This window comes from Micromonospora inositola (genome assembly GCF_900090285.1).
GTDB lineage: Bacteria > Actinomycetota > Actinomycetes > Mycobacteriales > Micromonosporaceae > Micromonospora > Micromonospora inositola.
Genome location: NZ_LT607754.1, coordinates 1,514,993 through 2,420,721, shown reverse-complemented (window position 1 = coordinate 2,420,721; position 905,729 = coordinate 1,514,993). Strand labels below are relative to the sequence as shown.

Genomic DNA, 905,729 nt, shown 5'->3' with positions numbered 1-905,729 from the left:
GGTGAGCACCGCGGCCCGCCGCTGGGCGGCCCGCAACGGGGTGGACGACGTGCTCTGGCTCTCCACCGAGGGGTACGTGCTGGAGGGTCCGAGCGCGAACGTGGTCTGGCTGGCCGGCTCGACGCTCTGCACGGTGCCGGCCGCGACCACCGGCATCCTGCCCGGCGTCACCGCCCGCTGGCTCCTCGACCACGCCGGCGACCTGGGTCTCAGCACCGAGGAACGGCTGGTCACCCCCGCCGAGCTGCGCGTCGCGGACGGCGCGTGGCTCACCTCGTCCCTCCGCGGCCTCGCCGAGGTCAGCTCCCTCGACGGCAGCGACCTGCCCCGATCGGACCGAACCCCGATCCTCCAGGCGCTCCTGGCCTTCGCCGTCCCGTGACGGCTCGGGTCAGCCGGCGACGCGGATGAGCCGGGCGGAGAGGTGAGGGCTGAGGGGGTGGCCGACGGCGGCCATCTCCTGGGCGTAGAGCAGGGCGCCCTCGACGATGCCGAAGAGGCGGGCACCGGCGGTGACCTCCTTGGCCGTCGCCGTGCGGACCACCGCGTCGGTGGCGAACTCGATCTGGGTGCCCTTGCGCTTGCCGATGTGCAGCTCCATCACGCCGGTCGGCGTGGTCATCAGGGCCTCCAGCTCGTCGGTGACCCGCTCGCCGTCCAGCACCGGACGCCACCAGCCGACCTCACGGCCGGCCGGGCGCACCGGGCGGCTCTGCTCGTCGAGGATCCACGCCCGCGACTCGTAGGACAGGAACGGCCGGCCGTCGTGGCTGATCCGGATCTCCTGCGCGAAGTCGAAGTCCTCGATGGTGGGGAAACCGCCGCGCCCGCGACCACGCCACACCCCGACGTACGGCAGCAGGCCGTCCAGGCTCGGGTGCAGCTTGGGGCCGACGCGCAGGTCGTGGCTCTCCTCGTACGGGTACGGGTCGACCGGCGGCGCGTTCAGCCACGGCGGCTGCAGTGGATTCTCACTCACAGCGCCATCCCCGTTCGCGACTGCGGGGCTCGCAAACCCGGCTCACTCCTCGCGCTCACCAATTACCTCTCGAAATGCGAACAGCGACGTAGACCAGGCCACCGGCGAGCGCGCCCAGGCCGGCGACCAGCAGGCTGACGAACCCGATCTCGGTAACCATCCCGGCCATCCTATGCTGGCGCCATGGCCCGCACTCTTGTCGTCAAGGCCACCGCCGGCGCGGACGCCCCGGAGCGGTGCGCCCAGGCCTTCACGGTCGCCGCCACGGCGGCGGCCGCCGGGGTCGACGTGTCGCTCTGGCTGACCGGCGAGTCGACCTGGTTCGCGCTGCCCGGGAAGGCGCAGGAGTTCGAGCTGCCGCACTCCGCGCCGCTGGCCGAGCTGCTGCACGTGATCCTGACCACCGGCAAGGTCACCGCCTGCACCCAGTGCGCCGCCCGCCGGGACATCGGTCCCGGCGACGTGATCCCCGACGTGCGCATCGCCGGGGCGGCGGTCTTCGTCGAGGAGGCGATGGCCGAGGGCGCGCAGGCGCTGGTCTACTGACGCCGCGCCGACCCGGCGGATGTCCGTTCCGGGTGGACTGACGATACTGACCCGACATGTCCGGCTGCTGCCTACGATTCGGATGTGGGTGAGGCGACCGAGCGGTTCTTCGCGTCACTGCCGGCGCGTGCCCCGGCGGTGCTGCGCAGTCCGATCAAGGGAACCCTGCAGATCGCCCTGGCCACCGGAAACCGCACGGACCACTGGCTGGTCGAGCTGGCGCCCGGTTCGGCCCGGGTGACCCACGGACGCGGCCCGGCCGACGCGGTCTGGAACAGCAGCCCGGACCTGTTCGAGCGGCTGGTCACCGGCCGCGCCCAGGCCATCGCCGCGGTGTTCCGCAACGAGGCCACCTTCAGCGGCAACGTGGTGCTCATCCTCGCCTTCCGACTCTTCTTCCCCAACCCGCCGGGCACCCGCGACCCCCGGGAGACCGCCCGCGAGCAAGCCGGACGGCGGGCATGAACGAGCGGGTCAGCATCCTCGACGGCAACACCTTTCTGGTCAGCGACCGGCGGGGGGACATCGAGCCGTCCTTCGACTTCCCCACCGGGCTCTTCTCCTTCGACACCCGCTTCATCTCCACCTGGCTGCTGACCCTGGACGGGCAACGGCTGCACGCCCTCTCCATCGACGACGCGCTGTCGTACCAGACCCGGTTCTTCCTGGTCCCCGGCGAGCCGACGCACTACCTGGACGCCAAGGTGTCGGTGATCCGCAGCCGCGGGATCGGTGGCAGCTTCGACGAGGAGCTGACCGTGCTGAACCACTCGGGTCAGGAGGCGGAGTTCACCCTCCGGCTCGACATCGGCTCCGACTTCGCCGACCTGTTCGAGATCAAGCACAAGCGGCACAAGAAGGGCCGGACCACCCCCTACGTGGCGGAGAACGAACTTCGGCTCGCATACCACCGGGAGCGGTTCCGCAGGGAAGCGGTGATCAGGACGACCGCGCCCGGCGAGATCGACGGGTCCGGCATGACCTTCCGGATCCGGATCGGCCCGCACGGCGAGTGGACCACCCAGCTGCGCACCGCGACGATCATCTACGGCGCCCGGGGCGAGGACATCCGGGCCACCCTGCCGCTGGGCGGCCACCGCTCCGCCGCGGCCATCCACGCCGAGCAGGACGATCTGATCGCCCGCGCGCCGAAGCTCGGCTGCGACTGCCAGCCGCTCGCCGGGGCGTACCGACGCAGCCTCAACGACCTCGCCGCGCTCCGGTACGAGTCGATCACGCTCGGCGTACGGCTGCTCGCCGCCGGCCTGCCCTGGTTCATGACCCTCTTCGGGCGGGACAGCCTCTTCACCTCGCTGCAGGTGCTGCCGTTCCTGCCAGACCTGGTCACGCCCACCATCGTGATGCTGGCCGGCCTTCAGGGCAACCGCCTGGACGACTTCCGGGACGAGGAGCCGGGCAAGATCCTGCACGAGCTCCGGTACGGCGAGACCGCCGGCTTCGAGGAGCAGCCGCACTCCCCGTACTACGGCTCGGCCGACTCCACCCCCCTCTTCGTGACCCTGCTCGACGAGTACGAGCGGTGGACCGGGGACGCCGACCTGGTCCGGCGGCTGGAGGCCCAGACCCGGGCCGCGCTGGACTGGATCGACACGTACGGCGACCTGCTCGGCACCGGCTACGTCTGGTACATGACCCGCAACCCGGAGACCGGGCTGCCGAACCAGTGCTGGAAGGACTCCCCGGATTCGATCTCCTACTCCGACGGCCGGCTGCCGGAGTTCCCCCTGGCCACCTGCGAACTCCAGGGTTACGCCTACGACGCGAAGCTGCGCGGCGCCCGGCTGGCCCGGAAGTACTGGAACGACCCCGCGTACGCCGACCGGCTGGAACGCGAGGCGGCGGCGCTCAAGGAGCGGTTCAACCGGGACTTCTGGATCCCGGAGCGGGAGTACTACGCGCTCGCCCTGGACCCGGAGGGCCGGCACGTCGACGCCCTCTCCTCCAACATCGGACACCTGCTGTGGAGCGGCATCGTCGACGAGTCCCGGGCGGCGGCGGTCGCCCGCCATCTGCTCGGACCGCGCCTCTTCTCCGGCTGGGGGGTGCGGACCCTCGCCGACGACCAGGGGCGGTACAACCCGATCGGCTACCACGTCGGCACGGTCTGGCCGTTCGACAACTCGATCATCGCCTGGGGACTGTGGAAGTACGGCTTCCGCGAGGAGGCCGGCCGGATCTGCGATTCGATGCTGGGCGCGTCCCGGTTCTTCGACGGCCGGCTGCCGGAGGCGTTCGCCGGCTACGAGCGCGACCTCACCGACTACCCGGTGCAGTACCCGACCGCGTGCAGTCCGCAGGCCTGGTCGGCGGGGACTCCGCTGCTGCTGCTCCGGGTGATGCTCGGCCTCGAACCGGAGGGCGAGCACCTGATCATCGACCCCGCCGTCCCGGAGGGAATGGGCCGGGTGGAGCTGCTCGACATCCCCGGTCGCTGGGGCCGGGTGGACGCCCTCGGCCGCAGCCGTAGCCCGCACGACAACACCCGGGGCCACTGACCGGGATGGGCCGCGGTCAGCGGGGGCAGACCGTGGAGACGGTCAGCCGGACCCGCCCGTCGACGCGTTCGGCCACCACCGTGCGGCTCGACCGGTAGGCGTACAGCTCGGTGGTGGCGCGGACCCGCAGGGCGCCGTCGCTGAACTGCGACAGCGTGCCGGGCAGAGTCGGCCGGTCGGGCCGGCCCGGCGCCGAGACGGCCGTGGCCGTCCGGGCCGTCGCGCCGTCCGGGCAGGGGGCGGCGGAGACCTCCGCCGGGCCCGCCGCGCCGCCGAAACGACGCAGCAGCTCGGTGACCGTGTCCGCCTCCGGCCCGCCGTCGGCGGTGGGTGCGCGGTAGCCGGCGCCCAACGGTCGGCAGCCGGTGTCGGCGGTGAGCCGAACCCGGCCCGACTCGGTGGAGCGGCCCTCCACGGCGACGAACTCGCCGGCGTCGGCGCGCAGCACCGGCCCCTCGCCGGTCACCCGGACCCCGGCCCGCCAGTCCGCCGGTAGCCGGTCGGCCACCCGCTGGAGCAGCCCGCGCGCGTCGTCGTCGGCGAGGAGCACCTCCACCCCACGGGTCAGCGCGGCGCCGTCCGCGAACGGGGTGACCCGGCAGCCCCGCTGGAGCACGTCCGGCAGGAGCCGCGCCGCACCGCCGTCGCCGGCCGCCGCCAGCAGCTCACCCACCGCCCGGTCGACCACCGGCCCGGCCTCGGCCAGGTTGCGCTGCTCGCGGACGGTCGGCGGATCGTCGCGGACGGAGACCCAGGTCAGCACGGCGAGCAGGACCGCCCACGCCACGGTCCCGGCCAGCAGCCAGCGCAGCCGCCGGCCGGGGGCCGGCTGGTCGGGACCGGTCGGCGGGGCGTACCCCGCCTGGACAGCACCACTCACCGGGCCATGGTGTCACGCGGCGGCCCGCCCCCGGCGCGGGCCCGTCCGGGTACGACCACCGTCCCGTGCGGGGGCCGGAGTCGGTCCGCCTTCGCCCCGCGCCAACGCGACGGGGACGGCAACGGGGCCGGCCACCCCGGGCGGGGCGACCGGCCCCGTGGGCCGATCAGAGCGTGGGTCAGCCGGCGACCGTGACGGTCACTTCGTTGATCCCGCGGGCGGCGGTGACGGCGGTGTCGCCGTTGCCGTGCCGGGAGAGCGCCCGCAGGGTCCAGGTGCCCGGTGCCGCGAAGAACCGGAACTGGCCGACCGGGGAGGTGACCACCTCGGCGGTGAACTCACCGGTGGAGTCGAGCAGCCGCACGTACGCGCCCGCGACGACCTCGCCGGACTCGGCCTTGACCAGGCCGGTGATGACGGTTTCCTTCTCCAGGTCCAGGCTGGCCGGCAGCGGCGCGGCCTGGTCGGGAGCCGCGCAGCCGGCGGCGGTGGGAGCGGTCATGGCTCAGGCCTCCCCAGGCTCGTCGCCGAGCGCGACCGGCACGCCGACCAGCGAGCCGTACTCGGTCCAGGAACCGTCGTAGTTCTTCACGTTGCGGTGGCCGAGCAGTTCCTGGAGCACGAACCAGCTGTGCGAGGAGCGCTCGCCGATCCGGCAGTAGGCGATGGTCTCCTTGCTGTCGTCCAGCCCGGCGTCCGCGTAGATCTTGCGCAGCTCGTCGTCGGACTTGAAGGTGCCGTCCTCGTTGGCCGCCTTCGACCACGGCACGCTGATCGCGGTGGGGATGTGCCCGGCCCGCTGCGCCTGCTCCTGCGGCAGGTGGGCGGGGGCGAGCAGCCGGCCGGCGAACTCGTCGGGGCTGCGCACGTCGACCAGGTTCCTGGTGCCGATGGCGTCGACCACCTCGTCGCGGAAGGCGCGGATCGAGGTGTCCGGCTCCTGCGCGACGTACCGCGTCGCCGGCCGCTCGACGTTGTCGGTGACCAGCGGGCGGGCGTCCAGCTCCCACTTCTTGCGGCCGCCGTCGAGCAGCTTCACGTCGCGGTGACCGTAGAGCTTGAAGTACCAGTACGCGTACGCGGCGAACCAGTTGTTGTTGCCGCCGTACAGGATCACGGTGTCGTCGTTGGCGATGCCGCGTGCGGAGAGCAGCGCCTCGAACTGGCTCCTGTTGACGAAGTCCCGGCGGACCGGGTCCTGGAGGTCGGTGCGCCAGTCGAGCTTGATCGCGCCGGCGAGGTGGCCGGTGTCGTAGGCCGAGGTGTCCTCGTCGACCTCGACGAAGACGACGCCCGGGGCGTCGATGTTCTTCTCGGCCCACTCGGCCGAGACGAGTGCGGTGTCGCGACTCATCAGATCACTCCCTGGTGAGGATGGATGGTGAGCCAGCGCGCGGAGATCGAAGTCGGTGATTGTCGCACCACGCGCGGGACCCAGAGCTAGGAACGGGATCACGGGTTCGTGCGACGGCGCCGCTGCCGGGCGATCAGGGGAGCACCGGAGGGTACGCGGACCCTGCGTGCCGGTGGCCGCTAGGCGGCCGAGGACAGCCCCGCCGTCAGATGACGGGGCGACACAGGCAGGTGGCCACGCGGCACAGGTCGACCGCGCGCCGTTTGGTGAGGAACGTCCCCATGAGCAGGCAGCCTAGCAGTCGAGCCGCGGGGCGCCACCGGACCGACCAGCATCCGGGACGCCGATTCCGGCCGGAGGACGCCCGCCGCCCCCGACCGGAGGTCGGGGGCGGGAGCAGCGCGGGTGGCCGGTCAGCCGGCCGAATTGATCGGCACGTTCCGCGCGTCGGCGGTCACCGTCAGCCCCTCGGGCTTCGGCTCCACCGTGCGGACGTTGAGCTGGAAGGGCAGCGCGGGCAGGGGCACGTCGACCGAGATGCCCTTGGCGTAGTTGGCCAGCAGCGTCCGAGCCAGCGGCAGGTTGGGCAGCCCCTCGGCGTTCAGGTCGTTGAAGCGCAGCCCCACCTTGTTGTCCTTGACGGTCACGTCGGCGGTGCCGACGACGGTGAGCTTGACGCCGAGGATGTCCACCGGGGCGGTGACGGCCAGCTTGCCGCCCTGCTCCCCGAGGGTGAGCCCGGGCCGGTCGAGCAGCTTGGCCAGGCTGTCGTAGGTGATGGTGCCCCGACCGTCGACACGCTCGGCGACCACGTCGCCCTGCCCCGAGCGGATGGTGTCCAGCGACGCCTTCACGTTGCGGGCGTCCACGTCGAGCCGGGGCACGCTGACCGTGTCGCCCCGCACCGGGCCCTGCACGTCCGTGAGGACGATCGAGATGTGCTCGTACCTGCCGGCCAGCACCTGGGTCAGGAACGGGAAGCCGCCGACCTGGACCTGCGGCGCGGCGGACTGCGCGTCCTGCTTGGCGACCTCCTGCTTCACCTGGTCGGCGATGGCCCGCTCGGCGACGCCGGCCGCCACCCGGTCGGCGACGACCAGCAGCCCGGCCAGGACCAGCAGCAGGACGACCAACCCGATCAGCACCTTCCGGCCGCGTCGCCGGGGCCGTTCCTCGTACGCCGCCTGGGCCTCTGCCACGCCGCCTCCTGTCCTCGCTGCCGGTTGTCGCCCTGCGGCACCGCTATTACCCGATGGCTGGATTCCTCAACCGCCGGCTCAGAGGAAGAGCACGCACATGGCGTACGCGGCGGGCGCGGCCAGCGCGAAGCCGCCGAGCGGGCCCTGCACGTGCCGGGCCACCCACATGGTCGGCGGCTCGCCGGCCATCAGCCGGCCCGCCTCCGCGTATCCGACGGCGAGGTCGGCCAGCACGGCGGTGGCCGCGGTGACCAGGCCGATCAGGGCGGCGCTGGTCGGGGTGAAGCCGACCAGGTAGCTGCCGAGCACCGCGCTGACCAGGGTGCCGACCATCGCGCCGACGACCACGCCGGCCGCGCCGCGGGGCACCTGGGGGGCGAGCCGCGGCCAGGGCGCCACCGCGTCGGTCAGCCGGGCCACGGTGAGCGCCGCCCCCGTTGCCGTCAGGCAGATGGTGATGGCCTGGGTGCCGGCCGGGATCCGGCTCAGCACGATCAGGGTCCCGAACGCCACCACGCCGACCACGACGAGCAGCGTGCTGCCGAGCGAGTCGGTCACCCGGACCCGGTCGACCCGGCGGACGAGCTGGCCGAGCACGCCGAGGACGAAGCCGCCGACCGCCACGTACCCGAGGGGGGCCAGGCCGGCGATCTCCGACTGCACGGCGGCGGCGTCGGCCGCCGCGGCGACACCGGCGCTGACCAGGGCGACCAGCAGCAGCGCGGGCGGGCGCATGGCCATCGTCCAGGCGAGCACGAAGAGCAGCTGGACGCCGAAGATGATGAACGCGAACGGCAGCCGGTGCCCGGGCCCGGCGGTCTGCGCGCCGAGCACCAGGCCCACGCCGAGCAGCGCGGCGAACCCGGCGACGGTGAGCGCGAGCGGTCGGCGTACCGCGACCGGCTCCACCTCCTCGTCGGGGGCGTCGCCGGCGGGCTCGTCGTCGGGCCGCCGGGCCGGGCCGCCCTTGCGGAGCCGGCGGGGGCCGCTCCGCTCGCGCCGCTCCCCCCTGTCGTCGGTGGCCGGGCCGGTGCGCGGGCCCGGCGGGTAGCCACGGGAGGGGTCGGCCGGCGCCGGACGGGCGTCGCCGGCCCAGGGGCCGCGGCCGGTCTCGGGCGAGGTGGAGGGAAACACGCTCCGATCGTGCCAGACCGGGCCGCTCCGGCGGAGGTCACGGTTTCGGCAACGTTAAAACCTGATCCGCGATCAGGGGCACATCGGGCAAAAGGGGAAAGGATGCAAAGGTGAAGCCCGGGCGATCGGTTACGCTCAAGCCGTTACCCGCCCGTCAGCGACGCCGGGACCCACGCAAGTTCTCAGCGCCACCCCGGTCGGGCGTGCCGCTGGTCGCGCGCGGTCGAAGGACCGCCGGGACGGAGGTGATCGTGTGGAGATCCTGCTACTGGTGACCGCACGGGCAGGCGAACCATCCGCGGTGCTGCCGGCACTCGATCTGCTGCCGCACTCGGTCCGCACCGCGCCACGCGACGTTCGCACGCTGGTCAGCGGTCCCAGCCCGGACGCGGTCCTGGTGGACGCCCGCTCCGAGCTGAGCGAGGCCCGGGCCACCTGCCGGATGCTGCACGCCACCGGGCTCGGCGTGCCGCTGGTCGCGGTCGTCACCGAGGCCGGCCTGATCGCGCTCAACGCCGACTGGGGTGTGGACGACGTCATCCTGGCCGGGGCCGGCCCGGCCGAGGTGGAGGCCCGGCTGCGGCTCGCGGTGGGCCGGCTCAGCAACGCGACGGCCGGGGCCGGCGGCTCGATCCGGGCCGGTGAGCTGACCATCGACCCCGACACGTACGCGGCGAAGCTCAAGGGCCGGCCGCTCGACCTCACGTACAAGGAGTTCGAGCTGCTGAAGTTCCTGGCCCAGCACCCGGGCCGGGTGTTCACCCGGGACCAGTTGCTCCGCGAGGTCTGGGGCTACGACTACTTCGGCGGCACCCGCACGGTCGACGTGCACGTCCGGCGGCTGCGGGCCAAGCTCGGCTCGGAGTACGAGTCGATGATCGGCACCGTACGCCAGGTCGGCTACAAGTTCGTCGTCCCGCCGTCCCGTTCGCTGCCCGAGTCGGAGCCCTCCCCGCTGCCGGTTTGACCGTTACACCCCTTTAGGGGCCTGTTTCTCCTACGCCCTTTTTGCCGGTCCTGGTCGGTCCTAGTCTGACTGCCGGGTCAACGGACAAAAGGGGGCGACGGTGCGCGCGGTGACCACGGGGGCGACGACAGGTCCGTGCCGCGATCCGAACGGTCGGGGCTTCTGATGCCGGGGTCGACGCTACGTGCCACCGGCATCGTCACCCTGGTGGCGGCCGCGCTGCTCGGCTCGGCGTACGCGCTGGGCCGCAGCCTCGTCCCCGACCAGCCACGACATGGCACCGGGGTGGCGGCGAGCGTCACCCAGCCGCACTACGCCGACCAGCCGCCGATCCCGGCCGACTCCCCGGAGGCGACCCGGGCGAGCCCCACCCCGGCGGACGGGCAGCACCCGGCGGGCGGCGGCGAGGGGCCCTTCGGCACCCTGGTCTCCACCGGCTCCCCCCGCGTGGCGCTCACCTTCGACGACGGACCGGACCCGCGGTACACCCCCCAGGTGCTCGCGCTCCTGCGGGAGGACGGCGTCAAGGCCACCTTCTGCGTGGTGGGCGAGAACGCGGAGAGCCACCCGGACCTGATCCAGGAGATCGTGGCCGAGGGCCACACCCTCTGCAACCACTCCTGGAACCACGACACCACCCTCGGCACGCGCCCGCCGGACGTGATCCGGGCCGACCTGCTCCGCACCAACGAGGCGATCCGGGCCGCGGTGCCGGGCGCGCGGATCGAGTACTTCCGGCAGCCCGGCGGGGCCTGGACGTACCCGGTGGTGTCGGTCTGCGAGGGGCTGGGCATGGCTCCGCTGCACTGGACGGTCGACCCGTCCGACTGGACGGCGCCCGGCGCCGGGAAGATCACCGCCGCGGTGCTGACCCAGACCGGGCCCGGTTCGATCGTGCTGATGCACGACGCCGGCGGGAACCGGGCCGGCACCGTCGAGGCCCTGCGGAACCTCCTGCCGGAGCTGATGGCCCGGTTCCAGCTGGAGGCGCTGCCCACCGGGACCACGTGACGGGGGTCGCGGCGCCGGTCCCCGCGTCCGTCGTGATCGGCCGCGCGTGGGCCGCTACCGTGACGGGATGAGCAGCACCGAGCCGACCGCCGACCGTGTCGCCCGCGCCGACCGGCTGGCGCCGGTCGAGGTGGCCGAGGTGCTGGCGCTGGCCCGCACGGCCGGGGACGCCGACGGCGCGGACCCGCTCGACGAGCACGTGCTGCTGCGGCTGCGGGACCCGGAGGCGCCGGCGGTGCACCTGACCGCCCGGGCCGCCGACGCGACGCTCACCGGCTACGCCCACCTGGACACCACCGACGCCGCCGCCGGCATCGGGGTCGAGCTGGTGGTGCACCCGACGTACCGGCGGCGCGGCACCGGCCGCGCGCTGGCCCGGGGCGTGCTGGCCGCGGCGGCCGGACCGCTGCGCGCCTGGGCGCACGGCGACCACCCATCCGCCGCCGCGCTCGCGGTCGACCTGGGCTTCACCCGCGCCCGGGTGCTCTGGCAGCTGCGCCGACCGCTCACCGCCGCGCTGCCCGAGGTGCGCCTGCCGGACGGCGTCGAGCTGCGCGCCTTCCAGCCGGGGACGGACGACGAGGGCTGGCTGGCGCTCAACAACCAGGCCTTCGCCGCGCACCCGGAGCAGGGCCGCTGGACCCTCGCCGACCTGCGGGTACGCCTCGCCGAGCCGTGGTTCGACCCGGCCGGCTTCCTGCTCGCCGTACAGTCCGCCACCGGCCGGCTGCTCGGCTTCCACTGGACCAAGGTGCACGAGCGTCCCGGGTCCGCCCGGATCGGCGAGGTCTACGTGCTCGGGGTCGACCCGTCCGCGCACGGCGGCGGCCTCGGCAAGGCCCTCACCACCGCCGGGCTGGCGTACCTGCGGGAACGGCGGGGCCTGGACCGGGTGATGCTCTACGTGGACGAGTCGAACGCGGGGGCGATGGCGCTCTACGAGCGGCTCGGCTTTGCCCGCTGGTCCGGCCACGTCAACTACCACCTGGGCTGACCGGTGACCCGGCGGGCGTCGCTGTCGGGCCTGGCCACGGTGCTGCTCCTGGTGGCCGGTGGTTGCACGGCGGACGACCGGGCCGAGGGCCCGGCGCCGGGGATCACGTGCGCCAAGGGCACCCTGAACATCCAGGGCTCGTCCGCCCAGGCGAACGCGATGAGGATCTGGACCGACCGGTACGAGGAGGCCTGCCGGGGGGCCACCATCAACTACGAGCCGTCGGGCTCCGGCGCCGGCATCAGGGCCTTTGTCGCCGGGACCGCGGATTTCGCCGGCACCGACTCCCCGCTCCTGGACGGCGAGCGCGAGCAGGCCGATCTGCGGTGTTCCGGGGGCCGGACGCTCAGCCCGCCGATGGTGGTCGGTCCGGTCGCGGTCGCCTACCACCTGGCCGGCGTACCGGCGCTCCGGCTCACCCCGGCCACGGTGGCCGCGATCTTCGCCACGCGGATCCGGCACTGGGACGACCCGGCGATCCGGGCGGACAACCCGGGAGTGGCCCTGCCCCCGACCGAGATCCGACCGGTCCACCGGTCCGACTCCTCCGGCACCACCAACAGCTTCACCGACTTCCTCGTGGCGTCCGCTCCGGACGCCTGGGGCTACGGGCGGGGCCGGCGTTGGGCGGCGCCGGGTGGCGTGGGCGTGGCCGGGTCCACGCGGGTGCTGGAGGCGGTGCGCGGACGGGACGGGGCGGTCGGCTACCTGGAGCTGTCGTACCTGCGGGGCACCGATCTGCCCGCGGCCTCGATCCGGAATGCGAGCGGGCGGTTCGTCCCGCCGTCCGGGGGCGCGGCGCTGCAGAGCCTCGGGGAGCCACGGCCGACCTGCGGGTGCCGATCGAGCCGACCAGCCGGCGGCCGGGCGCGTACCCCCTGGTCCTGGTGACCTACGAGGTGGTCTGCGCCCGCGCGCTGGCGGCCGACAAGAAGGCGCTGGTGCAGAGCTTCCTGGGCTACCTGGCGAGCGGGGAGGGGCAGCGCGCCGCCGGAGAGATGGGCTACGCCCCGCTGCCCGCTGCGCTGGACCGGTCGGTGCAGGACATGGTCGAGGGGATCTCCTGACCCGGCGCCGAACGGGGCGGAGGCGAGGCCAAACGGTGGATCACGGGACCGTCACGGCGAGGTTCCGGCGCGGTCACGCCTAGCCCGACAAGTGATGATAAAGGGGACACCTCCCCGCCAGTTCATGTAATGGACAACACACACTCAGCTAACGGTTGTCCGCCGGAGCGTGGGTGTTCACCTGTCGTTCACTTGCAACGGGCGAGCCGGCTACCTCGGGCTCCTAGCTTTCTTCCCATCAGCCGGTCAGCCCGGCACCCGGCTCCGTCCGGGCGACCTGACCAAAGACGTGAAGGGAAACCCCTCAGGTGAAGCTCCAGCGGCACGGCGCCATTGCCTGCCTCGCTCTTACCGCGGTGCTCGGTCTCAGCGCTTGCGGCTCGGACAACAACGAGCCGACCGGCACCTCCGCCTCCGGCTCCGCCGCCGCGGTCGACTGCGGCAAGGGCACGCTGAACGCGCAGGGCTCCTCCGCGCAGAAGAACGCGATGGCCGAGTGGATCAAGGCGTACCAGCAGAAGTGCGCCGGCACCACGATCAACTACGAGCCCACCGGCTCCGGCGCGGGCATCCAGGCCTTCATCGCCGGCACCGCCGACTTCGCCGGCTCCGACTCCGCCCTCAAGCCGGAGGAGCAGCCGCAGGCCGACGCCAAGTGTGCGGGCGGCCAGGCGCTCAACCTGCCGATGGTGATCGGCCCGGTGGCCGTGGTCTACAACGTCAGCGGCGTCGACAACCTGCAGTTCAAGCCGGCCACCCTGGCGAAGATCTTCGCCGGCAAGGTGACCAAGTGGGACGACCCGGCCATCAAGGCCGACAACCCGGACGCCAAGCTGCCGGCCACCGCGATCCAGGCGGTGCACCGCTCCGATGAGTCGGGCACCACCGACAACTTCACCAAGTACCTCTCCAAGACCGCTGAGGCGGACTGGACCTTCGACCACGCCAAGGCCTGGAAGGCCCCGGGCGGCGTCGGCGCGGCCAAGTCCGACGGCGTGGCCAGCAAGGTCAAGAGCACCGACGGCACCATCAGCTACGTCGAGTGGTCGTACGCCGAGAACGGCGGCCTGAAGAAGGCCAAGGTCCAGAACGGTGCCGGCGAGTGGGCCGAGCTCACCGCCGAGTCGGCCGGCAAGACCATCGCCGGGGCCAAGATCGAGGGCCAGGGCGACGACCTGAAGATGTCGATCGACTACAAGACCACGCAGGCCGGGGCCTACCCGATCGTGCTGGCGACCTACGAGATCGTCTGCAGCAAGGGCCTCGCGGCCGACAAGCTGCCGCTGGTCAAGGGCCTGCTGACCCACGCCGCCAGCGCCGAGGGCCAGGCCGACCTGGTCGAGCTGGGCTACGCCCCGCTGCCGGACTCGGTCCGCACCAAGGTCGAGGCCGCGGTCAAGAACCTCTCCTGACCGTCGAATAGCAACACCAACTCCTCAATTCGAAGCGAGCGAGCAGATGGGTGAAACCCCTCACCGCTCGGCGCACGCCGGCACCGGCGGGACCCGCGTGACCTCCGGTCACGAGTGGCCCGCCGGTGCCTCGGCGCGTGTGGCCGAGACCTCAGGCAACCCTCGTAACCCGATCGGGAACGGACTGGGCGGCGGCGGTGGCCTGCCCAAGGCCCGGGCCTTCGGCGCCGAACGGGCCTTCCGCGGCCTCACCCTGGCCGCCGGCGCCGCCGTGCTGGTCATCATCGCGGCGATCGCGGTCTTCCTGATCGCCAAGGCCGTTCCGGCGTTGCAGGCGAACAGCGAGGACTTCTGGACCTTCGAGGGCTGGTTCCCGAACGACAACCCGGCCAAGTTCGGCATCGGCGCGCTCGCTTTCGGCACCGTGCTCTCCTCGGTGCTGGCGCTGCTCATCGCGGTGCCGGTGGCGCTGGGTATCGCCCTCTACCTCACGCACTACGCCCCGCGCCGGCTCGGCACCGGGCTCGGCTTCGTGATCGACCTGCTGGCCGCGGTGCCCAGCGTGGTGTTCGGCCTCTGGGGCCGCGACTACCTCGTCGGCCCGGTCACGGACCTGTCGGCCTGGCTGCACAAGTACTTCGGCTGGATCCCGATCTTCGGCGAGGGCCCGTACGGAAGCTCGATCCTGCTCGGCAGCCTGGTGCTGGCGATCATGGTGCTGCCGATCATCACCTCGCTCTCCCGTGAGGTGTTCCTGCAGACCCCGACCGCCAACGAGGAGGCCGCCCTCGCGCTGGGCGCCACCCGCTGGGAGATGCTCCGCACCGCCGTGCTGCCGTACGGCCGGCCCGGCATCATCGCCGCGGTGATGCTCGGCCTGGGCCGCGCCCTCGGCGAGACCATCGCGCTGGCGCTGACCCTCGGCTCCACCTACGCCATCTCGTTCAACGTCCTGCAGAGCGGTGGCAACTCGATCGCCGCGAACATTGCGAACCGGTTCGCCGAGGCGAACGACACCGGCCGGGGCGCGCTGATCGCCTCCGGCCTGGTGCTCTTCGCGATCACCCTGATCGTCAACATCACCGCCCGGGCGATCATCTACCGCCGCCGCGAGTTCACGGAGTCGGCCGCATGACAACGACTGTCAGCAACCACCGCCCGCGGCCGCCGGCGCAGCCGGCCACGCTGCGGGCCAAGCGGCTGCCGAGGTACGCCGCGCCCGCCATCGCCGTCGCGGCCCTGCTGGTCGCCGCCGGGGTCGTCTACGGCCTCGGCATCGGCGGCCCCGTCCTGGTGGTGGTCCTCGGCGCGCTCTTCTACCTGGCCGGGCTCTTCACCGCCGCGAACGCGGTCGAGGGGCGGCGGTCGGCCCGCAACCGCACCTGGAGCGCGCTGATCCACTCGGCCTTCGTGCTGGCGGTGCTGCCGCTGGCCTCGGTGGTCTGGACCCTGGTCAGTAAGGGCGTCGAGCGGCTCGACGGGAACTTCTTCAACACCTCGATGAACAACATCGGGGCCCGGGACCCGAACGGCGGCGCCTACCACGCCATCATCGGCACGCTGGAGCAGGTCGGGATCGCGACTCTGATCACCGTTCCGCTCGGGGTGCTCTGCGCGATCTACATCGTCGAGTACGGCCGGGGCAGGTTCGCCTTCGCCATCCGGTTCTTCGTCGACGTGATGACCGGCATCCCGTCGATCGTCACCGGCCTCTTCGTGCTGGCGTTCTGGGTGCTGATCGTCTCGCCGTGGTTCAACAACGGGCGGCCGGGATTCTCCGGCTTCGCCGCGGCGTTGGCCCTGAGCGTGCTGATGCTGCCGACCGTGGTGCGCTCCACCGAGGAGATGCTCCGCCTCGTCCCGGCGCCGCTGCGGGAGGGCGCGTACGCCCTCGGCGTGCCGAAGTGGAAGACCATCCTGCGGGTTGTTTTGCCGACCGCGCTGTCGGGCATTGTCACCGGCATCATGCTCGCCGTCGCGCGGGCCGCCGGTGAGACCGCCCCGGTGCTGCTCGTCGCCGGCGGCGGCGCGGCGATCAACTTCAACCCCTTCGAGAACAACCAGTCGTCGCTGGCTCTCTTCGTCTACCAGCAGGCCGGCGAGGCCTCGAAGTACTCGCCGGCACGGGCGTGGACCGCGGCGCTGACCCTGGTCGCCCTCGTACTCGTCCTGACCATCGCGGCGAAGTTGCTGGCCCGTCGCAACCGGCTCGGCCGATGAACCCCGGAGGTACCGCCACCATGGCCAAGCGCATCGAAGCCAACAACGTCACCGCGTACTACGGCGCCTTCAAGGCGATCGAGAACATCAACCTGACCGTCGAGCCGAAGACGGTGACGGCCCTGATCGGCCCCTCCGGCTGCGGCAAGTCCACCTTCCTGCGGTCCATCAACCGGATGCACGAGGTGCTCCCCGGCGCCCGGGTCGAGGGCAGCCTGACCATCGACAACCAGGACATCTACGACCGGGACGTGGACGTCACCGCGGTCCGCCGGATGATCGGCATGGTCTTCCAGCGGCCGAACCCGTTCCCCACCATGAGCATCTTCGAGAACGTGGTGGCCGGCCTGCGGCTCAACGGCGTCCGCCGGAAGTCGATCCTGGAGGAGGCGGCCGAGAGGGCGCTCCGCTCGGCGAACCTCTGGGACGAGGTCAAGGACCGGCTCGGCAAGCCGGGCGCCGGCCTCTCCGGCGGTCAGCAGCAGCGGCTCTGCATCGCCCGCACGATCGCGGTCGAGCCGCAGGTGGTGCTGATGGACGAGCCCTGTTCGGCGCTGGACCCGATCTCGACGCTGGCCATCGAGGACCTGATGTTCCAGCTCAAGGACAAGTTCACCATCGTCATCGTCACGCACAACATGCAGCAGGCCGCCCGGGTGTCGGACCGGACCGCCTTCTTCTCCATCGAGAAGACCGGCGACCCGGGCCGGCTGATCGAGTACGACAACACCCAGAAGATCTTCAGCAACCCGAGCGTGAAGAAGACCGAGGACTACATCACCGGCCGCTTCGGCTGAGCCGCTGGTTCCCGGTCCGCGAGGGGCGTCGGTTGCACTGACCGGCGCCCCTCGGTGTGTCAGGACAGGAGGAAGCGGGGCTCGCCGTCTTCGGGGAGGTCCAGGTGGGGGGTGACGGGGGTGGCGGCGTCGCGGGTGGCCGCCGTGCGGGCGACGCCGGCCAGGTCGCCGGCCGCGGCCACCTGGGCCAGGGTGACCAGCGTGGGGGGCAGCATGGTCAGCTCGCCGGCTTCCGCGCGGGCCAGGGCGTCCGCGGGGCGGATCCACATGGTGTGGTCGGCCTCGCCGGAGACGTCCCGGGTCCGCTGCCCCGCCGGCAGCAGGGCCAGGAAGAAGTACGTGTCGAAGCGGCGCGGCTCGAACTCCGGCGTGATCCACCGGCTCCACGGCAGCAGCAGGTCGGACCGCAGCGTCAGCCGCCGCCCGGCGAGCAGGTCGGCGAAACCCACCCGGCGCCCCTCCAGGTCCTGCCGGGCGGCCTCCCAGTCGTCACCGCTGACGTCGCCCACCACCGTCGCGCCGTCCGGGCCGGCCAGCAGCACCCCGGCCTCCTCGAAGACCTCCCGGGCGGCGGCGCAGACCACCGCCTGGGCGGCGTCCGGGGCCTGCCCGAGGCGGGTGGCCCACTCGGCCGGCTCGGGGCCCGCCCAGTCCAGGTGCGCCTGGGAGTCGGAGCGGTCCACCCCGCCACCGGGGAAGGCGTACATCCCGCCGAAGGTCATCGCGGCGACCCGGCGGATGACGTACACCTCGAAGTCGGCGCCGGCGGGGCGGAGCAGCAGCACGGTGGCCGCGACCCGGGGCGTCGCCGGGATGCCGCCCTCGGCGTGGAACCGGCGGGCGTGCTCCACCAGGGCGGGGGGTGCGGCGAAGCCGTCGATCGTCATCCCGCGAGCCTAGTTCCCGACCGGTGGATCTTCCTCCCGGTGCCCGGGAGGACCGGGATAGCGTGCCGGCATGACGCGTTGGGGAATCCTGGCCACCGGACACATCGCCGGCCGCTTCGCCGAGGACCTGCGGCTGGTGCCGGGCGCCGAACTGGTCGCGGTCGGCTCGCGTACGCCGGAGAGCGCCGAACTGTTCGCGGCCCGGCACGGCGCCCCCCGGGCGTACGGCTCCTGGACGGAACTGGCCGCGGACCCGGACCTGGACGTGATCTATGTGGCCACCCCGCACGCCGCCCACCATGAGGCGACCATGACCTGCCTCGCCGCCGGCCGGGCGGTGCTGGTGGAGAAGCCCTGCACGCTCGACCTGGCGACCAGCACTGAGCTGGTGGAGACCGCCCGGGCCCGCGGGGTCTTCCTGATGGAGGCCATGTGGATGCGGGCCAACCCGCTCATCCTCCGCGTGGTGGAGCTGATCGCGGACGGGGCGATCGGCGAGGTGACCAGCGTGCGGGCGGACTTCGGGGCGGCCGGGCCGTTCCCGCCCGAGCACCGCATGCGGGCCCGGACGCTGGGCGGCGGGGCGCTGCTCGACCTCGGCGTGTACCCGCTGAGCCTGGCGCACCTGCTGCTCGGGGTGCCGCAGCACGTGCGGGCCTGGGCGAAGATCACCCCGGAGGGCGTGGACGCGAACACCGGCATCGTCCTCGGCTGGGACTCCGGCGCGGTGGCGACGCTGAGCTGCGGCATGGTCGGCGCGACGGCGATCACCGCGTCGATCACCGGCACCACCGGCCGGATCGACCTGCCCGAGCCGTTCTACCGACCCGGCTCGGCGGTGCTGCACCGCCTCGGGGCCGAACCGGAGACCATCCCGGCCGACCTGACCGGCGGCGGCTACCAGCACGAGGCCGCCGAGGTGCAGCGCTGCCTGGCCGCCGGGCTGACCGAGAGCCCGCTGGTCCCGCACGTCGCGACGCTGGAGGTGATGGCGCTGCTGGACGACATCCGGGAGCGGATCGGGGTCGACTACGCCTGAGGGGCCCCCTGCCGTGGCAGGAGGCCCCTCGAACGGACGGTCGGTGTCAGAAGAGCGGCCGGACCACCAGGTAGGCGAGGCAGGCGATCGCCGCGGCGGCCGGGAACGTGATGATCCAGGCGATCACGATGTTGCCGGCGACGTTCCAGCGGACCGCGGAGATGCGCTTGGTCGCGCCCACACCCATGATCGCCGAGGTGATCGTGTGGGTGGTGGAGATCGGTGCCTTCAGCACCAGGGCGTTGAAGTAGAGCACCGCGCTGGCCACCGTCTCGGCGGCGAAGCCCTCCGGCGGGCCCAGGTCGATGATCTTGCGGCCGAGGGTGCGGATGATCCGCCACCCACCGGAGTACGTGCCGAGCGCCAGCATGGTCGCCGAGGTCCAGAAGACCCAGCCGGGGATGTGCGTCTTGTCGTCCTGGAAGTTGCCGGTGTAGAGGGCCAGGACGATGATGCCCATGGTCTTCGCGGCGTCCTGCATGCCGTGGCCGACCGACATGGCCGCCGCCGAGACGGTCTGCGCCCAGCGGAAGCCCCGGTTCAGCTTGCCCGGCTGCCCCTTCCGGAACAGCCAGAGGATGGCCAGCATCAGCAGGTAGCCCAGGGTCAGGCCGACGAGCGGCGACAGCACCATCGGCAGGATGACCTTCTCGCCGATGTTGCCCCACTGCACCACCCCGCCGGTGGCGAGCAGGGTCGCCCCGACCAGGCCGCCGAAGAGGGCGTGCGAGGACGACGAGGGCAGGCCGAAGTACCAGGTGATCAAATTCCAGGCGATCGCCCCGAGCACCCCGGCGAAGACCACCCCGAGACTGCCCACCCCGGTCGGGAGCGTGACCAGGCCGTCGCCGACGGTCTTGGCCACACCGGCGCCGAAGTGCGCGCCGACGAAGTTGCCGACCGCGGCCAGCAGCAGGGCGATCCGGGGGGTCAGCGCCCGGGTCGAGACGCTGGTGGCGATGGCGTTCGCCGCGTCATGGAAGCCGTTCGTGTAGTCGAACGCCATGGCGGCCACGATCACCGCCAGCACGGCGATGAGTTCGGGACTCACAGGATCAGGACTCCTTGACCGTGATGGTCTCGACGGTGTTCGCCACGTGCTCGAAGGCGTCGCAGGCGGCCTCCAGCTCGTCGGCGACCTCCTTCATCTTCAGCACGGTGAGGGCGTCGTACTCGCCGGAGAAGAGCCGGACCAGCAGCATCCGGTACGCCTGGTCGCCGTCGTTCTCGAGGCGGTTGCACTCGATCCAGTAGTCCTCGAGGTTCTTCATCGACTTCAGTCGGGGCATCGCCTCGGCGGTCAGCTTGGCCTGCTGGTCGAGGACGTTCACCAGCTCGTGCAGCTCGCGCGGCAGCGCGGGGAGCTTGGTGAGGCCATACAGGTAGAGCAGGTTGCCGACGGCCTCCAGGTGGTCCATCACGTCGTCGAGCAGCGAGCCCAGACGGTAGATGTCCTCCCGGTCGAACGGGGTGATGAAGGTAGAGTTGATCTTCTTGTACAGCTCGTGGGTGATCTGGTCGCTGTCGTGCTCAACCTCGGTGAGCCGCTCGCTCACCGACTGGATGTCGACGTCGGGCAGGCCCAGCTCGTTGAGCAGCTCGGTGCCCTTCACCAAATTGTGCGCGGCCCTGGTGAAAAGCTCGTAGAAGGCGCCCTCGGTGGGACGGAAGGAAAACTTCACAGCACGGACCTCGTCGTGTCGGTGGAAGGGTGGCCGCCGCCCCGAGGGGCGTCCGCTCTGGGCATGCTAGGTACACCGCGGAACCGGGCATTCGCCGGCCCACCCCTGGTCAGGCCCGATTCACCGGTCGTTCACCCGCCGTTCACCTTCAGCCTCTCGTCCCCACTCCGCAACCGCTGGCGTTCCCGCGCCACGTCGAAACCGGCAGCCGGATACCCCAGATCAAGTCCGTCGAACGTCTCCCGAAGCAGGTGGGCGACCGCCCAGTCCCGGTACCACTTGCGGTCCGCCGGCACCACGAACCACGGCGCGGCGTCCGCGTCGCACCGGGCCAGGGCCTCGGCGTACGCGGCCTGGTAGTCGTCCCAGCGGGCCCGCGAGTCGAGATCGCTCGGGTTGTACTTCCAGTACCTGCGCGGATCCGTCAGCCGTTCCATCAGCCGCTCGCCCTGTTCGGCGTACGAGATGTGCAGCATCACCTTGACCAGGGTCACCGCGCCGTCGGCCAACTCCCGCTCGAAGGCGTTGATCTCGTCGTACCGGGCGCGCCAGGTGGTTTCGTCGACGAGCGCGCCGACCCGCGCGATCAGCACGTCCTCGTAGTGCGAGCGGTTGAAGATCCCGACGTAGCCGGGCGGCGGCAGGGCCCGGCGGATCCGCCACAGGAAGTCGTGTCCCAGCTCCTCCTCGGTGGGCGGCCCGAACGAGCGAATGTGCAGGCCGAGCGGGTTCATCGCGCCGGCCACCCGCTTGATCGTGCCGTCCTTGCCGCCGCAGTCCATCGCCTGGAGCACCAGCAGCACCCGACGCGGCCGGTCGCCGTCCAGGTGGGCGCCGGCCGCCGTCGGAGCGCTGGTCGGCGCCTCCGGGCCGGCCGCGCCCTTCGCGGCCGCGTACAGCATCTCCTGCTGCCGGCCCAGGTCGGCGCCGAGCAGGTCGACCTGCTCGCGGGCCCACTCCTTGCGCTGCTTCCCGCTGCCCGCCGCCGGCGGCAGCCCCGGCGTGGAGCGCGGGTCGATCGCCCCCAGGTCCACCGCGCCACCCTCGGGCCGCACCCGCAGCAACTCCCGCATCGTCCCGCCGTGCGGCGGCACGACCTCGGCCCCATCGACTCCACTCATCCCCCGATCCTCACCCACCCCACCCACCCCCGCCTCCCGACGCCCCTCCCGCCCCCCGACTATGCCCATTTCGCCCTTTCTACGTCTTTTATGGGAGGCCACCACTCCCTGACCGCCCTCGGCCGTCACGTTTGGGGTCGGTGGGACGTGCCGGGGAAGGGGAGAATGTGTCAGTGGGGAGGGATGTCGTGGTGGGAGATCTTGCGGCGGAGTTCGAGGCGGAGCGGGGGCACCTGACGGCGGTGGCCCACCGGATGCTGGGCAGCCGGAGCGAGGCCGAGGACGCGGTCCAGGAGACCTGGCTGCGCTACGCGGGCACTCTCGCCGACCCGGCGGCCCGGGCGCAGATCCGGGAGCTGAGGGCCTGGCTGACCACCACCTGCTCGCGGATCTGCCTGGACGTGCTCCGCTCGGCCCGGGTCCGCAGGGAGACCTATCCCGGCCAGTGGCTGCCCGAACCCGTGGTGACCGCCGTACCGGCCACGGACGGCTTCGCCCCGGACCCGGCCGAGCGGGCGGTCCGCACCGACCAGCTCGGCACCGCGCTGCTGGTGGTGCTGGAGCGGCTCGCGCCGGAGCAGCGGGTGGCCTTCGTCCTGCACGACGTCTTCGCGGTGCCGTTCGCCACCATCGCCGAGGTGCTCGGCACCACTCCCGCCGCCGCCCGGCAGCTCGCCTCCCGGGCCCGCCGCGCGGTCACCGGCCCGGACGTCCCCCGGCACACCGCCGACCTGGCCGAGCAGCAGCGGGTGCTCGCCGCGTTCGCCACGGCGGTGGAGTCCGGCGAGCTGGACCGGCTGGTCGAGGTGCTCGCCCCGGACGTGGTCATGGTCGGCGACAGCGGCGGGCACTTCCCGGCGGCCCGCCGGCCGGTGGTGGGCGCCGAGGCGGTGGCCCGCTTCATCCTCGGCCTCTTCGGCCAGGCCGCCCGGTTCGCCGGCCCGCTGCTGGCCCGGCCGGTGCTGGTCGACGGCGCCCTCGGCTGGCAGATGGAGACCGTCTACCGGGACGGCCGCACGCTGCGCCTGGTCATGGCGTACGCGGTGCACGAGGGGCGGATCACCGGTGTCTTCAACCAGCTCAACCCGGAGAAGCTGCCTGAGCTGGCGCAGTTCGGCCCGGACGACGTCTGGCCGCCGCGCTGGTGAACCCGGCTCAGACCACCAGGGCCAGCCACTTCCGGTACGACGTGGCGAACGGCTCGGTGCCGTCACCGAGCGCGCCGAAGAGCCAACGGGCCGCCGCCTCGGCCTCGGCGACCACGTCGTCGGGGTAGCCGAAGCGCTCCCGGTGCTCGGCGAACTCGTCCTCGTCGCGCAGCTCCACCAGGCCGGTCGCCCGGCGACGCACCACGTCCAGGTCGAGGTCGATCAGGTGGACAGTGTCGTCGCCCTCCCAGCGGGCCGGCGTGGCGATGTCGCAGTAGACCTCGCTGGTCCGCGGCGGCGGGTTGAACATGCCGGTCCACCAGCCGTGGTGCGGCACCAGCAGGACGAAGGGGATCTGCTCGACCGAGGGTCGTCCGTGGTAGACCGACTCGGTGCCGGCCGGCACGCCGAGCCAGACGCCGAGGTCGTCCTCGGCGAGCCGGCGGGCCGGGTAGTCGCGGTGGGCGCTGCCGTCGTACTTGCGGTAGATCACGCGGACCACGTCGCTCGGCATGACTGGCACCCTAACCGATTCCGGCCACGCGACGCGATCGGCAGGTAACCGGACGCGACCCGCGGGAACGCGTACCGCGACGACGCCACGCGGCGGATCGACGCGCCCGGTGTCGGCCGCGGCGGGTACCGTCGCACGGTGACTCCGCCCCGCACCGCCACCGGTCCCGCCGCGTCCCGGAAGGGCCGGGGCACCCGGCCGAGCGGGGCCGACCTGCTCACCGCGGCGGTCGGCGCGGTGCCCGGCGGGGCCGCCCGCCCGGGCCAGCAGCAGATGGCCGAGGCGATCGAGCGGAGCATCGCCTCCGCCGAGCACCTGCTCGTCCAGGCCGGCACCGGCACCGGCAAGTCGCTGGCCTACCTCGCCCCGGCGCTGACCGTTGACGGCCCGGTGGTGGTCTCCACCGCCACCCTGGCGTTGCAGTCCCAACTGGTCGACCACGACCTGCCCCGGCTCGCCGACGCGGTGGAGCCGCTGCTCCGCCGGCGGCCCACCTTCGCCGTGCTCAAGGGCCGGCACCACTACCTCTGCCTGGCCCGCCTGGACAACTCCACAGAGGACGAGCCGGAGGACACCCTCTTCGACGCGCCGGCGGCCCGCCCCGGTGGCGGGACGAAGTGGCTGGGCGAGGCGGGTCGGCTGGGCAAGCAGATCCAGCGACTGCGCGACTGGGCCGACGAGACCGCCACCGGCGACCGGGACGAGCTGGACCCGGGCGTCGACGACCAGGCCTGGCGGCTGGTGTCTATGCCGGCCCGGGAGTGCGTCGGCGCGACCCGCTGCCCGTTCGGTCAGGAGTGCTTCGCCGAGGCGTCCCGGGCCCGGGCCCGGGAGGCGGACATCGTGGTCACCAACCACAGCCTGCTCGCCGTCGACATGCTCGCCGGCCGGCACATCGTGCCGCCGCACAAGCTGCTCATCGTGGACGAGGCGCACGAGCTGGCCGACCGGGTCTCCTCGGCCGCCCAGGCCGAGCTGGTCCCGGAGCTGGTCGACCGGTCCACCCGCCGGGCCCGGCCACTGCTGCGCCCGGAGGTCGCCGAGCGGCTCACCGAGGCCGGTGACGCCCTCGCCGTCGGGCTCGCCGAGGTGCCCGCCGGGCGGCTCACCGGCGGGCTGCCGGGGCCGCTGCGCGAGGCGTGCACGCTGCTCGACGCGGCGACCCGGGCGGCGCTGGAGGCGATCGGCGAGGTCAAGGCCGACGACCCGGACCCGGTCCGCAAGCAGCAGGCGAAGGCGGTGCTGGACGAGCTCTCCACCACCGCCCAGCGGCTGCTGGAGGAGGCGGACCACGACGTGGCCTGGGTGGAGAAGCCCGACAACGGCAGCCGCCGGGCGCTGGTGGTCGCCCCGCTCTCGGTCGCCGGCACCCTCGCCACCCACCTGTACGACGAGCGCACGGTGGTCGCCACCTCGGCGACCCTGGCGCTGGGCGGCCGGTTCGACACGGTGGCCCGGGCGCTCGGGCTCGACGCGCCGCCGCCCGCCCCGCCGACCCCGGCCGCCGCCGCCCTCGCCGCCAGCACGGCGCGCGGGGACGTCGCCACACCCGCGCCGGTCGCCGCCGCTCCCGGCAGCCGGGCCGCCACCGGCACCGTGCCGGCCACCGAGGGGCCCGGCTGGCGGTCGCTCGACGTCGGCTCCCCGTTCGACTACGCGCGGCAGGGCATCCTCTACGTCGCCGCGCACCTGCCCCGCCCCAGCGTCTCCGGGCTGCCCGAGGCGGCCGGCGAGGAGCTGCTGGCGCTGGTCGGGGCACTCGGTGGGCGTACCCTCGGGCTCTTCTCCTCGCGACGGGCCGCGCAGCAGGCCGCGGAGCTGCTCCGCGCGCGGACCGATCTGCCCGTGCTGCTCCAGGGCGAGGAGGCGCTGCCGCTGCTGGTCCGCCGGTTCCGGCAGGAGCGGTCGAGCTGCCTGTTCGGGGTGATGTCGCTCTGGCAGGGGGTGGACGTGCCGGGGGACTCCTGCCAGCTCGTGGTGATCGACCGGCTGCCCTTCCCACGCCCGGACGAGCCGCTCGCGGCGGCCCGGGCCGCGGCGGTGGACGCGGGCGGCGGCTCCGGTTTCGCCGCGGTCAGCGTGCCGATCGCGGCGGTCCGGCTCGCCCAGGGCGTGGGGCGGCTGATCCGGGCCACCGGGGACCGGGGCGTCGTCGCGGTGCTCGACTCCCGGCTGGAGACCGCCCGCGGCTACGGCCCGTTCCTGCGGCGTTCGCTGCCGCCGTTCTGGTACACCACCCGGCCGGACGTGGCCCGGGGCGCCCTGGAACGGCTCGGGAAGAGCTGACGGAACGGGCGGACCCGATCAATCAGTTCGGGACAACGTCAGGGCGCCTGCGAGGCGACCACCACCGCGTCCGGCGGGGTGTCCGGCACGGTCCGGGCGGCGAGCCGGCGGACGGCCGTGTTGAGCACCGCGATCAGCGGCACCGCGACCAGGGCCCCGGTGATCCCGGCGAGGACGACACCGGCGGCGATCCCGATGATCACGGCGAGCGGGTGGATGGCCACCGCGCGCCCCATGATCAGCGGCTGGAGCACGTGCCCCTCCAACTGCTGCACGCCGATCACCACACCGAGGATGATCAGCGCCTTGATCGGCCCGCTGTCGACCAACGCCACCAGCACCGCCACACCGCCGGAGAGGGCCGCCCCGACGATCGGGATGAACGCCCCCAGGAAGACCAGCGCGGCCAGTGGGAAGGCGAACGGGATGTCGAAGATGACCAGGAAGATGCCGATGCCGACCGCGTCGATGAAGGCGACCAGGACGGTGGCCCGGACATACGCGCCCAGCGTCGACCAGGACGCCCGCCCGGCGTCGTCGACCTTCCAGCGGGCGGCCACCGGGAGCAGCCGGACCAGGAACCGCCAGATCTTGTTGCCGTCCCGGAGGAAGAAGAAGGTGGCGAAGAGCACCAGGATGGTGCCGGTCAGCACCTCGGCCAGGGTCGCCGTGGCGGAGAGGGCGCTGCTGGTGAACGTATTGGTGTTGCCGTTGACCCAGCGCTGCGCCTCGTCGATGTACCTGTTGAGCTGGCTGTCCGACAGGTGCAGCGGCCCGGTCTTCAACCAGTCCTGGATCTGCCGGACGCCCTGGGACGACTTGTCGGTCAGGTCCGGTACGCCCTGGATGAACTCGTTCACCACCAGGGTCAGCGTGCCGATCACCGCGGCCAGGCCGCCGACGAGCACCACCCCGGTCGCCAGCGACCGGGGGAAGCGGGCCCTGAGCAGCCAGCCGACGGCCGGGGCGAGCAGCGCCGAGAGGAGCAGCGCGACCGCCAGCGGGATGATCACGATCCGGATGGTGCCGACGATCCTGAGCAGCCCCCAGGTGACGAGCCCGATCACGATCAGGCGCCACGACCAGGCGGCCGCGATCCGCAGCGCGTGCGGCACGTCGGCGTCGTCCCGGCTGGAGGTGGAGTTGTGCATCGCGGCCGGCGGTTCCGCGCCCACCACCGTCGCCGCGGGCGGCGCTTCCGGACCCGGAGAGGCCGGCGAGGCCACGCCCGGGTCGTCGGGCTCGTCCGCCGGGTCGACACGGCGCACGCGCACCGACTCGCGTCCCGACTCGTACGCGTGACGGAGCCGTCCGCGTACCCGCTCGAAGCGGCTCAAGCGCACCTCCTGCAAAGCTGGTCCGCCCACGACACAGGGGGGGACAGGATACGTCCGTACGCCCACCCTAGGGCGGATCCGCCACACATTGCCCCCGCTCGACTCCGCTCAACCACCGCACGACCGACCCCGGCGCACGCGGTAGCGTCTCTCGCGTGACCGCCGACCAGAACCTCGACTCCGGCCTGCCGATCCGCCTGCTGCACGACCGCGTGCTGGTGCGCATGGAGGGCAGTGAGGGTGAGCGCCGCTCCACCGCGGGCATCGTGATCCCGGCGACCGCGGCGGTGGGCAAGCGCCTGGCCTGGGCCACCGCGGTGGGGGTGGGCCCGCACGTGCGCTCGATCGTCTCCGGCGACCGGGTGCTCTTCGACCCCGACGAGCGGTCCGAGGTCGAGCTGCACGGCCGCGGGTACGTCCTGCTCCGCGAGCGTGACGTGCACGCCGTCGCCGCCGAACGGGTGGAGAAGGAGCCCACCGGCTCGACCGGCCTCTACCTTTGACGTGCTCTCCGCCCTGAAGGGCGGAGCACTGGCCCGTATCCGGGTAGCCGGCCCGCCTCGCCCCGGGGGTGCCGTTTGCGCTGCTTCCCGACGGGAAGCCAGGCACCTCCAGCGCCCTGGGGAGGGACGATGCCGGTATTTCTGAAGAAGCTGCTGCTGTGGGGCTTCGTCGCCTTCCTGATCTACTTCATGGCGTTCCGGCCGGACGGCGCGGCCCAGATGTTCAAGGGGATCGGGGCGGCACTGATGGCGATCGCGCAGGGCCTCGGTGACTTCCTCACCGGCATGATGACCTGACCCAGGGTCAGGCGCCGGGGGGCCAGGGTGCCGCCGGGCGGGGGCCGTACCAGCCGGGCGGGCCGTAGGCAGCGGGATGGGCCGGGGGCGGCGGTGGCGTGAGCACCACCGGGATCGGCACCACCGGCTCGTCCGGCGCCGGCACCGCCCGCTGCGAGCCGTCCGGGAACCGCAGGTGGTAGCGCTGTCCGTCCCAGACCCCGACCGGCGTCTGCGGATCCCGCCCCACGAAGAACGACCGGTACGCCGCGATCGCCTCCAGCAGCTCCCGTTCCTCCCGGGCCGTCCTTTCCCGGTCGGCCTGCTTGCGGTCCAGTCCCCGACGCATCCCGTCCCGCAGCAGCGCCAGCCGGGTCGCCGCGAACTGGTAACCGCGCATCGCCTTCACCCCGCCGTCGCCGGCGATCCGGCGGGCCCAGGTGCGGGCCGCGTGCCGCCGGCCCAGGCTGCCCAGCGCCGCCACCTCGGGCGGGGTGAGCCAGCCGGCCCGCACGTAGTCCGGCAGGGTCCGCTCGGTGAGCCGCCCCTCCCAGGCCCGCAGCCAGATCGCCAGCCCCACCATGCCGAAGAAGATCGGCACCATCACGCCGATGTAGCCGTACAGGGCGATCAGCGGCTGACCGGTGGCCACGGCCAGCGAGGGCAGCAGGTTCCAGGTGCCGTGCAGCATCATCGCCAGCAGCAGGCCGGCGATCGGGGCGAGCACGCGGACCCGCCGGTCGGCCGTCCGCGCGGCGATGCCCAGGCCCACCCCGGTCATCGAGGTGAACAGCGGGTGGGCGAAGCCGAAGATCAGGATCCGGACGATGAAGATGGCGATCACCTGCTGGGCGCCGGTGGCCGGGCCGTACTCCTCGACGCCCACCCGGTAGCCGTAGCCGCCCAGGTAGAGGATGTTCTCCACCATGGCGAAGCCGACCGCGGAGAGGCCGCAGTAGACCAGCGCGTCGGTGACCCCGGAGAACTCCCGCCGGCGGAAAATCAGCAGCAGGATCGGCCCGGCCGCCTTGGTCAGCTCCTCGATGAACGGGGCGACCAGCACCGCGACCAGCGCCGAGGGCAGCCCCCAGCCCTTGAACAGCCACGCGGCGCCCTCGTTGACGTTCAGCGAGATCGCCGTGGAGACGAACGCGCCCCAGGCGAAGCAGAAGATCAGGTACTTGAGCGGCTCCGGTTCGTAGCGGTCCAGCCAGAGGAAGCAGGAGACCAGCACCGGCACCGGCAGGACCGCCGCGATCACGCCGACCAGCAGCGCCTGGGCGCCCAGGCTCTCGCCGAGGGTGAAGACCATGAAGACCGCCCCGGCGGCGATCAGCAGGACGACTCCGGCGAGCACCAGGAACCGCCGCCAGCCGAGCCGGCGCAGCGGCATCCGGGGAGTCACCGACCCCGGCGGCGGGGCGGCGGGCGCGGTCGGCGGCGGCGGGGCTCCGCCGGGCGGGGTATCGGCCATGCGGTCAGCGTAGTCACCCGCGACCCTCTGGTCCGGCCGCATTGCGGCCGCTATGCTGCCGGGCAGGTCACGAGCGCCAGCGTCAAGCCCCGGCTTGCTGGCCGGCAACCCTCGTCGAGTTCGCGGTGGGGTGCCCCGGGTGATGACCGGGCCCAGCCCGAACGGCGTGCTGGGCAAGCGCGGACCCCGTCCCGGTGCCCACACCCCGGGGTCCCCCTGGACCCCGGAGGTTCTGCCATGACCGTCACCCTCGTACCCTCGCTGCCCGCACTGCCCGCGCTGCCGGGCCGGCGGGCGGACGCCGACCCGCTCGGCGTGCTCGGCGTACCGGGGCAGATCAACCTCGACCACGCGGCCAGCGCGCCGTGCGCGCGAGCCGCGGCCGACGCGGTGGCCGAGCTGCTTCCCTGGTACGCGAGCGTGCACCGCGGCGCCGGCGCGCTGTCGCGACGATGCACGCTGGCCTACGAGCGGGCGCGGCAGACCGTCGGCGACTTCCTCGGCGCCCGCGCCGACGACCACGTGATCTTCACCCGGAACACCACCGACGCGGTCAACCTGCTGGCCCGGGCGTTGCCCCCCGGCACCACCGTGGTCACCTTCGCCGGGGAGCACCACGCCAACCTGCTGCCGTGGCCGCGCGGCTCGGTCCGGCTGCCGGTGCCGGAGAGCCCCGCCGGGGCGGTCCGGGCGCTGGACGCCGCCCTCGGCGAGCTGCGCCGGGTGAGCGCGGGGAACGGGCCGACCCCGCGGCCCGGAGCGCCGGCGGCCGCCGGGGCCCGGTCCGGCCCGCCGGTGCTGGTCGCGGTGACCGGGGCGAGCAACGTGACGGGTGAGCGCTGGCCGGTGGCCGAGCTGGCCCGGGTCGCCCACCGGCACTCCGCCCGGATCCTGGTGGACGCGGCTCAGCTCGCCCCGCACGCGCCGGTCGACCTGGCCGCGCTGGACGTGGACTACCTGGCGCTCTCCGGCCACAAGCTGTACGCGCCGTTCGGCGCCGGGGTGCTCGTCGGGCGGTCGGACTGGCTGGACGCCGCCCCGCCGTACCTGGCCGGGGGCGGCGCCACCGGTCACGTCGGCGCGGCCACCCACGACATACGGTGGGCCACCGGCCCGGCCCGGCACGAGGCGGGCACCCCCAACCTGCTCGGCGCGGTCGCCCTCGCCGCGGTCTGCGCCGCGCTCGCCGGTGCCGACCGGGACGCGCTGCACGCCCGGGAGCAGCGGCTGCTGGCCCGGCTGCGGGCCGGGCTCGCCGCCCTGCCGCACGTCGTGGAGCTGCGCACCTTCGCGCCCGAGGCGCCCCGGGTGGGCATCGTCTCCTTCGTGGTGGCCGGGCGGGACTCCGCCGAGGTCGCCGCCCACCTGGCCACCGCGCACCAGATCGGGGTCCGGGACGGGCTCTTCTGCGCCCACCCGCTGGCCCGGCGGCTGCTCACCGAGGCGGCGGCGCGCAGCGGCCGGCGCGACCTGCCGCCCACCGCGCTGCGGGCCAGCATCGGCCTTGGCAGCACCGACGCGGAGGTGGACCGGCTGGTCGCCGCCCTGGCCGCGCTGCGCTGACCGGGCCGGTCACCCGAGCGGAGGTGCCGTCGGCGGTTTCGGCGCGGTGTCCTCCTCGGGCTGGACGCCCGGCGGCTGTTCCTTCTCGCCGCCGAACGCCTCCCGGACGAGCCGGTTCGCCTCGTCCTGCTCGATGCCGGAGGCGACCATCAGGTCGCTGGCGGTGGTACGTACCTGGGCGATCACCACGCTGCCGGAGAAGCCCACCCCCTGCGCGTACGCCCGGCCGGCCTCGCTCACCGCGCGCAGCGAGCACTCGCGGGCCTTCTGCGGCTCCTCGCCGACGGCGAACTCGTGCTTGAGCATGCGGACCGACTCGGCCAGGTGGGCGACCGCGTCCGGCATCGGCTCCGGGATCGGCTCCTCGTCCTCGATCATGGTGACCGAGCGGCGGATCAGGGTGCCGCTGTTGCGCATCGCCCGGTCGATCGGGTCCGCCGCCTCGGCGTAGTGGGTCAGCTCGTCGCGGCGGTGCCAGCGGACCGGGGAGAGCGTGGCGGTCTCCTTGGCCCCCTCGATCGCCTCGGTGAACGTCGCCAGCTCGTCCTTGTTCTCCCGGAGCCGTTCCAGGGCGCGCTGGACGCTCTGCCGATCCCGGTTGCGCAACGCCTCGGCGGTGACGTCCAGCTGCCCGGAGAACAGGTCCAGCGCCGGCCGGGCGGCCCGGTTGATCACCCGGAGCGGGTTGAGCGGCAGCAGGATCGCGGTCACCAGCAACGCGATGCCACCGCCGATGAACGCGTCGACGAAGCGCGGTATCTCCAGGTTCTGGGTGGACGGGCTGAGCGTCACGATCAGCACCGCGGTGGCGGCGGCCTGGATCACGACGGCCACGCTCGCGCCGAAGAAGATGGTCAGCAGGATCGCGGCGGTCACCACCAGCCCCAACTGCCAACCACCGGCGCCGAGCAGATAGACCAGGAAGTCGCCGAGGGCCACCCCGACCACCACCCCGATGATCAGCTCGACGGTCCGGCGCAGCCGCTGGCCGACCGACGCGGCCAGCGTGCCGACCGCCGAGATCGGCGCGAAGACCGGCTGCGGGTTGCCGAGGACCTGGTGGGAGATGATCCAGGCCAGCGCGGCGGCCAGCCCGGCCTGGACGGCCAGGCCCATCGCCATCCGGACCCGGTGCAGCCGGTCGTGCAGGGTGGCCTTGCTCCGGTTCCTGAGTTGCTCCGTCGCCTCGGCGATCCGCGCCGCGTCGACGTCGACCATCCCTTCCTTCAATGCGGCACGACGCAGGAACGGAGGTCGTCGATCCCGGGCCACGGCCATGGCGGGGACTACCCGCGTCACACCCGGTGAATCCTCGCCGTGCGGCAGACTGCACCGGGTGGGAGAGCTGATCGAGCGGTGGCGCGCCGCCGTCCGGGGCGCCGGGGCGACCGACCCGGCCGGGGTGGACCGGGCCGGGGAGCGGCTGCTGGCCGGCTGGCGGGAGCCGCACCGGCACTACCACACCGCCGACCACCTGACCGCCGTGCTCGACGTGGTCGACGGCCACGCGGCGCTCACCGGCCGTCCCGACCTGGTCCGGCTGGCCGCCTGGTGCCACGACGCGGTCTACGACCCGCGAGCCGGCGGCGACGCCAACGAACGGGCCAGCGCGGCCCTCGCGGGAGAACTCCTCGCCGAAGCCGGGCTGCCGGCCGACGCGGTGGCCGAGGTCCGCCGGCTGGTGCTGCTCACCGCCGGGCACGCGGTGGCCGCCGACGACCCCGACGGCGCCCTGCTCTGCGACGCCGACCTGGCGGTGCTGGCCAGCCCACCACCGGTGTACGACCGCTACGCCGCCGCCGTCCGCCGCGAGTACGCCCACGTCCCCGACCCCGACTTCCGCGCCGGCCGGACGAGGGTCCTGGAAGCCCTCCTCGCCCTCCCCGCCCTCTACCGCCTCCCCGCCCTGCACGCCCGCTGGGAACCCCCCGCCCGCGCCAACCTCACCCGCGAACTCAAAACCCTCCGTTGACCCTCCCCCGTCCCCTCCCCGCCCCCGTCCCCTCCCCGTCTCGGCGATCCTGCAGTTGAGGTTCGGGCGAAACGGGCGGATCAGCCCAGATCCGGGGCCGGAAGTGCGAGATCGCGGGAGTGGCGGGGCGGACGCGGGCGGGTGAGGTGCTTGGGGCGGCGGAGGCCGGCGTCGCGGAGGAGGCGGACCAGGTCGCGGCTGGGCACGACCTGGGCGCCGAGCCAGACGGCCATCGGGAAGCGCTCGGCGGGGATGTCGTAGTGGTCCCGGTCGAAGCCGCGGCGGGGCGCGCCGAGCGCCTCGGCGAAGGCGTGCAGCTCGGCGTAGGAGACGTCGCTGATCAGGTGCGACCAGAGCCGGCCCCGCCAGGGCACGGTCGGCCGGTCCAGATACAGCATGGCGGCCAATGTAGCGCGCCGGACGCCCGGTTGATGATCACCTGGCGACGGCCTAGCCTTCGCCGCATGGCCGGTTCCCCCCTCCTCGACGACCTGCGGGCCGCGCTCGGCGACGCCGCCGTCCTGACCGACCCGGACCTGCTCCGGATGCACGAGCGGGACGAGGCCGACCTCTGCGCCGCCGGCACGCCGCTCGTGGTCACCCGGCCGCGCAGCACCGAGGAGGTCGTCGCGGTGGTCCGGGCGGCCGCCCGGCACGGCGTACCGGTGGTGCCGCAGGGGGCCCGGACCGGGCTGGCCGGCGCGGCGAACGCGGTCGACGGCGCGGTGGTGCTGAGCACCGTCGCGATGGACCGGATCCTGGAGATCGACCCGGTGAGCCGGATCGCCGTGGTGCAGCCCGGCGTGGTCAACGCGGCGCTGGCCGGGGCGGTACGCGAGCACGGCCTCTGGTACCCGCCCGACCCCGGCTCCTGGGAGTCGTCCACCATCGGCGGCAACGTCGCCACCAACGCCGGCGGCATGTGCTGCGTCAAGTACGGGGTGACCACCGAGTACGTGCTCGGCCTGACGGTGGTGCTGGCCACCGGCGAGGTGCTGCGCACCGGCCGGCGTACCGCCAAGGGGGTCGCCGGGTACGACCTGACCCGGCTCTTCGTCGGCTCCGAGGGCACCCTCGGGGTGATCACCGAGATCACCGTCTCGCTGCGGCCCGCACCGGCGGAGTCGTTGACCCTGGTCGCGGTCTTCGGATCGACCGCGGCGGCCGGGACGGCGGTGGCCGGGATCGCCGAGCGGGGGCTGAGCCCGAGCCTGCTGGAACTGCTGGACCGGGTCCACCTGGCGGCCATCGAGGCGTACCGGCCGATGGGGTTGCGTACCGACGCGCAGGCGCTGCTGCTGGCCGCCGTGGACACCGGTTCCCGGGCCGCCGAGGACCTGGCCAGGATCGCCGAGGTGTGCGAGGCGGCCGGTGCCGACGAGGTCTACGCGGCCACCGACGCGGCGGAGGCGGCGGCCCTGCTCCAGGCCCGCCGGCTGGCCCACCCGGCGATGGAGAAGTTCGCCGCGGGTGCCTTCCCCGGCGGCAACGGCGGGCTGGTGATCGACGACGTGGCGGTGCCGCGCGGCTCACTCGCGGCGCTGCTGGACGGGGTGGCCCGGATCGCCGCGGAGTGCGCCGTGCCGATCGGCGTGGTCGGGCACGCGGGCGACGGCAACATGCACCCGAACATCGTGGTCGACCGGGCCGACCCGGCCAGCGTCGAGCGCGGCCGGCGGGCCTTCGACGAGATCATGCGGCTGGGGCTGGAGCTGGGCGGCACCTGCACCGGGGAGCACGGCGTGGGGCTGCTCAAGCGGGACTGGCTGGCCCGGGAGATCGGCCCGGTCGGGGTCCGGGTGCACCAGGCGATCAAGGCGGCGCTGGACCCGGACGGCCTCTTCAACCCCGGCAAGATGCTCTGACCCGGCCCACCCGCCCGGCCGGTGGCACCGTCGACACCCCGGTCAGCCGCGGACCTCGGCCGGCGTGGCCTGGGTGAGCAGCAGCAGGATCTCGCCGGCGACCGGCGGCCGGTCCTCGCCCGGGCAGTCCTGCGAGGTGATGGCCAGGCCCGGCGGGATGAGCAGCGTGGAGGCCAGCGCGTCGATGCAGCCGAGCTTGTACTGGCGGGCCTCGTCGGTCTCCTTCGCCAGGCCGGGGTCGGCCAGCATCTTCTGCAACCGCTGCACCTGGTCCGGGGCGAGCGCGCCCGTGGAGTTCACCCCGTCGCCGGCGCAGTCCTGACACTGCCACCTTCCGTCCGGCGCCACCTCGAGCGACCGGACCGGGCCGTCCGCGCCGAGCTTCTGGACCAGGGAGACCCGGCGCGGCCCGGTGGGGGCCGACGCACCCTCTCCCGAGGGGGATGTCCCGCGCGGTGGAGCGGTGGACCCCTCGGCCCGGTCGAAGACCGAGCAACCGGTCAGGGCGATCCCCAGCAGGACGCCGGCCGAAAGGACGATGAGACGCGACCATGAAGGGCGAACCACGCAGGGCAACCTACCCCACCGTAGGTTGCGCCGGTACCCGCCGACCGGCCGGGCGGCGAGCGCCGACCGGTGCCCGGCCGGATCGGCTACCGAGGGGACGAGGGAAGTTCGACGACGTCGCCGTCGACACCCCGGTCCGCCGCGAACCCCCGGACGTCCGGCGCGCCGAGCCGGGCCGCGTCCGCCGCCACGTCGTCCGGCATCAGCTGCGACTGGCGCTCCGCCTCCACCCGCGCCCGGTAGTGCGCCACCTCGCGGGCCCGGGTCGCCTCGTCCCAGCCGAGCACCGCGCCCATCAGCTCCGCGGCGTGCTCGGCGGAGTCCAGGCCGCGGTGGCTGGTCTCGAAGGAGATCCGGGTACGCCGGGTCAGCACGTCCTCCAGGTGCAGCGCCCCCTCCGCCCGGGCCGCGTACGTCACCTCGGCGGCCAGGTACTCCGGCGCGCCGGCGAGCGGGGAGCCCTGCAACGGGTCCGCGTCGATCAGGGCCAGCAGGTCGCGGGTGAGCGTGCCGTACCGCTCGAGCAGGTGCTCGACCACCCCGACGGGCAACCCGTGCCGGCGGGCCAGGTCGGCCCGGTCCCGCCACGTCGCCGCGTACCCGTCGGCGCCGAGCAGCGGCAGGTCGGCCGTGCGGGACGGACGGGTCCAGCCCAACCGGTGCACCGCCCGGTCGACCACGTCCGACGCCATCACCCGGTACGTCGTGTACTTACCGCCGGCGACCAGCAGCAGCCCCAGCATCGGCTCCACCACCGCGTGCTCCCGGGAGAGCTTGGAGGTGGAGTCCGCCTCGCCGGCCAGCAGCGGGCGCAGTCCGGCGTACACACCCTCGATGTCGGCGGTGGTCAACGGCCGGTCGAGCACCGTGTTGACCTGTTCCAGCAGGTAGTCGATGTCCTTGGCGGTGGCCGCCGGGTGGGACCGGTCCAGCCGCCAGTCGGTGTCGGTGGTGCCGATGATCCAGTGGCCACCCCACGGGATGACGAAGAGCACGCTGGTGGCGGTGCGCAGGATCAGCCCGGTCTCGCCGGTGATCGCCGAGCGGGGCACCACCAGGTGCACGCCCTTGGAGGCCCGGACCCGCACCCCGGGGCGCAGCCCGACGTCGTTGAGCATCCGGGACATGTCGTCGCTCCACACGCCGGTGGCGGCGATGACCGTGCGGGCGCGTACCTCGAACTCGGCGTCGGGTGAGCCGGCGGGCACCTCCAGGTCGCGGACCCGGACCCCGGTGACCTCGCGGGCCTGGCGGATCAGGCCGACCGCCCGCGCGCTGGTCACCACCGTCGCGCCCAGGCTGGCCGCGGTCCGCGCCAGCGTCACCACCAGCCGGGCGTCGTCGACCTGCCCGTCGTAGTAGCGGATCGCCCCGGCCAGGGCGTCGGTGCGGAGGCTGGGGAAGATCCGGCGGGCGCCCTCGCGGGTCAGGTGCCGGTGCAGCGGCATGCCGCGCCCGCCGCCGAAGACGCCGGCGAACGCGTCGTACGCGGCCACGCCGGCCCCGTAGTAGGACCGCCGGAAGAGGCGCCCGGGCAGGTCGCGCAGCCCCCGCCCGGCGGGGAGCGGGACCAGGATCGGCACCGGGCGCACCAGGTGCGGCGCGAGCCGGGTGGCGAGCAGCCCCCGCTCGGTCAGCGCCTCGTGGACCAGGTGGAACTCGAGCTGCTCCAGGTAGCGCAGGCCGCCGTGGATGAGCTTGCTGGACCGGCTGGAGGTGCCGGCGGCGTAGTCCCGCGCCTCCACCAGCGCCACCTTGAGACCGCGGGAGGCGGCGTCGAGCGCGGCGCCCGCGCCGGTCACCCCGCCGCCGATGACCAGCACGTCGAACCGCTCGGCGCGGAGCCGGCGCAGGTCGTCGGCGCGGCGGGTGACGGAGAGCTGGCCGGCCGCGGATCGGGACACGTTGGGGTCTCGCACCCGTCCACGGTAACCGTCCCGGCGGTCCCGCGGCATGCGCGGGCCGCACCGTACGGTGATCGGCATGGAGATCAGTCCCTGGTCGCCCCCCGGTCCGCCCGTGCCGCCGCCGGCCCCCGCTCCGGACCGGCCGGGCCCGTGGCCGGTGGTGGCGGCGGTGCTGGTCGGCGGCTGGATCGCGCTGGTGACGGTGCTCGGGCAGGTGGTCGGCTGGGCCGTCGACCAGGCGGTGCTGGTCGCCGGCCTGGACCGGGCGGTGCCGACCTGGCCCCTGGTCGCCCTGGGCACCGTGCTGCTGGTGGGCGCGCCCACGCTGGCGCTGGCCCTGCTCCCCCGCTCCCCGACGGTGCGGGCCGTTGGCCGGATCTGGCTGGCCGCGGCGCTGGCGCTGGGCGCGCTGACCCTGCTGCGGGCCGTGCCGCCGGTGCACCAGGAGGTGTACCTGGCCGCCCTGGCCGGCACCGCCGCCCTGCTGGCGGTCATCCTCGGCCGGCTGCACGACCGTCGCCGGGCCACGGCGGCGGCCGGCGGCGCGAGCCCGTCCCCGGGCGGCGTCACTTCGCTGGCGGTGGCGGCCGGGTCGGCGCTGCTGCTGCCCTGGGCCTGGCTGGGCGCGCTGGGCGGCCTGTTGGAAACGCTGCTCGCCGGGCTCGCCGCCGCCGCGCTCGGCGCCCTCGCCGGGGTGCTGCTCGACGCGACGTTCTGGGCGCGGTTCACCGTGGGCGCGCCGCCCCGGCCGGCCCGGCTGGTGCTGGTCGGCGGACTGGTCGCCGGGGTCGTCCTGGCGCTGCTCGCGGCCGGGGCCGGGCAGTCCGGCGCGCAGCTGCCCGCCCTGTTCCTGCTGCCTCCGCTCGGCTTCGTGCTGGCCGCGCTGCACGCGGCGGCCGCCCGCGCGGGCCGGCCGGTCGGCCGCGCCGCGGTGCGCTGGCTGGTCGGGCTCGGCGTGCTGGGCCCGCTCGCCCTCGCCGATCCGGAGGAGCTCACGGTGCTCCTCGCCACCATCCGCGACGTGCCGTTCTGGGTCGCGGTCGCGACCGGCGCCGCGTTCGCCGTCGCGGTGCTGCTCGCCGTCGGGTACGGCGTCCTGCTGGCCCGGCCGCGCGCCGGCACGCCGAGCCGGCGGGTGGCCGGGGTGGCCGCCGCGGCCCTGCTCGCCGCGGTCGCGGTGGGTTACGTGGTCCCCGGGCAGCCCGGCCTGTACGGCGACCGGCTGCTGGTGGTGCTCCGGGAGCAGGCCGACCTGGGCGGCATCCCGACCGGCGCGCCCGGTCGGGCCGGCCGGGACGCCCGGGCCGCCGAGGTCTACCGGCGGTTGGTGGCCACGGCTGACCGGACCCAGGCGGACCTGCGCCGGGAGCTGACCCGGCTGCGCCTGCACCCGACGCCGTACTACCTGGTCAACGCCATCGAGACGGACGGCGGGCCGGAGGTGCGGGCCTGGCTGTCCGGTCGGCCCGAGGTGGCCCGGGTGCTGGTCAGCCAGCGGCTGCGCCCTTTGCCGGCCGGGGCCCCGGCCGTTCGTGGCACGCTGCCCGCGCCGGCCGGACCGGCCTGGAACATCTCGCTGATCGGCGCCGACCGGGTCTGGTCCGAGCTGGGCGTGACCGGCTCGGGCGTGGTGGTCGGCGCCTCGGACTCCGGCGTGGACGGGCGGCATGCGGCGCTGGCCGCCGGCTTCCGTGGCGGCGACGACTCCTGGTACGACCCGTGGGCGCACACCCGTACCCCGAACGACCAGGGCGGGCACGGCACGCACACGGCGGGCAGCGCGGTGGGCCGGGGTGGGATCGGTGTCGCCCCCGGCGCCCGCTGGGTGGGCTGCGTCAACCTGGACCGCAACCTGGGCAGCCCGGCGCGTTACCTGGACTGCCTGCAGTTCATGCTGGCGCCCTTCCCGTTCGGCGGGGACCCGTTCACCGACGGGCGGCCGGACCGGGCGCCGGACGTGCTGACCAACTCGTGGGGCTGCCCGCCGATCGAGGGCTGCGACGCCGGGGCGCTCCGGCCGGCCACCGCCGCGCTGGCCACGGCCGGCATCCTGGTGGTCGCGGCGGCCGGCAACACCGGCCCGTACTGCGGTTCGGTGGCCGACCCGCCGGCCCCGTACCCGGACGTGCTGACCGTGGGCGCGGTGGACCGGACGCGACAGCTCACCCGCTTCTCCAGCCGGGGGCCGGCGGCCGGCGGGGCGACCAAACCGGACCTCGTGGCTCCCGGCGCGGACGTGCTGTCCGCGTACCCAGGTGGGGGTTACGCCACCCTGGCCGGCACCTCGATGGCGACCCCGCAGGTGGCGGGGGTGGTGGCGTTGATGTGGTCGGCGAACCCGGCGCTGGTCGGCGACCTGGCGCGGACTCGGCGGATCCTCCGGGACACCGCCACCCCGGCCGGGGTCCGCCCCGACGACTCGACCGCGCGCCGCTGCGGCGGCGACGCGGACCTGGTCGGCGCCGGCCTGGTCGACGCGTACGCCGCCGTCCGCGCCGCCCGCGCCGGGTGAGCGGGCTCCGAGCCGATCCGACGGTGCCGCCGGGCCGCCGGATGCCCTAGGGTCGGCGACCATGGACGCGGAGATCATCGAGCTGGACCCGGACCGCCTGCCCGCCGTCGTCGACCTCTGCCGGCGGGCGCTCGACCTGCCCGAGGACGCCGCCGAGGCGCCGGCCGTCCTGGACGCCCTGACCACCCGGGCGGCGGCCGACCGCCCGGTGCTGCTGATCGGCGCGGTCCGCGGGGCGGAGCTGGTCGGGGTGCTGGTCGGGTCGGTCTCGCAGCGGGACCCGCGGCTCGGGCACGTCGATCTGGTGGCGGTGGCGCCCCGGGAACGCCGCCGGGGTGTCGGGCGGGCCCTGCTGGCCGAGGCGGAACGGCGGCTCGCCGGGCTGGGTGCGGCCGAGCTGCTGCTGGCCGGGAACCCGCCGTACTATGCCTGGCCGGGCATCGACGTGCGCTACACCCCGGCAGTCTGCGCCGCGCTGCGGCTCGGCTACCGGCAGGACCGTACGGCGTGGAACATGACCGCGGACCTGTCGGCGGGCTCCGCGGCGCTGCGCTCCACGGAGGCCGCCGAACGCCGGCTGGCCGGTCAGGGCGTCACGGTACGCCGGGCCGAGCCGGCGGACCTGGCCGCGCTGGCCGCCTTCGCGCGTGCCACCTTCGGCGGCACCTGGGACGGTGAGCTGGCCGGCTCGGTGGGGCGGCCGGGCGCGGGCGCGCACCTGGCGGAGCGGGACGGCGAGATCCTCGGCTTCGCCGCGTACGGCTCGTCCCGGCCGAGCTGGTTCGGGCCGATGGGCACGGCCCCGGCAGCGGAGGGCTCCGGCATCGGCGGGGTGCTGCTGCGCCGCTGCCTGCGGGATCAGGCGGCGGCGGGGATCGGCGCGGCGCAGATCGGCTGGGTGGGGCCGGTGCCGTTCTATTCGGGCAGCGCCGGCGCGCGGATCGAACGGGTTTTCTTCCTGTACCGGAAGGCGATCGGCGGGCACGCGGTCGGATAATTAAAAGGGCGAAAGGGATATAGACGCCAATAATGCCGTTCGCCCGTGCTGGTCATCGACCGCGCCCTACGGTTGCCCGTAGAGGAGGCAGCCATGACCACGGATGACGAACGGACCGACGACCAGCCCGCCAGCTGGCCACCGGTCGGTGAACTCCCCGGGCAACTGCCGTTCGACCGGCTCGACTACGGCGACGCCGAGCAGCTGGCGGAGCTGGCCGGCGCCGACCCACCAGCCGCCGAGGAGACCCGGCAACCGGTCGACGAGCCGGTCCGGATCCCGCCGCCGTACGACCGGACGAACAAACGACGCAACCAGCGGCCACTGCCGACGTGACGGACGGAAAGGGGGCGGACCGCTGACGCGGCCCGCCCCCTTTCGGCGTTCGGTGGAACTGGACTCAGAAGTCCATCTCCCCGCCACCCGGACCAGCCGGGGCGGCCGGGGTCTTCTCCGGCTTGTCCGCCACGACGGCCTCGGTGGTGAGGAAGAGCGCCGCGATCGACGCGGCGTTCTGCAGCGCCGAGCGGGTCACCTTGGCCGGGTCGATGATGCCCGCGGCCAGCAGGTCGACGTACTCGCCGTTGGCGGCGTTCAGGCCGTGACCCGGCTCGATGTTGCGGACGTGCTCGACGACCACGCCACCCTCGAGGCCGGCGTTGACGGCGATCTGCCGCAGCGGGGCGTCCAGCGCGATCTTGACGATCTGCGCGCCGGTCGCCTCGTCGCCGGTCAGGTCCAGCTTGTCGAAGGCGGTCTTGCCGGCCTGCACCAGCGCGACGCCACCACCCGGGACGATGCCCTCCTCGACGGCGGCCTTCGCGTTGCGGACGGCGTCCTCGATGCGGTGCTTGCGCTCCTTGAGCTCGACCTCGGTGGCCGCGCCGACCTTGATCACCGCAACACCGCCGGCCAGCTTGGCCAGGCGCTCCTGCAGCTTCTCCCGGTCGTAGTCGGAGTCGCTCTTCTCGATCTCGGCGCGGATCTGGTTGACCCGACCCTGGATCTGCTCGGCGTCACCGGCGCCGTCGACGATGGTGGTCTCGTCCTTGGTCACCACGACCTTGCGGGCGCGGCCCAGCATGTCGAGGCCGACGGCGTCCAGCTTGAGGCCGACCTCCTCGCTGATGACCTGGCCACCGGTGAGGATGGCGATGTCGGCCAGCATGGCCTTGCGGCGGTCACCGAAGCCCGGCGCCTTGACGGCGACCGACTTGAAGGTGCCGCGGACCTTGTTGACCACCAGGGTGGCCAGGGCCTCGCCCTCGATGTCCTCAGAGATGATCAGCAGCGGCTTGCCCGACTGCATGACCTTCTCGAGGATCGGGAGCAGGTCCTTCACCGACGAGATCTTGCTGTTGACGATCAGGAGGTACGGGTCGTCGAAGACGGCCTCCATACGCTCCGGGTCGGTCATGAAGTACGCGGAGATGTAGCCCTTGTCGAAGCGCATACCCTCGGTGAGCTCGAGCTCCAGGCCGAAGGTGTTGCTCTCCTCGACGGTGATGACGCCTTCCTTGCCGACCTTGTCCATCGCCTCGGCGATGATCTCACCGACGGTGCTGTCACCGGCGGAGATGGAGGCGGTGGAGGCGATCTGCTCCTTGGTCTCGATGTCCTTGGCGAGCTTGGACAGCTCCTCCGAGACGCTGGCCACGGCGGCCTCGATGCCCCGCTTCAGGGCCATCGGGTTGGCACCGGCGGCCACGTTGCGCAGGCCCTCGCGAACCAGGGCCTGGGCCAGGACGGTCGCCGTCGTCGTGCCGTCACCGGCCACGTCGTCGGTCTTCTTGGCGACCTCCTTGACCAGCTCGGCGCCGATCTTCTCGTACGGGTCCTCGAGCTCGATCTCCTTGGCGATGCTCACACCATCGTTCGTGATGGTGGGGGCACCCCACTTCTTCTCGAGCACGACGTTGCGGCCCTTGGGGCCGAGCGTCACCTTCACGGCGTCGGCGAGCTGGTTCATGCCCCGCTCGAGGCCGCGGCGCGCCTCTTCGTCGAACGCGATCATCTTGGCCATACGGCGTTGTCCTCCTGGACACTCACGGGCCACCCGAGTGTGTCTCCCGGATGGGCCGCCTGGTGTACGCACCTTGGCGACGTCGCCACCTGGCGACGACGACGTCTCCTCGGTCGGGCCGGACAGCCCGCGACGACCGGCCATGTGCCACCCCGGCGCCATCGAGACGCCGGCGCGGCCGTGGCCCTACCGCCCCGACCATTGGCACTCACGGTATGCGAGTGCCAATGACCTGTTTAGCACTCTCCCTTGCCGAGTGCAAGCACGATGCCGCCGCTCAGCCGAGTTCCGCCGCCAGCCGGGCGGCGTTCACCGGCCCCTCATGGGCCCGCTGCTCGGCGTAGGTGGCGAGCAGGCCCACCAACTGGGCCAGGTAGACCGGGACGGCCAGCACGGCCGCCAGCAGGGCCACCCCGACCGCGCCGGCAGCCGTGCCCGGGGAGTCCATCGGGTGGGTGCCGAACGGCAGTTGGCCGACCGCCTCCAGCACCACGCCGACCAGGGCGCCGAGGAGCAGCGCCGCGGCGACCAGCGCGACCCGGCCCAGCACCATGCCGACCCGCTGGTGGAAGATCCGGAAGGAGCGGCCGATCGGGTTCTCCCGCTCGAACAGGTAGACCGGGCCGACCAGGGCGAACGCGAAGGCCAGGTAGATTCCGGGCAGCAGGCAGAAGCAGGCGCCCAAGCCGATGAGCAGCGAGCTCAACAGCGTCCAGCCCCAGAGGCCGAGCAACCGGCGCAGCCCGTAGCGGAACGCCGCGCCGAGGCCGACCGGCTCGTCGGCCGCCTGCCGGGTGACCACCCAGGTCCCCGCGGCCCAGCCCAGGCTCTGCACGGGGCCGAGGAGCAGGCTGGCGGCGAGCACCGCGACGTAGAAGGTCAGCACGTCCCCGAAGTAGCCGTCGGGCAGGACCGGGGCCCCGTCGGGCGCGGTGGCCACCTCCCCCGACGGGGCGAGGGCGAGGGAGAGCACCGAGACCACCGCCGCCGGTGCCGCCTGGGTGAGCAGCATGATCGGCACCAGCAGGCGCCAGCCGCGACGCAGCGCGCCGGTGCAGCGGGCGAACCAGCCGCCGATGCCGGCGTGCGGCGGCGTGACCAACGGATCGTTCGGATCCCAGCCGCCGCCCGCGGGGTACCAGCCGGGGTACGGCGCGCCGGGGTAGGGGATGGCCGGGTAGGGCCCGCCGGCGTACGGCGCGCCGGGGTACGGGCCGGCGGGGGCGCCCCAGACCCACCCTTGCGGCTGCGCGGGTGCCACCGGATCCGCCGGGACGTGCTGCCCGGACACGACCGGCCGTGCCTCCGGGCCGGGTGCCGCCAGCGGGTCGGTGACCGGCGCCGGTGGCCGGATCGGATCGACCGGCTGCGGGGCACCGGGTGAGGTCGGAGTGACCGGATCGACGGGACCCGACGGGGGCTGGTCGGACATGAACCCTCCTCAGCGGCGATGCTGGAACGGCTCATGATCTTCCACGGTGCGCGCCCGCAGCGCAGCCCCCCGATCGGGGTGGAGATGCCGCGGAAACGGCGGCGCGGAGTCAGGCGATGACGCGGACGCGCTCGGCCTGCGGGCCCTTCTGGCCCTGGGCGATCTCGAACTCGACCCGCTGGCCGTCGTCCAGCGCCTTGTAGCCGTCCATCTCGATCGCGGAGAAGTGGACGAAGACGTCCTGCCCGCCGTCGACGGCGATGAAGCCGTAGCCCTTTTCGGCGTTGAACCACTTCACGGTGCCCTCTGCCACGGTGCACTTCCTCACTCTGCGCGGCGTTCCTCGACCCCCGGGACGCGGGGCCGAGCCCGCGCCCGGACCACCGTTTCGGCGATCGGCGACGGCCGCTGAATCGGTGACCGAAATCGCACGCTACACGAGGCGTGACGACGGCGCACGACCGCAAATCGGGCATATTCCGGCCAGGATCGGGCCCGGCACGACATGGACGGGCGTCCCTCCGGTATGCATGCGACATGACGATCGCGCCGACCATGACAGCCGCCCGGACGGCCACCGTCCGCCGGATCCGCCCGGAGGACGCCGCCCGGATGCGGGCGCTGCGGCTGGAGATGCTCGCCGACGCGCCGCTGGCCTTCCTGGAGACCGTGGCGGAGGCCGCCGCCCGCCCGCACGCCGACTACGCGGCCCGGATCGCCGCCGTGGCGCACGGCGGCATGACCGCCCAGTTCGTCGCCGACCCCGGCGGCCGGTTCGTCGGTCACGCCGGCGGCACCGTCGCCCCGGACGAGCCCGGCCTCACCGTGATCTACGCCGTCTACCTCACCCCGGCCTGGCGGGGCAGCGGACTGCTCGCCGACCTGGTCGACGAGGTGGCGGCCTGGTCCCGCGCGTGCGGCCGGCCCGAGCTGATGCTGGAGGTGGTGGTCGGCAACGACCGCGCCTACCGCGCGTACCAGCGGCTGGGTTTCGTGGACACGGGCGTGCGGGTGCCGCACCCGAAGATCCCGACGCTGCGCGAGCTCCAGATGCGCCGTCCCGCCTGAGCGGACCGGCCCGTCCCCTGGCCGGGGACGGGCCGTACCGCCCGGTCAGGCGTGCCGGCGGCTCTGCACGATGCGGAACCGGTTCGCCACGTACGCGCCGTCGGTCAGCGCGGCGTTGGCGGCCGGGTTGGCGCCGCTGCCGTGGAAGTCGGAGAACGCCGCCGACTGGTTGACGAAGACGCCGCCGGTCAGGTTGCAGGACAGGTGCACGCCGGCGTCGATCGCCGCCGCCTCGGCCGCGTCCAGCACCGCCTCGTCGGTCGAGTAGACCGCCGCGGTCAGCGCGCCCTTCTCCCCCACCGTGCGGCGGAGGATCTCCAGGCTGTGCGCGGTGGAGTCGGTGGCGACAGCGAACGAGATCGGCCCGAACCACTCCCGCGAGTAGGTCGCGGTGTCGTCGGCGGCCAGCTTGACGATGGTCGGCGTCCGGACCACCGCGCCGGGGAAGGAGGGGTGCTCGACGGTACGCGACTCCAGCACCGGCTCGCCGACCTTGGTGACCTCGTCGAGGCGCGCCAGCACGCCGTCGTTGACGATCGCGCCGGTCAGCTCGACGCCGCGGGCCGGGTCGGCGGTGAGCTTGCCGACCGTCGCGGCGATACCCGCCGCCACCTCGTCGAAGCTCTTGTGCCCCTGGTCGGTGGCGATGCCGTCCCGGGGGATCAGCAGGTTCTGCGAGGTGGTGCACATCTGGCCGCTGTACAGGGTCAGCGTGAAGCCCAGGTTGCGGCACAGCCCGGCGAAGTCGTCGGTGGAGTCGATCACCACCGTGTTCAGGCCGGCCTTCTCGGTGTAGACGGCGGCCTGCCGGGCGTTCGCCTCCAGCCAGTCGCCGTACTCGGTGGAGCCGGTGAAGTCGACGATCTTCACGGCCGGGTGCAGGGCCAGGGTCGAGGCGAGCTGCTCGCCCGGCGCCTCGGGGGCGAGCAGCACCAGGTTCGGGTCGAAGCCGGCCTCGGCGAGCACCTCGCGGGCGTACTTCACCGTGATGGCGAGCGGCAGGACGGCGCGCGGGTGCGGCTTCACGACCACCGGGTTGCCGGTGACCAGGGAGGCGAAGAGCCCCGGGTACGAGTTCCAGGTCGGGAAGGTGTTGCAGCCGATCACCAGCGCCACGCCCCGCGGCACCACGTGGAAGGTCTTGGTCATCCGCAGCGGGTCGCCCTTGCCGGCGGCCTTCTCCCAGCCGGCCGTGCCCGGGTGCCGGGTCATCTCGGCGTACGCGTAGGCGACCGCCTCCAGCGCCCGGTCCAGCGCGTGCGCGCCACCGGCCTGGAAGGCCATCACGAAGGCCTGGCCGCTGGTGAACTGCACCGCGTTGGCCAGCTCGAAGATGTGCTTGTGCAGCCGGTCCAGGATCTCCAGGCAGACGCCCACCCGGGCCTGCGGACCGGCGTCCCGCCAGGCCGGGAGCGCGACCGTCGCGGCGCCCACCAGCTGGTCGGCGTGGGCGTGCGGGTAGCGCACGTCCAGCTCCAGCCCGAACGGGCTGGCCTCGGTGGCGACGGTGTCGCCGTCGCCCGGCTGGTCGAGGGGGAAGTCGCCGTTCAGGTACGCCTCGAAGGCGGCCTTCCCGTCGGCGGCGGCGGTCTCGCCGTACACCCGGGGGCTCGGCGACTCAGGGTAGGCGGACCAGTACCCGCGCTCCGTGATCGCGGTCAGCGCCCGGTTCAGGGTGTCGGCGTGCCTGTCGTACAGGGGGTGCGGGGTCTCCGTCATGCCCGCCATCATGCAACAGCAAGCCACCAGATCAGTAGGGGCGTGTCACAAGTCGGATCCTCGCCTGCCGCTCCGCGGAATGGTCGGGCCGGGTCCGGGTAACCGCGCGGCCGACGGAAGGAGGGGGACGGCCGCGGGTGGGAACCACCGAGATCAGGGTGCACGGGGTCGCCGATCGCGGCCCCGAGGCGATGCTGGATCGGCCGATCGTGAGCCGGGTGGCCGGCGACCGGGACGCCGGCTTCTACCAGGTACGCCCCGGTTTCGGGGACCCGCACGGCGCCGGAGGCGCCACGTTGGAGGCGTACAGCTGGAGCCGGCTCGCCGGCGGAACCGCGACCCGGACCTTCTCGCTGGTCCTGCTCCTGCCCTTCATGCTCGCCAACATCGCCATCTGGATGCTGCCGCCCGGCCGCCGCACCGGCCTGGTCGGCAAGGCGCTGTGCCGACTGCTCGCCGCGACCCTCACCGCGATGTACGTGCCGCCGAAGATCGGCGGGCACCAGTTCGCGCCAGACACCGACTTCGACCGGGCGGTCGAGGAGCTGGTGCGGCGACTGCACCCGGCCGGCAACGTCGACGGCGGGCTCAGAGAGTGAGCTGCCAGTCCGTCCAGGCGTCGACCGGGCGGAACCCGAGCTGCTCGTTGATCGTGATCATGTGTCGGTTCTCGGCGGCGTTCCAGGTGTCGATCACCCGCAGCGCCGGCTCGTGGCCGAGCACCCAGCGCAGGTTCTCCACCTTGGTGAGCAGGCCGAGCCGGTGCCCCCGGTGCGCCGGGTCGACGATGGTGATCTGCTGGAACGCGTGCCAGTCGGCGCTCGGACCCAGGTCGATCAGGGTCCAGGCGACCACCCGGCCGGTCGCGGCGTGCACGGCCGCATGGTGGTAGCGCCGGCGGCCCCGGGCGTCCAGCGCCCGTTCGGTGCCCCGCAACCGAGCGACGTCCACCTGCTCCGGCTCCCATTCCAGTTCGCCCAGCGGCGCGTCGGTCATCAGCCGGCCGTCGAGGTAGGCCACGTCGGCGGCGTACTCCTCGGGGGTGTCGCCCTGCCAGCGGACGGTGCGGTAGCCGGTGGCGTGCGCCCGGGCGTCGGCGGCCAGGGCGTCGAGCGCGGCGTGGTCGAGCCGGCCGGTCGCCAGCCGGCGGCGCACCTCGGCGAGCACCGGGCGGGCGCCCATCGTGGCGGCGAAGGCGCCGCCGGCCTCCGGTCGGGCGACGCCCCCGGGCAGCGCCGAGACCGCCATCCCCATCACCCGCTTGCGGCCGTGCTCACCCAGCAGCCGCAGGCAGTGCTCGTGCAGGGCCCGGCCGACGCCCCGCCGCCGGTACGCCGGATGCACGACCAGGTCGGCGGTCGAGTTGTCGGTGTTGTCGAGTTGCGGCAGGTCCAGCACCAGGTAGCCGGCCGGCACACCGTCGAGCCGGGCCAGCGCCCAGCGCGGCGCGTTGCCCGGCATCGGATGTCGGATCGCGGCGTCGAAGCGCTGCCGGCAGAACGGCGGGAAGTCCGGCAGGTCCGCCTCGTTGGCCGCCGCCCCGATCCGGTACGCCTCGTCGATCGCGGCCTGGTCGGCGGCGTCGAACGGCGCGATCGTGATGCCCATGCCTGCGAGGGTGCGCCGGAAAGGGCGATCGGGGCCAGCGAATTACGCTGGCCCCGATCGCGACGTTGGTCGGGAGGGACGATCGCACAACGCCGCTGGCGCTGGGTCGAAAGAACAAAGTCTCCGGCGAAACGCCCTCCCGCACGGAGCATCTTGCGCCGTCCCAATCCTGCCGTCAAGTCCTTAGCGGCGGGTTTCCTACACTCACAGCGAAAAGCCAGTTACCCGGCGGATCCGCCCGATCCCCCGTCCGGGCGATCCGCCCGTCCCCCGCCCGGCCACGACGGCCGGACGGGTGGGGTGGGGGTCAGGCGAGGAGACCGGCGTCGCGGGCGGCGCGGAGGGAGGGCTTGATGCGGTGGGTGGGGCCGACCTCGGCGGCGACGGCGTCGATGGTCTTCAGGCCCTCGCCGGTGTTGAAGACGACCGTCTCCGCCGTGGGGTCGAGCCGGCCGGACTCGACCAGCTTGCGCAGCACCGCGACGGTCACCCCGCCGGCGGTCTCGGCGAAGACGCCGGTGGTCCGGGCGAGCAGCCGGATGCCGGCGCGGATCTCGTCGTCGTCGGCGTACTCCATCCAGCCGCCGGTGCGCCGGACGGCCTCCAGGGCGTAGAGGCCGGCGGCCGGATCGCCGATGTTCAGCGACTTGGCGATGCCGGTCGGCTTGACCGGGGTGATGGCGTCGCTGTCGGCGTGCAGCGCGGTGGCGATCGGGTTGCAGCCGGCCGACTGGGCGCCGAAGACCTTCCAGCCGCCGGCCGGCGCCTCGACCAGGCCGATCTCGACCAGCTCGGAGAACGCCTTGTCGATCTTGGTGAGGAGTTCGCCGCTGGCCATCGGGATCACCACCTGGGCGGGGATTCGCCAGCCGAGCTGCTCGACCACCTCGTACCCGAGGGTCTTCGACCCCTCCGCGTAGTACGGCCGGACGTTGACGTTGACGAACGCGGTGTCCTCGAACTCGTCGGTCTCCACCAGCTCCCCGCAGAGCCGGTTCACGTCGTCGTACGAGCCGTCGACGGCGACCAGCTCGCCGCCGTAGACGGCGGTGGTCACCACCTTGCCCTGCTCCAGGTCGCTGGGGATGAAGACCACCGACGGCGCCCCGGCCCGGGCGGCGTGCGCGGCCACCGAGTTGGCCAGGTTGCCGGTGGAGGCGCAGGCGAACCGGGTGAAGCCGAGCGCCCGGGCGACGGTCAGCGCCACCGACACCACCCGGTCCTTGAACGAGTGGGTGGGGTTGGCGCTGTCGTCCTTGACCCAGAGCGGGGCGGTGACGCCCAGCTCCGCGGCGAGGTGCGGGGCGGCGACCAGCGGGGTGAGCCCCGGGTCCACGGTCACCCGGGTGGCCGGGTCCTGGCCGGCGGGGAGCAGGGCAGCGTACCGCCAGAGGTTCTTCGGGCCGGCCTCGATCTGCTCGCGGGTGACGGCGGCGAGCGCGGCGGCGTCGTAGTCGACCTCCAGCGGGCCGAAACACTCGTAGCAGGCGTGCTGGGCGGCCAGCGGGTAGCGCGCGGAACAGGCGCGACAGACCAGGGCGCGGGCCGGGCTGAGGGTGGTGTCGATGCCGGAAGCGGCGGGAAGCGTCGACGTCATGTCGAGGAGTTCCTCTCATCTTTCCCCGCATCGCACCCTGCGGCGGGGACGGAATTGGCACCTGCCCGCTTCTCGCTCGTCGTCGAGCGCGCGGGTGGTTGCCGGGGCGTCGTCGGGCCGTATCCCTCAGCCCCTCTGGATGAGGTATGCAGTTGTGCCGTCGAGTCTATGCGCGTGCGCCGCGCCTGCCGAGCCTGCTTCCCACGCTGTGAGCCACCCCCGCTCACCAGCGCCAAGATCCGCACGACTTCCGGGAAGTGGGGCTCCTCCGCCGCCGGAGGCCCCCACTTCCCCGAACTCGAAGCTCTGCTTACCTCAGCGCGCCACCACGGCGATCGGCTCGACGACGGCCGGCCGGTCGGTGACCGCCACGGGGGCAGGCACGGTGGCGGCGCGGGAGCGGGTGGCCAGGTTGGCGGCGACCAGGGCGGCGATGGTCAGGGTCGCGCCGACCAGTTCCACCGCGCCGGGCCGGTAGCCCCGGGCGGTCTGCACCACGAAGGTGGTCACCGGGACCAGGTTCATGAACAGGGCGGCGTCGGCCGCGCCGAGCCGCTGCACCCCGGTGTTCCAGGCGAGTACCGCGAGGACAGCGGCGACGAGCACGGCGTACGCCAGCTGCGGGGCGACCGCGACGAGGTCGGCGGCGGCCGGCAGGTGCTGCCAGCCGGCGAGGTCGGCGGCGAGGCTGGCGGCGAGCATCGCGGCGGTCCCGGCGACCGCGGTGAGCGTGGTGTAGCGCAGCGGGGACCAGCCGGTGAACCGGCTCGCGCCGTGGGTGTAGACGGCCCAGCCGAGCACCGCGCCGATCATCAGCAGTCCGCCGACGCCGAACTGGCCCAGCCCGTCGAGCCGGCCGCGGGTGATCACCAGACCGACGCCGACGAGGGCGAGCAGCGAGAACCCGAGCAGCACCGGGCGGGGGCGTACGCCGTCCCGGACCCAGCGGACCAGCTGGGTGACCAGCGGGGTGGTGGCGACGAAGAGGGCGATCTGCTGCGGGGCGGCGTGCCCGAGCGCCAGGTTGGTCAGCACGTTGAACCCGGCGAAGCCGAGCACGCCGAGCGCCACCACCTCGACCGCCCGGCCGCCGGAGCGCAGGGCGGCCAGGCCCTCCCGGGCCAGCAGCAGGGCGAGCAGGACGGCGGTCGCGAGGACGTACCGGGCGGTGGTGAGGTTCAGCGCGTCGACCCGGGCGAGGGCGCTGGCCAGGACCGGGAACATGACACCCCAGCTGAGCACCGCGAAGAGCGGGAGGAAGGCGGCGTGACGAGAGCGCATCGCAGCTCCTATGTTCGAATATCGTCGAACCAACGGCACCGACTTTAGGAGCTTGTTCGACGAATGTCGAACAACGGTTACACTGGTCACATGGAGCTGCACGAACCTGAACTGCGCGACGTACCGGTCACCGCCGTGCTCGCGGCGCTGGCCGACGACGTACGGCTGCGGATCGTGCGCGTCCTGGCCGCCGGCGGCGACCACGTCTGCGGCACCTTCGAGCTTGGGGTCTCCAAGGCCACCCGGAGCCACCACCTCAAGGTGCTGCGCGAGGCCGGCCTGACGCGGACCCGGGTCGCCGGCACCAGCCGGTACGTCCGGCTGCGCCGCGACGAACTGGACCGCCTCTACCCCGGCCTGCTCGATGCGGTCCTCACCGCACCCACCCGCTCCCGACCTGCGTGACTGGGGAACGCCTGCACCCGCATTTGGTCCGCGCCGCCGGCTTCGACAGCCGCTGGCGGGGCTACGACCCCGGCCAGGTCCACAAGTACCTCGACCTGGTGGCACGACGAACTCGACCGCCTGCTTCCGGACCTTGGCCGGATCGCTGCGTGACTCGCTCGGCCACGTCACCGTCATCGACTTCGGCGAGACCACTCTCAGCGAAGAGGACCGCCAGTTCGTGCGTACCCGCATCTGGTGCGACGCCCGACTACCCGGCGACGGCCGGTGCGCCCTGCCCACCGACCACCCCGGCGCCTGCATGCCGAAATTCGGTGAAGAAATGGTCAGCTCGTGACGTCCTTGCGGGTGAAGCGCCAGAAGGCCAGCCCCCAGAAGAGGGTGGCGTAGCCGATCGCCGAGATGGCGCCCCGGACCACGTCGTCGGTCTGCACCGGCGTGGATAGCAGCCCCAGCCAGGCACTGCTGAAGTGGGTCGGCAGGAAGGCGCGCAGGCCGCCGAGCGCGGTGATCTGGTCCAGGATGCTGGAAAGGATCCAGAGCAGCACCGCGCCGCCGACCGCGCCGAGCGCGGCGTCCGTGGTCACCGAGAGCAGGAACGCCAGCCCGGCCACCACCAGCAGGACAACCGCCAGGTAGCCGAGCACCGCCAGCAGCCGCAGCAGCCCCTCGCCGGGCGCCAGCTCGGCGGAGACCTGGCTGCGCAGCGGCGACCAGCCGTACCGGAGGGTGCCGGCGAGCAGCGCCGTGCCCGCGAGCAGCAGCAGGGCCAGCGCCGAGTACGCGAGCGCGATCAGCAGCTTCACGGTGAGCAGCCGGGCCCGGGGCACCGGGACGGCCAGCAGGTAGCGCAGGCTGCCCCAGCTCGCCTCGCTGGCCACCGTGTCCCCGCAGAACAGCGCCACCACCACGACCAGCAGGAACGACGCCGACACGAAGATCGAGAAGAGGGTGAAGTTGAGCCCGCCCGAGGTGGCCAGGTCGACCAGGCTGCCGAACTCGTTCCGCCCGTTGTTCTCGTCGCCACCGGAGTCGAACTGGAACGCGACCAGGATGATCAACGGCAGCAGCACCATGAACCCGAGCGCCAGCTGGGTACGCCGCCGCGACGCCTGCCGGCGGAACTCCGCCGCGAACGGCAGGGTGGCCGACGGCCGGTAGCCCGCCGCCGCCCCGCCCGGACCGACCGCGCCCGCCGCGTCCCGCGACCCGACCGAAGAGCCTGCCATCACCGGTCCCCGCTTCCCCGAGAGTTCTCGCCGACCAGGGCGAGGAACGCGTCCTCCAGGCGGCGCCGGGGCACCACCCGGTCCACCCCGATGCCGGCCCGGACCAGCTCCGCCACCACCTCGCTGCGCGCGGTGCCGTTGGTGTCCACCACCAGCCCGCCGTCGCCGTCGGGCAGCACCCGGACCCCGTGCAGCCGGTCCAGCACCGTGCGGGCGGCGTCCGGGTCGGTCACCTCGAACAGCACGCTCGGCGAGTCGCCGACGATCTCCTCCACCGGGCCGGACGCCACGATCCGGCCCTTGTTCACCACCACCGCGTGGGTGCAGGTCTGCTCCACCTCGGCCAGCAGGTGGCTGGAGACCAGCACCGCGCGGCCGTCGGTGGCGTACCGCTGGAGCACCCGGCGCATCTCGGCGATCTGCGGCGGGTCCAGCCCGTCGGTCGGCTCGTCCAGCACCAGCAGCTCCGGCAGGCCGAGCATGGCCTGCGCGATGGCCAGCCGCTGGCGCATGCCGTGGCTGTAGTTCTTGGTCCGCCGGTGCACCGAGGAGCCCAGGCCGGCGATCTCCAGCGCCTCGTCGAAGTGCGCGTCGTCCCAGGGCCGCCCGGTCGCCCGCCAGTACGCCTTCAGGTTCTCCAGGCCGGACAGGTGCGGCAGGAAGCCGGGCCCCTCCACCAGCGCGCCGATCCGGGAGAGCACCGGCGAGCCGGGCACCAGCCGGTGCCCGAAGACGTAGATCTCCCCGGCCGTCGGCTGGGTCAGGCCCATCAGCACCCGCAGGGTGGTGGTCTTGCCGGCGCCGTTCGGGCCGAGCAGGCCGACCACCTGGCCGGGGTGCACCTCGAAGTCCACGTTGGAGACCGCGACGAAGCCGTCCGCGTACTCCTTGCGGAGCTGGCGGACGGCGAGCGGGATGCCCGCGTACTCCGGGTGGACGGAGCTGTCCTGGCGGCGGTGCCGACGGCGGGCGACCAGGACGACCACGACGAGCCCGACCGCGATCGCGGCGAGCAGCCCGACCAGGATCCAGCGCCAGACCGTGGCGGTGGTGGGGATCGGCTCGCCGTCGACGGTCGGCAGGCTCAGCGCGCCGCCGCCGGGGGCGACCGTGTAGACCGTCGGCTCGGGCGGCGTGGCGTACGCCTGGTCGGAGGTCGCCACGACGACCCGCAGCCGGTGCCCGGCCTCGACCCGGCGGACGATCGCCGGCAGCGTGACCGTGACCGGCTGGGCCGCGTCGACGGTCTTCGGCAGGCCGGTGAGGCGGACCGGGGCGACCAGGCCGTCGGGCAGCGTGGCGGCGCCGTTCGGGTCGACGTCGTAGAGCTTGACGAAGAGCACCGCCTCGCCGGTCGGCGACGCCGCCCGGATCCGGACCGTCGGCGAGCCGACCACGTCCACCGCCTCGTCCAGCGGCGCGGACTCGAACCGGGTGTGCTGGCCGGGGATGTCGCCGGCCACCCCGTCCAGCAGCGAGCCCAGCGCCCCGGCGAACGGCACCGCGGAGATCGCGGCCGGATTGCCGTTCGGCGGGTTGGCGATCTGCTGGGTCGGGCCGGTGACCGCGACCTCGCGACGGGCGTCTCCGGTCACCCCCGGGTAGTCGGCGGTGCGGTAGCCGGTGGCCACCAGACCCCGGTCCAGCGCGTCGAAGCCGGCGATCCGGGAGAAGGTGAAGCCCTCGCCCGGCGCCGCGCCCTCCCCCTTGACGTAGTGGTCGAGCCACTGCGCGGTCAGGAACTTCACCCGGTCGGAATCGCTGGTCGGCCCCGCGCCGCCGTCGTGGCCGCCGGTGAACCAGGCGACCCGCACCGGGGTGCCGGTGGCGGCGATTCCCCGCGCGTTGGCGTCCGCCTCGCCGAGCGGGAAGAGGGTGTCCGCCTCCCCCTGCACCAGCAGGGTGGGCGCCTTGACCCGGTCGAGCACGCCGGCCGGGGAGGAGCGGCGCAGCAGGTCCACCGCCTCGGCGTCGGCCCGGCCGGTGGTGGCGATCCGCAGGTACGCGGCGCAGACGTCGGCGGCGAACCGGCCGCAGGACGGATCGGCGGCGCCGGCCGGTGCGCGCCCGGGACCGGTGCCGGGGCCCGCGCCGGGCTGCGGGCTGGGCGCGCCGGCCGACGCCGGTGCCCCCTCCGGCTGGGCGGCGGTGGCGCCGGAGACGCCGGCCGGTCCCGAGCCGGTGGAGCCCCCGCCACCGAAGAAGATGCCGGCCCAGCCCTTCTTGAACACGCCCTCGGTGGGCGCCTTCCCGGTGCTCTCCGGCAGGAAGGCACGGGACAGGTCGTTCCAGGTGATCATCGGGACGATCGCGTCGACCCGGGGGTCCTGGGCGGCGAGCAGCAGGGCCAGGCCGCCGCCGTACGAGCCGCCGACCACGCCGACCCGGGGGTCACCGGCGGCGTCGGTACGGATCTCCGGCCGGGCGGCGAGCCGGTCGAGCAGGCGTTGCGCGTCCCGCACCTCGTAGTCCGGGCTGTCCAGGTGGATCTCGCCGCCGCTGCGGCCGAAGCCCCGCGCGGTCCAGGTCAGCACCGCGTACCCGCGCTCGACCAGGTCCTCGGCGTCGGAGCGGACGGACTCCTTGGTGCCGCCGAAGCCGTGCGCCAGCAGCACCGCCGGCACCTTCCGGTGGGCGGAGGCGTTCTCGGGCAGGTAGAGCGTGGTGTCCAGGTCGACCGGCTGGTCGCCGGACGGTCCGGACCGGACGGTCACCGTCGCCGACTCGGTCCGAAAGGCGGGCCGCTCCGGCCGGGCCGCCCAGACCACGGCGGCCGCCAGGACGACCACCACCGACGCGGCCACGACGCGGCGTCGGCGGGTGGCCAGAGCACGCCGGACCCGCGCGGCCGACAGCGGTGATCTCATGCGGCACACGGTACGGCCCGGACCCTGAGCGTTGCCTGAGATCCGCCGTACGTCCGTCCGGTTGCTCCGATCGGCGCGCGAGTCCGATCGACCGCGCAACGTCCAGAACATCCCAGCGAGATGACTTCGGATCACGTGAATTCACATGTAGGCACATAAACCGCCTCCGATGGGTCCATGACGCACGGCCCGCGAAACGCTGTGTGCCGACAAGGCCAACGAGACGTGACATCGCTCGAAGTGACGCAAAGCTGACTCAGCGACGGCGGTCCCGCCCCGCGCGGGTCGACTAGTTTTCCGGTCCGGTGCACGGGACTGCGTCGGCGGCCCCGCCACCGGAGGAGTCCCCCGCCGTCGCCCGAGGAGACAGACCATGACCGTCCCCGCGCCGCGGGTCCGTCGCCGGCCCTCCGTACCGGGCCGTGTCCTGCCCCTGCTGCTCGTGGCGGCCCTGCTGGCCCCGGTGGGACTGCTCCTCGCCCAGACGCACCGGCTGACCGGGGACGACCGCGACCTGGCGACCCGGGAACGGCTCGGCGTGCAGTACCTGCGCGCCCTCGGCCCGGTCACCGACGCGCTGGTGGACGCCCAGGCCGCCGCGGTCGCCGGTCGACCGGTCTCCCGGGACACGCTGACCACCGCGGTCGAGCAGGCGGCCGCCGTCGACAGCGCGATCGGGGACGAGTTGCGCAGCCGCAAGCGCTGGTCCGGACTGCGCGCCAAGCTGGAGGCGCTGCCCGACCGGGGGCTCACCGATCCCGCCGGGGCCTTCGCCGCGTACGGGGAGGTCACCGACCTGCTGCTCGCCCTGAACCGGAAGATCCGGGACAGCTCGGGGCTGATCCGCGACCCGCAGTCCGACTCCTTCTTCCTCCAGGACGGCATCGGCGGCGACCTGCCCGAGGCGATGGTCGCGGCCGGCCGGCTCGCCGACCTGACCGCCCTGGCCGCGCAGCGCCCGGCCGCCGAACGCCCGAAGACCCTCGCCGAACTGGCCGCCCTCCGGGTGGCCGCCCTCGGACCGGCCACCGACCTGGTCGCCGACCTGCGGGCCGCGGTGGCCAACTCCGAGAGCACCGACCTCGGACCGAACGTGCTCACCCCGCTGGACACCTACCAGCGCTCTGTCGAGGCGCTCGCCGCGCTCTCCGCGCCGGCCGGCACGGCGGGCACCGGGCCGACCGACCCCGCCCAGGTGGCCGCCGCCCGGCTCAACGCGCAGTCCGCCGCCAAGCAGCTACAGCCGATCATCCTGGACCAGCTCGACGCCCTGCTGCGGGAGCGGATCGACCGGCTCGACCGGGACCGCCTGCTGGCCGTCGTCGCCGCCGCGCTCGCCGTCCTGCTGGTCGTCGTCGTGGCCGTGGTGCTGGTCGGCGAGTCCCGGCGGACCCGCCGGCGCGCCCCCGACGAGCGGCCGGCGCGGGAGGACTCGGGCGCGCTGCCGGCGGCGTGGCAGCCGCCGGCCGAGGCGCGTCAACTCCAACCGGTCGGGTCCGCCCGGCCCGGCGAACCCGAGCGGTGGGAGCCCTTCGATGCTGCTCGGTAGGCTCCGGATCCGGGGCAAGCTCGCCCTGCTGGTGATCATCCCGCTGCTCAGCATGGTCGGGCTGGCCGTGCCGGTGGTGCTCGACCGGGTGGCCGCCGCCCAGCGGGCCGGCGACACCGCCGCCACCGTCCGGGTCGTGAGCCGGATCGGCAGCCTCGTCCAGGACCTCCAGCAGGAGCGGTTGCTCTCGGTCGGGCTGCTGCTCGGTCGGGTGACCCGGACGGAGCTGATCCAGAAGTCGGCGGCCGTCGACGACCGGGTCGCCGACCTGCGGGCGGACCGCCTCCCGGACCGGGTCGCCGCCGCCCTCGACGGCCTACGCAGGCTGGCCGACCTGCGCACCGCCGTGCTGGCCGGGAAGGCGACGCCGACGCAGATCATGGACGCCTTCGGGCCGGTCGACATGGCGCTGATCGAGGCGCTGCGGCTGCCGTTTCAGGTGGACACCAGCACCTCGGCCGGGCGGCAGGTGCTGGCGCTGGACGCCCTGCTCCGCACCGACGAGGCGCTGGGCGCCTGCGCCACCCTGATCGTGCTGGTGAAAACGACCGGCGACCCGAGGGTGGCGGCCGCCTACATCGCCTGCATGGCCGCGCTCCAGGTGGACAACCAGCGGTTCCGCGGCCTGATCACCGCGGAGCAGTACAAGCTGGCGCAGCTCGACGACGCGGCGGTGGCGGCCCGGACCAGCCCGACGTTCCAGACCGACAGCGCGAAGGACCCGGTCGCGGCGATCGCCGCGGTGCCGCTGGACGCGCTCTTCCCCTCGGTCCGCTCGATGATCACCCTCGGCCAGTTCGTGGAGAAGAAGATCGTCGCGGACGTCATCGCCGAGACCAGCACCGACCAGCGGGACGCGCTCACTGCGGCCTGGCTGGTCGGCGGGGCGGCCACCCTGATCCTGCTGGTCGTGGTGCTGCTCAGCATGGCCGTCGCACGGACGGTGGCCCGGCCGTTGACCCGCCTCACCCGCTCCGCCGACCGGGTCGCCCGGGTCGCCGAGGCCGAGCTGGTCCGGGTGGTCGACGACGAGTCGGAGGCCGCCCAACCGGTCCGGCTCGACCCGGTCGGCGTCCGGTCCCGGGACGAGATCGGCGACCTGGCCCGCGCCTTCGAACAGGTGCAGAGCACCGCGGCCCGGCTGGTCGAACGGCAGGTGGCCGGCCGGCGCAACGTGGCGCAGATGTTCGGCCACGTCGGCCGGCGTACGGAGAACCTGGTCGGTCGGCAGATCGCGCTGATCGACCGCCTGGAACGGCAGGAGACCGACCCGGGACGGCTGGAGCACCTGTACCGGCTCGACCACATCACCAGCCGGCTGCGCCGCAACGCCGGCAGCCTGGTGGTGCTCTCCGGCGCGGCCGGCACCGACGAGCACGTCGCCCCGGTGCAGCTCGCCGACGTGGTCCGGTTGGCGCTCGGCGAGATCGAGGACTACACCCGGATCGACGTGCAGGTCCCGCCGGGAGTGTCGGCGGCGCCCGCCACCGTCGGCGACCTGGTGCTCGCGCTGGCCGAGCTGATGGAGAACGCCACCGTCTTCTCCCCGCCGCACACCCGGGTGGTGGTGGGCGGCGAACTGACCGACGGCGGTGCGCGGCTGATCGTGGTGGACCGGGGCATCGGCATGACCGAGGAGCGGCTCGCCGAGGAGAACGCCCGGCTCACCCGGCGGGAACGGCTCGACCTGGCCCCGACCGAGGTGCTCGGGCTATTCGTGGTCGGCCGGCTGGCCCGCCGGCACGGCTGGACGGTGGACCTCGCCCCGACCGCGGGCGGCGGGACGACCGCCCGGCTGGAGATCCCCGCCGCGCTGCTGTTGATCCGGCGGCCAGAGCGGGCCGGCGCCACGGTCGCCCGGGCCACCGTGCCGCCCCGGGACCGGCGGGGGCTCCGCGCACCGGCCCGCCCGGGTCGGGCACTCACCGCCGCCGGAGTCCCGGCGGCGGTCGAGGACCACCCGGGCTTCGACCCGGTGCTGCTCAGCCGGGCCACCCGCAGCCTGGAGACCGCGGAGTCGTGGAACGCCTTCGACGCCGCGACCGAGCCGGTCGAAGGGGTGGCTCCGCCGAGCGATCGCCCACCGCCCGCACCCCCGCTCGCCGCACCCCCGCTCGCCGCACCCCCGCTCGCCGCACCCCCGCTCGCCACCGGGCCCTTCGTGGGCACCGGTTTCGCCGCCGCCCCGGAGGTGACCGCCGCGGCGGCCGAGCGGAGCGCCGCCCCGGTCGAGCCCACCCCTGTCCGGCCCCGGCTGAGCCGGCGGGTACCCGGGGCGAACCTGGCCGTCGCCCCGTCCCAGGCGCCAGTCGCCAGCCAGCACCCCGGAGACCCGGCCGAGGTCCGCCACCTCATCACCGAGTTCGAGGCGGGCGTCGCCCGCGCGCTGCGCGAAGTCGGTCCAGACCACCACCGCCACGAAGAGGGATCATCACGGTGACCAGTCCCTTCCTGCATGACAACGTCGACCACCAACACAGCGGGGAACTCAGCCCGGAGGCCCGCACCTTCAACTGGCTCCTCGACTCGTTCACCTCCAGCACGGCCGGCGTGATGGAGGCGATCGCGGTCTCCTCGGACGGGCTGCTGATGGCGATGTCCGCCATCAAGGACCGGTCCAACGCCGAACGGCTCGCCGCCGTGGTCTCCGGAATGACCAGCCTGGCCGGGGGCGCGGCCAGCTGGTACGCGCTCGGCGGTTTGAACCGGGTGATCGTCGACATGGCCGAGGGCTACCTGCTGATCAGCGCGATCAGCAGCGGCTCGGTGCTCGGCGTGGTCGCCGACCGGTCGGCCAACCTCGGCACGGTGGCGTACGAGATGACCCTCTTCGCCGGCCGGGCCGGCGGCGCCCTGAGCCCACGGCTCATCGCCGAGCTGAAGAACGCCGTGCAGCAATGACCCCGGAGGTGGCAGGCGAGGAACCAGATCCGGAACCTGACGTCCGGATCCGTCCCTACCTGCGGTCGCCGTCCCCGGCCGGCGAGCCGGCGCCCTCGGCCCCGCCGTACCCCGGCGACGAGGCCGAGGGGGACGCCGGAGAGCCGGCGGGGCCGCGTCCGTTCGTGCTGACCGCCGGGCGGGTGGCCGGCGCCGACCCGGCGATCGGGCTGGAGACCCAGGTGACCGCCCGGCCGGCGAGCGGGTCGTGGGCGGTGTCGTCCCGGCTCACCCCGGAGCTCCAGGCCATCGTGGCGCTCTGCGCCGACCCGATCTCGGTCGCCGAGATCTCCGCCCGGACGCGGATGCACTTCGGCGTGACCCGGGTGCTGGTCGGTGACCTGCGGGCCGCCGGCCACCTCGACGTGCACGTGGGCGGCGCCGGAGCCCTCGACCCCGACATCATCCGGCGACTGATTGACGGACTCCGTGCGATCTCCTGAATGGCCCGCCGCCGCGACCGGCGGGCTCGCCGCCAACAGCGCCGCCGCCCGGTACGGCACACCGGCGGGGCCCGCCGCGGCCGCCGGCCGGACCGTGCCGCCGGCCCCACAGCCCGCGCCGCCGCCGTACCGGCCACCGGCGGCACCGGCCCGGGCGACCGCGGCCGTCCCGGCCACCCGGCCGCCCATCCCGGTGAAGGTCCTGATCGCCGGCGGGTTCGGCGTGGGCAAGACCACCACGGTGGGCGCGATCTCCGAGATCGCCCCGCTGAGCACCGAGGCGGAGATGACCAGCGCCGGCATCGGCGTCGACGACCCCGGCGTACGCTCCGACAAGACCACCACCACGGTGGCGATGGACTTCGGCTGCGTGACCATCGACCGCAGCCTCAAGCTCTACCTCTTCGGCACGCCGGGGCAGGCGCGGTTCGGCTTCATGTGGGACGACCTGGCCCGGGGCGCGCTCGGCGCGCTCGTGGTGGTGGACAGCGGCCGGCTGGACGACTGCTACCCCGCGGTCGACTTCTTCGAGCGCGCCGGGCTGCCCTTCGTGGTCGGGGTGAACGCCTTCGACGGGCGGCTCGCGCACGACCTGGCCTCGATCCGGTGGGCGCTGGCGATCGGCGACCACGTTCCGCTGGTGCGGTTCGACGCCCGGGACCGGCTCTCGGTACGGGACGCCCTGCTGGTCGTCCTGGACCGCGCGCTGGATCGCGCGACCCGGGAGAAGGGTGCCTGAACCGACCGTCGGTTCGACCCGTTTCATCGAAAAGGGGTGGACGTGATGAGAGGTGATCTGGACGAGACACTCGCCCGCCTGGCCCGCCGCGAGGAGGCGCTGCGGCGCCGCGCGGGCCGTCCGGACGAGGAGGCCGCCGTGGAGGAGCCCCGGCCGGCCGAGTCACCCCGGGACGGGCACGGCGCGTACCGGCTGCGGGGCGGGACCGGCCCGGTCGACCGGGACCCGGTGGAGGAGGTGGCCGAGGCGGTACGGCGGGTGGTCGCCGAGCACCCCGGACTGATCGTCGCCCTGCGCGTGGAGCACGACGGGCAGGCGTACCCGCTGCGGGTCTCCTGGGCCGGGCCGGACGTGACGGTCGGCGCGGAGCCGACGGCCGCGCCGCCGCCGGTCTGGCCGATGTCGGCGAAGACCGTGCCGGCCCCCGGGCAGGACGGGCTGAGCACGGACGCGGCGGCCCGGCTGGCCGAGATGATCCGGCGCGACCCGTCGCTGCTGGAGGACAGCGGGCCGGGCTGACGCCCGCCGCCGCGCGCGCACCGTCCGGCAGGAACGTGGTGCCGGCGGCTACTGTCGGGCGGTGGCGGAACCCGACCTGACCCTGACCGCGAGCCTGCGGCCGGCGGCACTGGACGCCCGCCGCGGCGTCGTCCGCCTGCACCCCGAGGTGCTGACCGCGCTGGCGCTACGCCCCGGAGACCCGGTCCGGCTGGCCGGCCGGCGGGTCACCGCCGGCATCGCCGCGCCGGCCGGGCCGGCCGCGAGCACCGCCCTGCTGTACGCCGACGACCTGCTGCTGGGCAACCTCGGCGTCCGGGACGGCGGGCAGGTGACGGTGAGCCCGCTGCCGGTGACCCCTGCCGGGCGGGTCACCCTGACCGGCCCCGTGGAGATCGTCGCCGCGGTCTCCCCGGAGATGCTGCGCCTCGCCCTGCTCGGCAAGGTGGTGACCGCCGGGGACGACGTCTCGCTGCTGCCGCAGGACGTGCTCCCCGACGCCTCGGTCCGCAGCCTGGTCGAGGCGGCCCGGCGCAGCCTGGCCAACACGGTCGGCTACGCCTGGACCAGCACTTTGCTGACCGTGACCGCCGTCGAGCCGTACGCCGGCGCGCTGGTGACGATGGACAGCGTGGTCGGCTGGGAGCACGGCCCGGCCACCCGCGGGTCCGGCCCGGTCGGCCAGGACCGCACCGGCCGGCTCACCGACTCACCGCCGCCCGGTGACCGGGCCGGCGGCGCGCCGCCGTCGGGTCCCGCCGGGGCGCCGGAGCTGGTCGGGGCGGAGGAGGCACCGAGCGTCGACGAACTGCCCGGGCTGCGGGCGCAGGCCGAGGAGCTGACCGAGCTGCTCGACCTCGGCTTCCACCACCGGGAGGTGCTCGGCCGTCTGGGCACCACCGTCTCGCTCGGCGTACTGGTCAGCGGGCCGGCCGGGTCCGGCAAGGCCGCCCTGGTCCGCGCGGTCGCCGCCCGGGTCCGCGCCCGGGTCTGCCCGGTCTGGGCGCCGGAGGTGGCCGCGCTGAGCAACGACGCGGCGGCCCGCCGGCTGCGCGAGGCCGCCGCGGCGGTACGCGACCACGGACCGGCCGTCCTGCTGGTCACCGACGTGGAGGCGGTCGCCCCGGCCGACGGCCCCGGGCCGCTGGCGACGGTGTTCCGGCAGGTGCTCGCCGAGACCGTCCGGGCCGGTGCGGCCGTCGTCTGCACCACCAGCCGGCCGGAGGCGGTGGACCCGGCCCTGCGCGCCCCGGACCTGCTCTCCCTGCGGATCACCGTTCCCCTGCCCGACCAGGCGCTGCGCCGGGAGCAGCTCACCGTGCTGACCCGGCAGGTGCCGCTCGCCGAGGACGTCCGGCTGGACGAGGTGGCGGGGCGTACCCCCGGGTTCGTCGCGGCCGACCTGGCGGCGCTGGTCCGCGAGGCCGGGGTGCGCGCCGCGCTGCGGCAGAAGGCGGCCGAGACGCCGACGGTGGCGATGGCCGACTTCACCGCCGCGCTGGAGGTGGTCCGGCCGACCACGATGGCCGCATCCACCCTGGAGCTGGCCTCGGTCACCCTCGACGACGTCGGCGATCTGGTCGAGGTGAAGGAGACGCTGACCGAGTCGGTGCTCTGGCCACTGACCTACCCGGACACCTTCGCCCGGCTGGGCGTGACGCCGCCGCGCGGGGTGCTGCTCTACGGTCCGCCGGGCTGCGGCAAGACGTACCTGGTCACCGCGCTGGCCGGCTCGGGTCGGGCGAACGTGCTCTCCGTGAAGGGCGCGGAGCTGCTCTCCAAGTGGGTGGGCGAGAGCGAACGCGCGGTCCGGGAGCTGTTCCGGCGGGCCCGCGAGGCGGCGCCGACGCTGATCTTCCTGGACGAGGTGGACGCGCTCGCCCCGGTCCGCGGCCAGGCCACCGACGGCGGCACCACGGACCGGGTGGTCGCCGCCCTGCTCACCGAGCTGGACGGGGTGGAGGCGCTGCGCAACGTGGTGGTGGTCGGCGCGACCAACCGGCCGGACCTGGTCGACCCGGCGCTGCTCCGCCCCGGCCGGCTGGAACGGCTGGTCTACGTGCCGCCGCCGGACGGCCCGGCCCGGGCGGAGATCCTCCGGGCCTCGTCCCGGAACGTGCCGCTCGCCCCGGACGTGCACCTGGCCGCGCTGGGCGAGGAGCTGGCCGGCTTCTCGGCGGCCGACTGCGCCGCCCTGGTCCGCGAGGCGGCCCTGGCCGCGATGCGCGAGTCGCTGGCCGCCTCCACGGTCACCGCCGCGCACGTGGCGACCGCCCGCACCCGGGTCCGCCCCTCCCTCGACCCCGCCCAGGTCGCCTGGCTGGAGGCGTACGCGGACAAGCAGGCGGCGCGCTGACGCCGGGCCGGCATGGGGTGACGGGTCTACCCCGGCACCCATGCCAGCCGGGCGGTCGCTCAGGTGGTCGGGGAGATCCCGACGTCGTACGGGTTGACCATCCGCCGCCAGATATTGGCACCGCCGTACGCATAAGCGAACTGGGCGGCCTGCGAGTCCGTCACCACCGCCGCCGAGCCGAACACCACGCCCGTGTGCACCGAGCCGCTCCGCTGTTCCGCGATCTCCCGCGCCTGTGGGGCGAGGGCGGCCGCGGTCCCCGGGGTTAGCAGCAGTGGGCCGTCGATCGTCCCCATCAGGGCCCCGCCGGCCAGGGCGTCCGGCCAGTTGGTGCCGGTGGCCAGGCCGAGCCGCGTCCCCGGCTGGAAGTACGTCCGGGCGAGCGCGCGGGCGGTGTCGTACCGGTCCGCGCCGTAGAGCGGGATCGACCCGTACCCGCTGGTCGCCTCGGCGCCCTGGCGGCCGACGCCGACGATCTCCGAGGTGTCCGGGAGACCGTCGAGGAAGCTCTTCGTCGCGGGCGGCAGCTTGCCGTCGTTGGTGAGGACCACCACCGCCGAGGAGTCGCGGCCGGGGAGGTTCCGGGAGCCGGCGGCGGCGCCGGCGGCGAGCGCGTCGGGGAAGTTCATCCCGGTGGCCGCGAGGACGAGGTCGGGGGTCGGGTCGATGGCCTTGGCGATCTCGACCGCCGTGGCGAAGCGGTCGGGTCCGGCGAGCCGCACCACCTTGAAGCCCCACGCCACGATGTTGTCCTCGACGTCCGGGCCGAGGGCGGCCTCACTGCCGAGCAGGTAGACGGTGCCGCCCCTGGGCAGCACGCGGGCGATCTCCGCGAGGTTCCACGAGTCGATCCGGTCGGGCGGGTTCATGAGCAGCGGACCCTGCTTCGCGGCGGCGAGCGCGGAGCCGGCGAGGGCATCGGCGAACGTGTCCGAACGGGTCACCACCACCGCGTTCGCCCGGATCCGCCGGTCGTCGGCGAGGTCGATGGTGGCCCAGTGCGACTGGGAGATGGCCCGCGCCGTGGTGAACCGGTCCTCGCCGGCGAGCCGGACCACCCGCTCGATCTTGTCGGGCCGGTACGCCGGCACCCCGGACAACCCAGACAGCCACGGCGGCACGGACGGATTGTCCGCGTTGCTGCCGTCCCACGCCGCCTCCGCGACGCGGCCGTCCTGCCCGAAGGCCACCAGGCGGGCGTCGGGCGAATAGGCCGGATCGGTGTGCGTGGTCGCGTTGGCGGTCAGCTGCACCAGGTTGCCGCCGCTGAAGTCGCACGCCCAGATCTGGCCGCCGCGCACGAAGGCCACCCGGTTCCCGATGGGTGCCAGCGCGGGGCTGGCCGCGTCGGTGGTGATCCGCGTCCAGGCCCCGTCGTCGAGATAGCCGATCTCGGAGGGCCCGACCGGGTTGCCCGCCCCGTCGTCGGCCTGCCGCTCCACCACGATCCGACTGAAGTCGTTGGTGTCCACGTCGAGGTAGTGGTAGCCGTCGTCGGGGGAAACGGTGGTGATCGCGCCGCCGTAGCCGCTGACCGTCTGCTCGATGCGCCACCGGCCGGTGGCCGACTTCGCCGCCCAGACGATGGTGGTGCCGTTGCCGACCCACTTCGGGCCGGCTCGGCGCACGCCAGGCTCCGGGTCGGCGATCGGCATGAAGGTGCCGCTGCCACTCCATCGGATAGTGCCGATGCCGCCGTCTCCGGTGACGAAGACCGCCCGGCTGCCGTCCGGCGACCAGGCGGCGTCGGTGATGGTGTGGTCCGGGTCGGTGAGCTGCGAGGCGGCGCCCCAGCTGATTGTGTTGGTGCCGTTGCTGGCAGTGAGGGCGTAGTTGGTCGCCTGATGGGTGGCGTGCGCCCTGCCGGCGCCGACGACGACTGCGGCGGCCGCGACGGCCAGCACCGTCGCGCCCGTGGAACAACGGCGACCGAGACCGGTAAGGGCCAAGGGAAAGCTCCAAGGGGATGTCGTCACGGCCGATCGCGCCGACGACGGTCGGGCGACGGTGACGGGTGGAGATCACTTTAGGCGCGTCCGAGCGGCGCCCGCTGCCCCGATCCGCCGTACGGGCGGCGGAAGCGGGGCTGGCTGATCGGACGATCAATCGGTGGGCAGCAGGGGGCCGAGCGGGCCGAGGTCGAGGTTGAGGTCCTCGGGGGCGAGGCCGAAGTACTCGCGGAGCTGGGTCATCTGCTCCTCCAGCGCCATCAGCGTGGCACCGACCCGTTCGACCTGCTCTTCGGTGAGGTCGCCGAGGTCGACCCGGCGCAGCGCCTGCCGTTCCATGAGCTGCCGCAGCAGCTCGACCACGGTGAGCACCAGGCTGGCCAGGCCACGCTCGACCGAGTCGGAGTCCACGGCGAGCCGGCGGTCCAGTGGGCGGACCCGGGGCGCCTCCCACCGTGGCTCCCCCAGCGCCGCCGCCAGTTCCGCCGCCTCGTCCCGGCCCTGATCCGGCCCGGTCATCGCACCTCCACGGCGGACGCGCCGGCGTCGACGGCGGGCAGCTCGGGCGGGGCGAGCGCGCCGACCGAGGCGATCAGGGCGCGCAACGAGATCCGGACCAGGTCGATGTCCGCGATCGCCAGCGTGATGTCGCCGCTGATCACCACGCCGGTGCCGAGCACCCGGTCAAGCAGGTCGACCAGCGCCACCGGCCGGTAGGCCAGCGGGTCGTCGGCGCTGCTGGGGGCGAGTGAGGTCACCGCCATGCCGGCCCCCGCGCGGCGCTCACGCCGGCTCCCGGACCGAGTGCGCCGGCTCGGCCGACGGTTCCGCCACGAAGGAGTACGGCGGCCACGGGCCGGTCAGTTCCAGCCGGATCTCCGGGTGCCGGTCGGCCAGCGCCCCGACCAGCTCCGAGAAGCCCGCCAGGCGGTTCCGGTCGATCAGGTACGCCCCGTTCAGCACCATCGCGGTGGCCGCGCCGGAGAGACGGCGGTCCTGCGGGGCGTGCCGGCGGGCGGCGACCGCGTACCCGGCGAGTGCGGTGTGGACGGTGGCGGCGGCATCGGCGGCGATCCGCTGGCCCTCCTCCCGCGCGGTGAGCTGGGCGCGACGCCGCCGCAGGTACGCGGCACCGGCCCCGCCGCCGTCGCCGGCGGCCTCCGCCGTGCGGGGCGGCGCGCCCGGGACGACGTACCCCTTGACGCCCCATTCCTCGCGGCCGGTGAGCCGGGCCAGCGTGTCGGACAGCTCGTCGCGCCGCGCGGTGAGCACCCGGGCCACCCGGTCGTCGTCGCGGTGCACCGTGGCGAGCCGGGCCGGCACCACCGCGCCGGCCCGCGACAGGGCGTCCACCACCGTGTGGTGGGTCCGCGCGGCCCGCTCCAGCCAGGCCAGGTCCTCCAGGTTGCGGCGCAGCGCAACCTCGCCGTACTCGGCCAGCGGGGCGGCGCTGACCACGGCGGTCAGGCCGGCGGCCCGCACCGGGCGGACCGGGACGCCGTCCATCCCGGCGAGCCCGGCGAGCGCGGCCGGGTCGACGTCGGCGGTCACGCCGTGCAGCCAGACGCCCGTGCCGGTCTCCGGGGCGCCGCCCACCGGCGTGGTCTCAGCGGTCGTACCCATCCCGCTCCTCCCGCTCCTCCCGCTCCTCCCGCTCGGCCCGGGCGGCGACCCGCGGCCGGCGGGACGCCTCCACCTCCTCCGGGTCGCGCGGCCCCGGCTCGACCGGCGGGCGAGCCCGCGAGCTGAGCCACGGGTCGTGCTCCCACCAGTCGATGCCGATCTGCCGCGCGGTGTCCACCGAGGCGATGACCAGCCGCAGCTTCAGCGTCAGCAGCTCGATGTCGAGCAGGCTGACCCGGATGTCACCGGCGATTACGATGCCCCGGTCGAGCACCCGTTCGAGGATGTCGCCGAGGTTCGCCGGCTCGTGCCCGGCCGGCAGCACCTGGCCCGAGTTCTGCACCACCGAGGGTGGCCGCGCCATCGTCATCTCAGTCCCCCTTGCCGCGCTGGTACCGGCGGGACCGCCGGTAGCCGAGCAGGCTGCCCGTCATGTCCAGCTCCACCTCGTAGAGGCCGAGCAGGTCGGTCGAGGCCGGGATCCGGTGGTCCTCGACCACCTCCACCCCGACCAGCCAGCCGTCGTCGGTGGGCTGGATCGAGACGATGCCGAGCGGGTCCTTGCCGGTCAGCCCGACGATCTGGCGCAGCCCCTCCCGGGCCGCCTCGGCGGCCGACACCTCCTCGTACTCCCCCTCGTCGCCGTACCGGTCTTCGTCGCGGGCGCCCCGGTCCCGCCAGTGCTCCCGGTCGCCGTCGCCGCGGATCCGTGCTGCCGCCATCTCAGTCCCCTCGCCCACGGTGCTGGTCACCCCGTTGACCGGCCGTCCGTCGCCGTCCGGTCTCCCGGTCCGCCGGCGGCGGCCGCCGACCGGCGGACCCGGGACGGGTACGCCCCGCGCCGCCGGTCGGCGTGGTCAGCCGGTTCAGGACCTGCTGCTGTCCCCGGTCCCGCTCCTCCGGCGTGATGTCGCCGGCCGCCGCCGCCCGGTCCAGCTCCTCCAGCTCGCGCCGGATGTTGACCGGGTTGTACTGCCGCGACTCCGCCTCCCGGGCGATCACCTTGACCACCGCGGTGAGCCCCCGCACCGGGGCGTACGGCAGGGTCAGCAGCCCCCAGAGGATGTCCATCTCCTCACTCCACCAGCTGGTGCGCGCTGACGAAGTCGTACGGGGCGAGCGGGCCGAGCAGTCGCATCCGGACCAAGTCCCGCCGCTGCTCGGCGAAGTCCTCCACCGCCCGGACGAAGTCCTCCTCGTCGTCGGTCGCGACCAGGAACGCGACGTTCATCGCGTCCAGTTCGCTGCTCGGCGGGCGCGGCGCGTGCGCCACCGCGTACGGGGTGAGCGCGTCGATCAGCGCCTGGTTCTCGGCCTCCCGGCGCAGCTCCACCCCCTGGCTGATCATCTCGCCGAGCCGGATCCGCTGCTCCCGGCTCTCCGCCTCCGGCCGGCCGCGCACCTGATCGGCGAGCGCGGCGGCGGACGGGTTCTCGGCGAGGAAGTCGCTGATCATCTCCTCCTCGTCGAAGCGGCCGTTCACGGTGTACTGCAGCCGGTCCTCGAACTCGTCGAGGGCGGCGGCGAACCGGTCGTGGTGCGCCTCCAGCAGGTCCTCGACCGCGTCCGGCCCGGTCACCACCGTGCCGAACCGGACCGGCAGCACCGGCGCGACGGCCGCCGTCCCGTCCAGCAGCGTCTGGTACGCGGTCAGGTCGGCCGGGCGGCCCATCGGCTCCTCCAACCCGACCTCGCTGACCAGCGCGGCCAGGTCGCCGTGCCGGACCGCAGTCACCTCGCCCGGCGGGTTGCCGACCCCTTCCGCGTCCGGGGTCGGCTCCACGTCCGACGGCACGATGCCGTAGATGAACAGCCCGGCCTCGCCTGCCGGCTGCGCCTGTTCGTCAGTCATCTCAACGCTCCTCGTCCCGGCGCCGGCGGGGTCGCTCCCGCTGCCGCTCCCGGTCGGAGCGGCGATCGCCCAGCGAATCCGCCACCGCGCCGCTGATCTCCTGGGCCGCCTTGCCGAGACCGGAGATCGCCTTGCCCTTGGTCGCCGCCCCGGCCGCGTCCCCCACCAGGTCGGGCAGCCCCTTCTGGTTCTTCGGGGTGATGCTCAGCCGGTCGACCGCCTCGGCGAACCGGAGGTACGTCTCGACGCTGGCGATCACGATCCGGGCGTTGATCTCCAGGAGATTGATGCCGACCACGGCGACCGACACCTGCGCGTCGATCACCACGCCCTTGTCCAGCACCGTCTCCACCACGTCGGCGAGGGTGCCCCCGCCGGCGCCGCCTCCGCCGCGCTCCAGGGCGCTACCGGGCTGGCCGCTCGTCGTCGCGATCGTCATTCGCCACGCTCCTCACGCCGGCGGCGGACCACCGGCCTCTTCGGGGGTTCCGGGGCACGTCGGGCCGCCGGGCGGGGGCGCTGCGGTTCCTCGCGCGGCTCCCGCTCCTGCCGCGGCTGCTGACGGCGGGCCCGCTCGGGCTGCCGGCGACGCGGCGGCGGCTGCTCCTCCTCGGGCTCCTCCTCCTCTTCGTACCCTTCGTCGAAATCCTCGCCCTCGTCGTAGGCGTCGTACTCCTCCTCCTGTGGGGGACGGCGGCGCTGCGGCGGGCGACGGCGGCCGCGCTCGGCGGGCCGGCGCTCCTCGCGCTCCTCGCGTTCCTCCTCCGGCTCCTCCTCGGGCTCCTCGGCCCGACCCTGCTCCCGGACCGCCTCCTCCTGCTCGCGCTGCTCCTGCTCCTCGCGCAGCGCGGTCTCGTGGTCCTTGACCACCTGGGAGTCGTCGATCTCGCCGCGCCAACCCTCGACGGAATCCGGGTCCAGGACGGTCTGGGTCATCACGTGCCGGACGAAGTGCTTCAGCTCCAGCCGCACCCGTCGGCCCTGGGCCCGCCACAGGTTGCCGGTGTGCTCGAACAGCCCCTGCGGGTGGTACTCGAGGACGACCAGGATCCGGGTGAGGTCCGGGCCGACCTCGTGGAAGCTGACCGTGCCGTCGACGGAGCCCTTCTCGCCCTTCGAGCGCCAGTGGATGAGCCGGTCCGGGATCTGCCGGACGATGGTCGACTCCCAGCTCCGGTGCGACCAGAAGACCTGCGCCTTCCAGGACATCTTCTCGTCCGACTCGCAATCGGCCTGCTCGACCTTCTTCATGAAGCTCGGGAAGTCTCCGAAGGTCGTCCACTGGTTGTACGCGACCCGGACCGGCACGCCGACCTCGATGGTCTCGACGATGTTGGTGACCTTGAGCTTCTTCTTGCCGCCCTTGCCGCCCTTGCCGCCGCCACCGCCGAACGCCGACATGAGCTTCTCCTTACCGCCGGCCAGGCCGGCATGGAACATGGCCTTCATCGGGGAATGCCCCTCAGCGAGCTTCTGCGCGCCCGTGGCGGCGGCGATCAGGCCGGGGCCGCCGCCGGACTTCGCGTACTCGCTGAGCCGGCCGGTGGCGCCGGTGAGCCGCTCGGTCACCACCTGGACCGCCCGCTCGCCGATCGCGCTCGCCAAGTTGCGCAGCTCGCCGCCGAGCTGGTCGCGTGCCCTGTCTGCAAAGTTGGGATTGGCCGTCATGGTCACCGCCCCCGCTGCCGACGCTTCACGACCGGCCGCTCGTCGCGGTCGGCGTCGTCGCGGTCGTAGTCGTCCCCGGCCTCGGGCTGGTCCTCGAGCTCCTGCTCCTCGTCGGGCGCCGACCGCTCCGCCGCGGCGGCGCCCTCGTCCGGGCGGTCCCCGCCGGACTTCCGGCGCAGCGCGTCCGCGCTGCCGCGCAGCTTGCCGCTGAGGGCGTCGATGCCGCTGCCGGCGGCGGCGGTCGCCGCGGCCCTGCCGGCCGTGGCCAGGGGTGCGCCCAGCTTGGAGAGGTTGCCCAGTTGGGGGGAGGTGTTCAGCAGGTCCGTGCCGTACTTCAGCAGCCCGCCGGGATTCTGGCTGGCCCGCCCGGCGGCCACCGCGGCGGCCAGGGTCAGGGCGGTGCCCAGCTTCTTGCGGCGGCCCAGGAGGTACCCGAAGCCCACCGCCAGCGCTATCCGTGCTCCGCTCTTCATCAGTTCTCCTTCGCTCCCCGGCGGACGCGGACACCGCTTACCTGGGGCAGGCCGGAAAACAGCTACCGGGGATTAGCGCGAGATGGGCCTGCGACCGGGTGTCCCGTATTAGCGGACCCGGCCGGCAGTACCCGAGGGCATACCCGTGAAACATTTCGACGCAATTCCCGAACGGGCGTCACAGTGCATTCGGATCCCGGTCGCGGGAAAGAACAAGGAACCACAAAACGGTCAGACATGCCGCTCCGGGCAGCGAAAAGGCAAACCTTGCCGCAAGGCAATCAGATGCTTCAGAGGGCCGGAAGGGGGGAATCCAGACACATTTCCGCGCGCACCTTGCCGTCGCCCTCGCGCAATTTCGCCCCGCATTTCCTGAGGACCGATATGGCAACGGCGTTTTCCGCGGTCGTCTCGGCCACCACGGTCCGCATGCCGGCCGCTGCGGCCACGTTCAGCAGCTCCCGCAGCGCCGCCGCGCCGAGCCCCTGGCCCCGGGCCGAGCGCCCCAGCCACATCCCGGTCTCCACCGTGCCGGGCTGATCACAGCGGGTCATCCGGACCATCCCGACCACCTCACCCCCGGCGAGGATGGCGTACATCCGGGTGCGGGTGGGGCCGTCGAGGCCGTCGAAACTGGCCCGGTGGAAGTCGCGGAATGCCTCCCGGCGGGCGAGCGACCAGCCGGCCGGGGCGTCCACCGGGGGCATCACGTCCTCGGGTTCCGCCTCGGCAGCCGCTACGGAGAGCAACGGCTCCAGGTTCCGCTCGTCCACCGGCTCAAGCCGTACCGCACCCGCCACGTGCCGCAGTCTGCCGCCCCTACCGGCCGGAGTCCAGCCCTTTGGGCGGGGACTGCCGGTCCGGCGGAAGGTACCGGCCGGTCGGACCGCCTCCGTGTTCTGCCTCACGCTCCGCTGTCAAGCCCGGCTCGGTCCGTCGGGTCGAACTCGCAGAACACCACCGAGGCGTCGTCGGTCCGTTTGTGCCGGCGCAACCGGTCCGGGTGGTCGCGCTCGGCGGCCCGGACCCGCCCGATCAACCCCTCCGGCCCCTCGGCGGCGGTCACGTCCAGCAACCCCGCCCAGTCGAAGAGGCCGAACTGCTCGACCGCGCAGGACGCGCCGTCGCTGAGCAGCGCCGCCCGGCGCAACGCCCCGGGTCCGCGCAACGGCAGCGTGCCGGTCACCGCGTGGTACGCGGCGTCGGGGTCGGCGGCGGCCGCCCAGTAGCCGTGCGTCCGGTTCATCCGCTCCCGCTGCACCATGACCGCCTGCCGGAACCGGGTCACCGGATCGACCTCGCCGCCGGGCAGGCCGGCGACGGTGCGGCGCAGGTCCGCCATCGCGCTGTCCAGCCGCTCGTCGGAGACCACGCTCACCTGGCCGCCCGCGTCCAGCACCAGTGGGCTGTCGCAGAGCACCAGGTAGTCCACCTGGTCGCCGCCCTCCCGGAGCAGGCAGACGGTGGACGACGGCGTGCCGGGGTGGTCGAGGTCGCAGTCGCCGCCATGGTCGGCGCGGACCGCCAGGATGGCCGCCGCGAGGCTGCTCATCAGGGTCGCCGCCGGGCGGGCCGCGAGCGCCAGGCCGATCCGGGCGGCCAGGTGCCGGACGTACCAGGCGGGCCCGTGCACGCAGCCGGTGTCGAAGCCCTCCGGCACCGTCGCCCCGTCGAGCACCCCGACCAGCGGGCCGGCGCGGAAGACCACGTCCTCGTTCTCCGGCCGACCGGGCGCGGCGGCGGAGGCGGAGCGTACCCGCATCATCGGTGCCACCCCGACCGGCCGCGCCGGCCGGCTCCCGGTCGGGTACCGGCGATCTGGTGCCCCCATCCGTGCGCTCCCCTCCGTCGCCGCCCCGCCTACCCGGACCGGCCGGCGACATGCCGCCCGGGACGACCAGCCGTCTCCACCAACCGAGCGGTACGCACTGGTCACTCCCGGTAGCGTCAGTAGCGGTTGGCCGTCCGGGCCGCCACCCTACCGACGCCGGCACGGCGACCGGTCACGCCCGGGGCCGTCGACGACAGGGGATCGCCATGTTGGAACGGTTGCACGATTCGGGGATCAGGGCGGAACACGCCTACTTCGCGGGCTTTGTGAGCATCGGGCTCGCCTTCACCAGCTGGTTCCTCTCGAAGAAGCTGGAGCAGGAGGGCGTCGCCCGGGCGGACCGCTGGGGGATCTTCATCGGAGAGTGGGCGCCGACCTTCTTCGCCATCGGCAACGGGCTGCGCACGTACGAGAAGTGAGCCGGTCAGCGACGCCGGTTGCGCGCCCGCGAGGAGCGCAACCGGCGCAGCCGGCCGATCAGCACCGGCTCGGCGGCCAGCGCGGCCGGATGGTCGAGCAGGGCGTTGAGCAACTGGTAGTAGCGGGTCGCGGAGAGCCCGAAGGCGTCCCGGATCGCCTGTTCCTTGGCCCCGGCGTGCTTCCACCACTGCTGCTCGAAGGCGAGGATCCGCCGTTCCCGCTCGGTCAGCCCGTCCGCCGGCCCGGCCGGCACGTCCTCGACGTCGGCCGGCACGCCCTCGGCCGCCCCGACCCGCTCCTCGCGCTCCGGCGTCGCCGCCGGATCGGCCTCGACGGCCGGGGCGGAACGCGGCGGGGGGACCGCCACGCCGCCCTGTCGACGCTCGACCTCGACGCGCCCGGACGGCTCGGGCCGGTCGGTGGCGGCCGCGGAGGCGTCGGTCGGCATGGCGCTCCTCGGGGAGGGCGGAGGCCGGCGCGGCGGCACCGACCGGGGGGACCCCAGCCTAACCAGGGCCCGCCCCGGCCGCATCGGACGCGGTGTCCGCGGCAACCTCCGTCAGGAGATGTCCCGGCGTCGCATCGTCCAGAACGCGGCGACCAGCACCAGCGCGCCGCCCAGCCCGAGGACCAGCGCCGAGTCCTGCCAGGTGACCAGCATTTCCTTCGGGTTGCACTGCCCCTGGACGAAGTCGCAGGACTTGTAGTCGATCAGCTTCCACTGCTTCTGGAACCAGGCGAGGGCGTAGGTGGAGAGGACGTAGCGGTCGCCGAAGCGCACCCCGGCCAGCCCGACGGCGATCCGGATGCCGACCTCGCTGATGACGCCGACGCCGACCGCGGCGCCGAGCGCCATCGCGGTGTGCCGGCCGAGCGAGGCGAGCGCGAAGGCCACCGCCCCCACCGCCAGCACCAGGGCCAGCGCCCGGACCCCGCTGATGGCCGTGGACTGCCAGACCCCGGCCGTCACCTTCGCGGTGCTGCCCCGATACGTGCCGATGAGCCAGAAGGCCAGCGTCCAGAGTGCCCCGAGCACGACGCTCACCCCGAGCAGCCCGGTCAGCACGGCGGCCAGCTTGGTGCCGAGCACGGTCAGCCGTTTCGGGCGCCAGAGCAGCAGGTTCATCATCCCGCCGGTGCTCCATTCGGCCCCGACGAAGGACGCCCCGACCAGGAACGCGAAGAGCGCGACCGCGCCCGCGAAGACGGCGATGAAGTTGCCGAACTCGCCCCGGAATTCGAACTGGTACGGCAGGTTCCACTTCGGGTCGAACATCTCCGGTTGGGGCTGCCACTGCCGGCCGCAGTCGGGGCCGTACCGGTCCTCGGTCTTCTCGCCGCGCGTTGCGGCGGCGTCGCACTCGGCGACCGACCTCTCCCAGTCCTTCACCGCCTGTCGGTAGTCGGCGTCCGACTTCGCCTCGGCCTGCGCGACCACCGCCGGGGAGAGCTTGTGGCTGGAGAAGCTGAAGGCGGTAACGATGCCGGCCAGCCCGAGGACGAGCAGCACCAGCAGCAGCCGGGTGAGCCGGCGCTTGGCCAGCCGACGCAGCTCGGTGACGTACAGGCTCATGCGCCCCAACCTCCCGCGGTGCCGCCGACCCCCGGCTCACCGACCTTCGTGGACTGATCGACCTGCCGGTGCTGGCCGGGTACCGGCGCGGTGGCGGTCAGTTCGAGGAAGACGCTCTCCAGGTCGACGGCGACCGGCGCCAGTTCGCTGACGTACAGGCCGTGCTCGGCGAGGACGCGGCTGACCGTGGCCGGCTTGTCGACGCCGGCGAGCATCAGGTGATCGGGCTCGGCGGCAACCCGCAGCCCGGCCCGGGTGAGCACGTCGGCGGCCTGCGGAAGGTCGGTGACCGCCTCCAGACGGACCCGGACGGCGCCCTGCGAGTGCTCCGCGAGCACCTGCTCGACCGGACCGAAGGCGACCCGGCGGCCCAGCGAGATGATGGTGACCGAGTCGCAGATGAGCTGGATCTCGCCGAGAATGTGGCTGGAGAGCACCACGGTCATGCCGGCGGCGGCGAGGTCCCGCATCAGGGTGCGCATCTCGCGGATGCCGCCCGGGTCGAGGCCGTTGGCGGGCTCGTCCAGGATCAGCAGCTTCGGGTTCTTGAGCAGCGCGGAGGCGACCGCCAGTCGCTGCTTCATGCCGAGCGAGTAGGTCTTCACCCGCTCGCCGGCCCGGTCGCGGAGCCCGACCAACTCGAGCACCTCGTCGACCCGCTGCCGGGGCAGCTGGCCGGCACCGGCGAGCAGCCCGAGGGTGTCCCGCGCGGAGAAGTGCGGGAAGAACTGCGGACTCTCCACGATCGCCCCGACCTGACCGGCGACCGTCGGCAGCGCCTGCGGCACCTCGTGGCCGAGGATCGCCATCCGGCCGCCGTTCGGCCGGATCAGGCCGAGCAGCGTCCGCAGGGTGGTGGTCTTGCCCGAGCCGTTGGGGCCGAGGAAGCCGTGCACCTGGCCCGCCTCGACCCGCATGTCGAAGCCGTCGAGCGCGTGCCGTACCCCGCGTCGACGACTCCGGTACGTCTTGCGGAGACCTTCTATCTCCAGGACAGCCGACAAGCTGACCTCCCCCGATGAGTGATGGTGACAGCGGACACCATACGCGGTATGCAGCGAGAGACGATACCTGGTATGCATCGGGGTTTTCCCGGATTCGCCTCAGGCGCAGACGACGTGCACGCCCGCGTCGCGGAAGGCCCGCACCACGGCAGGGGCGGCACCGGAGTCGGTGACCAGCGTCTCCACCCGGTCCACCGGGCAGATCCGGGCGAATGCGTGACCGCCCAGCTTGGACGAATCCGCGATGATCACCACCCGCTTGGCCCGGGCCACCATCAGGTTGTTCATCGCCGCCTCGCCCTCGTGGTGGGCGGCGGCGCCGAGCTGCGGGTCGATCGCGTCCACGCCGAGCAGGGCGACGTCCAGGGTCACCTCGCGCAGCAGCGCCCCGCCCAGCGGGCCGACCAGCTCGAAGGACTTGGGCCGGACCACGCCGCCGGCCACCACCACCTTCATCCGCGAGCGGACCAGCAGCTCGTTGGCGATGTTCAGGGCGTTGGTGACCACGGTGAGCTGGGCACCCTCGGCGCTGGTGTTCAGGTCCGGCCGGACGGCGAGGGCCCGGGCCACCTCGGTGCTGGTGGTGCCGCCGTTGAGGCCGACCACGGTCCCGGGGGTCACCAGCGCCGCGGCGGCCGTCCCGATCCGCTGCTTCTCGGCCGAGTGCTTGGCGGTCTTGTAACGCAGCGGCAGGTCGTACGAGACGCCGTTGGCCACCGCGCCGCCCCGGGTCCGGGTGATCATCTGCTGCTGGGCGAGCTGGTCGAAGTCACGCCGGATGGTCGCCTGGGAGACTTCCAGGCGCTCGGCTGCCTCCTCGACGCTGACCCGACCGCTGTCGGTCAGCATCTCGAGCAGCGCGTTCCATCGGGCGTAGCGGTCCACCGCGGGGGCCTCCAGAGACTCTGCACGAACGGTGATTGATTGCGTGCACAGTAGTGCGCGAAACTGCCGGTGCGCAAAACCTTGGACTGCGCGATCTGGGAGCTGGTTGCCACGGCCACCCCGGCTCGCGCAGAATAACGCGCGAAAGACGGCCATAACGAGCCGTATTGCGCACCGGTCTCGCCTGCGAGGAGTTGTCATGGCGTACGTGCACGCGGAGATCGCGAGCCAGCCCGACTGCTGGCGGGAGGCGGCGCAGCTCGCCCCGACCGTCGCCGACCGCCTGCCGCGTCCCGGCGAGCGGGTCGCCGTCGTCGGTTGCGGCACGTCGTGGTTCATGGCGATGGCATACGCCGGCCTGCGCGAGCAAGCCGGCCAGGGCGAGACCGACGCCTTCCAGGCCTCCGAGTTCCCCGCCGGCCGCCGCTACGACCGGCTCGTCGCGATCACCCGCTCCGGCACCACGACCGAGGTGCTGGAGCTGCTGTCCGCGCTGCGCGGGCAGGTGCCCACCACGGTTCTGGTCGGCGACCCCGGTTCCCCGGCGGTCGAACTGGCCGACGCGGCGGTGACCATGCCCTTCGCCGACGAGCGGTCGGTGGTGCAGACCCGCTTCGCCACCACCGCCCTCGCGCTCCTCCGCGCCCACCTCGGCGACGACCTGGGCCGGCTGGTCGCCGACGCCGAGGTGACCGTCCGGGCCCCGCTGCCGATCGACCCGGCCGGGATCGAGCAGGTCACCTTCCTCGGTCGCGGCTGGACGGTCGGGCTGGCCCAGGAGGCCGCGCTGAAGTGCCGGGAGGCGGCCACCTTCTGGGCCGAGGCGTACCCGGCGATGGACTACCGGCACGGCCCGATCTCGGTGGCCGCCCCGGGCCGGCTGGTCTGGGCGTTCGGCGGGATCCCCGACGGGCTGCCCGAGGACGTCGCCGCCACCGGGGCTGCGTTCGTGCACAGCCGCACCCACGGCTGCCGGACGGTGCTGACCAGCTGGGCGGCCGGGCGTACCCCGGTCGACCCGATGGCCGACCTGATCCTCGCCCAGCGCTTCGCCGTCGCGCTCGCCACCAGCCGCGGCCTCGACCCCGACGCGCCCCGCCACCTGACCCGCTCCGTGGTCCTCGCGTGACCGGAGCCACCCAGGTCGTCGTCGCGCTCGACGTGGGCGGCACCGGGATGAAGTGCGCCCTGGTCCGCCCGGACGGCGTGGTGGTGCACGCCGAACGGCACCCCACCGACGCCGGGCGCGGCCCGGATGCCGTGGTCGACACCATCCTGGAGGTTGCCGAGGGGCTGGCCGGCAAGGCCCGCGCCGCCGGGCTGACGCCGGTGGCCTGCGGCATCGCCGTACCGGGGGTGGTGGACGAGGCCCGCGGGGTGGCGGTCTGGTCGGCGAACGTGGGCTTCCGGGACGTGCCGCTGCGGGAGCTGGCGGAGGCGCGGCTCGGCCTGCCGACGGCGCTCGGCCACGACGTGCGCGTCGGCGGCCTGGCGGAGGCCCGGCTCGGCGCCGGGCGCGGCGCCGACCACGTGCTCTTCGTCGCCATCGGCACCGGCATCGCCGCCGCCCACGTGGTCGACGGGTCGGCCGCCGTCGGCGCGCACGGCGCCGCCGGGGAGATCGGCCACATCCTGGTACGCCCCGACGGCCCGCGCTGCGGCTGCGGTCGCCCCGGCTGCCTCGAGGCGGTGGCGTCGGCCGCCGCGATCGGCCGCCGGTACGCGGAGCTGGCCGGCGACCGGGCGACCGCCGCCGAGGTGGCGGACCGGGCGGCGGCCGGTGAGCCGCTGGCCGGTCGGGTCTGGCGGGAGGCCGTGGAGGCGCTCGCCGACGGGCTCGCCACCGGCCAGGCCCTCTTCGACGTGGCGACCATCGTGATCGGCGGCGGGCTGGCCCAGGCCGGGCCCCGACTGCTGGACCCGCTGCGCGGGGCGCTGCGCGAGCGGCTGACGTTCCACCGGGAGCCGCGCCTGGTCGCGGCGGCCCTGGGCGACGAGGCCGGCTGCCTCGGCGCCGCGCTGCTGGCCCTGGACGCCCGGCCCCGAACCTGAACCGCCCACCCCGGACTGTGGAGGAGAGCTGATGACCCTGCGGGTGAACGGCAAGGTGGTGACCCCGACGGGCGTGATCCGGCAGGGCTGCGTGGAGGTCGCCGGCGACCGGATCCGGGCGGTCGCCGAGTACCCGTCGGTGCGTGACGGGCACTGGATCGTGCCGGGCTTCGTGGACATGCACACCCACGGCGGCGGCGGCCACACCTTCACCACCGGCGACGTCGACTCGGCCCGCGAGGCCGCCGCGTTCCACCTGCGGCACGGCACCACGACGCTGCTGGCCAGCCTGGTCAGCTCCCCCTTCGCGCTGATGCGGGACGCCACCGCCGCCTACCGCCCGCTGGTCGAGGCAGGCGTGCTGGCCGGCATCCACTTCGAGGGGCCGTACCTGTCGGCGGACCGGTGCGGGGCGCAGAACCCGGAGTTCCTCCGTGACCCGTCCACCGACGAGCTGGCCGAACTGATCGAGGTGGGCGCGGGCGCGGTCCGGATGGTCACCCTGGCCCCGGAGCGGGCCGGCGCGCTGGACGCGATCAAGCTGCTCGCCTCGCACGGCGTGGTTGCCGCCGTCGGACACACGGACGCCACCTGGGAGCAGACCCGGGCCGCCGTGGCGGCCGGCGCGAGCGTCGGCACCCACCTGTTCAACGGCATGCGCCCGGTGCACCACCGGGAGCCCGGGCCGGTGGTGGCCCTGCTCGACGCGCCGAACGTGGTGTGCGAGCTGATCGCCGACGGCATCCACCTGCACGACGGGATGCTCAGCTTCGCCGCCTCGGTCGCCGGCTCGGATCGGGCCGCGTTGATCACCGACGCGATGGCCGCCGCTGGCATGCCCGACGGCGAGTACGAGCTGGGTGGTCAGGAGGTCACCGTGGCCGACGGGGTGGCCCGGCTGGCCCGGGGCGGCGCGATCGCCGGCAGCACCCTGACCATGGACGCCGCCCTGCGGCACGCCGTGGCGGCCGGCATCGCCCTGCCGGACGCCTGCCGGATGGTCGCCACCACCCCGGCCCGGGCCATCGGCCTCGGCGACCGGGTCGGCGCGCTCCGGCCCGGGCTCCGCGCGGACCTGGTGGTCCTCGACGACGACCTGAACGTGGTCCGGGTGATGCGCGGCGGCTCCTGGGTGGAGTGAGCCGCCGCCGGGCGCGCGTCAGCCGGCGGCGGGGACCTCGACGCCGAGGACGGCCTGCTCGTCGGGGCGGTGCACCAGCACGTCGGCCAGGAAGGACTGCACTGCGGGGCCCATGCCGACGTCCCGGCCCGCCCGCTCGGAGAGCAGCCACTTGTGCTCGATGATCTGCGCGAACAGCTCCTGCGGCTCCAGCTTGCGACGCAGGTGCGCCGGCACCGCCCGGACCACCGGCTCGAAGACCTCGGTGAGCCAGCGGTGCGCCGCCTGCTGCTCGTCGGTCAGATCGCTCTCCACCCGGTACGCGTCCAGGTCGTTGAGGAGCTTGCGGGCCTGGTTCTCCTCGGCGTCCAGGCCGGTCAGCCGGATCAGCCGGCGGGTGTGGTACCCGGCGTCGACCACCTTGGGACGGACCAGGTAGCGCCCGTTGTCCGCGGTCGACATGGCCACCTCGGCGAGGTCGAAGCCCAGCTCGTTGAGGCGGCGGATCCGGCCCTCGATGTCGTGCCGGGCCTCCCGCTCGATCTGCTGCTCGTAGGTGATCTCGTGCCAGAGCCGCTCGTAGCGCTGGACGACCTCGTCGCAGACCACCTCCGGGTCGATCGACTCGTGCAGCAGCCCGGCGGCCTGGAGGTCCAGCGCCTCGCCGAAGATGTTCACCCGGGCGATCTCCAGGTCCTCCCCACGCTGACCGTTCGAGAGCGAGCTGTGCAGTGCGCCTGTCTCGGCGTCCACCAGGTAGGCGGCGAAGGCGCCGGCGTCCCGGCGGAACAGCGTGTTCGACAGCGAACAGTCGCCCCAGAAGAAGCCGGTCAGGTGCATCCTGACCAGCAGCACCGCCAGCGCGTCGAGCAGCCGGTTCATCGTCTCCGGCCGCAGCGTCCGGGAGAACAGCGCCCGGTAGGGCAGCGAGAACTGCAGATGCCGGGTGATCAGCACCGGATCCAGCGGCTCACCGGCGTCGGTCTGCCGGTCGGCCACGATCGCGATCGCCTCGACCGACGGGAAGTCGATCCGCTCCAGGGCGCGCAGCAGGTCGTACTCCCGCTCGGCGACCCGCTCGCCGGTCTCCTTCACCGCGTACACGTACTCGCCGAGGCGGACGAAGCGCACGATGTGCCGGGAGATGCCCTGGGGCAGTGCGACCAGGTGCTGGGCAGGCCACTCCTCCAGCGGGGTTGACCAGGGAAGGTCGAGCAGCGCCGGGTCGACGAGGGCCGAGGTGATCCGCACGGGGACAAGTGTGACGCTCACCCCGCCGGAGCGCTTCCCTTCGTGGCTGGGCACACAGCCACCGACGCCCGCGCCGGTCGAGCGTCGGCGGCGGCGGCCGGTAGCGTGGTCGCGTGCGGGAGACCACGGGAGTACGCGGCACCGTCCGGCTCCGACCGGTCCGACCGGCCGGGTGGTGGTACGACGCACTGCTGCTCGCCGCCCTGGTCGGGCTGACCGTGGCGCTCGCCAGCGGCCACTTCCTGGGCCTCGACCGCGCGGTCGCCGACTGGGCCGACGCGCACCGGCCGGCGGCGGCGTACTGGGTGGCGCGGGTGCTCAACTATCTCGGCCAGGGGACGCCGCTGACCCTGCTCGCGGCGGGGCTCGGCGTGCTGGTGGCCGTCCGGTCCCGGTCGATCCGGCCGGTGCTACCGCCGGTGGTCGCATTCGTGCTGACGGTCCTTACCATTGGGCCGCTGAAGCTCTGGTCCGACCGGGCCGCACCCACCGCCAGCGTCAAGCCGCCCTACCTGCCGGAACCGGACACCGTCCAGATCTTCCACACCGACGGCCCCTACGGGGTGTCCTACCCGTCGGGGCACGTGGCCAACTCCATCGTCTGGTACGGGATCCTTGCGCTGCTGCTTCCCGCGCTGCTGCGCACCCTGCACCGCCCGGTGCCGGACCACCTGATCACCGCGGTCCGCGTGCTGCCGCCGCTGATCGTGTTCTGCACCACCACCTACCTGGGTTGGCACTGGCTGACCGACTCGGTCGCCGGGCTGCTGCTCGGGCTGCTGCTGGACCGGCTGCTGCACCGGGTGCCCTGGGACGACCTACCGGTGCCCGGCCGGTTGCGGAACTGGGACCGCCCGTTCACCTCCGTCCCCTAGCCTGCGCCCGTGGATCAACTGAGGCGGCGGCTGGGCGTACCCGATGCGGTGGTCATCGGTCTGGGGTCGATGCTCGGCGCGGGCGTCTTCGTGGTCTTCGCCCCGGCCGCCGCGGCGGCCGGCGGCGCCGGACTGCTGCTCGCCCTGGCCCTGGCCGGCTTCATCGCCTGGTGCAACGCGACCAGCTCGGCCCGGTTGGCCGCCCGCTATCCCGAATCCGGGGGGACGTACGTCTACGGGCGGGAGCGGCTGCACCCGTTCGCCGGCTTCGTGGCCGGCTGGGGATTCGTGGTCGGCAAGACGGCGAGCTGCGCGGCGATGGCGCTGACCATCGGGGCGTACCTGTGGCCGGGGCGGGCGCGGCTCGTCGCGGTCGCCGCGGTGGTGGCGGTGACCGCGACGAACGTGCGCGGCATCGGCAAGACCGCGGCCGCGACCCGCGCGCTGGTCGGCCTCGTGCTGGCGGTGCTCGCCCTGGTCGCGGTGACCGGCGCGCCGGACGTCGCGCCGGACCGGCTGGACGGCCTCGACGGCGCCGGGATCCGAGGCGTGCTGACCGCCGCCGGCCTGCTCTTCTTCGCCTTCGCCGGGTACGCCCGGATCGCCACCCTCGGCGAGGAGGTACGCGAACCGGAGCGGACCATCCCCCGCGCGGTGCCGCTGGCGCTCGGTGTCGTGCTGGCCATCTACCTGGTGCTGGCCGTGGTCGCCCTCGGCGTGCTCGGTGCGGACCGGCTGGCCGCCTCCGCCGCGCCGCTGGCCGACGTGGTGACCGCCGCCGGGCTGCCCGGGCTGGCCTGGCTGGTCCGGGCCGGCGCGACGGTGGCGGTGACCGGGGTGCTGCTCTCCCTGCTCGCCGGGGTGGGCCGCACGACGCTGGCGATGGCCCGCCGCCGCGACCTGCCCGGGACGCTGGCCGCCGTCCACCCCCGGTACCGGGTCCCGCACCGCGCCGAGCTGGCCGTGGCCGCCGTGGTGATCGTGGTGGTCGCGCTGGGCGACGTGCGCGGCGCGATCGGCTTCTCCAGCTGCACGGTGCTGGTCTACTACGCGATCACCAACGCCTCCGCGCTCACCCTCGGCCGGGACCCGACCCGGAAGCTCCCGGCGCAGGTCCTCGCCGCCCTGGGGCTGGTCGGCTGCCTGGTGCTGGCGGTCAGCCTCCCGCCGGCCAGCGTGCTCGCCGGCTTCGGCGTCCTCGCCCTCGGCGCCGCCTGGTACGCCATCCGCCACCCGGTCGCCGCCGGCCGCTGACCGGGCTCAGTCTGTCTCGCGCGGATGACCGGTACCGGCGTGCGTCAGGCACTACTCCTCCGGCTGCCGCGGGGCCGGTGCGCCGGCCGGGGCCGGCTCCGGAGGCGGGGTGGTCTCGCGGAGCAGGGCGCTCAGCCCGGCCCGCCGGGCCACCACGGTCAACCGGTCCCCCGCCGAGATCACCATCCGGGGATCGGCCGCCCAGTCCGTCTTCTGCCCGGCGCGGGTGTGCGCGAGCAGGCGTACCTCGCCGGGGCGGGCCACCGCGGCGAGCGGGCGGCCGTCCAGCGGGGAGCCGGCGGCCACCGGCACCTCGGTGACCAGCAGCGCGTGCCGGCCGACGGGGATGGTGGCGATCACCGCCCGGTCCAGCAGGGCGGCCGCGAACGCGGGCGCGGCCAGGTACGACACGCTGCGCGAGATGCCGATGCCGAACGCCTTCTGGATCCGTTCGGCGAAGTCGCCGTCGAAGAGCCGTAGCACCACGCGCAGTTCGGCGTTGAGCGCCCGGCCGTTCAGCGCGGCGCGCAGGTTGGTCCCGTCGTCGGTGGAGACCACCACGAGGGCCTGGCAGGTGTCGACCGAGGCGGCCCGGAGCGTCTCCTCCAGCCCGGCGTCGCCGACGATCAACGGTACGCCGAGCCGGTGCGCCAGCGCCGCGCCGCGCGCGTCCGGGACCTTGTCGATGGCCACCACCTCGACCCCGAAGTCCTGCAGCTGGGCCATCACCCGGGTGCCGATGTTGCCGAGCCCGACCACCACCACGTGCCCGGAGCGGTCCGGCTGGATCCGGCCGGCGTGCAGGGCCAGCCGGGCGTTGACGATGCCGTCCACCACCACCGCGGTGATCAACGGGATCAGCGCCAGCCCGGCCAGGTTGAGCACCACCTGCATGATCTGCGCGGCGGCCGGCTTGGTGACGTCCGGGTCCTGCCCGCTCAGGGTGGTGACCAGCGTCAGGTAGAGCGCCTCGGTCCAGCTCACGTCCACCGCGCGGCCGTTGAGCCAGCCGAGCAGGGCGATCACCGCCAGCAGCAGCATCACCGCGATGCCGATCTTGCGAGTGGCGAAGCTGCGGACCGCGCGGAGCAGCACCGCGACGGGCTGGCGCCGGCGCCGGGCCCGGACCAGCCGGCGGGCGGCGAGCTCGGTGCCGGGCGGCTGCCCGGTCGCCTCGGCCAGCACCACGTCGGCCGCCGACTCGTCCGCCGGGAGGACCCGGATCAGGTCGGGGTCGGTGGTGACGGCCAGTCCGCAGACCACGTCCCCGGGGCGTACGTCGGCGCGCCGGGCCACGTAGAGGGTGCGTCCGGCGTGCCGGAAGTGGGTGGGGGCCAGCTCGCCGAGTGCGGCGGCCACGAAGGCCGGGGCGGCCATCGAGGCGTCGGAGAGCACCGCCGAGTCGGGGAAGAGCTGCCGTACGCCGTTGGCCAGGCTGGTGTTGAACATCCGTACCACCAGGCGCAGCCCCGGCTCGACCTCCTGGGCGCAGAGCGCGGCCTGCATGTTGCCGACGTCGTCCTGGCGCAGTAGGGCCAGCCCGTCCGCGCCGGCCAGCCCGGCCCGGCGGAACGCCGTCTCGTCCAGCCGGTCGGCCCGGATCACCTGGACGCCCTCGATGTCGCGGCCGTCCGGCCCGTCGGAGCGGCGGCGCTCGGGCACGACCAGGGTGACCCGGACCCGGCCGGCGGCCGACTCGGTGGCGAGCAGCGATCGGACCACCCAGTAGGCGAGCGGGTCGGAGCCGCAGACCACGAAGTGCGGGCGGGTGTCACCGTTCATCCGGAGCCGCCAGCCGGTCGCGCGGCGGGCGCGGTCGCGCAGGGGCTCGGCCATGCCCGGATCGTAGTGAACCGCTCGCAGCGCGCGCAGCCCCGCGATCATGAAGGCATGCCGTACGCCGGGCCGGGTAGAGCAGCGGCATGCAGACGTTCCTCCCGTACCCGGACTTTCTGGCGAGCGCCCGGACCCTGGACCAGAAGCGGCTGGGCAAGCAGCGGGTGGAGACGATCCAGGTGCTGCGCGGGCTGACCCGCCCGGACTACGGCTGGCGCAACCACCCGGCGGTGAAGATGTGGGCCGGCTACGAGGAGGCGCTCACCCGGTACGGGCTGGACGTGTGCGCGGTCTGGTGCGAGCCGGGTCGGGCGGACACCTGCGCCGGCACCATGGTCACCGACCTCGCCACCGCCTGCGGCATCACCACCGTCCGCACCCAGGCCGAGCTGGCCGAGGCCGGTGAGCTGCCGCCCTGGCTGGGCCGCGACGACCTGCACCTGAGCCATCGCTCGTCGCTGCTGCGCAAGGACCCCGCGCACTACGGCCCTCGGTTCGGCGAGATCCCGCTTGACCTGGAGTACGTCTGGCCCGCCTCGGACCGGGAGCGGCGCTGTCTGCTGCCACCGGAGGCGTGACCGGGCAGACTGGAGGCCCGTCACCGTCGAAGAGGTGCCCATGGCGCTGTCGCAAGTGGTCGGTCGGCTCATCGGCGTACGCGAGCACGTGGTGGACCCGGGCGGCGGCGGCGCGTCCCGCGTGCCGCGCCCGGCCGCGGCGGTGGTGGTCGGCGGCGGGATCGCCGGCATGTCGGCGGCGGTGGTGCTGGCCGAGCGTGGGGTGGACGTGACAGTGCTGGAGGCCGCGCCCACCCTCGGCGGCCGGCTCGGCGCCTGGCCGGAGACCCTGGCGGACGGGACACAACGCACCGAGCACGGCTTCCACGCGTTCTTCCGGCAGTACTACAACTGGCGGTCGATCCTCCGCCGGGTCGACCCGGACCTGCGTTTCCTCAAGCCGGTCCCCGGCTACCCGATCCTGAGCGAGCAGTGGCCCGCCGAGGAGTTCGGCAGGCTGCCGCCGGCCCCGCCGGCGAATCTGCTCGCGCTGCTGCTGCGCAGCCCGAGCCTGCGCCTGGCCGACCTGCGCGGGATGGACCGGGACGCCGCGCTGCCGCTGCTCACCTACGACCCGGTGCGCACCTACGCCGAGTTCGACTGGATGACGGCGGACGAGCTGCTCGCCTCGCTGCGGCTGCCGGACCGGGCCCGGGCGATGCTCTTCGAGGTCTTCTCGCACTCGTTCTTCAACCACGAGGCGGAGATGTCGGCCGCCGAGATGATCGCCCAGTTCCATTTCTACCTGCTCGGCAACCCGGAGGGGCTGGCCTTCGACTGCCCGGACGAGGACTACGCCACGGCGATCTGGGAGCCGCTGACCCGGCACGTCGAGAAGCACGGCGGGCGGGTGGTCACCGGCGTGGCCGCCGCGCGGCTGGACCGGGAGCCGGCGGGCTGGCGGGTGACCGCCACGGACGGCTCGTCGTACGCCGCCGGCCACGTCGTGCTCGCCGCCGACCCGCCCGCGCTCGCCGCGCTGGTCGCGGCCTCGCCCGGCCTGGCTGCGGGGGCGCCGGAGCTGGTGGCGCGGATGCCCGCGTTCGGCACGCCCGGTCCGCCGTACGCGGTGGCGCGGTACTGGCTGGACGGGGACGTCCGCCCCGACAGGGCGGTGTTCAGCGGGGTGTCCCGGCAGCCCACGCTGGATTCGGTCACCCTCTACCACCGGCTGGAGCACGAGCCGCGCCGCTGGGCGGAGCGGACCGGCGGCTCGGTCATCGAGCTGCACGCGTACGCCTGCGAGCCGGACGTGCCGGCCGACGAGCTGGCCGAGCGGATGCGGGTGGAGCTGACCCGGCTCTGGCCGGAGGCGGCCGGGCTGCGGGTCCGTGAGCTGCGCGCCCGGGTGGAGGCACAGGCCCCGGCGTTCACCCCGGGCAGTCACGCCGGGCGGCCCGGCGTACGCACCGACGCCGACGGCCTCTACCTGGCCGGGGACGGCATCGCCACGGAGTTCCCGAGCGCGCTGATGGAACGGTCGGCGGCCACCGGGATCATCGCGGCGAACCACATCCTGCGGGCGGAGGGCGGGGCGGCCGAGCCGGTCCGCTCGGTCCGCCCCCGCGGCCTGCTCGCCGCCCGGCGATGATCCCGGTTCAACGCCACCGGGCCGACGGCGGATCGAAATGCGTTGCCCGCCTCACCGGCGCGGATCTACCGTGACCGGGCAAGGTCAACCACCGCTCCGGGAGCCGTCGATGTCGAAGCCGCACGTCACCACCGTGCCGTCGTGGCTGCTCAGCGACGGTTGCCGAGCTGAAGATCCCATCGTCGGGTGGCCCGACTGACGCGTGCCCGCACGCGTACCCGCCGCCCGTCCGATCGCCGGACCGGGCGGCTTCGCTGTCCGGACCGCCTACCACCGTCGCGAGAAGGGAGTGCCCGGTGGACGCCGTCCTCGTCGTCAACGCCGACCTCGGCCCGCTGCACCGGGTCACCGTCCAGCACGCGATCCGGATGCTCTGCCGGCGCGTCGCCGAGATCCACGAGGCCGAGCCGGACCAGCTGATCGGGGTCTTCCCGCTGCCCCGGGTGGTCCGCCTGGTCCGGTACGTGGTCACCCGCTGGCGGTTCAGCGCCGGGCCGGCCTGGTCCCGGGCCGGGGTGCTGCGCCGCGACGGCCGGCGCTGCGCCTACTGCGACGCCCCGGCCAGCACCATCGACCACATCCTGCCCCGCTCGCGCGGTGGCCGGAACACCTGGAAGAACACCACCGCCGCCTGCTACGAGTGCAACCAGCGCAAGGGCGACCGGACCCCGGGCGAGGCGGGCATGCCGCTGCGGCGGGAGCCGGTGACGCCGAGCTGGGCGGCGCTCGCCGGGCGGTGATGGACCGGCCGGCGGGCACAGGGGGCCGCGTCGGGGGTACGCCCCCGGCGCGGCGCCCGCCGGCCCTGACTCTGTGACCGGCCGCGTGGTCGCCGCGAAGTACGGCGAGCACGTCTACGACCAGTGGTCGGTCGACGAACTCCTGGCGCTGCTGCCCGGGCCGGCACCTTCCGCGTCCGCGGCGCGGCCGGAGCGGGCCGCAGCCGCCGAGCAGGAAGCCGCGGCAGCCGCTCCGAATCCGTAGTCGCTCGTCCTGGCCGTCCACTGTGGGCCCCTGTTCAGCGTCGAAGGTTCAGACGTACCCATCGACGGAGAGCGGTCAAACGGCGGTCAGGGACGGCCGGGCGGCGCCCAGCCGAAGCGCGGCGGTCGGCGCTCGTTGGCCGCCACCACTCCCTCGCGGGCCTCGCCGCTGGCCCGGACCTGCCCGTGCCACCAGGCGATCCGCTCCTCGTCGGCCCGGTCGTCGACGATCTCCTTGGCCGCCGCGACGGTCAGCCGGGAGCGCTGCGCGATGGCCGCGGTGACCGCCGCGACCCGGGCGGCCAGCGCGTCGGTCGGCAGCACCTCGTCGATCAGGCCGACCCGCAGCGCGCGGTCGGCGTCGATCAGCTCGCTGGTGAAGAGGAGGTGCTTGGCGGCCGACGGCCCGACCAGCCGGGCCAGCCGTCGGGTGGTCGGCGCGGGATAGACCAGCCCCAGCCGCGCCGGCGGTACGCCGAACCGGGCGTCCGTGGCGGCGATCCGCAGGTCGCAGGCGACGGCGAGCTGGCAGCCACCGCCGACGCAGGCGCCCTCGATCGCGGCCACGGTGGGCTTGGCGAAGGCAGCCAGCCGCTCCTCGGCGGTGACCGCGATGCTCGCATCCCCGGCGTCCAGCAGCTCGTCCAGGTCGCCCAGGTCGGCACCGGCGCAGAACGTGCCGTCCGCGCCGGTCAGCACCAGCGCGTGCACCGCCGGGTCGGCCTCCAGCCCGTCGAGCAGCACCGGGAGCTGTCGCCACATGGCGGCGGTCATCGCGTTGCGGCGGGTCGGGTTCCGGATCACCACCGTCGCCACCGGGCCGGTCACCTCGACGGTCAGCTCCGCATTCGACATGTCCTCCCCCTCCGGGCCGGCGGCGACCGGGACCTGGCCGATCGTCCGGCCGACCATAGCGGCGCGGGCCCGACGACCACCCGCGTGGGGTGGCCGCCGGGCCCTTCGGGGCGACGGCTACGTCAGGAGACGTTGACCGCGGTGTCGTCCACGACGAAGGAGGTCTGCAGCGAGATGTCCTCCACGCCGGTGAACTTGAGGGTGACCGTCTGGCCGGCGTACGAGGCCAGCGAGAACGACTTCTGGCTGTACCCGGCGGCCCTGTTCAGGTTCGAATACGTGGCCAGGGTCGCCAGCACCGTCCCGGACGAGTTGAGCACCTGCACCCTGAGCGTGTCGTACGCGGTGCCGGTGGTGGTCTCGGACGTGTCGATGTGCAGCCAGAAGCTGAAGTTGTACGACGTGCAGCCGGCCGGCAGGCTCACCGACTGGGAGAGCGTGTCGGTGTGGCTGGTGCCGTAGCCGTCCAGCCAGGCGTTCCAGGTGCCGCCATGGGTCGGCTGGCCGCTGGAGCCGTACTGGCCGATGACGCCGGAGGTGGATGCCCAGACGGTGTTGCCGGACTCGAAGCCGGGGTTGCCCAGCTTCTGGCCGGCGCCCGTGCAGCCGCCGCCGGTGCCGTTCACGGTCAGCGTGTAGGTCGCCGAGTGGCTCCCCGAGGTGGCGGTGCCGGTGACCGTGACCGAGTAGGTGCCGGCCGCGGTGCCCGACGTGGTGCTGATGGTGAGGGTGGACGAGCCGCCGGAGGTCACCGAGCTCGGGCTGAACGACGCGCTGGCGCCGCTCGGCAGGCCGGACGCGGAGAACGTCACGGTCTGCGCGGTCCCGCTGGTGGTCGCGGTCGACACGGTGGTGGAGACGGAACCGCCGGCGGTCACCGAGCCGGAGGTCGGCGAGAGCGCGACGGAGAAGTCGTTGCCGGTCGACGAGCAGGGCGCGTCGTTGCCGGCCACGTTCACCGCGGTCCACGCCGCCTGGACGGTCTTGTACTCGGTGGAGCAGTTGCCGTACAGGTCGGTCGCGGCCCGGAGGCTGTAGGCCCGGGCGGTGTTCGACGGGGTGGTGTTGTTGACGTACGAGGTGTTCGAGGTGAAGTAGACGTCGAGCGCGCGGAACCAGATCTTCTCCGCCCTGGCCCGGCCGATGCCGGTCACGGCCGGAGCCGAACCGCAGACCGGCGACGTGCCGTACGCGGTGGCGCCGGTACCCTCGGCCAGGTTGAAGAAGAAGTGGTTGGCCGGGCCGGACGAGTAGTGGACGTCCTTGTTCTTGGTGCTGGTCGACCAGCAACTGTCGGACGAGCCGTCCAGCGCCGGGTTGTACATGTAGCGCAGCGGCGTGCCGTTGCCGTTGATGTTGATCTTCTCGCCGATCTGGTAGTCACCCGGGTCGGCGGTGGTGTTGGCATAGAACTCGACCATCGTGCCGAAGATGTCGCTGGTGGCCTCGTTGAGGCCGCCGGACTCACCGGAGTAGGTCAGGCCGCCGGGCACCACGTTCTCGGTGACGCCGTGGCTCATCTCGTGGCCGGCCACGTCCAGCGCCACCAACGGGCGCGCGTTGCCCGAGCCGTCGCCGTAGGTCATCTGGGAGCCGTCCCAGAAGGCGTTGACGTAGTTGTTGCCGTAGTGCACCCGGCTCGGCACGCCGGTGCCGTTGCCGAAGATGCCGTTGCGGGCGTGCACGTTCTTGTAGTAGTCGAACGTCTTGGCGGCGCCGAAGTGGGCGTCGACCGCGGCGGACTGCCGGTTGGAGTTGGCGCCGGTGCCCCACGTGTTGTCGGCGTCGGTGAACGTGGTGCAGGTGAAGGTGCCGTTGTTCATGTCGCAGGTGCGGCCGTTGCCGTGCGACGGGTCGATCATCTGGTACGTGCTGCCGGAGAGCGTGGTGTCGATGCTGACCGTGCCGGAGTAGAGGCTGTTGCCGGTGCCGGCGACCGTCTCGATCTCGTCGTACGAGCCGATCACCTTGCCGGTGGTGGCGTCGGTGATGACGTGCAACTTCGACGGGGTCTGCTTGTCGGCCTTCCAGCCGGAGGCGACGGTCTCCCAGGCCAGCCGGCCCCGGCCGGAGCTGGCGTCGACGAAGAGCTCGGGCGCGCCGACGGAGGTGAGCGAGCCGGAGAAGGCCCCGCGCGCGCTCGCCTTGGCGGCGGGCCCGCCGACCTTGGCGCTGGTGCCGAGGGTCAGCGGCGCGGCCAGACCGACCGACGTGCCGGCGTAGCTGCCGTCGGGGGCGGTGTGGATGACGAAGTCACCGCCGTACACCCGCAGGCCGTGGTAGGTCCGGGTGTACCGGGTGTGCGCGGCGCCGCTGGCATCCACCTTCGTGCGGACCGCCTGGTACGCCTCACCGCTTGCGCCCTGTACGGCGCCGGGGTTGGAGCGGAGCAGGTTGTCCGCGCGGGCCGCGGCGGAGGATTCCGGTGCGGGGCCGCTGGGGGTTGCCGCGTGCGCCGCGGTGGCGACGCAGGTCAGCACGCCACTGGTGAGCAGAGCTGCGCCGAATGCGGCGAGGGGTCTTTTCACGGGCCCTCCTGACGGGGGAAAGTTGTGACGGGGGTAGTCACGGATGTAGATATAGCGATACGTCGAGGAAAGGGGAAGAGGGCGAGCGCTTTCCTGCCGGGGACACTGGCCGTTCGGATGAGGCGGTGCAGGTGATGGGAACCGGGCGGGACCGTCGCGCGTCCGATCGACATGAGATCGACTCCCGCCGCTGCGGCCGCCGTCGCCGCCCTGCTCGCCGTCCTGAGCGGTTGCACGTCGACCGACCCGACCGTCGCCGCCCCCTCGCCCACGGCCGCCGCCACGCCGACCGCCGTGGCCTCCCCCATCACGGCGACCCCGGCCACCCCGACGACCGCCACCACCCCGGGCGCCCCCGCGACCGCCGCCCGGGTGCTGCTGGTCCGCACCGGCGGCATCGCCGGCACCCGGGAGACGGTGACCGTCGAGCCCGACGGCCGCTGGGCCAGGACCGACCGGGCCGGCAGCACCCGGAACGGCCGACTCGGCCCGACCGACCTGGACCGGCTGCGGCAGCTCCTCGCCGACCCGCGGCTGGCGACCGAGGCAACGGCCCCCGCCGACCCCGGCGACTGCGCCGACGCCTTCGCCTACCGACTCACCGTGAACACCCGGACCACGGGTTACGTGGACTGCGACACCGGCCCCGACCGCCCGCCGGCCACCGCAGCCGTCGTGGCACTGCTCACCCGCGTCACCAGCTGACCGACGCCACCGGCACCCCCGGCGCGGCCGAGCCCCGCCAACTAGACGACGTAGTCCGGCGGCAGGCCGGTGCCGCGCAGCTCGGGCGGCAGATGGGCCACGTCGTTGACGGCGATCAGGTTCGGCGGCCCGCCCGAGCTGTAGCGGATCACGGTCAGCCCGCAGTTGTGGTGGTTCAGGCCCAGCCAGCGCCGCTCCGGGGCGTCCAGCGCGTGCCGGACGAACCAGGCGATCAGGAAGTTGTGCGTGATCACCAGATCGCGGACGTCCCCGTCGCCCGGCGGCGCCGCGAACCGGGCCACGGCCTCCGCCGTCCAGCGCGGCCCGTCCGTCCGCTCGCGCTCGTCGAAGCCCGCCAGGAAGCTCGCGTACGCCGGGGGCAGGCCAGCCGGGTCCGTGTCGTACGGCAGGTGGTCCCCGACGATCTCGGCGGCCAGCACCGGTACGGCGGGCAGCGCGGCGGCGACCAGCTCGGCGGTCTCGGCGGCCCGGCGCAGCGGTCCGTGGTGGACGGTGTCGATCGGCAGCCCACGCAGTCGCTCTCCCAGCAGGGTCGCCTGCCGCCGGCCCCGGTCGGACAGCCCGGTGTCCGGCGCCTCGTCCTCCGCCCGGTGCTGCTCACCGTGTCGGGCCAGGTAGAGCAGGCGGCTGGGCATCCGTCACCTCGCACATGATCGGGAGGCGTGAGCCTAGCCCACGCCTCCCGCTGGTGCCGACCTCAGACGCTCCGACCGCCTGGGTCATCGCTCCGCTCGCTCAGGCCTGGGGGTGCATCTGGCCGATGCGGATCCGGTTGCCGAACGGGTCCCGGATGCCGAAGTCGATCCCGTACGGGCGGTCGGTCGGCTCGTCGGTGATGTCCACGCCCTTGGCCACCAGGTCCTCGTACGTCTTGTGGGCGTCGTCGGTGGTGAAGAAGAGCGAGCCGCCCATCGCACCCTTGGTCAGCAGCTCGCGGACCTGCTCGGCGGTGGCCGGGTCGAGGGCCGGCGGGCCCGGCTTCTCCAGCAGGATCTCGTGCTCGCGGTCGCCGGGGACGTTGACCGTCAGCCAGCGCATGAAGCCGAGGTCCTGGTCGGTGCTGAGCTCCAGGCCGAGCTTGCCGACGTAGAAGTCGAGGGCCTCGTCCTGGTCGAGGACGTAGAGCTGGGAACGGGAAATCGAGTTCATCGTCATGCCCACGACGCTAGACCCCGACCCTGACCTGCTGCTTATCCAAAACTGCTGGGTCGCATCCAAGCCTTGGCGAAGCAGCTCGGCACGGCCGCGGCAGGGGCCTTGCGCCGCCGGTAATCCGAGGGCGACTCGCCGACGATGTCGCGGAACGTGCGGCTGAAGGTGCCCAGGCTGCCGAACCCGATCGCGTAGCAGATCTCGGTGACCGGCTGATCGGTCTGCACCAGCAGGTACATCGCCCGCTCGACCCGGCGGCGTTGCAGGTAACGGTGCGGGGTCTCGCCGAAGGTGGCGCGGAAGGTCCGGATGAAGTGCGCCTCGGAGACGTGCGCGATCCGGGCCAGCGCCGGCACGTCGAGCGGCTTTGCGTACGACCGGTCCATGACATCCCGGGCGCGCAGCATCGCCCGGTTGGACTCCTCCATCGCGCGGCTCATCGACCCATCCCCTCCCCGGTCAGGCTACCGAACCGGCCCTTCCGACCGATCCACCACGAGGTCGAGCTCGCCCAGTTGCTCCGGGTCGGCCACCACCTCGATGCCGATGATCCGGTCGGTGACGGTGAAGCTGAGCACGAGGCGGTTCCGCCCGTCGACCACCACCAGGGCGCCGGGCATCGCATCGACGAGCGCCGGCACCGCGGCCTGTGCCCGGCCGGAGAAGAACGCGGCCACGGCCGACGCGCCCCGGGTCTCGCCGGTCCCGCCCATCCGGACGGCGGCCGGGTCGGCGCGCAGCACCACGTGCGGGTCGAGCAGGGTGAGCAGCTCCTCGAACCGGCCCTCCCGGGAGGCGGCGAGGAACGCCGCGACGACCCGGCGCTGCCGTGCGGGGTCGACCTCCGGCGTCGCCGACCGGCTCTGCACCCGCCGCCGGGCGCGGCTGGCGATCTGCCGGACCGCCGTGGGACTGCGGTCGACCACGGTCGCGATCTCCTCGAAGGAGACCGCGAACATGTCGTGCAGGACGAACGCCAGCCGTTCGGTCGGGCCGAGGGTGCCGAGCACCACCTGCAAGGCCTGCCCCACCGACTCGGAGAGGACGGCCTCCTGCTCCGGGTCCCGCCCCGCCAGGTCTGCCAGAGTCCGCTCGTCCTCCGGAACGTCGACCGGCCGCTCGTGCCGTACCGCGCCGGAGCGCAGACGGTCCAGACAGACCCGACCCACCGTCGTGGTCAGCCAGCCCGGCAGGTTGTCGATGGCCTCGACGTCGGCGCGACTGAGCCGCAGCCAGGTGTCCTGGACGGCGTCCTCGGCCTCCGCCGACGCGCCGAGCATCCGCTGGGCCACCGACCGCAGCCGGGGACGCTGCTCCTCGAAGCGCTGCCCCAACAGGTTCGTGTCGCTCATGGCCCCCGCCATCCCGACCGCCGCACCGACCCCGTGTGGCCGCAGTCACATCTGTCACGCCGCCGGCCCGGCCGTCGACATCAGGGTGACGGACGAGATGCTGCGGCGCGAGGAACGCCGGCCAGCCTAACAAGACAGGACGGACCGAAATGACCATGCAGGCTCGGATCGAGAACCCGGCGATGCTGCTCCCCGACACGGTGCAGGCGATCAACCTGCTCTACAAGGCGGCGCACTCCGCCGGCGTCCCCGCCAGCACCCTGGAGCTGGTCCACCTGCGGGCCAGCCAGATCAACGGCTGCAGCGCCTGCGTCGATTCGGGCGCCCGCAGCGCCCGAAAGTCCGGCGAGACGGAGGAACGGCTCTTCGCCGTGGCCGCCTGGCGCGAGACCCCGTACTTCACCGACGCCGAGCGGGCCGCGCTCGCCCTGGCCGAAGCCACGACCCGGCTCGCCGACCGGAGCGACCCGGTGCCCGACGAGATCTGGGACGAGGCCGCCCGGCACTTCTCCGAGAAGGAACTCGCCGCGCTGGTGGTCTGGCTGGCCACCACCAACTTCTTCAACCGGATCAACGCGACGACCCGCCAGCCCGCCCCGCAGCACTGGGGGTGATCCGCGTCGGCGCGGGCGGCGACGGCGGCCGCCCGCGCCGGTGCAGGGGCCGCGCTCGCTGACTCCCCTGCTGACTCGGCCTGCCCGTCGACGCCTCGCCCCTTCGACTGCTGTTGTTGGCAGAGCGGTGTGACGGATGTTTGGGGGGCGATCTGGCTGGGGCAGATATTCATGACTGACCACGCCGACAAGGGAGGGCACAAGATGGCGAAGGGCGACATCGAGACGTACCACGAGGATGGACAGTGGAAGAACCGTCCTGAGGGCAACCAGCGCGCGAGCACGGCCCACGACGCCAAGGCCGAGGCCGAAGCGGCGGGCCGGCAGATGGCCATCGAGCGCGACGTCGAGCACGTGATCAAGAAGAAAGACGGCACCATTGGCGAGAAGAACACCTACCCCCGGAGCCGCGACCCTCGCCAGATCAAGGGCTGAGCTGCTTGTTGCTGCCAGCAAGGTTCGATACCGGTCCGGGCAGGTAGGTCAGGCACAGATGACACGGCAGCGGGCGGACAGCGTGAGGGACCGCAAATCCCTCATTCGGCTGTGCGCCCGCTGCCTGTCCGGCCCACGCGCTGTCAGCGGCCGCCCAGCGGCCGGCCGGTCATCCGCTCCGCGAACTGCCGAAGCTTCTGCTGCGTGCTCGGCTTCGCCGCCTGACGCCGCCCGCGCTCCATCATCCTGCGCCCCTGCGGGCTGTTCAGGAATCCCTTGATCCGTTGGCCAACCGATGTCATGACGTGCCCCTTTCCGCGCTCGTCCGCAAGCGGCAGCGCCGGGTTGTCTCAGTTGTCCGGCGTGGGCCGGTGACTACGGCACGGCTGGCTTTGTCGCGAGTCTCCACCCGGCCCGTGCCGCCCTGCTGCGTGTCGCTGTAGGCCTGGTACCCGCACGTGCCGTGTTTATCTGTCTTCGGGGCGGAGCGGGAAGCATGGACGGGCACCACGTCCTGGACGCCAAGAACGAGGACTCGCACCAGCTTCGGCTACACGGCTGTGGGATGGGCGTCGGCTACGACCGGCACCGGGGCGAGTCTCGCCGCGGCCGAGGGCCGGAAAGTCTTGAGGATCAGGTACAGAGCGAGGCAGATTTCCCAGGCGAACACTGGGACGGCGACGATCGCTGCCCACGCCGAGATCTGCTCGTGGACGCCGAACATCTGGGCGGCGACCGAGGTGAAGGCCCTGCGCAAGCTCGGGGAAGCGTTCGGCCCGGTCGACTGATGTCAGAAATGGATGTCAGCCGCCCGTCCGGCCGTCCCTTGATGGGTACACCAGGCGGGTTTTGGCTGGTAGATGTCTGGAGCCCCCGGCCGGGATCGAACCGGCGACATCTCGCTTACAAGGCGAGTGCTCTGGCCAGCTGAGCTACAGGGGCGTGTGCGTCGACGTCAGCATAGCGACTGACGTCCGGATTTCCCGCTCGGCAGGAGTCCCGAGCACGGGAAACGTCAATTTCCCGACCCCGACGCCGACGGATCGACGCCGGAAGCCGCCCATGGCCGTGAAGATTGATCCCCTGGACTGCCGGTGTGACCGGAATGCCCATGCCGTCCATCCCACCCCGCGCCGCTCGTCTTGGCAGGGTCGGAAAAGCCGTTTACCGTGCAGTGACACGGACGACAGTCCGGCTGGCCTCGGCTGCCCGGGCGACGCCCGCTGGCCGGCACCGTACGGCGCCGGTCGCTCCTTCACTCGGATCGTCCGGCACGTTCCTGCCGGTGAAAGGAAGCGCTTCACCATGGCTACGGTCACCTACGCGAAGGCATCCCGGATCTACCCGGGCACCGAACGCCCCGCGGTCAACCAGCTCGACCTCCAGATCGGCGACGGGGAGTTCCTCGTCCTGGTCGGCCCGTCGGGTTGCGGTAAGTCCACCAGCCTGCGGATGCTCGCCGGCCTCGAGGACGTCGACGACGGCGCGATCTACATCGACGACCGCGACGTAACCCACCTGCCGCCGAAGGCCCGCGACATCGCGATGGTCTTCCAGAACTACGCCCTCTACCCGCACATGTCGGTGTACGAGAACATGGCCTTCGCGCTCAAGCTGCGCAAGACCTCGAAGGCGGAGATCGACCGGCGGGTCAAGGAGGCGGCCGGGCTGCTCCAGCTGGAGGAGTACCTCAACCGCAAGCCGAAGGCGCTCTCCGGTGGTCAGCGTCAGCGGGTCGCCATGGGTCGCGCGATCGTGCGCGAGCCGCAGGTCTTCCTCATGGACGAGCCGCTGTCGAACCTCGACGCCAAGCTCCGCGTGCAGACCCGTACCCAGATCGCCTCGCTGCAGGCCAAGCTGGGCATCACCACGGTCTACGTCACCCACGACCAGGTCGAGGCCATGACCATGGGCCACCGGGTCGCGGTCATGCTCGACGGCGTGCTCCAGCAGGTGGACACCCCGCGGGCGCTCTACGACACCCCGGCCAACGTCTTCGTCGCCGGTTTCATGGGCTCCCCCGCCATGAACATCAAGACCGTGCCGCTGACCGAGCAGGGCGCGTCCTTCGCCGAGCTGCACGTTCCGCTCACCCGCGAGCAGGTCGAGGCGGCCCGCGCCGAGGGCGGCGACGGCAAGGTGACCGTCGGCTTCCGCCCGGAGGACTGCGACCTGGTCAGCCCGACCGAGGGCGGTATGCCGGTCGTCGTCGAGCTGGTCGAGGACCTCGGTTCGGACGCCAACGTCTACGGCCACGCCGCGCTGGAGGGCCACGACGAGCGGTTCGTCGTCCGCACCGACCGGCGCACCATGCCGAACATGGGCGACACCGTGTTCGTCAAGCCGCGTACCGGCCGCAGCCACGTCTTCCACGCCGCCACCGGCAACCGGATCTGACGTACGCGACAAGAAAGGGGCGGCCCGCTTCGGCGGACCGCCCCTTTCGTCGTACCGCCGTCGGCTGCTGCTACCTGAGTGGCAGGACAGAGGTGGCTCTGCGGGTTGATCCGGTGCGGCTCTCCCCGCTCGTAGCGTCATGGCAGCTCACCGACCCCGAGGAGATGCCGTGACCACCGTGACCGACGACGCCGGCCAGCACCGGACAGCCCGTTCCCGCTCGTACCGGATGACCCGGCTGGCCGGCAGCAGCCTGGTCTACTGCGCGGCGCTGGCTCCGCTGGCCGTCTTCGCGCTGGTGACCGCCCCGCTCGGCCGTTCGGACCGAGCCGCCCGACGCTGGCGGGCCCTGCGCACCGGGCTGCTCGGGGCGCCACCGGTCGCCGGCGCCGGACGGCGCCCGGGCCCGGTCGCCGTCGTCGGCCACGGATTGCTGAGCCTGCTGCTCGGCCTCGCGGCCCTGGTCCCACTCGGCGTCGAACTGCTGATGGTGCTGCGCGGCGTTCTGTACGGCGTCGTCGACCCCGGTCCGTACACGAACTCGTGGGGCGGCCCCACCCGGGCCGGCGCCTGGCTGGCGCACTTCCTCGTCGGCCTGCCACTGGCCGCCGCCGGCCTGGCCGCGCTGGTGGGGATCGCCGCCGTGCACCAGCGCCTGACCGGGGGCCTGGACGGGGCGCGGCCCGCGCCCTGGCTGATCCCGGTCACGCTGCTGATCGCGGTGGCCGGGGCGCTGCTGTTCGTCGCCTGGACCCACCAGATCTAGGAACGCGGAAAGGCCCCTCCCACCGCCGCGAACGCGGCAGGGCAGGGGCCTTGCCCAGCTGCTCAGACTTCCAGGGCGCGACGGCGGGCGACCTCGGCGAGGGTGACCGCGGCGGCGACGCTGGCGTTGAGCGACTCGACCTCGGAGACCATCGGAATGCCGACGGTCAGGTCGCAGGTCTCCCCGACCAGCCGGGACAGCCCGCGCCCCTCGGAGCCGACCACCACCACCAGCGGCCCGACCGCGGCCTCCAGGTCGTAGAGGTCGGTGTCGCCGTCGGCGTCCAGGCCGACCACCATGAAGCCGGCGTCCTTGCAGGCCTTGAGCGCCCGGGTCAGGTTGGTGACCTGGCCGACCGGCACCCGCGCGGCCGCGCCGGCGCTGGTCCGCCAGGCGGTCGCGGTGATCCCGGCGGCCCGCCGCTCGGGTACGAAGACACCCTGCGCGCCGAACGCGGCGGCGGACCGGATCACCGCGCCGAGGTTGCGCGGGTCGGTGACCCCGTCCAGCGCGACCAGCAGCGGCGCGGGCTGCTCCAGCGCGGCCGCCATCATGTCCTCGAACGGCTCGTAGGCGAACGGCGGCACCTGCAGGCCGACGCCCTGGTGCAGCACGCCCCCGGTCATCCGGTCCAGCTCGGCGCGGCTGACCTCCAGGATCGCGATGCCCCGGTCGGCGGCGGTCCGGACGATCTCGTTGATCCGGTCGTCGGCGTCGATGCCCTGAGCCGTGTAGAGGGCGGTCGCCGGCACCTGGGCGCGCAGCGACTCCAGCACCGGGTTGCGACCGACCAGCAGCTCCGGGCTGTCCTTGGCGGGGTTGGACTTGCGGCCCGGCGCGACCCGCGGGCCGGAGCGGCCGGTGGGCTTGCCGCCCCGGCCGCCGGCACCCCGGGCCGCCGGGACGCCGCGGCCGCCGCCCTTGCCCCAGGTGGTGTCCTTGCTGCCCGGCTGGCCGATCTTGGGGGCCCGCCCCTCCTCGGCCGCCGCGCGGCGCTCCTTGTCCTGCTTCCAGGCGGTGCGCTGGGGCAGCTTCTCGGTGCCCGAGTACGCCTTGTGCCAGGGCCGCTCGTCGGCAGGCAGGGTCTTGCCCCGGCCGGCGAGGGAGTCCTTGTTCTTGCCGCCGGAGCCCTTCGGGGCTCCTGCCTTGGGGCTCAGTCGCCGGCCACGGCGCTGCGAGTTGCCGGCCATCAGTCCTGCTCTCCAATAGTCCAACGCGGGCCCTGGGGGGTGTCCTCGACCACCACGCCGGCCTGCTTGAGCTGGTCGCGTACGGCGTCCGCGGCGGCCCAGTCCTTGCGGCCGCGGGCCTGGGTGCGCTGCTCGAGGGCGAGCGCGATCAGGGAGTCCACCACGCCGCGCAGGTCCTCCGCGCGGCCGCCGCCGGCCCAGGCCGGGTCCAGGGGGTCAACCCCGAGGATATCCAGCATCGCCCGCGCGGCGGCCAGGGTCGTGCGGACGGTCACATCGTCGCCGATGGTCAGCGCGCTGTTGCCGTCCCGCAGCGTCCCTTGGAGCACGGCGAGGGCGGCCGAGGTGTTGAGATCGTCGTCCATCGCCGCGACGAACGCGGCCGGCAGCTCGCCGAGCCGGCCCGCGCCGACGCGTTCGGCGGCCCGCAGCACGAAGCCCTCGATCCGCCGGTACGTCACGGCGGCGTCGCGCAGCGAGTCCTCCGAGTAGTCGATGACCGACCGGTAGTGCGCGGCGGCGTAGTAGTAGCGCAGGTCCACCGGGCGCACGCCCAGCCCGGCCACGTACGCCAGGTCGAGGGCGTTGCCGAGGGACTTGCCCATCTTGGCGCCGCCGATGCTGAGCAGCCCGTGGTGCACCCAGTACCGGGCGAAGGGCAGGTCGGCGGCCTGCGACTGGGCGATCTCGTTCTCGTGGTGCGGGAAGGTCAGGTCCAGCCCGCCGCCGTGGATGTCGAACTCCGCGCCCAGGTAACGCCAGCACATCGCCGAGCACTCGATGTGCCAGCCGGGGCGGCCCCGGCCCCACGGCGACGGCCAGTAGGCGTCGGCCGGCTCGTCCGGTTTGGCACCCTTCCAGAGGGCGAAGTCGCGCGGGTCCCGCTTGCCCCGCTCCGGTGCGTCCCCGGCGGACTGCATGTCGTCCGGCGACTGCCCGGACAGCGACCCGTACGCCGGCCAGGAGGCCACGTCGAAGTAGACGTCGCCGGAGCCGTCGGTGGCCGGGTAGGCGTGACCGGTGTCGGTCAGCCGGGTGATCAGCTCGTGCATCTCGGGAATGTGCCCGGTGGCGCGCGGCTCGTAGGTCGGCGGCAGCACGTTGAGCGCCCGGTACGACTCGGCGAGGACCAGCTCGTTCGCGTACGCGATCGACCAGAACGGGCGGCCCTGCTCGATCGCCTTGACCAGGATCTTGTCGTCGATGTCGGTCACGTTGCGGATGAAGGTGACCTCGAAGCCGGCGGCCAGCAGCCAGCGGCGCAGCACGTCGTAGTTGACACCGGAGCGAAGGTGACCGATGTGCGGCGGGGCCTGGAGGGTGAGACCACACAGGTAGACCCCCACCTTGCCGGCTTCCCGCGGGACGAAGTCCCGCACCGATCGGGTGGCGGTGTCATACAGGCGTAGCGTCACCGTACAAGGGTAGCCGTCCGTGCATTTCGAGGTTGGCCGGAGCCGGGTCGTACGCTGCGTGCTGTGGACACGGCGGCACGCGCGGGAGAGACCGCGCAGACCCTCGATCGGGGCTTGCGCCTGCTGCACCTGGTCGCCGACGCGCCCGGCGGGCTGACCGTCACCGAGGCGGCGAACCGGTTGGGCATCGGGCGGGCGGCCGTCTACCGGCTGGTCGGCGCGTTGACCGCGCACGGCATGCTTCGCCGCGACGGCGCCGGCCGGCTGCGCCTCGGCCTGGGCGTGCTGCACCTGGCCCGGCGGGCGCAGCCGCTGCTCGCCGAGGGGGCGCTGCCCGCGCTGCGCCGGCTGGCCGAGCAGGCCGGCGCGACTGCGCACCTCACCGTGGTCGAGGGCGGCGAGGGGGTCGCCCTGGCGGTGGTGGAGCCGAGTTGGACGTCGTTCCACGTGGCGTACCGCACCGGGTCCCGCCATCCGCTGGAACGCGGGGCTGCCGGGCGGGCCATCCTGGCCGGGCGGGCGGGCGCCGCCGGCCCGGTGAGCACCAGCGGGGAGCTGGAGTCCGGGGCGTGCGGGGTGGCCGCGCCGGTGCTCGGCGTGCCCGGGCTGGAGGCGAGCGTCGGGGTGGTGTCGTTGGCCCCGCTGGACCTCGACGTGGTGGGCGCCCAGGTGGCCACCGCCGCCACGGCCATCGCCGCCGCCCTCTCCTGACGGGCCGGCCGAGCCGAGCAGCGCACACGTGCGGGCCCGGGCGACCGTCGGTCACCCGGGCCCGCACGGTGGTACCGGCTGTCACATTGGGGTGGTCACTGCGGCGTACGCGTCGACGATCCCGTACCCGTAGAAGCCGTTGAACTCCTCGCCGCCCTCGCAGTAGGCGTTGAACTGGCCACTGCGGTCCTCGCGCTGGTAGGTCTGCATCCGCGGCTGCGGGCAGGCGTGCTCGTCGGCGGTGGCGTAGAGGTGGCTCTCCACCGCGTCCGGCGCGAGCCCGAACCCGCCCTGGGTCGCGCTGCCGAACCGGCTGACGATCAGCGATGCGACGCCGGCGGCGTGCGGCGACGCCATCGACGTGCCCTGCAGGTAGGTGTAGTAGCCACAGACACCGGTGGCGGTGCACTGCTTGAACACGAAGGTCTGGGCCTCCGGCACGATGTTGCCGTTCTCGTCGACCGAGCCCTCCTCCTGCAGCACCCTCTTGGGGTAGCTGGAGAGGATCATGTTGGCGTCGGTGCGGTAGGCGTCGGTCCCGTAGCCGTCGCGGAACCAGCCGCCCGGCGCAGCGACCGAGATCTGCTCGGTGCCGTAGTTGGAGTAGTCGGCCTTACGGCCCGACGGGCCGACCGACGAGACGCCGATCACGTGCGGCCCCTCCACTGGCAGGTCGAGGCAGGTGTCGTTGTCGATCGGCCGGTGGTAGGGCGCGGGGCCGTAGTCCGGGCTGCTGGTGTCGACGCGGGGCTTGCCGAGGTCCTCGTGGTTGTTGCCGAGGGCACCGACGAGCGTGACGCCGTGGTCGTGCGCGTAGTTGAGCGCCCGCTTCATCGCCGTGATGATGGCCCGCTGCTCCGCCCGGGCCTCGGGCGAGTCGGTCGGGTTGTTGGCGCAGTTGTAGAGCCACGGGTCGACGTAGAACGACATGTTGACCACGTCGAGGCCCTTGTCGCCGGCGTGGACCAGCGCGTTGACGACGGGGTCGAGGAAGAAGTATCCGGAGTCCTGCCCACCCTTGAGCTCGACCAGGGTGACGCCCGGCGCGACGCCGGAGACCCCGAAGCCGTTGGCGGCCGCGCCGACGGTGCCCGCGACGTGCGTGCCGTGGCCGCCGTCGTCGGTGCCGACCGGGTCGAGACAGCTCGCGACCTCGCACGCGCCGTCGATGTCGGTCATGTCCGGAGCGAAGTTCTTCGACAGCGACCAGCTGAAGTTGCCGGCGAGGTCGGGGTTGCTGGCGTCGACGCCGGTGTCGAGGATGCCGACGGTCACGGCGGAGCTGCCGTCCTCGACGGCACGGGCCCGGTCGGCGTGGATCATTGACAGGCCCCACAGCTTGTCGTCGAGCGGGTCGAGGCCGCTGGGACCCTTCGCCAGTTCGATGCCGCCCTTGGTCTTCGCCGCGGTGGCCAGGTTTTCGCGCTCGACCTTGTCGAGGTCGGCCCGCGGCGCGTAGCCGACGGCCTTCCGCTGGGCGGCGCCGACGAGAGACCCGCTGGCCGCGACCCTGCTGGCGAAGTCGGTACGGTTGCTGACCACGCGGAACATTCCGACGTTGTCCGTGCGGGAGACCACCGTTCCGCCCGCGGCCTTGATCGCGGCGATGGCCGTGCTGGCGGAGACGCCGTCCTTTGCCACCACGGTGAAGGTCCGGGTGCTGGTCGGCCCGGCGTTGGCCGGTGCGACCAGACCGGTCACCGTGAGTGCCAGCGCGGCCGCGATCGCGACCCCGCCAGCGGTGAAGCGCTTGCTCACCACATCAGATCCTCTCGTTGAGGGACGTGGCAGCCATCACATAACACCAAGCTTGTTTACACCAGACAACCGTCCGGAATAGACCTCGATCAGGCATTCGTCGGTTCGAGCTTGACCAGCGCGTCCGGCAGTTCGGCCAGGGTGGACACCTCGGCGTCCGGCGAGAGACCGGCTGGACGGGGCAGTCCGAGCCGGTTGAGCCAGACCGCCCGCAGTCCGGCCCGTTGCGGCGCGGCCACGTCGTGTTCCGGCGAGTCCCCCACGTAGACGATCCGGTCGGCGGGCATTCCGGCCGCCGCCACCACCGCGGCGTAGAACTCCGGCGCGGGCTTCTTCGGCAGGCCGTTCTGGTGCGCGTACAGCTCGAAGGAGAACTCGCCGGCGAGCCCGCAGCGTTCGGCGCGGCTGTTGCCGTTGGTGGCGAAGCCGAGCAGGTGGCGCCGCCGCAGCGCGGCGAGCGCCGGCAGCGCGTCGGGGAACGGTCGGGTCAGCGCGAAGCGCCGGGCGAAGAAGAGGGCGGCCAGCTCGTCCAGGTGGTCGTCGAGCCCCGCGCGGGCGAGCGACCGGGCCAGCGCGGCCCGCCGGATCTCCTGCACGGGCGCGGCGCTGAGCGCGCCGAAGACGGCACCCCAGTCCGCCTCCAGGTCCGCGAGGGAGACCGCGGCCGCCGCCGGGGTCCGGCGCCGCATCTCCGCCAGTACGGCGACCAGCGCGCCGGTGACCGCCGGGCGCAGGTCGAGCAGGGTCTCGTCGGCGTCGAAGACGACGGCGGTCGGCGGGCCGGCGGGTCGCTCGCCGGCTTCCGCCGGACGGGGTGGTGGCGTGCTCACCGCTCGGTGGCCAGGGCCGGCTCGGCCGGGTGGCCGGGCCGTTCCGGCTCGGGCGTCGCGCCCAGCTCGTCGACGCGGACCAGGGCGACGCCGGCGACGATCAGCGCGCCACCGACGAGCTGGACGACGCTGGGCAGTTCGTTCAGCACCAGCCAGGCGATGAGCACCGCGAACATCACCTCGGTCAGCCCGACGAACGACGACAGCCGCGCCCCGAGCAGCCGCGCCCCGGCGATCCCGGTGAGGTACGCGACCACCGCGGCGATCAGCGACAGGCCGGCGATGGGCACCAGCCAGCTCATCCGGTGCCCGGCGAAGCTGACGTCGGCGAGGCCGGCCCGCAGCGGCAGCACCCCGATCGCGCCGAGCAGGAGCAGGACCAGGGCGCCGACGGCCATCCCGCCGCTGGCCATCACCACCGACGGCAGGCGGTCGTCGACGTGGCCGGCAATCACGAAGTAGCCGGCCAGCCCGACCCCGGCGCCCAGTCCCCAGAGCACGCCGACCGGATCGAGCCGGCTGGCGCCGGTCAGGTCCAGCACGAACACCAGCCCGCACAGGGCGGTCACCGATCCCGCCACGGTCAGCGCCCGGGGTCGCTGGCCGTGGACCAGCCACATCCAGCCGACCACCAGGACGATGCCCAGGTATTCCAGCAGCAGCGCGACGCCGACCGGCAGGTAGCGGACCGCGTTGAAGAAGCACGCCTGGGCGAGGGCCACGCCGAGCAGTCCGAACACGACGACGGTGCCGGCGTTGCGGCGCAGCACGTCCCACCGGCCGCGCAGGGCCAGCAGGGCCGGCACGGCGAGGACCAGCGCGGCGATGCCGACCCGGGCCACCACCACGGCCTCGGCCGACCAGTCGCCGGTGATCAGAGGGCGGGCGAAGGTGCCCGAGGTGGCGAAGGTGAGAGCGGAGAGCAGGGCCAGACCGAGGCCGACTCCGGGCCGTTCACGCATCGGTACGCTCCTTGGGCTCGCCGGCCGGTCATGGGTAAATTGGGTTACGCTCATGACGCTAGGCCGGCACCCTGACAGGAGTCAAGTTGCTCTTCGCTCATGACACCGAATGTGGCCTGACCGCCGCGGCGGCGCTGGTCAACACCGCCGGCCCCGACCGGGACGGGCTGCCCGACGTGACCGCCCTGGACGAGTTCTTCACCGCACACTCGTGGAGCGGCCGGCACGAACACACCGAGGCGGAGCTGCGCTCGGTCCGCGACCTCCGCCCCCGACTGCGCCGGATCTGGCACGCGGACCCCGACGAGGTGGTGGCGATCGTCAACGGGCTGCTCCGCGAGTCGAACGCCCTGCCGCAGCTCATCCGGCACGACGACCAGCCGTACCACCTGCACGCCGTGCCGCGCGACGCGCCGCTGGCGACCCGGATGGCGGTCGAGGCGGCAATGGCGCTGGCCGACCTGATCCGCAGCGGCGAGCTGAGCCGGCTGCGGATCTGCGACCACCCGGACTGCGACAACGTCCTGGTCGACCTGTCCAAGAACCGGTCCCGCCGGTTCTGCGACGCCGGCTGCGGCAACCGCGCCGCCGTCAGCGCCTACCGGGCCCGCAAGGCCGCGACCCGCTCCTGACCATCGGGCAGGGCGGTGGGCTCGGCAGCGCGCAACCGACCCTGATCCACTCGGGATCACGCAAGGAGTGGTCAGGGGTGGGTCATGCGGAGCAGGTCGAGGGCCTCGTCGAGTTGGGTCTCGGAGAGCTTGCCGGAGTCGACGTGGCCCCGGGCGATGACCACCTCGCGGATGGAGATCTGCTTCGCCAGCGCCTCCTTGGCGATCGAGGCGGCCTCGTCGTACCCGAGGTGGCGGTTGAGCGGGGTGACGATCGACGGCGAGCCCTCCGCGTACGCGAGACAGACCTCGGCGTCCGCGACCAGGCCGACCACCAGACGGTCCGCGAAGAGCCGGCTTGACGCGGCCAGCAGCCGGATCGATTCCAGCAGGTTGCGGCCCATCACGGGAAGCATCACGTTCAGCTCGAAGTCGCCCTGCGAGCCGGCGAAGGCCACCGCGGCGTCGTTGCCGATCACCTGCGCGCAGACCTGCCGCATCGCCTCCGCGACCACCGGGTTCACCTTGCCCGGCATGATCGACGAGCCGGGCTGGAGGTCCGGGATGCGCAGCTCGCGCAGCCCGGCGCGGGGGCCGGAGCCCATCCAGCGGATGTCGTTGGCGATCTTGTACAGCCCGACGGCGACGGTGCGCAGCTGGCCGGAGGTCTCCACCAGTGCGTCCCGGGCGCCCTGCGCCTCGAAGTGGTTACGCGCCTCGGTCAACGGCAGGCCGGTCGAGGCGCGCAGCTTCTCGATCACCGCCGCCGCGAAGCCGAGTGGAGTGTTGATGCCGGTGCCCACAGCGGTGCCACCGAGCGGCAGCTCGGCCAGCCGGGGCAGCGCCGCCTCCAGCCGCTCGACGCCGTAGCGGACCTGGGCGGCGTACCCGCCGAGCTCCTGGCCGAGGGTGACCGGGGTGGCGTCCATCAGGTGGGTACGCCCGGCCTTGACCACGGTCTCGAACTCGGCCGCCTTCCCCTCCAGCGCCCCGGCCAGGTGCCGGAGCGAGGGGATCAGATCCTCCACCACGAACTGGGTGGCGGCCAGGTGGATCGACGTCGGAAAGACGTCGTTGCTGGACTGCGAGGCGTTGACGTCGTCGTTCGGGTGCACGGGGCGACCCAGCTCCCGGCTGGCCAGGGTGGCGATCACCTCGTTGGTGTTCATGTTGGACGAGGTGCCGGAGCCGGTCTGGAAGATGTCCACCGGGAACTGGTCGTCGTACCCGCCGGCAGCCACGTGCGCGGCGGCGGTGGCGATGGCCTCGGCCACGTCCGCGCCGATCACGCCCAGCTCGCCGTTCAGCTGGGCGGCGGCGCCCTTGATCTGGGCCAGCGCCTTGATCTGGGCCGGTTCCAGGCCCCGCCCGGAGATCGGGAAGTTCTGCACCGCGCGCTGGGTCTGCGCCCGCCACAGCGCCTCGGCGGGCACCTCCACCTCGCCCATCGAGTCGCGTTCGATCCGGTAGCCCGCTGCCTCTGGAGTCGTCACGCGTACCATCCTGCCGCGCCCGTCGCGGGCTCGCAGATGATCGCTCAGTCCACCTCGGCAAGCAGCCGGGCCACCTCCTCCCCTTCCGGCGACTCGACCTGTCGGAACAGGGCCAGCGCCCGCGTCCAGTGGGACCGGGCCGCCGCCCGTTCGGTGTCCCGCAGGCACCGGGCGATCCCGTCGAGCGCCCGGGCCTGCTCGTAACGGGCGCCCAGCCGGGTCGCGTCGGTGAGCACCCGGCGGTGCAGGTCGAGCGCACTGGACACGTCCCCCTGATCGCGGAGCGCGCTGGCCAGCAGGTTGCGCGAGGCGTACTGGCCGATCGGGTCGCCGACCTCGGTCATCGCCACCAGCGCCTCCCGGTGCAGGACCGCGGCCTGCACCGGCCGGCAGGCCTCGCGTTCCAGGACGCCGATCTCGTTGAGCAGCTCACCCTCGCCGAAGCGGCTGCTCTCCTGCCGCTTGAAGTGCAGCGCGAGCCGCAGGAAACGCAGCGCCCCCTGCCGGCCACCGAGGCGGGCCCGTACGACGCCCAGATGGCCGATGGCGCTGTAGATCATTCGGATGTCACCCACCTCGCGAGCGACCGACAGCTGTCGCCGGGAGATCGCCTGCGCCTCCTCGTACCGACCACGGAAGATCAGCAGGAGCGCCTTGTTGTTGAGCATCGCAGGGATGGTCATCAGCTGGTTGGCCTGCCGGACCAGCGCCAGCGCGGCATCGAGATGGGTCATCGCCGGGGCGAACTGTCGGTCCGCCGCGTAGGCGGCGCCGAGGTTGCGTCGGACGGCCGCCTCGCCGTTCCGGTCACCGAGGCGTTGTCGCAGGTGAAGCGCGACCTCCATGATCTCGATCACCTCGCGGTACCGACCGAGACGGAAGTAGGCCGACGACAGGTAGTTCCGGACGGTGGCGATCGCGTCGGGGTTGTCGAGCTGTTCGGCGGCTCCCAGGGCCACGGTGTGGGTCTCGATGAGTTCGTCGAGGTGTCCGCCGCGGTACTGGTAGAACCAGGCCGACCGGGCCAGCTGCCAGCAGTGCCACAGCAGGCCCTCGGCCGCGGCCAGCCGGACCAACGCCGGCAGCGTGGCCCGGTTCGCGTCGAACCAGCGGATGCCCTCCGGAAGGCACGCCTGCACCAGATCGGGCCGGCCCGGCGGCGGCAGTTGAACGCCGAGCCTGGCGGACAGGGGTTCGATCCCGGCGGAGATGGTGGCGGCGACCTGCAGATGGTGGTCGACCAGCTGTTCCACGGCCGCCGCCCGGTGCGGAGCGGGATCAACGGCCACGAGCAACTGCTGGGCGTACTCCCGCATCAGATCGTGGAAGCGGAACCGCCCGGGATCCGGCTCGTCGACGAGGTGCGCGTCGACGAGTTCGTCCAGGAGATCCTGTGCCTCCGACAGTGGGACGTCGGCCAGCGCGGCCGCCACGCGGTTGTCGAAGCTCTCCCGCGGATGCAGGCCGAGCAGCCGGAAGACCCGCTGCGCCGCAGATGACACCTGGGCGTACGACAGGGCGAAGGCCTGCCCCACCGAGCGCTCCCCCACCGCGAACTCGGCCAGCGAGTCACGCCCGGTTGCGAGCCGCTCGGCCAGGTCCCTGACCTGCCATCGCGGCCGGTGGGCGAGCCGCGCGCCGGCCAGCCGGATCGCCAGCGGCAGGTGCCCGCACCGGCGTGCCACCTCGGCGGCGGCCTCCGGCTCCTCGGCCACCCGGTCGTCGCCCACCACCCGCGCGAGCAGTTCGACCGCCTCCTCCGGGTCCAGCACGGACAGCGAGGAGGGCTTGCCGCCGTCCAGGCCGGTGAGCCGACGTCGGCTGGTGATCAGGGTGAGGCAGTCACGGCCGTTGGGCAGCAGCGGCGCGACCTGGGCGGCGGTGCCGGCGTTGTCGAGTACGACGATCGCCTGTCGTCCGGAGAGCTTGCTGCGCCACAGGGCCGCGCGCTCGTCGACGTCGGCGGGGATGCGCTCGCCGGGCACGCCGAGCTGGCGCAGCAGGGCGGCCAGGGCCGCGGCCGGCGACACCGGTTCCCGGTCGCTGTGCCCGTGCAGGTCGACGAAGAGGTGCGCGTCCGGGTAGCGGTCGCCGAGGGCGGTCGCCAGGTGCACCGCCAGGGCGGTCTTGCCGCTGCCGGCCATGCCGTCGATGAGCTGGACCCGGGTGTCGTCCTCCTCGATCTCCTTGACCAGCCGGGCCACCGTCTCCTGCCGGCCGGTGAAGTCGCTGATCCCCCGGGGCAGGGCCCGGACGGGACTGAACGCCTGCTCCTGCGGGCCGGCCAGCGCCAGGTCGCCGGCGAGCACCCGCTGGTGCAGCTCCTGGAGCGCCGCGCCGGGCTCGATGCCCAGCTCCTCGGCGTAGAGCCGGCGGCCCTCCCGGTAGACGGCGAGCGCGTCGGCCTGCCGGCCGACCGCCGAGAGGGCCAGCATCAACTGGCCGCGCAGCCGCTCCCGCAACGGGTGCGCCTCGACGCTCTCGGTCAGCTCGTCGATCAGGTCGGCCGCCCGCCGCAGCCGCAGCTCGACGTCGACGCATTCCTCCAACGCGGCGAGGCGCTGCTCGTCGAGGGTCTGCGCCCGGCGGCGCACCCTGCGGCTGGCGATCCCGCTCAACGCCGGGCCCCGCCACAGGGCCAACGCGGACCGGTAGTGCCGGCGGGCCTCGGTTGGTCGACCGGCGGCGACCGCGCCCCGGGCCGCGTCGACGCCCCGGGCGAAGACCTCGGCGTCCAGGTCAGCCGGCTCGAGCCGGATCCCGTACCCGACCGGGTCCGTGACGATGATCTCCGTCGGCAGGCCGAGGCGGCCGAGGCGCTTTCGCAGTCGCGACACGCAGATCTGGAGCTGGGCGCGGGCGGTGGCCGGCGGCCGCTCCTCCCAGACCGCGTCGACGAGCTCCTCCGACGAGACCACCCGACCGGCGCGCAGCAGCAGCATGGCGAGCACGGTCCGGTCCCGACCTGCGGTGACGGTGGCTTCGCCGCCACCGACCCGCAGGGGTCCCAGGATCCCGAACCGCATCTGCGCCCCCGCACGCCGTCTGTTGGAACTTCCAGCAGAGTAACCCGCCGGTAACTAATCGCCCCGCGCAGGCGATAGCGATGTGATAGCGGATCGACAGCGGTGGGGCCGAGACTCTTGCCGGGTTGTCGGTGACGACATCCGACGGGGGCGGTGCGCCCGACCGGGTCGCCACCCGGTCGGGCGCACCGATGTCGAATGGGCACCGGACGACGAAGCGGCGCCGGGCTTACCGCCCGGCGCCGCTTCGAGCTGTCCGCCGGTCAGCGGCGGCCCACTGTCAGCACCGGCTTGGTGACCTCGGCGAAGAAGTCGTTGCCCTTGTCGTCGACGACGATGAACGCGGGGAAGTCCTCCACCTCGATCTTCCAGACCGCCTCCATGCCCAGCTCCGGGTATTCGAGGACCTCGACGTGCTTGATGCAGTCCTGGGCCAGTCGGGCGGCCGGGCCGCCGATCGAGCCGAGGTAGAAGCCGCCGTGCTGCTGGCAGGAGCGGGTCACCTGGGCGGACCGGTTGCCCTTGGCCAGCATCACCTGGGAGCCGCCGGCGGCCTGGAACTTCTCCACGTACGCGTCCATCCGGCCGGCGGTGGTCGGGCCGAACGAGCCGGAGGCGTACCCCTCGGGGGTCTTGGCCGGGCCGGCGTAGTAGACGGCGTGGTCCCGCAGGTACTGCGGCATCTGCTCGCCCGCGTCCAGCCGCTCGGCGATCTTGGCGTGCGCGATGTCACGGGCCACGACGAGCGGGCCGGTCAGCGACAGGCGGGTCTTCACCGGGTACTTCGACAGCTCGGCGCGGATCTCGTCCATCGGCCGGTTCAGGTCGACCCGGACGACCTCCTCGGTGTCCAGCGTCTCGTCGGTGACGTCGGGCAGGAAGCGCGCCGGGTCGGTCTCCAGTCGTTCCAGCCAGACGCCCGACGGGGTGATCTTGGCGACCGCCTGCCGGTCGGCGGAACAGGAGACGGCGATCGCCACCGGGCAGGAGGCGCCGTGCCGGGGCAGCCGGACCACCCGCACGTCGTGGCAGAAGTACCGGCCGCCGAACTGCGCGCCGATGCCGAAGTTGCGGGTCAGCTCCAGCACCTCGGCCTCCAGCTCCAGGTCCCGGAAGCCGTGCGCGCTCATCGAGCCGGCGGTGGGCAGCGCGTCGAGGTACTTCGCGGAGGCGTACTTGGCGGTCTTCAGCGCGTACTCGGCGGAGGTGCCGCCGATGACGATGGCCAGGTGGTACGGCGGGCAGGCCGCGGTGCCGATCAGCCGCAGCTTCTCCTCCAGGAACTGCATCATCCGGGTGGGATTCAACAGCGCCTTGGTCTCCTGGTAGAGGTACGACTTGTTGGCCGAGCCCCCGCCCTTGGCCATGAAGAGGAACTTGTACGCGTCGGGGTGCCCGTCCGGGTCCTCGGCGTAGAGCTCGACCTGGGCGGGCAGATTGCTGCCGGTGTTCCGCTCGTCCCACATGGTCAGCGGGGCGAGCTGGGAGTAGCGCAGGTTCAGCTTCGTGTACGCCTGGTAGACGCCGCGGGAGATGGCCTCGGCGTCGGCGCCGTCGGTGAGCACGTGCCGGCCGCGCTTGCCCATCACGATGGCGGTGCCGGTGTCCTGGCACATCGGCAGCACCCCGCCGGCCGCGATGTTGGCGTTGCGCAGCAGGTCCAGCGCGACGAACCGGTCGTTCGGCGAGGCCGCCGGGTCGTCGATGATCGACCGGAGCTGGGCCAGGTGCGCCGGGCGGAGGAAGTGGGCGATGTCGTGCATCGCCTCGGCGGTCAGCGCGGTCAGCGCGGACGGCTCCACGGTGAGGAAGCGACGGCCACCCGGGCCGTCGACGACGTCGACGCCCTCGTCGGTGACCAGGCGGTATTCCGTCTGGTCGGGACCGGTCGGCAGCAAGGGGGCGTACGAGAACGCGGCGGCACTGCTCATGGACGAAAAGCCTAGGGCAGGCCGGTCGATCGGTGGCACCCGCCGGGTGGTCCTGGGACGCCGCTCTCACCCGCCGCCGTCGGCTCAGTCGCAGAGTTCCCGCTTCGGGCCGCACCTGCCATCGTCCGAGGGGGGCTGCCAGGTGCGGCCGGTGTCCGGGCCGGGGAGCGGGCCCTCGTCCGGCGGGGGCGGCACGGAGGTTCCGGCGCCCCAGCGGACGTACCCGATCTCCCGCCCCTCTCCGATGATCATGCCGTTCCGGCCGACCGCCAGAGCGTTGGCCGTGGTCCGCAGGACCGCGAGCTCGCGGCCGGTACGGGGATCGACCGCGATCAGTCCGGACGGCTTCTCCTCGGCGATCACCGCCGCGTACGGGGTGAGGGCCGCGCCGCTCTTGCCACCGGCGGCCCGGGTCCAACGGGTCTGGTCCACCGACAGCTCCCGGCCGAGGATGGACCGCTTGTCGGCGCTGCGCACCAGCGCGTACCGGTCGTCGACGGCGAGCAGCTTCTCCCCGTCGCCGCCGACCTGCAGCAGCCGGCCGTCGTACCCGTCGAGCACCGCCTCGCGGCCGTCCGGGCCGACTCCGATCAGCACGTTGCGGGCGCCCTGCGGGTCCTCCCGCTGCACGCACCCGGCGTAGTCGGCGGTCCGCAGGTTCAGCCCGGTACGCCGCCACACCTCCTGCGCGGTGGCCGGGTCCCGGGCGGAGACGGTGAAGTAGCAGGTGCCGTCGCGGGAGGTGGCGGTGATCCGGAGCAGCCGGCCCCCGATCACCGCCAGCCGTTCCTCCCGGCCGGGCTGGACGTTCTGCAGCACCCGGCCGGTGGCGGTGTCCACCACGTGCACCCGCCCGTCGACCGGGAAGCCGAGCAGCGGCGGGACGGACTCCGGACCGGCCACCCCGCCGTCGATGCGCGGCGCGGTGAGCCGGCGGGAGCCGAGCAGGTCCGGGTTGTCGGCGAGCAGGCCGCTGTGCACGCCGGGCAGGAAGGCGGTCCAGAGTGGCCGGGTGCCGCGCGGCTCCCAGGCGGTCAGGGTGCAGTCGGTGGGCTGGGCGCAGCGGACGTCGAGGACCGCGTTGCGGTACGTCCAGACCGCCACCGCGTCGCCGTCCCGACGGCGTACCGCCCCGGTGGTGGGGTCGAGCAGCTCGTACCCCTTGACCAGCAGCTTGCCCACGGCGACGACCGGGTCCCGGTCGCCGCCGGCCACCGCCGACCAGTCCGCCTTGCGCTCCCAGAGCTGGGTGCCGGTGGCGAGGCTGCGCGCCTCCACCCGGGTGCGCTGCTCGACGATGACGGTGTCGCCGGCGATGGTGACGCTCTTCGGGGTGCCGCCGACCCGCTGCTGCCAGACCACGTCCGGCTCGGAGATCGGCTGGCTCCGGTCGACCCAGTCCCACACGGTCGGGAACGGGTTCCACACCCCGGTCGCGGCGAGGATGGTGACCACGATCAGCGCGAGGAACACGTAGCACCTCACGCACGGGCCGCTCTCCTTCGCCACATCGGACACGGTAACGACGATCACCGCCCTCCCCGGTTGTCGCGTATCCGTGTCGCCACGCTTTCTTCGCCCGTCGGCGTGTTGTGCGCCGAACGGACCTCAGCGCACGGCCGAGCGGACCAGGGGAAGGGTGCGGTAGGGGATCTGCTCGGCCAGGGCGATGATCGTGGAGGCGCGGGTGATGCCCTCGGACGAGACGATCTGGTCGATCACGCGCTGGAGGTCGGTGTTCGAGCGGGCCACGATGCGGCAGAGCAGGTCACTGGAGCCGGTGATGGTGTGCGCCTCCAGCACCTCGGGGATGGCCGCCAGGTGCGCGGTGACCGGGTCGTGCCCGTGCCGCTGGCTGATCTCCAGGGTGACGAAGCTGGTCACCCCGAAGCCGATCGCGGCCGGGGAGATGTCCGGCCCGAAGCCACCGATGACGCCCCGGTCGACCAGCTTGTCCAGCCGGGCCTGAACGGTGCCCCGGGCGACCCCGAGCCGCCGGGAGCATTCCAGCACCCCGATCCGCGGATCCGCCGCGAGCAGTTCGATCAACCGCACGTCCAGCTCGTCGAGCTGTACATCCTGACCAGCGTTCATGGGGTAACACCCTACCGAATGTGCAACCTGACCAGCATTTCGGCGAACTGTTGCCCAACCGGGCGGCGCACCGCGATCCTCGCCACACGAGCAACCAACGGCGGCCCACGAGGCCGGCCGGTACGCAAGGGAGGCCACCATGACCCAGGCGATCGACCGACCGACCGACGAGGTCGACGTCGACGCGCTCGTCGGCGCCGTCGACCACGACATCAGCCGCGACCCGTTCCCGGTCAAGGGTCTCGACCACGTGCACTTCCTGGTCGGCAACGCCAAGCAGGCCGCGCACTACTACTCCACCGCGTTCGGCATGACCTGCGTGGCGTACCGGGGGCCCGAGCAGGGCTACCGGGACCACGCCCAGTACGTGCTGACCAGCGGCTCGGCCCGGTTCGTGCTGACCGGCGCGGTCCGCCCCGACGCCGAGGGCGCCGAGCACGTCGCCAAGCACAGCGACGGCGTCTCCGACATCGCGCTGGAGGTGCCGGACGTCGACGCCGCGTACGCGCACGCCACCGCGCAGGGCGCGACGGGCCTGGTCGAGCCGCACGACGTGAGCGACGAGCACGGCACCGTCCGGACGGCGGCCATCGCCGCGTACGGCGACACCCGGCACACCCTGGTCGACCGGTCCCGCTACACCGGCCCGTTCCTGCCCGGCTTCACCGCCCGCGGCCCGATCGTGGACCGGCAGCCGATGATCGACGCCGGCATCCAGCCGAAGCGCTTCTTCCAGGCGATCGATCACGTGGTCGGCAACGTCGAGCTCGGCCGGATGGACGAGTGGGTGGAGTTCTACAAGCGCGTCATGGGCTTCAGCAACATGGCGGAGTTCATCGGCGACGACATCGCCACCGACTACTCGGCGCTGATGAGCAAGGTCGTCGCCAGCGGCACCCGCAAGGTGAAGTTCCCGCTGAACGAGCCGGCCGTGGCCCGCAAGAAGTCGCAGATCGACGAGTACCTGGAGTTCTACCAGGGCCCGGGCGCCCAGCACATCGCCGTCGCCACCAACGACATCCTGGCCAGCGTCGACGCGATGCGGGCCGCGGGTGTCGAGTTCCTGGACACTCCGGACTCGTACTACGAGGACCCGGAGCTGCGTGCCCGGATCGGCCAGGTGCGGGTGCCGATCGAGGAGCTGAAGTCCCGCAAGATCCTGGTCGACCGGGACGAGGACGGCTACCTGCTCCAGATCTTCACCAAGCCGGTGCAGGACCGCCCGACCGTCTTCTTCGAGCTGATCGAGCGGCACGGCTCGCTCGGCTTCGGCAAGGGCAACTTCAAGGCCCTGTTCGAGGCGATCGAGCGGGAGCAGGAGAAGCGCGGCAACCTGTAACACTGTCGGCGTGACCCAGCCTCCGAACACCCCGCCGCCGCCCGCCGGGCCCCCGCCCGCGGGCGGCGGCTTCGCGCCGCCCACCGGCCCGCAGGGGTACGCGCCGCCGGCGCAGCACGTCCCACCCACGTACGCCGGGATTCCGGCCTACCCGGGCCCCGGCCCCGGCTGGGCGCCGCACCCGGGCTACCCGCACCCGGGCTACCCGCACCCCGGCCATCAGCATCCGGGCTATTCGCCTCCGCCGCTGGCGCCGAACGGCCAGCCGCTGGCCAGCTTCACCGACCGGCTGCTCGCCTGGCTGATCGACACCGCCGTGGCCAGCCTGCTGGCCATGGTGCTCTTCATCCCGTTCTTCGCCTGGATCTGGTACCGCATGTTCACCGACATGCTGAAGGTCAACCCGGACGGGACGATGGCCGAGCCCGACCCGGCGCGGATGATGAGCGACTTCATCGTCCCGCTGCTGCTCGCCGAGGCCGGGCTGCTCCTGGTCCTCTTCGTCTTCTACTGGCTCTACCACGTCGAGTACGCCCACCGGACCGGGCAGACGCTCGGCAAGAAGGCCATGAACATCCGGATCGTCCCGGTCGACCCGACGCGGACGCTGACCCGGGGCATGGCGGGCAAGCGGTACCTGATCGAGTTCGTCGCCGGCTCGCTGGTTCCCTTCCTCAACTACGTCGACGGGTTCTGGCAGCTCTGGGACAAGCCCTGGCAGCAGTGCCTGCATGACAAGTTCGCCGGCACCGTCGTCGTTAAGGTTGCTCCGTGACTGTGCAACCTGGCTGGTACGTCGACCCCGCCGAGCCCGAGACCAGACGTTACTGGGACGGCGAGGGGTGGATCGGCGCGCCGATCCCGGTCGAGGCCACCCCGCCCGAGGGCCCACCGCCGGCCGAACCGGCCCCGGCGGCCCCGCCGTCCCCGGCCCCCGCGCCCGTCGGTCCCGGTCACGGCCCGCCGCACCCCGGTCACCCGGGCGCGGCGCAGCCCGGCCCAGGGCATTGGCCGGGCCCGGGGTATGCCCCCGGACCGGGGCACCGGCAGGGGCCGCCGCCCGGCTGGCCGTACCCGACCTGGCCGGGACGGCCGCCGGAGCCGCGCCCGCACGGGCTGCCGCTCGCCTCGTACGGCACCCGACTGGTCGCCCGCCTGATCGACTTCGGCATCCTGTTCCTGCTCAACGTCGCAGTGAACGGCTGGTTCGTCTGGCGCCTCATCGCTGAGGTCGCTCCCTTCTGGCAAGAGGTCTGGCGACGGGCTGAGACGGGTGACACCACACCGCCACCGCCCGCCGGCGCGCACACCGACGGGCTGTGGCTCGCCATCGTGCTGATCGCCGCCGCGCTCTGGTTCGCCTACGAGGTGCCGGCGATGGCCTCCAGCGGGCAGACCTTCGGCAAGCGGGTGATGCGGGTCCGGGCGGTGCCGATCGAGGCCGACCAGCCACTCGGCTTCGGACGGGCGACCCGGCGGTGGAGCACCCTCGGCGGCCTGCCCACCCTGCTCTGGTACTGCGCCGGCTTCGGGTTGCTGCTCCAGTTCGTCGACGCGGTGTCCCCGCTCTTCGACCACCCGCTGCGCCAGGCGCTGCACGACAAACGTGCGCAGACCGTGGTGGTGCAGGTGCCCCGCGCCACGCCCGACACCCGTACCGCCCCGCGCGACCGCGCCAACCACCCGGGAGACACCCCATGACCGACACCGGACGTCACCAGCCGCCGCTGCGGCTGACCCGCGCCGACCTCGACGCGCTGCCCAACTACGTGCCCGGCCGGAGCCCGGCCGACCTGGCCCGCGAGCTGGGTCTGCCCGAGGCGATCAAGCTGGCCAGCAACGAGGTGCCGTACGGCCCGCTGCCCGGCGTGGTGGAGGCGGTCGCCGAGGCGGCGGCCGGTTCGCACCGCTACCCGGACATGGGTGTGGTGGCGCTGCGCCAGGCCCTGGCCGAGCGGTACGGCGTGGACGCCGGCCGGATCGCCACCGGCTGCGGCTCGGTGGCGCTGGCCGAGCACCTGGTCCGGGCCACCTGCCTCCCCGGCGACGAGCTGCTCTACTCGTGGCGGTCGTTCGAGGCGTACCCGATCATCGCGGCGACCAGCGGCGCGACCAGCGTGCGGGTGCCCAACGACGCCGGGCACGGCCACGACCTGGCCTCGATGGCCACGGCCGTGACCGACCGGACCCGGATGATCCTGGTCTGCAACCCGAACAACCCGACCGGCACGGCCGTCCGCAAGGCCGAGCTGGACCGCTTCCTCGACGCGGTGCCCGACGACGTGCTGGTGGTGATCGACGAGGCGTACCGGGAGTTCGTCACCGACCCCGAGGTGCCGGACGGCCTCACCTACCTGGACCGGCCCAACATCGTCGTGCTGCGCACCCTCTCCAAGGCGTGGGGCCTGGCCGGGCTGCGGATCGGCTTCCTCGTCGCCGCCCCGGAGGTGGCCGCCGCCGTCCGCAAGGTGGTGACGCCCTTCTCCACCAGCATGGCCGCCCAGGCCGGCGCGCTGGCCGCGCTGGCCCAGGCCGACGAGGTGGAGCGCCGGTGCGCGCTGGTCGTCGCCGAGCGGGACCGGGTCACCGAGGCGCTACGCAAGCTCGTCCCCGACGTGCCGGCCAGCCAGGCCAACTTCGTCTGGCTGCCGCTGGGCGAGCGGGCGGTGGAGTTCGGCCAGGCGTGCGAGGCCCGCGGGGTGATCGTCCGGCCGTTCGCCGGGGACGGGGTGCGGGTCACCATCGGCACCCCGGCGGAGAACGACGCCTTCCTCGCCGCCGCCGAGTCGGCGCTGGCCTGACCCGGCCGCTGCTCGCCGCGGCCCTACGTCGCGGCGAGCAGCACCGACTCCGCCATCAGGAAGTACGCCTGGTCGTCCGAGTCCGCGGTGGCGTCCTCCCGGAGCCGTTCCAGGGCGAGGTAGCCGTCCGCCGCGTACGCCCGCCCGGGCACCCAGGCCACGCCGTCGTGACCGATGTCCATGGCAAAGCGGGACCGCTGGGCGCCGGTGCTCGGATCGAGGGTGACCAGGTCGTTCCGCTCGGTCAGCAGGTGCACCCGCCCGGGCTGCGCGGCGATGATCCGCACCGGCCCGAGGTCGGCCCGCCGCCACAACTCCTCGCCGGTCCGCGCCGACCGGCCGGTCAGCACCCCGCCGGTGCTGCCGACGACCCGCTCTCCGGCCAGTTCGGCGTCCGGCCCGTCCAGGCCGGGCGCGGCCACCGGCTCGCCCGCGCCGACCAGCCAGCCCCGCTCGGCGTCGTCGCCCGACCCCACGGTCCGCAGCCCCCGGCACTCCGAGTGCCTGTCGACGCAGCCCACCGGGGTCACCACCAGCTCGTCCGCGCCGCCCGGCGGGCGCCAGCGGGTGCGGACCGCCCCGGTCGCCGCGTCCCGGAACTCGACCGCCGCCGGGCCCGCGCAGCCGTCGACCGCGATCAGCTCGCCGGTCGCGGTGGTCCCCACGTCGGTACGGCAGCCGGACTGCACGTCGGCCTCCCAGAGCTGCCCCCGGCCGGCCAGGTCGTATCCGACCAGCCGGCGCGCGCCGACGACCACCAGCACCTCGCGGCCGTCCCCGGTCCGGGTGACGTGCAGGCCGTTCGGGTCCCAGACGGTGCTCGCGCCGGTGCGGCGCGGCTTCACGACGGCCCCCGGCTCCGGCCCGTCGGCCCGCCAGGTGACCCGCCCGGTACGGCTGTCCAGTCCGACCAGCGCCCCGTCCGACCAGCGGGTGACCACCATGGTGCCGCTGGCCAGCACGCCGGCCAGCTTCGCCGGCCAGCGGCGGTACGACCAGAAGGGGGTGACCCGGTGCTTCCCGTCGATCGGCTGGTCGGCGTACACCTGCCGGGTGCCGGCGTAGACCCGCAGCCGGCCGTCCACGATCAGCGGCGCCACCGGCAGCCGGCCGATCACCCCCACGGGCGGGGTCGCCGCCGGTGGGTACGCGGCCCGGGCCGGCGTGATCACCTCGGCGGGAGCAAGCACGCGGTAGACGATGGCGGCGACCACCGCGACGGTGAGCACCGCCGCGACCGCCGCCGTGATCCGCCGCCGCCCCTCGGGCAACCCCATGCCGCACCTCCGCCCGGCACCCTACCCAGCGGAACCCCTCACATCCCGGTCAGGTCGAGCCGCCGGGCCCGGTCGGCGGGGGCGGGCGGTCGTCAGGCCGGGCCGGCGGAGCCGCGTCGGCGGCTCAGGCGGTCGTCAGGCCGGGCCGGCGGAGCCGGGTTGGCGGCTCAGGCGGCCTCGGCGGAGGAGGCGGGGGCGACTGCGCGGGCCAGGTCGGCCAGGTCACGCCGGAGGGCGCCCTCGACCGCGCGGGCGGCGAGGCCGCCGAGGATCAGGGCCAGCACCCGGCCGTACGGGGCGGTCGGCACGGCCTCCTGCTCGACGGTGACCTGGGTGCAGCCGCGTCGGCGCCGCTCGACCGTCCGAAGCGTCCAGGTGATCCGGTAGTCCACGCCGGCCCCCGGGGAGCTGAGCACCAGCCGGTGCGGCGCGACGGCCTCCACCACGAGGAACTCCTCGGACTGCTCGTCGCCCCCGGGCCGGAGCCGGGTCTCCCGCCAGGCGGTGCCGGGGGCGAAGGCCCCGGTGCTGAGCACCTCCACCGCGCCGACGGCGGAGAGCCAGCCGGCCCGGGCGGAGAGGTCGGTGAGGAGCCGCCAGACGTCGACGTCCTGCGCTTCGATGAATGCGGTAACCGTCACCGTCGACATGACACCTCCCGTGTCGTCCACGGTACGGCGCGTGAACGGGAACGGGGAGCCCTCGGTGACATTTCCGCCACCGGTGCGCGGTCCCCGGTCGCACAGTGGGTGCGACCGGGGACCGGTGGACGGCGGGTTCAGCGGGCGGGGAGGATCCTGCCGGTGACCTCGCCCAGGGCGATCGTGGTGCCGTCCGGTCCGGGCGCGGTGGCCGTGATGGTGACCGTGTCGCCGTCCTCCAGGAACGTGCGGCTGCCGCCGTCGGCGAACTTGACCGGCTCGGCGCCGCCCCAGGTCAGCTCCAGGAACGAGCCGACCTGGCCACGGTCCGGCCCGGAGACGGTGCCGGAGGCGTAGAGGTCGCCGGTACGCAGCGACGCGCCGTTGACGGTGAGGTGGGCGAGCTGCTGGGCCGGCGTCCAGTACATGGTGGCGAAGGGCGGCTCGCTGACCCGCTCGCCGTTCCACTCGACCGACAGCCTGAGGTCCAGCCCGAGGTGCGGGGTGTCGTGCAGGTACTCCTGCACCGGCGGGTCCTGGTCCGGGGCGGGCACGAAGGCGTCCGCCAGCGCGTCCAGCGGCGTCACCCAGGCCGAGACCGAGGTGGCGAAGGACTTGCCGAGGAACGGGCCGAGCGGCTGGTACTCCCACGCCTGGATGTCGCGGGCGGACCAGTCGTTGACCAGCACCACACCGAAGACGTGGTCGGCGAAGTCGGCCACGGGGACCCGGTCGCCGAGCACGCTCGGCACCCCGACCACGAAGCCGACCTCGGCCTCGATGTCCAGGCGCACGGAGGCGCCGGTGGTCGGGCCCTGCGCGGTGGCCCGCTGCCCGCGGGGGCGCACGACCGGGGTGCCGGAGACCACCACGGTGCCGGCCCGGCCGTGGTAGCCGATCGGCACGTGCTTCCAGTTGGGCAGCAGCGGCGGCTGGCCGGGGCGGAAGATCTGCCCGACGTTGCCCGCGTGGTGCTCGGACGAGTAGAAGTCGACGTAGTCGGCAACCTCGATCGGAAGCAGCAGCTCCACCTCGCGCAGCGGCGCCAGCAGCGGCTCCACCGCCGGACGGTGGGTGGAGTCGGTCAGCAGCTCGGTGATCCGCTGCCGGACGGCGGTCCACTGGGGGCGGCCGAGGGCCATGAAGTCGTTCAGCGTGGGTCGGCCGAGCGCCCCGGCGGCCAGCACCAGACCGGCCGCCTCCGCGCCGGCCAGGTCCAGCACGAAGTCCCCGATCCGTACGCCGATCCGCGGCTCCTGCCCGCCGCGCCGGAACACCCCGTACGGCAGATTCCGCACCCCGTACGGCGAACCGTCCGCACCCGTCACCCAGGTCATTCCTCGTAGCCCCCGTTCACCAGCCCCAGCCGGATCAGATCGGTCAGTGGTTCCTCAATGCTGCACGAGCCGTACCCGATCCAGAGCGGACGCCCCGCGTCGCGGTCGGCCCGCGCGCGCTCGGCCAGCCGGACCGGGTCGGTGGCGGCGAGCAGTTCGGCCACCGCGTCCACCTCGGCGCCGTCGCTGGCGGCGAGCGCGGCGGCGAGCACGTTGACGAAGCCGTGGTGGGTGAAGCCGGTCTCCGGGTCGCGGTGTCGCACCGCGTGGTGCAGCCCGGCGGTCAGCTTGAACGGCAGCTCCCGGTCCCGGCAGGCGGAGATCACCGCGGCCAGCTCGATCGGCGTCGGGAAGAGCTCGGCGGCCAGCCCGCCGGTGCGGAACTTCGCCGCGACCGGTAGCCCGTCGGCCCGCGCCTCGGCGACCGCGTCCAGCGCCCCCATCAGCCCGAAGGTCAGCGGGATCTCGGCGTGGACGGGGATGCCGCCCAGCCGCTCGGCGAGCTTGACCAGCTCGGCCAGGCCTGGCTGCGGGTCCTCGCCGCGCTTGGCGACGGCCGCCTCGACCTGCCGGACGGTGATCCGGGGGTCGGCTTCGGCGAGCGCCGCGTCGAGCTGGCCGATCGGCACGTCGGCGATGACGCCGACCGCCATCGGCTCGTCCGGGTCGAGCAGGTCGGGCAGCTCCGGCAGGGTCGAGGCGGGCAGCAGCAGCGGGCCGACCAGGTCGGCGTACCAGGCGGTGCGGTGCCGCCGGTGGGCGACCACCGCGTCGGGCAGCGCGGCGCTGCCGGGCGGGAAGACGGCGGCGTCGTCGACGAGACCGGCGAAGAGGCGGGGCACCTGCGTTGACACGAGACAAGAATTTACGGGACGCTACAAGGAACGGACAACCGCGTCCGATTATCGGACGTCACCGGCCGGAGAACGGGACATAACGGGAGGCGAAATGCCGTACTACCGCAGCGTCGGTGAGGTGCCCCGCAAGCGCCACACCCAGTTCCGCCAGCCCGACGGCGGCCTCTACGCCGAGGAGCTGGTCGGCCAGGAAGGCTTCTCCTCCGACTCGTCCCTGCTCTACCACCGGCACGCGCCGACCGCGATCGTCGCCGCCGAGGAGTTCACCCCGCCCGCCTTCGCCCGAGTGCCCAACCTGCCGCTCAAGCCGCGCCACCTGCGCACCCACAAGCTCGACGGGACCGGCGCGGACCCGGTGCTCGGCCGGCAGTACCTGCTCGCCAACGACGACGTCCGGATCGCGTACGTGCTGGCCGACCGGCCATCCCCGCTGTTCCGCGACGCCACCGGCGACCACTGCCTCTACCTGGAGTCCGGCTCGCTGCGGGTGGAGTCCCCGTTCGGCGTGCTGGAGGCGGTGGCCGGCGACTACGTCATCATCCCCACCTCGACCATCCACCGGCTGGTGCCCACCGGCGACGAGCCGACCCGGCTGCTCGCCGTCGAGGCGGCCGGTCACATCGGCCCGCCCAAGCGCTACCTCTCGGTCCGCGGCCAGTTCCTGGAACACTCGCCGTACTGCGAGCGGGACGTCCGGGGACCGGACGCGCCGCTGCTGGTCGACGACACCGACGTCGAGGTGCTGGTCCGGCACCGTCGCGGTTGGACGAGGTACGTCTACGCCCACCACCCGTTCGACGTGGTCGGCTGGGACGGGCACATGTACCCGTGGGCCTTCTCCATCCACGACTTCGAGCCCATCACCGGGCGCATCCACCAGCCACCGCCCGTGCACCAGACCTTCCAGGGCCCGAACTTCGTGATCTGCTCGTTCGTGCCCCGCAAGGTGGACTACCACCCGGACGCCATCCCGGTGCCGTACAACCACCACAACGTCGACTCCGACGAGATGCTCTTCTACACCGGCGGCAACTACGAGGCCCGGCGCGGCTCCGGCATCGAGCAGGGCTCGATCTCGCTGCACCCGTCCGGCTTCACCCACGGCCCTCAGCCGGGGGCCGCCGAGCGCTCGATCGGCGTCGACTTCTTCGACGAGCTGGCCGTCATGGTCGACACCTTCCGGCCACTGGACCTCTGCGACGCGGCGTCGGCGTGCGAGGACTCCGGCTACGCCTGGACCTGGGCCCGTCGTCCTTAGTTGCGCTGGGGGTTTTCGCCGGGCGGACACCGACCGGCACAGGGTTTCGCCCGAGCCCGACCGGCGGCGGGATCAAGCCTGACCGCCCGGAGCCCGTCGGGCTCCGGCGAACCCCCCCCACAGCGACCACCGGTCACTTCGAGGAACGGGCGAACACCGCGAACTCGGCCAACGACGCGGCGGCGATCGCGGCGACCAGCGGCCACGGCGTCCCGACCAGTGCGTAGAGCAGGAGCAGCACCGGCCCGGCGGCCACCGCGTAGAGCGCCAACGCCAGCGTCCGGTCGGAGCGGAGCAGGCCGGGCAGGATCGTGCGGAGCAGTCCCGGCACCCGGGTCGAGTGGCGCCACACCACCAGCGCCCCGCCGAGCGCGGCCAGGGCCGCGAAGACCCGGGAGAAGCCCGGTCCGGCCGGGCCCAGGAAGGCGACCAGCACGGTCGCGATCAGCGACCAGCCGGCGCCGTAGAGCACCAGCCGGCGCAGCCCGTCCGCGATCGTACGCCCGGAGTCCGTCCCCGCCGGATCCAGCGCGGCCGCCTCGACCAGGTGCTCCAGCGCCTCGGCGTAGCGGCGCTGCTCCAGCCGGATGACGCCCATGTCGTGCCGGGCCACGGCCAGCTCCGGGTCCAGCCGCAGCGCCTCCCGGTAGGCCCGTTCGGCGAGGTCGTACACCTCCAGCCGGGCCGACACCAGACCGAGCACCAGGTGCGCCTGCGGCTCCTCCGGGGCCAGCTCGACGCCCCGCCAGGCGGCGTTGAGCGCCTGCTGACCGTTGCGCGAGCCGGCCAGGATCGCGGCGGCGCTGCGTTGGGCGTACGCATCGGTCGGGCCGAGCGCCAGGATCTCGTCGGCGGTCCCCGCGGCGGCCTTGAACTCGCTCAGGTCGGCCAGCGCGAACCCGCGCGCGACCAGCGGCGGTACGGCGCCCGGGGCGGCGGCGACGGCCGCGTCGGCGGCGGTGAGCGCCTCGGCGGACCGGTCGGCGGCGAGGTGCACCCGGGCCAGCATGGTCAGGGCCTCGGCGTTCGCCGGGTCCATCGCGATGGCGAAGCCCAGCTCACCGGCGGCCTCGTCGTAGCGGCCCAGCTCGGCGAGGAGCTGCGCGCGCTGGAGGTAGCCGTCGGCGGCGGACTGGTCGGGAGCGGCGTCACTCGACATCCGGCGAGCCTAGTGCGGTGTCCCGGGGCGCCGCCGGGGCGGTCGCGCCCGATCGCCGACCGGCAGCGCACCGGATCGGACGACGAGCGGGTCGGCCGGCGGGACTGCCCGGTCAGGCGCTGTGGCACGCCGACCGCGCCGCCGGGCGGCCGCAGGTGCCCAGGCTGCACCAGCGCCGCAGGCCACTCTCGTCCAGGAAGAGCCAGCCGCACCGCTCGTCAGGGCAGCTGCGGACGGTGAACCGGCGCGGGTCGGCCAGCAGCTCGGCAGCGCTCCACGCGCTGGCGTGCAGGGGCAACCGGAGCCCGCCGGCGAGGTCGGGCCACCAGCGCCCCCGGCCGTCGGCGTCGCGCCGGAACACCAGCAGCTTCGCGGCGGCCTCCGCGTGCCGGGCGACCGTGTCGAATGCCGGCCGGTCGTCCGGGTCGGTCAGGCAGGCGTACAGCGCGGTCCGCAGCCGCCGGGTCTCGGTGAGCACCGCGTCGGCCTGGTCGGGGTCCCGCCGACCCAGATGCAGGAGCCGGTTCACCGAGACGTCGTCGATCAGGCCGACGTGGCCCGCCCACACGGCCAGCGTGCGGTAGCCGCGCAGCCACTCCGCGCCGGGCAGCGGCGGTTCGTGTCCCCACCCGGCGAACGTGTTGCAGAAGTCCAGCGCGGGGTGACCCCCGACGCTCCACGGCAGGCTCTCGTCGCGTACCCGCACCTCGTACACCGGCCGCCCCGGCCGGTCGAGCCGGTCGTCACCGCGGAGGATCCGGCGGTGCACCTCCCGCAGCCGCGGCCCCGGTTCGACGCCCAGCTCGGCCACGAGCAGCTCCCGGGTGGTCCGGTACAGCCGCAGCGCGTCGGCCTGCCGGGCGCCCCGGTACAGGGCGGTCATCAGGGTGGCGACGAGCTGTTCCCGGGTGGGGTGCCGGGCGGCCAGGGGCACCAGCTCGGCGATCGCCCGGGCGTGCTGGCCGAGCGCGAGCTGCGCCTCGGCGCGCAGCTCGACGGCGACCAGCCGGAGCTCCTCGACCGTCCCCTGCAGCCGGTCGCGCAGCTCGTCGTCGGCCGCGTCGGCGAGCAGCGGTCCCCGGCAGAGCGCCAGCCCCCGGTCGAGCAGCCGCACCCGCTCGGCGGGATCGGCGGCGGCGCTGGCCCGCCGGACGAGGTCGCCGAACTCCTCGACGTCGATCCGGTGCCCGTCGGCCTCGACGAGGTACCCGTGGCCGCGGGTGCTGATCCGCACCTCGTACGGCGTCAGCGACCCCCGCAACCGGCCGATGTACGTCTGCACCGCACCGCGGGCCGAGGCCGGCGGGCTGCCGTTCCAGAGCAGGTCGATGAGGCGGTCCGTGGTGACCACGCGTCCCGCGTCGAGCAGCAGGACACCGAGGAGGCAGCGCTCCTGGCGTCGGCTTCCGATCTCGACGGGGTGACCCTCGTGACGAGCCTCGAAGGGTCCGAGCAGGCGGAACTCCATACCAGTCAGGACAGCCTGGCCCGCGCCGACGGTTGTCGGGACCGGTGACCGAATGGTGGGTCCCGCGGCGAACGGCGTGGTGAGTGGCGGCGTCGGGTGCTCACCGGGGAGGTCGCACGGTGAGCGGGTGGTGAGTGCCGCCGGTGATCCTGGTCCGGCCCTGACCACCGGCACGGATGGAGTGATCATGCGTTTCAGGATGAGTGCCGCACTGGCGTCGGTCGTGGCCGCTGTCGTCGCGGCCGTTCCCGGCCCGGCGTCCGCGGCGAGCGGTGACATCGCGCCGGGCGCGTGGGAGCCGGCCCCGCAGGCGGGGTTCGAGCTGCCCGCCGGGGCGCGCTGCGACTTCGCCGTACGGGTGGAGCCGATCGTGGACGAGGTGCGGAAGCTGACGTTGTCGACGTACCCGGACGGCTCGCCGAAGCGGGAGCTGTTCACCGGAGCCCTGATCGACAGGGTGACGAACCTGGAGACCGGGGCCACCTCGACGGCGGACGCGAGCGGCACCTCGCTGGTCGACTACGCCACGGACGGGTCGATGACCTGGTACGTGACCGGGCCGGTGCTGCTCGGCTTCCGGGAGAACGCCGGCTCGCTGCCGAAGGGGCTGTGGATCGTCGACGGGCAGTTCCGGGTGGAGTTCACCCCGACCTTCGAGAAGACGATCACGATGCTGCACGGCACGACCCACAACGTCTGCACCGACGTGGACTGAGCCGCGCGGGCGGGGGCCCGGGGGCCCGGGGGCCCGGGTCCCCGCGTCAGGCCGTCGGCGCTTCGTACACCAGGGCCACCGCGATGCCGGTGAGCCCCTCGCCGCGGCCGGTGAAGCCGAGCCCGTCGGTGGTGGCGGCGGAGACGGTGACCGGGGCGCCGACGGCCTCGGAGAGCACCCGCTGCGCCTCCTCGCGGCGCGGACCGATCTTCGGCCGGTTGCCGACCACCTGGACCGAGACGTTGCCGATCCGAAAGCCGGCCGCGCGGACCCGCCGGGCGCTCTCGGTGAGCAGCGCCACCCCGGGCGCGCCGGCCCACTCGGGCTGATCGACGCCGAAATTCGCGCCCAGGTCGCCGAGACCGGCAGCGGAGAGCAGCGCGTTGCAGGCGGCGTGCGCGGCCACGTCGGCGTCGGAGTGGCCGGCCAGGCCGTCCTGGCCCGGCCAGTGCAGGCCGGCGATCCAGCAGGGCCGGCCGGCTTCGAAGGCGTGCACGTCCGTGCCGATGGCCACCCGAGGAACGATCATGAGCCGAGGGTACGCGTCAGGCCCCGGCCGCCAGCAGGTGCTCGGCGAGGGCCAGGTCGAACGGTCGGGTGATCTTGAGGGCGTGCTCGGAGCCGGGCACGCAGGTCACCGCGACGCCCTGCTTCTCGACCAGGCCGGCGTCGTCGGTCAGCGGGTCACCCGCGGCGGCGTGCGCGGCGGTCAGCACGGAGCGGCGAAAGCCCTGTGGCGTCTGCACGGCCCGCAGCGCGGACCGGTCGACCGTGCCGAGGACCCGCTCGCCGGCGCCGACCTGCTTGATCGTGTCGACCACCGGAAGGACCGGGATCACCGCGTCGTGGCCGGAGCGGACCGCCTCGGCCACCGACTCGACCAGCTCGGGCGGGGTGAGCGCGCGGGCGGCGTCGTGCACCAGGACGATCTCCGGGCCGGCCGGGACGGCGGCCAGCGCGGCGGCCACCGAGGCCTGCCGCTCCGCGCCACCAGGCACCACGGTCACCGGTGCCACCGGGGCGAGCATCGCCCGGACCGACTCGACGTCGGCCGCCGGGGCGGCCACCACGATGGTGTGTACGGACGGGGCGGCGGCGATCCGGCGTACCGCGTGCACCAGCAGCGGCTCGCCGGCGAGCGGCCGGAGGGCCTTGGGCGCGCCCGGGCCGAGGCGTACGCCGGCACCCGCCGCAGGAACGAGGACCGCGACGTCACCGCGCGGATTGAGCTGCGCGGTCACGTCGCGGTCCTCGGATTTCTTTGCTACGGGGTGGGTACGACGATGCTGTGGGGACTAGGCCTCGCCCAGCACCTTGTCGAGCAACGACTCCGCCTCGTCCTTGGTGCTCTTCTCCGCCAGCGCGACCTCGCCGACCAGAATGTCGCGGGCCTTGGCGAGCATGCGCTTCTCGCCCGCGGACAGGCCCCGCTCCCGCTCCCGGCGCCACAGGTCGCGGACGACCTCGGCGACCTTCAGCGGGTTACCGGAGGCCAGCTTCTCCAGATTCGCCTTGTAACGCCGCGACCAGTTGGTCGGCTCCTCGGTGTGCGGTGCACGGAGCACGTCGAAGACCTTGCCCAGGCCCTCTTCGCCGACCACCTCGCGCACACCCACGATCTCGGCGTTCTCGGCGGGCACCCGGACCGTCAGGTCACCCTGCGCGACCCTCAGGACGAGGTACTGCTTAGGCTCGCCCTTGATGACCCGAGTCTCGATTGCCTCGATGAGTGCGGCCCCGTGGTGGGGGTAAACAACGGTCTCGCCGACACTGAAAACCATAGGTTCGAAACCCCTTTCGCTGTGTCTAGGGTAACACGGTCAGGCACCGATGTCTCACCGCTGTCCTGACCGTTGGCGCAGCTCAGGGGCCCTGTGAGAGGTATTTCTTCAGCTTGACAGGCGGTCAAACCGACGGTTTCAACACGCTCCGTGACCAACGGATGACAACCCGGTACGGGGGAAGCGGAGCGTCGATATCTAGGGCGATGCGCTCCTCCCATGGTATCCCGCCGATCCGAGCTACGCCCAGGTGTAGCGGTACGCCGGTCGGTGCGGGACGCTGGAGGTTGACGCGACGTCCGCTCACCGCGACGGTTCCTGGGGGGTCCGATGGGCATCCCTGACGCAGAAGACCACGGGCCACCGGACGGGCTGCCCGACCTGCCCCCCGAGTGGGGTCGGGTGGTCGTACCGGACGACGCCTCCGCGCTCGCCGAGGAGGCCCGCCAGCTCCGCCGCGAGCTGCGCCGGTCCCGGCGACGGGCCACCTGGCGCCGCCGGCTCGGTCTGACCCCCCGCGCCGACGGCCGGCCTCCGCTCGGCCTGCCGGTGCTGATCCTGCTGGTCGCCGTGCTGACCACCCTCGGCGGGCTGGCCGCAGTCACCTGGCCCCGGTCGTCCCGCTCCGGCGCGAGCCCGACGGTGATCCCGTACCCGGCGGCGACCCCGGCCAAGGTCGGCCCGCTCCCCGCGCTGGACCTGGTCGACGCCGAGGACTCCCCGGTGCCGCTGCGCGCCCTGCTGCCGGCGGTGATCCTGCTCGTCGACGCCTGCACCTGCGCCGACCAGGTGGCGGCCGCGGCCGGCGCCGTGCCGCCCGGCGTCAGCCTGGTCACCGTGGCCGGCGGTCGGAGCGTGCGCCCCGCCCCCTCGGCGGCGGGAGCGCCGGTACGCGCCCTGGCCGATCCGGCCGGCGGCCTGCGCGCCTATCTTCACCAGCCCGCGCGTCCCGGCGCGGCGACCGTGCTGCTGGTGGACCGGGACGGCGCGGTGGTCCGCGTGTTGCCGGTGCTGAACAGCATCGAGGAATACCGCGCCGACCTGGCCCGCCTCGCCGGCTGACCGGCGGCTCAAAACAGGGCCGTGGTCGAAACCGGAGAAGGAAACCATCAGCCTCCCGCTGCCGGCGCAGCCGGCCACCAGCTGACTGCCGGCCGCAGACCGGGGACGCCTCGTTCCAGCAGGGCGGCGTACAGGGTCAGGCCGGGGCCGAAGGCGAGCATCACGATCCGCTCCGGCGGCGCCGGTGCCCGCAGCAACCGGTCCAGGATCAGCAGCACCGTCGGCGAGGAGCAGTTGCCGTGCTCGTCCAGGGTGGCCCGGGAGGCGGCCAGCGCCTCCGGCGGCAGCGCCAGCTCCCGTTCCACCACGTTGAGGATGCGGGGGCCACCCGGGTGCACCGCCCAGCCGTCCACCTCGGACAACGTCCGGCCGTGCCGGGCGAGCAGGCCGTCGACCAGGCCCCGGACGTGGTGCGAGAGCACCTGCGGGACCTTCGGCGACAACCCCATCCGGAAGCCGGTGTCCGTCACGTCCCAGGTCATGTGATCGGCGGTCGAGGTGTCGGTGACCGAGGCGACCTCGCGCAGCGCGTACCCCCGGTCGCCGGGGACCACCACCGCGGCGACCGCGGCGTCCGAGAAGAGGGCGTGCGAGACGATCTGCTGGGTGTCCACCCGCGCGCCGGCGGGCTGGATGTGCAGGCTGGTCAGCTCGGCGCAGAGCAGCAGCGCCGGCCGCCCCCGGGCGGTGACGAAGTCGCCGGCCGCGCCGAGCCCCGGCAGGGCCGCGTAGCAGCCCATGTGCCCGACGAACATCCGCTGGGTGTCCGGGGCCATGCCCAGGTCCCGGGCGAGCAGGATGTCCAGCCCCGGCGTCGCGTACCCGGTGCAGGAGCAGACCACGAAGAGGCCGACGTCCCCGGCGTCCAGGCCGGCCGAGGTGAGCGCCCGGCCCACCGCCTCCTTGCCCAGCGGCAGGGCCTCCACCTGGTAGCGCCGCATCCGGCGCTCGGTCGGCCAGTCCGAGACGTCCTCCAGCAACGGGTTGACCGCCGCCTGCCGGCGGGACACCCCCGAGTTGGCGAAGATCCGCTCGGCCAGCGCCCGTGTGGTGCCGGAGAAGTGCTTCGCGAAGAAGCCCTCCCAGAGCTCGTCCTGCGCGGCGGGCGGCGGCTGCGCCGTACCCAGACCCGCGATCACCGGCACGGCCATGACCCCCACCCTTCGTCGTGGTGCTCGTGAACCCTCAACCCTCACCAACGATCGCGGTACGTCCGCGATCACGGGGCTCGCAGACCCCTCACCAGCGCGGGGTGGAGCCGTCGCGGTCCGGGTCGCCGCCCAGCGCCGCGATGCCGAGCCAGTCCGCGCAGACGTCCGACGTCGCCGGGTGCAGCGAGCCGCACCGGGCGTCCCGGTAGAGCCGTTCCAGGGGGTGTCCCCGGCGGGTCGCCGAGGTGCCGGCCGCCTCCAGCATGGACGCCGCCACCTCGGCGGCGGTGGTGCCGGCGAGCAGCTTGGCCCGCCACACCCAGCGGTTGGTCTCCGGGTCACCGGGCGCCTCGTCGACCCGGCGGGCCGCCTCGGCGACCACCAGTCCGGCCGCCGCCACCGCCGCGTCGGCCCGACCCAGCCGGGCCCGGACCGCCGGTAGGCCGGCGAGGTTGCGGGCGTTCAGGTGCTCGGCGGCGGCGTCGATCGCCGCCCGGGCCACCCCGACGTAGACGGCGGCATAGCTGGCCACCAGCCAGTGCGGCATCAGCTGGGCGACCACCAGGGCCAGCCCCTCGACCCCGCCGAGCAGCCGGTCGGCCGGGACGGTGACGTCCAGGTGCAGGTCGTGCGAGGAGGTGGCGCGCATGCCGAGGGAGTCCCAGGTCGGCTCCACGGTCAACCCGGTGCCGGCCGGCACCAGGAACTGGGAGACCACCGACTGGTCGGCGACGCTGCGGGCGGCCACCAGGTAGCCGTCCGCGTGGCCGGCGCCGGAACAGAACGTCTTGCCGCCCTTGAGGCGCCAGCCACCGTCGACCTGTTCATAGACGGTGCTGAGCTGGGACAACCTGGCGCCCGCGCCGCGTTCGCTCATCGCCACCGCGTACCAGGAGCCTTCGGCCGCCGCGCGGAGCAGCCGGTCCCGGGCCACCAGCGCCTCCTCCGGTACGCCCAGCGCCTCCGCCAGTTCCTCGGTGACCGCGCCGAGCGCGCCGGTGACCGAGGCGTGCATGTTGAACACCAGCGCGGTCGCGCCGTTGCCCCGGGCCAGCTCGGTGGCGACGGCGACGTACTCGGCGAAGGTGGCCCCCGCCCCGCCCAGCTCCCGGGGCACCATCAGCCCGAAGAGCCCGGCCTCCCGCAGGTCGGCGAAGTCGTCGACCGGGAAGGAGCCCGCCCGGTCGTGCTCCGCCGCGCGGGCGGCCAGTCGCGGCGCCAACCGGCGGGCCGCCTCCAGCGCGTGCACAGTCATCCTGCCCCCTTCTCGGCGTCCCCTTTACCCAGGGCGGCCCCGGCTACCCGCCCCGGAGCCCACGACCCTGGTACAGCACGGCAGTGGACCGGGTCGGCACGATCCGGGGTTCGCGACCCGCGTCCGTCCCCACCGGACGGCCGGCGGATCCGCCGCGCGTCCGCCGGAGCAGCCAGCCCAGCGTGCCCCGCAGCTCCGGGCGGATGCCGCGCAACCGCAGCTCGACACCGTGCTTCGCGCACTCGGCGACCAGCGCACGGGCGTCCACGAACAACCGTGGATCGTGGATGCCGCGCGGCACGGTGGGCAGCCGCTCGCCGATCTCCACCGCGACGAGCCGGGCCAGCGCCGTGTCGTTGAGGGTGTCCAGCACCAGCAGGCCACCCGGGCGCAGCAGCCGGCACGCCTCGGCGACCGCGCGCCGCCAGTCCGGCACGTGCTCCAGCAGCTCGCCGGCGGAGACCACGTCGGCGCAGCCGTCGGCCAGCGGGACGGCGGTGGCGTCGGCGTTGACGACCGTCACCCCGTGCGCGGCGGCCTGCGCCAGGGCGGACCGGGTGAGGTCCAGCCCGACGTGCCGGTAGCCCTTGCCCGCCAGGTGCGGCGCGAGCAGCCCGGCGCCGCAGCCCAGGTCGACCAGGAGCGCGCCCGGCCGGGACGCCGGTGGGACGAGTGCGGCCCGGGCCCGGGCCAGCCAGTGCAGCATCGCGAACACGCCGTCCGGCCGCCACCACTCGCCGGCCAGGTCGTCGTACTGCCGGGAGTCGTTGGGCGGCAGCACCCGGGGTGGGGTGGACACCGGGGCCGCGTCTCGCATGGACCGAGCGTGGCACGACTGCCCGGTAACGACCAGACTTCCCTCATGTCGTCAACGGTGCTAGGGCTGGTCAGGGCAAGCCACCCGGAGCCCGCCGCGGCGGTGACCACGGTGGCGGGGCTGCTGGCGTGGGGGGTCGGGCACCGGCCGGCCGGCGTCGCCGCCGTGGTGCTCACCGTGCTGGCCAGCCAGCTCGCCGTCGGCTGGAGCAACGACGCGCTCGACGCCGACCGGGACGCCACGGTGGGGCGTACCGACAAGCCGGTGGCCACCGGCGCGCTCCGGCGGCGCACCGCGGGCCTCGCCGCGGTGCTGGCCGCCCTGGCCACCCCGGTGCTGGCGCTGACCACGAGCCCGGTCGCGGCGCTCTGGGCCACCGTCGGCCTGCTCTCCGCCCTGCTCTACGACTGGCCGCTGAAGTCGACCCCGGTCTCGGTGCTGCCGTACGCGGTCTCCTTCGGGTCGCTGCCGGCCTTCGTGGTGCTGGCGCTGCCCGGCACGCCGGCACCGCCAGTCTGGCTGGTCGCCGCCGCGGCCTGCCTCGGCGCCGGGGCACACTTCGCCAACGTGCTGCCCGACCTGGCCGACGACGCCCGGACCGGGGTGCGCGGCCTGCCGCACCGGCTCGGTCCGGCGGGCAGCCGGGCGGCCGCTGCCGGGCTCCTCCTCACGGCGACCGTCGCGCTGGTCTTCGGGCCGCCCGGGCCGCCGTCGTGGGCCGGGCTGTCGGCGGTCGCCGCCGCCGTGCTGGTGCCGGCCCTCGGCGGGTACCGCGGACGGGCCGCGGCCCGGGCCGGTGGCCGGCCGGTGGCCGCCTTCCGGGCGGTGATGCTGGTGGCGCTGATCGACGTGGTCCTGCTGGTGGCGAGCGGCCGGGTGGTCTGACACTCCCCAGGGAAGGTGGCATTACCGGGTCGGCGTGCGGCCCTCGATCAGCCCCAACTACCCTGGAGCGCGGTCTGCGCGGGTATGGCCACCGTGCCCGGGGTACGGCCGGGTGGGGATCGTGACGAGGAGGACCGACGTGACGCGCTCGATCAGGGGTTCCGGACGGGCGGCCCTGCTGCTGGCCGGCACGGCGGCGGCGGCGAGTCTGCTGCTGTCCGGGTGTGGCGCCGGCCAGGTGGCCGAGACCGCCAAGAAGATCCCGTCGGTCCAGGGCGTGAGCGTCCAGACTCCCGACAACCTGTTCAAGGTGCGCGGCCTCTACGTGCAGTACCCGGGCGTCGAGGGGTACCAGGCGGGCGGCAACGCCGCGCTGAACGTCGTGATCTACAACGACAGCCAGGCCCCGGTCACCGTCACCGTCACCACGGACAGCGCCCGCGAGATCCTGCTCGTCGGTTCGACCACGGCCGGCGCCCAGGCGCGCCCGAGCGGGTCGCCGACCGAGCCCGCCTCCGCGTCGCCGACCGCGACCGACCCCAGCGCCTCGCCGAGCCAGTCGGTCGGGGCCAGCGGGTCCGCCTCGGCCAGCCCGTCGGCCCCGGCGAGCGAGCCGGCCCCGGCCGGCCAGCCGGCCCGGCTGGAGATCCCGGCCCTCGGCTACGCCCAGCTCACCGCCGCCGGTGGCCAGCGCCTCCAGCTCGTCGGGCTGAACGAGAAGCTGCTCGCCGGCCAGCAGGTCAACCTGGTCTTCGACTTCGGCAACGGCCGGACGATCAAGACCGCGGCCCCGATCGGCGTCCCGCTGACCCCGGCCGCGCCGGTCGCGCCGATCATCACCCGCGAGGGTGGCACCGGCGAGGAGGGCGGCACCGAGGCCGGCCACGGCGGCTGACCCGGCCAGCAGCTGTCGACGGCACCGTCGGTGTGGTGACCACCACGCCGGCGGTGTTTTCGTCTCCGGCTGGGTTTTCGTCCTACCGGCCGGTTAGCGTCCTGGGGTGACCGCGTCCCGTTCGACCTCCCCCCGCGCGTCCACCACCGGCCGGAGCCGGGCCTCGGCCCGCGAGCCGCGACCGGCCTACGAGTGCGACGCCTGCGGCCACCAGCCGCCGAAGTGGGTCGGGCGCTGCCCGGAGTGCGGCGAGTGGGGCTCGGTGGTCGAGTGCACGGTCAGCGGCCCGCTGGTCTCCGGCCGGGTGGTCAGCTCCCGGATGCCCGCCGAGCCGGCCCGGCCGATCGCCACCATCAGCGCCGCCCCGGCCCGGGCCCGGCCGACCGGGGTCAGCGAGCTGGACCGCGTCCTCGGCGGCGGCCTCGTCCCCGGCGCGGTCGTGCTGCTCGCCGGCGAGCCCGGGGTGGGCAAGTCGACGCTGCTGCTCGACGTCGCCCAGCAGTGGGCGGCCGGCGCGGGCAGCCCGTCGCTGGTGGTCAGCGGCGAGGAGTCGGTCAGCCAGGTGCGGCTGCGCGCCGAGCGGATGGGCACCCTGCACGACCAGCTCTACCTGGCCGCCGAGAGCGACCTGTCGGCCGTGCTCGGCCACCTCGACGCGGTCAAGCCCGGGCTGCTGGTGCTCGACTCGGTGCAGACCATCTCCACCACCGGCACCGAGGGCGTCCCGGGCGGGGTGACCCAGGTCCGCGCCGTCACCGCCGCCCTGGTCGCGGTCGCCAAGGAGCGCGGCATCGCCACCGTGCTGGTCGGCCACGTCACCAAGGACGGCCAGGTGGCCGGTCCCCGGGTGCTGGAGCACCTGGTCGACGTGGTGCTGCACTTCGAGGGCGACAAGCACTCCTCGCTGCGGATGGTCCGGGGCGTCAAGAACCGGTTCGGCGCCGCCGACGAGGTGGGCTGCTTCGAGATGCACGAGGGCGGCATCAGCAGCCTGGCCGACCCGTCCGGTCTCTTCCTCACCCGCTACTCCGAGCCGGTGCCGGGCACCTGCGTCACGGTGGCGATGGAAGGGCGGCGGGCCCTGGTGACCGAGGTGCAGGCACTGATCGGCGCGACCGTGGCCGGCTCACCCCGGCGTACGGTCTCCGGGCTGGACGGGGCCCGCCTGGCGATGGTGCTGGCGGTGCTCCAGCGGCGTACCGAGCGGCTGACCCTGCACGACCGGGAGGTCTTCGCCGCGACGGTCGGCGGCATCCGGGTGGTGGAGCCGGCGGCGGATCTGGCCGTCGCGCTCGCGGTGGCGTCCGGCGGGCTCAACCTCGCCATCGCCCCGCACCTGGTGGCGATCGGCGAGGTCGGCCTCACCGGCGAAGTCCGCCGGGTCGGCGCGGTCCCCCGCCGGCTCGCCGAGGCGGCCCGGCTCGGGTTCCGGCTGGCCCTGGTGCCGCCCGGCTGCGGCCCCGGCAGCAGCGGGGTGGCCCCGGACAACATGCGGGTGACCGAGGTCACCGACGTGCGCGCGGCGCTCCAGGCTGCCGCCCGCGCGTCGGCGGAGTGACCCAGGGTGACCGCGCGACGGGACCGGCTGGGCGATATCGGACAGCTCGGCCGACCGGCCGACGGCGGTGGAAGCCGGACATCGTGACACATCACAGTAACCACGAGAGCACCCACCGCACCGCAGTCCGTAGACTGTGCCCGTGCCGATCGACCGCGATGCCACCAAGCCCGCCGCCGCGGCGACGCCGCACGCCCGCACCGGCGCGGTGGGCTCGCCCGCCCGTCCGATCAGCGTCAGCGTGACCGGGAGCGTCGGCGGGGCCGGCGGCGACCCGCTGCGGGCAAATCTCGCTCTCATGGCGCCGGGCACCGCGCTTCGCGACGGGCTCGAGCGGATCCTGCGCGGCCGTACGGGCGCGCTCATCGTCCTCGGCTACGACAAGGTGGTCGACCAGATCTGCACCGGCGGCTTCCCGATGGACGTGGAGTTCTCCGCCACCCGGGTCCGCGAGCTGTGCAAGATGGACGGTGCGGTGGTGCTGTCCAGCGACGGCACCCGGATCGTCCAGGCGGGCGTGCACCTGATGCCCGACCCGTCCATCCCGACGGAGGAGTCCGGCACCCGGCACCGCACCGCCGAGCGGGTGGCCCGGCAGACCGGCTACCCGGTCATCTCGGTCAGCCAGTCGATGCGGATCATCAGCCTCTACGTCAACGGCCAGCGGCACGTGCTGGACGACTCGGCGGCGATCCTCTCCCGCGCCAATCAGGCGCTGGCCACCCTGGAGCGGTACAAGCTGCGCCTGGACGAGGTTTCCGGCACCCTCTCCGCCCTGGAGATCGAGGACCTGGTCACCGTCCGGGACGCGGTGGCCGTGGTGCAGCGGCTGGAGATGGTCCGCCGGATCGCCGACGAGATCGCCGGTTACGTCGTCGAGCTGGGCACCGACGGCCGACTGCTCGCCCTCCAGCTCGACGAGCTGATGGCCGGCGTGGACGCCGACCGCACCCTGGTCATCCGGGACTACCTCCCCACGGGCCGCAAGCCGCGCACCCTCGACGAGGGGCTGGTCGAGCTGGACCTGCTCGGCGCCACCGAGCTGATCGACCTGGTCGCGGTGGCCAAGGCGATCGGCTACCCGTCCGCCTCCGACGCGCTGGACGCGGCGGTCAGCCCGCGCGGCTTCCGGCTGCTGGCCAAGGTGCCCCGGCTCCCGGTGGCGGTGGTCGACCGGCTGGTGGTGCACTTCGGCAGCCTCCAGCGGCTGCTCGGCGCGACCGTGGAGGACCTCCAGGCGGTCGAGGGGGTGGGCGACGCCCGCGCCCGGGGCGTCCGGGAGGGCCTCTCCCGGCTCGCCGAGGCGTCCATCCTGGAGCGGTACGTCTGAGCCGGCCCGTCCGGCCGGCCCGATCGTCGCTCAGCCGGTGATGGTCAGCTTCACCGGCTCGCTGAGCTTGGTGCCCACCCGGGCGAAGAGCTGGTACGTCCCGATCGCCGCGTACGGGCCGGCGGCCACGCCGTTCGCACAGCGGCTGGCGTCCTTCCCGTTCCAGCCCAGCTCGTAGAGGCGCTCGAAGCCGGGCGTGAACGACTGCACGTCGGAGCCCTTGCCGGTGCCGCAGGTGTCGGAGGACCAGACCTTCTCCGCGCCGAACTTGATGAACAGCTCCTGGAGATCCGCCCCGACGTCCCGGCTGCAGGTGCGCTGGGACTTGTTCTTGATCTTCAACTGGAGGTTCACCACGGTGCCCCGCTGAGCGGTCGCCGGCAGGGCCACCGGGGTCACCAGGATCTCCGCGTCCGTGCAGGTGCCGTCGTCGACCACCGGAGCCGCCGGCCCGGCCGGGGCGTCGGTCGTCGCGGTGCCGCCACCCGCCGGCCCGCCGTCCGAGCCGCCGCCGGAATCGCCCGGCGCGGCGGACGGATCACCGGACCGCGGGGTCAGCACCGACCCGGACGGCTCCGGGGTCGCCGCCGGGGCGGAACTCGTCGGCGCCGACCTCGGGGTCGCGCCGGTGTTGCGCCCCGAACCGTTGCAGGAATAGAGCAGGACAATCAGGAAGAGAAGCCCCGCTCCGAGTACGACGGCGCGACGCCGCCAGTACACGGCGGGTTGCAGGGGGCCGACGGTCAGACGCATGATGGTTCACCGTAGCGGCGTACCGCGCGGGGCGGGTGTGCGACGCGCCGGGGCGGCCTCGGCACCCGGTCGGCGTACCACAGTCGACAGCCGGACCGGGCCGATCAGGTCACCGAACGCCACGGCACGCGCGCTGCGGACGACGACGGCCGCCGCTCCCACTCCACGACGCCGACATCGGTATGTCCCGCTGCGGGCGATCGCGCCGCGTCGCGGATCTGAAGTTGAGCACGGCAACGGACAGCGGGCCGGACCGGACCCCGTCGTCACCGTCACGACTCTCCGGTGCCGTCAGAGGTAGACCTTGCGTTGGTAGATGGCGTGCGCGCCGGCGACCCGGTCGAGGAACAGCAGGCCGGCGCAGTGGTCGATCTCGTGCTGGAGCGCCCGCGCCTCGAAGCCGTCGGTCACCAGCCGGACCGGCCGGCCCGTACCGGGCAGGACGCCCTCGACCACCAGCCGGCCGGCCCGCTTCACGTCACCGGTCAGGTCCGGCACCGACATGCAGCCCTCCCGACCGGCCTTCCACCGGCTGGCCTCCACCACCCGGGCGTTGCACAGCACGAAGGTCCCGTGCACGGTGACCGCCTTCGGGTGGCCGGTCACGTCCACGGCGAACACCTGCGCGCTCACCCCCACCTGCGGCGCGGCGAGGCCGACGCAGCCCGGCGAGACGCGCATGGTGGCGACCAGGTCGGCGGCGAGGCGGACCACCTCGTCCGAGGTCGGGTCCACCTCCGGCCCCGGCCGGCTGAGCACCGGGTCGGGGGCGGAGACCACCGGGCGGACGTCGCCCGGCACGGCGAGCGCCTCGGGAGTCCAGCCGTCGAGGCCGACGTACTCCGCCGTCACAGCAGATCCGTGTCCGCCGGGCGGAGGCTGACCCCGACGCCCAGCTCGGCGGCGGTACGCGCGAGCCGGCCGGCCACCTCGTCGGAGCTGCCCGGCGGAAGCTCCACCTCGGCGACCACCACGTAGAGGGACCCGGTCAGCCGGGTGCTCAGGTCGGTGACGTTGGCACCGGCGTCGGCCAGCACCCGGGTCATCGCCGCGACGATGCCCATCCGGTCGGCGCCGTGCACCGCCAGCACGTACGGCTCGCCGGCCGACGCCGTCTCGCCGTCGGGAGTGACCGCGCGTACGGTGGCCAGCAGCTGGCCGTCGGCGGCGAGCGGGGCCAACGCGGCCTCGACATCGGCGGCGGCCGGGCCCACGCAGATCAGCGTCATCGCGAAGTGTCCCCGCAACCGGGTCATCGTGGAGTCGGTGAGGTTCGCGCCGAGCCGGGCGAGCGCCTCGGCGACGTCGGCCACGATGCCCGGCCGGTCCCGGCCGATGACGGTGATCGCGAGCTCGTTCATCCGGACATTCTGCCCCGCCCGCCCGGGGCCGCCGCCGCGCCCCGGCCCGCCCGCCCATCCTGCGGGAATCCAGCCCGTGACATCATCGGCAGCGCGATGTCTGAGCCCACTTTCGCCATCCTGGTCAGCCGGTGGTACCAGGAGAACGCCCGCGACCTGCCGTGGCGCGAGTCCGGCACCAGCGCCTGGGCGATCCTGGTCAGCGAGGTCATGCTCCAGCAGACGCCGGTGGTCCGGGTGCTCCCCGCCTGGGAGGCGTGGCTGGCCCGCTGGCCGGTGCCGGCCGCGCTGGCGCAGGACAGCCCGGCCGAGGCGATCCGGATGTGGGGGCGGCTCGGCTACCCCCGCCGGGCGGTACGGCTGCGCGACTGCGCGGTGGCGATCGTGGAGCGGCACGGCGGCGAGGTGCCGGACCGGCTGGAGCAGTTGCTCGCGCTGCCCGGGGTCGGGACGTACACGGCCCGGGCGGTCGCGGCGTTCGCGTACGGGCAGCGGCACCCCGTGGTGGACACGAACGTCCGCCGGGTGGTCTGCCGGGCGGTCGCCGGGGAACCGGACGCCGGACCGGCGACCCGCCCCGCCGACCTGGTCGCCACCGAGGAACTGTTGCCCGCAGAGCCGGCCGCCGCGGCGCTGGCCAGCGCGGCCTTCATGGAACTCGGTGCGGTGGTCTGCACCGCCCGCTCGCCCCGCTGCGCGGTGTGCCCGGTGGAGTCGGTCTGCGCCTGGCGGGCCTCCGGTCAGGCCGCGCCCGCCGGCCCGACCCGCCGCCCCCAGCGCTACGCCGGCACCGACCGGCAGGTACGCGGCCTGCTCCTGGCGGTGCTGCGGGAGGCCACCGGACCGGTGCCCCGGCAGCGCCTCGATCAGGTCTGGACCGACGACGTGCAGCGGTCCCGGGCGCTCGCCGGGCTGGTCACCGACGGCCTGGTCGAGCCGGTCGCCGGGGCGTCCTTCCGCCTGGCCGGCGACGGCGGCACGCTGCCGGCTCGGGTGCCGCCCGCCGTCTTGTGAGCGCCGACCTCGCCCGGGCCGGGCCAGCCCGGGGACGGGGCACGCAAAAGGCGACGGCCCCGGTGGCTTTCGCCGACCGGGGCCGTCGCCCTGACAGGTGTCGCTTACTCGTCCGCGCCCGCGGTGGCGGCGCCACCGAGATCGGCCGGGACGGCGTCCGGAACCTCCACCGGCTTGTCCGCGCCCCGGAACACGAGCTTGGACTTGTCGATGTTCTCCGGGTCGCCCTCGCAGTCCACCACCACGATCTGACCCGGGGTCAGCTCGTTGAAGAGGATCCGCTCGGAGAGGTTGTCCTCGATGTCGCGCTGGATCGTGCGACGCAGCGGCCGCGCGCCCAGCACCGGGTCGAAGCCCTTCTTCGCCAGGTACTTCTTGGCGTTGTCGGTCAGCTCCAGGCCCATGTCCTTGTTGCGCAGCTGGGTCTCGATCCGCTGGATCATGATGTCCACGATCGAGAGGATCTCCAGCTCACGCAGCTGGTGGAAGACGATGGTGTCGTCGATCCGGTTCAGGAACTCAGGCCGGAAGTGCTGCTTGAGCTCGTCGTTGACCTTCTGCTTCATCCGGTCGTAGTTGGACTCGGAGTCCTCCGACGCCTGGAAGCCCAGGGAGACCGCCTTGGCGACGTCCCGGGTGCCCAGGTTGGTGGTCAGGATGATGACCGTGTTCTTGAAGTCCACGATCCGACCCTGACCGTCGGTGAGCCGCCCGTCCTCCAGGATCTGGAGCAGCGTGTTGAACACGTCCGGGTGGGCCTTCTCGATCTCGTCGAAGAGGACCACCGAGAACGGCCGACGCCGCACCTTCTCGGTCAGCTGCCCGCCCTCGTCGTAGCCGACGTAGCCGGGAGGGGCACCCACCAGCCGGGACACCGTGTACCGGTCGTGGAACTCGGACATGTCCAGCTGGATGAGGGCGTCCTCGCTGCCGAAGAGGAACTCGGCGAGCGCCTTGGACAGCTCGGTCTTACCGACCCCGGACGGGCCGGCGAAGATGAACGAGCCGGACGGGCGCTTCGGGTCCTTCAGGCCGGCCCGGGTACGCCGGATCGCCTTCGAGACCGCCTTGACCGCGTCCTCCTGGCCGATGACGCGCTTGTGCAGCTCGTCCTCCATGCGCAGCAGGCGCGAGGTCTCCTCCTCGGTCAGCTTGTAGACCGGGATGCCGGTCCAGTTGCCGAGCACCTCGGCGATCTGCTCGTCGTCGACCTCGCTGACGACGTCCAGGTCACCGGCCTTCCACTCCTTCTCCCGCTGGGCCTTCTGGCCGAGCAGCTGCTTCTCCTTGTCGCGGAGCTGCGCGGCCCGCTCGAAGTCCTGCGCGTCGATCGCGGACTCCTTGTCGCGGCGGACCTGGGCGATCCGCTCGTCGAAGTCACGCAGGTCTGGCGGCGCGGTCATCCGGCGGATGCGCATCCGGGCGCCGGCCTCGTCGATCAGGTCGATCGCCTTGTCCGGCAGGAAGCGGTCGGAGATGTACCGGTCGGCGAGCGTCGCCGCCGCCACCAGCGCGGCGTCGGTGATGCTCACCCGGTGGTGCGCCTCGTACCGGTCCCGCAGGCCCTTGAGGATCTCGATGGTGTGGGCCAGCGAGGGCTCACCCACCTGGATCGGCTGGAAGCGGCGCTCGAGAGCGGCGTCCTTCTCCAGGTGCTTGCGGTACTCGTCGAGCGTGGTCGCGCCGATGGTCTGCAGCTCGCCACGGGCCAGCATCGGCTTGAGGATGCTCGCCGCGTCGATCGCGCCCTCGGCGGCACCCGCACCCACCAGGGTGTGGATCTCGTCGATGAACAGGATGATGTCGCCGCGGGTGCGGATCTCCTTGAGCACCTTCTTCAGGCGCTCCTCGAAGTCACCGCGGTAGCGGGAACCGGCGACCAGCGCACCGAGGTCGAGCGTGTAGAGCTGCTTGTCCTTGAGGGTCTCGGGCACCTCGCCCTTGATGATCTTCTGGGACAGCCCCTCCACCACGGCGGTCTTGCCGACGCCGGGCTCACCGATCAGGACCGGGTTGTTCTTGGTACGGCGGGAGAGCACCTGCATGACCCGCTCGATTTCCTTCTCGCGCCCGATGACCGGGTCGAGCTTGCCCTCGCGGGCGGCCTGGGTCAGGTTGCGGCCGAACTGGTCCAGCACGAGGCTGGTCGACGGCGCGGCCTCGCCCGGCGCGGCGCCCGCCGCGGCCGGCTCCTTGCCCTGGTAGCCGGAGAGCAGCTGGATCACCTGCTGGCGGACCCGGTTGAGGTCGGCGCCGAGCTTGACCAGCACCTGGGCGGCGACGCCCTCACCCTCGCGGATCAGACCGAGCAGGATGTGCTCCGTGCCGATGTAGTTGTGGCCGAGCTGCAGCGCCTCGCGCAGGGACAGCTCCAGCACCTTCTTGGCCCGCGGGGTGAACGGGATGTGCCCGCTCGGCGCCTGCTGGCCCTGGCCGATGATCTCTTCGACCTGCTGGCGGACGCCCTCGAGGGAGATGCCGAGGCTCTCCAGAGCCTTGGCGGCGACGCCCTCACCCTCGTGGATCAGGCCCAGCAGGATGTGCTCCGTACCGATGTAGTTGTGGTTGAGCATCCGGGCCTCTTCTTGGGCCAGGACGACAACCCGTCGCGCTCGGTCGGTGAACCGCTCGAACATGCCCTCGTGCTCCTCACGTGCCGTGCGCCTTGATGGTCTAGATCTTGGCGGGGCCGGTGCGCGGACGTCCGGGACGGGCGTCCGTGCCTCCTTACTCTATCGCCGCGGACCGACTCCGCTGAGGTCGTGTGTCCCTGCGGAATGCCGTGTACGCGTCGTTTCTGACAACCGTCCGCGCTCAGGAGGTGTTCCGGTACCCCTGCCTGTACGCGCAGAGCGAAATTCGCAGACGTTGCGGACGGTCCGAAGCCGGACCCGTTTCGACCGGGTCACGCCGGAACATCTCGTCCACAGCCTGTGGATGCAATCTCCACCGCCTGTGGACAACGCCCACCCACCCCGGGTTCTTCCCAACCGGCGGCCGGGTTCGCAGCCGCGCGACGGGCGCGGTAGCGCCACCGGGCGCGAACCGGACAGTCGGCGCGGCCGGGCGGAAACGGCGACGCCGGCCCGGAGCAGCGCTCCGGTCCGGCGTCGGTGTCGCCCGGTGACGGGCCCAGCCTCAGTGGCCCGCCTTCGAGTGGTACTCGTCAGCGATCTCCTGCGGGATCCGACCCCGGTCGGAGATGTCCTTGCCGGACTTCTTGGCCCAGGCGCGGATGGCCTTGTTCTGCTCGCGGTCGGCGGTGGCGCCGCCCCGCCCGCGCGCCGCCCGCCCGCCGACGACCACGCCGCCCCGACCGACCTTGGTGCCGTGCGCGACGTACTGCGCAAATACCTCACGCAATTTCTCGGCGTTGGCCACCGACAGGTCGATCTCGTACTGCACGCCGTCCAGCGCGAACTTGACGGTCTCGTCAGCGTCCCCGCCGTCCAGGTCATCGACCAGCTTGTGAATGATCTGCTTGGCCACGTCCCACATTCCTTTCGAGCAGGGTGTGCTCCTGCCACAATCCATGAGCACAATAACCCGCGCGCCGCCAGCCGCGTCAATAGGAGGCGGTAACGAACCCGGCGAAGGTTGACGGCTACTCCGGGCGGACCAACGGGAAGAGGATCGTTTCCCGAATTCCCAGCCCGGTCAACGCCATCAAGAGCCGGTCGATTCCCATTCCCATCCCACCGGCCGGCGGCATTCCATACTCCATCGCCCGGAGAAAGTCCTCGTCCAGCCGCATGGCCTCGTCGTCGCCGCGGGCGGCGAGCTGCGCCTGGGCCACCAGCCGCTCCCGCTGCACCACCGGGTCGACCAGCTCGGAGTACGCGGTGCCCAGCTCGAAGCCGAGCACGTAGAGGTCCCACTTCTCGGCCAGGCCCGGCTCGCTGCGGTGCGCCCGGGTCAACGGGCTGGTCTCCTCCGGGTAGTCCCGGACGAAGGTCGGCGCCTGGAGCGACGGAACGACCAGCTCCTCGAAAAGCTCCTCGGCCAGCTTCCCCGGCCCCCACTTCGGGTCGACGGCGAGGTCGACCTTGGCCGCGTACTCGACCAGCCGGGACCTTTCGGTGCGCACGGTGACCTCCTCGCCGAGCGCCTCGGAAAGGACGCCGAAGAGGGTCACCGAACGCCACTCGCCGCCCAGGTCGAACTCGCGGCCGTCGGCGTGCGTCACCACGGTCGAGCCGCTCACCGCGATCGCCGCCCGCTGCACCAGATTGCGGGTCAAGTCCGCCATCGTGTCGTAGTCGCCGTACGCCTGGTACGCCTCGAGCATCGCGAACTCCGGGGAGTGCGACGAGTCGACTCCCTCATTACGGAAGTTGCGGTTGATCTCGAAGACCCGGTCGACGCCGCCGACCACGGCCCGCTTGAGAAACAGTTCCGGCGCGATTCGCAGATACAGATCGGTGCTCAACGCATTGCTGTGGGTCACGAATGGGCGGGCCGCCGCGCCACCGTGCAGCAGTTGGAGCATCGGGGTCTCGACCTCGGTGAAGCCCTCCCCGTGCAGGGAATCGCGGATACTGCGCACCGCGGCCGCGCGGGTACGCACCATCTGCCGCGCCTGCGGGCGGACGATCAGGTCCACGTAGCGCTGGCGGACCCGGGCCTCCTCGCTCAGCGGCTTGTGCGCCACCGGCAGCGGGCGCAGCGCCTTGGCGGTGACCGCCCACTCGTCGGCCAGCACCGACAGTTCGCCCCGCCGGCTGGTGATCACCTCACCGGTCACGCCGACGTGGTCACCGAGGTCGACCAGGCGCTTCCAGTCGTCCAGCCGCTCCGCGCCGACCCGGTCCAGGGAGAGCATCGCCTGGAGTTCGGTGCCGTCCCCGTCCCGCAGGGTGGCGAAGCAGAGCTTGCCGGTGTTCCGTACGAAGATCACCCGGCCGGTGACCGAGACCTTGTCCGCGGTGGCGGTGTCGGTGGGCAGGTCGGCGTACTTCTCGCGGATCTCCGCCAGCGTGCTGGTCCGGGGGAATCCGACCGGGTACGGCTCGACGCCCTCGGCGAGCATCCGGTCCCGCTTCTCCCGGCGGACCTTCATCTGCTCGGGAAGGTCGTCGGCGGGGTCGACTGGCACGGCGTTCTGCTCGGTCACGGCACGCTTCCTCGGAAAGGAGATATCGGCGGGGTCAGGCCCCGAGCGTACTCAAGCCCCCAGTCGGCCGTTACCGGATAACCTGCCCGCCATGACCGACCCCACTCAGGCACTGTCGTTCGGCGCGGCGGCGGCCGACTACGACCGGTTCCGGCCCCGCTATCCGCAGGAGGCGCTGCGCTGGGCGCTCGACGGGCTGGACGCGCCCGCCCGCGTCGTCGACCTGGGCGCCGGCACCGGCATCCTCACCCGCGGCCTGGTCGCCCTCGGCCACCAGGTGACGCCGGTGGAGCCCGACCCGGGGATGCGCACCCAACTGGGCGCCGCCACCCCCGGCGTCACCGCGCTGGCGGGCAGCGCCGAGTCGGTGCCGCGGCCGGACGGCACGGCCGACGCGGTGCTGGTGGGCCAGGCGTACCACTGGTTCGACAAGGAACGCGCCCACGTCGAGATCGCCCGGGTGCTCCGGCCGGGCGGGACGTTCGCCCCCATCTGGAACAGCCGGGACGACAGCGTCGCGTGGGTGGCCAAGCTGGGCCGGATCGCCGACCTGCGCGACCACGCCGGCAACCTGGTCGAGAAGATCACCGACTTCGGCCCCGCCTTCGGACCGGTGGAGCTGGCCGTGTTCACCCACCGGACCACAATCACGCCGGAGGAGGTGATCGGCATGCTGCACACCCGCTCGTACTGGCTCACCGCGCAGCCGCACGAGCAGGAGCGGATCGACCGGGAGCTGTGGCAACTCTTCGCCACCCACCCCGAGCTGGCCGGGCGGGAGACCGTCGAGCTGCCGTACCGGACGCTGGTCTTCCGGGCCCGGCGGCGCTGACGCCCCGCGCGGTGCCCGACCGCGGCGGCGGCCGGGGTCAGGTGTTGCGCTCGTAGACCATGCGCAGGCCGATCAGGGTGATCATCGGCTCGTGGTGGGTGATGGTGCGGCACTCGCCGATCACCACCGAGGCCAGCCCGCCGGTCGCGATGACGGCCTTCACCTCGCCCAGCTCCTCGGCCATCCGCTCGACGATCCGGTCCACCTGGCCGGCGAAGCCGAAGTAGAGGCCGGACTGGAGGCACTCCACGGTGTTCTTGCCGATCACCGAGCGGGGCTTGGTCGCCTCCACCTTGCGCAGCTGCGCCGCGCGGGCGGCGAGCGCGTCGAAGGAGATCTCGATGCCCGGCGCGAACGCGCCGCCGAGGAACTCGCCGCGGCCGCTGATCACGTCGAAGTTGGTGGTGGTGCCGAAGTCCACCACGATCGACGGTCCGCCGTAGAGGGTGTACGCCGCCAGGGTGTTCACCACCCGGTCCGAGCCGACCTCCTTGGGGTTGTCGATGGCGAGCTGCACCCCGGTACGCACCCCGGGCTCGACGATCACGCTGGGCAGGTCGGCGTAGTAGCGGGCCAGCATGTTCCGCAGCGAGCGCAGCGCGGCCGGCACCGTCGAGCAGGCGGCCACCCCGGTGATCTCCACGGCGTCACCGGCCAGCAGCCCCCGGAACATCAGACCCAGCTCGTCCGCCGTCGAGCGGGCGTCGGTCTTGATCCGCCAGGAGTGCACCAGCTTGTCGCCGTCGAAGGTCGCCAGCACGGTGTTGGTGTTTCCGATGTCGATGCAGAGCAGCACGCACGCAGCCTAGACGCCGGCCCGCATCTCCCTCATTCCTCCCGCAGGTCCAGGGCGATGTCCAGGATCGGCGAGGAGTGGGTCAGCGCGCCCACCGAGATGAAGTCCACCCCGGTCGCGCCGTACTCGGCGGCCACCGGCAGGGTCAGCCCGCCGGTCGCCTCCAGTTCCGCCCGGTCCCCCACCGCGGCGACCACCTCGCGCAACTGCGCCGGGGTCATGTTGTCCAGCAGCAGGAAGCCGGCCCCCGCCTCGACGGCCTCCACCGCCTCCGCGAGGGTGTCCACCTCCACCTGCACCGGCACGTCCGGGAAGGCCTCCCGGACCCGGCGGTAGGCCGCGCCGATGCCGCCGGCGGCGACCTTGTGGTTGTCCTTGATCATCGCGACGTCGTGCAGACCCATCCGCTTGTTGGTGCCGCCGCCGGCACGGACCGCGTACTTCTCCAGGGCCCGCAGGCCCGGCGTGGTCTTCCGGGTGTCCAGCACCATCGCCTTCGTGCCGGCCAGAGCGTCCGCCCAGGCCCGGGTGTGGGTGGCGACCCCGGACATCCGGGAGAGCAGGTTCAGCGCCGTCCGCTCGGCGGTGAGCAGCAGCCGGGTCGGGCCGGTCACCGTGGCCAGCACGTTGCCGCGCGCCACCCGCTGCCCGTCGTGGGCCACCACCGACACCTCGACCGTACGGTCCGCCCCGGTCACCTCGCCGACCAGCTCGAACACGGCGGCGGCCACCGCCAGCCCGGCCACCACGCCGTCGGCGCGGGCGACCAGGTCGGCGGTGTCGTTCTGCGCGTCCGGGATGGTCGCCACGCTGGTGACGTCGAGAAAATCCGGCCCCAGGTCCTCGGCGAACGCGTCGACGATCACCCGCTGCACCCACACCGGGTCCAGGCCCGCCGCCCCCAACGCCTGCTCCGTCGACTCCCTCACCGCAACTCCCCAGTTCGCGACTGCGGGGCTCGCAAGATCGGCTCACTCCTCGCGCTCACGCCAACTCCTCCCACTGCTGCGTCAACCTGCCCTGCGCGCCGACCGCCGCGACCAGGTGGCCCAGCCACCGCTCGTCGGCCGTCGGGAAGTCCTCCCGCCAGTGGCAACCCCGGGTCTCCTGGCGGGCGTACGCGGCGGCGACCAGCGTCGACGCCACCGTGATCAGGTTCGTCGCCTCCCAGTCGGCGGTACGCGGCACGCCGCGTACCCCGCCCAGCTCGGTCAGCGTGCCGGCCGTACCGGTGAGGGTCGCCGCCGAGCGGAGCACGCCCGCGCCCCGGGTCATCGCCCGTTGCAGGGCCGGCGTCCCCCCGGCGGGCACCACCCAGCCCGCGCCGCCCACCCAGGCGCCGGTCTCCGCCGGCCGGGCCTGCTCGGGCAGGCCGGCGGCGATGTCCTCGGCGATCCGGCGGGAGAAGACCAGCCCCTCCAGCAGCGAGTTGCTGGCCAGCCGGTTCGCGCCGTGCACCCCCGTGCAGGCGGCCTCGCCGCAGGCGTACAGGCCCGGGATGGAGGTGCGGCCGCGCAGGTCGGTGCGGACGCCGCCGGAGGCGTAGTGGGCGGCCGGGGCGACCGGGATCAGGTCGGTGGCCGGGTCGACGCCGATGGCCAGGCAGGACGCGACGATGGTCGGGAAGCGGCCGGCGAGGAAGTCCCCGCCGAGGTGCCGGGCGTCCAGGTACACGTGGTCCGCGCCGGTGGCCAGCAGCACCCGGTGGATGCCCTTGGCCACCACGTCCCGGGGGGCCAGCTCGGCCAGCTCGTGCTGCCCGACCATGAACCGCTTGCCGTCGGCGTCGACCAGGTGGGCGCCCTCGCCGCGCAACGCCTCGGAGACCAGCGGCTGCTGGGCCCGGGTGGCACCCGGCACGCCCGCCCCGTGCGGGGTGATCAGCGCGGTCGGGTGGAACTGGACGAACTCCACGTCGGTGACCGCCGCGCCGGCCCGCACGGCGAGGGCGACGCCGTCACCGGTGGAGACCGCCGGGTTGGTGGTGGCCGCGAAGACCTGCCCCATGCCGCCGGTGGCCAGCACGACCGCGCGGGCCAGCAGCGCCCCGACGCCGTCCTCGCTGCCCTCACCCAGCACGTGCAGGGTGATCCCACAGGCCGGACCGAGCCCGTCCGGGCCGTCGCCCGGGGCGCGGAGCAGGTCCAGCACCAGGGCGTGCTCGACCAGCCGGATCCACGGGTCCCGCCGGACCGCCGCGTGCAGCGCCCGCTGCACCTCGGCGCCCGTGGCGTCGCCGCCGGCGTGCACGATCCGGTCGGCCCGATGGCCGCCCTCCCGGGTGAGCATCAGCGAGCCGTCCGGGTTCCGATCGAACTCGGCGCCGATCCGCATCAGCTCCCGCAGTCGGGTCGGGCCCTCCTCGACCAGGACCCGCACCGCGGCCGGGTCGCAGAGCCCGACCCCGGCGATCTCGGTGTCCGAGGCGTGGGCGGCCGGGGTGTCCGCCGGGTCGAGCACGGCGGCGATGCCGCCCTGCGCCCAACGGGTCGACCCTTCATCGATGTTGACCTTGGTGACCACGGTGACGTGCAGCCCCGCCTCGCGCAGGTGCAGCGCGGCGGTCAGGCCGGCGACCCCGGAGCCGACGACGATCACGTCGGTGGTCTCCACCCAGCCGGGTGCGGGCGCGGCCAGCAGCCTGGGCAGGGCCGGCAGGTCGATGGTCGGAAGGTCCATGAGCACAGTCAACCCGAAGGCTCCTCATCCCGGGCGACGGGGGCGGGACGAGTGGTTTCGGCTACCGTGTCCGGACCGGCAGGCCGGTCGGGCCGACGCCCTTGAGCGAGGCGGTCACCGAACGGTCGCTGAGCCACAGGTAGCAGCGGACGCCACGGTCGCCCACGGTCCAGCGACCCGGCCGTCGGCGGTCCCGGTCCGCTGGCTCTGCGCGATCTTGCAACTAGTGCCCCGACCAGGGGGCCGGGGGTCAGGCCGGGGTGGCCGCGAGGGGGTTGGGGATGGGGTCGCCGGCGGTGCCGGGGGCGGCGGTGGTGGGGTCGGCGGTGAGGTCGACGATGCGGTTGTCGGCGTCGACGTGGACCACGCGGGGCTGGTACGCGCGGGCCTCGGCGTCGTCCATCTGGCCGTACGAGATGAGGATGACCAGGTCACCGGGGTGCACCAGGTGCGCGGCAGCGCCGTTGATGCCGATCACACCGCTGCCCCGCTCACCCGGGATGACATACGTCTCCAGCCGGGCCCCGTTGGTGATGTCCACGATCGCCACCTGCTCCCCGGGGATCAGGTCGGCCGCGTCGAGCAGATCCTCGTCCACGGTCACCGAGCCGACGTAGTGCAGGTCGGCCTGGGTCACCGTGGCCCGGTGGATCTTCGACTTGAGCATGGTCCGGAACATCGGGGTGCCTTTCAGCGGGGTGTGGTGGTGGGTGTTCAGGAGCGGGGGGCGAGCGGGATCGAGGTGTTGTCGATCAGCCGGGTGGCGCCGACCCAGGCCGCGATCAGCAGCCGCGCCGGACCGGACACCGGCCCCGGCTCCAGGTCGGCGTCGGTGAGCACCAGGTAGTCGAGCCGGGCGCCGGGCGTACCGGAGTCGAAGGCCCGGTGGGCGGCGGCCAGCACCGCGCCGGCGTTCCCGCCCTCCGCGGCGGCCGCGACGCCGGCCCGCAGCGCGGCGGAGAGGCTCAGCGCCGCCGCCCGCTCCGGGGCCGAGAGGTAGCGGTTGCGGCTGGACAGCGCCAGCCCGTCCGCCTCCCGCACGGTCGGCACGCCGGCCACCTCGACCGGCACGTCCAGGTCCCGGACCATCCGCCGGACCAGGGTCAGCTGCTGGTAGTCCTTCTCGCCGAAGAAGGCCAGGTCGGGGCGGGTGAGCTGGAGCAGCTTCAGGACCACGGTCAGCACGCCGTGGAAGAAGCCGGGCCGGCTGAGCCCCTCCAGGTCCTCGCCGAGCGGGCCCGGGTCGAGCCGCACCTTCGGCTCCCCGTCCGGGTACATGTCGGCCACCGAGGGGGCGAAGACCACGTCCGCGCCGGCCCGCCGGCAGACCTCCAGGTCCGCGTCGAGGGTGCGCGGGTACCGGTCGAAGTCCTCGCTCGGGCCGAACTGGAGCGGGTTCACGAAGATCGTGACGATGACGTGATCGGCCCGCTCCCGGGCGGCCCGCAGCAGGGTCTCGTGCCCGGAGTGCAGCGCGCCCATGGTCATCACCACGCCGACCGTGCCGGTCAGCCCGTCCCGCGCCGCCGCCAGCTCCTTGCGCGTGTGCACCAGCTCCGTCATGCGGCCACCTCCCGGTCAGTCCCACTCAGCACGTCCAGCAGCGACTCGGCGTCCATCGGGCGCAGCCGGCCGGCCGCGATCGCCCGATCCGCCGTCCGTCGTGCCAACGCCAGGTAGGGCGCCACGGATTCCGGCGCGGTCGCCGCCAGCCGTTCCAGGTGCCGGCGTACGGTGCCCGCGTCGCCCCGGGACACCGGGCCGGTCAGCGCGTCGTCGCCGAGCCGCAGGGCGTTCTCCAACGCCGCCCGCAGCAGCGGGGCGAGCACCTTCTCCGGCCGGTCCACCCCGGCGTCGCGCAGCCGGTCGGCCGCCTCGTTGACCAGGGTGACCAGGTGGTTCGCGCCGTGCGCCAGGGCCGCGTGGTAGAGCGGCCGGTCCGCCTCCCCCACCCACTCCGGCACGCCGCCCAGGTCCGCCACCAGCCGGGCGGCGAACGGGCGCAGCTCCGCCGGGGCGGTCACCCCGTACGAGATGCCGGCGAGGCGGGTCAGGTCGTCCGGCGTACCGGTGAAGGTCATCGCCGGGTGCAGCGCCAGCGGCCGGGCGCCGACGGCGGCGGCCGGGGCGAGGACGGCCAGCCCGTGCGCGCCCGAGGTGTGCGCGACCACCTGGCCGGGGCGCAGCGCCCCGGTCTCGGCCAGGCCGGCGACCACGCTGGCCAGGGCGTCGTCGGGCACCGCCACGATCAGCAGGTCGGTGGCGGCGCGGGCGACCGAGGTCGCGGACCGGTTCGGGGTCTCCGGGAGCAGCAGCGCCATCCGCGCCTTCACGGCGCCGGAGATGCCGGAGGCGGCGACCACCCGGTGGCCGGCGGCGGCGAGGGCCGCGCCGAGCACGGCGCCCACCCGGCCGGCGCCGATCACGCCGACGGTGAGGGTGCGGGGAAAGACCAGCGGGGCGCCGGCAGAGGCGCCACCCGACGGTACGGCGGGCCCGTGCGGGGCGGCCGGACGCGGGCGCAGCGGTGCGCTCATGGCAATCGATCCAGTCCTACGAGTGGGTACCGGTCGACCGCAAGTATGCGCCGGGGTTACGGAACCAAAACAAGCATGTGTGAAAACCTTCACCGGGTGCGTGGACGGGGTTTCAACGGTCACTCTGTGGGCGCTGCGCGGCGCTACTGTGCGGCGCGTGACAGACCGGGTCTTCGTCGACGGGAATGGCATCTGGATCGAGGGCGTCCACGGCGTCGTCGGGTACCCATGGGCGGAGATCATGGACGTCGGAATGTGCGTCCTGGCGCTTCCGCCGGATGATCAACCCTTCCTCTATCTGGACGTCAGCCACTCCTCTGGGGAGTTCCTGGAGCTGAACGAAGACCTCGACGGGTTCCCGGAGGCGGTGCGGGCGGTCGCGGAGCGCGCCGGCCGACCGGTCCCCGAACTCGACGAGCTCCGGCGGGCGGGCGGCTGCGTCGAGATCTGTCGAGCCCGTACGGTCGGCGGGTGACCTTCGCGGACCGGCTGCCCTGGCGGGTGGCGATGGACCAAGCGCTCTACGGGCCTGACGGCTTCTTCGTAGCCGGGGCGGGGCCGGCCGCCCACTTCCGCACCAGCGTGCACGCCTCCCCCATCTTCGCCGCCGCCCTGTTCCGCCTCATCTCCCAGGTCGACGCCGCCCTCGGCCACCCTGCTCGGCTCGACGTGATGGACGTGGGGGCGGGCCGGGGCGAACTCCTCCGGGCGCTTTTTATCGCCGGTCGCGCTGTGGGGGTTTCCGGGAAGCCCGCCCGCTCCGGGCGGTCAGGCTTGATCCCTCCGCGGGCGGGCTCCCCCGAAACCCTGACCACCACGGCCGGCGTCCGGCCGTCGCCCTCCGGCCCGGAGAGCACCGTCCGCCAGTCGCCCGAGGTCCCGGAGCCGGCCCGGATTCCACCGCTCTGGGATCGGCTGCGACTCACGGCGGTCGAGCGGGCCGGCAGGCCGGAGGGTCTGTCGGACGAAATCGACTGGGTGGCCGAGGTTCCGAGCCGAATCACTGGACTGTTGATCGCCACAGAGTGGCTGGACAACGTGCCGCTGAACGTGGCCGTGCGGACCGAAGACGGCTGGCGGTATCTGCTGGTGGACCCAACGAGCGGCGAGGAGTCGGTCGGTGGCCCGGTGAGCCCCGCCGACGAGGAGTGGCTGACCCGGTGGTGGCCAACCCCCTCAACCGCGATCGACGCACGGGCCGAGATCGGCCGGACGAGGGACGATGCCTGGGCAGACGCGATCACCAAGATCGACCGAGGGCTGGCGTTGGCCGTGGACTACGGGCACCGGGTCGGGGAGCGGCCGGTCGGCGGGACGTTGACCGGGTACCGGAGCGGGCGGCAGGTTCCGCCTGTGCCGGATGGCTCGTGTGACGTGACCGCGCACGTGGCTGTCGACTCGGTCGCCTCCGCGGGTGAACGAGTCGCCCGGTGTGCGTACACCTTGGTCTCGCAGCGGGATGGGCTACGGGCGCTCGGGGCCGACGGCGGGCGACCACCGCTGAGTCTGGCCACCAGCGACCCGGCCGGGTACGTGCGGGCGCTCGCCGCCGCCTCGACGGTGGCCGAGCTGACCGACCCGGCCGGGCTGGGCGGGCATTGGTGGCTGCTGCAACCGGTCGGCGTCGCCCTCGACCCGCTCACGGCACGATGTGGGTGAGGTTCCGGGGCCGCTGGTCGGTCCGCACGAGCTGCAGGAGCTGCTCGGCGTGAGCCGGGGACCCGGATGCGCCAGCTGGTCCGCTACCCGACCTTTCCGCAGCCGTTTCAACGTCTTCACGGGATGACGGTCTGGCTGCGCGCCGACGTCGAGGCGTGGATCGCCGAGCACCGGCCACCACGGGTGACCGACGGCGACGAGGCCGAGTAACCGCAGATACCGACAACCGTCGCTCATGGCACGATGGCGGGCATGACCACGGACGCCGACCTCCGCGAACTGACCGTCGGCACCGGCGCCGGCGGCGAGCAGCTCGGCACCGACATGGTGCTCAACATCGGCCCGCAGCACCCGTCCACGCACGGCGTGCTCCGGCTGAAGCTGGTGCTCGACGGCGAGCGGGTGGTCTCCGCCGAGCCGATCGTCGGCTACATGCACCGGGGCGCGGAGAAGCTCTTCGAGGTACGCGACTACCGGCAGATCATCGTGCTGGCCAACCGGCACGACTGGCTCTCGGCCTTCTCCAACGAGCTGGGCGTGGTGCTCGCCGTCGAGCGGCTGATGGGCATGGAGGTGCCGGAGCGGGCGGTCTGGCTGCGGATGGCGCTCGCCGAGCTGAACCGGGTGCTCAACCACCTGATGTTCCTCGGCTCGTACCCGCTGGAGATCGGCGCGATCACCCCGGTCTTCTACGCGTTCCGCGAGCGGGAGACCATCCAGGCGGTGATGGAGGAGGTCTCCGGGGGCCGGATCCACTACATGTTCAACCGGGTCGGCGGCCTCAAGGAGGAGGTGCCGGCCGGCTGGACCGGGCGGGCCCGCGCCGCGATCGGCGAGGTGCGCCGCCGGCTGCCCGACCTGGACCACCTCATCCGGCGCAACGAGATCTTCCTGGCCCGTACCGTCGGGGTCGGGGTGCTGTCGGCCACCGACGCCGCCGCGTTCGGCGCGTCCGGGCCGGTCGCCCGGGCCTCCGGCCTCGACCTTGACCTGCGCCGCGACGAGCCCTACCTGGCGTACGACCAGCTCGACGTGCCGGTGGTGACCAAGACCGCGGGCGACTGCCACGCCCGCTTCGAGGTGCTGCTCGACCAGGTGTACGTCTCGCTCGACCTCGCCGAGCAGTGCCTGGACCGGGTGGACCGGCTCACCGGGCCGGTGAACATTCGGCTGCCCAAGGTGGTCAAGGCGCCCGAGGGGCACACCTACGCCTGGACCGAGAACCCGCTCGGCATCAACGGCTACTACCTGGTGTCCCGGGGCGAGAAGACCCCGTGGCGGCTCAAGCTGCGCACCGCCTCGTACGCCAACGTGCAGGCGCTGGCCACGCTGCTCCCCGGCTGCCTGGTACCGGACCTGATCGCCATCCTCGGCTCGATGTTCTTCGTGGTGGGCGACATCGACAAGTAGCCGCGGGGGCGGTCAGCGCCAGCGGTCGGCGGAACGCGCCGCACCCGCGCGGGGCACGTCGTCCTGCGGCGGGTAGCCGTACCGCTCCTCGCCGCGCGGCCGGCCGTACCGGGACGGCTCGGGCTCCGCCGCCCGCCACTCGCCCGCCGACTGCGCGGTGCGCTGCGTCGGGGGACGCCACTCGTCGGGTACGGGCACCCCGCCGGCCGGGAGCGCCGGGCGGCTCTCCTCGGCCCAACCGCCGCCCCGGCCGGGCTCGGCCTCCCAGTCCTGGTCGCGGCGCGGCTCGCCACGGCGTACCGACGCCCAGCGGTCCTCGACCCGGAACTCGGTGCCGGCGCCGTCGGCGTGCACCGCCGCGCGCCGCTCACCGACCCGCACCTCCCGGCCGTGCTCGTCGTCGCGGACCGAGGCCCAGCGGTCCCCGGCACGCAGCTCCGACCAGTAGTCGCCGTCCGGGTCGTCCGAGGCCGGGACGCCCGCCCGGCCGGACTGCTCGGACGAAGCCCGGGCGCGGACGCCCGGGGCGGCGTACGGCTCACCCGGACCGGCCCAGGACCGGTCGTCCCCCGAGCCGCCCTGGCCGGCCCACGAGCGGTCGACCCGGGGCCCACCCTGACCGGCCCAGGACCCGTCACCGCGCGGCCCACCCTGGCCCGCCGGCCAGCCCCGATCGTCGCGCGGGGCACCCGCTCCCGCGCGGTCGTCCTGGGCGGCGCCGGCCCAGCGATGGTCGTCGGCCGGGGCGGCCGGCCACGACCGGTCGTCCCGCGGGGCTCCGGACCAGGCCCGGTCGTCGCGGGCACCGGCCTGAGCGGCCCGGGACCGGTCGTCGCCCGACCAGCCCCGGTCGTCCTCCGGCTCACGGTGACCGGCCCACGAGCGCTCCTCCGGCTCCGCACCGCCCCAGGCCCGCTCCTCCGGGGCCGGGGACCACCGGCCGTACCCGCCGCCGTAGCGGTTGCCTGCCGCCGGGTCGGCACCGTCCATGACGGTGTGCCGGGTGGTGACGTGCACGGTCTCGGTGTGGTGTACCACCCCGACCTGGCGCGAGGCCGGCTCCGGGCGGGCGTCCGGCTCGGCGGCGCGCGGGGCACCGTACACGCCGGACTGGGGGCGCTCGGCGGCGTACACGCCGGACTGCGGGCGCTCGGCGGGGCGTTCGGCGGCGTACCGGCCGGTGGGCTGGGGGCGGCGGATCGCCTCCTCCTCGTCCCGGCGGTCACCGGCGGGCTGTCCCCAGCCCGTCGGGGCCTCGTCCTGGGCGGCGTAGCGGCCCCGGCCCGGCGCGTCGTCGTAGGTCTCGGCGGCCGGCACCCGGGCGCGGCCACCGGCCTGCTCGTCGGCGGCCGGGGCGGTGATGCCCGCGGCGGCGGCGATGCCGGCCGCCGCGGCGTCCAGCCGGCGCCGCAGGGCGGTGACCGACTCCTGGGCGCGCTGGGCCTGGTCGAGCGCCTGGTTGCCGCGCTGCGCGGCGGCCACGATCTCGCCGCGCAGCTCCCGGCGCAGCTGCTCGATCTCGTCGAGGAGGTGCTCGGAGCCCGCCGACCCCCCGCCCTCGGCGCGCAGCGCGATGGAGAGGCCGATCAGCACGACGGCCAGGATGGCCAGCACGGCGCCGAGGCGCAGCACGCCGTTGCCGTCGGCCACCAGGAGGATCAGCGCCGCCATGGGCGCGAGCCCGACACCGATCCAGAACAGAACGGTCAGCAGCGACGAAGTGCGCTTCTCGGCGGGCGCAATCGGGGCGGGCATGGCTGTGCAGAGTACCGAGAGTTCTTGCGGCTGGGAACGGGCCGAACGCACCGATCTAGCAGGGACGCCGCGCCCGCGACCCCCACCGCGGACGGTCGCCGACGGGCCATCCGGGCCCGTCGGCGACCGGCGACTGTTCCGGGTCGCGGCGCGGCGTCGGACGCGCCGCGACCCGGAATGGTCGTAGGTGCTCAGCTGGCGGCGAGCGCCCCGTCCGAGGAGAAGACCAGGCCCACGCTCGCCTGGCCGGTCTTCAGGGCGTTCTTGGTCTGCGGACCGCCGGCGTCCAGCGAGCTGAACGAGCCGGCCTTGAAGTCGTAGACCTGGACCAGGCCGGCCTGGCACTTCGGCCGCTGCGGGCACTCCGGCGGGCCGGCCAGCACGGTGGCCTGGCCGGAGCACTTGCTCGCCAGGTCGGAGAGCGTGGCCACCTTGTACTTGTCGGCGAAGGCCTTGGTGACGGCGAAGGCGTTCTGGTCCTGCGCGGCGGACGGCTTGCCGAAGGTGATGCCCGCCTTGTCGCCCTCCGCCTTCAGCGCGCTGACCGTCTTGTCCAGGTCGGGCGCGGAGACCGGCTGGGCGTCCTTGCCGTTGGCCTTGGTGTTGAGGAACTCGGCCATGGTGGCCGCGTACTCCGGGACGACCTGGATCTCGCCCTTGGCCAGGGCGGGCTCGTAGAGCTCCCGGTTGCCGATGGTCTGCACCTTGACCTGGTAACCGGCCGCGGTGAGCGCGATCTTGTAGAGCTCGGCGATGGTCTGGCTCTCGCTGAAGTTGCCCGCGCCGACCGTGACCGAACCGCCCGGACCCTGCTGGATGCCCCCGGTCAGGTCGTTGGAGTCGGCGAACCCCTTCGCCGCGACCTGCGGGGTCTGGCGCTCGACGTCGACGGACTTGTTCAGCTCGATCAGCTTCGGCGTGTCCAGCTTCTCGGAGACCTTGTCCAGTGCGGCGACGAGCTGCGGGCTGGCCGCCTTCGCGTTGATCGCCGGAATGACGTTGTCGGTGTTCTGGAGCTTCTTGTCGTCGGTGAGGACGACCAGTTGGTCACCCGTGACCGGGGCGCAACCGGCCCCGGAGGCGCCCTTGTCGGGCGCTTCGGTGCCGGACGAACCGCCCTTGCCGCACCCGGTGAGGAGTCCGGCCGCGGCCAGGGCGCCGACCGCCCCGATGGCCAGCCGTGTACGTGCGCGCATCAAAGCCCGCCTTCCGTGTCCCGGCGCGACCCTTCCGGGCCGGCCGCGTGTCCGACGGGCGATCGGTCCACTGATGCGCCCGCAAGGTCCACCCAACATCTTGCCCGGGGGGACCGACAACATGTGGCGACCTTCGTCACTCGATCGTCACCCTCGCGGCCGGCGCGAGCCGTCCGGGGCGTACCGGCGGGTCAGCCGCCACCGGTGACGGCGTCCGCGGCCCGGCGGTCCGCCCCGCCGCGGGCGCGGCGCAACGGCCGGGGCGTGACCACCCGCTCGACCACCGCGAGGAGCAGCTCCGCCAGCACGGCGAGCCCGGCCACCAGCACGCCACCGGCGATGATCTGGCCGCCACCGGCCGCGATGTCGAGCCCGAAGCCGGCCCGGATGATCTGACCCAGCCCGCCGCCGTTGACGAAGGAGGCCAGCGCCGCGGTGGCGACCACCTGCACGGCGGCGGTACGGAATCCGGCGGCCAGGTACGGCACGGCGAGCGGCAGCTCGACCCGGCGCAGCAGCTGCCCGCCGGAGAGTCCCATCCCGCGCGCCGCGTCCCGGGCCTCCGGGTCGGCCTGTCGCACCCCGGTGTACGCGTTCGCCAGCAGCGGTGGCACCGCGAACACGGCCAGCGCGACCACCACCGACGGCCGGCCGAAGCCGAGGAAGGTCAACGGCAGGATGGTCAGCAGGGCCAGCGTCGGGATCGCCAGGCTGACGTTGGAGACCAGCAGCACCGCGCCGCCGCCCCGGCCGGTGTGCCCGAGCCAGAGCCCGATCGGCCAGGCCACCAGGCAGCCCAGCAGCACCGCCGCGGCGGACATGCTCAGGTGCTCGCCGAGCCGGTCCAGGATGCCGCCCGGGTTCGTCCAGTTCAGCGGGTCGTTCAGCCAGCGCACGGCCTGTTCGATCGCGTTCATGAGATGCGCCCGCGCAGCCACGGCGTGAGCAGCCGGCCGACCCCGGCCAGAACCAGGTCCAGCACCAGCGCGAGCAGAACGCAGAGGAGCGTGCCGGTCATGATCTGCGCCTTGTAGAAGTTGTTCTGGAAGCCGGCGAAGATCAGCTGCCCCAGCCCGCCACGACCGACCACCACCCCGACCGTGACCAGCGCCACCGTGGAGACGGTGGCCAGCCGCAGCCCGGTGAGGATGCCCGGCAGGGCCAGCGGCAGCTCGATCCGGAACAACCGGCCCCAGCGGCCGTACCCCATCCCCTCCGCGGCCTCACGGACCTCGGGGGGCACCTGGTTCAACCCGGCCGTCACGTTGCGGACGATCACCAGCAGGGCGTAGAGCACCACCACGCTGAGCACGGTCACCGCGCCGATGCCCAGATAGGGCGCGAGGAAGGCGAACAGCGCCAGCGAGGGGATCGTGTAGAGCACGCCGGTGAGCGCCAGGATCGGCCCGGCGAGGGACCGGAACCAGTACGCCGCAACCGCCAGCGGCAGCGCCACCACCGCGGCGATCAGCACCGCCCGAGCGGTCAGCGAGGCATGCTCGCGCAGCGCGGCGAGGATCGTGTCAGAGTTGTCCCGCACGTACTGCCAGGAGAACCACGGGTTCTCCGGCTCGGCCCGGTAGCTCAGGTGGAGGGACACAGGTGGACGTTACCCCGGGGACCACCGGCGACGCCGGACGCGGCGCTGCCTCCATCACGCTCGAGCGCATCCGCAAGCGCTATCCGGACGGGACCGAGGCGGTGCGCGAGCTGAGCCTCGAGGTGAAGGCCGGCGAGCTGGCCGTGCTGATCGGTCCGTCGGGTTGCGGCAAGTCCACCGTGCTCCGGATGATCAACCGGCTGATCGAGCCGACCGACGGCCGGATCCTGCTCGGCGACGAGGACGTCACCCGGGTCGACCCGGTGCAGCTGCGCCGACGCATCGGGTACGTGATCCAGAATGTCGGCCTCTTTCCACACCAGACCGTCAGCGCGAACGTGGCGACCGTGCCCGGCCTGCTCGGCTGGCCGCGGGAGCGGACCCGCCGGCGGGTCGACGAGCTGCTGGACCTGGTCGGTCTCGACCCGGCCCAGTTCGGCCGCCGCTACCCGCACGAACTCTCCGGCGGTCAGCGGCAGCGGGTCGGGGTGGCCCGGGCCCTCGCGGCCGACCCGGTGGTGCTGCTGATGGACGAGCCGTTCTCGGCCGTCGACCCGATCGTCCGGACCCGGCTGCAGGAGGAGTTCCTCCGGCTCCAGGCCGAGGTCCGCAAGACCATCGTGCTGGTCACCCACGACCTGGACGAGGCGGTCCGGCTGGGCGACCGGATCGCGGTGCTCTCCCAGGGCGGCCGGCTGGAGCAGTACGACAGCCCGGCCGCCATCCTCGGCTCGCCCGCCTCGCCGTTCGTCCGCGAGTTCGTCGGCGCCGACCGGGGCATCCGCCGACTGGCGGTCACCCCGGTCACCCGGGAGGTGCTCGATCCGCTCCCGGCGGGCGACGGGGCGGACCTGCCCGCGGTGCCGCTGGGCGGGTCCGCGTACGACGCGTTGGGCGTGCTGCTCACCTCCGCCGCCGAGCACGCCGTGGTCACCGAGGACGGGCGCCCGGTCGGGCTGCTCAGCCGGGACCGGGTGCTGGGTCTGGGGGCCGTGGCGGGCTGAACCGGCCGCCGCCCGACCGGCGTGGAGCGCGGCCGGCGTCGGGCGCGGGCCCGCGTCAGGCGCGGCCGCCGAGGCTGGCGGTGCCGACGATCCAGCCGGCGAAGAAGCCGTACGTGGCGCCGGTGCTCGCCGCCTGGAAGGCCGCGAGCAGCGACCCGTCCGGCCCGAGCAACGCGGCGAGCAGCCCGGTGAACCCACCCGCCAGGACGTACGCCGCCCAACCGGAGAAGAACTGGCTGGCCGAACCCCGCACCCGGGCCACCTGCGAGGCGGGCAGCAGGTAGAGGAGACCCGCAGCCAGGATCACCATCAGCACGGCCCGCAGGTCGGTGGCGAACACCCCCTGCGCCGGGTCGTCGGCGTGCAGCCGCCAGGCCGGCCAGGCCAGCAGCCGCAGGAACCAGCCGCCCGCGCCGTCCGGGTCCGTGTGGTCCTGGACCCACCCCACGTACGCGGGACTGCCGCCGACCCCGACCAGGAGCAGCGCGGCCAGGGTGCCGGTGCCCGCGGCGGTGCCGTAGCCGCTGACGGTCCGGGGGCGGTTGGTGAGGGCCATGGTGCGGTCAGTTCCCGGCCCGCGCCGCCGGGCAAACCTGCGCGTACGCGCGAGCGCCGTGGGCCGGCGGACAGCCATCGGAGGGTCAGTGCTTCAGCAGGTAGTCGATGAAGGCGGCCCGGAGCACCGGCGCGGCCTCCTCGTAACCGTGGCCGGTCAGCTCCCGCCAGAGCGCCGACGCCTCGTCGATGATCGGACCGATCGAGTTGGGCGCCCCGTCGAGGATGGCGGCCTCGTCCGCGTTCGGCAGGTGCCGCAGCACCGACCAGAAGAAGCCCACGTCGCGGCGCTCCCGGGCCAGGGCGAACGCCTGCTCGCGCAGCTCCTCCGTGGAGAGCTGGTCGAGCTGCTCGAAGGTACGGCCGCCGGTGGCAGGAGATTCGGTCATGCCGCCGAGCCTAACCGGCGAGATCAGGCTCGGCCCGCCGGACGCGGACCGGTCAGCGGTCGTCGGCGTCCCAGCGCCGCGGGCCGGTCTCCCAGCGGTGCGCCTCCCAGGGGTCGACCGTGGTCTCGGCGGTGGTGTGCACCGGCAGCACCCCCGGCCAGGTGTCGACCGGGCCGGGCCGGGACAGCGCCCAGCCCGTGCTGATCGTGCCGTCCCCGGCCGGTCCCCGATCGGTCGCCTCGCCGGTGACCGTCCGCGGTCGACCGAGCGTCTCGACCAGCCGGGTGACCAGCAGCCCGCCGCCGAGGGTCGCCCCGCCGACGGCCCACCGGCTGACCGTCCAGCCGCGGGCCTGCGCCCAGGCGAGGAAGACCACGACCAGGCTGACCGCGAGCAGGGTGCCGAGGATCCCGCCGCGCCGGCCGTACGCGCTGGTGCCGGCGAGCAACGCCGTGCCGACGGCCAGGATCGACCAGTCCAGCCCGGAGGTGGGTGCCACCGGGCCGGTCCCGTTCGATGCGATCAGCACCCCGGCGAACATCGCCAGCACGGTGGAGCCGACCAGCGCCAGGGCGGTCACCATCGCGGCGACGGCGCCCCGCCGCCGGGCCGGGTCGACGACCGGCCGGAACCGGCCCACCAGCCGCCGGATCGCCTTGATCGCGCCGAACAGGCCGCCGAGGACGGCCACCGCGGCGAAGCCGGCGAAGAGGTTGACGGCGGTGCCCCGGGGGTCGTACGCGCCCTGCACCACCACCGGGCCGGTGCGCCGCTCGATGTACACGATCACGCCGGCCGCGCCCGCCAGGCTGGCCGCCCAGCCGGGCACGTGCAGCACCACCACCGCCAGGGCGAGAGCCGCGCCGCCCAGGGCGGCCACCACCAGCGCCGGGAGGAGCGCCTCCCGCAGGCCCCGGTCGCCCTGCTCGGCGACGTGCAGCGCGGCGGCCACCGCGACCGGGCCGACCGCCAGGTTGACCGCGGCGGCGCGCAGGCTCAGCCCGGCGCCGAGTGCCAGCAGGCCCAGCGCGACCACGTCCACCAGCAGCGACTTCAGGCCGTCGCCGCGCAGCGCGTCCGCGTTCTCCCGCCAGAGCAGGTACGCCATGCCGGCCAGCCCGGCCAGCAGCACGAACTCCCAGACCACGTGGACGGCGATCCGGTCCCGCCCGGGCTCACCGTGCAGGGGGTCGTCGAAGACGTTCTCCAGCACGGCGGCGGGCACGCCCGACGACGGATCCGCCGCATCCCGGCCCGCTTCGTCGTACGCCATGACCCGCGCCTCCCACGTCGCCGGCCGTCCGGCCCGACGCACGGGCGGACCGGCGGCGGCCGTTGCTTCCAGTAGCCAGGGACGGTACCTGCGGGCCGGGATGGGGGGAAGCCCCTGATCAACGCTGGCCGGGACGGCTCTCCCGGTCGCCGGGCTCGCGGTCCTCGTCGTCGTCCTTCTCCGGCACCCGGCAGGAGCGCTCCAACCAGAGCGCGGCGGCGACCAGGGCGAGCGAGGCGAGCAGTCCCGCCCCCGCGGCCGGGCGGTCCTCGGTGGCGGCCCGGGTGCGCTCGACGAGGAGCCACCCGGTCAGCCCCGCGTAGAAGCCGGCGAAGATCGCGGCGGCCAGCGCGGAGGCCTTGGCCAGCACCACGAACCGGGCGACCATCAGGGCGTTGACCGGATCCCGGCCGGGCTTGCGGTCGATCCGGCCCCGGGTGTTGATCGCGGCGTACCCCTCGAGCACCGCGAGCGCGGCCAGGGTGACCACCGGCAGCCAGGGCAGCCGGGGGATGCCGCTGTAGTACAAGCTGCTGATCAGCAGCCAGGCCGCCGCCGCGGCGGCGAGCCCGGCCACCACCAGGGTCGAGATCCGGGTGGGACCCATCCGGAAGCGGTCGGGGTCGGTCCCGCGCGGGGGCTGCGCCTGGCTCATGCCGGCCGGCTCCAGTGGGTCATGCGTCCGACTCTAACGCCAGATCCGGTCGCGGGCTCAGTTCCAGGGCGTCCCCGGCCAGCGGCTCGGCGTTGAGCAGGTCGGTCAGCCAGCCCTGGCCGGGCAGCCGCCCGTGCGGCTCGATGTCGATCCACGGCCGGAGCACGAAGGCCCGCAGGTGGGCGCGCGGGTGCGGCAGGGTCAGCTCCGGGTCGTCGCTGAGCACCGGCTCGCCGGCGTCGTCCCAGACCGCGACGACGTCGACGTCCAGGGTGCGCGGCCCGAACCGGCGTTCCGGGTCGCGGACCCGGCCGGCCACCGCCTCGGCGGCCCGGGCCCGCTCGAGCCAGTCCCGCGCGGTCGCCGCCGGGTCCACGGCCAGCACCACCGCGTTCAGGTACGCCGGCTGCTCGGTGTCGCCCCACGGTGGAGTCTCGTACACGCCGGAGACCACCCGCACCGCGTCGCCGAGCGCGCCCACCGCCGAGCGCAGGTGGCCGCGCCGGTCGCCGAGGTTGCTGCCGATCGACAGCACGGCCCGGGTCACCGGGTACGCCGCATGGTGACGGCCACGTCGGCGAAGGCGTGCGGAATCGGTGCCTCAGGTTTGTGCACGGTGACCGTGGCCGCGCCGACCAGCGGTTCGGCGAGGCAGACCGCGAGCAGCCGGTCGGCGAGCGTCTCGATCAGGTTCACCGGCTCCCCGCTGATCACCGCGACCAGCCGCTCGGCCAGTTCGCCGTAGTGCACCGTGTCGGTCACCTCGTCGGAGCGGGCGGCCGGGGCCAGGTCGAGCTCGAGCACCGCGTCGACCACGAACTCCTGCCCCTGGGCGCGCTCGAAGTCGTAGACGCCGTGCCGGCCGCGCGCCCGCAGCCCGGTCAGCTCGATCCGGTCGGTCATCGTGCTCCCTCTCCCAGGCGGGGGCGGCCGGTGGCGGCCCAGACGGCGAGCGCGTCGGCGGTGGCGCGGACGTCGTGCACGCGTACCCCCCAGGCGCCGGCGGTGACGGCGAGCAGGCTGGTGGCGACGGTGGCCGCCTCCCGTTCCGCGGTCGGGCGGGGTGTGCCGTCCGGGCCGGCGAGCAGCCGGCCCAGGTACGACTTGCGGCTCGCCCCGAAGAGCAGCGGGAAGCCGAGTTCGAGCAGCTCGGGCAGGCGGGCGCTGAGCTCCCAGTTGTGCGCGGCGGTCTTGGCGAAGCCGAGCCCGGGATCGACGATGATCCGGTCGGCGGCCACCCCGGCGGCCAGCGCCTCGTCCACCCGCTGACCCAGCTCGGTCCGGACGTCCGCGACCACGTCGGTGTAGCTGGCCAGGTCGCGCATCTCGCGGGAGTGCCCCCGCCAGTGCATCAGCACCCAGGGGCAGCCGGCGTCGCGGACCACCCGGGCCATGTCCGGGTCGGCGAGGCCGCCGGAGACGTCGTTGACCACGTCGGCGCCCGCGGCGAGGGCCGCGTCGGCCACCCGGGCCCGGCTGGTGTCGATGCTGACCGGGATGCCGGCGGCGGCGAGCTCGCGGATCACCGGCAGCACCCGGGCGATCTCGGTGTCGGGGTCGACCCGGTCGGCGCCGGGACGGGTCGACTCCCCGCCCACGTCCACCAGGTCCGCACCGGCCGCGCGCAGTCGCACTCCGTGTCCGACGGCGGCGTCGAGATCGGCGTACCTGCCGCCGTCGGAGAAGGAGTCGGGCGTGACGTTGAGGACGCCCATCACCACCGGGGCCTGCGCCCGTACCAGATCGGTCACGAGTAGACCGTACCGGTCGCCAGCAGGGCTTCCGGCGGCCTGGCCCCGGATCGTGGACGACGGCCCTGACATGCGGATTGGAACAGGTGTACGATCGGTCGTCGGGGTCGGATCGGGTCGAGTCTTCGCGGGTTGTCGCAAAGGTGGCCTGGCCGTACGCTTTGGAATTGCCCAGCATGGAGATGGCGAAGCCTGGAGGGAGGGCCGAAGCGGGAGAAATTCCCCCAAAGCTCACCACTCTCCGTGGTGGGTAACGAACGTAGCGTCGCCGACGCTGCGCACAGCGCGCAACAATCCCGCCAGGCTTGACTACTGCACCACCGCGGCGTCGCCGGCCGCGACATGGGGAGGTTTCCAGTGATCGCCATCGAGCTCCTGGGGACGGCGTCGTCCGCCGTCAGCCACGCGCTCCACACCCTGGCGTCGACTCCACTCGCCGAGCCGGCGCCCAAGGGCATCGACACCGAGGGTGTCGTCACCTTCTTCGCCAGCAAGATCGCGCCGATCCTGCTCGCCGTGCTCGGCGTCATCTTCATCGGCCGCGCCAGCCGGGGCGAGATCTCGAAGGTGCTGACCAGCTCGGCCATCGCCATCGTCGGCCTGGCCTTCATCGCCGGCGCCGCCACCCTCTTCTTCGTCGGCGACTACCTGATCAACCTGATCTTCGAATAGGGCGCGGGCGACCATGCGGCTGCGCACCGACGACGACATCTACCGGGCTCGTCTCGTCTATCTCGGGCCGCCCGGCTACACCCTTCCCGTGCACCTCCCGTACGCCCAGTACGGCCTGTTCATGCTGCTCGTACCCCTCTACATGTTCATCCACTGGCTGGTCACGCTGCAGGTCGAGCTCTTCCCCGCGTGGGAGATCTCGCTGGCCATCGTGACCACCTCGTTCATCTTCCGGTACGTCGACCCGGACCGGCCCGCGCGCATGGTCATCCGCACCGCGCTGACCGACTGGCGACGCACCCGGGAGCCGGCCGCCGAACTGCGCGATCCGCGCCTGGTGGCGAGCCGGATCAGGATCCGGGAGGAACTGGCATGACCGGGCGTACGCCGATCGGGCAGAAGAACGACGCGGGCGAGGCGGTCGCATGAATCGCTCTTCCACGCCGGGTTCCCCGGCCGGGCGGCACGCCGGTCCCCACGGTAACCGTGCGCGATCGTTCGACTACCCAGAGGCCGAGGAGCTGGACGAGGCCGCCGTCGACCCGGCCCTGGTGACCAGTCCCGGGCACGGCCGCGTCGGCGTCTTCCAGCCGCCCCGGCCCGCCTCGCCGCGCGGCCAGTCGGCGACGGGCGAGCCGCCCGCGTCCACGGTCGCCGACAGCGGGGACATCGACTCGCCGTTCCTCGACCTCTTCGGCGGCGCGCAGCCCGGCGGCCGACGTCCCACGCCGCCCGCGCTGACCCCGCCCCCGGCGCCGCCGGCCGCCGAGCCGGCCCCGGTGGTCGCGCCGCCCCGCCGCGGGGTCGGGCGGGAGGCGCTGCCAATCCCACACCAGCTCGTCGCTCCCGCCGGCCGCCCGGACGACACCTTGGACGTCCCGCGGTCGACGCCCCACGTTCCCGAGCTGCCGGACGACGCCCCCGACCCGGTGCCCGCCCACCCGGTGCCCGCGGCGCCGGGCCGCAACCGGGTGCCACACCAACCCGGCGACCGGCTCCCCGCGCTGCGGCCGTCCGCCCAACCGGAGCTGACGGATCCCGGCGCCCACCCTTCGCCGGAGGATCCGGCGCGCCGCGAACCGGACCCCGCCGACCGGGCCGCGCGCCGCGCCGACCCGCGGCGGGTCGCCGCGCCCGGTATCCGTGAGATCGCGGCGCCAGGGGTCCGCGAGGTCGCCGCGCCCACCACCCGGGCGGTGGCGGCGCCACCCGCCCGTGAGGTGGCCACGCCCCGGCAGCGCTCCGCGGCGGAGCGGAGCGGCAGCCCCGCCAAGCCGGTCCGGGTCCGTCCCCCGAAGATCAAGTTCGGGGACCGCGACCCGTCGGTCGAGCTGGCGATCACCGAGATCGCCGGTCACCTCACCTTCACCCCGAACACCGTCACCGCCTGGTACTGGCTGCCCGAGGTGCGCTGGGCGTTCCGCCCCGACGCGGAGCGGGAGGCACTGCTCTCCGCCATTTCCGAGCAGTACGCCGGCCTGGCCGGCTTCCGGCTGCACCTGCGCCGCACCACCCGGCCGTTCCCCGCCGACGAGTGGGCGCGCACCATCGACGCGCACACCGCATCCCCGCTGCCCGACGTGCCCGGCACGGCCGGCTGGGCCGACCACCTGGTCGCCGCCCAGCGGCACCTGATGGCGGTCAACCACGCCGAGGGGCAGACCTACCTGGGCGTCACCTTCGCCCGCCGGTCGCTCGGCGACTCGCTCACCGAGCGGCTGCTGCGCACCTTCGGCCGGGGCACCGCCGACGGCGAGCGCCGCAAGCTGGGCCGGACGGTCGAGCAGTTCGACGAGGTGCTCGGCGCGTTCGGCATGCGGGGTCGCCGGGTCACCGCGCAGGAGCTGGAGTGGCTGCTCTACCGTTCCGTCGCGCTCTGCATGTCGCCCCCGGGCGCCCTCTCCCCGGTGACCAACGGCCGGTGGGAGCGCGGCGACCTGCTCGCCCTGACCGAGCAGGTGGAGCGCTACCGCACCCCGTACGGCTCGACCGTCAAGCTGGTGAACCGGATGACCGGCGAGGAACGGCACGTCGCCGTGCTCGCCGTCGGTCGGATGGAGCCGCTGGAGATCCCCGAGCGGCACGAACCCTGGCTGCACTTCCACGAGCGGCTGCCCTGGCCGATGGAGATCTCCACCCGGGTGGACATCCTCGGCTCCGGTGACTCCTTCCGCAACCTCGAGCACCGGCTCCGCATGATCCGGTCCCAGCAGCTCGACTACGCCGAGCACGGCATCGACGCCCCGCCCGAGCTGGAACGCCTGGCCAAGCGGGCGCTGGTGATCGGCGACGAGATGACCACCGGGCTGCCGGTGGACTCGGCCCGCGCCCACGGCTGGCACCGGATCGCGGTCGGCGGCCGGACCCGGGAGGAGTGCCTGGAGCGGGCCCGCCGGCTCATCCAGCTCTACTCGCGCGAGCTGCGCATCTCGCTGCAGCACCCGAAGAACCAGGACTGGCTGGCCCGCGAGTTCATCCCCGGCGAGCCGATCGCCAACACCGGCTACGTCCGGCGGATGCCGGTCCCGCTCCTCGCCGCCGCGCTGCCGCAGGCCGCCTCCACGGTCGGCGACCGGCGGGGCGACCTGATCGGGCGGACCGCCGGCACCTGCCGCCGCCCGGTCTTCCTCGACCTGCATTTCCCGATGGAGGTCCGGGAACGCTCCGGGCTCGCGGTCTTCGTCGCCGAGCCGGGTGGCGGCAAGTCCACCCTGCTCGGCGCGCTCGGCTACCTGGCCGCCCGGCGCGGGGTGCAGGTCACCCTGCTCGACCCGTCCGGCCCGCTGGCCCGGCTCTGCGCCATGCCCGAGCTGCGGCCGTACTCCCGCGTGCTCAACCTGACCGGGTCGGAGCAGGGGACGCTGGCGCCGTACGCGCTGATCCCGACGCCGCTGCGCAGCGAGTTCAGCGCCGGCTCGGCCGGCGATCGGGAGTTCGAGATCGCCGTCTCCAACGCCCGCGCCGAACGCCGGATGCTGGTGCAGGACATCTGCATGATGCTGGTGCCGCCGCAGGTCGCCCGCGAGGCCTCCACCGCCACCCTGTTCCGGCACGCCGTCCGCCAGGTGCCGGCGGAGGAGACCTCCACCCTGGACGACGTGGTCGCCTGCCTCCAGGGACTCGACGACCACGCCGGCCGGGAACTGGCCAACCTGCTGCTGGACACGGCCGAGATGCCGCTCGCCATGCTGTTCTTCGGCCGGCCGCCGGAGGGGCTGCTCGGCGCCGACGCGGCGCTCACCGTGATCACGATGGCCGGCCTGCGGCTGCCCGACCTCAAGATCGAACGCGAGTACTGGTCGGCCGAGGAGGCCCTCGCCCTGCCGATGCTGCACACGGCGCACCGGCTCGCGGTCCGGCGCTGCTACGGCGGCTCGATGTCGTCGCGGAAGCTGGTCGGCCTGGACGAGGCGCACTTCATGGAGGGCTGGCGCTCGGGGCGCTCGTTCCTGGTCCGCCTCGCCCGGGACTCCCGCAAGTGGAACCTCGCCGCGCTGGTCGCCTCGCAGAACCCGAAGGACATCCTCGGCCTCGACGTGCAGAACCTCGTCTCCACCGTCTTCGTCGGCCGGATCGCCGAGGACACCGAGATCGCCTCCGAGGCGCTGCGGCTGCTCCGGGTGCCGGTCAACGACGGCTACGAGGCGACGCTCGCCTCACTGTCCACCGCGGACGCCGGTTCGGCCGCCCGGCTGGGCTTCCGTGAGTTCGTGATGCGCGACGTCGACGGCCGGGTGCAGAAGGTCCGGGTCGACGTGTCGTACGTCGACGGGCTGCTGGAGCACCTGGACACCACCCCCGCAGCGGTCGCCCGGTCCGCCGGGGCGCTGCCGACCGTCCTGGCTGATCTGGAGGCGTGACATGACGCGGGCACGGATCGCGGCGCTCCTCCTCGCGCTCGGCGTACTCGCCGTGGCCACCATCGCCTGGCCGGTGATCGGAACGACACCCGCGTACGCCGCCGCGCCGGCCGCCCAGGCCCGGGCCGAGCTGTGCAGCACCAAGGAGTGGCAGGCCGACTTCCGCGCCTGCGTCGCGAAGCTCAAGGAAGTCAGCCAGGACCAGGTCGAGTGCCGCAACGCCCCCGTCCCGGGGGCCCCGGACTCCGGTCTGGCCGGCTGGTTCGCCTCCCGCCCCGACTCCGCCAAGCTGCCCGGCCCGAAGGGCCTCTACAGCGACTACGGCTACGCCGGATACAGCTACACGACGTACGACGTCGACGGCGGCTGCGCGTCGTCGGTACTTCATCCGGACTACCGCTTCACCACGATGGTGGCCAACGGCGAGTTCATGTTCGCCAACGCGGTGATCGGCGCCTCGAACGCGCTGCGGGAGCGGGCCTGGGATCCCCGCTCGATGTGGGGCTGGGCAGATCCGCTGGTGGAGCACGCCACCAAGGCCGTCTACCAGAAGGTGTTCAGCGTCTTCGGCATCATCACGCTCTGCGTGGTCGGCCTCTACCTGCTCTGGCGCTCCCGCCAGTCGGACATGAGCAACGCCATGACGACGGCCGGCTGGGCACTGCTGGTGATGGTGGCGGTCACCGCCCTGGCCGCCTGGCCGGTCAAATCGGCGAACATCGCCGACAACACCCTGATCACGACCCTGGGCGTGGTGCACGACGCGGTCGGTCCGGCCTCCCGAGACATTCCCGCCGACAAGTGCGCACTCCCGAACCCGGACGCCTGCGTGGACAAGCGTCCCCCGGCGGTCCGGGCCAGCGACACCGCCACCGAGACCATGCTCTACCGGAACTGGCTGCGCGGGGTGCTCGGCTCGGCCGACAGCGAGACCGCCAAGAAGTACGGCCCCGCGCTCTACGACGCCAAGTCGCTCTCCTGGGAGGAGGCGGAGAAGCTCCGTCAGAACCCGGCCACCCGGGAGGCGACCATCAAGGCGAAGCAGCAGCAGTGGGCCCGGATCGCCGAGCAGATCAAGACGGAGGACCCGGAGGCGTACGAGTACCTCCAGGGCGTCCGGGACATGGACCGGATCGGGGCCGGCTTCATCGCGGTGCTGGCCTCGCTGCTCTTCGCGATGTTCGACCTGACCGCCTCGTTACTGGTGCTGCTGGGCTTCCTGATCTTCCGGTGGGCGGTGATCGCCGCGCCGATCCTCGGCACCGTCGGGCTGATGCGCCCGGCCAGCGCCGGGCTGCGCCGGCTGGCGAACGCGGTGGTCGCCGCGGTCTTCAACATCGCCATCTTCGGCACCGGCGCGGCCATCTACCTCTTCGCCGTCGACCTCATCATGAACACGCCCACCCTGCCCGGCTGGCTCCAGGTGGTGCTGGTCTGGCTCTGCGGGGTGGTCGGCTGGCTGCTGCTCCGCCCGTACCGGCGGATCACCCAGCTCGGCGGCAAGGACAGCAGCGAGGCGATCAGCTCGGCCGGGTCGTGGCACCGCCGGTTCTTCCGTGACGTACGGGTGGCGGCCCGGTTGGACGTGGTCGAGCCCGGTGGCACGGTCGAGCCGGCGCTCGGCCGGCGGCGCGGCGTCCCGCTCGACCAGGGCAGCTTGCGGCCGGAGGCCCGGCACGAGGATCCGTCGCACGCCGCCACCGAGCGGCAGCGGCCGGACGGGCGGGAACGGACGGACGACACGCCGGCACCGGAGCAGCCGGGCGGCCGGACCACCGCGCCGCGTCCCCGCCGGCGGCAGCCGGCCAGCTGGACGGAACCGGACGTGCCCGAGGAGGCCGCCGCGTTCGCCATCTACCGGCCAGGCTCGGCTGAGCCGGCGCCGGCCGCCAACCGGAACCCCCGGGTGCGCTCCGAGGCGCGGTGACGACGATGCGACGGGCGGTGGAGTTCCTGGTCACTCGGGCCTTGCGGTCCCGGCTCGGGATCGCGGTGGTGATCGCCGTCCTGGTCTTCGGCGTGATCGGGGCGGCCCGCCTGGTTTCTGGCCCGATCGACCCGTCCACCGGCCTCAGCAGCCGGCCGCACGAGCCGATCAGCACGGTGGACCCGGAGGCCGGTGACGACGGCGTGCTGTCGAGCACGGCGCCGCCCACGCCGAGGACCCGACGCGGCGAGCTGACTCCCGAGCAGGCCGCCGGCCGGTTCACCACGGCCTGGCTGACCGGCCCGGGCAGCAGCGGGGACGACTGGCAGGCGCGGCTGCGCCCGATGTCGACGCCGGCACTGACCGAGAAGCTGACCGGCGCGGACCCGGAGAGCGTCCCCGCCCGACGGCTGGCCGGCGAAGTCACGCTCCGCGCGCGGACGGAGTCCTTCGTGGAGGCGCTCATCCCGCTCGACAACGGTCTGCTCCGACTCGAACTGGTGGCCCTCGACGGCCGATGGCTGGTGGACGCGGTGGACTGGGAGCGGCAATGACCGAGCAGTGGCGGGACGAAGATCCCCCACCCCGCCGCCGGAAGCTCCGGCTCGGCGTCCTGGCCGCCGCGCTGACCGCCGCCCTCACCCTGCTCTGCTGTGTCGGAGGCGCCGCCGCCTTCTTCCTCACCGAGCTGGGCGGCGAGGAGCAGGGCGACGCGACCGTGGCCGGGCTGGCCTGCGACCCGGCCTACCGGGTCAGCATCACCGGCGACATGCCGCGCTTCGCCGAGTACGGCGACGGGCAGCTCCGCAACGCCGCCGTCATCATCAAGGTCGGTCAGGACATGAGGGTGCCGGCCCGCGGCTGGGTCATCGCGCTGGCCACCGCGATGCAGGAATCCGCGCTGCGGAACCTGGCCAACAGCACCGTGCCGGCGTCGCTGGCGCTGCCCCACGAGGGCGTCGGCTCCGACCACGACTCGCTGGGCCTGTTCCAGCAGCGTCCCGGCTGGGGCAGCGTCCAGCAGCGCATGACGCCCTCCTACACCGCCCGCACGTTCTACGAGAAGATGCTGCGGGTGCCCCGGTGGGAGCACCGACCGCTGACCGTGGTGGCCCAGCGGGTGCAGGTCAGCGCCTTTCCCGACGCCTACGCCAAGCACGAGGAACTGGCCGGCCGGATCGTCGACGCACTGGCCGGCGGCGCCGCCCGGACGGTGCAGATCGCCGGCAAGGCGGTCTGCGACGCCGCAGCCGGCGCCCGGATCGCCGCGTCGGGCTGGACCGCGCCGATCCCGGGCGGCGTCGGCTCCGGCTTCCGCACCGCCGACCGGCCCAGCCACGACGGGGTGGACATCGCCGCGTCCAAGCGCACGCCGATCCACGCGGCGTCCGCCGGCCGGGTGCTGGTCGCCCGCTGCGACCCGGACCACGCCGGGCGACGTGACTGCGACCGCGACGGCTGGCCGGACAAGGGCGGCTGCGGCTGGTTCGTGGACATCCTGCACGCCGGCGGTTACATCACCCGCTACTGCCACATGGTCGAGCGCCCCCACGTGGTGCCTGGCCAGCTGGTGGAGGCCGGCGAGGTGATCGGCCTCTCCGGCACCAGCGGCAACTCCTCCGGGCCGCACCTGCACTTCGAGGTGCACGTCGACGGCGACCGCTCCAGCCGGGGCGCGATCAACCCGGTGCCGTTCATGCGGGAACACGGCGCGCCACTGGACGGCGACACGTGAGGCCCGCCGACGGATGACCGACCCGCTGCCCGACCCCTTCGCGGACCAGCCCGACTGGGCGCCGCTGCCGCCCCGACCGATCGAGATCGTCCCCGCCACCGGCCGGGTGGAACTGCGCGGCCGACGGGTGCTGGTCGGGCTGCCCGGCTTGGGCTGGCGAGGTGACCTGCGCGCCGACGAGCGGGTGGTGCAGGGCAGCCGGACCTACGTGCCCGTCATCCCCGAACACGAGTGGTACCGCGCCGAGTCCGAGCAGGTGGAGGTCTTCGCGCCGCTGGTGCCGGTGGAGCGGGTCTGGGTCGAGACGGTGGGCGACCGGAAGGGCACCGGAGCCTCGCCCCGGGAGCCCGGGATCCGGCTGGTCTCCCTCGACGCACCGGCACGCCGGGTGCCGACCCCCGTGTTCGAGGCCGACGCGGTGGCCGGCCGACGGGTCGTGCACGTCATCGAGTCGATCGAGCACCGTGACCTGCGGGCGGTGACCGAGACCTACTCCGGCGCCGAGGGGGACATCTGCGTCCGGGTCACCTCGGAGCTGGAGTGGTACCGCTGGGCCTGGCGCGGCCAGGCACCGACCACCCTGGAGGTCCCGGTCCACCTGCTCTGGATCGAGTGAGGGTTCAGACTGCGCGCTTCCCCTCGCACACCCGCCAGTCGTCGCCGAGCCGGGCCACGAAACTCCAACCCTGCCGGTCGCTCTGCGATATCCCGTCGACGAATGCGGAGATGATGAGGTCGACCCGGACCTGAGCACTGTCGTCCTGCTGCTGCACAGTCAGCCCGCCCCAGCTCACGGATATCGTCGTGCCGAAACGCCTCTCCCGCGCCACCAGATCGTCGCGGAGCAGGCGCAGATCGCCGAGCTCACCCCCGCCCTCGCAGGCGAACTCGCTGGCCTTCGTGTCGTTGCGGTCCACCAGGAAGGCGCGCAGGTAGTTGTCCACCACCACGTCGGGCGCGCTGCGGTCCGGGGCGGTGGCGCGGTCGTACAGGATGAAACCGGTGACGGCGCCGCCCACGCAGAGCAGCGCGAGCAGCCCGGAAACCACCGACAGCACCGTGCGCAGCCGACGCCGGGGACGCTCCGGCGCCGGAGCCGGCTCGGGGGGTGCCAGCTGCTCGGGCGGGGTCCGCTGCGCCGGTACGCGGGAGACCCGGGAACCGGCGGGGGGCTGCACTGATTCCACCCCCTGAGGCTATCGGCTGCACGCCTCGTACCCAATGCCCCAGATTCGCCGATCGCGTCCGCTCGCTGGCCGAAGGCGGGACAATGTCCCGCCGAACGCCGTGCCCCGGCTCGCAAAGACCGCGCAGCGCCGGTCGACATCCCGGAGCAGGGCCGTCGGCTGGGATACCGTCACTGCGCGGGGAGGAGATGTCGGCCTCGGGAAGTGAGGTGGACGCGGTGGCCAGTCCGAAGGCGCGAGCCGGCCGGGCCGCCACCCTGCACCGGCGGGCCGCGGCCACCGCGACCGCCGCCGCCGGCATCCTGGACGAGATCCGGCCCGCCCCGGCCGACCACCACCGGCAGTACGAGCTGGCGGAGCGGCTGCGGACGGCCGCGGCGCTCGCCGCCCCGGGTTGGGCCGGCGCCGCCCTGGAGACGCTGACGGCGGCCACCCCGCCCGGCGGCCACCCGCCGCCCTTCGTCCGGGTCGGCACCGCCGCGCCGCTGGACGACGCCCGGTTCCCGGCGCTGGTGCCGCTGCTCGGCAGCGGTCACCTGAGCGTCGACACCGACGCCACCGACCCCCGGGTGGCCGGGCTGCTCCGGGCCCTCCTGCTCCGGCTGCTCGCCGCCGCGCCGGCCGGTTCGCTGCTGGTCCGCGCGGTGGACGCCACCGCCGACCAGGATTCGAGCGGCGGCGCCTTCGCGGGGTTCGCGGGGCTGGCCGACGCGGGGCTGCTGCCGCCGCCGGCCGTGGACGTGGCGGGGCTACGGACGGTCCTCACCGAGGCGGAGCAGTGGGTGGCCGCCGGCACGGCCCGGCAGCGTGGGCACGACCGCACGCTGCTCCTGGTGGTGGCCGCGCTCCCCGCCGCGACCGGCGCGTCCGACCTGGGTCGGATCGAGGAACTGGCCGCGCGGGGGCATCGGGCCGGTCTGCACCTGGTCGTCGCGGGCTGGTCGCCCGACACCCCGCTGCCCCAGGCCACCCCCGTGGCGGTGCGCAACGCGTACGCGCTGGTCGGTGATCCGCCGGGGCAGGCGCTGAGCAGCCCGGGCACGGAGACGGCCGGCGGGCTCAACTCTCCCGTATTCGTCGAGGAGGCCCCGCCCGACGAGCTGGTGACGGGGGTCTGCCGACGGCTGGCCCGGCAGATCGAGGACGGCTCACGGCTCTTCCTGGCCGACCTGCTCCCCGGCGGGGAGCTGTGGGAGTCCGGTTCCGGGGACGGGCTCTCGACCGTGGTGGGCGACGCCGCCGGGCGGCCGGTCAGCCTCGGCTTCACCGAACTCACCCCGCACTGGCTGGTCAGCGGCCGGTCCGGCGCCGGACGGTCGGCGTTCCTGACCAACGTGCTGTTCGGGCTGACCGCCCGGTACGGCCCGGACGAGCTGGTGCTCTACCTGGCCGACCTCGACGAGGGCGAGTCCTTCGTGGAGTTCCTGCAGACCGAGCGGGACCGCTCCTGGGTGCCGCAGGTCCGGGCCGCCGGGATGGCCGCCGACCGGGAGTACGTGGCGGACCTCGTCGGCCAGCTCGAGGCGGAGCTGCACCGCCGGGAGGAGGCCGGCCGGCGGGCCGGCGGGCAGCGCTACGCCGAGCTGCGCGAGCACCAGGTGCTGCCCCGGATCGTCTGCGTCATCGAGAACTTCCCCCTGCTGCTGCGGGAGCGCGACCGGCTCGCCACGGACCTGCTGGCTCGGCTGGACGTGCTGGCCCGCGCCGCCCGGGCGTACGGCATCCACCTGGTCCTGGCCGGCGAGGGCGACCTGGGCATCGGCGGCCCGCGCGACCCGCTGCTGGGCCAGTTCCCGGTGCGGGTCGCGCTGCCCGGCGGGTCGGCGGTGCTGGAGCCGACGAACGACGCCGCGGCCGGGTTGCCGGTGGGCAGCGCGGTGGTGAACACCGCCGGCGGCCTGGGCGGGCCGCGCGGCGCCACCCGGGGACACGAGCGGATGATCCGCTTCCCCGATCCGCATGAGGATCCGGAGACCCTGGCCGAGCTGCGGCACCGGCTCTGGGCGGCCCGGCCGGAGGGCTGCGGCCCGCCGGTGGTCTTCGCCGGCTTCGCGCGCCCGCTGCTCGGCAACGACCCACGACACCGGGCGGCGCTGGCCGGCCGGGCGCACGCGCCGGCCGCGCTGCTCGGTCGGGCGGTGGACGTGCACCGCTCCACGGTGGCGGTGCCGCTCGGGCCGGCCGCCGGGCGGAACCTCGCCGTGCTGGGCCGCGACGAGGAGGCGGCCCGGCTGTTGGTCACCGCGGCGCGGAGCACCGCGGCGCACCACGCGTCCGCCCGCTTCGTGGTTGCTCCGCTGGCGAACGGGTCGGCCGAGCGGGCCGCGGAGCTGGCCGCCGAGCTGGCCGAGCGGCACCGGGTGGAGACCGTCGACGTGGCCGGGCTGCGCGCCGCGATGGACGCGGGCGAGCCGGGCTACCTGGTGGTGTTCGGGCTGGACGCGCCCGACGCGGCGGAGCTGCCGGGCGAGCGGCTGCGGTCGCTGCTGCTGGAAGGGCCGCCGGCCGGGCTGCATCTGCTCGGCTGGTGGCGTTCGGTGGGGCCGCTGGCCGGGCTGCTCGGCCCGGAGGGCGAGGTCGACAAGCTGACCGCCGTGGTGGTCACCGACGTGCCGGGTGCCCGGTTGGAGTCGCTCTTCGACCGGCCGGTGCTGTGGCGCCCGCGTCCGGGCCGGGCGATGCTCTGGGACGGCCCGGGCGAGCTGGGGACGGTGCTGGTGCCGTTCGGGCCGGAGCCGGCGCCGTGAGCGAGACCGGAACCGGCGTGCCCGCCCCCCGGCCGGGCCGCCCGCCGGCCGACACCCCGGATCCGGCCGCGGCGGCCTGGGCGGACTACGTCGCCGCCGCCCGCCAGCTCGACGGGGTACGCCGGGCCGCGACGACCGCCGCGGGCGAGCAGGCCCGCTCGGTGCAGGCCGCCCGGGAGGAGTTGACCGTCGTCCGGGCCCGGCTGGCCCCGCAGCAGGCGCAACTGCGGCAACTCGGGGTGCCGGCGATCTCGTTGCGGCCGACCCCGCCGGAGCTGACCGAGGCGGCCCGGTCGATGTCGGCCGGGCCGGCAGCGGTGCTGACCTCGCTGCAGGCCGCCCGCCGGTGGGCCGACGCCGCGGACGACACGCTGGCCGCGCGGGGGCTGCCCCGGCTGGCGCGCTGGCCGTCCCGGCCCCGCAACCTGCTGGTGTACGGGCCGCTGGCGCTGGTGGTCCCGCTGATCCAGCTGCTGGTCCTGCTCGGTACCGGCATCGGCCCGGCGACCATCCTGGCGCTGGTGGTCGGGTTGCCGATGCCGGCGGTGGCCTTCATGGCGGGCTGGCTGGCGGTCGGCCGGCTGTTCCGGCCGCGGCCGGCGGACCGGGTGGACCGGACACCCCGGTTCGGGGCACTGGTCTGCCTGGTCCCGGCGGTGGCGACCACCGCCGGGATCGTCCTGGCGTTGCTGGCCGGCTGACGCGGTCGACGGGCTCCGTCGGCCGCGCGCCGGATCAGCGGGGGATGATCAGGGACATCGCCTCGGCGCGGGACTTCGCGTCGCGCTGGAGCACGCCGCGGACGGCCGAGGTGATGGTCTTGGCCCCGCTCTTCTGGATGCCGCGCATCGCCATGCACATGTGCTCGCACTCGAGTACGACGATGACGCCGCGCGGTTCCAGCTTGCTCATCAGCAGGTCGGCGATCTGCGAGGTGAGCCGCTCCTGCACCTGGGGGCGGCGGGCGAAGACCTCGACCAGCCGGGCCAGCTTGGACAGGCCGGTGATCCGGCCGTCCGGCCCGGGGATGTAGCCGATGTGCGCGCTGCCCCGGAACGGGAGCAGGTGGTGCTCGCAGAGGCTCATCATGTCGATGTCCCGGACGAGTACCAGCTCCTCGTGGTTGGCCTCGAAGGTGGTGCTGAGCACCTGGGCCGGATCGACCCGGAGCCCGGCGAAGAGTTCGGCGTACGCGCGGGCGACCCGGGCGGGCGTCTGCTGGAGACCGTCCCGGTCCGGGTCCTCGCCGACCGCGATGAGGATCTCGCGGACGGCCTTCTCGATCCGGGCCAGGTCCATGGTCTCCTCGACCGGCCGGCCGGTGAGCTTGCCGCTGATCAGTCGGGCGGCGACGTAGTCGAGCGCCTCGTCACCGTCGGGCTCGGTCGACGAGGCGGCCAGCCCCTTGTCGGGGCTGGCCGCAGCGTCCGTGTTCAGTGGGTACCGTCCGAGTTGTTCGAGGAGCCGCCGACCGACGCGCCGTCGGCCTGCGCCTGAGCCTTGAGCTTCTCCTTCTCGGCCGGGGTGAGCACCGGCGGCTCGGTGGAGGGCTGGCGCTTGCCGAAGCCGTGGTAAGGCGCCATCGGCGGCCGCTTCACCACCCGGGCGCAGATCCGGGCCATGTCGGCGGTGGAGAGGGTTTCCCTCTCCATCAGCTCCAGGACCATGTTGTCCAGCACGTCCCGGTACTCGACCAGGATCTCCCAGGCCTCGTCGTGGGCCAGCTCGACCAGCGCCCGCATCTCGCCGTCGATCTCGGCGGCCACCGAGTCGGAGTAGTCCCGCTCGTGGCCCATGTTGCGGCCGAGGAACGGCTCGTCGCCGCTGGTGCCGTACTTGATCGCACCGAGCTTGGAGCTCATGCCGTACTGGGTGATCATCGCGCGGGCCAGCTGGGTGGCCTTCTCGATGTCGTTGCCGGCGCCCGTGGTGGGCTCGTGGAAGACCAGCTCCTCCGCGGCCCGGCCGCCCAGCGCGTACGCCAGGGTGTCGATCATCTCGGCCCGGGTCTGGGTGTACTTGTCCTCGGTCGGCAGGACCAGGGTGTGGCCCAGCGAGCGGCCACGGGACAGGATCGTCACCTTGTGCACCGGCGCGGCGTGCGGCAGCGCCCAGGCGACCAGCGCGTGCCCACCCTCGTGGTACGCGGTGATCTTCTTTTCCTGGTCGCTCATCACCCGGGTCCGGCGCTGCGGACCGGCGATCACCCGGTCGATCGACTCCTCGAGCGAGTCGTTGGAGATCGCCCGCTGCTCCTTGCGCGCGGTGAGCAGCGCGGACTCGTTGATCACGTTGGCGAGGTCGGCGCCGCTGAAGCCGGGGGTCCGCCGGGCGACCGCGTCGAGGTCGACGTCGGGCGTGAACGGCTTGCCCTTGGCGTGCACCCGCAGGATCGCCTTGCGGCCCTCCATGTCGGGAGCGTCCACCGGGATCTGCCGGTCGAAGCGGCCCGGGCGCAGCAGCGCCGGGTCGAGGATGTCCGGCCGGTTGGTGGCGGCGATCAGGATGACGCCGCCCTTGACGTCGAAGCCGTCCATCTCGACGAGCAGCTGGTTGAGGGTCTGCTCGCGCTCGTCGTGGCCGCCGCCCATGCCGGCGCCACGGTGCCGGCCGACGGCGTCGATCTCGTCGACGAAGACGATCGCCGGGGCGTTCGACTTGGCCTGCTCGAAGAGGTCGCGGACCCGGCTGGCGCCGACACCGACGAACATCTCCACGAAGTCCGAGCCGGAGATCGAGTAGAAAGGCACGCCGGCCTCGCCGGCGACGGCCCGGGCGAGCAGGGTCTTACCGGTACCGGGCGGGCCGAAGAGCAGCACGCCCTTCGGGATCTTGGCGCCCAGGGCCTGGTACTTCGCCGGGTTCTGCAGGAAATCCTTGATCTCGTGCAGCTCCTCGACGGCCTCGTCGGCCCCGGCCACGTCCGCGAAGGTGGTCTTCGGCGTGTCCTTGGTGATCATCTTCGCCTTGGACTTGCCGAAGTTGAGCACCCGGGAGCCGCCGCCCTGCATCTGCGACATGAAGAAGAGCAGCAGGAGCACCAGCAGGGCGATGGGGAGCAGGTTGACCAGCAGGCTCACCCAGACGCTGTCCGAGGAGACCTTGGTGTCGGCCGGGCCGGTGACCCGGTCCGCGGCCTTGGCGGCCAGTACCTCGTTCCAGACCTGGTCGCCGGCCTGGTACGGGAACTGCGCCTCGATCTTGTCGGTGGTGGTCTCACCGAACTTGGTCTTCTGCGCCAGGTCGAGCTGGAGCGTCTGCTCCTTGTCCTGGAAGACCGCCTTGTCGATCTTGGCCGTGTGGAGCTGGTCGAGCGCAACGGAAGTGTCCACCCGGTGGTAGCTGGGACCAGCGGTGAACAACTGACTGAGCACAACGGCGCCGAGGATGACCAGGATGATCCAGACCACCGGTCGGCGGAAGAAACGCGTACGTTCCATACTGTTGTCGGGCGCCGAGACGCCCGCATCCTCCTGATCGACGTCCTGACCGTCTGAATGGTGTCGCCGCCTCGGGCGGCGGCCGGAGCCGCCGTGCGGGCCGGCCTCGACCCCGAAGCGCGCGAACTGCCGCGCCGCGGTCATTCGACGGTACACCGTGCACGCGAGGAGTGAGCTTGCGAGCCCAGCACTTACGCGTACGGCGAACCGGGGTTTGGGCCGGCGTGACGGGGAAGGGGTGCCTCCACGTCACCGACCCCTACCGTAGTCCGGTGAGCTGAGAACCCGCTGAACGTCCGCTCGACGAACGCCGATACCCGCAGGTCGGCGGGGCGGCTCAGGCGCGGGCGTAGACCTCGGGCTTGAGCACGCCGACGTAGGGGAGTTCCCGGTACCGCTCGCCGAAGTCGAGGCCGTAGCCGACGACGAACTCGGTCGGGATGTCGAAGCCGACGTACTTGACCGGGACCGACACCTTGACCGCGTCCGGCTTGCGGAACAGGGCGACCACCTCGACGCTCGCCGCCGAGCGGGACTCCAGGTAGCGCAGCAGCCAGGAGAGGGTGAGGCCGGAGTCGACGATGTCCTCGACGACCACCACGTGCCGGCCGGCGATGTCGCGGTCCAGGTCCTTGAGGATCCGGACGACCCCGGAGGAGGTGGTGCCCTGGCCGTACGAGGAGATGGCCATGAACTCCAGCTCGGCGGGGGGACCCTGGCGGCCGAGCGCCCGGGCGAAGTCGGCCATGAACATGACCGCGCCCTTGAGGACGCAGACGAGCAGGAGTCCATCCTCGATGTGCGCGTAGTCCGCCGAGATCTGCTTGGCCAGCTCCGCGGTCTTCTCGCGGATCTGCGCCTCGGAAATGATCACGTGGTCGATGTCGGCGTCGTACCAGGAGCCGTCAGCCATGCTCCTAGCCTGCCGTACGCCGGATGGCCTCCGTCGGCGGGGCCGCCCCTTTTGACGCGGTCCCGCCGGGGATTTTCGGTGTGGAAGGTGCAAATCACCTCAGCAGGTGCCGGAGCGCCAGCGACGGCCGTCGGTGGTGGGCTTCCAGTCGGCGGAGTCGCGGGTGTCGGCGCCCAGCCCGGCCGCCGAGGCGAGGGCCAGGACGAGGAGGAAGAGGAAGAGCAGCAGGAACTCCATGGCGGCGCTCGCTTTCGCGTGGTTGGTGTGGGTTTCGCCGCCGGTGCGCACCGGACTGAGACCAGTCTGCGACCGCTCAGACGAATCGAAAAGTGGCAGGAATGCCAGTGGGCATCGATTTTCTGCCACCCCTTCGGTTACCCTCGTCACATGCTGCGTTCGGTCGCCGTCATCGCGCTGGAAGAGGTCGCCGCCTTCGAACTCGGCGTCCTGGCGGAGGTGTTCGGCACCGACCGGACCGCCGACGGCTTCCCGGGCTACCGATTCGCCGTCTGCACCGTCGACGGTGGCCCGGTGCGCAGCCGCTCGGGCTTCCTGCTCACCCCGCACGCCGACCTCGCCCCGGTCGAGGACGCCGACCTGGTCGCCGTGCCTGCGCACGCCGCGGGGACGAGCGTCCCCGCCCCGGTGCTCGACGCGCTGCGCCGGGCCGCCGACCGGGGGGCGTGGCTGCTCAGCGTCTGCTCCGGCGCATTCGTGCTCGGCGAGGCGGGGCTGCTCGACGGGCGGGACTGCACCACCCACTGGCGGCACGTCGACGACCTGCAAGGGCGCTTCCCGGCGGCGAAGGTCCAGTGCAACTCGCTCTACGTCCAGGACGGCAAGCTGCTCACCAGCGCCGGCACCGCCGCCGGGATCGACGCCTGCCTGCACCTGGTCCGGCAGGAGCACGGCTCGGCGACGGCCACCCGGCTGGCCCGCCGGATGGTCGTCCCGCCGCACCGCGACGGCGGCCAGTCCCAGTACGTCGAGGCGCCGATCCCGAAGGCGGCGGAGGCGCCCACCCTGGAGCCGGTGCTGGAATGGCTGATGGGCCACCTGGACCGGGCGGTGACCGTGGAGGAACTGGCTGCGCGGGCCGGCATGGCGCCGCGTACCTTCGCCCGCCGGTTCCGGGCCGAGACCGGCACCACCCCGCACGACTGGCTGACCAACCAGCGGGTGCTGCTGGCCCGGCGGCTGCTGGAGGAGACCCGGCTGAGCGTGGAGACCGTGGCCGACCACGCCGGCTTCGGCGACGCGGCGGCGCTGCGGCACCAGTTCACCCGCCGGGTCGGCACCACCCCGCACGCGTACCGGACGACCTTCCGGGAACGCGCCCAGGTCTGATCACCAGCCCAGCATCGCCCCGTCCACCCGGGACTCCGAGCCGGCCACGTACCCGCCGGCCGGGTGCCGCCAGATCGCCTGCCCGTACCCGAAGACGGCCGGCTCCGCCGCGACGGTGACCTCGTGCCCCCGGGCCCGCAGGCCGGCGACCAGATCCTGCTCCGCTCCCAGCGCCGGCTCGACCAGCACCGAACGCCCGGCGTGCCAGTACCAGCGCGGGGTGTCCAGGGCGGCCTGCGGATCCCGCCCGGCGTCCAGCGTGGCCGAGACCAACTGGACGTGCCCCTGCGGCTGCATGTGCCCGCCCATCACCCCGAACGGCCCGACCGGCGCGCCGTCCCGGGTCAGGAAGCCCGGGATGATGGTGTGGAACGGACGCCTGGCCGGCCCCACCACGTTCGGGTGCGTCGGGTCGAGGCGGAACCCGGTGCCCCGGTTCTGCAGCGCGAAGCCGTGGCCGGGCAGCACCACCCGCGAGCCGAAGGCCAGGTAGGTCGACTGGATCAGGCTGACCATCATGCCGCCGGAGTCGGCGGTGCAGAGGTAGACGGTGCCGCCCCGCTCCGGGTCGCCGGCCACCGGATCACCGGCCCGGTCGGTGAGCAGGGCCCGCCGGGCCGCCGCGTACCCGGGGTCGAGCAGCGCCGCCGTCGGCACCGGCACGCGCTCGGGATCGGCGACGTACGCGTGCGCGTCGGCGAAACCGAGCTTCACCGCCTCGATCTGCCAGTGCAGCCGCTCCGCGGGCGACAGCGCGGCCAGGTCCACCCCGTCGAGGATGTTCAGCGCCAGCAGCGCCGCCACCCCCTGCCCGTTCGGCGGCAGCTCCCACACCTCATGCCCCCGGTACCGGACGCTCACCGGGTCGACCCAGGTGGAGGCGTGCCGGGCCAGGTCGTCGCCGGTGATCAGCCCGCCGGTCCGGGCGGCGTGCGCGTCGATCTCCGCCGCGATCCGACCCTGGTAGAAGTCGGCCGCGCCGGTCGCGGCGATCCGCCGCAGCGTCCCGGCCGCGTCCGGGTTGCGCCACCGCTCACCGGGGCGGGGCGCCCGCCCGTCCACCGTGAACACGCGGTCGAACTCCGCGTACTCCGCGCCCGCCGGCCCGGGCGCGGCGACCGCGCGGGCCCAGGTCGCGGCGGTGCCGGCGGCGACCGGGTAGCCGCGCTCGGCGTAGCCGATCGCGTCGGTGAAGAGGTCGGCGAAGGGCAGCGAGCCGAACCGTTCGTGCAGGTCCCGCCAGCCGGCCGGCGCGCCCGGCACGGTCACCGGCAGCCAGCCCCGGGCCGGCATGGCCGGCCCCTGCGCCTGCGCGCCGCCGAGGGCGTCGACCGGCGTCGCGCCCCGCCGGTCGGTCGCGACCAGCACCATCTCGCGGGTCAGCGCCGCCGGCGAGCGGCCGGAGGCGTTCAGCCCGTGCAGTCGCTCGCCGTCCCAAACGATGGCGAAGAGGTCGCCGCCGATGTCGTTCGAGGGCGGCTGCACGACGGTCAGGGTGATCGCGGTGGCCAGCGCGGCGTCGACGGCGTTGCCGCCGCGCCGCAGCACGGCCAGGCCCGCGGCCGCCGCGAGCGGCTGGCTGGTCGCGACGGCACCGTTCGGGGCGAAGAGCGGCTGTCGGGGGTACGCCATCCGCCATGTCTACCGCCTCCGGCGGCTCCCGGCGAGGGTCGCCGGCGCTCCGGCCGACCAGCCGGCTGCCGGTCGACAGGTGCGACCGCACGCGCCCTTTGCTCTGCTTGGAGGGATGTCCGACCGGTGATCGGAAGCTCGCCGCGGAGAACCCAGCGGACCGGCGCGGCTCAGCGGCGATCGACGATGGTGAGCCGGTCCTCGTGGCGGGACACGCGCAGCCCGCCGGGCAGGTGGACCGCGCCCTGCCCGTGCCACTGCGTCACCAGGGCGTCCAGCGCGGTGACGTGCCGGTGCGACAGCGCGGCCGGCGACGCGCCCAGTTCCCGGGCCCAGGCGTGCAGCACACGGGTGCGTACCGCCGGCGGCAGCGCGGCCAACGTGTCGACCGCGAGCCCACCCCCGGGGGACCGGGCGGCGGCGAGCGCGGCGGCGGCGAGCTCGTCCAGGGCGGCCGTGTCCGCGGCGATCAGCCGGGCGGTCCGGGCGAGGTTGTCCAGCACCCCGGGGCCGAGCGCCCGGACCAGCGCCGGCAGCACGTCGGAGCGGACCCGCGCCCGGGCGTACGCCGGGTCGGCGTTGTGCGGGTCCTCCCACGGGGTGAGCCCCAGCGCGGCGCAGGCCTTGCGGGTGGCGTCCCGGCCGACGTCCAGCAGCGGACGGAGCAGCGGCACGGCGTCCAGCTCCCGACGCTCCGGCATCCCGGCGAGGCCCCTCGGTCCGGCGCCCCGGGCCAGCGCGAGCAGCACGGTCTCGGCCTGGTCGTCGCGGGTGTGGCCGAGCAGCAGTGCGGCGGCGTCGTGCCGGCGGGCGGCGGCGACGAGGGCCGGGTAGCGCGCCTCCCGGGCGGCTGCCTCGGGGCCGCCCGGCCTTCCGGCGACGGTCACCGAAACGGCGTCGACCGGGTCCAGACCGACCCCGGCGGCCCACCGGGCCACCGCGTCGGCCCGCTCGGCCGAGCCGGGTTGCAGGCCGTGGTCCACGGTCACCAGGCCGGCCCGTCGATTCAGCCGAGGGGCGACGAAGGCGGTGGCGGCCGCCAGGGCGAGCGAGTCGGCGCCGCCGGAGCAGGCGACCAGGACCGGCCCGTCCCCGGTCAACCCTGCCAGCGCCCGACGGACCGCGACCCGGACCGCGGCGACCGGCGGGGCGAGCGCGGCCACGGCGGGCGGCTCAGCCGGCGCTCGGGGTCGCCGCGGTCGGCCCGTGCACCCGGGCCACCCAGGCGTCCGGGTCGCCCAGCTCCTCCAGCCGGGGCAGGGTCAGCGGCGAGCCGAAGATCTTGTTGAAGCCCTCCATGCCGACCCGCTCCACCACGCCGTGCACGAACTTGCGGCCCTCGGCGTACTGCCGCATCTTGACCTCGATGCCGAGCAGCCGGCGAATCGCCTTCTCCAGCGGGTTGCCGGACTCGCGGCGCCGGTTGAACGCGGCCCGGATCGACTCGACGCTCGGGATCACCTGCGGGCCGACGCCGTCCATCACGAACTCGGCGTGCCCCTCCAGCAGGGTCATCAGCGCGGTGAGCCGGTCGAGCACCGCCCGCTGGGCGGGGGTCTGCACGATGTCCAGCACGCTGGCCCGGCTCTCCGGGTCCTTCACGGCGTCGGAGAGGGTGGCCACGCCACGCCGCAGCCGCTCCAGCAGGTGCTCGCCGCCCTGCGAGGCGTCGACGAACGCCTGCACCTCGCCGAGGAAGTACGCCCGCATCCACGGCACGGCGGTGAACTGCGTCCGGTGGGTCACCTCGTGCAGGCAGACCCAGAGCCGGAAGTCCCGGGGGTCGGCCCCCAGCTTCCGCTCCACCTCGACGATGTTCGGCGCCACCAGCAGCAACTGGCCGGGGTCGCCGGAGAAGACCTCGTACTGGCCGAGGACCCGGCCGGAGAGGTAGGCCAGCACGCTGCCGGCCTGCACCCCGGTCAGCCGGGAGCCGATCGCCTCGGTCAGCGGTCCGGGCCGCTTGTCCCCGGAGAGCCGGTTCACCAACGGGGTGATCACCTCACGCAGCCCGGCGATGTTGGCGGCCGCCCAGTCCCGGCGGTCCACCACCTTCACCGGCGGGTGGGCCACCTGCGAGCGCAGCCCGGTGTAGTCGGCGACGTGCCCGGCCGCCTCCTCGGTCAGTCGCCGCAGCTCGCCGACCACGTCGGTGGCCTCGGCGTACGACACCCGGGGGCCCGACTTGCCCAGCGCCCCCGCGGTCGCGGCGGCCAGATCCCAGTCCACGAACTGCGCCATGAACCCACCGTACCCGCGCCGGAACACCCCGGCCCGGGCTGGCGGTGGCCGATCGACGCCGATCGCACCACCGCGCTGGTCAGCGGCAGCCGCAGCCGGCCAGCGCGGTGGTGATCCGGTCAAGGGCCTGACGGGTCTGGTCCAGGGTGTCCGACGGGGCCTGGTCGGTCAGCACCGCGAACGTCAGCAACCGGCCGTCGGCCGTGGTGACCAGCCCGGCGATGGCGTTGACCCGGGACAGCGTCCCGGTCTTGGCGCGGACCACGCCCGCCCCGGCCTTGGTCACCGCCGCCTGGTAGCGGTCGTCGAGGGTGCCGGACCAGCCGCCCACCGGCAGGCCCCCGAAGATCGCCGCGAGTTCGGGGTGACTGCCGTTGCCGGCGAGGGTGATCAGGTCGGTCAGCAGCGACGGGCTGATCCGGTTGGTCCGGGACAGGCCGCTGCCGTCGGCGAGGCTGATCTCGTCGGCCGGCAGCCCCAGCTCGCCGATCACCGCGTCGGTCGCCGCGGCGCCACCGGCGAAGGAGGCCGGCTTGTTCCGAGCGAGTGCCACCTGGCGGGCCAGCGTCTCGGCGATCACGTTGTCGCTCTCGCTGATCATGATGTCGACCAGCCGGACCAGCGGCAGCGACTCGACCTTGCCGAGCTCGGTCCCGGGCGCCGGCGCTCCGGCCGCCGCGCTCGCCGCGGCGGCGGCGGGCGCCTTGCCCCGCTTCACCTCGGCGGCGTCCCCGGAGAGCCCGAGCAGCCGGGCGAACTGCCGGCCGGCGGTCAGGTCCGGCTGGGGCACCCGCTCGGCGGCGTGGTTGGTGGCCTCGGAGGTCCTGCGCGCCTCCTCCGGGTCCCGGCGGGCACCGTCGGTCATCAGCGCGGTGATCGCCGCGCCGAAGCCGCCGGTCGGAATGTCCGAATCCCAGCCCGGCTCGTACACCGGGCCGTTGAACAGGGACGAGTCGACGGTGACCCGGGTCGGCGCGGTGCCGCCCAGCGCCTTGCGTACCTGGGCGGCCAGGTCGTCCAGCCGGGCCGCGCCCGGGTAGAAGCCGTTCTTGTCCACGGCCAGGGTCGGGTCGCCGCCGCCGACGATGACCACCTCGCCGGGGGTCGCGCCGGCCACCGCGCGGGTGGGGATCCGGTACGCGGGCCCCCGGGCGGCCAGCACGGTCACCGCGGTCGCCAGCTTGGTCACCGAGGCGGGCACCGTGGGCGTGTCCTGGCCACTGCCGTACAGCGCCTGGCCGGTGGTCACGTCGGCCACCGACACGTTCACCCGGTCGCCGAGGGCCGCCGCGCGGACCAGCGGGTCGAGCGCGGCGCGGACCCCGTCGGCGGACGGGATCGGGGCGTTGGGGTCCGGACCGGCGAGCACCGCCAGCGGGTCGGGCTCGGACGGCTGCGCGCTGGCCGACGGCGAGGCGGCCTCGCCGCCCAGCCAGCCGGCCACCGGCCCGGGCCGCACCACGGCCAGCCCGACCGCGGCCAGCACGACGACCAGCACGGCGGCGAGCACGGTCATCGGCAGCCGCCGACGAGGACGGGCCGGCGGGGGCTCGGGGGCGGCCGGCGGGGCGGCCAGACCCACCGGTCCGCCGCCCGGGCCGTCCTGGTCCGGCCAGCGCAACGGGGCAGCGCCGTACGGCGACTGCTCGGCCCGACCGGCGAACTGATCGGGGCGGGCCCGGCCGACCGGCGCGGAGCCGTACGACTGCGGGTTGGCCCGGCCGACCGGGTCGGGACCGTACTGCTGCGGGTTGGCCCGGCCGACCGGCGCGGAGCCGGCGTCGGGGCGGCGGCCGGGGTCGCCGGGGTCGCCGGGGGCCCGGGGGAACTGGGCGTCGGGGACCGGGACGCGCCCGGTGGCGCCGCCGGAACCGGGACCGCCGAACTTCCGCCCGTCAACCCCCTCCGGGCGGTAGTGTGAATCTTCCCTCCCCACGACCCCCTCCTCCCCCGTCGAAAAGCACCTTGGGTGACACTACTTCGGTCCGAACACTATGCGGCGATCGGAGCCGGCGGGTGGGCATTCACCTGTCCGGGAGCGGCGCCGCTGGTTTCCGTTAGCCAGCGTGGGCAAACGAGGGAGCGTGGAAGATGGATTTCGACGTCACGGTTGAGATCCCGAAGGGTCACCGCAACAAGTACGAGGTGGACCACGCGACCGGCCGGATCCGGCTGGACCGCACCCTCTTCACGTCCACGCAGTACCCGGCCGACTACGGCTTCATCGAGGGCACCCTGGGCGAGGACGGCGACCCGCTGGACGCCCTCGTGCTGGTCCCCGAGCCCACCTTCCCGGGCTGCCTGATCCGCTGCCGCACGATCGGCATGTTCCGGATGACGGACGAGAAGGGCGGCGACGACAAGGTCCTCTGCGTGCCCTACGAGGACCCGCGCCAGGAGCACCTGCGCGACATCCACCACCTGGGCGAGTTCGACCGGCTGGAGATCCAGCACTTCTTCGAGGTGTACAAGGACCTCGAACCCGGCAAGTCGGTCGAAGGCGCCACCTGGGTGGGGCGTACCGAGGCGGAGGCCGAGATCCGCGCCTCGTACCAGCGCGCCAAGGACGCCGCCGAGCGCGGCGACGCGCACTGACCGTCGGACGTGTGACAGGCCCGGGTCGCTCGCCGACCCGGGCCTTCGCGTCTCAGCCGAGCAGGCCACGGGCCCGGTCGTAGAGGTCCAGCACCGCGCAGGCCACCGGCACCACGGAGACCACCAGCGCGGTGTCGGTGAGGTCGGCCAGCCGACCGAGGTACGGGGAGACCGGCCGCCGGGCGTACGTGGTGCCGGCCGCCACCGCGACCAGGGCCAGGGCGAGCCCGCCGACGGTCAGCGCGAGCAGGCCCGCGGAGCCGGCCCGGCCGGCGAGCGCCCCGCCGAGCACGGCGAACCCGGCCAGGCCGGCGGCGACCGTCGGCACCCGGTGCCGCAGCGCGACGAAGAGCCGGGACCGCAGCAGCAGCACGGCCGACCCGACCGCGACCAGCAGTGGCCCGGCCACCCCGCCCGCCGCGGTGAGCACCGCCGCGGCGGCGACCGCGAGGACGGCGTGCCCGAGCAGCATCCCGGTCAACATCTCCTCGGTCCGGGCCACCGCCGCGTGGACCCGGCCCCGGTCGGGCAGGTCCCGCACCGCGTGCGCCTCCCCGCCGGGCCCGGCGGCCGGCAGGGTGATCGGCGGCAACGGCATCTTGCCCAGTCGGATGGCCAGCAGCGGCAGCGCGCCGAGCGTGAAGACGAGCGCGCAGAGCAGCACCGCCGCGGTGGCCGCCGGGTCGAGGAACAGCCCGCCGAGCGCGGCGAGCCCGCCGACCGAGCCGACGGTCGCGCCGGCCACGAAGACCCGGGACCGGGTGGCCACGCCGAGCAGGCCGAGCACCGACAGCAGCAGCAGCGCCACCGAGCCGGCCAGCAGCTCGGGCGCGCCCAGCCAGCGCAGCGGCCCGAACGGGCCGACCGGGTCACCCGAGCTGACCGCGAGGGCACCTGCGGCGGCGGCGTACGGCAGCGCGTACCCGCCGAAGGTGGCGCCGGCCGGGCCGTCCCCGTACGCCCGGGAGGCGGCCGTGCCGGCGAGCACGAGCAGCAGCGCCACGGCGGCGGCGACCGGCCAGCCGGTCCGCTGCCCGGGGCCGCCGGCCAGCACGGCGAGCAGCCCGACGGCGAGCGGCACCGCCGCCCCGGCCAGCGTGGCGGCCCGGGTGGCGGCGGGCGACCAGGCACTGCCCCGGCGGCGGGCGCCGTCCGCGATCGCCTCGACCACGTCGTCGTACTCCAACTCGGGCCACTGCGCGCGGGCCGGCACCAGGTGCAGCACCTCCCCGTCGCGCACCCCCTGCGGCAGCAGCGCCTGCGCGGTCGCCAGCACCGCGCCGTCCATACGGCGGAGCACCCAGCCGCCGTGCCGCTCCCCGTCGTCGGCCAGCCCCTCGCCGGCGTGCCGCAGCACCTCCGGCAGCAGCTCGGCCAGGGGGACCTGCTCCGGCAGGGCCACGTCCACCCGCCGCTGGGGAGCGCTGATGGTGACCCGCGCCAGGCCGACTGTCATCGACATATCTCCATATCGAGCGGAAACGGTGGCTGACGGACGAGAGGACTTTACCTACGATGAGCCAGGCTCGGGTTACCGAGAGCCATGGGAGGCTCCGTGTCCACTGTCGTCATCAAGCGCCCGCCGCGGCGTCCCGCGCCGGAGATTCCGGTCGGTGATCTGCCGGTGGAGGCGCCGCCGGAGATCCCCGTCGGGACCGGCGGGCGCTGGCAGCAGGCGCTGATGGTGCTGCCCATGCTCGGCGGCACGGTGGCGATGGCGATGATGTTCGGCCGCGGCGGCGGGGCCTACTCGTACGTGGTGGGCGGCATGTTCGGGCTCTCCTCGGTGGCCATGCTGGTCACCTCGTGGGGCAGCGCCACCGGCACCCCGAAGAAGTCGGAGATGATGGCCGCCCGGCGGGAGTACCTGCGCCACCTGACCGCGCTGCGCCGTCGGGTGCGGCAGACGGCCGGGGCGCAGCGGGCCGGACTCCACTACCGGCATCCCGACCCGGGCCGGCTCTGGTCCACCGTGGACAGCCACCGGGTCTGGGAACGCCGCCCGGGCGACCCCGACTTCGCGGTGGTCCGGCTGGGGGTCGGCCCGCAGACGCTGGCCACCCCACTCGTCCCGCCGGTCACCCGGCCGCTGGAGGAGCTGGAGCCGATGACCGCGGGCGCGCTGCGGCGCTTCCTCGACGCGTACTCGGTGGTGCCGGACCTGCCGGTGGCGCTCTCGCTGCGCAGCTTCGCCCGGGTCTTCGTCCGCGGTCCCGCCGGCGCGCGGGGGGCCGGCTCGCCGGCCGCGCAGGCCCTCGTCCGGGCCGTGCTCGCCCAGCTCGCCGTCTTCCACGCCCCGGACGAGCTGCTGATCGCGGTCTGCGCCGGGCCGGAACGGCGGGGGCTCTGGGACTGGGTCAAATGGCTGCCGCACGCCCAGCACCCGAGCCGCGCCGACGCGCTCGGCCCGGTCCGGCTGGTCACCAGCTCCGCCGCCGAGCTGGAACGGCTCCTCGACGAGGTGCTGGCCAGCCGGTCCCGGTTCAGCCCGGTTGGCCCGGCCACCGACGCGCCGCACGTGGTGGTGGTGCTCGACGGGGGCGACCTGACCGGGGCCACCGACCTGGCCGGGGACGGCGGCATCGACGCGGTCACCGTCATCGACCTGGACACCCCGCCGCCCCGGCTGCTCGACCGGTACGCCCTCCTGCTCGACCTGCGCGACGGCCGGCTGCACTCGCACTCCGCCGAGGGGGCCGCCGAGGTCGGCGCCGCCGACGCCCTGGAGCTCGCCGACGCGGAGGCGGTCGCCCGCCGGCTCGCCCCGCTCCGGCTAGCCGGCACCGTACGCGGACCGGACGCCCCGCCCGGCGCCGAGCCGGGCCTGCCCGAGCTGCTCGGCCTCGGCGACTCGGAGAGCTTCACCGCCGAGCAGGGCTGGGCGCCCCGACCGGCCCGGGACCGGCTGCGCGTGCCGATCGGGGTCGGCGCCGACGGCGGCGCCATCGAGCTGGACCTCAAGGAGTCCGCGCAGGACGGCATGGGCCCGCACGGCCTGCTCATCGGGGCCACCGGCTCCGGCAAGTCCGAGCTGCTCCGCACGCTGGTGCTCGGGCTGGCCGCCACGCACAGCTCGGAGCAGCTCAACTTCGTGCTGGTCGACTTCAAGGGCGGGGCGACCTTCGCCTCCTTCGACCGGCTGCCGCACACCGCCGCGGTGATCACCAACCTGGCCGACGCGCTGCCGCTGGTCGACCGGATGGTCGACGCGATCAACGGCGAGCTGGTCCGTCGGCAGGAGCTGCTGCGCCGGGCCGGCAACTTCGCCAGCCTGCGCGACTACGAACGGGCCCGCACGGCCGGCACCCCGCTCGCCCCGCTGCCGTCGCTGCTGCTGATCTGCGACGAGTTCTCCGAGCTGCTCTCCGCCAAGCCCGACTTCATCGACCTCTTCGTGCAGATCGGCCGGCTGGGCCGGTCCCTCGGCGTGCACCTGCTGCTGGCCAGCCAGCGGCTGGAAGAGGGGCGGCTACGGGGCCTCGACACCCACCTGTCGTACCGGATCGGGTTGCGGACCTTCTCGGCGCTGGAGTCCCGGACGGTGCTCGGGGTGCCCGATGCGCACGAGCTGCCCCGCTCCCCGGGGCACGGCTACCTGCGCTCCGGCACCGACCCGCTGGTCCGCTTCAAGGCCGCGTACGTATCCGGCGCGGTCCGCCGTCGGGGCGGCCCGGCGGGCGCGGCCGGCGCCGGCGCGCCCCGGCTGCTCGCCTTCTCCACCCACCTGGTGCCGGTGCCGGAGCCGGCCACCCCGGCCGCGCCGCCCGCCGCCGAGGAGGACTCGCCCACCGAGACCCTGCTCGACCTGCTGGTCGGCCGGCTGGCCGGGCAGGGCCCCCCGGCCCACCAGGTGTGGCTGCCGCCGCTGGACCGCTCCCCCACCCTCGACGAGCTGCTCGGCCCGGTCGCCACCGACCCGGCACGCGGGCTCACCGTCGGCAATCCCGAGCTGCACGGCGCCCTCCAGGTGCCGGTGGCGGTGGTCGACAAGCCGTACGAACAGCGCCGGGACCTGTTCTGGCTGGCGCTGGACGGCGCGGCCGGGCACGTCGCGGTGGTCGGTCAGCCGCAGAGCGGCAAATCGAGCCTGCTGCGTACGCTGATCTGCGCGCTGGCGCTCACCCACACCCCGGCCGAGGTGCAGGTCTACTGCCTCGACTTCGGCGGTGGGGCGCTCGGCGTGCTGCGCGACCTGCCGCACGTCGGCGGGGTCGCCGGCCGCTCCGACCCGACCGCGGTGCGCCGTACCGTCGGGGAGATCGCTGCCCTCCTGGCCGAGCGGGAACGCCGCTTCGCCGAACTGGGCGTGGAATCGATGGCGGCGTGGCGTCGGCGGCGGGCGGCGGCGCCGGCCAACGGGCAGCCGGGCACCGACCCGTTCGGCGACGTGTTCCTGGTGGTGGACGGCTGGGGCACCCTGCGCAACGACTACGACGACCTGGAGCCGCTGGTCACCGACCTGGCCACCCGCGGCCTGTCGTACGGCGTCCACGTGGTGGCCGCCTCCGTGCGCTGGACCGACTTCCGGCCGGCGATCCGCGACCTGTTCGGTTCCCGGCTCGAACTGCGCCTCGGCGACCCGTCGGACTCGGTGGTGGTGAAGCGGGCGGTGGCGGCGAACGTGCCGGAGCAGGCCGGCCGGGGGATCACCGCGGAGGGGCTGCACTTCCTCGGCGCACTGCCCCGGGTCGCCGGGCTGGGCGGGGAGACGGTCGACCTGGTCAAGGCGGCCGTCGCCGGCTGGGCCGGGCCGGCCGCGCCCCGGGTCCGGCTGCTCCCGCCGGTGCTGCCGTACGCCGACCTGGACCTCGCGGCGACCACCGGCCTGGCCTTCCCGGTCGGGGTCGCCGAGGCGGACCTGCGCCCGGTGGTGCTGGACTTCGCGACCGAGCCGCACTTCGTGGTCTTCGGTGACGCCGAGTGCGGCAAGTCGTCGTTCCTGCGGGCGCTGGCCAGCTCGATCATCACCCGGTTCGCCCCGGAGCAGGCCCGGGTGATCCTGGTCGACTACCGGCGCAGTCTGATGGGCACGATCGAGACGCCGCACCTGATCGGGTACGGCAACGCCGCCCCGCACACCGCCGAGCTGATCGAGTCGGCCGCCGGCTACCTGCAGGGCCGGATCCCCGGGCCCGAGGTGACCCCGGCCCAGCTGCGCAGCCGGTCCTGGTGGTCTGGGCCGGAGCTGTTCGTGCTGGTGGACGACTACGACCTGGTGGCCGGCGGGCCGACCAACCCGCTGCGTGCCCTGGAGGAGCACCTGCCGCACGCCCGCGACGTCGGGCTGCACCTGGTGCTGGCCCGGCGTTCCGGCGGCGCCGGCCGGACCCAGTTCGAGCCGATCATCCAGCGGCTGCGGGAGCTCTCCACGGCCGGCCTGGTGATGTCCGGCGGCCCGGAGGAGGGGGCGCTGGTGGGTCAGGTGAAGGCGAGCCCGCTGCCCCCGGGCCGGGGCCGGCTGGTGACCCGCCGGGAGGGGGTCCGGTTGGTGCAACTGGCCCACCTGCCGCCCGCGTGATCGGAGTCACCGACCTGCATCGTGACGCACGGGAAACCCGGTAATCTCCGAGCAGCATGTTTCTGTCGCGATGAATGGCTGGGAATGTGAGCAGGGATCGGCACGGAGCTAACGCGTCCCGACGTCTCGTCGGACGCACGCTGCTCGGTGTGGCGGCGACCGCCGCCACGGTCGCCGGCCCGCTCGCCCCGCCGGCGCACGCCGCCCCGGCCCATGCCGCCGCCACGGCACGGCAGGTCAACGCCCTGCCGGCGGCCGGCCGGCATTGGCTCGCCCCGGTGGACACCCCGATCCGGGTCGACCAGGTCCGCGAGGAGCAGTGGCAGCTCGACGAGCTGCGGGCGAAGACCGCGTGGCGCAGCTCGACCGGCCGCGGCGTGATCGTCGCGGTGATCGACTCCGGGGTGGACGGTTCCCACCCGGACCTGGCCGGTCAGGTGCTGCCCGGCATCGACCTGGTCTCCCCGGACGGCGCCGAGGGGCCGGACCCGGTGGGGCACGGCACCACGGTCGCCGGCCTGATCGCCGGTCGCAACGACGACGACCGGGGCGTGGTCGGGCTGGCCCCGGACGCCAGGATCCTGCCCGTCCGGGTGCTCGACGACGAGAACCGGTACGACGACGCGATGATCGTCGCCAAGGGGGTGCGCTGGGCGGTCGACAACGGCGCCCGGGTGATCAACCTGTCCCTCGGTGGCAGCGGCGACAGCCCTGCCCTGGCCGCGGCCCTCGACTACGCCTTCGCCCGGGACGTCGTGGTGGTCGCCTGCACCGGCAACCTGGCCACCTCGACCAGCTCCAAGGTCTGGTACCCGGCCCGCGAACCCGGCGTGCTCGCCGTCGCCGGCCTGGAACGCAGCAGCCCCAACCTCTGGTCCGGCTCGATCACCGGCCACGAGACCACCCTCGCCGCCCCCGCGACGGCGCTCTTCGGGGCCCGTTCCGGCGGCGCGTACTGGCGGGTGCAGGGCACCAGCTTCGCGTCGCCGCTGGTCGCCGCGACCGCCGCCCTGGTCCGGGCCCGCTTCCCGCAGATGTCCGCCGGGGACGTGGTCAACCGGCTGATCACCACCGCGAAGGACCTGGGGCCTACCGGCCGCGACGACCGCTTCGGATACGGCATGGTGGACCCGGTCGCCGCGCTGACCGCCGACGTGCCGGCGGTGGGGCGCAACCCGCTGGACGACAACGACTCCCCCGGCGTGGTGGGCTTCGGCTCGGCGCCCGGACCGGGGCAGGACGACCGGGCGGCCGGGCGGGGCGCCGACCCGTTCAGCTTCACCGCGCCGAAACAGCAGACCCGGTGGACGGCCCACCCGGCGGGCCAGCCGGACGACTCGGCGCCGGAACGGCTCTGGACCGGCCTCGCCCTCTTCGTCGCCCTGGTCACCGGTGCCGCGATGGTGGTCCGCCGGTTCCGCCGGCCGCGGCGGTGACTCCGGCACTGCCGGTCTGACCGGACCGTCGGCTGGGTAGTGCTGGGAGCATGAGCGAGTCGGGCGAGCACAGTCGGATGTCCACGGTCCAGCGGTCCTGGCGGACCCGCCGGCTGGACCCGGATCATTCGCTGGGCCTCCGGCTCACCCTGGCCGCCGCCGCGGTGTTCCTGGTGCTGGTGCCGTTCGCCCTGCTGGCCCTGCTGGTGCTGGCGGCCTGGCCGCCGCTGTTCCGGCTGGACGCCTCGGTGACCGACGCCCTGCACGGGTACGCCCTCGCCCATCCGGCCTGGGTGCGGCTGATGAGCCTCTGGACCGACGTCTTCGCGCCCGGCCCGCTGCGGACCGCCACCGCCGTCGTCGTCGCCTGGCTGCTGTTCCGCCGGGCGCGGCGGCTGGCCCTCTGGGCGGTCACCACGATGGTGGTGGGCGGGCTGCTCGGCGCGCTGCTCAAGCTGCTGGTCGGCCGGCACCGGCCGGACCTGCTCGACCCGGTGGCCCGGGCGGCCGGCTTCTCCTTCCCGTCCGGGCACGCGCTGAACGCCACCCTGACCGCCGGGGTGCTGCTGCTGGTCTTCCTGCCGTTCACCCGCGACCGGCGGCCGCTGCGCTGGGTGCTGTGGTTCGCCGCGATCGTGCTCGCGGTGGTCACCGGCGTCAGCCGGATCGCCCTCGGCGTGCACTGGACCAGCGACGTGCTGGGCGGTTGGCTGCTCGGCGTCGCGGTGGTGGCGGCGACCACGGCCGCCTTCCGCACCTGGCGCACCCGCACCGGTCGGCGGCCGGCGCGTACCGCCCGGGAAGGGGTCGAGCCGGAGCTGGCCGGGCCGGGCCCGGACGAGGCGCACCGGGAGCACGCGTAGTTCCGCGCCCGGTGGGGTAATGGGCGGCCCATGTCCGATGTCGCGGTCCAGGTGACCAAACGCGTGCTGCTGCCGCTGGCCCTGCTCTTCGCCGTCATGGTGGGGCTGGGTCTCCTGGTCACCCGGGTCCTCACCCGGACCTGGCCGTTCACCGTGGAGGACACGGTCAACCGCGAGCTAGCGGCGGACCGTACGGGCGGATGGAACGACGTCTCGCTGGTGTTCAGCACGCTGGCCAGCACCCAGATGATCGTCGTGGTCACCGTGCTGGTGGCCCTGGTGCTGCGACTGGTGCTGCACCGCTGGCGGGAGCCGCTCTTCCTCTGCGCCGCGGTGACCGCGCAGGCGCTGATCTTCCTGTTCACCACCATGGCCATCGACCGCCGCCGGCCGGCCGTCGAGCACATGGACGTCTCGCCGCCCACCTCCAGCTTCCCGTCCGGGCACACCTCCGCGGCGGTGGCGCTCTACGTCGGCATCGCGGTGCTGCTGGCGCTGCGGGCGAAGCGCACCCCGGCGAAGATCGCCTGGTGGTCGCTGCTGGTCCTGGTGCCGGTCGGGGTCGCGCTCACCCGGATGTACCGGGGCATGCACCACCCCAGCGACGTGGTGGCGTCGTTCCTGAACGGCGGGACCTGCGTGGCGATCATGGCCCGGGCGGTACTCGACCGGACGCTTACCTGGGGTCGGTCGAAGCTGCCGCTCACCCGTTCGGGTGACGACGTGGCCGCCCCCGCCGCCGCGGGCGGCTGACCCGGCGTCCGTCGCGGTCGGGCGCCGTCGGTCGGCTCAGGTGCAGTCGCCGGTGCCGACCGCCCGGGCACGCTCCGCGCCGGCCAGTGCCACCGGCCGCGCCTCCGCCGCCGTCACGGCGAAGCCGGTGTTCGGGTCGTCGGCCGCCGCCGCGAAGATCACCCCGAGCACCAGCCCGTTCGCCGAGACCAGCGGGCCCCCCGAGTTCCCGCTGCGCACCAGCGCCCGGATGGTGTAGATCTCCCGGGTCACGTCCCCGGAGGAGTAGATGTCCGGCCCGGTGATCCGGTCCACGTCCCGGACCCGGGCCGGCCGGGCGTCGTACGGGCCGTCGAGGGGGAAACCCAGCACGATCGCGTCGGCGCCGCTACCGGCCTGCCCGGCGGCGAAGCGCAGCGACGGACCGGGCAACCCGGGCACGTGCAGCACGGCCAGGTCCCGCTCCGGGTCGTAGACGACCACCTCGCCGTCGTACCGCTCGCCGCGCAGCTCGACCGCCACGGATCGGGTGCCGGCCACCACGTGCGCGTTGGTCATCACCCGGTCGTCCGCGTACACGAAACCGGAGCCCTCGATGCGGCGGGCGCAGCTCGGCGCGGAGCCGAGCACCTTGACCACCGACCGCTGGCTGTTGGCCACCACCGTGGAGCCGGCGAGCGCCGGGTCGGGCGGGGAGACCTGCCGGGCCCGGGTCGGCGCGAGGTCGCCGAAGACGTCCGGGAAGCCGTTGGTGTCGACGGTGTCCCGCAGCGCGGTGGAAAGCTCCTGGGCCTTGTCCGGCAGGATCCGGTCGATCACGGTGAGCAGCGCGCTGTTCCGGATCGAGGAGGCCACCGCGGGCACCGCGGAGGAGCCCAGCGGCACCGCGACCAGCCAGGCCACCAGCATCACTGCGACGAGCGACACGATCGCCCCGCCGATGTCGTCGAGCCGCTTGGCCACGTCGTTGGTGATCGTCTTGCGCAGGTGCGAGCCGAGCCAGCCGGCGAGCGCCTGACCGAGCACGGCGAGCCCGAAGATCGCGACCAGGGAGATCAACACGCGGATGCCGCTGTCGACGAACTGCCGGGCGATCAGCGGGCCGACCTGGAGGCCGATCAGCGCGCCCAGGAAGAAGCCGGAGAGCGACAGCGCCCCGATGGCGAAGCCCTGGCGGTATCCGCTGACCGCGAACACGAGCATGAGCAGGAGCAGGACGAGATCCACGACGGACACGCGTCCAGGGTACGGGCAGCCGGCACGGAACCGGCCCGCCGCTCGCCCAACGTGACCGTCAGGTCAGCGGACGGGGCTCTCGTCGACCTCGTCGGTGCCGGCCGACGGCGCCGGGGCGGCGGCGGTCGGCGGCAGTTCCACCACCCGGCCGCGCGGCCACGGGCGGGCCCAGCCACCCATCTCCAGCAGCGTGGCCAGCACACCGGCGGTGAACCCCCAGACAAGCATGCCCCGGGCCGAGAAGGCCGGGCCGATCCAGCCGCTCGGGTGGCGTACCCGCATCCGGTTCTGCGGGTCGACCAGCTCGGCGATCGGCAGCCGGGCCACGTGCGCGACCTCGGCCGGCTCCCGCGGGTGCACCGGGTGCGGTGCGTGCCACCAGGCGAGCACCGGGGTGACCACGAAGTCGCTGACCGGGATCCAGAGCTTCGGCAGTTGGGCCAGGACGGTGACGCTGGCCGGGTCGAGCCCGACCTCCTCGTTCGCCTCGCGCAGCGCGGTGGCGCTGACGTCGGCGTCCTCCGGGTCGGCCGCGCCGCCCGGGAAGGCCGGCTGACCGGCGTGGTTGCGCAGGGTGGCGGCCCGCTGGAGGACCAGCACGTCCGGGCCGGAGCCCGGCTCCTCGCCGAGCAGCACCAGCACCGCGCTCTCCCGGCCGCCGCTCTCCGGCGTGGCGAGCCGGGTGAAGTCCTCGGCGCGGGCGGTGCCGAGCCGGCCGAGCAGCGGATCCAGCCACGGCGGCGGTTGCCGGTTCATGCGGTGACCGCCACGCCGAGGTGGGTGCGGACCAGCTCGGTGAGCGTGGCGTCGTCGAGCGCGCCGGTGGCGTCGGTGTGCCGGACCCGGCCGTCCGCGCCGACGAAGAGGGTGAGCGGAAAGGAGTTCCGGTTGAGCGCCCGCTCGAAGGCGTCCCCCTGGTCGACCAGCATCGGGAAGCGGACACCGAAGTCCTCGCCGATGGACTGGGCCCCGCCACGGCTGTCCCGGCTGTTCACGCCGATCACCTGGAACCGGCCCGCGGCGCGTTCGCTGAGCCGCTGGAACGCGGGCAGTTCCTTACGGCAGGGCGGGCACCAGGACGCCCAGACGTTGACCACCGCAGGGCCCTTCACCTCCCGCAGGTCCACCGGGGCGCCCCCGGTGAAGCAGTTCAGGGTCAGCTCGGGCAGCGGCTGACCCGGCCCGCTGGTGGGCGCGGGGGCGGCCGAGGCCGGCGCGGCGGTCAGCGCCGCGCAGTCGGCGAACGGCGCGGGCCGCTCGGCGCGGGTGGCGGGCGCCGGGGCCGCCTGCTGGTCGGTGGCGGTGCAGCCGGCGACCGCCAGCAGTGCCGGGACGAGCAGGGCCGCGAGTCGGCGCTTCACGGCACCTCCGCCGCGACCGCCTGCTGCGGCACCAGCTCCGGGTCGATCCCGACGGCCGCCGCCAGGTCCCGGGCCCGGGGGCCCTTGAGCAGCTTCGCGGCCGCCGCCGACTCGGTCGGACCGGTCCCGTACGACGGGCAGAGCTTCGCCAGCGTGCAGGCGCCGCAGGCCGGCTTGCGGGCGTGGCAGACCCGCCGGCCGTGGAAGATGATCCGGTGCGACAGCATGGTCCAGTCGCGCTTCGGGTAGAGCGCCCCAATCGCATGCTCGATCTTGACCGGGTCGGTCTCGGTGGTCAGCTTCCACCGCTGCACCAGCCGCTGGAAGTGGGTGTCGACGGTGATGCCGGGGATGCCGAAGGCGTTGCCGAGGATCACGTTGGCGGTCTTGCGCCCGATCCCCGGGAGGGTCACCAGGTCGGCCAGCTTGCCGGGGACCTCGCCGTCGTACCGCTCGCAGAGCGCCCGGCCGAGGTTGATCAGGGAGCTGGTCTTGTTCCGGTAGAAGCCGGTCGGCCGGATCAGCTCCTCCAGCTCGGCCCGGTCCGCCCCGGCGTAGTCGGCGGCGCTGCGGTAGCGGGCGAAGAGCTTCGGGGTGACCTCGTTGACCTTCTTGTCGGTGCACTGCGCGGAGAGGATCGTGGCGACGGCGAGCTCCAACGCGTTGGAGTGGTCGAGTTCACAGTGCGCGTCGGGGTGCGTCTCGGTCAGCACCCGGCCGATCCGCCGGGCGCGGCGCGTACGGCCGAGGTCGGTCTCGGGGGAACTGGTGGTCACGCCGGCCAGCCTACGTCGGGCGGGCGACGTCCCGGCGGGCCGACGCGGGCGCGGACCGCCCGACCCGGCCTACGGCGCGGTGATCCGGCCCGCCGTGTCGAGCCGCGCCCCGGTCTTCGGGAAGTCGGCCCGGCTCACCTCCCGGACCAGCCCGAGACCCTGGTGCCCGGAGTCGATCGACGGCCGACCCACGCCGTTCATGACGGTCGAGGTGAACGTCCCGCCCGCGAAGCTGCCGTCCGGCTTCAGGGACACCTTCAGCACACCGCCCCAGCCGAGCCGGCCGGAGCTGTTCAGCGACTTGCCGCCGCCGGCGAAGTTGCCCAGGCTGTACGCGATCAGCCGCCCCCGGTAGAACTCCATCCCGCGCAGCACGTGCGGACCGTGCCCGACGACCAGGTCCGCCCCGGCGTCGACGACCGCGTGCGAGAAGCGGACCGGGTCGCCCCGGTTCTCGCCGAAGAACATCTCGGTGCCCGGCTTCACGTGGCTCCGGTCGGCGCCCTCGGCACCCATGTGCACCTGCACCACGACCAGGTCGGCCATGGTGGCCGCCTTCGCCACCACCCGCTTCGCCGACTCGATGTCGACCAGGCTGTTGGACCAGACGTACGACGAGAAGCCGACCACCGCGACCTTGACGCCGTGGACCTCGACCACGGTGATCTGGTCGGGCGCGCCGGTGTGCTTGAGGCCGTGCTCCTCCAGCGTCCGCTGGGTGTTCTGGTAGCCCTTGGGGCCGTAGTCGTAGCCGTGGTTGTTGGCCTGGTTGAGCAGCTCGAAGCCGGCGTCGCGGAGGTGCGCCGCGTACTCCGGGGGCGCCCGGAACTGGTAGCAGTTCTGCGGCTTCGGTCCGCACTTGCCGGCACCGGTGTCCTCGGTGAGCGGCTCCTCCAGGTTCCCCATCACCAGGTCGGCCTTGAGCGCCGCCTTGACCTGGTCGAAGAAGCCCTTGCCGTCGTTGGCCGGCAGCCGGGACGGAGCGTTGCCCATGATGACGTCGCCGGTCGCCGCGAGCGAGATGGCGCTGCCGGCGGCCTCCGCCGGTCCGGGGTCCGCCGGGTCGGGCGGAACCGGCGAGCCGGTCGACCCACCGCCCGTGCCCTGCTGCCAGACCGGCGGGCCGCCGGCGTCGTCGGCGCAGCCGGCGGCGAGGAACGCGACGAGCAGCGCGCCGAGGACGGCGGCCAGGCGGCGGCGACGCGGGCGGGGCGCGGCGGAGGCGGGAGCGTACATCGCCCGCGACGCTACCGCGCGGCAAACGCTCCGACGAGGGCCGATCGGTCGGAAACCCGGGCCGATCGAAGCACCGCCCGCCGGGCTTGTCATCCGGTCCGGCGGTCGGACCAGGGCACGACGGGCCCGACGCCGCCGGCGAGCACGGCCGCGTGCACCGCCCGGGCCAGCGGGCCGCCCCAGGTCGACCGGGGGCCGCCGTACGGGGCCGGCTCGCCGTCGGCGGGGCAGAGCACGGTGACCGCGTCGGTGGGCGTGCCGGTGGCGGGCAGCCCGAGCTCCCAGATCGCCTGCGCCTTCGCCTCGGTGGCGGTGGCCACGGCGTTGACCAGCGCCGCGTCGCCGAGCCGGGCGGGGACGTACACGACGATGTTGACCGTGCCGACCCGCTGCGCGGGTGTCGCCGGCGCCGGCGCGGCGGCCCAGACCGGGGTGCCGAGCCCGACGGTCGCCCAGACCCGCACGCCGGTGTCGACCCGGGCCACCACCTCGGCCACGTCGACCCCGGTCAGCAGCCCGACCCCGGGCCCGGCCAGGCCGAGCCCGTCGGCCAGTTCGGCCAGGTGGGCGGCCGGGTCGTCCCGGTGGTACGACATCGGCACGGTCGCGTTGACCACCCACCGTCGTACGCCGATCCCGCCGCCCAGCGGGGTGGTGCCGACCGCCAGCAGCGGCTCGGCGGCCCGCCACACCAGCAGCGGGATGTCCCACCCGTCCTCGTGGCGGGTGGTCAGGAAGGGCTCGCTCAGCACGCCCTCAGCCTATGATCCCAGGGGTGCACCGCTGATTCGCGCTCACGTGCGCCTAGACTGGCGGCGCGCGAGGGGATCAGCGGACGGCGGACCCGGCCGACGGACGGCACGCGCTGGCGGAGGTGACCGATGGACGAGGTACTGGCCCGCAGCGGCATCTTCCAGGGTGTCGACCCGGAGGCTGCCGAGGCGCTCGCCAAGGAGATGGAGACGATCGAGGTCCGTAAGGGCGAGATCGTCTTCAACGAGGGCGAGCCCGGCGACAGTCTCTACATCCTGCTGTCCGGCAAGATCAAGGTTGGCCGCCGCGCGGCGGACGGCCGGCAGAACCTGATCGCGGTGATGGGCCCGTCGGACATGGTCGGCGAGCTGTCGCTCTTCGACCCGGGCCCGCGTACGGCGACGGCCACCGCGGTGACCGACACCCGGCTGGTGCGGCTGCGCAAGCAGGCGCTGCGGCCGTGGCTGAACAACCGGCCGGAGATCGCCGAGCAACTGCTGCGGGTGCTGGCCCGCCGGCTGCGCCGGACGAACGACTCGCTGGCCGACCTGATCTTCACGGACGTGCCGGGTCGGGTCGCCAAGAACCTGCTCCAGATGGCCGGCCGGTTCGGCACCCGGGACGGCGGCGTGCTGCGGGTGACCCACGACCTGACCCAGGAGGAGATCGCCCAGCTCGTCGGCGCCTCCCGGGAGACCGTCAACAAGGCGCTCGCCGACTTCGCCTCGCGCGGCTGGCTGCGCCTGGACGGCAAGAGCATCATCATCCTCGACCCGGAGCGCCTGGCCCGCCGCGCGCGGGTCTGACCCCACACCGGACATCGACGGGGACCGCCTTCCGGGGCGGTCCCCGTCGTCGTTCTGCCCGGCGCAGAATCCCTCGACGGCCGGCGGCCGGACGGGCAGGGTGGGCTGATGCTCGAACGTGTCGCCGTCCTCTCCGACGTCCACGGCGCGCTGCCGGCGCTGGAGGCCGTACTGGCCGAGCCGGACGTCGCCGCCGCCGACCTGATCGTGCTCACCGGTGACATCGCCGCCGGCCCGCAGCCCGTCGAGGTGCTGGACCTGCTCGCCGCGCTGGGCGAGCGCGCCTGCTGGGTGGGTGGCAACGCCGAACGGGAGCTGGTCGAGGCGCGGTCCGGCCGACCCTCCCCGCACGACGTCTCGAACTGGGCGGCGGCGCAGCTCCGCGACGACCAGGTCGCCCGGCTGGCCGCGCTGCCGCTGACCGTCACCCTGCCGGTCGCCGGCCTGGGCGAGGTGCTCTTCTGCCACGCGACGCCCCGGGACGACGAGGAAGTGGTGCTGGTCGACTCCCGGATGGAACGCTGGACCGAGGTCTTCGCCGGGCTGCCCGCCGAGGTCGGCACGGTGGTCTGCGGGCACACCCACATGCCGTTCACCCGGCTCGTCGACCGCCGCCTGGTGGTCAACCCGGGCAGCGTCGGCATGCCGTACGGCGGGGCGGGCGCCTGGTGGGCGCTGCTCGGCCCCGGGGTGCAGCTCCGCCGGACCGGGTACGACGTGGACGCCGCCTGCGCCCGGGTGGTGGCGGAGTCCAGCTTCCCGGAGGCCGCCGAGTGGGCCGACGAGTATCTCCGCTCCCGACACAGCGACGCCGACGCCCTCGCCGTCTTCGGCCCCCGCGACGGCCGCTGAGCCCTGGGCCGTCACACCCGCCGGCCGCCGCGCCCGCCATCCGTCGCCGCGCCGGCGCCGCCGTGCGCGGACCGGTCGGGCCGGTCGTGCCGGCGCCGAGCACTGTCCAGGACGCTACGAAGCTGATGACGTTGGTGGATCGGGCGCGATTCATTCACGCCATCAGCTTCGTAGTCACCTTCAACCCCACCCGGTGGTCGCCCCCTCCCGAGCGGAGCGGCCGCGACGGCAGTGCCCCGGGTCCGACCCTGAAAAAGTCAGTCTTGACTGTTTGTTTCGCGGGCGGCACGCTGTCCCCGTGCCCGCCACATCGACCCGCGTCCCTCAACAGCAGCGCAGCCGCGCCACCCGGGCCCGGCTGCTGGAGGCGACCGTCGAATGCCTGGTCGAGCACGGCTGGTCCGGCACCACGACCACCGTGGTCGCGGCCCGGGCCGGCGTCTCCCGCGGCGCCCAGCTGCACCACTACCCCACGAAGGCCGCCCTGGTCACCGCCGCGGTGGCCCACCTCGCCGAGCGGCGGGCGGCGGAGCTGCGCACCGAGGCGGACGGCCTGCCCGCCGGCCCGCAGCGGCTGGACCGGGTGATCGACCTGCTCGGCGCGGCCTTCACCGGGCCGCTCTTCGTCGCCGCCCTCGAACTCTGGGTGGCCGCCCGCACCGACGCCGAACTCCGCGCCGCCCTGGTGCCGCTGGAGACCCGGCTGGGCCGGGAGATGCACCGGCTCACCGTCGAACTGCTCGGGGTGGACGAGCGCCGTCCCGGCGTCCGCGAAGCGGTGCAGGCCACCCTCGACCTGCTCCGCGGGCTCGGCGTGGCCAACCTGCTCAGCGACGACTCGCCCCGCCGCACCGCCCTGCTGCACACCTGGAAACGCCAGCTCGCCACCCTGCTCACCCCGAACGTCGGCCCGCCGCGCACGGAAGCGCCGGCGACCGGAGGCCCGGGACGCGAGCGGCCCTGACCCGAACGTCCTGACCGGCACATCCCCGCCCGGAGGCACCATGGTCGACCTGACCGCACTGCTCGCGGATCTCGCCGCCGAGTCCGACCAGCTCGACGCCCTCGTCGCCGGGCTGCCACCGGAGGGCTGGGCCCGGCCGACACCCGCCCCCGGGTGGACGGTCGCCCACCAGATCGCCCACCTGGCCTGGACCGACCACGTGGCCGGGCTCGCCGCCACCGACGCCGATGCCTTCTACGCCTCGGTCCTCTCGGCGCCCGACCCGGCCCGGCTGGTCGACGACGGGGCCGAATCCTTCCTCGCCCCGCCGGCCGAGCTGCTGGCCCGCTGGCGGGACGGCCGGGCCGCGCTCGCGGCGGCCCTCGCCGCCGTCCCGACCGGCGAGAAGGTCCCCTGGTACGGGACCCGGATGTCACCCGCCTCGATGGTCACCGCCCGGATCATGGAGACCTGGGCGCACGCCGAGGACGTCGCCGACGCGCTCGGCGTCACCCGCCCGGCCACCGCCCGGCTGCGGCACGTCGCGCACCTCGGCTTCCGTACCCTCGGGCACGGCTTCGCCGCCCACGGCCGGCCGGTGCCGACGGCGCCGGTGCGGGTCGAGCTGACCGCACCGGCGAGCGCGAGGAGTGAGCTCGCGAGCCCCGCAGTCGCGAGCGAAGACGGCTCCGACGGGGACACCTGGGCCTTCGGGCCGGCGGAGGCGGCCGACCGGGTGACCGGTCCGGCGCTCGACTTCTGCCTGCTGGTCACCCAGCGGCGGCACCGCGCCGACCTGACCCTGGTCGCCACCGGCCCGACCGCCGACGCATGGCTGGACGTCGCCCAGGCGTTCGCCGGTCCACCCGGGGCCGGCCGCGAGCCGGCGACCGCACCGGACACCACCGCCGGGGCGACGGCATGACCGGCGTGCTGCGGATCGGCAACGCCTCCGGCTTCTACGGCGACCGGTTCGCCGCCTGGCAGGAGATGCTCGACGGCGGCGAGCTGGACGTGCTGACCGGGGACTACCTGGCCGAGCTGACCATGCTGATCCTCGGCCGGGACCGGCTGCGCGACCCCGAACTCGGATACGCGAGGACCTTCCTCCGCCAGCTCGAAGGCTGCCTCGGCACCGCGCTCGACCGGGGCGTACGGATCGTGACCAACGCCGGCGGCCTCAACCCGGTCGGCCTGGCCGCCGCGATCGGCTCGCTCGCCGACCGGCTCGGCCTCCCCGCGCGGATCGGGTACGTCGAGGGCGACGCCCTGCACCGCCCGGACGCGCTCACCGCCAACGCCTACCTCGGTGCGTTCGGCATCGCCGCCTGCCTGGACGCCGGGGCGGACGTGGTGGTCACCGGCCGGGTCACCGACGCCTCGCTGGCGGTCGGGCCGGCGATCGCCCGCTTCGGCTGGGGCCGCGACGACCTCGACGCGCTGGCCGGGGCGACCGTGGCCGGGCACCTGATCGAGTGCGGGGCGCAGGTCACCGGCGGCAACTTCAGCTTCTTCACCGAGCTTCCCGACGGCGGGCACCGGCCCGGCTTCCCGATCGCGGAGCTGCACCCCGACGGCTCCTCGGTGCTCACCAAGCATCCCGGCACCGGCGGCGCGGTCACCGTGGAGACCGTCACCGCCCAGCTGCTGTACGAGGTCGACGGCCCGGCGTACCTGGGGCCGGACGTGGTGACCCGGCTCGACACGGTCACCCTGACCGGCGACGGGCCCGACCGGGTGCGCGTCTCCGGCGTCCGGGGCACCCCGCCGCCGGACACCCTCAAGGTTGGCGTCAACAACCTGGGCGGCTTCCGCAACTCGATGACGTTCGTGCTCTGTGGACTGGACATCCCGGCCAAGGCGGCGCTGGTCCGGGGGCAGGTCGAGGAGGCGGTCGGCAAGGATGGGCTGGAGTTCACCCTGGCCCGCACCGACCACCCGGACGCCACCGACACCGAGGCGGCGAGCGCGCTGCTGCACGTACACCTGCGCGACGGGGACAAGGCACGGGCCGGGCGGGCCTTCTCCGCGGCCGCGGTGGAACTGGCGCTGGCCTCCTACCCGGGCTGCACGCTGACCACCCTGCCCGGCGACGCCACCCCTTACGGGGTCTTCACCGCGGACTTCGTGCCGCAGGACGCGGTCGCCCACGTCGCCGTGCTGCCCGGCGGCGAACGGGTGCCGATCGCCCCGCCGATCCGGACGGCCGTAGCCGTCGGGGAACCTCCGGCCGCCCCCGTGCGGACGTCGCCCGTCGACGGGCCGACCCGACGGGGCCCGCTCGGCGAGCTGGTCGGGGCGCGGTCCGGGGACAAGGGCGGCGACGCGAACCTGGGCGTCTGGGCGCGCACCGACGCGACCTGGGCCTGGCTGCGCGGCTGGCTCACCGTCAACCGGCTGGCCGAGCTGCTGCCGGAGACCGCCCCGCTGACCGTCGAACGGTACGAGCTGCCGAACCTGCGGGCGGTCAACTTCGTACTCCGGGGGCTGCTCGGGCACGGGGTGGCCGCCTCCACCCGCTTCGACCCGCAGGCCAAGGCGCTCGGCGAGCTGCTCCGCTCCCGCGTCGTCGAGCTGCCGGCGGACCTCGCCACCGGCCCGGCCCGGAAGGCGGCGGCGGCATGACCATCGTGGACAGCCCCGAGCGGCGGCAGCTCCGCGAGCTGACCCGGGCCTTCGTGACCCGGGAGGTGCTGCCGCACCTGGCCGACTGGGAGCGGGCCGGCGAGGTCCCCCGCGAGCTGCACGCCACCGCCGCGAAGATCGGTCTGCTCGGCGTCGGCTTTCCCGAGTCGGTGGGGGGCAGCGGCGGGGACCTGCTCGACTCGATCGTCGTCACCGAGGAGATCATCCGCTCCGGCGGATCGTCCGGGCTGGTCGCAGCGCTCTTCACGCACGGCATCGCGCTGCCGCACATGGTGGCCGCGGCTGGCGGCCGGACCGGCGGCTTGCTCCGTGGCCGGCTCGGGGCCAGCCCGGCCCAGGGCGACGACGACCTGGTCGACCGGTACGTCCGCCCCACCCTGGCCGGGACGATGATCGGCGCGCTGGCGATCACCGAGCCGGACGGCGGCTCGGACGTCGCCGCGATCCGCACCGCCGCCCGCCGGGACGGTGACCACTACGTGGTGAACGGGTCGAAGACCTACATCACCAGCGGGATTCGGGCCGACTTCGTGACCACCGCGGTCTGCACCGACTTCCCGGGCAGCGGCGAGCTCACCCTGCTGGTGGTCGACAAGGGCACGCCCGGCTTCACGGTGGGGCGCCGGCTGGAGAAGCTGGGCTGGCACTGCTCGGACACCGCCGAACTCTCCTTCGTCGACGTCCGGGTGCCGGTGACCAACCGGATCGGCGAGGAGAACACCGGCTTCCTCGCGATCATGCAGCACTTCGCCGCGGAGCGGCTCTCCCTCGCCACCCAGGCGTACGCGACCGCGCAGCGCTGCGTGGAGCTGACTGTGCGCTGGTGCCGGGACCGGTCCACGTTCGGCCGGACGCTGGCCAGCCGGCAGCTCGTCCGGCACCGGCTGGCCGAGATGCACACCCGCGCCGAGACCGCGCGGGCGTACGTGCACCAGGTGGCCGCCCGGGTGGCGGCCGGCGAGCCGGTGGTGACCGAGGTGGCGATGGCGAAGAACGTCGCGGTGGCCGCCTGCGACCACGTGGTCGACGCGGCGCTGCAACTGCACGGCGGCTTCGGCTACCTGCGCGACGCCGAGGTGGAACGGCACTACCGGGACGCCCGGATCCTCGGCATCGGCGGCGGCACCACCGAGATCATGAACGAGATCATCGCGAAGGGCATGGGGCTGTGACCACACTGGACAGCGCGATCGACCCGTCCGCGCCGGCCTTCGCGGCCAACCGGGAGGCCCTGCTGGAACGTCTCGCCGAGCTGGACGCCACGCTCGACCAGGCCCGCGCGGGTGGCGGCGACAAGTACGTCACCCGGCACCACCGGCGCGGCAAGCTGCTCCCCCGGGAGCGGATCGAGCTGCTGCTCGACCCGGACAGCCCGTTCCTGGAACTCTCCCCGGTGGCCGCGTACGGGACCGACTTCCCGGTCGGGGCCAGCGTGGTCACCGGGATCGGGGTGGTCGAGGGGGTGGAGTGCCTGGTCGTCGCCAACGACCCGACGGTACGCGGCGGCGCGGTCAACCCGTGGTCCCTCGCCAAGACCCGGCGGGCCGGCGAGATCGCCCTCGCCAACCGGCTGCCGATGATCAACCTGGTCGAGTCGGCCGGGGCGGACCTGCCCACCCAGGCGGAGATCTTCATCCCGGGCGGCCGGGTGTTCCGCGACCTGACCCGGCTCTCCGCGGCGAAGATCCCCACGGTCAGCGTGGTCTTCGGCAACGCCACCGCGGGCGGCGCGTACGTGCCGGGGATGTCCGACTTCACCATCATGATCCGGGACCGGTCCCAGGTCTACCTGGCCGGGCCGCCGCTGGTGAAGATGGCCACCGGCGAGGTCACCGACGACGAATCCCTGGGCGGCGCGGCCATGCACGCCACGAAGTCCGGCCTGGCGGACTTCCTCGCCTCCGACGAGCGGGACGGCATCCGGCTGGCCCGGCAGTGCGTACGCCGGCTCAACTGGCGCAAACAGGGCCCGCCGCCCCGCAGCGCGTTCCCCCAGCCCCCCAAGTGCGACCCGGAGGAGCTGCTCGGCATCGCCAGCGCCGACCTGAAGGTGCCGTTCGACCCGCGTGAGGTCCTCGCGCGGCTGCTGGACGGCAGCGACTTCGACGAGTTCAAGCCCGGCTACGGCGCCGCGCTGGTCACCGGCTGGGGCGAGCTGCACGGGTGGCCGGTCGGCGTGCTGGCCAATGCCCGGGGCGTGCTGTTCAGCGAGGAGGCGCAGAAGGCCGCCCAGTTCATCCAGCTCGCCAACGCCGCCGACACCCCGCTGATCTTCCTGCAGAACACCACCGGCTACATGGTCGGCACCGAGTACGAGCAGCGCGGCATCATCAAGCACGGCGCCCAGATGATCAACGCGGTGTCGAACTCGACCGTGCCGCACCTGACGGTGAACCTGGGCGCCTCATACGGCGCCGGCAACTACGGCATGTGCGGCCGGGCGTACGAGCCGAGGTTCCTGTTCACCTGGCCGAACGCCAAGTCGGCGGTGATGGGCCCGGCGCAGCTCGCCGGGGTGCTGTCGATCGTCGCCCGGCAGGCCGCCGCGGCCCGGGGCCGTGACTACGACGAGGACTCCGACGCCGCGATGCGGATGATGGTCGAGCAGCAGATCGAGTCCCAGTCCGGGGCGCTCTTCCTCTCCGGCCGGCTCTACGACGACGGGGTGATCGACCCCCGGGACACCCGTACCGTCCTCGGGCTCTGCCTGTCGGCGATCCACAACGGACCGGTGAAGGGCGCCGACGGCTTCGGCGTCTTCCGGATGTGAGGCGGAGATGATTCAGAGACTGCTGGTTGCCAACCGGGGCGAGATCGCCCGTCGGGTCTTCGCCACCTGCCGCACGCTCGGGATCACGACGATCGCCGTGCACTCCGACGCGGACGCCGACGCGCCGTTCGTCGCCGAGGCCGACCTGGCCGTCCACCTGCCGGGGAACACGCCGGCCGAGACCTACCTGGACGTCGTGCAGATCCTGCGCGCGGCCCGCCGGTCCGGCGCGGACGCCGTCCACCCGGGCTACGGCTTCCTCGCCGAGAACGCCGAGTTCGCCACTGCGGTGGCCGACGCCGGGCTGACCTGGGTCGGGCCGTCGGCCAAGGCGATCGCCGCGATGGGCGACAAGATGGCGGCGAAGGCGCTGCTCGCCGACACGGGCGTGCCGATGCTGCCGACCTGGACCGACGCGAACGAGATCACCGACTTCCCGGTGCTGGTCAAGGCGTCCGCCGGGGGCGGCGGGCGCGGGATGCGCATCGTCCGCGACGCTGCCGCCCTCGCCGCGGCCGTCGCCTCCGCGCGCCGCGAGGCGGCCGCCGCGTTCGGCGACGGCACGGTCTTCATCGAGCGGTACGTCGAGCGCGGCCGGCACGTCGAGGTGCAGATCTTCGGCGACATGCACGGCACGGTGCTCGCCCTGGGCGAGCGGGACTGCTCGATCCAGCGCCGACACCAGAAGATCATCGAGGAGGCCCCGGCGGTCGTCGACCCGGAGCTGCGCCAGCGGCTGCACGCGGCGGCGGTGGCCGCTGGCCGGGCGGTCGACTACGTCGGCGCGGGGACGGTCGAGTTCCTGCTCGCCCCGACCGGGGAGTTCTTCTTCCTGGAGATGAACACCCGCCTCCAGGTGGAGCACCCGGTCACCGAGGCGGTGACCGGGCTGGACCTGGTGCGGCTGCAACTGCTGGTCGCCGAGGGCGAGCCGCTGCCGCTGCCGGCGACCCCGCCGGCCGACGGCCACGCGATCGAGGTACGCCTCTGCGCCGAGGATCCGGCCCAGGGTTTCCGCCCCGCCACCGGCACCCTGCACCGCTTCGCCGTCCCCGGCGTTGCCGGCGAGTTCGCCCCGACGAAGGGGCTGCGCTTGGACTCCGGCGTGGTGGACGGCTCGACGGTGAGCGTGCACTACGACTCGATGCTCGCGAAGCTGGTCGCCTGGGCGCCCACCCGCACCGAGGCGGCCCGGGCCTTGGCCGGCGCGCTGGCCCGGGCCGAGCTGCACGGCGTCGCCACCAACCGGGACCTGCTGGTCCGAGTGCTGCGCAGCCGGGAGTTCGGCGCGGCCGAGGTGGACACCGGCTTCCTGGACCGGCACCCGGAGGTCTTCGCCCCGCTGCTGCCGGCCGACCTGCTGCCGGTCGCGGCGCTCGCCGCCGCACTGGCGTCGGCCGCCGGGCGGCGGGCGAGCGCCCTGGTGCTGGCCGGACTGCCGTCGGGCTGGCGCAACGTGCCGGCGTTCCCGCAGGTGGCCCGCTACGCCTGCGGGGACGGGACGGAGGTCGAGGTCCGCTACCGGCTGAACCGGAACGGCGGCCTGGCCGAGTGGTCGACGGACCCGGCCGGTGACCTGTCCGCCCGCCTCGTCGAGGCCACCCCCGACCGGGTCGTGCTCACCGTGCTGGAGTCGCGCTGGAAGTTCCGCGTACGCCGGGTGGGGTCGACGGTCTTCGTGGACGGCCCGGCGGGGGCGACGAGCCTGGCCGAGCTGCCGCGTTTCCCGCAACCCACCGCGGAGTTGGCCGCCGGGTCGCTGGTCGCACCGCTGCCCGGCGCGGTGACCCGGGTGCACGTCGAGGTCGGCCAGCGGGTCACCGCCGGTGAGCTGCTGTTGACCCTGGAAGCGATGAAGCTCGAACACCCCGTGCTCGCCCCGACCGACGGTGTGGTGGCCGAGCTGCCGGTGCCGGCCGGCGGCCAGGTCGACACGGGCACCGTGCTGGCCGTGGTCAATCCCGAGGAGGCCCCGCAGTGAACTTCGACCTCACCCCCGAGCAGGACCAGCTCCGCGACGCCGTCCGGGCGCTGGGCCGCAGGTACGGCCACGGCTACTTCGTCGAGAAGGCCAAGGCCGGCGAGCACACCACCGAGCTGTGGCACGAGGCCGGCCGGCTCGGCTACCTCGGCGTGAACATCCCCACCGAGTACGGCGGGGGCGGCGGCGGCATCACCGAGCTGGCCATCGTCTGCGAGGAGTTGGCCGCGGCCGGCTGCCCGCTGCTGCTGCTGGTGGTTTCCCCGGCGATCGCCGCCACCGTGATCAACAAGCACGGCACCGACGAGCAGCGCAAGCGCCACCTGCCCGGCCTCGCGGACGGCTCCCAGAAGATCGTCTTCGCGATCACCGAGCCGGAGGCCGGCTCGAACTTCCACCAGCTCGGCACGGTGGCCCGCCGGGACGGCGACGACTGGCTGCTGTCGGGCCGTAAGTGCTACATCTCCGGCGTCGACGAGGCTGGCCATGTCCTCGTCGTCGCGCGGGTCGCCGTCGGAGACGGCCAGGCCGGCTCGGCGGACGCGGCTCCGCAGAAACTGAAGCCGGCGTTGTTCATCGTGCCGACCGACGCCCCGGGCCTCACCCGCTCCAAGCTGGACATGGAGATCCTCTCGCCGGAGAACCAGTTCCTGCTCTACCTGGACGACGTGCGGCTGCCCGCCGACGCCCTGGTCGGCGAGTCCCTCGACGCCGGGCTGCCGGCCCTCTTCGCCGGGCTCAACCCGGAGCGGATCACCGTCGCCGCGATGGGCGCCGGCACCGGCCGGTACGCCATCGAGCGGGCGTCGGAGTACACCGCCACCCGCAAGGTCTGGGGCGGCCGGAGCATCGGCTCGCACCAGGGCGTGGCGCACCCGCTCGCGCACGCGGCGGTGCAGGTGGAGCTGGCCCGCCTGATGATCCACAAGGCGGCCACCCTCTACGACGCCGGTCGGGACCTGGAGGCCGGCATCTCCGGCAACATGGCCAAGTACGCGGCCGGGGAGGCCGCCGCGCTCGCCGTGGACACCGCCGTGCAGGCGCTCGGCGGGGCCGGCATGACCACCGAGTACGGGGTGGCCACCCTGCTCGGCGCGGTCCGCGCCGGCCGGATCGCCCCGGTCAGCCGGGAGATGATCCTGAACTTCGTCGCCCAGCACGTCCTCGGCCAGGACAAGTCGTACTGACGATCCGGCGCGGTCTCACACCGGTCGGTTCAGTCCGACATGCAGGTAGCCGGCCCACCGGGTCGGGGTCGAGGGGAACTCGTCGCGTACGGCAGGTCGCCGGCCCGGGGTACGGCGGGTGCCCGATCACCCGCCGCACCCGTGGCTGCCTTCCGGTGGGAAACGGCCCGGTCCCATGGTTGACAGGAGGATGACCTGGGCCATGCTTGTCGGGTGAGGTTGTTCCCCAAGCCCGACGCGCGCTTCCGGGCCGCCGCCGCGACGCTGGCCGCGGTCGCCCTGCTGGTGACGATGCTGATCTGGCGTCCGGAGGGCATCCTGGCCGTGGCGCTGGCGCTGGTCCTCGTGCTGCTCGCGTTGACGGCGGGCGTGGCCGTGACCGCGGCGCGGGAGAGCCGCGACGCCACGCCGGCCGCCGCCCACCACCCGTCCGGCCAGCCGCTCCCCGCCGGTCACGGGGTGGACGCCGACACGCTGGAGGCGCTGGACCCGCGCGCGGTGCGGGACAGCCGGTCGGTGAACGAGGTCAGCGATCGGTGAGCGTCGGCACGGCGAGCGCGTCCACGCCGCGCCCGGCCAGGCAGCGGTAGGTGCGGTCGCCGGCCGACCCGGCCGGCGGCAGCACCTCCAGGTTCCACCCGGCCTGGTACCGGATGCCGCTGGTGAGCCGGAACGTGCGGGCGTTGCAGACGCCGCGGATGACGGGGTCGGCGCTGATCGCCGCGTGCCCGGCCCCGACCAGCGCGTCAGGCAGCTCCCCCTCGGCGTAGGTCTCCCAGGTGTGCCGGCCGTCGCAGGGGACGCGGGCCGCATCCGCCCGGCCGCCGCGCAGCCGGACCGGCCCGAAACACTCCAACTCGGACGCACAGCGGGCGCCCGCCGGCAGGTCGACGCCGGTCGACCCGACCCGGCAGCCCGGCAGCACGTCCGGTCCGCCGCCCGGCACGCTGATCCCGGTGGCCACGGGCGTCGGCGACACCACGGCCGGCGCGCCGCCGGCGAGCCACGCGCCGACGCTGGCGGAGGCCCCCAGCGCGAGGACCCCGGCGCCGCCGAGGAACCACCGCCGCCGCCACCGCCGCCCCGGCGTCGGCAGCGCGTCCTCCGCCGGCGGGCGCTGGGCCGGCTGCCCCGTCCGGCCGACGGTGTACGGACCGGCGCCACCGCCGCTGACCGGGATGCCGGAGACCGGCGCACCGGAGATCGGCGCGGCGCCCGGGTCGAGCGGAAGCGCGGCGAGCAGCCCGCGCAGCTCGACGGCGGACGGGCGCGCGCCGGGATCGTTGTCCATCCCGGCCCGCAGCACGTCGACCAGCTCCTCCGGCACGCCGGGCAGCCCGGGGATCGGCTGCTGGAACATCTCCAGCACGGTGACCAGGCTCGGGTTGCGCTCGGACTGCCAGCGCGGCGGCCGGCCGTGCATCACCGCGTAGAGGGTCGCGCAGAGCGCGTACACGTCGACCGCCGGTGAGGGTGGGCTGTGGCTGAACATCTCCGGCGGCGCGTACGCCGGGGTGAGCACCTCCAGGGTGACCGAGGCGTCGCGCACCTCGGCCAGCACCGCCAGCCCGAAGTCGGCCAGCACCGCCGGGTTGAAGTGCGAGTAGAGGATGTTGGCGGGCTTCACGTCCCGGTGCAGCACCCCGGCCGCGTGCGAGTGGGCGAGCGCGTCGGCGATCTTGACGCCGAGGTCACGGGCCTCCGCCGGGCCCAGCGGCGAGGTCCGCATCCGCTCCGCGTACGACCCGTCGCAGAGCTCCATGATCAGGTAGGGGTGCTGGTCGACGGTGACCCCGACGTCGAAGAGGTCGACCACGTGCGGGTGGGACGACATCTTCCCCGCGGCCCGCGCCTCGCGCAGGAAGCGCGCCTGGTCCCGCTCGCTGTCCAGGGTGCGGTTCTCCACCTTGACCGCGACCTCGCGCCCCACCGAGATCTGGGTGGCCCGGAAGACGGTGGCGTAGCCGCCCCGGGCGAAGACCTCCAGATCGGTCAGACCGGGCACGATGGGCAGCCGGCGGGCGCCGGGCGGGGGGTCGGTCACGGCTCGAAAATACCTGTCTCCACCGTCGGCTCAGTGGACCGGACCAGCCGCTGGCGCGCTACCTGCGGCGTCGTCCGTCGCCGGAGACCCGGCCGGGGCGTCGTCGTCGGCCGCGCCGGCCCGCTCAACCGGATCGATGCCGTCCACGGTCGGCGCGGCGCGGCGGGCGTCCCACCAGAGGCCGACCGCGGTGGCGACCGCGCCCAGTCCCTCCCAGGCGGCGACCCCGAAGAACCGGCCCGGGGCGACGTCGGAGAGCACCGCGATGCTGAAGACGGTGAACGTGACCAGCCGGAAGACCACCGTGAAACGGTAGAAGGGCCGCCACTCGGTGGCCGTGGCGAGCAGGTAGTAGACGCCCATGTTGAACGAGGCCATCGAGGACGCGGTGAGGAACGTGCCGGTGTAGTCGCCGGGCGCGCGGCTGTCCGGCACCTCGAAGCCGAGCAGCCGCAGCTGCGCCTCCGGCCAGATCAACCCGAACGCACCCAGCAGCAACGCGAGGACGCCGAAGACAGCCATCGTCCAGCCGGCGCCCGAGCGCGGCAGCCTCATCGGTCCTCCCAACCTGCGACCGCCACCGTGGACGGCCCCCTCGATCAGACACACGCTAGCCGCCACCCCCGACGCCCACATCCCCGGAACCGCCAGACCTGCCCCGGGGAGACCCGGCTCAGGTGGGGGCGAGGCGGGCGCGGAGGGCCTCGGCGGCGGGGCGTTCGCTGCGCTGCTCGGTGGCGTACGCCAGGCGTACCGCCTCGTCGGCGCTGGCCAGCGCCTCGACCGGGCGACCGCAGGCGGCCAGCGCCTCGGCCAGCACCATCGCGGCGATGACCTGGCTGCGGACGTCCTCCGCCGGGGCGACCACCGCCCGTTGTGCCCAGTCCAGCGCCTGCTCCCGCTGGCCGTGGGCGAGCAGCGCGGAGGCGTACCGGGCCATCGTCTGCCGGCGGGAGAAGAGCAGCGACGGGCTGTGCGCGGCGGCGGTGGCGACCGGGGCGAGCAGCCCCACCGCGGTCGCCGAATCACCGGCGGCGAGCCGGGCCATCGCGAGCAGCACCCGGGGCGCCACCTGCGCGGGGGCCTGCGGGTTGTGGGGCTCGACGGTGGTCAGCACCGTGCGAGCCTCGCGCTCGGCGGCGTCGCAGTCGCCCAGGTCGAGCGCCACGAAGCCGCGCAGCGTGCCGGCCATCCCGGTGAGCAGCGGGTGCGACGTCCGTTCGGCGTAGGCGAGCGCGTCGGTGAGCAGGTCGGCCGCGTGCTCCGGCTCGCCCAGCCCGCGCGCCACCACACCCCGGACGACCAGGGCGAAGCCCTGCCCCCAGTCGTCGGAGACCTCGGCGAACTCCCGGTACGCCTGCCGCGCCGCCCGGTCCGCCTCGGCCAGCTCACCCAGCTCGGCGGTGGCGTAGGCCTCGACCGCGCGCAGCGTGCCGACCGCCCACGCCTCGCCCACCCGCTCCCCGAACGGGAGGAACACCCGCGCCATCCGGCAGGCCTCCCGCAGCCGGCCGGCGAGCAGCCGGGCGAACGCGGTGGTGCCGCGCAGCCAGGCCCGCCCGTACGGGTCCTTCAGCTCGGCGAAGAGTCGAGCGGCCCGGCCGAGCACCGCGTCGGTGCCGGCGAAGTCGCCCCGGGTGGTGGTCACCCAGGCCAGGTTCTGCAACGACCAGGCCTGCCCGCGCGGGTCCTTCGCGGCGAGGCTGACCTGGTAGGAGGCGGCGAGCCGGCTGCTCGCCTGGCCCAGCCGGCCGGCGATGAAGTCGGCCATCCCGAGCCGGCGCATCGCCGAGGCGCGCTGCGTGGGCAGCTCGCCCGCGGTGGCCACCTGCAACGCCTCCTGCCAGCAGCGCTCCGCCCGGGCCTGGTCGCCGAGGGTCTGGTGGGCCTGGCCGGCGAGCAGCAGCGCGCTGGTCCGGGTCGCCGCGTCCCCGGCGTTGGCAGCGATCTTCTCGGCGAAGGCGAGCGCGTCAGCCGGGCGGCCGACCTGGAGCAGCGCCCGGGCGTGCACCACCCGGTCGGCCGGCGGGACGCCCTCCCGGGCCAGTTCGGCGGCGCGTTCGGCGTACTCGACGGCGAGGGCCGGCTCCCCGGCGTGCAGCGCCCGGCGGGCGGCCCGGCCCAGCGCGGCGACGCCGAGCGGGACCACCGCGCGGGCCGGCGCGTCCGGGCGCAACTTGACCGCATCGGCGAGCGCGGCGGCCCGCTCGACGTGCTCGGCGACGAAGTCGTCCCGGGCGTGGTCCGTGAAGCCGCCGGGCGGGCCGCCCGTCGGGTCGGCGTCGGAGGTCTCGGGCGCGGCCCAGCGGGCCAGCGCGGCGTGCCGCTCGGCCAGCTCCGCCTTGCTCACCCCGGCGTACGCGGCCTCCCGCATCAGTGGCGTCGCGAACGCGTACCCGGTGCGGGTGCGGTGCAGCATGCGGCGTTGCAGCAACTCCTCCACGGCCCGGTCCAGCTCGACCGCGACCACCGCCGCCGGCCGGCCGTCCCGCCCGGCGCGCTGCTCGCGGAGCGCCTCCAGGGCGCCGGTCGGGACGGTGTCGCCGACCACCGCCGCGTCCCGCAGCACCGAGCGGGCGTCCACCGGCAGTGCGTCGATGCGGGCCGCGAGCACGGCGGCCAGGTCCCGGGAGAGCAGCCGGCTGCCCAGCGAGCCGGGGACCAGCCGCCAGCCGGCGTCCGCGCCGGCGGTCAGCGCGCCGCGTTCGCGCAGCAGGGTGACCAGCTCGGCCAGGTAGAACGGGTTGCCCTGGGCGGTGGCGAGCAGCCGGTCCGCGTCGGCCTGCGGCAACTTCCCGCCGCTGAGGTAGCTGGTCAGCAGCCGGGCGGCGTCGGCGCCGCGCAGCGCGGGCAGCGCGTGCACCTCGGCGTCCGCGACCCGGGTCAGCGCCCCGGCGGCACGCACCAGCTCGGGCCGGCCGAGCAGGAGCACCAGCACGGGCCCGGAGAGGCGGTTGAGGGTCAGCGCGAGCGCCTTGACCGTCTCGGCGGTGGCGTCGTGCAGGTCGTCCACGACGATCACCAGCGGCGCCTCGACGGCGAGCCCGCTGAGCAGCCCGGCTACCGCGTTCGGCACCGCCTCGGCGTCCGGCGGCGGGGCGGCGGCGGTCCAGTCGCCGTCCGCGGCGGCGGGGAGTTCCGCGTACCCGAGCAGGGCCAGGAGCTGGTCGGTGGCGAGCGGGGGCGGGTCGCCGGGGAGCCGGCCGAGCCGCTGGCCGAGCCGGCGCAGCCGCTCCTCCACGGCCGGCCGGGTGAGCGCGGTGGCCGCGTCGCTGGGCAGGCCGACGGCCGCCCGGACCAGGTCGGCCAGGGGGGCGAGCCGGCGTCGTTCGCCGAACGCGGCGCAGCGTACGGAGAGCACCCGGGCGCCGGTGTGCGCGGCGTACCGGCCGGCGCCGACGTCGTAGCCGGCGGCGAGGCGTTCCACCTCGGCGGCGAACCGGGACTTGCCGATGCCCGCCTCGGCGGTCATCAGCAGCACCCTCGGCTCGCCCCGGTCGATCACCTCGGCGAGCCGGCCGGCGACCCGGCCGATCTCGGTCTCCCGGCCCACGAAGGGCGCCTCGTCGCCGAGGCCGGACCGGGTGCCCGGCGCGTCCAGCAGACCCAGCAGCTCGTACGCCTCGACCGGCTCGCGCTTGCCCTTGAGCCGCAGCGGCCGCAGCGCCCGCCAGGAGGCGACGTGCCGGGTGGCGGCGGAGGTCCGGGCGCCGGCGTAGACCGCGCCCACGGCGGCGGCGTCGGCGAGCCGGGCGGCGGTGTTCACCGTGTCACCGATGACCGTGTACTCGATCGCGGCCTGGATGCCGGCGATCACGTCGCCGGTGTTGAGGCCGACCCGCAGGCCGAGGGGCGCCCCGCCGCCGCGCTCGTCGTCGAGCACCCGGCGGACCGCCCGCTGCATGGACAGGGCGGCCCGGACCGCGCGCTCGGCGTCGTCCTCGTGGGCGACCGGCGCGCCGAAGACCGCCATGATCCCGTCGCCGGTGAGCTTGTCGACGTGCCCGCCGAAGGTCTTGACCGCGCCGGCGAGCGCGGCGAGCACCCGGTCGGTGACCGCGCCGACCCGTTCCGGGTCGAGGTCCTCGGACCAGGAGGTGAAGTCGGAGAGGTCGCCGAAGAGCACGGTGACCACCCGCCGCTCGGCGGCGGGGAGCGTGGCGGCGGCCGGCAGGGCCGCCCCGCAGTTGTGGCAGAACCGGGCGCCGGGCACGGCGACGGTTCCACACACCGGGCAGGTCACGGCTGCTTCAACTCCGCACCGCCGGCGCCGGATTCCCGCGAGTCGACGCCGAGGTACTCCAACTGGGCCCGGACCGACCATTCGGCGGCCCACCAGAGCGACCGGTCCACGTCCGCGTAGACCCGGGCGACCACCTCCGGCGCGCTGGTCGCGCCGTCGGCGACCGCCGACCGGACCTGGTTCAGCCGGGCCCGGCGGTGAGCCAGGTAGAAGTCGGCGGCGGCGCCGCAGTCGGCCAGCGCCGGGCCGTGGCCGGGCAGCGCCGGGATCCCCCGGTACGTCGAGAGCAGCTCCAGGCTGGTCAGGTAGTCACCGAGGTGGCCGTCCGGGTGGGCGACCACGGTGGTGCCGCGCCCCAGGATGGTGTCGCCGGTGAGCACCACCCGATCGTCGCCGTGCTCGACGAGGAAGCAGACCGAGTCCCCGGTGTGGCCCGGGGTCGGCAGCAGCCGGATCTCCAGGCCGAACCCGCCGAAGTGCTCGCCGGGCGTGGTCAGCGGTTCACCGCCGATGGTGTGCGCCGGGTCGGCGGCGAGCACGTGCACGCCGCCGAGCAGTTCGGCCACGCGCGGTGCGCCGTCGGTGTGGTCGGGGTGCCCGTGGGTGATCAGTACGAGCCCGACCGGACCGTGCCCGGCGATCCGCGCGAGGTGCTCCTCGTCGGCCGGCCCGGGGTCGACCACCACGGCCGGCTCACCGGGGGCCGCCCGCAGCACCCAGGTGTTGGTGCCGTCGAGCGTCATCGGCCCCGGGTTCGGCGCCCGCAGCAGCGTCACCCAGCCGGGTAACTCGTCGGCCAGCGCCCCCGCCGCCTCCGTCACATGCCCGCCCATGGCTGCGATCGTACGACTCCGCCCGCCAGTCCCCGCGATCTTGCAGTTCCGGCCCCTGATTCGTGCCCGTTCAGGGCTTTCGTCGGGGCGCGAACTGCAAGATCGCGGGTACGGAGCGTCAGGCGACCTCGACGATGACCTCGACCTCGACGGGGGCGTCGAGGGGGAGCTCGGCGACGCCGACCGCGGAGCGGGCGTGCCGGCCGGCCTCGCCGAAGACCGCGCCGAAGAGGTCCGAGGCGCCGTTGATGACGCCGGGCTGGCCGGTGAAGCCGGGCGCGCTCGCCACGAAGCCGGTCAGCTTGACGATCTTGACGACGTTCTCCAGGCCGACCAGCGAGTCGATCGCGGCGAGGGCGTTCAGCGCGCAGCGCTGAGCCAGGTCCTTCGCCTGCTCGGCGGAGATCCCGGCGCCGACCTTGCCGGTGGCGAGCAGCTTGCCCTCCGCCATCGGCAGCTGACCGGAGACGTAGACGTGCTGCCCGGACTGGACGGCCGGCACGTAGCTGGCCACCGGCGGCACCACCTCGGGCAGGCTCAGGCCCAGCTCAGCGAGCTTCGCGTGCGGTCCGTTGCTCATGCCTTCGGCCGCTTCAGGTAGGCGACGAGCTGCTCCGGGTTCGGGCCGGGAACCACGGAGACCAGCTCCCAGCCGTCCTCGCCCCAGTTGTCGAGGATCTGCTTGGTCGCGTGGACCAGCAGCGGGACCGTGGCGTATTCCCACTTCTGCATCGGGTGAAGGCTCCCTTGCCTGGGATGGACACTTTCAGGCACAGACTACGGTCAGGACGGCGGCCTGGGCGCGGGACGCTGCTCGAGGGTCACTGGCAGCTCACCGCAGGGACCTCCATGGTGGGGGCTGGCAAGCCGCCCATCGACCGCTACCCTTCCCGTCGGACGGGCGACCCACGCTCGCCCGCCACGCTCGCTCACGCGTCCGTCGCCTGGGGCGGCGACGGCGCCGCACCCCGGGGGAAAGACATGACCCAACCGCCCATCGGTGGCGCCACCGGCTCGCCCGACGGCCTGACCCGCGAGGAGCCGTCGGCCGCCGCCGCGCCGCCCACCGCACCGGCCCCCGGTCCGTTCCCGCCGCCGCCGGCCGCGGGCTACCCGCCGTACCAGAGCCCGGCGGCGCCGAAGAAGCGGCGCGGCCTGCTGATCGCCTCGATCGTGCTGGCCGCGGCCGTCCTGCTCTGCGGCGGGGGCGGCACGGCCGCGTTCCTGGCCCTGCGGAACACCGAGGACGGCCAGGGCGCCAAGGAGCCGGCGGTCGCCGTGGACGGCTTCCTCACCGCCGTCTACAAGGACCGGGACGCCAGGAAGGCCGCCACCTTCGTCTGCTCCGCCTCGCGGGACGACAAGAAGATCGCCAGCAAGGTCACCGAGGTGCAGAAGTACTCCTCGGATTACCAGAACCCGCGCTTCCGGTGGACCACCCCGAAGGTGGACAACCAGACCGGCGACCGGGCCACCGTCACCACCAAGGTCACCATGACCACCTCCGACGAGAAGGTGGCCGACCAGGAGCTGCGCTTCACGGTGGTGCAGAAGACAGGTTGGTGGGTCTGCGAGGTCGCCTGAGCTCGGCGGCTGGATAGGCTCGACGGGTGCGAGCAGCTGAGCAATGGTCCGAGACCTGGCCGGCCCGCCTCAACGTGGTGACCGGCAAGGGCGGCACGGGCAAGACCAGCGTGGCCGCCGCGCTGGCCCTCGGCCTGGCCGCCGGCGGCCGGCGCACGCTGCTGGTCGAGGTGGAGGGGCGGCAGGGCATCGCCCAGCTCTTCGGCACCGACCCGCTGCCGTACGAGGAACGGCACCTGGCCGACGCCCCCGGCGGCGGCGAGGTGCGGGCCCTCGCGGTGGACGCCGAGGAGGCCCTCCTCGAGTACCTCGACATGTTCTACAAGCTCGGCGCGGCCGGCCGGGCGCTGCGCAAGCTCGGCGCGATCGACTTCGCCACCACCATCGCGCCGGGCCTGCGGGACGTGCTGCTCACCGGCAAGGTGAAGGAGGCGACCACCCGCACCAGCGGCCAGCGCCGGACGTACGACGCGGTGGTGCTGGACGCGCCGCCGACCGGGCGGATCGGCCGGTTCCTCAACGTCACCGCGGAGACCGCCCGGCTGGCGAAGATGGGCCCGATCAAGACCCAGAGCGAGGGGGTCTCCGCGCTGCTGCGCTCCCCGATGACCGCGGTGCACGTGGTGACGCTGCTGGAGGAGATGCCGGTCCAGGAGACGGTGGACGCGATCAGCGAGCTCACCCAGCTCGGCTTCCCGGTCGGTCGGGTGATCGTCAACGGCGCCCGGCCGCCGGTGCCGGCGGGGCGGCCGCTGAGCCAGGCCGAGCTGAAGCGGGGCCTGCTCGCCGCCGGCCTGCCGGCCGACCGGGACACCGTGGCCGGGCTGGCCGGGGAGGCCCGGGACCAGCGGGTACGCCGGGAGCTGGAGGACTCGCTCCGCGCCGACCTGGTGGAGCTGGGCCTGCCGCTCACCGAGCTGCCACTGCTGCCCGACGGGGTGGACCGGGCCGGGCTGGAGACGCTGACCAGGGGGCTCGTCCGGGCGGATTGACTCACACCTGCGGCCGGCACGAAGCAGAGACACCCCTCAGCCCGATACGCTCGATTGGTGCCTTCCGAAGACGCGGCGCCACCGCTGGACGTCGACCAGATCCTCGCCGACCCGGCTGTCCGGATCGTGGTCTGCTGCGGGGCGGGCGGAGTGGGCAAGACGACCACTGCGGCCGCGCTGGCGTTGCGCGCCGCCGAGCGGCACGGCCGGCGGACGGTGGTGCTCACCATCGACCCGGCCCGCCGGCTGGCCCAGTCCCTCGGCCTGACCGAGCTGGACAACACCCCACGCCAGGTCAAGGGCATCGACGTCGAGGCCAGCGGCGGTGAGCTGCACGCCATGATGCTGGACATGAAGCGCACCTTCGACGACGTGGTGCTCCAGCACACCGACCCGGCGAAGGCGGCGGAGATCTTCGCCAACCCCTTCTACCAGGCGATGAGCTCGACCTTCGCCGGCACCCAGGAATACATGGCGATGGAGAAGCTCGGCCAGTTGCACGCCCGGGGCGAGTGGGACCTGATCGTGGTGGACACCCCGCCGTCCCGCTCGGCGCTGGATTTCCTCGACGCCCCGGCGCGGCTCTCCCGCTTCCTGGACGGGCGGATGCTGCGGCTGCTGCTGGCCCCGGCGCGCAGCGGGGGGCGGAGCATGTTCAGCCTCGTGACGGCCAGCTTCGGGATGTTCTCGAAGGCCGTGCAGAAGGTGATCGGAGCCCAGCTGCTCACCGACCTCTCCGGCTTCGTCGCCGCGCTGGATTCGATGTTCGGCGGCTTCCGGCAGCGGGCCGAGCAGACGTACCGGATCCTGCAGGCGCGGGAGACGGCGTTCCTGCTGGTGGCGGCGCCGGAGCCGGACGCGGTCCGGGAGGCCGCCTACTTCGCCGGGCGGCTGCGGGAGGAGCGGATGCCGCTGGCCGGTCTGGTGCTCAACCGGGTCCACCGCCCGGCCGTGGCGTCGCTGGACGCGGCGGAGAGCCTGGCCGCCGCGGAGCGGCTGGCCGAACTGGGTGGCCACGAGGGCACCGTCGACGTGCTGCGGGCCCACGCCGGGCTGGCCCAGCAGGCGGTACGCGAGCAGCGGGTGGCGGCCCGGTTCACGGAGGCGTTCCCGGCGGTGCCGGCGGTGTCGGTGACGGCGCAGCCCGCCGACGTGCACGACGTCGACGGGCTGCGGACGATCGGCGCGGCGATCAGCCGGCCGTGAGGCGCGGCGGTCAGTTCGCGGCGGTCACCAGGACCTTGTCCTTGCCGGCCTTCTCCTTGGCGTTCTTCTTCATGGCGGCCTCGAACATCCTGCGCCAGCTCGTCACCTGCGGGTGACGGCGCAGCAGCGCCCGGCGTTCGCGTTCGGTCATGCCACCCCACACCCCGAACTCGATCCGGTTGTCGAGCGCGTCGGCCAGGCACTCGTACCGAACTGGGCAGCTCCGGCAGATCCTCTTCGCCACGTTCTGTTCGGCGCCCTGTACGAACAACGCGTCCGGGTCCCCGTTCTGACATGCCGCCAGCGACGGCCAGTCAGTGATCATGCCCATGTGTACACGTCCCCCCTTGCAGTACCTACCGACCTCGTGCGACCAGCCGTCGGTTCCCCCCGGTCGTCCGGCCCGTCCTTCCCAAGGAGGCACGGACGACGTGTGGCCCTGTCGCCGCCACCATCATGCTCTGTAGTCGCCTGATTACGCAACGTTGTCGGCGAAATCCATCATTCCGGACACTCCCGGCTTCCCGGGCCTCGGCTCCGCCGTCTACCCGGCCAACGTCCGTGAAAACGCTGCGCGGCTCCCCCGTTCGGAGGAGACTCGTCGCCAGGTTCACGCAACCAAGCACCGGGGTTCGTGCGTTTAGCACAACGAGGTCGGCGCGCGCAGGAAATGGGGAAAGAACGCCCCAGCGCCCCTCGTTCCCTACTCGCGTACCCTGTCGAGGTGACCTGGATGCGGAAACGTGACCACAACGTGCTGACCAACGCCGCATCGCTACTCATCTGTGGCCTGTTGGCCGGCGTGGTGGTCGCGGCGGCGGCCTTCCCCGCGGTGGCGATGTCCGGGCTGGCCGCCAAGGCCGGCGCCGAAACCTTCGGCGCGCTGCCCACCGAACTGACGGTGGCCCGGGCGCCGCAGATCACCTACCTGCTCGCCTCCGACGGCAAGACGCCGCTGGCGACCATGTACGACGAGAACCGGCGCGACGTGAAGCTCGCCGACATCTCGCCCTACATGCAGAAGGCGATCATCGCGGCCGAGGACCACGACTTCTACAAGCACAACGGCGTCGACATCAACGGCGTCGCCCGTGCCTTCGTGAACAACCAGTCCGGCGCCAACTCACAGCAGGGCGCGTCGACGCTGACGATGCAGTACGTCCGACTGGCCATCGCGTACTCGGCCACCCACCCGGCCGACGTGGTCGCTGCGACCGAGGACACCAGCGCCCGCAAGCTCCGGGAGATGCGGCTGGCCCTCCAGGTCGACAAGGAGTTCTCCAAGGACGAGATCCTCACCCGCTACCTGAACCTCGCCTCCTTCGGCAACGGCGCGTACGGCGTCTTCGCCGCCAGCCAGGTCTACTTCGGCAAGTCGCCCAAGAACCTCAAGATCGAAGAGGCGGCGCTGCTGGCCGGCATGGTCAAGGCGCCCACCACGAACGACCCGACCACCCGCAGCGGCTACCCGCTCGCCCTCGACCGGCGCAACTACGTCATCGACAACATGGTCAAGATCGGCGCGATCAGCCAGCAGGAGGGGGACGCCGCCAAGGCCGTCAAGCTGGCGGTGAAGGACAAGCGCACGCCGAACGGCTGCGTCGCCACCAACCAGCGGACCTGGGGCTTCTTCTGCGACTACTTCTACCGCTGGTGGATGCAGCAGGGGACGTTCGGCTCGACCTCCTACGACCGGGAGCGCCGGCTGAAGAGCGGCGGCTACACCATCACCACCACGCTCGACGTGCAGGCGCAGAAGGGCGCCGACAGGGCGGTCCGCAACCACCTGAGCGAAAACAGCAAGGCGGCCCGGATGGTCGCGGCGATCGAGCCGGGCACCGGCCGGGTCCGGGCGCTGGCGGTGAACCGGAACTTCAAGCTCGACGATCCGAAGAACCCGCAGAACAAGATCTCCAGCGACCCGAAGAAGGCCAAGAAGAAGATCCGGGGCAACTACCCGAACACGGTCAACCCCCTGCTCACCGGCGGACAGGGCATCACCGGCTACCAGGCCGGCTCGACCTTCAAGATGTTCGCCATGGTGGCGGCCCTGGAGAAGGGCATCCCGCTCAGCTACACGATCAACGCCCAGCCGACCTTCAAGTCGGAATACATCATCGAGCAGAACTCCCCGGCCGCCTGCCCCGGCACGCACTTCTACTGTCCGAAGAACGCCTCGGCCAGCATGACCGGCGTGCACAACATGTGGGGCGCGTTCGGCCGGTCGGTCAACACGTACTTCATCCCCCTGCAGCAGCAGGTCGGCACGGAGAACGTGGTGAAGGTGGCCCACAAGCTCGGCATCAACTTCCGCGCCCAGGAGGACCTGGACCTGGAGAAGGGCGCGCACCAGTGGGGCGCGTTCAGCCTCGGCGTCTCCCAGACCACCCCGCTGGAGCTGGCCAACGCCTACGCGACCCTGGGCGCGGACGGCAAGTACTGCGAGCCGATCCCGGTCCAGGAAATCCGCGGGCCGGACGGCGACAAGCTGGACATCGCCAACCCGCACTGCGAGCAGCGGATCAGCACCGAGGTGGCCCGGGCCGCCGTGGACGCCGCCCGCTGCCCGGTCGGTGACCGGTCGGCCACCTCCAAGTGCACCGGCGCCACCGCCGGCAACGTCCGCCGGATCGTCGGCGCGCCGGTCGCCGGCAAGTCCGGCACCACCGACTCGGACAAGACCTCCGCCCTGGTCGCGATGACCAAGCAGTACGCGGTGGCCGGCATCATGGCCGACCCGGACTGGCCGCAGACCAACCAGAAGATGGGCCACGACGTCCCGAACGGCATCAACCCTGCGGTCTACGAGACGCTGCGCGACGCGATGAAGGGCAAGGACCGCAAGGAGTTCACCCCGCCCAGTGGGAAGATCATCGAGGGTGACCAGCGCTCCATCCCCGACGTGAAGTGCCAGTCGATCGAGACCGCCAAGTCGCGGCTGCGCGGCGCCGGGTTCGAGCCCGTCGTCTCCAGCAGCAAGGTGCCGTCGAGTTGCCCGAAGGACACCGCCGCCGGCACCAGCCCGGACGGCCGCACCATCAAGGGCGGCGTGGTGAGTATCGAGGTCAGCGCCGGCGGCGGCGCCCCGCCCGCCGGCGGCAACGGGCCGGGCCCGCAGATCCCGCTGCCCACCAAGCCCGGACGACCGCGCGGCTGACCCGTGACACGGACGGGCGGGCACCCCACCAGGAGTGCCCGCCCGTTTCGCGTACGTCCGGCGGCAGCAGGTCGGATCAGAGGCCGAGCTGTCGGCGTACCTCGGCGGCGACCCGACCGCCCTCGGCCCGGCCGGCCACCGCGCCCTGGGCCGCCTTCATGGCCGGGCCCATCTGGGCCTTGCCGGTGAAGCCGCCCGCGGCGAGCGCCCCCGCGACCAGCTCGGCCAGCTCCTCGTCGGAGAGCTGCTTCGGCAGGTAGCGCTCCAGCACCTCGCCCTCGGCGGTCTCCTTGGTGGCCTGCTCGGCGCGCCCGGCGTCGGCGAAGGCGGTGGCGGCCTCGCGCCGCTTCTTCGCCTCCTTGGTCAGCACCGCGAGCACCTCGTCGTCGGTGAGCTCGCGCTTGGCCTTGCCGGCGACCTCGGCGTTGCCGACGGCCGCGAGGGCCATCCGCAGCGTGGAGGTGGTCAGCTCGTCGCGCGCCTTGAGGGCGGCGCGCATGTCTGTGGTGAGGCGGTCCTTCAGCGTGCCCATGGACGGTCAAACTACCCTGAACGCCATGCGAAAGCGCACACTATTCCGGCTCGCCGCCGGGACCGTCGCCGCGGGCACGGCCACCCTGGCGTACGCGTCGCTCGTCGAACGCAACATGTTCACCCTCCGCCGGTACGACGTGCCGGTCCTCCCGGCCGACGCCGAGCCGCTGCGCGTGCTGCACCTGTCGGACCTGCACATGATGCCCGGCCAGCGGCGCAAGCAGGACTGGGTGGCCTCGCTGGCCGCCCTCGACCCCGACCTGGTCGTGGTGACCGGGGACAACATGGCCCACCCCGACGCCGTCCCCGGCGTGCTGCGGGCCCTGCAACCGCTGCTCGATTTCCCCGGTGCCTTCGTCTTCGGCTCCAACGACTACACCGGGCCCGTCTGGAAGAACCCGTTCACCTACTTTCTGCCCGGCCGGGAGTACACCGAGGGCGTGGCGCTGCCGTACGAGGAGCTCCGGGACGTCTTCACCGGTGCCGGCTGGGCGGACCTGAACAACGCCCGGACCACCCTCAAGGCCGGTGGTCGGGAGGTCGAGGTGGTCGGCGTCGACGACCCGCACATCGAGCGGGACGACTACGCCGCGGTGGCCGGCCCGGCGTCCGCCTCTGCCGAACTCGCCATCGCCCTGGCCCACTCCCCCGAGCCGGCCGTCCTCGACCAGATGGCCGCGGACGGCCTCGGGCTGCTGCTCGCCGGGCACACTCACGGCGGCCAGGTCTGCGTCCCGGGCTACGGCGCGCTCGTGACCAACTGCGGGCTGCCCCGCTCGATGGCCCGCGGCCTGCACCGCTGGCCCGGGTCGGACTCCTGGCTGCACGTCTCTGCCGGGCTGGGCACCCACCCGACCGCGCCGGTGCGCTTCGCCTGCCCGCCCGAGGCGAGCATCCTCACCCTGATCCCGCGCTGAACGACCCCGCTCCGGGGGCGGGGGGGTACCGAGTTTGACCATCGGACCGGGTGGGCTACTATTTGTCGGCACGCCTCGGGGTGTGGCGCAGCTTGGTAGCGCGCTTCGTTCGGGACGAAGAGGTCGTCGGTTCGAATCCGGCCACCCCGACCAGAGGTAAAAGGCCAGGTGAGATCACCTCTCACCTGGCCTTTTTCATGCCCCGGGAGCTCTGTTCCATCGGCTCAGGCCGCGGGCTAATCGCCGCTTACGTCGTCGTCAGCCTCGAAAGTCAGCGGAAAGTCAGTGAACGAGTCCCTGACCTTCTCCGCGCCGGCCTCCAAGGCATGGGTGTACCGGTCCAGCGTGGTCGAGATCTGCTCGTGCCCCATGACCCGGGCCACGTCGTTGATCGGTACGCCGTCCGACACCAGCCAGGTCGCGTACGAATGCCGCAGATCATGGAACCGAAGCCCACCCTGGGCCATGCGCGAGACGCGAGCCCGCGCCATCCGGCGGTTCGGGAACTCCTCGATCACCTCGTTGCCGTCCCGGTCGCGCGAGGTCGCCCGCCACACCCTCGGCCCGAGGCGCTGCGCGTCGGCACGCCGATGGCCTACGGCCACCCTTGACCCCGACCGGGCGGCGCAGTCCTTGGCGCCTATCCGGGGGATGGGGGGAGCGTGGCGGCCAGTCCGCCCCATCCGCCCAGGTCGCCGGGTCACCACGATGTACCTGGCTGTGCACATCAACCCGTACGCCGACAACAAGACCTGGCAGGCGAGCCCGCCCCGAACTCGGCGCTCCTCAGGGACACCGACTGCGGGCCAGTTCCCTTTCTTCCCTGGGCAGTGCCTCGGCGGCCAACAGCTGCGGCAACAGTTCCGGTTCGAGTGTCATCGCGCGGAAGACGAGCTCGACGGTCACGTGGTGGGTGGGTCGGTACACGATCTCGACCCGGTCGCCGGCGCGGATATGGCCTGCCTCGATCACGCGCAGATACGCACCCGGCAACGCGGCCTGCGTGAACCGCTTGATCCAGCCTTGCTGTTGCAGCCAGCCCTGAAATGTCGCACACGGGATCCGCGCGCATGACACCTCGAGGACGACATCCGCCCCGATCCGCCAACGCTCGCCGATCAGCGCGCGGTTGACATCGAGGTCGATGGTCGTCAGGTTCTCCCCAAAGCTGCCGTTCGTAATCGGCCTCTCCAACTCGGTTTCCCAGCGGTCGAGATCCTCGCGGGCGTAGGCGTAGACAGCTTGGTCGGGACCGCCGTGGTGCTTCACGTCGTAGACACGGTCGCCGACGAGACCGACTTCGCCGGTGCCCTTCGGGCCGGGGGCGACGACGGCGACCGGGCCGGCAACGGGGCGCTTGTCAATTCCTGTCGCGCTGAGCTTCTTCCATGGATTGGGTCGAGGCCTGCCCACATTGACGGAAAGCAGCTTCATGGGAGCGAAGGTAGGGCCGGTTGCCCTCCGAAGCGACTCATTTCCTGGCCGACAGCCGCCACGCCGGTCGGGGGTGGATCTGCTGGGAAGCGCAGTGATCGGCGTCAGCCGGCAAGAGTCTTGATCCTCTGCAAGGCGGGGGACGCGGCGTGCCCGTTGCGTGCCCGTTGGCACGGGAGCCGAGGGGTCCGACCATCTCGCCAGGTCGGCTCCGCTGTCGATGACGGCGATGGCGCGGTCGCGAACCGTGGGGTGGGGGCGTCCGAGCTTGGATTGGGTGACAGCCAAGGCCAGCCAGACGGGTGTCTCCTCGTGAACCGCCCCGGGTTCTCTGGAGACCTCAGCTGTTGGCTCCAACCACCTCGCGGGGCTGGTGTTGAGCGTAGAAAATCGATTCGTATTCGGTGGGTGGGACGTGCCCGGTCGCTGAGTGCAGGCGCTGGTTGTTGTACCAGTCGACCCATTCGGCGGTGGCCAGTTCGACCTGGGCCAGGCTGCGCCACGGCCCTCGCGGTTTGATCAGTTCGGTCTTGTAGAGGCCGATGGTGGATTCCATCAGCGCGTTGTCGAGGGCGTCGCCGACGCTGCCGATGGAGGCGTCGATGCCAGCGGCGAGCAGGTGGGTGGTGAACCGGAACGACGTGTACTGACTGCCGGCGTCGCTGTGATGCACCAGGCCCGCGCCGACGGGCTGCCCGGCGCGGTCGCGGCGCCACAGGCCCATGTCCAGAGCAGCGAGGACCAGCGGGGTCCGCTTGTTCGTCGCCGCGGACCAACCGACGATCGCCCGGGAGTAGACGTCGACGACGAACGCCACGTAGACGACGCCGGACCAGGCGGCGATGTGCGTGAAGTCCGCGACCCAGCACCGGTTCGGCCGGGCGGCGGTGAAGTCCCGGTTGAGCAGATCAGCGGCCCGTTCATGCCCGGGGTCGGCGATCGTCGTGCGGATCTTCTTGCCGCGGACGACGCCGGCCAAGCCGGCGTCACGCATCAACCGCTCGACCGTGCACCGGGCCGTCGGGTGACCGCGGCGGTGCAGCTCGTGCCAGATCTTGCGGGCTCCGTAGACGCCGTAGTTCGCGACGTGGATCTCGCGGATGCGGTCGGTCAGCTGCGCATCGCGCACCTGTCGCTTCGACGGCGGACGCTTCTTGGCCGCCCAGTAGCCGCTCGGGGTGATCTTGAGCCCGTGCTGGCGCAGCACGCGGCAGATCGGCTCGACTCCGCCGAAGCGGCCCCGATGGGCATCAACGAATCTCACGAGCGTGTCGTAGGCCGGTCGAGCTCGGCCGCGAAGAAAGCCGACGCGGCCTTCAAAATCTCATTCGCCCGCCGCAGCTCGGCGTTCTCCCGCCGCAGCCGCTTCAGCTCCGCCGACTCCTCCGTCGTGACTCCGGGCCGCTGCCCATCGTCGACCTGCGCCTGACGGACCCACTTGCGCAACGTCTCGGCCGTGCCGATCCCCAGCCGGACCGCCACCGCGGTGATCGCCGCCCAGTCCGACTCGTAGTTCGGCCGCACCTCCGCGACCATCCGCACCGCCCGCTCCCGCAGCTCCTGCGGGTACGGCTTCGTTCCTGTCATCTCTCGATCCTTCCCAAGCGGGGAAGTCTCTACAAGATCCGGGGCGGTTCATCGTCCGGGTCGTCGAGCACGTCGGCGTAGGAGTCGAGCATGCGTTGGGTGGCCTTGTCGTCGTCCACGCCGTCTTCGAGCATGTCCCGGTATTCATCGCGCACATCGCATGCCGTGTCGTCGGAGAACAGGCCAGGCCCCCAGGCGCCCATGGTCCCCCTCTCCTGCGTTCACGTGTCCGGGCCTGGCCAACCTGCCACAGGTTCTGCTCGCCATCACTCGGGGCTGCGAGATCTGATGCCCGGATCTGTGCCCGTGGTGGTTACGTGGGTGACACGTCCGGCTAGACGATCATGGCGTGCCCTCGGCCTGCGGTCCATCCTGGCGAGGAAGGGGACATGTCCGCCTGGGACGATGGGTGGGTGAGCATCACCCGACTCGTTACCCCGGAGGATGCGCCGGCCCTGGCCGAGCTGCTCCGCGTCAACCGTGAGTTCCTCGCGCCATGGGAACCGGTCCGGAGCGAGGACTACTTCACGGCAGACGGCCAACACGCCGTCATCCAAGCCGACCTCCAGCAGCACGAGCAGGGATCGAAGCTGCCCCACGTCATCCTCGACGACTCCGGCCGCGTGATCGGCCGCATCACCCTCAACGGCATAGTGCGCGGCCCGTTCCAGTCCTGCGCCATGGGCTACTGGGTAAGCGCCAGCCACAATGGCCGAGGGTTCGCGACCAAGGCGGTGCGCGAGATCGTGCAGGTGGCCTTCGAGCAGTTGGGGCTGCATCGGGTGCAGGCGGAGACGCTGCTGCACAACGCCGGATCGCAGCGGGTGCTGAAACGTAACGGGTTCGTGCGGTTCGGCATGGCGCCGGAGTACCTCAACATCGCCGGCCGGTGGCAGGACCACGCCATGTACCAGGTGGTGAAGACGTCCGCGGCAACCGGCTGAACATCAGCGCCCCACCACGCTGAGCTGAAGCCGCGCCTTGCGACCAGGGCGCCCGGTGTTCGCTGCCACTCACCGCGTGTCACGCAGGTCCTGATACGGATGTGTCACGCAGGTCCCGAGACCGGACAGGCCGGCTGCCGGCCATGTCGACTGCCGGCCAGGTGGTGAGGACCTTCTGTACGTCTATCAAGGCGGCCCGCAACGGGCCGCGCGCGCTGCCGCCTGGGCGCGCGCCGGCCGCTGCCGCTGGCGCTCTGCGGCCGTCACGCCCGGCGGCTAGCGCGGAAGCGGGGGAAGCCCGGAGGGCCGCCGCAGAACGACAGACCGTTGACCGGTGATGTGGTGGGCCGGCAGCGGCCGGGCGCGGCGGCCGTCGCACCGCCGCGCCGTAGGGCGAGTCACGGCCGGCCGTGGCGGGGATGCGGCGCGGAGGGTGCGGGGCCGGCTATTGCCGGCAGGCCGGGGCCTGCCCGGGTTACACGCGCCACATCCCCACCACGACCTCATCGCTCCGCCCGACCTGCGCGGTCATCCAACGTCAGGCGGATTGGCCGGCGCAAGCAGGTCGAGTGCCTGTGACGTCGTCAAGTTGGACTTGTCGGGATCGGCGACATCAAACAGGCGCGCACCTGTTTCGAGTGCAAGAGCGACCAACACGTCTAGCACGCGCGTGATCTCGTGCCGGAATTCGTGCACCGGCTCATCCCATGAGTTGTCGTAGAACTCGATGACAACTCTTTGTATACCGTTTACACCGACATAGATAAACCCATCAAAACTAGCCCGCTCTCCCATCAGTTCGAGTTCCATAATGTCGCCCTCTGTCATCGGCAGGTCCAACTCAGGATCATCGCCAAACAACTCACGCAATCTGTCAGTCACTACAGCAACCGGCAACTCAGCACCCGGCTTACCGGCTTCATTAAATCGCATCACGGCCAGTTGGTCACCCATGAATAGCCGGGTTGGGTCGACCATACAACCGACCCAACCCGCTCACCTCCTCAAAACTCCTTCGTCGTAAGCGCGCATGGATGCGCATACATACTCCCATCTATCGATTGAGCATGGTGACGGGAGCGTAGTAGGGATCGTTGCCGCTGTGTGGCCGCCCGGCCACCGGCCGTCATGTTTGCAGATGTACGTCCTGATCGGACGGAGTTTTCGCTATCTGGATCAAACGCCGCCATTCCCATCAGGTGCATCACCTGGGTCAGCGCGACCGAGCGACAGCGGCCGATAGGGGATGACAGCACCGACGACTGTTCGGGACGAAGAGGTCGTCGGTGCGAATCCGGCCACCCCGACCAGAGGTAGCAGGTCAAGGCCCCTCCATGGAGGGGCCTTGATTCGTTTCCGGCCCTCACTGGTCGCCCTGAGGCAGCGAGAAGGCAGCAAACGACGCGAGCACCCTGCGATCCCGGTCACGGGTTGAGTGGGTGTAGCGATCCAAGGTCGTGGACGTCTGCTCGTGTCCCATCACCTTCGCCATGTCGTTGATCGGCACGCCGTCGCAGACCAGCCAGGTCGCGTACGAGTGCCACAGATCATGGAAGCCTTTGACCTCTGCTTGCCTGCGGGATCACGCCAGCAAGCTCTACCGATATCCGGGCGGGGCCGCAGATCACCAGGTACAGCAGCGAAGTACAGCAACGGACCGCAGGCAGCGAGAGGGCTCACCAAACTCCTTTGCGTAGCACCTACGGGTTCACGGCATCTGGCCGGGGACCGAGCCGTGTCAGCGGGCGACCGGAACGCTCGGGGTCCGTTCGAAGCCCCTCAGACGGGGTAACCGCCGACGGCTCCCGAGCCCTTCGGGACGCGGAAGGAAAGGGCGGCAATGACCAGAATCGGCATCATCATCGGCAGCACCCGTCCCGGCCGTAACGGGGAGACGGTGGCCCGCTGGGTGCACGACATCGCCACCAAGCGCGTCGACGCCGAGTACGAACTCGTCGACATCAAGGACTTCAACCTGCCGCACCTCGACGAGATGGCGCCCCCGTCGCTCGGGCAGTACACCCAGCCACACACCCTGCGATGGGCCGAAAAGATCGCCTCGTTCGACGGGTACGTCTTCGTGACGCCGGAGTACAACCACTCCACGTCCGGGGCGCTGAAGAACGCGATCGACTTCCTCTACGCCGAGTGGAACAACAAGGCGACCGGGTTCGTCAGCTACGGCAGCGTCGGCGGCACCCGCGCGGTGGAGCACCTGCGCCTGGTGGTGGCCGAGTTGCAGATGGCGGACGTACGGGCGCAGGTGGCACTCTCGCTCTTCACCGACTTCGAGAACTTCAGCGTCTTCAAGCCCGGCCCTCATCAGGTGGATGCGGTGAACACGATGCTCGACCAGTTGGTGGCCTGGAGCGGCGCGTTGGCAACCCTGCGGGCCGGCACCACGATGGCGACGCCCCAGTCCGGTACGTAGCCGGGCGCAGCGCTGCCGACGACGTATCGGTGTGGTCGTCGCCGAACTCGGCGAGCACCCGGGCGGCGAAGACAGGTCCCAGGCCCGGCTGGGAAAGCAGGATCTCGGCGTCCGGGTGCCAGTCAAAATGGGCGGTCAACTCGCCTTCGAGGGTTTCGATTTGGCGCGCGGGGCAGCCGCTTGGAGCTCACCGGAGGTGCACGTGTCATGAGTATCGCCGGACAGGGGCGCATCTCGCCGAAAGCCTCCCTGGTTCTGCTCGCCTCGATCCTGGTGTCGTTTCTGGCCGCGTCGGCAGCCCCGACCCCCCTCTACGGGATCTACCAGGCGCGCTGGCACTTCTCGCCGATCACGACCACCGTGGTGTTCGCGATCTACGCCGCCGCGGTGCTGGCGTCCCTGCTCACGTTCGGCAAGCTGTCCGACCATGTCGGGCGGCGGCCGGTCCTGCTCGTCGCGATCGCGGTCCAGATGATCTCGCTGGTCATCTTCATCTTCGCCAACGGCGTACCCACGCTGCTGGCCGCCCGCTTCGTACAGGGAATCGCGGCCGGCGCCGCCACCGGCGCCGTCGGTGCCGCCATGCTCGACATCAACCGCTCCCGCGGCACGCTCGCGAACTCTCTCGCCCCCGGTATCGGAACCGGTAGCGGTGCCCTGCTCTCGGCGCTGCTCATCCAGTTCCTGCCCGCGCCGACGCGACTGGTGTACGCCGTCCTGCTTGTGATCCTGCTGATCCAAGGCGTCGGGGTCGTCCTGATGCCGGAAACGGTCACGCCGATGAAGGGAGCGCTGCAGAGTCTGCGGCCGGAGATCAAGCTGCCCCGCGCCGTACGCGGGCCGGTACTGGTCGTCGCTCCGGTGGTCTTCGCCGTCTGGGCGCTGGCCGGCTTCTTCGGCGCGCTCGGCCCGGCGCTCGTGCGCGCCCTCATGAACACCTCGATCGTGGTTGCCGGCCTGCTCCTCTTCGTCCTCGGCGTCGTCGGGTCCATCACCGTCCTCCTGCTGCGCAACGCCGCCGCGCGGACCGTGATGCTTACCGGAATCACCGCTCTCATCCTGGGCATGATCATCACGCTGGTGGCGGTCATGATCGAGTCCATCCCCGGCTTCTTCATCGGCCTCGCGCTCGGAGGCGTCGGCTTCGGTGCCGGTTTCCAGGGCAGCCTCAAGACGGTCATGCCGCTCGTGGAGGCGCACGAACGCGCCAGCGTGTTCTCCCTGCTCTACATCGTCTGCTACGTCGGCTTCGGCCTGCCCACCGTCATTGCCGGCTTCCTCGTGGTCTACGCCGGCGGCCTGCCCCGGACCGCCAACGAATACTCCGTCGCCATCATCCTTCTCGCCCTGGTCGCCCTGCTCGGGCTACGCAAGGCCAGGAAGACGTCACCCGGCTGATCCATCGCGGGCGAGGAACCCAGCGGCAACCTGCTGGCTGGCGCCATGCCAGACGGTCAGTCGAGCGCGAACGATCCGGTGACGACCTCGCCCGCCGGCTCGTACGTGCCGATCACGACGCCGGTGGTGGAGACCTTGCTGTCGACGAGCTTCAACCCGGCGGGGACGGTGCCCTCCGAGAACAGGCGCTTGCCCGACCCGAGGACGACGGGGAAGACCCACAGGCGGAACTCGTCGACGAGGTTGGGCCGCAACAGCGTCTGGATCAGGTTCCCGCTGCCGTGCACCTGCAGTTCCGGCCCGTCCTCCTGCTTGAGCGCCGCGACACCGTCGGCCGCGTCTCCCTCGATCAGGACCGAGTTGCGCCAGTCCAGCGCGGGACGGCTCCGCGACGCGACGTACTTGGTGGCGTCGTTCAGTGGCTTGGCGCCGTCCTCCTCGGTGGCGCGCGGCCAGTGTGCGGCGAAGATGTCGTAGGTCCGGCGGCCGAGGACGAGGTCGAACGGCTTGGTCATCGCCGCGCCCATGACCTGACCCATCAGCTCGTCCCAGTAGTTCACCGACCAGCCACCGTGCGCGAAGCCGCCGTCGTCGTCCTCGCCGGGTCCGCCAGGGGCCTGCATGACCCCGTCGAGGGTCAGGAAGGTGCTCACGATCAGCTTTCTCATCTCGCGATCCTCTCCTCAGCGTGAAACGTCGGCCAACAGTTCGTCGATCTGCTCCATGGCCCGAATCCTGTCTCAGTGTCGGGCCAGGACCTGCTCGACACGACTGGCGCTGCCGGACGGTCCGGCCGGTGGGCGGGACAGCGGAGAGTCGGGCCCGTGCCTATGCTCTGCGCCGTGTCTGCCACCGCCTTCTTCGGCGTACCCACGACCAACCGCCTCCACCACTACCCGGAGTTGCGTCCACTGCGCCAGGCCGTGCTGTCACGGGACTGGCCGGCGGTGACCCGGTTCTTCGCCGACTTCCCCACCGATCAGGACCCGAGCGTGGCGGTGGCGATGGTGGCCGAGCTGCGGGGCGTGGAGACGTTCCTCCAGGGCGCCGGCGGTGGGCCGGCGTCCTCGACCCTGGCGGCGACCCTGCTCGGAGCCCGCTGGGTGGTGATGGGCTGGGAGGTGCGCACGGCCCGGTACGCGAGCCAGGTGAGCCGACAGCAGTTCGCGCAGTTCCACGATTATCTGGCCCGGGCCGACAACCTGCTCGGCGACGTGGTCATGGCGGAACCGGACAATGTCTCGGCGTGGACGACGCGGGTACGCATCGCCCGCGGCCTGCAACTGGGACTTGCCGAGGCGTGGCGGCGCTACAACCGGGCGGCCAAGGCCCGGCCTCATCCGGTGACCGCGCAGCTGACCCTCGCACAGCAGCTGTGTCCGAAGTGGGGCGGATCCTTCCCGGAGCTGCACGCCTTCGCCCAGCGGTGCGCGGCGGAGGCCCCGCCCGGCGCGCTGAACGCCGCGGTGGTGGCCGAGGCGCACATCGAACAGGCCCGCGCGGAGCCGTCGGCCTCGCGGTACATGCGGCGGCCGGAGGTACGCGAACAGCTGCGCCAGGCGGTCGCGCGGTCGGTGGGCCACCCCGCGTACCGGCCGGTGTTCGGGTGGGTGCAGGCACACAGCAGCTTCGCGTACGCGTGGACGCTGGCCGGCGACCGTCGGAGCGCCGCTCCTCACTTCGCCGCCCTCGGCAACCGGTTCACCTCCTTCCCGTGGGAGTACTACCCGGGCTCGGGCCGGCTGACGTACAAGGCTCGGCAGCTCGCCGCGCTGATGACCGGGGGGCAGCGGGCCGCCACCGGTTGAGGGCTCCGCGCCGAGCCGGACGGAGCGATCAGCCCGGTTTCAGTCGTGCAGCTCGGTGCGCGCCACCTCGGCGAAGGCGGCGGTCAGGTAGCCCTCCAACGGCCGGCCGGTGACCGCCAGCAGGTCGGCAACGAGGAGCGGGGCGTGCCGGGCGACCGCCGCCGGGTCCGGCGGGACGTCGTCGTCGCCCGGGTCGTACACGCCGAGGGCGCTGGCCAGCAGGACCAGCAGCACGTGCGGGTCCACGTCGGGTCGCCAGGGCGCGACGTCCCGGACGCAGCGTTCCAGCACCTGTCGTACGTCGTCGCCGTCCAGCCCGTCCGGGTGGGTCTCCTCAAGCAGGCGCCGGACCACTCCGCCGAGGACCAGGCCGGCCCGGTCGGCGCCGGTGAGCCGGTCGACCGCCGGCTCGTACGCCCCGGCGTCGCGATCCCGCGCCGCGGCGACGGCGTCCGTGGCGGCCGCCGCGATCTCCCGGGCCGGTGCGGGCAGGTGGCGCCAGGTCGTGGTCACCGGGCCAGCATGGCAGACCGCACCGACAGGCCGCCGGGCCGTCAGTCCACGTCGTCGGCCCGCCCGGACGACCGTCCGCGCCGGAGCGTCACGGCCGCCGCCGCGTGCGCGGCGGCCACCAGCACCACCGGCACCGACCAGCGCACCCAGGACTCGTCCGCCCGGCTCACCAGGGCACCGGCGCCGCACAGCACGGGTACGGACAGGAGCAGCCCGACCAGCGGCACCGCCCAGGGCCGGGGCAGGCGCAGCACCCAGCCGACCAGCAGGCCGGCGACCAGGGCGGCCGGCAGCCCCAGCTCGATCGTCGTCATGATGGTGGCGCCGAGCACCGCCACCCCGGAGCCGTTGGCGGCGTCCTCCGCCGTCTGCCGGGCGAGCCCCGCGTCGATCAGCTGCTGCGCGCACGCCGCGGCGGCCAGGAACACGGCGACGGCGGCGACCCCGACGAGGGCGCCCCGTCCCGCGTACCAGAGCACGCCCGGGTCGGCCTGGGACGTGGGCTTCTCGGCGAGCACACCGGACGCTAACCCGGATCGGGGCGGCCGGTGTGCCCGCAACGTGTGCCTGCTCACCCACCTGCTCTGCCGAGCGCAGAAGCGGCGGTAATCGGCTCGCGTTGCGTCGTACCCCTCGCAGAGAATCCAGCCATGCTGCGCCGCGCCCTACCCGCCCGCCCGGAAGCCCGCCGGATCCTGCTCGGCACCCTGCTCTCGGCGATCGGGCGCGGCCTGACCCTGCCGTTCCTGTTCATCTACCTCACCGACGTGCGCGGGCTGACCGACACCCGGGCCGGTCTGGTGATCGGCTGGTTCGGCGCGGTCACCCTGGCCCTGTCGCCGGTGGGCGGGACGCTGATCGACCGGTTCGGGGCCCGCCGGGTGGTGCTGCCCTGCCTGGTCGTGGAGGCGGTGGGCACCGGCTCGCTCGCTCTGGTCGACTCGACCGCGACGGCCTTCGCGGTCGCCACGCTGATCGCGGTGGGCGGCTCGGCGCTCTGGTCCGGGCAGACCACCATCCTCGCCTCGCTGACCGACGACGGCGAGCGGCAAAGGGTCTTCGGCCTCCAGTTCGCCCTGCTCAACCTCGGCATCGGGGTGGGTGGCCTGATCTCCGGCGCGGTCGTGGACATCGCCCGGCCGGTCACCTTCCAGGCCATCTACCTGCTGGACGCGCTGAGCTACCTGATGCCGGGGCTGATCCTGCTGACCCTGCCGCACGTCGGCCGCCGGCTCACCGCCGCCCCGACCGCCGGGGACCGGCCGTCGACCGGCGGGTACCTCACGGTGCTGCGGGACCGGCCGTTCCGCCGCCTGGTGATCTTCGGCCTGGTTCTCACCACCTGCGGGTACGCGCAGATCGAGGTGGGCTTCACCGCGTACTCCGTCCGGGTGGCCGAGGTGACGCCGCGGGTGGTGGCCTGGGCCCTCGCCGGCAACACCGTGATGATCGTGCTCTCCCAGCTGCTGGTGATCCGTCGGATGGAGGGGCGGAGCCGGACGGGCGCGCTCGCCGCGGTGGGCGCGGTCTTCGCGACCGCCTGGCTCGTGCTCGGCGCCGCCGGCCTAATCGGCACGGGCAACGCGCTGGTCGCCGCGCTCGGCGTGGTGGCCTGCGCGGCGATCTTCGGCTTCGGCGAGACGATGCTGTCGCCGGTGATGCCCGCGCTGACCAACGCGCTCGCCACCGACGATCTGCGCGGCCGGTACAACGCGATGAGCTCGATGATCTTCGGGGTCAGCGGGATCATCGGCCCGGTCACCGCCGGCCCGCTGATCGGTGCCGCCGACGGGCGGATCTGGGTGGTCGTCGTGGTCGGCGGCTGCCTGACCGCCTCGGCGCTGGCCCTGTCGCTGCGCCGGCTGCTGACCCCGGCCCAGGACGGCCGCCTCACCGCGGTCCCGGCCCCCGTCCGGGACCCGGAACCCGCCGCCCGCTGACGCCCCTCGCCGGGCCGGCGGGCGGGCGGGTGGCCGGGTGGCGGGAATGCGAACGGGCCCCGGAGCGGATGCTCCGGGGCCCGTCGTCGGGAGGGCCTGCCGTCAGGCGGCGGGGACCTCGGTGGTGGTCTGGATCCGGTCCAGCGCCGGCGCGGAGACCGGCGACTTCTCGGTGAGGTACGCGGTGAAGGCGTCCAGGTCGATCATGCCGGTGACCGGGTTCGTGCCGCCGGTGAGGACGCTGAACCCGTCGCCGCCGCCGGCGAGGAAGTTGTTCACCGTGACCCGGTAGGTCGCGGCGTCGGTGACCGGGGCACCGTTGATGGTGAGGCTGCCCCGGACCACCCGGGTGCCGCTGCACGGCGCGCCGGCCGCGGCGGTGGTCCCGTTGGTGTCCACCACGTAGTGCACGGTCGACGAGGCGTACAGCACGCGGGCGACCGTGAACTGCTGCTCCAGCATGCAGTAGAGCTGCGCCCCGGTGAGGTCCAGCGTCACCAGGTTGTTGGTGAACGGCTGCACCGTGAACGCCTCGGCGTAGGTGACCGGGCCGGCGTCGAGGTCGGCGCGGACACCACCGGGGTTCATGAACGCGGCGACCGCGTTCTGCTCGTTGTCGGTGGCGGCGAACTGGGCGTCGGCGATCAGGTTGCCCAGCGGCGACTCACCGGTCTGGTACGTCGGCTTGCCGTTGGCGTCCACGCCGGTCTGGTAAAGGTTCTCCTGCGTCTTGGTGATCGCCGTGGTGGTCTCGCCGACCACCTTGTCGGCGACCGGGCCGAGCGCGGTCTTGTACCGGTTGATCAGCGCGGTGGACGCCGGGTCCTTCGGGACGTCCCGGGTGACCACGACGTTGTTCGCCTTGGCGGTGATCACGTCACCCGAGCGGCGGTCGATCTGCAGGTCGATGTCGGTGACCAGGCGACCGAACGAGCTGGCGCTGGTGACCAGCTTGCCGTTGATGTTGCAGTTGTACGCGGCGTGGGTGTGCCCGCTGACGATCACGTCGATCGACGGGTCCATCCGGTTGGCGATGTCGACGATCGGCCCGCTGAAGCCGGTGCAGTCGTTGATCCCGCCGCCGTTCTGCACCCCGCCCTCGTGCAGCAGCACGACGATGGTCTCGACGCCCTGCGCGCGCAGGATGCGGGCGTACTTGTTGGCGGTCTCCGCCTCGTCTGCGAAGGTGAGGCCGGCGACGCCCTGCTGGCTGACGATCTGCGGGGTGCCCTCCAGGGTCATCCCGATGAAGCCCACCTTGACGCCGTCGACCTTCTTGATGCCGTACGGCGGCAGCAGCGGCTGGCCGGTGGCGGTCTTGAAGGCGTTGGCGGAGAGGTACTGGAAGTTGGCGCCCTCGAACGGGGTGCCGTCGGCGCAGCCGTCCACCGGGTGGCAGCCGCCGTTCTGCATCCGGAGCAGCTCGGTGGCGCCCTCGTCGAACTCGTGGTTGCCGACGCTGGTGAACTCGAGCCCGGCGAGGTTCATCTCCTCGATGGTCGGCTCGTCGTGGAAGGCCGCGGAGAGCAGCGGGGAGGCGCCGATCAGGTCACCGGCGGCGACCGTGATGGTGCGCTCCTGCTCCTCCTCGGTGGTGCCGCGCAGCTTGGCGAGCTGGGTCGCCAGGTACTCCGCGCCACCCGCCGGCTGCCCCGCGATGGTGCCGCTGGAGCCGGTCGGCGGCTCCAGGTTGCCGTGGAAGTCGTTGATGGCGAGCAGCTTGACGTCGACCGGCTTGGGACCGGCCTCCGCCTGGTTGGGGTTGACGGCGACCGTGCCGAGCGCGGTCGCGGCGAGCGCGACCAGACCGACGGCGGCCCGGCGCATCCCGGGGACGGACATGGAACTCCTCGTGAGAATCGGCGCGTGACGGTTCGGGACGATGGTTCGCCCGGCGACCCTGATCCGTGCCGTGGCAAGGGTCGATGGCGGGCGACGGCGGTCGGGGGATGCCGCCCCGCCGGGGCAAGCTTGCCATCCGACACGCGATCGGTCGACCGGGACAGCACAACAGAGCCATGGATCTGGCCGGCGACCTGTACCGGTCTGCCCGACGAGTCCGACATGACGGGCTGGTGAATTCCTGCAGGGCCGCCCGCTGTCGGGGGCGTGGGCTAAAAAGTAACCATGACTCCCGACGGGACGGCCTGGACGGTGGGCTCCGCCAAGTCCGCCGACGGCACCGCGATCGCGTACGAGACCGCCGGCGAGGGACCGCCGATCATCCTGGTGGGCGGCGCCTTCAACGACCGGTCGACCACCCGTCCGCTGGCCGCCGCGTTGGCCGCCGACTTCACCACGTACGGCTACGACCGCCGGGGCCGGGGCGGCAGCGGCGACACCGCGCCGTACGCGGTGCAGCGCGAGATCGAGGACGTGGCGGCGCTGATCGAGACGGCCGGCGGCACGGCTTACGTCTACGGTCTGTCCTCCGGGGCGATCCTCGCCGCGTACGCGGCCGCCGAGGGGCTGCCGATCGCCGGGCTGGCCCTCTTCGAGCCGCCGTTCCAGGTCGGGCCGGAAGGCGGCACCAAGGCGGAGCTGTCGGAGCGGCTCACCGAGCTGGTGTCCGCGGGCCACCGGGGCGACGCGGTGGAGCTGTTCCTGACCGACGCGGTGGGGGTGCCCGCCGAGGCCGTCGCCGGGATGCGCGGGATGCCGGAGTGGTCCTGGATGGAGGGTCTGGCGCACACCCTCGCATACGACACCACGGTCAGCGGTGACGGCGCGCTGCCCGCCGCCCGGCTCGCGACGATCGCCACGCCCACCGTCGTCGTCGACAGCACCGGCAGCCCGCGGTGGCTGCGGGCCGCGGCCACCGCGACGGCCGCGGCGATTCCCGGTGCCACGCACCGGAGTCTGCCCGGCGGATTCCACGAGGTCCCGCCGGAGGATCTCGCCCCCGCACTCCGCGCCGACCTGCTCGGCTGAGCGGTCACGGCAAGACATGGTGGCGCTTCATCGACTCGGGACAGAGCGTCCGATAAGGATCAGAAGTGAGAATTTTTCTGCGGTTTGGGGCGATGACCACGGGTACCGGATTGGAGCAACGGCAATCCAACGGAAGGAAGAATTCATGCGCGCAGCACGATTCCGCACCGCCTTCGTCGCCCTGACCGCCGCCACGGGATTGGTCCTCGGTGGAACCGGCGTGGCTCAAGCCGCCCCGGTCACCCAGCAGGCTCCCACCGTCGCGCCGGCCGCATCCACGGTGAGCACCCCGGTCACCGGTAGCTTCACGGACGCGCTGGGTGGGGCTGGCACCTTCGCCGGCACCTTCACCCCGACCCGGTTCGTCAACCAGAACGGGCAGTTGGCCGCGGTCGGCACGCTGACCGGCACCCTGACCAACCCCGCGGGCACCCCGCTCGGCGCCGTTACCCAGCAGGTCACCGTGCCGGTCCAGGTCAGCGGCACCTGCGACATCCTCAACCTGGACCTCGGCCCGCTGGACCTCAACCTGCTCGGCCTCCAGGTGCACCTCGACGAGGTCGTGCTCGACATCACCGCCCAGCAGGGCCCGGGCAACCTGCTCGGCAACCTGCTCTGCGCGGTCGCCGGCCTGCTCGACAACACCGGCGGCGCGGGCGGTGCCCTGAACGGGCTGGTCGCCCTGCTCAACCGGATCCTGTCCGCCCTCTGACGGACCTGACCCACCCAAAGAGCTGAGGTCGGAGGCCGCCGGCTGGTCCCGGCGGCCTCCGCACGTCCGGGCTCAGTCCGTCATCTCTCCGGTCGCCCTCGTGACCAGCTCCAGCAGCGCGACCCGCTGCCACCGGCCGGTCGGCCAGAGCCGGTGATCCGCTCGGCGTCCCAGCCGTGTGCCTCGCGCAGCCCCCGGGCCAGCATCCCCAGGTCCTGCGCCGCGAGGGTTCGACCCGTACGCGACGTACCGGAGCTGGTCCAACCCCTCAGAACCAGCAGGTCTGCCCGGCGGCGTGGCTGACCTGGACGGTGTGCGTGACGCAGCCGCCGTCGGCCACCCGGTGCAGCAGGAACGCGGTCGGCTCGGCGACCAGCCCGATCTCCTCGTCGTCGCTCATCGTCAGCGAGGCCTGCACCCAGGTGCTCGGCGCGGTGGTGAGCACCGTGCCGGCGAAGCCGGCGGTGACCGGGCGGTGCAGGTGACCGGCGGTGACGCGTACGACATGGGAGTGCCGGCCGATCACCTGGGCGAGCGCGTCGCCGTCGGCGAGCCGGATGGCGTCGGCGACCGGGAGGCCGACCGCGACCGGCGGATGGTGCAGGCACACGACGGCGGGCACCTCCGGCCGGCCGGCCAGCACCCCGTCGAGCCAGGCCAACTGATCGTCGCCGAGCCGCCCGCCGCTGCCGCCGGGGGCGAGCGAGTCCAGCACCACGACGGTCGCGTCCGGGTGGTCGACGTGGTAGTACGCCGAGAAGCCGCCACCCAGGTAGGACGTGCCGCCGAAGGTGTCCAGCAGCGACTCCCGATCGTCGTGGTTGCCGGTGGCGAGGTGAACCGGCAGCGGGAAGCGGCCGACGATCTCACGGAGCGCGACGTACTCGTCGGTGCGGCCGTTGTTGACCAGGTCGCCGGTGATCACGACGCAGTCCGGGCGGGGTCGCAGCGCCAGTACCCGGCCGAGGGCGCGGTGCAGCGCGGCGGCCTGCTCGGCGGCGAGCGGGCCGGTGGTCACGTGCGGGTCGCTGAGCTGGGCGATGAGCATCGACGCCTCCTCGGGACCGGGACCCTCACGCTATCGCCGACCACCCCCGCCGCGCGGCCCCGCCGTCCCCACAGGCCACGTCCACAGCCTGTGGATAGCACATGTGTACGAAGGTCGGCGGACCGTGCGCTGGGTACCCTTGATCGCACCCCCCGGCGCCGGCCCGGGCCCTCCCACCAGGAACGACGTGGATCACGAGCGAGTCGTCCGAGACGTCACGGTCCGCCTGCCGATGGCGTCGACCGCCCTGGAGGCGTGCCAGTGGACCGTCGCCGCGCTCGCGCGACACACCCCGGCCACCCTCTCGATCCTGCTCCAGGTCCACGACCGGCTCCGCTGCGTCGCGGCCACCGGCGCCTGGCAGGTCTTCTCCACCGTGCCGCCGAAGACCGGCATCGTCGGCCGGGTGTACGCCTCCGGCGAGCCCGCCACCGTCGCGGACGTCACCACCGACCCCGACTACCTCCCGGTACGCCCCGACGTGACCGCCGAGCTCTGCGTACCGGTGCTGGACCCGGCGGGGCGACCGATCGGCGTGCTCGACCTGCAGTGGAGCGACCCGGTCGAGCTGGGGCCGTGGCGGGAGACCGCGGAGCGGCTGGCCGCCCGGCTGGGCGCCCGGATCACGGCGCTCGGCGGACCGCCGGCCGAGAGCCGCAGCGAGAAGCTGCTCCGGCACGCTGCCGCGATGACCTCGGCCCCCACCGACTGGGACCTGATGACCGCCGCGATCACCGCGGCCCGGGACGTCTCGGCCCTCTCCGCCGCCGTACTGGTCCTCTCCGGCCGGCGTGGTGCCCGGCTCGGCGCGCCGACCAGCGCCCCCGGAGAGCTGGAGGCGCGGCTCCGCGCCGAACTGACCGAGGCCGGCGCCGTGCCGCTCGGCCGGCTGATCGCCCGGGCCCATCGGCACGGCGCGGCGTACACGCTGGGCGAGGCCGGACACCCGCCGACCGACGACTACCTGCCGCTCGCCCGGGCCGGGGCGCGCACCCTGGTGGCGGTGCCGGTCGGGCCGCCGGACGCCGGCGGGGTGCTGCTGATCGCGGACGAGCGCTTGCTCCGGCCCGACCCGACCACGGTCAACCTGATGGAGCTGCTGGCCGGGCAGGCGTGGACCTGCCTGGACCGGCTGCGCACCCTGGCCCGGCTGCGCGAGCAGGCCAGCTCGGACCCGCTCACCGGACTGCGGCACACCGGGCCGTTCGGGCAGCGGATCGCGACCGCCACTCCGGGGCGTACCGCCCTGCTGGCGATCGACGTGGACGGCTTCAAGGACGTCAACGACACGTACGGCCACCAGGCCGGCGACCGGCTGCTGGTCGGGCTGGCCCGGGCGCTGGAGGAGGCGCTGCGGCACGGCGACGAGCTGTACCGGATCGGCGGCGACGAGTTCGTCGCGGTGATCGAGGTGAACCGGCCCGAGGAGGCGGTCCGGATCGCCGAGCGCCTCACCGAGGCGGCCCGCCGCACCGGCCGCACCATCAGCGTCGGCGTCGCCCTGCCCCAGCCCGGGGAGGCGCCCGAGGGCACCCTCCGCCGGGCCGACCAGGCTCTCTACGCGGTCAAGCGCCACGGCCGCGACGGCGTCCGCCTCGCCGCCGCCTGACCGGCTCCCCCGCCGCCACCCCGGGCCATCGCAGACGAGGGGGTCAGGGGTGGGTGAATTCCTTGGCGAGGAGTTCGGCGATCTGGGCGGTGTTGAGGGCGGCGCCCTTGCGGAGGTTGTCGCCCGTCACGAAGAGGTCGAGCGCTCTCGGGTCGTCGACGGCGCGGCGGATGCGGCCGACCCAGGACGGGTCGGTGCCGACGGCGTCGATCGGCATCGGGAACTCGCCCGCGGCGGGGTCGTCGACCAGGATCACGCCGGGCGCGTTGCGCAGCGCCTCGCGGGCGCCCTCGGCGTTCACCTCGGTGGCGAAGACCGCGTGCACGGCCACCGAGTGGCCGGTCACCACCGGCACCCGTACGCAGGTGGCCGAGACCTTGAGGTCGGGCAGCCCGAGGATCTTGCGCGACTCGTTGCGCATCTTCATCTCCTCGGACGACCAGCCGCCGTCGGCGAGGGAGCCGGCCCAGGGCACCACGTTGAGCGCCAGCGGGGCCGGGAACGGCCCGAGTTCGTCGCCGACCGCCTGCCGCACGTCGCCCGGACGGGAGCCGAGCACCCGGTCCCCGGCGATCTTGCTGAGCTGGGCGTGCAGCGCGTCAACGCCGGCCTGCCCCGCCCCCGAGACTGCCTGGTACGAGGCGAGCACCAGCTCGCGCAGGCCGTACTCCCGGTGCAGCGGCGCGACCGCCACGATCATCCCGAGGGTGGTGCAGTTGGCGTTGGCGATGATCCCCTTGGGCCGGTTGCGCACCTGCTCCGGGTTGATCTCCGGGACCACCAGCGGGACGTCCCGGTCCATCCGGAACGCACCGGAGTTGTCCACCGCCACCGCGCCACGGCTGACCGCGACCGGAGCCCACTCGGCGGAGACCTCGTCGGGCACGTCGAACATGGCCACGTCGACGTCGTCGAACGCCTCCGGCGTGAGGGCCTGGACGGTCAGCTGCTCGCCCCGGCACGGCACCTGCCGCCCCACCGAGCGCTCCGAGGCGAGCAGCCGGATCTCACCCCAGACGTTGCGCCGGGAGGAGAGCAGCTGGCACATGACCGTGCCGACGGCACCGGTCGCCCCGACCACGGCGAGGGTGGGCAGCGACGACATCCGGTTACCGCCCGGTGCCCGCGTAGACCACGGCCTCGGAGTCGCCGCCCAGCTCGAAGGCGTCGTGGATGGCCCGGACCGCCTCGTCAAGGTCGGTGTCCCGGCAGACCACGGACACCCGGATCTCGGACGTGGAGATCATCTCGATGTTGACCCCGGCCGCGCCGAGCGCGGCAAAGAAGCCGGCCGCGACTCCGGGGTGGGACCGCATGCCGGCGCCGATCAGGGAGACCTTGCCGACATGGTCGTCGTAGAGGAGGCCCTTGAACTTGACCACCTCCTGGATCTTGCTGAGCGCGGCCATCGCCGTGGGGCCGTCGGTCTTGGGCAGCGTGAACGAGATGTCCGTCCGGCCGGTGCCCTCGGTGGAGACGTTCTGCACGATCATGTCGATGTTGATCTCGGCGCCGGCCACGGTGTCGAAGATCCGCGCGGCGGCACCCGGCTCGTCGGGCACGCCGACGATGGTGATCTTCGCCTCGCTGCGGTCGTGGGCGACCCCGGTGATCAGTGCCTGTTCCACAGGTAGGTCCTCCATCGATCCGGTGACCATCGTGCCGGTGTTGGTCGAGTATGACGAACGGACGTGGATCGGCAACCCCGCGCGCCGGGCGTACTCGACGCTGCGCAGGTGCAGCACCTTGGCGCCGCAGGCGGCCAGCTCCAGCATCTCCTCGTAGGTGATGTGCTTGATGTGCCGGGCGTTCGGCACGATCCGCGGGTCGGCGCTGAAGATGCCGTCCACGTCCGTGTAGATCTCACAGACGTCGGCGTCGAGCGCGGCGGCGAGCGCCACGGCCGTGGTGTCCGACCCGCCCCGGCCCAGCGTGGTGACGTCCTTGGTGTCCTGCGAGACGCCCTGGAAGCCGGCCACGATGACCACCGCGCCCTCATCCAGCGCGCCCTTCAGCCGGCCGGGGGTGACGTCGATGATCCGGGCCTTGCCGTGCACCGAGGTGGTGATCACGCCGGCCTGCGAGCCGGTGAACGAGCGGGCCTCGTACCCCAGGTTGTGGATCGCCATGGCGAGCAGCGCCATGGAGATCCGCTCCCCGGCGGTGAGCAGCATGTCCAGCTCGCGACCGGGCGGCAGCGGGCTGACCTGGTTGGCCAGGTCGAGCAGCTCGTCGGTGGTGTCCCCCATCGCGGAGACCACCACCACCACGTCGTCGCCGGCCTTGCGGGCGGCGACGATGCGCTCGGCCACCCGCTTGATCCGCTCGGCATTGGCGACGGAGGACCCGCCGTACTTCTGCACCACGAGTGCCACGACGGTGCACTCCCTCCCAGCGACCCTGAGCGTGCCGACGCCGCCGGGATCGGGTCCGGCGGCGCGTGTCAGACCTCATCAGCGTATCGGGCAGCCTGCGACGCCGGGTCGGGTGATCCCACCATCCGGCCCGGTGGGGGCCGGCTCACCAGGGAACACCGGCCGGCGGGAGGGCGGCGCGACACGCCGGAACGGGAGCCGTCCGGCGGACTCCCGGCACCCGTTCCCGCACCGCAGAATGTCCCGGTGCACGCTCACCTCCGCGCGGCCCGGCGACTGACCGGCGTCCTCGCGATCACCCTGCCGGCGCTCCTCGCCGCCTGCACCGCCGACCGGCCGACACCGTCCCCGCTCGCCACCGCCGACCCGGTGCCGGCCGGGGCGGACGCGGCGCGCGACGAGCTGGCCGCGCTGGCGGCCGCCGCGCAGGACCGCCACCTCACCGCCCGGTACGCGTTCGGCACGGCCGACGTCCCGGACCGGACGGTCGTGGTGACCAGCGCGAACGACGGCACCTGGCGAGTCGACGTGCCGGCGTGGGGACTGGGCGGCACGGTGGACGTCTCGCTCGCCGCCACGGCGGACGGGCTCTTCCAGTGCGCCCTGCCGTCGGCGGGCCGACCGGAGCCGGCCACCTGCGTACGCGTCGGCGACCCCGACGACGCCGTGCCCCAGCGGCTCGATCCCCGGGTGCAGCACCCGTTCACCGACTGGCTGGAGGTGCTCACCGACCGGCGCGCCCCGCTGGCGGTCTCCCCCGCCACGGCGCCGACCGGGGCCACCGGTCAGTGCTACTCGGTCGAGTCGACCTCCGCCTCGCTGAACGCCCCGCTGGACGTGGGCATCTACTGCTACCGGGCGGACGGGACCCCGACCGCGGTCCGCGCCGACTTCGGCACCCTCAAGCTGGCCGGCGAACCCGGCCCGGCGCCGGCGACCGTGCAACTCGCCGGGCCGGTGGTGGACGCCGACCCGGTCGGCCGCGCCGCGCCGTCCCCGTCCGACAGCCCGAGCGCGGGAACGCCCTGACCCTGGGTCACGTTACGGGTGCTCTTCGCCACATCGAGCCGCCCCGCCCCCGGGGCGAATCGCCCATAGGGGACCCTTTCCCCATGGCCGACCTCACCCCGCTGCTCGCCGTGCGCTGGAGCCCCCGGTCCTTCGACCCGGACGTCGAGCTGGCCGGCGACGAGGCGTCCTCGCTGCTCGAAGCCGCCCGCTGGGCCCCCTCGGCGGGAAACGCCCAGCCGTGGCGGTTCGCCCTCGGGCACCGACAGGACGAGACCTGGAAGCGGATCATGGTCAGCCTGGGGGCTGGCGACCAACACTGGGCCCGGCACGCCTCCGCCCTGGTGGTCGGCGCGCACACCGGCGGTGACGCCGAACGGGCCGCGTACGACCTGGGCCAGGCGATCGCCCACCTGACCGTGCAGGCCACCGCGCTCGGCCTGCACGTGCACCAGCTCACCCGGTTCGACCGGGCCGGACTCGCCGCCGAGCTGGACCTGCCACCGGACGTCCGTCCGCTGGTGGTGGCCGCCGTCGGGCGGCTCGGCGACCCGTTCGCCCTGCCCGAGGAGCTGCGCCGCCGGGAGACCGGACTGCGTCAGCGCCACCCGGTGGCCGCCCTCCTCCTGCGCTGACCGACCCGCGCGGTCGCCGTGCGTCGGGGTCACTCCCCCCGGCTGGCCCGCAGCAGGACCGCGGCGGCCTCGGTGCCCCGGTAGCGGACGTGCCGGCCCTGCCGGGACCGGGAGACCAGGCCGGCGGCGTGCAGGGCGGAGAGGTGCTGGGAGACGTTCCCGCAGGACATCCCCGTCCGCCGGGCGAGGTCGCTGGTGGTGGCCGCCGTGTCGAGCAGGTTGAGCAGTGCCGCCCGCCCCGACCCGATCACCCGGGCCAGGGGGTCGCCCGCCGCCACCGGGGACGTCTCCCAGAGGGTGGCCACCGCGCGCACCGGGTAGGTCCCGCCGGGCGGCGAGTCCTCCAGCAGGTTCCACAGCACCCGCCGGTCGGTGAAGATGCCCGGGTTGAGCGCCAGCCCCCGGCCACCCAGGTCGAAGTCGAGCTGCCAGGGGTCGTCGCTCACCACCCGGTCACCGGTCCAGCGCAGGCTCGCGTGCAGCTGGCCGAAGAGCTGCCCGGCGCCACCCTCGGCGAGCACGGCGGCCCGGTGGGCGATGTCCGCCTCCAGCAGCGCCCGGATCCGGGGCCAGTCCGGGGCGATCGCCTCGTCGTACCAGACCCGCAGGGCGGTGACCAGCTCCGGCAGCAGGCCACCGGGGTCGTCGCGCAGCGCCCGCCCGAACGGGCTCAGCGGTCTCGCCGGGGTGGTGGCGAGCAGGTCCCGGACCACCACCTCGGGCGGGGTGGCGGCGATCTGGTCGAGCTGCTCAGCCAGGTCGGCGTCGGGACGGGCCGCCGGCGGGGTGAGGAAGTCGGGCAGCCAGCGGCGCGGCCGGGTCAGCTCGACCAGCGGCCGGACCCGGGCGGCCACGTCGGGACGGCGCAGGGCCAGCCGGGCCTGGTCGATCCAGGGCAGGTGCACGGCGTGCCGGACCGGTTCCTCCAGCGCCCACATGCTGGAGACCGTCTCCCAGACCGGCGAGACGGCGAACCGCACGCCCGCGACATCGGAAGCGCCGAACCGCAGCTGCGACATCCCCACCCCCGTCGAGAATTCGGCTCAGCCTAAAAGGCTCGACCGGACCCTGGGGGGCACGGTTTGCTCGACCACCATGGGGACCAGGGACGCCATCCGCACCGCCGCCCGACACGTCGTACCGCCGGCCGGGCTGACCCGCGCCCTGGCCGTGCAGGCCATGGTGTACGCGGTCGGCCACGGCCTCTTCATGGCCGGCAGCGCGGTCTTCTTCACCCGGGCGCTCGGCCTCAGCCCCACCCAGGTCGGGCTCGGCCTGTCGATCGCCGCCGGGGTCTCCCTGCTCGGGACGGTCCCGCTCGGCGCGCTCACCGACCGGTACGGCGCGCAGCGGGTGTGGCTGGTCGGCGTGTTCGCCGAGGCGGTGCTCTTCGGGGCGTACCCCTTCGTGGGTGGCTTCGCCGGCTTCCTGGCCGTGGTGGTGGCGCTGGCCGTGGTGGACGCGACCGCCGGGGTGGCCCGGCAGGTCTACTCGATCAACGTGCTCCGCCCGGAGGAGCGGGTGACCGCGCTGGCGTACCAGCGCTCGGCGTTGAACGTCGGGTTCGGGCTCGGCGCGGTGATCAGCGGCGTGGTGCTGGCCGTGGACACGATGGCCGCGTACCGGGGAATGGTCTGGTTCAACGCCGTCATGCTGCTGGTCACCGCGGTCTTCGTGTACCGGCTGCCGCGGGTCCCGGTCGTCGCGGCGCCCGCGCAGCGGACCAGCCGGCTGGCGGTGTTCCGCGACCGACCGTTCCTGGCGGTGTCGCTGCTGGCCGGGCTGCTCAGCTCGCACGGCACGCTCTACCTGGTGGTGCTGCCGCTCTGGGTGCTCAGCCACACCGACGCTCCGCGCACCCTGATCGCGGCGCTGGTGCTGCTCAACACGATCCTCGCGGTGCTGCTCCAGGTGCGGGCCAGCCGGGGTGCCGACACGGTGGCCGGCGCCGGCCGGGCGCTGCGGACCGGGGGCCTGCTGATCGCGCTGTTCTGCCTGATCCTGCCGGTGTCGGCGCTGACCGGCGGGGTGGCGACCATCGGGGTGCTGGTCGGCGCGGCGGTGGTGCTCACCCTCGCCGAACTGGTCCAGTCGGCCGGCGCCTGGGGAATCTCCAGCACGCTGCCGCCGGCCGCGCACCGGGGCGCGTACGTCGGCGCGTTCCGGCTCGGCGGGCAGCTCCAGAACCTGGCCGCGCCGGCCGGGCTGACCGCCCTCGGGGTGAGCACCGGCGGCTGGGGATGGCTGCCGATGGCCGCGCTCTTCGCCGCCGCCGCCCTCGCGGCCGCGCCGATGGTCGCCTGGGCCGACCGTCGCCCACGCCTCGGCGAGATCGTCCCGGCGGGCGAGCCGAGCGGGGCTCAGCGGCCGCGGGCCGTGTCCAGCGCGACGGGGCGCGGCACGCTGGACAGGTAGAACGGGCACGATTCCACCGGGATTTGCGTCTCACCTGACGGACCCAGCTACCACGGGCCGCCGTGATCACGTAGGGTCACCCTGTCATGTGGCAGGCGCACCTTCTCCTTGGCTGCCGCGACGAGGCCTGACCGGCCGGCACCTCGTCGCGGAGTTGAACCGCGCCGTCCAGCACATCCGAACTTCCCATCGGCACCGCCCGGCACCGTCGCCGCGCACCCGCCGACACCTTCCGATTGCTGACGCCACATGTTCAGGGGAGCACCTTCACCATGGCTCAACCCGCCACTGACGCTGAGACCGATCCGATCGCCCGGCAGCGTCCCAGCCGGATGCCGTTCCAGCGCTACCTGCCCTACCACCAGCAGTTCCGGCTCGAGCTGCCGGACCGCACCTGGCCGACCCGCCGGGTCGAGGCCGCACCGCGCTGGTGCGCGGTCGATCTCCGCGACGGCAACCAGGCGCTGATCGACCCGATGTCGCCGGAACGCAAGCGCCGGATGTTCCAGCTGCTGGTCCAGATGGGCTACAAGGAGATCGAGGTCGGCTTCCCGTCGGCCAGCCAGACGGACTTCGACTTCGTCCGCCAGCTGATCGAGCAGGACCTGATCCCGGAGGACGTCACCATCCAGGTGCTCACCCAGTGCCGGGAGCACCTGATCGAGCGGACCTTCGAGTCGCTGCGTGGCGCGCGCCGGGCCATCGTGCACTTCTACAACTCGACCTCGACGCTCCAGCGCCGGGTGGTCTTCGGCCTGGACCGGGACGGCATCACCGACATCGCCACCCAGGGCGCCCGGCTCTGCCAGAAGTACGCCGAGATCCACACCCCGGACACCGACATCCACTACGAGTACTCCCCCGAGTCGTACACGGGCACCGAGCTGGAGTACGCGCTGGAGGTCTGCGCCAAGGTCATCGAGGTGGTCGACCCGACCCCGGACCGGAAGCTGATCGTCAACCTGCCGGCCACGGTCGAGATGGCCATGCCGAACGTGTACGCCGACTCGATCGAGTGGATGCACCGGCGCCTGCCCCGGCGGGACAGCCTGGTGCTCAGCCTGCACCCGCACAACGACCGGGGCACCGGCGTGGCCGCCGCCGAGCTGGGCCTGCTGGCCGGCGCCGACCGGATCGAGGGCTGCCTCTTCGGCAACGGCGAGCGGACCGGCAACGTCGACCTGGTGACCCTGGGGCTCAACCTGTTCTCCCAGGGCATCGACCCGATGATCGACTTCTCCAACATCGACGAGGTCAGGCGGGCCGTCGAGTACTGCAACCAGCTCCCCGTGCACGAGCGCCACCCGTACGCGGGCGACCTGGTCTACACCGCCTTCTCCGGCTCCCACCAGGACGCGATCAAGAAGGGCCTGGAGGCCCTCGCGAAGGACGCGGAGCGCGCCGGGGTGCCGGTCGACGAGTTCACCTGGGCGGTGCCGTACCTGCCGATCGACCCGAAGGACCTGGGCCGCACCTACGAGGCGGTCATCCGGGTCAACTCGCAGTCCGGCAAGGGCGGCGTCGCGTACGTCATGAAGAGCGAGCACCAGCTCGACCTGCCACGTCGCCTCCAGATCGAGTTCTCCGGCGTGGTGCAGCAGGTCACCGACCACGACGGCGGTGAGGTCGACCCGGGCACCATGTGGGAGATCTTCGCCCGCAACTACCTCGTCGACCACCAGGTCGACCCGGCGGTCAGCCTGGCCGGCTACACCATCGGCACCGCCGACGGCAAGGTCGAGATCGAGGCCGAGGTGGGTTTCGGCGGCGCACGTCGCTCGCTCGCCGCGGTCGGCAACGGCCCGATCGACGCGTACGTCAACGCGCTGCAGTCCCTCGGCGTAGCGGTACGGGTGCTCGACTACCACGAGCACGCGCTCTCCTCCGGCGGGGACGCCCAGGCCGCCGCGTACGTCGAGTGCGAGGTGGACGGCCGGACCGTCTGGGGCGTCGGGACGGACGCCAACATCGTGACCGCCTCGGTGAAGGCGGTCACCAGCGCGGTCAACCGCGCGCGGAGCTGAGCACACGGCGGCGTCCGGCACCCGGCCGGGCGCCGCCCGGCCTGTCGCCTCCGGCGGGCGGCCCGGGTCGGTCACCCGCGCCGGCGGCCGGTCAGCCGTCGGTACGGGGCACGCCCTGCCTGGTGAGCCGGTTCACGACGGCCCGCTCCTGCTCGGGCCCGGCGATCGGAGCCCGCACCGCCACCGGCGACCCGGTGTCCCGGACGAGCCGGTCGAGGTAGGACCGGAGCAGCGGGGCGGCGGGGCGCAGCGCCACCGCCGCCGGCCCGGTCACCTCGACCACGACCACCGACTGGCCGTACGGGTCCCGGCCGTACCGCCAGCCGGTGACGTCGGCCCAGGCCACCGCGGCGTCGTACGCCGGGTCGGCCGGCTCGCCGGTGCGCCGCTCGCCGAGGCTCGGCGCCCGGTACCGGACCCGGACACCCTCGTTCGAGAGCTCGGCCATCGGCAGCCCGACGCTGTCGTCCCGGCCGCCGCGGCGGCGATGTTCCAGCGGCGCCCCCGGCAGCAGGGCGAAGAACATCACGAACAGGAAGGTGCAGGCGGCGCCCCCGATCGCGGCGATCGGTGACCGGGACCAGAGCAGCACGAACACCAGCACGGCCAGCAGCGCGGCCACGCCGAGGGCGACCGGCACCAGCCAGCCGAGGACCGCGTGGCCGGCCCGGCGGGGCGCACGGACCACCAGCAGCTCACCGGCACGGCCCGGCTCGGCGGTCAACCCGATCATCCGGCCAGGTTCCGGCGGAGGGCGGCGAGGTTCTGCTCGATGTCGGCGGCCCGCTGGGAGAACTGCGCCATCGTCGCCTTCAGCTCCGGGCTGACGCCGAAGTCCCGCAGCAGCTGCTCCGGGTCGACCGGCGGACGCGCCGTCGCCTCCTGGACCGCCTCCGTCCAGTTCGCGGTCGCGGCGCGGATGGCGGCGAGGATGGCGTCCCGCAGGGTGTGGCTGTCCAGCCGCATCGCGCGCGGGTTGATCTCCAGGTCCTGCACGGCGCCGCCCGCGCCGACCCGGGCGGTGATCAGACCGTCCTCGCTGGTCCCCTCACCCACCGTCTCGGCGAGCACGGTGCGCTGCTGCTCGAACGCGTCCAGCCGCTGCCGCACCTGCCGCGTGGCCTGCTGGATCTGGGCCTCGAAACCGCTCATCGACGCTACCTTTCCTCGGTCAGGCGGAGTGCCAGGCGATCTTGACCTGCCGGAGGTCCGGCGTGCCGTCGCCCTGCTCGTCGAAGGTCTGCACCGCGGCGAACTCCTTGACCACGCCGGAGAGCAGGGTGACCGCCGCCGTGGCGACCGTGATCACGGTGCCGGTGGCGGTCAGCCAGGAGGCGCTGGCGGCCGCGCCGAGCGCCTGGATGATCGGCTGGAGCACGAGGGCCTGCGGGCCGATCGAGGAGAGCGTCAGGTCGAGGATCAACACGAAGAACTCGGCGGTGAAGGCGATGAACGCCAGCCAGAACGCGGTGAGCAGACCGGCCACGGCCAGCAGGGACGCGGACAGCGCGCCGAGCGCCTTCTGCACCTGACCCAGCTCCCGGGACACCTCGGCGACCACGTCGCGGTACTCGACCACGCTGCCGTCCACCCAGCCGGCCGTCGCGCCGGTGGCGTACCCGTCGAACTTCTTGATGACCGAACCCTCCAGGGTCGCCGCCACCGCGCCCAGCTCGCGCGCCGCCTCGATGACGGAGAACCCGTTCGCGACCATCGCCGCCGCGGTCAGCGGCGCGGGCAGGTAGTCGGGGGCCATCGCCGCGGTGGCCACCCCGAGGCCGACGAACATTGTCTGGGTGGCCACGGTGAGCACCTCGGCGGCGCCGTCGCCCAGCCCGTCCATCCCGCCGAGCGGGTCGGTGAAGAGGCGGGGGAACCCGGCGTCGCCGAGCCCGCCGAGGTAACCGGCCGGATCGTCGGCGGCGGGCGCCAGGAACATGTCCACGTTGGCCTGTTCGGCGGCGTGGTAGTTGGCCACCGTCCGGCGGAGCCCGGCGGCGACCGACTGGACGACCTGCACCGCCGTCTCCAGATTGCGCAGCTGGTAGTCGGCGACGGAGTTGTAGTAGCCCTCGGCGAACGACAGCAGCGCGCCAAACCCGGGCGGGTCGAGCCGGTACGAGTCGGCCATCCGCCGCGCCGCGTCGGTCAGGTCCGGCACGACGAACTGCTCCAGCCCGCGCGCGGCGTTGGTCAACTGGCCCGGATTGATCTCGATCTGGGTCAACGGTCCCCCCGGTCGGTCGCCTCCCGGCCACGCCCGGTGGCCGCCCACACCCTATCGATCCGACGCCCGCCCGTCAGGCCCCGCGACGGCGGCGGTCGTCGGGTGGGGTCGAGGCGGGCAGCGACGGGCACGGCTGGGCGCCGGGCGCCTCCCGGGGCGGCCGGTGGATCAGCAGCGCGGCCATCGCCGCGCCGGCCAGCAGCAACCCGGCACACCAGAGCAGCGCCCCACGGAAGGCGTGGGTCAGCGCCGACTTCTGCTCGTAGCCGGTGCCGGAGAGGCCGACCAGCAGCGGCAGCGCGGCCACCGCCAGCAGGCTGCCGGCCCGGGACGCCGCGTTGTTGAACCCGCTCGCCACCCCCGCGAACCGATCGGCCACGGCGGCCAGCACCGAGGCGGTCAGCGGCGCCACGACCAGGGTCAGTCCCGCCCCGAACAGCACCACCCCGGGCAGCACGTCCGTCCAGTACGACGCGCCGGGGCCGACCCGGCGGAGCAGCAGCAGGCCGACGGCGGCGACCACCGGACCGACGGTCAGCGGCAGCCGCGGGCCGATCCGCGCGGCGAGCGCGCCCGCCCGGGACGAGCCGACCGCCAGCAGCACCGTCATCGGCACGGTGGCCAGCCCGGTGAGCAGCGCCGACCAGCCGACCGCGTTCTGCAGGTAGACGGCGAGGAAGAAGGTGAAGCCGCCGAGCGCCGCGTACACCACCACGGTGAAGACGTTGAGCACCGAGAAGAGCCGGCTGGTGAAGAGGCCGGTGGGGAGCATCGCGGTGTCCCCGCGCCGCCGCTCCACCAGCACGAAGACCACCGCGGCGACCACGCCCACCAACACCGAGACCAGCACCGGCAGGGAGGCGACACCGTGGGCCGGGGCGTCGATCAGGGCGTACGTGACGCCGCCGAGGCCGAGCGCGCCGAGCAGCGCGCCCGCCACGTCGAACCGGCGATGCCCCGCGGCGGTACGTGAGACGTTCTCGTCCCGGCTCTCCGGCACCCAGCGCATCGCGGCGAGCACCACCGCCACCGCCAGCGGCACGTTGATGAAGAAGATCCACCGCCAGGAGAACGCGTCGATCAGCCAGCCGCCGAGGAGCGGACCGAGGGCGGTGGAGACGCCGGAGAGCCCGGCCCAGGTGCCGATCGCCTTGCCCCGGTCGTCCGGGTGGAAGCTGGCCTGGAGCACCGAGAGCGACCCCGGGGTGAGCAGCGCCCCGCCGGCGCCCTGGAGGAACCGGGCCGCGATCAGCCAACTGGTCCCCTGGGCCAGTCCGCAGAGCACCGAGGCGACGGCGAACCACACCACCCCGAGCAGGAAGACGCGGCGACGGCCGAACCGGTCGCCGAGCGCCCCGCCGAGCAGCACGAACGCGGCCAGCATGAGCAGGTACCCGTTCACCGTCCACTGCAGACCGGCCACCGTCGCACCGAGCTCGGCCCCGAGTCGGGGCAGCGCCACGTTCACCACCGTGGTGTCCAGGAACACCATGCCGGAAGCGAGGACGGCGGCGAGCAGCGTGCCCCGCCCGGCGGCGGTGCCCGTCCGGAGCGCGGGTGCGGATGCGGTCATGGCTAACAATCTGCCCGCGATCCGATCCGGACGCCACGAATCACAGAAACCGGCCCGGGGGTACTGTGCGGGATCGCCGGGAGCCCGCAAGCTGGAGAGGTGTCGTCTGTGCGTACCAGATCAGGAGCTCGCGTCGCGGTGGCGGCCGCGCTCGCCGCGGCGATCGCCCTCGGCGCTTCCGGCTGCGTGCCGGTCGGCGAGCCGGAGACCCCGCCGAGCAGCGCCGGCAACGTCACCCAGCAGCTCGGTGAGCTGACCGTCGCGAGTGCCGGGTCGATGAAGGGCTACAGCCGCGCCCGGTTCCCGCACTGGCGGGACACCGGGAAGAACTGCGACGTCCGGGACAGCGTCCTCCAGCGCGACGGGGAGAGCATCAAGCTCTCCGGTTGCAACGTGGTGGGCGGGCGCTGGGAGAGCGTCTACGACGGGCGGGTCTTCACCGACCCGGCCGACGTGGACATCGACCACATGGTGCCGCTGGCCAACGCGTGGCGCTCGGGCGCCGACGAGTGGGACGACTCGAAGCGCGGCGACTTCGCCAACGACCTGACCCGGCCACAGCTCATCGCGGTTTCCCTGACCTCCAACCGGGCAAAGGGTGATCAGGACCCCTCCCAGTGGAAGCCGGCGAACCGGTCGTACTGGTGCCAGTACGCCGCGGACTGGGTAACGGTCAAGCACTATTGGCGGCTGACGGTGACAAGTGCCGAGAAGGCCGCCCTCACCGACATGTTGGAGGGCTGCACATGGGCGAGCAAGCCGTGACCGGGGCCGGGGCGACACCCGCCCCGGACAAGACGCCGGACGCCGGTGGCGGGGGCGCCGCGGCGGCCGGCGGTGGCACCGGACCGACCACGGCCGGGATGACCGCGGACGGCGCCCCGGCGGCGCCCGCGGACGTCTCCGGGGCGGGCATGTCCGCCGACGCCAATCCGGCCGCGCCCGCCACGCCGGCCACCCCGGCCGAGGGGGCCACGGCCGGCGGCGGGGCGCAGCAGCGGACCGCGGACATCACGGCCGGGCCGGGCGGGGTGATGACCGACGAGGCCGGCGTGGTGACCGGGGAGCTGACCCTGCGCACCGAGCACGCCGACGGCCAGGTGACCCTGCGGGTGCAGTACAAGGACGCCGACGAGTGGTACGCGGTGAGCGGCGGCAGGGTCGCGCTGGCCGACCCGGCCGGCCTGGACGCCGTGCACGCCATCGCCGTCGCCCTGCTCAACCGCCCCGAGGGCTGACCCGGAACGCCACGAGGCCCCTTCCCCGGCGGGGAAGGGGCCTCGTGCCGTGCTCACGGGGTCGGGATCAGCTCACCGGTGTCGCCCGGCGCCGCGCCGTCGTCCGGCCGGACCAGCTCCGGCTCCACCTCGTGCGGCCGGATCCCCCCGGCCGCGATGTCCTCGGCGTAGTGGCAGGCCACCCGGTGCCCGCCGAGCACCTCGCGCAGCGCCGGCCGCTCGTCAGCGCAGCGGGTCGGCTGGGCCCACGGGCAGCGGGTGTGGAACCGGCACCCGGCCGGCGGGTTCGCCGGCGAGGGCAGGTCACCGGCGAGCAGGATCCGCTCGCGACGGTCCTCCACCAGCGGGTCCGGCACCGGCACCGCCGACATCAGCGCCTTCGTGTACGGGTGCATCGGCTCCCGGTAGAGGTCGTCGCTGGACGCCTCCTCCACCAGGCCGCCCAGGTACATCACCCCGACCGTGTCGGCGATGTGCCGGACCACCGCCAGGTCGTGGGCGATGATCAGGTACGTCAGGCCGCGCTCGTTCTGCAGGTCCTCCAGCAGGTTGAGCACCTGCGCCTGGATCGACACGTCCAGCGCGGAGACCGGCTCGTCGGCGACGATCAGCTCGGGGTTGAGCACCAGCGCCCGGGCTATGCCGATCCGCTGCCGCTGGCCGCCGGAGAACTCGTGCGGATACTTGCTGAGCGCCGAGGCCGGCAGGCCGACCGCCTCCAGGGTCTCGCGCAGTCGCTTGGCGGTCGCGGCCTTGTCGTCGGCCAGGCCGTGCGCCTTGAGCCCCTCCACCAGCAGGGACTCCACCGACTGCCGGGGGTCCAGGCTGGACAGCGGGTCCTGGAAGATCATCTGCATCCGGCGTCGGGCCCGGCGCAGCGACTCGCCCTTGAGCGAGCGGATCTCGGTGCCGTCGAAGACGATCTCGCCGTCGGTCGGCTCGACCAGCCGCAGCAGGCCCCGACCGAGGGTGGACTTGCCACAGCCCGACTCGCCCACCAGCCCGTACGTCTCACCCGCGTTGATCGACAACGAGACGCCGTCGACCGCGTAGACGTACCCGACGGTGCGGTCGAAGAGCACCCCGCTCTTGATCGGGAAGTGGACCTTGACGTCGCGCAGTTCGACCAGTGGTCCGGTCCGCTCGGTCACGGTACCGCCACCTCCTCAGAAACGGGGTTGTTGCAGCGCAGGTCGCCGCCGGTCGCGGTGGGGTCGAGCGGGGGCGGCCCCTCCAGGCAGGCGTCCACCACGTTGTCGCAGCGGGGGGCGAAGGCGCACCCCTCGGCCCACGGGATGTTGTCGGACACCGAGCCGCGGATGGCGTGCAGCCGCTCGCCGCGGGGCGAGTCCAGCCGCGGCACCGAGCTGAGCAGCCCGTGGGTGTACGGGTGCCGGGCCCGGGCGAACAGCTCGTGCCGGCGGGCCCGCTCCACCACCTTGCCCCCGTAGAGCACGTTGACCGTGTCGCAGAGGCCGGCCACCACGCCCAGGTCGTGCGTGATCATGATCAGCGCCGTGCCGGTCTCGTCGACGAGCTGCTTGAGCAGGGTGAGGATCTGCGCCTGGATGGTCACGTCCAGCGCGGTGGTCGGCTCGTCGGCGATCAGCAGCCGCGGCTTGCAGGCCAGCGCGATGGCGATCAGGGCCCGCTGCCGCATGCCGCCGGAGATCTGGTGCGGGTACTCCGTCAACCGCCGGGCCGGGTCGGGGATGCCGACCGCGTCGAGCAGCTCCCGCGCCTCCTTCATGGCCGCCCTGCGGTCCATCCCCCGGTGCCGCTCCAGCACCTCGGCGACCTGGAGACCGATCGGGACGACCGGGTTCAGCGAGGAGAGCGGGTCCTGGAAGATCATGCCGATGTCCCGCCCCCGCCGGTCCCGCATGTCGTCCGGGCGCAGCTTGAGCAGGTTGGCGCCCTCGAAGAGCACCTCACCGGTGACCTTGTTGCCCCGCTTCGGCAGCAGGCCCATGATCGCCAGGCTGGTCACGCTCTTGCCGCAGCCGGACTCGCCGACCAGGCCGACGGTCTGCCCCGGCTCCACGCTGAAGCTCACCTTGTCGACCGCGGTGAACGGCCGCTCACCGCGGCGCTGGAACACCACGCTCAGATCGCGTACGTCGAGCAGGCTCATCGGGTCACTTCCTCACGGTGCTGGTCCTTCGCTCGCGACTGCCGGGCTCGCAAGCTCACTCCTCGCGCTCGCCGCCGGCGTCCGCCGGCCGTGCTGATCCGCCGCATCGCCGTCACCGCCGGTTCTTCGGGTCGATCGCCTCGCGCATCGCCTCACCGAGCAGGGTGAAGCCGAGCGCGACCACGATGATCGCGAGCGCCGGGTAGTAGGCAAGTTCGGGACGGACCTCGAAATAGCGCTGACCGTCCACACCGAGCATCAGACCCCACTCGGCGCGGTTGATGTCCGGGTCGCCGAGCCCGAGGAAGGAGAGCGAGGCGGCCTCCAGGATGGCGGTGGACAGGGTCAGCGTGGCCTGCACGATCACCGCGGTCATCGCGTTGGGCAGCATGTGCCGGAGCACGATGTTGCGTTGCTTCACGCCCAGCGCCCGGGCGGCCAGCACGTGGTCGCTCTCCCGCTGGGCCAGCATCGAACCACGCAGCAGCCGAGCGAAGATCGGCACGTTGACGATGGCCACCGCGAAGATGACCGTCCACTGGCTGGATCGGCTGGCCATGGCCACCAGGCTGATCGCCAGCAGCAGGGCGGGCAGGGCCAGCATCACGTCGGTGAAGCGCATCAGGAGGTTGTCGACCCAGCCGCCGAACGCGCCGGCGATCGCCCCGACGAGCACCCCGAGGCTCAGGCCGATCAGGGTGGCGACCACGCCGACGAAGAGGGTCTGCCGGGCCCCGTAGATCATGCGGGAGAGGAAGTCCCGACCGAGTGGGTCGGATCCGAGTGGGAACTCGCCGCTGGCACCGGGAATGGTGTCGACGGTCAGGTTCTTCGTGAGCTCGTCGAAGCGCTGCGCCGGGTCGTGCGGGGCGAGCAGCGGCGCGAAGATCGCCACCAGGACGAAGAGCGCGACGATCGACGCGCCGACGATGGCGACCGGATTGCGCCGCAGCCGACGGAACGCGTCCCGGACGAGGCTCACGCCACCCTTGTCGGCGCCGGCCCGGGCCAGCTCGTCCAGGCGGGCCTTCTTCCGGTCGCCGAGCAGGCCGATGCTGCGCTCGCTCATGCCCTCCCGCCGCTCGCCGGCGGCGGGCTTGTCGGTCCCGGGCGTGTCCGCGCCGTCGCGGGGGGCGGCCACGCCGGGCCGGGTGATCGGGTCACTCATCGCACACGCACCCTCGGGTCGATGAAGGCGTAGGAGAGGTCGACCAGGAGGTTGACCACCACGAAGACCAGCGCGGCCAGCAGGATCAGCGTCTGGAGCACCGGGTAGTCGCGACCGCCGCTGATCGAATCGGTGATCAGCGTGCCCAGACCGCCCCAGTTGTAGACCTTCTCGGTGAGTACCGCGCCGGAGAGCAGCGCGCCGGTCTGCAGGCCGATGGTGGTGACCACCGGCAGCAGGGCGTTGCGCAGGATGTGCCGCCCCCGGATGACCCGGTGCCGCAGGCCCTTGGCCTCGGCGGTGCGGACGTAGTCCTCGTTGAGCACGTCCAGCACGCTGGCCCGGGTGATCCGGACGATCACCGCCAGCGGGATGGTGGCCAGGGTGAACGCCGGCAGGATGAGGTGCCAGAGCGCGTCGGCGGTGGCATCGAACTCCCGGGTGAGCAGTCCGTCGAGGACGAAGAAGCCGGTGACCTCGGTGTTGTCCACGCCGGTGCTGAGCCGCCCGGAGGGCGGGAACCAGTGGATGTTCTGGGTGAAGACGTCCTTGAGCAGGTAGCCCAGGAAGAAGATGGGGATCGAGATGCCGAGCAGGGTGCCCGCGATGCTCAGATTGTCCAGCAGCCGGCCGCGGTGCCGGGCGGCGAGGTAGCCGAGCGGCACGCCGAGCCCGACCGCAATGATCAGAGCGGCCACGGCCAGCTCGATGGTGGCCGGGAAGGCGCGGCCGATCACCTCGGTGACCGCGTCACCGGTCCGGATCGAGTTGCCGAAGTCGCCGGTCACGACCCGCTGCATGAACTTGGCGTACTGCACCAGGATCGGCTGGTCGTAGCCGAGCGCCTTGGTCAGCAGCGCGCGCCGCTCGGGGGTGGCCCGCTCACCGAGCAGCGCCTCGATCGGGCCGCCGGGCAGGTTCCGCAACCAGACGAAGATGAGCGCGGACAGCGCTATCAGGGTCACCACCAGCTGGAGCAGGCGGCGGACTACGACTCGCAACATCTCTCACACCAGATTCTCGATATCAGCGGTTCGGCCCGGGCCGGGGCGTATGCCCGGCCCGGGCCGATTCCGCGTACGGCGTCAGTGGTTCAGCGGCCTGCTCAGCCGACGCTGACGGTGTTGAACCGCTCGTCGGTCAGCGGGCTGGCGACCAGACCCTTGACGTCCTTGGTGACGACGATGGCCGGCGGGGCGTGCCAGATCGGCACGGCCGGCAGCCACTTGGCGGCGATGTCGCGGTTGACCTGCTCCCAGGCGGCCTTCTTGCCGGCCTCGTCGACGGTGCCGTCGGCCTTGGTGATGGCGTCGAACATCTCGGTCATCGCCTGGTCGCCGAACTCGACCTTGCCGCGACCGAAGAAGGTGCCGACGAAGTTGCCCGGGTCGTTGTAGTCACCGGTCCACCCGAGGATGTGCAGGTCCTGCTTGCCGAACTGCTGCACGTCGTCCTTGTAGCCACCGTTCCACGGGCGGGCCACACCGTTGACCTTGATGCCGACGGCCTGCAGGTCGTTGGCGAGGACGGTGAAGATCTCCTGCGGGTTCGGCATGTACGGCCGGGAGACGTCGGTCGGGTAGTAGAAGTTGAGCGTCAGGTTCTGGACGCCCGCGTCCTTGAGCAGCTGCTTGGCCTTCTCCACGTTGTACTCGTACTTCTGCACGTCCGAGGCGTAGCCGAGCACGGTGTCCGGCATGAACTCGTCGGCGACCTTGGTGCCACCCGGGCCCTTGGTCTGGACGAGCTGCTGACGGTTGAGGGCGTAGGCGATCGCCTGCCGCACCCGCAGGTCCTTCAGCTTCGGGTTCTTCTGGTTGAAGCCCAGGTAGAGGATGTTGAACGCCGGGCGGTCGAGGACCTGGAAGCCCTCACCGGAGAGCGCCTTGCGGTCGGCCGGGGCCGGGAAGTCGATGCCCTGGACGGTACCGGCGCGCAGCTCCTGCTTGCGGGTGTTCTCATCCTTGATGACCTTGATGACGAGCTTGTCGACCTTGGCCTTGTCGCCCCAGTAGTCGGGGTTCCGGTTCAGGGTGATCTCACCCTTGGCCTTGTCCCACCCGCCGAAGGAGAACGGGCCGGTGCCGACCGGGTGCTCGTTGGCGAACGCGCTGTACTCGAAGGAGTCGCCGTTCTGCTTCACCGCGTCGGCGTCGTACTTCTTCAGCGCCTCCGGGCTGGCGATCGACAGCGCGGTCAGCGCGAAGGCACCGGGGAAGGCGCCCTTGTACTGGTTCATCGTGACGACGGCGGTGCCGTCGTCCTTGGCCTCGCACTTGTTGTAGACCGGCTTGCCGACGCCCTCTGCCTCGTTCTTGGCGAAGCCGCCGAAGACGTCCGAGTAGTAGATCATCTGGGACTGGGCGGCGGCGCCCTTCATGTTGAACCAGCGGTCGAAGTTGAAGCAGACCGCGGCGGCGTTGAAGTCCGTGCCGTCGTGGAACTTCACGCCCTTGCGGAGCTTGAAGGTCCAGACCTTGCCCTCGGCGTCGTGCTCCCAGCTCTCCGCCAGGGCGCCCTGCAGATCGGCCGTGCCCGGCTTGTTCTGGATGAGGGTGTCGTACATCTGGCGGATCGGCCGGAACGACTCACCGTCGTCGTTGAAGATCGGGTCGAAGTTCTTCGGGTCACCGGCCCCCGCGAAGACGAAGGTGCCGCCAGTCTTGGCGCCCCCGCTCTCACCGTCGCGCTCGCTCTTGGCGCAGCCGGACGCCCCGACCGCCAGAGCGGCAGCGGCCGCGAGGGCCACGGCCGCTTTAAGCCTGCCTGCCTGCATCTCTCACCTCTGTCATGCGCATGACCACGCCGAGTTGTGGCTCAGTCCGTGAGCGGGAGGCTATGACACGACACACAGAAGCGGAACGGCCGTTAGGCAATCGCTATCAAGCCGACACCAAGTAGCCGGGTCTGACAGTGCCGGATCTCCAGACAAACGGGACTGTCACAGCAGGAGGCCGATCGTGGGATCGGGCAGATCGCCACAAACCGGTCGACCGTGCGACCGGGATCTGTGGGCGTGGCGCTCGACACACTCGTCCCACATTCCGGGTACGTGGACGAAGCTGGCCGGCCCCCCGAGGAGGTGCCGGCCAGCGTGCCCGTGGTGTCGGTCAGACCGCCCGGCGGCCCTCGAACGCCCGACCCAGGGTGATCTCGTCGGCGTACTCCAGGTCGCCGCCGACCGGCAGTCCGCTGGCCAGCCGGGTCACCGAGATCCCCATCGGCTTCACCAGAAGGGCCAGGTACGTCGCGGTCGCTTCGCCCTCGGTGTTCGGGTCGGTGGCGAGGATCAGCTCGCGCACCGTGCCACCGCTCAGCCGGGTCATCAGCTCACGGATCCGCAGGTTGTCCGGGCCGATCCCCTCCAGCGGGTTGATCGCCCCGCCGAGCACGTGGTACCGGCCGCGGAACTCACCGGTCCGCTCGATCGCCACCACGTCCTTCGGCTCCTCGACCACGCAGAGCACCTCGTCGGTGCGCCGCGCGTCGCGGCAGATCCGGCACTGCTCCGACTCGGCCACGTTGAAGCAGGTGGTGCAGAACCGCACCAGCTCCTTCACCTTGCGCAGCGCGCCGGCCAGCCGGTTCACATCGGCGGGATCCGCCGACAGGACGTGGAAGGCGATCCGCTGGGCGCTCTTCGGGCCCACGCCCGGCAGCCGCCCCAGCTCGTCGATCAGGTCCTGGATGGCACCCTCGTACATCTGCCGGCTCAGAACCCGGGCAGGCCGAGGCCGCCCATGCCGCCCGCGACCGGGCCCATCTTCTGCTCGGTCAGCTCCCGGGCCGCCTCGGCGGCGTTGTGCACTGCCGCGACGACCAGGTCCTCCAGGGTCTCCACGTCCTCCGGGTCGACCGCCTTCGGGTCGATCTTGATGGACTTCAGCTCGCCGGTGCCGGCGACCGTCGCGGTGACCAGGCCGCCGCCCGCGGTGCCGGTCAGCTCCGCGTCGGCCAGCTCGGCCTGAGCCTTGGCGATCTGCTGCTGCATCTTCTGCGCCTGCTTCAGCATCTGCTGCATGTTCGGCTGTCCACCTGGGCGCACGGATGGCTCCTTCTCACACTCGTCTGCTCGGCCGCCGCCCAGCCTAATCGGGCGGCGGCACACGTCCGCGCTCAGCGCGCGTCCACCTCGTTGATCTTCTCCGCCCCGAACGCCTCCCGGAGCAGCTGCACCGCCTGCTCCTCGCTGGACTGCCGGGCGGTCCGCTCGTCGATCACCTCGTCCAGCGGCTCGTCGCCCGGGTCGAAGCCCTCGTACGCCGGCGCCGCCGCGGCCGGGCGTCCGCCACCGCGGATCGGCCCGTCGTAGTCCGGGTCATACGGGGGCTCGCCGGCCCAGTCGGCGTCCGCGGTCTTCCGCGCCGGCTGGCCGGCCCGAGCTCCCTTGGCGGCGCCCGCACCGGCCGCCGCCGCCCGGGCCGCCGCGATCGCGCTGCTCACCGGGGCCTGGCTCACCGCCGGGCCGTCCTGGGGGGCGGCCGGCTTCGGTACGGCCGGCGCGCTGGCCGTGGTCGTGGGGGCGGCCGGCACCGTGGCCGTCGCCGTGGGGGCGCTCGCCCCGGCCGCCGTCGCGCCGCCGGGACGGGCCGGCTCCGGCCAGTCGCCCGCGCCACCGACGGCTGCCGGGCCGCCGGGGCGGGCGGGCTCCGGCCAGTCCGCATCCCCACCCGCGCCGCCACCGGGACGGGCCGCCTCGGGCCAGTCCTCCTCCTCGACGGCGGCGGTGGGCGTACCGGCGGGCTGGCCGCTCGACTCGACGCGTGCCGGACCGTCGACTCGCCCACCAGGGGTGGCCCGGCGCCCGGACGGGCCACCGGGGCCCACGCCGTTGGCGGGACCGGACCCGGCCGGGCCACCGGGCGGCGTGGGGGCGGCGGGCGGCGGGGCGGCCGGGCGGGCCGGGGCGGCGGAGCGTGACCCGCCGCCGAGCGACACCCCGCCCCGCTCGCCCGCCACCTCGCAGCGGATCTGCCAGCGACCGCCCAGCTCCTCGTAGAGCGCGTCGGTGAGCACCGGGGCGTGGTCGGACATCATCTTGGCCAGCACCGTCGACTTCACCGTCAGCACCAGCGTGTCGCCGTCCAGCTCCCGGACAACCGCGTCGCGCATCAGCGCCGCGATGCGCTTGTTGGTCCGGTTGACCTTGCCGACCACCTCCGGCCAGACCCGGCGTACCGCGACCGCGTCCAGGGCACCGGACGCGGCGGCGCCGGGGCGGGGCGGCTCGGGAGTGGCCGGGTCGGGCAGCACGGCCGACGGCGGCACCACCCGGCGGGCCGGGGCGCCGGACTCCGGGGCGGCAGCGGTGGCCGGGCCGGCGGCTGCCGGGCCACCGGCCGGGGCGGAACCGCCCGGGGCCGGGTCGGCGGAACCGCCCGGGGCCGGGTCAGTCGCTGCCGGGGCGGGGCGGGAACCGGCGGCCACGGCGGCGGCGCGGGCGGCGGCCGCCGCGGACGGGACACCGGCAGCCGCCGGCGTGCCGGCCGTCTCCGGCTGGGGCGCGGCGGCAGCCGCGGTCGGGGCGGGAGGCTCCTGGCGTACCGGAGAAGCGGGGGCGACCGGCGCGGACCCGGCGGCGACCGGCGGCAGTTCGCCGCCGCCCAGGGTGAGCCGGCGCTCCATCCGCTCCAAGCGCTGCAGCAGCCCGCCGGTGGAGTCGTCGGCGCCGGGCAGCATCATCCGGGCGCAGATCAGCTCGAGCAGCAGCCGGGGCGCGGTGGTGCCGCGCATGTCGACCAGGCCGTTGTGCACGATGTCGGCGCAGCGGGACAGGGTGCCCGGGCCGAGCCGCTGGGCCTGGGCGGCCATCCGCTCGATCTGGTCGGTCGGGCCGTCGATCAGCCCCTTGGCCGCGGCGTCCGGCACCTGCTGGAGGACGATCAGGTCGCGCAGCCGTTCCAGCAGGTCCGAGGCGAACCGGCGCAGATCGTGCCCGGCCTCGGCGACCCGGTCGACGGTGGCGTACGCGGCGGCGCCGTCCCCGGCGGCGAGCGCGTCGCACATCTCGTCGATCAGCGCCGAATCGGTCACGCCGAGCAGCGCGGCGGCCCGAGCGTAGCCGACCCCCTCCGGGCCGGCGCCCGCGATGAGCTGGTCGAGCACGGAGAGGCTGTCCCGCATGCTGCCCCCACCGGCGCGCACCACCAGCGGGAAGACCGCCGGCTCGACGGTCACCCCCTCCGCCTCGGTGAGCTGCTCCAGGTACGGCCGGAGCACCTTCGGCGGGAACAGCCGGAACGGGTAGTGGTGGGTCCGCGACTTGATCGTGCCGAGGACCTTCTCCGGCTCGGTGGTGGCGAAGATGAACTTGACGTACTCCGGCGGCTCCTCGACCAGCTTGAGCAGGGCGTTGAAGCCGGCCGACGAGACCATGTGCGCCTCGTCGATGATATAGATCTTGAAGCGGCTGCTGGCCGGGGCGAAGAAGGCCTTCTCGCGCAGCTCCCGGGCGTCGTCGACGCCGCCGTGACTGGCCGCGTCGATCTCGATGACGTCGATCGAACCGCCGCCGTCGGGGGCCAGCGAGCGGCAGGACCCGCACGTCCCGCACGGCTCGGGGGTGGGGCCCTGCTCACAGTTGAGCGAGCGGGCCAGGATCCGGGCGCTGGAGGTCTTGCCGCAGCCGCGCGGGCCGGAGAAGAGGTAGGCGTGGTTGAGCCGGCCGCTGCGCAGCGCCTGGGACAGCGGCTCGGTGACCTGCTCCTGGCCGATCATCTCGGCGAAGGTGCGCGGCCGGTACTTGCGGTAAAGGGCCAGTGCCACCCGTACCGCCTCCTCTCGACCGAGCCATTCTGCGCCGGTCAGGCGCGGGTGACCACCCACCACCCCGTGACCCGACCCGCAGGGACGCTACCGGCACCCGGAGACAGAAAGGCCTCCCGTGCACCCGGCAGAGCTCGCTTATCCTTGCTGCCTTCCGGCCCTGGGGAGGTTCACGAGATACCGCCGCACGGGAGGTGCCACCCAGCCTACCCGACCCGGCGTGGATCTTCAGGGGGTGGTGGGGTGGCCGGGCCGTCGGGGACCTGTATCCTGGCTCGCGGAGGATTCGCCTAGAGGCCTAGGGCGCACGCTTGGAAAGCGTGTTGGGTTTACACCCTCACGAGTTCGAATCTCGTATCCTCCGCTCTTCTGAGCAGCACAAACGCGAGGGCCGGCCCCATCAGGGACCGGCCCTTCGTCGTCTCTACGTCGCTCTCGTCTCAGTTGTCGTCTCACTTGCCCTGTGCCGGTCGTCGTAGTCGGTCGCCTGGTGGATAGCCTCGCCGGTCGGTGAGGCGAACACCCAGCCCTCATCGTTCGTTCACTCGCTCCGGGCACTGGCCGGGCACCTTCTGCTCGCATTTTCCCTCACAGCCGTGGGGCCATTTCGGCCGGAGAAGCGCTCGGCGCACGGTCAGCCTCCCGTTGTCCAAATCCACGTCCGACCATTTCAGGCCGAGCGCTTCACCCTGCCGCAGGCAAATTCTTGTTGTACCTCTTGTCGTGGCGTGGGAAGTGGGTAGTGGTGCCTGGCTGTTGCACTTACAGCCAGCCGGACCTGGGGGAAGCTCTGGCTGGCGCGCGCTGGGGCGGCGCGACCGTCATCGGAACAGTGCGCCGACATGGCGACCTGGAGCACGTGAACGCCTCGGCCGTCAGGCACGCTGTCGCTCTCGACGAGCCCGATCCGGCCAGCGCCATCCGCGAACATGCGCCAGAGGGCGTGGACCGGATCATCGAAGTCGCATTCTCCGACAACGTTGACCTCGATTCCGCTGTGGCGAAGAATCAGACAGTCATCGCCGCTTACGCCACCCGACGCGAGCGCCCTGACTTCCCGTTCTGGCCGATGCTGTTCGACAACGTCACCATCCGGCTACTCGGCAGCGACGACTTCCCCATCGAGGCAAAGCAGCAAGCCGGGGCCGACCTGACGGCCGCCGCGCAGGACGGAGCGTTGTCCATCGCGATCGGCGACCCGTTGCCCCTCGAACGCACAGCTGAAGCCCACGACCGCGTCGACGCAGGCGCCCGTGCGCGGGTGCTGCTGGCCATCCCCGACTGATCCAGGAAGGGTACCGCCTCCAGGTCGTACCGCAGGCCCTGCAGACCTGGCGGCCGGCTGCCGGCGAAGTGGACGCTCCCATTTTTGACAAGGGTCCACATGCGGGACCCGACATCAGTCGTTGACATCAACGGTGGCGGCCGAGGCCGAACGAGTGCGGACGGGTGTCGCCTCCGAGCCGAACCCGGTGGACATCAGCGGACGCGACGACCTTCGCCGAAAGCGGCCTCCGGCTCCTCAACGCGGCGCCGCAGCCGGTGACGACCGCCGATCGCCCGGCCCGCCGGTGACGGGCCGGGCGTCGGGTGTCACGGCAGGGTACGGATCCGCAAGGTCACCATCTCCGGCTCGGCCAATTGGTCGGTGACCGCGTAGATCTTGTTGCCGGACACGGCCAGCCCGCCGTTGACCAGGTTGTGCGCCCACGTCTCCTGGTTCGGCAGGTGCCCGAACTCGTACGTGGCGATCGGCGTGGTGCCGCCCGGCTCGAAGACCCAGACGTCCTTGTCGTACGACGAGTCGGTGCCGGCCACGACGAGGCCGTCGGGCCGGATCGCCACGGCGTTCGGGTACGGCACGGTCGGGTACCGGTGCACCTCGACGAGGTCGGACGTGCGCAGGACCGGGTGGTAGTACGGCGCGCCCGAGGGGACGATCACCTCGGTGCCGTCCGGGGTCACCTCCAGCTGCGCGACCGAGCCACCGTCGGTGCGGCTGATCGCCCGCTGGACGAGCCCCGTCGCGGTGGCCTCGAAGCGGACCAGCAGGGCCGGGCTGGTGCCCGTCGCGCCGGCGATCAGCATGTCGGGCTGAGCGGGCGAGGTGGCCAGCAGCATTGCCGAGCTGATCCGCTCGTCGATGGCGTCGACGGCGTTCACGTAGAACTTGCCGGTCGCGAGGTCGACCCGGCCGATGCCCGCCGTGGGCTCGTTCTCGCACCCCCAGGAGACCCAGAGCTGACCGGCCGCGAAGGCCATGTCCTTCGGGCACGTCATGGTCCCGTCGGTCTTCCCGGTGAACTGCCCGTCCAGTTCCCAGGTGTCCAGGTCGACGATCCTGAGCCAGTCCTGGTCGCCGGCGGCGATGTAGAGCTTGCTGCCGTCCGGGCTCAGCGTCATCCCGGCGGCCCCCGGCGCGATACCCTGAAGGGTGCGAAGGACGTTGCCGTCCAGGTCGGTGACGATCAGACCGTCGGTGCCCTTGCCCCCCGTGATGTAGACCCGGCCGCGTGCCTCGTCTGCCAGGATGTCGCCGAACCGGAAGCCGGTGACGTACCCCGGGATCGGGATCTGGACGTTCACGTCGGTGCTCGGAGGCGAGGGGGTGGTGGTCGGGGTCGGCGTCGGACTGGCGGTCGGGCTGGACGTCGGCGAAGGGCTGGGAGGTGGCTTCCGTCCCGGCCGCGGAGAGTTGGGCGCCTTGTCGACCTTGGACGTCGTGCGGTCGGCGACCAGTTGCGCCTCCGCCGCGCTGCCGTCGGCGGACCGGTCGCTGCCCGCCACGGCGGTGCCCGCACCGGCGGCTAGGAGGGCGAGCACGCTCACCCCCACTATCCAGATCCGTGTGCGCCGGCCCCTCTGTGCTGTTCGGCTCATCGTTCCCCGTTCGTGATCCGATACGCGACGCGAGCTGGGATCGGACCCTGGCCCGCCGACCAGAAGGCGCTCCGAAGTGCGCAGACGTTACGCCCGTCCCGCCCAACCTGATCGACCAGAACTGGCTGTGGGTGGAGTTCGGTGGCGAGTTGCTCGATGCCGCCATGGCCGACGTCTACAAGCTGGAGCCCGTGGCCGGCACGGGCCCGCCATGGATTTACGTCTGGGCGCCGGGGGCCGACCTTTAGATCAGCATGATCGCGCGCCGTGGCGAACCGGCCCGATCAAGCGCGTATGGGGCCGACCAGACTTGGAAAGCGTGTTGGGTTTACACCCTCACGAGTTCGAATCTCGTATCCTCCGCTCGCTCACACGAAGGGCCGGCCCCCGCACACGGACCGGCCCTTGGTCGTACGCCGGAGCCCTTGATCGGCGGTACGTTGCCCTCAGCCGCACCCCTAGATCCGTCGTACACATGTTCCATCCACAGCCTGTGGACGCCGAGAGGATCGGATGAGTTACGAGCTCAGCGCGGTCGTGGCCGACGTCGAGCTGCTCCGCGAGCAGACCGTCGGCCTGGACCACGCCGTGCTCGCCGCACTCCGGCAGGACTTCGCCCTGCTCCCGGTGACCCCGCAGCTGATCGAGGAGGTGACCAGCGCGCTGCCGGACTTCGCGACCGGGGAGCCGTCCGCAGCGCAGCCGTTCCGGCTCGTCCTCTCGCCCGCGCTGGCGGAGCTGCTGGCCCGCTGGTCGCAGCAGGGGCCGGTGGCGTACTTGGAGGCCGAGTTCGCCGGCGGGTTCGGCCATCAGTCGTCGATGGTCTGGTTGGGCGGCGAGGTGAGCTGGGGGCCGTACTTCGACGGCACGCTCGATCGTCCGCGGGCCGAGTGGCCGATCAACGCCGCGCTCGCCCGACTGGGCGCGGAGCCCGGACCGTGGATCGACCCCTTCGCCGAACTGGGCCTGCACCTGGAACGCGACACCGCCGGCTGGCTGGCGCACGGTCGGCGCGGCCTGAGCGCCGACTACTGGGACGAGCTGGCCGAGGAGTGGGAAGGCCGGCAATCTGCCGCGGAGCAGCAACCTCACCGTCCCGGTCCCGTTGGGGACTGGGGGATTCCATGACATTGCGACAATTTGCGTTCATTGCCACGCTGATAGTGGCTGCCTCGATCGCCGGCAGCGGTCCGCGTCCGCTGCTGCCGGCCGACGGCACCGAGGTGATGGACCTGCGCGGGCTCCGCGACGTCGAATTCGGCGACACCGAGGCGGAGCTGAGCGACCGGGGCGTGCTCCGCACCGACGTCGATGCCTGCGGCCCGACGCTCGCCGGGCCCGGCGCGGTCAGCCCGATCTTCGTCGACGACCGGCTGGTGCTGCTCTGGGTCGACGACCAGGTCAGCACGCCGGAGGGGATCACGGTCGGCACGCCGGTCGACCAGGTCTGGGCGAACTATCCGTCAGTCATCGAACTACGGGCCCCACAGGGGACGTACCGGTTCGACGGGCTGTTTGCGCGCAGCGGGGACCGGGCGTACCTCTTCCTGCACGACGGGCAGACGATCCGCAGGACGGTCGCCGGATACGCCGACTGGGCGCGCCGCCTCTTCGACGAGGGTTACGGCCCCTGCTGACCGGAGGTCGACGGCCGCCGCGCAGCACACGGTGACCGATCACGGGTTGTGGATCCTCCCCATGGGACAGTAGAGACGACGCATGCGTCGGGTAACCATGGTCGCCCTGTCGGTGATCGTCGTGGCTCTGCTGGTAACTCGCCACCGAACTCCACCCACAGCCAGTTCTGGTCGATCACGTTGGGCGGGACGCCGTCCTCGTCGACGGGCACCAGGCAATTTCGCCCGTTCCCGCCTGGCGCTCACCCTGCCCGCCCGTAGAACCCGGGTAACTCTCCGCCACCTGTGGCACTGGCCCGACGCCTTGCCAAGGTCGACGAGCTGATCAGAACCGGCGGCGACGGCTGGAAGGAACTGATCGGCCTCTACCGTCGCCCACCACGGGCGAGGCCGTTGGACCCCAGGCCGCAGTAGCACATCCACCTCCACCAGCGCTGCCGGGTGGTACGACTGTTTCCGAGGCTGACAGAAGCGGCAGAAACGGGGCGAACCGATGGCGGGTGGCGCAGCCCGGCTGGTGCGGGGACCGGAGGAACGGCGGGCGACGTTCCTGGACCTGTTCTTCGACCTGGTGTTTGTCTTCGCGATCTTCCGGCTCTCGCAATGGCTGCTGGACCATCTGAACTGGCGCGGGGCTTTCCAGACGCTGGTGCTGCTGCTCGCCGTGGCTTAGGTGTGGGACCAGACGTCGGCGGTAGCCGACAGGTTCGACCCTCGGCGGCCGGCGATACAGGTGCTGTTCATCGGGTGCATGTTCGGCAGCTTGGTGCTGGCGGCCGCGGTGCCTGAGGCGTTCGGCGAACATAGCCTGGTCTTCGCCGGCGCGTACGTCGTCGTCCAGGTCGGTCGCAGCCTGTTTCTCGTGATCGTGACGCGTGGCGACGAGCGGCAGCGTCCCGAGATGCGGATGTTGTTCTGGTACGGCGTGTCGGCGGTGCCGTGGATCGCGGGCGTTGCCGTGCAGGGTTGGCCGCGTGGGGTGCTGTGGGCGCTGGCGGTGGCCGTGGATTACACGGTGGTCAGACTCGGCTGGCCCACGCCGAGGCTGGGCCGCACCAGTGCGGCGGGCTTGTCGGTCTCGGGCGGGGCCCGAAGACGCCCACCCGAGCCGCCCTCACCACCTGGCTAGCCGGAAAGTGTCACCCACGTCCCGAGACTGATCGGACACGGACGTCCTGAGACTCGACATCGCCGGCAGCCGGCTTGTCCCGTCAGGGACATGCTTGACAAGTGCGTCCAACCAGACGCTTGACATGATCCTCAAGACGCGTCGCGCTCATCGCGGCAGATCCGGATGAGCGCTGGGGTGGGCTCGTAGCCCCACGCCTGCCCGCTCAGCACTCAAACACCGACCAGCAGATGTCGTTCCGCAACCGCTGGTCGTCGAGCACGAGATCGCGAATCGCGTCCGGGAGTTGGTCACGCTGCCATCGGCACTCCAGTCGCCCTGCGGCATCGCTCTCGCCTTCTGGCACGGCAGCACGTACGGCCTTGATGGCATAGGCGGCCGCGCCGAGTTCGTGCGCGGCGACGTGTGCGACGGCCCCCGCCTGGCCAGCAGCGTACGCGGCATGCCGGGCTGCCCCACGCAGGTCCCTGGCCGCGCCCATTGCATGGCCGCCCGCCGCGCGAGCCTGCATCATCGTGACCTCACCACGCACCCAGGCGCGGGCGTGCTCGATCGCTTCCCGTGGTCGTGAGTCCTCAGGCTGAACCGACTCAAACAGGTGAAGGACGTGCTCCGCGCACAACGCGGCCCAAATAGCGAGCAGATGATGATCCGAATCAGTGAGGGTTCCACCGCGACGAAGCGTGATGAGGCGAGGGTCCCGGACCTTCGGGAGGATCATGGTTGGGCGCTCCTTCGAAGGGGACAGGCCGCGGCACGACCGGGCGTTCTTGTGATCAGTCAAGGCAGAATCTCGACGTACCCGTCGGTTCCGTGCACGCGGATCCGCTGCCCATCGGGGATCAGTCGGGTGGCATCGACCACACCGACGACGGCCGGCAATCCGTACTCCCGTGCGATCACTGCGCCGTGAGTCATCAATCCTCCGACCTCCGTCACTAAGCCTGCGATGGCGACAAAGAGGGGCGTCCAGCTGGGGTCCGTGTGGGCCGTGACGAGGATGTCGCCCGGTTCGAGATCGGCCCGTGCCATGTCCAGGATGACGCGGGCCCGCCCTTCGACGGTCCCGGCGGAGACCGGTAGGCCGATCAGCGCGCCGGCCGGCATATCGTCGCGTCGGTACGCCCCGGCGATGACCTCGCCATCCGACGTGAGCACCCGGGGCGTCGTGAGTGCTTGATACGACCTGAACGCGTCCTTGCGCCGGCCGATGAGCTGGTCATCCACGCGGTTCGTGCGCACGACGTCGTGGAGCTCCTGGAACGTGAGGTAGAAGATGTCTTCCCTCTCACGAAGTACGTGGGCCTGCACGAGGCGCTCGGCTTCTTCCAACAAGGCCTGCTTGTACACGAAGTAGCGGCTGACCATGCCGTACTTCGGATACTCCCGGTACCCGATGAAGGTCCGGACCCGGTCGATCATCCGCTTCGTCTCTTCGGCCTTGCGCTCCCCGTCCGGCAGGGCCCGCAAGCGCTCCAGCAGCTCCTGCTCCTTCTTCCAGGCCTCCTGCCGCCCTTGCTCGAAGCGCCGCTCGCCGGCTCCCGGCTCGAAGTTTCTGATGTTGCCGAGGATCATGGGCACGAGCGTGGAGGGGCGTTCACTCCAACGCGGCCGGGTGATGTCGATCTCGCCGACGCAGCGCATGCCGTACTTGTCGAGCCAGGTCTCGATGGCGTCTCGCGCTTCCCGCCCGCCCGTGAGCTTGGGCAGCTCGTCCAGGAAACCCTCGTCCTCGACGTGCTGCAGAAGCGCCACCACGTCCGGATGTGGGCGGATCACGTCAGCGACGCCCAGGAGCGCCAGCCCCATCTCCGACGTGACGTTGTGGGGCACGGACTGCGTGAGCGTGTCCGCCGCGTTCTTCTCGCCCAGCCACGCCTCCAGCTGCTCGTTGAGCCACCACGTGGCCTCCATCGCCGACATGAACACCTGATGGCTCTGCGGATCGAACAAGATCCGCTTCAGCTCCGGGATGTCCGCCCGGATGAAGTCGAGCAGCGCCTCTCCGGACTTCGTGCGGATGTCGCGTTCCGACGCGGCGATGGATGCCTCGCTGCGCCCGATCAGCTCGGTGACGATGGCCGGATCGGTCTCGATCGGGGCTGGCGCGCCGCCAAACAGTGGCCCGGGGGGACCCTCGTCGGGGAGCGGCCGGATGAAGCCGTCGCGCTCGAGGATGGTCTGCAGCGCGTCCTCGGTCAGCGGATCGGATCTCCCCGCGAGCTCCAGGAGGCCGGCGCGGCTCGTCGGCGAGGCCAGCCTTTGGGTGACGTCGACGAACAGGCGGCCGCCGGCCTCGGCCATGGGCGCGGGGGTCGTCATCTGCCAGAAGGAGAGCCCCAGGGGCTTCATGGGGTCGGTCATCATCTGCTGATGGCCGACGGAGACATAGACGTGGTTCTCCCGGTCGCCGGACTCGGGGATGGGGAACAGCGTGGTGATCGGCCGGCTCTGGACGATCTGGAAGCCGTCGTCGACCAGGCACCATTCGATGTCCTGGGGGCGGCCGAAGTGCGCTTCGATCCGCCGGCCGAGCTGCGCGAGCCGTACGACCTGCGCATCCGTCAGCGCCGGCTGGTCCTGCCGCTCCGGGTCGATCGCCTGTTCCTGCGTCCCGCCCGCCGGCGAGGCGTGGATGGCGAGCTGCTTGGCGCCGACCGCCTTGGCGACGACCTCGCCGTCGCGCACCTTGTAGACGTCCGGGTTCACCAGGCCGGAGACCAGGGCCTCGCCGAGGCCGAAGCTGGCCTCTACGGAGGCGACCCTTCGGTTGGACGTGACGGGGTCGGCCGTGAAGAGGATGCCGGCCGCCTGCGGGAAGACCATCTGCTGCACGACCACGGCCATGTGGACCGTACGGTGGTCGATGCCGTTCCGCTGGCGGTAGGTCACGGCCCGCTCGGTGAACAGCGAGGCCCAGCACCGGCTGACGTGCTGGAGGATCGCGGCCGGGCCCACGACGTTCAGGTACGTGTCCTGCTGGCCGGCGAAGGAGGCTGTCGGTAGGTCCTCTGCCGTCGCGCTGGATCGGACGGCGTAGGCTGCTTGCTCGCCGAGCTGGGCGAGAGCGCGGGTGATCGCCGCCGCGAGATCGCCCGGGATGGCGATCCCTTCGATGGTCCGGCGGATCTCCGCGCTGAGCGTGCGGATCGCCTCCCGGTCGTCCGGGTTCAGGCGCGACAGCTGATCGAGCCGACTGTCGATCGACGGCGCTTCCGCCATGATCCGCCGGAAGGCCTCCGTCGTCACGCAAAAGCCAGCCGGCACGCGGATGCCGTCGATCCGCGACAGCCCGCCCAGGTGCGCGCCCTTGCCGCCGACGACCGCGATCTGCATCTCGTCAACCTCTTGAAGACCCAACACGTACTGCTCGATCATCGCGATACCTCCGGGTCAGCCGCGCGCCGTTGCCCTGCACTGGCCGGTCGAATCACCGGCGTCTCGAGCTCCATAGGTCGACAACAACACACGCACGTCGTGCCCCCATGTCGTCGTCCGTTCTTGGTCCGGCCGACGATTCTGCAGCGCGACCCGGGTCTTGCGGCAAGCCCCCCAGTCCGCTATACGTTAAAAGTGGCAAGGAGTGAGATCTCCTTGCCTTGCCTTTTGGTCGTCCGAGTAGCCGCAGCACACGACGGCTCGGCGGCACTGTCAAAGATTGATGCTGGCTGAGACGATCCAGTCGTGAGCCTGCTCGCGTACCTCTGGGGTGTGATCTTCGGGCGCCCGCAGGACCTGGTCGAGGCTCAAACGTCCGGCGCCTGGCAACGGGTCGTGGACGCTTTCTCCTCCGATCAAGCCGTTCTCGTTTGGGATCAGAAGATCACGGAAGAGCAGGCTCGCGCCGCCATCGCGGAGCGGTTCCCCGAGATGACGTCGGACGAGGTTGCTCATGCACTTGCTCGCGGCATGTTCCTGACTCGGTGATCAGGCACGGCGAGACAGGAGTGGCCGGGCGGGCCGTGATGGGCATCATGGGCTGGTCGAACTCGCTGTGGCCGCCCGGTACCAGCACCTGACCGCTCAAGTCCGCCGGGACATCGCCCAGCGCGTCGGTGGGCTGCTCTGGGAACGGCCGCCGGGCGACGGCGCAGGCGGGCGGAAACCGGCCTCTTCAGCATCAACCGAGACCAAAACTGAGACCGGAAGCGGAAAGCCCGGCCAATCCGTGGGGATCGACCGGGCGTTCTCGCATTTCACGAGCGGTGGCGGCGGGATTTGAACCCGCGGAGGGCGTAAACCCTCACACGCTTTCGAGGCGTGCTCCTTAGGCCACTCGGACACGCCACCGCCGAGTAGGGTACAGGACCCCGGGTCTGGACGCCGAACCGGTATCGCCGACGCGGGCCTGGCAGGATCTTTGCCATGAGTACGCACATCGGCGCTGAGCCGGGAGAGATCGCCGAGCGGGTCCTGATGCCGGGTGACCCACTGCGGGCCAAGTGGATCGCGGAGACCTACCTCGAGGATGCCCGGTGCTACTCGACCGTCCGCGGCATGCTGGGCTTCACCGGCCGCTGGAACGGCGTCGAGGTCTCCGTCCAGGGCTCCGGCATGGGCATGCCGTCCGCCTCCATCTACGCCCATGAACTGATCAACGACTACGGGGTGAGGACCCTGATCCGGGTCGGTTCCTGCGGTGCCCTCACTGAGGACCTCCAGCTGCGGGACGTGGTCGCGGCCATCGGCTCGTCCACCGACTCGAACATGAACCGGATGCGCTTCGACGGGCTGATCGACTACGCCCCCGTGGCCGACTTCGGGCTCCTGCGCACCTCGGTCGAGGTGGCCGAGCGGCGCGGCATCACCATGCACGTCGGGCCGATCCTGGCGGCGGACGCCTTCTACACCGACCGGCCGGACCTCTACGACACCCTCGCCGACTACGGCGTGCTGGCCGTCGAGATGGAGTCCGCCGCGCTCTACACCATCGCCGCCCGGTTCAAGGCGCGGGCGCTGACCATCCTGACCGTCAGCGACCACATCAAGACCGGCGAGAAGACCACCTCCGCCGAGCGCGAGCAGACCTTCAGCCAGATGGTCGAGATCGCCCTCGACACCGCCATCGCCTGACCCTGTCGGAGTCTTCGCCGCCCCGTCACCTCCGGTGGCGGGGCGGCTGCGTTCCAGATCACAGAAATAAATACGACCGGTCGTGCTCTTTTCTGGTTACGCTGCCCGCGTGACCCTGGACGGCCGCGTCGCACGCGGCGAACGCACCCGCACCGCCGCGCTCGACGCCGCCGTGATCCTGGCGACCGAGGCCGGCCTGCACGGGCTCTCCCTCGCGCAGCTCGCCGACACCCTCGGCGTGAGCAAGTCCGGCCTCTTCGCGCACTGGCGCTCCAAGGAGGCGCTCCAGCTCGCCACGGTCGACCGGGCCGTGGAGCAGTGGCAGGTGCGGATCGTCGGCCCGGCCCTGCGCGCCCCGCGGGGCGTACGGCGACTCTGGGCGCTGCACGACGCCCGGATCGACTTCTATGCCGCCCGGGTGCTTCCCGGCGGCTGCTTCTTCGCCAACACCGAGTTCGAGTACAACGCCCGACCCGGCCCGGTCCGGGACCGGCTCGCCGAGGCGTTCGGTCGCTGGACCGCGTTCCTCGAACGCCTCGTCCAGGAGGCGGTCGCCCTCGGCGAACTCCCCGCCGACCTGGACGTCCAGCAGTTGGCGTACGAGGTCGACGCGCTCGGGATCAGCGCCGCGATGCGGTCCCGGCTGCTGGACCCGGACACCGCCTACCGGCACGCCCGCCAGGGCCTGCTGAACCGCCTACGGGCCCGGTGTTCCGATCCGACCCTGCTACCGGAAGGCCTGTCATGAGCCACGCCATCGTCGATCAGCCCGTCGTCGAGTTCGGTCACGTCGAACACGTCACGGTGCACTTCGACGACCTCGACGCCATGGGCATCCTGCACAACGCCCGGTACGCGGTGCTGCTGGAGCGGGCCCTGACGCCGTACTGGGCCGATCGCGGCGTCTCCTACCGCGGCGGGCGGCACAGCGCCCCCGACGTCTTCCACGCGGTACGCGAGTTCACCATCACGTACCGGGCACCGATCACCGGCACCGGACCGGTGGCCGTGCACTTCTGGCTCGAACGCTTCGGCACCAGCAGCGCGGAATACGCCTTCGAGTTCCGCTCGGTCGACGGCGACACTCTCCACGCCCAGGGCACCCGGGCGATCGTCCGACTCGATCCGGCAACCCTGCGCCCCACCCCGTGGACGGAAGCCGCGCGGGCGGTCGCCGCGACCCTGTTGCGCCCCGCCACGGTGCCCGCCTGATCTGGCGGAACGGCGCCGAGCGGGAACGTTCAGCGGAAGAAGGCGCGGAGCACGGCGGCGTTCTCCGTCTCCAGCACCCCGCCGTACACCTCGGGGCGGTGGCTGGCGCGGCGGTCGCGCAGCACGTCCCAGAGCGACCCGACCGCCCCGGTCTTGGGCTCCCACGCCCCGAACACCACCGTGGAGATCCGGGCCAGGGCGATGGCGCCCGCGCACATCGTGCAGGGTTCCAGCGTCACCACCAGGGTGCAGCCCTCCAGCCGCCACCGGCCCAGCCGCTCGGCGGCCCGCCGCAGCGCCAGCACCTCGGCGTGCGCGGTCGGATCCCCGGTCAGCTCGCGCTCGTTGCGGCCGACGGCCAACTCGGCGCCGTCCGGCCCGTAGACCACCGCCCCGACCGGGATGTCCGCGACGGCGTCGACGTCGGAGGGCTCCGCGTCGGGACCGGCCGGGCCGGTGACCGCGACCTCCAGCGCCCGGCGCATCCAGAGTTCGTGCCGCTGCCGGCGGCCCACCTCGCCCGGGTCGGCGAACCCCTCGTCCGCGCCCGGGCCGACCCGGCCCACCGCGCCCGGGGTGGGCTGCCCCGGCCGGAGCGTCTCCAACGCCGGGTCGGTTGCGTCGGCCGGCTCCGCGCCGCCGGGCGGCACGGGCCCGGACGGATCAGACCTCACGCAGCTCCTCGATCTCGTCCGCGCAGCCGAGCACCTCGCAGATCTCCGCGGTCACGTCGGCCGGCAGCATCCCGTCGTGCCCGCAGAGGGCGAGCAGCTTCTGGGCGGAGATGCCCAGGTCGGCGAGGATGTCCGCGTCGCCCACCGGGTCGGCCTCCGGGTCCACCGCGGGCTGCTCGGTGTCGTCGTCCCCGCCGGTGGCGGCCGCGCGCGGCTCGTCGCCGTCCTCGACGCCGGTGACCGAGGTCTTCAGGTCGCCGACCAGCAGCGCGCCCAGCCGGGACTCCTCGGCGTACGCCGAGTCGGAGCCGAAGACCCGCAGGTCCTCCCCCTCGTCCAGGCGCAGGATCACCAGGTACAGGTCGTCGGCCTCGACGAAGAGCAGCGACAGGTCCGCGTCCGGCTCGACGTCGCGCAGCCGGTCGGCGACGTCGTCGATGTCGGTGGCGCCCCGCAGGCTCACCTCGTCGGCGGTCCAGCCGCCCTCGACGCGTACCGCGGCAGCGGCGAAGTACGACACGGTCCCCCCCAAAATTGGCCTCGGCAACACGCCGACTCGTCTCGCGTGCACGTTAACCGGTCGGATCGGCAGGCGACCGGTCAACGCCCCGAAGGACCGGTCATTCCTGGAGAAAGTCGGATCAGCCGGCGATCCGCTTGCGGGTGGCGATGAGCTGGCGCAGTCGCTCGGTGCGGGCCCGCTGCGGCCGTTCGCGCTGGCGTACCGCGCGGGCATCGGCCAACTCGGCGAGGAGTTGCAGGCGGCGGCGGCTCCGCTCGGGATCGAGCCGGGGGGTGGTCCAGGCCATACCGCCGAGGGTGAACCGTCACAGCGCGTACGTCAAGCTGGTCTTCGCTGCGCAGCCAGGCCCTCACCGAAGGTCACCAGAGCGGCCAGTCCCCGCTCTGCGCCCAGCGGACCGCGACGACCGCGGCGGCGATGCTCCACCCGCCGGCGGTGACGATCGCGACCCCCGTGGCGACCCCGCGGTCGCCGAACCGCACCAGCACCAGGGCGGCCAGCCAGGCCAGGCCACCGGCGATCGCCGTCCACCAGGCGTAGCCGGGCACGTCGCGGCCGAGCAGGCCGAACAGGAGCAGCCAGGCCGCGGCCGTGGCGCCGCCGACCGCCACCCCGGCACCGGTGACCGGGCACGGCTCCCGCCAGGTGGGCCGGGGCGGCGGCCCGGTGGGGAAGAGCCCCGACGGGGTACGTGCCGGCGGGTGGCCGGCGCCCGGACGCGGCTCGGCGGGTACGGCGTTCCACCCGTTCATCGCCCCTGCTCCCTTCACGGACCGTAGGTGCCGTCCCCGGCGTACGGAGTAACGCAGCGCGACCGCCGGCGGGCCTGGACGGCGATGCGGCCGTCTCGGCGTTCGTCCCTACGGTAGTGGTCTGCCAGGATGACCGGATGCGCTCGCGATCGATCGGCCGCCGCCCGCGTTCGGCGTACCCGGTCCTGCTGCTGCTCGCGCCGGCGCTCGCCGCCGGCTGCGCGGCCGGCACCCGTCCCACCGCGACGCCGACGAACGGGTGGGACGGGCCGAGCGCCGTCGCGACGGCCGGACAGCCCGCCGCGCCCACTCCGCCGCCGACGCCCGGGCCGCCGTCGCCCTCGCCCACCCGCACCGACCTGCGGCACGTCTTCCCGGTACGCGCCGACAACGTCGCCTACCACCCGACGCACGCCGCGTACCCGGGGACGGACATCTTCGCCGACTGCGGGGAACCGGTCGTCGCCGTCACCGACGGCCGGATCCTCGAGGTGAGCCGGGTGGACCGGTTCGACAAGCGGGGCCTGCTGGGGCCGTACAACGGCGGCCTGTCGGTCTCGCTGCTCGGCGACGACGGGGTGCGCTACTACGGCTCGCACCTGAGCGCGATCTCCGCCGGCGTCACCGCCGGGGCACGCGTCCGCGCCGGGCAGCAGCTCGGCCGGGTGGGCCACACCGGCAACGCGAACAACGTCTGCCACCTGCACTTCGGCATCTCACCCGCGTGCCGGGGGCACGACGACTGGTGGATCCGGCGCGGGGTGATCTGGCCGGCCCGCTACCTGGACTCGTGGCGCGAGCGGGGCAACCGCGCGCCGGCCGCCGAGGTGGTGGCGTGGCAGCGGAAGCACGGCTGCCCGAAGGCGCCTACGACGACCAGCGGCGCCGGCTGACCCGGTCCACTCGCGACATCCGCCGTCCGACGTCCGGCGCCCGTTCGCGCGGGCGCGTAGGTTGCAGGGCATGAGTGCCCGGGATCCCATCGCCGACCTGCGCCGGATCGCGTTCCTGCTGGAGCGGGCCAACGAGGCCACCTACCGGGTCCGGGCGTTCCGCTCGGCGGCCAAGGCCCTGGCCGCGCTGCCGGCGGAGGAGGTGGCCGAGCGGGCCCGCGCCGGCACCCTCACCGAGCTCTCCGGGGTCGGGGACGTCACCGCCCGCTGCGTGGCCGAGTCGCTGGCCGGCGAGGAACCGGTCTACCTGCGCCGGCTGGTCGCCACCGAGGGCACCGATCTGGACGCCGCGGCCACCGCGCTGCGGGAGGCGCTGCGCGGCGACTGCCACACCCACTCGGACTGGTCCGACGGCGGGTCACCGATCGAGGAGATGGCGCTCGCGGCGGTCGAGCTGGGCCACGAGTACCTGGTGCTGACCGACCACTCGCCCCGGCTCAAGGTGGCCCGCGGCCTCACCGCGGACCGGCTGCGCCGGCAGCTCGACCACGTGGCCGCGGTCAACGACGCGCTGCCGAAGGGCTTCCGCATCCTCACCGGCATCGAGGTGGACATCCTCGCCGACGGTTCGCTGGACCAGGAGGAGGAGCTGCTGGCCCGCCTCGACGTGGTGGTCGGCTCGGTGCACAGCGGGCTGAACGACGAGCGGGCGAAGATGACCCGCCGGATGCTGGCCGCGATCGCCAACCCGCACCTGGACATCCTCGGCCACTGCACCGGCCGGATGGTGGCGTCCCGGCCGGCCGGGGTGACGGGCCCGGGCGACCGGGCGCACCGACCGCGTACCCGCTCCGAGAGCGACTTCGACGCGGACGCGGTCTTCGCCGCCTGCGCCGAGCGCGGCGTGGCGGTCGAGATCAACTCCCGGCCGGAGCGGCAGGACCCGCCGAAGCGGCTGATCCGCCGCGCCCTGGAGGCCGGCTGCCGGTTCGCGATCAACACCGACGCGCACGCCCCCGGTCAGCTCGACTGGCAGCAGTTCGGCTGCGAGCGCGCGGCGCTCTGCGGCGTCCCGGCGGACCGCGTGGTCAACACCTGGAAGGCCGACCGCCTGGTGAAGTGGGCCCGCACCCGCCGCTGACCCGCCGCCACCGCCGACCCTGGCGCTCCCGGGCAGCGGCGGGCACGGCCACCTCGCCGATGCGGCGCGGCGCCCACCCCGCCGACCGGCGGAAGGGTCAGCGGGTGGCCGGCTCGGCGGCGGGCACGGCCGGCGTACCGGCGCTGACGGGCGTGGGCGTCCGGCGGCCGAGCAGGCCCTGGGCGACCGCGACGCCGAGGAGCACGATCAGCGCGCCGACCGGCTGGTGCCAGTTCAGCCGCTCGTCGAGCACCACCGCGCCGACCAGCACCGCGAAGACCGGGATCAGGTAGGTCACCGTGGAGGCCGTGCTCGCCCCGGCCACCCGGATGTTGCGCAGGTTGATCACGAAGGCCAGCCCGGTGCCGAGCGCGCCGAGTGCCAGCACGCTCGCCACCACCTCGACGGAGAGCCCGGTCGGCATCGGCGGCGCCCCGGCCACCAGCGGCGCGACGACGGCCAGTTGGAGCGCGGCGACCAGCAGCTGAGCGGCGGAGAGCGAGAGACCGGAGTACGAGCTGCCGGCGATGAACTTCTTCTGGTACGGGATGGCGACGCCGTAGCAGGCGGCCGCCCCGAGACACATGAGCTGGCCGGTGAAGTGCGCCCCGCCCACGCCCTCCCAGACGCCGAGCACCACCAGCACGCCGAGGAAGCCCAGCCCGAGCCCGACCGCGCGCCGGGCGGTCAGCCGCTCGGTGCGGAAGACCAGCACCGCGAGCGGCAGCACGATCAGCGGCGTGGTGGCGTTCCAGATGCCGGCGAGCATCGACTCGACCCGCTGCTCGCCGAAGCCGAACAGGGTGAACGGGACGGCCACGCCGAAGGCGGCGACCACGAACAGGTGCGCCCAGACCCGGGGCTCGCGGGGCAGCCGGTCGCGCAGCACGGCGAGCACCACCAGCAGGGTCAGCGCCCCGGTGGCGACCCGGTAGAGGGTGAGGTGCAGCGGGTGCAGCTCCTCGATGCCGACCTTGATGAACAGGAAGCTCGAGCCCCAGATCGCGGCGAGCGCCAGGAAGCCGGGCAGCCAGCTGCGCACGTCGGCGCGGTCAGGAGTGGTAGTGGCGGTCACCCCTGACACTCTGCCCGAGGGGTACGACGAAGTCCCGCGCTTTTCGGACGCCGTGGCCACCGCCACAGCGACCGGCCGGAGCTGCCGCCCTGAACACGGCAAACACGGTCGACACGGGGGCACCAGGGTCACGTAGGGTCGCACCGTGGGACAAATCGATGACCTCGCCAACCGGTACGTGACCGACTGGGCCCCGCTCAGCCCGACCGGCGCCACCTACGTCGGCATTGCCGGCTACGACGACCAGCTCGACGACCTGTCGCCGGACGGGTACGCGGCCCGCGCCGAGCTGACCCGGCGCACCCTGGCCGACCTCGACGTGACCGAACCGGACTCGGAGGCGGAGCGGACCGCCAAGGAGGCGATGCAGGAGCGCCTCGGTCTGGAGCTCGCCCGGCACGAGGCGGGCGAGACCACCAGCGAGGTCAACGTGATCGCCAGCGGGCTGCACGAGATCCGCATGGTCTTCGACCTGATGCCGACCGAGGGCGACGACGCCAAGGCGAACATCGCCGCCCGGCTCAACCGGTTCGCCGGCGCGCTGGAGGGCTACAAGACGACCCTGCGGGAGGCGGCCGCCGCCGGGCAGGTCAGCTCCCGGGTGCAGCTGGTCGAGGTCGCCAAGCAGTGCGACACCTGGACCGACCCCGACGGCGACAACTTCTTCCACGGCCTGGTCGAGCGGCTCGGCGCGGACGGCACGGTCGGCGCCGAGCTGCGCAAGGGCGCCGCGGCCGCCACCGCGGCGACCGCCCAGTTCGGCGAGTTCCTCCGCACCGACCTGGCCCCGCAGGGGCGGGAGAAGCAGGCCGCCGGCCGCGAGCGGTACGAGCTGGCCTCGCAGTACTTCCTCGGCGCGAAGGTCGACCTGGACGAGACGTACGCCTGGGGCTTCGCGGAGCTGGCCCGCCTGGAGGGCGAGATGCGAACTGTGGCTGGTCGCATCGCCGGCCGCGGGGCCACTGTCGATGACGCCGTGCGGGCGCTGGACGCCGACCCGGCCCGGACCATCCAGGGCAAGGAGGCGTTCCGGGACTGGATGCAGGCGCTCGCCGACAAGGCCATCAGCGAGCTGCACGGCACCCACTTCGACATCCCCGAGCAGGTCCGGCGGATCGAGTGCTGCCTCGCCCCGACCAGCGACGGCGCGATCTACTACACCGGCCCGAGCGAGGACTTCTCCCGGCCGGGGCGGATGTGGTGGGCGGTGCCGCAGGGCATCACCGACTTCTCCACCTGGCGGGAGGTGACCACCGTCTACCACGAGGGCGTGCCGGGTCACCACCTCCAGGTCGCCCAGACCGCGGTCCGGGCCGAGCTGCTCAACCGGTGGCAGCGGCTGCTCTGCTGGGTCTCCGGGCACGGCGAGGGCTGGGCGCTCTACTCGGAGCGGCTGATGGACGACCTGGGCTACCTGGAGGACCCGGGCGACAAGCTCGGCATGCTGGACGGGCAGGCCTTCCGGGCCGCCCGGGTGATCGTCGACATCGGCATGCACCTGGAGCTGGAGATCCCGAAGGACAACCCGTTCGGCTTCCACCCGGGCGAGCGTTGGACGCCGGAGCTGGGCTGGGAGTTCATGCGGGCACACTGCCGGGTGCCGGACGAGAACCTGCGCTTCGAGCTGAACCGCTACCTGGGCTGGCCCGGGCAGGCCCCCTCCTACAAGGTGGGCGAGCGGATCTGGCTCCAGGCCCGCGAGGAGGCGAAGGCCCGCAAGGGCGCCGACTTCGACCTCAAGGAGTTCCACCGCCAGGCGCTCGACCTGGGCTCGCTCGGCCTCGACCCGCTGCGCCGGGCGCTGGCCCGGCTCTGAGACGACGGACGGCCGGGAGTCGGAGGTTCTCCTCCGGCTCCCGGCCGTTTCGCGTACCCGTCGAGGTCAGGCCAGGTCGAGCTTGAGCGCCGGCTTGGCGGTGAGCGTCTTGCTGTCGACGAACGCCAGGTCGACCACCGGGTCGGTGAAGGTGATCGGCAGCGGCGAGCACACCGGGATGCCGTCCGGCAACGGCAGGTCCGGGGTGAGGGTGATCCTGATGCCGGCCAGCCGCCCGGAGAACCGGGTCGCGTAGAACCCCACGTCGCCCTGCACGGTCAGCCGGTCGGTCACGAATCGCATCGTCTTGTTGGCCGGGCCGTCGGCCTGCAGCACGAAGTCATCCGTCACGGCCTGGTCCATGGTGAACTTCAGCGCCCTGAGCGTGCCGTCCCCGTGCGGCAGGTCGACGATCCCCTTGAAACACAGCCCGGTCATGGTGGTCTTCGAGCCGGTGAGCTTGGAGGGGTTGGCAACGCGGGGCTGCCCCGGCTCGGGCGCGAGTCGGGGCAGCGGCTTGCCGGCCTCGACCGGCTTCGGCTTGGTCGGCGCCGGCGGGGTGCAGGTGGGGCTGCCGGCGCCGGGCTCGGCCGGCGCCGACGAGCTGCCGCTCGGCTTCGGCGCCGCGCTGGTGGTGGTGCTCTCGGTGGGCGTGGCGCCCGTGGTGCCGGTCGACGGCTCCGTGGCCACCGGCTCGGCAGCGGCCGCCGCCGGGGCGGCCGCCGCGGTGCTCGGCTCCGGTGCGGGCGACGGCTGGGTGCCGCCGTCGGAGTCCCCGCCGGTGAAGAGGCTGGTGATGCCGTCGACGATCTCGGTCAACAGGTTGCCGTCCGAGGTCTTGGTCGGGGTCGGGGTGGCCGAGGCGGAGACGGTCGGGCTCGGCGTGGCCTTGGTGGGGGTCGCGGTCGGGCAGACCGCCGGGGCGGCGATCGCCGGCTCCTCGCCGCGGAGCGCGAGCAGACCGGCCAGGGAGACGCTGGCGAGCACCAGCAGGATCGCGTACAGCTTCGGGTCGCGGTGCGCGGATCCCGGGGTGTCGTCGCGGCCGACCGCCGGCAGCACCTGGGTGGTGTCGGCGCCCGCTCGGGGCTCCGACTCCGTCGGCGCCGGCTCCCGCAGCGGGTTGCGCGGCTCGGGCAGCGCGTCGGTGAGGGGGCCGGTGGCCTCCTCCTCCCGCTGCCGCGGCAGCAGCTCGTCGACGAGCGCGGGCCGGTCCTCGTCGACCGCGTCACCGTCGACCGGTCCGGCCTCGTCGACCGGCTCCTCCGGGGTCACGGCGGCCGGCGGCGTCCGGGCGGGCACCCAGGCGAAGCCGAGGGCGCTGCCCACCATGCCGAACAGCATGCCGAGGAAGAAGCCGCCGAGGTTCACCCCGATCAGGGAGTAGACGGCGGTGACCGCGGCCACGACGGCGTAGAAGATGCGCTGCGGCGGGCTGAACCACATCAGCATCCCGCAGGTGAACAGGATGGCCGGGATCAGCCAGGTGAGGAAGCCGGTCGGCCCCATCTTGAAGGTGAGGCCGTTGAGGCTCATCTGCGTGGTGCCGAAGATCTCCAGTCCGGCCAGCGCGGTGAAGAACCCACCCCAGAACGGCCGCGCCCGCCGCCACCGGCGGAAACCGCGCCACGCCTGGCCGAACCGGCCGGACCGGGCGTGCTGCGTCTCGGCGGTTGTCACGTACTCCTCCTGGCGGTGCTGACGGGGTGAGACATGGGCGAGGCCCGCGGAGGGCGCCCTCCGCGGGCCTCGACATCAGATCAGAAGCATTCCTTGGCGTCCTTGCCCACGTTGACCTTGAGCTTGAGGCCGGTGAGGGTGAAGGTACCAGCGCTGGTGGACCGGGCCACCTGCTTGAGGTCGGTGATGACCACCTTGTCGGCGCTCTGGCCGAAGGACTTCGGCTGGGCGTGCGCGTTGAGATCGGTCGCGTCGCGGCCGATGTTGATGTTGGTGAACGTCGCGTCGCCCTCGAGGGAGTCCATGTCGATCAACAGACCGTCGGCGAGAGCGGGGTTGCCGCCGCCACCGGCGTTGATGGTCAGCACGATCGGCAGGCCGGGGACGCTGGCGTTGACGGACTGGCACAGGTCGTACAGCTTGGCGGTGGAGATCTCGGAGACGGCCACCGGGTGGATGGTGCCGTCCTTCTCCTTGGCGATGCCGCCGTACTGCTTGAAGCCGTCGCCGTCCAGCTTGGAGGCGCCGACCTTGAAGGTCTGTCCCGAGACGTCGAACGAGGCCGCGATGGCGCCGTTCGCCATGCCGAAGACGATGGCGCCGGCGACGGCGGTGGCGGGCACCATCATCGCGGCGAAACGACGCCACCGGGTCCCGCCAGTCTGCTGACGGTCTACCGATTCACTCACGAGGTCCTCCTCGACGGGGGGTCATCACCGATCGCGGGTTGCGACTCGGGACGGGAGAGCTGCGGGGCGCTGCGGTGCCGTTGTGCCGACGGCGTGCGCAGTACGCGGATTGGATGGTCTCGCGAAGGGACCTACCTCACAAGCCCCTTGCTACTGGCCGGTAACACACTCGTGGTAACAAGATCGCCTACCGTCACCAACGGTTAACATGCCGGCAGCAAGGAGGCGTGGGCAAACCATCGCTATTACGACAGGAAGGCGCACGGGTTTCACCTGTGGTAGCGATCACGGCCGAACATCACAGTTCAGTAACGGCGGGCTGACAAACCGCTGTGGGTGATACCGCTGTCACCCTTCCGGCGACTGTGGATGGACGACCGGCGGCCGGTCAGCGCCGCCGGGTCAGCCACGAGCCGAGCAGGTGGTGGTCGATCGAGTCCACCCGGCCCAGCGGCCGGCCCCGCGCCATCCGGTCCCGCAGCTCGTCCCGGGTGAACCAGCGCGCCTCCAGCAGCTCCTCGCCGTCCACCCGCACCTCCGCCGAGGCCGCGGTGGCCCGGAACCCCACCATGAGCCCCGCCGGGAAGGGCCACGCCTGCGAGCCCTGGTACGCCAGGTCGACCACCCGCACCCCGGCCTCCTCGGCCATCTCCCGGCAGACCGCGTCCTCGAGGCTCTCGCCCACCTCGACGAAGCCGGCCAGCGTCGACCACGACCCCTCCGGCGCGCCCCGGTGTCGGGCCAGCAGACAGCGGTCCGGCTCACCGGGCGCCTCCACCAGCACGATGATCGCCGGCTCGATCCGGGGGAAGAGGAGCCGGCCACAGCCGGATCCCGTGCAGGAACGGGTGTGCCCGCCGTCGCCGGACACCGTGGAGGCGCCACAGCCGCCGCAGTACCGCTGCCCCCGATGCCAGTGCAGCAACCCCCGGGCGTACGCCTGGATCGCCGCCTCGGCCGGTCCCAGCCCGCCCACGAGGGCCCGGACGTCCACCGCCTCGGTCGCCCCCGCCAGCTCCCGCGCCTCCTGTTCGGCACGGGCGGAGAGGTCCACGGCGAAGACCGCCGCGCCGGCGTCCAGGCCGAGGAAGACCGTCTCGTCGGCGGCGGCGAGCAGTGCCCCGGCGTCGGCGACGCCGCGCCGGACCGGCGTGCGGTCCGGCCCGATCAGGCAGTGGTCCCGCCAGAGCGACAGCACCACGCTCTCCGCGTCCGCCAACCGGGCGGCGATCCACCCGGGGTCGGCCCGCAGCGCCCCCGCCCGGTCCAGCCACCCACCGCCGTACGCCATGGTCCGATCGTCGGTCCGCACCCGGACACCGTCCCACGGCCCGCCCCGCGCGTGGGGACCGGTGCTGGGTGACGGTCGCGACACCCTGCGCCGACCGGCCGACATTGACCGCGGAGATGCCCGGCCGGGACACTCCCGGACGCGTCGAGCGTTGGTTACCGTAGTTGTCTTCCGGGTGGAGGAACTCGTCCCCACGTGGTACTTCCGATCGAGGTAGCTGTGACGCTGTACGGTGCAAAACCCCCACCCGCCGACGACCGGCCCACGGTGCAGGTCACCGCGGTGAGCTGGCCGGGCGACGAGCCGGGACCGGCCACCCCGGCCGCCGGCGGCTCCCGCACCCGGCGACGACTCCTGCTCGCCGGGGGGATGACCGCGGCCGTGCTGGCCGCCGTGGCGGGCGCCGGCGCCTACGCGTACGCCGGGGACGTCCCCCGCGGCACCACCGTGCTCGGCGCCGAACTCGGCGGCCGCAGCCGGACGGACGCGGTCCGCGAGCTGCGGGCGGCGTTGGAGCGCCGCTCGGCGGAGCTGAGCGCCCCGGTCCGGGTCACCGTGGGAGAGCGCACCGCCGAGATCAAGCCGGCCGACGTCGGTCTCGCGGTGGACGTGGAGGCGACCGTGGCGGCGGCCGCTGCCGCCGACGCGCATCCGCTCAGCCGCCTCGTCGGCTCCCGCTCGGTCGACCCGGTGGTGACCGTCGACGTCGACCGGCTCGACGCCGCGCTCCGCGGGGTGGTGGGGAGCCAGGGCCGGGAGATGACGATGCCGGCGATCATCTTCACCGGCACCACGCCGAAGCCGGTCTACCCGAAGCCCAGCCTGACCCTCGACCCGCCGCGGTCGGCCGAGGCGGTGAAGGCGGCCTGGCTCACCGACGGGCCGGCCGCCGTCCCGCTGGTGGAGAAGCACCCGGCGACCACCCGCGAGGAGGTGGACCGGCTGGTCGACGAGCTGGCCAGGCCGGCCGTCGCCGCCCCGGTCACCCTGACCACCGCCAAGGGCTCGCTCACCATCCCGCCGAGTGCGATCGCCCGCGGCCTGCGCTTCTCGGCCGACGAGTCGGGGAAGCTGGCCCCCCGGGTGGACGTGAAGCGGCTGCGCACCGCGCTAGCGGACCAGCTCGCCAAGATCGAGGTGACGCCGAAGGACGCGGGGCTGACCATCGCCGGCGGCAAGCCCAAGGTCGTGCCCGGTCGGGCCGGCCAGCAGCTGGACGCCACGGCACTCAGCCGCGATCTGCTCGCCGTCCTGCCGAAGGCGGACGGCCGGACCGTCACCGCCCAGCTCAAGCCGGCCGAGCCGGAGCTGACCGAGACGAAGCTGGCCGAGCTGGGCATCAAGGAGCGGGTCTCCACCTTCACCACCCGGTTCCCGGGCGGCCTCTCCTCGCCCCGTAGCCAGAACATCGTGCAGGCCGCCAAGGACGTCGACGGCACGATCGTGAAGCCGGGCGAGACGTTCTCGCTGAACGGCCATACCGGCGAGCGCGGCTACGACCAGGGCTACCAGGACGCACCGACGATTGTCGACGGCAAACTCGTTCCCGGGGTCGGCGGCGGTGTCTCGCAGTTCACCACAACCCTGTTCAACGCGACGTACTACGCCGGGCTCGAGGACGTGGAGCACAAGCCGCACTCGTTCTACTTCAGCCGGTACCCCGCGGTGATCGAGTCGACGATCTACTACCCCGCTCTGGACTTCAAGTTCCGCAACAACAGCCCGCACGGGGTTCTGATCGACACCTCGTACACCTCCAGCACGATCACCGTGTCGATCTGGAGCACGAAGATCTACGACAGCGTCAAGACGGAGTACAGCCCTCGCCGGAACATCACCCAGCCGAAGACGGTCTACCTGGAGCCCGGCCCCGACTGCATCGAAGCCGCGGGCAGCGCGGGGTTCGCCCAGGACGCCTACCGGGTCATCACGAAGGACGGCAAGGTGATCAAGCGGGAGAAGTTCAGCTGGACGTACCAGGCCGAGCCCCGCTTCATCTGCGGCCCGAAGCCCCCCGCCTGACGCCCGTCGAGGTCAGGCACGAAGAAGCCCCGCCGGGCTCGATCGCCGGCGGGGCTTCTTCTTCTCATACGACCTCAGGGGCGCGCCTCGGCCAGCCCTTGGCGTACGCCGTCCGCATCGCGGTCGGTGCCGTAGACCGGGGTGTCGGGCTGCTGCCGCCAGCTCTCGTCCAGCGTGCCGGCGTCCACCGGGTCGAAGCCCAGCTCGTCCACCAGCTCCATCACCACCTGCTTGGCCCCGGCGTCGTCACCGGCCACCGGCAGGGCGATCCGGTCGGGCGAGCCCGCGGGCCCGGCGTTGTCCATCAGGTGCGCCGCCTGGATGTTGTTGAACGCCTTCACGACCCGGGCGCCCTTCAGGTGCTCCGCGGTCCAGCGGCTGGAGCTGAGGCTCCGGTCGAGCAGCTCGGCGATGTCGCCGTCCCGCTGGGGGTAGTAGTTGTCGGCGTCGACGACGAGCTTTCCGTCGAACAGCTCCGCCGGCAGCGCCGGCACGGCCTTCACCGGAATGGCGACGACGACCAACTCTGCGCCCTGCACCGTCTCCTCGAGCGTGCCGGCCGTGGCGCCAGTCTCCGCAGCGAGGTCGGTGAGGCTCTCCGGGCCCCGCGAATTGGTCACGGTCACGTCGTGCCCCAGCGCGCGCAGCCGACGGGTGAGGGTGCCACCGACGTGACCCGACCCCAGAATTCCGATCTTCATGACGCCTCCTGCCTCCGCCAACGCCTGGCGGTCAGTTCCGGCCGAACCATCAGCAGGTACCCCGACCGGTCCGCCCCGATAGCCGACGAGGCGTACGCCACGTCCTGTTTTCCGCCGCCAAGGCGGGGGACCCGTCGCGGGCGGTCCCGCACCGACGGTACGAGATGGGACGGGCCATTCGGGGCGGATTCACCGAAGGCCGTGTGCCACCCCGTCGCGCGACTCGCCGAGGGGCTGGAAACGCAGATGAGGCCACCCCGAAGGGTGACCTCATCTGGAAAGATTGTCCGGCGGTGTCCTACTCTCCCACACCCTCCCGAGTGCAGTACCATCGGCGCTGGAGGGCTTAGCTTCCGGGTTCGGAATGTTACCGGGCGTTTCCCCTCCGCCATGACCGCCGTAACTCTATCGACATGTCAAACAACCAACCAACCAGCGATGCTGGGGTGTTGTTCGTTTGTCGGGAGTTGCACAGTGGACGCGTAGCAGCTTGGTAGTCAAGTCCTCGGCCTATTAGTACCGGTCAACTGAACCCGTTACCGGGCTTACATTTCCGGCCTATCAACCCAGTCGTCTAGCTGGGGGCCTTACCCCACAAAGTGGGTGGGATACCTCATCTTGAAGCGAGCTTCCCGCTTAGATGCTTTCAGCGGTTATCCCTTCCGAACGTAGCTAACCAGCCGTGCCCCTGGCGGGACAACTGGCACACCAGAGGTTCGTCCGTCCCGGTCCTCTCGTACTAGGGACAGCCCTTCTCAAGTATCCTACGCGCACGGCGGATAGGGACCGAACTGTCTCACGACGTTCTAAACCCAGCTCGCGTACCGCTTTAATGGGCGAACAGCCCAACCCTTGGGACCTGCTACAGCCCCAGGATGCGACGAGCCGACATCGAGGTGCCAAACCATCCCGTCGATATGGACTCTTGGGGAAGATCAGCCTGTTATCCCCGGGGTACCTTTTATCCGTTGAGCGACACCGCTTCCACATGCCAGTGCCGGATCACTAGTCCCGACTTTCGTCCCTGCTCGACCTGTCAGTCTCACAGTCAAGCTCCCTTGTGCACTTGCACTCAACACCTGATTGCCAACCAGGCTGAGGGAACCTTTGGGCGCCTCCGTTACCCTTTAGGAGGCAACCGCCCCAGTTAAACTACCCACCAGACACTGTCCCTGAACCGGATAACGGTCCGAAGTTAGATACCCAAATCAACCAGAGTGGTATTTCAAGATTGCCTCCACCCATACTGGCGTATGAGCTTCACCGGCTCCCACCTATCCTACACAAGCTAATTCAGATACCAATGTCAAGCTATAGTAAAGGTCCCGGGGTCTTTCCGTCCTGCCGCGCGTAACGAGCATCTTTACTCGTAATGCAATTTCGCCGGGCCTGTGGTTGAGACAGTGGGGAAGTCGTTACGCCATTCGTGCAGGTCGGAACTTACCCGACAAGGAATTTCGCTACCTTAGGATGGTTATAGTTACCACCGCCGTTTACTGGCGCTTAAGTTCTCCGCTTCGCCCCGAAGAGCTAACAGGTCCCCTTAACGTTCCAGCACCGGGCAGGCGTCAGTCCATATACATCGAATTACTTCTTCGCATGGACCTGTGTTTTTAGTAAACAGTCGCTTCCCCCTGCTCTCTGCGGCCATACCACGCTCCAGGAGCAAGTCCCTTCACGCGTCCGGCCCCCCTTCTCCCTAAGTTACGGGGGCAATTTGCCGAGTTCCTTAACCACAGTTCGCCCGATCGCCTCGGTATTCTCTACCTGACCACCTGTGTCGGTTTGGGGTACGGGCCGCTAAGAACTCGCTAGAGGCTTTTCTCGGCAGCATAGGATCACTGACTTCACCTGAATCGGCTCGGCATCACGTCTCAGCCTATGTGCACCACGGATTTGCCTATGGTGCGGCCTACACGCTTACCCCGGCACAACCACCGGCCGGGCTCAGCTACCTTCCTGCGTCACCCCATCGCTTGACTACTACCCGTCAGGTTCCCACGCTCACCGCGTTTGGTCCGAAGACCGCCCACAGCTCGGGTGGTTAGCACAACGAGGTTCGTCAGGGTCGCTCTTTCGCGGGTACGGGAATATCAACCCGTTGTCCATCGACTACGCCTCTCGGCCTCGCCTTAGGTCCCGACTCACCCAGGGCGGATTAGCCTGGCCCTGGAACCCTTGGTCATCCGGCGGAAGGGTTTCTCACCCTTCTTTCGCTACTCATGCCTGCATTCTCACTCGTGCCGCGTCCACAACTGGGTCACCCCGTTGCTTCACCCCCGGCACGACGCTCCCCTACCCATCCACACACCTGCACAAGGAATCAAGTCCAAGCGAGGTTGAAATGTGAATGCCACAGCTTCGGCGGTGTGCTTGAGCCCCGCTACATTGTCGGCGCGGAACCACTTGACCAGTGAGCTATTACGCACTCTTTAAAGGGTGGCTGCTTCTAAGCCAACCTCCTGGTTGTCTATGCGACTCCACATCCTTTTCCACTTAGCACACGCTTAGGGGCCTTAGCTGGTGATCTGGGCTGTTTCCCTCTCGACTACGAAGCTTATCCCCCGCAGTCTCACTGCCGCGCTCTCACTTACCGGCATTCGGAGTTTGGCTGATTTCGGTAAGCTTGTGGGCCCCCTAGACCATCCAGTGCTCTACCTCCGGCAAGAAACACGCGACGCTGCACCTAAATGCATTTCGGGGAGAACCAGCTATCACGGAGTTTGATTGGCCTTTCACCCCTAACCACAGGTCATCCCCCAACTTTTCAACGTTGGTGGGTTCGGCCCTCCACGCGGTCTTACCCGCGCTTCAGCCTGCCCATGGCTAGATCACTCCGCTTCGGGTCTAGGACACGCGACTGAATCGCCCTATTCAGACTCGCTTTCGCTACGGCTCCCCCACACGGGTTAACCTCGCCACGTGCCACTAACTCGCAGGCTCATTCTTCAAAAGGCACGCCGTCACCCCGCAAGGCTCCGACGGATTGTAGGCGAACGGTTTCAGGTACTATTTCACTCCCCTCCCGGGGTACTTTTCACCATTCCCTCACGGTACTTGTCCGCTATCGGTCACCAGGAAGTATTTAGGCTTACCAGGTGGTCCTGGCAGATTCACGGCAGATTTCAGGGGTCCGCCGCTACTCGGGAACACCCACAGAAGGTCAGCAACTTTCACCTACCGGACTTTCACCGTCTACGGTCAGCCATTCCAGACTGTTCGACTAGCCACTGACTTGGTAACTTCTCCAACAGTTGTCAGCCTGTTGAGCAGGGTCCCACAACCCCGACCACGCAACCCCTGACAGGTATCACACGCAGCCGGTTTAGCCTCAATCCGCTTTCGCTCGCCACTACTCACGGAATCACTATTTGTTTTCTCTTCCTGCGGGTACTGAGATGTTTCACTTCCCCGCGTTCCCTCCATACACCCTATGTGTTCAGGTGCAGGTGACACCACATGACTGGTGCCGGGTTTCCCCATTCGGACACCCTGGGATCACAGCTTGGTTGACAGCTCCCCCAGGCCTATCGCGGCCTCCCACGTCCTTCATCGGCTCCTGGTGCCAAGGCATCCACCGTTCGCCCTTGACAACTTGACCACAAAGATGCTCGCGTCCACTGTGCAATTCTCAACAAACGACCAACCCACAACCCGATCCGCCCCACACCAAACCCGACGATCCGCCGGCGGTATGCGAGGCCAGGCCATGCCTGGCAGCCCGCGAAGCTCACGCTCCGCTCAAGGCTCCGAAAGAAACAACCACCGGTTGTTCTTTCAGGACCCAACAGGGTGCTTTACGCCAAACCCCAGCCGCATCACTTCCGCCGTTCCTGCACCCCGAAGGGCGTGTACTAGACATCCGAGACCGTTGCCGGCATCTGACTAACCAGTGTCTCCGCCATTGAGCACCCCGCCACCACATTCGGATGGCGCGGGCTCCTTGCACCCTTTCGGGTGAAGGTGCTCCTTAGAAAGGAGGTGATCCAGCCGCACCTTCCGGTACGGCTACCTTGTTACGACTTCGTCCCAATCGCCAGCCCCACCTTCGACGGCTCCCTCCCACAAGGGGTTGGGCCACCGGCTTCGGGTGTTGCCGACTTTCGTGACGTGACGGGCGGTGTGTACAAGGCCCGGGAACGTATTCACCGCAGCGTTGCTGATCTGCGATTACTAGCGACTCCGACTTCACGGGGTCGAGTTGCAGACCCCGATCCGAACTGAGACCGGCTTTTTGGGATTCGCTCCACCTCACGGTATCGCAGCCCATTGTACCGGCCATTGTAGCATGCGTGAAGCCCTGGACATAAGGGGCATGATGACTTGACGTCATCCCCACCTTCCTCCGAGTTGACCCCGGCAGTCTTCGATGAGTCCCCGCCATAACGCGCTGGCAACATCGAACGAGGGTTGCGCTCGTTGCGGGACTTAACCCAACATCTCACGACACGAGCTGACGACAGCCATGCACCACCTGTGACCGCCCCCGAAGGACCCGACATCTCTGCCGGTTTTGCGGCCATGTCAAACCCAGGTAAGGTTCTTCGCGTTGCATCGAATTAATCCGCATGCTCCGCCGCTTGTGCGGGCCCCCGTCAATTCCTTTGAGTTTTAGCCTTGCGGCCGTACTCCCCAGGCGGGGCGCTTAATGCGTTAGCTGCGGCACAGGGAACCGGAGAGGCCCCCCACACCTAGCGCCCAACGTTTACAGCGTGGACTACCAGGGTATCTAATCCTGTTCGCTCCCCACGCTTTCGCTCCTCAGCGTCAGTATCGGCCCAGAGACCCGCCTTCGCCACCGGTGTTCCTCCTGATATCTGCGCATTTCACCGCTACACCAGGAATTCCAGTCTCCCCTACCGAACTCTAGCCTGCCCGTATCGACTGCAGGCCCGCAGTTGAGCTGCGGGTTTTCACAGTCGACGCGACAAGCCGCCTACGAGCTCTTTACGCCCAATAAATCCGGACAACGCTCGCGCCCTACGTCTTACCGCGGCTGCTGGCACGTAGTTGGCCGGCGCTTCTTCTGCAGGTACCGTCACTTACGCTTCGTCCCTGCTGAAAGAGGTTTACAACCCGAAGGCCGTCATCCCTCACGCGGCGTCGCTGCATCAGGCTTCCGCCCATTGTGCAATATTCCCCACTGCTGCCTCCCGTAGGAGTCTGGGCCGTGTCTCAGTCCCAGTGTGGCCGGTCGCCCTCTCAGGCCGGCTACCCGTCGTCGCCTTGGTAGGCCATCACCCCACCAACAAGCTGATAGGCCGCGAGCCCATCCCAGGCCGAAAAACTTTCCACCCAGCCTCATGCGAGGCCAGGTTCTATTCGGTATTAGCCCCGGTTTCCCGGGGTTATCCCAAAGCCTAGGGCAGGTTGCTCACGTGTTACTCACCCGTTCGCCGCTCGAGTACCCCGAAGGGCCTTTCCGCTCGACTTGCATGTGTTAAGCACGCCGCCAGCGTTCGTCCTGAGCCAGGATCAAACTCTCCAACAAAAACTTGTTGAAAAACTGTCCCGACAACAAAAAGTGTTGCCAAAGGAATCCCAACCAGCAAACCCTCCCGAAGAAGGATTGCCAGTCCGGGGTATAAATCAATTTGGCACTGGCTTATCAAGCACCCTGTTGAGTTCTCAAAGAACAACCACACACCGCCCGGAAACCCCACCCAGTGGAGCCCCCAACCCGGGGCATTTCGTTCGTCGCACCCGCCGCTCCCGCGCCGGGCACTTTTACTACGTTACCTCACCGTCTTCCCCGTGTCAACCGGTGTGTCCCGGTGCGGCACGCTTCGTACGGGTTGGCGCCGGTGAACCCGCGCAGCAGCGTTCCGCTGCGCTTGACCATCGGATTTGGCAGGACGGCCGCTGCGGTCTCCCGCGAGCTCGCCCGCTTCCCTGCCGGTCGACAACCTTACCCGGTCGCTTCCGCTCCGCCAAATCCGCCTCGCGGCCGATCCGCCGAGCCCCGCCCGGACCGTGTCATCGAGGGAAGAACCCCTGTCTGACCCGGCGCCAGTCCGGTTCGGAGCTTGAGGACTTTCGCCCTGTTTTGCCCCGTTCCGCGCTGGCAGAGAGAAAGTTACGCGTCTGCGGGTTTGATCGTCAAATCCGTGGGTGGCGTCCCGCGTCACATCATCACCCCGAGGCTATCTTCCCTGGTCACAGCTCGTCGGCCGCGCCGTTTCCGATTTTTCATCGGCCGAAGGGCCCGCCGGCGCGGAAACCGATCGCTCCGCCGAAGTCGGTCCCTGCAGGGAGGAGCTGGGAACGACTGGTCAGGCTGATGGGCGGTCGGCGCGGCGACGGGCGGCCCGCCAACCCCGGACACCGAGCACCCCGACGGTGGTGCCGACGGCCAGCGACGCGGCGATCAGCAGCGCGTGCACCCAGAGGAAACCGGTGGTGGCGCCCTCGCCGACCGTGCCGGTGGACCAGGAGCGCGGGTCGTTCCAGATGGCGACCGCGAACCTCGGCCAGATCACCCAGGTCCAGACCCCGACCCCGATCAGGAAGAGCGACCAGCCACGCGACAGCACCATGGCTGGTCAGTATGCCAGCGGGGCAGGTCAGGGGCCCACGGCGACGGCCGAACCGGGCGGCCGGCGCGGGTCGATGCCGAATGTGCCGACGCGCCATTCCACCCATCCGGGCGATGTGCGCGATGGCCGGTAGAGCCACCGCCACGGCTTGACCGGGCTCCCGACCGGGCACTCGGCCGGCTACCGTGTAGCCATGGTCCGGCCGAGCGCCAGCGCCCCGGAGACCGTCGACGGTCTCCCGGCGGGTGCCGCTCCGGCTCTCCCGCTCCGCGTCGACGACGGTCGGGAGCAGATCCTCGACGTACTCCGTGCCGGTGGGCTGCGGTTCCGCGCCGGCGGGCGATGGCGGTTCGCGCTCTGACGAGCCGACTCCACTGATCCGGGCACACTCCGGGTGCCTTCCCGCGCCCGCGCGTCCCTCCACCGTTTCCTCGGCACGAAAGGCGTACCACCATGTCCGTAGCACGGATGCTCACCGGCGACCGCCCGACCGGGCGGCTGCACCTCGGCCACTACGTCGGCAGCATCGCCAACCGGGTGCAGTTGCACCAGCGGTACGAGAGCTTCTTCATCATCGCCGACCTGCACATGCTCACCACGAGGAACACCCGCGAGAACATCGAGCAGGTCTCCCACAACGCCCGCGAGATGGTCACTGACATCCTCGCCGCCGGTGTCGACCCGGCCCGGGCCACCTTCTACCTCCAGTCGGCGATCCCGGAGGTCGGCGACCTGAACACGCTCTTCCAGAACCTGGTCACCGTGCCCCGGCTGGAGCGGGTCCCGTCGCTGAAGGAGATGGCCCGGGACGCCGGCAAGGAGGAGATGCCGTACGGGCTGCTCGGTTACCCCGTCCTCCAGGCCGCCGACATCCTCTGCGTGAAGGGGCAGGTCGTCCCCGTGGGTAGGGACAACGCGGCGCATGTCGAGGTGACCCGGGAGATCGCCCGCCGGTTCAACCACCTCTACGGCGAAGTCTTCCCGGTGCCGGAGCTGGTCTCCTCCGACACGCCCACCCTGGTCGGCACCGATGGCCAGGGCAAGATGAGCAAGAGCAAGGGGAACGCCATCGCGCTCTCCGACGACCCGGCCACGGTCCGCCGCAAGGTGCTGGGGATGTACACCGACCCGAACCGGGTCCGCGCCGACGTGCCCGGGACGGTGGAGGGGAACCCGGTCTTCGCGTACCACGACGTGTTCAACCCGGACCGGGCCCGGGTGGCCGAGCTCAAGGCGCGCTACCGGGCCGGTCGCGTCGGTGACGTCGAGGTCAAGGAGGAGCTGGCGGTCGCGCTCAACCGGTTCCTCGACCCGATCCGGGAGCGCCGGTCCCGGTTCGAGGCCGACCGCGGCCTCGTCGATCAGCTGATCTTCGAGGGCACCGAGCGGACCCGGGCGCAGGTGCGCCAGACCCTGGTCGAGGTCCGCCGGGCGATGGGCCTGACCAGCGCGTACACCCAGATGCGGCGCCGGGCCGAGCGGTACCGCAAGGCCGCCGCCATGCCGGCCTGACCTTCCGGGTACGCGGACAGCCGGTCCGGGGAAAGGCCTTGCGCCGTACCCGGGCCGGCCGGTTAGGCTGCTCCGGTGACCAACTCCCGCACCCTCGCGCCGACGTCCTGCGACGTTTCGGTCGGTGCGGCGCGACGCCGGCGATCCTTCGACCGCCTGCGCTGAGCACATCCTTCCTGCGACCGGCGGATTGAGCCGCCGGTCTTCGCCGATCGTCCTCGGTCCGCCCGCATCCCCCGTCCGGAGATCCGCGTGAGGCGGATCCGAGCGAGATCGGCGTACCCATGGACCTGGAGAAGTTGCTGACCGACCGGCTGGCGCCGGCGTTCTCGGCGGTGGCCGGCGTACCGGTGGACCCGGTCGTGCGGCGCTCCCAGCGCGCGGACTTCCAGTCCGACGCGGCGCTGGCGCTGGCCCGGCGGCTCGGCCGGCCGCCGCGGGCGATCGCCACGGAGGTCCTGGCGCGCGCGGAGCTGGCGGACCTCTGCTCGGCGGCGGAGGTCTCCGGACCTGGCTTCATCAACCTGACCGTCGCCGAGCGGACCCTCGGCGGGCTGGTCTCCGCGCTGGCCACCGACCCGCGGCTCGGCGTCCCGGCCAGCCCGGCCCCGGAGACGGTGGTGGTCGACTACTCGTCGCCGAACGTGGCGAAGGAGATGCACGTCGGGCACCTGCGCTCGACGGTGATCGGCGACGCGGCGGCCCGGCTGCTGGAGTGGCTCGGGCACCGGGTGGTCCGGGCCAACCACCTGGGCGACTGGGGCACCCCGTTCGGCATGCTGATCGAGCACCTGGTCGACCTGGGCGAGGCCGAGTCGACGCACGAGCTGTCGATGGGCGACCTGGACTCGTTCTACAAGGCGGCCCGGGCGAAGTTCGACGCCGACGAGGCGTTCCGGGAGCGGTCCCGGCTGCGGGTGGTGGCGTTGCAGGGCGGCGACGAGGGGACGCTGCGGCTGTGGCGGCTCCTCGTCGAGCAGTCCGAACGCTACTTCCTGACCGTCTACGACCTGCTCGACGTGACCCTGACCGACCGGGACTTCCACGGCGAGAGCAGCTACAACGACCTGCTCGACCCGGTGGTGGCGGAGCTGGACCGGCTCGGGCTGCTCCGGGAGAGCGACGGCGCCGCCTGCGTCTTCCCGCCCGGCTCGGTCGGCCGGGACGGCGAGCCGCTGCCACTGATCGTGCGCAAGTCCGACGGCGGGTACGGCTACCCGGCCACCGACCTCGCGGCGATCCGGCACCGCACCGGCGAGCTGGGCGCGACCCGGCTGCTCTACCTGGTGGGCCTGCCGCAGCGGCGGCACTTCGAGATGGTGTGCGCGGTGGCGGAGCAGGCCGGCTGGCTCGCCCCGCCGGCCCGGGCGGAGCACGTCGGGTTCGGCTCGATCCTGGGATCGGACGGACGGATGCTGCGCAGCCGGGCCGGCGAGTCGGTGAAGCTGGTCGGCCTGCTGGAGGAGGCGGTGGCCCGGGCGACCGAGCTGGCCCGAAGCCGGAACCCGGAGCTGGGCGAGGCGGAGGCGGCCGAGGTGGGCCGGGCCGTCGGCATCGGCGCGATCAAGTACGCCGATCTCTCCAGCGACCGGCAGCGGGACTACGTGCTGGACTGGGAGCGGATGCTCTCGCTGGACGGCAACACGGCGCCGTACCTGCAGTACGCGTGCTCGCGGATCCGGTCGATCTTCCGACGGGCCGGCGGGACGGCCCGGCCGGACGCGGGCATCTCGCTGGCCGAGCCGGCGGAGCGGGCGCTCGCCTTCGAGCTGGTCGGCTTCGGGGCGGTGGTCGCCCAGGTGGAGCGGAACCTGGAGTTCCACCACCTGACGGCCCACCTGCACCGGGTGGCCGCCGCGTTCAGCGCGTTCTACGAGCGCTGCCCGGTGCTGCGGGCCGACGAGCCGGTGCGGGAGAGCCGGCTGGTGCTCTGCGACCTGACCGCGCGGGTGCTCCGGCAGGGCCTGCACCTGCTGGGCATCCGAACGCTGAAACGGATGTGAGCCGGTTCACTCGAAGTCTGGCCCTGACCAGTGGGACCAGAAGTGACGAGCGCGGCGACGACCCGTCGGCCGCGAGTGGTGGGGTGCCCGCCGACCGTGGGGTCGGCGGGCACCGTCGTGGTGGTGGGCATCAGCTGCCGCAGCAGCCGCCGGTCTGGCCGCCCGCGGGGGCGGCGTCGAGAGTGATGAGGCTCAGCGGCGCGGACAGCAGGCCACCGGAGATGCCGGTGGCGAGCCCGCGCGCTGCCGGCTCGGCGGTCGGGGCCAGCACGCAGCAGCTGTCGCTGGTGGCGGAGTCGGCGGGGTTGCTGTTGCAGACCCCGGTTTCGGGCAGTTCGAGCTGGACGTCGCGGGCGGCGTCCCAGTCGCCGGCGAGGGCGGCGGCGACGGAGCGGACCTGCTCGTAGCCGGTGGCCATGAGGAATGTCGGCGCCCGGCCGTAGCTCTTCATGCCGACCGCGTAGTAGCCGACTTCCGGGTGGGCGAGCTCGTCCACGCCGTGCGGGGGCACGGTGCCGCAGGAGTGCTCGTTGGGGTCGATCAGCGGCGCGAGGGCGCGGGTGGCGCCCATGACCGGGTCGAGGTCTAGGCGCAGCTCGGCGGCGATGGAGTGGTCGGGGCGGAAGCCGGTGGCGGCGACGATCCGGTCCACGGTGACGGACTCTTCGCTGCCGTCGGCGTGCCGCACGACCACCGCGACGCGACCGTCGGTGGGGGTGAGAGCGTGCACGGAGAGGCCGGTGAGCAGCCGGATCCGGCCGGCGTCGACGTGCTCGCGCAGCCGGGAGCCGAGCGCGCCGCGCGCCGGGAGGGCGTCGGCGTCGCCGCCGCCGTAGGTGCGCGCCGGTGAGGTGGTCCGGATCGCCCAGGTCACCTCGGTGCCCGGCTCGTCGGCTGCCAGTTCCGCCAGGGAGAGCAGGGTGTTGGCGGCGGAGTGGCCGGCGCCGACGACCAGGGTGTGCCGGCCGGCGAACCGGTCCCGGTCCGCGCCGAGCACGTCGGGCAGCGCGTGCTCCAGGTACGCCGCCACGTCGGGCTCGCCCCGGGCGGGCAGGCCGGACGCGCCGAGGACGTTCGGGGTGCCCCAGGTGCCGGAAGCGTCGATGACGGCCCGGGCGAGCACCTCGTCGCTGTCGGCGAGGCGGATCAGGAACGGCGTGGTGTCACGGCCGGCGGTGCGTAGGCGGTCCAGGCCGAGCCGGCTGATCGCCTCGACCCGGGCGCCGTAGCGCAGGTGCGGCTTGAGCTGCGGCAGCTCGGCGAGAGGCTGGAGGTAGTCGCCGACCAGCTCCGCGCCGGTGGGCAGGGCCTCCAGGTCGGGGGCGACCCAGCCGGCCTCGTCCAGGATCCGGCGGGCGGCCGGGTCGGTGTTGTACCGCCACGGGGAGAACACCCGCACGTGCCCCCACTTCCGCACTGCCGCGCCGGCGGTGTCGCCGGCCTCGAGGACGATGAAGGGGATGCCGCGCTCGTGCAGGTGCGCGGCGGCGGCCAGGCCCACCGGGCCGGCGCCGATCACCACGACGGGCAGCTCGTTCAGGGTGCTCATCAGACAACTCCTCTGTGTCGAAAACTGTCGAATCAAGTGGGTGGACGGCGATCCCGACTGGTGGGCCACTGGTTGGTCAGATGACGGCGGGGCTGCGTCGTTCGAGGAGGACGACATCGCGCCACCGGCCGTGATGGCGGCCAACCCGCTCACGGACGCCGACGACCCGGAACCCAACCCGCTCGTGCAGGGCGAGGCTGGCGGTGTTCTCCGGGAAGACGCCGGACTGGATGGTCCAGATCCCGGCGGCCTCAGTCGAGGCGATCAATGCCTCCAGTAACAGCCGGGCCACCCCACGGCTCTGGGCGGTGGGGTCGACGTAGACGGAGTGCTCGACCACCCCGGCGTAGACCGCCCGCGTCGAGGTCGGCGAGACCGCGATCCAGCCGAGCATGGTGTCGTCGCCGTCGACGGCCACTAAGCGATGTTCCGGTAGCTTGCCGGCGTCGAACGTCGCCCAGGTCGGCGCGGTGGTCTCGAAGCTGGCGTGGCCGCCGTCGAGGCCGGCCTGGTAGATCGCCAGGACCCGCTCGGCGTCGTCGGCCGTCATGGGGCGGACGGTGAGGTCGGCCATCAGCAGGCTCCGTTCGGGTTGGGGGCGGGTCGGCCCATGACGACGTCGGCGGCGGAGGGGAAGCAGCCGACGCAGGCGTCATTGATCCGGTAGTGCCGGGCGGTCCCGACCGGCTCGACGAGGACGAACCGCACCTCGGTAAGGATCTTCAGATGTTGAGAGACGGTGGACTGCGCCAGGCCGACGGCGGCGACGATCTCCCCGACGCTCATCGGTCGGGAGTGGCGGGCGAGGTACTCGACGATCTGCACCCGGGTCGGGTCGGCCAGGGCGCGGAACCACGACGCGTATGTCTGCGCGGTCGCCCGGTCGAGCAGCTCGTCCACCACGTGTCTCCCTCTATCGTTTATCGCCGATCGACGATGAAAGTCTAGCGGGTGTGACCGCGGCGAGGCAGACGGTGGCGACAACCAGGCGGGCGATCGCCTCGAGGGTGTCCGGATCGACGCGGTCCGGGGTGTCGGCCGGGCTGTGGTACCCGCCCATGCCGGCACCGATGCCCACCGCCGCGAGGCCGGCGGCTCCGTAGCGGCGGTTGTCGGAGGCGACCGGTCCGGCGGCGAGGGGGACGCCGGTGTGCCGGCCGGCCTGGTCGAGCAGGGCGAGCAGCCCGTGGGCCGGCCCGCCAGCCTCGACCGCGGCGGCCTGGTCGAGCAGGCCGGCGCCGTCGACGTTGATGACCAGCGGGTGAGCGTCGCTGGCACGCAGCCGCTGGCTGTGGTGGGCGGAGCCGCGGGCGCCGACCTCCTCGGCGTCGAGCAGCGCGACAGAAAGCCCCACCCACGCGGGCAGTGCGGCGGACAGGATCCGGGCGGCTTCCAGGACCACCGCGACGCCGCTGGCGTTGTCCGCCGCGCCGGGCTGGCGCAGGCCGGGGTGGTCGCCGACGCCGTCGTAGTGGGCGGTCAGCAGCAGGTCCACCCCACCAGGCGGCGCCGCGCGGAAGGTGGCGTGGATGTTGGCGCCGGTGACGTCGCGACGGCGCAGCGGGGTGTTTCCGCTCAGCCAGGCCGCACCGGTCACGGCAGCGGCCAGGACGGCGCGGTGGGTGGCCGCGTCGAGGGTCAGGATCGGCAGCGGTCCCGGGTCCGGGCCGGCGAGGGTCGTGTACTGCCAGCCTTCGGCGTCGACGGCCCGGCTCACCAGCAAGCCGGCGGCGCCCTGGGCGTCACCGTAGGCGTCGAACAGACTCATCCCCGTGGGCACCACCAGCCACCGGCCCGTCGGATCGCCGCTGCCGGCCACGCCCAACGGGCCGCGCCTGACCTCGACGGCGTCGGCGGAGGCCGAGTGGACCGCGACCTCCCGGCCGAAGGCCAGGAGTGTCGAGGTCGCTCCCCCGCCCCACACGACCGTCGGCGCCGCGTACACGTCGGGCACGGCACGGACCGGGAAGTCGTCGGTCTCGACCGTCGCGCCGAGCGCGACGACGTGGCCGGCGAGCCAGGCACGGGCGGCGGCCCCGCCGTCCGTACCGACCCGCCGGCCGGCGAACTCATCCGAGGCGAGGGCGGTGACAGTGGCGGCCATCCGCCCGGCCGACACCGTCGCGAGGATCGCCGCCATCCGGGCGGCCGATCCCGATACCGGGGTCATCCGCAGCACCCCTGACCCGCGTTCACAGCCTCGATCTTCGCCTCAGTACCGCAGCAGGAGCCCGCCGCTTGGGCGGCCTGCTGGGTGCCGCAGCACGGTCCGGCGGTCGCCGCCTCGCCGGCGGGCGGGAGGATCGATCCGACCGCCTGCGCCGGGCTTCCGCAGCAGGAACCGGAGCCGGTCACGGCCAGGGCATCGGCCGGGTCCCCGGAGAAGCCGCCCGTCGTCGCGGGGGTGGTCTGGGTGTTCTCGCTCATCACCACGTCCTTCCGATCAGGGTTACCGAGGGCCGATCAGGGTGTACGCGCTGGTGCGGGCGCGGTCATAGCGACGCTCCACCCGCTGCGCCGAGGTGGACACCTCGGCACAGGAGTCGCAGAACCGCACTCCCACCCGGGCGGCCGCTGACCGGCGAGACTTGCCGAACATGACGATCCCCTTCCCACGGCGTCTGTCTTGACGTCCGTCGAATCAGAGAGTTGCACGTTGCTTAGACAGATGTCAACCTAGAGGCATGTCAAAGCAACCGGCGTCGCTTCCCGTCATCGACCTCACCGCCGACACGCCGTGCTGCCCGCCGCTGGCGCAGCGCCGGGTGCCGGCCGAGACCGCCGTCGTCCTCGCGCCCGCGTTCAAGGCGCTCGGCGATCCGGTGCGGCTGCAGTTGATGTCGATGATCGCTTCCGCCGAGGGTGGGGAGGCATGCGTCTGTGACCTGACCCCCGCGTTCGACCTGACCGGGCCGACCATCTCGCATCACCTGAAGACGCTGCGCGAGGCAGGCCTCGTCGACGCCGAGCGCCGGGGCACCTGGGTGTACTACCGGGCCCGGCCGGCCATCCTGCGCCAGCTCGCCGCACTGCTCACCGTCGAACCGGCAGCCGCTGCGTAAGCCGCAGCTGGCGCCCTGCGCCGGGCACGCGCTCGGCCAGCGCGGCGATGACGTGGGTGGCGTCGCGGCCGACGCCGCGCAGGGTGTTCGACGAGAACGACCGCTGGAACTCCAGCCCCAGGTAAACGCGCAGAGCCGAGGTGCCCGGCGCCGGGCCGAACGGGACACGCAGGAGTTCCTCAAGGCGCTGGGCAGCCCGACGCGACAGCGGATCATGATGCTGTTCGCGCAGGGCGCCGAGCTGTCAGTCGGGGAGGTGGCCGAGCGCACGGGGATCAGCCAGGCCACCGCCTCACAGCAGCTGGCCCTGCTGCGCCGAGGGCGCGTGGTGACGTCGCGCCGCGACGGCAAGACCGTGTACTACCGGGCCGACCGCGACGGCACCCTCGCGGCGCTGGCCGAGCTGCAGTCGTACCTGATGACCTGCTGCTGACCGCACCTTCACCGGCGAGCCAGCACAGCGGCTTCACCTCCCCGACCGATGGACAACCCCCTCGGGGGCGAGTTGCCACGCAAGAACCAGGCATCCAGGTTCAGGAGACGCACCCGTCTGCTGGCGGCCCATCCGCCGACCGGCTCGCCGATCCGCACCACAACGATCACCGACTCACTCCCGCTTGACAGCTGCACATTTGCTCAGCGATAGTTGAGTCAATGACTACTGAGCTTGCTTCCCTGCAAGGGCGCGCCCGGATCCACGCCGCGCTCGGCGACCCGGCGCGCCTGGCGATCGTGGACGCGCTCACCCTCGGCGACGCCTCCCCCGGCGAGATCGCCCATGACCTGGGCATGCCCACCAACCTGGTCGCCCACCACGTCAAGGTCCTCACCGAGGCCGGCCTGGTCGTCCGCGGCCGGTCCGAGGGCGACCGCCGCCGCACCTACCTCCGCCTGCGGCCCGAAGCGCTGGCCACCCTGACTCCGCCCCCGCTGACCGACGTCGGCCGGGTGGTGTTCGTGTGCACCCGCAACTCCGCCCGGTCCCAGCTCGCCGCCGCGCTGTGGGTGAGCCGGGCTGGCACGCCGGCCGCCTCCGCGGGCACGAAGCCCGCATCCCGGGTTCACCCCCGCGCCGTCGCCGTGGCCCACCGCCACGGACTCAACCTCGACCCCACCGGCACCGCCCACATCAACCAGGTCGCGCACGACGGGGACCTGGTGATCGCGGTCTGCGACAACGCCCACGAGGAACTCACCGGCCCGGTCCGGCCCCGGCTGCACTGGTCGGTGCCCGACCCGGTCCGCGTCGACACCGACGCCGCGTTCGAGGCCGCCTTCACCGACCTCGCCGCCCGCGTCGACCGGCTCGCCCCCGTCATCAATTCGGGAGACCGTCATGACTGACACCAGCCCGCACCTGCGTGAAGACCTCTCCGTCGACCAGCAGCTCGCCCTGCGCACGGCCGCCACCCGCCTCGCGGCCGAGTTCGACGGCACCTACGGCACCGAGACGGTAGAGCGGTTCCTGCACGCCAGCTACGACCAGTTCGCCACCGTCGGCGGCGTCCCCAACTACCTGCCGTTGCTCGCCGAGCGGTTCGCCCGCCAGCGGCTGCAGGCCCTCGCCCGCGTCGAGGGGCACCACCGCGACGGCCGCCCGGTCGCTCTGTTCCTGTGCACCCACAACGCCGGCCGCTCCCAGATGGCGCTGGGCTTCTTCACCCACCTCGCCGGCGAGCAGGCGGTGGCCTGGTCCGGCGGTAGCGAACCCGGGATCGAGGTCAACCCGGCGGCGGTCGCGGCGATGGCCGAACGCGGCATCGACATCTCCGAGGAGTTCCCCAAGCCCTGGACCGACGAGGTCGTCCGCGCCGCCGACGTGGTCGTCACCATGGGCTGCGGTGACGCCTGCCCCATCTTCCCCGGTACCCGGTATGAGAACTGGGACCTCGACGACCCCGCCGGCCTGAGCCTCGCCGACGTCCGGCCGATCCGCGACGAGATCGAACGCCGCGTCCGCCGGCTGCTCGACGAACTGCACGTTCCCGCCACCCGATAGCCCTCATGCCCGGGCCGACACGCGGCTCGGGACGTCACCGCAATGGGAGAGAACAGACTGATGACCATCGCACTTTGGCGGCGCCTGCTGGCCGAGTTCACCGGCACCGCCCTGCTGGTCACCGCCGTGGTCGGCTCCGGCATCATGGCCACCACCCTCTCCCCCGACGACGTCGGGCTCCAGCTGCTCGAGAACTCGATCGCCACCGCGCTCGCCCTCGGCGCGCTGATCCTGATCTTCGGCCCGGTCTCCGGCGCCCACTTCAACCCCGTCGTCTCCGCAGCCGACTGGTTCCTCGGCCGCCGCGCCGCCACCGGCCTGACCGGCCGCGACCTCGGCGGCTACGTCGCCGCCCAGATCGCCGGCGCGATCGGCGGGTCGATCCTGGCCAACCTGATGTTCGACCTGGTCGCCGTCGACTTCTCCGGCAAGGACCGCGCAGCCGGGCACCTCTGGCTCGGCGAGGTCATCGCCACCACCGGCCTGATCCTGCTGATCTTCGCCCTGGCGCGCTCCGGCCGCACCCCGGTCGCCCCCGCCGCGGTCGGCGCCTACATTGGCGCCGCCTACTGGTTCACCTCGTCGACCTCGTTCGCCAACCCGGCGGTCACGATCGGCCGGGCGTTCACCGACACCTTCGCCGGCATCGCCCCCGCGTCCGTGCCCGGCTTCGTCATCGCGCAACTCGTCGGCCTCGCCGTGGGCATCGGACTCCTGGCTGCGCTCTACCCCGACGCCGGGCAGGCCGCCGACCAGGTCGTCGTGCCCACCGACGAGCGCGACCCGATCGACCACCGCGCATGAACACCGACCCGGCGCACGGTGGAGCGGACACGTCGTACCGCGCCCTGCTCAATCCGCCGCGTCCCGCTGGCCGCTACCGGCTGCTCGACCACAACAGCGACCCCGACCGGTCCCTGCCCACACCCCACACCGAGGCGCCGGTGAACCGGCCCTGCGACCCGCACTGCCAGAAAGGCTCCTGATGTCCGACAAGCCCAGCGTCCTGTTCGTCTGCGTGCACAACGCCGGCCGCTCCCAGATGGCCGCCGGCTGGCTGCGCCACCTCGCCGGCGACGCCGTCGAGGTCCGCTCCGCCGGCTCCGCACCCGCCGAGACGGTCAACCCCGCCGCCGTGCAGGCCATGCGGGAAGTCGGCATCGACATCACCGACCAGACCCCCAAGCTCCTCGAATACGAGACCGCCGAGTCCTCGGACGTCATCGTGACCATGGGTTGCGGCGACGCCTGCCCCGTCTTCCCGGGCAAGCGCTACGAGGACTGGAAGCTCGAAGACCCCGCCGGCAAGGGCGTCGAGTCCGTCCGCCCGATCCGCGACGCGATCCGCACCCGGGTGGAGCAGCTCCTCGCCGATCTGCGCCCCACCGCCTGACACGTCACCGCCGCCCGCCCGCCGACCCCACCGTCGGCGGGCGGCTGCACCCTGAGCAGGACGCCTGCGTGAAGCAGTCCAGTGCTCGCCGGCCCCGCCGTGTCCGGCGCCGCTGACGCTCGGCATGCAGCAGACTCGACACGAATAGCATCGTCTCCCGCCGCATGTCCAAGACGGCGGCGAATCTGACGCGTGGGGACACGTGACGTCTCCATGGCCGTTGACATTTTTCCAGTTATCAATGACACCACCGGCGGATGCCCTCAGACCCCGCGCGTCGGGCTGCTCGGCGCGGCTGAGCGGGGCGGGTTCAGACGGGGATTTCGGCGCTGAGGACGACGGTGCGTTCCTCGGGCAGGTGAAGGAACTCGGTTTGACTGGCGGCGTTGTGGGCGAGGGCGATGAACAGGCGTTTACGCCAGATGGCCATACCGGGGCGACGGGTGCACCGCAGAGTGATCCTCGAGACGAAGTAGTAGACCTCGTCGAGGGCGAACCCTTCGGCGAGGGGGTGGGTGGCGGCGCGGCGCATGACCTCGGGGAAGTCGGTGGGGTCCTGAAAGCCGAAGACGGCGGTGATGTGGATGATGCCGTCATTCGGGTCGCCGAGATCGTCGATGGTCAGGCGCTGATCCCACGGAATGTGCGGGACGTTCGCGGTACGACCAGTAATGATCACAATTCTGTCGTGCCGAACGTGGTTGTGCGCGACGTTCGCACGCAGTGCCAGCGGCGTCGTCTCCTTGTTCGGATGGGGGAACACCGCGGTGCCCGGCACCCAGGGGATGTTCGTGGCGTGCAGGGTGTCGATGAAGTCGCGGAGCGGTCCTTCCCGTTCGGTCCTTCGGGCGGTGACGAGTTCGGCTCCGCGCCGCCACGTCAGCAGGACGGTGAACAGGATGATCGCGATGAGCAGCGTCAGCCAACCGCCGTGGGTGACCTTGGCCAGGTTCGCGGTGAAGAAGGTCAGCTCGATGCTGCCGAAGACGACCCCGAACAGCACCAGCCGCCAAGTGGGCCAGTGCCACAGGGCCCACGCGACGACGAGGAACAGGGTCGTGGTGATCAGGAATGTGCCGGTGACTGCCACCCCGTAGGCGGCGGCAAGGTTCGTGGATGAGCCGAACGCGAACGTCACTAGCAGGACTGCCGCGAACAGGCTCCAGTTCACTCCGGGCGCGTAGATCTGCCCGTACGCGCGGCGGGAGGTGTGTCGGATGCGCAGGTGCGGCAGGAAGCCGAGCCGCATGGCCTCCCGGGACACCGAGAACGCTCCGGAGATCACCGACTGGGACGCGATCACGGTGGCCACGGTGGCCAGGATGACCATCGGCAGCTGCGCCCAGCCGGGTAGCAGCAGGAAGAACGGATTTTCCCTGCTGTCTGGTGCCCGGAGGATCAGCGCGCCCTGGCCGAGGTAGTTGAGGGTCAGCGCGGGAAACACGATCGCGAACCAGGCCCGGCGGATCGGGGCGCGGCCGAAGTGGCCCATGTCGGCGTAGAGCGCTTCGGCGCCGGTGATGGCCAGTACCACGGCGCCCATCGCGATGAACGCGATGACCGGGTGGTGCACGACGAACAGGGCCGCGTACGTGGGTGACAGCCCGGCCAGGACGCTCGGGTGACGTAGCACCTCGGCTGCGCCGGCGACGGCCAGGCAGGCGAACCAGAGCAGCATGATCGGCCCGAACACCGCCCCGACTCGTCCGGTGCCCCATCGCTGGATCGCGAACAGCAGGGTGAGGATGACCGCCGACACCGGCAGGACTACCACCGCCCACGTCGGGGAGATGATCTCCAGCCCTTCGACCGCCGACAACACCGAGATCGCCGGGGTGATCACGCTGTCGCCGTAGAACAGGGCGGCGCCGAGCGCCCCGAGCGCCAGCACCGTGGCGGCGCGCCTTTCGCTGGCCTTGAGCAGCGCCCTTCGGGCGAGGGCGGCCAGGGCCATCACCCCGCCCTCGCCTTCGTTGTCGGCCCGCAGGATGAAGATGACGTACTTGACCGACACGATCAGGATGATCGACCAGAAGACCCACGAGATCACCCCGAACACGTCGGGAGTGTCCGGTGTCAGGCTGCGGTCGAGGGTGAAGACGGTCTTCAGCGCGTACAGCGGGCTCGTGCCGATATCGCCGTACACGACACCCAACGCGCCCAGCAGCAGTCCCAGGCCCGCCGTCCGGCGACCCGCCAGTGATGTCTGGGACGCCGTCCCACCATCCTCCGCCGGCTCCTTGCCGCCCACCGCAGACTGCTCGTTGTTCGCACGCTCCGCCACCCCACAGGCATACCAACCCGCACGCCGCTTCTACCCCAGACCTCCGAACTTTGGTCATGCCAGCCCTAAAGGGCAGAGCGCCGGAGGGGTCGGGCAACCGCGCCCGCGAGCTGGGCTAGTGCCGCAGCAGGCAACGTTTGCCCTGTCGCTGGGTGGGCGTCCTCGGTTGGTTGCTGTGGAAGAGCAACCCCACGGCGAGCCAAAGACCGGTGGCGGCGTGCCAGCTTCGGGTGCGACGTACTCCCTGGCGTTGCCGTCTCCGAGGGCGACGGTGGCGAGGGTGCCGTCCGAGTGCGCGGCCCGGGCCGCGGCGACCTGCTCCGCCAGGGGACGAGCCTGGTCGCCCACCCGGTCGACCACCAGCTGCTCCCCGTACAGCGCCCGGTCCAATTGCGGGGTGATCGTGTAGGCGAGGCCGCTCAGCGCTGCCACCACCAGGAACGGCGCGACCAGGACGCCGGCGTATAAGTGGATGCGCAACAGCAGAGCAGCCCACCCGGCGGCCGTTGGCTGTCGCCCCTTGCCTTGTCCGGCATCTGCGGCCTGGTCGATCGTTTGCGGTCATACGGTTTCGTCCGATCTCGCCGGGGTGGGTTGTCGAGATCGGTAGTCGGGCGGGCACCCTTCCGGGTTCCCGAAAATCGGCTTCTGCTGTGCGGAATCCCCCGTTTGGCGGAGGCCGGGAACTATCCGCGCGTGACGGACGACTAGCTGACCGTGCCGGACCGGCCGGCCCCCTTAGATCGAGATGATGAGGACGCCCTGACATGAACCGGTCACTGCTCGCGCGAGCGGCCACCATCGCCGCTACTGTCGCCGCCATCACCGTCGCGGTGGCTGGCCCGGCGTCGGCGCACGTCACCGTCAACCCGAAGGAGGCGACGCAGGGCGGCTACGCCAAGGTCACCTTCCGGGTGCCGAACGAGAAGGACAACGCCAACACCACGAAGGTCGAGGTGAACCTTCCCACCGGCTCGCCTATCGCTTCGGTGTCGCTGAAGCCGCTGTCCGGGTGGACCGCGCAGACCGAGACGTCCAAGCTCGCAACGCCGATCAAGAGCGACGACGGGGAGATCACCGAGTCGGTCACGAAGATCACCTGGACCGCTGACGCCAACTCGGCGATCAAGCCCGGCCAGTTCCAGGAGTTCGACGTCTCCCTCGGCCCGCTGCCGGAAACCGACCAGGTCGTGTTCAAGGCCCTGCAGACCTACTCCGACGGTGACGTGGTGCGCTGGATCGACGAACCGAGCAGCGGCGCTGAGCCGGAGCACCCGGCCCCGGTGCTGAAGCTGGCGAAGAAGGACGCTGCCGCGCCCGCCGCTGCCCCCGTGGCCGTAGCCAACACCGCTGACACCACCAACGACGACTCCGGCAACGCCACCGTCTACGGCATCATCGGCATCCTGCTCGGCCTCGCCGGCCTCGTCGCCGGTCTGCTGGCGTACCGCCGCGCCGCGCAGTCTCGCTAACGAAAAGGGGCCAGGCCGTCGCCAGGCCGTCAGCGGGCGAACATTGCCCACCAATGACGACCACTGGCGGCGGCCTTTGCGCAGCTTGCTAAGGGTGACGACGAGCCGACCAGCGACGAAGGACCGACCTTACCTGTAGTTGGTGAACTGGTGGGCCGGCAGTTGTTCGGTGAGCTGAACCTGGTCACCGACGAAGGCGCGGTCGTGGCCGTGGCGCCGTTTTCATCGGCACTGCTGTCGGTGGCCGGGAGAAGGTGATCCGCCCTGAGCACGACTGATCCAGCAGCCTCTGTCACGCCAACCATCCCGGCCAGCGCCGAGGACCAGCCCGCCGTCCACGACAGACAAGGTCGGGTCGGCTCGACCGAGGTGCTGTGCTTCCTGCTCATCCTCCTCGGCGTGCTGCATCGGCAGGTCGGCGCGCTGGTGGCGGATCCGCGTCTGCAGACCTGGCTGACCGTGTTCGTGTCGGTCATGGTGCAGGCGGTGCCGTTCCTGGCCTTCGGCGTGGTCCTGTCGGCCGTCATCGCGGTGTTCGTACCCCGCTCGTTCTGGGCCCGGGCCCTGCCCCGGCACCCGGCGCTGGCCGTGCCGGTCGCCGGCGTGGCCGGGGTGGTGCTTCCCGGCTGCGAGTGCGGGTCGGTGCCCATCGCCGGGTCGTTGATCCGGCGCGGGGTCACCCCGGCCGCGGCGCTGGCGTTCCTGCTCGCCGCGCCGGCGATCAACCCGATCGTCCTCACCGCCACGGCCAGTCCTTGGCACCTGTCCGGGGAATGGGGACAGACTGGCGGCCCGCACCTCCACAGGTGACCCGACGGCTCGACAGGCAGAGAGGGGCCCGGCAGCTGAGGCTGCCGGGCCCCTGCGTGTTTCGGGCCTGCCGAGGTCAGCCCACCGTGATGAAGGTGACGTTGGTGGCGCCGGCGTAGGAGATCACACCGAAGTACCGCTTGGCCGGGTCGAGACCCGTCCAGGTCGCGGTCAGCGTCACCGGTACGCCGGCGGTAACCGGGCTGTCACTGACATTCAGGTTGCCCGCGGCGCTGTTCGGCACCACCCAGTTGCTGAGGGCGTACGAGGTCGAGCCGCCGGGCGTTGCGAACCCGTTGACGTAGACGTCGTACGTGCCCGGAGCCGGTGCCGTCAGTGTCACCCGCTCGTCCGACGAGCCGGAGGCCGACAGGGCCACGAGCGTGCCCGCCTTATAGACGAACAGGTCGAGGTCGGCCGTCTTGTCGTTGGAGACAAGGTCGAACCGGGCCGCCTTGGTGTCGTTCGGAACCGTCACGTGGTAGACCTTCGTGCCGGCACCCACAACCGGGTTGTTGGTGTCGAACGGTCCGGCCGTGACACTGTCGGCGACCGGCGTCACGCCGGCCATCCCGGCGACAGATGTGCCCAGCGCCGGGGCCGTGGAGCCGGGCGTGACGGCGAAGGTCGTCGACCCGGCCGTGATCGCCCCGGTCACCTCGCTCGGCGCCTTCACAGCCACGGGCCGCAGCGCGATTGGGCTCCGCGCGCTGTGGGTTCCGTCCGACCACGTCAAATTGCCGGTGGCATACGCGCCCAGCGGAGCCGTGGTCCGGCTGAACGTCACAGTGAAGGTCCGCGTCGCGTTCGGTGCCAGCGTGAAGCTGGACGGCGACACCACGGTGGTGAAGCCGGGGACGCTCGCCGTGGCGGTGTAGGTCGCCGTCGTGGAGCCGACGTTCCTCACCGTGCGTGTCACCTTCTGGACGCCGGCCAGCCCGCCGATCGCGATCGACGCCTGGTTCAGGTCCGTGCCGGAGACCGGCGGAAGGGTGTCGAACGGCGGCGCGAAATGGACCCCGAGACTGACCATGTAGCTGCGGTAGTCGTTCGGACCCGCCGGGTACACCAGTCCGGGATCGGCCGCACGATTCGGGTTCACGAATCCGGCGCCCTGGGCGAACGGGCTCTTCGTCGTCTTGGTGTCGATCGCCGACGTCATGAGCGCGGACTTGATCTCAGACGGCAGCCAGCCCGGGTGCAGCTGCTTCATGAGCGCGCCGATGCCCGCGATATGCGGCGAAGACATCGAGGTGCCCGAGTAGAAGTCCCAGTCCCGGCCGTGGTTGCTCGGCGGCGCCACCGCGGCGACGACATCGTTGCCGGGTGCGGCAATGTCAGGCTTGAGGATGTCGCCACCCGTGGTCGTCGACGGTCCCCGCGAGGAGAAGTCGGTGACATCAGGCACGTCCGGCGCCGCCGCGAGCTCCGCCGGGGTCAGGTCCACGATGCTCGCGGTCGCGCCCGCCGTGTCAGCGTAGGTCTTGACGGCGGAACCATCGACGTTGTTCAGGTGGACCGACGGGATCGGGTGGTAGTCGCCGTTGAGCGAGTTCGGGCTGGTGTTCACCATGACCATACCGACGCCGCCTGCGCGCTTGACCTCGAAGCTCTTGTCAATGCGATCGTTGACACCCCGGTCACAGACCACCACCTTGCCGGTCACCTTGACCGGGTCGAGGGTGCCGTCGAAGCAGAGCTTGGCGTCGTTTTCGCTCGCACCGGCCAGCTTCCCGCTCAGTGCGGTGATCAGCGGCGCTGGTGTCGTCAGCGCCGGGGTGGTCGAAGCGCCCACGTACCGCGCCCCGTTGCCGAGCGCAGCCACTCGGTACGCCTTGCGGAAGGTGGCGGCTGCGACAGTGGTGACCCACGGCGCGGGGTGGTCCAGGGTGCTCGCACCCGGTCCGCTGTTGCCGGCCGAGTTGGCCACGAAGACACCGACGTTGGACGCCGCCCGGAACGCCTGCGCCACCGAGTCGAGCACCGACGACTCGGACGAGCCACCGATGGAGAAGTTGAGCACGTCGACACCGTCGAGGACGGCGTCGTTGATCGCGGCGACGCTGTCGGAGTTGAAGCATCCGGCCGCCACGCCCGGCGCGCCCTCCCAGCACACCTTGTACATCGCGATGGAGGCGGCTGGAGCCATGCCCGACGCGGTGCCGATCTGCTTGCCGTCGATGGTCACCGTGACGCCGGCGTTGCCGGCGGCCGTCGAGGAGGTGTGCGAACCGTGGCCGGACCCGTCGCGCGGCGACAGGAAGTCCTCGTTGGCGATGTTCTTTTTGCCGAATCCCTCGACGTAGTACCGCGCGCCGACCAACTTGTTGCCGCACAGCGACACTGCGAAGTTCTCACCGGCGACGCACGCGCCATGCCAGTTCTTCGGCCGTGGGTTGATCTTCTCGTTGGCGAAGGAGGGATTCTCGGGCCAGATGCCGCTGTCGATGACGCCGACGACGATGCCGGCGCCGGCGTTGGCTTGACCGCCTGCCTGCGACCACACGCCGCCTGCGGCGCTGAGGCCGAGGAACTCCGGGGAGACCGTGGTGTCGAGGTGCGACACCTGGTCGCGCTCGAGCCCGACGATCCCCGGGGTCTTCGCGAGGGCGGTTGCCTGAGCCTTGGTGAGGTTGGCGGCGACGCCGTTGTTCGTGATCGTGTAGTCGTAGATCTTGGTCGCGCCGACCTTGGCCAGTGCCGCGTCGTGCTTACCCGTCAGCTGCGCGCGCCACGCCTTCACCGCCGACGAATCGGGGTCGAGCTTGTCGCCCGCTTTGGGCTTGGTGGCCTTGAAGCCGGAGTTGTAGCCCTCGTAGTTGCCGACGGGGTCATCGGCGAACGTAACGATATAGCGGCCGTCGGTGTAGCCGCTCGAATTGCCTGGCGATGCCGCATTGGACGTGGTCGCGCCAGCGATGCTGCCCGCGATGGCGACAATTGGGATCACGGCCATACTTGCTCGCCGTAATCCCTTCGACCTGAAGATCATTTTGTTTCTCCTCAGCGGGGGTGATGCCCGGGTCAGGGCCCATCGGCATCATGACCATGGAGACGACCGCTGTCTATCAGCCGCTCCGCCCGCAAGCGCTGAGGCTGTGACGAAAACGGACATTATCGATTTAATCGGCGCGACGCCAGAGGCGATCGAGCGGTGCCCTCCCTGGCGGGGAGGGCACTCTCGTGGGTGGGTGTCGGGTCAGGCGCCGATCTGGCGGCCGTCGAGGCGCCAGACGGTGATCACGGCCGGTCGGGCGAAGTCGCCGTCGGGCCAGGTGGAGGCGGGCTTGTCGAGGCTCGCGCCGTCGATCTCACCCGGGTGCTGAACGGATACGAATGCGGTGCGGTTGTCCGGTGCGATGTGTGCGGACGCCTGCTCGGCGCCCGTCGGCACGGTGAGGAACTGCTTGACGTGTCCCCGCTCCAGGCCCTCGACCGGGACGGCGAACAGGCCGTCGTTGGAGCCGAGGGCGTTGCCGTCGGCGTTGTCGCCCGCCGTCCTCGGTGATCTCCAGGATGTGGCCGTGCTTATTGTTGGTGCGCGGGTTGACCTCGTCGGCGGCAGGCTGTCCGGCGGCGCCGCGGCGGGTGTTGTTGGTCAGGGCGGCGTAGACCTTGCCGGTGCGCGGGTTCGGTGCGACGTCCTCGGGGCGGTCCATCTTGGTCGCGCCGACCTTGCCGGCGGCGAGCCCGGCACCCGCGACACCTCCCTCCGTCCGCCGATCATCATGTCGAGGAGGGCAGGAGCTCAAAGCGCGGGGCCGGCACGGATACCTGCAGTGGCGCGGCTACTGGTGAGAGGTCTCCCGCTCGCGCGGCGCCTGCTCGACAGCCTCTGGGACGCGAATATCCTCGCGAGGCTTGGCGTGACGACGGCGGCGCCGGGAAGCCAGACCCGCGACGACGAGCCCGCAAAGGACGACGAGCACAAACAGAAGCAATGCCCAGGCGATGGTCCAGGCGTGCGTCGTGGTCTCGACCATGGCGAGAGGGGCGATCGAGCCCGACGCGTCGGTGAGCAGCGGTACGAGGGTGACCGTCACCGTCAATCTCAGCGCGGGAGCCACTTCGTGTACCGGCACGGAGACCTTCCAGGTGTCGCCCGGGAGCAGCGGGGGCGAATCGTCGATCTGCCCCGCACGGACGCCCAAGCGCCCGAAGGGGCCGGATATGGACACCGCTTGCCGGGCGGTGAGGATCGCGTTGCCCGTGTTGTGGATCGTGTACGTGACGGTGGCGTCGCCCTTCCCGAACGGATTGGGCGTGCCCGAGTAGCGCACGTGCAGGTCCTCTACCGACAGGCTCGGCTTGAGCTCACCACCTACGCGCAGACGGATCCGGATGCCGAGACGCCGGTCCACAGGAGTTTCGCCCGCTTCGCTGGCCTGCGTCAGCGAGGTGACGATGCCGCCCATGTAGTCGCCGGGCGCGGCGTTGTCCGGAAGAGCAACCGTGAATGGCACCTCGACCGACTCGCCGGGCCGGACCGTCACGTCGTGTCGGTCCGCGTGGACCCACGCACCCACCCGGGTCGACTTCGCGTCCTTGGTGACCAGGTCGAGCTGGCCTGCCTCGGTGGTGAACCCGTCGGCGGCGTACACGGCCAAGTCGAGCGGCGTGACGCCGCGGTTGACGACCACGAGGCCGTCCTTGAGCTGCCCGCCCGGGTTGAGGGTGTAGGTGTAGTTCTGCCGGCCGGACCCGAAGTCGTTGGAGGCCGTCCTGACCGCCCAGGGAACGTCGCCGTCCTCCGCCGCAGCGGGTCCGGCCCCCACTGTGAGGAAGCCGAACGCGGCTAGCAGCACCATGGCAGTGGCCCGAACGAGGGCTCCGACTGCTGTGGTCGTAGGCGGTCTGGACGGGCTCATCTGATGGTCCTCGGGCAGTCTGGAAGCGGGCGGATGGAATGCGTGCGGTGGGGTGGGCACCCGACGGTGCCCGCCCCACCAGGTGGAGCGGGCCGGATCAGCTCAGCGCGGTGAGCGTGAGCGTTCCGGCACCACCCTCGGTCGTCTGCTGAAGCCAGCCGGACTCAGCCGAAGCCGGCGTGGATGCGTCGGCCGTGATGTCGTAGCCGTTGCCGCGGTACGGGTGGATGACCACCTTGTCGACGGTGGAGCCGACCGGTTGAGCAGCGCTGGCGCCGCTGTTCGGGCCGCACCACGACACCTTGCCCAGCTCCACCGCTGCGTTGGGGGCGTCGCAGGTGCCGCTGCGGATGTTCTCGACGACGAGCTTGTTCTTGAGCACCTCGACCTTGACGTAGGTACGGACGTGCTCCTGGTTCTCGACCGAGTTGGCCCAGTGGCTGTTGGGGTTCAGCGGGTCGGGACCGTAGTTCGGGTCCTGGGTCGGGTCCGGAGCGGTGAGGTCGTAGTACTTCGAACCCGACGCGGAGTTCGCCGTCACGTAGATGACCCCGCCCGGGCCCTCGGCCACCTGGGTGGCACCGGGCTGCTCGTCCGGGTGGGCCTTCTGGCCGTTCTTGATCGCGTAGCTGCGGGAGTAGCTGTGGTCGTGGCCCTGTAGGACCAGGTCGACGCCGAGCTTCGAGAAGGCGGTCGGGAAGTCCTGACGGCGCTTCTGGTTGTCGGTGTCGTTCGCGTGGTCGGCCGGCGAGTAGATCGAGTGGTGGTAGACGAGCACCGTGTACTTGGCGTCGGCGCCGTGCGCCTTGACGACGTCGGTGATGTAGCCGACGTGCGCTTCGTCGGCGCCGTTGGCGTAGGCGTTGCTGTTGATGTCGATGAACAGGACGTCCTTGTAGATGTACCAGTAGTCACCGCCCGACCGGGTGGAAGGGCTGCCGTTGTAGAACGGCGCGGAACGGTCGGTGTTCGGAGTCCAGAAGTGCTGTTCGTAGGCCTTGCCGCCGACGTCGTGGTTGCCGATGGTGGCTGCCCACGGGTACTGGCGCAGCTTGTCGGGGGCGAGGAAGGCGTTCCACTGCGTCTCGGTGTTGGCGGTCTCGACCTGGTCGCCGCCTGAGACGAGCAGTTCGGCGTTCGGGTTGGCAGCGAGGGCGACGTTCAGGGTGTCCGACCACCCGGCACCGTCCATCGCGACATTGCCGGACGAGCCGATCTGCGGGTCGCCGAAGAACAGGAAGTCGAAGTCGCCCTCGAAGTCCTGCGTTTTGAAGGAGTACGTCGGGGACCAGCCGCCCTCGGCGCCGACCCGGTAGGAGTACGCAATGTTCTCCTGGAGGCCGTCGATCGTGGCGTGACCGTTGTAGCCGCCGTTGACGGTGTTCGCGGCGACAGTGGCCGGGAAGGTGACGGCGTCCGCGGGGAACTGGCCGTTGACGAGATGGGAAGTCGGTGCGACCTCGACCGCCTGAGTGGTGCCGGCCGAGGAGTACCACGACACGGCGCGCTGCGACTCGGTGGCGCCCACGCCGAGGACGATGCCGGTGGGCGCCACGGAGTCGGCAGCGTGGGCCGCGGTCATCAGGCCGCTGCCGAGCACTGCTGTGACGCCCATGGCTGCCGCAGTGGCGCCCGCAGCCACCCGGCGTCGGACAAGGCCGGGGGCCTGTGTCCAGTTGTTCAGCTTCATCTGTTTCCGTCCGTTCGGGTACGAGGTGATGAAGAGCCTGTTCAAGGTTTCGGAAGCGGGTGTCTCCGAGGTGAATTTGGGGCAGGCGGACTGGTTGCCCTTGCCGGAAGTTTGTGGCCTGGTCTCAGAGGACTCGTTGCACGAACCAAACCAGGCCCATGGCGGACACACCCGCTGCGATCGCCCCGGTCGTCCACAGCCCCGCGACCGGTTGGCGGTGGCGCAGCAGGGTGAGCAGCGGGAAGGCGACCACAATGATCGCCAGCTGCACGGCCTCGATGCCCACGTTGAAGACGAGCAGCGACCACAGCAGTGTCCACGACCAGGCCTGGTCGATTCCCAGTGCCGCGGCGAAGCCGAGTCCGTGCACGAGGCCGAAGCAGAAGACCACTGCGAGCCGCGTCCAGCCGGCGGCATCCAGGCTGAGGTGGCGGTGACCGATCGTCTCGAGATCGGTGGCGTGCGATCGGCGTCGCCAGGTCCGCCACAGATGCCAGGCCGCGACGACCGCGATCGAGAGGGCGATGACCGGCTCGACGAACGACGCAGGCACCTGCACGAGGCCGAGGGCGGCAAGGGTGAAGGTCACCGAGTGGGCAAGCGTGAAGGTCGTTGCCGCCAGCACCATCTCGTGCAGGCGGCGTGACCCGACGATGAGCGCCAGCAGGAACAGGATGTGGTCGAGCCCGGTGAGCAGGTGCTCTGCTCCGAGCCGGAAGAACTCCGAGAACCGCTCGGCCCAGGACTGTTGCGTGGAGAACGACCGATGCTGGGCGTCGAGGGCGGCGCTTCCGGAGTTCAGGTCGAGGTCGTAGGTGACGATCGTCTTGGTGTCGCGCACGTAGCCCTCGGAGTCCGGAAACAGCCCGCTGCGCACCTCGTGCGCTCCAGCGGACTCCGGGCAGCGGTAGTCGAGAACCAGCAGCGTGTACGGGACGCTCTCGCGTTCCTCGATCGTGAAGGCGCCCTTCTGTACCGGGGTGCACGCCTCGCCCTCGGCCGTGACGCCGAACCGCTCGGTCACGTACGCGATGACCGAGTCGGCGTGGGCGTTGAGCGCGGCGGCCTGCTCGGCCGCGTCGCCGGCCTCGAACGCCGCGTTGCCCGCTTGGAAGAGCCGGTCATCCTTCTCGTAGTCGGCAGCGGAGACGACGAGTAGGTCGTACTCCAGCCGGAGTTCGGTGCGGACGTGCCCGGTCTCGGGCGAGGTGAGGTTGACGTACGCGGTCGAGGTGAACCCGTGGGCAAGAGCGGGCACGGCACTCATCAGGACGGCCACGGCCATCGCTGTGACGGCGAGGGCAATGGCACAGGCACGACGTCGAGCGGCGTGCGACATGTAGCTCCGTTCGGTTGGCGAGCGAAATCTGCCCGGCTCAGATGAATGAGCGGCGGCTCGCGCGCAAATCAGTGACGAACCAAGCCCGACGAGATCGCCCCTGGCCCCCAAACCTGCAGGCAATGGGGTAGGAAGTAGGCGCATTTCCCGCCACCCGGAGGACGATCTCCATGCGCTCCCGACTTCGGCCCGCCGGCACGCTGGCCGCGGCAGTCGCGGCCGCCGTATTGATCAGCGGATGCAGCTCCGGCGACGACTGGTCCCGGCCGCACGCAAAGCCCGCCGCCGTCGGCACCCTCGGCCCGGGGTTCGTCGATCCGGCCGCACCGCCCGCCCCGGAGGCGACGATCACGCCGCAGCCCGGCTCGTGGAACGGGGTCCATCCGTCGAAGGGCTACCGGGTGGTACTGCTCACCGCAGGGGAAGACCCCCAGACCAAGACGCTGGTGAGCGCCGTGACGGCGTGGGCCGAGGAGGAGCACGTCAGCCTCAAGACCGTCACCGCCAAAGAGCCCGACCAGCTCATTCCGAGCATCAGCAGGGCCATCGATCTGGCGCCCGACCTCATCATCGGCGCCGGCAATGACCTCGTCGACCCCTTGGCCCTGGTCACTGCCAACCACCTAGATCAGCAGTTCCTCGTGGTCGGCGCTGAGCTGGCCGAGCCCACGGCGAACGTCACCGCCGCCGACTGGACCGGTGCGTCGTTCCGGGGCGAGGGACTGGGCATGTCTTCGACGTACGATCCCGCCACCTTCACCCCCGAGCGTGCCGGGCGCGCCGTCCGGGCTGGTGTCGCGGCCGTGCTCAACGACCTAACCGGCATCGTGATCTGGCTCGACTAGATGTGAGACTGACAGACGCCTATGACAATGCGGTAGCTGTCTGTCGGAGGCGTTCGTAGCGTAACTAGGGCGCCAACTTTCCAGGCTGCGCTACCCGCTCATCTGGTGGGTCGGGTAGCAGTCGTCGGGTGAAGGTACTGGCCGACCCGTCCGCAGCCGGGCACGATGGGCGGGGTGGAGGTACAGCTGCTGGTGGTCGAGGACTGCCCGAACGAAGCACCAGCCGCCGTGGTGCTGCGCCGAGCGCTCGATGAGGTGGGCCTGTCGACGGTGCGATTCACCATCCGGGTGGTAACCGGCCAGACCGAGGCCGAGCAGCTCGGCTTCCTCGGCTCACCCAGCGTCCTCATCGACGGCCAGGATCCGTTCGCCGAACCCCACCACCGTCCGGCGATGGCATGCCGGCTCTACCGCGACGACGCCGGCGTGTCAGGTGTGCCGCCGATCAGACCCCTGCGCCAGGCCCTCAAGCGGGCCGCCGACGCCACCGCGCCATGACGTCGCCGCGCTGACCGGCACAACGGCAGAAGATGGCGGCAAGCTGGTGGGAGCGGCATACGGATGGACGATGCCGGCAGCCCGGTGGTGGTCCCGCCCAGATATGGACCCGCCGCGCGCGGTCGTGGGCGCCGCCAAGCTCGCAGACATGGAGTGGATCGTCCAACCGCTGCGCCGCGGGGAAGGAATCGGGACGGAGGTCCTGCGGCGGTTGCTCGCCGATCGATCCGAGCGGTACGCCCACGCTCGCCTCCGACCCGGTGACGTGTCGTAAACAGCCCCGGCCGGATGGTCGGCACCGATGACCGGAGACGTTATGGCCATGGCCGAGATAGCGGCCTTCCTCGGTGTGTCCAGACAGCGAGCGAACACGCTCGCTGACCGTCCCGACTTCCCTGAGCCGATCGCGCACCTGACCGTGGGGCGGGTATGGGCGACGGCCGGCATCCGGGCCTGGGCAGAGAAGCGCCGCAGGGAGCTTGAGGGCGAAGCCGGCTAGATCAAGCGTCGCGTCAGCTCCCCGCCTCGCGCAGCTCGGCCCTTACCGGGGCGTCCAACGACACGACCAGATGGCGCGCTGCCTGAGGGTGGGTGCGCCTGTCCACCCAGAGACCGAGCGCGGTGCACCCATGCAGCGGAACACCGCGACACGTGGCGCCCGTCAGGGGCTTCGAACGTAGGAGCACCATCGGAGCACCACGTTCCAAAATCCGGGAAGGCTCGTCCCGAACAGCAGAACGAATCAAGGCCGTGACCCTGCATTTCTGCTGGTCACAGCCCGATGGCGGTTCGTGTGGACCTGTTGGGGTCAGACTGGGGTCAGCCGGCAAGCTGCCGCATAACCGGCTTGGAAGCATTGAGCGAGGACCAGGAGCCGGCCCGCCCGAGCACGATCGGTGGTCTGTCTCGGCCCGCCGAGTAACCGTCGTTGGCCTCATCTAATTGCACGTTAATTGCACGGCATCTACCGGGCTGAGCAGTCTGTTCGCGTGTGGAGCGGGTGCGCTGCTTGCTGTGCGCGGGCGGGGTTGAGATTGGGCGGGTTGCCCTGGTCGGCCGAGTGGGCGACGCTGCGCGCACCGAGCACGAATGACTACCACCGAACTCAGATCGCACATTGATCATTTTCCTGCGCCGAGCCGATCTAGACTCCCGAGAACCGACTGACAGAAAGGCATGGCACCGTGCGGAAACTGATCTACGGCATGAACCTGACCCTGGACGGCTACATCGCCGCGCCCGGCGACGACCTCGGCTGGAGCGGGCCGAGCGACGAGCTGTTTCAGTGGTGGCTCGACCAGGAGTTGGCGATCGGGCTGTTGATGTACGGGCGCAAGCTGTGGGAGGCGATGAGTTCCCACTGGCCGACCGGCGACCAGCAGCCCGACGCCACCCCGGCGCAGATCGAGTTCGCGCGGAACTGGCGGGACACGCCGAAGGTGGTGTTCTCCTCGACGATCGACACGGTCGACTGGAACACCCGCCTGGTCACCGGCGACGCTGTAGCGGAGATCACCCGACTCAAGGCCGACGACGGCGAGCCGATGAGGGTCGGTGGCGCAACGCTCGCTGGGGCGGCCATGCGGGCCGGGCTGGTCGACGAGTACGAGATCGTCACCCATCCGGTGCTGGTGGGCGGCGGCACACCGTTCTTCACCGCGCTGGACAGCTGGGTGAACCTGAACCTGGTGGAGACGCGGACGTTTCCCGGCGGCGTGGTCCTGACCAGGTACGAGACGAGGCGTTGAGCGCGATTCCTTTGCTGCTTGTCTGAGGGAGTGGCAGCATGCCCCGGAGCAAGGTCGAGCTGTTCGCTGCGACAAGGCAGGGCTCGCCATTCCTCGCCCTCACCCGATAGATGCCGATACCAGTCGAGACGGCGGCGGGGTCCAGGGATCAGCGGCAAAGATGTTTTAGGCTCCGGGAGTCCTTGCGCGAGTGGAACGGTCCGGTGGACGGGTGAGGTGGCGGCCGAAAAGATCTTGCTGCCCCTGGACGCCGACGGTGGCTCGGCGCACACTCCCTGGCATCGGGTGAGGGGTTCCACCGGTACATGCCGTGGTGCCGTGTCGTGTGATCTGAGGACGGCGCCCCGCGCCGCCCGCAAGGACGTGCGCGGCGCGCGGCGCTCGCGCCGCGCCTTGATCCTTAAGAGGGCAATTCGGCAACGTCTTCGGTTCTTGAATTGTCCCGTCACGGGACATGCTTGACGCTCACGTCCCACCTGATGCCCGACATGATCCTCAAAGGGCGCCGCGGAAGCCTTCACGGTCCGCGACACGGGCGCGCATCGCGGCATGGCCGAACCGCTGGCGATGGGCTGCCACGCCCCGTAGCGATCGGATCGCGGCAGATCCGGACGTGTGGGTGTCCCCTTTGGCTGGAGCCAGCTTGTCCTATCCCCGTGCTCTAATCCCGTCATGCATGTCGTCGTCACAGGCGCACTCGTTGAAAACGGCGCGGTCCTGCTAGTACACCGCAGGCCGACCAAACGGGTATACCCAGACGTCTGGGATCTGCCCGGGGGGCAGGTCGAAGCGGCCGAGTCGGAACTACAAGCCCTCGCGCGTGAGATGCGCGAGGAGCTCGGTGTTCACATTGTGGCGGAGTCCGCTTCACGGTTGGGCGTCTTGCATGCCGGCAGTGGTGAGGACGCCGTTCACGTGGGCGTCTGGCAAATTGGAGACTGGGTTGGCTCTCCGACCAACCGTGCACCTGACGAGCATGACGACATCGCATGGGTCGGGATCAGCGAGCTGGGCGGCCTTCCCCTCGTGCATGGCGTCTTGGCGGCATTGGTTCGTTGTCTGCCTGAGTTTGAGTGCGCCCGCAGGCACTCAGATGTCACCGACTGTAACCAGGACGACCGAGGAACCAAGGCCGACTGTCGTGCATGTGCTGGGACGGATTCGTCAAGCAGGCGGTGGGACTAGACACTTCGGTTCTTGAATCCTCAAGACGCGTCTCGGTTTCCAGCGGCTCGGCGTCCATGCGCTTCTAAAGCCGAGTACACCCACTTGGAGACCGCCGGGTTGCCAGGTAGGTCCGTAAGGTCGACGCCTGCCCACCGAGCTTTGGAGATCTCCCCATTTGGGCTGATCTCGTCCGAGGTCGCGTGCAGGCGGACAACCTTCAGGTGCCCCCGTTTGCCCCCGCTGGTGGTCAGGTGTTCCTCCAGCACGAGGGCGAACGAGTCCAACTCAACGCCCAGTTCCTCGATGCACTCACGCCTGGCCGCTTGCTCTGGGGTCTCCCGGGCTGGCTTGTATCCGCCTCCCGGCAGGCTCCACAAGGATCGGTCGCCGTAGCTGTGTTGGACGAGGAGCACTCGGTCAGCGTCGACCGGGTGCATGATCAGCGCCTTCACGCCGTAGGTGGTCGGCTTGGCGATCCGCCAGTACACCCTTCGGATGTGGTAGAGCAGTTTGAACGCGAACGGCGGAATCCTCATACGGCCATCCCATCGGTGAGCCATGCGGTGCGGTAAACGGACCCCGGGCTGTCGTATTAGGTCGGGAGATCCTGCACGGCGCGGACGATGAGTTGGCGGGCGTCTTCACCGGTGACGGCTTCGGTCCAGAGCCGCTCGATGGCCGTGGCGTAGGTGGCCGCTTCGTCACCGGCGGTGAGGCGTTGGCGCTGCGGTGGGTCGACGTGGACCTGGTCGACAACGTGCTCCGCATTCGGCAGACGCTGCAACGCACTGGCGGACAGCTGCGGTTCGGGCCGGTGAAGACGGACGGCTCCGAACGGACTGTGGCACTGCCGGCCAGCTTGGTCGAGGTGCTGGGCGCTCATCGGGCACTGCAACGGACGGAGCGGGAGGCGGCCGGTAATCGCTGGCAGGATCATGGCCTTCTCTTCACGACGAAGATCGGCACCCCGATCGAGCCGCGCAATCTGAATCGGCATTTCGACCAGTTGTGCGAGCGGGCGGGAGTTCGCCGGATTCGGGTGCACGACCTGCGCCATTCCTGCGCAACGCTGCTTTACGACCAGGGCGTGCCGCTCGAACGGATTCAGGACGTGCTCGGGCACAGCTCCCCGACCGTCACCAAGTCGATCTACGTGGAGGCCACCCGGCGGGTGCAGCAGGACGCGGTGGACCGGCTCGGCTTCCTGTTCGACGCGTAGGCGTAGGGGTCAGCCGTGGGGGTCAACACGATCAAGGGCCGGTCTCCCTCGACAGGAAACCGGCCCTTGACCTGCTGTGCGCCCGAAGGGACTCGAACCCCTAACCTTCTGATCCGTAGTCAGATGCTCTATCCATTGAGCTACGGGCGCTTGCTGCTCGGCCAGTCTACACACCTGGCTTTTGCGCGGAGACTCCGGGATTCGAACCCGGGAGGGGCTTTAAGACCCCAACCGCATTAGCAGTGCGGCGCCATAGACCAGACTAGGCGAAGTCTCCCTGGCGGCCCGGAGGCCACCGCGCCCGAGGATACAGGTCCGTACCCACCCGGGGCAAAGCGACTACCGCACAGCCCCCAGACCCCTGCGTTTCCGACGTGTGCCAGGCCACGCTCAGGTCTACGCTCCATCGATATGCAGGAGCAGCCGCCGAGCGATCCGCCCCGCCGCGAGCCCGCCACCGGCGCCCGGCGGAGCCGCTCCCCGAAGCCCACCTTCGCCGCGCCGCCGACACCCGAGCCACCCGCCCCGCCGGCCCGCCAACCGGAGGCGGAGAGCGGGTCGCAGTCCCGGGCGCGGCGGGCCAAGGCCGCACCGGCCGTGCTCTTCCAGCCGCCCGACCCCACCCAGGCGGTTTCCCGCACCTCGGGCCACTCGACCGGCGACGCCTCCGAGGAGGGTCACACTCGCCCCGCCGGGACCGCCGCGCCCCGGCCTCGTCCCGCCACCGGGGCCCCCCGGACTCCTGCCGCCGAAGGCACGGCGACGGAGGCCAGCCCGGCCGCCGAAGGCACGGCGACCGAGGCCGCCCGGACTCCCGGCCGCGAGGGCACGGCGACCGAGGCCGGTCCGCGAGCGGTCCCGACCGGCGAACGGGCGGAACCGGTCGGCACCGGGCCGGATCCGGTCCAGCGGGGGTCGGAGACGGACGAGGAAGCCCCGAAGCCCACGCGCCGCGCCCCGGCGAAGAAGGCGACCCCGGCGAAGAAGGCCGTTCCGGGGAAGAAGACGAGCCCGGCGGCGCGGAAGCGTGCCGAGGCGGCCCCGGCGAAGGCCAGCGACGAAGCCGGTGACGGAGGACACACCGACCGCGGCCCGGCGGGGAAGGCCGCCGCGCCGCGGCAGGCGGGTACCCGGGCTGCGACGCCGAAGAAGGCCGCCCCCGCGAAGAAGGCGACCGCCGCGCCGCCCGTCGAGATCCCGACCCAGCCGGGCCCGGCCACGGTCGCCGTACGGGCGGTCGACGCAGCGGAGCCGGCGTCGGGGCGTACCGCCGGGGTGGAGTGGCGGGCGATCACCGCGCGCGTCGTCGACCACCCGGCATTCGCGCCGGAGCTGCTGGCCCTGGCGGCGGTCGACGCGCTCGGGCCGCGTGCCGGGGAGTGGGCCGGGCGGCTGCGCGGCACGTACCCGGAGGCCGACGCGGACGGGTTGGCCCGGCTGGCCACCCGGCGGTTCGTCCGACTGGCCGGGACCGGTGGCGCGGTCGCGGCGGGGGCCGGGCTCTTCGCACCGGTGGCCGAGCTGGCGGCGGTGCTCTGGACGCAGGCCAACCTGGTGCTGCACCTGGCGGCGGCGTACGACCGCGACCCGGCCCATCCGGACCGGGCGGCGGAGCTGCTGGTGCTCACCCAGGTCCACCCGGACGCCGAGAGCGCCGACGCGGCCCTGGACGCGGCCCGGGCCGCCGACGGGCCGGGGGAGCGGCCGTGGCCGCGGGCCGCCGAGGCGGCCTGGCGGCTGGCGACCCCGCTCGCTGCCCAGGCCGGCGGCTGGCTGGGCCTGCGGCTGGCATCGCGGCTGCTGCCGGGGGCGGCGGTGCTCGCCGCGGCGGCGGGGGACGCGGCGGCGGCCGAGCGGCTGGCGGCCCGGGCGATCGCCACCTACCGCCGGCCCCGGGTGCCGAGTCGATGATCGTCCCGCGGTGCGGCAGGTCGGGCCTTCAGCCGCCCGGGACAGCCCGAGCTGCCGCAGTCGGACCCGTCGCGGGTCAGAGCCAGCCGAACCAGGACTTCGGCAGCAGCGCATAGCCGACGAAGGCGACCACGTCCAGCAGGGTGTGCGCCACGATCAGCGGCGCCACCCGGCGGGTACGCAGGAAGACGAGGCTGAAGACGACGCCCATCACCGCGTTGCCGAGGAAGGCGCCGAAGCCCTGGTAGAGGTGGTAGGAGCCGCGTAGCACCGCGCTCGCCGCGATCACCGCGGCGAACCGCCACCGGAGCTGCCGCAGCCGGGTGACCAGGTAGCCGACCACGATCACCTCCTCCAGCACCGCGTTCTGGACGGCGGCGAGGATCAGCACCGGCACCGCCCACCACAGGTGCGGCAGCGCGGCCGGCACCAGCGTGGCGTTGACGCCGAGCTGCGCCGCCGCCCAGAACAGCGCCAGGCCGGGCAGGCCGATCAGCGCCGTCAGGCCGGCGCCGCGGGCCAGGTCCGACCCGGGCCGCCGCAGGTCCAGCCCGAGCGTCCGCGCCGGGTCGCCGGGGTCACGGGCCAGCAGATGTACGGCGAGCAGCACCGGCAGCAGCGCGAAGAAGATCCCGACCAACTGGTACGTCAGGTCGAGGTACGGCCGGGCCGACTGGGAGTTGTTCAGCGAGGCGGTCTGCTTCGACAGCGGGCCCGCGGCGCTCAGCTTGGCGGCCAGCGACACCACCGCGTAGACCGCCGACTGCCCGAGGGAGAGCCCGAGCACCAGCAGCGTCTCGGTGCCCAGGGTCCGGCGGGACACCGGCCGGGTGAGCTCGTCAACCGTCACCGGACCACTGTGCCGCAAGCCGCGGCCGCTCGGCACCACCAGGCGGGGCGGAGTGAGCCAGTCGCACATTCTGTGCGATCGGTGCGCACCCTCCGTGGAGATTCTATGGGGGCCCGATCCGCCGCCAGGAGAAGGAGCGTGCCCCCGTGGAGAACTTCGCGCGGCTGCTGAAGGAGAGCTGGACCCTGGTCGAGCAGGACCGGGCACGGCTGAGCGGCCACTTCTACGCCCGGCTCTTCCTCCTCGACCCCGAGCTGCGCAAGCTCTTCCCGATCCAGATGAGCGGGCAGGGCGACCGGATCCTGGAGGCGATCGTCACCGCCACCCAGACGGTCGGCGACCCGGAGAGCTTCGACGAGTACCTGCGCGCGCTGGGCCGGGACCACCGCAAGTACCACGTCGAGGCCACGCACTACGAGACCATGGGCGTCGCCCTGCTGGACGCGCTGCGCAGCACCGCCGGCGACGGCTGGAACCTCGAATACGACCAGGCCTGGCGGGAGGCGTACGCGAGCATCTGCGAGAAGATGCTGGCCGGGGCGGAGGCGGACGAGAACCCGCCGTTCTGGCACGCCGAGGTACTCACGCACGAGCGGCACGGCCCGGACACCGCCGTGCTGACCGTCCGCGCCCTGCAGCACCCGCTGCCCTGGAAGGCCGGCCAGTACGTCAGCATCGAGGCGCCCCGGTACCACCCGCGGGTGTGGCGGACGTACTCGGTGGCGAACGCCCCGAACGACGACAACGTGCTGGAGTTCCACGTGCGTACGCCGGCCGGCGCGGCCGGTTGGGTGTCCGGGGCGCTGGTCCGCCGGACGAAGCCGGGCGACCTGCTCCGGGTGGCCGCCCCGATGGGGTCGATGACGCTGGACCGGTCGTCGGCCCGGGACATCCTCTGCGTCGCCGGCGGGGTCGGGCTGGCCCCGATCAAGGCGCTGGTGGAGGAGCTGATCAGTTTCAACCGGACCCGCTGGGTGCACGTGTTCTACGGTGCCCGCCGTCCGGAGGAGCTCTACGGCCTGGCCGGCCTGGCGGAGCTGGTGACCGCGCACCCGTGGCTGTCGGTGACCCCGGCGTGCAGCGTGGACCTGAGCTTCGACGGCGAGGTGGGCGACGTCTCTGACGTGGTCACCCGCTACGGGCCCTGGACGACGCACGACTGCTACGTCTCCGGCTCGACCCCGATGGTCCGGGCCACCCTGCGCGCGCTCGCCGCCGACGAGGTCCCGCCGGAGCACATCCGGTACGACGCCTTCGGCGCCCGGTAGACGTTCCTCCCCCGGAGCCGGGTCGCATACCGGAGCGCTCAGTAGCGCCAGGGGTTACCGCTCTCCCGGTACTCCTCGACCGGTACCAGGGGCACCCCGGGCGCCATCCGGTCGACGTAGAGCCGCCCCTCCAGGTGGTCGATCTCGTGCGCGACGAGGCGCGCCACCGCGTACTCGAAGGACGTGATGAGCCGGCTGCCGTCCCACTGGGCGTGCTCCACGTCGATGCGCAGCGGTCGGGGCACCAGGCCACGGTGGTCGAAGAAGGAGAGGCAGCCCTCGTACTGCTCGTCGGTGTCCGGGGCGGAGTCGACGATCCGGGGGTTGAGCAGGACGACCGGCTCGGCCGCCCGGTCGGCCGGGCGGACCACGGCGGCGGCCCAGCCGTGCCCGAGCTGCGGGGCCGCGATGCCGACCCCCTTGCGGAACGGGTGCAGCTCGTCGAGGCGGGCCAGGGTGGCGCAGAGCCGGTCGACCACGTCCCGGGCGGTGCGTTCCTGGCGGGGCAGGTCGAACTGGCGGGCGGGTTGGCGGAGCAGGTCGTCGCCGCGCTGCACGACGCCGATACCGCGCATCCGGTCGCTGGCCCGGACCCCCACGCCGGTCGCCGGACCGTCCGGCTCGGCGTCCGGGGGCTGGTTCCGGAAGCGCCACTGCAGCCGGTAGCGGGCGTTCAGCGGCGGGTCGTCGGTGGACCAGTCGAAGAGTGCCCGGCCGCCCTGGTCGTGCCGCTGGATCTGGGTACGCAGCGGCCCCTCCTCCGAGGAGAGGGAGGTCTCCACCCCCCACACCTGCGGGTCCAGCTCCACCGGGAGGTCCAGCCGGACGGCCAGGTGCCGGGTGGGCAGGCGAACCGCCCGCTGGAACCAGGGGCCCCACTTCTCCCGCCCCACCCGGTACGCGTACTCGATGGTGACCCGGTCGCCCGGGTAAAGCGGGAAGCGGCCCTCGGCGTTCTCGAAGAGCAGCCAGATCTCCTTGAACGCGTCCCGGTCGTGCTTGGCCCGCCAGTGCATCGGCTCCCGCTCGCCGCCGTCGTCCCGGTAGGCCCGCAGTTGCAGCTCGGCGAAGGTGAGCGGGTGTTCCCGGTGGTGCCGGTTGGAGCGGCCCGGGTCGTTGGGGTAGCGGTCGACGGCGACCCGGACCAGGTAACGGGTGACCGGTTCGGTCCCGGCGTTGTACAGCTCCCGCCGGATCACGCAGCGGTAGCCGTCGTCGGCGTGGGTCAGGCTGGCCAGCTCCCGCTCGACCACCAGGCCGGTGCCGGGCGGCAGCCACTGGCCGGCGACGGGCGGCTCCCGGTGCGCCCCGCCGGAGCGGGTGTGCCGCAGCGCGTCGTACTCCCGGAAGCGCTGCCAGATCGCGCCACTGGCCTCCAGGACGGCCTCGGCCCGGCGGGCGAAGTCCTCTGTGGGGCGGTGCCGGCGGCCCTCGACGTGGCTGACGTAGGACGGGTCGAAGCCCATCAGGGTGGCGAGCTGTTTCTTGGACAGCCCCCGGTCGGTGCGGTGCCGGGCGAGTTCGGCCGCGAACGAGTCGGCGGCCCGTTCGATGGGTGAGGTCGTCATCGGCTTCCTCGTCACCGGGAGTACCAGTTTCACGGTGGGTGGCCGAACGTGCACAGAAACTGGCTCGTATTCGACACTCGCCTTGACAGTTCAGCCAGGTACGTCGAGGCTTTGCGCCGCCCCTCGACCGGCCGGGCGGCGTTTTCGTCCCCGCCCGCCGGGTAGTACGCCGACAGGCGGTGACCGGTCGGCGGAGTGACCAGGACCTCATCCATCCGCCCCTCGGCGCCGCTTCCCCCGACCCGCAGCATCTGGTTAGGCTAGCCTTAGCTCAGATGGGCCTGCTCATACCGACCGGCGGGGCGACCAGACAGGGGACGGATCAGGTGACAGCGGTGATGCCGACGCGGGACGTCGCCGCTCCGCTCGCCCCGGTGACCGCGACCCTGCGCGCCATGTTCGGCACGGACGACCTGCCCGGGCTCGCGCCCGGCCTGCTGGTCGCCTCCGGCGAGGCGCGCTGGAGCCCGGCGACCCGGCTGGTCGACGGGACGCTGCTGCCGGAGTTCCTGCGCGCCGCGACGGTGCGCTGGGGCGGCACCCCGCACGCCTGCGCCGCGCTGGCCTGGAAGTCGTACAGCTACTGGGTGGCGCTGCCGGCGGTGCTCGGCTGGGCCTCGGCGCGGCGGGTGCCGCTGGTCGACCCGGCCGACGTCCTGATCCACTTCGAGGACCACCGCCCGCTGCTCACCCTGGGCCTGCGCCGCTCGACCGCGGTCGCGGTGCTGCCGGGCGACCCGCTGGCGCTGACCGGCGCGCCGGACGTCCGGGTGGTCGCCGGCGAGGCCGAGCTGCTCGGCGCGCTGCGCGCCTCGCTGCTCGACGCCCACCTCGCCCCGATGATCGCGGCCATCCAGGCCGAGGTCCGGATCGGCACGCGTACGCTGCTCGGCTCGGTCGCCTCCGGCATCGCGCACGGCATCCTGCGGGCCGCCGACACGCTGCCCGGATCGTCGACGCGGAGCATCGAGACGCTGCTGGACGCGCTCGACCTGGCCGACCTGGTGGAGCTGGTGCCCGGTCCGGCCGGCGAGCCGACCGTCCAGCGGCGGACCTGCTGCCTGGCCTTCACACTGCCCCGGCCGAAGATCTGCCAGGGCTGCTGCGTCCGACCCTCCTGAGTCTCTCCCCGCCCGACATCCGGGCAGGCGCTCAGTCGACCAGCGGGCGGACGTCCCAGAGCCACACCCCACCGGTCAGCACCGGGTCGATCCCGGTCAGCTCGGTCATCCCCCGGTGCAGCGCGCCGGCCTGCTTCTGCCGGGGATCGAGGAGCACCGCCCCGGCCCGCCAGTACCGCAGGTCGTCCACGGCGGCCACCCGGTCCTGCGGCGTGATCGGCGGCACCGCGTCGGTTCGCCGGATCTCGGTGAAGAAGGTGCTGGTGGGTCGGGGCGGAGCGGTGAAGAGGGCGACCCGGCCGGCCCCGGGCCGGGTGTCCGGCGCCAGGAAGTAGCCCCGGGCGAGCGGCATCTCCAGCCGGGTCTGGGCGGACCAGCGCAGCGGGTCGGCGTAGGTGGTGTCCGGCAGCGGCAGGGTGACGACGCTGTGCCCGCCGGCCACGTACGGGCGCCAGGCCCCCGAGCGGACGAACTCCGGCGTGGGGTCGAGGCGTACCGAGGGGAGCGGGGTCGGCAGGATCGGCAGCAGGGCCATCGCCAGCACGGTGACCGTGACGAACCGGATCTGCGGGCGGGCCTCGGGGTGCCGTCGGGCCAACCGCCGCACGTGGTCCGCGCCGAGCGCGAGCAGCACCCCGACGATCGGGGTCAGCGCGAGTGACCAGCGGGTCGGCACCACCGAGTGCAGGATCGGCAGGTTCTCCAGCGGCGCCCACGGCCCGGGGATGCCGGTGTCCCGCCCGTCGAAGCGGATCTCCCGACCCAGCGAGAAGACGGCGAAGAGCAGGCCGACCGCGGCCAGGCCGAGCACGACGGCGTTGTGTCGCAGCCACCAGACGAGCGCGATCACCAGTACGACCAGCGGCCAGCCGAAGAAGGCGTTCTCCTCGGTGGCGTTCTTGGCCAACCGCGCGATGCTGCGGGGGTCGCCCGCGACCGACTCGCCCGACCAGGCCACGAACGAGGCGAGATCGGTGCGGTAGCCGCGGATCAGCCGGGACAGTCCCTGGTACGCCCCCGGCCCGAGGAACTGCACGTACAGCGGGTACGCGAGCAGCGCTCCGGCGACGACGGCGGCCACGCCCAGCCCGGCGGCGAACGGCCGGATCGCCCGCCGCAGCTCCGGCCGGCCGAGGGCGAGCGCGCCGACGACGACGGCGAGGCCGATCGCGGTCATCAGCAGGATCTCCAGGTTGAGGAAGGCCTGCCAGACGATCACCAGTCCGAGCAGCACGCCGTTGCGCAGCCAGCGCCCGGGTTCGGCGAGCCGCAGGGTCCGCCAGACGATCAGCGGCACCACGAACTGGGAGACGATGTTGGGGTGGGCGTTGGCGTGCGACACCATCGCCGGCGCGAAGGCGCAGAAGCCCGCCCCGAGCCACGCCGGCCCCCGGGCCCCGATCACCACCCGGGAAAGGACGAAGTACCAGGCCACGCCGGTGGCGATCATTCCGGCGGTGAGAAAGACCAGGAAAGCCGTATGTGGCCCGAAGAGGACGGTGACCGGCGTCATCGGCAGTGAAATGGATAATACGGACGTATTAGCCATGAGATTCACGTCGTCCGGGAAATTCATCCGGTCCGAGACGAACGGATAGGCGAAATCCGTCACCACCCGCGCACCGTGCGCCATCATCCACTCGAACTGCGCCTGATCCGAGCGGTTGTCCCGCACCCCGTTGCCGGGATTCAGCCAGAACCGCGCCGTCACCCAGAAGGCGAGCAGCACGAAGCTGAGCACGGCGGCGGCGTCGACCCACCTGTCCCGTCCGTCCGCTACGCCCCGGCCGGGCTCATCCGCAACGGTGCCACCGTCCGATTCAGGAGTAGTCATAACAATTCGGAGCGTAGTCAGGGTATGGCAGGGCCGTGACATGTTTCGGGGTACTGGCGTACTATGTGCCGGGTTCGCCGACCGCCGATCACGTGCCCACCCCCGACCGCAATTCGGCCACCCTCCGGTGCCCCGATTCCCACACCATCCCTGCGGATGGTTGACTCTGTCGGTCCAGGCGCGGGTCAGTCATATCGTGAGGAATCGACGCATGGCAGAAATCACTGGGGATCAGCGCGTCCAGTCGGAGGTGCTCGAAGGCCTGGCGACGGCGGTCAACCACCGCAGGTGGTTCGTCGAGCTGGCGGTGCCCTACCTCGGTGACAACCCGATCGAGATCGGCAGCGGGCTGGGCGACTACGCCCTTGAGTGGTCCGAGCACCTGCCCCGGATCACCGCCACCGAGGCGGACCCGGCCCGGCTCGTCCAGCTCAAGGAGCGGCTCGCCGAGCACCCGAGCATCGAGGTCCGGCAGATGCTGCTGCCGCACTCCGAGCGCGGCGACTACAGCGCGGCCGTGTCGTACAACGTGCTGGAGCACATCGAGGACCACGTGGGCGCGCTGCGCAGCATGCGCGACCTGGTCCGGCCCGGCGGCGCCGTGGTGATCATCGTGCCGGCGTTCCAGTTCGCGATGAGCCCGGCGGACATCGCCACCGGCCACGTCCGGCGGTACACGAAGAAGAGCCTGGCCGCGGCCATGACCGAGGCGGGCCTGACGGTGGAGAAGATCCACTACGCGAACGCGCTCGGCCTGATCGGCTACTTCATGGCCACGAAGGTCTTCCGGCTGATGCCGAAGGAGGGCCCCATGGTCAAGGTCTACGACAGCCTGGTCCTCCCGGCGACCAAGGCCGCCGAGCAGCGCCTCCGCCCCCCGTTCGGCCAGTCCGTCTTCGCCGTGGCCCGCGTCCCGGGCTGACCCCGTCCCGCCGTCCCTGCCCCGCTCCCGCCCGCGATCTTGCACTTTGGGCCTCGATTCACGGCTTCTGTCCGTGCTGCCGGGCCGTAAGCGCAAGATCGCGGGGAGCGGCTCAGTCCTTGATCTGGTACGTGGGGCGGAGGACGGCGCGGGCGAGGGTGTGGAAGGCGAGGTTGAAGCCGACAAAGGCCGGGCTGGCGCCCTTGCCGACGTCGAGACGCTCGACGTCGACGGCATGCACCGCGAAGACGTAGCGGTGCGGGCGGTCGCCGGGCGGCGGGGCGGCGCCGCCGTAGCCGGTGTCGCCGTAGTCGCTGCGGATGCTGAAGGCGCCGCCGAGGTCGCCCTCCTTCACCCCCGTGGGCAGCTCGGTCACCGAGGCGGGGACGTCCACCAGCACCCAGTGCCAGAAGCCACTGCCGGTCGGGGCATCCGGGTCGAAGCAGGTCACCACGAAGCTCTTCGTCTCGTCGGGGAAGCCCGACCAGGCGAGCTGGGGTGACACGTTCCCGCCACCGGCGCTGCCGTGCGCGTACCGCGCGTCCATCGGCTCTCCGTTGTGCACGTCGTCGCTGGTCAGGGTGAACGACGGCACCGTCGGCAGCAGCTCGTACGGGTCCGGGGCGATCGGTCGTTCCAGGGTCATCGAAACGGGTCCTTCCGGGTGCGCGTTTTTCCTGCGCCCCTTCATACCCCGCCGACGCGCCGCTTCGAACCGAAAGCGTGTCGTGTCCGGCGCGCGATCGGCGACCGGTGACCGGTGACCGGTGACCGGTGACCGATCAGTTGCGGAGGGTGTGGGATTCGAACCCACGAAGGACATCGCTGCCCTTACCGGTTTTCAAGACCAGCGCCATCGGCCACTAGGCGAACCCTCCCGGGTCACGCCCCCGAAGGGTGCGCGACCGTGCCCAGTCTGCCATGGGCACCGCATCGGGCGAGCCGGCGTCCCACCCTCACTGGCACGATGGTCGGATGTGGGAGACCCCGTCGGTGGTGCTCATCACCGGAATCATGGCGGCCGGCAAGTCCACTGTGGCCGAGCTGCTGGCCAGCCGGCTGCCCCGCTCGGTGCACCTGCGCGGTGACCTGTTCCGCCGGATGGTGGTGAACGGGCGGGCGGAGATGACCGCGCAGCCGTCCGAGGAGGCGTGGCGGCAGTTGCGACTCCGCTACGACCTCGCCGCGACGGTGGCCGACCGCTACGCCGAGGTGGGCTTCACGGTCGTACTCCAGGACGTGGTACTGGGGGCGGACCTGCCGGCCATGGTCGCGCGGATCCGGCACCGGCCGCTCGCGGTGGTGGTGCTCGCGCCGCGCCCCGAGGTGGTCGCGGCCCGCGAGCGGGAGCGGCCGAAGAAGGGGTACGGCGACTGGCCGGTGGCCGACCTGGACGCCGGGTTCCGGGCCGACACCCCGCGGATCGGGCTCTGGCTGGACACCTCCGAGCAGAGCCCGGAGGAGACGGTGGCGCAGATCCTGGCCCGGACGTGGACGGACGGCCGGATCGGGTAAGACTGGGCCATGCGTGCGATCACGATCCCGGAACCCGGCGGACCCGAGGCACTCGTCTGGGCGGAGGTGCCCGATCCGGAGCCCGGCCCCGGTGAGGTGATCGTCGACGTGCGGGCGAGCGCGGTGAACCGGGCGGACCTGCTGCAGCGGCAGGGGCACTACCCGCCGCCGCCGGGCGCGCCCGCGTACCCCGGGTTGGAGTGCTCCGGGGTGATCGGCGCGATCGGTCCCGAGGTGACCGGCTGGATGGTGGGCCAGGAGGTCTGCGCGCTGCTGGCCGGCGGCGGGTACGCCGAGCGGGTGGCCGTGCCGGCCGGGCAGTTGCTGCCGGTGCCGGCCGGCGTCGACCTGGTCGACGCGGCGGCCCTGCCCGAGGTGGCCTGCACGGTCTGGTCGAACGTCGTCGCGCTGGCCCGGCTCGCCAGGGGCGAGACGCTGCTCGTACACGGCGGCGGCAGCGGGATCGGCACCTTCGCCATCCAACTCGGTGTGGCCCTCGGCGCGACGGTGGTGGTGACCGCGCGGGCGGCGAAGCACGAGCGGCTGCGCGAGCTGGGTGCCGTGCACCCGATCGACTACCGCGAGCAGGACTTCGTCGAGGAGGTCCGCCGGGTGACCGACGGCCGGGGCGCTGACGTGATCCTCGACATCATCGGCGCCGCCTACCTGCCGCGGAACGTGGCGGCGCTGGCGACCGGCGGCCGGCTGGTGGTGATCGGCATGCAGGGTGGCCGCAAGGGTGAGCTGGACCTGGGCGCGCTGCTGGCCAAGCGGGCCACGGTGGCGGCGACCGCGCTGCGCTCCCGTCCGTTGGCCGAGAAGGCGGAGATCGTCCGGGGGGTCCGCGAGCAGGTGTGGCCGCTGATCGAGTCCGGGGCGATCCGCCCGATCGTGGACCGCCGGCTGCCGATGGCCGAGGCGGCCGAGGCGCACCGCCTGGTGGAGACCAGCGACCACCTGGGCAAGGTGCTGCTCACGACCCCGTGACGGGCTCTGGGCGCGGCAACACCAGCCGGGCGCCGGGGCCCTCCGCGGCCAGCGAGTCCTCCGGGTTGTAGAGGGTGCAGCGCTGCAGCGACAGGCAGCCGCAGCCGATGCAGCCGTCCAGGTCGTCGCGGAGCTTGCCGAGCAGCCGGATCTTCTCGTCCAGCCGGTCCCGCCAGGCGCGGGAGAGGGCGGCCCAGTCGTCCGGCGTCGGGGTACGCGACGACGGCAGCGAGTCCAGTGCCTCCCGGATCTCCTCCAGCGAGACGCCGACCTGCTGGGAGATCCGGACGAACGCCACCCGGCGCAGCTCGGAGCGGGCGTACCGGCGCTGGTTGCCGCCGGTGCGCTCGGCCCGGATCAGGCCCAGCCGCTCGTAGTAGCGCAGCGCCGAGGGGGCCACCCCGCTGCGGGCGGAGAGCTGCCCGATGGTGAGAGACTCGTGCATCACACGACCTTGAGTTGAAGTGAGCTTCAGGTCGCAGGCTAGCCGCATGACGACGACTACCGCCACCGACCCCGCCGCGCTCGGGGAGTTGCTGGACCGAACACGGGCCGGCCGTGAGTTCGGCGCCAACGTGTACTCGACGCTGGACGTGCTCCAGGTGCTCTACGACCGGGTGCTGCGGATCACCCCGGAGACGATCGACGACCCGGACCGGGACCGCTTCCTGCTCTCCAAGGGGCACGCGGTCGCCGGCTACTACGCGCTGCTCGCCGCGAAGGGATTCATCCCGGTGGCGTGGCTGGACGACCAGGGCGGCCCGGAGAGCCGCCTCGGCGACCACCCGGACCGGCTGCTGGTGCCCGGGGTGGAGATCGGCTCCGGGTCGCTCGGCCACGGCCTGGGCCTCGGCGTGGGCACCGCGCTCGGGCTGCGGGCCCAGGGCCGGCTCACCCCCCGGGTGTATGTGCTGCTCGGCGACGCCGAGTTGGACGAGGGCTCAAACCACGAGGCGATCGCGTACGCCGGGGCGACCGGGCTGGCCGGCCTGACCGGGATCGTGCTGGACAACCGCTCGGCGAGCCACGGCTGGCCGGGCGGCGCCGCGAGCCGGTTCACCGTCAACGGGTGGACCGCCGCGACGGTCGACGGTCGCGATCACGAGGCCCTGCACACCGCCCTCACCGGGCACGACAACCACCGGCCGCACGTCGTCGTCGCGGTCGTCACGGACGAGGAGTAGGACCGTGCGCGAGACCTTCGTGACCACCGCCACCGCACTGCTGGACGACCCCCGGACCACGATCGTGCTGGCCGACATATCCGCCGCCGCGTTCGCCCCGGCCGCCCTGCGCCACCCCGACCGGGTGATCAACGTCGGGATCCGGGAGCAGCTGATGGTGGGTGTGGCGGGCGGGCTGGCACTGACCGGGCAGCGCCCGATCGTGCACAGCTACGCCCCGTTCCTGGTCGAGCGGGCGTACGAGCAGATCAAGCTGGACCTCGACCACCAGGGGGTCGGGGCGGTGCTGGTCAGCGTCGGCGCATCCTACGACCGTGCGGCGGCCGGCCGTACCCATCTGAGCCCGGCGGACGTGGCCCTGATCGACACGCTGCGCGACTGGACCGTGCACGTCCCCGGCCACCGGGACGAGGTGCCCGGGCTGCTCCGGGCCATGGTGTGCGGGCGGGACTCGGCGTACCTGCGGCTCTCCACCCAGGGCAACGCCCGCCCGTACCCGCACGCGGGCGACCTTCGGGTGCTGCGCGACGCCGGTCCGGGCGCGCCGCTGCTGGTGGCGGTCGGTCCGCTGCTGGACGCGGCGCTGGCCGCGGTGGCCGAGCTGCCGGTCACCGTGGCGTACACGCACCGGCCGCGCCCCTTCGACACCGCGGGCCTGCGGGCCCTCGCGGGCACCGAGGTGATCCTGGTCGAACCGTACCTGGCCGGCACGTCGGCCCGGGTGGTCGGCGATGCGCTGGCCGACCGGCCGCACCGGCTGCGCACCCTCGGCGTGGGCCGCGACGACCTGCGCCGCTACGGCTCGGCCGAGGACCACAGCCGCTGGCACGGACTGGACGCCGCCGGCCTGCGCCGGTCGATCGACGAATTCCTCGCCGCGGTGCCGGCGTCGGCCTGACCGACCGCCGGGCCCCGCCGGAACGGTCGCCGCGGGCGCGTCCGGCCGACGCACGGCCGTGGGGAAGGCCGGAAGCCGGGGCGGCCCGGTGCGCCGCCGTCGCGGGGACCGGCGGAAGCGGGGCGGGCCGGCGGAGGGTCCCGGAAGCAGCGGGACCCCGCGCCTCGGGGCGGCGGGGTCCTGCGGTGGTTCGTGCGGGCGGCGGGCCGAGGTCAGCGCTTCGCGGCCGCGGCCGGGCGGCGACGGGCGCGCTCCCGGGTCAGGATCCAGAGCGCCTCGACGCCGTCCTTCCAGGTGATCTTCTTGCCCTCCTCGCGGCCACGGGCGCGGTAGCTGATCGGCACCTCGTACGGGCGGATCCGCTGACGCAGCAGCTTGCCGGTGACCTCCGCCTCCATGCCAAAGCCCCGGGAGCGGATCTGGAGCGAGCGGTAGAGCTCGAGCGGCAGCAGCTTGAAGCAGGTCTCCAGGTCACCGATGTAGGAGTTGTAGAGCACGTTGGCCACCATCGTGACGCCCTTGTTGCCCACCACGTACCAGAAGCTGTAGGCGCTGTGGCTGCCGAAGGTCCGATTGCCGTAGACGACCGTGGCCCGCCCGTCGAGGACCGGCTCCAACAGGCGCGGGATGTCCTGCGGGTCGTACTCGAGGTCGGCGTCGAGGATGACCATGTACTCACCCTCGGCGTTGTCGACGGCGGTCTTGATGGCCGCGCCCTTGCCGGCGTTGCGCTGATGGGTGATCACCCGCAGCCGCGCGTCGTCCAACCGGCCGAGGATCTCAGAGGTGCCGTCCCGGCTGCCGTCATCGACGACGACGAGCTCGATCTCGCACGGGTAGTCAACCGCCAATGCCTGCTTGAGGGCATCCGCGATTCGCTCTTCCTCGTTGTAGACCGGCATGAGGATCGAGAGCTTCACGGGGGATCTCCACGGTGGGGACGGCAATTCGGACCTAGCCTAGCCTGGCCACCCGTCGTCGCGGTGCAGCCCGCCACCTCCCGATCGGGCGCCGCCCCCGGCGGCGCGACCTCGATGATCGTCAGCGGGCGCGGTCGGGACCGCCCTGCTCACGGCCGGACGCGGCGGAAGCGCCGGGGCACCCGGCGCGCCGCGAACCACCCGAGCCCACCCTCCCGAAGCGGACCATTCGGCCGCGCGGTGCCGCCGCCCGGACTCTCGAGCCGCCCGATCTGCCGGGAAAGTTCCCTTCCGCACCGGGCCACAAGGTTTCCGAGACGCATTCACATCTAATTTCCGGACGGTTACCTTCTGGTAACTCAATCGATGTCCCGCGATTGAGTCGAAAGGAGCGCGTCGATGCTTGGCACCCCCGCCAGGCGCGAACGGACGACCCGACGGCATGCCCTGGCCGTCCTGTCCGCCACCGCCCTCGCCCTCGCCCTGCCGATGCTCGTCGGACCGGCCGCCCCCGCGGCTGCCGCCGACCGTCCCGTCATCCAGCCGCTCCCGACCGCTCTCGAAACCGTCCGCGCCGCCGAGGCCACCACGCTCTACGGCGCCCCGGACATCCGCCCGCTGGAGCAACGCCGCACCGCCCTGGTCACTATGGGCGACAGCGAGATCTCCGGTGAGGGGGTGGGCAACTACGTCCCCGGCACCCACCAGAACGGCAACTGGTGCGACCGCTCGTACGACCAGGCCGTGTTCCGTACCGGCATCCCGGCCGACGAGCGGGACAACCTCGCCTGCTCCGGCGCCACTCCCTGGAACCTGGTCGCCGGCGGGCCGACCCAGCACAACGAACTGAACCAGGGCGACTACCTGGCGATCAAGGCCCGCAACATGCACGTCAAGCTGATCTGGGTGGTCGCCGGGGCCAACGGCGACGGCACCATCCAGTTCGGACCGGTCGCCACCGACTGCGCGGTCCGCCGCGTCTTCTTCCAGGGCGCGTGCTACCCGACGTACACCGACCAGTGGACGATCCGCACCGACGGCAGCCGGCGCGCCGTCGAGGAGGCGATCACCTCGATCCGGCAGACCATGACCGGGGCCGGCTACCTGCGCTCGGACTACGAGCTGGTGCTGATGTCGTACCCGAGCCCGGGCAGCCCGGACGTGGAGGACAACCCGGACTTCCCCGGCTGGTACGCCGGCGGCTGCCTGCTCTACCTGGCCGACGCCGCGTTCGCCCGGAACAAGGCGGTGCCGCTCTTCGAGTCTGCCCTGCGGGCGGCGGCGGCCAACACCGACACCCGCTACCTGGACGCCAGCCGGCTCTTCCACGGCCACGAGGTGTGCACCGACAACACCTCGGTCCGGGGCCTCTACATCGAGGTGGGGATCTGGGACGAGAACGCCGCCCGGCAGTCGTTCCACCCCAACTACCGGGGGCACGGCATGTTCGCCCAGTGCATCACCCAGTTCTGGAACTCCGGCCAGCAGAAGGCGACCTGCGTCGACCCGGCCAGCACCGGCCAGGGCGTGCTCCAGCCGGGGCTGATGGAGTTCAAGCAGCTCCGCAACGCGGCCACCGGCACCTGCGTGGACGGCAAGGGGTACGACTCCCGCAACGGGACCGTCCAGCAGTCGTACGCCTGCCACGGCGGGCGTAACCAGGGCTTCTGGTACGACCCGACCCGGCAGTCGCTGCACTCGGAGCTCTCCCACGACCGCTGCCTGGACGTCTCCGGCGGGTCGCTGACCTCGGGCACGACGGTCAACATCTACGACTGCCACGGCGGGCTCAACCAGAAGTTCGTCTTCGCCGGCAACCAGCTCAAGCCGGCCGGCGCGACCAACCTCTGCGTGGCGTTCGACAACCCTTGGCTGGGCACCCCGCGGCTGCGGCTGGCCGGCTGCTCCACCAGCACCCGCCAACAGTGGTCCTTCGAGTCGCGGTCGTTCGCCAACCCGGTGGGTTACGGCCACGACGACTTCATCGGATCCCGGGTCTACTGACCCGAGGAGCGGGCCCCTTCCGTGCGGAGGGGGCCCGGTCCGCCGTCACTTCTGCTTGACCGGGACCACGACCAGCCGGGCCACGCCGCCGTCGCCGTCCTTGGCGCCGGCCACGCCGATCGTGGTGCCGACCTTGATGTCCGTCGACTGGATCGTGGTACGCCGCTCGACCACCCGGAGGTTGTCGCCGAAGGTCCAGGTCATGGTGAAGCCGTCGGTCGACTTGACCGTCATCGACTTCGCGTCGATCGCCGTCACCTGGCCGCGCTGGACGGCGACGGTCTTCGTACCGCCGTCCTTGGTCTGGACCACGACCTCGCCGTGCAGGGTGTTCTTGCGCAGCAGCACCCGGGCCCGGTGTCGCTTGCGCCACTCCTGGCCGCGATCACCGCGCTTGTCCTTCGGACCGGCCTCGGTGGAGGCGCCCGGCTCGGCCGACTCCGACGCCGCCGGGGCGGCGACCGGGTCCACGTCCAGGTCGGCGGCGTCGAAGCCCATCGCGGTGAGCGCCTGGCCGTCCGCGCCCATGGCGGCGGCGACCTCGACCGCGGTCTCCCTGGCCGAATCCTGGGCCAGCTGGGCCGGGCCGCAGCCGGCGAGGCCGAGCGCGGCCGCCGCGAGCAGCGCGGTGATGCCGGTGACGATTCCCTGACGTGCCATCAGTGTTCCTCTCGTCCGTGGAGCACCAGCATCCCCCGCCCGGGCGAGCGAACGGTCAGCCCCGTGTTCGGGTCAGGTAAGGATCTCCGGGCAGCCGGACGGTGAAGGCCGCTCCGCCCTCCGGCGCGTGGCCGGCGGCGATGTCGCCGCCGAGCCGGCGGACCAGCCCGGCGGCGAGCGCCAGCCCGAGCCCGCTGCCCACCTTGCGCACCCCCCGGTACCGCTGGTGCAGCGCGCCTCGCTCGAAGGCCACCGCAAGGTCGTCGTCGGTGAATCCGGGTCCGCCGTCGCGCACCTCGACGATCCCGCCGGCGGCCGGGTCCGAGCCGGCCGGCCGGGCCGCGAGCACCACCGGCGCCCCCGGCGGTACGACCCGCAGCGCGTTCTCCAGCAGCCCGTCGAGCACCTGCCGGATCCGCCCCGGATCGGTGTACGCCGGCACCGGTCCCGGCGGCACCTCCACCCGGAACGCCACCCCGAGCGCCGCGCACCGGTCGGACCAGGTCCGTTCCGCCTCGGCCGCCAGCCGGGCCAGGTCGACCTGGACCGGTTCGAGCGGGAAGTCGGCGGCCTCCAGCCGGGCCAGCGACAGCAGGTCGCTGACCAGCCGGTCCAGGTGCTCGGCCTCGGCGAGCATCGTCCGGCCGGTGTCGGGCACCCCGTCCGCGTCGATCACCCCGTCGGCGAGCGCCTCGGCGTAGCCGCGGATCGCGGTCAACGGGGTGCGCAGCTCGTGCGAGACCGAGAGCAGGAACTCGCGTTGCCGTCCCTCGCTGGTGGCCAGCGCGGCGGCGAGCCCGTTCAGCGCGTACGCCAGGTCGGCCACCTCGTCCGGCGGCTCGACCGGTACGCGTACCGCCCGGTCCCCGGCGCGCAGCCGGGCGGCGGCGGTGGCCGCGGTCCGGATCGGCCGGGCCAGCCGGCGGGCGAGCAGCAACCCGGCCGCCACCCCGGCGGCGAGCCCGGCCAGCAGCGGCAGCCACAGGCTGCGCAGCACCTGCCGCCACGGCCCGTTGCTGGTGGCCCGGGTCAGCACCACGCCGTCGCCGCCGGGCAGCGCCCGCCCCTCGACCAGGGCCCGCTCGCCGTTCACCAGCCGCCGCCCGGAGACGTCCTTGCCGGTCGACACCCGGGTCACCACCTGCCGGGGCAGGCCCGGGCGGTCCACCTGACCGGCTCGGACGACGTACACGTCGATGTCCTGCTGGCGGAGCTGGCGGATCAGCCGGTCCCCCGCGTTGTCCCGCTGCCGGGCGGGGCGGACCCGCAGCACCTCGGCGGCGAGGCGGGCCTGGGCGGCGAGGGCCGCCTGGTCGCGCCGCTCCGCGCCGCGTACCGCGAGGGGGACCGCGACCAGCGCGGTCACCAGCACCGACACCAGCGCCACCGCACAGGTGACCAGCACCGCGCGGGTGGTCAGCGTGCCGGCGAACCGCCGGCGCGGGGGCGTCGGCGGGGTACGCGGCCCGATCACCGGCAGGGCGATGGTCGGCTGCTGCGGTCGGCCCGGCCCCGGGGCGGGCTGCGGGCCGACCGGCGGCTGCGGACCGACCGGTGGCCATGAGCCCGTCGACGGCGGCGGGCCGGCGGGGTCAGGCATCGGCCGCGTACCCGACGCCGCGGTGGGTGCGGATCACGCTGGCCGGGCCGAGCTTGGCGCGGACCTGCGCCACGTGCACGTCGACGGTCCGGGTGCCGGCGTGCGCGGCGTACCCCCAGACACCGGCGAGCAGCTCCTCCCGGGTGAACACCCGGCCCGGCCGGGCCATCAGGTGGGCGAGCAGGTCGAACTCGGTGGAGGTGAGCTGGACCTGGGCGCCGGCCGCGGTGACCGTCCGGCGGGCCGGGTCGAGGACGACCGGGCCGACCACCCGGGGCTGCTCCGCCCCGGCCGGCGCCCCGGTGGATCGACGCAGCACCGCCCGGACCCGGGCGACCAGCTCCCGGGGGCTGAACGGCTTGGTCACGTAGTCGTCCGCGCCCAGTTCCAGGCCGACGATCCGGTCGACCTCGTCGTCTCGGGCGGTGAGGAAGATGACTGGCGTCCAGTCGCCGGCCTCGCGGAGCCGCCGGCAGACCTCCGTCCCGGCCAGGCCGGGCAGCGCGATGTCCAGCACGCAGGCCACCGGACGCAGCCGCCGCGCGGCGGCGAGGCCCCCGACGCCGTCCCGTTCCAGGTGTACGCCGAAGCCGTCCCGGGTCAGATAGAGCCGGACCAGGTCGGCGATGGCCGGCTCGTCCTCTACCACGAGGACGAGCCCGTGCTGCGCGGCGTCGGCGGTCACCGGCCCATGATTACCGATCGATGGCCGTCGGGGACGTCCGGGGAACGTTCGGGTTCGGTAAGGAGCCGGTCAGCGCACCGACGCCGGGCGGAACGCAGCCGGCCGGGCGCCGAGCGGCGGCTCGCCGATGGTGGCGACCAGCCGCTCCGCGGGCGTCCGGAGGCGGGTGCGGAAGGCGTGGTTGAGCAGCGCGTCGAGCTGCCAGACCTGCTTCGGGTGGTGGGTCCGGATGAGGAACCGCTCGCGGGCCCCGTCGATCGCCGTGGCGGCCAGCTCGACGCTGTGCAGGCGTGGGTCCGGGCTCCAGGTGACGTTGCTCAGCTCGCGCAGCTCGGTGTTGAGGTGCAGCCGCAGCCGGTGCAGCACCCGGGTCTGCTGGGTGACCACCAGGCGGCGGTGGGTGAGGAGCATCAGGTGGTCGCCGCCAACCGGGTGGTCCGGGCGGCTGCACCGGGTGACCAGGATGGTGGCGTCGCCGGAGCCCACGCACCGGCGGAAGATCGGCATGTGCCGGCTGACCGTCTGAGTGGCCAGACCGGCCTCGGCGGCGGCCGGAAGGAAGGTACGCGAGAACACGTCCATGCCCTGTGCAACGACAGGCGACCAGGCGTGATATGGGTCACAAGGGAATTGCGCAAGTTCCATGCCGCAAGTCGCACCGCCTGTCCGACGGTCGGACCGGCCGGTCAGGCCGGCCCGACCCCGGCGGTCACAGCAGGGGCTTCTGCAGGGCCGAGGACCGCTTGCTGAGGAAGATCGGGCCCGACCACCCGGAGCCGAGCCAGCGGTAGCGGTAGAGGGTGCCGGTGGCCGACTCGATCGCCACCAGGTCCGCCCGACCGTCCCGGTCGAAGTCGCCGACCTGGGTGAGATTCCGCCGGCCGGTCCAGCCGCTGCCCACCTTGACCGCCGACCCCAGCTTCCCTGCGGTCGTCACCGGATAGCGGTAGAGGTCGCCGGTCTTCGTCTGGCGGGCGATCAGGTCGACGTACCCGTCGCCGTCGAGGTCCGGACCACCGGCCAGCTCGTCCATGCTGGTCCAACCGCTGCTCGACAGCAGCACCCGGCTGCCAAAGCTGTTGCCCCTGCCCGGATAGAGGTAGAGCGCGCCGGTGCTGGTCCCCGCGATCAGGTCCGGGTAGCCGTCACGGTTGTAGTCGCCAATCGGGGTGATCTCGCGCAGGCCGGTCCAGCCGGTGCCGATCCTGACCCGCGACGCCAAGGTGCCGGCGCCGGTGCCGGGGTAGAGCCAGAGGTATCCGGTCGCGGCCTCGCGCGTGATGACGTCCTCGCCACCGGCCCGGTCGAAGTTCCCCGCTCGGATGATCGCGTCCATGGCCCTCCAGCCGCCACCGAGCGGGATCCGGGGGGCGAGCGTGGTGCCGTTACCCGGTTGAAGGTAGAGCTCCCCCGTCATGGCGTCCCGGTACATGACGTCGGACCAACCGTTGCCGTTGAAGTCACCGATCGCAGGCAGCGGCGCCATGTCGAGGTAGTTGGAGTCGATGTTGATGGTGACCCCGCCCCACGTCTCGAAGTGGTCGCCCAGGTACTGCTTCATGCGTCGCTTCGGGGCCCAGTAGCTCGCCGGGATCGTGCTGTCCTCGACGGTCGGGACGCCGTCCCATTTCGCGAAGTCGAGGTAGTCCGGCGGAACGTGCCCGGGAGCGTTGTAGGCCGCCACCTGCTGCGCGACTCCGGAGGAGAGGCTGCTGTAGAAGCCGGAGAAAAAGCCGTGATCGTGCAGGCGTACCGTCCACGCGCTGACGTACGTGTTGACCGCCTGGGTGCAGACCGGGTCGGTGGTGGGGTAGGCCTCGATGTCGACGATCAGCACGCTTCCGGTCGCGAGCCCGAGGTTTCGCGCTTGGAGCGCGGCGTCGTCGGCCTCGGCACGCCCCTGCTCGGCCGCACGGGCCGGATCGATGCGCTGGCTGTGACTGGTGCAGGGCGCCTGGAGACCGACGTAGAGCGGGATGAGCCGCCACCCGGCCGCCAGCTGGGTGGCAACCCAATCCTTCGTCAAATTCGGCTGGGCGCAGCCGCGGCTGACGCCGCCGAAGTAGATCCCGACGGCTCGGTACGGCGACTGCAGCCAAGCCTGCATCGCGGCACTGGACGGCGCGGTGCAGGTGTCGAAACCCGATCCGGTGAAGGCGCCGGGCTGGGGACCGGCGGTGACCGCGACGGCCGTCATCGGCGGGGCGGAGGTGGTACCGGCACAAACCAGGGCCGCGGCCCCCATCAAGGCGGTGGTCAGCGCGGCGCAGAGCCGCCTCGCCATGGCACGTGTGGTGGACCGGCCAGAGCGAAGAATCATGAGTCCCCGTTTTCTTCGGCGCAGAATGACCGGCGGGCGGACGCGATCGCTCGCTGGCTCATCGCCGGCGCCTTGATTCTGCCGTCACCCGGCAGGCGTGTCGAGACCCGCCCGCACCTCCGGCGCCCATTCAACCCAGCAAATGGTCCGAATAGACAGTTCCGTGGCGAGGGCGTGACAGAAATGAGCGCGGACACGCTACGGGTCGCGTAGCGTCCCGTCACCGGACCACGCCGTCGTCGGCGCTGTCCAACCAGGACAGCGCCTGGCCGTGCGGGGCGGTCCAGGCGACCGGGCGGCGCCCGGACCATGACCGCCACCGCAGCGGGCTGGTCGGCGTCAGACCGGGTTGGGGGTGAAGAGCTCGCCGAGCCAGCCGGGGACCGCCGCGGCGTACTCCGCGCGGGCCGGGTCGGTGCTGGCCAGGGCGCGACGCCAGGAGAGCGCGCGGCTCACCTTGGCCAGCGTCATCGCCAGGTCGGCCGCCTCGCGCAGCGTCGCCCGGTCGTGCCGGTGGGTCCAGGCCTCCAGGTACGCGTCGCGCAGCCGGAACAGCGCCGGGTCACCGGGCTCCAGCTCGAAGGCGTACGCCACCGATCGGAGCGTCACCAGCAGGGTGCCGAACGGGTGGGCGATCGAGGCGTCCCCCCAGTCGAAGAAGCGGTACCCGTCGTCGGCGACGAAGACGTTGCCGTCGTGCAGGTCGTCGTGCTGCACCGTGACGGGCATGTCCAACTCGGCCAGTCGCCGGCACGCGTCGGCGAACTCCGGCCGGTACGCCCGCAGCCGCTCGTGCTGCTCCAGGGTCAGCCCGTCCTGCTCGCCGAGGAGCAGGGACTCCTCGTCCTCCAGCAGCCTCTCGAACAGCTCGGGCATCAGTTCCGGCCGCTGGTCGGGCACGCCCCAGGCCAGCAACCGCTCCGCGTGCGGGGCGACCGCGACCTGAAGGGCGGCGTACGCGGGCAGCACCCGCTCCCACTGCGTCAGGTCCTTCTTTCCGGCCAGCACCTCGCGCAGGCTCGGCCCGCCGTCGGGGAGCAGGGACCAGCCGCGGTCGACCTCCACCGCGACCGGGTCGAGCACCGCGCCGGGGGTGAGCCGGGCCAGGGCGGCCAGCAGGGCGGCCTCGTGCCGGGTGCCCGGGTTGTTGGCCTTGAACCAGACCGGGCCGGCGTCGGTCGGCACCCGCCACACCAGCGACCAGGGGCGGACCCGGGGCTCGACCGGCCCGGTCACCCGGTGGCCCTCGCGGGCCAGCTCGTGACCGACCCAGGCGAGCGCGTCGTCCCGCCATCGCTCGGTGGACCAGTCGACTTCGGACGTGGAGGAGGTAGTCACGACCCGCAGGTTAGGCGGCTGCCCGCCGGACGGGCGACGCCATTTCCGGCCGACGCGCCGGGCGGGGTCAGCCGGCGTCGCCGCGGCCGGCGCAGGTCAGAGCAGCTCGACGATGGTGGCGTTGGCCATGCCGCCGCCCTCGCACATGGTCTGCAGGCCGTAACGGATGCCGTTGTCCCGCATGTGCTGGAGCATGGTCGTCATGATCCGGGCGCCGGACCCGCCGAGCGGGTGACCGAGGGCGATGGCGCCGCCGCGCGGGTTGAGCCGCTCCGGGTCCGCCTCGGTCTCCGCCAGCCAGGCCAGCGGGACCGGGGCGAACGCCTCGTTCACCTCGTACACCCCGATCTCCTCGATGCCCAGCCCCGCGCGGCGCAGCGCCTTCGCGGTGGCCGGGATGGGAGCGGTGAGCATGGCGACCGGGTCGTCGGCGGCGACCACGGCGGTGTGCACCCGGGCCAGCGGGCGCAGCCCGTGCCGGCTGGCCCACTCGCTGGTGGTGACGGCGAGCGCCGCGGCCCCGTCAGAGATCTGGGACGCGGACCCGGCGGTGACCACGCCGTCGGCCCGGAACGGGGTGGCCAGCTCGCCGAGCTTGGCCAACGAGGTGTCCCGCCGGATGCCCTCGTCGGCGGCGAACTTCCCGCCGTCGGCGAGCGCCACCGGGGCCAGCTCCGGGTCGAACGCGCCGGCGTCCTGCGCGGCGGCGGCCTTCTCGTGGCTGGCCAGCGCGAACTCGTCGAGCTGCGTCCGGGAGAAGCGCCAGCGCTCGGCGATCAACTCGGCGCCGACGCCCTGGTTGAACGGGAGCGGCGAGTCCTGGGCGACGCCCTCGACGCCCCGGTAGCGCTCCAGGATCTGGCCGCTGAACGGCATCCCGCCGGCCACGCTGGAACCCATCGGCACCCGGGTCATCGACTCCACACCACCGGCGACCACCAGGTCGGCCTGACCTGAGAGGACGGTGGCGGCGGCGAAGTGCAGCGCCTGCTGGCTCGACCCGCACTGCCGGTCGACCGTGGTGCCGGGCACCGACTCCGGCCAGCCCGCGGCGAGCACCGCGTTGCGGGCGACGTTCCACGACTGCTCGCCGACCTGCGAGACACAGCCCCACACCACGTCGTCGACCTGGCCGGGCTCGATGCCGGTCCGCTCGGCGAGGGCGCGCAGCACGTGCGCCGAGAGGTCGACCGGGTGGACGCCGGCGAGGCTGCCCTTGCGCCGGCCGACCGGGGTCCGTACCGCACCGACGATGACCGCGTCACTCATGTTTACTCCCCGGTAACCTGGGCTGCTCCCGATCCTACGTCGTCACCCGCCGGCCGTCCGCCCCCGCTCCCCACGCGGCACCGCGCCGACATCCCCGTTCGGCTGGCATGCTGGGGCGGTGCAGTCACAGTCCTCCCCGGTCCGCGCGTGGCGGGTGCCGGTGATCCTGCCGGTGGCCAAGCTGGTCGGCGCGGTCGTCGTGGTCGGGCTCGGCCTGCTCCTCGCCGGTGACGACCGGGTCCAGCCGGTGCTGGCCGGGCTGGCCGCCGCCGCGCTGGCCGGCTGGGGGCTGCGCGACCTGGTGGCGCCGGTCCGGCTGGCCGTGGACCCCGACGGGATCACGGTGGCGCAGGGCTTCGCCGGGCATCGTCGCCTGCCCTGGTCGAAGGTCGAGGCGATCACGGTGGATCGGCGTACCCGCCGTGGGCTGACCGCGGAGACGCTGGAGATCGACGCCGGGGAGTCGCTGCACCTCTTCGGCCGGTACGACCTGGACGCGCCGCCGGCCGAGGTGGCCGAGGCGCTCCGGGCGGCTCAGGCCGCCGCCCCCTGAGCCGGTCACGCCGCGCTGAGCCGTTCGCTCCGCCCGTCGGTGCGCGCTGAGCGGCGGGTCAGCCGCCGGTCAGCATCCCGGTGCGGACCAGGGTCAGCCCGACGAGCGCAACCAGGAGGATCGCGCCGCCCGCGACCTGGAAGACGGTCCGCCGCATCCGCGGGGCGTACGCCAGGACCAGCGCCATCACCGCTCCGGTGACCAGGCCGCCCAGGTGGCCGGCGATGGAGATGCCCGGGACGGTGAACGTGAAGATCAGGTTGATCACCAGGATCGGCAGGATCGCCGAGGTGTCCCGGCCCAGCCGCCGCATGATCACGAAGATCGCGGCGAAGAGGCCGAAGATGGCCGTCGACGCGCCGACCGCCGTGCTGTTGGGCGCGCTGAAGAGGTAGACCGCGACGTTCCCGCCGAGCCCGGCGATCAGGTAGAGCGCCAGGAAGCGCAGCGGACCGAGCGCCGCCTCCAGCGTCCGGCCGAGCACCCAGAGCGCCCACATGTTGAGCAGCAGGTGCACCACGCCGTAGTGCAGGAACATCGCGGTGACCAGCCGGTACCACTGCCCCTGGGCGATGCCGCCGATCGTGCCGTCGGGGAACACCGCCTGCCCCAGCACGGCCCCCCAGTCGGTCAGCGGGGTGCCGCCGCCCATCAGGCCGCCGAAGCCGGAGCCGCCGGCCGCCGCGTCCCCGCCCCGGTCCGAGGCGATGGAGAGCAGCATGACCAGCACGTTCAGCGCGATCAGGATCTTCGTCACATGGCCGTGGCGGCCGGCGGCACCGCCTCCGAAGGCGGTACGCGCCGGCCGCACGCTGTGGCGTCCCTCGCTGACGCACTCCGGGCACTGGTGCCCGACCGCGGCCTCCCGCATGCACTCCGGGCAGATCGGCCGGTCGCACCGGCTGCACCGGACGTACGTCTCCCGGTCGGGGTGGCGGTAGCAGACCGGGGTGGTCGGCACCGACCCGCCCGTCCCGTCCTCCGCCTGCCCGGAGCGCTCAGTCATGCAGGCAAAGGTACCCGGGCGGTGCTCAGGACGGCTTGCGCTCGATCTCGACGCGCTCAATGACCACGTCCTGCAGCGGCCGGTCGCTCGGGCCGGTCGGGGTGCTCGCGATCGAGTCCACGACCTTCGCCGACTGCTCGTCTGCCACCTGCCCGAAGATGGTGTGCCGGTTGTTCAGGTGCGGCGTCGGCGAGACCGTGATGAAGAACTGCGAACCGTTGGTGCCCGGCCCGGCGTTCGCCATCGCCAGCAGGTACGGCCGGTCGAAGCGCAGCTCCGGGTGGAACTCGTCGGCGAACGTGTAGCCCGGGCCACCGCGACCGGTGCCGGTCGGGTCACCCATCTGGACCATGAAGCCGCTGATCACCCGGTGCGAGATGGTGCCGTCGTAGTACGGCCCGCCGCCGGGCTGACCGGTGCGCGGGTCGGTGTACTCACGGTTGCCCTCGGCCAGGTCGACGAAGTTGCGGACGGTCTTCGGCGCGTGGTTGGGGAAGAGCTCCAGCCGGATCGGGCCAGCGTTGGTGTGCAAGGTGGCGTAGACAGCCTCGGCCACGGGTACTCCTCACTCGTTGGTCAGTTCCATGCGGATCCTCCCATGTGCCCGATCTGGCCATGCGGAGGCATCCGAAGGTGGAGGATGACAAAGGAACAACTCCCAGGAGGTGGGACCGTGTTTGGAATCGGGCGGCGAAAGACCCAGGGGCAGCTGGCCAAGGCCGAGCTGAACCAGGGCATCGGTCACCTGAGGCAGGCCGCCACGTACGCGGCGAAGGGCGCCGGCGCCACGGTCGGCCCGCGGGTCCAGGCGGCCCGGGGTGCCGTCGGGCCCACCGCGGTCGTCATGCGGGACCGGGCGTCGAGCGGTGTCGCCTCGACGGTCGCGGCGCTCGCGCCGCTGGTCCTGGCCATGCGCAACGGGCAAGCCCAGTCCGCGGGCAAGGCCATCGTCGACAGGAAGGCCGCCGCCAAGCAGGTCGCGGTGAGCAAGAAGGTGAAGGCGAAGAACATGAAGGCCGCGAAGAAGAAGCAGAAGAAGTCGCGGGGCGGGATGATGACCGGCCTGCTGGCCGCCGGCACGGTCGCCGGCCTGGCCGGCGCGATGGCCATGCGCCGCCGCCGGGAGCAGCAGGAGTGGGCCGAGTACGACCCGACCGGCAAGCTGGACCCGATGCGCGAGGACGTGGACACCATCGTGGTGGACACCCCGGACCCGAGAGCCAAGGTGACCGACGCCACGCCGACCGGCGCCGGCAGCTCGACGATGGCGAAGGACGACAGCGCTTCGACCACCAAAACCCCCGGCCCCCCGCCGGTGATCCAGCCGACCGACCAGGTCCCCTCGGTGGCCGAGGGCGCCCGGGACGTCTCCGGCCGGCCGGCCGACGACATCAGCAAGGCGATGGAGAACGGCAAGACCAGCGCGAAGGCCAGCGGCCGCCGCTGACCCGCGAGGTCACGGAAAGCGCCGGCGTGCGGGGTTCAGCCCCGCGTGGCCGGCGCTTCCGCGTGCCCGGCCGCCGGCCCCGGTCAGAGCCAGCCGTTGCGGCGGAACAGGCGGTACAGCGTGAACGACGCGGCCAGCATCAGCGCCCAGACACCCGGATAGCCGTACGTCCACCCCAGCTCGGGCATGTACTTGAAGTTCATGCCGTAGATGCCGGCGATCGCGGTCCACACCGCGCCGATCGCGGCCCACGCGGCGATCTTGCGCATGTCGTTGTTCTGGTCGACGGTGACCTGGGCCAGCCGCGCCTGCAGGATCGAGTTGAGCAGGTCGTCGTAGGAGTTGACCTGCTCGACCGTGCGGCTGAGGTGGTCCTGCACGTCCCGGAAGTAGCGCCGCACCTCCTGCGGCACCTCTCGGTTGACCTGCGAGGTGAGGGTGAGCAGCGGACGCTGCAGCGGCATCACCGCCCGCTTGAACTCCACCAGCTCCCGCTTCATCTGGTAGATCCGCTGGATCCGCCCGGTGCCCTGCCGGTCGAAGACGTCCGCCTCCAGCACGTCCAGGTCGTCCTCGAGCTGGTCGGCCACCTCCAGGTAGAGGTCCACCACCCGGTCGGTGATCGCGTACGCGACCGCCCACGGCCCGTGCCGCAGCAGGTCCCGCTTCGCCTCCAGGTCGGCCCGGACCGGGGCGAGCCGGCAGGCGTCGCCGTGCCGGACGCTGATCAGGAAGTTCGGCCCGATGAAGAGCATCACCTGGCCGGTCTCGACCACCTCGGAGTTCTCGGTCAGCTCCGTGTGCTCGCAGTAGCGGGCGGTCCGCAGCACCAGGAAGGCAACCTCGCCGAAGCGCTCCAGCTTGGGGCGCTGCTGGGCCTTGACCGCGTCCTCGACTGCCAGCTCGTGCAGCCCGAAGGTGGCGGCGATGGCGGTCATCTCGTCCAGTCCGGGCTCGTGCAGCCCCAACCAGACGAACCCATGCCGCTCCCGGCGCGCCGCCGCCAGCGCGTCGGCGTAGTCCCACTCGCCGGGCTGCCGCTCGCCGTCGACGTAGAGGCCGCAGTCCACGATCCCGCTGCGGCCAGGTCCGGCCGGTTCGGCGGTACGGGGGGAGCCGTCGGCGTTGAGGATGCGGGTCATGGCGCGTACCGGCGCGGCCCAGGCACGCGGCCTGACCGTCCGGCCGCCGTCCTGCCCGGCGGGTCGGTCGCGTTCGGTCCGGTCCGTCATCTCGCCCCCTCCCCTCGATGCTGCGGCTTGCAGGTTACGCCGATCGGCGCGGGGTGCAGCGCGGACCGGCGCGGGGCAGTCGGCCTGCCGAGATGTACGTCACCGGCCCGGCCGGCACGTTTGATCGTCGCGGCCCCGCTCGGGGAGATCGACGCCGGGCGCCCTCATGTCGGCGACGAGGCGGGCGGCGTGGCGCCGCAGTCGACGGCTCGTGGTCGCCGACCCACCGGTGGGGGGCGGCCCATGGGTGGGGGCGCCGGGTGGGCCGGCCGCGTCAGGGGGGTGAGGGGCGACACGGCCCACCCGGCACCTCGGGGGCGGGAGTTGTGCTGCGCGCGTCGGCGGCCCGGGCGGGGCGGAGGTGCCGCTTCCCGGACGTCGGACCAACCACCCGAAGAGGTGAACGACGCTCGCAGCATTGTGGGCCGCCGGCCGGCCCAGGGCGAGACCCGAGCCCGCCGGTATCGTTCAACTGTCGGAAACCCGACAGAAAATCAGCCGCGAACGGCAGCCATCGCCTCCGCCAGCCGGCGCACGCCCTCGTCGATCCGGTCCGCGGTCACCGCGGAGAAAGCCAGCCGCAGCGCGTGCCGGCCACCGTCGAGCATGAAGTCGCTCCCCTTCACCACCGCCACGCCCCGCTCGGCCGCGGCCGGCGCCAACCGGTCCACCTCGACGTCCTCCGGCAGTTCCACCCAGAGGAAGTAGCCGCCGTCCGGCTCGACGAACCGGGCCTCGGGAACGTGCCGGCGCAGCGACTCGGCGAGCACCTCCGCCCGCTCGCCGAGCGCGGCCGACACCTTCCCGATCGAGCGCTCGATGTCCCCCGAGACGCAGAACTGGTGCACGATCGCCTCGGAGACCATGCCGGGCGAGATGTAGAGGGTGGTGGCCTTCTTGGCGATGGCGGCGATCAGCTCGGCCGGGCCGACCAGATAGCCGACCCGCACCCCCGGGCAGACCGTCTTGGTGAAGCTGGAGGCGTGCACCACCACGCCGCGGGTGTCCATCGAGAGCATCGACGGCAGCGGCTCGCCCCGGAACCTGATGTCCGCGTACGGGTCGTCCTCGAAGATCGTGAAACCGTACTCGGCGGCCAGGTCGAGCAGCTCCCGGCGCTTCTCCAGAGAGAGCGTCACGCCGGCCGGGTTCTGGTAGTTCGGGATCACGTGCGCCAGCCGCGGCCGCACCCCCGACTCCAGCAGCTTGCGCAGCTCGGCGGTGTCGAGACCGTCGGGCTGGATCGTCACACCGTGGATCTCGCCGCCCATCTGCTGCAGGTTGAGCAGCGTCCGGTCGTACGTCGGACGCTCGACCACCACCGCGTCGCCGCGCCGCACCAGGTGGTCGAAGAGGAAGGCGTCGGCCTGCAACGAGCCGTTGGTGATCAGCACCTGGTCGACCTCGACGCCGTGCTTCTCCGCGATCCACTTCCGCAGGGGCGGGTAACCGACGGAGGTGCCGTACGCCGTGATCCCGGCGGGGTCGGCGTCGAAGGCGCGGACGGCGGCGGCCTTGAGCCCCTCGACATCCACGATGTCCAGTGAGGGAGCGCCACGGGCGAAGGAGATCAGCTGCTCGGCGGTCATGCGCACGAGCCTAGGGCCTGGATCCGCCGCTCCGACCGCCATACCGGCGAAGTTCAACATGCGGGCAGTCGATCCGTCCACCTGGGCCGGCGGAGAACCGAAACCGGCTCGCGAGCTGTCGCCCATCAGACTTCGCGGACCCGGCCGCCCTCAAGGACGCCGGTGACCGGGCCTCGCACGAGCTGACCGTCGAGACCGGGTCCGCCAAGCCCGGTGAGTCGCTACTGGCGCTGGTTCACGCCGGACAGCGGCACGGTCGACGCCGTCCAGGGCCCGGGCGCATCACGCCCGGGCCGGCGTCGGCTCCGGCGCCCGGTCGGGGCCGGGCCGCCGGCTCAGACCCGGGTCGGGGCGTGCTCCCGGGCCCAGACCCGCATCAGGTCGCGGACCGAGATCACCCCGGCCACCTCCCGGCCGTCGAGCACCACCAGGTGCCGGAAGCCGCCGCGGGCCATGGCCGCCGCCGCCTCCTCCACCGTCCAGTCCGGGCCGGCGTAGACCACGTCCCAGGTCAGGTGGGCCGCGGTGCGTTCGACGTCGCAGTCCAATCCCGCGCCGATCGCATTGAGCACGTCACGTTCCGTCATGATTCCGACCCCCTCCGAGTCGGGATCGATCACCACCGCCGAGCCAACCCCGCGGGCCGACATCATCCGGGCCGCCTGGCGGAGCGTGTGCTCCGGGCCGACCACGAGAACCTCACTGGACATCGCTTCCCGAACCTGCATCACACATCACCCCTATGGGACGGCGGCACCGGTACGGACATGGTGGGCCCTCGATGCGTACCGGGACAAGACCGGGCAGCACGGAAACCGCCCCGGCTCGCTACTGTCGTCAGGTGCCCACCGAGCCTCTCCGCTGCGCCGGCGCGCTGATCGTGGACGACGACGGCCGCATCTTCATCCAGCGCCGGTCCCCGGACCGGGTCATCTTCCCCAACTGCTGGGACATCGTCGGCGGCCACGTCGAGCCGGGTGAGAGCGTCGAGGAGGCGCTGCGCCGGGAGGTCACCGAGGAGACCGGGTGGAGCATCTCGCACGTCCTCGGGCAGGTCGGGGAGCACCGCTGGTCCGGCGACGACGGTCGGGATCGGCTGGAGACCGACTTCCTGGTCCGGGTGGACGGCGACCTCGCCCGGCCCCGGCTGGAGGTCGGCAGGCACACCGAGTTCCGCTGGCTGGCCGAGGAGGAGATCGCGCTGCTGGACGAGCACCGGGACGTCAACGACGGGCTGATCCGGCGGATCGCCGAGAACGGCTTCGCCGCGCTGCACTCGATCGGTCTGTGACCGACGACGTCGAGCTGCCGCCGCACCGGTTCGCCGGGCTGGTCGCCCCGGCGGTCGACCGGGCCTTCGTCGCCGGCATGCTCGCCGGCCGCGACGGCGGCGGCGCGGAGCTCAGTTCCCGGTACGGCGGACCGGCCGCCACCGGCTTCCTGGTCGAGTTCCGCACCCGGCTGGCCGCGCCCGGCGGGACGGTGAACGGGCCGGGCTTCGCGGCGGTGACCCGCTACCGGGATCCGGCCACCTGCCGCCGGGCGCTCGACAAGCAGGTCGCCCACGGAATGCTGCACCGGGCCCCGGACGGCGGCTTGTGCGCCACGGAACGCGGGCTCGCCTTCCTCGCCGAGATCTACCAGGTGCACGCCGAGGTGACCGAGGAGCTCTGGGCCGGCCACGACGACCGGGTGGATCGCCTGGTGGCGGCGCTCGGCCGGCTGCTCGCGTACGCGCTGGTGCTGGCGGATGCGGACCCGGCGGCAGCGGGCTCGGCCTTCGGCGCGATGGCCCCGCCGTATGAGCCGGAGGGCACCCCACCGGGGGTGCTGCTGCTCAACCGCCTGGGCGCGCTGCGGTACCACCGGGCGGACGCGCACGCGGCGGCGTGGACCGCGGCGGGGCACACCGCGGCGAGCATCGCGGAGCTGCCGCCGGGGGCGGAGCGGCTGGCGATCGAGCTGGAGACCGACCGCCGGGCCGCCGGGCCGTACCTGGTGCTGAGCGCGGAGGAGCGGTTGGCGATGATAGCGGACCTCGCGGCGTTACCCGGCTGAACAACCGGGTAACGCCGGTTGGCCGTGGCGCTTCGGGAAGGTGGCGCTATCCTCCACGATGACCGTGCGTCAATCGTGGGAGGGCGTTGGCATGATCGGGATGGTGCTGGCGGCCGGTGCGGGGCGCCGACTGCGCCCGTACACCGACACCCTGCCCAAGGCGTTGGTGCCGGTGGACGGTGAGACCACCATCCTGGACATCGCGCTGCACAACCTCGCCGAGGTCGGGCTGACCGAGGTGGTGATCGTGGTCGGCTACGCGGCGGACGCGGTCGTCCAGCGGCAGGCCGCCCTGGAGCAGAGGTACGGCGTGACGATCACGCTGGTGCACAACGACAGGGCCGAGGAGTGGAACAACGCCTACTCGCTCTGGCTGGCCCGGGAGCACTTCACCCGGGGCGTGCTGCTGGTCAACGGCGACACGGTGCACCCGGTGAGCGTGGAGAAGACCCTGCTGGCCGAGCGCGGCCCGGGCATCCTGCTGGCCATCGACAACATCAAGGTGCTGGCCGAGGAGGAGATGAAGACCACCTTCGACGCCGCCGGCCAGCTCACCCGGATCACCAAGCTGATGGACCCGGGCGAGGCGTACGGGGAGTACATCGGCGCGACGCTGATCGAGCCGCAGGTGGCCGACGCGCTCGCCGACGCCCTGGAGGCGACCTGGCGGCGCGACCCGAACCTCTACTACGAGGACGGCTACCAGGAGTTCGCCGACCGGGGCGGCGAGGTGCGCGCGGCGCCGATCGGCGACGTCTCCTGGGTCGAGGTCGACAACCACGCCGACCTGGCCCGGGCGCGGGAGATCGCGTGCCGCTACTAGCCCGGACGATCCTCACCCCGCTGCACATCGACGTGCGGCGCGGCGCGGTGGCGGACCTGGCGGCGATCCTCGTCGACGGGCGGATCTCCGCCGGGGGCGACGTGGCGGTGGTGGTCGGGCCTGGGCAGGGCGAGCAGATCGCCGAGCTGATCCGGCCGTCGCTGCGTGCCGCGGACGTGTTCACCGTCGCCGGCGGCACCCTGGACGCCGCCGACGACCTCGGCGCGAAGCTGCGCGCCCGCTCGTACGACGCGGTGGTCGGGATCGGCGGCGGCAAGACCATCGACGTGGCGAAGTACGCGGCCACCCGACGTGGGCTGCCGATGGTGACCGTGGCGACCAGCCTGGCCAACGACGGCATCGCCTCCCCGGTCGCCAGCCTGATCACCGACGGGATCAAGGGCTCCTACGGGGTGCACATCCCGATCGCGGTGATCGTCGACCTGGATTTCGTGGCGGCCGGGCCGGAGCGGCGCAACCGCGCGGGCATCGGCGACGCGGTGAGCAACATCAGCGCGCTGGCCGACTGGGAGCTGGCCCGGCAGGTCCGCGGCGAGCCGGTCGACGGGCTGGCCGCCTCGCTGGCCCGGATGGGCGCCGAGGCGGTGCTCGCCCACCGGGGCGACATGACCGACGACGCGTTCGTCACCGTGCTGGCCGAGGCGCTGATCTCCAGCGGGCTGGCGATGGCGGTCTGCGGCACCAGCCGCCCGGCCAGCGGCGGCTGCCACGAGATCATGCACGCGGTCGACGCGCTCTTCCCGGGCACCTCCTCGCACGGCGAGCTGGCCGGGCTCGGCGCGCTCTTCTGCACCTTCCTGCGCGGCGACCACCGTCGCTTCGCGGAGATGTCGGCCTGCCTGGCCCGGCACAACCTGCCCCGGCTTCCCGCCGACGTGGGGCTGACCGACGACCAGTTCGTGGAGGCGGTGCAGTTCGCCCCGGCAACCCGGCCGGACCGCTACACCATCCTCGAACACCTCTCGCTCTCGCCGGACGAGACCCGTCGGCGGCTAGGAGATTACGCCGATGAACTTCGCCATCACCTTGGCTGAGGCGGACCGCCCCACCGTCGCCGACTTCCATCGCAGGAACCGCGGCGGCGGCGTCTTCAGCGAGTCGGTGAGCCAGTGGCTGGGTGCCGCCATCGCCGCCGCCGCGCATCGACTGCGACTGCGGCCGACGACGCTGACCCTCTCGAACCTGGTGCTGGGCCTGGGCACCTCGGCGATCGTGGTGCTCCTCGCGGGTCGGGTCGCCCACGGGGACCTGCCGGCCTGGGTGGTAGGGCTGGTCGCGCTGGTCGGCTGGCAGGTCGCGTACGCCCTGGACTGCGCGGACGGGCAGCTCGCCCGGGTGTCCGGGCAGGGCACCGCAGCCGGCGCCCGGGTGGACGTGCTCTGCGACGTGGCCGCCCAGATCGCGCTGGTCACCGCCCTCGGGGCGACCGCCGTGGCGCAGCGCCCGTCGACGCCGACCTGGCTGCTGGCGGTCTTCGTCGGCACCTGGATGGTCAACCTGGTCACCTCGGTGATGCAGGCCGGCCCGAACGCCGCCAGCATGGTCACCTCGACGTCGCTGCCCGTACGCCTGGTGAAGCTGGTCCGCGACTACGGCGCGGTGATCTTCCTGGCCGGCCTGGTGCTGACCTTCGCCCCCACCCTGACGCTCTGGCTGATCGTGGCCTTCACCATCGTCAACGGCGGCTTCCTGCTGGCCAGCATCGCCTTCTCCGCCCGCGCCTCCCTCCGCTGACCCGCACGGGTCAGGCGGGGCGCGAGGTGCCGGCCGCCCCCGCGTAGATGTCGATGAGCTGCTTCGTGACCACGTCAGGGTGGAAGGTGCGCTCGTAGCGGGCGCGGGCCGCGGGAGCCAGCGCGGCGGCGCCGGCCCGCGCCACGGGCAGGGCGGCGGCCAGCGCGGCCGGCTCCGGGGCCACCACCCAGCCGGCCTCGCCCGCCTCGATCCCCACCGGCGGGGCGACCGGGCCGTTCCCGGGTACGGCGGAGGCGACGGCGGCCGGGCCGGTGCCGGCCGGCTCACGGGGGGTGTCCGCGCCGACCAGGTACGGGATGCCGCCGAGCGCGGTGCCGAGCACCGGCCGGCCGCTGGCCAGCGCCTCGATGATCACGGTGGGCAGCACGTCGTGCCAGGTGGAGGTGGCCAGCACCACCGCGCTGGCGTCCAGCGCGGCCCGTACCCCGGCGCGGTCCAGCGGGCCGAGGAAGGTGACGTCGGCGCGTTCGGCGGCCGCCGCCTCGACCAGCGGGCGCAGCTCACCGTCCCCGGCGATCCGCAGCGGGCCGAGCGTCCCGTCCGGGTGCCGACGCCACGCCTCCAGCAGCAGATCGAGGCCCTTCTCCGGAGCGAGCCGACCGAGGAAAAGGAAGCCCTCCCCGAGCGGCGCGGGCGGGCCCGGGTCGGGGATCGCGTTCGGCTTGACCACGATCCGCTCGTCCGGGATGCCGTAGTCGCGGAGATGGTCGGCGACCGCCGTGGTGAGCGCGATGAACCGGTCGACCGACTTCCAGGTCGGGCGGTGCACGGCGAGCGTGGTGGCCATCAGCGCGCTCTGCGCCCGCGACCCCCGGTAGCAGCGGTGCACGATGGCCGGCACGCCCAGCGCCCGGCCCCGGCAGTCCTGGCAGATCACTCCGTCGCGGAAGTAGAGCCCGGAGGAGCAGACCTGCCGGTAGTTGTGCACCGTCTGCACCACGGGCACGCCGTGTTTGTGCGCGGTCCGCACCACCCAGGGCGAGAGCAGCGGGTACGGGTTGTGCAGGTGCAGCACGTCCGGCCGGTGCTCGGCGAGCAGGCGGCTCAGCTCCTGCTGGGCCTTCGGGGCGTAGATCGGCGAGATCGGCAGCAGCGCCTTCGCCGTCCTCGGCATCGTCGGGATCTCGTCGGAGCTGCGGATGAACGGCAGCACCTCCACCCCGGCCGCGGTGAGCTGGGCGATCTCCGCGTCGACGATGACGTTCTCGCCGGAGGGCTGGGCTTCCCGATACCGGTTGTGCGCCACCACGATTCTCACGGAGCTTGCCTTTCGTTCGCGGCCGTGCCGGCCTCTGCTCGCGACTGCGGGGCTCGCAAGCTCACTCCCCGCGCTCGCGGCTGGGACTCGCAAGCTCATTCCTCGCGCTCACGCCAAAGAAGGCTACCGTTGTGTGATGCCCGAACTCCCGGAGGTGGAAGCGCTCGCCGGATACCTGCGCGAGCGTGCGGTGGGGCGGCGGGTCGACCGGGTCGAGGTCGCCGCCATCAGCGCCCTGAAGACGTACGACCCGGTGCCGAGCGCGGTCGCCGGCCGGACGGTGGTCGACGCCGGCCGGCACGGCAAGTTCCTCGACGTGATCTTCGACGGCGGCCTGCACCTGGTGGTGCACCTGGCCCGGGCGGGCTGGCTGCACTACCGGGAGGCGTTTCCGTCCACCGCGCCGCTGCGCCCCGGCAAGGGCCCGATCGCCCTGCGGGTACGCCTCGACGACGGCTCCGGCTTCGATCTGACCGAGGCGGGCACCCAGAAGAAGCTGGCTGCGTACCTGGTGACCGACCCGGCGCAGGTGCCCGGGGTGGCGAAGCTCGGTCCGGACGCGCTCCGCGCCGACCTGGCCACCTTCGCCGAGCGTCTGCGCAGCCGGCGGGGCCAGGTGAAAGGGGTGCTGACCGACCAGTCGGTGCTGGCCGGGGTCGGCAACGCGTACTCGGACGAGATCCTGCACGCCGCGAAGCTGTCGCCGTTCGCGATCACCGACCGGTTGACCGACGACCAGCTGGCCACCCTGCACGCGGCGACCCGGACGGTGCTCGGCGACGCGGTCGGTCGCTCGATGGGCCAGCGGGCCGCCGAGCTGAAGGGCGAGAAGCGCTCCGGTCTGAAGGTGCACGCCCGGGCCGGGCTGCCATGTCCGGTCTGCGGGGACACCGTGCGGGAGGTCTCCTTCGCCGACTCCAGCCTCCAGTACTGCCCCACCTGCCAGACCGGCGGCAAGCCGCTCGCTGACCGTCGGTTGTCCCGGCTCGTACGGTGAGTAACGACACCATCCGATTACGGAGAGGAATCGACCCGACCGCGTCGAACCTCCCGGTCGGCGGCTCTACCGGGGCCGCCATCCATCGGTATAGTGGCTCGGTCCCCGGCTTCGAAACTGGTGCGGAGCCGGCCGGATCCCTAGCTGGCACCACCGGGCGGGTTGTCCTTCGGGTCGCCGTCCGACCCGGAGCCCGCGTGGGAGACTGGAACGGTGGGCGACCCGGGCCCTCACGGCGAGTGAGGGCGCGTGTCATGCGGGAGGACATGGGTTGAGGTGACGGCAAGCCTCCAGCGCCCGGTAACCAACACAGGCCGGAGCAAGAGCGTGCGGCACGTCGACAGCTTCGAGATCCAGCCGCCGACTCCGCCGTCGCACAACGGCGTACCCCGGTCGGCGTGGGCCCGTGCCCGCCGCCGCGTCTCCCGCTGGCACCGCCCCTACATCGCGCTGCTGCTGCTGCTCGACTTCGGGGCGGCGGCGCTGGCCAGTTGGATCGCCGTCCAGACCTTCGACCAGGCCGCCTCGGGCTTCCAGGACGCCAAGGAGTCCTGGTTCTACACGGTGGCGTTCCTGCTGCTCCCGCTCGGTTGGTTGATCACCCTGTGGGGCAACCGGGCCTACGACCGGCGGTACCTCGGCCTCGGGCCGGACGAGTTCAAGCGGGTGATCCGGGCCGGGGTGGCGGTGGCCGCGACGGTCTCCTTCATCGCCTTCGCCACGAGGACCCTGCTGTCCCGGTGGTCGGTCGGGTTCGCCCTGCTCGGCGCCCTGCTGCTGATCCTGCTGGCCCGGTTCGTGGCCCGGTTCGTGCTGCACGCGGTGCGCAGCCGGGCCGGTCAGGCCGGGCACCGGATGGTGCTCGTCGGCACCCTGCCGGAGTGCCTGGAGGTCTACACCGCGGTCACCCGCAACCCGGGCGCCGGCCTGGTGCCGGTGGCCATCCACCTCACCGACGGGTACGCCGCCGCCCGGGGCATCGAGACCCCGGTGCCGGTCTACGCCGGCCGGGACGTGCTGGCCCTGGTCCGCGAGGTCGGCGGGGACACCATCGCGGTCTGCGGCTCGGCCAGCGCCGAGCCGGGCGAGCTGCGCCGGCTGGCCTGGCAGCTGGAGGGCTCCGGGGTCGACCTGGTGGTCGCGCCCCAGCTCACCGACATCGCCGGCCCCCGGGTGCACATCCGCCCGATCGAGGGCCTGCCGCTGCTGCACGTCGAGGAGCCGACCCTGTCGGGCCCGGCGCTGCTGGTCAAGAACCTGCTGGACCGGGTCGCCGCCGGGTTGGGCCTGCTGCTGCTGGCGCCGCTCTTCGCCGCGATCGCGATCGCCATCCGGATCTCCGACCGCGGGCCGGTCTTCTTCCGCCAGCCCCGGGTCGGCCACGAGGGGCGGACCTTCCGGGTCTGGAAGTTCCGCACCATGTACGTCGACGCCGAGGAGCGGCTGGCCGGCCTGGTCGACCAGAACGAGACCGACGGCATGCTGTTCAAGATGAAGCAGGACCCCCGGGTCTTCCCGGTGGGCCGTTTCCTGCGCGCCTCCTCGCTGGACGAGCTGCCGCAGCTGATCAACGTGCTCCGGGGCGAAATGTCCCTGGTCGGGCCGCGCCCGCTCCCCGCCGACGACGGCGACTTCCTCGGTGACGTGCGCCGCCGGCTGCTGGTCCGGCCGGGCATTACCGGGCTGTGGCAGGTCTCCGGCCGCTCCGACCTGTCCTGGGACGAGGCGGTCCGGCTCGACCTCTACTACGTCGACAACTGGTCGCTGGCGTACGACCTGAGCATCCTGTGGCGGACCATCGGGGTGGTGCTCGCCCGCAAGGGCGCGTACTGACCCCTTGGCGTAACGGCCGCCACCCGTCAGGATCGCTGCGTGGGTGGCAACCTTTCCGCCGGGTTCGGCGTCGTCTCGCTGGTCACCGCGCTGGCCGCGGCGCTCTGGGCGGTGCTGCGGCTGCGCGCCCGGCGGGGCATCGCCACGGCGACCCAGCGGGCCACGTACGAGGTGCTGCACACCGCCGGGCTGGCCGCCGAGCCGCTGCGCGCGGGGCTGAGCGCGGCGGGCGCGGCGAAGGCCGTACGTCATCTGCGGGCCCTGGTGGGCGCGGCCGGGCTGGCCCTGACGGACCGGGAGGCGCTGCTCGCCCTCGACGGGCGCGGCGCGCACCACGGCGACCAGCTGCTCGCGGCGGCCCGGCGGGCGGCGGCGGCCGGGCGCTCGACGGTTTTGCGCGAGTCTGAGCTGCACTGCGACCTGGTGGACTGCCCGGTACGCGGCGCGGTGGTGGCCCCGCTGAGCGCGGACGGCCGGGTGGTCGGGGCGCTGGTCGCGATCGCCGACGGCCAGCCGGCGCCCGGGCTGGTGCAGGCCACCCTGGAGACCGCGCACTGGGCCGGGGACCAGCTCGCCCTGGCCGAGCTGGACTCGTCCCGGGAGCGGCTGGCCCGGGCCGAGGTACGCGCGCTGCGCGCCCAGATCAGCCCGCACTTCATCTACAACGCGCTGACCGCGATCGGCTCGTTCGTCCGGACCGACCCGGAGCGGGCCCGGGAGCTGATCCTGGAGTTCGCCGAGTTCACCCGCTACTCGTTCCGGGCGCACGGCGAGTTCACCACCCTGGCCGAGGAGTTGCGCTCGATCGACCGCTACCTGACCATCGAGCGGGCCCGGTTCGGCGACCGGCTCCAGGTGCGGTTGCAGATCGCCCCGGAGGTGCTGCCGGTGACCCTGCCGTTCCTCTGCCTCCAGCCGCTGGTGGAGAACGCGGTCCGGCACGGGTTGTCCCGCAAGCCGGGCACCGGCATGGTGAGCATCGAGGCCCGGGACGCGGGCGCGGAATGCCACATCACGGTGGAGGACGACGGAGTGGGGATGGATCCGACGACGCTGACCGCCGGCATCGCCGAGCTGGCCGGCGCCGGCAGCGACCCGACCGACGACCCGGGCCAGCACGTCGGCCTCTCCAACGTCGACGAGCGGCTCCGGTCGGCCTTCGGGGACCGGTTCGGCCTGGTCGTCGAGACCGGCCTCGGCTCGGGTACGAAGGTGAGCATGCGGGTGCCGAAGTTCCGCCCCGGCGTACGGGCGACCTCGTGAGCGAGCGCAGCGAGCGAACCGACCGGATCAGCGGAGTGAACGGGTCCGGATTTCTCCGGGTGCTGGCGGTCGACGACGAGCCACCGGCGCTGGACGAGTTGGCGTACCACCTGCGGGCCGACCCTCGGGTGGCCCGGCTACACACGGCGGGCGACGCCACCGAGGCGCTGCGCGTGCTCCGGGACGGCGATGTGGACGTGGTCTTCCTGGACATCCGGATGCCCGGCCTGGACGGGATGGAGCTGGCCCGGGTGCTGCGCCGGTTCGCCCGGCCCCCGGCGATCGTCTTCGTCACCGCGTACGACGACGGCGCCGTGGACGCCTTCGACCTGGGCGCCACCGACTACGTCCGCAAGCCGGTCCGCGCCGAGCGGCTGGCCGAGTCGCTGCGCCGGGTGATCGGCTCGCGGGTGGTCCCGTCGCATCCGGCGGCCCTCGCGCGGGCGGAGGAGGACCCGACCATCCCGATCGAGCTGGCCGGGACGACCAGGATGCTGCCCCGCTCGGCGGTGCGCTGGGTGGAGGCGCAGGGCGACTACGCCCGGCTGCACACCGCGGACGGCTCGCACCTGGTCCGGGTGTCGCTGGCGACCCTCGCCGAGCGCTGGGCGGACGCGGGATTCGTCCGGATCCACCGGTCGTACCTGGTGCAGTTGAAGCTGATCGCCGAGCTGCGCCTGGTCAACTCCGGCTACGTGGTGGTGATCGACGGAACGGAGCTGCCGGTGAGCCGCCGGCACACCCGGGAGCTGAAGGACAAGCTGGTCCGCGCGGCGAAGCAGGACTGGAACCGCTGAACCGACGGGTCGGCGAGTCGGTCAGGCCACCGCCGGCACCCGGGCGTCGGCCGCGTGCAAGGGCACGTAGTGGTCGAAGAAGAGCGCCTTCACCAGCTCGACCCGGCCGGCGACCCCGAACGCCGTGAACAGCGACATCATGCCGTCCTGCACGGCGTACGCGGAGATGCCCAGGTCCTGGGCTATCTGGCGGGTGTTGCGCCCCCTTGCGACGGCGCCGAGCAGCCGCCCCTGCCAGGGTTCCAGCCCCAGCGCCCGGATGACGAAGTCGCTCACCTGGTGCGGCCGGATGCGCTGCACCGTGACCGCCACCGCCGTCTCCCGCGGCACCGCGTGGAAGGCGAGCCACCGGCCGTCGTGGTGGACGCCCGACGGGTCGAGCACGCCCGACGCCCGTCCCCTGTTGACGGCCGCACCCACCTTGGCCAGCTCGGTCGTGTTCAGCAGGTGCCGGGCGTCGTCGGTCATGTCGAAGAGCCGGCCGTCGGGCGAGAGGGTCAACGAGCCCGCCAGCGGCGGCTGGCGGGGCGGCAGCGCGGGCACGGGCGTCGGCCGGACGGGCGGCTGGCCGCGTCCCCTGCGCGGTCCGGGTAGGCCGAGCCACCGGGAGGCCGACGGCTCCTCTGGCGGGTCTGGAGCGATCTCCGCCGGCGGCGGGGGCTCCGCGGGCGGGTCTCCGCGGACGAGGCTGCGGTGCAGTGCCACACCGAGCGGCCGGCTCGCGGGCGCGAGCTGCGCGATGTCCGCGTCGGTGAAGCGGCCGCCGGCCCGGTAGAGCAGCAGCGTCCCCCAGGTCCCCTCGCCGTCGTAGCAGGTCAGACGCAGTTCGTCGCCGAGACCGCGCGGCTGGAGCAGGTTGCGGAAGCGCCAACTGGCCGAGGGGTCTCCCTGGGTGCTGGCGCCGAGGGTGCCCACCCGGGGGCCCTCCGCCAGGTCGACGATCCGCAGGACGTCCTCCTGGCCGTACTCGTTGGCGAACAGCTCGCGCTCGAACTGCTCGTCGTGCGGGCCGCCGTCCACCACGCAGGACGCCCACATCAACGTGCTCGGATCGAGCACGGCCCAGATCGCCAGGTCGAACCCGACCACGCCGCGCAGCAGCACGCTGGCCTGCTGCCGAAGCGCGACGTGATCGAGCGCGCCGTCGAGGTGCCGGGCGAGCCGCGCCACGTACGGTTCACCGGCGGGGCCGGTGGCGGGCAGCAGGGACAGCGGATCGGGCCACAGAGCGATCCGGCCCCGGTCCGATCCGGCCAGGCTGCCGCTCTCCGCCTCCCCCGCCGAGGGTTCCGACCCGGCCAGCTCGCTCAGATCGTCCTCGGCCGGGCGGTCCAGCGGAACCTGGACGCCGGCCGCGTACGCCAGGGTGACGGCGGCCTCGTGGCTGTCCGGACGCTGGGTCGGCTCCTTGAGCAGGCTGCGGCGCACCAGGTCACGGACGATCGGCGGCAGGCCGGGCACCCGGGGCAGCGGGGCGGGTTCGAGGAAGGCGTGCGCCTCCAGCATCTCGGCGTTCGAATTCGCCGTCCACGGCAACCGACCGGCCAGCAACCGGTAGAGGATCACCCCGAGCGCGTAGACGTCGGTGGCCGGGACGGTGGCGTCGCCGAAGATCCGCTCCGGCGCCACGTACTCCGGGGTGCCGCGCAGTTCGTCCCCCTCCCGGTCCTGGTCGCGCTGGCCGACCACCGCCGCCAGGCCGAAGTCGACCACCTTGGCGCCGGCCGGGGTGAGCATCACGTTGCCCGGCTTCACGTCGCGGTGCACCACCCCGTGCGCGTGCGCGGACGCGAGCGCCGACGCGATCTCGGCGCAGCCACGCAGCGCCGACTCGACGGGCAGCGGACCGCGCTTGAGCCGCTCGTGCAGCGAGCGACCCTGCAGGAGTTCCATGACCACGAACGGCACCCGGCTGCCGGCGTCCGTCATCGACTCGCCGTAGTCGTAGACGGCGGCGATGTGCGGGTGGGTCAGCCTGGCGGCGGCCCGGGCCTCGGCCAGCACCCGCTGGCGGGAGTCCGCGTCCTGGGCGAACCGGGGGGCGAGCACCTTCACCGCCACCTGCCGGTCCAGGACCTCGTCGAAGGCACGCCAGACGACGCCCATGCCGCCCTTGCCGATCTGGTTGACCAGCCGGTAGCGGTACCCCAGGATCTCCTCGCCGCGCACGGTCCCAGTCTGCCCTCTCCGCGCCGGCGTCGATCTGTCGGAAATCCGTTCCCCCGCAGGTCAGCGCGGCCGGAAGTGGATGATTCCCGGCATGGCCCGGGTCGGTCCGAGCCTCGCCGTGGCAATTGTCGACCCGGTCGCGTCCCGCCGCACGGTGAACCCCGCCACCGATCGCCACCGGACCGGCGGGTGGTCAGTTGCCGAAGACGTCCAACAGCCTGATCACGCCCGGCCCGATCACGACGACGAACAGCGCGGGGAAGAGACAGAAGATCATCGGGAAGAGGATCTTCACCGGCACCTTCTGCGCGAGTTCCTCGGCCCGCTGGCGCCGGCGTAGGCGCATCTCGGCGGCCTGCTGCCGCAGCACCTTGGCCATCGGGACACCCAGCGTCGTCGCCTGCACGGCCGCCGAGGCGAACGCCTTCAGCTCGTTGACACTGGTCCGAGCGGCCATCTCGCGCAGCGCGTCCACTCGGGGGCGGCCGATCTGCATCTCGTGCAGCACCCGGGCGAACTCGCCGACCATCGGCCCCCGGCCGTTCCGGACCACCTGCGCCAGGGCGGCCTCGAACCCCAGACCCGCCTCGACCGTCACCACCAGGGTGTCCATGATGTCGGGCAGGGTCCGGCGGATCTCCTGCTGCCGTTCCTGCGCCAGGTGCAGCACGAGCAGGTCCGGCGCGAAGAATCCAGCGGCGCCGCCGGCCACCACCCAGACCGCCGCGCCGACCGGGCCGGCGAGGACAACCGCCAGGAGCAGTCCCACGGCGGCGCCGACGAAGAGCAGCACACCCTTGTACGCGAGCACCGCGTCGGTGCCCAGCCAGGACGGATTGCCCGCCTGGTCCAACCGGCGGCCGAGGCCCTCGGACGCGCCGACGGGCGTCAACCGGCGACCGACCGACCGCGCCTGGTCGACGAGCGCCCCGTGCGGCTGGCCGCCGGCCTGTGGGGCTGACGGGAGCAGGCGGTAGCCCTGGTCGGCCGCCTGCAGGGTGCGGGCGACCGCACGCCGGCGGCTCCCGCCGGTCACCGCGACCACGGCAGCCACGAGGGCCAGGAACAGTGCGCCCAGGCCGGTCAGCAACAACAGCGAGTCCATGCCCTTACACCTCGACCTTGATCCAGCGGGCCATCCAGAAGATGCCGACCACCATCAGGACCAGGGCGCCGACCAGCATGATCAGCCCGACCGGTGTGGTCCACAGCGGGCTGAGGTAGTCGCGGCGGGTCAGCAGCATCCAGACCGCCATCACGATGGGCAGCGCGATGAGCACGTACGCCGACAGTCGCCCCTCGGCGGAGAGCGCCCGCACGTGGCGGCGCAGCCGGTCGCGCTCGCGCAGCGTCTCCACCGTGGTCTCGAGGACCTCGGCCAGGTTGCCGCCCGTGTCGCGCTGGATGCGGATCGCCATCACCGCCCACGCGAGGTCGTCGTTCTCCACCCGCTGCGCCACCCGCTCCAACGCGTCGTCCAGGTTGGATCCGAGGCGGACCTCGGCCATGGCCCGACCGAGTTCCACGGTCAGCGGACCCGGTGGCGAATCCTGGACGACCGCGTCGATCGCCTGGGCCAACGAGAAGCCGGACCGCAACGAGCCGACCACCAGCTGAAGCGTGTCCGGCAGCAGATCGGCGAAGGCCTGGCGGCGCCGCGCCCCGCGCACCCGGCGGTAGAGTCCGGCGGCCAGCCAGCCCAGCGCCGCCCCGAGCAGCGCTGCGAGCACTCCGCCGAGCAGCCCGAGCAGGAGGGCGCCGGCCACCGTCGCGCCCGCGCGCGCCGCCGTCCACTCCCGCGGGCGGAGGGTCATGCCGGCGCGCTCCAGATCCTTGGCGACCCGCTCCTCGCCACCGCGGGCTCTCGCCATTCGGTCGGAGAGGGCCAGCACCGTGCTGGCGGGGCCGCCCCCCGGCCGTGGCCGCACCTGCCCACCTCCGGCGCGCGCACCGGAGGTGGGCAACCGGAACCGCTCCACCTGCCGGAGCCGGCGCTCCCGGGCCGATCCCATCGGGCCAGCGACGACGAGCAGCGTCGAGACCAGCAGCACCCCGAACACCAGCACGGCGATCAGCCCCGGCCGGACCACCGGCAGAGCGGGGAGCACCCGGTCGGCTGTGGCCGGCGACGGCGCGGAGGACGCGAACTGGACCGGCACCGAGGTGCGGGCCACCCCCGCGCCCGTACCGACGGCCACCGTCAGGTTTCCCGCCGTGCCGGCCAGCTCCGGTGGCACGTTCACGGTGATGCTGAGGCGGAGCGGAAAGGTCTCGGCGAACGCGCGCAGGGCTCCGCCCACCGCCTCGGCCCGCGCCGCCGGCCGGACGGTGCCCCCGGTGGCGGTGACAAGCTGACGCAGCTCCGTCAGCCCTCCGGCAGGGACCTGGACGGGCACCAGATCCACCCGGTTCCCGGCCGCGCTGAGGTCCCGGACCACCGCATCCGGGGGGTCGCCGGTGGTGGTCCGGCCGGCCGTCACGACCAGCAGTCGTCGGTCCGGAGCCTCCTTCGCCGCCCCGGCCGCCAGCCGCAGCCCGGCGTAGACGGCGGCGTTCCCCGTGGCGCGCAGGTCGGACAGCGCCGCCCGCAGCGCGCTGCGGTCCCGGGTCGGGCGGACCAGCACCGCGGGCTTTTCGGCCGCCGTCACCACACCGACCGCCACGTCCGCGGGGAGCCGCTCGGCGAAGGCGAGCACACCCTCCCGCGCCGCCGGCAGGCGAGCGCCGGCCATGGCCACGCTCGTGTCGAGCACCACGACGACCGTACGCCCCGGCGCCGGCGACGGCTCGGCCCCCTGCACGCTCGACGGCAGCTGCCGGCCGTCCTGAGCGACAGTCACCGGCGGGGTCCGGGCGACGGAAGCGCCGAACACGTCGGCGACGAGTTGCACCTGGCCCGGCGTCACGTCGGCGACCGTCACGTCCAGCTTCTGGTCCGCCAGGGCCGGGGCGGCGGTGCCGAGCAGAAAACCCAGGGCGGCCAGCACGGCGAACCCGACGCGGCGGGTCACCACGGCCGGCCGTCGAACAGGCCGACGGGCACCGCGATCCCGGCATCGGCGAGGGTGTCGAGCAGGCGCGGGCGCAGCCCGGTCGAGCGCAACGCGCCGAGGTGCCGGCCGTTCTCGTCGTGCCCCGCCCGATGGTCGAAGACGAACAGGTCCTGCATGGTCACCACCTCGCCCTCCATGCCGAGCACCTCGGTCACCTGGGTGATCCGCCGGCTGCCGTCCCGCAACCGGCTCTGGTGCACCACGAGGTCCACCGCGGAGGCGATCTGCTCCCGGATCGCGCGTACCGGCAGCTCCAGCCCGGCCATCAGCGACATGGTCTCCAGCCGGGCGACGGAATCGCGGGGGCTGTTGGCGTGCACCGTGGTCAGCGACCCGTTGTGCCCGGTGTTCATCGCCTGGAGCAGGTCCAGCGCGGCGCCGTCGCGGACCTCGCCGATGACGATCCGGTCCGGGCGCATGCGCAGCGCGTTGCGGACCAGGTCCCGAACGGTGATCTCGCCCCGCCCCTCGATGTTCGGCGGCCTCGACTCCAGGCGCAGGACGTGGTTCTGGCGCAACTGGAGCTCCGCCGCGTCCTCGATGGTGACGATCCGCTCCTCGGGCGGCAGGAAGCTGGAGAGCACGTTGAGTGTGGTGGTCTTGCCGGAGCCGGTGCCGCCGCTGATCACGATGTCGAGCCGGCCGCGCACGCAGGCGTACAGGAACTGCGCGACCTCCGGGGTGACGGTGCCGAAGCCGATCAGGTCGTCCGCGGTGAGCGCCTCGCGGGCGAACTTGCGGATGGTCAGCATCGAACCGTCGAGCGCCACCGGCGGCAGGACGACGTTCACCCGGCTTCCGTCGGGCAGCCGGGCGTCCACCATGGGGCTCGACTCGTCGACCCGCCGGCCGACCCGGGAGACGATGCGGTCGATGACCCGCCGCAGGTGGTGCTCGTCAACGAACGACGCGTCGACCTGGTGAATGCGCCCGAAGCGTTCCGCGAAGATCTGGTCCGGACCGTTCACCATGATCTCGGTGACGTCCGGGTCGCGCAGCAGCGGCTCCACCGGGCCATGGCCGAGGATCTCGTCGATCAGCTCGGCCGAGATCCGCGCCGGGTCGGCGACAGCCAGCGGCGAGTCGCTGCGGGCCAGCACCTCGCTGATCGTGTCCCGGACCTTCTTCTCCAGCACGGCGTCCGGGGTGCGGTTGTCGTACAGCTGGGGGCCGAGGATCTCGAGGAGCTCGCGATGGATCCGCAGGCGCAGGGAGGCGGTCGACCCACCGCCGGTGGGGCCGGTGAGCGGGCCGGAGATGCGGGAGGTCCGGCCGCTGTCGCCGCCACCCGGGTAGCGCTGGGTCAGCCGGTCGGCGAGGCTCATCGGCTGCCCGCCCGGCCGATCCATTCCCGCAGCCCGCGTCCGGCGCGGGGAGCCTTGTCGGCGATCCGTTCCAGCGCCAGCTCGCGGATGGCCCGACTGACCGGATGGCCCGGCTTCTCCACCATGATCGGCACTCCCCGGTTGATCGACACCGGCACGTCCCGGCTGGACGGGATGTGCACCGCGATCGGCGCCTGGAGCACCCGCTCGACGTCGGCCCCGGTCAGCCCGACCCGGGCGTCGCTGCGGTTGAGCACCACGAGCCGGGCCTCCTTGCGCAGTTCGAGGAGATCGAGCATGTCCATGGCGACCCGCAGATTCTTCAGCGCGGGGACGTCCGGGGTCGCCACCAGCACGTGGAGGTCGGAGACGTCGAGCGCAGCGAGCACCGCCTCGGTGAACGCGGGCGGTGTGTCCACCACGACGTAGTCGGCGATCATGCGGACGGCCGCGAGCACCTGGGTGACCAGCTCCCGCCCGATCCGCTCCGCTTCCGTCGGGCCGACCGGCGCGAGCAGCACGTCGACCCCCGGCGCGTACGACGTGAGCAGCGCGCGAACCAGGGTCGGGTCGATCCGCTCGCGGGCATTCGCCGCGTCGGCGATACCCCGTTCGGGCACCAGTTGCAGCATGATGCCGACGTCACCGAAGGCGAGGTCCAGATCGACCAGGCAGACCCGCCGCTGGCCGCCCTCGGCCAGCGCCACCGCCAGGTTGGTGGCCAGCGTCGACTTGCCACACCCGCCCTTGGCCGAGAAGACCGTGACGACCCGGGCCTCGTTGGCCGCCCGGGCCGCCGTACCGGCACCGAGGAGGTGGTGGGACACCTCCAGCGATCGGGTGCAGGCCGCCCGCACGGCGGCGATGTCGTGCGCGTCGACCACGTCCCGCACACCGGCCCGCAGCGCCTGGCCCATGGTCTCCACGTCCAGCTTCTCGCGCAGCAGGAGCACGCCCAGGGCGGGGCGGACGAGCCGCTGCCGGGCCGCGAAGTCGAGCGCCAGCGCGGCGTCGGTACTCGGGCCGAAGAGCACCAGCGGATCGGGGTGCTGGTCGGCGAGGAGCCGCTCCAAGTCCTCGAGCCGGCTGGTGGTGAGCACCCCGGTGCCCAGCAGCGAGGCCAGGTGGGCGTTCCACTGCCGGTGCGGTTCGAAGAGGATGGTCATCTCGGCGACCCGAACAGCGAGCGGTTGTCCACGCCCGAGTCGGGCTTGACGTTCGAGGAGTCGCCCAGCACGCCGACGTTGAGCTCGCCGCCGAGGGCGACCGCGTGGGCCAGCCGCTCCGCGTCGACCTGGTTGAGCCCGAAGGTGACCGACAGTTCGTCCTGGGCGCTGCCGCTGGTCGCACCTGCCGCGACGGCGCCGTCCTGCGCGGGCGCCGGCCCCACCGAGATCACCTCGACGTCGGTCATCAGCAGCCGGGTCACGCTGTTGATGTCGCGGCCCTTCTCCAGGCCCGCCCCCGACACCACGTCCCGCTTCCGCTCGTCAGCCGGGGTGTACGTGTAGAAGATGGCCACCCGGGCGCCGGCGCGCAGCGAGGCCGGGCCGAACACGGTGGACTTCACCCGGGCCGTGATCGCCAGCTGGCCGTCGGGGATAGCCAGTCCGCTGCCGTTCGTCAACGCGGTGCCGAGCATGGCGCGCAGCAGGAGTTGGCCGCGCTGCACCGGGGCGGTGGTGACCAGCGCGTCAAGGTTGCCGCTCACCTGCTCCAGCGCGTCCTCGGGCAGCGTCTCCACCGGCATGCGCACCTGGCGGAGGTACCCCTTGGTCCGCAGCGCCTTCGCGGACATGCCGGCCGGGATGTGCTTGTCCGCGACCAGCACCGTGCGCGCCCGCTTCCCCGCCAGGGCACGGTCGTCGGCCGAACGCAGATACAGCATGACGGCGCCGGTGCCCACCGCCGCCAGGACGACGGAGATGAGCACCGGGATGATGCGTCGGGCCATGAGTGGGGGTCCTACCTTCTCCTGTGTTTCATGTCAGCCGATGGGGGCGACGACGCGCGCACCCAGGTCAGGTCCGCCGATCGCGCCGCCGCCGGGCACGACCGTCTGGGTGAAGTAGCCGTAGACGCATACCTGTTCGCCGTCGTCGCAGGTGGACCGCTCGGCCGACGGAACGTCCAGGCCGGGCAGGTGCCAGCCGGTGACCACGAACGCCGCGAAGCCGGAGACGATGTACTCGGCGCTGCCGCCGCCGCCGGAGATCGCACCGAAGACGGGCACCAGTACCGGCCGCTTCGCCGCGACCAGGTCGGCCAACGTCCGACCCTTGCAGTTCACGGGCCAACTCGCGCCGGTGTAGACCTTTCGGTCCTTGCCGAGCAAGGAGGTGACCAGGCAGTCGTCGTCCGCGTCCTCCAGGAACCGGAAGCCACCCGGGCCGCCGCCCCCACCGCTCGCCGGGGCGCAGGTGGTGGAGGTCTTCTCGTCGTACACGGGGAAGGACCACTCAGCCGACGGGAACGCCTTGCCGTTTCCGGTGTACCGGTTCCAGTCGCAGGCCGAGATGGTCATCGCCAGAGTGGTCGCCCCCGTCGGCGATCCCCAGGCCACGCGGGAGCAGGCGCCCACCTGCGCACCCTGGTAGCCGCCCACCACCGCCTGCGCGAAGACCGGCGGGAGCACCGTGGAGCCGTCGTCACCCAGGGTGCTGGTGTGCACCTCGACGTAGCCGCCGAACTGCGGCGGCGGTCCGACACAGTCTGTGAGCCGGTCCTGCCAGGGTGGACATGCCGGAAGGTCACCGCCGCGGCCGCAGACGGTGGCGGCGGCGGCGCCGTCGTTCGCGTTCTCGTCGGCGTACCGGTCGGCCACGTCCTGCAGCCCGGTCACTGCCGGCGCGGAGCAGTCGGCGAGGCTCGTGGCGCAGGTCTGGCCCACGCGTGCGGCGGCGGCGTCCGCCCCGTTCTGCAGCTGACCGCGTTCGACGTAAAGGTTGCCCACGTCGACCACCAGGGCGGCCATGCCGAGGAGCACCCCGGACCCGAGGAGCAGCCCGACGGTCAGCGCCACCGCGCCGCGGTCCCCGCCATCGGCGGTGAGCCGGGCCCGCAGGCGACGGATCACTGGCACGGCATGACTCCCTTGCCGGTGAGCGTGACCTTGCCGTCAAAGCCGCCGCCGATCAGGCCGATCGGTGTCACGAAGCTGAAGTCGTTGGTGACGGTCACCTGCGCGTCCCGTCCCGGGTCGGCGCAGGTGCCGTCGACCTTGACCTTCACGTCGTCGCCTGCGATGCGGGTGGCGCGCGCGGACGGGTCGCCGCCGAACGAGGCGACCCGGGCTGCGTCCCGGGCCGCCTCGGTCAGGGCGATCTGCTTGTTGAGCATCCGTCCGAAGTCGATGATCCCGAAGACCAGCACGAGCAACAGCGGCAGCACCAGCGCCATCTCGACCGCCGCCGCCCCTCTGTCGCCCAGCCGATCGCCGTGGGCGGCGCGAAGCGCCGGGGTCCGATCGGCCGGATCGGCCGGCCGGGCATCCGGCTGCATCCGCGTTACCGAGGGGCGCACGTGGCAGTGGTGCTGCCCGTGGTCAGTTCCTTGCAGGCCCTCTGGAACATGTCGCCGCTGCGGCTGCCGAGCACGTAGACGATGCCGCCGATGACGCCCGCGACGAGGGCGACGATCAGGGCGTACTCGACCGCGCTGGCGCCGCGGTCGTCGCGCTGGAACCAGGACTTGATCCGGGAAATGACATCGTTCATTGGACAACGCTCCAGGGGAGGGATCGCGGTCTGTGACCGTACGGTTGACGTCGGGCAAGGAACGAGCCGAGTTTTCCCCGCTGCAAGCACATGCGTCAATGACGCCGCAGGCCGAGGTGTCACCGGATGATCGTCGGAAAAGTCCAGACTGGATGGCAGCGGACGGCGGAGGCGACCATGGCCGGTCGGGCTATCGCAGTACGGCCAGGACGGTCGCGGCGATCGCCGCGACGAGCATCGCGGGGCCGTACGGAACCGCGGTCTTGCGACCGGCCCGACCCGCGATGACCAGGGCAATCACCAGCGGAAGGTTCAGCAGCGGGGCTAGCAGCACGCCGGCCACGACAGCGAACCACCCCAGCCAACCGAGGTAGAGACCGAGCACCGCTCCCAGCTTGACGTCGCCGAATCCCAGCGGCGATCCGGGCAGGAGGGCCAATGTCGCATATCCGACTCCGCAGGCCAACGCGGCGATACCGGCGCGGAGCAGCGCGCCCGCGTCCCGCTCGACGACCGAGGCGACCACCAGGAGCACCACCCCGCCGACGAGGGCGGTGCCGACCAGCGGGTCGGGCAGCCGAAGCACCTTCAGGTCGACCAGCGCCAGCGGGACCGCGATCGCGGCGAGCAGCAGGAATGCCGGAAGCATAGGAGTCGCACCGACGGCGGCGGCGACGGCGGCGCAGACCCCGGCGGCGAACGGGACGGTGACCCACGGACCGGGACTGGGTCGACGACCGCAGCCAGCGCAGGCACCGGACGACCGCCACCAGCCGGCGTGCGCGGCCCCGCAGTGCGCGCACCCTTCTCGCCACGGCGGCCGTGGGCTGCCGTCCGGCCACTCCACGGCGTACCGGTTGACCAGCCCGGGCAGCACCAACCCCCAGCAGGCGCCGCCGAGGGTGGCGGCGGCCAGGAGGAGGAGCAGCACCGGCGCATGGTAGCCAACGGGGAGGTGGCACTGAAATAGCCGGACGGGAATGCCCGAGCCTAGCGTACACTGTACGGTAGACAGTACGAGCAAGTGGAGGTCGTCCGTGACCGGATCCCCGTTCGATGTCGCCGCCGAGTTCGACCGCCAGGTCGGCACCCTGCTGGACAAGGACTATCCCGGGCTCCGCGGGATGTCCGCCGTGCAGTTCACCGACCTGGTCATGCCGCTGCGCGAGGCGGCCGTCGCTCGCGCCGCGGGGTTGACCCCGCCCACCGAGGCGCGGGTGCCGTTCCTGCTGGTGGTCACCCGCGAGCTGGCGCCCGTCGAGCCGCGGCTGGCGCTCACCACGCTCGCCGGGAAGCGCAAGCCCGGCTTCCTGGACCGCAACTTCCCCGCCGACGACCTGCCGAGGTTCGACCCGATCAAGGAGCTGGAGGTGCCGGCCGGCCCGGCGTACCTGCTCTTCGACGTGGACCGGGGCGAGGAGTTCCGCAACCTGACGCCGGCCGCCGCCATGGAGGGGATGACCGCCCAGGGCCGGCTGCCGCTCACCATCGACGAGGGCCTCGCCTTCATCACCCTCCACCCGGCCGCGTTGGCCTCGAACAGGTGCTTCTCGCTGGTCGGGTCCCGCTGCGGCGACCGGCGGGTGCCGGCGCTCTGGATCAGCCAGGGCGCGCCGAAGCTGGGCTGGTGCTGGTACGGCAACCCGCACACCTGGCTCGGCTCCGCCACCGCCCACCCGGTCCGGGTCGGCCTGGAATGAAGCCGAGCAGGGCTGGTCACCGTCACACCTCCTCTTTACCGGCTCACCCTGGCATTTCTCCCCGTCGTCCACAACGAGGTCGGTGCTGTCCCCAGAGTTGTCCACAGGAGTGAGGCGTTCTCCACAGGTTGTCCACAGCCCCTCCCGGGCACCCTTGACATTCCCGCTGAGCAGGCGAGACTGCCGGGGATGACCGGTCCGGCGGAGCACGACGGCCCGGGACGATCCGTTGAGGCCGTCCCGGTGCCGGCCCCACGTGCCCCGGGAGCGCCCCGGCGGACCAGGATCGTGCTGGCCGAGGTGTCCCGCCAGGACGACCGCTCCGGGCGGACCCGGGCCGAGCTGGCCGAGCAGACCCGGGTCGGCGAGGCGCTGGTCCGAGGCCTGGTCCGGGCCCAGCTCGCGTTGGCGCTGCGGCTGAGCCTGGTGGTGCTGATCGCCCTCGGCGGGCTGCCCTGGCTCTTCGCCATCGCGCCCTCGGCCGGCCGGGTCACGGTGCTCGGGGTCAACCTGCCGTGGCTGCTGCTCGGGGTGGCCTCGTTCCCGTTCCTCATCGGCGTCGGGTGGGCGTACGTGCGGCTGGCCGAGCGGAACGAGCAGGACTTCACCGACCTGGTCCAGCGGCCGGAGCGCTGAGGTGGGCAACAGCTTCGTCGTACCGGCGATCGTGGCGGTCACCCTGGTCACCGTCGGGATCGGCTTCTACGGGCTGCGGCTGGCCCGGACCACCTCCGACTTCCTGGTCGCCTCCCGGGCGATCAGCCCGCCCTGGAACGCCGCCGCGATCGGCGGGGAGTACCTCTCGGCGGCGAGCTTCCTGGGCGTGGCCGGGCTGATCCTCAAGTACGGCGTCGACGTGCTCTGGTACCCGGTCGGCTTCGCCGCCGGCTATCTGGCCCTGCTGCTCTTCGTGGCGGCCCCGCTGCGGCGGTCCGGGGCGTTCACCCTGCCGGACTTCTGCGAGGTGCGGCTGGGCTCCCGGCGGCTACGGAAACTGGCCACCGTCTTCGTGATCTTCATCGGCTGGCTCTACCTGGTGCCGCAGTTGCAGGGCGCAGGGCTGACCCTGGCCACGGTGGCCGGCTCGCCGTACCCGGTGGGGGCGCTGCTGGTCGCGGTGGTGGTGACCGCGAACGTGGCGCTCGGCGGGATGCGGGCGATCACCTTCGTCCAGGCTTTTCAATACTGGCTGAAGCTGACCGCTCTGGCCGTACCGGCGATCTTCCTGGCGCTCCAGTGGCAGGCCGACGCCCGCCCGGCGGTGACCCCGCCCCACGGGCCGGCGTTCCGGACCGCGACCACCGTCGTGGTCGAGCACCGCGCGACCCTCACCCTCCCCGACGGCGACGTCCGGGAGGTACGCCCCGGCGACCGCCTCGACTTCGCGGCCGGCGACCCGGTGCCGGAGGTCTCCGGTACGGCCACCCGGGCGACCGACTGGCTGCTGCCGGACACCGCCGGGGACGACGACCGGGGACTGTTCGGGACGTACTCGCTGATCCTGGCCACCTTCCTCGGCACCATGGGGCTACCGCACGTGCTGGTGCGCTTCTACACCAACCCGGACGGCGGGGCGGCCCGCCGCACCACGCTGGTGGTGCTCGCCCTGGTCGGCGTCTTCTACCTGCTGCCCACGATTTACGGCGTGCTGGGCCGGATCTACACGCCGCAACTGCTGGTCACCGGCCAGACCGACGCGGTGGTGGTGCTGCTGCCCGGGGCGGCGCTCGGCGCCGGGCTGACCGGGCGGCTGCTCGCCGCGCTGGTCGCCGCCGGGGCGTTCGCGGCCTTCCTCTCCACCTCGTCCGGGCTGCTCACCAGCGTCGCCGGGGTGATCTCCACGGACGTGCTCGGCCGCGGCTCGGTACGCGGCTTCCGGCTGGCCACGGTGATCGCCGGTGGCGTGCCGGCGGTGCTCGCGCTGAACGTCTCCGGGCTGGACGTCTCCCAGGTGGTCGGGCTGGCCTTCGCGGTGGCCGCCTCGAGCTTCTGCCCGCTGCTGGTGCTGGGCATCTGGTGGCGCGGGCTGACCGACCTGGGCGCGGCGGCCGGGGTGCTGGTCGGCGGCGGCGCGGCGATCGGCGCCGTGCTGGTCACCGTCCTCGGTCCGCCGCTGAGCGGCTGGCCCGCCACGCTGACCACCCAGCCGGCGGCGTGGACCGTGCCGCTCGCGTTCACCGTGATGGTGGCGGTGTCCCTCGCCACCCGCCGCCGGCTCCCCGCCGACGTCGGCGCGACGATGCTGCGCCTGCACACCCCCGAAGCGCTGCGCCTCTGAGCCGGGGGGCGGTGACGCCCGACGAGATCCGGTCCCCGTCAGGGCGCCTGGATCAGGCCGACCATGTTGCCGTCCGCGTCGCGTACGGAGGCGACCAGCTTGCCGCCGCCGACGTCCTTGACCGTCTGCACCTTCTCCGCCCCGGCGTCGAGGAGCTCCTTCAGGCTCCCCTCGATGTCGTCCACGTGCCAGTACGCCACCGGCCCGGTCATCCCCTGGCCGTAGCCGTTCGGGTCCAGGCCGACGTCCTGCCCGGCCAGGGCGTACCCGACGTAGTACGGCTCGTCCACGACCGGCTCGACGCCCATTAGCCGGCCGTACAGCGCCTTCGCCCGCTCCAGGTCGCGGACCGGGTAGATGATGGTCTTCATGCCTGACGTCACGCGTCGCTCCTCCACTCGCGGTATCACCTCGGACCGCTCCGGTCCGTCACACTGCTGACCGACGGCGGGGAGGAAAGGTAACGGGTGGACGAGCAGAACTGGCTCGCGGAGCGGTTCGAGGAACACACCCGGGCCGCAGTCGATCTCCTGCCGGGGTAGGAGATCGAGGTCGTCCCGTGGCGGGAGAGATCACGGGCGGCGGCCGACTAACGTCGGGACATGACCCAAGAGCACCCCGCGCTCGCGTTGCGCGGCCTGGCGAAGCGGTTCGACACCAAGGTGGCCGTCGCCGGCGTCGACCTGGACGTTCCGGCCGGCTCCTTCTACGGGCTGCTCGGCCCGAACGGCGCGGGCAAGACGACGACCCTGTCCATGGCCGTCGGCCTGCTACGGCCCGACGCCGGCCAGGCCCGGGTGCTCGGGTACGACGTCTGGGCCGACCCGGTCCGCGCCAAGGGCCTGCTCGGCGTGCTGCCGGACGGCGTACGGCTCTTCGACCGGCTCAGCGGGGCGGAGCTGCTGGCGTACCACGGTCTGCTGCGCGGCATGGACCCGGCGATGGTCGAGCAGCGGGCGGCGGAACTGCTCGACGTGCTGGCGCTCATCGACGCCGGCCGGACCCTGGTGGTGGACTACTCGGCCGGCATGAAGAAGAAGATCGGCCTGGCCTGCGCGCTGCTGCACGGCCCCCGGCTGCTGGTGCTGGACGAGCCGTTCGAGGCGGTCGACCCGGTGTCGGCCGCGCTGATCCGCGACATCCTGCACCGGTATGTCACCGGCGGCGGCACGGTGGTCTTCTCCAGCCACGTGATGGAGGTCGTCGAGCGGATCTGCTCGCACGTGGCGATCCTCGCCGACGGGACCATCAAGCGGGTCGGCACGCTCGACCAGGTGCGCGGGGACCGGTCCCTGGAGGAGGCCTTCGTCGAGGTGGTCGGCGGGCGGACCGCGACGGGGGAGGAGCTGTCGTGGCTGTCCCGGTGACCGCGCCGGCTGGGCCGGCCCGGCGGATCTCCGCCGGGCACTTCGTCCGGCTCAAGCTGCGGGTGCTCGGCAACAACTTCCGCGGCCAGGGCTGGCGGATCGCTCTCTTCGTGGTCGGCGTGCTGGGCGGGCTCTGGTTCGCCGCCGGCGGCTTCTTCGCGCTGGCGACGCCCGGCCTGGCCGGCGAGCCCCGGTACGCGCTGCTGACCGCCGCCTTCGGCGGGGGCCTGTTGGTGCTCGGCTGGCTGCTGCTGCCGCTGGTCTTCTTCGGCGTGGACGAGACGCTCGACCCGGCCCGGTTCGCGCTGCTGCCGCTGAGCCGCCGCACCCTGGTCACCGGCCTGTACGCCGCCGCCCTGGTCAGCGTGCCGGTGCTGGCGACGCTGGTGGCGGTGTCCGGGCTGGTGGTCACCGCCGGCGCGTTGGGCGGCTGGTCGGCCGGCCTGGTCGCGGTCGTCGGGGCGGCCGCCGGGCTGCTGCTCTGCGTGGCGGCGGCCCGCGCGGTGACCAGCGCCTTCGCCACCATGCTCCGCTCCCGCCGGGTACGCGACCTGGCCGCCGTGCTGCTGGCGGTGGTCGCCGCCCTGCTCGGGCCGGTGCAGATCGCGGTGCTGGCGGCGGTCCGCCAGGCCGACTGGGACCGGCTGACCGGGGTGGCCCGGGTGATCGGCTGGACCCCGTTCGGGGCGCCGTGGACGGCCGGCATCGACGTGGCCGAGGGGCGGGTGTGGGCCGGCCCGGTCAAGCTGCTGATCACCGCGCTGACCATCGGCGCGCTGCTGCTCTGGTGGTCGCGGTCGCTGGAGTCGGCGATGGTCGGCGCGGCCAGCGCCGGCCCGACCCGCGACCGGCGCGGTCCGTTCGGCCGGGCCCGGGACCGGCAGGGCCCGGCCGCCGGGGCGGTCGCCCAGCTCTTCCCGCGCGCCGTCGACTGGGCCCGGCGGGACCGCTTCGGCGCGCTGGTCGCTCGGGAGTGCCGCTACTGGTGGCGGGACGCCCGGCGGCGGGCCAACCTGATCACCCTCGCGGTGGTCGGCGTCTTCGTGCCGGTGATGGTCAACCTGGGCGGCTCCCGGCTCGCCACCGACGGCGGGCAGGCGTTCGGCCAGGCCACCGCCGACTCCTCGCCGGTCCTGGTCAGCCTCTCGATGCTCTTCGTCGGGGTGCTCGCCTCGGTGACCCTGGCCAACCAGTTCGGCTTCGACGGCAACGCGTACGCGGCGAACGTGGTGGCGGGCGTACCGGGGCGGCTGGAGCTGCGGGCCCGGATGACCGCGTTCTCGCTCTACGTGGTGCCGATCCTGGGCGTGGTCGCGGTCGTCCTCGCCACGCTGCTCGGACACCCGGCCTGGCTGGGCGTGATGGCCGGCGCGCTGCTCGCCGCGTACGGCAGCGGACTGGCGATCAACGCGTTCATCTCGGTCCTCGGCGCGTACGCGCTGCCCGAGACGAGCAACCCGTTCGCGATGAACACCGGCGCCGGAATGGCGAAGAGCCTCCTCACCCTGCTGTCCATGGTCGCCTCGGCGGCCGCGGCGGTGCCGATGGTGGTGGCCGCGGCGCTGCTCGGCGACCTGTGGCTCTGGCTGGCCCTGCCGGTCGGCCTGGCGTACGGGCTGGGCGCCGCGCTGCTCGGCTCGTACCTGGCCGGCGACGTGCTGGACCGCCGCCAGCCGGAACTGCTCGCCGCGGTCACCCCGCGTCGCTGATGCCGGTCGTCGAAGCGGTGGTCACCGTGCGGGTGCCGCCCGAGTTGCCCGGCACGATAGACCGGGCACACGGCGGCCCGGCCTGGCGTGTCACGCCCGGGCGGCGGACATCCTTCGGGTCGGTACACCTGGACAGGCATAAATATGACGCTCAGGCATATCGCTCATCGACACACCCGCCTCCGTGCGGAGGCGCCCGCCGACCTGCACGACCGCTTCCTCGGTGGGCGCGGGCCCGGGGCGGCACAATGTTTCACGTGAATCATGAGCCGGGCGCCGAGATCCACCACACCGACCCGTTCGCCGTGCCGGCCGGGCAGCGGTCACCGGTACGCCGGCTGCGCGGGCGACTCGCCGCCCCGGTCACCCTCTGGACCGCGCCGGGGCCGGCCGGGCTGACCGTCTCGTCCACCCTGGTCGCCGAGGGCGAGCCGGACCGGCTGCTCGGGCTGATCGACCCCGAGTCGGACCTGTGGGCCGCCGCCGAGGAGGCGGGTCGCTTCGCGGTCTGCCCGCTGGGCCCGCCGCACCGGCAGCTCGCCGACCGGTTCGCCGGCCTCTTCCCGTCCCCCGGCGGCCTCTTCGCCACCGGCTCGTGGACCGAGACCTCGTGGGGCCCGGTCCCGGCCGACGGCGGCGGGTGGGCCGGCTGCCGGCTCGACACCGCCCGGGAGTACGGCTGGGGCCTGCTGGTCGAGGCCACCATCGAGGCGGTCGACCTGGCCGAGGAGACCGCCCCGCTGCTGCACTTCCGCGGCCGGTACCGCGAGCTGACCGACTGAGCGGCGACCGGTCAACGGAGTGACCTGGGTCACTCGGCGCAGCCGGACCACCGTTCGGCGCAGCCGACGACCGGCGCCGATCTCGGCCTTCCCCGGCGGGGAGCGCGCTCCTTACCGTGCGCGAAACTCCCCACGCCTGTGAAGGTGGTGATCCACAGATGTCCACGGACACACCCGCGTCCGCGCCGGCCGACTCCGCCGCGGAGCGGTACCTGGCCGTACAGCGGTCGGACGAGTTCGCCGGGTTGCGGCGCGCGCTGCGCGGCTTCGTCTTCCCGATGACCGTCGCGTTCTTCCTGTGGTACGCGCTCTACGTCATCCTCTCCGCGTACGCGCGGGGCTTCATGGGCGCGAAGCTCATCGGCAACATCAACGTCGCTCTGGTCTTCGGCCTGCTCCAGTTCGTCTCGACGTTCGTGATCGCCTGGCTCTACTCCCGGTTCGCCGATCGGCGGATCGACCCGGTCGCCGACCGGATCCGCACCGAGATCGGGGAGGTGACCCATGAGCACGGTCCTCGCGGCTGAGGCGGGCAGCACCACCGCCCGGAACCTCACCATCACGCTCTTCCTGATCTTCGTGGCGATCACGCTGGCCATCACCGTCTGGGCCAGCCGGCAGACGAAGACCGCGACCGACTTCTACGCCGGCGGTCGCTCCTTCTCCGGCTTCCAGAACGGCATGGCGATCGGCGGCGACTACATGTCGGCCGCCTCCTTCCTCGGCATCGCCGGCATCATCGCCCTCTACGGCTACGACGGCTTCCTCTACTCCATCGGCTTCCTCGTCGCCTGGCTGGTAGCGCTGCTGCTCGTCGCCGAACTGCTGCGCAACTCCGGCCGCTACACGATGGCCGACGTGCTGGCGTTCCGGATGCGCCAGCGGCCGGTCCGAACGGCCGCCGCGGTCTCCACCATCACGGTGTCGATCTTCTACCTGCTGGCCCAGATGGTCGGCGCGGGCGCGCTGGTCGCGCTCCTGCTCGGCATCAAGCCGGGCACCACCTTCCTCGGCATGGACGCCGACACGGCCAAGGTCGCGACGATCATCATGGTCGGCGCCCTGATGATCATCTACGTCACCGTGGGTGGCATGAAGGGCACCACGTACGTCCAGATCGTCAAGGCGTTTTTGCTGATGACCGGCGCGGTCGTGATGACCCTGCTGGTGCTGGCGAAGTACAAGTTCAACCTGTCGTCGCTGCTCGGCGACGCCGCCTCCGCTTCCGGCAAGGGCAACGCCTTCCTCGAACCGGGCCTGCGGTACGGCGTGGAGAAGGCCGGCGACGCGACGCAGACCTTCTACAACAAGATGGACCTGCTCTCGCTCGGCATCGCGCTGGTCCTCGGCACCGCCGGGCTGCCGCACATCCTGATCCGCTTCTACACCGTCCCCACCGCGCGGGCGGCCCGCAAGAGCGTGCTCTGGGCGATCGGCATCATCGGCACCTTCTACCTGCTCACCCTGGCCCTCGGCTTCGGCGCGGCGGCGCTGGTCGGCGGCACGGCGATCACCGCGCAGGACAAGGCCGGCAACACCGCCGCGCCACAGCTCGCCGAGGCCCTCGGCAGGGACTTCTTCGGCGGCAGCCTGGGCGGCGCGACGCTGCTGGCGATCATCGCGGCGGTCGCCTTCGCCACCATCCTGGCGGTGGTCGCCGGGCTCACCCTCGCCTCCTCGTCGAGCCTGGCGCACGACTTCTACGCCAACGTGATCAAGCGTGGGGAGGCCTCCGAGCGGCAGGAGGTCACCGTCGCACGGGTCTCCGCCCTGGTCATCGGCGCGATCGCCATCGCGCTGTCGATCTACGCACAGAGCCTGAACGTGGCATTCCTGGTGGCGCTGGCCTTCGCGGTCGCCGCCTCCGGCAACCTGCCGGCGATCCTCTACAGCCTGTTCTGGAAGCGGTTCAACACCTCGGGCGCGGTCTGGGCGATCTACGGAGGCCTGCTCGCCGCCGTGGTGCTGGTCTTCTTCTCCCCGGTGGTCTCCGGGGCGCCGACGGCCATGTTCCCCAAGCACGACTGGCACTGGTTCCCGCTGTCCAACCCGGGCCTCATCTCGATCCCGTTCGGCTTCCTCTGCGGCTGGATCGGCACGCTGATCTCCAAGGAGCACGACGAGGAGAAGTACGCGGAGCTGGAGGTGCGCGCCCTCACCGGTGCGGGCGCCCACTGACGCTCGACGGAACGAGGGGCCCCGCCGAGCCGGCGGGGCCCCTCGCCGTATGCCGTACGCGCGCGAAGGCACGCTGAGTAGGCTTGCCGCCATGAAGGTAGAGCCCCGCTTCGGACCCGGACACCGAATCCTCGTCACCGGCGGCGCCGGCTTCGTGCCGTCCCACCTGGTCGACGCCCTCATCGTCCGCGGCTGCACCGTCGTGGTGCTGGACAACTTCGTCACGGGTTCCAAGGAGAACGTCGCCCACCTGTTCGAGAAGCCGACCTTCACCCTCGTCGAGGCGGACATCTCCGAAGGGCTGCCGACCGACCACCCGGCGTTGGCCGAGCGCTTCGACGCGATCCTGCACCTGGCCTCCCCGGCCAGCCCCACCGACTTCGAGAAGCTGCCGGTGGAGATCCTGCGAGTCGGCTCGGTGGCCACCCTGCACCTACTGGAGCGGGCCACCGCCGACGGCGCCCGGTTCCTGATGGCCTCCACCTCCGAGGCGTACGGGGACCCGAAGGAGCACCCGCAGCGCGAGACGTACTGGGGCAACGTCAACCCGATCGGCGTACGCAGCGTCTACGACGAGGCGAAGCGCTTCTCGGAGGCGGCCACCATGGCGTACCACCGCAGCCGGGGCACCGACACGGCGATCGTCCGGATCTTCAACACGTACGGCCCCCGGATGCGCCCGGACGACGGCCGGGCGATCCCGACCTTCATCTCCCAGGCGCTGCGCGGCGAGCCGATCACCGTGCACGGCACCGGCAACCAGACCCGCTCGATCTGCTACGTCGATGACCTGGTGCGCGGCATCCTGCTGCTGCTCGACTCCACCGAGACCGGCCCGATCAACTGCGGCACCGAGCACGAGATGTCGATGCGGCAGCTGGCCGAACTGATCGTGTCACTCTCCGGAAGCAGCTCCGAGGTGAGCTACATCACCCGCAGCGCCGACGACCCGGAGATGCGCCGGCCGGACCTCACCCTCGCCCGGGAACTGCTCGGATACGAGCCCACCGTGGCGCCCGAAGACGGCCTGGGACGCACGATCGACTACTTCCGCGAGCGGCTAGGGTACTGACTTCACCTGGAAGGGCGCTGACACCCGCGCGCACCTGACGGCGGTACTGGCTCAACCGACCTACCCTCGGTTACATGTCAGCGACCACCTCTGTTGGCGTCCCGCTCCCGTACCTGTCTCGGAGCGCGGGTCGCGCCCAGGTCCCCGGTTCCGGCCGGGGCACCGCCGGGCGCGCCCGCGCCGCCGAGGCCCAGTGGTACCCGTCGTACGACGAGGAGCCGCGCCCCGGCGGCCCCGGCGGGCCGGGCGGACCAGCCGGCCCGGGCGGCCCAGGCGGCGGCGCCGGCGGGCCGGGACGGCGCGGCCCGCGCCCGCGCTGGGGCCGGATCGGCCTGGTGGCCGGCGTCGCGGTGCTGGTGCTCGCGCTGCTCGGCGGCCTCGGCGCCTGGTTCTACGCCCGCAACCTCAACAACGACCTGGCCCGCACCGACCCCTTCTCGCAGATCACCGGGGGCCGGCCCACCAAGACGGTCGACGGCGCGCTGAACATCCTGCTGGTCGGCAGCGACTCCCGGGACCCCGACGCCCCGCTGGAGAGCGCCGGCAAGTGGCGGGCGGACACGCTGATCGTCATGCACATCCCGGCCGACCACAAGCAGGCCTACCTGGTCTCCATCCCGCGCGACCTGTACGTGCGGATCCCGGAGAACGCGGGCGCGGACTGCGACTCCGGCCAGCGCGCGAAGGTCAACGCGGCGTTCGCGTTCGGTGGCCTGCCGCTCGCGGTGAAGACGGTGGAGTGCTTCAGCGACGTTCGCATCGACCACGTCATGGCGATCGACTTCGCCGGGTTCAAGGAGGTCACCGATGCGCTCGGCGGGGTGGACCTGACGGTGGAGCGGACCATCACCTCGATCCACAAGCCGTACCGGACGTTCACCAAGGGCGTGAACCACATGGACGGCGCGGAGGCGCTGGACTGGATCCGACAGCGCAAGCAGTTCCCCGAGGGGGACTTCGCCCGGATGCGCCACCAACAGGAGTTCCTCAAGGCGCTGATGGACAAGGCCGCGAGCACCGGCACCTTGACCAACCCGAAGAAGCTGAACAATTTCCTCAAGTCGGTGACCGACGCGGTCACCGTCGACCAGGGGTTCTCGCTGGTCGACATGGCGATGCAGTTCCGCAGCCTGCGCGGCGAGAACCTGGCCTTCATCACCAGCCCCAACGTGGGCAGCCAGACGATCAACGGCGAGTCGGTGGTGGTCTCCGACCGGGAGCGGGCCCTCACGATGTACCAGGCGATGTCGGCGGACACCATGGCCGACTGGGTGAAGGCCAACCAGGAGAGCGGCGGCGCGAGGAACGGCGGCTGACGCCCACTCGTGCGGAACACCCCACCGGTCGGCGGTCAAGGCTCGTCCACGGCGAGCCCAACCGCCGACCGGTCGTTTTCAATTGACCGTTCGGCTGAACCACCATGACGAGTGCCGGGCTTGGCGGGAATAGTCCCACGGGGAGGTCGCTAGAAACGGGAACGAGTACGTACAGTGGTCGAGCCCCCGATCACCGAGCTGGAGCACGCATGCCGGTCCACACCAGCCGTCGCCCTCAGTCACTGGATCCCGGAGCACCCGGCCGGGTGCCGCCCATCATCCCGACGCAGCCCGGCCCCGGCGGCCGCGGCACCGGCGGGTCCAAGAAGCGCGGCCGCCGTAAGGACCCGCTCTGGGCCCGACTCACGGTGATCTTCGGCGCGGTGCTGATGATGACCAGCGGCCTCGCCATCGTCGGCAGCAAGGCCGTGATCGGCCAGGCCACCGGCAACATCGCGCAGCGCAACCTGCTCGGCGAGGCGGGCAAGACCGACGCCGAGGGCGGCAACAGCCTGGACGGTCCGATCGACATGCTGCTGCTCGGCGTCGACGCCCGGCAGAGCTGGGCCGCGGACGACGTCCGGTCGGACACCATCATCATCCTGCACATCCCGGCCACCCACGATCAGGCGTACCTGATCTCGATCCCGCGGGACACCGAGGCGCACATCCCGGCGTTCGAGAAGAGCGGCTACAAGGGCGGCACCGACAAGATCAACGCCGCGTTCCAGGCCGGCGCCCGCAACGGCGGCGGTTGGGAGGGCGGCGCCCAGCTGATGGCCAAGACCATCAAGAAGATGTCCGGGATCAGCTTCGACGGCGCGGCCATCATCAACTTCGGTGGCTTCAAGAAGGTCATCGACGCGCTCGGCAGCGTCCGGATCTGCGTCCCCCAGGATGTCAAGTCGCACCACATGTCGTACGTGGACGGCCGGCCCCGCTGGAACGAGGACGCCAAGAAGACCGGCAAGCCGATGACCCCGGTGGTGCACAAGAAGGGCTGCCAGGAGATGCCCGGCTGGGCCGCCCTCGACTACGCCCGCCAGCGCTACGGCCTTCCGAACAGCGACTACGACCGGCAGCAGAACCAGCAGCAGCTGATCAAGGCGATGGCCAAGAAGGCGAGCGAGAAGGGCATGCTGACCAACCCGATCAAGCTGAACCAGCTGATCAAGGCGGCCGGCAGCACGCTCATCCTGGACACCGGTGGCGTTCCGATCGCCGACTTCATCTTCACGATGAAGGGCGTCAGCGGGAACGACCTCACCACGCTGCGCACCAACGGGGGCACCTACAGCCCCAACGCGGACCACACGAGGGAATCCCTCAACCAGCTGAGCATGGACATGTTCCAGGCGGTCAAGGACGACAAGCTCGCCGAGTTCGTGGTGGCGAACCCGAGCGTCCTCTCCACCCGGAAGTGACCCGGCAACCACCCGGCGGTGGCTGCGAAAGCGGCCACCGCCGGAGTGGTTCACCCGTAGCCTGACGTGAGCGGGTCTCACGTATCGGCTGCGGGAGGGGTGTCACGTCCAGGCCAGTACGGACCAGACGCGGGCGGGCCGGGCGAGGTGCCCGCCTCCCCCGGTTCCTGCTCGGCAGCGGCCTCGTCCTGCTCCTGCTCGCCACGCTCGCCGTCGCCGGGCTGCACTGGCTGACCAACCGGTACGACCGCGCCGTGGTCAAGGAGGAACTGCTCGACCCGGCCGCCCGACAGCGGCGGACCGACCTCTCCCGCGCGCTCAACTACCTCCTCGTCGGTTCCGACCACCGGTCCGGCGCCAGCGCCGAGGACCAGCGCTCCGACACCATCCTGATCGTGCACGTGCCGGCCGGCATGCGGCAGGCGTACCTGATCTCGATCCCCCGGGACCTGCTGGTCGCCATCCCGCCCGCAGCGGGCAACGGCGGCAGCCAGGACAAGATCAATGCCGCGTACGAGCACGGCGGCGGCGGCCAGGCCGGCGCCCGGCTGCTCTCCGCCACCCTGACCCGGCTCACCGGCATCCGGTTCGACGGCGCCGCGCTGGTCGACTTCTCCGGCTTCAAGGAGGTCATCGACCTGCTCGGCGGCATCCGGATGTGCGTGGACACCCAGGTCCGCTCGATCCACACCCAGACCCTCTTCACCCCCGGCTGCCAGCAGATGAACGGCGCCCGCACGCTGGACTACGTCCGGCAGCGCTACGGCCTGCCCGGCGGCGACTACGACCGGCAGCGGCACCAGCAGCAGATGCTCCGCGCCGTGCTGGACAAGGCCGGCGAGACCCACCTGCGCAGCGACCCGGTGAAGCTCGACCAGGTGCTCCGGGCGGTGGGCGGCTCGCTGACCGTGGACACCAACGGCGTACCGCTGGAGGACCTGCTGCTCGCGTTCCGTTCGCTGCCCGCGGACGCGCTGCAGGGGGTGCAGGTCCCGTCCTACCCGCAGACCATCGACGAGGTCTCCTACGTGGTGCTCGACAACGGCGGCAACGGGCTCTTCGACGCCGTCCGGGGCACCCGGCTGCCCGAGTGGGTCGGGGCCAATCCCCGCTGGGTCAACCGGTTGTGACCGGACCGGCCCGACTAGGCTTGGTAGCCGTGTTCGGACCCCAGGTTCCCAGCGTGCCCGCGTCGGCCGTGCCCGACGACACCTACCTGCTCGACGTCCGGGAGGACGACGAGTGGACCGCCGGCCACGCGCCGGACGCCCACCACCTGCCGATGATGGAGCTGCCCGGCCGGCTGGCCGAGGTGCCGAACGACCGGGAGGTCGCGGTGATCTGCCGCTCCGGCGGGCGGTCCGCGCAGGTCGTCGCCTACCTCATGCGCAACGGCTGGGACCAGGTGCGCAACGTCGAGGGCGGGATGGGTGACTGGGCCGCCGCCGGCCGGCCGGTGGTCGCCGACGACGGGCAGCCGGGCCGGGTCGTCTAGGGACCGACCGGCATGGGCGACCCCCTGGTCTTCGCGCACCGTGGCTCCTCGTACGACCTGCCCGAGCACACCCTCGCCGCCTACCTGCGCGCCCTCGACGAGGGCGCCGACGGCCTGGAGTGCGACGTCCGGCTGACCCGGGACGGGCACCTGGTCTGCGTGCACGACCGCCGGCTGGACCGGACCAGCAACGGCTACGGGCTGGTCAGCGCGCGTACGCTCGCCGAACTGGAGGCGCTCGACTTCGGCTCCTGGCACCCCGGCGGGGTGCCGGCCGACGGCGACGAGCGGCTCGACGAGTCGCACACCCGGCTGCTCACCCTGGAACGGCTGCTCGACGCCGTGCTGGCCGCCGGCCGGCCGGTCCGGCTGCTGGTGGAGACGAAGCACCCCTCGCGGTACGGCCGAGACGTGGAACGCCGGCTGGTCACCCTGCTGCGCCGGTACGGCCTCGCCGACCCGAAACCGGACGACCCGGTACGCGTCACCGTGATGTCCTTCTCCCCGCTGGCCGTACGCCGGATCCGCGACCTCGCCCCCGCCCTGCCCACGGTGCTGCTGCTGGAGGTGCTGCCGCGCTGGCTGCGGCTGGGCCGGCTGCCGTTCGGCACCCGGATCGCCGGGCCCGGGATCGGGCTGATCCGAGCCCGCCCGCAGCTCGTCCCCGCGCTGCGGGCGGCCGGGAACCAGGTGTACGTCTGGACGGTCAACGAACCCGACGACCTGGAGCTGGTCCTCGACGCCGGGGTGGACGGGGTGATCACCGACCGCCCGGCCCGCGCGCTGGCCCGGCTCGGCCGCTGAGGGGCGACCCACGGGCATGGCCGGTCCCCCGGGCGGGTGCGGGTCGGCCGGCCGGGGGTGTCCCCGGACCGGTCGGCCGGGGCACACTCGGGACATGCCGGAGCGAACCGACTACGCCGCCCTCATCGCCGGCCACACCACCGTGATCAAGATGATCAACGCCGGGGACTCCGGGCTGCCCGTCCTCACCCGGCTGCTCCGGGTGGTCCAGCCGGCGATCGGCGCGGCCAGCCTGGCGTTCGTGGAGTTCGCCCCCACCGGCGGCCGGGTGATCGCCGCGACCGGCGCCGCCGAGTGGGCCATCGGCCGGCCGCTGCCGGCCGCCGATCCGGCCACCGTCTGCCTCCTCTCCGGCCCCCCGGTACGCCAGGTGCGGGTGGACCGGATCCCGGGCGCGCTCGCCGACGAGCTGGCCGACCGGGGCCTGCTGCGCATGATCGTGGCCCGCGCCGAGATCGGCGGCCTGACCGTGGGCAGCCTGCACGCCCTCTACCCGGACGGCGACCCGGACGACACCTCCCAGCACGCCGTCGTCGGCTACGTCGCCTCCTGCATCGCCCACATGTACGGCGACCAGACCGGCCTGCCCGTGCACGGCGACGGCCCGGTGGTGGCGGCCCTCGCCGACGGGCTGGCGGTGGTGGACCGGGACCACCACGTCCGGCTCTGGAACCCGGCCGCCGCCCAGGTCACCGGCCGCTCGACCGGGGAGGCGCTGAACCGCCCGCTGCCCTTCCCGCTGCCCCCGCCGGGGCAGGTGCTCGACCACCGGATGCCCGACGGCCGCTGGCTGCGGGTCACCTCCGGGGAGCTGCCCGGCCCCGGCACGCTGCGGGTGGTCACCTTCCGCGACATCACCGACCAGCAGCGGCGCGACCACGACCGGGACCTCTTCGTCGCGGTGACCAGCCACGAGCTGCGAACCCCGGTCACCGTGATCAAGGGGTACGCGGACACCCTCACCGACCACTGGGAGTCGCTCCACGACGACGACCGGCGGCAGGCGGCCCGGATCATCGGGCAGCGGGCCAACGAGCTGGCCCGGCTCGTCGACCGGCTGCTCTCCGCGGCGGCCACCGACAGCCGGCCCGGCGGCGAGCCGACCACTCCCTTCGACCTCGCCGACGCCCTGCGCGCCGCGGTGCCCGACCTGCCGGCCGACGTCCGGCACCGGATCGTCCTGGACCTGCCGGACGACCTGCCCAAGGCGCGCGGTGACCGGCACATCCTGGCCACCGTGCTGACGGAGCTGAGCACCAACGCCGGGAAGTACTCGCTGCCCGGCACCCCGATCGAGGTGGGCGCGTCGGCCAGCGACGGGACTGTCACCTTCCGGGTCGCCGACCGGGGCATCGGCATCCGCCCCGAGCACGTGGAACGGGCGTTCGACCGGTTCTGGCAGGGCGAGTCCGGCGACCGGCGGCGATATCCGGGGGCCGGGCTCGGGCTCTATCTCGTCCGGCAGATCGTTGAACAGCAGAATGGATGGGTATCCCTCCGACCGAGGATCGGTGGCGGTACCGTCGCAGAGGTGCGGCTGCCCCGGGGATGATCCCGGTGCCGACGGGGGTGGAAAGGGACGACGGTGTCGACGGGTTCGGCCGAACGATCATGGTGCGTGGTGGTGCCCCACCACGCGACCGGCGCGCGCCTGGCCCGGCACCGGCTCGCCGACGAGCTGGCCGACGTCGTACCGCCGATCCTCCTCGCCGACCTGGTCGCGGTCCTCGCCGAGCTGGTCGGCAACGCCGTCCGGCACGCCGACCCGCTGCCCGGCGGGGTGGTCCGGGTGGCCTGGCGGCTGCGATCGACCGCCGAGGGGCAGCGCGTCCAGCTCCGGGTCACCGACGGCGGTTCCGCCTCGGGGCCGCTGATGCGGGCGGCCAGCCCGGACGCCGTCGACGGGCGGGGGCTGCACATCGTCTCCGGCCTGGCCAGCCGATGGGGGGTCGAGCGGGACGGCCTCGGCCAGAGCGTCTGGGCCGAGTTCGACCCGGTCGCAACGGCCCGGCCGGACCTGGTCGCGGCCGGCTGAGCGGGCCCCGGGGGCGGGTCCTGCCCACCGCGCGCCGCCCGGGCATCTAGGCTGTCTCGCCGTGAGCAAGCGTCGAAAGAGCCAGCGGGCCGCCGAAGCCACCCCCAAGCGGGAGAAGGTGCGCGACGTCTTCGTACCCCGCCCGTTCGAGGGGCTGGTGGACGAGCCGGAGTGGATCGCCCTGCGCGAGCTGGTCCCGGCCGCGGCCGCGCCGCTGCGGCTGACCCCCGAGCTGGTCGAGGAGTACGGCGACCGCCCGGTCACCCTGGCCACCGTGCTGCCGATGGCCGCCCCGGCGATGACCAAGCCGGACGGGCGGGTCTTCATCGGCCTCCAGCGGCACCAGCAGTCCGGCGACGTCTCCCGGGACCTGGCCGAGGCGCTGCTCTGCGCGCTGCGGACCGAGCCCGGCGGTCAGGTCACCGTGCCGCCGCTGCCCGGTCCGGGCCCCCGCCTCCAGGACGTCCTGGTGGACGGTCCGCTGGAGATCACCATGCACGACGGCTTCGAGTTCTGGCTCGACCCGGGCGCGGCCGACGACCCGACCGTGCAGGCGTCCCTGGAACGCGCCAACGCGGCGATCTACCCGACCGTCCGGCTGGCCGCCGCCCGGGCGGCCTACTGGTGCCAGGTGCCGGAGAAGGCCCACGTGCGCTGGGTGCTGCCGGACGACGAGGACGGCGCGCTGGACGCGCTGTCCCGGCTGAGCGTGGCCGGCACGCTGACCCTCGGGGAGAACACCCGCTTCGCCGGCATGTTCCGGGCGCACGGCCGGCTGGTGCCGGTGTGGGACCTGCCCGAGGAAGCCCCGGCGGGCGAGTGGGAGGCACCGGTGGCCGCGTTCGCCGACCGGTACGCCGAGGCGCTCAAGGAGACCGAGCCGCTGGACGCGGCGGGCCGGCGGGCCCGGCACGGCCTGGTCGGCCGGCAGCTCACCCTCCGCTGACCGGCTTCTGCCTCACAGCTGTACGGGTCGCAGCGGCTGGCGGACCAGCGGGCAGGACATGCAGCGCGGACCGCCGCGGCCGGAGCCCAGCTCGGAGCCGGCGATCGCGATCACCTCGATGCCGGCCCGCTCCAACTGGGCGTTGGTCTCCACGTTGCGCTCGTAGCCCACGCAGAGCCGGGGGGCGAGGGCGAGGGTGTTGTTCCCGTCGTCCCACTGCTCCCGCTCGGCGGTCACCGGGTCCAGGCCGGTGTCGATGACCCGGAGCTGGTCCAGGTCCATCGCGTCGGCGGCGGCGCGCAGGAACGGCGCCGGCCCGTCCACCCGCAGCTCGTCGCCGTCCGCACCGGCGATGACCGTGTACGCCGACAGGGTGCTGGCGATGTTCGGGTACATCAGCACGGCGTCCACGTCGACCATCGTGCAGACGGTGTCCAGGTGCATGGTGGCCCGTTCCTGCGCGATCGGCACCACCAGGATGGTGTGCGCCAGGCCGGCGGCGAAGACCCGCCGGGCGAGCCGTTCCGCGCCGGCCGGGGTGGTCCGCTCGCCCACCCCGACGGCGAGCACGCCCGGCGCCAGCAGCAGCACGTCGCCGCCCTCCAGGTGCTCCAGCTCCGGGTGGTAGACGAACTCGGTGCCGGCGAAGCGCGGGTGGTACCGGTAGATGGCGTCGGTCAGCGTGGTCTCCCGCCGCCGGGCGGGCATGGCCAGGCTGGTCACCCCGACCCGATCGCCGATCCACACCGAGGAGTCCCGGGTGAACAGCAGGTTGGGCAGCGGGTCGATGACGAAGTCGTGCCGGTCCATCAGCGTCCACACCAGGCCGCCGGGGCGGTCCCGGCCGAGCCGCAGCTCCTCGTGGGCGAGCCCGGCGGTGAACACGTCGGCGAGGGTGGCCGGGTCGAGGTAGGCGAGATGGTCGGCGATCCGGCGGCGGAGGGTGTCGCCGAGCCGGGGCGAGCGCAGCACCAGCTCGGTGAGTTCGGCCCGGGCGTCGGCCACGGCGAGCGTCTCGGCCAGCAGGGTGGCCAGGTAGAGCACCTCGACCCCGCGGCCGCGCAGCGCGGCGGCGAACGCGTCGTGCTCCTCCTGCGCCCGGCCCACCCAGGGGATAGCGTCGAAGAGCAACGAGTCGTTGTTGCGTGGGGTGAGCCGGGCGAGTTCCGGTCCGGGGCGGTGCAGCAGCACCGTGCCGAGCCGGGCGACCTCGCTGTCCACGTAGTGGGTCACCTTCGCAGCGTAGGGCAGGCGTTCCCCACCATCCGGAAAAGAAGTGTGAATGAATATGGCATTCATCCACACTCATTCCGGCGCCCCAACTTGCCGAACACCGGGGTCCGCAACGTAGGGTAGCGGAGACATAACTTCGAGGGACCTTTTGCCGGAGGTCGCGATGACTGTCTTTCCCGCTCGTCGAGCCGTACCCACCCGGACACTGCCGCGCGTCGCGGTGCCACAGCCCCGGATCGAGTCCACCTCGGTGCTCGAACCGGCCCGACCGACTCCACTGGAGTGGGCCCGCCGCCGTCGGGCCGAGCGGGACGCCCGCCGGCTGGAGGCGGCCGGGGCCCGTGCCCTGGGCCAACTCGACCACCTCGGTCCGGCCTGGCACGTCATCGAGTGGCCGCGTACGGACGTCGTGGACGTCCTGCTCGACCGCGACCGGGACGACCGGGCGGGCTTCCTGGCCATCGGCCCGAGCGGCCTCTTCGCGGTCACCATCGCCGACCACGGCCGCGCCCGGGTGCTCGTCGCCGGCGATGTCGTGCAGATCAACGGCAAGCGTCCGCCCTATGTGGCCGAGGCGCGCCGGGACGCGAAGCGGGCGGGGAAGGCGCTCTCCGGGGCGGTCGGCCTGCCGATCCCGGTGGCCCCGGTGCTGACCTTCGTCGGCTCCGGCGTGATCAGCGTGTACGGCCTGCCGAAGGACTGCCTGATGGCGACCCACCGGGAGCTGGACCGCCTCCTCGTCGCCGGAGGCAACCGGATCAGCCCCGCCACCGCCGAGAAGCTGTCCCGGGTCGCCCAGCACCCGAGCACCTGGCTCAACGGCACGTACCGTCCAGCAGCCGACTACCGGTGGTACGACGAGGGCCGAACGGCCGCTGACAAGCCGGCCGCCCGCCGGTAACGTCACCGGCGACGCCACGCGGTCCGGCGATCCGCCTCAGCAGTTCCACCGGTCCGCGCCGTCGCCGGCCGCCCGTCACCGGGCACCCGTCACACCGACACCTGTCCCACGGCACCGCTGGTGCCCCGGGCAACCGAGGAGCACCGATCTCCGGTGCGGCCGACGCGGTCGGGCGGTCGTCGCGGCGACCGGATAGCGTGGACAGACCGTCGGTGTACATAGGAGGCGCGGTGGCCCACGTCGAGCTCTCGCTCTCGGAAGTGTTCGCGCCGGCCGCAGGGGCACCGACAGAGCAGGAGTCCGGCAACTTCGGCCAGTGGTCGAGCACGGTCTCCCACGCCGCCGAGCCCTGCCTGCTGATCGACGCCGACACCACGGTGGTGGCCATCTCCGCGTCCGGGTGCGAGCTGCTCTGCCTCGGCGCGCCGGAGGACGTGATCGGGCGGCCGCTGCTGGAGGGTGGTCTGCGCCTGGTCGACTTCACCGCCAACCGGAGCGAGCTGACCGAGCAGGAGACGGACAAGATCCCGCCGCTGCTCGCCCTGCACTCCGGCCGCCTCGCCCGCGGACTCCTCCGGGTCCAGGGGCCCGGGGTCGACGCGCCGGGCACCACCGTCGACGCCATCTCGACGCCGGTGCTCACCGACGGCTCGGTCGCCGGCTCACTCACCTTCTTCTCCGAGGTCTGACCTGCGACAGCGGGTTGCGCTCGCCGCACCCGACGGTGCTGGGGCCGGCCGCGCCGAGGACGTATGGTGCCCTAATGTTCGATGTCGCTCTGTTGCCGGGCGGGTACGCCGTGTGCCGACTACCGGCGGGCTCCAGCCTCTCCCCGACCCTGTGGGGCGGACTGGGCGACCCCGACGTGGTGACGGTGAGCTGGAGCGTTGACGGGATCTCCCTGATCTGCCCCTCCCGCCGCGCGCCGGAACAGGCGGTGGTGGAGACGGACTGGCGGTGCCTGCGGATCGTCGGCCCGCTCGACCTGGCCGTCACCGGCACCCTGGCCGCGCTGGTCGAGCCGCTGGCCCGGGCCCGGGTGAACGTGGTGGCGTTCTCCACGTACGACACCGACCACGTGCTCGTCCCCGCGGTGCGGCTGGTCGAGGCGACGGCCGCGCTGGAGCGGGCGGGGCACCGCGTCCACAAGTGACCTTCGCCCCGCCGCGCCCGATCCTCCCACGATGGGCTCGACCACCCGGCGCAACGACGCCCGCCGATGCCTATGATCGGACCGTGCCACCCACCGCACCCCGGCCCACCATTCGCCGGCGGCTGACCGTCCCGGTCACGCTGCTCGCCCTGCTGCCCCTAGCCGCCTGCGGCACCCCACCGGAGCTGCGCCGACCGGCCCAGCAGACGGCCACCGCCCCGACCGCCACCGGCACCCCGACCGCGCCGACCGCCGCGCCCACCCCGACGTCGCCGATCACGCCGACGGCCACCCCCACCAGCGCCGAGATGGTCGCCGTGCCCTGCCCGGCCGGCCCGTCCGGGGACCGGGTGGTCTCGCTGCTGCGCGGTGCGGCCCGGGTCCTGCCCCGGGACGTCCGGGTCCGGGTCCGGACCGGGCCGCTCTGCGCCGGGGACTGGCAGTACACCGTGCTCGACGTGACCGGGCACGAGGAGCTGCAGGTGGTCACCCGGGGCCGGCCGGACGCGCTGGAGCTGGTCACCGCCGGGACGGACGTCTGCGCGGCGCAGGTACGCGCCGCCGGACCGCCCGGCATCCGGACGCTGGCCTGCGACGGCACTCCGGGTGCGTAGGCTGGTCGCCATGCCCGGAACACCGCCGACCCGCTACGTCTACCTGGGGCCCGAGGGCACCTTCGCCGAGCAGGCGCTGCGTACGGTGCCCGCCGCCGAGCGGGGCAGCCGTACGCCGGCCCGCAGCGTCGGTGAGGCGCTGGACAGCGTACGGGCGGGGGACGCCGACGCCGCCCTGGTGCCGCTGGAGAACTCGATCGGCGGCGCGGTCGGGGTGACCCTCGACGAGATGGCCGAGGGCGAGCCGTTGGTGATCACCCGCGAGGTGATCCTGCCGGTGGAGTTCGTGCTGGCCGCCCGGCCGGGGACGGCGCTCGCCGAGGTGTGGAGCGTGGCCGCCCACCCGCAGGCCTCCACCCAGTGCCGCAACTGGCTCCGCGACCACCTGCCCGACGCGACGGTGGTCGACGTGCTCTCCAACGGCGCCGCCGCGGCCGGCGCGGCCAGCGGCGAGTACGACGCGGCCATCTGCGCCCCGATCGGGGCGGCCCGGCACCGGCTGACCGTGCTCGCCGACAAGATCGCCGACCACCCGGACGCGGTCACCCGGTTCGCCCTGGTCTGCCGCCCCGGCCCGCCGCCGCCGCCGACCGGGGACGACGTCACCTCGCTGGCCGTCTATATCGCCCACGACCGGGTGGGCGCCCTGCTGTCGGTGCTGATGGAGCTGGCCGTCCGGGGGATCAACCTGACCCGGATCGAGTCCCGCCCGACCGGCGAGGCGCTCGGCCGGTACGTCTTCTTCCTCGACTGCACCGGCCACGTCGCCGACGTCCGGCTGGGCGAGGCGCTGCAGGGGCTGCGCCGGGTGTGCGCCGATGTGCGCTTCCTCGGGTCGTACCCCCGGCACCGCTGGAGCGAGGCGGCGGCCGAACGGCCGGTCCCCGCACCGGCCGGACTCTCCGACGCCGATTACGCCGACGCGGCGGCCTGGCTGGCCCGGCTGCGCGCCGGCGAGCTGAGCTGACGGTCGCGGGACGCCCGGTCGGGGCGCCCCGCGGACCGGACGGTCACTGCAGCAGGCCGCCGAGCAGGCCGCCCTGCTGCTGCTGGGCGCCGCTGCCCTGCACCGGTGGCTCCTCGGAGGGCTGCACCACGACGAAGCCCTGACCGGCGAAGCTCATGGTGAACGCCTCACCGGTGCTGCGGCCGAGCAGCGTGCCCAGGCCGAGCTGCTCGGCCCGGTGGTAGCCGGTCTGGAGGTTGGCCGACCAGCAGACCGCGGCCTGCGGGTCGACGTAGGTCGGCTGGTCGACGTTGAGCACCACCGGGGTGCCCTTGGTGGTGATCGCGATCCGGCCGTGGCCGGTGAAGACGCAGTTGAACAGGCCGGACGAGGACGCCATGCCGGCGCCGCCGACCATCTTGATGTCGTACTGGAGGGTGGAGTCGAAGGCGAGCACGCTGGAGCCGTTGATCGACAGGGCGTCGCCGGGCTCCAGGTCGATGATGTGCACGTCCTTGGCCAGCTCGGCGAGGAAGACGTCGCCCCGGCCGGAGAGCTTCATCAGCGGGACGCCCTCGCCGGTCAGGCGCTGCTTGATGAACTTGCCGATCCCGCCGGAGCCGAGCGCCTGGAACTGCACCTGCCCCTGGTACGCGACCATGGACCCGACCCGGGCCATCGCCTCGCCGTTCAGCTCGATCTTCAGCATCTTGGAGTTCTGCAGCCGCATGCCCGGCTGCTGGGACTCCTTCTCAAGGTTCTCCGCGGAGAACAGCGCGCTGCGCATGGGTTTCCTCCTGCATCGGGGTGTGCCTCTCCCGCAGGTTAGGGGAGCCGCGCAACGGCCGGCATGGGCCGAGCGGGGCGGGCGCGGTCAGCCCCAGCCGAGCGCGTGCAGCCGGGCGTCGTCGATGCCGAAGTGGTGGGCGATCTCGTGCACCACGGTCACCGCCACCTCGTCGACGACGTCCTCCTCCGTGTCGCAGATCCGCAGGATCGGGCGCCGGTAGATGAGGATGCGGTCCGGGAGGACCCCGGAGTAGTCCCAACCGCGGTTGGTCAGCGCGTGGCCCTCGTAGAGGCCGAGCAGGTTCTCGCCCGGGGGCGGATCATCCTCCACCAGGATCACCACGTTGCTCATCAGCCCGAGCAGCTCCTCGGGCACCTCGTCGAGGGCCTCGCCGACCAACTCCTCGAACCGCTCACGGCTCATCTCCACCGGCACGCCCCCATCCTCCCCGCCCCGGGCGCGTTCCCACCCATCAAGATCACTGGAAAATCACGGAAAGAGTGCTCATCAGCATGCGGATGGGCACTCTTTCCGTGCAGGCGTGGCCCGGGGGTCGCCGAAGGGCGACCGGCCGGGTCAGGAGGCGAGGCGGGCGGTGAGGCTGATCTGCGCGCCCGGGGAGAGCAGCCGGGAGATCGGGCAGTTCTCCTTGGCGGCCTCGGCCAGCTTGGTGAACTGGGCCTCGTCCATTCCCGCGACCTGGCCGACCGTCTCCAGGTCGATCCGGGTCACGGTCATGCCCGCGTCGGTCTTGTCGAAGTGGACCTTGGCGGTGGTCTCCACCGAGGTGTCGGTCGCGCCCGCGTCGGCGAGCTGCTTGGAGAGGGCCATCGAGAAGCAGGCGGAGTGCGCGGCACCGATCAGCTCCTCCGGGTTGGTCCCCTCGCCCTCCTCGAAGCGCGACTTGAACGAGTAGTTCCCGGTGAGCCCGCCCTTGCCGGTGCGGACGGTCCCGGCACCCTCGGTGAGGTTGCCCTGCCAACGTGCGGAAGCGGTACGGATAGGCATGCTCTGACGCTAGTGCGGTGTCCACCAACGTTCAACGTGTTCCTGTCGGTTGTCGTGGATCCTCACCTTTGGAGTGAGCGACTCCCCGCCGGGTGGTGGGGCGGGCCTCCACGGGCCGACGACGAGGCATGAAACACCACCGGTACGACACTTCGGATCGCCCCGGTGGTGCGGAACGAGCGGGTGTGCGGGAACCGGTCGGGATCCGTGGGACTTGCGGGACCCTTCGCCGCGTGTCAGCTGTGCCATGATTCGGCACAGGCCCGCGTGCGGAAGGGTGGCCGATGTCTCAGGATCTCCCCATCCCCAGGCAGGACGACCGGTCCGACGGGACGACCGTCGTGGAATGGGGCGACGAAGAGCCCACCCCGCCCGGCCGGGTCGGCCGCTCCCTGGCCGGACTGCGGCGGGACCACCGGCTGCCGCTGGTGCTGGCCGGGCTCGGCGCGGTGGCCGCGATCGCCTCGCTGATCGGCGAGTGGCTGGTGATGACGGTGCCGAACGGCGACTCGGAGGGGAACACCTCGATCCGGGTCCCGGGCGGGGTGGCCGACGTGGGCGGCTTCGGCGCCGGCTACCTGGTGGGCCTGCTCGGCCTCGCGGTGGCGGTGGCGCTGGCCCTGCGCGGCACCCCCGCCGTCCGGTCCAACGCCCGGGTGGCCGGCCTCGGCCTCGCGGTGGCGGTGCTCGCCGTGCTGACCGCGACCGCGCTCTCCCTCGACGACGCGGGCCAGCGGACGCTGTTCTACCCCTCGGAGGCGGGGGTCCGGGTCGACTACGGCCGCGGTCTGGTGACCGCTTTCCTGGCCACCGTCCTGCTCGCGGCCGCGCTGCACCTGTCCGGCCAGACCGCGCCCGCGGGGGCCGCCGCCGAGCCCGGCGCGGAGCCGGAGCCCGGGCCGCTGGGGCGGGGTCGCCGGCGGGAGCGGCGGCGGGCGGACGACCTCCTGCCCGCACCGGCCGACCTGACGGTCGAGCCCACCGTGCCGTTCGCCCGCGGCGAGCCGCCGGCCTGAGCGAAGCTCCGGACCGTCACCGGACGGTCGCCGCGGGTTGGTGCCCGATTCGCCGGGAAGCCATGGATGCGACCTGTTCCGCGAGGTACGGTTGCTGCCCGCCGTTCATGGGCCGAGGCACCGACGACCAGGACGGCTGGCGCGACGGCGGCGGGCGAAGGAGGAACGATGACCCGCCCGGGCCTGCCCAAGCTGATCGCCACCGACCTCGACGGGACGCTCGTCCGCAGCGACGAGACCGTCTCCGCGTACACCCACGAGGTGCTCGACCGGGTGCGGGCCGCCGGGATCCCGGTGGTCGGCGCGACCGGTCGCGGACCGCGCCTGACCGAGCTGACCCGCAACGACATCCGCGCCGCCGACTTCCTGGTGATGGCCGGCGGGGGACGGGTGGTCGACCAGAGCGATCCGGCCGGCCCCGTGGTGCTGCGCGACGAACGCCTCCCCGGTGAGGTGCTCGCCCGGCTCCTCGCCGACCTGGAGGCGGCGGTCGGCCCGCTCACCGTCATGGTCGAGGCCTCCGACGAGCACGACGCCCCGCTCTGGGGTGACTACCACCCGAGCTGGCCCTACCCGGACCGGTTCGAGGCACGCAGCCGCGCGGAGTGCGTCTCCTCCGACGTGATCAAGGCGTTCGCCCGGACCGCCGACCACCACGTCGACGAGCTGCTGGCCACGGCCCGCAGGATCGTCCCGCCGGAGACGGCCACGCTCACCCAGGCCGGGCTCGGCTTCATCGAGATCTGCCCGCCCGGGGTGGACAAGTCGACCGGGCTCAGCGTGGTCGCGCAGACCCTCGGGGTCGACCCGGCCGAGGTGCTGGTCTTCGGCGACATGCCCAACGACCTGCCGATGTTCGCCTGGGCGGGGTGGGCGCGGGTGGCGGTCGCCAACGCCCACCCGGAGGTCCGCGCCGCGGCCGACGAGGTGACCCTGCGCAACGACGACGACGGCGTCGCGGTCTACCTGGACCGACTACTGTCCCGGTGATGGGAGAGGCACCTCGGCTGATCGCGACGGACATCGACGGCACCCTGCTCCGGGACGACCGGACGCTCAGCCCGCACACCGCGGCGGTGCTGGCCCGGATCTCCGCGCAGGGCACGCCGGTCGTGCTGGTCACCGGCCGGCCCATCCGCTGGCTCCAGCTGGTGTACGACCAGCTCGCCGAGCCGCTCCCGGCGATCTGCGCCAACGGCGCGGTGGTGTACGACCCGGTCGCCGACGAGGTGCTGCGGGCCGACCCGCTCGCCCCGGAGCTACTGGCGGAGGTGGCCCGGCGGCTGCGGGCCGAGGTGCCCGGGGTGAGCTTCGCGGTGGAGATCGTGGACAGCCGGCACATGCGGCACGAGGCGCACTACCCGCTGCGCTGGGACGCCGACCACGAAGCCATCCGGGCGGTCGAGTCCCCCGAGGAGCTGCTCTCCGCCCCGGCGGTCAAGCTGCTGGCCCGGGCCGGCGAGCAGGACCCGGACGCGTTCGTGCAGCTGGTGGCGGGGGCGCTGGCGGGGCTGGCCGAGGCGACCCACTCGTCGTACACCGGGCTGGTGGAGATCTCCGCCGCCGGGGTGACCAAGGCGGCCGGGCTGGCCTGGTACTGCGCCCGGCTCGGCATCGACGAGCGGGACGTGCTGGCCTTCGGCGACATGCCGAACGACGTGCCGATGCTGACCTGGGCCGGCCGGGCGGTGGCGGTCGCCAACGCGCACCCCGCCGTCCTGGAGATCGCCGACGAGGTGACGGCGGCGAACTCCGCGGACGGCGTGGCCGCGTACCTGGAGAAGGTCTTCGGGGTGGGCTGAGCGGTCCGGGCCGCCCGCGTGCGCGCGGTGCCCGGGCCTGGTCAGAGGTACTGGCCTGTGCCGTGCCCCTCGCCGCCCTGCGGCTGGCCCATGCCGGGCATCCCCGGCATGACCCCGGTGGGGCCGCTGGGCAGCGCCTGCCGGCCGGACCGCATCTGCTCCAGCTGCACCCGGGCGGCCATCTGCTGGGCGACCAGGGCCGCCTGGATGCCGTGGAACAGGCCCTCCAGCCAGCCCACCAGCTGGGCGTGAGCGATCCGCAGCTCGCTCTCGCTGGGCGCCTTGTCCTCGGTGAAGGGAAGCGAGATCCGCTCCAGCTCCTCGCGCAGCTCGGGGGCGAGCCCCTCCTTCAGCTCGACGATCGAGCGCTCGTGGATCTCGCGCATCCGGTGCCGGCTGGCGTCGTCGAGCGGCGCCGCCTTCACCTCCTCCAGCAGCTGCTTGATCATGCTGCCGATCCGCATCACCTTGGCCGGCTGCTCCACGAGGCGGGTGGGGTCCTCGCCCAGCCCCTCCTCGGTCTGCACGGTGCCGACCGGCCGGCCGTCGGGACCGACCACCACCACCGTGCCGGGGATCCCGTCGGTGCCCTGCTCGTCGTTCTGTCCACCGGAAGGCGCTTCGGTCATGGGTCCCATCTTTACCCAGCGCCCGCCACCCGCGCGCGCCGGGACCGGGTCCCGGGCCCGAACCACCCGGCCGGGCGCGCTACCGTCCCGGTCATGCCCGCAGACCCGCGCGCCGTGCTGACCCGGCCCGCCCCGGCGCCGGACGTCACGGTCGCCTACGGCGACCATCCCGAACAGGTCGCCGACCTGCGCCGGCCCGCCGGCGACGGCCCGGCCCGGCCGCTGGTCGTCGTGGTGCACGGCGGGTTCTGGCGGACGGAGTATGACCGTAGTCACACCGGCCCGATGGCGGCGGCGCTCGCCGCGCTGGGCCACCCGGTCGCCCAGGTCGAGTACCGGCGCACCGGCCAGCCCGACGGGGGCTGGCCGCACACGCTGACCGACGTGCTGGCCGGGGTGGCCGCGCTGCCCGGGCTGGCCGCCACCGCGATGCCGGACCGGGTGGCTCCCGTACCGCCGATCCTGGTGGGCCACTCGGCCGGCGGTCACCTGGCGCTGTACGTCGCGGCGCACGCGCCGGAGACGGTCGGCGGCGTGCTGGCGCTGGCCCCGGTCGCCGACCTCGCCGAGGCGTACCGGCTGGACCTGGACTCGGGGGCGGTGGCCGTGCTGCTCGGCGGCGGCCCGGCGGACGTGCCCGACCGGTACGCGGCGGCCGATCCATCGACGTTGGTGCCGATTCGGGTACGGAGCGTAGTTGTGCACGGCGGCCAGGACCGCCAGGTGCCGGTGGGGATGAGCCGCTCCTGGGTCGCCGCGGCCCGGGCCGCCGGCTCCCCCGCCACCCTTGTCGAGCTGCCTGAATGCGAGCATTTCGGGCTGATCGCGCCGGACTCCGCGGCCTGGCCCCGGGTGGTCGACGCGTTGCGGTCCCTGCACGATGATCTTCCTGGCATTGACGCAGCGTCGCCGACCAGGTAGAACGCCGAAGGGGCGATGAGCCCCTGCAACGTTTTTTCGGAAGGAAATCGGTGTCGCAGATGAACCGCAGGCGGGCACTTCAACTGCTGGCCGCGCTCGGTACCAGCGGACTGGCGGCCGGCTGCGGCTCCGACTCCGGGGGGACGGCCGCCGGCTCCGGCAACCCGATCAAGATCGGGCTGATCGTGCCCGGCAAGGGCGCGAACAAGGCGATCGGCGAAGAGATCACCAACGGTTTCCAGCTCTTCCTCAGCCTCAACGACCAGCGCCTGGGCGGGCACCCGGTGACCGTGGTGTCCGCCGAGGAGGGTGAGAACGCCAAGAGCGGGCAGGCCGCCGTCGACCGCCTGCTCAAGGAGGGCGTCCTGGCGCTCACCGGCGTGGTCAGCTCCGCCGTCATGCTGGGCATCCGGGACAGCGTCGAGCAGGCGCGGGTGCCCCTGATCGGCTCGAACGCCTCCCCGACCAGCCTGCAGAGCGTCGTCTACATCTGGCGCACCTCGTACGTGCTCGACGAACCCGGCCGGGCGCTCGGCCAGTACCTCCACGAGACCCTGCCCGCCACCAGCCGGATCGCCATCATCGCCCCCGACAGCCCGAGCAGCCGGGACGTCATCGGCGGCTTCCGGAAGGGCTACGAGGTGAACGGCCGCCGCATCGCCGACGAGCCGATCCTCACCACCGACGACCCCACCCCCGGCAAGGGGACGTACGTCGACGCCATCGGCCGGGCGCTGGCGCCGGGCCGCCGGCCCGACGTGATCTTCTGCCACTACGCCGGCCCGGCCGCGGTCCAGTTCGTCAAGCAGGTCTACGACGAGGGCTACCGCGGCCGGATCTACGCCCCCGGGTTCCTCACCGAGGGCACGGTGCTCACCGACCTGGAGAGCGAGGACGCCACGATCGAGAAGTACGGCATCGAGACCGCGCTCAACTACTCGGCCGATCTCAACAACACGGCCAACCGGGTGTTCGCCTCGGCGTACCGCAAGACGTACCACGCCTCCCCGACCACCTACGCGATGGCCTCGTACGACGCCGCGCAGGTGCTCGACAAGGCGATCCGGCTGGTCGGCGGGGACCCCACCCCGCAACAGGTCAACCTGGCGCTGGGCAAGATCGGCCAGGTCGACAGCCCGCGCGGGCCCTGGCAGTTCAACCAGCCGCGCACCCCGCAGCAGAAGTGGTACCTGCGCCGGGTCCAGCACGACGGCCAGCTGCTCTCCAACGTCGTGATCAACGAGCTGGCCACGCTCGGCTGAGCCGAGCCCCGGTACGCCGACGGGCCGGCCTCCCCTGCGGGAGGCCGGCCCGTCGTGTGCTCGGCGTGTGCTGCGGGACGGTCAGTGGCGCAGCTCGGCGATGCAGCACTTCACGCTGCCGCCGCCCTTCTTCAGCTCGGCCAGCTCCACCGGGACCGGGTGGTATCCGGCGGCCTTCAACTTGCCCGCCAGCCGGTTGGCCTCGCTGTTGAGCACGACGTTGAGGCCGTCGCTGACCAGGTTGAGACCGAAGGCCAGGGCGTCCTCGTCGTCCGCGATGACCGCGTCCGGGAAGAGCTGGGCGAGCACCTTCTGGCTGGCCACCGAGAAGGCGCCCGGGTAGTAGACGACGTTGGCGTCGTCGATCGACGCGAGCGCCACGTCCAGGTGGTAGAAGCGCGGGTCGACCAGGCGAAGCGAGACCACCGGGCGGCCGAGCGCCTCCTGCGCCTCGGCGTGCGCCGGCAGCTCGGTGCGGAAGCCGTGGCCGGCGAGGATCAGGCCGCCGTGCGCCTCCGGCAGGTACGCGAAGTCGCCCTCGCCCTCGTTGGTCTCGCTCGGCGCGATGAACCGCCAGCCCTGCGCCTCGTAGAACCCCCGGTGCGCGGCGGCCTCGGCGGCCCGCTGCTCGTGCTTGAACTGGGCGCCGTAGGCGGTGCCGTCCACCACGAAGGCGCCGTTGGCCGCGTAGACCATGTCGGGCAGCCCGCGCTCGGGGGTGAGCAGGTGCACCTCATGGCCGAGGCCGACGAGCGTCTCCCGCAGGCGGTCCCACTGCTTGACCGCCAGCTCGGCGTCGACCGGCGCGGTCACGTCCATCCACGGGTTGATGGCGTACTCGACCGCGAAGTGCTCGGGCGAGCACATGAGATATGTCCGCTTTCGCGGGACTCGCTGCTGGTTCACGGTCACCAAGAGTAGGTACGGTACAACTTTGGTAACAGCCACAACCATTGCTTCCCAGAGGCGGAACGTTGCAGATCGACGCGGTTGACCAGCGAATCATTGCGTTGCTCGTGGCGGATGCCCGTGCGTCGTACGCGGACATCGGCACTCGGGTATCACTCTCCGCCCCCGCCGTCAAGCGACGGGTCGACCGACTCCGATCCGCCGGGGTGATCCGGGGGTTCACCGCGGTGGTCGACCCGGCCGCCGTCGGCTGGACGACCGAGGCCTTCGTCGAGCTGTTCTGCGCCGGCCGGACCACCCCGGCGCAGATCGGGGCGGCCGCCCGGCGGCACCCCGAGGTGGTCGGCGCGTACACCGTCTCGGGGGAGGCAGACGCGCTGGTGCACCTGCGGGCCGCCGACATCTCCCACCTGGAGGAGGCGTTGGAACGGCTGCGGGCCGAGTCCTTCGTGACCTCCTCCCGCAGCACCATCGTCCTGTCCCGGCTGGTCGAGTCGCCCGGCGTCGGCCCCTCCGGCGGCTGACCGTCCCGCCCGGCGGCTGCCCGGTCGCCGGGTGCGGGTGCCCGGGTTGACCTCGACCTGGGTTGAGGTTGTTCAGTGGGTGCGGGACTGCGGAAGGGGGACACGTGCGCGCGGTGTGGCTGCGGGAGTTCGGGGGTCCGGAGGTGCTGGTGCCGGGGCCCGCGCCGGATCCGGTGCCCGGACCGGGGCAGGTTCTGGTCGAGGTGGCCCACGCCAACCTCACCTTCGTGGAGACCATGTTCCGGGCGACCGGCTTCGGGCCGTTCCCCGCCACGCCGCCGCTGATCCCCGGCAACGGGGTCGGCGGCGTGATCGCCGCCGTCGGTCCCGACGTCGACCCGGAGCTGATCGGACGGCGGGTGGTCAGTGGGACCGGTGGCTCGGGAGGCTACGCCGAGCGGGTGGTGGTGGACCGGGACCTCCCCGTCGAGGTACCCGCCGGGCTGCCGCTGGACGAGGCGGTCGCGGTGTTCGCCGACGGCCGTACCGCCACGATGCTGGCGCACACGGCGCGACCGCGGCCCGGCGAGCGGGTGCTGGTCGAGGCGGCGGCGGGCGGGGTCGGCACCCTGCTGGCGCAGCTCGCGGCGGCGGCCGGCGCGCGGGTCGTCGCCGCCGCCGGGGGTGCCCGGAAGGTCGCCCTGCTGCGCGAGCGCGGCCTCGACCTGGTGGTGGACTACCTCCAACCGGACTGGACCGACCAGGTCCGGGCGGCCACCGGCGGGGTGGACGTGGTCTTCGACGGGGTCGGCGGCCCGCTGGCGCGGGCCGCGTTCGACCTGCTGCACGCGGGCGGGCGGATGCTGAGCTTCGGGCTGGCCAGCGGCGCCTGGGCGGAGCTGCCGGCCGACCTCGTGGCGGACCGGGGAGTGACCCTGCTCCGCCCGACCGCCGACCCGGCGGCGCTGCGCGGGTTCACCGAACGGGCGCTGGCCGAGGCGGCGGCCGGGCGGCTGCGACCGCTGATCGGGCAGCGCTTCCCGCTGGAACGGGCAGCCGAGGCGCATGCCGCGATGGGAGCGCGGGCCACCGTCGGCAAGACCCTCCTCGACCTCCACTGACCGACGCCACCCGCGCCCGCCGGGGCCCCGCCCGGAGTCGCGATCCCGCCCCCGACCCGTCGGAGCGGCGGGCGGTCAGAGGTACATGCCGGTGCGGTGCTCGCCCTGCGAGCGGGCCGGCTTGTCCCCCTCGCCGAAGAAGCGCTTGCCGCCGAACTCGCCGTGCAGCCGGTCGTCCAGTTCGTCGGCCAGCCCGGTCATCACCTGGACGGCGAGCATCAGGTGGGTGGCCTGGAAGTTCCGGCCGAACACCGGGATGGAGGCCCAGACCGTGTCGTCGGCGCAGTAGAGCCGGCCGATCGGCATCCGGTTGGTCAGCTCGGAGAGCTTCACGTAGAGGCGCTCGGTCGGCTCGACCTCGGTGAGCACCGGGGAGAAGACGTCGACCAGGGGCGGGTTGTCGCGTACCCGGACGAAGACCATGGCCGAGCCGGCCCGGATGTTGATGTCGCCGTCCGAGTCGATCTGCACCTGGTCGGACTCCGACTTGAGCATGGTGGAGACGACCGTGCGGACGCGCTCCTCGAGCGCCAGCACGTCGTTCTCGCCGGCCTGGGCGGTCGCCGCCGCGGCCAGCGCCTCGTCGAGATCGGCCTCCACGTCCCGGGCCGAGCCGAACTCGCTGCGCGCGGTGCCCATCGGCGCCACCGGCAGCGGCTCCCCCTCGGCGTCGTGCACCAGGTAGACGAGGAAGGCGGGGTGCGGCGCGCCGTAGACGTCGCGGAGGGTGCGGGAGAGGACCGCCGCCAGGCGAGTGGCCTCGGAGGCGGCGCAGTCCAGGCCGAACTGCTCGCCGGAGCCCTCGACCACGCCGGGCGGGGACCAGCCGAGCGCGATCATGTCGGCCACGGCGGCCCGGTCCAGCCGGTAGCCCTGCGGCAGGGTGGCGTTGCCGACCGCCCGGGCGGCGATCCTGCCCTCCGCGCCGGCGTCCACGCTGATCGAGTAGACGGCGTTCCCGGTGCCCGAGGCGGTGGGGTCGAGGGTCACCTCCACGTGCGCGCCAGTGGGCAGGTCGCGCAGCCGCTCGGCCAGCGCGCGGGCGAACTCCCGCCAGGCCTCGGTCACCTTCGCCCGCAGGTCGGCAGTGGTCGGCTCGTCCAGCAGGATCGACTCGTACTGCTCCGGCGCACCGCCGGCCGGGTCATCCGTCGGCATCGAGGGGTGGTCTGCCGTCATGATCGCCTCCGTCCGTCATGGTCACCCTACCCACGGACGGTGGGGGCCGAATCAGGCCGACCGGGATCGGACATCGTGCCGCCCGAGGTCGCCCGGGACCAGGGACATCCCGGCTATTCGGCCGGACCGGTGCCGTCCAGCTCGACCGGCCAGGTGGCGGCCAGCTCGCTGAGCCGGGACGCCGCCCCGGCGGCATCGGCGCCGCGCCCCACGGCGAGCCCCAGCAGGTACGCGGACACCGGCGCGCCCGGACGCAGCACCTGGTGGGCCACGTCCTTGGCCAGGTCGAGCACGACCGGCACCGGCACCTCCGCCGGGTCGAGACCCAGCTCGGCGCAGGCCGCCGTGACCCAGTCGTCCATCACCGTCATCGTGTCCACTCCTCGGCCCGGCGTACGTCCTCGTCAGTGTCGCAGTCGAACCAGGGCGGCGGGCCGGAGCCGGACCAGGCCACCTCCCGCACCGTGAGCCCGGCCAGCACCGCCCGCACCGGAGCCCCGTCGAGCGTGCCGCCCCGCTGCGCGGCGACCCGGTCCAGGGCGGCTCGCAGCGCGGTGACCCGCCACACGCCGCAGAGCTGCTGCCGGCGACCGTCGCCGTCGACGTAGCAGGCCCCGTCGACCGTCGACCCGTCGAGCTGCCGCAGCAGGTCGTCGACGGCCCCGGCGGTGAGCAGCGGCAGGTCGGCGGCGAGCAGGGCGACGGTGGCCGTATCGGGGTCGAGCAGGGCCAGCCCTGCCGCGGTGGCCGCCACCGGGCCACCGCCCGGTGGGTCCTCCCGGGTCACCCGGACGCCCTCCGGGACCGGGCCGGCCGGACCGACCAGGATCAGCGGCTCGGCGTCGGCGACCGCCGCGAGCACCCGGTCCCGCATCGGCCGGCCGCCGACCGGGAGCGCGGACTTGTCCACGCCGCCCATCCGGCGCGCCGCGCCGCCCGCGAGCACCACCGCCGCGTACGCCGTCACCCGGCCACCGTAGCCGGGCGGGTCCTCACCCGGCCGCCGTCGCCGTGCGGGCGTGCGGCCGGGCGGGGCAGGATGGCGGGATGGGACGGGCGACTGATCGGCGGGGCGTGCTCCGGATCGACCTCGACGCGGCGGCGAACGGACGCACCCGGGTGAAGCGTCAGGACACCCTGGCCGTCGAGGAGCCGCTGGAGATCCGGGTCGGCCCGGCTGGGCCCGGCCGGCGGCGGCCGCTCGCGGTGACCATGCGTACCCCCGGCGACGACCTGGACCTGGCGATCGGCTTCCTGCTGACCGAGGGGCTGATCCGGTCCACCGACGACGTGCACACCGCCCAGCTCTGCGCCGGGGCGGAGACGCCGAACACCTACAACGTGGTCGACGTGGTGCTGGCCCCGGGCGTGCCGGAGCCCACCACCGACCCGTCCCGCAACTTCTACACGACCAGCTCGTGCGGGGTCTGCGGCAAGGCGAGCATCGAGGCGATACGGACCCGCTCGCTCTTCGCGGTGCGGAACGACCCGATGACCGTGCCGGCGGAGGTGCTGGCCGCCCTGCCGGACCGGCTCCGCGCGGCCCAGCGGGCCTTCGACCGGACCGGCGGCCTGCACGCGGCCGGCCTCTTCACCCCCGACGGCGACCTGGTGGTGCTGCGTGAGGACGTGGGTCGGCACAACGCGGTCGACAAGGTGGTCGGCTGGGCGGTGCGGGAGCGGCGGCTGCCGCTGGCCGGGCACCTGCTGCTGGTCTCCGGCCGGGCCAGCTTCGAGCTGACCCAGAAGGCGTGGATGGCCGGCGTGTCGCTGCTCGCGGCGGTCTCCGCGCCCAGCACCCTCGCCGCCGAGCTGGCCGAAGAGGCCGGCATGACCCTGGTCGGCTTCCTGCGCGGCCGGACCATGAACGTCTACGCGGGCAGTCAGCGGATCACCAACTGACGCGACGCCGACCCACTACTCCTCGTCGGCCAGCTCTGGCCGGTGCTCGCGTAGCCACCGTTCGACATCCTCCGCGAGCCACACGTTCCCTTGCTGCAACTCCGCCACCGGTGCCGGGAACGAACGGTGCGACGTGATCGCGTAGACGCGCTGACGGCTGATTCCGTCAAGCCGCATCCGGATCTCGTGCGCGCCCATCAGCTTCACAAGCCGACCGTAGGCATCCGTCAGCGGGTCGCGGAGCAAGGTGCTTCCTCTATTTGTCTGGTCAGCTGGCCGAGGCCCGCGATCAGCTCGCGCAACTCGGCGACGACAGCTCGCCCGCCGACCTGACCGACCGCTTCCTCGCACAGGCTCGCGCCCGATATCCACCCGTGCTCGCTCTGGAAGGTGACCTGGCCAGCCGCCGGTATCAGCTGCCCCGGGAGACGCCGCGGCGGCGGGCCCGGCGGCGGACCACCCCGGGGAAGCCGACGGCCGGCCAACCGTCCAGCTCGGACGGGGGCACGCCGCGCCGGAGCAGGTCGTCGAGGAGCAGCGCGAGGGAGTAGTCGGGGTGGGTGGCGAGCACCCGTTCCAGGGCCACCGCCGCCAGGGCGCCGTGCCCGGCCCGCCAGGCGGCGAAGGCGAGCAGGCTGCCCGGGGCCGCGATCAGCTCCGACTCGGCCCGGCGCAGCACGTCGGTCCAGAGGCCGATGTCCCCGTCCCGACCGTCGGTCCGCTCCCAGGCGTGGTCGCGTACCGGGAGCTGGGTCAGGAGCACGGTCAGCCAGGCCACCTCGTCGTCGCTCAGCCGCTCGCCCCGCCGGTGCCGACGGAACGCGGTGCGCACCGCGGCCACCCCGGCCGACCGGACCGACCGGCCACCGACCAGGGCGGTCTCCGCCGCCTCCTCGGTCAGCGCCGCCAACCGCGGCCGGGCCCGGGCGGTGGCCCGGCGCATGGCCACCCGGACCGGCCCGTCGAGCGGGGCCACCTGCGCGGTCAACGCGGCCCGGTCGGGGAGGGCGACCTGGCCCGCGAAGACGGCCGCCGCGCTGACCTCGCTGGCCGCCGGGTCGTACGGGGTGCCGTCGGGCGGGCAGCAGTCGGGTTCGACGCACAGGTACGACCACCAGCGCCCGTCGGTCACCCGCAGCGCGTCGAGCACGACCACCCCGGCCGCGTCCAGCGCCTCGCCGACCGCGTCCACCGCCGCGGTCACCCGGGACGCCGGCCCGTAGCCGACCACGGTGGCGGACTCGGTGCCCTGCCGGGCGATGACCCCCGCCAGGTGTCGGGCCGGCGGACGGGGATCGGCGCCGGGGTCGGGGAGGTCGCCCCGGGCGGCGAAGACGACCCGTCGACCGCGCAGCGCCACCACGACCACGCTGTCGGCGGGGTGGAAGCCGAGCAGGTACGGCACGGCGGCGATGAGGTCGGCGGGTGAGCGGACGGCGAGCCGGGGGCGGTCGGTCGGTGTCATGCCGGGAGCGTGCGGCGGACCGATGCCCGGCCGACAGGCCCTGTGGACGACACGCGGGTTGTCCACAGACACGGAGAGTAAAGGCGCAGGTGACGGCGGTCCGCAGGCACCGGCGGGGCGACGCGGCCCTCGCGCGTCGGTGGGAGCGGCTACCTTGCGCTCATGGACCTGGCGTACCTGCGGGCGCACCCGGAGCACCTGCCGACGTTCCTGACCCATCAGCGGATCCGGGAGACGCCGGTTTCCGGCGGTGACAGCTGCGCCGCCTCCCGGCTCACCCTGGACGACGGCCACTCGGTCTTCGCCAAGACCTGGCCGGAGACGGCGGGACGGCCGGCGCCGGAGGGGTTCTTCGCCACCGAGGCGGCCGGGCTGCGCTGGCTGCGCGAGGCCGGCGCGGTGGCTGTACCGGGGGTGGTGGTGCCGCTGCCGGAGCTGCTGGCGCTCGACTGGGTGGACCCCGGCGAGCCGACGCCGGAGGCGGCCGAGCGGCTCGGCCGGGAGCTGGCCGCGCTGCACCGGGCCGGGGCGCCCGCGTTCGGGGCGGAGTGGCCCGGCTTCATCGGTGCGCTGCCGCAGGACAACACCCCGGACCCGGGCCCGTGGTCGGACTGGTTCGCGCGCCGCCGGCTCGCCCCCTACCTGCGGATGTCGGTCGACAACCGGGCGCTGAGCCAGCCGGAGACCCGGCTGGTCGAGGAGGTCGTCGAGCGGATCGCGGACCTCGGCGGGGACGAGCCGCCGGCCCGGATCCACGGCGACCTCTGGCCGGGCAACCTGCTCTGGGGCGCCGACGACCGGGTCTGGCTGGTCGACCCGGCCGCGCACGGCGGGCACCGGGAGACCGACCTCGCCCAGCTCGCGCTCTTCGGCGGCGCACCCCACCTGGACCGGATCCTGGCCGGCTACGACGAGACGTGGCCGCTCGCCGGCGGGTGGCGGGAGCGGGTGCCGCTGCACCAGCTCCACCTGCTGCTGGTGCACACCGCCCTGTTCGGCGCGGCGTACCGGGATGCGGTCGGCACCGCCGCCCGAGCCGCGCTGCGGGGCGCCGGACGCGCTACCGTCGACAGGTGACCGCCGCCCCGACGACCCCCGGCGTCCTCGTCGACCGGTACGGCCGCGTCGCCCGGGACCTGCGCGTCTCGCTCACCGACAAGTGCAACCTGCGCTGCACGTACTGCATGCCGGCCGAGGGGCTGCCCTGGCTGGCCGGGCCGCAGCTGCTCAGCGACGAGGAGATCGTCCGGCTGGTCCGGGTCGCGGTGCAGCGGCTCGGCGTCACCGAGGTCCGCTTCACCGGCGGCGAGCCGCTGATCCGGCCCGGGCTGGTCGGCATCGTCTCCGCCGTGGCCGCGCTGGAGCCGCGGCCCCGGATCTCGCTGACCACCAACGGCATCGGGTTGGCGCGGCTGGCGCCGAGCCTGCGCGCCGCCGGGCTGGACCGGGTGAACGTCTCGCTGGACACCCTGGACCCGGCCCGCTTCACGGAGCTGACCCGGCGGGACCGGCTGGCCGACGTGCTCGCCGGGCTGGCCGGTGCGGCGGCGGCCGGACTGACCCCGGTGAAGATCAACTCGGTGCTGATGCGCGGCATCAACGACGACGAGGCGCCGGAGCTGCTGCGCTTCGCCCTCGACCACGGTTACGAGCTGCGCTTCATCGAGCAGATGCCGCTCGACGCCCAGCACGGCTGGGACCGGACGACGATGGTCACCGCCGACCAGATCCTGGCGGCGCTGGGCCGGGAGTTCGCCCTGACGGCCGACCCGGCCGAGCGCGGCGCCGCGCCGGCCGAGACCTGGCTGGTCGACGGCGGTCCGGCCCGGGTCGGGGTGATCGCCAGCGTGACCCGGCCGTTCTGCGGCGACTGCGACCGGACCCGACTCACCGCCGACGGCCAGGTGCGCGCATGCCTCTTCGCCACCGAGGAGTCGGACCTGCGCGGCGCGCTGCGCGGCGGCGCGGACGACGCCGAACTGGCGACCCGCTGGCGTACGGCGATGTGGGGCAAGCGCGCCGGCCACGGCATCGACGACCCATCGTTCCTGCAACCCGTCCGGCCGATGTCCGCGATCGGAGGCTGACGGGTGGAGCTGACCGTCCGCTACTTCGCCGGCGCGCGGGCCGCCGCCGGCCGTACCGAGGAGACCGCATCCGCCGGGCGCTCGCTCGACGAACTGGTGGATGAACTCGCCGAACGGCACGGCGAGCGGCTCGCCGCCGTGCTGAAGGCGGCGAGTTTCCTGGTCGACGGCGTGGCCTGCCATGATCGTCAGGTACCGCTGCCGGCCGGGGTGACGGTCGACGTGCTGCCGCCGTTCGCCGGCGGCTAGGAGGCTCACGTGCTGGCGATGGCGACCTTCGTGGGCTTCGCGGTGCTCGTCACCGCCCTCATCCACCTGTACCTGTGGAAGCGGCTGGTCCGGGACACCACCGGCCCGGGCCGCTGGCGGAGGTTCGGCGGCACGGCCACGCTGCTGCTGGCGCTGCTGGTGCCGGCGACCATGGCGGGGACCCGCGGCGGGGTGTACTGGCTGGCCTGGCCCGGCTATCTCTGGCTGGCGGTGATGTTCTACCTGCTGGTCCTGCTGCTGGCGCTGGAAGCGCCGACGGCGGTGGCGAAGCTGGTGCTGCGCCGCCGGGCGGCGGTCGCCGAGCCGACCACCGCCGCGCCGGAGCCCGCGCTGGTCGGAGCCGCCGGCCCGGCCGAGCCGCCGGCCGCCGCGGCGGTCGACCAGCCGGACCACGACCCGGCGCGCCGGTTGCTGCTCGCGCGCGGCGCCGCGATCTTCGCCGGCCTCACCGCGGCCGGGATCACCGGGTACGGCGTCCGCACCGCGATGGGCCCGCCGCAGCTCGACCGGGTACGGATCCCGCTGGCGAAGCTGCCGCGCAGCATGGACGGGCTCCGCATCGCCACCGTCTCCGACATCCACCTGGGCCCGCTGCGCGGCCGGGCACACACCGAGCGGATCGTCGAGATGATCAACCGGTTGGACGCCGACCTGGTGGCCGTCGTCGGCGACCTGGTCGACGGCTCGGTGGCCGAACTGGGCGAGGCGGCGGCGCCGCTGCGCGACCTGCGCTCCCGCTACGGCAGCTTCTTCGTCACCGGCAACCACGAGTACTACTCCGGCGTCGAGGAGTGGGTCCAGGAGGTCGACCGGCTCGGGCTGCGGGTGCTGCAGAACCAGCGGCAGGAGATCCGCGCCCGGGGCGGGGTGCTGGACCTGGCCGGGGTGAACGACGTCACCGCGGCCGGCACCGGGCTGGCCGCCCCCGCCGACTACGCCGCCGCACTGGGCGACCGCGACCCGAGCCGGCCGGTGGTGCTGCTGGCACACCAGCCGGTGGCCGCGCACGAGGCGGCGAAGTTCGGCGTCGACCTGCAACTCTCCGGGCACACCCACGGCGGCCAGATGGTGCCCTTCAACTACCTGGTCAAGCTTCAGCAGCCGGTGGTCTCCGGTCTCGGCGAGGTGGACGGCACCAAGGTCTACGTCACCAACGGCGCCGGCTTCTGGGGCCCGCCGGTCCGGGTCGGCGCCGCGCCGCAGGTCACCCTGGTCGAGCTGCGCGCCCCATAGCGCGCCCGGGCCGCGCAGTCCAGCACCGGATTGCTCACGTCACCCGTACGCGTGGCGGCGGGCGGGCGGTGCACCGGCCGTGACAGGATGCGGCGTGCCTCCGTTCAGCGCCGCACCCCCCGGTGGCCTCCCGCCATTCGTCGCGGATCTGCACATCCACTCGAAGTACTCGCGCGCGTGCAGCCGTGACCTGACCCTGCCGAACCTCGGCTGGTGGGCCCGGCGCAAGGGCATCGGCGTGCTCGGCACCGGCGACTTCACCCACCCCGCCTGGTACGACCACCTGCGGGAGACCCTGCACCCGGCCGAGCCGGGCCTGTACCGGCTGAGCCCGGAGGCGGAGCGGGACATCGCCCGTCGGCTCCCGCCCCGGCTGGCGAGCGCGGCGGAGGCGGACCCGGTCCGGTTCATGCTCAGCGTGGAGATCTCCACGATCTACAAGCGGGATGACCGGACCCGCAAGGTGCACCACCTGATCTACCTGCCGGACCTGGACGCGGTGGCCCGGTTCAACACCGCGCTGGGCCGGATCGGCAACCTGGGCTCGGACGGCCGCCCGATTCTCGGCCTGGACTCCCGGGACCTGCTGGAGATCACCCTGGACGCCAGCCCGGACGGCTACCTGGTCCCCGCGCACATCTGGACGCCGTGGTTCTCCGCGCTCGGCTCGAAGTCCGGCTTCGACGCGATCGCCGACTGCTACGCGGACCTGGCCGACCACATCTTCGCGGTGGAGACCGGCCTCTCCTCCGATCCGGAGATGAACTGGCGGGTGGGCAGCCTCGACCGCTACCAGCTCGTGTCGAACTCCGACGCGCACTCGCCGCCGGCGCTGGCCCGGGAGGCCACGGTCCTGAACTCGGCCCGGAACTACTTCGCCATCCGCGAGGCGCTGCGGACCGGCGACGGGCTGGCCGGGACGATCGAGTTCTTCCCGGAAGAGGGGAAGTACCACGCCGACGGGCACCGGCTCTGCGGCGTCAACTGGTCGCCGGAGCGGACCCGCGAGGCGGACGGACGCTGCCCGGAGTGCGGCAAGCCGCTGACGGTGGGCGTACTGAGCCGGGTCGAGGAGCTGGCCGACCGGCCGGCGGGGCACCGGCCCTCGCACGCCCGCGCGGTGACCCACCTGGTGCCGCTGGCCGAGATCCTCGGCGAGATCAACAAGGTGGGCGCCCGCTCCAAGAAGGTCGAGGGGAAGCTGAACGAGCTGGTCGCCGCGCTCGGCCCGGAGCTGGAGATCCTCACCGCCACCCCGCTGGACGAGGTCGGCCGGGTCGGCGGCGAGCTGCTCGCCGAGGGCATCGGCCGGCTGCGCCGCGGCGACGTGCGCCGGGTGCCGGGGTACGACGGCGAGTACGGCGTGATCACCCTCTTCGACCCGGCCGAGCTGGGCGGTGCCGGCGGCACCCCGGGAGCGCAGGACACGCTCTTCGACGTACCCGTGCCGGCGCAGCGGCGGCCCGCGGAGCCGGCGCCGAAGCCGAAGGCCAGGCGTCCGGCGGCGGCGAAGGCCGAGCCGAAGCGGAAGGCCGCACCCCCACCGCCTCCGCCGATCGCGCCGGCGCCCTCCCCGCACGAGCCGTTCGAGCCGATGCTCGCCGGCATGGAGGAGGTCGGCACCGGCCTGCTGGACCGGCTGGACGCGATGCAGCGGGTGGCCGCCTCCGCGCCGGGCGGTCCGCTGCTGATCGTGGCCGGCCCGGGCACCGGCAAGACCCGGACGCTGACCCACCGGATCGCCTACCTCTGCGCGGAGCTGAACGTCTTCCCCGAGCAGTGCCTGGCGATCACCTTCACCCGACGGGCCGCCGAGGAACTACGGCACCGGCTGGACGGTCTGCTCGGGCCGGTGGCCGAGGACGTCACCGTGGGCACCTTCCACTCGCTGGGCCTGAGCATCCTCCGGGAGAACGCCGAGGCGGCCGGCCTGCCGGCGGACTTCCGGATCGCCGACGACGCGGACCGTTCGGCGGCCCGCACGGAGGCCGGCGACGACGCGGCCCGCTACACCGCGTTGCTGCGCAAGCAGGACCTGGTCGACCTGGACGAGCTGCTCACCCTGCCGGTCGCGCTGCTGAGGGCCGACAAGAAGCTGGTACGCGAGTACCGCGACCGCTGGCGCTGGATCTTCGTCGACGAGTACCAGGACGTCGACGCCGTCCAGTACGAGCTGTTGCGGCTGCTCAGCCCCGCCGACGGCAACCTCTGCGCGATTGGCGACCCGGACCAGGCGATCTACTCGTTCCGGGGCGCCGACGTCGGCTACTTCCTGCGCTTCTCCCAGGACTTCACCGACGCCCGGTTGGTCCGGCTGAACCGCAACTACCGCTCGTCGGCACCCATCCTGGCCGCCGCGGTGCAGGCCATCGCGCCGTCGTCGCTGGTCCGCGGCCGCCGGCTGGACCCGGCCCGGCTCGACCCGGAGGCCCCGCTGGTCGGTCGCTACCCCGCGGCCTCCGTCTCCGAAGAAGCCGATTTCGTGGTACGCACCATCGACGAGCTGGTGGGCGGCCTCTCCCACCGGTCGCTCGACTCGGGCCGGATCGACGGCCGGTCGACGTCGCTGTCGTTCTCCGACATCGCGGTGCTCTACCGCACCGACCAGCAGGCCGCGCCGATCGTGGACGCGCTGGCCCGGGCGAACATCCCGGTGCAGAAGCGCTCGCACGACCGGCTCCGGGACCGGCCCGGGGTGGCGGCGATCGCCCGCGAGCTGCGGCACGCCGACGGTGTCGACGGCCCGTTGGCCGCTCGCGTCCGGCTGGCCGGGCAGGCGGTGGCGGAACGCTTCGCCGTGCCGACGCTGGACGGTGCCGGCTTGGTCCGCCCGGAGGATGTCCGCTCGGCGGTCGACCTGCTCACCCCGCTGGCCCGCCGCTGCGGCGACGACCTGGAACTGTTCCTCGCCCAGCTCGCCACCGGCGCGGAGGTGGACGCGCTCGACCCGCGCGCCGAGGCGGTCACCCTGCTCACCCTGCACGCGGCGAAGGGCCTGGAGTTCCCGGTGGTCTTCCTGGTCGGCGCCGAGGACGGGCTGCTGCCGCTGCGCTGGCCCGGCTCGGAGCCGGCCGACGAAGCGGTGGCCGAGGAGCGCCGGCTCTTCTTCGTCGGCCTGACCCGCGCCCAGGACCGGCTCTACGTCAGCCACGCCGCCCGCCGGGTCCGGCACGGGGCGGAACGTGAGTGCCGACCCTCGCCGTTCCTCGACGTGATCGACCCGGGCCTGTTCGAACGCTTCGGCGACGCCGAGCCCCGCCGCCCCAGGGACCGCCAGCTCCGCCTCATCTGAACGGCTGGCGCGGCCGATGGCGGCCGGAGGCCGCCGGCGGCGCCGGGTCGCCACCCGACGCGGCGGACACAAGCCCGGAGGTTACCGGCGGCCCGGCTCCGGGGTTGTCCCGTCCACCGGCCGGCGCGGACGTTCGGTGGTCACCACCAGCGCCACCCCGGCGACGATCACCGCGCCGCCGAGCAGCACCCGGGCGGTGACCGGCTCGGCGGCGACCAGCGCGCCGAGCGCCACCGCGACCGCCGGGTTGACGTAGGCGTACGTGGCGACCAGGGAGATCGGCGCGTGGTGCAGCAGCCAGACGTACGCGGTGAAGGCGACCAGCGAACCGGCCACCATCAGGTACGCCAGCGCCGCCCAGGAGCGGCCGGTCACGTCGGCCGGGGAGAAGCCGTGCCACTCGCCCCGCACGGCGCCGGTCACGGCCAGCGCCACGGCGCCGGCGACCATCTCGTAGACCGTGGCCACGAAGGGGTCGGCCGGCATCCGGAGGCGTCCGGAGAGGAAGGACCCGACGGACCAGCAGGTGGCCCCCGTGACCACGATGAGCGCCCCGGCCAGCGGCACGGCCGCCGAACCGCCGGTGGGAAGCACGAGCAGGACCAGGCCGACGAAGCCCAGGGTCACCCCGGCGAAGGTCCATGGCCCGGGCCGGTCGCCACCGAGCGTACGGAGCAGCACCACCAGCAGCGGGACGGTCGCGACCAGCAGCGCGGCGATGCCGGAGGGCACGGCGACGCCGACCGGACCGGACTCGGCGAGCACCACCAGGCCGTTGCCGCCAGCCAGCAGGAGCAGCCCGACCAGCGCGGCCGAGCCGAGTTGCCGGCGGTCCACGCGGAGCGCGCCGGGGCCGCGCCGGAGCCGCAGCACCGCCGCCAGCACCAGAGCGGCGGCGGCGAACCGGCCGGCCGCGGAGGTGAGCGGCGGCAGCGACTCGACCGCGATCCGGATGCCCAGGTAGGTGGAGCCCCACAGCACGTACACCAGGACCAGCGCGGTCCAGATCAGCGCGGGTCGGGCCGGCATGGCGGGGTGGTCGGCGCCCGACCCGGCCCGTCCGGCGCGGGCGCCGGGGGGGCCGGGTCGGGCGGGCGTCGCACTTGCGGGGCGTGAGCTCATCGGGGGATCAGGCTACGGTGACCACGGCGTCGGCGTCCCCCGTTGGTGGCCGGCCTCTCAACTCTGCCGCACACAGGAGGGCGTTCATGACGAACTTCGGTCCACCGGTCGGCGGCTCCCGGGAGCCGTGGGGTGGACGGCGGCCCGACGACGCGTACGCTCCGCCGGCCGACCCGCGGTACGACGCGCAGCCCGGCGGGTGGGGCGAGCCGCCCGCCCAGCGGTACGAGCCGACGGCGGGGACGGGGTGGGAGGGGCAGACGCCCGGGCAGCCCACCTACGCCTCGGGGTACCCGCCCTACCAGCCGACCGCCCAGGGGTACCCGCCGGCCGGGCAGCCCGGCTACCCGCCGGCCGCGCCGTACGTCGGCGACGCTCACCCGTACGCCGATCCGCCGCCCCCGCCGAAGCGCGGCAAGGGTCCGCTGATCGCGGTGCTCGCCGTGCTGGCGGTGCTCGTTCTCGGCGGCGCGGCCACCTACCTGCTCGGCCGGGACGACCCGGCCCCGGTGGCCGGGTCCACCCAGCCCTCCGACCCGGGCGCGGAGCCGTCGGCGGCGGCGAGCGCGCCGGACGCCCCGGCCGCCACGGCACCGGCGCCGGCGTCCTCGGCGGATCCCCGGTTCGTCAAGGCGGGGCAGTGCGTCCGCAACGAGGGTCCGGCCGGCGGCAAGCCGAAGTTGCTGATCAGCGGGTGCGGCGCGAAGACGTACCAGGTGCTGCGCCGCTTCGACGGCGCGACCAGCGGGGAGAAGGACGCCCAGGCCAAGTGCGCGAAGGTGGACGGCTACACCAACTGGTACTTCTTCGACAGCGAGCTGGACACCCTCGACTTCGTCCTCTGTCTCAAGCAGCGCTGATCCCACCCGTAGGCAAAACTAGGGCTGTCTAGCGTGAAGGCTAGACAGCCCTAGTTTCGTCTCGACGGCCCCGACACGCCGGTAGGCCCATCTATCCATGTCTAGCCCCGCGGCTAGACGGCCCGATACTCTGCGATACGTGGATCCGGTCCGCAACCCGTACGCCCCGGGCGCCGGGCAGCGCCCGCCCGAGCTTGCCGGGCGGGGGCGGGAGCTGGATGTCTTCGACGTCGTGCTGGAACGCATCGCCCGGGGCCGCCCCGAGCGCAGCCTGATGCTCACCGGCCTGCGCGGCGTCGGCAAGACGGTCCTGCTCAACACCCTCCGCTCGCAGGCGATCAACCACCTCTGGGGCACCGGCAAGATCGAGGCCCGCCCCGACCAGTCGCTGCGCCGCCCGGTCGCCGCCGCCCTGCACATGGCGGTCCGCGAACTCGCCCCCCGGCACCGCGCGCCGGACCGGATCGACGGCTTCCTCGGCGTGCTCAAGGCGTTCGCCCAGCGTTCCGTGCCGAGCGGCCGCGGCGCGGCCGCGCCCAGGCTGCGCGACCGCTGGCAGCCCGGCATCGACGTGCCGGCCAGCAGCGGCCGGGCCGACTCCGGGGACATCGAGATCGACCTGGTCGAGCTGCTCACCGACGCCGCGGCGGTGGCCACCGACGTGGGCACCGGCATCGCGGTCTTCATCGACGAGATGCAGGACCTCGGCGCGGAGGACGTCTCGGCGCTCTGCGCCGCCTGCCACGAGCTGTCGCAGCTCGGCGCGCCGCTGATCGTGGTCGGCGCCGGGCTGCCGCACCTGCCGGCCGTGCTCAGCGCCGCCAAGTCCTACTCCGAACGGCTCTTCCGCTACCAGCGGATCGACCGGTTGGACCGGATCGCCGCCGACCAGGCGCTCTGCGCGCCGGCCGAGCGCGAGGACGTCGAGTACGAGCAGAAGGCGCTCGACCTGCTCTACGAGAAGTCCGGCGGCTACCCCTACTTCGTCCAGGCGTACGGGAAGGCCACCTGGGACCATGCCCCCCGCTCGCCGATCACCGCCGCCGACGTCCGGGTCGCCGCCCCGGAGGCCGAGGCGGAGCTGGCCGTCGGCTTCTTCGGCTCCCGGTTCGAGCGCGCCACCCCGGCCGAGCGCGAGTACATGCGGGCGATGGCGACGCTCTCCCTGGTCGAGGGGGAGGAGACCGGTCGGGATGACATGGACGCCGCGGTGCCCACCGCGGAGATCGCCCGCTCGCTCGGCCGCAAGCCGGCGAGCCTCTCCCCGGCCCGGGACGCGCTGATCAAGAAGGGGCTGATCTACTCCGGGGAGCGGGGCACCGTCGCCTTCACCGTCCCACACTTCGGCCGGTACCTGCGCACCCAGCCGGCCTGACCGCGGGCCCGGCCGGGGTCAGACCTTGGCCCAGGGCGGCGGGAAGACCACCTCGCCGCGCGGCGGCGGCGCCTCGCCGCTGGCCGACGGGGGCAGCACCAGCGCCTGCCACGGCTCCCCCAGCCCCGACCAGGGACTGGTCAGCCCCATCCGGTCGGCCCGTTCGAAGCCGAAACGGCGGTAGAAGGCCGGGTCGCCGAGCACCACCACCAGCCGCTCGCCCAGCTCGGTCGCGGCGTCCAGGGCCGCCTGCACGACCGCCGTGCCGTGGCCGACCCGCCGCCGGTGCGGCGAGACCGCCACCGGGCCGAGCGCCAGCGCCGGTGCCGCGCCCCCGTCCGACCGGACGCGGACCCAGGTCAGCAGCGCGTAGCCGACCACCTCGCCGCCGTACTCGGCGACCATGGCCAGCTCGGGGATCCAGGCGTCGCTGCGCCGCAGCTCGTCGACCAGCTCCACCTCGGGCGGGGTGGTCACGTCGGGCCGGGCGAAGGCGGTGGCCAGCACCCGGGCGACGGGCGCCTCGTCCGCCGGGTCCTCTGGTCGGAGCCGCAGGGTCGTCACCCGCGCGACGTTACCGGGCCGGGCCGGTCCATCCGCGACGGTCGCTGGAATTGGGTGTGGCGTGCGTCCCGCTGGATGTCCATGTCGGCCGATCCCTTTCGGGCGTTGCCGGGATAGCGGACCCCGACACGGGGTATGACTGATCCATGAAACCCGTGCGCTCCCTCGCCCGTGTGATGTTGAGCGGAATCTTCGTGGTCAGCGGCGCCCGCAACTTCCAGAATCCCGGTCGTCTGGCGCCGGCCGCCAAGCCGGTGACCGACCGGGTCGCCCCGCTGATCCAGAAGAACGTCCACCCCCGGTTCCCCACCGACGCCGAGACGCTGGTCCGGGTCAACTCGGCCACCCAGTTCATCGCCGGCCTGATGCTGGCCACCGGCAAGTTCACCCGTCCGGCCGCGCTGGTCCTCGCCGGGAGCCTGGTGCCGGTGACCGTGGCCGGCCATCCCTTCTGGAAGAACGACGACCCGGCGGCGCGGAACAACAACCAGACCCACTTCCTGAAGAACCTCGGCCTCTTCGGCGGGCTGCTGCTCGCCGCCGCGGACACCGAGGGCAAGCCCGGGCTGCGCTGGCGCGCCGGCCACCGGATCGGCCACTCCCGACGCTCGATGCAGCGGGCTGTCCGGACCGCGCGCCGGGAGACGAAGATCGCCGTACGCTCGGCGGCCACCGCCCGACGACTTCCGGGCTGACCTGCATCAATACGGCCACCTCCCCCCGCAAGGCCGCGAATTACCTGAACCACCAGACACCCGTTAACGCGGTGGAAATGTCAAAAAGATGTGTGGGATCGGACACGGTCGCATAACGCGGGAGGCAACAACGTGAGGCGCCGTTCTAGGCTCCGTGCGGGACCTGGACGGGTAGGACGAGCTTGGTACGGGGGTGGCCACGCCATGCCGGCGACCGTCGGTAGACGGATGGACCGCCTCGCCCCAGTCCACCGCGTGACCCGTGGGATCGATCGCAGGACAGTCGTACGGACCGGCGTCGTGGCCGCCGTCGCCTACGCCGGATGGCTCGCCATCGGCGCGTTCGGGCGGCCGTACAACTTCTTCGACATGAAGATCTACCACGGCGCCGTGGTGTGGTGGGCGAGCGGCGACGAGCTGTACGACTTCATCGCACCCTCGACGACCCTGGGTTTCACCTACCCGCCCTTCGCCGGCCTGGTCATGCTGCCGATGTCCTGGCTGCCGGTGGAGGCCGCCGGCTGGCTCAACGCGCTGGCCAGCATCGGCGCGGTGGCGGTCGTCCTGGCCGCGCTGCTGCGCCCGATCGTCGACCGGCTCGGCTGGCCGCTCTGGTTCACCGTCGGCATCGCCACGCCGATGGCCGTCGCCATCGAGCCGGCCCGGGAGACCCTCGGCTACGGGCAGGTCAACCTGCTGCTCTTCGCCCTGATCATGGCGGACCTGGTCGGCCTGCGCTGGCGGGCGAAGCGGGGCACCCATCACGACACCGCCAACTCGGCGCTGGCCCGCTTCGTCTACAGCGGCGCCTGGGCGGGGGCCGGCATCGGCCTGGCCACCGCGGTCAAGCTGACGCCCGCGCTCTTCATCGCGTACCTGATGCTCACTCGCCAGTGGCGGGCCGCGCTGACCGCGGTCGGCACCACGATCGGCGTGACCCTCGGGACGTTCGCGCTGGTCGGCGAGGAGTCACGGACGTACTTCAGCAGCGTGCTCTGGCAGACCGAGCGGGTCGGCGCGGCGGACATGACCCCCAACCAGTCGCTGGCGGGCCTGCTGGCGCGGCTCTACGACTCGATCGAGACGCCCGGCCTGCTCTGGCTGGCCTTCGCGGTCCTGGTCCTCGCGCTCGGGCTGTCCCGGGCCGCCGCGGCCCGCGCCGACGGCGACGAGCTGACCGCGTTCACCCTGGTCGGGCTCACCGCCAACGTGATCAGCCCGATCTCCTGGTCGCACCACCTGGTCTGGGTCATCCCGGCGATCATCGTGCTGGCCGACGCCGCGGTCCGCCGCCGCGAGGCGAGCCGGGGCCTGCTGCCCCGGGTCGGCACGGCACCGGCGGCCGGCGGGGTGCCGGGGGTCAACGCGCTGCGCCCGCCGATCTGGTACCCGACGCTCACCGGCCTGCGGCACGCCGTGGCCGCGATCGGCCTCTACCTGCTCTTCCTGATCTCGCCCATCTGGCCGTACGAGCACCAGCTCCCGGAGGTGTCGCACTACCAGGACGGCCTGTTCGGCGCGCTGATGGAGAACTCGCTGGCGATCGCCCTGATCGTGCTGGTCGCGGCGCTGCCCTGGCGGCCGGGCGCGGAGCCGGCGTTCTACAACGACCGGCTGCTCCGCGCCGCCCAGCTCACCGGCCGCCGCTGACCGTCCCGCCGGGACGTCGGCCGGTCAGGGGCAGTTCACCCACTCCTCGGTGCCGTCGTCGAAGACCTGCCGCTTCCAGATCGGCAGCCGCGCCTTCACCTCGTCGACGAGCCGCGCACAGGCCGCGAACGCGGCGGCCCGGTGGGCGGTGCTGACCGCCGCGACGAGGGCCACGTCGCCGATCTCCAGCGGGCCGACCCGGTGCGAGACGGCCACCGCGTACACGTCCGGGTCGGCGGCGATCTCGGCGGCGACTTCCCGCAGCACGGCCTCGGCGCTCGGGTGGCCCTCGTACTCGAGGCTGATCACCGGACGGCCGTGGTCGTGGTCGCGGACCACGCCCTGGAAGGAGACCACCGCGCCAGCCCGCCGGTCGGCCACCGCCGCCTCGTGGGCGGCGAGGTCGAGCGGCCGGTCGGTGACCGTGCCGTGGACGATGGTCTCGGCGGGGCTCACCACGTCCGCTCCCCGGGGGTCAACGGCAGCGGTACGACCGGCACCCGCGCCCCGGCCTCGCCGCTGGTGCCGGGGCGGATGACCGCGAAGCCGTCCGCACCGGCCAGGCCGCGCAGCATCGACGAACCGACGTGGCGTACCGGGTTGGCGGTGCCGGCGGCCCGGTCCAGCCGGACCAGGGCGAGATGGGTGTAGTCGCCCCGGCCGGGCACCGGCTCGGCGAGGGTGGCCAGCGGCAGCGCCGGCATCGGTCGCCCCTGCAGGCCGGCGAGCAGCGGCGCGACCAGCGAGACCAGCGCGACGATGGCGGACTGCGGGTTGCCGGGCAGACCGGCGACGAACCGGACCCGGCCGTCCGCGTCGACCAGCTGGGCCAGCAGCATCGGGAAGCCGGGGCGGACCGCGACGGTGTTGACGACGTAGTCCGCGCCGAGCGCCTCGAGCGTCGGGTGCAGGTGGTCGACCGGCCCGTGCATGGTGCCGCCGGTGGTGCAGACCAGGTCGGCGTTGGCGAGCGCCGCGCGCAGGGCGGCCACGTGGGCGGGGAGGGTGTCCGCCACCGGGCCGACCACGTCGGCCGGGCGGATCTGGCAGCCGTACCGGCGCAGCCAGGCGGGCACCGCGGGGCCGAGGGCGTCCCGGACCCGGCCGGCGGCCGGCGGGCCCGAGGTCAACAGTTCGTCACCGAAGACCAGCAGCGCGGCGTTGGGCCGCCGGCGGACCCGCAGGGTGTCGTGGCCGCAGGAGGCGGCCAGCCCGATCACCGCCGGGTCGACCGGGGTGCCGGCGGGGAGCAACTCCTCCCCGGCGTACGCCTCCTCGCCCGGCTCGCGCCACTCTGGCGTCGGCCGGGGCGTGCCGGTGACCCGGCCGTCGGCGGTCCGGGTGGACTCCTCGATCCGCAGGATGGCGGTGGTTCCCTCCGGGACCATCGCGCCGGTGGCGATCTCGACGGTGGTGCCGTCGGCGGTCAGCGGGGCGGAGGTGTTGCCCGCGAGCACCCGCCCCACCACCTCCCACGGGCCGTCCCCGCGTACCGCCCAGCCGTCCACGCTGGAGGTGGGGAACGCGGGCAGGTCCGTCCGGGCGGTCAACGGCTCGGCGAGGGTGTGGCCGTCGGTGTCGGTTAGCGGCCGGTTGACGGCGGGAAGCGCGGCGGCGAGGCCGACGGCGTACACCCGGGAGCGGGCCTCCTCCCAGCCGGCCGGCTGCGGCGCGGCGACCTGGGCCGCCGCGGCTGCGGTTTCCGTGCTCATCCGGCGAGCCTATCGCCGGCGCGGCGGGCGCGGGGCGTCAGTGGTCGCCGCCGCGAAGCTGGTCGACGGCGTGGGTGAGGATCGGCCCGAGCACGGCGAGCCCGTCCTTCGCGCCGCCGGTCGACCCGGGCAGGTTGACCACCAGCATCCGGCCCGCCACCCCGGCGACCCCTCTGGAGAGCGCGGAGGTGGGCACCCGGTCCCGGCTGTGCGCCCGGATGGCCTCGGCGATGCCGGGGATCTCGTAGTCGAGCAGGGCCCGGGTCACGTCCGGCGTCCGGTCGGTCGGGGTGATGCCCGTGCCGCCGCTGGTGAGCACGACGTCGACCCCGTCGGCCCGGGCCGCGCGCAGCGCCTCGCCGACCGGGTCGCCGTCCGGCACCACGACCGGCTCGTCGACCTGACAGCCCAGCTCGCGCAGGCCGGCGACGAGCAACGGACCACTGGTGTCGGCGTAGACGCCGGCGGCCGCCCGGTTGGAGGCGACCACCACTCGGACCCGGATCACGGCCGGTCCTCCGGCCGGACCCACTCGCCGGTCCTGCCGCCCTCCTTGCGGAGCACCCGGACCGCGTCCACGCTGGCCGCCGGGTCGACGGCCTTGACCATGTCGACCAGGGCGAGGCCGGCGACGGCCACCGCGGTCAGCGCCTCCATCTCGACCCCGGTCCGGTCGGCGGTCTTCGCGGTGGCGGTGATCTCCACCGTGTCGCTGGTGAGCCGCAGGTCGACGGTGACCCCGTGCAGGGCGATGGGGTGGCAGAGCGGGATCAGGTCGGGGGTGCGCTTGGCGCCCATGATCCCGGCCAACCGCCCGACGGCGAGCGCATCACCCTTGGGCAGGCCGTCGCGGCGCAGCAGGTCGACGACCTCGGCGGTGGTGCGGAGCCGGCCGGCGGCGACGGCGAGCCGGCCGGAGACCGACTTGGCGGAGACGTCGACCATCCGGGCCGCGCCGGCCGGGTCGACGTGGGTGAGCTGCGCGGGTTCGGTCACGGCCGCGAGCCTATCTTTCGGGTACGACGCGTGCCGCGATCGTCGGAAGCAGCGTCGCGGCAATCGTCCCGCAACACCCGCCGGAGGACGGCCGCCAGGCCGGCGACAAGAAATCGATAACGCCGTTCGGCCTGCTCAACCCGGCTACGGGTGGGGCTCATTGATTGGTGAACCGCCGCAGGTCCAGCCGATCCTGGGTGAGGTCACATCGGTAACCGCAGCCTTCCCGGACAAGAAGCCGCCGCCCCCTCCCGAGCGGTCGAAGAGGCGGCGGAGATTGGCGGCGTAGGTGCGGATATTGGCCGCACTTCCGGCCACCGGGCCCGATTTCCAAAGTCCTCCTCAGCCTGCACAAATGAATCCGTTGCGCAGTCCAGCGAATTCCGCCGGCCGGCGCTACCGACAGGAGGCTGGCCCGGCGAGTCCGCAGTTCATCCACAACGCGTTGAAACGTCGCCCGAACTGCTGATGAGACTTGCCGGAAAACAGGCAAGGCTGATGGCACTCCTCGGCTCGGTCGACGCCTCCGGGATTGCACTGGGCTACCGGACCGACACCTTTCGCTCAGGGGTGGACGCTCTCCGCACAGCCACTACTGACAGAACGTCATGAAGCGTCACAGAGTTGGCTAATATTGCGCATAGCGACTTTTATGCCTTCTATGCGTGCCCTTGCATCTCCTAATCTGTCTTTCGCCCGGTAAAGGTCCCAGCGGACCTTTCGAGAGACGATCTGGAAGGAGCCAGGCGATGCGCGGCAGCGAGTGGCACTGACTCAACGCTTCACGCAGGGAACCTCCCACGGTAGGCTCCCGGCATCAACAATGCTGGTTGATGCCGGCCCCGGCTTCAGCCGTTCAGCCCGTGGAGCTGGATGAGCCACATCGACGGACGACGTGTTGTTGGGACCGATCGGCACCTTGTGACGCTCGTCGGTCTCATCGTCGTACTCGCCTCGGTCGCGACGGTCTCCGCGTTCCTCTTCTTCCTGCGCGACATACCCGGTTCCGTCCGGGATGTCGCCACCATGATCACGCTGACGTTCATGATCGCGGTCAGCGTGATCGTCAAGACACCCGTACGGATACGCTCCACGACCCTCGCGATCGCCTGGGTCGAGACCGCCATCGTGATCGGAGTGGCGGTCGCGCCTTGGCCGTGGGTCATCCTGAGCACCTGCGTCGGGGTCGCGGCAGCGTCCGCGATACTGCATCTCCCCGCGATCAAGACGGCCTTCGGAGTAGGCAAGAACATCCTGATCGCAGCGGGCGCCGCAGCAACGGTGGCCGTGTTGAACTGGCACTGGTCGTCGACGACCCCGGTCGGCGAACTCGTCGGCGCGCTGGGCGCCACCTATCTGGTCGCCGCAGTTCTGGACGACGTACTGGCCATGCCCGTCATCGCCCTCGCCTCCGGCACCCCGATTTCCCGGCAGTTCCGCAGCAACCTCGACCTCCGGATCGCCGGCTTCGCCGTCCGGTTCGTGGTGGCCGTCTGCACCCTGTTCATCCTCCGCGCCGACCCCCGGCTGCTGCTCGCCGTGCCACCGCTGGTGCTCAGCCTCCACCTCGCGTACTCCACCCGGATCCGGACCCGCACCGAACAACAGGCCTGGCAGCGGCTCGCCCGGACCACGGACGCGCTCAACGTGGTCGACCTGGACCAGGTGCTGACCACCGCCGTCACCCAGGCCGCCGAACTCTTCTCCGCCGACGAGGTCGAGATCGAGCTGCACGAGGGCGGCCGCACCGTGCGCGGCACCACCGCCGGCATCCGGCACGACGGCGCCGGCGCCGAGCCGAGCGCGGTCGGCGGGACCGTCATCCCGGCGGCCCTGGAGGGGCACGACCGGGCCGTCGACCTCGGCGTGCTGCGGTTGCGCTTCGCCGGACCGGTCGAGCTCTCCGAGCGGGAGCAGTACACCCTTCGGACGTTCGCCTCCGCCCTCTGCACGGCGGTGCGCAACGCGCAGGCGTACGCCGAGCTGGCCCGGGTCGCGGAGGAGCACGCGCACGCCGCCGCGCACGACGCCCTGACCGGGCTGGCCAACCGGCGTCAACTGCTGGACGAGGGCACCCAGCAGCTCACCAGCCGGCACGCCGACGGCGTGACCGCGCTGGTGCTGATCGACCTCAACCACTTCAAGGAGGTCAACGACACGCTCGGGCACGGCGCCGGGGACCAGGTGCTGATCCAGGTCGCCGACCGGCTGCGCGGCGCGACCCGCCCCGGCGACCTGGTGGCCCGGCTCGGCGGGGACGAGTTCGCCGTACTGCTGCGAGGGCTGCCGGCCCCGGCGGTCGCCGCGCACCGGGCGGACGCCCTGCTGGCCGCCCTGCACGAACCGCTCCACCTGGACGGCATGCGGATCAGCGTGGAGGCCAGCGGCGGCATCGCCGTCGCGCCGGCCACCGGCGGGGTCGCCGAGCTGCTACGTCGCGCCGACGTGGCGATGTACCAGGCCAAGCGCGCCGGCCAGCGGATCTCCACGTACGCGACGACCCGGGACACCGCCGACCTCGGCCGGCTCACCCTCAACGGTGAGCTGCCCCGGGCGGTGGCCGACCACGAGTTCACCGTCAACTTCCAGCCGATCGTCGACCTGGCCAGCGGCCAGGTCACCGGCGCGGAGGCACTGGCCCGCTGGCACCACCCGACGCACGGCATCATCGACCCGCTGCGCTTCCTGGAGGCGGTGGAACGCTCCGGCCTGCTGCCCGCGTTCGCCGAGGCGATCCTCGACCAGGCGTTGATCGCGGCCGGCAGTTGGCGCACCGCCGGCTTCGACCTGCCGGTCTCGGTGAACGTCTCGCCGCGGAGCCTGCTCGACGCCCGCTTCCCCGGGGCCGTGCTGGCCCGGCTGCGGGCGCACGACCTGCCGCCCGACCGGCTGGTGCTGGAGCTGACCGAGACGCTGACGCTCAGCCAGCTGGACGTGGTCGACCGGGTGCTCAGCCGACTGCGCGACTCCGGCGTGCGGCTCGCCCTCGACGACTTCGGCACCGGCTACTCCTCGCTCTCCCTGCTCTCCCGCATCCCGGTGCACGAGCTGAAGATCGACCGCAGCTTCGTGACCGCGATGGAGACCTCGGCGGAGGCCGCCGCGGTGATCCGCTCCACGCTGGACCTCGGCCGCAGCCTCGACCTGGCCGTGGTCGCCGAAGGTGTGGAGAGCGAGCCGCAGCGGCGGGCGCTGTGGGAGCTGGGCTGCGTGGCCGGGCAGGGCCACCTCTTCGCCCGGCCGCTACCGGCCGGCTCGCTGCTCGCCGCCCTCCAGCGCGGCGCGGGCGGGCGCCCGGGCACCCTGGCGGCTCCGCTGCACGACGCGGGCGCGGTGATCCGCCTGCCCGGCCGCCGCCAGGCCGGTCGCGGCCGGACGACCGGCTCCCCGCCCGCCGCCGGCCAGACCGCCGCCGGCCAGACCGCCGACGAGCCTCGGCGGCGCTGACCGGCCAGCTCGGGATCGACGCCCCGAGCGCCGGACGGTACGGCGGCCACGGTCTGCGAGACTGGCCGGCGTGACCGCCACCCCCGAACGGACGATCCGCAGCCGCCGGCGCTGGCAGGACCTGGACTCCGCCGCCGGCGGCCTCGCCCTCGACCTCGGCCTGTACGCGGTGTCGGCGCTCTTCGCCGCGGTCACCGCCGCCACCTCCACCCTCCCGCCGCACCGCGCCTGGGGCGCGATCGCCGCGATGGGCTACCTGCTGGCGACGCTCGCGGTGACCGGCCAGCTCCTGCTCCGGCGGCGTCGCCCGGATGCCGCCGGGCTCAGCGCCCGCGCGGCGGTGACCGCCCTCGCCTGGGCCACCGCGACGCTGCTGCCGTTGGCGGTGCTCAGCATCCAGCGGGCGGCCGGGCGTACCGACCGGGCCCAGGAGGAGGTGGTGGTGGTCGAGCACGCCGGAGCCCGGCTCGCCGAACACGGCACCCCCTACCTCGGCCATGACGCGATCGCCGCGCTGCCCCCCGCCGAGCAGTTGCTCGGCTACACGCCCTACCAGCCGGGGATGGCGCTGTTCGGGCTGCCCCGGGCCGCCGTCGACGCCTGGTGGACCGACTCGCGGGTCTGGTTCGCCCTGGCCACCGCGCTGGTGCTCGCCCTGGCCGTGGGCACCCTGCGCGCCGGGCGCGCGCCGGCGCCGGGCCGCCGGGACGCCGCCGTGCTGCGGGGCGTACAGGCGGCCACCGTGCTGCCGGTCTGCGCGCTGACCCTGGCCACCGGCGGCGACGACCTGCCCGTGCTCGCGCTCTGCCTGCTGGCCCTCGCGCTCGCCGCCGCCCACCGGCCCGGCCGGGCCGGCGTCGCGGTGGGGGTGGCCGGCGCGCTGAAGCTCTTCGCCTGGCCCGTCGCGGTCGTCCTGGTCTGCTGGGCGGTCACCCGCCGGGCCGGCGCCCGCACCGCCCTCGGCGCGGTCGGGTTGCCGGTGGCCGCGCTCCTGCCCGCCCTGCTGGTCGACCGGGACGCCCTGGTGGAGAATGTGCTGCGCTTCCCGCTCGGGCACGGGCTGGTGACCAGTCCGGCGCAGTCCCCGTTCCCCGGCCACCTGATCGCCACGCTGCTGCCCGCCGGCCGGGTGCTCGCCGCCGCGCTGCTGATGGCGGTCGGGGCGGCGATCGCCGTCCGGCTCGTCCGCCGCCCGCCGCGCACCGCCGCCGCCACCGCGCTGATCTGCGGGTACGGGCTGCTCGCCGCGATCCTGCTGATGCCCTCGACCCGCTTCGGCTACCTGCTCTACCCGCTGGCCCTGCTGGTCTGGGCCCCCGCGCTGGCGCTCGCCGGGAGCCGGGCCGCCGAAGGCCCGGTAGACCCCCCGCTGATCGGCTTTCCCGCTAAGTGCGGGGCGGAGCCCGCCGACAGGGCGTAAACCTGAGGACATGACCACCTATCGCGACCGGACCGAGGCCGGCCAGGAGCTCGCCGACCGACTCAGCGGACTCGCCGGGCAGCCCGACGTCGTCGTCCTCGGGCTGGTCCGCGGCGGTGTCCCGGTGGCCCGGGTGGTCGCGGAGCGGCTCGGCGCGCCGCTGGACGTGCTGGTGGTCCGCAAGCTCGGCATGCCCTGGGCCCCCGAGGTCGCCTACGGCGCGCTCGGCCCCGACGGGGTGCAGGTGCTCAACGAGATGATCGCCGGCGGGCTGAGCGAGCACGACCGGGCCGAGGTGCGACGGCGGGAGCAGGCCGAGCTGGACCGGCGGGAGAGCCGCTACCGCGCCGGTCGACCCCCGCTGGACCTGCGCGGGCGCACCGCGGTCATCGTCGACGACGGCCTGGCCACCGGGGCCACCGCGCGCGCCGCCGTGCAGGTGGCCCGGCACCTGGGCGCCACCCGGGTGGTGGTGGCCGTCCCGGTCGGCTCCGAGCAGGCGTACGAGATGCTGGCCGCCGAGGCCGACCAGGTGGTCTGCCCCCAGACCCCGCCGGACTTCGGCGCGGTCGGCGCGTACTACGACGACTTCCACGAGATCTCCGACGACGAGGTGGCGCAGGCGCTCACCGCCACCGCGTGATCCCACCGGGTACCTTCGTTGTCATGCAGCTCACCTGCCCCAAGTGTCACGGAGACATGCGCCAGTACGAGCGCAGCGGCGTCATCATCGACCAGTGCGGCGAGTGCCGCGGCATCTTCCTCGACCGCGGTGAACTCGAGAAGCTCTTCGAGGCCGAGGCGAACTGGAACCGGCAGCACACCACCCCCGCGCAGGCGAACCAGCCGGCCGGTGGGTACCCGCCGCCGCCCCCGCCGCCCGCACCCGCCCCGCACCAGCCCGGGTACGGCGCCGTACCGCCGCCCCCGCCACCGCCCGGCCACGGCTACGCGCAGCCCGCGTACGGCCACGGGCAGCACTACGGCTACCACGGCCACTACAAGCGGAAGAAGCACCACGGCGGCTTCCTCGGCGAACTCTTCGACTGAAGCCGCCACGGCCGGGTCGGCACCCCGCCGATCCGGCCGTTCCCGCGTCAGGGCCGGCGTGCCGACCGGTCAGGGTCGTGGCACGCTGCAGCACATGACGGCCATCCGGCAGCACGAGGCCCTGCGGCAGGCGTACGACGGGATCACTGCCGTGGTCACCGGCCTGGACGACGCGGGGCTGCAGACACCGACCCGCTGCCGCGGCTGGCTGGTCGCGGACCTGCTCTTCCACGTCCTCTGCGACGCGCAGCGGGCGCTGGTCGCGCTGGCCAGCCCCGCCGACGGCCCGGCCGACGTGGACGATGTCAGCTACTGGCGCTCGTTCCCGAGCGGCGGTGCCGGCGACAGCGCGAAGCACGCCTGGTGGGCCCGCCGGTCGGCGGCCGCCTTCGACCGACCCAGCGGGGTGGTCCGCATCTGGTCGGACACCGCGCCCGCCGCCGTCCGGGCGGCCGCCGCCGCTGCCCCGGACGCGTTCGTCACCACCCAGGGGCACGTGCTGCGGGTCACCGACCTGCTCGCCACCCTGACCACCGAGGCGGTGATCCACCACCTCGACCTGGTGGTGGAGCTGCCCGACGCGCCGCCCCCGGCCGAGCTGCCCACCCGGGTCGCGGCGGCCACCATGGACGGCCTGCTCAGCGACGACGCCGTCCGCCCGGCCGGCTGGGACGACCGGGACTACCTGCTCCGCGCGGCCGGGCGGGTGCCGCTGACCGACCGGGACCGGCTGGAGCTGGGCGAGGCCGCCGGCTGGTTCCCGCTGATCGGCTGACCCCGCCGCTCACCGCTCGGCGGGCAGACTCATCGCCGCCGGCGCACGCCTCGCCCGGCAGGGCTCAGACGATGGCCATGTCGACGAAGCGCGAAAGGTGCAGCTGGGCGGCGACGGTCACGGTGTCGGTCGGACCGTTCCGGTGCTTGGCAACAATAAAATCCGCCTCGCCCGCCCGCGGCGACTCCTTGTCGTAGTAGTCGTCGCGGTGCAAAAGGATTACTACGTCAGCATCTTGTTCAATTGACCCAGATTCACGCAAGTCAGACAACTGCGGACGTTTGTCCGTCCGCTGCTCCGGACCACGGTTCAGCTGACTCACCGCGATGACCGGGCACCCGACCTCCTTGGCCAGCAGCTTGAGGCCACGGGAGAGGTCGGCGACCTCCTGCTGCCGGCTCTCGGTGCGCTTTGGCGAGGTCATCAGCTGGAGGTAGTCGACCACGATCATCTTGAGGTCGTGCTTTTGCTTGAGCCGCCGCGCCTTGGCCCGGATCTCCATCAGGTTCATGCTCGGCGTGTCGTCGACGAAGAGCGGCGCCTCGCTGATCTCGCCCATGCAGCGCGCCAGCTTGGTCCAGTCGTCGTCGGAGAGCTGCCCACTGCGCAGCACGTGCAGCGGCACCCGGGCCTCGGCCGAGAGGAGCCGCATGACGATCTCGACCTTGCTCATTTCCAGCGAGAAGATCGCGGCCGCCTGGTTGGCGCGAATGGCAGCATTTCGGGCAAAATCCATGCTTGCCGTAGACTTGCCCAAACCGGGCCTGCCAGCCACGATAATAAGTTGGCCCGGGTGCAGGCCGTTGAGGAGCCGGTCGAGGTCGCTGAAGCCGGTCGGCACGCCGGTCATCACCCCGCCCTGGGCCCCCACCGCCTCGATCTCGTCGAGGGTCGGCTGGAGCATGTCGGCGAGCACTGCGAAGTCCTCGCTGACCCGCCGCTCGGTGATGTCGTAGACGGCCTGCTGGGCCAGGTCGACGATGTCGTCCACGTCCCGGCTGCCACCCTGACCGGTGCCGTACCCGAGCTGGACGATCTTGGTGCCGGCCGCGACCAGCCGGCGGAGCACCGCGCGCTCGCCGACGATCCGCGCGTAGTACGCGGCGTTCGCGGCCGTGGGCACGCTGGCGATCAGCGTGTGCAGGTAGGGGGCGCCGCCGACCCGGGCCAGATCGCCGGAGTCGGCGAGGGCGGCCGCAACGGTGATCGGATCGGCCGGCTCGCCCCGGCCGTAGATGTCGAGGATCGCGTCGAAGACGGTGGCGTGCACCGGGCGGTAGAAGTCGTTGGACTTCAGGATCTCCACGACGTCGGCGATGGCGTCCTTGGAGAGCAGCATGCCGCCGAGGACGCACTGCTCGGCGGCCACGTCCTGGGGCGGGGTCTTCTCGAACTGCCCGTCCCGCGGCGTCGGCGCGGGCGGCTGTCCACCGGAACGCTCCGTCCGCATGTCGTCGGCGACCGACACGGGTCCCCCCTCACTGCGTTCGGATCCAGTCCAGGTCTACCGCCGGCGTCTGACAACTTCCGACGACCCTCCGGTCGATCGGGGGCCACCGGCCGGACGGTCGGGGGCCAACGATACGGAACCCGAGCTCAGCCACTCAACAACGCCGGTGGACGAGCCTCGGGACAACCTGTGGACGCAAGTGCACAGACATGTGCGCAGGGTGTGCACAGCATGTGGACAACCGCTGGGGAATTCCGCCCGGAAACGATCTGACCTGTGCCTTTGCAATCCCCACCCTGTGGACGGAAGATTTCAGGTCGAGCCTTGGGGCCGTTCGTCCCGTACTATCTCAGCGAACGGCTACACCTGGACAGCGGATTGCACTTTCGGTTGAGAAGGGTCACGCTCCGGCCGTGAGCTACCGGGACTGGGGAAGCGGGGAGGGCAGCCCGCGAGAGCGCCAGCCGATCGCCCCCTGGGACGATCCCGCCGAGCCGCTCCCGGTCGACCCGTACGCGTCCGAGCGCTACCGCACCCCCAGTCGCCGCCACGCCGTCGAGCGGGGCCAGCAGGAGCCGGTCGACGCCTACCTTCCCCGCTGGGCACTCGAGTCGGGAGTCAGCCGCGCGGACGGCGGGGGCCGGCACGCCGCCCCCGACGACGACGACCTCGACCGCCCGCGTTCGGACGAGGGATGGCGCACGTCCGCCGACACCGGCTGGCGCGGGGAGCGCGAGTCGCGCGCCATCGGCGTCGGCCCGACCGGCGAGCACACCGCCGAGTGGACCCTCGACACCCCGCAGGACCAGGGGTACGTCGGGAGCCGGCGTGGCGAGTCCGCCGAGGACCTGCCGGTCTCCGGCGCCGCCCCGCGGAGCCGGCCGCGTCGCGCCCCGTCCCGTCGCCCCCAGGTGATCTGGTCGGGCGTGGAGGACGCGACCTCGTCCGAGGGGGAGCCCGACCGGTGGGACACCGGGCGGCCGACCCGGCGCAGCCGGCGGGCGGCGGCGGACTCGTGGTCCCGGGCGGCGGCGGATTCCTGGGAGCGAGGTCGGCCCGCCGAGCCGGATCCCGCCGAGCAGCCGGCGGTCGACCCGTGGGACGCCTCCGGGGTGCATGCCTGGGACCGCCCCGTGACCGGCGGGCGGTGGGACCAGGCGGACGGCACCGGGCGCTGGGACCGGTCCGACCACACCGGTGAGTGGGACCGGTTCACCGACACCGGCCAGTGGGACCGGTACGGGGACACGGGCAGTTGGAACCGGTACGCCGAGGTCGACGAATGGGACCGGACGGTGCCGCCGGCTCCGTTGCGGGACCGGGGGGCCGAGGGGTGGTCGTCGGCGGAGCAGGCCGAAGGTTTCTGGTCCGGGACGCGGTTGGCCGGCGACGATCCGCGCTGGGTGGAGGCACCGCCGTCCGCGCCGCGGTCACCGGTGGTCGCGTACAGCGCGCCGCGGCCGCGTACGGCACCGCGCCGCCGAGTCGAACCGGTGGACGCTGGCCGTGATGCGGTCGGGGCGTCGATCCGGCGGCGGATCGAGACGATCGGCGGTGGGTCGTTGGGCCGCCGGCTCGAGGACGACCTGCTCGACCCGGATCCGGGCGGGCCCATCCGCCCGCTGGTGTACACGGCCGCCTGTTACCTGGTTCCTGCGGTGCTGATCTTCGTCTGGCTGCTGACGCTCGACGGGCAGGCGCCGCCGGGCTGCGTCACCGACATCACCGGCGGGGGGTGCGACTCCCCCCGGGCACACGCCATCGGCTCGCTGATCGCGGGGGCCCCGCGGTTCGGGCTGGCGCTGGTGAGCAGCCTGGTCATCGCGGTGCTGCTGCGCCGGGTCGGGACGACCTGGCGCTCGGCGACGGTGGCGTTGGCGGCGGCGGTGGTCGGTGGCGGTCTCTCCACGGTGATGATCAGCGCGGTGACCGGCCAGCCGATCGGCTGAGTTTCCGTCGCGGCACCGGCCGAGCGACGGCCCAGCCCCGGCGAGGCCGGACGCGTACGGCACCGGCCCACCCGCGACGTCCGCATGCGGAAAGGCCCGCACCGGTTCCGGTGCGGGCCTTTCCGTGGTGCTGGCGGGTGTCAGCCCTGGACGACGTTCAGGTCGAACTTGGCGGCCACCTCGGGGTGCAGCTTGACGCGCACCGGGTAGCTGCCGGTCGACTTGATGTGACCGGGCAACTCCAGCCGACGACGGTCCAGGACCGGACCGCCGGCCGCCTTGACGGCGTCGACGATCTCGGCCGGGGTGACCGAGCCGAAGAGCCGGCCGCCCTCACCGGCGCGGACCTTCAGGGTGACCTTGAGACCCTCGAGCTGGGCCTTGACCTCGTTGGCGTGATCGAGGTCGCGGATCTCCCGGGCCGAGCGGGCCCGCTTGATGACCGTGACCTGCTTCTCCGCGCCCTTGGTCCAGGCGATCGCGAAGCCCTGCGGCAGCAGGTAGTTACGGCCGTAGCCGTTCTTCACCTCGACGATGTCGCCCGGGGCACCGAGGCCGGACACCTCCTGAGTCAGGATGATCTTCATGTCGGTGCCTCCTCTCAGCGGGTCGTGGCCGTGTACGGCAGGAGCGCCATCTCGCGGGCGTTCTTGACCGCGCGGGCGATCTGCCGCTGCTGCTGCGAGGTGACGCCGGTCACCCGCCGAGCGCGGATCTTGCCGCGGTCGGAGATGAACTTGCGCAGCAGCGCGGTGTCCTTGTAGTCGATGTAGGTGATCCCGTCCTTGTCGAGCGGGTTCACCTTCTTCTTCGGCTTGCGAAGTGCCGCAGCCTTGGCCATTGCTCGTGCTCCTGGTTTGCGATCGCGGGCGCTCGGCGCCATTAGAACGGAGGCTCCTCGTCGAAGTTGCCGCCCGAACCACCGCGCGAGGGAGCCGGGGCAGCCGAGGCCCAGGGGTCGTCGAAGTTGCCTCCGCCGCCCTGGCCACCGCCACCACCGGAGCCGAAGCCACCGCCGCCACCACCGGAGCGCGACATCTTCTGCACCTTCGCCGTGGCGTAGCGCAGCGACGGGCCGATCTCGTCGACCTCGAGCTCGATGACGGTGCGCTTCTCACCCTCGCGGGTCTCGTACGACCGCTGACGCAGTCGACCCGAGACGATCACGCGGGCGCCCCGCTGCAGCGACTCGGCGACGTGCTCCGCCGCCTGCCGCCACACGGTGCAGGCCAGGAAGAGCGGCTCGCCGTCCTTCCACTCATTGGTGGTCTTGTCCATGAACCGGGGCGTCGAAGCGACCCGGAACTTGGCGACCGCCGCACCGGACGGGGTGAACCGCAACTCGGGGTCATCGGTCAGGTTGCCGATGACCGTGATGGTGGTGTCTCCTGCCATGACCATCTCCTCGCGCACTCATCAGATCCCGCCGTACAGGCTCTCAGAGCCGTACGACAGAGCCGATGAGGCTGATCCGGGCGAACCGGGTTTGAATGCTTAGCGCATCTCCGGCCGGATGACCTTGGTGCGCAGCACGGACTCGTTGAGCCGCAGCTGACGGTCCAGCTCGGCCACGGCCGCAGGCGTGGCCTGCAGGTCGATGACGGCGTAGATGCCCTCGGCCTTCTTGCTGATCTCGTACGCGAGGCGCCGGCGGCCCCACACGTCGGTCTTCTCCACCGAGCCACCCGCGGTCCGGATCACGTTCAGGTACGTGTCGAGCGACGGGGCGACGGTGCGCTCCTCGAGGCTGGGGTCGAGGATCACCATGATCTCGTAATGACGCAAGACGTGCTCACCTCCTGTGGGCTATGCGGCCACGGTCCTTCCGTGGCAGGAGGTCTGCGTCGTGGCCCGCCCGGTACCGGGGGGACCCGGCCGGACGCGGACAACCGGACCAGGATACCCGGTCCGGACGATCATGCCCGGGGCGGTCGGCGGGACCGGCCGGGCGCGGTGACAGGGGTCCACCGCCGGCTTCGAGCACCGGAGGTGGACCCCTGTCCAGGAGGCCGCGGGGCGTCCCGTCCGCATTCCTTGGGTGGGACCTGGGGAGGAACGACCACACCGATGAGGTTGGATCGAGGACGCCCCGCGGAGCTTTATAGTGTTGTCAGCTGATCTGACCATACAACGGCTCTCGTCACCTGTTGGGGTAAATGGAGGAATTGCCCCGACCGCGCTGCCGATCGGTCACCGGCGGCGCGAGTCGGATCCCGCCCCGTCGTGCCGGGCCGCACGACGGGGCGAGCCATTTCCGGGGTCTCCCCGCCCGGGCCGCGGGTGACCGTGCCCGGGTGGGGCGTCGACCATCAATCCCACCTCGCACAACGACCGCCCGCCCGCCGGGTGACGCGTTCCGTCGCCGCCCACGGCGCCGGTCCCCGCCGATCCGGTCGCCGGAACACCCGGCGCGCCGCCGTCACCCCGCACGCAGGGGGCGCGACGTAGGCTCCCCTGCATGCGTATCGGAGCCCACGTCGATCCGACCGACCCGCTGGCCGAGGCGGCCGCCCGTGACGCCGAGGCCGTGCAGTTCTTCCTCTCCGATCCACAGGGATGGAAGGCCCCGAAGCCCCGGGCGGACGCCGACCGGCTGCGCGGCGCGGACGTCGACCTCTACGTCCACGCGCCGTACGTCATCAACGTGGCCACGCTCAACAATCGGATCCGGATCCCGAGCCGGAAGCTGCTGCTGAGCCATGCCACGGCGGCGGCGGCGATCGGCGCGAAGGGGCTGATCGTGCACGGCGGCCACGTCAACGCCGGCGACGACCTGGCGGTCGGCTTCGACAACTGGCGCAAGACCTTCGCGTACGCCGCCGACTCCGGCGGCTTTCCGGTCCCGGTCCTGATCGAGAACACCGCCGGTGGCGACAACGCCTGCGCCCGGCACCTCGACGCGCTGGCCCGGCTCTGGGACGCCCTCGGCGACTACGAGGTGGGCTTCTGCCTGGACACCTGCCACGCCCACGCCGGCGGCGAGGAGCTGCTGGGGCTGGTCGACCGGGTCAAGGCGATCACCGGCCGGATCGACCTGGTGCACGCGAACAACTCCAAGGGCGCCTTCAACTCGGGGCAGGACCGGCACGACAACCTCGACGGCGGCACGATCGACCCCGAGCTGGTGGTGGCGGTGATCCGCGCCGCCGGCGCCCCGGTCATCGTGGAGACGCCCGGCGGGGTCGACGGCCAGGCGGCGGACGTCGCCTTCCTGCGCGGGCAGCTCGGCACGGGGACGTCGGCCGCATGACCACGGAGCAGTCGGACGCGACGGACAGCGGCGGCCGGGCCGGCTCGACCATCAACGGCGACAACCCGCCGCCTCCCGAGGCGGCCGGCACCGACGCCAGCGCCACCGCCCGGGCGACGGACGACACCACCGCGGAAGAGCCCACGAAGGAGCGGTCGTCCGCCGCGGCGACCGCGAAGGCCGAGCAAGCCGTCGCGGCCACCACCAAGGACCAGCCGGTCGCCGCGGCGACAGCCATCGGCGGGCCCGCCGCGGGAAAGGCCGCCGGGGACGGACCGGCTGCCGGGAGGACCGCCGAGGGCGACAGCCCCGCCACCGACCGGAACGCGGCCACCACGACGGACGCGACCACCGCCGGGAAGGACGAGCCCGCCGGAACGGGCGGCGGGGCCAGCACCGCCGCCGACGAAGGCGACGGTGCCGGGACCGCCACCGGAAAGACCGGGAAGGACGGCAAGGACGGCGCCGCCGGCAAGGATGCGCCCGCCGAGGGTACGGCGAAAGCCGACCCCTGGTCCGCCTTCGGTCCCGCCCCCGACCCGGTGCTCACCCGGCCCCGCCGGGCGGTCCGCGCGGTGGGCCGGTTCCTGGTGCACGAGTGGACCCTGGCAGTCGTCGCCGCGCTGGCCCTGGCCGTCCTGCTCACCTGGCCGACGCTGCGCTACCCGCTCTACACCCTGCCGCAGGACTACTGGGACCCGAGCCTGCAGTCGTGGCAGATGGCCTGGTCCGGGCACATCCTGCTGACCGACCCGGCGCAGCTCTGGCACGCCAACACGTTCTTCCCGGAGAAGTGGAGCTTCGCCTTCTCCGACACCCTGCTCGGGTACGCCCCCGCCGGCATGCTCGGCACCGGCCCCGAGGCGGCGGTGCTGCGCTACAACATCATGTTCGTGCTGGCCCACGCGCTCGCCACGCTGGGGGCGTACGCGTTGGCGCGGCAGCTGGGGGCGGGCCGGATCGGCGCCGCGGTGGCCGGGGTGAGCTACGCGTACGCCCCGTGGCTGCTGGCCCAGGCCGGGCACCTGCACATCGTCTCCAACGGCGGCATCCCGCTGGCCCTGGCCATGCTCGCCCGGGGACACGGCTGGTCCCTGCGGTACGGGTACCGCCCGGGTCGCCGGCACGCCGGGTGGGCGTACGCCGGCTGGATGGTGGCGGCGTGGCAGCTCAGCCTGGGCTTCGGTATCGGGCTGCCGTTCGCGTACCTGCTGGCCGGCATCGTGCTGGTCTCGGCGGTCGTCTGGTTCACCCGGCGCTGGCTGGTCCGGCCGGTGCGGCGACCGTTCGGCGTCCGGCTGCTCCTCGCCGACGTGATCGGCGGCGCGCTCTTCGCCGCGGTGGGCGCGCTGCTGGCCGTGCCGTATTTCACGGTCGCCGAGCTGCACCCGAACGCGGAGCGGACGATCGGCGACATCGCCATCTACTCACCGCCGGCGAGCGGCTTCTTCACCGCGCCGGCCGAGTCGCGGATCTGGGGCGACCTGCACGAGGGGGCGCGGGCCGCGCTGCCCTGGCATCCGGAGATGACGCTGCTGCCCGGCTTCGTGCTCTACGCGCTGGCCGCCGGCGGCCTCTTCTTCTCGGTCTGGCGGCTGCGCCACCGGCTGCTGCTGCTCGCCGGGGTGCTGGTGACGATGGCCCTGGCCATGGGGACCCGGTTCTTCCACGGCACCTTCACCTACGTGCCGCTCTTCGAGCACCTGCCCGGCTGGAACGGGTTGCGGACGCCCGGCCGGATGATGCTCTGGACGACCCTGCTGCTCGGCCTGCTCGCCGCGGGCGCGGTGACCGCGTTCTGCGCCCGCGTCCGCGAGCTGGCCGCCGAGCGGGTGCCGCCCTGGCCCGGGCCCTGGCTGCGGCTGGCCACCCTGTTGCCGCTGCTACTGGTGCTCGTCGAGGGGCTGAACACCACCCCGCACCCGGTGGTACCGGTGCAGCCGGCCGCCCTGCGCACCGTGGACGGTCCGATGCTGGTCCTGCCGAGCAGCCAGAACCTGGACCAGCCGGTGATGCTCTGGTCGACCAGCCGGTTCCAGGACATGGTCAACGGGGGCAGCGGCTTCACCCCGGACAGCCAGGCCCGGGTCCGCGAGCTGACCCTCGGCTTCCCGGACCAGTCCAGCGTCGACTACCTGCGCTCCCTGGGCGTCCGCAACGTGGTGATCCTGCGTGACCAGCTGGCCGGCACACCCTGGGAGCGGATCGTCGACAACCCGGTCGACGGGCTGGGCATCACCCGCGAGGAGGTCGGCGACGCGGTCGTCTACCGCCTCTGACCGGGCTGTGGCCCCGCCTACACCGTGACGGGATCGGCCGGCGCGGAGCCCGTCGAGGAGCGGTCGCGCCAGCGGACGTACCAGGGGGCGTCGGGGGAGCCGTCGAGGACGCCACCGTCCGGGTCGTCGGCATAGGTGTGGCGGACCACGTCGCGCTCGGGCCGCAGGATGTCCCGGATCACGAAGCCGCAGAGCACCGCGACGGTGATCAGCCGGAGGCTGGCGGCCAGCACGAAGACGCCCTCCGGGAAGACCGGCCGGTTGGTCGCCGCGCCGAGCAGCTCGCCGTAGAACGCGGCGAAGTAGCACACCTCGGCGAGCTGCCAGGCCAGGAAGGCGCCCCAGCGCGGTCGGGCGAGCACCGCGAGCGGGAGCAACCAGAGCACGAACTGCTGGGACCAGACCTTGCTGAAGATCAGGAAGACGGCGACCACCAGGAAGGCGAGCTGGGCCAGCCGGGGCCGCCGCGGCGCGAGCAGCGCCAGCGCGGCAATGCCGAGGCAGGCCAGCCCGAAGAGGGCGTACGACAGCCAGTTGAGGGTGGGGATGTTGGCGTTCAGCCACTCGAACGGCCCGAGCTTGCCCGGGGCCGACGGGCTCACCTTGCCGTCCAGGTAGCGGCCGATGTACCAGAGCGTGCCCCAGTCGATCGGCCGAGTGGTGTTCAGCTCGAAGAAGCGCCCCCAGCTTTCCCGGTAGGGAATCGCCACCGGCAGGTTCACCAACACCACCGTCATCGCGGCCGTGATGATGGACAGGAGTGCGGCCCAGACCCGGCCGGCGCGGACCGCGAGCACCAGGATCGGCCCGAGGATGAACAGCGGCCACATCTTCGCCGCGCCGCCGAGCCCGAGCAGCACCCCGGCCAGGGCGGCCAGCACGGCACCGTACAGGCTGGGTTCGGACCGCGCCCAGGCCAGCAGTCCGAACGCGGCCAGCCCGACCGCGAGCAGGTCCCAGTTGACCGTGGCGGTGAGCAGCAGTGCGGGGGCGAGCGCGAAGAGCGCCGCGTCCCAGGGTCGTCGTCGCCGTAGGGCGAGGATGACCGCTACGGTGGCCACCGCGAGCGCGCTGAGCACCAGCGCGTTCAGGTTGTAGAACCACCGGCCCTGGTTGATGCCGGGGTTGTCGACGCCGAGGGCGTGCACCGGCAGCCCCAGCGCGCCCATGAGGTAGCCGGTCAGCACCGGGTACTCGACGGGGTGGTCGACGTAGGGCACCTTGCCCTCGTTCAGCCCCTCGGCGTAGTAGAGCGCCAGCACGTCGGTGTAGCAGAGCCGGGTGTACTGCACGTTGTTCTGCCAGGCGCCGTCCTGGCAGGGCGACTTCTGCACCCAGTGCAGGGCGAGGGTCAGGCAGACCAGGGCCAGCACGATCCGGGCGGCCGTCCAGAAGCGCCCCTCCCGGCCGGCGGGCCGGTCCAGCGCGACCGCGTGGTCGCCCAGCGGTCCGCCGATCACCTCGGAGACGCCGCGGACGAAGCCGTCCGAGCGGGACGGGTGGTCGGTGGTTTCGGCGCCGTCGATGCCTGCCGTCGACTGGGTGCTCATGGAGAGGAATCCTGCCGTACGGCGGGGGTCGGCGTCCCGCCTCACCCGCACAATTCCGGTAGGCGGATACGCCGACGGCGGCCGGACGCGTGGTCCGGCCGCCGTCGGCGGTGCTTGGAGTTCAGTACGTCTGCCGTGGTGGTGTGGTCGGGAGGATCCCGCCGCCACCACCGCCACCACCGCCGGGTCGCGGATCGAACGGGTTGGTCGGCCCGCCGTTGCCGTTGCCGTTGCCGCCACCGTTGACCGGGCAGAACGGGTTCAGCGGGTCCGGGCAGCCCGGCATCACGGGCGGCGCCGTCGGCGGCGGGGCCTCCCCGTTGCCGGAGTTCGGGTCGCCGACGTGCGCGGCCTCCAGGAAGTCCATCTCCTTCTCGCCCTTGAGCGCCTCGTTCATGAACCGTTGGAAGATGGCGCCCGGCATCTTGGCGCCGCTGATCTTCGCGCCGCTCTTGTCCTTGATCGGTAGACGGTTCTTGACGTTGCCGACCCAGACCGCGGTCGCGAGCTGGGGGGTGTAGCCGATCATCCAGGCGTCGCCGTTCTCGGTGGTCCCCGGCTTCTGCTCCCAGGTACCGGTCTTCTCGGCGGCCTTGCGGCCGTCGGCGAGCCGGCGGTTCACGGCGGCCGGGTACTTCTCCAGTACCGAGGTCACGTCGCGGACGATGTCCTGGTCGATTCGCTGCACCGGCTTGACCTGCTCACCGCCCAGCTTCCGCCACGTACCGGTCTGCTGGTCCTGCTTCTCCACCAGCTTCACGAAGTGCGCCTTGATGTACTTCCCGCCGTTGGCGAAGGTGGCGACGCCGTTGGCGTGGTCCAGCACGGTGATCGGGTACTGGCCGTAGCCGACGACGTGGTAGAAGGGCGCCGGCGCGAGGTCCTGCGGCTTCTCCTTGGTGAGGTCGTGCGGCTTCGCCGGGTTGGTGTCCGTCTGCCACATCATCGTGACGCCGGCGTTCCTGGCCATCTCGACGACCTTGTCCGGGCCGATCTCCTGGGTCACGTAGTAGAACGGCACGTTCAGCGACTTCAGCGTCGACACCTCGAGGGTGCAGGAGTTGCCGCAGGACGGGTTGTCGGTGCCGGCGTTGCTGACCTTCCAGGTGACCCCCTCCGGGGTGAACGCCTTGCCCTTCCACCGGGACTCGAGGGACTTGCCGGCCTTGAGCGCCGCGGCCAGCGTGTAGATCTTGAAACTCGAACCGGGCGAGTGGCCGCCGCTGACGACGCCGTTGTCGTAGTTCTTGCCGGCGTAGTCGGTGCCGGTGCCGTTGTCACCGCCGTAGTAGGCACGCACACCGCCGGTCCTGGGATCGATCGACACCACGGCCGCCATCAGGTTCTTCGGCTGACCGTCCAACTCGGAGCCCTTGGTGGCGCGCTGGGCCGCCTCGAGCGCCGCCTTCTGCATCTTGGTGTCGATGGTGGTGGTGATCCGGTAGCCGCCCTTGCTGAGCGCCTGCGAGCAGAGCGGCTTGTTGTCGGTGACGTCGGCGTCGTTGTCGGTGCAGAGCTTCTTCTCCCGCATCTCCTGCGCGACATAGTTGATCACGTTGCCGTACGGCGTGTTGACGCCGAAGTCGACCCCGACGCCCCTCGAGTTGGGCTTCTTGAGCGACTTGAGCGGGTATTCAGTCGGGTGCGGTTGCTTGCCCGGCGCGTCCAACCAGCCCTCGGTGATCATGCCGCTGATCACGTAGTTCCACCGGTCCAGCGCGGCCGCCTGGTTGATCGCCGGGTCGTAGCCCTTGTGCGTGGCGCTCGGCTCCGGCTGCTTGATCAGCGCCGCGAGCACCGCTGCCTCTGCCACGGTCAGGTTCTTCGTCGGCTTGCCGAAGTACGTCTGGGCCGCCGCCTCGATGCCGTACGCGCCCCGCCCGAAGTAGACGATGTTCAGGTAGTGCTGCATGATCGTCGGCTTGTCGTACTTGTCGTTCAGCTTGGAGGCGAGGATCGCCTCCTTCACCTTCCGCGCGTACGTGTCCTGCTTCAGGTTGTCGTAGGCGTTGCGGGCGTACTGCTGGGTGATGGTCGAGGCGCCCTGCTTGTCGCCGCCGGTGAAGTTGTTCCAGGCGGCCCGGGCGATGCCCTTGTAGTCCACACCGGAGTGCCGGTAGAAGTTCCGGTCCTCCGCCGCGGCGACCGCGTCCTGCACCCACTGCGGGATGTCCTTGATGGCGACGAAGGCGCGGTTCTCCGCGCCGACCTTGGCGATGGGTGTCTTGCCGTCACCCGCGTAGATGGTGCTGGCGAGCGGCGGGGTGGTGTCCTCGGGGAGGATGACGTTGGTGGAGTAGTAGGTGAAGCCGACCACGCCGATGCCGGCGAGCATGATGAAGACGGCAAAGCTGGCGATCAGCATGTTGATCCGCCGGCGCTTCTTCGCCCGGGCCGCCGCGCCCGGGTCGTCACCGCGGCCACCGCGGCGGCCGGGACCGTTCGGCCCACCGGGACCGCCGGGACCACTGCCCGCCATGCCCGGCACCCCGGCGCGGGCCACCGAGGCCCGACCACCCACGGCCGCCGAGCCGACGCTCGCCCGCCCGGCCGAGCCCACCGCGGCCGCGCCGACCGAGGCGCGGCCCGCGCCGGCCCGACCCGAGGCGCCACCGGGGGCCGGGGAGACGGGCACCGAGGCCCGTCCCGCGCCGGCCCGGCCCACCGAGGCCGAGCCCGCCGCACCGCCGCGCGGTGCCGGAGCCGCGCCGCCGACGGAGGCCCGTCCACCGGACGCGGACCCCCGGGGCGGGACGGAGGCGCGGGCCGAGGCCCCACCCTCCGGGGCTGATGACCAGCCGTTCCCGTGCGGGCTCCCACCGGAACCGGGGTCGCCGTTGGGGCCCGGGATCTGGGCCCGCCCACGCGAAGAACTGGGATCGCCGTAGTTCATTCCTCACACCCTGCCGGTCGCGGTGGGGCGCGGACACGCCGCCACCGGGTTGCCGTGAGCTGGACCACGAGACGCTACACCCCGGGCGTGCCGGGGCGCAGGCGTCGAATCCAAAGCAATCGGACTAATCAGACGTCGAAGCTGTCGGTCCGCCCACCCGTCGTCGTCCGGGCCGGGGTCGGCCGATACAGCTCGAATCACCGTTGCGCCTCTCGCCTTCGACGAGGGGTGGAACCGTTCGGGGCGGACGGGCCGCTCACCGCGCCCCGCTCCGCCCCGTCCTCCGTGCCGCCGGCCAGCCCGTCCCGGCCGAGCAGGAACTGCTCGACGAGATGGTTCCAGTCACAGCCGAGGCACACCTCCACCACGAAGACCTGGAACTCACGCAACGTCATCGCCAGGACGGGCAACTCGGCCCGGGTACGCGCCTGGCCGGCGGACTGCTTGAGTTCGTCCCCGTAAATGTAGTGGACGTGGATGAGGTTCTCGCTGCGGCAGATCGGGCAGCGCTCCTCGGTGGGTTCGCCGTGGAACCGGGCGGCGTTCTTCAGGTACGGCGAGGCGTCGCAGACGTCGTACGTGCCGACCCGGCCGGCGAGGAGCTCGCGCAGCACCGCTCGCTTCTGGAGCGAGTAGTCGACGACCTGGCGAGACGTACGCATGCGGCAAAGGGTACGCGGTCCGGCCGGACGAGGCGACCGCCGTGACGATCCGTGACGGCAGCACCTCGGAACGGGGGTTTGCCCTGATCATGGGTCTCCGCTAACGTGCGATGTATCGGTCCGATACATCGCGGCGGTTACCGCTCGATGGCGGGGGTAAGAAGGGATGGGCATGCTCGAGTTCGCCATCCTGGGCCTCCTGCAGGAGGCTCCGATGCACGGCTACGAGCTGCGCAAGGAGCTGACCGCCAAGCTCGGCGCCATCCGGGCGGCGATCAGCTACGGCTCGCTCTACCCGACCCTGCGCCGGCTGCAGGCGGCGGGCTGGATCACCGAAGCCGCCGAGACACCCGCGACCGCCGAGGAGGTTCCCGCGCTGACCAGCCGACGTGGTCGGGTGGTCTACACCATTACCGCGGAGGGCAAGGAACGCTTCGCCCAACTGATAGCGCAGGCTGGTCCCGAGACGTACGACGACACGGGCTTCGGCGTGCACTTCGCGTTCTTCGCCCGGACCGACCAGGCCACCCGGCTCCGGATCCTGGAAGGTCGTCGCCGCAAGATCGAGGAGCGTCGCGAAGGTCTTCGTGACGTGCTCGGCCGGGCAGCCGAGCGCCTCGACGCGTACACCCTGGAACTGCAGCGCCACGGCCTCGACGCCTGTGAGCGTGAGGTCCGCTGGCTGGAGGAGCTCATCGCCAATGAGCGCTCCGGCCGTGCCCCGACCGTCCCGCTACCCGGGACAGCCGGCGGCCGACGAGATGACAACAGCCCGCCCCCGCCTGGCGAGTCCAGGAAAGAGCGGCCGTGATGAAGAAGAAGGAGGCAGACGCTATGGGCTCCGTCCGCGTCGCCATCGTCGGTGTGGGTAACTGCGCCTCGTCCCTCGTACAGGGCGTGGAGTACTACCGGAACGCCGATCCGAACGACCGCGTCCCGGGTCTCATGCACGTCACCTTCGGCGACTACCACGTCTCGGACGTGGAGTTTGTCGCGGCGTTCGACGTGGACGCCAAGAAGGTGGGCATGGACCTCGCGGAGGCGATCGTCGCCAGCGAGAACAACACCATCAAGCTCTGCGACGTGCCGCCGACCGGCGTCAGCGTGCAGCGCGGTCCGACCTTCGACGGTCTGGGCCAGTACTACCGCGAGATCATCGAGGAGTCGGACACCGAGCCGGTCGATGTGGCCAAGGCGCTGCGCGACGCGCAGGTCGACGTCGTCGTCTCCTACCTGCCGGTCGGCTCCGAGCAGGCCGACAAGTTCTACGCCCAGGCCGCGATCGACGCCGGCTGCGCGTTCGTGAACGCCCTGCCGGTCTTCATCGCCTCCGACCCCGAGTGGGCGAAGAAGTTCGAAGACGCGGGTCTGCCGATCGTCGGCGACGACATCAAGAGCCAGGTCGGCGCCACCATCGTGCACCGCGCCCTGGCGAAGCTCTTCGAGGACCGCGGTGTCGAGCTGCTGCGCACGTACCAGCTCAACTTCGGCGGCAACATGGACTTCATGAACATGCTGGAGCGCACCCGCCTGGTCTCGAAGAAGATCTCGAAGACCCAGTCGGTGACCTCCCAGATCCCGCACGAGATGAGCAAGAGCGACGTGCACATCGGCCCGTCGGACCACGTGCCGTGGCTCGACGACCGCAAGTGGGCGTACATCCGCCTGGAAGGCCGCTCCTTCGGCGACACCCCGCTCAACGCCGAGCTCAAGCTCGAGGTGTGGGACTCGCCGAACTCGGCCGGTGTCATCATCGACGCCGTCCGGGCCGCGAAGATCGCGCTGGACCGCAAGATCGGCGGCCCGATCCTGTCGGCCTCGTCGTACTTCATGAAGTCCCCGCCCAAGCAGTACGCCGACCACGACGCGCACGCCGCCGTCGAGGCGTTCATCGCCGGCGAGGTCGAGCGCTGACGCGCTGACCACAGCAGCGTCGAGGGCCGGGTCCGCACGGACCCGGCCCTCGCGCGTTCAGACGACCCGGAGGTACGTCACGACCAGGCGCGTTGCAGGGCGACGCCGGCCTCCAACTCCAGGAGCGTCACCTTGCGCGGCAGCCCGCCGCCGAAGCCGACCAGCTTGCCGCCCGCCCCGACGATCCGGTGGCAGGGCACGATCACCGGAATCGGGTTCCGGTTGCAGGCGACCCCGACCGCCCGGGCCGCGCCCGGCTCGCCGACCGCCCTCGCCACCTCGCCGTAGGTGAGCGTCTCCCCGTACGGGATGCGGGTCATCTCCCCCCAGACCGCCCGCTCGAAGTCGGACCCCCGGCGCACCGCCACCGGCACGGTGAACTCGGTCAGCTCACCGGCGAAGTACGCCCGTAGCTCGGCCACCGACCGGCCGGCCAGCCCGCCGACGGGCTCGTCGGTCGCCGACTCCACCCGCCCGAAGTGCGCCCCGCAGACCGCCTCGTCGTCGGTGGCCACGGAGAACTCCCCAATCGGCGAGTCGAGCACGGTCCAGCGCATGACCCGATTGTCCCGCGCGGAGCCCGGAACGCCACCGCGGGGCCGTCAGAGCAGCGCGACACCCAGCAGCGCCTCGGCCTGGTCGAGGCAGGGCAGGGCGACCAGAACCAGCAGGACAAGGACGCCGGCGTGCGCGTGGCCGGCCGTCCACAGCCCCCGCCGGACCGGGTTGTCCAGGTAACCGGGCTTGCGTCGGGCCAGGTGGGTGAGCAGGGTCAGGCCGCCGTAGGCCACCGCGACGACGGTGATCAGCAGGATTCCCGCGGTGGTGAGCGTGTCCGATGACATCCGTCGTCTCCGTCTTGTCCCTGTCGGCGGGCTCAGGGGCGTCACTGGTGTGAACAGCCGGACAGCGCCCGACGTCACGGCCTCCCGCCCCACCGTCTGCGCCGGTGAGGCAAACTTCGGCCGCCGGATCGCGTCTCCAATACGGAGGTGGACGGTGGCAGTACGGGTCCCGCGACTTCGTCCTCGCCGACCTGACCGGCCGGGAACTGGTCCGCCAACCGCTGCCGAAGGAACTGGTCGACCGGGCCGTGACGGTGGCCCCGCGGTGAGCCGTCACGCAAGGTCGCCGGTTCGCCGCGCTCAGTCCAGGACGCCCTGCTCCCGGGCCCAGCGCAGCAGCTCCGCCTCGGCCTCGTCGCGGTCCAGCGGGCCGCGCTCCAGGCGCTGCTCCTTCAGGTGCTGCCAGGCCTTCCCCACCACCGGTCCCGGCGGTACGCCGAGCAACTCCATGATCGCGTTGCCGTCCAGGTCGGGGCGAACCCGGGCCAGGTCCTCCTCGGCGGCGATCCGGGCGATCCGCTCCTCCAGCGCGTCGTAGTCGGCGGCCAGCGCGGCCGCCTTGCGCCGGTTGCGGGTGGTGCAGTCCGACCGGGTCAGCTTGTGCAGCCGGGGCAGCAGGTCACCGGCGTCCGCGACGTACCGGCGCACCGCCGAGTCGGTCCACTCGCCCCGGCCGTACCCGTAGAAACGCAGGTGCAGCGCGACCAGGGCGACCACCTTCGAGGTGACGTCCTTCGGGTACCGCATGGCCTTCATCCGGGCCTTGGTCAGCCGGGCCCCGACCACCTCGTGGTGGTGGAAGCTGACCCGGCCGTCGGGGCCGACCGCCTTGGTGGCCGGCTTGCCGACGTCGTGCATCAGCGCGGCCATCCGCAGCACGAAGTCGCAGCCGTCCTCCTCCATCGACATGGCGTTCTCGACCACGGTGAGGGTGTGCTCGTACACGTCCTTGTGCTGGGCGTGCTCGTCGATCGTCAGCTTCAGCCCGGTCAGCTCGGGCAGGAACCGCTCGCCCAGCCCGGTGTCGACCAGCAGCCGCAACCCGGTGATCGGGTCCGCGCCGCAGAGCAGCTTGGTGAACTCGTCCCGAATCCGCTCGGCGGTGATCCGGTCCAGGTCGGCGGCCATCCGGGTCATCGCCTCGCGGACGTCCGGGTGGACGGCGAAGCGGAGCTGGGCGGTGAACCGGGCCGCCCGCAGCATCCGCAGCGGGTCGTCGCGGAACGACTCCTGAGGCGTGCCGGGAGTACGGATGGCCTTGGCCGCGAGGTCGGCCAGGCCGCCGTGCGGGTCGGTGAAGCGGTGGTCGGGGAGGCTCACCGCCATCGCGTTGATGGTGAAGTCCCGCCGCTTGAGGTCGTCTTCCAGGCTGGTCCCGTACTCGACGATCGGGTTACGGCTGACCTGGTCGTACGCCTCCGCGCGGAAGGTGGTGATCTCCAGGCGGAGCCCGTCGCGCTGCAGGCCGATGGTGCCGAACTCCCGACCGGTCTCCCAGATCGACTCGGCCCAGCCCTTGATGATCCGCAGCGTCTCGTCGGGGTGCGCGTCGGTGCAGAAGTCCAGGTCCTCGCCGAGCCGGCCGAGCAGCGCGTCCCGGACCGAACCGCCCACCAGGTGCAGTTCGTGGCCCGCCGCGACGAACCGGCGACCGAGCTCGTCGGCGACCGGCGAGACGCGGAGCAGCTCGGCGACGGCGTTGCGCTGCGCGGCGGTGAGCTCGCGGCGGTCGGCGGCGTGGGATGCGGAGGCTTCGGACATGGGATCGCCAGCCTATCGGTCCGGCCCGGGAACTCCGCCGCCGGGCGCGGGTAAGAGGTACAGGTTGACTAAGGTCTTGACCGTCGGGACGGTGCCCGGCCCCGACGTACCCCTTGGGAGGCTGGAGATGAGCGGCGGGCTCTACCGCAGCGCGAACGCCACGCCGGACGGCGCGATCCCTCCCACCGGAGAGGCGACCTTCATCTCGGCCGAGCCGCTCAACCAGCCGGCGGTGGAGGCCACCGCGCCACCGCCGGAGCAGGTGGGGGAGGCCAGCGCCGCGGCGAACAGCGCGGTGATGGCGGTCGGCAGCCTGGTCAGCCGGGGTACGGGCTTCATCCGCAACCTGATGATCGGCGCGGCCCTCGGCGGCGGCCTGGTCGGCAACGCGTACACGACCGCGCAGTTCCTGCCGAACCAGGTGTACGAGTTTTTGCTCGGCGGGGTGCTCACCAGCGTGCTGATCCCGGTGCTGGTGCGCCGGCGCAAGGTCGACGCGGACAAGGGCGAGGCGTACGCGCAGCGGCTGCTCACCCTGGCGGTGCTCTCGCTGGCCGCCGCCGCGCTGATCGCGGTCGCCCTGGCGCCGGTGCTGACCGCGCTGTACGCGAGCGGCAAGGGCGCCGACTACACGGGGCTGGTCAACAACCTGTCCTACCTGATGCTGCCGATGCTCTTCTTCACCGGCGTCAGCGCGCTGATCGCCGCGGTGCTGAACACCCGGGGGCACTTCGCTGCGCCGATGTGGGCGCCGATCCTGAACAACCTCGTCGTCATCGGCACCTGCGGGCTGTACATCGCGGTCTACGGGGCGAAGATCCTCAAGCCCGCCGAGATGGGCTGGGGCCGGATCCTGCTGATCGGCGGCGGCACCCTGGTCGGTGTCGCGATCCAGGCCGCCGGCCTGCTGCCGGCGCTGCGCAAGGTGGGGTTCCGCTGGAAGTGGCGGTTCGACTTCCGCGAGCTGGGCCTGCGCGAGCTGGGCAAGCTCGGGGCCTGGATGTTCTGCTACGTGGCGGTCAACCAGCTCGGCCTCTTCGTGGTGGTCAACCTGCTCACCCGGGCGGCCGGCGAGAACGGCGACGGCAAGACCCGGGCCGGCATCCTGATCTACAACAACGTCTTCCTGCTGCTGATGATGGCGCACGGCATCATCGCCGTCTCGATCATCACCGCGTTGATGCCCCGGATGAGCGCCGCGGCCGCCGAAGGCCGGCTCCGCGAGGTGACCGCGGACCTGTCCCGTGGCACCCGGATGGTCACCGCGGTGCTCGCCCCGATCGCGGTCTGCTACGCGGTGCTGGCCGGGCCGATCGCCCGGGTGATCTTCCAGTACGGCGCGTTCGACGGCAACAACGCCCGGGCCACGTCGACCGTGCTGCTGGTCGCCGCGGTGGGGCTCGTGCCGTTCGCGATCAGCCAGCTGTTCACCTTCGCCTTCTACGCGCTGCCGGACACCCGCACCCCGGCCCTGATCAACATCCCGGTGGTGGCGCTGCGGGTGCTCCTCCAGATCGGGCTCTTCCTCGCCTTCTCCGCCACCTTCGCGGCGGCCGGCATGATGCTCGGCAACGCCGTCTCGTACCTGGCCGCCGCGGTGATCTCGGCGCTGCTGCTGCGGCCCCGGGTGGGCCGGATCGGCCTCGGCGGCATCATGCGGACCATGGGTCGGGTGGTCGTCGCCGCGCTGGGCGCCGCGCTGGTGGGCCTGCTCGTCGTCAAGCTGCTCCCCGGCGACCCGGCCGACCTCAGCTGGTTCGCGGCGGCCGTCCAGCTGGTGGTGGGTGGCGCGGTGATCGGCGGGACGTACCTGGGGCTGGCCATGGTGCTGCGGATCGGCGAGATCACCGAGGTGGTCGGGATGGTCCGCCGCCGCCTCGGCCGCTGACCCCGGTCCGCCGGAGTCGTCCGGACCGTCGACCACGGACGGTGAACGAGGATCACCAACCTGGGGATGGGGCTGTGGATAACTCCGCGTTTCCCCGCTCAGCCATCCTCCCGGCCTGTGGACAACCAACCGTACGGGTGAGGGTGCGGGGCCGATCGGGGGGAATTCAACCGGGCGTCGGGGAGGCCGCCACTCCCGGTGCGCCCCTCCGTCGACTACTTGCGGTCAACCTCTAGATTGGCTGGTGCAGGTACCAGCAACGTGGCTGACAACGGTCGTAACCGGACCGGGCGGCCCGTGGCTGGCGCCCCACCGGCCGCGGCGGGAAGATGACATGTCGGGGAACCGGGCATCCCGGGTAAGGTCGCACTCGACGGGTACGGCAGGTACCGACGCGGGCGTCGGCGCCGGTCTGCCGGTTCCTTCGAAGGCAGAGCGGGAAGCCACATGCCCAGCAGCACGGGTCCATCGATCGACACGATCACCGAGGGAGGACGGGTGACCCAGGTCGGCGAGGGTCAGGAGGCGGAGGAGACAGCTCCGCCGGTCCTGACCTTCGGTGCTCCCACGGCCGGTGAGATCCTTGCCGAGCGGTACGAGCTGGTCGAGCACATCAACAACGACAGCGCGGGCCGGCTGGTCTGGCGCGGAGTCGACGTCGTGCTACGCCGTCCCGTAGCGGTGGTCCTCCGCTACCCGGGTGGCGACTCCGCCACCGAGATGCTCCAGGCCGCCGTCGCGGCCAGCCGGGTCATCCACCCCAACCTGGTCGGCGTCTACGACGCGATCGACGAGGCGGACCGGGCGTACGTGGTCCGCGAGTGGGTGGACGGCCAGTCCCTGCGCGACCTGGTCACCGCCCACGGGCCGCTGGACCCGGCCCGGGCGACCGCCATCGGCAACGCCGTCGCCAGCGCCCTCGCCGCGGTGCACGCGACCGGCATGGTGCACGGCAACGTCCACCCCGGCACCGTGATGATCAGCGACGACGGCCGGGTGGTGCTGGCCGACGCGCGGACCGACGGCGCGGACAGCCAGGAGAACGACATCCGAGCGGTCGGCGGGGTGCTCTACTTTGCCCTCACCGGGCACTGGCCGCACGGGGAGGCGCCGCTGCACGGCGCCACCGCCGGGCACGGCCGGGCCGCCATCCCGGACGCCGTACGCGACGCCGGCGGCGCGATCGCCGCCCCCCGTCAGGTCCGGGCCGGGGTGCCCGCGTACCTCGACGACCTGACCATGGACCTGCTCGACCCGGAGATCGCCCCGCCCTCCTCGGACGTGCTCGCGGCCGAGTTGGGCCGGCTGGACATCCCCGCCGACGAGCACTTCCTGGACCAGGCGGGCCCGCTGCGCTTCACGGCGGACGCCGAGGAGGAGCCGTCGCCGCTGGCCGTCGCCGGTGGCCGCAAGATGGCCCTCGGCATCGCCGGGCTGCTCGCGGTGGCCCTGGTCGGCCTGCTCATCGGCATCAGCGCGCTGGGCGGCGACGACAAGGACCCGAAGACCGAGTCGATGGCCCGCCCGTCCAGCAGCGCGCCGGCCGACCAGCCCACCCAGCCCGCCGCCGCGGTGCGGAAGCTGGCGGTCAAGGACGTCCGGATCATCGACCCGGACAGCAAGAGCCGCGACGAGCTGAGCGACGCCGAGAAGGTGATCGACGGCAGCGAGGACGAGGGCTGGGAGACCGACACCTACACCACCGCGAAGTTCGGCAACTTCAAGCGCGGCATGGGTGTCTGGATCGACCTCGGCGCCGAGCACACGGTGAAGTCGGTGCAGGCCGTCCTCTCCGCCAGCGGCGCAACCGCCCATCTCTACACCGGCACCACCGACCCGGACTCCAGCTCGTCCGGCGACAAAAAGCTCTACACCCAGTACGTCACGACGAACAACCGGATCGAGGAGTTCGCTCGGTCCGAGGGCAGCACGCTGACCTTCAGCAACGGCTTCGACCCGGACAAGAAGTACCGGTACCTGCTCTTCTGGCTCACCGAGCTGCCGCAGAAAGACAGCGGCGGCGGCTACAAGATCGGTGTCCAGGAGATCACCGTCCAGGGGTCGTGAACCGGCCGCCGCTGTCCGGGCACCACTCCCGCCGGACGTGGTGATGGACGACCGCGGCGAGGGACGGGCCGGCGGGCCGACGGGCGGCGCACCGGTGGCCGTGCCGACCCGCGCCGGGCCGGGTGCCGGGACGACCGACATGGAGCTGCTCCGCGCCCACGTGGCGGGCGACCGGGACGCCTTCACCGAGCTGTTCCACCGGCACCGGGACCGGCTCTGGGCGGTGGCGCTGCGCACGCTCGGCGACCGGGAGGAGGCCGCCGACGCCCTCCAGGACGCCCTGCTCTCCGCGCACCGCGCGGCGGCCCGCTTCCGGGGTGACTCCGCGGTGACCACCTGGCTGCACCGGATCGTGGTGAACGCCTGCCTGGACCGGATCCGCCGGCGGCAGGCGCACGCCACGGTCCCGCTGCCGGACGGCGTGCACACCGACGGCGAGCCCGGCCGGCACACCGGCGGGGTGGAGCCGGCCGCCCCGGTCCGGGACCACGACACCGCGCTGGTGGTGCGGCAGGCCCTGGCCGAGCTGCCGGTCGAGCAGCGTGCCGCGCTGATCCTGGTGGACGTGCAGGGTTATCCGGTGGCCGAGGTGGCCCGCATCCTCGGTGTCGCCGAGGGGACCGTCAAGAGCCGCTGCGCCCGCGGTCGGGCCCGGCTGGCCGCGCTCCTCGGTCACCTGCGGACGGGCGCCGACGACCCGCCGTCGGTGCCGCGCCCGGCCGGCCGTACCGCCGCCGGCGTGCCGCGCGTCACGGCGGGGAACCCGCGACCGCCGGAGGGCGTCGAATCGGCGCCGGGATGGTCCCGGGCCGCGAACGAGGAGGAGACGTGACCCCCGGGAAGTTCAGCGAGGTCGACCACGACCTGCTCGCCGACTACGTCGGCGGGGCGCTGGACGGCACCCCGGAGCAGGTCACGGTCGCCCGCCTGATCGAGGAGGACCCGGCGTGGGCCGGGGCGCACGCCGCGCTGGCACCGGCGATGGAGCTGGTCCGGGCCGACCTGGCCGACTGGGCCGCCGCCCCCGTACCCGACATGCCGCTGGCCGTCGCGGACCGGATCGCCGCGACGCTGGCCGGCGCCGGGCCGGCCCCGAGCCGACCGGGCAGCGACGACGCGGGACCGGTCGAGGGCAGGGGGCTTCGTGCGGGCGGGCACGCCGGGTCGGGCACCGTGCCGACGCGGGCGACCGGCCAGCGGCGTACCGGCGCGGTCCGACCGGCCGAGGGCACGGGCCGCGGCACTGGGCCGGGGCGCGGGCCACGGCGCTGGGCCCGGATCGCCGGTCCGGTCGCCCTCGCGGCGGCCTCGGTCGCTGCCGTCGGACTGGGCCTCAACCAGCTGGTCGCCACCCGGAACGACACGGCGGTGACGGCCGACCGCGGCCGGGCCGACAATGCCGGTGCACCCGCCCCGCTGGCGGCCGAGCCGTTCCGGACGACCGGCCCGCCGCGTCGCAGCGGCACGGACTACACCCCGGAGCAGTTGTCCGGCGGGAGCCGGTTCAAGGTGCCCCCGGCGGCGGGCAGCGGCGTCCCGGAGACCGCGGCGGCGGCGCCGGAGGGCGAGCGGCTCTCCGTCGCCGGCGGGCTCGACCGGCTCACCGGCCGGGACGCGCTGGACGCCTGCCTGAGGGAGATCACCGCAGAGCACGGGAGCGGGGCGGTGGCCGTGGACCTGGTCGACTACGCGTCGTTCCAGGGCCGACCGGCGCTGGTCGTCACCTTCGTCGACGCGGGCGGCGCACGCTGGGCGTGGGTGAGCGGACCGGAGTGCGGCGTGCCCGGGTCCGGCGCGGACACCCGCTTCCGAACGCGGGTAGGGTGAGATCGCGGTAATCGGCGGCTGCCGTTCCACGTGACGTGACCCACCGGATGACCGGTTCGGGAATCGCCGCTTCGTACGATGACGTTCTGCAAGTCAGGCGCCGACGCCGCTGAGCCGTCGGCACTCGGATCGGCATCGTCCCGGCGGCTGAGCGGCCGGAACGGATGACGAACACACACATCGGGAGACGGCAGTGGACGAGGTCCGCAACCTGATCATCATCGGCTCCGGGCCGGCCGGTTACACGGCGGCGGTCTATGCCGCGCGCGCCAACCTCAAGCCGCTCGTCATCGAGGGCGTGCAGTCCGGCGGCGCGCTGATGACCACCACCGAGGTGGAGAACTTCCCCGGTTTCGCGGACGGCATCCTCGGCCCCGAGCTGATGGACAACATGCGCAAGCAGGCCGAGCGGTTCGGCGCCGAGTTCCTGACCGACGACGTCACCCGGGTCGAGCTGACGGACACCGGCGACACCGGCTCCGGCGCCACCAGCACCGTGTGGGTGGGCGAGACCGCGTACCGGGCGAAGGCCGTGATCCTCTCCACCGGCTCCGCCTGGCGTCCGCTGGGCGTACCCGGCGAGCAGGAGTACCTGGGCCACGGCGTGTCGTCCTGCGCCACCTGTGACGGCTTCTTCTTCCGCAACCAGCACATCGTGGTGGTCGGCGGTGGCGACTCGGCGATGGAGGAGGCCAGCTTCCTGACCCGGTTCGCGGACTCCGTCACCATCATCCACCGCCGCGATTCTTTCCGGGCCAGCAAGATCATGGCCGGGCGGGCGCTCGGCAACGACAAGATCAAGGTCGAGTGGAACACCACCGTCGAGGAGATCCTCGGCTCCGACGGCAAGGTCAGCGGGGTCCGGGTCCGCAACGTGCACACCGGCGAGATCAAGGTGCTGGACGTCACCGGCGTCTTCGTGGCGATCGGCCACGACCCGCGCAGCGAACTCTTCCGCGGACAGGTGGAACTCGACGACGAGGGCTACGTGAAGGTGCAGGCGCCGAGCACCCGGACCAGCATTCCGGGTGTCTTCGCCGCCGGCGACGTCGTCGACCACACCTACCGGCAGGCGATCACGGCGGCCGGTACGGGCTGCGCTGCGGCCCTGGACGCCGAGCGCTTCATCGCCACCCTGGAAAGCTGAAACATCTTCAAGAAGGTCCCGGAGGAGGGGTTCATAGTGGGAACAACCAAGGCGGTCACCGACGCGAGCTTCGCGAGCGACGTGCTGAAGTCCGACAAGCCGGTGCTGGTGGACTTCTGGGCGGAGTGGTGCGGGCCGTGCCGCAAGGTGTCGCCGCTGCTGGAAGAGATCGCGGGCGAGATGGGTGACCAGGTCACCATCGTCAAGCTCAACATCGATGAGAACCCCGAGACCGCCCGGACCTACCGGGTGATGTCCGTGCCGACCCTCACCGTCTTCAAGAACGGCGAGCCGGTGCAGTCCATCGCCGGCGCCAAGCCGAAGGGCGAGCTGGTCAAGCTCATCGAGTCGGCGCTGTAGCGCCGAACCCCGACCGCGGAACCCCCGTGCCCGACCTTCGGGCCCGGGGGTTCCTGGCTTTCATCGACGTCCACCGGTCGAAACCGCTGACCTGCGCCAACCCGGAGTCGGTCGGTGACCGGTCACGGTACGCTCCGTAAGCATCCGCAGAGTCCCGCCTCGTGCGACCGCGGGGCCTGGCCAGCCAGCATCCGCGCAGAGGGGGTCGTGCGTGCGTCCGATCCGACCCGGTGACCGGGGACCCGCGGTGACGGAGATCCGTACCGTCCTCACCGGCCTGGAGCTGCTCCCGTCCGGCGATCACGGCGACGAGTTCGACGTGGCGACCGAACGCGCCGTCCGGGCGTTCCAACAGTCCCGTGGCCTGAGCGTGGACGGCCGGGTGGGCACGGAGACCTGGCAGGCGCTGGACGCGGCCCGCTGGCGGCTCGGCGCCCGCACGCTGTACCACGCCGTACCGCAGCCGCTGATCGGCGAGGACGTCCGCTCGCTCCAGGAACGCCTCCTGGAGATGGGGTACGACGTGGGTAACGCCGACGCCATCTACGGCATCCGCACCTCCCGCGCGGTCGCCCAGTTCCAGCGGGAGATGGGGCTCAAACCGGACGGCGCCTGCGGCCCGCACACCATGGGTACGCTGCGCCGCCTCGGCCGGAAGGTGGTCGGCGGGCGTCCGCAGTGGCTGCGCGAGTCGGACGCGATCCGGCAGGCCGGGCCGACGCTGGTCGGCCGGACGGTGGTCATCGACCCCGGGCACGGCGGCACGGACCCGGGGGTGGTGGTGCCCGACGGCCGGCTGCGCTGGACCGAGGCGGACCTCGTCCACGACCTGGCCAGCCGGCTGGAGGGCCGACTCGCCGCGGCCGGGGTACGCGTGCAGCTCACCCGCGGCCCGGCCCCGCAGACCTGCCTGCCCGACGCCGACCGGGCGCAGCTGGCCAACTCGCTCGGCGCCGACGTCTTCATCTCGCTGCACACCGACGGCCACGCCAATCCGGCGGCGAACGGGGTGGCGACCTACCACTACGGCACCGACAACGGCGTCACCTCGGCCACCGGGGAACGCCTCGCCGGCCTCGTGCAGCGGGAGATCGTGGCCCGGACCGGGCTGCGGGACTGCCGTACCCACGCCAAGGCGTGGGACCTGCTGCGGCTGACCAGGATGCCGGCGGTCCGGGTCGAGGTGGGCTACCTGACGTCCCCGGAGGACCGCGGCCGGCTGGTCGACTCGCGGTTCCGGGACCGGGTGGTCGAGGCGATCATCGCCGCGGTGCAGCGGATGTACTTCCCGATCGAGCGGGACGTGCCGACCGGCTCGATCGACGTGAGCGAGCTGCGCGCGGTGGTGGCCGCCGGCACGGTGGTCGACTGAGGCGGCCCTCAGAGCCCGCTGGACCGGGTGGCCGGGGCCGGGCGTACCGGGCGCAGCAGCGTCTCCGGGCTCATCGAGCCGAGCAGCTTCTCCAGCGCGTACTCGACGTCGGACTTCCAGCTCAGCGCGGTGCGCAGTTCCAGCCGCAGGCGGGGGTAGCGCGGGTGCGGGCGGACCGTCTTGAAGCCCACCGACAGGAAGAAGTCGGCCGGCGCGACGCAGGCCCGGGTCGGGTCGTCCCCGTCGCCGAACTTGGCGTCCCCGAACGCCTCGATCGCCTTGATGCCGCGCTTGGTCAGATCCCGGGCGACGCCCTGGACGAGCATCCGGCCCAGCCCGCCACCGGCGAAGGCGGGGACCACGTTGGCGGTCATCAGCAGCGCGGCGTCCGCGGAGACCGGCGAGGTGGGGAAGGCCATCGAGCGCGGGACGTACGCCGGCGGGGCGTACATGACGAAGCCGGCCGGCATCCCGTCGACGTACGCGAGCTTGCCGCAGGAACCCCACTCCAGCAGTGTCTGGGAGACCCAGGCCTCCTTCTCCAGGCCGGGGTCACCGGCGGCGCACGCCCGGTCGGCGGAGACCGGATCCAGCTCCCAGTAGACGCACTGCCGGCACGGGCGGGGCAGGTCTTCCAGGGTGTCGAGGGTCAGACTGACCAGACGTCGCGACATCAGCGCATCCCCACAACTAGGCTCGGAGAGGAAACACGCGGTCCGGCGCCGCTTTCCTGCCCCCGACGAGCGATCGTACGCCGTTACCCGATCGGGTGGGAGTGGACGCGCGAATGGCCACCCGACCGGTGCCGGCCGGTCCGGGATGTGGACCCGCCCCCGGACACCACGCCGCCCGCGGGCCGGCGCGGACTACCATCGGGCAACCGGCCCCGTGCCGCCATGGTCGCCGGCATCGCGGGTACCACACCACGCGGCAGCCCCGCCGACACCCGATCGAGGTGACGTCATGACCGGCACGACGCTCGACGACTACACCGACCGGTACGCCCGCCGGGTCCGGGGGATGACCGCCTCCGAGATCCGGGCGCTCTTCGCGGTGGCCAGCCGGCCGGAGGTCGTCTCGCTCGCCGGTGGGGCCCCCTACATCGCGGCGCTGCCGCTGGACGCGGTCGGTGAAATGCTCGGCCGGCTCGGCTCGGAGCACGGCGCCACCACCCTGCAGTACGGGATCGGCCAGGGCACCTTGGAGCTGCGCGAGCGGATCTGCGAGGTGATGGCCCTCTCGGGCATCGACGCGTCCTGCGGCGCCTCGCCGGAGGACGTGGTGGTGACCGTCGGCGGCCAGCAGGCGCTGGACCTGGTGGCCCGGCTCTTCCTCGACCCGGGCGACGTGGTGCTCGCCGAGGGCCCGACCTACGTCGGGGCACTCGGGGTGTTCCAGGCCGCCCAGGCTCAGGTCGTGCACGTGCCGATGGACGGCGACGGGCTGATCCCGGAGGCGCTGGAGACGGCCATCGCCGACCTGGCCCGGGCCGGGCGGCGGGTGAAGTTCCTCTACACCATCCCGACCTACCAGAACCCCACCGGCGTGACACTGAGCGAGGAACGCCGCGACCAGGTGCTCGACATCTGCGAGCGGGCCGGCCTGCTGGTGGTGGAGGACGACCCGTACGGCCAGCTCGGTTTCGAGGAAGAGGCCCCCGCGCCGCTGCGGGCCCGCCGCCGGAACGGGGTCTTCTACCTGAGCACCTTCTCCAAGACTTTCGCCCCCGGCCTGCGGGTGGGGTGGATCCTGGCCCCGCACGCGGTCCGCGACAAGCTGGTCATCGCCAGCGAGGCGCAGATCCTCTGCCCCAGCGGGTACGCCCAGGCGGCCGTCTCGACGTACCTCGGCACCATGCCCTGGCGGGAGCAGCTGAAGGTGTACCGGGAGGTCTACCGGGAGCGCCGCGACGCCATGCTGGAGGCGCTGGAGGACCTCATGCCGGACGGCACGACCTGGACCAACCCGGGCGGTGGCCTCTTCGTCTGGGCTTCCCTGCCCGACGGCCTCGACTCGAAGGCGATGATGCCGCGGGCCATCGCCGCCCGGGTGGCGTACGTGCCAGGCACCGGCTTCTACGCCGACGGCGCGGGCGGCGGCAACATGCGGCTCAACTTCTCCTTCCCGCCGCCGGAGCGGATCCGGGAGGGCGTGCGCCGGCTGGCCGGCGTGATGGAGCAGGACATCGCCATGCGCCGGGTCTTCGGCACGGTCGGCGGGTCCGAGGTGCGTCGCCGACAGGGCGGCTCCGACGCGCCCGGTCCCGACTTGGCATGATTCCCGCATGGCTGTCACCTCCGCTGCCCGGACTCTCGTGACCGATCCCGCCGTCACCGCCGAACTGCACGTCCTGGTGCTCGCCGGTGGCCTCTCCTACGAGCGGGACGTCTCGCTCCGGTCCGGCCGGCGGGTGCTCGACGCGCTGCGGGCCGTGGGCGTGGAGGCCGAACTGCGGGACGCCGACGTGGCCCTGCTCCCGGCCCTGGCGGCCGACCCGCCGGACGCGGTGGTGATCGCCCTGCACGGCGCCACCGGCGAGGACGGCTCGCTCCGGGGCGTGCTCGACCTCTGCGACGTCCCGTACGTGGGATGTGACGCCCGCGCCTCCCGGCTCGCCTGGGACAAGCCGTCCGCGAAGGCGGTGCTCCGCGAGGCCGGCATCCCCACCCCCGACTGGGTGGCCCTGCCGCACGACCGCTTCTCCGAGCTGGGCGCGGTGGCGGTGCTGGACCGGATCGTCGACCGGCTCGGCCTGCCGCTGATGGTCAAGCCCGCGCAGGGCGGCTCCGGACTCGGCGCCGCGGTGGTCCGGGACGCCGGGTCGCTCCCGGCCGCAATGGTGGGCTGCTTCGCGTACGACCAGACGGCGCTGGTCGAGCGCTACGTGCCCGGCATGGACGTGGCGGTGTCGGTGCTCGACCTCGGCGAGGGCCCGCAGGCGCTCCCCCCGGTGGAGATCGTGCCCCGCAACGGCGTCTACGACTACGCCGCCCGCTACACCGCCGGCCGGACCACCTGGCACGCCCCGGCCCGGCTCGACCCGGAGGTGACCGCGCGGGTCGCCGAGGTGGCGCTCGCCGCGCACACCGCGCTCGGCCTGCGGGACCTCTCCCGGGTCGACCTGATCGTCGACGCCTCGGGGCAGCCGCACGTGCTGGAGGTCAACGTCTCCCCGGGGATGACGGAGACCTCGCTGCTGCCGCTGGCCATCCAGGCGGCCGGCCTGGACTTCGGCCGGGTGCTCGGGTCGCTGGTGACCCGAGCCGCCGCCCGCCGCCCCTGACCGTTCGCCGGGCGGCACCGGGCCTCCGCACGGAGACGTCGGGTTTCGGAGGGATCCGGTGTTGCTCGCGCCGACCCCGAGCGCCCCCGGCTCGCCGGCGTGCCGTCCGGGCCCCCGTTCTCAGCTCAGGCGGGAGCCGCTCTCCGACTTCTCCTCGCTCCCGCTTCCCGGCTCCTCGTCGCCTTCGCTCCCCGGCCTTTCTTCGCTTCCGCTCTCCGGTTGTTCGTCGGTCCCGCTCTCCGGCTCCGGGATCTCTTCGGCCGCCTCGACGACGGAGACGGCCTCCTCCTCACCGGCGACGGCATCCGCGGCCGTGACCGCAGAAAGACGCGACGGCGCCTGCCACTGGATACGCGGCGGCTCGGCCAGCGGGCGACCGCCGAACTCGGCCAGCCAGGCGGCGACCATGGCGAGGTTTTCCCGCCACTGCGCCTCGGAGATCGGCGGCAGGATCGAATCCCAGAGCGAGAGGAACGTGCCGCGCAGCTGAAGCCGCCCGGACGGCCGGGCGAGGAACCAGATGTGCAGGTGCGCCGAGCCGTCACCCCAACGGTTGACGTGGACCCGGGCGACGCCGTCGAGGGACCGGATGGCGCGTTCAAGGCGCACGGTCATCACGCCCAGCTCGGCGGCGAGGAGGTTGGGCAGGTCGCCGAGGTCGAGATGCGACCGCGACTCGAGGATCAGCACCATCGGCAGGCCGGTGGGACGGTCCATCGCCCGCACCCGCCATCGCTCACCCACCCAGATGTAGGCCTCGTCGGGAGCGTTACAGGCGGTGCATTCCCGATTCCCCTCACCGCGACGGGGAGGTTCGACCGGGACCAGATCGTCGAGCTGCTTGACGCGAAGGTGGCCCTCGAAGGGGAAGGAGGGCCACTGGGTGAAGTCCGGAACTGAGGGAGGGGTGTCCTGCACGACGCTGACCCTAACCGAGACGAGGACGCCTGTCCCTACCCTGATTCGCCATCCGTCGCCGCGAACGCGCAGCGCTCCTCGTCGATCAGGCGGGGCGGGCCAACGGTCCCGCTCGGTGCCGCACGGCCCCCGTCCACCGCGTTGTCCACAGGCCGATGGGGTCACCACCACACCGCGTCATCCACAGGTCAAGACACGTTTCTCAGCGCTGTTTCACGTGAAACGAGGGGTGCCTGTGGAAAACCGCTGTGGATAACCGAGCTGCGGCTGGTCCGGCGTTCTCCGTCCCTGCCGCGCCTCCCGCTGAGCCCCTTCTTCCTAACGAGCCGGCCTCGGATCGGCACCGCCTCGGATCGCCTCTTTCCGAGCGACCTGGAAGGGCGGTTTCCGTAATCGGGCACCGGCGCGGTCGATCTGGTCGAAGCGGTCGCAGGGGGCGAGCACGGCCGTGTTGCCGGCGTGAGGGCGGCTGACCCGGTGCTGCCGGGGTGCCCCGCTTCCTGAGGGCGGGCTACCGGGACGGCGTGCCGGCGACTCACCGAGCCGAGCGACCAAGCGAGGATCGGCGACGAAGCAGGCGTCTCTCATGCCGAAGTCCCGTTGTTGCCTGGCGGCGGCCCCTGCCGAAGTCTGAATGTTCGGGGCCACGCCGGAGCTCGAGCGGACATCGACGCCGCGTCGGAGCCCGGGCAGGCGTGGGGATGCCCTGCCCGCTCGAGCGCGGGGACGCAACCCCCGGGGCGGGAGGTGGCACGCCAAACCCGGGCGGACGTGGGCCATGGCATCACATCGGTGCGGGCGCGGTGAGCGCACGTCGGGAACTGTGCGGAGCGCGGGGGCGTTTCACGTGAAACCGGGAGCGACTTTCGGGACGGCTCGCGATCAGCCTGATCCGGCCGTCAACTTCTTCGCCGCGGCGCACCATGCATGATGGCGTCGTCGGTCAGCGGCCGCTCACCGCCCCGCGTGCAACGTAGGAGCTCGGCCGCAGCAGCGGCTGCCGACCGGAGATCTGCCGGAGAGCGCCTCCGCGAGGCGACCAGTCGGAAGGTGACCGCGTTTCCTCGGACGGCCGCCGCGACGCCCGACAGATACGCGCCGCCCTGCTCGGTCCTGACCCTCAGGGCGAGTCGCTCCGGAACGTGGCCGGCGCCTCGAGCACCTCAGAAACGAATCCAGCGGTCGGACCCACCCGGGCCACCCCCACCCCAGTGAGTCCCCGCATGTTCCTCATCCTCTTCGCCCGCGCACCCGCCGGTGTCGAACAGCCGGATCAACGTTTCACGTGAAACGGCGCTCGGTTGGAACCCGAACCCGCGGCTGGCGGCACGTGGAGCAGGCAGCTCGAACGGGTGTCGTCCGGGCACGCCTCGGCCGGAACGCCACCCGCAGCGGCGTCGGGCAGGCTGAGGGACGTGCGCAGCTCGTGCGGAAAGGGCCCTCAGTGGCCCAGCACGGCCATCGGGGAGTGGATCCGGTATGCGGGGCAGGAGAAGATCGCTCTGACCCCGCTGAGAGCCCTGTGGCGGTCGGATGCGGTCGGGCCGCCCGCCCGGTGGAACGGATCGGCCGCGTGGTCCTGGTGCAGGACCACCCGCCCGGTGGAACGGATCGGCCGCGTGGTCCTGGTGCAGGACCACGCGGCCGAGGCCGTCGGGGGAAGTGCTCAGTCCTCGGGCTGCTCCTCCTGCTCGACACCGATGATCCCGACGATCCGCTCCAGATCGTCGACCGTGGCGAATTCAATCGTGATCTTTCCCTTGCTCCGGCCGATGTCGACCTTCACCCGGGTGTCGAAGCGGTCGGAGAGCCGGTCGGCCAGGTCGGTCAGCGCCGGGGCGTGCGGCTTGGGCCGACGCTTGGCCGCCGGGTTCTTCGCCGGCCCGTCGGCCAGCGCCAGGGCGACCAGTTCCTCGGTCGCGCGTACCGAGATGCCCTCGGCGACGATCCGCAGCGCGAGCTGCTCCTGGGCCTCGGCGTCGTCCAGACTGAGCAGCGCCCGGGCGTGGCCGGCAGAGAGCACGCCGGCGGCGACCCGCCGCTGCACCTGCGCCGGGAGGTTCATCAAGCGGATCGTGTTGGAGATCTGCGGCCGGCTCCGGCCGATGCGGCGCGCCAACTCCTCGTGGGTCGCGCCGAACTCCTCCAGCAGCTGCTGGTACGCGGCCGCCTCCTCCAACGGGTTCAGGTTGGCGCGGTGGATGTTCTCCAGCAGCGCGTCCCGGAGCATCGCGTCGTCCTTGGTGTCCCGGACGATGGCCGGGATGCTCTCCCGGCCGACCGCCTGAGCCGCCCGCCAGCGCCGCTCACCCATGACGAGTTCGTACTTCTCGCCGTCGAGCTGGCGTACGACGATCGGCTGGAGGAACCCGACCTCCTGGATGGAGGTCTTCAGCTCTTCCAGCGCCTCCTCGTCGAAGACCTGACGGGGCTGCTTCGGGTTCGGCACGATCGCGTCGACCGGGATCTCGGCGAACCGGGCTCCCGGCACCGGACTCAACTGTGGTCCGGCCTCCACCGCAGGGGCGATGGACGCCGCGGCCGCCGAGGGCGGCGGCGCGGCCGTTCCCGCCGTGGCCGGGGCAACGGCCTCCGACTCACCGGCCGCCGGAACGGCCGGCTCCACCGGTGCCGTCGGGATCAATGCCCCGAGTCCCCGGCCCAGACCGCCACGAGGACGGTTTTTCATGCGACGCCTCCCAGCGACTTCTCCGCGCTACGCATTCCGGCTCACCGGCTCCTTGACCCCACGTTCGGCGATCTCCTGGGCGGCTTCGAAGTAGCTCGTAGCCCCCCGCGAACCGGGATCGTAGGTCATCACGGACTGCCCGTAGCTCGGCGCCTCGGACACCCGCACGTTCCGCGGGATCACGGCCTGGAGCACCTTGTCGCCAAAGTGGTTCCGGACGTCCTGTTCCACCGCGTCGGCCAGCCGGGTACGGCGGTCGTACATGGTGAGCAGGATCGTGGAGACCTCGAGCTTCGGGTTGAGGTGCTGGCGGACCAGGTTGATGTTGCTGATCAGCTGGTTGAGTCCCTCCAGCGCGTAGTACTCGCACTGGATGGGGATCAGCACCTCCTGCGCGGCCACCAACGCGTTGACGGTCAGCAGACCGAGCGAGGGCGGGCAGTCGATGAAGACGTAGTCGAAGTGGCCGGGGTAGGCGGCGATGGCCCGGGCCAGTCGGGACTCCCGGGCGACCACCGACACCAGCTCGATCTCGGCACCGGCCAGGTCGATGGTGGCCGGTACGCACCACAGGTTCGGGATGCCCTCGACGGCCTGGGTGACCTCCTCCAGCGGCACGCTGTCGATCAGGCAGTCGTAGACGTCGGGGACGCCGGTGTGGTGCGGGACGTTGAGTCCGGTGGAGGCGTTGCCCTGCGGGTCCAGGTCGACCACGAGGACCCGGTTGCCGTGCAGGGCCAGAGCCACCGCCAGGTTCACCGTGGTCGTGGTCTTACCCACGCCGCCCTTCTGGTTCGCGACGCACATGACCCGGGTCCGTTCCGGCCGAGGCATGGTCACCTCGCCACTGGGATTCAGGATCTGCACGGCGCGCATAGCCTCCATAGCCAACGGTGGGTCATCCTCTTCGCGCGTCGGGGTTTCACGTGAAACGTACGTGCTGGCGGTGGCTGCGGCTTCGTAGCCGGCGACCGGTGGCGCGTCGGACGGGACCACCGTCGCCGGGCCGGCGTCCGGTACCGCGTGCGGCGCCGGCTGCTGGGGCACCGGCGTTCCGGGTGCGGCGGGCGGCGGCTCGAACCGGGCGGAGGCGGCGGCGTCGCGCGGAGCCGGGACCGATCGCGAGTCGGCCACGGTGGCCGGACGACCGGTCGACCCCGGCGCTTCCCGCATGGGCGGCAGGTTCGCCGGTACGCCCGAGGTCGGCTGCGGCCCACCCGCGACGGGCGGGAGGTTGGCCGGAACGCCGGAGGTCGGGTGAAGCCCACCGACCGGCGGAGCGTCCCGGCGCGCCGCCGGTTCGCGGTCCGGCGGGCGGGACGACGGGTCGCGGAACTCCGCGCCCGCGGGCCAGCCCCGCTGGTCGGTTTCACGTGAAACGGGGTCGGCGGCAGAGGGTCGCCCTCCTGGCCCGGTCACCCGTGGATCGTCGTACCTGCCGTCGTCATGCACCTGTCATCCCTGCCCGCTCCGGATGGTCGGTCCGCACCCCGTCAATCGGCCGTCCCGCGCTCACGGCGCGGCGTACGGCCCGGCGGGAACGGTCGGGGTCCGGTGCCATCCGGCACCGCCGTTCCACACTATCGACGCGCGGCCAGCCTACGGCGGACGGGCGCAGCGGGTCCACGTCGGGTTCTGATCGGTCAGCTACCTCGCACCGTTTCCAACGACCGAAGGGTCCACCGGAAGCAGTTGGGGGATCAGCGATCCCGGCCACCGCGGCCACCGCGGCGGCCGCCCCGTGACCGCTTCGCGGCGGCCTTCTTGCGGGCCGGACCGACGACCCGCTCCCGCACCACCTCGATCACCGTCGCGGGTGGCTCGATCACGCCGACGCCGCAGCGGTGCACCTCCGGCTGCCCACCACCGAGCCGGGCCACCGCCTCGGCGTGTTCGGCGACCTCGTCGGCGGCGGAGGCACCCTTCAGGGCGACCAACCGGCCGCCGGGCACCACCAGCGGCAGACACCAGGCGGCGAGCCGGTCCAGCGGGGCCACCGCGCGGGCGGTGACGATGTCGCCGCTGAGCGGCGCGGTGTCGCGCGAGCCGGCCGCCGCCTCGTCCGCCCGTCCCCGGAAGACCCGCACCATCTTTGTCAGGCCCAGGTGCTGCACCGCCTCGATGAGGAAGGAGGTGCGCCGGGCGAGCGGCTCGATCAGCGTGACGGTCAGGTCGGGTCGGGCGATCGCGAGCACCAGGCCGGGCAGCCCGGCGCCGGAGCCGACGTCGAGCACGGTCGCGTTCTCGGGGATCCGCTCGGCCATCGCGGCGCAGTTGAGCAGGTGCCGCTCCCAGATCCGGGGTGCCTCCCGGGGGCCGATCAGGCCGCGGACCACGCCGTCGGTCGCCAGCAGCTCGGCGTACGCGGCGGCGAGGTCGAGCCGGTCGCCGAAGAGGGTACGAGCTGCCTCCGCCAGCTCGGGCGGAAGCGTCACCTCCGCGGGAGACGGACGATCGTCGGGACCGGCGGGACCGTCCGCCGCGGTCGCGACGCCGGTCGCCGGCTCGTCGGCCGGGTGGGCCGGATCGACACCGTCGGCCACCGCCGGATCGACGGCGGCGGCGGACGCGTCGGCGGCGGCCCGATCGGCCGACCCGGTCGGAACGTCGACGACGGTCGGCTCGGTCGGAACGTCGACGAAAGCCGGGTCGACCGACCCGGTCGGAGCGTCGCCGAGGGCGGGATCGGCGGTCGGCGGACCGGAGAAGGTCGTCTCGACCGAGCCCGCCGGAGTGGCCGGGACCGGCTCATCCGGGGGGCCGGACGGCGTACCCGAGAAGGGCGCGTCGGCCGGCGCGGTCGGCCCGGCCGGGGGTGGAGTCGCGGCGTCGGTCGTGCGGTCGGAGAAGAGCGGCGCGGGCGCGCCCGGTTCGGCGGCAGGGTCGGGCCGGACAGGCGACGGCCCGGACGGCGTACCGCCCGGGCCGGACGCGGCGCCCGCCGTCGTCTCGTCGTGAGTCACCCGGTCAGTCCGCCGGCCGGACGATGATGCGCCGGTTCGGCTCGACGCCCTCGGACTCGCTCTCCACGCCGCTCATCGCGTTCACCACGTCGTGCACGCACTTGCGCTCGAACGCGGACATCGGCTCGAGGCGCACCGGCTCGCCGTACTCCTTGACCTTCTCGACCGCGTTCTTGGCGACGGCGGCCAGCTCCTTGCGTCGGGTGGCCCGGTAGCCACCGACGTCGAGCAGCAGCCGGCTCGGCGTGCCGGTCTGCCGGAACACCGCCAGCCGGGCCAGCTCCTGGAGCGCCTCCAGGGTGGCGCCGCGCTGGCCGACCAGGTTCTGCAGGTGGGCACCGACGACCTCGACGACCGGACGGCCGCCGGAGACCAGCTCGTCGATGTCGCCGTCGTAGTCGAGGATGTCGAGCAGGCCCTCGACGTAGTCCGCCGCGATCTCGCTCTGCCGGAACAGGTCGCTCTCGGCCGGCGCCTTCTTCTCCTGGCTCGAGCCGGCCTCGGCCTCGTCGGCGACGGCGGCCGGCGCGGTCTCCTCGTCCAGGGACTGGTCGGCGCTGGGGATGCTGGTGTCGGTCACGGTCTCATCTCCGTACTCGCTCGGCCGGACCGTCGGGTCCGCTGGTCTCCCGGGGCCGGCGGGGAGGTCTCGCCGGTGCCCACGGGCACGTCTGTACGGGCAGTTTCACCCGTGACCGCGCTGCGCGCGGCGGTTCCGGCCCGGCGCCGACCGTACGGTGGCTGCACGGGGCCGGAAGGGGCCGCCGCCAGGAATTCCGGCGGCGGCCCGGGGGCTCAGCCCTGCCGCTTGGCCGGGCGGGTCTTCTTCGGGTTGACCGGCTTCGCGCCGGGCTTCGGTCCGGCCACCTTGGGGGTGGTCACCTGCGGCTTCGCCGGTGCCGGGGCGGCCTTGCGGCCGAGCAGGCCGCCGGTCTTCGCCGGCTGGGCGCCGGTTCGGCCGGCGGCGGCGCCGGTCTTGGGCGGCACCAGCGGCGGGAACTTGCGGAGCACCCACTGCTGCTGGCCGAGGGTGAAGAGGTTGTTGGTGACCCAGTAGATGATCACACCGATCGGGAAGATCGAGCCGGAGACCAGCAGCGACACCGGGATGCCGTAGAGCATCAACCGCTGCACCATCCGCTGCTGCGGGTCCTCTGCCCACCCGGTCTTGAGGATCATCTGCCGGCTGGTGAGGTACGTGGTGGCGATCATGATCGCCACCAGGACGCCCGCGACGATCTTGACGGTGTGGGCGCTGGCCCCCAGGCTAGCCAGCTCCGCGGCGGTCGATCCGAACTTCCCGGAGATCGGGGCGTTGAACAGCTTCGCGTGCGCGGCGTTCTCGAACTGTCCGGCGGTCCACCCGTACAGGACCTTGTACTGGTCCTTGGCGTTCGGGTTGAGCCGCTTGAGGGTGTGGAACAGGCCAAGGAACACGGGGATCTGGAGGAACATCGGAAGGCAGCCCATCAGCGGGTTGGCCTTTTCCTTCCGGTAGAGCTCCATCATCTCCTTCTGGAGCGTCTCCCGGTCACCCTTGTGCTTCTCCTGCAGCTCCTTGACCTTCGGCTGGAGCGCCTGCATCGCCCGCTGCGACTTGATCTGCTTGACGAAGACCGGGAACAGGATCACCCGGACCGTGACCACCAGGAAGATGATGGCCAGGATCCAGGACCAGTTCGTCCCGAGCACGGCTCCGACCGGCACCCCGATGGCGTCCCAGGCCGAGTGCCAGGTCAGCAGGATCCACGAGATCGCGTAGTAGATCCAGTCGAGACTCAGACTCACTACAGGGCTCCAGTCACATCGGCACGGCGGTGACCGCCCGGCTCCGGCACCGGGTCATGTCCACCTGGGTGAAAGGGGTGGCAGCGCGACAGCCGTCGGACCGTCAGCCAGGCTCCCCGGAGCGCGCCGTGCCGGGAGACCGCCTCCACGGCGTAGGCGCTGCACGACGGGTAGAACCGACAGCGGGCCGGCAGCGCCGGGCTTATCCAACGACGGTACGCGACGATGGGCACCAGCAGCACTCGGGCACCGGTTGTCAGGGGCCGCGGGGCGGCCTTTCCGCCGCTCACCGGGACCGCCGATCCCGGGGGGCCCGCGCGGCGGCGACGGCGGCGTCCAGGTCGGCCCCGAGTCGGGCGTACGACGCCTCGGTGGCAGCGGGCAGGGCCCGTACCACCAGGGTGCTCCCGGCGGGGAGCTGGTCGAGCCGCTCGCGAACCAGGTGCCGGAGCCGACGTCGGACCTTGTTCCGGACCACGGCGTTGCCGACCGCCTTGGACACGACGAAGCCGGCGCGGCTCGGTGCGGAGGGCTCCGCACCGGTGTTCCGCGCCGGCTCCGGCGAGGTTGTCGCGGTGGGTCCGGTGGTCGGGGGGAGGGTCAGGTGCACCACGACGGCGCCACGGCCGACGCGTCGGCCACCCCGGACCGCTGCGGCGAAGTCGCTACTGCGCCGCAGTCGCTGTGCGGCGGCCAGCACGACTGCCCACGTCCCCCGAACCGGACCGGTCGGCCTCAGGCCGACAGGCGGGTGCGGCCCTTGGCGCGACGGGTCGAGAGGATGGCACGGCCGGCACGGGTGCGCATGCGCAGCCGGAAGCCGTGGGTCTTCGCGCGCCGGCGGTTGTTCGGCTGGTAGGTGCGCTTGCTCACGTCAGGCTCTCCGTTTTCGTACGCCCCACGCGGGGGATCGCCCGGGGTCGTGTGCTGGTCCGGGCCACCTCGGCGGTGACCCCCGATCGGTGCTGCCCGGCGATACGGGACCTCGGCGTTGCGGGGAAGCGACCGCGGACAGCAAGCACCCATCACCCTAGCAGAGGGCGAGAGAGCAGCCGCTCCAGCCTACGCAGGGGGGCAACGACCGTCAAACATCACACCGAGGCGTTCCGCCGCGCCGGAAGCGCGACCGAAGGGGCGGTTTTCACTGATGTTGACAAGGGTGCCACCGCCTCGACGGTTGAAGACGCGGGGCCTGCGCTGTTAGCGTGCCGGATTGCGGTCAGCGTCGGGGGTCCGGGTTGTCGCTGACAGGCAAGACCGGACAAGGTAGTGAATCGTTCGGCACGGTGAACCCGCTTCAGCGCCTCCCGTAGGTCAGGGGGCAGGTCCGACCCGCGTCCGGTGGGCGGCCACAATCGGTCGGTACACAGGCTGTGGATAACTTGTGGATGACGACCGGTCAGCCGTCCGGGTGGGTGTGACGTACATGCGTACACCCGCGCGAACGCGGTGGCGGGCCCGGAACGGTCGCTGGACAGCAGCGGCGGCCGGGAGCAGAGGCGAGGGGGTGGCACGACGGTGACCGGAGCGACCGACCTCGCCGCGGTGTGGGCGGCGGCGACCGACGAACTCGCCGACGAGATCATCTCCGCGCAGCAGCGGGCGTACCTGCGCCTCACCCGGCTGCGGGCGATCGTCGAGGACACCGCCCTGCTCTCCGTCCCGGACGCCTTCACCCGGGACGTGATCGAGTCGCGGCTCCGCCCGGCCATCACCGACGCGCTCAGCCGGCGGCTCGGCCGGCCCATCCAGGTCGCCGTCACCGTGCGGGTCGCCGAGGGCCCCGGCGCCGCCCGGCCCGCCAGCATCGGCTACCGCAGCGGCCCCGAACCGGGCGACCTCGAGGCCCCCCAGGACCTGCTCGCCGGCTTCGACCAGACCGGCCCCGCCCCGGACGCCCCCGCCTTCCCCGGGTCCGGCTACCCGTCCCGGCCCGACGCGCCCGGCTACCCGTCCCGGCCCGACGAAGCCGGTTACCCGGAGGAGCGCCCCGAGCCGCCGGCCGAGGAACCGACGCCGCGGCAGCGCACCGCCGACGGCGGCCGGCCGCAGCTCATCCCGGCCAGCCGGGACGGCCAGGACACGCTGTTCGGTGCCGCCTTCGCCGAGCCGCTGCGCGGCGCCCGGCCCGCCGCCGAGCGCCGGGGCTTCGACGAACGAGCCGCCCGGGTCGAGCCGCCGGCCCCCGACACCCGCGGGTACGAGCCCCGGTACCGGGAGAACGCCGCCGCGGACCCGCAGCCGCTGCGCGGCCTCCCCCGGGACGGCGGTACCGACAGCGGACCGGGTCGCAGCGGGGTGGATCACCGACCGGGTGGCCGGGACGACCGCCGGTTGCCCGGCGGCGCGGAGAGCGGCAACCGGCTCAACCCGAAGTACATGTTCGAGACGTTCGTCATCGGCTCGTCGAACCGGTTCGCCCACGCGGCGAGCGTCGCCGTGGCCGAGTCACCGGCGAAGGCGTACAACCCGCTCTTCATCTACGGCAGTTCCGGGCTGGGCAAGACCCACCTGCTGCACGCCATCGGGCACTACGCCACGACGCTGGGCAACGCCCGCTCGGTCCGGTACGTCTCGACCGAGGAGTTCACCAACGACTTCATCAACTCGCTCCGGGACGACAAGACCAGCGCCTTCCAGCGCCGCTACCGCGACGTCGACATCCTCCTGATCGACGACATCCAGTTCCTGGAGAGCCGCGAGCGGACGCAGGAGGAGTTCTTCCACACCTTCAACACCCTGCACAACGCCAACAAGCAGATCGTCATCACCTCCGACCGCTCCCCGAAGCAGCTGGCGACGCTGGAGGACCGGCTGCGTACCCGGTTCGAGTGGGGCCTGCTGGCCGACATCCAGCCGCCGGACCTGGAGACCCGGATCGCGATCCTGCAGAAGAAGGCGGCGCAGGAGCGGCTCTACGCCCCGCCGGACGTGCTGGAGTTCATCGCCTCCCGGGTGTCGAACTCGATCCGGGAACTGGAGGGGGCGCTGATCCGGGTCACCGCGTTCGCCAGCCTCACCCGCTCGTCGGTGGAGCTGTCGCTCGCCGAGGAGGTGCTGCGGGACTTCATCCCGGACGGCGGCGGTCCGGAGATCACCGCCGACCAGATCATGGTGTCCACCGCGGACTACTTCGGGGTGAGCCTGGAGGACCTGCGCGGTCACTCCCGCTCCCGGGTGCTGGTCAACGCCCGCCAGGTGGCCATGTACCTGTGCCGGGAGCTGACCGACCTGTCGCTGCCCCGGATCGGGCAGGCCTTCGGCGGCCGGGACCACACCACCGTCATGCACGCCGACCGGAAGATCCGCCAGCAGATGGCGGAGCGGCGCTCGCTCTACAACCAGATCGCCGAGCTGACCAACCGGATCAAGCAGAACACCTGAGTCGTACGCCACGCCGGCGCCCGCCGGAGCTGGCACCAGGAACGCCCGGCCGAGCCTCGGCCGGGCGTTCTTCGCGTCTGTGGCAGCCCTGGGGTTGACCCTGCACCGGCTTCAGGGCCGAGGATTGCCGTCATGTTCGTCCACAGGACCACCCGGTTGTCCACATCCCCTGTTCCACAGGCGGTGGAAAACCACGCTCCGTCCAGGCCTGGTTACCCACAGACTGTGGACAACTCCTGGGGACGAGCCTGTGGACGCCTGGGGACGACGGCGGAGTTGTCCACCGACGACGGTCGACCTGTGGGCGGCCTGTTGAAGGTTCTGGGGACGACGTCGATCAACGTCGTCCGCCCCGTCCACAACGTTGGGGAGAAACCCCGTGGATTACCGGTGGACAACCGGTGGACAACCGTGGAAAACCTGGGGGTCGGCGGCGCCTGTGGAGAGAAACACGGGTTGTACCCCTGGTTCTCCACAGCCAACCCACCGGTGGATAACCTGTCTGACCTGCGCGGACATCGGTTCTCCACAGTTTGCACAGGTGCGATGAAGACGATGAGTTATCTCTTCTAAAACAACAAAAACCAATCATCACCGTTGGACTTCCTGTGGATCGGGCCGAACCGCTGCCGTCGGCAGTCGCCCGGGCACCTGGATCCACGGGGTCGGGCGCACAGCCGATGCCCACGCGCCCTAAGGTGCGATGGGTACCCGCACGGTCGGGCGGGGCGGTGGGCAGCGGTCGGCATGAGAGAGTTGTCGCTGACGTCGACGCGGAGGCATTGATGAAGTTCCGAGTGGAGCGCGACGCGCTCGCCGAGGCGGTTGCGTGGACCGCCAAGAGCCTGCCCAACCGACCCTCCGTACCGGTGCTTGCCGGGGTGATGCTCCGAGTCACCGACGGCAACCTCCAGGTTTCCGGCTTTGACTACGAGGTCTCCAGCCAGGTGACCGTCGAGGTGCAGGGGGACGCCGACGGCGCCGCCCTGGTCTCCGGTCGCCTCCTCGCCGAAATCACCAAGGCGCTGCCCGCCAAGCCGGTGGACATCGCCGCGGTCGGCGCTCACCTGGAGCTGGTCTGCGGCAGCGCCCGCTTCACCCTGCCGACCATGCCGGTGGAGGACTACCCGGCCCTGCCGGAGATGCCGGAGAGCGCCGGCACGGTCGACGCCGCCGCGTTCGCGGCCGCCGTCGCCCAGGTCGCCGTCGCCGCCGGCCGCGACGAGACGCTGCCGATGATGACCGGCGTACGCCTCGAGCTCTCCGGCGGCACGCTCGCCATGCTCGCCACCGACCGGTACCGCCTCGCGCTGCGCGAGATGGAGTGGAATCCGGACGACCCCGAGGTGAGCATCAACGCCCTGGTGCCGGCCCGGACCCTGAACGACACGGCGAAGGCGCTCGGCCCGCTCGGCGGTCAGGTCACCATGGCGCTGTCCCAGGGCGGCGCCGGCGAGGGCATGATCGGCTTCTCCGGCGGCACCCGCCGGACCACCAGCCGGCTGCTCGACGGCGCCAACTACCCGCCGGTGCGCTCGCTCTTCCCGGCCAGCCACAACGCGGAGGCGCGGGTCCAGGTGAGCACCCTGATCGAGGTGGTCAAGCGGGTCGCGTTGGTCGCCGAGCGGACCACGCCGGTGCTGCTGAGCTTCAGCGCGGACGGGCTGGTCGTCGAGGCCGGCGGCACCGAGGAGGCCCGGGCCAGCGAGGCGATGGAGGCCACCTTCACCGGTGACGCGCTGACCATCGGCTTCAACCCGCAGTACCTGATCGACGGCCTGGCCAACCTGGGTGCCCAGCACGCCCTGCTCTCGTTCGTCGACGCCTTCAAACCGGCAGTGATTTCCCCCGCCGGTGAGGATGGCGAGGTCATCCCGGGGTACCGGTACCTCATCATGCCGATCCGCGTGTCCCGCTGATCGCGCCCCAGCAGACCACCGACGCACGGAGGTAGGAGCAGATGCAGCTCGGCCTGGTAGGACTCGGCCGGATGGGTGGCAACATGCGCGAGCGGTTGCGTGCCGCCGGTCACGAGGTGGTCGGCTTCGACCGCAACGCGGAGCTGAGCGACGTCGCGACCATGGCGGAGCTGGCCGAGAAGCTGGAGTCGCCGCGCGCGGTCTGGGTGATGGTCCCGGCCGGCGTCACCGACGCCACCATCGACGAGCTGGCCGGCGTGCTCGGCGCGGGCGACATCATCATCGACGGCGGCAACTCGCGGTTCAGTGACGACGGCCCGCGCGCCGAGCGGCTGAACGAGCGGGGCATCGGCTACCTCGACGCCGGGGTCTCGGGCGGCGTCTGGGGCCGGCAGAACGGGTACGCCCTGATGGTCGGCGGCGCCCAGGAGCACGTCGCGCGGCTGATGCCGATCTTCGAGGCGCTCAAGCCCGAGGGCGAGTTCGGCTTCGTGCACGCCGGGCCGGTCGGCGCCGGGCACTACGCCAAGATGGTGCACAACGGCATCGAGTACGGCCTGATGCACGCCTACGCCGAGGGCTACGAGCTGCTTGCCGCCTCCGAACTGGTGACCAACGTGCCGGGCGTCTTCAAGTCGTGGCGCGAGGGCACGGTGGTCCGGTCCTGGCTGCTCGACCTGCTCGACCGCGCGCTGGACGAGGACCCGGAGCTGGCCGAGCTGAGCGGCTACACCGAGGACACCGGCGAGGGCCGGTGGACCGTCGACGAGGCGGTCCGGCTCGCTGTGCCGCTGAACGTCATCACCGCCTCGCTCTTCGCCCGGTTCGCCTCCCGGCAGGAGGACTCGCCCGCGATGAAGGCGGTCGCCGCGCTGCGCCAGCAGTTCGGCGGGCACGCGGTCGTCCGCAAGAGCTGACCGGTATCCACACCCTGTGTACGTCCGCCGGCTGGAACTGGTCGACTTCCGCTCGTACGAGCGGGTCGGGGTCGACCTGGAGCCGGGCCCGAACGTGCTGATCGGCGCCAACGGTGTCGGCAAGACCAACCTGGTCGAGGCGTTGGGCTACGTGGCGACCCTGGACTCGCACCGGGTCGCCACCGACGCCCCCCTGGTCCGAATGGGCGCCTCCTCGGCGGTGATCCGCTGCGCCGTGGTGCACGACGGCCGGGAACTCCTGGTCGAGCTGGAGATCGTCCCGGGCAAGGCCAACCGGGCCCGGCTCGGCCGCTCGCCGGCCCGCCGCGCCCGGGACGTGCTCGGCGCGCTGCGCCTGGTGCTCTTCGCCCCGGAGGACCTGGAACTCGTCCGGGGCGATCCGGCCGAGCGCCGCCGCTACCTGGACGATCTGCTGGTCACCCGGCAGCCCCGATACGCCGGGGTGCGCGCCGACTACGAGCGGGTGGTCAAGCAGCGCAACGCCCTGCTCCGGACGGCGTACCTGGCCCGCAAGACGGGCGGGTCGCGGGGCGGGGACCTGTCCACCCTCGCCGTCTGGGACACCCACCTGGCGCAGCATGGCGCGGAGCTGCTCGCCGGCCGGCTGGAGCTGGTCGCCGCGCTCGCGCCGCACGTGACCAAGGCGTACGACGCGGTGGCGGCGGGCAGGGGGGCGGCCGGGATCGCGTACCGGTCGTCGCTGGAGCTGCCCGACCCGACCGTGGACCGGGCCACGCTGGCCGAGGCGCTGACCGCCGCGCTGGCCGAGTCGCAGTCGGCGGAGATCGAGCGCGGCACCACGCTGGTCGGGCCGCACCGGGACGATCTGGCGCTCACCCTGGGGCCGCTGCCCGCCAAGGGGTACGCCAGCCACGGCGAGTCCTGGTCGTACGCGCTGGCCCTGCGGCTGGCCGGGTACGACCTGCTGCGCGCGGACGGCATCGAGCCGGTGCTGGTGCTGGACGACGTCTTCGCCGAGCTGGACGTCGGCCGCCGGGAGCGGCTGGCCGAGCTGGTGGGCGGGGCGAACCAGCTCCTGGTGACCTGCGCGGTGGACGACGACGTGCCGGCGACCCTGCGCGGCACCCGGTACGAGGTTGGCGAAGGGACGGTACGCCGTGTCGGATGAGCCGCAGCTTCCACCGGCCCGGCTGGGGCCGGCGCGCGGTGGCCGTACCGCCGGAAGCGGATCGGACGATCGGGCCGGGCGGGCGGGAACCGCTTCCGGCGGACGTGGGCGTGGCGCGCGCCCGGCGGACGGGCGGGCCGACGACGCGGCCGCGGCGGGCGGCGCGGCCGGACGGGGCGGCACGGACCCGGCCGGCGGGCAGGCTTCGTCGGCCCGTGAGCAGGCGCCGACGGGCGTGACCGACGGCGCTGCGGGCCCGGCCGGGGCGTCCGGGCCGGAGCTGGCCCGGGCGGTGCTGGACGCGGCGAAGGCCCGCCGACAGGCGGCGGCCCGGCCGCGCCGGAGCGCGGGGGGCGGCGACGGCGGTGGTGCCGAGCGCCGGCTGCGTGGCTACTCCGGGCCGGGGCCGGACCCGCGCGACCCGCAACCGCTCGGTGCGGTGCTGAACCGGCTGGTGAAGGCGCGCGGCTGGCAGCAGCCGGCGGCCGAGGCGACGGTCTTCGGCGCCTGGGAGCGGGTGGTGGGGCCGGAGGTGGCCCAGCACAGCCGCCCGATGAAGTTGGAGAACGGCGAGCTGACCGTGGAGGCCCGCTCCACCGCCTGGGCGACCCAGCTGCGGCTGCTAGCCGGCTCGCTGATCAAGCAGATCGCCAGCGAGGTCGGCCACAACGTGGTGCGCAAGCTGCACATCCACGGCCCGGCCGCGCCGTCCTGGTCCCGCGGCCCCCGCCGCGTCCGCGGCCGTGGCCCCCGCGACACCTACGGCTGACGCAGCCGCTGATCCACTCGACATGCGGCATGTCGCGGCTTCCCGGGGATGGGACACCGCGACATGCCGCAGAGCGCTGGCGACCGGCGTGAGGGGATCAGGCGTCGGCGTAGACGGCGAAGCCGCGGTCGGCGCAGCGGCGATAGAAGGCGGCGAGCACGCTCAGCTCGGCGCAGGTGAAGTTCCACTGCGGCGGGTCGCCGTTCTCGTCGCGCAGCCCGTCCAGGCGGGTGTCGAGCCAGCGGAGCTGCTGCTCGGCGAGGCGACCGTCGGCCATCAGCGAGCGGAGCACCTCGCCGACCGACTCGAAGGTCACCGCCTCGCCGAACGGCCGGTGCTGGGCGACGAACTTCTCCACCCCGCCGGCGATCCACGAGCACCCGTCGGGGTCGATCACCGGATCCTCGTCCTCGGCGGCGGCATCAGTGGCGTAGAGCACATTTTCCAGTCCGAGGATCAGGTCGACCAGTTCGGTGTACGCGGTCGCCCGCACCGTGCCGGTCTTGGCGATCAGCTCGGCGAGCGCCGCGGTCGGGGCGGAGATCCGGGGCAGGTCGACGATCTCGCCGAAGTCGACGAACTCGGCCGGCGCGACCGGGTCGTAGAAGCGGCCGGTCCGCGGCCAGTGCACCGCGACATTGTCCAGCCCCATCTGGCGTCACCTCTTACAAGCACGTTGTCGGACCGATCGGGTCGATCGTCCCGGTTCAGCCCGGGAAAGATCAAGACCGCTGCGGCGGGCGCCGCAAAAGGTACGGCACGGCCGGTCCGGCCGCGACCCCTGGGCGGTTACGCCCCGGTACCGATCCGGTGGGCGGTCGCGCCCTCGATCAGGGCCTGGCGTGTAGGGGGAGTCGCAGACAGCACGGTTCGGCCCGCTACGGAGGTCTCAGCCGCCCCGCAGGGGTGCCGAGTGGCGGTTTAGTCGTGTGCGCACAGTAAGATTGATGGCGAGACGAAGACCCGAGCCGGAGCGACGGACACGGGCCCCCGAGGGCCCTTGATCATTGTCCCGGATCGGGTCTAGCCGATCGCGATCCGCGGGCAACCGCGGCGACCGGCGTACGCGATCCGTGACCTGGAGAATCCGGGGCCGGTCCGTGCGCGCCGACGTCGCGTCCTGTCCGCCGAACCCGCGCCCCCGCGCCTTGGCGCGGTCGGCGCGAGAAAGTGGCCGAGGGTGGCAGCGCAGGACAAGCAGGAGTACGGCGCCGAGTCGATCACCGTTCTCGAGGGGCTGGAGGCGGTCCGGAAGCGGCCCGGTATGTACATCGGGTCGACCGGCGAGCGCGGTCTGCACCACCTCGTGCAGGAAGTCGTGGACAACGCCGTGGACGAGGCGCTGGCCGGCTACTGCGACATCATCGACGTCGTGCTGCTGGCTGACGGTGGCGTCCGGGTGACCGACAACGGCCGTGGCTTCCCGGTCGACCTGCACCCCAAGCTGAAGAAGCCGGGTGTCGAGGTCGCGCTGACCGTGCTGCACGCGGGTGGCAAGTTCGACGGCAAGGCGTACGCGGTCTCCGGCGGTCTGCACGGCGTGGGCGTCTCCGTCGTGAACGCCCTCTCCACCCGGATGGAGGTGGAGATCCACAAGTCCGGTTTCGTCTGGCGGCAGCAGTACACCAACTCCAAGCCGAGCCCGCTGGAGAAGGGCGAGACCACCAACCGCACCGGCTCGGCGGTCGCCTTCTGGCCGGATGCGGACGTCTTCGAGACCGTTGACTTCGACTTCCAGACCATCTACCGGCGCCTGCAGGAGATGGCCTTCCTCAACCGCGGCCTCACCATCCACCTCCTCGACGAGCGGGTCGCGGAGGGCGAGGAGGGCAAGCCGCGCGAGGTGACCTTCCTCTACAAGGACGGAATCGCCGACTTCGTCCGGCACCTCAACGCCTCGAAGAACCCGATTCACAAGACCGTGGTCCAGTTCGAGGCCGAGGACGTGGAAGAGGGCATGGCGGTCGAGATCGCCATGCAGTGGAACGAGTCGTACGGCGAGTCGGTCTACACCTTCGCCAACACGATCAACACGCACGAGGGCGGCACCCACGAGGAGGGCTTCCGGGCCGCGCTGACCAGCGTCGTCAACCGCTACGGCGCGGAGAAGAAGCTGCTCAAGGGCGACGAGAAGCTCTCCGGCGAGGACATCCGCGAGGGCCTGGCCGCGATCATCTCGGTCAAGCTGACCAACCCGCAGTTCGAGGGCCAGACCAAGACCAAGCTCGGCAACACGCCGGTGAAGAGCTTCGTGCAGCGGGTCTGCAACGAGTGGCTGGTCGACTGGTTCGACCGCAACCCGGCCGAGGCCAAGACCATCATCCAGAAGGCCTCCCAGGCCGCCCGGGCCCGGATCGCCGCCCAGCAGGCGCGGAAGCTGGCCCGGCGCAAGTCGCTGCTGGAGTCCGGCTCGATGCCGGGCAAGCTGGCCGACTGCCAGTCCACCGACCCGCGCGAGTCCGAGGTCTTCATCGTCGAGGGCGACTCGGCCGGCGGCTCGGCCAAGCAGGGCCGGGATCCGCGGACCCAGGCGATCCTGCCGATCCGCGGCAAGATCCTCAACGTGGAGAAGGCCCGGATCGACCGGGTGCTGAAGAACAACGAGGTCCAGGCGCTGATCACCGCGCTGGGCACCGGCATCCACGACGACTTCGACATCGAGAAGCTGCGGTACCACAAGATCGTGCTGATGGCCGACGCGGACGTCGACGGCCAGCACATCCAGACGCTGCTGCTCACCCTGCTGTTCCGCTTCATGCGGCCGCTGGTCGAGCTGGGCCACGTCTACCTGGCCGCCCCGCCGCTCTACAAGATCAAGTGGAACAAGAAGGGCGACGACGCCCAGTACGCGTACTCGGACCGGGAGCGGGACGGGCTGATCGCGCTGCGCCAGCAGAAGAAGCCCAATGCCAGGCCGGACGACATCCAGCGGTTCAAGGGTCTCGGCGAGATGAACTACCCCGAGCTGTGGGAGACCACGATGAACCCGGCCACCCGTACGCTGCGTCAGGTGACGCTCGACGACGCCGCAACCGCCGACGAGCTGTTCAGCGTGCTGATGGGTGAGGACGTCGAGGCCCGCCGTTCGTTCATCCAGCGCAACGCCAAGGACGTGCGGTTCCTCGACATCTGACGGACCTCGCCGGGCCAGTCGGACATCCACCGGCCGGCTCGGCGATCCACAGAGTTATCCACAGCCTGGCCGGTTTCCACAGCCGTTATCCACAGCACGAAAACGACTCTGAGTCTGATAAGGGTTAACAGTGACCGATACTCCCGAGTCCACCCCGAGCGAGCCGGAGATCCCGGAGACAGCCGCCGCCGTCGTGGCGCACGACCGGATCGAGCCGGTCGGCCTCGAGGTCGAGATGCAGCGCTCGTACCTCGACTACGCGATGAGCGTCATCGTGGGGCGGGCCCTGCCGGACGTCCGGGACGGGCTCAAGCCGGTTCACCGCAAGATCCTCTACGCCATGTTCGACTCCGGCTACCGGCCGGACCGTGGCTACGTGAAGTGCTCCCGCGTCGTCGGTGACGTGATGGGTCAGTTCCACCCGCACGGCGACTCGGCGATCTACGACGCGCTGGTCCGGATGGCCCAGCCATGGTCGCTGCGCTACCCACTGGTCGACGGCAACGGCAACTTCGGCTCGCCGGGTAATGATCCGGCCGCGGCGATGCGGTATACCGAGTGCAAGCTCGACCCGCTGGCGATGGAGATGCTGCGGGACATCGACGAGGACACCGTCGACCTGCAGGACAACTACGACGGCCGGGCCAAGGAGCCCACCATCCTGCCGTCGCGGATCCCCAACCTGCTGGTGAACGGCTCCGAGGGCATCGCGGTCGGCATGGCCACCAAGATCCCGCCGCACAACCTGCGCGAGATCGGCGCGGCGGTGCAGTGGTGCCTGGAGCACCCGGAGGAGGACGAGGCCACCACCCTCGACGCGCTGCTGGAGATCGTCAAGGGCCCGGACTTCCCCACCCACGGCCTGATCGTCGGCACCCAGGCGATCCAGGACGCGTACCGGACCGGGCGGGGTTCGATCCGGATGCGCGCCGTGGTGGAGGTGGAGGAGGACAAGCGTGGCCGTCCCTGCCTGGTGGTCAGCGAGCTGCCGTACCAGGTCAACCCGGACAACCTGGCCGAGCGGATCGCCGAGCTGATCAAGGAGGGCAAGCTCGCCGGCATCGCCGACATCCGGGACGAGTCCTCCGGGCGTACCGGCATGCGGATCGTGCTCGTGCTCAAGCGCGACGCGGTCGCCAAGGTGGTGCTGAACAACCTCTACAAGCACACCCAGCTCCAGGAGACCTTCGGCGCCAACATGCTGGCCCTGGTCGACGGGGTGCCGCGCACGCTCAACCTGGCCCAGTTCCTCCGCTACTACGTCGAGCACCAGATCGACGTGATCCGGCGGCGGACCGCGTTCCGGCTGCGCAAGGCGGAGGAGCGGGCGCACATCCTGCGCGGTCTGTCCAAGGCCCTCGATGCCCTCGATGAGGTGATCGCCCTGATCCGGCGCTCGCCGACGGTCGAGGACGCCCGGCAGGGCCTGATCCGGCTGCTGGAGATCGACGAGATCCAGGCGACCGCGATCCTGGACATGCAGCTGCGCCGCCTCGCCGCCCTGGAGCGGCAGCGGATCCTGGACGACCTGGCCAAGCTCGAGATCGAGATCGCCGACCTCAAGGACATCCTCGCCAAGCCGGAGCGGCAGCGGAAGATCGTCTCCGAGGAGCTCGGCGAGATCGTCGCGAAGTGGGGCGACGAGCGGCGTACGAAGATCATGCCGTTCGAGGGCGAGGTCTCGATGGAGGACCTGATCGCCCGCGAGGACGTGGTGGTCACCATCACCCGCACCGGGTACGCCAAGCGGACCAAGGTCGACCTGTACCGCTCCCAGCGGCGGGGCGGCAAGGGTGTCAGCGGCGCGACGCTGCGGCAGGACGACATCGTCAGCCACTTCTTCGTATGCTCCACCCACGACTGGATGCTGTTCTTCACGAACAAGGGTCGGGTCTACCGGGCGAAGGCGTACGAGCTTCCCGAAGCCAGTAGGGTGGCCAAGGGCCAGCACGTGGCCAATCTGCTTGCGTTCCAACCGGACGAGCAGATCGCGCAGATCATCGAAATTCCGAACTACCAGGTGGCTCCCTACCTGGTACTGGCCACGAAGAACGGCCTGGTGAAGAAGACGCGGCTCGAGGAGTTCGACTCCCCCCGTTCCGGCGGCATCATCGCGATCAACCTGCGCGATGAGGACGAGCTGGTCGGTGCTGCCCTGGTCGCGCCGGAGGACGACCTGCTGCTGGTCTCCAAGAACGCGCAGGCGATCCGGTTCAACGCCAGCGACGAGGCGCTGCGGCCGATGGGCCGGGCCACCTCGGGCGTGATCGGCATGCGGTTCAGCGAGGACGACGTCCTGCTGGCCATGGAGGTCGTCCGCGAGGGCCTGGACGTGCTGGTCGCGACGAACGGGGGATACGCGAAACGCACCCCGATCGAGGAATACCCGGTCCAGGGCCGGGGAGGTAAGGGCGTACTGACTGCGAAGATCACCGAGCGACGCGGCGGTCTGGTCGGTGCGGTGGTGATCGACCCGGACGACGAGCTGTTCGCGATTACCAGCAACGGTGGCGTCATTCGGACTCCGGTGAAGCCTGTACGCCGTACGCGTGACCGGAACACAATGGGGGTCAAGCTGATGGACCTCCCGGACGGCGTGACTATCGTGGCGATTGCTCGCAATGCCGACGAGCCTGACGAACAGGACTAGTTGAATGACGGAGACACAGGCGAAGTCGGGGAACACGGGGACCTCGGCCAACCCGGTCGACGAGGAGGCCGCCAAGGGCGGCACACCAGCGACCGGCCGCGCGGCCGTGGGCCGGGCCACCGTCCCCGCCGACGCGCCTGCCCCGAAATTCACCCGGGCCCCCGGCATGACACCCCCGCCGGAGAAGCCCACGGAGGATTCGGGGGCGAGCGACAAGACCGAGAACGCCAAGGGCGACGCGCCCACCTCCGCCGACGGCATGGCCGCCCCGGCGGCCCCTACGGCAAAGCCCGCCACGACACGGCCGGTCGCGGCGGGCGCGGCCCGACCGTCGACCGGTACCACCGGCACCCAGCCCCGGGTCGCGTCGGGCGTCGGCACCGCCACCAGGCCGTTGCCGGACGGCGCCCGCCCGGGCACGCCGAGCCGCCCGGCCAACGGCGGCGGCCTGCCGCCGGGCATCAGCGGCGCGGCGGCCGTCGGCGCCGCGCGCGTGGGTGAGGCGGTACGCGCCGCGCGTAGCTCGGTCAGCTCGGCCGCGTCCCGTGGGCCGCGCCGGGCCCGGCTGAACCTCAAGCGGATCGACCCGTGGTCCGTGATGAAGTTCGCGTTCGCCGTCTCGGTGGTGCTCTTCATCGTGGTGGTCGTCGCCACCTCGGTGCTCTACCTGGCCCTGGATGCCATGGGCGTGTTCCAGAGCGTCAACGACAGCCTGTCCGACCTGGTCAACGCCGGCGGTCAGAGCGCCAGCGGCTTCCAGATCACCGCCAAGGGCGTCATCCTCAGCTCGGCGCTGATCGGCCTGGTCAACGTCGTGCTCTTCACCGCGCTCGCCACGCTTGGCGCGTTCGTCTACAACGTCTGTGCCGACCTGGTCGGCGGGATCGAGCTGACGCTCGCCGAGCGGGACTGAACCAGCGGGGCCGCCGGGGCGCCGCGTAAAGCGGTCGCCCCGGCGTCGCGCATCCGGGTAGGTTCGATCTGGTGCGGGCGAGTGCCGCGCCACGGCCACCCCGATTTGGGGCGGGCCGCGGCGATGGGTTAACCTTGCTCGTCGCTACGCGGGGCTATAGCTCAGTCGGTTAGAGCGCAGAGCTGATAACTCTGAGGTCGCTGGTTCGATTCCAGCTAGCCCCACCGCACCGTCCGACGGTAGTCGAGCGCGAGGGGTCGCCCCAATGTTCAAGAAGCTTCTGATCCTGGTCGGCGTCATCGGCGTTGCCGCCGTCGTGGCCAAGAAGGTCAAGGCCTCGAACGACGAGCGCGCTCTGTGGCACGAGGCGACCACGGCGCCCGACCTGCGCTGACCGTCCGCCTCCCGACTGCCAGCACCAGGCGGCTCCGCCCGCCCTCGGGGCCCTAGCTCAACTGGCAGAGCACTGCCTTTGCAAGGCAGGGGTTAGGGGTTCAAGTCCCCTGGGCTCCACCAGCACAAACACCGGTTGACCACGGTCCCGAGTGCAGCCATCCGTACAGCCAAGCGCTCACCCCGTGTCCTCCTCGCCGAGCAGCCGGTCGATGGCCGAGGAAGCCTGACGAGCCCGCGCCGGTCGCTACGCGAGGAAGTCGCTCAGGGCGCCCTTCGTTCGCACGCTGTTGAAGTCCTACGAGCGTGGGCGGACAAGCTGCCCGTACCGGTCCAGCCCAAGTTCTGACGATGAAAAGGGCTCGCTGAAATGACTGGTCCATTCGAAGTCGGTCCGTCGCCATGGATCGGACCACCTCTGACCGAGGACATGGTTCGGCGGGCCGAGGAAACTCTCGGAGTTCGGTTGCCGCGGAGTTACGTGGAGCTGATGTATCGGCAGAACGGCGGTGTTCTGAAGAACAGCTGCTATCCCACGAGCTTCCGGACGTCCTGGGCTGCCGACCACTTCGGGGTAGACGTCATCATGGGCATCGGATATGAGGAGGGGGTCGACGCACAGTCCGCTAACCTGATCTCCGAGTGGGACTACCCGAAGGTCGGGGTCGTGCTCGGTGTGACACCTGCGGCTGGCCCTGACACGGTCATGCTCGACTACTCCGAGTCCGGACCGGGCGGGGAGCCGGCGGTCGTATACGTCGACGAAGACAAAGTTCCTCGACGGATCGCAGACTCGTTCGGGGAGTTCATGAATGGCTTGGTCTCGTGCGAGGCCTACGAAGATGACGACGAGGACCAGTAACCCGTTCCGCCGTCCACTGCCGAACTAGCCTCTATCGGATCAAGGCGGCCCGCGAAGCGGGCCGCGCCGGCCCGGCCCCGGCCTGCTGGCGACCTCCGGCCGGCATCGGCCGCGCCGGCCGGCCAAAGTTGGGGACGACCAGGACTCGAAGACCTCGGGGCTCCGCCCCGAACCCCGACCCTCCTCGGAGATTCGCTCCCCGAGAGATCCACCTTGCCCAGCCTCAACCTATGAAGCGTCAGACTCGCGGGAGCTGCGCAATGCGCCGACGGCCACCAGTCCCGCGCCGGCGAGCGCGATTGCCGCCTCTATGGCCCACGACACCTGAGGGAAGCCTTCCGTTGACGTGCTCACCCTCACCCCTGGCTCCAGGAAGGCGCCGTCGGCAGGTTTGGCCATAACCCACCAGCCTGACCACTGCGCGGCGAGATCCGAGTAGGCGTGAGCCGCTACGAGTGACAGCAGGAACAACCCCACCGGGAGCAGCCAACGCCGGTCGGCCCGCCACCCTGACAGCGCGAGCGCCCCCATGGTCACCAGGCCAGCGAGCAGCGCCGGCCACACCGTCCCGAGCAGGTCGAGCAGCGGATAACGGCCGAACTCCCGCGCGAAGCTCAGCCCGAACCAGGCGAGTAGCAGCAGCGCGAGGACTGTGGTCGCCACACCCCGCCGCCTGCCGCGTGACGGTAACGCCAATACACCGGCCGCGAGACAGAGAACGCCAAGCGTCAGACCCAGCGCGGCGAGCCTTTCCCGGTCGATCATCTCCCGCCAACGCGCCAACATGGACGTCTTCGCTACCCCTTGGCCGTATGCCAGCCAGCCTGCTTCATCGACCTGTTCCTGGTACCAGAGCAGTCTCATCGCCGCGACCACGGCAAGTAGCCCGACACCGGCGGCGACGGCCCACCTCACGCGGCGCGCACCTCGATCCATCAGGACGTAGCCGAGCAGTGCGAGCAGCATGACTAGGCCGAACTGCAGCGCCGCGGCTGGCATGGCGAGCAGCGCCGCCGCAACCGAGAGCAGACCAGCCGCGACGGATGCAACGAGCAGGCCGAACGAAAGACGCATGGCCAAGATCGTGACACATGAGCCGGAAGTGCGCGTAGCCCCAAAATGTGGGGCGGGCCGGGATCGGCACTAATTTGTCGGATAGTCGAATGGCGAAATGGCCGCTGCCGGCCACCGACGCCGGCAGACAGCAGTCCTGATCTTTGCAAGGCAGGGGGCGGTGACCGTTCGTCCAGACGACAAAACCTCAGAGCGTTGCTATCCCTCAGGCGCAGGAGCTGTCATTGAACCTTGCCGTGCTTGCTGGCCCGAGGCTTAGGCGGTCTGCGGTGTGATGGCAGGCGTTCGAGTTGGCGAGTTTGGGGCAACGATTACCGGACCTTGGCGGGTATCGTGCTCGGATGATTTTTGAGCGGGGGCAGACGATCGTCCGCCGGCACCTGTATCCGGACGGCCGGGTCGGCTCGGTGCTGTGCGGGCGAGTGGTCAGCGACGACGAGCGCGGGCTGGCGCTGTGGATCGAGGCTGGCTCACAGGCCATGCGTCGGGTTGACGGCGCTGGCCAGTCGACGCGGAAGCTGTCGCTGCTCACGTCGCTGCGGATGACTACGATGCTCAGCCTGGATACGTGGCAGCCTTTCCGGACTCTGATGTTGATGCCGCCTGGGGCGGCGCACTCGGTTTGGTGGAGTTGGCGACCGGACGGCGACTTCGACGGCTGGTATGTCAACCTGGAGCGTCCGGTCACCCGGTGGGCTGGCGGGGTCGACGTCTACGACCAGGAGCTCGACCTTCTCGTCTATCCGGATGGTAGGTGGTCGTGGAAGGACGAGGACGCGTTCGCCGAGTACACCGGCGAGCCGGCGTTCTGGGATGAAGTCGAGGCCGCCGAGGTCCGGGCCGAGGGCGAACGACTGCTTGCCCTGGCCCGCGCCGGGGCCGCGCCCTTCGACGGCCAGTGGATGGACTTCCAGCCGGATCCGGCGTGGCGGCCGACGATGATGCCGCACTGGTGGGAGTTGCCGGCGGACGCGAGCTGCTGGGGTTCTGAGTACTTCCAGCCCTGAAAGCCACGATTCTCAAAGATCAACTAGTACAACGCCAGTACAGATGAGTGCCGCAGGAGCTGTGAAACGTCGAGAGGCGGTGACGGGTCCGGCGGAGGTCGGAGCGCCGATCGGTCCCTCTCCAGTCGGTCTGGGGCTCGCTTGCGGCTTAGGGGTTCAAGTCCCCTGTGCTCCACCAGCACAAACACCGGTTGACCACGGTCCCGAGTGCAGCAATCCGTACAGCCAAGCGCTCACCCCGTGCCCTCCCCGCCGAGCAGCCGGTCGATGGCCGAGGAAGCCTGACGAGCCCGCGCCGGTCGCTACGCGAGGAAGTCGCTCAGGGCGCCCTTCGTTCGCAGGCTGTTGAAGTCGTACGAGCGTGGGCGGACAAGCTGCTGGCCCAGCCGGCGGTTGGACACCGCGGGCTCCATCCCCACGGCCAGTGACGGCAACAGACTCGGACTCGACAGCACGGGCGTAGACAGCTACGGGCATGAGATCCGACCCGCCACCGCTTCGTGCAGCCGGTTCGCGACCGCCTCCGGGCCGTTGCCGAACGGATCCGGGCCTACGACGAGATCGGGCGGTCCGGCCGCGGAGGCCGGACCGCCCGGGTGTTACCGGTACGGCCGAAGATTGTCAGTTCACGCCCGCGTCCAGGGTGACCTGGTCACTCGTCGTCACGGTGAACCAGTCGGTGTAGCCGTAGTTGTTGTAACCACCGGTCTCGTTCCAGTGATAGATCAGGTCCGAGTCGACCGAGTCAATGAACTCGTGCGGGTCCTGCACGTAGAACTCCGCACGGTAGGTGCCCGGGCGGGCGTACGCGACGTAGGTGCCGTCGGGGTTGACGGTGACCGTGTAGCCGGGTTGGCCCGAGGTCTGCGGGATCAGCTCGATGTGGTCGATCCCGCCGTTGCCGACCGGGGCACCCCCCTCATTCGCGTCCCGTACGCCGTTGCGGTTGTTGTCCACCCAGACGGTGCCGCGCACGGTGGCGCCCTGCTCCACCGTGACGGTGTCCCGTGCCATGTTGTTGTCCAGGATGGTCTCCGTCGACGTTGTCGACGCGGTCGCCTCAAGCGTCACGATGTCGCCGACCGTGGTGTCGGTGAGGTCCGCGGCAAAGGTCAGCGGCTCGCTCGTCTGGCCCGGCTGCAGCGGGCCGTGGACGCAGCGCCAGCCGGTCCGGCCGTCGGCCACGCCGTTGCCGAACGCGCAGTCCCACCCCTCGTTGTAGGTTTCCCAGCCGCGCATGCCGGCCGGCACGGGGGTGGTGACGGTGACCTCGCCCGAGGGCGAATTCCCGGTGTTCCGGACCGACGTGACGAGCTGCGCCTGTTCGTTCGGGAGCAGTTGCTGGGTGGTGGCGGCGGGCACGAAGTCCAGATCCACCGTGCTGGGGATGTAGTGCACGGTCGCCTGGCCCGTGTTGTTGGTGAGCGACGACTCCATGCGGGTCGACGCCGTCGCTGTGATGGTCAGCGTGTCGCCGGCGGTACCAGCCGGGATCCCGAACGGGATGCTCAGCGTGTCGGCGACCTCCCCGGCGGCGAGCGGGGCGTAGCTGCAGGTCGCGGTGCCCAGCAGGTCGCAGTGCCAGCTCGGCGGGACCACGAACCCGTCGGTGAAGAACCAGGTGCCCGCCGGCAGCGTGAACGCCACGGTCACGTCCTGGCTGGCCTTCGTGCCGGAGTTGCGCAGGTCGAGGGTCAGGGTCGACGAGCCGCCCCCGGCTGGCACCTCGACGGGGTCGACGGAGGTCCCGACGACGAGGTCGGTCCGGGCGGGGGCGGCACCGGCCGGGGCGGCGGGCAGCAGGCCGGTGCCGAGCGCGGCCAGCGCACCGACCGCGAGGCTGCTACGGAGCAGGTGCTGGCGGGTGGAGCGGGAATGAACGGACATCAGATCCTAACGTCGGAGGGATCGGCCGGGCCCGGCGGCCCGGTCCTCGAGATCGTCGGCGTCCCCTGATGAAGCGCCATGGTATTGATCACCGTTACGTCGGCACCGGGCGAGCTGCTTGGCTGTGCAGCCATTCGTACCGGCAAGCCGGCTGGCGGACGTGGTCAAAGGCTGACGCGAGACGACAACACGAGCAGGCTGGCCCCCACGACTTGCCTGCGGCCTAGGGTTCGAGTCGCTGGCAGCCCACTCCACACCATGTCGGCAGCCTGCCCGCTCAATGTCTGATACGGGAAAGGGCCCGGCGATGGCGCCGGGCCCTTTCGTCCGTCCTCGGGACGTCCTTACTTCAGGTAGGTTCCGTTGGTGGCCATGGAGCTGCCCATCGGGCCGCTGATCCACTTGCCGAGCTCGGCCGCCTGCGGCTCGCTGACCACGGCCGCCGAGCCGAAGACGACGGCGGTGTCGATCGAGCCGCTGAGCAGGTCGGCGTACGTCTTTGCCTTCGGGTGCAGGGTGTCCTGGGTGCCGAAGGTCAGCATCAGCGGGCCGTTCAGTGTCGCCATCAGCGCACCGCCGGCGAGGGCGTCCGGCCAGTCCATCCCGGTGGCGAGACCGACCGTGCCGCCCCTGCCGAAGAAGTAGACGTTGACGGCGCTGGCGGTCTCGAAGCGGTCCTGCCCGGCGAAGTTGATGGTCGGGTACGGGTCGATCGCCGTGGCCGCCTGCTTGCCCACCGCGATGAGCTCGCTGCCGCCGATCTCGCGGGCGTCGAGGTAGGCCTTGATCGCGGGCGGCAGCTTGTCGTCGTTGGTCAGCACCACCACGGCCGAGGTGTCGGTGCCGGGCCGGTTGCGGGAACCGGCCGCGGCCCCGGCGGCCAGCGCGTCGGGGAAGTTCATCCCGGTCGCGACGAGGACCTGGTCCGGGGTCGAGTCGATCGCGTTGGCGATCGCGATCGAGGTGCCGAAGCGGTCGGCGCCGGCCAGCCGCACGACCTTGAAGCCGAGCCGAGCGACCGCGTCGCGCACGGTGTTGGACAGTGCGCCCTCGCTGCCGAGCAGGTAGACGGTGCCACCGGCCGGGAGCACCCGACGGATCTCGTCGGCGGTCTGCGGCTGCAGCGCGGTGGGCGGGGTCAGCAGCAGCGGACCCTTCTTCGCCGCGGCGAGCGCCGAGCCGCCGAGCGCGTCGGCGTACGTGTCGGAGCGGGACAGCACGACGGCGCCGGCCCGCGGCCGGACGTCGGCGGGGTCGTCGTACTTGCCCCAGTGCGCCTGGGACGCGGCCACCGCTGTGCCGAACCGGTCCTGGCCGGCGACCCGCACCGTCCGGTCCTGGGCCTGCGGCTGGTACGCCGGCACGCCGCTGAGTCCGTCGATGACGCGGATCAGGTCCTGCGTGCCGCCGATCCCGTAGGCGATGGCCACGACCGGGGTGCCGGAGCCCTCCACGGTCTGGGTGAACATGACGTACGTGCCGTCCGGCGAGAAGTGCGGGTCGTCGTGGCTCCCGCCGTTCGCAGTGATGCGGTTCTGGCTCCCGCTGTAGGGGTAGATGTTCCAGATGTCGCCGTCGCGGACGAACGCCACCCAGCGCCCGTCGGGCGAGATCGTCGGGTTGCTGGCGTTGGTGGTGATCGCCTCGAAGCGCCCGTCGGTGAGCATCCCGATCTCCGGAACGCCGGTCGGGTTGCCGGCGCCGTCGGTCTGCTGGCGCTGCACGACGACGTGACCGGCGTTGTCGCTGTCCGGGTTCGTGTAGTTCCAGCCGTCGTCCGGGTTGAGGGCGTCGGTCTGGATGCCGTTGAGATTGCTGGTGGACTCGATCCGCCAGGGCCGGCCCAGCGGCTTTGCCGCCCACATGACCTGATCGGTGCGCCCGATCCACTGCGGGTCGCGGCGTACCGTGTCGGTCTCGGGCCAGACCACCGTGTGGACGTCGTCCGGGTCGTCATAGCGCAGGGTGAGGATCGCGCCGTCCTGGTTGACGAAGGCGGCGCGGCTGCCGTCGGGTGACCAGGAGGCGTAGTTGATCTTTTCTCCGGTGGAGTTGGTGAGGACCCGCCCGTCGGAAAAGGTGATCGAGTCGCTGGCGTTGCTGGACGTCAGCCCAAAGGGGTTGGCGAAAACGCCGGTGGAGGCCAGGGCCGGGGCCGGGCCGACGGTGAACGTCACGGCAGCGGTGGCCAGGACCGACGCCATCGTCGCGGCGAGCGCTCGTCGGGGATGATGTCGGGGCACAGAGGATCTCCTCGCGAGAGGCAGTCAGGGGAGGCCGGGCCATGGCGGACGATCGCGTCCGCGGCACACCGCGGCAGGTGCACGATACGTGCTTGCGATCAACCCCGGAAGCCCTGGTAAGCGGGCCGATCGTACCGGCGTACCGCGTCGTCGAACTCGGCCATCGCCCCGCCTCTGCCGTGGGGCTTACGGGGGAACGCGCCGGTGGTGTCGATCCGCCGCGGCGCGGTGATGAACGCGGCGAGGTCGACGGCGGCGTGCCCCAGGTCGTTGATGGTGCCGTTGGCGTTCTCGCCCGGCAGCCACTCGCACACCGACCAGGCAAAGGGGTAGCCCTCGGCGGGCCGGTCACGGCGACCGCGGCCAGCGCCAGCGCGACCCGCCTCCCCATGCGGCGCGGGTAGATCGACCGGCGGGGCCTCCGCCGACCCGTGGCAGCGGGCGGACGGCGGCAGGCTAGCGTCGGGGCGTGACCACCGGATCCCCGCGCGTCCTGCCGGCCGACAGCGGCATCGCCGAAGCCGCCGCCGTCCTCCGTGCCGGAGGGCTGGTCGCCTTCCCCACCGAGACGGTCTACGGGCTGGGCGCGAACGCCCTGGACGCCCGGGCGGCGGCGCGGATCTTCGAGGCGAAGGCGCGGCCGAGCTTCGACCCGCTGATCACCCACCTGGCCGACGCGGCCGACCTGCCGGCACTGGTCGGCGCGGTGCCGCCAGTGGTCGCCGCGCTGGTCGAGCGCTTCTGGCCCGGCCCGCTCACCCTGATCGTGGACCGGCCGGCGGCGATCCCGCCGATCGTCACCTCGGGGCTGGACACCATGGCGGTCCGGGTGCCGGACGAGCCCGCCGCCCGCGCGCTGATCGCCGCCGCCGGCGTGCCGGTGGCCGCCCCCAGCGCCAACCGGTTCGGGCAGCTCAGCCCGACCCGGGCCGAGCACGTGGTGGCCGGACTGGGCGACGCCGTGGACGTGGTGCTCGACGGCGGCCCCACCCGGTGCGGCATCGAGTCGACCATCGTGGACGCGCGGGGCGACCGGCCGGTGGTGCTGCGGCTGGGCGCGCTGCCGGTGGAGGCGCTGGTCGAGGCGGTCGGGGAGGTCACCGTACGGCCGGGCAGCTCCGGCCGGCCGGTGGCGCCCGGGACCCTCGCGGCGCACTACGCCCCGCGTACGCCGCTGAAGTTCGGCGCGGCGGAGTCGGCGCCGGGCGGCGGCGGCCGGCGGGGTTTCCTCGCCTTCCGGGAAGCCCCCACGGCCGGTGGGTGGGCTGCGGTGGAGGTGCTCTCGCCGGAGGGCGACCTGACCGCGGCGGCCGCTCGGCTCTTCGACGCCCTGCACCGCTTGGACGCGGCCGGGGTGGCCGAGATCGTCGCCGAGCCGGTCCCCGACGTCGGAGTCGGCCGGGCGATCAACGACCGGCTGCGGCGGGCGGCCGCCACCTGGCACTGAGCCAGGATCAGAGCTCCAGCTCGCCGACCACCTGGTCGCCGCTCGTCTCGCCGGTGAGCCGGAAGCCGAGTCGCCGGTAGAAGAGCTCGGGGCCGTGCTCGCCCGGCACCCAGGTGGTTAACAGCCGGCTGCCGCCGCGCCGCCGGACCTCCCCGGCCAGCGACTCCACCGCGAACCGGCCGTACCCCTTCCCCTGCTGGGCGGCGTCGATGTTGAGCCGCCAGAGGCCGGAGCGGAGGTCGGTGGGGTCGTCGTCCCGCCACGGCACGTCGAAGAAGGCCATCAGGAAGCCGACCGGGTTGTCGCCGTCGACGATCAGGCGGGGCCAGGCGACGTCGGGCTGCACGTACGCCTCGGCGAGCGATCGCGCGACCGGCGCGACCAGGCCCGCCTGGTCGGGGCGGACCGCGATCGCACAGGCGGCGAGGACGTTGTCGGTGGTTATCGGTTCGAGGCGCGGCATCCGCGGCACGCTACCGGTCGACCCGCCACCCGCTCGACCGGTTTGCCCCGGCCCAGCTCACGGCAGTTCGGCGGCGATCCGGTCGACGTCGGCGGTCAGGTCGTCGTAGCCGGCCGCGGTCAGCTTGCCGCCCCGCAGCAGTTCGGCGAGTTTGTCACGCAGCTTCTTGATCTGCTCCTGGGCCTGGTCCACGTCGTCCTCGGCGAGCTCCTTGGCGATCGCGTCCACCTTGGCGTGCAGGTCCTTGGCCGCGTCCGGGCTCAGCTGGCCCGTGTCCACCTGTTCCTGGATCGACATGCGCATCGCCACGAGGGGATCCGCGGGTGGGGCCGGGCTCGGCGTCCGGCTGGCCGGCGGCCGGGTGGTGGGGGCGAGCGTCCGCAGCGTCGGGGTGGTCGGGGCGACGGTGACCGGCACGACCGGCGCGTCGGGTCGGCTCCCCGTGGCGGCCGGGGTGGGCGCCGCGGTGGGCCCGGCGACCGACGAGCCGGTGTCGCGGGCCAGCAGGGCCACCGTGGCCAGCGCCAGCGCGACGCCCAGCACGGCGACCACCGCCAGCACCAGGCCACGCCGGCGCCGCCGCGCCGGCCGGTCGCGGATGTCGCCGCCACCGGCCGCCGCGGCACCGGCCAGGGGCGGACCCACCCCGTCCGCGCCGGACCCGGGCGCGCGGGACGACCCCGCCGGTCCGGTCGGCGGCACCGCCCCCACCAGGGCCGGGGCGGCGGTCGCGGGGGAACCCACCGAAGGCAGCAGCGCCGCGAGCCGGTTCCGGACCGCACCGGCGTCGGCCGGCCGGTCGGCCGGGTCTTTCGCCAGCAGCTCCGACACCAGGGCGTCCAGTTCGGCCGGTACGTCCGGACGGCGGGTACGCAGCGGCGTGGGCGGTTCGTTGACGTGCTGGTGCAGGACACTCAGCGGGTCACCCGCGAAGGGCGGGGTGCCGGCCAGCATGGCGTAGAGGGTGCAGCCCAGGCCGCACAGGTCGGTGCGGAGATCCACCGGCCTGCCCAGCGCCTGTTCCGGTGCCATGTACGAGCTGGTGCCCAGCTTGGTCGCCGGGCCGGTGAGGGTGTTCTGGCCGGCCGTCCCGGGAAGGCGGGCGATGCCGAAATCGCAGATCTTCACCGTGCCGGACGGGGTGACGATCAAGTTGCCAGGCTTGACGTCCCGGTGCACCACCCCGACCGCGTGCGCGGCGGCGATCCCGTCGCAGGCCTGCGCGGCGATCGACAGCGCCTGCCCGATCGGGAGCGGGCCGTCGGCGATCAGCGCCGACACGCTCCGCCCCTCCACCAGCTCCATGACCAGGTAGGAGTCGTCCTCCTCGGTGCCGAAGTCGTACACCCCGACGATGTGGGGGTGGCTCAGCCGCGCCGCCGCGCGAGCCTCCCGGTCGAACCGTTCGGCGGCCATCGGCTCGTCGAGGCCGGCCGCGGTGAGCAACTTGATCGCCACCGGCCGGTCGAGTCGCAGGTCGCGTCCGCGCCACACCTCGCCCATGCCGCCGATGCCCAGCAGCTCCTCGGCCTGGTAGCGGCCATCCAGCAGACGTCTCAGCACCACGTTACTTTTTCCAGCCGCGGTCCCCGCTACACGGGGCGATCCGAACCGCGGTCTTCGGAGCGATCATCCGGATCTCCTCGTCGTGGACCATCCCCTCAAGCTAGTCAATGTGTCGCCCGGCGGCGGGCACCTGCGGGCATCGGCGGGTCGGCATGCCTGCGCCCGACGTGGGTAGGAGAACAGGCAACATCCCCCCGAAAGTGAGGTGTCAGGGTAATGCCGACCGCACGCGAGATCATGACCAGTGACGTGACCTGTGTCCGGGAGCAGGACGACCTCAGGTCCGCTGCCCGGCGGATGGCCGAGCTCGGCGTCGGCTCGCTGCCGATCTGTGGCGACGACAACCGGCTCAAGGGCATGCTGACCGACCGCGACATCGTGGTGAAGGTGCTCGCCGAGGGCCGCGACCCGGGCAGCGTGACCGCCGGCGAGCTGGCCCAGGGCGAGGCGGTGACCATCGGCGCGGACGACGACGCGGCGGAGATCCTGCGGACCATGGGCAAGCACAAGGTACGCCGGCTGCCGGTGATCGACGGGCACGAGCTCGTCGGGATCGTCGCCGTCGCCGACGTGGCCCGCTCGCTGCCGGAACGCCCGGTGGGTGACCTGATCGAGGCCATCTCCGAGCGCGGCTGACCGGCCCCGGACGACCCGTCGCCGCCCTCTCCGGCCCAGGCCGGGGAGGGCGGATCGGTGCGGCCGTGCGGCGGTCAGCGGTCCGACGCCGGCTCGTCGCCGTCGCCGTCGCCGGCCCGGGGGCGGACGCCGGGCTGCGGGAGGCGGTCGACCAGCCGGGTCAGCGCGCCGTTCGCGACGGTGGCGCCGAGCGCGGAGCCGGCGGCGATGGACCAGCCCACCGGACCGAGCGGGGTGCAGCCGAAGAACTGGCTGACTCCGGGCGTCTGCACCACGGCGACCAGCACGCCGATCGACGCGGCGGTGGACGCCAGCACGGCGGGGCTGGTCCCGCCGGCCAGCACCGTCTGGCCGAGCTGGGTGCCGACCAGGGAGGCGAGGGCGACAGTGCCGGCCCGCTGCCGCCGCCCGGTGTAGCGGGCCAACGTCCAGCCGGCGGTCGCGCCCAGCGTGGTGGCGGCGGCGCGGAGCGCGATCTCCCGGGTCATCGTCTCGCCCAGCGAGGTGTCCGGCCCCTCGCGCAGCAGGTCTTCGGCGCCGTCGGCGGCGGGCGGCCGGACCGCGATGGCCAGCGCCGGCGCCAGGTCGGTGAGCAGGTTGACCAGGAGCAGTTGCCGGCCGGTCAGCGCGGACCGGCCGGTCGACGCGGCGGTCAGCACGCTGAACCCGATCTCGCCCAGGTTGCCGCCGACCAGGATGCTCAGCGCGTGGCGGACCGAGGACCACATCGCCCGCCCCTCGACCAGGGTCGCGATGATGGTCTCCAGCCGGTCGTCGGTGACCACCAGGTCGGCCGCGGCGCGGGCCGCCGGCGTGCCCCGCTGGCCGAGGGCGATGCCCACGTCGGCCAGCCGGATCGCCGGCGCGTCGTTGGCGCCGTCCCCGGTCATCGCCACCGTCCGGCCGTGCCGCTGCAACGCCTGGATGATGCGTACCTTGTGGGCCGGGGTGCAGCGGGCAACCACGTCGGTGTTGGTGAGCCGGTCGGCCAGGGCCTTGTCGTCGAGCCGGTCCAGCTCGGTCGCGGTGACCACGCGCTGCTCGCCGTTGTCGGGACTGATGATCGACGCGATCGCCTCGGCGGTGGCCGGATGGTCCCCGGTGATCATGATGGTGTGCACGCCGGCCTGCCGGATCCGCTCCACGGCCGGCGCGGCGCTCTCCCGGACCCCGTCGGCGAGCGCCAGGAAGCCGACGAAGACCAGCCCCTCGACCTGCTCGTCGGTCACCGTCTCCGCGCCGACCGCGCACTCGCCGACGGCGAGGATCCGGTGACCGGCCGCTGCCCGTTCGGCGAGCATCCGGTGCAGCTCCGCCCGGCCCGCCTCGTCCAACGGCTCGTCCCCCGCGGCGGTACGCCGGGCCGCACAGCGCGGCAGCACCGTCTCGGGCGCGCCCTTCACGCTCAGCAGCAGCCGGCCCCCGGTCCGCCCGACCGTGGCGTGGTAGCCCCGGGACGGCTCGAACGGCAGCCCGCCCACCGCCTCCCACCCCGCCGCGCCATTCCGTTCCGTCACCCCGGCGGTGTCCGCGCCGCGGCGGACCGCCCGGTCGGTCTGCTGGGGCAGCTCGTCCGGGTCGGGGGCGGCGGGGGTGGCGCGCAGCGCCACGCCCAGCGTCAGCCGCAACGGCTCGTCCAGCCGGTCCGGCGGGGCGTACCGATCGCCGCCGTCGCCCACTCCGGCCAGCAGCAGCTTTCCCTCGGTGAGGGTGCCGGTCTTGTCGAAGCAGAGCACGTCCACCCGGCCCAGCGCCTCGATGGTGCGCGGGTTGCGGACCAGTGCGCCGTGCTCGGCGAGCCGGCGGGCCGCCGCCAGCTGCGCGGCGCTGACCAGGAACGGCAACCCCTCCGGCACCGAGGCGACGGCCAGGTTCGCGGCGGTCGCCGCCGTCTCCGCCAGCGGTACGCCCCGGAGCAGCCCCGCCCCGGCCACCGCGATCGCCGAGCTGGCGGCGAGTGGCACGGCGGCACTGGTGAGCCTGCCCAGCCGGGTCTCCACGCCGCTGGCCGGCGGCGCCTCGCGGGCCAGGGCGAGGCTGCGTCCCGCCTCGGTCTCCTCCCCGGTCGCCACGACCACGGCGGTGCCGTGCCCGGCGGCGACGGTGGTGCCCTCGTACAACATCGACCGCCGGTCGGCGACGGCGGCGGCCACCACCGGGTCCACGGTCTTGCCCACCGGCAGCGACTCCCCGGTCAGCGACGACTCGTCGGCCTCCAGCCCGTCGGCGTTGAGCACCCGGCAGTCGGCGGGGATCGCGTCGCCGGGGCCGACCGCGACCACGTCTCCCGGCACCAGCTCCTCCGCCGCGACCACCTGCTCCGCGCCGTCCCGGAGGACCCGCGCGGTCACCGCCGCGCGGGACAGCAGTTCGGCCAGGGAGCGTTCGGTGTTGCGCTGGTGCACCGCGCCGATCAGCGCCGACCCGCCGACCACCCCGCCGACCAGGGCGGCGTCGACCAGCGAGCCGAACGTGGCGGAGAGCACCGCCCCGGCGGCGAGCACCGGGGTGAGCGGGTTGGCCAGCTCGTCGACGAACGCCCGGAGCAGCCCGGACGGTCCGGCCGCCTCGCCGGTGACCCCGTTGCGCCGGCGGGCCGCCTCGGCCGAGCTGAGTCCGTCCGGGCCGGTGTCGAGCTGGCCCAGTACGGTCTCCACCGGCATCAGGTGCCAGGCGGTCACCGCCGGCACGGACCGGCGGGTCCGGTCCGGCAGCCGCCGGGCCCGCCACACGCCGTGCGCGAAGGCGAGCGCGGCGGCGCCGTTGACCGCGCCCAGGGTCCGGCCGGGGAGCTGCCGCGGGTCGGCGGTGAACGCGCCCAGCGCGCCGAGGCCGCTGCCGGCCATCGCGATCCGGATGTTCTGCCCGGTCATCCGGCGGGCCACCCCGGTCGCCTCGATCAGCAGCGCGGGGATCCGCAGGTCGGCGCCGACGAGCAGGTGGGCGCCCCACGGCGGGAGGTCGTCCGGGTCGGCCACGCCCAGGCCGCAGTCGGCGGCGCCGAGCGCGGAGCGGTCGCCGGAGACCAGCATGATCACCGCACCGTCGCGTTGCAGGGCGCGTACCGACTCGGTGAGCTGTGGGCCGCCGGGCAGCACGGCGTCGGCGAAGTCGTACCGGCCGTCGTCGTCACCGGCCACCACCAGCCGCAGTCCGGCCTGGCGGGTGGCGGTGGGGAGGGCGTCGACGCCAGGCGCCGGCGCGGGTTCCACCCGCAGCACCGCGGCGAGGGTGTGGCCGTCGGCGAGACCGAGCAGGGTGCCCCCGGCGTCGCGGAGCCGGCGGCTGTCCGGGGTGTCGCCGGGGTCGTCGGCGTCGATCCGGTCCAGTGGTCCGAGCCGCCACCCGTCGGCCTCCCGCAGCCCGTCGGGAGCCTCCGGGTCGAAGAGCGCGAAGGCCCGCGCGGCGACCTGACCGGTGTCCGCCCCGGGCAGCGGCGCCAGGTCGGCCAGCACGCCCCGGTCCGAGCCGAGCACCGCTGCGTCCAGCACCACCGTGTCGATCCGGTCGAGCTCCCGCAGCACGCTGCGGTCCATCACGATCACGCCGCGCCGGGCCAGCATCCGGCCGAGCTGGGCCGCATATCCTTCGCGGCCGTTCCCCGGGGCCTTGGGCAGCGCGGACAGCGCCAGCGCGGCGGCCCGCTTCGGGCCGGCCACCGGCACCGCGACCGCGCCGGCCGCGGCGCCGGCGGCGAGCGACCGGCTCACGTACCGCTCGGCCGGGCCCGGCGGCGCCGGGCAGGGGCGTCCGCCGGCGGGTACCCGGGCGACCGCCCGCTCCGGGTCGCCGGTCAGCCTCGGCTCGGCCTTCGACCAGGCGGCTTGCTGGGCGCGTGCCTCACCCCACTGCACCACCCGCTGCGCGCCGTCCAGGACGATCCCGGCCCAGCCTCCGGCGAGCCCCTGGGCGACCGCCTCGGCGAGCGGGAAGAGCAGCGCAGCGCGGGGGTCCGCGCGCAGTCCCCGGTCGGCGAGGGCGTGCAGTTTCGGGTGCAGGTCGACCGCGGTGAGGAAGCCGGCGACCTCGCCGGGGACCGGGGTGAACGGCACGATCCGGGTGGCCGCCGAGAGGGTCAGGCCGAGCGCGTCGGAGGCCAGCGCGCCGAGGGTGCGGGGAGTGCGCGGCCCCTCCTCGGGCGGTTGCGGCGGCCTGACCTCCGGGTCGGGCTCGTACGGGCAGACCCGCTCGGTCCGGGCGACCGTGGCGATCAGGTCGCGCAGCTTCGGCTTCGGCTCCTCGACGGCCACCACCACCCGGCCGGAGGGGGCGTTCACCCGGGCCCAGGCCACCCCGGGCATCAGCTCCAACGCCCGCTCGACCTGGCGGGCCAGCGGGTCTCCGCCGTCCTGGCAGACGCCGTGCACCTCGATGTGATGCCGGCCGTCCCAGGACCAGACCCGGCGGCGGGTCAGCCCGGCCGCCCGGCCCAGCCGGGCCGCGGCGGCGCCCACGCCGCGCGCGGTGCCGGCGGCCGCCTCCGGCACGGCCTTACCGCCGGGCACGGCCGAGGTGGCGGCCCGGGCCGCGTCCGGCAGGACCGACGCGACGCCGCGGGCCGCGTCCGGCACGGCGGCGGCGACGGTACGGACCGCGTGCGCGACGGCTTCCGGCACGCCGACCGGCGGCAGGAGCCGGCCGGCGACCCGGCCCAGCGACGTCATCGAGCGGTACGGCCGAGTCGCCGGCCCTGCTCCCCGGTGCCGCTGCCGCGCTCGCCGTACCCCATCTCGCCTCCCGCGCCTCGTCCCAGCGGCCTGGCTTCCCGGCGGAGAGTCCGTTATGCCCCCCGAGCAGGGGAAGTTTCCCTGCTGACCGCGGGCATGGACGGGGTTGCCGGTGGAATGCCCGTCGGACGCCGATGACTGGTGAACCGGGGGAGGCCGGATGAGCGCGCTGACGCGAAACCTCAGTGGGGCGCAGGAGACGCTCCGCACGTACGGCCGGCGGGTGGAGATCCCGATGCTCGGCGAGGTGGCTGTGCCGCCGCCGGACAAGGTCGCCTACTACGCGGGGCTCGGGGTGCTGGCCGCGTTGCAGGTCATCGAGTGGCCGTTGGCCCTGGTGATCACGGCCGGGCACCTGCTGGCCGACCAGCACATGTCCGGGCTGGTGAAGGGGGTGGGCGAGGCGCTGGAGTCGACCTGACGAGACCAGCCTCACGGTTGACCTCAACCCGGGTTGAGGGCCGAGGCTGGGCCCATGCCGATCGCCCCCCGCGCGGACCGCCGGTGACCGCCACCGCCGCTCCGGCCGCCCCGCCCGAGCACCTGTACGCCCCGCGCCTGCCGGCGATGACGGTGGGCAGTGTCGCCCTGGTGTCCCTGCTGGCGTTCGAGGCCCTGGCCGTCGGTACCGCCATGCCGACGGTCGCCCGCAGCCTGGACGGGTTGGCCCTGTACGCGCTCGCGTTCGGTGGCCCGTTCGCCTCCGGCGTGGTCGCGATGGTGGTCTCCGGGATCTGGTGCGACGCCCGGGGACCCCAGGCGCCGATGTGGCACGGGGTGGCCTGGTTCGTGGTCGGGCTGCTCGTCGCGGGCGGCGCATCGGCAATGGGGGTGCTGGTCGTCGGCCGGGTGGTGCAGGGCTTCGGCTCGGGCCTGCTCTCGGTGGCGCTGTACGTGATCGTGGGTCAGGCGTACCCGGAGGAGCTGCGGCGGCGGGTCTTCGCCGCGTTCGCGGCGGCCTGGGTCGTACCGTCGCTGGTCGGTCCGGCGCTGGCCGGCCTGATCGTCGAGCACCTCGGCTGGCGGTGGGTCTTCCTGGCGGTGCCGGCGGTCGCGGTGCCGGCGGTGCTGCTGATCCAGCCCGGGCTGCGGGCGCTCGGCGCGACGGCGCCGGTCCGGCCGCCGGCCGGCGCGCCGGCCCGGATCGGCTGGGCCTGCGGGGCGGGGGCGAGCGCCGCACTGCTGCACTACGGGGGGCAGCAGCGCGGCGCGCTCGCGGTCGGGCTGGTGGTGGTGGCCCTGGTCGGGCTGCTCGGCTGCGCGCCGCGGCTGCTGCCGGCCGGTTTCCTGCGGGCCCGGCGCGGGTTGCCGACGGTGATCGGCCTGCGTGGCCTCGCCTCGGCGGCGTTCGCCGGGGCGGAGGTGGTGATCCCGCTGATGCTCTCCCGGGAGCGCGGGTTCGCCCCGACCGCGGCGGGTCTGGTGCTCACCGTGGGCGCGGTCTCCTGGTCGGTCGGCTCCTGGCTCCAGGGGCGGCTGCGCACCCCGCGCTCCGCCGCCACGCTGCCCCGGGCCGGGCTGGGCTGCGTCACCGCCGGTACGGCCATCGTGGCGTTGACCGTCGTGCCGGCCGTGCCGGTGCCGTTCGCGGTGCTCGGCTGGGCCGTCGCCGGGCTCGGCATGGGGCTGCTCTACCCGTCCCTGTCGGTGCTCACCCTGGCCCTGTCCGCCCCCGGTGAGCAGGGCCGGAACAGCTCCTCGCTGCAACTGGGCGACTCGTTGTTCGCCGCCACCGTGCTCGCGCTGACCGGCGCCGTGCTCGCCGTCGGCCCGGCGCCCGGTCCGGCCGGGTACGCGGCCACCCTCGCGGTGGCGGCCGGCTGCGGGCTGCTCGGCGTGCTGCTCGCCGGCCGGGTCGTGGTGCCGTCACGAACTCCGATGCCGGCTCGTCAGTCCGGGTGAGGACAGGGGGCGGTCGATGAGGGTTCTGGTCACCGGGGCGGGCCGCCCGCGACTCCCGCCGGCCGTTGCTGCCGGTACGGATCCCGGGGCGGCTGGGCCGGGCGTTGCGGTCCGGCGGGCTGACGACCGCGGCGACCCCGACCGGTGCCCGGACCTGGGCGGATCACCTCGCTGACACGTACGGGGGAACCGGACGGAGATGAAAGCGTCGGCGATTCACCTTCGCCTTAGCGTGGCCGCATGCTGGTTTTCGTCACCACGGTGATCCTCTACGTGTTCGGTTTCGTCTTCCTCTACGGCGTGATCCGGCTGGGTGTCCGGCACGGGATCGAGGACATCGAAGCGCACCGCGCCCAGGCGGCCCGGGCGGAGGAGCTCGCCTCGTTCCAGGACCGCACCTTCGCCCGCGAGAACGCCTTCCTCACCGGCAGCTGACCTCGGCCGAGCCGCGAGCAGGGTCCACCGAGCGCAACCGGGTCACGGGTGCGAGGATCGCACCCGTGATGGGGACGCTGAAGACCGAGCCGGCCCGCGCCCGGCTGGACCTGCTGGCACCGCCGGTGGCCGCCGCGATCGAGCGGTGGCCGGCCGAGGCGCCGGTCGACGTGGACGATGTGCTGGTCGCGCCGATCGACGCCGAACTGGCCGACACGGCCGCGTTCTGCGCGGCGTACGAGGTGGGGCTCGACGTGTCGGCCAACTGTGTGGTGATCGCCGGCAAGCGAGAGGGCGAGATCCGGTACGCCGCCTGCATCGTGCTCGCCACCACTCGGGCCGACGTGAACGGCGTGGTCCGCCGGGCGCTCGACGTCCGCAAGGCCAGCTTCGCGCCGATGGCCGACGCGGTGGAGCTGACCGGCATGGAGTACGGCGGCATCACGCCGATCGGCCTGCCGGAGCAGTGGCCGATCCTGGTCGACTCGCGGGTGATCGCCACCCCGCACGTGATCATCGGATCGGGCGTCCGGCACAGCAAGATCGCGCTGCCCGGGCCGGCGCTCGGCGCGCTGCCCGGGGCGACGGTGGTGGAAGGGCTGGCCAGGCCGGCCTAGATCATCGCGGCCGTCGATGCGGTTGCACGTGAAACATCATGATCATCGATGAGCGTCCGGTGGCGGTCGACACCGGACGTGTCGTCAGGCCGCCGACTCCCGCTGCTCGACCTCGCGGAGGGCGGCGAGCAGCGTCTCCGGCTCCTGCGCGCCGGTGACGGCGTACTTCCCGGCCAGCACGAAGGTCGGCACGCTCGTCACCCCGAGCTGGTGGGCGGCGGCCAGATCGGCGGCGACCTCGCGCCGGCCGACGTTCGAGTCCAGGTACTCCCGGGTCTCGGCCTCGTCCAGGCCGACCTCGGCGGCGAGCTTGACCAGCGCGTCCTTCGAACCGACGTCGATCCCGTCGGTGAAGTGCGCCCGGTAGAGCGCGTCGATCATCTCGGCGGCCCGGCCCCGCTCGGTGGCGAACCGGATCAGTCGGTGCGCCTCGAAGGTGTTGGAATGCATCGCCCGGTCGAAGCGCATGTCGAGTCCCACACCGGCCGCGACCTGCGACACCTGGGCGAACATCGCCTCGGCCCGCTCCCGGCCGCCGAACTTCGCGCCCATCGCCTCGACCAGCGGCCTCGGCTCGGTGACCGGCGTCGGGTCGAGCTGGAACGGCCGGTACCGGACGGTCACCTCACCGTCGTACGACTCGAGGGCCTGCTCCAGCCGGCGCTTGCCGATCCAGCACCAGGGGCAGACCACGTCGGCGTAGATCTCGATCTCCATGAAGGGGATGAACGCCCTGCTCAGCCGGCTTGTTCCCGGACCTGCCGCTTGAGTCGGGCCAGGATCGCGGTCCCGCCGCGCACCCGCAGCGGGCTGATCGCCTGGGCCAGCCCCATCCGCTGGTAGAGGTCGTCCGGCACGGCCAGCACCTGCTCGGCGTTCGCCCCGGCCAGCCCCTCGGCGAGGATGCCGGCGAAGGCGCGGGTGGTGGGCGCCTCCGGCGGGCAGTCGAACCAGGTGAGCACCGTCCCGTCCGGCTGGACCTGGGCGCGCAGGAAGAACGCCGTCTGGCACTCGGGCACCTGCTCCATGCCCTCCCGGTCGATCTCCGCGGGCAGCGGCGGGATGACGTCGGCGTACTCGAGGAGCATCTCCAGCACCACGTCGCGGGGCGCGGCGGCGAACTCGTCGACGATCTCGGCCAGCTTGGTCGGCATCTCGGGCATCCCGTCAGGTTACCGCCGTCGAGGCGGCGCCCACCGGGGTCGGCGGTGGGGCGCCGCGTCGGCCGGGTCACATGTTCGGGGCGGCCTCGCTGATGTCGCTGAGGGCGGAGTTCGGGTCGAGCTGCATGGCCAGGTCGCCCAGCGAGACGATGCCGACCAGCTTGCGGTCGCTGTCGCAGACCAGCACCCGCCGGATGTTGCGCTCGCGCATCAGCGCGGCCGCCTCGCTCGCGGTGGAGTGCTGCTCGATCATCACCACCTCGCGGGTGATGATCGAGCCGATGGTGGTGGTCGCCGGGTCGGCGCGTTCGGCCACCGCCCGCACCACGATGTCGCGGTCGGTCAGCATGCCGGCGAGGGTGGCCCCGTCGGTGACCACCACGTCGCCGATGTCCGCCTCCTTCATCACCCTGGCCGCCTCGTCCAGCATGGTCTCCGCCGCCAGGTAGACCACCTGCTTCGTCATCACGTCGCTGACCCGGTACATGAGAGCCTCCGAAAAACACCTCAGTCGATCCGGGAGCGGTACCCCGTGGCGCGTCCGCTACACCCCGTCGCCGCGCGCCGCGCGAACCTCATCGGCGAGCCGCTCGACCAGGCCGTCCAACGGCAGCTCGATCCGCTCGCCGCCGGCCCGGTCGCGCAGCTCGACGTACCCGTCGGCGAGCCGGCGGCCGACCACGACGGCGCGGGGGATGCCGATCAGCTCGGCGTCGGTGAACTTCACCCCGGCCGAGACGTGCGTCCGGTCGTCGACCAGCACCCGCAGGCCCGCGGCGGCCAGGCGTCCGCCGAGGTCGAGCGCCGCGTCGAGCTGCGGCCCCTTCCCGGCCGCCACCACGTGTACGTCGCACGGCGCGACCGCGGCCGGCCACACCAGACCCCGCTCGTCGTGGTGCTGCTCGGCGACCGCCGCCACCGCCCGGGACACTCCGATGCCGTAGCAACCCATCGTCGGCCGGACAGGCTTGCCCGCCGGCCCGAGCACGTCGACGGCGAACGCGTCGGTGAACCGCCGGCCGAGCTGGAAGATGTGCCCGATCTCGATGCCCCGCCGGATGGTCAGCTCGCCGGCCTCGCACACCGGGCACGGGTCGCCCGCGCGCACCTCGGCCGCCTCGATCGTGCCCGCCGGGGTGAAGTCCCGACCGCACACCACGTCGACCGCGTGCCGACCCGGCTCGTTGGCCCCGGTCAGCCAGGTGGTGCCGGTGACCACCCGGGGGTCGACCAGGTAGCGGACGTCGAGCTTCTCCAGGATCTGCGGCCCGATGTAGCCGCGGACCAGTTCGGGGTGGGCCGCCCAGTCGTCGAAGACCGCGACCGCGGCCGGGTGCAGGGCCGCCTCGACCCGCTTGAGGTCGACCTCCCGGTCCCCGGGCACCCCGATCACCAGCAGCTCGGACTCCTCGGCGCCGGGCCGGCGTACGGTCAGCACCACGTTCTTCAGGGTGTCCGCCGCGGTCCAGTCGCGCCGACCGCCGAGGCCGCGCACGTTCGCCAGCTCGACCAGCGAGGCGATCGTCGGGGTCTCCGGGGTGTCGTGCACCTCCAGCGCCGGGTGCACGTCCGGGTCACCGGCGGCCGGGGCGCGGGTCAGCACCGCCTCGGTGTTGGCCGCGTAGTCGCAGGCCGTGCAGCCGACGAAGGTGTCCTCGCCGACCGGCGTGGCGGCCAGGAACTCCTCCGACGCCGAGCCCCCCATCGCCCCGGACATCGCGTGCACCACCGTGTAGGCCAGCCCGAGCCGGTCGAAGACCCTGGTGTACGCATCGCGGTGCCGGTCGTACGCCGCTTGCAGACCCGCCTCGTCCAGGTCGAACGAGTACGCGTCCTTCATCAGGAACTCGCGCCCGCGCAGCAGGCCGGCCCGGGGCCGGGCCTCGTCCCGGAACTTGGTCTGGACCTGGAAGAGCGTCACCGGGAAGTCCCGGTACGACGAGAAGACGTCCTTGACCAGCAGCGCGGCCATCTCCTCGTGGGTCGGGGCGAGCAGGTGCTCGGCGCCCTTCCGGTCCGCGAGGGTGAAGATGTCGTCGCCGTACTCCGCCCACCGCCCGCTGGTCCGGTACGGCTCCGCCGGCAGCAGCGCCGGGAAGTGCACCTCCTGGTCGCCGATGGCGGTCATCTCCCGCCGGACGATCTCGGTCACCCGGTCCAGCACCAGCTTGCCCAGCGGCAGCCAGGTGTAGCCGCCTGGTGCGGCGCGACGGACGTAGCCGGCGCGGAGCAGGAGCCGGTGGCTCGGCACCTCCGCGTCCGCCGGGTCCTCGCGCAGGGTCCGGAGCAACAGGGTCGACATGCGCAGCAGCATTGCCGCAGCGTACGACGATGCGGGGAGGGCGGCGATTCTATTCGGGTCGCGGCCGTCCGGCGTCGACCACGACTCGTCAGATCGCCGTCCCCGGCGGAGACTTCAGGAACGACGCTGCCTCGGCTGGATAGCCGCCACGCCCAGCTCGCAAAGCGGTGGCCGCTATGCGAATCAGGTCGATGTTGACGCCGGCCGCGCCACTCGGGTCATGCACCTTCAGCCGCACATCCAGGCTCACCGCGGTTTCACCCCAGCCCTGCGCCTCGATGTTGACGTGGGCGATCTTCTGTGATTGCAGATGCGGGAGGTACCCGAGGGGAGCCATCTGAACCTTGTCCGAGCCCAGAACGTTCAATTTGGACTGCTTTTTGGTGTTGGAGTTCTCGACCAGGTTGCGGAAGTCTTCGGTACCCCCCAGATTGACCTGATAGGAACTGGCCAGGGTAAGGCCGCGCTCCTCGAGTAACCGCAGCAGTGCGTGATGCACCACGGAGGTGCCGAACTGGCTGGCCAGGTCGTCGCCGAGGAGAGGTAGACCAGCTTCCTCAAAACGCTTGAGCCATAACGGTTCCCGGGCAACCGCGTCCGACGTGGTGTTGATGAATGCCGCCCCCGCCATCAGGGCCGCCTCGGCGTAGGCCTGAGCTGTTCCCGGCCTGCCGCTCGGCGCCGAGTAGAGCAGCACCTCGGCGCCTGTCAGCGCGTGCGCCACCCGCTCGATCTCTGTCGAGTCCACGAGACCACGCTGCACTGTCACGCCGGAAGGCGGCAGCTCCACGTCGAGACGGGGAAAGTTGTTGGGAGGCACGAAAATCGCCTCGTGCAGGTCCCTGCCCACCTTGCCGTCAGAGAGGGCGAAGGCTGCGACGAAGTCGATGTCGCCGACGCCCAGCCCCACTATCTCCGGCCGGCGGATGCCCACCAGGCTGCCCGTGTTGCGATAGAAGGTAATCCCCTGCACCAGCGCTGACGTGTTGTTGCCTACGCCAACGACTGCGACTTTCACGTTCTCGGCCACGGCCCGAGGGTACTGGGCTGGTTTGCGCCGTACCGTCCGCGTACTCCAACACGGCTGCAGCGGACCTTGCCGCAGCGCACCAGCAGTGCTGCCCGGCTCAGGAGTCAGCGTCGCTTGGCGTAGTCGATGAAGACTCGCCAAGTGTTCGGCTCGAAGGTGAGCACCGGGCCGGTCGGGTCCTTGCTGTCGCGAACGCCCACGACGCCAGGCAGGTTGTGCGCGACCTCCAGGCACTCGCTCTGAGCGCTGCGGGTGGACTTGTACCAGATTGCGCCGATCAGCTCCATGACGTCATCACTTCCTTCATCAGGTCGACCGACTGTCCGCGAGGTAGTGCCTCGCTACGCACACTCTCCCACCGGGACAGAAGGACGGCCAGATCGTCCTCCGGGAGTGGATGCGCGAGCCGACCCGGGTCGTCCCGACGATGCGGCCGGGGTGCCCCGGCCGGTTGACCCGGGCGCAGGAGTGGCGGGCCAACGGAGGGCGCTGGTGATGCCCCCCGGTCAGCTTCCGGTGTCCCGCCTCGGGCCGTACCCGGACCGGCCGAGGCCGTACCCGCCGGGTCACCCGCCGCACCTGCCGTTGCGGCCGCTTTGAATGTGCCGGGCCTGCGGGCTGCCGTGGCCGTGCGCCGAGGCCCGGCTGCTCCTCAAGGTCGAGTACGACGCCAGCCCCGTCGACCTGGCCATTTATCTGTCCGGGCTCGATCACGAGGCGACCCACGACCTGTTCCGGCTGAACCCGCACGACGGCCCCACCCCGCGCGAGCTGTTCGAGCGGTTCGTCGCCTGGGGTCCGTACCGGAAAGGGTTGGTCGAGCCTCCCACCTGCGACGAATGATTCGCCGAAACTTCTCATCGAGGCACGGCAACCACCGCGGCTGAGGGTGACGTCTGGAAGGGCGTCAGGATGATGTACCACCTCACCCCAAGGATCGGCTCGTGTGGACCCTCTGCTGAGTGAGTTCGACTCGTTCGTCCGTTACCGGACCCCCGCGCTCCTGCGCTCGGCCTACCTGCTCACCGGCGACCAGCACCTGGCCGAGGATCTCGTCCAGTCGGCGCTGGCCCGGACCCACCGGTCCTGGAGCCGGCTGCACGACAGCGGCAACGCCGAGGCGTACACCCGCAAGGTCATGTACCACCTCCAGGTCTCCTGGTGGCGACGGCGCCGGGTTCCCGAGTCAATGCCAGGCGACCTGCCCGAGCCGCGCGGAGGCGACTCGGCCCCTGACCACGCCCACCAGACGACGCTTCGGCTGACCCTGCGGGCCGCGCTGGCGAAGCTCTCCGCCAAACAGCGCGCCGTGCTGGTCCTGCGGTTCTTCGAGGACCGCACCGAGGCCGAGGCCGCCGACCTGCTCGGCGTGACCGTCGGCACCGTCAAGAGCCAGACCTCGAAGGCCCTGGCCAAGCTGCGCACCGTCGCCCCGGAACTCGCCGAGCTGTACGTCCTGGAAGGGAGCGCCCGATGAACGAGGACCGTCTCCGGTTCGACCTGGCCGACCTGGCCGAGGAGGTCACCCCGGTCGACCTGCGGGACCGCGCCCTGCGGACGTCCCGCCGGATCGGCATCCAGCGGACCGTCACCACCTCGGTCGCCGCCCTGGTGATGATCGCCGCCGCCACCGGCACCGCCCTGGCGATCCGGCCGAACGGGCAGGCGAACCTGCCCGCCCCCGCCACGTCGGTCACCAGCAGCGCGCCGCCGGTCGAGGTCACCCCGACCCCGCAGCCGTCCGCGACCGCCTCGGCGAGCACGAGCCACAGCAGCCCGCCGGCCAAGCCGGCCGTGCTCGGCGGCACCCGCTACTACCTGGAGTTCACCGACAGCGAGGCCCGCATCCACGTGGTACGCAGCGGGCGGCACGAGACGAACGTGCTCCCGCTCGACAAGAGCGGCTGCGCTGCCAACACGATGACGATCTCGCCGGACGGCAAGCGGCTGGCCTGGGTGAAGGACGGCGCCGCCGACGGGATGAACGGCACGCTCGTCACCTCCCGCATCGACGGATCCCGGCAGCGGACCGTCGCCACCGGCATCACCTGCCTCGGGCCCCGGCCACTGGTATGGCAGGGCGGTGACCTGCTGATGGCGCAGACCGGCAACCGCTCGGTGCTCATGGACATGGTCGCCGGGAAGCCGCACAACGGCGACCCGGGTCAGGAGACCGACCGGTGCTGGTCCGCCGACGGGAAGTGGTTGGCGGCGTTCGACGCGGAGTTCGGCAAGCACTGGGTGACCGGCAAGGGCGTGGTGCGCCAGTACACCTACACGCCGCCGAAGGACGAGGCCGCGCTGCACGACGGCTGGCAGCCTCGCAGCGTCTCGATCGACGGCCGGTACGTCGCGGTCGGCTGGGTGGGCACCGACCCGTCCCGCCAGGACGGCAGTTTCGCGGTCGTCGACGTCACCGCCAGCAAGGTGGTCGACCTGCCCGGCGCCGGCAAGGTACGCGGCATCCTGTTCACCCTCGACGGCAAGGTGATCGTCCAGCGGGAGAACACGCTCACCGTGCTCGACGGGGACTTCCGGCAGCTCGGCAGTGTCGCTGAACCGGCGTCCGTACGCGGCCAGCGGCTGCTGGCGTACGTGCCCTGACCTGCCCTTCCGGTGCCTCCCACAGGCCCTCGGCACCTCGGTGCCGGGGGCCTGTGTCGTGTCGCCGAACATCGTCGGAAATTTTCTCGATGAGGCGGCAACCCCCCATCGAGAACTTGACGTCTTGGGGTACGTCGAACACGCACCGCCACCCCCAAGGACAGGAACCATGAACGTTTTCGCCGCTGATGCCGCCACCCGCACCGCTCGTCTCCGTACCCTCCGGCGTGCCGTGGCCCTGTCGGCCGCCGCGCTCGCGGTGGTGGGCCTGAGCGCCTGTGGCGGGGACAAGACCGCGACCCCTCCCACCGCCGCCTCCTCCGCCGCGCCGGCCGCCGTCACCAGCGCGGCTCCGGTCAGCTCCGACGCCGCGACGCTCGCCGGCACCCGCTACTACCTGGGGACGAGCGGCAAGGAGGCCAGCATCCACGCCGTCCAGGGCGACACGGACAAGGTGACCGCCCGGATCCCGTTCGGCTCCGGCTCCTGCACCGAGAACACCATCACCGTCTCCCCGGACGGCAAGCGGATCGCCTGGGTGCAGAACGGCGACGACACCGGCACCCTGATGACCGCGGCGATCGACGGCTCGCAGCGACGGACCCTGGAGAAGGGGGTCAGTTGCCTCGGCAGCCGAGCGCTGGTCTGGCAGGGCGACGACTGGCTGATGGTGCAGCAGCGCAACCGCTCGGTGCTGATGGACCTGGTGGCCGGCGGGCCGCACCACGGTGACCCGGGCGAGGAGACCGACCGGTACTGGTCCGCCGACGGGAAGTGGCTGGCCGCCGTCGACGACTACGGCAAGCCGTTCGTGACGGGCGGCAAGGGGGGACGCAAGTACAGCTACACCCCGCCGAAGGCCGAGGCGGGGAAGCACGACGGCTGGCAGGCGCGCGGCGTCTCGATGGACGGCCGGTACGTGGCGGTCGGCTGGAAGGGCACCGACCCATCCCGCCAGGACGGCAGCTTCGCGGTCGTCGACACCACCACCAGCAAGGTGGTCGACCTGCCCGGCGCCGGCGAGGTCCGGAGCATCCTGTTCACCGCCGACGGCAAGGTGATCGTCCGCCGGGCGACCGGCATCACCGTCCTGGACAGCACCTTCAAGCCGCTCGGCACGGTCGAGGAGCCGACCGACGTGCGCGGCCTGACGCTGCTCGCGTACGCGGCCTGAGCCCGACCTCCGACAGAAGGGCGTGCGGCGGTGGAGCCACCGGAGGGGCCCCACCGCCGGCCCGCGCTCAGCGCACCTCGGCCCTGAGGTAGGCGAGCCACGCCTTCTCGAACTCCTCGTACGACACCCCGAGGACGTCCTGCGTCACCTCTCCGATCTTCCTGCTGCGGTAGTTCTCGGCCACGAACTGGAACATCTTCTGCTCCCCGTACCGCTCGACGATGAAGCCGATCGCGGAGTGACCCAGCCAGTAGTAGTAGTCGCCCCGGCCCTCCATGTCGAAGGATTGGCTGCCCGGCAGCGCAGTCGGGTAGCCGATCTCCCGGATCACCGCCCGCGCGTTGGCCGTACGCTCGCTGGTCAGCCACGGCTTCCGGCCGTGACCCAGGTACTCCGCGAACCCCTCGACCAGCCACGTCTCCCGCTCGCCGAGCAGGTACGAGCCCGGGGCGCGGGCGCTGAGGTTGCCGACCAGGGCGTGGCCGATCTCGTGCCGGAAGAGGTTGAGCTGCCGCTCCCGGGTGCCGCTGGTGAAGTGGTACGCGTCGCGGACGTCGATCACCACCCGGGTGGCCCCGACCACGGGGCCCTTCTCGTCGCTGTTGAGCACACCCTCCGGCGGCACCGGGATCGCGACCCCGGACTCGGTGGGCGTCTCCTTCGTGGTCCGGTAGAGGGAACCCAGCTCGGCACGACCCTTGACCAGGGATATGACGAAGCCCGACGGTGCCTTGGCGCTCACCCCGCCGGCCTGCCAGGCGGCCAGGTCGTCCACCGCGGCCTGCTCGGCGATCGGGGCGTACCGCTGTGCCTCCGCCCGCAGCGACGCATCGACGAGCAGCACGGTGTGCGGGGTCCGCTCGACGTGGAGGTTTCGCCACTTGTCCCAGGGGGCCGGGTAGTGGGTGATCGCGTCCCGCTTGCGCTCCTCCGGGAGGCCGCCGGCCCGGGTGACCTTCAGCGGGGCGTCCTTGTCGGCCTGGACGATCGTCCACCGGTACCACTCCTCGACCGGGCCGACGTCGAAGCCGTCGAACCGGTGCACGAACGCCACCGTCACGTCGACCTCGTGCCCGCCGCCCACCGGGCGGAAGTCGCCCTTGTGGCGGTACGTGAAGCGGACGTCGGCCAGCGGCAGCCTGCTCAGGTTCCGGTACAGGCTGCTCTGCTCCGCGACCAGGCCCTTCGTCGTCGGATCGAACGGCGCGACGAACGTCTTCTCGTTCCGTTCCGTGAGCGCCTTGGTGTGCTCAGCCAGCAGCGCCTCGATCTTCTCCTGCCTGATCGGGTTGTCCTCGTCGTCGAGCGCGGCGGCCGAGGCGTCGTTCCGCTCGTCGAGGTACGACTTCAGGCCGACGAGCGAGACCGCCGAGCACAGGGACAGGGCGAGCACCGCCGCGCCGAGCCCGATCCAGAGGCCGCGCCGGGACCGCCGGCCCGGTGACGGCGGCGGAGCGTACGTCGCCGGTGGCGGGTAGGGCGGCGGCCCGTACGGCGCAGGTGGGCCGTACGGGCCGGCCGGCGCCGGGTGGGCGTGCGGTCCGGCGGGCGGTGGGGCGTACGGTCCGGGGTGTCCCGGTGGGGGAACGGAGGGCGGTCCCTCGGTCATGGCGTGCGTCCTCGCTCGTGTCCGGCGGATCGGGGGCGGCGTCCACTCCGGACCGTCCCCGATTGGGATCGCGCGTCATTATTTCCGCCCGAGCGCCCGGTTTTCTGCCCCGTGACACCCGTCGGCGGCGTGGGCCACGCCACGTCCGTACGCGGCCGGCGGCCCGTCCACCACCTGCGGTGCCAGAATGGCGGGCACCGATGGGAACCGGAGGGCAGCAGGTGCGCTGGCGCAGTTTCGTGGCGGTGGGCGACAGCTTCACCGAGGGCATGGACGACGCGTATCCGGACGGGACCTACCGCGGTTGGGCGGACCTGGTGGCCACCCGGCTCGCCGCCGAGGCCGGCCCGGACTTCGGGTACGCGAACCTGGCAATCCGGGGTCGGCTCTTCCCGAGCGTCGTGGCCGAGCAGGTGCCGGCCGCGCTGGCCATGAAGCCCGACCTGATCAGCTTCGCCGCCGGCGGCAACGACGTGCTGCGCCGGACCTTCGACCCGGACTCGTTCGTCGCCCGCTTCGACGACGTGGTGGGCGAGCTGCGCTCCGGCGGTGCGGACGTGATCCTCTTCCGGTTCGCCGACGTGATGGCCCGGCTACCCGGCCAGCGTCTCGTGGCACCGCGCGTCACGTTGCTCAACCGCGTGGTGGGTGAGGTCGCGGAGCGGCACGGTGCCATCCTGGTCGACCTGTACGCCGACGACACCTACCTCAACCCGATGCTCTGGAGCACCGACCGGCTGCACCTGTCGGCGGCCGGGCACCGGCGGGTCGCCGCGCAGGTACTGACCTCGCTCGGCGTCGGCTGCGACGAGGACTGGCTGCTGGTGCCGCCGCACCCGGCGCCGACCCCGTGGCTGGCCGCGCGCGCCGCCGACCTGCGCTGGGCCGGCCAGCACCTGGCGCCCTGGATCAAGCGCCGGCTGACCGGCCGCTCCTCCGGCGACACCGTCACCGCGAAGCGCCCGCTCCTCGGCCCGCTCGCCGACTGACCGGTGCGCACCCTGCACGCCGCGCCGCTGCTGCGGCGCACCCTCGACGAAGCGCCCACCGCCGATGCGGCCGTCCTGGTCGACGGGGACCGGATCGTCGCGATCGGGCCCACGGACGAGCTGGTCCGGGCGTACCCGGGGGTGCGAATGCGGCGGTGGCCCGGCACCCTCGGGCCGGCGCTGCGGCACGACGGGCCGCTGCCGCCCGCCCCCACCCCGCGCGAACGGGTGCACGCGCTGTTCCGGCTCGGGGTCGGCGCGGTGCTCGCCGCGCAGCTGACCGACCCGGAGCTGCGCGCCGCGGCCGTCCGCAACGGGGTCGCGGTGCTGGACTCACCCCGGCCGCCGGCGCTGGTCCCGGCCGGCCGGGCGGACCTGGCCGTCTTCGCCGCCGGCGGCGCCTGCCTCGCCACCGTGGTGGCCGGTCGGCTGGTGCACCGCCGCGCCTGACGGTCCGTCCCTGATGGCCGGACCGGGCGATTTCCCGGGTCCGGCCGGAATCGGGATCGCCGAATGTCCTCCCCGACGGATAACATCCGCTGCCCCCGTCGATCGAGCACGGGGACAATCGGGGAAAGGTGGATGAGGGATGACCCTCCTGCCTGGCACGAATTCGTCGTCAATCGCTGGACGTTCTCTGCTGGCCGCCGCACTGTCCATGCTGGTCGCCGCCGGAACGGTCGTCACGACCGCCGCGCCGGCCGCCGCGTACGACGTGCGCTACGAAACCAACACGTCCTGGGCCTGGACCGACTCCCAGCGACCCAAGAAGATCAACATTGACGAGGCCGGCGATGTGCCGGTCGGGTCCTGGGTGGACGCCAAGGGCCACCAGCACACCGCGCGGGCCTACTTCACCTTCGACATCTCCCGCTATCTGGGCGCTGACATCGAGTTCGCCAAGTTCGACGCCAAGGAGACCGGGGCGGCGGACTGCACCAAGCGTCCCGAGGTGGAGCTGTGGCGCACCGCGCCCTACACCTCCGGGTCAAGCTGGGTGAAGCCGCCGGCCGACCTGGCCAGGATCGACACCACGAAGCTGCCCGACCAGTCCGGCTGCCCGGCGCCCTACGTGGGCTTCGACGCCACCGCCGGGCTGCGCCAGGCGCTCGCCGAGGGCCAGCGGACGCTGACCCTGTCGCTGCGGCTGCCCGCCGCCGTGGAGGCGGACCCCGCGCTGCTCCGACGGTACGCCAGCAAGGTCGGCCTCTCCGTCGACCACAACTTCCGGCCCGGCGTGCCGACCGACCTGCAGACCTCCGGCACGGGCTGCACCGCCGCCGAGCCGTACCAGCTGGTCCGTCGGGGCGACCTTGGCCTCTCGGGGATCCTGCACGACAAGGACCGCAACGACACCGGCGGCACCGACATGCTCACCGCCACCGTCGCGCTCTGGCCGGTCGACCAGCCGGACGCCCGGATCGAGCGGACCGACAACGCCCGCGACGGCGAGCGGGCCGTCGGCCGGTTCAGCTACGACCTGTTCCAGCACGACCGGGTGTACGCCTGGCAGATGCGCGCCGCAGACAGCCGGGCCACCGGCGAGTGGAGCGCAACCTGCTACTTCCGCACCGACTTCCAGGGTCCGGCGGCCGCGCCGGTCGTCTCCTCCACCGACTTCCCGGCCGACGGGCACGCCCCGGCCCTGGCGGGTGAGTTCACCTTCGACGGCAGCGGGGCATCGGACGTCGTGGGTTTCGATTACGAGCTGAACGACGTCAAGACCGGCACGGTGCCGGCCGCCCGGCCGGGCGGCACGGCCACCGTGACCCTGACGCCGCGGGTCGCCGTCAACCGGCTGGAGGTGTGGAGCGTCGACACGGCGGGCAACCGCTCCCCCCGCGCCGAGTACAGCTTCTTCGGCGACGACGTGTCGCCGCTGGTCGACGGCAACCTCACCGAGGTCGGCGTGCCCACCACGTTCGCGGTACGGCCGCGGCTGCAGGGCGTGGTTCGCTACCGCTTCGGCCTCGACGGCGACCCGGAGCAGACCGTGGCGGCCAACGCCGACGGCACCGCCTCGCTGACGGTCACCGCCACCAAGGGCGGCAACCGGACGCTCTCCGTCACCAGCGTCACCGCCGACGGGGTGGAGGCCACCGCGCAGCTGTCGTTCCAGCTTCTCACCGAGCCGAAGATCTCGGCCACGGTCTACGAGGAGTACGGCTACGGCGGCGGCCAGGGCGTGCCCGGCGTGTTCACCTTCACCCCACGCCTGCCCGACACCGTCAGCTACCGCTACTCCTTCGCCGGCGAGACCGGCACCGTGGCGGCGGGCGCCGACGGCACCGGCTCGGTGACCTGGACGCCGACGGAGGCCGGCTACGTGTACCTCTCGGTGGTCAGCGTCAGCCGCGACGGCACCGAGTCCGACCCGGCGAGCTGGTTCTTCGAGGTCCGGGACCTGCTGCCGACCATCTACGGCGTCCTCTACAACGACAACTACTACGCCGGCGGCCCCGGTCAGGCCGGCGAGTTCCGGTTCAGCTCCGCGGTGCCCGACACGGTGGAGTTCCGGTACCGCTTCGACGGCGGGGCCGAGCAGGGCGTCGGTGCCGACGGCAACGGCAACGCCTCCGTCACGTGGACGCCGGACCAGGGCGGGACGCACACGCTGACCGTGCGCAGCGTCACCGCGGACGGCACGGTCTCGGCCGAGCGGACGTTCACCTTCCTGGTCAACGACGCGCCGCTGGTCGAGTCGGCGCAGTACCCGAAGGACGCCAGCAGCGGGCTGCCCGGCGTTCCGGGCGTGTTCACCTTCCGGCCGCAGCGGCCCGACGTGGTCACCTACCACTACGCCTTCTACGGCGAGGAGGAGAAGACCGTCGAGGCGGCGACGGACGGCACCGCCTCCGTGACGTGGACGCCGGAGCGGGCGGGCTGGACCATGCTGACCGTGCGCGCCGTGACCGGCGACGGCACCGTCACCCAGTCGCGCGAGTACGCCTTCACCGTGCGGGACCCGAAGCCGACGATCGTCTCGTACCTCTACAACGAGTACGACCCGCAGGGCGGGATCGGCGTGCCGGGGGGCTTCCGGTTCAGCTCGGAGCTGCCGGACACCGTCGACTTCGTGTACCGCCTCAACGACGGGCCGGAGCAGACTGTGGCGGTGACCGACGGCACGGCCGCGGATCTCTCCGTCACCCCGGACCGGGGCTTCCGGAACACCCTGACCGTGCGCGCGCGCTCGGCCTCGGGTGAGCTGTCGCCGGAGGCCACGTACAGCTTCATGGTCAGCACGTCGCCGACCGTGACGTCGCCGACCTACCCGAGCGGTGAGGCGGCGGGCGGGGTCGGGGCGCCGGGTGTCTTCACCTTCGCCCCGCGCATGCCCGACGTGGCGACGTACGTCTACCAGTTCGACAACGGGCCGGAGGTGACCGTGCCGGCGGGTGCTGACGGCACCGCCTCGGTGACCCTCACCCCGACCGAGGCGCGCTGGTACCCGATCTCCGTGTACGCCGTCGACAAGGACGGCAACCGGTCGGACTACGCCTACTACTGGTTCGTCGTGCAGGGCTGACGGCTGACCCGACCGGCCCACCACCCCGACCGGGTGGTGGGCCGGTCGCGTTCGATCCGCTGTGGGCGGGTTCCGGCACGGTCACGTGCGCGGCGCCACATCCGCCCGCCCGATCCGCGTTGCCCGGTAATCGGCCGGGGATCGGGCGTACCTTGGGGCTCATGCCTGTGCCGAGCGATCCGAATCCCCGCCTCCAGTCGTACGCGGACCCGCAGCGGCTGGTCACCACCGAGTGGCTGGCCGAGCACCTGGGCGACGAGGGTCTCGTCGTTATCGAGTCCGACGAGGACGTGCTGCTCTACGACACCGGCCACCTCCCGGGCGCCGTCAAGGTCGACTGGCACACCGAGCTGAACGACCAGGTGACCCGGGACTACCTGGACGCGAAGAGCTTCGCCGAGCTCTGCGCCGCCAAGGGCATCGGCCGGGACGACACGGTGGTCTTCTACGGCGACAACTTCAACTGGTGGGCCGCGTACGCCCTCTGGGTCTTCTCCCTCTTCGGCCACCCGGACCTGCGGCTGCTCGACGGCGGCCGGCAGAAGTGGATCGCCGAGGGGCGCGAGCTGACCCGGGAGAAGGTGACCCGTCCCCGCGCCGAGTACCCGGTGCCGGTGCGGAACGACGCGCCGCTGCGGGCGTTCCGCGAGCAGGTGATGGCGCACATCGCCGCCGGTCGGCCGCTGGTCGACGTGCGCTCGCCCGGCGAGTACACGGGCGAGATGCTGCACATGCCGGACTATCCGCAGGAGGGCGCGCTGCGCGGCGGGCACATCCCGGGCGCGGTGAGCAAGCCGTGGAAGTCGGCCGCGAACGACGACGGCACCTTCAAGTCGGCCGACGAGCTGCGGGCGATCTACGCCGATCAGCTCGGGCTGAGCCCGTCGGACGACGTGGTGGCGTACTGCCGGATCGGGGAGCGGTCCAGCCACACCTGGTTCGTGCTGCACCACCTGCTGGGCTACCCGCAGGTGCGCAACTACGACGGCTCGTGGACCGAGTGGGGCAACCTGGTCCGGGTTCCCGTCGTGAAGGGCGACCAGCCGAGCGGCCTCGCCGGCTGACCGCCTCGACCAGTCGACGGCGGCGGACACCCTCGGGTGACCGCGGCCGTCGCCGTCCGCGCGGGGATCCGGCGGATCAGGGGTACCCGGGTCCGGGGCGGGGCCGGTCAGGTAGCGCTGGAGGGTCGGGGCGAGCCAGGCGACCAGCTCGGCCGGCTCCGCGTCCACCATCGGCGGCAGGCCGACGATGTAGCGGGTGAAGGCCAGGCCGAGGATCTGGCTGGCCACCAGGCCGGCGCGGCGGGCGGTGGTCGCCGGGTCGGCGCCGAACCGGGCCACGGCCGCGCCGAGCTGGTCGGCGAAGATGCCGCGCATCCGTTCGGCCGCCGAGGGCTGCCCGCGCCGCGGTTCACCGTGCGGGACCGGGACCGGGTGCTGCTCACCGTCCCCTTCGGCACGCTGCCGTCCCGCTACCCGTACGCGCTGATGGTCTCCCAGTCGGAGACCGAGGCCGTGCTCGCCGAGCGGCTCACCGCGCTCGGCGGCCGGGTCCTCCGGCCGTACGAGATGACCGGCCTGACCCTCGACGACGCCGGCGCGACGGTCGGCTTCGCCGGCGGCGCGACGGGGCGGGCCCGCTGGGTGGTCGGTGCCGACGGCATGCGCAGCACGGTGCGCGAGCTGGCCGGGATCGGGTTCGGCGGGTCCCCCGACCCCGGCGAGTCGTTCCTGCTGGCGGACGTGCGGGTGGACAGCGCGCTGCCCCGCGACCAGGTCGCCCTCTTCCTGGCCCGACCGGGGCCGCTGGTCTGGGCGCCGCTGCCGGACGGCGTGGTCCGGCTGGTCGCCGCGGTGGCCGACGCGCCCCGCGACCCGGGCGCCGAACGGTTCCAGGCGCTGCTCGACGAGCGGGGGCCGGCCCGCCGGCCGGACCGGGTGACCGACGTGCTGTGGGCCTCGCGGTTCCGGGTCCACCACCGGGTCGCCGAGACGTTCCGGGCCGGGCCCGTGCTCCTCGCCGGGGACGCCGCGCACGTGCACAGCCCCGCCGGCGGGCAGGGGATGAACCTCGGCATCTGCGGCCTGAACCACCGCCCCGGCTAGGCCGCTACGGTGGAGCGGGCGTCGCGCTCTGACCTCGGCGCCCGCCACGCCGCGAGCGTGACCAGCGCGAAGACCGCCGCCGCCGCGCCCACCACCGGCGCCACCCCGTACGCGGCGCCGGCCAGCCCGGCAACCGCCGCGCCGACCGGTGCGGTCACCAGCGCGACGACCCGCTGCGCGGCGCCCACCCGACCGAGCAGTTCGGCCGGCACCCGCCCCTGGCCGTACGCGGCCCAGAGGCTGTTCCACACCGTGCTGCCGGCGGCGAAGACGGCCAGCGTGAACCCGCCCGCCACCGGCTGCCGGACCAGCGCGAAGCCGGCCAGGGCGACGGTCTGCCCGGCCAGCACCACGCGGAGCGCGGGCACCGTACCGAGCCGGGCGGCGATCCGGCCCGCCCCGAGCGCGCCGAGCAGGCCGCCCAGCACGACCGCCGTCATGAAGAGCCCGTACCCGGCCGGCGGCACCCGCAGCACCTCCAGCGCGTAGAGCACCAACACCGCCATCAGCCCGCTGATCGCCAGATTCGTCCCCGCACTGAGCACCGCCACCCGCCACAGCACCGCGTCCCCCCTGATGAACCGCACTCCCGCCCACACCCCCCGCTTCGCGTCGATCCTGCAGCGGTGGCCCCTGATTCGCCCCTTGTCATCCGTCTCGTCGGGACGGCAAGTGCAAGATCGCGGGATCGGGGTGGGCCGGAGGGAGATGACCAGGAGGGCGGCGGCGGCGAAAGTGAAGGCGTCGAGAGTGAAGGGAAGCGCGGCGGAGACGGCGAAGAGGAGGCCGGCCAGCGGGGCGCCGAGGAAGCCGCCGGCGAGCGCCGCGCCGGCCTGGAGGCGGCCGTTGGCGGTGGGGAGGGCGGCCCGGGGAACCAGGGACGGGAGCACGGCGAAGGAGGCGGCGTCGAAGAGGGTGCCGAGGGCCGCCAGCAGCGCCGCGGTTGCCGCGAGCACGAGGACGCCGGCCCGGTCCGTGGCGACCAGCACGGCCAGGCCGGCCACCACGGCGGCCCGCAGGCAGTCCACCGCCGCCATGGCGCGGCGGCGGTCCCAGCGGTCGGCGTACACGCCGCCGAGCAGGCCGAACAGCAGCGGCGGGAGCTGCCCCGCCACGGTCACCGCGGCGATCGCGCGGGGATCGCGGGTCAGCGTCGCGGCCAGCAGGGCCAGGGCCGGCGTACGGAGGGCATCGCCGAACCGGGAGGAGACGGCGGCGGACCAGAGCAGCCGGTAGTCGCGGCCGAGCGGGGTAGCGGTCATGTCGATGGACCCTGCGGCCTGCACCCGGTCGAGGGTCAAGCGCATCGCGACCGGGTGGGGAACGTGAGGCAACCGACGGGTAACCGAGCCTCCACCTCGTCGCGGTCGCGGTCTAGGCTTGCCCGGTGGCGGTGGAACAGCAGGCGCGGGGTGCGGCGAACGGCGCGACGGGCGCGGGCCGACGCCGGTCCCGGCGGGACGAGATCATGGAGATCGCAGTCGGCCTCTTCGCCGCCCGGGGCTACCACGGCGTGTCGATGGACGACATCGGCGCCGCCGCCGGGGTGACCGGTCCGGCGCTGTACCACCACTTCGCCGGCAAGGAGGCGATGCTGGTCGCCGCGCTGATCCCGGTCAGCGAGGGGCTGCTCGCCGGTGGTCGGGAGCGGGCCGCCAACCACCCCGACGACCCGCGCGGCACGCTGGAGTCGCTGATCGACTTCCACGTCGAGTTCGCGCTGGCCAACCCGGCGGTGATCGCCCTGCACCTGCACGAGCTGGATCGGCTCCCCGACGAGCCGCGCCGCCGGATCCGCCGGCTTCAGCGGCTCTACGTCGAGGAGTGGGTGACGGTGCTGACCGGGCTGCACCCGGGCCTGCCGGACGGTGAGGCGCGGGTGCTGGCCCACGCCGCCTTCGGCCTGATGAACTCGACGCCATTCCTCGGGGGCGAGGTCGACCGCCGCCGCCGCGCCGAACTGCTCCGCGCCGCCACCCTCGCCGCCCTTCTCGCCCCCACCGGCCCCGCCTGACCGCATCCCACCCGGTCAATCACCGGGTCACGGGCGCCTGGCGACTCGTGAGTAACCGGCGGCTCGTGGTTACCTGGCAGCCGTCCCCACCATCGGACGCTGGGAGGAAACATGATCGAGTCACTGCTGGTCGCCAACCGGGGCGAGATCGCCCGCCGGATCATCCGCACCGCCAAGCGGCTCGGGATCCGCGCGATCGCGGTGCACTCGGAGGCCGACGCCGGCCTGCCGTTCGTGACCGAGGCCGACGAGGCGGTGAACATCGGCCCGGCGAACCCGGCGCAGAGCTATCGGAACGTCGAGGCGATCCTCGCCGCCGCCAAGTCCACCGGAGCGCAGGCGATCCACCCCGGGTACGGCTTCCTGTCGGAGAACGCGGACTTCGCCCGTACCGTCGAGGCGAGTGGCCTGATCTGGGTCGGACCCGGCGCGGACGCGATCACCGCGATGGGCGACAAGATCAACGCCCGGAACCTGATGGCGGCGGCCGGGGTGCCGGTCGCGCCCGGCACCACCGACCCGGCCGCCGACCTGGCCGCGGCGGTCGCGGCCGGCGCCGAGATCGGCTACCCGGTGATGGTCAAGGCCGCGGCCGGCGGCGGCGGCATGGGCATGGGCGTGGCGACCGACGAGGCGGCGCTCCGCACCGAGTACGACAAGGTGCGCTCGTTCGCCGAGCGGATGTTCGGCGACGGCTCGGTGCTGATCGAGCGGTACTTCCCCCGGGTGCGCCACGTCGAGGTGCAGATCCTCGGCCTGGCCGACGGCCGGGTGGTGGCCCTCGGCGAGCGGGAGTGCTCGGTCCAGCGGCGCAACCAGAAGCTGGTCGAGGAATCCCCGTCCCCGGCGGTCTCGCCGGAGCTGCGCGAGCGCTTCCTGGCCGCCGCGGTGCGGGCCGGCGAGGCGGTCGGCTACCGGAACGCGGGGACGGTGGAGTGTCTGCTCGACCCCGCGACGAACGAGTTCTTCTTCCTGGAGATGAACACCCGGCTCCAGGTGGAGCATCCGGTGACCGAGCTGGTCTACGGGGTGGACCTGGTGGAGGAGCAGCTGCGGGTGGCCGCCGGTCTGGCCCCGACCTTCGACCCGGACGCGCTGGCGCCGCGCGGCCACGCCATCGAGCTCCGGATCAACGCCGAGGACCCGAAGCGCTTCCTGCCCGGTCCGGGCGCGATCGCCACCTGGAACGAGCCGACGGGTTCCGGGGTCCGGGTCGACTCGGGCTACGTCGCCGGCAACACGGTCACCCCGTTCTACGACAGCCTGATGGCCAAGCTGATCGTCAGCGGCCGGGACCGGGCGGAGGCCGTCGAGCGTGCGAAGGCCGCCGTGGCGCAGTTCGAGATCGCCGGCCCGAAGTGCAACCTGCCGTTCTTCGCCGAACTCCTGGAGAACGAGGAGTTCCTCTCCGGCGACTACGACACCGGCATCGTGGGCCGGATGCGCTGACCCGTCGCGTTGGGTGCGGCTGGCGGGGTGGGAGTGGGAGGCTGGGGGGACCCCAGCACAGCGACGCGTCACAGTGAGGTGACCCCTTATGGCGGAACTGCCGGACTTCGTCTCCATCCGTGAGGTCGGGCCGCGCGACGGGCTGCAGAACGAGGACCCGATCCCGACCGATGCCAAGGTGCGGCTGCTCGACGCCCTCTCCGGCACCGGCGTCAGGCGGATCGAGGCGGTCTCGTTCGTGCATCCGAAGGCGATCCCGCAGATGGCCGACGCCGACGAGGTGTGGCAGCGGGCCACGAAGGCGGACGGCGTGCGCTACTCGGCGCTGGTGCCGAACACCCGCGGCGCGCAGCGCGCCCTGGCCGCCGGCTTCACCGAGATCGAGGTGGTGGTCTCGGCCAGCGACACGCACAACCGGCGCAACGTCAACCGCTCGACCGAGGAGTCCCTCGACGACATCGCCGAGCTGATCGACCTGCTGCACGGTGCCGGGGCCCGGGCCGAGGTGATCGTGGCGACCAGCTTCGGCTGCCCCTACGAGGGGGACGTCGACCCGCAGCGGGTCGCCGGCATCGTGGACCGGGTGGTCCGCGACGGCGCGGACCGGGTGGCGTTCGGCGACACCACCGGCATGGGCACCCCGCGCCGGGTCCGCGAGCTGGTCACCGCGGTACGCGACCGCAACGCGCACGTCCCGGTGCTGCTGCACTTCCACAACACCCGGGGTACCGCGCTGGCCAACCTGCTGACCGCGCTGGAGCTGGGGATCACCGAGTTCGACGCCAGCGTCGGCGGCCTCGGCGGCTGCCCGTACGCGCCGGGGGCGAGCGGCAACCTGGCCACCGAGGAGGCCGTGCACATGCTGCACGACATGGGCATCGACACCGGGATCGACCTGGACGCCCTGATCGAGGCCGCCGAGCTGGCCGAGGAGCTGCTCGGCAAGAAGCTCCCCTCCGGTGTCCTCCGCGCCGGCCCTCGCACCCGCCTCACCCCGCTGCCCGCCTGACGCGTCGGCGGGTCGCCGAGCGTCGCGCCGATGCGCTAACCTAACGATCGTTCAGGTCGGTACGGTGAGGGAGTCGGCGTGACGCTCGACGGTGAGGCACTGGAGCAGCTGCGCAAGCGCGCCCGGGCCGGCGGTGCGGACAAGTACCATGCGGCGAACGCCGCCAAGGGCAAGCTCTTCGCCCGGGAGCGGGTCGCGCTCCTGGTCGACGAGGGCTCCTTCGTTGAGGACGGGCTCTACGCCAACGCCATGGCCGACGGGCTGCCGGCCGACGGCGTGGTCACCGGCACCGCCACCATCGACGGCCGCCAGGTCTGCCTGATGGCGAACGACTCCACGGTCAAGGCCGGCAGCTGGGGCGCGCGTACCGTCGAGAAGATCATCCGAATCATCGAGCGGGCGTACTCGACCGGTGTGCCGATGGTCTATCTGGTCGACTCGGCCGGCGCCCGGATCACCGACCAGGTCGACCTCTTCCCCGGTCGGCGCGGCGCCGGCAAGATCTTCTGGAACCAGGTCCGCGCCTCCGGCTCGATCCCGCAGGTCTGCGCGCTCTTCGGGCCGAGCGCGGCCGGCGGGGCGTACATTCCGGCGTTCTGCGACGTGGTGGCCATGGTGGACGGCAACGCCAGCATGTACCTCGGCTCCGACCGGATGGTCGAGATGGTCACCGGCGAGAAGACCACCCTGGAGGCGATGGGCGGGGCGAAGGTGCACTGCGCCGAGTCCGGCGTCGGGCACTTCCTCTGCAAGACCGAGGCCGACGCGCTCGACGTGGTGAAGCGCTACCTGTCGTACCTGCCGGCGAACTGGACGCAGCAGCCGCCGGTCGCCGAGGCCGTCGAGGCGTCCGACAAGGTCGACCTGGCCGCGCTTGTCCCGGCCAGCGAGCGGCAGGCCTTCGACATGCGCCGGTACGTCAAGGGCCTGCTCGACGACGGCTCGTTCTTCGAGATCCAGGCGCTCTGGGCCAAGGAGCTGACCATCGGCTTCGGCCGGCTGAACGGCCAGGTCGTCGGCGTGGTCGGCAACAACTCGATGTTCAAGGGCGGGGTGCTCTTCGTCGACTCGGCGGACAAGGCGACCCGGTTCGTGCAGCTCTGCGACGCGTTCAACGTGCCGCTGCTCTTCCTCAGCGACGTGCCCGGGTTCATGGTCGGCAGCGCGGTGGAGAAGCAGGGCATCATCCGGCACGGCGCCAAGATGATCACCGCGATCTCCGAGGCGACCGTACCCAAGATCTGCGTGGTGGTCCGCAAGGCGTACGGCGCGGGTCTCTACGCGATGGCCGGCCCCGGTTTCGAGCCGGACGCCACGATTGCCCTGCCCACCGCGAAGATCGCGGTGATGGGCGCGGAGGCGGCGGTCAACGCGGTCTACGCCAACAAGATCGCCGCCATCGAAGACGCCGACGAGCGGGCCGCCTTCGTCGCCGCCAAGCGCGAGGAGTACGAGCGGGACATCGACGTCGTCCGGCTGGCCAGCGAGCTGGTGGTCGACGCGATCGTCGAGCCGCACGAGCTGCGCGCCGAGCTGGTCCGCCGGTTCGCCGCCGCCCGCACCAAGGACCGGCACTTCTCCCGGCGCCGGCACGGCGTCACCCCGGTCTGACCGCGCCGCCCCACCGCACCCCGCGACCCCACCGGACCGTCCGGCACAGCGACCAGAACCAGCGACCGCCCGGCGTCACGAGCGACCGGCGGCGCCGTCCTTGACAGGAGGAACCGATGGACTTCCGGCTCAGCGAGGAACAAGAGGCGCTGCGGGAGAGCGTGCGGGAGTTCGCCCGCGAGGTGGTCGCCCCGACCATCGCCGAGCACTACGAGCAGCACACCTTCCCGTACGAGATCGTCCGGCAGATGGGCAAGATGGGGCTGTTCGGCCTGCCCTTCGGCGAGGAGCACGGCGGCATGGGCGGCGACTACTTCGCGCTCTGCCTGGCGCTGGAGGAGCTGGCGCGGGTCGACTCCAGCGTGGCGATCACCCTGGAGGCGGCGGTCTCCCTCGGCGCGATGCCGATCTACCGGTTCGGCACCGACGAACAGAAGTCGCAGTGGCTGCCGAAGCTGCTCAGTGGCGAGGCCGTGGCGGGCTTCGGGCTGACCGAGCCCGGCTTCGGGTCGGACGCCGGCGGCACCCAGACCCGCGCGGTGCTGGACGAGACGACCGACGAGTGGGTGATCAACGGCGCCAAGGCCTTCATCACCAACTCCGGCACCGACATCACCGCGCTGGTCACCGTCACCGCGGTCACCGGCACCAGGCCGGACGGCGCCAAGGAGCTCTCCACCATCATCGTGCCGTCGGGCACGCCGGGCTTCACGGTCGCGCCGGCCTACTCCAAGGTCGGCTGGAACGCCTCGGACACCCACGAGCTGACCTTCGACGACTGCCGGGTCCCGGCGGCGAACCTGCTGGGCGAGCGCGGCCGGGGCTTCGCCCAGTTCCTGCGGATCCTCGACGAGGGGCGGATCGCGATCGCCGCGCTGGCCGTCGGCCTCGCCCAGGGCTGCGTCGACGAGTCGATCAGGTACGCCAGGGAGCGGCACGCCTTCGGTCAGCCGATCGGCAACTACCAGGCGATCCAGTTCAAGATCGCCGACATGGAGCTGAAGGCGCACACCGCCCGGCTGGCGTACTACGACGCGGCGGCCCGGATGCTCGCCGGCGAGCCGTTCAAGCGGCAGGCCGCGATCGCCAAGCTGCACGCGAGCACCGTCGCGGTGGACAACGCCCGCGAGGCCACCCAGATTCACGGCGGCTACGGCTTCATGAACGAGTACCCGGTCGCCCGGTTCTGGCGGGACGCCAAGATCCTGGAGATCGGCGAGGGCACCAGCGAGGTGCAGCGCATGGTCATCGCCCGCGACCTCGGCATGTGAGGTGAAGCAGACCCGTCCGGGCCGGTCGAGGTCCGGGCGGGTCGCGCTGCTGTCGGATATCCGCGACGGAACGTCGGCTGGCCGACGATGACCTGCCGGCCGTCGCACCCGATCCGTACTCTTCGTGCCCATGACGCCGGATCATGATCGTTCGCGGAGCCCGGCCGGTCGTACCCTGCTGTCCGATCTGCTCCGCGGGCACCGGCTCGCCGCCGGCCTCACCCAGGCGGAGCTGGCGGCGCGGGCGGGCGTCGGGGTGCGGACCGTCCGCGATCTGGAGCGGGGCCGGTCCGTGCGCCCCCAGCGCACCACGGTCGAGCTGCTCGCCGACGCCCTCGGCCTTACCCACGCCGCCCGGACGACCTTCCTCGCGGCGGCCCGGCCGTCGCCCGCCGCCGGGTCGCGCCCGGCCGGACGCCACCTCCCGGTCACCGGCCCGGGCGCCGACCCCTCCGGTACGCCGATCGCGCTCCCGCAGCCGGTCCCGCTGATCGGCCGGGATCGCGACGTCGCCGAGGTCGCCGCCCTGCTGACCGCCGACCATCCGGTGGTGAGCCTGATCGGGCTGGCCGGCGTCGGCAAGACCGCGCTGGCCCTGGCGGCGGCCCACGCCGTCGCCGCCGACCACCCCGCCGGTGTCGCCGGGGTGCTGGTCGGCGAGGGCTCCGACGCGGTGGACGTGCTCGCCGCCTCGGCCGCGGTGTTCGGCGTGAACCGGCTGCGCGACCTGGCCGGCCGGTTCGGCGGACGACCGGCGCTGCTGTTGGTGGACGCGGTGGAACGGGCGCCCGACCCGGTGGCCGAGGCGCTGCGCCGGCTGCTCGCCGCGGCGCCGACCCTGCGGGTGCTGGTGACCGGTCGGCATCCGGTCGGCCTGCGCGGTGAACTGGTCCGGCCGGTGGCGCCGCTGGACGTACCGCCGGCGGGGACGGTGCCGGCGGGCCGGGCGGAGCTGGACCGGTGGCCGGCGGCGGCGCTCTTCACCGCCCGCCTCGCCCAGGTGCGCCGCGAGCCGCCCACCCTCGCCGAGCTGCCCGCGGTCGCCGCGTTGGTCCGTCGGCTGGGCGGGCTGCCGCTGGCGATCGAGTTGATGGCCGCCCGCGGCCGGATCCTCGACGTCACGGAGCTGCTCGACCGGTACGGCGACCGCGTCCTCGACCTGGCGACATCCGAGGGTCGGCCGGGCCGGGACCCGGCGGAGGGCGCGGTGACCCTCCGCGACGCGGTGGCGACCAGTTACCGCCTGTTGGCGCCCGGGGAGCGGGCGGCGCTGCGCCGGCTCTCCGTGTTCGCCAACCGCTGGTCGGTGGAGCTGGCCGAGGAGCTGCTGGCCGACGGCGGCGACCGGGCGGACGCGGTCCCGCTGCTGGACCGGCTGCTCGAACTCGGGCTGCTCAGTGTCCGGGGTACGGCTCCGTTCCGGTTCCGCCTCCTCGACGCGGTACGCGACTTCGCCACCGAGCAGGCCGGCCGCGAGGGGGAGCTGACCCGCGTACGGCGGCGGCACGCCCGGGTGGTCACCGGGCTGGTGGTCCGGACCGCGCCGGACCTGGTGGGGGCGGAGCTGGCCGTCGCCGTGCACCTGCTCGACGAGGCGACCAGCGACATCACCGCCGCCCTGGCGCACGCCGCCGTCGACGATCCGGTCACCGCGCTGCGGCTGGCGGCCGCGCTGCCGCGGTGGTGGCGGTTCCGGGGGCGGGACGTCTCCGGGCGCCGGTGGCTGCACCGGTTGCTGGCCGATCCGCGTACCGCCGACGCCGATCCGGTGCTGCGGGCCTGGGCGCTGCTCGGGGTGGCCCAGCTGGCCGCCGAGCACGGCGCGGGGGCGGACGAGCTGCCGGCGGCGCGTGCCGCGTTGGACGTCTTCCGGGACGCCGACGAGGTGTCCGGAGAACTCTCCGCGCGGTCGGTGCTCTGCGCGCTGCTGCACGCCACCGGTGGCCACAACGAGGCGAGGGAGCACGCCGAGGCGGCGCTGGAGCTGGCCACCCGGCACGGCCGGGTGCGGGACATGGCGGTCGCCCAGAACAACCTGACCTGGCACGACATCCGGGTGGGCGACCTGGCCGGGGCGCGACGTCGACTGGCCGCGGTGGACCGGCTGGCCGCCCAGTGCGGGGAGCGGCGGCTGCGGGTGCTCGCCCGCGCGAACCTGGCCGAGGTGAACCGCCTGGAGGGCCGGTACGCCGACGCGGTGGAGCAGGGCGGGCGGGTGGCGACGGTGCTGGCCGAGCTGGGCGACCCGGGGCACCGCCGCCGGGTCCTCGGCACGGTGGGGCTGGCGCTGGCTCAGGATGGCCGGGCCGCCGAGGCGCTGGAGGTGGTGGCCGAGCTGCGGTCGGGAACGGCCGATTCCCCGGTGCCCGGGCAGCGCCGCCCGCCGCGGGGCGCGGGGGTTGCCGCTGCCGGGCGACCGGAGGACGCGGTGTGCGCGCTGATCGAGGGCAACCTCGCCCTGTACCAGGGTGACCGGGAGTTGGCGGCCGAGTGGTTCGCCGCTGCGGCCGAGGCGGGCGCCGACGGCCAGGACCGGCGGGACGTGGTGGAGGCGCTGGTCGGGCTCGCGGCGAGCACGGCCGACGTGACGGTGCTGGCTCGGCTGGACGAGGTCCGCCGGGCGGGCGGGATCAGTCTGCTGCCGCAGGAGGAGTCCCTGCTGTACGCGTTGGTGGCGCGTCGCGCGGCCGACGCCCGGCGGGGTGCGCCGGGCTGATCATGCCGTTGGTCGGTGCGGGAACCTCGACCCGGGACGGTGTCCGGGGGGAGGGGGCGCGGGGGTGGCGCGAGCGAAAAAGCCCCCTGGTGTTGCCCCTCGCTCATCGCTCGCGCCGGCACCCCCCGGTGCGCCCCCGCTGACGGAAGCCTATCCGCCACCGGTGGGCTATTTGGTGGGTTTTAGACGGGTGTAGACCTGGAATAGGTCGCTTCTGCCGGTCTTTCTGCCGGTGGGCGGGGACGGCGGATTCCGGTCAGGAGCCGGTCTGCGCCGGTGTCTTGGTCGGCGCGGGGTCGGTGCTGCCGGCGGTCGCGCCCGGGTGGACCGCGTCGCGGACCCGGCGCAGCCCGTCCAGGAGAGCCGCCAGCGCGGCCGGTTCGAGCTGTCCGGTGAACCACTCCTCGATGAGCCGCAGGTGCCCGGGGAGGATCTCGTCCAGCCGGGCCAGGCCGGCGGCGGTGACCACCGCGTACGAGCTGCGTCGGTCGGAGGGGCAGGCCCGGCGGCAGATCAGGCCGTCCCGCTCCATCCGGTCGACCACCCGGGTCACCCCACTGGTGGAGAGGGAGGTCTGCGCGGCGAGGTCGGTCATCCGCAACTGGTTGCCGGGTGAGCGGGCGAGCCGGGTCAGTACCTCGAACTCGACCGGGGAGAGGCCGTATTTCTCCAACTGGGCGGCGAACCGCGCCGACAGGCCGGCGTGCGCCTCGTGGAGGAGGCCCACGGCGGTGATCCGGGGGTCGTCGAACACGTTCTGGTCCACGCACCCATCCTAGCAGTACTTGACACACGGAATATTGCTGTGCTTATAGTTGCTTAGTCAGTCGTTGGGCTACTCAATCATCTCTCCTGGAGGACAGCACCCATGACCAGCAGCACCGAAGCGGTTACCCGCGACTGGGCAGGGCTCACCATCCCGGCCGCCGGCACCTACCTGCTGGACGCGGCTCACAAGCGGGTCGGGTTCGTCGCCCGGCACATGATGGTCAGCAAGGTGCGCGGTGAGTTCGCCGAGGCGGCCGCCACGATCACCGTCGCGGAGGACCCGATGGAGTCCGCCGTCACCGCCACCATCCAGGCGGCCAGCATCCACACCGCAATGGCCGACCGTGACGCGCACCTGCGCAGCGGGGACTTCCTGGACGTGGAGAAGTTCCCGACGCTGGAGTTCCGCAGCACCGGTGTGAAGTCCCGGAACGGGAACGAGTTCATCCTCGCCGGCGAGCTGACCATCAAGGACGTCACCCGTCCGGTGGAGCTGGAGGTCGAGTTCGAGGGGGTCGGCCGCAGCCCGTTCGGTCAGGACATCTTCGGCTTCTCCGCCAGCACCGAGATCGACCGCGAGGCCTTCGGCCTGACCTGGAACGTCGCCCTGGAGACCGGCGGCGTCCTGGTCGGCAAGAAGATCAAGATCGAGATCGAGGGCGAGGCCGTCCGCCAGGCCTGATCAACCCGTACGATCCGACGGGCCCGCGCTGTCACTTCGACGGCGCGGGCCCGTTCGCGCGCGCCGGTCCGGGTGTGAATTGTCACGACTCATTCGGCCTCGCCCTCGGTGTTCCGGGCACCGGCTGGGTAGAGATGCCGCCGGGAGCGCATCGCGGGAGGGTCCCCCTGGTCTCGGCCATGCGGGCGCTCCTAACGTGAATGGTTCACAATGCGTTCCGGAGCGGTACGGTTCCGTTGCGCCTCGCGCCGGGAGGACACATGGGCAGGGACGTCGAGCAGGGCGCCTTCTCCCGGGAGGACCGGGTCCGCTACCGGCAGAAGGTCCGGCGGTGCCTGGATGTCTTCGCGCTGATGCTGGACGACTTCGGGTTCGACGCCGACCGCCCGATGACCGGGCTGGAGATCGAGCTCAACCTGGTCGACCCGACCGCCGAGCCGGCCATGCGCAACGACCAGATCCTCGCCGACATCGCCGACCCGCTCTTCCAGACCGAGCTGGGGCAGTTCAACCTCGAGCTGAACGCCCCACCCCGGCTCATCGAGGGCGGCGGCCTCGCCGACTACGAGCAGGACCTGCGCAGCAGCCTCAGCCGCGCCGACGAACGCGCGGCGAAGTCGGACGCCAGGATCGTGCTGGTGGGCATCCTGCCCACCCTCACCGAGCGCCACCTGGTCGCCGACAACCTCTCCACCAACGAGCGCTACCGGGTGCTCAACGACCAGATCGTCGGCGCCCGGGGCGAGGACATCGAGCTGGACATCAGGGGGGTCGAGCGGCTGCAGACGCACACCGACTCGATCGCCCCCGAGGCCGCCTGCACCAGCCTCCAGTTCCACCTCCAGGTCGCGCCGGACAGCTTCGCCGACTACTGGAACGCCTCCCAGGCCATCGCCGGGGTCCAGGTCGCGATCGGCGCCAACTCGCCGTTCCTCTACGGCCGACAGCTCTGGGCGGAGACCCGGATCGCCCTCTTCGAGCAGGCCACCGACACCCGCCCGGACGAGCTCAAGGCGCAGGGCGTACGCCCCCGGGTGTGGTTCGGCGAGCGGTGGATCACCTCGATCTTCGACCTCTTCGAGGAGAACGTCCGGTACTTCCCGCCGCTGCTGCCGATCTGCGCGGACGAGGACCCGGTCGAGGTGCTGCACGCCGGCGGGGTGCCCGAGCTGAGCGAGTTGCGGCTGCACAACGGGACCGTCTACCGCTGGAACCGGCCGGTCTACGACATCATGAACGGCCGCCCGCACCTGCGGGTGGAGAACCGGGTGCTGCCGGCCGGCCCGACCGTGGTGGACATGCTGGCCAACGCCGCCTTCTACTTCGGGCTGGCCCGGGGGCTGGCCGAGTCGGACCGGCCGATCTGGAGCCAGCTCACCTTCAGCTCCGCCGAGGAGAACTTCCACGCCGCCGCCCGCCGCGGCATGGACGCCGTGCTGCACTGGCCCCGGCTGGGCGAGGTTCCGGTGACCAAACTGGTGCTCGACGTCCTGCTGCCGAAGGCCGCCGACGGGCTGGACCGGTTCGGCGTCGCCCCGGCCGAGCGGGACCGGCTGCTCGGCGTCATCGAGCAGCGCTGCCGTACCGGCCGCAACGGGGCGGTCTGGCAGACCGAGACCGTCTGGGCGGCCGAGCGGCACCGGGGCATGGACCGGGACGCCGCGCTGCACCACATGCTCCAGCGCTACGCCGAGCTGCAGCGCGGCAACGAGCCCGTGCACACCTGGCCGGTCGACTGAGCCGCCGGGTCCGCGCCACGCCGGCTTCCCCGGCGGTACGACCGACCGCGCCGGCCCGGGCTCACCGAGCCACCGGTCGCGACGTCGGTGCGCGGCGAGGCCGTCCCGCCGGCGGACCGTCTCAGCTCGACCGGACGGGCAGCTGTTCGCCGGCCTCCGGGCCGGGACGGACGCGCGCGGCGGGATCAGCGGCCGCGGCGGCCGGGTCGGGTCTTCGGGCCGGTCGTCGGCGCGGTCGTCGGGCCGCTCCCCGGCTGGTCGGGTCCGCCCGCCTCGCCCTTCGCCGGGACGTCCGCCGATGCCGTGTCGGGTGCGGCGGGGACCTCCGCCGACCCCGCGTCGCCCGCGGGCGGGACGTTCCGGTCGGACGCCGTCCCGGTGTCCGGGCCGGACGCCGCCGGGCCGGTCGCCGCCGCGCCCCGCTCGGGCGGTTGTGCGCGGCCGCGACGGGTGGCCGGGCGGTTCGAGGCGGCACCCGTGGCCGGACCGGGCGAGGTGGCTGGTTCCGCGACCGTCAGCCCCGCCGCGGTTCCCGTCGCGCCGGCCGCCCCGGCGCCACGCGTCGCTCCGGCGGCGGGCCGCCGGCTCGATCGGCCCGTCCGGCCGCCGGCGGCCGGCTCACCGGTCCCCGTCGCCGCGTCGGCGTTCTCCGGTGCGTCGCCGGCGGGCGGAAGGTCGAGGGTTCCCCGGCCGGTGCCGGTCGAGAGGTCGTCGTGCTCGGCGGTGCGCTGCCGGGGCAGGATCACCCCGGCCCGCGCGGCGTTGCGGCGCTCCGCCCGCTGGGCCAGCGCGGCCACCAGGACCGAGCCGCCCACCCCGGCAAGCACCGCGTACGGGGCGATCAGGTGGGCCGAGACCTGCTCGGCGGCGATCGCGGCGAGCCTCGGCACGGCCAGCAGGTACGCCACCGCCACGAGCAGCGGTCCGGCCGCGCCGGACGCCGCCGCCCCGACCCGCCGCTCCGGCAGCCGGGCGGTACGCCGAGCGGCCAGCACGCCGATCACCAGCGCGGAGCCCATCGCCAGGAGCGCCCCCGGCCAGTAGAAGTAGTCCCGGATCCAGAACCGCTCGCTGTCCGCGCTGATCTGCCAGATGCCGAGCTGCGCGCTGGTCAGGCCCCGCCCGGCGAGCACGCTGTCGACCACCGAGACCACGGCGAGCAGCCAGAGCCACCCGGTCGTGGCGATCAGGTTGGTCGCGGCCGCCCGCGAATGCAGCGCCCAGGTCGCCACCACCACGCCGACCAGCAGTCCGACGGCGGCGTAGCCCGCGGCGACGGTCTGCGGCGAGAAGGTGTCCGGCACCCGCGCCGCGCGGGCCGGCACGGCGACCAGGAGCACCGTGATCAGCGCGCCGACCGCCCCGGCGACGGCCAGGGTGATCTTCCCCAGCGTCCCGCCCGGCTCCTCGTCCTCGCCGCCCCGCGCCCGCAGCCGCTGCGCGCAGACGGCGCCCGCGACCACCGAGGTGGCCGAGATCCAGGTGGCCCAGGCGAGGCTCGCCACCCACGCCGCCTCCACCGTGGCGGCCTCGGCCGGCGTCCAGTTGATGATGCCCAGGCCGTAGCCGAAGCCCAGTTGCGCCGCGCCCGCAGCGGCAGCGACGCCGATCGCGATGGCGACCGATCCTCCCCAGCCCAGTCTGGCCATGCCGGGGAGCGTAGCGTCCCAGGGTCGACGCGGCGAGTCGTGGCGGTCGGCCGGTTACCGGCCGTAGGCGGGTTTGGTGGCGGCGGCTACGGTCGCCGGTGATGAGGCGGTGGACGCGATGACGGACGGGTACCCCGAGCGGCAGACCTCACCCGGGCCCGCTGGCCCGGGGCCGGACCGGGCCAGACTGCTGCTCGGCGGTGGCCTCGCGGTGGCGCTGCTGGCCGTGATCGGTGCCAGCGGCGGCTGGATCATCGCCGGTGGCGACCCCGGTCCGGCCGACCGACCGGTCGCGGCGGCGACCACCGCGCCGGCCCCGACCGAGGCGACGCCGGCCACGGACGCACCGCGCACCACGCCCCCGGTGACCCGGACGACCGCGCGGACCACCCCCGCCGGCGGGCTGACCGTGCCGGCGTTGGTCGGCGTCGACTTCGAGGACGCCCGCAGGCAGTTGCACGAGCGGAAGCTCGGCTGGCGGCTGGTCTTCGGCGCGGGCGCCGGCCGGAACGTCGAGCGCACCTCGCCGGAGCCCGGTACGCCGGTGCGGCGGGGCGTCACCGTCACCCTCTGGGTGGCCGGTCCGGCGCCGGCGGTGGCCGTACCGGACCTGGTCGGCGACGACTGCGCCGCCGCCGCGGACGACCTGGTCGAAGCGGGCCTCTACCCGCGCTACCGCACCGGTCGGCGCGGCACCGTCACCGCGCAGGATCCGGCCGCCCGCGCCCCGGCCCGGTGGAACGACCCGGTCGCACTCGTCTGCGGCGACCCGCCGTCGACCACGCCCGACGGTCCGCCGCCGACCCCCTGACCGACGGCTCGCCGCGCTGATCCCCGCCGATGGCGGTCCGGGCCGCTAACTTGGATGATCGAGGGCCAGGGCGCCCGCCCCGGTGGGGAAAGGACGTGCGATGAGCGACGACCGCCAGGAACCACCCGCCGGGGACGACGCCGACGCCACCCGGGCGCTGCCGCCGGACCGTGCCGCCGGCGGGGAGGACGCCGACGCCACGCGAAGGCTGCGGCAGCCCGTCGACCGGACGGCGCCCCTGCCGGCGGCGTGGTCCGGACGAGCCGGGGTGCCGCCGCCCCGACCGGTCGGCTACCAGGAGCCCGGCACCGAGTGGTACACCGAGGAGCAGGCCGGCCGACGCTGGTGGATGCCGATCCTGCTGGGCATCCTCGCGCTGCTGCTGATCGCGCTGATCGGGGTGGGCGTCTGGCTGGCGTTGCGGGCGGCGGACCGGGGCCCCGAGCCGTCCCCCTCGCCCGCGCCGACGACCGCCCCGGCGACCACGGCCGCGCCGACCTCGGCGGCGCCGAGCACCCAGCCGCCGACCACCCCGCCCACCACCACGGCCCCGGCCCGGGTGCCGATGCCGCCGCTGGTGGGGCTGCCGGAGGCGGCCGCCCGGGCGCTCCTCGACCGGTTGGGCGTGGACTACCGGGTGGTGACCCGAACGTCGGACCGGCCGGCCGGCACGGTGATCGAGACCGATCCGGGCGCCGGGGAGCCGATCTCCGAAGGTGACCAGGTCACCGTCGTGGTCGCCGAGGCCGCGGCCCCGACGACCGGCGCCGGCACTCCCACGCCCGGCCCCTCGGCCAGCGGAACCCCCTGATCCTCACCACTGCCGTCGTCTGGTGCCGACCAGGCCGAGCCCGGCCAGCGAGATGGCGAGCCCCAGGAGCCCCGAGTAGAACAGCGACCGGCTGAGGTCCGCCGCCGCCGCCGCCGTCCGTACGCCGGCCGGGCCGGCCGGCCCCTCGGCCACCGCGCCCTCCCCGGCTCCGCCGCCGGCCCGGTCGGGGGTCGCGCGCGGCTGGGCGCCGGGGGCGTCGCCGACCCCGCCGGCCCAGCCGGGCTCGTCCGGCTCGTCGGGCGGTGCGGAGCCCTCCCCGGCCACGGTGATCTCCGGAGCCGGCACGGGCTCAGCCAGCTGCTGGGTGGAGGAAAGGGCGGGGTGGTTGACCGCGACCGCGAGTGCGGTGGCGGCCCCAAGGAGCGCGAGGAGCCCGAAGGCGTAACCGACACGGGACCGGTGGTGCCGCCGCGCGGCGGGCAGATTGACCATGGCCATCCCAGGTTCAGGGTCCGGGACGCGCGGGGTGGAGACTTCGCCGGGGTGGGCGTACCGATTCTATGGCGGCGGCACGCCCCCGACCTGGCAATCGCGGTGTCAGGCCACCTGAACCGGGGTCCGGGCGACCGGCCGCCGGGTGCGTACGGTGTGCGGACGGGGTGCCGGCTCGGCTTGGAGCTGCGTCAGGCCGGCCGACTGCACGAAGATCGACCGCCGGTTGACCGCGTCCCCCGCCGCGTTCAACTCGTAGCCGTCGAGCCACAGCCAGCCGTCGTAGGTCGGCCAGTCGAGCACCCGGATCACCCGGAACATGATGGGACGAAGGAACTGGACACTCGCCGCGCGAGTCACGTTCAGTACGTCACCGGTGCGGGGAAGCACATGGGCTCCTGGGAAGGGTCGGTCGGCGGGCGGGCCGGCGGGAGCTGATCGGGGGACAGTTCGGGCCCGGTGACGGGGTGTGGCCTCGTGGACCGGCTGATCAGTTATTCGGTGCTGGTCGGGCCGTACCCGCGGTGGCGCGCCGCCACCCGACCATCACCCGGCTGCTCCCGGTTACCGCTCCCACCGCCGCAGTCGTCGGGCGTGCAGCGGCGGGGTCATCACCCCGGGGCAGGTCTCGTTACGGCAGTTCGGGCCGGCTCACCCCCCACCGACCAGCGACCGGTGGGATCACCACGCCGGGAGATCAAGTGGAGACGGTGAGTAACCCGTGCCATACGGACAGAGTGCATCAGCGACGTGCTTCATGCAAGTTGCACGTCGACTTTTGCCGATACGCGAGCAGGACACGTGGACGGCATGCTTGATGACCTCGGCACCGGGCGGCACACTGGACGCCGGTTTCGCCCGTCGCGGCCGGTCGACGACCGGCACCACCCCTGCCGCGAACGATCGCCCGCCGTACCACGGTCGCGCCCCGGCGGGGGTCGAGCCGGGCGCGATCGACCGGAGGTGGCCGGGTGAGCGCGAGGGGCCGGGGTTCCCGCACCACGACCCGCGGAGCGACGCGGTGAGCGAGCGACGCAGCCCCACCATCCGACGTCGTCGCCTGGGGGCGGAACTCCGCCGCCAGCGGGAGTCCGCCGGCATCACCATCGAGACGGTCGCCGAGCAGCTCGAGTGCTCGGCCTCCAAGATCTCCCGCATCGAGACCGGCCACACCTCCGCCACCCCACGCGACGTCCGGGACATGCTCCGGATCTACGGGGTGGTGGGCGCCGAGAGCGACGAGCTGGTGCAGATCGCCCGGGAGGCCCGGCAGAAGGGCTGGTGGCACCCGTACAGCACGGTGCTGGTCGGGGCGTACGTGGGGCTGGAGGCGGCGGCCAGCTCGATCCGGGCGTACGAGCAGCAGGTGGTGCCGGGCCTGCTGGAGACCGAGGAGTACGCGGGGGCGATGATCCGGGCCGCCCGGCCCGACTTCACCGCCGACCAGGTCCACCAACGGGTGCGTGTCCGTCTGGGCCGTCAGTCGTTGTTGACCCAGGACGATCCGGTCGATCTGTGGGTGGTGCTCGATGAAGCGGTGCTGAGCCGGCCGGTGGGCGGCGACGCGGTGATGCGTGGCCAGCTCAAACGGCTGGTGGAGGTGGCCGAACTGCCGAACGTGACGTTGCAGGTCCTGCCCTTCGAGGTGGGCGCGCACGCCGGCATGGACGGGACCTTCACGATCCTCAGCTTTCCGGAACCGAGTGATCCAGATGTCGTGTACGCGGAGAACGCCACGGGTGGGCTCTTCCTGGAGAAGAGCGACGAACTGCAGAAGTACAGCTTCATCTTCGATCACGTTCGAGCGGCTGCCATCCGCCCGGAGGAATCGATCGCACACATCGCAAAACTGGCAGAGGAGCCACTGTGGAAATGGCGACCAAGGAGTTCCCCGTGGACCTGACGCAGGCGACCTGGTTCAAGAGCTCGAAGAGCGGGCCGAACTGTGACAACTGCGTGGAGGTCGCGTACGTGACCGGCGCGGTCGGTGTCCGGGACTCGAAGGACAAGACGGGCCCCGCCCTGGTCTTCGCCCCGGACGACTGGCACGCCTTCGTCGCGGGTGCCAGGGGCGGTGTGTTCGCCCGGCCCTGATCCGGCGATCCGGACCTGAAAGCGTGGTCCCGCCCGGCAGCGTGGCCGGGCGGGGCCAGTTCGTCCATCCGCGCCCGCTCACGCGGACCTGCACGGGTCACCCGTCGCCACTTCCGCTCCGCCTCGTTGAACCGCACAGATCGGCAACCGAGCGAGGCAGGCGAGACGGATGACGACGATCGGTTCAGAGAACCTCACCAACGGCCCGGGCAAGCCGGAGCGGTTCGGCGGCAAGTACCGCGGAGCCCGCCGGGACACCGTGCTCACCGAGGTGGTCTCCGCCGACAGCGAGATCGGCGGCCGGGACGCTGCCCCGCCGGAGCAGTCCGGTCCGCCACTGTCCCTGCCGTCGCTGGACCCGAATCCGCTCACCGAGCCGTCGTTCCCGCCGGCCGGTTGGCCGCCGGAGCCCACCGAGTCCCTGGTGGACCACCCGCTGCTGCGCGGCCTGCTGATGGAGCTGCCCCCGAAGGGCAGCGTCCCGCCGCCCGGCTGGCTGGACCGCTGGTTCGACGCGACCCGGGCGATCCTCGAACTGCTATACGTGCAGGGGGCCGGCCGCTCGCGGTGAGGTGACGGCCGCCGGCATCGCCTGCTCGGCGAGCCGGTTGTGCCGCAGCGCGTGGCGTACCCCGATCGCGGCGATCCCCAGGGCGCCGACGGTGACCGCGGCACCGGTCGCGCCGGCACCGGCGAAGAGGTCGAGGCCGGCGGCCGAGACCACGGCCGGGACGGTCGTCAGGGCGGTGACCTGCACCGGCAGCCCGATCAGCGGGTGCGCCGCGGCGGCCCGCAGCCCGTGCGGGGCCGGGGTTTCCGGCGCCCGGGCGAACGCCCCCGCGCCGGCCCGCAGCCGCCGTACCCGCCGGACCGTGCAGACCGCGACCACCAGCGCCGGGGCCGCCGCGAGGGCGAGTCCGGGGGTGGCCCGGTCGACCGGCGTCCCGCCCGCGCTCTGCAGGCCCGCGAGCAGCAGCGCGGCGGTCAGCGCCAGGCCGGCCAGCACCAGGACGGACAACCATCCGGTACGCCGGCGGAGTGCGCGGGCGCTGTCCAGCCGGGGCAGTCCGTCCGCGACCACGGCGGCGGCCACCCAGACGGCGGCGACCGGGAGCAGCACGGCGAGCTGGTCATCCATGCCGCCAGCCTTGCCGAATTCGACGTTCACCGAATCCGGGGCCGTCCCCGGTCCGTCCCGTACGTCAGCCCGTAGGGGGCATCCCACCGGTGATATGGAAACTTCGACATGTTCCACCTTCCTCCCGTTGACCTAATCTCAGCTTGATCGGTCATCGTCGATCTGCCTGACTCGCTGGGCGGACGATCGTGTGCCGGTCGGAGGGAGGTAGGGAGATGGGTCTCCCACACAGGTCCGTACTCGTCGGCGTGGCCGCCCTGACGATGCTCGCGGCGGCCAGCCCCGCGCTGGCCGCCGAACCGACCGGAGTGATCCGGGCCGCCGGCGGCACCACCGCGGTGGCCGACAGCTACATCGTCGTGTTGAAGGACAGTGCCGTCGCCCCCAGCCGGGTCGCCGACACCGCGCGGCGGCTGACCGCCCGGCACGGCGGCAGCGTCGCCCGCACCTGGCGCGCCGCGCTGCGCGGCTTCGAGATCCGGGTCGGCGCGCCGGCCGCCGCACGGATCGCCGCCGACCCCGCCGTGGCGTACGTGGAGCAGAACCACACCGTCTCGATCTTCGGCACCCAGCCGAACCCGCCGTCCTGGGGCCTGGACCGGATCGACCAGCGCAACCTGCCGCTGGACAGCTCTTACACCTACCCGAACACGGCGAGCAACGTGCACGCGTACATCATCGACACCGGCGTGCTGTTCGGGCACAACGACTTCGGCGGCCGGGCCGTCTCCGGCTTCGACGCGGTGGACGGCGGCTCAGCTGACGACTGCAACGGCCACGGCACGCACGTCGCGGGCACCGTGGGCGGCTCCTCGTACGGCGTGGCCAAGGGGGCCCAGATCGTCGGCGTCCGGGTGCTCAACTGCCAGGGCAGCGGTACCAACGCCCAGGTGGTCTCCGGCATCGACTGGGTCACCGCGAACGCGGTCAAGCCGGCGGTGGCGAACATGAGCCTCGGTGGCTCCGCCAACAGTTCGATCGACACGGCGGTCACCAACTCCATCAACTCCGGCATCACCTACGCGGTGGCGGCCGGCAACGGCGACATCCTCGGCAACCGGCAGAACGCCTGCAACTACTCCCCAGCCCGGGTCGCGTCGGCGATCACCGTCGGCGCCACTCAGAACAACGACGCCGCCGCGAGCTTCTCCAACTACGGCACCTGCGTCGACATCCTGGCGCCGGGCGTCAACATCACCTCCGCCTGGTACACCAGCAACAGCGCGACGAACACGATCAGCGGCACCTCGATGGCCTCGCCGCACGTCGCCGGCGCCGCGGCGCTCGTGCTCTCGGCGAACCCGTCGTGGAGCCCGCAGCAGGTGCGGGACAGCCTGGTCAACAACGCCACCCCGAACGTGGTGACCAACGTGGGCACCGGCACCCCGAACCGGCTGCTCTACGTGGACAACGGCAGCAACCCGCCGCCGACCAACGACTTCTCCCTCTCGGTGTCTCCGACCTCCGGCTCCACCGCGCCGGGCGGTTCGGTGACGGCCACCGTCAACACCGCCACCACCAGCGGTTCGGCCCAGTCGGTCAGCCTCTCCGCGAGCGGCCTGCCGAGCGGCGCCACCGCCTCGTTCAACCCGGCCACGGTGACCTCCGGCGGCTCCTCCACCCTCACCATCACCACGTCGGCCAGCACCCCGGCCGGCACGTACGCGGTGACCATCAGCGGTACGGCGGCGTCGGGCACCAAGACGGCGACCTACGCGCTGACCGTCACCGGCGCCGGTGGCTGCACCGGCACCGGCCAGAAACTCGCCAACCCGGGCTTCGAGTCCGGTAACACCGGGTGGACCGCCACCTCCGGGGTGATCGGCCAGTACGGCTCCTCCGGCCAGCCGCCCCGCTCCGGCACCTGGAACGCCTGGCTGGACGGGTACGGCACCTCGCACACCGACACGCTGGCTCAGCCGGTGAGCCTGCCGGCCGGCTGCTCGTCGTACAGCCTGAGCTTCTGGCTGCACATCGACACCGCCGAGACCACCACCAGCACCGCGTACGACACGCTCCGGGTGCAGGTGCTCAACAGCAGCGGCTCGGTGCTGGCCACGCTCGCCACCTACTCGAACCTGAACAGGAACACCGGCTACGCGCAGAAGTCGTTCAACCTGGGCGCGTACGCCGGCCAGACCATCCAGATCAAGTTCACCGGCGTGGAGGACATTTCCCTGCAGACCTCGTTCGTCGTCGACGACACCGCGCTGAACGTCTCCTGAGCCAACCTTCCCACCGGCGTCCGGCGGTCACCCTGCACGGCTGGCCGCCGGGCGTCGTTTCGGCCGGGGTCCTCCCGGCCGGTCGGCGTCGGGCTCAGACGGCGAAGGTGGCCGGGCGCTCCGTGGCCGGGGGCGGCGGGGTGGCCTTCCACAGGCCGGTCTTCTGCGCCGCCAGGCGGGCCAGGTAGGCCGGGTTGAGGATGACGTACCGCCGCCAGAGCCGCTTCGGCTCCAGGCCGAGCCGCCAGAACCACTCCAGCCCGGCGCGTTGCATCCACGGCGGCGGGTTGCGCAGCAGGCCGGCGTGGTAGTCGAAGGCCGCGCCGACCGCCATCAGCGGCATGTCCAGCAGCGGCCGCATGGCGTACGCGAAGACCTCCTGCCGGGGGCAGCCCAGCCCGACCAGGACGAGCCGGGCACCGCTGGCCTTGATCCGGTCGGAGATCTCGGCGTCCTCGCCGGGCTGCACCTGGCGGAACTTCGACGGCTCGACGCCGGCGATCTTCAACGCCGGGAACTTCTCCTCCAGCGCCGGGATCAGCCGCGCCAGGGTCTCCTCGGTGGAGCCGTACAGGTAGACCGGCAGCCCTTCGTCGGCGCAGCGGGCGAGCACCCGGAGAGTGAGCTCCGGGCCGTACACCCGGTCGGTGAGGCCCGCGCCGTGCAGCAGGTTCAGCGCCCAGCGGACCGGCTGGCCGTCCGGCGTGACCACGTCGAACGAGTTGAGCCGGGCGTTGTGCGCCGGGTCGAGCACGCCGGTCATCACCCCGTGCACGGCCAGCGCGGTCAGCGCCAGCGGGCGGCGCTCCCGCGCCGCGGTGACGACCGCCTCGGTGGCCGCGCCGTAGTCGGTCGCGTCGACGAGCACGCCGAGCACGTTCCGTTTGGTGCCGGTGGTCATGCCTGCGGCACCCACTTGTCCACGTTGGCCTCGTAGATCTCGCGCACGATCATCGGCACGTCGTAGACCTGCTTCCAGTCCGGGTAGTCGGCCTGGAACGCCTCGGTCGAGCCGATCCACCACTTGTGGTCGCCGATCCGGTTCGCCTCGACGTACTCGGTGATCATCTCCTGGCCGGTGATCTGCTCGGCCAGGGCGAACGCCTCGCGGTTGGAGGTGTTGGAGTGCCGGCCGCCGCCCAGGTTGTAGACCGCCGCCGAGCGCGGGTTGCGGAAGAACGCCTCGAACGCCGAGACCACGTCCGAGCTGTGGATGGCGTCCCGGACCTGCTTGCCCTGGTAGCCGAAGATCTTGTACGTCCGGCGCTCCATGTTCGCGCGCATCACGTAGCCGAGGAAGCCGTGCAGTTCGGTGGCGGAGTGGGCCGGACCGGTCAGCGTGCCGCCCCGGAAGCAGGCGGTCTTCATGCCGAAGTAGCGGCCGTACTCCTGGACCATCACGTCGGCGGCGACCTTGGACGCGCCGAAGACGGAGTGCAGGCAGGCGTCGATCGACATGTCCTCGCGAATGCCCTGCTCGTACGGGTGCCCCGGCTCGATCTCCCACCGGGTCTCCAGCTCCACCAGCGGCAGGCTGTTCGGCCGGTCGCCGTAGACCTTGTTGGTCGAGCAGTGGATCACCGGCGCCTCGATGCAGTGCTCGCGGACGTTCTGCAGCACGTTGAGGGTGCCGCCGGCGTTGACGTCGAAGTCGGTGAACGGGTCCCGGACGGCCCAGTCGTGCGACGGCTGCGCGGCGGTGTGGATCACCACGGCGATGTCCCGGCCGTAGCGGGCGAAGAGCTTCGCCAGCGCGTCCCGGTCCCGGATGTCGATGCTGTGGTGCGAGTACGCGGAGCCCAGCTCGTCGGTCAGCCGGCGGACGTTCCAGGCGGTCGACGCCTCGGCGCCGAAGAACTCCTGCCGCATGTCGTTGTCGATGCCGACCACGTCGAGCCCGAGGCCGGCGAAGTGCCGGACCGCCTCGGAGCCGATCAGACCGCCCGAGCCGGTCACCATCGCGACAGTCACACGCCACTCCTGGTCAGTTAGGAGGCAGGGAACCATCGGAGCATAGCGTGACGTCCGGCACGCCCCGATATGACGCGAGGGCCCCGCAAGCTGCGGAGCCCTCGTCAAGGTGGGGAAGGGGGGAGTTGAACCCCCACGTCCTTTCGGACACACGGACCTGAACCGTGCGCGTCTGCCATTCCGCCACTTCCCCGTGGCCTGACCTGGAACACCGTATCCCATCGCGGTCCCGCCACCTGCGGCGGGTGCTCGGACATACTACGCTGTGACCGGTCATCGCCACGAGCGATCACCGTTCGTGGCGGACGAAACTGTAGCACGAGCCGAGGGGTCCGTTCGAACGGACCGCCGGCGGCCGGCCGAGCGGCATGTGAGCTGCGAGGGCGGTGTCCAGATACCATCATTGCCTCGGGACCCGAGGAGGAGCCGGTGAGCGTGCTGCAACGCTTCGAGAAGCGTCTGGAAGGCCTGGTAGAGGGGGCCTTTGCCAAGGTCTTCAAAGGGGTGGTCCACCCCGTGGAGATCCTCAACGCCATGCAGCGGGAGGCCGAGGCGCACAAGGCGATCCTGGCCGGTGGGCGCACGTTGGTGCCCAACCGCTACGTGATCGATCTCTCGCCGTACGACCACAGCAGGCTGGCGCCGTACGCCGCCGCGCTGGCCCAGGAGCTGGCCCAGTCGCAGGCGGAGTTCATCGGCGAGCAGGCCTGGACGGTCTACGGCGACGTGATCGTCGAGATCGAGCGCGGTGAAGGGCTGGACACCGGCATGTTCCGGGTCACCGCCGAGGTCTACACCGGCGGCGACGTCGCCCCGGTCTCCGCGCCCGGCGCCTACGACGCCGGCCCGCCGGCGTACCCGGCGTACGACCAGGGCGGCGGCTACGGCCCCCCGCCCGGTCACGGCGGCGGCCGCAACGTGCGACTGGTCTCCGGCGACGGTCGCACCTACCCCCTCCAGATGGGTTCCACGGTGATCGGCCGCGGTGACCAGGCCAACCTGCGCCTGCCCGACGTCGGGATCTCCCGGCGACACGCCCGGCTGGACTTCGACGGCGGCCAGGTCGTGCTGACCGACCTCGGCTCCACCAACGGCACGATGGTCAACGGCCAGCGCGTCTCCGCCGTCGCCCTCAACCCGGGCGACATGGTCCAGCTCGGCACGACGACCCTGACCTTCCGCGTGGACGGCTGACCCGCCTTGCCGGAACTCGTCATCACCGTCGCCCGGTTCGGGTTCCTCATCCTGCTGTGGATCTTCGTGTTCACGGTGGTCGGCGTCATCCGCCGGGACCTGTTCGCCGGCGCCCGGTCGGGTCGACTGGTGGCCGCGCCGCGCGCGGTCGGCGCCTCGACCGGTCAGGCGGCGAAGCCGGCGAAGGTGAAGCGGGGCAGGGCCGCGCACCAGCTGGTGGTCACCGCCGGCCAGTTGGCCGGCACCCGGATCACCCTCGGTGAAGCCCAGATCACCATCGGGCGGGCCGAGGACTCCACGCTGGTGATCACCGACGACTACGCGTCCGCGCGGCACGCCCGGCTCGTGCCGCGCGACGGGCAGTGGTTCGTCGAGGATCTCGGCTCGACTAACGGCACGTATCTTGATCGCGCTAAGGTCACCGGACCAACCCCCGTCCCCCTCGGCGTGCCGATCCGGATCGGCCGCACTTCTCTCGAATTACGGCCATGACTCTGACCCTGCGCTATGCGGCCCACAGCGACCGCGGTCTGATCCGAGACGGTAACCAGGATTCCGTCTACGCCGGGCCGCGGCTACTCGCCGTCGCCGACGGCATGGGCGGTATGGCCGCCGGTGACGTCGCCAGCAACATCGTCATCGGTGCCATGGCGCCCCTCGACGAGGACGTCCCAGGGGACGCCCTCGTCGACGCGTTGCGTTCAGCCGTGGGCACCGCCAACCAACAACTCCGCGACACCGTGGACGCCAACCCGCAGCTGGAGGGGATGGGCACCACGCTCACCGCCACCCTCTTCTCGGGCAGCAAGATCGGCATGGTCCACATCGGTGACTCGCGGGCCTACCTCCTGCGCAACGGCGAGTTCGCGCAGATCACCAAGGACGACACGTACGTCCAGATGCTCGTCGACGAGGGCCGGATCAGCGCGGAGGAGGCGAGCAGCCACCCCCAGCGCTCGCTGCTCACCCGCGCGCTGGACGGCCGCGACATCGACCCGGAATACAGCGTCCGCCAGGTCCTGCCCGGCGACCGCTACCTGATCTGCAGCGACGGGCTCTCCGGCGTGGTCAGCGCGGACACCATCGGCGACACCATGCGGGAGTACACCGACCCCCAGCAATGCGTCGAGCGCCTGGTGCAACTCGCGCTGCGCGGCGGCGGGCCGGACAACATCACGGTGATCATCGCCGACGCCACCGACCAGGACATCGTCGAGGCGTCCCCGATCGTCGGCGGCGCCGCGGCCCGGGACCGGGGCATGGCCACCTCGGCCGACGTCTCCACCCCGGCGGCCCGCGCCTCGGCCCTGTCCGCCCCGCGTCCGCCGGCCCCCGAGGAGCCGGCGGACAACCGGGACGACGAGCCGGAACGGCGCCGGCACCGCCCGCTGCGCAGCGCGGCGATGCTGCTCGCGCTGCTGGTCATCCTCGGCGGCGGCCTGTTCGCCGGGTGGAGCTACACCCAGCGGCAGTACTACGTCGGCACCACCGAGCAGGGTGAGCTCGCCGTCTTCCGCGGCGTGCCGGGCCAGATCGCCGGCCTCGACCTGTCCAGCGTGCACTCCACGAGCGGGGCCAAGCTGGACGACCTCACGCTGGCCGCGCAGGAGCAGGTCAAGCAGGGCATCCAGGCCAAGAGCGAGCCGGACGCGCAGCGTCGGCTGGCCGAGCTGACCAGCGACGATCCGGCGAATCCGAACCTCAAGCCGATCTGCCCGCCGAGCCCGACGGCCGCCGCGGTGAGCCCGACGCCGACCGTCAGCGCTGCCGCGGTGAGCCCGACGCCGACCGTCAGCGCCTCCGCGGTGGCGCCGGCCGTCAGCGCCACCGGTCGGCCGCCGGTCACGCCCACACCCGCCGCGCCGACCACCACGCCCGATGCCGTCCCCTCCGACACCGTCCCGCCGGTCGACCCGGCGGGCTGCCGGTCGCCGGAGTGAGCGTCGGCTCGACACCGAGGACTCATCCGTGACCGCAGCGGCCGCACCGGCAGCCTCGCCCGCCTCGACGGGCGAGCAGCCCGGCGTACGCCTGGCCCGGTCCCGGCGCAACGCCGAGCTGTCGCTGCTCCTGCTCGCCATGGTCCTGGTGGCGGCGTACTCGGCGACGGTCGAGGCGAACGTGCTGGACACGGTCACCCCGGACTTCTGGGTGCCGGCCGCCGCGCTGGGGCTGGTCTTCGTCGGCCTGCACCTGGTGATCCGGTGGCTGGCGCCGTTCGCCGACCCGGCGCTGCTGCCGGCGGTCGCCCTGCTCAACGGCATCGGCGTGGGCTTCCTGCGCCGGTACGACCTGGCCAAGGCGGCCCCGGCGGACCGGGAGACGCTGGCGATCTTCGCCGGCACGGGCGGCCGGCAGCTGGCCTGGACGCTCGGCGCGGTGATCCTGGCCGCCGCGCTGCTGGCGATCATGCGGGACCACCGCTCGCTCTCGCGGTACGCGTACACCCTGGGACTGGCCGGCATCGTGCTGGTGATGATCCCGGCGGTGCTGCCGGCCCGGTTCTCCGAGATCAACAACGCCAAGCTGTGGATCCGGATCGGCGGCTTCTCGATCCAGCCGGGTGAGTTCGCCAAGCTCGCCCTGCTCGCCTTCTTCGCGTACTACCTGGTCCGCAAGCGCGAGGTGCTGTCGCTGGCCAGCCGCCGGGTGCTCGGCATCGACTTTCCGCGCGGGCGGGACCTCGGCCCGGTCCTCGTGGTCTGGATCATCAGCCTGCTGGTCCTGGTCTTCGAGAAGGACCTCGGCACCTCGCTGCTCTACTTCGGCATGTTCGTGGTGACGCTCTACATCGCCACCGAACGGGTCAGTTGGCTGCTCATCGGTCTGATCCTCTTCTTCGGCGGCGCCTACCTGGCGTACCTGCTGGGCAGCACGGTCGGCGGCCCGTTCCTCAACTTCTACGACCGGGCGCAGATCTGGCTGGACCCGTTCGCCGAGCCGTACGACCGTGGCTACCAGCTCGTTCAGGGTCTGCTCACCCTCGGCACCGGCGGGCTCTTCGGCGCCGGCCCGGGCGGCGGCCAGCCGACCCTGCTGCCCGAGGTGCAGACCGACTTCATCTTCGCCGGCATCGGCGAGGAGATCGGGCTCTTCGGCCTCTCCGCGCTGCTCGTGGTCTACCTGCTGGTCGTCGAGCGGGGCCTGCGGGCGGCGCTGGCGGTGCGGGACTCGTTCGGCAAGCTGCTCGCCGGCGGTCTCGCCTTCACCCTGGGCCTCCAGGTCTTCGTGATCGTCGGCGGGATCAGCAAGCTCATCCCGCTGACCGGCCAGACCACCCCGTTCCTCTCCGCCGGGGGCTCGTCGCTGATGGCGAACTGGCTGCTCATCGCGGTCCTGCTCCGGGTCTCCGACGGCGCGCGCCGGCCGGTCACGCCCGGCGGCCCGGCGGCCCGCCCGAGCGGCGCCCCGCCCGAGCAGCTGCACGGTGCCCCCACGGAGGTGATCCGGCCGTGAACGCACCCCTGCGCCGCGTCGGCGTCGTCGTCATGATCCTCTTCGGCCTGCTCTTCGCGAACCTCAACTGGATCCAGGCCTACAAGGCGGATGAATACCGCAACAGCGACTACAACGGCCGGGTCCAGGTCGCCGAGTACGAGCGCAAGCGCGGCAACATCGAGGTCGGCGGCACCGCGTACGCCCTCAGCAAGGAGACCGGGGGCAAGCTGAGGTTCCAGCGCAGCTACCCCGGTGGGGAGACGTACGCGCACGTGCTCGGCTACAAGCCGGTCAACCTCGCGGAGACCGGCATCGAGCGCGTGGAGAACGACTTCCTCGCCGGCACCAGCGACCAGCTGATCGGCGACCGGGTGAAGGACATGTTCACCGGGAACAAGACCGGTGGCGGCAACGTGCTGCTCACCCTCTCCAAGCGGGCCCAGGACACCGCGTTCAAGCAGCTCCGGGACAACCAGGTCGGGGCGAAGAAGGGCGCGGCGATCGCGATCGACCCGCGGACCGGGGCGGTCCAGGCGCTGGTCTCCATGCCGAGCTTCGACCCGAACCCGCTGACCAGCCACGACACCAACGAGGCGTCGGCGGCGTACAACACGCTCGAAAAGGACCCGGACCGGCCGCTGGCCAACCGGGCCCTGTCGGAGACGCTGCCCCCGGGCTCGACCTTCAAGATCGTGGTGGCCGCCGCCGCGCTGGAGAACGGCGTCGGCAAGAGCACCCCGATTCCGGCCGGGACCAGCTTCACCCCGCCGACCTCGGGGACGCCGATCCGCAACGCCGCCCCGTCGATCTGCCCGGGGCCGACCGGCACCACCGTGACCCTGAACGAGGCGGTCACCCAGTCCTGCAACACCGGGTTCGCCCAGCTCGGCCTGAGGCTCGGTGCCGACAAACTGAAGGAGAAGGCCCGCCAGTTCGGCTTCGAGCAGGAGGACCTCACCGTCGGGCAGCTCGGCGAGGGCGGCCTCGGCGTGGCGGCCAGCCGGACCGGCGACATGGAGGCGCCTGGCGGCGCCACCGACCCGGCCGCCCTGGCCCAGTCCTCCATCGGCCAGCGGGACGTGCGGATGACCCCGATCCAGGGCGCGCTGATCGCCGCGTCGGTCGCCAACGGTGGCAGCCAGATGCGGCCGTACCTGGTCAAGCAGATGCTCGCTCCGGACCGCACCACCAGCTACTACACCGCCAAGCCGCGGGAGCTGCGCCGGCCGATCAGCGGCCCGGTCGCCAGCGACCTGCGGGACATGATGGAGAGCGTGGTCGAGAACGGCACCGGCCGGAAGGCCGCCTTCGAGGGCTACACCGTGGGCGGCAAGACCGGTACCGCCCAGTCCGGGCCGAACACCCCGGACCACGGCTGGTTCATCGGTTTCGCCCTGGACAAGAACGGCACCCCGGTCTCCGCGGTCTGCGTCGAGCTGGAGCAGGCCGGCAGCGGTGGCAGCGCCGAGGCGGCCCGGATCGCCGGCAAGATCATGGCGGCGGCCATCGCCGACTCCGGGGGCCGCTGACATGCTCAGCCCCGGCGTCCAGCTCGGCAACCGTTACCGCCTCGACGAGCGGATCGCCAGCGGTGGCATGGGCGACGTCTGGCGCGGCACCGACCAGGTGCTGGGCCGTACGGTCGCGGTGAAGAGCCTGCTCCCGGCGCTGCTCGACGATCCCGGCTTCGCCGAGCGGTTCCGCGGCGAGGCACGCACCATGGCCACCATCAACCACCCCGGCGTGGTCGACGTCTACGACTTCGGCAGCGACCAGCACATCGCCTTCCTGGTGATGGAGTACGTCGAGGGCGACGCCCTCTCCGCCACGCTGAGCCGGGTCGGCCGGCTCACCCCGGCCCGCACCATGGCCCTGCTGGCCCAGGCCGCCGACGCCCTGCACGCCGCGCACGAGAAGGGCATCGTGCACCGCGACGTGAAGCCCGGCAACCTGCTGGTCCGGCCGAACGGCACGCTGGTGCTCACCGACTTCGGCATCGCCCGCTCCGACCTGGTGGGCCAGCTCACCGCGGCCGGCTCGGTGCTCGGCACGGCCTCCTACATCTCGCCCGAGCAGGCCACCGGCGCGGTCGCCACCCCCGCCTCCGACGTGTACGCGCTCGGCGTGGTCGCGTACCAGTGCCTCGCCGGCCGGCGTCCCTTCGAGGGGGACAACCCGCTCGAGATCGCCATGAAGCACGTCCGCGAGACGCCCCGGCCGCTGCCCAACGACATCCCGCCGCAGGTCAAGGCGATCGTCGAGCGGGCCCTGGCGAAGGATCCGGCGGCCCGCTGGCCGAGCGCCGCCGCGCTGGCCGGCGTCGCCCGCCAGGCCAAGCTGGCGCTGTCGCAGCAGGCCCGCACCGGCGCCCAGCCGGGTCCGATCTCCGGCGTACCGGCGTCGCCGGCCGGACCGTCGGCCCGCGCCCAGGTCCCCACCGCGTCTCGGCAGCAGCCGCGGCCGTCCGCGGTCGCGGCGCGCCCGCCGGTCGCGTCCCGGCAGGCGGCGGCGCCACCCGCGGCCCGACCGCCGGTGGCATCGCCGGTCGCCCCGCGTGGGGCGGCGCCGGTTCCGCCGCCCCACCAGCACAATCCCCTGGGGTACGGCCGGCCGCCGGTCCCCCCGGCTCCGCCGCTGCCGGCGCCCCGGCGGTCCCGGGCCGGCCTGTGGTGGGCCGCCATCCTGGTGGCCGTGCTGGTCCTGCTCTGCTCCGGCGTGATTTCCTACAACTTCCGGAAGAGCGCGGCGTCCGGTGACACCGGCGCGCTCACTCCGGTGAGCGTGACCTCCGGCGCGGTGCGGGCCCACGGTGCCGACGATCCGGTCCGGACGTCGTACCGTTCTAAGACACGGCTCCAGCCCGGTGGCGGCGAGACGACGACGAGCGAAGGACGAGAGACGCGATGACAGCGCAGGCCCGCCTGCTCGGTGGCAGGTACCAGGTCGGCGAGCTGCTCGGCTACGGCGGCATGGCGGAGGTGCACCGCGGTCGCGATCTCCGGCTCGGTCGGGATGTCGCGATCAAGATGCTCCGGGCCGACCTCGCCCGGGACGCCACCTTCCAGATGCGGTTCCGCCGGGAGGCGCAGAACGCCGCCTCGCTCAACCACCCGGCCATCGTCGCCGTGTACGACACCGGCGAGGAGACCGCGCCGACCGGCGAGACGCTGCCGTTCATCGTGATGGAGTTCGTCAACGGACGGACTCTCAAGGAGCTCCTCGGCGTCGAGGGGCGGCTCCAGCCGCGCCGGGCGTTGGAGATCTGCGCGGACATGTGCGCGGCGCTGGAGTTCAGCCACCGGCACGGCATCATCCACCGGGACATCAAGCCGGGCAACGTGATGCTCACCCAGACCGGCCAGGTCAAGGTGATGGACTTCGGCATCGCCCGGGCACTCGCCAGCGGCGCCACCACGATGACCCAGACCAGCGCGGTCATCGGCACCGCACAGTATCTTTCGCCCGAGCAGGCGCGCGGCGAGGCGGTCGACGCCCGCTCCGACGTGTACGCCGCCGGCTGCGTCCTGTTCGAACTGCTCTGCGGGCACCCGCCGTTCGTCGGGGACAGCCCGGTCAGCGTCGCGTACCAGCACGTCCGGGAGGCGCCACCGACGCCGAGCGACATCAACCCGGACGTCAACCCGGCGGTCGACGCGATCGTGCTCAAGGCGCTGTCGAAGAACCCGCTCAACCGCTACCAGAGCGCCGGCGAGATGCGGGCCGACCTGCTGCGGGCGGCCGCCGGCCGGCCGGTGCTGGCCACCCCGGTGCTGCGCGAGGACGAGACAGCGCCGATGGCGCCTGCCGCGGCGGGCTACCCGACGCAGGTGATGGGGCCGCAATCCCGGCAGGTCCCGGCCCGGGTCGGCGACGCGGGCAAGCGCAAGAGCTCCTCCTGGGTGATCGCCACCTTCGCGGCGCTCGGCGTGCTGGCCGTGATCGCCCTGGTCGCCGCCTTGCTGCTCAACCGGGGCGGCACCGAGAAGGTGGCCGTCCCGGATCTGAAGGGCAAGACGGAGGCCGTCGCCCGGGCCACGATCCAGCAGGCGGGGCTCAGCCCGCTGCTCGGTGATCCGGTTGCCGGCACCGACTGCACGAAGGGCACCGTGGTCAACCAGGACCCGGCCCCCAACACGCCGCTGGAACAGAACCGCAAGGTGACCTACCAGCTGTGCGCCGGCCCTAAGCAGGTCACCATTCCGCCCGTGGTCGGCAACCGGCTCGACAACGTCAAGCAGCAGCTGGCGGCCCTGAACCTCACCGTCGACGAGCAGTACGTCGACAGCGGCGAGGCGAAGGATACGGTCATCGACGTCGACCCCAAGGCGGGAACCAAGGTCCCGGAGGGCAGCCCCGTCAAGGTGAAGGTCTCCCGAGGCAACGTCAACAAGGTGCCCGACGTGGTCGGCTTCACCAAGGACCGGGCAGTCAAGGCGCTGAAGGATGCCGGCTACGACAATGTGCGGGTCGTGGACGGCGACGAGGTCGCGCCGGACCAGGTCGGGACGGTCACCCGGCAGAGCCCGGACGCCCAGTCCAACTGGGCGAAGGACAAGCGGGTCACGATCGAGATCGGCATCGCGGCACCCACGCCGACCGAGACCCCGGCCAGCCCGACCTCCCCGGCCCCGACCGGCACGCCGACCGCCCCCGGTGGCGGCGGCGGATGGCCCCTGCCCACCACACGGCCACCCGGAGCGGCTACCCAGTGACGGTGAAGGGGCCCGTTGCGTGGCGGCCGGCCACCTCGGCGGTGGCGGAGATGGCCAGCGCAAGCGGGGCCCGTCAGGCGGCGGCGAAGGCGGCCCGGCGGCGGGCGTCGACCTCGGCGGCCAGTTCCGGAGCCCGCTCCAGCGCCTCCGGGTAGCCGCAGACCGCCAGCCAGTTCGCCAGCATGAGGTGCCCGCCCTCGGTCAGCACCGACTCGGGGTGGAACTGGACCCCCTCGATCGGCAGGGCCCGGTGCCGCATCGCCATCACCACGCCGGACTCCGTCCGGCCGGTGACCTCAAGCTCGTCCGGCAGCGTCTCGGGCAGTACGGCCAGCGAGTGGTACCGGGTCGCGGTGAACGGGTCCGGCAGCCCGGCGAGCACGCCGACCCCGGAGTGGCATACCTCGGAGGTCTTGCCGTGCAGCAGCTCGGGTGCCCGGGTGACGGTCGCGCCGAACGCCTCGCCGATGGCCTGGTGACCGAGGCAGACGCCGAACAGGGGCAGCTTGCCGGCGTACTCCCGGATGACGTCCAGGCAGATGCCGGCGCGGTCGGGGCTGCCCGGCCCGGGGGAGAGCAGGACGCCGGCCGCGCCCACCCGGCCGACTTCGGCGACGTCGATCTCGTCGTTGCGCCGGACCTCGCAGTCGACGCCGAGCTGGCCGAGGTACTGCACCAGGTTGAAGACGAACGAGTCGTAGTTGTCGATCACCAGGACGCGCATCGGCTCACCTGCTCGGGGTGGGGGGCGGGGCGTTGTTCGTTTCGGTGCTGTACGGCAGTTCCTCGTCGGTCGGCGCGTTGCTGGGCACGGTGAGGTCGCCCTCCTGGCCCCCGGTGTCGCCGGAGTCCTGGGTGACCTGGACGTCGTCGAAGGGGAGCAGCGGCTCCGCCCACGGGAAGACCACGAACCAGAGCAGCGCCACCGTCGCGGCGGTGAGCAGCAGCGAGCCGACCAGCTTGCCGGCCAGGCCGAACGGGAGCTTGCGCCAGATCCACGCGTACATCGTCAGCCTTCCAGCTCCGCCGGGCGACCTGCCGACTTGGCCTGGGTGTGGTCCAGCCGGGCATGGATGATCAGGCGCTGGTAGTTGTCGAACTTTGGGTTGCAGGTGGTCAGGGTGAGCAGCTTCTCGTTCGGCTTGGCGCCCGGCTTCCCCGGCACCGGCGCCACCACCTCGACCTGGTTCGGCTTCACGATGTGGCTCCGGTAGACCTTGTAGATGAACCACTCGTTCTTGCCCTCGACCACGATGTTGTCGCCGGTGTCCAGCTCGTCCAGGCGCCAGAAGGTGGCCCGGATGCGGTGCCCCGCCACGGCGAAGTTGCCGACCTCGCCGGGCAGCGCGCTCTTCGGGTAGTGGCCCGGGGCGTACCGGATGTCGTCCGGGCTGACCCCCTCGACCACGACCCAGTGCTTGTCGAGCTTGGGGATGTAGAGGCCGGCCACCGGCTTGCCCTCGACCGGCGGCGCGGGCTTCTCGCTCGGCCCGGTCGTGGGCCCGACGGTTGGGTCGGGCGCCCACTCCTGGGCCAGCTGGCTGTTCAGGTCGTTCTGGTGGGCGTCGACGATGACCGACTTGCCCCAGATCTCGTAGCCGGCGAAGAGCAGCACCACCAGGCCGAAGGTGATCAGCACCTCGCCGGTGAGCCGGACGCCGGACCGCAGCCGGGACGCGATGGAGGGGCGGGTCAGCTCGGAGTAGACGCTCTTGTAGCCCTCGCCGGTCTGCTCGGGGCGGAGCTGCACGACCCGTTCGCCCCGGCGCGGGCGCGGCGGCTCGGCCGGGTTGTCGGCCTCGCCGTCGGATCCGTCGCCGGTGTCCCGGACGGGTGGTACGGCGCCCATCAGCGCGGTCGAGTCCAGGCCCGGGTGGCTGGCCGGCCGAACGGTGACGGCCGGGATCACGGCGGTGGCCGCCGGGTCCACGGGACCCGCCACACCGGCCCCCGGCCGCGTCGGGCCGCCGTCGGCCGGCGCTCCGACCCGGAGTACGCCGCCCGCCAGCGCTCCCGCGCCCGGGGCGGAACCGGTCCGGGCGTCGGCGGGCGTTCCGCCACGAGGTGCGCCTCCGGTCCGTCCGGCGTTTCCGGTCGCGGGTGAGCCGCCGTCCGGGGTGGCGGCGGATCGGCTCTCTGGCCGGGTGCCCACCTTGGGAATGATCGCGGTCGGCGCGTCGCCGATGGTCGCCGGACGCACGCCCGGGGTGACGGGCCGGTCCGCGGGCGGACGGGCGGCGGGCCCGTCGGCGGTCCGGCCAGTGGCGCGGGCCGGCGGCGCCTCGGCGGGTCCGGGTGACCGGCGGTCCGGCTGGTCGACGAACGGGGCCGTGCTGCTGTGCACCACCGGTTCGTCCGGCCGGCGCGCCGCCTGCCCGGCCAGGCCACGCTCGGCCTGCTCCGCCGGGTGGCGCGGGGTCTGGTCGGCGGCGACCTGCCAGGCCGGAGATTCCGGCCGGCGTGGCTCGTGGGCGGGCGCGGCCGGTCGCTGCGGGGCGGCCGGCGCCGACGGTCGGTCCTGGGTGTTTCCGGGCCAGGCCGGTGGCGGAGAACGGTACGGGTCGGCCGGGCTGGCGGGAGCGTCGGTCGGGCCCGGGGTGTCCGGCCGGCGAGCCGGCGCGGGGGTGGCCGCCGGTGGACGGGGCGACGCGGAGCGGGGCCCGGTCGGCTCCGGCCAGGGCAGGTCGAGCGCGGGTCGGGGCGGGGCCGGACGGTCGACCTTGGGGAGGAACGCGGTCGGGTCCTCGCTCTGGTCGCGGTGACGCCCGTCCTGCCCCGCGGGGCGGCCGTCCTGGGTCACCGGGGCACCTTCGCGGACTGGAGGGCGGTGGAGTCCTCGAACGCCGGCACGGTCACCGTGGACACCTTCTCGGCGTAGCCGAGCTGGTAGTGCTCCACATCTCTCCTGAACAACCGGACTCCCTCGGAAGCGGCGAGGGCCTGCTGGAGGGCAGCCGGATCGCCGATCGCAACGATCTTGAACGGAGGGGAGTACACCCGGCCGTGCAGCAGCAGGGTGTTACCGACGCAGCGTACCGCGCTGGTGCTGAGCACGCGGACATTCATGATTGACATTGCCTCGGCCCCACCCGCCCAGAGCGCGTTCACGACCGCTTGGACGTCGCCCTGGTGGACGACCAGGTCGTCGTTGCTGGCGCCTTTGGGCAGCGCCTGGTTGTTGTGTTGCGGCGCGTCGTTCAGCTCGACGGTGAGTCCGGTGCCGGTGAGCGCGGTGAACCCTGCGGCCTGCCGGCTGGCGGCGGCCCGGTCCCGCTGCGCCCTGATCGGGCCGTCGGTGTCGGCGAGGGTGGCGGTGTGGTCCTCGACCTCGGCGCGCAGCCGCGCGGCGCGTTGCTCGCTCGCCTCGACCTGCTCGCGACGGTCCTCGATCAACTGAGTGAGCTGGGGTCGGCGGTCCTCCCGCAGCGCGGTGCCGCCAGCGGTGGTCGCGGTGGTGGTGAAGAGCAGTCCCGCCGCGGCGGCGATCAACGGCACCCCGACCGACCAGCCCGGCCGGCGCTGCCGCGGTCGCCGGGGCAGCAGGCCGGCGACGGCCCGCCGGAGGGCCTTCTGCCAGGAGGCGGCGCCGGACGTGTACTCCACCGGGCGTTTCCTTCCCGTCGTCTCGGGCCGGCCCGCGAGGGGACAGACCGCTCTGTTCGACCCGAAAAGTCCCGCCCTTTTCGGTGACTCCCTGCACCGGCCTGACCCCATTCGTGGCCTGGACGGTCCGTCGGGACTACGCTAGCTGTCGAACATTATTGGCCATGGACCGTCGCCCCCGCGCCCGGTTGTCAGGCCGGACGAGGTCGTCACCCCTCTGGAGAGCGTCGTGCCCAAGTCTCAGGTCCGCAAGAAGAAGGTGTACACCCCGCCGACGGACGTTCGTCCGACGGCGACGGCGGCGACGCGCAAGCCTAGCCCGGTCTGGCTGCCGATCACCGCCGTCGCGCTGATCGTCGCCGGGATCGGCTGGCTGGTCGTGTACTACCTCTCCGAGCAGGCGTACCCGGTCGCCACGTGGGGCTACTGGAACCTCGCGGTGGGCTTCGGCGCGATGGTCGGCTCGCTGATCCTGCTCTCCCGCTGGCGCTGACCCGGTCGACGTCCGGCCCGGTTCCCCTTCGGGGGGCCGGGCCGTTGGCCTGTCGTACGGCGGGTCGGCCGCGCGTCGCCACTCGGCGGTGGATGTGTGTCACGCCACGACGCCCCTGCTCGGCGCGCGCCGCCCGGTCCACCTAAGGTGTCGGCAGGGCGGCGTGGCCGATGCGAGATGACTCACGTTACTGCTGGGTAACCTTGCGCGTAGGCTGCACCGCATGACCGAGCGGAGCGAGGTCATCGACCGGTCGGGTCGGGGCAGCGGGAGCGGCGCAACGCCACCCGCGCCGTGAGCCGTACCCGGTCGCCGAGCCGCTCGACAGGCAGCAGACCGGGAGGCCAACTCGATGGGCAGCGTCCAGATCGTCACCACGATCCTCGCGGCCGCCATCACCGCCGTGGCGGTGGGGCTTGCGGTACGCGCGGTCATGAAGATGGTGGCAGTCATCCGGCTGGGTCAACCGGCGCCGGAGCGGTTCACCGACAAGGGCGCCCGCGCGAAGACCATGCTGGTGGAGACCGCCGGTCACACCCGCATGCTCAAGTGGAGCGTGGTGGGCGCCGCGCACTGGTTCGTGATGGTCGGGTTCGTCGTGCTGTCGCTGCTGGTGCTCGAGGCGTACTTCGAGGTGGTCACGCCCCGCGGCGGGCTGCCGATCATCGGGCACTGGACGATCTTCGGCCTGGCCACCGAGCTGATCGGCATCTTCGGCCTGGTCGGCATCCTGGTGCTGATGGCGATCCGGCTGCGCAACCGGCCCAACCGGCCCGGCAACCGGTCCCGGTTCACCGGCTCCACGATGTGGCAGGGCTACTTCGTCGAGTGGGTCGTGCTGCTGGTGCTGATCTTCGGCTTCGTGATCCGGGGCTTCAAGGTCGCCACCGACCACTTCGAGTACCCGGTCTGGGCGACCCCGCTCAGCCACGCGGCCGGCGCCGCGCTCCCGGCCTGGACGGCCGGCGTCAGCGTCGCCGCCCTGATCAAGATCGTCATCTCGATGACCTGGCTCATCGTGATCTCGCTGAACGTCACAATGGGCGTCGCCTGGCACCGCTTCCTGGCGTTCCCCAACATCTTCTTCAAGCGCGAGCCGGCCAAGCCCGCCGGCTCCGGCCTCGGCGCGCTGCGGCCGATGATGAGCGACGGCAAGCCGCTCGACTTCGAGGAGGCCGACCCGGAGAAGGACCAGTTCGGCGTCGCCCAGGTCGAGCAGTTCTCCTGGAAGGGCCTGCTGGACTTCAGCACCTGCACCGAGTGCGGCCGCTGCCAGTCGCAGTGCCCGGCCTGGAACACCGGCAAGCCGCTGTCGCCGAAGCTGCTCGTGCTGAGCCTCCGCGACCACGCGTACGCCAAGGCGCCGTACCTGCTGGCCGGCGGCGGCAAGGACCTGACCGGTGAGGAGAAGGCCACCGCCGCGCAGCTCGCCCACATGGACGTGCTGGCGCTGGCCGAGGCCGAGAAGCCGCTGATCGGCACCGCCGAGGAGGGCGGTGTCATCGACCCGGACGTGCTCTGGTCCTGCACCACCTGCGGCGCCTGCGTCGAGCAGTGCCCGGTCGACATCGAGCACGTCGACCACATCGTCGACATGCGCCGCTACCAGGTGCTGATCGAGTCGAGCTTCCCGTCCGAGGCCGGCGTCATGCTGCGCAACCTGGAGAACAAGGGCAACCCGTGGGGCGCCCCGCAGAACACCCGCGAGGACTGGACCAAGGGCCTCGACTTCGAGGTGCCGCGGGTCGGCGAGGTCGAGGACTTCGAGTACCTCTTCTGGGTCGGCTGCGCCGGCGCGTTCGAGGACCGGGCGAAGAAGACCACCCGGGCGGTCGCGACGCTGCTCAACGAGGCCGGCGTGAAGTTCGCGATCCTCGGCGAGGGGGAGACCTGCTCGGGCGACCCGGCCCGCCGGATCGGCAACGAGTTCGTCTTCCAGATGCTCGCCCAGCAGAACGTCGAGACCCTCAACGAGGCGTTCGAGGGTCGGGAGAAGGCCAAGCGCAAGATCGTGGCCACCTGCCCGCACTGCTTCAACACCCTCGGCAACGAGTACGGCCAGCTCGGCGGCGAGTTCGAGGTGGTCCACCACACCCAGCTCCTGGCCCACCTGGTCTCCACCGGCAAGCTCACCCCGGTGCAGCCGGTCGACGGCGGCGTGACGTACCACGACCCCTGCTACCTGGGCCGGCACAACCGGGTCTTCGCTCCGCCGCGCGAGGTCCTCGGGACCGCCATCGAGGGCGAGCTCACCGAGATGCCGCGCAACAGCGAGCGCTCCTTCTGCTGCGGCGCCGGCGGCGCCCGGATGTGGATGGAGGAGAAGATCGGCAAGCGGATCAACGTGGACCGGGTCGAGGAGGCCATGGCCACCGGGGCGAAGACGGTCGCCGTCGGCTGCCCGTTCTGCTCGACCATGCTCAACGACGGGGTCAACGGCAAGGGCGCCGGCGAGCAGGTCGAGGTGATCGACGTGGCCAGCGTGCTGCTCCGCTCGGTCAAGCCGGAGGCCGCGCCGGGCGAGAAGGAGACCGCGCCGGTCGCCGGCTGAGGTCGTACCGCGGCAGCACCTGACACAAGACGGCGGTGGCACCCACGAGGTGCCACCGCCGCCTTCGTCTCGGGAGGCACCCGCGGCCACCGGCGGGCGTGAACTCGTGCCCGGCGGCGGCCCGTGTAAGAATCCCACCCATCGACGGTCTGTTGCTCGGCACGCTGTTGCCCCTGGTCGGCTTCGTGCTGCTGACCGCCGGCAACGCGTTCTTCGTGGCGGCCGAGTTCGCCCTGGTCACCGTCGACCGCGCCGAGATCGACCGGCGGGCCGGCGAGGGGGACGCCCGGGCCGTCACCGTACGCCGGGCGCTGCGGGAGCTCTCCTTCCAGCTCTCCGGCGCGCAGCTCGGCATCACCATCACCGCGCTGCTCACCGGCTACCTGGCCGAACCCGCCCTGGCCCGGCTCTTCACCCCGCTGCTGCGACCCGTCGGCGGCGCCGACCGGTTCAGCCCGCTGCTCGCCCTGGCCCTGGCGACGCTGATCTCGATGCTCTTCGGCGAGCTGGTGCCGAAGAACCTGGCGCTGGCCCGGCCGATGCCGACCGCGCTGGCCACCGCCGCGCCGATGCGCGGCTTCGCCCGGGCGTTCGGCTGGCTGATCCGGGGGCTGAACAACGCCGCCAACCGGCTGGTCCGCCAGCTCGGCGTGGAGCCGCAGGAGGAGTTGGCCAGCGCCCGGTCACCCGAGGAACTGGGACTGCTCGCGGCGATCTCCGCCCGGGCCGGCGCGCTGCCGCCGGACACCGCGATGCTGCTGCGCCGGACCATCCGTTTCGGCGACAAGCGGGCCGCCGAGGCGATGACGCCGCGGGTCGACGTGATCGCCTTGCGGGCCACCGCCACGGTGGCCGAGCTGCTGAGCCTCTCCCAGCAGACCGGGCGGACCCGGTTCCCGGTCTTCGAGGAGACCCTGGACCTGGTCACCGGGGTGGCCGGGGTGCCGGACGCGCTCGGCGTGCCGCTGGACCGCCGGGCGTCCACCACCGTCGCCGCGGTGGCCCGGGAGCCGGTGTACGTCCCGGAGAGCCTGGACCTGGACGGCGTCCTCGCCGCGCTGAAGGCGGCCGGCGCCGACCTGGCCATCGTGGTCGACGAGTACGGCGGCACGGATGGCGTGGTGACCGTGGAGGACCTGGTCGAGGAGCTGGTCGGGGAGATCGCCGACGAGTTCGACCCGGACGCGGTGGACGACCTCGGGCCGGCCGAGCTGACCGTGCCGGGCGGCGAGCGGACCGTCCTGGTGGACGGTGTGCTCCGCGAGGACGAGCTGGCCGAGCAGACTGGCTTCCGGCTGCCCGAGGGCCCGTACGAGACGCTGGCGGGCTTCCTGATGGCCCGGCTCGGCCACATCCCGGTGCCGGGCGAGACGGTCGAGGAGAGCGGGTACGAGTTCACCGTCGTCGAGGTCGAGCGGCACCGGATCGAGCAGGTCCGGGTGCTCCGCCCGGAGGAGCCCGACGACGATGACTGAACTGCTGGTCGCCGTGCTGCTGCTGCTCGGCAACGCCTTCTTCGTGGGCAGCGAGTTCGCGCTGATCGCCTCCCGCCGGACGGTGCTCGAGCCGCTCGCCGCCGGCTCGAAGCGGGCCCGGTGGGCGTTGTCGGCGATGAACCAGATCCCGCTGATGATCGCCGGGGCGCAGCTCGGAATCACCATCTGCTCGCTGGGGCTGGGCGCGATCGCCGAGCCGGCGTTGGCGCACCTGCTGGAGTCGCCGTTCGAGGCGCTCGGGCTGCCCGCCGGCGCGGTGCACCCGTTGGCGTTCGTGATCGCCCTCGGGGTGGTGGTCTTCCTGCACACCGTGGTCGGCGAGATGGTGCCGAAGAACATCACCCTGGCCGGGCCGGAGCCGTCGGCGCTCTGGCTGGGGCCGGCGATGCTGGCGTTCTGCGTGGCCACCAAGCCGCTGCTGCTGGCGATGAAGTGGTCGGCCCGGCAGGTGCTGCGGCTGTGGCGGGTCGAGGCGACCGACGCGGTGAAGACGGTGTTCACGGCGGAGGAGTTGGCCGGGTTGGTCTCCCAGGCGCGTACCGAGGGGCTGCTCGACGCGGAGGAGCACGCCCGGATCACCGGCGCGCTCGCCCTGCACAGCCGGACGGCGGCCGACGCGCTGCAGCCGTGGTCGACGGTGACCACGGTGGCCGAGGACGTCTCACCCGCGTCGCTGGAGGTGCTGGCCACCCACACCGGCCGGTCCCGCTTCCCGGTGGTCCAGCGGTCCACCCGCCGGGTGCTCGGCTTCGTGCACGTCAAGGACGTGCTGGGGTACGCCGGCGCGAGCCGCCGGGCCCCGGTGCCGGCGGAGGTCTACCGGCCGCTGGCCGTGGTGCCGCCGGACCGTACGCTGGGCGACCTGCTGCTGTCGATGCGGCGCGAGCGGCGGCACATGGTCCTGGTGAGCGACGGCGGCCGGCCGCTGGGTGTGGTGACCCTCGACGACGTATTGACAGCGATCGTTGGCAAGTGAATGAATACCCTTGGTGTGCAAGCGGTTGCGCAAACGTGATCGACCAAATGGCCGCCTTGATATCACTCCGCGGCTTCCCTAATGTGGGGCACCGACCGCTGTGGGTCGTCTGCCTCGATCTTCCCCCTCGCGAGGCGCCCGGCGGTCGGTCGCAAAGGAGTCGGTGCCGGTGGCAACCATGCCCCCTCATCGTCACGCCCGGAGTCAGCCGCCCGTCCGACCGGTCGGCGCCCGCCGGGTCGTACACCGTCTGCTCACCCTGGTCGCGGCCGTAGCGGTCGGCGCCGGACTCGTCGCTGCGCCCGCGCACGCGGCCCCTTCGGTGGACGAGATCGACGCGCAGATCGACAAGCAGTGGGAGCAGCTGGAGCCCACCATCGAGGGCTACAACAAGATCCGCGCCCAACTGAAGGTCAACAAGAAGAAGTCCGCGGACCTGCAGAAGAAGATGGCCCCGCTGGAGCTGCAGTCCACGCTCGCCATGAACCGGGTCGGCGACCTGGCCTCCCGCTACTACATGCAGGGCCCGTCGCAGGAGATCGGCGCCCTGCTGGTCGACGCCAAGCCCGGGACGCTCGCCGAGCAGCTCACCATCCTCGACCGGCTCGCCACGCAGGAGCGCAAGCAGATCGCCGGCGTGCTCGCCATCCGCGACAAGTACAAGGCGCAGAAGGCGAAGCTGGACGCGCTGATCGACACTCAGGTCAAGCAGCAGAACGAGATGGCCGCGAAGAAGAAGCAGATCGACGCCGAGATCAAGCGGCTGACCGCGATGCTGCCGAAGACCTCGGTGCGGGTCGAGGGCTGCCCCGCCATCGACGGCGTGGTGAGCAGCGCCGCGCGGATCGCGATCAAGACGGCCTGCGCCCAGGTCGGCGACCCGTACGTCTGGGGCGCCACCGGCCCGAACTCGTTCGACTGCTCGGGCCTCACCCAGTACGCCTACAAGGCGGCCGGGATCTACCTGACCCACTTCACCGGCGCGCAGTGGAACGAGGGCAGGGCGGTCTCCCGGTCCGACGCCCGCCCTGGTGACCTGGTCTTCTTCGGCTCCGACCTGCATCACGTCGGCCTCTACCTCGGCAACGGGCTGATGGTGCACGCACCGCGGACCGGCAAGCCGGTCCAGGTGAGCCAGGTCAGCACACAGCCGGTGGCCGGCTACCGCCGGGTCACCTGATCCGATCCGACGACGAAGGCCCCCGGTCAGCCGACCGGGGGCCTTCGTCATGTGGAGCGCCGGCTAACTCGGCGCGCCCACCGAGGCCGGCAGGATCAGCACGTCGTCCAGGTTCGCGAACATCACCCGGTGGCCGAACTGCATCTGCACGTACCGGTTCTCGCCCCGGACCACCGTCCGGTCGCCGGGGGCGGAGCCGTCGAAGGAGACCGCCCGGTAGTACTCGCCCGGCAGGACGCCGCCGAGCGCGTACCGCTGGCCCGCCGCGAAGGTGTACTGCAGCGGCGAGATGGTCTGGTACGGGATGGTGGCCGGGTAGGCCGCCCGCTCGGGGTAGGCCCGGCCGTACACCGGGATGGTGGCCTTGCCCGGCTTGGGCGTCACCACGAAGCCCTGCCCCCACTTCGCCGTCGGCGCGGAGGCCGGGTTGAGGAACCAGGCCTTCTGGCCGAGGTACCAGATCGCGGTCCAGTCACCCTGGACGTCCGCGAGGGCGTACGTCTGGCCGGTCGAGGCGCGGGCGCCGTGGTCGGAGATGTACATGGTGTCCGGGGTGCCGTTCGGCCGCAGGCCGCGGTCGTTGACCAGCGGGGCGGTGTCGCTCGGCGCGGTGCGCAGGATGACCGAGGAGGAGCCGCGCAGCGGGCACGGCGCGGCCGGCGGCGTCGGCTTCGGCACGCCCGGCGGCTGCTGGTTGCAGCCGATGAACGCCGGCTGGTTGCCGGCGTAGTCCGGGTCGATGGTGACCAGGCCGGTGTGCGGCGTGCCGGTCGAGTGGAAGGGCGCCTTCATCATGTCGAAGTAGTGCGACCAGTCCCAGTACGGGCCCGGGTCCCAGTGCATCCCGGCCACGGTCCCGGCGGTGGTGCCGGGGACGTTGTCGTGGCCGAGGATGTGCTGCCGGTCCAGCGGGATCTGGAACCGGAGCGCCAGGTGGCGGACCAACTTGGCCGAGGTCCGGTACATCGCCTCGGTGTACCAGGTGCCGTGGCCGGCGAAGCCCTCGTGCTCGATGCCGATGGACTTGGCGTTGACGTACCAGTTGCCGGCGTGCCAGCCGACGTCCTTGGCCTTGATGTGCTGGGCGACGTAGCCGTCCACCGAGCGCAGCGTGTAGTGCCAGCCCAGGTAGGTCTTGTCCTGCACCAGCTTCACGCTGGGGCCGAAGTAGCCCTCGGTGTCGTGGATGACGATGTACTCGATCTTCTGCTGGGCGGGCCGGTCGCCGAGGTCGTGGTTGCCGTAGTCGCCCGGGTTCGGGCCGTACTTCTCGTACGGCGCGGGGATCCACTCGCAGGCGAGCCGGACCGGGCATTCCAGGCCGTCCGGCCGCTCGGCGCGGCGCAACCCGAGCCGGTGCAACCCGGACTCGTCGGGCGTCACCGCCAGGGCGGCGAGAGTGACCCGCTGGCCGTCGTCGGTGGTCCGGCTGGCACCGAGGCCGATCTGGTCGTACACCTCGTCGGCGAAGGCCGCCGCGGCGTCCTCGGTGTCCGCGCCGGAGTACCGGGCCACCGCGCCGTACCAGGCCGCCGGGTCGCTGCCGGCACCGACCGGCGCACCCAGCTCCTTCTGGTACGACGCGAGCAGCGCCGCCCCGCCGCGGATGTTGGCGGCGGCGTCGGTGCGCAGCGTCTCCTCGGCCGCGCCGGTGAGCGCGGCGGCGGCGTCGAGGGTCTGCAGGGACGCCTGCGGCAGGAGGTCCCCGGTCGGTTCGGCCGCCGTGGCGGGGTCGAGGACCAGGGGCCGGGACTCGTCCCCCCGGGGGTCCTCGTCCTCGTCGACGTGCCCGCTGGACGGCGTGCTGGCGACCTGTTCGGCGTCGGTCAGGTGCATCGGGCCGTAGCCGCCGCTTGTGCTGGGCTGGCCAGGGTGGGTGTCCCAGCGGGATTCCAGGTACGACACGCCGAGCAGCACGCTCCCCGGCACGCCGTACTCGGCCGCGGCGGCGGCGTACTGCTGCTGGCGGTCGGTGGTGTCGGCGGGCCCGGCGTCGGGTTCGGCGGCGACGGGTCCGGTGGTGAGGAGAAGGGTGGCCGCCGCCATGGCGGTGGCGAGCAGAACCCGTCTGCTTGGCGGCACTGGTGAGCGGAGCATGGAACCTCCAGATCGGGCGGAAGTCACTGCGTGCTCACCCTCGCCCCACGCATGGCATCGGGTCAATACCTTTCCCCGCGATGATGTTGAGTGAAAGAAACCTTCACCGCCGTGATCATCGGGAATTCCGGTACGGAGTGTCACGGCGTCGCGGGTTGCGGATCGATAACGGCGCTCTCTACTCTGGTCAATCGTCGGCCGGTATGTGCATCGTCCAACCCGGGTGGTGACTGTCCGACACCGCCGAGTCGCCTCCGGGCGAGCCGGGGAACCAGGTACCGGGGGTGAATCCGCAGCTCTGCGGTAGGGCGGCTCCCTTCCCGTCCGAACCCGTCAGCTAACCCGGTAGGCGGTCAGCGAAGAAGGAGTACGGAAGCCCGGTGGCACACCATGCCCCGCGGCGACCGTCGGTCCGGTCGGTCGACCGGATGACGGCTGCGCCGCGTCCACGCTGGTCCCGCTTCACCACCGCCCTCGCCGCCCTGGCCGGCACCGCCGTCATCCTGACCGGTGGCGCCACGGCGGCGCACGCCGAACCGACGGTCGCCGAGATCGAGCGCCAGATCGACCAGGACTGGAACAAGCTCGAACCGATCATCGAGCAGCACAACGCCACCCGCCAGGACCTCGCCGTCAAGCGGAAGCAGGTGAACGCGCTCGCCAAGCAGATCGCCCCGCTGCAGCTCCAGGTGGACCTCGCCATGGGCCAGGTCGGCGGCCTCGCCGCCGAGGCGTACAAGGGCGACAACCTTTCAACGGTGAACGCGCTGCTGGGTAGCCGGTCGACGAGCGACGTGGTCACCGGCCTCGAACTGCTCGACCGCTTCGCCCACCGCCAGCAGCAGCAGGTGCGCAACGTCGTCGAGCTGCGCGATCAGCTGGCCGCCAAGAAGAAGCCGCTGGACGAGATGGTCGCCCAGCTGGCCCGGACCGAGGCCCAGCTTGCGGCGAAGAAGAAGCAGATCAACGCCGAGATCGCCAAGCTGGACAAGCTCCGGCTCAAGATCTACGGCAGCGGTGGCGGCGGCCCGCTGCGGCCCGCGCCGTGCCCGTCCGGCTACCCGGGCGGCCCCGCCGGGGTCGCGGTCAAGTTCGCCTGCGCCCAGATCGGCAAGATCTACGTCTGGGGCGCGGCCGGCCCGGACCACTTCGACTGCTCCGGCCTGACCATGGCGGCCTGGGCCAAGGCCGGGGTCTCGCTGCCGCACAACGCCCGCCAGCAGCACGACGTCACCCGCCGGGTGAGCCGGAGCGAGCTGCGCCCCGGAGACCTGGTCTTCTACTACAGCGACCTGCACCACGTCGCCATGTACGTCGGCGGCGGCTGGGTGGTGCACGCCTCCCAGTCGGGCAAGCCGATCACGATGAAACGCGTCGACGACGGCCAGATCAACAGCTACGGCCGACCGGGCTGATCCACCGGCAGGGGCTCCCGCGTGGGGGCCCCTGCCACCGTCAGCGGGTCGGCCAGGTCCGCCAGTTCTGCCAGGACCGGCTCGGCGTCGGACCGCGCTGCCCCTGGTAGCGGGAGCCGTAGACCGCGGAGCCGTACGGGTGCTCGGCCGGCGAGGAGAGCCGGAAGATGCACAGCTGCCCGATCTTCATCCCCGGCCAGAGGGTGATCGGCAGGTTCGCCACGTTGGAGAGCTCCAGCGTGACGTGGCCGGAGAAGCCCGGATCGATGAAGCCGGCGGTGGAGTGGGTGAGCAGCCCGAGCCGGCCCAGTGAGCTCTTCCCTTCGAGGCGCCCCGCGAGCTGGTCGCCCAGCGAGATCACCTCGAGCGTCGAGGCGAGCACGAACTCGCCCGGGTGCAGCACGAACGGCTCGCCCTCCGGCACCTCCACCATCGAGGTCAGGTCGTCCTGCTGGACCGACGTGTCGATGTGCGTGTAGAGGTGGTTGTTGAAGACCCGGAAGAGCTTGTCCAGGCGTACGTCGATGCTGGACGGTTGCACCAGCGTGGGCTCGAACGGCTCCAGCGCGAGCGTGCCCGCCTTGATCTCGGAGACCAGGTCGCGGTCGGAGAGCAGCATCGGAACACCATAGCGACCGGTACGGGTGACCTGCGTGTCGGACTGCGCGTTCGTACGTGTGTTCGATAGAATGTCGGCATGGCTTCCTGGTCCGAATTCGCCGCCGACGAGCCCCGCCTCGCCGACGAGATCCGCCTTCTCCTGCAGCAGTACGGGCCGGGCTTCGGCTACCTCGCCACGGTCCGCGCCGACGGCGGCCCCCGGGTCCACCCGGTCTCGCCGGTCATCACCGACGAGGGGCTCTTCTGCTTCGTCATCGACTCGCCGAAGCGCCGCGACCTCGAACGCGACGGCCGCTACGCGCTGCACTCCTTCCCGCCCGAGGAGAGCGACGACGAGGCGTACGTGGCGGGCCGCGCCCGTCCGGTGACCGACCAGGCCCGGGTGGCCCGGGTCGCCGAGATCGGCCGGGCCGCGCCGCAGGTCGACTGGCGGCTCTTCGAGTTCACCATCGACGTCGCCATGCTCACCCGTCGTGGGCAGGGCGACGTGACGAGCCGCGGCGGCGGGCAGCCGGCCGTCCAGGTCTGGCTCGACCCGCGGGCGGCGCACCCGGCCGGCGACGCCGCAGGCGTACCCGACCAGCGGCCGGCCCGGCGCGGGCGGCACGGCTTCGACACCCGCCGTACGGCGGCCTGACCCCGGCAGAGGCCCTCCGGAGACGGCGGTGCCGGCCCCGTCGTGAGACGGAGCCGGCACCGGCGTCTGCTGGGGCGTTACGCCGCGCGGTAGGCGTTCCACGCGGTCAGCATGCGGCTCGCCTGACCAGCGGTGAACTGGTACATGCACGAGTCGTAGGTGTAGTCCATGAAGTTGGTGATCGGGTCCAGGCCGGTCGCGGTGCAGGTGTCCCGCCCGGTCGGGCACTGGAACGCCGGCGACGCCTCCGCCGGGGTGTCGCTCACGCTGTCGCCCGAGCCGGAGCAGCCGCCCTGGAAGGTGTGGTAGAGGTTCAGCCAGTGGCCGACCTCGTGGGTGCCGGTGTCGCCCTGGTTGTAGTTGGTGGCGGTGCCACCCGGCAGCGACTCGCTCAGCGCGACCACGCCGTCCATGCTGTCCAGCTTGCGCTTCGGGAAGGTCGCCCAGCCCAGCAGGTCGTTGCTGAGCTCGCCCAGGTAGAGGTTCAGCGTGTTCTTGCCGCCCTCGCGCAGCGAGGTCTTCATCTGCCGCTCGGCGGTCGAGCCCTGCACGATCGGGTACCAGGCGGCGTTGGTCACGTGGTGGACCTTCTGCAGCTGGAAGCCGAAGGCGGTCGGCGCGCCGCCGGTGGCGCCGCTGTAGGCCTGGTTGAGCACGTTGATCTGCGCGGTGACCAGCGAGTCGGGGATGTTGCCGCCGGCCCGGGTGGTGTCGCGCTGGATGACGTGCACGACGACCGGAATGCTGACAGTCGCCAGGGTGGTGGCTCCGGCGCCGGCCCGGAAGTTCGCCCGCTCGCGCAGCGCGGCGGCGAGGTCGGCCTCGCGGTCACGGACCTGCTTGGCGGTCAGCTCATTCGGGTCCAGCTTCGCGCTGCCGCCCTTCTTGACCCGCGCGTCCGAGTGGACGTCGGTCGGCTCGGCGCAGGACGCGCCGGGGGCGGCCGAGAAGGCCGAAGCAGCGGGAACGACGCCCACCGCAGCGGTGCTGAGCAGCAGCGCGAGGGTCGTCGAAGCGACGCCGGCGGTACGCCGGGTCAGCAGGTTGGGACGAAGTCCCATGGGCCCACCTCTTTCTGGCGGCACGACAGGGGGTATGTCGCGCCGTGGCTGAGAACGTGCGGGTGACGTTACAACCGATCGACGGATTTGAGAACGGGCGAATGTTGCCGCAGGGAAACTTTCTGCTGCGTCCGTGCAGGTCGGTGATTTCAAGGTCGTGTGGGGGTGGTTTCGCTGGCGGCGGGGGCCGCGGTGGGCACGCCGGGGGTACCTGGATGCACGGGCGCGGTGACCTCAGGTACAGTGGTGCCGCCTGCGGGTGTAGTTCAATGGCAGAACATCAGCTTCCCAAGCTGACAGTGCGGGTTCGATTCCCGTCACCCGCTCCAGCGTGAGGCCCCAGCTCAGGACAGGTTTCCTGGCTGGGGCCTCGTTCGTTGCTACCCACTTCTTGCGCTGGCCGTGCCCGTTACGTGCCCGATCCCTGCTCTGCTTGATCTGCGAGCTGAGCGCGTCAGCGATGTGCTCGTCGCGCTCCCGGGCGGTGTGCTGGTAGATCATCGCGGCCCGGGTCGAGGCGTGGCCCATCCGGGCCATCAGTTCGGCCAGGCTCGCGCCGGTCCGGGACGCCAGGGTGTTGCCGGTGTGCCGCAGGTCGTGGAAGTGGAAGTCGGGCAGACCGGCCGCAGCCACGGACTCGCGCCACTTGCAGGCGGTCTGGAAGTTGGAGCGGCGCAGGACGGCACCCTTCGCGCCGGTGAAGACGAGCGCGTCCTGGTCCTCGTCGACGAAGTCGTCCAGGTGTGCGCGGACGTCGCGGCGGATCGCGTCGGGAATGGTGACGGTCCGGATGCCGGCATCGGTCTTGGGCGGTCCGAAGGTGAGGCTTCCGTCTGAGCGCTCGACCAGGGTCGCGCGGACGGTGAGGGTCCGACAGCGGAGGTCGAAGTCGCGGCGACGAAGGGCGGCCAGTTCGCCGTAGCGGAGGCTCGCGAAGGCGGCGAGCAGGATCAGGGCGCGGAACCGGCCGGGCACGATGTCGGCGAGCTGGAAGACCTGGGCCACCGTGGCGGTAGGTCGCTCAGCCGCGCGCTCAATGCCGGCACCCTTGATCCGGCAAGGGTTGCGCCGGATGAGTTCGTCATCAACGGCGGTGTTGAGAGCAGCGCGCAGCAGACGGTACGCCTTGGCGACCATCGTCGGGCTGACGCCTTCTGCCAGGAGATCGGCTCGCCATGCGCGGACGATGCCGGGCGTGATGTCGCTCAACAGGCGATCACGCAACGTGGGTTCGATGTACTTGCGGTGCAGCCAGCGGTAGAGATCGAGGGGACGCCGAGGGCCTCTCGGACATCTAGGTAAGGGAAAAGATGCCCGCTCCGATCGAGCACGTCGACGAGATGCAGGACCACTGGTGGTGGCGGCCGGGCTGGCGGGCAGGCCGCCACTTCTACGCCTGCCACTTCACGATGGGTGAGTATCCCGAGCTGGTGAAACTGGTGCGGCGCTACCAGGAGGCGCTACGACCGTTTCCCGGTCTCGACCTCATCCCCTCCACCTGGCTTCACCTAACGATGCAGGGAATCGGCTTCGTCGACGACCTGGACGACGAGCAGGTCGCTCGATTGGAGCCCGCAATCCGCGAGAGGCTTGCGGAGCTGCCCGCACCTGTCGTTGCGTTCCACCGCCCTGTCGTCCGCCCGGAGGCTGTCTACCTGCCAGCCGAACCGCCGGCCCCCCTCACGGCGGTACGCCACGCCGTGAGGGAGGTGATCGGCCACGTCCTGGGCGCGGACAACGTCGAGTTGGCGCCCGAGCACGTCCAGGGCTATCGGCCGCACGTGAGCCTCGCCTACTCCAACGCGGCCCAATCCGCGGAACCCATCGCAGCAACGCTGTCCCAGGTTGAGGCAGAGCCCGTCGTGGTGACTCTCCATCACCTTGGTCTCCTTGAGTTCCACCGTGACCATCGGATGTACCAGTGGACCCGATCGGAGCAGGTGCGTATCGGACGCTGACCACCGCGATAGCATCGAACGCTTGTACGATCGCCACGTGGTGAAAGAGCTGGTGGCACGCTGGTGGATTGGGACGACGCAACCGCCGAGGTGAGGCCGGCCGGTTGCCGGTGAAGCGAAGAACACGAGGAGCGGCCGTGCTGCTGGCCATCGGATGGGTGTGGTCCCTCACCGCGGGGCTAACCGGTGGCCGGTGACGACGAGTGGCACAAGCGGACTGCTTCGCAAGCTCGAGGACGTCGCGCGAGCGTCGTTCCTGGAGCTGTTCTTCGATGTCGTGTTCGTCTTCGCGCTCCGCGCGCTCGCCCAGCAGCTGTTCAACAACCTGACCTGGTCCGGCGCGTTCCAGGCACTGGTCCTGCTGGTGGCCATCGCATGGGTGTGGACCCAAACCGCGCGAGTGACCGGACAGTTGAACCCGCGGCGGCCGCCGGTACAAGCGCTGGTCCTCGCCACCATGGTGGGTGCCCTGGTGCTCTCCGCGGCGGTCCCCCAAGCGTTCGGCAAGACCGGCCTGATCTTCGCGGTCACCTACCTTGCCATCCAGATCGGCCGCGATCTGTTCCTCATGGTCCTGTTGCGAGGCCAGGAGCTGCAACATGTTGCTGGACGGGCGGCGATCTGGCACGCCGCCACCGCAGTGCTCTGGCTGGCCGGGGCGGTCGCCTCGAGCACAGTACGTACGGCGCTGTGGACACTCGCGGTTGCCCTCATCCACGCCGCATGGTGGTTCAGCTACCCCCTGCCAGGACTCAGGCGCCTGGCCGGTGCGCAGATGCCGCCCGCCGGCGAGTACATGGCCGACCGCTACCGGGCACTGTTCGTCATCGCCCTCGGCGAGGTGGTGCTGGCGATCGGATCGAGCCTCACCGGTCGCGGCTTTGCTACCGACCAGACCGTGGCGTTCGTGGTGGCATTCGCCGGCACGGCGTTGATCTGGCGGATTTACATCTTCCGCGCCGGACAAGACATGGGGCCGGCCATCCAGGCCTCCGCCAACCCCGACCGGCTCGGCATCCTGGTGGCCTACGCACACCTGGTCATGATCGCCGGCCTCGTCGTCGCCTCGGTCACCGCCGAACTGGTCATCGACGACCCGTTTCGGCCATCCGCGCGCGGCCACGACCGTCACCATCCTCGGCGGTACCGCGCTGTTCCTCGCCGGTCGGACCCTCCTGCAATACCTGGTATTCGGCAGCATCTGGAGAAGCCGCGTCATCGGGCTGGTCGCGCTCGCATGCCTCCTGCCGCCGATGCTGCTCCTGCCACCGCTCGTCAACGCCATCGTTACCGCCACAGTCCTCACCGGCATCGTCATCGCCGACAACATTCGTGCACGACGACACCCCCAAACGATCTCCCCACCAGGCCTCCACCGCCCCAGCAACACGTGACCAGCACCGGCGAGCGCCACTCTCCCCGTCAACATCACGATCGGCGGGAATGTCGCGCATCAAGTGGAACCAATCCCTCACCCATCAAGCGGAGCACGACAGGCCGGCTGCCGGCGATGCCAGGCTTCAGTTGATGCGTTACGGATCGATGTCACATGATCCGTAACCATGCCGGCTAAACGATCTTGAGGGAGAGCTCGGGACTTGGCCACATAAGCAAAAGCGGACGGATACGCTAATACCGAACCAAGATCGGTAGGAGCGGACGGTCCGGTGACGACGAGTGGCACAAGCGGACTGCTTCGCAAGCTCGAGGACGTCGCGCGAGCGTCGTTCCTGGAGCTGTTCTTCGATGTCGTGTTCGTCTTCGCGCTCCGCGCGCTCGCCCAGCAGCTGTTCAACAACCTGACCTGGTCCGGCGCGTTCCAGGCACTGGTCCTGCTGGTGGCCATCGCATGGGTGTGGACCCTCACCGCGCGGGTGACCGGACAGTTGAACCCGCGGCGGCCGCCGGTACAACTGCTGGTCCTCGCCACCATGGTGGGTGCCCTGGTGCTCTCCGCGGCGGTCCCCGAAGCGTTCGGCAAGACCGGCCTGGTCTTCGCGGTCACCTACCTTGCCATCCAGATCGGCCGCGATCTGTTCCTCGTGGTCCTGTTGCGGGGCCAGGAGGTGCAACATGTTGCCGCACGGTCGGCGATCTGGCACGCCGCCACCGCGGTGCCCTGGCTGGCCGGGGCGGTCGCCTCAGGCACAACACGTACGGCGCTGTGGACGCTCGCGGTTGCCCTCATCCACGTCGCATGGTGGTTCAGCTACCCCCTGCCAGGACTCAGGCGCCTGGGCGGTGGGGACTTGCCGGTCGGCGGCGAGTACCTGGCCGACCGCTACCGGGCGATGTTCGTCATCGGCCTCGGCGAGGTGATCCTGGCCCTCGGATCGAGCCTCACCGATCGCGGCTTTGCTGCCGACCGAACCGTGGCGTTCATGATGACATTCGCCGTCACAGCATTGATCTGGCGGATCTACATCTTCCGCGCCGGAGAAGACATCGGGCCAGCAATCCAGGCCTCCGCCAACCCCGACCGGCTCGGCACCCTGGCGGGCTACGCACACCTGGTCATGATCGCCAGCCTCGTCACCGCGTCGGTCGGCGCCGAACTGGTCATCGACGACCCGCTCGGCCATCCACGCGCGACCGCGACCGTCACCATCCTCGGCGGTACCGCGCTGTTCCTCGCCGGTCGGACCCTCCTGCAGTACCTGGTCTTCAGCAGCGTCTCCAGAAGCCGCGTCATCGGGCTGCTCGCCCTCGCATGCCTCCTGCCGCCGATGCTGCTCCTGCCACCGCTCATCAACGGCTTCGCTGCCGGCGCAGTCCTCACCGGCATCGTCATCGCCGACAACATTCGCGTACGACGGCACCCCGCACCCATCTCCCCACCAGGTCCCCACCGCCCCAGCAACACGTGACAAGACCCCGAGCGCCACTCTCCCCGTCAACGTCACGATCGGCGGGAGTGTCGCGCATCATGCGGAACCAATCTGTCACCCATCAAGCGGGCTACGACAGCCGGCTGCCGGCGATGTGGTTCAAAGTTTCTGTACGTCTTCAAGGCGGCCCGAAACGGGCCGCACGCGCCGCCGCCTGGGCGCGCGCCGGCCGCTGCCGCTGGCGCTCTGCGGCCGTCACGCCTGACGCCCGGCGGCTGGCGCGGAGAGCGGGGAGCCCGGAGGGCCGTCGCAGAACGACAGCAGCAGCGTTGACCGGTGGTGGTGGGGCCGGCAGCCGGCTGGGCCGCGTGGCCAGGACCCGCGCGGCGTAGGGGAGCGCAAGCCGGCCGCGTCGGCGAGCTGGCGGCGGTCGCGGAGTTGCGGTTAGGGCGCCTCCGGCGGGGGCGCAACGGCTCCAGGATGGCCGAAGATCGCCGGCAGCCACCGGGTTCGTGGGTGGTTGCGGTAGGCCATCGCGCCTGCCACCGACCCGGGCGAGCCGAGCAGACCACCGCCCGACCCGCCAGCGTCCGTACGAGCCGTCAAGGTCCGCTTGACATGGCGGGCCGGGCGGCGGCCCGCTCCCCAGAGGGCGGGTCGGCGGCATACGGGATGGCATCGCGTCTCATGGGGTCATTCGCCCAGCGGAGCACCGCGCCAACGCCATTCCTTCAGCTGGGGTCGTCCTGGCAGCTCGATCCGGCCCGTGGACCACCGCAGTGCCGCCCACGGATCCACCCTGGCCAGCTCCTGCGCCGCTTCCGGAAACAACCGAGCGAGTACCCGGGTGCACACGTCACGTGGTGGATCGATGGCGAGACCGAGGCCCTGCGCGATGTCGTCGCCGTGCAGCAACGTCTCCACGCACCCCATGGCGGCGAAGCCTTCCGGATCGGCTTGACCGGTGGGGTGGTAGGCCCGAATATCCGCTCCGGACGTGCGTACCGTGGCTGCCAAAATACGGCCACCCGCCTCGGCGAACTCCAGTACCTGTTCCGGGGAAGCGTCCTTGTCGGCGTTTGCCATGAAGCGCACATACCGCTTCTCCGGCCGGGCCACGAGTTGGCCCGCGAACGACATAAGGCAATCACCGATGTGCTCGGCGGTGTGCCAGCAGTCCCACTCCAGGCTGCCTGCCCGCGCGAACCAGTCCAGGCCGGTCGCTGGTCGTAGGCTGGCAACAACGCTGGACAATGCTGCGTCGAGATCATCGGCGGTGACCGCCACGGTTCCCTCCAGGTTTGCGAGGCCGATGCTGCACTGGCTTTAGTCAGTACAGCCAGCCTGCCTGATGGGTGTGACGAACCGAGTGACGCCGGGTGTGGACGGCAGCGGACTTAGACGGACACCCACGGAGTGTTCCAGCAGCTCAGCCCGCTTGATGGTCCAGCTCAGCCGATAGCGATCATTCCTTCGGGACGAAGCGGTCGCCACTCCCGATACGTGCCCGAACCAGCAGTCAAACAAGGGCCACCAGCGGCATTGGCAGCGGGGTGATCGATGGCCGCGGCGACCACACGCATATCGATTTGTGACGCGCGGCTTCAGGCCGAAACTTCCGGCGGTGGAGGGAGCGTCTGCAAGCTTTGACGGAAGGCCGGTTCGGGCCTAGTGGGCGGTTTCAATAGGAGGACGAAGTCCGGCAACGCGTGTGGTGATGGATCTCCAGTCGGTGTCCGTGATCCTGGCTCGCTCTCCCAGTCGATGAGGTTGACGGTCACCGCGTAACGGCCAGCGGGTGCCGCCACGTGGAGGGCTCGGTTGTCGGGGTTTGCTGACACGTTTTCCAGTCCGCTCAGGTAGAGCGCTCCGGCTGAGGTGATGAGGTAGGGATCCGATGTGACGAGCAGTCGCGCCTGCTCGCGCTCTGTCAGGTCCGCGATCTGGTCGGAGCCGCCAACACGGACCACGAACTGGAACGCTGAGTCCCCCAGGTTGATCGGCACGAGCATGCCGGCCAGGACGTGCTGGAGGATGTCCTCATCTTCAAGCAACGAGTCTTCCCATGAGTCGTAGTCGACGACGGAGGCGAAGCGCTCGGGGTTCCAGAGCACCTGCATGCCGGCATCAGTCGCTACGGGTCCTGCTACCTCGAACATTCCGTCTCCCTGCACGTCCCTGGCCGTCGCCGGGCCGTCGAAGGTTAGCCAATGGCGACCAACAACGACCAATGCCGACGGCCGTTGGCCAGCTCACCAGGTGCGAGCAGCGGTCGGAGCATGGCCAGCGTGCAGCTTGGGGTCTCAGCCTCAATTCCTCCCAGCTTCGTGCCCGATACGTGCCCGATAAAGCGGTCAACATCGGCCAACGGCGGTCCGTAACACGGCTGGACCGGCGCCTCGCTGCTTCACTGGCTGTTGGCTAGGGCCACCCAGAACAGTGGATCAATCCGATTCCCAAGCTGACAGTGCGGGTTCGATTCCCGTCACCCGCTCCACGCGAAAGGCCGTGGTCAGGACGCAAGTCCCAGCCAGGGCCTTCGACGTTTCCCAGGCTGCGGCCGTTGCCCGTGCCATTGGCGTGCCATCAGCGTGCGGTCTGAGGTGAGCGACCTGGCAGCGAAACTGACCCGAGACGAGGCGATTGCCCTCGTGGAGCGGATCATGAGGGGCGACTACGCAAACGACGCTGAGGCGGACGGGTGGCTGGACCAACTTGAGCGAGACCTCGTCTGCCCGGACGGCAGGGTCTCCGGCCTGATCTTCTGGACGGACCCCGAGTTGACGGCTGCCGAGGTGGTTGACCGAGCCTTGGCCTATCAGCCGATCCAGATGCGGTCCACGCCATGGACCGAGCCGCCGCCGAGCACCTAGCCCCACCCTTCCCCACGCTCCTTGCCCCTCTTGCCGGCCTTGTCCTTGGGCTTGCCTTTGCCGGCTGACTTCTTCGACTTCTTCCGGTCCGCGCGTACCGCCTCGTGCAGGTGACGTGCTGGTAGATCAACGCGGCCTGGGATGAGTCGTGGATGGCTTTCCTCCACCCTCCGCACCACGTCCCCACAGCAGAAGGGGGCCCGGCGGACGGCCGGGCCCCCTTCTGCTGCGTCGCGTGCTACTCGGCGAGGCGCCGCTGCGCCGCCTTGGCGGCGTCCGCCACGTCGGCGGCGGTACGGAGCTCCGGTGCCGGGGCCGCCGTCGTCCGCTGCGCGGTCGTACCGGCCGTGGGCAGCCCGACGTCGGTGGCGTTGGCGGTGGCGACGTAACCGGCCGGCCCGCTCAGGAACCTACCGAGGCCGTCGGCCTGGACGTCGTTGACCACCGCGGCGGAGCCGAAAACCAGTCCCGTGTGAAGGGAGCCGCTGAACTCGGTGGCCAGCTCCTCGACCTCGGGACCGAGGCTGTCCGCGGTGCCGGGGGCCAGGATCAGCGGGCCGTCGAGCGAGGCCATCAGGGCGCCTCCGGCCAGCGCGTCCGGCCAGTTCATACCGGTGGCCACGCCGACGTGGTTCTCTCCGCCGAAGAAGGCCCACGCGGTCAGCAGCGCCGTCTCGAAGCGGCTGTCCCCGTAGAGCGGGATGGCGCCGTAGGGCTCCGTCGCGGTGGCGCCCTGGAGACCGACACCGACGACGGCCGAGTCGGCCGACAGCCCGTCGAGGTAGGTCTTGGTGGCCGGGGGAAGCTTGTCGTCGTTGGTGAGGACGACGACGGCGGAGCTGCCCTTGCCGGGCAGGTTCTGGGCGCCGGCGGCGGCGCCAGCCGCGAGAGCGTCCGGGAAGTTCATCCCGGTGGCCGCGAGGACCATGTCCGGTGCCGGGTCGACGGCGTTGGCGATGGCGACCGAGGTGCCGAAGCGGTCCGCCCCGGCGATCCGTACGGTGGTGAAACCGAGCGCCTTCACCTGCTGCTCCACGGTGGTGGAGAGGGCGCCGGCACTGCCGAGCAGGTAGACGGTCCCGCCGGGGGCCAGCACCCGTCGCATCTCGGTCGCGATCGCCGGCTGCAATGCGGTCGGCGGGGTCATCAGCAGCGGGCCCTGCTTGGCGGCGGCGAGGGCGGATCCGCCGAGGGCGTCGGCGAAGGTGTCCGAACGGGACAGCACGACGGCCTGGGCGCGAGCCCGCTGGTCCGTGGTGCTGTTGGCGCTCGCCCAGTGCGACTGCGAGATGGCGCTGGTGGTGCCGTACCGGTCGGCACCGGACAGCCGGACCACCCGGTTCTGGTTGCGCGGCTGGCACTCCGGCATGCCGGAGAGCCCGCTGACGACGTTGGGTACGCCGGTCCAGCTGCCGTCCGCCGCCGCCCAGGCCACCTGGCTGCCCTGCCGGAAGGCGATGATGCCGCCGTCCGGGGACCAGGCCGGGTCGTCGCGCTCACCCGCGGTGTAGGTCACCTGGACCAGGTCGCCGCCGGTGAGATCCGAGGACCAGATCTGGCCGCTGCGGACGAAGGCGACCCGCTTGCCGTCTGGGGAGAGCGTCGGGCTGGCCGCGTCGGTGGTGATCCGGGTCCAGGTGCTGCCGTCCAGGAAACCGATCTCGGGCGTCCCGGTCGGGTTGCCGTTACCGTCGTCGGCCTGTCGCTGCACGACGATCCGCTGCCCGTCGCCGGTGTCGGGGTCGAGGTAGTGGCGGCCGTCGTTCGGGGAGCGGGTGGTGATGTCCGAGCCGTACGCGCTGACGCTCTGCTCGATACGCCACGGGCTGCCGGCGGACTTCGCGGCCCACACCACGCTGCTGCCGTTGCCGACCCACTCCGGGTTGGCCCGCTGCGAGCCGGGGTCGGGGTTGGCGATGGAGTAGATGCTCGAACCGTCGTTCCACCGGATGGTCGCGATGTCCCCGTCGTCGGTGACGAAGACAGCCCGGCTGCCGTCTGGCGACCAGGCGGCGTCGGTGACGGTGTAACCCTCTGCCTGCAGGCGCACTCCGTTGTTCATGGTGATGTACGCGGTGCCGTCGCTGGCGGTCAGCAAACTGTTCGTGGCGCTGTGGCTGGCGTTCGCCACGCCCGCGCCACCGAAGACGGTGGTCGCGCCGACCGCAAGCAGTGTGGCGCACGTGGCGGAACGGCGACGGAAGTTCGTTCGGGGCAAGGAGGCTCCTTGAGGAGATTTCGCGGCGCGGATGCCAATCGATCACGTCGGCCGTACGGCCGGGCGGCGCCCGGACGTCACTGTAGAGAACCGGCCGGAATGCTGCTGGCCCGATCAGGGTGGGTGGGAAGCCGTTGAGACGTGACGACGGGTGGGGTTGCCGGCGGCGACCGGTCGGTGACCGTACGTCGAACGAGGCTGGCCAACCGCCCGAACCCCTTCACCGTCGTACTCGTTCGTCTCCGCGGTGCCCGCCGTCAGGAGCAGCGGACCGTTGACGTCGCCATCAGGGCGGGAGCCGGAAATTCCGCTGCTGAGGGGGTTGCGGCCTCCACCCTTCGGTCAGATCCTGGTCGCGACGGGCTACCCGGGGCAGCGCCCGACCAAAACATCCCCTAAGGTTCGTCGCATACGCGCCGCCCCGCGCCGGATCGGCCGGCGGACGGGTGCAAACCTACGGCGCTTTTCAGCAGGGAGTTCCCTTGCCACCATCGTCTCTGCGCAGGTCTGCTGCGCTCGCCTCGGCTCTCGCCGTGGGCTCCACCGCTCTCATCGCCGGTGCGCCGGCCGCCACCGCGAGCCTCCCCGGCACCGGTGAGGTGCTCACCGTCAGCAACAGCACGACGTCGCTCAAGTTCCTCAACGACAGCTCCCGTACGACGCTCGTCAACCCGCTCGGCGACAGCATGCTGAACGCGTCCTGGTCGCCGGACGGCAGCCGGGCCGCCTACGTCGACCAGGACGGCGGCATCACCTCGATCCGCTGGAACGCCAGCGGCGACCTCTGGTACGTCGCCGTGCCGGAGGACGGCGTTCTGCGCAACAGCCCCTCCTACCGGGGTGACGGCAGCAGCGTCGTCTGGGCCGAGAAGGCCGGCACCGGCAAGTGGATGGTCCGGATCGCGCCCAGCAGCTCCGGTTTCCCCGGCGGTCACATCTCCCCGGACGACGGCCAGCACTACCTGAACCCGGACGGCGGCCCGGGCATGAAGGTCGTCTTCCAGCGGCAGGCGGACAACGGCGCCGGTAACCCCACCGGCACCCCGGCGGTCATCCTCTACGACTTCTCCAACGGCGCCGCGCAGACCACCGTGGTCGACGACAACGGGTCCAACCCGTCCCTGTCGCCGGACGGCACCAAGGTGGCCTTCGTCCGCGACGGCCAGATCATCGTCTCCGACCTGACCGGCGGCAACGAGGTGGTCGTCGCCAGCAACGCCGGGCACGACAACCCCACCTGGTCCCCGAACGGCACCAAGATCGCGTTCAGCCAGGGCTCCACGATCGCCACCGCGCTGGCCGACGGCTCGCAGGCGGCGAACCCGGCCGTGGTCTCGACCGCCGCCGGCGTCCCGGCGTACCAGCCGCGGAACAAGGACCGGTCGGTCCGGCTCTCCGGCAGTTCCCGGTTCACCACCGCGGCGGCGGTCTCCCAGTCGCACTGGAAGACCGTGAGCAACGCGGCCGACACGCGCGAGCAGGCTCAGGCCGTGGTGCTGTCCCGCTCGGACACCTTCGCCGACGCGCTCAGCGGCTCGGCGCTGGCGGCGGCCAAGCGCGGCCCGCTGCTGCTGACCCCGCCGACCAGCCTGGAGGCGACCAGCCAGGCGGAGCTGCAGCGGACCCTGACCCCCGGCGGCACGGTCTACCTGCTGGGTAGCCCGGGCGCGATCTCCACCACGGTGGAGGACGCGGTGAAGGCGCTGGGCTACACCGTGGTGCGGCTGGCCGGCACCGACCGGTTCAGCACCTCGGTGGCGATCGCCAAGGCGATCGACCCCACCCCCGACCTGGTCCTGCTCGCCACCGGCATGAACTACCCGGACGCGCTCGCGGCCGGTGCCGCGGCGGGCTCCTACGACTACCCGGGCAGTGGCACCAGCGCCGTGGTGCTGCTGACCAACGACTCCACGATGCCGGCGGCGACCAAGGGCTTCCTGGACACCCTGCCGGCGGGCACTCGTGACATCGCAGGCATCGGCCTCTTCGGTGCCAACGCGGCGGCCGCCTACGACCCGAACTCGTTCGAGGTGTCGGGCACCGGACGCTACGAGACCGCCCTCTTCGTCGCCTGGACGTTCTTCGGCGGGGAGAACCACATCGGTCTCGCCACCGGCACCAACTGGCCCGACGCCCTCTCCGGCGGTGCGCTGATGGGCCTGCTCAACGGCCCGCTGTTGCTCACCCCCGGTACCGCCACCACGCTGGGAGCGGAGGCGCAGGCGCTGCTGGACGAGAGCAGCGGATCCGTGCACACCGCGCTGATCTTCGGTTCCAGCGCCGTGGTGTCGTCCAACCAGCAGAGCCAGGCCGGCACGTGGATCGGTGGTCCGCTCGGGTCGTCGCTGCTCAGCAACTCGACCGACATCGGCCTGTCGTCCACTGCCCGGACCGCTGACTCGCTTCGCGTCGCCGGTGCCACCACGGTCGGTTCCGACGTCGTCCGTACGCCGGAGCAGGCGGCGGCCGCGGCGGAGTCGCTCCCGGAGCGCACCGCCCGCCGCTGATCGGCGAGCATCCGGCCGGTCACCGGTCGGCGAACGTAGAAGGGCCCGGTCGATCCGACCGGGCCCTTCCGCGTGGGCGGGCTCGGCGGGGCAGCGCGGCGGCCACAGATTCTTTTACAGTGATCGGACACGTGCCGCCGCCCGCCCGGACCAGCCGGCTGATCGATGCATGTCGCGGCGCGTCCTCCAACGGGGAGTTCTTCTCTTGTCATCAGCGCAGTTCCGCAGAGCCGGGGCGTTCGCCTCGAGCCTCGCGGTCATCTCCGCCGTGTCCGTGGCTGGCGCGCCCGCTGCGCACGCCAGTCTGCCTGGCTCCGGCAGTGTCCTGACCATCAGCAACAACGCCACCTCGATCGATTTCATCGGCGACCCGGCGCGGCAGACGCTGAGGAACCCGGTGCCCGAGGCGATGCGGGACGTGTCCTGGTCGCCCGACGGCAGCCGGGCCGTCTACCTCAGCCCCGATCAGCGCATCCGGTCGATCCGCTTCGACGGCACCGGCAAGGTGCAGGACGTGGTCCTGACGCCGATCCCGGGCCGCCAGCGGGCCGGCACCTCCTGGCTCGGCGACGGCAGCGGCGTGGTGTGGGCCGAGAAGTCGGACGCCACCTCCGGTTGGACCATCCGGATGGGTGCGAGCACCTGGGGCGTCGGGGAGGAGCAGATCTCGCCGTACGGCTTCGGCAAGCACTACCGCAATCCGGATGGCGGGCCCGACGGGCGGGTGGTGTTCCAGCGCGAGGACGACGACGGCACCGGTCAGCCGACCGGTCAGCCCGCTGTGATGCTCTACGAGCCGGGGGCCCAGGGTGGCCGGGTCACGCTGGTGGACGACAACGGCGGGAACCCCGCCTTCTCGCCGGACGGCAGGAGGGTGGCCTTCGTCCGCGAGGGCCAGATCATCGTCTCTGATCTGACCGGTGGGAACGAGGTCGCGGTCACCAGCAACCCGGTGGCGCACGATTCTCCCACCTGGTCTCCGGACGGCAGCCGGATCGCGTTCCGGCAGGGCCCCACCGTGGCCATCGCGCCGGCCGACGGATCGGCCGCCGCCAGCCCGAGCGTGCTCGCCATCGTCGACGGGGTGCCGGCCTACCAGCCCCGCCGCAAGGACCGGGTGGGACGGCTCGCCGGCGACAGCCGCTTCTCCACCGCGGTCTCCGTCTCCCGGTCGCGCTGGGCGAGCGTCGCCGACCCGGCGGACTCCCGGGAGCGGGCCCGTGCGGTGGTGCTGTCCCGGTCGGACACCTTCGCCGACGCGCTCGGCGGCTCGGCGCTGGCGGCGGCCAAGCGTGCCCCCCTGCTGCTGACCCCGCCGACCAGCCTGGAGTGGGGCACCGGCGCGGAGATCCAGCGGGTGCTCGCCCCCGGCGGCACCGTCTACCTGCTGGGCAGCCCCGGCGCACTCTCCACCGCGGTGGAGGACCAGATCCGGGGGCTCGGCTACACCGTGCGGCGGCTCGCCGGCACCGACCGGTTCGCCACCGCGGTGGCGATCGCCAAGGAGATGGACGCGGACCCGGGGATGGTGTTCGTCGCCACCGGCATGAACTTTCCGGACGCCCTCGCGGCGGGTGCCGCCGCCGGCTCCTACATCTTCGCGGAGATCCCGACAGCGGTGATCGTGCTCACCAACGACGCCGTGATGCCAGGGGCGACCAGGGACTACCTCGACTCGCTGTCGGCGGGGCGGTACATCATCGGAATCGGTCGGGCGGCCGCGGCGGCGGCCGAGGCGTACGACGACGACGCGCTCGACCTTGTCGGCGACGACCGCTACGACACGGCGGCGGCGGTCGCTCGGGTGTACTTCCACGGGGAGCAGCACATCGGCGTGGCCACCGGCTCCGACTGGCCGGACGCCCTGGCCGGCGGTGCGCTGATGGGTGCGCTCAACGGTCCGCTGGTGCTCACCCCCGGCACCGCGTCCGCGCTGGGACCGGCGGCGCGGGACGCCCTGGACGAGACCAGCGGCGCCGTCCACACCGCCCTGGTCTTCGGCTCCGCTTCGGTGGTCAGCGACAGCCAGCTCACCGAGGCGGGGACCTGGATCGGCGGCCCGCTCGGCTCGACCAGGGTCTACAACCCGACCGACGTGGGCGCCCCGTCGCGAGCTGGCGCGACGGTGGGCGCCGGCGCGATGGCGCGTACGGCGGATGAGGCCGCCGCCGTCCGGGCGCTCGAGACGCTGCGGGCCGGCAACCGGTAGCAGGTCGACAGGCGAAGGGCCCGGCCGTCGCGGCCGGGCCCTTCGTCGTACCGCCGATGGCGTCCGTGACGGCGGACGCCCGGCATCCGGTGCGCGACTTCGTCGGGCCTCGGCGGACGCCGACCCACGACCCCGACGCCCGCGGTCTGTCCCAGCCAGCTGGCAGGATGCGTGGAATGCGGGTGGAGAGCGAGATCCGTGCCCTGGTCGAATCCCTGACGCCGATGGATGACCTGGAGGCCCGGCACCGGGCGGAGTGCCTGTCCTGGCTGGCGGGGACCGACGACATCTTTCGCCGGGTCACGCCGCGCACCCCGTCGCCGCACCTGGTCGCATACTTCCTGCTGCACGATGTGGCGGACGGCAGCGTCCTGCTGGTCGATCACGTCAGGGCCGGGAAGTGGCTGCCCAGCGGCGGCCACGTCGAGCCGGGCGAGCACCCCGTCGAGACCGTCCGGCGCGAGGTGGTGGAGGAGCTCGGCATGCCCGCGGTATTCCCGCCGCGCCCCGGTGAGCGTCCCCTCTTCCTCACCGTCACCGGGACCGTCGGGCCGCCGGAGGACCGGCACACCGACGTCAGCCTCTGGTTCGTGCTGAGCGGCAGCCGCGAACAGGCGCTCACGCCCGACCCGGGCGAGTTCCGCGCCGTCCGCTGGTGGACCGGGCGGGAAGTGGCCGACGCGGACCCGGAGACCCTCGACCCGCACATGGGCCGGATGATGGTCAAGCTGGCCGCTCTCCGACCCTGACAGCCCGCAGGGTCAGCGCGCCGACGTCGTCGCGGGGTGGAACCGGACTGGATCGGGCCCAGCGCTGGCTGAGACGCCTCGCACTGGACGACGAGCACGTACGCTGACGATCATGCGGATTGGCATCGTGATCCTTCCCGACCAGCGCTGGTCCGAGTCGCAGCGCCGCTGGCGGCAGGCGGACGAGTGGGGCTTCGACCACGCCTGGACCTACGACCACCTGGGCTGGCGGGACCTGGTCGACGGCCCGTGGTTCGACTCGGTGACCACGCTCACTGCGGCCGCGACGGTGACCTCGCGGATCCGGCTCGGCACGCTGGTCGCCTCGCCCAACTTCCGGCACCCGGCGGCCTTCGCCCGGCAGGTGACCGCGCTGGACGACGTCTCGGGCGGTCGGCTGCTGCTCGGCATCGGCGCCGGCGGGATCGGCTTCGACGCCACCGTGCTCGGCGGGGAGACGCTGCCGCCGCGGCAGCGGGTGGACCGCTTCGGCGAGTTCACCGAGCTGCTCGACCTGGCGCTGCGGGAGGACGGGACGACCTGGCGGGGTGACTGGTTCGCCGCGGTCGGCGCCCGGAACAATCCCGGCTGCGTCCAGCAGCCCCGGGTGCCGTTCGTGGTCGCCGCGAACGGGCCACGCTCGATGCGGCTGGTGGCCCGGTTCGGTCAGGGCTGGGTCACCACCGGCGCCGGCGGTGACGACCTGGAGAGCTGGTGGGACTCGGTCACCGAGCTCTCCGCCCGGCTGGACAAGACGCTGGCCACGGCGGGCCGCGACCCGGCCACCCTCGACCGCTACCTGTCGCTCGACGCGGCGCCGGTCTTCTCGCTGAGCAGCGCCGACTTCTTCGCCGACCAGGTCGAGCGGGCCGCGAGGCTGGGCTTCACCGACGTGGTCAGCCACTGGCCGCGGGCCAGCAGTTGGTACGCCGGCGACGAGGCGATCCTGGCGGACGTGGCCACCCGGCTGCTGCCCGAGCTGCGCCGCGCCTGACCCGGCACGCGACCGGCGCCCGGCAGCGGTCCGGACGCACCGCGACGTGGCGCGAGGCTCACCTCAGGTGCCGAGGTCTCCGGTGGCGACGCCCCCGTCCCCGCCGGAGACCAGCCGGAACCGGATGCAGATGATCTGCGTGTCGTCGGTGACCGGGGTGCCCTGCCGGGCCCAGTAGGCGGCGTGACCCGCCCGCCACCCCTCGACGGACCGGTCGCCCTCCCCTTCGGACCGGGCGAAGTCCCAGGGTACGTCGGCGAAGCGGACCACCTCGACGCCGGTGACCTCGACGATCCCGGCCAGCGCGTCGTGGTCGTCGACGAGGACCAGCCGTTCGCCGGCGTGCTCCAGCTCTTCGTTCTCCTCGGCGTACTCGGTGAGCAGGCCGGCGGTCGCCGTCTTTGCGCCGGCCAGCACCAGGGTGTTGAGCGTGGTCCGCAGCTCGCCGGGCGTGCCGAGGGCGAGCGAGCGGAGTCCACCGATCCGGGGCCACATCCTGCCGAGGCTACGCCGCCGGATGATCTCGTGTCCGGAGCATTTCAACGTCCCCCACTGTCCGGGCGGTCGGCGCTACCGTGACGACGGCGGGCAGAGGCGACGAGGAGGAGACCATGGCGGACCGGCGCGCGGTGCTCGTTCCGGGGCGGGGCTACGACACCCGGGCCCCGCTCTTCGTCTATGTCGGCGAGGCGCTGCGCCGCGTCGGCTTCGACACCCACGAGATCACCTGGGAGGTGCCCCGGGACCTCGGCGCGGACCGGGCCGCGCCGTGGGTGGCCGAGCAGGTGACGCCGGCCCTCGCCGAGCGCACCCACCTGCTGGTCGGCAAGTCGCTCGGCACATTCGCCAGTCCGCTCGCCGCCGACCGTGGGCTGCGCGCGGTCTGGCTCACCCCGCTGCTCAACCGGGCCGACGTGACCAAGGCGCTGGACCGGGCGACCGAGCCGTTCCTGCTGGTCGGCGGCACGGCGGACAAGCTCTGGGACGGTGCGGTGGCCCGCCGGCTCACGCCGCACGTGCTGGAGATCCCGGACGCCGACCATTCGCTGATGGTGCCCGGCCCCCTGGCCTGCTCGGCCGAGGTGCTGGGCCGGGTCTGCACGGCGGTGGAGGAGTTCGTTCAGACGAGCTGACCGGCGTGGCCGGCCGCCGCCCGCACCCGCCCGTCTCCGGTCGCAGCACGCCGGAACTCGCGGCCACCCGATCGTCAATCGTCCGGTCGACTGATGGGATCGGAACCCCCGGCTGAAGGTCCTCGCGGACAGTGCCAATTGTTCGCCGGCTGCCAGGCGCGGACAAACTTGTCGTGACCCTCGAAATAGGGTGTTCAGCGTCTGTGGGTTGACTGAGGGGGACGGTCATGACTGAGCACCAGAAGCCGGACGGCATGCCGCGCCGGAGCTTCCTTCGGGACGGCGCCATCGTCGCGGCTTCCGTTTCGCCGACGCTGCTGACGGGTCTCGCCCCCGCGTCGGCCGCTGTTCCCGCCTACGACCCCCAGCAGCGGTTCATCCGGCTGGTCGGCGGAGGAAACGGAGTCGTCTACGCGATCCAGGCTGACGGCTCCCTCCTCTGGTACCGCCACCTGGGGTGGCAGACCGGGACATCCAGCTGGGCGAGTGGTTCCGGCCGCAAGATCGGCTCGGGCTGGCACGAGTTCCAGACTGTCTTCGGCAGCACCAACGGCTCGCTCTACGGGGTCCGCGGCGACGGCACGGTGCACCACTACCGCTACGACCTGTCCGATCCGCTGACCGGCGCCGGTTCGTTGTTCAGCGGTGGTCAGATCGGCACCGGGTTCGACCGGTATCCCCGGCTGTGCGGGTTCGACGGCGCGATCTACGGGCAGGATACCGACGGACAGCTGTTCTGGCACCAGTACAGCCCGTCGAGGAGAGCGTGGACGGCCACGGGCATGCGGGTCGGCAGGGGCTTCCGGGGTGCGGTGCTCCAAGCGGACGCCTCAGGAGTCATCTATGCGTACCGCTACGGCGTCGTCTTCTGGCACCGGCACATCGGTAGGGGCTTGTGGGCACGGGGTTCCGGGCTTCGGATCCTCGGCGGGCTCCGCGATGCCGGGGTGAACGACGGGGTGTGGTTGACCGGCCAGGGTGTTCTGTACGCCATCCCACCGGACCCGGCCACCAGCAGGCAGACGGGCACCATCCTCCACCACCGGCTGATCAACTACACCACCGCCGGTCCCGACGGACGGGCCGTCTGGCTCAACGGCGGATCGGCGACGAAGGTCGGGACGGGCTGGACGGTCCAGTCTCGGGCCGCCCTCCAGGGCTACCCCAACACGCCGAGCGTGTTGCAGGGGGGGACGCTCCTTGTGGCGGTCTCGACCGGCTTTCCGTCGGTCACCGCGTCGATGGTGCGGCTGGCACCCAACGCCGGGGCGCCGCAGGTGGTCTCCGCTCCCATGCGGGTCACCGGTGGAGTGCAGTCGCTGCCGACCGGCTTCATCCGTGTCGGCTGCGACTGGTCGGATCGGATCCGGTTGCGGATTCCGGCCGACTGGCAGCCCGGTCTGTACGCGGCGCGGCTCGACGGCCCGCACCGGCTCCACCGGTACGTGCCGTTCATCGTCCGGCCGACGAAGCCCACCAGCCAGATCGCCGTGCTGCTTCCGACCTTCACCTACAACGCCTACAACACCTGGGGCGGACACAACCAGTACTGCACCGACATGTCCGGGCCGCGCCCCCTCTCCGCGCGTCGTCCCTCGACTGAGCTGAACGTGGACGATCCCGCAATCTTTGATCACACGATGTGGTCGGACCTGATGTTGACGCGATGGATGTCCAAGCAGGGGCTCGCCTTCGACTGCTACGAGGACGCCGACCTGCACGCCTCTGGTAGCTGGCTCACCCGTTACCGGGTTCTCGTGTTGGGCAGCCACCCCGAGTACTGGTCGGAGGCGATGCGGCAGCATCTCGTCAACTATCAGGCCGGCGGCGGTCGGCTGATCTACTCCGGCGGCAATGGCATCTACGAGCGGGTGCGGGTCGACGCTGGTCGGACCGTGGTGACGTACCGCCGACCGGACGGCAAGCGCGACCCCTACGCCGCGCTGGGCCTGCCCGCCTCACAGTTGGTCGGGGTCAACTACGCCACCGCCGGCAGCTACGCCCCGTACCGGGTGGTGCGCGACCACCCGTTGTTGGCCGGCACCGGCCTCACCGTCGGCAGCAGGTTCGGCCTCAGCGGCTACAACGGCGCCGCCAGCGGCTGGGAGATGGACGCGATGCTGGGCCTCGCCGGCGAGGCCGCCGAGTCCGAGGTCATCGCCAGAGGGGAAAACTCCGGCGGCGGTGCCGCCATGGTGTTCATGGAGAAGCCCAACGGCGCACTGGTCTTCAGCGCGTCCTCGATCGCATTTGCCGGCGCGCTGGGAAGCGATCCCGCGATGTCAACCCTGTTCCGCAACGTCTTCACGCGGATGCTGCAGCCCGGGCCGGCGGTCACGGCCACCCAGGCGCCCATGCAGCGCACCAGCCCGACGCCGGCGGTTCCGGAGCCCAGCACGATGGAGTAGGCCGACCCGGCCGGGCAGCGCGTCAGATCAGCTGACCGGCGTAGCCGGCGGCCGTCAGGACCCGTTCGTCGCCGGTCGCGGCGTGCGCGTCGAGCACCGCGTCGGCCATCTTGACCACGTGCGCGTCGCCGTGCCGGGCGGCCCGGGCGAACACCTCCGCCGGGGAGCCGGACGCGACCGCCGGCAGGGAGGCCGGCTTCGGCGCGGCGTACACCGCGGTCACCGCCGCCGTGGCCGACCAGGCCGCGGTGAGGCTCGGCGCCCAGAGCCCCGGATCGAGAGCGTGCAGGGTACGCAGCACCGCGGTCGGCGCGGTCACCGCGTGCACCAGCATGACCGGGTTGGCGTGCCCGAACCGGAGGTAGTCCAGGCTCGCCCGGTGCACCAGGTCGGTGAGGGCCCGCTCGGCCTCCGCCGGGGTGGTCGGCGGGCGGAGCGCCGTCACCGCGCCAGGCCACTCCGGTACGTCGGGCAGCCGGCCCAGCCGCTCCCGGATCCCGCCCCTCTGCTCGGCGATCCGGGGCACCCCGGCCAACGCGGCCGGCACGTCCGCCCGGCCGGTGAGCGGGCCGGCCCCGGGCACCGGCTGCCACCGGGCGGCCCAGTAGCCGAGCGCCTGACCCAGTTCGGCCAGGCGGTCCGCTCCGGCGCCGTCGCTGAGCAGCACCCGGACGGCGTGCCCGACCCGGATCACCCCGTGGGTGGCGCCGGCGGCGATCCCCGGCAGCAGCCGGGGCCACCAGGCGCCGAGCACCTCCCGCCAGGGGCGTTCACGCAGCTCGCGGTCGAAGTGGGCGAGCCAGTCGCCGGCCCGTTTCGGGTCGCCGAGCGCCGCCCGCCAGTCGTCGATCGGCCGCAGGCCGCGAGGCAGCTCGTCGAGGCGGCGCAGGTAGTCGTCCAGCCAGCGATGCACCCGTGTGCCGTGCCCGTGCCGCACCAGTGCCTCGACCGCCATCGGACCGTGGTTGGAGAGCCAGCCCTCGAACTCCGGGCCGGTCCGGTGCAGCCGCTGGTACGCCTCGTCCAGGATTCCGTCGTCCATGCCGATGATCGTCGGACCTCAATCGCGCTTGAGGTCAAGCGCGGACCCGCCTTGTCAGGCGAGGAGGCGGGCGGCGTCGACCAGGGCGCGGACGCCCAGCTCGGCGGTCACTTCCGGCGGGCAGTCGGCGACCACGGCGGCGGTGCCGACCACCTCGGCGCCGCGGGCCGCGCAGAGGTCGTGCAGCGCGCGCAGTTGGGCGCCGGTGGCCACCCAGTCGTCCACGAGCAGCACCCGGTCACCCGGGCCGAGGTGGCGGTCCCGGATCCCGAGGGTGACCCGTCGGCCCCGGAAGTCGGGCGGGCTCTGCGCCCAGCTGACCGCGCCGGCCGGGAGCCGCCCGTCACCCGTCTTGTACGCCGGCACGAAGCCCACCCCGAGCGCGGTCGCGGCCAGCGGCCCGAGCAGCAGCCCGGTCACCGCCGGGGCGAGCACCACCGTCGGGTGGGCGGGCCGGAAGGGCGCCACCAGGGCCGGACCGAGGGCGACCAGCACCTCCGGGTCCCGCCACCAGCCGGAGACGTCGCTGACCAGGTGGTCGCTCCCCGGACCGGGATCGACCCAGCGGAACAGCTCGACGAGGCGTTCGCTCAGCACCGTCCCATCCTCGGACACCGACGCCAGGCGATGCCGGACGGGCCATGGCCAGCGATCATTCCTCCGATCGGCCATCGGGGCCAGGCTGACCGGCTACACGTATCAGGGTAAATATGGGCATACCACCATGATCACGTTGACTTCGGAAGTACTTCTCTCGTTACGGTCCGAGCCGGTTTGTTCAGCTGACGAAAGGACCGGGCCGGTGGCTGGTAGGCACTTCCGTACCCGCAAGTTCTCCTCGCCCGCCGGCATCGCGGCCACCGCGGCGGTCGGCGTGGTGCTCGCCGTCGGCGGCACCGTGGGCGCGGTCCAGCTCACCTCCGGCTCGGCCGCCCCCGAGCCGGCCGTCGCCGAGGGCCTGCCCAGCAGCCTCGCCCCCAGCTCCGCGTCCCCCTCGCCCAGCGCGTCCGTCGCGCCGAGCCCCACGCCCAAGGCCACCCCCAGCCCGACGGCGACTCGCACCCAGGCCGCCTCCCGGAGCAAGGCGCGCACCGCCAGCCCGAAGCCGACCGCCACGGCGAAGACCGCCAGCGCGGCGGCCAAGGTCGTCGACAGCGGCTCCTGCGGCGCGTCCTTCTACGACGAGGGGCAGATGACGGCCAACGGGGAGACCTTCAACCCGGACGCGCTGACCGCCGCCCACAAGACGCTGCCCTTCAACACGAAGGTCCGGGTGACCAACCCGGCCAACGGCAAGTCGGTCGTCGTCCGGATCAACGACCGCGGCCCGTACGTCGACGGCCGCTGCCTGGACCTGTCCCGGGCCGCGTTCCAGGCGATCGCCTCCGTCGACCTCGGCGAGGTGACCGTCAAGTACGAGGTGCTCGGCTGACCGGGTGACGGACGGCGATCGGGCCGGCCGGGCGGGCCGGCCGGACAGAACACCCTCGGACGACGGGCCAGGTTCATTCACCGCTTCACGTCCATCAGGCATGCTGTCCGGTGTACGCACGCAACCCTTCCAGTCGGGCCGCGGCCCGCTGAGTCCCGGATCCCGCGCCGGCCTCGGCGCGGCCCTCGCGCTGCTCGCACTCGTCTCCGCCGTGGAACTGGCCGACGGTCGGCCGGCGCACTACGTGGCGCTGATGGTCGCCGCACCGTTCCTCGCCGCCGCCCTGGCCTCCTGGCGGGTGGTGCTCGGCGTGGGTGTCCTCGCCACCGTCATCGGCGCCAGCTTCGCCCTCGCCGAGCGGACCATGTCGCTGGTCAGCGCGGTCAACGTCGCCGGGATCGCCCTGGCCACCGCGATCGCCGCCGCGGTCGCCTCGGTACGCCAGCGGCAGGCGGAGCAGATCGCCGAGCTGTCGAAGCTGGCGGCGGTGGCCCAGCAAGCGGTGCTCCGGCCGCTCGGCCCGCAGGTCGGCACCCTCTCGGTGGCCGGCCGCTACATCTCCTCCACCGCCACCGCCGAGATCGGCGGTGACCTCTACGAGGCGATGGACACCCCGTACGGCGTCCGCATGATCATCGGGGACGTCCGGGGCAAGGGGCTGGACGCGGTCCGCCTGGCCAGCATCGTGCTCGGCTCCTACCGGCACGTCGCGTACGAGCGGGCGGATCTGCGGGCCGTGGTGACCGACCTGGACCGGGCGGTGGCCCGCAACGTGGGCGACGAGGACTTCGTCACCGCCGCGCTGGTCGAGGAGCGGGGTGGCACCCTCACCATCGTCAACTGTGGACATCCGCCGCCGCTGCTGCTGCGTCGGGGCGCGGTGATCCCGCTCGAACCGCCCGCGCCCGCGCCCCCGCTCGGCTTCATGCCGGTGGTCCGCCCCCGGGTGGAACGGCTGGAGCCGGGCGACCGGCTGCTGCTCTTCACCGACGGCCTCGGCGAGGCCCGCCGGGACGGCGAGTTCTTCCCGACCGCCGACCGGGCCTGGCGGCTGCTCGGTCACGGCACGGTCGCCGACGGCCTCGCCTCGCTGGAGACCGCCCTGGTCGAGTGGGTGCACGGCCGGCTGGACGACGACATCGCGCTGGTCCTGATGGAGTACACCGGCCCGCGCAGCGGCCCGACCGCCGCCGTCCCGAGCTGGGAGGTCGGCGCGGCCGAGAGCTGACGCTGCCCTCAGCCGTCGGCCAGCTCGTCGCTGGCCCGCCGGCCCGCCTCGCCGGCCCGGCGGAGGAAGTCGGCGATCACCTCGAGCTGGGTCTCGTCGTACCCGGCGCAGATCTCGTCCATCGCGCTGTTCATGCCGGCGTACAGGCCGTACAGCTCCGCGTTGCGCTCGCGCAGCGCCCGGACCGTGACCGACCGGCGGTCCGTGGCGTCCGGGTCCCGCTCTCGGACGATCCAGCCGCCGCGCTGGAGCCGGTCGAGGATGCCGGTCATGGTCGCCGGGTGCAGCCCGGCCCGCCGGGCCAGCGCACCGGGGCTGAGCGGTCCGTGCCGGGCGATCAGGTCGAGGCAGTCCAAATCCACGTCGCGCAGCGAAAGGCGTACGCCGACGTGGTGATTGAGGAGCGCGAGCTGGTTGTTCAGCTCGCGCATCGTCTCCTTGATCCGGATCGCCGTGCGGCGACGGCGACGCGAGTCCTCAGATTCTACGGGATCCATATTGTTTGAGCCTCGTATCAACTGTTACGGTTTCCATATCTTACGGGGCCCGGCCGCCGATCGCGGTCGACAGCGAGGAGGCGTTTCCATGAAGCTCACGATCGTCGGCGCCACCGGCGGTGTCGGCCGGCACCTCGTCGACCAGGCGGTCGCCGCCGGAGACGACGCCACCGCCATGGTGCGGGACCCCGGGAAGCTGGCCGGGGCGCCGGTCCGGGTGGTCGCCGCCGACCTGGCGACGGCCGACCCGACCACGCTGCGCGCCGCGGTCGAGGGGGCCGACGCGGTCCTGTCCGGCCTCGGCCCCCGCTCGGCGGCCGACGCCGGCATCGCCACCCGGGGCACCCGGGCCGTGATCGAGGCGATGACCACCGGCGGCGTACGCCGGATCGTCGTGGTCAGCGCCGCGCCGGTGGGCACGGTCCCGTCCCCCGGCCGGCCGCACCCGCCGAGGCGCGACCCGGGCGACGGCCCCCTGATGCGGTACCTGCTCGGGCCGGCGATCAGGCGGGTGCTGCGCCGGCACTACGCCGACCTGGCGCTGATGGAGGAGGTCTTGCGGGACAGTGGGCTCGACTGGACGGTGGTGCGTCCGCCCCGGCTGACCGACCGGCCGCTGACCGGCACCTACCGGACCGCGTACGGGTGCAACGTGCGGGGCGGGCTCACCGTCTCCCGGGCCGACGTCGCCCACGCCATGCGCCACCTGCTCGACCGGCCGGAGTCGGTCGGGCAGACCGTCGGCATCGCCAACTGATCCGAACCGGAGTGGACACGCACATCGCGTACGTCGTCGTGACCGTCCTGGCAGTGGCCGCCACCGGCTTCTCCGGGGCCGCCGCGCTGGCCGGAAACTGAACTGGAAGTGTGTAATCGCTGTCACTTGGTGGATCGGCTTGTCGATCGCTACCCGCGAGTAATACAGTCGGGGTTACTGATCGGTAACCTGTCCGGAAGCGGGGCCAGCGAGCATGACCCACTACAAGAGCAACCTTCGGGATCTCGAGTTCAACCTGTTCGAGGTCTTCGGGGCGGACCGGACGTTCGGCCAGGCGCCGTACACCGACCTGGACGTCGACACCGCCCGCAGCTTCCTCTCCGAGGTCGACCGCCTGGCCCGCGAGGACCTGGCCGCCAGCTACACGGACAGCGACCGCAACCCGCCGGTGTTTGACCCGGCGACGCACACCGCGCCGCTGCCGGAGTCGTTCAAGAAGTCGTTCCAGGCGTTCATGGACTCCGAGTTCTGGCGGTTGGACCTCCCCGAGGCGCTCGGCGGCACCAACGCCCCGCGTGCCCTCTGGTGGTCGCTGGCCGAGATGGTGCTCGGCGCCAACGCCCCGATCTGGATGTACGCCTCCGGCCCGTCCTTCGCGCACGTGCTGCACGTCGAGGGCACGGAGCAGCAGCAGAAGTGGGCCAAGCTCTTCATCGACAAGCAGTGGGGCTCCACCATGGTGCTCACCGAGCCGGACGCCGGCTCGGACGTCGGCGCCGGTCGGACCCGGGCCATCCAGCAGCCGGACGGCTCGTGGCACATCGAGGGCGTCAAGCGCTTCATCACCTCGGGTGAGCACGACCTGAGCGGCAACATCGTCCACTACGTGCTGGCCCGTCCGGTCGGCGTCGAGGGCGTCGGCGGCGCGGGCACCAAGGGACTCTCCCTCTTCGTCGTGCCGAAGTACCACTTCGACGAGAACACCGGCGAGCTGGGCGAGCGCAACGGCGTCTTCGCCACCAACGTCGAGCACAAGATGGGCCTGAAGGTCTCCAACACCTGCGAGGTGACCTTCGGCGAGCACGGCGTACCGGCCAAGGGCTGGCTGCTCGGCGAGAAGCACGACGGCATCCGGCAGATGTTCATGATCATCGAGTACGCCCGGATGATGGTCGGCACCAAGGCGATCGCCACCCTCTCCACCGGCTACCTCAACGCCCTGGAGTACGCCAAGAACCGGGTGCAGGGCGCCGACCTGGTCCAGCAGACCGACAAGACCGCCCCCCGGGTGACCATCACCCACCACCCCGACGTGCGCCGCTCGCTGCTGCTGCAGAAGTCGTACGCCGAGGGCCTCCGGGCGCTGGTCTGCTACACCGCCTCCTGGCAGGACAAGGTCGCCATCGCCGAGGCGGCCGGCGACGAGAAGGCCATCAAGCTGGCGAAGCGGGTCAACGATCTGCTCCTGCCGCTGGTCAAGGGCGTCGGCTCGGAGCGGGCGTACGAGCTGCTCGGCCACGAGTCGCTGCAGACCTTCGGCGGCTCCGGCTTCCTCCAGGACTACCCGCTGGAGCAGTACGTCCGGGACGCCAAGATCGACACCCTGTACGAGGGCACCACGGCGATCCAGAGCCTCGACCTGATCTTCCGGAAGATCGTCCGGGACAACGGCAAGGCCCTGATGGCGGTCGCCGGCGAGATCCAGGAGTTCATCGCCTCCGAGGCCGGCAACGGCCAGCTCAAGGAGGAGCGGCAGGCGCTCGGCAAGGCGCTCGCCGAGATCCAGAACATCCTCGGCGTGATGACCGGCTGGCTGGCCGAGGCGCAGAGCGGCGACGCGCGCAGCCTCTACAAGGTCGGCCTGAGCAGCCGCCGTTTCCTGCTGGCGATCGGCGACCTGGTGGTCGGCTGGCTGCTGCAGAAGCAGGCGGACGTGGCGCTGAAGGCGCTGGCCGGCGAGGTTTCCGCCGCCGACAAGGCGTTCTACACCGGCAAGGTGGCCGCCGCCCGGTTCTTCGCCCGCGAGGTGCTGCCCCGCATCGGTGCCGATCGGCGGATCATCGAGGGCGCCGACCTGGAGATCATGGACCTCCCGGAGGAGGCCTTCTGAGCCCTACGGGGTGAGGAGTCCGGTTCCACACCGACACCGGCGGCCGGCGAGCGCGAGCTCGCCGGCCGCCGTCGTTATTTCGCTGCGCGGACCGGTAGGCGCGTCGCCGGACGGGTAACCGTCGCGGACCACGTCAGAGCACGCCCAAGGGCCACCGCACAGGGGAGTGCAGCGCACATGGGCATTGGTAGCGGAATCTTCCTCATCGCGCTCGGCGCGATCATGACCTTCGCCATCCGGGCCAACGTCTGGTGGATCGACCTGCGCGCGGTCGGCTGGGTGTTCATCCTGGCCGGGCTGGCCGTCCTGCTCACCACGCTCTGGTTCTGGCAGGACCGTCGCAAGCGGGCCCGCACGCTCATCGTGGAGGAGAACCGGCTCTCCCACCCGACCGCGATGATGCCGCCGCCGCCCGACCCGCCGCCGCCGACGGCGCCGCCGTCCTGATCCGTGAGGGGCCCGTGACCGGGCCCCTCACCGCACCTCAGCCCCGTGCGGTGTGCCGGGCGGTGATGGGGGCGCCGCCCGGGGCTAGTTCCGCCCAGCGCGTGGTCGGGCGGTGCACCACCAGGTCGGTCGTGCGCAGCCCGTCCGGATCCGCCCGCTGCGGGTCGAGCCGCGCCGAGAGCAGCGAGACGCCCGGGTTGTGGGCGATCAGCAGCACGGTGCCCACGCCGGGTTCCACCGCGCGGACCAGCTCCAGCAGCTCGTCCGGCTGCGCCTCGTAGGCCCCTGCCTCGTAACGCACCACCGGTGTCGACCCCGTCGGGCCGCCCTCCGGCGGGGATCCCGTCATGCCCATGGCCACCCCGTGCCAGGTCTGCCGGGTCCGCCGGGTGGTGGAGCAGAGCACCACGTCGGGGAGCAGCGCGTGCCGGGCCAGCCAGGCGCCGGCCGCGGCCGCGTCGGCGTGCCCCCGGGCCGTCAGCGGCCGCTCCGCGTCCGGCGCGTCCTGGGACTGCTCGGCCTTGGCGTGCCGGAGCAGCACCAGTGTCCGCTCCTGGTTTCTGGCGTCCGTCATGCGCACAGCTTGCCTGATTGGCGATCGGAGCGCCTGGGTAAGTCGATGGATGCCGCTACCTCATCCATGGCCGCGGCGGGTAGGAAACGCCAGCTGAACGCCAAGGAGGCGACGTCATGGGCATCGGTGCCAGCATCTTCCTGATCGCGCTGGGCGCGATCTTCGCGTTCGCCATCAACGCCAACCTGGGATGGCTCGACCTGAATGTCGTCGGCTGGGTGCTGATGCTGGTCGGTCTCGTCGGCCTGATCACCACCCTCTACTTCTGGAGCAGCCGCCGCCGTACCGTGGTCGCCGCGCCGGTGCGCCAGCGGGTCGTGGCCGAGGAGCCGGTGGTGCCGGTGCAGGACGACCGGGTGGTGCGCGAGGAGTACCGCGAGGTGCGCCGCCCGGGCTACCCCGCCTGAGCCGTACCGCAGCGACCTCGAGGGTCCCGCAACGGCGCGGGGCCCTCGAACCATGTCCAGGCCAGGAGAGCCGGGTCAGGAGAAGAGCGCGAAGTAGATCGCGATGTGGTGGCAGATCGCCGCGACCAGGGTGCAGGCGTGGAAGAACTCGTGGTGCCCGAAGACCGTGGGCCACGGGTTGGGCCGGCGCAGCGCGTAGAAGACCGCGCCGACGCTGTAGATCGCGCCGCCGACGATCAGCAGCACCAGGGCGGTCACGCCGCCGGAGTGCAGGATCTCCGGCAGCATCGTCACGGCGACCCAGCCGAGCGCCAGGTAGAGCGGTGCGGAGACCCAGCGCGGGGCGTGCGGCCAGATGAGCTTCACCGCCACCCCGGTCAGTGCCCCGCCCCAGACCAGGCCGAGCATGATGCTGGCGTGCCGGGTGTCCAGCAGCAGGGCGCAGAACGGGGTGTACGTGCCGGCGATGAAGACGAAGATCATCGAGTGGTCCATCCGGCGCATGATCTGGTAGCCGCGCTCGGACCAGACCCGCCGGTGGTAGAGGGCGCTGGTGCCGAAGAGCCCGCAGACGGTCAGGCTGTAGATCAGGCAGCTGACCAGGGGCGCCCAGCCGGGCCGGGCGGCCGCGATCGAGCAGAGCACGATGCCGCAGACGAGCGCGGCGAAGAACGCGTAGGTGTGCAGCCAGCCGCGCATCCGGGGTTTACCGATGTCGACCGGCTTGAGCCGAAGCGGTGCGGAGGTGGTCACGCCAATAGGCTACGGCACCGTAGGTTACTTGCAAGTAGTGTGGACAATCACGCGACCTGACCGGCCGGTGGACCCTGGTCGTCGGGGGGATCCGCCACTATGGCGGGATGCGGATCCGACCCGTCGGCGCGCACGCCCTCCTGCTCGACTGTGACGACCCCGACCAGGTCCAGGCGTGGCGGGCCGAGCTGTGGCGCCGGCGCGACGCCGGCGAGCTGACCGCCACCGAGATCGTCCCGGCCGCGGCGACCGTGCTGCTGGACGGCGTACCGGACCCCGCCGAGGCCGCCGCCCGGATTGCCACCTGGACGCCCCGACCGGTCACCACCACGGCCGCCGTCGACCCGGTCGAGGTTCCCACGGTGTACGACGGGGAGGACCTGCCCGCCGTCGCCGGCCACTGGGGGGTGACGGTGCCGGAGGTGGTCGACAGACTGCGGCGCACCGAGTTCCGGGTGGCCTTCTGCGGCTTCACGCCCGGGTTCGGGTACCTGACCGGGCTCCCCGCCGAGCTGGCCGTCCCCCGGCTGGCCACGCCACGGCCCCGGGTGCCGGCCGGCTCGGTGGCACTCGCCGGGCCGTACGCGGGGATCTATCCGACCGCCTCGCCCGGCGGCTGGCTGCTGGTCGGCCGGACCGACCTCGTCCTGTTCGACGTGCACGCGGACCCGCCGGCCCGGCTCACGCCCGGCAGCCCGGTACGGCTGGTGTCCCGTGAGCGCGAGGAGTGAGCCCGTGCTGCGAGCCCCGCAGTCGCGAACCGGCGTGCTCAGCGTGATCGAGGTGCTCCGGGCCGGCGCGCTCACCACCGTCCAGGACCAGGGCCGGCCCGGCTTCGCCCACCTCGGCGTGCCCCGCTCCGGCGCGCTCGACCCGGCCGCGCTGCGGCTGGCCAACCGGCTCGTCGGCAACCCGGCGAGCGCCGCCGGGCTGGAGATCACGCTGACCGGCTGCGACCTGCGGTTCAGTCGGGCCGCCTGCGTCGCGCTGACCGGGGCCGAGGTCGAGATCCTCATCGACCAACCGCCGGCCGAGGTGGGTCGTCCGGTTGGCGGCCGGCCCGGGGACGGCAGCTGGTGGCGCCACCGGCGGCCCGGTGAGCGGGGCCGGTGGACCGACCGGCGTCCGGGGGACGTGGGCCGGCCGCTGTCCCTGCCGGCCGGGGCGGTGCTGCGGATCGGCCCGACCCGGGCCGGCCTGCGCACCTGGATGGCCGTCTCCGGTGGCATCGACGTGCCGCCGGCGCTGGGCAGCCGCGCCACCGACACCCTCTCCGGACTCGGCCCGCCCCCGGTACGCGACGGCGACCGGTTGCCCCTCGGCGAGCCGGTCGGGCACCCCGCCCCGGTCGACGTCACCGTCATGCCTCCCGTCCCGGACGAGCTGCGGCTGATCCTGCGCCTCGGCCCCCGGCACGACTGGTTCACACCCGCCGCCCCGGACCTGCTCTTCGGCACGGCGTACCTGGTCAGCCCGGTGGGCAACCGGGTCGGCGCGCGACTGACCGGCGCGGCCCTGCCCCGCGCGGTGACCGGGGAACTGCCCAGCGAGGGACTGGTCCTCGGGGCGGTGCAGGTGCCGGCCGACGGGCAGCCGCTGATCTTCCTCGCCGACCATCCGACCACCGGCGGCTACCCGGTCGTCGGTGTGGTGGACGACGTGACCCCGCTCGCGCAGGCCCGGCCAGGGACTACGGTGACGTTCCATGGACCTGAACGCTGACCTCGGCGAGGGATTCGGCATCTGGCGGCTCGGCGACGACCACGCCCTGCTGGACCTGGTCACCTCCGCCAACGTCGCCTGCGGCTTCCACGGCGGCGACGCGTCCACCATGCGCCGGGTCTGCGCCGCCACCGCCGAGCGCCGGGTCGCCGTCGGCGCCCAGGTCGGTTACCGGGACCTCGCGGGCTTCGGCCGCCGGCACATCGCGTACGACTTCGCCGAACTCCGCGACGAGGTCACGTACCAGCTCGGCGCGCTGGAGGCGTTCTGCCGGCTGTTCCACACCCGGGTCCGCTACCTCAAGCCGCACGGCGCGCTCTACCACGCGGCGGCCTGCGACGAGGCCCAGGCCGCCGCCCTGGTCGCCGCGGTCAGCGGGTACGACCACGAGCTGCCCGTGCTCTGCGCGCCCGGCTCGGTACTCGCTCAGCTCGCCGTCGGCGCGGGGCTGCGGGTGGTCGCCGAGGGCTTCGCCGACCGGAACTACCTGCCCAACGGCTCACTGGTCCCCAGAACCGCCGCGAACGCGCTGGTCACCGATCCGGAGGAGGTGGCCGACCGGGCCGTCCGGATGGCCACCGAGCGCACCGTGGTCGCGGTCGACGGCCGGGTGGTGCCCTGCCACGTCGAGTCGATCTGCCTGCACGGCGACACCCCCGGCGCGGTGGCCTCCGCCGCCCTCGTCCGGGCCGCGCTGATCGATGCCGGAGTCACCCTCTCCCCGTTCGCCTGACCGCCGAACTCGTGCCGCCGCTCGGCGGGCCAGACCGGGTCCCGGCCTCCCACGGCGGGGCCGGCGCTCAGGCGTCCAGGCCGCGCAGGACGAGGGGGAGACGGGTGGCGGCGTCGGCGACGACCCGCACGGGGACGCCCCAGTCCTGCCGGGTGAGGTGGCAGGCGGCGTGCTCGACGTCGGCGTCGCAGGTGGCCGCCTGGGCGGTCACCTGCAGCACCCCGCCGGCCACCTCGCCGTTGACCACCAGCCGGCGGGACAGGTCCGTCGTCGTCCCCGCGCCCTCGATCAGCAGCTCCGGCGGGGACGCGGAGACCACCAGCCGGGTCGACGGCCCGTACGTCTCGTCCAGCTTCTGCCCCGGCGCGGGCGTGAAGATCACGTCGAGCGTGACCTCGCCGGCCGCCACGTCCGTCGGCTTCCGCTCGGCCCGGTGCCTCGGGCCGTCCACCGTGCTGGCGCCCGCCGCGGAGAGCGCGCCCGGGGCCAGCCGGGTCAGCCGGTGCGCTGCGGACTCCACCACCAGCACCTCACCCTCGGCGGTGAGCACCAGGTCGCTCGGCTCGGCCAGCCCGTCCGCCACCGTGGCGACCTGCTCCGTCTCCGGGTCGAAGCGCCGGACCGCGCCGTTGTACGTGTCGGCGATCAGCACCGAGCCGTCCGGCAGCGCGCACACCCCCAGCGGATGCTGGAGCAGCGCCCGGTCGGCCGGGCCGTCGACGTGGCCGAAGTCGAAGAGCCCCTGGCCCACGGCGGTGCCCATGACGCCGCTCTCGACGTACCGGAGGGCGCTGGTCTCGCTGTCCGCGATCCAGAGCCGGGCGCCGTCGGCCGAGACGGAGAGGCCGGAGGGCTGCGCCATCCAGACGTCCGGCAGCGGGCCGTCGCGCAGCGCCTCGACCGTGGTGCCCGCGTACATGCCGGCGGTCCGCTGGATCGGGTCGAACCACCAGAGCTGGTGGATGCCGGCCATGGCGATGACGACCTTGTCGTCGTACCAGGCCACGTCCCAGGGGGAGGAGAGGTCGACCGAGGGGGCGTCGTGCGCGTGGTCGTCGACCGTCGACCGCCACTGCCGCCCGGTGCCGGCGACCGTGACCACCTCACCGGTGTCCAGCCGCACCCCGCGCAGCAGGTGGTTGACCGTGTCCGCGACGACCACGTCGTAGCCGGCCACCTCGGCGACATGCGCCGGGAGCAGGCAGAGCCCCTGCGGCTCCGAGAAGGTGGCCGTCTCCGCCGGGCCGTCCGCGTGGCCACGGGCGCCGGCGCCGATCCGGCGGACCGGCTTCTCGCCGTCCGGAGCCAGCTCCACCAGCGAGTGCCGGGCCGAGTCCGAGACCAGCAGGTTGCCGCCGTCGAGCGCCACGGCCTTGCCCGGGAAACGCAGCGTGGTGTCCGGCTCGGCCGGCGGGACGTACGGGCCGTCGCCCCGGTGCAGGGTGCCGTTCGCCTCGTGGGTGGCGATCAGCTCGTCGACCAGCCGGGCCAGCCCCTCGGCGTGTCCCTCGCCGGCCATCGTGGCCACCACGTAACCCTCGGGGTCGACCACCGACAGCGTCGGCCAGGCCTTCGCCGCGTACTGCTGCCACATGTCCAGTTCGGGGTCGTCGAGCACCGGGTGGTGCACCCCGTACCGCTCGACGGCGGCGGCCAGCGCGTCCGGGTCCTTCTCGTGCTCGAACTTGGGCGAGTGCACGCCGATGACGACCAGCACGTCGCCGTACTTCTCCTCGAGCGGGCGCAGCTCGTCGAGCACGTGCAGGCAGTTGATGCAGCAGAAGGTCCAGAAGTCCAGCAGGACGATCTTGCCGCGCAGGTCGGCCAGCTTCAGGTCCCTGCCGCCGGTGTTCAGCCAGCCCCGACCGCGCAGCTCGGGGGCCCGTACTCGTGCGCTCATGCCTTCAGTCTGCCGGACCGGACGGCCCGGACCGGCCGGCACCCCGAGCGGGCTCGATCACACCCGGGATACGACGGCGGGGCCACGGATCACCGTGGCCCCGCCGTCGTGGGGCTGGTTACCCGGCGGCCGGCTTCAGGCAGAGCACCCGGTTGGCCCCCTCGCCCGGCAGCACCACGTGCGGCTGCGTCGGGTCGCCGCACTTGTCCGGCGCGTCGACCTTCGAGACGACGCTGAAGGCGTTCTGCTCACCGCAGTCGGCAGCCACCGCGCCCCCGCCGGACTGCTTCACGCAGGAGCCCACCGCCGGGTCGAAGCCGGCCGGCTTGTCGTCGCCGCCGGCCTTGCCGAGCAGCGTGAGCAGGCCGAGCGGAACGGCCAGGATCAGCACCGCCGCGATCAGCACGAGGGCCAGCACCCGCCCGTTGCGCACCTTCGGCGTCGGCGCCTCGGTCTTCGGCTCGGCGTCGGGCTTGAACGCGCCGAAGCGGCCCTGCTCCGGCTCGCCGCCGAGGCCCTGCTGCCAGGCTGGCGGCGCCTGCTGGGGCGGCGGCGGGAAGGCCGGCGGGAACCCGCCGGGCCCCTGCTCGTGCATCGCCCCCGGTCCCTGGCCCGGCACCGCGACGGAGGCGCGGCCACCGACCGGTCCACCCTGACCCGCGAACGGGTCACCGTGGCCGCCCGGGCCGGGCTGGCCCCCGAAGGGGTCCTGGTGACCGCCCGGACCGCCGTACGGGTCGCCTTGGCGGGGACCGCCGAACGGGTCGCCGGGACGTTCGCCGCTGTGCGGGTGCACGCCGTTGGCCGGGCGGTTGTTGGCGGCCGGGTCGACGAAGGACGGCACCCCGGGCGGGAACGACGGCGGAGCCGCGGGCGACGACGGCGGAGCCGAGGCCGTCTCGGCGAAGGCGCGCGGCCCCGCCGCGCGGCCGTGGTCGTCGAAGCCGGGCTGCTGGCCCTGGTCGTCGTAGCGGGACTGCGGCCCCTGGTCGGCGTAGCGCTGGCCCTGGTCCGGGTAGCCGTTCGGGTCGTCCTGCGCGGCGGCCTCGTCCGGCTCCGGCCGGGTCGGGCGGCCGTACACCCGGGGCTGCGGCGCCGGCGAGCCGGCGGGTCGCACTGCCTCGTCGATCGGGGGCGTCACCCGGCTGGACAGCGGCACGGACGCGCTGGCGGAGACGGCACCGGCCTCCGGCGAGGTACGCGGCGCGGGCACCACCGGTCCGGCCGGTGACTGCGGCTCCTGGTGCGACGCCTCGGCCGGGCCCCAGCCGGGCCGGGCGTCCGACTGCCCCGACTCGTACGCCTGCGGGTCCCGGCCGGTGGGCTCGGCGTGCGCCTCCGCGGCCGGGGTGAACTGCGCCGGCTGCAGGTAGTCGGCCGGCGGCGACGCGGCCAGGCTGGCGCCCGGCACCCGCTGCTCCTGCTGCGGCAGCGGTACGGCGTTGGCCGGGGAGATGCCCGGGCCCGCTGCCGGCTGGTAGACCGGCGGCTCCTCGCCCCGGCCCGGCTCCCAGCCGTTCGACTGGAGCGCGGCGGGTTCCGCCTCGGTGGAGCGGCCCCACGCCTCGCTGGCCGGCCACGGCTCGGCGTCCGGCACGGACGGGCGATCCCCGCGGGTCCACTGCGGTGCGTCGTCCTGGTCGGCGCCCCAGGCGGGCGGGCCGTCCGGGGACGGCACCGAGGCGGTGGCCCGGGCCGGCGAGGGCTCGGGCGGCGTCCAGGTGCCCGCCTCCGGTCGGTCGTCCTGCGCCGGGGCGGCCGCGCCCCAGGAGCCGGCCTGCGCCGACTCCTCCGACGCGGGCCGGTCCTGCTGCTGCGGTACGGCGGCGGCGCCGCTCCAGCCGGTGGCCGGACGCTGGTCGTCCGGCACGCCCCAGCCGGGCTGCTGCGGAGGCTCGCCGTGAGCGGCCGCCCGTCCGGCGGCCCAGCCCCCGGAGCGGTCCGGGTCGTCGTCGCGCGGCCCGGCGGGACCGGCCTCCCAGCCGCCGGAGCGCGCGCCGTCGTCCTGCTGGTCCGGGTTGCCGGCCGTCCAGCCGCCGGACTGGTTCGGGTCGTTCGGCGTGGACCACGCCTCGTTCGGCTGTCCGGCCGGGGCGGGAACCTGTGCGGCGGCGCGGGCGGTGGGCGCGGCGGAGGCCCAGGCGGGCGCGGACTGCTCGCCCTGCTGGCCCCAGGCCGGCTGGTCGTCCTGCGGCGGGGTGGCCCAGCCGCCCGAGCCGGCCGGGTCGTCCTGCTGCTGCGCGCCCGCCCCGACGGCCCAGCCGTCGGAGCGGTCGTCCTGACTGGCGGGAGCCGCGTTCCAGCCTCCGGAACGGGCGGAGTCGTCCTGCTGCTGCGCCGGCGCGCCGGCCCAGCCGCCGGAGCGGGGCGCGTCGTCGCGCGGCTGCCCGGCGGGGGTGGTCACCTGCGCCGCGCCCCGGGCGCCCTGCTCGGCGGCCTGCGCCCAGGCCGGCTGCTCGTCGCGGGGCGCGGCGGCCCAGCTGGGGCCGGCCTGCTCGGGCGGCGTCGCCCACGCGGGCGGGGACTGCTCCGCCGGGGGGTTGGACGGGTTGGCGTCGGGCGCGGAAGCGGCGGCCCAGGCGGGGCCGGCCTGCTCCGGTGCGGCCCAGGCCGCCTGGGGCGAGCCGCCCCAGGCACCCGCTTCGGTCTGCTGCGGCACCTGGGCGGCACCCCAGGCGGAGCTCGGTGGCTGGCCGCCCGGCGGCGCCCAGGCGGGGGCGGGCGACTGGTCCTCCTGCGCGGCCCAGGCGGGGGCGGGCTGGCTCGGCCGACCGGCCGGCGGGGGCGGCGCCCAGCCGAGGTCGGGGGCGTTGGGGTACCCGTTGTCCTGCTGCGCCGGGTGGTCGCCGTACGGCGCCGGTCCGCCGGCGCCCGGCGACACCTCGCCCGGCTCCTGGCCGGGGCGGTGCGGGGCCTCGGACGTCATGGGTGCGCCTCCTCCATCACATGTCGGCCGCCGATGCCGATCGGGGACCGTCGGCATGGTTGCCGGCGTCGCCGGCGGATACCGGCCGTGCGGGCTCCCCGCACCGTATCCGGTGGCCGCCCGGAGCTGTCCGGGGAGCACCGGCCGTCACTCACCGTTGCCGTTCGGTGTCGATCGGCTTCTATCGGCGCGATCTGCTCCAGGGGCGGATGGGTGGCGACCGAGCCCCACCGTACCGGGCGCTGCGGCGAGGTGGAATCCCGGTGTCAGTCACCCCCGAACGCCGAGGACCCGCCCGGCGCTGCCGGGCGGGTCCTCGAACTGGAGGAGGTGAGGAAAGTCGTGGAGCGTCAGCTCATGTGACGCTGGGCGATGGCGAGAAGCTCCTCGCGGACCGCGGGCGAGTTGGCGGAACGCAGCGCGTGCTCGATGGCGCGGGCACGGCGGTTGGCGTCGCGGCGGTTGCGGATTCGCTCGATCATGCTCATCTGGGTCTCTCCTCCTGGCTATTCGGTTGTCAGCCCCTTGATGTCTCTATTGAAGCGCATGACGCCGCCAAATTCCATCGATTATTAGGTGAGCTGAACCACGGACCTAAGGATCGTAGGTCAACGGGTAGTCGGAGCTACGAATTCTTCCCCCAACGGCAACGGCCGGTGTGCCGGGCGTCCACCCGTGGCACACCGGCCGTGGCCTGGTGTCATGGACCGTCAGGTCCAGGCGAGCAGCGCCGCCTCCGGATCGGCCAGGAAGTCCCCGATGTCGCGGAGGAACTTCGAGCCCAGCTCACCGTCGATGATCCGGTGGTCGAAGGAGAGGCCGAGCGTGGTGACCAGGCGCGGCTTCACCTTGCCCTTGTGCACCCACGGCATCTCCCGGACTGCGCCGAAGGCCAGGATCGCCGACTCGCCCGGGGGCAGGATCGGCGTACCGGTGTCGACGCCGAAGACGCCGACGTTGGTGATCGTCAGCGTGCCGCCCGACATGTCCGCCGGGGAGGTCTTCCCGGCCTTGGCCGTCTGCACCAGGTCGGTCATCGCGTCCGCCAGCTCGCGCAGGGAGAGCCGGCCGGCGTCCTTGATGTTCGGCACGATCAGGCCGCGCTCGGTGGCCGCCGCGATGCCCAGGTTGACGTAGTCCTTGACCACGATCTCGTCGCCGGCCCAGGTCGAGTTGACCATCGGGTGGCGCCTGACCGCCAGCAGCACCGCCTTGGCCACCAGCAGCAGCGGCGAGGCCCGGACGTCGCGCCACTCCCGCCGCTCCCGGAGCCGGTCCAGGGCCTTCATCGCCCGGGTCACGTCGACGGTCAGGAACTCCGTCACGTGCGGGGCGGTGAACGCCGAGCGGGACATGTTCTCGGCGGTGAGCTTGCGTACCCCCTTGACCGGGATGCGCTGCTCGCGGTCCGCGCCGAAGCTCGCGGCCGCCGTGGCCGGCGCCGCGACCGTCAGCGGCTCGGCCGCCGTCGGGGTCCCGCTCGCCGCCCGCTGTACGTCCTCCCGGGTGATCGAGCCCAACGGGCCCGAGCCGATCAGCGTGGCCAGGTCGACGCCGAGATCCTTGGCGAGCTTGCGGACCGGCGGTTTGGCCAGGACCAGCCCGCCGGTGCGGCCGTTGCCGTTGACCGCCGACGCCACCGGTGCGACCGGCGGCGGAGCCGGCGCGGCCTGGACCGGCGGAGCCGGCGCGGCCTGGACCGGGGGGGCCGGCGCGGCCGACGCCTGGGCGGGGGCGCCGCCCTTGCGCGGCCGGCGCTTCGCCGCGGTGGTGCGCGGGCCGTAGCCGACCAGCACGGCGGTCCGCCCACCCGGGGCGGGACCCCCGATCAGGCCGGGCTCGACCGCGCCCTCGGCCGGGGCCACCTCGACAGCGGCGAGGGAGGCCGCCGACGGAGTGGGCAGGTCGGCGGCCGGCGTGCCGGTGGTCGACTCCTCGATCGGGCCGGCGCCCGGGTCGGTGTCGATCGAGATGATCGGCGTGCCGACCTCGACCGTGGTGCCCTCCGGGTGGAAGATCGCCCGCACCTGGCCGGCCCACTTCGCCGGGATCTCGACCGCAGCCTTGGCCGTCTCCACCTCGACGATCGGCTGGTTCAGCTCGATCGTGTCGCCCACCTTGACCAACCAGGCGAGGATCTCGCCCTCGGTCAGGCCCTCGCCCAGGTCGGGGAGGTTGAACTCCTTGATCCGTGACATGCCGCTCACCAGCCGAAGGTGCGGTCGACGGCGTCGAGCACCCGGTCGAGGTCGGGCAGGTACTCCTCCTCCACCCGGCTGGCCGGGTAGGGGGTGTCGAAGCCGGTGACGCGCAGCACCGGGGACTCCAGGGAGTAGAAGCACTCCTCGGTGATCCGGGCCGCGATCTCCGAGCCCAGGCCCAGGTTGCCCGGGGCCTCGTGGACGACGACGCAGCGGCCGGTGCGCCGCACCGACTCGTACGCGGCGGTCAGGTCCAGCGGGGAGAGCGTACGCAGGTCGATGACCTCCAGCTCCCGGCCGTCCTCGGCGGCGGCGGTCGCCGCGTCCAGGCAGGTCCGCACCATCGGGCCGTACGCCAGCACCGTGGCGTCGGCGCCGGCGCGGGCGACCCGGGACGAGTGCAGCGGGTACGCCTCCGACAGCGGGGCGTCCAGCTCGACCGGACCCTTCTCCCAGTAGCGCCGCTTCGGCTCCAGGAAGACGATCGGGTCGTCCGAGGCGATCGCCTGCTGGATCATCGAGTACGCGTCCTGCGGGTTGGCGCAGGTCACGACCTTGAGGCCGGCGGTGTGCGCGAAGTACGCCTCGGGCGACTCCGAGTGGTGCTCGACCGCGCCGATGCCACCGCCGTAGGGGATCCGGATGACCATCGGGATCCGGACCTTGCCCTGCGAGCGGTAGTGCATCTTCGCCACCTGCGACACGATCTGGTCGTACGCCGGGTAGACGAAGCCGTCGAACTGGATCTCGCAGACCGGGCGGAAGCCGCGGATGGCCAGGCCGACCGCGGTGCCGATGATGCCGGACTCGGCCAGCGGGGTGTCGATCACCCGCTGGTCGCCGAAGTCCTTCTGGAGCCCGTCGGTGATCCGGAAGACGCCGCCGAGCTTGCCGACGTCCTCGCCCATGATGACGACCTTCGGGTCGTTCTCCAGGGCCCTGCGCAGGCCGGTGTTGAGGGCCTTGCCGAGGGTGAGCGTCTCCGTGGCCATCAGTGGGCGCTCCCCTCGAACGACTCCATGTACTTGCTGAACTGCGCCCGCTGCTCGTCGAGCTCGGGGGACCCGTTGGGGTAGACGTGATCGAACATCGTCACCGGCTCCGGGTTCGGCATGGCGAGCACCCGCTCGCGCAGGTGCACCGACTCGGCGCGGGCCTGCTCGTCGACGGAGGTGAAGAAGTCCGTGTCGGCGATCTGCTGCCGCTCCAGGAACGCCTTCATCCGGGCGATCGGGTCCTTGGCCTGCCAGGCCTCGACCTCGCTGGCGATCCGGTAGCGGGTCGGGTCGTCGGAGGTGGTGTGCGCCCCCATCCGGTAGGTGTACGCCTCGATCAGGCTGGGGCCCTGGCCGAGCCGGGCGTTGTCCAGCGCGTGCCGGGTCACCGCGTACGAGGCGAGCACGTCGTTGCCGTCCACCCGGACGCCGGGGAAGCCGAAGCCGCCCGCCCGCTGGTACAGCGGGACGCGGGTCTGCCGCTCCAGCGGCTCCGAGATGGCGTACTGGTTGTTCTGGCAGAAGAACACCAGCGGGGCGTTGAAGACGCTGGCCCAGACGAACGCCTCGTTGACGTCGCCCTGGCTGGTGGCGCCGTCGCCGAAGTAGGCGATCACCGCCTCGCCGTCGTCGGTGCCGGTCTTGCCGTCCATGGCGACACCCATGGCGTACCCGGTCGCGTGCAGGGTCTGCGCCCCGATCACGATCGTGTACATGTTGAACTTGAACTCGTTGGGGTCCCAGCCGCCCTGGTCGACGCCGCGGAACAGGCCGAGCGGCATGATCGGGTCGATGCCCCGGCAGTAGAGGACGCCGTGCTCCCGGTAGGTCGGGAAGGCCATGTCCTGGGTGCGCAGCGCCCGGCCGGAGCCGACCTGCGCGGCCTCCTGGCCCAGCAGGCTGGCCCAGAGGCCCAGCTCGCCCTGGCGCTGCAGCGCGGTCGCCTCGGCGTCGAGCTTGCGGACCAGCACGAGGTCGCGGTAGAGCCCGCGGTACTCCTCGTCGGTGAAGTCGACGCGGTACTCGGTCCCGTCCGGGCCGATCGCGCTCTCGATCCGCTCGCCCTCCGGCGTCAGCAGCTGGACGAGTTCCGGTTCGCCGGTGGCCGCCGATGCGGCTCGCTTGGTACGGGGTGCGGCCCGCCGGCCGCGGGTGGTGACCCCGGGGTCGCCCTTTGCCATCCGTCTCTCCCTGTCGTGTCTGCGCCGGCGTCGGGGGTGACCCGTGCCGCGCAAATCGTGCGCCGGCCCGGCCGGTGCCGGGCTGGTTCCTGGCGGCCGCGCCTAGCCCCGGTGAGGGTTGCCGCGCGGCGTTGAGCCGGATTCTTGGGCGAACCCGGTTCGGGAGCGCCGGCGCCGGACCGCACCAGCCGCGGGTGCGCGGAGGTAGCGGCTGCATTGCCGTCGTGCCTGAATGATTGCAGAGGAGGTGAGCGCGCCCACAATATGGCCCTCCACCCCTGCCGGGTTCCGTCTGATACGCGACGGATTGGCCTTTTTGTCGCCTGGGCCCACAGCCCGACGGACAAATTGTGTGTCGACACGCGGTGAGGTCTGGTGAACTGAGCGTTACTGGTCCAGGCTGACTGGTGTGTGGTGAGCGTTAAGCGGTGTTTGTCCGTTCGGCTGTGAACATCCGCGCCACCGACGAGCCCGCCGATGTCGACGACGAGGGGTGTGCCGGTGTCCGAGCCAGCCGAGGGTCCCGGAACCCCGCTCCTCGGCCGCCACCGCGGGGCCCCCGGCGCCGCCTACCGACGGGTGGTCGGGGCGCACCGGGAAACCGGACTTGGCGGCCCGAGCCGGGGCTACCTCTTCACGGTCGCCCTGCTCGCCGGCACCGCGTCCATGCCGATCCTCGCCGCCATGAGCGCCGGGTCGGCCACCGTCGGCAGCACCGCCCTTCCGGACAACAGCACGCCGTTCATCCCGACGCCCTCGGTCGGCCCGGTGGTGATCCCGCTGCCCGCGACCAGCCAGTCCGCGGTGCCGCCCACCCGTCCCGCCCCGGTGGTCATCCGCCCCGGCGCGTCAGAGGCCGCCGTCGTGGCCGCCGCCCCGGCCCCGGCAGTGGCATCCGACCCGGTGTGGGAGCGGCGGCCCCGACCACCGGCCACACCGGCGCCCCCCACCGGAGCGGCCCGCCCCACCCCCTTCGCCGGCGGCGGACAGTCGCCGTCCCCGAGCGGGTCACCGAGTCCCTCACCCAGTCCGACGCCGACCGGCTCGTCGAGTCCGGACCCGGTGCCGCTGCCGACGGTCATCCTCACCCCACCGCCCCCCGGGCAGACCGGAAGCCCCAGCCCGGTTCCCGGCGGCAGCGCCTCGCCGTCCGAGCCGCCCGCGTCACCGTCCGAGCCGCCCGCGTCACCGTCCGAACTGCCCGTGTCACCGTCCGCATCGTCGTCCGGCCCGTCGGGCTCCGCTGGTCCTCCGTCTGCTCGGCCCGTTTACGCCCCGTCCCGCCCGGCGCCGCCGGCCGTCCGACCGTGGGCCGTCGCCGCGCCCGTCCCGGTCCCGTCGCCGCGGTGCTCGCCGGTACCGGCCGGTGCCGGGGCCGCGCCGACCGGTGTGGTGGCGGCCGACGGGCGGTGACGTCCCGCGGCGCCGAACGCCGGGGGCGCTCAGGCGGGGTCGTCGGTGAGGCGGTGGCGGTTGGCCTCGATCCAGGCGTCCAGGGCGGCCGGATCGTCCGGGTCGACGCCGTCGGCCATCAACTGGGCGACGGCGGCGGTGGCGGGGCTGCGCCGCTCCCCGGTGCTGTAGAGCCGGGCGAACTCGGGGACCATCTCCTCGATCGCGTCGTCCGTCCGGCGGGCCGCCGCCTCCGCGAGCCCCCGCTGCCGGGCCGCGTACGCCGCCCAGCCGCGCAGCACCCGGGGCAGCATGGCGGCGTCGTCCATGTCCAGCACCGCCCGCCGGTGCACCCAGTCGAGCAGGAACAGCTCGGCCACCGTCGGGCTCCACCGCATCGGATCGGCGTCCGGGAAGCTCTGCGCGTGGTCGAGCAGCAGGCCCAGGCAGAAATGCAGCGAGGCCAGCTCGGCATCCGCCACCGTGTCCAGGCCGAACCGGGCGGCCTCCGGGGAGCCGAGGAAGCCCCGGATCAGCCGGGTCCGCTCCTGGTCGGTGAGCGGCGCAGCGATCGGGTCGCCGCTCACCCGGGCCGGTGCGGGCAGCACGGCCAGCCGCGCGCCGACCAGCGCCCGGTCGGTGGCGAGCGAGCCGGCCGCCGGCAGCTCGCCCAGGTCGTCGGTGACCGCCAGGTGACGGGTCACCACCCCGCGCATCCGGGCCGGCTCCTCGGTGCGGAACCAGGTCAACTCGTCCTCGGTGCACATCTGCCGGACCTGTTCCAGGATCCGCTCGGCCGGGCCCCCGACGAAGACGTCCTTGGTGATGCCGATGTTGTGGTCGACCAGGGCCACCAGGGCGTGCTCCGGGCCGCCGTCGACCTCGTCGTAGGCGAAGGTGGCGAGGTACGAGGTCTGGTCGCCGTACACGTCGCCGTAGGACCAGACGCCGGTGAGGTGGACCCGCCCGAGCTGGCCGGCCCAGGCCGGCGCCTGCGCGCCCGGGCGGACCCGGCCGGCGCCGTCGGCGCCCGGCACCAGGGCGGCGAAGACGGCGCGGATGGTGGTGGCGGCGGCGCTGCGGCGGCGGGAGGTGGCGGCGAGGAAGCCGGTCACGAACTCCCGGACGGCGGTCTCCCGGTCGGTCTCCGCGACGGCGTACACGCTGCCGAGCAGCGCGGCGCCGAGCATCTCCGCGTCGAGGGCGCAGTCGAGCCTCGTCACGTCGCGGGCGGCGTGCAGCACCGCCTCGTAGGGGGTCTGTGGCGTGGCCATGCACCGACCCTACGCCGCCGGGCCGGCCGGGACACCCGCCAGCGCGCCGGGCCTCGCCGTGACGGGCTGGCCGGCGCGGTGGGCCGGGTCGTCGTCGGACTCAGCGGCGGGCGGCGTCCCGGAGTGCCTCGCGGGCCTGCGCGTACCGGGTCAGCACGGCGCGCACCGGGACCAGCACGTACTCCTCGCCGACCGTCCCCACCGAGCTGGTGAGCCGCTGCTCCGCCCGGTGGCGGGCCCGCCGCGCCGCCCACCGGACCACCGGTCTGGTCAGCGCCGCCACCAGCAGCCCGGCGAGCAGGCCGCCGAGGAGCAGCACCGTCGGCAGCGGGGACTCGCCCACTCTCGGGTAGTCGAGTGCCGGCAGGCCGAGCGCCCGCAGGGCGTAGCCGAGCGCGAGCCAGCCCAGCCCGACCAGCGCGGCGAGCGTGACCAGCCACTGGAGGCCGCCGACGACCCGCCACCAGGCCGGCCGTCGATCCATCCCCAGGTCGGTGCCGGCCACCGCGCGGTCCAGCGCGTCCGGCAGGTCGCCGAGCCGGGACCGGGCCGCGGCGGTCACCGCGGTCGGCCAGGGTGCCGGCAGGTCGGCACCGGACCGGTCGGCCACCGCGCGGATCGTCAGGTTGAGCGCCGAGCGCTGCGCGGCGGTCGGATCCGGTACGGATGTCGCGGCGACCAGGCTCTCCGCGGGCGCGTCCGGGTCCCCGCCCGGTCCTGGCAGGTGCAGCCGGCGCAGCGGGTCCGGCCGCAGTCTGCGCCAGCCCTTGACCAGCGGCCAGCCGGTCGTCCCGCCGGCCCGGTGCCGGTACGCGCCCTCGACCGCCTCCGCCACCGCCGGCACCCCGGCCGCCCCGGCCAGGGCCCCGGTGAGCTCCCGCGCCGACCTGTCGTCCGGTCCGGTACGCGGCGGCTCGACACCGACCAGCGACTCAAGCTCGTCCACCACGATGTCCACGTCTCCGGCCAGCCGACGCAGCGCCGCCTGTCGCTCCGCGACCGTACGCTCCAGCGCTGCCCGCAGCCCGTCCATCCCGGCCGGGTCGACCGCGACGGTGGGCAGCAGCGGGACCCCGCCCAGGCCGTCGGCGTCGAGCAGCCGGCGCAGGTCGTCCAGCACCCGGGGCAGCTCGGCCGGGGGCAGCCGGTCCGCCTGGTTGAGCACGACCACGGTCACGTCCCTGTGCCGGTGGAACTCGCGCAGGTAGCTGGCGTGGATAACCCGGTCCGCGTACTTCTGCGGGTCGACCACCCAGACCACGAGGTCGACCAGGCCGAGCAGGCGGTCCACCTCCAGCCGGTGGGTCCGCTGCACCGAGTCGAAGTCGGGCAGGTCCAGCAGGACCAGGCCGTGCAGGGCGTACTCGTCGTCGCCGTCGAGGGCGCTCTCCCGGACGAACCGGTGCCGGGGCAGCACGCCGAGCCAGTCGAGCAGCCGGCTGGCGCCGCCCAGCGGCCCCCAGACGCAGGCGTGCGCCACGCCGGTGGTCGGCCGCCGTACGCCGACCGGCGAGAGCTCCAGCCGGGCGAGGGCGTTGAACAGGCTGGACTTGCCGCTGCCGGTGGCCCCGGCCAGGGCGACCACGGTGTGGTCGCCGGAGAGGGTGAGCCGGGTGCCGGCCCGCTCGACGACGGTGTGCGCGGGGATGAGCTGTGCGTCCGGCACCTGGCCGTCCACCGCGCGGAGGAAGCGTTGCACGGCGTCCAGGCGGGCGATCAGCTCGTCCGGGTCGACCCGCTGGTCGCCGCGGAAAGCCTCGCGTACCCGACCGACGAAGTTCGTCATCGGGCGCCCGTCCCGGTCGGCGGCAGCGCCGGCCCGTCGGTGCGGGACAGGCCGCTGCGGTGCCGGGCCATCTCCACCTCGGCGGCCGCCCGGCGCAGGGTGGCGCCGGTCTCGGCGGCCGGGCGGGCCGCCGCCGTCCGGTCGAGGTAGCGGGCCGCCTCCTCCTCCAGCAGTGCGCCGATCCGGTCCAGCAGGTCCACCCGTGCCTTGTTGGCCAGGTTGCGCACCGCCTGGTCGCCGAAGATCGCCTGGAGCACGGCCTGCGCGGCGACCGTGGTGCCGGCGCCGGTGGCCACCTCCAGACCGGTCGGGATGAAGGCGGTCGAGGCGAAGACCCCGATCATCACGGCCAGCCCGGTGGCGTTCACCGCGTACGCGGCCGTCCGGGCCACGAAGCGGCGGTCGCCGCCCTCCTCGCGGACCAGGTCCAGCACCCCGCGCTGCCAGTCGCGGACCAGCCGCTCGGCGCGTTCGGCCAGGTCGTCGGAGGCGTGGGCGAGCGGCGGATCGAGCAGCGCCGCCCCGGCGGGATGCGCCTTCCACCCGGTGTACGCGTTCTCCGCCGCCTCCGAGGCGACCCCGCGCAACAGGGTCACCAGCTGCGACTCGATCGCGTTGCGCAGTTCGGCGGCGGGCGCCGGACGCCCGGTCACCGCCGCGACCACCCGGTCCCGGAGCCGGCCGATCCGCGCCTCCAGGGTGCGGAAGAACTCGCCGGTGCCGACGAACTCCTGCCAGCGGGCCAGCACCTCGCCCCGGAGCAGCCGGCCGTCCTTGAGCCCCTGCTCGACGGTCCGCTGCGCCCCCCGGTACGCCGCCCGGACCCGCTCGTCGAGCGCGCCTGCGGTGGCCAGCTGCTCGTCGGCGGCGTCGGCCAGCCCGTCCACGGCGGGGTGCAGGGCGGCGAGCGCCCCGTCGAGGGTCTGCCGGACCACGGCGGACCGGGCGTCGGCGTCGGCGGCGAGCCGGGAGAACCAGGCGCTCAGCGGGGCGGTGACCTTGTCGGGGAGCAGCCCCTGGCCGTCGACCCAGGTCTCCGGCAGCACGAAGAGCGGCGCGGCGTCGAGGCCCTGGGCGGCGAGCATCTCCGACAGGTGGGCGGCGATCTCGTCGGCCGCCTCCGGGGGCACCCGGTCCAGCACCATGGCGATCACCGTGCCCCGGGCCCGGGCGCTGCGCAGCAGCTCCCACGGGACGGCGTCGGCGTACCGGGCGGCGGTGGTGACGAAGAGCCAGAGGTCGGCCGCGGCCAGGAGCTGGCCGGCGAGGGCCCGGTTGGCGTCGACCACCGAGTCGATGTCGGGCGCGTCGAGGAAGGCGAGCCCGGCGGGGAGGGCGGGCGCGGTGACCAGGTGCAGGGTGCCGGGGTTCTCGCTCGGCTCGTTGGTGCGGGTGAGGCCGGGCAGCAGCTCCCCCCGCCGGAACCAGGCGGAGTCGGTCGGGTTGCAGACCAGCACCGGGGAGCGGGTGGTGGGGCGGAGCACGCCGGCGGGGCTCACCCGCGCCTGGACCAGGCTGTTCACCAGGGTCGACTTGCCGGCCCCGGTGGAGCCGCCGACCACCACCAGGAGCGGCGCGTCGAGCCGGGCCAGCCGGGGCAGCAGGTAGTCGTCGAGCTGGTCGGTGAGGCCGGCGGCGGCGTGCCGGGCCGGCTCGGCCGAGGGCAGGGCCAGCGGGAACCGGGCCGCGCCGATCGCGGCCCGCAGGCCGGCGAGCGCGGCGGACAGGCCGTCCCCGGTGGTGCCGGGCGGAGCCTCCCCGGCGTCCGGCGGTCCGGAGCGGGCTGCGACGGCGGGCGCGCCGGAATGGGTGGCGGGATCGCCATGCGTCGTCACCGCTAAAGCGTGCCCGACCGATGCAAGGGAAGACAACCGGACGGTAATAACGGTCGGGTTGCGTCGGGTCGGCTCAACCTCGACTTGCGGTTTCCCGGGGGCGTGGCACTATTGAGTCAAGTTCACTCAACTTGTGGTGGGATCGCTGTCGGCGAGGCCCACCGGAACCCAGCGGGCGATGCCCGTCACCTGCTCGACGTTACGAAGCGAGGAAGCGAACATGGCACGTGCGGTCGGCATCGACCTCGGCACGACGAACTCCTGCGTCAGCGTTCTCGAGGGCGGTGAGCCCACCGTCATCGCCAACGCTGAGGGCTCGCGGACGACCCCCTCTATCGTCGCGTTCGCCCGCAACGGCGAGGTGCTCGTCGGTGAGGTCGCCAAGCGGCAGGCGGTCACCAACCCGGACCGGACCATCCGTTCGGTCAAGCGGGAGATCGGCACCAACTGGACCGTCGACATCGACGGCAAGAAGTACACCCCGCAGGAGATCTCGGCCCGGACGCTGATGAAGCTCAAGCGGGACGCCGAGGCGTACCTGGGCGAGCAGATCACCGACGCGGTGATCACCGTCCCGGCCTACTTCAACGACGGCCAGCGCCAGGCCACCAAGGAGGCCGGTGAGATCGCCGGCTTCAACGTGCTGCGGATCGTCAACGAGCCGACCGCGGCCGCCCTGGCGTACGGCCTGGACAAGGGCTCCAAGGAGCAGACCGTCCTGGTCTTCGACCTGGGTGGCGGCACCTTCGACGTCTCCCTGCTGGAGCTGGCCGAGGGCGTCATCGAGGTCAAGTCGACCAGCGGTGACAACCACCTCGGTGGCGACGACTGGGACCAGCGGATCATCGACCACCTGGTGAAGACCTTCCGGGGCGAGCACGGCATCGACCTGGCCCAGGACAAGATGGCCCTCCAGCGGCTCCGCGAGGCGGCCGAGAAGGCCAAGATCGAGCTGTCCGCCGCCACCACCACCAACATCAACCTGCCGTACATCACCGCCGGTTCCGCCGGCCCGCTGCACCTGGACGTGACGCTCAGCCGCGCCGAGTTCCAGCGGATGACGCAGGACCTGCTGGACCGCTGCAAGGGCCCGTTCGAGCAGGCCGTGAAGGACGCCGGGATCAAGGTCTCCGACGTCGACCACGTCATCCTGGTCGGCGGCTCGACCCGGATGCCGGCCGTGACCGACCTGGTCAAGCAGCTCACCGGCAAGGAGCCCAACAAGGGCGTCAACCCGGACGAGGTCGTCGCCGTCGGCGCCGCCCTGCAGGCCGGTGTGCTCAAGGGTGAGGTCAAGGACGTCCTGCTGCTCGACGTGACCCCGCTGAGCCTGGGCATCGAGACCAAGGGCGGCATCTTCACCAAGCTGATCGAGCGCAACACCACCATCCCGACCAAGCGCTCCGAGGTCTTCACCACCGCGGACGACAACCAGCCGTCGGTGCTGATCCAGGTCTTCCAGGGCGAGCGGGAGATCGCGGCCTACAACAAGAAGCTCGGCACCTTCGAGCTGACCGGCCTCCCGCCGGCGCCGCGCGGTGTGCCCCAGATCGAGGTCACGTTCGACATCGACGCCAACGGCATCGTCAACGTGCACGCCAAGGACCTGGGCACCGGCAAGGAGCAGAAGATGACGATCACCGGCGGCTCCTCGCTGCCGAAGGACGACATCGAGCGGATGCGCCGGGACGCCGAGGAGCACGCCGAGGACGACAAGCGGCGGCGCGAGGACGCGGAGACCCGCAACCTGGCCGAGGCGCTCCAGTGGCAGACCGAGAAGTTCCTCGCCGAGAGCGGCGACAAGCTGCCCAGCGAGAACCGGGACCAGCTCAACGAGGCCCTCGGTGAGCTGCGCGGCGCGCTCGGCGGCCAGGACATCGAGAAGATCAAGGCGGCGCACGAGCGGCTGGCGCAGGTCTCCCAGCAGGCCGGTTCGCTGCTCTACTCGCAGCAGGCTGAGCAGGCCGAGCAGGGCGAGCAGCCGGGCGCGGCCGGGCCGGGCGCGGGTGCGACCGGTGGCCCGCAGGCCGGCGGTGCCGACGACGTGGTCGACGCCGAGATCGTGGACGAGGACGGCAAGAAGTGACCTGCCGCTGGCGGACACGTACCCACGGCAGAGGGATGAGGTAGCCGCATGACGGAGAAGCCACGAGCCGCCGACCCGGGCTCCACCGGGTCGGCGCCGGGTGGCTCCGCGACCGCCGGCAAGGCCGCCGGCGAGGAGCCGCGGGTCGTCATCCGTGACAAGCGCAAGATCCGCAAGACCGGGGAGTCGACCACCACCGCCGCCGACGCCGCGGCCGACACCCCGGCCGAAGGGCTGGTCGAGGAGGCCGAGGTCGTCGTCGACGAGATCGAGGTCGAGGCGGACGCGGTCGACGGCCCGGCACCCGCCGGCCCGCCGGTGGTGGACGCCCCGGCCCAGCCGACGGAGGGCGGCGGATCGCCGCTCGGCGCCGAGCTGGAGTCGCTCCGCGCCGAGCTGGACGAGCGCACCCGGGACCTGCAGCGGGTGTCGGCGGAGTACGCCAACTACCGCAAGCGGGTGGACCGGGACCGCAGCCTGGTCCAGGAGCAGGCGATCGGCACGGTGCTGGCCGCGCTGCTGCCGATCCTCGACGACCTGGACCGGGCCCGCGATCACGGCGACCTGGTGGGCCCGTTCGGCGCGGTGGCCGAGCAGCTCACCACCGCGCTGGGCAAGTTCGGCCTGACCGCGTTCGGCGAGCAGGGCGACCCGTTCGACCCGACCCGGCACGAGGCGGTGGCACACCAGACCTCCGCCGACGTGACCGAACCGACCTGCGTGCAGGTCATGCGCCGGGGTTACCAGCTCGGCGAGCGACTGCTGCGGCCCGCGCTGGTCGCGGTGGCCGACCCGGAGTAGTGCCGACCCGCGCCGTCCCGCCCGCCCGTCAGGGGCGGGCGGGACGACCGGGATACGTCCCGTGGAAGGGGGTGGACCGGTGAGTTCCAAGGACTGGATCGAGAAGGACTACTACGCCATGCTGGGCGTGGAGAAGTCCGCCTCCTCGGACGAGATCAAGAAGTCGTACCGGAAGCTGGCCCGGGAGTCGCACCCGGACCACAACCCCGGTGACCCGAAGGCCGAGGAGCGGTTCAAGGCCGTCTCCGAGGCGTACGCGGTGCTCGGCGACGAGTCGAAGCGCCGCGAGTACGACGAGATGCGCTCGCTGTTCGGCTCGGGCGCGTTCCGCCGCAACGCCCGCGGTGGGGGCCAGCCTGGCGGGATGCCGTTCAACGTCTCCGACCTGTTCGGCGGCGGCGCGACCGGCGGTGCCGACACCCGCTTCGGCGGGGGTGGCTTCACCGACCTGTTCAGCTCGATCTTTTCCGGTGGCGCCGGCGCCGGCGGTCCGGCCCGCCCCCGGGGTCCGGCGCGCGGGCGGGACGTCGAGACCGAGGTCGCGCTGGACTTCGAGGACGCGGTACGCGGGGTGACGCTGCCGCTCTCGCTGCGCGCGCCCGGCGTCTGCGACACCTGCCACGGCAACGGGGCGAAGCCGGGCACCCAGCCGGTGGCGTGCCCGGTCTGCCACGGCGCCGGGGTGACCACCCGCAACCAGGGGTCGTTCAGCTTCTCCGAGCCGTGCCGCAACTGCCAGGGCGTGGGCACGGTCGTCGAGGAGAAGTGCCCGGAGTGCCACGGCACCGGCGGGGTCACCAAGACCCGCACGCTGAACGTCCGCTTCCCCGCCGGGGTGGCCGACGGCCAGCGCATCCGGCTGGCCGGCCGGGGCGAGCCCGGCGAGCGGGGCGGCCCGGCGGGCGACCTCTTCGTCCAGGTGAAGGTCCGCCCGGACGAGCTGTTCGGGCGCACCGGGGACGACCTGACCCTGACCGCGTCGATCACGTTCCCGGAGGCGGTGCTCGGCATCGACCTGCGGGTGCCGACCCTCGACGGCACGGTGACCCTGCGGGTGCCGCCCGGTACGCCGAGCGGACGGGTGCTGCGGGCCCGGGGCAAGGGTGTGGTGCGCAAGGACGGTCGAGCCGGTGACCTGCTGGTCACTCTCGACGTGGTGGTGCCGGCGAAGCTGTCGGACGAGGCGCGGGCGGCGCTGGAGTCGTTCGCCGACCAGACCCCGCCCGCCGCGCGGGAACATCTCGACGCGCGGGTGCGTCGATTCAGTTGATCCGGTCGAGTGCTGCGGAGGTGAGCGGGGATGTCGCAGGAGTTCGTCGGCTCGGGTGACCCTGCCTACGAGGCCAAGGTGCTGATGATCTCGGTCGCGGCGCGGATGGCGGGGATGCACCCGCAGACTCTGCGCCAGTACGACCGGCTGGGCCTGGTGCAGCCGGGCCGGGCCGCCGGCGGCGGCCGCCGCTACAGCGTGCGGGACGTGGTGCTGCTCCGCGAGGTGCAGCGGCTCAGTCAGGACGACGGGATCAACCTGGCCGGGGTCAAGCGGATCATCGGCCTGGAACGGCTGCTGGAGCAGGCGCAGCAGCGGGTGGCCCGGCTGGAGGCGGAGCTGGACGCCGCGTACCGGCGGATCGCTGAGCTGGAGGCGCTGGCCACCTTCCCGGGCCGGGACCTCGTGCCCACCAACCGCACCTCGACCGCGCTGGTGGTCTGGCGTCCGCGCCGGAACCCGGAGCGCTGACCGCTCGCCGCTCGCCGCTCGACCGCTGGTCCACACCGGCCCGGCTCGCAGTTCGGGGAAATCCCCGGCGCGGGTCGGGCCGTTTCGTTAGCCTGAGAATCAGGTCCAACCAGATCAATCCGGACTCCGAACTGGCAGGGGGGCCATGGCGGAATCGGCGAAGAAGGTGGCCCAGCAGACGGAGGACCAGCTCGAGAAGGCGGCCGAGAACGTACGGGAGAAGTTCGACCGGCTCGCCAAGGGCAAGTTCTCGGACAAGATCAAGGAAGGGCGCTTCGCCGACCAGGTCGACCACGGCATCGACCGCGGCCGGGCCGACGTGAAACGCCGGAAGCAGGGGGGATCGACCAGCTGACGATCCGCCGACGTGCGGGCCGGGACCCACGGGGGGTCCCGGCCCGTTCGCCCGTCGACACGTGGTTCAGCCGATGCGGCGGTTCTCCCGGACCAGGCCGCCCTCGCACCAGTCGTGGTAGACGAAGAGTTCCGGCCGGGCCAGCAGCACGCGGCCGTTGTGCGCCCAGTTGCGCATCAGCTCGTCGCCGGCGCGCTCGGCCTGCTCGACCAGCTTCCGGAAGCGGCGCTTCGGGTGGGCCCGGAAGTTTGTCCGGATGCCGTCGGCGGCGTAGATGTAGAGGCAGTGCAGGGCGAACCGCCGGGCCGGGCAGGCGGGGTCCATCGCCAGCTCGAAGAGCGTCGCCACGAGCTGGTCGCCGGCGACCAGCAGGTCCCAGTCCGGGGGCATCGAGGCCAGCGGCACGGAATCCGGCTGGTACGCCCAGGCCCGCAACTCCGCCGGTGACGGATCAACGGGGTTGGCAAAGCCGTGGAACGTCGACTCCTGCACGCTCACCGGCCAACCTTCCGCTTCCGCTGGCGGGGGCACCAGCCACCCGCGGACCTGGCTGCTGGGGCGACACGGTAACGCGGTTTCGCGCGGCGACGGAAGACCTGTCCGGGACCGATTCGGCAACGGACGGCCGGGCCGGGTCCACCGTACGGCCGACCCGGCCCGGGATGCATCGACCGGCGTCAGTCGGCTGCCGGCACCGGCTCCGGCCGGCGGACCTGGCTGCGCCGGCGCAGCCAGCGCTTGAACCACGGGAAGTCGGGCAGCCGGGCCAGCATCGGCCCGGTCACCACGGTGATCAGCACGTACGCCGTGGCGAGCGCCGCCAGCCGGGGCTCCACCGGCTGGGCGGCGGCGACCGCCAGCCCGGCGATGACGATGGAGAACTCGCCGCGCGGAGTGAGCGCGAACCCGGCCCGCCAGCGACCGGGCTCGGCGATCCCGGCCCGCCGGGCGGCCAGGTAGCCGGTGAGCAGCTTGGTCCCCATGGTCACCACGGCCAGCCCCAGCGCAGGCAGCAGCACCGGCGGCATGTCCAGCGGGTCGGTGACCAGCCCGAAGAAGACGAAGAAGACCGCGGCGAAGAGGTCCCGCAGCGGGGAGAGCAGTTCAGTGGCGTGGTGCGCGACCGGCCCGGAGAGTGCGATGCCGACCAGGAACGCGCCGACCGCCGCGGAGACCTGGAGCTTGGCGGCGACGCCGGCGACCAGCAGGGTCAGGCCCAGCACCCCGAGCAGCAGGGCCTCCGGATCCTTGGCGGAGAGCGCCGCGGAGATCAGGTGGCCGTACCGGATGGCGACCGCCAGCACGAGCACCACGGTGAGCACCGCGACGGCCAGGGCGATCCCGCCCGTGACCAGGCCGACGCCGGCCAACAGCGCGGTGACCAACGGGAGGTAGAGCGCCATCGCCAGGTCCTCGATCACCAGGACGGAGAGGATCACCGGGGTCTCCCGGTTACCGACCCGGCCGAGGTCGCCGAGGACCTTGGCGATCACCCCGGACGAGGAGACCCAGGTGACGCCGGCCAGCACCACCGCGGCCACCCAGCCCCAGCCGAGCAGCAGCGCGAACGCGAAGCCGGGCAGGGCGTTGAGCACCGCGTCGATCAGGCCGGCCGGGGCCGCCGAGCGGAGGTTGCCGACCAGCTCGTTGGCGCTGTATTCGAGGCCGAGCATGACCAGCAGCAGGATCACGCCGATCTCCGCGCCGACGGCGAAGAACTCCTCGCTGGCGTTCAGCGGCAGCAGGCCGCCGTGACCGAAGGCGAGACCGGCGAGCAGATAGAGGGGGATCGGGGAGACGCCGACCCGACGGCTGAGCCGGCCGAGGAGGCCGAGCAGGAGCAGCAGCGCGCCGACCTCGACGAGCAGAGTCGTGGTTTCGTGCATCCGCCTCAGCCGTCCGGGTCACTGTCGGCGAGGATGGCGGTCACCCCGTCGAGACCCTGGCGGGTGCCGACCACGACCACCACGTCACCGGCCGCGAAGCGGAAGGTGGGGTCCGGCGAGACGATGACCTCGCCGTCTCGCAGCACCGCCACGATGGAGGCGCCGGTGCGGGTGCGCGCCCGGGTGTCGCCGAGCCGCTTGTTGACGTACTTCGAGCCGGCCGGGATGGCGATCTGCTCGGTGAGCAGCCCGGCGGCCTGCTCGCGTAGCCCGGAGAGCTGGCCGAGCATCAGCGACGCGCCGAGGATGTCGGCGAGCGCCTCCGCCTCGTCGTCGGTCAGCGGGATGTCGGCCTGACAGGCGTCCGGATCGTCCCGGTCGTACAGGACAAGGTCCCGGCGGCCGTTGCGGTGGGAGACCACCCCCAGCCGGCGGCCCGATTCCGTCACCAGATCGTGACGTACGCCGATCCCCGGTAGGGCAGTCTGTTCGACACGTACTCGCACCCAGGTAAGGCTACCCTGCGCCGGAGGGTCGGATGAGCCCGCGAAGGTGTGCTTCGCTGGTCGCGTTGCTCGTGCTGTTCGCGGCGGCGGCGTGGACGATCGTCGACGGCGGCGACCACTGGGTGCGGGTTGTCCTGGAGCGGCGCCCTCCGCCGGCGGACAGGTGACCGGGTCGCATCGCTACCCGTGCGGACGCCGATAGGACAGTCTGTTCACACGTACTCGCATCCAGGTGAGGCTGGCTACCGTGTGCTGGAGGCGCCATGAATCGGCGAACAACCCGCTCGGTGACCGCACTGCTGCTCCTGCCGGCCCTGGCGGCCTGTTCGATCGGGGACGTCCGCCGGCCGCCGCCGAACCGGGCGTCCGCGTCGCACCGCCCGGTCGTGACCGCACCGGCGCCGCCCCGGGTCGTCGGCTTCGACGAGGTACGCCACGTCCGGGTCGCCGTCCCTCAACGGTACGACCAGCCGTTCGTCGAGTTCGCCGACGCGCAGCACGGCTACGCGCTCTTCGCCGCCTGTGCCGGGCAGCCGCCCGGTCGCGGCTGCCCCGCACTGCTCTACGTCACCGTCGATGGTGGACGCTCCTGGCGGGCGCTGCGGCATCCCCGTCCGGCCGCGCAGGACCAGCAGCTCTACGCGGTACCGGGGGCGCTGGTGCTGCTCGCCGAGCCGTACGGCTGGTACACCTCGATCGACGGCGGCGCCACCTTCGCCCACACCACCGGAGCGGAGCCGCTGCCGCTGGTGGCGGCGAGGGGCGACTACCAGGTCATTGAAGGCCTGGGCGGAGTCGGTGAGTGGGACGGTCGGCACCTGCGCCCACTGGCCGTCCAGCCGTCGGTGCCCGGGCTGAACACGGTCGGTCACTACGGCGACCTGATCGTCGCGGCCGGTGCGGCCGCCGGCCGGCCTTACGCCGCGGTGTCGCGGGACCAGGGGCGGCACTGGCTGAGCACCACGGTGCCGTTCTCCGGCGGCGAGGTGGGGCTGCTGAGGGTGGCCTTCGCCCCCGACGGCGCGGGGTGGCTGATCGGGGAGCGGCCGGACCGGACCGGCTTCCCGGCGCTGTGGCGCTTCGTCCGCCCCCGCTCCTGGGAGCCGGAGCGCGCGGTCGGGCATCCCGCGCAGGCCCGGTCGGTGGCGCCGATCGGGGTCGGGTTGTTGGCGGTGACCGGCCCCGACGGCGCGGGCATGGTGGCCGGTGGTCGTTACTACCACCTCGACTGGCCGCTCACGGCGGAGCACTACCTCACGGTGCTCACCGACGGCACGATCGCCGCTCGCGGGCCGGACGACGTCATCCTCGGCACTGGGTGGACCGCGAACCGGCGCTGGATCAAGGTGATCCTGGACGGCGACTGACCCGCCGGCTGCCGGTGCGCGATCCCTGTGGAGCTGCCCCCTCGGCTACCGCCTGGCGACCGAACCTGGGCTGGTCGGATCGGTTGGAGCTGAATCAGGGGGACGGGCTGCGTTGAGCCACGTACGTGCCCTTGCCCTGGTGGCCCTCGACACCGCCGCCGACCTCACTCGGGCCAAGATCCTCGCCCGGACCGCCGCCCGCTCGGACGGGCCGGAAGCGGACGGTCACCTCCCCCGAAGCGGAGCGGTCGACGACCAGGTTGACCTCGGTCTTGAACCGACCGCCGGCGTCTGCTCGAGCAAAGTACCTAATCTCAGGCTCGGATATTTAGTTATGTAGTTCTGCTGGATAGATCCGCGCACGGCTGGCCGTGCATTGAGTGAGCCAGGTCACACGGTTGGAGTTGAGCGGAATAGGCTCAACTCTGGTTGTGTCCTTCCTAGTGGACACGCCGACCAGGGGGAGCCCATGAACACGGAACGTCTCACCACCAAGAGCCGCGAGACCATCACCGGCGCCGTCGCGCTGGCGAACCAGCGCGGCCACGCCACGGTGGAGCCCTGGCACCTGCTGCTGTCGCTGCTGGACACCGAGGGCTCGACCGCCGCCGGCCTGCTGCGCGCCGTCGGGGCCGACCCCGCCGAGCTGCGCCGGGCCGCCCAGCGTGCGGTCGACGGGCTGCCCGCCGCGCGCGGGTCCAGCATCGCCGAGCCCACCCTGGCCCGCGAGTTCGTCAACGCCATCGGCGCCGCCGAGCAGATCGCCCGGCCGCTGGGCGACGAGTACACCTCCACCGAGCACCTGCTCGCCGGCCTGGCCCGGGTGGGCGGCGGGGTCTCCGGCGCGCTGAAGTCCGCCGGCGCCACCGAGGAGAACCTGGTCGCCGCGTTCCCGAGCGTCCGCGGCGGGGACCGGCGGGTCACCACCGCCGACCCGGAGCAGACCTACCAGGCCCTGGCCAAGTACGGCGTCGACCTGACCGCCAGCGCCCGCGACGGCAAGATCGACCCGGTGATCGGCCGGGACTCGGAGATCCGCCGGGTGATCCAGGTGCTGTCCCGGCGTACCAAGAACAACCCGGTGCTGATCGGTGAGCCCGGCGTCGGCAAGACCGCGATCGTCGAGGGCCTCGCCCAGCGGATCGTCGCCGGTGACGTGCCCGAGTCGCTGCGGGACAAGAAGCTGGTGTCGCTGGACCTCGGCGCGATGGTGGCCGGCGCGCAGTACCGCGGCCAGTTCGAGGAGCGGCTGAAGTCCGTCCTCGAGGAGATCAGGAACTCCAACGGTCAGGTCATCACCTTCCTCGACGAGCTGCACACCGTCGTCGGCGCCGGCAAGGGCGAGGGCTCGATGGACGCCGGCAACATGCTCAAGCCGATGCTCGCCCGCGGCGAGCTGCGGATGGTCGGCGCGACCACCCTGGACGAGTACCGCGAGCACATCGAGAAGGACCCGGCGCTGGAGCGCCGATTCCAGCCGGTGCTGGTCGGCGAGCCGACCATCGAGGACACCATCGGCATCCTGCGCGGCCTCAAGGAGCGGTACGAGGTGCACCACGGTGTAAGGATCACCGACGCCGCGCTGGTGGCCGCCGCCGGCCTCTCCGACCGCTACATCACCGACCGGTTCCTGCCGGACAAGGCGATCGACCTGGTCGACGAGTCCGCGTCCCGGCTCCGGATGGAGATCGACTCCCGGCCGGTCGAGGTGGACGAGATCGAGCGGGCGGTGCGCCGGCTGGAGATCGAGGAGATGGCGCTGGCCAAGGAGCCGGACGCCGCCTCCGCCGAGCGGCTGGAGCGGCTGCGCAAGGAGCTGGCCGACAAGCGTGAGCAGCTCACCGCGCTCTCGGAGCGCTGGCAGCTGGAGAAGAGCCACATCACCAAGCTCTCCACGGCCAAGGAGGAGCTGGAGCGGCTCAGCGGCGAGGCCGAGCGGGCCGAGCGCGACGGCGAGCTGGAACGCGCCGCCGAGCTGCGGTACGGCCGGATCCCCGCGCTGAAGGCCGACCTGGCCAGGGCGGAGGAGGAGCTGGCCCGGCTCCAGGCCGACGGCGCGATGCTCAAGGAGGAGGTCGGCGCGGACGACATCGCCGCCGTGGTCGCCTCCTGGACCGGCATCCCCGCCGGACGGCTGCTGGAGGGCGAGACCGCCAAGCTGCTCCGGATGGAGGAGTCGCTGCGCGCCCGAGTGGTCGGCCAGTCCGAGGCGGTGGCCGCGGTCTCCGACGCGGTCCGCCGCGCGCGGGCCGGCGTCGCCGACCCGGACCGCCCCACCGGCAGCTTCCTCTTCCTCGGCCCGACCGGTGTCGGCAAGACGGAGCTGGCCAAGGCGCTCGCCGAGTTCCTCTTCGACGATGAGCGGGCCATGGTCCGCATCGACATGAGCGAGTACGGCGAGAAGCACTCCGTGGCCCGTCTGGTCGGCGCCCCGCCCGGGTACGTCGGCTACGAGGAGGGCGGCCAGCTCACCGAGGCGGTGCGCCGCCGGCCGTACTCGGTGATTCTGCTGGACGAGGTGGAGAAGGCCCACCCGGACGTCTTCGACGTGCTGCTCCAGGTGCTCGACGACGGCCGGCTCACCGACGGTCAGGGCCGGACGGTGGACTTCCGCAACGCGATCCTGATCCTCACCTCCAACCTCGGGTCGTCGGTGATCAGCGACCTGACGTTGGCCGAGGAGCAGCGCCGGGAGGGCGTCCTCGCGGTGGTCCGGTCGCACTTCAAGCCGGAGTTCCTCAACCGCCTCGACGACATCGTGGTCTTCGCCGCCCTTCAGGGCGACGACCTGCGGTCCATCGTCGACATCCAGCTGAACCGGATGCGGAAGCGGCTCGCGGACCGCCGGCTCGGCCTGGAGATCACCGAGGCGGCTCGCACCTGGCTCGCCGAGCACGGGTACGACCCGATCTACGGCGCCCGTCCGCTGCGTCGCCTGGTGCAGTCGGCCATCGGCGACCAGCTCGCCAAGGCCCTGCTGTCCGGCACGATCCGCGACGGCGACACCGTCAAGGTCGACCTCGCGGACAGCAAGGACTCCCTGGCGGTCACCGCCGCCTGACGGCCGCTGGAGTGATCAAGAAGTTTGCGTCCGTGGAGCTGGTGCTCCCGGACGGAAACTTCTTGGTCAACAGGGTCAGCGGCCCCGGTGCGGGGCAATAGTGAAGGCATGTTGGGGATCGGGAAGAAGGACCGCGAGCTCGACGCCGCCGTCAAGGAGCTGGCCAAGGCCGACACGCTCGCCTTCGGCGGGGTGGGCATCGCCTCCACGCTGCTGCCGGCGACCGAGGCGTACCGGCACGTGGAGCGGGCGCTCGACGAGCACCCGGAGGAGGCCCGTAAGAAGGTCGACTGGCTGCTCAAGCACGGCTCGCCGGCCGGCAAGGCGTACGCGGCGACGCTGCTGGACCGGGTCGACCCGGAGGCCGGTCGGGCGGCCTGGACCCGGCTCCGCGACGACGAGCGCGAGTTCACCACGTTCAGCGGGTGCGTGATGGGGCGCGCGACGCTGCGCGGGTACGCCACCGAACGACTCGCGGCCGATTGATCCACTCGCCGACGGGGCCTGTCCGATCGGCCCTGCCGGAGCTTGGCGGCACGCCGTACCTTGCCAGCCATGACCCTGCCCGAGGCCGCGTCGGCCCGACCTGCCCGGCCCGCCATCGTCACCGTCGCCTTCTGGTTGCAGCTCGCGGCGGTCGTCGTCCTGCTCGTCCTGGTCGGGCTGGTGGTCGCCGAGGCGGTCCGCTACGACGGCCAGATCGACCGGGCGCTCCGGCTCGTCCCCGACGCGGACCCGACGGAGGTGTCGGACGAGCGGTCGGGCAACGTCTTCATGGCCCTGGTCATCGGCGGGCCGGCACTGCTCCTGGCGGCCTGGCTCGCCGCCACCGCGCTGCCCCTGCGCCGGGGCGGCAACACCGCCCGGATCCTGGTCTTCGTGGCTGCCGGCGCGCAACTGCTGCTCTGTCTCGGGCAGGGGTGTTCGGGCGTGTTGCTGGTCCCGCTCGCGCTGGCGGCCGGAATGGGCGACCCCGGCTTCGACCCCGCGGAGGGCATGCCGCCGGACGGCGCTGACTGGGAGCAGTCGAAGTTCCTCGACACCCTCTACGCGCAGGGCGACCCGGGGGACGCCGTCTTCGCGATCGGCGGCCTCGGCGTGCTGGTGGTGCTGGCGCTAACCGTGAGCGTGGTGGTGCTGCTCCTGCTTCCCGAGGCCCGCCGCTGGTTCCGGCCGCAGCCGGCGGTCCCGGCCGGCGCTCCTGGGCTGACCGCCGGCTACGGCTACCTGTCACCGGGCGCGGTGATCCCGTACGGCTACCCGTCGCCCGGCGTGGTGCTGCCGCCGGGCTACATGGTCTGTCCCGACCCGGCGCTGCACCTCCCCCAACCGTCCACCGGCCCGGAACGGTCCACCCCGGCCGGTCCTGCGCCGACCGGCGGGGACGCGACCGCACCCGAGAGCAGCAGGCCTGATGGGCCGGAGAAGCCGCCCGTCGACCCCACCGCCGGGACCCTGGGTAGCTGAGCCTTGACTCGGCGGGCAAGCTTTTCGCGAGGATGCGTCGGGTTGTTACCGTTTCCGCCGACGCACGTGGGGAGGCGGTCGGCGTGAACGGTTCGGTGGCGTACCTGGTGACGACGCTGGGGTGTCTGATCGGGGTGGCCGGTGTCGTGATCGCCGTGGTGGCGCTCCGCAAGGCCCGGTCCGGGCCGCGCCCGCCGGCGGCCGGCGACCCGTTCCGCGACCGGGACTCCGACGCGCTGCGCGGTGACCCCCGCAAGCTGCGGCCCGGCGACATCGTGGAGATCCGCCAGGTGCCGTACACGGTCCGCGGCTCGGTGCACCTGGTCGAGGGCGGCTGGAGCTGGGCGGAACACCTGCTCGACGACGCCGGCGGGGTGAAGCGCTGGCTCTCCGTCGAGGAGGACCCGGACCTGGAGCTGGTGCTCTGGACCGGCGAGCCGTCCGCCACCGTCACCCCCGGCGCGCCGACCCTCGACATCGCCAGCCGCCGGTACACCTGGGACGAGTCCGGCCAGGCCCGCTACACCGCCACCGACGGCACCGGCCTCGATCCGCGCGGCACCATGCGCTACCACGACTACCAGGCGCCCGGCGGCGCCCGCCTCTCCTTCGAGGCGTACGGGGAAGCCGGCTGGGAGGTGGCGCTCGGCGAAAAGCTGCACCGGGCCGAGGTGATGATCTACCCGCAGGGCGGCCCGGAGACGGCGGCCTGAGCGTGCTCGTCACCCTGGACGCCCCGTACGTCGACACCAGCGCCGCCGACCTGAGCCTGGCGCTCGGCGGCCCGGAACGCCCCGCGCTGCACGTCCGCGAGCTGACCCTGCCCGGCGGGCTGACCCTGCGGCTGCGCCTGCTCGGCGCCTCCCACCAGGTCGTCTGCGGCGGCCTGACCGAGACGGTCGCCTGCCTGCCCGGCCGCCCGCCGCACCTGCCCGGCGCCCTGCACGACGACGCCGCCGGCTACCGGTTCACCGCCACGGTGCTCCGGCCCGACGGCGACGGCCTGCGCACCCGGGTCGCCGCGCTCCGCGCCGAGCTGGCCGACGACCCGTACGCGCTGGTCGGGGTCTTCCCCGGCGACGTGGACGCGGTCACCGCGCTCTCCGTACGCCCCGACCCGCCCGACGGCACGGTGGGCTGGCGCACCTGGCACGCGTACCCCCAGACCAACGAGCTGGTCCTGACCGAGACGGTGGTGGCTCTGTGAGCGCGAGGAGTGAGCCGGTTCTGCGAGCCCCGCAGTCGCGAACAGAGGTGGCGCTGTGACGACGACGTACCGGCGGTGGATCGTGGTGGGGGTGGCCGTCGCCGTGGTCGGCGCGCTGCTCGCCGCCTTCGCGATCTTCTACGGCAACTTCTCCCCGCGCGGGTACGTGCAGGACCATTACCGCCGCGCCTCCAGCCGGGACATCGGCCGGGACGCGGTCGCGTACACCTCGACCCGCACCCCGAGCCAGGTGTCGAAGGACATCACGGACGCCTGGCAGCCCGCCGACCAGTACGTCGACGGCAGCGGGATCTACCTGCGCTACGACGACGACTCGGTGGTGATCCTGCCGGTCGCCGCCGGCTCGGTGATCCTGCTGGAGCGGATGACCACCGCCTACCCCCGCTACCACCACGTCGTCGGCGGCGGCTGGGGCTGGGGCCGTGGCAGCACCGTCCGGGGCGGTGGCCCCGGCGCCGGCAAGTAGCCAGCCTGACCCCTCACCCTGGAGCTGAAGTGCAGAACCTCGCCACCGATCTGCTGGTCACCCTCGCGTACGGCGTGGTCGGCGTCGTCCTGATGGGCATCGGCTACGTGCTGGTCGACCTGGCCACCCCGGGCCGGCTCAACCACCTGATCTGGCACGAGCGCAACCGCAACGCGGCGCTGCTGCTCGCCTCCAACCTGGCCGGGGTCGGCGTCATCGTGGTCGCCGCGATCGCCGCCAGCGAGGACGACTTCGTGCTCGGCCTGGTCGGCGCGGCCGCGTACGGCGTCCTGGGCCTGGTCATCATGGCGGCGGCCTTCGTGCTGCTGGACGTGGCCACCCCCGGCAAGCTGGGTGAGCTGCTGGTCGACCCGGAGCCCCACCCGGCGGTCTGGGTCTCCGCGGTCGTGCACCTCGCCACCGGCGCGATCATCGCCGCCGCAATCAGCTGATGGGTACGGCGGACCGCTCCCGGTTCACCGGCGCGACGACCCCGGTCAGCAGCGGGAAGACGTCCCTCGGCAAGCAGGTGCTCGGTGGGTTGGCGATCGTGGTCGTCGTCGGCCTCTGCGTCTGGGGCGCGGCCAGCGGCGGCTCCGACGACGGCACGGGCGTCCCGGCGCCGGCCACCGACGAGCGGGCCGCCACCGTCCCGATCCTTCAGCACGCCGCCAGCAGCCAGGGCATCTGCTACGGCTGGAAGCTCCTCGACTGGACCAGTCCGGTCGACGCCGGCTCCAATTTGGGCGAGGACCTGGCGGTGAACGCCGACCCGCGCTGCCCGCGCTGGGTCGAGGTGGTCGCCAACATCCGCTACACGTCGGAGAGCAGCGAGTCGCCGGACCGGGCCGAGATCCACGTCGAGGGGTCGACCGACATCGACCGGCCGGACCTCGACACCATCGCCAACGGCCTGGCGCGGTTCGGGCTGGACGAGGACGCCTTCATCGACGACCCCGGCTGGGCGGTCACCCGGGCGGCGACCACACTGCCGCTGCTCGCCGCCGAGGCCGGGCTGGCTCAGCCGCTCGCCACCCCGAGCACCGGCCCGGCCGCCGCGTCGAGCCCGCTGCCGGCCGCCGGCAGCGACTTCTGGCGGGACCGCTGGGGCTGGCTGTTCGGCACGGTCGGGCTCCTCCTGCTTGCCGCGCTCTTCCTCACCGTGGGCGTGGTGCAGCGCCGCCGGCAGCTCCGGGCGGCCGTGCCCGCGCAGCGCGCCGGGGCCGAAGCCGCCGGGCGTACCGGGGAGAAGGCGTGACCACCGACGTGCCGGCGCGGCCGGGCCGGCGGGCGGCCCGCGCGGCGGTCCTGCTCGCGGTCTTCGTCTGCGCGGCCTGCGGCCTGGTCTACGAGCTGGCGCTGGTCGCGCTCGGCAGCTACCTGATCGGCGACGCGGTCGGCCAGGCGTCGATCGTGCTCGGCGTGATGGTCTTCGCGATGGGCGTCGGCGCGCTCGTCGCCAAGCCGTTGCAGTCCCGGGCCGCCGCCGCGTTCGCCGCGATCGAGCTGACCCTCGCGCTGCTCGGCGGGCTCTCCGTGCTCGGCCTCTACGCCGCCTTCGCCTGGCTCGACCTCTACGGCCCGGCGCTGGTCGGCACCGCCTTCGTGCTCGGCCTGCTGATCGGCGCGGAGATCCCGCTGCTGATGGTCATGCTGCAACGCATCCGCGAGCAGTCCGCCGGCAGCGCGGTGGCCGACCTCTTCGCCGCCGACTATGTCGGCGCGCTGCTCGGCGGGCTGGCCTTCCCGTTCCTGCTGATGCCGATCTTCGGCCAGCTCAAGGGCGCCCTGGTGGTCGGCGTGGTGAACGCGGTGGCCGGCCTCGCCCTGGTCTGCACGGTCTTCCGTCGGGAGCTGAGCCGCCGCGCGCGGCTCGCGCTCGGCGCCGGCTCCGTCGTGGTCGCCCTCTGCCTGGGGTACGCCTGGATCACCGCCGCCGACTTCGAGCTGACCGCCCGGCAGCAGCTCTACCGCGACCCGGTGGTGCACGCCGAGCGCAGCCGCTACCAGGAGATCGTGCTCACCCGGTCGGTGCGCGAGGTGGGGCACGCCGACACCGACCTGCGGCTCTTCCTCAACGGCGACCTCCAGTTCAGCTCCGTCGACGAGTACCGCTACCACGAGTCGCTGGTGCACCCGGCGATGCGCGGGTCGCGCGGCGAGGTGCTGGTGCTCGGCGCCGGCGACGGGCTCGCCGTCCGCGAGATCCTCCGCTACCCGGACGTCCGCCGGGTGACCGTGGTCGACCTCGACCCGGCCGTGGTGAAGCTGGCCCGGACCGAGCCCCAGCTGCGCGAACTCAACCACGACTCGTTCGCCGACCCCCGGGTGCGGGTGTTGAACCTCGACGCGTTCGGCTGGCTGCGCACCGCCGCGGAACGCTTCGACGTGGTGGTGGCCGACCTGCCCGACCCGGACGAGACGGCCACCGCGAAGCTCTACACCGTCGAGTTCTACGCGCTGATCCGTTCGGTGCTCGCCGACGGTGGGCGGCTGGTGGTGCAGTCCGGGTCGCCGTACTTCGCGCCCCGGTCGTACTGGTCGATCGAGCGGTCGATCCGCGAGGCCGGCTTCGCCACCGCGCCGTACCACGTGGACGTGCCGAGCTTCGGCGACTGGGGATTCGTGCTGGCCGCCCCGGGGGCCACCCCGCCGGTGCTGGACCTGCCCGCCGACGCCCCGCCGCTGCGCTTCCTCACCCCGGAGGTGCTGCGCGCGGCGGCGGCCTTCCCCGCCGACCGGGGCCGGATGGACGTGCCCGCCTCCACGTTGTTGCAGCCCAGGGTGCTGGAGTACGCCCGGGCGGAGTGGCGCGGCTACTAGGTTCGGGGCATGTCGCCCCGGTCGTCGCGTCGCCGCCGTACGCCGCCGGGCGTCGAGTGGCTCCGCAACCGGGTGCCGACCCGGTCGGTGGAGGCGGCCTCGTACCTCGAGGCGTTCGTGCTCTCCGGGGTGGTCACCGTGCTGCTCACCCGGGCGTACCTCCGGGCCACCGGGTATCCGCAGCTCGGCGGGGGCGGCCTGCACGTCGCGCACGTGCTCTGGGGTGGGCTGCTGATGGCGGTCGGTCTCGGCATCGCGCTGCTCTTCCTCGGCGGTGGGCCCCGGACGGCCGGCGCGATCGTGGGCGGCGTCGGCTTCGGGCTCTTCATCGACGAGGTGGGCAAGTTCGTCACCAGCCGGACGGACTACTTCTACGCCCCGGCAGCCGGCATCATCTACGGCGCGTTCGCCCTGCTGGTCGTGCTCACCCAGGCGGTCCGCGGCCGGACCAGGCTGACCCCCGCCGAGCGGACCGCGAACGCGCTGGACCTGGTGCTGGGCGGGGTGCCGGGTGGGCTCACCGACCGGCGGCGGGTGGCGGTGCTGCGGCTGGTCCGGGGGTCGGGTCCGGCTGCCGAGGCGGCCGTGGCCCGGCTGCTCGACGCGGTGCCGCGCCGCGAGCCGCCACCGGTCCGGTTCTGGCAGCGCTGGGTGACCCGTTCCCGTCGGGTCGTCGCCTGGCTGACCGCCCGCCGGTGGCTGGTCTACCCGGTGGTGGTCTATCTGGTGGTGGAGCCGGTGGTCACCGTGGCGGGGGTGCTGCTCGCCGGCGTCACCGGTGAGCTGGATCAGCAACGGGAGTGGGGCGCGGTGCTGGGGACCTCGGTCGCCGCGCTGATCACCGCCGTGCTCAGCGTACGGGCGGCGCTGCGGTTGCGCCGGGACCGGGCCGACGCGTTCCGGCTGTTCAAGCTGGCGCTCCTGGTGGACCTGCTGTTCGGGCAGATCTTCAACTTCACCGTGAACCAGTTCGGGGCGGTCTCCGCCGTCGCCGTCGACCTCTTCCTCCTCGGCGTGGTCACCGCCGAGCACCACCGGCTCTGCCGGGAGGATCCGCCGCTCGCCGGCTGATCCACGCCCCCGTCCCGAAGGTTTCCGCCCGGCGTCCGGTCCGTGGCAGCCGCCGGCCCCGCCCGCTCCCGGGCAGCCGGGTGCGGATCAGCCGGGTGGCCGAGAGGAGGGGACCGAGGGCTTGGGAACCCGGCCGCCATCCGGAAGTTGACGTCCGGATAAGAGCGACGCCGACGATCCCTCCGAGTAGGTTGCAAGGGCCTACCGGAGGGATCTGTCGTGTCGTATGCCGAGCAGGCGCCGCCCCGTCGTCCGGCGGCGGTCGTCGCGGCGGCGGCGGTGCTGGTGCTGATGGCCGTCGGCGCCGCGGTGTACGCCGTCGCGGGCCTGCTCGTCCTGGATGGCACCGTCGACCGCTTCCGATCGGCGGCGAGCGCGACCGGTGCCGCGGCCAGCGAGATCGACGGGGTGGTCTCGCTGCTGCGCGCCTCGACCGTGCTGTCGGCCGTGGTCGGCGTGCTGATCGGGCTGGTGCTCGTCGGCCTCGCCCTCGGCCTGGTCTCCGGCCGCGCGGGTGCCCGGGTGGGCACCTGGGTGGTCTGCGGGCTGGGCCTGCTCTGCGGCTGCTGCGGGCTGGCCGTGCTGGTCGGCCAGCGGGCCGCGCCGCTGCGGCTGGGCGCCGACGAGCAGGTCACCGCCGACCTGCTCGGCCGGCTCGGCGACGCCTATCCGGGGTGGTGGATTCCGCTGAACGCGGCCCTGTCGGTGGCGCAGGTCCTCGGCTACCTGGTGGTCGCGGCGCTGCTGGCCCTGCCCGCCGCGAGCGCCTTCCTCCATCGCCGTCCGGCCCCGTCCGGCCCCACGCCCCCGATGCCAGCAGGTGCTCCCACCGCCCCCGGCTACCCGGCCTCGCTCGGCTACGGACCCCCGCCCGGCCCGACCCCACCCCCGGAGGATCGCCCGTGACCACCGAGCCACCCCCCGCCCCACGACGGGCCCTGATCACCGGCGCCAGCTCCGGCATCGGGGCGGCTTTCGCGCACCGGCTCGCCGCCGACGGCTGGGACCTGGTCCTGGTGGCCCGGGACGCCGGCCGGCTGGACGCCACGGCCGGCGAGCTGACCGGCCGGTACGGGCGGGGCGTCGAGACGATCTCCGCCGATCTGTCCACCGAAGACGGCTGCGCGGCGGTGGAGCGCCGGCTCACCGCCGACCCGCCGATCGAGCTGCTGGTCAACAACGCCGGGATCAGCCTCAACACCCCGTTCCTCCGGTCGACCGTCGAGGACGAGGCCCGGCTGCTGCGGCTCAACGTGCTGGCGGTGCTACGGCTGACCCACGCCGCCCTCGGCCCGATGACCGAACGCCGGCGAGGGGCAGTGATAAATGTCTCTTCGGTTGCGGGTTTCGGGGTGGTCATGCCCGGCTCGACGTACTCGGCGAGCAAGGCGTGGGTGACGAATTTCAGTGAGTCGATCGCTCGGTCGGTGGCCCCGCTCGGCGTACGGGTGATGGCGCTCTGCCCCGGCTACACCCGCACCGGCTATCACGAGCGGGCCGGCATCGACATGTCCGCGACCCCGCGCTGGCTGTGGCTCAAGGCCGACGACGTGGTCGCCGAGGGGCTGCGTGACCTGGGGAAAGGAAAACTGGTCAGCGTTCCGACGTGGAAGTACAAGCTGGCGGTGGCGGGTCTGCGGCACGCGCCGCGGCGGCTGCTGCGCGGGGTCTCCCGGGACACCCGGGGCCGGGTGGACCGGGACGGCCGCTGACCGTCGGCCGGCCGGGCGGCTGTCCCGCGGGCGGGACGTCGCGGGGCCGACCCAGGTGGACAGTCGCACGGAGTAGTCGGACATCGCCACCCATCTGTCGCCCGCAGGGTGACGCGGGTGGACCCCGCAGACGGCTCCCAGACTTGCGCAGTACCCTCTATCGCCATGGGCCACCACGACGACCTGCGTAAATTCATTACCGACCTGGCTGTGGTCCATGGACGGGTGGTGCTCTCCTCGGGTCGCGAGGCGGACTGGTACGTCGATCTGCGTCGCGTCACGCTCCATCACCGGGCGGCGCCGTTGGTCGGTCAGGTGCTGCGCGACCTGACCGCCGACTGGGAGTACGACGCCGTCGGCGGGCTGACCCTGGGGGCGGATCCGATCGCCCTCTCGATGCTGCACGCGGCCGCCGCGACCGACCGCCCGCTGGACGCGTTCGTGGTCCGCAAGGCGGGCAAGGCGCACGGTCTGCAACGCCGGATCGAGGGGCCGGACGTCGCGGGTCGTCGGGTCCTGGCGGTGGAGGACACCTCGACCACGGGTGGCAGTGTGTTGACCGCCGTCGAGGCGCTGCGCGAGGCCGGGGCCGAAGTAGTGGGTGTGGCGGTTATTGTTGATCGAGGTGCCGGCGACGCGGTGCGAGCCGCCGGCTTGCCTTATCGGGCGGCCTATACGTTGGCTGACCTCGGCCTTGTGGCGTAAAAGTTTGCCGATTCGGATCTGCTGATATGCAGGCGGATCGATGCTGCTGGTGGAAGGATGGAATACGTGGGAACTGCGTTGGCTGAAATGACCATGCCTCAGATCTCGCCGCTTGCCGGCGAGCCGATCGAACGTGCCGATGCCGAGCGTCTCGCGGGGGTCCTGAAGGCCCTCGCGGATCCCGCCCGGCTCCGGCTGCTCAGCCTGATCCAGTCGGCCCCCGAGGGCGAGGCGTGCGTCTGTGACCTGACCGCGCCGCTCGGCCTCTCGCAGCCGACGGTCAGTCACCACCTGCGTATCCTCACCGAGGCCGGCTTGCTGGAGCGGGAGAAGCGCGGTGTCTGGGCGTACTACCGGCTGGTGCCGAGCGCGATCGCGACGATCGCGGATCTGCTGACCCCGCCGCGCAAGCGGGCCACCAAGAAGGCCCGCTGAAACTGGACGTGTCCGACGGCCGGATGATCGCCCCTGCCCGGGGCGACGTCGGGTGGCGTGCCAGGGGTGGCGCCACCACCGGACGGTGACGGCTGCCCGTCATCCGTACCATCCGCAGGTCGACAGGTCGTTGCCGATGGCCGGCCCCCACGAGGGGACCGGCCATCGGCGTACCCGGGGTCAGCGGCCGTGCTGGCCGCGCTGGCCGTGGTCGTCGCCCTCGACGGCGTCCCGCACCGCCTCGACCGCGCCCGCCGCGCTGGCCGCCGCGACCACCGCGGCCGCCTCGCCGCGCTTGCGCGCCCGCCGGTCGCGAAGGAACTCGAAGAAGATCGGCAGCACCGAGATCAGGACGATCAGCACCACCACCGGCAGGATGTACCGGTCGATCTTGTCGCCGATCGCCTGGTAGATCTGGTCGGCGAGCAGGTAGCCGATCAGCAGGATGCCGTCCACCCAGAGGACCGCGCCGACGATGTTCCAGATCAGGAACTGCCGGGCCGGCATGCCGAGCACCCCGGCCACCGGGTTGAGGAACGTACGGACGATCGGGATGAAGCGGGCCAGCACCACGGCCTTCGCCGGGCCGAACTTCTCGAAGTAGTACTCCGCCTTCTCTACGTACTCCCGCTTGAACAGGCGGGAGTTGGGGCGGTCGAACATCCGGCGGCCGTACCGCGCGCCCAGCCAGTGCCCGAGCTGGGCACCGAGGATCGCGCAGATCGGGCCGCCGATCAGCAGGCCCGCCAGGGAGAGCCGGGTGCCGCCGCCGAAGATGGCGTCGGCCACCGGCGACGCGGCCACGCCGGCCAGGAACAGCAGCGAGTCGCCCGGGAAGAAGAAGCCGATCAGGAGCCCGGTCTCGGCGAAGAGGATCGCCCAGACGCCGATCAGACCGAAGGTGTGGATCAGGTCCTTCGGGTCGAGCGGGTTCAGGGCGACGCTCTCGGCGAGCATCCGGGTCTTCTCTGCTGTGTCCACGGCCACACAGGTTACCCAAGCCCGGTCAGGCGTCGCGCCGGACCGGGCGTACGGGACTCAGCGCCGCGGGTCGACGGGCTCCGACTCGCAGGCAAAGCTCTGCACCCGGCCCGGGTGCTTGACCAGCAGGTGACCGAGGTCGGTCGCCGGCCGGTGGGTGGTCGTCAGGGTGAGCAGCACGCCGTCGATGGGTGTCAGGATGATCGATCTTGCGTCGTCCCGTTTTGGCCGTGTCGCGGTGGGGGTTTCCGGGGAGCCCCACCCGCTCCGGGCGGTCAGGCTTGATCCCTCCGCGGGCGTTGCCGCAACGTTCTGTGGGCCCGGACCCGTCAACAGGACGGGACACCGGGAGGTGCAGTGACGTACGAGGAGTTCGCCGACTCGCGGCTGGGCGCCCTGCTGCGGTACGCGGTCATGCTGACCGGCGATCCCCACCAGGCCCAGGACCTGGTGCAGGAGACGATGGTCCGGGTCCAGCTGAACTGGCGGCGGGTGGCCCGGACGGACTCGCCGGAGCGGTACGTCCGCCGGATGCTCACCAACCAGTACGTCGACTGGCGGCGGGGGTCGTGGGCGCGCCGGGTGCTGCTGCGCGGCGAGCCGGACGAGGCGGTGCCCGCGCCCGCCGACCACGCGCAGTCCGCGGTGGACCGGGACCAGGTCTGGTCCTGGCTGTCCCGGCTGCCCCGCAGGCAGCGGGCCACGCTGGTGCTGCGCTACTACGAGGACCTGCCGGACGCCGAGATCGCCGAGATCCTCGGCTGCGCCGTCGGCACCGTCCGCTCCTGCATCTCCCGCGCCCTGGCCACCCTCCGAGCCGAGTACGTGGAGGTCTGCTGATGATCGAGGACGAGCTGCGGGCCGCCTTTGCCCGGCACGAGACCCTGACCCCGGCCACCGGGCCGGTACGCTCCGCGATCGAGCGCACGGCGTTCCGCCGTCGGCGCCGCCGGTTCCGGCTCCGGCTCGGCGGTACGGCGTTGGCGCTGGTCGTGGCCGCCCTGGTCGGCGTACCGGCGATGACCCCGGACCGCCAGCAGCAGACCGCGACGCTGCTGGTCGAGCCCGGCCCGTCGACGCCAACCGGGGCGCTGAACGTGCTGCTGCTCGGCCTGGACGGGGCCAGCCCCGGCGGGACCCGGCGGGCGGACTCCATCCTGCTGGTGCACATCCCGGCGGACCGGAGCCGGCTCTACCTCGTCTCGCTCCCGCGCGACCTGCAGGTGCCGATCCCCGGGGTCGGCACGAACAAGCTCAACAGCTCCTTCGCCTACGGCAGCATGGCGGCAAAGGGCGACCTGACCCGCGGCTACGACCTGACCCGACGGGTGGTCACCGAGGTCACCGGCGTACCGATCGACGCCGGGGCGGTCATGACCTATCCGGCGCTGCGGAAGCTCACCGACGCGGTCGGCGGCGTACCGGTCTGCCTGCCGCAGCGGGTCCGGTCGTTCCACACCCGCCGGGTCTTCCCCGCCGGCTGCCAGCAGCTCGACGGCGCGGCCTCGGTCGACCTGCTCAGGCAGCGCGTCGGACTCGCCGACGCGGTGCAGGACCGGGACCGGAACGCCCAGCGGTACGCGGCCGGCCTGCTGCGCCGGATCGGCGAGCGGGGTGTGCTGACGGACCCGGCGATGCTTAACACGCTGCTCACGCAGATCGGCTCCGGCCTGACGGTGAAGACGGGGGAGACGTCGGTGCTGACGCTGCTCTCGGTGGCCGGGAAAGCGGCCGCCGCCGAGCCGGTCGCGGTCGGCCTCCCGGTGGTCTACACGGAGAAGCCGTTCTTCGGCTTCCAGCTCGACCGGGCCGCCGCTCCGGCGTTCCTCGCCGCGCTGCGGGAGGACCGGTTGGGCGAGTGGACGGCCGCCCACCCGGACCAGGTCACCGGGCTGCGGTAGGCGTCAGCGGTAGTCGTCCTCGTCGGCGGCGACCACCCGGGCCTGTTCCATCGCGTCCCAGTCGTCGACCTCCAGGCCGCGGTGCGGCTCGGTCTCGCCGTCGCCCGGGTCGGTGGACATCGCCTGCTCGACCGCGTCGGCCGGTTCCGCCTCCGGATCCCGTTCCTCCGGAGCGAGGTGGTCGCTGGGGGTGAAGTCCTCGTCGGGCTGACCCATCGTCCCTCCCTGGATCTCGGTGCGGACAGCTACCCACACACCGTACGGGCTGCGCGCGCAGGCTGCTCGGAGCCGAGCGGAACCGGACTCGGCGGATTGTCCCTCCGTACCGGGACGCCGGTGCCAGGATGGGGGCGTGGGCTTCCTGATCCGACTGGCGATCACCGCGGTCGCGCTGTGGGTCACCACGCTCATCGTGCCCGGCGTCGAGGTGACCGGCCGCAGCGGCGCCGACAACGCGCTCACCCTGATCGTGGTGGCGCTCATCTTCGGCGTGGTCAACGCGGTCCTCAAGCCGGTCATCAAGGTGTTCGGCTGTGTGTTCTACCTGCTCACCCTCGGCGTGTTCGCGCTCGTGGTCAACGCGCTGCTGTTCCTGCTCACCGACTGGATCGCCCGGGGGCTGGACCTGCCGTTCCGGGTGGACGGCTTCTGGGCCGCCTTCTGGGGAGCGATCGTGATGGCGGTGGTGAGCTGGCTGATCAGCATCGTCGTGCCGGACCGCCTGGAGAACCGGTGAGCGTGTCCCGGGTCGGTTGTGCCCGTCGCCGCCTTCTACGGGATACTGCCCGCGGTGGACAGCGCGGTCCGGCGCACCCATGGAAGACAGCGGCCTGCACGGCCGAGAGCGGTAAGTAAGGAGCGTTCGACATGCCCATCGCTTCCCCCGAAACGTACGCGGAGATGCTGGACCGCGCCAAGGCCGGCCGGTACGCGTACCCCGCGATCAACGTGACGTCCTCGCAGACCCTGAACGCGGCGTTGAAGGGCTTCGCCGACGCGGAGAGCGACGGCATCATCCAGGTTTCCACCGGTGGCGCGGAGTACCTCTCCGGCCCGTCCGTGAAGGACATGGTCACCGGCGCGGCGGCGTTCGCCGCGTACGCCCGTGAGGTGGCCAGGAACTACCCGGTCAACATCGCCCTCCACACCGACCACTGCCCGAAGGACAAGCTGGACAAGTTCGTCCGGCCGCTGATGAAGATCTCCCAGGAGCGGGTGAAGCGCGGCGAGGAGCCGCTGTTCCAGTCGCACATGTGGGACGGCTCCGCGGTGCCGGTGGCGGAGAACATGGAGATCGCCGCCGAGCTGCTCGACGAGGCCGCCAAGGCCGCCGTGGTCCTCGAGATCGAGGTCGGCGTGGTCGGCGGCGAGGAGGACGGCGTCGAGAACGCCATCAACGAGAAGCTCTACACCACCGTCGAGGACGGCCTGGCCATGGTCGAGGCGCTCGGCCTCGGCGAGAAGGGCCGCTACATGGCGGCGCTGACCTTCGGCAACGTGCACGGCGTCTACAAGCCGGGCAACGTCAAGCTCCGCCCCGAGGTGCTCGACCACATCCAGATGGCGGTCGGCGCCAAGTACGGCAAGGAGAAGCCGCTCAGCCTGGTCTTCCACGGCGGCTCCGGCTCGCTGCTCTCGGAGATCCGGGAGGCGCTGGACTACGGCGTGGTGAAGATGAACATCGACACCGACACCCAGTACACCTTCACCCGGCCGGTCGCGGACCACATGTTCCGCAACTACGACGGCGTGCTGAAGGTCGACGGCGAGGTCGGCAACAAGAAGATGTACGACCCCCGGGTCTGGGGCAAGGCCGCCGAGGCCGGCATGGCCGCCCGCGTCGTGGAGGCCTGCGAGCACCTGCGCTCCACCGGCACGAAGATGAAGTAACCAGCACGTACGCCGAAAGGGCCGGCCCCCCGCGCGGGTGCCGGCCCTTTCCGGGTCAGGCCGCCGCGGTCAGCACCCGGACCGCCTCGCGGACGTCGTCGGTCAGGTGCACCGTCGCCGACAGGTCGCCGAAGTGCGAGGCGGCCAGCAGCGGCCGCAGCAACGACTCGACCGGCAGCTCCGTCGTCCAGTACGCCCGGTCGAGGAAGACGTACGCGCCGCTCGCCCCGTCGGTGCCGTAGTACGTCTTGGTGGCCGCCTGGAACACCTCCTGCACCGTCCCGGCCCGGCCCGGCGCGAAGACGATCCCGCCCCGGGCCAGCCGCAGGATGGTGTCCTCCCGGATGGCGTTGGAGAAGTACTTGGCGATCCGCCCGGCGAAGAGGTTCGCCGGCTCGTGCCCGTACAGCCAGGTGGGGATGGCCAGCCCGCCGGAGCGGGCCCACTCGGTGCCGGCCGCCGCGGGGCGCTGCGCGGGCAGGGTCGGCCCGGGCGCGTACCGCTGCCGGACCGCCAGGGCGGCGGCGGTGTAGCGGTCGTGGTCGGTGAAGTCGGGGGCGGTGGCGAGCAGGTCGATCGCGGCGGTCAGTTCCTCCGCCGGCCAGGCCGCGAGGAACGCGCCGAGGTTCGCCGCCTCCATCACCCCCGGACCGCCGCCGGTCACCACCAGCCGGTCGGCCCGGGCCAGCTCCCAGCCCAGCACCGCCGCCATCCGGTACGCGGCGCTGCCGCGCGGCACCGCGTGCCCGCCCATCACCCCCACCACGGACTGCGGCCCGTGCCCGGCCAGCCACGTCCGGGTGGCGTCGGCCAGGGCGTTGTCCACCCCGTGGTCGTGCAGCCGCTGGCCGAGCGCCTCGCGGACGTCCGGCAGGGCGCCGCCGTGGGCGCGGAAGTGCTCGTACACCCGGGTGTCGTACATCCCGGTGAAGCCACCCTCAGCGAAGCCGGCGGCCAGGTCGTCGGGGGTGTAGAGGTGGGACGGCTGAGTCGGGTAGGGCAGCCCGGAGAAGGGCGGCACCACGTTCGCGCCGCGCCGGACCAGGTCCGCGCCGACCTCCCGGCCGGCGAACCGGCAGCCCACGAAGAGGGTGCCGGCGACATCGGCGGCGGTCAGGTCGGGCACCGGGTCGAGGTCGAGGCGGAGTCCTTGCACGGTCAGCCCGGCCAGGCCGCCGCCGGCCAGCCGCCGGTCGAACTCGGCCCGGGTCTCGATCTCGTCGACGCTGGTGTCGTGCGGCTCGATGACGTCCGCGGGAGGTGGGGTCGGCACCAGGCCATCCTGCCCGCACCGGGCAACCCGGCAAACGTCGGCCGGACGGACAGGAGCCCGGCGGCCGGCGAGTTCACCGTAGTAAGAGTGACGCACAGCGACCGGCTGGCCCGGTTCGGCGCGGCGGGTCCGCGGGGCAGTCCTCGGCCGCGGCTTCCGCCGCCACGTGCATGCCACACCGGTCACCGACCGGAACGGGCAACGCCGGCCGCATGCCCGGCTTCGCCGGACCCCCTCGCGCGCCCCCGGGCGAAGCGGGTTGAATGGGGCGATGCAGAACCTGTTGCCTGAGCCACCGGCCACCCTCCTGCCCGCGCACGAGGAGGCCGACGCCGCCCTGGCCGACGCCGCCGCGCAGGACACCGACGAGGCGTACGCCGAGGTGGCGGCCCGTTTCCCGACCCACAGCGCGGCCTGGGCGGCGCTCGCCGCCCGCGCGTTCGCCGCGGGCCAGGTCATCTCCGCGTACGCGTTCGCGCGCACCGGCTACCACCGCGGCCTGGACCAACTGCGCCGCAGCGGCTGGAAGGGCCACGGCCCGGTGCCGTGGTCGCACAAGCCCAACCGCGGCTTCCTACGCTGCCTGTACTTGCTCTCCCGGGCCGCCGGTGAGATCGGCGAGGCGGACGAGGCGGCCCGCTGCGCCCAGTTCCTCCGTGACTGCGACCCGGCCGCCGGGGACGCCCTCGCCAGCAACTGACCCGCGCCTCGACGGCCGGTCCGGAGGCCGGGCCGGCCGTCGTGCCTGTTCAGAGCCCTTCGGCGACCGCGGCGGCGATCTTCAGCCAGGCGTCCCGGGTGGCCGAGGAGAGCTGCCCGTACCGGATCGGCTCCCCGGTGTCGATCAACCGCTCGTACGGCGCGAGCAGCACTGCCCGGGTCCGGGCGGCGAAGTGCTCCTGGATCGCCGGCAGGTCGATCTCCTTGCGGGACGGCGGCATCGACACCACCGTCACCGCCTGCCGGACCAGCCGCTGCCGGCCGCTCTGCTCCAGGTGGTCGAGCATCCGGGCGGCGGTCTCCGCCGAGTCGTTCCGGGCCGACATGGTGACCACCAGCTGGTCGGTGGCGTCCATCGCGGCCTGCCAGTTCTGCGCCCGGACGTTGTTCCCGGTGTCCACGAAGATCAGCTTGTAGAAGCGGCTGACCACCTCGCGGATCTCGGCGAACGCGGCCGCGGTGAGCATCTCCCCGCCGGTGGCCGACTCGTCCGAGGCGAGCACGTCGAACATGCCCTCGCCCTGCGAGCGGACGTACTGCGACAGGTCGCCGACCCGGCCGTGCGCGCCCTGGAACTGGCCCAGGTCGCGCAGCATGTCCCGGACCGTACGGGAGTGGAAGTCCTGCTGCGCCCGCATCCCCAGGGTGCCCTGGGTCTCGTTGTTGTCCCAGGCCAGCACGTAGCCGCCCCGTTTCTGCCCGAAGGTCATGGCGAGCAGCAGGATCGCCACCGTCTTCCCGGCGCCGCCCTTCGGGTTGACCACGGTCACCTGGCGCAGCCCGCCGAAGTTGCGGCGGACCATCTCGATGTCGCGCTTGAGCTCCTGCTCGTGCCGCCCGGGCGCGAGCCGGACCAGGCCCATCCTGTTGACCACGGCCCGCACGCCCATGGTGGCCACCGGGTCCACCGGCCTGGCCTGCCGCCGCCGGGCGAAGTCCTCGGCGGTCGGGGTGGCGCCGGTCTCCGGCGTCCAGGCCGGATCCGGGTACGCCGCGGGCGTCCGCTGCGGCGGGACCGGCTGCTGCGGTCCGGGCTGGTGCGGTCCGGCGCTGGCCTGCGGCGGCCAGGGCGGCGGGTACCAGCCGGGCGGGGCGGCCGGGCCCGGTCCGGGCGCCTGCGGCGGCGGGTACGCGGACGTGCCGGGATAGCCGGGCTGGCCGTACGGCGGCAGTGGTGGGTACCCCGTGCCGTCGCCGTACGGCGGCACCGGTCCGGGCATTGGCGGCTGCTGGTCCGGGCGGTGGACCGGTACGCCCGGCGCGGGCGGGAACGGCCCGAGCCGGGGCGGCGCGGGCGGCTCGGCCGGTCCGCTGGTCAGCCGCTGCGGCGGCTGGGCCCACGGCGACTCGCCCGGATTTCGGGCCGCGGCCGGGCCCCCCTCGGCCGGGTCGACGGCCACGCCAGCCGCGTCGCCGTCGGCCTGGCCGGCCGGACCAGCCGCGTCCCGCGATCCTGCCCCGGCGGGTCCGGCGGTCCCCGGACCCGTTGTCCCGTCGGTCCGGGTGGTCGCCGGACCCGTCGGTCCGGCCGCCCCCGGCGTGGCGCCCATCGGCGTGGCGGACGCCGGGTGGTCGAGGCTGAAGGGCAGGTCCAGGTCGACCGCCGGCCGGGCCGTCCGAGGCTTCGCCGGCTCCGCAGGTCGCGCCGCACCGGAGTCCGCCGGCGCGGTCAACGCCCAACCGGCGGTCCCGGGTTCAGCGGCAGGCGGCGTGGGAGCGGGAGCCGGCGGCGGCGTGCCCCCGTTCGGCGGCGGGGTGGGCCAGGCGGGTGCGGCCGGCTGGGTCGGTACGGCCCACGGCTGGGCGGCTACCGGCTCGGTCGGGTCCGGCGGCCAGAGCGGTTCGATGTCCCGCTCGGGCACCGGCTGTTGGCCCGGCACGTGGGCCCGGTCGGCGTTCTCGTGCACCACGGTTCCTCCCCATTCCTCCCGCCGAGGATAGGCCGTCCGGGTCCCGGGGGAGCCGCCCACGGATCGACGGGGGTCAGAACGTCCAGACCGCCCAGGCGCCCGGCTCGGTCCACCAGGACCGCTTCCGGCTCAGCTCGCCCTCGACGCCGTCGTCGAGGAAGGGCACCTTCTCGTCGCGCGGGACGACCGCCACGGCGCGGCCGCGGGCGCGGCGCACCTCCAGCCGGACCCGCTTCCGGCCCAACGCCGTCCGGGTCACCACGGGAACGGCCACCGCCACCTCGACCCGGCCGTCGGTCGGGTCCGGGTCGGCCAGCAGCGCCACGTCGTCGAGGCGGGCGTAGCCGCCGGCGTTGCCGACCGCGCAGGCCATGATCGGCTCGTCGCCGTCGGAGAGGACCGCGTCGTCCACCTCGACCCGGGCCCGCCAGTGCAGCGGTCGGCCGGCGTCGTCGGCCGCGCCGAGCAGCGCGCCGTCCAGGGTCACCGAGCCGCCGTCGTTGCGGAGCAGGTCGAGCCGGCGGGCATTGCCGTCCAGCACCGCCGCGGCCACCGCCGCCGGGTCGCGGGGCAGCCCGAGCTGCGCGGCCAGGTCGCGGTGCGTTCCGCTCCGGGCCGGATCCAGCGGGAGTATGCCGACCGTCGGCAGGTCCGGCACGGTCCGGTTCGCGGGCAGGTCGGCGGGGCGGCGACTGGGCGGTGGGGCGTACCGCCGGACCAGCCGGCGCACCACGGCGCGCAACTGTCCGTCACTGGCCGTGGCGACCACGAGGCGGGTCTTCGAATCCGGGTCCGGCCAGGTCAGGCCGTCGGGGCGCGGCGGGCCGTCGAGCCGGGCCAGCACCTCGTCGATCTCCGCGTCCGAGCGGGCGGTGACCATCTCCACCCGGGCCCCCCGGGCGGTCAGCGCGTCCGCGCAGGCCAGCACCGGTACGCGCGGCGTCTCGCAGCGCTCCTCGGCCTTCTCCCCGGCGGCCTCGGCGGCGCCACCGCAGCAGGCTTCACCGCTGCCGCAGCCCCCACCGGGATCGTCCCGCTCCGAGCCGAGGGTGAGCAGCACCACGTCGTACACCGGCCGAGCCTCCTGCCTCTCGCCGCGACCCCTGCCAGCCGCGCCGTCACTACTTGTTAGCCTGACACCCCGGGCTCGCCAACCGGTCGCCACCTGGCACCCGAGCCTTCTGGAGGCGGAAAAGATGCCAGCGATCGTGCTCCTCGGCGCTCAGTGGGGCGACGAGGGCAAGGGCAAGGTTACCGACCTGCTTGGTGAGCGGGTCGACTACGTGGTGCGCTACTCCGGCGGCAACAACGCCGGCCACACGGTGATCACCCCGGACGGCCAGAAGTACGCGCTGCACCTGATGCCGTCGGGCGCGCTCTCGCCCAGCGCGATGATCATCATCGGCAACGGCGTGGTGGTCGACCCGAAGGTGCTGCTGGAGGAGATCGACGGCCTCTCCCAGCGGGGCGTGGACGTCTCCCGGCTGCGCATCTCCGGCGACGCACACCTGATCATGCCGCACCACCGGGCGCTGGACCGGGTCGTCGAGCGCTACCTCGGCTCCGCCCGGATCGGCACCACCGGCCGCGGCATCGGCCCGGCGTACGGCGACAAGGTCGCCCGGATGGGCATCCGGCTCCAGGACCTGCTCGACCCGGGCATCCTGCGTAAGAAGCTGGAGCTGGCGCTGCGCGAGAAGAACCAGCTGCTGTTCAAGGTCTACAACCGCAAGGCGATCGACGTCGACGCGACGATCGAGGAGTACCTGGGGTACGCCGAGCGGCTCAAGCCGTACATCGCGGAGACCCGGGTGATGCTCTGGGACGCGCTGGACCGCGGCGAGACCGTGCTGCTGGAGGGCGCCCAGGCCACCATGCTCGACATGGACCACGGCACGTATCCCTTCGTCACCTCGTCGAACCCGACGGCCGGCGGGGCGTGCGTGGGCGCCGGCATCCCGCCGACGGCGATCACCCGGGTGATCGCGGTCAGCAAGGCGTACACCACTCGGGTCGGCGCCGGCCCGTTCCCGACCGAGCTCTTCGACGACAACGGCCAGCACCTGCTCAAGGTCGGCCGCGAGTACGGCACCACCACCGGCCGGGAGCGCCGCACCGGCTGGTTCGACGCCGTCGTCGCCCGGTACGCGTCCCGCCTCAACGGCGTCACCGACCTGGTGGTCACCAAGCTGGACGTGCTCACCGGCCTGCCCAAGGTGCCGATCTGCGTCGCGTACGAGATCAACGGCGAGCGGTTCGACGACATGCCGATGTCCCAGACCGACTTCCACCACGCCACCCCCATCTACGAAGAGCTGGACGGCTGGTGGGAAGACATCACCAAGGCGAGAACCGAGGAAGAACTCCCCGAAAACGCGAGACGCTACATCGCCCGCATCGAGGAACTGACGGGCACCCGCGTCAGCGTGGTAGGCGTAGGCCCCGGCCGCGAAGAAAACGTGGTCCGCCACCCCCTCCTCCCCTAACCGGCTTCTGTGGGGCGGTTGTCCACAGGGGGTGGTGGGGCAGGTGGGGTGGTCCACGGTGGTGAGTCGTGGCGTTGATCATGAGGTGGGCGGGCTGATTCGTGATCGAAGCACCCGCCAACCTCATGATCAACGGGGTCCAGGGGTGGGGTCAGTAGGATGCGGGGTCGTGCGGGTTCTTCTTGTGGGTGGTGGGGGGCGGGAGCATGCGCTCGCGCTCGGGCTGGCAGCCGATGCTTCCGTCGAGGCGTTGATCGCGGCGCCGGGTAACCCTGGCATCGCCGCCGTGGCGGAGCTGCGGTCGGTCGATGCGACCGACCCCTCGGCCGTCGCGGGGCTCGCCGTGGAGGTCGGGGCCGACCTGGTGGTGATCGGGCCGGAGGCGCCGCTGGTGGCCGGGGTCGCCGACGCGGTGCGCGCCAAGGGCATCCCCGCGTTCGGTCCGTCGGCGGAGGCGGCCCGGCTGGAAGGCTCCAAGGCGTTCGCGAAGGACGTGATGCTCGCCGCCGGCGTGCCGACCGCGCGCGCCTTCACCTGCACGGACGCCGAGAGCGCCGGCGCCGCGCTGGACGAGTTCGGGCCGCCGTACGTGGTGAAGAACGACGGCCTGGCCGCCGGCAAGGGCGTCGTCGTCACCGAGGAGCGGGCCACGGCGCTGAAGCACGCCGAGGAGTGCGGCCGGGTGGTGATCGAGGAGTACCTCGCCGGCCCCGAGGTCTCGCTCTTCGTGGTCACCGACGGCGAGGCGGCGCTGCCGCTGCTGCCCGCGCAGGACTTCAAGCGGGTCGGTGACGGCGACACCGGGCCGAACACCGGCGGCATGGGGGCGTACGCGCCGCTGCCCTGGGCGCCGCCCGGCCTGGTCGACGAGGTGATGCGCGACGTCGTACACCCCACCCTGGCCGAGATGCGCCGCCGGGGCACGCCCTTCGCCGGGCTGCTCTACGTCGGGCTGGCGGTCACCGCCGCCGGGCCGCGGGTGATCGAGTTCAACGCCCGGTTCGGCGACCCGGAGACCCAGGTCGTCCTGGCGCTGCTGGAGACGCCGCTCGCCGGGCTGCTGCACGCCGCCGCCACCGGCACGCTGGCCGCGCACCCGCCGCTGCGCTGGCGGGACGGCGCCGCGGTCACCGTGGTCGTGGCCGCCGCCGACTACCCGGCCGCGCCGCGCACCGGCGACGTGATCACCGGCGCGGACCGCCCGGGGGTCATCCACGCGGGCACCGTCCGTCGGGCCGCCGACGGCGCGTTGCTCTCCGCCGGCGGCCGGGTCCTCTGCGGTACGGCCACCGGCCCGGACCTGGTCGCCGCGCGGGATGCCGCCTACGCCCTGGTACGCGGCATCGAGCTGGCCGGCTCGCAGCACCGCACCGACATCGCCGCCGCCGCGGTAAATGGCCGGATCACCCTGCCGGGCTGATCCGACCACCCCTGGACCAGCCGCTGGTGCCCCCGCGCCGCGCCGACCGTTGGCCCGGTCGCGGTGCCGTCGGATCGATCGGCGTGCGCATTCCTGCCTGGTCAGGCCGGCGTGAACCAGCCGTTCGGCGGCCGTCGCACATTGACACCCCATGCCACGATCACCCTGTCGGTGGGTGTGAGGCCTCGCCGGTAACGGGGAGGGGGATTGCGGTGGCCGGCTTCCTCGGTACGGCGCTCAGCTTCCCCACCGTGCTGTTCAGCTTCCTGCTGCTGGTGGTCGTCGGCTACTGGCTGCTGGTGTTGACCGGGGTGCTGGACCTCGGCGACGACCTCGACGTGGACGGGGTGCCGGGTGGCGTCCTGGCCGGCCTCGGGCTCGGCGGACTGCCCGCCACCATCGTGTTCTCCCTGCTCGTCGCGGTGGCCTGGTTCGTCAGCCTGGCCGGCACCGTGCTGCTCGACGAGCTCGGCCTCGGCGTCGCCGCCCGGGTCGCCATATCGGTCGGGGTGCTGCTGGCGGCCCTGCTCGGCGCCTGGCTGGTGACCCGGCTGGTCGCCGTGCCGCTCGGCCGACTCTTCCCCACCGGTACGGAGTCCAGCCGGCACGCCTTCGTCGGCAGCCTCTGCACCATCCGCACCGGGCGGGTGACGGCCGACTTCGGGCAGGCGGAGGTGACGGCGGCGGACGGCTCGTCCGCGGTCGTCCAGGTCCGCCAGCCCGGTGCCGAAGCACTGCGTGCCGGCAGTTCAGCGCTGATCTACGACTACGACGTCGAGGGCGAGTTCTTCTGGGTCATGCCCGCCGGCATCGCCTTCGACCCCGATCCTTCGCGTCACGCACCGATGTAACCGCCGCCGGTGACCCTCTCCCGCGACGGTGGGTCACCCCTTCGAGCCTCGACCGGACGCCTCACCCCGCCGCCGGTCCGTCCCACGCTGCCCCCGCACTCCCACTGAAAGGAGGATGCGCGGCACCCACCGGCCCGCCCGCACCACCGGACCGGCGCCGCGCGCTCAGCCATGGATGTCGTCACCACCGGGATCGGCGTACTGCTCGCCGTCCTCCTGCTCGTCGCGCTCGGCGTGGTCTTCCTGGTCAGCCGCCTGTTCCGCAAGGTGGAACAGGGCAAGGCGTTGATCGTCTCGAAGGTCCGCCGGGTGGACGTCACGTTCACCGGAGCGGTCGTCCTGCCGGTGCTGCACAAGGCCGAGATCATGGACATCTCGGTGAAGACGATCGACATCGAGCGGACCGGCAACGAGGGTCTGATCTGTCGGGACAACATCCGGGCCGACATCCGGATCACCTTCTTCGTCCGGGTCAACAAGACCACCGAGGACGTGATCAAGGTGGCGCAGGCCATCGGCACCGCCCGGGCCAGCGACCGGGAGACCCTCCAGGAGCTGTTCAACGCCAAGTTCTCGGAGGCGCTGAAGACGGTGGGCAAGCAGCTCGACTTCGTCGACCTCTACACGAAGCGCGACGAGTTCCGTGACCAGATCATCCGCGTGATCGGTACCGACCTCAACGGCTACAGCCTGGAGGACGCGGCGATCGACTTCCTCGAGCAGACCCCGATGTCCCAGCTGGACGCCAAGAACATCCTCGACGCCCAGGGCATCCGGAAGATCACCGAGCTGACCGCGATCGAACACGTGCGGACCAACGAGTTCCAGCGCAGCGAGGAGAAGGAGATCACCCGGCAGAACGTCGACGCCCGGGAGGCGATCCTGGAGCTGGAGCGGCGGCAGGCGGACGCCGAGGCCAAGCAGCGGCGCGAGATCGAGACGGTACGGGCCCGCGAGGAGGCCGAGATCACCCGGGTCCGGGCGGAGGAGCGGCTGCGGGCCGAGACGGCGAACATCCGTACCGACGAGCAGTTGGGCATCCAGCACGAGAACCGGAGCCGGGAGATCGCGGTCGCCGAGAAGAACCGCGAGCGGGTCATCGCGATCGAGACCGAGCGGATCGAGAAGGACCGGATGCTGGAGGTCATCGGCCGGCAGCGGGAGACCGAGCTCAGCACGATCGCCAAGGACAAGGAGGTCGAGGCGGAGAAGCGGGCCATCGCCGAGGTCGTCCGGGAGCGGATCGCGGTCGAGAAGACCGTCGCCGAGCAGGAGGAGAACATCAAGCGGCTGCGGGTCGTCGAGGAGGCCGAGCGGACCCGCCAGGCGGTGGTGATCCAGGCCGAGGCCGAGGCGCAGGAGAACCTGGTCAAGGACATCAAGGCGGCGGAGGCGGCCGAGGCGGCGGCCAAGTTCAAGGCCCGTGAGGAGCTGGTCCTCGCCGAGGCCCGGCAGCAGGCCGCGGAGCTGGACACCCGGGCGAAGATCCGGCTGGCCGAGGGCCTGCAGGCCGAGGCGGCGGCCGCCGGCCTGGCCGAGGTGCAGGTCCGCGAGCGGGGCGCCGAGGCGATCGAGAAGGTGGGCCGCGCCGAGGTCGCCGTCGAGCGTGACAAGGCCCTGCTGGCCGCCGAGGCGGTACGCGAGAAGCTGAAGGGCGAGGCCGAGGGCCTCACCGACAAGGCGGCGGCGATGGCCGCGCTGGACGACGCCACCCGCCAGCACGAGGAGTACCGGCTGCGGCTGGAGCTGGAGAAGGAGGTCCGGCTCGCCGGGCTGGACGCGCAGCGGCAGGTCGCCGAGGCGCAGGCGAGGCTGGTCTCCACCGGCCTGGAGAAGGCGAACATCGACATCGTCGGCGGGGACAGCGTCTTCTTCGACCGGCTGCTCAGCTCGATCTCGTTCGGCAAGAGCGTGGACGGGTTCGTCGCGCACTCGGACGTGGCCCGCGGGCTCACCCAGCCGTGGCTGGACGGCACCGCCAGCTTCACCGACGACCTGACCCGGATGCTCGGCTCGGTGAACACCGGTGACGTGCAGAACCTGACCCTCTCCGCTTTCCTGCTACAGCAGATGCGGGCCGGCGGCGCGGACAAGGGCAAGCTCCAGGAACTGCTGAATGCAGCGCAGCGCCTCGGCGTGGCCGAGACCCCGCTGGCTGCCCTGGCCGGCCCGCGGCAGCGCGCCGGTGAGTGAGCCGGTGCCCGGTCCGACCGGCGGGAACGCGGCCGGGCCGGCCGGGGCGGACGCCGGCGGCCCGGCCGGGCTGGACGCGGGCAGCTACGAGGTGCTGCGCAACCGGCTGGTCGGGCAGGCCGGCGAGCTGGCCCGGCGGGCGGAGCGGCTGAACGCCCGGCGGCTGGAGGTGTTCGGCAGCACCGAGCTGCGCCTGCTCAGCACCGAGCGGATCCGTACCGGGCACAACTGCGTGCCACGGGACATCGTGTCGGTCGGCGGGTTGATGCTCTTCGGCTACAACGTCTTCATCGGACTGAAGCCGGAGACGACGGTCGACGACGTCTTCTCGCTGCACCGCTTCGAGCGGGAACGCAGCGCCGCCGACGCGGGGAGCGACTCCGACACGTTCCGGTTCGACCGGGCCGGCCCGGACGAGCTGCCCGGTCTGCTGCGCGACCCGGTGTTCCAGCGCGACTTCGCGGAGCTGTACCGCTACTACCGGCAGACCCGGCTGCTGCAGCTGCGCCGGCTCGACGGGCGGCTGCTGGCGGTGTTCCAGACCGGCCCGCGGACCGACGACATCCGGGTGCTGCGCTGGCGGCTCGACAGCGACGGCGGCGTCGCGTACCTGGACAACCGGGGCGAGCGGGACCACGTCTTCCCGCCGTCGCACGACTTCGAGTGGATCGAGACGACCCGGGAGGACCACGTCCTCGGCCGGCACCCGCACATCTCCATCGCCGACGAGGTCTTCGTGGAGACGGTCGGCGGCACGCTGACCGTCAAGCTGGAGAACAACACCGAGGTCGGCGAGGGCATCTACGACGAGCCGGTGGACGAGCCGTTGCAGAGCCTGGCCGACGCCGACGTGAGCTGGGCCCGGGTCGGCCCGCTGATCCTGCTGCGGATGCGGCCGTACAAGGAGACCGAGTGGCGGCACCTGGTCTTCAACACGCTGACCCGGGAGGTGGTCCGGCTCGACGGCATCGGGCCGGCCTGCCAGCGGCTGCCCGAGGACCACGGGATCATCTTCCCGGGCGGCTACCACCTGGCAACCGGGGTCACCCGCACGTTCGACACCGACGTGACGGGGCTGGAGTTCGAGCAGGTGGTCCGCTCTCCGAACGGGGAGGACGTCCTCTACGTCTTCCACGCCCGGGCCGACGGCCGCTCGCTGCTGCTGCCGTACAACGCCATCCGCAAGGAGGTGGCGGCGCCGATCCCGTGCCACGGCTTCTCGCTCTTCGACGACGGCACGCTGGTGGTGTTCCGGGCCACCTCCGAGGAGCCGACCCGGGTCCACCCGATGCAGATCTGGCAGACGCCGTACGTCTCCGACGCGTACGCGGCGGCCCAGCCGGCGGGCACCGGCCCGCTGGAGCGGGTCGGCAACGCCGACCTGGTCCGGGGCATCTCCGACTGCCTGTCGGTGGCCCGGATGGTCGACGGCGCCGCGGCCACCACGGGTGTCTACGAGGCGCTGATCGCGACCTGCGCCCGGATCGTCGACCACTACCACTGGCTCGGCGAGGCCGACCTCGGCGAGCTGCTGGCGCCGCTGGCCGAGCTGCGGCGCACCGCCGTCGCGGTGCTCGACGAGTACGAGAAGGTCCGCGCCCTCACCGAGCAGGCGCGGACGGCGCTGGACGAGAGCGCGCAGGGGATCGCCTCGCTGGCGCGGCGGGCGCGCGGCGAGGCGCCGCTGACCGCCGACGACTGGGTGCGGCAGCTGGCCGGGCTGCGTCAGGCGCGCGGCCACCTGGAGACCCTGCGGGAGCTGCGGTACGTCGACCACGGGCGGATCGACGAGCTGGCGGAGCGGCTGGACGGGGAGTTGGCGGCCGCCGGCCGCCGGGCGGTGGACTTCCTGCGCCGGGACGACGCGTTCACCGGCTACCAGGCCGAGGTGGACCGGCTGGCCGGGCAGGGCGCCGCGATCGGCACGGTGGCCGAGGCCGGGGCGGTCCGCGACGAGCTGGCCGGGCGCGCGGAGGGCCTGCAGACCATCACCGACGTGGTGGGCGGGCTCGACATCGCCGACGCGACCGTACGCACCGGGATCCTGACCCGGGTCGGTGAGGTGCTCGGCGCGGTCAACCGGGCCCGAGCGGTGCTGGACAACCGCCGCCGGGAGCTGCTGGAGGTGGAGGGCCGGGCCGGCTTCGCGGCCGAGTTCGCGCTGCTCGGGCAGGCGGTGACCGGGGCGCTGGCGGCGGCGGACACCGCCGAGCGCTGCGACGAGCAGCTCGGCCGGCTGCTGCTGCGGGTGGAGGACCTGGAGTCCCGGTTCGGGGAGTTCGACGACTTCCTCGCCGAGCTGGCGACCCGGCGGACCGAGATCTACGAGGCGTTCTCCTCGCGGAAGCAGGCGCTGCTGGACGAGCGGGCCCGGCGGGCCGACCGGCTCGTCTCGTCGTCGGAGCGCATCCTGGTCAGCGTGCGGCGCCGGATCGGCACGCTCGGCTCGCTGGACGAGATCAACACGTACTTCGCGGCGGACCCGATGGTGGGCAAGCTGCGCGCGGTCGTCGACGAGCTGCGTACCCTCGGCGACCCGGTCCGGGCCGAGGAGCTGGACGGCCGGATCCGGGCGGCGCGCCAGGAGGCCGGTCGCGGCTTGCGCGACCGCCTGGACCTGTACGCCGACGGCGGCGAGACGATCCGGTTGGGCCGGCACCGGTTCGCGGTGAACACCCAGCCGATCGACGTCAGCGTGGTGCCGCACGACGGCGGGCTGGCGGTGGCGGTGACCGGCACCGACTACCGGGCCCCGGTCCGGGACGAGGAGTTCGCCCGCACCCGCCGGTTCTGGGACCAGCTGCTGGTCTCCGAGTCGCCGGAGGTGTACCGCGCGGAGTACCTGGCGACGTCGCTCCTGACCGCCGCCGAGACGGGCCGCGAGGGGTTGACGCTGGACGGGCTGCGGGCGGCGGCGGCCGACGCGAGTGACCTGCGCGAGCTGGTCCGCCGGTTCGCCGAGGCCCGCTACGACGAGGGCTACGAGCGCGGCGTGCACGACCACGACGCCACCGAGCTGCTGCGGGCGTTGCTGCGCCTGCACGCCGGGGCCGGCCTGCTCCGCTACCCGCCGGCCGCCCGGGCCGCCGCGCAGCTCTTCTGGCGGTTCGGCACGGCCGAGCCGGCCCGGGCAGGCTGGACCGCCCGGGCCACCTCGCTGGCCCGGGCCCGGGACCGCTTCGGCCGCCCCGACCGTGCTGCCGTGCCGGACGGCGACCGGGTCGAGGCGGGGGACGCGATCGACCGGCTGTACGCCGAGCTGGCCGCCGAGGTGGGCCGCTTCCTGGCCGGCGCCGGGCTGACCGGGCCCGCCGGGGAGGCCGGCCTCGCCGGGGAGTACCTGTTCGAGGAGTTGTCCCGACCGCCCGCCGGGTTCGTCACCGGTGCCGGCGCGCGGGCCATGCTGGACCGGTTCCGCCGCGCCCTCGGCGGCCCGCAGTCCCGCTCCGCCCGGGAGTTCGACGCCGACCTGCGGGCCCTCGACGGCGACCTGACCAGCCGCCACCAGCTCGTCGAGGCGTGGCTGACCGCGTTCCTCGCCACCGACGGCGGCACGCTGTCCGGGTACGACCTGCCGGAGGCGGTCGCGGTGGAGCTGTGCGGCGCCGACCTGCCGCGCCACGAGGCTGCGGCGGCGATGTCGGAGACCGTCGGCGGGCTGCTCGGCGCGCATCCCCGGATCGTCGGATCGGCGATGACGCTGCGGCTGGACGAGACGCTGGCCCGGACCCGCCGGTTCCGCACCGAGCTGGCGCCCGCGTACCGGGACTACCAGCGCCGGCGCAACGCGCTGGTGGCCGCCGAGCGGGACCGGCTGCGGCTGGAGGAGTACCGGCCGCGGGTGATGAGCGCGTTCGTCCGCAACCGGCTGCTCGACGAGGTGTACCTGCCGCTGATCGGCGACAACCTGGCCCGCCAGCTCGGCGCGACCGGCGACGCCAAGCGGGTCGACCAGTCCGGCCTGCTGCTGTTGATCTCCCCGCCCGGCTACGGGAAGACCACCCTGATGGAGTACGTGGCCAGCCGGCTGGGCCTGGTCTTCGTCAAGGTCAACGGGCCGGCCCTCGGCTCGGGGGTCACCTCGCTCGACCCGGCGGACGCGCCCGACGCGACCGCCCGGCAGGAGGTGGAGAAGATCTCCTTCGCCCTGGAGCTGGGCAACAACGTCCTGCTCTACCTCGACGACATCCAGCACACCTCGCCGGAGCTGCTGCAGAAGTTCATCTCGCTCTGCGACGGGCAGCGCCGGATGGAAGGCGTCTGGGAGGGCCGGACCCGCACCTACGACCTGCGCGGCAAGCGGTTCGCGGTGTGCATGGCGGGCAACCCGTACACCGAGTCGGGGCAGCGGTTCCGGGTGCCGGACATGCTGGCCAACCGGGCCGACGTGTGGAACCTCGGCGACGTGCTCTCCGGCCGGGAGGAGGTGTTCGCGCTCAGCTACATCGAGAACGCGCTCACCTCGAACCCGGTGCTGGCGCCGCTCTCCGGCCGCGACCGCGGCGACGTCGAGCTGCTGGTCCGCATCGCCCGGGGCGACGACTCGGTGCGGGCCGACCAGCTCGCCCACCCCTACTCTCCGGTGGAGCTGGAGCAGATCGTCTCGGTGCTGCGCAAGCTGCTGCGGGTGCAGCAGGTCGTGCTCGCCAACAACCAGGCGTACATCGCCTCGGCGGCGCAGTCCGACGCGTCCCGCACCGAGCCGCCCTTCCAGCTTCAGGGGTCGTACCGGAACATGAACAAGCTGGCCGAGCGGATCGTCCCGGTGCTCAGCGACGAGGAGCTGGAGGCGGTCATCGACGACCACTACCTCGGCGAGGCGCAGACCCTGGCCGCGGGCGCCGAGGCGAACCTGCTGAAGCTGGCCGAGCTGCGTGGCCGGCTCACAACCGAGCAGGGCCGGCGGTGGGCCGAGGTGAAGGCCGGTTACCTGCGGGCCCGCGCGCTCGGTGGCGCCTCAGACGACCCGGTGGACCGGGCGGTGGGCGCGCTCGGCCTGCTCGCCGACCGGGTCGGCGGGGTTGCGGCGGCGATCGGCCGCGCCGCCGACCGGGCCTGACACCGGCGGCGGGGCGGCTTTCCGGTACGCCGGGCCGCCCCGCCGCCGACCCGTCAGTCCGGGGCCTCCACCGCCGGGCCTGTCGGGCCCGTCGACGCGCCGGCCCGGCCGGTTATCCGGTCCAGCAGGTTGGCGGTGGCCCGCTCGATCCGCTCGTCCCGGTTTCCTTGGCGGTTGAGCGCCATCGTCCAGCAGAGCGTGCCGGCGGCGAAGACGATCCCACCCTGCGGTGTCTCGTACAGGTGGGTGTTCTGCATCTGCCGCCTGCCCTCTCGCGTCCGGTACGGCGAGGCGCTGAGCAGGGTGGCGGTGGTGGCGGCGGGCCGCGGCCCGGTCGGGTTGAGGCCGTCCGCCTCGCCGCCGACCACCCCGGGGATCCGGTCGCCGTCGGCCACCCCGGTGCCGGCCCAGAACCAGTGGTCCGCGCCCTGCACCACCAGTGGCTGCGGGTCGCCGACGATGCCGTTGTACTGCACGCCGATGAGCGCCTGTTCGGGCTGCCCGAGGCTGCGCCACCTGACCGTCGGGCCGGCGGCGTCCTGGCCCAGGTCGGAGTCGGTCTTCTTGGCGCAGGCGACCACCCGTTCGGGGCGGCCGTCGGCGGTGGGGCGGACCCGGATGTGCCAGTAGACGCTGTTGGCGCCGAGGAAGGCGAGGCTGTGACCGGCGGCCACCGCCCGTTCTGCGGTCCGGCGCATCTCCGCCGACCAGTACTCGTCGTGCCCGGCGAAGACGATGCCCCGGTGCCGGGTCGGGTCGAGCCGCCCGGAGTGCAGGTCGAGGCTGGTCGCGTAGCTGACGTCGTACCCGCTGCGTTCCAGCCACTGGATGGCGTCGTGGTCCCGGGTGAGCTGGATCGGGATGCCGTGCTCGGCGTACGGGCGGTCGAAGGAGACCTCCAGCGCCCGGAGCCGGGGATCTTGGCGGCCGGTGGCCGCGTAGCCGTTGTAGAGGCTCTTGCCGGCCCGCCGGTCCCGCGGCCACTGGTTGTACGCCTGCCAGGTGGTGACCGGCAGGACCACGCAGAGCGCGGCCGCCCGCCGGTCGTCCCGGACCACGAACGGGGTGCAGGCGTGCCAGCCGTCCGCCGAGGTGAAGACCGCCTGGTAGAGCCCGGAGGTCCAGTGGTCCGGCACCCGGACCGTCCAGGAGACCGGCCAGCGGCAGGCGATCGTGCCGGTCGCCGGGTCGGCCGGCGGCACCGGCTGCGGCACGCCGTCGAACTCGGGGCTGGTCAGCATGGTGCGGGCGCCGGCGCCGTCGTACCAGCCGAGCCGGTGGACCGAGATCCGGTACCGGCCGGCCGGGTTGACCGCGACGTGGAAGTCGATCGACTCGCCGGGCGCCACGCTGGTGGTCGAGGCGTACCCCTGGATCTGGCGGTGCCGGTCGTCCACGGCCCGCTGGCCGTCCCACGGCCACCAGGGCGCGCCGGCCGCCCGGTTCTCCACCTCCACCGGCGGTGGCTCCCGCCGGACCAGCGTCCCGGTGCGGTGGCGGACCGGGTCGGTGGTGCCGAGCGCCGCGGCGGAGGCGCCGCCGGCGAGGAGACCGAGTGCCCAGCGCCGGCGGAGACGGACCATTGGACAGCTCCTGGAACGAGTGAACAGGGACCTGCCGGGACCGGCGGCGGATGAAAAGGTACCACCGCCGCCCGATGCGTCCGTCCCTTGTGTTACCCGCCTCAGCCGTAGTAGCGGCGCAGCTCGCGACTGAGCACCTTGCCGGTGGCGTTGCGCGGCAGGTACTTCACGAAGATCACGTCCCGGGGCACGGAGAAGCGGGCCAGGTAGTGCCGGACGTACTCGCGGACCGCCTCCGGGTCGAGCGTCTCGCCGGGGTGCAGGGCGAGGAACGCGGCGAGGCGCTGGCCGTACTCGGGGTCGGGCACCCCGATCACGGCGGCCTCGCGGACCTGCGGCAGTTGCGCGAGCAGGTCCTCCAACTCGGAGGGAAAGACGTTCTCGCCCCCGGAGACGATCATGTCGTCCGCGCGGCCGTCGACGAAGAGCAGACCCTCGGGGTTGACCCGACCCAGGTCGCCGGTGTCCAGCAGGCCGTCGTGGGTCTCCCGGCGGGCCCCCGAGGTGTACCCCTCGAAGAGCATCTCGTTGCCCACGAGGATCCGCCCGACCCGCCCGTCCGGGACCGGCTCACCGGCGTCGTCCAGGATCTCCAGCCGGGTGCCGTGCGGCGGGCGGCCGGCGGTGGTCGGGGCCGCGCGCAGGTCGGCCGGGCCGGCGATGGACGCCCAGGAGACCTCGGTCGAGCCGTACAGGTTGTAGAGGACGTCCCCGTAGACGTCCATGAACCTCGGAGCCAGCCCGCCGGGCAGGGCCGAGCCGCTGACCGCGACCACCTTCAGCGGCGGTCGGGGGCTCGGCGGCGGCACCTCCAGCAACCGCTGCAGCATCACCGGCACGGCGAAGAGCGCGTCGCACGGCTGGGCGGCCAGCGCGGCCACCGTGGCGGCCGGGTCGAAGCGGCGGTGCAGCACGATCGTGGAGCGCAGCGCGAAGGCCACCTGAAGGGCCGCGTACCCCCAGGTGTGGAAGAGCGGCGCAGCGATCAGCACGGTGTCGCGGGCGTGCAGCGGGATCCGGTCGATGATGGAGACCAGCGGGCCGAAGCCGTGCGGAGTGGGCCGTCGGGCGCCCTTGGGCGTTCCGGTGGTGCCGGAGGTGAGCACGATGGTCCGGCCGTCCCGTTCGGGCGGCTGGAGCTGGTCACCGGGGAGGGCGCCGGCGATGAGTTCCTCCTGGCCGCGCTCGTCGACCCGATGGACGTCGGCGGGGAGGCCGAGGACCCGCTCGGCGAACTCGGCGTCGTGCACCAGGACCCGCAGCGACTGTTCCTCCGCGACGGTGGTCAACTGCGCGGCGGAGAGGCCGGTGTTGACCAGGACGGCGTCCGCGCCGAGCAGCATCGCCGCGACGACCGCCTCGATCAGCCCGTGGTGGTTGCGGCAGAGCACCCCGATCCGGTCCCCGGCCTGGACCCCGAGTCCGGCGCGCATCGATCGGGCCAGCCGTTCGGCCCGGTCCAGCAGCTCCTGATAGGTGAGCTCGACGCCCTGCTCGTCGACGACGGCCGTCCGGCCGGGGTCGCGGGCGGCGGCCTGGCGCAGCTCGCCGGCGAGGCTCCAGCCCCACTTGCGCAGCGCACCGAGCTGGGAGGCGACCCGGATGGGACGGCCGGGGGTGAGCAGCCCGCGCCGGGTCAGCGTGGCGACGATGAACGGCAGGTCCAAGCCGCTACCTCCTTCGGGGAGCACCGAAGGGCCCCGGAGGAGCCCTGCCAGGCCGAGCGTGTCTTCACGATCATGCACCCGCGGCGGCGGGGAGCCCAGCCGGCGTTCTCCCTGCCCACCCGTCGGACACGGTGGGTCGTACGCGTCGGAACGGAAGGTGAGGACGTGCGGTCCCCGCGTCACCGGACGGCGACTGCCGGTCACCCTCCGGCGGGTACGCCGGCCGTGGCGACGCCGCCCGGCACGGCGACGTCGCCACGGGTCCGGCCCGCGCCGGCGACCGGGTCGGCCCGTGGTCCGGACCCGGTCGCCGTCAGCGGATCTGCACCCCGGAGATCGCCCGGGAGATGACCAGCCGCTGGATCTCCGAGGTGCCTTCGAAGATGGTGTAGATCTTGGCGTCCCGGTACCAGCGTTCGACCGGGTGGTCGCGCAGGAAGCCGGCGCCGCCGAGCAGCTGGACCGCCTTCTCGGTGACCGACACGGCCACCTCGCCGGCCTTGAGCTTGGACATCGAGCCCTCGCCCGCGGTGAACGGCCGGTTGTTGCGCCCCATCCAGGAGGCCCGCCAGACCAGCAGCCGAGCCGCGTCGATCTCCATCTTCATGTCGGCCAGCGCGAACGCGACCGCCTGGTTCTCGATGATCGGCCGTCCGAACTGGACCCGGTCCCTGGCGTAGTCGAGGGCGTACTCGTACGCCGCCCGGGCCACGCCGAGGGCCTGCGCGCCGACCGTGGGCCGGGACAGCTCGAACGTCCGCATCGCGGCCTGGCCGGAGGCGCGCTGGCCGGAGCGGGCCCGGTCGAGCCGTTCCAGCAGGGCGTCCCGACCGCCGAGCAGGCAGCGCCCGGGCACCCGTACGTCGTCGAGGAAGACGTCGGCGGTGTGCGACGCGCGCAGTCCCAGCTTGCGCAGCTTGCGGGTCGCGCTGAGCCCCGCCGTGCCCGGCGGTACGACGAACGCCGCCTGCCCACGGGAGCCGAGCGACGGGTCGACCGAGGCGGTGACGACGTGCACCCCGGCGATCCCACCGTTGGTGGCGTACGCCTTCTGCCCGCGCAGCACCCATTCGTCGGTGGCCTCGTCGTAGACCGCCCGGGTACGCATCGACCCGACGTCGGAGCCGGCCTCCGGTTCGCTGGTGCAGAACGCGGCGACGGCCGGGGAGTCGACGTCGCCGAAGCACTGCGGCACCCACTCGACGAGCTGGTCCGGGGTGCCCGCGCCGTAGATGGCGGCGACGGCGAGGGAGGTGCCGAAGATGCTGAGCCCGATGCCGGCGTCGCCCCAGAAGAGCTCCTCGCTGGCGATCGGCAGGGACAGGCCGGTGGGGTCGGCCCAGCAGTTGGCGAGGAATTCGAAGCCGTACAGGCCGACCTTCGCCGCCTCCTGGATGACCGGCCAGGGGGTCTCCTCCCGGGCGTCCCACTCGGCCGCGGCCGGGCGCACGACCTCGGCGGCGAAGCCGTGCACCCAGTCGCGCAGATCCCGCTGTTCCTCGTTCAGGTCGAGCGAGAACTCGGCCATGTCAGGCCTTGGGGATGTCGAACAGGTTGGCGATGTTGGCGGCGAGGCCCAGGTCGCCCTTGGCCTTCAGCTTGCCGGTCATGAACATCATGACCGGGTTGGCGCCGCCGGAGACGATCTTGAGGAACTCGACCGGGCCCATGGTGAGGCTCAGCTTCGGGTCCCGCTGCGCGCCCTCGTTGACGGTGCAGGCGCCGTTCTCGATGACGATCTCGTAGGTGTCGGTGCCCCCGTCGGGGCGGCCCGTGATGTTCCAGTGGATGACCGCGTTGGTCGAGCCGGCGCGATCGGCGCGGAACAGCGACGGCATCCGGTTGAAGACCTCGCTCAGGATCTTGCCGCGCAGGTCGCCCGACATCACCTCGGCGATCTTGTCGTCGGGGGTGGACTTGACCAGCTGCGCGAACTCCTTGGGGGCCACGTTCGCGAAGTTGGCCGGGTCGAAGTCAGTCATTGGGGATGCACCTCTCGGAGCGGGCCGACTTTGGTTACTCGGGCGTAACCTTACGCACGAGTAGGTATGCTCGCAAGAGTGTCCAGCACACCCACCTTCAAGCGCCTGCCCCGGGCCGTCCGCGAGCAGCAGATGCTCGACGCGGCGGTCAAGGTCTTCTCCCGCCGCGGCTTCCATGCCGCCAGCATGGACGAGATCGCCGAGGACGCCGGGATCTCCAAGCCGATGGTCTACGCGTACCTCGGCACCAAGGAGGAGCTCTTCGTGGCCTGCCTGCACCGGGAGGGCACCCGGATGATGGAGGCGATCGCCGGGGCGGCCGCTTCCGACCTCCCCGCCGACGAGCGGCTCTGGCGCGGCCTGCGCGCCTTCTTCGGCTTCGTCGGCGCGCACCGGGACGGCTGGGCGGTGCTCTACCGCCAGGCCCGCGGCGAGCAGCCCTTCGCCGGGGAACTGGCCACCATGCGGGGCCGGCTGGTCGAGGTGGTCGCCGGAATGCTGGACCACGCGCTGCGCGCCGAGGGGCGCGAGGTGGGCCCGACCGACCTGGAGGTGGTCGCGTACGCCCTGGTCGGCGCGACCGAGTCGCTCGCGGACTGGCTCGCCGACCACCCCGAGGCCGACCCGGAGAAGACCGCCACCCGGATGATGAACGTCGCCTGGCTCGGCGCCGCCCAGCTCCTCCACGGCGTCACCTGGCGTCCGCCGACGATCTGACGCCCCCGGCCAGCACCGACCGCCCTGGTGGCCGGGCGGGTCCGAGCGGCGGCTGGGACGGTCGGTGCCGGGCGGGTCAGCGCCGGGCGGCGGCGCGGACGCGGGCGCGGCGGCGGGCCCAGCGGGCCACCTCCAGCGACCCCGTCACCGCGATCGACAGGCCGACGCCGACCAGCAGTCCCCTCACCGGGTCGCGCTCGAAGGCCAGGCCGCCGAGGTAACCGAGCAGGCCGCAGTAGACCGCCCAGCTGCCGCAGGCCAGCGCGTCGTACAGCAGGAAGCAGCGCAGCGGGTAGCGGACCGCGCCCATGGTCAGGGTGACCGCGGTGCGACCGCCGGGCACGTAGCGGGCGGTGGTCAGGATCATCCCGCCGCGCCGGTCGAGAGCCCGGCGCGCCCACTCCGAGCCGGCCCGCCGACGGCTGTCGGCGGGCAGCCGGGCCACCCGGTGGGCGCCGCCGCCCCGGCCGATGCCGTAGGAGACGTGGTCGCCGGCGAGCGCGCCGACCGCGGCCACCACGATCACCGCGGCCAGGGCGGGCTCCCCGCCCACCGCGAAGACTCCCGCCGTGATCACCACCGTCTCGCCCGGCACCGCCGGGAAGAACGCGTCGACCGCGGTGACCGCGAAGATCACCAGGTACACCCACGGCGAGGCGACCGTGTCGTGCAGCAGGTCGAGCACGGACTCCATGCCCCCATGCTCGGTGCTCGGCCACCGGCCGCGGGCCGAGTCGCCGGATCACGGCACCGCCCGGGCCCGGCTCACGCGGCGGCGGGTCAGCGGATCGCGCCGGCCAGGTGCGGGCGGCCGGACCGGGCGTCGTGCAGCGCGAAGTCCCAGCCCGGCGTGGCGCTGAACGCCACCGTCGACGGCAGCGGCACCGGCAGCTTGAACGCCACGTCGATCGTGTAGGCGTCCGGCAGCCGGCTCTCCAGCGCGGCCAGGCAGTGGGCCTTGCTCCACATCCCGTGCGCGATCGGCCGGGGGAAGCCGAACAGTCGCGCGCCCAGCCGGGAGGTGTGGATCGGGTTGTGGTCGCCGGAGACCCGCGCGTAGTCCGTACCGACCCGGGGGGTCAGCCGCCAGTGCGCGGAGGGGGCCGGCGGGGTCGGCCGGTCGCCCCGGTCGCGCCGCTCACCGCCGCCGGCCCTGCGCTCCTTGCCGAGGTACGTCGAGACGCCGCGCCACACCTCCTCCCCGTCGACCGACCCGACGAGCACCACGTCGAGCTGCCGACCCCGGTCGTGTGGACGCAGGTTCTCCGCGTACGTCCGGAAGTCCAGCCGTTCGCCGGCCTCGACCGGCCGGTGCACGGTGATCCGGTTGGCCACGTGCACCACCCCGCTCAGCGGGATGGGGAATTCCGGCGAGGTCATCAGCCGCAACGCCAGCGGGAACCCCATGACGTGCGGGTATGTCGCCGGCAGCCGGTCGGCGAGCCGGAAGCCGCAGACCCGGTCGTAGTCGGCGAGGTGCGCCCGGTCCACGGCGACGCCGGCGACGGTCAGCTCCACCGCGGGGATCGCGTCGCGGCGCCTGCCGCCCACCCCCGGCAGGGCGCCGAGCAGGGCCCGCCGGTAGAGCGCACCGGCCGACGGCATCCGGGGCAGGTCGACCTGCACCCGTCCAGCGGGACCCGGGGCCGGCCCGGCAGTCGCCGTTGCCACCGACGGGTCCGCGAGGGCGAGCCCGGAGAGGTCCTGCGTGGCATCGACCCCCGGGTCGGTCCCGGCCCGGAGGCCGGACAGGCCGGGGGTGGCCTCGACGGCCTTGGCGTCCGGGTGCAGCCCGGTGAGGTCCTGGGTGGGGCCGTCGATCAGTTCGTGGACCGACAGATCCTCGGTCGGGCCGTCCGCCGACCGGTCCTTCCGCCTGGCCATCACGCCCCCAGCAGGCTCTGGCCGCAGACCCGGACGACGTTGCCGCTGACCGCGCCGGTCGCCGGCCAGGCCAGCCAGCCGATCGTCTCGGCGACGTCCACCGGCAGGCCGCCCTGGGACATGCTGTTCATCCGGCGGCCCGCCTCGCGCAGCATCAGCGGGATGCGCGCGGTCAGTCGGGTCTCGATGAAGCCGGGGGCCACCGCGTTGACGCTGATGCCGCGCTCGCGCAGCGCCGGGGCCAGGGAGTCGACCAGCCCGATCACCCCGGCCTTGCTGGTGGCGTAGTTGGTCTGGCCGCGGTTGCCGGCGATGCCGGCGATCGAGGAGACCGAGACGATCCGCCCGCCGGTCGGGATCAGGGCGCGTTCCAGCAGCACGTCGTTGATCCGCTCCTGGCTGGAGAGGTTCACGTCGATGACGGAGTCCCAGCGGTCGGCGTCCATCCGGCCGAGCGTCTTGTCCCGGGTGATGCCGGCGTTGTGTACCACCACGTCGACCCGGCCGTGCCGGTCGGCGAGGTGCTGGGCGAGCCGGCTCGGGGCGTCCGGCGCGGTGAGGTCGAGCTGGACGGCCGTGCCGCCGATCTCGTTGGCGACCGCGGCCAGCTCGTCCCCGGCGCCCGGGACGTCCAGCGCGACGACCTGCGCGCCGTCCCGGGCGAGCACCCGGGCCAGCGCCGCGCCGATGCCCCGGGCCGCGCCGGTGACCAGCACGACCTGCCCGTCCAGCGGCCGGTCCCAGTCGGCCGGCGGCTGCGCCGTGCCGGCGCAGACCTGGACCACCTGGCCGGAGACGTACGCGGAGCGCCCGGACAGCAGGAAGCGCAGCGTCGACTCCAGGCTGGTCAGGGTGCCGGGGTCGCCGGCCTCCGTCACGTACACCAGTTGGGCGGTGACGCCCCGGCCGAACTCCTTGCCGATGCTGCGGGTCAGCCCTTCCAGGGCGCGCTGGGCGGTGGCCTCGCGGGGCGAGCCGCACTCGCCGGGCGGGCTGCCGAGCACGATCACCCGACCGCTGGGCAGCAGCGCCCGGGCCTGCGGGTAGAAGAAGTCGTAGAGCTGCCGCAGTTCGGTGGAGTCGGTGATGCCGGTCGCGTCGTACACCAGGGCGGCGTAGCGCGCGGTGGCGTCGGTGGCAGCGGACGGATCGCGCAGCTCGACCCCGGCGGAGGTCAGGATCTTGGTGGCCGGCTCGGCGAGCCGGCCACCGGCCGAGGCGCCCAGCAGGACGGGCCCATGGACGAGCGGATCGCCCGGCGTGTGCCGGCGTAGTCGAGGCGGGTCGGGCAGCCCGAGGCGCTTGACCAGCGCGCGACCGGCCCCCGATTGGACGAAGCTCGCGTACCTGTCGGTCATGGGCGTAGCCTACTGGCGAGTAGGGTTCGGGCAACAGCTTCGAGGAGGCCGATCGTGCAGAGTGTCCGGCGGGTCGCGGTCATCGGTGGCAACCGCATCCCCTTCGCCCGGTCCAACTCCCGGTACGCGCACGCGTCCAATGCGGACCTGCTCGGCGCGGCCCTGGACGGCCTGGTGGCCCGGTTCGGGCTGGCCGGTCAGCGGGTCGGCGAGGTGGTCGCCGGCGCGGTGCTCAAGCATTCGAAGGACTTCAACCTCACCCGCGAGGTGGTGCTCGGCTCCCGGCTCGACCCGCACACCCCCGCGTACGACATTCAGCAGGCGTGCGGCACCGGCCTGGAAGCGGCCATCCTGGTCGCCAACAAGATCGCCCTCGGGCAGATCGAGGTGGGCATCGCCGGTGGCGCGGACACCACCTCGGACGCGCCGCTCGCCGTCAACGAGGACCTGCGCCGCACCCTGTTGCAGCTCAACTCCGCCCGGACCCTCGGCGAGCGACTGAAGATCGCCGCGAAGCTCCGTCCCCTGCAGCCGTTCAAGCCGGAGATCCCGCGCAACGCCGAACCGCGTACCGGGCTGTCGATGGGGGAGCACGCCGCCCGGACGGCGCTGCGCTGGAACGTCGACCGGCAGGCCCAGGACGAGCTGGCGTTCCGCTCGCACCAACGGCTCGCCGCCGCGTACGACAAGGGGTTCTTCGACGACCTGATGACCCCCTACCTCGGGCTGACCCGGGACCAGAACCTCCGCCCCGACACCAGCCTGGAGAAGCTCGGCTCGCTCAAGCCGGTCTTCGGCCACCGCGGCCCGGACGCCGAGCGGGCCACCATGACCGCGGGCAACTCGTCGCCGCTCACCGACGGCGCCTCCACGGTGCTGCTGGCGTCGGAGGAGTGGGCGCGGGAGCACAGCCTGCCGGTGCTGGCCTGGTTCAGCTGGTCCGAGACCGCCGCGGTCGACTTCGTGCACGGCGACGAGGGGCTGCTGATGGCCCCCGCGTACGCGGTGCCCCGGATGCTGGCCCGGGCCGGGCTGACGCTGCAGGACTTCGACTGCTACGAGATCCACGAGGCGTTCGCCTCGCAGGTGCTGGCCACCCTGGCCGCCTGGGAGTCGGCGGAGTTCTGCAAGGAACGGCTGGGCCTGGACGCGCCGCTCGGGTCGATCGACCGGGACAGGCTCAACGTCAACGGCTCCTCGCTGGCCGCCGGGCACCCGTTCGCGGCCACCGGCGGCCGGATCGTCGCCACCCTGGCCAAGCTGCTCGCCGAGAAGGGCAGCGGGCGCGGCCTGATCTCCATCTGCGCGGCCGGCGGCCAGGGCGTGACGGCGATCCTGGAACGCTGACCCGTCGGAGCCCCGTTTTGGGACCGGACGCGCCGACGCCCGCCAGGGCGGTTGCCTGGCGGGCGTCGAACGGAGGCTCAGCCCAGGGTGAACTTCTCGTAGAGTCCGATCGTGGTGCGGCTGGCGATCAGTGGCTTCGCACCTCCGCCGTCGGCGGTGACGTAGCGGCCGTTGGCGATGGCCTTGAGGCTCACGGTGCCGTTGCCGTTGCGGACGAGGGTGAACCGCTCCCAGGTACCCACGGTGCCGCGCTTCGCGATCAGCGGCAACGTCCCGGCGCCGTCCGCGGTGACGAAGCGGTTGTTGGCGCGGGCGAAGAGGGCCACCTGACCGTTGCCGAGGTCGATCACGTCGAACCGCCCCCACGTGACGATCGTGGTCCGGCTCGCGATCAGCGGATTGGTGCCGGCACTCTCGGCTGTGACGTACCGACGGTTCGCGGCCCTCAGCCACCGGTTCGCATCGGTCACCGTGACCCGGTAGAACTTCTCGTTCGCGCCGATGGTGGTCTGGTTCGCGCTCAGATAGGGGGAGAGCGCCGACGCGGTGCTGACGTAGCGGTTGCTGGACGCCGACTTGAGGCTGATGCTGCCGTCGGTGTTGCGGACGACGGTGAACGTCTCCGTGTTGTAGACCGCGGTGGCCGTCATGGTCAGCAACGCGGTGCCGGCGAAGTCGGCCGAGACGTACCGCCCGGTCGCGCGCGAGAAGAGGGCGACTTGGCCGTCGCCGGCGTCCGCGAGGTCGAACTGGGCGGTCGTGCCCAACCCGGCCTGGTTCGGCTGAAGAGTCGTCGCGAGGGTGCCCGGCCCGACGTAGCGGAGGTTGGGCAGGGCGAGCAGGCCCACCGTTGCGGTCCGCCGCAGCAGGCTGACCCGCTGGTACCTGCTGCCCGACGTCCCGTCGGTGCCGGTGACCTTGAGCCTGATCTCATAGCCGCCGGGCGCCTGGTAGCGGTGCGAGGCGACCGGAGTGGCCTGGGTGACCACCGTTCCGTCGCCGAAGTCGAACTGGTAGGAGGCGATCGGGACGAAGCCGGGGGTGGAGGCGGAGGCGTCCACCTCCACCGATGTCGTCCCGAGGTCCAGGGCGAGGTCGAACGAGGCCACCGGGGGTCGGATGGTCTCGACCGCGCCACGGTCGGCGTACGTGACCGGGCCGGCGCCGGTGTCCGCCACGGCCGGGTCGTCGGCGCGTGTCTTGCCGTAGCGGTCGGTGACCTGGTAGCCGGGAGCCGCCGAGTTCGCCGAGTCGTAGTTGTCCCGGGCGTACCGCGTCTCCAGGTCGTGGGCGGCCTGACCGGACGCTTCGCGGAACGCCGCCAGGCTCATCCGCGTGCCGCTCCAGGCGTAGATGGTCGGGGACGACGGGTCGTAGTGGTCCGCGTTGTTGTAGTCGACCACGGTGTCCTTGACCGCCTCGTCGTAGACCCCGACCTCCACGCCGTCCAGCTTGGACCGGTCGCAGTAGCCCTGGCTGAAGTAGCCGTTCTTGGCCAACACGTTGTTCTGCACCGACACCCCGGCGGACGCCCCGTCCACCCGGATGCCGTCGAGGCAGCGGTCCCGGACATTGTTGTTCGTGATGGCCGTGCCGCTGGCGCCGCGGTTGTGGATGCCGTAGCCGGCCCCGCCGTTGATCTGATTGTTGGCTACCACCGTGTCGGCCACGCCAGGCCCGACCGCGATGGCGGCGCCGGTGAAGCCGCTGACCATGTTGTTGACGATCCTGTTGCCGGGGCCGTCGACCTGGATTCCCACGCTGTGGTCGGGGGTGTTGTACTGCGCGCTCGCCACCGTGGCGGAGGTGACGGTGACTCCGCTGGTAGCGGCGTCCATGGTCAGGCCGCCGACCAGCGACAGCCCGCTGGCGGAGAGGCGCTTCAGGGAGGACCGGGTGACCCCGGCGAGCCGGACGGCGGGAGCCGTGGCCAGGTCGGCCGTCCAGTAGCCGCCGCCGTCGACCGTGATGGCTGAGGCGTTCCGGAGGTCGAGCGCGGGGACGTCCACCGCCCCGCCGGCCCGGAGACCCTGGATCGTGATGTCGTGCTGGCCGTCGATGACGAAGCCGGCGGTCTGCCCGATGAGGGTGGCGTAGTTGGTGGTGCGGAAGGTGATCGGCTGGTCCGGCGTGCCCGAGCTGGTGATGATGACGCGTTCCCGGTAGTTGCCGCCGCCGACGTCGACCGTCTGCCCGGCGGTGACCACCGCGGCAGCCGCCCCGATCGTGCAGAAGGGCTGCTCCAGTGTGCCCGGCCACGTGTCAGAGCAGCCCGTGATGGAGTTTTGTTTGACGTGCAGGACGGCCGGGTCGACCGCCTGGGCTGGGGCCGCGCCCAGCAGGGTGCCGCCGGCCAGAGCGAGAGCGGTGAGGCCGGCGAGGGACGATTTGCGCATGCGCGTCCTCTGGTGAGGAGAAAGGATCCGGCTCGTGCCGGGAGTTAGATGGAGACGATGATCTCCTACCCTCCGGTAGCTGGCTATCCCTCCGCGACATACCGGGCACGCCGCCTCGCTCGGCCCTCATCGGCCGTCCCGCCCCAGGACGGCTCCACGGTCTGGGTGACCCATAACCACGGTCCCAGGGACGCGTTCGCGCTGACCGCCGAGCAGCAGAAGGCCATCGCTCTCGACCCGGCCGTCGCCCTCCCCGGGAAGTAACCCGACCGGTCGGCGTGGTGGCGGACGGCCCGGGGCCGTCCGCCACCCGCGCCTTCACCGGGGCAGCCAGCCGAGGAAGCGGGTGCGCAGCGCCGCCGGTGACTCGCCCGGCAGCTCGACGAGGGCGTCCAGGAGGTACGAGGAGAGCAGCATCGCCACGCCGATGCGGTTGCCGAGGTATTCAGCGAGGAGACGTTCCCGGCCGGTCCGGGCATGGCCACTCCTGGCCGGAGCCGGCGCAGCGCCAGCCCGGCCTGGCTGGGAAAAGCGCCTCCAGCTACCCCGCCTGCCGCTGGTCCGGGGCCCGGCGCGGTTTCGGCGATACGGTGGGGTCCGCCGCCCCCCGGTGGGCGGCCCGGGGCCGGCCGGTCGCCCGGCTCGGGCCGTACCGGAGAATGGCCGGGTGACGACGATCCCGAACGTGCTCGCCAACCGGTACGCCTCGCCCGAGCTGGTCGCCCTCTGGTCGCCGGAGGAGAAGGTACGCATGGAGCGGCGGCTCTGGCTCGCCGTACTGAGGGCCCAGCGGGACCTCGGCGTGCCGGTGCCGGACGGGGTGGTCGAGGCGTACGAGCGGGTGGTCGACGACGTCGACCTGGCCTCCATCGCGGCGCGCGAGCGGGTCACCCGGCACGACGTGAAGGCCCGGATCGAGGAGTTCAGCGCGCTCGCCGGGCACGAGCACGTGCACAAGGGGATGACCTCCCGGGACCTCACCGAGAACGTCGAGCAGCTCCAGATCCGCGCCTCGCTGGAGCTGATCCGGGACCGGGTGGTGGCCACCCTGGTCCGGCTCGCCTGGCACGCGCACGAGTACTCCGGTCTGGTGATGACCGGCCGCTCGCACAACGTCGCCGCGCAGGCCACCACGCTGGGCAAGCGCTTCGCGTCGGCGGCGGAGGAGCTGCTGATCGCGTACGACCGGCTGGAGGACCTGATCGGCCGGTATCCGCTGCGCGGCATCAAGGGCCCGGTCGGCACCGCCGCGGACCAGCTCGACCTGTTCGACGGCGACGCCGGCAAGGCGGCCGAGCTGGAGCGCCGGGTGGCCGAGCACCTCGGGTTCAGCCGGGTGCTGGACAGCGTCGGCCAGGTCTACCCGCGCTCGCTCGACTTCGACGTGCTCTCCGCGCTGGCGCAAACCGCGGCGGCGCCGAGCAGCCTGGCCACCACGATCCGGCTGATGGTCGGCCAGGAGCTGGTCACCGAGGGCTTCAAGCCGGGCCAGGTCGGCTCCAGCGCGATGCCGCACAAGATGAACACCCGCTCCTCCGAGCGGGTGAACGGCTTCGCGGTGATCATCCGGGGTTACCTGTCGATGGTCGGCGAGCTGGCCGGCGACCAGTGGAACGAGGGGGATGTCTCCTGCTCGGTGGTCCGCCGGGTCGCCCTGCCGGACGCGTTCTTCGCCGCCGACGGGCTGTTCCAGACCTTCCTCACCGTGCTGGACGAGTTCGGGCCGTACCCGGCGGTGATCAACCGGGAGCTGGAGCGCTTCCTCCCGTTCCTGGCCACCACGAAGATCCTGGTCGCGGCGGTCCGGCGGGGCGTCGGCCGGGAGGTCGCGCACGAGGTGATCAAGGAGCACGCGGTCGCCGTCGCCCTCGCCATGCGGGAGAAGGGCGCCCCCGACAACGATCTCTTCGACCGTCTGGCGGCCGACGGTCGCCTGGGTCTCAGCCGCGCCGAGATCGACGCCCTGGTCGCCGACCGCAACGCCTTCGTCGGCGCCGCCGCCGCCCAGGTGGACCGGATCACCGCCCGCATCGCCGACGTGGTCGCCGCCCACCCCGAAGCCGCCGCCTACACCCCACCCCCCATCCTCTGACCCTTCCGACCCAGGTCAGAAGTCGCGGGTGGGGGTTTCGGCGGCGGAGGTGAGGTTGGGGGCGCTCGCCGGTTCGGCGATGCCGCCGGGGGCCTCCACGATCCCCGGCTCGTGGGCGGACTCCGCGGCCACCACGGGCTGGTCGGCCGGCATGACGTCCGGCATCTTGGGTACGACGATCACCGCCGTCCCGTACGCGCAGATCTCCATCCACATCTCGCCGCAGTCCCGGCTGTCGAAGCGCATGCCGATCACCGCGTTCGCGCCGAGCCGCTCGGCCTCCTCACCCAGCCGGGCCACCGAATCGGTACGCCAGCGGGTGAGGTTGTCCGGCGCCATCGGGTCGTACGCGCCACCGCGCAGGTTCTTGACCCCCTCGCGGTACGGGTTCCGGGTCCTGGCCATCGAGGACACCACTTCGCCGAGGATCTGGCGGATCTCGTAGCCGGGCAGTTGATCCGTCGTCACGACCAGCACGGTTCCGATGCTGTCAGCCGGGGAGCGGGCCGTTCGTGAGGGTTGTTCACCTGATCGGATGCTGCAAAACGACGCGCCGGGGTCGGGTGGGCCGTGCCGGGCCCGTACGGCGGGAACTGTCGGACATCCGCCTGTAGGGCGATCGCCGGCGACCACCGGTGGCGGATGTCCGAGAAGGTACGATCTGCCCGAAAAGCGGCCGGAGGTGACACCCCGGGACATGCCTCGCCGGGTGGTGCCCGGTCCGGTCGGCCCGCTCTCCGCCGGTTATGTTGATCAGTGTCTGGACCGCGCCCGGCCGGTGCGGCCGGGACGGCATCTGCCAGGTAGGCTGGCTGCGCTCGCCCGTTGTGGGTCGGCACCCAACTGCGTACACAGTCAGGAGTGCCCAGTGCCTCGCGTCGTCGTCGACGTCATGCTCAAGCCCGAGATCCTCGATCCCCAGGGCCAGGCCGTCGCAAACGCGCTGCCCCGGCTCGGCGTCAGCGACGTCGCCTCGGTCCGGATCGGCAGGCGGATCGAGATCGAGTTCACCGGTGAACCGGACCTGGACCGGGCCCGGGAGATCGCCGACAAGCTGCTCGCCAACCCGGTCATCGAGGACTTCACCGTCCGCCTGGTCGAGACCGACGAGACCGTGGACGCGCACCAGTGACCGCCCGGGTCGGTGTGGTGACCTTCCCCGGCTCGCTCGACGACGGGGACGCGGCCCGTGCCGTCCGGATCGCCGGCGCCGAGCCGGTCCGCCTCTGGCACGGCGACCCGGAGCTGCACGGGGTGGACGCGGTCGTCCTCCCCGGCGGCTTCTCCTACGGTGACTACCTGCGCTGTGGCGCCATCGCCCGGTTCGCCCCGGTGATGGAGACGATCGTGGACGCCGCCCGGGGCGGCCTGCCCGTGCTTGGCATCTGCAACGGCTTCCAGATCCTCTGCGAGGCGCACCTGCTCCCCGGGGCGCTCACCCGCAACCAGCACCTGCACTTCCGCAACCGGGACCAGATCCTGCGGATCGAGTCGGCCGGCACCGCCTGGACGAACGCGTTCCAGCCGGGCCAGGAGGTGCTGATCCCGGTCAAGAACGGCGAGGGCTGCTACGTCGCCGACACCGCGACGCTGGACCAGCTCGAGGCCGAGGGTCGGGTCGTCGCCCGCTACCTCGCCGGCAACCCGAACGGTTCGCAGCGCGACATCGCCGCGATCACCAACCAGGCCGGCAACGTGGTCGGCATCATGCCGCATCCCGAGCACGCGGTGGAGGCGCTCACCGGCCCCTCCCAGGACGGTCTCGGCTTCTTCACCTCGGTGCTCAAGCACCTGGTGGGGGCGCCGGCGTGACCGTGCGCGGCGGGATCATCGGTCGGCTCACCCGCCGGTACGCCGGCGAGCGCAGCGAGGAGAGGTCATGACCACCCATCCGGACCCGGCCGTACGGGAGACACCGGGTGCCTTCCCGGCCGCCCCGGCGGAGCCGCGTACGGCCGTCGTGGTGCCGCAGGCCGGCCCGGTCGACGCCGGCCGCACCGACCCGGCCCCGGCCGACGACTGGGCCCTCGGCGTGGACACCGTGCCCCGGGCCTCCGGCACCCCGGAGGAGCTCCAGCCGTACGCCGAGCTGGGCCTCCGCGACGACGAGTACGACCGGATCCGGCACATCCTCGGCCGCCGGCCCACCCAGGCCGAGCTGGCCATGTACTCGATCATGTGGAGCGAGCACTGCTCCTACAAGTCCAGCAAGGTGCACCTGCGCCAGTTCGGCGAGAAGGCCCCGCCGAGTGACCGGCTGCTCGCCGGCATCGGTGAGAACGCCGGCGTGGTCCAGGTCTCCGACGAGCTGGCGGTGACCTTCAAGGTCGAGTCGCACAACCACCCGAGCTTCGTCGAGCCGTACCAGGGCGCGGCGACCGGCGTTGGCGGCATCGTCCGGGACATCCTCGCCATGGGCGCCCGCCCGGTCGCGGTGATGGACCCGCTGCGCTTCGGTGCGGCCGACCACCCGGACACCGCCCGGGTGCTGACCGGCGTGGTCGCCGGCGTCGGCGGCTACGGCAACTGCCTCGGCCTGCCGAACATCGGCGGCGAGCTCGTCTTCGATCCCAGCTACCAGGGCAACCCGCTGCTCAACGCGCTCTGCCTCGGCGTGCTGCCGGTGTCCCGGCTGCAGAACAAGGCCGCCGCCGGGCCGGGCAACGTCGTGGTGCTGATGGGCGCCAAGACCGGCCGGGACGGCATCGGCGGCGTGTCGGTGCTGGCCAGCGCCACCTTCGACGAGGCCAGCGAGCAGCGCCGCCCGGCGGTGCAGGTGGGCGACCCGTTCACCGAGAAGCTGCTGATCGAGGCCTGCCTGGAGCTGTACGACGCCGAGCTGGTGGTCGGCATCCAGGACCTCGGCGGCGCCGGGCTGACCTGCGCGCTGACCGAGACCGCCGCCGCGGCCGGCACCGGCATGCGGGTCTGGCTGGAGCGGGTGCCGCTGCGCGAGCCCTCGATGGAGCCGAGCGAGATCCTGGCCAGCGAGTCGCAGGAGCGGATGCTGCTGGTCGTCGCCCCGGACAAGCTGGAGGCGGTGCTCAAGACCGCCGAGAAGTGGGGCGTGCTCGCCACCGCCATCGGTGAGGTCACCGCGCCGGCGCCGGACGGCCAGCCGGGCCGGCTGGTGATCACCTGGCGCGACCAGATCGTGGTCGACGTCCCGCCGGGTTCGCTGGTCGACGACGGGCCGGTCTACGCCCGCCCGATGCGCGAGCCCGCGGACCTGATCCTGCTCCAGGCGGACCGGGCCGAGACGCTGCCCCGGCCGAACAACCCGGACGCGCTGCGGGAGACCGTGCTGCGCATGATCGCGTCGCCAAACCTGGCCGACAAGACCTGGGTCACCGAGCAGTACGACCGGTACGTGCTGGGCAACACCGTGCTGGCCCAGCCGGAGGACTCCGGCGTGATCCGGATCGACGAGCGGACCGGACTCGGCGTGGCGCTCTCCGTCGACGGCAACGGCCGGTACGCCCGCCTTGACCCGTACCACGGCACCAAGTTGGCGCTCGCCGAGGCGTACCGGAACGTGGCGGTGACCGGCGCGAAGCCGATCGCCGTGACCAACTGCCTCAACTTCGGCTCGCCGGAGGATCCGGGCGTGATGTGGCAGTTCGCCGAGGCCGTCCGCGGCCTGGCGGACGGCTGCCTGGAGCTGGGCATTCCGGTGACCGGCGGCAACGTCAGCTTCTACAACCAGACCGGCGCGGCGGCGATCCACCCGACCCCGGTGGTCGGCGTGCTGGGCGTGCTGGACGACGTCGCGGACCGGGTGCCGATGGGCTTCGTGCCGCGGCCGGGCGGCGACCACGACCAGCTCTTCCTGCTCGGTGAGACGCACGTGGAGCTCTCCGGCTCGGAATGGGCCTGGGTGACCCACGAGCACCTGGGCGGCATCCCGCCGCAGGTCGACCTGGGCCGTGAGCGGCAGCTCGCCGAACTGCTGGCCGAGGCGGCCCGGGTGGGTCACCTCAGTTCCGCGCACGACCTCTCCGACGGCGGTCTGGCCCAGAGCCTGGTCGAGTCCTGCCTGCGGCGGGGCGTCGGCGCCCGGATCGCGGTGCCGGACCACTTCACCGGCGGTTCGATGCCGTTCGTCTACCTGTTCAGCGAGTCCGCCGGGCGGGTCCTGGTGTCGGTGCCGCGCGGGCACGAGAAGGCGTTCACCGCCCTCTGCGCCGAGCGCGGGGTGCCGTGGGAGTTCATCGGGGTCACCGACCAGGCCGGCGGCGCCCTCGAGGTGCGCGGCCAGTTCCGGATCGGCCTCGACGAGCTGCGCGCGGCGCACACCGAGACCCTGCCCCGGCTCTTCGGCAGCCCGGAGGCGGCCCAGGTGGAGGTGGAGGCGGCCCGGATCGGGACGACCACCCCCCTCCCGGCCACCGCCGAGGTGACCGACGCCGCGCCGGTGAGCGTCGGGGCCACCTCGGTCGCGGCGCTGGACCAGCCAGTCGAGGGCACGGTGACCGCGACCGAGGGCGCCGCCGAGGAGACGACGACCGACGGCGGTTCCGACGCGACCGAGCCGGCCGGCGCCGGCCCGGACGGGTCCGCGCCGGCTTCCTCCGGTGACCCGGACCAGCCCGCCGCGTCCGATCAGCGCTGACGCGTTGGCCAAGGCCGTCTACTTGCAGCCCGGTTCCGGCGCCCGGTTCGACTGGGGGCTGACCGGGGCGGCCGAACTGGGCCGGGTGTGTGCCGCTCTGGTGGTGGTGGACGTCCTCTCGTTCACCACCGCCGTGGAGGTGGCGGTCGGCCGCGGCATGCGGGTGCACCCGTTCCCCTGGGGGGAGCAGGCGGCCGAGTACGCCCGCCGGGTCGGTGCCGTCGCGGCCGTCGGCCGCCGGCGGATGACCCCGGAGCATCCGTGGTCGCTCTCCCCGGCCGCACTGCGCACCGCGCCGGCCGTCGCCGACCTGGTGCTGCCCTCGCCGAACGGCTCGGCGATCAGCGCCGCCGCCAGCGCCACCGGCCTGCCGGTGGTCGCGGCGTGCCTGCGCAACGCGCGCGCCGTCGGGCGATGGCTGCGTGCCCAGGGGTACGGCTCGACCGCCACCCCGGTCGGCGTGATCGCCGCCGGCGAACGGTGGCCGGACGGCTCGCTGCGCCCCTCGGTGGAGGACCTGCTCGCGGCGGCCAGCGTGCTGGACGCCCTCGCCGGCGTGCCGGGCGGGCTGTCGGTGGAGGCGGCGATGGCGCTGGCCGCGCTGGCCAGCACGCCGGACGTGCCGGCGGCGGTCCGGGGCTGCGTCTCCGGCCGGGAACTCATCGAGGGCGGCTTCGCCGCCGACGTCGAGGTCGCGGTCCAGGTCGACGTCTCGGACGTGGTGCCGGTGCTGCGGCAGGGCTTCTTCTCCGCCGCCTGACCCAGGCCCGCCTTCCGCCCGCCCACCGCCTCTCGCCCCGCCTCGTGCGCGCCAACGGCCGCCCATGCCCAGCCGACCTCTGGGTGACCGGACGCTACGAACCTGATGACGTGAATGACTCAGGCCACCTCGCGCCGGCCCTCGGTCAGGCGTCCGCGCGTCGGTTTCCCGTCCGGCGCCTGCGCGTCGGTTTCCCGTCCGGCGCCTCCGCGTACCGGGTCGCCCCTCGCGCAGGCCGCTCGCGCCCCAGGTGCCTCGTCGAGGGCGGCGCGGCACCAGGCACGGCGCGCCTCGCGATTCATCCACGACATCAGCTTGGTAGCGGGCGGCAGGCACCACCGCTCGCGGTTCTTTCGGCCACGGGTGAAGATGCCAGCCACCCCATGACGACCGTGATCACCGCATGACGACGGCGGCCGCCCGGGAAATTCCGAGCGGCCGCCGTCGAGGTCACCGGGGCAGGTCACGCCCCGACCGGGTCAGTCGTCGAGCCAGTCCAGCCGGCGACCGCCGCGCTCCTGCGGGGCGTCCGGGCGGCCCCGACCGGCCTGCGCCGGGTCGCCGTAGTAGCCGCTCTGGTCGTATCCGCCCTGGTCGTAGCCACCGTTGCGCTGCGGCGGCGGCTGCTCCTGGCCGTAGCCACCCTGCTGGCCGTGCCCGCCCTGCTGGGGCTGGCCGTACCCGTCGCCGCCGTAGCCGCCGCGCTGGTCGTAGCCGCCGTAGCCCTGCTGCTGGCCGTTGTCGTAGCCGCCACCGGCCGGTGGGTTGTCGTAGCCGTTGCCGGCGGGCGCGTTGTCGTAACCGCCGGCCGGTGCGCCGTAGCCGCCGGCGCCGGCGCCGTAGCCGTTGGTCGGCTCGGGCCCTTGGCCGTACTGGCCGGGATCCGGCTGGCCGTAGCCCCGCCCCTGCTCGGGAGGCTGGTAGGTGCTGGTCGGGTACGGGTCAGCCGGCGGGGCGTACGACTGCGTGCCCTCACCGGCGTAGCGGCCGGTCGGCTCGTCGTACCGCTCGCCGTAGCCGCCGCCCTGGGCCGGCTCGCCGTAGCCACCGGCGCCCTGGGCGGGCGGGTAGCCGGCCGCCCCGGCACCGTAGTCCCGGCTGCCGTACCCGCCCCCGGAGGACGGCGAGTTGCCGTAGCCGCCACCCGAGGAGGGGGCGTTGCCGTAGCCGTTGGCCGCGCCGTAGCCGCCCTGACCGGGGGCCTCCTCACCGTAGCCGTTGCCGGCCCAGCCCGGCTGCCCACCCGGGCCGTACGAGGGCGGCGGAGCGCCGTACGGGTCCGGCGGGACGTCGTCGACCGGTCGGTGCATCATCGTCGGCGCGTCGCTGAGCGAGGTGCCGCCGGCCATGGTCGGGGCCGGACCGGCGCCCATCCCGTTCACCACCCGGGTGTGGTCGTCCGCGCCCCGGTAGCCGCCCCGGGCACCCGGCACCGCGCCGGCGCCGGCCATGGGACCCGGGCCGCCCGGGCCGTCCCCGTCGACGTCGTCGCCCTCGTTCTTGCGCCGCATGTAGAGCAGCACGATGGTGCCGACGCCCACGGCCACGAAGAGGCCGCCGAGCAGGATCAGCAGCCAGGAGGCGCCGGAGTCCTGATTGGCGGCGGCCTGCTGGCCGGCGGGGGCATCGGTGGCGGGCTCGTCGGTGGCGGCGTCGTCGGTCGCCTCGTCCGTCGCCGCGGTCTCCTCGCTCGCCGAGGGGCTGGCGCTCGGGCTCACCTCGACCTTGATCGGCAGGGCGATCCGCTGGCCGGTCACGCTCTGCCCGGCGCTCGCGTTGACCGTCTTGGTGCCCTTGAAGGTGTCCTTGATGGCACCGAGCTCGATCCGTCCCGGGGTGATCGGGTTGCTGGTCGAGCCGGTGAAGCGGTAGTTGCCGCTGCCGTCGCTGACGGTGCTGTACTGGTGCTGCTGCGAGTCGAGCAGCATCACCGTGGCGTTCGGCACGGGGTCGCCGTTGGCCGTGATGACCACCTTGCCGGAGATCGACTTGACGGTCTGCACCTGCGGCGGTGCGGCCTTGGCGACCAATGTGACAGTCGTGGAAGCCGTCTGCTCCTGCTTCGGGCCCATCGAGTCGACAGCCCGGACGGTGATGACTGCCGAGCCGTTCGCTGCGTCATCAGCGAGCTTGAACGTGGCGTCGTAGTTTCCACCCTTGTCGACCCTGTTGCGGCTGCAGCCATCGACGCAGCTTAGCTTCGGGTTGTCCGAAGTGACCGTGACATCAGCAGGAGTGCTGATGGGATCGGTGAAGTTCAGCGTGAAGTTCACCCTGGTCGTTTTGCCAGCTTCGACCGAACTTGGCGACGCCGAAACGTTGCCGATGTTGGGAGCCGCGAGGGCTGGTGTGGCGGGGACGGCGAGCAGTGCGCCGGCAACCAGCGCTACGACCACACCGGCCCGATGCTTCCAGGCACGTCGGTGTGTTGACACGTCCACCGCCTTCCGGTCTTACTTCCCCGGCGGCGGGCGCCGGGCCGGGGATCATCACGGTACGAATACGCCGTCGGCAACTATGCCTTGTCTGACCGGATGAGCGCGACCCAGGGCCGGCGTCGCGGCTGCCGATTCCGGGTCGTATCGTCCCGTCGTGTCCTCTCCGCACATTAAGTCCGCCGCTGTGGTCGCGGCATTGACGGCGCTGGACGAGGGGCGTACGCCCGAACGGCCGGTGTACCGGGAAGCGGTCCGTACCCTCTTGACCGTCCTCGCGGAGCGCGCCCCCGGCCGATCGGTGGAGGTGCGCGTCCCACCTTACGGTGCCGTGCAGTGCGTGGCCGGCCCGCGACACACCCGCGGCACGCCACCGAATGTGGTGGAAATGGACCCGGCCACCTGGCTCGCGCTGGCCACCGGCCGTCTCGCATGGTCGGAGGCGGTCACCGAGGGTCGCGTACGGATCAGCGGAATCCGGGCGGACCTCTCCGGGCATCTTCCCCTCTAGCTGGGCCGACGCCCGATCCTCGTCACGATCCGGAGGCAAATCGTGACTATCAGTGTCGACGCCGATTCGCGTACACTGTCAGGCGACGACGGTCCCGGCCGACCGTGCGGAGCTGCCCCCCGACTCCGCCCAGGCCAGTCCAGACCAGCATGAGGGAGCGGCACGTGCCCCGAGGCGATGGCCGGCTGAGCCACGACCTTGACCCGCAGCGACCCGGCCCCCAGGACGCGTGTGGCGTCTTCGGCGTCTGGGCGCCGGGCGAGGAGGTCGCCAACCTCACCTACTTCGGGCTCTACGCCCTCCAGCACCGGGGCCAGGAGGCGGCCGGCATCGCGGTGAGCGACGGGTCGGGCGTGGTGGTCTACAAGGACCTCGGGCTGGTGGCCCAGGTCTTCGACGAGCCGACCCTGGCCAGCCTGCGCGGCCACCTCGCGATCGGCCACGCGCGCTACTCCACCACCGGCGGCTCGACCTGGGAGAACGCCCAGCCGACCATCCGCTCCACCACCTCCGGCACGACCATCGCGCTGGCTCACAACGGCAACCTGGTCAACACCGCCGAGCTGCAGCGCGAGGTGGCCGAGCGCGGGCTCCTCGCTGACGGCTCGACCAACGACACATCGCTGGTCACCATGCTGCTGGCCAGCCGACCGGATCTCTCGGTCGAGGCGGCCGCCCTGGAGGTGCTGCCGCAGCTGCGCGGGGCGTTCAGCTTCGTCTTCATGGACGAGTCGACGCTCTACGCGGCCCGCGACCCGCACGGCGTGCGGCCCCTGGTGCTCGGCCGGCTGGAGCGCGGCTGGGTGGTGGCCAGCGAGACCGCGGCGCTGGACATCGTCGGCGCCAGCGTGGTCCGTGAGGTCGAGCCGGGCGAGCTGATCGCGATCGACGAGGACGGCCTGCGTTCCAGCCGGTTCGCCGCGCCGGAGCCGAAGGGCTGTCTCTTCGAGTACGTCTACATCGCCCGCCCGGACGCCACCATCGCCGGCCGCAACGTGCACGCCGCGCGGGTGCAGATCGGCCGCCAGTTGGCCAAGGAGCACCCGGTCGAGGCCGACCTGGTGATCCCGGTGCCGGAGTCCGGCACGCCGGCCGCGATCGGGTACGCCGAGCAGTCGGGCATCACCTACGGCGCCGGCCTGATGAAGAACCCGTACGTCGGGCGCACCTTCATCCAGCCGTCGCAGACCCTGCGCCAGCTCGGCATCCGGCTGAAGCTGAACCCGCTGCGGGAGAACGTCCGGGGCAAGCGCCTGGTGGTGGTGGACGACTCGATCGTGCGCGGCAACACCCAGCGGGCCATCGTCCGGATGCTGCGCGAGGCCGGGGCGCTGGAGGTGCACGTCCGGATCTCCTCGCCGCCGGTCAACTGGCCCTGCTTCTACGGCATCGACTTCGCCACCCGGGCCGAGCTGCTGGCCAACGGCCTGGACAACGAAGGCATCCGGCGTTCGATCGGCGCCGACACGCTGGGCTACGTCTCGCTCGCCGGTCTGATCGCCGCGACCGAGCAGCCGAAGACCCGGCTCTGCCGGGCGTGCTTCGACGGGGAGTACCCGATCGAGCTGCCGGCCGGAAACCTGATCGGCAAGCACGTGCTCGAGGGAGTCGGCCGCCGGGTCGCCTCCGAGGCGTCCGACGCCGGCGGGCACGCCACCCCTCCACTCGTCGCCACTCCGGGCGGCGACGACAACTTCAGCTCGGCGCGTCTGACGCCGCGCCCCGACCTGAAACCGTCGGTCGCCACCCACCGCCCGTAGCACCACCCGACGCGGGAGCCGACCACCGCAACGGCGGCCCCGCGAGAACCACAAAGGGGAGAACCGTGACGCACGTGTCCGAGCGCAGCGGCGCAGGAAGCAGCCCGACCGGCGCCGGCGGCGACCGCCAGCCCTGGACCGCCGGCGCCGGCCGCACGGCGCGCAAACGCTCGGTCTCGTACGCGGACGCCGGGGTGTCGATCGAGGCGGGCGACCGCGCGGTCGAGCTGCTGAAGTCCAAGGTCAAGCAGACCCGCCGCCCGGAGGTCATGGGCGACCTGGGCGGCTTCGCCGGGCTGTTCCGACTGGACACGAAGAAGTACAAGAACCCGATCCTGGCCTCCTCCACGGACGGGGTCGGCACCAAGCTGGTCATCGCCCAGCAGCTCGACATCCACGACACGGTCGGCATCGACCTGGTCGCGATGGTCGTCGACGACCTGGTGGCCTGCGGCGCCGAGCCGCTCTTCCTGCTCGACTACATCGCCACCGGTGAGGTCGTGCCGGACAAGGTCGCCGAGATCGGCGCCGGCATCGCCGACGGCTGCCGCTACGCGGGCTGCGCGCTGCTCGGCGGGGAGACCGCCGAGCACCCCGGCGTGCTGCGCCCCGACGAGTACGACATCTCCGCCACCGGCGTCGGCGTGGTGGAGGAGAGCGAGATCCTCAGCGCGGAGCGGGTCGAGGTGGGCGACGTGGTCATCGCCATGCGCTCCTCGGGTCTGCACTCCAACGGTTACTCGCTGGTCCGGCACGTGCTGCTGGGCGCCGGCCGGATGCGGCTGGACGTGGTGATCGACGACTTCGGCCGGCAGCGGACCCTCGGCGAGGAGCTGCTCACCCCGACCAAGATCTACGCGCAGGACTGCCTCAAGCTGATCGCCGAGGCCGAGGTGCGGGTGCTCGCGCACGTCACCGGCGGCGGCATCCCGGGCAACCTGGTCCGCGTCCTGCCGGAGCACGCGGACGCGGTGGTGAACCGCTCCACCTGGAAGCCGCAGCCGGTCTTCGACCTGATCCAGTCCAAGGGCCGGATCGAGGACCCGGAGATGGAGGCGACGTTCAACATGGGTGTCGGCATGTTCGCGATCGTCTCGGCCGAGGACGCCGACCGCGCGCTGGCCACCCTGACCGGCCGGGGCGTGGACGCCTGGCAGGCCGGCGAGATCATCGAGGGCTCGGGCAACGTGCAGATGATCGGGCAGCACACCCGGGGCTGATCACGCTCTGGTGATCATCCGAGCACCTGATCGGGGGTTCACCCGAGTGGCCACCGCCGCCTAGCCTGAAGGTTCAGGCTAGCGGGGGAGGATTGATGGCTGCTCGTACGCACACCGGGATGCGCGGTATCGCCGCGGTCCCCTCGTACGTGGTGATGCAGCCGACCACCCTCTGCAACCTGGACTGCGCCTACTGCTACCTGCCGATGCGGGCGGCGGACCGGCGGATGCCGGTGGCCGTGGCCGAGGCGGTGGCCGCCTCGGTCAACCCGTGGGCGGCCGCCGGTCGCTTCTCGGTGGTCTGGCACGGCGGGGAGCCCCTCGCGGCGGGACGGGAGCATCTGGCGGCGCTGCTGGCCCCGTTCGGGCCGGAGGTGGAACACCACATCCAGACCAACGCCACGCTGATCGACGACGCCTGGTGCGCGTTCTTTGCCGAGCACGGCATCCGGGTGAGCGTCAGCGTGGACGGGCCGCGGGAGCGCAACGCCGAGCGGGTCACCCGGGGCGGCCGGCCGGCGTACGACCGGATCCTGGCCGGGGTGGCGGCGCTGCGTCGGCACGGGGTGGCCTTCTCGGCGCTCGCGGTGGTTTCCCGGCCCGCCCCCGGGCTGGCCACCGAGCTGTACGACTACTTCCTCGACCTCGGCTGTGATGTGCTGGGCGTCAACATCGAGGAGACCGAGGGGGTCAACACGCGGACGAACGCCCGGGATCCCGCCGCGGTCACGGCGTTCTGGGCGGAGCTGGTCGGCGCCTGGCGCCGGGACCCCCGGATCCACCTGCGGGAGGTGGAGTGGTCGCTCCGGTACGCCGGGGCGGTCCTGGCCGGCGCGGCGGACGACCTGCTGCCCCGGCGGCTGGACCCGATCCCCACCGTCGCCCACGACGGCTCGGTGGTCGTGCTCTCCCCGGAGCTGGCCGGCTTCACCGATCCGCGGTACGGCGACTTCAGCAGCGGCAACGTGCTGGCCACGCCGTTGGCCGAGATCCTGGTCGACGCCGGGCGGACGCTCTGGGTGGGTGAGTTCCTCGCCGGGGTGGAGGCGTGCCGGTCGTCCTGTCCCTACTTCGGGTTCTGCGGGGGCGGCCACGCCGCCAACCGTTACTTCGAGCTGGGGCGTTTCGACGGTACGGAGACCGAGCACTGCCGCAACAGCAAGATCCGCCTACTGGAGGGAGTGTTGGAGCATGCCCGAGACCACGAGTCGCCGGCAGCCTGAGGGCGCCGGGGGTGCCGACGCGGATCCGGTCGTCGACCGGGTGCGGGAAGCCGCCGTGGGGTTGACCGCACTGCTCCACGAGGCCGAGGCCGCGCGGCGGCTGCGGGCGGAGGTGGCGGGCGGCGACGGTGCCAGCGCGGTCTGCGCCTGGAACCACTTCGAGAACATCCCGACGTTCTACAACTGGAACAACCGGCCCCGCTGAGGGTGCGCGTCCGAGATCAGGGACCCGCCGATCAGCCGGAAGATGTCTCCGGCATGGCGAGGTCCCTGATCGTCGGTACGCCGCTTCGGATGGGCACATGCGTGAGCACGCGGGCAGTTACCGCGTGCTCAGCTGCGTCCGGAGGTCAGCGGGTCGGGCGGGCCCAGGTGTCCGGGTCCTCGTCCGCGTGATCCTCATCATCGTCGTCGACATACTCTTTCGAGTCGTCGTCGAAGTGGTGCTCAGACTTACCAGCACCCGCCAGTTCGCGCTGCAAGGCGGTGAGGTCGGTGTTCGGGGAGTGGTACTTCAACTCCCGGGCCACCTTCGTCTGCTTGGCCTTAGCACGGCCGCGCCCCATGGCTCGACCCCCTCGCACAGAATGCGGGGCAGCCCGAAGGCGGGCCCCGATGACGTCAGGCATCTCTCGTGGCTCTTACGGTACATGGGGATGCCACCGTTCGGCACCTCGGGTTACCGTCAGCCGGCCCTGCGCGTCGCAGTGATCCGGCCGTCACAAAGTGTACCCGGTAAGGACCAATACCCAGGACTGGCCGTGACACCGGTCAAACCGGCACGAAGCACCCCAATATCCAGCTTAACGCCGTCGCTGGCCGGCCCGTGGCCCGGGGGCGGACCCGACGACCCGCCCCCGGGTGACGTTCACCGCAGGTGGATCGTGCGCAGCCGACCGACCTCGGCCATCCGCCGCTCGGCGAGCCGGTCCGCGGCTACCGCCGGCGGGACGCCCTCGTCGTCGGCGAGCCGGAGGATCTCCCGGGTGGTGTCGTAGATCCGGGTGGCCCGCAGCTTGGCCCGGTCGAAGTTGAAGCCCTCGATCTCGTCGGCGACCTGGATCACGCCGCCGGCATTCACCACGTAGTCGGGGGTGTAGAGGATGCCCCGGTCGGCGAGGACCTTCTCGATGCCGGGGTGGGCGAGCTGGTTGTTCGCCGCACCGGCGACCACCTTCGCCCGCAGGGCCGACACGGTGTCGTCGTTGAGGGCGCCGCCCAGCGCGCAGGGGGCGTACACGTCGATGTCGGCGGCGACGAGCGCGGCGGCGTCGTCGACCAGCGCGACCTGCGGGTGGGTGGCGCGCACCCACTCCAGCGCCTTCGGGTTGACGTCGGTCGCCACCACCTCGGCGCCGTCGTCCAGCAGGTGCCCGGTGAGGTACTTGCCGACCTTGCCCAGGCCAGCCACGCCGACCCGCTTGCCCGCGAGCGAGGGGGTGCCCCAGACGTGCTCGGCGGCGGCCCGCATGCCCTGGAAGACGCCCCAGGCGGTGAGGATCGAGGAGTCGCCCGCACCGCCGTGCTCGACGCTGCGGCCGGTGACGTAGCTCGTCTCCCGGGCGATCACGTCCATGTCGGCGACGTAGGTGCCGACGTCGCAGGCGGTGTAGTAGCGCCCGGCCAGCGATTCCACGAAGCGGCCGTACGCGCGCAGCAGCGCCTCGCTCTTGATCTGCTCCGGGTCTCCCCAGATGACCGCCTTGCCGCCGCCCAGGTCCAGACCGGCCAGGGCGTTCTTGTACGCCATGCCGCGGGAGAGGTCGAGCACGTCGGCGAGGGCGTCCTCCTCGCTCGCGTACGGGTAGAACCGGGTTCCGCCGAGCGCGGGGCCCAGCGCGGTGGAGTAGATCCCGATGATCGCCTTGAGGCCGGACTGCTTGTCCTGGCAGAACACGACCTGTTCGTGACCGGTCGATCCCGGGTCTTCGGTGCTGGCGAATACGCCCATGGCTGACTCCTGTGACGGTGGGCGCCCTTGTGGGGCGGACCTGGTGGCACGCCGGCGGGATGCTGCCGGTGCTGCTGAGCCTAATATCGGCCGAAGCCGTACCGCCGCCCGCGTCACGTGTCCCCGCCACGCTGACGGCGTGCGGGTTCCGTCTCGTGGGAGGATCGCGCCGTGCCGTCGCTCTTCGCTTCTTACCTGCGCGTGTACGAGCCGCTGACCGCCTTCGACCGGGACCGCCAGTCGTTCTGGCGCCGGTACGTCAACGAGGGCCGCGCGGTGGCCCCGCTGGAGGGGCCGGTCCGGCAGCGGACGGCGGTGATCGAGGCGCTCGGCGCGGGCTGGACCCGCCTGCCCGACCTGCCGGACGAGGCGTACGTGCTGGAGACCGACGACAGCCTGCTGGTCTGCCCCTGGAACCTGCGGATCCGGGTGGCCGAGGCGGCGCTGAGCGCCCGGGACGGGGTGCCGTCGGTGCTGGCCGACGCGTTCGTCCCGCCGATCCTGGCCGGGCAGGCCAAGGCGGTGGTGGAGGACTGGCGCAGCGGGGCGCGGGTGCTGGAGCACGGGGTGCCCCGGGTGCACGAGCAGATCGCCACGTGGGGGGTGCCGCTGCGCTGGTTCGTGCTCTTCGAGCCGGCGGAGCGCCACCTGGTCACCGACCCGGGCCGCCGGGCGCTGCGGTACCGGACCGAGATCTCCAAGGCCCGCCGCCGGTCGTCCCGGGCCCTGTCGGTGCTGCGCAAGTCGGTCGGCGAGGCGCCGATCACCGAGGCGGTCGAGGAGGCCGCCCGGTGGCTGGAGGAGTTCCACCCGCGCTCGGTGGTGGAGCTGGACTACGGCGGCCTGGTGCAGCTGCTGCCGGACGAGATGCTCGCGGCCGACGACTCGACCGAGCTGGTGGCGAACGGCCTGGCCGGGCTCTCCCGGGGCGAGGCGGAGGAGGCCTCCGCGGCGTACGACAAGCTGGTCGCCCGGTGGCGCGCGGTGCAGCTGCTGGAGCGGTGCAACTAACCGCAAAACACCCATGGAGCGCTCCCAACTCGAAGGTACCTCGTAGTTAGCGCATCACGACCCGTGATCATGAGTCCGAATAAGGTAGTTTCTGCGGCATAAAAGTCGTAAAAATCGGGCATGGTTCATCCGTCCGTCTAAGGACCTTCATCCGTTCGGCCCATGTCGGACATCGGGGACTAGCCGGACCATGGGAGACGCGTCGGCCGGCGGGACCCCGGCCGATGTCTATACACGTGGAGGAGTGACCCGATGGCATCGCGAACGCACGAACCAGAGCCGCTACTCACGCCGGCCGAGGTGGCGTCGATGTTCCGTGTCGACCCGAAGACGGTGACCCGGTGGGCCAAGGCTGGCAAGCTCAGCGCCATCCGGACCCTGGGCGGCCACCGCCGTTACCGCGAGTCGGAGGTCAGGGCGCTGCTGCAGGGCCAGATCCCGCAGCAGCGTCAGGGGGACTGACGACCCGGACGTTTCATCAGGCGTTCCGATTCAGGGGCGGCCGGACGTACGCGACAGCGACGATCCGCCGCCCCTGAATCGCGTCCGGGGGTCACTCGTCCAGGGTGACCCGGAGCCCGACCGTGCCCCGCTCGCCCCGGCGCAGCCGGCTGCCGAGCAGGCTGAGCCGACCGAGCAGCCGGTACTTCTGCTTCAGCAGGGCGCGTACCCGGCGGGTGCCGGCGAGGTCGCAGATCGTCGCGTGCCCCGGCACCGCCGTGCCGTGCGGCCGGCCGCGCACGTCGCACGGGGCCACCGTCACCCGGCCGTCGCGCCGGATCCGCTTGACCTTGCCGGAGTCCGACACCGTCCACACCGCCAGCGCGTCGCCGTCGCGAACCGCCCACACCGGGGTCGGCACCGCCCGACCGTCCTTGCGGAAGGTGGTCAGCAGGACGTACTTCTCCGCCGCCAGGCGGTCCAGGTCGGTCACGTGGCTCAGGATACGACCGCGACAACCGATCGCAGCCCGGATAGCGTGAGCGCCGTGACGGGGGAACCGACGATCGGCGACGTGTTCGGGGAGATGATCCGCGACGCGTACGCGGTCGCCACCGGGATCGGCCCCCGGCCGCTGGCCGGCGGGCGCCTGCCCCGGCCGGTCATCGAGATCATCGAACGGGACGACGGGCTGGTCAACGGCGCGCCCGCCGCCCACTACCTGGACCCGCCGCAGGCGTGGCCGCCGCACGACCACCGGGCGGTGGACCGGGTCCGCGGCCGGGTGCTCGACGTCGGCGTCGGCGCCGGCCGGATCGCGCTGCACCTCCAGGAGCGTGGGGTGCCGGTCACCGGGCTGGACACCTCGGCGGGGGCGCTGCGGGTGTGCCGGCACCGGGGCGTACGGGACCTGGTGCTCGGCACCGTGGACGAGCACGTCGCCGACGGCCACCGGTACGACACCTTCCTGCTGCTCGGCAACAACCTCGGCCTGATCGAGGGGCGGGAGCGGGCACCCGGGTTCCTCGCCGCGCTCGCCGCGCTGGCCCGACCGGGCGCGCGGATCATCGCGCACGGCACCGACCCGTACGGCACCAGGGACCCGGTGCACACCGGCTACCACGAGCTCAACCGGCGGCGCGGCCGGCTGGGCGGGCAGCTACGGCTGCGGCTGCGCTACCGGGAACTCGGCACCGAGTGGTTCGACTATCTGGTGTGCTCGGTCGACGAGCTGGCCGAGCTGGTCCACGGTTCGCCGTGGCGACTGGTCGACGTGGACGACGCCGACCGGCCCTACTACCTGGCGATGCTGGAGCTGACCGGGGCGTGACTCGGCCCCCGGGGCGTACCCGGGGGCCGGCGTGGGTGGCTCAGACCTGCACGGTCGGGGAGTGCTCCTCCGGCGGGAGGCCACCGTCGCCGTCCACCACCTCGTCCGGGGTGCCGTCCTCGTCGATGTCGACCATGGTGATGTCCACCTTGCCGTCGCCGTCGGTGTCGAACTGGAACAGGTCAGCCTTGCCGTCGCCGTCGGTGTCCACCACCCACACGTCGGTCTTCCCGTCGTTGTTGGTGTCCGCGCGCAGCAGGTCCACCCGCTCGTCGCCGCGGGTCTCCACCGTCGCGGTGTCCCCGTCGGTGCCGGTCGTGGTGGCGTTCTCCGGTGCCTGGCTCATGTCGGCTGGTCCTTCCCTCGGTTGACGGCCGTCTGTACCCGATCCGGCGCGCCCCCACGCATCCCCGACGAACCGGTGCCGCCTAGGGTCGCACCCATGAACGAGCGGAGCGAGCGGCCGGGCATGGCGGAGACCCCGCGCGTCACGGCCCGCGGCGAGGGGACGTCATGAGTGGTCGATTTGTGGTTGTCGGGGCCGGCACGATGGGGCTCGGCATCGCCTACGTGGCGGCCGGCGCGGGCTACGCGGTCGAGCTGGTCGAGGTGGACCCGGCCCGCGGCGCCGCCGCCGTGGAACGCCTCGGGGAGCTGTGGGAACGCGGCGTGCAGCGCGGCAAGCTGACCGCCGACGACGCGGTGGCGAACCGGGCGCGGCTCACCCTGCGGGCCGGACTGGGCGAGGTCGCCGAGGGTCCCGACGTCGTCGTGGAGGCCGTCCCGGAGCGGCTCGACCTGAAGCGGGCGGTGCTCCTCGAGGCCGCCGCCCGGCGCCCCGCCCTGCTGGGCAGCAACACGTCCAGCATCCCGATCGCCGAGCTGGCCACCGGCCTGGACCGGCCGGGGGCGTTCCTCGGCCTGCACTTCTTCAACCCGGTCTGGGCGATGGCGCTGCTGGAGATCGTGGTCGGCCCGGCCACCGCGCCGGAGAGCACCGACGCGGCCGTCGCGCTCGCCGGCCGGCTGGGCAAGGACCCCGTCGTCGTACGGGACATGCCGGGCTTCGCCACCTCGCGGCTCGGGGTCACCCTCGGGCTGGAGGCGATCCGGATGGTGGCCGACGGGGTGGCCGCCCCCGCCGACATCGACAAGGCGATGGTGCTCGGCTACCGGCACCCGGTCGGCCCGCTGGAGCTGACCGACCTGGTCGGGCTGGACGTCCGGCTCGACATCGCCCGCACCCTCCAGGCCGCGTACGGGGACCGGTTCGCACCGCCGCCGCTGCTCGAGGAGATGGTGGCCGCCGGCAAGCTCGGCAAGAAGTCCGGCCAGGGCTTCTACCGCTGGGAGAACGGGGTGAAGTCTTGACAGGACTGCGGATCGAGGAGCTGCCGGACCGGCTGGTGGTGACGCTGGACCGACCGGAGAAGCGCAACGCCATCGACGCCGACCTGATCGGCGAGCTGCACGCGGTCTGCGCCGAGCTGGAGGCCCGGCCCCGGCTGCTGCTGCTCACCGGCGGGGCCGACGGCATCTTCGCCGGCGGGGCGGACATCGGCCAGCTCCGCGAGCGGGGGCGCCTCGACGCCCTCGCCGCCATCAACTCGGCCGCCTTCGCCCGGATCCGGGCACTGCCGATGCCGAGCGTGGCGGCCGTGGACGGTCCGGCGCTGGGCGGCGGCGCCGAGCTGGCGTACGCCTGCGACCTGCGGGTGTGCACGGCCCGGGCGGTCTTCGGCCAGCCCGAGGTGCGGCTGGGCATCCTGGCCGGCGCGGGCGCGACGCACCGCCTGCCGGCGCTGATCGGCGAGGCCCGGGCCAAGGAACTGCTCTTCACCGGCCGCCGGGTCGACGCCGACGAGGCCCTGCGGATCGGGCTGGTCAACCGGGTGGTGGCCGAGCCCGCCGAGCTGCTGCCCACCGCGCACGGGCTGCTTGACGAGATGGCCAAGGGTTCGGCGCTGGCGCTGCGGCTGACCAAGCTGGCCGTGGACGCCCCGCCCGCCGCCCATCCGCAGCTCGACCTGGTCGGCCAGGCGGTGCTCTTCGAGGACGCGGAGAAGCACCGGCGGATGACCGAGTTCCTGGAGCGGCGCCGCTCCCGCTGACCCGGACACGACGAAGGCCGCACCGGGCGAACCGGTGCGGCCTTCGTCGTCGGTCAGTGCCGGATCTGCACCCCGGCGTCGGCCAGCGCGGTGATCGCCGGCGCCGACTCGCCGAAGCCGATGACCAGCACGGCGTCCGCCCCGGAGTCCTTGATCTCCTTGGCGATGTCGGTGAAGTCGACCGGCGGCGCCTTCGCGTCGGCCGGCGGCACGTACGTCAGCAGCTTGACCCGGTCGCCGCCGAAACCGGCCCGCTCCAGCTCGGCCCGGACGTTCTCCTGGAGGCCCTCGCCGTAGGAGTCCTTCCGGGCGAGCAGCACGATCTTGTGCGGCCCGTCGCGCAGGATCACGTCGGCCAGCGCCCGGCCCTGGAGACTGTCCGGCGGCGCGGTGCGGAAGTACAGCCCCTTGTCGTCCACGGTGGTCAGCCCGGCGTCGGTGTTCGACGGGGAGAAGAGCACCCGGCCGGCCGCGACCACGTCCGGCAGGACCGCGCGGGAGATGCTCGAGCCACCCGCGCCGATGAAGACCTGCACGCCCTTGGTGATGTGCGAGACCACGGTCGCCTTCGCGACGGCGGGGTTGGTGCCGTCGTCGCCGTCGATCCAGACCACCGGCTCGCCGAGCACCCCGCCGCCCGCGTTGACGTCCTTGATGGCCAGCGCCGCGCCGGCCGCCATCGGCGGGTTGGCCAGCGCCAGGTCACCGGTCTGCGGCAGCAGCCCGCCGAGGACCAGCGGGGAGCCGTCACTCTTGTCCGACTTGCCACCACGTTGCTTCTTCGCCCGGGGCGGCGCCTTGGTGCTCGCCCCCGACTCGTCGCCCGCGCCGACGAACTCGGTCTTGCCGTCGTCGATCTTCTGCTCGTCGAAGTGCAGGGTGGCGTAGCTGGCCGTGGCCGGCTCGCCGGCGTCGGTGAACCCGGCCCGGGTGAGCGACACCCCCCGGTACTCGATGTCCCGCCCCTGCCGGGCCAGCGCCAGGCAGGTCGCCGGGTCCTCGCAGCGCTCCCCGCCGGTGGTCACCCCGACGATCTGCTTCGCGATCGCGGCCGGGTCGGTGCTGCCGGCGAGCTGAGCGGCGAGCGAGCTGATCACCACCGCGTCGTACGTCTCCGCGGCGTAGAGGTAGTCGGTGAGCTTCGGGTCTACGTTGAGTAGCTGCTCCTTGAAGTTCTCCGGGAGCTGGGTCAGCGGGGTGGTGCCCTTCATCCCGTTCACGAGGTCGGCGCGGTCCTTCAGCTCCGCCGCGTACGAGTTGAGCATGTTGCCGTCGGTGCCGTAGAGGCGCACCTGGGTGGTGGTGGCACCCCCTTCGGTCTTGTCGCTGCCGCAGGCGCTGGTGGCGAGCAGTAGCCCCGCACAGGCCGTGATCACGGCCGCGCGCGAACCGCGTGATACGAGCATGGTCGTCCTTCCTCCGCCAACGGTCCGCAGGCACATTAGCGTGCCGGGACGGACGGCGGGACCGTGGAGGTCGGTGTGGTCGGGAGGCCGACCCATCACAGTACGGAGAGTGACGATTGGACCGTGCCCCGGTCACCGCTTGACCGGCCGTCCTACTGTGCCGCACGTGACCGACGAAGCACAGCAGACGCTGGACGATGCGACCGCCGTGCTCCGCTCGGCGCTGGTGGGGGACGGCGACGCGGTGGTGGGCGCCTTCGACGCGGTGGTCGACCGGGCCGGCCTGGCCGGGGCGTACGGGGTGGCCTGGTGCCTGGCCGGCACCATGGTCGGCGACGCCGCCCCCGCGGGGGCCTGCGCGCTCGACTTCCCCGGCATCGACCAGGCCGACTACGACACCCGCTGGGTGGCCCGCTTCGTCAGCGCGTACGCCAACCACGACGCCGACACCGGCGAGGCGCTCTTCGGCGCGGCGGCGGCCGACGGGCTGCTGCCGGACTGCCTGCTCACCCTCGCCGGCTCGACGGTGGCGACGCTGCGCAGCCGGGCCGGCTGACCGCGCGGCGCCCGACCGGGGGGACGGGCGCCGCGCGCCGCGCGGGATCAGAACGCGTGGTACGCGACCAGCGGGTCGAGTTGCGGTCAGGGCGCTGAGCGTGAAGTCGGTAACCGTCGATCTGTCCGCTGCCTCATCCCGTTCGCGTCCTACCGCTGTGGTACCTGTGGTGGCATGTCCGAGGCGATGCTCAGCAAGGTCCGCAAGCTGCTCGCCCAGGCGGAGGACCCGGCCTGCACGCCCGCCGAGGCGGCGGCCTTCACCGCCAAGGCCACCGAGCTGATCGCCCGCTACGGGGTGGACCGGGCGCTGCTGGCCGCCCGCGACCCGGCCACCGACCCGGTGGGTGACCGGGTGGTCGACGTGGTTACCCCGTACGCCCGGGACAAGGCCGGGCTGCTCGCCGCGGTCGCCGACCCGCTGCGCTGCCGTTGCGTACGCCGCCGGCAGGGCAACGGCTTCGCCATGCACCTGTTCGGCTTCGCCAGCGACCTGGAACGGGTCGAGCTGCTCTTCACCTCGCTGCTGGTGCAGGCCGCGCACGGGCTGGCCGGCGCCGTCGTACCGGCCGGTGAGCATCCGGCCGCCTTCCGCCGTACCTGGCTGGCCGGCTTCGCCCACGTGGTCGGCGACCGGCTGCGGGCCGCCGAGGCCGGCGCGGTCGCCGGGTCCGGCGCACCCTCCATGGCGCTGGTGCTGGCCGACCGCTCCGACCAGGTGCGGCGGCGGCTCGCCGAGGTGTACCCGCGCCTGCGGACCGCGGCGCCCCGCCGGCTGGCCGGCACCGGCTTCGGCTCCGGCGTCGAGGCGGGCCGCCGGGCCGACCTGGGCGGCACCGGGGTGACCACCGGCCCGGCGTCGGCGCGGGGCATCGGATGGTGACCGTCGAGGAGGTACGCCGGATCGCCCGGGCCCTGCCCCGCACGGGCGGTCGGATCAGGTCCCCGCCCGGGCCACCGTGGCGAGGTAGCGGCAGAGCAGGTCCTGCCAGCCGGCCGTCAACGCCTCGCGGTAGCCCTCGGCCGCCTCGCCGTGCCGGTCGAAGTGCCGGTGCTCCAGGTCCACCCGGGTCCGCCCGTCGCCCTCGGGGACGAAGAGGACCTCGACCTCGCTGGCCCGTGCCGGATCGGGCACCGGCACCCGGTCGGGGCCGAGCTGCCAGGTGAAGACCAGCCGGCGGGGTGGGTCCCAGGTGAGCACCCGGCCCCAGTCGCCCCGGAAGCCGTACGGGCCGATCTCGTAGAGCATGCCGCCGGCGCGTGGCTCGATCCCCAGCTCGGCCAGCGCTTCCGGGCCGGACCAGGTGTACTCGCGTACCCACCAGTCGGTCAGCGCCCCGGTGAACACCGCGAACGCCCGCTCCGCGGAGGCTGGGGCGAGGAGGCTGCTGCGTAACGAGAACCGGGCGACATCCTGACGGACCTCATCCGGATCAGCCATCTCCTGTCCCATAGGCCCGGACCATACCGGCTGGTGCCCGGGTGTGCAGCTTCGCGGTGTGCCCGCTTCCGGACAACGGGAAACCGCTCTCCCGGTCGGCGTGGGCCGGTGGCGTCGGGGCCGTTCCCCGCGTACGGCCGGCCCGCCGCCGCCACGGGTGGCCGCCCCGAAAGCGGGTAACCGCGGCTGATCCGGCCCGGCGCATCGGGCCAGCTTGGAGAGCGGAGAGCATGAGCGAGAGCGGAGCGACTGAACGGGAACCGGACCCGACCAGCGAGCGGCTGGCCCACCACCAGGCCGGGTCGAGCGAGCCGGACGTGCTGCTCGACGTCCCGAAGGTGTCGGTCGACTCGATCCGGCTGGCGGTCGACGGGCTCGACGCCGACCTGTCGCTGCGCGCCCGGCTGGCCAACCTGCTCCAGCTCGACGCCGGGGTCCGGGTGCACCTGGAGGGCGTGGAACTGGACATCACCGGCGTGCACGCCGAGGCGCTGCTCAAGGTGCGGCTGGAGAAGCTGCTGACGATCCTGGACCGGGCGCTCACCACGATCGACCGCAATCCGCAGATCATCCAGGCGCTGGCCCGCACGGTGGAGACCAGCATCGACGACGTCAACCGGTCCGCCCAGCAACTCGCCGGGGCCGCTGGCCCGCTGGTCGGTCAGCCGGGGCAGCAGGTCGGCCAGGCGGGGCAGCAGGGAGCCGCCGGGGCGGCCCAGATGGCCGGTCAGGCCGGCGAGACGCTGCGCCACGCCGGCCGGAGCGTCTGGGAGGCGATCCAGGGCGGCATGGGCCAGCACTGGCCGAAGCGGTAGCGCCGCACCGGGCGCGCCGCCGTTCAGCGGATCAACTTGGCCACCTCTGCGCAGTACCGGCGGTCAAGGGTGCCGATGCAACGCCGTCAGAAGTTCTCGCGCGGTCGTGCCGTTGACAGCGCTGTCTCAGCAAACCAGTAGCGCGGTGGGGGCTTGATCGTCAGGATCGAGCCCGTGCTTTCTGATCTGTGGCCCCAATACGGCCTCACCATCTTCACGCCACGACTCGAGCTTCGCCTGCCCCGCGAGGAGGAACTGGCGGAGCTTGCTCACCTCGCAGGCAGGGGCGTGCACCGCGCCGACGAGCGTCCGTTCCTGACACCTTGGACCGACGGCAGCCCTGAGGATCGGGCGCGGTCCGTGCTGCAGGGACACTGGGGCCAGCTTGGAGGCTGGAGCGTGGCAGCGTGGCGGTTGGGGCTTGGGGTCTTCCGTCACGGAGACCCGCTCGGCGTGGTCACGCTTCGAGGACGCGACTTCCCGGTTGTTCGAGAGGTCACGACGTCCGCGTGGCTGGGAATCGAACATCAGGGCAGGGGCTACGGAACCGAGGCTCGGGTCGGCCTGCTGACGCTAGCCTTCGACCACCTCGACGCACGTGCCGCGCTCACCGAGGTGTTCCAGGACAACCATGCCTCTCAAGGCGTGTCCCGCAAGCTCGGCTATGAGTACGACGGCATCTCAGTTGACGCCCGCGGCGACGAGGCCGTCGTATCCGACCGCCTACGGCTTACCCGGGAGAGGTGGATTCAGGAAAAGCGGCCCGCGGTGAGGGTGGACGGGATCGCGGCTTGTCGGCCGATGTTTGGCCTCTGACAGTATCCGCTCATCAGCCGCTGGTCGGGCGTTGACAGCTCGCCGAGCGGGGCGCGTCCGACTCTGCCGAGTTGAGTGCGTCGCGGTCCGGGATCCTCGACGGTCGCGGGCCCAACCTGCCTCGCGCAGGATCCGATGGTTCCTCCTCGTGGCTCGATCGTCAGCACCCGCCAACCGTGGTCAGCGCCGTAGTCCTTCGGGTGCGTCGGTGCTGGACACCTAATCGGTTGGCACCACACCGCCTAACCGCATTACCGTGCCAGCCGTGCCCATCCATGATGACGAGATCCGAGCCACCGTCGGGCAGGTGCGCCGCCTGGTGGCGGCCCAGTGCCCGCAGTGGGCCGATCTTCCGGTGACACCCCTACCCGACGAATTGGAGGGCACCGACCACGTACTCTTTCGGATCGGCAACGAACTCGTCGCCCGTATGCCCAAGATTGCCTGGGCGGTCGACCAGGCCGATTCAGATGCGCGGTGGCTGCCCTTGCTGGTGTCCCACCTGCCTGTGCGGATTCCAGTTCCGCTTCACGTGGGCGAGCCGGGCGCGGGGTACCCGTGGCGGTGGACCGTGGTGCCGTGGGTCGTGGGGAGCACGCCTCCCAGGCTTGGCTGCGACGACGTACTCCTGGCCCGCGATGTGGCAGCCTTCGTTCGCGCCTTGCACGGGGTGGATCCGGCCGGAGGTCCGTTCAAGCCACCGGGTTCCCGCGGGTCCGCCCTGCTCCACGCCGATGAAGGCGTCCGCCGGGTGCTGCCCCGGCTCGCCGGGCATGACGACGGCTTCGATGTGACCGCGGCCGAGGCGGCCTGGGACGCCTGCCTGGCTGCTCCTGACTGGGACCGGGACCCCGTATGGATCCACGGTGATCTGCAGCCGGGCAACCTGATCACCGACTGCGGCCGACTGGCCGCGGTCATCGACTTCGGCGCACTCGGTGTCGGCGATCCGGCGCCGGACGTGGCTCCGGCGCTATGGACCTTCACCGGCGCGGCCCGGGAAGCCTACCGGGAGGCAATCGGGTACGACGACGCTACCTGGCGCCGCGCCTGCGGCTGGGCCCTCGCACCGTCGCTGACCGGCATCGACTACTACCGGCATACCTTTCCGCGAATGGCCGAGCACGGCCGCCGAATGGTCCGCGCAGTGATCGCCGAACTGGCCTGAGTGCCACTGCCAGCTTGCCTTTGCCTCTGGTCGGGGTGGCCGGATTTGAACCGACGACCTCTTCGTCCCGAACGCGGGTATGGCGCATCGTTGGATACCATCCGCTGCCGTCTTGCGCCCCTGAGCACGTCCACAATGCTGCCTGTTGACGTGTCATGCCAGCTGCTGCCGGTGGTCTCGCTGCCTTCTCGCTGCTTGCCGCCAATATTCAGGGGGCACAGGCCCGACTCCGGGCAGGCCGTGGCCGGGTAACGGGCTGTCACCTCCTCTATGTCGACGTCACGACAAGTCGGCGACGTCGCTTGCGCTCTACCGGCTATGTGACGGAGCCGCCGATGACGGTGAAGGCGATGGCGACGGGCCCTCGGTCGAGTTGCTGGATGCGGCCGCCCATGCGGAGCCAACCATCCAGGCCAAGGCGACGGCAAGGATCACGAAAGCCCCCCGCACGGCCGCCCAGAACGCCGTCAACCGCTGTGGTACGAGCGCCTTGGCCTTCTTGTAGTCCGACCAGGCCCGGTGAGCGACCTGATAGGCCCGGCCGGCCAGAAACCCGATCGCAACACTGATGATGACTAGAACGGACGCGTTCGTGGTCATCCATACACGTTTGCATGACACATCGCTGATAGTCACTGGACCGAAACAGCAGCAGCGGTGACGGGTTGCCGACAACCGCGCGTTAGACGAATGCCCTAAAGGGTCCTGACGGGACGGTCTGCGCATTACGAGTCGATAACCGACTGCCGATCCCTTCGGTGCTCGATGGGCGGTTGCTGCTGATCGTGTCCGCAGCTGTCCGCCACTGGTCGCTGGTTTGGCTGCTCCTCGGTGCGCCCACCTCTCGCTCCACCGCTTCCACCTCTGCACCGTCGAGCCCAACGACGAGACCTTCGATGAGCAGTCTCCGACAGGTGCAGGAAGTCGTCATGGCGGCATTCACCCTGCCGCGACGACGTCTGTACTAGCCAGTTGTCAGGCCCCGTCCCAGCCTCTTTGGTGACCGCCGGGCAGCCCCCGACGGAGCGGAACTTGTCAAGGTCGGTGGGACCACGAACCGGGCCTTGCTCCCCGAGTTCACATGGCCAGTGTGGCCGGGGCAGGCAAGGGCACCAGGGGCCTGCGCATTACGAGTCGGTCCCTCGGCGCTGGTCCACCGCCCGGTCCTCGTGCCCGACGTCCTGCCACGGTCCGCGATCGTCCGCCGATGGTCGCCGGTTTGCCCGACGACGAGATCCGCGTCTTGGCGCCGGTCGGGAAGCTGGCGACAGAGCGGACACGGTGAATCAGGTGGGAAAGCCACTCGCTTCCCCGGAACGGTGCCTGGCAGCATGTCCGGGTGAATTCACCCGTAGTCACCCTGCGCCCGATGCGTCAAGACGAGTACGAGAACTACACGGCGCGACGGGACCTGGAGTACGTCCAGTCACTCGCCGAGACAATGCCGGCCGAGACCGCGATGGAGAAGGCGCGACAGGATCGAGCCCTCTTCCTACCCCAGGGATTGGCGACGGAACGCCACCGCCTTCTGGTAGCCGAGAACACCACGGGCCAGGTCGTCGGCTACGCGTGGGTCGGGCTGGAGGAGCCACGAACCAAGACAACCGACTCGGCGTGGCTCTACGACATCAGCGTGGAAGAACCCTACCGGCGATCCGGCTATGGGAGAGCGATCCTCGCGGCCGTAGAGGCGGTGGCACGGGAAGCGGGTGCGACTCGGCTTGGGCTTAACGTGTTCGGCCATAACGCTCCCGCGATCTCGCTGTACCAGACGTGCGGCTACGAGGTCACGACCCAACAGATGGCGAAACGCCTGTAGTGGACAAGGCTGCCCGCAAACGGGCCGCGCCGGGCCATCCACGGGCCACAACCTGGTGTCACCGGGGGCCACACCAGGCCACGTGAGAGCGCATCGATCAGGCACAAGGCAGCACTCACAGCCAATCTTGTGCGATTCCCAAGCTGGCAGTCTCGCGAGCTGCTTCATATGCTGGCCACGTGTCGGAGGTTGAGCTGCCAGAGCAGCTGGCGCGACAGCTCGCGCAGGTGTGACCGCGGTCAGTGCTGTCGACTAGTGGCCGGCGGTCAGTTCGGCGGGCGGCCGGCGGCGCTCGCCGGGTCAGGTCGACTCGGGGGAAGGCCGGCGGCGAGCCGGTCAAAGGCTTCGCCGACGAGCGCTTGCAGGCCTGCGGTCCCGGTTTCCGGTGCCCAGACGCTGAAGGCCGCGCGGAACGCTGACGCCGCGGCGCCCGCGAGGAGCTGCGGGTAGAGACTGCCGCCTGTCTGCCCGACGCGATTGGCGAGGGCATCGGCGAGCCTGGTCTCGTTGCGGAACATCCCGTGGACGATCGTTGTGCGGAGTTCGGGGTATGCCGTGAGCACCCTGTCACAGGCCTGCCAGCCGGTGCTGGCGGTGAGGCTGGGGAGGGTCTGCTCGATCGCCTGGCGCACCGCGGTTAGCGGCGGCTCGGCGGCCGGGCGCGCGGCCAGTCCCGTGATGACTTCTTCGATGAGGTGCTTGTCCCAGGGCAGGAGCGCTTCCTCCTTTGCATCGAAATAGTTGAAGAAGGTCCGTGCGGAGACCCCGGCCGCCTCGCAGATGTCGCTCACCGTGACGGCGGCGGGGCTACGCTCGAGGAACAGGCGCACGGCCGCTGCGCGGAGGGCCGAGCGGGTCTCGGCCTTCTTGCGTTCCCGGAGCCCGGGAGCTGCTGCCTGCATGGAGACCAGGTCCTTTCGGCGATGTGCGAGTGTCAGCGTATCCGGCTGACATCCTACTGCACTGATGAAATCTTGCACTACTGCAAAATCTCTTGTAGCGTGGCGGTGTGACACAGGGGCAGACAGACAGAAAACGCGTCGGCGAAGCCGTGCGCACGCTCGCGACGGGCCTGTGGCTCCCGGCGCTCTTCCTGGCCGGGCTGCTCTTCTCCTACCTGCCGGCCTTCCATCACCCGGCGCCGCATCACGTCAGCATCGCAGTGGCCGCTTCGCCGGCCGCCACGGCGCAGCTGCAGCACGAGCTCGACGTGGCGGCGCCGGGTGGCTTCACCCTCCGGCCGACGGCCGACGCCGCCGAGGCCCGTGCTGCCGTCCTACACCAGAGCGCAGTCGCGGCATACGTGCCAGACGGGCCCCATCCCCTGCTGTACGGGGCCAAGGCGAACGGCGCCGCCCTGGAGCCGGTTATCCGCGAGACCTTCGCCGCCGTTGCGGAACGGGCCGGCGGCACGCTCGCCTTCCGCGAACTGGTCCCCACCGTGCCGGGCGATGCCTCCGGCTCCGGCCTGCTGTACGTCGTCCTTTCCTGCGTTGTCGCCGCCTACTTCATGGTGATCACCATGCAGCGCGCGGTGGGCTTCGGCCTGCGGGCACACGTAGCCACTAGCATCGGCTGGGGGGCGGTGACCGCCGCTGTCGCTTACCTCGCGGGCGCCTATGTGGTGCAGGCGATCCCGCCGAATCCGCTGTACCTGCTGTACCTGTTCCTGGTGACCCAGGCCGTGTCGCTAACCGCCTATGGCCTGGTGCCCTTCTTCCGCGGGTTCTTCCCCGGGATCGCGATCACGTTGTTCGTCCTGCTCGGCGTGCCCAGCAGCGGCGGCGCTGTCCCCGTCCAACTCCTGCCAGGCTTCTTCAGGTTCCTGCACCCGATCCTGCCCATGGGGAACGCGGTCGACGCCCTGCGCAGCGTCGGCTACTTCGGCAATAGCCAGCTGTTGCGGCCCACAGTCGTGCTCTGCGCCTGGACCGCTGCCGGCGTCACGCTCATCCTGCTCGGCTACCTCAGGCAGCGACGGCGCCTGGCGCAGGTGGCGGCAGACCAGACCATGACCGAGTATGTCCCCGGGCCCCCTGCGGAAGATCCCACGGTGATGCTGCCCCGGCCCGTCGCCCTTGCCCCACACCAGCACCATTTCGGCGACGAAGCGCCGATGCTGACCGGGCGGGTCACCGATCCGTCCGGTCAGCCGCTGCCAGGCACCACGGTCACCGTGATCGACACGCACGGCCGCCAGCTTGTCCGCACCCGCACCGACCGGAACGGAGAATACGCGGCCACTGGCTTCAGCGAGGTTGTCGCCGTGGTTATTGCCATCATGCCGGGCCGCCCAGCCGCGGTCGCGCAGCTTCTCCTCGATCCAGCGGCACCCGTAAACCAAGACATCGTCCTTGGCGCCCAGCTTCCTGAGACCCGCGAACCAGACGGTTCGGGACCTTGAGGACGGGTGACCCCTGCTGGCTAACCGGCCCGGCACCGGTCCCGGTCATCAACCCAGGACTGCGGGAGACTGCCGGTGCACGCTGGCCGACAGCGTCCACCCGTTCTTGCGCTCCAGTCCCGCGGAGGACCTCGCCCGCTACGCACGAAGCCTCAACAACCGCCCACGCAAACGCTCGCATACATGAAACCATCGGAGCGGCTCGCCGAGCTCCTTGCGCACACCAGTTGAACCCGTCCGAATCCGTCCCGGCACCTGCTTGCCAGTGGGCCTAGGAAGCGTGTCCAGGGACGGGGCCAGCGGGCGGAGACGTCAACGCATGCCAGAGCCGTTGGTATTCGGCTGGTTCTCCGATCGCCGCCCGGTGCTGCGGGTGATCGACGTAGTACCGGATGGTGTCGGCGATGAACCATGGGTGGACGTTGTCGATGCGCAGCCGCCGGCCCAGGGGGAGGATGCCGCGGCGGCGTACCAGTTCCGGTTGTGCGTAGGTCAGGGCCAGGGTGGCGGCGTTGACTGCGGGTCGGGAAGGGCGGCCGGGTGCCAGGGCCTCCCACGGCACAGTCAAGGAGCCGGTGAAGTCGCGTTGACAGACACCGTAAGGTCGCAGCTCGACGAGAACGCCGCGCCAGCCGGCGGCAAGGTGGAGACCGACGCCGACGAGGAGCAGGAACGGCAACACCATGAACAGGCCCACGCCGGTCAGGTGGCCAGTGCCCAGCATCAGTGAGGCCAAGAACGTGAGCCCAACGGCCATTGAGATCTGGGAGGCGCTCGGTTCAGTGGCGAACGCACGAACCTCGGGCTTGACCAGTAAGGCCGCTGGCCGTGTTCGGCGCCAGGCGAGCGCGGCCAGCGAATACGCCAGCAGAGTTGCGAGGAAGGTCGCGTTGCCCAGGATCAGATCCAGCCAGGGTGACAGCCGGCGACCCACGGCCAGGATCACGGCCAAGACAAGCGCAACGGCGAGGATCGGCCGCCGGTAGCGGACCGTGACGGCGAAGATCGCGGCCAACATGCCAGGAGCGTAGTCGATCTCGTCCACGCCCTTGGCCCCTCAATTTCCAGATCTTGTCAAGCGCCTGGTGGGACGCGGGTGCCAAGCATGTCCCGTGACACGACACAGGCACAGGCCACACGAGTTGCCGAATTCCGCTCTATCAGATCAAGGCGGCCCGCAAGCGGGCCGCGCCGGCCCGGCTCCGGCCTGCTGGCGACCTTCGGCCGGCATCGGCCGGGCCGGCCGGCCACGCTTCGGAACGACCAGACCATGAAGACCTCGGGGCTCCGCCCCGAACCCCGACCCTCCTCAGAGATGCCGCCCGCGGCTCACCTCGCCGGGCACCACAAGGGCTACCAGCCTCCTCGGACGGGGACCAGGTCGTTCGTCCGGCAGGGGCGCTCCACCTGGTCCCCGTCCGAGGAGGCTGGACGGTCTGGCGACTGCCCGACGAGGAGATCCGCTAAGCCAGCGTGCCGTCGACCCCGTCGTCCCGCAGAGCGGAAGACTGCCAGGGGGAACAGGTACCGGTTGGGGGCAACGCCAATCCGCCGCGCAGTCGGGGTAGCCACTGGAATTCAGGCGTGTAAAGATCGCGCCGTGCTCACCTCGTCAGCATCCCCCCCTGTCGCCGTCCTGTTGTTCTTTGAGCTTTTCGGCATCGCTGCCATAGCTCTAGGCATCGGAATAATCGTCACGCGGCGTGTCCCGTGGCCACTTCAGGGTCTCGCACCGCTGCCGTTGCGCAGAGGCAGCTCCGTCGCTCTGATAGGTGTCACTATCGTCCTGGGAGCGTCAGCGGAGTTTCCATCGACTCCGCATCCGGTCGCAGTAGCGCTGACCGCAGCGGCTTTTGTCACCGTCGCGGCCTCTGTGGCCTGCCTGATCTTTGTGCGGCGCTAGCAGCCACGTCGGCTAGATCGACCACTCCATGTTGACAGTCTGGGAGCCACGCGTGGGAGCCACCGGGGCGGACTGGACCGGACGGTACGGGACCGATCGAGTTGCCGAGCGCTTGAGGACCAGGACTAGGCGGACGGCATCGGACGGCCTTGACATGGTCTTGGGAATCTACGGATCAGATGGCGGCGTGCCAGCCATGTGCCAGTAGCCGGCGCCCCGAGCGGACACGAGTGGGCACAAGTCGTGGTCCAGTCCCCAGCTCCGAGCAGGCGTTTCGGGCATCCCGGGGCGGTGATCTTCGTCCTTCCAAACTGACGGCCTGGGTTCCGCGGGCAGCTTGAAACTAGTCTCCACCGCCACCCGCGCCCCCATCCGGCGGAGGGTGATGCATGTGGTCAAGCGGCCCGTCATCGGACCGGGAGTCTCGTGGCCTGAACAGACTGACCACCATGAGCACCAGGAGGGTCAGCAGAATCGCGACGACGACAACAACAAGCCCCGCCGTCTCAACCATCGACACCACCAGACGAGCCTATGAGTCACAGGGGGCGAGTCCAGGCGGCGCAGTCCGCATCTAGTCCGCAAGAGGGCGACGGACAGCGGGGGAGTGGTGAGAGGTGCCGAGAGGCGCCGCGCTGGACGCTCTACGCGCAGCGAGGTCGGTCCGTGCGATCCCCGTGCGACAAGAGTCGGCCATCAGCGGGATTCCGGGGTCAATGAGGGTCAGACCGGACAGGCGATTCCTCGGGGCGCAAAGCAGAGCGCCGACCGGCGTCTCCGCTGGTCGGCGCTCATGTAGCCCGGCGAAAGGCTATGTGGCCAGGGGCGGGGTCGAACCGCCGACCTTCCGATTTTCAGTCGGACGCTCGTACCAACTGAGCTACCTGGCCGTGCTGCTCGGCTCATGCTACCCGGAAGGCGGGTTCTCCGCCCGGAGGGCCACACGCTCCGATATACGCAGAACGCCGCGCAGCATTCGCGCGGCGTCAGCGCTTGCGGTCCTGACGGGACTTGAACCCGCGACCTCCGCCTTGACAGGGCGGCGAGCACTCCAACTGCTCCACAGGACCCAGCTCTGTTGCATCCGGCCGAAGCCGGACCGTGCCCCCAACGGGATTCGAACCCGTGCTACCGCCTTGAAAGGGCGGCGTCCTGGGCCGCTAGACGATGAGGGCGGCCCCGCCATCATTGCACATTCGCAACTTCAAGCGGACTTGCTCCCATCCGGCCCCGCCGGAGGCTTGGAAAGCATACGTGATGGCCGGGCGGTGAACCAAACCGGTATGGCCCGGGGCACGCCGGCGGGTAAAACCCCAGGTCAGTGCCGGTGTCAGCGGAGCCGGGAGATGCCGTAGCGGCGTTTCAGGTCGGGGATCAGGTGCTGGCAGGCGGCCAGCGTGGGCCGCCGGTCACCGCCTCCGTCGTGCATCAGCACGATCGCACCGGGGCGGACTGCGGACTCCACCCGCTTCGCGATCGTCGTCGCGGTCGGGTGGTCCCAGTCCTGCGGGTCGACGCTCCAGTGCAGCGAGCGCATCCCGAGCTGGCGGGCCACCGCCACCACCTCCGGGGTCCACCGGCCCCCCGGCTGCCGGTAGTACGGGATCCTGGCGTGCGGTACGGCCGCCCTGATGGCCTTGTCGGTGCGGACCAGGTCGGCCCGGATCTCCGCCACCGGTCGCCGCCCGAGGTTGATGTCGTGGCGCCAGCTGTGGTTGCAGAGCTGGTGCCCCTCCCGGGCGATCCGGGCCACCAGCTCCGGGTGGCGCTTCGCCCGGCTGCCGATCACACAGAACGTCGCGGTGACGTGGGCGGCCCGCAACTGGTCCAGGACCCGGGGGGTCCACCTGGGGTCCGGCCCGTCGTCGAAGGTCAGCGCCACCGCCCGGTCGCCGCTGGTGCGGCGCAGGCCGGCGGGGAGGGTGGTGGGCAGCGGCCGCAGCCGGGGCTTCGGCGGGGTGGTGCGGCTGGGCCGCGGCGAGGCGGTCGGCTTCGGCGCCGGCGGGGTCGCGGCGGCCGAGGGCGGCGGGCCGCCGGCCTGGGACGGGTTGCGGGCGGGGTCGCCGCACCCCGCCAGGAACAGGACCAGGCTGAGGCCGAACGCCAGCATGGCGCGTGAACGCATGTGTCGCTCCCGAAGGGGGGTCGGGGTACGCGGACGCACCGACGGTACGGGACGCGGCCCGGGATCGGGAGGGGCGGTCAATCCGTTGTCGACTGCTCCAGCGAGTCGCGCACGGCCAGCGCCAGCGAGAGCGCCTCGGTCAGGTCGACCGGGCGGACCACCCCGGCGGGCAGCGCGTCGGCCCGCCAGCCCGGGCCGGCGGGGAGCGCCAGCAGCGGCCGGCGGGGGGCCGCGAGCAGGGCGGAGAGCTGGCCCGGGTCGGCGGTGGTCCGGGTGTGCGACCACACCACGACAGCGACCGGCCCGGTCCGGGTGACCGCCTCGACCAGCGCTGCCACCGGCACCCGGGCGCCGAGCATCCGGTAGCTCGCCCCGGCCTCGGCCAAGGCGGCGGCCAGCGCCTCCAGCGGGAGGCTGTGCTGCTCCTCGTCGGCGCAGCTGAGCAGGATCCGGGCCGGTGCGGTGACCGGATGCGACCGGGCCACCGCGGCGAACGCCTCCGAGACGCACCGAGACACCAGGTGCTCCACCTCGATCAGCCCACCGGTGGCGGCGTGCCGCTCACCGATTCCGACGAGGACCGGGCGCAGCAGCCCGTCCCAGGTGGCGATCACGCCGTCGGCGGCGAGGGCGTGCGCGATGGTCTCGCCGATGGCCACCGAGTCCAGCCGCATGGCGGCCCGGGCCAGCCCACGGGCGACCGGCCCGGCCCGGCCGACGGGGATGGTCATCCCGCCGCCGTCCCGGGCGGCACCCGGCCGGGCCCGTGGTCCGGCGATGTCGACGGCGCTCCCCGCCGGCGCCTGGCAGGCCCAGCGGGCCGCCTCGGCCGGGGTCACCCCCTCCGCGGTGAGCCGTCGCATGATCTCCAGACGCGCGAGATCGGCCGGCGTGTAGCGCCGGTGGTGCCCCGGTACGTGCTCGCTGGGACCGAGGTCGTAGCGCTGGTGCCAGGTGCGGAGCGTGGTGACCGCGACGCCCAGCCGGCGCGCGACGGCCCCCGCGCTCAGCGCCTCATCGGCCACCTGGCCGCTCCGACGCCTCATCCGCCGGGCCGCCGGACGGGATCGCGGCGGTGCCGGGGGTACCCGGGACGGGACGCGCGGAGCGCCGCAGCCGGTTCACCACCCCGCCCAGCCAGGGTGCGTACGCGCGGGGGTCGACGTCGAGGTCGGCCTCCAGCTCGGCGGGGTCGACCCAGCGCAGCTCGGCCACCTCGGCGGGGTCGGGCCGGTTGGGCAGCCCGGCTGGCACGTCGGCGCGCAGGACGTGGTCGTACTCGAACTCGACGCGGCCGGTGGCCGGGTCCTCGGCGTAGTAGACGTACACCCCGATCTCGGTGAGGGCGACCGGGTCGACGCCCAACTCCTCGCGGAGCCGGCGGTTGGCGGCCTCGACCAGCGACTGACCTGGCAGCGGGTGGCCGCAGCAGGAGTTGCCCCAGCGGAGCGGGAACCGGGTCTTGGTGGCGGCCCGGCGCTGGAGCAGCACGCGGCCGTCGGGGTCGACGAGCAGCACCGAGAAGGCCCGGTGCAGCCGGCCGGGCGGCTGGTGGGCGGCGGCGACGGTGGTCTCGCCGAGCGGGCGCCCGGCGTCGTCGACCAGCTCGACCAGGTGTTCCTCGCGGGCGGTCATGGCCGGCCCTGCCTTTCGTTCACGACTGCGGGGCTCCGCTCCGCTGCACTCGTCGCGCTCACCGGGAGCCGCCGGTGATGCGGGAGGCGGCGAGCTTGCCGGAGATGAGGACCATCGGCACGCCCACGCCAGGCTGGGTGCCGGAGCCGACGAAGACCACGTTGTCCAGCGTGCGGTGCAGGTTCGACGGGCGGAACGGGCCGGTCTGGAAGAAGCTGTGCGCGGCGGCGAACGGCGTGCCGGCGGCCATCCCCTGCTCCTCCCACTCGGCGGGGGTGATCGTGCGCAGCACCTCGACGCCCGCGCCGAAGCCGACGTAGCCGCGCTCCTCCAGGGTGTCGACGAGCTGGTCGGCGTAGCGGCGGCTCAGCTCGCCGCGCCAGTCGAACGGCGCCCGCTGAAGGTTCGGCACCGGGGCGAGCACGTAGTAGGTGTGCCGGCCGGCCGGGGCGACGGACGGGTCGGTCCGGCTCGGGTTCGTCACCAGCAGCGACGGGTCGGTCATCAGCTCGCCTCGCCGGATCACCTCGTCGAAGGTACCCTTCCATGACCGTCCGAAGTGGATGTTGTGGTGGGCGATCTTCCCGTAGCCCTGCCTGGAGCCGACGTGCAGCACGACGCAGGAGGGCGAGTAGGTCAGCTTCCGCGCCCGGGCCGGGGGGAGCAGGTCCCGGTAGGCGACCGGCAGGTCCGGGTTGAGCACGACCACGTCGGCCGGGACGAACTCGCCGTCGGCGGTCACCACCCCGGTGGCCCGGCCGTGGGCGGTCTCCACCCGGGTCACCGTGGTGCCGTACCGGATCTGCACGCCGTGCTTCTCGGCCGCGCCGGCCATCCCGCGGGAGACCGCGTGGACGCCGCCGCGCGGGAAGCACACCCCGGCCACCGAGTCGAGGTACGCGATCACCGCGTAGATGGCCAGCGCGTCGTGCGGCGCCAGGCCGGCGTACATCGCCTGGAAGGAGAAGATCCGCTGGGTACGGGGGTCCTGGAAGAACTGGTTGATCTTCGTCTGGAGCCGCCGGAACGCCCCGCCGGCCACCAGCTTCAGCAGGTTGCCGGTGAGCAGGTCGGTCGGCGCGTCCAGGTTGCGCTCGATGAAGTCGTTCCGTTCCAGCTCCCAGAGCCGGCGCGCGTAGTCGACGAAGCGCAGGTAGCCGTCGGCCTCCCGGGCACCGCAGACCCGCGCGATCTCCGCCGCCATCCGGGTGGTGTCGGTGATGACGTCCAGCGTCGAGCCGTCCGGGTACCAGGCCCGGTAGGCCGGGTCGAGCGGGGTCAGGTCGAGCCAGTCGGACAGCTCCTCGCCGACCGCGCCCAGCGCCTCGGCGATCAGGCCGGGCATGGTGAGCACGGTCGGGCCGGTGTCGAACTCGTACCCGTCGACGCTGAGCCGGCCGGCCCGGCCGCCGGGCACCGGCTCGCGTTCCAGGACGGTCACCTGCCGGCCGATGCCGGCCAGGTGCAGCGCGCACGCCAGCCCGCCCAGGCCCGCGCCGACCACCACCACCCGGTCCGTACGTCCGTTCACGGTCCGCACGTGACCACGTCCCTCACAAAATTGCCCATCATGCCCGCCGCGCCGAAGAGCATCGGTCGCTGCACGGTGTAGCTGGCCGTCTTGTAGCGGGCCACCCGCAGCGCCCGGTCCACCGACCAGTTCGCCGCGTCGTTGTCGCCGAGCACGTCGAGGTACTGCCCGGCGACGGTCTCGATCCGCATCTGGTCGTAGCAGCGCCGGACGTCGAGCAGCCGGCTCGGCGGACGCGGAGCGCGTTACCCGCAACGGCGTCGTTGGCCATGTCGGCGAGCGTACCCTAGGGTTACGAGTTGCGTCGATTGCTGCGTCGAACCTCGAGGAGGGCCGGTGGACACCGATCTCACCGCCGCCTATGCCCGCTGCCAGGAGCTGCACAAACGACACGGGCGCACCTACTATCTCGCCACCAGTCTGCTCCCCGCTTGGAAACGGCGGCACGTACACGCACTCTACGGATTCACCCGGTACGCCGACGAGATCGTCGACCGGACCGAGGACCTGCCGCCGGCCGAGCGCGCCGCCCGGCTGGACGAGTGGTCGGCGCGGTTCGTCGCCGGGCTGCACGGCGAGCCGGTCGACGACCCGCTGCTCCCCGCCGTGCTGCACACCATCGCCGTCTTCGACCTGGACCGGGCCGACTTCGCGTCGTTTCTGAAGAGCATGGCGATGGACCTGACGGTCATGTCGTACCCGAGCTACGGCGACCTGCTCGACTACATGGACGGGTCGGCCGCCGTCATCGGCACCATGATGCTGCCGATCCTGGGCAGCTCCGATCCGGCGGCCGCCCGCGAGCCGGCCCGGCAGCTCGGCTTCGCCTTCCAGCTCACCAACTTCATCCGGGACGTCGCCGAGGACCTGGACCGGGGCCGGACATACCTGCCCGACGAGGACCTGGCGAAGTTCGACGTCACCCGCGACGACCTGCTCGCGGCGAGGGCGCAGGGCCGCGCCACGCCGCGGATCCGGGAGCTGATCGAGTACGAGGTGACCCGCGCCCAGGCCCATTACGCGGCCGCAGCGCCGGGAATCACCCTGCTCGCCCCCGCCTCGCAGGCCTGCATGCGGACCGCGTACGCGCTCTACGGCGGGATCCTCGACGAGGTGGCCGCCCAGGACTACGACGTCCTCGCGCGGCGGGCGCTCGTACCGCAGCGGCGGCGGATGGCGGTGGCCGCGCGGGCGCTGCTCACCCCCACCGGCGCGCCGGTGGTGATCCCCGGCCCGGCCCGCACCCCAGTCGCCGTGGCGTGAGCGCGCGGACCAGACCCGGCCGCTGCTGACGCGAGGCCCCGATGCTCCTGACTGGAGGGTCAGAGGCAGGAGTGCAGGGCCTCGACCAGCTCGTCCACCCGGTCGTGCTCCGCCAGTCGCGCGGTCGCGTACGCGAAGGTGTAGCCGCGCTCGGGATCGGCCCAGGCGCTGCTGCCGCCGATCCCGCCCATGCCCCAGCTGCCGTCCGGCTCCCACTGCATGCCCAGCGTCCAGTACGCCCGTCGGTCCAGCACCAGGTCCGGGCCGTCGTACTGGACCCGGGTCGCCTCGGCGACCAGCTCCGGGCTGAACAGGCGCACCCCGTCCAGGGTGCCGCCGGCCAGCAGGGCCGCGTAGAGGCGGGCCAGGGCGGCGGCGGTGGCGTGCAGGTTCACCGCCGGCACCTCCGCGCCCCGCCAGAGCCGGCTGTTGACCACCGCGACGTCCAGGCCGCCGGCCGGGTTGCCCAGCGCCCGGTCGCGCAGCGACCCCGGCTCGCCCGGTATCCGGGTCGGCCACCCCGGATCGCCGTACGACAGGTCGGCGCAGCGCCGCTGGTCCGCCGGACCGAGGCCGAAACCCAGGTCGAGGCCCCACGGTCCGGCGATCTCATCGGCCAGGAACCGGCCCACCGACCGACCGTCCACCCGGCGGACCAGCTCGCCCACCAGGTGCCCGTACGTCCAGGCGTGCTCGCCCGCGACGGTGCCCGGCGCCCATTCCGGCTCGGCGGCGGCCAGGTCCGCGCAGAGCAGCCCCCAGTCGGCGACCGCCTCCGCAGGTCGGGGGACCGGAAACGCCGGCAACCCGGCGGTGTGGCTGAGCACCTGCCGGACCGTCGCCGGGGTGCGGAACTCCGGCCAGTGCGCGGACACCGGGTCGTCGAGGTCGACCCGGCCCCGGTCGACCAGCAGCAGCAGGCAGAGCGCGGCCACCGGCTTGCCCACCGAGTAGACGTTCACCAGGGTGTCCGGCCGCCAGGCCGGCCCGCCGAGCAGGTCGACCGCCGGGGCGCCGTCGTACCGGATGGTCAGCGCCGCGCCGGTCTCCCGGCCGCTGGCGAACAGGTCCTGGAAGCAGTCCCGGACCGGGGCGAAGCGTGGGTGCATCCGGTCACGGTAGGGGGTCCGAGGTGTTACGGGCGCGGGAATTCGGCCCGGTGTGGTGGCCGACCCTCCGCCGGTGCGGAATGCTGGCGGGATGGCGGAGCCGGAACTGGTGGACGTGGTCGTGGTCGGGCTCGGGGTCGGCGGCGAGGAGGTGGCCGGGCGACTCGCCGAGGCCGGCCTCGACGTCGTCGGGATCGAGCGGGACCTGGTCGGCGGGGAATGCCCCTACTGGGGCTGCATCCCGAGCAAGATGATGATCCGGGCCGCGAACGCGCTCGCCGAGGCGCGCCGGGTCAACGAGCTGGCTGGCGCGGCACAGGTCCAGCCCGACTGGGCGCCGGTGGCGAAGCGGATCCGGGAGGAGGCCACCGACACCTGGGACGACAAGGTCGCGGTGGACCGCTTCGTCGGCAAGGGCGGCCGGTTCGTCCGGGGCAGCGGCCGGCTCGACGGCCCCGGCCGGGTCCGCGTCGGCGACCAGGTGTTCCAGGCCCGGTACGGGATCGTGCTCGGCACCGGCACCCGTCCCTCGATCCCGCCGATCGACGGGCTCGCCGACACGCCGTACTGGACGAATCACCAGGCCATCGAGGTGGAGGAGCTGCCGGAATCGCTGCTCGTGCTGGGCGGCGGCGCGATCGGGCTGGAACTCGCCCAGGTCTTCGCCCGGTTCGGCGTGCGGGTGACCGTGGTCGAGGCGGCGGACCGGGTCCTCGCCGTCGAGGAGCCGGAGGCGTCGGAGGCGGCCGCGGCGGCGCTGCGCGCCGACGGGGTGATCATCGCCACCGGGGTGAAGGCGGAGCGGGTCAGCCACGACGGGCAGAGCTTCACCGTGCACGGGGGCGGCGGCGCGGAGTTCACCGCCGAGCGGCTGCTGGTGGTGACCGGCCGCAAGGCGCACCTGGAGGAGCTGGGGTTGGAAACCATCGACGTCGACGCGTCGCAGCGCTACCTGCCGGTGGACGAGCGGATGCGGGCGGCCGACGGCATCTGGGCGGTCGGCGACCTGACCGGTGAGGGCGCGTTCACCCACATCGCCATGTACCAGGCGGCCATCGTCGTCGCCGACGTCCTCGACTACATGCGTCGTACGAAGGGCGGTCCGGACGCCAGCGGCACCGCCAGCGTCGTCGGCGGGGCGGCCGGGGTGGCCAGCGCGGTCGGCGGCGCGATGAGCGCCGGCGGGGCGACCGCCGCGCCGGGGAGTGTCCCGCGCGCCGACTACCGGGCGCTGCCCCGGGTCACCTTCACCGACCCCGAGGTCGGCGCGGTCGGGCTCACCGAGCAGCAGGCCCGTGAGCGCGGCGTCAACGTCCAGGTCGGGTACACGGACCTCACGTCGTCCGCCCGGGGCTGGATCCACAAGGCGGGCAACGAGGGCTTCATCAAGCTGGTCGCCGACGCGGACCAGGGGGTGCTGATCGGGGCGACCTCGGTCGGCCCGGCCGGCGGCGAGGTGCTCTCCGCCCTGGTGGTGGCGGTGCACGCGGCGGTGCCGCTGAGCCAGCTCCGGCACATGATCTACGCGTACCCGACCTTCCACCGCGCCATCGAGGACGCCCTCCGCAACCTGCGCTGACCCGATTCCCGGCGCGAGACAACCTTCCACGCCGCCGGCACGTGGAAGGGGCGTGACGGACCAAACGAAACCCCTCTCCACAGCGGATGCCGCGTACGTGGCATTCGTCGAGGCGGCCTGGCAGCGCCACCTCCGGCTGGCCATGCTGCTGACCGGCGACCGGTGGCGGGCCGAGGAGCTGCTCCAGGACAGCCTGGTCAGGATGTACGAACGCTGGCGCAAGCTGTCGCGGTTGGACGACCTGCACGCCTACCTCCGGCGTGCCCTGGTCAACAACCACACCTCCGTCTGGCGGCGGCGTCGCCGGGAGAGCCTGGTCGCGGAGGTGCCCGACCGGGTCGGGCCGGGCGGCGGCCTCGACCACGACGCCCTCGTACTGCGCCGGGCATTGCTGTCGCTGCCGCTGAGGCAGCGTGCGGTCGTGGTGCTGCGGCACTACGAAGACCTGCCGGAACGTGAGGTGGCCCGGGTGTTGGGCTGCTCGGTCGGCACGGTCAAGAGCCAGCACTCCCGTGCCCTGGCGAAGCTCCGTCACCTCGTGGAACAACCCTCGCACTCAGGAATCAGGTGAGATCGGCATGTTCAACCTCGATGAACGACTGACCAACGGGCTGCACGGGATCGTCGACGGAGAACCGGACTCGACCCCGCCGACGGAGAAGCTGCTGGAGCTGGGCCGGCGGGGGCGCCGCCGGCGCTCCGGCGTCGCCGTCAGTGCCACCCTCGCCGTGCTGGCGCTCGGCGCGATCGGTACGGCCACCCTCGTGCAGCCGTCAACGCCGACCCGCCCGGCCGTCGGGGCGGAGGCCACCGCGTCGCAGGTCGCGTCGCCGCAGGTGGAGTTGGTGTCAGCGGTCACCGCCAGTGAGAACATCAGCTACCGGATCAAGGCCAGCATCACCGCCCGGAAGACCGCCGGGAAGTTCGAGGTGGCCGGCCGCCCGTACACCACGGAGGGCGCCTTCGATCCCGCCACCGACACCGGCTACCTGCGCTCCGAGGGCCATGAGGAGCGGTTGATCGACGGCGTGCGCTTCGTGCGCAGCCCGGGTGGGACCGACGGGCAGTTCGTGCAGGACGGTTCGGCCAGGTTCGATCGACTCGCCTATGACGCCCAGGTGCTGGACGGGGCCCTGAGCGGTTCGGCGGACCCGGAGAGCCTCTTCGACGTGCTGCGGCAGGCCGACGCCAAGATCACCAAGACCGGCGCCGGCACGTACCACTTCGTGGCCGCCAGCCGTGACGACGACGCGATCCAGTCGTCGACCACCACGTTCGTCGGCGACATCACGGTGGGCGCCGACCAGCGGGTGGCGACGGTGACCTACGAGTGGGCGACGCGCGGCCGGACCAAGCGTGCCCCGCAGAGCGACTTCGCCAAGAACATTCGGGTGACGCTCGAGTTGTCCGACTATGGCGCGCCGGTCAAGGTCGAACGGCCGACGAACGTGGTCGTCCTCAAGTAGCTCACCACGGCCGGGTGCGGTGGTCAGCCCGGGTCCGCGGACCGGCGGATTCCGACCGACGCAACGCCCCGACGGCCTCGCCAGGTTCGACCGGCGGGGCCGTCGGAGGCCGTGCCGGGGTCAGTCGGCGCCGTGGCGCCCGGCGCCGGCGGTGAAGCGGGCGGCGCCGGGCATCGCGTCGGTGATCAGGGACTCCATGCCGAAGGCCAGTTCGGTGGCCATCGCCTCCGGCTCCGGCAGGCCGGCGTTGGCGAGCAGCGCGGCCCGGTCGTTACGCAGGCAGGTCTGCGGGTGCCGGGCGATCTCGGCGGCCAGCCGCTCGGCCTCCGCCCGGGCCGCACCCGGCGCGACCAGCCGGTTGACCAACCCCATCGCGTACGCCTCCTCGGCGGGGACCGGCCGGCCGGTGAGAATCAGGTCCATCGCCCGGCTCTCGCCGATCAGCCGCGGCAGCCGTACCGTGCCACCGTCGATCAGCGGGACGCCCCACCGCCGGCAGAAGACCCCGAGCACCGCGTCGGACTCGGCGATCCGCAGGTCGCACCAGAGCGCCAGTTCCAGCCCGCCGGCCACGGCGTACCCGGAGATCGCGGCGAGCACCGGCTTGGACAGGCGCATCCTGGTGGGGCCCATCGGACCGTCGCCCTCCGGCTCGACCCGGTTGCCGCTCGGCGTACCGATGGCCTTCAGGTCGGCGCCCGAGCAGAACGTGCCGCCGGCGCCCCAGAGCACGGCGACCGCCGCGTCCGAGTCGGCCTCGAAGGCGCGGAACGCGTCGGCGAGCGCCCGGGCGGTCGGTCCGTCGACGGCGTTCCGGGCCGCCGGCCGGTCCAGGATCACCGTGGTCACCGGCCCGTCGTGCTCCACGCGTACGCCCATCGGGTCAGCATGCCCGCCGACGGCACCGGCACGCCAGGTTTCAGTCGGCGCCGTGCTGCCCTCGACGGGTCAGGTCAAGGCCCGCGCCCGCTACGAAGCTGATGACGTGAATGAATCGCTGGTGTCGGCCAGCCTCAGGCGCGCTCACGCAGCTCGGCGACGAAGGCTCGCCACGCGGCCGGAGTGAAGGTGAGGGCCGGGTCGGTCGGGTTCTTGGAGTCGCGGACCGCGACCAGGCCGGGGAGGTTGTCGGCGATCTCGACGCAGTTGCCGCCGTTGCCGCTGCTGCGGCTGCTCTTGCGCCATCGGGCGCCCGTCAGCTCCATGTCTCCGCCACTTCCGTGATGAGGTCGACCGACTGCCAGCGGGACAACGCCTCGCCGCGCACGTTCTCCCACGCGGCCATTATCGCCGCGATCTCATCGACCTCGCTAACCACTTGTCCCTGGAGCTGGTTGTCGAGGTACCCGGCGAGTCGGTGGTCCGGGCAGGCCGCGATCACGAAGGGGCCGTTCAGGCCGGCGTATGCGCCGACCGAGGACGGCACGACGTGGATCCGGACGTGCGGTTCGGCGCAGGCGGCCACCAGGGCGTGGAGCTGCTCGCGCATCGTCTCCGGACCACCGACGGGCCGGCGCAGAACTCCCTCGTCGATCACGGCCGTGAACTGCGGCGGTTCCTCTCGTCTGAGGATGCCCTGGCGGGCGAGCCGAGCCGCGATGTGTCGGTCGATGTCGGTCCTCGGCAGCATGCCGGCGCCGGTGAGAACAGCCCTGGCATAGGCCTCGGTCTGAAGTAGGCCCGGCAGAACGAGGGATTCAAACGACCGCAGCGACACCGCCTCGCGCTCGATCTCCTGCCATGGACGGAACCAAACTGGCTCACGACGTCTTGAAGTGTCCGGCCAAATGTCCCCGACATCCCGGCCCAGCACCTCCGCCGCTGACACCCGATGCCGGGGATGGGGGATCCGGCCCTCGCTGAGCCAGCGCCCCACGGTCTTCGGGTCCACACCCACTCGCTCGGCGAGCGATTCGGTCGTGTGCCCGGTCTCGCCGAGCGCCACCCGCAGCGCGTCGTTCACGGCCCTCCATCGGACGTCTCGAATATCCACCGACCATATAGCTACGCGGTGTATCTGTCCGATCACCGGAGGGAGCGTGTTGCGCAGGACGGCGCGGCCGGTGGAGGCGAGGAGCCCGGCGGTCGGCGCCCACGCCGGGGCCGCCCCGCCAACGACGTCGGAGCGGCCGCCTCGAACCTCTTCCGAAGGGACCCACCGTGCGTTTCCGGTTCTGGCGACACCAGCCCGAGAGGTCGATCCACGTACCTCGGCAGCGGACGCCGCTGAACGAGCGGCCGAGCTGGGCGACCCGGCCGACCGAGGTCTTTCCGACGACCGACCCGGGTCGCGCGGGCAACCTCACTCCGGTGCAGCGCTGGCGGGCCGGCGGGTGGCGGCGCGACGGCGGCCGGAGGTGAGCCGCCCGTCCCGGCCGCACCTGCCAATGCGCCCGCTGTGGCGCTGCCGGGGCTGCGGCGCGGAGTGGCCCTGCCAGCCGGCGCGACTCTCCCTACTGGTCGAGTACCGCGACGACCGGACCGCGCTGCTGGTCTACCTCGGCACCCTGATGGCCGAGGCCGGCGCGCAGTTGCCCCAGCTCAACGGCCACGCCGCGCCGGAGAATCTGACCGAGCGGTTCCTGTCCTGGGCGCGCGCCCGGTGACCGGCGCGGCGGCGGCTCCCGGCGGTCCGCGCCGACGGTCAGGCGCGGCGGGCCAGGGTGGCGCCGAGGGCGGCGCCCACCACGCAGCCCACCCCGAGCAGCTGCGGCCAGGCCAGCAGCTCGCCCAGGAGCAGCGCGCCGACCAGTGCCGCCACGGCCGGTTCCAGGCTGAGCAGCACCGCGAAGACCCGCGCCGGCAGCCGGCGCAGCGCGGCCAGCTCCGCCGAGTACGGCAGCACCGACGACAGCAGCGCCACCCCGAGCCCGAGCGCGAGGATCCGCGGGTCGAGCAGCTCCGCGCCGCCCGACGCCACCCCGAAGGGGAGTACGCAGAGCGCGCCCACCGCCATCCCCGCCGCCAGCCCCCGGGTGCCCGGCACGTGTCCACTCATCGCCTTGCCGAGCAGCACGTACCCGGCCCAGCCGACCGCGATCAGCGCGCAGAGCAGCAGGCCGACGGCGTCCACGCCGACCCCGCCGAGCCCGGCGAGCAGCAGCACGCCCGTGCCGGCCAGCGCCGCCCAGAGCACGTCGGTGAACCGGCGGCTGCCCAGCAGCGACACCAGCAGCGGGCCGGCGAAGCCGACGGTGACCGCCACCCCCAGCGGCACCCGTTGCAGGGCGGCGTAGAAGGCGAGGTTCATGGCCGCCATGGCCACCCCGAACGCCCCGACCAGCCCGGCCGCCCGCCAGCCCAGCCGCAGCCCCGGCCGGCTGGCCGCGAGCAGGACGAGCGCGCCGAGGCCGAGCCGCAGGGTGGTGGTGCCGCCCGGGCTGGTCGCGGTGAAGAGCTGCTTGGCAACCGCCGCGCCGACCTGGGTGGAGACCATCCCGAGCAGCATCAGCAGCGGCGGCGGTACGGCGTCCGGCCGGGCGAGGCCCGCGGTCAGCCGTACGGCCGTCGAGGCGCCCAGGGGGCGGGAGGCGTGCACGTACATGCGGCCACCCTGCCGCCCGGCCGACCCCCGGCGCCACCGATATCGACCGTCAGAACACCTCGTCCAGCGCCACCGTCCCCTCGACCGCCACCTGGTACGCCGACACCCGCCGCTCGAAGAAGTTGGTCAGCTCCTGCACGTCCTGCAGCTCCATGAACGGGAACGGGTTCGCCGACCCGTACGCCGGCGGCAGCCCGAGCCGGGCGAGCCGCGCGTCCGCGACGTACTCCAGGTAGCGGCGCATGTCAGCGGTGTTCATGCCCGACAGGCCGTCGCCGCAGAGGTCCCGGGCGAAGGCCAGCTCCGACGCGACCGCCTCGTCGAGCATGGCCCGCACCTGCGCGGCGATCTCGTCGTCGAAGAGGTCGGGTTCCTCCGCCCGGACGGTGTCCACCACCGTGAAGGCGAACTCCATGTGCATCGACTCGTCGCGGAACACCCAGTTGGTGCCGGTGGCCAGCCCGGAGAGCAGGCCGCGCGAGCGCAGCCAGTAGACGTACGCGAAGGCGCCGTAGAAGAACAGCCCCTCCACGCAGGCGGCGAAACAGATCAGGTTGAGCAGGAACGCCCGCCGGTCGGCCCGGTTCTCCAGCCGGTGCAGCGACCCGATCGAGTCGATCCAGCGGAAGCAGAACTCCGCCTTGTCGCGGATCGACGGGATGTGCTCGATCGCCGCGAACGCGCGGGCCCGCTCGGCGTGATCGGGCAGGTAGGTGTCCAGCAGGGTCAGATAGAACTGGACGTGCACCGCCTCCTCGAAGAGCTGGCGGGAGAGATACAGCCGGGCCTCGGGCGCGTTGACGTGCTGATAGAGGTTGAGCACCAGGTTGTTCGCCACGATCGTGTCGCCGGTGGCGAAGAACGCCACCAGGCGGTGGACCAGGTGCCGCTCGCCTTCGGAGAGCTTCGCCAGATCGGGTACGTCGGAGGCCAGGTCCACCTCCTCCACGGTCCAGGTGTTGCGAATTGCCGCCCGGAACCGCTCGTAGAAGTCCGGGTAGCGCATCGGTCGCAGGGTCAGATCCATGCCGGGGTCGAGCAGCATCCTCACTGGCAGGCCTCGCAGATCTCGGGGTTCTCCAGCGAGCAGGCGATCGCCTCGCCGTCGCCGACGGACAGGGTGAGCAGGGCCTGCGCGGCGGGTTTCGGCTGTGCCGGCAATGGCACGGCGGCCGGGGCCGTGGCGACGGTGGTCTGGGCGATCCGGGTGGCCGGGCGCGAACGCAGGTAGTAGGTGGTCTTCAGGCCGGCCCGCCAGGCGTACGCGTACATCGAGGAGAGTCGGCCGATGGTCGGGCTGGCCTGGAACAGGTTGAGCGACTGCGCCTGGTCCACGTACGGGGCCCGCGCGGCGGCCAGGTCGATCAGGGCCTTCTGCGGCAGCTCCCAGGCGGTGCGGTACAACGCCCTCAGCTCCGCCGGCAGGTCCAGTTCCCGCACCGAGCCGTCCGCCCGCTTGATCGCGTCCCGGGTCTGCGGCGTCCACCGGCCCAGCCGCTTCAGGTCGGTGACCAGGTGCCGGTTGACCTGGAGGAACTCCCCGGAAAGGGTCTCCCGCTTGAAGACGTTGGAGACCAGCGGCTCGACGCACTCGGAGCAGCCGGCGATCGAGGCGATCGTCGCGGTCGGGGCGATCGCCACCAGCAGCGAGTTGCGCAGCCCGTGTCGGGCGATCTTGTCCCGCAGCGCGGCCCAGGCCTCCGGGCGGGTGGGCCGGGCGTCCGGCCAGTGGTCCGGATGCAGCACCCCGTCCGCCGCCCGGGTCAGCGGGTACGCCGGATGCGCCCCGCGCGCCGACGCCAGATCGGCCGACGCGTCGTACGCGGCAAGGGCGATCTCCTCGGCGATCCGGGTCGACAGGGTCAGCGCCTCCGGCGCGTCGAACGGCAGCCGCAGCGCGGCGAGCACGTCGGCCAGCCCCATCACGCCCAGCCCGAGGGGCCGCCAGCGCCGGTGCGCGGTCGCGGCCTGCTCGGTGGGAAACCAGTTCCGGTCGATCGCCCGGTCCAGCGCCCCGACCGCCAGCCGGACGGTGCGCGCCAGTGCCGGGAAGTCGACGCCGGAGGCCGTGGGGCCGGACCCGGCGTCGGGCCCGGTGACCGGCATCAGGTGCGCGGCCAGGTTGATCGAGCCGAGGGTGCAGACCGCCGTCTCGTCGTCGCTGGTCACCTCGAGGATCTCGGTGCACAGGTTGGAGTGGTGCACCACCCCGCCGCCGTTGCCGACCTGGTTGCAGGTCCGGTTCGCTGCGTCCTTGAACGTCATCCAGCCGTTGCCGGTCTGCGCCAGGGTGCGCATCATCCGCGCGTACAGGCTGCGGGCCGGCAGCGTCCGCGCGGCCCGGCCCGCCGCCTCCGCGGCCCGGTACGCGGCGTCGAACTCGTCGCCCCAGAGGTCGACCAGCTCCGGCACCTCCTTCGGGTCGAAGAGCGACCAGTCGGCGTCCGCCTCGACCCGGCGCATGAACTCGTCGGGCACCCAGTTGGCCAGGTTGAGGTTGTGTGTACGCCGGGCCTCGTCGCCGGTGTTGTCCCGCAGCTCCAGGAATTCCTCGATGTCGGCGTGCCAGGTGTCCAGGTAGACGCAGGCCGCGCCCTTGCGCCGGCCGCCCTGGTTGACCGCCGCCACGCTCGCGTCCAGCGTGCGCAGCCAGGGCACGATGCCGTTGGATCGGCCGTTGGTGCCCCGGATCAGCGACCCCCGCGAGCGCACCCGGGACCACGAGATGCCGATCCCCCCGGCGAACTTGGACAGCTTCGCCACCTGCGTGTAGCGCTCGTAGATCGAGTCCAGCTCGTCGCGCGGCGAATCCACCAGGAAGCAGGAGGAGAGCTGCTGATGCCGGGCGCCGGCGTTGAACAGCGTCGGCGAGCTGGGCAGGTACGCCAACCGGGCCATGAGCCGGTACAGCTCGCCGGCCTCCTCGACGGTGTCCGACAGGCCGGTGGCCACCCGCAGCCAGAAGTGCTGCGGCCGTTCCAGCACCGCCCGGCTGTCCGGGTGGCGCAGCAGGTAGCGGTCGTACAGCGTGCGCAGCCCGAAGTACTCGAACGCGTCGTCGTGGGCGTGGTCGATCAGGCCGTCGAGGGCGTCGGCGTGCGTCGCGACGAAGCCGGCGAAGCCGGGGTCCAGCAGCCCTTCGGCGTACGCGGCCGTGACGCTGTCGCCGAAGCCGGTGATGCCCTGGGCGGTGGTCTCGTCGGCGATCCGCCCGGCGAGCAGGCGCGCGGCGAGCCGGGCGTACGCGGGCTCCTCGGCGATCAGGCCGCCCGCCGCCGCGATGGCCAGCTCGGTCAGCTCCGCCCCGTCGGCCCGGGCGGTACGCCCCGACCCGACCAGGGCGAGGATCCGGTCCGGGTCGGTGTCGGGCAGGTCGTGGTGGTGCCGGTGCAGCAGATTCCGCAGCGCGTCGACCGCGGGCGGGGAAAGGGTGGATGACGCCGTCACGTGCTCTCCTGAGTGGTCGGTGTGGACCCGCGGGAGGGCGCGACGGCACGCCGGATCGCCGCCGGTCGGTGTGCCGGCGGTGCTCCGTACGGCTCGACGGCCCTCCCACGAGGCCCCGAGGTGGTACGCGCGCCGGACGGCGCGCCCTGCTGGCAGGTCTTCGGACTCACGGGCCGACGCGTTTGCGCGTACGCCTACTGGCCGTCGCTTCCCAGGCCCCGTCGGGCCCAGTGCTTGATGACGGCGGTCGTTCCCGCTCACCGCTGCGGGGCAGTCCCGGATTCGCACCGGGTTCCCTGTTCGAACGCGACGCCTGGCGGGTGCCGCGCCTGGCTGACCTGTCGCCAGGTCGAACCAGCAGTGAAAGTGATCCTAGATGTAGTGGGTCGGGAAAAGCCAACACACCACATGCTGTGGGCGTGTCGTCCACGATGGCGAGTCACCCGGTTGTGTGTCCCGCCGCCCGGTTTGGGGCGGCTCCTGCCGGGAAGTCGGACCGGGTGCGTGAACTGCTGACGAAACTCGAACAGGCCTCCGCGCTGGACCGGGTGGGCGACCGGTTGCAGCGGATTGTCCAGGCCACCCTGCGTCCGCAGCGGGTCCGGGACGCGCTGCACGGCGTCTGGCTCGGCCACCCGCTGCACCCGGCGATGGTGCAGGTGCCGGTCGGCGCCTGGATCTCCGCTGCTGTGGTCGACCTGCTGCCCGGGCAGCGCCGGGCCGCCACCGCACTGGTTGGGCTCGGCACGCTCAGCGCGATGCCGGCCGCCGTGGCCGGGCTCAACGACTGGGCCGGCCTGACCCGCGACCAGCGCCGGGTCGGCCTGGTGCACGCAGCCTCCAACACCATCGGGGTGGCCCTCTACGCGGGCTCGCTGGCCGCCCGGCTGAACGGGCGGCACGGGCTGGGCAAGGCGCTGGCCTACCTGGGACTCTCCGCGGCGAGCACCGGGGCGTACCTGGGCGGGCACCTGGCGTACAAGCAGGGGGCGCAGACCACCCAGAGCGTCTCCGAGCTGCACCGGATCAGCGACGGCTGGCACTCGGTGGCGGACATGGCGACGCTGCCGCAGCGGCAGCTGGTCACCCGGGAGGTGGACGACGTCTCGGTGATCCTCTACCGGCACGGCGACGAGGTCACCGTGATGCTGGAACGCTGCCCGCACCAGAGCGGCCCGCTCGGCCAGGGCGAGGTGCAGGAGGTCGACGGCCACGACTGTGTGGTCTGCCCCTGGCACGGCAGCACCTTCCGGCTCAACGGTGGCGAGGTCATGCACGGGCCGTCCGCGAACGACCAGCAGATCCTGCCGACCCGGGTGGTCGACGGGGTCCTGGAGACCCGCCTGCCCTGACGGCGGCCGACGACCGCCGCGTGCCGCGCCGGGGTCGAAGACCCAGTCCCGCCCCTGGGCCTGTGGTCGCAAGCTCCGGGTGGCGGATCGGCCGGTTACCGTTGCCGGTGTGCGGGCGGAGGCGGGCGAGACGATCGGCTTCTCGGTGCTCGGCTCGATCAGGGTCGTCCGCGCCGGCGCCGAGCTGCGTCTGGGCGCCCGCCAGCAGCGCCTGGTGCTCGCGTTGCTGCTGGCCCGGGCCGGTTCACCGGTCTCCCTGGCCGAGCTGGTCGACCTGCTCTGGGACGAGGAGGCTCCGGCCAGCGCCGCGAACGTCGTGCACCGGCACGTCGGGGTGCTCCGGCGGCTGCTCGAGCCCGGCCTGGCCACCCGGTCGGCGGGCCGGCACATCCTCCGGGAGCTCTCGGGCTATCGGCTGCGCGCCGACGAGGAGTCCCTTGACCTGCTGAAGTTCCGGTCGCTGAGCCGGCTGGCCGGCCGGAGCCTGCAGGACGGCGACCCGGAGTCGGCGCTGCGGCATTCCCTCGACGGGCTGCGGCTGTGGCGCGGCCGGTGCGCCGCGGGCCTGGAACCGGCCTCCCGCCTGCATCCTGCGTTCCTCGCCGTGGAGGCCGAACGCGCCCAGGCCGTGCGCGAGGCCGCCGACGCCGCCGAGCGCTGCGGCCGGCTGGGCGCGGTGCTGGCGCCGTTGCGGCACGCCGCCGAGCAGCACCCGCTCGACGAGTCGCTGCAGAGCCGGTTGCTGCTCGCGCTCGCCGCCGACGGCCGCCAGGCGGAAGCCGTCGAGATGTACCGGGTGGTGCGCCGCCGGCTCTCCGACGACCTGGGCATCGATCCGGGCGAGGAGCTGCGGGAGGCGTACGACCGGCTGCTGCACCAGCGCACCCGGCCGGCGCGTACCGAGTCGCCGTCGCCACTCCCCCGGCCCGCGCAGCTGCCGCCGGACCTGCCCTTCTTCAGCGGCCGGGACGACCTCATCGCCGAGGCCCGCGCGGCGGTCGCGCGTCCGGGCGGGCCGGCGGTGCTCGCGATCGACGGCATGCCCGGGATCGGCAAGACCGCCCTCGCCGTCCACCTCGCCCACGAGTTCGCCGCCGGCTACCCGGACGGGCAGCTGTATGTCGACCTGCGCGGATACGACGGGCGGGAGCCGGCGATGAGCCCGGCCGAGGCGCTGCGCGGGTTCCTCGGCTCGCTCGGGGTGCCCCAGGAGGGCATTCCCGCCGAGCTGCACGCCCAGGCGGGCATGTACCGCAGCAGCCTTGCCGGCCGGCGCCTGCTGATCGTGCTCGACAACTGCCGGGACGCCGAGCAGATCCGGCACCTGCTGCCGGGCAGCCCCGACTGTCTGGTGATCGTCACCAGCCGCAGCCGGCTCAGCAGCCTGCTGACCACGGCCGGCGCCCACCCGTTGCCGGTCGACCTGCCGAGCCTCGACGAGGCCCGCGCGGCGCTCCTCGGGCCGCTCGGCGCCAGCCGCGTCGCGGCGGACCCGGCCGCGATCGACGCCATCATCGCCAGCTGCGGGCGGCTGCCGCTCGCGCTGGCCGTGGTGGCCGCCCGAGCGGCGAGCCTGCCGCGGACGCCACCGGCGCAGATCGCCGCCGAGCTGGCCCAAGCGCCCGGGAGCCTGGACGGCTTCGACGGCGACGACCCGCAGACCGGCCTGCGTGCCGTCTTCTCCTGGTCCTACCAGGCACTCTCCGCCCCGGCCGCCCGGCTCTTCCGGCTGCTGCCGATCCATCCCGGCCCCGACATCTCGATCGCCGGGGCGGCGGGCCTGGCCGGCGTCCCGCTGCGGACCGGGCGGGCGCTGATCGGCGAGCTGAGCCGCGCGCACCTGATCAGCGAGGACCTGCCGGGCCGCTACCGCACCCACGACCTGCTGCTGGCCTATGCCGCGGAGCTCGGCGAGGAGAACGACAGCCCGGCCGAGCGCGCCGCCGCGGAGCTGCGCTGCCTGCAGTTCTACCGGGCCACCTGCTATCAGGCGCACCGGCGGCTGCTGGCCTCCGAGTACCACCCGATGATCGAGCCGGGGCCCGGCGAGACCCCGCTGCGCTTCGCCGGCCACGGCGACGCCATGCGCTGGTTCACCGCCGAGCGGCAGGTCCTGATCGCGCTGGTCGGCCGGGCCGCCCGGCAGGGCCGGCACACCGACGCCTGGCAGCTCGCCCTGGGCATGCAGCACTTCTTCGACCGCAGCGGCCGGTGGGCCGACTGGACGGCGACCGGCGAGGTGGCCCTCGGGGCCGCCCGGGCGGGCGGCGACCTGGTCGGGCAGGCCCGGATGCACCGCAGCCTGGCCGGGGCGGCCTACTTCCGGCGCGAGCACGAGACCGCGGTCGGGCATCTCGACCAGGCGCTCGTGCTGCTCGCCCGGCTCGGCCTGCACGGCGAGATGACCCGGGCCGCGATCAACCGGGCGATGATCCTGGGCGCCCAGGGGCGACACGAGGAGGTCGTCCGGGCGCTTTCCGCGGCGCTGGGGCCATGGGCGGCCGGAGACGACAAACTGCTCGCGGACGCCCTGGTGATCATGGCCGCGAGCAACGCCGAACTGGGCCGGGAGGAAGAGGCCGTGCGCTGCGCCGAGCAGGCGATGGCGCTGTCGCGCGGAGCGCAGTACAGGCTGGGCATCGCCGAGGCGTGGGAGGTGCTCGGCCAGGTGCATTCCGCCCGCCGGGAGCTCGGCAAGGCGGTCGACTGCTGGCGCGAGGCGGCCGTCGCCTACCAGGAGGCCTCGGCGTCGGCGCCGGCCGCGGAGGTGCTGGCGCTGCTCGGCGACGCCCTCGCCGCCGCCGGCGACCAGGACGCCGCGGTGCGGGCGTGGCAGGAGGCGCTGGCCCTGATCCCGTACGCGCAGACCCGGACCGGCCGGCGGCTGGCCGGCCTGCTCGCAGCGGTCACGTCGCGTCCGTGACCGATTGCGATCGGCGACGGCACTCGATCCGCACTTACCTGTCAGTCCATTCGCATCGATCGTCCCTAGGCTCGTGCCTCAGTCACCGTTGCTCCTGCCTATGGGGGAGATGTCGTGCTGCGGGCACCCGACGGATCAGCGGCCGGCCGGGCCGAGCGCATGACCGCGCTGCATGCGGACCACGCCCGTGCCGTGCTGCGTCTCCTGCTCGTGCTGACCCGCGACCAGCGGCAGACCGCCGAGGATCTGCTCCAGGAGACGATGCTGCGGGCCTGGCGGCACCTCGACTCGGTGCCGGCCGAGCCCGATGCCGCCCGCCGGTGGCTCTTCACCGTCGCCCGGCGGCTCGTCATCGACGGCGTCCGGCTGCGGCGGGGCCGCCCGGCCGAGGTCCATCTCGTCGACATGACCTGGATTCCCGCGGGTGACGACACCACCGGCACCGCGCTGGCGTCGCACGCCATCCGGCACGCGCTCGGCCGGCTGAGCCCGGCGCAGCGCAGTCTGCTCTCCGAGGTCTACCTGGTCGGGCGGTCCCCGGCAGAGGTCGCGGGCCGGCTGGGAGTGCCGATCGGCACGGTGAAGTCCCGGACCCACTATGCGCTGCGCGCTCTGCGCACCGGCCTCGAGGCGGCCTGAGCAGGGACGACTCCGCCCGGCCGGCGATCCGGCCGCTGAGCCGAAGCTCACCGTGCCGCAACGCGCGCCCGGGGCCCTGGCATGCTATGGCGATCGTGGCAACCAGCCCTGTATGGATCGCATCAAGATGACCAGCCCGCTCTCTTTCGCCGTTCTCGGCCCGGTGCGGGCCTGGCGCGGCCAGTCCGAAATCAACCTGGGCACCCGGCAGCAGCGGCTGATCCTGGCGTTGCTGCTCGCCCGGGCCGGCGGCGCGGTCAGCGTCGCCGAGCTCGTCGACCTGCTCTGGGAGTCCGACCCCCCGCCCAGCGCGGTAAATGTGGTGCACCGGCACGTCGGGATGCTCCGGCGGCGCTTCGAGCCGGGCCTGCCGACGCGGGCAGCGGGCTCGGTGCTGATCCGCGACGGCGCCGAATACCGGTTGCGGATCGACCGGGAGTCGCTCGACCTGCTGCGTTTCCGGCGCCTGGTCGCCCAGGCCGGTGGCAGCTCCGGCGAGCCGGCCATCGAGCTCTACCGGGCGGCGCTGGCGCTGTGGCGCGACCGGTGCGCCTCGGGGCTGCAGGCCGCCGGCCGGGCCCATCCGGAGTTCGTCGCTGTCGACGGCGAGCGGTTCGCGGCCGTCCGGGCAGCGGCCGACGCCGCCTTGCGGGCCGGGTGCGTCCACGCGGTGCTGCCCGCGATCCGGCTGGCCGCCGAATACGAGCCGCTGGACGAGGCACTGCAGGCGCGGCTGCTGCTCGCGCTCGCCGCGGACGGCCGGCGGGCCGAGGCCCTCGCGGCTTATGCCGACATCGAGCAGCGGCTCGCCGACGAGCTCGGCATCCAGCCGGGCGGCGACCTGCGCGCGGCCCGGGACAGCCTGCTCGACCACGACGCCCCGGCCGACGGCTCCAGGTCGCGGCGCGGCGTCAGACCGGCCTTCATTCGGCCCGGAGCGCCGCCCAGCGGCGCGGAGGCCGAATTATGGCCGCCAGCCGAGCTGGAGTTGTCGCAGCCGACCCGGGCCGAGCCGCCGGCACAGTTGCCGGCCGACCACCCCTACTTCACCGGCCGCCGGGGCGTCCTGGCCGCCGCGGAGGAGCTGCTGGCCGGAGACCGGCGGACCACCGCGCTGGTCATCGACGGAATGCCCGGCGTCGGGAAGACCACCTTCGCGGTGCACCTGGCCCACCAGCTGGCCGCCCGCTACCCCGATGGGCAGTTGCACGCGGACCTGCGCGGTTTCGACTCCGGCGACTCGGTGATGACACCGGCGGAGGCGCTGCGCGGCTTCCTGCGATCCCTCGGGGTCGCGCCGGCCGCCATCCCGGCCGAGCTGCACGCCCAGGCCGGCCTCTACCGCAGCATCCTGGCCGAGCGCCGGATGCTGATCCTGCTCGACAACTGCCCCGACTGGGACCAGATCCGGCACCTGCTGCCCGGCGCCGGCGGCAGTCTCGTCATCGCCACCAGCCGCCGCCGGATCACCGGCGTGGCCGGCCCGGCGGGCGCCCACCCGCTGCACCTCGACCTGCTGACCGACGCCGAGGCCCGCGAGCTGCTCACCCGCCGGCTCGGCGACGCGGCGGCCGCCGACCCGGCCGCCGTCGACGAGATCATCGCGCGGTGCGGCCGGCTGCCGCTGGCCCTGGCGCTGGTCGCCACCCGCAGCGTCGGCCGGCCCGGGCTCAGCCTGCCCGCGGTCGCCGATGAGCTGGCCGAGGCCGACGGCCGGCTGGCCGGCTTCGGGGACGCACACGCCGATCTGGAGGCGATCTTCTCCTGGTCCTACCGGGCCCTGACTCCCGAGGCAGCCCGCCTCTTCCGGCTGCTGCCCTTGCACCCGGCCGGGGAGCTGAGCACGGAAGCGGCGGCCGCCCTGGGCGGCCTGTCCCTGCGCTCCGCCCGCGGCCTGCTCGCCGAGCTCGGGGCGCAGCTGCTGGTCCAGCCCGGCGACGGCCGGTGGCGGATGCATGATCTGCTGCGCGCCTACGCCGTGGAGCTCGGGGAGGAGCACGACGACGCGGCCGAGCGGGACGCTGCCATCGAACGGGTCTACGACTATTACCAGCTCAGTGCGTACGCGGCGCATCTGCCCTTGCTGCCGCAGGTGCCGCTGCCGGAGCCGGAGCCGTCCGAGCGCGGCGTCACCGGGCGCGGCTTCACCGGCCGGGCCGACGCGATGGCCTGGTTCGCCGCCGAGCAGCGGGTGCTGACCGACATCGTCGCGCGGGCCAAGGAGCGCGGCCGGCCTCGCACGGCCTGGCAGATCGCGTTGGCCCTGCAGAACTTCTTCCAGGACACCGCGCAGTTCAAGCAGTGGGCGGCAGCGGTGAGCACCGGCCTCGCCGCGACCGGGGACGACCCCGCCGCCCAGGCCCTGCTGCACCGCAGCCTCGCCGGCGCATGCTACTTCCTGGCCGATCTGGACCGCGGGCTGTCGCACCTGCAGCACGCCCGAGCGATTTTCGACCGGCTCGGCCGGCGCACCGAGCAGGGCCACGTGGAGAACAACTTCGCCGAGATCCGGCTGGACCAGAGGCGCTACCACGAGGCGATCCGGCATGCCGAGGCCGCGCGGGCGCTCTTTCGCGCCGAGGGCAATGTGCGGGGCGCCACCAACGCCCTGCTGGCCATCGCGCGGGCACAGGGCTGGCTCGGCCGGCACGCCGAGGCGCTGAGCATGTTCGTCGAGGCGCGGCGGCAGTTCGAGGCCCTCGGCGACCTGCACGGGGTGGGCACCACGCAGGCCTGGCTGGCGCACACGTACTCGATGATCGACGACCTGCCGCACGCGGTGGCGCTCTGGCAGCAGGCGATCGACACCTTCCGCGGCGCCCGGGCCCCCCACCACACCGCGGAGGTGCTGGTCTCCATCGGCGACTTCCACTCCGCCAACGGAGACCCGGCCCTGGCCGGGCAGGCGTGGAGCGAGGCCCTCACCGAGCTCGACGGGACGGACTCGCCGATGGCCCGGCGGATCCGCGACCGGCTGCTCTGGCACCGGTGACCCGGACGCGGCGCCGGTGGGCGCCGCGTCCGGGGCCCACCCTCAGTACCGGTAGGCGCGGATGATGGTCTGCTTGACCGTGTTACCGCTGGTGTCCGTCGCGGCGGCCCGCAGCGAGACGAAGCCGGTGCCGGTCGGGTTGCGCACCCAGGCGACCGCCTTCTCGCCGGACCGCCGCACGGTCAGCTGCTGCCAGGTCTCGCCGTCGTCGAAGGACGCCTCGACGGTCAAGGTCCTGGTCCGGCCCGGCGTCGCCCCGACCTGACGGTCGAGCGAGACCGGGATCGCGAACAGCCGGTCGGCCGGCGCCCGGTTGTCGATGTCGAGCTCCGGGGTGAACCGGATCGCCGTCATCGGCAGCTTCACCAGTTCGCCGTCGCTCACGTGCCCGGACTTGAAGGTCCACTCCGCGTCGACCACCGTCGACAGGGTGAACGCCGGGTCGCTGCGGAAGGTCGCGGCCAACCGGTAGTCACCCGTCTCCGCAGGCACGTCCCACACCCACGGCGCCTGGTTCGCGTCGCCGACCTTGACCCCGTTGCGGTAGAGGCTCACCTGCGCGCTGCCGCCGCGAACAAACCGGAAGCCCATGTGCCCGGTGCCGTCGCCGTGCAGCGGCCCCGGCCCGCCCATCGTGTCACCCCAGTAGCGGGTGGCGAACTGCTGACCGAAGTTCGGCTCCGGGAAGACCGGCCCGGCCACCGCGTTGGCCCACTTCACCGTGTACGTGCGCCCGGGCTGGAAGCTGGTCCACGCCGACTCGTAGTACGTGTACCGCCGCTGGAACGAGGTCGACTGCCACACCGCCTGCTTGTCCTGGTTGTAGTACTCGGTGATGGTGCTCGGCGCGTCGTAGCTGAAGCTCGGCGGGGCGTTGCGCTCGTCGCGGTAGATCGGCGAGTTGCCGGGCGCGTGCGCGACCGCGGTCCGCGAGACCGGCACGCCGGCCACGTCCGCGCTGATCTGGGAGCGGACCGTGGCGAAGTCGCCCGCACGCAGCTTGCGGGTCAGCCCGGTCATCATCTTCTCCGGCTCGTAGAGGTAGACCCGGTAGACGTACGGGCTGTTGTGCAGGCCGCCGTCCTGCACCTGACCCCACATCCCGTTGACGTAGGAGACGAAGCCGGGCGTCCTGCCGGCCCCGATCTGCGCGGTGCGCAGGTGGTCGAAGGGGATGCCCATCAGCACGCCGAACGGGTCGTTGCTGCCCCAGATCTGCGGCTGCTCGGTCCGGATGGTCCAGCCGAACTCCTGATGGACCGCGGTGGCCTTCGGGTTCGGCACCGACACCGCGATCGGCTTCGCCAGGCGGGCGTCCATGGTGAGCGCCTGGTCCGTGGTCAGATCGAGGCTCGGGCGCATCAGCGACGTGATGTGCGGGAGGAACGGGTCGCCGGTCAAGAGGTAGGTCTGGACCAGGTAGCGGCCCGCGCGAACCCGGTACGTGGTGGTCGCGGGGTCGCCGAACACCATGATGGTCTGCCGGTCCAGGTCGGTCAGGACGGTCACCCAGCCCTGCTCGGGCGTGGGCGCTCCGCCGTCCGGCCCGACGAGCTTGAGGCTCAGCTGGTGGCGGGCGACGTCGAGCGCGACCGGGGTCTGCACCTGCACGCCGTCGCCGGTGGCGGTCACCTCACCGCCGAAGTAGCGGTCGGGCAGGTCGGCGCCGGCCTGGACGTTGACGGTCACGGTGGCCGTGCCGCCGGCCGGGACCGTCACCGAGGAGGCGCTGAGGCTGAACAGGCCGGCCGGCGCCGGGGCGCCGTCGGCGTCCTTGGCGTCGAGGGAGACAGCCAGGGTGAGGGCGGAAGAGCCGCTGTTCGCGTACGTGATCGTGCTCTTCTGCGCAGCGGTGGTCCGCTCGAAGGCGACGCTGACCGGGCTCGCCGTGACGGTCTGCTGGATCGCCCGGGCGACGTCGAGGAAGCCCGCGCCCTGCTCGTAGACACCGATGGCGGCGCTCGGCTGCGCGGCCGCCATCAGCGTGGACTTGATTCGCTCAGGCGCCCAGTCCGGGTGCTGCTGGGTCAGGATCGCCGCCGCGCCGGCCACGTGCGGGGTCGCCATCGAGGTGCCGGAAAGGCTGGTGTACTGCGGGTTCTCGCCGGCCGGCCACAGGTCGGAGGTCGAGCTGCGGGCGGCGACGATGCCGACGCCGGGCGCGGTGATGTCCGGCTTGATGCCGGCGTCGCCCGCGCGCGGACCCCGGCTCGAGAACTCGGCCAGCTCGCCCGTCTTGGTCACGGCGCCCACGGTCAGCGCCTCGGCCACGTCGCCGGGGGAGTTAACCGTGGACTCACCGGCCTCGCCGCTGTTGCCCGCGGCGACGACGAAGAGCACGCCGTAGCGGTGGGTGAGATCGGCCAGGGCCGCCTCGATCGGGTCGGTGTCCGGGCTGTCCGGGCCGCCGAGGCTCATGTTGGCGACCTTGACGCCCTGCTGCGCCGCCCAGGTCATGCCGGCCACGATCGCCGACTCCGGGCAGCCCACTTCGGTGCAGACCTTGGCGCTGTACAGGGTCGCGCCGGGCGCCATGCCCTTGTAACGGCCCTGCGACGCGGCCGCGCTGCCGGCGATGGTGGAGGCGACGTGGGTGCCGTGGCCGACCCGGTCGAGGGTGTCCGGGTCGGCGGTGAAGTTCTCCGCGGCGGCGACGCGGCCGGCCAGGTCGGGGTGGGTCTGGTCGATGCCGGTGTCGATCACGCCGACCTTCACCCCCGTTCCCGTCCAGCCGGCCTGCCAGGCCTCCGGCGCGCCGGTCAGCGGGACGCTGACGTCGAGGGTGGGGTGGCGCAGCCCGTCGAGCCAAATCTTGTCGAACCCGGCCCGCAGTTGCCGCTCGGTGCCACTCGCGGCGGAAGTGAGGTTGTTCCAGAAGGACACCGCGTCCGCGCGGCTCTCCGCGACAGCGCTCGCCCCGGAGAGCTCCCGGGTGGTCCGGGCGCCGGCGAGGCCGGCGGGGGCGGCGCCGCTGTGCTGGACGATGAGCGGCAGGGTGGCCCGGGTGTCGTCGTAGCCGAAGCCCACCAGCATCGAGACGTCGAAGAGCCGCTCGTCGAGCTTGCCCCGGTTGAGCAGGCCGACGGCGTCGGCGGGGATGACCCGCACGTCCTCGCCGGCGCTGTGGGTGATGAACGGGATCCGTTCCCGTCCCTTGCCCGGCACGACGTCGACAGCCGTCCGGCCGTCCACAGTGCTGACGTGGACGGTGTCGCCGGTGAGCAGAGTGACCGTCCGGGGCTTGGACGCGACCGCGGGTGTGGTCGCTGGCTTCGCGGCCCGGGGCTGCGCCGACGCCGGCGAACCGCCCGGAGCCACCGCCGAGACGCCCAGCACCAGCAGTGCCAGCGCCGATATCTTTCGAACTGATCGCATCATTCTCCCTGGATGAACGCGAGAGGTATCCGGGTGTTCCGGACGTGACCGGCGGGTGAAAGTTCATCCCGAGTGACCTGGGTCACTGCCGCTGAACCGGTGCAGGGCCCGCACGTCTGGACCGCCGAGCCCCCATCCACATGGCTGCATACCTGCTCGCGCACCCGAGCGGGCCGAGAAGGCCGGTGCTCGCGAATCGCTGGTTCCTGCCCTGGTCGGCACCGCCCTGAGCGGCACGCCGGCCGCGGCCGCTTCCCTACCGGGTGCCCCGGCTGGGGCTGCGGCCGGGCGAGAATCGAGCCCGCCACCGCGAACGCTGTCATCCGGCAGAGCTGCGGCCCGGCGGACACCTGCAGGTGGGACGCGGCTGGCGGGTGGTCGGCCGCCGAGTGCGGTGTGGGTTCGGCGATTGTTGCGGGCGTGTGGTCAGCCGGGCAACGGCGCACGTCGGGCGGCTTCTGAGGAGTACGGCTTGGCGTAGGCCCATTCCTCGGTGAGGGTGCGGTGGAAGCGTTCCACCTTGCCGTTGGTCTGGGGTCGGTAGGGGCGGGTCTTCAGTCGACGATGTCGCGGCGCTGACCCGGCTGGGCGGTCACGCCGGACATCCGCTCGACCACCGCCTCCAGCGCCTCGAAGGCGTACGCCCAGTTGTGGCACTTGAAGCTGCGCAGCCCCTCGATGGGGGTCCGACAGTCGGCGCAGTACACCCCGGGGATCGCGTCCGGCACCTCGGTGTTGACGTACTTGCGCTCGCCGAGGATCACCCGGGCGATCATCGCCGGGTCGTGCACGCCGTGCAGCGCCGACGCGACGATGTCGTACCAGTTGACCCGCCGGCCGCACTTCGGGCAGTCCGGCTCGTCGCCGCTGACCCAGAGGGGCGCGCCGATGGTGCGCGCCGGCATCCCGAGCAGCTTCTCCAGCCGGCGTACGTCCGGCTCCGGCGTCGTCCAGCGGTGCCTTCCCGGCAGCGAGGCGGGCGAATCGTAGACGGCGCGGAACACGACCGGATCCACCTCCACGGTCTCGCGCTTGCTGGTCATGCGGTACCTCCTCGACGCTCGGTGGCACCACCGTCCTACCAGGTGGACGGGGTGCGCAGCCGGATCAAGGACACGACACGCACCCCGCTGGCACCCAGCCGAGCTGGACGTACGACCCGCGGTCCACGCCCAGCCGGGCCGGTCGTGGCGTCGGCTGATCCCGCGTCCGTGGGCGCGAGCATGCGCGACGGAGCGTCAGGAAGCCACTTCCAGGGTCGCCAGCGTTTCGCGCAGCCATTTCAGCTCGGTACGCGTCGTTGAGGTAGCGATGGTGAACAGCCCTTGCCGGAAGCGGTCGTCGAAGTCGGCTGCGCGCAGCGGGCGGTCGCCGTCCCAGAAGAAGCTGGCCGGCTGGGTGAGGAAATGCAGCCGGCGCCGCAGCACGGCGGCCTGTGCGGCCGGGTCGTCCAGGTGGCGCAGGAAGGCCAGCAGGGTGAACCACCGGTTCTCGTCGGTGATGAACAGCTCGTCGGGTTCGCGCAGCCGGTCGAGCAGCGCCTTCCTGCCTGCGTCAGTCAGCGACAGCATGTGCCGGGGTGCGGCGATCTGGCCGGGCTGGAGTTCGCGGGTCAGCAGCCCGGCGGCTTCCATGCGCTTGAGCAGCGGGTAGAGCGTGCCGTCGGCGATGGGGCGCACGTGCCCGGTCAGGGCGGCGATGCGCTTGCGCAGGTCGTAGCCGTGCAGCTGCTTGTCGTAGAGGAATCCGAGGATCGCCAGTTCCAGCATGACCTGGATCATACCCCCTTGCCAAGATACCTTGCCTCCGAGGTATCGTCTGGGTCATGCATAGCGCTCAGGTGCTTCCCGACGGTTCCCGCCTACGCTGGGTGGAGATCCCCGGCGCCCAGCCCACCCGCGTCTACGTCCATGGCCTCGGCGCAAGCTCGGCGCCCTACTACGCCGAGGCAATCGCGCACCCGGCCCTGGGCGGCCACCGCTCGCTCATGATTGACCTGCTGGGCTTCGGGATCAGCGACCAGCCGGCAGACGCCGCGTACACCTTGGAGATGCACGCGGACGTCTTGGCCCGCGCGCTGGAGCAAGCCGCGGTGGGTGAGGCCGACGTCGTCGCGCACAGCATGGGCGGTGCGGTGGCGATCACCCTGGCCGCGCGCCACCCGCAGCTGGTACGCCGCCTGGTGCTCGTCGACGCCGTCCTCGACCCGGTGCACCCGCTGCCGACGGTCAAGCGCCCGGGCAGTTCCGGCATCGGCGTCTACCGCACCGAGAAGGAGTTCCTCGATCACGGCTGGGACGAGACGCTGGAGTTCATCGGGCCGGAGTGGGCGGCCACCATGCGGCTGGCCGGGCCACAGGCGCTCTACCGCAGTGCCATCAATATGCTGAGCGGCACCGTGCCCACCGTCCGGGAGCGGCTCGACAAGCTGACGATCCCGCGCGCGCTCCTCTATCCGGCAGCCGACGGACCGCGCTTCGACACCGACCGGCTGGCGGCGGCAGGCGTCGAGGTGGTGGCGATCCCCGACTGCGGACACAACATCATGCTCGACAACGTCGAAGGCTTCGCCGTTGCAGTGGAGGCGGCGCTGCGCGACTAGAAGCAGCCGCCGTGCGAGGTGTGAATATCCTGCGAGGTGGCCGGATGTGGCAGAGTCCGCGCATTCCAGCGAGTTCAGGGCCGATATATCTTCGTGGTGGGCCGTCAGGGACTCGAACCCTGAACCCCGCCGCCTCCGCGGCGCCGCCGACGAAGGGTTCGCCCTCGCCGACGCGTGGTTCGCCTTCCACCCCCGGCTCGTCGAGGTTTACAGACAGCTCGACGTGCGGGGGACAGCGGCCTTGGCGGCGCCACCTACTCGAGCGCGTCGGGCGGTTCCGCCCTGATTCCGTGGTGGTCCAGCCACAAGGTTGTCGGCCATGCTGCAATGGGCACGGATCGGGCACGACGCCTGAGAACCTCGAAAAGTGCTATGCGTGACCAACACCGTCCTCGCGACAATGGCGCGTGACCAGCACCGTCCCGCGCAGACAGACCTGGACCGTCGCCCCAGCCAACGTCAGCTCAATCGAGGCGGCTGCTCTGCTCCGGGACTATCTCATCGATGTCAGCGACCTGTAGTGGGATCGTCGGGCTTGGGCTTGATGCAGGCGTGTCGCCAGCCTGACCAGTGCAAGGCTGTGCTCGTGATCAGTTCGCGTCGATGTTTCCTGGCTGCAACTCAGAGACCGCTCAGTCGCCGGCGATGCGACGGTCCTTGCGGTGTCGCTGACGCGACGCCACGTAGATGCCGGTGGAGCCGGAGATGAGGATGACCGTCAGGACGAGGAGGGCGTATTCGACCTGTGCGAGTTTGCGCATGGCGACCAGGGTCGCCGCCAGGAGGAAGCAGATCCCGAAGCCTTTGAGGGAGTTCACCTGTGATGCTGCCTTACTTCCATGCCGACACGGGCGTGAAATAGGACTTGAGGAGGGATGACAGCAGCCAGTACATGCGTACGACCGTGTAGACCAGTTCGGGAATGAGCAGGGCCTCGACCAGCATCGCCTTCCAGCCGAGGTTGCGTACCATCACCGCGGGGTAGATGACCCAGAACGCGAACAGCACCCAGAAGATGGGCTGTTGCGCGAAGCCGTTCGCGACGGCGGTGGCCAGTTGGGTGGCCCCCCAGCCGATGAGGTACACGACGCCGAGCAGCCCGAGGATCATCGACGCGATCGAGTGCCAGGTGAACTTGGTCCAGCCACGGGCGCGCAGGGCGTCCACGGTGCCACGCACCCAGCGCTGACGTTGTTGCAGCAGCTCACGCAGCGTGGGCATGAGATCGGTGTACGCGATGCACAGCTGGTTCGCGGTCACCTTCCAGCCGCATTCCTTGAGCGTCAGCGTCGTTTCGTAGTCCTCGACGAGGTTGCGGTGGTCCTCCCAGAACACCGCGCCGCGCTTGTCGATGACCGACTGCAGGGCCACACCCCGGTAGAAGGATCCGGCGCCCGACATGGTGTGCACGTCGGTCTGGAAACGGGCGTTGGCGGCGCGGCCGTACTCGATGATCTGCATGCCCAGCAGGAATCTCTGCCAGGGGTTGCGCCACAGCCCGGTGCGGCCCAGACAGACGGCGCTGACGCCGCCGATCTCGGGGTCCGAGGTGATCACCTTGCGGGCCCGTTCGATGAACTTGTGGTGCAGTTCCGTGTCGGCGTCCATCACCAGGACGTGCTGGACCGGGTCCAGCCGCCCGCCGACCCGCTGGCTCAACCAGGCGATGCCGTAGTTGAGGGCACCGGCCTTCTTGTGCTCGTTCTCGCGCATCAGCAGGACGTCGGTGCGCGGTGTGCGAGGATCGGCGGCGAACTGCCGGGCGAAGTGTTCCGTCTGGTCGGTGGAGTTGTTGACGACCACGACGATCCGGTCGGGGCGCCACGTCTGCCGGGCCAGGGAGTTCAGGGAGGTGAGGATCCCGACTTCCTCGTTGCGCGCCGGGATGATGGCGACGATGTCGTGCAGCGTCGGGCCGCTGGGCTTCGGAGTGCCGTGGTGTCTCCAGCGGAGACCCTGCAGGATGGCGGTCTTCTCTAGCCCCGCTTCGCCCATGATGTTGTGTGACACGAGTTCCCCGCTCGATGATCATCGTCCAGGCCGGGCTGTCGCGGTCTGGAGCAGGAGAAACATAGCCGACGTGATCAACTCGATGGGCCTCCTTTCGGGCCTGTTCAGCTGCCCGTTTGGCTGATCCGCAGCGGAGGGACCGCCCACGAGGTCGGCCGGGCATGTCTCCCGTCCTGCGGGATCACGACGCAGCCCGGCGTCGGTAGGATGACGCGCGTTTGTCTAGACGCCCCCTGCCAGCGCTTCCTGTTACGCGGGCGTCGAGTCGTCAAGGAGCTTCTATGGGCCGGTCGCGTTCCCGTTCCCCTCACCGTTGGCCCAGCCTGCTCATGGCCATGGTGGTGGTGCTCGGTGCCGGGGTTGCGCTTTACGGCGTGTGGCGGACGAACGCCGACCGGCCCGCTGACGAGAATTCACTGCTGACCGTCCGGTACCGGACGGAGACCCCCGCCACTGCCCCGGTCGGCAAGCCGTGGCTGGAAGTGATCAACACATCCAGCCAGCCGGTGGCGCTGCACAAGGTGACGCTCCGGTACTACTTCAGCGACGACGACAGTGCCGGTTACGCGGCCAACTGCCTGCAGACGACCCTCCAATGCTCGAACGTCACCCAGGTCGTCAGGGCGATGTCGAATCCAGCCCCCACCGCCACTCACTACCTGCAGGTCGGCTTCACCTCCGCTGCCCGCACGCTGGCACCTGGCCAGACCAGCGAGGGCATCGGGCTGCAGCTGTACCGCCTCGACCGCGAGGACCTGGATCAGGCCGACGATCGCTCGTTCGATCCGACGCTCACCCACTACGCGCCCTCGACACGCGTGACCGGCTATGTCGACGGTGTTCTCTTCTGGGGGCAGGAACCCGGTGCCGCTCCACCGGCAGCTTCCCCCCGACCCTCGAACGCGTCGGCCCTGACCGCGCCGGCCGGAACTCTCTTCGACAACTTCCACTACACCGACGCCGCCGATCCGGCGGTAACCGCCAACGGGTGGCAGGTCCGCACCGACGGCGGCGGGCCCGGGATTGCCGGCACCTGGTCAGCCGACGCCATCAACTTCCCTGCCAACCGAAAGGCGCAAGGCGGGCAGGTACTTCAGTTGCAGGTCACCACCGACGGCACCCGGCAAGGCACCCGGCAAGCCGAGCTCATCGGCATAGACAACACCTTCTTCACCGGCACCATCGCCGCACGAATCCACTTCACCGACAAACCCGCCGACGGTCGCAACGGCGACCACATCATCGAATCCTTCTGCATGATCTCGCCGAAGTCGACCTCTGAGCGCTACACCGAACTCGACTTCGAGTACCAGCCCAACGGCGGCTGGGGCGCCCCCGGTCCCAAACTCGACACCACCAGCTGGCGTAGCGCCACACCCGGCGACCGCACCACACGCGCTCTGCATCGCACTCTCGCCGGGTGGCACACCCTGATGATCACTGCAGTCCACGGCAAGGTCACGTACTCCATCGACGGCCGACCGGTCTTCCACAGCAGCGGCAAGACCTTCCCCCGCGAACCCATGCGGATCCACCTCAACACGTGGCTGATCGACCTGCCCTTCGCCGGCGAGCGAACCTGGAACATGCAGGTCAACTGGATCTACTCGGTAGACGGCAAGGCAGTAAGCGTGGCGGAGGTGCAAAGCGCCGTCGACGGCTTCTACAGCAACGGAATCAACTACATCAACACGACAACCCGTCAGTAGGGGACGATCAGCCCTACGCCATCACCGAGCACGCCGGAGAGTGCCGGGGGCCACTGTGACGGCCGGGTAGCCCCTCCTGTTGGAGGGGCTCCTTTCCTGGGCTGTTGGCCACGATCTGGGCGATCCTCAACCAGGCCGGAGCGACCCGCCCGGAAGCATCCTCGCGCTCCGGGTCCGGCGATTCACCTGAACCGGGTCGGTCCGTCGGCTGCCGTTCCGTCAGACAAAGCAACGGGCTATCGGAGATGGATCGAGAGCCACAAGAGACCCTGACGTCGGGGATTGATCAGCTTTCCAGCGCCTGCAGCAGACCGTGCACATCTCCGGTCGGCTGGCTGGGCTCTTGCCTCTTCGGGTTCGTCTGCAACCCGAAGTCGCTCCAAGCCGCGCGGACCTTGCCCAGCTTCGGCGCGAGGGTGTCCAGCGCGATGACGAACTCGACCAGTCGGCCCCCATCGTCGACGGCTGCGGTGAACGGGACTGCCTTGAGCTTGTCGCCGAACTCGTGGCGCAGGTTCTCATCCGCGTACGAAGTCGCCATCAGGTCAATCGTGCCGGTGAACAGATGCCGCCCGTTGGCTGGGCCCCCGCCGTCCCGCCGCACACTCACTACGGCGTCGACCAGCCGATGGGAACCACTCGGGTCATCGTTTGGCATGACGTCCAGGTAACTCCCGGCCGGCACCTTCGACCTAGGCAACCGGAAGCTCGTCTTGAAGCTGACACCAGGCACACCCAGCTCACTGAAGTAGACGTCGTCCTCAAACACCGTCACAAAGAGCTGCCGGCCGGTCTTCGGAAAGTCGACAATCATGGTGCCGGTCCGGGTCCGCGGATCGGCCACCCCCTTACCGGAGATGCCCGCCTTCTCAAGAGTGAGCCTGAAGCTTTGCTCGGTGATCCCCCGGGCGGCGGCAGCCAGTTCCGGCCGGGCATCGGCCTGCTGACCGACCTTCGGCGTGTCAGCGTGGCTACTTTCCGTACCGCAAGCAGCGGCACCGAAGGTGAGCATGGCACCGAGAGCGACAACGGAGGCCATCAGCTGGCGGGCGTTCATGGCGAAAATCACCTCAGGGACGAAAGAGGGAGACAAGCCACATGGGCCTGTGACGCGACGCGCAGCATATCCGGACGTGTCAGCGGTGCAAGACCCTCTGGTTGAGACGATCCTTCAACCCCTACGCCGCCGACCTGCCCTCCCCGATAGTCGGCCGCTGCCCAGCCCGCCAGGGAACAACCACCCGTCGTCGGTGAGGTGTGGGTCGCCCCGGTGTGCCTGGAGTGCGAGTGAACAGGAGGGCCGGACCCAGACGTTCAAGCGGAACTTAGACCATGGAGATCTACACGATGGTGTCCTCGGCGGCCATCCGCGACGCGCTCAAGCGGCTCGGTCAGGCGCTCGACGGGTGACCGGCCTACTGCTGTACTTCGCTGCTGTACCGGCCCCGACCACGGCAACAGCGGCCCCGGTCAGGGCCGCTGACCTGCGAAGGAGTGGGCCGCCAGGGACTCGAACCCTGAACCTATGGATTAAAAGTCCACAGCTCTGCCATTGAGCTAGCGGCCCGCCCGCCCAGGCTACCGGAACCCGCTCGCGCGGGCCTTCCGGCTTCCCGCCGCCCGTCGATGTCCGACAGCTGACGCCGAGACGACCGCGCATGCGGTGAGCCGCTCGACGATGGCTTGCGGCGCCGTGGCCGGCCAGGCTGGGGGCCATGACATTGCTGCGTACCGCCGTGCTGGCTGGGGCGGCGCTGGCGACCGGGCTGATGGCGGGGCTCTTCTTCGCGTACTCGTGCTCGGTGATGCCGGGCCTGGCCGCGACCGACGACCGGAGCTTCGTCGGGACCATGCAGTGGATCAACCGGCGGATCCTGAACGGCTGGTTCCTGGCCGCCTTCCTCGGTGCGGTGCTGCTGCTCGTCCTGGCGGTGGCCCTGCACCTCACCGTCGGCGAGCTGGTGAGACGGGGGCATGGGGCAGCCGGCGAGGGGGAACCGGGACGGGCATGAGGATGAGCAGTACGCCTGCGGTGGCCGCATCGAGCGAGGAGGCCGGCGCGGACGGCGTACGGCAGCCGGGCGGCGAGGTGCACGCCTGGCTGCCGGGGCAGAACCAGACCGTGTGCGGGCTCCCGCTCAGCCGCACCCGGCTGCGCCGCTTCCCGCACGTGCCGTTCGACTACGCCTCGACCGACGTGCTCACCGAGGCCGATCCGGTCGGGTTCATCTGCCCGCGCTGCCTGGCCGCCACCCAGGGGCGCCGCCGGCAGGAGAAGAGCTGGGTACGCCACTCGCCCCGGCCGTGAGCCGTCCGGGGTTGGAGTCCGGTTCAGCGGGTACCGCAGCCGGTATGCGGATCGTGATCGTCGGGGCCAGCGGCAATGTCGGGACGGCGGTGCTGCGCCGGCTGCGTCAGGAGTCCGGGCTGGAGCTGGCCGGGGTGGCCCGCCGGCTGCCCGGGCCGGACGCCGGTGAGCCGTACGAGCGGGTGGAGTGGCACTCCTGCGACGTCGGGGCGCCCGGCGCGGCCGAGAAGCTCGCGGCGATCTTCGCCGGGGCGCGGGCGGTGCTGCACCTGGCCTGGCAGATCCAGCCCAGCCACGACCAGCGCACCCTGCACCGGACCAACGTCGACGGCAGCCGGGCGGTGATCGACGCGGTTGTCCGGGCCGACGTTCCCGCCCTCGTGTGCGCCTCCTCGGTCGGCACGTACGCGCCCGGCCCGAAGGACCACCCGGTCAGCGAGCGCTGGCCGGCGACCGGGGTGCCCGGGTCGTCGTACAGCCGGGACAAGGCGGAGGTGGAGGCGCTGCTGGACATGGTCGAGCGGGAGCACCCGGAGCTGCGGGTGGTCCGGCTGCGCCCGGGGCTGACCTTCCAGCGGGACGCCGGCACCGAGATCACCCGCTACTTCCTCGGGCCGCTGGCCCCGGTGCGGCTGCTCCGGTACGGCCGGATCCCGCTGGTCCCCACCAACCGCCGGTTGCGCATGCAGGCGGTGCACGCCGACGACGTCGCCGACGCGTACGTGAAGGCCCTGCTGGGTGAGGCGCGCGGCGCCTTCAACATCGCCGCGGACCCGGTGCTGACCCCGGAGCTGGTGGCTCGGCATTTCCACGGCTGGACGGTGCCGGTGGCCGCCCCGGTGCTGCGGGTCGCGGCGGCGCTGACCTGGCGGGCGCGGCTGCAACCGGTCGACGCCGGCTGGGTGGAGCTGGGCCTGAACGCGCCGCTGATGTCCAGCGAGCGCGCCGAGACCGAGCTGGGCTGGACGCCCAGGATCGACGCCCTGACCGCGCTCAAGGAACTCTTCGCCGGCATGGCGGACACCGCGCACACCGCCGCCCCGCCCATGTCGGCGGACCCGGACCTCCCTGGCCGCCCCGCCGCCCTCCGCAAGGCCCGCACCCCCGGCCACGGCAACCCCTACTGAAGTACGGGCGTGCCGGCCCGGGTCAGCTGAGGCGGGAGGCGGTGACGGTGGGTGGGCGGGCGCCGAGGAAGAAGATGCCGGGGAAGCCGTTCGTCTCGAAGCCGTCGCTGGGATTGCGGCGCAGCGTGGAGTTCTCGATCTTCATGGTGCCGGTGCGGTTGTTGCTGACGAAGAAGATCGCGCCGCCGCCCTCGTTGGCGTGGTTGTCCTCGATGATCGTGCCGGCGATCCGCACGGTGAACTCGTTGCCGTCGCAGTAGATCGCGCCGCCGCTGCCGCCGCCCGGGGTGCCGGACTTGGCCGGGTTGGCCCCGGAACCGACCGCCTTGTTGTGCCGGAAGACGCTGTTCAGCATCGTCCAGGAGACGCCGATGCTGCTGGTCGCCGCGCCGTTCGAGCAGACCCCTGACTCGAAGGTGCTGCTCACGACGTAGACCGGCTTGTTCTCGTACTGGCTGAGCACCCGCAGCGCCGCGCCGCCCAGGTCCGGCCCGGTCCGGTCGCAGCGGTTGTCCACGAAGCGGGAGTTGACCACCTTGAACCGGCCGCCCCGTACGAAGATCGCGCCGCCCCCGCCGCCCTCGGCGGAGTTGCCGGTGGAGTTGCCGCCGGTGAAGGTGAGGTTCTGCACGGTGAGCTGCGGGTGGTCCTGGTTCTGGCAGTGCGAGGTGGTCCAGCCCTGCGCGCTGTCGCAGGTGTTCATGTAGAGGATCCGGCGCTGGCCGCCGCCGCTCAGGGTGACCTTGCCGCCGCCGTCCAGCACGATCCTCGGCCCGTTGGCGTTCCGGACCTTCGCGGTGGCGGTCATCCGGATGGTCACCGGGTCGGGACCGCAGTTGAAGGTGATGATGCCGCCGGCCGCCACGGCCCGCACCACCGCGTCCGAGGTGCAGCTGGCGGCGGTGCCGGTCCCGATCCGGCGGGTCGGGTGCGAGGTGTCCACCGCCCGGGCCTCGGCGGGTACCGCCGCGCCGCCCGCCGGGTTGCCCGCCTTCAGCGTCCCCCCGGCGCTCGACGGCTTTGGTGTCGCGCTCGGCTTCGGGGCGCCGAAGCCGGTCCGCCCGGTCGGGGCGGTCGAGGGTCCGCCGCTCGGCGCGGCGCCGGTGCCGGCGGCCGGCAAGGTCCCCGGGCGGCTCCCATCCGGATCGGCGGACCCGCACCCGGGCAGTGCCGTGGTGACGACACCGAGGACGAGCAGGGCGACAGCGGACTTCACGCGCACCCGCCCGATGCTAGGAGCCCGTCGGCCCCCACGACGAATCCCTGCTCCATCCTTAACCCACGCCTAAGCTCGCCCGCCCTCCGGGTCAGGCGTGGGAGAGGGCGAAGGAGACCAGGAATCCGAGGACGGTGATCAGGCCGACCAGGAGGTGGGCGTCCTCGAACGCCTCGGGGACCATCGTGTCGGTGATCATCGCGAGGATCGCGCCGGCGGCCAGCGCGGTGATGGTGGCCAGCACCTCCGGCGGAGCGCCGCCGAGCAGCGCGTAGCCGGCCAGCGCCGCCGCGCCGCTGATCAGGGCGATCGCCGTCCAGAGCAGGAAGACATAGCGCTTGGAGCGGCCGGCCTGGCGCATGCCGGCGGCGCTGGACAGCCCCTCCGGCACGTTGCTCAGGAACACCGCGATCACGGTGACCAGGCTGACCGGGCCGCCGGTGAGCAGGCTGGCGCCGATCACCACCGACTCCGGTACGCCGTCCAGCAGCGCGCCGACCGCGATCGCCGTACCCGAGCCTGGTTGCTCCTGTTCGGAGGGCTGCTCGTCGCCGGAGCGCTTGCGGTGCCGGGCCCCGCGCCGGGCCAGCAGGATGTTCGCCCCGGTGTACGCGAGTGCCCCGGCCGCCGCGCCGACCGTGGTGGGCAGCAGGCCGCCCTGCTCGTGCGCCTCGGCGATGAGCTCGAAGGAGACCGCGCTGAGCAGCACCCCGGCACCGAACGCCATGATCGACGCGATGATCTTCCGGGGGACCCGGGCGAAGAACCCGACGGCCGCCCCGAGCAGCAGGGCCGAACCGGCCAGCAGACCCCAGAATCCCGCTTGCAACCACTCCGGCATTCGCAGGACCGTACCCCGACGCGGAGCGGCGGGGGAACCGTCAGAAGTCGGCGAAGAGGTACGGCACTTCCCGGGGGAAGATGCGGCGCAGCTCGGCCGCCGCGTCCGCCGGCACGTCGCCCAGGTCCCGGATGTCGACCTCGGCCGGGTCGAGCACCCCGTACGCGAGGGCGGAGAGGCCGGCGGCGGTGAGCGCCGCGGTCGGGACCCCGCCCCCGGCGGACCCGCCGGGCAGCAGCTCCAGCCGACCGGTGGCGCCGTCGAGCAGGTGCGTCCCGGCCAGCCAGCGGTCGCCGACCAGGTCGACCCGGACCCGACCGGCTCCGGCCGGCAGGCCGGTCAGCGCGTCCAGGGAGAGCAGCCGGGCCATCGGCGCCGGCGACCCGGGCCGGGACACCCGCGCCTCGACGTGCACGGCCAGGTCGGTGAGCCACAGCTCGGGCAGTTCGTCGGCGGGGAGCTGGACCCGGATCCGCTCGACCTGGTCGACGTGCCGGGCGAAGAACTGCAACAGCAGCGCCCGCGCGTACGGGTCGGTGGCGAGCAGTTCGTCGGCGATCAGCTCTCCGCCGTGGTCGTCGATCCGGTAGGTCACCGCGCCGGCCGTGCTGCCGTCGACCACGGCGGTGACCAGCCAGCGGTCGTCCCGGTCGCGCAGCCCGACGGCCCAGAAGTCGGGGAAGACCGCGAAACCGTGCCGCTCGTGCAGGCAGCGTTCGGTGAACGCGCGCCAGGTCGGGTAGCCCACCCCGACCCGTTCCCAGACCACCTCTCCGGGCAGCTCGGCGCGGAGCAACGGCCCGAGGTCGGCCGGGGAGAACGTCGCGCTACGCGCCCGGGGCAGCCCGACGTAGCCGAAGCGCTCGTAGAACGACGCCCGGAACGGGTACAGCGCGGTGAGCGGATGCCCCTCGTCGCGCATCTCGTCGAGGAGTTGGTGCAGCAGCGCCCGGACGTGGCCGCGCCGGCGGGCCAGCGGGTGGGTCGCCACCCCGGCGACGCCGGCCATCGGCAGGACGGCGCCGCGGAGGTTCTGCCGCATCGGGATCGCCGAGACGGCGGCGACCGCCGTGCCGTCCTCGTCGGCGATCAGCGTCCGGTTGCCGGCGTTGTAGGAGAGGTAGTCGCGGAACTCCTCCACCCGGGACGCGGCCAGCGGCGACGCCTCGAAGGCGTACGCCTGGAGCGGGAAGCTGGTGGTCAGGCGTTCCTCGGCGGCCAACCGACGGATGATCATTCCTCATCCCAACCCGGGCCGGTGGCCGGCGCAACCGCTTTCGCCGGCCCCGGGGGCACGATCAGGCCGCGGCGACGTCGGAGACGACCACGGTGACGTTGTCCGGCGCGCCGGCCTGGTGGGCGAGCTTGACCAGCTGCTCGCCGCACTGCTGGCGGTCGCCGTAGGTGCCGAGCGCCGCGGCGATCGGCGGGTCCTCGACGTAGTCGGAGAGGCCGTCGCTGCACAGCAGCAGTCGGTCGCCGGGGAAGACGGTGAGCACCCCGATCGCCGGGGGCGCGTCCGAGCCCTGCACGGCCCGGGTGACCAGGGACCGCTGCGGGTGGTGCCGGGCCTGGTCGGGGGAGAGGGCGCCCTGGTCGACCAGCGCTTGGACGAAGGTGTCGTCCCGGGTGAGCTGGGTCAGCTCCCCGTCCCGCAGCAGATAGCCGCGGGAGTCGCCGACCTGGGCGATGACCAGGGTGTCCCCGGCGAGCAGGGCGGCGGTCAGCGTGGTGCCCATGCCGTCGCGGGTCGGGTCCACCGTGATGGCGGCCCGGATCCGCTGGTTGGCGGTGCTCACCACGGCCCGCAGCGCGTCGGCGGCCTCGTCGGGGACGTTCGGCGGGGTCAGCTCGTCCAGGATCCGGATGACGATCTCGCTCGCCACTTCGCCGGCGGGGAGCCCGCCCATGCCGTCGGCCACCGCCACCAGGCGGTCACCGGCGAGGGCGGAGTCCTCGTTGTTGGTCCGGACGAGGCCGACGTCGTTGAGGATGGCCGAGCGGAGGATGAGCGTCATGGGTCAAGCTTGCCAAGAAGACCCTGCCGCCGTCTCTACGCACTACTGCGTAGGGTGTGAGAAATGATGCCGGTGTCCATGGTCGGGCGCGCCGGCGAGCTGGCCGAGCTCGACCGGGCCTGGGCCGCCGTGGTCTCCGGCCGCCGGCCGGCGCCCACCGTCACGGTGATCACCGGGGCCGCCGGGGTGGGCAAGAGCCTGCTGGTCGCGGCCGCCCTGGAGGGCTTCGCCCCGCGGCCGGCGGTGGTCCTCGCCGGTGCCGCGCGGGTGCACGACCCCGCCCCGTACGACTGGTTGGCGGCCGTGCTCAGCGACCGGGACACCACCGGCCTGGACCTGCCCGCGGACGCGCTGGCCTGGCTCGCCCAGCAGCCCACCGCGCCGCGCGAACGCTACGCCCCGGGCACGCTGCTGCGGCTCGCCGTCCGCACGGTCCGGCTGCTGGTCGGGGCCGGCCCGGCGGTGCTGGTGGTGGAGGACCTGCACGCCCTCGACCCGGCCAGCCTCAACCTGCTCGGCGAGCTGGCCGCCGCCCCGGAGCTGCCGGCCCTGCTGGTGGTGGCGAGCCGCCCGCTGGCCGACGCGTTGGCGCCGGATCTCACGGCCCGCGCGCTGGCCCGCCTCCGCGGGGTACGCGGCGCGGTGCGCCAGCATCTCGCGCCCCTCACCGCCGCCGAGGTGGCCGAGGTGCTGGCCCAGGTGTACGACGGGAGCCGCCCCGCGGAGGCGGTGGTGATGGCGGTCTGGCGGCGTACCGGCGGCAACCCGTACGTGCTGACCGAGCTGCTCGCCGCGCACGCCGGGCCCGGGCCGGACGGCCTGGTCCACGAGCCGCTGCCGGAGCACCTGGTGCCCCGGCCGGCGACGCCGCCGGACGCCGAGCTGACCGGCCGGGAGATCGAGGTGCTCGGCTGCCTGGTCGCCGGGATGTCCAACAAGCAGGCCGCCCGGGCGCTCGGCATCTCGGTGCGGACGGTCACCGTGCACGTGTCGAACCTGCTCCGCAAGACCGGCTCGGCGTCGCGGACGGAGGCGGCGCTCTGGGCGGTACGGCATCGGCTGCCGGTGGGCGCGCCGCCCCGCTGACCGGTCAGCGTTTCGGGTAACGCAGCAGCAGGCTGGCCCGTACCTGCTCGTCGCCGACCGCGGTGTAGCTGTGCGGCACGTCGGAGGTCCAGCGCAGGAATCCGCCCGGGCCGGCGGTCAGCGGGGCGTCCACCGGCCCGGCGCGCAGCACGCCGGAGAAGACGGTGACGTGCTCGGTGACCCCGGACTGGTGCGCGGGGGAGAGCTGCGTCGGGCCGGGACTGACCCGCATCCGGTACAGCTCGTAGGTCGCGTCGGTGTCGGAGAAGACCTCCAGCAGGGTGGCGCTCACCGCCGCGCCGCGTACGGTCGGCGTCTCGGCCGGCCCGGAGAGGACGGCGGTGAGCGGCACGCCGAGCTGCGCGGTGACCGCGTACAGGGTCTCCAGGGTCGGGTTGCGGGTGCCGTTCTCCAGGCCGGAGAGGGTGGCCTTCCCGACCCCGGCCAGCCGGGCCAGGGTGGACAGCGAGATTCCGCGTTCCTCGCGCAGCGCACGGACCCGCAAGCCGACCGCTCCGGGTGCCGGATCACGAGCTGGTGGGGGCGACGCCATGCCGCTATGGTGCTACACGCCGCTGTTCCGTAAACGGAACGGCCGTGAGGGGGGCGCATGGGCGGTCGATCGCAACCGGTGCTGGCCGGCGTCGTGACGGCCCTGGTCGGCTTCGCCAGCTCGTTCACCGTGGTCCTCGCCGGGCTGCGGGCGGTCGGCGCCGACGACGCGCAGGCCGCCTCCGGGCTGCTGGTGCTCTGCGTGGCGGCCGGCCTCTGCGCGGTCTGGCTCGGGCTGCGGCACCGACTGCCGATGGCCGTCGCCTGGTCCACCCCGGGCGCGGCGCTGCTGGTCGCCACCGGCCCGGTGCCCGGCGGCTGGCCGGCGGCGGTCGGCGCGTTCCTGGTCGCCGGCCTGCTGATCGCGGCGGCCGGGCTGATCCCCGCGCTCGGCCGGGCGGTGGCCGCGATCCCGGGCCCGATCGCCAGCGCGATGCTCGCGGGGGTGCTCCTGCCGCTCTGCACCGCGCCGGTGCGGGCGCTGGTGGAGGTGCCCCGGCTGGCCGGTCCGGTGGTGCTCACCTGGCTCGTGCTGCACCGGTTCGCCCGCCGCGGGGCGGTGCCGGCCGCGCTGGCGATCGCGGCGATGGCCATCGCGCTCACCGCTCCCGCCGCCGGGCCCGGCCGGTTGCACCTGGCGCCCACCGTCGCGCTGACCACGCCGGCCTGGACGGTGTCGGCGATCATCGGGCTGGCGCTGCCGCTCTTCCTGGTCACCATGGCCGCGCAGAACGTCCCCGGGATGGCGGTGCTCGCCGGCTACGGCTACCGGGCGCCGCTCGGCTCCGCCCTCCGGGTGACCGGGCTGGCCAGCGCGCTCGGCGCGCCGGCCGGCGGGCACGCGGTGAACCTGGCCGCGATCACCGCCGCGCTGGCCGCCGGCCCGGACGCCCATCCGGATCCCGACCGCCGCTGGATCGCCTCGGTCACCGCCGGGATCGGCATGGCGCTGCTCGGCCTGGGGGCCGGCGTGGCCACCGCCCTGGTGCTGCTCTCGCCGCCCATCCTGGTCGAGGCGGTGGCCGGGCTCGCGCTGCTCGGCGCGCTGGCCGGCGCGGTCGCCGCGGCCGTCACCGAACCGGAGACGCGGGAGGCGGCCGTGGTGACCTTCGTGGTGACCGCCTCCGGGGTCAGCCTGCTGGGCGTGGGCGGCGCGTTCTGGGGGCTGCTCGCCGGCTGGCTGATGCTGCTGCTGTTCCGCCGCCGAACGGCAGTCAGCGGATCGGACCCGGCGGCAGACGCCGGGCTGGCGGAGCAGGAGGTCGAGGCCCGGTCGACGTCCCCGGTCAGGCTGTGACGTCCGCTTCGACGTTGATCTCCATGATCCGCAGGCGTACCCCGCTGACGTTCTCCTCGACCATCCGGCGCAGCGCCCGGGCGTGCTCCAGCGTGTCGAGGACGACCAGGGCGTGGCTGAGCTCCCGGTCGTCGTCGTCCGCGCCCCAGCAGCCCCGGACGAAGCCGGGACTCTGGCGGGTCACCTCGGCCATGTGGGTGAACTGGGCCGTTCGCTCGTCCCGGTCCGCCGGCGTGCCGCGCTGCTCTCCGATCACCATCCACATCCGGTCCACACTAGAGCGCGCGCGGACCGGAGGCCCGTCAAGGCCGACGTCAGCGGGTTGCCGTTGCCGTCGGCGAGCGGGTTCAGGACCGTCACCAGACCGGCGAACTGGCGGTGTCCGTGCGGTGGGGACATCACCAGCTCGCCGAAACCCCCGGACCTACTCCTCCTCGGGTAGGTCGGCGGCGGGGACGTCGAGGCGCACCTGGTCGTCGGCGACGGTGGCGATCCGGTCGGCGAGCACGTAGACCGCGCCCGTCCGGGCCAGCTCGGTGGAGACCTTCAGGTAGCCGCTGTGCAACAGTCGGGCGGCCAGGTCGGCCGGCACGTCCGGTTCCTCGACCGCGGTCGCCTCGATCAGCTCGTCCAGGCTGCTGCCGGGATCGGCGGTGGGCGCCTGGACGGTCACCGCGTTCGGGTCGCCGCGTTGGACGAGATCCACCGTGCCGACCTCGACGCCGTTCGAGTCGACCACCCGCATGCCGGTGGTGACCCGGGAGATGGTGGCCTGCTGCTGCGTACCCTGCTGGTTCATTCAGGCGCGGTTCCCGGGCCGCCCCTGCGCTAAACGGACGGGGTCCAGCCGCTCGGCGGGCGGGGGGAGAGCTCGCGCCAGCCGTCCGGCCCCTCCAGCAGCGCCCGGACCGTCTCCTCGGCCTCCTCGGCGCTGGCGTACTCGTAGAACTGGGAGACCCCCTCGGCGCCGCCGGCCCGCTGCTCGACGTGCCAGCGGTCCCCGTCCACCCGGAGGAAGACGTCCCGCCGGGCCAGCCGTCCCCACTTCCCGTTCCACCAGTGCCTGCGCTGTTCCATGGCGGGACTCTATCGAACAGGTGTACGACATGGGACGGCCCCTGCGGGAATCCCACAGGGGCCGGTGTGCATGTGCTACGTCAGCGGCCGACCGGCGGCCCGTTCCGTCGGCCCAGCACGTCGTCCAGCGCCCCGCGCTGCTGGCCGGGGGTGGCGTGACCGGCGGCGACCAGGGCGTCGCGGATATCGGTGAGCAGCTTGACCTCCTCGCTGGGCGCCTTCGGCGGCGGCTCCTCGCCGCGCCGCCGGCGCTCGGCCAGCCGGTTCATCGGGTAGACGACCAGGAAGTAGAGCGCCGCCGCGGTGAGCAGGAAGGTGATCACGGCGTTGACGAAGGCCACCCAGTCGAACGCGATGCCCCGGAAGGTCGGAGCGGTGCCGGCCAGGCCCTTGTCGCTGCCGGTGATCAGCAGCACGAAGACCCGGATCAGCGGATCCAGGAACGACTTGGTGAGCTGGGTGACCACGCCGGTGAACGCGGCGCCGATGACGACACCGACCGCCAGGTCGACGACGTTGCCGCGCATGATGAAGTCTTTGAAGCCCTTGAGCATCCGTACTCCTGTGCTGTCCGATTCTGCGTCCCGGACAACCTATGCCCCCGGCGGCGGCTCCAGAAAAGCACCGGCCTCGATCGCCGCGCGCGCCGGATCGCCGTCCCGGATGGCGGCCACCAGTCGACCGTGGTCGACGTACCGCTCGGGCTCCAGCGCGCCGCCCATGGCCTGGGCGACGGTGCTGCGCAGCGCGGCGCCGACCGAGGCGTACAGCTCGGCGAGCATGCCGTTGTGGGCGGCGGCGACCACCGCGGTGTGCAGCGCGGCGTCCGCCTCGACGAAGTCGTCCACCCGGCCGGAGCGCCATGCGGCCTCCCGCACGGCGAGCGCGGCGTCGAGCGCCGCCAGGTCGTCCGGGGTACGCCGCAGCGCGGCGAGCCGGGCCGCCTCCACCTCGAAGGCGCGCCGCACCTCGACCACCTCGGCCATCCGGTCGGTGAGCCGGCGGGCCACCACCGGGGCCAGTTCGTCGGTCGACACCACGTACGTCCCGGAGCCCTGACGGCACTCCAGCACCCCGGCGTGGACCAGGGCGCGGACGGCCTCCCGCACGGTGTTCCGTCCCACCCCGAGCGCGGCGACCAGCTGCGGCTCGGTCGGGATCCGGCCGCCCACCGGCCACTCGCCGCCGAGGATGCGCTCCCGGAGCTGCGCGATGGTCTCCCGCACCCGCTGACCGCGCGGCGGGACCACGACGGAATCGACCGACGGTGTCACCGGTTACACCTGCTGCCGAAATTCATCCCATGATTGTAGGTTCGAGGTCATGACCCCGCCATCCGCCTCCGCCGAGGCCGTCGCAGCAGACGGAACCGCCACCGCCCCCGTCGCGGAGCCGCTCCTCGCCGGGGCGACGCCCACCGCCGACGTGACGCCCGGCCCGGCGTCGGCCGCCGTACCCGCCCGGACGCCGTCACCGGCCACCGGGGGCGCGCTGGTGCTGGTTGGCATGCTGCTGGTCGCGCTCAACCTGCGCGCCGCGGTGACCAGCCTCGGGGCCCTGCTCGACGAGGTACGCGGCGGTCTGGCCCTCTCCGGCGCGATGGCCGGCCTCGTCACCACCCTGCCCACGATCGCCTTCGCCGGCCTCGGCGCGCTCACCCCGTGGCTGGTCCGCCGGTACCCGCCGGCCCGGGTCCTGGTCGTGGCCATGCTCGCGCTCACCGTCGGGCAGGTGCTCCGGGTCGCGACCGACTCCGCCGCGGTCTTCGTGCTCACCAGCGCGCTGGCGCTGGCCGGCATCGCGGTGGCGAACATCCTGCTGCCGATGCTGGTCAAGCAGCACTTCCCGCACCGCACGGGGCTGGTCACCGGGGCGTACACGATGTCGTTGACCATCGGCACGACGGTGGCCGCCGCGTCCGCCGTGCCGGTCGCGCACGCCTTCGGCTCCTGGCGGGCCGGGTTGGGCGTCTGGGCCGGGCTGGCCGCGGTGGCCGTACTCCCGTGGGTGCCGCTGGCGCTGCGAGCCCGCGCCGCCCGGCGGGCGGCGACCCCGACGGCGGCCGTCGCCACCCCGACCCGGATCCGGCCCGGGCGGACCCGGCTGGGCTGGGCGATGGCGGTCTACTTTGGGGCGCAGTCGCTCAGCGGCTACGCGATCATGGGCTGGCTGGCTCAGCTCTTCCGGGACGCCGGCTACGCCCCCGAGACCGCCGGGCTGCTGCTCGCCGGGGTGACCGCGCTCGGCGTGCCGGTGGCGCTGGCGATGCCGACCCTGGCCGGCCGGCTGCGCACGCTACGGCCGCTGGTGCTCTCGCTGACCGTCTTCTCCACCGCGTCCTACCTCGGCCTGGCGCTCGCGCCGCACGGCCTGGCGCCGCTCTGGGTGCTGCTGCTCGCCCTCGGTCAGGGCGCCTTCCCGATGATCCTCACCACCATCGGGCTGCGTGCCCGCACCGCCGAGGGCACGGTCGCGCTGTCGGCGTTCGCGCAGAGCACCGGGTACGTGATCGCCGCGCTCGGCCCGCTGCTGGTCGGCATCCTCTACGAGGCCACCGGGGGCTGGACCGCGCCGATCGGATTCCTGCTGGTGGCGCTCGTCGTGCAGACGACCGCGGGCATGGTGATCGCCCGTCCGCGCTACATCGAGGACGAGCGCTGAGAGGCGTGGGTCAGGAGGAGGCCGGAGTGGGATCGCCCGCGACGGCCTGCTCCACCGTCGGGTACGTGTGCAGCACCTCGACCAGGCCGCTGACCTCGAGGATGCGCAGCACCCCGCGCTGCGGGGCGGCCAGCCGGACCACGCCGCCGGCCTCGTCGCAGCTGTTCTTGGCGCGGACGAACACCGACAGCCCGGTGGAGTCGCAGAACGACACGTCCGCCAGGTCGAAGACGAGGCGGCTGCGTCCCTTGTCCAGCAGATCGGTGATCTGGTCCTGCAGCTGCGGTGCCGTCGCCATGTCCAGCTCGCCCGCGACCGACACGACGACCACGTCGCCGCGCTGTTCCGTGTGCACCGTCAGGGACATTCGTCGACCTCCTGTGTTCGATGGAACGGTATCCCACGAACCGGGGGACACGCAGAACGGGAGCCGTCAAGGGTGCCGGCGATCATTCTTTGCCGCGCGGCAAGTAGTCGGGGTAGAGTCCGGCCGGTTCACCAGTCCAGGGAGGTCAGAATGGCGTTGAGCGCCGAGGAAAGTGGCCGGCTCGCCCGTCTGCTCACTGCAAACGAAGAGCGGCTGAACCAGCGCTGGACGGAAGCGGTCGGCATGTCGCTGCGCGGCCGCCTCAGCCAGGCCGAGCTCGGCCGCCAGGTGCGGGAGCTGCACCGTAGCATGATCGACGCCGCCGAGAACGGCCTCACCGACCTGGAGTCCGAGCAGGGCGGCGAGCTGCGCGCCGTGCTCGCGGAGCTGTCCCGGGGCCGGGCCCGGCAGGGCTTCACCGCCACCGAGACGGCGATCAGCGTCTTCGCGCTCAAGGACGTCCTGCTCGAGCTGATGGAGGAGGACAAGGACGCGGGCACCCTCCGCGACTTCGTGGCGTTCTCCGCCCTGCTCGACCAGATGGGGCTCTTCACCTTCGAGAGCTTCGTCCGTACCCGGGAGAGCCTGATCGCCGACCAGGCCGAGCAGCTGCTCGAACTCTCCACCCCGGTGGTCAAGATCTGGGAGGGCGTGGTCGCCGTCCCACTGGTCGGCACGCTCGACTCGGCCCGCGCCCAGGTGGTGATGGAGCGGCTGCTCCAGACCCTGGTCGACACCGGCTCGCCGTACGCGATCATCGACATCACCGGTGTCCCGGCGGTCGACACCCAGGTCGCCCAGCACATCCTCAAGACCGTGGTGGCCGCCCGGTTGATGGGCGCCGACTGCATCATCTCCGGCATCCGGCCGCAGATCGCCCAGACGATCGTCGCCCTCGGCATCGAGTTCGGCGACATCGCCACCAAGGCGAGCCTCGCCGACGCCCTGCGCCACGTGCTGCGGCTGAGCGGCGTGGACAACGCGCGCCGCCATCAGCGCCGGGAGTCCTGATGGACCGGGTGCCGGTCCTCAAGATCGGTGACATCCTGCTGGTCTCCATCCAGGTCGACATGTCCGACCAGACGGCCGTGATGCTCCAGGAGGACCTGGCCGAGCGGATCGTCGCCACCGGCTGCCACGGCGTGATCATCGACATCACGGCGCTCGACATCGTCGACTCGTTCGTCGGCCGGATGCTCTCCACCATCGCGTCCATCTCCAAGGTGCTGGACGCCGAGACGGTGGTGGTCGGGATGCGTCCCGCCGTGGCCATCACCCTGGTCGAGCTGGGTCTGTCGCTCAACGGCATCCGGACCGCGCTGAACGTCGAGCGCGGCATGGAGCTGATCGCGACGGCCCGCGCCGACGAGTGGGTCATGGACGACGTTGACGAGGACACCGAGACGACGGCCACGACATGACCGCCGGTGTCGACCTGGGCGTGCCGCAGACCCAGGCGATCCGCAGCGACGACGACGTCGTGCGGGTGCGGCAGCTGGTGCGTACGGTCGCGGTAGCCGCCAAGCTCTCGCTGGTCGACCAGACCAAGCTGGTCACCGCCGCCAGCGAGCTGGCCCGCAACACCCTGATCTACGGCGGGGGCGGCACCGTCGACGTGGCAAGCGTCGACGACGGCCGCCGCCGCGGGGTGCGGGTCGTCTTCGCCGACTCCGGTCCGGGGATCCCGGACCTCGACCTGGCCCTGACCGACGGCTACACCACCGGCGGCGGCCTGGGCCTCGGGCTGAGCGGGGCCCGCCGCCTGGTGGACGACTTCGACATCGTCACCGCCGTCGGCGAGGGCACCCGGATCACCGTCACCAAGTGGTCCCGATGAACGGGAACGTGGTCACCGACCACGGTCTCTGGTTCCGGGTGGAGGGCAGTGGCGCGGGCAGCGGCGTACGCCGGGCCGCCGAGCGCCTCGGCGCCCAGCTGGACCTGGGCGAGCGCCGCGTCGCCGACCTGGCCATCGTCGCCGCCGAGCTGACCAGCAACCTGGTGAAGCACGCCCAGGAGGGGGTGCTGCTGCTCCGCCCGGTGCGCCGGGCCGGGCGGGCCGGGGTGGAGCTGGTGGCCATCGACTCCGGGCCGGGCATGGCCGACCTGACCGTCTCCTCGCGGGACGGGCACTCCACCACCGGCACGCTGGGCATCGGGCTGGGCGCGATCGCCCGGCAGGCGACCTGGTACGACGGCTACTCGCAGCCGGGCCGGGGCACCGTCCTCGCCGTGCAGGTCTGGTCCGGGCCGGCCCCCGAGCCGTCCTGGGCGGGCGGGCTGGTCCGGCCGATCACCGGCGAGCAGGTCAGCGGCGACGGGTACGGCGTCCGGATCGCCGAGGGACGACGCCAGGTGCTGGTCTGCGACGGCCTCGGGCACGGGCCGCTGGCGGCGGCCGCCACGGAGGCGGCGCTCGCCGCGTTCCGGACCGCGCCGGCCGCTTCGCCGGCCACCGTGGTGCAGCACCTGCACCAAGCCATCGCGTACACCCGGGGGGCCGCGCTTGCGGTGGCCGAGCTGCATCCGGCCGCGGGCTTGCTTCGGTACGCCGGGCTGGGCAACATCGCAGCCATGATCGTGGTGGAGGGCGAGCGGCGCCGAAGCCTGGTCTCGCTGCCCGGCATCGCCGGCCACCAGCGTCCCCGGGTGCGGGAGTACGAGTACCCGTTCGGCGCCGGCGCGACGCTGGTCATGCACAGCGACGGCGTTGTCGACCGCTGGGACCTCGCCGACTACCCCGGCCTGACCGGGCGGTCGCCCCTGGTGACGGCCGCCACCCTGCTCCGGGACGTCGGCACCCGCCGCGACGACGCCTCCGTCCTGGTCGCCCGGGGTTGGTCATGACCGGCGCGCCCCCGCTGCTCCAGATGGCGCTCCGGGTCGAACAGGACATCTTCGTCCTCCGGCAGCGCGGTCGGGAGGTCGCCGCGGCGGTCGGCCTGGAACACCAGGACCAGGTCCGGATCGCCACCGCGCTCAGCGAGGTCGCCCGGGATCTGCTGCTGACCGCCGGCGGGGCGGACGTCGCCTTCTCGGTCGGTTTCGACGTCGTCGCCGGGCGGCCCGTGCTGTACGCGGATCTCGCCCCGGTGCGCCCGCTGCCGGACGGCAGCTACCAGCCGCAGTCCGGCGCGGTGGCGCGGCTGGTGGACATGCTGGGCGTCGTGGCGGCCGAGGGGGATACGGTCGTGAGGATGTCCCGACGTGTGCCGGCCAACGCGCCGGCGCTGACCCCGGAACGGCTGGCCGAGCTCCGCGCGGAGCTGGGCAGCACCGCTCCGGGCACCGCGCTGGACGAGCTGGCCGCGCAGAACGAGCAGCTGATCGCCGCGCTGGACGAGGTCCGCAGCCAGCGCGACGAGCTGGAGGTCCTCAACTCCGAGCTCCAGGAGACCAACCGGGGCGTGATGGCGCTCTACAACCAGCTCACCGAGGAGCTGGAGGAGACCAACCGCGGGGTGGTGGCCCTGTACGCCGAGCTGGACGAGAAGTCCGCCCAGCTGCGCGCGGCCAGCGAGTCGAAGAGCCGGTTCCTGGCCAACGTCAGCCACGAGCTGCGCGCCCCGGTCACCGCGATCATCGGGCTGTCCCGGCTGCTCGGCGACTCCGCCTCCGACCCGCTCACCGCCGAGCAGGGCCGGCAGGTCGAGCTGATCCGCTCCTCGGCGGGGGACCTGCTCGGCCTGGTCAACGAGCTGCTGGACCTGGCCAAGGCCGAGTCCGGCCGGATCGAGCCGGACTGGGCCGAGGTGGACCTGCGGGCGCTCTACGGGCAGCTCCGGGGCACCCTGCGGGCGCTGGCCACCCGCCCTGAGGTCGAGCTGGTGGTGGAGGAGCCGCCGCTTCCGGCCACCGTCCGCTCCGACGAGGTGCTGCTCGCCCAGGTGCTGCGGAACCTGCTGCACAACGGGCTGAAGTTCACCGAGCGGGGCGAGGTGCGGCTGCGCGCGGAGCGGCGGGACGACCGCTGGTCGCTGTCGGTCTCGGACACCGGCGTCGGCATCCCGCCGGCGCTGCACGAGCGGATCTTCGAGGAGTTCTACCAGGTGCCCGGGGCGACCCGGGTCGGTGGCACCGGCCTCGGGCTGCCGTACGCGCGCCGGCTGGTGATGCTGCTCGGCGGGACGTTGGAGCTGTCCAGCGAGCCGGGCCGGGGCAGCACCTTCACGGTCACCCTGCCCACTGGCGGAGCGTGACGGTGGACGGCGGCGCGACGACCGTGCTGGTGGTCGACGACAGTCGTGCCAAGCGCTACCTGCTGGTCAGCTGGCTGACCCGGGCCGGGTTCGAGACGATCGAGGCGGAGACCGGCGCCGAGGCGCTGGCCCGGATGGAGACCGACCGGGTGGACCTGGTGGTGCTCGACGTCCGGCTGCCGGACCTGAGCGGCTACGAGGTCTGCGAACGGATCAAGGAGCGCCGCCCGGCCACCCCGGTCATCCACGTCTCCGCGCACGCGGTCGACGTGGTGGACCGGGCGCACGGGCTGACCCGGGGCGCCGACGCCTACCTGGCCGAGCCGATCGAGCCGGAGGAACTGGTCGCCACCGCGCACGCGGTGCTCCGCTACTACCAGGCGCGGCAGCGGGCCGAGCTGCTCGCCGAGCGGCTGGCCGCGCTCGCCGGCGCCACGGTGCAGATGCACGCCGCCTCGAACTTCGTCGGGCTGCTGGCGGCGGCGGCGGCCGGCGCGGCGCAGATCTTCAAGAGCCCGGCGGCCGTGGTCGCGGAGACCTTCGACGGCGAATGCCTGGCGGGCGTGGTGGCCGGGCCGGACGCCGAGCCGCAGGTCGTCCCGTGGGTGGTCGACGACATCGGGGTGCCGATCGGCACCACCGTCCGCGTCGACGAGCCCGCCGCGTGGGAGCGGATCGACTGGCCGGCCGGCGACACGGTGACCGTGGCCGCCGCCAAGCTGCGCGAGGACCGGGCCCCGCTCTACGTGGCGGTGCCGACCGCGACCCAGACCGTACGGACGCCGGTGCTGGTGCAGCTCGCCCAGGCGGTCGCCTCGGCGGTCGAGGCGCAGCGCTCCTTCGACGAGGAGCACCGGATCGCGGTCACCCTCCAGCGCAGCCTGCTGCCCCGCCGGCTGCCCGAGGTCGCCGGCCTGGACCTGGCCGTCCGGTACGAGCCGGCCAGCGCCCAGACCGAGGTGGGCGGCGACTTCTACGAGCTGGTGATGCTCGACGGGCACCTGCTGGTGGCGATCGGCGACGTCGCCGGCCACTCGCTGCACGCCGCGACCGTGATGGCCGAGCTGCGGCACGCGGTGCGGGCGTACGCGGTGGAGGGACACCAGCCTGGGGTGATCCTGGACCGGGTCAACGAGCTGATGCGTACCCTGCTGCCGAACGAGCTGGCCACCATCTGCCTGCTGCTGCTGCACCCGGGGAGCGGCCTGATCCGGCTGGCCAGCGCGGGGCACCTGCCGGCGCTGGTCAGCGTGGACGGCCGGGTGGAGTTCGTCGATCAGCCCGCCCCGCTGCTCGGGGTCCGCGCGCCCCGCCCGCCGGACCTGGAGTTCGTGCTGCCGGCCGGCGCGACGCTGGTCCTCTACACCGACGGCCTGATCGAGCGGCGGGACGCCACCATCGACGAGGGGATGGCAGCGCTGGCCGCGGTCGCCGTCCGGGTGGACGACGACCTGGACCAGTTCTGCCAGCGGCTGCTGGTCGAGCTGGCCCCGCCGCAGATCCACGACGACGTCGCCGTGGTCGCCGTCCGCCGCCGGTGACGGTCGCCGTCAGCGCAGCGAGCGGGCGTACGCGGCGGGGGAGACCCCGGTGACCGCGGTGAACTCACGGACCAGGTGGGCCTGGTCGCAGTAGCCGAGATCGGTGGCGAGCCCCGCCCAGTCGAGCGGCCCGCCGGCGGCCTGCTCGATCGCCTCCTGGAGCCGGTACCGCCGGATCACCCACTTCGGACCGACACCGACCTGGTCGAGGAAGAGCCGCTGGAGCCGTCGGGTGGAGACGCCGTGCCGCCGCGCGAACTCGTCCACCCGCAGGATGCCCCGGTCGGCCCGGATCTCCTCGACCAGCGCGGTCGCCTCGGCGGCCAGCGGGTCGGGCCCGGGCGCCCAGCCGGTGAGCAGGGCGTCCAGCTGCCCGCACCGGTCGTCGTCGGTGCCGGGGCAGACCGGGCCGACGGTGGGGAGGCCGACGGCGGCGAGCGGCCGGCGCCGGCCGGTCAGCTCCGCGACGGGACGCCGCCAGAAGGGCCGGAAGCCGCCCGGCCGGAACTGGACCCCACTGGCCCGGCCGACGTCGTGCAGCGTGATGGCGAAGATTTCGTTTCCGGGGCCGGCCACCTCGGCCGTCTCCGGGCCGCCCTCCTGGCCGTGGAACACCACGTTGACCGCCGGGTGCGGCACCACCCGCTGCTCGAGTGGCCCGGTCAGCTCCCAGTCGATGAGCCAGTAGTGCTCGACGTAGGGGCGCAGCGCCGGGGCGGGCAGCCGGCGGCGGAAGCGGACCTGCCGCAGCAGCCGGTCGGGATCGAGGATCCCCCGGCTGTCCCGCCGCGGTCGCTGTCGCATTTCTTCAAGACCACCTTCATACGCTGGCCCTATGAGCACGAAGACTAGTGAGCTGCTGGCCGTCGCGGCACCTCGGACGGTGGCGGTGGTCCAGGGCATCTCCGACGACCAGCTCTCCCGGCCCACCCCGTGCCCCGACTACACGGTGCGCGACCTGCTCAACCACCTGTACGACGTGGTGGTCAACTTCCAGGCGCTCGCGCGGAAACGGGAGGTCGACTGGTCGGCGAAGACCGACCACCTGACCGAGGGCTGGCGGGACCGGTTCGCGGCGGAGGCCGCCCGCCTGGTCGGGGCCTGGGCCGACCCGGCGACGTTGGAGGGCGTCTCGCCCGGCATGGGCCTGCCGCAGGAGACGGTCGGCGAGATGGCCCTGACCGACCTGACGGTGCACGCCTGGGACCTGGCCCGGGCCACCGGCCAGCGCCTGGACGCCGAGCCGGAGGTCCTCGCCGCGATGCACGGCTTCATGGACCGGATGGGCGACACCGGCCAGCGGATGGGCGCCTTCGCCGAACCAGTCCCCACCACCCCCGACGCCACCGACCTGGACCGTCTCCTCGGCCGCACCGGCCGCAACGCCGCCTGGCGTCCCTGAGCCGAGGGGGGTTGACGGGGCTATTCGCTGAGTGAATAGTGGCGGGGTGTCCACTCAGCACGTCCTGCTCGGGTTGCTGGCGGGTGGGCCGCGGCACGGGTACGAGCTGAAGCGGGCCCACGACGCGCGGCTGCCCCGGGCCCGGCCGCTCGCCTTCGGGCAGGTCTACGCCACCCTCGCCCGGCTCCAGCGGGACGGGCTGGTGGTGCCCGCTGGGCAGGAGCGCGACGGCGGTCCGGACCGCACCGCGTACGCGCTCACCGACGAGGGACGGGCCGCGCTGGAGCACTGGCTCAGCACCGTCGAGCCACCCGTGCCGTACGTGGCCAGCACGCTCTTCGCCAAGGTGGTCGTCGCGCTCCTGGCCGCCGACGTCGACCGGGCCCGGGCGTACCTGACCGCCCAGCGCCGGGCGCACACCGGGCGGCTGCGCGAGCTGACCGCGGTCAAGACCGCCCCCTCGGCCACCCTGGACGACGTCGTCGCGGCCGACTTCGCCATCGCCCACCTCGACGCCGACCTGCGGTGGCTGCACACCACCCTGGACCGGGTCGCCGACTGGCACCGGGAGGTGCACTCGTGACACACCTGGAAGCTCGCGGCGTGGTCAAGGCGTACGGCAGGACGCCCGCGCTGGGCGGGGTCACCCTCGACGTGGCCGAGGGGGAGATCGTGGCGGTGACCGGGCCGAGCGGCTGCGGCAAGTCCACCCTGCTGCACTGCCTCGCCGGCATCCTCCGCCCCGACGCGGGCGAGGTCACCTGGCGCGGCGCGCGGATCGACACCTGGTCCGAGGCGGCCCGGTCCCGGCTGCGCCGCACCGAGTTCGGGGTGCTCTTCCAGTTCGGTCAGCTCGTCGCCGAGCTGACCGCGGCGGAGAACGTCGCCCTTCCGCTGCTTCTCGCCGGCACGGGGCGGCGAGAGGCGCGGACGGCGGCGCTGACCTGGCTGGAACGGCTCGGGGTGGCCGAGGTGGCCGACGTCCGGCCGGGCGAGATGTCCGGCGGCCAGCAGCAGCGCTGCGCCACCGCCCGGGCGTTGGTCACCGAGCCCCGGATGCTCTTCGCGGACGAGCCGACCGGCGCGCTGGACACGCTCGCCGGCGAGCAGGTGCTCACCCGGCTGGTCCGGCTCGCCCGTGAGCAGCGCACCACCGTCGTGCTGGTCACCCACGAGCCGCGGATCGCCGCGTACGCCGACCGGGAGGTGATGCTCCGGGACGGCCTGGTCGACCACACCGGCCTGGGGCTGGACACGCCGCGCGCGGGCGGCCAGCGGTGAGGCCGGCCACCCTGCTCCGCCTCGCCCTGGCCGGCACCCGCACCGACACCGCCCGGGTGGCGCTGACCGCGTTGAGCGCCGCCCTGGCCGTCCTAGCCGGGCTGGCCGCGCTGACCGTGCTGGCCATCCCGACGCCACCGGCCACCGACGGTAACGGCAACCGCTGGTCCGAGCAGTACGCCAACCAGCTCCTGGTCGAGCCGGGGCTGCGCGGCGGCACCGCCTTCGCGCTGCTGCTGCTCACCGTCCCGGTGCTGGCCCTGGCCGGGCAGTGTGCCCGGCTCGGCGCCCCGGCCCGCGACCGCCGACTGGCCGCGCTCCGACTGGCCGGGGCCACCCCCGGGCAGGTCACCCGGGTCGCCGTGGTGGAGACCGGGGTGGCGAGCCTGCTCGGCACACTGACCGGCCTGGCCCTCTACCTCAACGGCCACGAGCTGCTGCACCGGCCGGACGGGCGCGGCCGGCTGCCGCTGCCCACCGACGTGTACCCGTCGACGGTGTCCATGGCGGCCGTGGTGCTCGGGCTGCCCGTGGTCGCCGCGCTGGCCACCGCGCTGATGCTCCGCCGGGTGACCACCACCCCGTTCGGGCTGGTGCGGAGGGTGCGGATCCGGGCCCCCTGGCCCTGGCCCGGCCTGCTGATCATCCTGGGCCTGGCCGCCTTCGCGGCCTTCCGGCCGGTGCTGCTCTGGTACGAGCGGCGACACAGCGACCCGCCGATCTGGCTGCTGCCGACGCTGCTGGTCGGCGGCGGACTGGTCGCCATGATCGGCGTGGTCACCGGCACCGGCTGGATCTCCCACACCGCTGGCCGGCTGCTGCACCGGTACGCCCGGCGACCCGCCGCGCTGCTGGCCGCGAGCCGGCTGATGGCCGACCCGTGGGCGGGCAGCCGGACCTTCGCCGCGCTCCTCGCCGCGCTCATCTTCGGGGCGGGCGCCGCCGGGTTCCGCGCCGACTTCCGGGCGACGATGGAACTGGGGCGGCGGACCGGGGGCGGGATGGCCGCTCCGGACGACTTCTACCTGGGCACGATGGATCTGGTGGACCTCGCGGTCGCGGTGGCGATGACGATCGCGGCGGGCGGGTTGCTGGTCGCCCTGGCGGAGGGGATCATCGCCCGGCGGCGGTCGTACGCGGCGCTGGTGGCGACCGGGGTGCCGCGTGGCACGCTCGGGCGGTCCCTCGTCTGGCAGTCCCTCGCGCCGGCGGTACCCGCGATCGTCGTCGCGGTCACCGTCGGTTTCCTGCTCGTACGGGGCGCTCTCCGCCCGCCGAGCGGCGGGGGCTACTCCAAGGAGGTCTGTTCCGCCGGTGAGCAGCTCTGCACCGACCAGGCGACGCGCGCCCAGTACGTCCGGACCGAGTGGGTTCCGAAGGTGACCGTGGTTCCGGACGTACCGGTGGAGCAGCTGGCCTGGCTCGGGGTCGGCGCCCTGGCCGCGGTGCTGGCGACCGTCGGTGTCGGCCTGCTCTTCCTGCGGTCCAGCACGGCGGTGGAGGAGTTGCGGACGACCTGATGTGACGCCGCCGCCCGCGGCCACGCTGTTGCCTGCGAAGGCCCGCCGGCGGGTCCTCGAGGCCGGGCCGGACCAGCCGGCGGAACGCGGAACATCGGGAGATCACCAGCATGCAGAACCAGCCCGTCGGCGCGCCGCCGGTCTTCGTCGACCGGACCGGACGGCGTCGCCGGCTCACCGTCATCGCCGGCGCGGCGATGGGCCTCGGCCTGCTGACCAGCCTCGGGCTGATCCTCGCCGGCCTCTTCTTCGACTCCTCGGTGTCGGTGCCCGGCTGGTCGGAGACGAAGCAGCAGCCGCCGATCGAGGCCGGGGTGGACGCGCCCGGCGAGGGGCGTCAGGAGCACAGCCCCAGCCCGCGCCCGGCGCCGGTGACCAGCACCTCCGCGCCGGCGCCCGCGCCGACCACGGGCGCTGCGACCGTCGGCACCAGGACCACCGCCCCGGCACCCCGGCAGTCCACCAGCACCCCGCCGGGCCAGGGCGCCGAGCGGCGCACCGCCAAGCCCAGCCGGACCCCCGGCAAGCCCTGACGATGGCGAGACACGTGGCCCGGTCCGATCCTCGGGCGCACTGGCTGCTGCTGCTGCTCGGTCTGGTCGTCCTGCTCGCGGCGCTGAGCTTCAACGGGCTGGTCACCAACGTCGGCGGCGGCTCCGGCCCGTCGGACGCCTACGCCTCGCCGGCCCCCCGGCAGGCATCAGACGGCGGGCCGGTGCTGCGGCTGGACGGGCCGACACCGGTCACCCGGCGGATGCCCGCGCGCACCATCGCGCTCACCTTCGACGACGGGCCGGACCCGCGCTGGACGCCGCAGGTGCTCGACGTGCTGCGCCGGAATCACGCCCACGCCACGTTCTTCGTGGTCGGCGCGCGGGTCGACGAGCACCCGGAGCTGGTCCGGCGGATCCTCGCCGAGGGGCACGAGCTCGGCTCGCACACCTTCACCCACGCCGACCTGGCCGCGGTGCCGCGCTGGCGGGCCCGGTTCGAACTCGCCTGGACCCGTAGCGCGGTCGCCGGGGCCACCGGTCGCGAGGTGACCCTGCTCCGGCCGCCGTTCTCGTCGACCACCGACTCGCTCACCGGGCCCCAGTACCAGGCCCTGCGGGACGCCGCCGGCAGCGGCCACGTGGGCGTGCTCACCGACCGGGACACCAGGGACTGGCAGCGGCCCGGCGTACCCGCCATCGTCCGGGCCGCCAGCCCGCAGAGCGGGGCCGGGGCGGTGGTGCTGATGCACGACGGCGGCGGCGACCGCAGCCAGACCGTGGCCGCCCTCGACCAGCTGCTGCCCCGGCTGACCCGCGAGGGCTACCGGTTCACCACCGTCTCCGCGGGGATCGGCGCGCCGGACTCGATGGTGCCGGCCGGCGCGGGCGCCCGGCTCAGCGGCACCGCGCTGCGCTGGGCGCAGGGCGGCGCCGGCTGGCTGGCCGGGGCGATGAACCTGCTGCTCGGCGTCGCGCTGGTGCTCGGCGTCGCCCGGCTGGCGGTGCAGGTGTTCTGCGCCCAGCTGCACGTCCGCCGGGTCCGCCGGCCGCGGCACCGCCGGCCCGAGGTGAACGCCCCGGTCTCGGTCATCGTGCCGGCGTACAACGAGGCGGCGAACATCGCCGCCACCGTGCGGTCGCTGGTCGCCAGCGCGTACCCGGCACTGGAGGTGATCGTGGTGGACGACGGCTCCAGCGACGGCACCGCGGAGATCGTCGAGCGGATGCGGCTGCGCGGGGTGCGGGTGATCCGGCAGGCCAACGCCGGCAAGCCGGCGGCGCTGAACACCGGCATCCGGGCCGCGCGGGCCGACCTGCTGGTGCTGGTCGACGGGGACACCGTCTTCCAGCCGGACACCGTCCACCAGCTGGTGCAGGGCTTCGCCGACCCCACCGTCGGCGCGATCTCCGGCAACACCAAGGTGGCCAACCGGCGCCGGCTGCTCGGCCGATGGCAGCACCTGGAGTACGTGATCGGCTTCAACCTCGACCGCCGGATGTACGACGTGCTGGAGTGCATGCCGACCATCCCCGGCGCGATCGGCGCCTTCCGCCGGGAGGTGCTGCTCGCCGTCGGCGGTGTCCCCGCCGACACCCTCGCCGAGGACACCGACCTGACGATGCAGGTGCTCCGGGCCGGCTGGCGGGTGACGTACGAGGAGGGCGCGATCGCCTGGACCGAGGCGCCCTCGTCGCTGCGCCAGCTCTGGCGGCAGCGCTACCGCTGGTGCTACGGGACGCTGCAGGCGATGTGGAAGCACCGGCACGCGCTGAGCGAGCCGGGCGCCGGCGGCGGACTGGGGCGGCGGGGCCTGCCGTACCTGACCGTGTTCCAGGTCCTGCTGCCGCTGGCCGCCCCGGCGGTCGACGTCTTCGCCCTCTACGGGCTGCTCTTCCTGCCCTGGTCGGCGCTGCTCCTGGCCTGGGCGGGACTGCTCCTGCTGCAGGCCTTCACCGCCGCGTACGCGCTGCGCCTGGACCGGGAGCGGCTCGGCCCACTGTGGACGCTGCCGTTCCAGCAGCTCGTCTACCGGCAGGTGATGTACCTGGTGGTGGTGCAGTCGGTGGTCACCGCGGTGGTCGGCAACCGGCTGCGCTGGCAGCGGATGGTGCGCACCGGTGAGGCCGCCGCGCTGGTCGGCTCGGGTCCCACCACCCGCTGACGTCGCGGGCGGCCCGGCGCCGGTGGCGCGGCGCTCAGCGGGCGTCGAAGAGGCCGGCGGACCAGGCGACCGCCACGCCGATGACGGCCGAGCAGCAGCAGATCAGCAGGGCGACGGCGACCACGCCGAGGATCACCCAGGCGGTCCCGCGCCGGGCCGCACCCGGCCCGGCATCCGGCGGTACGTCCGCGCCCGCCGGCGTCTCCTCGTCGCTCACCGCGCGGCCCCGCCCACCCCGGCAGTCTAGGCGTCGGGGTGCGCGGCAGGATGGGGCGATGGAGCTGATCTCGATCGACGACGTCCGGGCCGCCGCCGACGACATCGCCGGGACGGTGGTGCGTACGCCCCTGCTGCCGGCCCCCTGGGATGGTGAGCTGTGGCTCAAGCCCGAGAGCCTGCAACCCGTGGGGTCGTTCAAGCTGCGTGGGGCGACCCACGCGGTGGCCCGGCTCGACCCGGCCGCCCGGTCCCGGGGCGTGGTGACCCACTCGTCCGGCAACCACGGCCAGGCGCTCGCGTACGCGGCGCGGGCCGCGGGCGTCGCCTGCACGGTGGTCGTCCCGCAGGGAGCGCCGCCGGTCAAGGTGGACCGGATCCGGGCCCTCGGCGCGGAGGTGCGCCTGGTCCCGCCGGCCCGCCGGCTCGCCGAGGCGGAACGGATCGCCGCCGACACCGGGGCCGCGCTGGTGCCGCCCTTCGACGACCCGCGGATCATCGCCGGGCAGGGCACCATCGGGCTGGAGATCGTCGAGGACCTGCCCGACGTGGACGTGCTGCTGGTGCCGGTGGGCGGCGGCGGGCTCTCCTCCGGGATCGCCACGGCGGTGAAGGCGCTCCGTCCGTCGGCCGCGGTGATCGGCGTGGAGCCGCTGCTCGCCGCCGACGCCCGAGAGTCGCTGGCGGCGGGCGAGGTGGTGGTCTGGGACGTCGAGCGGACCTACCGGACCAGCGCCGACGGGCTGCGCACCCACCTGTCCGCGCTGACCCTCGCCCACCTGCGGGACCGCCTCGACGGCATCGTCACGGTGACCGAGGAGGAGATCCTCGCGGCGATGGGCCGGCTGGTCCGGGAGGCCCGCCTGGTGGTCGAGCCGAGCGCCGCCGTGGCGGTCGCCGCGCGCCTCTTCCACCGCGATGAGCTGCCGCCCGGGCGCACGGTCGCCGTGGTCACCGGCGGCAACGTCGACCCGGCGCTGCTGGCGTCGGTGCTGGACTGATCGGGGCGGAGGGGCCCGTGGTCCGGGCCCCTCCGCCGCTGGTCAGGCGCGGCCGAGGCGGTCCAGGATCCAGGCGTTGATGAACGCCTCCTCGCGCCAGGCGTCGTACCGGCCGCTGGGTCCGCCGTGTCCGGCGCCCATCTCGGTCTTGAGCAGGTAGTCGCCCTGCGGGGCGACCGCGCGCAGCCGGGCGATCCACTTCGCCGGCTCGTGGTAGAGCACCCGGGTGTCGTTCAGGCTGGTCACCGCGAGGATGGCCGGGTAGTCGACCGGGGCCACGTTCTCGTACGGGGTGTACGACTTCATGTACGCGTACACGTCGGGGTCGTCGAGCGGGTTGCCCCACTCCTCCCACTCGGTGACGGTCAGCGGCAGCGACGGGTCGAGGATCGAGGTGAGCGCGTCCACGAAGGGCACCTGCGCCACGATCCCGCTGAACGCGTCCGGCGCCAGGTTGGCCACCGCGCCCATCAGGAGGCCGCCGGCCGAGGCGCCCCGGGCGACGAGCCGGTCGCCGGCCGTCCAGCCCGCCTTGGCCAGGTGCCGGGCGCAGGCGACGAAGTCGGTGAAGGTGTTCTTCTTGGCCAGCAGCTTGCCCTGGTCGTACCAGCGCCGGCCCAGCTCGCCGCCGCCGCGGATGTGCGCCACCGCGAAGATCACCCCCCGGTCGAGCAGGGACAGCCGGGCGATGGAGAACCACGGGTCCATGCTCGCCTCGTAGGACCCGTAGCCGTAGATGACGGCGGGGGCGGAGCCGTCCCGCGGGGTGCCCTTCCGGCAGACCAGCGAGATCGGCACCCGGGTGCCGTCGTCGGCGAGCGCCCAGTCCCGGTGCTGCTCGTAGTCGGCCGGGTCGTACGGCCGACCGTCCGGCCCGGGCCGCACCGGCTTCTGCTTGCGCAGCACCATCTGCCGGGTGACCAGGTCGTAGTCGTAGACCGAGTCGGGGGTGACCAGGGAGGTGTAGCGCAGCCGCACCTCGCTGGCGCGGTACTCCGGGTTGGCGTCCAGCCCGACGCTGTAGATCGGCTCGGGGAAGTCGATGTCGTACGCGTCGCCGCCGCCGACCGGCAGCACCCGTAGCCCGGTCAGGCCGTTGGTGCGCAGCGAGACGACCAGGTGGTTCTCGAACGCGTCGACCGACTCCAGCCGGGTGCCCGGGGAGTGCTCGATCAGCGGCGTCCAGTCGCCCGGCGCGTCCGCCGAGGTGTACGCCAGCGCGAAGTCCTCCGCGCCGTCGTTGTGCAGGATCAGGAACCGGTGCCCGTGGTGCTCCACCGCGTACTCGACGCCCTGCCGGCGGGGCGCGATGATCGCCGGCTCGCCGGTGGGGTTGGCCGCCGGGATCACCCGCACCTCGCTGGTGATCTTGCTGTGGATGTCGATGACCACGAACCGCTCGGAGCGGGTCAGCTCGACGCCGACCCAGAACCGCTCGTCGTCCTCCTGGTGGACCACCACGTCCTCGCCCGACGCCGTGCCCACGGCGTGCCGCCAGACCCGGTTCGGCCGCCACGCCTCGTCCACGGTGACGTAGAAGAGCGTGGAGGCGTCGGTGGACCAGGCGGTGCCGTAGAAGGTGTCCGGCACCTCGTCGGCGAGCACCTCGCCGGTGGAGAGGTCCTTGATCCGCAGGGTGAACCGTTCGTCGCCGGCGAAGTCCGTCGAGTACGCCAGCCAGCGGCCGTCCGGGCTGACGTCGAACGCGCCGAGCGAGAAGAAGTCGTGCCCCTCGGCCAGCAGGTTGCCGTCGAGCAGCACCTCCTCGCCGTCCAACGGGGCGCCGTCGGCGCTGATCGGGGGCGTGGTCTCGCCGTCGCGGACGGCCCGGCGGCAGTGCACGCCGTACTGCTGGCCCTCGACGGTGCGGGTGTAGTACCAGTACCCGTCCTTGCGGGTGGGCACCGACAGGTCGGTCTCCTGGGTGCGCCGGCGGGTCTCCTCGAACAGCTCCGCGCGCAGCGCCTCCAGGTGCGCGGTGCGTGCCGCGGTGTACGCGTTCTCCGCGGTCAGGTGGGCGATCGTCGCCGGGTCGTCCTTGGCGGCGAGCCAGGCGTACTCGTCCACGACGCTGTCGCCGTGGTGGGTGCGCTCGGTCGGGACGCGCTTGGCGACGGGTACGGGGGTCTCGGTGTTCACGGCGTCACGTTACCGGCCGGCGGCAGGCTGTCGCGGGGTACGCGCGGCACCGGTTCCGACAACCCGCCACCACGTCTTTCGAACACATGTACGATGACCGGCATGGCGGCTGCAGCGAGTTCGACGGACCGGCCCGGCGCCCTGGAGATCACCCGGCGACTGGCGGAGATCTGCGGTCCGCCGTTCGCCCGTTTCGCCGGCCCGGCCGACGAGGTGGCCGGCCGGACGGCCCGCTGGGTGGCGGTGCCGGGCGGCCCGCACGCCGCCGCGGAGGTGCTGCGGCTGGCCGCCGCGCACCAGCTCACCGTCGTGCCGCGCGGCGCCGGCACCAAGATCGACTGGGGTGCCGCCCCGGCGCAGGTCGACATCATGCTCGACACCGGCCGGCTCGCCGGGATCTGGCACGAGCCGCAGGGCTCGCCGGTCGCCGAGATCGGCGCCGGCACGCCGCTCCGGGCGGTCCAGGCGACCCTGGACCGCACCGGCCAGCGGCTGCCGGTCGACGCGCCCTCCCCGGGGGCGACCCTCGGTGGGGTGCTCGCGGCCGACGAGGCCGGACCGCTGCGGCACCGGCACGGCAGCCCGTGCGCCCAACTGGTCGGGGTTCGCTACCTGGACGCCGACGGCGAGCTGGTCAGCCTGGGTGCGGCCGGCACCGAGCTGCTCGGCCGGGCCGGCCGGGCGGGCGGTGGCGCGGCGGGCGGTGGCGCGGCGGGCGGTGGCGCCGTGGCGCTGTTCGGCGGGGCGCAGGTTCCGGGGCTCGACGTGGCCCGGCTGCTCTGCGGATCGCAGGGCGGGCTGGGCGTGCTGGTCTCGGCGACCATGCGGGTGCAGGCCGTGCCCGCCAGCAGGGTCTGGGTCACCCGGCCGGTGTGGACCCCGCTGGAGGTGCACGACCTGGTCCGGGCGGTGCTCGCCGCCCGGCTCGACCCGGCGGCCGTCGAGCTGGACCTGCCCGTCCCGGTCCCCCTGCCCCGCCGGCGGGTCCACCCCGACCATCCCTCGGTCCGCGGCCGGCCCGACCATCCCTCGATCGCCCGGCGGTCCGCCGGACCGGCCGCGGCCGGCAGCCTCGTGGTGCTGCTGGAGGGCGGCCCGGCCGACGTCGCGGAGCGCGCCGAGCGGCTGGTGGCCGTGCTCGGCCCGGAGACGGTGGTCGGGCACGCCGCCCCGGACTGGTGGGGGCGCTACCCGTTCGGCCCGGGCGAGACCGCGTTGCGGATCGACGTGCCCATCAACGACCTGCACGCGGCGGTGTACGCGCTGCGCGACGCGGCCGGCGCCCCGGTGCCGGTCCGCGGCTCGGCCGGGATCGGCACGGTGCACGCCGTGCTGCCCGGGTCCCTGCCGCCCGACCGGGTGGCGTCGATCCTCGCCGCCGTGCGCGGGGTGCTGCTCGCCCGGCAGGGCCGCTGCGTCGTGGTGGCCGCGCCCGCGCCGGTCCGCCGGGTGGTCGACCTCTGGGGCGAGCTGCCCACGCTGCCCCGCCTGCGGGCGGCCAAGGAGCACCTCGACCCGCACCAGCGTCTCGCCCCCGGCCGCCTCCCCGGCGGCCTCTGACCCCGTCCGCTGATCAACCGGCCCCGAGTGGGGTGGGCGGGTGGGTCAGAGGGCGTCGTTGCGGAGGACCAGGATCGCGATGTCGTCGCGGGGGGCCTCCACCGAGAAGCCGAGCGCGGTGGCGCGCAGCCGGGCGGCGACCACGTCCGCCGAGTAACCGGCCAGCGGGGCGGCGGCGTCGCGCAGCCGCTCGGTGCCGAAGAGTTCCCGGCCGCGCCGCCGCTCGGTCACCCCGTCGGTGTAGAAGATCAGCGCGTCGCCCGGGCCGAGCGGGATCTCGGCGGTGGGCGTGGCGATCGAGTCGAGCAGCCCGAGCGCGGTGCCGCCGGTGCCGACGAAGGCGGCGCCACCACCGCCGTGCAGCAGCACCGGCCGGTCGTGGCCGGCCAGGTGCAGGGCCACGTCGAGCTGACCGCCCTCGGCCGGTCCGACGGCCGCCATGGCCAGCGTGCAGTACCGGCCGCCGCCCCGCTCGACCAGCGTCTCGTTCAGCCGGCCCAGCACCTCCGGCATCGGCTTGCCGTCGCCGACCAGCACCCGGATCACGTCCCGGACCAGGCCGGTCACCGCCGCCGCCTGGACGCCCTTGCCGGACACGTCGCCGATGACCACCAGCCACCGGCCGTCCGGCAGCGGCAGCACGTCGTAGAAGTCGCCCCCGACATCGGCTTCGTCGCCGGTCGGGACGTACTCGGCGGCGAAGCCGATGCCCTCCACCACCGGGAGCACCGGCGGCAGCAGCGACTGCTGGAGAGTCTGCGCGACCCGGCGCCGTTCGGCGTGGATCCGGGCGTTCTCGATCGCCAGGGCGGCCCGGCGGGCCACGTCCTCCAGCACCGAGACCTCGTCCGGGTCGTGCCGGTGCCGCTGGTGCCGGCCGACGGCCAGCGTGCCGAGTCGCTGGCCGCGGGCGATCAGCGGGACGGCGAAGCCCTCCATCGGGGCGCCGAGCGGCACCTGCGACGCGCTGCGCGACGCCTCGCGCAGCCGGGCCTGGATCGATTCCGGCCCGGTCTCCTGGAGCACCTTGTGCAGCTGCGGCAGCACCGACTCGTCGGCGTGGCTGGAGGCGGCGAGCCGCAGCCGGCCCCACTCGTCGGTGGTGTGCACCGCGCACCACTGGCCGAGCCGGGGCACCACCAGCTGCGGGATGAGTGCCATGGTCAGCTCGACGTCCAGGGACTGGGCGAGCAGCTCGCTCGCCTCGGCCAGGAAGGTCAGCCAGGCCGACCGGCGGACGTCCGCCCGGCGCAGCCGGTCGTTCTCCAAATGCAGCGAGAGCCGCTCGGCCGCCAGCACCGCGAGCGGCCGCGCGTACGCCGACGGTGCCGCGTCCAGCTCCAGCTCACCGGCGTACGGGCGGTGCACGGCCAGCGGCACCCGGATCAGCTCGTTGTCGTCCCGGGGCTGCCGGCCGTACCGGGCCAGGACCTGGGTGCCCTGCCCGTCGCCCCGGTCCAGCCGGACCACGCCACCGGCCGCGCCGACCATCTCCGCCAGCCGGGTCACCAGGTCGGTCGCGAACTCCGGCAGCGGGTCCTCCGCGTACGGGTCGGGGCTGGTCTGCATCAGCTCGCTCATCGCGGCCGCGCTCGGCGCGCCGTGCGCCGCGTCGTCGCTGTCGGCGCCGGTGAGCGGGGTGTGCGCCTCCGCGACCGCCGTGCGCCGCGCCGGCGGTGCGGCGTCGGGCCGGTCCAGCCGGAACCAGACACCCTTCCCGGTGGGCAGGTAGGTGGTGCCCCAGCGGCTGGCGAAGTGGTCCACCAGCAGCAGCCCGCGCCCCCGCTCGGCGACCTCGGTGATCTCGTCGGAGTCGTTGCGCACGCCGACCACCAGCTCGTCCACCGGGCCGACGGCGAAGTCGGAGACCGTCACGGTGAGCCCGACTCCGTCCGCCGCGACCTCGATGTCCAGTTCGGTCCGGGCGTGTTCGACCGCGTTGGTGGAAAGTTCGGTGGTGAGCAGCAGCGCCTCGTTGAGCAGCTCCTCCAGGTCCGCCTCGGCGAGGACGGACCGGACGAGGGCCCGGGCGGCGGCGGGCGTACGCCGGTCGGCGGGGAGCCGCACCCGCCGCACGTGCTCGTCCGAGCCGTCCGCCATGCCCGGTTCCGCCTCCGCTGACACCTTCGTATCCTCCACCGCCGCCGCCCCGGCTGCCAAACCGCCCCGGCCGTCCGCTCGTGGCCGGATCCCGGGCGGCTGAGTCGTCCGGGGGCGGGGCGCCGGCAGGCCCGGCGGGGGTGCCGCGGGGGTCGGCCGGACGACGCGTGGGCGTGGCGGCTGCTCACCGGTCGTAGCCTCGACTGCGGCGCGGGCAGAATGGTGGGATGGCCGCATGTCGGTACGAGCCGGTGGCCCCGAGCTGAGCGAGGAATGATGACCACGGCGAAACAGTCGATAGCCGCGGACCCGTCCGGCCCCGATCACGAGGTGCTGCTCGGTGAGCTGGTGGCGGCGCTGCGACGGGTCCGCAGCGGCGACCTCAAGGTCCGGCTGCCCCGGCGGGCCGGCCTGGCCGCCGAGGTCGCCGACGCCTTCAACGACGTGGTGTCGCTCCAGGAGCGGCAGCACCTCGACCTGCGCCGGATCAGCCGGATCGTCGGGCGGGACGGCCGGCTCACCGAACGCCTCGACCACGAGGGTCTGGACGGCTCGTGGGCGGAGGGCCAGCGGGCGATCAACTCGCTGATCGACGACCTGGGCCGCCCCACCACCGAGATCGCGCGGGTGATCGTGGCGGTGGCCGACGGTGATCTCTCCCAGCACATGGCGCTGGAGATCGACGGCCGTCCGCTGCGCGGCGAGTACCTGCGCATCGGCCGCACGGTGAACACCATGGTCGACCAGCTCTCGTCCTTCTCCAACGAGGTGACCCGGGTGGCCCGCGAGGTGGGCACCGAGGGCAAGCTCGGCGGCCAGGCCGACGTCCGCGGGGTCGCCGGCACCTGGAAGGACCTCACCGACTCGGTGAACACCATGGCGTCGAACCTGACCGGCCAGGTGCGGTCGATCTCCCAGGTGGCGACGGCGGTGGCCAAGGGCGACCTGTCGCAGAAGATCACGGTCGGGGCGCGCGGGGAGGTCGCCGAGCTCGCCGACACGATGAACTCGCTCACCGACACCCTGCGGCTCTTCGCCGAGCAGGTGACCCGGGTGGCCCGCGAGGTGGGCACCGAGGGCAAGCTCGGCGGTCAGGCGGAGGTGCCGAACGTCGCCGGCACCTGGAAGGACCTGACCGACAGCGTCAACTCGATGGCGTCGAACCTGACCGCGCAGGTGCGCAACATCGCCCAGGTCTCCACCGCGGTGGCCCGGGGCGACCTGTCGCAGAAGATCACCGTGGCGGCGCAGGGCGAGATCCTGGAGCTGAAGGACACCGTCAACACGATGGTGGACCAGCTGTCGTCGTTCGCCGACGAGGTGACCCGGGTGGCCCGTGAGGTGGGCATCGAGGGCAAGCTGGGTGGTCAGGCCCAGGTGCGCGGCGTCTCCGGCACCTGGCGCGACCTGACGGAGAACGTCAACCAGCTCGCCGGCAACCTGACCAGCCAGGTCCGCAACATCTCCCAGGTCTCCACCGCGGTCGCGAAGGGCGACCTGTCGCAGAAGATCACCGTGGACGCCCAGGGGGAGATCCTGGAGCTGAAGAACACCGTCAACACGATGGTGGACCAGCTGTCGTCGTTCGCCGACGAGGTGACCCGGGTGGCCCGTGAGGTGGGCACCGAGGGCAAGCTGGGTGGTCAGGCCCAGGTCAAGGGCGTCAGCGGTACGTGGCGGGACCTGACCGACAACGTGAACTCGATGGCGTCGAACCTGACCAGTCAGGTGCGCAACATCGCCTCGGTCACCACCGCGGTGGCCAAGGGTGACCTGTCGCAGAAGATCACCGTTGACGCCCGGGGCGAGATCCTGGAGCTGAAGTCGACCGTCAACACGATGGTGGACCAGCTGTCGTCGTTCGCCGACGAGGTGACCCGGGTGGCCCGCGAGGTGGGCACCGAGGGCAAGCTCGGCGGCCAGGCCCAGGTACGCGGCGTCGCCGGCACCTGGCGCGACCTGACCGACAACGTGAACTCGATGGCGTCGAACCTGACCAGTCAGGTGCGCAACATCGCCCAGGTCTCCACCGCGGTGGCGAAGGGCGATCTGTCGCAGAAGATCACGGTGGACGCCCAGGGTGAGATCCTGGAGCTGAAGTCGACGGTGAACACGATGGTGGACCAGCTGTCGTCCTTCGCCGACGAGGTGACCCGGGTGGCCCGTGAGGTGGGCACCGAGGGCAAGCTGGGTGGTCAGGCCCAGGTCAAGGGCGTCAGCGGTACGTGGCGGGACCTGACCGACAACGTGAACTCGATGGCGTCGAACCTGACCAGCCAGGTGCGCAACATCGCCTCGGTCACCACCGCGGTGGCCAAGGGCGACCTCGGCCAGAAGATCACCGTGGACGCCCAGGGCGAGATCCTGGAGCTGAAGAACACCGTCAACACCATGGTCGACCAGCTGTCGTCGTTCGCCGACGAGGTGACCCGGGTGGCCCGCGAGGTCGGCATCGAGGGCAAGCTGGGCGGCCAGGCGCAGGTGAAGGGCGTCTCGGGCACCTGGCGGGACCTCACCGAGAACGTCAACCAGCTCGCCTCGACCCTGACCACCCAGCTCCGGGCGATCGCCCAGGTCTCCACCTCGGTGACCCGGGGCGACCTGACCCAGCGGATCGCGGTCAAGGCGCAGGGCGAGGTCGCCGAGCTGAAGGACAACATCAACCAGATGATCGTCACCCTCCGGGAGACGACCAAGAAGAACGCCGAGCAGGGCTGGCTGGACTCCAACCTGGCCCGGATCAGTGGTCTGCTCCAGGGCCAGCGCGACCTCGGCGAGGTCTGTCGGATGATCATGATGGAGGTGACCCCGCTGGTCGACGCGCAGCTCGGCGCGTTCTTCCTGACGGACAGCTCCGACGGCAGCATGCGACTGCGGTTGACGGCCTCGTACGGCTACGTGGCGCGGGGACAGGACGTGACCTTCGGTCCGGGGGAGGGGCTGGTCGGTCAGGCCGCGCTCTCCCGCCGGACCATCCGGGTCAACGCCCAGCCCGACGGTCGGCTCGTCCTCCGCTCCGGGCTGGCCGAGACGCCGCCGGCCGACCTGGTGGTGCTGCCGGTGCTCTTCGAGGGCGAGCTGCTCGGCGTGATCGAGTTCGCCGGGGTGACCACCTTCTCCGAGCTGCACCTGTCGTTCCTGGAGCGGCTGGTGCTCACCATCGGTCTGGCGGTCAACACCATCCAGGCCAACCGGCGTACGGAGGAGCTGCTGGCCCAGTCCCAGCGGCTGGCCCACGAGCTCCAGGAGCAGTCGGCCGAGTTGCAGCGGACCAATGCCGAGCTGGAGGACAAGGCCCAGTTGCTCTCCGAGCAGAAGGGCAACATCGAGACGAAGAACCGGGAGATCGAGCTGGCCCGGCTCGGCCTGGAGGACAAGGCGCAGCAGCTCACCCGGGCGTCGGCGTACAAGTCGGAGTTCCTGGCGAACATGAGCCACGAGTTGCGTACGCCGCTGAACTCGCTGTTGCTGCTGTCCCGGTTGCTGGCCGAGAACGCGGAGCAGAACCTCACCCGCAAGCAGATCGAGTTCGCCCGGACGATCCACAGCGCCGGTTCGGACCTGCTCTCGCTGATCGACGACATCCTCGACCTGTCCAAGATCGAGGCGGGCCGGATGGACGTCGAGCCGACCGAGGTCCGGTTCTCCGAGATCCGCGGGTACGTCGAGCAGGCGTTCGCCCCGCAGGCCGAGGAGAAGGGCCTGGACTTCCAGGTGCGGCTGGCGAAGGACCTGCCGCCGGCGCTGGTCACCGACGCCCAACGGTTGCAGCAGATCCTGCGCAACCTGCTCTCCAACGCGATGAAGTTCACCGACAACGGCGCGGTGACGCTGCGGATCGCCCCGGCGGCGGAGAACGCGGTCTTCGACGTGCCGGCGCTTACCAACGCCCGGCAGGTCATCGCGTTCACGGTGATCGACACCGGCATCGGGATCTCGGACGACAAGCTGTCGCTGATCTTCGAGGCGTTCCAGCAGGCCGACGGCACCACCAGCCGCCGCTACGGCGGCACCGGGCTGGGCCTGTCGATCAGCCGGGACCTGGCCCGGCTGATCGGCGGGACGATCACCGTGTCCTCGGCGCCCGGGCAGGGCTCGACCTTCACCCTCTTCGTGCCGGACGTGCTGGCGCCGGACGCGGTGGTGGCGCCGGCACCGCCGTCGCCGAGCCGCGCGGGCCTGCCGTCGTCGCTGCTCATGCCGATGGAGCTGCCGCAGCCGCCGGAGACCCCGGCGGCCCGGCGGCTGGAGGGGGTGACCGTGCTGATCGTCGACGACGACGTCCGCAACGTCTTCGCCCTGACCTCCGCATTGGAACTGCACGGGATGACCGTGTTGTACTCGGACAACGGGGCGGACGGGGTCCGCCTGCTGGCCGAGCATCCGGAGGTGGACATCGTGTTGATGGACGCGATGATGCCGGACCAGGACGGGTACGAGACCACCCGGCAGATCCGGCGCAACCATCGCTTCGCCGACCTGCCGATCGTCTTCCTGACCGCCAAGGCGATGCCGGGTGACCGTGAGTCGGCGCTCGCGGCCGGCGGCAGCGACTACATCACCAAGCCGGTCGACCTGGACGAGCTGATCGAGTTGATGGCGTCGTGGATCAGCGGCGGCCGAGGCGAGGAGAATTCGTGACACAGACGGCCAAGGCGCTGCTGGTGGACGACCGGCGGGAGAACCTGATGGCCCTGGAGGCGATCCTCCAGGGGCTCCCGGTGCAGTCGGTCGCCGTGGAGAGCGGCGAGGCGGCGCTCAAGCAGCTCCTGGTGGACGACTTCGCGGTGATCCTGCTGGACGCCCAGATGCCGGACATGGACGGGTTCGAGACGGCCAGCCACATCAAGCGGCGGGAGCGGACCCGGCACGTGCCGATCATCTTCCTCACCGCGGCGGACAAGGATGCCCAGCTCGCCCTGCGCGGCTACGCGGTCGGCGCGGTCGACTACCTGACCAAGCCGTTCGACCCGTGGGTGCTGCGGGCGAAGGTGTCGGTCTTCGTGGAGCTGTGGGTGAAGACCCGGCAGCTCGCCGCCCAGTCGGACGTGGTGCGGGAGCGGGACGCCCAGTGGCGGGTGCTCACCGAGGCGGTGGACGAGGCCACCGCCCTGCTGCGCGGCGACGACGGCCCGGAGTCCCGGGAGCGCGCGGTGGACCTCCTCGAACAGGCCCGCTGGGGCAACACCGCCTGACGGTCAGGCGTCGGGCCGGCCGCCGTGTCCGGTCGCGGCGCGCCGGGCCCGCCAGCGTTCGCCGAGCGCGTCGATCTCCTCCTGTACGAAGAGGAAGAAGTCCAGCATCTCGCTGACCCGCTCGCCGCCGGGGGTCTCCCGTCCGGCCAGGGCCGCCACCCCGCCCGACGCGATGTCGATGAAGTTCTTGTAGAGCCCGGTCTTGGTGACCGTGGCCTCGTACCAGGGGTTGTCCGGCATCCGGTAACGGTCCCGCCGGGAGCCCTTCACCGGCTCGCGGACCAGCATGGCGAACTGGGTGAGGTAGCGGACCGCGCCGGAGACGGCCGCGGCGCTCACCCCCAGCCGCTCGCCGATCTCGGCGGCGGTGAGCGGCCCGTCGGCGCTCATCACGCTGAACAGCACCCGGGCGGCCATCCGGGGGAAGCCGACGTCCGCGAAGGCCATCGCCATCCGTTCGACGAAGAGGTGGATCTCCTCCTCGTTGCGGGCGGGGCGACGGTCGTCAGCCATCGGCGGGGGCTCCTCCCGTGAAAATCGCGTGAAGATGATGGTGCCTCGGATCTCACTGTCTTCACAAGTTTGTGAAACGAGCGTAGCTTGCGAAGCATGGAAACCCCAATCGAGGTGTCCGGCCTGGTGAAGACCTTCGGCCGGACCCGGGCGCTCGACGGACTCGACCTCACCGTCCGTGCCGGGGAGGTGCACGGCTTCCTGGGCCCCAACGGCTCCGGCAAGTCGACCACCATCCGGATGCTGCTCGGTCTGCTCCGGGCGGACGCGGGGGCCGTCCGACTGCTCGGCGGTGACCCCTGGCGGGACGCCGTCGCCCTGCACCGACGGCTGGCGTACGTCCCCGGCGACGTCACCCTCTGGCCCAACCTCTCCGGCGGCGAGGTGATCGACCTGCTCGGCCGGATGCGCGGTGGGCTGGACCCGAAGCGCCGGGCCGAGCTGCTGGAGTCGTTCGAGCTGGACCCCCGCAAGAAGGGCCGGGCCTACTCCAAGGGCAACCGGCAGAAGGTCGGCCTGGTCGCCGCCCTCGCCTCCGACGTCGAGCTGCTCATCCTGGACGAGCCGACCTCCGGGCTGGACCCGCTGATGGAGGAGGTCTTCCAGCAGTGGGTGAGCCGCGCCAAGTCCGACGGCCGGACCGTGCTCCTCTCCAGCCACATCCTGGCCGAGGTGGAGGCGCTCTGCGACCGGGTGACCATCATCCGCAACGGCCGCAACGTGGAGACCGGCACCCTCGGCGAGCTGCGCCACCTGCACCGCACCGCGATCGACGCCGAGCTCGCCGGCCCGCTGGACGGCCTCGCCACCCTGCCCGGCGTGCACGACCTGCAGGTCGAGGGCAACCGGGTGCGCTTCGACGTCGACACCACCGCGCTGGACGCCGCGCTGCGCCGGCTCACCGAGATCGGCGTACGCAGCCTGGTCAGCCAGCCGCCCACGCTGGAGGAGCTGTTCCTGCGGCACTACGAGTCCACCGACGCCGAGGTGGTCGCATGAGCACGCTCACCGGCACCCGTCACCTGGTCCGCCTGATCCTGCGCCGGGACCGCGTCCTGCTGCCGCTCTGGGTGCTGGTCCTCGCCGTGCTGCCGATGTCGTACGCGGCCAGCTACTTCGCGCTCTTCCCGACCGCCGCCGAGCGGGCCGCGTACGCTGCCGGCACGGCCCGCAACCCCTCGATCATCGCCCTGCTCGGCCCGGTGTACGGCGAGAGCGTCGGCGCGCTCACCGCGCAGCGCGGCGGCTTCCTGCTGGTGATCATCGCGCTGGCCAGCCTGCTCACCGTCATCCGGCACACCCGGACCGAGGAGGAGGCCGGCCGCCGCGAACTGCTCGGCGGCACCGTGCTCGGCCGGTACGCCGGGCTGACCGCCGCCCTGCTGCTGACGTACGCGGCCAGCCTGCTGCTCGGCCTGCTCACCGCCGCGGGACTGGTCGCGACCGGCCTGCCGGCAGGCGGCTCGTTGGCGTACGGGCTCGCCGGGGCGCTGGTCGGCGTGGTCTTCGCCACCGTCGGCGGGCTCGCCGCCCAGCTCACCGAGACGGCGGGCGGGGCCCGGGGCATCGCGATCGCCGTCCTCGGGGCGGCCTTCGCGCTCCGCCTCGCCGGTGACGCGGCGGAGCGGGAGTGGCTGAGCTGGCTCTCCCCGCTGGGTTGGGCGCCGCGCATCCGGGCGTACGAAGGCGACCGGTGGTGGGTGCTGGCGCTGCCGGTGGTGCTGTCCGCGCTGCTCGCCGCCGTCGCGTACCCGCTGTCGGTGCGCCGGGACCTGGGCGCCGGGCTGCTGCCGACCCGGCTCGGGCCGGCCACCGCCGGGCGGTCCCTCGGCGGGCCGTTCGGGCTGGCCTGGCGCCTGCACCGGGGGCAGATCCTCTGGTGGTCGGTCGGCTTCGGCCTGCTCGGGCTGATTCTCGGCGGGGCGGCGAAGGCCGCCGGCAGCTCGCTCGAGGGCAACCCCCAGCTGGAGCAGATCATGACCCGAATCGGTGGCGTCTCGGGGCTGGCCGAGGCGTACCTCGGGGCGACGTTGAGCCTGGCCGGGCTGGCCGCCGCCGGCTACGGCATCCAGGCCGCGCTGCGGATGCGGTCGGAGGAGACCGACGGGCGCGCCGAGCCGCTGCTGGCCACCGGGGTGACCCGGACCCGCTGGCTCCTGTCGCACGTGCTGTTCGCCCTGGTCGGCCCGGCGGTGGTGCTCGCCGTCACCGGTTTCGCGACCGGCCTCACCTACGGGATCAGCGTCCACGACGTGCCGGGCGAGCTGCCCCGGATGGTCGGCGCCGCGCTGGCGCAGCTGCCGGCGGCCTGGGTGCTGGCCGGTTTCGCGGTGCTGCTGTACGGGCTGCTGCCCCGGCTCGCCGCGGTGGCCTGGGCGGTGCTCGCGGTCTGCGTGCTGCTCGGCCAGTTCGGCGCGGTGCTGGAGCTGAGCCAGTGGCTGCTGGACCTCTCCCCGTTCACCCACACGCCGCAGGTGCTGGGCGACCACTGGCACGCCACCCCGCTCTGGCTCCTGACCGCCGTGGCCCTCCTGATGGCGGCAACCGGCCTCAGGGCCTTCCGCCACCGCGACACCCCCATCACCTGACGGCGGTCCGCACCACCCGGGTCAGGGGGCGGTTTCGTTGCGGATCATCAGGGCGGAGCGGAGGCCGGTGATGTCGAGGACGCGCAGCAGGAAGTCGCCGACGTTGCTCAGGACCAGCAGGCACTGGGCGTGACTGGCCTTGCGGCTCAGCACCACCAGGGTGCCGAGGCCCTGCGAGTCGCAGAAGGTGACCCCGCCCAGGTCGAGCACGATGCGCGGCGGGGGGTCGGCCAGCACCTCATTGACGACAGTCGACAGCTGGGCGGCCGTGAGCATGTCGATCTCACCGGCCAGGCGAAGAACCACTTCATCGCCCGTCCGGTGTACCGTGATGGACAGTTCGGCACGATCCACCCGGTTACCCTATCGCGGCCGCGACCACCCGGCCCGTCGAGCGGGCCCCGGGCGCCCGCCGCGGCTGATCTCCGTCCCGCTCGGCAACCCGGGCGGCGGGTGAGCCCGGTAACCCCGGCGCGGGGTGGCTGCCGATTCGCCGGCCGGCGCTGACACAATGGCGGCATCGTGACCGATACCTTTTCCGCCGGATCCGGCCGCTACCCGGCCGACGCGCCGGCCTCCGAGGCCCTGTTCCACCGCGCCAAGGCCATCGTGCCCGGCGGGGTGAACTCCCCAGTGCGCGCGTTCCGTGCCGTCGGCGGCACGCCGCGCTTCATGGTCCGGGGGGAGGGCCCCTGGATGTTCGACGCCGACGGCCGGCGCTACGTCGACCTGGTCTGCTCCTGGGGGCCGCTGATCCTCGGCCACGCGCACCCCGAGGTGGTCGAGGCCGTGCAGGCCGCCGCCGCGCTCGGCACCAGCTTCGGCACGCCCACCCCCGGTGAGGTGGAGCTGGCCGCGGAGATCGTCGCGCGTACCCCGGTCGAGCAGGTCCGACTGGTGAACTCGGGCACCGAGGCCACCATGTCGGCGATCCGGCTGGCCCGCGGCTTCACCGGGCGATCCAAGATCATCAAGTTCTCCGGCTGCTACCACGGCCACTCCGACGCCCTGCTCGCCGCCGCCGGCTCCGGCGTCGCGACCTTTGGCCTGCCGGACTCGCCCGGCGTGACCGGCGCGGCGGCCGGCGACACGATCGTGCTGCCGTACAACGACATCACGGCGGTGGAGGAGGCCTTCGCGGCCGAGGGGCCGCACATCGCGGCGATCATCACCGAGGCGGCCGCCGGCAACATGGGTGTGGTCGCGCCCCGCGACGGCTTCAACCAGCAGCTGGCCCGGATCGCCCACGCGTACGGCGCGCTGCTCATCGTCGACGAGGTGATGACCGGGTTCCGGGTCTCCCGCGCCGGCTGGCACGGCCTCGACCCGTCCGACGCCGACCTGTGGACGTACGGGAAGGTCATGGGCGGCGGCCTGCCCGCCGCGGCGTTCGGCGGGCGCGCGGAGATCATGGCGCGGCTCGCCCCGGCCGGCCCGGTCTACCAGGCCGGCACGCTCTCCGGTAACCCCCTCGCGTGCGCCGCCGGCCTGGCCACGCTGCGGCTCGCCGACGACGCGCTCTACCGGAAGCTGGACGAGACCGCCGCCGTCCTGGGCAAGCTCGCCGCCGACGCGCTGGCCGCCGCCGGGGTCCCGCACCGCCTGTCGTACGCGGGCAGCATGTTCTCCATCTTCTTCACCGACGCCGACGTGGTCGACTACGACGGCGCGCGCACCCAGCAGGTGCCCGCGTTCAAGGCGTTCTTCCACGCGATGCTCGCCGCCGGCGTCTACCTGCCGCCGAGCGCGTTCGAGTCGTGGTTCGTGTCGGCGGCGCTGGACGACGCCGCCCTGGAGCAGATCGCCGCCGCCCTGCCGGGCGCGGCGACGGCGGCGGCAGCGGCGGGTCACGGGGGGTAGCGGGCGTGAGCGTGAGGAGTGAGCCGGGTCTGCGAGCCCCGCAATCGCGAACGAAGGTGGCACGGTGAGCGAGACGGTGGTCCACGTGCTGCGGCACGGCGAGGTCTACAACCCGGAGGGCATCCTCTACGGCCGGCTGCCCGGTTTCCGCCTCTCCGAACTGGGCGTACAGATGGCCAAGGCGGCCGCGCAGGGGCTCGCCGAGCGGAACGTGGTGCACGTGGTGGCCAGCCCGCTGGAGCGCGCCCAGCAGACCGCCGAGCCGATCGCGGCGCAGTTCGGCCTCCCGGTCGGGGTGGACGAGCGGCTGATCGAGAGCGCCAACTGGTTCGAGGGCAAGAAGGTCTCCCCGGGCGACGGCTCGTTCCGCGACCCGCGCAACTGGTGGGTGCTGCGCGACCCGGTCACCCCGTCCTGGGGCGAGGCGTACCAGGCCATCGCCGAACGGATGTTCGCCGCCCTGCACGCCGCCCGGGTCGCCGCCGAGGGGCGCGAGGCGGTGCTGGTCTCCCACCAGCTCCCGATCTGGACGCTGCGCCGGTACGTCGAGCGCAAGCGGCTCTGGCACGACCCGCGCCGCCGGCAGTGCGGGCTGGCCAGCCTCACCACGTTCCACTTCGACGGCGCCAAGGTCGTCGGCATCGGCTACTCCGAGCCGGCGGCCCACCTGGTCGCGATCTCGCCGACCGCCCGGACGGCAAAGGGGGCCTGATGCGTTCCCGGAGGCCCGTCGCCGCCCTGCTCGCCGCCGTCGCCGCCGCGACGGCGCTGGTCGGCTGCTCCTCCGGCAGCGAGGAGAAGCGCTGCAGCAGTGACGGGGTGACCGTCGAGTGCGCTCCCGACCAGCGGTCGAAGACCCCGAAGCTGACCGGTGAGCTGCTCACCGGCGGCACCTACGACATCGCGCGGGACCGTGGCCAGGTCGTGGTGGTCAACTTCTGGGGCTCCTGGTGCGCGCCCTGCCGGGCCGAGGCCGACGACCTGGAGGCCACCTACCAGGCCACCAGGGCCTCCGGAGTGACGTTCCTCGGCATCAACGTGCAGGACAGCAAAGACAAGGCGATCGCCTTCGAGGAGGGCCGGGTCACCTACCCGAGCCTCTTCGACCCGCCGAGTCGACTCGCGCTCAACTTCGACATCCCGCCGAACACCACCCCGGCCACGGTGGTCCTGGACCGGGACGGCCGGATCGCGGTGGTGATCAGGGGAGCAGTCACTCAGGACGTGCTGCGCCCCGTCGTCGAGCGGATCGCCGCCGAGCAAGCGGCCTCCGGATCCCGCTGATGGGCGAGACGTTCCGCGAGGTCGCCCAGTCCGGGCCGCTGCTGCTGGCGATCGGCGCGGCGGCGCTCGCCGGGCTGGTCAGCTTCCTCAGCCCGTGCGTCCTGCCGCTGATGCCGGGCTACCTGTCGTACGTCACCGGCCTGGCCGGCGCCGACCTCGAGGGCCGGGCACGGACCGAGGCCGCACCGGCCGGCGGGGACGGCCCGACCGGCGGGGACGACCCGACCGGCGGCGGGGTCGCCGTGGCCACCGGCGGGGTGGCCGTCGCGGCCCGGCCGGCGGCCGCGGTCAAGGGGCGCGTGCTCGCCGGGACGCTGCTCTTCATCGCCGGCTTCACCGCCGTCTTCACCGCCACCGCGATCCTCTTCTCCAGCGTCGGCAAGGTCTTCTTTCAGCACGAGCGCGCGCTGGAGATCGTCATCGGCGGCCTGGTCGTGGTGCTCGGGCTCGGCTACCTCGGCCTGGTGCCGGGGATGCAGCGCGAGTTCCGGATCCACCGGCTGCCCGCCGCCGGGCTGCTCGGCGCGCCGGTCCTCGGCGCGGTCTTCGCGCTGAGCTGGCTGCCCTGCACCGGCCCGACGCTCGGCGCGGTGCTCGGCATGGCCGCGGTCGGCGGCAGGACCGACCGGGCGGTGGTGCTGGCCGTGGCGTACTGCCTCGGGCTGGGGATACCGTTCGTCGTCTTCGGGCTGGGCTTCCACCGTCTGCTCGGGGTCTTCCGCGCCGTCCGGCGCAACAGCCGCTGGGTGACCCGGATCGGCGGCGCCCTGCTGATCCTGATCGGCCTGGCGCTGGTCACCGGCGGCTGGCAGAACTTCGTGATCTGGCTGCAGACGCACGTCGGCGTGGGCGAGGTGAGCATCTGATGACGACCGTGGACGAGCGGCCGGCCGCGCCGGCCGGGGCGCCCCGGCGGCGGGTCAACCCGGTGCTGGCCCTGCTGCGCAACTCCTGGCGGCAGCTGACCAGCATGCGTACCGCGCTGATCCTGCTCTTCCTGCTCGCGGTCGCCGCCATCCCGGGTTCGGTGCTGCCCCAGCGCGGGGTCAACCCGGAGAAGGTCAACCAGTACTTCGTCGACCACCCCGACCTGGCCCCGCAGCTCGACCGGATCGGCGCGTTCGAGGTCTTCGGCTCGATCTGGTTCTCCGCGATCTACCTGCTGCTCTTCACCTCCCTGGTCGGCTGCATCCTGCCGCGGATGCGGGACCACCTGCGGGCGCTGCGCTCCCGGCCGCCGGCCGCCCCGAAGCGGCTGGACCGGCTGCCCCAGCACGCGGTGCTGGAGTCGCCGGCCGCCGCCGACGCGCAGGCCATCGTCGCGGTGCTGCGCCGCCGCCGCTGGCGGGTCGAGGTGCGCGGCAACGAGGTCTCCGCCGAGAAGGGCTACCTCAAGGAGACCGGCAACCTGCTCTTCCACACCTCGCTGATCGCCGTGCTGCTCGGGGTCGCGCTCGGCTCCTGGTACGGCTGGCACGGCAACCGGCTGCTGGTGGCCGGCGCGGAGAACGCCTTCTGCAACACCCGGCAGCAGTACAGCGAGGCCTCGCTCGGCCCGCGCGTGGACAGCGCCGACCTGCCGCCGTTCTGCCTCACCCTGGACGACTTCCACGCGAAGTTCCTCCCGTCCGGGCAGCCGGCCAGCTTCCGGGCCACGGTGAGCGTGGACGACACGGACGGGTCCAAGCGGACCGCCGACTTCTCGGTCAACTCGCCGCTGCGGCTCGGCTCCGCCAACGTCTACCTGCTCGGCCACGGGTACGCCCCGATCCTGAAGTACACCGACAAGTACGGCCGCAGCCAGACCAGCACCGTGCCGTTCCTGACCACCGGTGACGTCGGTCTCACCGGCGAGGGCGTGGCCGCCTTCCCGGACGCCAACGTCGACCCGAAGACCGGCAAGCGGGCCGCCGACCAGCAGGTCGCCTTCGACGGGCTCTACCTGCCGACGGCCCCGGACACGGCGCCGTTCGTCGCGTCGCAGTACCCCACCGAGCGGAACCCGGCGGTGGTCCTGGTCGCGTACCGGGGCAACCTCGGGCTGGACGCCGGCATCCCCGGGTCGGTCTACAAGCTCGACCAGCGGCAGGTCGACAACGGCAAGCTCAAGCAGGTCGGCGACAAGAAGCTCGGCATGGGCGAGAAATGGACCCTGGACGACGGCAGCACGCTGGAGTTCGTCGGGACGAAGCCGTACGTCACCCTCTCCGTCCGGTACGCCCCGGGGCAGGCGCTGCTGCTCGGCGCCTGCGTGGTGCTGCTCGCCGGTCTGATGGGCTCGCTCTTCGGCCGGCGCCGGCGGGTCTGGTTCCGGGTCACGCCCCCCGACGGCGGATCTCCGACGAGCGGTAGTAGCTTGGTGGAGGCCGGTGGGCTGCCGCGCACCGACCATCCAGGGTTCGCCGACGAGTTCGCCCAGTTGGTCGCCGCGGTCGGCGCCGACGAGCGGGGCGACGGGCTGGCGCGAGAAGGAGTCGAGTGATGTCCGCACTCTCCGACCAGCTGGTGACCTTCGCGATCCTGGCGTACCTGGTCGCGATGATCAGCCACGCCGTCGAGTACGCGCTCGGCAACGCCCGCGCGGTGCCGGCGACGGCCGCCGCCCCGGCCCGGGAGCTGGTCGGCGCGGGAATCGGCGGCGCCGGCGGGACCGTCGAGCCACCCGCCGCCCCGGCCGACCCCCGGCCCGGCCGGTCGGCGCAGCGGGCCCTGGTGGCCGGTCGGATCGCCGGTTGGGTCACCGCGCTCGCCGCCGCGCTCCACCTCGGCGCCCTGGTCACCCGGGGCCTCGCCGCCGAGCGCATGCCCTGGGGCAACATGTACGAGTTCGTGCTGACGGTCACCTTCATCGGGACCGCAGCCTGGCTGGCGGTGCTCTGGAAGCGCCCCGCGCTGCGCCGGCTCGGGCTCTTCCTGACCCTGGTCATGGTGCTGCTGCTGGCCTTCGCCGAGCTGAGGCTCTACGTCCAGGTCACGCCGCTGATGCCGGCGCTCCAGTCGTACTGGTTCGTGATCCACGTGTCGACGATCGTCTTCGCCTCCGGCATCTTCCTGCTGGGCGTGGTGCCGGCGGCGGCGTACCTGATGCGGGCGGGCTGGGAGCAGGGGCGGCGCAGCTTCCCGTACACCCTGGCCCGCCGGCTGCCGGCGGCGGCCGGGCTGGAACGGATGACCTTCGCGCTGCACGCCTTCGCGTTCCCGATCTTCACCTTCGCGGTGATCGCCGGGGCGATCTGGGCCGAGGCGGCCTGGGGTCGGGCGTGGGGCTGGGACCCGAAGGAGACCTGGGCGTTCATCTCCTGGGTGGTCTACGCCGGCTACCTGCACGCCCGGGCCACCCCGAGCATCAAGCGGAACGTGGCCACCTGGATCGCCATCCTGGGCTTCCTGACCATGCTGATGAACCTGTTCGGGGTCAACTTCTTCTTCACCGGCCTGCACTCGTACGCCGGGGTCAGCTGACCTGTACGCCCACCCGGCTTCGGGCAGTACCAGGTCGTCGGCGCCTCGCCGCTCTCCTCGTCACCCCAGAGCCAGCACCGGGCCGGGCTGCCGGTGATGGTGGTCCCGGCCGGCGGGGTGAATGTGAACCGGGCGGCGTTGTCGCCGGAGATGAATGCCGTCCGGCACGCCGGGGCCGTCGTTGCGCAGGCCGACCTCGACCTGGACGGTGTCGCCGACCGAACCGGTGGCGGTCGCGCCGAGGGCGACGACGTCGAACGCGCCGCGGATGTCGCGCAGGTAGTACTGGCCGGCCGCAGACTGGTGCTCGGCGCCGATCACGTCGACCGGCTCGCTAAGGGGAGGCGGTGACGGATGAGGTCCCGGTCGCCGGGCGACGCCCGTTCAGCACGCCGTCGACGCGCAGGGTCACCTGGTACGCGACCTCCGGCAGGTTGGCGAGGTCGAGGCGGTCGGCCCGCAGGGCGAACTGGGCGTGCAGCTCCCGGGCCACGGCGTCCCGGATCTCCTGGAGCAGGGGCGAGAGGCCGTCGGGGTCGCCCACCACGTACGCGTCGTCCATGGGGCCATCGTGGCCCCTCGGCAACGGACCTGTCGGGTCCGTCCGGCTGCAATATTTAGAACCACACTTCTAAGAAGTGCAGTTCTACGAATTGCGATGGTCATGTCGGGGCTTCGATGGCCTCCGCGTTGGAGCTGGGTCACGCGGCCCCCAGTCACGCCTACCTGAAGCGTGCCGAGGAGGTGCTCGACACTGGCGGCGTCGCCGCCTTCCCGATCGGGTGGAGGCCTCTGACCAGGCCTCTTCGACTCGAAGCCCCGACCGGCAACCACTCCTCGCGGCCCCTTTGCTCTGCTGCAGCGGACGCAACAGTTACCGACCGTGCCTGTTGCCTATGGTGAAGCAGAGCAAAGGGCGCGATCGGATGGTTGCCGCGCCGGATGAGGGGCGACCGTCCGGAACTGGGCGGGGGCAGCGGCCGGACCCGGCCCGCCGGTCAGCCGCCGAACCAGCCGGGGACGTCGAGGCGGAAGAAGTTCGCCGAGGCGACCGTCCGCAGGTCGTCCTCCATGGCTGCGACGCGGTCTGGGCCGAGCGTCGCCGCCCAGCGGTCGCGCAGCTCGTCGAAGACGACCGCGGAGCGGCGCAGCCCGTCCAGCCCCCGCTCCGTCATCCGGACCAGCTTGCGCCGGGCGTCGGCGGGGTCGTCGGCGCGTTCCAGGTAGCCGAGGGCGACCAGCCGGTCCACCGTCTTGCCGGCCGCCTGCTTGGACACGCCGAGCCGCTGGCCCAGTTCGGAGGCGGTGGTGCCGTCGGGGCCGACGGCCTGGAGGACGAAGCCGTGCGCCGGTCGCAGCTCCGGGTGGCCCTGCCGGGCCAGCTCGGCGTGCAGGTCGTCGATGAGCGTGCGGAAGCCGGCCAGCAGCAGCAGGGGAAGTACGAAGCCGGGGCGGTCAGGCGTTGTCATATTCGACAACCCAGTTTACTATCTGGTCAACCACGTTGACCATCTTATCCGAGAGGGGCCGGCATGCACCGACCGGTCTTCACCGTCCACACCCCCGACACCGCGCCCGCCGCCGCGCGTCCGACCATGGCCGGCATCCACCGCAAGCTCGGCCACCTGCCCACCGGCGTCGGCCTGATGGCGGAGTCCCCGGAGCTGCTCAAGGGCTTCCTCACCGCCAACGCCATCTTCGAGGCCACCGACCTCGACCCGGTCGCCCGGGAGGTGGTCGTGCTCACCGTCGCCACCCGGAACGAGTGCCACATCTGCGTGGCGATGCACACCGCCACGCTGGAGCGGCACGGCGCCGGCCCGGAACTGATCGCCGCCCTGCGCGACGGGACCGAGCCGCCCGACGCCCGGCTCGCGGCGCTGCGCCGGTTCACCCTGGCCGTCCTCGACCACCGGGGCGCCGTCCCGGACGCCCAGCTGGCCGCCTTCCTCGACGCCGGCTGGCAGCCCCGGCACGCCCTCGACGTGGTGCTCGGCGTCGGGACCTACACCATCTCGACCTTCGCGAACCGGCTCACCGACGCGCCGCTCGACCCGCCCCTGGCCGCGTACGCCTGGCAACCGGCCCGGTAAGGCGTCAGCCGCGCAGGAAGGGCAGCAGCAGGGCGGCCAGCTCGGCCGGCCGCTCCTCGAAGAGCCAGTGGCCGCAGTCCTCGACCACCTCGCCGGTGACCGTGGTGGCGTAGCGGCGGACCTGCTCGGCCACCTGCTCGCCGAGGCTGGCCCGGGCGCCGACGGCGAGCACCGGCATCGGCAACTTCGTCGACCGGTACGCGGCGTTGTCCGCCACGTCCTGCCCGAAGGCCCGGAACCAGTCGAAGCTGGCCCGCAGATGATCCGGGTCGCGCAGGTGCCGGGCGTACTCCTCGGCGTCGTCCGGGCCGATGCTGCCCTTGTTCACCATGATCGAGTCGGTGAAGCGGTCCACCCAGAGCGTCTCCCGGCCGGTGATCAGTTGCTCCGGCAGGCCGTTGGTGAGGTTGAAGAAGCCGAAGTTCCACACCGCCGGACCGGCGGCCGTCAGGGCCGGGAAGGCGTAGATGCTCCCGTCCGGGATGGGCGCCTCGGTGAGCACCAACCGGGACACCACGTCGGGATGGGTGGCGGCGTAGGCGTACGCGACCATGGTGCCCAGGTCGTGGCCGACCAGCCGGATGTCGCCGGTCAGGCCGAGCCCGGCGAGCAGGCCGTGCAGGTCGGCGGCGAGAGTCTTCTTCTCGTACCCGCCGGCCGGGGCGTCGCTGTCGCCGAAGCCGCGCAGGTCCGGCGCGACCACCTCGAACGAGCGCCCCAGCTCCGGTAGCAGGTGCCGCCACATGTGCCAGCACTGCGGATAGCCGTGCAGCAGCACCAGCGGGGGACCGCTGCCGCCCCGCACGTAGTTGAGGTTGACCTCGCCGACCCGTGCCCGCTGCTCGGTGAACCCCGCCGGGACCCGCCCCTCGCCCATCGCCGCCCCCTCCGTCGCCGGGCGGCTCGACTACCCGACAACGGCCCGGCCATGCGGGGCCGGCGGCGGCATCGGCCGCGTCACAGCACCCGGCTTGGGCGACCGGGAGGCCGGTGCGGGAGACTGGCTGGCATGGCGGCTCGTGGCTTCCCGTACACCGATCTCAAGGACTTCCTCGCGGCGCTGGAGCGCGCGGGTGAGCTGCGGCGGGTGAGCGTCCCGGTCGACCCCACCCTGGAGATCAGCGAGGTGGTCACCCGGGCCGTCCGGGCCGGCGGCCCGGCGCTGCTCTTCGAGCGCCCCACCCGGGGTGAGATGCCGGTCGCGATCAACCTGTTCGGCACCGAGAAGCGGATGGCGATGGCGCTCGGCGTCGACTCCCTCGACGAGGTCGGCGAGCGGATCGGCGCGCTGATCAAGCCGGAGCTGCCGGTCGGCTGGTCCGGCATCCGCGAGGGCCTGGGCAAGGTCATGCAGCTCAAGTCGGTGCCGCCGCGCAAGGTGAAGACCGCCCCCTGCCAGCAGGTGGTCTACCGGGGCGACGACGTCGACCTCAACCGGCTGCCCGGGCTGCAGGTCTGGCCCGGCGACGGCGGGATCTTCCACAACTACGGGCTGACCCACACCAAGCACCCGGAGACCGGCAAGCGCAACCTGGGCCTCTACCGGCTCCAACAGCACGGCCGGAACACCCTCGGCATGCACTGGCAGATCCACAAGGACTCCACCGCCCACCACGCGGTCGCCGAGCGGCTCGGCCAGCGACTCCCCGTCGCGGTGGCGATCGGCTGCGACCCGGTGGTCTCGTACGCCGCCTCCGCGCCGCTCCCCAGCGACATCGACGAGTATCTGTTCGCCGGGTTCCTGCGCGGCGAGCGGGTCGAGATGGTCGACTGCCTCACCGTGCCGTTGCAGGTGCCGGCGCACGCGCAGATCGTGCTGGAGGGCTACCTGGAGCCGGGCGAGCGGCTGCCCGAGGGACCGTTCGGCGACCACACCGGCTTCTACACCCCGGTCGAGCCGTTCCCGGTGCTGCACATCGAGGCGATGACCATGCAGCGCGACCCGGTCTACCACTCGATCGTCACCTCCAAGCCGCCGCAGGAGGACCACGGCCTCGGCAAGGCCACCGAGCGGATCTTCCAGCCGCTGCTCAAGCTGCTGATCCCGGACATCGTCGACTACGACCTGCCCGCCGTCGGGGTCTTCCACAACTGCGCGATCGTGTCCATCCGCAAGCGCTACCCGAAGCACGCGCAGAAGGTGATGAACGCGATCTGGGGCGCCCACCTGATGTCGCTGACCAAGCTGATCGTGATCGTCGACGAGGACTGCGACGTGCACGACTACAACGAGGTCGCCTTCCGCGCCTTCGGCAACGTCGACTACGCCCGCGACCTGCTCCTCACTGAGGGGCCCGTGGACCACCTCGACCACGCGTCGTACCAGCAGTTCTGGGGCGGCAAGGTGGGCGTCGACGCGACCCGCAAGCTGCCCACCGAGGGCTACACCCGGGGTTGGCCGGAGGAGATGTCCATGTCGCCCGAGGTGGTCTCGCTGGTCGACAAGCGCTGGAAGGAGTACGGGATCTGATGGCGGTCCTCGACGCGCCGGCCGAGAAGCCGGGCCGGGTGAAGTCCTTCCTCAAGCTCGTCGCGATCGAACACTCGGTCTTCGCGCTGCCGTTCGCGTACCTGTCGGCGCTGACCGCGATGCGGGTCGACGGCGGGCGGGTGCGCTGGCTCGACCTGCTGCTGATCACCGTGGCCATGGTCGGGGCGCGGACGTTCGCGATGGCCGCCAACCGGATCCTCGACCGGCGGATCGACGCGCGTAACCCGCGTACCGCCGGGCGGGAGCTGGTGACCGGGGCGGTGAGCGTGCGGACGGCCTGGACCGGCGCGGCCGTCGCGCTGGTGGTCTTCCTCACCGCCGCCGCCCTGCTCAACCCGCTCTGCCTGGTGCTCGCCCCGCTCGCCGTGGTCCCGCTGGTCGTCTACCCGTACGGCAAGCGGTTCACCAACTGGCCGCACGCCATCCTGGCGATCGCCCAGGCGGTCGGCCCGGTCGGCGCCTGGCTCGCGGTCACCGGCACCCTGCACGGCTCCTGGCCGGCCTGGCTGCTCGGCGCGGCCGTCGGCCTCTGGATCGGCGGCTTCGACCTGATCTACGCCTGCCAGGACGCCGACGTGGACCGGACGATCGGCGTGCACAGCGTCCCGGCCCGGTACGGGCTGCGTTTCGCGCTGCACGCCTCCACCGTCGCGCACGTGGTCACCTTCGCGCTCTTCATCTGGTTCGGCGCGCTGGTCGGCTTCGGCTGGCTCTGGTGGATCGGGCTGGCGTTCACCGCGGTCGCCTTCGGCTACCAGCACCTGGTGGTCAGCCCCTCCGACCTCAGCAAGGTCAACCGGGCCTTCTTCACCGCCAACGGCTTCGTGGGCATCGCACTCTTCGTCTTCGCCCTGCTCGACCTGGTGGTCCGCCTCGACCTGCGACCCTGAGCGGCGGGTCAGGAACCGGGGGCGACCGGGTAGCGGGCGCTCTCCAACGTCCAGTCCACCGTGCCGCGCACCGCGTGGGCGACCCCGTCGAGGTGGGCGGTGACCGCCTCGTCCAGCGCCGGACCGAACGACGGCACCGCGGCGCGCAGCGCCACGAATCGGGCCATCCCCGTCCGCCAGCGCTCGGCCACCAGCTCCACGGCGGTCTCCGCCGGCACCCGGTGCTCGGTCGCCACCGCCAGCACCAGGTTGTGGCCACCGGCGCTGGCCCGGTCCTGGTCCAGCGACGCCAGGTCGTTGAACCAGGAGAGCAGGTCGTTGCCGAGATCGGCGATCCGGCGCAGCGCGGGATGGTGGTAGACCGCGTCGGGCAGCGGCCGGCCGGTCGCGAACTCGATCAGCGGGTACGACACGTACGCCGCCGAGGTCGCCCGGCGCAGCGCCACGTACTCCGCGACCCCGGGGGGCCGGCCGGCGGCCTTCGCGACCGCCTCCCGCCAGGCCCCGTCCAGGTGATCGGCGACCGCGTCGGCGAAGCGCAGCCGCCAGCGGGCCGGCATCCGCCGCCGCGGCTCCCGCCACGCCTGCACGAGCAGCCGCCGCAGCGGCCCCGAGAAGCCGGGATGACGCGCCCGGGGCCCCCCGCGCAGCAGGGCGAGCACCCCGTCGCGCAGCGCGCGGATCTGCGGCGGCGTCAGCCGATCCGGCCGGTCACAGGCGTCGTCGACCAGGAAGAACCAGGTGAACAGGGCGGTCAGCACGCGCAGGTCCGACTCGGCGGCGTCCGGGTAGAGCCGGCCGGCGTACCGGGCGAAGCCCGCCCGGCGCAGCCGGTCCAGGGCCACCGCGTCCAGGGGCAGGGCCAGTGGGACGAGCTGGTCGAGCAGCCACTGCTGCGTGCGGTCGGCGTACGGGGAGAGTCGGGGCGTGAGCGGGCAGCCGGACCGCAGCGACCAGAGCACCGCCTCCGTCATCCCGATCCCTCCCGTAGCCGTGGATCGCCGTCGGAAGCATGGCAGGTCGCGGCGAGGGCCGCGGCCCGGCGGGACAACGCTGGTGGTCCCGGGACAAGGGGGACGCTCCGGGCCGGTACGGCGGGGGTGCCCGCCCGTCCCCGCCGCCGACCAGGCAGGCTGGTCGTATGCGCGAACCATGGGTGGTCGGCGTCTCCGGGGCCTCCGGCACTCCGTACGCGGCGGCCGTCATGCGGGGCCTGCTCGACGCCGGCGAGGCGGTGGACCTGATCGTCTCGCGGGCGGCGCGGCTGACCATCCTCGACGAGACCGGCCGCCCCTTCCGGGACGGGCACTGGGCCGACGACCTGGCCGCCTGGTTGGGCCGCGAGCTGACCGGCGCGGACGTGCGCCACTGGCCGGCGGGCGACCTCGCCGCCGGCCCGAGCAGCGGCTCCTACCGGGTACGCGGCATGGCGGCGGTGCCGGCGAGCACGGCGGCCTGCGCGGGCATCGCGATCGGGCTCTCCAAGGACCTGCTGCAGCGGGCGGCCGAGGTCAACCTGAAGGAGCGTCGGCCGGTGGTGGTGGTGCCGCGGGAGACCCCCGTGACCCGCAGCCACCTGGAGCACCTCATCGCGCTGCACGACGCCGGCGCGGTCGTGCTGCCGGCCAGTCCGGGCTTCTACGGCGCGGGCGCCTCCGCCTCGGCGCAGCAGTTGGTCGACTTCGTGGCCGGCAAGGTGCTGGACGCGCTGGGCGTACCGCACACGCTCTTCCGTCGCTGGTCGGGCGAGCTGGCCGCGGCCCAACGGGACGCGGACCGGACCTGACGGCCGGTCCGCGTTGCCGATCCGTACTCAGTACATGCCGGCGTTGGCCGGTCCGGGGCCGGTCGCGGCGGTCGGGCCCATGTTGCGTGGCTTGCCCATGTCCTCCGCCTCGTCCAGCATGCCCTCCCCCTCAAGCAGGGCCCGCACCTCGGATTCCCGAAACCGGCGATGCCCGCCTGGAGTCCGGATGCTGCCGATCCGGCCGGCCGCCGCCCATCTCGTCACAGTCTTCGGGTCAACCCGAAACAGCGCGGCGACCTCACCCGGTGTCAGCAGGCGATCTCCAGTGTCCACAGCCCCCTCCTCGCGTCGACGAAGCCCCCGGCTGAACACACTGCCCCCGGCCGGTGCGAGCCCAGAGCCGTCATGAGGGACGTATGGCAATTACAGCACCAGCGACCTGGCCTGTCCGCCAAACGCGAAAAACGCACGGCTTGAGAAGTTAGTAAATGGTACCGGCAGAGAACTCCCATGACCATCAGTTTGTGAATGGGTACGTGTTGTCACGTTCAACTGACGCCGAGCGTCGAGCGTTACGCCCGAACGGATAGGGTCACTCTCCGTGGACGCGATCGACCTGAGCCTCGTGGAGCTGCTGCGTGGCAACGCCCGCCTGTCGTACGCCGAGCTGGCCCGCCAGGTGGGCCTCTCCGCCCCGGCGGTGCACGAACGGGTCGGCAAGCTGGAGTCCAGCGGGGTCATCCGGGCGTACCGCGCGGAGGTGGAGCCGGAGGCGATCGGGCTCGGCGTGACCGCGCTGATCGGCATCGTCGAGGACTCCGGCGGCGACACCGACGACGTGCTGGGGGCGTTCCGGCAGATGCCGGAGATCGAGTCCTGCTACTTCATGGCGGGGGTGGAGTCGTTCCTGCTGAAGGCGCGGGTGGGCACGATCGCCGAGCTGGAGCAGCTGATCGTCCGGCTGAACCGCACCCCGGGCGTGGCCTCCACCCGCACCGGGATCGCCCTGTCGACCAAGTGGGAGAACCGCCCCCAGCCCATCGAGCCGCCCACCCCCTGAGCTGCCCGCGCGGGCGAGGCGCGGCCGTGGCCCGGGGCGGTGGGAACAGCGGGGTCGGGCCGGCGACCGGGAAGACGACTCTGGCGCCGACGGGGGTCCGGCGATACCGTGCGCCGATGACGACGCCAGCGGCCGTGGTGACCGGAGCGGCGGGCGGCCTGGGCCGGGCGATCGCCGCCGCGCTGCACGCCGACGGCTGGACCGTGCTCCTGACCGACGTGGACGCCGACGCGGTGGCCGCCGCCGCGGCGCCGCTCGGTGGCTGGTCCCGGGCGCTGGACGTCCGCGACGAGGCGGCCTGCGCCGCGGTCGCCGCCGAGGCGGCGGGCGGGGCGGCCGGTGGGCTCGGGCTCTGGGTGAACAACGCCGGAATCCTGGTCACCGGGCCGTCCTGGACGCACGACGCGGCGACCCGCCGTCGGCTGGTCGAGGTGAACGCCCTCGGCGCGATGAACGGCACCCTCGCCGCGCTGGACGTCATGCGGGCCCAGGGGGCCGGGCACGTGCTCAACGTCGTGTCCCTCGCCGGGCTGATCGCCGCCCCCGGCGAGACGGTCTACGCGGCCAGCAAGCACGCCCTGCTCGCGTTCAGCCTCGGCACCCTGGCCGACCTGCGGATGGCCGGGCTGCGGGGCGTACACGTGTCATGTCTCTGCCCGGACGGGATCTGGACGCCGATGCTGCACGACCGGCTCGACGACCCCGGCGCGCTGGCCTCCTTCACCGGGTCGATGCTCACGCCGGAGCGGGTGGCCGCGCGGGCCGCGCGGCTGGCCCGCCGGCCGCGGCCGGTGGTCAGCCTGCCGCGCTGGCGCGGCGCCCAGGTCCGGCTCCTCGACGCGCTGCCCCGGCTGGCGCTCGCGCTGACGCCGGTGATCCGGGCCGCCGGCCGGGCCGGGCAGCGCCGGCAGCGCGGCCGGGTCGGGGCGAACCCGAGCTGACCTCGCTTGTAACGTTGCCGACGTGACACATCTGGACCGGTGCGACGAGGCAGCCCGGACGTGGGTGACCGAGGCGATCGCCACGGTCGAGGCCGACGCGAACCGGTCCGCCGACACCCACCTGCTGCCCTTCCCGCTGCCCCGGGCGTGGGGCATCGACCTCTACCTGAAGGACGAGTCGGTGCACCCCACCGGCTCGCTGAAGCACCGGCTCGCCCGGTCGCTCTTCCTCTACGGGCTCTGCAACGGCTGGATCGGCCCGGACACCACCATCGTCGAGGCCTCCTCCGGCTCGACCGCCGTCTCCGAGGCGTACTTTGCCCGAATGCTGGGGTTGCCGTTCATCGCGGTCATGCCCGCCTCCACCTCACCCGAGAAGATCGCCCAGATCGAGTTCCAGGGCGGCCGCTGCCACCTGGTCCGGGACCCGGCGAAGGTGGTGATCGAGGCGCGCTGGCTCGCCGAGGACTCCGGCGGGCACTTCATGGACCAGTTCACCTATGCCGAGCGGGCCACCGACTGGCGGGGGAACAACAACATCGCCGAGTCCATCTACGCGCAGCTCGCGCTGGAGCGGCACGCCGTGCCGGCCTGGGTGGTGGTGGGCGCCGGGACCGGCGGCACCAGCGCGACCATCGGCCGGTACGCCCGCTACCGGCGGCTGCCCACCAAGCTCTGCGTGGTCGACCCGGAGAACTCCGCCTTCTACCCGGCCTGGCAGGCCGGCGACTGGTCGGTGCGGACCGACCGCGGCTCCCGGATCGAGGGCATCGGCCGGCCGTGCGTCGAGGCGTCCTTCCTGCCCTCGGTGGTGGACCGGATGGTCCAGGTGCCGGACGCCGCCTCGCTGGCCGCCATGCGGGCCGGCTCGGCGGTGCTCGGCCGCCGGGTCGGCGGGTCGACCGGCACCAACCTGTGGGGCGCGTTCGGGCTGATCGCCGAGATGCTGGCGGTGGGGCGGGCCGGGTCGGTGGTCACCCTCATCTGCGACGTCGGCGACCGCTACGCCGACACGTACTACGCCGACGACTGGGTGGCCCGGCAGGGACTGGACCTCGCCCCGCACCTGGCCACCATCGACCGCTTCCTGGCCACCGGCGCCTGGCCGGCCTGACCGGCCACCCCGGGGTCAGCCGGCGTCGACCCGTTCGGCCAGCCCCGGGTAGCGCACCACGAAGCCGTCCGGGTCGACGGCCAGGTCGGCCGTGAAGGTGTCGCTGGCGAAGCGCACCCGGCCGGGCCCGAGCGACGTGTAGACCTGCTCGGCGGGGACCACGGCCAGGCTCGGCACGAGCACCCAGGCGGCGATCACCCGTCGCGCCTGGTCCGCCGGCGCCCGGTTCATGTTGAGGCGGCGTACCGGCAGGGTGTTGAACAGCGGGGAGCCGCTGAGGTCGACGTCGAACGCGTCGGCCAGCCGGTCCGGGGCCTCCGTGCCCGGCAGCCCGGCCGGGGTGTGCCCGGCGGCCCGCAACGCCGCGTCCAGGTCACCCTCCTCGCCGGTCCGTACCCGCCAGCCGTCCCCGGTCCGTTCCAGCCGTACGCTCCGCGACCAGCCCGCCCCCTCGGCCTCCACCTCCAGCCGGATGGCCGTCCAGTCCTGACCGGCGGCCAGCTGGTACCGGCAGGAGTACGGGATCGGGTCGATCGCCACGAGGGTTCCGTGCGCCGTGAGCCCGTGGGCGTCGTCGATCACGACGTGCTCGGCTCCGGCGGTGTCGGTCCGGGTCCAGAAGAGCGACTTCGGCGTCGTCGGCATGAACCGGACGTTACGCGACGGCGTGGATACCGGCACGGGATGTGGAAACGCCGCCGCGGAGCGTTGCTCCACGGCGGCGTCCGGGCGTCAGGTCAGTGGGTACGCGCCGGCGGTCGGCCGCCGAAGCCCCGCCGGTCGTCGCGCGGCCGGTCGTCCCGGCCCCGCCCCTCGGGGCGGAACCCGCCCCGGCGGTCCGCCGACCGGAAGTCGCCGCCCCGCTCGCCGAACGTGCGCTCGCCCCGGCCGTCCCGGTCACCGTAGCGCCGCTCGCCCTGGGCGCGGTCCTCGTAGCGCCGCTCGCCGGTCGGCCGGTCACCGTAGCGCCGGTCGTCCCGGCCCGCGGGGTCGGCCGGACGCCGGTCGTCGCGGTCGCCGAAGCGCCGCTCCCCGGTCGGCCGGTCGCCGAAGCGCCGCTCGCCGCTCGGCCGGTCCTCGTAGCGCCGCTCCCCGGTCGGCCGGTCGCCGAAGCGCCGCTCGCCGCTCGGCCGGTCCTCGAAGCGCCGCTCCCCGGACGGGCGGCCGAAGCGCTGCTCGCCCCGGTCGCCGAACCGGCGCTCGCCGCGGCCGTCCCGGTCGAAGGAGCCGCGGTCGCCGAAGCGCCGGCCGTCCCGGTCGCCGAAGCGGCGCGGGCCGGTCGGTCGGTCGCCGTAGCGACGGTGCTCCTGCGGCTCCTCGCGGACCGGCACCCCGCTGGGCTCGCGCGCGCCGATCAGCTCCGCGAGGGCTGGGTCGCCGGCCCGGACCCGGGTCTCCGCCGGAGCGACGCCGGCCTTCTCCAGCATGGCCAGGGTGGTCCGGCGCTGCTTCGGCAGCACCAGGGTGGCCACCGCACCGGACTCGCCGGCCCGGGCGGTACGCCCCGCCCGGTGCAGGTAGTCCTTCGGGTCCTTCGGCGGGTCGACGTGCAGCACCAGCGAGACCCCGTCGACGTGGATGCCGCGGGCCGCCACGTCGGTGGCGACCAGCACGTTCATCCGACCCTCGCGGAACTCGGCCAGGGTCTTGGTACGCATCCGCTGGGTCTTGCCGCCGTGCAGCCCGCCGGCGCGTACGCCCACCGCGGCGAGCTGCTCGACCAGTCGGTCGACGCCGAGCTGGGTACGCGCGAACAGCATCGTCCGGCCGGAGCGGGCCGCGATGGAGGCGGCCACCGCGAACTTGTCGTGCGGCGGGATCAGCAGCAGGTGGTGGTCCATCGTGGACACGGACGCGGTCGACGGGGCGGTCGAGTGGGTGACCGGGTCGGTCATGAACCGCTTGACCAGCGAGTCGACGTCGCCGTCCAGGGTGGCGGAGAAGAGCAGCCGCTGGCCGCCCGCCGGGGTCTTCGCCAGCAGCTCGGTGACCTCCGGCAGGAAGCCCATGTCGGCCATCTGGTCGGCCTCGTCGAGCACGGTGATCTCGACGTCGTCCAGGTTGCAGACGCCGCGCGCGACCAGGTCGCCGAGCCGGCCCGGGGTGGCGACGATGATCTCCACGCCCCGGCGGAGCGCGTCGATCTGCCGGTCGTACGGCACGCCGCCGACGGTGGTCTTGAGGAAGATGCCGACGGCCTTGCCGAGCGGCATCAGCGCGTCGTTGACCTGCATGGCCAGTTCCCGGGTGGGCACCAGGACCAGGGCCCGGGGGTGCAGCGGGCGGGCCCGGTTGCGCTCGGCGAGCCGGGCGATCAGCGGCAGGCCGAAGGCGAGGGTCTTCCCGGAGCCGGTCTGGCCCCGGCCGAGCACGTCATGGCCGGCGAGGGCGTCCGGCAGGGTCGCCCGCTGGATCTCGAACGGGGTGGTGATGCCCTGGCGGGCCAGCACGGCGACCAGCTGCCGGGGCAGTCCCAGCGCGGCGAAGTCGGGGGCGTCGACGCCGGCGGGGTGCTCCGGGGCGTCGTGGGCGGACGGGGACGTGCTGGGGTCAGCGAAGGTGGTCAAGAAATGCCTTTCGAGCGGGGCGCATCTTCGCGATGGCCCGCTGCGGCTGACGCCGCCGAATCGCCCGCAAGATCGCCCATGGGCGCGTGACAGGCGCGCCGGGTCAGTGATCCATTCAAGTGTACGGCGGTGCGCCGAAGCCGCCACCGCGCCGTGAGGCCGTAGTGGGCGGGCTCACCATGCTCCCGCTCGACCCGTCACCGGCTCGTCAGCCGCCGGTCATCCCGCTCAGCGCGTCGTTGGCCAGGAACACCACCAGCAGGCTGATCGCGACCAGCAGAGCCAGCGACGCGGCCAGCATGATCACCACCTTCGTGTTGCTGGACCGGGTCGCCGGGGCGTCCTCGGCCCAGCCCTGGGCCAGAATGTGCCCGGTCAGCGAGCCGGAATTCTCCAGCGGGTTGCCCCGCGGGAGCGCCACGGTGGCGAAGCCGGGCCCCTCGGTGCCGCCGTAGGCCGTGCCGGCCAGGTCCGGGCCGCCCTGGTAGGGGAGGGGGCCGGGCCGCCCCGCGGCGGGCAGCGGGCCGACCGGGCGGGCCGCGGCCGGCGGTGCGCCGGTCGGGTACGGGTGGGCGCTGCCGCGGCCGGGCGCCGCGGTGCGGTGGGCGGTGGGGTTGGTCGGCGGTGGCCAGCTCGGCAGCGCGGGCCCCGGCACCACCGGCGGCGGGGCGGAGACCGGCCCGCCCGCCGGGGTGGCCATGGCGGGCGGGGGCGGGAACGGCGGGGCGGGCATCGGGCCCGGCGGCGGCGGTGGCGCTGGCACCGGCGGAGCGGGCGGCGGCACCGGTGGCCCGGGAATCGGAGGAACCGGCCCGGGCGGCGTCGGCCGGGGAGCCGGCGGCGGCGCGGGCACCGGCGGCGCCGGGAACGGGCGCTCGGGCTCCGGCACGGGCGGTGCCGGGGAGGGCGGCATCGGCCCCGGTACGGGCGTGGGGGCCGGCTCGGGTTCCGGCGTGGGCGGCACCGGAGGCTGGGCCGGCTCCGGCGGCTGTGCCGGCTCGGGCGGCTCGGGATTCACCGGCCCCGCCCGGTAGACCTTGGCGCCGCCGGCCTTCGCCACCACCGCGGCGCCGGCGGCGCCCGCCTCGTCAACGGAGATCCGGCGCAGCCCCGGCACTGAGGCGCTGGCCCGGGCGGGTGCCGCCTCGGCCCCGTCGCGTGGCCCCGGCACCGCCGGCCCCGGCGTCGAGTCCTGCGGCGCGGGTGGGGAGGCGACCCGGGCGGATCCGGAGACGGTCGGGGCGGCCGCGGGGCCGACCGGGGCGTCGTCCGGGGCAGCCGATCGGTCCGGGCCGGCGCCGGCGGGCCGCTCGGCGGTGGCGAAGCCGGACCAGGTCGAGGGCGGCGTGACCGAGGCGCCCGGCTGCCGCCGGTCCAGCGGCGCCGCGGACTCAGCCGGGCTGCCCGCCCGGTACGTGGTGGCGGTGGCCGGGGCGGCCGGCCGTTCGCCGTCCGGCGGCGTGGCCGTGGCGGTCACGCTGACCCGACCGCGGGCGACGCCGGGACCCGTCGCCGCCGAGCCCTCGTCGTCCGTCGGTTCGGCCGCGGCCCGGCCGGGTGCGGGATCGGCCGGCCGGTCGGTGGAGCCGGGCACGAATCCCGGATGGACCGTCCCCGCCGGAACCTCTAGCTCGCCCATGCTCGCCTCCGCGCCCACGCTCGCACCCGGACCGCGATGGGCGGCCCGGGAGTGCCTGGATCTCACCGTGCCACATTCCGGCCCGGCAGCACAGTCGGAGTGGACGGTTGCCGTCAGCCGCCGGCGCTCGGGCTGCCCGAGGTGGCCTCCGCGGCGCTGCCGGTCGGGGCGGCGCTGCTCGTCGTCGGGGCGGGCTCGCTGCTCGTCGTCTCGCTGGGCGAGGAGGGCGGCGAGGTGGACGGGCTCGGCGTCGGCGACGGGGACGTGCTGGGCGACGGCGAGGTCGACGGGCTGGTGCTGGGGGTCGTGGTCGTGGGCCTCGGCGTCGCCGTACGGGTCGGCTTCGGGGTGGCCGTCCGGCTGGGCGTCGGGGTCGGGCTCGGCTGCGGCGGGGTGGTCGTCCGGGTGGGCTGCGGCACCGGGCTGGCCGGGCCGGGCACCGCGCCGACGACCCGGGTCGCGGCGTAGAGCCGGGTCCACCGGACGACCGAGATCTTGACGACGTCGCCCGTCCGCGGCGCCTCGACCATCCTGCCGCCGCCGATGTACATCGCGACGTGGTGGATGCTCTGCCAGCTGCTGCCCGAGGCGAAGAAGAGCAGGTCACCGGGGAGTAGGGCGTTCGGATCCACGGTGCGGGAGCGGGTGGCGTAGTACTGGTCCCGGGAGACCCGGGGCAGGTCGCGGTACCCGGCCGACTGGTACGCGGCGAGCATCAGGCCGGAGCAGTCGAACCGGTCCGGTCCCTCCGCCGCCCAGAGGTACTTGTCGCCGAGCTGGGCCAGGGCGTACCGCACGGCGGCCAGCGCCCGCGGGTCGGCGACCAGCCCGCTCGCGTTCTGGCTGTTGACGTACGACGTGCCGATGAGCTGCTCGGCGGCGTCCTCGCGCTTCTCGATCTCGATCAGCCGCGCGGCGTTGTCCTTGCGCAGCTTGAGCAGCGTCGCTTCCTGCTGGTGCAGGGCCGTCTCGGCCTTCGCGTACGCGGCGTTGCGGTCCTGGACCCGCGCCTCCGCGGCGCCGTGCGCCTCCCGGGCGATCTGCTCGGCGGCGGTGGCCCGGGCCACCTCGCCGGCCACCGCGGTGGTCGCGCCCTCGGCCTTGTCCCCGCGGGTGATCCGCTGCAACATGCTGAAGTCGTGCAGGTCGGCGCCGAACTCGCCGGGGGGCAGCGCGGCGGCGGCCTTGACCGCGTCGGCGGCGGCGGCCTTGGCGCTCTCCTGGGCGCTAAGGAGCGCCTCCTGGGCCCGCTGGAGCTCGGTGGCGGCGAGGGCGAGCTGGGCCTGCGCCTCGTCCCGTTGGCCCTTGATCTGGAGCAGGTCGTCGCCGAGCTGGCCGACCAGCGCGTCCGCCGCGTTGATCTGCGCGATGAGCGGGCCGTCGCCCGGGTTGGCGGTCGCCGTGCCGAAGGCGCCCGGCACGCCGGCGCCGGGCAGGCCCGGGATCGAGCTGGGCAGCCGCAGGCCGCCGGCGGCGACCGGGCGGGACCCGGTGTCGGGGACCGCGTCCGGCAGCGATGGCTGGGCCCAGGCCGGGGTGGCCAGCGCGGCGGCGGCCACCGCGCCGAGCAGCGCGGACCAGAGCGTCGGACGCAGCACCGGCGAGACCAACGGGCTCCCGCGTCGTTGCCGTCGGCCCTGTGCGCTGTCGACCATTCCGCTCCCCGTCCGGTCTGGCGTGTTCCGCGCTCGGATGGGCGCGGTGGTCCGGGACGGTACCAGTGTGTGTTCCGCCCCACCCTGTCTTACCTCACGGACGCAGGGATGTCGATGCGCGGAGGGTGACGACCGGCTGATGGTCCGGTGAACTCGGTCGCTGGGGTCGACCGGCCCGCCGGTTCGTCGGAGGACCGACGTACGCTCAACCGGGACCGCAGGTGGAAGGGACGTGGCTTTCGATGGACGCCGGACTCAAGCGCGAGCTCGAAGCGAAGGTGTACGCGGGCGAGCGGCTGACCCGCGAGGACGGGATCGCCCTCTACGACAGCGACGACCTCGCCTGGCTGGGCCGGTTGGCCCACCACAAGCGCACCGAGCTCAACGGCGACCGGGTGATGTTCAACGTCAACCGGCACCTCAACCTGACCAACGTCTGCTCCGCCTCCTGCGCGTACTGCTCCTTCCAGCGCAAGCCGGGCGAGAAGGACGCGTACACGATGCGCATCGACGAGGCGGTCCGCAAGGCCAAGGAGATGGAGGACGAGCAGCTCACCGAGCTGCACATCGTCAACGGCCTGCACCCGACCCTGCCCTGGCGCTACTACCCGAAGGTGCTGCGGGAGCTGAAGGCGGCGCTGCCGAACGTCAAGCTCAAGTGCTTCACCGCGACCGAGGTGCAGTGGTTCGAGAAGATCAGCGGCCTGGGCGCCGACGAGATCCTCGACGAGCTGATGGACGCCGGCCTGGAGTCGCTGACCGGTGGCGGCGCGGAGATCTTCGACTGGGAGGTCCGCCAGCACATCGTGGACCACGCCTGCCACTGGGAGGACTGGTCGCGGATCCACCGACTGGCCCACTCGAAGGGCATGAAGACCCCGTCGACCATGCTCTACGGCCACATCGAGGAACCCCGGCACCGGGTCGACCACGTGCTGCGGCTGCGCGAGCTGCAGGACGAGACCGGCGGCTTCGCGGTCTTCATCCCGCTGCGCTACCAGCACGACTTCGTCGACTCGGCGGACGGCAAGATCCGTAACCGGATCCAGGCGCAGACCACGATGGCCTCGCCGGCCGAGTCGCTGAAGACGTTCGCGGTCTCCCGGCTGCTCTTCGACAACGTCCCGCACGTGAAGTGCTTCTGGGTGATGCACGGCCTCTCGGTCGCCCAGCTTTCGCTGAACTTCGGCGTGGACGACCTGGACGGCTCCGTCGTGGAATACAAGATCACCCACGACGCCGACTCGTACGGCACGCCGAACACGATGCACCGGGACGACCTGCTGCACCTGATCTGGGACGCCGGGTTCCAGCCGGTCGAGCGGGACACCCGCTACAACGTGGTCCGGGAGTACGAGAAGGCGCCGTCGCTGGCCGAGCGCCGCGCCGAGCCGCAGCAGGTCTGGGCCTGACCGCGGGCCGATGACCGAGCAGCAGCAGCGCGCCGCCTTCCCCCGGCGGGACGCCGAGGGGCGCATCCTCACCCTGGGCGACCTGCTCGGGGTGAGCCTCGCCGGTCTGGTGATCGGGGTGCTGGCGCTGGTGCTCTTCGAGTGGGCCTTCGCCTCGATGGGCGACGGCGGGTTCGGCGGGACCAACGGCTGGCTGGCGGTGATCCTGCCGCTCTGGCTCTTCTGGGACGACTTCCGGGCCTGGGAGTTCGGCGCGGCCCGGGTGATCGCGGCGCTGGTCGCCGCCGCGGTGGGAGTGTTCGCCGGGCTGCTGGCGGCCGGGCTGGCCGCCGGGCTGCCGCCGCTGGTCTCCGGCGCGCTCGCCGCGGCGGTCTTCACCCTGGCGTACGCGGTGATCTGGTTTCATGGCGTCCACTGGCTGGCCCGCCGGACGGGCTGAACCTTCCGCACCGGGACACCGGGCGGCGGAGAACGGAGTGCGAACGTGAGCGCGGCGGTCAAGTACACGCTGGGCCGGATCGGGCTGTTCGTCGGCGTGCTGGCGGCCCTCTGGTTCGTCGACATGAACCCGTTCCTGCGGCTGATGCTGGCGCTGGTCTTCTCCGCCGCGCTCTCCTTCTTCCTGCTCAAGGGCTGGCGGGACGAGATGGCCGGCGAGATGGGCGAGGCGGCGGAGCGTCGGCGGGCCGAGAAGGAGCGGCTCCGCTCCGCGCTGGCCGGCGACGACCAGGGCGCCGACGACGGACCCGTCGAGGGTGAGCCGGGCGACCGGCAGCGGTGAGCCGCGGCCGGACGGGGCAGCGCGAGGGCTCCGGCCAGGCTAGGGTCGGCCACCGTGTTGGAGAAGATCAGTGACTGGCGGCTGAGGTTCTTCCTCTGGGTCGGCCTCCCCGTCATCGCAGTCATGGGGCTCGCCTTCGCGGCGCCCGACCTCGTCCCGGCCTGGCAGGCCAAGTCCGGCGCCGGCGCCGCGGGCACGTTCAACGCGGTCAGCGAGCAGTGCGGCCGCCGCAACTGCAGCTGGTACGGCGACTTCGTGCCCGACGCGGGCGGCACGCCCCGCAAGCACGTCATCCTCTACGACGCGCCCGACGGGCTGGCCCAGGGCGGCACGACTCCCGCCCGGGACACCGGGGCCGGCAAGGGGGTCTTCGCCACCGCGGGCGGGTCGACCTGGCTGCTGGTCACCGGGTTCACCGTGGCCGCGGCGCTCGCCTCGGTCGGCTGGGTGGTCCTCGTGGTCACCACGATCCGCCGCCGGCGCCGCGACGCGGCCACGATCGAGCGGCTGGCCGGGACGCCCGTACAGCGCTGAGACCGAGAAAACGACGGGCCCGGCGCGATCGCGCCAGGCCCGTCGCCGTCGGTTCCTACCAGTTGGTGGAGCCGGGGACCTGGGGCCAGGGCCGGTTGGCCGGCTTGATCAGGTACGCGATCCCGCCGGAGCCGCCGGCGACCGTGCCGTTCGCCCGGTGCCGCTTGGTCCGCAGCCAGATCTGCTCGAACTGCTCCCGCTTGTAGACGTTGCGCACCTCGGCGTCCGAGGAGGAGGCCGGGTCGTTCACGATCACGTCACCGTCGGCGGTGAAGCCGACAACCACGAAGAGGTGCCCCGAGGTGCCGTAGTTCGCCCCGTCCAGCTCGCTGGAGAGGAAGGACTGCGAGGTGACGACCGGGATGCCGGCGGCGATGAAGCGCTCGACCTCGTCCAGCGAGTGCAGCCGGGTGACCCGCGCGTCCATCCCGGCGAAGCTGGCCGCGTACGCGGTGTTGAACGGCCAGTTGCCCGCGCCCTCGTACTCGTAGTCGTAGGTCATCCGGGCGGCGTGATCGACGGTGGGGTCGGCGTAGCTCGGGTCGACCCAGGCGGTGTCGTCGGCCGAGGGCTGCCGGCCCCAGTACTCGACCACCATCTCCGTGGACGTGGGCGAGCACCAGGCCTCACCGCCGCCGTCGAACTCGGGGTACTCCCCGGTGTGGATGTTCTGCGAGTAGCGGGGCACGGGCAGTTCGGTGCCCCAGGCGATGCCGCCCTTGCTCGGGGCGACGGTGAACCGGTCCGGCACGTTCGAGCTCATCGCGCCGAGCATCCAGACCCGCGGCGAGGCGGTCTGGCCGGGCGCGCGGTAGAGGGTGAGCTTCAGCTGGTACGACCGCAGCAGCACCCCGGCCTTGGCGTCGTCGATGGAGAAGGTGTCGGTCCAGATGGTCGACCACGGGTCGCCCTGACCGTCCAGGGTGGCCCGCTTGACGTCCTGGTCGCCGGAGGCCCACCGACCCATCACGTACCAGGGGGTCTGGTTGCCGGTGTTGTACGTCCCCTGCAGCTCGACCTGGAGCCAGGTGCCGGCGGGCGTTTCGGCGTTCCAGGAGGCGACCAGTTCGGTGGCGTCGAAGCCGATCTGCCGGCGCGGGGAGGTCCAGGTGGCGTACTCCCAGGTGCGGGTGGCGCCGGTGTGCTCGTCGGTGAACTCGGTGGTGCCGGCCGGCTGGCCGATGGTGATGCCGGTGCGGTGGCCGGGGATGGCGTACGTCCCCTGGTGGGTGCCGGTACGCCAGTCGGGGTGCGAGGACCACTCCTGGAAGGTGATCTGCTCGTCGTGCTGGGCCACCGGCAGGTTGTTGTCGGCGTGGACGGGCCCGGTGGTGCCGAGTAGGGCGAGCGCGGTGACGCCGGCGAGGGCGACCACGCGCAGGGTTCTTCTGATCATGGGAACTCCGCGAAGTGAGGAGGGTGGGACTCCCTGCCGGCCCCGGCTCGGGGCCGGCAGGAGCTTCGAGGACTGGCTGTCCGGTGGTGGGTCGGTGCCTGACGGCAGTCGGGCCCGGCCGTCGTCACCAGTTGGTGGAGCCCGCCACCTGCGGCCAGGCGACGCTGGTGGGCTTGATCAGGTAGACGATCCCGCCGGAGCCACCGCCGGTGCCGCCGTTGGCGGTGGTCCGCTTGGTGCGCAGCCAGATCTGCTCGAACTGCGCACGTTGGTAGACGTGGCGCACGGCGTCGTTGCTGGGCGACGCCGGGTCGTTGGCGATGACGTCACCGGTGGCGGTGAAGCCGACCACCACCATCAGGTGCCCGGAGGTGCCGTAGCCCGCGCCGTCCAGCTCGCTGGCGAGGAAGGACTGGCTGGTCACCACGGGGATGCCGGCGGCGATGAAGTGCTCCAGCTCGTCCAGCGAGTGCAGCCGGGTCACCTTTGCCTCCAGCCCCGGGAAGCCCGCCGCGTAGGCGGTGTTGAAGGGCCAGTTGCCGGCGCCGTCGTACTGGTAGTCGTACGTCATCCGGGCGGCGTGGTTGACCGTCGGGTCGGGGTAGGTCGGGTCCACCCAGGACGTGTCGGCCGCGGAGGGCCCGCGGCCCCAGTACTCGACCACCATCTCGGTGGAGGTCGGCGAGCACCAGGCCTCGCCGCCGCCGTCGTACTCCGGGTAGTGGCCGGCGTGGATCTCCTGGGAGTGGCGGGGGACGGCCAGCTCGGTGCCCCAGGCGATGTGGCCGGCGCTGGGGGTGACGGTGAACCGGTCGGGCACCGTCGAGCTCATCGCGCCGACCGAGCGGACCACCGGCGACGCGGCCTGCGCCGGGTCGCGGTAGAGGGTCAGCCGGAGCTGGTACGCCCGGAGCAGCACTCCGGTCGCCGGGTTGTCGATGGCGAACGTGTCGGTCCAGATGCTGGAGGTCTTGTCACCCTGCTTGTCGACGCTGGTCCGCTTGATGTCGGCGTCGCCGGAGGCCCAGCGCCCCATGACGTACCAGGGGGTGCGGGTGCCGCTGGTGTAGGTGCCCTGGAGTTCCACCTGGAGCCAGGTGCCGGCGGGGGTGTCGGCGTTCCAGGAGGCGACCAGTTCGGTGGCGCCGAAGCCCACCTCGGTGAGCGGCGAGGTCCAGGTGCCGTACGCCCAGGTGCGCTTGGTGCTGGTGTGCGGGTCCTTGTAGGGGGTGGTGCCGGCCGGGGTGCCGAGGGTGAGCCCGGCGGCGGTGACGGTGGTGCCGGCGGTGGTGCCGGCGGCCAGGGTGGCGCCGGACCAGCCCTGCCAGGTGATCTGCTCGTCGTGGGTGACCGTGCCGGTGGCCGGCTTGGCGGCCCCGGCGGGGGCGGTGGCGCCGAGGAGGGCGAGCGCGGTGACGCCGGCGAGGGCGACCGTGCGCAAGGGTGTCGTGACCATGGCAGCTCCACGGGTGTGCGGCTTCCTTGCCGTTCACTGTCCCGGCTGGAGGGAAGTTTCGGAAGAGATCAAGGGATGGAAAATCTTTGCCGACGTGAGGATCCGGGTGGAGGCGGTGGACGCCGCCGGGGCCGGCCTGGTCGAGGCGGCCGTGGACAACGGGCCCCTCCCGTCCGGACGATCTCCGCTGCTCGTGCGCTACCGTGGCAGCGACCAACCCGCAGCGAAGCCGGTGCGAAACCGGCGCTGTCCCGCAACTGTGATGCCCCGCACGGCGTCGGCTCCGGCCGTCGCCGATGTACGTGGGGACGAGCCAGGTCGCCTGCGGCACGGTCGCGACACGCGCTCTCGAGGAAGGGCGCCTCGCGGACGGGCGCGCGAAGGCGGTCCCTGTCGGCGAAGCACCACACTCCTCGACCGACAGGAGGATCCATGTCCAGACGTACCCCCCGGCTCTTCGCCGCGGCCCTCGCGGTGGCCGCGCTGGCCCTCGGCGCCTGCGCCGAGAAGACCTCGAACGACACCCCCGCCGCCGGCGGCAGCTCGGCGGCCGCCGCCTTCCCGGTCACCGTCGGCAAGCTGACCCTGGAGAAGCGGCCGGAGAAGATCGTCTCGCTGTCACCGGCGGCCACCGAGATGCTGTTCGCCGTCGGCGCCGGCAGGCAGGTCACCGCCGTCGACGACCAGTCGAACTACCCGGCCGACGCGCCGAAGAGCGACCTGTCCGGCTTCCAGCCGAACGCCGAGGCGATCGCCGGCAGGAGCCCCGACCTGGTGGTGCTCTCCAACGACACCAACAAGATCGTCGACCAGCTCACCAAGCTGAAGATCCCGGTGCTGCTCACCCCCGCGGCGACCACGCTCGACGACAGCTACCAGCAGATCACCGACCTGGGCGCGCTCACCGGCCACCCGGCGGAGGCGGCCGACGTCACGAAGAAGATGAAGGACGACATCGCCGCCCTGACCAGGGACCTGCCGCAGCGGGCGAAGAAGCTGACCTACTACCACGAGCTGGGCCCGGAGCTGTACAGCGCGACCAGCAAGACCTTCATCGGCTCGATCTACGCCCTGGCCGGCCTGGAGAACATCGCCGACCCGTCGGACGCCGACGGGAAGAACGGCGGCTACCCCCAGCTCTCTCAGGAGGTCATCGTCAAGGCCAACCCGGACTTCGTCTTCCTGGCCGACACCAAGTGCTGCAAGCAGACCCCCGACACGGTCAAGGCGCGTAGCGGCTGGGCCGGCGTCAGTGCGGTGAAGAACAACCAGATCGTCGCCCTCGACGACGACATCGCCTCGCGCTGGGGCCCGCGCGTCGTTGACCTGGTCAAGGCGATCGTGGACGCCACCGCCAAGGTGCCCGCGTGACCCGTCGGTGACCGTGCGACCCACCGAACCCCGGCCGGCCGGGACGCCGCGCGCGTCCCGGCCGACCGGCGTGTCCCCGGCCGGACCGGGTGCGACGGTCCGGCCGGCCGGACTGCGCAAGCGCTGGCTGGCCGCCGGAGTCGTCGCCGTCCTCGTGGCCCTGGTCGCCGGGGTTTCCCTCGGGCCGGTCAGCCTGCCGCCCGGCAGCGTCGCCGCCGAACTGCTCAACCTGCTGCCTGGCGTGCACCTGGACAGCGGGCTCACCGAACGCGAGATCGCCATCGTCACCGAGCTGCGGCTGCCCCGGGTGGTGCTCGGCCTGCTCGTCGGTGGGCTGCTCGCCCTCGCCGGCGGCTGCTACCAGGGCGTGTTCCGCAACCCGCTGGCCGACCCGTACCTGCTCGGCGTGGCGGCCGGCGCCGGGCTCGCGGTGACCGCCGTCATCGCGCTGGGCGCCGGGGCGGGCGGAGCGCTGACCGGGATGCCGGTCACCATCCCCGTCGCGGCGTTCGTCGGCTCGCTCGGAGCGGTCGCCATGACGTACCTGCTCGGCGCGGCCGGCGGGCGGAACCGGTCACCCGCCACGCTGATCCTGGCCGGGGTGGCGGTCTCGGCGTTCCTCGCCGCCGGGCAGACGTACCTGCTGCAACGGCACTCGGACAACATCCAGCAGGTCTACTCCTGGCTGCTCGGCCGGCTGGCCACCGCCGGGTGGCACGACGTCCGGCTGGTCCTGCCGTACTTCGTGCTGACCGCCGTGGTGGTGCTGCTGCACCGGCGGGAACTCGACGTCCTCTCCGTCGGCGACGACGAGGCGGCCAGCCTCGGCCTGCACCCGCAGCGCTCCCGCTACCTGCTGATCGCCGCCGCCTCGCTCGGCACGGCCGCCGCAGTCTCCGCCTCCGGTCTGATCGGCTTCGTCGGCATCATCGTGCCGCACACCGTACGGCTGCTCGCCGGGTCCAGCTACCGGGTGATCCTGCCGCTGTCGATGCTCTTCGGCGGCGCGTTCCTGGCGCTGACCGACGTGGTCGCCCGGACCGCCGCCGCCCCCGCCGAGATCCCGATCGGGGTGGTCACCGCCCTGCTCGGTGGCCCGTTCTTCGTGCTGGTTCTGCGTACCGCCCGCCGGGTGCTCACATGAGCGCGTTCGCGGCCGGCGGTGGTCCGGTGAGCGTGCCCGCGGTCGAGGTGCGCGACCTGCACGTCCGCCTCGGTGGCGCGCCCATCCTGGCCGGCGTCGACCTGAACGTCGCGGCCGGCGAGTGGGTCACCGTGATCGGCCCGAACGGCGCCGGCAAGTCGACCCTGCTGCGCGCCGTCGGCGGCCTGCTGCCCGCGCCGGGCGCGGTCGCCCTCTTCGGTACGCCGATCCAGGCGCTGCGCCGCCGCGACCGGGCCCGGGAGGTGGCCACCGTCGCCCAGTCCCCGGTGGTGCCGGCCGGCATGTCGGTGCTCGACTACGTGCTGCTCGGCCGGACCCCGTACATCCCGCCGCTGGGGCGGGAGTCCGCCGCCGACCTGGTCGCCGTGCACGAGGTGCTGGACCGGCTGGATCTCGGCGCGTTCGGGCACCGGGAGCTGGCCACCCTCTCCGGCGGCGAGCGGCAGCGGGTCTTCCTGGCCCGGGCGCTCGCCCAGGGCGCCACCCTGCTGCTGCTGGACGAGCCGACCAGCGCGCTGGACATCGGCCACCAGCAGGAGGTGCTGGAGCTGGTGGACCAGCTCCGCCGGGAGCACGGGCTGACCGTGCTGGCCACCATGCACGACCTCTCCGTCGCCGGCGAGTACGCCGACCGGATGGTCCTGCTCGCCGACGGCCGGGTCGCCGCCTCGGGCCCACCCCACGAGGTCCTCACCGAACCCCTGCTGGCGAAGCACTACCGCGCCCACGTCCGCGTCATCCCCGGCGACCACGGCCCCCTCGTGGTCCCCGTCCGCCCCCGCTGACCAAGAGGTGCGGGGGAAGGGTCAGCGGAGGGTGGTGACGGAGAAGAGGGCGCCCTGGGGGTCGCGGAGGGCGGCCACCCGGCCCGCGGGGATGTCGTGGGGCGGGACCAGGATGGTGCCGCCGAGCTCGGCGGCGTGGGCGGCGGTGGCGTCGGCGTCCTCGACCGCGAAGTAGACCGACCAGTACGCCGGCAGGTCGGCCGGCAGTTCCTGCAGCGGCGGCATCATCCCGGCCACCACCCGCGCCCCGCAGCGCCAGCCGGTGTAGGTGATCGGGCCCACCGGCTGGTCCTCCGGCTGCCAGCCGAAGACCAGCGCGTAGAACTCCTTCGCCCCCTCCGGATCGGGGGTGACCAGTTCGTTCCAGCACATCGCGCCCGGAACGTTGAACAGCTCCGCGCCGGGCATCGCCATCGGCTGCCAGACGCTGAACACCGCGCCGGCCCGGTCGGCGAGGACCGCCATCCGGCCCTGGCCGAGGACGTCGAACGGGGTGACCACGACCTGCCCGCCGGCCGCCTCCACCCGGGTGGCGACCAGGTCGGCGTCGTCGGTCGCCACGTACGTCGACCAGATCGGCACCTGGTCCGGGGTGGCCGGCGGGCCGGCGCCGGCGACCGACCTGCCGTCCTTGAGGAAGACGGTGTACCCACCCGCCTCCGGCTCCGGAGCGACCCGGCCGGTCCAGCCGAACAACTGCGGGTAGAACCGCTTCGCGTCCGCCAGGTCCGGGGTGGCCAGGTCGGCCCAGCAGGGCGTGCCCGGCTCGACGGTGCTCACGCTGACCCCTCTCGGCAGGGGCGTGCCCCGACGGTACGCCCTGCCGGAATCGTGGCACCGTCCTCCGGCCCGCTGGGCCGGTTCCGGACAAAACGTCAGGTGAAGCGGCGGCCCTCGTCCCGTCGGTACGCCCACCCGGCGACCGCCGCGAGCACGACGATCCAGACGCCGAGCATCACCGCTGAGACCCGGTTGACTCGCCAGTCGGTGGTCGCCGCCCACATCAGCTCCACGGCGCCCCGGGTCGGCAAGTAGGGGGCGATCGCTCGGATGAAGCCGGGTGCGTCGGCCGGGCCGGAGAGCAGCCCGCCGCCGAAGGCGAGCGGGAAGAAGATGATCTGGGCGACCACGATCGCCGCCTTGCTCGGCAGCGAGTAGCCGACGGCCATCCCCAGCAGGGTGAACGGCACCGAGATCACCGCGACCGTGGCCGCGCCGAGCAGGAACTGCACCGGGGTGACCCGGGCCGCGGTGGCCACCGCGGCGATGACCACCACCGGCAGCATCGACAGGTACGTCAGCACCAGGCCGGCCAGGATCCGGCCGGCCAGGCGCGGGGCCGGTCCGGCCGGCAGGGTCCGGGTGTACGGGTTCCAGGGCTGATCGCGGTCCTCGGCGACGCCGATGCCGTACTGGAAGATGTTGGCGCTCATCACCGCGAAGGTGATCATGGCGCCGGTCGCGTAGGTGGCGCCGGCCGCATCGTCACCGGCAAACGGCACCACGAAGAAGAGCATCGCGGCGGCGGGGAAGAACGCGCTGCCCACCACGGCCACCGGAATCCGGAGGATGGTCAACAGCTGGTACCGGGCGTGGACCAGGGAGAGCGGCATGGCTGGCTCCTCAGACGGTGGTGGGCTGGGCGGTGGCCGGCTCGACGGCCGCGGTGATGGCGAGGAACGCCTCCTCCAGCGAGGTGGGGCGCACCTCCAGCTCGCGGAACGCCACCCCGGCGGTGACCAGGTCGCGGATCAGCTGGTCGGCGTCGGTGGTGAGCAGGTGCGTACGTCCTTCGACGTGTTCGGTGGCCACCACGCCCGGAAGTGGAGGCAGGTCGTCGGCGAGCAGGCTGACCCGGCGGACCCCGACGAAGCTCCGGACCGCGTCGACCGTGTCGTCGGCGAGCACCCGGCCCCGGCCGATCACCACGACCCGCTGGGCCAGCGCCTCCACCTCCTCCAGGTAGTGGCTGCTCAGCAGGACGGTGCCGCCGTCGGCGTGGAAGGACCGGATCGCCTCCCACAGGGTGCGGCGCGCTTCGACGTCCAGCCCGGTGGTCGGCTCGTCGAGGACCACCAGCCGGGGCCGGCCGACGAAGGCGAGGGCGACCGCGAGCCGGCGCCGTTGGCCGCCGGAGAGGCCGCCGGTCTGCCGCCGTACCAGATCGGTTAGGCCGAACCGGTCGAGCAGCTCGCTGCGGGGCACCGGATCGGGGAAGTGCGCGGAGACGAAGTCGACGACCTCGCCGACCCGGAGCGTGCCGGGCAGGCCGGTCTCCTGAGGGGTGACCCCGAGCTGCCGGCGGGTCGCCGGGTCGCGCGGGTCGCCGCCGAGGAGCTCCACCCGGCCGGCGGTGGGTCGGCGCAGCCCGACCAACAGGTTGATCAGGGTGCTCTTGCCGGCACCGTTCGGGCCGAGCAGGCCGACCAGCTCTCCGGGGTGGACCTCCAGGTCGACCCGGTCCAGGGCGAGCACGTCGCCGTACCGCCGGCTGACCTGTTCGGCACGGGCGAGGATCATGACGTCTCCTTGCTGTCGGCGGGGTGGAGCAGCGCGCGGATGTTCTCGGTGTACTCCTCGAACGCCAGGCGACCGCGCGAGCTGAGGCGGACCAGTGTGGTCGGGGTGCGTCCGCGGTGGGTCTTGTCGATCTCGACGTAGCCGGCGTCCTCCAACTTGCGCAGGTGGACGGAGAGGTTGCCGGCGGTCATGCCGAGTAGCTCCTGCAGGCGGGGAAAGGTGATGCGGTCACCCGCGCCCAGGGTGGACAGCGCGGCGACGACCCGCAGGCGGGCCTGGGCGTGGATGACCGGGTCGAGCTCGGTCACGGGTGGTCCCGCCGGCGCAGCCGGCTGAGCTCGCCGGCGAGCAGCATCCCGCCGCCGCCTCCGAGGGCGATCACGAGGGCGTGCCAGCCGGGTCCGGCGAGCACCCCCACGATGTTGATCGCGGTGAGCCAGAGGCCGAGCCGGAAGAGGGTGCGGTCGAGCCAGATCGCGCCGCCGGCCATGTGCAGGGCGCCGGTCAGCCCGACGGCGAGCGCGGACCAGAGCAGCCCGGCGAGGTCGTGCGGAAGGCTGTCGGAAACCCGGCCGGCGACGGTGAACAGGCTCAGGAAGCCCAGCCCCCAGGCGGCGCCGTACCAGCTGCCGCGCCGGGCGGACTCCCCGGTGACCTGCCGGTAGGCGCGGGCGCTGCCCACCGCGAAGACCACCGACGCGGCGCCGAGCAGCACGAAGAGCGCGGTCAGGGGAAGCCACTCCGGCATGGCCAGGAAGGTCCGGCCGCCGGGGGAGAAGCGCAGGAAGAACAGCCCGAAGCCGATCAGCCAGGCGACTCCCCAGGGCCAGTAGTGCAGCCGTGGGTCGGGTTCCAGGCTCTGCACGGTGGCCGCCCGCTGCGCGTCGATGAGCCGCATCGCGGTGGCGGCGTCGATCGGGGGCGGGTCGTCGTCGGGCTCCATGCAAAGTACTTTAAAGCGCAAAGTCAAGCCCCGGTGTGCCCGCTGCCGCAAAACGGGACAGACCGGCCGGCGCCCGTACCCGGCCCACCCCGCCCGGCCGCTCAGCCGGCCAACGGGCCGGGCAGCGGCGCGGTGTGCAGCACCGACAGCCGGGAGACCGCCCGGGTCAGCACCACGTAGAGGCGGTGCAGCCCGCGCGGTTCCGCCGCGACGATCGCGGCCGGCTCGACGACCACGACGTGGTCGTACTCCAGGCCCTTGACCAGGGTCGCGGGCACCACGGTGACGCGCGCCGCGGTCGCCACGTCGTCGGCGCTCGCGGTCTCGACGCCCGCGTCGGCGAGCGCCGCGCGGAGCCGGTCCACCGCGTCGTCGGCGGCGATCACGCCGACCGAGCCGTCGTGCGCGAGCGCCGCCCGCACCTCGGCCACCGTCGCCACGGTCAGGTCGGCCACGGTACGCACATCCAGCGCGCCGTCGCGGCGCAGCGACTCGGCCGGCGGTACGTCGACCGCGAGCGCCGGCAGCAGCCGGTTGGCGAACGCGACCACCGCGGCCGGCACCCGGAAACCGACGCTCAGCGGCACCACGACCGCGTCCGGCTTGCCGAGGTGGGCCAGGGACTCCCGCCAGTCCGTGGCGGCCCACGGCGCGGTGCCCTGGGCCAGGTCGCCGAGGAGGGTGATCGAGCCGTGCTCGCTGCGCCGGGCGATGGCCCGGCACTGCATCGGGGAGAGGTCCTGCGCCTCGTCGACCACCACGTGGCCGAAGCCGGCCGGTCGCTCGATCAGCCCGGCCGCCTCGTCGATCAGCACCGCGTCGGCGGCGGTCCATTTCGTGGCCTTCGGGGTGCGCCCGAGCTTCGTCCCGGTCGCGGTCCGGTCGCCGCGCCGTCCGGTCGCCGCGGTGTCGTCCGTCGCCGTCGTGGTAGCTGCCGGGCCGAGCAGCAGCGCCTGCTCCTCGGCGGTGAGCAGCCCGTCGGCTGCTGCGGCGAGCGCCGCCGGGTCGCCGAGCAGCGTGTGCACGAGCCCTTCCGGGGTGAGCGCCGGCCAGACCGCGTCGAGGAAGGCGGTGACCGGCCTGGCCTTGGCCATCCGGCGCAGCCAGGCGTCGCTGGGCGACTCGGCGCGGCGCGCCTCGGACTGGCGTTGCAGCAGTCCCACCACCCGGGCCCGGACGCGGTCCCGGCCGGTGGCGTACGGTAACCCCTCCCGGCGGGTCTCCTCGACCACCCGGTGCAGCGGGTCGAGGCCGATCCGCCAGCGGAACGAGCCGTCCGAGACCATGATCGGCTCAGTCGGCGTACCGATGTGCGCATCGACCGCGCGGCGCAGCACCTCGGCCATCCGGACGTCGTGCTTGAGGGCCGCGACGGCCGGGTCGTCGACGGCCCGCACCGGCGCCGGGGCGATCAGGTCCTCCACCGTCGCCTGCGCGACCTCGACCTCGCCGAGTGCCGGCAGCACCGCCGCGATGTACGACAGGAAGGCCCGGTTCGGCCCGACGATCAGCACCCCGGAGCGGCGCAGCCGCTCCCGGTGCAGGTAGAGCAGGTACGCGGCCCGGTGCAGTCCGACGGCGGTCTTACCCGTGCCCGGCGCCCCCTGGACGCAGATCGAGTCGGCCAGGTCGGCGCGGACCAGCTCGTCCTGTTCGGGCTGGATGGTGGCGACGATGTCCCGCATCGGCCCGACGCGGGGGCGCTCGATCTCGGCGGTGAGGATCCGGCTGGCCGTGCCCAGCTCCTCGCCCCGATCCAGGTGCTCGTCCTCGAAGCTGGTGAGCAGGCCGCTGCTGAAGCCGAAGCGCCGCCGTACCGCGACGCCCTGCGGGTCCCGGGCGCTGGCCCGGTAGAACGAGCGGGAGACCGGGGCCCGCCAGTCCAGCACCAGCGGCTCGCCCGCCTCGTCGGTGACGTGCCGCCGCCCGACGTGGTACTCCCGCCCGGCGTGGTCGGGGTCGGTCTCGCCGAAGTCGAGCCGGCCGAAGAAGAGCGGGGTGGTCGGGTCGTCGGCGAGTTCGGCGACCCGCCGGGCGAGGGTGCGGCCCAGCATCTCCGCCGCGTACGGGTCGCCGGCGACCTGCTCGCCGCCGGCGAAGAGGGCTTCGGCGCGTTCCCGCATCCGGCGCAGCGCCGCCCGGGAGGTGTCCAGGTGGGTGCGTTCGGCGGCGAGCCGGGTGTCCAGGTCGTCGCCGGGTGGGGTGTCGGGTCGGGCGGGCCGGCTGGCGCGGTGGGGTTCTGCGGCAAGGGTCATCCGAGGCGACCTTCCGGTGCGTTCGTGTGATCGGTTGACCTGGGCCGCCCGGCGCTCCGTCAGATGCGGTGCCGGCTGTGCCCGGTGGCGAGGTGGCGCGCGGCCTCGCGCGCGGCGGTCAACCTTACGCCGTGTCATCGCCGCCAGCCACGCATTTCCCGGCGGGCCGGCAGCCGGACGGCGCGCCGGCCTGGTTTGTCGTCTGGGCACTACCAAGCGCGGCCCCGGGCCGTCCGTGCCGCCGAGGGCGGGTCCGGCGTGCGCGCGGGATCATGGGGGGCATGACCGACTCCCGTCCCGAGCAGCGCCGAGTGACGATCAGCGATCCGGAGGTGATGCGGGCGCTGGCCCACCCGGCCCGGCTCGCGATCATGGAACACCTCGGCTCGTTGGAGGGTGGTGCGACCGCCACCGAGTGCGCGGAGATCGCCGGACTCTCGCCGAGCGCGACCAGTTACCACCTGCGGGCGCTGGCGAAGTTCGGGTTGATCGAGGAGGCCCCGAGCCGGGGCGACGCCCGGGAGCGGGTGTGGCGGGCGTTCAGCCCGTCGTACTACGTGGAGTCCGGGCCGGCCGCCGACTCGGAGGCGCGCGCGGCGGAGCTGGCCCTGGTGGAGGCCCACCTGGCCCGGGACAGCCAGCGCACCCGGGACTGGATCCGCCGGGCCCCGGACGAGCCGGTCGAGTGGTACCAGGCGGCCTGGTTCAGCGACACGCTGCTGCTGCTCACCGCCGAGGAACTCGCCGGGCTCAACGAGTCGATCCAGGAGCTGACGGCGCCCTACCGACGGCGCCTCCGGGTGGCGGACCCACCGGAGGGCGCCCGCACCGTCGCCGTGCAGTACCGGGCGCTGCCCATCGACTGAGGTCTTGCGCGGACCAGATGTGAAGCATTATTTTCGAAGTATGTCCTTCACATCTGGTCCGTCGCGCTGGTCGGACGTCTGGCTCGCCACCGCGACCCGGGGCATCTCCAGCTGCGGGGACTTCCTCGCCGCCAGCGCGCTCACGCTGGCCCTGCAGTCTGCCGGGGCGGGCGGTCTGGCCGTCTCGGCGCTGCTGCTCGCGGCGACCCTGCCGTTGGTGGCGCTCGCCCCGCTGACCGGGCGGCTCGCCGACCGGGTGGACAGCCGGCTCCTGCTGGTGGTCGCCGGGCTGGCCCAGGCCGGAGTCTGCCTCGCCCTCGCGTACGCCGATGATCCGGGCCTGGTCATCGCCCTGGTGGCGCTGCTCGCCGCCGGTCTCGCGGTCACCCAGCCGGTGCTCTCCGCCCTGGTGCCGGCCATGGTCCGGGCCGATGACCTGCCCCGGGCCAGCGCCCTCAACCAGACCGCCGGCACCCTCGGCGCGCTCGCCGGGCCGGCGCTGGCCGGGCTGCTGGTCGGCGAGTTCGGCGCCCGCCTGCCGCTGCTCGTCGACGCCAGCAGCTACCTCGCGCTGGTGGCGGCCGGGCTGCTCATCCGCACCCGACGGGGCGGATCCCGACGCGCGGACCCGGCGGCCACCGGGTCCGGGGCGACGGCGACCACCTGGCGGCTGCGCCGAGACCCGCTGCTGGTGGCCGGGATCGCCACCCTCGCCGGGGTGATCGCGGCGGTCGGGGCGATCAACGTGGTCGAGGTCTTCTTCATCCGGGAGACCCTCGGCAGCTCTACCACGGTGTACGGCCTGGTGACCGGCTCGTGGACGCTGGGCGTCGTGCTCGGCGGCTGGCTCTTCGCCCGGGTCGCCCGGCGGCTCGCCGACGACGGTGCGCTGCTCGGGGCCGGCCTGGCCCTGCTCGGCTGCTGCTGTCTCGCCGTCCTGGCGTCGGCGGCGGTGCCGTCCGCCGCGCTGCTCGTGCCGATCTGGCTGCTCGGCGGGGTCGCGAACGGGGGCGACAACGTCTTCCACACCCTGCTGCTCGCCCGCCGGGTCCCCGAGGTGGCCCGGGGTCGGGCGTTCGCCGTGTTCGGCGCGGCGGTCCAAGGCGCCGGGATGGCTGGTTTCCTGGTCGGCGGGCTGCTGCTGGAGCTGGCGGAACCCCGGCCGCTGGTCGCCGGCTGCGGGGTGGCGGGCCTGCTCGTGGTCGCCGCGGTGGTGATCCCGGTCCGCCGGGCGGTCCGCGCCGAGCGGGCGGCCGTGGCCCGACCGGACGACGCCGGCGCGGTGGCCGGCCGCGCGGCGGGTGCGGAGTTGGCCACTCCGACGCCATCCCGGTGAGCCGGCGGTCGGCGGCGGGGATACGGTCGGGGCATGGCTGACCGCATCGCCCGCCCCCGTGTCGGACACATCCAGTTCCTGAACTGCCTGCCGATCTACTGGGGATTGATGCGGTCCGGCGCGCTGCTCGACGTCGACCTGCACAAGGACTCGCCGGACCGGCTGAGCGCCGCGCTGGTCGCCGGCGACCTGGACATCGGGCCGATCTCGCACGTGGAGTACCTGCGGCACGCCGACGAGCTGCTGCTCCTGCCGGACCTGGCGGTCGGCAGCGACGGCCCGGTCCTCTCCGTCAACCTGGTCTCCACCAAGCCCCTCGCCGAGCTGGACGGGCGCCGGGTCGCGCTCGGCTCGACCTCCCGGACCGGCGTGCTCCTCGCCCAGCTCCTGCTCGGCGAGCGGTACGGCGTCCGCCCCGAGTACTTCCGGTGCCCACCGGACCTGACCCAGATGCTGCTGGAGGCCGACGCCGGGGTGCTGATCGGCGACGTGGCGCTGCGCGCCCTCTACGAGGCGCCCCGCCGGGGCCTGACGGTCACCGACCTCGGCCAGGCCTGGCGGGAGTGGACCGGCCTGCCGATGGTCTTCGCCGTCTGGGCGGTCCGCCGGGACTTCGCCGCCGCCCACCCCGGCCTGGTCAAGGAGGTGCACGAGGCGTTCCTGCGCTCGCGGGACCTCTGCCTCGCCGAGCTGGACCAGGTCGCCGAGGCGGCCGCCCGGTGGGAGCCGTTCGATGCGGCGACCCTGGCGACCTACTTCCGCACCCTCGATTTCTCCCTGGGCGAGCGGCAGGTGGCCGGCCTGCGCGAGTTCGCCCGGCGGGCCGCCGCGCTCGGTGAGGCCCCGGCCCTGCCCGAGGGCGGCCCCGAGTTCTTCGCCGGCTGACCCGGCGGCCGGCCCGGCCGGTGTCCTCCCCGGTCGATGTCCTCCATCGGCTGGCTTCCGCCGAGACGGCGACGTGGCGGCGTCCCGGGGTCGGGACACCGCCACGTCGGCGAGGCGGAGAACGGGCTCAGGTCGCCGGGCGGAGCAGCGCCTCGGTGATCTTCTGGCAGTTCTTCATGCCGTACTCGTAGCCCATGTTGATCGGGTAGCGGACCATCACGCCCATCGTCCAGGTGTCGCCGATGGCGAGGCAGTTGATGTGCATCTCCTGCTCCTTGGTCCGGTCGATCCAGCCGTTCTTGATCGCGATGGTCTTCTGCTCGGCGGTCGGGAATGCCTTGCGGATGCCGAAGTCACCCGCGCCGCGGACCAGCCGCATCTCGTTGAGCAGCCACTTCGTCCACTTCGGGCCGGCGGCCCGGCCGTCGGAGATGCAGAGCCCGAGCCGCGCGGTGTCCCGGGGGGAGAGGTTGGTCCGGCTCCAACCGCCGTCCGCGGCCACCTTGCTGTCGGTCAGCTTGCAGGTCGAGATCAGTCGCTTGATCGAGGCCGACCGGCCGACGTTGTTGTAGAACTGCTCGGCCCGGGTGTTGTCGCTGTCCCGGATGATCCGGGTGGCGTCGGCGAGCTTGGCGTCGCTCGGCGTCTGGCCGGCCTCGTCGGCCCGGCGCAGGTAGTCGGCGACGATCCAGGACTTGATCATCGAGGCGGTGGTGCTGGTCTCGCCCATGTTCTTCGAACCGATGATCTCGCCGGTCCGCTTGTCCAGCACGCTCCAGGCGTACCAGCCCTTGATGTCGAGGTCGAGCTCCTGGGCCTGGAACGGCAGCGGCTCCAGGGAGGGGGTCGGCGACGGAGTCGGCTGGGGTCGGCTGCTGCGGTCGGTGGGCGCGTTGGTGGACCGCCCGGCCGTGGAGCCCGAGTGCGAGGCGGCGGTGGGCCGCAACGGCGAGCCGGGGACCAGCCGCAGCGACACGAGGACCAGGCCGACCAGGGTGACCGCGACGGCGGCGAACGTCAGCGAGCGGTGGTGGCTGCCCGGGCGGCGCCGATTGCCGGCCATCAGAGCTTCCCGACCGGCTGCTGCGGCACCTTGAGGGCGGCGCCGGGCTGCGGGGTGACCAACTGGGTGGTGACGCTCGCGCAGACCTTCGCGCCGTACGACAGGGGGGTCTTGGCCGGGTAGCGCATCATCACCGCGAGGCTCCACTTGTCGGTGACCGCCAGGCAGTTGACGTGCCAGTTCCCGTCGTAACCGAGCTGGGTCCAGCCGTTCTTGATGCTGACCGGGCCCTGCGCCTTGATCTCGGCCGGCAGGCCGTCGACGATGCCCCACTTGCCACCGCCGGAGCGCTCATGCTGGGCGGTGACGCTGCCCCGGACCGCGCTCATCTCGTTCAGAACCCACTTGGTCCACTTCCCGGCGGCCTTGCCGTCGGCGATGCAGTCGCCCATCCGGACGGCGTCCCGGGGGGACATCCGGGTGAAGCTCCACCAACCCTCGTAACCGGGCACGTTGCCCCGCGTCGTGTCGGTGAGACCGCAGATGCTGATCGCCCGCTTGACTACCGGACCGGGCTGGCCGCCCGGCGGCGCCTTGTAGGAGCCGCCCGCGGCCTTGTAGACCGCGTTCGCCGCGTCGTCGTTGCTGTCCCGGATGGCGAGGCTGGCCTGCTTCTTCAGCGTGGCCGAGGGCTGCTTGTCGCCGAGCTGGCGCAGGTAGTCCGAGACGATCCAGGCCTTGAGCATCGACTCGGTCGAGTTCGTCTGGCTCATGTTGGCGGCACCGCTGATCTGCCCGGTCTGTCGGTCCATCAGCGCCCAGGAGAAGAACTGCCCCTTGAAGTTCACCGAGACCGGGCCGGCGGCCAGGGTCGGCGGGGGCGGTGTGGTGGGCGCGGGCGCGGGGACGTTCTCCGCGCCGCCGCCGATGCCGCCGATGCTGGCGAGGGCGCCCCCACCGGAGAGGCGGGCGTACGCGGCGGGCACCAGCATGACGCCACCGAGGAGGACCGCCACGATGGCGAGCACCATGGCCACGCGAGGTCGCATGAGTGGGTGAACTCCAGATGTCTGGCCGGGGGGACCGGCTCTTCCGAATGGGTACGGCCTGATCGCCGGGGCCGGGGGAGTGGCCGTGAGCCGGTGGCGATCGTCAGCAGCCGATCGGTGTGCCGGGCGAAGTCTACTTCCGGACACGCCGGATGCCAGAACCTGGCGCCCGGCAACTCGCCGCGAAGGCGGGGCAATCGACCGCTATGCCGCCCTTGAGAGGATTCACCTTTCCCTAGTGGCCCAACTCACAGGTTTGCGCAGGTCGCCGGCTCTCACGCGAAGCGGTCGACCGGTGACGGAAGGTGCGGCCGGTTTCCTGTTACACCCTCTGGTGTCATCGGTCGCGAGCTGTAACACTGGCCTCATGTATGGCAACGACTTCTCCGCGCCGGACGACGCGCCCGGCGGTGGCCTGCTCGGCGAGGTCGAGGCGGCGGAGGCGGCGCTGCGGGAGGCCGCCGCCCGGGCCCGGCGCGGCGGACCGGCCCCCGACGAGGACCTCGAGGCGTACTTCGCGGACGTGATCGACGCCGATCAGAAGATCGAGCCGCGCGACTGGGTGCCCGAGGCGTACCGGAAGACGCTGATCCGGCAGATCGCCCAGCACGCGCACTCCGAGATCATCGGGATGCAGCCCGAGGCGAACTGGATCAGCCGCGCCCCCTCCCTGAAGCGCAAGGCGATCCTGCTGGCCAAGGTGCAGGACGAGGCCGGCCACGGCCTTTACCTCTACGCCGCCGCCGAAACCCTCGGGATCAGCCGCGACGAGCTGGTCGAGCTGCTCCTCAACGGCCGGCAGAAGTACAGCTCGATCTTCAACTACCCGACCCTCACCTGGGCCGACGTGGGCGCGATCGGCTGGCTGGTCGACGGCGCGGCGATCGTCAACCAGGTCCCGCTCTGCCGCTGCTCCTACGGGCCGTACGCCCGGGCGATGATCCGGGTCTGCAAGGAGGAGTCGTTCCACCAGCGCCAGGGGTACGAGATCCTGCACACCCTGGCGCACGGCACCCCTGGGCAGAAGGCAATGGCCCAGGACGCCGTCGACCGCTGGTGGTACCCGTCACTGGCCATGTTCGGCCCGCCGGACGGAGACTCGACGCACTCGGCGCAGTCCATGGCCTGGAAGATCAAGCGCTTCTCCAACGACGAGCTGCGGCAGCGCTTCGTGGACATGTGCGTGCAGCAGGCCGAGATCCTGGGCCTGCGCATCCCCGACCCGGACCTGCGCTGGAACGACGAACGCCAGGCGTACGACTACACCCAGCCCGACTACGACGAGCTGATGCAGGTGATCAAGGGCAACGGGCCGTGCAACCGGCAGCGGATGGAACACCGCCGCCGCGCCCACGCCGACGGCGCCTGGGTCCGCGAGGCCGCCGCCGCGTACGCGGCCAAGCGGGCGGAGCAGAAGGAGAAGGTGGCCGCGTGAGCGAGCGTAGCGAGCGAACCGATCGGCTCAGCGTGAGCGATCCCTCGCCGTTGTGGGAGGTCTTCGTGCGGGCGCGGCGCGGACTGTCGCACACCCACGTCGGCAGCCTGCACGCCCCCGACGCGGAGCTGGCCCTGCGCAACGCGCGGGACCTCTACACCCGCCGCCAGGAGGGCGTCTCGATCTGGGTCGTGCCGGCGGGCGCGATCACCGCGTCCAGCCCGGACGAGAAGGACGCCTTCTTCGACCCGGCGGCCGACAAGGTCTACCGCCACCCCACCTTCTACGAGGTGCCGGACGGGGTGGCCCACCTGTGAGCACGTTGTTCGACTTCACCCTCGCCCTCGGCGACGACGCGCTGATCGCGGCGCAGCGGCTCGGCGAGTGGACCTCCCGCGCGCCGGAGATGGAGGAGGACATCGCGCTGGCCAACATCGCCCTCGACCAGCTCGGCGCGGCCCGGCTGCTGCTGACATACGCGGGTGAGCTGGAGGGCGCCGGCCGGGACGAGGACGCGCTGGCGTTCCTCCGCGACGACCGGGAGTTCCGCAACTGCCTCCTGGTCGAACTGCCCAACGGCGACTTCGCGGTGACCATGGCGAAGCTGTTCTTCCTGTCGGCGTGCCAGCTGCCGCTCTACACCGCGCTGGCGGGCTGCGCCGACGAGCGGCTGGCCGCGATCGGGGCGAAGGCACGCAAGGAGTCCGCTTACCACCTGGACCACGCCTCGCTCTGGGTGAAGCGGCTCGGCGACGGCACCGAGGAGTCGCACCGTCGCATGCAGGCCGCGGTCGACGAGGTCTGGCCGTACCTCCACGAGCTGTTCGCGGCGGACCCGGCGGCGCCGGTCGACCCGGCCACCCTGCGGGCCGGCTTCGACGCCGCCGTCTCCGCCGTGCTCGACGAGGCCACGCTGGCCCGGCCGGCGGACGGCTGGATGCCCGGCGGCGGGCGGGACGGCGTGCACACCGAGCACCTCTCCTACCTGCTCGCCGAGATGCAGGTGTTGCACCGCGCGCACCCCGGAGCCCGCTGGTGAGTGATCCGAGGGCGGCCGCGGCGGCGGTGGTGGATCCGGAGATCCGGGTCATCACCATCGACGAGCTGGGCATTCTGCGGGCGGTCGAGGAGGATGCGGCCACCGGTCGGGTCGTCGTCACCATCACCCCCACCTACACCGGCTGCCCGGCGATGGACGTGATCCGGGCGGACATCCGCCGGGCGCTCGCCGCCGCCGGCCACCCGGACGCCGAGGTCCGCACGGTCTACAGCCCGGCGTGGAGCACCGACTGGATCTCCGACAGCGGCCGGGCGAAGCTCGCCGCCGCCGGTATCGCCCCGCCCGCCCCGGTGCGCGCCGGGAACGTGGTGCCGCTCTCGCTGGCGGTTCGCTGCCCGCGCTGCGGCTCCCCGGAGACCGAGCAGGTCAGCCGCTTCGGCTCCACCGCGTGCAAGGCCCTCTGGCGTTGCCGCTCCTGCTCCGAACCCTTCGACCATGTGAAGGCGCTGTGACTGTCACCATCACCCGACCGGTCCGTCGCCGGCCGGCCTTCCACCCGCTCCCCGTGGCCGCCGTGGACCGGCTCACCGACGACGCCGTGGCGATCACCTTCGCCGTGCCGGAGGAACTGCGGGAGACCTTCGCGTTCTCCGCCGGCCAGCACCTGACCGTGCGTCGTCCCGGCGGAGCCGGGCTCACCGGCTCCGCCGGTGGTGGCGGGGAGGATGTGCGGCGGTCGTACTCGATCTGCTCCACCCCCGACGACCTGACCCGGCACGGCCGGCTGCGGATCGGGGTGCGGGAGATCCCCGGCGGCGCCTTCTCCGCCTTCGCCTGCGGGGCGCTGCGCGGCGGCGACACCGTCGAGGTGCTGCCCCCGCTCGGGCACTTCACCACGGCGTTCGCGCCGGACCGGGTCCGCCGCTACGGCGCGGTGGTCGCCGGTTCCGGCATCGCCCCGGTGCTCGCGCTGGTCGCGACCGCGCTGGCCGTCGAGCCGGCCAGCACCTTCACCCTGGTGTACGGCAACCGCACGGCCAACACGGTGATGTTCGCCGAGGAACTGGCCGACCTGAAGGACCGCTACCCGACCCGGCTGCACCTGGTGCACGTGCTCTCCCGGGAGCAGGGCGAGTCGCCGCTGCTGTCGGGGCGGGTCGACGCCGACCGGCTGGGCCGGCTGCTCGACACCATCGTGCCGGGTGACGCGATCGAGGAGTGGTTCCTCTGCGGCCCGTACCAGATGGTGGTGGACGCCAAGACGGTGCTGACCGGCCGCGGGCTGCCGGAGTCGGCGGTGCACACCGAGCTGTTCCACGTCGACGCCCCGCCGGAGCCGGTGCGCCGGCCGGCCGACGAGCCCGGCGCGGGGGCGGAGGTGACGATCGTGCTGGACGGCCGCTCGTCGAGCTTCACGATGGGTCGCGACGAGCGGGTGCTGGACGCCGCGCTCAAGGTCCGCGGCGAGCTGCCGTACGCCTGCAAGGGCGGCGTCTGCTCGACCTGCAAGGCAAAGGTCGTCTCCGGCGAGGTGACCATGGCCCGCAACTACGCCCTGGAGCCGGACGAGGTGGCGGCCGGCTACGTCCTCACCTGCCAGTCGAGCCCGGTGACGGACAAGCTCACGGTGGACTACGACGCGTGATATGTAGAACGACTCGTTCTACAATTGCTCCCCGGAGCAGATCGCCATCCGTGAACTCAACCAGCACACGAGCAGGGTTCTCGCCCGGGTGCGGGCCGGTGAGACGGTGGAAGTGACCGACCGGGGAGAGCCGATCGCTCGACTGGTGCCCGTCGTGGCGGGTGACGCGTTCCTCGGTCGCCTGGTGGCGGAGGGTCGGGCGACCGCGCCGACGTCGACCGGACCGCTGCCCATGCCGCCGGTCCTGGGCGACCCCGCTGAGGACGTCGCGGCGGCGCTGGTCGAGTACCGGGATGAGGAGCGCTGGTGATCTACCTGGACTCGGCGGCCGTCATCAAGCTGCTCCGCCGGGAGGCGGCGACCGAGGACCTCGTGGCATGGCGCGATCCACCTCGCCACGGCGGAGATCCTGGCACGCCAGGCGGGCTCGGACTTCGCTGCCTTCGTGACGTACGACCGGCGTCTGCTGGACGCGGCCAAGGGTGCAGGGCTTCCGGTGGCGAGCCCCGGCATGAACTGAGGGCGGTCTGCGGTCGTAGGGCGCGAGTCACCGGGGGTGGAGTGGCGTGTCGACGCTGAAGCGGGCGACGTAGGCTCGGGGGCGTGACGGTGAGCCGGGAGATCGACGACATCCTGCAGCGCGGCGCGGACGGCGGGCGGATCACGCCCGAGGAGGCCCTGCTGCTCTACACCGAGGCGCCCTTCCACGCCCTCGGCGAGGCGGCGGACGCGGTGCGCCGGCGGCGCTACCCGGACAACATCGTCACGTACCTGATCGACCGCAACATCAACTACACCAACGTCTGCGTGACGGCGTGCAAGTTCTGCGCGTTCTACCGGGCCCCGAAGCACAAGGAAGGCTGGACCCACCCGACCGAGGAGATCCTGCGCCGCTGCGGCGAGGCGGTCGAGCTGGGCGCCACCCAGGTGATGCTCCAGGGTGGCCACCACCCGGACTACGGCGTCGAGTACTACGAGGAGCTCTTCTCCTCGGTGAAGAAGGCGTACCCGCAGCTCGCCATCCACTCGATCGGGCCGAGCGAGATCCTGCACATGGCCAAGGTCTCCGGGGTCAGCCTGGACGAGGCCATCGCCCGGATCAAGGCGGCCGGGCTGGACTCGATCGCCGGGGCCGGCGCGGAGATGCTGCCGGACCGCCCGCGCAAGGCGATCGCCCCGCTGAAGGAGTCCGGGGCGCGCTGGCTCGAGGTGATGGAGTTGGCGCACCGGCAGGGTGTTGAGTCCACCGCGACGATGATGATGGGCACCGGCGAGACCAACGCCGAGCGGATCGAGCACCTGCGGATGATCCGCGACGTGCAGGACCGCACCCAGGGCTTCCGGGCCTTCATCCCGTGGACGTACCAGCCGGAGAACAACCACCTCAAGGGGCGCACCCAGGCCACCACCCTGGAGTACCTGCGGCTGATCGCGGTGGCCCGGCTCTTCTTCGAGACCGTCCCGCACCTTCAGGCGTCCTGGCTGACCACCGGAAAGGACGCCGGGCAGCTCGCCCTGCACATGGGCGTGGACGACCTCGGCTCGATCATGCTGGAGGAGAACGTCATCTCCTCCGCGGGCGCCCGGCACCGCTCCAACCTGCACGAGCTGATCGGGATGATCCGCTCGGCCGACCGCATTCCGGCGCAGCGGGACACCCTCTACAACCGGCTCGCCGTGCACCACACTCCGGCGGACGACCCGACCGACGAGCGGGTGGTCTCGCACTTCTCCTCGATCGCCCTGCCTGGCGGGGGCGCGGGGAAGTCCCTGCCGCTGGTCGACGCCCGCTGACCTACGGCCGGCGGAGGGCCTCGCCCGGTGGAAGCGGTCGGCGGGCCGGCCGAGGCATCGCCCGTCTCGGCGACCGCCAGCGTGGATGTTCGGCGAACGGTCGGTGATCCTGGCCCGGGGCGCGCACATCAGCCGATCGGTGGACGGTTGTCCACTGGACGGGCTGATTCTGTGGGACGGCCGCTGGGCCGGGCGCTCCGGTCATCACCGGCAACCGCCATCAATCCGAACAATCCTTACCCAATTCTTAAGCCCGCTGATCACGGTCGTCTTGGCGTGGGATAGCGCGGGTGGTGGGCAACCGATAACCTCCGCGATGTCCGACCTCTGACACGACCTACACGGGGGCACCTCGCATGAACATACGTAGCCGGGCTGCGCTCCGGATCGGAGGGGCGGCGCTGCTCGCGGCCGGCGCGGTCGCGATGGCGGGGGCACCCGCCCAGGCCGCCGACACGAAGGCCGACCTGGAGTTGACGGTCGCCGGCACCACGTTGGCCGAGGGCACCACGGAGAAGATCGGCTGGGTCAAGGTCAAGAACAACGGCCCGGGCACGCCGAGCGCGATGACGGTCGCTGTCGACCTGTCCGGCCTCCATGACGAGCGGATCATCACCCTCCCGGCCGTCGACGGCTGCAAGGGCGGCCCGATCGACTCGCTCGAGTGCCCCGTGCCGGCGGCGAAGATTCCGGGTCCCGGCGAGACGCTGGAGTTCCCGGTCGTCACCATCAAGAGCCCCGAGGGCTACGACGGCGGTGACACCTACATTGGCTTCGTCGTCCGGTCGCCCGACGACACCACTCCGGACAACAACATCAAGCAGGTCAAGCTGGAGTTCGAGGGCGGGCCGGGTGTCGACCTCGGTGTGCGGGTGGAAGACGTCAAGACGAAGTTCGACATCGACGGCGGCGAGCAGCAGAACCAGCCCCCGCTGTACCCGGGCGACGAGACAGGCGTCGTGGGCCTGGTCCGCAACCAGGGCGACACCATCGCCAAGGGCATCGAGCTGAAGCTGCAGCTGCCGAAGCAGGTCACCTTCACCGAGCAGTACGAGGGCTGCAAGTACTCCGCCGACATGCGTACCGCGACGTGCCGCGACGATGAATTCCTGCTGGCGCCGGGCGAAGGGTTCGACCTTCCGTTCCCGATCAAGGTGGCGGCAGGCGTCAAGGCTCCGGTGACGCTGCCGGACGGCTCGCTGGCGGCTGAGGCCCTCGACGAGGCGCCGGCGGACTCGCCGCTGGCCAAGGCGGCCCGCACGACCATCTTCGAGAAGGCCGAGCTGTTCGGCGCCAACGCGCGGGCGACCGAGGTGGACCCGTCGGACAACGTGGACGACTTCGCGGTCATCGTGGCCGCCAAGGGCGGTGCCGGCGGTGGCGGCGGTGCCGGCGGTGGCGGCGGTGGTCTGCCGGTGACCGGGCCGCAGGCCGGGCTGATCGGCGGGATCGGGGCCGCCGTGCTGGTCGCGGGTGGTGTGCTGGTCCTGGCCGCGCGGCGGCGTCGGGTCGTCCTGCTGACCCCGGGCGACGAGAAGCCGACGGCCTGAGGGCGTCCTCTATCGACCCGGGAGGGTCGTTCACATAACGCACGGCAGTGGGGGCGGGATGGGTGGCCATCCCGCCCCCACTGTCCATCGGGCCGGGTCGCCCCGGCGGCGACCCCCTTCCCGGCGCCCGCGGGCCGACGGGATGCCGCGGCGGTCGAGCGCCCGATCGACCCACCGGCCGCCGCTCCCAGCCCGGCTGGCAGAGTGGAGGGGTGAGCCGTACCCCGCAGGGCCAGCGCGCCAGCCTGGACAAGCAGCCGCACGAGGTCGCCGCGATGTTCGACGGCGTGGCCGCCCGCTACGACCTGACCAACACCGTGCTCTCCTTCGGGCAGGACCGGTTCTGGCGGCGGGCCACCCGGGCGGCGCTCGGCCTGCGCCCCGGCGAGCGGGTGCTGGACGTGGGCGCGGGCACCGGTGTCTCGACCGAGGAACTGGCCCACTCCGGGGCGTACGCGGTGGGCGCGGACCTGTCGCTGGGCATGCTGCACGCCGGTAAGCGGACCCGTCCGCAGGTGCCGCTGCTGGCCGGGGACGCCCTCAAGCTGCCCTTCGCCGACGCCAGCTTCGACGCGGTGACCATCTCCTTCGCGCTGCGCAACGTCAACGACACCGACGCCGCGCTGCGCGAGCTGGCCCGGGTGACCAGGCCGGGCGGCCGGCTGGTGGTCTGCGAGTTCAGCACCCCGGTCAACCCGACCTTCCGGACCGTCTACCTGTCGTACCTGATGCGGTCCCTGCCGGCGGTGGCGCGCGCGGTCTCCAGCAACCCCGACGCGTACGTCTATCTCGCCGAGTCGATCCGGGCCTGGCCCGACCAGGCGGCTCTCGCCGCGCGGATCGGCGCGGCCGGGTGGGGCCGGGTGGCCTGGCGGAACCTCACCGGCGGTGTGGTGGCGCTGCATCGCGCGATCCGCGACTGACCCGCGGCCGCGCGCGCGACGCAGTTTCGCCATAAACGGGCTGTTTCGTGAATATCCGTTTTTAGTCCACTTTGCCCCATAAGCTCACCCCATGACGGGACCAGAGCAGGCGGCCGCGCCGGCGGCCACCGACGACGACGCCGCGGAACTCATCGCGCAGCTCAAGGAGCTGGCCGGCGCCGATCCCGCCGATGTCCGTCAGGTGGTCGCCGAGGTGCTCGCCGCGCTCGACCGCGCCGCCGGAGGCGCGTTGCGGGACCACCTGCCCGAGACGATCCGGGTCGACGCCGGGCTGGACGCCGCCGCACCCACCCGCCCCTGACGTCGAAGTGGACCCCGACCGGCGCGTTTCCAGGAAGTTAGGTACCCCTCACCGGCTACGGGTGTAACGCCGGTCATAGACTCCAACCCGATCGGCTTGTGAAGCATTTCACGAGCATGCGGGAGGAGGCGCAGATGACCGCGGTGGAGAACGACGCCGACGTGATCGTCGTGGGCGCCGGTCCCGGAGGATCGGCAACCGCGTACCACCTGGCTCGGCACGGCGTACGCGTGCTGCTGCTGGAGAAGACCGAGTTCCCCCGGGAGAAGGTCTGCGGCGACGGGCTCACCCCGCGCGCCGTACGGCAGCTCATCCGGATGGGCGTGGACACCTCGCCCGAGGCCGGCTGGCTGCACAACCGTGGCCTGCGGGTGATCGGCGGCGGGGTACGCCTCGAACTGGACTGGCCCGACCTGGCCAGCTTCCCCAACTACGGCCTGGTCCGCACCCGGCTCGACTTCGACGACCTGCTCGCTCAGCGTGCCATCTCGGCCGGGGCGAAGCTGCGCACCAGCGTGAACGTCACCGGCCCGGTGCTCGACGCCGACGACCGGGTGATCGGCGTGCAGGCCGAGGTCGGCCCGGAGAAGGAGCCGGCCACCTTCCACGCCCCGCTGGTGGTCGCCGCGGACGGCGTCTCCGGCCGCTTCCCACTCGCCCTCGGGCTGGCCAAGCGGGAGGACCGGCCGATCGGCGTGGCCGTCCGGCGCTACTACCGCTCGCCCGCCAAGCACGAGGACGACTACCTGGAGTCGTGGCTGGAGCTGCGCAGCAAGGACAGCGGCGACAACCTGCTCCCCGGGTACGGCTGGATCTTCGGCCTCGGCGACGGGCGGGTGAACGTCGGCCTCGGCGTGCTGAACTCCTCCTCCGCCTTCGGCAAGACCAACTACCGGCGGCTGCTCACCGACTGGCTCGCCAACACCCCCGAGGACTGGGGGATGACCGACGAGGCGAACGCGGAGGGGCCGATCCTCGGCGCCGCGCTGCCGATGGGCTTCAACCGGGTGCCGCACTACGCCCGCGGGGTCATGCTGGTCGGCGACTCCGGCGGCATGGTCAACCCGTTCAACGGCGAGGGCATCGCGTACGCGATGGAGTCCGGCGAGCTGGCCGCCGAGGTCGCGGTCCAGGCGCTCGCCCGGCCGGCCGGCGCCGAGCGGGAGCGGGCGCTGATGGCGTACCCGCAGGAGCTGAAGGCCCGCTTCGGGGGCTACTACCGGCTCGGCGGCATCTTCGTGAAGCTGATCGGCCGTCCGGAGATCATGCGGATGGCCACCAAGCACGGCATGCCGCACCCGACGCTGATGCGCTTCGTGCTCAAGCTGCTGGCCAACCTGACCGACCCGCGCGGCGGCGACTCGATGGATCGGGTCATCAACGCGATGACGAAGGTGGCACCAGCCGTCTAGACCACCGCCCGGGGCCGGCGACGGCCCCGGGCGCGGACAAAGATCGACCCCCCGCTGGCCGCGGTCACGAGGGACGTGAATAGTGTGATTTTCGCCAAGCACCAGGGGCAGGGAAGGACGAGCAGGAGACAACGATGACGCTCTCGCCTTACGCACCGATCATCGGGCTGTTCGCCCTCGCCGCGGGGTTCGCACTGTTCTCCGTGGCCGCCGCCCGCTTCGCCGGACCCCGGCGCCTCAACAAGGCCAAGCTCGAGGCGTACGAGTGCGGCATCGAGCCGAGCCCGCAGCCGGTCGGCGGCGGCCGGTTCCCGGTCAAGTTCTACCTGACGGCGATGCTCTTCATCGTCTTCGACATCGAGATCATCTTCCTCTACCCCTGGGCGGTCTCCTTCGACGCCCTGCCGATCTTCGGCTTCGTGGAGATGGTCATGTTCATCGTCGCGGTCTTCGTCGCCTACGCCTACGTCTGGCGGCGCGGCGGCCTGGACTGGGACTGAGGGAGGTACGTCTGATGGGCATCGAGGAGAAACTCCCCGCCGGCGTCCTGCTCACCTCCGTGGAGAAGCTGGTCAACTGGTCGCGGAAGTCGTCCGTCTGGGGCGCCACCTTCGGCCTGGCCTGCTGCGCCATCGAGATGATGGCGGCCGGTGGTCCGCACTACGACATGGGCCGCTGGGGCATGGAGGTCTTCCGTGCCTCGCCCCGCCAGGCGGACCTGATGATCGTCGCCGGCCGGGTGAGCCAGAAGATGGCCCCGGTGCTGCGCCAGATCTACGACCAGATGGCCGAGCCCCGCTGGGTGCTCTCCATGGGCGTCTGCGCGAGCAGCGGCGGCATGTTCAACAACTACGCGATCGTCCAGGGCGTCGACCACGTGGTGCCGGTCGACATGTACCTCCCGGGCTGCCCGCCCCGGCCGGAGATGCTCATCGACGCGATCCTCAAGCTCCGCGAGAAGATCATGTATGAGCCGCTGGGCGCGAACGGCCGCAAGATGCTGGAGGCCCGCAAGGAGCGCGGTGACGTGCCCGTCGTGCCGTACGGCTCGATGCCGTCGTCGTACCGCAACGACAAGGCCCGGCGTGCCGAGTGGACGAAGGCGGTCCGCGAGGGGCGCGAGGAGCAGCTGCGGATCGAGAACTGGATGAACGCTCAGAACCACCTCCACCCGCACGAGGGCGTGAAGAAGTGACCGCACGTGACAACAAGGCGAACGGCGGCGTGCCGGTGCCGACCACCCCGGCCGGCGCCACCAGCGGCGCCCCGGCCGAGTACCCCCCGTCCAGCCCGGCCGGGCGCGGCATGTTCGGCATGCACGGCACCGGTGATGTCTCCGGCTACGGCGGCCTGGTCCGCCAGCGCAAGCCGGTCGAGGAGACCCCCCGGCCGTACGGCGGCTACTTCGACGAGGTCCGGGACGCGCTGGAGGAGGCGTACCCGGCCTTCGGCGACGCGATCGAGAAGGTCGTCGTCGACCGCGGCGAGCTGACCCTGCACGTCCGCCCGGAGCGGATCGCCGAGGTCTGCCAGGTGATGCGGGACGACCTGGCGCTCCGCTTCGAGCTCTGCTCCTCGGTGTCCGGGGTGGACTACCTGGGCGCGGACGAGCGCCGGCTGCACGTGGTCTACCAGCTCACCTCGATGACCTACCGGCGCCGGGTCCGGCTGGAGGCCGCGGTCTCCGCCGAGGACCCGCACCTGCCGAGCGTCACCGCCGTCTACCCGACCGCGGACTGGCAGGAGCGGGAGGCGTACGACATGTTCGGCATCGTCTTCGACGGCCACCCCAACCTGACCCGGATCCTCATGCCGGACGACTGGGAGGGGCACCCGCAGCGCAAGGACTACCCGCTCGGCGGCATCCCCGTCGAGTACAAGGGTGCGGAAATCCCCCCGCCGGACCGTAGGAGGTCCTACCAGTGACCACGTCGAACTACGCGACCGAGCGCGAGACCACCGAGGGCAAGGTCTTCACCGTCACCGGTGGGGACTGGGACCAGGTCGTCTCCGGCACCGACCCGATCAACGACGAGCGGATCGTCGTCAACATGGGTCCGCAGCACCCGTCCACGCACGGCGTGCTCCGGCTGATCCTGGAGCTGGAGGGCGAGACGGTCCGCGAGGCCCGCTCGGTGGTCGGCTACCTGCACACCGGCATCGAGAAGAACCTCGAATACCGCAACTGGGTCCAGGGCTCGACCTTCGTGACCCGGATGGACTACCTCGCTCCGCTGTTCAACGAGACGGCGTACGCGCTGGCGGTGGAGAAGCTGCTCGGCATCACCGACGAGGTGACCGAGCGGGCGAACACCATCCGGGTGCTGATGATGGAGCTGAACCGGATCTCCTCGCACCTGGTCTGGCTGGCCACCACCGGCATGGAGCTGGGCGCGATCTCGATCATGCTGTACGGCTTCCGCGAGCGGGAGCACATCCTCGACATCTTCGAGACCATCACCGGCCTGCGGATGAACCACGCGTACGTCCGACCGGGCGGCGTGGCGCAGGACGTGCCGGACGACGCGATCGTCAAGATCCGCGAGTTCCTCAAGATGATGCCGAAGAAGCTCAAGGAGTACGAGGACCTCCTCTCCGGCCAGCCGATCTGGACCGAGCGGACCAAGGGCGTCGCGGTGCTGGACGTGACCGGCTGCCTGGCGCTCGGTGTCACCGGTCCGGTGCTCCGCTCCGCCGGTCTCGCCTGGGACCTGCGCAAGACCATGCCGTACTGCGGCTATGAGACGTACGAGTTCGACGTGCCGACCCACCCGGACGGCGACGTCTGGGGCCGCTACCTGGTCCGGCTCGCCGAGATCCGGGAGTCGCTGAAGCTGGTCGAGCAGGCCCTCGACCGGTTGAAGCCGGGCCCGGTGATGGTGGCCGACCGCAAGATCGCCTGGCCGGCGCAGCTCGCCATCGGCGTCGACGGCATGGGCAACTCGCTGGAGCACGTCGCCAAGATCATGGGTCAGTCGATGGAGTCGCTGATCCACCACTTCAAGCTCGTCACCGAGGGCTTCCGGGTCCCGCCGGGCCAGGTGTACGTCGGCATCGAGTCGCCCCGCGGCGAGCTGGGCGTGCACGCGGTCTCCGACGGCGGCACCCGGCCCTACCGGGTGCACTACCGGGAGCCGAGCTTCGTCAACCTCCAGGCCCTCCCGGCGATGGCCGAGGGCGGCCTGATCGCCGACGTGATCGCCGGTGGCGCCTCGCTGGACCCCGTGATGGGTGGTTGTGACCGATGACTGTCTTTACCGAAGAGACCCGCGAGCGGGCGCGGGAGATCATCGCCCGCTACCCGGCGGACCGGTCCCGCTCGGCGCTGCTGCCGCTGCTGCACCTGGTGCAGTCCGAGGAGGGCTACGTCTCCCCGGCCGGCGTCGAGTTCTGCGCCGAGGTGCTCGGGCTGAACAAGGCCCAGGTCGGCGCGGTGGCCACCTTCTACACCATGTACAAGCGCAAGCCGACCGGTGACTACCTGGTCAGCGTCTGCACCAACACGATGTGCAACGTGCTGGGCGGCCAGGAGGTCTACGACACCCTCGCCGAGCACCTCGGCGTCGGGCACGACGAGACCACCGCCGACGGGAAGATCACCCTGGAGCACGCCGAGTGCCTGGCGGCGTGCGACTACGGCCCCGTGATGACCGTCAACTACGACTTCTTCGACGGCGTCGACCCGCAGGGCGCGCTCGGCGTGGTCGAGGAGCTGCGCGCCGGTGGCCGGCCGATGCCGACCCGGGGCGCCCGGCTCTGCACGCTGAAGGAGATGGCGGTGCAGCTCGCCGGTTTCGCCGACGAGCGCGCGGGCGCGGTCGCCGACGGCGGCCCGGGCGAGCCGAGCCTGCGCGGCCTGCGCCTGGCCGAGCAGCATGGCATCGCCGTGGCGGGCTTCGACCCGAACACCCCGATCCGGAGCAAGGCCGAGGCCGACAGGGCCGCGGCGCAGGCGAAGGCCGCCGAGGCCGCCAAGGCCGAGCCGGCGAAGGCCCAGCCGGCCGCGAACGTCAACGGCGCGAAGCCCACGACGGGCACGGCCGGCAACGCGGGCACCGGCGAGCCGGCTCCCGCCGCCGCAGCGACCGGCAGCACCGCGCCGGACGTGAAGGCGCCGGACGACAAGTCGCCGCAGGTGCGTACCGCCGAGACCCGGCAGCCGGACGCGCGGACCGCCGTGCCGGACGCCCCCGGCACCAAGATCCCGGCGGACAGCACGCCGCCGGCCCCGCGCGACGCGCAAAAGGCGGAGGCCGCCGGCACGGCGGCCAACCCGCCGGCCGGCGACGGCAAGCCCGCCGGCGACGAGGCCGGGGCGCAGGAGCGCAACCTCAAGGAAGCGGAGGCACAGAAGTGACGACGCCTCGGCCGGAGACGCTGGCCAAGCTGACGCCGGTGCTGACCAAGCGCTGGCTGTCGCCGGACGCCTGGCGGATCGGCACCTACGAGAAGCTGGACGGTTACGCCGCCCTGCGCAAGGCGCTCAAGGCCCACCCGGACGACCTGATCCAGCTGATCAAGGACTCCGGGCTGCGGGGTCGCGGCGGCGCCGGCTTCCCGACCGGTCTCAAGTGGGGGTTCATCCCGCAGGGCGACGGCAAGCCGCACTACCTGGTGGTCAACGCCGACGAGGGCGAGCCGGGCACCTGCAAGGACCTGCCGCTGATGACGCACGACCCGCACTCGCTGGTCGAGGGCGTGATCATCGCGTCGTACGCGATCCGGGCCAACCGCGCCTACATCTACATCCGGGGCGAGGCGGTGCACGCCGCGCGCCGGCTGCGCAACGCCGTCCAGGAGGCGTACGCCAAGGGCTACCTCGGCCGGAACATCCAGGGCACCGGCTTCGACCTGGAACTGGTGGTGCATTCCGGCGCCGGGGCGTACATCTGCGGTGAGGAGACCGCGCTGCTGGACTCGCTGGAGGGCTTCCGGGGCCAGCCCCGGCTGCGCCCGCCGTTCCCGGCGACCCACGGCCTGTACGCCAGCCCCACGGTGGTCAACAACGTCGGCACCATCGCCAGCGTGCCGTACATCGTGCTGGGCGGCGCGGACTGGTGGAAGACCATGGGCACGGAGAAGTCCTCCGGGCCGATGATCTACTCGCTGTCGGGCCGGATCGCCGACCCGGGCCAGTACGAGTGCTCGATGGGGATCACGCTGCGGGAGCTGATCGAGCTGGCCGGCGGCATGCAGCCCGGGCACGAGCTGAAGTTCTGGACCCCGGGCGGGTCGTCGACCCCGCTGCTCACCGCCGAGCACCTGGACGTGCCGCTGGACTTCGAGGGGGTGGCGGCGGCCGGCTCGATCCTGGGCACCACGGCCACCCAGATCTTCTCCGACCAGGACTGCCCGGTGTACGCGACCTACCGGTGGCTGGAGTTCTACCACCACGAGTCGTGCGGCAAGTGCACCCCGTGCCGCGAGGGCAACTACTGGATGGTCCGGGTCTACCGGCGGATCCTCGCCGGCCAGGGCACCCACGAGGACCTGGACACCCTGCTCGACACCTGCGACAACATCCTCGGCCGCTCGTTCTGCGGCCTGGGTGACGGTGCGACCAGCTCGGTGACCTCGTCGCTGAAGTACTTCAAGCAGGACTACCTCGACTACATCGAGGGACGTACCGCGCCGAAGCTGTCGGACAAGCAGCTGGTGGGAGCCCACTAATGACCGACGTAGCCAAGCAGACCGAGACCGTCACCCTCACCATCGACGGCGTCGAGGTCACCGCCCCCAAGGGCGCGCTGCTGATCCGGGTCGCCGAGCAGTTGGGCACCGAGATCCCGCGTTTCTGCGACCACCCGCTGCTGGCCCCGGCCGGCGCCTGCCGGCAGTGCCTGGTGGAGGTGGAGGGCCAGCGCAAGCCGGTCGCCTCCTGCACCCAGACGGTGGCCGACGGCATGGTGGTCCGCACCCAGCTCACCTCCCCGGTCGCGAAGAAGGCGCAGGAGGGGGTGATGGAGCTGCTGCTCCTCAACCACCCCCTGGACTGCCCGATGTGTGACAAGGGCGGCGAGTGTCCGCTGCAGAACCAGGCCATGTCCACCGGCCGGACCGACTCGCGCTTCCACGAGCACAAGCGGGAGTACGAGAAGCCGATGCCGATCAGCACCCAGGTGCTGCTCGACCGCGAGCGCTGCGTGCTCTGCCAGCGCTGCACCCGGTTCTCGGAGGAGATCGCCGGCGACAAGTTCATCGACCTGATGGGCCGGTCGTCCGCCGAGGAGATCAACATCTACCGGGACGACGCGTACGGCGAAGAGGGCGACGCGGGTGACGTGCCGTTCAACTCGTACTTCTCCGGGAACACGGTGCAGATCTGTCCGGTCGGCGCGCTGACCGGATCGCAGTACCGGTTCCGGGCCCGGCCGTTCGACCTGGTCTCCACCCCCAGCGTCTGCGAGCACTGCTCCGCCGGGTGCGCCCAGCGCACCGACTGGCGGCGCGGCAAGGTGCTGCGCCGGCTGGCCGGCGACGACCCGGCGGTGAACGAGGAGTGGAACTGCGACAAGGGGCGGTGGGGCTTCCAGTACACCCGCGCCTTCGACCGGATCACCACCCCGATGGTCCGCGACGAGCGGACCGGTGAGCTGCGCGAGGCCTCCTGGAGCGAGGCGCTGACCCGCGCCGCCGAGGGGCTGCGCGCCGCCCGGGACGGCGGTCGGGGGACGGCGGTGCTCACCGGCGGCCGGCTGACCGTCGAGGACGCCTACGCGTACGCGAAGTTCGCCCGGGTCGCGCTGAACACCAACGACATCGACTTCCGGGCCCGGCCGGTCTCCCGCGAGGAAGCCGACTTCCTGGCCAGCAACGTCGCCGGGGTCACCGACCTCACCTACGCGGACGTGGAGAACGCGCCCGCGGTGGTGCTGGTCGGCCTGGAGCCGGAGGAGGAGTGCCCGATCCTCTTCCTGCGGCTGCGCAAGGCGTACCTGAAGAAGAAGCTCACGGTGTACGCGATCGCGCCGTTCGCGACCCGCGGTCTGGAGAAGCTCGGGGCCAAGCTGGCCCGGGTGGTGCCGGGCGAGGAGGCCAGCGTGCTGGCCGAGCACGCCACGGTCGCCGAGGCGCTGAGCACGCCGGGCGCGATCCTGATCGTCGGCGAGCGGCTGGGCGCCGTGCCGGGCGGGCTCTCCGCCGCGGCCGGCATCGCCCGGCGTACCGGGGCGAAGCTGGCCTGGGTGCCGCGGCGCGCGGGTGACCGCGGCGCGGTCGACGCGGGCTGCCTGCCCAACCTGCTCCCCGGCGGCCGCCCGGTCACCGAGCCGGCCGCCCGGGCCGAGCTCGGCGAGGCGTGGGACATCGCGGCCGGGGTGATCCCGAGCCAGGCCGGCCGGGACACCGACGGCATCCTCACCGCCGCCGCGAACGGCCAGCTCGGCGCGCTGGTGGTGGCCGGCGTCGACCCGGCCGACCTGGCCGACCCGCGGCTGGCCGAGCAGGCCCTCGACGCGGTGCCGTTCCTGGTCAGCCTGGAACTGCGGATGAGCGCGGTGGCCCGCCGGGCGGACGTCGTCTTCCCGGTCGCCCCGGTGGTCGAGAAGGCCGGCAGCTTCCTGGACTGGGAGGGCCGGCTGCGCACCTTCGAGGCCGTGCTGGAGACCGCCGCGATGACCGACGGCCGGGTGCTCGACGCGCTCGCCGCGCAGCTCGACGTCCGGCTCGGCACCGGCGACGTGATGAGCGTCCGCCGGGAGCTGGGCGCGCTGCCGTCGACCCGGGTCGACCAGCCGGCCGCGCCGTCCGTCGAGCCGGTCCCGGTGCCGCAGCCCGGCGCGGGCGAGGCGGTGCTGGCCACCTGGCACCAGCTGATCGACCTGGGCAGCCTGACCGATGGCGACGAGCACCTCGCCGGCACCGCCCGCCCGCCGGTGGTCCGGCTGGGCAAGGGCACCGCGGAGGCGATCGGCGTCGCCGACGGCGACCCGGTCACGGTGGGCACCGACCGCGGGGCGCTCACCCTGCCGGCGGCGATCACCGAGATGCCGGACGGCGTCGTCTGGCTGCCGACCAATTCACCCGGCTCGACCGTACGGCGCAGCCTCGGCGCGACGTCCGGCACGGTCGTACGCATCTCCGCCCCCGCGCTCGCGGCGGACGCGGCTGATCGCCCGGGTCCCCTTCTCAACGCTGGGGGTATCCAGTGAACGCGCTCTACCTCGCGGCGCAGGACCCGACGCTGGCGGACTTCGGCAAGGACCCGTGGTGGCTGGTCCTCGGCAAGATCGTCTTCGCCTTCGTCTTCGGTCTGCTGGCCACGCTGCTCGGCGTCTGGTTCGAGCGCCGGGTCGTCGGCTACATGCAGGTCCGGCCCGGCCCCAACCAGGTCGGCCCGTTCGGCCTGCTGCAGACCCTCGCCGACGGTCTGAAGATGGCCTTCAAGGAGGACATCCTCCCGCGGACGGCCGACAAGGTGGTCTTCTTCTTCGCGCCGACCATCTCGGTGATCTGCGCGGTCACCTCGCTGTCGGTGGTGCCGTTCGGCCCGATGGTGAGCATCTTCGGCCACCACACGCCGCTGCAGGTCACCGACGTGTCGGTGGCGGTGCTGGTGATCCTCGCCTGCTCCTCGATGGGCATCTACGGCATCGTGCTCGGCGGTTGGGCCTCCGGCTCGACGTACCCGCTGCTCGGCGGTCTGCGGTCCAGCGCCCAGATGATCTCGTACGAGGTCGCGATGGGGCTGAGCATCGTGGCGGTGTTCATGACCGCCGGCACGATGTCCACCAGCGGGATCGTCGCCGCCCAGGCCCACGGCACGCGGCTGAGCCTCGGCGGCTGGGAGGTCGCCGCACCCGGCTGGTACGCGATCCTGCTGCTGCCGAGCTTCATCATCTTCTTCATCGCCACCGTCGGTGAGACCAACCGGGCGCCGTTCGACCTGCCCGAGGCGGAGTCGGAGCTGGTCGCGGGCTTCATGACCGAGTACAGCTCGCTGAAGTTCGCGCTCTTCATGCTCTCCGAGTACGTCTCGATGGTGACCATGTCCGCGGTCACCACCACGCTCTTCCTCGGCGGGTGGCGGGCACCGGCGCCGATCACCACCTTCTGGGCCGGCGCCAACTCCGGTTGGTGGCCGATGCTCTGGTTCTTCGGCAAGGTGCTGATCCTCGTCTTCGTCTTCGTCTGGCTGCGGGGCACGCTGCCCCGGCTGCGCTACGACCAGTTCATGCGCTTCGGCTGGAAGGTCCTGCTCCCGATCAACCTGGTCTGGATCCTGGTCCTGTCCGGGCTGCGCTCGATCGAGGACTGGCAGGCCCGGGACCGGCTGCTCGCCACCGCGGTCGGCGCGGGCGTGCTGCTGCTGGCCACGCTCTTCTGGCCGAACCGCAAGCGGGAGCCGAAGCCGACGCTCCAGGACCAGGCCAACAGCCGTCCGCACGGCAGCTTCCCGCTGCCCCCGATGGACCTGCAGGTACCACCGAGCCCGCGCACCAAGCGCGTGGTCGCCGAGCGGGAGCCGGCCAACGTCGCCGCCGGCTCGGACTCCAGGGAGGTGTGACGTGGGCACGATCACCGGAACGTTCAAGGGCTTCGGGGTCACCTTCTCGCACATGTTCAGGAAGGTCGTCACCACCGACTACCCGTTCAAGCCGCCGGTCTCGGCGCCGCGCTACCACGGGCGGCACATCCTCAACCGGCACCCGGACGGGCTGGAGAAGTGCATCGGCTGCGAGCTGTGCGCCTGGGCCTGCCCGGCGGACGCGATCTACGTGGAGGGTGGCGACAACACCGAGGAGCAGCGCTTCTCCCCGGGTGAGCGGTACGCCAGCGTCTACCAGATCAACTACGCCCGGTGCATCTTCTGCGGGCTCTGCATCGAGGCCTGCCCGACCCGTTCGCTCACCATGAGCAACGAGTACGAGCTGGCCCGGGACAACCGGCAGGACCTGATCTTCACCAAGGAGCAGCTGCTCGCGCCGCTGCTGCCGGGGATGGAGCAGCCGCCGCACCCGATGCGGCTGGGTGACAGCGAGAAGGACTACTACATCGGTTCGCTGACCAACCCGGGCACCTCGGCCGGCGCCGAGCACTCGCCGATGGGCCCCGGCCGGTACCAGGTGGAGGAGCACCCCGGCGTGACCTTCCCCGGCGCCGAGCAGGCGGCCCAGCGGGCAGCGGCAGGCAAGGGAGACGGCGCATGACCACGCAGACGGTGCTCGCCGAGGCGGCCTCGGTCTCCGGCGGCGAGGCGGTGACCTTCTGGATCCTCGCCCCGCTGGCGCTGATCGGCGCGATCGGCATGGTCTGGGCCCGCAACGCGGTGCACTCCGCGCTCTGGTTGGTGCTGACCATGCTCTGCCTGGGCGTGTTCTACGTGCTCCAGGCGGGCCCGTTCATCGGCATGGTGCAGATCATCGTCTACACCGGCGCGATCATGATGCTCTTCCTGTTCGTGCTGATGCTGGTCGGCCGGGACGCCTCCGACTCGCTGATCGAGACGCTGCGCGGGCAGCGGACCGCCGCAGTGGTGCTCGGGCTCGGCTTCGCCGGCCTGGTCGGCAGCGGCATCTACCGGGCCCTCCACGGCGTCCGGGCGGTCGGCCTGGAACAGGCCAACGCCGAGGGCAACGTGCAGGGCATCGCCCGGCTGCTCTTCACCAAGTACGTCTTCGCCTTCGAGCTGACCTCGGCGCTGCTGATCACGGCGGCGGTCGGCGCGATGGTGCTGGCGCACGTGGAGCGGCGCAAGGAGGACCGGATGGACCAGGTCGCCACCATGAAGGCCCGGTTCCGCCCCGGCAACTACCCCGGCCCGAAGCCCGGCCCGGGCGTCTTCGCCACCTCCTCCTCGGTGGCCACCCCGGCCCGCCTGCCCGACGGCCGGCTGACCGAGCGCAGCACCCCGGACATCCTGCCGGTCCGTGAGCTGACCGCCGAGGAGACCTCGCTGAAGGGGACCGAGAAAAAGTGACCCCCGACTACTACCTGATCCTCGCCGCGGTGCTGTTCACCATCGGTGCCGTCGGGGTGCTGGTCCGGCGCAACGCGATCGTGCTGTTCATGTGCGTCGAGCTGATGCTCAACGCGGCCAACCTGACGCTGGTCACCTTCAGCCGGATCAACGGTGACCTCAACGGCCAGATCATGGCGTTCTTCGTGATGGTGGTGGCGGCGGCCGAGGTCGTGGTCGGGCTCGCGATCATCATGTCGATCTTCCGGACTCGACGCTCGGCGAGCGTCGACGACGCCAACCTGCTCAAGTACTAAGGGGCAAGCAAGTGGAAGAGACTGTGCGGTACGCAGAGGCCACGGGCTTGCTGGGTAGCGTCTGGCTGCTCGTGGCGATCCCGCTGGTCAGCGCGGCGATCCTGCTGCTGCTCGGCCGGCGGGCCGACCGCTGGGGGCACTGGCTGGGGGTGGCCGCCATCGGCGCCGCCTTCGTGCTCGGCCTGACCTACTTCTTCCAGCTGCGTGGCCTGGAGAACAAGTCGGTCGAGCAGAGCCTCTGGCAGTTCATCTCGGTCGGTGACTTCAAGGTCGACTTCGGTCTGCTCTTCGACCCGCTGGCCGGGGTCTTCGTGCTGCTGATCACCGGGGTGGGCTTCCTGATCCACCTCTACGCGGTCGAGTACATGGCGCACGACGAGGGCCGGCGGCGGTTCTTCGCGTACTTCAACCTCTTCGTCGCCGCGATGCTCCTGCTGGTGCTCGGCAACAACTACGTGATGCTCTACTTCGGCTGGGAGGGCGTCGGCCTGGCGTCGTACCTGCTGATCTCCTTCTGGTACGGGCGGCCCAGCGCGGCCACCGCGGGCAAGAAGGCGTTCCTGATGAACCGGGTCGGCGACGCCGGCCTGGCCATCGGCATCTTCGTCATGTTCGCCACCCTCGGCACCACGCAGTACGACGAGGTCTTCAACGGCGTCGGCGCGTTGACCGGCACCACCGTGCTGGTGCTCGGCCTGCTGCTGCTGCTCGGCGCGGCCGGCAAGTCCGGTCAGTTCCCGCTCCAGGCGTGGCTGCCGGACGCGATGGAGGGCCCGACCCCGGTGTCGGCGCTCATCCACGCGGCCACCATGGTCACCGCGGGCGTCTACCTGATCGCCCGCTCCAACCCGATCTTCTCGGCCGACAGCACCCTCCAGCTCGTGGTGGTCAGCGTCGGCGCGCTCACCCTGCTGCTCGGCTGCGTCATCGGCGCGGCCAAGGACGACATCAAGCGGGTGCTGGCCTGGTCGACGGTGAGCCAGATCGGCTACATGTTCCTCGGCGTCGGTCTCGGCGGCGGCGCGTACGCGCTGGCGATCATCCACCTGCTGGCGCACGGCTTCTTCAAGGCCAACATGTTCCTCGGCGCCGGCTCGGTCATGCACGGCATGAACGACCAGGTGGACATCCGCCGGTTCGGCGGCCTGTCGAGCTACATGAAGATCACCTGGCTGACCTTCATGACGGGCTGGCTCGCCATCATCGGCATCCCGCCGCTGTCCGGCTACTTCTCCAAGGAGCCGATCATCGCCGCCGCCTTCGAGCGGGAGGGCTGGACCGCCTGGCTCTTCGGCGGGGCGGCCCTGCTCGGCGCCGGGCTCACCGCCTTCTACATGACCCGGCTCTTCGTGCTCACCTTCCACGGCCCTAAGCGGTGGACCGAGGACATCGAGCACCCGCACGAGTCGCCGAAGCTGATGACCATCCCGCTGATCCTGCTCGCGGCCGGTTCGGTGCTGGCCGGTGGCCTGATGACGTGGAACGACGGGGTCGTCTCCTGGCTGGCCCCGGTGCTCGGCGAGGAGGCCGGTGGCGAGGCGCACGCCGTGCTCCCGCACCTCGTGATCACCATCCTGTCGATCCTGGTCACCGTGCTCGGCGCCGGACTCGCCTGGGCGCTGTTCCGCAACGGCACGGCCACCGAGCCGCAGCCGGCCGGCGTGCTGGTCACCGCCGCCCGCCGCAACCTCTACACCGACGCCGTCAACGAGGCGGTCTTCGAGAAGCCGGGCATCTTCCTCACCCGGGCGCTGGTCTTCCTCGACAACCGGGGCGTCGACGGGCTGGTCAACGGCCTCGCCGCCGCCGTGGGCGGTGGTTCGGGCCGGCTCCGGCGGCTGCAGACCGGTTTCGTGCGGTCGTACGCGACCTCGATCCTGACCGGCGCGCTGCTCGTGGTGGCGGCGTTCCTGGCGGTGCAGGCGGGGTGGCTGGCGTGATCGACCTCTTCCCGGCCGCCCCCGCCGGCGGGCCACGCAGTCACGACGGAGGTAAGGCCGAATAATGTCCAACTTCCCGTTCCTCTCGGTGCTGACCGTGGCACCGCTGGTCGGCGCCCTGGTCGTGGCCCTGCTGCCGCGCCGCTCGCCCGAGCTGGCCAAGCAGGTGGCGTTCGGCTGGTCGCTGCTCGTGCTGGTGCTGTCGGTGGTCATGTGGATCACCTTCCAGGCCGACGGTGACCGGTTCCAGTTCCGCGAGTCGTACTCGTGGATCCCGAACTGGGGCGTCAACTTCACCTTCGCCGCGGACGGCATCGCGCTGGTCATGCTGATGCTGATCGCGATCCTGGTGCCGCTGGTGATCCTGGCGTCCTGGCACGACGCCGAGTCGTCGAAGCGGTCCGTGCCGGTCTACTTCGCCCTGCTGCTCGTCCTCGAGTGCACGATGATCGGCGTCTTCGCCGCCGCCGACGTCTTCCTGTTCTACGTGTTCTTCGAGGTCATGCTCGTCCCGATGTACTTCCTCATCGGCAGCTACGGTGGCCACCAGCGGCAGTACGCGGCGGTGAAGTTCTTCCTCTACTCGCTGGTCGGCGGTCTGTTCATGCTGGCCGCGGTGATCGGCCTCTGGGTGGTCGGCGGGAAGACCTTCGACTGGCAGGCGCTGAGCCAGGTGGACATCTCCACCGGCACCGCCCGTTGGCTCTTCCTCGGCTTCTTCCTCGCCTTCGCGATCAAGGCGCCGTTCTTCCCGTTCCACACCTGGCTGCCGGACGCCGGTGGCGCGGCCCCGGCCGGCGCGGCGGCGCTGCTGGTCGGCGTGCTGGACAAGGTCGGCACCTTCGGCATCCTGCGGTACTGCCTGCCGCTCTTCCCCGAGGCGTCGCGGTGGTTCGCCCCGTGGGCGCTGGCGCTCGGCGTGATCGGCATCATCTACGCCGCGCTGCTGGCGGTCGGCCAGAACGACCTGAAGCGGCTGGTGTCGTACACCTCGATCGCGCACTTCGGCTTCATCGGCGTCGGCATCTTCGCCTTCACCACCCAGGCCGGCACCGGCGCGGTGCTCTACATGCTCAACCACGGCCTCGCCACCGGCCTGCTCTTCCTGGTGGTGGGCATGCTGATCGCGCGCCGCGGCTCGGCCCTGATCAGCGACTTCGGCGGCGCGGGCAAGCTCGTCCCGCTGCTCGCCGGGGTGCTCTTCTTCGCCGGCCTCGCCTCGCTGGCGCTGCCCGGCACCGCGCCGTTCGTCTCCGAGTTCCTGGTGCTGATCGGCACCTTCACCACCAACAAGCCGGTCGCGGTGATCGCCACGCTCGGCATCATCCTGGCCGCCGCGTACGTGCTGTGGATGGTGCAGCGCACCACCCAGGGCACCCTCAACCCGGCCCTGACCGAGGTCGAGGGCATGCGCCGGGACCTCACCCTGCGCGAGAAGGTCGTGGTCGCCCCGCTGATCGCGCTGATCGTGCTGCTCGGCTTCTACCCCAAGCCGGTCACCGATGTCATCAACCCCGCCGTCCGCGCGACCATGCAGGACGTCGGTCGGACCGATCCCGCCCCGACGGTCGGCAGCGTCCAGGAGGCCGCAAAATGACCGAGCTGAAGTTGCCGTCGATCGACTACGCGGCGCTCGCTCCGATCCTGATCATGCTGGGCGTCGCCCTGGTCGGCGTCCTGGTCGAGGCGTTCGTGCCCCGGCGCCTGCGCAACGGGGTGCAGCTCGCGCTCGCCCTGGTGGCGGTGCTCGGCGCGCTCACCATGGTCATCCTCAACTCCGACGATCGGCTGCTCACCGCCGGTCAGGCGATCGCGGTGGACGGGCCGACGCTCTTCCTCCAGGGCGCGATCCTGATCCTCGCCGCGATGGCGCTGCTGCTCATCGGCGAGCGCTCGGTCGAGCGGGGCGGGGCGTTCGTCGCCCACGCCGCGGTCACCGCCGAGTCGTCCGACGACCGGCGGCAGGCCGAGGGCGTCGGCGGGACCACCGAGGTGTACCCGCTGGCCACCTTCGCGATCGGCGGCATGCTGATCTTCGTGGCGGCGAACGACCTGCTGACCATGTTCATCGCGCTCGAGGTCTTCTCGCTGCCGCTCTACCTGCTCTGCGCGCTGGCCCGCCGCCGGCGGCTGCTCAGCCAGGAGGCGGCGATGAAGTACTTCATGCTCGGCGCGTACGCCTCGGCGTTCTTCCTCTTCGGCGTGGCGCTGATCTACGGCTTCACCTCCGGCATCCCGGGCCGGACGGCCGGGGTCGACTTCGCCACCGTGCATGCCGCGGTCAGCGACTCCCCGGCCAGCCCGGTGCTGCTCTTCGCCGGCATGGCGCTGCTCGCCATCGGCCTGCTCTTCAAGGCGGCAGCCGCGCCGTTCCACGTCTGGACGCCGGACGTCTACCAGGGCGCCCCGACGCCGGTGACCGGGTTCATGGCCGCCTGCACGAAGGTCGCCGCGTTCGGCGCCCTGCTGCGGGTCTTCCACGTCGCGTTCTCCGGGGCGGCCTGGGACTTCACCCCCGTCCTCGGCGCGGTGGCGGTGCTGACCATGCTGGTCGGTGCGGTGCTGGCGGTCACCCAGACCGACATCAAGCGGCTGCTGGCCTACTCGTCGATCGCGAACGCCGGTTACCTGCTGGTCGGCGTGCTGGCACCCAGCAAGGACGGGCTCTCCGGCACGATGTTCTACCTGGTCGCGTACGGCTTCTCGGTGCTCGCCGCGTTCGCCGTGGTGACCCTGGTCCGGGACGCGGACGGCGAGGCGACCCACCTGTCCCGGTGGGCCGGGCTGGGCCGACGGTCGCCGTTCTTCGCGGCGATCTTCACCTTCCTCCTGCTCGCCTTCGCCGGTATCCCGCTGACCAGCGGCTTCATGAGCAAGGTCGCCGTCTTCGGCGCGGCGTGGGCAAGCGGGAACGCGTGGCTTGTCGTGGCAGGCGTGGTGACCAGCATGGTGCTGGCCTTCCCGTACCTGCGGGTCGTGGTGATGATGTGGCTCTCCGAGCCGGGCGAGGCCACCCCCACGGTGACCGTGCCGGGCGCGCTCACCTCGGCGGCCCTGATGATCGGCGTGCTGGCCACCCTGGTCCTGGGCGTCGCGCCGGCGCAGCTGCTCGACCTGGCCAACGGTGCCGCCGAATTCGTGCGATGACCGAGGTCGTCCCACCGGGGGCCGGTACGCCGTTGCGTACCGGCCCCCGGTCCGTGTCCCCCTGTCCGGGGAAGGTCGAACGGGTGTGGCATGGTTGAAGACGTGGTGATTCCGGCTGGCGAGCGTTCGAGTGCCACCGGCTCCGGCGGTCGTCGGGGTCCGGAGGGCACGGGTCAGTTCGGCGCGCTCGGCCTGCACCTCGCCGATCCCCGCGTCGAGGCTTCCGTGCTGGGCCTGCTGGAGGACGTCGAGGGTGCGCTGCGGGCCAGCGTGGCCAGCGCGGACCCGCTCGTCACCGAGGCCGCCCGGCATCTGATGGAGGCCGGCGGGAAGCGGTTCCGCCCGCTGCTGGTGGCGCTGAGCGCGCAGTTCGGCGACCCGACGCGGCCCCACGTCGTACCGGCCGCCGTGGTGATGGAGCTCACCCACCTGGCGACGCTGTACCACGACGACGTGATGGACGAGGCGGTCGTCCGCCGGGGCGCCCCGAGCGCCAACTCGCGCTGGGCCAACTCGGTGGCGATCCTGGTCGGCGACTTCCTCTTCGCGCGGGCCGCCGACCTGGCGGCCGACCTGGGCCCCGAGGCGGTGCGGTTGCAGGCGCGCACCTTCGCCCGGCTGGTCCACGGGCAGATCGCCGAGACGGTCGGCCCCCGGGACGGCGAGGACCCGGTCGCCCACTACCTGAACGTCATCGCCGGGAAGACCGGTTCGCTGATCGCCACCTCGGCCCGCTTCGGCGGCATGTTCGGCGGGGCGTCCCGCGAGCACATCGAGGCCCTGGCCGGGTACGGCGAGACGATCGGGGTGGCCTTCCAGCTCTCCGACGACCTGCTCGACATCGCCTCCGAGTCGACCCAGTCCGGCAAGACGCCCGGCACCGACCTGCGCGAGGGCGTACCGACCCTGCCGGTGCTCTACGCGCTCGCCTCGGACGACTCGGACGCCGCCTCGGTCCGGCTCCGGGAGATCCTGGCCACCGGCCCGCTGGTCGACGACGCGCTGCACGCCGAGGCCCTCGGCCTGCTCCGCGAGTCCCCGGCGCTCAAGCGCGCGAGAGAGACCGTCCGCAGCTACGCCGAGGACGCCCGGAACCGGCTCGCCCCCCTCCCCGAGGGCCCGGCCCGCCGCGCCCTCGAATCCCTCTGCGACTACATCGCCGACCGCACCAGCTGACCCGCCCCTCCCCGCGCCGCCCCTGCCGGGCCGGGCGGGGGCGTCAGGGGTGGGTGAGCAGGCGGCTGCCGGTGAGCATGAGGGTCGCGGCCAGGAGCATCGCGACGGCCGCGGACCCCCACATCGCCGGGTAGCCCAGGTGGGCGGCGACGGTGCCGAGGGCGAGCGGGCCGAGGCAACCGCCGGCGTACACCCCGGTCTGGGTGATCGAGGTGGCGGCGGCCGGGGCCCGCGGGTGCAGCTTGACCACCGCGAAGTTCATCAGCCCGGGCCAGGCCCAGCCGAGGCCGAAGCCGAGCACCACGCCGGCGACCAGCGGCGCCGGGCCGGCCAGCGCGAGCAGGCCCAGCCCGCCGGCGCCGACCACCAGCATCCCGGCGATCAGGGCGACGTGCCCGCTGGCCCGGCGGTCGGCCAGCCAGCCCGCGCCCACCCGGGCCGCCACGCACACGGCGCTGCCCAGGGTCAGGGTGAGACCGGCCAGGCCGGGCGACAGCCCGCGGCCGACCGAGGAGTCCACCACGAAGGTGCCCAGGGCGTTGGCCGCCGCCGCCGCGAGGGTCGCCGCCAGGCCGACCACCACCAGTGCCCACGTCGCCCGGCCGGCGCGGGTGGCGGCGGAGGGCGCGGTCCGGTCGCCCTCCTGCGGGGGTACGGCCGGCAGCGCGGCAAGCGCCGCCCCGGCCGCCGCCACGAACGCCCAGCGCCAGCCGGCGGTCAGCGCGATGGTCGGCACCGCCGCGCCGGCCAGCAGCGTGGAGACCGGGATCGCGGCCTGCTTCACCCCGAACGACAGCCCCTGCCGGTGCGCCGGAACGTGCCGGGCCAGCGCGGCGTTGCTGGCGAGTTGGCCGAGGGCGTTCGCGGCGGCGCTGAGCCCGAGCAGTGCGACCAGCACCGGGTACGACCGCGCCAGCGCCGCCACGGCCAGCAGCGAGCCGGCGGAGAGCAGGATGCCGGCGCGGGCCACCACGGCCGGGCCGTACCGCTCGACCAGCGCCCCGGAGGGAACCGAGGCGAGCGCGCTGATCCCGAAGTAGACCGAGACGGCGAGGCCCAGCCCGGCGGGGGAGAAGTGGAGGTCGTGACCCAGCTGCACGGCGAGGCCGCCGACCAGGAAGACGGGCAGCACGCAGGCGATCGTGGTGGCGATGGCGCCCGCGCTGGCCCGGACGGTCCGCCGGGGCGCGGGAGGTGCGGGGTCGAGCATGGTGTCGGTCATGGTCAGGCAAACCTACGCTGTCACGTTTTGGCAGCGGATCGTGTCTGTCGGTGCACGGGCTGTGCCCGGTGATCTGGCATCCTCGATCCGAACAGGCATTTCGCACTCGGCCTGTTTTTCATATGGTGTAAGTCCCCGGCGGCGGAGGTGGTTGTGCGCGACCCCTTGGCGGAACCTTCGGACCTGATCCGAAGCGTGTCCCGCGCGCTTCGAGTGCTCGAGTCGGTCGGCCGTGCGCCGAAGGGCCTGACCGTCAAGCAGATCGCCCGCCGCTGCGAGCTGACCGTGGCCACCACCTACCACCTGGTGCGCACCCTGGCGTACGAGGGCTACGTGATCCGCCGCGAGGACGGGACGTACATCGTGGGGCTGGAGGTGGCCGACCGCTACCGCGAGCTGGTGACCGCGTTCCGCGGACCGCAGGCCGTCGGTGAGTCGCTCCGCCGGGCGGCCGTCGACACCGGGTACAGCCACTTCCTCGGGCGCTTCGTGGGCGGGCAGGTGGCCATCACGGCGACTGCCGAGGGGCCGCGTACGCCGTACCTGGAGGACCTGGTGCCGGGCTTCGACGAGGGTGCCCACGCCACCGCGCTCGGCAAGAGCCTGCTCGCCACCCTCACCGCCGAGCAGCGCTTCCGCTACCTGCGCGAGTACGGCATGCGCCCGTTCACCAGCGCCACCCTGACCACCACCGAGGCGTTCGAGGCCGACCTGGCCGCCGGTGACCGGCGCGGCATGCAGCTGGAGCTGGGGCAGTTCCGGCAGGGCGTGGCCTGCGCCGCCGTGCTGGTCACCCCGGACAAGGACATCGAGCGCCGGGTGGTGCTGGCCTGCGCGCTGCCGGCCAGCGAGATGATGACCTCCGCCCGGGTGGTCCGGGCCAAGCTGCTCACCGTCGCCCGCGCCGTCGCCGACGGTATCGCCGCCGAGGCCTGATCCCGGCCCCCGTACGGCGACGGGCCCCCCGGTCCGGAAGGGGGCCCGTCGGGGCGGTCCAGCGCCGGACCGCCACGGGGAACGTCAGCTGCCGATCGGGCCGCCGTCGAGGCGCCAGGTGACCACCACGCCGGGCTTGGCGAAGTCGCCGTCCGGCCAGGTGGACGCCGGGTTCTCCACCGACGCGCCGGTGATCTCACCAGGGTGCTGCACGGCCACGAAGACCGAACGGTTGTCCTTCGTGATGAACGGGCCGCAGGTCTCCGCGCCGTAGGGCACGGTGAGAAACTGCTTCAGGTGCCCGCGCTCGGGGCCCTCCACGGCGGTGGCGAAGAGGCCGTCGTTGCTGCCCAGCGCGTTGCCGTCGGTGGAGATCCACAGGTTGCCGGTGGCGTCGAAGGCGACGTTGTCCGGGCATGAGATCGGCGAGACCTTCGACTTGTCGTACCCGGCGAAGTGGGTGGACGGGTCGGTCGGGTCGCCGCAGACGATCGGCAGCGACCAGGCGAAGGTCTCGGCGGTGTTGTCGCCCCGGTCCTCGACCAGCTCCAGGATCTGGCCGTGCTTGTTGAGGTTCCGCGGGTTCACCTCGTCGGCGGACGCCTTGCCGGCCTTGCCCCGGTCGGTGTTGTTGGTCAGCGCCACGTACACCTTGCCGGTCAGCAGGCTCGGCTCGACGTCCTCCGGCCGGTCCATCTTGGTCGCGCCGACCTTGTCGGCGGCGAGCCGGGTGAAGGTGAGCACGTCCGCGGCGGTCATCCCGTCCACGTACGACCGGTTGCCGCTGACCAGCTTGATCCACCCACCGCGGCCGTCGAACGCCCCGTCCGCGGGGAGCTTCCCGGAACCGTCGATCTCGGCGGCGCTGTTCCCGGCCAGCCGGGCGACGTAGAGCGTGCCCGACTCCAGCAGGGTCAGGTTGTGCCTGCGGGCCACCGACGAGTTGCCCGGCATGAACTTCTTGTCCGAGACGAACTTGTACAGGTAGTCGAACCGCTCGTCGTCGCCCATGTACGCAACCACGTGCCCGTCCTTCGCCACGATGACGTTGGCGCCCTCGTGCTTGAACCGGCCCAGCGCGGTGTGCTTGCGCGGCCGGCTGTCCGGGTCGAACGGGTCGATCTCGACGACCCAGCCGAACCGGTGCGCCTCGTTCGGGTGCTTCGCCAGGTCGAAGCGCTCGTCGGCACGGTCCCACTTGCGGCTGCCGCTGGGGTAGCGCACGTCGGTGGGGATGCCGTAGCGGGCCAACTTCGGCTTCAGCTCCTCCGGCGCGCCGTCGCCGCCGACGAAGTACTGGTTGAAGTTCTCCTCGCCGGACAGGACGGTGCCCCACGGGGTGACCCCGCCGGAGCAGTTGTTCAGCGTGCCGATCACCGTACGACCCTTCGGATCGGCGGCGGTGCGCAGCCAGGCCGCGCCGGCGGCCGGGCCGGTCAGCTCGAACTTCGTGGCCAGCGCCGTGACCCGCCGGTTGTACGGCCGCCGGCCGTGGTTGACCGGCCGCCATCGCCCGCTGCCGTCGGCCCGCTCCAGCTCCACCACGGACATGCCGTGTGCCGCCATCGCGACCCGCAGCTGCTCGACCGTGAGGGCGTCGATCCCGGTGAAGCCGGGGAACATCAGGTCCTCGTTGGTGTACTCGTGGTTCACCACGAGCAGCGCCCGCTTCCGGTCGATCGGCAGCACGCCGACGAAGTCGTTGTTGTAGCCGAACTGCTGCGCCTGGGCGGCGGCGGTCTGCGCGTGCACGCCGAACGCGGGCGCGCCGGGCACCACCGGGTCGCCCCACTTGATCACGACGGCGTGGTCGTACCCGTTCGGCACCACCAGGGTGTCGAGCCTGTTCGGCGGGATCGGCCTGAAGGTCAGCGCGCCGCTGCCCACGCCGCCCGGCGCGGCGGCCAGCTCGGTCGCGTCGGGCCCGGCGGGCGCGGCCGGGGCGGCGGTGGCCGGAGCGGCGCCGACCAGCGCCCCCGCGGCCGCGCCCCCGAAGCCGAGCACCAGGGCGCCGACGGCGCCGGCCCGGACCACGCCACGCCGGGACACCTCGGCGTCGACCAGGTCCCCGAAGTACGGGTTGTCGGAGGAGTTCGGTACCGGGTGGTCGCAGGCGTTGCCGCAGCGGTACAGGCAGGTCATCGCGTCGCGGCTGCCGTGGCGGTTGGCGCCCAGCAGCGGGAGCAGCCGGGGACGGTCGCTCATGGGGAGAGGCCTCCTGAGAAGACGTCGTGGCACGCTGGGATCACCCGCGCGCGTACCGGACGGACGCTGCCAGGACCCGGTGAGCGTGGGTCGGCCCGGATGTGAACCGGGTGTGAACACCTGCGCCCCGAGCTGCGCTGAACCGATCGGGCGCACCGCACGTATGCACGGACGAACCCGCCTGCCGGACTCGCCGTCGAAAGGGAGGAGAGCGCCATCAGCGACCACGACGCCCAACTGCTGCGCGCGTTGCACGACGAGCACGCCGACGCGCTCTTTGCGCACGCCCTCCGACTGGTCAACGGCGACCGGACGCGCGCCGAGGACCTGGTGCAGGAGACGCTGCTGCGGGCGTGGCGGCACCCGGAGGCGCTGGACCCCACGCGCGGCTCGATCCGGGCCTGGCTCTTCACCACGGCCCGGAACCTGGCTATCGACGCCTGGCGGCGCCGGTCGACCCGGGTCGGCGAGGTCTACACCGACGAGCTGCCCGAGCCCGCCGACACGGTCGACGAAACGGAGCGCGCGGTGGAGGCGTGGACCGTGGCCGAGGCGCTGAACCGGCTCAGCTCGACCCACCGTGAGGTGCTGGTCGAGTGCTTCTACCAGGGACGGTCGGTGGCCGAGGCCGCTGCCCGGCTCGGCGTGCCGCCGGGCACGGTGAAGTCGCGCACCCACTACGCGCTGCGCTCACTACGGCTGGTGCTGGCCGAGATGGGGGTGACCGGATGACCCGCTGCGAGTTCGCGCACGACGACGGCGCGTACGTGCTGGGCGCCCTCGCCCCCGCCGACCGGGCCGCCTACGAGCGGCACCTGGCCGGCTGCGCGACCTGCCGGGAGGCGGTGGCCGAGATCGCCGTGCTGCCCGGGCTGCTCGGCCGGCTCGACCCGGCCGGGCTGGAGCAGTTCCTGCCGTCCGCGTCGGAGACCTCCCGGGTGCCCGCGCTGCTCGACGCCGCGCGGGAGCGCCACCGCCGCGAGCGGTCCCGGACCCGCCGGCGGTACGCGATGACCGCGCTCGCCGCCGCCGTGCTCGCCGTGCTGGTCGGGGTCGGGGTAACCCTGGCCCGTCCGGACGCGGCCACCCCTGCGGAGGTGCCGATGGTGGCCATGCGGCCGGTCGCAGGCACGGTGCCCGTGCACGCCGAGATCGGGTTGACCCGCACCGACTGGGGGACCCAGGTCACCATGCACTGCGGCTACGACCAGTGGGGCGGGCACCGCCAGGCATGGACCTTCCGGCTGGTGGCGCACGGCCCGGACGGCGCGACGGAGCAGATCGGCTCCTGGCTGGCCGCCCCCGGCGAGGACGTCCGCCTCACCGGCGCCACCCGCTTCACCGGCGGCGAGCTGGTCCGGCTGGAACTGCTCCGTGGGGACAACACCCCCGTGCTGGCCTACGACGCCCGCTGATCCCCGATCAGCGGGCGCCGGCGGCGACCGGGGTCGGCGTCCGCGCCTCGGCGCGGGTACGGCGGGCGTGGCGGAGGGCGTCGGCGGTGAAGACGATCAGGGCGAGCCAGACCAGGGCGAAGCCCGCGAGGCGGGCCGGCGGCATGGGCTCGTGGAAGATCAGCACCCCGCAGCCGAGCTGGAGGATCGGGGCGAGGTACTGCAGCATGCCCAGCGCGGACAGCGGCAGCCGGTTCGCCGCGCCGGCGAAGAGCAGCAGCGGGATGGCGGTCGCCGCCCCGGCCAGCACCAGCAGCACGGTGTGTCCGGCCGAGACGTGGCCGAAGGTGGAGTCGCCCCGCCGGACCAGCCATCCCAGGTACGCCAGCGCGGGCAGCGCCAGCACCGCCGACTCGACGAAGAGGCCCTCCGCCGCCGGCAGTCCCAGCCGCTTCTTCACGAACCCGTAGCCGGCGAAGCTGAAGGCCAGGGTGAGCGCCAGGTAGGGCAGCCGGCCGTAGTCGACGGTCAGCACGGCCACCGCCAGCGCGCCGACGCCCAGCGCGGCCCACTGCGCCGGCCGCAGCCGCTCCCGCAGCACGAGGACCCCGAGCAGCACCGAGACGAGCGGGTTGATGAAGTAGCCGAGGGCGGTCTCCACCACCCGGTCCGAGTTCACCCCGTGGATGTAGGTGCCCCAGTTGACCGCGATCAGCGCGGCGGCGGCGGTGATGCCCGCGAGGGCCCGGGGCCGGCGCAGCAGCGCCCGCAGGAAGCCGATGTTGCGCATCGCGGCGAGCAGCAGCGCCACGAAGCCCACCGACCAGACGATCCGGTGGGCGAGGATCTCCATGGGCCCGGCCGGGCGCAGCAGCTTCAGGTAGATCGGGAAGAAGCCCCAGAGCAGGTACGCGCCGAGCCCGTACAGGTAGCCGAGGCGGATCGGGTTCACGCCTCCACCGTAAGTGGCGAAGGGGCCTGCTGATCCTTTCCGGTGACCTGGTTCACCCCCTGGTCGAGCTGCATCCACCGGTCCGGGTCGACCGGGGTGAAGCCGACCTTGGCGTACACCCCGTGGGCGTCGGCGGTGGCCAGCACGATCCGGCGTACGCCCAGCCCGGCCAGGTGGTCGCGGACCGCGCCGGCCAGCCAGGTGCCCAGCCCGCGACCGCGTTCCGCAGGGTCGACGTAGACGTCGCAGAGCCAGGCGAAGGTCGCCCGGTCGGTGACCACCCGGGCGACCGCCACCTGGCGCCCGTCGCCCGGCCGGTAGACGCCGAAGCCGATCGAGGCGGCGAAGGCGCGCGCGACGGTCCCCCGGTCCCGCCCGATCGCCCAGTACGCGTCGGTGGAGAGCCACCGGTGCACGAGGTCGAGGTCGATCCGGTCCGGGTCGGTGCTGAGCTGGTAGCCGTCAGGGCGGGTCAGAGTGAACACCCCGGTGACGCTAGTGCCGGCCGAGCCGGCCCTCACCAGCCAATTCCCGCCCGCTGGACTGGCCGGCGGGCGGGAATCGGGGTGCGTCGGGTGATCAGTCGCGGTCGAGGACGGCGCCGAGGATCCAGGTGACGATGCCGACGAAGAGCGCGCCGAGCACCGCGGCCGGCCAGAAGCCGTCCACGTGGAACGGCAGCCCGGCCTGGTCGGCGATCCAGCTCGTGAGCAGGAAGAGCAGTCCGTTGACCACCAGGGCGATCAGGCCGAGGGTGAAAAGGTAGAAGCCGCAGCCGACGGTCTTGATGATCGGCTGGAGCACCGCGTTGACCACTCCGAAGATCGCCGCGACCAGCACCAGCGTGGTCACCGTTTCGGTGACCGACTCCGAGTCCAGCGAGATGCCCGGGATGAGCAGGGTGGCCAGCCAGAAGGCCACCGCCGTCGAGGCCAGCCGGATCAGAAGACCCTTCAAAAAGTCCATGGCCGGGATCGTGCCACGGACCGTCCACCGGCGGAACCCGCGAAGATCGACGGATTCCTCGCCCGGTGCCGCCGCGCGCGTCGAACCGCGGCTCAGCGGCGGGTGGGGCGGCCGACCAGTTGCGACTCGATCGGCGTCGGGGAGAGCAGCGCCCAGCGCAGCGCCCGCCGGTTGACCACCGCGACCATGTCGTCCCGGATCCGGGTCAGCCACTCGGCCGAGCCGCCCAGCCCCAGGGCCGCGCCGGCCAGGGTCGCCTCACCCGGGTCCAGCGGTTGCAGGATCGCCAGGTCCGCCCGGGCCAGCGCGTCCACGTCCGCCGGGGTGAGCCCGCCCCGGACGACCAGGGTGGACTGCCAGGCCGTCCCGGGCCCGGCCCCGTCCGGCGCCCCGCCGGCGTCGAGCACGAGCAGCAGCGGCTGCAACGGCGATCCGGGCGCCCCGCCCACCGGCCGCCCGGGCGGGATCACCGGCACCGCCCCACCGGGCGTGCCGATGCCCCGGACGAACGGCTCCCAGGCCCCCGGTCGGGCGGTCTGCACGACCACCCGGGCGCCCAGGGCCAGCGCCCGCAGCACGACCAGCTGCGCGGCCCGTACCCCGCCGACGAGCAGCAGCCGGGTCGGCTCGGGACGGAACAGCCGTACGGTGACCGCCCCGCCGTGCCGGTTCGCGCCCACCATCAGCCCGGCCTCGCCGAGGCCCAGCTCCAGCGCGTCCAGGGCCGCCCCGCCCACCGTGGCGTCGGCTCGCGCCGACGCCAGCGGCAGGCTGCCGGCCAGCCCACCCAGCTGCTCGCCGTCGAGCCGGCGGACCTCGGCGCCGAGGTCGCCGGCGAGCCGACGCAGGGCCCGGTCGGCGACCGCAAGTTCCCCGGCCGTCCAGGCGGCCAGTCGTACGGTCAGCTCGGCCGGCACCGGCGCGGCGTCGGCGCCGGTGCGCGGGCCGACGCAGAGCGAGACGGTCGTGGCGGTGGCCGGCAGCGCGAGCAGCCGGGACACCAGCCGCCGCGCGGCGTCGGTACCCGGATCCGGCCAGCGCCGCAGCCGGAACGTGGTCTGCAGCAGCCCGCCGGCCCCCACGGTCTGCCAGGCCTCCCGGGTGGGCGCGCCGGCATCGTGGTGGGCCAGTTCGGCGAGCACCCGCAGCGCGGCCGGCTCGCCCAGCGGCCGCCCGGTCAGCGGCCCGAGCCGGCGGACGATCCGCCGGACGGTGCCGGACAGCGCGCGGCGCAGTTCCTCGTCCGACCAGCCGTCCACGCGGAGCACCCGGACGGCGAGCACGGTCCGGTCCCGCCCGGCCAGCCGCCCGTCGGTGAGCTGCCGGTACGACGTGCCGGCGGTGCCGGCACCGGTGGCCGGGGCCGGGGCGGGCGACGCGGAGAGCACGAGCTGGATCCGCACCGGTGGGCTCTCCGCGCTCGGGGCCGGCAGCAGGGACAGCGGCGGCGGCAGGGTGCGCGGGCCGTCACCGAGCAGGTCGCCCGGGTCGCCGATCTCCAGCAGCGCGGTCAGCCCGGCGGCGTCGTCGACCACGGCGGCCGGACCGCCGGCCAACTCCGCGGAGCGCACCTCGGCGCCGGGGGCCAGCAGGTCCACCAGGGCGGTCGGGCCGGCGGCCGGTGGGAGGGCGCGCCGTCGGGTGAGGAACGCCAGGCCGACGGCCAGCCACTCGAAGAGCCAGCGGCCACGCACCCGGACCCAGGCGGCGGGCAGCAGCAGGGTGGCGAGCAGCAGGGCGGCGGCGGTGACGGTCACCCCCCGGCCCACGGCGGCGACGAGCACCGCCATGGCCACCTGCGCCGCCACGACCTGACCGGCCCGCAGGCCCCTGGCCGTCCACGGTATCCACTGTGGTGTCAGAGGCTGGCGGGCCGTCGCCTGCGCCGGGGGTCCGGTCCTGGTCGCCGTCACCGCGCCTCCTCCGCCGATCCTCGGGTGACGATGGCGTGGCTCATCGTAAGGGTTCGGGGATCGAGCCGTTGTCCACAGGGGATGCTGAGGGGGTAGCACAACCGCAGTCGGACGGCTACCGTCAGCGACGAGTTCCGTCGAGCGCGCAGCCGTCCCGCCCCACCATGCCGGCCCCGCGCCGCGGTACGTCCACGTGGTCGTTCCCGCGACCAGCCACGACCGAGGAGACGAGGTGACGTCCGGGTGCCCCAGACCCAGGCAGAAGCCGCGGTGATGCAGCAGACCGCCGCGAAATTCGAGCAGGTGGACCAGTCGTTGCAGACCATGCTGAGCGGCCTGATGGCCGAGCTGGAGGTGTTGCAGCAGGCCTGGCGGGGCGCCGGCGGGCGCTCGTTCGAGCAGGTCAAGCAGCAGTGGTCGCAGGACCAGGCGGCGCTGCAGCGGGCCCTGCGGGAGACCGCCGCCGCGATCCGCACCGCCGGCCAGCAGTACGACGTCTCGGACACCGAGGCCGCCAGCCGGGTCGCCGGCACCAACCGCGGCATCCAGTTGCCGCTCTGACCCACCGGGAGGAGATCCGATGGACCACGGTGTGCTGGTCGTCAACTTCGCCGCGCTGCAGCAGGCCGGCGCGGACATCCAGAAGGCGCTGAACACGCTCGACAGCCAGCTCGGGCAGCTCGAACGGGACGCCGCGCCGCTGGTGGCGAGCTGGACCGGTGAGGCCCGGGAGGCGTACGAGCAGCGGCAGGCGCGTTGGCGGTCGGCCTCGCAGGACCTGCAGGCGATGCTGCGCGACATCAAGCTGGCGGTGGACGACTCCGCCGCCGACTACCTCGACACCGAAAAGCGGAACGTCAACCTGTTCCAGTGACGGTCGCTCGGCGGCGGCGTCGGGCGGCCCGCCCGACGCCGCCGCCGTCCGGGTCACCGACCGGCTCCGCCCTGCCATTGCGGGTCAGGCCGGGCCGGCCGGGCGCCAGCGGCGGCGGGCGCCCCGGGGCAGCACCGCCGCCAGCAGCACCACCACCGTCGCCGTTCCCCCGGCCACGCCGGCCACCAGCAGGGCCCGGTGCCGTGCCGTCGCCCGCCGGGCGCGGTGTGCCGCCGCGGCCGGATCCGTGCCGTCCACCGGGAGCACCGCCGCCTGGATGGGCCGGTCCACCACCGGCCCGGGTGACTCGGTGACCGCACGGTACGGATTCAGCACCCCGGCGCCGTAACCGTCGCCGCGCCCCGGGGCCGGGTCGGTGCTGTCGACGATCCGCCGAGCCACCTCCGTCGCGGTCAGTTCCGGGCGGTACTGCCGGAGCAGCGCCGCGGTGGCCGCCACGAACGGCGCCGCGTAGCTCGTCCCCTCCGCCCGGTGGTGTCCGTGCCCGGGGGCGGCCATCAGGACGTCGCCACCGGGCGCGACCAGGTCGACGTACGGGCCGGTCTGGGAGAAGGGTGACCGCACCCCGTCCGTCCCGATCGCGCCCACCCCGACCACCCCGTCATACGCGGCCGGGTAGGGACGGGGGTCCCCGCTGTCGTGGAGGTTGCCCGCGGCGGCCACCACGACCACGTTCCGGCGGACCGCGTACGCGATCGCGGAGCGGACCGCCGGGTCGTCCGCGTAGAGCACGACGGAGAGGTTGAGCACGTCGGCGTCGTGGTCGACCGCCCAGCGGATGGCCCGGGCGAAGTCGCCCGCGCCGACCGTACGCCCCGACTCCCGCCCGTCGACCACCTGCTGTTCGCTCACCCGCACCGGCAGGATGCGGGCGCCCGGCGCCAGCCCGCGGAACGCCACGCCCGGGCGGGGCGCCGCCGCAACGATGCTCGCCACCCCGGTGCCGTGGCCGGCGCAGTCCCGGGTGCCGTCGCCACCCGGGTCGAGGAAGTCGGTGCCGTCGAGCACCCGACCGGCCAGCTGCGGGTGCCGCCGGTCCACCCCCGAGTCGACCACCGCGACGACCACCCCGGCGCCGGTGGCCAGCGGGGTGAGCCGGTCCGGGGCGTACCGCTGCTGGGGCCACGGCTGGTCGGCCACCGGGCGGACCGGCGCGGGCGGAGCGGAGCAGGCCGGTGCGGCCCGGGCGGCGGCCGGCGCGGCCGGCAGGACGGCGGCGACGACCGCCGCCAGTGCGGTCAGGGCCGGGCGCGCGGTGGGCCGGGACATCGACCGCCTCCGTATCGTGGCGACTCCGGAACGCGATGTTAGCGCCTCCGCGGCGGGCCGGTGGACCGGCGACGGCCAGCAATTGTGATCTTGTTACCACCTTGTAGGTTGTAGGCGATACCTATGGCCTGTTCGCGGGAGGAGAGGTGGCCGTGACCGGATGGGAACCGGCTACCGAGGCCGAGGTGGCGATGCGGGACGCGTTGCGTGCCCAGGACCAGGAGCTCTACTTCCGCATCCTGACCCGCGTCGACCTGCTGCTGCCGGTCTCCGCGGAGGCGCCCGCCGGGCAGGCGCCGACGGGGTGGGGGACCTGGACCACCGGCGGGCGGACACACGTGCTGGCATTCACGTCGGCCAACGCGTTGCGGGCCTGCCTGGGCGAGAACCCGGGCACCAGCCGGCGGGTCCCGTACGCCGATCTCGCGGCGGACTGGCCGAACCACGAGTGGTGGCTGGCGGTCAACCCGGGCCTGCCGATCGAGGGCTACCTGCCCGCCTGGTTCGTCGCGCAGCTCTCCCGAGGGGACGTCCGGCTGCCGGGCCGGACCATGGGCGCCAGGGCCCGCCTCGAACGGGCCGAGACCGCCGCCCGCGCCCGGGCCAGCGCCACCGTGCCGGGCCGGGACGCCCCGGTCTCCCCGGCCCCCGGCACGCCGGTCTCCCCGGCCTTCGGGGGGTCCGCTGCGGCTGTGCCGGCCGCCGCGCCGGAGCCGTCGACCGTGCCGGTCCCGACCGCGCCGGTCCGGCCGCCGGTTCCGCCGGCGGCCACCGCGCCCGGCGTTCCCCCGGTGGCCCGCCAGCCGGAGGCACCGGACGTCCGACCGGCCTCCGCCCACGTGACCTCGCCCGCCCGGCCCGGGCAGACCGGCGGCGCGCCGGCCCGGTCCTCGGCCGACCCCGGTGACCAGCGCTCCGGCGACCGGCCCGGCGCCGGCGAACCCACCGGCTGGAGCGGCGCCGAGCCGACCGGACCGGGCGACGGCCCCGGCCGGCCTCGACCCCGGGCCGCAGTGCGGACGGAGGACGGCGCCGAAGGCCTCTCCGGCTGGCTCAACGACCTCCGTCGCCGCCCTGACGACCAGGACCCGTTCGGCTCCGGCCCGACCTCCGGCCGGCCCGGGGCGGCGGCCGCGAACGGCGGGCGGGACGACGCGGAGCCCATCCCCACCCGGTCCTTCTTCGAACCCGCGTCCGGGCGGCTGTCCCGGCGGCCGTCGCCGCTGGACCAGCCGCACCGCACCGGTGACCGGGCCCTGCCGCCGTCCCGCCTCGGCCAGGGCGGCCAGCCGTTCCCGCGTCGGCGGCCCCTCGGCGAACCGGTGCCGGAGGAGGCGACCCGGGCGTTCCGGGCCGACACCCCCGCCGCGCCGGCGCCGGGGTTTCCGCGCCCACATCCCGAGCCGCCCGCGGCGGAGCCGACCAAGGTGTTCCGCCCGGCCGACCCGGCCGCGGGCGGGGACCTCACCCAGGCCCTGCCCCGTCGTCGTCCGACCTCCGCCGGGGGTTCCGAGGCGGACGAGCAGACGCAGCAGATCCTCGCGCCCCCCAGCCTCGCCGGACCGGCCGCCCCGCAGTTCGTCGCCCCGACGGAGGCGGAGGAGCTGCCCGCGTCGGTTGCCGAGCCGGTGTCGGGCCCGCCCGCGCCCCGGCGGACCTTCTCGCCGATCGTCATCGAGGGGACCGTCATCGAGTCCCGCGACCTCACCGAGCCGGCGGGCGGTGACCCGGCAGGGTGGGCCGACGGCCGCCCGGCCGGGACGGAGCCGGCGGAGACCGCACGACCGGAACCGCGCGAGACGCCGAGCGTCGCCGCCGCCAACTCCGCGGCGGCCTCCGCCGACGCGGACCGGTCGGCCCCGCTGTGGGCCGGGCCCGCCGAGCCCACCGTGTCGTTCGCCGTGGAGCCGCGAACCGAACCGACCACGCCCGAGACCGAACCGACCGCACCGTTGTCCGAGCCCACCACGCCGCGGAGCGGGACGGCCGTACCACCGGCCGAGCCGACGGTGCCGCTGTTCGCGGCGACCGCGCCGCCGGCCGAGCCGACGGTGCCGCTGTTCGCGGCGACCTCGCCGCCGGCCGAGCCGACGGTGTCGCTGTTCGCGCCGACCACGTCCGCGGCCGAGCCGACCACGTCCGCGGCCGAGCCGACCACGTCCGCGGCCGAGCCGACCGCGCCGCTGCCCGGGTTCGGCACGTCGCGGGCCGGGACGGCCGTGCCGTCGGCGCAGCCGGCCACCCCGCTGTTCGAGCCGACCGTCCGGTCGGTCGAGACCGTCGAGGCGGCCGCCCCGCAGGGGGAGTCGAGCGCGCGGTCGGTCGAGCCGGTCGGTCCGAGCTCCCCGCAGGTCGAGCCGGCGTCGGCGGCGACCGGACCCGGGGCAGGCCCCGGACCGCTCGTCGACCATCCCGGCGGGTCCGGCACGCCCCGGCGCGAGGAGCCGGCGCCGGTCGACTTCGTGCCGGCGAACGACGTCGAGGAGGACCTGCTCGCCGCGGCGGGCAGCGGCAGCACGGACACCTTCCTCTCCACCCTGCTGCTGGCCCGGGTGCTGCTGCCCTCCGCACCGGACTCGGCGCCGGGCAGCCGTCCGGGGGACCCGGGCTTCGTCTGGCGGACCGAGGAGCTGGACGGCGAAACGTACGTCGTGGTCTACACCTCGCCGGAGCGGCTCGCGGACCGGGCCGACGGGCCGGTCGAGACGGTACGGGTCAAGTTCGTCCAGCTCATCCGCCGCTGGCCGGAGGAGAGCTGGTCGTTCGCGGTCAACCCCGGCACCCCCGTCGGGGCGAAGTACCCCGGCGAGCAGGTCCTCGGGCTGGCCAACTGGGCCGCCGAGGTGGGGCTCGGCGACGAGCTGGAGAGCGAGCCGGAGCAGTCCGTCGCCGAGCCGGCGCCGGTGACCCCGACCCGGCACGCCCCGCCGCCGCACGACCCCACCCGCCCGGTGACCATGCAGAAGGCGATCGCCGCGAGTCAGCTCGCCTACTACCTGGAGCGGGGCTACGACCGGGTCTCCGGCTTCGTGCACCGGGCCAACGAGCTGGCCCACCTGACCACCCCGGCGCAGCTGTACGACGCGCTCGGCCTCGGCCATCCGGACTCGCCCTTCTCCCGCGATGCCGAGGAGATCTACCTGCTCCGCTGGCCGGCGCACCGACCGAGCCTCTACCGCATCCCCTACGGGGGGCAGAACGAGGCCGCGATGCGGGCGATGGAGGGCTGGGTGATCGAGCGCCCGCCGTTCCGGGGCAACGGGTTCGCCCCAGGGGAGAGCACTGACGTGGTCGCCGAGTTCAAGGTGGACAGCGCGCGCCTGCCGCACGGCGCGCAGCTCTGGCGGATCGGCGCGGACGGCACCGAGCGGGTGGTCGCCATCCTGGACGGCGACGCGTTGCTGTGGCGACGGGTCGGTGAGCCGTGACCCGCGACGGCTACGTGGCCCGCTGGCAGGGCCGGGAGTACCAGGCCAGCCCGGACGGCGACGACGTCCGGCTCTACCAGCCGGAGTCGGGCGAGGGCTTCGAGGAGGTACGCCCCGGCCGGTACGTCCGGGTGGTCCCGGCCGCCGAGGTCGACGACCTGGCGTACGTCCGGACCACGTGCACCTGGCAGGGACAGCCGTTCATCGTGCTGGCCGAGCACGACGGCTGGCTGCGGGTGGAGTACACCGGCGGACGCTGGCCGGTCGCCCGGGCAATGGGCCTGGAGGCCTTCGACTTCGGGGTCTACCAGGGCTGGGCGCCGGCGAACGAGGTGGCCGACCTGCGCGAGCAGCGGGTCTGAGTCAGGACTTCGTCCAGCGCAGGATCTCGCCGAGCACCACGTCGCGGGCCTCCACGTGCGGAAAGTGGCCGACCCCGTCGAGCAGCCGCCACTCGTATGGGGCGGTGACGTACCGGCCGGAGCCCTGGGCGGTGCGCGGCAGGGAGGCGGTGTCCAGTGCGCCGTGCAGTTGCAGGGTCGGTGTGACCAGCGGCCGCTGCATCAGCCGGACGAACCGGTAGCCGTGCAGCCGGAGCACCGACCGGAACGCCCAGCGGTAGCCCTCCAGAGCGCAGAAGGCGGCCTGCGGGATCTGCATCGCCTCCCGGCAGCACCGGGCGTACGCCGCGAAGTCCGGGCCGGCCACCCACGCCGGCCCGCCCCAGCGGCGCAGCATCGTCTCGACCTCGGCGGCGTCGTCCCTGGTGAGCACGTGTTCGTAGCGGGGGCGCTGGAACTTCAGCGTCGGGGTGGAGGCGGCGAACTGGCCGCGCGGGTCGGCGAAGATCGCGGCGCGCAGCCGGAGCGGGTGCGGGGCGGCGAGCACCACCAGCCGCCGGACCAGCGTGGGGTGGAACGAGGCGGCGGTCCAGCCGATCAGGCCGCCGGCCCCGGTGCCCACCACGGTCGCCGACCGCTCGCCGAGGGCCCGGATCAGCCCAGCCACGTCGGCGGCGAGGGTGTAGCCGTCGTACCCCCGGGGTGGCTTGTCGCTCGCGCCGTAACCGCGCAGGTCGACCGCGACCGCCCGGAAGCCGGCGTCGGCGACCGCCGGCAGCATCTCCTTCCAGGCCAGCCAGTACTCGGGAAAGCCGTGCAGGAAGAGGACCATCGGGCCGGTGCCGGCCTCGACGACGTGGAAGCGGCTGCCGTTGGCGCCGACGAACCGGTGCGTCCACGGCCCCTCGGGCAGGACGCAGGACTCGTCGACGGGCCCGCCGCGCTGCTCGGTCATGGGGCACAGCCTAGGGCGGGCAGTCGGCCGACGGCCTCGCAGGTGGCGAGGATCAGGGGTTTCTCCGGGGACCACCGGACCGCGGGCCGTGGTGCCGGGGCCGGAAAGGGCGATGCCCGGGCAGGTGACCTGCCCGGGCATCGTCGTGCGGTGTTGCGCTGATCAGCGGATCAGGAGAAGCGGACCTTCAGCGAGGTGCCGTTCTGCTCCAGAACCTTGATCTTGGTGCCGGTGGCCGGAAGCTTGACGCCGTGGTTCGGCAGCTCCGGGTACCAGTACTGCTGGGTGTCGTCGAACAGCGGCTGCGCGGCCTGGCCACGGATGTACTGCGCCTGGCTGTTGATGTGCAGCGTGAACGAGTCGGCCTTCTTCAGGCTGAACGGCGCGTCGTAGACCTGGACCCGGGCCCGCCAGGGGCTGCCGGTCAGGTTGTAGATCGGCCGCGGGTGCGCGTCGATGATCATGTTCCGACCCTCACCCGGGTGCGCGAAGGTGTCGTTGTCCGCCCACCGCAGGTTCCAGTAGGAGATCAGCAGACCCGTCTGGTACGCGTAGTGGTCGACCCAGTCCGGTCGGGTGTTCGCGTAGCCGAAGAAGTACGGGCCGGTCTTCAGGTACTGGTCGTACGAGACGTACGACCGGTTGCCGGCGATGTAGTAGTTGTCGAACTTCCGCTGGTAGGACTCCTCGACGATGCTGAAGCCCTTCAGCGCCCAGTCCCCGGCGCCGGCCTCGGCGCCGTCGCTGAGCAGGGTCTGCCCGTCGGCGGTCACGGTGATTGCGTCACCGAAGAAACCGCCCGCGGAGAGTCCGCCGTCGGTGAGGTAGTGGAACCGGAACTGGGCCGCCTTGCCGGCCGCCATGTCCAGCGGGATGTTGATGTCGACCCAGTTGCCGGCGCTGCTGCCGGAGAGGGCCGGCCGCGGGTCGGTCTTCGAGACCGGCGGGAGCGGCTTGCCGTTGACCGTGCCCGGCAGCGCCGTCCAGGTGCTCCCGCCATCCAGCGACGCCTCGAAGAAGAGGTAGTCGAAGCCGGCCTCGATGGAGTAACGGCCCTTCATCGACAGCGCGGCCGTCGACTTCCCGGTGAGGTCGAGCGCCCTGGTCATGGTGTTGTTCAGGTCGTCGGCGTTGCCGGAGAAGTACTGCTTGGTGCCCTCGAACGGCTTGCCGTTGCTGAACGTGTACTCCCGCTGCGGGAGCACCACCACGGCGGCCTGAGCCTTCTTGGAGTTGTACTCCTGCGGGCCGAGGTTCAGGGTGCGCTTCTGCCCGGCCTTGACCACCTCGTAGTCGAGCCAGCCCAGCTGGAGCTTGTTCCACGCGCCCAGGTCGCCACCGCGCTCGCCGATGCCGCCGTCGTTCTTGGCGCTGAGTCGGCTCTGGGCCATCAGGGTCCAGTGCTCGTTGTTGTTGTCGCCACCGCTCAGGACGTTGTAGTCGTCCGGCAGGCCGAGGTCGTGGCCGTACTCGTGGTAGAAGACGCTGCGGCCACCGTTCTCCGGCTGGATCGTGTAGTCGCGGATCCACACGCCGGTGTCGCCGATCTCGGTGCCGCCGATCGGGAAGTTCGCCGGACCGGTCTGGGAGGTGTTGTACGCCGACCAGCGGTGGCTCCAGATGGCGTCCTCGCCCTGGTGCGGGTCACCGTCGGCCTGGTCGCCGCCGGAGTGGACGATCTGGAAGTGGTCGATGTAACCGTCCGGCTCGTTGAAGTTGCCGTCCTGGTCGTAGTCGAACCGGTCCCACTGGTCGAACGACTGCATGTCAGCCTTGATCTGGGCGGCGGTGCGGCCCTTGGCCTTCTGGTCGGCGACCCACTGGTTGGCCGCGTCGCGGACCAGGTCCCAGGTGTTCTGGCAGACGTTGCTCTCGCAGACCGCCGGGTCGTTGGCCGGGTCGTCCGAGTCGTCCGCGATCGGGTCGTCCGAGCGGCCGTACCGCGCGGCGTTGTACTTGACCTTCACCCAGTCGGTGACCTCGCCGTCCACGGTGTACCGGCCGGACGACTGGGCCTCGTAGTACTGCTTGAGCGACTCGTCGCCCGGCTTCGTGCCGAAGTACAGCTGCCGGAAGTGCTCCGGGCTGAAGTTGGCCTGCCAGACGGTGGAGTTGTCGACCGCCCGGTCGGGCGCCGGGATCTCGTTGTGCCGCGGCCCGTCGAACCGGGTCGGGCCCGGGATGTCGGGGTTCTCGTCCTTGTCCGGGTAGGCGGGGTCCCGCTCGTCGCCGAACTCGGCGAGGATCACGAAGATCTTGTCGGTCCGCTCCCGGGCCAGCTCGACGTACTGGTCCTTCTTGCCGTTTCGGCCCGGTGCTGCGGTCCGGGCGCCGGCCGCCGCCGCCGCGCCGCCGGCGGTCTCGCCGACCTTGACGACGGTGCTTCCGTTGATGTTCTGCGGCTTCGCCCGGCCGGAGAGGACCTCACTCAGGCCCTCCTGCCGCAGGGCGCGGCGCTTGTCCTCGAGTTTGTCCGGCAGATCGTGATCGGCTGGGGCCTGCTGCTCGGCAACCGACGGGGCGGTCGCCGGCAACTTCGGCTGCGGCGCAGCGCTGGCGGACGTGCCCGCCACCAGTCCCGTCGCCGTCAGCGATAGCCCGAGCAGACCCACTGCGACTTTGCGCACGTGGTACCTCCGGTGTGAGGGAACCGGCCCAACGGGGGTACGGGCCGGTGAAGACGTCCCACGAGTGGGACCAATGGTGAAGATAGACATTCCCGTGACGGGTGGGAAGAAAAGTTCGTCGATTTGTAGCAACTTTTTGTTGGGAATGCTTTTCACCGTCACACAGTCACACCGGATACGCGGAAGGGGCCGGTGGCGTCTCCACCACCGGCCCCTTCGGACTGCTACCTGATCAGTTGCTGACCTTCACGACCATGTCGTCGGTCGGGTTGGTGCCCTGCTGCAGGATCTCGATCTTGGTGCCGGTGCCGGCCACCTTGACCGAGTTCCACGGGTTGCTGCTGTTCCAGTACTTGTTCGTCCCACTGTCGGTGAAGAGCGGGTTCGGGTCGAGCGCCGGGACCGTGACCGCCACGCCGTTCTTGTGGAAGGTCTGGGCCGGCTTGCCGTACAGGCTGAACGTCGCGTCGTACCCGTTGCGGCGGTTGCTGATGGTGCCCTGGTTGCCGGCCTTGATCTGGCCCGGGCGGACGTCCACCGGCAGGTTCAGGCCGTAGCCCGGGTGCTCCGACGTGTTGTTGTCGCCGTACGCGTAATTCACGTACCAGACCAGCAGACCGGGCTGGCTCGAGTACCGCTCCACGAAGTTCGGCCGGGTGTTGAGGAACCCGAAGTTGTACCCACCGGTCCGCAGCGTGTCGTCGTAACCGAAGTAGGTCCGGTTCTCGGCGATGTAGAAGCGGGGGTAGGTGTCGGTCACCGAGCCGGTGATCCGCGTGAAGCCCTTCGCGGTCCACTCCGCGGCGATGGTCTCCGCGTCGTCGGTCCAGGCGACGGTGCCGTTCTTGGTCAGCGAGATGTTGTCCAGGAACGGGCCGGCGAAGTGCTTGCCGCCGTCCGTCGCGTAGCGGTAACGGAACAGCACCGTCTTGCCGGCGTAGGCCGACAGGTCGTAGGTGGAGTCGACCCACGCCCCGCTGCTGGAACCGTCGATGCCGCTGTCACCCGCGTCGACCAAGTTGTTCTTGACGTCGGCCCAGGTGGCGCCGCCGTCGGTGGACGCCTCGGCGTAGAGGTAGTCGTAGTCCTCTTCGGTGTCGTACTGCAGCTTGGAGGTGATCGACGCGGAGGTCGCGCCGGTCAGGTCCAGGGTGCGGGTCAGCGTGCTGTTCAGGCCGTCCGCGCTGCCGCCCCACCACTCGTACGACCCGCCGAACGGCGTGTTGTACTGCGTGGTCCGCGTCTGGTCGGGCAGATTGACCACGACAGCCTGGGCCTTCGGCCCGTCGCTGTCACCGGCCGGGCCGAGGGTCACCTGGGTGCTGCCCTTGCCGTAGTCGACCGTGGTGTGGTTGAGCCAGCCGAGGAACAGCTTCGACCACGGGTCCATGTAGCCCGGGGTCGAACCGATGTCGTCGGTGCCGTGGTTCAGCCACGATCCCGAGGACATCAGGCTCCAGAAACCGACGCCGTTGTCGCCGCCCGCGGTGTCGTACAGGTCCGGCAGACCGAGGTCGTGACCGTACTCGTGAGCGAAGACGCCGAGACCACCGTTCTCCGCCTCCGTGGTGTAGTCACGGATCCACAGCCCGGTGTCACCGATCGGCACACCACCGGCCAGGTTGCCCGCCGGTCCGGCCTTGCCCTCGAGGTTGGGGAACGCCGCCCAGCGGTGCGACCAGATGGCGTCCTCGCCCTGGGCGCCGCCGCCGGCATCCTCGCCCTCGCCGGCGTGCACCGCCTGGAAGTGGTCGATGTAGCCGTCGGGCTCGTTGAAGTTCCCGTCGCCGTCGAAGTCGTACCGGTCCCAGATGTCGAACTGCTTCAGGTAGTCCTTGATCTGCTGCGGCGTCTTGCCGGCCTTGGTCTGGGCGTCGTACCAGGACGTGGCACTGTCCTTGACGAAGTTCCAGTAGCCGTCGGCCTCGGAGATCTTGTTGCTGCCGTACCGCGCCTCGTTGAACGGGACGGTGATCCAGTCGCTGACGTCGCCGCCAACGGTGTACCGGCCACCCGACTGCTTGAGGTAGAAGTCCCGGAACGACTCGCCCTCACCGTAGAACATGTCCATGTAGTGCTCGCGGTGGAAGTCGGAGCGCCACGCGGTGCTGTTGTCGTCGGTGGAACTGCCGTCCCAGTTGCGGTCCGGCTCGGGGATCTGGTTGACCACCGGACCGGCAGCTCCGCCGGTGCGGGGGTCGGTCTTGTCGCCGAAGTTGACCAGCATGGTGAAGATCGGGTCGGTCTTCGGCGCCTGCTGGTACTCGACGAACAGGTCGTCCTTGACCTGGATGACCTTCGAGCCGTTGCGCGTCTGAAGCTTGGCCTTGCCCTGCAGCAGGTCGGCGATCGCCTGCTTCTTGACCTCCCGCTGCTGATCCGCCTTCGGATCGGGGAGGTTGTCCTTGCCGTGCTTCGCCTTGTCGGCACCGGGGGTGGGCTCCGCCGCCGGGGCGGCGGAAGCCGGGGCCGTGACGACGCCGGCTGCCAGCAGCGCGGCCGCGGCCGAAGCCAGGCCCGCCGTGACTCGTCTCCTCAAAGGTCCTCCTCCTTTGTGGAACTGTTACATGACAGAGGCAGCCAAGGCCATCACTGTCATGTCATGCGTCACTCACAATGACAGAGGTTTGCATCGTTGTCACCAGGCAATTACCGGACGGGTGGCCATCTTTCACGGGCAAATCCGGACCAAAGGGCCCGCTGGGTTGACGCCCATTCGCATCACGTTTCGGCCACAGTCACTCTGCGTGATCGCGATTATGGAGGCCCCGTGGGGGAGCGCTGCGTGCCTGGAAAATGTCACACGGAAAGTCGACCGGATGTCGGGCGGCGTAAGAGGAAGCGGGGCCCGTCCGGAGCAGTGTGCTCCGGCCGGGCCCCGCCGTGTGTCCCGTCGGTCGACGGGCCTCAGATCACGGGTTGGCCGAGGTGACGTACACCGTGGCGTACGAGTTGTCCTTCGCCGTCCGGTTGATGACGATCGATACGCCGTACGCGGCGTTCTGGTCGCCCGGGTTGCCCGAGCCGAGCACGGTGAACCCGAGGTCGGTGCCGTACAGGCCGGTGGCCGGGGTGCCGTCCGGGTTGGTGATCCGGGTGGTGTAGGGCGCGTTGCCCTTCGACGGGATGACCACCGAGGCGTCGCTGTCCCGGGCGAAGAGCCGTTGCTGGCCGTCGATCGTCCGCACCTCGAGGCCCGGGTACCAGCCCTTGGCGTCCGTGAAGCCCGCCACCGGCGCCTGGGCGCCGTAGCTGGTGCAGTACTCGCTGTACGGCTCGGCCGCCGCCTCCAGGCACTCCTTGAAGGGGTACGTCGAGTTCAGCGAGAAGGCCGCGTTCGAGGACTGCGGGCGGCTGGGCTGGTTGTCCAGCGTCGACGGGTCCTTGACTGCCGCCTCACCCTGCCGGCGCAGCGGCTGGTTGTGCGAGTCGACGATCAGCAGGCCGCCCTTGGCGCCGTAGCTCGGCAGCGAGGTCAGCTGCGCGGTCGTGTGGTTGACGTTGCCCAGCGCGGTGTCCCGGTACCAGACCAGCATGCCCGGGGCGTTGTAGGAGATCCGATCGACCTTCCACGCCTCGTGCGAGTAGACCGTGTCGTACGCGTACTTCAGGCCCTTGTCGAAGCCGTCGAAGTTGCGCCACTCGGCCAGGTAGTAGTGCGACTTGACCTGGGTGCCGCTGTCGGTGTGCCAGCCGGCCCCGGTGGTGTCGGTGAACGAGCCGCCGGTCATGGTCCAGCCGTTGGTGCCGCTCTCGACGTCGTCGCTCCAGGTGGTGGCGCCGCCGCCGGTGACCGAGAGGTCGTCGGCGAACCAGCCGCGCTCCACGAACGCCTCGTCCGTGGCGTAGCGGAGCCGGACCTGCACGGTCTTCCCGGCGTACGCCGACAGGTCGACGTAGTCGTGCCGCCAGCCGCCGGTGGTGCCCGTGAGGCCGTACTTCTTGTTGCCGTAGTCGACCATCCGGCCGTTCGGGTCGGCGTAGCCGTCGTTGGTCGAGACCAGCTTGCCGGTGGCGTCGTAGACCTTCTGCTCGGCCCAGGTGGCGCCGCCGTCGGTGGAGACCTCGACGAAGCCGTAGTCCCAGTCCGCCTCGACGACGTAGTTGTTCCACATCCAGAACTTCGCGTCCGCGGCGTTCGGGACGGCCACCTGGCGGCTGAGCTTGACGTCCGCCCAGTTCTGGTCGGACCCGGAGTACCACATGTTGGCCCCGCTGTGCGGCTGGGCCAGGGTGATCACCTTGTCCGGCAGGTTGATCTTGATGCCGTCCTTGGTGCCGACCGGGGTGTTCGAGGTCTGGCCGAGCTGCACCGAACGAGCGTCGTCACCGGGGTTGACGGTCAGCGGGTCGGCCCAGCCGAGCACCCACTTGTCCCAGAGACCCATGTGGGTCGGCAGCGCCTGGAAGATCTCCCCGGAGTGCGAGCCCGAGGCCATCAGGTCCCAGAAGTCGATGTCCGAGTCGGCGTTGCCCGAGGTGTCGTAGAGGTCCGGCAGGCCGAGGTCGTGGCCGAACTCGTGGGCGAAGACGCCGACGCCGGCGTCCTCCGGCTGGACGATGTAGTTCGAGACCTTCTTGTTGGTGCCGGGGATGGTGTAGCCGCCGGCCACCGTCGAGGAGTGCGCCCAGACCGAGTAGACGCCCACGTCGCCGCCGCCGCGGGACTTGCCCTGGTTGGCGTGCACCAGCACCAGGTGGTCGATCACGCCGTCCGGCTCGTTGACGTTGCCATCACCGTCGGCGTCGCCCTGGTCCTCGATGTCGTAGTCGGCCCACGGGAAGTTCGGGTCCATCTTCGCCAGCGCGTCGACCGCGTCCGTGGCGAGCCGCCCGGCGCCCTGCGGGTTGTCCGGGTGGCCGTTCATCGACTGCTCGCGACCGGCGACCCAGTTGCCGTTCTCGTCCTGGAAGCAGCGGGAGGCGGCGTACCAGCCCTCCGAGTGCGGCACGGTGATCCACGGGCTGGCCTGCCCGTCGACCGTGTACGCGCCCTTGGACATCTCCAGGTACATGTTGTGCATCGTGCGACCGGCCAGGCTGACGCCCGGCTTGCCGTCCGGTCCGGTCAGGTCGGTGCGGACCCGGTCGGTGATGCCCTCCTTGGTGTAGAGCATCTTGTCGTAGTGCGCGGGCGAGAAGTCCGGCACCCACATCGAGTTGTTGTCCTCGTGCGGCAGGGTGGCCGGGTTCGCGATGGTGTTGTGCCGCGGCCCGTTCTGGACGGTGCCGGGGACACAGCTCCGGTCCTCGAAGACCGTCTTGGGGACCATGACGTCGGTGAAGTCGTCGTTGGCGTGGTCGTTGAACTCCACCAGCAGGGTCAGCAGCTTGGCGGTCTGGGTGCCCTTGGCCTGCTTGATCTGACGCGGGCTCTGCCCGGTCTTGATCGCCTTGGCCTCCAGCTTGGCCAGCTCCCGCGCGGCCACCGGGTTGCCCCCGGCGAACTTGCGGTCGTAGGTGCGGGCCTCGTCCGCCGCCGACGTGAAGATGCCGTCCTTCCCCTTGAGCTCCTTGCCGGCTGTGTCCGGTTGCACCTCCGGCTCGGCGTAGTTGATGTAGAAGTCGTCCGCCCCGACCGTGGCTCGGGCCGGGCCGGACGTCTGGGCGGCCGCGCTACCCGTCACGGTCAGTGACGCGGCGGCGAGGGCGATGGCGGGCAGCGCGACGAGTAGGCGTCGCCGCCGATGCGGTGTGGTATTCATGCCGCTCCAAATCCTGGGGGCGTGAGAGGGATGATCGGAAAAGTCCGATGTAGTGGCGAGCGCCACAGCCGGCCCGATCCGGGCGAACATAGACAGAAAGATTGCCGATCAGCAAGTAATGAGACGACGGTCCATCCGTCCGGGCGGGTCGAAGTCGACCGATCGGTCGTCGTCGTGAGCCGATCACATGTGTCACCCCGATGCGATCGATGCGCGGCGGTGTGGAACAGCGGAGGTGGGAGAAGCGGCGCTGAAGACGGTGCGGCCCGGCGAAAACAGGGGTTGTCCTGCGGTGCCCGGCGCCTGACCCCTGATCTGTCTGTGCGACGGTCCGTCGTGCCCGTGGACGATGGCGGCTCGCCAGCGACTCCACGGCACGCGGGCGCGACGCCGGCCCGTCGGAGACCTTCCGTACGACACAGAAGTGGGCGGGGACGGCACGCTGTGCCGCCCCCGCCCACGAGATGATCCGAGAGTCGGGCCTCAGTCCTCGTCGGACTTGCCGCCACCCATCCCGGAGGAGATCAGCTCCATCACCGAGGAGTCCTGGAGGGTGGTCACGTCGCCGAGCGACCGGTGCTCCGCCACGTCCCGCAGCAGCCGGCGCATGATCTTGCCGGAGCGGGTCTTCGGCAGCTCCGGCACCAGCATGATCTGCCGGGGCTTCGCGATCGGGCCGAGCGTCTTCGCCACGTGGTTGCGCAGCTCGGCGATCAGCTGCTCGCCGGCCTCGCCAGCGGTGTCGGCGGTGCCGCGCGGGATGGCGAACGCGACGATGGCCTGGCCGGTGGTCGGGTCGGTCGCGCCGACCACCGCCGCCTCCGCCACCGACGGGTGGCTGACCAGCGCCGACTCCACCTCGGTGGTGGAGATGTTGTGGCCGGACACCAGCATCACGTCGTCGACCCGGCCGAGCAGCCAGATGTGCCCGTCGTCGTCCTTCTTCGCCCCGTCGCCGGCGAAGTACATGCCCGCGAACCGGCTCCAGTAGGTCTCGATGAACCGGTTGTCGTCGCCCCAGATGGTGCGCAGCATCGACGGCCACGGCTCGCGCAGCACCAGGTAGCCACCGCCGCCGTTCGGCACCGACTGGCCCTGGTCGTCCACCACGTCGGAAACGATCCCAGGCAGCGGGGTCATCGCCGAGCCCGGCTTGGCCGCGGTGACGCCGGGCAGCGGGGAGATCATGATCGCGCCGGTCTCGGTCTGCCACCAGGTGTCCACGATCGGCAGCTCGCCCCGGCCGACGTGCTGCCGGTACCAGATCCACGCCTCCGGGTTGATCGGCTCACCGACGCTGCCGAGCAGGCGCAGCGACGACAGGTCGTAGCCGGCGGGGATGTCCTCGCCCCACTTCATCATGGTGCGGATCAGCGTCGGCGCGGTGTAGAGGATCGTCACCTGGTACTTGTCGACGATCTCCCAGAACCGGCCTTTGTGCGGGGTGTCCGGGGTGCCCTCGTACATGACCTGGGTGGCGCCGTTGGAAAGCGGGCCGTAAACGATGTAGGAGTGCCCGGTCACCCAGCCGATGTCGGCGGTGCACCAGTAGACGTCGGTCTCCGGCTTGAGGTCGAAGACCGCGTGCGTGGTGTACGACGTCTGGGTGAGGTAGCCGCCGGTGGTGTGCAGGATGCCCTTCGGCCGGGCCGTGGTGCCGCTGGTATAGAGGATGAAGAGCGGGTGCTCGGCGTCGAGCGGCTGCGCGGTGTGCTCCGGGGAGGCGGTCTCCACCGTCTCGTGCCACCAGTGGTCCTTCGCCGACCAGGCGACCTCCTCGCCGGTGCGGCGGACCACCAGCACGTGCTCCACCGACGGGCACTTCGCCACCGCCTCGTCCACCGTCGGCTTCAGCGCCGACGGCTTGCCCCGCCGGTAGCCGCCATCGGCGGTGATCACCACCTTGGCGGTGGCGTCCTGGATCCGGTTGGTCAGCGCGTCGGCGGAGAAGCCGCCGAAGACCACGCTGTGCGTGGCGCCGATCCGGGCGCAGGCCAGCATCGCGACCGCCGCCTCCGGGATCATCGGCAGGTAGATCGCCACCCGGTCGCCGGCCACCACGCCCAGCTCGGTCAGCGCGTTCGCCGCCTGGCAGGTCAGCCGGTGCAGGTCGGCGTAGGTGAGGGTGCGGGTGTCACCCGGCTCGCCCTCCCAGTGGATCGCCACCTTGTCGCCCCGACCGGCCTCCACGTGCCGGTCCAGGCAGTTGTACGCCACGTTCAGCTGCCCGCCGACGAACCACTTCGAGAACGGCGGGTTCGACCAGTCGAGCACCTGGTCCCACTGCTTCGCCCAGGCCAGCCGTCCGGCCTGGCGGGCCCAGAAGCCGAGCCGGTCCTCCGCCGCCTCGGCGTACGCCTCGGCGGTGACGTTGGCGTTCGCGGCGAGCTCGGCCGGCGGCGGGAACTGGCGCGTCTCGTTCAACAAGTTGGCCAATGCCTCGCTCATGCCGTCGCCTCGCTTCGCTCGCCGACGCCATGAGGCTTCTCCGCTCTGAGCCTGATGATTCGCTCGCTTCGCTCGCTCATGCGGTGACTCCTTCGTCGCGTGACCTGCGTCTCCTACCGGCTGAGGTTAGTCGCGGCGCCGCGCGCCCGCGACAGCCCGGGCAGCCGTGGCGCGCCCAGCGGCTTCCGGCACGCGCCGAGATGCAGGGCCGTGCCCCGTGTTGACGCCTCCGAGGAGAAGCAGTCCCCTCCCACCGCCGGCAGCGCCGCCGCCCGCGGGTGGCAGGGCGCGCAGCATGGCGATCTGAGGGGTGGTTCGCGTCGCGTTCTCCGCGGCTGGCGGTGGGGCCCGGCGTCCGGGTCGCTAGCGTGGCGGGGTGACCACCGATCCGCTCGCCCCGCTGCTCGCGCTCGCCGACATCGCGCCCGCCGTCGAGCGCGCCCGCGACCGGGTCGACCAGGCGCACCGCCACCGCGCGCTGCGCCGGCACGGCGGCCAGGTCGCGGCCGAGGTCAGCCTCCGGTCCGCGGTGGCCAGCGCCGCACTCGAGGGGCGTACGCACGAGCGCGAGGCGGTCCGGGCCGGCACGGTCACCGACCCCGTGCTCCAGGGCGCGCTGCGGGTCGCCGGGGCGCTGCCGGGGCTGAGCGAACTCTGGCCGAAGGCGCCGCGCCAGGCCCTCGCCAAGCTGCACGTCCTCGCCGCCCGCGACGTCGTGGCGGAGCCCGAGCTGGGCCGGCCGGTCGCCGACCCGGTGGTCGCGGCACGCCTCGACGGGCTGGCCGGCCTGGTCGCCGGTGGCACGAAGGTCTCCCCGCTGGTGCTCGCCGCCGTCGTGCACGGCGAGCTGCTGAACCTGCGCCCCTTCGCCGGGCCGTCCGGGGTGGTGGCCCGGGCCGCCGCCCGGCTGGTGCTGCTCTCCACCGGCTTCGACCCGCGCGGGCTGGTCGCCGTCGACGTCGGCCACCAGGAGCGGGAACCGGAGTACGTCGGAGCGGCCGGCGCCTTCGCCACCGGCACCCCGGACGGGCTCCGCTCCTGGCTCCGCCACTACCTGACGGCAGTGGAGGTCGGCGCCGCCCAGATCGAGCTCATCGGCGACGAGGTGCTCGCCGCGTCCTGATCCGCCCGCCGCCGCCGTTTCCGCGACTTTCCCGGCGGTGGGTGCCTCCGGTCAGGCGACCGGGGTGACCTTGCCGCGGCGGTGCCGGCCGTACCAGGCGATGCCGATGGCCACCCCGACGCCGACGCCGAGCGCCGCCGCGGCGACCGGCACGGCGGGCCGCTCGCGCAGCCGCCGACCCAGCGGGACCGGGTGCCGGAACTCCAGGACCGGCCAGGAGTTCTCCACCGCCAGCTTGCGCAGCGCCCGGTCCGGGTTGACGACGCTGGGATGCCCGACGCACTCCAACAGCGGCCGGTCACTGTACGAGTCGGAGTAGGCGTACGAGTCGGCCAGGTCGTAGCCGCGCTCCGTGGCCAGCTCGCCGACCGCGTCGACCTTGCTCGGGCCGGCCGCGTAGAACTCGACCTCGCCGCTGTACCGGCCGTCCTCGACCGCCATCCGGGTGGCGATCACATCGGTCACCCCGAGCAGCGCACCGATCGGGCGGACCATCTCCTCGCCGGAGGCGGAGACCAGCACGACGTCCCGCCCGGCGGCCTGGTGCTCCTCGATGAGGGCGGCCGCCTCGGCGTACACGTAGGGGTTGATCAGGTCGTGGAGCGTCTCCGCGACGATCTGGCGGACCTGTTCCACCTGCCAGCCCTTGCAGAGCGTGGCCAGGTAGTCCCGGGTCCGGGCCATGGTCTGCTCGTCGGTGCCGCCCAGCCGGAACATCAGCTGCGCGTACGCCGACTTGACCACGTCTCGCCGGGTGATCAGGCCGTCCCGGTAGAACGGCCGACCGAACGCCAGGGCGCTCGACTTGGCGATGACGGTCTTGTCCAGATCGAAGAAAGCGGCGCTTCGGCCCACGGCGCGAAAGTGTAGCCCGACGGTCCGCCGCCGACGGGTGCCCGGGGCCTCCCCGTCGGCACGGGCGCTCGCACCTCTGCCGAGAGTGACGACAGTCACACTCTCCGAACACAAATCGGCGGTGGGTGGAGCGCACGCCACTCGACGTATACCGGTCCATTGCGGCATGCTTGTGCTCGCGACGAGAGTTCACGTCTCGTCCCCTGGAAGCCCTCGGCGGTTGCACCCCCCGTGACCGCTGAGTGGGTTCGGCTCAACCCCCCCGGAGCCGAACCTCCGACGACCCCCGTCTCCCCCCGACGGGGGTCGTCCCTTCTCCGGCTGAGCACTCCGCCGCAGGTCACAGGTCCTGTCCGTCCCCGTCGAGGGTGCTTTCCGGGGGCGTTTCCCGGGCGGGAGGCAGCAAAGAGGCAGCGGAGCTGTCGAAGGCCGCCAGGACGCGGGCCGCATAGTCGTCCGGGGTGTGCGTATAACGGTTGAGCGTCGTGGACGCCTGCTCGTGGCCCATCACCCGCTGCACCAGGTTGATCGGAACGCCGTCGGTGACCAGCCATGTGGCATACGCGTGCCGCAGGTCGTGGAAGCGCATCCCGCCTACGGCCTTGGCCGCCACGAATGCGACCGCTTCCCGCTCGGTGGTGAACTCGGCTGACCACTCGACGCCCTCCCGGTCGGGCCAGCCAGCGCGGTACCGGTGCGGGCCGGTATTGGCGACCTGGCCGAGCAGGCCAGCGCGGACCAGCGAAGGCAGCCAGACCCGGCGGCGGAAGTTCGACCGGCGCAGCGGGCGCCCGACCCGGTCACGAAAGACGAGACCCCTGACGGCGACGACACGACGGTCGTACTCACGCACCGCGGCCTGCCATCCACTCTCATCGGCATCCACCGCGCCGGCTGGGAGCACCGGCTCGGACGACTGCGCGTTGCAGCCGGCTGACCCAGCTGCATACATAGCCGATGTGAGTGCGATGGCGCGCTCCGGATGCCTCATGGGCGCGGCCCGGCCGGTTGCTAGCTGGACAAGACTGGGTCCGCCACGCCGCAAATTCGGCCGACCCGTCGGACTTGGCGAGGGGTAGACCGGCGAGACGCGACAGCCGAAACGCAATTTCCTCCTCGGCTGATGCGTCCGGTCGGCGTCGCTAGATCCGTTTGCGGGCGGTGAGCAGCAGGTACTCCCAGTCCATGACGGTGGTTTTGGTGCCTTGATCGTGGCGCTGCGCGAGATCGGCGAGATCGCGGTCCAGCGCGGCAACCATTTCGGGATCCTCGGCGATGCCCTTGTACACCGCGATGGTTGGGCCGTACTTGGACTTGAAGTAGTCGCGGAACGCCTCCGGTGTCGGGAAGCGGTCGATCCTCACTGTCTGTCGGCGCGCAGCGACATCGGTTACCCGATCGCCGAGCAGTGAGCGAACGTGGTCCGGGCTGCCCCAAAGCGGCGGGGGCTGGGCGCCGGGCGGGGGTGGAGCGGCGTACGGCTTCATCGTCGCGAACATCTGGCCGATGAAGCCCTCCGGCGTCCAGCTCAGCAGGCCGATGGTTCCCCCCGGACGGCAGACGCGGACCAGCTCGTCCGCGCTCGCCTGGTGATGAGGTGCGAACATGACCCCGACGCAGGACAGCACCCTGTCGAACTCGCCGTCGGGGAACGGCAGCGCCTCGGCGTCGGCCTGACGCCACTCGAGTTTGGCGCCTGCCCGCTCGGCCTGGCGCCGGCCGGTGTCGAGCAGCTCGGGTGTGAGGTCGCAGGCCACCACGTCGGCGCCGGCGAGCGCCGCGGGGATGGCGGCGTTACCCGTTCCCGCGGCCACGTCCAGGACGCGGTCGCCGGGAAGTACGTCGCAGCTGTCCACGAGGATCGGACCTAACGTCGCAATCATTTCCGTGGCCACGGCGGGGTAGTCGCCGAGGGCCCACATAGCACGGTGTTTGGCTTTGAGGGCGCGGTCGGCCTCGGCCGCATCGATTACGTCGCTCATGACAGCTCCTCCAGAACAGATTCGGCTTCGTAGCGCGTTCCTCCCTTGCCAGAATCGACGAACTCGATGATCCATAGAGGGATGATCCTTGTCCGATCGGCGACATGCCATCCACGCCGCCGCATGGCCATTGGGCCCGTGCCGAGGTGACCGGCCGCCTAGATCAATGGCTACGTAGATCCGGCGTCAGAAAGCGACCCCTGCAACGTTGCCTAGTCCAAGATCAGGTGTGCTCTTCTGCCGCGATCCGCGCGCTGCGGAGCGTGACCACCCGGCAGCAGCCCTCGGAGTGTCCGGACATGCCGAGATCAGTGCATCAGTGTGTGAGGGATGCGGCGCGTTGGGAAGCTTCGATAATTCGTTGCTCGCTTGTTGGAGGCGGCCGTCCGGCACGCACTCGGCGTGGCGGGTGCGGGTCCGGCCCGTAGCAGCGGGTGAAGGGGATAAATGGCTTGCACAGGCGCCTGGCTGAGAGTTTGACTGCTCGCCATGGCTTTCCCCTCACCGATCTTCGTTGCGGGTACGGGTCGTTCGGGAACGTCACGGATCGCCGACATCATCGGCGAACATCCGCTGATCCATCGGATTCCCATGGAGACCCGGTTTCTCATCGACCCGGGTGGCCTGCGGGACCTGGCCGACGCGCTCACCGATCGATACGACCCCACCGTCGGTGAGGACGCCCTGCACCGGCTGAGCGACTTCCTCACCGTACGAGTGCCCGGCCGGCGCGACGATCGCGGCAAAACCGTTCCCGAGCTGGTCGGCGAGCGGCGCTACCGGGACGCGGTGCAACAGCTCTGGCCGCAGTTGATCGCGTACACATACGACGAACCTGCGCCCGCGGAAGGCTTCGGGAACGCCGACCGGCCTGCCGGGCCGTTCGAGCCGCTGAGCCGCCGGCGGGTACTTCCCAGGTATTTCAGCGACCGGGGCGAACTGCTCGGAATCTTGCGGGGCCTGATCGACACCATGTTCGGCGGAGCAGCCGCCGACGCGGGCAAGCCGACCTGGTGCGAGAAGACACCGTTCAACCTGCTGTGCATGGAGTTCCTCTGGGAACTGGTCCCCGAAGCGACCATCGTGCACATCAAGCGTCACCCGGTCTCAGTGCTCGCATCCCACCTGGCCCAGCCATGGGCACCGCCCACCGTCGACGGCGCGCTCGCCTACCTCAAGCCGGTCTACCACCGATGGCTCACCTGGAAGAACACGGTTGACCTGACGGGCAGGCGATACATCGAGGTGAAAGCAGAAGATCTCGCAGCCGACTGGCCCGGGCAGCGCCGAGCCCTGTTCGAACGGCTCGACGTCGACGATTTCGCCACCCCTTCAACGTTTCAGTCGCACAAGCTGACGAACCGCAACGACCAATTCGACGACGAAACCCGCGAGTTCATCGAAGAAGCACTCGGCAAGGTCATCCCGGCCATGGGATATGAGTGACGGCTCTGGCTCTCCACCTTGACGACGCCGCGTCGCGCCCCTCGAACGCCCGGTAAACGCTGCTTCAGCCGAACCGCATCGCAGACCACTCGTTCCAAACTTTCCGGCCGTCTTTTGAGCCCGCGCTTATGGGCGGGTGCACGCTTCTGCCGCGATGCGCGCCCCTGTCGCGGTCCGTGAGGGCCTCCGCGGCTCCTCTTGAGGATCATGACGGGCATCAGGTGGGCCGCGAGCGTCAAGCATGTCCCGTGACAGGACAAGCCGGCTGCCGGCGTTGTCGGGTCTCAGGACCTGCGTGACAGAACAGTCTCAAGACATGGGTGACACGTCCGGCTAGCGAGGTGGTGACGGCGGCTCGGGCGGGCGTCTGCGGGCGCGGGCTGCGTCGGATATGGCGATCCCGGTCAGGACGAGGGCAGCAGCGGCGGCGACCACGACTGGCGGCAGGGGGAGCATCGCCGGTGTCAGGGCGGCCAGGGCAAGGACGCCGATCAGTCGGGACCGGGACACGCGGCCGAATACCGCGTGCTCGAAGCGGGCGCGCCCGGCCAGGTACAGCGCGGGTCCGCCGAGGATGACGGCGATCCAGGCCGGTGGGGTGTGCCCGAGTGGATGGGCGATGACAAGTTCGGCGCCGACGGCTGCAGCGACCACGCCGGCCACCATGGTCAGGTGGGCGTATGACGTCGATCGGGCGAGGCGGATCGGGTCGGCGGACACGGCAATCGCTTCCGCCAGGACTTGCCCAGAGCGGTAGATGTAGATCCGCCACAGCAGCACGGTGGTCGCGATCGACACTGCGAACGCTGCGGTTTCATCAGGCGCGAAGCCGCTGCTGCTCAGCGCCAGTCCGGTAACCAGGATCAGCTCGCCGAGCGCGATGATGAAGAGCTGCCGGTGGCGCTCGGCAATGTGCTCGCCCGAGATCACAAGGTCTTGGCCG

828 protein-coding genes, 15 tRNA genes, 3 rRNA genes, 1 other RNA gene, 17 pseudogenes and 5 riboswitches (2 of these 869 running past the window's edge) are annotated in these 905,729 nt (G+C 72.7%); of the genes and pseudogenes, 450 read left to right on the top strand and 414 right to left on the bottom strand.

Going from position 1 to position 905,729, the window contains the following annotated elements; genetic code table 11:
• On the top strand, positions 1–382 hold the final stretch of the coding sequence (locus GA0070613_RS11580; RefSeq protein WP_089012295.1) for an aminotransferase class IV. 467 nt of this gene lie to the left of the window's left edge; 382 of the gene's 849 nt are visible here — the last part of the coding sequence; its start codon lies off the left edge, out of view; it ends in the stop codon at positions 380–382.
• A gap of 9 nt (positions 383–391) precedes the next feature.
• Here the strand turns inward: GA0070613_RS11580 and GA0070613_RS11575 are convergent, their stop codons facing one another.
• Positions 392–979 (bottom strand): FABP family protein, encoded by a 588-nt coding sequence (locus GA0070613_RS11575; RefSeq protein WP_089012294.1) that lies wholly within the window; start codon positions 977–979, stop codon positions 392–394.
• A gap of 55 nt (positions 980–1,034) precedes the next feature.
• Entirely contained in the window at positions 1,035–1,139 is a 105-nt protein-coding gene (mtfM, locus tag GA0070613_RS33940; protein WP_269456547.1) for a small membrane protein MtfM, read from the bottom strand.
• Positions 1,140–1,162: 23 nt separating this feature from the next.
• Between mtfM and GA0070613_RS11570 the strand changes: the two genes are divergently transcribed.
• The 3 genes from GA0070613_RS11570 (at position 1,163) to GA0070613_RS11560 (ending at position 4,041) form a co-directional block, all read left to right on the top strand.
• Positions 1,163–1,525, top strand: coding sequence for a DsrE family protein (locus GA0070613_RS11570; protein WP_089012293.1), 363 nt, complete (start codon positions 1,163–1,165; stop codon positions 1,523–1,525).
• Between the two features lie 84 nt (positions 1,526–1,609).
• Positions 1,610–1,990, top strand: coding sequence for an SCP2 sterol-binding domain-containing protein (locus GA0070613_RS11565; protein ID WP_089012292.1), 381 nt, complete (start codon positions 1,610–1,612; stop codon positions 1,988–1,990).
• Entirely contained in the window at positions 1,987–4,041 is a 2,055-nt protein-coding gene (locus GA0070613_RS11560) for an amylo-alpha-1,6-glucosidase (RefSeq protein ID WP_089012291.1), read from the top strand. Before GA0070613_RS11565 ends, GA0070613_RS11560 begins: the two co-directional genes overlap by 4 nt.
• 16 nt (positions 4,042–4,057) lie before the next feature.
• Here GA0070613_RS11560 and GA0070613_RS11555 read toward each other — a convergent pair whose 3' ends face one another.
• The 6 genes from GA0070613_RS11555 to GA0070613_RS11535 all read right to left on the bottom strand — a co-directional run bounded on the left by GA0070613_RS11555 (position 4,058) and on the right by GA0070613_RS11535 (position 8,608).
• On the bottom strand, positions 4,058–4,921 hold the full coding sequence (locus tag GA0070613_RS11555; RefSeq protein WP_089012290.1) for a hypothetical protein: 864 nt from the start codon (positions 4,919–4,921) through the stop codon (positions 4,058–4,060).
• Between the two features lie 178 nt (positions 4,922–5,099).
• Positions 5,100–5,423 carry a DUF1416 domain-containing protein gene (locus GA0070613_RS11550; RefSeq protein WP_089012289.1) on the bottom strand — a complete coding sequence of 108 codons (324 nt, stop codon included), beginning with the start codon at positions 5,421–5,423 and terminating at the stop codon, positions 5,100–5,102.
• Positions 5,424–5,426: 3 nt separating this feature from the next.
• On the bottom strand, positions 5,427–6,275 hold the full coding sequence (locus tag GA0070613_RS11545; RefSeq protein ID WP_089012288.1) for a sulfurtransferase: 849 nt from the start codon (positions 6,273–6,275) through the stop codon (positions 5,427–5,429).
• 205 nt (positions 6,276–6,480) lie between these two features.
• Positions 6,481–6,558 (bottom strand): Ms5788A family Cys-rich leader peptide, encoded by a 78-nt coding sequence (locus GA0070613_RS34180; RefSeq protein ID WP_331716730.1) that lies wholly within the window; start codon positions 6,556–6,558, stop codon positions 6,481–6,483.
• Positions 6,559–6,688: 130 nt separating this feature from the next.
• A complete protein-coding gene (locus GA0070613_RS11540; RefSeq protein ID WP_089012287.1) occupies positions 6,689–7,474 on the bottom strand; it encodes an LmeA family phospholipid-binding protein in 786 nt (261 codons plus the stop codon).
• Positions 7,475–7,552: 78 nt separating this feature from the next.
• Entirely contained in the window at positions 7,553–8,608 is a 1,056-nt protein-coding gene (locus GA0070613_RS11535; protein ID WP_089012286.1) for a hypothetical protein, read from the bottom strand.
• 253 nt (positions 8,609–8,861) lie between these two features.
• Here GA0070613_RS11535 and GA0070613_RS11530 point away from each other — a divergent pair, with 253 nt between their 5' ends.
• The 9 genes from GA0070613_RS11530 to pstB all read left to right on the top strand — a co-directional run bounded on the left by GA0070613_RS11530 (position 8,862) and on the right by pstB (position 17,076).
• Positions 8,862–9,575, top strand: a complete 714-nt coding sequence (locus GA0070613_RS11530) for a winged helix-turn-helix transcriptional regulator (protein ID WP_089012285.1) — start codon at positions 8,862–8,864, stop codon at positions 9,573–9,575.
• Positions 9,576–9,740: 165 nt separating this feature from the next.
• A complete protein-coding gene (locus GA0070613_RS11525; RefSeq protein WP_089012284.1) occupies positions 9,741–10,586 on the top strand; it encodes a polysaccharide deacetylase family protein in 846 nt (281 codons plus the stop codon).
• Positions 10,587–10,653: 67 nt separating this feature from the next.
• Entirely contained in the window at positions 10,654–11,580 is a 927-nt protein-coding gene (mshD, locus tag GA0070613_RS11520; protein WP_089015900.1) for a mycothiol synthase, read from the top strand.
• A 3-nt stretch (positions 11,581–11,583) separates the two neighbouring features.
• Positions 11,584–12,471, top strand: a complete 888-nt coding sequence (locus GA0070613_RS11515) for a phosphate ABC transporter substrate-binding protein PstS (protein WP_089012283.1) — start codon at positions 11,584–11,586, stop codon at positions 12,469–12,471.
• Entirely contained in the window at positions 12,468–12,647 is a 180-nt protein-coding gene (locus tag GA0070613_RS11510) for a hypothetical protein (RefSeq protein WP_172875795.1), read from the top strand. The genes GA0070613_RS11515 and GA0070613_RS11510 overlap by 4 nt, the downstream gene beginning before the upstream one ends.
• A 308-nt stretch (positions 12,648–12,955) precedes the next feature.
• A complete protein-coding gene (pstS, locus tag GA0070613_RS11505; protein ID WP_089012281.1) occupies positions 12,956–14,059 on the top strand; it encodes a phosphate ABC transporter substrate-binding protein PstS in 1,104 nt (367 codons plus the stop codon).
• A 46-nt stretch (positions 14,060–14,105) separates the two neighbouring features.
• Positions 14,106–15,194 (top strand): phosphate ABC transporter permease subunit PstC, encoded by a 1,089-nt coding sequence (gene pstC, locus GA0070613_RS11500; protein WP_089012280.1) that lies wholly within the window; start codon positions 14,106–14,108, stop codon positions 15,192–15,194.
• Entirely contained in the window at positions 15,191–16,279 is a 1,089-nt protein-coding gene (gene pstA, locus GA0070613_RS11495; protein ID WP_089012279.1) for a phosphate ABC transporter permease PstA, read from the top strand. The genes pstC and pstA overlap by 4 nt, the downstream gene beginning before the upstream one ends.
• A 20-nt stretch (positions 16,280–16,299) precedes the next feature.
• Positions 16,300–17,076 carry a phosphate ABC transporter ATP-binding protein PstB gene (gene pstB / locus GA0070613_RS11490; protein WP_089012278.1) on the top strand — a complete coding sequence of 259 codons (777 nt, stop codon included), beginning with the start codon at positions 16,300–16,302 and terminating at the stop codon, positions 17,074–17,076.
• A 59-nt stretch (positions 17,077–17,135) separates the two neighbouring features.
• On the opposite strand, the gene GA0070613_RS11485 is transcribed toward pstB, so the two are convergent.
• A complete protein-coding gene (locus GA0070613_RS11485; RefSeq protein ID WP_089012277.1) occupies positions 17,136–17,963 on the bottom strand; it encodes an NUDIX hydrolase in 828 nt (275 codons plus the stop codon).
• A 70-nt stretch (positions 17,964–18,033) separates the two neighbouring features.
• Between GA0070613_RS11485 and GA0070613_RS11480 the strand changes: the two genes are divergently transcribed.
• Positions 18,034–19,002, top strand: a complete 969-nt coding sequence (locus GA0070613_RS11480; protein ID WP_089012276.1) for a Gfo/Idh/MocA family protein — start codon at positions 18,034–18,036, stop codon at positions 19,000–19,002.
• Positions 19,003–19,048: 46 nt separating this feature from the next.
• On the opposite strand, the gene GA0070613_RS11475 is transcribed toward GA0070613_RS11480, so the two are convergent.
• The 3 genes from GA0070613_RS11475 to GA0070613_RS11465 form a co-directional block, all read right to left on the bottom strand.
• The gene (locus GA0070613_RS11475; protein WP_089012275.1) at positions 19,049–20,053 is read right to left on the bottom strand and encodes an inorganic phosphate transporter; all 1,005 of its coding nucleotides are present in this window, start codon (positions 20,051–20,053) and stop codon (positions 19,049–19,051) included.
• Between the two features lie 4 nt (positions 20,054–20,057).
• Complete coding sequence (locus GA0070613_RS11470) at positions 20,058–20,684, bottom strand: DUF47 domain-containing protein (protein WP_089012274.1); 627 nt, start codon at positions 20,682–20,684, stop codon at positions 20,058–20,060.
• Between the two features lie 131 nt (positions 20,685–20,815).
• The gene (locus GA0070613_RS11465) at positions 20,816–21,805 is read right to left on the bottom strand and encodes a PPK2 family polyphosphate kinase (RefSeq protein WP_089012273.1); all 990 of its coding nucleotides are present in this window, start codon (positions 21,803–21,805) and stop codon (positions 20,816–20,818) included.
• Between the two features lie 191 nt (positions 21,806–21,996).
• Here GA0070613_RS11465 and sigJ point away from each other — a divergent pair, with 191 nt between their 5' ends.
• Positions 21,997–22,953 carry an RNA polymerase sigma factor SigJ gene (gene sigJ / locus GA0070613_RS11460; RefSeq protein WP_089012272.1) on the top strand — a complete coding sequence of 319 codons (957 nt, stop codon included), beginning with the start codon at positions 21,997–21,999 and terminating at the stop codon, positions 22,951–22,953.
• 7 nt (positions 22,954–22,960) lie between these two features.
• On the opposite strand, the gene GA0070613_RS11455 is transcribed toward sigJ, so the two are convergent.
• Entirely contained in the window at positions 22,961–23,467 is a 507-nt protein-coding gene (locus tag GA0070613_RS11455) for a DUF402 domain-containing protein (RefSeq protein WP_089012271.1), read from the bottom strand.
• Between the two features lie 111 nt (positions 23,468–23,578).
• Between GA0070613_RS11455 and GA0070613_RS11450 the strand changes: the two are divergent.
• Positions 23,579–25,753, top strand: a pseudogene (locus GA0070613_RS11450) (ATP-dependent DNA helicase); the annotation flags it as partial.
• Between the two features lie 38 nt (positions 25,754–25,791).
• Here the strand turns inward: GA0070613_RS11450 and GA0070613_RS11445 are convergent.
• A complete protein-coding gene (locus tag GA0070613_RS11445) occupies positions 25,792–27,156 on the bottom strand; it encodes an AI-2E family transporter (RefSeq protein ID WP_331716726.1) in 1,365 nt (454 codons plus the stop codon).
• Between the two features lie 89 nt (positions 27,157–27,245).
• Between GA0070613_RS11445 and GA0070613_RS11440 the strand changes: the two genes are divergently transcribed.
• Positions 27,246–27,593 carry a GroES family chaperonin gene (locus tag GA0070613_RS11440; protein ID WP_089012268.1) on the top strand — a complete coding sequence of 116 codons (348 nt, stop codon included), beginning with the start codon at positions 27,246–27,248 and terminating at the stop codon, positions 27,591–27,593.
• A 129-nt stretch (positions 27,594–27,722) separates the two neighbouring features.
• Positions 27,723–27,890, top strand: coding sequence for a hypothetical protein (locus GA0070613_RS32730; protein WP_172875794.1), 168 nt, complete (start codon positions 27,723–27,725; stop codon positions 27,888–27,890).
• Positions 27,891–27,897: 7 nt separating this feature from the next.
• Here GA0070613_RS32730 and GA0070613_RS11435 read toward each other — a convergent pair whose 3' ends face one another.
• Positions 27,898–29,385 (bottom strand): PrsW family intramembrane metalloprotease, encoded by a 1,488-nt coding sequence (locus tag GA0070613_RS11435; RefSeq protein WP_089012267.1) that lies wholly within the window; start codon positions 29,383–29,385, stop codon positions 27,898–27,900.
• Positions 29,386–29,408: 23 nt separating this feature from the next.
• A riboswitch (SAM riboswitch) is annotated at positions 29,409–29,529 on the top strand.
• A gap of 51 nt (positions 29,530–29,580) precedes the next feature.
• Between GA0070613_RS11435 and GA0070613_RS11430 the strand changes: the two genes are divergently transcribed.
• Positions 29,581–30,906 (top strand): aminotransferase class V-fold PLP-dependent enzyme, encoded by a 1,326-nt coding sequence (locus GA0070613_RS11430; RefSeq protein WP_089012266.1) that lies wholly within the window; start codon positions 29,581–29,583, stop codon positions 30,904–30,906.
• A gap of 9 nt (positions 30,907–30,915) precedes the next feature.
• Here GA0070613_RS11430 and GA0070613_RS11425 read toward each other — a convergent pair whose 3' ends face one another.
• Complete coding sequence (locus GA0070613_RS11425) at positions 30,916–32,124, bottom strand: FUSC family protein (RefSeq protein WP_231929753.1); 1,209 nt, start codon at positions 32,122–32,124, stop codon at positions 30,916–30,918.
• 118 nt (positions 32,125–32,242) lie between these two features.
• On the opposite strand from GA0070613_RS11425, the gene GA0070613_RS11420 reads away from it, so the two are divergent.
• Positions 32,243–32,878, top strand: coding sequence for an HD domain-containing protein (locus GA0070613_RS11420; protein ID WP_089012264.1), 636 nt, complete (start codon positions 32,243–32,245; stop codon positions 32,876–32,878).
• 80 nt (positions 32,879–32,958) lie between these two features.
• On the opposite strand, the gene GA0070613_RS11415 is transcribed toward GA0070613_RS11420, so the two are convergent.
• On the bottom strand, positions 32,959–33,276 hold the full coding sequence (locus tag GA0070613_RS11415; protein WP_089015899.1) for a DUF4031 domain-containing protein: 318 nt from the start codon (positions 33,274–33,276) through the stop codon (positions 32,959–32,961).
• 66 nt (positions 33,277–33,342) lie between these two features.
• Here GA0070613_RS11415 and GA0070613_RS11410 point away from each other — a divergent pair, with 66 nt between their 5' ends.
• The gene (locus GA0070613_RS11410; protein WP_089012263.1) at positions 33,343–34,743 is read left to right on the top strand and encodes an FAD-binding oxidoreductase; all 1,401 of its coding nucleotides are present in this window, start codon (positions 33,343–33,345) and stop codon (positions 34,741–34,743) included.
• Positions 34,744–34,785: 42 nt separating this feature from the next.
• Here GA0070613_RS11410 and GA0070613_RS11405 read toward each other — a convergent pair whose 3' ends face one another.
• Positions 34,786–35,310, bottom strand: coding sequence for a hypothetical protein (locus GA0070613_RS11405; protein WP_089012262.1), 525 nt, complete (start codon positions 35,308–35,310; stop codon positions 34,786–34,788).
• 86 nt (positions 35,311–35,396) lie between these two features.
• Entirely contained in the window at positions 35,397–37,214 is a 1,818-nt protein-coding gene (locus GA0070613_RS11400; RefSeq protein ID WP_089015898.1) for a glycerol-3-phosphate dehydrogenase/oxidase, read from the bottom strand.
• Between the two features lie 79 nt (positions 37,215–37,293).
• On the opposite strand from GA0070613_RS11400, the gene GA0070613_RS11395 reads away from it, so the two are divergent.
• The 3 genes from GA0070613_RS11395 to GA0070613_RS11385 all read left to right on the top strand — a co-directional run bounded on the left by GA0070613_RS11395 (position 37,294) and on the right by GA0070613_RS11385 (position 41,062).
• On the top strand, positions 37,294–39,729 hold the full coding sequence (locus tag GA0070613_RS11395; RefSeq protein ID WP_089015897.1) for a S8 family serine peptidase: 2,436 nt from the start codon (positions 37,294–37,296) through the stop codon (positions 39,727–39,729).
• A gap of 61 nt (positions 39,730–39,790) precedes the next feature.
• Positions 39,791–40,726 (top strand): GNAT family N-acetyltransferase, encoded by a 936-nt coding sequence (locus GA0070613_RS11390; protein ID WP_089012261.1) that lies wholly within the window; start codon positions 39,791–39,793, stop codon positions 40,724–40,726.
• A 93-nt stretch (positions 40,727–40,819) separates the two neighbouring features.
• Positions 40,820–41,062: a hypothetical protein gene (locus GA0070613_RS11385; RefSeq protein ID WP_089012260.1), complete on the top strand. Its 243-nt coding sequence runs from the start codon at positions 40,820–40,822 to the stop codon at positions 41,060–41,062.
• Positions 41,063–41,126: 64 nt separating this feature from the next.
• Here the strand turns inward: GA0070613_RS11385 and groL are convergent, their stop codons facing one another.
• The 3 genes from groL to GA0070613_RS11370 all read right to left on the bottom strand — a co-directional run bounded on the left by groL (position 41,127) and on the right by GA0070613_RS11370 (position 44,494).
• Complete coding sequence (groL, locus tag GA0070613_RS11380; RefSeq protein ID WP_089012259.1) at positions 41,127–42,749, bottom strand: chaperonin GroEL; 1,623 nt, start codon at positions 42,747–42,749, stop codon at positions 41,127–41,129.
• A 277-nt stretch (positions 42,750–43,026) separates the two neighbouring features.
• Positions 43,027–44,181 carry a hypothetical protein gene (locus GA0070613_RS11375; RefSeq protein WP_089012258.1) on the bottom strand — a complete coding sequence of 385 codons (1,155 nt, stop codon included), beginning with the start codon at positions 44,179–44,181 and terminating at the stop codon, positions 43,027–43,029.
• A 109-nt stretch (positions 44,182–44,290) separates the two neighbouring features.
• Positions 44,291–44,494 (bottom strand): cold-shock protein, encoded by a 204-nt coding sequence (locus GA0070613_RS11370; protein WP_089012257.1) that lies wholly within the window; start codon positions 44,492–44,494, stop codon positions 44,291–44,293.
• A gap of 224 nt (positions 44,495–44,718) precedes the next feature.
• On the opposite strand from GA0070613_RS11370, the gene GA0070613_RS11365 reads away from it, so the two are divergent.
• Positions 44,719–45,249 (top strand): GNAT family N-acetyltransferase, encoded by a 531-nt coding sequence (locus GA0070613_RS11365; protein WP_231929752.1) that lies wholly within the window; start codon positions 44,719–44,721, stop codon positions 45,247–45,249.
• 45 nt (positions 45,250–45,294) lie between these two features.
• On the opposite strand, the gene paaN is transcribed toward GA0070613_RS11365, so the two are convergent.
• Positions 45,295–46,968: a phenylacetic acid degradation protein PaaN gene (gene paaN / locus GA0070613_RS11360; protein ID WP_172875793.1), complete on the bottom strand. Its 1,674-nt coding sequence runs from the start codon at positions 46,966–46,968 to the stop codon at positions 45,295–45,297.
• 137 nt (positions 46,969–47,105) lie between these two features.
• On the opposite strand from paaN, the gene GA0070613_RS11355 reads away from it, so the two are divergent.
• Positions 47,106–47,567 carry a hypothetical protein gene (locus GA0070613_RS11355; RefSeq protein ID WP_089012255.1) on the top strand — a complete coding sequence of 154 codons (462 nt, stop codon included), beginning with the start codon at positions 47,106–47,108 and terminating at the stop codon, positions 47,565–47,567.
• On the opposite strand, the gene GA0070613_RS11350 is transcribed toward GA0070613_RS11355, so the two are convergent.
• The 3 genes from GA0070613_RS11350 to GA0070613_RS11340 all read right to left on the bottom strand — a co-directional run bounded on the left by GA0070613_RS11350 (position 47,557) and on the right by GA0070613_RS11340 (position 51,454).
• Positions 47,557–48,576, bottom strand: coding sequence for a GNAT family N-acetyltransferase (locus GA0070613_RS11350; protein ID WP_089012254.1), 1,020 nt, complete (start codon positions 48,574–48,576; stop codon positions 47,557–47,559). The two genes, GA0070613_RS11355 and GA0070613_RS11350, sit on opposite strands and share 11 nt — an antisense overlap.
• A gap of 307 nt (positions 48,577–48,883) precedes the next feature.
• Positions 48,884–50,173: a threonine synthase gene (gene thrC / locus GA0070613_RS11345; protein ID WP_089012253.1), complete on the bottom strand. Its 1,290-nt coding sequence runs from the start codon at positions 50,171–50,173 to the stop codon at positions 48,884–48,886.
• A 12-nt stretch (positions 50,174–50,185) separates the two neighbouring features.
• Positions 50,186–50,319, bottom strand: a riboswitch (SAM riboswitch).
• Positions 50,320–50,488: 169 nt separating this feature from the next.
• Positions 50,489–51,454: a DMT family transporter gene (locus GA0070613_RS11340; protein ID WP_089012252.1), complete on the bottom strand. Its 966-nt coding sequence runs from the start codon at positions 51,452–51,454 to the stop codon at positions 50,489–50,491.
• A gap of 90 nt (positions 51,455–51,544) precedes the next feature.
• On the opposite strand from GA0070613_RS11340, the gene GA0070613_RS11335 reads away from it, so the two are divergent.
• From GA0070613_RS11335 to GA0070613_RS11325, 3 genes and pseudogenes are all read left to right on the top strand, one after another.
• Positions 51,545–51,859, top strand: a complete 315-nt coding sequence (locus GA0070613_RS11335; RefSeq protein ID WP_172875792.1) for an ArsR/SmtB family transcription factor — start codon at positions 51,545–51,547, stop codon at positions 51,857–51,859.
• Positions 51,856–51,924, top strand: a pseudogene (locus GA0070613_RS33370) (DivIVA domain-containing protein); the annotation flags it as partial. The gene GA0070613_RS11335 and the pseudogene GA0070613_RS33370, both read left to right, overlap by 4 nt.
• Positions 51,912–52,196, top strand: coding sequence for a hypothetical protein (locus GA0070613_RS11325; RefSeq protein ID WP_408630999.1), 285 nt, complete (start codon positions 51,912–51,914; stop codon positions 52,194–52,196). The pseudogene GA0070613_RS33370 and the gene GA0070613_RS11325, both read left to right, overlap by 13 nt.
• Here GA0070613_RS11325 and GA0070613_RS11320 read toward each other — a convergent pair.
• Both GA0070613_RS11320 and GA0070613_RS11315 read right to left on the bottom strand, forming a co-directional pair.
• Positions 52,186–53,088 carry an ABC transporter permease gene (locus tag GA0070613_RS11320; RefSeq protein WP_089012249.1) on the bottom strand — a complete coding sequence of 301 codons (903 nt, stop codon included), beginning with the start codon at positions 53,086–53,088 and terminating at the stop codon, positions 52,186–52,188. The genes GA0070613_RS11325 and GA0070613_RS11320 overlap by 11 nt on opposite strands.
• Positions 53,088–55,955 carry an alpha/beta fold hydrolase gene (locus tag GA0070613_RS11315; protein WP_089012248.1) on the bottom strand — a complete coding sequence of 956 codons (2,868 nt, stop codon included), beginning with the start codon at positions 55,953–55,955 and terminating at the stop codon, positions 53,088–53,090. The genes GA0070613_RS11320 and GA0070613_RS11315 overlap by 1 nt, the downstream gene beginning before the upstream one ends.
• A 373-nt stretch (positions 55,956–56,328) precedes the next feature.
• Between GA0070613_RS11315 and GA0070613_RS11310 the strand changes: the two genes are divergently transcribed.
• From GA0070613_RS11310 to GA0070613_RS11280, 7 genes are all read left to right on the top strand, one after another.
• A complete protein-coding gene (locus GA0070613_RS11310) occupies positions 56,329–57,504 on the top strand; it encodes a hypothetical protein (RefSeq protein WP_089012247.1) in 1,176 nt (391 codons plus the stop codon).
• A complete protein-coding gene (locus tag GA0070613_RS11305) occupies positions 57,491–59,944 on the top strand; it encodes a sensor histidine kinase (protein WP_089012246.1) in 2,454 nt (817 codons plus the stop codon). The genes GA0070613_RS11310 and GA0070613_RS11305 overlap by 14 nt, the downstream gene beginning before the upstream one ends.
• Entirely contained in the window at positions 59,941–60,405 is a 465-nt protein-coding gene (locus tag GA0070613_RS11300) for a roadblock/LC7 domain-containing protein (protein WP_089012245.1), read from the top strand. The genes GA0070613_RS11305 and GA0070613_RS11300 overlap by 4 nt, the downstream gene beginning before the upstream one ends.
• Complete coding sequence (locus GA0070613_RS11295; RefSeq protein ID WP_089012244.1) at positions 60,402–60,887, top strand: DUF742 domain-containing protein; 486 nt, start codon at positions 60,402–60,404, stop codon at positions 60,885–60,887. Before GA0070613_RS11300 ends, GA0070613_RS11295 begins: the two co-directional genes overlap by 4 nt.
• Complete coding sequence (locus GA0070613_RS11290; protein WP_089012243.1) at positions 60,874–61,626, top strand: GTP-binding protein; 753 nt, start codon at positions 60,874–60,876, stop codon at positions 61,624–61,626. Before GA0070613_RS11295 ends, GA0070613_RS11290 begins: the two co-directional genes overlap by 14 nt.
• Positions 61,627–61,671: 45 nt before the next feature.
• A complete protein-coding gene (locus GA0070613_RS11285; protein WP_089015895.1) occupies positions 61,672–62,145 on the top strand; it encodes a hypothetical protein in 474 nt (157 codons plus the stop codon).
• Between the two features lie 61 nt (positions 62,146–62,206).
• Complete coding sequence (locus tag GA0070613_RS11280; RefSeq protein WP_089012242.1) at positions 62,207–64,480, top strand: AAA family ATPase; 2,274 nt, start codon at positions 62,207–62,209, stop codon at positions 64,478–64,480.
• Positions 64,481–64,539: 59 nt separating this feature from the next.
• Here the strand turns inward: GA0070613_RS11280 and GA0070613_RS11275 are convergent, their stop codons facing one another.
• The 13 genes from GA0070613_RS11275 to GA0070613_RS11215 form a co-directional block, all read right to left on the bottom strand.
• Positions 64,540–66,384 carry a cell wall-binding repeat-containing protein gene (locus GA0070613_RS11275; protein WP_089012241.1) on the bottom strand — a complete coding sequence of 615 codons (1,845 nt, stop codon included), beginning with the start codon at positions 66,382–66,384 and terminating at the stop codon, positions 64,540–64,542.
• Positions 66,385–66,582: 198 nt separating this feature from the next.
• Positions 66,583–66,948 (bottom strand): gas vesicle protein K, encoded by a 366-nt coding sequence (locus GA0070613_RS11270; RefSeq protein WP_089012240.1) that lies wholly within the window; start codon positions 66,946–66,948, stop codon positions 66,583–66,585.
• The gene (locus GA0070613_RS11265; protein WP_172875791.1) at positions 66,945–67,193 is read right to left on the bottom strand and encodes a gas vesicle protein; all 249 of its coding nucleotides are present in this window, start codon (positions 67,191–67,193) and stop codon (positions 66,945–66,947) included. The genes GA0070613_RS11270 and GA0070613_RS11265 overlap by 4 nt, the downstream gene beginning before the upstream one ends.
• A gap of 19 nt (positions 67,194–67,212) precedes the next feature.
• Positions 67,213–68,052 carry a GvpL/GvpF family gas vesicle protein gene (locus GA0070613_RS11260; RefSeq protein WP_089012239.1) on the bottom strand — a complete coding sequence of 280 codons (840 nt, stop codon included), beginning with the start codon at positions 68,050–68,052 and terminating at the stop codon, positions 67,213–67,215.
• Complete coding sequence (locus tag GA0070613_RS34605; RefSeq protein ID WP_231929751.1) at positions 68,036–68,422, bottom strand: gas vesicle protein; 387 nt, start codon at positions 68,420–68,422, stop codon at positions 68,036–68,038. Before GA0070613_RS34605 ends, GA0070613_RS11260 begins: the two co-directional genes overlap by 17 nt.
• 1 nt (position 68,423) lies before the next feature.
• The gene (locus tag GA0070613_RS11250) at positions 68,424–68,774 is read right to left on the bottom strand and encodes a gas vesicle protein GvpO (RefSeq protein ID WP_089012238.1); all 351 of its coding nucleotides are present in this window, start codon (positions 68,772–68,774) and stop codon (positions 68,424–68,426) included.
• A gap of 1 nt (position 68,775) precedes the next feature.
• Positions 68,776–69,123 (bottom strand): gas vesicle protein GvpG, encoded by a 348-nt coding sequence (locus GA0070613_RS11245; protein WP_089012237.1) that lies wholly within the window; start codon positions 69,121–69,123, stop codon positions 68,776–68,778.
• Between the two features lie 4 nt (positions 69,124–69,127).
• On the bottom strand, positions 69,128–69,904 hold the full coding sequence (locus GA0070613_RS11240) for a GvpL/GvpF family gas vesicle protein (protein WP_089012236.1): 777 nt from the start codon (positions 69,902–69,904) through the stop codon (positions 69,128–69,130).
• Position 69,905: 1 nt separating this feature from the next.
• A complete protein-coding gene (gene gvpJ / locus GA0070613_RS34600) occupies positions 69,906–70,343 on the bottom strand; it encodes a gas vesicle protein GvpJ (protein ID WP_089012235.1) in 438 nt (145 codons plus the stop codon).
• Positions 70,340–71,572 (bottom strand): SRPBCC family protein, encoded by a 1,233-nt coding sequence (locus tag GA0070613_RS11230; RefSeq protein WP_089015892.1) that lies wholly within the window; start codon positions 71,570–71,572, stop codon positions 70,340–70,342. The genes gvpJ and GA0070613_RS11230 overlap by 4 nt, the downstream gene beginning before the upstream one ends.
• A gap of 2 nt (positions 71,573–71,574) precedes the next feature.
• A complete protein-coding gene (locus GA0070613_RS11225) occupies positions 71,575–72,045 on the bottom strand; it encodes a hypothetical protein (RefSeq protein WP_197699068.1) in 471 nt (156 codons plus the stop codon).
• Positions 72,046–72,335: 290 nt separating this feature from the next.
• Positions 72,336–72,845: a GNAT family N-acetyltransferase gene (locus GA0070613_RS11220; protein WP_089012234.1), complete on the bottom strand. Its 510-nt coding sequence runs from the start codon at positions 72,843–72,845 to the stop codon at positions 72,336–72,338.
• Positions 72,846–72,949: 104 nt separating this feature from the next.
• Positions 72,950–73,810, bottom strand: a complete 861-nt coding sequence (locus GA0070613_RS11215; RefSeq protein ID WP_231929750.1) for a hypothetical protein — start codon at positions 73,808–73,810, stop codon at positions 72,950–72,952.
• Positions 73,811–74,082: 272 nt separating this feature from the next.
• On the opposite strand from GA0070613_RS11215, the gene GA0070613_RS11210 reads away from it, so the two are divergent.
• On the top strand, positions 74,083–74,295 hold the full coding sequence (locus GA0070613_RS11210) for a hypothetical protein (protein WP_089012232.1): 213 nt from the start codon (positions 74,083–74,085) through the stop codon (positions 74,293–74,295).
• Positions 74,296–74,300: 5 nt separating this feature from the next.
• Here GA0070613_RS11210 and GA0070613_RS11205 read toward each other — a convergent pair whose 3' ends face one another.
• The 4 genes from GA0070613_RS11205 to GA0070613_RS11190 all read right to left on the bottom strand — a co-directional run bounded on the left by GA0070613_RS11205 (position 74,301) and on the right by GA0070613_RS11190 (position 77,758).
• Positions 74,301–74,744 (bottom strand): DUF3263 domain-containing protein, encoded by a 444-nt coding sequence (locus tag GA0070613_RS11205; protein ID WP_089012231.1) that lies wholly within the window; start codon positions 74,742–74,744, stop codon positions 74,301–74,303.
• A 111-nt stretch (positions 74,745–74,855) separates the two neighbouring features.
• Positions 74,856–75,869, bottom strand: a complete 1,014-nt coding sequence (locus GA0070613_RS11200) for an ABC transporter permease subunit (protein ID WP_089012230.1) — start codon at positions 75,867–75,869, stop codon at positions 74,856–74,858.
• Complete coding sequence (locus GA0070613_RS11195; protein WP_089012229.1) at positions 75,866–76,873, bottom strand: ATP-binding cassette domain-containing protein; 1,008 nt, start codon at positions 76,871–76,873, stop codon at positions 75,866–75,868. Before GA0070613_RS11195 ends, GA0070613_RS11200 begins: the two co-directional genes overlap by 4 nt.
• Positions 76,874–76,972: 99 nt before the next feature.
• Entirely contained in the window at positions 76,973–77,758 is a 786-nt protein-coding gene (locus GA0070613_RS11190; protein WP_089012228.1) for a DeoR/GlpR family DNA-binding transcription regulator, read from the bottom strand.
• 199 nt (positions 77,759–77,957) lie between these two features.
• On the opposite strand from GA0070613_RS11190, the gene GA0070613_RS11185 reads away from it, so the two are divergent.
• The 3 genes from GA0070613_RS11185 to nagA are packed head-to-tail and all read left to right on the top strand — an operon-like array spanning position 77,958 to position 80,951.
• A complete protein-coding gene (locus tag GA0070613_RS11185) occupies positions 77,958–78,887 on the top strand; it encodes an SIS domain-containing protein (protein ID WP_089012227.1) in 930 nt (309 codons plus the stop codon).
• Positions 78,884–79,810 carry an ROK family protein gene (locus GA0070613_RS11180; protein ID WP_089012226.1) on the top strand — a complete coding sequence of 309 codons (927 nt, stop codon included), beginning with the start codon at positions 78,884–78,886 and terminating at the stop codon, positions 79,808–79,810. Before GA0070613_RS11185 ends, GA0070613_RS11180 begins: the two co-directional genes overlap by 4 nt.
• A gap of 31 nt (positions 79,811–79,841) precedes the next feature.
• Complete coding sequence (nagA, locus tag GA0070613_RS11175; protein ID WP_089012225.1) at positions 79,842–80,951, top strand: N-acetylglucosamine-6-phosphate deacetylase; 1,110 nt, start codon at positions 79,842–79,844, stop codon at positions 80,949–80,951.
• An 18-nt stretch (positions 80,952–80,969) separates the two neighbouring features.
• Here the strand turns inward: nagA and GA0070613_RS11170 are convergent, their stop codons facing one another.
• On the bottom strand, positions 80,970–82,181 hold the full coding sequence (locus GA0070613_RS11170) for a DUF4032 domain-containing protein (protein ID WP_408630981.1): 1,212 nt from the start codon (positions 82,179–82,181) through the stop codon (positions 80,970–80,972).
• Positions 82,182–82,294: 113 nt separating this feature from the next.
• On the opposite strand from GA0070613_RS11170, the gene GA0070613_RS11165 reads away from it, so the two are divergent.
• Together GA0070613_RS11165 and GA0070613_RS11160 are read left to right on the top strand one after the other, a co-directional pair.
• Positions 82,295–83,056, top strand: a complete 762-nt coding sequence (locus GA0070613_RS11165) for a phosphatase PAP2 family protein (protein ID WP_089012223.1) — start codon at positions 82,295–82,297, stop codon at positions 83,054–83,056.
• Positions 83,057–83,065: 9 nt separating this feature from the next.
• Positions 83,066–84,310, top strand: coding sequence for an APC family permease (locus GA0070613_RS11160; RefSeq protein WP_089012222.1), 1,245 nt, complete (start codon positions 83,066–83,068; stop codon positions 84,308–84,310).
• Positions 84,311–84,361: 51 nt separating this feature from the next.
• On the opposite strand, the gene GA0070613_RS11155 is transcribed toward GA0070613_RS11160, so the two are convergent.
• Positions 84,362–86,146: a potassium channel protein gene (locus GA0070613_RS11155; RefSeq protein WP_408630980.1), complete on the bottom strand. Its 1,785-nt coding sequence runs from the start codon at positions 86,144–86,146 to the stop codon at positions 84,362–84,364.
• 86 nt (positions 86,147–86,232) lie between these two features.
• Here GA0070613_RS11155 and GA0070613_RS11150 point away from each other — a divergent pair, with 86 nt between their 5' ends.
• From GA0070613_RS11150 to GA0070613_RS32940, 4 genes are all read left to right on the top strand, one after another.
• A complete protein-coding gene (locus GA0070613_RS11150) occupies positions 86,233–86,724 on the top strand; it encodes an MSMEG_6728 family protein (protein ID WP_089012221.1) in 492 nt (163 codons plus the stop codon).
• A gap of 40 nt (positions 86,725–86,764) precedes the next feature.
• Positions 86,765–88,294, top strand: coding sequence for an FAD-dependent oxidoreductase (locus GA0070613_RS11145; RefSeq protein WP_089012220.1), 1,530 nt, complete (start codon positions 86,765–86,767; stop codon positions 88,292–88,294).
• Positions 88,295–88,590: 296 nt separating this feature from the next.
• Entirely contained in the window at positions 88,591–89,034 is a 444-nt protein-coding gene (locus GA0070613_RS11140) for an HNH endonuclease (RefSeq protein WP_089012219.1), read from the top strand.
• Positions 89,035–89,107: 73 nt separating this feature from the next.
• The gene (locus GA0070613_RS32940) at positions 89,108–89,278 is read left to right on the top strand and encodes a hypothetical protein (RefSeq protein ID WP_197699067.1); all 171 of its coding nucleotides are present in this window, start codon (positions 89,108–89,110) and stop codon (positions 89,276–89,278) included.
• Positions 89,279–89,364: 86 nt separating this feature from the next.
• On the opposite strand, the gene GA0070613_RS11135 is transcribed toward GA0070613_RS32940, so the two are convergent.
• Together GA0070613_RS11135 and GA0070613_RS11130 are read right to left on the bottom strand one after the other, a co-directional pair.
• Entirely contained in the window at positions 89,365–90,132 is a 768-nt protein-coding gene (locus GA0070613_RS11135) for an enoyl-CoA hydratase/isomerase family protein (RefSeq protein WP_089015890.1), read from the bottom strand.
• A 122-nt stretch (positions 90,133–90,254) separates the two neighbouring features.
• Positions 90,255–92,660, bottom strand: a complete 2,406-nt coding sequence (locus GA0070613_RS11130; RefSeq protein WP_089012218.1) for a M4 family metallopeptidase — start codon at positions 92,658–92,660, stop codon at positions 90,255–90,257.
• Between the two features lie 171 nt (positions 92,661–92,831).
• Between GA0070613_RS11130 and GA0070613_RS11125 the strand changes: the two genes are divergently transcribed.
• Entirely contained in the window at positions 92,832–93,365 is a 534-nt protein-coding gene (locus GA0070613_RS11125) for a hypothetical protein (RefSeq protein WP_089012217.1), read from the top strand.
• Between the two features lie 41 nt (positions 93,366–93,406).
• On the opposite strand, the gene GA0070613_RS11120 is transcribed toward GA0070613_RS11125, so the two are convergent.
• The 4 genes from GA0070613_RS11120 to GA0070613_RS11105 all read right to left on the bottom strand — a co-directional run bounded on the left by GA0070613_RS11120 (position 93,407) and on the right by GA0070613_RS11105 (position 95,890).
• The gene (locus GA0070613_RS11120) at positions 93,407–94,021 is read right to left on the bottom strand and encodes a histidine phosphatase family protein (protein ID WP_089012216.1); all 615 of its coding nucleotides are present in this window, start codon (positions 94,019–94,021) and stop codon (positions 93,407–93,409) included.
• 100 nt (positions 94,022–94,121) lie between these two features.
• Positions 94,122–94,541, bottom strand: coding sequence for a VOC family protein (locus tag GA0070613_RS11115; RefSeq protein WP_089012215.1), 420 nt, complete (start codon positions 94,539–94,541; stop codon positions 94,122–94,124).
• Between the two features lie 35 nt (positions 94,542–94,576).
• Complete coding sequence (locus GA0070613_RS11110; RefSeq protein ID WP_089012214.1) at positions 94,577–94,978, bottom strand: helix-turn-helix domain-containing protein; 402 nt, start codon at positions 94,976–94,978, stop codon at positions 94,577–94,579.
• 24 nt (positions 94,979–95,002) lie between these two features.
• A complete protein-coding gene (locus tag GA0070613_RS11105) occupies positions 95,003–95,890 on the bottom strand; it encodes a sigma-70 family RNA polymerase sigma factor (RefSeq protein WP_089015889.1) in 888 nt (295 codons plus the stop codon).
• Positions 95,891–96,045: 155 nt separating this feature from the next.
• On the opposite strand from GA0070613_RS11105, the gene GA0070613_RS11100 reads away from it, so the two are divergent.
• Both GA0070613_RS11100 and GA0070613_RS11095 read left to right on the top strand, forming a co-directional pair.
• Positions 96,046–96,504, top strand: a complete 459-nt coding sequence (locus GA0070613_RS11100; RefSeq protein ID WP_089015888.1) for a carboxymuconolactone decarboxylase family protein — start codon at positions 96,046–96,048, stop codon at positions 96,502–96,504.
• Positions 96,505–96,675: 171 nt separating this feature from the next.
• Complete coding sequence (locus GA0070613_RS11095; RefSeq protein WP_231929749.1) at positions 96,676–96,939, top strand: DUF2188 domain-containing protein; 264 nt, start codon at positions 96,676–96,678, stop codon at positions 96,937–96,939.
• Positions 96,940–97,082: 143 nt separating this feature from the next.
• On the opposite strand, the gene GA0070613_RS32725 is transcribed toward GA0070613_RS11095, so the two are convergent.
• The 3 genes from GA0070613_RS32725 to GA0070613_RS11085 form a co-directional block, all read right to left on the bottom strand.
• Complete coding sequence (locus tag GA0070613_RS32725) at positions 97,083–97,241, bottom strand: hypothetical protein (RefSeq protein ID WP_172875790.1); 159 nt, start codon at positions 97,239–97,241, stop codon at positions 97,083–97,085.
• Between the two features lie 248 nt (positions 97,242–97,489).
• Positions 97,490–97,696: a hypothetical protein gene (locus GA0070613_RS31995; protein ID WP_157746329.1), complete on the bottom strand. Its 207-nt coding sequence runs from the start codon at positions 97,694–97,696 to the stop codon at positions 97,490–97,492.
• Positions 97,697–97,804: 108 nt separating this feature from the next.
• Positions 97,805–97,881, bottom strand: a tRNA-Thr gene (locus GA0070613_RS11085).
• 363 nt (positions 97,882–98,244) lie between these two features.
• On the opposite strand from GA0070613_RS11085, the gene GA0070613_RS11080 reads away from it, so the two are divergent.
• On the top strand, positions 98,245–99,336 hold the full coding sequence (locus GA0070613_RS11080; RefSeq protein WP_157746328.1) for an ABC transporter ATP-binding protein: 1,092 nt from the start codon (positions 98,245–98,247) through the stop codon (positions 99,334–99,336).
• 169 nt (positions 99,337–99,505) lie between these two features.
• Positions 99,506–100,102, top strand: a complete 597-nt coding sequence (locus GA0070613_RS11075; protein ID WP_089012211.1) for a hypothetical protein — start codon at positions 99,506–99,508, stop codon at positions 100,100–100,102.
• A gap of 62 nt (positions 100,103–100,164) precedes the next feature.
• Here GA0070613_RS11075 and rlmB read toward each other — a convergent pair whose 3' ends face one another.
• Together rlmB and cysS are read right to left on the bottom strand one after the other, a co-directional pair.
• Complete coding sequence (rlmB, locus tag GA0070613_RS11070) at positions 100,165–101,292, bottom strand: 23S rRNA (guanosine(2251)-2'-O)-methyltransferase RlmB (protein WP_089012210.1); 1,128 nt, start codon at positions 101,290–101,292, stop codon at positions 100,165–100,167.
• A complete protein-coding gene (gene cysS / locus GA0070613_RS11065; RefSeq protein ID WP_089012209.1) occupies positions 101,292–102,707 on the bottom strand; it encodes a cysteine--tRNA ligase in 1,416 nt (471 codons plus the stop codon). The genes rlmB and cysS overlap by 1 nt, the downstream gene beginning before the upstream one ends.
• Positions 102,708–102,770: 63 nt before the next feature.
• On the opposite strand from cysS, the gene GA0070613_RS11060 reads away from it, so the two are divergent.
• Positions 102,771–103,418, top strand: coding sequence for an IclR family transcriptional regulator (locus tag GA0070613_RS11060; RefSeq protein ID WP_089012208.1), 648 nt, complete (start codon positions 102,771–102,773; stop codon positions 103,416–103,418).
• Between the two features lie 81 nt (positions 103,419–103,499).
• Here GA0070613_RS11060 and GA0070613_RS11055 read toward each other — a convergent pair whose 3' ends face one another.
• The 3 genes from GA0070613_RS11055 to GA0070613_RS11045 form a co-directional block, all read right to left on the bottom strand.
• Positions 103,500–105,176, bottom strand: a complete 1,677-nt coding sequence (locus tag GA0070613_RS11055) for a S8 family serine peptidase (RefSeq protein WP_089015886.1) — start codon at positions 105,174–105,176, stop codon at positions 103,500–103,502.
• Between the two features lie 89 nt (positions 105,177–105,265).
• Entirely contained in the window at positions 105,266–106,006 is a 741-nt protein-coding gene (locus GA0070613_RS11050) for an HAD family hydrolase (RefSeq protein ID WP_089012207.1), read from the bottom strand.
• Positions 106,003–106,968 (bottom strand): EamA family transporter, encoded by a 966-nt coding sequence (locus GA0070613_RS11045; protein ID WP_089012206.1) that lies wholly within the window; start codon positions 106,966–106,968, stop codon positions 106,003–106,005. The genes GA0070613_RS11050 and GA0070613_RS11045 overlap by 4 nt, the downstream gene beginning before the upstream one ends.
• Positions 106,969–107,054: 86 nt before the next feature.
• Between GA0070613_RS11045 and GA0070613_RS11040 the strand changes: the two genes are divergently transcribed.
• A complete protein-coding gene (locus GA0070613_RS11040; RefSeq protein WP_089012205.1) occupies positions 107,055–107,600 on the top strand; it encodes a CGNR zinc finger domain-containing protein in 546 nt (181 codons plus the stop codon).
• A gap of 71 nt (positions 107,601–107,671) precedes the next feature.
• Here the strand turns inward: GA0070613_RS11040 and GA0070613_RS11035 are convergent, their stop codons facing one another.
• From GA0070613_RS11035 to GA0070613_RS11015, 5 genes are all read right to left on the bottom strand, one after another.
• Entirely contained in the window at positions 107,672–109,081 is a 1,410-nt protein-coding gene (locus GA0070613_RS11035; protein ID WP_172875789.1) for a class II fumarate hydratase, read from the bottom strand.
• A gap of 35 nt (positions 109,082–109,116) precedes the next feature.
• A complete protein-coding gene (locus GA0070613_RS11030) occupies positions 109,117–112,098 on the bottom strand; it encodes an AfsR/SARP family transcriptional regulator (protein ID WP_089012203.1) in 2,982 nt (993 codons plus the stop codon).
• Between the two features lie 263 nt (positions 112,099–112,361).
• The gene (locus GA0070613_RS11025; protein ID WP_089012202.1) at positions 112,362–114,029 is read right to left on the bottom strand and encodes a fumarate hydratase; all 1,668 of its coding nucleotides are present in this window, start codon (positions 114,027–114,029) and stop codon (positions 112,362–112,364) included.
• 84 nt (positions 114,030–114,113) lie between these two features.
• Positions 114,114–115,514 (bottom strand): PQQ-binding-like beta-propeller repeat protein, encoded by a 1,401-nt coding sequence (locus tag GA0070613_RS11020; RefSeq protein WP_408630979.1) that lies wholly within the window; start codon positions 115,512–115,514, stop codon positions 114,114–114,116.
• 123 nt (positions 115,515–115,637) lie between these two features.
• Positions 115,638–116,123, bottom strand: coding sequence for an Lrp/AsnC family transcriptional regulator (locus tag GA0070613_RS11015; protein ID WP_089012201.1), 486 nt, complete (start codon positions 116,121–116,123; stop codon positions 115,638–115,640).
• A 139-nt stretch (positions 116,124–116,262) separates the two neighbouring features.
• On the opposite strand from GA0070613_RS11015, the gene hppD reads away from it, so the two are divergent.
• From hppD to hisC, 4 genes are read left to right on the top strand one after another with little or no spacing between them, the layout of a single operon-like run.
• Positions 116,263–117,462: a 4-hydroxyphenylpyruvate dioxygenase gene (gene hppD, locus GA0070613_RS11010; RefSeq protein WP_089012200.1), complete on the top strand. Its 1,200-nt coding sequence runs from the start codon at positions 116,263–116,265 to the stop codon at positions 117,460–117,462.
• 10 nt (positions 117,463–117,472) lie between these two features.
• Positions 117,473–118,237, top strand: a complete 765-nt coding sequence (locus tag GA0070613_RS11005) for an RDD family protein (RefSeq protein ID WP_089012199.1) — start codon at positions 117,473–117,475, stop codon at positions 118,235–118,237.
• Positions 118,234–119,163, top strand: a complete 930-nt coding sequence (locus GA0070613_RS11000; RefSeq protein ID WP_089012198.1) for an RDD family protein — start codon at positions 118,234–118,236, stop codon at positions 119,161–119,163. The genes GA0070613_RS11005 and GA0070613_RS11000 overlap by 4 nt, the downstream gene beginning before the upstream one ends.
• Positions 119,160–120,263: a histidinol-phosphate transaminase gene (gene hisC / locus GA0070613_RS10995; protein WP_089012197.1), complete on the top strand. Its 1,104-nt coding sequence runs from the start codon at positions 119,160–119,162 to the stop codon at positions 120,261–120,263. Before GA0070613_RS11000 ends, hisC begins: the two co-directional genes overlap by 4 nt.
• A gap of 23 nt (positions 120,264–120,286) precedes the next feature.
• On the opposite strand, the gene GA0070613_RS10990 is transcribed toward hisC, so the two are convergent.
• The 4 genes from GA0070613_RS10990 to GA0070613_RS10975 form a co-directional block, all read right to left on the bottom strand.
• Complete coding sequence (locus GA0070613_RS10990; RefSeq protein ID WP_089012196.1) at positions 120,287–121,540, bottom strand: outer membrane protein assembly factor BamB family protein; 1,254 nt, start codon at positions 121,538–121,540, stop codon at positions 120,287–120,289.
• A gap of 167 nt (positions 121,541–121,707) precedes the next feature.
• A complete protein-coding gene (locus GA0070613_RS10985; RefSeq protein ID WP_089012195.1) occupies positions 121,708–122,190 on the bottom strand; it encodes an SRPBCC family protein in 483 nt (160 codons plus the stop codon).
• A gap of 128 nt (positions 122,191–122,318) precedes the next feature.
• Positions 122,319–123,518 (bottom strand): fumarylacetoacetase, encoded by a 1,200-nt coding sequence (fahA, locus tag GA0070613_RS10980; RefSeq protein ID WP_089012194.1) that lies wholly within the window; start codon positions 123,516–123,518, stop codon positions 122,319–122,321.
• A complete protein-coding gene (locus GA0070613_RS10975) occupies positions 123,515–124,372 on the bottom strand; it encodes a hypothetical protein (RefSeq protein ID WP_089012193.1) in 858 nt (285 codons plus the stop codon). Before GA0070613_RS10975 ends, fahA begins: the two co-directional genes overlap by 4 nt.
• 94 nt (positions 124,373–124,466) lie before the next feature.
• On the opposite strand from GA0070613_RS10975, the gene GA0070613_RS10970 reads away from it, so the two are divergent.
• A complete protein-coding gene (locus tag GA0070613_RS10970; protein WP_089012192.1) occupies positions 124,467–125,633 on the top strand; it encodes a homogentisate 1,2-dioxygenase in 1,167 nt (388 codons plus the stop codon).
• A 133-nt stretch (positions 125,634–125,766) separates the two neighbouring features.
• On the opposite strand, the gene GA0070613_RS10965 is transcribed toward GA0070613_RS10970, so the two are convergent.
• Entirely contained in the window at positions 125,767–126,792 is a 1,026-nt protein-coding gene (locus GA0070613_RS10965; protein ID WP_089012191.1) for a tetratricopeptide repeat protein, read from the bottom strand.
• A 112-nt stretch (positions 126,793–126,904) separates the two neighbouring features.
• The gene (locus GA0070613_RS10960; RefSeq protein WP_089012190.1) at positions 126,905–128,260 is read right to left on the bottom strand and encodes a BTAD domain-containing putative transcriptional regulator; all 1,356 of its coding nucleotides are present in this window, start codon (positions 128,258–128,260) and stop codon (positions 126,905–126,907) included.
• Between the two features lie 199 nt (positions 128,261–128,459).
• On the opposite strand from GA0070613_RS10960, the gene GA0070613_RS10955 reads away from it, so the two are divergent.
• Positions 128,460–128,975, top strand: a complete 516-nt coding sequence (locus GA0070613_RS10955) for a hypothetical protein (protein ID WP_231929748.1) — start codon at positions 128,460–128,462, stop codon at positions 128,973–128,975.
• Between the two features lie 46 nt (positions 128,976–129,021).
• Here the strand turns inward: GA0070613_RS10955 and ispF are convergent, their stop codons facing one another.
• From ispF to GA0070613_RS10940, 3 genes are read right to left on the bottom strand one after another with little or no spacing between them, the layout of a single operon-like run.
• Complete coding sequence (gene ispF / locus GA0070613_RS10950; protein WP_089012189.1) at positions 129,022–129,504, bottom strand: 2-C-methyl-D-erythritol 2,4-cyclodiphosphate synthase; 483 nt, start codon at positions 129,502–129,504, stop codon at positions 129,022–129,024.
• Between the two features lie 16 nt (positions 129,505–129,520).
• Positions 129,521–130,216 (bottom strand): 2-C-methyl-D-erythritol 4-phosphate cytidylyltransferase, encoded by a 696-nt coding sequence (ispD, locus tag GA0070613_RS10945; protein ID WP_089012188.1) that lies wholly within the window; start codon positions 130,214–130,216, stop codon positions 129,521–129,523.
• A gap of 54 nt (positions 130,217–130,270) precedes the next feature.
• Positions 130,271–130,756, bottom strand: coding sequence for a CarD family transcriptional regulator (locus tag GA0070613_RS10940; RefSeq protein ID WP_089012187.1), 486 nt, complete (start codon positions 130,754–130,756; stop codon positions 130,271–130,273).
• Positions 130,757–131,086: 330 nt separating this feature from the next.
• Here GA0070613_RS10940 and GA0070613_RS10935 point away from each other — a divergent pair, with 330 nt between their 5' ends.
• The gene (locus GA0070613_RS10935) at positions 131,087–131,818 is read left to right on the top strand and encodes a hypothetical protein (RefSeq protein ID WP_089012186.1); all 732 of its coding nucleotides are present in this window, start codon (positions 131,087–131,089) and stop codon (positions 131,816–131,818) included.
• A gap of 47 nt (positions 131,819–131,865) precedes the next feature.
• Here GA0070613_RS10935 and GA0070613_RS10930 read toward each other — a convergent pair whose 3' ends face one another.
• The 3 genes from GA0070613_RS10930 to GA0070613_RS10920 all read right to left on the bottom strand — a co-directional run bounded on the left by GA0070613_RS10930 (position 131,866) and on the right by GA0070613_RS10920 (position 135,041).
• Positions 131,866–132,978, bottom strand: a complete 1,113-nt coding sequence (locus GA0070613_RS10930) for a type III polyketide synthase (protein WP_089012185.1) — start codon at positions 132,976–132,978, stop codon at positions 131,866–131,868.
• Between the two features lie 79 nt (positions 132,979–133,057).
• On the bottom strand, positions 133,058–134,224 hold the full coding sequence (locus tag GA0070613_RS10925) for an acyl-CoA dehydrogenase family protein (RefSeq protein WP_089012184.1): 1,167 nt from the start codon (positions 134,222–134,224) through the stop codon (positions 133,058–133,060).
• A 43-nt stretch (positions 134,225–134,267) separates the two neighbouring features.
• Positions 134,268–135,041 carry a methyltransferase domain-containing protein gene (locus GA0070613_RS10920; RefSeq protein ID WP_089012183.1) on the bottom strand — a complete coding sequence of 258 codons (774 nt, stop codon included), beginning with the start codon at positions 135,039–135,041 and terminating at the stop codon, positions 134,268–134,270.
• A gap of 45 nt (positions 135,042–135,086) precedes the next feature.
• Here GA0070613_RS10920 and GA0070613_RS10915 point away from each other — a divergent pair, with 45 nt between their 5' ends.
• From GA0070613_RS10915 to disA, 4 genes are all read left to right on the top strand, one after another.
• A complete protein-coding gene (locus tag GA0070613_RS10915; RefSeq protein ID WP_089012182.1) occupies positions 135,087–135,926 on the top strand; it encodes a UbiA family prenyltransferase in 840 nt (279 codons plus the stop codon).
• A 139-nt stretch (positions 135,927–136,065) separates the two neighbouring features.
• Positions 136,066–136,821, top strand: a complete 756-nt coding sequence (locus tag GA0070613_RS10910; protein WP_089012181.1) for a hypothetical protein — start codon at positions 136,066–136,068, stop codon at positions 136,819–136,821.
• Between the two features lie 106 nt (positions 136,822–136,927).
• Positions 136,928–138,379 carry a DNA repair protein RadA gene (gene radA / locus GA0070613_RS10905; protein WP_089012180.1) on the top strand — a complete coding sequence of 484 codons (1,452 nt, stop codon included), beginning with the start codon at positions 136,928–136,930 and terminating at the stop codon, positions 138,377–138,379.
• Between the two features lie 142 nt (positions 138,380–138,521).
• On the top strand, positions 138,522–139,709 hold the full coding sequence (gene disA / locus GA0070613_RS10900) for a DNA integrity scanning diadenylate cyclase DisA (RefSeq protein ID WP_089015883.1): 1,188 nt from the start codon (positions 138,522–138,524) through the stop codon (positions 139,707–139,709).
• A gap of 30 nt (positions 139,710–139,739) precedes the next feature.
• Here the strand turns inward: disA and GA0070613_RS10895 are convergent, their stop codons facing one another.
• The 3 genes from GA0070613_RS10895 to GA0070613_RS10885 form a co-directional block, all read right to left on the bottom strand.
• Positions 139,740–140,462, bottom strand: a complete 723-nt coding sequence (locus tag GA0070613_RS10895; RefSeq protein WP_089012179.1) for a hypothetical protein — start codon at positions 140,460–140,462, stop codon at positions 139,740–139,742.
• A 291-nt stretch (positions 140,463–140,753) separates the two neighbouring features.
• On the bottom strand, positions 140,754–141,314 hold the full coding sequence (locus tag GA0070613_RS10890; protein ID WP_089012178.1) for a peptide deformylase: 561 nt from the start codon (positions 141,312–141,314) through the stop codon (positions 140,754–140,756).
• Positions 141,311–141,823: a glycine cleavage system protein R gene (locus GA0070613_RS10885; RefSeq protein ID WP_089012177.1), complete on the bottom strand. Its 513-nt coding sequence runs from the start codon at positions 141,821–141,823 to the stop codon at positions 141,311–141,313. The genes GA0070613_RS10890 and GA0070613_RS10885 overlap by 4 nt, the downstream gene beginning before the upstream one ends.
• Before the next feature lie 96 nt (positions 141,824–141,919).
• Here GA0070613_RS10885 and GA0070613_RS10880 point away from each other — a divergent pair, with 96 nt between their 5' ends.
• Entirely contained in the window at positions 141,920–142,837 is a 918-nt protein-coding gene (locus GA0070613_RS10880) for an HhH-GPD family protein (RefSeq protein ID WP_089012176.1), read from the top strand.
• 104 nt (positions 142,838–142,941) lie between these two features.
• Here GA0070613_RS10880 and GA0070613_RS10875 read toward each other — a convergent pair whose 3' ends face one another.
• From GA0070613_RS10875 to lysS, 3 genes are all read right to left on the bottom strand, one after another.
• Positions 142,942–145,473, bottom strand: coding sequence for an ATP-dependent Clp protease ATP-binding subunit (locus GA0070613_RS10875; RefSeq protein WP_089012175.1), 2,532 nt, complete (start codon positions 145,471–145,473; stop codon positions 142,942–142,944).
• A 502-nt stretch (positions 145,474–145,975) separates the two neighbouring features.
• Positions 145,976–146,326, bottom strand: coding sequence for a histone-like nucleoid-structuring protein Lsr2 (locus GA0070613_RS10870; protein ID WP_089015882.1), 351 nt, complete (start codon positions 146,324–146,326; stop codon positions 145,976–145,978).
• Positions 146,327–146,441: 115 nt separating this feature from the next.
• Complete coding sequence (lysS, locus tag GA0070613_RS10865) at positions 146,442–147,950, bottom strand: lysine--tRNA ligase (RefSeq protein ID WP_089012174.1); 1,509 nt, start codon at positions 147,948–147,950, stop codon at positions 146,442–146,444.
• Between the two features lie 91 nt (positions 147,951–148,041).
• Between lysS and GA0070613_RS10860 the strand changes: the two genes are divergently transcribed.
• Positions 148,042–148,782, top strand: a complete 741-nt coding sequence (locus tag GA0070613_RS10860; protein ID WP_089012173.1) for a class I SAM-dependent methyltransferase — start codon at positions 148,042–148,044, stop codon at positions 148,780–148,782.
• A gap of 37 nt (positions 148,783–148,819) precedes the next feature.
• Here GA0070613_RS10860 and GA0070613_RS10855 read toward each other — a convergent pair whose 3' ends face one another.
• The 7 genes and pseudogenes from GA0070613_RS10855 to GA0070613_RS10830 all read right to left on the bottom strand — a co-directional run bounded on the left by GA0070613_RS10855 (position 148,820) and on the right by GA0070613_RS10830 (position 154,794).
• Positions 148,820–149,578, bottom strand: a complete 759-nt coding sequence (locus tag GA0070613_RS10855) for a type III pantothenate kinase (RefSeq protein ID WP_089012172.1) — start codon at positions 149,576–149,578, stop codon at positions 148,820–148,822.
• Between the two features lie 32 nt (positions 149,579–149,610).
• Positions 149,611–150,507 (bottom strand): carboxylating nicotinate-nucleotide diphosphorylase, encoded by an 897-nt coding sequence (gene nadC, locus GA0070613_RS10850; protein ID WP_089012171.1) that lies wholly within the window; start codon positions 150,505–150,507, stop codon positions 149,611–149,613.
• Between the two features lie 55 nt (positions 150,508–150,562).
• On the bottom strand, positions 150,563–152,257 hold the full coding sequence (locus GA0070613_RS10845; protein ID WP_089012170.1) for an L-aspartate oxidase: 1,695 nt from the start codon (positions 152,255–152,257) through the stop codon (positions 150,563–150,565).
• A 61-nt stretch (positions 152,258–152,318) separates the two neighbouring features.
• Positions 152,319–152,435 (bottom strand): annotated as a pseudogene (locus GA0070613_RS34595) (septum formation family protein); the annotation flags it as partial.
• 72 nt (positions 152,436–152,507) lie between these two features.
• Complete coding sequence (panD, locus tag GA0070613_RS10840; protein WP_089012169.1) at positions 152,508–152,936, bottom strand: aspartate 1-decarboxylase; 429 nt, start codon at positions 152,934–152,936, stop codon at positions 152,508–152,510.
• 35 nt (positions 152,937–152,971) lie between these two features.
• On the bottom strand, positions 152,972–153,820 hold the full coding sequence (panC, locus tag GA0070613_RS10835; protein WP_089012168.1) for a pantoate--beta-alanine ligase: 849 nt from the start codon (positions 153,818–153,820) through the stop codon (positions 152,972–152,974).
• Positions 153,817–154,794: a Rossmann-like and DUF2520 domain-containing protein gene (locus tag GA0070613_RS10830; RefSeq protein WP_089012167.1), complete on the bottom strand. Its 978-nt coding sequence runs from the start codon at positions 154,792–154,794 to the stop codon at positions 153,817–153,819. Before GA0070613_RS10830 ends, panC begins: the two co-directional genes overlap by 4 nt.
• A gap of 157 nt (positions 154,795–154,951) precedes the next feature.
• Here GA0070613_RS10830 and GA0070613_RS10825 point away from each other — a divergent pair, with 157 nt between their 5' ends.
• The 4 genes from GA0070613_RS10825 to GA0070613_RS10810 all read left to right on the top strand — a co-directional run bounded on the left by GA0070613_RS10825 (position 154,952) and on the right by GA0070613_RS10810 (position 157,863).
• Positions 154,952–155,269: a hypothetical protein gene (locus GA0070613_RS10825; protein WP_157746326.1), complete on the top strand. Its 318-nt coding sequence runs from the start codon at positions 154,952–154,954 to the stop codon at positions 155,267–155,269.
• A 32-nt stretch (positions 155,270–155,301) separates the two neighbouring features.
• Positions 155,302–156,453, top strand: a complete 1,152-nt coding sequence (locus tag GA0070613_RS10820) for an SAM-dependent methyltransferase (RefSeq protein WP_231929816.1) — start codon at positions 155,302–155,304, stop codon at positions 156,451–156,453.
• Between the two features lie 66 nt (positions 156,454–156,519).
• On the top strand, positions 156,520–156,663 hold the full coding sequence (locus GA0070613_RS10815) for a helix-turn-helix transcriptional regulator (RefSeq protein WP_231929747.1): 144 nt from the start codon (positions 156,520–156,522) through the stop codon (positions 156,661–156,663).
• Positions 156,664–156,696: 33 nt separating this feature from the next.
• Positions 156,697–157,863: an NADH-quinone oxidoreductase subunit D gene (locus GA0070613_RS10810; protein ID WP_172875787.1), complete on the top strand. Its 1,167-nt coding sequence runs from the start codon at positions 156,697–156,699 to the stop codon at positions 157,861–157,863.
• A 12-nt stretch (positions 157,864–157,875) separates the two neighbouring features.
• On the opposite strand, the gene GA0070613_RS10805 is transcribed toward GA0070613_RS10810, so the two are convergent.
• The 4 genes from GA0070613_RS10805 to GA0070613_RS10790 all read right to left on the bottom strand — a co-directional run bounded on the left by GA0070613_RS10805 (position 157,876) and on the right by GA0070613_RS10790 (position 162,414).
• On the bottom strand, positions 157,876–159,618 hold the full coding sequence (locus GA0070613_RS10805) for a hypothetical protein (protein WP_197699066.1): 1,743 nt from the start codon (positions 159,616–159,618) through the stop codon (positions 157,876–157,878).
• 191 nt (positions 159,619–159,809) lie between these two features.
• Positions 159,810–160,814 (bottom strand): glycine betaine ABC transporter substrate-binding protein, encoded by a 1,005-nt coding sequence (locus GA0070613_RS10800; protein ID WP_089012164.1) that lies wholly within the window; start codon positions 160,812–160,814, stop codon positions 159,810–159,812.
• Between the two features lie 191 nt (positions 160,815–161,005).
• A complete protein-coding gene (locus GA0070613_RS10795; protein WP_089012163.1) occupies positions 161,006–161,731 on the bottom strand; it encodes an ABC transporter permease in 726 nt (241 codons plus the stop codon).
• Positions 161,728–162,414, bottom strand: a complete 687-nt coding sequence (locus GA0070613_RS10790) for an ABC transporter permease (protein WP_089012162.1) — start codon at positions 162,412–162,414, stop codon at positions 161,728–161,730. The genes GA0070613_RS10795 and GA0070613_RS10790 overlap by 4 nt, the downstream gene beginning before the upstream one ends.
• A 2-nt stretch (positions 162,415–162,416) precedes the next feature.
• Between GA0070613_RS10790 and GA0070613_RS10785 the strand changes: the two genes are divergently transcribed.
• A complete protein-coding gene (locus tag GA0070613_RS10785; protein WP_089012161.1) occupies positions 162,417–163,418 on the top strand; it encodes an ABC transporter ATP-binding protein in 1,002 nt (333 codons plus the stop codon).
• A gap of 55 nt (positions 163,419–163,473) precedes the next feature.
• Here the strand turns inward: GA0070613_RS10785 and GA0070613_RS10780 are convergent, their stop codons facing one another.
• The 7 genes from GA0070613_RS10780 to folP all read right to left on the bottom strand — a co-directional run bounded on the left by GA0070613_RS10780 (position 163,474) and on the right by folP (position 168,041).
• Positions 163,474–163,974 carry a hypothetical protein gene (locus GA0070613_RS10780; RefSeq protein WP_089012160.1) on the bottom strand — a complete coding sequence of 167 codons (501 nt, stop codon included), beginning with the start codon at positions 163,972–163,974 and terminating at the stop codon, positions 163,474–163,476.
• Between the two features lie 85 nt (positions 163,975–164,059).
• Positions 164,060–164,362, bottom strand: a complete 303-nt coding sequence (locus GA0070613_RS10775) for a hypothetical protein (protein WP_089012159.1) — start codon at positions 164,360–164,362, stop codon at positions 164,060–164,062.
• 52 nt (positions 164,363–164,414) lie between these two features.
• Complete coding sequence (locus GA0070613_RS10770; RefSeq protein WP_089012158.1) at positions 164,415–165,635, bottom strand: ABC transporter permease; 1,221 nt, start codon at positions 165,633–165,635, stop codon at positions 164,415–164,417.
• Positions 165,636–165,753: 118 nt separating this feature from the next.
• Complete coding sequence (locus GA0070613_RS10765; RefSeq protein WP_408630998.1) at positions 165,754–166,242, bottom strand: DUF3180 domain-containing protein; 489 nt, start codon at positions 166,240–166,242, stop codon at positions 165,754–165,756.
• A 67-nt stretch (positions 166,243–166,309) separates the two neighbouring features.
• The gene (gene folK / locus GA0070613_RS10760; RefSeq protein WP_089012156.1) at positions 166,310–166,837 is read right to left on the bottom strand and encodes a 2-amino-4-hydroxy-6-hydroxymethyldihydropteridine diphosphokinase; all 528 of its coding nucleotides are present in this window, start codon (positions 166,835–166,837) and stop codon (positions 166,310–166,312) included.
• Entirely contained in the window at positions 166,834–167,193 is a 360-nt protein-coding gene (gene folB, locus GA0070613_RS10755) for a dihydroneopterin aldolase (RefSeq protein ID WP_089012155.1), read from the bottom strand. Before folB ends, folK begins: the two co-directional genes overlap by 4 nt.
• On the bottom strand, positions 167,190–168,041 hold the full coding sequence (folP, locus tag GA0070613_RS10750) for a dihydropteroate synthase (protein ID WP_089012154.1): 852 nt from the start codon (positions 168,039–168,041) through the stop codon (positions 167,190–167,192). The genes folB and folP overlap by 4 nt, the downstream gene beginning before the upstream one ends.
• Positions 168,042–168,398: 357 nt before the next feature.
• Between folP and GA0070613_RS10745 the strand changes: the two genes are divergently transcribed.
• From GA0070613_RS10745 to GA0070613_RS10715, 7 genes are read left to right on the top strand one after another with little or no spacing between them, the layout of a single operon-like run.
• Positions 168,399–168,713, top strand: coding sequence for a hypothetical protein (locus GA0070613_RS10745; protein ID WP_089012153.1), 315 nt, complete (start codon positions 168,399–168,401; stop codon positions 168,711–168,713).
• A gap of 13 nt (positions 168,714–168,726) precedes the next feature.
• Positions 168,727–169,089, top strand: coding sequence for a hypothetical protein (locus tag GA0070613_RS10740; RefSeq protein ID WP_089012152.1), 363 nt, complete (start codon positions 168,727–168,729; stop codon positions 169,087–169,089).
• A gap of 49 nt (positions 169,090–169,138) precedes the next feature.
• Positions 169,139–172,573: an ATP-binding protein gene (locus GA0070613_RS10735; protein WP_089012151.1), complete on the top strand. Its 3,435-nt coding sequence runs from the start codon at positions 169,139–169,141 to the stop codon at positions 172,571–172,573.
• Position 172,574: 1 nt separating this feature from the next.
• Positions 172,575–174,500 carry an MraY family glycosyltransferase gene (locus tag GA0070613_RS10730; protein ID WP_089012150.1) on the top strand — a complete coding sequence of 642 codons (1,926 nt, stop codon included), beginning with the start codon at positions 172,575–172,577 and terminating at the stop codon, positions 174,498–174,500.
• Entirely contained in the window at positions 174,497–175,054 is a 558-nt protein-coding gene (locus GA0070613_RS10725) for a hypothetical protein (RefSeq protein WP_089012149.1), read from the top strand. Before GA0070613_RS10730 ends, GA0070613_RS10725 begins: the two co-directional genes overlap by 4 nt.
• Entirely contained in the window at positions 175,051–176,235 is a 1,185-nt protein-coding gene (locus tag GA0070613_RS10720) for a M23 family metallopeptidase (protein ID WP_089012148.1), read from the top strand. The genes GA0070613_RS10725 and GA0070613_RS10720 overlap by 4 nt, the downstream gene beginning before the upstream one ends.
• 13 nt (positions 176,236–176,248) lie before the next feature.
• Positions 176,249–176,851, top strand: coding sequence for a hypothetical protein (locus GA0070613_RS10715; RefSeq protein WP_089012147.1), 603 nt, complete (start codon positions 176,249–176,251; stop codon positions 176,849–176,851).
• A 4-nt stretch (positions 176,852–176,855) separates the two neighbouring features.
• Here GA0070613_RS10715 and GA0070613_RS10710 read toward each other — a convergent pair whose 3' ends face one another.
• Entirely contained in the window at positions 176,856–177,413 is a 558-nt protein-coding gene (locus tag GA0070613_RS10710) for a hypothetical protein (protein ID WP_089012146.1), read from the bottom strand.
• A 218-nt stretch (positions 177,414–177,631) separates the two neighbouring features.
• Here GA0070613_RS10710 and GA0070613_RS10705 point away from each other — a divergent pair, with 218 nt between their 5' ends.
• Together GA0070613_RS10705 and GA0070613_RS10700 are read left to right on the top strand one after the other, a co-directional pair.
• Positions 177,632–180,169: an FtsK/SpoIIIE domain-containing protein gene (locus tag GA0070613_RS10705; RefSeq protein WP_172875978.1), complete on the top strand. Its 2,538-nt coding sequence runs from the start codon at positions 177,632–177,634 to the stop codon at positions 180,167–180,169.
• The gene (locus tag GA0070613_RS10700; RefSeq protein ID WP_089012144.1) at positions 180,166–180,870 is read left to right on the top strand and encodes a hypothetical protein; all 705 of its coding nucleotides are present in this window, start codon (positions 180,166–180,168) and stop codon (positions 180,868–180,870) included. Before GA0070613_RS10705 ends, GA0070613_RS10700 begins: the two co-directional genes overlap by 4 nt.
• A 34-nt stretch (positions 180,871–180,904) precedes the next feature.
• On the opposite strand, the gene folE is transcribed toward GA0070613_RS10700, so the two are convergent.
• The 4 genes from folE to GA0070613_RS10680 form a co-directional block, all read right to left on the bottom strand.
• Positions 180,905–181,570 (bottom strand): GTP cyclohydrolase I FolE, encoded by a 666-nt coding sequence (gene folE, locus GA0070613_RS10695; protein WP_089012143.1) that lies wholly within the window; start codon positions 181,568–181,570, stop codon positions 180,905–180,907.
• 32 nt (positions 181,571–181,602) lie between these two features.
• Positions 181,603–183,609, bottom strand: a complete 2,007-nt coding sequence (gene ftsH, locus GA0070613_RS10690; RefSeq protein ID WP_089015880.1) for an ATP-dependent zinc metalloprotease FtsH — start codon at positions 183,607–183,609, stop codon at positions 181,603–181,605.
• A gap of 337 nt (positions 183,610–183,946) precedes the next feature.
• Positions 183,947–184,522, bottom strand: coding sequence for a hypoxanthine phosphoribosyltransferase (gene hpt / locus GA0070613_RS10685; protein ID WP_089012142.1), 576 nt, complete (start codon positions 184,520–184,522; stop codon positions 183,947–183,949).
• A 99-nt stretch (positions 184,523–184,621) separates the two neighbouring features.
• Positions 184,622–184,810: a hypothetical protein gene (locus GA0070613_RS10680; RefSeq protein ID WP_089012141.1), complete on the bottom strand. Its 189-nt coding sequence runs from the start codon at positions 184,808–184,810 to the stop codon at positions 184,622–184,624.
• 99 nt (positions 184,811–184,909) lie between these two features.
• On the opposite strand from GA0070613_RS10680, the gene GA0070613_RS10675 reads away from it, so the two are divergent.
• Positions 184,910–185,869 carry a GlxA family transcriptional regulator gene (locus GA0070613_RS10675; protein WP_089012140.1) on the top strand — a complete coding sequence of 320 codons (960 nt, stop codon included), beginning with the start codon at positions 184,910–184,912 and terminating at the stop codon, positions 185,867–185,869.
• On the opposite strand, the gene GA0070613_RS10670 is transcribed toward GA0070613_RS10675, so the two are convergent.
• From GA0070613_RS10670 to dacB, 4 genes are all read right to left on the bottom strand, one after another.
• Positions 185,870–187,501 (bottom strand): gamma-glutamyltransferase family protein, encoded by a 1,632-nt coding sequence (locus GA0070613_RS10670; RefSeq protein ID WP_089012139.1) that lies wholly within the window; start codon positions 187,499–187,501, stop codon positions 185,870–185,872.
• Positions 187,502–187,671: 170 nt separating this feature from the next.
• Entirely contained in the window at positions 187,672–188,664 is a 993-nt protein-coding gene (tilS, locus tag GA0070613_RS10665) for a tRNA lysidine(34) synthetase TilS (RefSeq protein WP_089012138.1), read from the bottom strand.
• 10 nt (positions 188,665–188,674) lie between these two features.
• Positions 188,675–189,742: a zinc-dependent metalloprotease gene (locus GA0070613_RS10660; protein WP_089015879.1), complete on the bottom strand. Its 1,068-nt coding sequence runs from the start codon at positions 189,740–189,742 to the stop codon at positions 188,675–188,677.
• A 79-nt stretch (positions 189,743–189,821) separates the two neighbouring features.
• Entirely contained in the window at positions 189,822–191,258 is a 1,437-nt protein-coding gene (gene dacB, locus GA0070613_RS10655; protein WP_172875977.1) for a D-alanyl-D-alanine carboxypeptidase/D-alanyl-D-alanine endopeptidase, read from the bottom strand.
• 575 nt (positions 191,259–191,833) lie between these two features.
• Between dacB and GA0070613_RS10650 the strand changes: the two genes are divergently transcribed.
• Positions 191,834–192,337 carry an inorganic diphosphatase gene (locus tag GA0070613_RS10650; protein WP_089012136.1) on the top strand — a complete coding sequence of 168 codons (504 nt, stop codon included), beginning with the start codon at positions 191,834–191,836 and terminating at the stop codon, positions 192,335–192,337.
• A gap of 52 nt (positions 192,338–192,389) precedes the next feature.
• Here GA0070613_RS10650 and eccD read toward each other — a convergent pair whose 3' ends face one another.
• Positions 192,390–193,793 (bottom strand): type VII secretion integral membrane protein EccD, encoded by a 1,404-nt coding sequence (gene eccD / locus GA0070613_RS10645; protein ID WP_089015878.1) that lies wholly within the window; start codon positions 193,791–193,793, stop codon positions 192,390–192,392.
• Between the two features lie 99 nt (positions 193,794–193,892).
• Between eccD and eccCa the strand changes: the two genes are divergently transcribed.
• The 4 genes from eccCa (at position 193,893) to GA0070613_RS10625 (ending at position 200,907) form a co-directional block, all read left to right on the top strand.
• Positions 193,893–197,855 carry a type VII secretion protein EccCa gene (eccCa, locus tag GA0070613_RS10640; RefSeq protein ID WP_089015877.1) on the top strand — a complete coding sequence of 1,321 codons (3,963 nt, stop codon included), beginning with the start codon at positions 193,893–193,895 and terminating at the stop codon, positions 197,853–197,855.
• Positions 197,856–197,929: 74 nt separating this feature from the next.
• Complete coding sequence (gene mycP / locus GA0070613_RS10635; protein WP_089012135.1) at positions 197,930–199,291, top strand: type VII secretion-associated serine protease mycosin; 1,362 nt, start codon at positions 197,930–197,932, stop codon at positions 199,289–199,291.
• A 50-nt stretch (positions 199,292–199,341) separates the two neighbouring features.
• Complete coding sequence (locus GA0070613_RS10630; RefSeq protein WP_231929746.1) at positions 199,342–200,154, top strand: phosphatase PAP2 family protein; 813 nt, start codon at positions 199,342–199,344, stop codon at positions 200,152–200,154.
• 30 nt (positions 200,155–200,184) lie between these two features.
• Entirely contained in the window at positions 200,185–200,907 is a 723-nt protein-coding gene (locus GA0070613_RS10625) for a phosphatase PAP2 family protein (protein WP_089012133.1), read from the top strand.
• Between the two features lie 36 nt (positions 200,908–200,943).
• Here GA0070613_RS10625 and GA0070613_RS10620 read toward each other — a convergent pair whose 3' ends face one another.
• The 6 genes from GA0070613_RS10620 to GA0070613_RS10595 all read right to left on the bottom strand — a co-directional run bounded on the left by GA0070613_RS10620 (position 200,944) and on the right by GA0070613_RS10595 (position 206,247).
• Positions 200,944–202,122: a MarP family serine protease gene (locus GA0070613_RS10620; RefSeq protein ID WP_089012132.1), complete on the bottom strand. Its 1,179-nt coding sequence runs from the start codon at positions 202,120–202,122 to the stop codon at positions 200,944–200,946.
• A gap of 63 nt (positions 202,123–202,185) precedes the next feature.
• Positions 202,186–202,878: an NUDIX hydrolase gene (locus tag GA0070613_RS10615; RefSeq protein ID WP_089012131.1), complete on the bottom strand. Its 693-nt coding sequence runs from the start codon at positions 202,876–202,878 to the stop codon at positions 202,186–202,188.
• Complete coding sequence (locus GA0070613_RS10610; RefSeq protein WP_089012130.1) at positions 202,875–203,483, bottom strand: TlpA family protein disulfide reductase; 609 nt, start codon at positions 203,481–203,483, stop codon at positions 202,875–202,877. Before GA0070613_RS10610 ends, GA0070613_RS10615 begins: the two co-directional genes overlap by 4 nt.
• Positions 203,480–204,259 carry an endonuclease III gene (gene nth / locus GA0070613_RS10605; protein ID WP_089012129.1) on the bottom strand — a complete coding sequence of 260 codons (780 nt, stop codon included), beginning with the start codon at positions 204,257–204,259 and terminating at the stop codon, positions 203,480–203,482. Before nth ends, GA0070613_RS10610 begins: the two co-directional genes overlap by 4 nt.
• A gap of 69 nt (positions 204,260–204,328) precedes the next feature.
• Positions 204,329–205,495: a CapA family protein gene (locus GA0070613_RS10600; RefSeq protein ID WP_089012128.1), complete on the bottom strand. Its 1,167-nt coding sequence runs from the start codon at positions 205,493–205,495 to the stop codon at positions 204,329–204,331.
• An 89-nt stretch (positions 205,496–205,584) separates the two neighbouring features.
• Positions 205,585–206,247, bottom strand: a complete 663-nt coding sequence (locus GA0070613_RS10595) for an adenosylcobinamide amidohydrolase (protein WP_089012127.1) — start codon at positions 206,245–206,247, stop codon at positions 205,585–205,587.
• Between the two features lie 129 nt (positions 206,248–206,376).
• Between GA0070613_RS10595 and GA0070613_RS10590 the strand changes: the two genes are divergently transcribed.
• The 10 genes from GA0070613_RS10590 (at position 206,377) to GA0070613_RS10545 (ending at position 217,973) form a co-directional block, all read left to right on the top strand.
• Complete coding sequence (locus tag GA0070613_RS10590; RefSeq protein ID WP_007466162.1) at positions 206,377–207,054, top strand: Crp/Fnr family transcriptional regulator; 678 nt, start codon at positions 206,377–206,379, stop codon at positions 207,052–207,054.
• A gap of 108 nt (positions 207,055–207,162) precedes the next feature.
• The gene (locus GA0070613_RS10585) at positions 207,163–207,906 is read left to right on the top strand and encodes a metallophosphoesterase family protein (RefSeq protein ID WP_089012126.1); all 744 of its coding nucleotides are present in this window, start codon (positions 207,163–207,165) and stop codon (positions 207,904–207,906) included.
• Between the two features lie 298 nt (positions 207,907–208,204).
• Positions 208,205–208,870: a TetR/AcrR family transcriptional regulator gene (locus GA0070613_RS10580; protein ID WP_231929745.1), complete on the top strand. Its 666-nt coding sequence runs from the start codon at positions 208,205–208,207 to the stop codon at positions 208,868–208,870.
• A gap of 40 nt (positions 208,871–208,910) precedes the next feature.
• Positions 208,911–209,774, top strand: a complete 864-nt coding sequence (locus GA0070613_RS10575; protein ID WP_089012125.1) for a TIGR03084 family metal-binding protein — start codon at positions 208,911–208,913, stop codon at positions 209,772–209,774.
• Positions 209,771–211,474, top strand: a complete 1,704-nt coding sequence (locus tag GA0070613_RS10570) for an acyclic terpene utilization AtuA family protein (RefSeq protein ID WP_089012124.1) — start codon at positions 209,771–209,773, stop codon at positions 211,472–211,474. The genes GA0070613_RS10575 and GA0070613_RS10570 overlap by 4 nt, the downstream gene beginning before the upstream one ends.
• Positions 211,471–212,667, top strand: a complete 1,197-nt coding sequence (locus tag GA0070613_RS10565; RefSeq protein WP_089012123.1) for an acyl-CoA dehydrogenase family protein — start codon at positions 211,471–211,473, stop codon at positions 212,665–212,667. The genes GA0070613_RS10570 and GA0070613_RS10565 overlap by 4 nt, the downstream gene beginning before the upstream one ends.
• Positions 212,664–214,265, top strand: coding sequence for an acyl-CoA carboxylase subunit beta (locus GA0070613_RS10560; protein ID WP_089012122.1), 1,602 nt, complete (start codon positions 212,664–212,666; stop codon positions 214,263–214,265). Before GA0070613_RS10565 ends, GA0070613_RS10560 begins: the two co-directional genes overlap by 4 nt.
• A 7-nt stretch (positions 214,266–214,272) precedes the next feature.
• The gene (locus GA0070613_RS10555; protein ID WP_089012121.1) at positions 214,273–216,246 is read left to right on the top strand and encodes an ATP-binding protein; all 1,974 of its coding nucleotides are present in this window, start codon (positions 214,273–214,275) and stop codon (positions 216,244–216,246) included.
• The gene (locus tag GA0070613_RS10550; protein WP_089012120.1) at positions 216,243–217,433 is read left to right on the top strand and encodes an acyl-CoA dehydrogenase family protein; all 1,191 of its coding nucleotides are present in this window, start codon (positions 216,243–216,245) and stop codon (positions 217,431–217,433) included. The genes GA0070613_RS10555 and GA0070613_RS10550 overlap by 4 nt, the downstream gene beginning before the upstream one ends.
• A 213-nt stretch (positions 217,434–217,646) precedes the next feature.
• On the top strand, positions 217,647–217,973 hold the full coding sequence (locus tag GA0070613_RS10545) for a hypothetical protein (RefSeq protein ID WP_157746325.1): 327 nt from the start codon (positions 217,647–217,649) through the stop codon (positions 217,971–217,973).
• Here the strand turns inward: GA0070613_RS10545 and GA0070613_RS10540 are convergent.
• From GA0070613_RS10540 to GA0070613_RS10510, 6 genes are all read right to left on the bottom strand, one after another.
• Positions 217,960–219,477: a serine/threonine-protein kinase gene (locus GA0070613_RS10540; RefSeq protein WP_089012118.1), complete on the bottom strand. Its 1,518-nt coding sequence runs from the start codon at positions 219,475–219,477 to the stop codon at positions 217,960–217,962. The genes GA0070613_RS10545 and GA0070613_RS10540 overlap by 14 nt on opposite strands.
• A 30-nt stretch (positions 219,478–219,507) precedes the next feature.
• On the bottom strand, positions 219,508–220,032 hold the full coding sequence (locus tag GA0070613_RS10530; protein WP_231929744.1) for a hypothetical protein: 525 nt from the start codon (positions 220,030–220,032) through the stop codon (positions 219,508–219,510).
• 118 nt (positions 220,033–220,150) lie between these two features.
• Positions 220,151–223,720, bottom strand: a complete 3,570-nt coding sequence (locus GA0070613_RS10525) for an adenylate/guanylate cyclase domain-containing protein (protein WP_089012117.1) — start codon at positions 223,718–223,720, stop codon at positions 220,151–220,153.
• Positions 223,717–224,553 (bottom strand): MBL fold metallo-hydrolase, encoded by an 837-nt coding sequence (locus GA0070613_RS10520; RefSeq protein WP_089012116.1) that lies wholly within the window; start codon positions 224,551–224,553, stop codon positions 223,717–223,719. The genes GA0070613_RS10525 and GA0070613_RS10520 overlap by 4 nt, the downstream gene beginning before the upstream one ends.
• A gap of 118 nt (positions 224,554–224,671) precedes the next feature.
• Positions 224,672–225,133 carry a RidA family protein gene (locus GA0070613_RS10515; protein WP_089012115.1) on the bottom strand — a complete coding sequence of 154 codons (462 nt, stop codon included), beginning with the start codon at positions 225,131–225,133 and terminating at the stop codon, positions 224,672–224,674.
• Positions 225,130–225,285: a DUF4177 domain-containing protein gene (locus tag GA0070613_RS10510; RefSeq protein ID WP_013736319.1), complete on the bottom strand. Its 156-nt coding sequence runs from the start codon at positions 225,283–225,285 to the stop codon at positions 225,130–225,132. Before GA0070613_RS10510 ends, GA0070613_RS10515 begins: the two co-directional genes overlap by 4 nt.
• Positions 225,286–225,534: 249 nt before the next feature.
• Between GA0070613_RS10510 and GA0070613_RS10505 the strand changes: the two genes are divergently transcribed.
• The 3 genes from GA0070613_RS10505 to GA0070613_RS10495 are packed head-to-tail and all read left to right on the top strand — an operon-like array spanning position 225,535 to position 228,335.
• Positions 225,535–226,137 carry an Rv0361 family membrane protein gene (locus tag GA0070613_RS10505; RefSeq protein ID WP_089012114.1) on the top strand — a complete coding sequence of 201 codons (603 nt, stop codon included), beginning with the start codon at positions 225,535–225,537 and terminating at the stop codon, positions 226,135–226,137.
• A 26-nt stretch (positions 226,138–226,163) separates the two neighbouring features.
• Positions 226,164–227,129, top strand: a complete 966-nt coding sequence (locus GA0070613_RS10500) for an ArsA-related P-loop ATPase (RefSeq protein WP_089012113.1) — start codon at positions 226,164–226,166, stop codon at positions 227,127–227,129.
• A gap of 54 nt (positions 227,130–227,183) precedes the next feature.
• On the top strand, positions 227,184–228,335 hold the full coding sequence (locus GA0070613_RS10495; RefSeq protein ID WP_172875786.1) for an ArsA family ATPase: 1,152 nt from the start codon (positions 227,184–227,186) through the stop codon (positions 228,333–228,335).
• Positions 228,336–228,345: 10 nt separating this feature from the next.
• Here the strand turns inward: GA0070613_RS10495 and GA0070613_RS10490 are convergent, their stop codons facing one another.
• The gene (locus GA0070613_RS10490) at positions 228,346–228,666 is read right to left on the bottom strand and encodes a WhiB family transcriptional regulator (RefSeq protein WP_089012111.1); all 321 of its coding nucleotides are present in this window, start codon (positions 228,664–228,666) and stop codon (positions 228,346–228,348) included.
• Between the two features lie 402 nt (positions 228,667–229,068).
• Here GA0070613_RS10490 and GA0070613_RS10485 point away from each other — a divergent pair, with 402 nt between their 5' ends.
• Positions 229,069–231,492 carry a penicillin-binding protein gene (locus GA0070613_RS10485; RefSeq protein WP_089012110.1) on the top strand — a complete coding sequence of 808 codons (2,424 nt, stop codon included), beginning with the start codon at positions 229,069–229,071 and terminating at the stop codon, positions 231,490–231,492.
• Positions 231,493–231,568: 76 nt separating this feature from the next.
• On the opposite strand, the gene GA0070613_RS10480 is transcribed toward GA0070613_RS10485, so the two are convergent.
• Positions 231,569–232,024 carry a GatB/YqeY domain-containing protein gene (locus GA0070613_RS10480; RefSeq protein ID WP_089012109.1) on the bottom strand — a complete coding sequence of 152 codons (456 nt, stop codon included), beginning with the start codon at positions 232,022–232,024 and terminating at the stop codon, positions 231,569–231,571.
• A 25-nt stretch (positions 232,025–232,049) separates the two neighbouring features.
• Between GA0070613_RS10480 and GA0070613_RS10475 the strand changes: the two genes are divergently transcribed.
• Together GA0070613_RS10475 and GA0070613_RS10470 are read left to right on the top strand one after the other, a co-directional pair.
• Entirely contained in the window at positions 232,050–232,943 is an 894-nt protein-coding gene (locus tag GA0070613_RS10475; RefSeq protein WP_089012108.1) for a metallophosphoesterase, read from the top strand.
• Positions 232,944–233,019: 76 nt separating this feature from the next.
• Positions 233,020–233,096: transfer RNA gene (locus tag GA0070613_RS10470), tRNA-Pro, on the top strand.
• An 83-nt stretch (positions 233,097–233,179) separates the two neighbouring features.
• Here the strand turns inward: GA0070613_RS10470 and GA0070613_RS33365 are convergent.
• From GA0070613_RS33365 to GA0070613_RS31985, 4 genes are all read right to left on the bottom strand, one after another.
• Entirely contained in the window at positions 233,180–233,461 is a 282-nt protein-coding gene (locus tag GA0070613_RS33365; protein WP_231929743.1) for a tyrosine-type recombinase/integrase, read from the bottom strand.
• 268 nt (positions 233,462–233,729) lie between these two features.
• A complete protein-coding gene (locus tag GA0070613_RS10460) occupies positions 233,730–234,377 on the bottom strand; it encodes an MOSC domain-containing protein (RefSeq protein ID WP_089012107.1) in 648 nt (215 codons plus the stop codon).
• A gap of 340 nt (positions 234,378–234,717) precedes the next feature.
• A protein-coding gene (locus GA0070613_RS10455; protein WP_231929742.1) for an IS3 family transposase occupies positions 234,718–235,964 on the bottom strand; the annotation gives its coding sequence in 2 pieces (ribosomal slippage) (positions 234,718–235,682 and positions 235,682–235,964; 1,248 coding nt in all).
• A gap of 29 nt (positions 235,965–235,993) precedes the next feature.
• Positions 235,994–236,167 (bottom strand): DUF4259 domain-containing protein, encoded by a 174-nt coding sequence (locus tag GA0070613_RS31985; RefSeq protein ID WP_157746324.1) that lies wholly within the window; start codon positions 236,165–236,167, stop codon positions 235,994–235,996.
• Positions 236,168–236,377: 210 nt separating this feature from the next.
• On the opposite strand from GA0070613_RS31985, the gene GA0070613_RS10450 reads away from it, so the two are divergent.
• Entirely contained in the window at positions 236,378–236,908 is a 531-nt protein-coding gene (locus GA0070613_RS10450) for a GNAT family N-acetyltransferase (RefSeq protein ID WP_089015874.1), read from the top strand.
• A gap of 528 nt (positions 236,909–237,436) precedes the next feature.
• Here GA0070613_RS10450 and GA0070613_RS10445 read toward each other — a convergent pair.
• Positions 237,437–237,862: a hypothetical protein gene (locus tag GA0070613_RS10445; RefSeq protein ID WP_157746323.1), complete on the bottom strand. Its 426-nt coding sequence runs from the start codon at positions 237,860–237,862 to the stop codon at positions 237,437–237,439.
• Positions 237,863–238,271: 409 nt separating this feature from the next.
• A complete protein-coding gene (locus GA0070613_RS10440; RefSeq protein ID WP_269459050.1) occupies positions 238,272–238,454 on the bottom strand; it encodes a tyrosine-type recombinase/integrase in 183 nt (60 codons plus the stop codon).
• Between the two features lie 294 nt (positions 238,455–238,748).
• Here GA0070613_RS10440 and GA0070613_RS10435 point away from each other — a divergent pair, with 294 nt between their 5' ends.
• Positions 238,749–239,339, top strand: a complete 591-nt coding sequence (locus GA0070613_RS10435) for an NADPH-dependent FMN reductase (RefSeq protein ID WP_089012105.1) — start codon at positions 238,749–238,751, stop codon at positions 239,337–239,339.
• A 13-nt stretch (positions 239,340–239,352) separates the two neighbouring features.
• Here GA0070613_RS10435 and GA0070613_RS33360 read toward each other — a convergent pair.
• Positions 239,353–239,466 (bottom strand): annotated as a pseudogene (locus tag GA0070613_RS33360) (transposase); the annotation flags it as partial.
• Between the two features lie 80 nt (positions 239,467–239,546).
• On the opposite strand from GA0070613_RS33360, the gene GA0070613_RS10430 reads away from it, so the two are divergent.
• Positions 239,547–240,737, top strand: coding sequence for an MFS transporter (locus GA0070613_RS10430; RefSeq protein ID WP_089012104.1), 1,191 nt, complete (start codon positions 239,547–239,549; stop codon positions 240,735–240,737).
• A 56-nt stretch (positions 240,738–240,793) separates the two neighbouring features.
• On the opposite strand, the gene GA0070613_RS10425 is transcribed toward GA0070613_RS10430, so the two are convergent.
• Positions 240,794–241,405, bottom strand: coding sequence for a dihydrofolate reductase family protein (locus tag GA0070613_RS10425; protein WP_089012103.1), 612 nt, complete (start codon positions 241,403–241,405; stop codon positions 240,794–240,796).
• A 174-nt stretch (positions 241,406–241,579) separates the two neighbouring features.
• On the opposite strand from GA0070613_RS10425, the gene GA0070613_RS10420 reads away from it, so the two are divergent.
• On the top strand, positions 241,580–242,545 hold the full coding sequence (locus GA0070613_RS10420; protein WP_157746322.1) for a hypothetical protein: 966 nt from the start codon (positions 241,580–241,582) through the stop codon (positions 242,543–242,545).
• A gap of 39 nt (positions 242,546–242,584) precedes the next feature.
• Here the strand turns inward: GA0070613_RS10420 and GA0070613_RS10415 are convergent, their stop codons facing one another.
• The gene (locus GA0070613_RS10415) at positions 242,585–243,058 is read right to left on the bottom strand and encodes a hypothetical protein (RefSeq protein WP_172875785.1); all 474 of its coding nucleotides are present in this window, start codon (positions 243,056–243,058) and stop codon (positions 242,585–242,587) included.
• 41 nt (positions 243,059–243,099) lie between these two features.
• Positions 243,100–243,576, bottom strand: a complete 477-nt coding sequence (locus GA0070613_RS10410; RefSeq protein WP_089012101.1) for a hypothetical protein — start codon at positions 243,574–243,576, stop codon at positions 243,100–243,102.
• 132 nt (positions 243,577–243,708) lie between these two features.
• On the opposite strand from GA0070613_RS10410, the gene GA0070613_RS10405 reads away from it, so the two are divergent.
• Positions 243,709–244,998, top strand: a complete 1,290-nt coding sequence (locus GA0070613_RS10405; protein WP_089012100.1) for an MFS transporter — start codon at positions 243,709–243,711, stop codon at positions 244,996–244,998.
• 102 nt (positions 244,999–245,100) lie between these two features.
• Here GA0070613_RS10405 and GA0070613_RS10400 read toward each other — a convergent pair whose 3' ends face one another.
• Positions 245,101–246,840, bottom strand: coding sequence for a bifunctional metallophosphatase/5'-nucleotidase (locus tag GA0070613_RS10400; protein ID WP_089012099.1), 1,740 nt, complete (start codon positions 246,838–246,840; stop codon positions 245,101–245,103).
• A 285-nt stretch (positions 246,841–247,125) separates the two neighbouring features.
• Between GA0070613_RS10400 and GA0070613_RS10395 the strand changes: the two genes are divergently transcribed.
• Complete coding sequence (locus GA0070613_RS10395; protein WP_089012098.1) at positions 247,126–247,929, top strand: alpha/beta fold hydrolase; 804 nt, start codon at positions 247,126–247,128, stop codon at positions 247,927–247,929.
• Positions 247,930–248,074: 145 nt separating this feature from the next.
• Positions 248,075–248,641, top strand: a complete 567-nt coding sequence (locus tag GA0070613_RS10390; RefSeq protein ID WP_231929740.1) for a hypothetical protein — start codon at positions 248,075–248,077, stop codon at positions 248,639–248,641.
• Between the two features lie 268 nt (positions 248,642–248,909).
• On the opposite strand, the gene GA0070613_RS10385 is transcribed toward GA0070613_RS10390, so the two are convergent.
• On the bottom strand, positions 248,910–249,689 hold the full coding sequence (locus tag GA0070613_RS10385; protein ID WP_089012097.1) for a phosphodiesterase: 780 nt from the start codon (positions 249,687–249,689) through the stop codon (positions 248,910–248,912).
• A 232-nt stretch (positions 249,690–249,921) separates the two neighbouring features.
• On the opposite strand from GA0070613_RS10385, the gene GA0070613_RS10380 reads away from it, so the two are divergent.
• A complete protein-coding gene (locus tag GA0070613_RS10380) occupies positions 249,922–251,298 on the top strand; it encodes a sensor domain-containing diguanylate cyclase (RefSeq protein WP_408630997.1) in 1,377 nt (458 codons plus the stop codon).
• Positions 251,299–251,341: 43 nt separating this feature from the next.
• Here the strand turns inward: GA0070613_RS10380 and GA0070613_RS10375 are convergent, their stop codons facing one another.
• Together GA0070613_RS10375 and GA0070613_RS10370 are read right to left on the bottom strand one after the other, a co-directional pair.
• Positions 251,342–252,403, bottom strand: coding sequence for an aspartate-semialdehyde dehydrogenase (locus GA0070613_RS10375; protein WP_089012095.1), 1,062 nt, complete (start codon positions 252,401–252,403; stop codon positions 251,342–251,344).
• Positions 252,404–252,407: 4 nt separating this feature from the next.
• Positions 252,408–253,673 carry an aspartate kinase gene (locus tag GA0070613_RS10370; RefSeq protein ID WP_089012094.1) on the bottom strand — a complete coding sequence of 422 codons (1,266 nt, stop codon included), beginning with the start codon at positions 253,671–253,673 and terminating at the stop codon, positions 252,408–252,410.
• Between the two features lie 246 nt (positions 253,674–253,919).
• On the opposite strand from GA0070613_RS10370, the gene GA0070613_RS10365 reads away from it, so the two are divergent.
• Both GA0070613_RS10365 and GA0070613_RS10360 read left to right on the top strand, forming a co-directional pair.
• Positions 253,920–254,702, top strand: coding sequence for a hypothetical protein (locus tag GA0070613_RS10365; protein WP_231929739.1), 783 nt, complete (start codon positions 253,920–253,922; stop codon positions 254,700–254,702).
• An 83-nt stretch (positions 254,703–254,785) separates the two neighbouring features.
• The gene (locus GA0070613_RS10360) at positions 254,786–255,316 is read left to right on the top strand and encodes a nitroreductase family protein (protein WP_089012093.1); all 531 of its coding nucleotides are present in this window, start codon (positions 254,786–254,788) and stop codon (positions 255,314–255,316) included.
• A 29-nt stretch (positions 255,317–255,345) separates the two neighbouring features.
• Here GA0070613_RS10360 and GA0070613_RS31980 read toward each other — a convergent pair whose 3' ends face one another.
• Positions 255,346–256,335: an ArsR/SmtB family transcription factor gene (locus tag GA0070613_RS31980; RefSeq protein ID WP_157746321.1), complete on the bottom strand. Its 990-nt coding sequence runs from the start codon at positions 256,333–256,335 to the stop codon at positions 255,346–255,348.
• A gap of 76 nt (positions 256,336–256,411) precedes the next feature.
• On the opposite strand from GA0070613_RS31980, the gene GA0070613_RS31975 reads away from it, so the two are divergent.
• Both GA0070613_RS31975 and leuA read left to right on the top strand, forming a co-directional pair.
• On the top strand, positions 256,412–257,731 hold the full coding sequence (locus GA0070613_RS31975; RefSeq protein ID WP_157746320.1) for an MFS transporter: 1,320 nt from the start codon (positions 256,412–256,414) through the stop codon (positions 257,729–257,731).
• Positions 257,732–258,003: 272 nt separating this feature from the next.
• A complete protein-coding gene (gene leuA / locus GA0070613_RS10345) occupies positions 258,004–259,755 on the top strand; it encodes a 2-isopropylmalate synthase (protein WP_089012090.1) in 1,752 nt (583 codons plus the stop codon).
• Positions 259,756–259,846: 91 nt separating this feature from the next.
• On the opposite strand, the gene GA0070613_RS10340 is transcribed toward leuA, so the two are convergent.
• The 4 genes from GA0070613_RS10340 to GA0070613_RS10325 form a co-directional block, all read right to left on the bottom strand.
• Positions 259,847–260,488, bottom strand: a complete 642-nt coding sequence (locus GA0070613_RS10340) for a hypothetical protein (RefSeq protein ID WP_089012089.1) — start codon at positions 260,486–260,488, stop codon at positions 259,847–259,849.
• Complete coding sequence (locus GA0070613_RS10335; RefSeq protein ID WP_089012088.1) at positions 260,485–260,907, bottom strand: YbaB/EbfC family nucleoid-associated protein; 423 nt, start codon at positions 260,905–260,907, stop codon at positions 260,485–260,487. Before GA0070613_RS10335 ends, GA0070613_RS10340 begins: the two co-directional genes overlap by 4 nt.
• A gap of 19 nt (positions 260,908–260,926) precedes the next feature.
• On the bottom strand, positions 260,927–261,982 hold the full coding sequence (locus GA0070613_RS10330; protein ID WP_089012087.1) for a hypothetical protein: 1,056 nt from the start codon (positions 261,980–261,982) through the stop codon (positions 260,927–260,929).
• Between the two features lie 73 nt (positions 261,983–262,055).
• Positions 262,056–263,555 (bottom strand): MFS transporter, encoded by a 1,500-nt coding sequence (locus GA0070613_RS10325; protein WP_089012086.1) that lies wholly within the window; start codon positions 263,553–263,555, stop codon positions 262,056–262,058.
• A 108-nt stretch (positions 263,556–263,663) separates the two neighbouring features.
• Between GA0070613_RS10325 and GA0070613_RS10320 the strand changes: the two genes are divergently transcribed.
• Both GA0070613_RS10320 and GA0070613_RS10315 read left to right on the top strand, forming a co-directional pair.
• Positions 263,664–264,320, top strand: coding sequence for an HNH endonuclease family protein (locus GA0070613_RS10320; RefSeq protein ID WP_089012085.1), 657 nt, complete (start codon positions 263,664–263,666; stop codon positions 264,318–264,320).
• A complete protein-coding gene (locus GA0070613_RS10315) occupies positions 264,302–264,793 on the top strand; it encodes a hypothetical protein (protein WP_089012084.1) in 492 nt (163 codons plus the stop codon). The genes GA0070613_RS10320 and GA0070613_RS10315 overlap by 19 nt, the downstream gene beginning before the upstream one ends.
• A gap of 53 nt (positions 264,794–264,846) precedes the next feature.
• Here the strand turns inward: GA0070613_RS10315 and GA0070613_RS10310 are convergent, their stop codons facing one another.
• The 9 genes from GA0070613_RS10310 to ffs all read right to left on the bottom strand — a co-directional run bounded on the left by GA0070613_RS10310 (position 264,847) and on the right by ffs (position 275,057).
• Positions 264,847–265,944 carry an ABC transporter ATP-binding protein gene (locus GA0070613_RS10310; protein ID WP_089012083.1) on the bottom strand — a complete coding sequence of 366 codons (1,098 nt, stop codon included), beginning with the start codon at positions 265,942–265,944 and terminating at the stop codon, positions 264,847–264,849.
• Positions 265,941–266,927, bottom strand: coding sequence for an ABC transporter ATP-binding protein (locus GA0070613_RS10305; protein WP_089012082.1), 987 nt, complete (start codon positions 266,925–266,927; stop codon positions 265,941–265,943). The genes GA0070613_RS10310 and GA0070613_RS10305 overlap by 4 nt, the downstream gene beginning before the upstream one ends.
• Before the next feature lie 112 nt (positions 266,928–267,039).
• Complete coding sequence (locus tag GA0070613_RS10300) at positions 267,040–267,996, bottom strand: ABC transporter permease (protein ID WP_231929815.1); 957 nt, start codon at positions 267,994–267,996, stop codon at positions 267,040–267,042.
• Between the two features lie 95 nt (positions 267,997–268,091).
• Positions 268,092–269,099, bottom strand: a complete 1,008-nt coding sequence (locus GA0070613_RS10295) for an ABC transporter permease (RefSeq protein WP_089012080.1) — start codon at positions 269,097–269,099, stop codon at positions 268,092–268,094.
• A gap of 101 nt (positions 269,100–269,200) precedes the next feature.
• Positions 269,201–270,871 carry an ABC transporter substrate-binding protein gene (locus GA0070613_RS10290; protein WP_089012079.1) on the bottom strand — a complete coding sequence of 557 codons (1,671 nt, stop codon included), beginning with the start codon at positions 270,869–270,871 and terminating at the stop codon, positions 269,201–269,203.
• 334 nt (positions 270,872–271,205) lie between these two features.
• Positions 271,206–271,799, bottom strand: coding sequence for a recombination mediator RecR (gene recR, locus GA0070613_RS10285; RefSeq protein ID WP_089012078.1), 594 nt, complete (start codon positions 271,797–271,799; stop codon positions 271,206–271,208).
• A gap of 8 nt (positions 271,800–271,807) precedes the next feature.
• A complete protein-coding gene (locus GA0070613_RS10280) occupies positions 271,808–272,116 on the bottom strand; it encodes a YbaB/EbfC family nucleoid-associated protein (protein ID WP_231929814.1) in 309 nt (102 codons plus the stop codon).
• A gap of 95 nt (positions 272,117–272,211) precedes the next feature.
• Complete coding sequence (locus GA0070613_RS10275) at positions 272,212–274,860, bottom strand: DNA polymerase III subunit gamma and tau (RefSeq protein WP_089012077.1); 2,649 nt, start codon at positions 274,858–274,860, stop codon at positions 272,212–272,214.
• A gap of 107 nt (positions 274,861–274,967) precedes the next feature.
• Positions 274,968–275,057: signal recognition particle sRNA small type (ffs, locus tag GA0070613_RS10270), an RNA gene on the bottom strand.
• An 82-nt stretch (positions 275,058–275,139) separates the two neighbouring features.
• Here ffs and GA0070613_RS10265 point away from each other — a divergent pair.
• A tRNA-Ser gene (locus tag GA0070613_RS10265) sits at positions 275,140–275,224 on the top strand.
• 181 nt (positions 275,225–275,405) lie between these two features.
• Here the strand turns inward: GA0070613_RS10265 and GA0070613_RS34590 are convergent.
• Positions 275,406–275,558 (bottom strand): annotated as a pseudogene (locus GA0070613_RS34590) (site-specific integrase); the annotation flags it as partial.
• A 161-nt stretch (positions 275,559–275,719) separates the two neighbouring features.
• Here GA0070613_RS34590 and GA0070613_RS10255 point away from each other — a divergent pair.
• Positions 275,720–276,145 carry an MDR/zinc-dependent alcohol dehydrogenase-like family protein gene (locus GA0070613_RS10255; RefSeq protein ID WP_157746319.1) on the top strand — a complete coding sequence of 142 codons (426 nt, stop codon included), beginning with the start codon at positions 275,720–275,722 and terminating at the stop codon, positions 276,143–276,145.
• Between the two features lie 308 nt (positions 276,146–276,453).
• Here GA0070613_RS10255 and GA0070613_RS10250 read toward each other — a convergent pair whose 3' ends face one another.
• Positions 276,454–277,695 (bottom strand): WD40 repeat domain-containing protein, encoded by a 1,242-nt coding sequence (locus GA0070613_RS10250; RefSeq protein WP_157746318.1) that lies wholly within the window; start codon positions 277,693–277,695, stop codon positions 276,454–276,456.
• An 11-nt stretch (positions 277,696–277,706) separates the two neighbouring features.
• Between GA0070613_RS10250 and GA0070613_RS31970 the strand changes: the two genes are divergently transcribed.
• From GA0070613_RS31970 to GA0070613_RS10230, 4 genes and pseudogenes are all read left to right on the top strand, one after another.
• Positions 277,707–277,988, top strand: coding sequence for a hypothetical protein (locus GA0070613_RS31970; RefSeq protein ID WP_157746317.1), 282 nt, complete (start codon positions 277,707–277,709; stop codon positions 277,986–277,988).
• 265 nt (positions 277,989–278,253) lie between these two features.
• Positions 278,254–278,868, top strand: a complete 615-nt coding sequence (locus GA0070613_RS10245; protein ID WP_089012074.1) for a hypothetical protein — start codon at positions 278,254–278,256, stop codon at positions 278,866–278,868.
• A gap of 32 nt (positions 278,869–278,900) precedes the next feature.
• Entirely contained in the window at positions 278,901–279,377 is a 477-nt protein-coding gene (locus GA0070613_RS10240) for a hypothetical protein (RefSeq protein ID WP_408630996.1), read from the top strand.
• Between the two features lie 493 nt (positions 279,378–279,870).
• Positions 279,871–280,506: pseudogene (locus GA0070613_RS10230) on the top strand (low temperature requirement protein A).
• 205 nt (positions 280,507–280,711) lie between these two features.
• Here the strand turns inward: GA0070613_RS10230 and GA0070613_RS10225 are convergent.
• Both GA0070613_RS10225 and rph read right to left on the bottom strand, forming a co-directional pair.
• Entirely contained in the window at positions 280,712–281,227 is a 516-nt protein-coding gene (locus GA0070613_RS10225; RefSeq protein ID WP_089012070.1) for a putative immunity protein, read from the bottom strand.
• 59 nt (positions 281,228–281,286) lie between these two features.
• Positions 281,287–283,884, bottom strand: a complete 2,598-nt coding sequence (gene rph, locus GA0070613_RS10220) for a rifamycin-inactivating phosphotransferase (protein ID WP_089012069.1) — start codon at positions 283,882–283,884, stop codon at positions 281,287–281,289.
• A gap of 306 nt (positions 283,885–284,190) precedes the next feature.
• Here rph and GA0070613_RS10215 point away from each other — a divergent pair, with 306 nt between their 5' ends.
• Together GA0070613_RS10215 and GA0070613_RS33355 are read left to right on the top strand one after the other, a co-directional pair.
• Positions 284,191–284,433, top strand: coding sequence for a hypothetical protein (locus GA0070613_RS10215; protein ID WP_089012068.1), 243 nt, complete (start codon positions 284,191–284,193; stop codon positions 284,431–284,433).
• Between the two features lie 17 nt (positions 284,434–284,450).
• Positions 284,451–284,584 (top strand): annotated as a pseudogene (locus GA0070613_RS33355) (site-specific integrase); the annotation flags it as partial.
• A gap of 125 nt (positions 284,585–284,709) precedes the next feature.
• Here the strand turns inward: GA0070613_RS33355 and GA0070613_RS10210 are convergent.
• A tRNA-Ser gene (locus GA0070613_RS10210) sits at positions 284,710–284,796 on the bottom strand.
• A gap of 75 nt (positions 284,797–284,871) precedes the next feature.
• On the opposite strand from GA0070613_RS10210, the gene deoD reads away from it, so the two are divergent.
• The 3 genes from deoD to GA0070613_RS10195 all read left to right on the top strand — a co-directional run bounded on the left by deoD (position 284,872) and on the right by GA0070613_RS10195 (position 286,791).
• Complete coding sequence (gene deoD / locus GA0070613_RS10205) at positions 284,872–285,579, top strand: purine-nucleoside phosphorylase (protein WP_089012067.1); 708 nt, start codon at positions 284,872–284,874, stop codon at positions 285,577–285,579.
• Positions 285,580–285,688: 109 nt separating this feature from the next.
• Positions 285,689–286,327, top strand: a complete 639-nt coding sequence (locus GA0070613_RS10200; protein WP_089012066.1) for a TetR/AcrR family transcriptional regulator — start codon at positions 285,689–285,691, stop codon at positions 286,325–286,327.
• Complete coding sequence (locus GA0070613_RS10195; RefSeq protein ID WP_089012065.1) at positions 286,324–286,791, top strand: acyl-CoA thioesterase; 468 nt, start codon at positions 286,324–286,326, stop codon at positions 286,789–286,791. The genes GA0070613_RS10200 and GA0070613_RS10195 overlap by 4 nt, the downstream gene beginning before the upstream one ends.
• A 29-nt stretch (positions 286,792–286,820) precedes the next feature.
• Here the strand turns inward: GA0070613_RS10195 and GA0070613_RS10190 are convergent, their stop codons facing one another.
• The 4 genes from GA0070613_RS10190 to GA0070613_RS10180 all read right to left on the bottom strand — a co-directional run bounded on the left by GA0070613_RS10190 (position 286,821) and on the right by GA0070613_RS10180 (position 288,740).
• Positions 286,821–287,276, bottom strand: coding sequence for a nucleoside deaminase (locus GA0070613_RS10190; RefSeq protein WP_172875975.1), 456 nt, complete (start codon positions 287,274–287,276; stop codon positions 286,821–286,823).
• Positions 287,277–287,454: 178 nt separating this feature from the next.
• Positions 287,455–287,985, bottom strand: coding sequence for a tRNA adenosine deaminase-associated protein (locus GA0070613_RS10185; RefSeq protein ID WP_089012063.1), 531 nt, complete (start codon positions 287,983–287,985; stop codon positions 287,455–287,457).
• Positions 287,986–288,106: 121 nt separating this feature from the next.
• Positions 288,107–288,274 (bottom strand): hypothetical protein, encoded by a 168-nt coding sequence (locus GA0070613_RS32720; protein ID WP_172875783.1) that lies wholly within the window; start codon positions 288,272–288,274, stop codon positions 288,107–288,109.
• A 73-nt stretch (positions 288,275–288,347) separates the two neighbouring features.
• Entirely contained in the window at positions 288,348–288,740 is a 393-nt protein-coding gene (locus tag GA0070613_RS10180) for a hypothetical protein (RefSeq protein WP_089012062.1), read from the bottom strand.
• Positions 288,741–288,877: 137 nt separating this feature from the next.
• Here GA0070613_RS10180 and GA0070613_RS10175 point away from each other — a divergent pair, with 137 nt between their 5' ends.
• Both GA0070613_RS10175 and GA0070613_RS10170 read left to right on the top strand, forming a co-directional pair.
• A complete protein-coding gene (locus GA0070613_RS10175) occupies positions 288,878–289,633 on the top strand; it encodes a M23 family metallopeptidase (protein WP_089012061.1) in 756 nt (251 codons plus the stop codon).
• A gap of 70 nt (positions 289,634–289,703) precedes the next feature.
• The gene (locus GA0070613_RS10170; protein ID WP_089012060.1) at positions 289,704–290,774 is read left to right on the top strand and encodes a PHP domain-containing protein; all 1,071 of its coding nucleotides are present in this window, start codon (positions 289,704–289,706) and stop codon (positions 290,772–290,774) included.
• Between the two features lie 97 nt (positions 290,775–290,871).
• Here GA0070613_RS10170 and GA0070613_RS10165 read toward each other — a convergent pair whose 3' ends face one another.
• Positions 290,872–291,849, bottom strand: coding sequence for a DMT family transporter (locus GA0070613_RS10165; protein WP_172875782.1), 978 nt, complete (start codon positions 291,847–291,849; stop codon positions 290,872–290,874).
• Between the two features lie 145 nt (positions 291,850–291,994).
• On the opposite strand from GA0070613_RS10165, the gene GA0070613_RS10160 reads away from it, so the two are divergent.
• Positions 291,995–293,665, top strand: a complete 1,671-nt coding sequence (locus GA0070613_RS10160) for a DUF885 domain-containing protein (RefSeq protein ID WP_089012059.1) — start codon at positions 291,995–291,997, stop codon at positions 293,663–293,665.
• A gap of 66 nt (positions 293,666–293,731) precedes the next feature.
• Here the strand turns inward: GA0070613_RS10160 and GA0070613_RS10155 are convergent, their stop codons facing one another.
• The 3 genes from GA0070613_RS10155 to nudC form a co-directional block, all read right to left on the bottom strand.
• Positions 293,732–295,345 (bottom strand): DUF6114 domain-containing protein, encoded by a 1,614-nt coding sequence (locus GA0070613_RS10155; RefSeq protein WP_089012058.1) that lies wholly within the window; start codon positions 295,343–295,345, stop codon positions 293,732–293,734.
• 80 nt (positions 295,346–295,425) lie between these two features.
• Positions 295,426–295,974, bottom strand: a complete 549-nt coding sequence (locus GA0070613_RS10150) for a DUF6230 family protein (RefSeq protein WP_172875974.1) — start codon at positions 295,972–295,974, stop codon at positions 295,426–295,428.
• Between the two features lie 448 nt (positions 295,975–296,422).
• A complete protein-coding gene (nudC, locus tag GA0070613_RS10145; RefSeq protein WP_231929737.1) occupies positions 296,423–297,346 on the bottom strand; it encodes an NAD(+) diphosphatase in 924 nt (307 codons plus the stop codon).
• 198 nt (positions 297,347–297,544) lie between these two features.
• Here nudC and GA0070613_RS10140 point away from each other — a divergent pair, with 198 nt between their 5' ends.
• Entirely contained in the window at positions 297,545–299,347 is a 1,803-nt protein-coding gene (locus GA0070613_RS10140) for a VanW family protein (protein WP_089012056.1), read from the top strand.
• 74 nt (positions 299,348–299,421) lie between these two features.
• Here GA0070613_RS10140 and GA0070613_RS10135 read toward each other — a convergent pair whose 3' ends face one another.
• The 5 genes from GA0070613_RS10135 to GA0070613_RS10115 form a co-directional block, all read right to left on the bottom strand.
• Positions 299,422–300,048, bottom strand: a complete 627-nt coding sequence (locus tag GA0070613_RS10135) for an NADPH-dependent F420 reductase (protein WP_089012055.1) — start codon at positions 300,046–300,048, stop codon at positions 299,422–299,424.
• 285 nt (positions 300,049–300,333) lie between these two features.
• A 5S ribosomal RNA gene (gene rrf, locus GA0070613_RS10130) occupies positions 300,334–300,450 on the bottom strand.
• A gap of 91 nt (positions 300,451–300,541) precedes the next feature.
• Positions 300,542–303,649: ribosomal RNA gene (locus GA0070613_RS10125) — 23S ribosomal RNA — on the bottom strand.
• A gap of 373 nt (positions 303,650–304,022) precedes the next feature.
• Positions 304,023–305,539 (bottom strand): 16S ribosomal RNA (locus GA0070613_RS10120).
• The 16S, 23S and 5S rRNA genes sit together here, the layout of an rRNA operon.
• Before the next feature lie 781 nt (positions 305,540–306,320).
• On the bottom strand, positions 306,321–306,584 hold the full coding sequence (locus tag GA0070613_RS10115) for an SCO4848 family membrane protein (protein ID WP_089012054.1): 264 nt from the start codon (positions 306,582–306,584) through the stop codon (positions 306,321–306,323).
• A gap of 193 nt (positions 306,585–306,777) precedes the next feature.
• Here GA0070613_RS10115 and GA0070613_RS32715 point away from each other — a divergent pair, with 193 nt between their 5' ends.
• From GA0070613_RS32715 to argS, 3 genes are all read left to right on the top strand, one after another.
• A complete protein-coding gene (locus GA0070613_RS32715) occupies positions 306,778–306,945 on the top strand; it encodes a hypothetical protein (RefSeq protein WP_172875781.1) in 168 nt (55 codons plus the stop codon).
• A 92-nt stretch (positions 306,946–307,037) separates the two neighbouring features.
• Complete coding sequence (gene trpS, locus GA0070613_RS10105) at positions 307,038–308,096, top strand: tryptophan--tRNA ligase (RefSeq protein ID WP_089012052.1); 1,059 nt, start codon at positions 307,038–307,040, stop codon at positions 308,094–308,096.
• A 284-nt stretch (positions 308,097–308,380) separates the two neighbouring features.
• A complete protein-coding gene (gene argS, locus GA0070613_RS10100) occupies positions 308,381–310,099 on the top strand; it encodes an arginine--tRNA ligase (RefSeq protein WP_089012051.1) in 1,719 nt (572 codons plus the stop codon).
• A 130-nt stretch (positions 310,100–310,229) separates the two neighbouring features.
• Here argS and GA0070613_RS10095 read toward each other — a convergent pair whose 3' ends face one another.
• The 6 genes from GA0070613_RS10095 to GA0070613_RS31965 all read right to left on the bottom strand — a co-directional run bounded on the left by GA0070613_RS10095 (position 310,230) and on the right by GA0070613_RS31965 (position 314,247).
• A complete protein-coding gene (locus GA0070613_RS10095) occupies positions 310,230–311,648 on the bottom strand; it encodes an FAD-dependent oxidoreductase (RefSeq protein WP_089012050.1) in 1,419 nt (472 codons plus the stop codon).
• Positions 311,649–311,724: 76 nt separating this feature from the next.
• Entirely contained in the window at positions 311,725–312,222 is a 498-nt protein-coding gene (locus GA0070613_RS10090) for a GNAT family N-acetyltransferase (protein WP_089012049.1), read from the bottom strand.
• Entirely contained in the window at positions 312,222–312,548 is a 327-nt protein-coding gene (locus GA0070613_RS10085; RefSeq protein ID WP_089015867.1) for an ArsR/SmtB family transcription factor, read from the bottom strand. Before GA0070613_RS10085 ends, GA0070613_RS10090 begins: the two co-directional genes overlap by 1 nt.
• Before the next feature lie 13 nt (positions 312,549–312,561).
• On the bottom strand, positions 312,562–313,818 hold the full coding sequence (locus GA0070613_RS10080; RefSeq protein WP_231929736.1) for a M28 family metallopeptidase: 1,257 nt from the start codon (positions 313,816–313,818) through the stop codon (positions 312,562–312,564).
• A complete protein-coding gene (locus tag GA0070613_RS10075; protein WP_089012048.1) occupies positions 313,815–314,075 on the bottom strand; it encodes a hypothetical protein in 261 nt (86 codons plus the stop codon). The genes GA0070613_RS10080 and GA0070613_RS10075 overlap by 4 nt, the downstream gene beginning before the upstream one ends.
• Before the next feature lie 22 nt (positions 314,076–314,097).
• On the bottom strand, positions 314,098–314,247 hold the full coding sequence (locus tag GA0070613_RS31965) for a hypothetical protein (RefSeq protein WP_157746316.1): 150 nt from the start codon (positions 314,245–314,247) through the stop codon (positions 314,098–314,100).
• A gap of 85 nt (positions 314,248–314,332) precedes the next feature.
• Between GA0070613_RS31965 and GA0070613_RS10070 the strand changes: the two genes are divergently transcribed.
• From GA0070613_RS10070 to GA0070613_RS10040, 7 genes are all read left to right on the top strand, one after another.
• On the top strand, positions 314,333–314,710 hold the full coding sequence (locus GA0070613_RS10070) for an ArsR/SmtB family transcription factor (RefSeq protein WP_089012047.1): 378 nt from the start codon (positions 314,333–314,335) through the stop codon (positions 314,708–314,710).
• Positions 314,711–314,762: 52 nt separating this feature from the next.
• Positions 314,763–315,143: an ArsR/SmtB family transcription factor gene (locus GA0070613_RS33350; protein WP_231929735.1), complete on the top strand. Its 381-nt coding sequence runs from the start codon at positions 314,763–314,765 to the stop codon at positions 315,141–315,143.
• Between the two features lie 221 nt (positions 315,144–315,364).
• On the top strand, positions 315,365–316,054 hold the full coding sequence (locus GA0070613_RS10060; RefSeq protein ID WP_089012046.1) for an arsenate reductase/protein-tyrosine-phosphatase family protein: 690 nt from the start codon (positions 315,365–315,367) through the stop codon (positions 316,052–316,054).
• On the top strand, positions 316,047–316,709 hold the full coding sequence (locus GA0070613_RS33345; protein ID WP_089012045.1) for an arsenate reductase ArsC: 663 nt from the start codon (positions 316,047–316,049) through the stop codon (positions 316,707–316,709). Before GA0070613_RS10060 ends, GA0070613_RS33345 begins: the two co-directional genes overlap by 8 nt.
• Positions 316,710–316,769: 60 nt before the next feature.
• Positions 316,770–317,513 (top strand): aquaporin, encoded by a 744-nt coding sequence (locus GA0070613_RS10050; RefSeq protein ID WP_089012044.1) that lies wholly within the window; start codon positions 316,770–316,772, stop codon positions 317,511–317,513.
• Positions 317,510–317,695: a hypothetical protein gene (locus tag GA0070613_RS10045; RefSeq protein WP_089012043.1), complete on the top strand. Its 186-nt coding sequence runs from the start codon at positions 317,510–317,512 to the stop codon at positions 317,693–317,695. Before GA0070613_RS10050 ends, GA0070613_RS10045 begins: the two co-directional genes overlap by 4 nt.
• Entirely contained in the window at positions 317,695–318,102 is a 408-nt protein-coding gene (locus GA0070613_RS10040; protein WP_089012042.1) for an arsenate reductase ArsC, read from the top strand. The genes GA0070613_RS10045 and GA0070613_RS10040 overlap by 1 nt, the downstream gene beginning before the upstream one ends.
• A 310-nt stretch (positions 318,103–318,412) precedes the next feature.
• Here the strand turns inward: GA0070613_RS10040 and GA0070613_RS10035 are convergent, their stop codons facing one another.
• On the bottom strand, positions 318,413–320,386 hold the full coding sequence (locus GA0070613_RS10035) for a potassium transporter Kup (protein WP_231929734.1): 1,974 nt from the start codon (positions 320,384–320,386) through the stop codon (positions 318,413–318,415).
• Between the two features lie 54 nt (positions 320,387–320,440).
• Positions 320,441–320,818 carry a hypothetical protein gene (locus GA0070613_RS10030; protein ID WP_231929812.1) on the bottom strand — a complete coding sequence of 126 codons (378 nt, stop codon included), beginning with the start codon at positions 320,816–320,818 and terminating at the stop codon, positions 320,441–320,443.
• Positions 320,819–321,153: 335 nt separating this feature from the next.
• On the opposite strand from GA0070613_RS10030, the gene GA0070613_RS10025 reads away from it, so the two are divergent.
• Complete coding sequence (locus GA0070613_RS10025; RefSeq protein ID WP_089012039.1) at positions 321,154–321,858, top strand: YcnI family copper-binding membrane protein; 705 nt, start codon at positions 321,154–321,156, stop codon at positions 321,856–321,858.
• A 303-nt stretch (positions 321,859–322,161) separates the two neighbouring features.
• Positions 322,162–322,608 (top strand): annotated as a pseudogene (locus GA0070613_RS10020) (permease); the annotation flags it as partial.
• 136 nt (positions 322,609–322,744) lie between these two features.
• Here GA0070613_RS10020 and GA0070613_RS10015 read toward each other — a convergent pair.
• The 5 genes and pseudogenes from GA0070613_RS10015 to GA0070613_RS09995 all read right to left on the bottom strand — a co-directional run bounded on the left by GA0070613_RS10015 (position 322,745) and on the right by GA0070613_RS09995 (position 330,676).
• Positions 322,745–325,624: a S8 family serine peptidase gene (locus GA0070613_RS10015; protein ID WP_172875780.1), complete on the bottom strand. Its 2,880-nt coding sequence runs from the start codon at positions 325,622–325,624 to the stop codon at positions 322,745–322,747.
• 243 nt (positions 325,625–325,867) lie between these two features.
• Positions 325,868–326,357 (bottom strand): annotated as a pseudogene (locus tag GA0070613_RS10010) (PhoX family protein); the annotation flags it as partial.
• Between the two features lie 99 nt (positions 326,358–326,456).
• Positions 326,457–327,476 (bottom strand): WxL protein peptidoglycan domain-containing protein, encoded by a 1,020-nt coding sequence (locus GA0070613_RS10005; RefSeq protein WP_089012037.1) that lies wholly within the window; start codon positions 327,474–327,476, stop codon positions 326,457–326,459.
• Between the two features lie 157 nt (positions 327,477–327,633).
• Positions 327,634–329,151 carry a purple acid phosphatase family protein gene (locus tag GA0070613_RS10000; protein ID WP_231929733.1) on the bottom strand — a complete coding sequence of 506 codons (1,518 nt, stop codon included), beginning with the start codon at positions 329,149–329,151 and terminating at the stop codon, positions 327,634–327,636.
• Between the two features lie 199 nt (positions 329,152–329,350).
• A complete protein-coding gene (locus GA0070613_RS09995; RefSeq protein WP_231929732.1) occupies positions 329,351–330,676 on the bottom strand; it encodes a HupE/UreJ family protein in 1,326 nt (441 codons plus the stop codon).
• Positions 330,677–330,735: 59 nt separating this feature from the next.
• Between GA0070613_RS09995 and GA0070613_RS09990 the strand changes: the two genes are divergently transcribed.
• From GA0070613_RS09990 to GA0070613_RS09970, 4 genes are all read left to right on the top strand, one after another.
• Entirely contained in the window at positions 330,736–331,410 is a 675-nt protein-coding gene (locus GA0070613_RS09990; RefSeq protein ID WP_089012035.1) for a type 1 periplasmic-binding domain-containing protein, read from the top strand.
• A gap of 174 nt (positions 331,411–331,584) precedes the next feature.
• Entirely contained in the window at positions 331,585–331,908 is a 324-nt protein-coding gene (locus tag GA0070613_RS09985; protein WP_089015863.1) for a hypothetical protein, read from the top strand.
• Between the two features lie 1,184 nt (positions 331,909–333,092).
• Positions 333,093–333,656 carry a dihydrofolate reductase family protein gene (locus GA0070613_RS09975; RefSeq protein WP_089012033.1) on the top strand — a complete coding sequence of 188 codons (564 nt, stop codon included), beginning with the start codon at positions 333,093–333,095 and terminating at the stop codon, positions 333,654–333,656.
• 672 nt (positions 333,657–334,328) lie between these two features.
• The gene (locus GA0070613_RS09970; RefSeq protein WP_089012032.1) at positions 334,329–334,841 is read left to right on the top strand and encodes an NUDIX domain-containing protein; all 513 of its coding nucleotides are present in this window, start codon (positions 334,329–334,331) and stop codon (positions 334,839–334,841) included.
• A gap of 20 nt (positions 334,842–334,861) precedes the next feature.
• On the opposite strand, the gene GA0070613_RS09965 is transcribed toward GA0070613_RS09970, so the two are convergent.
• Positions 334,862–335,359, bottom strand: coding sequence for an NUDIX domain-containing protein (locus GA0070613_RS09965; protein ID WP_197699064.1), 498 nt, complete (start codon positions 335,357–335,359; stop codon positions 334,862–334,864).
• A 92-nt stretch (positions 335,360–335,451) separates the two neighbouring features.
• On the opposite strand from GA0070613_RS09965, the gene GA0070613_RS09960 reads away from it, so the two are divergent.
• Positions 335,452–336,042 carry a site-specific integrase gene (locus GA0070613_RS09960; protein ID WP_157746313.1) on the top strand — a complete coding sequence of 197 codons (591 nt, stop codon included), beginning with the start codon at positions 335,452–335,454 and terminating at the stop codon, positions 336,040–336,042.
• 77 nt (positions 336,043–336,119) lie between these two features.
• Here GA0070613_RS09960 and GA0070613_RS09955 read toward each other — a convergent pair.
• Both GA0070613_RS09955 and GA0070613_RS09950 read right to left on the bottom strand, forming a co-directional pair.
• Positions 336,120–336,192 (bottom strand) — tRNA-Arg (locus tag GA0070613_RS09955).
• A 36-nt stretch (positions 336,193–336,228) separates the two neighbouring features.
• Positions 336,229–336,319: transfer RNA gene (locus GA0070613_RS09950), tRNA-Ser, on the bottom strand.
• Positions 336,320–336,453: 134 nt separating this feature from the next.
• Here GA0070613_RS09950 and GA0070613_RS33330 point away from each other — a divergent pair.
• On the top strand, positions 336,454–337,953 hold the full coding sequence (locus GA0070613_RS33330) for a hypothetical protein (RefSeq protein ID WP_231929730.1): 1,500 nt from the start codon (positions 336,454–336,456) through the stop codon (positions 337,951–337,953).
• 76 nt (positions 337,954–338,029) lie between these two features.
• On the opposite strand, the gene GA0070613_RS09940 is transcribed toward GA0070613_RS33330, so the two are convergent.
• Positions 338,030–338,803: a CPBP family intramembrane glutamic endopeptidase gene (locus GA0070613_RS09940; protein ID WP_089015861.1), complete on the bottom strand. Its 774-nt coding sequence runs from the start codon at positions 338,801–338,803 to the stop codon at positions 338,030–338,032.
• Positions 338,804–338,949: 146 nt separating this feature from the next.
• Between GA0070613_RS09940 and GA0070613_RS09935 the strand changes: the two genes are divergently transcribed.
• Positions 338,950–340,071 (top strand): globin domain-containing protein, encoded by a 1,122-nt coding sequence (locus GA0070613_RS09935; protein ID WP_089012030.1) that lies wholly within the window; start codon positions 338,950–338,952, stop codon positions 340,069–340,071.
• A gap of 38 nt (positions 340,072–340,109) precedes the next feature.
• Here GA0070613_RS09935 and GA0070613_RS09930 read toward each other — a convergent pair whose 3' ends face one another.
• Together GA0070613_RS09930 and GA0070613_RS31955 are read right to left on the bottom strand one after the other, a co-directional pair.
• Positions 340,110–341,639, bottom strand: a complete 1,530-nt coding sequence (locus tag GA0070613_RS09930; RefSeq protein ID WP_089012029.1) for a peptide deformylase — start codon at positions 341,637–341,639, stop codon at positions 340,110–340,112.
• Between the two features lie 29 nt (positions 341,640–341,668).
• Entirely contained in the window at positions 341,669–341,890 is a 222-nt protein-coding gene (locus GA0070613_RS31955) for a hypothetical protein (protein WP_157746312.1), read from the bottom strand.
• A gap of 87 nt (positions 341,891–341,977) precedes the next feature.
• Here GA0070613_RS31955 and GA0070613_RS09925 point away from each other — a divergent pair, with 87 nt between their 5' ends.
• Positions 341,978–342,760: an IucA/IucC family C-terminal-domain containing protein gene (locus GA0070613_RS09925; RefSeq protein ID WP_089012028.1), complete on the top strand. Its 783-nt coding sequence runs from the start codon at positions 341,978–341,980 to the stop codon at positions 342,758–342,760.
• A 31-nt stretch (positions 342,761–342,791) separates the two neighbouring features.
• Here the strand turns inward: GA0070613_RS09925 and GA0070613_RS09920 are convergent, their stop codons facing one another.
• On the bottom strand, positions 342,792–344,594 hold the full coding sequence (locus GA0070613_RS09920) for a hypothetical protein (protein ID WP_089012027.1): 1,803 nt from the start codon (positions 344,592–344,594) through the stop codon (positions 342,792–342,794).
• 211 nt (positions 344,595–344,805) lie between these two features.
• Between GA0070613_RS09920 and GA0070613_RS09915 the strand changes: the two genes are divergently transcribed.
• Positions 344,806–345,516, top strand: a complete 711-nt coding sequence (locus GA0070613_RS09915; protein ID WP_089012026.1) for a class I SAM-dependent methyltransferase — start codon at positions 344,806–344,808, stop codon at positions 345,514–345,516.
• Positions 345,517–345,628: 112 nt separating this feature from the next.
• Here GA0070613_RS09915 and GA0070613_RS09910 read toward each other — a convergent pair whose 3' ends face one another.
• On the bottom strand, positions 345,629–346,162 hold the full coding sequence (locus GA0070613_RS09910) for a YbhB/YbcL family Raf kinase inhibitor-like protein (RefSeq protein WP_089012025.1): 534 nt from the start codon (positions 346,160–346,162) through the stop codon (positions 345,629–345,631).
• A gap of 143 nt (positions 346,163–346,305) precedes the next feature.
• Positions 346,306–346,394: transfer RNA gene (locus GA0070613_RS09905), tRNA-Ser, on the bottom strand.
• A 97-nt stretch (positions 346,395–346,491) separates the two neighbouring features.
• Here GA0070613_RS09905 and GA0070613_RS09900 point away from each other — a divergent pair.
• Both GA0070613_RS09900 and GA0070613_RS09895 read left to right on the top strand, forming a co-directional pair.
• Positions 346,492–347,031: an AAA family ATPase gene (locus GA0070613_RS09900; RefSeq protein ID WP_089012024.1), complete on the top strand. Its 540-nt coding sequence runs from the start codon at positions 346,492–346,494 to the stop codon at positions 347,029–347,031.
• 9 nt (positions 347,032–347,040) lie between these two features.
• Positions 347,041–348,018: an NAD(P)H-quinone oxidoreductase gene (locus GA0070613_RS09895; RefSeq protein WP_089012023.1), complete on the top strand. Its 978-nt coding sequence runs from the start codon at positions 347,041–347,043 to the stop codon at positions 348,016–348,018.
• Here the strand turns inward: GA0070613_RS09895 and soxR are convergent.
• Complete coding sequence (soxR, locus tag GA0070613_RS09890) at positions 348,005–348,463, bottom strand: redox-sensitive transcriptional activator SoxR (protein ID WP_089012022.1); 459 nt, start codon at positions 348,461–348,463, stop codon at positions 348,005–348,007. The two genes, GA0070613_RS09895 and soxR, sit on opposite strands and share 14 nt — an antisense overlap.
• Positions 348,464–348,509: 46 nt before the next feature.
• On the opposite strand from soxR, the gene GA0070613_RS09885 reads away from it, so the two are divergent.
• Both GA0070613_RS09885 and GA0070613_RS09880 read left to right on the top strand, forming a co-directional pair.
• Positions 348,510–349,202, top strand: a complete 693-nt coding sequence (locus GA0070613_RS09885; RefSeq protein ID WP_089012021.1) for a transketolase — start codon at positions 348,510–348,512, stop codon at positions 349,200–349,202.
• Positions 349,203–349,206: 4 nt separating this feature from the next.
• The gene (locus GA0070613_RS09880) at positions 349,207–350,100 is read left to right on the top strand and encodes a transketolase family protein (RefSeq protein ID WP_089012020.1); all 894 of its coding nucleotides are present in this window, start codon (positions 349,207–349,209) and stop codon (positions 350,098–350,100) included.
• A gap of 212 nt (positions 350,101–350,312) precedes the next feature.
• Here GA0070613_RS09880 and GA0070613_RS09875 read toward each other — a convergent pair whose 3' ends face one another.
• A complete protein-coding gene (locus GA0070613_RS09875) occupies positions 350,313–351,020 on the bottom strand; it encodes a glycosyltransferase family 2 protein (protein WP_089012019.1) in 708 nt (235 codons plus the stop codon).
• Positions 351,021–351,419: 399 nt separating this feature from the next.
• Between GA0070613_RS09875 and GA0070613_RS09870 the strand changes: the two genes are divergently transcribed.
• Complete coding sequence (locus GA0070613_RS09870) at positions 351,420–353,024, top strand: ricin-type beta-trefoil lectin domain protein (RefSeq protein WP_089012018.1); 1,605 nt, start codon at positions 351,420–351,422, stop codon at positions 353,022–353,024.
• A gap of 45 nt (positions 353,025–353,069) precedes the next feature.
• On the opposite strand, the gene GA0070613_RS09865 is transcribed toward GA0070613_RS09870, so the two are convergent.
• From GA0070613_RS09865 to GA0070613_RS09835, 7 genes are all read right to left on the bottom strand, one after another.
• A complete protein-coding gene (locus GA0070613_RS09865; protein ID WP_089012017.1) occupies positions 353,070–353,684 on the bottom strand; it encodes a hypothetical protein in 615 nt (204 codons plus the stop codon).
• A 55-nt stretch (positions 353,685–353,739) separates the two neighbouring features.
• The gene (locus GA0070613_RS09860) at positions 353,740–355,284 is read right to left on the bottom strand and encodes a sensor histidine kinase (RefSeq protein WP_089012016.1); all 1,545 of its coding nucleotides are present in this window, start codon (positions 355,282–355,284) and stop codon (positions 353,740–353,742) included.
• Entirely contained in the window at positions 355,277–355,969 is a 693-nt protein-coding gene (locus GA0070613_RS09855) for a response regulator transcription factor (RefSeq protein WP_089012015.1), read from the bottom strand. Before GA0070613_RS09855 ends, GA0070613_RS09860 begins: the two co-directional genes overlap by 8 nt.
• A gap of 69 nt (positions 355,970–356,038) precedes the next feature.
• Positions 356,039–356,551: a hypothetical protein gene (locus tag GA0070613_RS09850; protein WP_089012014.1), complete on the bottom strand. Its 513-nt coding sequence runs from the start codon at positions 356,549–356,551 to the stop codon at positions 356,039–356,041.
• 127 nt (positions 356,552–356,678) lie between these two features.
• Entirely contained in the window at positions 356,679–358,253 is a 1,575-nt protein-coding gene (locus GA0070613_RS09845; protein ID WP_172875779.1) for a glycoside hydrolase domain-containing protein, read from the bottom strand.
• A gap of 375 nt (positions 358,254–358,628) precedes the next feature.
• Complete coding sequence (locus GA0070613_RS09840) at positions 358,629–359,627, bottom strand: phosphotransferase (protein ID WP_089012012.1); 999 nt, start codon at positions 359,625–359,627, stop codon at positions 358,629–358,631.
• A gap of 96 nt (positions 359,628–359,723) precedes the next feature.
• Positions 359,724–360,896: a thiolase family protein gene (locus tag GA0070613_RS09835; RefSeq protein WP_089012011.1), complete on the bottom strand. Its 1,173-nt coding sequence runs from the start codon at positions 360,894–360,896 to the stop codon at positions 359,724–359,726.
• Positions 360,897–361,014: 118 nt separating this feature from the next.
• On the opposite strand from GA0070613_RS09835, the gene GA0070613_RS09830 reads away from it, so the two are divergent.
• A complete protein-coding gene (locus GA0070613_RS09830; protein ID WP_408630978.1) occupies positions 361,015–361,449 on the top strand; it encodes a PH domain-containing protein in 435 nt (144 codons plus the stop codon).
• Positions 361,450–361,507: 58 nt separating this feature from the next.
• On the opposite strand, the gene GA0070613_RS09825 is transcribed toward GA0070613_RS09830, so the two are convergent.
• Entirely contained in the window at positions 361,508–362,455 is a 948-nt protein-coding gene (locus GA0070613_RS09825) for a rhomboid family intramembrane serine protease (protein WP_089012009.1), read from the bottom strand.
• Between the two features lie 25 nt (positions 362,456–362,480).
• Positions 362,481–363,011, bottom strand: coding sequence for a peptidylprolyl isomerase (locus tag GA0070613_RS09820; RefSeq protein ID WP_089012008.1), 531 nt, complete (start codon positions 363,009–363,011; stop codon positions 362,481–362,483).
• Positions 363,012–363,095: 84 nt separating this feature from the next.
• Here GA0070613_RS09820 and GA0070613_RS09815 point away from each other — a divergent pair, with 84 nt between their 5' ends.
• On the top strand, positions 363,096–363,902 hold the full coding sequence (locus GA0070613_RS09815) for a hypothetical protein (RefSeq protein ID WP_089012007.1): 807 nt from the start codon (positions 363,096–363,098) through the stop codon (positions 363,900–363,902).
• 83 nt (positions 363,903–363,985) lie between these two features.
• Here GA0070613_RS09815 and corA read toward each other — a convergent pair whose 3' ends face one another.
• The 3 genes from corA to GA0070613_RS09800 form a co-directional block, all read right to left on the bottom strand.
• The gene (corA, locus tag GA0070613_RS09810) at positions 363,986–365,134 is read right to left on the bottom strand and encodes a magnesium/cobalt transporter CorA (protein ID WP_089012006.1); all 1,149 of its coding nucleotides are present in this window, start codon (positions 365,132–365,134) and stop codon (positions 363,986–363,988) included.
• A gap of 494 nt (positions 365,135–365,628) precedes the next feature.
• Positions 365,629–366,723, bottom strand: coding sequence for an aminotransferase-like domain-containing protein (locus GA0070613_RS09805; RefSeq protein WP_089012005.1), 1,095 nt, complete (start codon positions 366,721–366,723; stop codon positions 365,629–365,631).
• A gap of 335 nt (positions 366,724–367,058) precedes the next feature.
• Positions 367,059–367,451: a CBS domain-containing protein gene (locus GA0070613_RS09800; protein WP_089012004.1), complete on the bottom strand. Its 393-nt coding sequence runs from the start codon at positions 367,449–367,451 to the stop codon at positions 367,059–367,061.
• A 113-nt stretch (positions 367,452–367,564) separates the two neighbouring features.
• On the opposite strand from GA0070613_RS09800, the gene GA0070613_RS09795 reads away from it, so the two are divergent.
• The 5 genes from GA0070613_RS09795 (at position 367,565) to GA0070613_RS09775 (ending at position 371,359) form a co-directional block, all read left to right on the top strand.
• Complete coding sequence (locus tag GA0070613_RS09795) at positions 367,565–368,014, top strand: NUDIX hydrolase (protein ID WP_231929729.1); 450 nt, start codon at positions 367,565–367,567, stop codon at positions 368,012–368,014.
• Positions 368,011–368,781 carry a hypothetical protein gene (locus GA0070613_RS09790; protein ID WP_089012002.1) on the top strand — a complete coding sequence of 257 codons (771 nt, stop codon included), beginning with the start codon at positions 368,011–368,013 and terminating at the stop codon, positions 368,779–368,781. Before GA0070613_RS09795 ends, GA0070613_RS09790 begins: the two co-directional genes overlap by 4 nt.
• A gap of 91 nt (positions 368,782–368,872) precedes the next feature.
• On the top strand, positions 368,873–369,604 hold the full coding sequence (locus tag GA0070613_RS09785) for a phosphocholine cytidylyltransferase family protein (protein WP_089012001.1): 732 nt from the start codon (positions 368,873–368,875) through the stop codon (positions 369,602–369,604).
• Positions 369,592–370,659: an iron-containing alcohol dehydrogenase family protein gene (locus GA0070613_RS09780; RefSeq protein ID WP_089012000.1), complete on the top strand. Its 1,068-nt coding sequence runs from the start codon at positions 369,592–369,594 to the stop codon at positions 370,657–370,659. Before GA0070613_RS09785 ends, GA0070613_RS09780 begins: the two co-directional genes overlap by 13 nt.
• Complete coding sequence (locus tag GA0070613_RS09775; protein WP_089011999.1) at positions 370,634–371,359, top strand: CDP-alcohol phosphatidyltransferase family protein; 726 nt, start codon at positions 370,634–370,636, stop codon at positions 371,357–371,359. Before GA0070613_RS09780 ends, GA0070613_RS09775 begins: the two co-directional genes overlap by 26 nt.
• 10 nt (positions 371,360–371,369) lie before the next feature.
• Here the strand turns inward: GA0070613_RS09775 and GA0070613_RS09770 are convergent, their stop codons facing one another.
• The gene (locus tag GA0070613_RS09770) at positions 371,370–372,638 is read right to left on the bottom strand and encodes a glycosyltransferase family 4 protein (protein ID WP_089011998.1); all 1,269 of its coding nucleotides are present in this window, start codon (positions 372,636–372,638) and stop codon (positions 371,370–371,372) included.
• A gap of 136 nt (positions 372,639–372,774) precedes the next feature.
• On the opposite strand from GA0070613_RS09770, the gene GA0070613_RS09765 reads away from it, so the two are divergent.
• The 4 genes from GA0070613_RS09765 to GA0070613_RS09750 all read left to right on the top strand — a co-directional run bounded on the left by GA0070613_RS09765 (position 372,775) and on the right by GA0070613_RS09750 (position 377,528).
• Positions 372,775–373,635, top strand: a complete 861-nt coding sequence (locus GA0070613_RS09765) for an Fpg/Nei family DNA glycosylase (protein ID WP_089011997.1) — start codon at positions 372,775–372,777, stop codon at positions 373,633–373,635.
• Positions 373,636–373,962: 327 nt separating this feature from the next.
• On the top strand, positions 373,963–375,468 hold the full coding sequence (locus GA0070613_RS09760) for a sugar transferase (RefSeq protein WP_089011996.1): 1,506 nt from the start codon (positions 373,963–373,965) through the stop codon (positions 375,466–375,468).
• 39 nt (positions 375,469–375,507) lie between these two features.
• Positions 375,508–376,731: a sensor histidine kinase gene (locus GA0070613_RS09755; protein WP_089011995.1), complete on the top strand. Its 1,224-nt coding sequence runs from the start codon at positions 375,508–375,510 to the stop codon at positions 376,729–376,731.
• 35 nt (positions 376,732–376,766) lie between these two features.
• Positions 376,767–377,528, top strand: a complete 762-nt coding sequence (locus GA0070613_RS09750) for a LytR/AlgR family response regulator transcription factor (RefSeq protein WP_089015860.1) — start codon at positions 376,767–376,769, stop codon at positions 377,526–377,528.
• Between the two features lie 21 nt (positions 377,529–377,549).
• Here the strand turns inward: GA0070613_RS09750 and GA0070613_RS09745 are convergent, their stop codons facing one another.
• From GA0070613_RS09745 to GA0070613_RS09700, 10 genes are all read right to left on the bottom strand, one after another.
• Positions 377,550–379,697, bottom strand: coding sequence for a protein kinase domain-containing protein (locus GA0070613_RS09745; protein WP_089011994.1), 2,148 nt, complete (start codon positions 379,695–379,697; stop codon positions 377,550–377,552).
• A gap of 193 nt (positions 379,698–379,890) precedes the next feature.
• Positions 379,891–380,802: a type II secretion system F family protein gene (locus GA0070613_RS09740; RefSeq protein ID WP_089011993.1), complete on the bottom strand. Its 912-nt coding sequence runs from the start codon at positions 380,800–380,802 to the stop codon at positions 379,891–379,893.
• A gap of 4 nt (positions 380,803–380,806) precedes the next feature.
• On the bottom strand, positions 380,807–382,708 hold the full coding sequence (locus tag GA0070613_RS09735; protein WP_157746311.1) for a type II secretion system F family protein: 1,902 nt from the start codon (positions 382,706–382,708) through the stop codon (positions 380,807–380,809).
• Positions 382,705–384,099: a CpaF family protein gene (locus tag GA0070613_RS09730; RefSeq protein ID WP_089011991.1), complete on the bottom strand. Its 1,395-nt coding sequence runs from the start codon at positions 384,097–384,099 to the stop codon at positions 382,705–382,707. The genes GA0070613_RS09735 and GA0070613_RS09730 overlap by 4 nt, the downstream gene beginning before the upstream one ends.
• Complete coding sequence (locus GA0070613_RS09725; RefSeq protein WP_089011990.1) at positions 384,072–385,241, bottom strand: AAA family ATPase; 1,170 nt, start codon at positions 385,239–385,241, stop codon at positions 384,072–384,074. Before GA0070613_RS09725 ends, GA0070613_RS09730 begins: the two co-directional genes overlap by 28 nt.
• Positions 385,238–386,029: an RcpC/CpaB family pilus assembly protein gene (locus tag GA0070613_RS09720; protein WP_089011989.1), complete on the bottom strand. Its 792-nt coding sequence runs from the start codon at positions 386,027–386,029 to the stop codon at positions 385,238–385,240. Before GA0070613_RS09720 ends, GA0070613_RS09725 begins: the two co-directional genes overlap by 4 nt.
• Positions 386,030–386,062: 33 nt before the next feature.
• Positions 386,063–387,157, bottom strand: a complete 1,095-nt coding sequence (locus GA0070613_RS09715; RefSeq protein WP_157746310.1) for a pilus assembly protein TadG-related protein — start codon at positions 387,155–387,157, stop codon at positions 386,063–386,065.
• Positions 387,148–387,576: a TadE/TadG family type IV pilus assembly protein gene (locus tag GA0070613_RS09710; protein ID WP_089011988.1), complete on the bottom strand. Its 429-nt coding sequence runs from the start codon at positions 387,574–387,576 to the stop codon at positions 387,148–387,150. Before GA0070613_RS09710 ends, GA0070613_RS09715 begins: the two co-directional genes overlap by 10 nt.
• A 5-nt stretch (positions 387,577–387,581) precedes the next feature.
• Positions 387,582–387,791 carry a Flp family type IVb pilin gene (locus GA0070613_RS32935; RefSeq protein ID WP_089011987.1) on the bottom strand — a complete coding sequence of 70 codons (210 nt, stop codon included), beginning with the start codon at positions 387,789–387,791 and terminating at the stop codon, positions 387,582–387,584.
• A gap of 190 nt (positions 387,792–387,981) precedes the next feature.
• Positions 387,982–388,722, bottom strand: coding sequence for an A24 family peptidase (locus GA0070613_RS09700; protein WP_231929728.1), 741 nt, complete (start codon positions 388,720–388,722; stop codon positions 387,982–387,984).
• 106 nt (positions 388,723–388,828) lie between these two features.
• On the opposite strand from GA0070613_RS09700, the gene GA0070613_RS09695 reads away from it, so the two are divergent.
• From GA0070613_RS09695 to GA0070613_RS09685, 3 genes are all read left to right on the top strand, one after another.
• Complete coding sequence (locus GA0070613_RS09695) at positions 388,829–389,491, top strand: DUF5701 family protein (protein WP_089011986.1); 663 nt, start codon at positions 388,829–388,831, stop codon at positions 389,489–389,491.
• Between the two features lie 189 nt (positions 389,492–389,680).
• Complete coding sequence (locus GA0070613_RS09690) at positions 389,681–390,127, top strand: DUF485 domain-containing protein (protein ID WP_231929727.1); 447 nt, start codon at positions 389,681–389,683, stop codon at positions 390,125–390,127.
• 1 nt (position 390,128) lies between these two features.
• Positions 390,129–391,769: a sodium/solute symporter gene (locus GA0070613_RS09685; RefSeq protein WP_089011985.1), complete on the top strand. Its 1,641-nt coding sequence runs from the start codon at positions 390,129–390,131 to the stop codon at positions 391,767–391,769.
• A 38-nt stretch (positions 391,770–391,807) separates the two neighbouring features.
• On the opposite strand, the gene GA0070613_RS09680 is transcribed toward GA0070613_RS09685, so the two are convergent.
• Positions 391,808–392,152, bottom strand: a complete 345-nt coding sequence (locus tag GA0070613_RS09680; RefSeq protein ID WP_089011984.1) for a VOC family protein — start codon at positions 392,150–392,152, stop codon at positions 391,808–391,810.
• A gap of 219 nt (positions 392,153–392,371) precedes the next feature.
• Between GA0070613_RS09680 and GA0070613_RS09675 the strand changes: the two genes are divergently transcribed.
• From GA0070613_RS09675 to GA0070613_RS09610, 14 genes and pseudogenes are all read left to right on the top strand, one after another.
• Complete coding sequence (locus GA0070613_RS09675) at positions 392,372–393,136, top strand: ABC transporter ATP-binding protein (protein WP_089011983.1); 765 nt, start codon at positions 392,372–392,374, stop codon at positions 393,134–393,136.
• Complete coding sequence (locus GA0070613_RS09670) at positions 393,121–394,845, top strand: ABC transporter permease (RefSeq protein WP_089011982.1); 1,725 nt, start codon at positions 393,121–393,123, stop codon at positions 394,843–394,845. The genes GA0070613_RS09675 and GA0070613_RS09670 overlap by 16 nt, the downstream gene beginning before the upstream one ends.
• 144 nt (positions 394,846–394,989) lie before the next feature.
• Positions 394,990–395,627, top strand: a pseudogene (locus GA0070613_RS09665) (flavin reductase family protein).
• A 158-nt stretch (positions 395,628–395,785) separates the two neighbouring features.
• Positions 395,786–396,154, top strand: coding sequence for a DUF485 domain-containing protein (locus GA0070613_RS09660; protein ID WP_089011981.1), 369 nt, complete (start codon positions 395,786–395,788; stop codon positions 396,152–396,154).
• Positions 396,132–397,805, top strand: coding sequence for a solute symporter family protein (locus GA0070613_RS09655; RefSeq protein WP_089011980.1), 1,674 nt, complete (start codon positions 396,132–396,134; stop codon positions 397,803–397,805). Before GA0070613_RS09660 ends, GA0070613_RS09655 begins: the two co-directional genes overlap by 23 nt.
• A 91-nt stretch (positions 397,806–397,896) precedes the next feature.
• The gene (locus tag GA0070613_RS09650) at positions 397,897–398,877 is read left to right on the top strand and encodes an NAD-dependent epimerase/dehydratase family protein (protein WP_089011979.1); all 981 of its coding nucleotides are present in this window, start codon (positions 397,897–397,899) and stop codon (positions 398,875–398,877) included.
• A 74-nt stretch (positions 398,878–398,951) separates the two neighbouring features.
• Entirely contained in the window at positions 398,952–400,193 is a 1,242-nt protein-coding gene (locus GA0070613_RS09645) for an LCP family protein (RefSeq protein ID WP_089011978.1), read from the top strand.
• 209 nt (positions 400,194–400,402) lie between these two features.
• On the top strand, positions 400,403–401,617 hold the full coding sequence (locus tag GA0070613_RS09640) for an LCP family protein (protein ID WP_089011977.1): 1,215 nt from the start codon (positions 400,403–400,405) through the stop codon (positions 401,615–401,617).
• A gap of 254 nt (positions 401,618–401,871) precedes the next feature.
• Entirely contained in the window at positions 401,872–402,747 is an 876-nt protein-coding gene (locus GA0070613_RS09635) for an LCP family protein (RefSeq protein ID WP_089011976.1), read from the top strand.
• A gap of 29 nt (positions 402,748–402,776) precedes the next feature.
• Positions 402,777–403,112 (top strand): rhodanese-like domain-containing protein, encoded by a 336-nt coding sequence (locus GA0070613_RS09630; RefSeq protein ID WP_089011975.1) that lies wholly within the window; start codon positions 402,777–402,779, stop codon positions 403,110–403,112.
• A gap of 12 nt (positions 403,113–403,124) precedes the next feature.
• A complete protein-coding gene (locus GA0070613_RS09625) occupies positions 403,125–403,916 on the top strand; it encodes a glycerophosphodiester phosphodiesterase (protein WP_089011974.1) in 792 nt (263 codons plus the stop codon).
• A gap of 94 nt (positions 403,917–404,010) precedes the next feature.
• Entirely contained in the window at positions 404,011–405,468 is a 1,458-nt protein-coding gene (locus tag GA0070613_RS09620; protein WP_089011973.1) for a sensor histidine kinase, read from the top strand.
• Positions 405,469–405,534: 66 nt separating this feature from the next.
• On the top strand, positions 405,535–405,951 hold the full coding sequence (locus GA0070613_RS09615; RefSeq protein WP_172875777.1) for an ATP-binding protein: 417 nt from the start codon (positions 405,535–405,537) through the stop codon (positions 405,949–405,951).
• A 61-nt stretch (positions 405,952–406,012) separates the two neighbouring features.
• Positions 406,013–406,897 (top strand): DUF5926 family protein, encoded by an 885-nt coding sequence (locus tag GA0070613_RS09610; protein WP_089011971.1) that lies wholly within the window; start codon positions 406,013–406,015, stop codon positions 406,895–406,897.
• Positions 406,898–406,909: 12 nt separating this feature from the next.
• On the opposite strand, the gene GA0070613_RS09605 is transcribed toward GA0070613_RS09610, so the two are convergent.
• The gene (locus GA0070613_RS09605) at positions 406,910–408,130 is read right to left on the bottom strand and encodes an arginine deiminase (RefSeq protein WP_089011970.1); all 1,221 of its coding nucleotides are present in this window, start codon (positions 408,128–408,130) and stop codon (positions 406,910–406,912) included.
• Between the two features lie 163 nt (positions 408,131–408,293).
• Between GA0070613_RS09605 and GA0070613_RS09600 the strand changes: the two genes are divergently transcribed.
• From GA0070613_RS09600 to pheA, 5 genes are all read left to right on the top strand, one after another.
• On the top strand, positions 408,294–409,031 hold the full coding sequence (locus GA0070613_RS09600) for a hypothetical protein (protein ID WP_089011969.1): 738 nt from the start codon (positions 408,294–408,296) through the stop codon (positions 409,029–409,031).
• A gap of 230 nt (positions 409,032–409,261) precedes the next feature.
• Entirely contained in the window at positions 409,262–409,720 is a 459-nt protein-coding gene (locus tag GA0070613_RS09595; RefSeq protein WP_089011968.1) for a PAS domain-containing protein, read from the top strand.
• A gap of 74 nt (positions 409,721–409,794) precedes the next feature.
• A complete protein-coding gene (locus tag GA0070613_RS09590; protein ID WP_089011967.1) occupies positions 409,795–410,184 on the top strand; it encodes an ACT domain-containing protein in 390 nt (129 codons plus the stop codon).
• A gap of 122 nt (positions 410,185–410,306) precedes the next feature.
• A complete protein-coding gene (locus GA0070613_RS09585; RefSeq protein ID WP_089015856.1) occupies positions 410,307–410,798 on the top strand; it encodes a hypothetical protein in 492 nt (163 codons plus the stop codon).
• 10 nt (positions 410,799–410,808) lie between these two features.
• On the top strand, positions 410,809–411,765 hold the full coding sequence (gene pheA, locus GA0070613_RS09580; RefSeq protein WP_089015855.1) for a prephenate dehydratase: 957 nt from the start codon (positions 410,809–410,811) through the stop codon (positions 411,763–411,765).
• Positions 411,766–411,808: 43 nt separating this feature from the next.
• On the opposite strand, the gene GA0070613_RS09575 is transcribed toward pheA, so the two are convergent.
• The 3 genes from GA0070613_RS09575 to GA0070613_RS09565 form a co-directional block, all read right to left on the bottom strand.
• Positions 411,809–412,531, bottom strand: a complete 723-nt coding sequence (locus GA0070613_RS09575; protein ID WP_089011966.1) for an AIM24 family protein — start codon at positions 412,529–412,531, stop codon at positions 411,809–411,811.
• Between the two features lie 87 nt (positions 412,532–412,618).
• Positions 412,619–412,963 carry a metallopeptidase family protein gene (locus tag GA0070613_RS09570; RefSeq protein ID WP_172875970.1) on the bottom strand — a complete coding sequence of 115 codons (345 nt, stop codon included), beginning with the start codon at positions 412,961–412,963 and terminating at the stop codon, positions 412,619–412,621.
• A gap of 147 nt (positions 412,964–413,110) precedes the next feature.
• Positions 413,111–413,542: an OsmC family protein gene (locus tag GA0070613_RS09565; protein WP_089011965.1), complete on the bottom strand. Its 432-nt coding sequence runs from the start codon at positions 413,540–413,542 to the stop codon at positions 413,111–413,113.
• A gap of 284 nt (positions 413,543–413,826) precedes the next feature.
• Here GA0070613_RS09565 and GA0070613_RS09560 point away from each other — a divergent pair, with 284 nt between their 5' ends.
• From GA0070613_RS09560 to GA0070613_RS09550, 3 genes are all read left to right on the top strand, one after another.
• Positions 413,827–414,558, top strand: a complete 732-nt coding sequence (locus tag GA0070613_RS09560) for a hypothetical protein (protein WP_089011964.1) — start codon at positions 413,827–413,829, stop codon at positions 414,556–414,558.
• A gap of 168 nt (positions 414,559–414,726) precedes the next feature.
• Positions 414,727–415,548, top strand: coding sequence for an HAD family hydrolase (locus GA0070613_RS09555; RefSeq protein ID WP_089011963.1), 822 nt, complete (start codon positions 414,727–414,729; stop codon positions 415,546–415,548).
• The gene (locus tag GA0070613_RS09550) at positions 415,548–416,360 is read left to right on the top strand and encodes an HAD family hydrolase (protein ID WP_089011962.1); all 813 of its coding nucleotides are present in this window, start codon (positions 415,548–415,550) and stop codon (positions 416,358–416,360) included. The genes GA0070613_RS09555 and GA0070613_RS09550 overlap by 1 nt, the downstream gene beginning before the upstream one ends.
• A 41-nt stretch (positions 416,361–416,401) precedes the next feature.
• Here GA0070613_RS09550 and GA0070613_RS09545 read toward each other — a convergent pair whose 3' ends face one another.
• Positions 416,402–416,998 (bottom strand): bacterial proteasome activator family protein, encoded by a 597-nt coding sequence (locus GA0070613_RS09545; protein ID WP_089011961.1) that lies wholly within the window; start codon positions 416,996–416,998, stop codon positions 416,402–416,404.
• 84 nt (positions 416,999–417,082) lie between these two features.
• On the opposite strand from GA0070613_RS09545, the gene GA0070613_RS09540 reads away from it, so the two are divergent.
• Positions 417,083–417,910 carry an alpha/beta hydrolase family protein gene (locus GA0070613_RS09540; RefSeq protein ID WP_089011960.1) on the top strand — a complete coding sequence of 276 codons (828 nt, stop codon included), beginning with the start codon at positions 417,083–417,085 and terminating at the stop codon, positions 417,908–417,910.
• Positions 417,911–417,960: 50 nt separating this feature from the next.
• A complete protein-coding gene (locus GA0070613_RS09535; protein WP_089011959.1) occupies positions 417,961–419,172 on the top strand; it encodes an ABC transporter substrate-binding protein in 1,212 nt (403 codons plus the stop codon).
• A gap of 81 nt (positions 419,173–419,253) precedes the next feature.
• On the opposite strand, the gene ddaH is transcribed toward GA0070613_RS09535, so the two are convergent.
• Positions 419,254–420,087 (bottom strand): dimethylargininase, encoded by an 834-nt coding sequence (gene ddaH / locus GA0070613_RS09530; RefSeq protein ID WP_408630977.1) that lies wholly within the window; start codon positions 420,085–420,087, stop codon positions 419,254–419,256.
• 59 nt (positions 420,088–420,146) lie between these two features.
• Between ddaH and GA0070613_RS09525 the strand changes: the two genes are divergently transcribed.
• Positions 420,147–420,605, top strand: a complete 459-nt coding sequence (locus GA0070613_RS09525) for an Lrp/AsnC family transcriptional regulator (RefSeq protein ID WP_089011957.1) — start codon at positions 420,147–420,149, stop codon at positions 420,603–420,605.
• A gap of 104 nt (positions 420,606–420,709) precedes the next feature.
• Positions 420,710–421,666 (top strand): zinc-binding dehydrogenase, encoded by a 957-nt coding sequence (locus GA0070613_RS09520; RefSeq protein ID WP_089011956.1) that lies wholly within the window; start codon positions 420,710–420,712, stop codon positions 421,664–421,666.
• A 75-nt stretch (positions 421,667–421,741) separates the two neighbouring features.
• On the opposite strand, the gene GA0070613_RS09515 is transcribed toward GA0070613_RS09520, so the two are convergent.
• The 3 genes from GA0070613_RS09515 to mobA form a co-directional block, all read right to left on the bottom strand.
• The gene (locus tag GA0070613_RS09515; protein WP_089011955.1) at positions 421,742–422,845 is read right to left on the bottom strand and encodes a T3SS (YopN, CesT) and YbjN peptide-binding chaperone 1; all 1,104 of its coding nucleotides are present in this window, start codon (positions 422,843–422,845) and stop codon (positions 421,742–421,744) included.
• A gap of 113 nt (positions 422,846–422,958) precedes the next feature.
• Positions 422,959–423,216, bottom strand: coding sequence for a DUF6457 domain-containing protein (locus GA0070613_RS09510; protein WP_089015853.1), 258 nt, complete (start codon positions 423,214–423,216; stop codon positions 422,959–422,961).
• Complete coding sequence (gene mobA, locus GA0070613_RS09505) at positions 423,213–423,812, bottom strand: molybdenum cofactor guanylyltransferase (protein ID WP_089011954.1); 600 nt, start codon at positions 423,810–423,812, stop codon at positions 423,213–423,215. Before mobA ends, GA0070613_RS09510 begins: the two co-directional genes overlap by 4 nt.
• Positions 423,813–423,892: 80 nt before the next feature.
• Here mobA and fdhD point away from each other — a divergent pair, with 80 nt between their 5' ends.
• The gene (gene fdhD / locus GA0070613_RS09500; protein ID WP_089011953.1) at positions 423,893–424,747 is read left to right on the top strand and encodes a formate dehydrogenase accessory sulfurtransferase FdhD; all 855 of its coding nucleotides are present in this window, start codon (positions 423,893–423,895) and stop codon (positions 424,745–424,747) included.
• 15 nt (positions 424,748–424,762) lie between these two features.
• Here fdhD and GA0070613_RS09495 read toward each other — a convergent pair whose 3' ends face one another.
• Positions 424,763–424,945: a hypothetical protein gene (locus GA0070613_RS09495; protein WP_089015852.1), complete on the bottom strand. Its 183-nt coding sequence runs from the start codon at positions 424,943–424,945 to the stop codon at positions 424,763–424,765.
• Between the two features lie 214 nt (positions 424,946–425,159).
• Positions 425,160–426,212 carry a DUF4192 domain-containing protein gene (locus tag GA0070613_RS09490; protein WP_089011952.1) on the bottom strand — a complete coding sequence of 351 codons (1,053 nt, stop codon included), beginning with the start codon at positions 426,210–426,212 and terminating at the stop codon, positions 425,160–425,162.
• 162 nt (positions 426,213–426,374) lie between these two features.
• On the opposite strand from GA0070613_RS09490, the gene GA0070613_RS09485 reads away from it, so the two are divergent.
• The 5 genes from GA0070613_RS09485 (at position 426,375) to GA0070613_RS09465 (ending at position 433,094) form a co-directional block, all read left to right on the top strand.
• Positions 426,375–427,289: a fructosamine kinase family protein gene (locus tag GA0070613_RS09485; RefSeq protein ID WP_089011951.1), complete on the top strand. Its 915-nt coding sequence runs from the start codon at positions 426,375–426,377 to the stop codon at positions 427,287–427,289.
• On the top strand, positions 427,286–428,299 hold the full coding sequence (moaA, locus tag GA0070613_RS09480; protein ID WP_089011950.1) for a GTP 3',8-cyclase MoaA: 1,014 nt from the start codon (positions 427,286–427,288) through the stop codon (positions 428,297–428,299). Before GA0070613_RS09485 ends, moaA begins: the two co-directional genes overlap by 4 nt.
• Positions 428,300–428,302: 3 nt before the next feature.
• Complete coding sequence (locus GA0070613_RS09475) at positions 428,303–428,548, top strand: MoaD/ThiS family protein (RefSeq protein ID WP_089011949.1); 246 nt, start codon at positions 428,303–428,305, stop codon at positions 428,546–428,548.
• An 18-nt stretch (positions 428,549–428,566) separates the two neighbouring features.
• Positions 428,567–429,802: a metallophosphoesterase gene (locus GA0070613_RS09470; protein ID WP_089015851.1), complete on the top strand. Its 1,236-nt coding sequence runs from the start codon at positions 428,567–428,569 to the stop codon at positions 429,800–429,802.
• Between the two features lie 94 nt (positions 429,803–429,896).
• On the top strand, positions 429,897–433,094 hold the full coding sequence (locus GA0070613_RS09465) for a UvrD-helicase domain-containing protein (protein WP_089011948.1): 3,198 nt from the start codon (positions 429,897–429,899) through the stop codon (positions 433,092–433,094).
• 81 nt (positions 433,095–433,175) lie between these two features.
• Here GA0070613_RS09465 and GA0070613_RS09460 read toward each other — a convergent pair whose 3' ends face one another.
• Positions 433,176–434,123: an EamA family transporter gene (locus GA0070613_RS09460; RefSeq protein WP_089011947.1), complete on the bottom strand. Its 948-nt coding sequence runs from the start codon at positions 434,121–434,123 to the stop codon at positions 433,176–433,178.
• Between the two features lie 518 nt (positions 434,124–434,641).
• Here GA0070613_RS09460 and GA0070613_RS33325 point away from each other — a divergent pair.
• Positions 434,642–435,076, top strand: a complete 435-nt coding sequence (locus tag GA0070613_RS33325; RefSeq protein ID WP_408630995.1) for an LppU/SCO3897 family protein — start codon at positions 434,642–434,644, stop codon at positions 435,074–435,076.
• A 139-nt stretch (positions 435,077–435,215) separates the two neighbouring features.
• The gene (locus tag GA0070613_RS09450; protein ID WP_089011945.1) at positions 435,216–436,451 is read left to right on the top strand and encodes an ATP-binding protein; all 1,236 of its coding nucleotides are present in this window, start codon (positions 435,216–435,218) and stop codon (positions 436,449–436,451) included.
• 18 nt (positions 436,452–436,469) lie between these two features.
• Here GA0070613_RS09450 and GA0070613_RS09445 read toward each other — a convergent pair whose 3' ends face one another.
• Positions 436,470–437,015 carry a GNAT family N-acetyltransferase gene (locus GA0070613_RS09445; protein WP_089011944.1) on the bottom strand — a complete coding sequence of 182 codons (546 nt, stop codon included), beginning with the start codon at positions 437,013–437,015 and terminating at the stop codon, positions 436,470–436,472.
• Between the two features lie 146 nt (positions 437,016–437,161).
• Here GA0070613_RS09445 and GA0070613_RS09440 point away from each other — a divergent pair, with 146 nt between their 5' ends.
• A complete protein-coding gene (locus GA0070613_RS09440) occupies positions 437,162–437,710 on the top strand; it encodes a DoxX family protein (protein WP_089011943.1) in 549 nt (182 codons plus the stop codon).
• Between the two features lie 204 nt (positions 437,711–437,914).
• Positions 437,915–439,360 (top strand): glycosyltransferase 87 family protein, encoded by a 1,446-nt coding sequence (locus tag GA0070613_RS09435; RefSeq protein WP_089011942.1) that lies wholly within the window; start codon positions 437,915–437,917, stop codon positions 439,358–439,360.
• 24 nt (positions 439,361–439,384) lie between these two features.
• Here GA0070613_RS09435 and GA0070613_RS09430 read toward each other — a convergent pair whose 3' ends face one another.
• The 4 genes from GA0070613_RS09430 to moaC are packed head-to-tail and all read right to left on the bottom strand — an operon-like array spanning position 439,385 to position 442,068.
• Complete coding sequence (locus GA0070613_RS09430) at positions 439,385–439,816, bottom strand: molybdenum cofactor biosynthesis protein MoaE (RefSeq protein WP_089011941.1); 432 nt, start codon at positions 439,814–439,816, stop codon at positions 439,385–439,387.
• The gene (locus GA0070613_RS09425) at positions 439,813–441,072 is read right to left on the bottom strand and encodes a molybdopterin molybdotransferase MoeA (protein WP_089011940.1); all 1,260 of its coding nucleotides are present in this window, start codon (positions 441,070–441,072) and stop codon (positions 439,813–439,815) included. Before GA0070613_RS09425 ends, GA0070613_RS09430 begins: the two co-directional genes overlap by 4 nt.
• A gap of 37 nt (positions 441,073–441,109) precedes the next feature.
• On the bottom strand, positions 441,110–441,580 hold the full coding sequence (locus GA0070613_RS09420) for a MogA/MoaB family molybdenum cofactor biosynthesis protein (RefSeq protein ID WP_089015850.1): 471 nt from the start codon (positions 441,578–441,580) through the stop codon (positions 441,110–441,112).
• Positions 441,577–442,068: a cyclic pyranopterin monophosphate synthase MoaC gene (moaC, locus tag GA0070613_RS09415; RefSeq protein WP_089011939.1), complete on the bottom strand. Its 492-nt coding sequence runs from the start codon at positions 442,066–442,068 to the stop codon at positions 441,577–441,579. Before moaC ends, GA0070613_RS09420 begins: the two co-directional genes overlap by 4 nt.
• A gap of 873 nt (positions 442,069–442,941) precedes the next feature.
• On the opposite strand from moaC, the gene GA0070613_RS09410 reads away from it, so the two are divergent.
• The 5 genes from GA0070613_RS09410 (at position 442,942) to GA0070613_RS09390 (ending at position 448,760) form a co-directional block, all read left to right on the top strand.
• On the top strand, positions 442,942–445,515 hold the full coding sequence (locus GA0070613_RS09410) for a putative bifunctional diguanylate cyclase/phosphodiesterase (RefSeq protein ID WP_089011938.1): 2,574 nt from the start codon (positions 442,942–442,944) through the stop codon (positions 445,513–445,515).
• Between the two features lie 70 nt (positions 445,516–445,585).
• The gene (locus tag GA0070613_RS09405) at positions 445,586–446,935 is read left to right on the top strand and encodes a glycosyltransferase 87 family protein (RefSeq protein ID WP_089011937.1); all 1,350 of its coding nucleotides are present in this window, start codon (positions 445,586–445,588) and stop codon (positions 446,933–446,935) included.
• A gap of 10 nt (positions 446,936–446,945) precedes the next feature.
• A complete protein-coding gene (locus GA0070613_RS09400; protein ID WP_089011936.1) occupies positions 446,946–447,578 on the top strand; it encodes a phosphoribosyltransferase in 633 nt (210 codons plus the stop codon).
• Between the two features lie 23 nt (positions 447,579–447,601).
• The gene (locus tag GA0070613_RS09395; protein WP_089015849.1) at positions 447,602–447,985 is read left to right on the top strand and encodes a TFIIB-type zinc ribbon-containing protein; all 384 of its coding nucleotides are present in this window, start codon (positions 447,602–447,604) and stop codon (positions 447,983–447,985) included.
• Positions 447,986–448,079: 94 nt separating this feature from the next.
• Positions 448,080–448,760 carry a maleylpyruvate isomerase N-terminal domain-containing protein gene (locus tag GA0070613_RS09390; RefSeq protein ID WP_089015848.1) on the top strand — a complete coding sequence of 227 codons (681 nt, stop codon included), beginning with the start codon at positions 448,080–448,082 and terminating at the stop codon, positions 448,758–448,760.
• 64 nt (positions 448,761–448,824) lie between these two features.
• Here GA0070613_RS09390 and dnaB read toward each other — a convergent pair whose 3' ends face one another.
• Positions 448,825–450,228 (bottom strand): replicative DNA helicase, encoded by a 1,404-nt coding sequence (gene dnaB / locus GA0070613_RS09385; protein ID WP_089011935.1) that lies wholly within the window; start codon positions 450,226–450,228, stop codon positions 448,825–448,827.
• Positions 450,229–450,623: 395 nt separating this feature from the next.
• Between dnaB and GA0070613_RS09380 the strand changes: the two genes are divergently transcribed.
• Positions 450,624–452,159: a hypothetical protein gene (locus tag GA0070613_RS09380; protein WP_089011934.1), complete on the top strand. Its 1,536-nt coding sequence runs from the start codon at positions 450,624–450,626 to the stop codon at positions 452,157–452,159.
• Between the two features lie 140 nt (positions 452,160–452,299).
• On the opposite strand, the gene rplI is transcribed toward GA0070613_RS09380, so the two are convergent.
• The 4 genes from rplI to rpsF form a co-directional block, all read right to left on the bottom strand.
• On the bottom strand, positions 452,300–452,746 hold the full coding sequence (gene rplI / locus GA0070613_RS09375) for a 50S ribosomal protein L9 (protein ID WP_089011933.1): 447 nt from the start codon (positions 452,744–452,746) through the stop codon (positions 452,300–452,302).
• A 14-nt stretch (positions 452,747–452,760) separates the two neighbouring features.
• Positions 452,761–453,000: a 30S ribosomal protein S18 gene (rpsR, locus tag GA0070613_RS09370; RefSeq protein WP_013289355.1), complete on the bottom strand. Its 240-nt coding sequence runs from the start codon at positions 452,998–453,000 to the stop codon at positions 452,761–452,763.
• 41 nt (positions 453,001–453,041) lie between these two features.
• Positions 453,042–453,572, bottom strand: a complete 531-nt coding sequence (locus GA0070613_RS09365) for a single-stranded DNA-binding protein (protein WP_172875776.1) — start codon at positions 453,570–453,572, stop codon at positions 453,042–453,044.
• 81 nt (positions 453,573–453,653) lie between these two features.
• Positions 453,654–453,944: a 30S ribosomal protein S6 gene (gene rpsF, locus GA0070613_RS09360; RefSeq protein WP_089011932.1), complete on the bottom strand. Its 291-nt coding sequence runs from the start codon at positions 453,942–453,944 to the stop codon at positions 453,654–453,656.
• Between the two features lie 673 nt (positions 453,945–454,617).
• On the opposite strand from rpsF, the gene GA0070613_RS09355 reads away from it, so the two are divergent.
• Both GA0070613_RS09355 and GA0070613_RS09350 read left to right on the top strand, forming a co-directional pair.
• Positions 454,618–455,409, top strand: coding sequence for a deoxyribonuclease IV (locus tag GA0070613_RS09355; protein WP_089011931.1), 792 nt, complete (start codon positions 454,618–454,620; stop codon positions 455,407–455,409).
• Positions 455,406–457,688, top strand: a complete 2,283-nt coding sequence (locus tag GA0070613_RS09350; RefSeq protein ID WP_231929726.1) for a hypothetical protein — start codon at positions 455,406–455,408, stop codon at positions 457,686–457,688. Before GA0070613_RS09355 ends, GA0070613_RS09350 begins: the two co-directional genes overlap by 4 nt.
• Before the next feature lie 17 nt (positions 457,689–457,705).
• Here GA0070613_RS09350 and GA0070613_RS09345 read toward each other — a convergent pair whose 3' ends face one another.
• The 3 genes from GA0070613_RS09345 to GA0070613_RS09335 form a co-directional block, all read right to left on the bottom strand.
• A complete protein-coding gene (locus GA0070613_RS09345; RefSeq protein WP_089011930.1) occupies positions 457,706–459,238 on the bottom strand; it encodes a glycosyltransferase family 87 protein in 1,533 nt (510 codons plus the stop codon).
• Between the two features lie 121 nt (positions 459,239–459,359).
• Positions 459,360–462,131: a transglycosylase domain-containing protein gene (locus GA0070613_RS09340; protein ID WP_089011929.1), complete on the bottom strand. Its 2,772-nt coding sequence runs from the start codon at positions 462,129–462,131 to the stop codon at positions 459,360–459,362.
• A 197-nt stretch (positions 462,132–462,328) separates the two neighbouring features.
• Entirely contained in the window at positions 462,329–462,793 is a 465-nt protein-coding gene (locus tag GA0070613_RS09335) for a DUF5318 domain-containing protein (protein ID WP_089011928.1), read from the bottom strand.
• 172 nt (positions 462,794–462,965) lie between these two features.
• Here GA0070613_RS09335 and GA0070613_RS09330 point away from each other — a divergent pair, with 172 nt between their 5' ends.
• Together GA0070613_RS09330 and GA0070613_RS09325 are read left to right on the top strand one after the other, a co-directional pair.
• A complete protein-coding gene (locus tag GA0070613_RS09330) occupies positions 462,966–463,604 on the top strand; it encodes a PadR family transcriptional regulator (protein ID WP_089015845.1) in 639 nt (212 codons plus the stop codon).
• A 23-nt stretch (positions 463,605–463,627) separates the two neighbouring features.
• Positions 463,628–464,707 carry an inositol-3-phosphate synthase gene (locus GA0070613_RS09325; protein WP_089011927.1) on the top strand — a complete coding sequence of 360 codons (1,080 nt, stop codon included), beginning with the start codon at positions 463,628–463,630 and terminating at the stop codon, positions 464,705–464,707.
• Between the two features lie 77 nt (positions 464,708–464,784).
• On the opposite strand, the gene GA0070613_RS09320 is transcribed toward GA0070613_RS09325, so the two are convergent.
• Complete coding sequence (locus GA0070613_RS09320; protein ID WP_089011926.1) at positions 464,785–465,264, bottom strand: methylated-DNA--[protein]-cysteine S-methyltransferase; 480 nt, start codon at positions 465,262–465,264, stop codon at positions 464,785–464,787.
• Between the two features lie 72 nt (positions 465,265–465,336).
• Positions 465,337–465,552: pseudogene (locus GA0070613_RS09315) on the bottom strand (hypothetical protein); the annotation flags it as partial.
• A 104-nt stretch (positions 465,553–465,656) separates the two neighbouring features.
• Between GA0070613_RS09315 and GA0070613_RS31950 the strand changes: the two are divergent.
• Positions 465,657–465,821, top strand: a complete 165-nt coding sequence (locus GA0070613_RS31950) for a hypothetical protein (RefSeq protein WP_157746309.1) — start codon at positions 465,657–465,659, stop codon at positions 465,819–465,821.
• 31 nt (positions 465,822–465,852) lie between these two features.
• Here GA0070613_RS31950 and GA0070613_RS09310 read toward each other — a convergent pair whose 3' ends face one another.
• The gene (locus GA0070613_RS09310) at positions 465,853–467,313 is read right to left on the bottom strand and encodes a CCA tRNA nucleotidyltransferase (RefSeq protein ID WP_089011925.1); all 1,461 of its coding nucleotides are present in this window, start codon (positions 467,311–467,313) and stop codon (positions 465,853–465,855) included.
• A gap of 127 nt (positions 467,314–467,440) precedes the next feature.
• Here GA0070613_RS09310 and murJ point away from each other — a divergent pair, with 127 nt between their 5' ends.
• The 7 genes from murJ to GA0070613_RS09275 all read left to right on the top strand — a co-directional run bounded on the left by murJ (position 467,441) and on the right by GA0070613_RS09275 (position 475,974).
• Positions 467,441–469,201, top strand: a complete 1,761-nt coding sequence (gene murJ / locus GA0070613_RS09305) for a murein biosynthesis integral membrane protein MurJ (RefSeq protein ID WP_089011924.1) — start codon at positions 467,441–467,443, stop codon at positions 469,199–469,201.
• Positions 469,202–469,648: 447 nt separating this feature from the next.
• On the top strand, positions 469,649–471,268 hold the full coding sequence (locus tag GA0070613_RS09300; protein ID WP_089011923.1) for a protein kinase family protein: 1,620 nt from the start codon (positions 469,649–469,651) through the stop codon (positions 471,266–471,268).
• Between the two features lie 43 nt (positions 471,269–471,311).
• A complete protein-coding gene (sigM, locus tag GA0070613_RS09295; protein WP_269459038.1) occupies positions 471,312–472,100 on the top strand; it encodes an RNA polymerase sigma factor SigM in 789 nt (262 codons plus the stop codon).
• On the top strand, positions 472,097–473,095 hold the full coding sequence (locus tag GA0070613_RS09290) for a hypothetical protein (RefSeq protein ID WP_089011922.1): 999 nt from the start codon (positions 472,097–472,099) through the stop codon (positions 473,093–473,095). Before sigM ends, GA0070613_RS09290 begins: the two co-directional genes overlap by 4 nt.
• A gap of 193 nt (positions 473,096–473,288) precedes the next feature.
• Positions 473,289–474,242 carry a thioredoxin-disulfide reductase gene (gene trxB / locus GA0070613_RS09285; RefSeq protein ID WP_089011921.1) on the top strand — a complete coding sequence of 318 codons (954 nt, stop codon included), beginning with the start codon at positions 473,289–473,291 and terminating at the stop codon, positions 474,240–474,242.
• A gap of 36 nt (positions 474,243–474,278) precedes the next feature.
• Entirely contained in the window at positions 474,279–474,602 is a 324-nt protein-coding gene (trxA, locus tag GA0070613_RS09280; protein WP_089011920.1) for a thioredoxin, read from the top strand.
• A 211-nt stretch (positions 474,603–474,813) separates the two neighbouring features.
• Complete coding sequence (locus GA0070613_RS09275) at positions 474,814–475,974, top strand: N-acetylmuramoyl-L-alanine amidase (RefSeq protein WP_089011919.1); 1,161 nt, start codon at positions 474,814–474,816, stop codon at positions 475,972–475,974.
• An 8-nt stretch (positions 475,975–475,982) separates the two neighbouring features.
• On the opposite strand, the gene GA0070613_RS09270 is transcribed toward GA0070613_RS09275, so the two are convergent.
• Positions 475,983–476,648, bottom strand: a complete 666-nt coding sequence (locus tag GA0070613_RS09270) for a GNAT family N-acetyltransferase (protein WP_089011918.1) — start codon at positions 476,646–476,648, stop codon at positions 475,983–475,985.
• A 289-nt stretch (positions 476,649–476,937) separates the two neighbouring features.
• Here GA0070613_RS09270 and GA0070613_RS09265 point away from each other — a divergent pair, with 289 nt between their 5' ends.
• Complete coding sequence (locus GA0070613_RS09265) at positions 476,938–478,251, top strand: aminotransferase-like domain-containing protein (RefSeq protein WP_089011917.1); 1,314 nt, start codon at positions 476,938–476,940, stop codon at positions 478,249–478,251.
• Positions 478,252–478,258: 7 nt separating this feature from the next.
• A complete protein-coding gene (locus GA0070613_RS09260; protein WP_089011916.1) occupies positions 478,259–479,257 on the top strand; it encodes a D-alanine--D-alanine ligase family protein in 999 nt (332 codons plus the stop codon).
• Positions 479,258–479,377: 120 nt separating this feature from the next.
• Here GA0070613_RS09260 and GA0070613_RS09255 read toward each other — a convergent pair whose 3' ends face one another.
• The 9 genes from GA0070613_RS09255 to rpmH all read right to left on the bottom strand — a co-directional run bounded on the left by GA0070613_RS09255 (position 479,378) and on the right by rpmH (position 488,488).
• Complete coding sequence (locus GA0070613_RS09255) at positions 479,378–480,175, bottom strand: hypothetical protein (protein WP_408630976.1); 798 nt, start codon at positions 480,173–480,175, stop codon at positions 479,378–479,380.
• A gap of 1,666 nt (positions 480,176–481,841) precedes the next feature.
• Positions 481,842–482,864 (bottom strand): ParB/RepB/Spo0J family partition protein, encoded by a 1,023-nt coding sequence (locus tag GA0070613_RS09250; RefSeq protein ID WP_089011915.1) that lies wholly within the window; start codon positions 482,862–482,864, stop codon positions 481,842–481,844.
• 27 nt (positions 482,865–482,891) lie between these two features.
• Positions 482,892–483,749, bottom strand: coding sequence for a ParA family protein (locus GA0070613_RS34360; protein WP_269459048.1), 858 nt, complete (start codon positions 483,747–483,749; stop codon positions 482,892–482,894).
• Between the two features lie 815 nt (positions 483,750–484,564).
• Positions 484,565–485,299 carry a 16S rRNA (guanine(527)-N(7))-methyltransferase RsmG gene (rsmG, locus tag GA0070613_RS09240; protein ID WP_089015843.1) on the bottom strand — a complete coding sequence of 245 codons (735 nt, stop codon included), beginning with the start codon at positions 485,297–485,299 and terminating at the stop codon, positions 484,565–484,567.
• 532 nt (positions 485,300–485,831) lie between these two features.
• Positions 485,832–486,407, bottom strand: a complete 576-nt coding sequence (locus tag GA0070613_RS09235) for a Jag family protein (protein ID WP_089011913.1) — start codon at positions 486,405–486,407, stop codon at positions 485,832–485,834.
• A gap of 215 nt (positions 486,408–486,622) precedes the next feature.
• Complete coding sequence (gene yidC, locus GA0070613_RS09230; protein WP_089015842.1) at positions 486,623–487,609, bottom strand: membrane protein insertase YidC; 987 nt, start codon at positions 487,607–487,609, stop codon at positions 486,623–486,625.
• Between the two features lie 5 nt (positions 487,610–487,614).
• On the bottom strand, positions 487,615–487,857 hold the full coding sequence (yidD, locus tag GA0070613_RS09225; protein ID WP_231929725.1) for a membrane protein insertion efficiency factor YidD: 243 nt from the start codon (positions 487,855–487,857) through the stop codon (positions 487,615–487,617).
• 44 nt (positions 487,858–487,901) lie between these two features.
• Entirely contained in the window at positions 487,902–488,315 is a 414-nt protein-coding gene (gene rnpA, locus GA0070613_RS09220; RefSeq protein WP_089011911.1) for a ribonuclease P protein component, read from the bottom strand.
• A gap of 35 nt (positions 488,316–488,350) precedes the next feature.
• Entirely contained in the window at positions 488,351–488,488 is a 138-nt protein-coding gene (rpmH, locus tag GA0070613_RS09215) for a 50S ribosomal protein L34 (RefSeq protein WP_067300964.1), read from the bottom strand.
• Positions 488,489–489,133: 645 nt separating this feature from the next.
• Here rpmH and dnaA point away from each other — a divergent pair.
• The 5 genes from dnaA (at position 489,134) to GA0070613_RS09190 (ending at position 495,754) form a co-directional block, all read left to right on the top strand.
• A complete protein-coding gene (gene dnaA / locus GA0070613_RS09210) occupies positions 489,134–490,999 on the top strand; it encodes a chromosomal replication initiator protein DnaA (RefSeq protein WP_089011910.1) in 1,866 nt (621 codons plus the stop codon).
• Positions 491,000–491,784: 785 nt separating this feature from the next.
• Positions 491,785–492,918 (top strand): DNA polymerase III subunit beta, encoded by a 1,134-nt coding sequence (gene dnaN / locus GA0070613_RS09205; RefSeq protein ID WP_089011909.1) that lies wholly within the window; start codon positions 491,785–491,787, stop codon positions 492,916–492,918.
• A gap of 41 nt (positions 492,919–492,959) precedes the next feature.
• Positions 492,960–493,835, top strand: a complete 876-nt coding sequence (gene gnd, locus GA0070613_RS09200; protein ID WP_089011908.1) for a phosphogluconate dehydrogenase (NAD(+)-dependent, decarboxylating) — start codon at positions 492,960–492,962, stop codon at positions 493,833–493,835.
• 16 nt (positions 493,836–493,851) lie between these two features.
• Positions 493,852–494,985 (top strand): DNA replication/repair protein RecF, encoded by a 1,134-nt coding sequence (gene recF, locus GA0070613_RS09195; RefSeq protein ID WP_089011907.1) that lies wholly within the window; start codon positions 493,852–493,854, stop codon positions 494,983–494,985.
• A 235-nt stretch (positions 494,986–495,220) separates the two neighbouring features.
• Positions 495,221–495,754, top strand: a complete 534-nt coding sequence (locus GA0070613_RS09190) for a DUF721 domain-containing protein (RefSeq protein WP_089015841.1) — start codon at positions 495,221–495,223, stop codon at positions 495,752–495,754.
• A gap of 97 nt (positions 495,755–495,851) precedes the next feature.
• Here GA0070613_RS09190 and GA0070613_RS09185 read toward each other — a convergent pair whose 3' ends face one another.
• Positions 495,852–496,406 carry a hypothetical protein gene (locus GA0070613_RS09185; protein ID WP_089011906.1) on the bottom strand — a complete coding sequence of 185 codons (555 nt, stop codon included), beginning with the start codon at positions 496,404–496,406 and terminating at the stop codon, positions 495,852–495,854.
• 528 nt (positions 496,407–496,934) lie between these two features.
• Here GA0070613_RS09185 and gyrB point away from each other — a divergent pair.
• From gyrB to GA0070613_RS09155, 7 genes are all read left to right on the top strand, one after another.
• Complete coding sequence (gene gyrB, locus GA0070613_RS09180; protein ID WP_089011905.1) at positions 496,935–498,887, top strand: DNA topoisomerase (ATP-hydrolyzing) subunit B; 1,953 nt, start codon at positions 496,935–496,937, stop codon at positions 498,885–498,887.
• Between the two features lie 130 nt (positions 498,888–499,017).
• Complete coding sequence (gyrA, locus tag GA0070613_RS09175; RefSeq protein WP_089011904.1) at positions 499,018–501,537, top strand: DNA gyrase subunit A; 2,520 nt, start codon at positions 499,018–499,020, stop codon at positions 501,535–501,537.
• A gap of 4 nt (positions 501,538–501,541) precedes the next feature.
• Positions 501,542–502,450 carry a DUF3566 domain-containing protein gene (locus GA0070613_RS09170; protein ID WP_089011903.1) on the top strand — a complete coding sequence of 303 codons (909 nt, stop codon included), beginning with the start codon at positions 501,542–501,544 and terminating at the stop codon, positions 502,448–502,450.
• Positions 502,451–502,600: 150 nt separating this feature from the next.
• Positions 502,601–502,674, top strand: a tRNA-Ile gene (locus tag GA0070613_RS09165).
• Positions 502,675–502,715: 41 nt separating this feature from the next.
• A complete protein-coding gene (locus GA0070613_RS33320; protein ID WP_231929724.1) occupies positions 502,716–502,844 on the top strand; it encodes a DLW-39 family protein in 129 nt (42 codons plus the stop codon).
• A 46-nt stretch (positions 502,845–502,890) separates the two neighbouring features.
• Positions 502,891–502,966 (top strand) — tRNA-Ala (locus GA0070613_RS09160).
• Between the two features lie 247 nt (positions 502,967–503,213).
• Positions 503,214–503,705 (top strand): SMI1/KNR4 family protein, encoded by a 492-nt coding sequence (locus GA0070613_RS09155; protein ID WP_089011902.1) that lies wholly within the window; start codon positions 503,214–503,216, stop codon positions 503,703–503,705.
• A gap of 228 nt (positions 503,706–503,933) precedes the next feature.
• Here GA0070613_RS09155 and GA0070613_RS09150 read toward each other — a convergent pair whose 3' ends face one another.
• Entirely contained in the window at positions 503,934–504,779 is an 846-nt protein-coding gene (locus GA0070613_RS09150) for an aminopeptidase (protein WP_089011901.1), read from the bottom strand.
• 341 nt (positions 504,780–505,120) lie between these two features.
• Between GA0070613_RS09150 and GA0070613_RS09145 the strand changes: the two genes are divergently transcribed.
• On the top strand, positions 505,121–505,786 hold the full coding sequence (locus GA0070613_RS09145; protein WP_089011900.1) for a DUF402 domain-containing protein: 666 nt from the start codon (positions 505,121–505,123) through the stop codon (positions 505,784–505,786).
• Between the two features lie 621 nt (positions 505,787–506,407).
• On the opposite strand, the gene GA0070613_RS09140 is transcribed toward GA0070613_RS09145, so the two are convergent.
• The 3 genes from GA0070613_RS09140 to GA0070613_RS09130 form a co-directional block, all read right to left on the bottom strand.
• Entirely contained in the window at positions 506,408–507,673 is a 1,266-nt protein-coding gene (locus GA0070613_RS09140; protein WP_089011899.1) for a DUF11 domain-containing protein, read from the bottom strand.
• Positions 507,674–508,017: 344 nt separating this feature from the next.
• On the bottom strand, positions 508,018–509,916 hold the full coding sequence (locus GA0070613_RS09135) for a cell wall-binding repeat-containing protein (protein WP_157746308.1): 1,899 nt from the start codon (positions 509,914–509,916) through the stop codon (positions 508,018–508,020).
• A 98-nt stretch (positions 509,917–510,014) separates the two neighbouring features.
• Complete coding sequence (locus tag GA0070613_RS09130) at positions 510,015–510,230, bottom strand: protein kinase family protein (protein WP_197699063.1); 216 nt, start codon at positions 510,228–510,230, stop codon at positions 510,015–510,017.
• Between the two features lie 179 nt (positions 510,231–510,409).
• On the opposite strand from GA0070613_RS09130, the gene GA0070613_RS09125 reads away from it, so the two are divergent.
• Positions 510,410–511,363, top strand: a complete 954-nt coding sequence (locus GA0070613_RS09125; protein WP_089015840.1) for an L-threonylcarbamoyladenylate synthase — start codon at positions 510,410–510,412, stop codon at positions 511,361–511,363.
• A 7-nt stretch (positions 511,364–511,370) separates the two neighbouring features.
• Here the strand turns inward: GA0070613_RS09125 and GA0070613_RS09120 are convergent, their stop codons facing one another.
• Positions 511,371–511,826: a GNAT family N-acetyltransferase gene (locus tag GA0070613_RS09120; protein WP_089011897.1), complete on the bottom strand. Its 456-nt coding sequence runs from the start codon at positions 511,824–511,826 to the stop codon at positions 511,371–511,373.
• Positions 511,827–511,883: 57 nt separating this feature from the next.
• Complete coding sequence (locus GA0070613_RS09115) at positions 511,884–513,389, bottom strand: serine/threonine-protein kinase (protein ID WP_157746307.1); 1,506 nt, start codon at positions 513,387–513,389, stop codon at positions 511,884–511,886.
• Positions 513,390–513,608: 219 nt separating this feature from the next.
• On the opposite strand from GA0070613_RS09115, the gene GA0070613_RS09110 reads away from it, so the two are divergent.
• Complete coding sequence (locus GA0070613_RS09110; protein ID WP_089011895.1) at positions 513,609–514,028, top strand: CBS domain-containing protein; 420 nt, start codon at positions 513,609–513,611, stop codon at positions 514,026–514,028.
• A 74-nt stretch (positions 514,029–514,102) separates the two neighbouring features.
• Here GA0070613_RS09110 and GA0070613_RS09105 read toward each other — a convergent pair whose 3' ends face one another.
• Entirely contained in the window at positions 514,103–518,692 is a 4,590-nt protein-coding gene (locus GA0070613_RS09105) for a cation-translocating P-type ATPase (protein WP_089011894.1), read from the bottom strand.
• A gap of 223 nt (positions 518,693–518,915) precedes the next feature.
• Between GA0070613_RS09105 and GA0070613_RS09100 the strand changes: the two genes are divergently transcribed.
• The 4 genes from GA0070613_RS09100 to GA0070613_RS09080 all read left to right on the top strand — a co-directional run bounded on the left by GA0070613_RS09100 (position 518,916) and on the right by GA0070613_RS09080 (position 521,709).
• The gene (locus GA0070613_RS09100) at positions 518,916–519,176 is read left to right on the top strand and encodes a hypothetical protein (RefSeq protein ID WP_089011893.1); all 261 of its coding nucleotides are present in this window, start codon (positions 518,916–518,918) and stop codon (positions 519,174–519,176) included.
• An 83-nt stretch (positions 519,177–519,259) separates the two neighbouring features.
• Positions 519,260–520,657 (top strand): MFS transporter, encoded by a 1,398-nt coding sequence (locus tag GA0070613_RS09095; protein ID WP_231929723.1) that lies wholly within the window; start codon positions 519,260–519,262, stop codon positions 520,655–520,657.
• 240 nt (positions 520,658–520,897) lie between these two features.
• Positions 520,898–521,092: a hypothetical protein gene (locus tag GA0070613_RS09085; protein WP_089011892.1), complete on the top strand. Its 195-nt coding sequence runs from the start codon at positions 520,898–520,900 to the stop codon at positions 521,090–521,092.
• A gap of 68 nt (positions 521,093–521,160) precedes the next feature.
• Positions 521,161–521,709 carry a YbaK/EbsC family protein gene (locus GA0070613_RS09080; protein ID WP_089011891.1) on the top strand — a complete coding sequence of 183 codons (549 nt, stop codon included), beginning with the start codon at positions 521,161–521,163 and terminating at the stop codon, positions 521,707–521,709.
• A gap of 84 nt (positions 521,710–521,793) precedes the next feature.
• Here GA0070613_RS09080 and GA0070613_RS09075 read toward each other — a convergent pair whose 3' ends face one another.
• From GA0070613_RS09075 to GA0070613_RS09050, 6 genes are all read right to left on the bottom strand, one after another.
• Entirely contained in the window at positions 521,794–522,426 is a 633-nt protein-coding gene (locus GA0070613_RS09075; protein WP_089011890.1) for a DsbA family oxidoreductase, read from the bottom strand.
• A 20-nt stretch (positions 522,427–522,446) separates the two neighbouring features.
• The gene (locus GA0070613_RS09070; RefSeq protein ID WP_089011889.1) at positions 522,447–522,872 is read right to left on the bottom strand and encodes a SufE family protein; all 426 of its coding nucleotides are present in this window, start codon (positions 522,870–522,872) and stop codon (positions 522,447–522,449) included.
• Between the two features lie 67 nt (positions 522,873–522,939).
• Positions 522,940–523,359 (bottom strand): CBS domain-containing protein, encoded by a 420-nt coding sequence (locus tag GA0070613_RS09065; protein ID WP_089011888.1) that lies wholly within the window; start codon positions 523,357–523,359, stop codon positions 522,940–522,942.
• 57 nt (positions 523,360–523,416) lie between these two features.
• A complete protein-coding gene (locus tag GA0070613_RS09060) occupies positions 523,417–525,186 on the bottom strand; it encodes a proline--tRNA ligase (RefSeq protein ID WP_089011887.1) in 1,770 nt (589 codons plus the stop codon).
• A gap of 76 nt (positions 525,187–525,262) precedes the next feature.
• Positions 525,263–526,204 (bottom strand): inositol-3-phosphate synthase, encoded by a 942-nt coding sequence (locus tag GA0070613_RS09055; protein ID WP_089011886.1) that lies wholly within the window; start codon positions 526,202–526,204, stop codon positions 525,263–525,265.
• A 104-nt stretch (positions 526,205–526,308) separates the two neighbouring features.
• Positions 526,309–526,491: a DUF397 domain-containing protein gene (locus GA0070613_RS09050; RefSeq protein ID WP_089011885.1), complete on the bottom strand. Its 183-nt coding sequence runs from the start codon at positions 526,489–526,491 to the stop codon at positions 526,309–526,311.
• 208 nt (positions 526,492–526,699) lie between these two features.
• Between GA0070613_RS09050 and GA0070613_RS09045 the strand changes: the two are divergent.
• The 4 genes and pseudogenes from GA0070613_RS09045 (at position 526,700) to GA0070613_RS31945 (ending at position 529,982) form a co-directional block, all read left to right on the top strand.
• Positions 526,700–527,047: pseudogene (locus GA0070613_RS09045) on the top strand (hypothetical protein).
• A gap of 103 nt (positions 527,048–527,150) precedes the next feature.
• Positions 527,151–527,681 carry a SigE family RNA polymerase sigma factor gene (locus tag GA0070613_RS09040; RefSeq protein ID WP_089011884.1) on the top strand — a complete coding sequence of 177 codons (531 nt, stop codon included), beginning with the start codon at positions 527,151–527,153 and terminating at the stop codon, positions 527,679–527,681.
• Positions 527,678–528,808, top strand: a complete 1,131-nt coding sequence (locus tag GA0070613_RS09035) for a PD40 domain-containing protein (RefSeq protein ID WP_089011883.1) — start codon at positions 527,678–527,680, stop codon at positions 528,806–528,808. Before GA0070613_RS09040 ends, GA0070613_RS09035 begins: the two co-directional genes overlap by 4 nt.
• Before the next feature lie 169 nt (positions 528,809–528,977).
• Positions 528,978–529,982 carry a TolB-like translocation protein gene (locus GA0070613_RS31945; RefSeq protein ID WP_157746306.1) on the top strand — a complete coding sequence of 335 codons (1,005 nt, stop codon included), beginning with the start codon at positions 528,978–528,980 and terminating at the stop codon, positions 529,980–529,982.
• Positions 529,983–530,049: 67 nt separating this feature from the next.
• Here GA0070613_RS31945 and GA0070613_RS09020 read toward each other — a convergent pair whose 3' ends face one another.
• Complete coding sequence (locus tag GA0070613_RS09020) at positions 530,050–531,591, bottom strand: gluzincin family metallopeptidase (RefSeq protein WP_157746305.1); 1,542 nt, start codon at positions 531,589–531,591, stop codon at positions 530,050–530,052.
• Positions 531,592–531,812: 221 nt separating this feature from the next.
• On the opposite strand from GA0070613_RS09020, the gene GA0070613_RS09015 reads away from it, so the two are divergent.
• The 4 genes from GA0070613_RS09015 to GA0070613_RS09000 all read left to right on the top strand — a co-directional run bounded on the left by GA0070613_RS09015 (position 531,813) and on the right by GA0070613_RS09000 (position 537,173).
• Complete coding sequence (locus GA0070613_RS09015) at positions 531,813–532,580, top strand: SGNH/GDSL hydrolase family protein (protein WP_089011881.1); 768 nt, start codon at positions 531,813–531,815, stop codon at positions 532,578–532,580.
• Positions 532,581–532,583: 3 nt separating this feature from the next.
• Positions 532,584–533,030, top strand: a complete 447-nt coding sequence (locus GA0070613_RS09010; protein ID WP_089011880.1) for an imidazolonepropionase-like domain-containing protein — start codon at positions 532,584–532,586, stop codon at positions 533,028–533,030.
• Positions 533,031–533,169: 139 nt separating this feature from the next.
• The gene (locus GA0070613_RS09005; protein WP_157746304.1) at positions 533,170–536,109 is read left to right on the top strand and encodes a hypothetical protein; all 2,940 of its coding nucleotides are present in this window, start codon (positions 533,170–533,172) and stop codon (positions 536,107–536,109) included.
• A 161-nt stretch (positions 536,110–536,270) separates the two neighbouring features.
• The gene (locus GA0070613_RS09000) at positions 536,271–537,173 is read left to right on the top strand and encodes a sulfurtransferase (protein WP_089011878.1); all 903 of its coding nucleotides are present in this window, start codon (positions 536,271–536,273) and stop codon (positions 537,171–537,173) included.
• A 168-nt stretch (positions 537,174–537,341) separates the two neighbouring features.
• On the opposite strand, the pseudogene GA0070613_RS32700 reads toward GA0070613_RS09000, so the two are convergent.
• Positions 537,342–537,488, bottom strand: a pseudogene (locus GA0070613_RS32700) (TetR/AcrR family transcriptional regulator); the annotation flags it as partial.
• Positions 537,489–537,527: 39 nt separating this feature from the next.
• Between GA0070613_RS32700 and GA0070613_RS08990 the strand changes: the two are divergent.
• The gene (locus GA0070613_RS08990) at positions 537,528–538,217 is read left to right on the top strand and encodes an FAD-dependent monooxygenase (protein WP_331716728.1); all 690 of its coding nucleotides are present in this window, start codon (positions 537,528–537,530) and stop codon (positions 538,215–538,217) included.
• Here the strand turns inward: GA0070613_RS08990 and GA0070613_RS08985 are convergent.
• Positions 538,214–539,479, bottom strand: a complete 1,266-nt coding sequence (locus GA0070613_RS08985; RefSeq protein ID WP_231929722.1) for an MFS transporter — start codon at positions 539,477–539,479, stop codon at positions 538,214–538,216. The two genes, GA0070613_RS08990 and GA0070613_RS08985, sit on opposite strands and share 4 nt — an antisense overlap.
• A 206-nt stretch (positions 539,480–539,685) precedes the next feature.
• Here GA0070613_RS08985 and GA0070613_RS08980 point away from each other — a divergent pair, with 206 nt between their 5' ends.
• The 6 genes from GA0070613_RS08980 to GA0070613_RS08955 all read left to right on the top strand — a co-directional run bounded on the left by GA0070613_RS08980 (position 539,686) and on the right by GA0070613_RS08955 (position 548,287).
• Positions 539,686–540,231, top strand: coding sequence for a TetR/AcrR family transcriptional regulator (locus tag GA0070613_RS08980; RefSeq protein ID WP_231929807.1), 546 nt, complete (start codon positions 539,686–539,688; stop codon positions 540,229–540,231).
• Positions 540,232–540,342: 111 nt separating this feature from the next.
• Positions 540,343–541,680: an acetyl-CoA carboxylase biotin carboxylase subunit gene (locus GA0070613_RS08975; RefSeq protein ID WP_089011876.1), complete on the top strand. Its 1,338-nt coding sequence runs from the start codon at positions 540,343–540,345 to the stop codon at positions 541,678–541,680.
• 88 nt (positions 541,681–541,768) lie between these two features.
• A complete protein-coding gene (locus GA0070613_RS08970) occupies positions 541,769–542,689 on the top strand; it encodes a hydroxymethylglutaryl-CoA lyase (RefSeq protein WP_089011875.1) in 921 nt (306 codons plus the stop codon).
• Positions 542,690–542,767: 78 nt separating this feature from the next.
• A complete protein-coding gene (locus tag GA0070613_RS08965; RefSeq protein WP_089011874.1) occupies positions 542,768–544,300 on the top strand; it encodes an acyl-CoA carboxylase subunit beta in 1,533 nt (510 codons plus the stop codon).
• A gap of 116 nt (positions 544,301–544,416) precedes the next feature.
• Positions 544,417–545,571: an acyl-CoA dehydrogenase family protein gene (locus GA0070613_RS08960; RefSeq protein WP_089011873.1), complete on the top strand. Its 1,155-nt coding sequence runs from the start codon at positions 544,417–544,419 to the stop codon at positions 545,569–545,571.
• 130 nt (positions 545,572–545,701) lie between these two features.
• On the top strand, positions 545,702–548,287 hold the full coding sequence (locus tag GA0070613_RS08955; RefSeq protein ID WP_089011872.1) for an ATP-binding protein: 2,586 nt from the start codon (positions 545,702–545,704) through the stop codon (positions 548,285–548,287).
• 256 nt (positions 548,288–548,543) lie between these two features.
• Here GA0070613_RS08955 and GA0070613_RS08950 read toward each other — a convergent pair whose 3' ends face one another.
• A complete protein-coding gene (locus GA0070613_RS08950) occupies positions 548,544–549,053 on the bottom strand; it encodes a MarR family winged helix-turn-helix transcriptional regulator (RefSeq protein WP_089011871.1) in 510 nt (169 codons plus the stop codon).
• Positions 549,054–549,155: 102 nt separating this feature from the next.
• Here GA0070613_RS08950 and GA0070613_RS08945 point away from each other — a divergent pair, with 102 nt between their 5' ends.
• Both GA0070613_RS08945 and GA0070613_RS08940 read left to right on the top strand, forming a co-directional pair.
• Complete coding sequence (locus tag GA0070613_RS08945; RefSeq protein WP_089011870.1) at positions 549,156–549,737, top strand: YceI family protein; 582 nt, start codon at positions 549,156–549,158, stop codon at positions 549,735–549,737.
• Between the two features lie 260 nt (positions 549,738–549,997).
• Entirely contained in the window at positions 549,998–551,476 is a 1,479-nt protein-coding gene (locus GA0070613_RS08940; RefSeq protein WP_089011869.1) for a glutamate--cysteine ligase family protein, read from the top strand.
• Positions 551,477–551,661: 185 nt separating this feature from the next.
• Here the strand turns inward: GA0070613_RS08940 and GA0070613_RS34355 are convergent, their stop codons facing one another.
• Positions 551,662–553,125 (bottom strand): hypothetical protein, encoded by a 1,464-nt coding sequence (locus GA0070613_RS34355; protein ID WP_231929721.1) that lies wholly within the window; start codon positions 553,123–553,125, stop codon positions 551,662–551,664.
• Between the two features lie 118 nt (positions 553,126–553,243).
• Between GA0070613_RS34355 and GA0070613_RS08930 the strand changes: the two genes are divergently transcribed.
• Positions 553,244–553,936, top strand: a complete 693-nt coding sequence (locus GA0070613_RS08930; protein WP_089015836.1) for a PASTA domain-containing protein — start codon at positions 553,244–553,246, stop codon at positions 553,934–553,936.
• A 100-nt stretch (positions 553,937–554,036) separates the two neighbouring features.
• Positions 554,037–554,747: a PASTA domain-containing protein gene (locus GA0070613_RS08925; protein ID WP_089011868.1), complete on the top strand. Its 711-nt coding sequence runs from the start codon at positions 554,037–554,039 to the stop codon at positions 554,745–554,747.
• Positions 554,748–554,750: 3 nt separating this feature from the next.
• Here GA0070613_RS08925 and GA0070613_RS08920 read toward each other — a convergent pair whose 3' ends face one another.
• Both GA0070613_RS08920 and GA0070613_RS08915 read right to left on the bottom strand, forming a co-directional pair.
• Complete coding sequence (locus tag GA0070613_RS08920) at positions 554,751–555,206, bottom strand: hypothetical protein (RefSeq protein ID WP_089011867.1); 456 nt, start codon at positions 555,204–555,206, stop codon at positions 554,751–554,753.
• Between the two features lie 99 nt (positions 555,207–555,305).
• Positions 555,306–555,590, bottom strand: a complete 285-nt coding sequence (locus tag GA0070613_RS08915; RefSeq protein ID WP_089011866.1) for a hypothetical protein — start codon at positions 555,588–555,590, stop codon at positions 555,306–555,308.
• A 631-nt stretch (positions 555,591–556,221) separates the two neighbouring features.
• Here GA0070613_RS08915 and GA0070613_RS08910 point away from each other — a divergent pair.
• The 3 genes from GA0070613_RS08910 (at position 556,222) to GA0070613_RS08900 (ending at position 557,865) form a co-directional block, all read left to right on the top strand.
• Positions 556,222–557,103 (top strand): helix-turn-helix domain-containing protein, encoded by an 882-nt coding sequence (locus GA0070613_RS08910; protein ID WP_089015835.1) that lies wholly within the window; start codon positions 556,222–556,224, stop codon positions 557,101–557,103.
• Complete coding sequence (locus GA0070613_RS08905; protein WP_089011865.1) at positions 557,073–557,294, top strand: DUF397 domain-containing protein; 222 nt, start codon at positions 557,073–557,075, stop codon at positions 557,292–557,294. The genes GA0070613_RS08910 and GA0070613_RS08905 overlap by 31 nt, the downstream gene beginning before the upstream one ends.
• A gap of 169 nt (positions 557,295–557,463) precedes the next feature.
• Positions 557,464–557,865, top strand: coding sequence for a hypothetical protein (locus GA0070613_RS08900; protein ID WP_089011864.1), 402 nt, complete (start codon positions 557,464–557,466; stop codon positions 557,863–557,865).
• On the opposite strand, the gene GA0070613_RS08895 is transcribed toward GA0070613_RS08900, so the two are convergent.
• Entirely contained in the window at positions 557,833–558,432 is a 600-nt protein-coding gene (locus GA0070613_RS08895) for a hypothetical protein (RefSeq protein ID WP_089015834.1), read from the bottom strand. The genes GA0070613_RS08900 and GA0070613_RS08895 overlap by 33 nt on opposite strands.
• A 215-nt stretch (positions 558,433–558,647) precedes the next feature.
• Here GA0070613_RS08895 and GA0070613_RS08890 point away from each other — a divergent pair, with 215 nt between their 5' ends.
• Positions 558,648–560,657 carry a S8 family peptidase gene (locus GA0070613_RS08890; protein WP_089011863.1) on the top strand — a complete coding sequence of 670 codons (2,010 nt, stop codon included), beginning with the start codon at positions 558,648–558,650 and terminating at the stop codon, positions 560,655–560,657.
• 94 nt (positions 560,658–560,751) lie between these two features.
• Here GA0070613_RS08890 and GA0070613_RS08885 read toward each other — a convergent pair whose 3' ends face one another.
• The 3 genes from GA0070613_RS08885 to GA0070613_RS08875 form a co-directional block, all read right to left on the bottom strand.
• Positions 560,752–561,558 (bottom strand): WecB/TagA/CpsF family glycosyltransferase, encoded by an 807-nt coding sequence (locus GA0070613_RS08885; protein ID WP_089015833.1) that lies wholly within the window; start codon positions 561,556–561,558, stop codon positions 560,752–560,754.
• Positions 561,555–562,628, bottom strand: a complete 1,074-nt coding sequence (locus GA0070613_RS08880; protein WP_089011862.1) for an NAD-dependent epimerase/dehydratase family protein — start codon at positions 562,626–562,628, stop codon at positions 561,555–561,557. Before GA0070613_RS08880 ends, GA0070613_RS08885 begins: the two co-directional genes overlap by 4 nt.
• A gap of 110 nt (positions 562,629–562,738) precedes the next feature.
• Positions 562,739–562,821 (bottom strand) — tRNA-Leu (locus tag GA0070613_RS08875).
• Positions 562,822–563,030: 209 nt separating this feature from the next.
• Between GA0070613_RS08875 and GA0070613_RS08870 the strand changes: the two genes are divergently transcribed.
• Genes GA0070613_RS08870 through pknB form a run of 7 tightly spaced genes read left to right on the top strand, consistent with a single transcriptional unit; the run spans position 563,031 to position 571,972 of the window.
• Positions 563,031–563,822, top strand: coding sequence for an FhaA domain-containing protein (locus GA0070613_RS08870; RefSeq protein ID WP_089011861.1), 792 nt, complete (start codon positions 563,031–563,033; stop codon positions 563,820–563,822).
• 6 nt (positions 563,823–563,828) lie between these two features.
• A complete protein-coding gene (locus GA0070613_RS08865) occupies positions 563,829–564,314 on the top strand; it encodes an FHA domain-containing protein FhaB/FipA (protein WP_074315675.1) in 486 nt (161 codons plus the stop codon).
• Positions 564,311–565,762: a PP2C family protein-serine/threonine phosphatase gene (locus GA0070613_RS08860; RefSeq protein ID WP_089011860.1), complete on the top strand. Its 1,452-nt coding sequence runs from the start codon at positions 564,311–564,313 to the stop codon at positions 565,760–565,762. Before GA0070613_RS08865 ends, GA0070613_RS08860 begins: the two co-directional genes overlap by 4 nt.
• A 28-nt stretch (positions 565,763–565,790) precedes the next feature.
• Positions 565,791–567,278, top strand: a complete 1,488-nt coding sequence (locus GA0070613_RS08855; RefSeq protein ID WP_089011859.1) for an FtsW/RodA/SpoVE family cell cycle protein — start codon at positions 565,791–565,793, stop codon at positions 567,276–567,278.
• On the top strand, positions 567,275–568,789 hold the full coding sequence (locus GA0070613_RS08850; RefSeq protein ID WP_089011858.1) for a peptidoglycan D,D-transpeptidase FtsI family protein: 1,515 nt from the start codon (positions 567,275–567,277) through the stop codon (positions 568,787–568,789). The genes GA0070613_RS08855 and GA0070613_RS08850 overlap by 4 nt, the downstream gene beginning before the upstream one ends.
• A gap of 1 nt (position 568,790) precedes the next feature.
• Complete coding sequence (locus tag GA0070613_RS08845) at positions 568,791–570,167, top strand: serine/threonine-protein kinase (protein ID WP_089011857.1); 1,377 nt, start codon at positions 568,791–568,793, stop codon at positions 570,165–570,167.
• The gene (gene pknB / locus GA0070613_RS08840; RefSeq protein ID WP_089011856.1) at positions 570,164–571,972 is read left to right on the top strand and encodes a Stk1 family PASTA domain-containing Ser/Thr kinase; all 1,809 of its coding nucleotides are present in this window, start codon (positions 570,164–570,166) and stop codon (positions 571,970–571,972) included. Before GA0070613_RS08845 ends, pknB begins: the two co-directional genes overlap by 4 nt.
• A 73-nt stretch (positions 571,973–572,045) precedes the next feature.
• On the opposite strand, the gene GA0070613_RS08835 is transcribed toward pknB, so the two are convergent.
• Genes GA0070613_RS08835 through GA0070613_RS08820 form a run of 4 tightly spaced genes read right to left on the bottom strand, consistent with a single transcriptional unit; the run spans position 572,046 to position 575,575 of the window.
• Positions 572,046–572,696: an aminodeoxychorismate/anthranilate synthase component II gene (locus tag GA0070613_RS08835; RefSeq protein WP_089011855.1), complete on the bottom strand. Its 651-nt coding sequence runs from the start codon at positions 572,694–572,696 to the stop codon at positions 572,046–572,048.
• A 4-nt stretch (positions 572,697–572,700) separates the two neighbouring features.
• The gene (locus tag GA0070613_RS08830) at positions 572,701–572,979 is read right to left on the bottom strand and encodes a hypothetical protein (protein ID WP_089011854.1); all 279 of its coding nucleotides are present in this window, start codon (positions 572,977–572,979) and stop codon (positions 572,701–572,703) included.
• 2 nt (positions 572,980–572,981) lie between these two features.
• Positions 572,982–574,772: a class E sortase gene (locus GA0070613_RS32695; protein ID WP_172875775.1), complete on the bottom strand. Its 1,791-nt coding sequence runs from the start codon at positions 574,770–574,772 to the stop codon at positions 572,982–572,984.
• On the bottom strand, positions 574,769–575,575 hold the full coding sequence (locus GA0070613_RS08820; RefSeq protein WP_089011853.1) for a DUF881 domain-containing protein: 807 nt from the start codon (positions 575,573–575,575) through the stop codon (positions 574,769–574,771). Before GA0070613_RS08820 ends, GA0070613_RS32695 begins: the two co-directional genes overlap by 4 nt.
• 229 nt (positions 575,576–575,804) lie before the next feature.
• On the opposite strand from GA0070613_RS08820, the gene GA0070613_RS08815 reads away from it, so the two are divergent.
• From GA0070613_RS08815 to GA0070613_RS08795, 5 genes are all read left to right on the top strand, one after another.
• Complete coding sequence (locus GA0070613_RS08815; protein ID WP_089011852.1) at positions 575,805–576,068, top strand: cell division protein CrgA; 264 nt, start codon at positions 575,805–575,807, stop codon at positions 576,066–576,068.
• A 352-nt stretch (positions 576,069–576,420) separates the two neighbouring features.
• On the top strand, positions 576,421–578,619 hold the full coding sequence (locus tag GA0070613_RS08810) for a (Fe-S)-binding protein (protein ID WP_089011851.1): 2,199 nt from the start codon (positions 576,421–576,423) through the stop codon (positions 578,617–578,619).
• A 167-nt stretch (positions 578,620–578,786) separates the two neighbouring features.
• A complete protein-coding gene (locus GA0070613_RS08805) occupies positions 578,787–580,094 on the top strand; it encodes a hemolysin family protein (RefSeq protein ID WP_089015831.1) in 1,308 nt (435 codons plus the stop codon).
• On the top strand, positions 580,087–581,091 hold the full coding sequence (locus GA0070613_RS08800; protein ID WP_089011850.1) for a hemolysin family protein: 1,005 nt from the start codon (positions 580,087–580,089) through the stop codon (positions 581,089–581,091). Before GA0070613_RS08805 ends, GA0070613_RS08800 begins: the two co-directional genes overlap by 8 nt.
• Positions 581,092–581,254: 163 nt before the next feature.
• Entirely contained in the window at positions 581,255–582,271 is a 1,017-nt protein-coding gene (locus GA0070613_RS08795) for a C40 family peptidase (RefSeq protein WP_231929720.1), read from the top strand.
• Between the two features lie 63 nt (positions 582,272–582,334).
• On the opposite strand, the gene GA0070613_RS08790 is transcribed toward GA0070613_RS08795, so the two are convergent.
• A complete protein-coding gene (locus tag GA0070613_RS08790) occupies positions 582,335–584,368 on the bottom strand; it encodes an N-acetylmuramoyl-L-alanine amidase (protein WP_089011849.1) in 2,034 nt (677 codons plus the stop codon).
• 231 nt (positions 584,369–584,599) lie between these two features.
• Positions 584,600–584,735: riboswitch (cyclic di-AMP (ydaO/yuaA leader) on the top strand.
• Positions 584,736–584,796: 61 nt separating this feature from the next.
• Between GA0070613_RS08790 and GA0070613_RS08785 the strand changes: the two genes are divergently transcribed.
• Entirely contained in the window at positions 584,797–585,783 is a 987-nt protein-coding gene (locus GA0070613_RS08785) for a C40 family peptidase (RefSeq protein WP_231929719.1), read from the top strand.
• A gap of 40 nt (positions 585,784–585,823) precedes the next feature.
• On the opposite strand, the gene dcd is transcribed toward GA0070613_RS08785, so the two are convergent.
• On the bottom strand, positions 585,824–586,402 hold the full coding sequence (gene dcd / locus GA0070613_RS08780; protein ID WP_089011847.1) for a dCTP deaminase: 579 nt from the start codon (positions 586,400–586,402) through the stop codon (positions 585,824–585,826).
• 78 nt (positions 586,403–586,480) lie between these two features.
• Between dcd and GA0070613_RS08775 the strand changes: the two genes are divergently transcribed.
• Entirely contained in the window at positions 586,481–587,041 is a 561-nt protein-coding gene (locus GA0070613_RS08775; protein ID WP_089011846.1) for a pyridoxamine 5'-phosphate oxidase family protein, read from the top strand.
• Positions 587,042–587,118: 77 nt separating this feature from the next.
• Here GA0070613_RS08775 and GA0070613_RS08770 read toward each other — a convergent pair whose 3' ends face one another.
• Positions 587,119–588,102 (bottom strand): zinc metalloprotease, encoded by a 984-nt coding sequence (locus tag GA0070613_RS08770; RefSeq protein ID WP_089011845.1) that lies wholly within the window; start codon positions 588,100–588,102, stop codon positions 587,119–587,121.
• A 255-nt stretch (positions 588,103–588,357) separates the two neighbouring features.
• Here GA0070613_RS08770 and GA0070613_RS08765 point away from each other — a divergent pair.
• Positions 588,358–588,431 (top strand) — tRNA-Gly (locus tag GA0070613_RS08765).
• A 205-nt stretch (positions 588,432–588,636) separates the two neighbouring features.
• Here the strand turns inward: GA0070613_RS08765 and GA0070613_RS34350 are convergent.
• Positions 588,637–589,239, bottom strand: a pseudogene (locus tag GA0070613_RS34350) (site-specific integrase); the annotation flags it as partial.
• A 173-nt stretch (positions 589,240–589,412) separates the two neighbouring features.
• Here GA0070613_RS34350 and GA0070613_RS08755 point away from each other — a divergent pair.
• The 3 genes from GA0070613_RS08755 (at position 589,413) to GA0070613_RS08745 (ending at position 592,927) form a co-directional block, all read left to right on the top strand.
• Complete coding sequence (locus GA0070613_RS08755) at positions 589,413–590,060, top strand: 2'-5' RNA ligase family protein (protein WP_089011844.1); 648 nt, start codon at positions 589,413–589,415, stop codon at positions 590,058–590,060.
• A gap of 193 nt (positions 590,061–590,253) precedes the next feature.
• Entirely contained in the window at positions 590,254–591,588 is a 1,335-nt protein-coding gene (locus GA0070613_RS08750; RefSeq protein ID WP_172875774.1) for a low temperature requirement protein A, read from the top strand.
• 139 nt (positions 591,589–591,727) lie between these two features.
• Complete coding sequence (locus GA0070613_RS08745) at positions 591,728–592,927, top strand: low temperature requirement protein A (protein WP_089011842.1); 1,200 nt, start codon at positions 591,728–591,730, stop codon at positions 592,925–592,927.
• 654 nt (positions 592,928–593,581) lie between these two features.
• Here GA0070613_RS08745 and GA0070613_RS08740 read toward each other — a convergent pair.
• On the bottom strand, positions 593,582–594,175 hold the full coding sequence (locus tag GA0070613_RS08740) for a maleylpyruvate isomerase mycothiol-dependent enzyme family protein (RefSeq protein ID WP_089011841.1): 594 nt from the start codon (positions 594,173–594,175) through the stop codon (positions 593,582–593,584).
• Positions 594,176–594,492: 317 nt separating this feature from the next.
• Positions 594,493–595,047 (bottom strand): hypothetical protein, encoded by a 555-nt coding sequence (locus GA0070613_RS08735; protein WP_157746303.1) that lies wholly within the window; start codon positions 595,045–595,047, stop codon positions 594,493–594,495.
• Positions 595,048–595,491: 444 nt separating this feature from the next.
• On the opposite strand from GA0070613_RS08735, the gene GA0070613_RS08730 reads away from it, so the two are divergent.
• The gene (locus GA0070613_RS08730) at positions 595,492–595,761 is read left to right on the top strand and encodes an e9imm peptide (protein WP_231929717.1); all 270 of its coding nucleotides are present in this window, start codon (positions 595,492–595,494) and stop codon (positions 595,759–595,761) included.
• Positions 595,762–595,999: 238 nt separating this feature from the next.
• Here the strand turns inward: GA0070613_RS08730 and GA0070613_RS08725 are convergent, their stop codons facing one another.
• Positions 596,000–597,979 (bottom strand): cell wall-binding repeat-containing protein, encoded by a 1,980-nt coding sequence (locus GA0070613_RS08725; protein WP_157746302.1) that lies wholly within the window; start codon positions 597,977–597,979, stop codon positions 596,000–596,002.
• Positions 597,980–598,512: 533 nt separating this feature from the next.
• Between GA0070613_RS08725 and GA0070613_RS08720 the strand changes: the two genes are divergently transcribed.
• From GA0070613_RS08720 to GA0070613_RS08705, 4 genes are all read left to right on the top strand, one after another.
• Entirely contained in the window at positions 598,513–600,486 is a 1,974-nt protein-coding gene (locus tag GA0070613_RS08720) for a cell wall-binding repeat-containing protein (protein ID WP_089011838.1), read from the top strand.
• A gap of 205 nt (positions 600,487–600,691) precedes the next feature.
• On the top strand, positions 600,692–602,695 hold the full coding sequence (locus tag GA0070613_RS08715; RefSeq protein WP_172875773.1) for a cell wall-binding repeat-containing protein: 2,004 nt from the start codon (positions 600,692–600,694) through the stop codon (positions 602,693–602,695).
• 176 nt (positions 602,696–602,871) lie between these two features.
• The gene (locus GA0070613_RS08710; protein WP_231929716.1) at positions 602,872–603,444 is read left to right on the top strand and encodes an NUDIX domain-containing protein; all 573 of its coding nucleotides are present in this window, start codon (positions 602,872–602,874) and stop codon (positions 603,442–603,444) included.
• Between the two features lie 112 nt (positions 603,445–603,556).
• On the top strand, positions 603,557–604,438 hold the full coding sequence (locus tag GA0070613_RS08705) for an LLM class flavin-dependent oxidoreductase (RefSeq protein ID WP_089011836.1): 882 nt from the start codon (positions 603,557–603,559) through the stop codon (positions 604,436–604,438).
• Positions 604,439–604,501: 63 nt separating this feature from the next.
• Here the strand turns inward: GA0070613_RS08705 and GA0070613_RS08700 are convergent, their stop codons facing one another.
• Positions 604,502–604,933, bottom strand: a complete 432-nt coding sequence (locus GA0070613_RS08700) for an ASCH domain-containing protein (protein ID WP_089011835.1) — start codon at positions 604,931–604,933, stop codon at positions 604,502–604,504.
• A 116-nt stretch (positions 604,934–605,049) separates the two neighbouring features.
• Between GA0070613_RS08700 and GA0070613_RS08695 the strand changes: the two genes are divergently transcribed.
• The gene (locus GA0070613_RS08695; protein ID WP_089011834.1) at positions 605,050–605,571 is read left to right on the top strand and encodes an alpha/beta hydrolase; all 522 of its coding nucleotides are present in this window, start codon (positions 605,050–605,052) and stop codon (positions 605,569–605,571) included.
• A 227-nt stretch (positions 605,572–605,798) separates the two neighbouring features.
• Positions 605,799–607,979 carry a N,N-dimethylformamidase beta subunit family domain-containing protein gene (locus tag GA0070613_RS08690; RefSeq protein WP_089011833.1) on the top strand — a complete coding sequence of 727 codons (2,181 nt, stop codon included), beginning with the start codon at positions 605,799–605,801 and terminating at the stop codon, positions 607,977–607,979.
• A 22-nt stretch (positions 607,980–608,001) separates the two neighbouring features.
• On the opposite strand, the gene GA0070613_RS08685 is transcribed toward GA0070613_RS08690, so the two are convergent.
• Both GA0070613_RS08685 and GA0070613_RS08680 read right to left on the bottom strand, forming a co-directional pair.
• Complete coding sequence (locus tag GA0070613_RS08685; RefSeq protein WP_089011832.1) at positions 608,002–609,021, bottom strand: questin oxidase family protein; 1,020 nt, start codon at positions 609,019–609,021, stop codon at positions 608,002–608,004.
• 54 nt (positions 609,022–609,075) lie between these two features.
• On the bottom strand, positions 609,076–609,693 hold the full coding sequence (locus GA0070613_RS08680) for a phosphoribosyltransferase family protein (protein WP_089011831.1): 618 nt from the start codon (positions 609,691–609,693) through the stop codon (positions 609,076–609,078).
• Positions 609,694–609,823: 130 nt separating this feature from the next.
• On the opposite strand from GA0070613_RS08680, the gene GA0070613_RS08675 reads away from it, so the two are divergent.
• A complete protein-coding gene (locus tag GA0070613_RS08675) occupies positions 609,824–610,453 on the top strand; it encodes a septal ring lytic transglycosylase RlpA family protein (protein ID WP_172875772.1) in 630 nt (209 codons plus the stop codon).
• Positions 610,454–610,553: 100 nt separating this feature from the next.
• Positions 610,554–611,681: a PP2C family protein-serine/threonine phosphatase gene (locus GA0070613_RS08670; protein ID WP_089011829.1), complete on the top strand. Its 1,128-nt coding sequence runs from the start codon at positions 610,554–610,556 to the stop codon at positions 611,679–611,681.
• An 8-nt stretch (positions 611,682–611,689) separates the two neighbouring features.
• Here the strand turns inward: GA0070613_RS08670 and GA0070613_RS08665 are convergent, their stop codons facing one another.
• Positions 611,690–612,112 carry a MarR family transcriptional regulator gene (locus GA0070613_RS08665; RefSeq protein WP_231929715.1) on the bottom strand — a complete coding sequence of 141 codons (423 nt, stop codon included), beginning with the start codon at positions 612,110–612,112 and terminating at the stop codon, positions 611,690–611,692.
• Positions 612,113–612,266: 154 nt separating this feature from the next.
• Here GA0070613_RS08665 and GA0070613_RS08660 point away from each other — a divergent pair, with 154 nt between their 5' ends.
• From GA0070613_RS08660 to GA0070613_RS08650, 3 genes are all read left to right on the top strand, one after another.
• Positions 612,267–612,935 carry an NAD(P)-dependent oxidoreductase gene (locus GA0070613_RS08660; protein ID WP_089011827.1) on the top strand — a complete coding sequence of 223 codons (669 nt, stop codon included), beginning with the start codon at positions 612,267–612,269 and terminating at the stop codon, positions 612,933–612,935.
• Between the two features lie 214 nt (positions 612,936–613,149).
• Positions 613,150–615,006, top strand: a complete 1,857-nt coding sequence (locus GA0070613_RS08655; RefSeq protein WP_089011826.1) for an acyl-CoA dehydrogenase — start codon at positions 613,150–613,152, stop codon at positions 615,004–615,006.
• Between the two features lie 177 nt (positions 615,007–615,183).
• Entirely contained in the window at positions 615,184–615,453 is a 270-nt protein-coding gene (locus tag GA0070613_RS08650) for a DUF6458 family protein (protein ID WP_067300694.1), read from the top strand.
• 37 nt (positions 615,454–615,490) lie between these two features.
• Here the strand turns inward: GA0070613_RS08650 and GA0070613_RS08645 are convergent, their stop codons facing one another.
• Positions 615,491–616,027 (bottom strand): SixA phosphatase family protein, encoded by a 537-nt coding sequence (locus GA0070613_RS08645; protein ID WP_089011825.1) that lies wholly within the window; start codon positions 616,025–616,027, stop codon positions 615,491–615,493.
• 116 nt (positions 616,028–616,143) lie between these two features.
• On the opposite strand from GA0070613_RS08645, the gene GA0070613_RS08640 reads away from it, so the two are divergent.
• Positions 616,144–616,434 carry a DUF6458 family protein gene (locus GA0070613_RS08640; RefSeq protein ID WP_089011824.1) on the top strand — a complete coding sequence of 97 codons (291 nt, stop codon included), beginning with the start codon at positions 616,144–616,146 and terminating at the stop codon, positions 616,432–616,434.
• Positions 616,435–616,509: 75 nt separating this feature from the next.
• Here GA0070613_RS08640 and trhA read toward each other — a convergent pair whose 3' ends face one another.
• Positions 616,510–617,187, bottom strand: a complete 678-nt coding sequence (gene trhA / locus GA0070613_RS08635) for a PAQR family membrane homeostasis protein TrhA (RefSeq protein ID WP_089011823.1) — start codon at positions 617,185–617,187, stop codon at positions 616,510–616,512.
• 107 nt (positions 617,188–617,294) lie between these two features.
• Here trhA and GA0070613_RS08630 point away from each other — a divergent pair, with 107 nt between their 5' ends.
• From GA0070613_RS08630 to GA0070613_RS08620, 3 genes are read left to right on the top strand one after another with little or no spacing between them, the layout of a single operon-like run.
• Positions 617,295–617,918, top strand: a complete 624-nt coding sequence (locus tag GA0070613_RS08630) for a 5-oxoprolinase subunit B family protein (RefSeq protein ID WP_089011822.1) — start codon at positions 617,295–617,297, stop codon at positions 617,916–617,918.
• Positions 617,919–617,922: 4 nt separating this feature from the next.
• On the top strand, positions 617,923–618,909 hold the full coding sequence (locus GA0070613_RS08625) for a 5-oxoprolinase subunit C family protein (RefSeq protein WP_231929714.1): 987 nt from the start codon (positions 617,923–617,925) through the stop codon (positions 618,907–618,909).
• Positions 618,893–619,642 (top strand): LamB/YcsF family protein, encoded by a 750-nt coding sequence (locus GA0070613_RS08620; protein ID WP_089011821.1) that lies wholly within the window; start codon positions 618,893–618,895, stop codon positions 619,640–619,642. Before GA0070613_RS08625 ends, GA0070613_RS08620 begins: the two co-directional genes overlap by 17 nt.
• A gap of 67 nt (positions 619,643–619,709) precedes the next feature.
• On the opposite strand, the gene GA0070613_RS08615 is transcribed toward GA0070613_RS08620, so the two are convergent.
• The 10 genes from GA0070613_RS08615 to GA0070613_RS08575 form a co-directional block, all read right to left on the bottom strand.
• Positions 619,710–621,542 carry an NHL domain-containing thioredoxin family protein gene (locus tag GA0070613_RS08615; protein WP_089011820.1) on the bottom strand — a complete coding sequence of 611 codons (1,833 nt, stop codon included), beginning with the start codon at positions 621,540–621,542 and terminating at the stop codon, positions 619,710–619,712.
• Between the two features lie 118 nt (positions 621,543–621,660).
• Positions 621,661–624,468 carry a hypothetical protein gene (locus GA0070613_RS08610; RefSeq protein WP_089011819.1) on the bottom strand — a complete coding sequence of 936 codons (2,808 nt, stop codon included), beginning with the start codon at positions 624,466–624,468 and terminating at the stop codon, positions 621,661–621,663.
• 350 nt (positions 624,469–624,818) lie between these two features.
• Positions 624,819–624,956: a hypothetical protein gene (locus GA0070613_RS32690; protein ID WP_165823299.1), complete on the bottom strand. Its 138-nt coding sequence runs from the start codon at positions 624,954–624,956 to the stop codon at positions 624,819–624,821.
• Positions 624,957–625,178: 222 nt separating this feature from the next.
• The gene (locus tag GA0070613_RS08605) at positions 625,179–626,666 is read right to left on the bottom strand and encodes a dihydrolipoamide acetyltransferase family protein (protein WP_089011818.1); all 1,488 of its coding nucleotides are present in this window, start codon (positions 626,664–626,666) and stop codon (positions 625,179–625,181) included.
• A gap of 5 nt (positions 626,667–626,671) precedes the next feature.
• A complete protein-coding gene (locus GA0070613_RS08600) occupies positions 626,672–627,661 on the bottom strand; it encodes an alpha-ketoacid dehydrogenase subunit beta (RefSeq protein ID WP_089011817.1) in 990 nt (329 codons plus the stop codon).
• Positions 627,661–628,845 (bottom strand): pyruvate dehydrogenase (acetyl-transferring) E1 component subunit alpha, encoded by a 1,185-nt coding sequence (gene pdhA / locus GA0070613_RS08595; protein ID WP_089011816.1) that lies wholly within the window; start codon positions 628,843–628,845, stop codon positions 627,661–627,663. The genes GA0070613_RS08600 and pdhA overlap by 1 nt, the downstream gene beginning before the upstream one ends.
• Before the next feature lie 626 nt (positions 628,846–629,471).
• A complete protein-coding gene (locus tag GA0070613_RS08590; protein WP_197699062.1) occupies positions 629,472–629,927 on the bottom strand; it encodes a hypothetical protein in 456 nt (151 codons plus the stop codon).
• 360 nt (positions 629,928–630,287) lie between these two features.
• Entirely contained in the window at positions 630,288–631,511 is a 1,224-nt protein-coding gene (locus GA0070613_RS08585) for a hypothetical protein (protein ID WP_089011815.1), read from the bottom strand.
• A 100-nt stretch (positions 631,512–631,611) separates the two neighbouring features.
• Positions 631,612–633,297, bottom strand: a complete 1,686-nt coding sequence (locus tag GA0070613_RS08580; protein WP_089011814.1) for a GTPase — start codon at positions 633,295–633,297, stop codon at positions 631,612–631,614.
• The gene (locus GA0070613_RS08575) at positions 633,294–635,132 is read right to left on the bottom strand and encodes a GTPase family protein (RefSeq protein ID WP_089011813.1); all 1,839 of its coding nucleotides are present in this window, start codon (positions 635,130–635,132) and stop codon (positions 633,294–633,296) included. The genes GA0070613_RS08580 and GA0070613_RS08575 overlap by 4 nt, the downstream gene beginning before the upstream one ends.
• A 220-nt stretch (positions 635,133–635,352) precedes the next feature.
• Here GA0070613_RS08575 and dnaK point away from each other — a divergent pair, with 220 nt between their 5' ends.
• The 5 genes from dnaK to GA0070613_RS08550 all read left to right on the top strand — a co-directional run bounded on the left by dnaK (position 635,353) and on the right by GA0070613_RS08550 (position 640,115).
• Positions 635,353–637,218, top strand: coding sequence for a molecular chaperone DnaK (gene dnaK / locus GA0070613_RS08570; protein WP_089011812.1), 1,866 nt, complete (start codon positions 635,353–635,355; stop codon positions 637,216–637,218).
• Positions 637,219–637,266: 48 nt separating this feature from the next.
• Positions 637,267–638,019, top strand: coding sequence for a nucleotide exchange factor GrpE (gene grpE, locus GA0070613_RS08565; RefSeq protein ID WP_089011811.1), 753 nt, complete (start codon positions 637,267–637,269; stop codon positions 638,017–638,019).
• 79 nt (positions 638,020–638,098) lie between these two features.
• Positions 638,099–639,289 (top strand): molecular chaperone DnaJ, encoded by a 1,191-nt coding sequence (dnaJ, locus tag GA0070613_RS08560; RefSeq protein WP_089011810.1) that lies wholly within the window; start codon positions 638,099–638,101, stop codon positions 639,287–639,289.
• Between the two features lie 30 nt (positions 639,290–639,319).
• A complete protein-coding gene (locus tag GA0070613_RS08555) occupies positions 639,320–639,760 on the top strand; it encodes a heat shock protein transcriptional repressor HspR (protein WP_089011809.1) in 441 nt (146 codons plus the stop codon).
• Positions 639,761–639,905: 145 nt separating this feature from the next.
• Positions 639,906–640,115 (top strand): hypothetical protein, encoded by a 210-nt coding sequence (locus tag GA0070613_RS08550; RefSeq protein WP_089011808.1) that lies wholly within the window; start codon positions 639,906–639,908, stop codon positions 640,113–640,115.
• 66 nt (positions 640,116–640,181) lie between these two features.
• On the opposite strand, the gene GA0070613_RS08545 is transcribed toward GA0070613_RS08550, so the two are convergent.
• From GA0070613_RS08545 to GA0070613_RS08535, 3 genes are all read right to left on the bottom strand, one after another.
• Complete coding sequence (locus tag GA0070613_RS08545) at positions 640,182–640,613, bottom strand: hypothetical protein (RefSeq protein ID WP_089011807.1); 432 nt, start codon at positions 640,611–640,613, stop codon at positions 640,182–640,184.
• A gap of 179 nt (positions 640,614–640,792) precedes the next feature.
• The gene (locus tag GA0070613_RS08540) at positions 640,793–642,001 is read right to left on the bottom strand and encodes a cation:proton antiporter (protein ID WP_089011806.1); all 1,209 of its coding nucleotides are present in this window, start codon (positions 641,999–642,001) and stop codon (positions 640,793–640,795) included.
• Between the two features lie 5 nt (positions 642,002–642,006).
• Positions 642,007–642,507, bottom strand: coding sequence for a cation:proton antiporter regulatory subunit (locus GA0070613_RS08535; protein ID WP_089011805.1), 501 nt, complete (start codon positions 642,505–642,507; stop codon positions 642,007–642,009).
• A gap of 263 nt (positions 642,508–642,770) precedes the next feature.
• Between GA0070613_RS08535 and GA0070613_RS08530 the strand changes: the two genes are divergently transcribed.
• The 15 genes from GA0070613_RS08530 to GA0070613_RS08460 all read left to right on the top strand — a co-directional run bounded on the left by GA0070613_RS08530 (position 642,771) and on the right by GA0070613_RS08460 (position 656,842).
• Positions 642,771–643,874: a beta propeller repeat protein gene (locus GA0070613_RS08530; RefSeq protein ID WP_157746301.1), complete on the top strand. Its 1,104-nt coding sequence runs from the start codon at positions 642,771–642,773 to the stop codon at positions 643,872–643,874.
• A 469-nt stretch (positions 643,875–644,343) separates the two neighbouring features.
• A complete protein-coding gene (gene clpB, locus GA0070613_RS08525; protein ID WP_089011803.1) occupies positions 644,344–646,935 on the top strand; it encodes an ATP-dependent chaperone ClpB in 2,592 nt (863 codons plus the stop codon).
• A 108-nt stretch (positions 646,936–647,043) separates the two neighbouring features.
• Positions 647,044–647,421, top strand: a complete 378-nt coding sequence (locus tag GA0070613_RS08520; RefSeq protein WP_089011802.1) for a hypothetical protein — start codon at positions 647,044–647,046, stop codon at positions 647,419–647,421.
• 69 nt (positions 647,422–647,490) lie between these two features.
• Complete coding sequence (locus GA0070613_RS08515; RefSeq protein WP_089011801.1) at positions 647,491–648,402, top strand: hypothetical protein; 912 nt, start codon at positions 647,491–647,493, stop codon at positions 648,400–648,402.
• A gap of 83 nt (positions 648,403–648,485) precedes the next feature.
• The gene (locus GA0070613_RS08510) at positions 648,486–649,115 is read left to right on the top strand and encodes a DUF4178 domain-containing protein (protein WP_089011800.1); all 630 of its coding nucleotides are present in this window, start codon (positions 648,486–648,488) and stop codon (positions 649,113–649,115) included.
• A gap of 2 nt (positions 649,116–649,117) precedes the next feature.
• A complete protein-coding gene (locus GA0070613_RS08505) occupies positions 649,118–649,609 on the top strand; it encodes a DUF2617 family protein (protein WP_089011799.1) in 492 nt (163 codons plus the stop codon).
• A 55-nt stretch (positions 649,610–649,664) separates the two neighbouring features.
• Positions 649,665–650,096 carry a DUF4247 domain-containing protein gene (locus GA0070613_RS08500; protein WP_089011798.1) on the top strand — a complete coding sequence of 144 codons (432 nt, stop codon included), beginning with the start codon at positions 649,665–649,667 and terminating at the stop codon, positions 650,094–650,096.
• Positions 650,097–650,125: 29 nt separating this feature from the next.
• Positions 650,126–650,548, top strand: coding sequence for a DUF350 domain-containing protein (locus GA0070613_RS08495; RefSeq protein ID WP_089011797.1), 423 nt, complete (start codon positions 650,126–650,128; stop codon positions 650,546–650,548).
• Positions 650,548–651,354: a hypothetical protein gene (locus tag GA0070613_RS08490; protein ID WP_089011796.1), complete on the top strand. Its 807-nt coding sequence runs from the start codon at positions 650,548–650,550 to the stop codon at positions 651,352–651,354. Before GA0070613_RS08495 ends, GA0070613_RS08490 begins: the two co-directional genes overlap by 1 nt.
• Positions 651,351–652,919, top strand: a complete 1,569-nt coding sequence (locus tag GA0070613_RS08485; RefSeq protein ID WP_089011795.1) for a polyamine aminopropyltransferase — start codon at positions 651,351–651,353, stop codon at positions 652,917–652,919. Before GA0070613_RS08490 ends, GA0070613_RS08485 begins: the two co-directional genes overlap by 4 nt.
• A gap of 72 nt (positions 652,920–652,991) precedes the next feature.
• Entirely contained in the window at positions 652,992–653,990 is a 999-nt protein-coding gene (locus GA0070613_RS08480; protein ID WP_172875966.1) for a hypothetical protein, read from the top strand.
• A gap of 219 nt (positions 653,991–654,209) precedes the next feature.
• A complete protein-coding gene (locus GA0070613_RS08475) occupies positions 654,210–654,896 on the top strand; it encodes a hypothetical protein (protein WP_089011793.1) in 687 nt (228 codons plus the stop codon).
• Positions 654,893–655,702 (top strand): SDR family NAD(P)-dependent oxidoreductase, encoded by an 810-nt coding sequence (locus GA0070613_RS08470; protein WP_089011792.1) that lies wholly within the window; start codon positions 654,893–654,895, stop codon positions 655,700–655,702. Before GA0070613_RS08475 ends, GA0070613_RS08470 begins: the two co-directional genes overlap by 4 nt.
• A 165-nt stretch (positions 655,703–655,867) precedes the next feature.
• Positions 655,868–656,407, top strand: a complete 540-nt coding sequence (gene pyrE / locus GA0070613_RS08465) for an orotate phosphoribosyltransferase (protein ID WP_089011791.1) — start codon at positions 655,868–655,870, stop codon at positions 656,405–656,407.
• 57 nt (positions 656,408–656,464) lie between these two features.
• Entirely contained in the window at positions 656,465–656,842 is a 378-nt protein-coding gene (locus tag GA0070613_RS08460) for an ArsR/SmtB family transcription factor (RefSeq protein WP_007454255.1), read from the top strand.
• A 180-nt stretch (positions 656,843–657,022) separates the two neighbouring features.
• Here GA0070613_RS08460 and GA0070613_RS08455 read toward each other — a convergent pair whose 3' ends face one another.
• Positions 657,023–657,799 carry a DedA family protein gene (locus GA0070613_RS08455; RefSeq protein ID WP_089011790.1) on the bottom strand — a complete coding sequence of 259 codons (777 nt, stop codon included), beginning with the start codon at positions 657,797–657,799 and terminating at the stop codon, positions 657,023–657,025.
• A 117-nt stretch (positions 657,800–657,916) separates the two neighbouring features.
• A pseudogene (locus GA0070613_RS31940) lies at positions 657,917–658,003 on the bottom strand (hypothetical protein); the annotation flags it as partial.
• A gap of 177 nt (positions 658,004–658,180) precedes the next feature.
• On the opposite strand from GA0070613_RS31940, the gene GA0070613_RS08445 reads away from it, so the two are divergent.
• On the top strand, positions 658,181–658,663 hold the full coding sequence (locus tag GA0070613_RS08445; RefSeq protein ID WP_089011789.1) for a SigE family RNA polymerase sigma factor: 483 nt from the start codon (positions 658,181–658,183) through the stop codon (positions 658,661–658,663).
• Positions 658,663–659,724, top strand: coding sequence for an LCP family protein (locus GA0070613_RS08440; protein ID WP_089011788.1), 1,062 nt, complete (start codon positions 658,663–658,665; stop codon positions 659,722–659,724). Before GA0070613_RS08445 ends, GA0070613_RS08440 begins: the two co-directional genes overlap by 1 nt.
• A gap of 3 nt (positions 659,725–659,727) precedes the next feature.
• On the opposite strand, the gene GA0070613_RS08435 is transcribed toward GA0070613_RS08440, so the two are convergent.
• Complete coding sequence (locus tag GA0070613_RS08435; RefSeq protein WP_089011787.1) at positions 659,728–659,940, bottom strand: hypothetical protein; 213 nt, start codon at positions 659,938–659,940, stop codon at positions 659,728–659,730.
• Between the two features lie 136 nt (positions 659,941–660,076).
• Here GA0070613_RS08435 and GA0070613_RS08430 point away from each other — a divergent pair, with 136 nt between their 5' ends.
• Together GA0070613_RS08430 and fbaA are read left to right on the top strand one after the other, a co-directional pair.
• The gene (locus GA0070613_RS08430) at positions 660,077–660,460 is read left to right on the top strand and encodes a phage holin family protein (RefSeq protein ID WP_089011786.1); all 384 of its coding nucleotides are present in this window, start codon (positions 660,077–660,079) and stop codon (positions 660,458–660,460) included.
• A gap of 131 nt (positions 660,461–660,591) precedes the next feature.
• Positions 660,592–661,614, top strand: a complete 1,023-nt coding sequence (gene fbaA / locus GA0070613_RS08420; protein ID WP_089011784.1) for a class II fructose-bisphosphate aldolase — start codon at positions 660,592–660,594, stop codon at positions 661,612–661,614.
• 55 nt (positions 661,615–661,669) lie between these two features.
• Here fbaA and GA0070613_RS08415 read toward each other — a convergent pair whose 3' ends face one another.
• A complete protein-coding gene (locus GA0070613_RS08415; RefSeq protein ID WP_089011783.1) occupies positions 661,670–662,887 on the bottom strand; it encodes an LOG family protein in 1,218 nt (405 codons plus the stop codon).
• A 271-nt stretch (positions 662,888–663,158) separates the two neighbouring features.
• On the opposite strand from GA0070613_RS08415, the gene GA0070613_RS08410 reads away from it, so the two are divergent.
• Positions 663,159–663,587 carry a DUF3151 domain-containing protein gene (locus GA0070613_RS08410; RefSeq protein WP_089011782.1) on the top strand — a complete coding sequence of 143 codons (429 nt, stop codon included), beginning with the start codon at positions 663,159–663,161 and terminating at the stop codon, positions 663,585–663,587.
• 49 nt (positions 663,588–663,636) lie between these two features.
• Here the strand turns inward: GA0070613_RS08410 and GA0070613_RS08405 are convergent, their stop codons facing one another.
• A complete protein-coding gene (locus GA0070613_RS08405) occupies positions 663,637–665,517 on the bottom strand; it encodes a chromosome partitioning protein (protein WP_089011781.1) in 1,881 nt (626 codons plus the stop codon).
• A gap of 73 nt (positions 665,518–665,590) precedes the next feature.
• A complete protein-coding gene (locus tag GA0070613_RS08400) occupies positions 665,591–666,589 on the bottom strand; it encodes a diacylglycerol kinase family protein (protein ID WP_089011780.1) in 999 nt (332 codons plus the stop codon).
• A 124-nt stretch (positions 666,590–666,713) separates the two neighbouring features.
• On the opposite strand from GA0070613_RS08400, the gene GA0070613_RS08395 reads away from it, so the two are divergent.
• The 5 genes from GA0070613_RS08395 (at position 666,714) to GA0070613_RS08375 (ending at position 677,526) form a co-directional block, all read left to right on the top strand.
• Positions 666,714–668,003 carry an adenylosuccinate synthase gene (locus tag GA0070613_RS08395; RefSeq protein WP_089011779.1) on the top strand — a complete coding sequence of 430 codons (1,290 nt, stop codon included), beginning with the start codon at positions 666,714–666,716 and terminating at the stop codon, positions 668,001–668,003.
• Between the two features lie 169 nt (positions 668,004–668,172).
• Positions 668,173–669,423: a phosphoribosylamine--glycine ligase gene (gene purD / locus GA0070613_RS08390; RefSeq protein WP_089011778.1), complete on the top strand. Its 1,251-nt coding sequence runs from the start codon at positions 668,173–668,175 to the stop codon at positions 669,421–669,423.
• A gap of 212 nt (positions 669,424–669,635) precedes the next feature.
• Complete coding sequence (locus tag GA0070613_RS08385) at positions 669,636–670,274, top strand: hypothetical protein (RefSeq protein ID WP_089011777.1); 639 nt, start codon at positions 669,636–669,638, stop codon at positions 670,272–670,274.
• A 171-nt stretch (positions 670,275–670,445) separates the two neighbouring features.
• Positions 670,446–672,467, top strand: coding sequence for a flotillin family protein (locus tag GA0070613_RS08380; RefSeq protein ID WP_089011776.1), 2,022 nt, complete (start codon positions 670,446–670,448; stop codon positions 672,465–672,467).
• Positions 672,391–677,526, top strand: coding sequence for a DNA repair ATPase (locus GA0070613_RS08375; protein ID WP_089011775.1), 5,136 nt, complete (start codon positions 672,391–672,393; stop codon positions 677,524–677,526). The genes GA0070613_RS08380 and GA0070613_RS08375 overlap by 77 nt, the downstream gene beginning before the upstream one ends.
• A gap of 53 nt (positions 677,527–677,579) precedes the next feature.
• Here GA0070613_RS08375 and GA0070613_RS08370 read toward each other — a convergent pair whose 3' ends face one another.
• From GA0070613_RS08370 to GA0070613_RS08355, 4 genes are all read right to left on the bottom strand, one after another.
• Positions 677,580–679,109, bottom strand: coding sequence for a N,N-dimethylformamidase beta subunit family domain-containing protein (locus tag GA0070613_RS08370; RefSeq protein WP_089011774.1), 1,530 nt, complete (start codon positions 679,107–679,109; stop codon positions 677,580–677,582).
• 101 nt (positions 679,110–679,210) lie between these two features.
• Positions 679,211–680,776 (bottom strand): AMP-binding protein, encoded by a 1,566-nt coding sequence (locus GA0070613_RS08365; protein ID WP_089011773.1) that lies wholly within the window; start codon positions 680,774–680,776, stop codon positions 679,211–679,213.
• A 313-nt stretch (positions 680,777–681,089) separates the two neighbouring features.
• Positions 681,090–682,304, bottom strand: a complete 1,215-nt coding sequence (locus GA0070613_RS08360) for an acyl-CoA dehydrogenase family protein (RefSeq protein WP_089011772.1) — start codon at positions 682,302–682,304, stop codon at positions 681,090–681,092.
• 1 nt (position 682,305) lies between these two features.
• Entirely contained in the window at positions 682,306–682,758 is a 453-nt protein-coding gene (locus GA0070613_RS08355) for an SCP2 sterol-binding domain-containing protein (protein ID WP_089011771.1), read from the bottom strand.
• Between the two features lie 78 nt (positions 682,759–682,836).
• Here GA0070613_RS08355 and GA0070613_RS08350 point away from each other — a divergent pair, with 78 nt between their 5' ends.
• Positions 682,837–683,475: a TetR/AcrR family transcriptional regulator gene (locus GA0070613_RS08350; protein ID WP_172875771.1), complete on the top strand. Its 639-nt coding sequence runs from the start codon at positions 682,837–682,839 to the stop codon at positions 683,473–683,475.
• Positions 683,476–683,551: 76 nt separating this feature from the next.
• On the opposite strand, the gene GA0070613_RS08345 is transcribed toward GA0070613_RS08350, so the two are convergent.
• The 3 genes from GA0070613_RS08345 to GA0070613_RS08335 form a co-directional block, all read right to left on the bottom strand.
• A complete protein-coding gene (locus GA0070613_RS08345; protein WP_089011769.1) occupies positions 683,552–684,169 on the bottom strand; it encodes a DedA family protein in 618 nt (205 codons plus the stop codon).
• A gap of 86 nt (positions 684,170–684,255) precedes the next feature.
• A complete protein-coding gene (locus GA0070613_RS08340; protein ID WP_089015825.1) occupies positions 684,256–685,080 on the bottom strand; it encodes a MaoC/PaaZ C-terminal domain-containing protein in 825 nt (274 codons plus the stop codon).
• A 278-nt stretch (positions 685,081–685,358) separates the two neighbouring features.
• Positions 685,359–686,717, bottom strand: coding sequence for a 3-oxoacyl-ACP reductase (locus GA0070613_RS08335; protein WP_089011768.1), 1,359 nt, complete (start codon positions 686,715–686,717; stop codon positions 685,359–685,361).
• A gap of 54 nt (positions 686,718–686,771) precedes the next feature.
• On the opposite strand from GA0070613_RS08335, the gene GA0070613_RS08330 reads away from it, so the two are divergent.
• Positions 686,772–688,064 carry an acetyl-CoA C-acetyltransferase gene (locus tag GA0070613_RS08330; protein ID WP_089011767.1) on the top strand — a complete coding sequence of 431 codons (1,293 nt, stop codon included), beginning with the start codon at positions 686,772–686,774 and terminating at the stop codon, positions 688,062–688,064.
• 77 nt (positions 688,065–688,141) lie between these two features.
• Here GA0070613_RS08330 and GA0070613_RS33935 read toward each other — a convergent pair whose 3' ends face one another.
• Positions 688,142–690,460 carry a PKD domain-containing protein gene (locus GA0070613_RS33935; protein ID WP_089011766.1) on the bottom strand — a complete coding sequence of 773 codons (2,319 nt, stop codon included), beginning with the start codon at positions 690,458–690,460 and terminating at the stop codon, positions 688,142–688,144.
• Positions 690,461–691,127: 667 nt separating this feature from the next.
• Here GA0070613_RS33935 and purB point away from each other — a divergent pair.
• Positions 691,128–692,552, top strand: a complete 1,425-nt coding sequence (gene purB / locus GA0070613_RS08315) for an adenylosuccinate lyase (RefSeq protein WP_089011764.1) — start codon at positions 691,128–691,130, stop codon at positions 692,550–692,552.
• A gap of 15 nt (positions 692,553–692,567) precedes the next feature.
• On the opposite strand, the gene GA0070613_RS08310 is transcribed toward purB, so the two are convergent.
• Positions 692,568–693,038, bottom strand: a complete 471-nt coding sequence (locus tag GA0070613_RS08310) for a YbjQ family protein (protein ID WP_408630994.1) — start codon at positions 693,036–693,038, stop codon at positions 692,568–692,570.
• A gap of 382 nt (positions 693,039–693,420) precedes the next feature.
• Between GA0070613_RS08310 and purS the strand changes: the two genes are divergently transcribed.
• The 4 genes from purS to GA0070613_RS08290 all read left to right on the top strand — a co-directional run bounded on the left by purS (position 693,421) and on the right by GA0070613_RS08290 (position 697,924).
• Positions 693,421–693,684: a phosphoribosylformylglycinamidine synthase subunit PurS gene (gene purS, locus GA0070613_RS08305; protein ID WP_089011763.1), complete on the top strand. Its 264-nt coding sequence runs from the start codon at positions 693,421–693,423 to the stop codon at positions 693,682–693,684.
• Positions 693,681–694,364, top strand: a complete 684-nt coding sequence (purQ, locus tag GA0070613_RS08300) for a phosphoribosylformylglycinamidine synthase subunit PurQ (protein ID WP_089011762.1) — start codon at positions 693,681–693,683, stop codon at positions 694,362–694,364. The genes purS and purQ overlap by 4 nt, the downstream gene beginning before the upstream one ends.
• A gap of 67 nt (positions 694,365–694,431) precedes the next feature.
• Complete coding sequence (gene purL, locus GA0070613_RS08295; RefSeq protein WP_089011761.1) at positions 694,432–697,164, top strand: phosphoribosylformylglycinamidine synthase subunit PurL; 2,733 nt, start codon at positions 694,432–694,434, stop codon at positions 697,162–697,164.
• A gap of 4 nt (positions 697,165–697,168) precedes the next feature.
• Positions 697,169–697,924, top strand: coding sequence for a 2-phosphosulfolactate phosphatase (locus GA0070613_RS08290; RefSeq protein ID WP_089015823.1), 756 nt, complete (start codon positions 697,169–697,171; stop codon positions 697,922–697,924).
• A 479-nt stretch (positions 697,925–698,403) separates the two neighbouring features.
• Here GA0070613_RS08290 and GA0070613_RS08285 read toward each other — a convergent pair whose 3' ends face one another.
• The gene (locus tag GA0070613_RS08285) at positions 698,404–700,359 is read right to left on the bottom strand and encodes a carboxypeptidase regulatory-like domain-containing protein (RefSeq protein WP_089015822.1); all 1,956 of its coding nucleotides are present in this window, start codon (positions 700,357–700,359) and stop codon (positions 698,404–698,406) included.
• Between the two features lie 187 nt (positions 700,360–700,546).
• Here GA0070613_RS08285 and GA0070613_RS08280 point away from each other — a divergent pair, with 187 nt between their 5' ends.
• From GA0070613_RS08280 to amcA, 5 genes are all read left to right on the top strand, one after another.
• On the top strand, positions 700,547–700,870 hold the full coding sequence (locus tag GA0070613_RS08280; protein ID WP_408630993.1) for a sterol carrier family protein: 324 nt from the start codon (positions 700,547–700,549) through the stop codon (positions 700,868–700,870).
• A gap of 164 nt (positions 700,871–701,034) precedes the next feature.
• Positions 701,035–702,630, top strand: a complete 1,596-nt coding sequence (purF, locus tag GA0070613_RS08275) for an amidophosphoribosyltransferase (RefSeq protein ID WP_089011759.1) — start codon at positions 701,035–701,037, stop codon at positions 702,628–702,630.
• A gap of 65 nt (positions 702,631–702,695) precedes the next feature.
• Positions 702,696–703,850: a phosphoribosylformylglycinamidine cyclo-ligase gene (purM, locus tag GA0070613_RS08270; RefSeq protein WP_089011758.1), complete on the top strand. Its 1,155-nt coding sequence runs from the start codon at positions 702,696–702,698 to the stop codon at positions 703,848–703,850.
• 119 nt (positions 703,851–703,969) lie between these two features.
• Positions 703,970–705,073: a cyclophane-forming radical SAM peptide maturase AmcB gene (gene amcB / locus GA0070613_RS08265; RefSeq protein WP_172875964.1), complete on the top strand. Its 1,104-nt coding sequence runs from the start codon at positions 703,970–703,972 to the stop codon at positions 705,071–705,073.
• Complete coding sequence (amcA, locus tag GA0070613_RS08260) at positions 705,042–705,278, top strand: multiple cyclophane-containing RiPP AmcA (RefSeq protein WP_089011756.1); 237 nt, start codon at positions 705,042–705,044, stop codon at positions 705,276–705,278. The genes amcB and amcA overlap by 32 nt, the downstream gene beginning before the upstream one ends.
• Before the next feature lie 145 nt (positions 705,279–705,423).
• On the opposite strand, the gene GA0070613_RS08255 is transcribed toward amcA, so the two are convergent.
• Both GA0070613_RS08255 and GA0070613_RS08250 read right to left on the bottom strand, forming a co-directional pair.
• On the bottom strand, positions 705,424–705,639 hold the full coding sequence (locus GA0070613_RS08255) for a DUF3073 domain-containing protein (protein ID WP_089011755.1): 216 nt from the start codon (positions 705,637–705,639) through the stop codon (positions 705,424–705,426).
• Between the two features lie 302 nt (positions 705,640–705,941).
• Positions 705,942–707,024: a Glu/Leu/Phe/Val family dehydrogenase gene (locus GA0070613_RS08250; RefSeq protein WP_089011754.1), complete on the bottom strand. Its 1,083-nt coding sequence runs from the start codon at positions 707,022–707,024 to the stop codon at positions 705,942–705,944.
• A 171-nt stretch (positions 707,025–707,195) separates the two neighbouring features.
• Here GA0070613_RS08250 and GA0070613_RS08245 point away from each other — a divergent pair, with 171 nt between their 5' ends.
• Together GA0070613_RS08245 and GA0070613_RS08240 are read left to right on the top strand one after the other, a co-directional pair.
• Positions 707,196–708,035 carry a hypothetical protein gene (locus GA0070613_RS08245; RefSeq protein WP_089011753.1) on the top strand — a complete coding sequence of 280 codons (840 nt, stop codon included), beginning with the start codon at positions 707,196–707,198 and terminating at the stop codon, positions 708,033–708,035.
• A gap of 252 nt (positions 708,036–708,287) precedes the next feature.
• Entirely contained in the window at positions 708,288–708,497 is a 210-nt protein-coding gene (locus tag GA0070613_RS08240) for a BldC family transcriptional regulator (protein ID WP_007073996.1), read from the top strand.
• Positions 708,498–708,588: 91 nt separating this feature from the next.
• Here the strand turns inward: GA0070613_RS08240 and GA0070613_RS08235 are convergent, their stop codons facing one another.
• A complete protein-coding gene (locus tag GA0070613_RS08235) occupies positions 708,589–708,969 on the bottom strand; it encodes a PPOX class F420-dependent oxidoreductase (protein ID WP_089011752.1) in 381 nt (126 codons plus the stop codon).
• Positions 708,970–709,023: 54 nt separating this feature from the next.
• Between GA0070613_RS08235 and GA0070613_RS08230 the strand changes: the two genes are divergently transcribed.
• Entirely contained in the window at positions 709,024–709,806 is a 783-nt protein-coding gene (locus GA0070613_RS08230; RefSeq protein ID WP_089015821.1) for a class I SAM-dependent methyltransferase, read from the top strand.
• A 40-nt stretch (positions 709,807–709,846) separates the two neighbouring features.
• Here GA0070613_RS08230 and GA0070613_RS08225 read toward each other — a convergent pair whose 3' ends face one another.
• Complete coding sequence (locus GA0070613_RS08225; protein ID WP_089011751.1) at positions 709,847–710,152, bottom strand: hypothetical protein; 306 nt, start codon at positions 710,150–710,152, stop codon at positions 709,847–709,849.
• 167 nt (positions 710,153–710,319) lie between these two features.
• Here GA0070613_RS08225 and GA0070613_RS08220 point away from each other — a divergent pair, with 167 nt between their 5' ends.
• Positions 710,320–711,177: a 3-hydroxyacyl-CoA dehydrogenase family protein gene (locus tag GA0070613_RS08220; RefSeq protein ID WP_089011750.1), complete on the top strand. Its 858-nt coding sequence runs from the start codon at positions 710,320–710,322 to the stop codon at positions 711,175–711,177.
• Positions 711,174–711,917 (top strand): enoyl-CoA hydratase/isomerase family protein, encoded by a 744-nt coding sequence (locus GA0070613_RS08215; RefSeq protein WP_089011749.1) that lies wholly within the window; start codon positions 711,174–711,176, stop codon positions 711,915–711,917. Before GA0070613_RS08220 ends, GA0070613_RS08215 begins: the two co-directional genes overlap by 4 nt.
• Positions 711,918–711,970: 53 nt before the next feature.
• On the opposite strand, the gene GA0070613_RS08210 is transcribed toward GA0070613_RS08215, so the two are convergent.
• A complete protein-coding gene (locus GA0070613_RS08210; protein WP_089011748.1) occupies positions 711,971–713,323 on the bottom strand; it encodes an ABC transporter substrate-binding protein in 1,353 nt (450 codons plus the stop codon).
• A gap of 166 nt (positions 713,324–713,489) precedes the next feature.
• Between GA0070613_RS08210 and GA0070613_RS08205 the strand changes: the two genes are divergently transcribed.
• Positions 713,490–713,879 carry a hypothetical protein gene (locus GA0070613_RS08205; protein ID WP_089015820.1) on the top strand — a complete coding sequence of 130 codons (390 nt, stop codon included), beginning with the start codon at positions 713,490–713,492 and terminating at the stop codon, positions 713,877–713,879.
• Positions 713,880–714,053: 174 nt separating this feature from the next.
• Positions 714,054–714,761, top strand: coding sequence for a DUF2786 domain-containing protein (locus GA0070613_RS08200; protein ID WP_089011747.1), 708 nt, complete (start codon positions 714,054–714,056; stop codon positions 714,759–714,761).
• Positions 714,762–714,815: 54 nt separating this feature from the next.
• On the opposite strand, the gene GA0070613_RS08195 is transcribed toward GA0070613_RS08200, so the two are convergent.
• A complete protein-coding gene (locus GA0070613_RS08195) occupies positions 714,816–715,331 on the bottom strand; it encodes an SRPBCC family protein (protein WP_089011746.1) in 516 nt (171 codons plus the stop codon).
• A gap of 218 nt (positions 715,332–715,549) precedes the next feature.
• Between GA0070613_RS08195 and GA0070613_RS08190 the strand changes: the two genes are divergently transcribed.
• The 3 genes from GA0070613_RS08190 to GA0070613_RS08180 all read left to right on the top strand — a co-directional run bounded on the left by GA0070613_RS08190 (position 715,550) and on the right by GA0070613_RS08180 (position 718,118).
• Complete coding sequence (locus GA0070613_RS08190; protein ID WP_089011745.1) at positions 715,550–716,134, top strand: hypothetical protein; 585 nt, start codon at positions 715,550–715,552, stop codon at positions 716,132–716,134.
• 153 nt (positions 716,135–716,287) lie between these two features.
• The gene (locus GA0070613_RS08185; protein WP_231929712.1) at positions 716,288–716,950 is read left to right on the top strand and encodes a GNAT family N-acetyltransferase; all 663 of its coding nucleotides are present in this window, start codon (positions 716,288–716,290) and stop codon (positions 716,948–716,950) included.
• 256 nt (positions 716,951–717,206) lie between these two features.
• A complete protein-coding gene (locus tag GA0070613_RS08180) occupies positions 717,207–718,118 on the top strand; it encodes an aminoglycoside phosphotransferase family protein (RefSeq protein WP_157746298.1) in 912 nt (303 codons plus the stop codon).
• A 309-nt stretch (positions 718,119–718,427) separates the two neighbouring features.
• On the opposite strand, the gene GA0070613_RS31935 is transcribed toward GA0070613_RS08180, so the two are convergent.
• On the bottom strand, positions 718,428–718,718 hold the full coding sequence (locus GA0070613_RS31935; protein ID WP_157746297.1) for a hypothetical protein: 291 nt from the start codon (positions 718,716–718,718) through the stop codon (positions 718,428–718,430).
• Between the two features lie 739 nt (positions 718,719–719,457).
• Between GA0070613_RS31935 and GA0070613_RS08175 the strand changes: the two genes are divergently transcribed.
• Positions 719,458–719,937, top strand: a complete 480-nt coding sequence (locus GA0070613_RS08175; protein WP_269459036.1) for a GNAT family N-acetyltransferase — start codon at positions 719,458–719,460, stop codon at positions 719,935–719,937.
• Between the two features lie 266 nt (positions 719,938–720,203).
• Here GA0070613_RS08175 and GA0070613_RS08170 read toward each other — a convergent pair whose 3' ends face one another.
• The gene (locus GA0070613_RS08170; RefSeq protein ID WP_089011741.1) at positions 720,204–720,839 is read right to left on the bottom strand and encodes a TetR/AcrR family transcriptional regulator; all 636 of its coding nucleotides are present in this window, start codon (positions 720,837–720,839) and stop codon (positions 720,204–720,206) included.
• A 107-nt stretch (positions 720,840–720,946) separates the two neighbouring features.
• Between GA0070613_RS08170 and GA0070613_RS08165 the strand changes: the two genes are divergently transcribed.
• Positions 720,947–722,341, top strand: coding sequence for a carboxypeptidase regulatory-like domain-containing protein (locus GA0070613_RS08165; protein WP_157746296.1), 1,395 nt, complete (start codon positions 720,947–720,949; stop codon positions 722,339–722,341).
• Positions 722,342–722,612: 271 nt separating this feature from the next.
• On the opposite strand, the gene GA0070613_RS08160 is transcribed toward GA0070613_RS08165, so the two are convergent.
• From GA0070613_RS08160 to GA0070613_RS08115, 9 genes and pseudogenes are all read right to left on the bottom strand, one after another.
• Positions 722,613–723,386, bottom strand: coding sequence for a hypothetical protein (locus GA0070613_RS08160; protein WP_089011739.1), 774 nt, complete (start codon positions 723,384–723,386; stop codon positions 722,613–722,615).
• A gap of 1,674 nt (positions 723,387–725,060) precedes the next feature.
• A tRNA-Phe gene (locus GA0070613_RS08150) sits at positions 725,061–725,134 on the bottom strand.
• Between the two features lie 106 nt (positions 725,135–725,240).
• A tRNA-Asp gene (locus GA0070613_RS08145) sits at positions 725,241–725,314 on the bottom strand.
• A gap of 32 nt (positions 725,315–725,346) precedes the next feature.
• Positions 725,347–725,419, bottom strand: a tRNA-Glu gene (locus GA0070613_RS08140).
• 155 nt (positions 725,420–725,574) lie between these two features.
• Entirely contained in the window at positions 725,575–726,369 is a 795-nt protein-coding gene (locus GA0070613_RS08135) for a polysaccharide deacetylase family protein (RefSeq protein ID WP_089011737.1), read from the bottom strand.
• A 77-nt stretch (positions 726,370–726,446) separates the two neighbouring features.
• Positions 726,447–727,394, bottom strand: a complete 948-nt coding sequence (locus GA0070613_RS08130; RefSeq protein ID WP_089011736.1) for a MerR family transcriptional regulator — start codon at positions 727,392–727,394, stop codon at positions 726,447–726,449.
• Positions 727,384–728,004 (bottom strand): isopentenyl-diphosphate Delta-isomerase, encoded by a 621-nt coding sequence (gene idi, locus GA0070613_RS08125; protein ID WP_089011735.1) that lies wholly within the window; start codon positions 728,002–728,004, stop codon positions 727,384–727,386. Before idi ends, GA0070613_RS08130 begins: the two co-directional genes overlap by 11 nt.
• Before the next feature lie 58 nt (positions 728,005–728,062).
• Positions 728,063–729,544: a phytoene desaturase family protein gene (gene crtI / locus GA0070613_RS08120; protein ID WP_089011734.1), complete on the bottom strand. Its 1,482-nt coding sequence runs from the start codon at positions 729,542–729,544 to the stop codon at positions 728,063–728,065.
• A gap of 38 nt (positions 729,545–729,582) precedes the next feature.
• Positions 729,583–729,780 (bottom strand): annotated as a pseudogene (locus GA0070613_RS08115) (polyprenyl synthetase family protein); the annotation flags it as partial.
• A 91-nt stretch (positions 729,781–729,871) separates the two neighbouring features.
• Here GA0070613_RS08115 and GA0070613_RS08110 point away from each other — a divergent pair.
• A complete protein-coding gene (locus GA0070613_RS08110) occupies positions 729,872–730,798 on the top strand; it encodes a phytoene/squalene synthase family protein (RefSeq protein WP_089011733.1) in 927 nt (308 codons plus the stop codon).
• Between the two features lie 59 nt (positions 730,799–730,857).
• Here the strand turns inward: GA0070613_RS08110 and GA0070613_RS08105 are convergent, their stop codons facing one another.
• Positions 730,858–731,907 (bottom strand): serine hydrolase domain-containing protein, encoded by a 1,050-nt coding sequence (locus GA0070613_RS08105; RefSeq protein WP_089011732.1) that lies wholly within the window; start codon positions 731,905–731,907, stop codon positions 730,858–730,860.
• 91 nt (positions 731,908–731,998) lie between these two features.
• Here GA0070613_RS08105 and GA0070613_RS08100 point away from each other — a divergent pair, with 91 nt between their 5' ends.
• Genes GA0070613_RS08100 through GA0070613_RS08090 form a run of 3 tightly spaced genes read left to right on the top strand, consistent with a single transcriptional unit; the run spans position 731,999 to position 734,952 of the window.
• A complete protein-coding gene (locus GA0070613_RS08100) occupies positions 731,999–733,486 on the top strand; it encodes a dihydrolipoyl dehydrogenase family protein (RefSeq protein WP_089011731.1) in 1,488 nt (495 codons plus the stop codon).
• Positions 733,487–733,538: 52 nt separating this feature from the next.
• Positions 733,539–734,057 carry a SigE family RNA polymerase sigma factor gene (locus GA0070613_RS08095; RefSeq protein WP_231929711.1) on the top strand — a complete coding sequence of 173 codons (519 nt, stop codon included), beginning with the start codon at positions 733,539–733,541 and terminating at the stop codon, positions 734,055–734,057.
• 7 nt (positions 734,058–734,064) lie between these two features.
• Entirely contained in the window at positions 734,065–734,952 is an 888-nt protein-coding gene (locus GA0070613_RS08090; protein WP_089011729.1) for a hypothetical protein, read from the top strand.
• Between the two features lie 120 nt (positions 734,953–735,072).
• On the opposite strand, the gene GA0070613_RS08085 is transcribed toward GA0070613_RS08090, so the two are convergent.
• The 3 genes from GA0070613_RS08085 to GA0070613_RS08075 all read right to left on the bottom strand — a co-directional run bounded on the left by GA0070613_RS08085 (position 735,073) and on the right by GA0070613_RS08075 (position 736,915).
• Positions 735,073–735,831 carry a crotonase/enoyl-CoA hydratase family protein gene (locus tag GA0070613_RS08085; RefSeq protein WP_089011728.1) on the bottom strand — a complete coding sequence of 253 codons (759 nt, stop codon included), beginning with the start codon at positions 735,829–735,831 and terminating at the stop codon, positions 735,073–735,075.
• Positions 735,832–735,965: 134 nt separating this feature from the next.
• Positions 735,966–736,157 carry a DUF397 domain-containing protein gene (locus tag GA0070613_RS08080; RefSeq protein ID WP_089011727.1) on the bottom strand — a complete coding sequence of 64 codons (192 nt, stop codon included), beginning with the start codon at positions 736,155–736,157 and terminating at the stop codon, positions 735,966–735,968.
• Positions 736,148–736,915, bottom strand: a complete 768-nt coding sequence (locus tag GA0070613_RS08075) for a helix-turn-helix domain-containing protein (RefSeq protein ID WP_089011726.1) — start codon at positions 736,913–736,915, stop codon at positions 736,148–736,150. Before GA0070613_RS08075 ends, GA0070613_RS08080 begins: the two co-directional genes overlap by 10 nt.
• 394 nt (positions 736,916–737,309) lie before the next feature.
• On the opposite strand from GA0070613_RS08075, the gene GA0070613_RS08065 reads away from it, so the two are divergent.
• On the top strand, positions 737,310–737,558 hold the full coding sequence (locus GA0070613_RS08065; RefSeq protein ID WP_231929710.1) for a flavin reductase: 249 nt from the start codon (positions 737,310–737,312) through the stop codon (positions 737,556–737,558).
• Between the two features lie 38 nt (positions 737,559–737,596).
• On the opposite strand, the gene GA0070613_RS08060 is transcribed toward GA0070613_RS08065, so the two are convergent.
• From GA0070613_RS08060 to GA0070613_RS08050, 3 genes are read right to left on the bottom strand one after another with little or no spacing between them, the layout of a single operon-like run.
• Positions 737,597–738,496: an EamA family transporter gene (locus tag GA0070613_RS08060; RefSeq protein WP_089011723.1), complete on the bottom strand. Its 900-nt coding sequence runs from the start codon at positions 738,494–738,496 to the stop codon at positions 737,597–737,599.
• Between the two features lie 49 nt (positions 738,497–738,545).
• Complete coding sequence (locus GA0070613_RS08055; RefSeq protein ID WP_089011722.1) at positions 738,546–739,541, bottom strand: ribonucleotide-diphosphate reductase subunit beta; 996 nt, start codon at positions 739,539–739,541, stop codon at positions 738,546–738,548.
• A gap of 2 nt (positions 739,542–739,543) precedes the next feature.
• Positions 739,544–741,943 (bottom strand): ribonucleoside-diphosphate reductase subunit alpha, encoded by a 2,400-nt coding sequence (locus GA0070613_RS08050; protein ID WP_089011721.1) that lies wholly within the window; start codon positions 741,941–741,943, stop codon positions 739,544–739,546.
• 154 nt (positions 741,944–742,097) lie between these two features.
• A riboswitch (cobalamin riboswitch) is annotated at positions 742,098–742,241 on the bottom strand.
• A gap of 202 nt (positions 742,242–742,443) precedes the next feature.
• Between GA0070613_RS08050 and GA0070613_RS08045 the strand changes: the two genes are divergently transcribed.
• The 4 genes from GA0070613_RS08045 to GA0070613_RS08030 all read left to right on the top strand — a co-directional run bounded on the left by GA0070613_RS08045 (position 742,444) and on the right by GA0070613_RS08030 (position 749,849).
• A complete protein-coding gene (locus tag GA0070613_RS08045) occupies positions 742,444–743,295 on the top strand; it encodes a Rieske 2Fe-2S domain-containing protein (RefSeq protein WP_089011720.1) in 852 nt (283 codons plus the stop codon).
• A gap of 109 nt (positions 743,296–743,404) precedes the next feature.
• Entirely contained in the window at positions 743,405–746,218 is a 2,814-nt protein-coding gene (locus tag GA0070613_RS08040) for an AfsR/SARP family transcriptional regulator (RefSeq protein ID WP_172875770.1), read from the top strand.
• A gap of 114 nt (positions 746,219–746,332) precedes the next feature.
• Positions 746,333–746,857 carry a sigma-70 family RNA polymerase sigma factor gene (locus GA0070613_RS08035; RefSeq protein ID WP_157746295.1) on the top strand — a complete coding sequence of 175 codons (525 nt, stop codon included), beginning with the start codon at positions 746,333–746,335 and terminating at the stop codon, positions 746,855–746,857.
• A 112-nt stretch (positions 746,858–746,969) separates the two neighbouring features.
• The gene (locus GA0070613_RS08030) at positions 746,970–749,849 is read left to right on the top strand and encodes an AfsR/SARP family transcriptional regulator (RefSeq protein WP_172875769.1); all 2,880 of its coding nucleotides are present in this window, start codon (positions 746,970–746,972) and stop codon (positions 749,847–749,849) included.
• A gap of 42 nt (positions 749,850–749,891) precedes the next feature.
• Here GA0070613_RS08030 and GA0070613_RS08025 read toward each other — a convergent pair whose 3' ends face one another.
• The 4 genes and pseudogenes from GA0070613_RS08025 to GA0070613_RS08010 all read right to left on the bottom strand — a co-directional run bounded on the left by GA0070613_RS08025 (position 749,892) and on the right by GA0070613_RS08010 (position 754,993).
• Entirely contained in the window at positions 749,892–753,224 is a 3,333-nt protein-coding gene (locus GA0070613_RS08025) for a S8 family serine peptidase (protein WP_089015819.1), read from the bottom strand.
• A 357-nt stretch (positions 753,225–753,581) separates the two neighbouring features.
• A pseudogene (locus GA0070613_RS08020) lies at positions 753,582–753,791 on the bottom strand (integrase core domain-containing protein); the annotation flags it as partial.
• Positions 753,779–754,267, bottom strand: coding sequence for a hypothetical protein (locus GA0070613_RS08015; protein ID WP_089011716.1), 489 nt, complete (start codon positions 754,265–754,267; stop codon positions 753,779–753,781). The gene GA0070613_RS08015 and the pseudogene GA0070613_RS08020, both read right to left, overlap by 13 nt.
• Before the next feature lie 195 nt (positions 754,268–754,462).
• Positions 754,463–754,993, bottom strand: coding sequence for a PadR family transcriptional regulator (locus GA0070613_RS08010; RefSeq protein ID WP_089015818.1), 531 nt, complete (start codon positions 754,991–754,993; stop codon positions 754,463–754,465).
• Between the two features lie 101 nt (positions 754,994–755,094).
• On the opposite strand from GA0070613_RS08010, the gene GA0070613_RS08005 reads away from it, so the two are divergent.
• Complete coding sequence (locus GA0070613_RS08005; RefSeq protein ID WP_231929709.1) at positions 755,095–755,826, top strand: alpha/beta fold hydrolase; 732 nt, start codon at positions 755,095–755,097, stop codon at positions 755,824–755,826.
• A 632-nt stretch (positions 755,827–756,458) separates the two neighbouring features.
• On the opposite strand, the gene GA0070613_RS08000 is transcribed toward GA0070613_RS08005, so the two are convergent.
• Positions 756,459–756,644 (bottom strand): hypothetical protein, encoded by a 186-nt coding sequence (locus GA0070613_RS08000; RefSeq protein ID WP_089011714.1) that lies wholly within the window; start codon positions 756,642–756,644, stop codon positions 756,459–756,461.
• A gap of 13 nt (positions 756,645–756,657) precedes the next feature.
• Complete coding sequence (locus GA0070613_RS07995) at positions 756,658–757,836, bottom strand: glycosyltransferase family 2 protein (RefSeq protein ID WP_157746294.1); 1,179 nt, start codon at positions 757,834–757,836, stop codon at positions 756,658–756,660.
• Between the two features lie 329 nt (positions 757,837–758,165).
• Between GA0070613_RS07995 and GA0070613_RS07990 the strand changes: the two genes are divergently transcribed.
• Complete coding sequence (locus GA0070613_RS07990; protein ID WP_197699061.1) at positions 758,166–759,545, top strand: cellulose binding domain-containing protein; 1,380 nt, start codon at positions 758,166–758,168, stop codon at positions 759,543–759,545.
• A 286-nt stretch (positions 759,546–759,831) separates the two neighbouring features.
• Here the strand turns inward: GA0070613_RS07990 and GA0070613_RS07985 are convergent, their stop codons facing one another.
• A complete protein-coding gene (locus GA0070613_RS07985) occupies positions 759,832–760,614 on the bottom strand; it encodes a hypothetical protein (RefSeq protein ID WP_089011712.1) in 783 nt (260 codons plus the stop codon).
• A gap of 426 nt (positions 760,615–761,040) precedes the next feature.
• Positions 761,041–761,112 (bottom strand) — tRNA-Lys (locus GA0070613_RS07980).
• Positions 761,113–761,260: 148 nt separating this feature from the next.
• Here GA0070613_RS07980 and GA0070613_RS07975 point away from each other — a divergent pair.
• Genes GA0070613_RS07975 through GA0070613_RS07965 form a run of 3 tightly spaced genes read left to right on the top strand, consistent with a single transcriptional unit; the run spans position 761,261 to position 762,980 of the window.
• Positions 761,261–761,557 (top strand): hypothetical protein, encoded by a 297-nt coding sequence (locus tag GA0070613_RS07975; protein ID WP_197699060.1) that lies wholly within the window; start codon positions 761,261–761,263, stop codon positions 761,555–761,557.
• A gap of 2 nt (positions 761,558–761,559) precedes the next feature.
• Positions 761,560–761,853, top strand: a complete 294-nt coding sequence (locus GA0070613_RS07970) for a hypothetical protein (protein WP_231929708.1) — start codon at positions 761,560–761,562, stop codon at positions 761,851–761,853.
• A 44-nt stretch (positions 761,854–761,897) separates the two neighbouring features.
• Positions 761,898–762,980, top strand: coding sequence for an NAD-dependent epimerase/dehydratase family protein (locus tag GA0070613_RS07965; RefSeq protein ID WP_089011710.1), 1,083 nt, complete (start codon positions 761,898–761,900; stop codon positions 762,978–762,980).
• A 22-nt stretch (positions 762,981–763,002) separates the two neighbouring features.
• Here the strand turns inward: GA0070613_RS07965 and GA0070613_RS07960 are convergent, their stop codons facing one another.
• The 4 genes from GA0070613_RS07960 to GA0070613_RS07945 all read right to left on the bottom strand — a co-directional run bounded on the left by GA0070613_RS07960 (position 763,003) and on the right by GA0070613_RS07945 (position 767,055).
• Positions 763,003–764,202 (bottom strand): hypothetical protein, encoded by a 1,200-nt coding sequence (locus tag GA0070613_RS07960; RefSeq protein WP_089011709.1) that lies wholly within the window; start codon positions 764,200–764,202, stop codon positions 763,003–763,005.
• A gap of 85 nt (positions 764,203–764,287) precedes the next feature.
• Positions 764,288–765,037, bottom strand: a complete 750-nt coding sequence (locus GA0070613_RS07955; protein ID WP_089011708.1) for a ZIP family metal transporter — start codon at positions 765,035–765,037, stop codon at positions 764,288–764,290.
• Positions 765,038–765,077: 40 nt separating this feature from the next.
• Entirely contained in the window at positions 765,078–766,274 is a 1,197-nt protein-coding gene (locus GA0070613_RS07950) for a GNAT family N-acetyltransferase (RefSeq protein ID WP_089011707.1), read from the bottom strand.
• A gap of 61 nt (positions 766,275–766,335) precedes the next feature.
• On the bottom strand, positions 766,336–767,055 hold the full coding sequence (locus GA0070613_RS07945) for a PP2C family protein-serine/threonine phosphatase (RefSeq protein WP_089011706.1): 720 nt from the start codon (positions 767,053–767,055) through the stop codon (positions 766,336–766,338).
• A gap of 63 nt (positions 767,056–767,118) precedes the next feature.
• Here GA0070613_RS07945 and GA0070613_RS07940 point away from each other — a divergent pair, with 63 nt between their 5' ends.
• Entirely contained in the window at positions 767,119–768,141 is a 1,023-nt protein-coding gene (locus GA0070613_RS07940) for a helix-turn-helix domain-containing protein (protein ID WP_089011705.1), read from the top strand.
• A 4-nt stretch (positions 768,142–768,145) separates the two neighbouring features.
• Here GA0070613_RS07940 and GA0070613_RS07935 read toward each other — a convergent pair whose 3' ends face one another.
• Complete coding sequence (locus GA0070613_RS07935; protein WP_231929707.1) at positions 768,146–768,646, bottom strand: helix-turn-helix domain-containing protein; 501 nt, start codon at positions 768,644–768,646, stop codon at positions 768,146–768,148.
• A 105-nt stretch (positions 768,647–768,751) separates the two neighbouring features.
• Here GA0070613_RS07935 and GA0070613_RS07930 point away from each other — a divergent pair, with 105 nt between their 5' ends.
• Positions 768,752–769,990 (top strand): benzoate/H(+) symporter BenE family transporter, encoded by a 1,239-nt coding sequence (locus GA0070613_RS07930; protein WP_089011703.1) that lies wholly within the window; start codon positions 768,752–768,754, stop codon positions 769,988–769,990.
• On the opposite strand, the gene GA0070613_RS07925 is transcribed toward GA0070613_RS07930, so the two are convergent.
• The 5 genes from GA0070613_RS07925 to GA0070613_RS07905 all read right to left on the bottom strand — a co-directional run bounded on the left by GA0070613_RS07925 (position 769,980) and on the right by GA0070613_RS07905 (position 772,341).
• On the bottom strand, positions 769,980–770,255 hold the full coding sequence (locus GA0070613_RS07925) for a hypothetical protein (RefSeq protein ID WP_089011702.1): 276 nt from the start codon (positions 770,253–770,255) through the stop codon (positions 769,980–769,982). The two genes, GA0070613_RS07930 and GA0070613_RS07925, sit on opposite strands and share 11 nt — an antisense overlap.
• A 159-nt stretch (positions 770,256–770,414) precedes the next feature.
• Complete coding sequence (locus tag GA0070613_RS07920) at positions 770,415–770,789, bottom strand: hypothetical protein (protein WP_089011701.1); 375 nt, start codon at positions 770,787–770,789, stop codon at positions 770,415–770,417.
• Between the two features lie 29 nt (positions 770,790–770,818).
• Positions 770,819–771,067 carry a hypothetical protein gene (locus tag GA0070613_RS07915; RefSeq protein WP_089011700.1) on the bottom strand — a complete coding sequence of 83 codons (249 nt, stop codon included), beginning with the start codon at positions 771,065–771,067 and terminating at the stop codon, positions 770,819–770,821.
• 80 nt (positions 771,068–771,147) lie between these two features.
• Positions 771,148–771,621 carry a large conductance mechanosensitive channel protein MscL gene (gene mscL, locus GA0070613_RS07910; RefSeq protein ID WP_089011699.1) on the bottom strand — a complete coding sequence of 158 codons (474 nt, stop codon included), beginning with the start codon at positions 771,619–771,621 and terminating at the stop codon, positions 771,148–771,150.
• A gap of 39 nt (positions 771,622–771,660) precedes the next feature.
• Positions 771,661–772,341, bottom strand: a complete 681-nt coding sequence (locus GA0070613_RS07905) for a FadR/GntR family transcriptional regulator (RefSeq protein ID WP_089011698.1) — start codon at positions 772,339–772,341, stop codon at positions 771,661–771,663.
• A gap of 49 nt (positions 772,342–772,390) precedes the next feature.
• On the opposite strand from GA0070613_RS07905, the gene GA0070613_RS07900 reads away from it, so the two are divergent.
• Positions 772,391–773,728, top strand: a complete 1,338-nt coding sequence (locus GA0070613_RS07900; protein ID WP_231929706.1) for an MFS transporter — start codon at positions 772,391–772,393, stop codon at positions 773,726–773,728.
• Between the two features lie 10 nt (positions 773,729–773,738).
• On the opposite strand, the gene GA0070613_RS07895 is transcribed toward GA0070613_RS07900, so the two are convergent.
• A complete protein-coding gene (locus GA0070613_RS07895) occupies positions 773,739–774,095 on the bottom strand; it encodes an STAS domain-containing protein (RefSeq protein ID WP_088959356.1) in 357 nt (118 codons plus the stop codon).
• A gap of 150 nt (positions 774,096–774,245) precedes the next feature.
• On the opposite strand from GA0070613_RS07895, the gene GA0070613_RS07890 reads away from it, so the two are divergent.
• From GA0070613_RS07890 to GA0070613_RS07865, 6 genes are read left to right on the top strand one after another with little or no spacing between them, the layout of a single operon-like run.
• A complete protein-coding gene (locus tag GA0070613_RS07890) occupies positions 774,246–775,106 on the top strand; it encodes an STAS domain-containing protein (protein WP_089011697.1) in 861 nt (286 codons plus the stop codon).
• A complete protein-coding gene (locus tag GA0070613_RS07885; protein WP_089011696.1) occupies positions 775,106–775,516 on the top strand; it encodes an STAS domain-containing protein in 411 nt (136 codons plus the stop codon). The genes GA0070613_RS07890 and GA0070613_RS07885 overlap by 1 nt, the downstream gene beginning before the upstream one ends.
• The gene (locus tag GA0070613_RS07880) at positions 775,513–775,932 is read left to right on the top strand and encodes an ATP-binding protein (protein WP_089011695.1); all 420 of its coding nucleotides are present in this window, start codon (positions 775,513–775,515) and stop codon (positions 775,930–775,932) included. Before GA0070613_RS07885 ends, GA0070613_RS07880 begins: the two co-directional genes overlap by 4 nt.
• A complete protein-coding gene (locus tag GA0070613_RS07875; RefSeq protein WP_089015815.1) occupies positions 775,929–776,942 on the top strand; it encodes a SpoIIE family protein phosphatase in 1,014 nt (337 codons plus the stop codon). Before GA0070613_RS07880 ends, GA0070613_RS07875 begins: the two co-directional genes overlap by 4 nt.
• Positions 776,939–778,294 (top strand): sensor histidine kinase, encoded by a 1,356-nt coding sequence (locus tag GA0070613_RS07870; protein ID WP_089011694.1) that lies wholly within the window; start codon positions 776,939–776,941, stop codon positions 778,292–778,294. The genes GA0070613_RS07875 and GA0070613_RS07870 overlap by 4 nt, the downstream gene beginning before the upstream one ends.
• A gap of 2 nt (positions 778,295–778,296) precedes the next feature.
• Positions 778,297–779,835, top strand: a complete 1,539-nt coding sequence (locus GA0070613_RS07865) for a SpoIIE family protein phosphatase (protein WP_089011693.1) — start codon at positions 778,297–778,299, stop codon at positions 779,833–779,835.
• A gap of 9 nt (positions 779,836–779,844) precedes the next feature.
• On the opposite strand, the gene GA0070613_RS07860 is transcribed toward GA0070613_RS07865, so the two are convergent.
• Positions 779,845–780,639: a helix-turn-helix domain-containing protein gene (locus GA0070613_RS07860; RefSeq protein ID WP_089011692.1), complete on the bottom strand. Its 795-nt coding sequence runs from the start codon at positions 780,637–780,639 to the stop codon at positions 779,845–779,847.
• A 31-nt stretch (positions 780,640–780,670) separates the two neighbouring features.
• Here GA0070613_RS07860 and GA0070613_RS07855 point away from each other — a divergent pair, with 31 nt between their 5' ends.
• The 6 genes from GA0070613_RS07855 (at position 780,671) to GA0070613_RS07830 (ending at position 786,694) form a co-directional block, all read left to right on the top strand.
• Positions 780,671–781,237 carry a TIGR03086 family metal-binding protein gene (locus GA0070613_RS07855; RefSeq protein ID WP_089011691.1) on the top strand — a complete coding sequence of 189 codons (567 nt, stop codon included), beginning with the start codon at positions 780,671–780,673 and terminating at the stop codon, positions 781,235–781,237.
• A 46-nt stretch (positions 781,238–781,283) separates the two neighbouring features.
• Complete coding sequence (locus GA0070613_RS07850; protein WP_089011690.1) at positions 781,284–781,820, top strand: PadR family transcriptional regulator; 537 nt, start codon at positions 781,284–781,286, stop codon at positions 781,818–781,820.
• Positions 781,817–782,518 carry an ABC transporter ATP-binding protein gene (locus GA0070613_RS07845; protein ID WP_089011689.1) on the top strand — a complete coding sequence of 234 codons (702 nt, stop codon included), beginning with the start codon at positions 781,817–781,819 and terminating at the stop codon, positions 782,516–782,518. The genes GA0070613_RS07850 and GA0070613_RS07845 overlap by 4 nt, the downstream gene beginning before the upstream one ends.
• Positions 782,515–784,038, top strand: coding sequence for an FtsX-like permease family protein (locus GA0070613_RS07840; protein ID WP_089011688.1), 1,524 nt, complete (start codon positions 782,515–782,517; stop codon positions 784,036–784,038). The genes GA0070613_RS07845 and GA0070613_RS07840 overlap by 4 nt, the downstream gene beginning before the upstream one ends.
• A 110-nt stretch (positions 784,039–784,148) precedes the next feature.
• On the top strand, positions 784,149–784,571 hold the full coding sequence (locus GA0070613_RS07835) for a hypothetical protein (RefSeq protein WP_089011687.1): 423 nt from the start codon (positions 784,149–784,151) through the stop codon (positions 784,569–784,571).
• A 2-nt stretch (positions 784,572–784,573) separates the two neighbouring features.
• Positions 784,574–786,694, top strand: a complete 2,121-nt coding sequence (locus GA0070613_RS07830) for a bifunctional polysaccharide deacetylase/glycosyltransferase family 2 protein (RefSeq protein ID WP_089011686.1) — start codon at positions 784,574–784,576, stop codon at positions 786,692–786,694.
• A gap of 34 nt (positions 786,695–786,728) precedes the next feature.
• On the opposite strand, the gene GA0070613_RS07825 is transcribed toward GA0070613_RS07830, so the two are convergent.
• Complete coding sequence (locus GA0070613_RS07825) at positions 786,729–786,911, bottom strand: hypothetical protein (protein ID WP_089011685.1); 183 nt, start codon at positions 786,909–786,911, stop codon at positions 786,729–786,731.
• Between the two features lie 58 nt (positions 786,912–786,969).
• On the opposite strand from GA0070613_RS07825, the gene GA0070613_RS07820 reads away from it, so the two are divergent.
• Positions 786,970–787,911 carry a threonine ammonia-lyase gene (locus GA0070613_RS07820; RefSeq protein WP_089011684.1) on the top strand — a complete coding sequence of 314 codons (942 nt, stop codon included), beginning with the start codon at positions 786,970–786,972 and terminating at the stop codon, positions 787,909–787,911.
• Positions 787,912–787,953: 42 nt separating this feature from the next.
• On the opposite strand, the gene GA0070613_RS07815 is transcribed toward GA0070613_RS07820, so the two are convergent.
• Complete coding sequence (locus tag GA0070613_RS07815) at positions 787,954–790,050, bottom strand: S9 family peptidase (protein WP_089011683.1); 2,097 nt, start codon at positions 790,048–790,050, stop codon at positions 787,954–787,956.
• A 102-nt stretch (positions 790,051–790,152) separates the two neighbouring features.
• Between GA0070613_RS07815 and GA0070613_RS07810 the strand changes: the two genes are divergently transcribed.
• A complete protein-coding gene (locus tag GA0070613_RS07810; RefSeq protein ID WP_089015814.1) occupies positions 790,153–791,610 on the top strand; it encodes an FAD-binding oxidoreductase in 1,458 nt (485 codons plus the stop codon).
• Positions 791,611–791,655: 45 nt separating this feature from the next.
• Here the strand turns inward: GA0070613_RS07810 and GA0070613_RS07805 are convergent, their stop codons facing one another.
• The gene (locus GA0070613_RS07805; RefSeq protein ID WP_089011682.1) at positions 791,656–793,734 is read right to left on the bottom strand and encodes a SpoIIE family protein phosphatase; all 2,079 of its coding nucleotides are present in this window, start codon (positions 793,732–793,734) and stop codon (positions 791,656–791,658) included.
• Between the two features lie 252 nt (positions 793,735–793,986).
• Here GA0070613_RS07805 and GA0070613_RS07800 point away from each other — a divergent pair, with 252 nt between their 5' ends.
• Positions 793,987–798,351 carry a hybrid sensor histidine kinase/response regulator gene (locus GA0070613_RS07800; RefSeq protein ID WP_089015813.1) on the top strand — a complete coding sequence of 1,455 codons (4,365 nt, stop codon included), beginning with the start codon at positions 793,987–793,989 and terminating at the stop codon, positions 798,349–798,351.
• The gene (locus GA0070613_RS07795; RefSeq protein ID WP_089011681.1) at positions 798,348–798,905 is read left to right on the top strand and encodes a response regulator; all 558 of its coding nucleotides are present in this window, start codon (positions 798,348–798,350) and stop codon (positions 798,903–798,905) included. The genes GA0070613_RS07800 and GA0070613_RS07795 overlap by 4 nt, the downstream gene beginning before the upstream one ends.
• Positions 798,906–798,908: 3 nt before the next feature.
• On the opposite strand, the gene GA0070613_RS07790 is transcribed toward GA0070613_RS07795, so the two are convergent.
• The gene (locus tag GA0070613_RS07790) at positions 798,909–799,418 is read right to left on the bottom strand and encodes a GbsR/MarR family transcriptional regulator (protein WP_089011680.1); all 510 of its coding nucleotides are present in this window, start codon (positions 799,416–799,418) and stop codon (positions 798,909–798,911) included.
• 96 nt (positions 799,419–799,514) lie between these two features.
• Here GA0070613_RS07790 and GA0070613_RS07785 point away from each other — a divergent pair, with 96 nt between their 5' ends.
• Together GA0070613_RS07785 and GA0070613_RS07780 are read left to right on the top strand one after the other, a co-directional pair.
• Positions 799,515–800,417 (top strand): ABC transporter ATP-binding protein, encoded by a 903-nt coding sequence (locus tag GA0070613_RS07785; protein ID WP_089011679.1) that lies wholly within the window; start codon positions 799,515–799,517, stop codon positions 800,415–800,417.
• Positions 800,414–802,006 carry an ABC transporter permease gene (locus GA0070613_RS07780; protein WP_089011678.1) on the top strand — a complete coding sequence of 531 codons (1,593 nt, stop codon included), beginning with the start codon at positions 800,414–800,416 and terminating at the stop codon, positions 802,004–802,006. The genes GA0070613_RS07785 and GA0070613_RS07780 overlap by 4 nt, the downstream gene beginning before the upstream one ends.
• 21 nt (positions 802,007–802,027) lie before the next feature.
• Here the strand turns inward: GA0070613_RS07780 and GA0070613_RS07775 are convergent, their stop codons facing one another.
• A complete protein-coding gene (locus GA0070613_RS07775; protein ID WP_089011677.1) occupies positions 802,028–802,360 on the bottom strand; it encodes an STAS domain-containing protein in 333 nt (110 codons plus the stop codon).
• Between the two features lie 168 nt (positions 802,361–802,528).
• Here GA0070613_RS07775 and hemL point away from each other — a divergent pair, with 168 nt between their 5' ends.
• From hemL to ccsB, 6 genes are all read left to right on the top strand, one after another.
• Positions 802,529–803,866 (top strand): glutamate-1-semialdehyde 2,1-aminomutase, encoded by a 1,338-nt coding sequence (hemL, locus tag GA0070613_RS07770; protein ID WP_089011676.1) that lies wholly within the window; start codon positions 802,529–802,531, stop codon positions 803,864–803,866.
• A gap of 64 nt (positions 803,867–803,930) precedes the next feature.
• Positions 803,931–804,578, top strand: a complete 648-nt coding sequence (locus GA0070613_RS07765; protein ID WP_089011675.1) for a histidine phosphatase family protein — start codon at positions 803,931–803,933, stop codon at positions 804,576–804,578.
• Complete coding sequence (locus GA0070613_RS07760) at positions 804,578–805,150, top strand: TlpA family protein disulfide reductase (RefSeq protein ID WP_089011674.1); 573 nt, start codon at positions 804,578–804,580, stop codon at positions 805,148–805,150. Before GA0070613_RS07765 ends, GA0070613_RS07760 begins: the two co-directional genes overlap by 1 nt.
• Complete coding sequence (locus tag GA0070613_RS07755) at positions 805,150–806,016, top strand: cytochrome c biogenesis CcdA family protein (protein WP_089011673.1); 867 nt, start codon at positions 805,150–805,152, stop codon at positions 806,014–806,016. The genes GA0070613_RS07760 and GA0070613_RS07755 overlap by 1 nt, the downstream gene beginning before the upstream one ends.
• Positions 806,016–807,632 (top strand): cytochrome c biogenesis protein ResB, encoded by a 1,617-nt coding sequence (gene resB, locus GA0070613_RS07750; RefSeq protein WP_089011672.1) that lies wholly within the window; start codon positions 806,016–806,018, stop codon positions 807,630–807,632. The genes GA0070613_RS07755 and resB overlap by 1 nt, the downstream gene beginning before the upstream one ends.
• Entirely contained in the window at positions 807,632–808,612 is a 981-nt protein-coding gene (gene ccsB / locus GA0070613_RS07745; protein WP_089011671.1) for a c-type cytochrome biogenesis protein CcsB, read from the top strand. Before resB ends, ccsB begins: the two co-directional genes overlap by 1 nt.
• A 60-nt stretch (positions 808,613–808,672) precedes the next feature.
• Here ccsB and GA0070613_RS07740 read toward each other — a convergent pair whose 3' ends face one another.
• From GA0070613_RS07740 to GA0070613_RS07730, 3 genes are all read right to left on the bottom strand, one after another.
• Positions 808,673–808,933: a hypothetical protein gene (locus GA0070613_RS07740; RefSeq protein WP_089011670.1), complete on the bottom strand. Its 261-nt coding sequence runs from the start codon at positions 808,931–808,933 to the stop codon at positions 808,673–808,675.
• A gap of 13 nt (positions 808,934–808,946) precedes the next feature.
• Positions 808,947–809,174, bottom strand: a complete 228-nt coding sequence (locus tag GA0070613_RS07735; protein WP_089011669.1) for a hypothetical protein — start codon at positions 809,172–809,174, stop codon at positions 808,947–808,949.
• 436 nt (positions 809,175–809,610) lie between these two features.
• Positions 809,611–810,081 carry a MarR family winged helix-turn-helix transcriptional regulator gene (locus GA0070613_RS07730; RefSeq protein WP_089011668.1) on the bottom strand — a complete coding sequence of 157 codons (471 nt, stop codon included), beginning with the start codon at positions 810,079–810,081 and terminating at the stop codon, positions 809,611–809,613.
• Between the two features lie 63 nt (positions 810,082–810,144).
• On the opposite strand from GA0070613_RS07730, the gene GA0070613_RS07725 reads away from it, so the two are divergent.
• Positions 810,145–810,705 (top strand): carboxymuconolactone decarboxylase family protein, encoded by a 561-nt coding sequence (locus GA0070613_RS07725; protein ID WP_089011667.1) that lies wholly within the window; start codon positions 810,145–810,147, stop codon positions 810,703–810,705.
• Between the two features lie 4 nt (positions 810,706–810,709).
• Here the strand turns inward: GA0070613_RS07725 and GA0070613_RS07720 are convergent, their stop codons facing one another.
• Complete coding sequence (locus GA0070613_RS07720) at positions 810,710–811,582, bottom strand: alpha/beta fold hydrolase (RefSeq protein WP_089011666.1); 873 nt, start codon at positions 811,580–811,582, stop codon at positions 810,710–810,712.
• A gap of 132 nt (positions 811,583–811,714) precedes the next feature.
• On the opposite strand from GA0070613_RS07720, the gene GA0070613_RS07715 reads away from it, so the two are divergent.
• Positions 811,715–813,175, top strand: coding sequence for a menaquinone biosynthesis decarboxylase (locus GA0070613_RS07715; RefSeq protein ID WP_089011665.1), 1,461 nt, complete (start codon positions 811,715–811,717; stop codon positions 813,173–813,175).
• Positions 813,175–814,086, top strand: a complete 912-nt coding sequence (gene mqnP, locus GA0070613_RS07710) for a menaquinone biosynthesis prenyltransferase MqnP (protein WP_089011664.1) — start codon at positions 813,175–813,177, stop codon at positions 814,084–814,086. Before GA0070613_RS07715 ends, mqnP begins: the two co-directional genes overlap by 1 nt.
• Positions 814,087–814,094: 8 nt before the next feature.
• Here the strand turns inward: mqnP and GA0070613_RS07705 are convergent, their stop codons facing one another.
• On the bottom strand, positions 814,095–815,060 hold the full coding sequence (locus GA0070613_RS07705) for a terpene synthase family protein (RefSeq protein WP_089011663.1): 966 nt from the start codon (positions 815,058–815,060) through the stop codon (positions 814,095–814,097).
• Between the two features lie 167 nt (positions 815,061–815,227).
• Here GA0070613_RS07705 and GA0070613_RS07700 point away from each other — a divergent pair, with 167 nt between their 5' ends.
• Positions 815,228–815,872, top strand: coding sequence for a UbiX family flavin prenyltransferase (locus GA0070613_RS07700; protein WP_089011662.1), 645 nt, complete (start codon positions 815,228–815,230; stop codon positions 815,870–815,872).
• A 27-nt stretch (positions 815,873–815,899) separates the two neighbouring features.
• Here GA0070613_RS07700 and GA0070613_RS07695 read toward each other — a convergent pair whose 3' ends face one another.
• Positions 815,900–816,166 carry a BldC family transcriptional regulator gene (locus tag GA0070613_RS07695; protein WP_089011661.1) on the bottom strand — a complete coding sequence of 89 codons (267 nt, stop codon included), beginning with the start codon at positions 816,164–816,166 and terminating at the stop codon, positions 815,900–815,902.
• A 268-nt stretch (positions 816,167–816,434) separates the two neighbouring features.
• Between GA0070613_RS07695 and GA0070613_RS07690 the strand changes: the two genes are divergently transcribed.
• The 3 genes from GA0070613_RS07690 to cds1 all read left to right on the top strand — a co-directional run bounded on the left by GA0070613_RS07690 (position 816,435) and on the right by cds1 (position 818,948).
• Entirely contained in the window at positions 816,435–816,893 is a 459-nt protein-coding gene (locus GA0070613_RS07690) for an Lrp/AsnC family transcriptional regulator (RefSeq protein WP_089011660.1), read from the top strand.
• Positions 816,894–817,009: 116 nt separating this feature from the next.
• Positions 817,010–817,834, top strand: a complete 825-nt coding sequence (locus GA0070613_RS07685) for an SDR family NAD(P)-dependent oxidoreductase (RefSeq protein WP_089011659.1) — start codon at positions 817,010–817,012, stop codon at positions 817,832–817,834.
• A gap of 22 nt (positions 817,835–817,856) precedes the next feature.
• Positions 817,857–818,948, top strand: coding sequence for an L-cysteine desulfhydrase Cds1 (gene cds1, locus GA0070613_RS07680; protein WP_089011658.1), 1,092 nt, complete (start codon positions 817,857–817,859; stop codon positions 818,946–818,948).
• A gap of 15 nt (positions 818,949–818,963) precedes the next feature.
• On the opposite strand, the gene GA0070613_RS07675 is transcribed toward cds1, so the two are convergent.
• The 4 genes from GA0070613_RS07675 to GA0070613_RS07660 form a co-directional block, all read right to left on the bottom strand.
• Complete coding sequence (locus GA0070613_RS07675; protein WP_089011657.1) at positions 818,964–819,593, bottom strand: putative glycolipid-binding domain-containing protein; 630 nt, start codon at positions 819,591–819,593, stop codon at positions 818,964–818,966.
• Between the two features lie 92 nt (positions 819,594–819,685).
• Positions 819,686–821,515, bottom strand: coding sequence for a DEAD/DEAH box helicase (locus tag GA0070613_RS07670; RefSeq protein WP_089011656.1), 1,830 nt, complete (start codon positions 821,513–821,515; stop codon positions 819,686–819,688).
• Positions 821,516–821,723: 208 nt separating this feature from the next.
• The gene (locus GA0070613_RS33295) at positions 821,724–823,154 is read right to left on the bottom strand and encodes a hypothetical protein (RefSeq protein WP_089011655.1); all 1,431 of its coding nucleotides are present in this window, start codon (positions 823,152–823,154) and stop codon (positions 821,724–821,726) included.
• Positions 823,155–823,267: 113 nt separating this feature from the next.
• On the bottom strand, positions 823,268–824,809 hold the full coding sequence (locus tag GA0070613_RS07660) for a C40 family peptidase (RefSeq protein WP_172875768.1): 1,542 nt from the start codon (positions 824,807–824,809) through the stop codon (positions 823,268–823,270).
• A 242-nt stretch (positions 824,810–825,051) separates the two neighbouring features.
• Between GA0070613_RS07660 and mqnE the strand changes: the two genes are divergently transcribed.
• From mqnE to GA0070613_RS07640, 4 genes are read left to right on the top strand one after another with little or no spacing between them, the layout of a single operon-like run.
• Complete coding sequence (gene mqnE / locus GA0070613_RS07655; protein WP_089011653.1) at positions 825,052–826,221, top strand: aminofutalosine synthase MqnE; 1,170 nt, start codon at positions 825,052–825,054, stop codon at positions 826,219–826,221.
• Between the two features lie 10 nt (positions 826,222–826,231).
• Positions 826,232–826,660: a hypothetical protein gene (locus GA0070613_RS07650; protein WP_089011652.1), complete on the top strand. Its 429-nt coding sequence runs from the start codon at positions 826,232–826,234 to the stop codon at positions 826,658–826,660.
• 45 nt (positions 826,661–826,705) lie between these two features.
• The gene (locus GA0070613_RS07645) at positions 826,706–827,002 is read left to right on the top strand and encodes a DUF4229 domain-containing protein (protein WP_089011651.1); all 297 of its coding nucleotides are present in this window, start codon (positions 826,706–826,708) and stop codon (positions 827,000–827,002) included.
• Between the two features lie 54 nt (positions 827,003–827,056).
• Positions 827,057–827,536: a hypothetical protein gene (locus GA0070613_RS07640; protein WP_089011650.1), complete on the top strand. Its 480-nt coding sequence runs from the start codon at positions 827,057–827,059 to the stop codon at positions 827,534–827,536.
• Between the two features lie 55 nt (positions 827,537–827,591).
• Here the strand turns inward: GA0070613_RS07640 and GA0070613_RS07635 are convergent, their stop codons facing one another.
• On the bottom strand, positions 827,592–828,932 hold the full coding sequence (locus GA0070613_RS07635) for a C39 family peptidase (protein WP_089011649.1): 1,341 nt from the start codon (positions 828,930–828,932) through the stop codon (positions 827,592–827,594).
• 124 nt (positions 828,933–829,056) lie between these two features.
• Positions 829,057–830,388 carry a peptidase C39 family protein gene (locus tag GA0070613_RS07630; RefSeq protein WP_089011648.1) on the bottom strand — a complete coding sequence of 444 codons (1,332 nt, stop codon included), beginning with the start codon at positions 830,386–830,388 and terminating at the stop codon, positions 829,057–829,059.
• A gap of 228 nt (positions 830,389–830,616) precedes the next feature.
• Positions 830,617–830,706: riboswitch (cobalamin riboswitch) on the top strand.
• Positions 830,707–830,820: 114 nt separating this feature from the next.
• On the opposite strand from GA0070613_RS07630, the gene GA0070613_RS07625 reads away from it, so the two are divergent.
• The 3 genes from GA0070613_RS07625 to GA0070613_RS07615 all read left to right on the top strand — a co-directional run bounded on the left by GA0070613_RS07625 (position 830,821) and on the right by GA0070613_RS07615 (position 833,709).
• Positions 830,821–831,759: an ABC transporter substrate-binding protein gene (locus tag GA0070613_RS07625; RefSeq protein ID WP_089011647.1), complete on the top strand. Its 939-nt coding sequence runs from the start codon at positions 830,821–830,823 to the stop codon at positions 831,757–831,759.
• A 70-nt stretch (positions 831,760–831,829) separates the two neighbouring features.
• On the top strand, positions 831,830–832,903 hold the full coding sequence (locus GA0070613_RS07620; protein WP_089015812.1) for a FecCD family ABC transporter permease: 1,074 nt from the start codon (positions 831,830–831,832) through the stop codon (positions 832,901–832,903).
• A gap of 26 nt (positions 832,904–832,929) precedes the next feature.
• On the top strand, positions 832,930–833,709 hold the full coding sequence (locus GA0070613_RS07615) for an ABC transporter ATP-binding protein (RefSeq protein ID WP_089015811.1): 780 nt from the start codon (positions 832,930–832,932) through the stop codon (positions 833,707–833,709).
• Between the two features lie 21 nt (positions 833,710–833,730).
• Here GA0070613_RS07615 and GA0070613_RS07610 read toward each other — a convergent pair whose 3' ends face one another.
• From GA0070613_RS07610 to GA0070613_RS07585, 6 genes are all read right to left on the bottom strand, one after another.
• On the bottom strand, positions 833,731–834,489 hold the full coding sequence (locus GA0070613_RS07610; protein ID WP_089011646.1) for a VOC family protein: 759 nt from the start codon (positions 834,487–834,489) through the stop codon (positions 833,731–833,733).
• Positions 834,490–834,584: 95 nt separating this feature from the next.
• Positions 834,585–835,322, bottom strand: coding sequence for an ABC transporter permease (locus tag GA0070613_RS07605; RefSeq protein ID WP_089011645.1), 738 nt, complete (start codon positions 835,320–835,322; stop codon positions 834,585–834,587).
• A 10-nt stretch (positions 835,323–835,332) separates the two neighbouring features.
• Positions 835,333–836,229 (bottom strand): ABC transporter ATP-binding protein, encoded by an 897-nt coding sequence (locus tag GA0070613_RS07600; protein ID WP_089011644.1) that lies wholly within the window; start codon positions 836,227–836,229, stop codon positions 835,333–835,335.
• Entirely contained in the window at positions 836,226–836,537 is a 312-nt protein-coding gene (locus tag GA0070613_RS07595; RefSeq protein ID WP_089011643.1) for a winged helix-turn-helix domain-containing protein, read from the bottom strand. The genes GA0070613_RS07600 and GA0070613_RS07595 overlap by 4 nt, the downstream gene beginning before the upstream one ends.
• Positions 836,534–837,172, bottom strand: coding sequence for a transporter (locus GA0070613_RS07590; RefSeq protein WP_089011642.1), 639 nt, complete (start codon positions 837,170–837,172; stop codon positions 836,534–836,536). The genes GA0070613_RS07595 and GA0070613_RS07590 overlap by 4 nt, the downstream gene beginning before the upstream one ends.
• 101 nt (positions 837,173–837,273) lie before the next feature.
• Positions 837,274–839,427 (bottom strand): HelD family protein, encoded by a 2,154-nt coding sequence (locus GA0070613_RS07585; RefSeq protein ID WP_157746293.1) that lies wholly within the window; start codon positions 839,425–839,427, stop codon positions 837,274–837,276.
• 281 nt (positions 839,428–839,708) lie between these two features.
• Here GA0070613_RS07585 and GA0070613_RS07580 point away from each other — a divergent pair, with 281 nt between their 5' ends.
• The 3 genes from GA0070613_RS07580 to GA0070613_RS07570 are packed head-to-tail and all read left to right on the top strand — an operon-like array spanning position 839,709 to position 842,514.
• Positions 839,709–840,293, top strand: a complete 585-nt coding sequence (locus GA0070613_RS07580) for an ArsR/SmtB family transcription factor (protein ID WP_089011641.1) — start codon at positions 839,709–839,711, stop codon at positions 840,291–840,293.
• 40 nt (positions 840,294–840,333) lie between these two features.
• Complete coding sequence (locus GA0070613_RS07575; protein ID WP_089011640.1) at positions 840,334–841,629, top strand: MFS transporter; 1,296 nt, start codon at positions 840,334–840,336, stop codon at positions 841,627–841,629.
• Between the two features lie 33 nt (positions 841,630–841,662).
• Entirely contained in the window at positions 841,663–842,514 is an 852-nt protein-coding gene (locus tag GA0070613_RS07570) for a menaquinone biosynthetic enzyme MqnA/MqnD family protein (protein WP_089011639.1), read from the top strand.
• Between the two features lie 127 nt (positions 842,515–842,641).
• Here the strand turns inward: GA0070613_RS07570 and GA0070613_RS07565 are convergent, their stop codons facing one another.
• Entirely contained in the window at positions 842,642–843,577 is a 936-nt protein-coding gene (locus tag GA0070613_RS07565; protein WP_089011638.1) for a serine hydrolase, read from the bottom strand.
• Complete coding sequence (locus GA0070613_RS07560) at positions 843,577–844,566, bottom strand: hypothetical protein (protein WP_089011637.1); 990 nt, start codon at positions 844,564–844,566, stop codon at positions 843,577–843,579. The genes GA0070613_RS07565 and GA0070613_RS07560 overlap by 1 nt, the downstream gene beginning before the upstream one ends.
• Positions 844,567–844,933: 367 nt before the next feature.
• Here GA0070613_RS07560 and paaA point away from each other — a divergent pair, with 367 nt between their 5' ends.
• From paaA to GA0070613_RS07425, 26 genes are all read left to right on the top strand, one after another.
• The gene (gene paaA / locus GA0070613_RS07555) at positions 844,934–846,001 is read left to right on the top strand and encodes a 1,2-phenylacetyl-CoA epoxidase subunit PaaA (protein WP_089011636.1); all 1,068 of its coding nucleotides are present in this window, start codon (positions 844,934–844,936) and stop codon (positions 845,999–846,001) included.
• On the top strand, positions 845,998–846,318 hold the full coding sequence (paaB, locus tag GA0070613_RS07550) for a 1,2-phenylacetyl-CoA epoxidase subunit PaaB (RefSeq protein ID WP_089011635.1): 321 nt from the start codon (positions 845,998–846,000) through the stop codon (positions 846,316–846,318). Before paaA ends, paaB begins: the two co-directional genes overlap by 4 nt.
• Positions 846,315–847,040, top strand: coding sequence for a 1,2-phenylacetyl-CoA epoxidase subunit PaaC (gene paaC, locus GA0070613_RS07545; RefSeq protein ID WP_089011634.1), 726 nt, complete (start codon positions 846,315–846,317; stop codon positions 847,038–847,040). The genes paaB and paaC overlap by 4 nt, the downstream gene beginning before the upstream one ends.
• Positions 847,037–847,513 (top strand): 1,2-phenylacetyl-CoA epoxidase subunit PaaD, encoded by a 477-nt coding sequence (gene paaD / locus GA0070613_RS07540; protein WP_089011633.1) that lies wholly within the window; start codon positions 847,037–847,039, stop codon positions 847,511–847,513. The genes paaC and paaD overlap by 4 nt, the downstream gene beginning before the upstream one ends.
• Positions 847,510–848,646 carry a 1,2-phenylacetyl-CoA epoxidase subunit PaaE gene (gene paaE / locus GA0070613_RS07535; protein ID WP_089011632.1) on the top strand — a complete coding sequence of 379 codons (1,137 nt, stop codon included), beginning with the start codon at positions 847,510–847,512 and terminating at the stop codon, positions 848,644–848,646. The genes paaD and paaE overlap by 4 nt, the downstream gene beginning before the upstream one ends.
• 40 nt (positions 848,647–848,686) lie before the next feature.
• Positions 848,687–848,956 (top strand): type II toxin-antitoxin system Phd/YefM family antitoxin, encoded by a 270-nt coding sequence (locus GA0070613_RS07530; protein WP_089011631.1) that lies wholly within the window; start codon positions 848,687–848,689, stop codon positions 848,954–848,956.
• A 293-nt stretch (positions 848,957–849,249) separates the two neighbouring features.
• Positions 849,250–850,440: a cyclic dehypoxanthinyl futalosine synthase gene (mqnC, locus tag GA0070613_RS07520; protein ID WP_089011630.1), complete on the top strand. Its 1,191-nt coding sequence runs from the start codon at positions 849,250–849,252 to the stop codon at positions 850,438–850,440.
• A gap of 356 nt (positions 850,441–850,796) precedes the next feature.
• Complete coding sequence (locus GA0070613_RS07515) at positions 850,797–851,990, top strand: hypothetical protein (RefSeq protein WP_089011629.1); 1,194 nt, start codon at positions 850,797–850,799, stop codon at positions 851,988–851,990.
• Positions 851,991–852,202: 212 nt separating this feature from the next.
• Complete coding sequence (locus tag GA0070613_RS07510) at positions 852,203–852,913, top strand: demethylmenaquinone methyltransferase (protein WP_089011628.1); 711 nt, start codon at positions 852,203–852,205, stop codon at positions 852,911–852,913.
• Positions 852,914–853,004: 91 nt separating this feature from the next.
• Positions 853,005–853,235, top strand: a complete 231-nt coding sequence (locus tag GA0070613_RS07505) for a hypothetical protein (RefSeq protein WP_089011627.1) — start codon at positions 853,005–853,007, stop codon at positions 853,233–853,235.
• 134 nt (positions 853,236–853,369) lie between these two features.
• Positions 853,370–854,647, top strand: a complete 1,278-nt coding sequence (locus GA0070613_RS07500; RefSeq protein WP_089015809.1) for a geranylgeranyl reductase family protein — start codon at positions 853,370–853,372, stop codon at positions 854,645–854,647.
• Between the two features lie 134 nt (positions 854,648–854,781).
• A complete protein-coding gene (locus tag GA0070613_RS07495; RefSeq protein ID WP_089011626.1) occupies positions 854,782–855,147 on the top strand; it encodes an NADH-quinone oxidoreductase subunit A in 366 nt (121 codons plus the stop codon).
• Between the two features lie 14 nt (positions 855,148–855,161).
• On the top strand, positions 855,162–855,842 hold the full coding sequence (locus tag GA0070613_RS07490; protein WP_089011625.1) for a NuoB/complex I 20 kDa subunit family protein: 681 nt from the start codon (positions 855,162–855,164) through the stop codon (positions 855,840–855,842).
• Positions 855,839–856,573 (top strand): NADH-quinone oxidoreductase subunit C, encoded by a 735-nt coding sequence (locus GA0070613_RS07485; protein WP_089011624.1) that lies wholly within the window; start codon positions 855,839–855,841, stop codon positions 856,571–856,573. The genes GA0070613_RS07490 and GA0070613_RS07485 overlap by 4 nt, the downstream gene beginning before the upstream one ends.
• A complete protein-coding gene (locus GA0070613_RS07480; protein ID WP_089011623.1) occupies positions 856,570–857,895 on the top strand; it encodes an NADH-quinone oxidoreductase subunit D in 1,326 nt (441 codons plus the stop codon). Before GA0070613_RS07485 ends, GA0070613_RS07480 begins: the two co-directional genes overlap by 4 nt.
• The gene (nuoE, locus tag GA0070613_RS07475) at positions 857,892–859,004 is read left to right on the top strand and encodes an NADH-quinone oxidoreductase subunit NuoE (RefSeq protein WP_089011622.1); all 1,113 of its coding nucleotides are present in this window, start codon (positions 857,892–857,894) and stop codon (positions 859,002–859,004) included. Before GA0070613_RS07480 ends, nuoE begins: the two co-directional genes overlap by 4 nt.
• Positions 859,001–860,317 (top strand): NADH-quinone oxidoreductase subunit NuoF, encoded by a 1,317-nt coding sequence (gene nuoF, locus GA0070613_RS07470; RefSeq protein WP_089011621.1) that lies wholly within the window; start codon positions 859,001–859,003, stop codon positions 860,315–860,317. The genes nuoE and nuoF overlap by 4 nt, the downstream gene beginning before the upstream one ends.
• Positions 860,317–862,797, top strand: coding sequence for an NADH-quinone oxidoreductase subunit G (locus tag GA0070613_RS07465; protein ID WP_089011620.1), 2,481 nt, complete (start codon positions 860,317–860,319; stop codon positions 862,795–862,797). Before nuoF ends, GA0070613_RS07465 begins: the two co-directional genes overlap by 1 nt.
• Complete coding sequence (nuoH, locus tag GA0070613_RS07460) at positions 862,794–864,152, top strand: NADH-quinone oxidoreductase subunit NuoH (RefSeq protein ID WP_089011619.1); 1,359 nt, start codon at positions 862,794–862,796, stop codon at positions 864,150–864,152. The genes GA0070613_RS07465 and nuoH overlap by 4 nt, the downstream gene beginning before the upstream one ends.
• Position 864,153: 1 nt before the next feature.
• Positions 864,154–864,795 carry an NADH-quinone oxidoreductase subunit NuoI gene (gene nuoI / locus GA0070613_RS07455; protein ID WP_089011618.1) on the top strand — a complete coding sequence of 214 codons (642 nt, stop codon included), beginning with the start codon at positions 864,154–864,156 and terminating at the stop codon, positions 864,793–864,795.
• A complete protein-coding gene (locus tag GA0070613_RS07450; RefSeq protein WP_089011617.1) occupies positions 864,792–865,565 on the top strand; it encodes an NADH-quinone oxidoreductase subunit J in 774 nt (257 codons plus the stop codon). The genes nuoI and GA0070613_RS07450 overlap by 4 nt, the downstream gene beginning before the upstream one ends.
• On the top strand, positions 865,562–865,861 hold the full coding sequence (gene nuoK / locus GA0070613_RS07445; protein WP_088959269.1) for an NADH-quinone oxidoreductase subunit NuoK: 300 nt from the start codon (positions 865,562–865,564) through the stop codon (positions 865,859–865,861). Before GA0070613_RS07450 ends, nuoK begins: the two co-directional genes overlap by 4 nt.
• Before the next feature lie 11 nt (positions 865,862–865,872).
• Positions 865,873–867,801 carry an NADH-quinone oxidoreductase subunit L gene (gene nuoL, locus GA0070613_RS07440; protein ID WP_089011616.1) on the top strand — a complete coding sequence of 643 codons (1,929 nt, stop codon included), beginning with the start codon at positions 865,873–865,875 and terminating at the stop codon, positions 867,799–867,801.
• A gap of 64 nt (positions 867,802–867,865) precedes the next feature.
• Positions 867,866–869,398 (top strand): NADH-quinone oxidoreductase subunit M, encoded by a 1,533-nt coding sequence (locus GA0070613_RS07435; protein ID WP_089011615.1) that lies wholly within the window; start codon positions 867,866–867,868, stop codon positions 869,396–869,398.
• On the top strand, positions 869,395–870,948 hold the full coding sequence (nuoN, locus tag GA0070613_RS07430) for an NADH-quinone oxidoreductase subunit NuoN (protein WP_089011614.1): 1,554 nt from the start codon (positions 869,395–869,397) through the stop codon (positions 870,946–870,948). Before GA0070613_RS07435 ends, nuoN begins: the two co-directional genes overlap by 4 nt.
• Before the next feature lie 90 nt (positions 870,949–871,038).
• Positions 871,039–872,124 (top strand): polyprenyl synthetase family protein, encoded by a 1,086-nt coding sequence (locus GA0070613_RS07425; protein WP_089011613.1) that lies wholly within the window; start codon positions 871,039–871,041, stop codon positions 872,122–872,124.
• 43 nt (positions 872,125–872,167) lie between these two features.
• On the opposite strand, the gene GA0070613_RS07420 is transcribed toward GA0070613_RS07425, so the two are convergent.
• On the bottom strand, positions 872,168–873,346 hold the full coding sequence (locus GA0070613_RS07420; protein WP_089011612.1) for an MFS transporter: 1,179 nt from the start codon (positions 873,344–873,346) through the stop codon (positions 872,168–872,170).
• 153 nt (positions 873,347–873,499) lie between these two features.
• Between GA0070613_RS07420 and GA0070613_RS07415 the strand changes: the two genes are divergently transcribed.
• Positions 873,500–874,282 (top strand): IclR family transcriptional regulator, encoded by a 783-nt coding sequence (locus tag GA0070613_RS07415; protein ID WP_089011611.1) that lies wholly within the window; start codon positions 873,500–873,502, stop codon positions 874,280–874,282.
• Positions 874,283–874,366: 84 nt separating this feature from the next.
• Here GA0070613_RS07415 and GA0070613_RS07410 read toward each other — a convergent pair whose 3' ends face one another.
• Positions 874,367–876,487 (bottom strand): PhoX family protein, encoded by a 2,121-nt coding sequence (locus GA0070613_RS07410; RefSeq protein ID WP_089011610.1) that lies wholly within the window; start codon positions 876,485–876,487, stop codon positions 874,367–874,369.
• Between the two features lie 216 nt (positions 876,488–876,703).
• Here GA0070613_RS07410 and GA0070613_RS07405 point away from each other — a divergent pair, with 216 nt between their 5' ends.
• Complete coding sequence (locus GA0070613_RS07405; RefSeq protein ID WP_089011609.1) at positions 876,704–877,219, top strand: sigma-70 family RNA polymerase sigma factor; 516 nt, start codon at positions 876,704–876,706, stop codon at positions 877,217–877,219.
• Positions 877,216–877,902 (top strand): anti-sigma factor family protein, encoded by a 687-nt coding sequence (locus GA0070613_RS07400; protein WP_089011608.1) that lies wholly within the window; start codon positions 877,216–877,218, stop codon positions 877,900–877,902. Before GA0070613_RS07405 ends, GA0070613_RS07400 begins: the two co-directional genes overlap by 4 nt.
• Positions 877,903–877,909: 7 nt before the next feature.
• On the opposite strand, the gene rarD is transcribed toward GA0070613_RS07400, so the two are convergent.
• From rarD to eccE, 4 genes are all read right to left on the bottom strand, one after another.
• A complete protein-coding gene (gene rarD / locus GA0070613_RS07395) occupies positions 877,910–878,833 on the bottom strand; it encodes an EamA family transporter RarD (RefSeq protein ID WP_089011607.1) in 924 nt (307 codons plus the stop codon).
• Positions 878,830–879,318: a GNAT family N-acetyltransferase gene (locus GA0070613_RS07390; RefSeq protein ID WP_089011606.1), complete on the bottom strand. Its 489-nt coding sequence runs from the start codon at positions 879,316–879,318 to the stop codon at positions 878,830–878,832. The genes rarD and GA0070613_RS07390 overlap by 4 nt, the downstream gene beginning before the upstream one ends.
• A 94-nt stretch (positions 879,319–879,412) precedes the next feature.
• A complete protein-coding gene (locus GA0070613_RS07385) occupies positions 879,413–879,799 on the bottom strand; it encodes a phage holin family protein (RefSeq protein WP_089011605.1) in 387 nt (128 codons plus the stop codon).
• 92 nt (positions 879,800–879,891) lie between these two features.
• Positions 879,892–881,712 (bottom strand): type VII secretion protein EccE, encoded by a 1,821-nt coding sequence (gene eccE, locus GA0070613_RS07380; RefSeq protein WP_089011604.1) that lies wholly within the window; start codon positions 881,710–881,712, stop codon positions 879,892–879,894.
• A 243-nt stretch (positions 881,713–881,955) separates the two neighbouring features.
• Here eccE and GA0070613_RS07375 point away from each other — a divergent pair, with 243 nt between their 5' ends.
• Together GA0070613_RS07375 and GA0070613_RS07370 are read left to right on the top strand one after the other, a co-directional pair.
• Positions 881,956–882,273 (top strand): WXG100 family type VII secretion target, encoded by a 318-nt coding sequence (locus GA0070613_RS07375; protein WP_089011603.1) that lies wholly within the window; start codon positions 881,956–881,958, stop codon positions 882,271–882,273.
• Between the two features lie 19 nt (positions 882,274–882,292).
• Positions 882,293–882,586: a WXG100 family type VII secretion target gene (locus GA0070613_RS07370; protein ID WP_089011602.1), complete on the top strand. Its 294-nt coding sequence runs from the start codon at positions 882,293–882,295 to the stop codon at positions 882,584–882,586.
• A gap of 84 nt (positions 882,587–882,670) precedes the next feature.
• On the opposite strand, the gene mycP (GA0070613_RS07365) is transcribed toward GA0070613_RS07370, so the two are convergent.
• Positions 882,671–883,876, bottom strand: a complete 1,206-nt coding sequence (mycP, locus tag GA0070613_RS07365) for a type VII secretion-associated serine protease mycosin (RefSeq protein WP_089011601.1) — start codon at positions 883,874–883,876, stop codon at positions 882,671–882,673.
• Positions 883,877–884,028: 152 nt separating this feature from the next.
• Between mycP (GA0070613_RS07365) and GA0070613_RS07360 the strand changes: the two genes are divergently transcribed.
• Both GA0070613_RS07360 and GA0070613_RS07355 read left to right on the top strand, forming a co-directional pair.
• A complete protein-coding gene (locus GA0070613_RS07360) occupies positions 884,029–887,304 on the top strand; it encodes an SseB family protein (protein WP_269459035.1) in 3,276 nt (1,091 codons plus the stop codon).
• A complete protein-coding gene (locus GA0070613_RS07355; protein ID WP_089011600.1) occupies positions 887,301–887,666 on the top strand; it encodes a hypothetical protein in 366 nt (121 codons plus the stop codon). The genes GA0070613_RS07360 and GA0070613_RS07355 overlap by 4 nt, the downstream gene beginning before the upstream one ends.
• Before the next feature lies 1 nt (position 887,667).
• Here the strand turns inward: GA0070613_RS07355 and GA0070613_RS07350 are convergent, their stop codons facing one another.
• The 5 genes from GA0070613_RS07350 to acs all read right to left on the bottom strand — a co-directional run bounded on the left by GA0070613_RS07350 (position 887,668) and on the right by acs (position 899,380).
• The gene (locus GA0070613_RS07350) at positions 887,668–888,600 is read right to left on the bottom strand and encodes an alpha/beta fold hydrolase (RefSeq protein WP_089011599.1); all 933 of its coding nucleotides are present in this window, start codon (positions 888,598–888,600) and stop codon (positions 887,668–887,670) included.
• A gap of 170 nt (positions 888,601–888,770) precedes the next feature.
• On the bottom strand, positions 888,771–891,212 hold the full coding sequence (locus tag GA0070613_RS07345; RefSeq protein ID WP_089011598.1) for an immune inhibitor A domain-containing protein: 2,442 nt from the start codon (positions 891,210–891,212) through the stop codon (positions 888,771–888,773).
• Positions 891,213–891,459: 247 nt separating this feature from the next.
• Positions 891,460–893,766: an immune inhibitor A domain-containing protein gene (locus GA0070613_RS07340; RefSeq protein ID WP_089011597.1), complete on the bottom strand. Its 2,307-nt coding sequence runs from the start codon at positions 893,764–893,766 to the stop codon at positions 891,460–891,462.
• A gap of 373 nt (positions 893,767–894,139) precedes the next feature.
• On the bottom strand, positions 894,140–896,932 hold the full coding sequence (locus GA0070613_RS07335) for an immune inhibitor A domain-containing protein (RefSeq protein ID WP_089011596.1): 2,793 nt from the start codon (positions 896,930–896,932) through the stop codon (positions 894,140–894,142).
• Between the two features lie 483 nt (positions 896,933–897,415).
• Positions 897,416–899,380, bottom strand: coding sequence for an acetate--CoA ligase (gene acs / locus GA0070613_RS07330; protein WP_089011595.1), 1,965 nt, complete (start codon positions 899,378–899,380; stop codon positions 897,416–897,418).
• 376 nt (positions 899,381–899,756) lie between these two features.
• Between acs and GA0070613_RS07325 the strand changes: the two genes are divergently transcribed.
• Positions 899,757–900,503 carry a Fic family protein gene (locus tag GA0070613_RS07325; protein WP_089011594.1) on the top strand — a complete coding sequence of 249 codons (747 nt, stop codon included), beginning with the start codon at positions 899,757–899,759 and terminating at the stop codon, positions 900,501–900,503.
• Positions 900,504–900,554: 51 nt separating this feature from the next.
• Here the strand turns inward: GA0070613_RS07325 and GA0070613_RS07320 are convergent, their stop codons facing one another.
• The 3 genes from GA0070613_RS07320 to GA0070613_RS07310 form a co-directional block, all read right to left on the bottom strand.
• Positions 900,555–901,358, bottom strand: a complete 804-nt coding sequence (locus tag GA0070613_RS07320; protein ID WP_089011593.1) for an HAD family hydrolase — start codon at positions 901,356–901,358, stop codon at positions 900,555–900,557.
• 340 nt (positions 901,359–901,698) lie between these two features.
• Positions 901,699–902,211 (bottom strand): tyrosine-type recombinase/integrase, encoded by a 513-nt coding sequence (locus GA0070613_RS07315; protein WP_231929705.1) that lies wholly within the window; start codon positions 902,209–902,211, stop codon positions 901,699–901,701.
• A 289-nt stretch (positions 902,212–902,500) separates the two neighbouring features.
• The gene (locus GA0070613_RS07310; RefSeq protein WP_089011592.1) at positions 902,501–903,340 is read right to left on the bottom strand and encodes a class I SAM-dependent methyltransferase; all 840 of its coding nucleotides are present in this window, start codon (positions 903,338–903,340) and stop codon (positions 902,501–902,503) included.
• A 489-nt stretch (positions 903,341–903,829) separates the two neighbouring features.
• Here GA0070613_RS07310 and GA0070613_RS07305 point away from each other — a divergent pair, with 489 nt between their 5' ends.
• Positions 903,830–904,786, top strand: coding sequence for a sulfotransferase family protein (locus GA0070613_RS07305; RefSeq protein WP_231929704.1), 957 nt, complete (start codon positions 903,830–903,832; stop codon positions 904,784–904,786).
• 333 nt (positions 904,787–905,119) lie between these two features.
• Here GA0070613_RS07305 and GA0070613_RS07300 read toward each other — a convergent pair whose 3' ends face one another.
• Positions 905,120–905,729: the 3' portion of a low temperature requirement protein A gene (locus GA0070613_RS07300; protein WP_089011590.1), read on the bottom strand. 572 nt of this gene lie beyond the right edge of the window; only the last 610 of its 1,182 coding nucleotides appear in the window; its start codon lies beyond the right edge, outside the window — the gene reads right to left on this strand; its stop codon occupies positions 905,120–905,122.

Excerpts from the sequence above, each read along its gene's own strand:
- mtfM (WP_269456547.1), bottom strand. The coding sequence starts at position 1,139 with ATGGTTACCGAGATCGGGTTCGTCAGCCTGCTGGTCGCCGGCCTGGGC.
- GA0070613_RS11570 (WP_089012293.1), top strand. The coding sequence starts at position 1,163 with ATGGCCCGCACTCTTGTCGTCAAGGCCACCGCCGGCGCGGACGCCCCG.
- GA0070613_RS11560 (WP_089012291.1), top strand. The coding sequence starts at position 1,987 with ATGAACGAGCGGGTCAGCATCCTCGACGGCAACACCTTTCTGGTCAGC.
- GA0070613_RS11550 (WP_089012289.1), bottom strand. The coding sequence starts at position 5,423 with ATGACCGCTCCCACCGCCGCCGGCTGCGCGGCTCCCGACCAGGCCGCG.
- GA0070613_RS11545 (WP_089012288.1), bottom strand. The coding sequence starts at position 6,275 with ATGAGTCGCGACACCGCACTCGTCTCGGCCGAGTGGGCCGAGAAGAAC.
- GA0070613_RS34180 (WP_331716730.1), bottom strand. The coding sequence starts at position 6,558 with ATGGGGACGTTCCTCACCAAACGGCGCGCGGTCGACCTGTGCCGCGTG.
- GA0070613_RS11525 (WP_089012284.1), top strand. The coding sequence starts at position 9,741 with ATGCCGGGGTCGACGCTACGTGCCACCGGCATCGTCACCCTGGTGGCG.
- mshD (WP_089015900.1), top strand. The coding sequence starts at position 10,654 with ATGAGCAGCACCGAGCCGACCGCCGACCGTGTCGCCCGCGCCGACCGG.
- pstC (WP_089012280.1), top strand. The coding sequence starts at position 14,106 with ATGGGTGAAACCCCTCACCGCTCGGCGCACGCCGGCACCGGCGGGACC.
- pstA (WP_089012279.1), top strand. The coding sequence starts at position 15,191 with ATGACAACGACTGTCAGCAACCACCGCCCGCGGCCGCCGGCGCAGCCG.
- pstB (WP_089012278.1), top strand. The coding sequence starts at position 16,300 with ATGGCCAAGCGCATCGAAGCCAACAACGTCACCGCGTACTACGGCGCC.
- GA0070613_RS11485 (WP_089012277.1), bottom strand. The coding sequence starts at position 17,963 with ATGACGATCGACGGCTTCGCCGCACCCCCCGCCCTGGTGGAGCACGCC.
- GA0070613_RS11480 (WP_089012276.1), top strand. The coding sequence starts at position 18,034 with ATGACGCGTTGGGGAATCCTGGCCACCGGACACATCGCCGGCCGCTTC.
- GA0070613_RS11465 (WP_089012273.1), bottom strand. The coding sequence starts at position 21,805 with ATGAGTGGAGTCGATGGGGCCGAGGTCGTGCCGCCGCACGGCGGGACG.
- GA0070613_RS11455 (WP_089012271.1), bottom strand. The coding sequence starts at position 23,467 with ATGCCGAGCGACGTGGTCCGCGTGATCTACCGCAAGTACGACGGCAGC.
- GA0070613_RS32730 (WP_172875794.1), top strand. The coding sequence starts at position 27,723 with ATGCCGGTATTTCTGAAGAAGCTGCTGCTGTGGGGCTTCGTCGCCTTC.
- GA0070613_RS11435 (WP_089012267.1), bottom strand. The coding sequence starts at position 29,385 with ATGCGGCCGGACCAGAGGGTCGCGGGTGACTACGCTGACCGCATGGCC.
- GA0070613_RS11430 (WP_089012266.1), top strand. The coding sequence starts at position 29,581 with ATGACCGTCACCCTCGTACCCTCGCTGCCCGCACTGCCCGCGCTGCCG.
- GA0070613_RS11425 (WP_231929753.1), bottom strand. The coding sequence starts at position 32,124 with ATGGTCGACGTCGACGCGGCGCGGATCGCCGAGGCGACGGAGCAACTC.
- GA0070613_RS11415 (WP_089015899.1), bottom strand. The coding sequence starts at position 33,276 with ATGCTGTATCTGGACCGGCCGACCGTGCCCTGGCGGGGCCGGCTCTGG.
- GA0070613_RS11410 (WP_089012263.1), top strand. The coding sequence starts at position 33,343 with ATGGCCGGTTCCCCCCTCCTCGACGACCTGCGGGCCGCGCTCGGCGAC.
- GA0070613_RS11395 (WP_089015897.1), top strand. The coding sequence starts at position 37,294 with ATGGAGATCAGTCCCTGGTCGCCCCCCGGTCCGCCCGTGCCGCCGCCG.
- GA0070613_RS11390 (WP_089012261.1), top strand. The coding sequence starts at position 39,791 with ATGGACGCGGAGATCATCGAGCTGGACCCGGACCGCCTGCCCGCCGTC.
- GA0070613_RS11385 (WP_089012260.1), top strand. The coding sequence starts at position 40,820 with ATGACCACGGATGACGAACGGACCGACGACCAGCCCGCCAGCTGGCCA.
- groL (WP_089012259.1), bottom strand. The coding sequence starts at position 42,749 with ATGGCCAAGATGATCGCGTTCGACGAAGAGGCGCGCCGCGGCCTCGAG.
- GA0070613_RS11375 (WP_089012258.1), bottom strand. The coding sequence starts at position 44,181 with ATGTCCGACCAGCCCCCGTCGGGTCCCGTCGATCCGGTCACTCCGACC.
- GA0070613_RS11365 (WP_231929752.1), top strand. The coding sequence starts at position 44,719 with ATGACGATCGCGCCGACCATGACAGCCGCCCGGACGGCCACCGTCCGC.
- paaN (WP_172875793.1), bottom strand. The coding sequence starts at position 46,968 with ATGACGGAGACCCCGCACCCCCTGTACGACAGGCACGCCGACACCCTG.
- GA0070613_RS11350 (WP_089012254.1), bottom strand. The coding sequence starts at position 48,576 with ATGGGCATCACGATCGCGCCGTTCGACGCCGCCGACCAGGCCGCGATC.
- thrC (WP_089012253.1), bottom strand. The coding sequence starts at position 50,173 with ATGACGTCGACGCTTCCCGCCGCTTCCGGCATCGACACCACCCTCAGC.
- GA0070613_RS11340 (WP_089012252.1), bottom strand. The coding sequence starts at position 51,454 with ATGCGCTCTCGTCACGCCGCCTTCCTCCCGCTCTTCGCGGTGCTCAGC.
- GA0070613_RS11335 (WP_172875792.1), top strand. The coding sequence starts at position 51,545 with ATGGAGCTGCACGAACCTGAACTGCGCGACGTACCGGTCACCGCCGTG.
- GA0070613_RS11320 (WP_089012249.1), bottom strand. The coding sequence starts at position 53,088 with ATGGCAGGCTCTTCGGTCGGGTCGCGGGACGCGGCGGGCGCGGTCGGT.
- GA0070613_RS11315 (WP_089012248.1), bottom strand. The coding sequence starts at position 55,955 with ATGAGATCACCGCTGTCGGCCGCGCGGGTCCGGCGTGCTCTGGCCACC.
- GA0070613_RS11310 (WP_089012247.1), top strand. The coding sequence starts at position 56,329 with ATGACCGTCCCCGCGCCGCGGGTCCGTCGCCGGCCCTCCGTACCGGGC.
- GA0070613_RS11305 (WP_089012246.1), top strand. The coding sequence starts at position 57,491 with ATGCTGCTCGGTAGGCTCCGGATCCGGGGCAAGCTCGCCCTGCTGGTG.
- GA0070613_RS11295 (WP_089012244.1), top strand. The coding sequence starts at position 60,402 with ATGACCCCGGAGGTGGCAGGCGAGGAACCAGATCCGGAACCTGACGTC.
- GA0070613_RS11285 (WP_089015895.1), top strand. The coding sequence starts at position 61,672 with ATGAGAGGTGATCTGGACGAGACACTCGCCCGCCTGGCCCGCCGCGAG.
- GA0070613_RS11270 (WP_089012240.1), bottom strand. The coding sequence starts at position 66,948 with ATGACCGGGCCGGATCAGGGCCGGGACGAGGCGGCGGAACTGGCGGCG.
- GA0070613_RS11265 (WP_172875791.1), bottom strand. The coding sequence starts at position 67,193 with ATGGCGGTGACCTCACTCGCCCCCAGCAGCGCCGACGACCCGCTGGCC.
- GA0070613_RS11260 (WP_089012239.1), bottom strand. The coding sequence starts at position 68,052 with ATGGGTACGACCGCTGAGACCACGCCGGTGGGCGGCGCCCCGGAGACC.
- GA0070613_RS34605 (WP_231929751.1), bottom strand. The coding sequence starts at position 68,422 with ATGACGATGGCGCGGCCACCCTCGGTGGTGCAGAACTCGGGCCAGGTG.
- GA0070613_RS11250 (WP_089012238.1), bottom strand. The coding sequence starts at position 68,774 with ATGGCGGCAGCACGGATCCGCGGCGACGGCGACCGGGAGCACTGGCGG.
- GA0070613_RS11245 (WP_089012237.1), bottom strand. The coding sequence starts at position 69,123 with ATGGACATCCTCTGGGGGCTGCTGACCCTGCCGTACGCCCCGGTGCGG.
- GA0070613_RS11240 (WP_089012236.1), bottom strand. The coding sequence starts at position 69,904 with ATGACTGACGAACAGGCGCAGCCGGCAGGCGAGGCCGGGCTGTTCATC.
- gvpJ (WP_089012235.1), bottom strand. The coding sequence starts at position 70,343 with ATGACGATCGCGACGACGAGCGGCCAGCCCGGTAGCGCCCTGGAGCGC.
- GA0070613_RS11230 (WP_089015892.1), bottom strand. The coding sequence starts at position 71,572 with ATGACGGCCAATCCCAACTTTGCAGACAGGGCACGCGACCAGCTCGGC.
- GA0070613_RS11225 (WP_197699068.1), bottom strand. The coding sequence starts at position 72,045 with ATGAAGAGCGGAGCACGGATAGCGCTGGCGGTGGGCTTCGGGTACCTC.
- GA0070613_RS11215 (WP_231929750.1), bottom strand. The coding sequence starts at position 73,810 with ATGATGCGGGTACGCTCCGCCTCCGCCGCCGCGCCCGGTCGGCCGGAG.
- GA0070613_RS11210 (WP_089012232.1), top strand. The coding sequence starts at position 74,083 with ATGTTGGAACGGTTGCACGATTCGGGGATCAGGGCGGAACACGCCTAC.
- GA0070613_RS11205 (WP_089012231.1), bottom strand. The coding sequence starts at position 74,744 with ATGCCGACCGACGCCTCCGCGGCCGCCACCGACCGGCCCGAGCCGTCC.
- GA0070613_RS11200 (WP_089012230.1), bottom strand. The coding sequence starts at position 75,869 with ATGAGCCTGTACGTCACCGAGCTGCGTCGGCTGGCCAAGCGCCGGCTC.
- GA0070613_RS11185 (WP_089012227.1), top strand. The coding sequence starts at position 77,958 with ATGGCGTACGTGCACGCGGAGATCGCGAGCCAGCCCGACTGCTGGCGG.
- nagA (WP_089012225.1), top strand. The coding sequence starts at position 79,842 with ATGACCCTGCGGGTGAACGGCAAGGTGGTGACCCCGACGGGCGTGATC.
- GA0070613_RS11155 (WP_408630980.1), bottom strand. The coding sequence starts at position 86,146 with ATGGCCGAGCCCCTGCGCGACCGCGCCCGCCGCGCGACCGGCTGGCGG.
- GA0070613_RS11150 (WP_089012221.1), top strand. The coding sequence starts at position 86,233 with ATGCAGACGTTCCTCCCGTACCCGGACTTTCTGGCGAGCGCCCGGACC.
- GA0070613_RS11145 (WP_089012220.1), top strand. The coding sequence starts at position 86,765 with ATGGCGCTGTCGCAAGTGGTCGGTCGGCTCATCGGCGTACGCGAGCAC.
- GA0070613_RS11135 (WP_089015890.1), bottom strand. The coding sequence starts at position 90,132 with ATGTCGAATGCGGAGCTGACCGTCGAGGTGACCGGCCCGGTGGCGACG.
- GA0070613_RS11125 (WP_089012217.1), top strand. The coding sequence starts at position 92,832 with ATGAGATCGACTCCCGCCGCTGCGGCCGCCGTCGCCGCCCTGCTCGCC.
- GA0070613_RS11120 (WP_089012216.1), bottom strand. The coding sequence starts at position 94,021 with ATGCCCAGCCGCCTGCTCTACCTGGCCCGACACGGTGAGCAGCACCGG.
- GA0070613_RS11115 (WP_089012215.1), bottom strand. The coding sequence starts at position 94,541 with ATGACGATGAACTCGATTTCCCGTTCCCAGCTCTACGTCCTCGACCAG.
- GA0070613_RS11110 (WP_089012214.1), bottom strand. The coding sequence starts at position 94,978 with ATGAGCCGCGCGATGGAGGAGTCCAACCGGGCGATGCTGCGCGCCCGG.
- GA0070613_RS11105 (WP_089015889.1), bottom strand. The coding sequence starts at position 95,890 with ATGAGCGACACGAACCTGTTGGGGCAGCGCTTCGAGGAGCAGCGTCCC.
- GA0070613_RS11100 (WP_089015888.1), top strand. The coding sequence starts at position 96,046 with ATGCAGGCTCGGATCGAGAACCCGGCGATGCTGCTCCCCGACACGGTG.
- GA0070613_RS11095 (WP_231929749.1), top strand. The coding sequence starts at position 96,676 with ATGACTGACCACGCCGACAAGGGAGGGCACAAGATGGCGAAGGGCGAC.
- GA0070613_RS32725 (WP_172875790.1), bottom strand. The coding sequence starts at position 97,241 with ATGACATCGGTTGGCCAACGGATCAAGGGATTCCTGAACAGCCCGCAG.
- GA0070613_RS11080 (WP_157746328.1), top strand. The coding sequence starts at position 98,245 with ATGGCTACGGTCACCTACGCGAAGGCATCCCGGATCTACCCGGGCACC.
- rlmB (WP_089012210.1), bottom strand. The coding sequence starts at position 101,292 with ATGGCCGGCAACTCGCAGCGCCGTGGCCGGCGACTGAGCCCCAAGGCA.
- GA0070613_RS11045 (WP_089012206.1), bottom strand. The coding sequence starts at position 106,968 with ATGCGTGAACGGCCCGGAGTCGGCCTCGGTCTGGCCCTGCTCTCCGCT.
- GA0070613_RS11035 (WP_172875789.1), bottom strand. The coding sequence starts at position 109,081 with ATGGTACGCGTGACGACTCCAGAGGCAGCGGGCTACCGGATCGAACGC.
- GA0070613_RS11030 (WP_089012203.1), bottom strand. The coding sequence starts at position 112,098 with ATGCGGTTCGGGATCCTGGGACCCCTGCGGGTCGGTGGCGGCGAAGCC.
- GA0070613_RS11025 (WP_089012202.1), bottom strand. The coding sequence starts at position 114,029 with ATGAGCAGTGCCGCCGCGTTCTCGTACGCCCCCTTGCTGCCGACCGGT.
- GA0070613_RS11015 (WP_089012201.1), bottom strand. The coding sequence starts at position 116,123 with ATGAACGCTGGTCAGGATGTACAGCTCGACGAGCTGGACGTGCGGTTG.
- hppD (WP_089012200.1), top strand. The coding sequence starts at position 116,263 with ATGACCCAGGCGATCGACCGACCGACCGACGAGGTCGACGTCGACGCG.
- hisC (WP_089012197.1), top strand. The coding sequence starts at position 119,160 with ATGACCGACACCGGACGTCACCAGCCGCCGCTGCGGCTGACCCGCGCC.
- GA0070613_RS10990 (WP_089012196.1), bottom strand. The coding sequence starts at position 121,540 with ATGGGGTTGCCCGAGGGGCGGCGGCGGATCACGGCGGCGGTCGCGGCG.
- GA0070613_RS10985 (WP_089012195.1), bottom strand. The coding sequence starts at position 122,190 with ATGTCGACGGTGACGGTTACCGCATTCATCGAAGCGCAGGACGTCGAC.
- fahA (WP_089012194.1), bottom strand. The coding sequence starts at position 123,518 with ATGACCTGGGTGACGGGTGCGGACGGTTCGCCGTACGGGGTGCGGAAT.
- GA0070613_RS10970 (WP_089012192.1), top strand. The coding sequence starts at position 124,467 with ATGCCGTACTACCGCAGCGTCGGTGAGGTGCCCCGCAAGCGCCACACC.
- GA0070613_RS10965 (WP_089012191.1), bottom strand. The coding sequence starts at position 126,792 with ATGTCGAGTGACGCCGCTCCCGACCAGTCCGCCGCCGACGGCTACCTC.
- GA0070613_RS10960 (WP_089012190.1), bottom strand. The coding sequence starts at position 128,260 with ATGGAGTTCCGCCTGCTCGGACCCTTCGAGGCTCGTCACGAGGGTCAC.
- GA0070613_RS10955 (WP_231929748.1), top strand. The coding sequence starts at position 128,460 with ATGAGTGCCGCACTGGCGTCGGTCGTGGCCGCTGTCGTCGCGGCCGTT.
- ispF (WP_089012189.1), bottom strand. The coding sequence starts at position 129,504 with ATGATCGTTCCTCGGGTGGCCATCGGCACGGACGTGCACGCCTTCGAA.
- GA0070613_RS10940 (WP_089012187.1), bottom strand. The coding sequence starts at position 130,756 with ATGGTTTTCAGTGTCGGCGAGACCGTTGTTTACCCCCACCACGGGGCC.
- GA0070613_RS10935 (WP_089012186.1), top strand. The coding sequence starts at position 131,087 with ATGGGCATCCCTGACGCAGAAGACCACGGGCCACCGGACGGGCTGCCC.
- GA0070613_RS10925 (WP_089012184.1), bottom strand. The coding sequence starts at position 134,224 with ATGACTGTGCACGCGCTGGAGGCGGCCCGCCGGTTGGCGCCGCGACTG.
- GA0070613_RS10920 (WP_089012183.1), bottom strand. The coding sequence starts at position 135,041 with ATGCGAGACGCGGCCCCGGTGTCCACCCCACCCCGGGTGCTGCCGCCC.
- GA0070613_RS10915 (WP_089012182.1), top strand. The coding sequence starts at position 135,087 with ATGTCGTCAACGGTGCTAGGGCTGGTCAGGGCAAGCCACCCGGAGCCC.
- GA0070613_RS10895 (WP_089012179.1), bottom strand. The coding sequence starts at position 140,462 with ATGCGTCTGACCGTCGGCCCCCTGCAACCCGCCGTGTACTGGCGGCGT.
- GA0070613_RS10885 (WP_089012177.1), bottom strand. The coding sequence starts at position 141,823 with ATGAACGAGCTCGCGATCACCGTCATCGGCCGGGACCGGCCGGGCATC.
- GA0070613_RS10880 (WP_089012176.1), top strand. The coding sequence starts at position 141,920 with ATGTCTGAGCCCACTTTCGCCATCCTGGTCAGCCGGTGGTACCAGGAG.
- GA0070613_RS10875 (WP_089012175.1), bottom strand. The coding sequence starts at position 145,473 with ATGTTCGAGCGGTTCACCGACCGAGCGCGACGGGTTGTCGTCCTGGCC.
- GA0070613_RS10860 (WP_089012173.1), top strand. The coding sequence starts at position 148,042 with ATGACCGACCCCACTCAGGCACTGTCGTTCGGCGCGGCGGCGGCCGAC.
- GA0070613_RS10845 (WP_089012170.1), bottom strand. The coding sequence starts at position 152,257 with ATGGACCTTCCGACCATCGACCTGCCGGCCCTGCCCAGGCTGCTGGCC.
- panD (WP_089012169.1), bottom strand. The coding sequence starts at position 152,936 with ATGTTCCGGACCATGCTCAAGTCGAAGATCCACCGGGCCACGGTGACC.
- panC (WP_089012168.1), bottom strand. The coding sequence starts at position 153,820 with ATGACGGAGCTGGTGCACACGCGCAAGGAGCTGGCGGCGGCGCGGGAC.
- GA0070613_RS10830 (WP_089012167.1), bottom strand. The coding sequence starts at position 154,794 with ATGAGCGCACCGCTGCGCCCGCGTCCGGCCGCCCCGCACGGGCCCGCC.
- GA0070613_RS10820 (WP_231929816.1), top strand. The coding sequence starts at position 155,302 with ATGGACCAAGCGCTCTACGGGCCTGACGGCTTCTTCGTAGCCGGGGCG.
- GA0070613_RS10815 (WP_231929747.1), top strand. The coding sequence starts at position 156,520 with ATGCGCCAGCTGGTCCGCTACCCGACCTTTCCGCAGCCGTTTCAACGT.
- GA0070613_RS10810 (WP_172875787.1), top strand. The coding sequence starts at position 156,697 with ATGGCGGGCATGACCACGGACGCCGACCTCCGCGAACTGACCGTCGGC.
- GA0070613_RS10805 (WP_197699066.1), bottom strand. The coding sequence starts at position 159,618 with ATGCCCGCCCCGATTGCGCCCGCCGAGAAGCGCACTTCGTCGCTGCTG.
- GA0070613_RS10800 (WP_089012164.1), bottom strand. The coding sequence starts at position 160,814 with ATGCGCGCACGTACACGGCTGGCCATCGGGGCGGTCGGCGCCCTGGCC.
- GA0070613_RS10795 (WP_089012163.1), bottom strand. The coding sequence starts at position 161,731 with ATGAACGCGATCGAACAGGCCGTGCGCTGGCTGAACGACCCGCTGAAC.
- GA0070613_RS10780 (WP_089012160.1), bottom strand. The coding sequence starts at position 163,974 with ATGGCCCTCACCAACCGCCCCCGGACCGTCAGCGGCTACGGCACCGCC.
- GA0070613_RS10775 (WP_089012159.1), bottom strand. The coding sequence starts at position 164,362 with ATGACCGAATCTCCTGCCACCGGCGGCCGTACCTTCGAGCAGCTCGAC.
- GA0070613_RS10770 (WP_089012158.1), bottom strand. The coding sequence starts at position 165,635 with ATGGCGTACGACGAAGCGGGCCGGGATGCGGCGGATCCGTCGTCGGGC.
- GA0070613_RS10765 (WP_408630998.1), bottom strand. The coding sequence starts at position 166,242 with ATGGGTCCCACCCGGATCTCGACCCTGGTGGTGGCCGGGCTCGCCGCC.
- folB (WP_089012155.1), bottom strand. The coding sequence starts at position 167,193 with ATGACCGACCGGATCGAGCTGACCGGGCTGCGGGCGCGCGGCCGGCAC.
- GA0070613_RS10740 (WP_089012152.1), top strand. The coding sequence starts at position 168,727 with ATGCGGCTGCGCACCGACGACGACATCTACCGGGCTCGTCTCGTCTAT.
- GA0070613_RS10735 (WP_089012151.1), top strand. The coding sequence starts at position 169,139 with ATGAATCGCTCTTCCACGCCGGGTTCCCCGGCCGGGCGGCACGCCGGT.
- GA0070613_RS10730 (WP_089012150.1), top strand. The coding sequence starts at position 172,575 with ATGACGCGGGCACGGATCGCGGCGCTCCTCCTCGCGCTCGGCGTACTC.
- GA0070613_RS10720 (WP_089012148.1), top strand. The coding sequence starts at position 175,051 with ATGACCGAGCAGTGGCGGGACGAAGATCCCCCACCCCGCCGCCGGAAG.
- GA0070613_RS10715 (WP_089012147.1), top strand. The coding sequence starts at position 176,249 with ATGACCGACCCGCTGCCCGACCCCTTCGCGGACCAGCCCGACTGGGCG.
- ftsH (WP_089015880.1), bottom strand. The coding sequence starts at position 183,609 with ATGGAACGTACGCGTTTCTTCCGCCGACCGGTGGTCTGGATCATCCTG.
- hpt (WP_089012142.1), bottom strand. The coding sequence starts at position 184,522 with ATGGCTGACGGCTCCTGGTACGACGCCGACATCGACCACGTGATCATT.
- GA0070613_RS10675 (WP_089012140.1), top strand. The coding sequence starts at position 184,910 with ATGCTGCGTTCGGTCGCCGTCATCGCGCTGGAAGAGGTCGCCGCCTTC.
- GA0070613_RS10670 (WP_089012139.1), bottom strand. The coding sequence starts at position 187,501 with ATGGCGTACCCCCGACAGCCGCTCTTCGCCCCGAACGGTGCCGTCGCG.
- GA0070613_RS10660 (WP_089015879.1), bottom strand. The coding sequence starts at position 189,742 with ATGGCGCAGTTCGTGGACTGGGATCTGGCCGCCGCGACCGCGGGGGCG.
- dacB (WP_172875977.1), bottom strand. The coding sequence starts at position 191,258 with ATGACCGTGCTCGCCGCCGTGCTGGTCGTCGTGCTGGCCGCGGTCGGG.
- GA0070613_RS10650 (WP_089012136.1), top strand. The coding sequence starts at position 191,834 with ATGGATTTCGACGTCACGGTTGAGATCCCGAAGGGTCACCGCAACAAG.
- eccD (WP_089015878.1), bottom strand. The coding sequence starts at position 193,793 with ATGACAGTCGGCCTGGCGCGGGTCACCATCAGCGCTCCCCAGCGGCGG.
- mycP (WP_089012135.1), top strand. The coding sequence starts at position 197,930 with ATGGCTGGGAATGTGAGCAGGGATCGGCACGGAGCTAACGCGTCCCGA.
- GA0070613_RS10630 (WP_231929746.1), top strand. The coding sequence starts at position 199,342 with ATGAGCGAGTCGGGCGAGCACAGTCGGATGTCCACGGTCCAGCGGTCC.
- GA0070613_RS10625 (WP_089012133.1), top strand. The coding sequence starts at position 200,185 with ATGTCCGATGTCGCGGTCCAGGTGACCAAACGCGTGCTGCTGCCGCTG.
- GA0070613_RS10615 (WP_089012131.1), bottom strand. The coding sequence starts at position 202,878 with ATGAACCGGCAACCGCCGCCGTGGCTGGATCCGCTGCTCGGCCGGCTC.
- GA0070613_RS10600 (WP_089012128.1), bottom strand. The coding sequence starts at position 205,495 with ATGTACGCTCCCGCCTCCGCCGCGCCCCGCCCGCGTCGCCGCCGCCTG.
- GA0070613_RS10590 (WP_007466162.1), top strand. The coding sequence starts at position 206,377 with ATGGACGAGGTACTGGCCCGCAGCGGCATCTTCCAGGGTGTCGACCCG.
- GA0070613_RS10585 (WP_089012126.1), top strand. The coding sequence starts at position 207,163 with ATGCTCGAACGTGTCGCCGTCCTCTCCGACGTCCACGGCGCGCTGCCG.
- GA0070613_RS10575 (WP_089012125.1), top strand. The coding sequence starts at position 208,911 with ATGGTCGACCTGACCGCACTGCTCGCGGATCTCGCCGCCGAGTCCGAC.
- GA0070613_RS10570 (WP_089012124.1), top strand. The coding sequence starts at position 209,771 with ATGACCGGCGTGCTGCGGATCGGCAACGCCTCCGGCTTCTACGGCGAC.
- GA0070613_RS10565 (WP_089012123.1), top strand. The coding sequence starts at position 211,471 with ATGACCATCGTGGACAGCCCCGAGCGGCGGCAGCTCCGCGAGCTGACC.
- GA0070613_RS10555 (WP_089012121.1), top strand. The coding sequence starts at position 214,273 with ATGATTCAGAGACTGCTGGTTGCCAACCGGGGCGAGATCGCCCGTCGG.
- GA0070613_RS10530 (WP_231929744.1), bottom strand. The coding sequence starts at position 220,032 with ATGAGGCTGCCGCGCTCGGGCGCCGGCTGGACGATGGCTGTCTTCGGC.
- GA0070613_RS10520 (WP_089012116.1), bottom strand. The coding sequence starts at position 224,553 with ATGGGCGGGCATGTGACGGAGGCGGCGGGGGCGCTGGCCGACGAGTTA.
- GA0070613_RS10515 (WP_089012115.1), bottom strand. The coding sequence starts at position 225,133 with ATGAGCAACGGACCGCACGCGAAGCTCGCTGAGCTGGGCCTGAGCCTG.
- GA0070613_RS10510 (WP_013736319.1), bottom strand. The coding sequence starts at position 225,285 with ATGCAGAAGTGGGAATACGCCACGGTCCCGCTGCTGGTCCACGCGACC.
- GA0070613_RS10505 (WP_089012114.1), top strand. The coding sequence starts at position 225,535 with ATGACCCAACCGCCCATCGGTGGCGCCACCGGCTCGCCCGACGGCCTG.
- GA0070613_RS10490 (WP_089012111.1), bottom strand. The coding sequence starts at position 228,666 with ATGGGCATGATCACTGACTGGCCGTCGCTGGCGGCATGTCAGAACGGG.
- GA0070613_RS10485 (WP_089012110.1), top strand. The coding sequence starts at position 229,069 with ATGCGGAAACGTGACCACAACGTGCTGACCAACGCCGCATCGCTACTC.
- GA0070613_RS10480 (WP_089012109.1), bottom strand. The coding sequence starts at position 232,024 with ATGGGCACGCTGAAGGACCGCCTCACCACAGACATGCGCGCCGCCCTC.
- GA0070613_RS10475 (WP_089012108.1), top strand. The coding sequence starts at position 232,050 with ATGCGAAAGCGCACACTATTCCGGCTCGCCGCCGGGACCGTCGCCGCG.
- GA0070613_RS10460 (WP_089012107.1), bottom strand. The coding sequence starts at position 234,377 with ATGAAGCTGCTTTCCGTCAATGTGGGCAGGCCTCGACCCAATCCATGG.
- GA0070613_RS31985 (WP_157746324.1), bottom strand. The coding sequence starts at position 236,167 with ATGGGCGCCTGGGGGCCTGGCCTGTTCTCCGACGACACGGCATGCGAT.
- GA0070613_RS10445 (WP_157746323.1), bottom strand. The coding sequence starts at position 237,862 with ATGGGTGACCAACTGGCCGTGATGCGATTTAATGAAGCCGGTAAGCCG.
- GA0070613_RS10435 (WP_089012105.1), top strand. The coding sequence starts at position 238,749 with ATGACCAGAATCGGCATCATCATCGGCAGCACCCGTCCCGGCCGTAAC.
- GA0070613_RS10430 (WP_089012104.1), top strand. The coding sequence starts at position 239,547 with ATGAGTATCGCCGGACAGGGGCGCATCTCGCCGAAAGCCTCCCTGGTT.
- GA0070613_RS10425 (WP_089012103.1), bottom strand. The coding sequence starts at position 241,405 with ATGAGAAAGCTGATCGTGAGCACCTTCCTGACCCTCGACGGGGTCATG.
- GA0070613_RS10405 (WP_089012100.1), top strand. The coding sequence starts at position 243,709 with ATGCTGCGCCGCGCCCTACCCGCCCGCCCGGAAGCCCGCCGGATCCTG.
- GA0070613_RS10400 (WP_089012099.1), bottom strand. The coding sequence starts at position 246,840 with ATGTCCGTCCCCGGGATGCGCCGGGCCGCCGTCGGTCTGGTCGCGCTC.
- GA0070613_RS10395 (WP_089012098.1), top strand. The coding sequence starts at position 247,126 with ATGACTCCCGACGGGACGGCCTGGACGGTGGGCTCCGCCAAGTCCGCC.
- GA0070613_RS10390 (WP_231929740.1), top strand. The coding sequence starts at position 248,075 with ATGCGCGCAGCACGATTCCGCACCGCCTTCGTCGCCCTGACCGCCGCC.
- GA0070613_RS10385 (WP_089012097.1), bottom strand. The coding sequence starts at position 249,689 with ATGCTCATCGCCCAGCTCAGCGACCCGCACGTGACCACCGGCCCGCTC.
- GA0070613_RS10380 (WP_408630997.1), top strand. The coding sequence starts at position 249,922 with ATGGCGTCGACCGCCCTGGAGGCGTGCCAGTGGACCGTCGCCGCGCTC.
- GA0070613_RS10375 (WP_089012095.1), bottom strand. The coding sequence starts at position 252,403 with ATGTCGTCGCTGCCCACCCTCGCCGTGGTCGGGGCGACCGGTGCCGTC.
- GA0070613_RS10360 (WP_089012093.1), top strand. The coding sequence starts at position 254,786 with ATGGCCGACCTCACCCCGCTGCTCGCCGTGCGCTGGAGCCCCCGGTCC.
- GA0070613_RS31980 (WP_157746321.1), bottom strand. The coding sequence starts at position 256,335 with ATGTCGCAGCTGCGGTTCGGCGCTTCCGATGTCGCGGGCGTGCGGTTC.
- GA0070613_RS31975 (WP_157746320.1), top strand. The coding sequence starts at position 256,412 with ATGGGGACCAGGGACGCCATCCGCACCGCCGCCCGACACGTCGTACCG.
- leuA (WP_089012090.1), top strand. The coding sequence starts at position 258,004 with ATGGCTCAACCCGCCACTGACGCTGAGACCGATCCGATCGCCCGGCAG.
- GA0070613_RS10340 (WP_089012089.1), bottom strand. The coding sequence starts at position 260,488 with ATGATCGGGTTGACCGCCGAGCCGGGCCGTGCCGGTGAGCTGCTGGTG.
- GA0070613_RS10335 (WP_089012088.1), bottom strand. The coding sequence starts at position 260,907 with ATGAGCGGTTTCGAGGCCCAGATCCAGCAGGCCACGCGGCAGGTGCGG.
- GA0070613_RS10325 (WP_089012086.1), bottom strand. The coding sequence starts at position 263,555 with ATGACCGCATCCGCACCCGCGCTCCGGACGGGCACCGCCGCCGGGCGG.
- GA0070613_RS10315 (WP_089012084.1), top strand. The coding sequence starts at position 264,302 with ATGGGCGAGCAAGCCGTGACCGGGGCCGGGGCGACACCCGCCCCGGAC.
- GA0070613_RS10305 (WP_089012082.1), bottom strand. The coding sequence starts at position 266,927 with ATGAGCCTGCTCGACGTACGCGATCTGAGCGTGGTGTTCCAGCGCCGC.
- GA0070613_RS10300 (WP_231929815.1), bottom strand. The coding sequence starts at position 267,996 with ATGAGCGAGCGCAGCATCGGCCTGCTCGGCGACCGGAAGAAGGCCCGC.
- GA0070613_RS10295 (WP_089012080.1), bottom strand. The coding sequence starts at position 269,099 with ATGTTGCGAGTCGTAGTCCGCCGCCTGCTCCAGCTGGTGGTGACCCTG.
- GA0070613_RS10290 (WP_089012079.1), bottom strand. The coding sequence starts at position 270,871 with ATGCAGGCAGGCAGGCTTAAAGCGGCCGTGGCCCTCGCGGCCGCTGCC.
- recR (WP_089012078.1), bottom strand. The coding sequence starts at position 271,799 with ATGTACGAGGGTGCCATCCAGGACCTGATCGACGAGCTGGGGCGGCTG.
- GA0070613_RS10280 (WP_231929814.1), bottom strand. The coding sequence starts at position 272,116 with ATGCAGCAGATGCTGAAGCAGGCGCAGAAGATGCAGCAGCAGATCGCC.
- GA0070613_RS10245 (WP_089012074.1), top strand. The coding sequence starts at position 278,254 with ATGAGTTACGAGCTCAGCGCGGTCGTGGCCGACGTCGAGCTGCTCCGC.
- GA0070613_RS10225 (WP_089012070.1), bottom strand. The coding sequence starts at position 281,227 with ATGATCCTCCCGAAGGTCCGGGACCCTCGCCTCATCACGCTTCGTCGC.
- rph (WP_089012069.1), bottom strand. The coding sequence starts at position 283,884 with ATGATCGAGCAGTACGTGTTGGGTCTTCAAGAGGTTGACGAGATGCAG.
- deoD (WP_089012067.1), top strand. The coding sequence starts at position 284,872 with ATGAGTACGCACATCGGCGCTGAGCCGGGAGAGATCGCCGAGCGGGTC.
- GA0070613_RS10195 (WP_089012065.1), top strand. The coding sequence starts at position 286,324 with ATGAGCCACGCCATCGTCGATCAGCCCGTCGTCGAGTTCGGTCACGTC.
- GA0070613_RS10190 (WP_172875975.1), bottom strand. The coding sequence starts at position 287,276 with ATGCGCCGGGCGCTGGAGGTCGCGGTCACCGGCCCGGCCGGTCCCGAC.
- GA0070613_RS32720 (WP_172875783.1), bottom strand. The coding sequence starts at position 288,274 with ATGGCCTGGACCACCCCCCGGCTCGATCCCGAGCGGAGCCGCCGCCGC.
- GA0070613_RS10180 (WP_089012062.1), bottom strand. The coding sequence starts at position 288,740 with ATGAACGGGTGGAACGCCGTACCCGCCGAGCCGCGTCCGGGCGCCGGC.
- GA0070613_RS10175 (WP_089012061.1), top strand. The coding sequence starts at position 288,878 with ATGCGCTCGCGATCGATCGGCCGCCGCCCGCGTTCGGCGTACCCGGTC.
- GA0070613_RS10170 (WP_089012060.1), top strand. The coding sequence starts at position 289,704 with ATGAGTGCCCGGGATCCCATCGCCGACCTGCGCCGGATCGCGTTCCTG.
- GA0070613_RS10150 (WP_172875974.1), bottom strand. The coding sequence starts at position 295,974 with ATGATGGTGCCCGCCACCGCCGTCGCCGGCGCCATCGTCTTCGGCATG.
- GA0070613_RS10135 (WP_089012055.1), bottom strand. The coding sequence starts at position 300,048 with ATGAAGATCGGAATTCTGGGGTCGGGTCACGTCGGTGGCACCCTCACC.
- GA0070613_RS10115 (WP_089012054.1), bottom strand. The coding sequence starts at position 306,584 with ATGGTGCTGTCGCGTGGCTGGTCGCTCTTCCTGATCGGGGTCGGGGTC.
- GA0070613_RS32715 (WP_172875781.1), top strand. The coding sequence starts at position 306,778 with ATGGTCCGGCCGAGCGCCAGCGCCCCGGAGACCGTCGACGGTCTCCCG.
- trpS (WP_089012052.1), top strand. The coding sequence starts at position 307,038 with ATGTCCGTAGCACGGATGCTCACCGGCGACCGCCCGACCGGGCGGCTG.
- argS (WP_089012051.1), top strand. The coding sequence starts at position 308,381 with ATGGACCTGGAGAAGTTGCTGACCGACCGGCTGGCGCCGGCGTTCTCG.
- GA0070613_RS10095 (WP_089012050.1), bottom strand. The coding sequence starts at position 311,648 with ATGAGCACCCTGAACGAGCTGCCCGTCGTGGTGATCGGCGCCGGCCCG.
- GA0070613_RS10090 (WP_089012049.1), bottom strand. The coding sequence starts at position 312,222 with ATGGCCGACCTCACCGTCCGCCCCATGACGGCCGACGACGCCGAGCGG.
- GA0070613_RS10080 (WP_231929736.1), bottom strand. The coding sequence starts at position 313,818 with ATGACCCCGGTATCGGGATCGGCCGCCCGGATGGCGGCGATCCTCGCG.
- GA0070613_RS10075 (WP_089012048.1), bottom strand. The coding sequence starts at position 314,075 with ATGAGCGAGAACACCCAGACCACCCCCGCGACGACGGGCGGCTTCTCC.
- GA0070613_RS31965 (WP_157746316.1), bottom strand. The coding sequence starts at position 314,247 with ATGTTCGGCAAGTCTCGCCGGTCAGCGGCCGCCCGGGTGGGAGTGCGG.
- GA0070613_RS10070 (WP_089012047.1), top strand. The coding sequence starts at position 314,333 with ATGTCAAAGCAACCGGCGTCGCTTCCCGTCATCGACCTCACCGCCGAC.
- GA0070613_RS10060 (WP_089012046.1), top strand. The coding sequence starts at position 315,365 with ATGACTACTGAGCTTGCTTCCCTGCAAGGGCGCGCCCGGATCCACGCC.
- GA0070613_RS33345 (WP_089012045.1), top strand. The coding sequence starts at position 316,047 with ATGACTGACACCAGCCCGCACCTGCGTGAAGACCTCTCCGTCGACCAG.
- GA0070613_RS10050 (WP_089012044.1), top strand. The coding sequence starts at position 316,770 with ATGACCATCGCACTTTGGCGGCGCCTGCTGGCCGAGTTCACCGGCACC.
- GA0070613_RS10045 (WP_089012043.1), top strand. The coding sequence starts at position 317,510 with ATGAACACCGACCCGGCGCACGGTGGAGCGGACACGTCGTACCGCGCC.
- GA0070613_RS10040 (WP_089012042.1), top strand. The coding sequence starts at position 317,695 with ATGTCCGACAAGCCCAGCGTCCTGTTCGTCTGCGTGCACAACGCCGGC.
- GA0070613_RS10025 (WP_089012039.1), top strand. The coding sequence starts at position 321,154 with ATGAACCGGTCACTGCTCGCGCGAGCGGCCACCATCGCCGCTACTGTC.
- GA0070613_RS10015 (WP_172875780.1), bottom strand. The coding sequence starts at position 325,624 with ATGGCCGTGATCCCAATTGTCGCCATCGCGGGCAGCATCGCTGGCGCG.
- GA0070613_RS10005 (WP_089012037.1), bottom strand. The coding sequence starts at position 327,476 with ATGGTGCTGCTAGCCGCGTTCGGCTTCCTCACAGTGGGGGCCGGACCC.
- GA0070613_RS10000 (WP_231929733.1), bottom strand. The coding sequence starts at position 329,151 with ATGGGCGTCACAGCAGTGCTCGGCAGCGGCCTGATGACCGCGGCCCAC.
- GA0070613_RS09990 (WP_089012035.1), top strand. The coding sequence starts at position 330,736 with ATGCGCTCCCGACTTCGGCCCGCCGGCACGCTGGCCGCGGCAGTCGCG.
- GA0070613_RS09970 (WP_089012032.1), top strand. The coding sequence starts at position 334,329 with ATGCATGTCGTCGTCACAGGCGCACTCGTTGAAAACGGCGCGGTCCTG.
- GA0070613_RS09965 (WP_197699064.1), bottom strand. The coding sequence starts at position 335,359 with ATGAGGATTCCGCCGTTCGCGTTCAAACTGCTCTACCACATCCGAAGG.
- GA0070613_RS33330 (WP_231929730.1), top strand. The coding sequence starts at position 336,454 with ATGCAGGAGCAGCCGCCGAGCGATCCGCCCCGCCGCGAGCCCGCCACC.
- GA0070613_RS09930 (WP_089012029.1), bottom strand. The coding sequence starts at position 341,639 with ATGACGACCTCACCCATCGAACGGGCCGCCGACTCGTTCGCGGCCGAA.
- GA0070613_RS31955 (WP_157746312.1), bottom strand. The coding sequence starts at position 341,890 with ATGCTGCGGGTCGGGGGAAGCGGCGCCGAGGGGCGGATGGATGAGGTC.
- GA0070613_RS09925 (WP_089012028.1), top strand. The coding sequence starts at position 341,978 with ATGCCGACGCGGGACGTCGCCGCTCCGCTCGCCCCGGTGACCGCGACC.
- GA0070613_RS09920 (WP_089012027.1), bottom strand. The coding sequence starts at position 344,594 with ATGACTACTCCTGAATCGGACGGTGGCACCGTTGCGGATGAGCCCGGC.
- GA0070613_RS09915 (WP_089012026.1), top strand. The coding sequence starts at position 344,806 with ATGGCAGAAATCACTGGGGATCAGCGCGTCCAGTCGGAGGTGCTCGAA.
- GA0070613_RS09910 (WP_089012025.1), bottom strand. The coding sequence starts at position 346,162 with ATGACCCTGGAACGACCGATCGCCCCGGACCCGTACGAGCTGCTGCCG.
- GA0070613_RS09900 (WP_089012024.1), top strand. The coding sequence starts at position 346,492 with ATGTGGGAGACCCCGTCGGTGGTGCTCATCACCGGAATCATGGCGGCC.
- GA0070613_RS09895 (WP_089012023.1), top strand. The coding sequence starts at position 347,041 with ATGCGTGCGATCACGATCCCGGAACCCGGCGGACCCGAGGCACTCGTC.
- soxR (WP_089012022.1), bottom strand. The coding sequence starts at position 348,463 with ATGCACGAGTCTCTCACCATCGGGCAGCTCTCCGCCCGCAGCGGGGTG.
- GA0070613_RS09885 (WP_089012021.1), top strand. The coding sequence starts at position 348,510 with ATGACGACGACTACCGCCACCGACCCCGCCGCGCTCGGGGAGTTGCTG.
- GA0070613_RS09870 (WP_089012018.1), top strand. The coding sequence starts at position 351,420 with ATGCTTGGCACCCCCGCCAGGCGCGAACGGACGACCCGACGGCATGCC.
- GA0070613_RS09865 (WP_089012017.1), bottom strand. The coding sequence starts at position 353,684 with ATGGCACGTCAGGGAATCGTCACCGGCATCACCGCGCTGCTCGCGGCG.
- GA0070613_RS09860 (WP_089012016.1), bottom strand. The coding sequence starts at position 355,284 with ATGCCTGACCCCGCCGGCCCGCCGCCGTCGACGGGCTCATGGCCACCG.
- GA0070613_RS09850 (WP_089012014.1), bottom strand. The coding sequence starts at position 356,551 with ATGGACGTGTTCTCGCGTACCTTCCTTCCGGCCGCCGCCGAGGCCGGT.
- GA0070613_RS09845 (WP_172875779.1), bottom strand. The coding sequence starts at position 358,253 with ATGGCGAGGCGGCTCTGCGCCGCGCTGACCACCGCCTTGATGGGGGCC.
- GA0070613_RS09835 (WP_089012011.1), bottom strand. The coding sequence starts at position 360,896 with ATGAGTGACGCGGTCATCGTCGGTGCGGTACGGACCCCGGTCGGCCGG.
- GA0070613_RS09825 (WP_089012009.1), bottom strand. The coding sequence starts at position 362,455 with ATGACTGAGCGCTCCGGGCAGGCGGAGGACGGGACGGGCGGGTCGGTG.
- GA0070613_RS09815 (WP_089012007.1), top strand. The coding sequence starts at position 363,096 with ATGACAAAGGAACAACTCCCAGGAGGTGGGACCGTGTTTGGAATCGGG.
- corA (WP_089012006.1), bottom strand. The coding sequence starts at position 365,134 with ATGACGGACCGGACCGAACGCGACCGACCCGCCGGGCAGGACGGCGGC.
- GA0070613_RS09805 (WP_089012005.1), bottom strand. The coding sequence starts at position 366,723 with ATGACCGCCGAGCAGCTGATCTCCTTCGCCCGTGGCGCTCCCTCACTG.
- GA0070613_RS09800 (WP_089012004.1), bottom strand. The coding sequence starts at position 367,451 with ATGCAGGTTCGGGAAGCGATGTCCAGTGAGGTTCTCGTGGTCGGCCCG.
- GA0070613_RS09785 (WP_089012001.1), top strand. The coding sequence starts at position 368,873 with ATGATCGGGATGGTGCTGGCGGCCGGTGCGGGGCGCCGACTGCGCCCG.
- GA0070613_RS09775 (WP_089011999.1), top strand. The coding sequence starts at position 370,634 with ATGAACTTCGCCATCACCTTGGCTGAGGCGGACCGCCCCACCGTCGCC.
- GA0070613_RS09765 (WP_089011997.1), top strand. The coding sequence starts at position 372,775 with ATGCCCGAACTCCCGGAGGTGGAAGCGCTCGCCGGATACCTGCGCGAG.
- GA0070613_RS09740 (WP_089011993.1), bottom strand. The coding sequence starts at position 380,802 with ATGGACTCGCTGTTGTTGCTGACCGGCCTGGGCGCACTGTTCCTGGCC.
- GA0070613_RS09730 (WP_089011991.1), bottom strand. The coding sequence starts at position 384,099 with ATGGATCGGCCGGGCGGGCAGCCGATGAGCCTCGCCGACCGGCTGACC.
- GA0070613_RS09725 (WP_089011990.1), bottom strand. The coding sequence starts at position 385,241 with ATGACCATCCTCTTCGAACCGCACCGGCAGTGGAACGCCCACCTGGCC.
- GA0070613_RS09720 (WP_089011989.1), bottom strand. The coding sequence starts at position 386,029 with ATGGCCCGACGCATCATCCCGGTGCTCATCTCCGTCGTCCTGGCGGCG.
- GA0070613_RS09710 (WP_089011988.1), bottom strand. The coding sequence starts at position 387,576 with ATGCAGCCGGATGCCCGGCCGGCCGATCCGGCCGATCGGACCCCGGCG.
- GA0070613_RS32935 (WP_089011987.1), bottom strand. The coding sequence starts at position 387,791 with ATGAACGATGTCATTTCCCGGATCAAGTCCTGGTTCCAGCGCGACGAC.
- GA0070613_RS09690 (WP_231929727.1), top strand. The coding sequence starts at position 389,681 with ATGACCGGTCCGGCGGAGCACGACGGCCCGGGACGATCCGTTGAGGCC.
- GA0070613_RS09675 (WP_089011983.1), top strand. The coding sequence starts at position 392,372 with ATGACCCAAGAGCACCCCGCGCTCGCGTTGCGCGGCCTGGCGAAGCGG.
- GA0070613_RS09660 (WP_089011981.1), top strand. The coding sequence starts at position 395,786 with ATGTCCACGGACACACCCGCGTCCGCGCCGGCCGACTCCGCCGCGGAG.
- GA0070613_RS09655 (WP_089011980.1), top strand. The coding sequence starts at position 396,132 with ATGAGCACGGTCCTCGCGGCTGAGGCGGGCAGCACCACCGCCCGGAAC.
- GA0070613_RS09650 (WP_089011979.1), top strand. The coding sequence starts at position 397,897 with ATGAAGGTAGAGCCCCGCTTCGGACCCGGACACCGAATCCTCGTCACC.
- GA0070613_RS09645 (WP_089011978.1), top strand. The coding sequence starts at position 398,952 with ATGTCAGCGACCACCTCTGTTGGCGTCCCGCTCCCGTACCTGTCTCGG.
- GA0070613_RS09640 (WP_089011977.1), top strand. The coding sequence starts at position 400,403 with ATGCCGGTCCACACCAGCCGTCGCCCTCAGTCACTGGATCCCGGAGCA.
- GA0070613_RS09625 (WP_089011974.1), top strand. The coding sequence starts at position 403,125 with ATGGGCGACCCCCTGGTCTTCGCGCACCGTGGCTCCTCGTACGACCTG.
- GA0070613_RS09620 (WP_089011973.1), top strand. The coding sequence starts at position 404,011 with ATGCCGGAGCGAACCGACTACGCCGCCCTCATCGCCGGCCACACCACC.
- GA0070613_RS09600 (WP_089011969.1), top strand. The coding sequence starts at position 408,294 with ATGACTGTCTTTCCCGCTCGTCGAGCCGTACCCACCCGGACACTGCCG.
- GA0070613_RS09590 (WP_089011967.1), top strand. The coding sequence starts at position 409,795 with ATGTTCGATGTCGCTCTGTTGCCGGGCGGGTACGCCGTGTGCCGACTA.
- pheA (WP_089015855.1), top strand. The coding sequence starts at position 410,809 with ATGCCCGGAACACCGCCGACCCGCTACGTCTACCTGGGGCCCGAGGGC.
- GA0070613_RS09575 (WP_089011966.1), bottom strand. The coding sequence starts at position 412,531 with ATGCGCAGCGCGCTGTTCTCCGCGGAGAACCTTGAGAAGGAGTCCCAG.
- GA0070613_RS09565 (WP_089011965.1), bottom strand. The coding sequence starts at position 413,542 with ATGCCTATCCGTACCGCTTCCGCACGTTGGCAGGGCAACCTCACCGAG.
- GA0070613_RS09560 (WP_089011964.1), top strand. The coding sequence starts at position 413,827 with ATGTCTCAGGATCTCCCCATCCCCAGGCAGGACGACCGGTCCGACGGG.
- GA0070613_RS09555 (WP_089011963.1), top strand. The coding sequence starts at position 414,727 with ATGACCCGCCCGGGCCTGCCCAAGCTGATCGCCACCGACCTCGACGGG.
- GA0070613_RS09550 (WP_089011962.1), top strand. The coding sequence starts at position 415,548 with ATGGGAGAGGCACCTCGGCTGATCGCGACGGACATCGACGGCACCCTG.
- GA0070613_RS09545 (WP_089011961.1), bottom strand. The coding sequence starts at position 416,998 with ATGGGACCCATGACCGAAGCGCCTTCCGGTGGACAGAACGACGAGCAG.
- GA0070613_RS09540 (WP_089011960.1), top strand. The coding sequence starts at position 417,083 with ATGCCCGCAGACCCGCGCGCCGTGCTGACCCGGCCCGCCCCGGCGCCG.
- GA0070613_RS09515 (WP_089011955.1), bottom strand. The coding sequence starts at position 422,845 with ATGACGGCAGACCACCCCTCGATGCCGACGGATGACCCGGCCGGCGGT.
- GA0070613_RS09510 (WP_089015853.1), bottom strand. The coding sequence starts at position 423,216 with ATGACGGTGATGGACGACTGGGTCACGGCGGCCTGCGCCGAGCTGGGT.
- fdhD (WP_089011953.1), top strand. The coding sequence starts at position 423,893 with ATGGGACGGGCGACTGATCGGCGGGGCGTGCTCCGGATCGACCTCGAC.
- GA0070613_RS09495 (WP_089015852.1), bottom strand. The coding sequence starts at position 424,945 with ATGGGCGCGCACGAGATCCGGATGCGGCTTGACGGAATCAGCCGTCAG.
- GA0070613_RS09490 (WP_089011952.1), bottom strand. The coding sequence starts at position 426,212 with ATGACACCGACCGACCGCCCCCGGCTCGCCGTCCGCTCACCCGCCGAC.
- GA0070613_RS09485 (WP_089011951.1), top strand. The coding sequence starts at position 426,375 with ATGGACCTGGCGTACCTGCGGGCGCACCCGGAGCACCTGCCGACGTTC.
- GA0070613_RS09470 (WP_089015851.1), top strand. The coding sequence starts at position 428,567 with ATGGCGACCTTCGTGGGCTTCGCGGTGCTCGTCACCGCCCTCATCCAC.
- GA0070613_RS09460 (WP_089011947.1), bottom strand. The coding sequence starts at position 434,123 with ATGCCGGCCCGACCCGCGCTGATCTGGACCGCGCTGGTCCTGGTGTAC.
- GA0070613_RS09440 (WP_089011943.1), top strand. The coding sequence starts at position 437,162 with ATGAAACCCGTGCGCTCCCTCGCCCGTGTGATGTTGAGCGGAATCTTC.
- GA0070613_RS09435 (WP_089011942.1), top strand. The coding sequence starts at position 437,915 with ATGCCGGCGACCGTCGGTAGACGGATGGACCGCCTCGCCCCAGTCCAC.
- GA0070613_RS09425 (WP_089011940.1), bottom strand. The coding sequence starts at position 441,072 with ATGAGCACGGAAACCGCAGCCGCGGCGGCCCAGGTCGCCGCGCCGCAG.
- GA0070613_RS09410 (WP_089011938.1), top strand. The coding sequence starts at position 442,942 with ATGAGCCACATCGACGGACGACGTGTTGTTGGGACCGATCGGCACCTT.
- GA0070613_RS09400 (WP_089011936.1), top strand. The coding sequence starts at position 446,946 with ATGACCACCTATCGCGACCGGACCGAGGCCGGCCAGGAGCTCGCCGAC.
- GA0070613_RS09395 (WP_089015849.1), top strand. The coding sequence starts at position 447,602 with ATGCAGCTCACCTGCCCCAAGTGTCACGGAGACATGCGCCAGTACGAG.
- GA0070613_RS09390 (WP_089015848.1), top strand. The coding sequence starts at position 448,080 with ATGACGGCCATCCGGCAGCACGAGGCCCTGCGGCAGGCGTACGACGGG.
- rplI (WP_089011933.1), bottom strand. The coding sequence starts at position 452,746 with ATGAAGATCATCCTGACTCAGGAGGTGTCCGGCCTCGGTGCCCCGGGC.
- rpsR (WP_013289355.1), bottom strand. The coding sequence starts at position 453,000 with ATGGCCAAGGCTGCGGCACTTCGCAAGCCGAAGAAGAAGGTGAACCCG.
- GA0070613_RS09355 (WP_089011931.1), top strand. The coding sequence starts at position 454,618 with ATGCGTATCGGAGCCCACGTCGATCCGACCGACCCGCTGGCCGAGGCG.
- GA0070613_RS09350 (WP_231929726.1), top strand. The coding sequence starts at position 455,406 with ATGACCACGGAGCAGTCGGACGCGACGGACAGCGGCGGCCGGGCCGGC.
- GA0070613_RS09345 (WP_089011930.1), bottom strand. The coding sequence starts at position 459,238 with ATGAGCACCCAGTCGACGGCAGGCATCGACGGCGCCGAAACCACCGAC.
- GA0070613_RS09340 (WP_089011929.1), bottom strand. The coding sequence starts at position 462,131 with ATGAACTACGGCGATCCCAGTTCTTCGCGTGGGCGGGCCCAGATCCCG.
- GA0070613_RS09335 (WP_089011928.1), bottom strand. The coding sequence starts at position 462,793 with ATGCGTACGTCTCGCCAGGTCGTCGACTACTCGCTCCAGAAGCGAGCG.
- GA0070613_RS09330 (WP_089015845.1), top strand. The coding sequence starts at position 462,966 with ATGCTCGAGTTCGCCATCCTGGGCCTCCTGCAGGAGGCTCCGATGCAC.
- GA0070613_RS09325 (WP_089011927.1), top strand. The coding sequence starts at position 463,628 with ATGGGCTCCGTCCGCGTCGCCATCGTCGGTGTGGGTAACTGCGCCTCG.
- GA0070613_RS09320 (WP_089011926.1), bottom strand. The coding sequence starts at position 465,264 with ATGCGCTGGACCGTGCTCGACTCGCCGATTGGGGAGTTCTCCGTGGCC.
- GA0070613_RS09310 (WP_089011925.1), bottom strand. The coding sequence starts at position 467,313 with ATGTCCGAAGCCTCCGCATCCCACGCCGCCGACCGCCGCGAGCTCACC.
- murJ (WP_089011924.1), top strand. The coding sequence starts at position 467,441 with ATGAGCGGCGGGCTCTACCGCAGCGCGAACGCCACGCCGGACGGCGCG.
- GA0070613_RS09300 (WP_089011923.1), top strand. The coding sequence starts at position 469,649 with ATGCCCAGCAGCACGGGTCCATCGATCGACACGATCACCGAGGGAGGA.
- sigM (WP_269459038.1), top strand. The coding sequence starts at position 471,312 with ATGGACGACCGCGGCGAGGGACGGGCCGGCGGGCCGACGGGCGGCGCA.
- GA0070613_RS09270 (WP_089011918.1), bottom strand. The coding sequence starts at position 476,648 with ATGTCGCGACGTCTGGTCAGTCTGACCCTCGACACCCTGGAAGACCTG.
- GA0070613_RS09265 (WP_089011917.1), top strand. The coding sequence starts at position 476,938 with ATGACCGGCACGACGCTCGACGACTACACCGACCGGTACGCCCGCCGG.
- GA0070613_RS09260 (WP_089011916.1), top strand. The coding sequence starts at position 478,259 with ATGGCTGTCACCTCCGCTGCCCGGACTCTCGTGACCGATCCCGCCGTC.
- GA0070613_RS09250 (WP_089011915.1), bottom strand. The coding sequence starts at position 482,864 with ATGAAAAACCGTCCTCGTGGCGGTCTGGGCCGGGGACTCGGGGCATTG.
- GA0070613_RS34360 (WP_269459048.1), bottom strand. The coding sequence starts at position 483,749 with ATGGAGGCTATGCGCGCCGTGCAGATCCTGAATCCCAGTGGCGAGGTG.
- dnaN (WP_089011909.1), top strand. The coding sequence starts at position 491,785 with ATGAAGTTCCGAGTGGAGCGCGACGCGCTCGCCGAGGCGGTTGCGTGG.
- gnd (WP_089011908.1), top strand. The coding sequence starts at position 492,960 with ATGCAGCTCGGCCTGGTAGGACTCGGCCGGATGGGTGGCAACATGCGC.
- GA0070613_RS09185 (WP_089011906.1), bottom strand. The coding sequence starts at position 496,406 with ATGGGGCTGGACAATGTCGCGGTGCACTGGCCGCGGACCGGCCGCTTC.
- GA0070613_RS09170 (WP_089011903.1), top strand. The coding sequence starts at position 501,542 with ATGACGGAGACACAGGCGAAGTCGGGGAACACGGGGACCTCGGCCAAC.
- GA0070613_RS33320 (WP_231929724.1), top strand. The coding sequence starts at position 502,716 with ATGTTCAAGAAGCTTCTGATCCTGGTCGGCGTCATCGGCGTTGCCGCC.
- GA0070613_RS09155 (WP_089011902.1), top strand. The coding sequence starts at position 503,214 with ATGACTGGTCCATTCGAAGTCGGTCCGTCGCCATGGATCGGACCACCT.
- GA0070613_RS09150 (WP_089011901.1), bottom strand. The coding sequence starts at position 504,779 with ATGCGTCTTTCGTTCGGCCTGCTCGTTGCATCCGTCGCGGCTGGTCTG.
- GA0070613_RS09145 (WP_089011900.1), top strand. The coding sequence starts at position 505,121 with ATGATTTTTGAGCGGGGGCAGACGATCGTCCGCCGGCACCTGTATCCG.
- GA0070613_RS09140 (WP_089011899.1), bottom strand. The coding sequence starts at position 507,673 with ATGTCCGTTCATTCCCGCTCCACCCGCCAGCACCTGCTCCGTAGCAGC.
- GA0070613_RS09120 (WP_089011897.1), bottom strand. The coding sequence starts at position 511,826 with ATGCCGCGCCTCGAACCGATAACCACCGACAACGTCCTCGCCGCCTGT.
- GA0070613_RS09110 (WP_089011895.1), top strand. The coding sequence starts at position 513,609 with ATGCCGACCGCACGCGAGATCATGACCAGTGACGTGACCTGTGTCCGG.
- GA0070613_RS09105 (WP_089011894.1), bottom strand. The coding sequence starts at position 518,692 with ATGACGTCGCTGGGCCGGGTCGCCGGCCGGCTCCTGCCGCCGGTCGGC.
- GA0070613_RS09100 (WP_089011893.1), top strand. The coding sequence starts at position 518,916 with ATGAGCGCGCTGACGCGAAACCTCAGTGGGGCGCAGGAGACGCTCCGC.
- GA0070613_RS09085 (WP_089011892.1), top strand. The coding sequence starts at position 520,898 with ATGCTGGTTTTCGTCACCACGGTGATCCTCTACGTGTTCGGTTTCGTC.
- GA0070613_RS09080 (WP_089011891.1), top strand. The coding sequence starts at position 521,161 with ATGGGGACGCTGAAGACCGAGCCGGCCCGCGCCCGGCTGGACCTGCTG.
- GA0070613_RS09075 (WP_089011890.1), bottom strand. The coding sequence starts at position 522,426 with ATGGAGATCGAGATCTACGCCGACGTGGTCTGCCCCTGGTGCTGGATC.
- GA0070613_RS09070 (WP_089011889.1), bottom strand. The coding sequence starts at position 522,872 with ATGCCCGAGATGCCGACCAAGCTGGCCGAGATCGTCGACGAGTTCGCC.
- GA0070613_RS09065 (WP_089011888.1), bottom strand. The coding sequence starts at position 523,359 with ATGTACCGGGTCAGCGACGTGATGACGAAGCAGGTGGTCTACCTGGCG.
- GA0070613_RS09060 (WP_089011887.1), bottom strand. The coding sequence starts at position 525,186 with ATGCTGCTGCGCATGTCGACCCTGTTGCTCCGGACCCTGCGCGAGGAC.
- GA0070613_RS09050 (WP_089011885.1), bottom strand. The coding sequence starts at position 526,491 with ATGGAGCTGATCGGCGCAATCTGGTACAAGTCCACCCGCAGCGCTCAG.
- GA0070613_RS09035 (WP_089011883.1), top strand. The coding sequence starts at position 527,678 with ATGAACGAGGACCGTCTCCGGTTCGACCTGGCCGACCTGGCCGAGGAG.
- GA0070613_RS31945 (WP_157746306.1), top strand. The coding sequence starts at position 528,978 with ATGAACGTTTTCGCCGCTGATGCCGCCACCCGCACCGCTCGTCTCCGT.
- GA0070613_RS09020 (WP_157746305.1), bottom strand. The coding sequence starts at position 531,591 with ATGACCGAGGGACCGCCCTCCGTTCCCCCACCGGGACACCCCGGACCG.
- GA0070613_RS09005 (WP_157746304.1), top strand. The coding sequence starts at position 533,170 with ATGACCCTCCTGCCTGGCACGAATTCGTCGTCAATCGCTGGACGTTCT.
- GA0070613_RS09000 (WP_089011878.1), top strand. The coding sequence starts at position 536,271 with ATGCCTGTGCCGAGCGATCCGAATCCCCGCCTCCAGTCGTACGCGGAC.
- GA0070613_RS08985 (WP_231929722.1), bottom strand. The coding sequence starts at position 539,479 with ATGACCGCTACCCCGCTCGGCCGCGACTACCGGCTGCTCTGGTCCGCC.
- GA0070613_RS08980 (WP_231929807.1), top strand. The coding sequence starts at position 539,686 with ATGGAGATCGCAGTCGGCCTCTTCGCCGCCCGGGGCTACCACGGCGTG.
- GA0070613_RS08975 (WP_089011876.1), top strand. The coding sequence starts at position 540,343 with ATGATCGAGTCACTGCTGGTCGCCAACCGGGGCGAGATCGCCCGCCGG.
- GA0070613_RS08970 (WP_089011875.1), top strand. The coding sequence starts at position 541,769 with ATGGCGGAACTGCCGGACTTCGTCTCCATCCGTGAGGTCGGGCCGCGC.
- GA0070613_RS08960 (WP_089011873.1), top strand. The coding sequence starts at position 544,417 with ATGGACTTCCGGCTCAGCGAGGAACAAGAGGCGCTGCGGGAGAGCGTG.
- GA0070613_RS08955 (WP_089011872.1), top strand. The coding sequence starts at position 545,702 with ATGACGCCGGATCATGATCGTTCGCGGAGCCCGGCCGGTCGTACCCTG.
- GA0070613_RS08945 (WP_089011870.1), top strand. The coding sequence starts at position 549,156 with ATGACCAGCAGCACCGAAGCGGTTACCCGCGACTGGGCAGGGCTCACC.
- GA0070613_RS08940 (WP_089011869.1), top strand. The coding sequence starts at position 549,998 with ATGGGCAGGGACGTCGAGCAGGGCGCCTTCTCCCGGGAGGACCGGGTC.
- GA0070613_RS34355 (WP_231929721.1), bottom strand. The coding sequence starts at position 553,125 with ATGGCCAGACTGGGCTGGGGAGGATCGGTCGCCATCGCGATCGGCGTC.
- GA0070613_RS08930 (WP_089015836.1), top strand. The coding sequence starts at position 553,244 with ATGACGGACGGGTACCCCGAGCGGCAGACCTCACCCGGGCCCGCTGGC.
- GA0070613_RS08925 (WP_089011868.1), top strand. The coding sequence starts at position 554,037 with ATGAGCGACGACCGCCAGGAACCACCCGCCGGGGACGACGCCGACGCC.
- GA0070613_RS08920 (WP_089011867.1), bottom strand. The coding sequence starts at position 555,206 with ATGGCCATGGTCAATCTGCCCGCCGCGCGGCGGCACCACCGGTCCCGT.
- GA0070613_RS08905 (WP_089011865.1), top strand. The coding sequence starts at position 557,073 with ATGGCGACCAAGGAGTTCCCCGTGGACCTGACGCAGGCGACCTGGTTC.
- GA0070613_RS08900 (WP_089011864.1), top strand. The coding sequence starts at position 557,464 with ATGACGACGATCGGTTCAGAGAACCTCACCAACGGCCCGGGCAAGCCG.
- GA0070613_RS08895 (WP_089015834.1), bottom strand. The coding sequence starts at position 558,432 with ATGGATGACCAGCTCGCCGTGCTGCTCCCGGTCGCCGCCGTCTGGGTG.
- GA0070613_RS08890 (WP_089011863.1), top strand. The coding sequence starts at position 558,648 with ATGGGTCTCCCACACAGGTCCGTACTCGTCGGCGTGGCCGCCCTGACG.
- GA0070613_RS08885 (WP_089015833.1), bottom strand. The coding sequence starts at position 561,558 with ATGACCACCGGCACCAAACGGAACGTGCTCGGCGTGCTCGTCGACGCG.
- GA0070613_RS08860 (WP_089011860.1), top strand. The coding sequence starts at position 564,311 with ATGACTCTGACCCTGCGCTATGCGGCCCACAGCGACCGCGGTCTGATC.
- GA0070613_RS08845 (WP_089011857.1), top strand. The coding sequence starts at position 568,791 with ATGCTCAGCCCCGGCGTCCAGCTCGGCAACCGTTACCGCCTCGACGAG.
- pknB (WP_089011856.1), top strand. The coding sequence starts at position 570,164 with ATGACAGCGCAGGCCCGCCTGCTCGGTGGCAGGTACCAGGTCGGCGAG.
- GA0070613_RS08835 (WP_089011855.1), bottom strand. The coding sequence starts at position 572,696 with ATGCGCGTCCTGGTGATCGACAACTACGACTCGTTCGTCTTCAACCTG.
- GA0070613_RS08830 (WP_089011854.1), bottom strand. The coding sequence starts at position 572,979 with ATGTACGCGTGGATCTGGCGCAAGCTCCCGTTCGGCCTGGCCGGCAAG.
- GA0070613_RS08810 (WP_089011851.1), top strand. The coding sequence starts at position 576,421 with ATGGGCAGCGTCCAGATCGTCACCACGATCCTCGCGGCCGCCATCACC.
- GA0070613_RS08800 (WP_089011850.1), top strand. The coding sequence starts at position 580,087 with ATGACTGAACTGCTGGTCGCCGTGCTGCTGCTGCTCGGCAACGCCTTC.
- GA0070613_RS08790 (WP_089011849.1), bottom strand. The coding sequence starts at position 584,368 with ATGCTCCGCTCACCAGTGCCGCCAAGCAGACGGGTTCTGCTCGCCACC.
- GA0070613_RS08785 (WP_231929719.1), top strand. The coding sequence starts at position 584,797 with ATGACGGCTGCGCCGCGTCCACGCTGGTCCCGCTTCACCACCGCCCTC.
- dcd (WP_089011847.1), bottom strand. The coding sequence starts at position 586,402 with ATGCTGCTCTCCGACCGCGACCTGGTCTCCGAGATCAAGGCGGGCACG.
- GA0070613_RS08775 (WP_089011846.1), top strand. The coding sequence starts at position 586,481 with ATGGCTTCCTGGTCCGAATTCGCCGCCGACGAGCCCCGCCTCGCCGAC.
- GA0070613_RS08770 (WP_089011845.1), bottom strand. The coding sequence starts at position 588,102 with ATGGGACTTCGTCCCAACCTGCTGACCCGGCGTACCGCCGGCGTCGCT.
- GA0070613_RS08755 (WP_089011844.1), top strand. The coding sequence starts at position 589,413 with ATGCCCGCTCCGATCGAGCACGTCGACGAGATGCAGGACCACTGGTGG.
- GA0070613_RS08735 (WP_157746303.1), bottom strand. The coding sequence starts at position 595,047 with ATGTTCGAGGTAGCAGGACCCGTAGCGACTGATGCCGGCATGCAGGTG.
- GA0070613_RS08710 (WP_231929716.1), top strand. The coding sequence starts at position 602,872 with ATGCGGGTGGAGAGCGAGATCCGTGCCCTGGTCGAATCCCTGACGCCG.
- GA0070613_RS08705 (WP_089011836.1), top strand. The coding sequence starts at position 603,557 with ATGCGGATTGGCATCGTGATCCTTCCCGACCAGCGCTGGTCCGAGTCG.
- GA0070613_RS08700 (WP_089011835.1), bottom strand. The coding sequence starts at position 604,933 with ATGTGGCCCCGGATCGGTGGACTCCGCTCGCTCGCCCTCGGCACGCCC.
- GA0070613_RS08695 (WP_089011834.1), top strand. The coding sequence starts at position 605,050 with ATGGCGGACCGGCGCGCGGTGCTCGTTCCGGGGCGGGGCTACGACACC.
- GA0070613_RS08690 (WP_089011833.1), top strand. The coding sequence starts at position 605,799 with ATGACTGAGCACCAGAAGCCGGACGGCATGCCGCGCCGGAGCTTCCTT.
- GA0070613_RS08685 (WP_089011832.1), bottom strand. The coding sequence starts at position 609,021 with ATGGACGACGGAATCCTGGACGAGGCGTACCAGCGGCTGCACCGGACC.
- GA0070613_RS08680 (WP_089011831.1), bottom strand. The coding sequence starts at position 609,693 with ATGGCCGATCGGAGGAATGATCGCTGGCCATGGCCCGTCCGGCATCGC.
- GA0070613_RS08670 (WP_089011829.1), top strand. The coding sequence starts at position 610,554 with ATGCTGTCCGGTGTACGCACGCAACCCTTCCAGTCGGGCCGCGGCCCG.
- GA0070613_RS08665 (WP_231929715.1), bottom strand. The coding sequence starts at position 612,112 with ATGCGCGAGCTGAACAACCAGCTCGCGCTCCTCAATCACCACGTCGGC.
- GA0070613_RS08660 (WP_089011827.1), top strand. The coding sequence starts at position 612,267 with ATGAAGCTCACGATCGTCGGCGCCACCGGCGGTGTCGGCCGGCACCTC.
- GA0070613_RS08655 (WP_089011826.1), top strand. The coding sequence starts at position 613,150 with ATGACCCACTACAAGAGCAACCTTCGGGATCTCGAGTTCAACCTGTTC.
- GA0070613_RS08650 (WP_067300694.1), top strand. The coding sequence starts at position 615,184 with ATGGGCATTGGTAGCGGAATCTTCCTCATCGCGCTCGGCGCGATCATG.
- GA0070613_RS08645 (WP_089011825.1), bottom strand. The coding sequence starts at position 616,027 with ATGACGGACGCCAGAAACCAGGAGCGGACACTGGTGCTGCTCCGGCAC.
- GA0070613_RS08640 (WP_089011824.1), top strand. The coding sequence starts at position 616,144 with ATGGGCATCGGTGCCAGCATCTTCCTGATCGCGCTGGGCGCGATCTTC.
- GA0070613_RS08630 (WP_089011822.1), top strand. The coding sequence starts at position 617,295 with ATGCGGATCCGACCCGTCGGCGCGCACGCCCTCCTGCTCGACTGTGAC.
- GA0070613_RS08620 (WP_089011821.1), top strand. The coding sequence starts at position 618,893 with ATGGACCTGAACGCTGACCTCGGCGAGGGATTCGGCATCTGGCGGCTC.
- GA0070613_RS08615 (WP_089011820.1), bottom strand. The coding sequence starts at position 621,542 with ATGAGCGCACGAGTACGGGCCCCCGAGCTGCGCGGTCGGGGCTGGCTG.
- GA0070613_RS08610 (WP_089011819.1), bottom strand. The coding sequence starts at position 624,468 with ATGACGTCCGAGGCCCCGCACCGCCCCGGCCAGGAGCCGGGCGAGGTG.
- GA0070613_RS32690 (WP_165823299.1), bottom strand. The coding sequence starts at position 624,956 with ATGAGCATGATCGAGCGAATCCGCAACCGCCGCGACGCCAACCGCCGT.
- GA0070613_RS08605 (WP_089011818.1), bottom strand. The coding sequence starts at position 626,666 with ATGTCACGGATCAAGGAGTTCAACCTCCCCGACCTGGGCGAGGGCCTG.
- GA0070613_RS08600 (WP_089011817.1), bottom strand. The coding sequence starts at position 627,661 with ATGGCCACGGAGACGCTCACCCTCGGCAAGGCCCTCAACACCGGCCTG.
- pdhA (WP_089011816.1), bottom strand. The coding sequence starts at position 628,845 with ATGGCAAAGGGCGACCCCGGGGTCACCACCCGCGGCCGGCGGGCCGCA.
- GA0070613_RS08590 (WP_197699062.1), bottom strand. The coding sequence starts at position 629,927 with ATGACCGTCGGCAGCGGCACCGGGTCCGGACTCGACGAGCCGGTCGGC.
- GA0070613_RS08585 (WP_089011815.1), bottom strand. The coding sequence starts at position 631,511 with ATGGCCACGCCACAGACCCCCTACGAGGCGGTGCTGCACGCCGCCCGC.
- GA0070613_RS08580 (WP_089011814.1), bottom strand. The coding sequence starts at position 633,297 with ATGACGAACTTCGTCGGTCGGGTACGCGAGGCTTTCCGCGGCGACCAG.
- dnaK (WP_089011812.1), top strand. The coding sequence starts at position 635,353 with ATGGCACGTGCGGTCGGCATCGACCTCGGCACGACGAACTCCTGCGTC.
- grpE (WP_089011811.1), top strand. The coding sequence starts at position 637,267 with ATGACGGAGAAGCCACGAGCCGCCGACCCGGGCTCCACCGGGTCGGCG.
- GA0070613_RS08555 (WP_089011809.1), top strand. The coding sequence starts at position 639,320 with ATGTCGCAGGAGTTCGTCGGCTCGGGTGACCCTGCCTACGAGGCCAAG.
- GA0070613_RS08550 (WP_089011808.1), top strand. The coding sequence starts at position 639,906 with ATGGCGGAATCGGCGAAGAAGGTGGCCCAGCAGACGGAGGACCAGCTC.
- GA0070613_RS08540 (WP_089011806.1), bottom strand. The coding sequence starts at position 642,001 with ATGCACGAAACCACGACTCTGCTCGTCGAGGTCGGCGCGCTGCTGCTC.
- GA0070613_RS08530 (WP_157746301.1), top strand. The coding sequence starts at position 642,771 with ATGAATCGGCGAACAACCCGCTCGGTGACCGCACTGCTGCTCCTGCCG.
- clpB (WP_089011803.1), top strand. The coding sequence starts at position 644,344 with ATGAACACGGAACGTCTCACCACCAAGAGCCGCGAGACCATCACCGGC.
- GA0070613_RS08520 (WP_089011802.1), top strand. The coding sequence starts at position 647,044 with ATGTTGGGGATCGGGAAGAAGGACCGCGAGCTCGACGCCGCCGTCAAG.
- GA0070613_RS08515 (WP_089011801.1), top strand. The coding sequence starts at position 647,491 with ATGACCCTGCCCGAGGCCGCGTCGGCCCGACCTGCCCGGCCCGCCATC.
- GA0070613_RS08490 (WP_089011796.1), top strand. The coding sequence starts at position 650,548 with ATGGGTACGGCGGACCGCTCCCGGTTCACCGGCGCGACGACCCCGGTC.
- pyrE (WP_089011791.1), top strand. The coding sequence starts at position 655,868 with ATGGGCCACCACGACGACCTGCGTAAATTCATTACCGACCTGGCTGTG.
- GA0070613_RS08460 (WP_007454255.1), top strand. The coding sequence starts at position 656,465 with ATGGAATACGTGGGAACTGCGTTGGCTGAAATGACCATGCCTCAGATC.
- GA0070613_RS08455 (WP_089011790.1), bottom strand. The coding sequence starts at position 657,799 with ATGCTCGCCGAGAGCGTCGCCCTGAACCCGCTCGACCCGAAGGACCTG.
- GA0070613_RS08440 (WP_089011788.1), top strand. The coding sequence starts at position 658,663 with ATGATCGAGGACGAGCTGCGGGCCGCCTTTGCCCGGCACGAGACCCTG.
- GA0070613_RS08435 (WP_089011787.1), bottom strand. The coding sequence starts at position 659,940 with ATGGGTCAGCCCGACGAGGACTTCACCCCCAGCGACCACCTCGCTCCG.
- fbaA (WP_089011784.1), top strand. The coding sequence starts at position 660,592 with ATGCCCATCGCTTCCCCCGAAACGTACGCGGAGATGCTGGACCGCGCC.
- GA0070613_RS08410 (WP_089011782.1), top strand. The coding sequence starts at position 663,159 with ATGCAGAACCTGTTGCCTGAGCCACCGGCCACCCTCCTGCCCGCGCAC.
- GA0070613_RS08395 (WP_089011779.1), top strand. The coding sequence starts at position 666,714 with ATGCCAGCGATCGTGCTCCTCGGCGCTCAGTGGGGCGACGAGGGCAAG.
- GA0070613_RS08380 (WP_089011776.1), top strand. The coding sequence starts at position 670,446 with ATGGATGTCGTCACCACCGGGATCGGCGTACTGCTCGCCGTCCTCCTG.
- GA0070613_RS08375 (WP_089011775.1), top strand. The coding sequence starts at position 672,391 with ATGCAGCGCAGCGCCTCGGCGTGGCCGAGACCCCGCTGGCTGCCCTGG.
- GA0070613_RS08370 (WP_089011774.1), bottom strand. The coding sequence starts at position 679,109 with ATGGTCCGTCTCCGCCGGCGCTGGGCACTCGGTCTCCTCGCCGGCGGC.
- GA0070613_RS08360 (WP_089011772.1), bottom strand. The coding sequence starts at position 682,304 with ATGGCCGAGTTCTCGCTCGACCTGAACGAGGAACAGCGGGATCTGCGC.
- GA0070613_RS08355 (WP_089011771.1), bottom strand. The coding sequence starts at position 682,758 with ATGACTGACTTCGACCCGGCCAACTTCGCGAACGTGGCCCCCAAGGAG.
- GA0070613_RS08345 (WP_089011769.1), bottom strand. The coding sequence starts at position 684,169 with ATGGAGTCCGTGCTCGACCTGCTGCACGACACGGTCGCCTCGCCGTGG.
- GA0070613_RS08340 (WP_089015825.1), bottom strand. The coding sequence starts at position 685,080 with ATGCCGTCGGCCGGTGCGCTCTACCGGCGGGCCCTGCTCGGCGCCCTG.
- GA0070613_RS08335 (WP_089011768.1), bottom strand. The coding sequence starts at position 686,717 with ATGACCGACAGGTACGCGAGCTTCGTCCAATCGGGGGCCGGTCGCGCG.
- GA0070613_RS33935 (WP_089011766.1), bottom strand. The coding sequence starts at position 690,460 with ATGCGCAAATCGTCCCTCGCCGGCCTCACCGCTCTCGCTCTGGCCGGC.
- purL (WP_089011761.1), top strand. The coding sequence starts at position 694,432 with ATGACCACCCATCCGGACCCGGCCGTACGGGAGACACCGGGTGCCTTC.
- amcB (WP_172875964.1), top strand. The coding sequence starts at position 703,970 with ATGCGCGGTATCGCCGCGGTCCCCTCGTACGTGGTGATGCAGCCGACC.
- amcA (WP_089011756.1), top strand. The coding sequence starts at position 705,042 with ATGCCCGAGACCACGAGTCGCCGGCAGCCTGAGGGCGCCGGGGGTGCC.
- GA0070613_RS08255 (WP_089011755.1), bottom strand. The coding sequence starts at position 705,639 with ATGGGGCGCGGCCGTGCTAAGGCCAAGCAGACGAAGGTGGCCCGGGAG.
- GA0070613_RS08250 (WP_089011754.1), bottom strand. The coding sequence starts at position 707,024 with ATGGGCGTATTCGCCAGCACCGAAGACCCGGGATCGACCGGTCACGAA.
- GA0070613_RS08240 (WP_007073996.1), top strand. The coding sequence starts at position 708,288 with ATGGCATCGCGAACGCACGAACCAGAGCCGCTACTCACGCCGGCCGAG.
- GA0070613_RS08225 (WP_089011751.1), bottom strand. The coding sequence starts at position 710,152 with ATGAGCCAGGCACCGGAGAACGCCACCACGACCGGCACCGACGGGGAC.
- GA0070613_RS08220 (WP_089011750.1), top strand. The coding sequence starts at position 710,320 with ATGAGTGGTCGATTTGTGGTTGTCGGGGCCGGCACGATGGGGCTCGGC.
- GA0070613_RS08210 (WP_089011748.1), bottom strand. The coding sequence starts at position 713,323 with ATGCTCGTATCACGCGGTTCGCGCGCGGCCGTGATCACGGCCTGTGCG.
- GA0070613_RS08200 (WP_089011747.1), top strand. The coding sequence starts at position 714,054 with ATGTCCGAGGCGATGCTCAGCAAGGTCCGCAAGCTGCTCGCCCAGGCG.
- GA0070613_RS08195 (WP_089011746.1), bottom strand. The coding sequence starts at position 715,331 with ATGGGACAGGAGATGGCTGATCCGGATGAGGTCCGTCAGGATGTCGCC.
- GA0070613_RS08190 (WP_089011745.1), top strand. The coding sequence starts at position 715,550 with ATGAGCGAGAGCGGAGCGACTGAACGGGAACCGGACCCGACCAGCGAG.
- GA0070613_RS31935 (WP_157746297.1), bottom strand. The coding sequence starts at position 718,718 with ATGACCACGAACGCGTCCGTTCTAGTCATCATCAGTGTTGCGATCGGG.
- GA0070613_RS08170 (WP_089011741.1), bottom strand. The coding sequence starts at position 720,839 with ATGCAGGCAGCAGCTCCCGGGCTCCGGGAACGCAAGAAGGCCGAGACC.
- GA0070613_RS08135 (WP_089011737.1), bottom strand. The coding sequence starts at position 726,369 with ATGCGTTCACGCGCCATGCTGGCGTTCGGCCTCAGCCTGGTCCTGTTC.
- idi (WP_089011735.1), bottom strand. The coding sequence starts at position 728,004 with ATGACCGCCCGCGAGGAACACCTGGTCGAGCTGGTCGACGACGCCGGG.
- GA0070613_RS08105 (WP_089011732.1), bottom strand. The coding sequence starts at position 731,907 with ATGCACCCACGCTTCGCCCCGGTCCGGGACTGCTTCCAGGACCTGTTC.
- GA0070613_RS08100 (WP_089011731.1), top strand. The coding sequence starts at position 731,999 with ATGGCGGAGCCGGAACTGGTGGACGTGGTCGTGGTCGGGCTCGGGGTC.
- GA0070613_RS08090 (WP_089011729.1), top strand. The coding sequence starts at position 734,065 with ATGTTCAACCTCGATGAACGACTGACCAACGGGCTGCACGGGATCGTC.
- GA0070613_RS08085 (WP_089011728.1), bottom strand. The coding sequence starts at position 735,831 with ATGGGCGTACGCGTGGAGCACGACGGGCCGGTGACCACGGTGATCCTG.
- GA0070613_RS08080 (WP_089011727.1), bottom strand. The coding sequence starts at position 736,157 with ATGGAGCTGACGGGCGCCCGATGGCGCAAGAGCAGCCGCAGCAGCGGC.
- GA0070613_RS08060 (WP_089011723.1), bottom strand. The coding sequence starts at position 738,496 with ATGTACGTGCACGCCTCCCGCCCCCTGGGCGCCTCGACGGCCGTACGG.
- GA0070613_RS08055 (WP_089011722.1), bottom strand. The coding sequence starts at position 739,541 with ATGCTGCTCGACCCCGGCATGGATCTGACCCTGCGACCGATGCGCTAC.
- GA0070613_RS08030 (WP_172875769.1), top strand. The coding sequence starts at position 746,970 with ATGGATCGCATCAAGATGACCAGCCCGCTCTCTTTCGCCGTTCTCGGC.
- GA0070613_RS08025 (WP_089015819.1), bottom strand. The coding sequence starts at position 753,224 with ATGCGATCAGTTCGAAAGATATCGGCGCTGGCACTGCTGGTGCTGGGC.
- GA0070613_RS08015 (WP_089011716.1), bottom strand. The coding sequence starts at position 754,267 with ATGACCAGCAAGCGCGAGACCGTGGAGGTGGATCCGGTCGTGTTCCGC.
- GA0070613_RS08010 (WP_089015818.1), bottom strand. The coding sequence starts at position 754,993 with ATGCTGGAACTGGCGATCCTCGGATTCCTCTACGACAAGCAGCTGCAC.
- GA0070613_RS07990 (WP_197699061.1), top strand. The coding sequence starts at position 758,166 with ATGGCCATGGTGGTGGTGCTCGGTGCCGGGGTTGCGCTTTACGGCGTG.
- GA0070613_RS07975 (WP_197699060.1), top strand. The coding sequence starts at position 761,261 with ATGACATTGCTGCGTACCGCCGTGCTGGCTGGGGCGGCGCTGGCGACC.
- GA0070613_RS07970 (WP_231929708.1), top strand. The coding sequence starts at position 761,560 with ATGAGCAGTACGCCTGCGGTGGCCGCATCGAGCGAGGAGGCCGGCGCG.
- GA0070613_RS07965 (WP_089011710.1), top strand. The coding sequence starts at position 761,898 with ATGCGGATCGTGATCGTCGGGGCCAGCGGCAATGTCGGGACGGCGGTG.
- GA0070613_RS07955 (WP_089011708.1), bottom strand. The coding sequence starts at position 765,037 with ATGCCGGAGTGGTTGCAAGCGGGATTCTGGGGTCTGCTGGCCGGTTCG.
- GA0070613_RS07950 (WP_089011707.1), bottom strand. The coding sequence starts at position 766,274 with ATGATCATCCGTCGGTTGGCCGCCGAGGAACGCCTGACCACCAGCTTC.
- GA0070613_RS07945 (WP_089011706.1), bottom strand. The coding sequence starts at position 767,055 with ATGACGCTCATCCTCCGCTCGGCCATCCTCAACGACGTCGGCCTCGTC.
- GA0070613_RS07940 (WP_089011705.1), top strand. The coding sequence starts at position 767,119 with ATGATGCCGGTGTCCATGGTCGGGCGCGCCGGCGAGCTGGCCGAGCTC.
- GA0070613_RS07930 (WP_089011703.1), top strand. The coding sequence starts at position 768,752 with ATGGGCGGTCGATCGCAACCGGTGCTGGCCGGCGTCGTGACGGCCCTG.
- GA0070613_RS07925 (WP_089011702.1), bottom strand. The coding sequence starts at position 770,255 with ATGTGGATGGTGATCGGAGAGCAGCGCGGCACGCCGGCGGACCGGGAC.
- GA0070613_RS07920 (WP_089011701.1), bottom strand. The coding sequence starts at position 770,789 with ATGAACCAGCAGGGTACGCAGCAGCAGGCCACCATCTCCCGGGTCACC.
- GA0070613_RS07915 (WP_089011700.1), bottom strand. The coding sequence starts at position 771,067 with ATGGAACAGCGCAGGCACTGGTGGAACGGGAAGTGGGGACGGCTGGCC.
- mscL (WP_089011699.1), bottom strand. The coding sequence starts at position 771,621 with ATGCTCAAGGGCTTCAAAGACTTCATCATGCGCGGCAACGTCGTCGAC.
- GA0070613_RS07900 (WP_231929706.1), top strand. The coding sequence starts at position 772,391 with ATGACCCCGCCATCCGCCTCCGCCGAGGCCGTCGCAGCAGACGGAACC.
- GA0070613_RS07895 (WP_088959356.1), bottom strand. The coding sequence starts at position 774,095 with ATGTCCCTGACGGTGCACACGGAACAGCGCGGCGACGTGGTCGTCGTG.
- GA0070613_RS07890 (WP_089011697.1), top strand. The coding sequence starts at position 774,246 with ATGGCGTTGAGCGCCGAGGAAAGTGGCCGGCTCGCCCGTCTGCTCACT.
- GA0070613_RS07885 (WP_089011696.1), top strand. The coding sequence starts at position 775,106 with ATGGACCGGGTGCCGGTCCTCAAGATCGGTGACATCCTGCTGGTCTCC.
- GA0070613_RS07880 (WP_089011695.1), top strand. The coding sequence starts at position 775,513 with ATGACCGCCGGTGTCGACCTGGGCGTGCCGCAGACCCAGGCGATCCGC.
- GA0070613_RS07875 (WP_089015815.1), top strand. The coding sequence starts at position 775,929 with ATGAACGGGAACGTGGTCACCGACCACGGTCTCTGGTTCCGGGTGGAG.
- GA0070613_RS07870 (WP_089011694.1), top strand. The coding sequence starts at position 776,939 with ATGACCGGCGCGCCCCCGCTGCTCCAGATGGCGCTCCGGGTCGAACAG.
- GA0070613_RS07860 (WP_089011692.1), bottom strand. The coding sequence starts at position 780,639 with ATGCGACAGCGACCGCGGCGGGACAGCCGGGGGATCCTCGATCCCGAC.
- GA0070613_RS07855 (WP_089011691.1), top strand. The coding sequence starts at position 780,671 with ATGAGCACGAAGACTAGTGAGCTGCTGGCCGTCGCGGCACCTCGGACG.
- GA0070613_RS07835 (WP_089011687.1), top strand. The coding sequence starts at position 784,149 with ATGCAGAACCAGCCCGTCGGCGCGCCGCCGGTCTTCGTCGACCGGACC.
- GA0070613_RS07830 (WP_089011686.1), top strand. The coding sequence starts at position 784,574 with ATGGCGAGACACGTGGCCCGGTCCGATCCTCGGGCGCACTGGCTGCTG.
- GA0070613_RS07820 (WP_089011684.1), top strand. The coding sequence starts at position 786,970 with ATGGAGCTGATCTCGATCGACGACGTCCGGGCCGCCGCCGACGACATC.
- GA0070613_RS07810 (WP_089015814.1), top strand. The coding sequence starts at position 790,153 with ATGGCGGCTGCAGCGAGTTCGACGGACCGGCCCGGCGCCCTGGAGATC.
- GA0070613_RS07800 (WP_089015813.1), top strand. The coding sequence starts at position 793,987 with ATGACCACGGCGAAACAGTCGATAGCCGCGGACCCGTCCGGCCCCGAT.
- GA0070613_RS07790 (WP_089011680.1), bottom strand. The coding sequence starts at position 799,418 with ATGGCTGACGACCGTCGCCCCGCCCGCAACGAGGAGGAGATCCACCTC.
- GA0070613_RS07785 (WP_089011679.1), top strand. The coding sequence starts at position 799,515 with ATGGAAACCCCAATCGAGGTGTCCGGCCTGGTGAAGACCTTCGGCCGG.
- GA0070613_RS07780 (WP_089011678.1), top strand. The coding sequence starts at position 800,414 with ATGAGCACGCTCACCGGCACCCGTCACCTGGTCCGCCTGATCCTGCGC.
- GA0070613_RS07760 (WP_089011674.1), top strand. The coding sequence starts at position 804,578 with ATGCGTTCCCGGAGGCCCGTCGCCGCCCTGCTCGCCGCCGTCGCCGCC.
- GA0070613_RS07755 (WP_089011673.1), top strand. The coding sequence starts at position 805,150 with ATGGGCGAGACGTTCCGCGAGGTCGCCCAGTCCGGGCCGCTGCTGCTG.
- resB (WP_089011672.1), top strand. The coding sequence starts at position 806,016 with ATGACGACCGTGGACGAGCGGCCGGCCGCGCCGGCCGGGGCGCCCCGG.
- ccsB (WP_089011671.1), top strand. The coding sequence starts at position 807,632 with ATGTCCGCACTCTCCGACCAGCTGGTGACCTTCGCGATCCTGGCGTAC.
- GA0070613_RS07735 (WP_089011669.1), bottom strand. The coding sequence starts at position 809,174 with ATGGACGACGCGTACGTGGTGGGCGACCCCGACGGCCTCTCGCCCCTG.
- GA0070613_RS07730 (WP_089011668.1), bottom strand. The coding sequence starts at position 810,081 with ATGACAACGCCTGACCGCCCCGGCTTCGTACTTCCCCTGCTGCTGCTG.
- GA0070613_RS07725 (WP_089011667.1), top strand. The coding sequence starts at position 810,145 with ATGCACCGACCGGTCTTCACCGTCCACACCCCCGACACCGCGCCCGCC.
- GA0070613_RS07720 (WP_089011666.1), bottom strand. The coding sequence starts at position 811,582 with ATGGGCGAGGGGCGGGTCCCGGCGGGGTTCACCGAGCAGCGGGCACGG.
- GA0070613_RS07715 (WP_089011665.1), top strand. The coding sequence starts at position 811,715 with ATGGCGGCTCGTGGCTTCCCGTACACCGATCTCAAGGACTTCCTCGCG.
- mqnP (WP_089011664.1), top strand. The coding sequence starts at position 813,175 with ATGGCGGTCCTCGACGCGCCGGCCGAGAAGCCGGGCCGGGTGAAGTCC.
- GA0070613_RS07705 (WP_089011663.1), bottom strand. The coding sequence starts at position 815,060 with ATGACGGAGGCGGTGCTCTGGTCGCTGCGGTCCGGCTGCCCGCTCACG.
- GA0070613_RS07700 (WP_089011662.1), top strand. The coding sequence starts at position 815,228 with ATGCGCGAACCATGGGTGGTCGGCGTCTCCGGGGCCTCCGGCACTCCG.
- GA0070613_RS07685 (WP_089011659.1), top strand. The coding sequence starts at position 817,010 with ATGACGACGCCAGCGGCCGTGGTGACCGGAGCGGCGGGCGGCCTGGGC.
- GA0070613_RS07675 (WP_089011657.1), bottom strand. The coding sequence starts at position 819,593 with ATGCCGACGACGCCGAAGTCGCTCTTCTGGACCCGGACCGACACCGCC.
- GA0070613_RS33295 (WP_089011655.1), bottom strand. The coding sequence starts at position 823,154 with ATGGGCGAGCTAGAGGTTCCGGCGGGGACGGTCCATCCGGGATTCGTG.
- GA0070613_RS07660 (WP_172875768.1), bottom strand. The coding sequence starts at position 824,809 with ATGGTCGACAGCGCACAGGGCCGACGGCAACGACGCGGGAGCCCGTTG.
- mqnE (WP_089011653.1), top strand. The coding sequence starts at position 825,052 with ATGGACGCCGGACTCAAGCGCGAGCTCGAAGCGAAGGTGTACGCGGGC.
- GA0070613_RS07650 (WP_089011652.1), top strand. The coding sequence starts at position 826,232 with ATGACCGAGCAGCAGCAGCGCGCCGCCTTCCCCCGGCGGGACGCCGAG.
- GA0070613_RS07635 (WP_089011649.1), bottom strand. The coding sequence starts at position 828,932 with ATGATCAGAAGAACCCTGCGCGTGGTCGCCCTCGCCGGCGTCACCGCG.
- GA0070613_RS07630 (WP_089011648.1), bottom strand. The coding sequence starts at position 830,388 with ATGGTCACGACACCCTTGCGCACGGTCGCCCTCGCCGGCGTCACCGCG.
- GA0070613_RS07625 (WP_089011647.1), top strand. The coding sequence starts at position 830,821 with ATGTCCAGACGTACCCCCCGGCTCTTCGCCGCGGCCCTCGCGGTGGCC.
- GA0070613_RS07605 (WP_089011645.1), bottom strand. The coding sequence starts at position 835,322 with ATGCCGCTCTCCCTGGTCCACGCCCGGTACCAGCTGTTGACCATCCTC.
- GA0070613_RS07600 (WP_089011644.1), bottom strand. The coding sequence starts at position 836,229 with ATGATCCTCGCCCGTGCCGAACAGGTCAGCCGGCGGTACGGCGACGTG.
- GA0070613_RS07590 (WP_089011642.1), bottom strand. The coding sequence starts at position 837,172 with ATGGAGCCCGACGACGACCCGCCCCCGATCGACGCCGCCACCGCGATG.
- GA0070613_RS07585 (WP_157746293.1), bottom strand. The coding sequence starts at position 839,427 with ATGACCCTTGCCGCAGAACCCCACCGCGCCAGCCGGCCCGCCCGACCC.
- GA0070613_RS07580 (WP_089011641.1), top strand. The coding sequence starts at position 839,709 with ATGACCGACTCCCGTCCCGAGCAGCGCCGAGTGACGATCAGCGATCCG.
- GA0070613_RS07575 (WP_089011640.1), top strand. The coding sequence starts at position 840,334 with ATGTCCTTCACATCTGGTCCGTCGCGCTGGTCGGACGTCTGGCTCGCC.
- GA0070613_RS07570 (WP_089011639.1), top strand. The coding sequence starts at position 841,663 with ATGGCTGACCGCATCGCCCGCCCCCGTGTCGGACACATCCAGTTCCTG.
- GA0070613_RS07565 (WP_089011638.1), bottom strand. The coding sequence starts at position 843,577 with ATGGCCGGCAATCGGCGCCGCCCGGGCAGCCACCACCGCTCGCTGACG.
- GA0070613_RS07560 (WP_089011637.1), bottom strand. The coding sequence starts at position 844,566 with ATGCGACCTCGCGTGGCCATGGTGCTCGCCATCGTGGCGGTCCTCCTC.
- paaA (WP_089011636.1), top strand. The coding sequence starts at position 844,934 with ATGTATGGCAACGACTTCTCCGCGCCGGACGACGCGCCCGGCGGTGGC.
- GA0070613_RS07515 (WP_089011629.1), top strand. The coding sequence starts at position 850,797 with ATGAACATACGTAGCCGGGCTGCGCTCCGGATCGGAGGGGCGGCGCTG.
- GA0070613_RS07505 (WP_089011627.1), top strand. The coding sequence starts at position 853,005 with ATGACGGGACCAGAGCAGGCGGCCGCGCCGGCGGCCACCGACGACGAC.
- GA0070613_RS07500 (WP_089015809.1), top strand. The coding sequence starts at position 853,370 with ATGACCGCGGTGGAGAACGACGCCGACGTGATCGTCGTGGGCGCCGGT.
- GA0070613_RS07495 (WP_089011626.1), top strand. The coding sequence starts at position 854,782 with ATGACGCTCTCGCCTTACGCACCGATCATCGGGCTGTTCGCCCTCGCC.
- GA0070613_RS07490 (WP_089011625.1), top strand. The coding sequence starts at position 855,162 with ATGGGCATCGAGGAGAAACTCCCCGCCGGCGTCCTGCTCACCTCCGTG.
- nuoE (WP_089011622.1), top strand. The coding sequence starts at position 857,892 with ATGACTGTCTTTACCGAAGAGACCCGCGAGCGGGCGCGGGAGATCATC.
- GA0070613_RS07465 (WP_089011620.1), top strand. The coding sequence starts at position 860,317 with ATGACCGACGTAGCCAAGCAGACCGAGACCGTCACCCTCACCATCGAC.
- GA0070613_RS07450 (WP_089011617.1), top strand. The coding sequence starts at position 864,792 with ATGACCACGCAGACGGTGCTCGCCGAGGCGGCCTCGGTCTCCGGCGGC.
- GA0070613_RS07435 (WP_089011615.1), top strand. The coding sequence starts at position 867,866 with ATGTCCAACTTCCCGTTCCTCTCGGTGCTGACCGTGGCACCGCTGGTC.
- nuoN (WP_089011614.1), top strand. The coding sequence starts at position 869,395 with ATGACCGAGCTGAAGTTGCCGTCGATCGACTACGCGGCGCTCGCTCCG.
- GA0070613_RS07425 (WP_089011613.1), top strand. The coding sequence starts at position 871,039 with ATGGTTGAAGACGTGGTGATTCCGGCTGGCGAGCGTTCGAGTGCCACC.
- GA0070613_RS07420 (WP_089011612.1), bottom strand. The coding sequence starts at position 873,346 with ATGACCGACACCATGCTCGACCCCGCACCTCCCGCGCCCCGGCGGACC.
- GA0070613_RS07410 (WP_089011610.1), bottom strand. The coding sequence starts at position 876,487 with ATGAGCGACCGTCCCCGGCTGCTCCCGCTGCTGGGCGCCAACCGCCAC.
- GA0070613_RS07400 (WP_089011608.1), top strand. The coding sequence starts at position 877,216 with ATGACCCGCTGCGAGTTCGCGCACGACGACGGCGCGTACGTGCTGGGC.
- GA0070613_RS07385 (WP_089011605.1), bottom strand. The coding sequence starts at position 879,799 with ATGGACTTTTTGAAGGGTCTTCTGATCCGGCTGGCCTCGACGGCGGTG.
- GA0070613_RS07370 (WP_089011602.1), top strand. The coding sequence starts at position 882,293 with ATGGACCACGGTGTGCTGGTCGTCAACTTCGCCGCGCTGCAGCAGGCC.
- mycP (WP_089011601.1), bottom strand. The coding sequence starts at position 883,876 with ATGTCCCGGCCCACCGCGCGCCCGGCCCTGACCGCACTGGCGGCGGTC.
- GA0070613_RS07350 (WP_089011599.1), bottom strand. The coding sequence starts at position 888,600 with ATGACCGAGCAGCGCGGCGGGCCCGTCGACGAGTCCTGCGTCCTGCCC.
- GA0070613_RS07335 (WP_089011596.1), bottom strand. The coding sequence starts at position 896,932 with ATGAATACCACACCGCATCGGCGGCGACGCCTACTCGTCGCGCTGCCC.
- acs (WP_089011595.1), bottom strand. The coding sequence starts at position 899,380 with ATGAGCGAGGCATTGGCCAACTTGTTGAACGAGACGCGCCAGTTCCCG.
- GA0070613_RS07310 (WP_089011592.1), bottom strand. The coding sequence starts at position 903,340 with ATGAGCGACGTAATCGATGCGGCCGAGGCCGACCGCGCCCTCAAAGCC.
- GA0070613_RS07305 (WP_231929704.1), top strand. The coding sequence starts at position 903,830 with ATGGCTTTCCCCTCACCGATCTTCGTTGCGGGTACGGGTCGTTCGGGA.